At 58.2% G+C, this 916,950-nt stretch carries 860 protein-coding genes, 20 tRNA genes, 2 other RNA genes, 8 pseudogenes, 1 riboswitch and 2 other annotated features (2 of these 893 only partly in view); of the genes and pseudogenes, 520 read left to right on the top strand and 370 right to left on the bottom strand.

Going from position 1 to position 916,950, the window contains the following annotated elements; genetic code table 11:
- Positions 1-1,328 carry the 5' portion of an SgrR family transcriptional regulator gene (locus J1C59_RS14135; protein ID WP_128084894.1) on the bottom strand. It extends 403 nt beyond the left edge of the window, so 1,328 of the gene's 1,731 nt are visible here — the first part of the coding sequence; it begins with the start codon at positions 1,326-1,328; the stop codon falls past the left edge of the window.
- A gap of 92 nt (positions 1,329-1,420) precedes the next feature.
- Between J1C59_RS14135 and cof the strand changes: the two genes are divergently transcribed.
- Positions 1,421-2,242 carry an HMP-PP phosphatase gene (gene cof / locus J1C59_RS14130; RefSeq protein WP_128084893.1) on the top strand — a complete coding sequence of 274 codons (822 nt, stop codon included), beginning with the start codon at positions 1,421-1,423 and terminating at the stop codon, positions 2,240-2,242.
- A 34-nt stretch (positions 2,243-2,276) separates the two neighbouring features.
- Here the strand turns inward: cof and J1C59_RS14125 are convergent, their stop codons facing one another.
- Entirely contained in the window at positions 2,277-3,311 is a 1,035-nt protein-coding gene (locus tag J1C59_RS14125) for a PLP-dependent cysteine synthase family protein (protein ID WP_128084892.1), read from the bottom strand.
- 116 nt (positions 3,312-3,427) lie between these two features.
- Here J1C59_RS14125 and J1C59_RS14120 point away from each other — a divergent pair, with 116 nt between their 5' ends.
- From J1C59_RS14120 to amtB, 5 genes are all read left to right on the top strand, one after another.
- Positions 3,428-3,889, top strand: coding sequence for an Lrp/AsnC family transcriptional regulator (locus J1C59_RS14120; RefSeq protein ID WP_111140970.1), 462 nt, complete (start codon positions 3,428-3,430; stop codon positions 3,887-3,889).
- Positions 3,890-3,913: 24 nt separating this feature from the next.
- Positions 3,914-5,683, top strand: coding sequence for a SmdA family multidrug ABC transporter permease/ATP-binding protein (locus tag J1C59_RS14115; protein ID WP_128084891.1), 1,770 nt, complete (start codon positions 3,914-3,916; stop codon positions 5,681-5,683).
- Positions 5,676-7,451, top strand: a complete 1,776-nt coding sequence (locus tag J1C59_RS14110) for a SmdB family multidrug efflux ABC transporter permease/ATP-binding protein (RefSeq protein ID WP_128084890.1) — start codon at positions 5,676-5,678, stop codon at positions 7,449-7,451. Before J1C59_RS14115 ends, J1C59_RS14110 begins: the two co-directional genes overlap by 8 nt.
- Positions 7,452-7,708: 257 nt before the next feature.
- The gene (gene glnK, locus J1C59_RS14105) at positions 7,709-8,047 is read left to right on the top strand and encodes a P-II family nitrogen regulator (protein ID WP_003850469.1); all 339 of its coding nucleotides are present in this window, start codon (positions 7,709-7,711) and stop codon (positions 8,045-8,047) included.
- A 34-nt stretch (positions 8,048-8,081) separates the two neighbouring features.
- Positions 8,082-9,368, top strand: coding sequence for an ammonium transporter AmtB (gene amtB, locus J1C59_RS14100; RefSeq protein WP_128084889.1), 1,287 nt, complete (start codon positions 8,082-8,084; stop codon positions 9,366-9,368).
- 49 nt (positions 9,369-9,417) lie between these two features.
- Here the strand turns inward: amtB and tesB are convergent, their stop codons facing one another.
- Entirely contained in the window at positions 9,418-10,281 is an 864-nt protein-coding gene (tesB, locus tag J1C59_RS14095; protein ID WP_128084888.1) for an acyl-CoA thioesterase II, read from the bottom strand.
- Positions 10,282-10,471: 190 nt separating this feature from the next.
- Between tesB and J1C59_RS14090 the strand changes: the two genes are divergently transcribed.
- Positions 10,472-11,029, top strand: coding sequence for a YbaY family lipoprotein (locus J1C59_RS14090; RefSeq protein ID WP_128084887.1), 558 nt, complete (start codon positions 10,472-10,474; stop codon positions 11,027-11,029).
- Between the two features lie 37 nt (positions 11,030-11,066).
- Here J1C59_RS14090 and J1C59_RS14085 read toward each other — a convergent pair whose 3' ends face one another.
- Positions 11,067-11,378, bottom strand: coding sequence for an MGMT family protein (locus tag J1C59_RS14085; protein WP_128084886.1), 312 nt, complete (start codon positions 11,376-11,378; stop codon positions 11,067-11,069).
- A gap of 176 nt (positions 11,379-11,554) precedes the next feature.
- On the opposite strand from J1C59_RS14085, the gene ffs reads away from it, so the two are divergent.
- Positions 11,555-11,651: signal recognition particle sRNA small type (gene ffs / locus J1C59_RS14080), an RNA gene on the top strand.
- 131 nt (positions 11,652-11,782) lie between these two features.
- Here ffs and J1C59_RS14075 read toward each other — a convergent pair.
- From J1C59_RS14075 to J1C59_RS14065, 3 genes are all read right to left on the bottom strand, one after another.
- Positions 11,783-11,998 carry an HHA domain-containing protein gene (locus tag J1C59_RS14075; protein ID WP_128084885.1) on the bottom strand — a complete coding sequence of 72 codons (216 nt, stop codon included), beginning with the start codon at positions 11,996-11,998 and terminating at the stop codon, positions 11,783-11,785.
- Between the two features lie 24 nt (positions 11,999-12,022).
- Positions 12,023-12,400 carry an Hha toxicity modulator TomB gene (gene tomB, locus J1C59_RS14070; protein WP_128084884.1) on the bottom strand — a complete coding sequence of 126 codons (378 nt, stop codon included), beginning with the start codon at positions 12,398-12,400 and terminating at the stop codon, positions 12,023-12,025.
- 147 nt (positions 12,401-12,547) lie between these two features.
- On the bottom strand, positions 12,548-12,901 hold the full coding sequence (locus tag J1C59_RS14065; RefSeq protein ID WP_128084883.1) for a hypothetical protein: 354 nt from the start codon (positions 12,899-12,901) through the stop codon (positions 12,548-12,550).
- Positions 12,902-13,238: 337 nt separating this feature from the next.
- Between J1C59_RS14065 and J1C59_RS14060 the strand changes: the two genes are divergently transcribed.
- From J1C59_RS14060 to J1C59_RS14050, 3 genes are read left to right on the top strand one after another with little or no spacing between them, the layout of a single operon-like run.
- Positions 13,239-13,907 (top strand): metal ABC transporter ATP-binding protein, encoded by a 669-nt coding sequence (locus J1C59_RS14060; RefSeq protein ID WP_140917128.1) that lies wholly within the window; start codon positions 13,239-13,241, stop codon positions 13,905-13,907.
- Entirely contained in the window at positions 13,904-14,743 is an 840-nt protein-coding gene (locus J1C59_RS14055) for a metal ABC transporter permease (RefSeq protein WP_140917129.1), read from the top strand. The genes J1C59_RS14060 and J1C59_RS14055 overlap by 4 nt, the downstream gene beginning before the upstream one ends.
- A gap of 15 nt (positions 14,744-14,758) precedes the next feature.
- Positions 14,759-15,637: a metal ABC transporter substrate-binding protein gene (locus tag J1C59_RS14050; protein ID WP_140917130.1), complete on the top strand. Its 879-nt coding sequence runs from the start codon at positions 14,759-14,761 to the stop codon at positions 15,635-15,637.
- 52 nt (positions 15,638-15,689) lie between these two features.
- On the opposite strand, the pseudogene ykgO reads toward J1C59_RS14050, so the two are convergent.
- The 4 genes and pseudogenes from ykgO to J1C59_RS14030 all read right to left on the bottom strand — a co-directional run.
- A pseudogene (ykgO, locus tag J1C59_RS14045) lies at positions 15,690-15,824 on the bottom strand (type B 50S ribosomal protein L36); the annotation flags it as partial.
- Positions 15,825-15,834: 10 nt separating this feature from the next.
- Positions 15,835-16,089, bottom strand: a complete 255-nt coding sequence (locus tag J1C59_RS14040) for a type B 50S ribosomal protein L31 (RefSeq protein WP_111140303.1) — start codon at positions 16,087-16,089, stop codon at positions 15,835-15,837.
- A 200-nt stretch (positions 16,090-16,289) separates the two neighbouring features.
- Positions 16,290-19,445, bottom strand: a complete 3,156-nt coding sequence (locus J1C59_RS14035; RefSeq protein ID WP_128086414.1) for an efflux RND transporter permease subunit — start codon at positions 19,443-19,445, stop codon at positions 16,290-16,292.
- 16 nt (positions 19,446-19,461) lie between these two features.
- Entirely contained in the window at positions 19,462-20,658 is a 1,197-nt protein-coding gene (locus tag J1C59_RS14030) for an efflux RND transporter periplasmic adaptor subunit (protein ID WP_128086415.1), read from the bottom strand.
- 140 nt (positions 20,659-20,798) lie between these two features.
- On the opposite strand from J1C59_RS14030, the gene acrR reads away from it, so the two are divergent.
- Complete coding sequence (gene acrR, locus J1C59_RS14025; RefSeq protein WP_128086416.1) at positions 20,799-21,437, top strand: multidrug efflux transporter transcriptional repressor AcrR; 639 nt, start codon at positions 20,799-20,801, stop codon at positions 21,435-21,437.
- On the opposite strand, the gene rsmS is transcribed toward acrR, so the two are convergent.
- From rsmS to priC, 3 genes are read right to left on the bottom strand one after another with little or no spacing between them, the layout of a single operon-like run.
- Positions 21,434-21,586 carry a pleiotropic regulatory protein RsmS gene (gene rsmS, locus J1C59_RS14020; protein WP_128086417.1) on the bottom strand — a complete coding sequence of 51 codons (153 nt, stop codon included), beginning with the start codon at positions 21,584-21,586 and terminating at the stop codon, positions 21,434-21,436. The genes acrR and rsmS overlap by 4 nt on opposite strands.
- An 8-nt stretch (positions 21,587-21,594) precedes the next feature.
- A complete protein-coding gene (locus tag J1C59_RS14015) occupies positions 21,595-21,840 on the bottom strand; it encodes a GlsB/YeaQ/YmgE family stress response membrane protein (RefSeq protein WP_128086418.1) in 246 nt (81 codons plus the stop codon).
- Positions 21,841-21,897: 57 nt separating this feature from the next.
- A complete protein-coding gene (priC, locus tag J1C59_RS14010) occupies positions 21,898-22,428 on the bottom strand; it encodes a primosomal replication protein PriC (protein WP_128086419.1) in 531 nt (176 codons plus the stop codon).
- A gap of 57 nt (positions 22,429-22,485) precedes the next feature.
- On the opposite strand from priC, the gene J1C59_RS14005 reads away from it, so the two are divergent.
- The 6 genes from J1C59_RS14005 to htpG all read left to right on the top strand — a co-directional run bounded on the left by J1C59_RS14005 (position 22,486) and on the right by htpG (position 28,759).
- On the top strand, positions 22,486-22,875 hold the full coding sequence (locus J1C59_RS14005; protein WP_128086420.1) for a DUF454 family protein: 390 nt from the start codon (positions 22,486-22,488) through the stop codon (positions 22,873-22,875).
- A gap of 144 nt (positions 22,876-23,019) precedes the next feature.
- The gene (apt, locus tag J1C59_RS14000; protein WP_128086421.1) at positions 23,020-23,571 is read left to right on the top strand and encodes an adenine phosphoribosyltransferase; all 552 of its coding nucleotides are present in this window, start codon (positions 23,020-23,022) and stop codon (positions 23,569-23,571) included.
- Positions 23,572-23,727: 156 nt separating this feature from the next.
- A complete protein-coding gene (gene dnaX / locus J1C59_RS13995; protein WP_140917131.1) occupies positions 23,728-25,794 on the top strand; it encodes a DNA polymerase III subunit gamma/tau in 2,067 nt (688 codons plus the stop codon).
- Positions 25,136-25,197 (top strand) — a sequence feature (DnaX frameshifting element). (Overlaps the previous gene by 62 nt.)
- Before the next feature lie 55 nt (positions 25,795-25,849).
- Entirely contained in the window at positions 25,850-26,182 is a 333-nt protein-coding gene (locus J1C59_RS13990) for a YbaB/EbfC family nucleoid-associated protein (RefSeq protein ID WP_111140311.1), read from the top strand.
- Positions 26,182-26,787, top strand: coding sequence for a recombination mediator RecR (gene recR, locus J1C59_RS13985; protein WP_140917132.1), 606 nt, complete (start codon positions 26,182-26,184; stop codon positions 26,785-26,787). Before J1C59_RS13990 ends, recR begins: the two co-directional genes overlap by 1 nt.
- A 97-nt stretch (positions 26,788-26,884) precedes the next feature.
- Positions 26,885-28,759 carry a molecular chaperone HtpG gene (htpG, locus tag J1C59_RS13980; RefSeq protein ID WP_128084164.1) on the top strand — a complete coding sequence of 625 codons (1,875 nt, stop codon included), beginning with the start codon at positions 26,885-26,887 and terminating at the stop codon, positions 28,757-28,759.
- A 33-nt stretch (positions 28,760-28,792) separates the two neighbouring features.
- Here the strand turns inward: htpG and J1C59_RS13975 are convergent, their stop codons facing one another.
- On the bottom strand, positions 28,793-29,662 hold the full coding sequence (locus tag J1C59_RS13975; protein ID WP_128084163.1) for a LysR substrate-binding domain-containing protein: 870 nt from the start codon (positions 29,660-29,662) through the stop codon (positions 28,793-28,795).
- A gap of 187 nt (positions 29,663-29,849) precedes the next feature.
- On the opposite strand from J1C59_RS13975, the gene J1C59_RS13970 reads away from it, so the two are divergent.
- The 4 genes from J1C59_RS13970 (at position 29,850) to J1C59_RS13955 (ending at position 33,916) form a co-directional block, all read left to right on the top strand.
- A complete protein-coding gene (locus J1C59_RS13970; RefSeq protein ID WP_140917133.1) occupies positions 29,850-30,725 on the top strand; it encodes a DUF6024 family protein in 876 nt (291 codons plus the stop codon).
- A 114-nt stretch (positions 30,726-30,839) separates the two neighbouring features.
- Positions 30,840-31,484, top strand: coding sequence for an adenylate kinase (gene adk / locus J1C59_RS13965; RefSeq protein WP_128084162.1), 645 nt, complete (start codon positions 30,840-30,842; stop codon positions 31,482-31,484).
- Between the two features lie 113 nt (positions 31,485-31,597).
- Positions 31,598-32,557 carry a ferrochelatase gene (gene hemH / locus J1C59_RS13960; protein ID WP_128084161.1) on the top strand — a complete coding sequence of 320 codons (960 nt, stop codon included), beginning with the start codon at positions 31,598-31,600 and terminating at the stop codon, positions 32,555-32,557.
- A 57-nt stretch (positions 32,558-32,614) separates the two neighbouring features.
- Positions 32,615-33,916, top strand: coding sequence for an inosine/guanosine kinase (locus tag J1C59_RS13955; protein WP_128084160.1), 1,302 nt, complete (start codon positions 32,615-32,617; stop codon positions 33,914-33,916).
- 92 nt (positions 33,917-34,008) lie between these two features.
- On the opposite strand, the gene ybaL is transcribed toward J1C59_RS13955, so the two are convergent.
- Positions 34,009-35,703: a YbaL family putative K(+) efflux transporter gene (ybaL, locus tag J1C59_RS13950; RefSeq protein WP_128084159.1), complete on the bottom strand. Its 1,695-nt coding sequence runs from the start codon at positions 35,701-35,703 to the stop codon at positions 34,009-34,011.
- A 570-nt stretch (positions 35,704-36,273) separates the two neighbouring features.
- Here ybaL and ushA point away from each other — a divergent pair.
- Complete coding sequence (gene ushA, locus J1C59_RS13945) at positions 36,274-37,998, top strand: bifunctional UDP-sugar hydrolase/5'-nucleotidase UshA (protein ID WP_140917192.1); 1,725 nt, start codon at positions 36,274-36,276, stop codon at positions 37,996-37,998.
- Positions 37,999-38,029: 31 nt separating this feature from the next.
- Here ushA and J1C59_RS13940 read toward each other — a convergent pair whose 3' ends face one another.
- Positions 38,030-38,464 (bottom strand): multidrug/biocide efflux PACE transporter, encoded by a 435-nt coding sequence (locus J1C59_RS13940; RefSeq protein WP_128084158.1) that lies wholly within the window; start codon positions 38,462-38,464, stop codon positions 38,030-38,032.
- Positions 38,465-38,553: 89 nt separating this feature from the next.
- On the opposite strand from J1C59_RS13940, the gene J1C59_RS13935 reads away from it, so the two are divergent.
- A complete protein-coding gene (locus tag J1C59_RS13935; protein WP_128084157.1) occupies positions 38,554-39,423 on the top strand; it encodes a LysR family transcriptional regulator in 870 nt (289 codons plus the stop codon).
- Here the strand turns inward: J1C59_RS13935 and ybaK are convergent.
- From ybaK to copA, 3 genes are all read right to left on the bottom strand, one after another.
- Positions 39,420-39,899, bottom strand: coding sequence for a Cys-tRNA(Pro)/Cys-tRNA(Cys) deacylase YbaK (gene ybaK / locus J1C59_RS13930; RefSeq protein WP_140917134.1), 480 nt, complete (start codon positions 39,897-39,899; stop codon positions 39,420-39,422). The two genes, J1C59_RS13935 and ybaK, sit on opposite strands and share 4 nt — an antisense overlap.
- Positions 39,900-40,073: 174 nt before the next feature.
- A complete protein-coding gene (locus tag J1C59_RS13925; protein ID WP_128084156.1) occupies positions 40,074-40,877 on the bottom strand; it encodes a TraB/GumN family protein in 804 nt (267 codons plus the stop codon).
- 70 nt (positions 40,878-40,947) lie between these two features.
- Complete coding sequence (gene copA, locus J1C59_RS13920) at positions 40,948-43,458, bottom strand: copper-exporting P-type ATPase CopA (RefSeq protein ID WP_140917135.1); 2,511 nt, start codon at positions 43,456-43,458, stop codon at positions 40,948-40,950.
- A 96-nt stretch (positions 43,459-43,554) separates the two neighbouring features.
- On the opposite strand from copA, the gene cueR reads away from it, so the two are divergent.
- Complete coding sequence (gene cueR, locus J1C59_RS13915; RefSeq protein ID WP_128084155.1) at positions 43,555-43,959, top strand: Cu(I)-responsive transcriptional regulator; 405 nt, start codon at positions 43,555-43,557, stop codon at positions 43,957-43,959.
- Here the strand turns inward: cueR and J1C59_RS13910 are convergent.
- From J1C59_RS13910 to tesA, 5 genes are all read right to left on the bottom strand, one after another.
- The gene (locus J1C59_RS13910; RefSeq protein ID WP_128084154.1) at positions 43,947-44,393 is read right to left on the bottom strand and encodes an NfeD family protein; all 447 of its coding nucleotides are present in this window, start codon (positions 44,391-44,393) and stop codon (positions 43,947-43,949) included. The two genes, cueR and J1C59_RS13910, sit on opposite strands and share 13 nt — an antisense overlap.
- Positions 44,393-45,307 (bottom strand): SPFH domain-containing protein, encoded by a 915-nt coding sequence (locus J1C59_RS13905; protein WP_111138979.1) that lies wholly within the window; start codon positions 45,305-45,307, stop codon positions 44,393-44,395. Before J1C59_RS13905 ends, J1C59_RS13910 begins: the two co-directional genes overlap by 1 nt.
- A 58-nt stretch (positions 45,308-45,365) precedes the next feature.
- The gene (locus tag J1C59_RS13900; protein ID WP_128084153.1) at positions 45,366-46,223 is read right to left on the bottom strand and encodes a co-chaperone YbbN; all 858 of its coding nucleotides are present in this window, start codon (positions 46,221-46,223) and stop codon (positions 45,366-45,368) included.
- Positions 46,224-46,302: 79 nt separating this feature from the next.
- The gene (locus tag J1C59_RS13895) at positions 46,303-47,076 is read right to left on the bottom strand and encodes an SDR family oxidoreductase (protein WP_128084152.1); all 774 of its coding nucleotides are present in this window, start codon (positions 47,074-47,076) and stop codon (positions 46,303-46,305) included.
- Positions 47,077-47,106: 30 nt separating this feature from the next.
- Complete coding sequence (gene tesA / locus J1C59_RS13890; RefSeq protein WP_208721866.1) at positions 47,107-47,733, bottom strand: multifunctional acyl-CoA thioesterase I/protease I/lysophospholipase L1; 627 nt, start codon at positions 47,731-47,733, stop codon at positions 47,107-47,109.
- On the opposite strand from tesA, the gene ybbA reads away from it, so the two are divergent.
- Positions 47,701-48,387 carry a putative ABC transporter ATP-binding protein YbbA gene (ybbA, locus tag J1C59_RS13885; RefSeq protein ID WP_128084150.1) on the top strand — a complete coding sequence of 229 codons (687 nt, stop codon included), beginning with the start codon at positions 47,701-47,703 and terminating at the stop codon, positions 48,385-48,387. The two genes, tesA and ybbA, sit on opposite strands and share 33 nt — an antisense overlap.
- Positions 48,384-50,801, top strand: a complete 2,418-nt coding sequence (gene ybbP, locus J1C59_RS13880) for a putative ABC transporter permease subunit YbbP (RefSeq protein WP_128084149.1) — start codon at positions 48,384-48,386, stop codon at positions 50,799-50,801. The genes ybbA and ybbP overlap by 4 nt, the downstream gene beginning before the upstream one ends.
- Before the next feature lie 254 nt (positions 50,802-51,055).
- Here the strand turns inward: ybbP and purK are convergent, their stop codons facing one another.
- From purK to ppiB, 4 genes are all read right to left on the bottom strand, one after another.
- A complete protein-coding gene (gene purK, locus J1C59_RS13875; protein ID WP_128084148.1) occupies positions 51,056-52,120 on the bottom strand; it encodes a 5-(carboxyamino)imidazole ribonucleotide synthase in 1,065 nt (354 codons plus the stop codon).
- Positions 52,117-52,623 (bottom strand): 5-(carboxyamino)imidazole ribonucleotide mutase, encoded by a 507-nt coding sequence (purE, locus tag J1C59_RS13870; protein WP_111138985.1) that lies wholly within the window; start codon positions 52,621-52,623, stop codon positions 52,117-52,119. Before purE ends, purK begins: the two co-directional genes overlap by 4 nt.
- Before the next feature lie 131 nt (positions 52,624-52,754).
- Positions 52,755-53,471, bottom strand: coding sequence for a UDP-2,3-diacylglucosamine diphosphatase (lpxH, locus tag J1C59_RS13865; RefSeq protein WP_128084147.1), 717 nt, complete (start codon positions 53,469-53,471; stop codon positions 52,755-52,757).
- Positions 53,471-53,965 (bottom strand): peptidylprolyl isomerase B, encoded by a 495-nt coding sequence (ppiB, locus tag J1C59_RS13860; protein WP_111138987.1) that lies wholly within the window; start codon positions 53,963-53,965, stop codon positions 53,471-53,473. The genes lpxH and ppiB overlap by 1 nt, the downstream gene beginning before the upstream one ends.
- Before the next feature lie 212 nt (positions 53,966-54,177).
- Between ppiB and cysS the strand changes: the two genes are divergently transcribed.
- Positions 54,178-55,563 (top strand): cysteine--tRNA ligase, encoded by a 1,386-nt coding sequence (gene cysS / locus J1C59_RS13855; RefSeq protein ID WP_128084146.1) that lies wholly within the window; start codon positions 54,178-54,180, stop codon positions 55,561-55,563.
- 137 nt (positions 55,564-55,700) lie between these two features.
- On the opposite strand, the gene ybcJ is transcribed toward cysS, so the two are convergent.
- Together ybcJ and folD are read right to left on the bottom strand one after the other, a co-directional pair.
- Positions 55,701-55,913, bottom strand: coding sequence for a ribosome-associated protein YbcJ (gene ybcJ / locus J1C59_RS13850; RefSeq protein ID WP_128084145.1), 213 nt, complete (start codon positions 55,911-55,913; stop codon positions 55,701-55,703).
- Positions 55,914-56,780, bottom strand: a complete 867-nt coding sequence (gene folD, locus J1C59_RS13845) for a bifunctional methylenetetrahydrofolate dehydrogenase/methenyltetrahydrofolate cyclohydrolase FolD (protein WP_128084144.1) — start codon at positions 56,778-56,780, stop codon at positions 55,914-55,916.
- A 172-nt stretch (positions 56,781-56,952) separates the two neighbouring features.
- Between folD and J1C59_RS13840 the strand changes: the two genes are divergently transcribed.
- The 4 genes from J1C59_RS13840 to J1C59_RS13825 all read left to right on the top strand — a co-directional run bounded on the left by J1C59_RS13840 (position 56,953) and on the right by J1C59_RS13825 (position 58,679).
- Complete coding sequence (locus J1C59_RS13840; protein ID WP_128084143.1) at positions 56,953-57,456, top strand: DUF1198 family protein; 504 nt, start codon at positions 56,953-56,955, stop codon at positions 57,454-57,456.
- A gap of 94 nt (positions 57,457-57,550) precedes the next feature.
- A tRNA-Arg gene (locus J1C59_RS13835) sits at positions 57,551-57,627 on the top strand.
- A gap of 365 nt (positions 57,628-57,992) precedes the next feature.
- On the top strand, positions 57,993-58,316 hold the full coding sequence (locus J1C59_RS13830; RefSeq protein WP_128084142.1) for a hypothetical protein: 324 nt from the start codon (positions 57,993-57,995) through the stop codon (positions 58,314-58,316).
- A gap of 180 nt (positions 58,317-58,496) precedes the next feature.
- A complete protein-coding gene (locus J1C59_RS13825; protein ID WP_128084141.1) occupies positions 58,497-58,679 on the top strand; it encodes a hypothetical protein in 183 nt (60 codons plus the stop codon).
- A 411-nt stretch (positions 58,680-59,090) separates the two neighbouring features.
- Here the strand turns inward: J1C59_RS13825 and J1C59_RS13815 are convergent, their stop codons facing one another.
- Positions 59,091-59,303 (bottom strand): hypothetical protein, encoded by a 213-nt coding sequence (locus tag J1C59_RS13815; protein ID WP_128084140.1) that lies wholly within the window; start codon positions 59,301-59,303, stop codon positions 59,091-59,093.
- Positions 59,300-59,833 carry a DUF2778 domain-containing protein gene (locus J1C59_RS13810; RefSeq protein ID WP_128084139.1) on the bottom strand — a complete coding sequence of 178 codons (534 nt, stop codon included), beginning with the start codon at positions 59,831-59,833 and terminating at the stop codon, positions 59,300-59,302. The genes J1C59_RS13815 and J1C59_RS13810 overlap by 4 nt, the downstream gene beginning before the upstream one ends.
- Before the next feature lie 413 nt (positions 59,834-60,246).
- On the opposite strand from J1C59_RS13810, the gene ddpX reads away from it, so the two are divergent.
- The gene (gene ddpX / locus J1C59_RS13805) at positions 60,247-60,828 is read left to right on the top strand and encodes a D-alanyl-D-alanine dipeptidase (RefSeq protein ID WP_128084138.1); all 582 of its coding nucleotides are present in this window, start codon (positions 60,247-60,249) and stop codon (positions 60,826-60,828) included.
- A gap of 140 nt (positions 60,829-60,968) precedes the next feature.
- Here ddpX and J1C59_RS13800 read toward each other — a convergent pair whose 3' ends face one another.
- Positions 60,969-61,205: a DUF2171 domain-containing protein gene (locus J1C59_RS13800; RefSeq protein WP_003854080.1), complete on the bottom strand. Its 237-nt coding sequence runs from the start codon at positions 61,203-61,205 to the stop codon at positions 60,969-60,971.
- A 334-nt stretch (positions 61,206-61,539) separates the two neighbouring features.
- Between J1C59_RS13800 and J1C59_RS13795 the strand changes: the two genes are divergently transcribed.
- The 9 genes from J1C59_RS13795 (at position 61,540) to J1C59_RS13755 (ending at position 67,499) form a co-directional block, all read left to right on the top strand.
- A complete protein-coding gene (locus tag J1C59_RS13795) occupies positions 61,540-62,136 on the top strand; it encodes a DUF1349 domain-containing protein (protein WP_128084137.1) in 597 nt (198 codons plus the stop codon).
- A gap of 102 nt (positions 62,137-62,238) precedes the next feature.
- Positions 62,239-63,258, top strand: a complete 1,020-nt coding sequence (locus J1C59_RS13790; protein WP_128084136.1) for a DUF481 domain-containing protein — start codon at positions 62,239-62,241, stop codon at positions 63,256-63,258.
- A gap of 103 nt (positions 63,259-63,361) precedes the next feature.
- Positions 63,362-64,327: a magnesium/cobalt transporter CorA gene (corA, locus tag J1C59_RS13785; RefSeq protein WP_128084166.1), complete on the top strand. Its 966-nt coding sequence runs from the start codon at positions 63,362-63,364 to the stop codon at positions 64,325-64,327.
- Positions 64,328-64,622: 295 nt separating this feature from the next.
- Complete coding sequence (locus J1C59_RS13780; RefSeq protein ID WP_242281332.1) at positions 64,623-65,132, top strand: hypothetical protein; 510 nt, start codon at positions 64,623-64,625, stop codon at positions 65,130-65,132.
- Positions 65,133-65,144: 12 nt separating this feature from the next.
- Positions 65,145-65,594 carry a DUF421 domain-containing protein gene (locus J1C59_RS13775; protein WP_128084134.1) on the top strand — a complete coding sequence of 150 codons (450 nt, stop codon included), beginning with the start codon at positions 65,145-65,147 and terminating at the stop codon, positions 65,592-65,594.
- A gap of 169 nt (positions 65,595-65,763) precedes the next feature.
- A complete protein-coding gene (locus J1C59_RS13770; RefSeq protein ID WP_128084133.1) occupies positions 65,764-66,006 on the top strand; it encodes a hypothetical protein in 243 nt (80 codons plus the stop codon).
- Positions 66,007-66,332: 326 nt separating this feature from the next.
- Positions 66,333-66,605, top strand: coding sequence for a cupin domain-containing protein (locus J1C59_RS13765; RefSeq protein WP_128084132.1), 273 nt, complete (start codon positions 66,333-66,335; stop codon positions 66,603-66,605).
- Between the two features lie 12 nt (positions 66,606-66,617).
- On the top strand, positions 66,618-67,043 hold the full coding sequence (locus J1C59_RS13760; RefSeq protein WP_128084131.1) for a DUF4186 domain-containing protein: 426 nt from the start codon (positions 66,618-66,620) through the stop codon (positions 67,041-67,043).
- 138 nt (positions 67,044-67,181) lie between these two features.
- The gene (locus tag J1C59_RS13755) at positions 67,182-67,499 is read left to right on the top strand and encodes a hypothetical protein (RefSeq protein WP_111139003.1); all 318 of its coding nucleotides are present in this window, start codon (positions 67,182-67,184) and stop codon (positions 67,497-67,499) included.
- A 63-nt stretch (positions 67,500-67,562) separates the two neighbouring features.
- On the opposite strand, the gene J1C59_RS13750 is transcribed toward J1C59_RS13755, so the two are convergent.
- Positions 67,563-68,801: an AI-2E family transporter gene (locus J1C59_RS13750; RefSeq protein ID WP_128084130.1), complete on the bottom strand. Its 1,239-nt coding sequence runs from the start codon at positions 68,799-68,801 to the stop codon at positions 67,563-67,565.
- Between the two features lie 352 nt (positions 68,802-69,153).
- Between J1C59_RS13750 and J1C59_RS13745 the strand changes: the two genes are divergently transcribed.
- Complete coding sequence (locus J1C59_RS13745) at positions 69,154-69,480, top strand: hypothetical protein (RefSeq protein WP_128084129.1); 327 nt, start codon at positions 69,154-69,156, stop codon at positions 69,478-69,480.
- A gap of 14 nt (positions 69,481-69,494) precedes the next feature.
- Here J1C59_RS13745 and J1C59_RS13740 read toward each other — a convergent pair whose 3' ends face one another.
- A complete protein-coding gene (locus tag J1C59_RS13740) occupies positions 69,495-73,256 on the bottom strand; it encodes an NAD(P)-binding protein (protein WP_140917136.1) in 3,762 nt (1,253 codons plus the stop codon).
- Positions 73,257-73,823: 567 nt separating this feature from the next.
- Between J1C59_RS13740 and J1C59_RS13735 the strand changes: the two genes are divergently transcribed.
- Positions 73,824-74,516, top strand: a complete 693-nt coding sequence (locus J1C59_RS13735; protein WP_128084128.1) for a DUF421 domain-containing protein — start codon at positions 73,824-73,826, stop codon at positions 74,514-74,516.
- 19 nt (positions 74,517-74,535) lie between these two features.
- On the opposite strand, the gene J1C59_RS13730 is transcribed toward J1C59_RS13735, so the two are convergent.
- A complete protein-coding gene (locus tag J1C59_RS13730) occupies positions 74,536-75,255 on the bottom strand; it encodes a GNAT family N-acetyltransferase (RefSeq protein ID WP_128084127.1) in 720 nt (239 codons plus the stop codon).
- A gap of 187 nt (positions 75,256-75,442) precedes the next feature.
- On the opposite strand from J1C59_RS13730, the gene J1C59_RS13725 reads away from it, so the two are divergent.
- Positions 75,443-75,649 (top strand): hypothetical protein, encoded by a 207-nt coding sequence (locus J1C59_RS13725; protein ID WP_128084126.1) that lies wholly within the window; start codon positions 75,443-75,445, stop codon positions 75,647-75,649.
- Positions 75,650-75,717: 68 nt separating this feature from the next.
- On the opposite strand, the gene J1C59_RS13720 is transcribed toward J1C59_RS13725, so the two are convergent.
- Together J1C59_RS13720 and J1C59_RS13715 are read right to left on the bottom strand one after the other, a co-directional pair.
- On the bottom strand, positions 75,718-76,911 hold the full coding sequence (locus tag J1C59_RS13720) for a zinc-dependent alcohol dehydrogenase (protein WP_128084125.1): 1,194 nt from the start codon (positions 76,909-76,911) through the stop codon (positions 75,718-75,720).
- A 149-nt stretch (positions 76,912-77,060) separates the two neighbouring features.
- Positions 77,061-77,651 carry a hypothetical protein gene (locus J1C59_RS13715; RefSeq protein WP_128084124.1) on the bottom strand — a complete coding sequence of 197 codons (591 nt, stop codon included), beginning with the start codon at positions 77,649-77,651 and terminating at the stop codon, positions 77,061-77,063.
- Between the two features lie 362 nt (positions 77,652-78,013).
- Between J1C59_RS13715 and J1C59_RS13710 the strand changes: the two genes are divergently transcribed.
- The 4 genes from J1C59_RS13710 to J1C59_RS13695 all read left to right on the top strand — a co-directional run bounded on the left by J1C59_RS13710 (position 78,014) and on the right by J1C59_RS13695 (position 82,235).
- A complete protein-coding gene (locus tag J1C59_RS13710) occupies positions 78,014-79,300 on the top strand; it encodes an HAAAP family serine/threonine permease (RefSeq protein WP_128084123.1) in 1,287 nt (428 codons plus the stop codon).
- 201 nt (positions 79,301-79,501) lie between these two features.
- The gene (locus J1C59_RS13705) at positions 79,502-80,599 is read left to right on the top strand and encodes an ABC transporter substrate-binding protein (protein WP_128084122.1); all 1,098 of its coding nucleotides are present in this window, start codon (positions 79,502-79,504) and stop codon (positions 80,597-80,599) included.
- A gap of 223 nt (positions 80,600-80,822) precedes the next feature.
- On the top strand, positions 80,823-81,296 hold the full coding sequence (locus J1C59_RS13700; RefSeq protein ID WP_128084121.1) for an RcnB family protein: 474 nt from the start codon (positions 80,823-80,825) through the stop codon (positions 81,294-81,296).
- 102 nt (positions 81,297-81,398) lie between these two features.
- Positions 81,399-82,235 (top strand): Cof-type HAD-IIB family hydrolase, encoded by an 837-nt coding sequence (locus tag J1C59_RS13695; RefSeq protein ID WP_128084120.1) that lies wholly within the window; start codon positions 81,399-81,401, stop codon positions 82,233-82,235.
- Between the two features lie 60 nt (positions 82,236-82,295).
- On the opposite strand, the gene J1C59_RS13690 is transcribed toward J1C59_RS13695, so the two are convergent.
- Positions 82,296-83,444 (bottom strand): iron-containing alcohol dehydrogenase, encoded by a 1,149-nt coding sequence (locus tag J1C59_RS13690; protein WP_128084119.1) that lies wholly within the window; start codon positions 83,442-83,444, stop codon positions 82,296-82,298.
- A 290-nt stretch (positions 83,445-83,734) separates the two neighbouring features.
- Here J1C59_RS13690 and gntT point away from each other — a divergent pair, with 290 nt between their 5' ends.
- Positions 83,735-85,051 (top strand): gluconate transporter, encoded by a 1,317-nt coding sequence (gene gntT, locus J1C59_RS13685; protein ID WP_128084118.1) that lies wholly within the window; start codon positions 83,735-83,737, stop codon positions 85,049-85,051.
- Positions 85,052-85,191: 140 nt separating this feature from the next.
- Here gntT and J1C59_RS13680 read toward each other — a convergent pair whose 3' ends face one another.
- The gene (locus tag J1C59_RS13680; RefSeq protein WP_128084117.1) at positions 85,192-85,437 is read right to left on the bottom strand and encodes a hypothetical protein; all 246 of its coding nucleotides are present in this window, start codon (positions 85,435-85,437) and stop codon (positions 85,192-85,194) included.
- Positions 85,438-85,693: 256 nt separating this feature from the next.
- On the opposite strand from J1C59_RS13680, the gene J1C59_RS21935 reads away from it, so the two are divergent.
- The 5 genes from J1C59_RS21935 (at position 85,694) to tatE (ending at position 89,114) form a co-directional block, all read left to right on the top strand.
- On the top strand, positions 85,694-85,777 hold the full coding sequence (locus J1C59_RS21935; RefSeq protein WP_019105993.1) for a small membrane protein YohP: 84 nt from the start codon (positions 85,694-85,696) through the stop codon (positions 85,775-85,777).
- Between the two features lie 966 nt (positions 85,778-86,743).
- Positions 86,744-86,953, top strand: a complete 210-nt coding sequence (gene cspE / locus J1C59_RS13675; RefSeq protein ID WP_006118399.1) for a transcription antiterminator/RNA stability regulator CspE — start codon at positions 86,744-86,746, stop codon at positions 86,951-86,953.
- 223 nt (positions 86,954-87,176) lie between these two features.
- A complete protein-coding gene (locus J1C59_RS13670; protein WP_128084114.1) occupies positions 87,177-87,599 on the top strand; it encodes a GNAT family N-acetyltransferase in 423 nt (140 codons plus the stop codon).
- Positions 87,600-87,914: 315 nt separating this feature from the next.
- Positions 87,915-88,709, top strand: a complete 795-nt coding sequence (locus J1C59_RS13665; protein WP_128084113.1) for a deaminated glutathione amidase — start codon at positions 87,915-87,917, stop codon at positions 88,707-88,709.
- A gap of 201 nt (positions 88,710-88,910) precedes the next feature.
- Positions 88,911-89,114 carry a twin-arginine translocase subunit TatE gene (gene tatE / locus J1C59_RS13660; RefSeq protein ID WP_128084112.1) on the top strand — a complete coding sequence of 68 codons (204 nt, stop codon included), beginning with the start codon at positions 88,911-88,913 and terminating at the stop codon, positions 89,112-89,114.
- Positions 89,115-89,214: 100 nt separating this feature from the next.
- Here the strand turns inward: tatE and lipA are convergent, their stop codons facing one another.
- The 13 genes from lipA to leuS form a co-directional block, all read right to left on the bottom strand.
- On the bottom strand, positions 89,215-90,180 hold the full coding sequence (gene lipA, locus J1C59_RS13655; protein WP_111139021.1) for a lipoyl synthase: 966 nt from the start codon (positions 90,178-90,180) through the stop codon (positions 89,215-89,217).
- A 169-nt stretch (positions 90,181-90,349) separates the two neighbouring features.
- The gene (gene lipB / locus J1C59_RS13650; RefSeq protein ID WP_128084111.1) at positions 90,350-91,009 is read right to left on the bottom strand and encodes a lipoyl(octanoyl) transferase LipB; all 660 of its coding nucleotides are present in this window, start codon (positions 91,007-91,009) and stop codon (positions 90,350-90,352) included.
- Positions 91,010-91,088: 79 nt separating this feature from the next.
- Complete coding sequence (gene ybeD, locus J1C59_RS13645; RefSeq protein WP_128084110.1) at positions 91,089-91,352, bottom strand: DUF493 family protein YbeD; 264 nt, start codon at positions 91,350-91,352, stop codon at positions 91,089-91,091.
- A 100-nt stretch (positions 91,353-91,452) separates the two neighbouring features.
- Entirely contained in the window at positions 91,453-92,664 is a 1,212-nt protein-coding gene (gene dacA / locus J1C59_RS13640) for a D-alanyl-D-alanine carboxypeptidase DacA (RefSeq protein WP_128084109.1), read from the bottom strand.
- A 132-nt stretch (positions 92,665-92,796) separates the two neighbouring features.
- Complete coding sequence (gene rlpA / locus J1C59_RS13635) at positions 92,797-93,885, bottom strand: endolytic peptidoglycan transglycosylase RlpA (protein ID WP_140917137.1); 1,089 nt, start codon at positions 93,883-93,885, stop codon at positions 92,797-92,799.
- A gap of 10 nt (positions 93,886-93,895) precedes the next feature.
- Positions 93,896-95,008, bottom strand: coding sequence for a peptidoglycan glycosyltransferase MrdB (gene mrdB / locus J1C59_RS13630; RefSeq protein ID WP_111139041.1), 1,113 nt, complete (start codon positions 95,006-95,008; stop codon positions 93,896-93,898).
- 8 nt (positions 95,009-95,016) lie between these two features.
- On the bottom strand, positions 95,017-96,921 hold the full coding sequence (mrdA, locus tag J1C59_RS13625) for a peptidoglycan DD-transpeptidase MrdA (RefSeq protein WP_111139025.1): 1,905 nt from the start codon (positions 96,919-96,921) through the stop codon (positions 95,017-95,019).
- A 34-nt stretch (positions 96,922-96,955) separates the two neighbouring features.
- Positions 96,956-97,426: a 23S rRNA (pseudouridine(1915)-N(3))-methyltransferase RlmH gene (gene rlmH / locus J1C59_RS13620; protein WP_111139026.1), complete on the bottom strand. Its 471-nt coding sequence runs from the start codon at positions 97,424-97,426 to the stop codon at positions 96,956-96,958.
- 3 nt (positions 97,427-97,429) lie between these two features.
- A complete protein-coding gene (rsfS, locus tag J1C59_RS13615; protein WP_111139027.1) occupies positions 97,430-97,747 on the bottom strand; it encodes a ribosome silencing factor in 318 nt (105 codons plus the stop codon).
- A gap of 92 nt (positions 97,748-97,839) precedes the next feature.
- Positions 97,840-98,484, bottom strand: coding sequence for a nicotinate-nucleotide adenylyltransferase (nadD, locus tag J1C59_RS13610; protein WP_111139028.1), 645 nt, complete (start codon positions 98,482-98,484; stop codon positions 97,840-97,842).
- Entirely contained in the window at positions 98,477-99,508 is a 1,032-nt protein-coding gene (holA, locus tag J1C59_RS13605) for a DNA polymerase III subunit delta (RefSeq protein ID WP_128086252.1), read from the bottom strand. Before holA ends, nadD begins: the two co-directional genes overlap by 8 nt.
- Positions 99,505-100,104 carry an LPS assembly lipoprotein LptE gene (lptE, locus tag J1C59_RS13600; protein ID WP_111139030.1) on the bottom strand — a complete coding sequence of 200 codons (600 nt, stop codon included), beginning with the start codon at positions 100,102-100,104 and terminating at the stop codon, positions 99,505-99,507. The genes holA and lptE overlap by 4 nt, the downstream gene beginning before the upstream one ends.
- A gap of 14 nt (positions 100,105-100,118) precedes the next feature.
- Entirely contained in the window at positions 100,119-102,701 is a 2,583-nt protein-coding gene (leuS, locus tag J1C59_RS13595; RefSeq protein WP_128086251.1) for a leucine--tRNA ligase, read from the bottom strand.
- A 222-nt stretch (positions 102,702-102,923) separates the two neighbouring features.
- Between leuS and J1C59_RS13590 the strand changes: the two genes are divergently transcribed.
- Positions 102,924-103,406, top strand: a complete 483-nt coding sequence (locus tag J1C59_RS13590; protein WP_111139032.1) for a zinc ribbon-containing protein — start codon at positions 102,924-102,926, stop codon at positions 103,404-103,406.
- A gap of 58 nt (positions 103,407-103,464) precedes the next feature.
- Here J1C59_RS13590 and J1C59_RS13585 read toward each other — a convergent pair whose 3' ends face one another.
- From J1C59_RS13585 to miaB, 9 genes are all read right to left on the bottom strand, one after another.
- Positions 103,465-104,190: an amino acid ABC transporter ATP-binding protein gene (locus tag J1C59_RS13585; protein ID WP_111139033.1), complete on the bottom strand. Its 726-nt coding sequence runs from the start codon at positions 104,188-104,190 to the stop codon at positions 103,465-103,467.
- Positions 104,191-104,868, bottom strand: coding sequence for a glutamate/aspartate ABC transporter permease GltK (gene gltK, locus J1C59_RS13580; RefSeq protein WP_111139034.1), 678 nt, complete (start codon positions 104,866-104,868; stop codon positions 104,191-104,193). It abuts the gene before it with no gap.
- The gene (locus J1C59_RS13575; protein WP_111139035.1) at positions 104,868-105,608 is read right to left on the bottom strand and encodes an amino acid ABC transporter permease; all 741 of its coding nucleotides are present in this window, start codon (positions 105,606-105,608) and stop codon (positions 104,868-104,870) included. Before J1C59_RS13575 ends, gltK begins: the two co-directional genes overlap by 1 nt.
- Positions 105,609-105,880: 272 nt before the next feature.
- A complete protein-coding gene (locus tag J1C59_RS13570) occupies positions 105,881-106,777 on the bottom strand; it encodes an amino acid ABC transporter substrate-binding protein (RefSeq protein ID WP_128086250.1) in 897 nt (298 codons plus the stop codon).
- Positions 106,778-107,331: 554 nt separating this feature from the next.
- Positions 107,332-108,855, bottom strand: a complete 1,524-nt coding sequence (gene lnt, locus J1C59_RS13565) for an apolipoprotein N-acyltransferase (protein ID WP_140917138.1) — start codon at positions 108,853-108,855, stop codon at positions 107,332-107,334.
- A gap of 4 nt (positions 108,856-108,859) precedes the next feature.
- Positions 108,860-109,741, bottom strand: a complete 882-nt coding sequence (gene corC, locus J1C59_RS13560) for a CNNM family magnesium/cobalt transport protein CorC (RefSeq protein WP_111142186.1) — start codon at positions 109,739-109,741, stop codon at positions 108,860-108,862.
- Positions 109,742-109,824: 83 nt separating this feature from the next.
- On the bottom strand, positions 109,825-110,298 hold the full coding sequence (gene ybeY, locus J1C59_RS13555) for an rRNA maturation RNase YbeY (protein WP_128085764.1): 474 nt from the start codon (positions 110,296-110,298) through the stop codon (positions 109,825-109,827).
- Positions 110,295-111,356 carry a PhoH family protein gene (locus tag J1C59_RS13550; protein ID WP_128085765.1) on the bottom strand — a complete coding sequence of 354 codons (1,062 nt, stop codon included), beginning with the start codon at positions 111,354-111,356 and terminating at the stop codon, positions 110,295-110,297. Before J1C59_RS13550 ends, ybeY begins: the two co-directional genes overlap by 4 nt.
- 209 nt (positions 111,357-111,565) lie before the next feature.
- Entirely contained in the window at positions 111,566-112,990 is a 1,425-nt protein-coding gene (miaB, locus tag J1C59_RS13545) for a tRNA (N6-isopentenyl adenosine(37)-C2)-methylthiotransferase MiaB (protein WP_128085766.1), read from the bottom strand.
- A 172-nt stretch (positions 112,991-113,162) separates the two neighbouring features.
- Between miaB and ubiF the strand changes: the two genes are divergently transcribed.
- Entirely contained in the window at positions 113,163-114,335 is a 1,173-nt protein-coding gene (gene ubiF, locus J1C59_RS13540; RefSeq protein ID WP_128085767.1) for a 3-demethoxyubiquinol 3-hydroxylase, read from the top strand.
- Between the two features lie 102 nt (positions 114,336-114,437).
- Here the strand turns inward: ubiF and J1C59_RS13535 are convergent.
- From J1C59_RS13535 to nagB, 12 genes are all read right to left on the bottom strand, one after another.
- Positions 114,438-114,512 (bottom strand) — tRNA-Gln (locus J1C59_RS13535).
- A 27-nt stretch (positions 114,513-114,539) separates the two neighbouring features.
- Positions 114,540-114,614 (bottom strand) — tRNA-Gln (locus tag J1C59_RS13530).
- Between the two features lie 6 nt (positions 114,615-114,620).
- Positions 114,621-114,697, bottom strand: a tRNA-Met gene (locus tag J1C59_RS13525).
- A gap of 22 nt (positions 114,698-114,719) precedes the next feature.
- Positions 114,720-114,794 (bottom strand) — tRNA-Gln (locus tag J1C59_RS13520).
- Positions 114,795-114,828: 34 nt separating this feature from the next.
- A tRNA-Gln gene (locus J1C59_RS13515) sits at positions 114,829-114,903 on the bottom strand.
- A 22-nt stretch (positions 114,904-114,925) separates the two neighbouring features.
- Positions 114,926-115,010: transfer RNA gene (locus J1C59_RS13510), tRNA-Leu, on the bottom strand.
- Positions 115,011-115,019: 9 nt separating this feature from the next.
- A tRNA-Met gene (locus tag J1C59_RS13505) sits at positions 115,020-115,096 on the bottom strand.
- A 218-nt stretch (positions 115,097-115,314) separates the two neighbouring features.
- Complete coding sequence (gene asnB, locus J1C59_RS13500; RefSeq protein ID WP_128085768.1) at positions 115,315-116,982, bottom strand: asparagine synthase B; 1,668 nt, start codon at positions 116,980-116,982, stop codon at positions 115,315-115,317.
- A 308-nt stretch (positions 116,983-117,290) separates the two neighbouring features.
- Positions 117,291-118,043: an HAD-IIA family hydrolase gene (locus tag J1C59_RS13495; protein WP_111141045.1), complete on the bottom strand. Its 753-nt coding sequence runs from the start codon at positions 118,041-118,043 to the stop codon at positions 117,291-117,293.
- A 39-nt stretch (positions 118,044-118,082) separates the two neighbouring features.
- Positions 118,083-119,303, bottom strand: coding sequence for a DNA-binding transcriptional regulator NagC (nagC, locus tag J1C59_RS13490; RefSeq protein WP_128085769.1), 1,221 nt, complete (start codon positions 119,301-119,303; stop codon positions 118,083-118,085).
- Between the two features lie 7 nt (positions 119,304-119,310).
- The gene (gene nagA, locus J1C59_RS13485; RefSeq protein WP_128085770.1) at positions 119,311-120,459 is read right to left on the bottom strand and encodes an N-acetylglucosamine-6-phosphate deacetylase; all 1,149 of its coding nucleotides are present in this window, start codon (positions 120,457-120,459) and stop codon (positions 119,311-119,313) included.
- A 62-nt stretch (positions 120,460-120,521) separates the two neighbouring features.
- Complete coding sequence (gene nagB / locus J1C59_RS13480; RefSeq protein ID WP_033751778.1) at positions 120,522-121,322, bottom strand: glucosamine-6-phosphate deaminase; 801 nt, start codon at positions 121,320-121,322, stop codon at positions 120,522-120,524.
- A gap of 327 nt (positions 121,323-121,649) precedes the next feature.
- On the opposite strand from nagB, the gene nagE reads away from it, so the two are divergent.
- The 3 genes from nagE to J1C59_RS13465 all read left to right on the top strand — a co-directional run bounded on the left by nagE (position 121,650) and on the right by J1C59_RS13465 (position 126,128).
- Positions 121,650-123,677, top strand: a complete 2,028-nt coding sequence (gene nagE / locus J1C59_RS13475; protein ID WP_128085771.1) for an N-acetylglucosamine-specific PTS transporter subunit IIBC — start codon at positions 121,650-121,652, stop codon at positions 123,675-123,677.
- Positions 123,678-123,829: 152 nt separating this feature from the next.
- On the top strand, positions 123,830-125,497 hold the full coding sequence (gene glnS / locus J1C59_RS13470; protein WP_128085772.1) for a glutamine--tRNA ligase: 1,668 nt from the start codon (positions 123,830-123,832) through the stop codon (positions 125,495-125,497).
- A 235-nt stretch (positions 125,498-125,732) separates the two neighbouring features.
- Positions 125,733-126,128, top strand: coding sequence for a hypothetical protein (locus J1C59_RS13465; protein WP_128085773.1), 396 nt, complete (start codon positions 125,733-125,735; stop codon positions 126,126-126,128).
- Between the two features lie 69 nt (positions 126,129-126,197).
- Here the strand turns inward: J1C59_RS13465 and fur are convergent, their stop codons facing one another.
- The 4 genes from fur to ybfF form a co-directional block, all read right to left on the bottom strand.
- The gene (fur, locus tag J1C59_RS13460) at positions 126,198-126,641 is read right to left on the bottom strand and encodes a ferric iron uptake transcriptional regulator (protein ID WP_128085774.1); all 444 of its coding nucleotides are present in this window, start codon (positions 126,639-126,641) and stop codon (positions 126,198-126,200) included.
- A 346-nt stretch (positions 126,642-126,987) separates the two neighbouring features.
- Complete coding sequence (fldA, locus tag J1C59_RS13455) at positions 126,988-127,518, bottom strand: flavodoxin FldA (protein WP_111141029.1); 531 nt, start codon at positions 127,516-127,518, stop codon at positions 126,988-126,990.
- A gap of 132 nt (positions 127,519-127,650) precedes the next feature.
- A complete protein-coding gene (gene ybfE, locus J1C59_RS13450; RefSeq protein WP_003852811.1) occupies positions 127,651-127,926 on the bottom strand; it encodes a LexA regulated protein in 276 nt (91 codons plus the stop codon).
- A gap of 168 nt (positions 127,927-128,094) precedes the next feature.
- Complete coding sequence (gene ybfF / locus J1C59_RS13445) at positions 128,095-128,859, bottom strand: esterase (RefSeq protein WP_128085775.1); 765 nt, start codon at positions 128,857-128,859, stop codon at positions 128,095-128,097.
- A gap of 250 nt (positions 128,860-129,109) precedes the next feature.
- Here ybfF and seqA point away from each other — a divergent pair, with 250 nt between their 5' ends.
- Positions 129,110-129,658 carry a replication initiation negative regulator SeqA gene (gene seqA / locus J1C59_RS13440; protein ID WP_128085776.1) on the top strand — a complete coding sequence of 183 codons (549 nt, stop codon included), beginning with the start codon at positions 129,110-129,112 and terminating at the stop codon, positions 129,656-129,658.
- Positions 129,659-129,685: 27 nt separating this feature from the next.
- Entirely contained in the window at positions 129,686-131,326 is a 1,641-nt protein-coding gene (gene pgm, locus J1C59_RS13435) for a phosphoglucomutase (alpha-D-glucose-1,6-bisphosphate-dependent) (RefSeq protein ID WP_128085777.1), read from the top strand.
- A 40-nt stretch (positions 131,327-131,366) separates the two neighbouring features.
- Here the strand turns inward: pgm and kdpE are convergent, their stop codons facing one another.
- Positions 131,367-132,041: a two-component system response regulator KdpE gene (gene kdpE, locus J1C59_RS13430; protein WP_140917139.1), complete on the bottom strand. Its 675-nt coding sequence runs from the start codon at positions 132,039-132,041 to the stop codon at positions 131,367-131,369.
- 257 nt (positions 132,042-132,298) lie between these two features.
- Between kdpE and J1C59_RS13425 the strand changes: the two genes are divergently transcribed.
- The 11 genes from J1C59_RS13425 (at position 132,299) to nei (ending at position 141,526) form a co-directional block, all read left to right on the top strand.
- Positions 132,299-132,499 carry a DUF2517 family protein gene (locus tag J1C59_RS13425; protein WP_090962986.1) on the top strand — a complete coding sequence of 67 codons (201 nt, stop codon included), beginning with the start codon at positions 132,299-132,301 and terminating at the stop codon, positions 132,497-132,499.
- 154 nt (positions 132,500-132,653) lie between these two features.
- Positions 132,654-133,610: a YbgA family protein gene (locus tag J1C59_RS13420; protein WP_128086814.1), complete on the top strand. Its 957-nt coding sequence runs from the start codon at positions 132,654-132,656 to the stop codon at positions 133,608-133,610.
- Positions 133,611-133,622: 12 nt separating this feature from the next.
- Complete coding sequence (gene phrB / locus J1C59_RS13415; protein ID WP_128086815.1) at positions 133,623-135,047, top strand: deoxyribodipyrimidine photo-lyase; 1,425 nt, start codon at positions 133,623-133,625, stop codon at positions 135,045-135,047.
- An 18-nt stretch (positions 135,048-135,065) separates the two neighbouring features.
- Positions 135,066-135,809, top strand: a complete 744-nt coding sequence (locus tag J1C59_RS13410) for a type 2 GTP cyclohydrolase I (RefSeq protein WP_128086816.1) — start codon at positions 135,066-135,068, stop codon at positions 135,807-135,809.
- Positions 135,810-135,968: 159 nt separating this feature from the next.
- The gene (pxpB, locus tag J1C59_RS13405; RefSeq protein ID WP_140917140.1) at positions 135,969-136,625 is read left to right on the top strand and encodes a 5-oxoprolinase subunit PxpB; all 657 of its coding nucleotides are present in this window, start codon (positions 135,969-135,971) and stop codon (positions 136,623-136,625) included.
- Positions 136,619-137,548, top strand: coding sequence for a 5-oxoprolinase subunit PxpC (gene pxpC / locus J1C59_RS13400; protein WP_128085632.1), 930 nt, complete (start codon positions 136,619-136,621; stop codon positions 137,546-137,548). The genes pxpB and pxpC overlap by 7 nt, the downstream gene beginning before the upstream one ends.
- A complete protein-coding gene (pxpA, locus tag J1C59_RS13395; RefSeq protein ID WP_128085633.1) occupies positions 137,538-138,275 on the top strand; it encodes a 5-oxoprolinase subunit PxpA in 738 nt (245 codons plus the stop codon). Before pxpC ends, pxpA begins: the two co-directional genes overlap by 11 nt.
- A gap of 55 nt (positions 138,276-138,330) precedes the next feature.
- Positions 138,331-139,059 carry a DUF969 domain-containing protein gene (locus J1C59_RS13390; RefSeq protein ID WP_128085634.1) on the top strand — a complete coding sequence of 243 codons (729 nt, stop codon included), beginning with the start codon at positions 138,331-138,333 and terminating at the stop codon, positions 139,057-139,059.
- Positions 139,059-140,072, top strand: a complete 1,014-nt coding sequence (locus J1C59_RS13385) for a DUF979 domain-containing protein (RefSeq protein WP_128085635.1) — start codon at positions 139,059-139,061, stop codon at positions 140,070-140,072. Before J1C59_RS13390 ends, J1C59_RS13385 begins: the two co-directional genes overlap by 1 nt.
- 6 nt (positions 140,073-140,078) lie before the next feature.
- Positions 140,079-140,726 (top strand): pyroglutamyl-peptidase I, encoded by a 648-nt coding sequence (gene pcp / locus J1C59_RS13380; protein ID WP_128085636.1) that lies wholly within the window; start codon positions 140,079-140,081, stop codon positions 140,724-140,726.
- Between the two features lie 11 nt (positions 140,727-140,737).
- The gene (gene nei, locus J1C59_RS13375; RefSeq protein ID WP_128085637.1) at positions 140,738-141,526 is read left to right on the top strand and encodes an endonuclease VIII; all 789 of its coding nucleotides are present in this window, start codon (positions 140,738-140,740) and stop codon (positions 141,524-141,526) included.
- Between the two features lie 294 nt (positions 141,527-141,820).
- Here nei and J1C59_RS13370 read toward each other — a convergent pair whose 3' ends face one another.
- Entirely contained in the window at positions 141,821-143,104 is a 1,284-nt protein-coding gene (locus J1C59_RS13370; protein WP_128085638.1) for a citrate synthase, read from the bottom strand.
- Between the two features lie 633 nt (positions 143,105-143,737).
- Between J1C59_RS13370 and sdhC the strand changes: the two genes are divergently transcribed.
- The 22 genes from sdhC (at position 143,738) to J1C59_RS13260 (ending at position 163,403) form a co-directional block, all read left to right on the top strand.
- The gene (gene sdhC / locus J1C59_RS13365) at positions 143,738-144,127 is read left to right on the top strand and encodes a succinate dehydrogenase cytochrome b556 subunit (protein ID WP_128085639.1); all 390 of its coding nucleotides are present in this window, start codon (positions 143,738-143,740) and stop codon (positions 144,125-144,127) included.
- Positions 144,121-144,468 (top strand): succinate dehydrogenase membrane anchor subunit, encoded by a 348-nt coding sequence (sdhD, locus tag J1C59_RS13360; RefSeq protein WP_009091417.1) that lies wholly within the window; start codon positions 144,121-144,123, stop codon positions 144,466-144,468. The genes sdhC and sdhD overlap by 7 nt, the downstream gene beginning before the upstream one ends.
- Positions 144,469-146,235, top strand: a complete 1,767-nt coding sequence (sdhA, locus tag J1C59_RS13355) for a succinate dehydrogenase flavoprotein subunit (RefSeq protein WP_128085640.1) — start codon at positions 144,469-144,471, stop codon at positions 146,233-146,235.
- Between the two features lie 14 nt (positions 146,236-146,249).
- A complete protein-coding gene (locus J1C59_RS13350; protein ID WP_009091413.1) occupies positions 146,250-146,966 on the top strand; it encodes a succinate dehydrogenase iron-sulfur subunit in 717 nt (238 codons plus the stop codon).
- Positions 146,967-147,166: 200 nt separating this feature from the next.
- Positions 147,167-149,974 (top strand): 2-oxoglutarate dehydrogenase E1 component, encoded by a 2,808-nt coding sequence (gene sucA, locus J1C59_RS13345; RefSeq protein WP_128085641.1) that lies wholly within the window; start codon positions 147,167-147,169, stop codon positions 149,972-149,974.
- A 15-nt stretch (positions 149,975-149,989) separates the two neighbouring features.
- Positions 149,990-151,210 (top strand): 2-oxoglutarate dehydrogenase complex dihydrolipoyllysine-residue succinyltransferase, encoded by a 1,221-nt coding sequence (gene odhB / locus J1C59_RS13340; protein WP_128085642.1) that lies wholly within the window; start codon positions 149,990-149,992, stop codon positions 151,208-151,210.
- A 67-nt stretch (positions 151,211-151,277) separates the two neighbouring features.
- Positions 151,278-152,444: an ADP-forming succinate--CoA ligase subunit beta gene (gene sucC / locus J1C59_RS13335; RefSeq protein ID WP_003853151.1), complete on the top strand. Its 1,167-nt coding sequence runs from the start codon at positions 151,278-151,280 to the stop codon at positions 152,442-152,444.
- Positions 152,444-153,319 carry a succinate--CoA ligase subunit alpha gene (sucD, locus tag J1C59_RS13330; protein ID WP_111141778.1) on the top strand — a complete coding sequence of 292 codons (876 nt, stop codon included), beginning with the start codon at positions 152,444-152,446 and terminating at the stop codon, positions 153,317-153,319. Before sucC ends, sucD begins: the two co-directional genes overlap by 1 nt.
- A gap of 572 nt (positions 153,320-153,891) precedes the next feature.
- A complete protein-coding gene (gene cydA, locus J1C59_RS13325; RefSeq protein ID WP_128085643.1) occupies positions 153,892-155,463 on the top strand; it encodes a cytochrome ubiquinol oxidase subunit I in 1,572 nt (523 codons plus the stop codon).
- An 11-nt stretch (positions 155,464-155,474) separates the two neighbouring features.
- Positions 155,475-156,614: a cytochrome d ubiquinol oxidase subunit II gene (cydB, locus tag J1C59_RS13320; protein ID WP_128085644.1), complete on the top strand. Its 1,140-nt coding sequence runs from the start codon at positions 155,475-155,477 to the stop codon at positions 156,612-156,614.
- A gap of 15 nt (positions 156,615-156,629) precedes the next feature.
- Positions 156,630-156,734 (top strand): cytochrome bd-I oxidase subunit CydX, encoded by a 105-nt coding sequence (gene cydX, locus J1C59_RS13315; RefSeq protein WP_111141599.1) that lies wholly within the window; start codon positions 156,630-156,632, stop codon positions 156,732-156,734.
- Positions 156,734-157,027, top strand: coding sequence for a cyd operon protein YbgE (gene ybgE / locus J1C59_RS13310; RefSeq protein WP_128085645.1), 294 nt, complete (start codon positions 156,734-156,736; stop codon positions 157,025-157,027). Before cydX ends, ybgE begins: the two co-directional genes overlap by 1 nt.
- 177 nt (positions 157,028-157,204) lie before the next feature.
- The gene (ybgC, locus tag J1C59_RS13305; protein ID WP_111141603.1) at positions 157,205-157,609 is read left to right on the top strand and encodes a tol-pal system-associated acyl-CoA thioesterase; all 405 of its coding nucleotides are present in this window, start codon (positions 157,205-157,207) and stop codon (positions 157,607-157,609) included.
- Positions 157,606-158,292 carry a Tol-Pal system protein TolQ gene (tolQ, locus tag J1C59_RS13300; RefSeq protein WP_128085646.1) on the top strand — a complete coding sequence of 229 codons (687 nt, stop codon included), beginning with the start codon at positions 157,606-157,608 and terminating at the stop codon, positions 158,290-158,292. The genes ybgC and tolQ overlap by 4 nt, the downstream gene beginning before the upstream one ends.
- A gap of 13 nt (positions 158,293-158,305) precedes the next feature.
- Positions 158,306-158,734, top strand: coding sequence for a colicin uptake protein TolR (gene tolR, locus J1C59_RS13295; protein WP_013357153.1), 429 nt, complete (start codon positions 158,306-158,308; stop codon positions 158,732-158,734).
- Positions 158,735-158,761: 27 nt separating this feature from the next.
- Positions 158,762-160,099, top strand: coding sequence for a cell envelope integrity protein TolA (gene tolA, locus J1C59_RS13290; RefSeq protein WP_128085647.1), 1,338 nt, complete (start codon positions 158,762-158,764; stop codon positions 160,097-160,099).
- A 114-nt stretch (positions 160,100-160,213) separates the two neighbouring features.
- Positions 160,214-161,509 carry a Tol-Pal system beta propeller repeat protein TolB gene (gene tolB / locus J1C59_RS13285; protein ID WP_111141609.1) on the top strand — a complete coding sequence of 432 codons (1,296 nt, stop codon included), beginning with the start codon at positions 160,214-160,216 and terminating at the stop codon, positions 161,507-161,509.
- Between the two features lie 51 nt (positions 161,510-161,560).
- On the top strand, positions 161,561-162,088 hold the full coding sequence (gene pal, locus J1C59_RS13280) for a peptidoglycan-associated lipoprotein Pal (protein WP_111141611.1): 528 nt from the start codon (positions 161,561-161,563) through the stop codon (positions 162,086-162,088).
- 9 nt (positions 162,089-162,097) lie between these two features.
- Entirely contained in the window at positions 162,098-162,892 is a 795-nt protein-coding gene (cpoB, locus tag J1C59_RS13275; protein WP_140917141.1) for a cell division protein CpoB, read from the top strand.
- Between the two features lie 165 nt (positions 162,893-163,057).
- Positions 163,058-163,133 (top strand) — tRNA-Lys (locus J1C59_RS13270).
- 71 nt (positions 163,134-163,204) lie between these two features.
- Positions 163,205-163,280: transfer RNA gene (locus J1C59_RS13265), tRNA-Lys, on the top strand.
- A gap of 47 nt (positions 163,281-163,327) precedes the next feature.
- A tRNA-Lys gene (locus tag J1C59_RS13260) sits at positions 163,328-163,403 on the top strand.
- Positions 163,404-163,542: 139 nt separating this feature from the next.
- Here the strand turns inward: J1C59_RS13260 and J1C59_RS13255 are convergent.
- Complete coding sequence (locus J1C59_RS13255; RefSeq protein WP_140917142.1) at positions 163,543-165,018, bottom strand: AlkA N-terminal domain-containing protein; 1,476 nt, start codon at positions 165,016-165,018, stop codon at positions 163,543-163,545.
- A gap of 158 nt (positions 165,019-165,176) precedes the next feature.
- Between J1C59_RS13255 and J1C59_RS13250 the strand changes: the two genes are divergently transcribed.
- The 3 genes from J1C59_RS13250 (at position 165,177) to pnuC (ending at position 167,653) form a co-directional block, all read left to right on the top strand.
- Complete coding sequence (locus J1C59_RS13250) at positions 165,177-165,704, top strand: methylated-DNA--[protein]-cysteine S-methyltransferase (protein WP_128086803.1); 528 nt, start codon at positions 165,177-165,179, stop codon at positions 165,702-165,704.
- A 140-nt stretch (positions 165,705-165,844) separates the two neighbouring features.
- Positions 165,845-166,906, top strand: coding sequence for a quinolinate synthase NadA (gene nadA, locus J1C59_RS13245; protein ID WP_128086804.1), 1,062 nt, complete (start codon positions 165,845-165,847; stop codon positions 166,904-166,906).
- A 24-nt stretch (positions 166,907-166,930) separates the two neighbouring features.
- On the top strand, positions 166,931-167,653 hold the full coding sequence (pnuC, locus tag J1C59_RS13240; protein WP_140917143.1) for a nicotinamide riboside transporter PnuC: 723 nt from the start codon (positions 166,931-166,933) through the stop codon (positions 167,651-167,653).
- Here pnuC and zitB read toward each other — a convergent pair.
- The 4 genes from zitB to J1C59_RS13220 form a co-directional block, all read right to left on the bottom strand.
- The gene (zitB, locus tag J1C59_RS13235) at positions 167,647-168,660 is read right to left on the bottom strand and encodes a CDF family zinc transporter ZitB (protein ID WP_128086805.1); all 1,014 of its coding nucleotides are present in this window, start codon (positions 168,658-168,660) and stop codon (positions 167,647-167,649) included. The two genes, pnuC and zitB, sit on opposite strands and share 7 nt — an antisense overlap.
- The gene (locus tag J1C59_RS13230) at positions 168,638-171,712 is read right to left on the bottom strand and encodes a hybrid sensor histidine kinase/response regulator (RefSeq protein ID WP_140917144.1); all 3,075 of its coding nucleotides are present in this window, start codon (positions 171,710-171,712) and stop codon (positions 168,638-168,640) included. The genes zitB and J1C59_RS13230 overlap by 23 nt, the downstream gene beginning before the upstream one ends.
- Complete coding sequence (locus J1C59_RS13225; RefSeq protein WP_128086312.1) at positions 171,694-172,278, bottom strand: response regulator transcription factor; 585 nt, start codon at positions 172,276-172,278, stop codon at positions 171,694-171,696. Before J1C59_RS13225 ends, J1C59_RS13230 begins: the two co-directional genes overlap by 19 nt.
- Positions 172,279-172,377: 99 nt before the next feature.
- Complete coding sequence (locus tag J1C59_RS13220) at positions 172,378-172,740, bottom strand: YbgS-like family protein (protein WP_167498266.1); 363 nt, start codon at positions 172,738-172,740, stop codon at positions 172,378-172,380.
- A gap of 287 nt (positions 172,741-173,027) precedes the next feature.
- Between J1C59_RS13220 and aroG the strand changes: the two genes are divergently transcribed.
- A complete protein-coding gene (gene aroG, locus J1C59_RS13215) occupies positions 173,028-174,080 on the top strand; it encodes a 3-deoxy-7-phosphoheptulonate synthase AroG (protein ID WP_128086310.1) in 1,053 nt (350 codons plus the stop codon).
- A gap of 74 nt (positions 174,081-174,154) precedes the next feature.
- On the opposite strand, the gene gpmA is transcribed toward aroG, so the two are convergent.
- The 6 genes from gpmA to modE all read right to left on the bottom strand — a co-directional run bounded on the left by gpmA (position 174,155) and on the right by modE (position 180,833).
- A complete protein-coding gene (gpmA, locus tag J1C59_RS13210) occupies positions 174,155-174,907 on the bottom strand; it encodes a 2,3-diphosphoglycerate-dependent phosphoglycerate mutase (protein ID WP_128086309.1) in 753 nt (250 codons plus the stop codon).
- A 151-nt stretch (positions 174,908-175,058) separates the two neighbouring features.
- Positions 175,059-176,093, bottom strand: a complete 1,035-nt coding sequence (gene galM / locus J1C59_RS13205; RefSeq protein ID WP_128086308.1) for a galactose-1-epimerase — start codon at positions 176,091-176,093, stop codon at positions 175,059-175,061.
- The gene (gene galK, locus J1C59_RS13200) at positions 176,087-177,235 is read right to left on the bottom strand and encodes a galactokinase (RefSeq protein WP_128086307.1); all 1,149 of its coding nucleotides are present in this window, start codon (positions 177,233-177,235) and stop codon (positions 176,087-176,089) included. The genes galM and galK overlap by 7 nt, the downstream gene beginning before the upstream one ends.
- On the bottom strand, positions 177,232-178,278 hold the full coding sequence (galT, locus tag J1C59_RS13195) for a galactose-1-phosphate uridylyltransferase (protein WP_128086306.1): 1,047 nt from the start codon (positions 178,276-178,278) through the stop codon (positions 177,232-177,234). Before galT ends, galK begins: the two co-directional genes overlap by 4 nt.
- 230 nt (positions 178,279-178,508) lie before the next feature.
- Positions 178,509-179,981, bottom strand: coding sequence for a molybdate ABC transporter ATP-binding protein ModF (modF, locus tag J1C59_RS13190; protein WP_128086305.1), 1,473 nt, complete (start codon positions 179,979-179,981; stop codon positions 178,509-178,511).
- Between the two features lie 69 nt (positions 179,982-180,050).
- A complete protein-coding gene (modE, locus tag J1C59_RS13185; RefSeq protein WP_128086304.1) occupies positions 180,051-180,833 on the bottom strand; it encodes a molybdenum-dependent transcriptional regulator in 783 nt (260 codons plus the stop codon).
- Positions 180,834-180,969: 136 nt separating this feature from the next.
- Here modE and J1C59_RS13180 point away from each other — a divergent pair, with 136 nt between their 5' ends.
- The 4 genes from J1C59_RS13180 to modC all read left to right on the top strand — a co-directional run bounded on the left by J1C59_RS13180 (position 180,970) and on the right by modC (position 183,790).
- Positions 180,970-181,125, top strand: a complete 156-nt coding sequence (locus J1C59_RS13180; protein WP_098051177.1) for an AcrZ family multidrug efflux pump-associated protein — start codon at positions 180,970-180,972, stop codon at positions 181,123-181,125.
- A gap of 147 nt (positions 181,126-181,272) precedes the next feature.
- Positions 181,273-182,046: a molybdate ABC transporter substrate-binding protein gene (gene modA, locus J1C59_RS13175; protein ID WP_128086303.1), complete on the top strand. Its 774-nt coding sequence runs from the start codon at positions 181,273-181,275 to the stop codon at positions 182,044-182,046.
- Entirely contained in the window at positions 182,043-182,732 is a 690-nt protein-coding gene (gene modB, locus J1C59_RS13170; protein ID WP_140917145.1) for a molybdate ABC transporter permease subunit, read from the top strand. The genes modA and modB overlap by 4 nt, the downstream gene beginning before the upstream one ends.
- On the top strand, positions 182,732-183,790 hold the full coding sequence (gene modC / locus J1C59_RS13165; protein WP_128086725.1) for a molybdenum ABC transporter ATP-binding protein ModC: 1,059 nt from the start codon (positions 182,732-182,734) through the stop codon (positions 183,788-183,790). The genes modB and modC overlap by 1 nt, the downstream gene beginning before the upstream one ends.
- Here modC and J1C59_RS13160 read toward each other — a convergent pair whose 3' ends face one another.
- Positions 183,791-184,609 (bottom strand): pyridoxal phosphatase, encoded by an 819-nt coding sequence (locus tag J1C59_RS13160; protein ID WP_128086724.1) that lies wholly within the window; start codon positions 184,607-184,609, stop codon positions 183,791-183,793.
- A gap of 155 nt (positions 184,610-184,764) precedes the next feature.
- Here J1C59_RS13160 and pgl point away from each other — a divergent pair, with 155 nt between their 5' ends.
- Positions 184,765-185,766, top strand: coding sequence for a 6-phosphogluconolactonase (pgl, locus tag J1C59_RS13155; RefSeq protein ID WP_128086723.1), 1,002 nt, complete (start codon positions 184,765-184,767; stop codon positions 185,764-185,766).
- Between the two features lie 141 nt (positions 185,767-185,907).
- Here the strand turns inward: pgl and J1C59_RS13150 are convergent, their stop codons facing one another.
- The gene (locus J1C59_RS13150) at positions 185,908-186,384 is read right to left on the bottom strand and encodes a kinase inhibitor (RefSeq protein ID WP_128086722.1); all 477 of its coding nucleotides are present in this window, start codon (positions 186,382-186,384) and stop codon (positions 185,908-185,910) included.
- A gap of 75 nt (positions 186,385-186,459) precedes the next feature.
- Positions 186,460-187,764 (bottom strand): adenosylmethionine--8-amino-7-oxononanoate transaminase, encoded by a 1,305-nt coding sequence (gene bioA, locus J1C59_RS13145; protein ID WP_128086721.1) that lies wholly within the window; start codon positions 187,762-187,764, stop codon positions 186,460-186,462.
- An 86-nt stretch (positions 187,765-187,850) separates the two neighbouring features.
- Here bioA and bioB point away from each other — a divergent pair, with 86 nt between their 5' ends.
- Genes bioB through bioD form a run of 4 tightly spaced genes read left to right on the top strand, consistent with a single transcriptional unit; the run spans position 187,851 to position 191,440 of the window.
- Positions 187,851-188,882, top strand: a complete 1,032-nt coding sequence (gene bioB, locus J1C59_RS13140; RefSeq protein WP_128086720.1) for a biotin synthase BioB — start codon at positions 187,851-187,853, stop codon at positions 188,880-188,882.
- Positions 188,882-190,033, top strand: a complete 1,152-nt coding sequence (bioF, locus tag J1C59_RS13135; RefSeq protein ID WP_140917146.1) for an 8-amino-7-oxononanoate synthase — start codon at positions 188,882-188,884, stop codon at positions 190,031-190,033. The genes bioB and bioF overlap by 1 nt, the downstream gene beginning before the upstream one ends.
- Positions 190,017-190,772 carry a malonyl-ACP O-methyltransferase BioC gene (bioC, locus tag J1C59_RS13130; RefSeq protein WP_140917147.1) on the top strand — a complete coding sequence of 252 codons (756 nt, stop codon included), beginning with the start codon at positions 190,017-190,019 and terminating at the stop codon, positions 190,770-190,772. The genes bioF and bioC overlap by 17 nt, the downstream gene beginning before the upstream one ends.
- Complete coding sequence (bioD, locus tag J1C59_RS13125; protein WP_128086116.1) at positions 190,769-191,440, top strand: dethiobiotin synthase; 672 nt, start codon at positions 190,769-190,771, stop codon at positions 191,438-191,440. Before bioC ends, bioD begins: the two co-directional genes overlap by 4 nt.
- Before the next feature lie 85 nt (positions 191,441-191,525).
- Here bioD and J1C59_RS13120 read toward each other — a convergent pair whose 3' ends face one another.
- Positions 191,526-192,248, bottom strand: coding sequence for an ABC transporter ATP-binding protein (locus tag J1C59_RS13120; protein WP_128086115.1), 723 nt, complete (start codon positions 192,246-192,248; stop codon positions 191,526-191,528).
- A gap of 893 nt (positions 192,249-193,141) precedes the next feature.
- On the opposite strand from J1C59_RS13120, the gene uvrB reads away from it, so the two are divergent.
- Positions 193,142-195,163: an excinuclease ABC subunit UvrB gene (uvrB, locus tag J1C59_RS13115; RefSeq protein WP_128086114.1), complete on the top strand. Its 2,022-nt coding sequence runs from the start codon at positions 193,142-193,144 to the stop codon at positions 195,161-195,163.
- 5 nt (positions 195,164-195,168) lie between these two features.
- Here the strand turns inward: uvrB and J1C59_RS13110 are convergent, their stop codons facing one another.
- A complete protein-coding gene (locus J1C59_RS13110) occupies positions 195,169-196,071 on the bottom strand; it encodes a gluconeogenesis factor YvcK family protein (RefSeq protein ID WP_128086113.1) in 903 nt (300 codons plus the stop codon).
- A 204-nt stretch (positions 196,072-196,275) separates the two neighbouring features.
- Positions 196,276-196,409: riboswitch (molybdenum cofactor riboswitch) on the top strand.
- Here J1C59_RS13110 and moaA point away from each other — a divergent pair.
- The 5 genes from moaA to moaE all read left to right on the top strand — a co-directional run bounded on the left by moaA (position 196,399) and on the right by moaE (position 199,104).
- Positions 196,399-197,385 carry a GTP 3',8-cyclase MoaA gene (gene moaA, locus J1C59_RS13105; RefSeq protein ID WP_111139824.1) on the top strand — a complete coding sequence of 329 codons (987 nt, stop codon included), beginning with the start codon at positions 196,399-196,401 and terminating at the stop codon, positions 197,383-197,385. It overlaps the preceding riboswitch by 11 nt.
- 14 nt (positions 197,386-197,399) lie before the next feature.
- Complete coding sequence (gene moaB, locus J1C59_RS13100; RefSeq protein ID WP_128086112.1) at positions 197,400-197,915, top strand: molybdenum cofactor biosynthesis protein B; 516 nt, start codon at positions 197,400-197,402, stop codon at positions 197,913-197,915.
- An 11-nt stretch (positions 197,916-197,926) separates the two neighbouring features.
- Positions 197,927-198,412, top strand: coding sequence for a cyclic pyranopterin monophosphate synthase MoaC (gene moaC, locus J1C59_RS13095; RefSeq protein WP_128086111.1), 486 nt, complete (start codon positions 197,927-197,929; stop codon positions 198,410-198,412).
- Positions 198,405-198,650 carry a molybdopterin synthase sulfur carrier subunit gene (gene moaD, locus J1C59_RS13090; RefSeq protein ID WP_128086110.1) on the top strand — a complete coding sequence of 82 codons (246 nt, stop codon included), beginning with the start codon at positions 198,405-198,407 and terminating at the stop codon, positions 198,648-198,650. Before moaC ends, moaD begins: the two co-directional genes overlap by 8 nt.
- A gap of 1 nt (position 198,651) precedes the next feature.
- Positions 198,652-199,104, top strand: coding sequence for a molybdopterin synthase catalytic subunit MoaE (moaE, locus tag J1C59_RS13085; protein ID WP_128086109.1), 453 nt, complete (start codon positions 198,652-198,654; stop codon positions 199,102-199,104).
- 66 nt (positions 199,105-199,170) lie between these two features.
- Here the strand turns inward: moaE and J1C59_RS13080 are convergent, their stop codons facing one another.
- The gene (locus J1C59_RS13080; protein ID WP_128086108.1) at positions 199,171-199,956 is read right to left on the bottom strand and encodes an OBAP family protein; all 786 of its coding nucleotides are present in this window, start codon (positions 199,954-199,956) and stop codon (positions 199,171-199,173) included.
- Positions 199,957-200,062: 106 nt separating this feature from the next.
- On the opposite strand from J1C59_RS13080, the gene J1C59_RS13075 reads away from it, so the two are divergent.
- Both J1C59_RS13075 and J1C59_RS13070 read left to right on the top strand, forming a co-directional pair.
- Entirely contained in the window at positions 200,063-201,157 is a 1,095-nt protein-coding gene (locus tag J1C59_RS13075; protein ID WP_140917148.1) for a DUF1615 domain-containing protein, read from the top strand.
- A gap of 195 nt (positions 201,158-201,352) precedes the next feature.
- On the top strand, positions 201,353-202,060 hold the full coding sequence (locus J1C59_RS13070) for a Bax inhibitor-1/YccA family protein (RefSeq protein WP_111139831.1): 708 nt from the start codon (positions 201,353-201,355) through the stop codon (positions 202,058-202,060).
- Positions 202,061-202,108: 48 nt separating this feature from the next.
- On the opposite strand, the gene J1C59_RS13065 is transcribed toward J1C59_RS13070, so the two are convergent.
- From J1C59_RS13065 to J1C59_RS13055, 3 genes are read right to left on the bottom strand one after another with little or no spacing between them, the layout of a single operon-like run.
- Entirely contained in the window at positions 202,109-203,074 is a 966-nt protein-coding gene (locus J1C59_RS13065) for a lysylphosphatidylglycerol synthase domain-containing protein (protein ID WP_128086106.1), read from the bottom strand.
- Entirely contained in the window at positions 203,074-204,318 is a 1,245-nt protein-coding gene (clsB, locus tag J1C59_RS13060; protein ID WP_128086105.1) for a cardiolipin synthase ClsB, read from the bottom strand. Before clsB ends, J1C59_RS13065 begins: the two co-directional genes overlap by 1 nt.
- Positions 204,315-205,076: an endonuclease/exonuclease/phosphatase family protein gene (locus tag J1C59_RS13055; protein WP_111139834.1), complete on the bottom strand. Its 762-nt coding sequence runs from the start codon at positions 205,074-205,076 to the stop codon at positions 204,315-204,317. The genes clsB and J1C59_RS13055 overlap by 4 nt, the downstream gene beginning before the upstream one ends.
- A 179-nt stretch (positions 205,077-205,255) precedes the next feature.
- Here J1C59_RS13055 and J1C59_RS13050 point away from each other — a divergent pair, with 179 nt between their 5' ends.
- The 4 genes from J1C59_RS13050 (at position 205,256) to J1C59_RS13035 (ending at position 209,440) form a co-directional block, all read left to right on the top strand.
- Positions 205,256-205,648 carry a YbhQ family protein gene (locus tag J1C59_RS13050; protein ID WP_140917149.1) on the top strand — a complete coding sequence of 131 codons (393 nt, stop codon included), beginning with the start codon at positions 205,256-205,258 and terminating at the stop codon, positions 205,646-205,648.
- A gap of 215 nt (positions 205,649-205,863) precedes the next feature.
- A complete protein-coding gene (rhlE, locus tag J1C59_RS13045) occupies positions 205,864-207,225 on the top strand; it encodes an ATP-dependent RNA helicase RhlE (RefSeq protein ID WP_140917150.1) in 1,362 nt (453 codons plus the stop codon).
- Positions 207,226-207,227: 2 nt separating this feature from the next.
- Entirely contained in the window at positions 207,228-208,178 is a 951-nt protein-coding gene (gene dusC / locus J1C59_RS13040) for a tRNA dihydrouridine(16) synthase DusC (protein WP_140917151.1), read from the top strand.
- Positions 208,179-208,249: 71 nt separating this feature from the next.
- Positions 208,250-209,440, top strand: a complete 1,191-nt coding sequence (locus J1C59_RS13035) for an MFS transporter (RefSeq protein ID WP_140917152.1) — start codon at positions 208,250-208,252, stop codon at positions 209,438-209,440.
- Between the two features lie 19 nt (positions 209,441-209,459).
- On the opposite strand, the gene J1C59_RS13030 is transcribed toward J1C59_RS13035, so the two are convergent.
- From J1C59_RS13030 to J1C59_RS13015, 4 genes are all read right to left on the bottom strand, one after another.
- Complete coding sequence (locus J1C59_RS13030) at positions 209,460-211,061, bottom strand: inorganic phosphate transporter (protein ID WP_128086931.1); 1,602 nt, start codon at positions 211,059-211,061, stop codon at positions 209,460-209,462.
- 174 nt (positions 211,062-211,235) lie between these two features.
- Positions 211,236-212,354, bottom strand: a complete 1,119-nt coding sequence (locus tag J1C59_RS13025; protein ID WP_140917153.1) for a L,D-transpeptidase family protein — start codon at positions 212,352-212,354, stop codon at positions 211,236-211,238.
- A 214-nt stretch (positions 212,355-212,568) separates the two neighbouring features.
- Positions 212,569-214,383, bottom strand: coding sequence for a glycoside hydrolase family 15 protein (locus J1C59_RS13020; protein ID WP_128086914.1), 1,815 nt, complete (start codon positions 214,381-214,383; stop codon positions 212,569-212,571).
- Between the two features lie 179 nt (positions 214,384-214,562).
- A complete protein-coding gene (locus tag J1C59_RS13015; RefSeq protein ID WP_128085916.1) occupies positions 214,563-215,141 on the bottom strand; it encodes a DedA family protein in 579 nt (192 codons plus the stop codon).
- Between the two features lie 203 nt (positions 215,142-215,344).
- Here J1C59_RS13015 and J1C59_RS13010 point away from each other — a divergent pair, with 203 nt between their 5' ends.
- The 3 genes from J1C59_RS13010 (at position 215,345) to J1C59_RS13000 (ending at position 219,719) form a co-directional block, all read left to right on the top strand.
- The gene (locus J1C59_RS13010) at positions 215,345-215,932 is read left to right on the top strand and encodes a Yip1 family protein (RefSeq protein WP_128085917.1); all 588 of its coding nucleotides are present in this window, start codon (positions 215,345-215,347) and stop codon (positions 215,930-215,932) included.
- 178 nt (positions 215,933-216,110) lie between these two features.
- On the top strand, positions 216,111-217,058 hold the full coding sequence (pbpG, locus tag J1C59_RS13005) for a D-alanyl-D-alanine endopeptidase (protein ID WP_128085918.1): 948 nt from the start codon (positions 216,111-216,113) through the stop codon (positions 217,056-217,058).
- Between the two features lie 222 nt (positions 217,059-217,280).
- Positions 217,281-219,719 carry a DUF3772 domain-containing protein gene (locus J1C59_RS13000; RefSeq protein WP_128085919.1) on the top strand — a complete coding sequence of 813 codons (2,439 nt, stop codon included), beginning with the start codon at positions 217,281-217,283 and terminating at the stop codon, positions 219,717-219,719.
- 235 nt (positions 219,720-219,954) lie between these two features.
- On the opposite strand, the gene dld is transcribed toward J1C59_RS13000, so the two are convergent.
- The gene (gene dld / locus J1C59_RS12995) at positions 219,955-221,658 is read right to left on the bottom strand and encodes a D-lactate dehydrogenase (protein WP_128085920.1); all 1,704 of its coding nucleotides are present in this window, start codon (positions 221,656-221,658) and stop codon (positions 219,955-219,957) included.
- A 155-nt stretch (positions 221,659-221,813) separates the two neighbouring features.
- Here dld and bglX point away from each other — a divergent pair, with 155 nt between their 5' ends.
- Positions 221,814-224,111: a beta-glucosidase BglX gene (gene bglX / locus J1C59_RS12990; RefSeq protein ID WP_128085921.1), complete on the top strand. Its 2,298-nt coding sequence runs from the start codon at positions 221,814-221,816 to the stop codon at positions 224,109-224,111.
- A gap of 96 nt (positions 224,112-224,207) precedes the next feature.
- Positions 224,208-225,083 carry an oxygenase MpaB family protein gene (locus tag J1C59_RS12985; protein ID WP_128085922.1) on the top strand — a complete coding sequence of 292 codons (876 nt, stop codon included), beginning with the start codon at positions 224,208-224,210 and terminating at the stop codon, positions 225,081-225,083.
- Between the two features lie 174 nt (positions 225,084-225,257).
- On the opposite strand, the gene J1C59_RS12980 is transcribed toward J1C59_RS12985, so the two are convergent.
- From J1C59_RS12980 to J1C59_RS12970, 3 genes are all read right to left on the bottom strand, one after another.
- A complete protein-coding gene (locus tag J1C59_RS12980; RefSeq protein WP_167498267.1) occupies positions 225,258-225,614 on the bottom strand; it encodes a helix-turn-helix domain-containing protein in 357 nt (118 codons plus the stop codon).
- A gap of 729 nt (positions 225,615-226,343) precedes the next feature.
- Positions 226,344-226,667, bottom strand: coding sequence for a hypothetical protein (locus J1C59_RS12975; RefSeq protein WP_128085924.1), 324 nt, complete (start codon positions 226,665-226,667; stop codon positions 226,344-226,346).
- A gap of 19 nt (positions 226,668-226,686) precedes the next feature.
- Positions 226,687-227,196 carry a hypothetical protein gene (locus tag J1C59_RS12970; protein ID WP_140917155.1) on the bottom strand — a complete coding sequence of 170 codons (510 nt, stop codon included), beginning with the start codon at positions 227,194-227,196 and terminating at the stop codon, positions 226,687-226,689.
- Between the two features lie 888 nt (positions 227,197-228,084).
- Here J1C59_RS12970 and J1C59_RS12965 point away from each other — a divergent pair.
- The 3 genes from J1C59_RS12965 (at position 228,085) to idi (ending at position 231,970) form a co-directional block, all read left to right on the top strand.
- Positions 228,085-229,194 (top strand): suppressor of fused domain protein, encoded by a 1,110-nt coding sequence (locus J1C59_RS12965; protein WP_140917156.1) that lies wholly within the window; start codon positions 228,085-228,087, stop codon positions 229,192-229,194.
- Between the two features lie 191 nt (positions 229,195-229,385).
- Positions 229,386-231,281 (top strand): methyl-accepting chemotaxis protein, encoded by a 1,896-nt coding sequence (locus J1C59_RS12960; RefSeq protein ID WP_128085926.1) that lies wholly within the window; start codon positions 229,386-229,388, stop codon positions 231,279-231,281.
- Between the two features lie 146 nt (positions 231,282-231,427).
- Positions 231,428-231,970: an isopentenyl-diphosphate Delta-isomerase gene (idi, locus tag J1C59_RS12955; RefSeq protein ID WP_128085927.1), complete on the top strand. Its 543-nt coding sequence runs from the start codon at positions 231,428-231,430 to the stop codon at positions 231,968-231,970.
- A 158-nt stretch (positions 231,971-232,128) separates the two neighbouring features.
- On the opposite strand, the gene J1C59_RS12950 is transcribed toward idi, so the two are convergent.
- On the bottom strand, positions 232,129-233,601 hold the full coding sequence (locus tag J1C59_RS12950; RefSeq protein WP_128085928.1) for an MFS transporter: 1,473 nt from the start codon (positions 233,599-233,601) through the stop codon (positions 232,129-232,131).
- Positions 233,602-233,887: 286 nt separating this feature from the next.
- Between J1C59_RS12950 and osmF the strand changes: the two genes are divergently transcribed.
- The 4 genes from osmF to J1C59_RS12930 are packed head-to-tail and all read left to right on the top strand — an operon-like array spanning position 233,888 to position 237,637.
- The gene (gene osmF, locus J1C59_RS12945) at positions 233,888-234,799 is read left to right on the top strand and encodes a glycine betaine ABC transporter substrate-binding protein OsmF (protein WP_128085929.1); all 912 of its coding nucleotides are present in this window, start codon (positions 233,888-233,890) and stop codon (positions 234,797-234,799) included.
- Between the two features lie 3 nt (positions 234,800-234,802).
- Complete coding sequence (locus J1C59_RS12940; protein ID WP_140917157.1) at positions 234,803-235,978, top strand: ABC transporter permease; 1,176 nt, start codon at positions 234,803-234,805, stop codon at positions 235,976-235,978.
- The gene (locus J1C59_RS12935; protein ID WP_140917158.1) at positions 235,971-236,918 is read left to right on the top strand and encodes an ABC transporter ATP-binding protein; all 948 of its coding nucleotides are present in this window, start codon (positions 235,971-235,973) and stop codon (positions 236,916-236,918) included. Before J1C59_RS12940 ends, J1C59_RS12935 begins: the two co-directional genes overlap by 8 nt.
- Positions 236,906-237,637 (top strand): ABC transporter permease, encoded by a 732-nt coding sequence (locus tag J1C59_RS12930; protein ID WP_128086669.1) that lies wholly within the window; start codon positions 236,906-236,908, stop codon positions 237,635-237,637. The genes J1C59_RS12935 and J1C59_RS12930 overlap by 13 nt, the downstream gene beginning before the upstream one ends.
- A gap of 175 nt (positions 237,638-237,812) precedes the next feature.
- Here the strand turns inward: J1C59_RS12930 and J1C59_RS12920 are convergent, their stop codons facing one another.
- On the bottom strand, positions 237,813-238,547 hold the full coding sequence (locus tag J1C59_RS12920) for a MerR family transcriptional regulator (RefSeq protein WP_128086668.1): 735 nt from the start codon (positions 238,545-238,547) through the stop codon (positions 237,813-237,815).
- A gap of 149 nt (positions 238,548-238,696) precedes the next feature.
- On the opposite strand from J1C59_RS12920, the gene J1C59_RS12915 reads away from it, so the two are divergent.
- The 4 genes from J1C59_RS12915 to ybiB all read left to right on the top strand — a co-directional run bounded on the left by J1C59_RS12915 (position 238,697) and on the right by ybiB (position 243,055).
- On the top strand, positions 238,697-239,260 hold the full coding sequence (locus tag J1C59_RS12915) for an XRE family transcriptional regulator (protein ID WP_128086667.1): 564 nt from the start codon (positions 238,697-238,699) through the stop codon (positions 239,258-239,260).
- Positions 239,257-239,775: a GNAT family N-acetyltransferase gene (locus tag J1C59_RS12910; RefSeq protein WP_128086666.1), complete on the top strand. Its 519-nt coding sequence runs from the start codon at positions 239,257-239,259 to the stop codon at positions 239,773-239,775. Before J1C59_RS12915 ends, J1C59_RS12910 begins: the two co-directional genes overlap by 4 nt.
- A gap of 122 nt (positions 239,776-239,897) precedes the next feature.
- Positions 239,898-242,066: an ATP-dependent DNA helicase DinG gene (gene dinG / locus J1C59_RS12905; RefSeq protein WP_128086665.1), complete on the top strand. Its 2,169-nt coding sequence runs from the start codon at positions 239,898-239,900 to the stop codon at positions 242,064-242,066.
- A gap of 23 nt (positions 242,067-242,089) precedes the next feature.
- Positions 242,090-243,055 (top strand): DNA-binding protein YbiB, encoded by a 966-nt coding sequence (ybiB, locus tag J1C59_RS12900; RefSeq protein ID WP_128086664.1) that lies wholly within the window; start codon positions 242,090-242,092, stop codon positions 243,053-243,055.
- A 1-nt stretch (position 243,056) separates the two neighbouring features.
- Here ybiB and J1C59_RS12895 read toward each other — a convergent pair whose 3' ends face one another.
- The 3 genes from J1C59_RS12895 to hutH (J1C59_RS12885) all read right to left on the bottom strand — a co-directional run bounded on the left by J1C59_RS12895 (position 243,057) and on the right by hutH (J1C59_RS12885) (position 247,661).
- Positions 243,057-244,214 carry a M20 aminoacylase family protein gene (locus J1C59_RS12895; RefSeq protein ID WP_140917159.1) on the bottom strand — a complete coding sequence of 386 codons (1,158 nt, stop codon included), beginning with the start codon at positions 244,212-244,214 and terminating at the stop codon, positions 243,057-243,059.
- Positions 244,215-244,409: 195 nt separating this feature from the next.
- A complete protein-coding gene (gene hutU, locus J1C59_RS12890; RefSeq protein ID WP_128086766.1) occupies positions 244,410-246,095 on the bottom strand; it encodes a urocanate hydratase in 1,686 nt (561 codons plus the stop codon).
- 15 nt (positions 246,096-246,110) lie between these two features.
- The gene (hutH, locus tag J1C59_RS12885) at positions 246,111-247,661 is read right to left on the bottom strand and encodes a histidine ammonia-lyase (RefSeq protein WP_128086765.1); all 1,551 of its coding nucleotides are present in this window, start codon (positions 247,659-247,661) and stop codon (positions 246,111-246,113) included.
- 325 nt (positions 247,662-247,986) lie between these two features.
- On the opposite strand from hutH (J1C59_RS12885), the gene hutC reads away from it, so the two are divergent.
- Positions 247,987-248,742 (top strand): histidine utilization repressor, encoded by a 756-nt coding sequence (gene hutC, locus J1C59_RS12880; RefSeq protein ID WP_128086764.1) that lies wholly within the window; start codon positions 247,987-247,989, stop codon positions 248,740-248,742.
- Here the strand turns inward: hutC and J1C59_RS12875 are convergent.
- Complete coding sequence (locus J1C59_RS12875; RefSeq protein ID WP_128086767.1) at positions 248,726-249,268, bottom strand: HutD/Ves family protein; 543 nt, start codon at positions 249,266-249,268, stop codon at positions 248,726-248,728. The two genes, hutC and J1C59_RS12875, sit on opposite strands and share 17 nt — an antisense overlap.
- On the bottom strand, positions 249,265-250,620 hold the full coding sequence (locus tag J1C59_RS12870; RefSeq protein WP_140917160.1) for a formimidoylglutamate deiminase: 1,356 nt from the start codon (positions 250,618-250,620) through the stop codon (positions 249,265-249,267). The genes J1C59_RS12875 and J1C59_RS12870 overlap by 4 nt, the downstream gene beginning before the upstream one ends.
- Before the next feature lie 81 nt (positions 250,621-250,701).
- Here J1C59_RS12870 and hutI point away from each other — a divergent pair, with 81 nt between their 5' ends.
- The 7 genes from hutI (at position 250,702) to hutH (J1C59_RS12835) (ending at position 257,645) form a co-directional block, all read left to right on the top strand.
- Positions 250,702-251,919: an imidazolonepropionase gene (hutI, locus tag J1C59_RS12865; RefSeq protein ID WP_140917161.1), complete on the top strand. Its 1,218-nt coding sequence runs from the start codon at positions 250,702-250,704 to the stop codon at positions 251,917-251,919.
- Positions 251,916-252,707 carry an N-formylglutamate deformylase gene (gene hutG / locus J1C59_RS12860; protein ID WP_128085851.1) on the top strand — a complete coding sequence of 264 codons (792 nt, stop codon included), beginning with the start codon at positions 251,916-251,918 and terminating at the stop codon, positions 252,705-252,707. Before hutI ends, hutG begins: the two co-directional genes overlap by 4 nt.
- Positions 252,708-253,014: 307 nt before the next feature.
- On the top strand, positions 253,015-253,863 hold the full coding sequence (locus J1C59_RS12855) for a transporter substrate-binding domain-containing protein (protein ID WP_128085852.1): 849 nt from the start codon (positions 253,015-253,017) through the stop codon (positions 253,861-253,863).
- A gap of 12 nt (positions 253,864-253,875) precedes the next feature.
- Positions 253,876-254,595 (top strand): ABC transporter permease, encoded by a 720-nt coding sequence (locus J1C59_RS12850; RefSeq protein ID WP_140917162.1) that lies wholly within the window; start codon positions 253,876-253,878, stop codon positions 254,593-254,595.
- Positions 254,596-254,603: 8 nt separating this feature from the next.
- Positions 254,604-255,344: an ABC transporter permease gene (locus J1C59_RS12845; protein ID WP_128085853.1), complete on the top strand. Its 741-nt coding sequence runs from the start codon at positions 254,604-254,606 to the stop codon at positions 255,342-255,344.
- A complete protein-coding gene (locus J1C59_RS12840) occupies positions 255,337-256,131 on the top strand; it encodes an ABC transporter ATP-binding protein (RefSeq protein ID WP_128085854.1) in 795 nt (264 codons plus the stop codon). Before J1C59_RS12845 ends, J1C59_RS12840 begins: the two co-directional genes overlap by 8 nt.
- Before the next feature lie 8 nt (positions 256,132-256,139).
- Positions 256,140-257,645: a histidine ammonia-lyase gene (gene hutH, locus J1C59_RS12835; RefSeq protein ID WP_128085866.1), complete on the top strand. Its 1,506-nt coding sequence runs from the start codon at positions 256,140-256,142 to the stop codon at positions 257,643-257,645.
- A gap of 3 nt (positions 257,646-257,648) precedes the next feature.
- Here hutH (J1C59_RS12835) and J1C59_RS12830 read toward each other — a convergent pair whose 3' ends face one another.
- Positions 257,649-258,281, bottom strand: a complete 633-nt coding sequence (locus J1C59_RS12830) for a flavin reductase family protein (RefSeq protein ID WP_128085855.1) — start codon at positions 258,279-258,281, stop codon at positions 257,649-257,651.
- Positions 258,282-258,421: 140 nt separating this feature from the next.
- Here J1C59_RS12830 and rlmF point away from each other — a divergent pair, with 140 nt between their 5' ends.
- Positions 258,422-259,381: a 23S rRNA (adenine(1618)-N(6))-methyltransferase RlmF gene (gene rlmF / locus J1C59_RS12825; protein ID WP_128085856.1), complete on the top strand. Its 960-nt coding sequence runs from the start codon at positions 258,422-258,424 to the stop codon at positions 259,379-259,381.
- 61 nt (positions 259,382-259,442) lie between these two features.
- Here rlmF and glnQ read toward each other — a convergent pair whose 3' ends face one another.
- The 5 genes from glnQ to rhtA form a co-directional block, all read right to left on the bottom strand.
- The gene (gene glnQ, locus J1C59_RS12820; RefSeq protein ID WP_128085857.1) at positions 259,443-260,165 is read right to left on the bottom strand and encodes a glutamine ABC transporter ATP-binding protein GlnQ; all 723 of its coding nucleotides are present in this window, start codon (positions 260,163-260,165) and stop codon (positions 259,443-259,445) included.
- The gene (gene glnP, locus J1C59_RS12815; protein WP_111140568.1) at positions 260,162-260,821 is read right to left on the bottom strand and encodes a glutamine ABC transporter permease GlnP; all 660 of its coding nucleotides are present in this window, start codon (positions 260,819-260,821) and stop codon (positions 260,162-260,164) included. Before glnP ends, glnQ begins: the two co-directional genes overlap by 4 nt.
- A gap of 77 nt (positions 260,822-260,898) precedes the next feature.
- Positions 260,899-261,645 (bottom strand): glutamine ABC transporter substrate-binding protein GlnH, encoded by a 747-nt coding sequence (gene glnH / locus J1C59_RS12810; protein WP_098051108.1) that lies wholly within the window; start codon positions 261,643-261,645, stop codon positions 260,899-260,901.
- 317 nt (positions 261,646-261,962) lie between these two features.
- Positions 261,963-262,466: a DNA starvation/stationary phase protection protein Dps gene (dps, locus tag J1C59_RS12805; RefSeq protein WP_111140566.1), complete on the bottom strand. Its 504-nt coding sequence runs from the start codon at positions 262,464-262,466 to the stop codon at positions 261,963-261,965.
- Between the two features lie 323 nt (positions 262,467-262,789).
- Positions 262,790-263,704, bottom strand: coding sequence for a threonine/homoserine exporter RhtA (gene rhtA / locus J1C59_RS12800; protein WP_128085858.1), 915 nt, complete (start codon positions 263,702-263,704; stop codon positions 262,790-262,792).
- Between the two features lie 368 nt (positions 263,705-264,072).
- Here rhtA and ompX point away from each other — a divergent pair, with 368 nt between their 5' ends.
- The gene (ompX, locus tag J1C59_RS12795) at positions 264,073-264,585 is read left to right on the top strand and encodes an outer membrane protein OmpX (protein WP_128085859.1); all 513 of its coding nucleotides are present in this window, start codon (positions 264,073-264,075) and stop codon (positions 264,583-264,585) included.
- A 227-nt stretch (positions 264,586-264,812) separates the two neighbouring features.
- On the opposite strand, the gene J1C59_RS12790 is transcribed toward ompX, so the two are convergent.
- Positions 264,813-265,004, bottom strand: coding sequence for a hypothetical protein (locus J1C59_RS12790; RefSeq protein ID WP_128085860.1), 192 nt, complete (start codon positions 265,002-265,004; stop codon positions 264,813-264,815).
- A gap of 252 nt (positions 265,005-265,256) precedes the next feature.
- Here J1C59_RS12790 and mntR point away from each other — a divergent pair, with 252 nt between their 5' ends.
- The 7 genes from mntR (at position 265,257) to J1C59_RS12755 (ending at position 274,279) form a co-directional block, all read left to right on the top strand.
- On the top strand, positions 265,257-265,715 hold the full coding sequence (gene mntR / locus J1C59_RS12785; protein ID WP_003850512.1) for a manganese-binding transcriptional regulator MntR: 459 nt from the start codon (positions 265,257-265,259) through the stop codon (positions 265,713-265,715).
- Between the two features lie 20 nt (positions 265,716-265,735).
- Positions 265,736-266,845, top strand: coding sequence for an SLC13 family permease (locus J1C59_RS12780; RefSeq protein WP_128085862.1), 1,110 nt, complete (start codon positions 265,736-265,738; stop codon positions 266,843-266,845).
- Positions 266,846-266,994: 149 nt separating this feature from the next.
- Complete coding sequence (locus J1C59_RS12775) at positions 266,995-268,140, top strand: HlyD family secretion protein (protein ID WP_128085863.1); 1,146 nt, start codon at positions 266,995-266,997, stop codon at positions 268,138-268,140.
- A complete protein-coding gene (locus J1C59_RS12770) occupies positions 268,137-269,705 on the top strand; it encodes a DHA2 family efflux MFS transporter permease subunit (RefSeq protein WP_128085864.1) in 1,569 nt (522 codons plus the stop codon). Before J1C59_RS12775 ends, J1C59_RS12770 begins: the two co-directional genes overlap by 4 nt.
- Position 269,706: 1 nt before the next feature.
- Positions 269,707-271,236, top strand: a complete 1,530-nt coding sequence (locus J1C59_RS12765) for an efflux transporter outer membrane subunit (RefSeq protein ID WP_140917163.1) — start codon at positions 269,707-269,709, stop codon at positions 271,234-271,236.
- A gap of 871 nt (positions 271,237-272,107) precedes the next feature.
- Positions 272,108-272,509: an H-NS family histone-like protein gene (locus J1C59_RS12760; RefSeq protein ID WP_111140558.1), complete on the top strand. Its 402-nt coding sequence runs from the start codon at positions 272,108-272,110 to the stop codon at positions 272,507-272,509.
- Between the two features lie 177 nt (positions 272,510-272,686).
- The gene (locus J1C59_RS12755; RefSeq protein ID WP_128085865.1) at positions 272,687-274,279 is read left to right on the top strand and encodes an ABC-F family ATPase; all 1,593 of its coding nucleotides are present in this window, start codon (positions 272,687-272,689) and stop codon (positions 274,277-274,279) included.
- Positions 274,280-275,720: 1,441 nt separating this feature from the next.
- Here the strand turns inward: J1C59_RS12755 and moeB are convergent.
- Together moeB and moeA are read right to left on the bottom strand one after the other, a co-directional pair.
- The gene (moeB, locus tag J1C59_RS12750; RefSeq protein WP_128086930.1) at positions 275,721-276,491 is read right to left on the bottom strand and encodes a molybdopterin-synthase adenylyltransferase MoeB; all 771 of its coding nucleotides are present in this window, start codon (positions 276,489-276,491) and stop codon (positions 275,721-275,723) included.
- Entirely contained in the window at positions 276,492-277,727 is a 1,236-nt protein-coding gene (moeA, locus tag J1C59_RS12745) for a molybdopterin molybdotransferase MoeA (protein WP_128086929.1), read from the bottom strand.
- Between the two features lie 255 nt (positions 277,728-277,982).
- On the opposite strand from moeA, the gene J1C59_RS12740 reads away from it, so the two are divergent.
- From J1C59_RS12740 to J1C59_RS12705, 8 genes are all read left to right on the top strand, one after another.
- The gene (locus J1C59_RS12740) at positions 277,983-278,942 is read left to right on the top strand and encodes an isoaspartyl peptidase/L-asparaginase family protein (RefSeq protein WP_140917164.1); all 960 of its coding nucleotides are present in this window, start codon (positions 277,983-277,985) and stop codon (positions 278,940-278,942) included.
- A 9-nt stretch (positions 278,943-278,951) separates the two neighbouring features.
- Positions 278,952-280,808: a dipeptide ABC transporter ATP-binding protein gene (locus J1C59_RS12735; RefSeq protein ID WP_128085284.1), complete on the top strand. Its 1,857-nt coding sequence runs from the start codon at positions 278,952-278,954 to the stop codon at positions 280,806-280,808.
- 54 nt (positions 280,809-280,862) lie between these two features.
- Positions 280,863-282,395 carry a glutathione ABC transporter substrate-binding protein GsiB gene (gene gsiB / locus J1C59_RS12730; RefSeq protein WP_128085283.1) on the top strand — a complete coding sequence of 511 codons (1,533 nt, stop codon included), beginning with the start codon at positions 280,863-280,865 and terminating at the stop codon, positions 282,393-282,395.
- A 46-nt stretch (positions 282,396-282,441) separates the two neighbouring features.
- Entirely contained in the window at positions 282,442-283,371 is a 930-nt protein-coding gene (gene gsiC / locus J1C59_RS12725) for a glutathione ABC transporter permease GsiC (protein WP_128085282.1), read from the top strand.
- Positions 283,368-284,273, top strand: a complete 906-nt coding sequence (gsiD, locus tag J1C59_RS12720; protein ID WP_128085281.1) for a glutathione ABC transporter permease GsiD — start codon at positions 283,368-283,370, stop codon at positions 284,271-284,273. Before gsiC ends, gsiD begins: the two co-directional genes overlap by 4 nt.
- Before the next feature lie 2 nt (positions 284,274-284,275).
- Positions 284,276-284,725 carry a DUF4385 domain-containing protein gene (locus J1C59_RS12715; RefSeq protein ID WP_128085285.1) on the top strand — a complete coding sequence of 150 codons (450 nt, stop codon included), beginning with the start codon at positions 284,276-284,278 and terminating at the stop codon, positions 284,723-284,725.
- Between the two features lie 452 nt (positions 284,726-285,177).
- On the top strand, positions 285,178-285,813 hold the full coding sequence (locus J1C59_RS12710) for a carbonic anhydrase (RefSeq protein ID WP_128085280.1): 636 nt from the start codon (positions 285,178-285,180) through the stop codon (positions 285,811-285,813).
- 118 nt (positions 285,814-285,931) lie between these two features.
- Complete coding sequence (locus tag J1C59_RS12705) at positions 285,932-287,068, top strand: PQQ-dependent sugar dehydrogenase (RefSeq protein WP_128085279.1); 1,137 nt, start codon at positions 285,932-285,934, stop codon at positions 287,066-287,068.
- Positions 287,069-287,190: 122 nt separating this feature from the next.
- On the opposite strand, the gene J1C59_RS12700 is transcribed toward J1C59_RS12705, so the two are convergent.
- A complete protein-coding gene (locus tag J1C59_RS12700; RefSeq protein WP_128085278.1) occupies positions 287,191-287,847 on the bottom strand; it encodes an HAD family hydrolase in 657 nt (218 codons plus the stop codon).
- A 271-nt stretch (positions 287,848-288,118) separates the two neighbouring features.
- On the opposite strand from J1C59_RS12700, the gene J1C59_RS12695 reads away from it, so the two are divergent.
- On the top strand, positions 288,119-289,321 hold the full coding sequence (locus J1C59_RS12695; RefSeq protein WP_128085277.1) for a serine hydrolase: 1,203 nt from the start codon (positions 288,119-288,121) through the stop codon (positions 289,319-289,321).
- Between the two features lie 222 nt (positions 289,322-289,543).
- Here the strand turns inward: J1C59_RS12695 and ybjG are convergent, their stop codons facing one another.
- Together ybjG and J1C59_RS12685 are read right to left on the bottom strand one after the other, a co-directional pair.
- Positions 289,544-290,149 (bottom strand): undecaprenyl-diphosphate phosphatase, encoded by a 606-nt coding sequence (ybjG, locus tag J1C59_RS12690; protein ID WP_111141210.1) that lies wholly within the window; start codon positions 290,147-290,149, stop codon positions 289,544-289,546.
- 412 nt (positions 290,150-290,561) lie between these two features.
- Positions 290,562-292,250: an aspartate:alanine antiporter gene (locus J1C59_RS12685; protein ID WP_128085276.1), complete on the bottom strand. Its 1,689-nt coding sequence runs from the start codon at positions 292,248-292,250 to the stop codon at positions 290,562-290,564.
- 258 nt (positions 292,251-292,508) lie between these two features.
- Between J1C59_RS12685 and ybjM the strand changes: the two genes are divergently transcribed.
- Complete coding sequence (ybjM, locus tag J1C59_RS12680) at positions 292,509-292,874, top strand: inner membrane protein YbjM (protein WP_128085275.1); 366 nt, start codon at positions 292,509-292,511, stop codon at positions 292,872-292,874.
- A gap of 84 nt (positions 292,875-292,958) precedes the next feature.
- On the opposite strand, the gene J1C59_RS12675 is transcribed toward ybjM, so the two are convergent.
- On the bottom strand, positions 292,959-293,222 hold the full coding sequence (locus tag J1C59_RS12675) for a GrxA family glutaredoxin (protein ID WP_128085274.1): 264 nt from the start codon (positions 293,220-293,222) through the stop codon (positions 292,959-292,961).
- Positions 293,223-293,477: 255 nt separating this feature from the next.
- On the opposite strand from J1C59_RS12675, the gene J1C59_RS12670 reads away from it, so the two are divergent.
- From J1C59_RS12670 to rlmC, 10 genes are all read left to right on the top strand, one after another.
- Positions 293,478-293,729, top strand: a complete 252-nt coding sequence (locus tag J1C59_RS12670) for a DUF1418 family protein (RefSeq protein ID WP_128085273.1) — start codon at positions 293,478-293,480, stop codon at positions 293,727-293,729.
- Positions 293,730-293,745: 16 nt separating this feature from the next.
- The gene (gene nfsA, locus J1C59_RS12665) at positions 293,746-294,468 is read left to right on the top strand and encodes an oxygen-insensitive NADPH nitroreductase (protein WP_128085272.1); all 723 of its coding nucleotides are present in this window, start codon (positions 293,746-293,748) and stop codon (positions 294,466-294,468) included.
- A gap of 20 nt (positions 294,469-294,488) precedes the next feature.
- Positions 294,489-295,391: a 30S ribosomal protein S6--L-glutamate ligase gene (rimK, locus tag J1C59_RS12660; protein WP_128085271.1), complete on the top strand. Its 903-nt coding sequence runs from the start codon at positions 294,489-294,491 to the stop codon at positions 295,389-295,391.
- Between the two features lie 87 nt (positions 295,392-295,478).
- Entirely contained in the window at positions 295,479-295,958 is a 480-nt protein-coding gene (locus J1C59_RS12655) for a YbjN domain-containing protein (RefSeq protein ID WP_111141217.1), read from the top strand.
- A gap of 383 nt (positions 295,959-296,341) precedes the next feature.
- Complete coding sequence (gene potF, locus J1C59_RS12650; protein ID WP_128085270.1) at positions 296,342-297,451, top strand: spermidine/putrescine ABC transporter substrate-binding protein PotF; 1,110 nt, start codon at positions 296,342-296,344, stop codon at positions 297,449-297,451.
- A gap of 123 nt (positions 297,452-297,574) precedes the next feature.
- Positions 297,575-298,708, top strand: a complete 1,134-nt coding sequence (gene potG, locus J1C59_RS12645; protein ID WP_128085269.1) for a putrescine ABC transporter ATP-binding subunit PotG — start codon at positions 297,575-297,577, stop codon at positions 298,706-298,708.
- A gap of 9 nt (positions 298,709-298,717) precedes the next feature.
- Complete coding sequence (gene potH / locus J1C59_RS12640) at positions 298,718-299,680, top strand: putrescine ABC transporter permease PotH (RefSeq protein ID WP_111141219.1); 963 nt, start codon at positions 298,718-298,720, stop codon at positions 299,678-299,680.
- Complete coding sequence (gene potI / locus J1C59_RS12635) at positions 299,677-300,522, top strand: putrescine ABC transporter permease PotI (protein ID WP_128085268.1); 846 nt, start codon at positions 299,677-299,679, stop codon at positions 300,520-300,522. Before potH ends, potI begins: the two co-directional genes overlap by 4 nt.
- Before the next feature lie 75 nt (positions 300,523-300,597).
- Positions 300,598-301,065 (top strand): YbjO family protein, encoded by a 468-nt coding sequence (locus tag J1C59_RS12630; protein WP_128085267.1) that lies wholly within the window; start codon positions 300,598-300,600, stop codon positions 301,063-301,065.
- A gap of 41 nt (positions 301,066-301,106) precedes the next feature.
- Positions 301,107-302,237, top strand: a complete 1,131-nt coding sequence (gene rlmC / locus J1C59_RS12625; protein ID WP_128085266.1) for a 23S rRNA (uracil(747)-C(5))-methyltransferase RlmC — start codon at positions 301,107-301,109, stop codon at positions 302,235-302,237.
- 35 nt (positions 302,238-302,272) lie between these two features.
- Here the strand turns inward: rlmC and artJ (J1C59_RS12620) are convergent, their stop codons facing one another.
- The 6 genes from artJ (J1C59_RS12620) to J1C59_RS12595 form a co-directional block, all read right to left on the bottom strand.
- Complete coding sequence (artJ, locus tag J1C59_RS12620; protein WP_128085265.1) at positions 302,273-303,004, bottom strand: arginine ABC transporter substrate-binding protein; 732 nt, start codon at positions 303,002-303,004, stop codon at positions 302,273-302,275.
- Between the two features lie 115 nt (positions 303,005-303,119).
- Positions 303,120-303,788, bottom strand: a complete 669-nt coding sequence (artM, locus tag J1C59_RS12615; protein ID WP_128085264.1) for an arginine ABC transporter permease ArtM — start codon at positions 303,786-303,788, stop codon at positions 303,120-303,122.
- Positions 303,788-304,504, bottom strand: a complete 717-nt coding sequence (gene artQ / locus J1C59_RS12610) for an arginine ABC transporter permease ArtQ (protein WP_128085263.1) — start codon at positions 304,502-304,504, stop codon at positions 303,788-303,790. The genes artM and artQ overlap by 1 nt, the downstream gene beginning before the upstream one ends.
- Before the next feature lie 6 nt (positions 304,505-304,510).
- Entirely contained in the window at positions 304,511-305,242 is a 732-nt protein-coding gene (artJ, locus tag J1C59_RS12605) for an arginine ABC transporter substrate-binding protein (protein WP_128085262.1), read from the bottom strand.
- Between the two features lie 15 nt (positions 305,243-305,257).
- Positions 305,258-305,986 (bottom strand): arginine ABC transporter ATP-binding protein ArtP, encoded by a 729-nt coding sequence (gene artP / locus J1C59_RS12600; protein ID WP_128085261.1) that lies wholly within the window; start codon positions 305,984-305,986, stop codon positions 305,258-305,260.
- Positions 305,987-306,208: 222 nt separating this feature from the next.
- Positions 306,209-306,748, bottom strand: a complete 540-nt coding sequence (locus J1C59_RS12595; RefSeq protein ID WP_128085260.1) for a lipoprotein — start codon at positions 306,746-306,748, stop codon at positions 306,209-306,211.
- Between the two features lie 106 nt (positions 306,749-306,854).
- Here J1C59_RS12595 and J1C59_RS12590 point away from each other — a divergent pair, with 106 nt between their 5' ends.
- Together J1C59_RS12590 and J1C59_RS12585 are read left to right on the top strand one after the other, a co-directional pair.
- Positions 306,855-307,175: a heavy metal-binding domain-containing protein gene (locus tag J1C59_RS12590; RefSeq protein WP_128085259.1), complete on the top strand. Its 321-nt coding sequence runs from the start codon at positions 306,855-306,857 to the stop codon at positions 307,173-307,175.
- A complete protein-coding gene (locus J1C59_RS12585; RefSeq protein WP_128085258.1) occupies positions 307,172-307,996 on the top strand; it encodes an N-acetylmuramoyl-L-alanine amidase in 825 nt (274 codons plus the stop codon). The genes J1C59_RS12590 and J1C59_RS12585 overlap by 4 nt, the downstream gene beginning before the upstream one ends.
- 5 nt (positions 307,997-308,001) lie before the next feature.
- Here J1C59_RS12585 and ltaE read toward each other — a convergent pair whose 3' ends face one another.
- The 3 genes from ltaE to J1C59_RS12570 form a co-directional block, all read right to left on the bottom strand.
- Positions 308,002-309,006 carry a low-specificity L-threonine aldolase gene (gene ltaE / locus J1C59_RS12580; RefSeq protein ID WP_128085257.1) on the bottom strand — a complete coding sequence of 335 codons (1,005 nt, stop codon included), beginning with the start codon at positions 309,004-309,006 and terminating at the stop codon, positions 308,002-308,004.
- Between the two features lie 66 nt (positions 309,007-309,072).
- A complete protein-coding gene (gene poxB / locus J1C59_RS12575) occupies positions 309,073-310,794 on the bottom strand; it encodes a ubiquinone-dependent pyruvate dehydrogenase (RefSeq protein ID WP_128085256.1) in 1,722 nt (573 codons plus the stop codon).
- 237 nt (positions 310,795-311,031) lie between these two features.
- Positions 311,032-311,931: a LysO family transporter gene (locus J1C59_RS12570; RefSeq protein ID WP_128085255.1), complete on the bottom strand. Its 900-nt coding sequence runs from the start codon at positions 311,929-311,931 to the stop codon at positions 311,032-311,034.
- A gap of 127 nt (positions 311,932-312,058) precedes the next feature.
- On the opposite strand from J1C59_RS12570, the gene J1C59_RS12565 reads away from it, so the two are divergent.
- Positions 312,059-313,696 carry an ATP-dependent nuclease gene (locus J1C59_RS12565; RefSeq protein WP_140917165.1) on the top strand — a complete coding sequence of 546 codons (1,638 nt, stop codon included), beginning with the start codon at positions 312,059-312,061 and terminating at the stop codon, positions 313,694-313,696.
- Between the two features lie 71 nt (positions 313,697-313,767).
- Here the strand turns inward: J1C59_RS12565 and cspD are convergent, their stop codons facing one another.
- Entirely contained in the window at positions 313,768-313,992 is a 225-nt protein-coding gene (gene cspD, locus J1C59_RS12560; RefSeq protein WP_128086735.1) for a cold shock-like protein CspD, read from the bottom strand.
- A 314-nt stretch (positions 313,993-314,306) separates the two neighbouring features.
- Between cspD and clpS the strand changes: the two genes are divergently transcribed.
- Both clpS and clpA read left to right on the top strand, forming a co-directional pair.
- The gene (gene clpS / locus J1C59_RS12555; protein ID WP_003849318.1) at positions 314,307-314,627 is read left to right on the top strand and encodes an ATP-dependent Clp protease adapter ClpS; all 321 of its coding nucleotides are present in this window, start codon (positions 314,307-314,309) and stop codon (positions 314,625-314,627) included.
- A gap of 52 nt (positions 314,628-314,679) precedes the next feature.
- On the top strand, positions 314,680-316,956 hold the full coding sequence (gene clpA, locus J1C59_RS12550; protein ID WP_128086734.1) for an ATP-dependent Clp protease ATP-binding subunit ClpA: 2,277 nt from the start codon (positions 314,680-314,682) through the stop codon (positions 316,954-316,956).
- Positions 316,957-317,040: 84 nt separating this feature from the next.
- Here the strand turns inward: clpA and infA are convergent, their stop codons facing one another.
- From infA to trxB, 5 genes are all read right to left on the bottom strand, one after another.
- On the bottom strand, positions 317,041-317,259 hold the full coding sequence (gene infA, locus J1C59_RS12545; protein ID WP_002211347.1) for a translation initiation factor IF-1: 219 nt from the start codon (positions 317,257-317,259) through the stop codon (positions 317,041-317,043).
- 343 nt (positions 317,260-317,602) lie between these two features.
- Positions 317,603-318,295: a leucyl/phenylalanyl-tRNA--protein transferase gene (gene aat, locus J1C59_RS12540; protein WP_128086733.1), complete on the bottom strand. Its 693-nt coding sequence runs from the start codon at positions 318,293-318,295 to the stop codon at positions 317,603-317,605.
- Between the two features lie 33 nt (positions 318,296-318,328).
- On the bottom strand, positions 318,329-320,059 hold the full coding sequence (gene cydC / locus J1C59_RS12535; RefSeq protein WP_140917166.1) for a heme ABC transporter ATP-binding protein/permease CydC: 1,731 nt from the start codon (positions 320,057-320,059) through the stop codon (positions 318,329-318,331).
- Positions 320,059-321,828: a heme ABC transporter permease/ATP-binding protein CydD gene (cydD, locus tag J1C59_RS12530; protein ID WP_128086774.1), complete on the bottom strand. Its 1,770-nt coding sequence runs from the start codon at positions 321,826-321,828 to the stop codon at positions 320,059-320,061. Before cydD ends, cydC begins: the two co-directional genes overlap by 1 nt.
- Positions 321,829-321,971: 143 nt before the next feature.
- The gene (gene trxB, locus J1C59_RS12525) at positions 321,972-322,940 is read right to left on the bottom strand and encodes a thioredoxin-disulfide reductase (protein WP_128086773.1); all 969 of its coding nucleotides are present in this window, start codon (positions 322,938-322,940) and stop codon (positions 321,972-321,974) included.
- A gap of 520 nt (positions 322,941-323,460) precedes the next feature.
- Between trxB and lrp the strand changes: the two genes are divergently transcribed.
- From lrp to J1C59_RS12495, 6 genes are all read left to right on the top strand, one after another.
- Positions 323,461-323,955 carry a leucine-responsive transcriptional regulator Lrp gene (gene lrp / locus J1C59_RS12520; protein ID WP_006118610.1) on the top strand — a complete coding sequence of 165 codons (495 nt, stop codon included), beginning with the start codon at positions 323,461-323,463 and terminating at the stop codon, positions 323,953-323,955.
- A gap of 118 nt (positions 323,956-324,073) precedes the next feature.
- Positions 324,074-327,739 carry a DNA translocase FtsK 4TM domain-containing protein gene (locus tag J1C59_RS12515; RefSeq protein WP_140917167.1) on the top strand — a complete coding sequence of 1,222 codons (3,666 nt, stop codon included), beginning with the start codon at positions 324,074-324,076 and terminating at the stop codon, positions 327,737-327,739.
- 181 nt (positions 327,740-327,920) lie between these two features.
- Positions 327,921-328,532 (top strand): outer membrane lipoprotein periplasmic chaperone LolA, encoded by a 612-nt coding sequence (gene lolA, locus J1C59_RS12510; protein WP_031376650.1) that lies wholly within the window; start codon positions 327,921-327,923, stop codon positions 328,530-328,532.
- 7 nt (positions 328,533-328,539) lie between these two features.
- The gene (locus J1C59_RS12505; protein ID WP_128085811.1) at positions 328,540-329,883 is read left to right on the top strand and encodes a replication-associated recombination protein A; all 1,344 of its coding nucleotides are present in this window, start codon (positions 328,540-328,542) and stop codon (positions 329,881-329,883) included.
- A 91-nt stretch (positions 329,884-329,974) separates the two neighbouring features.
- Positions 329,975-331,267 carry a serine--tRNA ligase gene (serS, locus tag J1C59_RS12500; RefSeq protein WP_128085812.1) on the top strand — a complete coding sequence of 431 codons (1,293 nt, stop codon included), beginning with the start codon at positions 329,975-329,977 and terminating at the stop codon, positions 331,265-331,267.
- A gap of 318 nt (positions 331,268-331,585) precedes the next feature.
- Positions 331,586-332,737, top strand: coding sequence for an MFS transporter (locus tag J1C59_RS12495; protein WP_128085813.1), 1,152 nt, complete (start codon positions 331,586-331,588; stop codon positions 332,735-332,737).
- 51 nt (positions 332,738-332,788) lie between these two features.
- Here J1C59_RS12495 and pflA read toward each other — a convergent pair whose 3' ends face one another.
- From pflA to ycaO, 4 genes are all read right to left on the bottom strand, one after another.
- Positions 332,789-333,529, bottom strand: coding sequence for a pyruvate formate lyase 1-activating protein (pflA, locus tag J1C59_RS12490; protein ID WP_128085814.1), 741 nt, complete (start codon positions 333,527-333,529; stop codon positions 332,789-332,791).
- A 163-nt stretch (positions 333,530-333,692) separates the two neighbouring features.
- The gene (gene pflB, locus J1C59_RS12485; protein ID WP_140917168.1) at positions 333,693-335,975 is read right to left on the bottom strand and encodes a formate C-acetyltransferase; all 2,283 of its coding nucleotides are present in this window, start codon (positions 335,973-335,975) and stop codon (positions 333,693-333,695) included.
- A 71-nt stretch (positions 335,976-336,046) separates the two neighbouring features.
- On the bottom strand, positions 336,047-336,907 hold the full coding sequence (gene focA, locus J1C59_RS12480; RefSeq protein WP_128085815.1) for a formate transporter FocA: 861 nt from the start codon (positions 336,905-336,907) through the stop codon (positions 336,047-336,049).
- A 376-nt stretch (positions 336,908-337,283) separates the two neighbouring features.
- Entirely contained in the window at positions 337,284-339,047 is a 1,764-nt protein-coding gene (gene ycaO, locus J1C59_RS12475; protein WP_128085816.1) for a 30S ribosomal protein S12 methylthiotransferase accessory factor YcaO, read from the bottom strand.
- Positions 339,048-339,359: 312 nt separating this feature from the next.
- Between ycaO and serC the strand changes: the two genes are divergently transcribed.
- The 12 genes from serC (at position 339,360) to J1C59_RS12415 (ending at position 353,361) form a co-directional block, all read left to right on the top strand.
- Positions 339,360-340,445: a 3-phosphoserine/phosphohydroxythreonine transaminase gene (gene serC, locus J1C59_RS12470; RefSeq protein ID WP_128085817.1), complete on the top strand. Its 1,086-nt coding sequence runs from the start codon at positions 339,360-339,362 to the stop codon at positions 340,443-340,445.
- A gap of 82 nt (positions 340,446-340,527) precedes the next feature.
- On the top strand, positions 340,528-341,814 hold the full coding sequence (aroA, locus tag J1C59_RS12465) for a 3-phosphoshikimate 1-carboxyvinyltransferase (protein WP_128085818.1): 1,287 nt from the start codon (positions 340,528-340,530) through the stop codon (positions 341,812-341,814).
- A gap of 197 nt (positions 341,815-342,011) precedes the next feature.
- Positions 342,012-342,698, top strand: coding sequence for a (d)CMP kinase (gene cmk / locus J1C59_RS12460; RefSeq protein ID WP_128085819.1), 687 nt, complete (start codon positions 342,012-342,014; stop codon positions 342,696-342,698).
- Positions 342,699-342,806: 108 nt separating this feature from the next.
- Entirely contained in the window at positions 342,807-344,480 is a 1,674-nt protein-coding gene (rpsA, locus tag J1C59_RS12455; RefSeq protein WP_003849352.1) for a 30S ribosomal protein S1, read from the top strand.
- 82 nt (positions 344,481-344,562) lie between these two features.
- A complete protein-coding gene (gene ihfB / locus J1C59_RS12450) occupies positions 344,563-344,847 on the top strand; it encodes an integration host factor subunit beta (RefSeq protein ID WP_003849360.1) in 285 nt (94 codons plus the stop codon).
- A 204-nt stretch (positions 344,848-345,051) separates the two neighbouring features.
- Complete coding sequence (locus J1C59_RS12445) at positions 345,052-347,307, top strand: DNA internalization-related competence protein ComEC/Rec2 (RefSeq protein WP_140917169.1); 2,256 nt, start codon at positions 345,052-345,054, stop codon at positions 347,305-347,307.
- Between the two features lie 34 nt (positions 347,308-347,341).
- A complete protein-coding gene (msbA, locus tag J1C59_RS12440; RefSeq protein ID WP_128085820.1) occupies positions 347,342-349,090 on the top strand; it encodes a lipid A ABC transporter ATP-binding protein/permease MsbA in 1,749 nt (582 codons plus the stop codon).
- Positions 349,087-350,073 (top strand): tetraacyldisaccharide 4'-kinase, encoded by a 987-nt coding sequence (gene lpxK / locus J1C59_RS12435; protein WP_140917170.1) that lies wholly within the window; start codon positions 349,087-349,089, stop codon positions 350,071-350,073. The genes msbA and lpxK overlap by 4 nt, the downstream gene beginning before the upstream one ends.
- Before the next feature lie 39 nt (positions 350,074-350,112).
- On the top strand, positions 350,113-351,327 hold the full coding sequence (locus J1C59_RS12430) for a winged helix-turn-helix domain-containing protein (protein WP_128085649.1): 1,215 nt from the start codon (positions 350,113-350,115) through the stop codon (positions 351,325-351,327).
- 104 nt (positions 351,328-351,431) lie between these two features.
- Positions 351,432-351,614: a Trm112 family protein gene (locus J1C59_RS12425; RefSeq protein WP_009091101.1), complete on the top strand. Its 183-nt coding sequence runs from the start codon at positions 351,432-351,434 to the stop codon at positions 351,612-351,614.
- A complete protein-coding gene (kdsB, locus tag J1C59_RS12420; RefSeq protein WP_128085650.1) occupies positions 351,611-352,360 on the top strand; it encodes a 3-deoxy-manno-octulosonate cytidylyltransferase in 750 nt (249 codons plus the stop codon). Before J1C59_RS12425 ends, kdsB begins: the two co-directional genes overlap by 4 nt.
- Positions 352,361-352,467: 107 nt before the next feature.
- Positions 352,468-353,361 carry a phosphotransferase gene (locus tag J1C59_RS12415; RefSeq protein ID WP_128085651.1) on the top strand — a complete coding sequence of 298 codons (894 nt, stop codon included), beginning with the start codon at positions 352,468-352,470 and terminating at the stop codon, positions 353,359-353,361.
- Here J1C59_RS12415 and elyC read toward each other — a convergent pair.
- On the bottom strand, positions 353,341-354,126 hold the full coding sequence (gene elyC / locus J1C59_RS12410; protein ID WP_128085664.1) for an envelope biogenesis factor ElyC: 786 nt from the start codon (positions 354,124-354,126) through the stop codon (positions 353,341-353,343). The genes J1C59_RS12415 and elyC overlap by 21 nt on opposite strands.
- A gap of 125 nt (positions 354,127-354,251) precedes the next feature.
- On the opposite strand from elyC, the gene cmoM reads away from it, so the two are divergent.
- The 7 genes from cmoM to J1C59_RS12375 all read left to right on the top strand — a co-directional run bounded on the left by cmoM (position 354,252) and on the right by J1C59_RS12375 (position 364,901).
- Positions 354,252-355,037, top strand: coding sequence for a tRNA uridine 5-oxyacetic acid(34) methyltransferase CmoM (gene cmoM, locus J1C59_RS12405; protein WP_128085652.1), 786 nt, complete (start codon positions 354,252-354,254; stop codon positions 355,035-355,037).
- Positions 355,034-356,356: a chromosome partition protein MukF gene (mukF, locus tag J1C59_RS12400; protein WP_128085653.1), complete on the top strand. Its 1,323-nt coding sequence runs from the start codon at positions 355,034-355,036 to the stop codon at positions 356,354-356,356. Before cmoM ends, mukF begins: the two co-directional genes overlap by 4 nt.
- Positions 356,337-357,062: a chromosome partition protein MukE gene (gene mukE, locus J1C59_RS12395; RefSeq protein ID WP_128085654.1), complete on the top strand. Its 726-nt coding sequence runs from the start codon at positions 356,337-356,339 to the stop codon at positions 357,060-357,062. Before mukF ends, mukE begins: the two co-directional genes overlap by 20 nt.
- Positions 357,059-361,546, top strand: coding sequence for a chromosome partition protein MukB (gene mukB / locus J1C59_RS12390; RefSeq protein ID WP_128085655.1), 4,488 nt, complete (start codon positions 357,059-357,061; stop codon positions 361,544-361,546). The genes mukE and mukB overlap by 4 nt, the downstream gene beginning before the upstream one ends.
- 149 nt (positions 361,547-361,695) lie before the next feature.
- A complete protein-coding gene (gene ldtD / locus J1C59_RS12385; protein ID WP_128085656.1) occupies positions 361,696-363,507 on the top strand; it encodes a L,D-transpeptidase in 1,812 nt (603 codons plus the stop codon).
- A gap of 176 nt (positions 363,508-363,683) precedes the next feature.
- A complete protein-coding gene (mepK, locus tag J1C59_RS12380; RefSeq protein ID WP_128085657.1) occupies positions 363,684-364,232 on the top strand; it encodes a peptidoglycan L,D-endopeptidase MepK in 549 nt (182 codons plus the stop codon).
- Between the two features lie 39 nt (positions 364,233-364,271).
- Entirely contained in the window at positions 364,272-364,901 is a 630-nt protein-coding gene (locus J1C59_RS12375) for an MBL fold metallo-hydrolase (protein WP_128085658.1), read from the top strand.
- A gap of 66 nt (positions 364,902-364,967) precedes the next feature.
- On the opposite strand, the gene J1C59_RS12370 is transcribed toward J1C59_RS12375, so the two are convergent.
- The 4 genes from J1C59_RS12370 to pncB all read right to left on the bottom strand — a co-directional run bounded on the left by J1C59_RS12370 (position 364,968) and on the right by pncB (position 370,574).
- Positions 364,968-366,158, bottom strand: coding sequence for an amino acid aminotransferase (locus J1C59_RS12370; protein ID WP_128085659.1), 1,191 nt, complete (start codon positions 366,156-366,158; stop codon positions 364,968-364,970).
- A 231-nt stretch (positions 366,159-366,389) separates the two neighbouring features.
- On the bottom strand, positions 366,390-367,511 hold the full coding sequence (locus J1C59_RS12365) for a porin (protein ID WP_277933477.1): 1,122 nt from the start codon (positions 367,509-367,511) through the stop codon (positions 366,390-366,392).
- A gap of 300 nt (positions 367,512-367,811) precedes the next feature.
- Positions 367,812-369,212, bottom strand: coding sequence for an asparagine--tRNA ligase (gene asnS, locus J1C59_RS12360; protein WP_128085660.1), 1,401 nt, complete (start codon positions 369,210-369,212; stop codon positions 367,812-367,814).
- Positions 369,213-369,368: 156 nt separating this feature from the next.
- A complete protein-coding gene (gene pncB / locus J1C59_RS12355; RefSeq protein WP_140917171.1) occupies positions 369,369-370,574 on the bottom strand; it encodes a nicotinate phosphoribosyltransferase in 1,206 nt (401 codons plus the stop codon).
- A 243-nt stretch (positions 370,575-370,817) separates the two neighbouring features.
- Here pncB and pepN point away from each other — a divergent pair, with 243 nt between their 5' ends.
- Positions 370,818-373,433: an aminopeptidase N gene (gene pepN, locus J1C59_RS12350; RefSeq protein WP_128085661.1), complete on the top strand. Its 2,616-nt coding sequence runs from the start codon at positions 370,818-370,820 to the stop codon at positions 373,431-373,433.
- A gap of 41 nt (positions 373,434-373,474) precedes the next feature.
- On the opposite strand, the gene ssuB is transcribed toward pepN, so the two are convergent.
- The 5 genes from ssuB to ssuE are packed head-to-tail and all read right to left on the bottom strand — an operon-like array spanning position 373,475 to position 377,736.
- The gene (gene ssuB, locus J1C59_RS12345; protein WP_128085662.1) at positions 373,475-374,263 is read right to left on the bottom strand and encodes an aliphatic sulfonates ABC transporter ATP-binding protein; all 789 of its coding nucleotides are present in this window, start codon (positions 374,261-374,263) and stop codon (positions 373,475-373,477) included.
- On the bottom strand, positions 374,260-375,051 hold the full coding sequence (gene ssuC / locus J1C59_RS12340; protein WP_128085663.1) for an aliphatic sulfonate ABC transporter permease SsuC: 792 nt from the start codon (positions 375,049-375,051) through the stop codon (positions 374,260-374,262). The genes ssuB and ssuC overlap by 4 nt, the downstream gene beginning before the upstream one ends.
- Before the next feature lie 10 nt (positions 375,052-375,061).
- The gene (gene ssuD, locus J1C59_RS12335; protein WP_140917172.1) at positions 375,062-376,210 is read right to left on the bottom strand and encodes an FMNH2-dependent alkanesulfonate monooxygenase; all 1,149 of its coding nucleotides are present in this window, start codon (positions 376,208-376,210) and stop codon (positions 375,062-375,064) included.
- Between the two features lie 9 nt (positions 376,211-376,219).
- Positions 376,220-377,173: a sulfonate ABC transporter substrate-binding protein gene (locus tag J1C59_RS12330; protein ID WP_128084457.1), complete on the bottom strand. Its 954-nt coding sequence runs from the start codon at positions 377,171-377,173 to the stop codon at positions 376,220-376,222.
- 11 nt (positions 377,174-377,184) lie between these two features.
- The gene (gene ssuE, locus J1C59_RS12325) at positions 377,185-377,736 is read right to left on the bottom strand and encodes an NADPH-dependent FMN reductase (RefSeq protein WP_128084459.1); all 552 of its coding nucleotides are present in this window, start codon (positions 377,734-377,736) and stop codon (positions 377,185-377,187) included.
- Positions 377,737-378,485: 749 nt separating this feature from the next.
- Here ssuE and J1C59_RS12320 point away from each other — a divergent pair.
- The 4 genes from J1C59_RS12320 (at position 378,486) to J1C59_RS12305 (ending at position 382,710) form a co-directional block, all read left to right on the top strand.
- Positions 378,486-379,466: a glycosyltransferase family 2 protein gene (locus tag J1C59_RS12320; RefSeq protein WP_128084456.1), complete on the top strand. Its 981-nt coding sequence runs from the start codon at positions 378,486-378,488 to the stop codon at positions 379,464-379,466.
- A 101-nt stretch (positions 379,467-379,567) separates the two neighbouring features.
- Positions 379,568-380,869, top strand: a complete 1,302-nt coding sequence (locus tag J1C59_RS12315; RefSeq protein WP_128084455.1) for a flippase — start codon at positions 379,568-379,570, stop codon at positions 380,867-380,869.
- Between the two features lie 134 nt (positions 380,870-381,003).
- Positions 381,004-382,014 (top strand): quinone-dependent dihydroorotate dehydrogenase, encoded by a 1,011-nt coding sequence (gene pyrD, locus J1C59_RS12310; RefSeq protein ID WP_128084454.1) that lies wholly within the window; start codon positions 381,004-381,006, stop codon positions 382,012-382,014.
- A gap of 153 nt (positions 382,015-382,167) precedes the next feature.
- Complete coding sequence (locus tag J1C59_RS12305; protein ID WP_128084453.1) at positions 382,168-382,710, top strand: cell division protein ZapC; 543 nt, start codon at positions 382,168-382,170, stop codon at positions 382,708-382,710.
- Here the strand turns inward: J1C59_RS12305 and J1C59_RS12300 are convergent, their stop codons facing one another.
- Positions 382,711-383,820 carry a YcbX family protein gene (locus J1C59_RS12300; protein WP_128084452.1) on the bottom strand — a complete coding sequence of 370 codons (1,110 nt, stop codon included), beginning with the start codon at positions 383,818-383,820 and terminating at the stop codon, positions 382,711-382,713.
- 111 nt (positions 383,821-383,931) lie between these two features.
- On the opposite strand from J1C59_RS12300, the gene rlmKL reads away from it, so the two are divergent.
- The 6 genes from rlmKL (at position 383,932) to rmf (ending at position 391,896) form a co-directional block, all read left to right on the top strand.
- Positions 383,932-386,046, top strand: a complete 2,115-nt coding sequence (gene rlmKL, locus J1C59_RS12295) for a bifunctional 23S rRNA (guanine(2069)-N(7))-methyltransferase RlmK/23S rRNA (guanine(2445)-N(2))-methyltransferase RlmL (protein ID WP_128084451.1) — start codon at positions 383,932-383,934, stop codon at positions 386,044-386,046.
- Between the two features lie 6 nt (positions 386,047-386,052).
- On the top strand, positions 386,053-387,969 hold the full coding sequence (locus J1C59_RS12290) for an ABC transporter ATP-binding protein (RefSeq protein ID WP_128084450.1): 1,917 nt from the start codon (positions 386,053-386,055) through the stop codon (positions 387,967-387,969).
- 14 nt (positions 387,970-387,983) lie between these two features.
- A complete protein-coding gene (gene pqiA / locus J1C59_RS12285) occupies positions 387,984-389,252 on the top strand; it encodes a membrane integrity-associated transporter subunit PqiA (protein WP_140917173.1) in 1,269 nt (422 codons plus the stop codon).
- Positions 389,239-390,882 (top strand): intermembrane transport protein PqiB, encoded by a 1,644-nt coding sequence (gene pqiB / locus J1C59_RS12280; RefSeq protein WP_128084449.1) that lies wholly within the window; start codon positions 389,239-389,241, stop codon positions 390,880-390,882. The genes pqiA and pqiB overlap by 14 nt, the downstream gene beginning before the upstream one ends.
- The gene (pqiC, locus tag J1C59_RS12275; RefSeq protein WP_111142045.1) at positions 390,879-391,448 is read left to right on the top strand and encodes a membrane integrity-associated transporter subunit PqiC; all 570 of its coding nucleotides are present in this window, start codon (positions 390,879-390,881) and stop codon (positions 391,446-391,448) included. The genes pqiB and pqiC overlap by 4 nt, the downstream gene beginning before the upstream one ends.
- 280 nt (positions 391,449-391,728) lie before the next feature.
- A complete protein-coding gene (rmf, locus tag J1C59_RS12270) occupies positions 391,729-391,896 on the top strand; it encodes a ribosome modulation factor (RefSeq protein WP_008925875.1) in 168 nt (55 codons plus the stop codon).
- A 66-nt stretch (positions 391,897-391,962) separates the two neighbouring features.
- Here the strand turns inward: rmf and fabA are convergent, their stop codons facing one another.
- Positions 391,963-392,481, bottom strand: a complete 519-nt coding sequence (fabA, locus tag J1C59_RS12265; protein WP_009091047.1) for a bifunctional 3-hydroxydecanoyl-ACP dehydratase/trans-2-decenoyl-ACP isomerase — start codon at positions 392,479-392,481, stop codon at positions 391,963-391,965.
- Between the two features lie 68 nt (positions 392,482-392,549).
- Positions 392,550-394,418 carry an AAA family ATPase gene (locus J1C59_RS12260; RefSeq protein WP_128084448.1) on the bottom strand — a complete coding sequence of 623 codons (1,869 nt, stop codon included), beginning with the start codon at positions 394,416-394,418 and terminating at the stop codon, positions 392,550-392,552.
- Positions 394,419-394,471: 53 nt separating this feature from the next.
- Here J1C59_RS12260 and matP point away from each other — a divergent pair, with 53 nt between their 5' ends.
- Positions 394,472-394,939 carry a macrodomain Ter protein MatP gene (gene matP, locus J1C59_RS12255; protein WP_139805871.1) on the top strand — a complete coding sequence of 156 codons (468 nt, stop codon included), beginning with the start codon at positions 394,472-394,474 and terminating at the stop codon, positions 394,937-394,939.
- Positions 394,940-395,029: 90 nt separating this feature from the next.
- On the opposite strand, the gene ompA is transcribed toward matP, so the two are convergent.
- Both ompA and sulA read right to left on the bottom strand, forming a co-directional pair.
- Entirely contained in the window at positions 395,030-396,100 is a 1,071-nt protein-coding gene (ompA, locus tag J1C59_RS12250) for a porin OmpA (protein WP_128084446.1), read from the bottom strand.
- A 350-nt stretch (positions 396,101-396,450) separates the two neighbouring features.
- Positions 396,451-396,942, bottom strand: a complete 492-nt coding sequence (gene sulA, locus J1C59_RS12245) for an SOS-induced cell division inhibitor SulA (RefSeq protein ID WP_140917174.1) — start codon at positions 396,940-396,942, stop codon at positions 396,451-396,453.
- Positions 396,943-397,152: 210 nt separating this feature from the next.
- Between sulA and J1C59_RS12240 the strand changes: the two genes are divergently transcribed.
- Positions 397,153-397,782, top strand: a complete 630-nt coding sequence (locus tag J1C59_RS12240) for a TfoX/Sxy family DNA transformation protein (protein ID WP_128084445.1) — start codon at positions 397,153-397,155, stop codon at positions 397,780-397,782.
- Here the strand turns inward: J1C59_RS12240 and yccS are convergent.
- Both yccS and J1C59_RS12230 read right to left on the bottom strand, forming a co-directional pair.
- Entirely contained in the window at positions 397,734-399,938 is a 2,205-nt protein-coding gene (gene yccS, locus J1C59_RS12235; protein WP_128084444.1) for a YccS family putative transporter, read from the bottom strand. The two genes, J1C59_RS12240 and yccS, sit on opposite strands and share 49 nt — an antisense overlap.
- Positions 399,922-400,362, bottom strand: a complete 441-nt coding sequence (locus tag J1C59_RS12230; protein ID WP_128084443.1) for a YccF domain-containing protein — start codon at positions 400,360-400,362, stop codon at positions 399,922-399,924. The genes yccS and J1C59_RS12230 overlap by 17 nt, the downstream gene beginning before the upstream one ends.
- Positions 400,363-400,485: 123 nt before the next feature.
- Here J1C59_RS12230 and helD point away from each other — a divergent pair, with 123 nt between their 5' ends.
- Positions 400,486-402,540 (top strand): DNA helicase IV, encoded by a 2,055-nt coding sequence (helD, locus tag J1C59_RS12225; protein ID WP_128084442.1) that lies wholly within the window; start codon positions 400,486-400,488, stop codon positions 402,538-402,540.
- Position 402,541: 1 nt separating this feature from the next.
- On the opposite strand, the gene mgsA is transcribed toward helD, so the two are convergent.
- Entirely contained in the window at positions 402,542-403,000 is a 459-nt protein-coding gene (gene mgsA, locus J1C59_RS12220) for a methylglyoxal synthase (RefSeq protein WP_128084441.1), read from the bottom strand.
- Positions 403,001-403,068: 68 nt separating this feature from the next.
- On the bottom strand, positions 403,069-403,710 hold the full coding sequence (locus J1C59_RS12215) for a DUF2057 family protein (protein WP_128084440.1): 642 nt from the start codon (positions 403,708-403,710) through the stop codon (positions 403,069-403,071).
- A gap of 175 nt (positions 403,711-403,885) precedes the next feature.
- Between J1C59_RS12215 and J1C59_RS12210 the strand changes: the two genes are divergently transcribed.
- Positions 403,886-404,299, top strand: a complete 414-nt coding sequence (locus J1C59_RS12210) for a CoA-binding protein (protein ID WP_128084439.1) — start codon at positions 403,886-403,888, stop codon at positions 404,297-404,299.
- 36 nt (positions 404,300-404,335) lie between these two features.
- Here the strand turns inward: J1C59_RS12210 and hspQ are convergent, their stop codons facing one another.
- Positions 404,336-404,653, bottom strand: coding sequence for a heat shock protein HspQ (gene hspQ / locus J1C59_RS12205; RefSeq protein ID WP_128084438.1), 318 nt, complete (start codon positions 404,651-404,653; stop codon positions 404,336-404,338).
- Between the two features lie 60 nt (positions 404,654-404,713).
- Positions 404,714-405,904 (bottom strand): 23S rRNA (cytosine(1962)-C(5))-methyltransferase RlmI, encoded by a 1,191-nt coding sequence (gene rlmI, locus J1C59_RS12200; RefSeq protein WP_128084437.1) that lies wholly within the window; start codon positions 405,902-405,904, stop codon positions 404,714-404,716.
- Between the two features lie 85 nt (positions 405,905-405,989).
- Here rlmI and yccX point away from each other — a divergent pair, with 85 nt between their 5' ends.
- A complete protein-coding gene (yccX, locus tag J1C59_RS12195) occupies positions 405,990-406,268 on the top strand; it encodes an acylphosphatase (RefSeq protein WP_128084436.1) in 279 nt (92 codons plus the stop codon).
- On the opposite strand, the gene J1C59_RS12190 is transcribed toward yccX, so the two are convergent.
- Positions 406,269-406,595, bottom strand: a complete 327-nt coding sequence (locus J1C59_RS12190) for a TusE/DsrC/DsvC family sulfur relay protein (RefSeq protein ID WP_128084435.1) — start codon at positions 406,593-406,595, stop codon at positions 406,269-406,271.
- Between the two features lie 103 nt (positions 406,596-406,698).
- Positions 406,699-407,352 carry an FtsH protease modulator YccA gene (yccA, locus tag J1C59_RS12185; protein ID WP_003850014.1) on the bottom strand — a complete coding sequence of 218 codons (654 nt, stop codon included), beginning with the start codon at positions 407,350-407,352 and terminating at the stop codon, positions 406,699-406,701.
- Positions 407,353-407,573: 221 nt separating this feature from the next.
- Between yccA and J1C59_RS12180 the strand changes: the two genes are divergently transcribed.
- The 3 genes from J1C59_RS12180 to agp all read left to right on the top strand — a co-directional run bounded on the left by J1C59_RS12180 (position 407,574) and on the right by agp (position 409,769).
- Positions 407,574-407,661 (top strand) — tRNA-Ser (locus tag J1C59_RS12180).
- Between the two features lie 78 nt (positions 407,662-407,739).
- Positions 407,740-407,827 (top strand) — tRNA-Ser (locus J1C59_RS12175).
- A gap of 268 nt (positions 407,828-408,095) precedes the next feature.
- Positions 408,096-409,769, top strand: a complete 1,674-nt coding sequence (agp, locus tag J1C59_RS12170) for a bifunctional glucose-1-phosphatase/inositol phosphatase (RefSeq protein WP_208721867.1) — start codon at positions 408,096-408,098, stop codon at positions 409,767-409,769.
- Positions 409,770-409,834: 65 nt separating this feature from the next.
- On the opposite strand, the gene J1C59_RS12165 is transcribed toward agp, so the two are convergent.
- Genes J1C59_RS12165 through wrbA form a run of 3 tightly spaced genes read right to left on the bottom strand, consistent with a single transcriptional unit; the run spans position 409,835 to position 412,113 of the window.
- Positions 409,835-411,208 (bottom strand): NAD-dependent succinate-semialdehyde dehydrogenase, encoded by a 1,374-nt coding sequence (locus J1C59_RS12165; protein ID WP_128084433.1) that lies wholly within the window; start codon positions 411,206-411,208, stop codon positions 409,835-409,837.
- Positions 411,209-411,262: 54 nt separating this feature from the next.
- The gene (locus J1C59_RS12160; RefSeq protein WP_128084432.1) at positions 411,263-411,493 is read right to left on the bottom strand and encodes a YccJ family protein; all 231 of its coding nucleotides are present in this window, start codon (positions 411,491-411,493) and stop codon (positions 411,263-411,265) included.
- A gap of 20 nt (positions 411,494-411,513) precedes the next feature.
- Positions 411,514-412,113, bottom strand: coding sequence for an NAD(P)H:quinone oxidoreductase (gene wrbA, locus J1C59_RS12155; RefSeq protein WP_128084431.1), 600 nt, complete (start codon positions 412,111-412,113; stop codon positions 411,514-411,516).
- A 299-nt stretch (positions 412,114-412,412) separates the two neighbouring features.
- On the opposite strand from wrbA, the gene J1C59_RS12150 reads away from it, so the two are divergent.
- Positions 412,413-412,586, top strand: coding sequence for a con-10 family general stress protein (locus tag J1C59_RS12150; protein WP_111138563.1), 174 nt, complete (start codon positions 412,413-412,415; stop codon positions 412,584-412,586).
- 96 nt (positions 412,587-412,682) lie between these two features.
- Positions 412,683-413,597, top strand: coding sequence for a DMT family transporter (locus J1C59_RS12145; RefSeq protein ID WP_128084430.1), 915 nt, complete (start codon positions 412,683-412,685; stop codon positions 413,595-413,597).
- On the opposite strand, the gene rutG is transcribed toward J1C59_RS12145, so the two are convergent.
- From rutG to rutA, 6 genes are read right to left on the bottom strand one after another with little or no spacing between them, the layout of a single operon-like run.
- On the bottom strand, positions 413,598-414,926 hold the full coding sequence (gene rutG / locus J1C59_RS12140) for a pyrimidine utilization transport protein G (RefSeq protein WP_128084429.1): 1,329 nt from the start codon (positions 414,924-414,926) through the stop codon (positions 413,598-413,600).
- 46 nt (positions 414,927-414,972) lie between these two features.
- Entirely contained in the window at positions 414,973-415,488 is a 516-nt protein-coding gene (rutF, locus tag J1C59_RS12135; protein WP_128084428.1) for an NADH-dependent FMN reductase RutF, read from the bottom strand.
- 18 nt (positions 415,489-415,506) lie between these two features.
- Complete coding sequence (gene rutD / locus J1C59_RS12130; protein WP_128084427.1) at positions 415,507-416,316, bottom strand: pyrimidine utilization protein D; 810 nt, start codon at positions 416,314-416,316, stop codon at positions 415,507-415,509.
- Complete coding sequence (gene rutC / locus J1C59_RS12125; protein WP_140917175.1) at positions 416,316-416,711, bottom strand: pyrimidine utilization protein C; 396 nt, start codon at positions 416,709-416,711, stop codon at positions 416,316-416,318. The genes rutD and rutC overlap by 1 nt, the downstream gene beginning before the upstream one ends.
- Before the next feature lie 20 nt (positions 416,712-416,731).
- Complete coding sequence (gene rutB, locus J1C59_RS12120; RefSeq protein ID WP_128084426.1) at positions 416,732-417,445, bottom strand: pyrimidine utilization protein B; 714 nt, start codon at positions 417,443-417,445, stop codon at positions 416,732-416,734.
- Positions 417,445-418,536 carry a pyrimidine utilization protein A gene (rutA, locus tag J1C59_RS12115; protein ID WP_128084425.1) on the bottom strand — a complete coding sequence of 364 codons (1,092 nt, stop codon included), beginning with the start codon at positions 418,534-418,536 and terminating at the stop codon, positions 417,445-417,447. Before rutA ends, rutB begins: the two co-directional genes overlap by 1 nt.
- Before the next feature lie 306 nt (positions 418,537-418,842).
- On the opposite strand from rutA, the gene rutR reads away from it, so the two are divergent.
- The gene (rutR, locus tag J1C59_RS12110) at positions 418,843-419,478 is read left to right on the top strand and encodes an HTH-type transcriptional regulator RutR (protein WP_140917176.1); all 636 of its coding nucleotides are present in this window, start codon (positions 418,843-418,845) and stop codon (positions 419,476-419,478) included.
- Positions 419,479-419,518: 40 nt separating this feature from the next.
- Entirely contained in the window at positions 419,519-420,493 is a 975-nt protein-coding gene (locus tag J1C59_RS12105; RefSeq protein WP_128084424.1) for a metal-dependent hydrolase, read from the top strand.
- 46 nt (positions 420,494-420,539) lie between these two features.
- Here the strand turns inward: J1C59_RS12105 and cycA are convergent, their stop codons facing one another.
- Positions 420,540-421,934, bottom strand: a complete 1,395-nt coding sequence (gene cycA / locus J1C59_RS12100; protein ID WP_128084423.1) for a D-serine/D-alanine/glycine transporter — start codon at positions 421,932-421,934, stop codon at positions 420,540-420,542.
- 285 nt (positions 421,935-422,219) lie between these two features.
- On the opposite strand from cycA, the gene J1C59_RS12095 reads away from it, so the two are divergent.
- The 3 genes from J1C59_RS12095 (at position 422,220) to J1C59_RS12085 (ending at position 425,528) form a co-directional block, all read left to right on the top strand.
- Positions 422,220-422,915, top strand: a complete 696-nt coding sequence (locus J1C59_RS12095) for an extensin-like domain-containing protein (RefSeq protein ID WP_128084422.1) — start codon at positions 422,220-422,222, stop codon at positions 422,913-422,915.
- A gap of 1,158 nt (positions 422,916-424,073) precedes the next feature.
- Positions 424,074-424,796 carry an autoinducer binding domain-containing protein gene (gene sdiA, locus J1C59_RS12090; protein WP_128084421.1) on the top strand — a complete coding sequence of 241 codons (723 nt, stop codon included), beginning with the start codon at positions 424,074-424,076 and terminating at the stop codon, positions 424,794-424,796.
- A gap of 120 nt (positions 424,797-424,916) precedes the next feature.
- On the top strand, positions 424,917-425,528 hold the full coding sequence (locus J1C59_RS12085) for an acyl-homoserine-lactone synthase (RefSeq protein ID WP_111138576.1): 612 nt from the start codon (positions 424,917-424,919) through the stop codon (positions 425,526-425,528).
- A 31-nt stretch (positions 425,529-425,559) separates the two neighbouring features.
- On the opposite strand, the gene J1C59_RS12080 is transcribed toward J1C59_RS12085, so the two are convergent.
- A complete protein-coding gene (locus tag J1C59_RS12080; RefSeq protein WP_111138577.1) occupies positions 425,560-425,784 on the bottom strand; it encodes a DUF2594 family protein in 225 nt (74 codons plus the stop codon).
- A 431-nt stretch (positions 425,785-426,215) separates the two neighbouring features.
- Here J1C59_RS12080 and uvrY point away from each other — a divergent pair, with 431 nt between their 5' ends.
- The 6 genes from uvrY to J1C59_RS12050 all read left to right on the top strand — a co-directional run bounded on the left by uvrY (position 426,216) and on the right by J1C59_RS12050 (position 429,757).
- Positions 426,216-426,875 carry a UvrY/SirA/GacA family response regulator transcription factor gene (uvrY, locus tag J1C59_RS12075; protein ID WP_140917177.1) on the top strand — a complete coding sequence of 220 codons (660 nt, stop codon included), beginning with the start codon at positions 426,216-426,218 and terminating at the stop codon, positions 426,873-426,875.
- A complete protein-coding gene (gene uvrC / locus J1C59_RS12070; RefSeq protein ID WP_128084420.1) occupies positions 426,868-428,700 on the top strand; it encodes an excinuclease ABC subunit UvrC in 1,833 nt (610 codons plus the stop codon). Before uvrY ends, uvrC begins: the two co-directional genes overlap by 8 nt.
- A 69-nt stretch (positions 428,701-428,769) precedes the next feature.
- Positions 428,770-429,318: a CDP-diacylglycerol--glycerol-3-phosphate 3-phosphatidyltransferase gene (pgsA, locus tag J1C59_RS12065; protein WP_128084419.1), complete on the top strand. Its 549-nt coding sequence runs from the start codon at positions 428,770-428,772 to the stop codon at positions 429,316-429,318.
- A 152-nt stretch (positions 429,319-429,470) separates the two neighbouring features.
- A tRNA-Gly gene (locus tag J1C59_RS12060) sits at positions 429,471-429,546 on the top strand.
- 40 nt (positions 429,547-429,586) lie between these two features.
- Positions 429,587-429,660, top strand: a tRNA-Cys gene (locus tag J1C59_RS12055).
- A gap of 10 nt (positions 429,661-429,670) precedes the next feature.
- Positions 429,671-429,757: transfer RNA gene (locus J1C59_RS12050), tRNA-Leu, on the top strand.
- Positions 429,758-429,864: 107 nt separating this feature from the next.
- Here the strand turns inward: J1C59_RS12050 and J1C59_RS12045 are convergent.
- Positions 429,865-430,122 carry a hypothetical protein gene (locus J1C59_RS12045; RefSeq protein ID WP_128084418.1) on the bottom strand — a complete coding sequence of 86 codons (258 nt, stop codon included), beginning with the start codon at positions 430,120-430,122 and terminating at the stop codon, positions 429,865-429,867.
- Positions 430,123-430,333: 211 nt separating this feature from the next.
- Here J1C59_RS12045 and J1C59_RS12040 point away from each other — a divergent pair.
- Positions 430,334-430,409, top strand: a tRNA-Ala gene (locus J1C59_RS12040).
- A gap of 675 nt (positions 430,410-431,084) precedes the next feature.
- A complete protein-coding gene (locus J1C59_RS12035) occupies positions 431,085-431,282 on the top strand; it encodes a DUF6404 family protein (RefSeq protein ID WP_128084417.1) in 198 nt (65 codons plus the stop codon).
- A gap of 38 nt (positions 431,283-431,320) precedes the next feature.
- On the opposite strand, the gene J1C59_RS12030 is transcribed toward J1C59_RS12035, so the two are convergent.
- The 4 genes from J1C59_RS12030 to J1C59_RS12015 form a co-directional block, all read right to left on the bottom strand.
- Positions 431,321-432,826 (bottom strand): SulP family inorganic anion transporter, encoded by a 1,506-nt coding sequence (locus J1C59_RS12030; protein ID WP_162287372.1) that lies wholly within the window; start codon positions 432,824-432,826, stop codon positions 431,321-431,323.
- A 141-nt stretch (positions 432,827-432,967) separates the two neighbouring features.
- Positions 432,968-433,228 (bottom strand): biofilm/acid-resistance regulator YmgB/AriR, encoded by a 261-nt coding sequence (locus tag J1C59_RS12025; protein WP_128084416.1) that lies wholly within the window; start codon positions 433,226-433,228, stop codon positions 432,968-432,970.
- A 391-nt stretch (positions 433,229-433,619) separates the two neighbouring features.
- A complete protein-coding gene (locus tag J1C59_RS12020) occupies positions 433,620-434,027 on the bottom strand; it encodes a DUF2000 domain-containing protein (RefSeq protein ID WP_128084415.1) in 408 nt (135 codons plus the stop codon).
- Between the two features lie 43 nt (positions 434,028-434,070).
- Positions 434,071-434,919: an AraC family transcriptional regulator gene (locus tag J1C59_RS12015; protein WP_140917178.1), complete on the bottom strand. Its 849-nt coding sequence runs from the start codon at positions 434,917-434,919 to the stop codon at positions 434,071-434,073.
- Positions 434,920-435,064: 145 nt separating this feature from the next.
- Here J1C59_RS12015 and J1C59_RS12010 point away from each other — a divergent pair, with 145 nt between their 5' ends.
- The 23 genes from J1C59_RS12010 (at position 435,065) to J1C59_RS11900 (ending at position 454,456) form a co-directional block, all read left to right on the top strand.
- Positions 435,065-435,496: a MarR family winged helix-turn-helix transcriptional regulator gene (locus tag J1C59_RS12010; protein WP_128086894.1), complete on the top strand. Its 432-nt coding sequence runs from the start codon at positions 435,065-435,067 to the stop codon at positions 435,494-435,496.
- A gap of 2 nt (positions 435,497-435,498) precedes the next feature.
- Complete coding sequence (locus tag J1C59_RS12005; protein WP_140917179.1) at positions 435,499-437,184, top strand: MFS transporter; 1,686 nt, start codon at positions 435,499-435,501, stop codon at positions 437,182-437,184.
- The gene (locus J1C59_RS12000; RefSeq protein ID WP_140917180.1) at positions 437,181-438,275 is read left to right on the top strand and encodes an HlyD family secretion protein; all 1,095 of its coding nucleotides are present in this window, start codon (positions 437,181-437,183) and stop codon (positions 438,273-438,275) included. The genes J1C59_RS12005 and J1C59_RS12000 overlap by 4 nt, the downstream gene beginning before the upstream one ends.
- The gene (locus tag J1C59_RS11995; RefSeq protein WP_140917181.1) at positions 438,272-439,654 is read left to right on the top strand and encodes an efflux transporter outer membrane subunit; all 1,383 of its coding nucleotides are present in this window, start codon (positions 438,272-438,274) and stop codon (positions 439,652-439,654) included. Before J1C59_RS12000 ends, J1C59_RS11995 begins: the two co-directional genes overlap by 4 nt.
- A gap of 267 nt (positions 439,655-439,921) precedes the next feature.
- Positions 439,922-440,308 (top strand): hypothetical protein, encoded by a 387-nt coding sequence (locus J1C59_RS11990; protein WP_128086846.1) that lies wholly within the window; start codon positions 439,922-439,924, stop codon positions 440,306-440,308.
- A gap of 221 nt (positions 440,309-440,529) precedes the next feature.
- Entirely contained in the window at positions 440,530-441,261 is a 732-nt protein-coding gene (locus J1C59_RS11985) for a beta-ketoacyl synthase chain length factor (RefSeq protein ID WP_128086841.1), read from the top strand.
- Positions 441,254-442,054: a lysophospholipid acyltransferase family protein gene (locus tag J1C59_RS11980; protein ID WP_128086842.1), complete on the top strand. Its 801-nt coding sequence runs from the start codon at positions 441,254-441,256 to the stop codon at positions 442,052-442,054. Before J1C59_RS11985 ends, J1C59_RS11980 begins: the two co-directional genes overlap by 8 nt.
- A 13-nt stretch (positions 442,055-442,067) precedes the next feature.
- A complete protein-coding gene (locus J1C59_RS11975) occupies positions 442,068-442,325 on the top strand; it encodes a phosphopantetheine-binding protein (RefSeq protein WP_128086843.1) in 258 nt (85 codons plus the stop codon).
- Positions 442,326-442,338: 13 nt separating this feature from the next.
- Positions 442,339-442,593: an acyl carrier protein gene (locus J1C59_RS11970; RefSeq protein ID WP_128086844.1), complete on the top strand. Its 255-nt coding sequence runs from the start codon at positions 442,339-442,341 to the stop codon at positions 442,591-442,593.
- Positions 442,594-442,600: 7 nt separating this feature from the next.
- Positions 442,601-443,164, top strand: a complete 564-nt coding sequence (locus J1C59_RS11965) for a COG4648 family protein (protein ID WP_128086845.1) — start codon at positions 442,601-442,603, stop codon at positions 443,162-443,164.
- The gene (locus tag J1C59_RS11960; RefSeq protein WP_140917182.1) at positions 443,161-444,480 is read left to right on the top strand and encodes an AMP-binding protein; all 1,320 of its coding nucleotides are present in this window, start codon (positions 443,161-443,163) and stop codon (positions 444,478-444,480) included. Before J1C59_RS11965 ends, J1C59_RS11960 begins: the two co-directional genes overlap by 4 nt.
- Entirely contained in the window at positions 444,467-444,814 is a 348-nt protein-coding gene (locus tag J1C59_RS11955) for an ApeI family dehydratase (protein ID WP_128086972.1), read from the top strand. The genes J1C59_RS11960 and J1C59_RS11955 overlap by 14 nt, the downstream gene beginning before the upstream one ends.
- Entirely contained in the window at positions 444,808-446,517 is a 1,710-nt protein-coding gene (locus tag J1C59_RS11950) for a glycosyltransferase family 2 protein (protein ID WP_140917183.1), read from the top strand. Before J1C59_RS11955 ends, J1C59_RS11950 begins: the two co-directional genes overlap by 7 nt.
- Positions 446,510-446,923 carry an acyl-CoA thioesterase gene (locus J1C59_RS11945; protein ID WP_128086938.1) on the top strand — a complete coding sequence of 138 codons (414 nt, stop codon included), beginning with the start codon at positions 446,510-446,512 and terminating at the stop codon, positions 446,921-446,923. Before J1C59_RS11950 ends, J1C59_RS11945 begins: the two co-directional genes overlap by 8 nt.
- On the top strand, positions 446,917-447,525 hold the full coding sequence (locus J1C59_RS11940) for an outer membrane lipoprotein carrier protein LolA (protein WP_128086939.1): 609 nt from the start codon (positions 446,917-446,919) through the stop codon (positions 447,523-447,525). Before J1C59_RS11945 ends, J1C59_RS11940 begins: the two co-directional genes overlap by 7 nt.
- Positions 447,512-449,818, top strand: a complete 2,307-nt coding sequence (locus tag J1C59_RS11935; protein WP_140917184.1) for an MMPL family transporter — start codon at positions 447,512-447,514, stop codon at positions 449,816-449,818. Before J1C59_RS11940 ends, J1C59_RS11935 begins: the two co-directional genes overlap by 14 nt.
- The gene (locus tag J1C59_RS11930) at positions 449,815-450,387 is read left to right on the top strand and encodes a DUF3261 domain-containing protein (protein ID WP_128086987.1); all 573 of its coding nucleotides are present in this window, start codon (positions 449,815-449,817) and stop codon (positions 450,385-450,387) included. The genes J1C59_RS11935 and J1C59_RS11930 overlap by 4 nt, the downstream gene beginning before the upstream one ends.
- The gene (locus J1C59_RS11925) at positions 450,384-451,538 is read left to right on the top strand and encodes a beta-ketoacyl-[acyl-carrier-protein] synthase family protein (protein WP_140917185.1); all 1,155 of its coding nucleotides are present in this window, start codon (positions 450,384-450,386) and stop codon (positions 451,536-451,538) included. Before J1C59_RS11930 ends, J1C59_RS11925 begins: the two co-directional genes overlap by 4 nt.
- On the top strand, positions 451,535-452,011 hold the full coding sequence (locus J1C59_RS11920) for a hotdog family protein (RefSeq protein ID WP_140917186.1): 477 nt from the start codon (positions 451,535-451,537) through the stop codon (positions 452,009-452,011). Before J1C59_RS11925 ends, J1C59_RS11920 begins: the two co-directional genes overlap by 4 nt.
- On the top strand, positions 452,008-452,739 hold the full coding sequence (locus J1C59_RS11915) for a 3-ketoacyl-ACP reductase FabG2 (RefSeq protein WP_128086812.1): 732 nt from the start codon (positions 452,008-452,010) through the stop codon (positions 452,737-452,739). Before J1C59_RS11920 ends, J1C59_RS11915 begins: the two co-directional genes overlap by 4 nt.
- Positions 452,739-453,971 (top strand): beta-ketoacyl-ACP synthase, encoded by a 1,233-nt coding sequence (locus J1C59_RS11910; RefSeq protein WP_140917193.1) that lies wholly within the window; start codon positions 452,739-452,741, stop codon positions 453,969-453,971. The genes J1C59_RS11915 and J1C59_RS11910 overlap by 1 nt, the downstream gene beginning before the upstream one ends.
- A 130-nt stretch (positions 453,972-454,101) precedes the next feature.
- Positions 454,102-454,245: a hypothetical protein gene (locus J1C59_RS11905; RefSeq protein ID WP_167498268.1), complete on the top strand. Its 144-nt coding sequence runs from the start codon at positions 454,102-454,104 to the stop codon at positions 454,243-454,245.
- A 37-nt stretch (positions 454,246-454,282) separates the two neighbouring features.
- Positions 454,283-454,456 (top strand): hypothetical protein, encoded by a 174-nt coding sequence (locus tag J1C59_RS11900; RefSeq protein WP_167498269.1) that lies wholly within the window; start codon positions 454,283-454,285, stop codon positions 454,454-454,456.
- Here the strand turns inward: J1C59_RS11900 and J1C59_RS11895 are convergent.
- The gene (locus tag J1C59_RS11895; RefSeq protein ID WP_128086810.1) at positions 454,444-455,607 is read right to left on the bottom strand and encodes a glycoside hydrolase family 1 protein; all 1,164 of its coding nucleotides are present in this window, start codon (positions 455,605-455,607) and stop codon (positions 454,444-454,446) included. The two genes, J1C59_RS11900 and J1C59_RS11895, sit on opposite strands and share 13 nt — an antisense overlap.
- Positions 455,608-455,759: 152 nt before the next feature.
- On the opposite strand from J1C59_RS11895, the gene J1C59_RS11890 reads away from it, so the two are divergent.
- The gene (locus J1C59_RS11890; protein ID WP_140917187.1) at positions 455,760-457,220 is read left to right on the top strand and encodes a phospholipase D family protein; all 1,461 of its coding nucleotides are present in this window, start codon (positions 455,760-455,762) and stop codon (positions 457,218-457,220) included.
- Between the two features lie 160 nt (positions 457,221-457,380).
- Here J1C59_RS11890 and mdoC read toward each other — a convergent pair whose 3' ends face one another.
- Entirely contained in the window at positions 457,381-458,514 is a 1,134-nt protein-coding gene (gene mdoC / locus J1C59_RS11885; RefSeq protein WP_128085666.1) for a glucans biosynthesis protein MdoC, read from the bottom strand.
- Positions 458,515-458,781: 267 nt separating this feature from the next.
- Here mdoC and J1C59_RS11880 point away from each other — a divergent pair, with 267 nt between their 5' ends.
- From J1C59_RS11880 to J1C59_RS11870, 3 genes are all read left to right on the top strand, one after another.
- Positions 458,782-460,317 (top strand): glucan biosynthesis protein G, encoded by a 1,536-nt coding sequence (locus J1C59_RS11880; RefSeq protein WP_208721868.1) that lies wholly within the window; start codon positions 458,782-458,784, stop codon positions 460,315-460,317.
- Positions 460,310-462,859: a glucans biosynthesis glucosyltransferase MdoH gene (gene mdoH, locus J1C59_RS11875; RefSeq protein WP_128085667.1), complete on the top strand. Its 2,550-nt coding sequence runs from the start codon at positions 460,310-460,312 to the stop codon at positions 462,857-462,859. Before J1C59_RS11880 ends, mdoH begins: the two co-directional genes overlap by 8 nt.
- Before the next feature lie 127 nt (positions 462,860-462,986).
- The gene (locus tag J1C59_RS11870; protein ID WP_128085668.1) at positions 462,987-463,226 is read left to right on the top strand and encodes a YceK/YidQ family lipoprotein; all 240 of its coding nucleotides are present in this window, start codon (positions 462,987-462,989) and stop codon (positions 463,224-463,226) included.
- Here the strand turns inward: J1C59_RS11870 and J1C59_RS11865 are convergent.
- From J1C59_RS11865 to J1C59_RS11855, 3 genes are all read right to left on the bottom strand, one after another.
- On the bottom strand, positions 463,217-463,618 hold the full coding sequence (locus J1C59_RS11865; RefSeq protein ID WP_111138610.1) for a MysB family protein: 402 nt from the start codon (positions 463,616-463,618) through the stop codon (positions 463,217-463,219). The genes J1C59_RS11870 and J1C59_RS11865 overlap by 10 nt on opposite strands.
- A gap of 131 nt (positions 463,619-463,749) precedes the next feature.
- Entirely contained in the window at positions 463,750-464,016 is a 267-nt protein-coding gene (locus J1C59_RS11860; RefSeq protein WP_128085669.1) for a hypothetical protein, read from the bottom strand.
- 543 nt (positions 464,017-464,559) lie between these two features.
- On the bottom strand, positions 464,560-465,483 hold the full coding sequence (locus J1C59_RS11855) for a Kdo(2)-lipid IV(A) acyltransferase (protein ID WP_111138612.1): 924 nt from the start codon (positions 465,481-465,483) through the stop codon (positions 464,560-464,562).
- Between the two features lie 253 nt (positions 465,484-465,736).
- Here J1C59_RS11855 and trhO point away from each other — a divergent pair, with 253 nt between their 5' ends.
- Entirely contained in the window at positions 465,737-466,786 is a 1,050-nt protein-coding gene (gene trhO, locus J1C59_RS11850) for an oxygen-dependent tRNA uridine(34) hydroxylase TrhO (RefSeq protein WP_128085670.1), read from the top strand.
- Between the two features lie 39 nt (positions 466,787-466,825).
- Here trhO and J1C59_RS11845 read toward each other — a convergent pair whose 3' ends face one another.
- The 9 genes from J1C59_RS11845 to grxB all read right to left on the bottom strand — a co-directional run bounded on the left by J1C59_RS11845 (position 466,826) and on the right by grxB (position 473,200).
- The gene (locus J1C59_RS11845; RefSeq protein ID WP_128085671.1) at positions 466,826-467,401 is read right to left on the bottom strand and encodes a YceI family protein; all 576 of its coding nucleotides are present in this window, start codon (positions 467,399-467,401) and stop codon (positions 466,826-466,828) included.
- A 1-nt stretch (position 467,402) separates the two neighbouring features.
- Positions 467,403-467,978: a cytochrome b gene (locus J1C59_RS11840; RefSeq protein WP_128085672.1), complete on the bottom strand. Its 576-nt coding sequence runs from the start codon at positions 467,976-467,978 to the stop codon at positions 467,403-467,405.
- Between the two features lie 296 nt (positions 467,979-468,274).
- Positions 468,275-469,387, bottom strand: a complete 1,113-nt coding sequence (solA, locus tag J1C59_RS11835) for an N-methyl-L-tryptophan oxidase (RefSeq protein ID WP_128085673.1) — start codon at positions 469,385-469,387, stop codon at positions 468,275-468,277.
- A gap of 94 nt (positions 469,388-469,481) precedes the next feature.
- Positions 469,482-469,733, bottom strand: coding sequence for a biofilm formation regulator BssS (gene bssS, locus J1C59_RS11830; RefSeq protein ID WP_128085674.1), 252 nt, complete (start codon positions 469,731-469,733; stop codon positions 469,482-469,484).
- A gap of 237 nt (positions 469,734-469,970) precedes the next feature.
- Complete coding sequence (locus J1C59_RS11825) at positions 469,971-470,243, bottom strand: hypothetical protein (protein ID WP_128085675.1); 273 nt, start codon at positions 470,241-470,243, stop codon at positions 469,971-469,973.
- Between the two features lie 146 nt (positions 470,244-470,389).
- Positions 470,390-470,635: a DNA damage-inducible protein I gene (dinI, locus tag J1C59_RS11820; protein ID WP_111138619.1), complete on the bottom strand. Its 246-nt coding sequence runs from the start codon at positions 470,633-470,635 to the stop codon at positions 470,390-470,392.
- A 62-nt stretch (positions 470,636-470,697) separates the two neighbouring features.
- Positions 470,698-471,741 carry a dihydroorotase gene (gene pyrC, locus J1C59_RS11815; protein ID WP_128085676.1) on the bottom strand — a complete coding sequence of 348 codons (1,044 nt, stop codon included), beginning with the start codon at positions 471,739-471,741 and terminating at the stop codon, positions 470,698-470,700.
- 134 nt (positions 471,742-471,875) lie between these two features.
- The gene (locus tag J1C59_RS11810; protein ID WP_128085677.1) at positions 471,876-472,439 is read right to left on the bottom strand and encodes a lipoprotein; all 564 of its coding nucleotides are present in this window, start codon (positions 472,437-472,439) and stop codon (positions 471,876-471,878) included.
- Between the two features lie 113 nt (positions 472,440-472,552).
- A complete protein-coding gene (grxB, locus tag J1C59_RS11805; protein WP_128085678.1) occupies positions 472,553-473,200 on the bottom strand; it encodes a glutaredoxin 2 in 648 nt (215 codons plus the stop codon).
- Between the two features lie 275 nt (positions 473,201-473,475).
- Between grxB and rimJ the strand changes: the two genes are divergently transcribed.
- The 4 genes from rimJ (at position 473,476) to murJ (ending at position 477,303) form a co-directional block, all read left to right on the top strand.
- Entirely contained in the window at positions 473,476-474,069 is a 594-nt protein-coding gene (rimJ, locus tag J1C59_RS11800) for a ribosomal protein S5-alanine N-acetyltransferase (RefSeq protein ID WP_111138623.1), read from the top strand.
- 13 nt (positions 474,070-474,082) lie between these two features.
- Positions 474,083-474,721, top strand: coding sequence for a DUF480 domain-containing protein (locus J1C59_RS11795; protein ID WP_128085679.1), 639 nt, complete (start codon positions 474,083-474,085; stop codon positions 474,719-474,721).
- Position 474,722: 1 nt separating this feature from the next.
- Entirely contained in the window at positions 474,723-475,643 is a 921-nt protein-coding gene (locus J1C59_RS11790) for a Gfo/Idh/MocA family protein (RefSeq protein WP_128085680.1), read from the top strand.
- A 121-nt stretch (positions 475,644-475,764) separates the two neighbouring features.
- Positions 475,765-477,303, top strand: coding sequence for a murein biosynthesis integral membrane protein MurJ (gene murJ / locus J1C59_RS11785; protein WP_128085681.1), 1,539 nt, complete (start codon positions 475,765-475,767; stop codon positions 477,301-477,303).
- A gap of 61 nt (positions 477,304-477,364) precedes the next feature.
- Here the strand turns inward: murJ and flgN are convergent, their stop codons facing one another.
- The 3 genes from flgN to flgA form a co-directional block, all read right to left on the bottom strand.
- Positions 477,365-477,796, bottom strand: a complete 432-nt coding sequence (gene flgN / locus J1C59_RS11780; protein WP_128085682.1) for a flagellar export chaperone FlgN — start codon at positions 477,794-477,796, stop codon at positions 477,365-477,367.
- Between the two features lie 5 nt (positions 477,797-477,801).
- Positions 477,802-478,104, bottom strand: coding sequence for a flagellar biosynthesis anti-sigma factor FlgM (gene flgM, locus J1C59_RS11775; RefSeq protein WP_128085683.1), 303 nt, complete (start codon positions 478,102-478,104; stop codon positions 477,802-477,804).
- Between the two features lie 104 nt (positions 478,105-478,208).
- Complete coding sequence (gene flgA, locus J1C59_RS11770; protein WP_128085684.1) at positions 478,209-478,868, bottom strand: flagellar basal body P-ring formation chaperone FlgA; 660 nt, start codon at positions 478,866-478,868, stop codon at positions 478,209-478,211.
- A 154-nt stretch (positions 478,869-479,022) separates the two neighbouring features.
- On the opposite strand from flgA, the gene flgB reads away from it, so the two are divergent.
- From flgB to flgL, 11 genes are all read left to right on the top strand, one after another.
- The gene (flgB, locus tag J1C59_RS11765; RefSeq protein WP_128085685.1) at positions 479,023-479,436 is read left to right on the top strand and encodes a flagellar basal body rod protein FlgB; all 414 of its coding nucleotides are present in this window, start codon (positions 479,023-479,025) and stop codon (positions 479,434-479,436) included.
- 2 nt (positions 479,437-479,438) lie between these two features.
- Complete coding sequence (gene flgC, locus J1C59_RS11760) at positions 479,439-479,843, top strand: flagellar basal body rod protein FlgC (protein WP_128085686.1); 405 nt, start codon at positions 479,439-479,441, stop codon at positions 479,841-479,843.
- Between the two features lie 12 nt (positions 479,844-479,855).
- Positions 479,856-480,530, top strand: a complete 675-nt coding sequence (flgD, locus tag J1C59_RS11755; protein WP_128085687.1) for a flagellar hook assembly protein FlgD — start codon at positions 479,856-479,858, stop codon at positions 480,528-480,530.
- Positions 480,531-480,556: 26 nt separating this feature from the next.
- Positions 480,557-481,813, top strand: coding sequence for a flagellar hook protein FlgE (flgE, locus tag J1C59_RS11750; RefSeq protein WP_128085688.1), 1,257 nt, complete (start codon positions 480,557-480,559; stop codon positions 481,811-481,813).
- Between the two features lie 20 nt (positions 481,814-481,833).
- Entirely contained in the window at positions 481,834-482,589 is a 756-nt protein-coding gene (locus J1C59_RS11745) for a flagellar basal body rod protein FlgF (RefSeq protein ID WP_111138634.1), read from the top strand.
- Positions 482,590-482,606: 17 nt separating this feature from the next.
- Complete coding sequence (flgG, locus tag J1C59_RS11740) at positions 482,607-483,389, top strand: flagellar basal-body rod protein FlgG (protein WP_009090877.1); 783 nt, start codon at positions 482,607-482,609, stop codon at positions 483,387-483,389.
- 60 nt (positions 483,390-483,449) lie between these two features.
- Positions 483,450-484,160 carry a flagellar basal body L-ring protein FlgH gene (locus J1C59_RS11735; RefSeq protein ID WP_128084969.1) on the top strand — a complete coding sequence of 237 codons (711 nt, stop codon included), beginning with the start codon at positions 483,450-483,452 and terminating at the stop codon, positions 484,158-484,160.
- Between the two features lie 9 nt (positions 484,161-484,169).
- The gene (locus tag J1C59_RS11730; protein WP_111138636.1) at positions 484,170-485,279 is read left to right on the top strand and encodes a flagellar basal body P-ring protein FlgI; all 1,110 of its coding nucleotides are present in this window, start codon (positions 484,170-484,172) and stop codon (positions 485,277-485,279) included.
- Positions 485,279-486,238, top strand: a complete 960-nt coding sequence (flgJ, locus tag J1C59_RS11725; RefSeq protein WP_128084970.1) for a flagellar assembly peptidoglycan hydrolase FlgJ — start codon at positions 485,279-485,281, stop codon at positions 486,236-486,238. The genes J1C59_RS11730 and flgJ overlap by 1 nt, the downstream gene beginning before the upstream one ends.
- Positions 486,239-486,361: 123 nt before the next feature.
- Positions 486,362-488,011 carry a flagellar hook-associated protein FlgK gene (gene flgK, locus J1C59_RS11720; protein ID WP_128084971.1) on the top strand — a complete coding sequence of 550 codons (1,650 nt, stop codon included), beginning with the start codon at positions 486,362-486,364 and terminating at the stop codon, positions 488,009-488,011.
- Between the two features lie 14 nt (positions 488,012-488,025).
- Positions 488,026-488,991 (top strand): flagellar hook-associated protein FlgL, encoded by a 966-nt coding sequence (gene flgL / locus J1C59_RS11715; RefSeq protein ID WP_128084972.1) that lies wholly within the window; start codon positions 488,026-488,028, stop codon positions 488,989-488,991.
- A 278-nt stretch (positions 488,992-489,269) separates the two neighbouring features.
- Here flgL and rne read toward each other — a convergent pair whose 3' ends face one another.
- Positions 489,270-492,689, bottom strand: a complete 3,420-nt coding sequence (rne, locus tag J1C59_RS11710; RefSeq protein ID WP_128084973.1) for a ribonuclease E — start codon at positions 492,687-492,689, stop codon at positions 489,270-489,272.
- Between the two features lie 573 nt (positions 492,690-493,262).
- On the opposite strand from rne, the gene rluC reads away from it, so the two are divergent.
- Positions 493,263-494,219 (top strand): 23S rRNA pseudouridine(955/2504/2580) synthase RluC, encoded by a 957-nt coding sequence (gene rluC / locus J1C59_RS11705; RefSeq protein WP_128084974.1) that lies wholly within the window; start codon positions 493,263-493,265, stop codon positions 494,217-494,219.
- Between the two features lie 11 nt (positions 494,220-494,230).
- On the opposite strand, the gene J1C59_RS11700 is transcribed toward rluC, so the two are convergent.
- On the bottom strand, positions 494,231-494,818 hold the full coding sequence (locus tag J1C59_RS11700) for a Maf family protein (protein ID WP_128084975.1): 588 nt from the start codon (positions 494,816-494,818) through the stop codon (positions 494,231-494,233).
- A gap of 140 nt (positions 494,819-494,958) precedes the next feature.
- On the opposite strand from J1C59_RS11700, the gene yceD reads away from it, so the two are divergent.
- The 14 genes from yceD to ptsG all read left to right on the top strand — a co-directional run bounded on the left by yceD (position 494,959) and on the right by ptsG (position 507,170).
- The gene (gene yceD / locus J1C59_RS11695; protein ID WP_111138644.1) at positions 494,959-495,480 is read left to right on the top strand and encodes a 23S rRNA accumulation protein YceD; all 522 of its coding nucleotides are present in this window, start codon (positions 494,959-494,961) and stop codon (positions 495,478-495,480) included.
- Positions 495,481-495,494: 14 nt separating this feature from the next.
- Positions 495,495-495,665, top strand: a complete 171-nt coding sequence (gene rpmF / locus J1C59_RS11690) for a 50S ribosomal protein L32 (RefSeq protein WP_003849870.1) — start codon at positions 495,495-495,497, stop codon at positions 495,663-495,665.
- Positions 495,666-495,690: 25 nt separating this feature from the next.
- A complete protein-coding gene (plsX, locus tag J1C59_RS11685) occupies positions 495,691-496,731 on the top strand; it encodes a phosphate acyltransferase PlsX (RefSeq protein WP_140917188.1) in 1,041 nt (346 codons plus the stop codon).
- Positions 496,732-497,685, top strand: coding sequence for a beta-ketoacyl-ACP synthase III (locus J1C59_RS11680; protein WP_098050954.1), 954 nt, complete (start codon positions 496,732-496,734; stop codon positions 497,683-497,685).
- Between the two features lie 16 nt (positions 497,686-497,701).
- The gene (gene fabD, locus J1C59_RS11675) at positions 497,702-498,634 is read left to right on the top strand and encodes an ACP S-malonyltransferase (RefSeq protein WP_128084976.1); all 933 of its coding nucleotides are present in this window, start codon (positions 497,702-497,704) and stop codon (positions 498,632-498,634) included.
- 10 nt (positions 498,635-498,644) lie between these two features.
- On the top strand, positions 498,645-499,379 hold the full coding sequence (gene fabG / locus J1C59_RS11670; RefSeq protein WP_111138647.1) for a 3-oxoacyl-ACP reductase FabG: 735 nt from the start codon (positions 498,645-498,647) through the stop codon (positions 499,377-499,379).
- 154 nt (positions 499,380-499,533) lie between these two features.
- Entirely contained in the window at positions 499,534-499,770 is a 237-nt protein-coding gene (gene acpP, locus J1C59_RS11665; RefSeq protein ID WP_003849865.1) for an acyl carrier protein, read from the top strand.
- 86 nt (positions 499,771-499,856) lie between these two features.
- Positions 499,857-501,098 (top strand): beta-ketoacyl-ACP synthase II, encoded by a 1,242-nt coding sequence (fabF, locus tag J1C59_RS11660; protein WP_111138648.1) that lies wholly within the window; start codon positions 499,857-499,859, stop codon positions 501,096-501,098.
- Between the two features lie 91 nt (positions 501,099-501,189).
- Positions 501,190-502,005: an aminodeoxychorismate lyase gene (gene pabC, locus J1C59_RS11655; protein ID WP_128084977.1), complete on the top strand. Its 816-nt coding sequence runs from the start codon at positions 501,190-501,192 to the stop codon at positions 502,003-502,005.
- Positions 502,002-503,021: a cell division protein YceG gene (gene yceG, locus J1C59_RS11650; RefSeq protein ID WP_128084978.1), complete on the top strand. Its 1,020-nt coding sequence runs from the start codon at positions 502,002-502,004 to the stop codon at positions 503,019-503,021. The genes pabC and yceG overlap by 4 nt, the downstream gene beginning before the upstream one ends.
- Positions 503,011-503,643 carry a dTMP kinase gene (gene tmk / locus J1C59_RS11645; RefSeq protein WP_128084979.1) on the top strand — a complete coding sequence of 211 codons (633 nt, stop codon included), beginning with the start codon at positions 503,011-503,013 and terminating at the stop codon, positions 503,641-503,643. Before yceG ends, tmk begins: the two co-directional genes overlap by 11 nt.
- On the top strand, positions 503,643-504,632 hold the full coding sequence (gene holB / locus J1C59_RS11640) for a DNA polymerase III subunit delta' (protein WP_128084980.1): 990 nt from the start codon (positions 503,643-503,645) through the stop codon (positions 504,630-504,632). The genes tmk and holB overlap by 1 nt, the downstream gene beginning before the upstream one ends.
- Before the next feature lie 18 nt (positions 504,633-504,650).
- Positions 504,651-505,442 carry a metal-dependent hydrolase gene (locus J1C59_RS11635; RefSeq protein WP_128084981.1) on the top strand — a complete coding sequence of 264 codons (792 nt, stop codon included), beginning with the start codon at positions 504,651-504,653 and terminating at the stop codon, positions 505,440-505,442.
- 291 nt (positions 505,443-505,733) lie between these two features.
- Positions 505,734-507,170, top strand: coding sequence for a PTS glucose transporter subunit IIBC (ptsG, locus tag J1C59_RS11630; RefSeq protein ID WP_128084982.1), 1,437 nt, complete (start codon positions 505,734-505,736; stop codon positions 507,168-507,170).
- Positions 507,171-507,223: 53 nt separating this feature from the next.
- On the opposite strand, the gene bglB is transcribed toward ptsG, so the two are convergent.
- The gene (gene bglB, locus J1C59_RS11625; protein WP_128084983.1) at positions 507,224-508,363 is read right to left on the bottom strand and encodes a beta-galactosidase BglB; all 1,140 of its coding nucleotides are present in this window, start codon (positions 508,361-508,363) and stop codon (positions 507,224-507,226) included.
- Positions 508,360-509,961, bottom strand: a complete 1,602-nt coding sequence (locus J1C59_RS11620) for an MFS transporter (protein WP_128084984.1) — start codon at positions 509,959-509,961, stop codon at positions 508,360-508,362. Before J1C59_RS11620 ends, bglB begins: the two co-directional genes overlap by 4 nt.
- A gap of 359 nt (positions 509,962-510,320) precedes the next feature.
- Here J1C59_RS11620 and hinT point away from each other — a divergent pair, with 359 nt between their 5' ends.
- The 10 genes from hinT to J1C59_RS11570 all read left to right on the top strand — a co-directional run bounded on the left by hinT (position 510,321) and on the right by J1C59_RS11570 (position 529,098).
- Positions 510,321-510,671 (top strand): purine nucleoside phosphoramidase, encoded by a 351-nt coding sequence (gene hinT, locus J1C59_RS11615; protein WP_128084985.1) that lies wholly within the window; start codon positions 510,321-510,323, stop codon positions 510,669-510,671.
- Positions 510,672-510,689: 18 nt separating this feature from the next.
- Positions 510,690-511,058 carry a YcfL family putative periplasmic lipoprotein gene (locus J1C59_RS11610; protein ID WP_128084986.1) on the top strand — a complete coding sequence of 123 codons (369 nt, stop codon included), beginning with the start codon at positions 510,690-510,692 and terminating at the stop codon, positions 511,056-511,058.
- A gap of 12 nt (positions 511,059-511,070) precedes the next feature.
- Complete coding sequence (gene lpoB, locus J1C59_RS11605; protein WP_128084987.1) at positions 511,071-511,670, top strand: penicillin-binding protein activator LpoB; 600 nt, start codon at positions 511,071-511,073, stop codon at positions 511,668-511,670.
- A 16-nt stretch (positions 511,671-511,686) separates the two neighbouring features.
- On the top strand, positions 511,687-512,469 hold the full coding sequence (gene thiK / locus J1C59_RS11600; protein WP_140917194.1) for a thiamine kinase: 783 nt from the start codon (positions 511,687-511,689) through the stop codon (positions 512,467-512,469).
- 39 nt (positions 512,470-512,508) lie between these two features.
- Positions 512,509-513,549, top strand: coding sequence for a beta-N-acetylhexosaminidase (gene nagZ, locus J1C59_RS11595; protein ID WP_128084988.1), 1,041 nt, complete (start codon positions 512,509-512,511; stop codon positions 513,547-513,549).
- Between the two features lie 40 nt (positions 513,550-513,589).
- Positions 513,590-514,132: an alpha/beta hydrolase YcfP gene (ycfP, locus tag J1C59_RS11590; RefSeq protein WP_128084989.1), complete on the top strand. Its 543-nt coding sequence runs from the start codon at positions 513,590-513,592 to the stop codon at positions 514,130-514,132.
- Between the two features lie 212 nt (positions 514,133-514,344).
- A complete protein-coding gene (locus J1C59_RS11585; RefSeq protein ID WP_128084990.1) occupies positions 514,345-515,649 on the top strand; it encodes an NAD(P)/FAD-dependent oxidoreductase in 1,305 nt (434 codons plus the stop codon).
- 581 nt (positions 515,650-516,230) lie between these two features.
- Positions 516,231-517,940 carry a ShlB/FhaC/HecB family hemolysin secretion/activation protein gene (locus tag J1C59_RS11580; RefSeq protein ID WP_128084991.1) on the top strand — a complete coding sequence of 570 codons (1,710 nt, stop codon included), beginning with the start codon at positions 516,231-516,233 and terminating at the stop codon, positions 517,938-517,940.
- Positions 517,941-518,024: 84 nt separating this feature from the next.
- The gene (locus tag J1C59_RS11575) at positions 518,025-528,371 is read left to right on the top strand and encodes a hemagglutinin repeat-containing protein (protein ID WP_242281329.1); all 10,347 of its coding nucleotides are present in this window, start codon (positions 518,025-518,027) and stop codon (positions 528,369-528,371) included.
- Positions 528,372-528,834: 463 nt separating this feature from the next.
- Positions 528,835-529,098: a hypothetical protein gene (locus tag J1C59_RS11570; RefSeq protein ID WP_128086896.1), complete on the top strand. Its 264-nt coding sequence runs from the start codon at positions 528,835-528,837 to the stop codon at positions 529,096-529,098.
- A gap of 532 nt (positions 529,099-529,630) precedes the next feature.
- Here the strand turns inward: J1C59_RS11570 and J1C59_RS11565 are convergent.
- A protein-coding gene (locus J1C59_RS11565) for an IS1 family transposase (protein ID WP_140917190.1) occupies positions 529,631-530,325 on the bottom strand; the annotation gives its coding sequence in 2 pieces (ribosomal slippage) (positions 529,631-530,082 and positions 530,082-530,325; 696 coding nt in all).
- A gap of 199 nt (positions 530,326-530,524) precedes the next feature.
- On the opposite strand from J1C59_RS11565, the gene J1C59_RS11560 reads away from it, so the two are divergent.
- Both J1C59_RS11560 and J1C59_RS11555 read left to right on the top strand, forming a co-directional pair.
- On the top strand, positions 530,525-531,079 hold the full coding sequence (locus tag J1C59_RS11560; protein WP_128086982.1) for a hypothetical protein: 555 nt from the start codon (positions 530,525-530,527) through the stop codon (positions 531,077-531,079).
- A 33-nt stretch (positions 531,080-531,112) separates the two neighbouring features.
- Positions 531,113-531,478 carry a hypothetical protein gene (locus J1C59_RS11555; protein ID WP_128086981.1) on the top strand — a complete coding sequence of 122 codons (366 nt, stop codon included), beginning with the start codon at positions 531,113-531,115 and terminating at the stop codon, positions 531,476-531,478.
- Positions 531,479-531,676: 198 nt separating this feature from the next.
- Here the strand turns inward: J1C59_RS11555 and J1C59_RS11550 are convergent.
- Positions 531,677-532,371, bottom strand: a protein-coding gene (locus J1C59_RS11550; protein ID WP_128086993.1) for an IS1 family transposase whose coding sequence is annotated in 2 segments (ribosomal slippage) — positions 531,677-532,128 and positions 532,128-532,371 — 696 coding nt in all. Because the reading frame shifts where the segments join, the coding sequence is not laid out codon by codon here.
- Positions 532,372-532,506: 135 nt separating this feature from the next.
- Here J1C59_RS11550 and J1C59_RS11545 point away from each other — a divergent pair.
- Both J1C59_RS11545 and J1C59_RS11540 read left to right on the top strand, forming a co-directional pair.
- A complete protein-coding gene (locus J1C59_RS11545; RefSeq protein WP_242281328.1) occupies positions 532,507-532,794 on the top strand; it encodes a hypothetical protein in 288 nt (95 codons plus the stop codon).
- Positions 532,795-533,200: 406 nt separating this feature from the next.
- Positions 533,201-533,743, top strand: coding sequence for a glycine zipper 2TM domain-containing protein (locus J1C59_RS11540; protein WP_111138716.1), 543 nt, complete (start codon positions 533,201-533,203; stop codon positions 533,741-533,743).
- A 124-nt stretch (positions 533,744-533,867) separates the two neighbouring features.
- On the opposite strand, the gene mfd is transcribed toward J1C59_RS11540, so the two are convergent.
- A complete protein-coding gene (gene mfd, locus J1C59_RS11535; protein WP_128085102.1) occupies positions 533,868-537,311 on the bottom strand; it encodes a transcription-repair coupling factor in 3,444 nt (1,147 codons plus the stop codon).
- Between the two features lie 225 nt (positions 537,312-537,536).
- A complete protein-coding gene (locus J1C59_RS11530; RefSeq protein ID WP_128085103.1) occupies positions 537,537-537,746 on the bottom strand; it encodes a hypothetical protein in 210 nt (69 codons plus the stop codon).
- 248 nt (positions 537,747-537,994) lie between these two features.
- Here J1C59_RS11530 and lolC point away from each other — a divergent pair, with 248 nt between their 5' ends.
- The 4 genes from lolC (at position 537,995) to cobB (ending at position 542,114) form a co-directional block, all read left to right on the top strand.
- Complete coding sequence (lolC, locus tag J1C59_RS11525; protein WP_128085104.1) at positions 537,995-539,194, top strand: lipoprotein-releasing ABC transporter permease subunit LolC; 1,200 nt, start codon at positions 537,995-537,997, stop codon at positions 539,192-539,194.
- Positions 539,187-539,891 carry a lipoprotein-releasing ABC transporter ATP-binding protein LolD gene (gene lolD / locus J1C59_RS11520; RefSeq protein ID WP_128085105.1) on the top strand — a complete coding sequence of 235 codons (705 nt, stop codon included), beginning with the start codon at positions 539,187-539,189 and terminating at the stop codon, positions 539,889-539,891. Before lolC ends, lolD begins: the two co-directional genes overlap by 8 nt.
- Positions 539,891-541,135 carry a lipoprotein-releasing ABC transporter permease subunit LolE gene (lolE, locus tag J1C59_RS11515; protein ID WP_128085106.1) on the top strand — a complete coding sequence of 415 codons (1,245 nt, stop codon included), beginning with the start codon at positions 539,891-539,893 and terminating at the stop codon, positions 541,133-541,135. Before lolD ends, lolE begins: the two co-directional genes overlap by 1 nt.
- 145 nt (positions 541,136-541,280) lie before the next feature.
- Complete coding sequence (cobB, locus tag J1C59_RS11510; protein ID WP_128085107.1) at positions 541,281-542,114, top strand: Sir2 family NAD+-dependent deacetylase; 834 nt, start codon at positions 541,281-541,283, stop codon at positions 542,112-542,114.
- Positions 542,115-542,247: 133 nt separating this feature from the next.
- Here the strand turns inward: cobB and potD are convergent, their stop codons facing one another.
- From potD to potA, 4 genes are read right to left on the bottom strand one after another with little or no spacing between them, the layout of a single operon-like run.
- Complete coding sequence (gene potD, locus J1C59_RS11505) at positions 542,248-543,291, bottom strand: spermidine/putrescine ABC transporter substrate-binding protein PotD (RefSeq protein WP_128085108.1); 1,044 nt, start codon at positions 543,289-543,291, stop codon at positions 542,248-542,250.
- Positions 543,292-543,302: 11 nt separating this feature from the next.
- Positions 543,303-544,076 (bottom strand): spermidine/putrescine ABC transporter permease PotC, encoded by a 774-nt coding sequence (gene potC / locus J1C59_RS11500; RefSeq protein WP_128085109.1) that lies wholly within the window; start codon positions 544,074-544,076, stop codon positions 543,303-543,305.
- Positions 544,073-544,924, bottom strand: a complete 852-nt coding sequence (gene potB, locus J1C59_RS11495; RefSeq protein WP_128085131.1) for a spermidine/putrescine ABC transporter permease PotB — start codon at positions 544,922-544,924, stop codon at positions 544,073-544,075. Before potB ends, potC begins: the two co-directional genes overlap by 4 nt.
- Positions 544,917-546,032 carry a spermidine/putrescine ABC transporter ATP-binding protein PotA gene (potA, locus tag J1C59_RS11490; RefSeq protein WP_128085110.1) on the bottom strand — a complete coding sequence of 372 codons (1,116 nt, stop codon included), beginning with the start codon at positions 546,030-546,032 and terminating at the stop codon, positions 544,917-544,919. The genes potB and potA overlap by 8 nt, the downstream gene beginning before the upstream one ends.
- 313 nt (positions 546,033-546,345) lie before the next feature.
- Here potA and pepT point away from each other — a divergent pair, with 313 nt between their 5' ends.
- On the top strand, positions 546,346-547,575 hold the full coding sequence (gene pepT, locus J1C59_RS11485) for a peptidase T (protein WP_128085111.1): 1,230 nt from the start codon (positions 546,346-546,348) through the stop codon (positions 547,573-547,575).
- 68 nt (positions 547,576-547,643) lie between these two features.
- On the opposite strand, the gene J1C59_RS11480 is transcribed toward pepT, so the two are convergent.
- From J1C59_RS11480 to rluE, 8 genes are all read right to left on the bottom strand, one after another.
- The gene (locus tag J1C59_RS11480) at positions 547,644-548,768 is read right to left on the bottom strand and encodes a ribosomal protein uL16 3-hydroxylase (protein ID WP_128085112.1); all 1,125 of its coding nucleotides are present in this window, start codon (positions 548,766-548,768) and stop codon (positions 547,644-547,646) included.
- Positions 548,769-548,825: 57 nt separating this feature from the next.
- Positions 548,826-550,286, bottom strand: a complete 1,461-nt coding sequence (phoQ, locus tag J1C59_RS11475; protein WP_128085113.1) for a two-component system sensor histidine kinase PhoQ — start codon at positions 550,284-550,286, stop codon at positions 548,826-548,828.
- 2 nt (positions 550,287-550,288) lie between these two features.
- A complete protein-coding gene (phoP, locus tag J1C59_RS11470) occupies positions 550,289-550,957 on the bottom strand; it encodes a two-component system response regulator PhoP (protein WP_111138681.1) in 669 nt (222 codons plus the stop codon).
- A 104-nt stretch (positions 550,958-551,061) separates the two neighbouring features.
- Positions 551,062-552,432: an adenylosuccinate lyase gene (purB, locus tag J1C59_RS11465; RefSeq protein ID WP_128085114.1), complete on the bottom strand. Its 1,371-nt coding sequence runs from the start codon at positions 552,430-552,432 to the stop codon at positions 551,062-551,064.
- Between the two features lie 44 nt (positions 552,433-552,476).
- The gene (hflD, locus tag J1C59_RS11460; RefSeq protein WP_128085115.1) at positions 552,477-553,118 is read right to left on the bottom strand and encodes a high frequency lysogenization protein HflD; all 642 of its coding nucleotides are present in this window, start codon (positions 553,116-553,118) and stop codon (positions 552,477-552,479) included.
- A gap of 42 nt (positions 553,119-553,160) precedes the next feature.
- Positions 553,161-554,273, bottom strand: a complete 1,113-nt coding sequence (gene mnmA, locus J1C59_RS11455; protein ID WP_128085116.1) for a tRNA 2-thiouridine(34) synthase MnmA — start codon at positions 554,271-554,273, stop codon at positions 553,161-553,163.
- Positions 554,274-554,315: 42 nt separating this feature from the next.
- Complete coding sequence (locus J1C59_RS11450) at positions 554,316-554,789, bottom strand: NUDIX domain-containing protein (protein ID WP_128085117.1); 474 nt, start codon at positions 554,787-554,789, stop codon at positions 554,316-554,318.
- A gap of 44 nt (positions 554,790-554,833) precedes the next feature.
- Positions 554,834-555,496 carry a 23S rRNA pseudouridine(2457) synthase RluE gene (gene rluE / locus J1C59_RS11445; RefSeq protein WP_128085118.1) on the bottom strand — a complete coding sequence of 221 codons (663 nt, stop codon included), beginning with the start codon at positions 555,494-555,496 and terminating at the stop codon, positions 554,834-554,836.
- Between the two features lie 104 nt (positions 555,497-555,600).
- Between rluE and icd the strand changes: the two genes are divergently transcribed.
- From icd to J1C59_RS11425, 4 genes are all read left to right on the top strand, one after another.
- The gene (gene icd / locus J1C59_RS11440; RefSeq protein WP_128085119.1) at positions 555,601-556,851 is read left to right on the top strand and encodes an NADP-dependent isocitrate dehydrogenase; all 1,251 of its coding nucleotides are present in this window, start codon (positions 555,601-555,603) and stop codon (positions 556,849-556,851) included.
- A 327-nt stretch (positions 556,852-557,178) separates the two neighbouring features.
- Entirely contained in the window at positions 557,179-557,376 is a 198-nt protein-coding gene (locus J1C59_RS11435; protein WP_128085120.1) for a hypothetical protein, read from the top strand.
- Between the two features lie 74 nt (positions 557,377-557,450).
- Complete coding sequence (locus tag J1C59_RS11430; RefSeq protein WP_242281327.1) at positions 557,451-557,735, top strand: hypothetical protein; 285 nt, start codon at positions 557,451-557,453, stop codon at positions 557,733-557,735.
- A 292-nt stretch (positions 557,736-558,027) separates the two neighbouring features.
- Positions 558,028-559,098 carry a glycosyltransferase family 9 protein gene (locus tag J1C59_RS11425; RefSeq protein ID WP_140916880.1) on the top strand — a complete coding sequence of 357 codons (1,071 nt, stop codon included), beginning with the start codon at positions 558,028-558,030 and terminating at the stop codon, positions 559,096-559,098.
- Here J1C59_RS11425 and J1C59_RS11420 read toward each other — a convergent pair.
- The 7 genes from J1C59_RS11420 to J1C59_RS11390 all read right to left on the bottom strand — a co-directional run bounded on the left by J1C59_RS11420 (position 559,029) and on the right by J1C59_RS11390 (position 563,694).
- Positions 559,029-559,367, bottom strand: a complete 339-nt coding sequence (locus J1C59_RS11420) for a DUF1493 family protein (protein ID WP_128085121.1) — start codon at positions 559,365-559,367, stop codon at positions 559,029-559,031. The genes J1C59_RS11425 and J1C59_RS11420 overlap by 70 nt on opposite strands.
- Positions 559,367-560,428: a glycosyltransferase family 9 protein gene (locus J1C59_RS11415; RefSeq protein ID WP_128085122.1), complete on the bottom strand. Its 1,062-nt coding sequence runs from the start codon at positions 560,426-560,428 to the stop codon at positions 559,367-559,369. The genes J1C59_RS11420 and J1C59_RS11415 overlap by 1 nt, the downstream gene beginning before the upstream one ends.
- Before the next feature lie 361 nt (positions 560,429-560,789).
- The gene (locus tag J1C59_RS11410) at positions 560,790-560,960 is read right to left on the bottom strand and encodes a hypothetical protein (RefSeq protein ID WP_167498249.1); all 171 of its coding nucleotides are present in this window, start codon (positions 560,958-560,960) and stop codon (positions 560,790-560,792) included.
- A gap of 157 nt (positions 560,961-561,117) precedes the next feature.
- A complete protein-coding gene (locus J1C59_RS11405) occupies positions 561,118-561,366 on the bottom strand; it encodes an ElaB/YgaM/YqjD family protein (protein WP_111138696.1) in 249 nt (82 codons plus the stop codon).
- A gap of 345 nt (positions 561,367-561,711) precedes the next feature.
- Positions 561,712-562,722, bottom strand: a complete 1,011-nt coding sequence (locus J1C59_RS11400) for a Ppx/GppA phosphatase family protein (protein ID WP_140916879.1) — start codon at positions 562,720-562,722, stop codon at positions 561,712-561,714.
- Positions 562,723-562,745: 23 nt separating this feature from the next.
- Complete coding sequence (locus tag J1C59_RS11395) at positions 562,746-563,303, bottom strand: hypothetical protein (protein WP_128085123.1); 558 nt, start codon at positions 563,301-563,303, stop codon at positions 562,746-562,748.
- A 61-nt stretch (positions 563,304-563,364) separates the two neighbouring features.
- The gene (locus J1C59_RS11390) at positions 563,365-563,694 is read right to left on the bottom strand and encodes a hypothetical protein (RefSeq protein WP_140916878.1); all 330 of its coding nucleotides are present in this window, start codon (positions 563,692-563,694) and stop codon (positions 563,365-563,367) included.
- A 213-nt stretch (positions 563,695-563,907) separates the two neighbouring features.
- Here J1C59_RS11390 and J1C59_RS11385 point away from each other — a divergent pair, with 213 nt between their 5' ends.
- From J1C59_RS11385 to J1C59_RS11375, 3 genes are all read left to right on the top strand, one after another.
- Positions 563,908-564,087, top strand: coding sequence for a hypothetical protein (locus tag J1C59_RS11385; protein WP_128085133.1), 180 nt, complete (start codon positions 563,908-563,910; stop codon positions 564,085-564,087).
- Between the two features lie 186 nt (positions 564,088-564,273).
- Positions 564,274-564,657 (top strand): hypothetical protein, encoded by a 384-nt coding sequence (locus tag J1C59_RS11380; RefSeq protein ID WP_128085124.1) that lies wholly within the window; start codon positions 564,274-564,276, stop codon positions 564,655-564,657.
- A 13-nt stretch (positions 564,658-564,670) separates the two neighbouring features.
- Positions 564,671-565,084, top strand: coding sequence for a GNAT family N-acetyltransferase (locus tag J1C59_RS11375; protein ID WP_128085125.1), 414 nt, complete (start codon positions 564,671-564,673; stop codon positions 565,082-565,084).
- Here J1C59_RS11375 and J1C59_RS11370 read toward each other — a convergent pair whose 3' ends face one another.
- Complete coding sequence (locus tag J1C59_RS11370; RefSeq protein WP_128085126.1) at positions 565,085-565,747, bottom strand: MBL fold metallo-hydrolase; 663 nt, start codon at positions 565,745-565,747, stop codon at positions 565,085-565,087. It lies immediately after the preceding gene.
- Positions 565,748-565,769: 22 nt separating this feature from the next.
- Positions 565,770-566,693, bottom strand: a complete 924-nt coding sequence (gene ldcA, locus J1C59_RS11365) for a muramoyltetrapeptide carboxypeptidase (RefSeq protein WP_208721841.1) — start codon at positions 566,691-566,693, stop codon at positions 565,770-565,772.
- A gap of 164 nt (positions 566,694-566,857) precedes the next feature.
- On the opposite strand from ldcA, the gene emtA reads away from it, so the two are divergent.
- Positions 566,858-567,487, top strand: coding sequence for a membrane-bound lytic murein transglycosylase EmtA (emtA, locus tag J1C59_RS11360; RefSeq protein ID WP_111138705.1), 630 nt, complete (start codon positions 566,858-566,860; stop codon positions 567,485-567,487).
- 6 nt (positions 567,488-567,493) lie between these two features.
- On the opposite strand, the gene J1C59_RS11355 is transcribed toward emtA, so the two are convergent.
- Positions 567,494-568,450 carry a sugar-binding transcriptional regulator gene (locus J1C59_RS11355; RefSeq protein ID WP_128085128.1) on the bottom strand — a complete coding sequence of 319 codons (957 nt, stop codon included), beginning with the start codon at positions 568,448-568,450 and terminating at the stop codon, positions 567,494-567,496.
- 525 nt (positions 568,451-568,975) lie between these two features.
- Between J1C59_RS11355 and J1C59_RS11350 the strand changes: the two genes are divergently transcribed.
- Genes J1C59_RS11350 through J1C59_RS11340 form a run of 3 tightly spaced genes read left to right on the top strand, consistent with a single transcriptional unit; the run spans position 568,976 to position 572,233 of the window.
- Complete coding sequence (locus J1C59_RS11350; protein WP_128085129.1) at positions 568,976-569,806, top strand: transketolase; 831 nt, start codon at positions 568,976-568,978, stop codon at positions 569,804-569,806.
- Positions 569,799-570,743: a transketolase family protein gene (locus tag J1C59_RS11345; protein ID WP_128085130.1), complete on the top strand. Its 945-nt coding sequence runs from the start codon at positions 569,799-569,801 to the stop codon at positions 570,741-570,743. The genes J1C59_RS11350 and J1C59_RS11345 overlap by 8 nt, the downstream gene beginning before the upstream one ends.
- A 2-nt stretch (positions 570,744-570,745) precedes the next feature.
- Positions 570,746-572,233 (top strand): FGGY family carbohydrate kinase, encoded by a 1,488-nt coding sequence (locus tag J1C59_RS11340; protein WP_140916877.1) that lies wholly within the window; start codon positions 570,746-570,748, stop codon positions 572,231-572,233.
- A gap of 159 nt (positions 572,234-572,392) precedes the next feature.
- On the opposite strand, the gene J1C59_RS11335 is transcribed toward J1C59_RS11340, so the two are convergent.
- The gene (locus tag J1C59_RS11335) at positions 572,393-573,523 is read right to left on the bottom strand and encodes a mechanosensitive ion channel family protein (protein WP_128085541.1); all 1,131 of its coding nucleotides are present in this window, start codon (positions 573,521-573,523) and stop codon (positions 572,393-572,395) included.
- Between the two features lie 95 nt (positions 573,524-573,618).
- The gene (locus J1C59_RS11330; RefSeq protein ID WP_128085542.1) at positions 573,619-574,353 is read right to left on the bottom strand and encodes a flagellar brake protein; all 735 of its coding nucleotides are present in this window, start codon (positions 574,351-574,353) and stop codon (positions 573,619-573,621) included.
- Between the two features lie 208 nt (positions 574,354-574,561).
- Here J1C59_RS11330 and J1C59_RS11325 point away from each other — a divergent pair, with 208 nt between their 5' ends.
- Entirely contained in the window at positions 574,562-574,810 is a 249-nt protein-coding gene (locus tag J1C59_RS11325; protein WP_009090782.1) for a GlsB/YeaQ/YmgE family stress response membrane protein, read from the top strand.
- 67 nt (positions 574,811-574,877) lie between these two features.
- Here the strand turns inward: J1C59_RS11325 and J1C59_RS11320 are convergent, their stop codons facing one another.
- Together J1C59_RS11320 and treA are read right to left on the bottom strand one after the other, a co-directional pair.
- Positions 574,878-576,977, bottom strand: a complete 2,100-nt coding sequence (locus J1C59_RS11320; RefSeq protein ID WP_128085543.1) for a TonB-dependent siderophore receptor — start codon at positions 576,975-576,977, stop codon at positions 574,878-574,880.
- Positions 576,978-577,168: 191 nt separating this feature from the next.
- Complete coding sequence (gene treA, locus J1C59_RS11315) at positions 577,169-578,854, bottom strand: alpha,alpha-trehalase TreA (RefSeq protein WP_128085544.1); 1,686 nt, start codon at positions 578,852-578,854, stop codon at positions 577,169-577,171.
- A gap of 209 nt (positions 578,855-579,063) precedes the next feature.
- Between treA and ghrA the strand changes: the two genes are divergently transcribed.
- Positions 579,064-580,005, top strand: coding sequence for a glyoxylate/hydroxypyruvate reductase GhrA (ghrA, locus tag J1C59_RS11310; RefSeq protein WP_140916876.1), 942 nt, complete (start codon positions 579,064-579,066; stop codon positions 580,003-580,005).
- A gap of 39 nt (positions 580,006-580,044) precedes the next feature.
- Positions 580,045-580,782 carry a phosphatase gene (locus J1C59_RS11305; protein WP_128085545.1) on the top strand — a complete coding sequence of 246 codons (738 nt, stop codon included), beginning with the start codon at positions 580,045-580,047 and terminating at the stop codon, positions 580,780-580,782.
- A gap of 274 nt (positions 580,783-581,056) precedes the next feature.
- On the opposite strand, the gene J1C59_RS11300 is transcribed toward J1C59_RS11305, so the two are convergent.
- Positions 581,057-581,329, bottom strand: coding sequence for a hypothetical protein (locus J1C59_RS11300; RefSeq protein ID WP_128085546.1), 273 nt, complete (start codon positions 581,327-581,329; stop codon positions 581,057-581,059).
- 62 nt (positions 581,330-581,391) lie between these two features.
- Between J1C59_RS11300 and J1C59_RS11295 the strand changes: the two genes are divergently transcribed.
- The gene (locus tag J1C59_RS11295; RefSeq protein WP_242281326.1) at positions 581,392-581,736 is read left to right on the top strand and encodes a hypothetical protein; all 345 of its coding nucleotides are present in this window, start codon (positions 581,392-581,394) and stop codon (positions 581,734-581,736) included.
- 273 nt (positions 581,737-582,009) lie between these two features.
- Here J1C59_RS11295 and J1C59_RS11290 read toward each other — a convergent pair whose 3' ends face one another.
- The gene (locus tag J1C59_RS11290; protein WP_162287376.1) at positions 582,010-582,357 is read right to left on the bottom strand and encodes a hypothetical protein; all 348 of its coding nucleotides are present in this window, start codon (positions 582,355-582,357) and stop codon (positions 582,010-582,012) included.
- A 209-nt stretch (positions 582,358-582,566) separates the two neighbouring features.
- Here J1C59_RS11290 and J1C59_RS11285 point away from each other — a divergent pair.
- Both J1C59_RS11285 and J1C59_RS11280 read left to right on the top strand, forming a co-directional pair.
- Positions 582,567-582,773: pseudogene (locus tag J1C59_RS11285) on the top strand (hypothetical protein); the annotation flags it as partial.
- On the top strand, positions 582,766-583,332 hold the full coding sequence (locus tag J1C59_RS11280) for a TorD/DmsD family molecular chaperone (protein ID WP_128085548.1): 567 nt from the start codon (positions 582,766-582,768) through the stop codon (positions 583,330-583,332). The pseudogene J1C59_RS11285 and the gene J1C59_RS11280, both read left to right, overlap by 8 nt.
- A gap of 1 nt (position 583,333) precedes the next feature.
- On the opposite strand, the gene J1C59_RS11275 is transcribed toward J1C59_RS11280, so the two are convergent.
- Both J1C59_RS11275 and J1C59_RS11270 read right to left on the bottom strand, forming a co-directional pair.
- Positions 583,334-584,713, bottom strand: coding sequence for a CoA transferase (locus J1C59_RS11275; protein WP_140917279.1), 1,380 nt, complete (start codon positions 584,711-584,713; stop codon positions 583,334-583,336).
- Positions 584,714-584,758: 45 nt separating this feature from the next.
- Positions 584,759-585,643 carry a DMT family transporter gene (locus J1C59_RS11270; RefSeq protein ID WP_111141716.1) on the bottom strand — a complete coding sequence of 295 codons (885 nt, stop codon included), beginning with the start codon at positions 585,641-585,643 and terminating at the stop codon, positions 584,759-584,761.
- 172 nt (positions 585,644-585,815) lie between these two features.
- Between J1C59_RS11270 and J1C59_RS11265 the strand changes: the two genes are divergently transcribed.
- The gene (locus tag J1C59_RS11265) at positions 585,816-586,544 is read left to right on the top strand and encodes a glutamine amidotransferase (protein ID WP_128085549.1); all 729 of its coding nucleotides are present in this window, start codon (positions 585,816-585,818) and stop codon (positions 586,542-586,544) included.
- Here the strand turns inward: J1C59_RS11265 and J1C59_RS11260 are convergent.
- Positions 586,532-587,095 (bottom strand): class I SAM-dependent methyltransferase, encoded by a 564-nt coding sequence (locus J1C59_RS11260; protein ID WP_128085550.1) that lies wholly within the window; start codon positions 587,093-587,095, stop codon positions 586,532-586,534. The two genes, J1C59_RS11265 and J1C59_RS11260, sit on opposite strands and share 13 nt — an antisense overlap.
- 232 nt (positions 587,096-587,327) lie before the next feature.
- On the opposite strand from J1C59_RS11260, the gene exaC reads away from it, so the two are divergent.
- The 10 genes from exaC to tssC all read left to right on the top strand — a co-directional run bounded on the left by exaC (position 587,328) and on the right by tssC (position 601,136).
- Positions 587,328-588,848, top strand: a complete 1,521-nt coding sequence (gene exaC / locus J1C59_RS11255; protein ID WP_128085551.1) for an acetaldehyde dehydrogenase ExaC — start codon at positions 587,328-587,330, stop codon at positions 588,846-588,848.
- A 1,065-nt stretch (positions 588,849-589,913) separates the two neighbouring features.
- A complete protein-coding gene (locus tag J1C59_RS11250; protein ID WP_128085552.1) occupies positions 589,914-590,510 on the top strand; it encodes an SH3 domain-containing protein in 597 nt (198 codons plus the stop codon).
- 23 nt (positions 590,511-590,533) lie between these two features.
- Positions 590,534-591,034 carry a type VI secretion system lipoprotein TssJ gene (gene tssJ, locus J1C59_RS11245; protein ID WP_128085553.1) on the top strand — a complete coding sequence of 167 codons (501 nt, stop codon included), beginning with the start codon at positions 590,534-590,536 and terminating at the stop codon, positions 591,032-591,034.
- A gap of 5 nt (positions 591,035-591,039) precedes the next feature.
- Entirely contained in the window at positions 591,040-592,380 is a 1,341-nt protein-coding gene (tssK, locus tag J1C59_RS11240) for a type VI secretion system baseplate subunit TssK (RefSeq protein WP_128085558.1), read from the top strand.
- A 17-nt stretch (positions 592,381-592,397) separates the two neighbouring features.
- Positions 592,398-593,636 (top strand): DotU family type VI secretion system protein, encoded by a 1,239-nt coding sequence (locus J1C59_RS11235; RefSeq protein WP_128085554.1) that lies wholly within the window; start codon positions 592,398-592,400, stop codon positions 593,634-593,636.
- A 3-nt stretch (positions 593,637-593,639) separates the two neighbouring features.
- Positions 593,640-597,269, top strand: coding sequence for a type VI secretion system membrane subunit TssM (gene tssM, locus J1C59_RS11230; protein ID WP_128085555.1), 3,630 nt, complete (start codon positions 593,640-593,642; stop codon positions 597,267-597,269).
- A gap of 14 nt (positions 597,270-597,283) precedes the next feature.
- Positions 597,284-598,000: a type VI secretion system-associated protein TagF gene (gene tagF, locus J1C59_RS11225; protein ID WP_128085556.1), complete on the top strand. Its 717-nt coding sequence runs from the start codon at positions 597,284-597,286 to the stop codon at positions 597,998-598,000.
- 16 nt (positions 598,001-598,016) lie between these two features.
- Positions 598,017-599,030, top strand: a complete 1,014-nt coding sequence (gene tssA / locus J1C59_RS11220) for a type VI secretion system protein TssA (protein WP_140917278.1) — start codon at positions 598,017-598,019, stop codon at positions 599,028-599,030.
- A gap of 76 nt (positions 599,031-599,106) precedes the next feature.
- Entirely contained in the window at positions 599,107-599,640 is a 534-nt protein-coding gene (gene tssB, locus J1C59_RS11215; protein WP_111140779.1) for a type VI secretion system contractile sheath small subunit, read from the top strand.
- A complete protein-coding gene (gene tssC, locus J1C59_RS11210; protein WP_140917277.1) occupies positions 599,637-601,136 on the top strand; it encodes a type VI secretion system contractile sheath large subunit in 1,500 nt (499 codons plus the stop codon). Before tssB ends, tssC begins: the two co-directional genes overlap by 4 nt.
- Before the next feature lie 252 nt (positions 601,137-601,388).
- On the opposite strand, the gene J1C59_RS11205 is transcribed toward tssC, so the two are convergent.
- A complete protein-coding gene (locus tag J1C59_RS11205; RefSeq protein ID WP_128086478.1) occupies positions 601,389-601,604 on the bottom strand; it encodes a hypothetical protein in 216 nt (71 codons plus the stop codon).
- 316 nt (positions 601,605-601,920) lie between these two features.
- Between J1C59_RS11205 and J1C59_RS11200 the strand changes: the two genes are divergently transcribed.
- From J1C59_RS11200 to J1C59_RS11100, 21 genes and pseudogenes are all read left to right on the top strand, one after another.
- Entirely contained in the window at positions 601,921-602,403 is a 483-nt protein-coding gene (locus J1C59_RS11200) for an Hcp family type VI secretion system effector (RefSeq protein ID WP_010246100.1), read from the top strand.
- Positions 602,404-602,487: 84 nt separating this feature from the next.
- Positions 602,488-603,480: a hypothetical protein gene (locus J1C59_RS11195; RefSeq protein ID WP_128086479.1), complete on the top strand. Its 993-nt coding sequence runs from the start codon at positions 602,488-602,490 to the stop codon at positions 603,478-603,480.
- Positions 603,477-603,890, top strand: coding sequence for a hypothetical protein (locus J1C59_RS11190; RefSeq protein WP_128086480.1), 414 nt, complete (start codon positions 603,477-603,479; stop codon positions 603,888-603,890). Before J1C59_RS11195 ends, J1C59_RS11190 begins: the two co-directional genes overlap by 4 nt.
- A 1,101-nt stretch (positions 603,891-604,991) precedes the next feature.
- Positions 604,992-606,854 (top strand): type VI secretion system-associated FHA domain protein TagH, encoded by a 1,863-nt coding sequence (tagH, locus tag J1C59_RS11185; RefSeq protein WP_140917276.1) that lies wholly within the window; start codon positions 604,992-604,994, stop codon positions 606,852-606,854.
- Positions 606,851-607,642 (top strand): PP2C family protein-serine/threonine phosphatase, encoded by a 792-nt coding sequence (locus tag J1C59_RS11180; protein WP_128086481.1) that lies wholly within the window; start codon positions 606,851-606,853, stop codon positions 607,640-607,642. Before tagH (J1C59_RS11185) ends, J1C59_RS11180 begins: the two co-directional genes overlap by 4 nt.
- A gap of 10 nt (positions 607,643-607,652) precedes the next feature.
- On the top strand, positions 607,653-608,621 hold the full coding sequence (locus J1C59_RS11175) for a hypothetical protein (protein ID WP_128086482.1): 969 nt from the start codon (positions 607,653-607,655) through the stop codon (positions 608,619-608,621).
- Positions 608,622-608,636: 15 nt separating this feature from the next.
- Positions 608,637-609,464, top strand: coding sequence for a type VI secretion system accessory protein TagJ (locus J1C59_RS11170; RefSeq protein WP_140917275.1), 828 nt, complete (start codon positions 608,637-608,639; stop codon positions 609,462-609,464).
- Positions 609,454-610,029 (top strand): type VI secretion system baseplate subunit TssE, encoded by a 576-nt coding sequence (gene tssE / locus J1C59_RS11165; protein ID WP_128086923.1) that lies wholly within the window; start codon positions 609,454-609,456, stop codon positions 610,027-610,029. Before J1C59_RS11170 ends, tssE begins: the two co-directional genes overlap by 11 nt.
- 2 nt (positions 610,030-610,031) lie before the next feature.
- Positions 610,032-611,903 (top strand): type VI secretion system baseplate subunit TssF, encoded by a 1,872-nt coding sequence (tssF, locus tag J1C59_RS11160; protein WP_140917274.1) that lies wholly within the window; start codon positions 610,032-610,034, stop codon positions 611,901-611,903.
- Entirely contained in the window at positions 611,900-612,946 is a 1,047-nt protein-coding gene (gene tssG, locus J1C59_RS11155) for a type VI secretion system baseplate subunit TssG (RefSeq protein ID WP_140917273.1), read from the top strand. Before tssF ends, tssG begins: the two co-directional genes overlap by 4 nt.
- A gap of 53 nt (positions 612,947-612,999) precedes the next feature.
- Positions 613,000-615,609 (top strand): type VI secretion system ATPase TssH, encoded by a 2,610-nt coding sequence (gene tssH / locus J1C59_RS11150; RefSeq protein ID WP_140917272.1) that lies wholly within the window; start codon positions 613,000-613,002, stop codon positions 615,607-615,609.
- Positions 615,610-615,638: 29 nt separating this feature from the next.
- The gene (locus J1C59_RS11145) at positions 615,639-617,141 is read left to right on the top strand and encodes a serine/threonine protein kinase (protein WP_140917271.1); all 1,503 of its coding nucleotides are present in this window, start codon (positions 615,639-615,641) and stop codon (positions 617,139-617,141) included.
- Positions 617,142-617,157: 16 nt separating this feature from the next.
- Positions 617,158-619,701 (top strand): type VI secretion system tip protein TssI/VgrG, encoded by a 2,544-nt coding sequence (gene tssI, locus J1C59_RS11140; protein WP_140917270.1) that lies wholly within the window; start codon positions 617,158-617,160, stop codon positions 619,699-619,701.
- A gap of 4 nt (positions 619,702-619,705) precedes the next feature.
- Positions 619,706-620,425 carry a hypothetical protein gene (locus J1C59_RS11135; protein ID WP_242281325.1) on the top strand — a complete coding sequence of 240 codons (720 nt, stop codon included), beginning with the start codon at positions 619,706-619,708 and terminating at the stop codon, positions 620,423-620,425.
- A 282-nt stretch (positions 620,426-620,707) separates the two neighbouring features.
- Positions 620,708-621,145 (top strand): hypothetical protein, encoded by a 438-nt coding sequence (locus tag J1C59_RS11130; protein ID WP_242281324.1) that lies wholly within the window; start codon positions 620,708-620,710, stop codon positions 621,143-621,145.
- Positions 621,146-621,857: 712 nt separating this feature from the next.
- Complete coding sequence (locus J1C59_RS11125) at positions 621,858-622,703, top strand: hypothetical protein (RefSeq protein WP_140917269.1); 846 nt, start codon at positions 621,858-621,860, stop codon at positions 622,701-622,703.
- A 17-nt stretch (positions 622,704-622,720) separates the two neighbouring features.
- Positions 622,721-623,161: a DcrB-related protein gene (locus J1C59_RS11120; RefSeq protein ID WP_128086533.1), complete on the top strand. Its 441-nt coding sequence runs from the start codon at positions 622,721-622,723 to the stop codon at positions 623,159-623,161.
- 3 nt (positions 623,162-623,164) lie between these two features.
- Complete coding sequence (locus J1C59_RS11115) at positions 623,165-627,556, top strand: RHS repeat-associated core domain-containing protein (RefSeq protein ID WP_140917268.1); 4,392 nt, start codon at positions 623,165-623,167, stop codon at positions 627,554-627,556.
- Positions 627,553-627,846 (top strand): hypothetical protein, encoded by a 294-nt coding sequence (locus tag J1C59_RS11110; RefSeq protein WP_111142206.1) that lies wholly within the window; start codon positions 627,553-627,555, stop codon positions 627,844-627,846. The genes J1C59_RS11115 and J1C59_RS11110 overlap by 4 nt, the downstream gene beginning before the upstream one ends.
- Before the next feature lie 547 nt (positions 627,847-628,393).
- A pseudogene (locus tag J1C59_RS11105) lies at positions 628,394-629,825 on the top strand (RHS repeat domain-containing protein); the annotation flags it as partial.
- Between the two features lie 4 nt (positions 629,826-629,829).
- Positions 629,830-630,057, top strand: coding sequence for a hypothetical protein (locus J1C59_RS11100; protein ID WP_111142287.1), 228 nt, complete (start codon positions 629,830-629,832; stop codon positions 630,055-630,057).
- A 27-nt stretch (positions 630,058-630,084) separates the two neighbouring features.
- Here the strand turns inward: J1C59_RS11100 and J1C59_RS11095 are convergent, their stop codons facing one another.
- On the bottom strand, positions 630,085-630,255 hold the full coding sequence (locus J1C59_RS11095; protein ID WP_242281323.1) for a hypothetical protein: 171 nt from the start codon (positions 630,253-630,255) through the stop codon (positions 630,085-630,087).
- Between the two features lie 91 nt (positions 630,256-630,346).
- Here J1C59_RS11095 and J1C59_RS11090 point away from each other — a divergent pair.
- The 14 genes and pseudogenes from J1C59_RS11090 to J1C59_RS11030 form a co-directional block, all read left to right on the top strand.
- A pseudogene (locus J1C59_RS11090) lies at positions 630,347-631,121 on the top strand (RHS repeat domain-containing protein); the annotation flags it as partial.
- 87 nt (positions 631,122-631,208) lie between these two features.
- A complete protein-coding gene (locus tag J1C59_RS11085) occupies positions 631,209-631,511 on the top strand; it encodes an HNH endonuclease (RefSeq protein WP_128086780.1) in 303 nt (100 codons plus the stop codon).
- Positions 631,512-631,515: 4 nt separating this feature from the next.
- On the top strand, positions 631,516-631,968 hold the full coding sequence (locus J1C59_RS11080) for an SMI1/KNR4 family protein (RefSeq protein ID WP_128086779.1): 453 nt from the start codon (positions 631,516-631,518) through the stop codon (positions 631,966-631,968).
- Positions 631,969-632,166: 198 nt separating this feature from the next.
- Positions 632,167-632,439, top strand: coding sequence for a hypothetical protein (locus J1C59_RS11075; RefSeq protein ID WP_128086778.1), 273 nt, complete (start codon positions 632,167-632,169; stop codon positions 632,437-632,439).
- Positions 632,440-632,701: 262 nt separating this feature from the next.
- A pseudogene (locus tag J1C59_RS11070) lies at positions 632,702-633,265 on the top strand (type IV secretion protein Rhs); the annotation flags it as partial.
- A gap of 77 nt (positions 633,266-633,342) precedes the next feature.
- Positions 633,343-633,510 (top strand): annotated as a pseudogene (locus J1C59_RS21885) (RHS repeat-associated core domain-containing protein); the annotation flags it as partial.
- Positions 633,500-633,898 (top strand): hypothetical protein, encoded by a 399-nt coding sequence (locus tag J1C59_RS11065; RefSeq protein WP_208721884.1) that lies wholly within the window; start codon positions 633,500-633,502, stop codon positions 633,896-633,898. The pseudogene J1C59_RS21885 and the gene J1C59_RS11065, both read left to right, overlap by 11 nt.
- Positions 633,899-633,902: 4 nt before the next feature.
- Positions 633,903-634,142 carry a hypothetical protein gene (locus J1C59_RS11060; RefSeq protein ID WP_128086777.1) on the top strand — a complete coding sequence of 80 codons (240 nt, stop codon included), beginning with the start codon at positions 633,903-633,905 and terminating at the stop codon, positions 634,140-634,142.
- Between the two features lie 48 nt (positions 634,143-634,190).
- Positions 634,191-635,283, top strand: a pseudogene (locus J1C59_RS11055) (RHS domain-containing protein); the annotation flags it as partial.
- 77 nt (positions 635,284-635,360) lie between these two features.
- Positions 635,361-635,903, top strand: a pseudogene (locus tag J1C59_RS11050) (RHS repeat-associated core domain-containing protein); the annotation flags it as partial.
- A 1-nt stretch (position 635,904) separates the two neighbouring features.
- Positions 635,905-636,306, top strand: coding sequence for a hypothetical protein (locus tag J1C59_RS11045; protein ID WP_128086908.1), 402 nt, complete (start codon positions 635,905-635,907; stop codon positions 636,304-636,306).
- 752 nt (positions 636,307-637,058) lie between these two features.
- Positions 637,059-639,095, top strand: a complete 2,037-nt coding sequence (locus J1C59_RS11040; RefSeq protein WP_242281322.1) for a hypothetical protein — start codon at positions 637,059-637,061, stop codon at positions 639,093-639,095.
- Positions 639,096-639,271: 176 nt separating this feature from the next.
- On the top strand, positions 639,272-639,436 hold the full coding sequence (locus J1C59_RS11035) for a hypothetical protein (RefSeq protein ID WP_242281321.1): 165 nt from the start codon (positions 639,272-639,274) through the stop codon (positions 639,434-639,436).
- Between the two features lie 431 nt (positions 639,437-639,867).
- Entirely contained in the window at positions 639,868-640,302 is a 435-nt protein-coding gene (locus tag J1C59_RS11030) for a lytic transglycosylase domain-containing protein (protein ID WP_242281320.1), read from the top strand.
- A gap of 55 nt (positions 640,303-640,357) precedes the next feature.
- Here the strand turns inward: J1C59_RS11030 and J1C59_RS11025 are convergent, their stop codons facing one another.
- Positions 640,358-641,416, bottom strand: coding sequence for a hypothetical protein (locus tag J1C59_RS11025; protein ID WP_128086453.1), 1,059 nt, complete (start codon positions 641,414-641,416; stop codon positions 640,358-640,360).
- Between the two features lie 14 nt (positions 641,417-641,430).
- Positions 641,431-642,162 carry a hypothetical protein gene (locus J1C59_RS11020; protein ID WP_242281319.1) on the bottom strand — a complete coding sequence of 244 codons (732 nt, stop codon included), beginning with the start codon at positions 642,160-642,162 and terminating at the stop codon, positions 641,431-641,433.
- A 395-nt stretch (positions 642,163-642,557) separates the two neighbouring features.
- Here J1C59_RS11020 and J1C59_RS11015 point away from each other — a divergent pair, with 395 nt between their 5' ends.
- From J1C59_RS11015 to J1C59_RS10965, 11 genes are all read left to right on the top strand, one after another.
- The gene (locus J1C59_RS11015) at positions 642,558-643,550 is read left to right on the top strand and encodes a sigma 54-interacting transcriptional regulator (protein WP_128086455.1); all 993 of its coding nucleotides are present in this window, start codon (positions 642,558-642,560) and stop codon (positions 643,548-643,550) included.
- A 141-nt stretch (positions 643,551-643,691) separates the two neighbouring features.
- Entirely contained in the window at positions 643,692-643,931 is a 240-nt protein-coding gene (locus J1C59_RS11010) for a hypothetical protein (protein ID WP_058956631.1), read from the top strand.
- 63 nt (positions 643,932-643,994) lie between these two features.
- A complete protein-coding gene (locus J1C59_RS11005; protein WP_128086456.1) occupies positions 643,995-644,363 on the top strand; it encodes an EscI/YscI/HrpB family type III secretion system inner rod protein in 369 nt (122 codons plus the stop codon).
- 5 nt (positions 644,364-644,368) lie between these two features.
- Entirely contained in the window at positions 644,369-645,133 is a 765-nt protein-coding gene (gene sctJ / locus J1C59_RS11000; protein ID WP_128086457.1) for a type III secretion system inner membrane ring lipoprotein SctJ, read from the top strand.
- Positions 645,134-645,139: 6 nt separating this feature from the next.
- Positions 645,140-645,721 (top strand): serine kinase, encoded by a 582-nt coding sequence (locus J1C59_RS10995; protein WP_128086458.1) that lies wholly within the window; start codon positions 645,140-645,142, stop codon positions 645,719-645,721.
- On the top strand, positions 645,708-646,304 hold the full coding sequence (sctL, locus tag J1C59_RS10990) for a type III secretion system stator protein SctL (RefSeq protein ID WP_140917083.1): 597 nt from the start codon (positions 645,708-645,710) through the stop codon (positions 646,302-646,304). Before J1C59_RS10995 ends, sctL begins: the two co-directional genes overlap by 14 nt.
- 75 nt (positions 646,305-646,379) lie before the next feature.
- The gene (locus J1C59_RS10985; protein WP_128086459.1) at positions 646,380-646,607 is read left to right on the top strand and encodes an HrpF protein; all 228 of its coding nucleotides are present in this window, start codon (positions 646,380-646,382) and stop codon (positions 646,605-646,607) included.
- Positions 646,608-646,631: 24 nt separating this feature from the next.
- Complete coding sequence (gene sctC / locus J1C59_RS10980) at positions 646,632-648,680, top strand: type III secretion system outer membrane ring subunit SctC (RefSeq protein ID WP_140917082.1); 2,049 nt, start codon at positions 646,632-646,634, stop codon at positions 648,678-648,680.
- 17 nt (positions 648,681-648,697) lie between these two features.
- Entirely contained in the window at positions 648,698-648,883 is a 186-nt protein-coding gene (gene hrpT, locus J1C59_RS10975; protein WP_128086460.1) for an HrpT family type III secretion system protein, read from the top strand.
- Between the two features lie 63 nt (positions 648,884-648,946).
- The gene (locus tag J1C59_RS10970) at positions 648,947-654,337 is read left to right on the top strand and encodes an AvrE-family type 3 secretion system effector (RefSeq protein WP_140917081.1); all 5,391 of its coding nucleotides are present in this window, start codon (positions 648,947-648,949) and stop codon (positions 654,335-654,337) included.
- A gap of 33 nt (positions 654,338-654,370) precedes the next feature.
- A complete protein-coding gene (locus tag J1C59_RS10965; protein ID WP_242281318.1) occupies positions 654,371-654,781 on the top strand; it encodes a type III secretion system chaperone in 411 nt (136 codons plus the stop codon).
- A gap of 27 nt (positions 654,782-654,808) precedes the next feature.
- Here J1C59_RS10965 and sctU read toward each other — a convergent pair whose 3' ends face one another.
- The 11 genes from sctU to sctW (J1C59_RS10910) are packed head-to-tail and all read right to left on the bottom strand — an operon-like array spanning position 654,809 to position 665,154.
- Entirely contained in the window at positions 654,809-655,894 is a 1,086-nt protein-coding gene (sctU, locus tag J1C59_RS10960) for a type III secretion system export apparatus subunit SctU (RefSeq protein WP_128086506.1), read from the bottom strand.
- Positions 655,891-656,706 (bottom strand): type III secretion system export apparatus subunit SctT, encoded by an 816-nt coding sequence (gene sctT / locus J1C59_RS10955; RefSeq protein WP_128086507.1) that lies wholly within the window; start codon positions 656,704-656,706, stop codon positions 655,891-655,893. Before sctT (J1C59_RS10955) ends, sctU begins: the two co-directional genes overlap by 4 nt.
- Positions 656,706-656,966, bottom strand: coding sequence for a type III secretion system export apparatus subunit SctS (gene sctS / locus J1C59_RS10950; protein WP_128086508.1), 261 nt, complete (start codon positions 656,964-656,966; stop codon positions 656,706-656,708). The genes sctT (J1C59_RS10955) and sctS (J1C59_RS10950) overlap by 1 nt, the downstream gene beginning before the upstream one ends.
- 7 nt (positions 656,967-656,973) lie before the next feature.
- Positions 656,974-657,627: a type III secretion system export apparatus subunit SctR gene (gene sctR / locus J1C59_RS10945; RefSeq protein ID WP_128086509.1), complete on the bottom strand. Its 654-nt coding sequence runs from the start codon at positions 657,625-657,627 to the stop codon at positions 656,974-656,976.
- A gap of 5 nt (positions 657,628-657,632) precedes the next feature.
- Positions 657,633-658,676 carry a FliM/FliN family flagellar motor switch protein gene (locus J1C59_RS10940; protein ID WP_128086510.1) on the bottom strand — a complete coding sequence of 348 codons (1,044 nt, stop codon included), beginning with the start codon at positions 658,674-658,676 and terminating at the stop codon, positions 657,633-657,635.
- On the bottom strand, positions 658,673-659,212 hold the full coding sequence (locus J1C59_RS10935) for a type III secretion system HrpP C-terminal domain-containing protein (protein ID WP_140917080.1): 540 nt from the start codon (positions 659,210-659,212) through the stop codon (positions 658,673-658,675). The genes J1C59_RS10940 and J1C59_RS10935 overlap by 4 nt, the downstream gene beginning before the upstream one ends.
- Positions 659,209-659,673 (bottom strand): type III secretion protein, encoded by a 465-nt coding sequence (locus J1C59_RS10930; RefSeq protein ID WP_128086991.1) that lies wholly within the window; start codon positions 659,671-659,673, stop codon positions 659,209-659,211. Before J1C59_RS10930 ends, J1C59_RS10935 begins: the two co-directional genes overlap by 4 nt.
- Complete coding sequence (gene sctN / locus J1C59_RS10925) at positions 659,651-661,009, bottom strand: type III secretion system ATPase SctN (RefSeq protein ID WP_140917079.1); 1,359 nt, start codon at positions 661,007-661,009, stop codon at positions 659,651-659,653. Before sctN (J1C59_RS10925) ends, J1C59_RS10930 begins: the two co-directional genes overlap by 23 nt.
- Positions 661,009-661,875: an FHA domain-containing protein gene (locus J1C59_RS10920; RefSeq protein ID WP_140917078.1), complete on the bottom strand. Its 867-nt coding sequence runs from the start codon at positions 661,873-661,875 to the stop codon at positions 661,009-661,011. The genes sctN (J1C59_RS10925) and J1C59_RS10920 overlap by 1 nt, the downstream gene beginning before the upstream one ends.
- A gap of 2 nt (positions 661,876-661,877) precedes the next feature.
- Positions 661,878-664,001: a type III secretion system export apparatus subunit SctV gene (gene sctV, locus J1C59_RS10915; RefSeq protein WP_128084748.1), complete on the bottom strand. Its 2,124-nt coding sequence runs from the start codon at positions 663,999-664,001 to the stop codon at positions 661,878-661,880.
- Positions 664,002-664,011: 10 nt separating this feature from the next.
- Positions 664,012-665,154 carry a type III secretion system gatekeeper subunit SctW gene (gene sctW / locus J1C59_RS10910; protein ID WP_128084747.1) on the bottom strand — a complete coding sequence of 381 codons (1,143 nt, stop codon included), beginning with the start codon at positions 665,152-665,154 and terminating at the stop codon, positions 664,012-664,014.
- Between the two features lie 271 nt (positions 665,155-665,425).
- Here sctW (J1C59_RS10910) and J1C59_RS10905 point away from each other — a divergent pair, with 271 nt between their 5' ends.
- The 3 genes from J1C59_RS10905 to J1C59_RS10895 all read left to right on the top strand — a co-directional run bounded on the left by J1C59_RS10905 (position 665,426) and on the right by J1C59_RS10895 (position 668,209).
- The gene (locus tag J1C59_RS10905; RefSeq protein WP_128084746.1) at positions 665,426-665,971 is read left to right on the top strand and encodes an RNA polymerase sigma factor; all 546 of its coding nucleotides are present in this window, start codon (positions 665,426-665,428) and stop codon (positions 665,969-665,971) included.
- 124 nt (positions 665,972-666,095) lie between these two features.
- On the top strand, positions 666,096-667,568 hold the full coding sequence (locus J1C59_RS10900; RefSeq protein WP_128084745.1) for a PAS domain-containing sensor histidine kinase: 1,473 nt from the start codon (positions 666,096-666,098) through the stop codon (positions 667,566-667,568).
- Positions 667,568-668,209, top strand: coding sequence for a response regulator (locus J1C59_RS10895; protein WP_128084744.1), 642 nt, complete (start codon positions 667,568-667,570; stop codon positions 668,207-668,209). Before J1C59_RS10900 ends, J1C59_RS10895 begins: the two co-directional genes overlap by 1 nt.
- Positions 668,210-668,335: 126 nt before the next feature.
- Here J1C59_RS10895 and J1C59_RS10890 read toward each other — a convergent pair whose 3' ends face one another.
- Positions 668,336-669,544, bottom strand: a complete 1,209-nt coding sequence (locus J1C59_RS10890) for a hypothetical protein (RefSeq protein WP_128084743.1) — start codon at positions 669,542-669,544, stop codon at positions 668,336-668,338.
- Between the two features lie 659 nt (positions 669,545-670,203).
- On the opposite strand from J1C59_RS10890, the gene J1C59_RS10885 reads away from it, so the two are divergent.
- From J1C59_RS10885 to J1C59_RS10875, 3 genes are all read left to right on the top strand, one after another.
- Complete coding sequence (locus J1C59_RS10885) at positions 670,204-670,392, top strand: hypothetical protein (RefSeq protein WP_128084742.1); 189 nt, start codon at positions 670,204-670,206, stop codon at positions 670,390-670,392.
- Positions 670,393-670,590: 198 nt separating this feature from the next.
- Positions 670,591-670,956 carry a hypothetical protein gene (locus J1C59_RS10880; protein WP_140917077.1) on the top strand — a complete coding sequence of 122 codons (366 nt, stop codon included), beginning with the start codon at positions 670,591-670,593 and terminating at the stop codon, positions 670,954-670,956.
- Positions 670,957-671,260: 304 nt separating this feature from the next.
- The gene (locus tag J1C59_RS10875; RefSeq protein ID WP_128084740.1) at positions 671,261-672,028 is read left to right on the top strand and encodes a transcriptional regulator; all 768 of its coding nucleotides are present in this window, start codon (positions 671,261-671,263) and stop codon (positions 672,026-672,028) included.
- A 152-nt stretch (positions 672,029-672,180) separates the two neighbouring features.
- On the opposite strand, the gene J1C59_RS10870 is transcribed toward J1C59_RS10875, so the two are convergent.
- The 8 genes from J1C59_RS10870 to J1C59_RS10835 are packed head-to-tail and all read right to left on the bottom strand — an operon-like array spanning position 672,181 to position 676,949.
- Positions 672,181-672,684, bottom strand: a complete 504-nt coding sequence (locus J1C59_RS10870) for a lytic transglycosylase domain-containing protein (protein ID WP_128084739.1) — start codon at positions 672,682-672,684, stop codon at positions 672,181-672,183.
- 44 nt (positions 672,685-672,728) lie between these two features.
- A complete protein-coding gene (locus J1C59_RS10865) occupies positions 672,729-673,085 on the bottom strand; it encodes a type III secretion system protein (protein WP_128084738.1) in 357 nt (118 codons plus the stop codon).
- On the bottom strand, positions 673,078-673,758 hold the full coding sequence (locus J1C59_RS10860; RefSeq protein ID WP_128084737.1) for a type III secretion protein: 681 nt from the start codon (positions 673,756-673,758) through the stop codon (positions 673,078-673,080). The genes J1C59_RS10865 and J1C59_RS10860 overlap by 8 nt, the downstream gene beginning before the upstream one ends.
- Positions 673,739-674,269 carry a type III secretion protein gene (locus J1C59_RS10855; protein WP_242281317.1) on the bottom strand — a complete coding sequence of 177 codons (531 nt, stop codon included), beginning with the start codon at positions 674,267-674,269 and terminating at the stop codon, positions 673,739-673,741. Before J1C59_RS10855 ends, J1C59_RS10860 begins: the two co-directional genes overlap by 20 nt.
- 20 nt (positions 674,270-674,289) lie before the next feature.
- The gene (gene sctJ, locus J1C59_RS10850) at positions 674,290-675,060 is read right to left on the bottom strand and encodes a type III secretion system inner membrane ring lipoprotein SctJ (protein WP_128084735.1); all 771 of its coding nucleotides are present in this window, start codon (positions 675,058-675,060) and stop codon (positions 674,290-674,292) included.
- Positions 675,060-675,383, bottom strand: a complete 324-nt coding sequence (gene sctI, locus J1C59_RS10845) for a type III secretion system inner rod subunit SctI (RefSeq protein ID WP_128084734.1) — start codon at positions 675,381-675,383, stop codon at positions 675,060-675,062. Before sctI ends, sctJ (J1C59_RS10850) begins: the two co-directional genes overlap by 1 nt.
- A gap of 50 nt (positions 675,384-675,433) precedes the next feature.
- Complete coding sequence (locus tag J1C59_RS10840) at positions 675,434-675,697, bottom strand: type III secretion system needle complex protein (protein ID WP_140917076.1); 264 nt, start codon at positions 675,695-675,697, stop codon at positions 675,434-675,436.
- Positions 675,690-676,949 carry a PrgH/EprH family type III secretion apparatus protein gene (locus J1C59_RS10835; protein ID WP_242281316.1) on the bottom strand — a complete coding sequence of 420 codons (1,260 nt, stop codon included), beginning with the start codon at positions 676,947-676,949 and terminating at the stop codon, positions 675,690-675,692. Before J1C59_RS10835 ends, J1C59_RS10840 begins: the two co-directional genes overlap by 8 nt.
- 506 nt (positions 676,950-677,455) lie before the next feature.
- Between J1C59_RS10835 and J1C59_RS10830 the strand changes: the two genes are divergently transcribed.
- The 21 genes from J1C59_RS10830 (at position 677,456) to J1C59_RS10730 (ending at position 699,239) form a co-directional block, all read left to right on the top strand.
- Positions 677,456-678,286 (top strand): helix-turn-helix domain-containing protein, encoded by an 831-nt coding sequence (locus J1C59_RS10830; RefSeq protein ID WP_242281315.1) that lies wholly within the window; start codon positions 677,456-677,458, stop codon positions 678,284-678,286.
- Positions 678,279-680,060 (top strand): type III secretion system outer membrane ring subunit SctC, encoded by a 1,782-nt coding sequence (sctC, locus tag J1C59_RS10825; protein WP_128084732.1) that lies wholly within the window; start codon positions 678,279-678,281, stop codon positions 680,058-680,060. The genes J1C59_RS10830 and sctC (J1C59_RS10825) overlap by 8 nt, the downstream gene beginning before the upstream one ends.
- 14 nt (positions 680,061-680,074) lie before the next feature.
- Positions 680,075-681,196, top strand: coding sequence for a type III secretion system gatekeeper subunit SctW (gene sctW / locus J1C59_RS10820; protein ID WP_140917074.1), 1,122 nt, complete (start codon positions 680,075-680,077; stop codon positions 681,194-681,196).
- A gap of 47 nt (positions 681,197-681,243) precedes the next feature.
- Positions 681,244-683,295 (top strand): EscV/YscV/HrcV family type III secretion system export apparatus protein, encoded by a 2,052-nt coding sequence (locus J1C59_RS10815; protein WP_128084749.1) that lies wholly within the window; start codon positions 681,244-681,246, stop codon positions 683,293-683,295.
- Positions 683,296-683,307: 12 nt separating this feature from the next.
- On the top strand, positions 683,308-683,715 hold the full coding sequence (locus tag J1C59_RS10810; protein WP_128084731.1) for an InvB/SpaK family type III secretion system chaperone: 408 nt from the start codon (positions 683,308-683,310) through the stop codon (positions 683,713-683,715).
- A gap of 17 nt (positions 683,716-683,732) precedes the next feature.
- Complete coding sequence (sctN, locus tag J1C59_RS10805; RefSeq protein ID WP_128084730.1) at positions 683,733-685,028, top strand: type III secretion system ATPase SctN; 1,296 nt, start codon at positions 683,733-683,735, stop codon at positions 685,026-685,028.
- A complete protein-coding gene (locus J1C59_RS10800; protein ID WP_128084729.1) occupies positions 685,012-685,473 on the top strand; it encodes a type III secretion system protein in 462 nt (153 codons plus the stop codon). Before sctN (J1C59_RS10805) ends, J1C59_RS10800 begins: the two co-directional genes overlap by 17 nt.
- Positions 685,454-686,509 (top strand): SpaN/EivJ family type III secretion system needle length determinant, encoded by a 1,056-nt coding sequence (locus J1C59_RS10795; RefSeq protein WP_158086863.1) that lies wholly within the window; start codon positions 685,454-685,456, stop codon positions 686,507-686,509. The genes J1C59_RS10800 and J1C59_RS10795 overlap by 20 nt, the downstream gene beginning before the upstream one ends.
- Positions 686,506-687,429, top strand: coding sequence for a FliM/FliN family flagellar motor switch protein (locus J1C59_RS10790; RefSeq protein WP_128084727.1), 924 nt, complete (start codon positions 686,506-686,508; stop codon positions 687,427-687,429). Before J1C59_RS10795 ends, J1C59_RS10790 begins: the two co-directional genes overlap by 4 nt.
- Positions 687,419-688,090, top strand: coding sequence for an EscR/YscR/HrcR family type III secretion system export apparatus protein (locus J1C59_RS10785; RefSeq protein ID WP_128084726.1), 672 nt, complete (start codon positions 687,419-687,421; stop codon positions 688,088-688,090). Before J1C59_RS10790 ends, J1C59_RS10785 begins: the two co-directional genes overlap by 11 nt.
- Positions 688,087-688,341 (top strand): type III secretion system export apparatus subunit SctS, encoded by a 255-nt coding sequence (gene sctS / locus J1C59_RS10780; RefSeq protein ID WP_128084725.1) that lies wholly within the window; start codon positions 688,087-688,089, stop codon positions 688,339-688,341. Before J1C59_RS10785 ends, sctS (J1C59_RS10780) begins: the two co-directional genes overlap by 4 nt.
- A 12-nt stretch (positions 688,342-688,353) precedes the next feature.
- Positions 688,354-689,118, top strand: a complete 765-nt coding sequence (gene sctT, locus J1C59_RS10775; protein WP_128084724.1) for a type III secretion system export apparatus subunit SctT — start codon at positions 688,354-688,356, stop codon at positions 689,116-689,118.
- A gap of 11 nt (positions 689,119-689,129) precedes the next feature.
- Entirely contained in the window at positions 689,130-690,242 is a 1,113-nt protein-coding gene (locus J1C59_RS10770; RefSeq protein WP_128084723.1) for an EscU/YscU/HrcU family type III secretion system export apparatus switch protein, read from the top strand.
- A 132-nt stretch (positions 690,243-690,374) separates the two neighbouring features.
- On the top strand, positions 690,375-690,926 hold the full coding sequence (gene sicA, locus J1C59_RS10765) for a type III secretion system translocator chaperone SicA (protein ID WP_128084722.1): 552 nt from the start codon (positions 690,375-690,377) through the stop codon (positions 690,924-690,926).
- A 2-nt stretch (positions 690,927-690,928) separates the two neighbouring features.
- Positions 690,929-692,980 (top strand): type III secretion system translocon subunit SseC family protein, encoded by a 2,052-nt coding sequence (gene sctE / locus J1C59_RS10760; protein WP_128084721.1) that lies wholly within the window; start codon positions 690,929-690,931, stop codon positions 692,978-692,980.
- Positions 692,981-693,030: 50 nt separating this feature from the next.
- On the top strand, positions 693,031-694,275 hold the full coding sequence (locus tag J1C59_RS10755) for a type III secretion system protein (protein WP_128084720.1): 1,245 nt from the start codon (positions 693,031-693,033) through the stop codon (positions 694,273-694,275).
- 63 nt (positions 694,276-694,338) lie between these two features.
- The gene (locus J1C59_RS10750) at positions 694,339-695,439 is read left to right on the top strand and encodes an IpaD/SipD/SspD family type III secretion system needle tip protein (RefSeq protein WP_167498260.1); all 1,101 of its coding nucleotides are present in this window, start codon (positions 694,339-694,341) and stop codon (positions 695,437-695,439) included.
- Positions 695,440-695,459: 20 nt separating this feature from the next.
- Positions 695,460-695,927, top strand: coding sequence for a hypothetical protein (locus J1C59_RS10745; RefSeq protein ID WP_140917073.1), 468 nt, complete (start codon positions 695,460-695,462; stop codon positions 695,925-695,927).
- A gap of 21 nt (positions 695,928-695,948) precedes the next feature.
- Positions 695,949-698,030, top strand: coding sequence for a hypothetical protein (locus J1C59_RS10740; protein ID WP_140917072.1), 2,082 nt, complete (start codon positions 695,949-695,951; stop codon positions 698,028-698,030).
- 10 nt (positions 698,031-698,040) lie between these two features.
- Entirely contained in the window at positions 698,041-698,289 is a 249-nt protein-coding gene (locus tag J1C59_RS10735) for an acyl carrier protein (protein ID WP_128084716.1), read from the top strand.
- A 65-nt stretch (positions 698,290-698,354) separates the two neighbouring features.
- Complete coding sequence (locus J1C59_RS10730) at positions 698,355-699,239, top strand: hypothetical protein (RefSeq protein WP_128084715.1); 885 nt, start codon at positions 698,355-698,357, stop codon at positions 699,237-699,239.
- Between the two features lie 819 nt (positions 699,240-700,058).
- Here the strand turns inward: J1C59_RS10730 and J1C59_RS10725 are convergent.
- The 4 genes from J1C59_RS10725 to pth form a co-directional block, all read right to left on the bottom strand.
- Positions 700,059-701,495 (bottom strand): YdcF family protein, encoded by a 1,437-nt coding sequence (locus tag J1C59_RS10725; RefSeq protein WP_128084714.1) that lies wholly within the window; start codon positions 701,493-701,495, stop codon positions 700,059-700,061.
- Entirely contained in the window at positions 701,492-701,857 is a 366-nt protein-coding gene (locus tag J1C59_RS10720; protein ID WP_128084713.1) for a hypothetical protein, read from the bottom strand. The genes J1C59_RS10725 and J1C59_RS10720 overlap by 4 nt, the downstream gene beginning before the upstream one ends.
- Before the next feature lie 363 nt (positions 701,858-702,220).
- The gene (gene ychF / locus J1C59_RS10715; protein WP_128084712.1) at positions 702,221-703,312 is read right to left on the bottom strand and encodes a redox-regulated ATPase YchF; all 1,092 of its coding nucleotides are present in this window, start codon (positions 703,310-703,312) and stop codon (positions 702,221-702,223) included.
- A 107-nt stretch (positions 703,313-703,419) separates the two neighbouring features.
- Positions 703,420-704,007: an aminoacyl-tRNA hydrolase gene (gene pth / locus J1C59_RS10710; protein ID WP_111140259.1), complete on the bottom strand. Its 588-nt coding sequence runs from the start codon at positions 704,005-704,007 to the stop codon at positions 703,420-703,422.
- A gap of 255 nt (positions 704,008-704,262) precedes the next feature.
- Between pth and ychH the strand changes: the two genes are divergently transcribed.
- A complete protein-coding gene (gene ychH / locus J1C59_RS10705) occupies positions 704,263-704,538 on the top strand; it encodes a stress-induced protein YchH (RefSeq protein ID WP_128084711.1) in 276 nt (91 codons plus the stop codon).
- On the opposite strand, the gene J1C59_RS10700 is transcribed toward ychH, so the two are convergent.
- From J1C59_RS10700 to lolB, 4 genes are all read right to left on the bottom strand, one after another.
- Entirely contained in the window at positions 704,535-705,686 is a 1,152-nt protein-coding gene (locus tag J1C59_RS10700) for a GGDEF domain-containing protein (protein ID WP_128084710.1), read from the bottom strand. The genes ychH and J1C59_RS10700 overlap by 4 nt on opposite strands.
- Before the next feature lie 210 nt (positions 705,687-705,896).
- Entirely contained in the window at positions 705,897-706,844 is a 948-nt protein-coding gene (gene prs, locus J1C59_RS10695; RefSeq protein WP_111140256.1) for a ribose-phosphate diphosphokinase, read from the bottom strand.
- Between the two features lie 136 nt (positions 706,845-706,980).
- Complete coding sequence (gene ispE / locus J1C59_RS10690; RefSeq protein ID WP_128084709.1) at positions 706,981-707,838, bottom strand: 4-(cytidine 5'-diphospho)-2-C-methyl-D-erythritol kinase; 858 nt, start codon at positions 707,836-707,838, stop codon at positions 706,981-706,983.
- Complete coding sequence (gene lolB / locus J1C59_RS10685) at positions 707,835-708,458, bottom strand: lipoprotein insertase outer membrane protein LolB (RefSeq protein ID WP_111140254.1); 624 nt, start codon at positions 708,456-708,458, stop codon at positions 707,835-707,837. The genes ispE and lolB overlap by 4 nt, the downstream gene beginning before the upstream one ends.
- A gap of 216 nt (positions 708,459-708,674) precedes the next feature.
- Between lolB and hemA the strand changes: the two genes are divergently transcribed.
- From hemA to kdsA, 6 genes are read left to right on the top strand one after another with little or no spacing between them, the layout of a single operon-like run.
- The gene (hemA, locus tag J1C59_RS10680) at positions 708,675-709,931 is read left to right on the top strand and encodes a glutamyl-tRNA reductase (RefSeq protein WP_128084708.1); all 1,257 of its coding nucleotides are present in this window, start codon (positions 708,675-708,677) and stop codon (positions 709,929-709,931) included.
- A gap of 42 nt (positions 709,932-709,973) precedes the next feature.
- Entirely contained in the window at positions 709,974-711,056 is a 1,083-nt protein-coding gene (prfA, locus tag J1C59_RS10675) for a peptide chain release factor 1 (RefSeq protein WP_128084707.1), read from the top strand.
- The gene (gene prmC / locus J1C59_RS10670; RefSeq protein WP_140917071.1) at positions 711,056-711,913 is read left to right on the top strand and encodes a peptide chain release factor N(5)-glutamine methyltransferase; all 858 of its coding nucleotides are present in this window, start codon (positions 711,056-711,058) and stop codon (positions 711,911-711,913) included. Before prfA ends, prmC begins: the two co-directional genes overlap by 1 nt.
- Entirely contained in the window at positions 711,913-712,305 is a 393-nt protein-coding gene (locus J1C59_RS10665) for a SirB2 family protein (protein ID WP_128086820.1), read from the top strand. Before prmC ends, J1C59_RS10665 begins: the two co-directional genes overlap by 1 nt.
- Before the next feature lies 1 nt (position 712,306).
- Positions 712,307-713,116, top strand: coding sequence for an invasion regulator SirB1 (gene sirB1 / locus J1C59_RS10660; RefSeq protein ID WP_128086819.1), 810 nt, complete (start codon positions 712,307-712,309; stop codon positions 713,114-713,116).
- 25 nt (positions 713,117-713,141) lie between these two features.
- Positions 713,142-713,996 carry a 3-deoxy-8-phosphooctulonate synthase gene (gene kdsA, locus J1C59_RS10655; protein ID WP_140917070.1) on the top strand — a complete coding sequence of 285 codons (855 nt, stop codon included), beginning with the start codon at positions 713,142-713,144 and terminating at the stop codon, positions 713,994-713,996.
- Positions 713,997-714,057: 61 nt separating this feature from the next.
- Here kdsA and chaA read toward each other — a convergent pair whose 3' ends face one another.
- Positions 714,058-715,149 carry a sodium-potassium/proton antiporter ChaA gene (gene chaA / locus J1C59_RS10650; protein ID WP_128086818.1) on the bottom strand — a complete coding sequence of 364 codons (1,092 nt, stop codon included), beginning with the start codon at positions 715,147-715,149 and terminating at the stop codon, positions 714,058-714,060.
- Between the two features lie 372 nt (positions 715,150-715,521).
- Between chaA and chaB the strand changes: the two genes are divergently transcribed.
- A complete protein-coding gene (chaB, locus tag J1C59_RS10645) occupies positions 715,522-715,752 on the top strand; it encodes a putative cation transport regulator ChaB (RefSeq protein WP_111140246.1) in 231 nt (76 codons plus the stop codon).
- Positions 715,753-715,975: 223 nt separating this feature from the next.
- Complete coding sequence (locus J1C59_RS10640) at positions 715,976-716,650, top strand: gamma-glutamylcyclotransferase (RefSeq protein WP_167498259.1); 675 nt, start codon at positions 715,976-715,978, stop codon at positions 716,648-716,650.
- 54 nt (positions 716,651-716,704) lie between these two features.
- On the opposite strand, the gene J1C59_RS10635 is transcribed toward J1C59_RS10640, so the two are convergent.
- From J1C59_RS10635 to J1C59_RS10595, 9 genes are all read right to left on the bottom strand, one after another.
- A complete protein-coding gene (locus J1C59_RS10635; protein ID WP_140917068.1) occupies positions 716,705-718,132 on the bottom strand; it encodes a serine/threonine protein kinase in 1,428 nt (475 codons plus the stop codon).
- A 44-nt stretch (positions 718,133-718,176) separates the two neighbouring features.
- Positions 718,177-719,130, bottom strand: coding sequence for a hypothetical protein (locus J1C59_RS10630; RefSeq protein WP_128086030.1), 954 nt, complete (start codon positions 719,128-719,130; stop codon positions 718,177-718,179).
- Positions 719,131-719,144: 14 nt separating this feature from the next.
- Complete coding sequence (locus tag J1C59_RS10625) at positions 719,145-719,921, bottom strand: PP2C family protein-serine/threonine phosphatase (RefSeq protein ID WP_128086029.1); 777 nt, start codon at positions 719,919-719,921, stop codon at positions 719,145-719,147.
- Entirely contained in the window at positions 719,918-721,054 is a 1,137-nt protein-coding gene (tagH, locus tag J1C59_RS10620; RefSeq protein WP_128086028.1) for a type VI secretion system-associated FHA domain protein TagH, read from the bottom strand. The genes J1C59_RS10625 and tagH (J1C59_RS10620) overlap by 4 nt, the downstream gene beginning before the upstream one ends.
- Before the next feature lie 36 nt (positions 721,055-721,090).
- On the bottom strand, positions 721,091-721,789 hold the full coding sequence (gene tagF, locus J1C59_RS10615; protein WP_128086027.1) for a type VI secretion system-associated protein TagF: 699 nt from the start codon (positions 721,787-721,789) through the stop codon (positions 721,091-721,093).
- A 7-nt stretch (positions 721,790-721,796) separates the two neighbouring features.
- Positions 721,797-723,917 (bottom strand): type VI secretion system membrane subunit TssM, encoded by a 2,121-nt coding sequence (gene tssM, locus J1C59_RS10610; protein WP_128086026.1) that lies wholly within the window; start codon positions 723,915-723,917, stop codon positions 721,797-721,799.
- Entirely contained in the window at positions 723,918-725,135 is a 1,218-nt protein-coding gene (gene icmH / locus J1C59_RS10605; RefSeq protein WP_128086025.1) for a type IVB secretion system protein IcmH/DotU, read from the bottom strand. It lies immediately after the preceding gene.
- A gap of 85 nt (positions 725,136-725,220) precedes the next feature.
- Complete coding sequence (locus J1C59_RS10600) at positions 725,221-725,712, bottom strand: SH3 domain-containing protein (RefSeq protein WP_199560011.1); 492 nt, start codon at positions 725,710-725,712, stop codon at positions 725,221-725,223.
- A 923-nt stretch (positions 725,713-726,635) separates the two neighbouring features.
- Positions 726,636-727,448 carry a DeoR/GlpR family DNA-binding transcription regulator gene (locus tag J1C59_RS10595; protein ID WP_111140236.1) on the bottom strand — a complete coding sequence of 271 codons (813 nt, stop codon included), beginning with the start codon at positions 727,446-727,448 and terminating at the stop codon, positions 726,636-726,638.
- Positions 727,449-727,800: 352 nt separating this feature from the next.
- Here J1C59_RS10595 and J1C59_RS10590 point away from each other — a divergent pair, with 352 nt between their 5' ends.
- The 7 genes from J1C59_RS10590 to J1C59_RS10560 all read left to right on the top strand — a co-directional run bounded on the left by J1C59_RS10590 (position 727,801) and on the right by J1C59_RS10560 (position 735,437).
- A complete protein-coding gene (locus J1C59_RS10590) occupies positions 727,801-728,598 on the top strand; it encodes a GolD/DthD family dehydrogenase (RefSeq protein ID WP_128086024.1) in 798 nt (265 codons plus the stop codon).
- A 55-nt stretch (positions 728,599-728,653) separates the two neighbouring features.
- Positions 728,654-729,589 (top strand): D-ribose ABC transporter substrate-binding protein, encoded by a 936-nt coding sequence (locus J1C59_RS10585; protein WP_128086023.1) that lies wholly within the window; start codon positions 728,654-728,656, stop codon positions 729,587-729,589.
- A 45-nt stretch (positions 729,590-729,634) separates the two neighbouring features.
- Positions 729,635-730,246 (top strand): DUF2291 family protein, encoded by a 612-nt coding sequence (locus J1C59_RS10580; RefSeq protein WP_128086022.1) that lies wholly within the window; start codon positions 729,635-729,637, stop codon positions 730,244-730,246.
- Between the two features lie 10 nt (positions 730,247-730,256).
- On the top strand, positions 730,257-731,789 hold the full coding sequence (locus J1C59_RS10575; RefSeq protein WP_128086021.1) for a sugar ABC transporter ATP-binding protein: 1,533 nt from the start codon (positions 730,257-730,259) through the stop codon (positions 731,787-731,789).
- 163 nt (positions 731,790-731,952) lie between these two features.
- Complete coding sequence (locus J1C59_RS10570; RefSeq protein WP_128086020.1) at positions 731,953-733,020, top strand: ABC transporter permease; 1,068 nt, start codon at positions 731,953-731,955, stop codon at positions 733,018-733,020.
- An 11-nt stretch (positions 733,021-733,031) separates the two neighbouring features.
- The gene (locus J1C59_RS10565; protein ID WP_128086019.1) at positions 733,032-733,829 is read left to right on the top strand and encodes an SDR family oxidoreductase; all 798 of its coding nucleotides are present in this window, start codon (positions 733,032-733,034) and stop codon (positions 733,827-733,829) included.
- Between the two features lie 174 nt (positions 733,830-734,003).
- Positions 734,004-735,437: a YchO/YchP family invasin gene (locus tag J1C59_RS10560; RefSeq protein ID WP_128086031.1), complete on the top strand. Its 1,434-nt coding sequence runs from the start codon at positions 734,004-734,006 to the stop codon at positions 735,435-735,437.
- Between the two features lie 132 nt (positions 735,438-735,569).
- On the opposite strand, the gene J1C59_RS10555 is transcribed toward J1C59_RS10560, so the two are convergent.
- Positions 735,570-735,770 (bottom strand): hypothetical protein, encoded by a 201-nt coding sequence (locus J1C59_RS10555; protein WP_208721862.1) that lies wholly within the window; start codon positions 735,768-735,770, stop codon positions 735,570-735,572.
- Between the two features lie 100 nt (positions 735,771-735,870).
- A complete protein-coding gene (locus tag J1C59_RS10550; RefSeq protein ID WP_140917067.1) occupies positions 735,871-736,353 on the bottom strand; it encodes a MarR family winged helix-turn-helix transcriptional regulator in 483 nt (160 codons plus the stop codon).
- Between the two features lie 657 nt (positions 736,354-737,010).
- Between J1C59_RS10550 and J1C59_RS10545 the strand changes: the two genes are divergently transcribed.
- Positions 737,011-738,582 carry a putative bifunctional diguanylate cyclase/phosphodiesterase gene (locus J1C59_RS10545; RefSeq protein ID WP_140917066.1) on the top strand — a complete coding sequence of 524 codons (1,572 nt, stop codon included), beginning with the start codon at positions 737,011-737,013 and terminating at the stop codon, positions 738,580-738,582.
- A 49-nt stretch (positions 738,583-738,631) separates the two neighbouring features.
- On the opposite strand, the gene J1C59_RS10540 is transcribed toward J1C59_RS10545, so the two are convergent.
- A complete protein-coding gene (locus tag J1C59_RS10540) occupies positions 738,632-739,705 on the bottom strand; it encodes a porin (RefSeq protein ID WP_111142053.1) in 1,074 nt (357 codons plus the stop codon).
- Positions 739,706-740,634: 929 nt separating this feature from the next.
- Here J1C59_RS10540 and J1C59_RS10535 point away from each other — a divergent pair.
- From J1C59_RS10535 to spy, 6 genes are all read left to right on the top strand, one after another.
- The gene (locus tag J1C59_RS10535; protein ID WP_128086776.1) at positions 740,635-741,855 is read left to right on the top strand and encodes an aspartate aminotransferase family protein; all 1,221 of its coding nucleotides are present in this window, start codon (positions 740,635-740,637) and stop codon (positions 741,853-741,855) included.
- Positions 741,852-742,883, top strand: coding sequence for an arginine N-succinyltransferase (astA, locus tag J1C59_RS10530; RefSeq protein WP_128086775.1), 1,032 nt, complete (start codon positions 741,852-741,854; stop codon positions 742,881-742,883). Before J1C59_RS10535 ends, astA begins: the two co-directional genes overlap by 4 nt.
- A complete protein-coding gene (gene astD, locus J1C59_RS10525; RefSeq protein ID WP_140917065.1) occupies positions 742,880-744,346 on the top strand; it encodes a succinylglutamate-semialdehyde dehydrogenase in 1,467 nt (488 codons plus the stop codon). Before astA ends, astD begins: the two co-directional genes overlap by 4 nt.
- Positions 744,343-745,671: an N-succinylarginine dihydrolase gene (gene astB, locus J1C59_RS10520; RefSeq protein WP_128086577.1), complete on the top strand. Its 1,329-nt coding sequence runs from the start codon at positions 744,343-744,345 to the stop codon at positions 745,669-745,671. The genes astD and astB overlap by 4 nt, the downstream gene beginning before the upstream one ends.
- A 50-nt stretch (positions 745,672-745,721) precedes the next feature.
- Entirely contained in the window at positions 745,722-746,717 is a 996-nt protein-coding gene (astE, locus tag J1C59_RS10515; protein ID WP_140917064.1) for a succinylglutamate desuccinylase, read from the top strand.
- Positions 746,718-747,024: 307 nt separating this feature from the next.
- Positions 747,025-747,519, top strand: coding sequence for an ATP-independent periplasmic protein-refolding chaperone Spy (gene spy, locus J1C59_RS10510; RefSeq protein ID WP_128086578.1), 495 nt, complete (start codon positions 747,025-747,027; stop codon positions 747,517-747,519).
- A 71-nt stretch (positions 747,520-747,590) separates the two neighbouring features.
- Here spy and cho read toward each other — a convergent pair whose 3' ends face one another.
- The 4 genes from cho to J1C59_RS10490 all read right to left on the bottom strand — a co-directional run bounded on the left by cho (position 747,591) and on the right by J1C59_RS10490 (position 751,614).
- The gene (gene cho, locus J1C59_RS10505) at positions 747,591-748,451 is read right to left on the bottom strand and encodes an excinuclease Cho (RefSeq protein WP_128086579.1); all 861 of its coding nucleotides are present in this window, start codon (positions 748,449-748,451) and stop codon (positions 747,591-747,593) included.
- A 67-nt stretch (positions 748,452-748,518) separates the two neighbouring features.
- Positions 748,519-749,409, bottom strand: coding sequence for an aromatic amino acid DMT transporter YddG (gene yddG, locus J1C59_RS10500; RefSeq protein ID WP_128086580.1), 891 nt, complete (start codon positions 749,407-749,409; stop codon positions 748,519-748,521).
- Positions 749,410-749,469: 60 nt separating this feature from the next.
- Positions 749,470-750,294, bottom strand: coding sequence for an ammonia-dependent NAD(+) synthetase (gene nadE, locus J1C59_RS10495; protein ID WP_140917063.1), 825 nt, complete (start codon positions 750,292-750,294; stop codon positions 749,470-749,472).
- 117 nt (positions 750,295-750,411) lie between these two features.
- Positions 750,412-751,614, bottom strand: a complete 1,203-nt coding sequence (locus J1C59_RS10490) for a multidrug effflux MFS transporter (RefSeq protein WP_128086581.1) — start codon at positions 751,612-751,614, stop codon at positions 750,412-750,414.
- A gap of 282 nt (positions 751,615-751,896) precedes the next feature.
- Between J1C59_RS10490 and osmE the strand changes: the two genes are divergently transcribed.
- Positions 751,897-752,232 (top strand): osmotically-inducible lipoprotein OsmE, encoded by a 336-nt coding sequence (gene osmE / locus J1C59_RS10485; protein ID WP_111139102.1) that lies wholly within the window; start codon positions 751,897-751,899, stop codon positions 752,230-752,232.
- A 61-nt stretch (positions 752,233-752,293) separates the two neighbouring features.
- On the opposite strand, the gene J1C59_RS10480 is transcribed toward osmE, so the two are convergent.
- The 6 genes from J1C59_RS10480 to hxpB form a co-directional block, all read right to left on the bottom strand.
- Positions 752,294-752,701 (bottom strand): DUF6515 family protein, encoded by a 408-nt coding sequence (locus J1C59_RS10480; protein WP_140917062.1) that lies wholly within the window; start codon positions 752,699-752,701, stop codon positions 752,294-752,296.
- 182 nt (positions 752,702-752,883) lie between these two features.
- Entirely contained in the window at positions 752,884-754,275 is a 1,392-nt protein-coding gene (locus tag J1C59_RS10475; RefSeq protein WP_128086141.1) for an L-cystine transporter, read from the bottom strand.
- A 151-nt stretch (positions 754,276-754,426) separates the two neighbouring features.
- Positions 754,427-755,017: a metal-dependent hydrolase gene (locus J1C59_RS10470; protein ID WP_128086142.1), complete on the bottom strand. Its 591-nt coding sequence runs from the start codon at positions 755,015-755,017 to the stop codon at positions 754,427-754,429.
- 140 nt (positions 755,018-755,157) lie between these two features.
- Entirely contained in the window at positions 755,158-755,919 is a 762-nt protein-coding gene (gene kduD, locus J1C59_RS10465; protein WP_128086143.1) for a 2-dehydro-3-deoxy-D-gluconate 5-dehydrogenase KduD, read from the bottom strand.
- 17 nt (positions 755,920-755,936) lie between these two features.
- Positions 755,937-756,773, bottom strand: a complete 837-nt coding sequence (gene kduI / locus J1C59_RS10460) for a 5-dehydro-4-deoxy-D-glucuronate isomerase (RefSeq protein ID WP_128086144.1) — start codon at positions 756,771-756,773, stop codon at positions 755,937-755,939.
- A gap of 172 nt (positions 756,774-756,945) precedes the next feature.
- Positions 756,946-757,614 (bottom strand): hexitol phosphatase HxpB, encoded by a 669-nt coding sequence (hxpB, locus tag J1C59_RS10455; protein ID WP_128086145.1) that lies wholly within the window; start codon positions 757,612-757,614, stop codon positions 756,946-756,948.
- Between the two features lie 144 nt (positions 757,615-757,758).
- Here hxpB and J1C59_RS10450 point away from each other — a divergent pair, with 144 nt between their 5' ends.
- Entirely contained in the window at positions 757,759-758,295 is a 537-nt protein-coding gene (locus tag J1C59_RS10450) for a YniB family protein (RefSeq protein ID WP_039391793.1), read from the top strand.
- Between the two features lie 12 nt (positions 758,296-758,307).
- Here the strand turns inward: J1C59_RS10450 and J1C59_RS10445 are convergent, their stop codons facing one another.
- Both J1C59_RS10445 and ghoS read right to left on the bottom strand, forming a co-directional pair.
- Positions 758,308-759,201 (bottom strand): fructosamine kinase family protein, encoded by an 894-nt coding sequence (locus tag J1C59_RS10445; protein ID WP_128086146.1) that lies wholly within the window; start codon positions 759,199-759,201, stop codon positions 758,308-758,310.
- Positions 759,202-759,304: 103 nt separating this feature from the next.
- The gene (ghoS, locus tag J1C59_RS10440; protein WP_128086147.1) at positions 759,305-759,598 is read right to left on the bottom strand and encodes a type V toxin-antitoxin system endoribonuclease antitoxin GhoS; all 294 of its coding nucleotides are present in this window, start codon (positions 759,596-759,598) and stop codon (positions 759,305-759,307) included.
- Positions 759,599-759,950: 352 nt separating this feature from the next.
- Here ghoS and J1C59_RS10435 point away from each other — a divergent pair, with 352 nt between their 5' ends.
- The 15 genes from J1C59_RS10435 to J1C59_RS10365 all read left to right on the top strand — a co-directional run bounded on the left by J1C59_RS10435 (position 759,951) and on the right by J1C59_RS10365 (position 773,737).
- Positions 759,951-760,712: a DUF481 domain-containing protein gene (locus tag J1C59_RS10435; RefSeq protein ID WP_128086148.1), complete on the top strand. Its 762-nt coding sequence runs from the start codon at positions 759,951-759,953 to the stop codon at positions 760,710-760,712.
- 243 nt (positions 760,713-760,955) lie between these two features.
- Positions 760,956-762,884, top strand: a complete 1,929-nt coding sequence (gene thrS, locus J1C59_RS10430; protein WP_128086149.1) for a threonine--tRNA ligase — start codon at positions 760,956-760,958, stop codon at positions 762,882-762,884.
- 3 nt (positions 762,885-762,887) lie between these two features.
- A complete protein-coding gene (gene infC / locus J1C59_RS10425; RefSeq protein WP_111139091.1) occupies positions 762,888-763,439 on the top strand; it encodes a translation initiation factor IF-3 in 552 nt (183 codons plus the stop codon).
- A 99-nt stretch (positions 763,440-763,538) separates the two neighbouring features.
- Positions 763,539-763,736 carry a 50S ribosomal protein L35 gene (gene rpmI / locus J1C59_RS10420; RefSeq protein WP_004157374.1) on the top strand — a complete coding sequence of 66 codons (198 nt, stop codon included), beginning with the start codon at positions 763,539-763,541 and terminating at the stop codon, positions 763,734-763,736.
- Positions 763,737-763,780: 44 nt separating this feature from the next.
- Positions 763,781-764,137, top strand: a complete 357-nt coding sequence (gene rplT, locus J1C59_RS10415; protein ID WP_006118956.1) for a 50S ribosomal protein L20 — start codon at positions 763,781-763,783, stop codon at positions 764,135-764,137.
- A gap of 118 nt (positions 764,138-764,255) precedes the next feature.
- Positions 764,256-764,381 (top strand) — a sequence feature (Phe leader region).
- A complete protein-coding gene (gene pheM, locus J1C59_RS10410; RefSeq protein WP_106120997.1) occupies positions 764,261-764,305 on the top strand; it encodes a pheST operon leader peptide PheM in 45 nt (14 codons plus the stop codon). Its footprint overlaps the feature before it by 45 nt.
- Before the next feature lie 71 nt (positions 764,382-764,452).
- Complete coding sequence (pheS, locus tag J1C59_RS10405; protein WP_128086151.1) at positions 764,453-765,436, top strand: phenylalanine--tRNA ligase subunit alpha; 984 nt, start codon at positions 764,453-764,455, stop codon at positions 765,434-765,436.
- 14 nt (positions 765,437-765,450) lie between these two features.
- The gene (gene pheT, locus J1C59_RS10400; RefSeq protein ID WP_128086152.1) at positions 765,451-767,838 is read left to right on the top strand and encodes a phenylalanine--tRNA ligase subunit beta; all 2,388 of its coding nucleotides are present in this window, start codon (positions 765,451-765,453) and stop codon (positions 767,836-767,838) included.
- Between the two features lie 4 nt (positions 767,839-767,842).
- On the top strand, positions 767,843-768,145 hold the full coding sequence (ihfA, locus tag J1C59_RS10395) for an integration host factor subunit alpha (RefSeq protein ID WP_003853259.1): 303 nt from the start codon (positions 767,843-767,845) through the stop codon (positions 768,143-768,145).
- Positions 768,146-768,313: 168 nt separating this feature from the next.
- On the top strand, positions 768,314-769,297 hold the full coding sequence (gene btuC, locus J1C59_RS10390; protein WP_140917061.1) for a vitamin B12 ABC transporter permease BtuC: 984 nt from the start codon (positions 768,314-768,316) through the stop codon (positions 769,295-769,297).
- 46 nt (positions 769,298-769,343) lie between these two features.
- Positions 769,344-769,889 (top strand): glutathione peroxidase, encoded by a 546-nt coding sequence (locus J1C59_RS10385; protein ID WP_128085808.1) that lies wholly within the window; start codon positions 769,344-769,346, stop codon positions 769,887-769,889.
- Positions 769,890-770,639, top strand: coding sequence for a vitamin B12 ABC transporter ATP-binding protein BtuD (gene btuD / locus J1C59_RS10380; protein ID WP_128085807.1), 750 nt, complete (start codon positions 769,890-769,892; stop codon positions 770,637-770,639).
- Between the two features lie 68 nt (positions 770,640-770,707).
- The gene (locus tag J1C59_RS10375) at positions 770,708-771,166 is read left to right on the top strand and encodes an NlpC/P60 family protein (RefSeq protein ID WP_128085806.1); all 459 of its coding nucleotides are present in this window, start codon (positions 770,708-770,710) and stop codon (positions 771,164-771,166) included.
- 293 nt (positions 771,167-771,459) lie between these two features.
- Positions 771,460-772,206, top strand: coding sequence for an EAL domain-containing protein (locus J1C59_RS10370; protein ID WP_128085805.1), 747 nt, complete (start codon positions 771,460-771,462; stop codon positions 772,204-772,206).
- 79 nt (positions 772,207-772,285) lie between these two features.
- On the top strand, positions 772,286-773,737 hold the full coding sequence (locus tag J1C59_RS10365; protein WP_140917060.1) for a protein adenylyltransferase SelO: 1,452 nt from the start codon (positions 772,286-772,288) through the stop codon (positions 773,735-773,737).
- 7 nt (positions 773,738-773,744) lie between these two features.
- Here J1C59_RS10365 and J1C59_RS10360 read toward each other — a convergent pair whose 3' ends face one another.
- Both J1C59_RS10360 and ppsR read right to left on the bottom strand, forming a co-directional pair.
- The gene (locus J1C59_RS10360) at positions 773,745-774,791 is read right to left on the bottom strand and encodes a 3-deoxy-7-phosphoheptulonate synthase (RefSeq protein WP_128085804.1); all 1,047 of its coding nucleotides are present in this window, start codon (positions 774,789-774,791) and stop codon (positions 773,745-773,747) included.
- A gap of 152 nt (positions 774,792-774,943) precedes the next feature.
- Positions 774,944-775,771 (bottom strand): posphoenolpyruvate synthetase regulatory kinase/phosphorylase PpsR, encoded by an 828-nt coding sequence (gene ppsR / locus J1C59_RS10355; protein ID WP_128085803.1) that lies wholly within the window; start codon positions 775,769-775,771, stop codon positions 774,944-774,946.
- Between the two features lie 425 nt (positions 775,772-776,196).
- On the opposite strand from ppsR, the gene ppsA reads away from it, so the two are divergent.
- Positions 776,197-778,578 (top strand): phosphoenolpyruvate synthase, encoded by a 2,382-nt coding sequence (gene ppsA / locus J1C59_RS10350; protein WP_128085802.1) that lies wholly within the window; start codon positions 776,197-776,199, stop codon positions 778,576-778,578.
- Between the two features lie 68 nt (positions 778,579-778,646).
- On the opposite strand, the gene rprA is transcribed toward ppsA, so the two are convergent.
- Positions 778,647-778,755, bottom strand: an RNA gene (gene rprA, locus J1C59_RS10345) — antisense sRNA RprA.
- A gap of 291 nt (positions 778,756-779,046) precedes the next feature.
- Positions 779,047-780,165, bottom strand: coding sequence for an AI-2E family transporter YdiK (gene ydiK / locus J1C59_RS10340; protein ID WP_375716760.1), 1,119 nt, complete (start codon positions 780,163-780,165; stop codon positions 779,047-779,049).
- Between the two features lie 203 nt (positions 780,166-780,368).
- Here ydiK and ydiJ point away from each other — a divergent pair, with 203 nt between their 5' ends.
- A complete protein-coding gene (gene ydiJ, locus J1C59_RS10335) occupies positions 780,369-783,422 on the top strand; it encodes a D-2-hydroxyglutarate dehydrogenase YdiJ (protein WP_140917059.1) in 3,054 nt (1,017 codons plus the stop codon).
- A gap of 33 nt (positions 783,423-783,455) precedes the next feature.
- Here ydiJ and J1C59_RS10330 read toward each other — a convergent pair whose 3' ends face one another.
- Positions 783,456-783,896, bottom strand: coding sequence for a hypothetical protein (locus tag J1C59_RS10330; protein ID WP_128085801.1), 441 nt, complete (start codon positions 783,894-783,896; stop codon positions 783,456-783,458).
- Positions 783,897-784,247: 351 nt separating this feature from the next.
- Here J1C59_RS10330 and sufA point away from each other — a divergent pair, with 351 nt between their 5' ends.
- The 7 genes from sufA to J1C59_RS10295 are packed head-to-tail and all read left to right on the top strand — an operon-like array spanning position 784,248 to position 790,910.
- Positions 784,248-784,622: a Fe-S cluster assembly scaffold SufA gene (sufA, locus tag J1C59_RS10325; RefSeq protein ID WP_111139079.1), complete on the top strand. Its 375-nt coding sequence runs from the start codon at positions 784,248-784,250 to the stop codon at positions 784,620-784,622.
- A 7-nt stretch (positions 784,623-784,629) separates the two neighbouring features.
- Positions 784,630-786,123 (top strand): Fe-S cluster assembly protein SufB, encoded by a 1,494-nt coding sequence (sufB, locus tag J1C59_RS10320; RefSeq protein WP_111139078.1) that lies wholly within the window; start codon positions 784,630-784,632, stop codon positions 786,121-786,123.
- 42 nt (positions 786,124-786,165) lie between these two features.
- Positions 786,166-786,912, top strand: coding sequence for a Fe-S cluster assembly ATPase SufC (gene sufC, locus J1C59_RS10315; protein ID WP_111139077.1), 747 nt, complete (start codon positions 786,166-786,168; stop codon positions 786,910-786,912).
- Entirely contained in the window at positions 786,887-788,167 is a 1,281-nt protein-coding gene (sufD, locus tag J1C59_RS10310) for a Fe-S cluster assembly protein SufD (RefSeq protein ID WP_128085800.1), read from the top strand. The genes sufC and sufD overlap by 26 nt, the downstream gene beginning before the upstream one ends.
- The gene (gene sufS / locus J1C59_RS10305; RefSeq protein ID WP_128085809.1) at positions 788,167-789,390 is read left to right on the top strand and encodes a cysteine desulfurase SufS; all 1,224 of its coding nucleotides are present in this window, start codon (positions 788,167-788,169) and stop codon (positions 789,388-789,390) included. Before sufD ends, sufS begins: the two co-directional genes overlap by 1 nt.
- A 21-nt stretch (positions 789,391-789,411) precedes the next feature.
- Positions 789,412-789,828 (top strand): cysteine desulfuration protein SufE, encoded by a 417-nt coding sequence (gene sufE / locus J1C59_RS10300; protein WP_111139075.1) that lies wholly within the window; start codon positions 789,412-789,414, stop codon positions 789,826-789,828.
- 56 nt (positions 789,829-789,884) lie between these two features.
- Positions 789,885-790,910, top strand: a complete 1,026-nt coding sequence (locus J1C59_RS10295; protein WP_128085799.1) for a L,D-transpeptidase family protein — start codon at positions 789,885-789,887, stop codon at positions 790,908-790,910.
- Between the two features lie 79 nt (positions 790,911-790,989).
- Here J1C59_RS10295 and J1C59_RS10290 read toward each other — a convergent pair whose 3' ends face one another.
- From J1C59_RS10290 to J1C59_RS10265, 6 genes are all read right to left on the bottom strand, one after another.
- Entirely contained in the window at positions 790,990-791,226 is a 237-nt protein-coding gene (locus J1C59_RS10290; RefSeq protein WP_003853216.1) for a major outer membrane lipoprotein, read from the bottom strand.
- Positions 791,227-791,529: 303 nt separating this feature from the next.
- Positions 791,530-792,942, bottom strand: coding sequence for a pyruvate kinase PykF (gene pykF / locus J1C59_RS10285; protein ID WP_128085798.1), 1,413 nt, complete (start codon positions 792,940-792,942; stop codon positions 791,530-791,532).
- Between the two features lie 344 nt (positions 792,943-793,286).
- A tRNA-Val gene (locus tag J1C59_RS10280) sits at positions 793,287-793,363 on the bottom strand.
- A gap of 11 nt (positions 793,364-793,374) precedes the next feature.
- Positions 793,375-793,451 (bottom strand) — tRNA-Val (locus J1C59_RS10275).
- Positions 793,452-793,454: 3 nt separating this feature from the next.
- A tRNA-Val gene (locus tag J1C59_RS10270) sits at positions 793,455-793,531 on the bottom strand.
- Positions 793,532-793,685: 154 nt separating this feature from the next.
- On the bottom strand, positions 793,686-795,059 hold the full coding sequence (locus tag J1C59_RS10265; protein ID WP_128086205.1) for an MATE family efflux transporter: 1,374 nt from the start codon (positions 795,057-795,059) through the stop codon (positions 793,686-793,688).
- A gap of 206 nt (positions 795,060-795,265) precedes the next feature.
- On the opposite strand from J1C59_RS10265, the gene J1C59_RS10260 reads away from it, so the two are divergent.
- Positions 795,266-795,925, top strand: coding sequence for a riboflavin synthase subunit alpha (locus J1C59_RS10260; protein ID WP_128086204.1), 660 nt, complete (start codon positions 795,266-795,268; stop codon positions 795,923-795,925).
- 166 nt (positions 795,926-796,091) lie between these two features.
- On the opposite strand, the gene cfa is transcribed toward J1C59_RS10260, so the two are convergent.
- Positions 796,092-797,240 carry a cyclopropane fatty acyl phospholipid synthase gene (gene cfa, locus J1C59_RS10255; protein ID WP_128086203.1) on the bottom strand — a complete coding sequence of 383 codons (1,149 nt, stop codon included), beginning with the start codon at positions 797,238-797,240 and terminating at the stop codon, positions 796,092-796,094.
- 300 nt (positions 797,241-797,540) lie between these two features.
- The gene (gene punC, locus J1C59_RS10250) at positions 797,541-798,743 is read right to left on the bottom strand and encodes a purine nucleoside transporter PunC (protein ID WP_128086202.1); all 1,203 of its coding nucleotides are present in this window, start codon (positions 798,741-798,743) and stop codon (positions 797,541-797,543) included.
- Between the two features lie 107 nt (positions 798,744-798,850).
- Between punC and punR the strand changes: the two genes are divergently transcribed.
- Complete coding sequence (gene punR / locus J1C59_RS10245; RefSeq protein ID WP_140917058.1) at positions 798,851-799,756, top strand: DNA-binding transcriptional activator PunR; 906 nt, start codon at positions 798,851-798,853, stop codon at positions 799,754-799,756.
- Here punR and purR read toward each other — a convergent pair.
- Positions 799,753-800,778, bottom strand: coding sequence for an HTH-type transcriptional repressor PurR (purR, locus tag J1C59_RS10240; RefSeq protein WP_128086201.1), 1,026 nt, complete (start codon positions 800,776-800,778; stop codon positions 799,753-799,755). The two genes, punR and purR, sit on opposite strands and share 4 nt — an antisense overlap.
- A 282-nt stretch (positions 800,779-801,060) precedes the next feature.
- Between purR and cydH the strand changes: the two genes are divergently transcribed.
- Complete coding sequence (cydH, locus tag J1C59_RS10235; RefSeq protein WP_128086200.1) at positions 801,061-801,150, top strand: cytochrome bd-I oxidase subunit CydH; 90 nt, start codon at positions 801,061-801,063, stop codon at positions 801,148-801,150.
- Positions 801,151-801,198: 48 nt separating this feature from the next.
- Here cydH and J1C59_RS10230 read toward each other — a convergent pair whose 3' ends face one another.
- Positions 801,199-801,996: a C40 family peptidase gene (locus tag J1C59_RS10230; protein ID WP_128086199.1), complete on the bottom strand. Its 798-nt coding sequence runs from the start codon at positions 801,994-801,996 to the stop codon at positions 801,199-801,201.
- Between the two features lie 365 nt (positions 801,997-802,361).
- On the opposite strand from J1C59_RS10230, the gene J1C59_RS10225 reads away from it, so the two are divergent.
- Positions 802,362-802,697, top strand: coding sequence for a Grx4 family monothiol glutaredoxin (locus J1C59_RS10225; protein WP_179291196.1), 336 nt, complete (start codon positions 802,362-802,364; stop codon positions 802,695-802,697).
- A gap of 41 nt (positions 802,698-802,738) precedes the next feature.
- On the opposite strand, the gene rnt is transcribed toward J1C59_RS10225, so the two are convergent.
- The 4 genes from rnt to J1C59_RS10205 form a co-directional block, all read right to left on the bottom strand.
- On the bottom strand, positions 802,739-803,407 hold the full coding sequence (gene rnt / locus J1C59_RS10220) for a ribonuclease T (protein ID WP_128086198.1): 669 nt from the start codon (positions 803,405-803,407) through the stop codon (positions 802,739-802,741).
- A 120-nt stretch (positions 803,408-803,527) separates the two neighbouring features.
- Entirely contained in the window at positions 803,528-803,935 is a 408-nt protein-coding gene (gene gloA, locus J1C59_RS10215; protein WP_128086197.1) for a lactoylglutathione lyase, read from the bottom strand.
- Positions 803,936-804,051: 116 nt separating this feature from the next.
- Positions 804,052-805,149 (bottom strand): alkene reductase, encoded by a 1,098-nt coding sequence (gene nemA / locus J1C59_RS10210; protein ID WP_128086196.1) that lies wholly within the window; start codon positions 805,147-805,149, stop codon positions 804,052-804,054.
- Between the two features lie 50 nt (positions 805,150-805,199).
- Complete coding sequence (locus J1C59_RS10205) at positions 805,200-805,796, bottom strand: TetR/AcrR family transcriptional regulator (RefSeq protein ID WP_128086195.1); 597 nt, start codon at positions 805,794-805,796, stop codon at positions 805,200-805,202.
- Positions 805,797-805,969: 173 nt separating this feature from the next.
- Here J1C59_RS10205 and J1C59_RS10200 point away from each other — a divergent pair, with 173 nt between their 5' ends.
- The 4 genes from J1C59_RS10200 to J1C59_RS10185 all read left to right on the top strand — a co-directional run bounded on the left by J1C59_RS10200 (position 805,970) and on the right by J1C59_RS10185 (position 808,382).
- Complete coding sequence (locus J1C59_RS10200; protein WP_128086194.1) at positions 805,970-806,209, top strand: DUF1289 domain-containing protein; 240 nt, start codon at positions 805,970-805,972, stop codon at positions 806,207-806,209.
- A 75-nt stretch (positions 806,210-806,284) separates the two neighbouring features.
- Positions 806,285-807,181, top strand: coding sequence for an aldo/keto reductase (locus J1C59_RS10195; protein WP_140917057.1), 897 nt, complete (start codon positions 806,285-806,287; stop codon positions 807,179-807,181).
- A gap of 84 nt (positions 807,182-807,265) precedes the next feature.
- A complete protein-coding gene (sodC, locus tag J1C59_RS10190) occupies positions 807,266-807,784 on the top strand; it encodes a superoxide dismutase family protein (RefSeq protein ID WP_140917056.1) in 519 nt (172 codons plus the stop codon).
- Between the two features lie 130 nt (positions 807,785-807,914).
- Positions 807,915-808,382 (top strand): hypothetical protein, encoded by a 468-nt coding sequence (locus tag J1C59_RS10185; RefSeq protein WP_128086193.1) that lies wholly within the window; start codon positions 807,915-807,917, stop codon positions 808,380-808,382.
- Here J1C59_RS10185 and J1C59_RS10180 read toward each other — a convergent pair whose 3' ends face one another.
- The 3 genes from J1C59_RS10180 to J1C59_RS10170 are packed head-to-tail and all read right to left on the bottom strand — an operon-like array spanning position 808,383 to position 811,479.
- The gene (locus J1C59_RS10180; protein WP_140917055.1) at positions 808,383-810,383 is read right to left on the bottom strand and encodes an FUSC family protein; all 2,001 of its coding nucleotides are present in this window, start codon (positions 810,381-810,383) and stop codon (positions 808,383-808,385) included. It lies immediately after the preceding gene.
- Positions 810,380-811,237: an efflux RND transporter periplasmic adaptor subunit gene (locus tag J1C59_RS10175; RefSeq protein WP_128086631.1), complete on the bottom strand. Its 858-nt coding sequence runs from the start codon at positions 811,235-811,237 to the stop codon at positions 810,380-810,382. Before J1C59_RS10175 ends, J1C59_RS10180 begins: the two co-directional genes overlap by 4 nt.
- 5 nt (positions 811,238-811,242) lie before the next feature.
- Positions 811,243-811,479 carry a DUF1656 domain-containing protein gene (locus J1C59_RS10170; RefSeq protein WP_128086632.1) on the bottom strand — a complete coding sequence of 79 codons (237 nt, stop codon included), beginning with the start codon at positions 811,477-811,479 and terminating at the stop codon, positions 811,243-811,245.
- Positions 811,480-811,629: 150 nt separating this feature from the next.
- On the opposite strand from J1C59_RS10170, the gene slyA reads away from it, so the two are divergent.
- Positions 811,630-812,067 carry a transcriptional regulator SlyA gene (gene slyA / locus J1C59_RS10165; protein WP_128086633.1) on the top strand — a complete coding sequence of 146 codons (438 nt, stop codon included), beginning with the start codon at positions 811,630-811,632 and terminating at the stop codon, positions 812,065-812,067.
- Positions 812,068-812,104: 37 nt separating this feature from the next.
- Here the strand turns inward: slyA and slyB are convergent, their stop codons facing one another.
- On the bottom strand, positions 812,105-812,572 hold the full coding sequence (gene slyB / locus J1C59_RS10160) for an outer membrane lipoprotein SlyB (protein ID WP_128086634.1): 468 nt from the start codon (positions 812,570-812,572) through the stop codon (positions 812,105-812,107).
- A gap of 282 nt (positions 812,573-812,854) precedes the next feature.
- On the opposite strand from slyB, the gene anmK reads away from it, so the two are divergent.
- Positions 812,855-813,976 carry an anhydro-N-acetylmuramic acid kinase gene (gene anmK, locus J1C59_RS10155; protein WP_128086636.1) on the top strand — a complete coding sequence of 374 codons (1,122 nt, stop codon included), beginning with the start codon at positions 812,855-812,857 and terminating at the stop codon, positions 813,974-813,976.
- A gap of 42 nt (positions 813,977-814,018) precedes the next feature.
- On the opposite strand, the gene J1C59_RS10150 is transcribed toward anmK, so the two are convergent.
- The 5 genes from J1C59_RS10150 to J1C59_RS10130 form a co-directional block, all read right to left on the bottom strand.
- Positions 814,019-814,252: a DUF4060 family protein gene (locus J1C59_RS10150; RefSeq protein WP_111139052.1), complete on the bottom strand. Its 234-nt coding sequence runs from the start codon at positions 814,250-814,252 to the stop codon at positions 814,019-814,021.
- A 226-nt stretch (positions 814,253-814,478) separates the two neighbouring features.
- Positions 814,479-815,690: a diguanylate phosphodiesterase gene (locus J1C59_RS10145; protein WP_128086635.1), complete on the bottom strand. Its 1,212-nt coding sequence runs from the start codon at positions 815,688-815,690 to the stop codon at positions 814,479-814,481.
- Between the two features lie 88 nt (positions 815,691-815,778).
- Positions 815,779-816,315, bottom strand: coding sequence for a GNAT family N-acetyltransferase (locus tag J1C59_RS10140; protein WP_128086637.1), 537 nt, complete (start codon positions 816,313-816,315; stop codon positions 815,779-815,781).
- A 667-nt stretch (positions 816,316-816,982) separates the two neighbouring features.
- A complete protein-coding gene (locus J1C59_RS10135) occupies positions 816,983-818,134 on the bottom strand; it encodes an MFS transporter (protein WP_140917054.1) in 1,152 nt (383 codons plus the stop codon).
- Entirely contained in the window at positions 818,131-818,670 is a 540-nt protein-coding gene (locus tag J1C59_RS10130; RefSeq protein ID WP_128086688.1) for a TetR/AcrR family transcriptional regulator, read from the bottom strand. Before J1C59_RS10130 ends, J1C59_RS10135 begins: the two co-directional genes overlap by 4 nt.
- A gap of 541 nt (positions 818,671-819,211) precedes the next feature.
- On the opposite strand from J1C59_RS10130, the gene J1C59_RS10125 reads away from it, so the two are divergent.
- On the top strand, positions 819,212-819,487 hold the full coding sequence (locus J1C59_RS10125; RefSeq protein WP_128086686.1) for a hypothetical protein: 276 nt from the start codon (positions 819,212-819,214) through the stop codon (positions 819,485-819,487).
- Positions 819,488-819,596: 109 nt separating this feature from the next.
- Here the strand turns inward: J1C59_RS10125 and budC are convergent, their stop codons facing one another.
- The 4 genes from budC to treZ all read right to left on the bottom strand — a co-directional run bounded on the left by budC (position 819,597) and on the right by treZ (position 826,930).
- The gene (budC, locus tag J1C59_RS10120) at positions 819,597-820,361 is read right to left on the bottom strand and encodes a meso-2,3-butanediol dehydrogenase (RefSeq protein ID WP_128086685.1); all 765 of its coding nucleotides are present in this window, start codon (positions 820,359-820,361) and stop codon (positions 819,597-819,599) included.
- A gap of 126 nt (positions 820,362-820,487) precedes the next feature.
- On the bottom strand, positions 820,488-822,563 hold the full coding sequence (gene glgX, locus J1C59_RS10115) for a glycogen debranching protein GlgX (RefSeq protein ID WP_128086684.1): 2,076 nt from the start codon (positions 822,561-822,563) through the stop codon (positions 820,488-820,490).
- Positions 822,564-822,620: 57 nt separating this feature from the next.
- Positions 822,621-825,149: a malto-oligosyltrehalose synthase gene (gene treY / locus J1C59_RS10110; RefSeq protein WP_128086683.1), complete on the bottom strand. Its 2,529-nt coding sequence runs from the start codon at positions 825,147-825,149 to the stop codon at positions 822,621-822,623.
- Entirely contained in the window at positions 825,146-826,930 is a 1,785-nt protein-coding gene (gene treZ, locus J1C59_RS10105) for a malto-oligosyltrehalose trehalohydrolase (RefSeq protein ID WP_140917053.1), read from the bottom strand. Before treZ ends, treY begins: the two co-directional genes overlap by 4 nt.
- 420 nt (positions 826,931-827,350) lie before the next feature.
- Here treZ and J1C59_RS10100 point away from each other — a divergent pair, with 420 nt between their 5' ends.
- The gene (locus J1C59_RS10100; RefSeq protein WP_128086793.1) at positions 827,351-827,641 is read left to right on the top strand and encodes a hypothetical protein; all 291 of its coding nucleotides are present in this window, start codon (positions 827,351-827,353) and stop codon (positions 827,639-827,641) included.
- Between the two features lie 52 nt (positions 827,642-827,693).
- Here J1C59_RS10100 and J1C59_RS10095 read toward each other — a convergent pair whose 3' ends face one another.
- The gene (locus tag J1C59_RS10095) at positions 827,694-828,950 is read right to left on the bottom strand and encodes a mechanosensitive ion channel family protein (protein WP_128086792.1); all 1,257 of its coding nucleotides are present in this window, start codon (positions 828,948-828,950) and stop codon (positions 827,694-827,696) included.
- Positions 828,951-829,174: 224 nt separating this feature from the next.
- Here J1C59_RS10095 and J1C59_RS10090 point away from each other — a divergent pair, with 224 nt between their 5' ends.
- Positions 829,175-830,839: a methyl-accepting chemotaxis protein gene (locus tag J1C59_RS10090; protein WP_140917052.1), complete on the top strand. Its 1,665-nt coding sequence runs from the start codon at positions 829,175-829,177 to the stop codon at positions 830,837-830,839.
- 69 nt (positions 830,840-830,908) lie between these two features.
- Here the strand turns inward: J1C59_RS10090 and katE are convergent, their stop codons facing one another.
- Positions 830,909-833,173, bottom strand: coding sequence for a catalase HPII (katE, locus tag J1C59_RS10085; protein ID WP_128085630.1), 2,265 nt, complete (start codon positions 833,171-833,173; stop codon positions 830,909-830,911).
- A 390-nt stretch (positions 833,174-833,563) separates the two neighbouring features.
- On the opposite strand from katE, the gene zinT reads away from it, so the two are divergent.
- Both zinT and J1C59_RS10075 read left to right on the top strand, forming a co-directional pair.
- The gene (zinT, locus tag J1C59_RS10080) at positions 833,564-834,214 is read left to right on the top strand and encodes a metal-binding protein ZinT (protein ID WP_128085629.1); all 651 of its coding nucleotides are present in this window, start codon (positions 833,564-833,566) and stop codon (positions 834,212-834,214) included.
- Between the two features lie 300 nt (positions 834,215-834,514).
- A complete protein-coding gene (locus J1C59_RS10075; protein WP_128085628.1) occupies positions 834,515-835,522 on the top strand; it encodes an apurinic/apyrimidinic endonuclease family protein in 1,008 nt (335 codons plus the stop codon).
- Here J1C59_RS10075 and J1C59_RS10070 read toward each other — a convergent pair.
- From J1C59_RS10070 to J1C59_RS10060, 3 genes are all read right to left on the bottom strand, one after another.
- The gene (locus tag J1C59_RS10070; RefSeq protein ID WP_128085627.1) at positions 835,515-836,378 is read right to left on the bottom strand and encodes a glucose 1-dehydrogenase; all 864 of its coding nucleotides are present in this window, start codon (positions 836,376-836,378) and stop codon (positions 835,515-835,517) included. The two genes, J1C59_RS10075 and J1C59_RS10070, sit on opposite strands and share 8 nt — an antisense overlap.
- Before the next feature lie 63 nt (positions 836,379-836,441).
- Positions 836,442-837,290: a manganese catalase family protein gene (locus tag J1C59_RS10065; RefSeq protein ID WP_140917051.1), complete on the bottom strand. Its 849-nt coding sequence runs from the start codon at positions 837,288-837,290 to the stop codon at positions 836,442-836,444.
- 290 nt (positions 837,291-837,580) lie between these two features.
- The gene (locus tag J1C59_RS10060) at positions 837,581-837,838 is read right to left on the bottom strand and encodes a biofilm development regulator YmgB/AriR family protein (protein ID WP_128085626.1); all 258 of its coding nucleotides are present in this window, start codon (positions 837,836-837,838) and stop codon (positions 837,581-837,583) included.
- A gap of 537 nt (positions 837,839-838,375) precedes the next feature.
- On the opposite strand from J1C59_RS10060, the gene J1C59_RS10055 reads away from it, so the two are divergent.
- Complete coding sequence (locus J1C59_RS10055; protein ID WP_128085625.1) at positions 838,376-838,600, top strand: hypothetical protein; 225 nt, start codon at positions 838,376-838,378, stop codon at positions 838,598-838,600.
- Positions 838,601-838,694: 94 nt separating this feature from the next.
- Here the strand turns inward: J1C59_RS10055 and J1C59_RS10050 are convergent, their stop codons facing one another.
- A complete protein-coding gene (locus J1C59_RS10050) occupies positions 838,695-838,946 on the bottom strand; it encodes a hypothetical protein (protein WP_128085624.1) in 252 nt (83 codons plus the stop codon).
- A 339-nt stretch (positions 838,947-839,285) separates the two neighbouring features.
- On the opposite strand from J1C59_RS10050, the gene umuD reads away from it, so the two are divergent.
- Positions 839,286-839,705 (top strand): translesion error-prone DNA polymerase V autoproteolytic subunit, encoded by a 420-nt coding sequence (umuD, locus tag J1C59_RS10045; protein ID WP_128085623.1) that lies wholly within the window; start codon positions 839,286-839,288, stop codon positions 839,703-839,705.
- Positions 839,706-839,949: 244 nt separating this feature from the next.
- Here the strand turns inward: umuD and umuC are convergent, their stop codons facing one another.
- Positions 839,950-841,212: a translesion error-prone DNA polymerase V subunit UmuC gene (umuC, locus tag J1C59_RS10040; RefSeq protein WP_140917050.1), complete on the bottom strand. Its 1,263-nt coding sequence runs from the start codon at positions 841,210-841,212 to the stop codon at positions 839,950-839,952.
- A gap of 349 nt (positions 841,213-841,561) precedes the next feature.
- Between umuC and J1C59_RS10035 the strand changes: the two genes are divergently transcribed.
- Positions 841,562-841,837 carry a hypothetical protein gene (locus J1C59_RS10035; protein ID WP_128085622.1) on the top strand — a complete coding sequence of 92 codons (276 nt, stop codon included), beginning with the start codon at positions 841,562-841,564 and terminating at the stop codon, positions 841,835-841,837.
- A gap of 197 nt (positions 841,838-842,034) precedes the next feature.
- The gene (locus tag J1C59_RS10030) at positions 842,035-842,649 is read left to right on the top strand and encodes a TetR/AcrR family transcriptional regulator (RefSeq protein WP_128085621.1); all 615 of its coding nucleotides are present in this window, start codon (positions 842,035-842,037) and stop codon (positions 842,647-842,649) included.
- 186 nt (positions 842,650-842,835) lie between these two features.
- Here the strand turns inward: J1C59_RS10030 and ycgZ are convergent, their stop codons facing one another.
- From ycgZ to J1C59_RS10005, 5 genes are all read right to left on the bottom strand, one after another.
- Positions 842,836-843,075, bottom strand: a complete 240-nt coding sequence (gene ycgZ, locus J1C59_RS10025) for a regulatory protein YcgZ (protein WP_128085620.1) — start codon at positions 843,073-843,075, stop codon at positions 842,836-842,838.
- Positions 843,076-843,295: 220 nt separating this feature from the next.
- Positions 843,296-843,568, bottom strand: a complete 273-nt coding sequence (locus J1C59_RS10020; protein ID WP_128085619.1) for a hypothetical protein — start codon at positions 843,566-843,568, stop codon at positions 843,296-843,298.
- A 403-nt stretch (positions 843,569-843,971) separates the two neighbouring features.
- Positions 843,972-844,202 carry a YgdI/YgdR family lipoprotein gene (locus J1C59_RS10015; protein ID WP_003848985.1) on the bottom strand — a complete coding sequence of 77 codons (231 nt, stop codon included), beginning with the start codon at positions 844,200-844,202 and terminating at the stop codon, positions 843,972-843,974.
- A 15-nt stretch (positions 844,203-844,217) separates the two neighbouring features.
- Positions 844,218-844,451, bottom strand: a complete 234-nt coding sequence (locus J1C59_RS10010) for a YgdI/YgdR family lipoprotein (protein WP_010245442.1) — start codon at positions 844,449-844,451, stop codon at positions 844,218-844,220.
- Positions 844,452-844,805: 354 nt separating this feature from the next.
- A complete protein-coding gene (locus tag J1C59_RS10005) occupies positions 844,806-845,009 on the bottom strand; it encodes a hypothetical protein (protein WP_009090370.1) in 204 nt (67 codons plus the stop codon).
- Positions 845,010-845,199: 190 nt separating this feature from the next.
- On the opposite strand from J1C59_RS10005, the gene J1C59_RS10000 reads away from it, so the two are divergent.
- The 4 genes from J1C59_RS10000 (at position 845,200) to pdxY (ending at position 848,527) form a co-directional block, all read left to right on the top strand.
- Positions 845,200-845,514, top strand: coding sequence for an MliC family protein (locus tag J1C59_RS10000; RefSeq protein WP_128085618.1), 315 nt, complete (start codon positions 845,200-845,202; stop codon positions 845,512-845,514).
- A gap of 25 nt (positions 845,515-845,539) precedes the next feature.
- A complete protein-coding gene (gene pdxH / locus J1C59_RS09995) occupies positions 845,540-846,196 on the top strand; it encodes a pyridoxamine 5'-phosphate oxidase (protein ID WP_128085617.1) in 657 nt (218 codons plus the stop codon).
- 139 nt (positions 846,197-846,335) lie between these two features.
- Complete coding sequence (gene tyrS / locus J1C59_RS09990) at positions 846,336-847,610, top strand: tyrosine--tRNA ligase (protein WP_128085616.1); 1,275 nt, start codon at positions 846,336-846,338, stop codon at positions 847,608-847,610.
- A gap of 56 nt (positions 847,611-847,666) precedes the next feature.
- Positions 847,667-848,527 carry a pyridoxal kinase PdxY gene (gene pdxY, locus J1C59_RS09985; protein WP_128085615.1) on the top strand — a complete coding sequence of 287 codons (861 nt, stop codon included), beginning with the start codon at positions 847,667-847,669 and terminating at the stop codon, positions 848,525-848,527.
- A gap of 32 nt (positions 848,528-848,559) precedes the next feature.
- Here the strand turns inward: pdxY and gstA are convergent, their stop codons facing one another.
- Complete coding sequence (gene gstA / locus J1C59_RS09980) at positions 848,560-849,165, bottom strand: glutathione transferase GstA (protein ID WP_111141141.1); 606 nt, start codon at positions 849,163-849,165, stop codon at positions 848,560-848,562.
- A 158-nt stretch (positions 849,166-849,323) separates the two neighbouring features.
- Complete coding sequence (dtpA, locus tag J1C59_RS09975; protein ID WP_128085614.1) at positions 849,324-850,805, bottom strand: dipeptide/tripeptide permease DtpA; 1,482 nt, start codon at positions 850,803-850,805, stop codon at positions 849,324-849,326.
- A gap of 674 nt (positions 850,806-851,479) precedes the next feature.
- On the opposite strand from dtpA, the gene J1C59_RS09970 reads away from it, so the two are divergent.
- A complete protein-coding gene (locus J1C59_RS09970; protein WP_422615475.1) occupies positions 851,480-852,172 on the top strand; it encodes a CTP synthase C-terminal region-related (seleno)protein in 693 nt (230 codons plus the stop codon).
- Between the two features lie 80 nt (positions 852,173-852,252).
- On the opposite strand, the gene J1C59_RS09965 is transcribed toward J1C59_RS09970, so the two are convergent.
- From J1C59_RS09965 to ydgT, 10 genes are all read right to left on the bottom strand, one after another.
- Complete coding sequence (locus tag J1C59_RS09965) at positions 852,253-852,969, bottom strand: HPP family protein (protein WP_140917048.1); 717 nt, start codon at positions 852,967-852,969, stop codon at positions 852,253-852,255.
- A gap of 188 nt (positions 852,970-853,157) precedes the next feature.
- Positions 853,158-853,790, bottom strand: coding sequence for an endonuclease III (gene nth / locus J1C59_RS09960; RefSeq protein WP_128085613.1), 633 nt, complete (start codon positions 853,788-853,790; stop codon positions 853,158-853,160).
- Complete coding sequence (locus J1C59_RS09955; protein WP_128085612.1) at positions 853,787-854,491, bottom strand: electron transport complex subunit E; 705 nt, start codon at positions 854,489-854,491, stop codon at positions 853,787-853,789. The genes nth and J1C59_RS09955 overlap by 4 nt, the downstream gene beginning before the upstream one ends.
- Positions 854,484-855,116 carry an electron transport complex subunit RsxG gene (rsxG, locus tag J1C59_RS09950; protein ID WP_140917047.1) on the bottom strand — a complete coding sequence of 211 codons (633 nt, stop codon included), beginning with the start codon at positions 855,114-855,116 and terminating at the stop codon, positions 854,484-854,486. Before rsxG ends, J1C59_RS09955 begins: the two co-directional genes overlap by 8 nt.
- A 3-nt stretch (positions 855,117-855,119) precedes the next feature.
- A complete protein-coding gene (rsxD, locus tag J1C59_RS09945) occupies positions 855,120-856,178 on the bottom strand; it encodes an electron transport complex subunit RsxD (protein ID WP_128085611.1) in 1,059 nt (352 codons plus the stop codon).
- A complete protein-coding gene (rsxC, locus tag J1C59_RS09940; protein ID WP_140917046.1) occupies positions 856,179-858,893 on the bottom strand; it encodes an electron transport complex subunit RsxC in 2,715 nt (904 codons plus the stop codon). It abuts the gene before it with no gap.
- Positions 858,886-859,464 (bottom strand): electron transport complex subunit RsxB, encoded by a 579-nt coding sequence (gene rsxB, locus J1C59_RS09935; RefSeq protein ID WP_111140494.1) that lies wholly within the window; start codon positions 859,462-859,464, stop codon positions 858,886-858,888. Before rsxB ends, rsxC begins: the two co-directional genes overlap by 8 nt.
- Complete coding sequence (gene rsxA / locus J1C59_RS09930; protein ID WP_111140493.1) at positions 859,464-860,045, bottom strand: electron transport complex subunit RsxA; 582 nt, start codon at positions 860,043-860,045, stop codon at positions 859,464-859,466. The genes rsxB and rsxA overlap by 1 nt, the downstream gene beginning before the upstream one ends.
- A 123-nt stretch (positions 860,046-860,168) precedes the next feature.
- Entirely contained in the window at positions 860,169-860,612 is a 444-nt protein-coding gene (locus J1C59_RS09925; protein ID WP_128086529.1) for a DUF2569 domain-containing protein, read from the bottom strand.
- Positions 860,613-860,722: 110 nt separating this feature from the next.
- Positions 860,723-860,938, bottom strand: coding sequence for a transcription modulator YdgT (ydgT, locus tag J1C59_RS09920; protein ID WP_111140496.1), 216 nt, complete (start codon positions 860,936-860,938; stop codon positions 860,723-860,725).
- A gap of 687 nt (positions 860,939-861,625) precedes the next feature.
- Here ydgT and ytfQ point away from each other — a divergent pair.
- From ytfQ to yjfF, 4 genes are all read left to right on the top strand, one after another.
- Positions 861,626-862,582, top strand: coding sequence for a galactofuranose ABC transporter, galactofuranose-binding protein YtfQ (ytfQ, locus tag J1C59_RS09915; protein ID WP_111140491.1), 957 nt, complete (start codon positions 861,626-861,628; stop codon positions 862,580-862,582).
- A 76-nt stretch (positions 862,583-862,658) separates the two neighbouring features.
- Positions 862,659-864,179 carry a sugar ABC transporter ATP-binding protein gene (locus J1C59_RS09910; RefSeq protein WP_128086528.1) on the top strand — a complete coding sequence of 507 codons (1,521 nt, stop codon included), beginning with the start codon at positions 862,659-862,661 and terminating at the stop codon, positions 864,177-864,179.
- Positions 864,172-865,188 carry a galactofuranose ABC transporter, ATP-binding protein YtfT gene (gene ytfT, locus J1C59_RS09905; RefSeq protein WP_111140489.1) on the top strand — a complete coding sequence of 339 codons (1,017 nt, stop codon included), beginning with the start codon at positions 864,172-864,174 and terminating at the stop codon, positions 865,186-865,188. Before J1C59_RS09910 ends, ytfT begins: the two co-directional genes overlap by 8 nt.
- Positions 865,185-866,171: a galactofuranose ABC transporter, permease protein YjfF gene (gene yjfF / locus J1C59_RS09900; protein ID WP_128086527.1), complete on the top strand. Its 987-nt coding sequence runs from the start codon at positions 865,185-865,187 to the stop codon at positions 866,169-866,171. Before ytfT ends, yjfF begins: the two co-directional genes overlap by 4 nt.
- A gap of 1,021 nt (positions 866,172-867,192) precedes the next feature.
- Here the strand turns inward: yjfF and araA are convergent.
- On the bottom strand, positions 867,193-868,692 hold the full coding sequence (araA, locus tag J1C59_RS09895; protein ID WP_128085838.1) for an L-arabinose isomerase: 1,500 nt from the start codon (positions 868,690-868,692) through the stop codon (positions 867,193-867,195).
- A gap of 164 nt (positions 868,693-868,856) precedes the next feature.
- Positions 868,857-870,560 carry a ribulokinase gene (locus J1C59_RS09890; RefSeq protein ID WP_128085839.1) on the bottom strand — a complete coding sequence of 568 codons (1,704 nt, stop codon included), beginning with the start codon at positions 870,558-870,560 and terminating at the stop codon, positions 868,857-868,859.
- A 365-nt stretch (positions 870,561-870,925) separates the two neighbouring features.
- Here J1C59_RS09890 and J1C59_RS09885 point away from each other — a divergent pair, with 365 nt between their 5' ends.
- From J1C59_RS09885 to J1C59_RS09865, 5 genes are all read left to right on the top strand, one after another.
- Positions 870,926-871,909 carry an arabinose ABC transporter substrate-binding protein gene (locus J1C59_RS09885; RefSeq protein WP_111140485.1) on the top strand — a complete coding sequence of 328 codons (984 nt, stop codon included), beginning with the start codon at positions 870,926-870,928 and terminating at the stop codon, positions 871,907-871,909.
- 99 nt (positions 871,910-872,008) lie between these two features.
- Entirely contained in the window at positions 872,009-873,529 is a 1,521-nt protein-coding gene (gene araG, locus J1C59_RS09880) for an L-arabinose ABC transporter ATP-binding protein AraG (protein WP_128085840.1), read from the top strand.
- A 12-nt stretch (positions 873,530-873,541) separates the two neighbouring features.
- On the top strand, positions 873,542-874,525 hold the full coding sequence (gene araH, locus J1C59_RS09875) for an L-arabinose ABC transporter permease AraH (protein WP_111140483.1): 984 nt from the start codon (positions 873,542-873,544) through the stop codon (positions 874,523-874,525).
- Positions 874,526-874,601: 76 nt separating this feature from the next.
- Complete coding sequence (gene araC / locus J1C59_RS09870; RefSeq protein ID WP_111140482.1) at positions 874,602-875,519, top strand: arabinose operon transcriptional regulator AraC; 918 nt, start codon at positions 874,602-874,604, stop codon at positions 875,517-875,519.
- A gap of 222 nt (positions 875,520-875,741) precedes the next feature.
- The gene (locus J1C59_RS09865) at positions 875,742-876,788 is read left to right on the top strand and encodes an oxidoreductase (RefSeq protein ID WP_128085841.1); all 1,047 of its coding nucleotides are present in this window, start codon (positions 875,742-875,744) and stop codon (positions 876,786-876,788) included.
- A 63-nt stretch (positions 876,789-876,851) separates the two neighbouring features.
- Here J1C59_RS09865 and add read toward each other — a convergent pair whose 3' ends face one another.
- From add to manA, 3 genes are all read right to left on the bottom strand, one after another.
- Positions 876,852-877,847, bottom strand: coding sequence for an adenosine deaminase (add, locus tag J1C59_RS09860; protein WP_128085842.1), 996 nt, complete (start codon positions 877,845-877,847; stop codon positions 876,852-876,854).
- A 190-nt stretch (positions 877,848-878,037) separates the two neighbouring features.
- Positions 878,038-879,537, bottom strand: a complete 1,500-nt coding sequence (locus J1C59_RS09855; protein ID WP_128085843.1) for a YdgA family protein — start codon at positions 879,535-879,537, stop codon at positions 878,038-878,040.
- Between the two features lie 132 nt (positions 879,538-879,669).
- On the bottom strand, positions 879,670-880,845 hold the full coding sequence (gene manA, locus J1C59_RS09850) for a mannose-6-phosphate isomerase (protein ID WP_128085844.1): 1,176 nt from the start codon (positions 880,843-880,845) through the stop codon (positions 879,670-879,672).
- A 190-nt stretch (positions 880,846-881,035) separates the two neighbouring features.
- On the opposite strand from manA, the gene fumC reads away from it, so the two are divergent.
- Positions 881,036-882,433 (top strand): class II fumarate hydratase, encoded by a 1,398-nt coding sequence (gene fumC, locus J1C59_RS09845; protein WP_128085845.1) that lies wholly within the window; start codon positions 881,036-881,038, stop codon positions 882,431-882,433.
- Between the two features lie 35 nt (positions 882,434-882,468).
- On the opposite strand, the gene tus is transcribed toward fumC, so the two are convergent.
- Positions 882,469-883,398 (bottom strand): DNA replication terminus site-binding protein, encoded by a 930-nt coding sequence (gene tus / locus J1C59_RS09840; RefSeq protein ID WP_140917217.1) that lies wholly within the window; start codon positions 883,396-883,398, stop codon positions 882,469-882,471.
- A 198-nt stretch (positions 883,399-883,596) separates the two neighbouring features.
- Here tus and J1C59_RS09835 point away from each other — a divergent pair, with 198 nt between their 5' ends.
- The 4 genes from J1C59_RS09835 (at position 883,597) to J1C59_RS09820 (ending at position 886,277) form a co-directional block, all read left to right on the top strand.
- Positions 883,597-884,781 carry an MFS transporter gene (locus tag J1C59_RS09835; protein WP_140917218.1) on the top strand — a complete coding sequence of 395 codons (1,185 nt, stop codon included), beginning with the start codon at positions 883,597-883,599 and terminating at the stop codon, positions 884,779-884,781.
- Between the two features lie 206 nt (positions 884,782-884,987).
- A complete protein-coding gene (locus tag J1C59_RS09830; RefSeq protein ID WP_128085846.1) occupies positions 884,988-885,482 on the top strand; it encodes an RrF2 family transcriptional regulator in 495 nt (164 codons plus the stop codon).
- Positions 885,483-885,646: 164 nt separating this feature from the next.
- On the top strand, positions 885,647-885,829 hold the full coding sequence (locus J1C59_RS09825; protein WP_128085847.1) for a type II toxin-antitoxin system HicA family toxin: 183 nt from the start codon (positions 885,647-885,649) through the stop codon (positions 885,827-885,829).
- Between the two features lie 22 nt (positions 885,830-885,851).
- Positions 885,852-886,277, top strand: a complete 426-nt coding sequence (locus J1C59_RS09820; protein WP_128085848.1) for a type II toxin-antitoxin system HicB family antitoxin — start codon at positions 885,852-885,854, stop codon at positions 886,275-886,277.
- A gap of 89 nt (positions 886,278-886,366) precedes the next feature.
- On the opposite strand, the gene oqxB is transcribed toward J1C59_RS09820, so the two are convergent.
- A complete protein-coding gene (oqxB, locus tag J1C59_RS09815) occupies positions 886,367-889,519 on the bottom strand; it encodes a multidrug efflux RND transporter permease subunit OqxB (protein ID WP_128085849.1) in 3,153 nt (1,050 codons plus the stop codon).
- A 12-nt stretch (positions 889,520-889,531) separates the two neighbouring features.
- Positions 889,532-890,686, bottom strand: coding sequence for an efflux RND transporter periplasmic adaptor subunit (locus J1C59_RS09810; RefSeq protein WP_140917219.1), 1,155 nt, complete (start codon positions 890,684-890,686; stop codon positions 889,532-889,534).
- Positions 890,687-890,990: 304 nt separating this feature from the next.
- On the opposite strand from J1C59_RS09810, the gene J1C59_RS09805 reads away from it, so the two are divergent.
- The 3 genes from J1C59_RS09805 (at position 890,991) to J1C59_RS09795 (ending at position 892,119) form a co-directional block, all read left to right on the top strand.
- Positions 890,991-891,332, top strand: coding sequence for a helix-turn-helix domain-containing protein (locus J1C59_RS09805; RefSeq protein ID WP_009090299.1), 342 nt, complete (start codon positions 890,991-890,993; stop codon positions 891,330-891,332).
- Between the two features lie 86 nt (positions 891,333-891,418).
- Complete coding sequence (locus tag J1C59_RS09800) at positions 891,419-891,853, top strand: ribonuclease domain-containing protein (RefSeq protein WP_128086572.1); 435 nt, start codon at positions 891,419-891,421, stop codon at positions 891,851-891,853.
- Positions 891,854-891,855: 2 nt separating this feature from the next.
- Positions 891,856-892,119, top strand: coding sequence for a barstar family protein (locus J1C59_RS09795; protein ID WP_128086573.1), 264 nt, complete (start codon positions 891,856-891,858; stop codon positions 892,117-892,119).
- Here J1C59_RS09795 and J1C59_RS09790 read toward each other — a convergent pair.
- The 4 genes from J1C59_RS09790 to J1C59_RS09775 all read right to left on the bottom strand — a co-directional run bounded on the left by J1C59_RS09790 (position 892,116) and on the right by J1C59_RS09775 (position 900,138).
- Positions 892,116-894,482 (bottom strand): virulence factor SrfC family protein, encoded by a 2,367-nt coding sequence (locus J1C59_RS09790; RefSeq protein WP_140917220.1) that lies wholly within the window; start codon positions 894,480-894,482, stop codon positions 892,116-892,118. The two genes, J1C59_RS09795 and J1C59_RS09790, sit on opposite strands and share 4 nt — an antisense overlap.
- Positions 894,479-897,442 (bottom strand): virulence factor SrfB, encoded by a 2,964-nt coding sequence (locus J1C59_RS09785; protein ID WP_128086574.1) that lies wholly within the window; start codon positions 897,440-897,442, stop codon positions 894,479-894,481. The genes J1C59_RS09790 and J1C59_RS09785 overlap by 4 nt, the downstream gene beginning before the upstream one ends.
- 2 nt (positions 897,443-897,444) lie before the next feature.
- Complete coding sequence (locus J1C59_RS09780; RefSeq protein WP_128086575.1) at positions 897,445-898,794, bottom strand: SrfA family protein; 1,350 nt, start codon at positions 898,792-898,794, stop codon at positions 897,445-897,447.
- A 171-nt stretch (positions 898,795-898,965) separates the two neighbouring features.
- Positions 898,966-900,138 carry a benzoate/H(+) symporter BenE family transporter gene (locus tag J1C59_RS09775; RefSeq protein ID WP_140917221.1) on the bottom strand — a complete coding sequence of 391 codons (1,173 nt, stop codon included), beginning with the start codon at positions 900,136-900,138 and terminating at the stop codon, positions 898,966-898,968.
- Positions 900,139-900,260: 122 nt separating this feature from the next.
- Here J1C59_RS09775 and J1C59_RS09770 point away from each other — a divergent pair, with 122 nt between their 5' ends.
- The 3 genes from J1C59_RS09770 to J1C59_RS09760 all read left to right on the top strand — a co-directional run bounded on the left by J1C59_RS09770 (position 900,261) and on the right by J1C59_RS09760 (position 901,886).
- The gene (locus J1C59_RS09770) at positions 900,261-900,818 is read left to right on the top strand and encodes a helix-turn-helix domain-containing protein (RefSeq protein WP_140917222.1); all 558 of its coding nucleotides are present in this window, start codon (positions 900,261-900,263) and stop codon (positions 900,816-900,818) included.
- A gap of 66 nt (positions 900,819-900,884) precedes the next feature.
- A complete protein-coding gene (locus J1C59_RS09765) occupies positions 900,885-901,310 on the top strand; it encodes a MarR family winged helix-turn-helix transcriptional regulator (protein ID WP_140917223.1) in 426 nt (141 codons plus the stop codon).
- A 15-nt stretch (positions 901,311-901,325) separates the two neighbouring features.
- Positions 901,326-901,886, top strand: coding sequence for an isochorismatase family protein (locus tag J1C59_RS09760; RefSeq protein WP_128086661.1), 561 nt, complete (start codon positions 901,326-901,328; stop codon positions 901,884-901,886).
- Positions 901,887-901,930: 44 nt separating this feature from the next.
- Here J1C59_RS09760 and pqqU read toward each other — a convergent pair whose 3' ends face one another.
- Complete coding sequence (gene pqqU / locus J1C59_RS09755) at positions 901,931-904,051, bottom strand: TonB-dependent receptor PqqU (RefSeq protein WP_208721870.1); 2,121 nt, start codon at positions 904,049-904,051, stop codon at positions 901,931-901,933.
- Between the two features lie 195 nt (positions 904,052-904,246).
- On the opposite strand from pqqU, the gene J1C59_RS09750 reads away from it, so the two are divergent.
- Positions 904,247-905,107, top strand: coding sequence for an NAD(P)-dependent oxidoreductase (locus tag J1C59_RS09750; RefSeq protein ID WP_128086660.1), 861 nt, complete (start codon positions 904,247-904,249; stop codon positions 905,105-905,107).
- 650 nt (positions 905,108-905,757) lie between these two features.
- On the opposite strand, the gene J1C59_RS09745 is transcribed toward J1C59_RS09750, so the two are convergent.
- Entirely contained in the window at positions 905,758-906,768 is a 1,011-nt protein-coding gene (locus J1C59_RS09745; RefSeq protein ID WP_128086659.1) for a hypothetical protein, read from the bottom strand.
- 380 nt (positions 906,769-907,148) lie between these two features.
- On the opposite strand from J1C59_RS09745, the gene J1C59_RS09740 reads away from it, so the two are divergent.
- The 11 genes from J1C59_RS09740 to J1C59_RS09690 form a co-directional block, all read left to right on the top strand.
- Complete coding sequence (locus J1C59_RS09740; protein WP_140917225.1) at positions 907,149-908,165, top strand: dipeptidase; 1,017 nt, start codon at positions 907,149-907,151, stop codon at positions 908,163-908,165.
- 143 nt (positions 908,166-908,308) lie between these two features.
- Positions 908,309-908,380, top strand: a complete 72-nt coding sequence (gene pqqA / locus J1C59_RS09735; protein WP_010245082.1) for a pyrroloquinoline quinone precursor peptide PqqA — start codon at positions 908,309-908,311, stop codon at positions 908,378-908,380.
- A 54-nt stretch (positions 908,381-908,434) separates the two neighbouring features.
- The gene (gene pqqB, locus J1C59_RS09730) at positions 908,435-909,352 is read left to right on the top strand and encodes a pyrroloquinoline quinone biosynthesis protein PqqB (protein WP_128086755.1); all 918 of its coding nucleotides are present in this window, start codon (positions 908,435-908,437) and stop codon (positions 909,350-909,352) included.
- Positions 909,353-909,355: 3 nt separating this feature from the next.
- Positions 909,356-910,111, top strand: coding sequence for a pyrroloquinoline-quinone synthase PqqC (gene pqqC, locus J1C59_RS09725; RefSeq protein ID WP_128086756.1), 756 nt, complete (start codon positions 909,356-909,358; stop codon positions 910,109-910,111).
- A 3-nt stretch (positions 910,112-910,114) separates the two neighbouring features.
- Complete coding sequence (gene pqqD / locus J1C59_RS09720) at positions 910,115-910,393, top strand: pyrroloquinoline quinone biosynthesis peptide chaperone PqqD (protein WP_128086757.1); 279 nt, start codon at positions 910,115-910,117, stop codon at positions 910,391-910,393.
- Entirely contained in the window at positions 910,356-911,522 is a 1,167-nt protein-coding gene (pqqE, locus tag J1C59_RS09715; RefSeq protein WP_162287383.1) for a pyrroloquinoline quinone biosynthesis protein PqqE, read from the top strand. The genes pqqD and pqqE overlap by 38 nt, the downstream gene beginning before the upstream one ends.
- Positions 911,522-913,813 (top strand): pyrroloquinoline quinone biosynthesis protein PqqF, encoded by a 2,292-nt coding sequence (pqqF, locus tag J1C59_RS09710; RefSeq protein WP_140917226.1) that lies wholly within the window; start codon positions 911,522-911,524, stop codon positions 913,811-913,813. Before pqqE ends, pqqF begins: the two co-directional genes overlap by 1 nt.
- Positions 913,814-913,927: 114 nt before the next feature.
- Complete coding sequence (locus J1C59_RS09705) at positions 913,928-914,512, top strand: YceI family protein (protein WP_128086732.1); 585 nt, start codon at positions 913,928-913,930, stop codon at positions 914,510-914,512.
- Between the two features lie 420 nt (positions 914,513-914,932).
- Positions 914,933-915,913: a 6-phosphofructokinase gene (locus J1C59_RS09700; protein ID WP_128086731.1), complete on the top strand. Its 981-nt coding sequence runs from the start codon at positions 914,933-914,935 to the stop codon at positions 915,911-915,913.
- Positions 915,914-915,924: 11 nt separating this feature from the next.
- Positions 915,925-916,239, top strand: coding sequence for a PTS sugar transporter subunit IIB (locus J1C59_RS09695; protein WP_128086730.1), 315 nt, complete (start codon positions 915,925-915,927; stop codon positions 916,237-916,239).
- Positions 916,232-916,950, top strand: partial view of a PTS sugar transporter subunit IIC gene (locus J1C59_RS09690; RefSeq protein ID WP_140917227.1) — the 5' portion only. It continues 649 nt past the right edge of the window; only the first 719 of its 1,368 coding nucleotides appear in the window; it begins with the start codon at positions 916,232-916,234; its stop codon lies off the right edge, out of view. The genes J1C59_RS09695 and J1C59_RS09690 overlap by 8 nt, the downstream gene beginning before the upstream one ends.

Raw genomic sequence — 916,950 nt, 5'->3', positions numbered from 1 at the left:
CAGTTTTTAACCGGATGAAACACCACTGTCAGGGCGCAGCCGTGCGCGTCCAGCAGCGTGACCAGCGCCTGCGACATCTCATGCAGCTCCACCGGTAACTGATAATGCAGCGTCAGGGTCGCCGGTAAATCAACCGGAGCGTCATCAAATTGCGGCACGCCCCAGCCGGGTAGCAGCTCCCGGCTGGGGGTGATTAATCCCTCATCCAGCGGCAACCGGCCGACGATGCCACTCTGCTGGATCAGCTGAAAAAGTCTGCGCGCCTGGTCAGCGGTAAAACCGGCCCGCGGGCGGCAGACCAGGTAACAGAAGCCGAGACTGATGCTGCTGCTCACGGGCTGCAGCGTCCTGAGCGCGGCGGGTTCGCCTATCGCAATCTGCACCGGATGACGGCAGCTGCTGCCCAGGCTGGGATCAAACAGCTGCGGCGTGATCCAGTACTCCACCGCCTGCAGCAGCGGCTGCTGCAGATGCCAGCGCGCATGGCTGTCGATCCTGACCAGCTCAGGTCTGAAGTGCCGCAGTTTCCAGGGGCCGCTGCCGATGGCGGGTTCCGTGGGGTGGGGCAGCAGACACAGCAGGTGGGCGAGGCGATGCGGCAGCCAGAAATCTGGCTGCCTCAGGGTAAACCGCACGGCAAGCGGATGGGGCGCATCGACGCTGCCCACCTCAGCCAGCAACTGGCTGACGCGCGGATCCTGCCCCAGCTGGCGGAACTGTGTCACCAGTTGCCCGGCCTGGACAGGCTCATCGTTGTGCCACATCAGCTGCGGCCGCAGCCAGAATAGCCAGTGGCAGGCCGTTTCATCGTGCTGCCAGTGATGTGCCAGATCGCCGACCGGCTCATCCTGCTCAAAGCGGGTCAGGCCGGAATAGATCTGACGAACCAGATGCTGTTCAGCGCGACCGGCAATCTGACGCGGATCGGTACTTTCCATGGGCCGGTAGTAGGGGATGCGCAGGACCGGCGTATCATTCTGCCACTGGCCGCCCATCAGGGGCCGCAGCATGTTGATGAGCCTCTCCGGCGGCAGGTCCAGCAGTTGCAGGGCATCCGCCGCCTCACCGGCCTCAAGCTGCCGCTGCAGGAGCTGCTGACGTAACTGTTCCGGCGTGCGCAGAAACCGCAGCTGCCCCTGCTTGCCGCGGCCGGGCTCGCCCTGCCAGCTGAGCCAGCCGGCATGCTGCCACTGTGACAGTAGAGTACGCAGATGACGCTCGCTGCAGATGCAGTGGCGGGCCATCTCCGCTACGCAGGTCTGCTGTGGCGCGCCCTGACTCTGCTGCCACAGACGCTGAAACTGATTGAGACGGTTAAGCTGGCGCATTCTAAACCCGGAACAGTTTTTTCAAAGTATTCACTATTAGTTCCGCAATTAACAGGCAATAGTGGACTTCCTCTTTCATCAGGAGATCAATCATGGTGCGTTTAGCGGCGTTCGATATGGATGGCACACTGTTACTGCCAAATCATCAACCGGGACAGCAGACGCTCGACACTCTGCAGGCGCTGCATCAGCGCAATATTCATCTGGTGCTGGCGACGGGCCGTCATCTGCTGGAAATGCAGGTGTTAAGTGAAAAAATGGCGCTGCCCGCGTGGCTCATTACCGGCAATGGCACCCGTATCCATGACCCGTCAGGTCAGCTGATTGCTGCGCAGGATCTGCCCGCTGCCGTGGCGGAAGCGGTGATTCATGGCCACTGGAGGACGTCCGCCTCCCTGCATGTTTTCAACGATCGAGGGTGGTTTACCGACCGCCCACGGCCTGAACTGCTGAATGCCCATCAGATGAGCGGATTCCGCTATCAGCTCTGCGATCTCAAGGCGCTGCCCGCGCATCAGGTGACAAAAATCTGCTTTATCGACGAGCATCGGCGCCTGCGCGCGCTGAAAACGGAGCTGGATGCGGCGCTGGGCGAGCAGGCCGATATCTGTTTTTCCGCCGTGGATTGTCTGGAGGTGCTGCCCGCAGGCTGCAACAAAGGCAGCGCCCTGAGTCAGTTATGTGATCATCTGTCGCTGACAATGGCGGAGTGTATGGCGTTTGGCGATGCGATGAACGATCGCGAGATGCTGGCGCAGGCCGGACAGGGTTTCATCATGGGCAATGCGATGGCGCAGCTGAAAGCCGCGCTGCCGCATCTGCCGGTAATTGGTCGTTGCGAGACACAGGCGGTGTCTCATTATTTAAACCACTGGCTGGCAACACCCCACCTCGCGTATTCCCCCGAATGCTGAGGTTTGCCGTGTACCGGACAGGATGTCCGGTTTTTTACGCCAGCTCGCGCTGCCAGGGCGTGATATCGCCGATATGTTTTGCCACCCACTCAGGCTGATAGTAGGTGTCGGGATAGCGCTCACCGCTGTCGCACAGCAGGGTGACCAGCGATCCCCGCTGGTTCGCGGCCCGTAAACGTTTTGCCACCTGCATCATGCCCCAGAAGTTGGTGCCGGTTGAGGCGCCGGGTTTGCGTCCCAGAATACTCTCCAGCTTCAGCATCGCGGCCAGCGTCGCGCCATCCGGTACTTTCACCATTTCATCGATTACGTCCGGCATAAATGATGGCTCTACCCGGGGACGGCCAATGCCCTCAATCAGGCTGCCGCGCGTGCTGGTCAGCGTGGCATCACGCTGCTGCCAGTAGTCGAAAAAGACGGAGTGTTGCGGATCGACCACCAGCAGTTTCGTCTCCAGCCCCTGATAGCGGATGTAGCGGCCCAGCGTGGCCGAGGTGCCGCCGGTGCCCGCACTCATGATCACCGTATGCGGAATCGGGTAGGGCTCATGCTGCATCTGACGGAAAATGCTTTCCGCAATATTGTTATTGCCGCGCCAGTCGGTGGCGCGTTCCGCGTAGGTGAACTGATCCATAAAGTGGCCATTCAGCTCGCGCGCCAGCCGTTCAGATTCTGCATAGAGCTGGCAGGGATCCTCCACAAAGTGGCACTGGCCGCCATAAAAGGTGATCTGCTCGATTTTGCGCTTCGCGGTACTGGCAGGCATCACCGCAATAAAGGGCAGTCCCAGCAGCCTTGCGAAGTAGGCCTCAGAAACGGCAGTGCTGCCTGACGAGGCTTCAATAATCGGCGTATTCTGCTTAATCCAGCCGTTGGAGAGGCCGTAGAGAAACAGCGAACGAGCCAGCCGATGTTTAAGGCTGCCGCTGGGATGGGTGCTCTCATCTTTCAGGTAGAACCAGATGCCGGGAAAGTCCGCCAGGTCGAAACGGATCAGATGGGTTTCCGCCGAACGTTGAAAGTCAGCGTTAATTTCGTTGATAGCGTGGCGAATCCAGCAGGTGTGCATCTCAGGTGTCCGGTAAAATATGATGTGGCTATTTTATGGCACGTGCAGGAAAAAGAGATTGCATAATTACCGCTAAAATCGCACCAGTGGAGAAAATGATTCTCTCGGAGCCGCAAATGTTAGATAAAACTGACCTTAAACTACTGGCGCTGCTGCAGCAGGACTGTACCCTGTCACTGCAATCGCTGGCGGAGGCCGTCAACCTCACCACCACTCCCTGCTGGAAGCGCCTGAAAAAGCTCGAAGATGATGGCATTATTCGCGCACGCGTGGCGTTGCTGGACGGGGATAAAATCGGACTGTCACTGACGGCCTTTATGTTTGTGAAAACCCAGCAGCACAGCCGCGAGTGGTATCAGACTTTTGTCTCGGTGGTGAGCGGCATGCCGGAGGTGATGGCCTTTTACCGGATGGCGGGGGAGTATGACTATCTGCTGCGGATCCAGGTGGCCGATATGAAGAGCTATGATGCTTTCTACAAACGATTAGTGAATGGTGTGCCTGGCCTGATTGATGTCACCTCCAGCTTTGCCATGGAAGAGATTAAATACACCACGGCCTTACCCGTCGCCCCCTGAGGGCCTGAGATTGAGAACAGCGTTGTGCGATTATTCAGTCAATTAAGTTGGTATTTTCTGCGGGAGTGGCGGCGCTATCTGGGCGCGGTCATCCTGCTGATCGTGATTGCGATCCTGCAGCTTCTGCCGCCGCACGTGGTTGGCGTGGTGGTGGATGGCGTGACGCGCGACAACATGAGCACCGGTCGCATCATGATGTGGATTGGGATCATGCTGGCGACGGCGGTGGTGGTCTATCTGCTGCGTTATGTCTGGCGCGTGCTGCTGTTCGGGGCCTCCTACCAGCTGGCGGTTGAGCTGCGCGAAGATTTCTATCGCCAGCTGAGCCGTCAGCAGCCGGCCTTCTATCTGCGTCACCGCACCGGCGATCTGATCGCCCGTGCCACCAACGATGTGGATCGGGTGGTGTTTGCCGCCGGAGAGGGCGTCCTGACGCTGGTCGACTCGCTGGTGATGGGCTGCGTGGTGCTGCTGGTGATGAGCACGCAGATTAGCTGGCAGCTGACGCTGCTCGCGCTGGTGCCGATGCCGATCATGGCTCTCGTGATTCATCGCTACGGCAATCAGCTGCATCACCGCTTTAAGCTGGCACAGGCCGCTTTCTCCACTCTTAACGATCAGACGCAGGAGAGCCTGACCAGTATCCGGATGATAAAAGCCTTCGGGCTTGAGCAGCATCAGTCGCAGCAGTTCTCTGATATCGCCCGCGATACCGGGGAAAAGAACCTGCGCGTGGCGCGGGTTGATGCCCGTTTCGATCCGACCATCTATATCGCGATCGGCTTCTCTAACCTGCTGGCGATCGGCGGCGGCAGCTGGCTGGTGTGGCACGATCAGATGACGCTGGGCCAGCTCACCAGCTTTGTGATGTACCTGGGCCTGATGATCTGGCCGATGCTGGCGCTGGCGTGGATGTTTAATATTGTCGAGCGCGGCAGCGCGGCCTGGAGCCGCATCGGCGCGCTGCTGGCCGAGGCACCGGCGGTGGAGGATGGCGACACCACTCTGCCAGCGGAACCCGGCACGCTGCAGGTTGCGATTCGCGCGTTCAACTATCCGGCCAGCGCCGGTCCGGTGCTGAGCGATGTGAGCTTCCGGCTGAAACCGGGCGAGATGCTGGGGCTGTGCGGCCCCACCGGCAGTGGCAAAAGCACCCTGCTGAGCCTGATTCAGCGCCACTTCGATATCCAGCAGGGTGACATCCGCTATCACCAGATCCCGCTGCCGCAGCTGCGTCTGGACAGCTGGCGCAGCCGTCTGGCGGTCGTCAGCCAGACGCCGTTCCTCTTCTCCGACAGCGTGGCCAGCAACATCGCGCTGGGGAAACCGGATGCCACCCGCGAGGAGATCGAACGGGCCGCCACGCTGGCCTGCGTGCATGACGACATCCTGCGCCTGCCGCAGGGCTATGAAACCGAAGTCGGGGAGCGCGGTGTGATGCTGTCGGGAGGACAGAAGCAGCGCCTGTCGATCGCCCGCGCACTGCTGCTGAATGCCGAAATCCTGATTCTGGATGACGCGCTGTCGGCGGTGGATGGCCGGACCGAACACGAAATCCTGCATAACCTGCGCATCTGGGGGCAGGGACGCACGCTGATTATCAGCGCCCACCGCCTGTCGGCCCTTACGGAAGCCAGTGAGATTCTGGTGCTGCAGCAGGGCCGCGTAGCGCAGCGGGGCGACCATGACGCACTGACCAGCCAGACGGGCTGGTACCGCGACATGTACCGTTATCAGCAGCTGGAAGCCGCGCTGGATGATGATGAAAATGAAAAAGGAGTGCCGCATGGCTAAGTCCGGACGCTTGTGGCCGACCCTGAAACGTTTGCTCAGCTACGGCAAACCCTGGCGTAAATCCCTGTCGCTGGCGGTAGGGATGCTGTGGATCGCTGCCGCAGCCGAGGTGACCGGCCCGGTGCTGGTCAGCTACTTTATCGATAATCTGGTAGCGAAACATCAGATGCCCTGGGGGCTGGTCGCCGGGCTGGTGGTGGGGTTTATCCTGCTCCAGCTGCTGGCCGCCGCGCTGCACTACTGGCAGGCGCTGCTGTTTAACCGCGCCGCCATTGGGGTGGTGCAGCGGTTACGCAGCGATGTGATGAACGCCGCGCTCTGTCAGCCGCTGAGCGCTTTTGATACCCAGCCGGTCGGGCAGATTATTTCGCGCGTCACCAACGACACCGAAGTGATCCGCGATCTCTATGTCACCGTGGTCGCCACCGTGTTGCGCAGTGCCGCACTGGTCGGCGCCATGATGGTGGCGATGTTCAGCCTGGACTGGCGCATGGCGCTGGTGGCGATGATGATCTTCCCGCTGGTTCTGATGGTGATGTTTATCTATCAGCGCTACAGCACGCCGATTGCCCGCCGGGTCCGCAGCTATCTGGCCGACATCAACAACGGGTTTAACGAAGTCATCAGCGGCATGAGCGTCATCCAGCAGTTCCGGCAGCAGGCGCGGTTCGGTGAGCGGATGGGCGAAGCGAGCCGGTCCCACTATCTGGCGCGCATGGAAACGCTACGCCTTGATGGTTTTCTGCTGCGTCCGCTGCTGAGCCTGTTCTCCGCCATGGTGCTGTGCGGGCTGCTGATCCTGTTCAGTTTCTCCGTGCCTGGCGTGTTTGAGGTCGGGGTGCTCTACGCCTTTATTACCTATCTGGGCCGGCTGAATGAGCCGCTGATTGAGCTGACCACGCAGCAGTCGATGCTGCAGCAGGCGGTCGTCTCCGGTGAACGTATCTTTGAGCTGATGGATGCAGCTCAGCAGCAGTATGGTGCCGACCCGCAGCCTCTGGCATCCGGTCGCATTACGCTGAACCAGCTGAGCTTTGCCTACCGCGAAAACCGCAACGTGCTGAGCGACATCAATCTGGAGGTCGCACCGCGCGAGTTTGTGGCGCTGGTGGGACACACCGGCAGCGGCAAAAGCACCCTGGCGAACCTGCTGATGGGTTATTACCCGGTGACGCCGGGCGCAATCCGGCTTGACGACCGGCCCATCGGCGACCTGAGCCACGCCGTGCTGCGTCACGGTATCGCGATGGTGCAGCAGGACCCGGTGGTGCTCGCCGATACGCTGCTGGCGAACGTGCGGCTGGGGCGTGACATCAGCGAAGAGGCGGTCTGGCGGGTGCTGGAGCAGGTGCAGCTGGCTCCGCTGGCGCAGGCGCTGCCTGAGGGGATTCATACCCGTCTGGGTGAGCAGGGCAACAACCTGTCGGTGGGCCAGAAGCAGTTACTGGCGCTGGCCCGGGTGCTGGTGGATCTGCCGCAGATCCTGATCCTGGATGAGGCGACGGCCAATATCGACTCCGGCACGGAGCAGGCCATTCAGCAGACGCTGTCGAGGCTGCGCCAGCACAGCACGCTGGTGGTGATTGCGCACCGTCTCTCGACGATTATCGACGCAGACAAGATTCTGGTACTGCATCGCGGTCATGTCGTGGAGCAGGGCACCCATCAGCAACTGCTGGCGATGCAGGGCCGTTACTGGCAGATGTATCAGCTTCAGCAGGCGGGTGATGAACTGGCGTCGGGCGCAACGACAACAGCAGAAGGCTGAGTTGCACCTTTTTTGCGCACTTTTATCAGACTAATCTGTACAAATGCACTCCTTTGACGCCTGAAGCACCAAAGGAGTGCACTCCGCGACTGTGATCCCCGTCATACTGCGTGCCTGTTCAGGCGGCGCACCAACCCATCCCTTGCCGCGTCTCGTCTGACTCACTGATTTGTGCCGGTTTTACACTCTGGCACAGGCTTTGCTTGTATCCCTGCGTGTCCGTAAACGTTACCTATTTACTCGCTGGAGGGGATCCAATGAAGCTGGTTACCGTCGTAATTAAGCCATTCAAGCTGGAGGATGTGCGTGAAGCTTTATCCTCTATCGGCATTCAGGGGCTGACCGTCTCCGAAGTGAAAGGATTTGGCCGTCAGAAGGGCCATGCAGAGCTTTATCGCGGCGCAGAATACAGCGTGAACTTTCTGCCTAAGGTCAAGATTGATATCGCGATTGCCGACGATCAGTTAGACGAAGTGGTGGATGTCATCAGTAAAGCAGCTTACACCGGCAAAATTGGCGACGGTAAAATTTTCGTGGCTGAACTGCAGCGCGTTATCCGTATTCGTACCGGCGAAACCGACGAAGCCGCTCTGTAATTACGACTCAGTACTGTGATGGGATGGGATAAAAATGAATAAAATGTTAGCGAAGTTGGGCCTCACCAGCCTGGCACTGTTACCCTCACTCGCGATGGCCGCGCCGGCCGTTGCGGACAAGGCTGATAACGCATTTATGATGATTTGCACCGCGCTGGTGCTCTTTATGTCAATTCCAGGAATTGCACTCTTTTACGGCGGCCTGATCCGTGGCAAAAACGTGCTGTCGATGCTGACTCAGGTTGCGGTCACCTTCTCACTGGTCTGCGTGCTGTGGGTGGTTTACGGCTACTCGCTGGCCTTCAGCGAAGGCAACGCCTTTTTCGGCGGCTTTGGCTGGGCGATGCTGAAAAACATTCAGCTCACCGCCGTGATGGGCAGTTTCTATCAGTATATCCACGTAGCGTTCCAGGCCTCCTTTGCCTGTATCACCGTGGGGCTGATTGTGGGTGCCATCGCCGAGCGTATCCGCTTCTCTGCGGTGCTGATTTTTGTCGGCGTCTGGCTGACGCTCTCTTATCTGCCTATCGCACACATGGTCTGGGCGGGCGGTTTCCTGGCGCAGGATGGCGCTCTGGACTTCGCTGGCGGTACTGTCGTACACATTAACGCCGCGGTAGCAGGCCTGGTAGGGGCTTACCTGGTGGGCAAACGTGCCGGTTTTGGTAAAGAAGCCTTTAAACCGCACAACCTGCCGATGGTCTTTACCGGCACGGCCATTCTCTATGTCGGCTGGTTCGGCTTCAACGCCGGTTCCGCATCTGCAGCGAACGAAATCGCGGCGCTGGCCTTCCTGAATACCGTTGTGGCAACCGCGGGTGCTGTACTGTCATGGACCTTTGGCGAGTGGGCGGTGCGCGGTAAACCTTCACTGCTGGGTGCCTGTTCTGGCTTTATTGCCGGACTGGTTGCGATTACCCCAGCCTGTGGTTACGTGGGTGTCGGCGGCGCGTTAATCATCGGCCTGGCCGGTGGTCTGGCGGGACTGTGGGGTGTTACCACCCTGAAAAAATGGCTGCGCGTGGACGATCCCTGCGATGTGTTCGGCGTGCATGGCGTGTGCGGCATCGTGGGCTGTATCCTGACCGGGGTGTTCGCTTCCTCTTCACTGGGCGGCGTGGGTTATGCTCAGGGCGTCACTATGGGCCATCAGGTGTGGGTGCAGATCTTCAGCGTGGGCATCACCATTGTCTGGTCGGGTGTCGTTGCCTTCATCGGCTTCAAGCTGGCGGATCTGATTGTCGGCCTGCGCGTGCCGGAAGAGCATGAACGCGAAGGTCTGGATGTGAACAGCCACGGCGAGAACGCTTACAACCAGTAATCGTCGGGCAGTAAAAAGAATCGGGGGGCGAGCAATCGCCCCCTTTTTTTTATTCGCTGCGCTGACGCATCACCCCTTCCTGAACGGTTGATGCCACCAGCACACCCTGCTGATTATAAAACTCACCGCGGACGAAGCCGCGCGCGCCAGACGCCGAGGTACTGACCACGCTGTAGAGCAGCCATTCGGTGAAGTCGAACGGGCGATGGAACCACATCGAGTGGTCGATCGTCGCAACCTGCATATCCGGCTCCAGAAAGCCTTTGCCGTGCGGCTGCAGGGCAACCGGCAGGAAGTTAAGATCTGAGGCGTAGCCGAGCAGATACTGATGGATACGCAGGTCGGCGGGCAGCGGCCCGGTGGCCCGGATCCAGACCTGACGCTCAGGCTTATCCACATGTCCCCGCAGCGGGTTGTGGATCTGCACCGGACGGATCTCCAGCGGGCGTTCGGCAATAAACTTTTCGCGCAGTTTTTCGGGCAGCAGATGGGCCATCTTTTGCGCCATCGCCTGCTCGGTTAACAGATTTTCAGGGCCGGCCACCTGCGGCATCGGGTTCTGATGTTCAAATCCCTGTTCCGGTGACTGGAAAGAGGCGGTCATATAGAAAATCGGCTGCCCGTTCTGAATGGCACTGACGCGCCGGGCGCTGAAGCTTTTGCCATCGCGCAGGGTTTCCACATCGTAAATAATCGCTTTCTGACTGTCGCCAGGCCGCAAAAAGTAGCTGTGAAAAGAGTGAACGGTGCGATCTTCTGCGACGGTCTGCTTTGCGGCATACAGCGCCTGACCCACTACCTGACCGCCAAAGACCTGGCGCAGCCCCAGATCTTCGCTCTGGCCGCGATATAAACCCTCTTCCAGTTTTTCCAGATTCAATAAATTCAGCAGATTTTGCAGTGCCTGACTCATGGCGCATTCCTCAATGTAGTGACCTGCTCAGTGTGAAAGATCGGACCAGTTAACGTCAATCAGACTTTCCGCTTTGCCTGTGCCAGGCAAAATCTCATTTTTGTGCCAACATTAAGGACATACGGCGAGTGAAGCGCTGTAAGCAGGATTCGCTGCCGATAATCATTTTGATCAAATGGAGACGACATCAATGAAACTCAGGCATGTGTTCAGTGGAGTAGTTATGGCGGTTGCTGTTGCGGGATGCGCCGATAAAAGTAAACCTGTGCCAACGCCGACGCTGGGGTCAGCCGTGGCAGGCCAGACGACGGCGATTGCGCAGCCGAACGTCAGTGGCTCAATCTTCATCCGTCAGCGCATTGCGCTGCCGCCGGATGCCGTGTTAACCGTAACGCTGTCTGATGCGTCGATGGCCGATGCGCCGTCAAAAGTGCTGTCACAGCGCGTCGTGCGCACCGAAGGCAAACAGGCTCCGTTCCAGTTCGTTCTGCCGTTTAACCCGGCCGATATTCAGCCCAACGCCCGCATTCTGTTAAGCGCGGCGATCGCCATCGACGGCAAGCTGGCCTTTGTCACCGAAGGCGTGAAGCCGGTGATCAATCAGGGCGGCACCAAAGCTGAGCTGCTGCTGGTTCCGGTTCCGTCTATGGCGATGCCGACCCAGCCAGGCGCGGCGACCACCGTGCCTTCCACCTCACCGACGATGGTGACGCCATCCGCTGCGGTTCCGGCACCGACCCACATTTAAGTCTGTTTCGGGGCGACGCTGTCGCCCCTCTTTTCCGCTAAAACTGCCAGCGCCAGGCCGCCAGATCGAGCTGGCCGTTATCCGCGATCTCAATACCTTCCGCCGCCAGCGCATCCCGCTGCCGCAACAGACGATCCCCCTGCAGTGAAAGGGTGCCGTGCCGGTTAACGACGCGATGCCAGGGCAGGGTGGTGTCTGCGGGCAGACGGCTCAGCACGCCGCCGACCTGACGTGCTGCGCGCGGAGAACCGGCCAGCAGGGCAACATCGCCATAGGTGGCAACGCGGCCATACGGAATTGCGGCAACAATCTGCCAGATGCGGTGCTGAAAAGTGTCAGGCTGATCCATCTGCTGCGTTCATCAGGAAAAAGGGTCTTAATATTAGCACGGGGGAAGGAGCGCTGAACGCGTTCCGGCAAGGGTTGTTCAAGAAAACAACGGTTGTCCCGTCGAGGCTTGCAATTGCCCCCTCCTTCCCAGATAATGCCCCCGCTCTCGTAAAGAGGGCTTGTCAATGGGGGCCCTGTTGGTTCTCCCGCAATGCTAGCTTGTGAACTCGGTCAGATCCGGAAGGAAGCAGCCGCAGCAGGTGACGCGTGTGCCGGGATGTAGCTGGCAGGGCCCCCACCATTTTCCCCCCTGAAAACCTCCCATGAATCGCAGACAGGCAAAACCCGCCCGGGCCGATCCTTTGCCGGCAGGCAGGAATGTCTGGTACTGAACAGGGTAAAACTTAGCAATAAACGATTAGATTAACGGACAAATTTCCACACTGAACCCGGCACTTTATCGTAGAGCTTGTTCATCGTCAGTTCCGCCAGACGATGGTCAGCCGCCGAATAGAATATGGCTAATTCCGCTTCCGGTAATTCATACTTATTCTTTTCAATCACCCTTTCCAGGGTATCCAGCGAGCGGCAGCGTCGCAGCCGCATCAAATAATCGGTTTTTGTCAGGGTTTTGTTCATAAATAAACCGTTCTCATGTCAGTACTATAATGAATGGCTTGGCTGCTGGAGAAAAGCGCACTCTTCAGTGAACAGATTAAATAAGCGTTTCGCTGAACGTTGCCACCGCTGAAGATCCGGACTTGTGACACCATAGTTGCTGAATAGCATAAAAGTATCGTCAAGATATTCATCGATTTGCGAAATCAGCGCTTCATCTTCAACGTGCTTGATTTTGTAATTCATGGTGAAAGAGGCGATATGCTCAATCAAATCATTAAGCTGCAGATTGCTTTCGGAAGTGGGATCATTTACCCAGCCGTGATGGCTGTCAGTTAATGATGCCATGCTGTCGTCAAACAGACTCTCACACAGGTATTTAAGCTGGGCAATATCATGCCGTTTCGGTGAGTATTCGTCCATCTTTTTCCCCTCCATAGCTAGCACAGTTGCCGCAGGGCGGCGAGATAGGATAACGCGGCCAGGAAGCAATTATCGGGGCTGTTATTAAACGGGACACCTTAAAGATAGTGTAAAACCATTAGTTCTGCTCACCTCCATTACTAAATATTACAATTCGTCGCCGGGGGAGGGTTGCGCATTGTCGATCACATCAAACTCAAGCGCACCGGGCTTAATGTGAAAGTTTACCTGTTCCGACTGTGTGACAGTTTCATTCAGATCCTGGCAGGGGCTAAATAAATTCCAGTCAAAATCGTAAAGTAATTTAAAACTATTCAGATCCCGATATTCAACAGAAATAATTTTTAAACTGCCGGGAACGAACCGGGCATTTTGTGAATACCAGCGTAAATCGCCCACCAGAAGATCGGTTATTTTGAGAATATTCCGCTGAACAATCTCAGCTATTTTTGCGCAGTCTGTTTCGCCTGCGGCAATATCGCATTCAATGCGTGACAGCATATCCGGCTCGCCTTAAACCATTAATAACCTATCATTGGTTTTCTGCAAAGGGTTTGCAAGTCTGCTGAGCACAAAAGCGTCAGTTTCCCCGGCGGGACAGCGCTGCTGAGCCGGCTCTGCCGGTTCGCGTCTGCCCGACCCCGCCAGCCTGTTTATCTTTTGATACACATTCCCCCGTTTAACCGCGCACAACATCCGGTATCTTAATTGTTATGTTATAACATTTTGGTGAAGTGATGCATCAGAGCGGAATACTTATGTCACTGGGCGGGCGGCTGGCCGTCGCGCTGCTCGTTATCGCGCTGCTGGCCGTGGCGATGAAATGGGGGATCAGCGCATGATCCGGTTTGATTCGCTTCGGGCGGGCTATCAGGGCGAGGCCGTGACCCCGGCCCTCAGCGGCCAGCTCGCCGCAGGCTCGATGACCGCCCTGGTGGGCGCCAACGGCAGCGGCAAATCGACGCTGCTGAAAACCATTGCAGGTTTACTGCCCCCGATTGCCGGGCGCTGCGAATTGCAGATCGCGCGGCGGGAGATTGGCTGGTTGCCGCAGCGTACCGAACTGGAAACCCGTTTCCCCCTGACCGTCTTTGAACTGGTCTCGATGGGCTGCTGGCCTCGCTGCGGCTGGTTCGGCGGTATCAACCGGCTGCTGCGACAGGAAATCTGGCAGGTGCTGGAGGCGGTACAGATGCGCGATTTTGCCGGGGCGCAGCCTGCCACCCTGTCAGGTGGCCAGCTTCAGCGCGTGCTGTTTGCCCGGCTGATGCTGCAGCGCAGCGCACTCTGGCTGCTGGATGAGCCGTTTAACGGTATCGACAGCCAGACGGTGACGTTGCTGATGTCGATCCTGGAGCAGCAGCAGCGGGCGGGAACCACGCTGCTGGTGGTGCTGCACGATCGCCCGCTGGTGGCCCGCTATTTCAGCCGCGTACTTTCCATGGATGAAGATGAGAACGGCGAGCGCTGCTCGCCTCTTTCCCTGCAGCGGAGTCTGGCGCCGTGACCCTGATCCAGCCTTTTATCGAGTTTGGTTTTATGCGACGCGCGCTGGTCGCCTGCCTGGCGCTGGCTGTCAGTGCCACCCCGCTCGGCGTGTTTCTCTCGCTGCGCCGCATGAGTCTGATCGGCGACGCCTTATCTCACGCCGTGCTGCCCGGCGCCGCCATCGGCTATCTGATCTCCGGTCTGTCACTCGTCGCCATGGGCGTAGGAGGGCTGATCGCCGGTTTAGCCGTGGCGCTGCTCTCGGGCGCCGTCAGCCGCTATACACCGCTGAAAGAGGATGCCAGCTTTGCCGGGTTCTACCTCGGTTCACTGGCACTGGGCGTGACGCTGGTGTCACTGCGTGGCTCTGGCGTGGATCTGCTGCATGTGCTGTTCGGTTCGCTGCTGGCGGTGGATAACGCGGCGCTGCTGCTGGTTGGCGGCATCGCGGCCTTTACGCTGATTATGCTGGCCGTCATCTACCGGCCGCTGGTGATTGACGCTTTCGACAGTGACTTCCTGCGGGCGCAGGGAAAGTGGAGCGCCCCGCTGGTTCATGGTCTGTTTTTAATGCTGGTGGTGCTGAATCTGGTGGCCGGTTTTCAGGTGCTGGGCACCCTGATGTCGGTGGGGCTGATGATGCTGCCCGCCGCCAGCGCCCGTTTCTGGAGCCGTCATCTGGCCGCCATGCTGCTTATCGCGATGGTGATGGCCATGATGTCGGCGCTGGCGGGGCTGATGCTCTCCTGGCACTTCTCTCTGCCCGCCGGCCCCGCGGTGGTGCTGAGCGCCGCCATGCTCTTTTTTCTCTCCATTCTGACAGGACCGTGCGGCGGAATTTTACGCCGCCATTAAATCTATGAGGACGCTATGAAAAAATTACCCCTGACGCTGGCGCTTGCTGCGCTGTTTGCCGCGCCTGTGACGATGGCAAAAACGGTGGATGTCGTCGCCAGTTTTACCGTGCTGGGCGATATCGTTAAGCAGGTCGGTGGCGACCATGTGAAAGTTAAAAGTCTGGTGGGGCCGAACGGCGATCCCCACACCTTTGAACCCACACCGCAGGACAGCGAGGCGCTGGCGAAGGCCGACCTGGTGTTTGTCAGCGGACTGGGCCTGGAAGGGTGGATGGATCGGCTGGTTACCGCCTCCGGTTATCGCGGTCAGCCCGTGGTCGCTTCAGCGGGCGTCACCACCCGCAGCATGGAGGACGAGGGCAAAACCATTACCGATCCGCACGCCTGGAACAGTATGCAGAACGGCGTGATCTACGCGACCAACGTGATGAATGCGCTGGTTAAAGCCGATCCTGAAGACGCGCCGGACATCCGTCGGCGTGGAGAGGACTACATAGAGCAGCTTCAGGCGCTGGATCGCTGGGCGAAAACCGCTTTTGCGCGAGTGCCGGTCGATAAACGGAAAGTGCTCACCAGCCATGATGCGTTTGGTTACTTCGGCCAGCGCTATGGCGTGACATTCCTGGCACCGGTGGGCTTCTCCACCGAAGCCGAGGCGAGCGCCAGCAACGTGGGGGGGTTAATCACTCAGCTGAAGCAGCAGCACATTACCCGCTACTTTATCGAGAACCAGACCGATCCGCGGCTGGTCAGGCAGATTGCCAGTGCCACCGGCGCGGAGCCGGGAGGCGAGCTTTATCCGGAAGCCCTCTCCACGGCCTCAGGCCCGGCGGCAACCTATCAGGCCGCCTTTAAACATAACGTGAATGCGATGCTGAAGAGCATGCAGTAAGCATAAAAAAGGCCGGGCAAGCCCGGCCAGTCATCACGACACACACTAGCGTCTTTTTTTTTCTTCCCTGCACCGCTTTGAAACGTGGATTAGTTTTACAGATAACGTAAACACGTCCTTTCCTGCGCACCACTTTGCAATCGCGATGGCGATTTTTGGCGGAGCGCAGCGAGCTGACGACCTGCATGACTCACCTCCTATTTGCGGCCAAGAAAGCGCCCGAAACGCTGGTTAAAGCGTGCGGTGCTGCCCTCTTTGGCGAAATCTTTCTGTTTACCGGTGTAGAAAACGTGCGAAGCCGATGACACATCCAGGGTGACGTAGGGCAGGGTTTCGCCTTCAAACTCCACGGTACGGTCGGTTTTGATGGTCGATCCGATTTTGAACCAGACGTCAGCCGACGTGTCGTGGAAGACCACCGGACGATAGTGAGGATGAATATTCGCTTTCATAATGCTCTCAATTGTAATGTTATACTATAACAATATTATGCGGCAGACCGTCCAGGATTGCAACGATCGTCGTGTCCGAAAGGCGTAAAGCGGGAAGCTCGGGGCGAAGGACAAAGCCGCGACCTGCAGAGGGCCGCAGCTGAAAAGAGACTTGCAGGCAAAAAAAAGGCCGCTTGCGCGGCCCTTTAACGGATGACAGCTTAGTGTGTCTGGTCAGAGGTGACCGGATGACCTTTTGCTGCGTTATCTTTTTTCTTGCCGAAGCGGCGGCGGACCACCACGAAGAACACCGGCACGAAGAAGATCGCTAACAGCGTTGCGGTGACCATGCCCCCGATAACGCCGGTACCTACTGCGTTCTGCGAACCGGAACCGGCGCCGGTACTGATTGCCAGCGGCAGTACCCCGAGAATAAACGCCAGTGACGTCATCAGGATAGGACGCAGACGCATACGACACGCCTCCAGCGCCGCTTCAATCAGCCCTTTGCCCTCTTTATCCATCAAATCTTTCGCAAATTCGACGATAAGGATGGCGTTCTTGGTCGAGAGGCCGATGGTTGTCAGTAATCCCACCACGAAGTAGACGTCATTGCTTAAGCCACGCAGCGTGGTAAAGATCAGCGCACCGATTACCCCGAGTGGCACCACCAGCATGACCGAGAACGGAATCGACCAGCTCTCATACAGCGCGGCGAGACAGAGGAAGACCACGATCAGCGAGATAGCGTAGAGGGCAGGGGCCTGGTTGCCTGACAGGCGTTCCTGATAGGACATACCGGTCCAGTCATAGCCAATCCCCGCAGGCAGCTTCGCCGCCAGTTCTTCCATCAGATCCATCGCGGCACCCGAACTCTTGCCCGGCGCAGCCTGTCCCAGGATCTCCATCGCCGGCAGGCCGTTGTAACGCTCAAGGCGCGGTGAACCGTACTGCCATTTCGCGGTTGAGAAGGCCGAGAACGGCACCATGGTTCCGCTGCTGTTCCGCACGTACCACTTACCGATGTCGTCCGGCAACATACGCGAGTCCGCTTTGCCCATAACGTACACTTTCTTCACGCGACCACGGTCGATGAAGTCGTTGACGTAGGAGCCGCCCCAGGAGGCTGCCAGCGTGGTGTTGATATCACTCAGTGATACGCCCAGCGCCTGCGCTTTCTCCTGATCGATCGTCAGCTTGTACTGCGGGGTATCTTCCAGCCCGTTCGGACGCACACCCACCAGGGTATCAGGATGCTGGGCAATCATGCCGAACAGCTGATTACGCGCTTCCGTCAGCTTCTCGTGACCGAGGTTGTTCTGATCGATCAGCTCGAAGTCGAAGCCGGTGGCGTTACCCAGCTCGATAATCGCAGGCAGGTTGAACGGAATCACCATCGCATCTTTGATCGCGCCCAGCGCCTGCATGGCACGGCCCGCAATCGCCGGCACTTTCATGTCGCTGCTGGTACGCTCATCCCAGGGTTTAAGACTGACGAAGGCGATACCGGTGTTCTGTCCGCGACCGGCAAAGCCGAAGCCGTTAACGGTGAACACGGATTTAACCGAATCCTTCTCCTGAGTCAGGAAGTAGTCGGTGACCTGATCCAGCACCTTCTGGGTACGCTCCTGGGTTGCACCGGCCGGCAGCTGCGCCTGCGCCAGCAGCAGACCCTGATCCTCTTCCGGTAAGAAGGAGGAGGGCAGTCGCATAAACAGGAACGCCATACCCACCACGATCAGCAGATAGATCAGCATATAGCGACCGGTACTGCGGATCATGTGGCCCACGCTGTCCACATAGTGGTTGGTGCTCTTGTCGAACATGCGGTTAAACCAGCCGAAGAATCCGGTGGTTTTGCCGTGCTCGCCTTTTTCAACCGGCTTCAGCATGGTGGCACAGAGTGCCGGCGTCAGAATAAAGGCGACCAGTACCGACAGGGCCATGGCGGAAACGATGGTGATGGAGAACTGGCGATAAATAACGCCGGTCGATCCGCCAAAGAACGCCATCGGAATGAAGACGGCGGCCAGCACCAGCGCGATACCCACCAGCGCGCCCTGGATCTGCTCCATGGAACGTTTGGTCGCCTCTTTGGGCGGCAGGCCCTCTTCGGCCATAACGCGCTCGACGTTCTCGACCACAACGATGGCGTCATCCACCAGCAGGCCGATCGCCAGCACCATCCCGAACATCGTCAGGGTGTTTATCGAGTAACCGAAAGCACTGATTACGGCGAACGTACCCAGCAGCACCACCGGCACGGCGATAGTCGGGATCAGCGTCGCGCGGAAGTTCTGCAGGAAGAGGTACATCACCAGGAACACCAGCACGATCGCTTCAATCAGCGTTTTCACGACTTCGAAAATCGAGATTTTTACGAAGGGCGTGGTGTCATACGGATAGACCACTTTCATCCCGGCCGGGAAGGTCGACTGCATTTTGGCCAGTTCAGCTTTCACCGCATTGGCGGTATCCAGCGCATTCGCACCGGTCGCCAGCTTGATACCGATACCGGAAGCAGGCTTGCCGTTGTAGCGGGCGATGATCTCGTAGTTTTCCGCACCCAGTTCGATCCTGGCCACGTCGCGCAGGCGAACCTGAGAACCATCCTCATTGACCTTGAGCAGGATTTTGCCGAACTCATCGGTTGAGGTCAGACGGGTTTGCGCAATGATCGACGCGTTAAGCTGCTGACCCGGAACCGGTGGCGTACCGCCTAACTGACCGGCAGCGACCTGGGTGTTCTGGGTGTTCAGCGCGCTGATCACATCAACCGGCGTCAGGTTGTAGTTGTTCAGCTTGTGCGGATCCATCCAGATACGCATAGCGTATTGCGCACCGAAGACCTGGGTGTCACCCACGCCCTTGGTACGGCTCAGCGGATCCTTGATGGTCGACGAAATATAATCAGAAATGTCATTCTGGGTCATATTGTCGTCGTCGCTGATGAAACCGGCCACCATCAGGAAGCTGCTGGAGGATTTTTTAACCTGAATCCCCTGTTGCTGAACTTCCTGCGGCAGCAGCGGCGTCGCCAGCTGCAGTTTGTTCTGCACCTGAACCTGCGCGATGTCCGCATCGGTGCCTGACTCAAACGAGAGCGTCAGGGTCAGCGTACCGGAGGAGTCGCTGCTCGAGGACATATACATCAGTCCGTCGATACCGTTCATGTTCTGCTCGATGACCTGGGTCACCGAGTCCTGCAGCGTTTTCGCATCCGCACCCGGGTAAGAGGCCTGAATCTCAATCGCCGGCGGCGCAACATTGGGATATTGCTCGATCGGAAGTTTGAGAATCGATAGCGCACCGACCAGCATGATGATGATGGCGAGCACCCACGCAAAGATGGGGCGATCGATAAAGAACTTAGCCATGAATCAACGGCTCCTGTTATGACGATGACTTGTCAGACTGCGGCTTTGCATCGGGTGCCGCTTTCGCATCGTCTGAGACTTCTTGTGGAGTAACCTGTGCGCCAGGTTTGGCACGCTGGAGACCGGTGCTGATCACCCGCTCGCCCGCTTTGACCCCGCCGGTGACTAACCACTTGTCGCCAATCGCCTGCGAGGTGGTGACCGGACGTGATTCCACTTTGTTATCCGCGCCCACGACCATTACCGTTGCCTGGCCGGTTGGGGTACGGGTAACCGCCTGCTGAGGCACCAGCAGCGCATTCGGGTTGGTGCCTTCATCCAGACGTGCACGTACAAACATCCCCGGTAACAGGGTGTGGTTCGGGTTCGGCACAATGGCGCGCAGCGTGATGGAACCGGTGGTTTCATCGACGGTGACGTCAGAAAACTCCAGCGTACCCGTCTGCGCGTAGCTGCTGCCATCCTGCATCAGCAGAGTAACGTTGGCTTTACCGTCGTTCTGCTTCAGCTGACCTGACTCCAGCTCTGAACGCAGGCGCATAAAGTCTTCGCTCGACTGCGTAACGTCAACATACATCGGATCCAGCTGCTGAACCGTCGCCAGCGCGGTGGTCTGTGCGCTCTGCACCAGGGCACCTTCGGTCACGGAGGATTTGCCGATGCGGCCACTGATCGGGGAGGTCACGCGGGTGTACGCCAGATTAATACGAGCGGTTTCCACATTGGCTTTAGCAACCTGAACGGCCGCATCGTTTTGCGCGGCGGTCGCCACGGCGGTGTCGTAATCCTGCTGACTGATATATTTCGTGCCGAGCAGCGGTTTGTAACGCTTAACGGTCAGCTGCGCGATACGGGCATTCGCCTGCGCCTGCGTTAAGTCGCCTTTGGCGCTGTCGTAAGCGGCCTGGTAGGTCGCAGGATCGATCTGATAGAGAGACTGACCAGCTTTGATATCGCTGCCTTCAACGAAATTACGCTTCAGAATGATACCGGACACCTGCGGACGGACTTCAGCCACACGATAGGCCGAGGTACGGCCGGGTAATTCAGTTGAAATCTTAAGGGGTTCAGTTTTCAGTGTCACAACACCGACGGCTGGCGGTTGCTGCTGGGCGGCTTGTTCGGATTTATTGTTGTCACATCCTGTTAACAAAAAGCTGCCTGATAGCATCAGGGCGGCCGCCAGAGGCGATAATCCTCTGATTTTATTCATAATAAACCTCTAGTGTCCGGTATCAATTGGTCAATGGATCACAAACTGAAAACCCATTGCTGTGTCAAGTCGCAGGTCATGCTATGGTACATACATTCACAAATGTATGTAAACTTACCTGTTTGTAAAAAAAGCCCCCTATGGCACGAAAAACCAAAGCGCAAGCACTTGAAACGCGGCATCAAATTCTCGATGCCGCCATCGTTCTGTTTTCACAGCAGGGCGTGTCAGCCACTTCTCTGGCAGACATTGCAACCGCAGCCAGCGTCACGCGAGGCGCAATCTACTGGCACTTTAAAAATAAAGCCGATGTATTACACGAAATATGGCTTCGTTGTGATGCTGGTCTGGACGATGTGGAACTTGAGTATCAGACAAAATACCCGGGGGATCCACTCTCCGTGTTGCGCGCAATGCTGGTCTATATCTTTGATGCGACAGCAAAGGATCCGCAGCGTCGTGCTTTGATGGAGATCATTTTCCATAAATGCGAATTTGTGGGTGAAATGTCAACGCTGAAAAGTATGCAACAAAGTTTACTGCTGGAGTGCTACGACAAAATCGAAGATGTCCTGCGCCAGTGTATTGAAGCAGGACAATTGCCGGGCACTCTCAGTACGCGTCAGGCCGCGCTAATCCTTCGCGGTTACGTTAACGGCATGATGGAGAGCTGGCTGTTTGCGCCAGAGAGCTTTGATCTGTCGGCGGACGCGCCCACGCTGGTCAACGCCTTTATCGATATGCTGCGTCTCAGCCCGACGCTGACCGCCCGCCACTAAGCCGACTGGCTATCGCGCTTGTTCTCGAAATCGCGCTGGACCATCGCCAGCGCGGAGAGCACCGTCTCCACCGGCAGCTGATGCTCTTCCAGAAGCTGAATCAGATCGACCGCCAGTTTGACGTCATCAGGGGCATTTTCCAGGGACATCGCTTCTCCTATATACGTAATCGGGCAACCACCAGCAGCATCAGCAGGGCACCCAGGATCGCCATGCCCAGTGCGCCCGCGTGCAGCGTTGCCAGGCTGCCCAGGTCAAAATAGGTGGCGATATAACCGCCCAGCAGCGCGCCGATCATCGACAGCGTCAGGGTCGCCACCAGTCCGCCGGGGCGTCCCGGCATCAGCAGCCGTTTCAGCCAGCCCAGCAGCAGCCCCGCTATCAGCCAGGTCACTAAACCCATCGTTCTTCTCCACGCAGAATTACACCCAGTATAGAAGCGCTTTTGTCACGCTGCGCTTTATTCGTCCCGATCGCTGCCGCGCAGCGAGGCGGCCCACTCAACGGCCCGAATTGCCTGGCGGCAGCGGGCCAGCCGGCCCTCCAGCGTCTCCAGATCCTGCTTCAGCTGCTGCTGAATCGCCAGCGTTTCTGCCTGCGCCAGTCGCGCCTCCCGCTGGGCGATCATCGCCAGCAGACGACGCTCGAATTCGCGGTACTCCTGATATTTCGAGGTGCGTGGTTCACGCAGCGGCTGTTCGCGTCGGAGGCGCAACTGCTGGGTTGTCGCCTCACGCTGCAGGGCGGCAATCTGATCGACCAGCCGTTCCGCCAGCCAGGCGCTGCGGGCCAGATCGTGGCTGCTGTCGCGCAGCCGGGCGACATTCTCCTCCACCTCCTGCAGGTAGTCCGCCAGCCGCGTGCCCCGGGTGCGGAATAGTTGGGTGTCAAAGCGCGGCTGACGGCAGGCGCCATCGGGATGGCGGGCGATCTCCTGACGCAGGGCGGCCAGAAGCTGCTCCAGGCGCGCCTGGGTGACAATCGCACTCATGGCGTGACGCTCTGTTGTGTTAACGTAAGCAGATGAGAGGTGAGCTGGGCAGCATTCATGCAACGCATTCTGTTATTGACCCTCGGCTGGCTGGCAATTGTGCTGGGAACGCTGGGCATTGTATTACCTTTATTACCGACCACGCCATTCATGCTGCTGGCCGCCTGGTGTTTTGCCCGGTCATCGCCGCGTTTTCACCACTGGCTGCTGTGGACATCCCCCTTTGGCCGCTATCTGCGTCACTGGCAGCAGCATCGCGCGATGCCGCCGGGTGCCAAAGTGCGCGCGGTCTGCCTGATCGTCGCGACCTTCAGCCTCTCCCTGTTTCTGGTTCATCAGTTCTGGGTGCGCATTATGCTGCTGATCATGCTGGCGGCGCTGCTGCTGTTTATGTGGCGTATTCCGGTGGTGGCAGAAGCAGCGGACGCACCGCAACCGCCGCGATAAAGTTGCAATTAGCCGGTCATTTGCTTAGATTTGGGCGTCTTCATGCGTGGCTTCCCTTTGTGAATCAACTTCCGCTGAACCTTTTATCAGGTATTAGCGCTTTTGAAGCTGCGCGAAACAGAATTTTTTACCAGGCGTATCATTATGACCGACACTGCGCAGCAGCTTGAATTGATTGAAAACAGCATCAAAAGTATCCCCGATTATCCTAAGCCAGGCATCCTGTTCCGCGATGTCACCAGCCTGCTGGAAGATCCCCGCGCCTATGCCGCGTCGATTTCGCTGCTGGTTGAGCGCTACCGTAACAAGGGCATCACCAAAGTCGTGGGAACCGAAGCGCGCGGTTTCCTGTTTGGTGCGCCGGTGGCCTTAGGTCTCGGTGTAGGTTTTGTGCCGGTGCGTAAGCCGGGTAAACTGCCCCGTGCGGTCTACAGCGAATCTTATGAGCTGGAATATGGCACCGACACGCTGGAACTGCACAAAGATGCGATCCAGCCTGGCGACCTGGTGCTGGTGGTGGATGATCTGCTGGCGACCGGCGGAACGATCGAAGCGACCGTTAAGCTGATTCGTCGCGCAGGCGGTGAAGTCAAGGATGCGGCTTTCATCATTAACCTGTTCGACCTGACCGGTGAATCCCGCCTTGAGGCCCTGGGCGTCGAGAGCTACAGCCTGGTCAAATTCCCCGGCCACTAAGCCACTCTTTCGGCCTTGCGACCCGGCGAGGCCGTCACGCCCCGGCGTCAAGATAACGAGTGCCAGCCAAAAGCGTAGCTGATAGACTACTGCAATCTTATACAGGGGTTGCAGAGCGTCTGCGCTCATCTTTCCATCCAACTTCGTCGAATCCACATGAGCTATCAGGTACTTGCGCGAAAATGGCGTCCCCAGGCTTTTGCTGATGTTGTCGGTCAGGAACATGTTCTGACGGCGCTGGCGAATGGATTGTCTCTGGGACGCATCCATCATGCTTATCTCTTCTCCGGCACCCGTGGCGTCGGGAAGACCACCATTGCGCGTCTGCTCGCCAAAGGCCTTAACTGCGAAACGGGCATTACCGCCACGCCCTGCGGCGTGTGTGATAACTGCCGGGAAATTGAGCAGGGCCGCTTTGTCGATCTGATCGAAATCGATGCCGCATCGCGCACCAAAGTTGAAGATACCCGCGATCTGCTCGACAACGTGCAGTACGCCCCGGCCCGCGGCCGCTTCAAAGTCTATCTGATCGATGAAGTGCACATGCTCTCGCGTCACAGCTTCAATGCGCTGTTAAAGACGCTGGAAGAGCCGCCTGCCCACGTTAAATTTCTGCTGGCGACCACCGATCCGCAGAAGCTGCCGGTAACTATCCTTTCGCGCTGCCTGCAGTTCCACCTTAAAGCCCTCGATGTTGACCAGATCCGTCAGCAGCTTGAGCATGTCCTGAAGCAGGAAGCGATCGAAAGCGAAACGCGGGCGCTGCAGCAGCTGGCCCGCGCGGCAGATGGCAGTATGCGTGATGCGCTGAGCCTGACAGACCAGGCGATTGCCATGGGGCAGGGCGCAGTGACCAGCAGCACCGTCAGCGTCATGCTCGGCACCCTGGACGATGAACAGCCGCTGGGGCTGCTGGAGGCGCTGGTCGACGGCGACGGTCAGCAGGTGATGACTCTGCTGAGTCAGGCCGCGTCTCGCGGCGTGGAGTGGGAAGCGCTGCTGGTTGAGATGCTGCGCCTGCTGCACCAGATTGCGATGGTGCAACTGTTACCGACCTCGCTCAACGACGACGATGAGAGCAATGCGATCCGCCTGCGTGAGCTGGCGCGGATCGTGCCGCCTGCCGATCTGCAGCTCTACTACCAGACCCTGCTGATGGGCCGCAAGGATCTGCCGATTGCGCCCGATCGCCGCATGGGTGTCGAGATGACACTGCTGCGGGCGCTGGCGTTTCATCCCAAAGCGGCGGTGGCGGAGCCCATCGCGCGTCCTGCGCTGACCCAGCAGATGTCACCCGTTGCGCCTGGCGCGGCGGCTGAAACCGCCTCTTCCCCGGTGACATCGACGCCGGCTGCGCGCGCCGCAACGCCGTCATCGCAGGCCGCTTCACCGACGACCCGGCAGCCCGCGCCGCGCCAGGTGGCCGCTCAGCCGCAGATGGCCGCGCCCGATCCGGCGCCGCACAACGCGCCACCACCGGATGCGCCGCCGCCAGAGGCAGCCTCTGATTCGGCACTTTCCAGTTCCACCAGTCAGCTCCTGCAGGCGCGCACGCAGTTGCTGCGTCAGGGAGCGAACAAACCAAAAAAGAGTGAGCCGGCGGCGCCAGGTGCGCGGCCGGCCAACTCCGCGCTGGAGCGGCTGGCCTCGGTTACCGAGCGCAGCCAGCAGCGTATCCGCGATCGCGAACCAGCCGCCCCGGTAAAAGAGGAGGCCTATCGCTGGAAAGCGGTGAATCAGCCGGTGGACGTGGCAGAGCCGGTGGCGACGCCAAAGGCCTTGCGTTCTGCGCTGGAGCATGAGAAAACCCCTGAGCTGGCGGCGCGACTGGCAGAAGAAGCGCAGGCACGTGACCCGTGGGCCGCAGAGATCCCCACGCTGCCGCTGCCGAAACTGGTGCAGCAGCTGGCGCTGAATGCCTGGAAAGAGGTGACCGAAACCGGCGTCTGCCTGCACCTGCGCAGCAGTCAGCGTCACCTCAACTCCCCTTCGGCGCAGCAGGTCTTAAGCGAGGCGCTGAGTCAGCGTGCCGGGCAGAGAGTTGAACTCTCGGTAGTTGAAGACGATAATTCATCGGTGTTGACGCCACTGGAGTGGCGTCAGGCCATTTACGAAGAGAAGCTGGCGCAGGCGCGTCAGTCGATCACCTGTGATACCCACATTCAGACGTTACAGCGCTTTTTTGATGCTGACCTGGATGAGGAGAGTATCCGACCTGTTTAGACACGCTGCGGCTATCTCAACGGTAGCGCTGCAGCCTCAGCTGAGAGAGAAGACTATGTTTGGTGGTAAAGGCGGATTGGGCAACCTGATGAAACAGGCCCAGCAGATGCAGGAAAAAATGGCCAAGGCTCAGGAAGAGATCGCCGCAATCGAAGTCACCGGCGAATCCGGTGCGGGCCTGGTTAAGGTGACCATTAACGGCGCGCACAACTGCCGTCGCGTGGAAGTCGATCCGAGCCTGCTGGAAGATGACAAAGATATGCTGGAAGATCTGATCGCAGCGGCGTTCAACGATGCGGCACGTCGCATTGATGAAACCCAGAAAGAGAAAATGGCGTCTGTCTCCTCAGGCATGCAGCTGCCACCAGGCTTTAAGATGCCGTTCTGATGCAAACCAGCCCACTGCTTGAAGCATTGATGGAGTCGCTGCGCTGCCTGCCCGGCGTGGGGCCGAAGTCGGCACAGCGCATGGCTTTTCAGCTGCTGCAGCGTGACCGCAGCGGAGGCATGCGGCTGGCCCAGGCGCTGACCCGGGCGATGTCGGAGATTGGTCACTGCGCCGATTGCCGGACCTTTACCGAGCAGGAAATCTGCACCATCTGCGCTAATCCCCGGCGTCAGCAGAATGGTCAGATCTGCGTGGTGGAAAGCCCGGCGGACATTCACGCCATTGAGCAGACCGGCCAGTTCGGCGGACGCTACTTTGTGCTGATGGGCCACCTCTCGCCGCTCGACGGGATTGGTCCGGCCGATATCGGCCTGGATCGTCTGGAGCAGCGTCTGGAGAGCGAACCGCTGCAGGAGGTGATCCTTGCCACCAACCCGACGGTGGAAGGTGAGGCGACCGCCAACTACATTGCGGAGCTTTGCGGCCAGTATGGCGTCGATGCCAGCCGTATCGCGCACGGCGTGCCGGTGGGCGGTGAGCTGGAGATGGTCGATGGCACCACGCTGTCCCACTCACTGGCGGGCCGCCAGAAGTTTAAATTTTAAGCACTTGCCGGTGTTGTGACAGACACCGGCTTGAAAATCTCTCCGTCATCCCCACATCAACCTCAACGTTTGTTCAACCTGTTTTGTTGAGGTAGCAATGACCATGAAAGGACAAGAGACCCGTGGCTTTCAGTCGGAAGTAAAACAACTTCTGCACCTGATGATCCATTCTCTCTATTCAAACAAAGAGATTTTCCTGCGTGAGCTGATCTCCAACGCCTCGGATGCGGCAGACAAGCTGCGCTTCCGCGCACTGTCCGATGCCAGCCTCTATGAAGGTGACGGCGAGCTGCGCGTGCGTCTCTCTGTTGATAAGGACAACCGTACCCTGACGCTCAGCGACAACGGTATCGGTATGCGTCGCGACGAGGTCATCGAGAACCTCGGCACTATCGCCAAATCGGGCACCAAATCCTTCCTGGAATCCCTGGGCTCCGATCAGGCTAAAGACAGCCAGCTGATCGGCCAGTTCGGTGTGGGTTTCTACTCCGCCTTTATCGTGGCGGACAAAGTTACCGTGCGCACCCGTGCCGCAGGCGCAGCCGCCGATGAAGGGGTGTTCTGGGAGTCGGCGGGCGAGGGCGAATATACCCTGGCTGAGATCGAGAAGGCCGATCGCGGCACCGAAATCACCCTGCATCTGCGCGAAGGCGAAGATGAGTTCCTGGATGCCTGGCGCGTCCGCAACATCATCAGCAAATACTCCGATCACATCGCGCTGCCGGTAGAGATCGAAGCCAAAGATGAAGAGGGCGAGGGCACGCACTGGGAGAAAATCAACAAAGCTCAGGCGCTGTGGACCCGCAACAAATCTGACATCAGTGATGAAGAGTACAACGAGTTCTACAAGCATATCGCGCACGACTTCAGCGACCCGGTCGCCTGGAGCCACAACCGCGTGGAAGGCAAGCAGGAGTACACCAGCCTGCTCTACATTCCGGCGCGCGCCCCGTTCGATATGTGGAACCGCGATCATAAACATGGCCTGAAACTCTATGTTCAGCGCGTCTTTATCATGGATGACGCCGAGCAGTTTATGCCGAACTACCTGCGCTTCGTGCGTGGCCTGATTGACTCCAACGATCTGCCGCTGAACGTCTCCCGTGAAATCCTGCAGGACAGCCGGGTGACCCAGAGTCTGCGCGGCGCGCTGACTAAGCGCACCCTGCAGATGCTGGAAAAACTGGCGAAAGATGACAGCGAAAAATACCAGACCTTCTGGAAAGAGTTTGGTCTGGTGCTGAAAGAGGGCCCGGCAGAAGATCACGCCAACCAGGAAGCGATCGCGAAGCTGCTGCGTTTCGCGACCACCCAGAGCGAGGGCGCGGCGCAGACCATTTCGCTGGAAGATTACGTCAGCCGCATGGTGGAAGGTCAGGAGAAGATTTACTACATCACCGCGGACAGCTATGCCGCTGCGAAGAGCAGCCCGCACCTGGAGCTGTTCCGCAAAAAAGGCATTGAAGTTCTGCTGCTCTCCGATCGCATCGACGAATGGATGATGAGCTACCTCACCGAGTTCGACGGCAAAGCGTTCCAGTCGGTCAGCAAGGCGGATGAATCGCTGAGCAAGCTGGCGGACGAAGAGACTGAGGAGCAGAAAGAGGCAGAAAAGGCGCTGGAGCCGTTTGTTGAGCGGGTGAAAAACCTGCTGGGCGAGCGCGTGAAAGAGGTGCGTCTGACGCATCGTCTGACCGACACGCCTGCCATCGTCACCACCGATGCCAACGAGATGACCACCCAGATGGCGAAGCTGTTTGCGGCGGCCGGACAGGAAGTGCCGGAAGTGAAGTATCTGTTTGAAATCAACCCGGATCACCCGCTGGTGAAACGCGTAGCGGATACGCAGGATGAAGCACGCTTCGGCGAGTGGATCGAGCTGCTGCTGGATCAGGCGCTGCTGGCTGAGCGCGGCACCCTGGACGATCCTAACCAGTTTATCCGTCGCATGAACCAGCTGCTGACGGCCTGATGCGAAAAAGCCGGTGAGATTCACCGGCTTTTTTTATGGCTGCGCGGCATCCAGCAGCCAGGCGCGAAACAGGCTGATCTCCCTGTCGTGACGGCGGTTCTGCTTTGTCATCATCCAGGTGGCGCGCTCCACACGCACAAACCCTAACGGGGCCAGCAGCGTTCCCTCCTCCAGCTCCCGGCGTACCAGCAGACGCGGTGCCATCAGGATCCCAAGACCACTTCGCGCAGCCTGAATACCCAGCGTCAGCGTCTCAAAATGCTGTCCGCCGTCAAACTGACCACGGCTTCCCGTTCTTTCTGCCCACTCCGACCAGGCGTGCCGCCGGGTATCTGCATGCAGCAGGGGCATTCGCCCCAGATCGCTGCCCGCGCGCAGCTGCGAGGCAAAGTGCGGGGCGCAGAGCGGGCCAATCTCCTCTTCGCTGACCAGGGTCGCGTCAATGTCGGCATCGGGTGGCTCACGCTGGCTCAGGATCAGCACATCCACATGTTCGCTGTGCAGCTGCGCCACCTCTGCCAGCGGCTGAAAGTGAACGTCGATCTCCGGATAGCGCTGATAAAAGGTGGCGATACGCGGGATCAGCCATTGCGATAAAAAGCTGGGGGGACAGGAGATGCGAATCTGCTCAAGCAGCCCGGTCCGGATCTGTTCGCAGCTGCTGCGCAATTCGCTGAAGGCCTGCTGACAGCTCAGCAGCAGCCGATCGCCGTGGGCGGTGAGTCTGACGCGGCCATTGCTGCGCACAAAGAGCGGTTTGCCCATCCAGCTCTCGAGCTGACGGATCTGATGACTGATGGCGCTGTGTGTGACATGCAGATGGACAGCCGCCACGCTAAAACTGCAGTGTAAGGCCGCCTGGTGAAAATAGTGCAGTGCCCTCAGTGGCGGCAAACCGTTCATCCTGATCCCCTGTGCAAAAAACTAACAGGGATTGTCAGTTTATATCATTTTAAAGTCCAGCCGCATTGACCTACTCTACAGGGCAAATTCTGGCGGGTTGACTCAGCCTTATATCTGTGATTTTTCATGGATATTCCGCCTCGCTTAACCAGCGCTCATGCCGCACCCTTACCAAAGCGAGACAGCCATGGCACACGATCCTCTATCCTCTGAAACGTCAGCAGAGGCGCGCCATCGGTTACGGCTGGCGCTTTCCCGCTTCTACAATCTGGAGCCGTTTGACCTCTTCTTTGCGCCTTCGCTGCATGTGGCGAAAGTTCTGCTTTCTCAGCTGTTTCTGCGGCAGGAGCAGGCGCGCAACCAGCAGCGTTACGCCTCGCGTTTTCCGATAACTGAACTGACTACCCTGCCAGCGGTGCCGCTGATTGCGGGCAGCATCATGCTGGTGCCGCACGTCGAACTGCCGAACGGGCGGGTGCGTCCGCTGCGCGACTGCCAGAACCAGGGTGTGACGGAGGCCAGCGAGAGCTTTGCCAGCGTGCTGCATCAGAGGCTGATCGAGGAAGCGCATCTGTTTGTGACCCGGCTGGATCGCCACGCGGAGATCTGCAGCGATCTGGTGCTGGTGGCGTTACGCACCTATGACTTCAGCACCCTGGTGCGCAGCGAACTGCGGCTGTTTGAGCAGGGGCTGACGCTGACGGCAATCCGGCAGGCGCTGCAGCGCATCCGCGATCCGCAGTGGCGGCCTTACAACGCCGCAACCGTCGATGCGCTCTCGCTCTCCGGCCCGCTGCCGCTCAGCTCCTCGCATCAGCCCGGCCTGCCGTTTGCCAGCTTTAACGTACCGGCCGCCCTGATTTCGACGCTGTCAGATGCTGACGATGTGGTGAAATGGCCGCAGCACTCCCGGCTGCAACTCAATGCGAACGTGCGCGGCAGCGGCAAAAAAAGTGTGAATATGACGCATCAGCTGAGCCGGCGGCTGCAGTTCCTGCTCGGCGCAGGCGGTAAATCTGAAAAAGCGGCGGGCAGACCCGGCGGACCCGGTTCAGGACGCTGAATCCCGCCAGATTGCCCGGCCCAATCCGCGCGCTTCCTTGTGATGCGCGGGTCATAATGGTATGTTCTTCCGCTTCGAAGATAGATCAATGCGATTCGCAAGGGGATTTACGCAATGCGTATTATTCTGCTCGGAGCTCCGGGCGCAGGTAAGGGGACTCAGGCCCAATTCATCATGGAGAAGTATGGCATTCCGCAAATCTCCACCGGCGACATGTTGCGTGCAGCGGTAAAAGCAGGCAGCGAGCTGGGCAACCAGGCGAAAGCCATCATGGATGCTGGCAAACTGGTGACCGATGAGCTGGTGATTGCGCTGGTCAAAGAGCGTATCACTCAGGAAGACTGCAAAAATGGTTTCCTGCTGGACGGTTTCCCACGCACCATTCCTCAGGCGGATGCAATGAAAGAAGCCGGGATCTCCGTTGATCACGTGCTGGAATTCGCTGTTCCGGATGAACTGATCGTTGAGCGTATCGTGGGCCGTCGCGTTCACACGCCATCCGGCCGCGTCTATCACGTCACCTTTAATCCACCGAAAGTGGAAGGCAAAGATGACGTGACCGGCGAAGAGCTGACCACCCGTAAAGACGATCAGGAAGAGACCGTGCGCAAGCGTCTGGTGGAGTACCATCAGATGACCGCGCCGCTGATTGCTTACTACAGCAAAGAAGCGGAAGCGGGCAACACCGCCTATCACAAAATCGACGGCACCCGTAAGGTGACCGAAGTGAGTGCCGAGCTGGCTAAGATCCTCGGCTAAGCGCGATGGGGCCGGGATTACCGGCCCCTTTTGCAGTAATTGCTTTTACCTCCCACTAATTCCGCTACAATTTCCCTGTTTTCACGCATCTCCGTAGTCATCAAGGAACTCAAATGAGGCAAGATAAGCCCGGCGTGTTACTGGTTAATTTAGGTACGCCAGACGCCCCAACCACACCTGCAGTTAAACGCTATCTCAAACAGTTTTTAAGCGATCCGCGCGTGGTCGATGCGCCGCGCTGGCTCTGGTGGCCGGTGCTCAATGCGGTGATTCTGCCGTTTCGCTCGCCGCGCGTCTCGAAGCTCTACGCCTCGGTCTGGATGGAAGGCGGCTCACCGCTGCTGGTTTACAGCCAGCGTCAGCGCGATGCTCTGGCGGCGCGCGTCGATATGCCCGTCGAACTGGGCATGAGCTACGGCAACCCGAGCCTGAAAAGCGCGGTCGATAAGCTGATGGCGCAGGGCGTCACCCGCCTGATTGTGCTGCCGCTCTATCCGCAGTTCTCCTGCTCCACCGTGGCGGCCGTATGGGATGGGCTGACAACCGTCTTCAGAGGTTACCGTTCGCTGCCCGACGTGCAGTTCATTCGTGACTACGCCGAACATCCGGCCTATATCGCCGCGCTGAAAGCGACGGTAGAGCGATCTTTTGAAAAGCATGGTCAGCCCGACCTGCTGGTTCTGTCGTTCCACGGCATTCCACAGCGCTTTGCCAACGAAGGCGACGACTATCCGCAGCGCTGCGCCGACACGACGGCGGCCCTGGTCAAAGCCCTGGGTCTGCGCGACGATCAGTACATGATGACTTTCCAGTCGCGCTTTGGCCGTGAGCCGTGGCTGATGCCCTATACCGACAAAACCATGGAGAGTCTGCCGGGCAAAGGGATAAAGCATGTGCAGGTGATGAGTCCGGGCTTCTCCTCAGACTGTCTGGAGACGCTGGAAGAGATCAGCGGTGAAAACTGTGAAATCTTTATGCACGCTGGCGGCGAAAAATTTGAGTATATCCCCGCGCTGAACGCCGATGAGGCGCATATCGATATGATGGTGCAACTGGTTAACGCGCGCCGTTAAAGCCAGGGCGGAGAGTGTGGTATCATTCTCCGCCTGTTATCCAGACGGCACCTCCCGATGAAATTTCCCGGCAAACGCAAATCCAAACATTACTTTCCCGTCAGCGCCCGCGACCCCCTGTTACAGCCTATTCAGCACGACGTTGACGCAGGCAGCTGGGTGGTGGGTATCGATCAGACGCTGGTCGATATTGAAGCCAGAGTCGATGACGCTTTTCTCGCCCGCTATGGCCTGAGCGCCGGGCACTCGCTGGTTATCGAAAATGATGTCGCGGAAGCGTTGTACAGTGAGCTGATGCGCGACGCGCTGATCACGCACCAGTTTGCCGGTGGCACCATCGGTAACACGCTGCACAACTTCTCAGTGCTGGCCGATGACCGTTCGGTGCTGCTGGGCGTAATGTGCAACAACATTCAGATCGGCGGTTACGCCTATCGCTACCTCTGCAACACCTCCAGCCGGGTCGATCTTAACCATCTGCAGGGCGTTGACGGCGCGATTGGCCGCTGCTTTACGCTGATTGGCGAACATGGCGAGCGAACCTTTGCGATCAGTCCCGGCCAGATGAATCAGCTGCATCCGGATAACGTGCCGGAAGCGGTGATTGCCGGTGCCTCTGCGCTGGTGCTGACCTCTTACCTGGTGCGCTGTGCCGAAGGGGAGCCGATGCCGCAGGCGACGCTGAAGGCAATTGAGTATGCCAAACGTCACAACGTGCCGGTCGTCCTGACGCTGGGCACCAAGCACGTCATCGCTGACAATCCTCAGTTCTGGCGCGACTTCCTGCGTGAACACGTCAGCATCGTGGCGATGAACGAAGAGGAGGCGCTGGCGCTGACCGGCGAGGCCGATCCGCTGCTCGCGTCCAACATGGCGCTGGACTGGGTCGATCTGGTGCTCTGCACCGCAGGCCCAATCGGTCTTTATATGGCGGGCTACACCGAAGACGAGTTCAAACGCAAAACCAATCATCCGCTGCTGCCGGGTGCGATTGCGGAATTTAACCAGTATGAGTTCAGCCGGGTAATGCGCCAGCAGGATTGCCAGCAGCCGCTGCGCGTCTTCTCGCATATCGCGCCTTACATGGGCGGGCCGGAAAAGATCATGAACACCAACGGCGCCGGCGATGGCGCGCTGGCAGCGTTGCTGCATGACATTACCGCCAATAACTATCATAGCCTCAACGTGCCTAACTCCAGCAAACATGCGCGGCCTTACCTGACCTACTCGTCGCTGGCGCAGGTCTGTAAGTATGCTAACCGTGTCAGCTATCAGGTGCTGAACCAGCACTCGCCGCGTTTAACCCGCGGCCTGCCGGAGCGGGAAGACAGCCTCGAAGAGTCTTACTGGGATCGGTAGCGCCTGGCCTTAAGGCGATAAAAAAGGCCCTTCTCAGCAGAAGGGCCTCACAGGAAACCATCAGCAGCCAGCCAGGCTCTGCTGAACAGGGATCAGCGCACCACCTCGCAGGGCTGTAAATCCTCGCCCTGCGTCATCTCATCCTGCAGGATCTGCAGCATACTGCTGGCAATCTCACGCTCGCCCATCACGACGCGGGTCGCGCCGCGTTCCATGATGTACTCCACTTCGTCATCATAATGAGCCCGGGCGATAATCTCGATATCAGGATGTTTTTCCCGCGCGGCGGTGACCACTTCACCCGCTTCGTAGCCATTCGGGATCGTCAGCAGCAGCCAGCGTGCGCAGTCGAGCCGTGCCAGCTCCATGGTCTCCGCGCGGGCGGCATTACCCAGCACCGCCCGGATGCCCCGTTCGCGCAGCGCTTCAACCCGGGTACGGGAGTTTTCCACCACCACCAGCGGGACATTCGCCTCCAGCAGTTTCTGACCAATCAGGCTGCCCACCCGGCCATAGCCTACGATCACCGCATGATTGCAGAAATCGACCGGGATCTGCTTCTCCTCTTCGATCGCCTCTTCCAGCGTCTGCTCTTCCATGCTCTCGGTTTTTGTCAGGAAACGCTCCAGCAGGCTAAACAGGATCGGGTTCAGCATGATCGACAGGATGGCGGCGGCCAGCACCAGGTTGCGCCCCTCATCACTCAGCAGGCCCAGTGAGATACCCAGACCGGCCAGGATAAAGGCGAACTCACCAATCTGCGCCAGGCTGACCGAGATAGTCAGGGCGGTACGGCGTGAGTGGCCGAGCAGCGACACCAGCAGCCAGGCGGCGACCGACTTACCGACCACGATAATCACCAGCGCGCCCAGCACGGCCAGCGGCTGCGTCACCAGGATCGCCGGGTCGAACAGCATGCCGACCGAAACGAAGAAGAGCACGGCAAAGGCGTCGCGCAGGGGCAGGGTATCGCGCGCGGCGCGCTGGCTCAGCTCTGACTCGTTCAGCACCATACCGGCGAAGAACGCGCCCAGCGCGAATGAGACATCGAAGAACTCGACCGCGCCAAAGGCGATACCCAGCGCCAGCGCTAACACCGCCAGCGTAAACAGCTCACGCGAACCGGTGGCGGCGCTGCGGGCCAGGATCCAGGGTACGGCGCGGCGTCCTACCACCATCATCAGCACCATAAAGGCCGCGACTTTCCCGATGGTCCACAGCAGGTCCCAGGCCAGCAGGCCGGCGCTGGCGTTGCCCTGTTCCAGCATGCCGGCAATCGCCGGCAGCAGCACCAGCGTCAGCACCATCACCAGATCTTCAACAATCAGCCAGCCAATCGCAATCTGCCCGCGCTGGCTATCGATCAGCTGCCGCTCCTCTAACGCGCGCAGCAACACCACGGTACTGGCGGTGGAGAGACAGAGACCAAACACCAGCCCGGTCATCCATGACCAGCCCAGCGTCCATGACAGCCCCATTCCCAGCAGCGTCGCGACCGCAATCTGTGCGATGGCACCGGGAATGGCGATCGACTTTACCGACATCAGATCTTTCATCGAGAAGTGCAGACCGACGCCGAACATCAGCAGAATAACGCCCAGCTCGGCCAGTTCAGGGGCCAGATTGGTATCGGCGACAAAGCCGGGGGTAAACGGGCCGGCCAGCACGCCCGCGATCAGGTAGCCGACCAGAGGCGAAATGCGCAGGCGATTTGCCAGCATCCCAAGGAGAAATGCCAGAACCAAAGCTCCGACAATGGTGGTGATCAACGGTGTGGTGTGATGCATGCCTGTCTCCTTGTATGCAAATGTATCCGCTTGTAACAAACGAGTTTAATGCAAAATCTATTCTTTCGCTGTGTAATTTGCGGGAATAGCTGCAAAAAATCGTAAAAAAAGGGAGATGTGCAATCGGAAGGGCGTTTTAGCGCATTATCCACAATATTGGCCGATTTGACGGTTTAAACCGGGCCGGATAAACAAAACTTACCCCCGTTAAAGACCCGGCAGCGGATCGGTTTACGCGGAAAATGCGTCTGCCGCGAGGATAAAGTCTGTCAGCCGCCGTTTTGCTGGTGTAAACAACCGATTAGCATCATTCGTATCACTCCGCCGCTGCCACCTCGACAGAAACCGGCGTTCGGAAACGGGGCCTGACGGGCGCCCTGATAGGCAGAAAAACCGGATCAGCGATGAAAAGCCGCCTCTCTCCAGCAGCGCAAACGCGAGTTGGCCTTGAGTTCGCCGGGGGAATGTGCGACACAGTGGGGCAAAGAGGCAGAAAATCGGGCCAGACGGTTATTAAGGAGAATCACAGTGTTGTTTTCAAAATGGACAGGGGCGGGCGCGGCGTTACTGATGGCCCTGATGCCGCTGTTATCACAGGCCGCCGAGGCCGATCGCACCTATCGCTTCAGCCTGCTGCACACCAATGATGAGCACGGACATTTCTGGTTCAACGAGCAGGGCGAATATGGCCTGGCGGCGCAGAAAACCCTGATGGATACGATGCGCTACGATGTGCAGGCCAGAGGCGGGGGCGCCCTGATCCTCTCTGCCGGTGATGTGAATACGGGCGTACCGGAATCGGACGAACTGGATGCCGAACCCGATTTCCGCGCGATGAACCTGATTGGCTACGATGCCATGACGCTGGGCAATCATGAGTTCGACAAGCCGATTGCGGTTCTGCGCAAGCAGGAGAAGTGGGCGCGCTTCCCGCTGCTGGCCGCCAACGTTTATCAGAAAAGCAGCGGCCAGCGTCTGTTTAAGCCGTGGGCCGTCTTCAACCGTCTCGGGCTGAAGATTGCGGTCGTCGGGCTGATCACGCCGGACACGGCAAAACTCGCCAATCCCGCAGGCCTCAAAGATACGGAGTTTCGCGATCCTGTCGCCGAAGCGGTGAAGGCGGTGAAGGAACTGCGTGCGACGGAGAAGCCGGACGTCATTGTCGCACTGACCCATCTTGGTCACTATGACGATGGCCAGCACGGCAGCAACGGCATCGATGACGTCACCCTGGCGCGCAGCCTGCCGGCCGGCACGATCAATCTGATCGTCGGCGGGCATTCACATGACGCGGTCTGCATGGAAAAAGAGAACGTCAGCGTAAAAAATTACCAGCCCGGCCAGCCGTGTCAGCCCGATAAGCAGAACGGGATCTGGATCATGCAGGCCGACAAGTGGGGCAAATATGTCGGGCGGGGCGACTTCACGTTCCGCAACGGTGAGGTGTCGCTGGAGGCATATCAGCTGGTGCCGGTCAACCTTAAGCATCCGGTGAAGAATGCGGATGGCAGCGAAACCTGGCTCAACTGGCAGGAGGAGATCCCGAAGAATACCGCCATGATGAAGCTGCTGATGCCGTTCCAGAAACGGGCCGAAGCGAAGTTAACCGAAAGTGTAGGCAGCGCCGATGGCAGCTTCAGCGGCGAGAAAGAGCAGGTCCGCTTTCAGCAGACCAGTCTGGGTCAGCTGATCCTGCGGGCGCAGATGGCGCACACCAAAGCCGATTTCGGGGTGATGAGCGGCGGAGGCATCCGCACCTCGCTGAAATCGGGCAAGCTGAACTGGCGCGATCTGCTGCAGGTTCAGCCGTTTGGTAATCAGGTGGTGTCGGTCAGCCTGACCGGTGCGGAAATTAAACGCTATCTGGCGGTGGTCGCGAATATTCAGCCTGATTCCGGTGGGTATGCGCAGTTTGCCGGCATCGGTCTGACTGCCGATGGAAAAGGGGTCACTAACGTCACGATTAACGGTAAGCCGATCGACGACGCGCAGCACTATCGCATGGCGACAAACAGCTTCAATGCGGCGGGCGGCGATGGCTATCCGCGACTGGACAATCATGCCGGTTATCTCAACACCGGCGCCGTCGATGCGCAGGTCCTGCGTGACTGGATCAGGACGCATTCGCCGGTGAAAGCCAGCGACTATCAGCCGAAGGGACAGATCGTGCACCTGACCGGGGAGCAGATCCGGGCCAGGGATGAAGCGGCGGAAAAAGCGCGTAAACGTAACTATCCAAAAATGATTCTGGCGTGGATCTGGCCGTGGGGACATGAAACGGCCGCCTCGCATTGAACGCACCGGGAGGCGCCTGCGCCTCCCGTTTTTATGACGTCCGGCAGGGGTGACGTCTGATCCAGCGCTCGCGCAGTTTGTCCCAGGCCCAGTTGTAGAGCATCGTGTAGGGCAGGAAGAAGAGGAAAAAGACGATTTCCACCAGCAGCGCCTGCCACAGAGAGATATGCAGCATCGCGGCCGCAATCGGCAGGCCAATCAGGATAAACCCGCCTTCAAATCCCAGCGCATGGAGTATGCGCACGCCCGTTCCGCGTTTCTGGCCTGGCGCATAGAGACGATCAAACCCGCTGTTGTAGATCATGTTCCAGAGCATCGCGACAGTCGAGAGTATGATCGCCAGCGATCCCATCTGAAACAGGGGCTTATCCATCATCCAGGCCGCCAGCGGCGACACGGTCAGAATTGCCAGGGTTTCAAAACAGACAGCGTGCAGGATACGTTCTTTCAGTGAGCGGGTACGCATGATTCATTCTCCTTCCATAATGCGGCGCATTCTTACACGCCGGAATGGTAAGATAAAATGACTACCTATCGGAAAAAGCGATGGATTAAATGCGTTACTCCCCGGAATCCCTTGAGGCGTTTATGCAGACCGTGGCGAGCGGATCCTTCTCCGCTGCGGCACGCGCGCTGGGTAAAAGCCAGTCCACCATCAGCGCGGCGGTCGCCAGTCTGGAAGACGATCTCGGCTTTGCGCTGTTTGATCGCGCGGGGCGTCAGCCGATACTCACCGAGCAGGGGCGCCGCGTCGTCCCGCAGATCCAGCAGATCCTGTCGGCGAGTGAACGGCTGGATGCGCTGGCCATACGGCTGTCGCAGGGCGTCGAGCCGCGCCTCAGTTTTGCCATGTCCGATTTCTGGCAGACCGATCACCACGAACAGCTGCTCAGGCAGTTTGATGCCCGCTATCCGGAGATTGAGCTGGAGGTGATGATTGCTGAAGATGGCGACGTACTGGATCTGCTGCAGGCCGGGCGGGTCCATCTGGGCGTGGTGCGGGCGCAGCCTGTTCTGCCGGTGGATATCGCGGTGGCACGCCTGCAGGTTGAGGCGCAGATGGCGGTCTTTTTACATCGCGACCATCCACTGGCGCGGCATACCACCCTCAGCGAAAGCGAACTGGAAGGGGTGCGGCACCTGCGGTTAAACACCTGGGTGGAGGCCGCTGAACCCGCGCCGACCGGGCGTATCTGGTCAGCGCCAACCTATCTGCTGCTGCTGGAGATGGCGGAGCAGGGGTTTGGCTGGACGATTCTGCCGCGCTGGCTGGTGAAACAGTTCGGGCATGGCGTCCTGAAGGAGCTGTCGATGCCAGGCTGGCCGCAGCATATCGCGGTGGAGGTGGTCTGGTCACGACGCACCCCACCCGGCCCGGCGGGGCGCTGGATGATCGACCAGCTCTGCGCTCAGCCCCGGGTTTAGTCGTGGCGGGCGATATCGGCAAAGGGGGCATCCAGCAGGCGGGCCAGATCTTCAGGTGCCAGTTCGATATCCAGCCCGCGTTTGCCGCCGGAGATAAACATGGCGTTGAATGCGCGGGCGGAGTGATCGATCACTGTCGGCAGCCGTTTTTTCTGGCCGAGCGGGCTGATCCCCCCCACCAGATAGCCCGTTACCCGCTGTGCCAGTTGCGGATCGGCCATCTCAGCCTTTTTTGCGCCCAGCGCCTTCGCCACCTTTTTCAGATCCAGCTGGGTGGGTACCGGCGTGACCGCGACGGCCAGCTGTTTCGCCTCACCATTCAGCGCCACCAGCAGCGTTTTAAACACCTGACGCGCGTCCAGATTCAGTTTCCGGACCGCTTCATCACCAAAATGGGTTTCGCTGCTGTCATGTTCATAAGGGTGAAGCGTGAAGCTGACCTTCTGTTTTTCCAGCAATTTTACGGCGGGCGTCATACAGGTTCCTTACTCAGAAAAATCTTATTACGCTTAAACAGGGAAAAAGGTGGCGAAAGTTTGTGCTTTGAGTGAAAATTGGCCGCGCGCCAGCAATCCGATTGCTGAGCGATAACCAGAATCATAAACAAATTCCTCTTTGACGGGCCGATAATGTTATCGGCTCTCTTTTTTTCAGGGCCGCTTCAGCATCGCCGGCAGATTGTCTTCACCATAGAGGTGCAGGGCACCGACCGCCACCACATAGTTTCCCGCCGCCAGCGCCCGCAGCCGGTGACACCACTGCGCATTACGCTGCCCGATCAGCGTCTCGTTCAGCGCCTGGCTGAAGGTAGCAGGCAGGGTGATTTCGGGCTGACGTGGTGGCGTATCCAGCCACCAGCTCACCATCATCTGCAGCAGTCGCGCGTTGGTGTGCCAGTGTTGCAGCGTGTCCTGCAACAGCGCCATGCCATCATCCGGCAGCGCGGTCAGCAGGGCGATCTGCGCATCGGCCCCTTCCAGTTCAATCACCGGCTTGTTAAGTCCCTTAGCCGCCTGTAAAAGCTGATAATCGATGCCGTAGTCCGGACGCAATCCCAGCCGCTGGGCCTGCTGAGCCTGCAGCATCAGCGCGACCTGCCAGGCCGGCAGATGATCCAACAGGCTCAGATCCAGACTCATCTCCTGACACAGCGCGGTCAGGCTCTGCATCGCATGGCTGTCCAGACGGGCAGAGAGCGCCGGACGATCGCCGCGATGATCAAAGGGGGAGCCTCCCTGGGTAATATCGGCTTCCACAATCAGTGCATCCGCCTGCTGTAGCTGACGCAGCAGGCGGGCGGGCAGCGGCTGCATATCGCGCGTGCCCATATGGATGCTGCCAACCAGATGCAGATGACGATCGCCAAGCCGGACATCCATCGCAGGCCAGCGATAACTGGCGGGAAAAAGTTGGCTGAAAAAGCCGCGCAGTGAGCGCCAAACGTTGCCTGACATTCCCGTTCCTTAGCGATTCAAAACCCCATGCTAGCGACTTCAGCGCGTGAAAAACAGCGCTGAAACGGGATTACGGACGCGGCGGCCGGTAACGCAGCAGCCGGTTGGCATTGCTGACCACGGTGATGGAGGAGAGCGCCATCGCGGCACCCGCCACAATCGGGCTGAGCAGGGTACCGGTCAGCGGATAAAGCACCCCGGCCGCCACCGGAATACCGATGCTGTTATAGATAAATGCGCCAAACAGGTTCTGCCGGATATTGCGCAGCGTGGCAGAAGAGAGGGCTAACGCATCCGCCACGCCGTTAAGATCGGCGCGCATCAGCGTAATGCCTGCGGTTTCGACCGCCACATCACTGCCGCCGCCCATCGCTATCCCCACATCGGCCTGCGCCAGCGCTGGCGCATCGTTGATGCCGTCGCCCACCATCGCGACGCGACGACCCTGCTGCTGTAACTGCGCGATGGCCCTGGCTTTGCCTTCCGGCAGCACCCCCGCAATCACCTCATCGATTCCGGCTTCGTCAGCAATAGCACGCGCGGTCTTCTCATGATCGCCGGTCAGCATAATCAGGCGATAGCCCTGCTGATGCAGGCGTTTCAGCGCCGCACCGCTCTCTGGCCGCAGCGCATCGCGCAATGCCATCAGGCCAGTGAGCTGACCCTGTTCGGCCAGTAAGACTGGCGTGGCACCCTGTTGCGTCAGGCGCGCTATCTCTGCTTCTGCCGCCCAGCAGTCCACGCCGTTGTCCTGCAGCAGCGCGACGTTGCCCAGCAGCAGCGTTCTGCCATCCAGCGTACCGCTGACCCCTTTGCCACGTATTGTACGAAATTGCGTTAATCCGGGAGCGTGGGGCTGTTTTGCGGCCTCCACGATGGCTTTCGCCAGCGGATGACCCGAGGTCAGTTCCAGCGCCGCCGCCGTGTTCAGCACGTCTTCGCGGCGGGCTCCGCCCCAGGTCAGCACCTCACTGACCTGCGGTGTGCCTGCCGTCAGCGTGCCGGTTTTATCAAAGACCAGGGTGTCGATCTCGCTGGCACGCTGCAGGGCGTCTGCATCGCGCACCAGCACGCCCAGCTCGGCCGCGCGGCCTACACCGGCAATAATTGACATGGGAGTCGCCAGGCCCAGCGCGCAGGGGCAGGCGATAATCAGTACGGTTGTGGCAATCACCAGCATGTAGGCGATCTGCGGCTGCGGCCCGAACAGATACCAGACCGCGCCGCTCAGCAGGGCGATCAGCACCACAACGGGCACGAATACGGCAGAGATGCGGTCGGCCAGCCGCCCCACATCCGGTTTGCTGCTTTGCGCCTGACGTACCAGCCGGATAATGCGCGAGAGGGTGGTATCGTTGCCGGTCGCCCGGGCGACGAAGGTGACCGATCCATCCTGCACCAGGGTACCGGCAAAGATCGCCGCACCCGAACCTTTGGTCTGCGGCACCGCTTCGCCGGTCAGCATCGCCTCATCAAACCAGGCTTCACCGGTGCTGATTTCACCATCAACCGGTACCCGATCGCCGGTGACCAGGCGCAGCGTCATGCCGGACGTTACGGCGCTGACCGGGATCATCCGGTCACCCCCGGGATCAACCAGGCGCGCCTGGGCGGGCGTCAGGTCCAGCAGCCGCTCCAGCGCCTCAGACGATCGCTGACGTGCGCGCTGCTCAAGGGCGTGCCCCAGATTGATCAGACCCAGAATCATCACGCTGGCTTCGAAGTAGAGATGGCGCGCCTGAGGCGGGAAAAAGTCGGGCCACAGCACCACGCTGAATGAGTAGATCCAGGCGGCGCCTGTACCCAGCGCCACCAGCGTATCCATGGTGGCGCTGCCATTGCGCAGACTGCGCCAGGCGCTGCGATAGAAGTGGCTGCCGGTGAGCACCATGATCAGCAGGGTCAGCATTCCCAGTCCGCGCCAGAGGCCCTGATTGCTGTCGGTGAGCATCATGTTATCGCCCACCATGCCCCAGATCATCAGCGGCACGCCGAACGCCAGCGCGACCCCAGCCTGCCAGCTGAACCGGCGCATCGCGCTGCGGGCGCTGTGCTGCTGCTTTTCGCGGCGATCCTGTTCGTTATCCACCACCTCTGCACCATAGCCCGCGGCATCGACGGCGGCCACCAGCTGCTGCGGGTCGGCGTGACCCAGCACCAGCGCGCTGCGTTCGCCGAGGTTGACCCGCGCCTGGCTGACGCCTGTAACCTGCTGCAGCGCCTTTTCCACCCGACTGACGCAGCTGGCGCAGCTCATGCCCTCAATCAGCAGCATATGGGTGGACTGTGTGTTGTCTGCCGGATGAGAAGCGGACTCCGTTGTCAGCGCCTCCGGCGGCGGCTCCGATGCTGTCAACGGTTCAGGCTTTGGGGAAGCCGCCGGTTTCAGCGTGGCGTGATATCCCGCCTGCTCGATGGTGGCGATCAGCGCAGCGGCGTCCGCCTGACCGGAAACATGCGCCTCCTGCTGGGTGACATCGGCGTGATCAACATCGTCGCGCTGTTCCAGTGCCTCTTTAACGCGTTTGACACAGTGACCACAGGAGAGGCCATCAAGTGCCAGAGAAAGGGTATGTGACATCATCAACTCCCTGGTTAGCAGATTTGACCCGCAGGCCAGTTTCGATTCATGCTTAAGCATAAACCTTCCATCAAGGGGAAGGTCAAGGGGACCAGAATGAACATCAGCGATGTGGCGAAGAAGACCGGACTGACCAGCAAGGCGATCCGTTTTTACGAAGAGAAGGGGGTCGTCACCCCGCCGTTACGCAGTGAAAATGGCTACCGCAGCTACAACGCGCATCATCTTGATGAGCTGAACCTGCTGCGCCAGGCGCGGCAGGTCGGCTTTACGCTGGATGAGTGCCGTGAGCTGGTGGCGCTGTTTAACAATCCGTCACGTCACAGCGCGGATGTGAAAGCCCGCACGCTACAGAAAGCGGATGAGATCGCGGCGCATATTGAAGAGCTGCATGTGATGCGGGCGCGACTGCTGGCGCTGGCGGAGGCCTGTCCGGGCGATGAGGGAGCGGAGTGCCCCATCATCAACAGTCTGGCCGGATGCGCGCATCAGCGGGGCTGAATACGCAGGGTGATCCCCTCTATGCACACCACCACGACCGGCGTACCCGCGGGCAGATCCTGCTCCGCCTCCACCCGCCAGCTGCTGTCTCCGACGCGCACATGGCCGGTGCGGTTATGCAGCGCGCTCTCCAGGGTGAGCTGCAGACCGATCATCTGCCTGCCGCGCGCGTTCAGGGTTGTGGACGGCTGATGCGTTTCACGCTGGCGCATCCAGCGATACCACAGGAAAACGCAGACCAGCGTCAGTACGGCAAACAGCGAGCCCTGGGTGGTCCAGCTGAGCGGGACGATCCACTCAATGATGCCGACGATCAGCGCGGCCAGCCCGCTCCACAGGAGGTAACCGCTGGTGCCCAGCATCTCCGCCGCCAGCAGTAATCCGCCCAGCGTCAGCCAGAACCAGTGTGGATGCGCAATGATCCCGACCAGCATCAGCGTGTCGACTCAGTGCGTGATTCCTTCAGCAGTTCACCAATGCCCGCAATCGAACCGAGCAGACTGCTTGCCTCCAGCGGCATCATCACCACTTTACTGTTGTTGGCCTCGCCGATTTTCTGCAGCGCATCGGTGTATTTCTGCGCCACGAAGTAGTTGATGGCCTGAATATCGCCGGCCGCGATCGCTTCCGAAACCATCTTCGTGGCATTCGCTTCAGCCTCAGCCTGACGTTCACGCGCTTCTGCCTGCAGGAACGCCGAGGTACGTTCACCTTCGGCCTTGAGGATCTGCGACTGCTTATCCCCTTCGGCCCGCAGGATCGCCGCCTGGCGCACACCTTCGGCCGTCAGAATATCGGCGCGCTTGGTTCGCTCCGCTTTCATCTGTGCATTCATCGCTCCCACCAGCTCCTGCGGCGGACGCACGTCGCGGATTTCGATGCGGGTGATCTTAACGCCCCACGGGTTGGTCGCCTCATCCACAATATGCAGCAGCCGGGTATTGATGCTGTCACGCTGAGAGAGCATCTCGTCCAGCTCCATGCTGCCCAGCACGGTACGCATATTGGTCATGGTGAGATTCAGGATCGCCTGTTCAAGATTGCTGACCTCATAGGCGGCGCGCGCCGGGTCAACCACCTGGATGAAGCAGACGGCATCGATGGTCACATTGGCGTTATCTTTGGAGATAATCTCCTGAGAGGGGATATCCAGCACCTGTTCCATCATATTGATCTTACGACCGACACGATCCATGAACGGGATCACCAGGCTCAGTCCTGGCGTCAGGGTGCGGGTGTAACGGCCAAAACGCTCAACCGTCCACTGAAAGCCCTGCGGCACAATTTTAACGGTCGCCCAGACCGCCACCAGCGCCAGAATAATCAGGGCGGGAATGACTGTAATCATATAACCTCCACATTGTCAGATTGACGGGCCGAGTCGCTTCGGCCCGCGGTGATGCCGGTTAGTAGAGCAGGGAGTAGAGCTGACGGCGATAACGGGCGGCAAGTGCATCGCCGGTTCCCAGCGCCGCCAGAATCTCCTGCAGCATTTTACGCGCCTGGCCATCAGCGGCATTGAGATCGGATTTCAGGAAGCTGAACAGCAGTTCCAGGGCTTCTTCGTTCCGGCCAACCTGATGCAGCTGTAACGAGAGTTTAGCAGCCAGCCCGGCGTTAGTCGGATCCGCATCCAGCTCCGATTGCAGTTGCTGAATCTCTGGCGTGTCTGCGGCCTGCTTCAGCAGATCGATCTGCGCCATCAGGCTCTGATAGCGGGTGTCCTGATCCTGAAGCGGTACTGCCTTCAGCACCGCTTCCGCTTCATCGCTGCGGCTCAGCGTAATCAGCACCTCGGCCAGCAGGAAACCGATCTCGCTGGCCTGATTGCTCAGCTGCCACGCCTCTTTCAGCAGCGGCAGCGCCTCCAGCGGTTTACCTTCCTGCATCAGCAGCATCGCCTGCTGCGCCTTCAGCTCCTCTTCACGCGGCAGGACTTTTTCCAGCAGGGCGCGGATCGCCTCTTCCGGCTGCGGCCCCTGGAAGCCGTCAACCGGCTGACCATCCTGGAACAGATAGACGGTCGGGATGGATCGCAGACCAAACTGCGCCGCTACCCGTTGCTCTCTGTCACAATCCAGTTTTGCAAGAATAAACTGTCCCGCGTACTCCTGCGCCAGGCGCTCCAGCACCGGCGTCAGCTCCAGACAGTGCTGGCTGCGCTCAGACCAGAAGTAGAACAGCACCGGCAGCTGCATCGACTGCTCAAGGGTCTGCTGCAGGTTAGATTCGTTGATGTCGACGATCGAAGCTTGTGGTGACATGAATAAGTCTCTTTGCAAAAAGTGTTCTAAGGATATGGGGCCAACTGGCCCGGCTTCAAGCGTAATTGCGCCCGGTGAATCAGTGGCTGCGCAAAATGCGATCCAGCATCCAGCCAGGCAGTAACCGTTTCAGCAGGCTCATGACATGTGCGACCACTGTCACCGGATAGCGTAAACGCGGATGAGGGCTCTCGAGTGCGTGACGCAGTTTAGGCAGAATAGCCTCCGGTGGCAGGGTAAAGCGCGCTGCGATGCCGGGATTGCGCACCGGATTATGCTGTTCGCCCTGGGTCACGTTGTCAGTAAAGCGGGTCTCAATCGGACCGGGTTCAATCAGGCTGACCCGAATCCCGCTGCTGCGCACCTCAAGCCGCAGCGCATCGCTCCAGGCCTCCAGCGCATACTTACTGGCGGCATAGGCGCCACGGCCAGGCGTCGAGATCAGTCCCAGCACCGAACTGGTGTTAACAATGCGGCCATCGCCGCTGGCCTGCAGGGCCGGCAGGAGGCGCAGGGTCAGCTGATGAACGCCAAAGAAGTTGCTGGAAAACTGCTGTTCCAGCTGCTGACGGGAAAGCGTCCGCAGCGGGCCATAGAGACCAAAACCGGCGTTGTTAAACAGCGCCGCCAGACGGTTGTCACAGAGCGCGAGCACGGTATCCGCCGCCTGATCCACACTCTGCGGGTCGTCGAGATCCAGCTGTAAGCCCGTAAACCCCAGCGTGTTCATGCGCAGGACATCGTCCGCTTTGCGGCAGGCGGCGATGACCCGGTAACCCCGTGCCAGCAAATCCTGCGCGGCAACCAGGCCAATACCGCTGGAACAACCTGTAATCAGAATGGTTTTTTGCATTTCTTTACCCTTTTTGCGCATCCAGGCGCGCTACGGCTGCTTAACTAAGGGAGCCAGTTCTCTGGCCATCAACCCGGCGATAAACGGCTGGGCATCGGGATTGGGATGAATGCCATCCTGCTGCATCCATTCGGGTTTCAGGTAGACCTGCTCCATGAAGAAGGGCACCAGAGGAATGTTATGCTGCTGCGCTAAGCCGGGATAGATGCCGCTGAACGCCTCGGTATAGCGGCGGCCATAGTTTGCAGGCAGGCGGATCTGCATCAGCAGCGGCTTCGCGTTGGCGGCCTTGATAGCGTCAATGGCCTTGCTCAGCGTCTGCGCAATGGTATCAGGCGGAAAGCCGCGCAGACCATCATTACCGCCCAGTTCGATTAACACCCACTGGGGCTGATGCTGTTTTAATAGCGCAGGCAGACGGGCCAGCCCCTGTGCGGCCGTGTCACCGCTGATGCTGGCGTTGACCACTTTCGGTTTCTGCTGCCACTGTTTATCAAGCAGGCTGGGCCAGGCTGCAGTGGCAGACATGCGATAGCCCGCGCTCAGGCTGTCGCCCAGCACCATCAGCGTATCGGCAGCCGCCAGACGCGACACCAGCAGAAGAATCAATAACAGGAAGGGATAATGCCAGCGGAAAACATTGTTGAAGTTCATCATCTTACTAAGTCCGTCGGTCAGGGAGAGCATCAGTTAACCATCCTTACCGGAGTTGAGTTGGTTGTCAAACCAGCCGAGACCATTGCGTTGATTGGCGAATCGGGTTCCGGCAAGTCTACCCTGCTGGGGATTCTGGCCGGGCTGGACGACGGCAGCAGCGGGGAAGTCCATCTGCTCGGGCAGCCGCTGCACCGGATGAATGAGGAGCAGCGCGCGGCCCTGCGCGCAAAACAGGTCGGCTTTGTGTTTCAGTCTTTTATGCTGGTGCCGACCCTGAATGCGCAGGAGAACGTGCAGCTGCCTTCGCTGCTGCGCGGTGACAGCGATCGTCAGAGCCGGGAACAGGCGCGTGAGTTGCTGACGCTGCTCGGGCTGGGGGAACGCCTGCACCACCTGCCCGCCCAGCTTTCAGGCGGGGAGCAGCAGCGGGTCGCACTGGCCCGCGCCTTCAGTGGCCGTCCGGGTCTGCTGTTTGCCGACGAACCGACCGGCAACCTCGATCGTAAAACCGGTGACCGCATCGCCGATCTGCTGTTTTCCCTGAACCGTGACTTCGCCACGACCCTGATTCTGGTGACGCACGACGAGCAGCTGGCGGCGCGCTGCGACCGTCGCCTGCGGCTGCGTGATGGCAAACTGTGGGAGGAGCAATGATCTGGCGCTGGTTCTGGCGGGAGTGGCGATCGCCCTCGCTGCTGATTGTCTGGCTGGCCCTGACGCTGGCGGTCGCCTGCGTACTGGCGCTGGGATCGATCAGCGATCGCATGGAAAAGGGGCTGAATCAGCAGAGCCGTGATTTTATGGCGGGCGACCGCACGCTGCGCAGTAGCGCGGCGGCACCGGAAGCCTGGCTGGCGAAAGCGCGTGAAACCGGCCTGACCGTCAGCCGTCAATTGACCTTTATGACCATGACCTTTGCCGGCCAGTCGCCGCAGCTCGCCTCCGTTAAGGCGGTCGATGACGCTTACCCGATGTTCGGCACGCTGCAGACTGAGCCACCGGGTCTGAGGCCACAGGCGGGCACCGCCCTGGCCGCGCCGCGCCTGATGGCGCTGCTGAATCTGAAAGTGGGCGACAGGCTGGAAGTCGGCGACACTCAGCTGCGCATCAGCGGCGTGGTGATCCAGGAGCCGGATGGCGGCTTTAACCCGTTTGAGATGGCGCCGCGTCTGCTGATCAACCAGGCGGATGTCGCGAAAACCGGCGCGATTCAGCCTGGCAGTCGAATCACCTGGCGCTACAAATTCGCCGGCAATCCCGATCAGCTGGCCCGCTATGATCGCTGGATTGAACCGCAGATCACGGCCGATCAACGCTGGATCAGCGTCGGGAACTCAGAGGATGCGCTGGGACGTTCGATGCAGCGTGCGCAGCAGTTCCTGCTGCTGTCGGCCTTGCTGACCCTGATGCTGGCGATTGCGGCCGTGGCGGTCGCCATGAGTCACTACTGTCGCAGCCGCTACGATCTGGTGGCGGTGCTGAAAACTTTGGGCGCGACGCATGGCGCCTTGCAGCGTCTGATTATCGGCCAGTGGCTGGCGGTGCTGCTGCTGGCGGCAATAGCCGGTGGCCTGGTCGGGCAGGGCGTGGAAGCGATTCTGATGACGATGCTGAAACCGGTGCTGCCCGCCCGCTTACCGGCGGCCAGCCTCTGGCCGTGGGTCTGGGCCGTAGGCTCGCTGTTTGTGATTTCGCTGCTGGTGGGGCTGCGTCCCTATCGTCTGCTGCTGGCGACGCAGCCGCTGCGGGTGCTGCGGCGCGATGCGGTAGCCAGCCTCTGGCCGCTGAAGTTCTACATTCCGGTGATGGCCGCCGTTGTCATCACGCTGTTAGCGCTGCTGGTGGGCGGCAGTAAGATGCTCTGGGCGCTGCTGGCAGGTGTGGTGGTGCTGGCGGGCTTACTGGCTATCACTGGCTGGGGCACGCTGCTGCTGCTTCGGCGGCTGGTGGTGCGCAGGCTGGCCCTGCGGCTGGCGATCAACCGGCTGCTGCGCCAGCCCGGCATGACGCTAAGCCAGCTCGCGGCCTTTTCGCTCTCGTTTATGCTGCTGGCCCTGCTGCTGGTGATGCGGGGCGATCTGCTGGATCGCTGGCAGCAGCAGTTACCGGCAGACAGCCCGAACTTCTTCCTGCTGAACATCAGTGCGGATCAGGTGCCGCAGGTGCGGGATTTCCTGCAGGCGCACCAGATTAAGCCCGAAACCTTCTATCCGATTGCACGGGTGCGGCTCAGTGAGCTTAACGGTAAACCGGCCGATCCTGAGCGGGATAGTGCGCTGAACCGCGAACTTAACCTGACGGCGCTGGCCGAGCGTCCGGATCACAATCCGCTGGTGGCCGGTCACTGGCCACCGGGGGCGGGAGAGGTGTCGATGGAGGTGGAACTGGCAGAGCGGCTGGGTGTGAAGCTCGGTGATACCCTGACGTTCGAAGGCGATACGCAGACCTTTACTGCCCGCATCTCCAGCCTGCGTAAAGTGGACTGGGAGAGCCTGAAGCCGAACTTCTTCTTTATTTTCCCGCCGGGGGCGCTGGACAGCCAGCCGCAGACCTGGCTCACCAGCTTCCGGATGGCAGCCGATCCGGCGCTGCTGGCCCAGCTGAACCGCGCCTTTCCGACGCTGAGTCTGCTGGATATCGGCAGCATTATGCGGCAGATCGGTCAGGTGCTGACGCAGGTCAGCCAGGCACTGGAGATCATGGTGGTGCTGGTCACCGCCTGCGGTCTGCTGCTGCTGCTGGCGCAGATTCAGGTCGGGATGCGTCAGCGTCGGCAGGAGCTGGTCGTCTATCGCACGCTGGGGGCCGGTAAACGCCTGCTGCGCACGACGCTGTGGTACGAGTTTGCTCTGCTCGGCGTGGTCTCCGGCGTTGCGGCGGCGATGGGAGCAGAAGCGGCGCTGTGGGGATTACAGACCCGAATCTTTGACTTCCCGTGGCAGCCCGACTGGACGCTCTGGCTGGCGCTGCCGTTGTGCGGCGCGCTGCTGTTATCCCTCTGCGGCGGCTGGCTGGGAATCCGGTTACTGAAAGGAAAAGCTCTGTTCAGGAAGTTTGATGCGGCGTAGCGGCCGGGTTCAGGGCGAGACAGCCCGCTCGTTACCGCTCTGGCGATTAGCAGGGTGAAACCGGATGCAGGCGTCCTGCGGGAAGGATGGAACGCAGCGCATTACTCCGGAAAGGGACGCACCTCAGGAAGGAGGTGCGTTATCACCGGTGGCCGGCAGGGTGCCGTCTTTGCGATGTTCTCCTGACTGACAGAGAACGTTGCCATCACGCTGAGCGGCCCGGTCAGGCCGCCCTGTGAGGCGGATCGGGGCGATCAGAGCGTCTTAACTGCCCACGCAATACCGCTGGCGTACTCAGCGGGCAGCTGCGGCACCAGCGCGTTCAGCGCCGCCTTAAGCCGTTCTGTGTCGCCGTCGGTCAGATTGAGATGACCCACTTTACGGCCCGGACGTACCTCTTTGTCATACCAGTGCAGATGCACCAGCGGCTGCTGGAGCCAGCTGAGATTCACATCGGTACCAATCAGGTTGACCATCACCGACGGCGCAAAGACCACCGGCTGCGGCAGCGGCAGACTGAGAATGGCGCGCAGATGCAGCTCAAACTGGCTGATCGAGGCGCCATTCTGCGTCCAGTGGCCACTGTTATGGACACGCGGTGCCAGCTCATTGATCAGCAGTCCGTCAGGCGTGATAAAGCACTCCATCGCCATAACGCCAACATAGTTCAGCGCATGCATAATCGCACTCAGCATCGCTTCAGCCTGCTGCTGCTGTGCCCGATCGGCCTGAGGCAGGGCGACGCTGGTACGCAGAATGCCCTCCTGATGCAGGTTATGCGTCAGCGGATAGAACACGACGTTGCCATCGTGACCGCGCGCACCCACCAGCGAGACTTCACCGGAAAAGTTGATGCCCTGTTCAACGATGCATTCGCCATAGCAGGCATCCGGCAACTGATCCGTATCACCGGCGCGCAGACGCCACTGACCGCGTCCGTCGTAGCCGCCAGTGCGGCTTTTCACAATCGCCAGCTCGCCCAGGGTGTCAAACACCGCCGGCCATTCGCTTTTGTCCGACAGCAACTGCCAGGGCGCAGTGGCCAGGCCAAGCTCGTCCAGCAGCTGCTTCTGCGTCAGACGATCGGCCAGACGTGGAAAAATATCGCGGTTAACAAAGGCCGGATGGCTGGCCAGCTCGCGCGTCAGCGCGGTCTCCGGCCAGCGTTCGATCTCGGCGGTGATCACGCTGTCGGCGATCGGCAGGGCGGCAGGATCGGCGTCCAGACCTACCGGATAAACGGCGATGCCCAGAGGTTCACCCGCCTGGCGCAACATACGACCTAACTGGCCGTTGCCCAGTACGCAAACCGGCTTCATGCTTCCTCCCGCGGATCGGGGTGGTTAAGCACCTCATCGGTCTGGCTCTGACGCCAGGTGTCGAGACGTGAGGCCAGCGCGCTGTCATGCAGCGCCAGAATCTGCGCCGCCAGCAGGGCGGCATTGGCGGCACCGGCTTTACCGATCGCCAGCGTGCCAACCGGAATACCGCGCGGCATCTGCACGATCGAGTAGAGACTATCGACGCCGCTCAGCGCCGCGCTCTGCACCGGTACACCCAGCACCGGCACCAGGGTTTTGGCTGCCAGCATCCCCGGCAGATGGGCTGCGCCACCTGCACCCGCGATAATCACCTGAAAACCGTTGTCCGCCGCGGTTTCGGCGAAGCTGAACAGTTTATCCGGGGTGCGGTGCGCAGAGACCACTTCAACATGAAAAGGGACGTCCAGGCTGGTAAGAATGTCAGCGGCGAACTGCATGGTGGCCCAGTCACTTCTGGAACCCATAACAATGGCGATGCGAGCCGGGGCGTTGGATGACATGCGGTCAACTCCTGTGGATGAACAAACAGACCTGGCCGGGCGGACAGGTTTTGAAGGGCACCGAGAATAGCATGACAGACGCGGAAGGAAAACGGTTGCGTCACGCTTAATGCCGTCGGTTTGACGGCCGATCAGAAGTCAAATTCAGTGAGCTGAATGCCACTGGCGTCGAGCTGAATCATGGAACCCCGTTCGTGCCAGGCACCCAGTACCGCGCGCTGTGCCGTTTCGCCCTGCACTTCCAGCGTATGAATTGCCGGGCGGTGAGTGTGGCCATGGATCAGCAGCGGCACCTGGTGGCGCTGCAGGGTTGCGACGACCGCATCCGGGTTCACATCCATGATGCTCTGAGATTTGTGCTGGTTAGCCTGTTTGCTGTCGGCCCGCATCCGCGCGGCAATCCGCTTGCGGATCCGCAGAGGCAGCGCCAGAAAGAGCCGCTGGATCCAGGGATTATGTACTTTGGCGCGAAAGCGCAGATACCCCGCGTCGTCCGTGCAGAGCGTATCACCGTGCATGATCAGTACGCGCTGACCGTAGAGCGTCAAGACCTGCTCTTCCGGCAGCAGCGTCATGTTGCTGGCCCGTGCAAAGCGGCGGCCCAGCAGGAAATCGCGGTTGCCATGAATAAAGTAAACCGGCACCGGCAGGGCGCGCAGGGCATCGGCAACCTGCTGATGCAGCGGATTGGGATCGTCATCGCCTATCCAGGCTTCAAACAGATCGCCGAGAATATAGAGCGCGTCGCAGTGAGGAGCTTCGCGCGCTAAAAAATGCAGAAAACCGGCGGTAATCGCCGGTTCTTCCTGACACAGATGGAGATCTGCGATAAACAGCGTGCGCGACATTACTCGCTGACGGTCACTTTCTGGATAACGACGTCATCTTTTGGCACATCCTGGTGCATACCGCTGCGGCCGGTAGAGACGGCTTTGATCTTCTCTACCACATCCATGCCTTCAACCACTTCTGCAAACACGCAGTAGCCCCAGCCCTGAACGCTTTCATCACGGAAGTTCAGGAAGTCGTTGTCAGCGACGTTGATGAAGAACTGTGCGGTCGCAGAGTGCGGCGCAGAGGTACGCGCCATAGCCAGCGTACCTTTGGTGTTTTTCAGGCCGTTGTTCGCTTCGTTTTTGATTTCAGCTTTGGTTTCTTTCTGCTTCATGCCGGGTTCGAAACCGCCGCCCTGGATCATAAAGCCGTTGATGACACGGTGGAAAATAGTGTTGTCGTAAAAACCTTCACGGCAGTAATCCAGGAAGTTCTGTACGGTGGCCGGCGCTTTATCATCGAAAGTTTTGATTACGATATCGCCATGGTTCGTCTGGAAAGTTACCATTTTTGTTGTCCTGTAAAGGTTGTGATCAGTAGCTGAGGTCGCTCTGTTATCTGGCGTACCCCTTTTAGTCGACGGTTCTTATATCATAATTTCCGATGACGCGTCAGCAGCGCGGCGCAGTTGGCTTGCTTTGCGTCGCGCGAGCGATAAAAATACGGCACAATGTCTGGATACTTAAAAGTGTCAACCACACGCGAAAACGGAACCGTTCAATGCTTAAGATTTATAACACCCTGAGTCGACAGAAAGAGGAATTCAAACCCATTCATGCCGGTAAAATCGGGATGTATGTTTGCGGCATCACGGTGTATGACCTCTGTCACATTGGTCATGGGCGGACGTTCGTGGCGTTTGATGTGGTGTCGCGCTATCTGCGCTACCTCGGGTATGAGCTTAGCTATGTGCGTAATATTACGGACATTGATGACAAGATCATCAAACGTGCCAATGAAAATGGCGAAAGCATCGAAACCCTGACCAATCGTATGATTGGCGAAATGCATAACGATTTTGCCGCCCTGGGGATCCTGCCACCCGATCAGGAGCCACGCGCGACCCGCCATATCGCGGAGATCATTGCGCTGGTCGAAACGCTGATCGCACGCGGACACGCCTATGTCGCGGAAAATGGCGACGTAATGTTTGATGTCCTCAGCGACACCGACTACGGCGCGCTGTCGCGTCAGGATCTGGAACAGCTGCAGGCGGGCGCACGGGTCGAAGTGGCCGATGTGAAGCGGAATCCGATGGATTTCGTGCTGTGGAAAATGTCCAAAGCGGATGAGCCGGCCTGGCCCTCACCGTGGGGCAATGGGCGTCCGGGCTGGCACATCGAGTGCTCGGCGATGAACTGCAAACAGCTGGGCAGCCATTTCGATATTCACGGCGGCGGCTCCGATCTGATGTTCCCGCATCATGAAAACGAAATCGCCCAGTCGAGCTGCGCGCATGATGGTCCTTACGTCAATTACTGGATGCACTCCGGAATGGTGATGGTCGATCGCGAGAAGATGTCCAAATCGCTCGGCAACTTCTTCACCGTACGTGACGTGCTGCAGCATTATGATGCGGAGACGGTGCGTTACTTCCTGATGTCCGGTCACTATCGCAGCCAGCTCAACTATGGCGAAGATAACCTGAATCAGGCGCGTGCGGCGCTGGAGCGTCTCTACACGGCGTTGCGTCATACGGACAGCAGCGTCCCGGCCAGCGGGGGTGAAGCGTTTGAAGCGCGATTCCGCGCGGCGATGGATGACGATTTCAATACCCCGGAAGCCTACTCGGTGCTGTTCGACATGGCGCGTGAGGTTAACCGCCTGAAAAGCGAAGAGGGTGCATCGGCCGATGCGCTGGCGTCGAAGCTGCGCGAGATGGCCAACGTGCTGGGCATTCTGCAGCAGGATCCTGAGCTGTTCCTGCAGAGTGGCGCGCAGGTGAATGACGAAGAGGTTGCCGAGATTGAGCATTGGGTGAAGGCCCGTGCCGATGCCCGTGCCGCCAAAAACTGGGCGGATGCAGATATCGCCCGCGACAAGCTCAACGCGCTGGGCGTGATTGTCGAGGATGGGCCACAGGGCTCGAGCTGGCGTCGGAAATAAAGCAGAAAGGGCGAGCCATCGCCCTTTTTTTGCGACCAACGGGCAGGTCGCCTCTGTTCTCGTAACGTGCTGGCGGGCTGATACCGCGCAAACGCGCCGGGCTGACGCAACGGCGTTCCCGCAGGAACGCCCGCGCATCACTCAACGACTGTGGTGCGGAAACCGGAGAACTCGACGGTCTGGCCGGCCACGATTTTGCAGCGCTTGCGGGTTTCGACCGCACCATCGACCTTCACTTCGCCCTCGGCAATCACGATCTTAGCCTGTGCACCGCTCTGAACCCAGCCTTCCAGCTTCAGCAGGTCACACAGATCGACATGCGGGAATTTTCCCAGTGAAAAACTTGCCATTTAAACAACCTCTTTATCGTGAAACTCTTCACACGCCTGCAGCGTGTTCTGGATCAGGGTAGCCACCGTCATCGGGCCAACGCCGCCCGGCACCGGGGTAATATAGGATGCGCGCTCAGATGCACTGTTGAATTCGACATCGCCCACGACCTTGCCGCTCTCCAGCCGGTTAATGCCGACGTCGATAACGATAGCGCCGGGTTTGATCCACTCACCCGGAATAAAGCCCGGTTTACCGACCGCGACCACCAGCAGGTCGGCATGCTCAACGTGATGGCGCAGATCTTTGGTAAAGCGGTGCGTCACGGTGGTGGTGCAGCCTGCCAGCAGCAGCTCCATGCTCATCGGACGACCCACGATATTAGATGCCCCGACCACCACAGCGTTCAGGCCATAGGTGTCGATGTTGTAGCGCTCCAGCAGCGTGACGATCCCGCGCGGCGTGCAGGGACGCAGGGTCGGCGCACGCTGACACAGACGGCCGACGTTGTAGGGATGGAATCCGTCGACATCTTTATCTGGCGTGATGCGTTCCAGCACTTTGACGTTATCGATACCGGCGGGCAGCGGGAGCTGAACCAGGATGCCATCGATCTCATCGTCCTGATTGAGTGTATCAATCAGATCCAGCAGCTCAGCTTCGCGGGTTGCGGCGGGCAGATCGTAAGAGCGGGAATGGAAACCCACCTCTTCACAGGCGCGGCGTTTGCTGGCCACGTAGATTTGCGAGGCCGGGTTTTCACCCACCAGCACCACAGCCAGACCCGGTGCACGTTTTCCGGCCGCCAGACGCTGCTTCACTTTTTCCGCAACCTCAACGCGCACCTGCTGCGCAATCGTTTTACCGTCAATAATTTTTGCTGCCATCAGAGAGGAAATCCACTGTGTTGTGTTGAATCGGGGAAGGGGGCTATTTTGTCAGAAGCGGGGGCTGCTGTCAGTCACAGTTTCAGCCACGTATGTGCTTTCCGACTTTTCATCGCGACGAGTGGCTGCCTGCATGCGTATGATATCGGCAGGACTATCAGGGGACGATGTAATGATCTGGATAATGTTTGCCACGCTGGCGGTAGTGTTTGTCGCCGGATTTCAGCTGCTCACCGCGGGCTCTCGTCACGCCGTGCAGCGGCTCAGCAAACGGCTGCAGCTGCCACCGGTTCAGGTGGAGTCGATGACCGCGATGATGGGCAAAGAGGCGGCGAAAGAGTTTACCGACTATCTCAGCCACGATAATGAAACGCATCTGCATAATGGTGCGGCGGTGCTGCTGATCTGGCAGGTGCTGATTGTGGACGGCAGCGAGGAGAACAGCCAGCGCTGGCATGGAATTCTCAGTCGCGCCGGTTTTTCGCCGCTTATCAGCCGCCAGCAACTGCTGCTCGCGCTGGGCTTTCTGCGCCAGCTGGAGCCGGACAGCCAGGAGCTGCACGCCCTTCGCGAACAGTACAATGCGCGTTTCACCCCGCAAGGGATTGAGCTGGAAGGAGAATCTGCCACTACCCGTCAGGTCGTGTCGCTCAGCGAATGGCGCAGGCGTCATTGATGCGAATTGGTTAATCCCGCAGCACTTCGCTGCGCAGAAACGGCAAAAACGTTGACGTACCCGCTTCCGGACGTATAATCCGTTCCATCTCCATGCGCCCTTAGCTCAGCTGGATAGAGCACCGGCCTTCTAAGCCGTAGGTCACAGGTTCGAATCCTGTAGGGCGTGCCAGATTCTCTTCTCTCTGTTCTCCATCCCTGAATTTTCACTTTCTCTCATATTACGATCTGACTGACCTCTCTGCTGAACGTGTCAACGAATTTTCGCGGCCAGATAATGTGTCAACTCAATCATCCGGCTATTCAGACACTTTTCTGAAGCCCGGTCAGATTAACGTCTGATTAACCGACATCCGGGTGTTCATATCAGGCGAGGGATGACGCCCGCTGTAAAATTCTGGTTTGCTGTTGAGATGAATTATCTGCTGTAAAATGGCCATTTATATCCGTTTTAGCCTGTCCGGCGACGGGTTAGCACGGGACTCTTACACTGTGCTATATTCCGCTCGTGTCGCAACGTCATTCAGGATGAATCAGATGAACGATTATGAGCAAAGGCTTCTCAGGAATGGTTTCTCAGCTAAAGACGTGGGGAAATTAAAAGCGATTCTTACCAGAGATGAAAATCAATCCGATACTCTGCAATCTCTTGTTCAGGAACTCAGTAAACGTTTCTGGGCGGGCATCATTTGCCTGATAATTTTAAGCGCTGTTTTCATTTATGGTCTGGCGAAGGGACATACTGAAAGCCTGATATCCTATGCTATTGTCCTGATAATGGGCGCTGTTATCGTCTATTTCGTGATACCCATGAATCTTGCCTGGAAAGCCTTCAGATTTACACGGGAAAGTGGGTGCTGATAATATTAAAAATTTCATTAATTATTATCTCTCCCTGTTACGAGTTCATCTGGTTTTACATTAGCCAGGTTATCCATCCGCGGAATTATGCGTGATCATCGGTTTTGCGTTTTTCCTGTTAACTGAAGATATTATGTCGTTATCAGGTGAGCGCTTTGATGTTAATGGATGGATGCTCTGATGACAGATTTTGAGGAAAAGCTTCTGGCCAGCGGTTTTTCTCAGAAAGATATACGCAAGCTAAAAAGCATTGTGCAGAAGGATAAATATCAGAAAGAGACACTTCAGCAACTTGTGAATGAGTTAAGTAAGCGATTCCTGGGTGGCCGCAGTCGGGGTTTCTGCCCGGTAATTCTGCCGTAAGCATGGTATTTCAGCCGTTACTTTCTACACCGGGCGCAAGAAGTCTGGCGGCGTGGAACTCTCTGAGATAAAGCGGCAGAAGGAGAACGCCCGTCTCCTGCAGCGCTCACAGTGGAATGGCACATCTGAACTAACCAGAGCGTCCAGATGTGCCGACAGTGATAGAACGTAAATCCGCTATGCCTGGCCGTTTTAGTGCTGCGCACCACGCGGTATTAAGATCGACGACGCTTGCCGTTGTGGCTTGCTTATCACTCATTTGAAAAGCACAAGCCAGACGAGTCTTCTGCTCAATGACCAACACCAATACCTTATAGTTAGCGACAACCGGCACCATAGGGCACCGCGGGTTCAGACCCGGAAGGTACCTCTGAATGCCTGTCGGTGATGAGCTGCTTTAATGTCTCTTAGTTATCTCTGATCAGCTTTGCGATAAAGCCAGACACCAATAAAGGCCAGCAGTAGAGAAAAAACTGCCTTAAGGAGAATCACGGTCAATTCGAAACTATCCATAGCGCTTTCTCCATCACCACTGATATGGCCTTCGACCAGCGATTTGATGAATCCTTCAGGAATAAAAATCCAGGAAGCGGATAGAATTATAATAAATATCAGTATTTTCATCGTGCATCACACTTTGTGAAATCAGGAATGCCACGAACATCAATGCGGCCATATGCTAATAAACCATGACTACCCGGTACGACGACTTTTTTCCGCCGCAATAATGAATTGCGTAAAGTCTGGAATTCAGATGAGCGATAAAAAGTGATGCAACCCCATGATACGCCAGAACCGTCGGTATTAAGTGGGTGAAGCCTGAAGCTGCCGCGCTTTACACCATTAACAAAAACGTAATCACTCATGGTTTTAGCACTGTATAAACCAAACCACTCTGAGTGATGATTTCGGTACATATGAGCCATATCTATCAACTCTGCCCGGGCGCGGTTCAGCAGGCTCCCTTCTGGTCTGTCTACAATCCAGTATGTTCCTGGCGGAATTGCGGCCTTCTCAATGTCCGAACAATCTGGATTATTGATATATCTTTCAATGCCAGACAAAACATCGAACGAGCCCACACCATAGCAGTTTAGCTTTACACGTTTTCCATCACTGGAAAGTCGGCCATAATCCATCATGCATATTTGCATTGTAAATGCTCCCGTTGTCAATTCTCAGCCAATTTATGCTGTTTCTGGCGGGCGGCTTAAATGTCCCTTGCGACCCCTGATTCGAAAAGCGGTCTGGCTGCGTTTATATTGCCATACCCAGTATCCTGCAGTCACCGTTCACCGGTACCCGCAACATCAAATCATCTAATCTGCCGCTCCCCCCTTCAGAAGCGACATCCTTTCTCCTCTGCGCCACTTAACCGCAGACACACACTCCCTGAAGGCATAAATATTGTGATCAATCATTCCGGATAAATAAAATTCCACACCCTCCCGGCTCAGAAAATCGTCACACCTTTTTTTCCGCTCGCCGCAATGCCATGATAGCGGTTCTGTCATCATCGCGCTCCGGCCAACCCGCCCCGGAGCTTATAAACAGGACGTCATGACGCATGGAAAGTAAACATCTGGTTGATATTGCGGAAGCCTTTCCGCAGCTGGTCATCGATCTGAAATATGCCACCGCCGACAACATTGCGGGCCGGCCGATCTACCGCGACGCGCGTTGTCTGTTGCACACTGAAGCGGCTGATGCGCTGGCGAAAAGTATCAGCATTGCCAGGGTAGCTGGCTATACATTACTGGTCCTGGACGCGTATCGTCCGCCATCCGCCCAGGCCGTTCTCTGGGAGGCCTGCCCGAACCCGGACTATGTTGTACCGCTGTCGCGCGGATCAAATCACAGCCGTGGCACGGCGATCGACGTTACGCTGATCGACGAGCATGGCGCGATTGTGGATATGGGCACCGGCTTCGATGAGATGAGTGAGCACTCTCATCCTTATCATCCTGCTGTGGCCCTCAAAGCTCAGCGCAACCGGCTGATGCTGAATGCCATTATGCTGGGGGGCGGCTTTACCAGCATCTCAACCGAATGGTGGCATTTTGAACTGCCCGGCGCAGAACACTATCCAGTGATTGACGGTGTTTTTGACTGCTATTCTTCTGCACAGGCGGAAAATATCGGCGCCTGAAAAGGACCAATTGCAATGAATGGACGCCGGGATACGTTGAGCGGGCGCTATTTAAAATAACGTCAGTGAACTCAGACAGATTAATGCGGGAAAGGGATTTCAGATAAAAATAAGCCGTGGCAGGCGCCACGGCTTTCACATCAGGCAGACTGCCACTCGCTTTCAACATCCGCTTTCGCTTTAGAAAGGATGACTTTATTGTCGTCCACTTCTTTGACCCAGCTGAATGGAATAATGTGGTGTTTACCGCCCGCTTCAGGATCGCTTTTCGCCAGCTTAATTTTGTCGTCGCCTTCAAAATGGTCAACAATTCCGACATGTTCGCCATTCACATCAACAACCTGTGCGTGATCTAAAATCTCTGATTTATCTACCATGGTGGCTTAATCCTTATATTTAATGAGTGCTGTATTTCTCAGACAGAACAAGCCTGGTTGCTAAATGGGGTTTCCGCCAGACGATTAACAAAATGAAATATTTGGGTGTGTCGGATCTGATTGGCATTGGGTTATTTCTGAGGGAAAGATCAACGCAACGTCAGCAATGCCTGAACAGCGGTTAACTTCCCCTGTTATTCCGGCTGCGCTATGCGGCTCACCCGAGTCAGCGCTTATCTCACGCCTTTTGTACAATCAACGCTATGATCGTCAGGTCAGTCGCGTCGCGGCAGATCTGGCTGAACGCGCAGCGCCTGGCTCACTTAAAGGAGTGTTGATGATGGTCAGTTCAATCATGTCTGAAGGCGGTGTCTGGATTAATCAGCCGCCCGTTCACAGTCTGGATGGCGATGTCCTGCGGTTTGAAACGGCACTGAACAGCGATTTCTGGCAGCGTACCTGGTACGGTTTCGAACGGCACAGCGGCCACGCCTTTGGCTTTCATGTCGACGGTGATTTTACCGTGCAGGTGCAGGTGAGGGCGGACTTCAGCCAGCTCTACGATCAGGCGGGTCTGTTTATTCAGGATAACGAAACGCAATGGGTCAAAGCGGGCATTGAGTTTAACGATGCGCAACCGGCCATCGGCTGCGTCGTTACGCGTGCGTTTTCCGACTGGTCCACCGGGGTGTTTCCCGGCGATGCGCGCCAGTTCTGGCTGCGCGCGACGCTGGTCAATTCGGCCTTGAGGATCCAGTACTCCAGCGATGGCGTGACCTGGCCGCTGTTGCGACTCTGTTCATGGCCGGGCCAGGCGCGACGTTTTGTCGGCGTCATGGGCTGTTCGCCAGAACGCGAGGGACTGGCGATCCGCTTCAGCGACTTCCAGCTGGGCCCGCCGCTGGGCAAAGCGCTGCACGACCTCTCATAGCATCGGACAGATTGCATATCCTCCCGTAATCCGCTTAATTGTCAGCTTCGAATCTGCCGTGCCGCGTTGCCCGCACCGGGGGGCGCTTTTACAGGGAAAGCTATGCGTTGTGTTATCTCGTTTACCTCGCTGCTGGTGGTCGGCTGCTTTGCCGGAGGAGCGCAGCAGGCCGCCGCCGATACCGTCTGGCTGAATAATGGCGATCGGCTGTCGGGCACTATCCGTTACCTCAGTGATGGCAGGCTGGCGATAGAGACCGCCTATGCGGGCACGGTCACCCTCGACTGGAAAGCGGTCAGTACACTCGCCAGCGATAATCCGGTGAATGTCGAAAACAAACAGACCGGCGAGCACTATCAGGTCCGCCTCTCTTCATCTGACCCCGGCTATGTCTGGGTGGAGCGTAATGAGCAGGAGCAGCAGGTTTCGATCAAGCGTATTGATGAGTTTATGAAGGCCAAAGTGCGCAGCGATCGGCTCGCCTGGAGCGGCAACGTGGATGCTGGTGTGAAAGTCAAAAAAGCCTCGACCAAAACCGACGACTACAGTTTTGCGCTTAACACCAAACTGAATCAGGGAAAATGGCGGCAGGATATCGGCGCGACCTACAATCGGGAGCAGGAAAATGAGAGCGTCAACACGGACAACTACAGCCTGCGCTACGCCGTTGACTATCTCTTCAGGGAGCAGTTTTTCTGGCAGGCCCGCGCGACCTACAAGCGCGACTGGGTAGAAAATCTCTCACGCCAGGCGTTAATCGGCACCGGGCCGGGTTATCAGCTGTGGGATACCGAACTTAGTGCGTTCTCGCTCTCCGTGCTGGCCGGTGCGTTTGAATATGGCTACAGCGAAGACAGGGATGAGCGGCACTTCGGTGGTTCACTGCGCTGGAACTACCAGCGCTATCTGCTGGGCAAGTCGGTCACGCTCTACAGCAACGGCGACGCAGGACATTCGCTGGATGACGATGGCGTCTTTATGCTGGATGCGGAAGTCGGCCTGCGCTACAGCCTCACCTCCTGGTCTACCCTGCATCTGGGCTATCACCGCAATCTGGTCAGCGGCATACCGGACACCCTGAACGAGGGCATCTTCTCCACCGGCCTGGGGCTGAAGTGGTAACCCGCTGATCGCACAGCGCGGCAGCAAATCCTTACGGTTTTTCTGCGGTTACCGGCCCGCTATTGGCTAAGCTCCATGTAGTCATAAAACGGGAAGGCAGATGATGATCGTAAGCAGCAGGGTGTATCGTCCGGGATGCGCGGGCGAAGAGGTCGGGGTCGACGATATCAGCGAAGTGATCAAAGAGCCGGAGGCGTTTATCTGGCTCGGACTGTGGCAGCCCGACGCGGAGTTTATGGCGAAGATTAAAGAGGAGTTCGGCCTGCACGAACTGGCGGTTGAAGACGCGCTGAATGCCCACCAGCGACCGAAAATCGAACATTATGGCGAGTCGCTGTTTATCGTGGTCAAGACCGTATGTGTTAAGGATAACAACTGTGAAATGGGCGAAACCCATTTCTTTGTCGGAAAAAACTTTCTGATCAGCATCCGTCACGGTGCCTCTGAAAGCTATACGCCGGTGCGAAAGCAGGCATCTGAAAATCCGGCGCTGCTGAAATATGGCCCGGCCTATCCGCTTTACTGTCTGCTCGATTTTATTGTTGATCGCTATGCCGAACTGTCCACCTCGCTGAATGAGCGGGTCGGACAGATGGAGAATGAACTCTTTACCAGCGAATTTGACCGCCAGTCGGTGCAGCAGGTCTACACCATGCGGCGCCATCTGCTGACGCTGCGCAATGCCGCGCTGCCGCTGGAGGAGATCTGTAATCAGCTGATCCACCTGCATGAAGATCTGATCCCGCGTCCGCTGCGCGCCTATATCCGCGACGTGCAGGATCACGCCCGGCATGTGGTCACGGATGCCGAGGATATGCGTGAAATGCTGACCAGCGCCATGCAGGTCAATCTGGCACTGGTCACGGTGCAGCAGAATGAGGTGGTGAAAAAGCTGGCGGGCTGGGGCGCCATCCTGGTGATCCCGACGGTGGTCTTCAGCATGTACGGCATGAACTTCGAGCACATGCCGGAGCTGAAGTCGCTGTATGGCTATCCGCTGGCGGTGGGACTGACGCTGGTGGCCTGTGGCGGACTCTGGGCCAGGCTGCGTCGCTCCGGCTGGCTGTAAGCCCCACAGCCCCGCATCGCGAGCGCGTGAATTTCCCGCCTCGCTGAAGCCCTGTTTAACCGCGGCGGCTATGGTCAGCGACCATAATGATTTCCCGCACACGTCATGCCCGCTTTATCAACGCATCGTCCGGCCTGAATATCATTCCACGTCGCGTCTCGCTGGCCGGGCGCAGCGTTGTTCACTACGCTAAACAGAGCGCCTTATTCATCGCGTGGCCGCGGACAACATCATCGGGATGCCGAAAAGCGGGAGGCATCAGGCGCGAGCCTGTCAGACCGGAGATCATCACAACGTGAAAAAAGATCGCACAGTGAGCCGGGACGTCCCGATAAAAGAAAACCTGCTGTGGGTACGCCGGGAATACGCGATCCAGCGGGCAGGGGAGTACCTGTTAATCGTGCTGGTGCTGCTGGGAGCGTGCGGGCTCTTCTCCAAAGGAGTGCTGAGCGACAGTCGCGCCCGTTCACCGGATGGCCTCGTTCAGGTGGACTATGAGCGGTTTGGCCGGGCCGAAACCAGCATGGATATGCGCATCCGCTATCATGCCCCCGCGAACGACCGTTTTACCGTCACGATTGGCGGCGAGGCGCTGGAGAATCTGGAGATCCAGACGCTGCAGCCTCAGCCGCAGGTGGCAGAGACGATCGGCAGCGATCTGCGGCTGACGTTTTCTGCTACCGGCACCGGGCCGGATCATGCGGTCTGGATCGGGTTGCAGCCACGGCATGCAGGCCGCATTCATGTGGCGATCCACGGCGGCGGCGCAGCCCCGGTTCGGTTTACCCAATGGATCTATCCCTGACAGAGGCGCGATATGGAAACGGTATTACGGGCGGCAGCCATCTATCTGGTACTGATGGTGGTGTTTAAAATTGCCGGCAGACGGACGCTGCTGCAGATGACCTCGTTTGATCTGATCCTGCTGCTCATCATCAGCGAAGCGACCCAGCAGGCGCTGCTGGGCGACGATTTTTCGGTAACCGGCGCGACACTGACGATCATCACGCTGGTGACAATCGATATTGTACTCGGCAAGGTAAAAAACCGTTTCCCGGTGGTAGAGCAGATGCTCGATGGCGGCCCGGTGATTCTGGTCGATCATGGCACTCTCCTGACCGACCGTATGAAGATGACCGGTATCAGTGCGGACGATGTGCTGGAAGCGGCGCGCTCGGGGCCAGGGCTGGAGCGGTTCGACCAGATTAAATATGCGGTGCTGGAGGTCAACGGTCATATCTCGATCATTCCCCGTCCGGACGCGTAGCCGCCCGTCACCGCCCCCGTCAGGTTGTCGTTACCGGCTTTCGCCTGGCGGCCGTCCTCATTATCCTTGTGATTCTGCCGATTTGCGCCAGACTTAAAACACCACCCACGCATCATTATCTGAGCTGGCCTGACACTCAATCAGCGTTATGCTTCATAGTCAGGTTTCTGTGAATGAATTTAATCGTTTTACCTTCTATCCCGTCACCGGCTGGCACATCGGGCCGCTCAGCGACCATCAGGCGCTGGTTCTGCAGTTTGGCTATGTCGATCCGGACGCGCCGGATGAGCAGGCGCTGCAGGAGTCGCGTTTTTTTGGCCTGACCCTTGAGATGGCCAGAGTGCTGGTGAATCACCTCTCCGAACAGATCGCCCGGGCGGAACAGGAAACCGGCAACGTCACGAAGCAGTAACGGTGTGGCGCCCGATGGCTGACTGGCGTCTGACGTTCCTGCTCACCATCCGGCACCGCCTCGCCGATCGGGCCACCGTGACCGGTTCGGGTGATCGCCCCTTACCGCTCTGCCGATGCTGCAGACGGGGGGCTGCCCGACGCCTGCTGATGGGGAGCCGCGCCATTCTCAGCGGACGCCGCAAATTTTTGCGCCATTCTGCTGTCAAATCGGTTAGCCGATGGGGCAGGGTGCCCGATGCGGGAGGTCACCCCTCCTGCGGTATCCTGAACCGCCCACCCGATCGTCTACACTGCTAAAAGAGCAATCCACGTTAAGGAGATGCGATGACAGAATACGAATTCAGAAAATTGTTAGCTGAGCAGGGTTTTAACCAGCCGCTGCTGGTGGAGCGTGCAGCCGCAACCGAGCTGGACAATCACGTTCATCCTTTTGAAGCGCTGGCACTGATTCTGAGTGGCGATATCACCATCAGCACCGAACAGGGTGAGACAACCTATCGCACCGGCGAGACCTTTCACCTGCAGCCAAACGAGCTGCACCGCGAGGCGTTCGGACCGCAGGGTGTGCGCTATCTGGCAGGACGTAAGTATGAGTAACTGGCTTTCAGCATGACAACGTTCGACGACCTTTTTACCCGGCTGGCGCGATCGCCGTTTCGCCAGCGCTTTCGACTGGGACGCACCGAATATGATTATGCGTCCGGCAAAGGCGAAGCGGTTTTACACCAGCACGCCGCGGACTTTGTGGCCCGGCGGCTGGCCCCCGCTGAACCGGAAAACGAGGGCAGGCAGACGCCGATGCGTGGCCATCCGGTGTTTATCGCGCAGCACGCCACGGCGACCTGCTGTCGCGGCTGCCTGAGCAAATGGCACCATATCGATCAGCATCAGCCGCTCAGCGCGGAGCAGCAGGCCTATGTGGTCGCGGTGTTGCTGCAGTGGATTCATCAGCAGTTGCAGCGGCCGGCACCCCCCGCCCGTGCCAGCCGCAGCCGGCCGAAACCGGATGACGATCCGCAGCTCACCCTGTGGTAATGGACAAAAAATCTACAGCCAGCGGCTTTTTCTGGTGAAAACTGGCCCTTTTTCATTCCTGGTTTATTCTTAAATCTTTCCTGGAAACGCTATGCCAGGATTAAAACCTACACGGCAACGATGAATACAGAGGGAATTATGAAGAAATCAATTATTGCACTGTCTGCTATTTTGCTGGCCTCGCCGGTTTTTGCTGCTACCACCACAGACAACACCGTTGCGGAAGCGCATAAAGGCGCAGACACCGCAAAAGAAAAACTGCACAAGGCGCAGCATGAAGGCGAAGAGATGAAGCTGAAATCTGAGCACGCTGCCGAAGGCAAAAGCCACACCACCGGAAGCAAAATCACCGAAGGTGCTCAGAAAGGCTGGAACAAAACCAAAGAAGGCACCGAGAAAGGCTGGGATAAAACCAAGCAGGGTGCTGAAGATCTGAAAAACAAAGCGACCAACTGATTCGCGACCGTTTCAGGTAAAAAAAACCCACCGTATGGTGGGTTTTTTTATGGCCGGGGCGGATCAGGCTTTGTTTTCCGCCGCCTTTCTCTCCGCCGCTTCTCTTTCGGCTGCCGCGAGCGCAGAGACTTTGATTTCTGCCTCAGCGGCGGCTTCTGCCGCAGCGGACGCCGCTTCAGCCGCCGCCTCTGCGGCCGTTTCAGACTGCTTCTTGCCTTCTTCGATCACTTCTTCGTCGATGACTTCAATGTTTTCGCGGTTATCGCGACCGGAAAGCAGATTCCAGCAGGCGATGAACAGGGCCGCAATGACCGGACCAATCACAAAACCATTGATGCCATAGATCTCCATGCCGCCCAGGGTGGCGATCAGGATCATATAGTCAGGCATCTTGGTGTCTTTGCCGACCAGCAGCGGACGCAGAATGTTGTCGACCAGCCCCACAATCACCACGAAGAAACCGACCAGGAACAGCCCTTTCCAGAGCGCGCCGGTGGCGAAGAAGAAGATCGCCGCAGGCACCCAGATGATGGCAGACCCGACCGCCGGAATCAGGGAGAGGAACGCCATCAGCGCACCCCACAGCAGACTGCCGTCGATGCCGGTAAACCAGAAGGCCAGCCCGCCGAGAATACCCTGAACGATACCGACCACGACCGTGCCTTTTACCGTCGCACGCGCCACCGCCGCAAATTTCACCAGCAGGTGATGCTTCACGTAGGTCGAAAGCGGCAGGGCTTCCAGGATCAGATGCACCAGATAGGAGCCATCTTTCAGCAGGAAGAACAGCAGATAGAGCATCACGCCAAAGCCGATGGTGAAGCTGAAAGTGCCTTTACCGATGACAAAGGCGCTGCCCGCCACATACTGACCGCCCTTCAGGGCAAACGAGGAGAGCTTCTGCTGAATCTCACCGGCGCTATCCAGGTTGTTATCGGCCAGATAATGTTTCGCCCAGCGCGGCAGATGCTGCAACAGATCAGCGAAGACCGCCGGGAACTGCGCCGAGTTGGTCTGCAGCTTGTGATAGACCGCGTTGGTTTCCACCACCAGCGAAGAGGCGATAATCGCCAGCGGTGTAAAGACGATCAGGCAGATACAAAGCAGGGTGATCAGCGCGGCCAGGCCGTTGCGATCGCCCATGCGGGTACGCAGATACGTTTTCAGCGGGTGGAAGATGACCGCCAGAATCGCCGCCCACAGGATCGGCGAGAAATAGGGCGAAAGCACATCAAAAAAAGCGACGGTGGCGATCGCCAGAATCAAAAGGAAAAACCCGATGTTCAGTCCTTTAAAACGCATTGAAAAACCTCATCTGGAACATGCTCTGATAAACCTGATGTACGACTGATCATTATCGGGCCGGGCTGACGTCGCCGTCCTTTTATCGATTGTCGCTCAGGCTTAGCGCTAAAAACGCTGCCGGTTGCAGCGCCGTGCTGACTAACAGGTTGAAAGATCAGGCAGAAAAAGTGAACGGGGCGTGCGCGTTCGCTGCGTGACTCTCGGCGGGTAACAGGCTGCGGCAGGCTGCCGCGCGCTGGATCCTACATTAGCGTAGCGGTTTCGACCATTATTGGTAGTTCATCGCCTCATGTTCTCTGCGGGTGCTGCCGATAACCCGGTTAATCGGACAAAAAACAGGCAGTGAAACATGAACACACAACGGGTCATCCTGCTGCTGGCGCTGGTCGTCACCGGCTGCGCCACCAAACACTATCCCCAGGCGGCGGCGGTTACGCCGGAAGAGTCAGCGATGCTGACCTGCAGCGCGCTGGATCAGGAGCTGGTGAAAGCGCACAGCGTGCAGAGTGATATTGCGCAGACCGGCCAGTTTGATGCGCTGACCGTACTCGGTTTTGTCGGTGATTTCGGGCTGGGCAACGGTATCGCGAAATACAGTGCCAGCCAGAAGGCGGAACGGCGGCTGAACCAGCTGCAGTCGCTGAAAGCCGCAAAATGCAGCCAGCGGCTTTCATAGCAGACTGCGCCAGGTCAGCCAGGCATCTGCTGGCTGAGATGCTGCTGCCGGACGTTCTCCGCCGCGCGTTTACCGGCCAGGAATGCGTGATCCGAATTGTAATATTCCCACTCACTGTAGCGGCCCGACAGATGTATATCCTGCGTCAGGAGCCACTGACGAATCAGCGCGACGTTATCGCTGCGCGCATGGTCGTAGACCACGTAAGCGTAGGGCATATCAACCTCTGAGGCGCAGAGCAGTGGATCCTCAGCGGTAATCATGCCCACCCGGATGCAATCCTGACGGCAGCGCTCGATCAGGGCATCGCCAGTCAGTGGCAGCGGATGAGCGGCGTTATAGGTGATTTCGCAGGTTAAGCCGAAACCGCCCGGTGGGTTGCAGTGCGGACTGGCATTGCCCTGTACAAAAATGCGATGAAACAGCGTATCGCCGGGATAGTAAATCCAGTGCTTTTCCGTCAGATTGGCACGGCCTATCCCCAGGTTCACGCAGCGCACAGAGACAAACTGAAGCTGCTGGGCTGCCCGCTGCACATTCTCCGGCACCTCATCACCCATCAGCTTAATCAGCTCCGGCAGCGGCATGGTGCTGATCAACTGCTCATAACGGTAGTGGCGGCCATCCGCCAGCAGCGCGACGTGCGCCTGAGGATAGAGACGGGCCAGGGTGGTATCCGTTTCCAGCGTACATTTCAGATGCGGCAAAAAGCCGGACATCAGCGCCTGGAAGCCACCGCGCAGTGGATAGCCAAAGCGCGCGTTCGGGCCGACGGGTTTCGCCAGCGGTTGCAGCGCCCCGTCGATGATTTGCGCCAGGTCCGGCAGGGGAACCCGACCGCCCAGCCATGACGTCTCCATGTCGGTCAGCGGCACTTTCCACAGTTTCTGGTTGTAGGGTAGGGCAAAGTGACGCGCGATGCCTTTGCCCCAGGTGCGCATAATAAAGTGGTGGAAATCCTCATCGCCAGCCACCTCGCCAGTGCTGCTGCCCTCATCAGGGATCGCCCCATCCGCACAGCAGTCCCGCCGCGTCCTCGCCCGATCCAGCGGCGTAGCGACGGCGGGGGTTTCGCCATAACGCGCCTCGATAGCCCCCAGCACGCACTCTTTAACGACCCCGACCGGCAGGCCGTGCAGAGCAGACTGGAACGGATACCGCGTGTAAACGCCGTCGCTGTAGACCCAGGCTTCACGGGCCTGCCAGTGCAGATTGTCGCCGAGCAGCATCTCATAGAGCGCTAAGACATAGGGGTCCTGCGAGAACATGATGTGACCGGCATAGTCGAAGGTAAAGCCCCGATCGTCGATGGAGCGGCACCAGCCACCGGGCGTGCCATTTTTCTCCAGCAGCACCGCGCCTTCGCCATAGTGATAACCGGCACTCAGCCCGGTGGGGCCTGCGCCGATAATCAGACAGGGCACCGCTTCACTTTCCAGCATCGCGGGCGTTAAGGGCGTGACGTTCGCCTGAGCGCTGAGCCGGTCCGGCGTCTCTGTGGCGGGCTGACGCTGCGTCAGCGTCTGCTGGATCAGCGTATGGATCTGCTCCGCCGTGCGATCCCACGAGGTGGCATCCACTTTATCCTGCATCCGTCCCGCCAGGGCCAGCCGGTCTGCGGAACTCATCGTCATCGCCTCTTCGCAGGCGGTAATAAAGTCAGCGTGAGTCTCCGCCACCGCCACCTCCTTTGCGTAGTGGCGGGCCACATCGACGATGGCGGTACTGACAATCGGCAGTTGCGCCGCCATATACTCCAGCACCTTGGTGGGCGAGATGTAGCGGGTTGAGGCATTGATCGCAAACGGCATCAGGCAGACATCCCAGCCCGCCAGAAACTGGGGCAGCGCCTGATAGGGCTGCTGCCCCATCCAGTGGATGTTGGCACGCTGCGGCAGGCTGGCGGCATCGATTTTCACCACCGGCCCGACCATCACAATCTGCCAGTCCGGATGACGGTCCGCCAGCGCCGCGATCAGCGGCAGGTCGATGCGCTCATCCAGCACGCCGTAATAGCCCAGACGCCGCGGCGGGATCGCATCCTGCAGCGGATGATGATTGCTGCGATCGCGCGCCTGCTCAAAATGGACCGCATCGACGCTGCTGGGGAAGCAGTAGACCTGGGGATGTTTATCGCGCCTGGCTTCATAGAGGCTGGTGCCGCCGGTGAAGACCAGATCGGCGCGGGTCATCAGCGCCGATTCGCGTTGCTGGAGCTGGCGCGGCGCATTCCAGAAGGCGGAAAGTTCATCCATGCAGTCATAAATCACCAGTGCCGGATCGAACGGCGTCAGCAGCGGCAGCGCCATTGGCGTATAGAACCAGATCAGCGGCTGCTCATCCTCTTCCAGCAGCGGGGTCAGGAGCAGCAGCAGCGGGGCGAGCTGGCTGTCGTGAAAACCTGGCGCGTCGCTGTCCGTATGCGGCTGGATCACCGTGATATTAGCGGCAGGCGAACTCTGATGCAGGCCCGGCGGTCCCGCCTGCCAGACCGGCTCTTCGACAAACAACACGCGATAGTGCTGCGCCAGGCGTGTCAGTAGCTGCTGCGGACGCTGGAAAACAAATCCCCAGCGCAGGTGGCTGAATACAAGCAGAACAGGTGGCTTCATGGTGTGCTCCTGGCGTTGATGTCGTTGGGCGTGAATGTGCTGCAAAAAGCGCTGCGACTGGCGGAGCGCCTGGGCATAGGGCTGCTGCAACTGGCGGGCGTAAGGATCGGGCCCTAGCCGATCGAGGTCCCATAATCCGCTGCGGGTCCAGAAGGTGGTCTCCTCCCACAGGGGGCGATCGAGGATCGGATAGAGGCAGATGCCGAGTAGCTCGACGCCTGCCAGCTGGGCCTGCGCCACCTGCGTGGCGATCTCATGGATCCAGGCGCCGCGTCCGCTGCCGACGTGGCTGGTTTCTGCCAGCAGCAGCGGGCGCTGGTAACGCTGCCAGAGCTGCTGCAACATCCGATGCAACGGCTGACGACGATCATCCCCCAGATGCCAGTCGAGCCGCTGGCCTGAGCCGTGCTCCCACTGGTTGTCGTGGTAATAATTGACGCCCACCAGATCCAGATAGTGGGCGGCCCCGCCGAGTTCCGGATTGCGCCGGCCGCTCAGCATGTCCCACGCCTGATACTGGGTATCGCACATCGCGCGCGCCGCCTCTGCGCCAGCGGGATCGGCGGGATCGGACACGATGTGGATTAGCGGATCGCAGTGCAGCAGCCGCGCGCGCGGATCGGCCAGCCAGATCGCATCACAGGCGGCCAGGGTCGCGCGTACCAGCTGCTGTTTGGCCGCATCCGCCGGATCCGGCCCCGGAACGGCGTCACAGGCGAACAGCCCGACCGAAATGCCCCAGCTGACAAACGAGATCTCATTCATCGGCGAATAGACCGGTGGCTGCCGGTATAAGGGGGCCAGAAAGCAGGCCAGTGCACCGCAGAAAGCGGCGAAACGGCTGACAAAATCGTGATCAAACAGGCTGAGGCCCGCCGGCCAGCCGTAGTGGCAGATCGTCCAGCTTAGCTGGATGCCCTGCTGTTCGGCTGCCTGCATCCGGGCGGCGACAGAGGAGAAATCGTAGTGGCCGTCGCGCTCACACAACCGCCAGCCCACGCTTTCGCGCACGGTGCGAAGAGAGAAGGGGGCGAGCGCGGCATAATCCTCTGCTGCACGCGCCTGGTGCTGGTTCAGATCGTTCATCGACAGCGGCACTCCCGCCGGATTGATGTGATCCGCGCCTTCGTAACCGGCCTGCCAGAAACTGGAAAAGGGCGTCATGGCATCTCCCGAAAAAAGCCAACACGATCCCCGCTGACGAGCCGTTGCAGAACGGGTCAGGGAGTTGAGTATGCAAAGCAGACGGGCCGCTCTGAACGGACGGGCGATCCTTGCCATAAACCACAGTCTGTTCTGTGGAATATGCACGCGTGAGACAGCGGGCAGTAATCGGGCGCGCTATCGGCAGGAAAAGGCTGATTTTCCGGGCTGTTAACCGGTTTTCCGGAAGCCTTACCGGAAAGTATAGACTGAGGTGGTTGTATGGCAAGATATTGAAGAGAAAAGAAAAAAAACGAAGCGGTAAAAATAATCCAGCCAGAAACAGGCGCATCCGGCGACTGCTTTCCCAAAAAGCGAAATAAGCGCAGCGTGAACCGGCCGGAACCTTTTTTCAGCTTTATTAACCTTTTCCTCCACATGCGGCCAGGTCAGACTCACCGGCTTTCGCTCTGCTGCTTCGCTTGCCTTTTGTCCGGCTGACGCCAGAATTGATTTATCACTGGCCTGAATCGCCGGATTATCAGCAAGCCTGCGAAGAGGCGCTTACGACAGGATGTTTAGCAGACTATGTTCTCATTCGACTGGCATCGATTTTTACTGAATGACCAACCGGCCACCTTTTTATTGGAGGTGATGGCGCGGGTGCTGATCGCTTACCTGGTGGTCTTTACCTTTCTGAAAGTGTCTGGCCGGCGCGGCGTGCGTCAGCTGTCGCTGTTTGAACTGGTCGTGATTCTGACGCTGGGTTCAGCATCCGGTGACGTTACCTTTTATGACGATGTGCCGGTGCTGCCGGTCATCATGGTGTTTGTGGTGCTGCTGGCGCTGTACCGGCTGACCACCTGGCTGACGGCACACAGCTCGCGCTTTTCCCGGCTCATTCAGGGCGATGTCATTACCCTGATTCAGGAGGGCGTCTATGTGCTGGCGAGTCTGGATCGGCTCAATATCTCCGAAGATGAGTTTTATATGGAACTGCGTCAGAGCGGCGTTGAGCATCTGGGCCAGGTCCGGCTGGCGCTGGTGGAGGTCGATGGTCAGCTCAGCCTCTATTTCTACGATGACGATGAGATGCGCGCCGGGTTAAGTGTGCTGCCCCCCGCGCACCGGCAGGATTACAGCCGCGTGCCGGTCAGCGCACGCTACGCCTGCACCCATTGCGGCCAGACCCGGATGATTGAGGCGCAGCAGCAGGCCGTCTGTTCGCGCTGTCAGCGACAGCGCTGGTCTGCGGCACTGAGCGCGCGCCGTCTGCATTGAGGCAGGCTTCAATTCAGCGTTAAAATCTTGAATCGTCCTCATCAATATCCGCAAAGCAGGCGCTGAGAGGGCGTTTTTGCTGACCTGACCCGGTAAAATTGTCTGTGCTCAGCCAGTTGCTCAGGGCGCGCTGAATATCTGGCCATTCACGATCGATAATGGACAGCCAGTCGCTATCGCGATTTCGATTTTTCCGTATCATCACCTGACGGAAACGACCTTCAAAACGAAAGCCCAGGCGTTCTGCCGCTGCTCGCGATGCGACATTAGTGGCATCACATCGCCAGGCTACCCGGCGATAGCCGAGTGCAAACGCCTGTTGCAATAGGAGAAAAATGGCCTCACTGCCCATAGCACTGCGCTGCATAAGCGGCGACCAGGTAACGTGACCGATTTCAAGAGTGCCATGTTCTGGCTCAATCGTGGCGAAGCAGACCACGCCACAGGGCTGCTTCGACAGAGTGCAGACGGCAAAGGATACCAGGGCCGCATTCATCACTTTTTCTGCTATCCAGCTCTGCATCTGCGCCAGCGTGGTAGGCCGCTCTGCACTCAGCCAGGTCCAGTCGCGTTCGTCGGGTGCCAGCATAAATGCCTGCAATAGCGCTTCTGCATGATCAACGCTTAGCGGCATGAGAAGGCAGTGCTGGCCGATGAGTAATGCGCAGGATGGTCTGGCGACCGGCTTCCAGTCGGGCAGCTCTTCACCTACCCGCTGATCAAATTGATTGATGTTCAATAGCACCTCCTTAAAGAAAGCGGACAGTAAGTCGTGAAGCTTCCGAGAGTGAGGGGACGGACTATCCTGAACCGCCGTTAAACCCGTCGCAGTCTGTTGCTGCTCCCCACATAACTTTGCCTGTTACTGACAGAAAACGAAAACCTTTCGGGCAGCATAACCGCACCGTTTCTGCTGAGGTGTGCTTATGAAAGCCAGGCTGGCCAGTGCATTGCTGTTTTTATTCCTTTCCTGTGGCGCGTTTGCCCAACAGGTGATCGATGAGAGTCACCCACATTCGCGCAGTGCGCGATGGCTGGAGCAGGGGAGTCAGGTGGATACGGCAGATTCGCCGGATGAACATCTGCTGGAAAGACAGGAGTGGCGAAGCAGCCTGCAACGCAGGCCGTCCTGAACCCGCTGCCCGGCAGAAGAGTCTGCCGGGCACGCCGGGGCGGCGTCAGCGCGCCGGCAGCGGTGACATTATATCGTCGCCTGGGTGGCGGCCATGCCAGGAACCAGAATGATCTTGCGGCACTCCTCTTCGCGTCTGGCGAAAATATCGTAGCCGCGGGCGGCATCTTCCAGCGGCAGATGGTGAGTGACAATCTCTTCTGGCGTCAGATGTCCCTGCTCGATCAGCTTCAGCAGATCAGGCAGATAGGCGTGAACGTGCGTCTGCCCCATCTTAAAGGTCAGCCCTTTGTCGAAAGCATCCCCAAACAGGAAACCGTGGATAAATCCGGCGTAAACGCCCGGCACGCTGACAATACCGCCACGACGCACCGCGGCAATACACTGACGCAGCGCCTTGCCACTGCTGCCCTCCAGCTTGAGGTTGGTAAGTACCGTCTCAGTCAGGCTGCCTTTCGCCTCGAAGCCGACGGCGTCGATCACCGCATCTACGCCCCGGTTGCCGGTGCTGTGTTCGATGATCCAGCCAGCCGGATCGTCGATGTCGTCGAAGTTAATCGGGATGACGCCGTAGCGTTCGCGGGCAAAGTTCAGGCGGTAGTTATTGTGGTCAATCATAAAGATCTGTTCGGCCCCCTGCTGACGGGCGCAGGCGGCGCTCAGCAGGCCCACCGGCCCGGCCCCGAAGATCGCCAGGCTCGAGCCCGGTTTCACTTCGGCATTCTTCACTGCCTGCCAGGCCGTAGGCAGAATGTCTGACAGGAACAGTACCTTCTCATCTGACAGCACTGACGGCACCTTAAACGGGCCGGTATTGGCCTTCGGCACCCGTACATACTCCGCCTGGCCGCCGGGCACGCCGCCATAAAGCTTACTGAAGCCAAACAGCGCCGCGGGAGGCGTGATGTTTTTACGGTTCAGGATCGCGCCCCGGCCGCTGTTGGTATTTTCACAGGCAGCGTACTGGCTCAGCAGACAGAAAAAGCAGTCGCCACAGGCGATAACGAACGGGATCACCACCCGATCGCCTTTGGCGACGGCGGTCACGGCGCTGCCGGCCTCGACCACTTCACCCATAAACTCATGACCAAAGATATCGCCATGTCCGGTACCAGGGATCTTGCCCCGGTAGAGGTGCAGATCGGAGCCGCAGATCGCGGTGGCGGTCACGCGCAGAATAATGTCATCTGCGGCTTCCAGCCCCGGGTCCGGCACATTGTCCACGCTGACTTTATGGGGGCCGTGATAGGTTAATGCTTTCATCTGTTCATCTCCTGCTGATAGGGGAACGGCGGTCAGACCGGATGGCTGACGACCGGCGGGAAAGAGTCAGGTAACCTGAAATCGAAACCTGCCTGAAGTGTAGTAACCCTTTGAGGAGTAAGCAGAGCGGTACAGAAGTCCGGTCGGTTTCAGCCGGGCTGGCAGGGCGGATGCAGCCGGGTGGAGGTCGCCGTCACGGCAGGGGCGTCGGGCTGCCAGCGCGTCAGGTCGGCCAGCGCCCGGCGGTAGTCCGTGTCGATCTGAGCCGGAACCTGTTCGATATAGTGGAACGCGTGCGTCCGCGTTTCTCCCGTGAGCTGCTGCAGATAATGACGGGCATCCTCCAGCGTCGGGATCTGGCCTTCAACGCCCGCCATACGCGCGGGCAGGCCGGTCCAGATCAGACCTTCAATCCCCTTCGCCTGCGCCCACGTCGCCAGTGGCCCGGCGGCGTTATCGGTCACGGTCATCATGCCAATGCCGTCGGCGCGGCTGTCCGGAATCGCCTCGCGAATGCGCAGGGCGCGACAGGCGCTCTCCAGCGAAGCGGTATTCAGCCACGCCCAGAGCACTGGCACCGGACGGGCATTGAGGCAGATGGCCGTCGACAGTTCGCCGCCGTCTGCGATACGCACAAATTCAATCGGTACAGCAGGACCATCATGGTGCCACTGGCTGGCGACCGGCAGGGCGCCGGTTTTCCAGATTAACGATCCCCATCCAAGGCAGGCAATTTTCATTCTCTTCTCCTGAGTACCGGTATGCGTAAGCGCGAAACCGTCCTTTAAAGCGTAGCCCGTTGCGCTAATCCGTTACAGGGATCACCTTTTCAGGGCGGTAATTCCCCGGCAAAGATGGCATGATCCCCGCGCGATGGCGTTGCACAACCTGACGGTTTTTTCAGCAATCCATGCGTGTTTATCAGCATGGCTTGAACTTTTATCGTCAGGTAGTGTAAAAAGTGGCGCACGCAATCGATTACCTATGCACGGAGCAGGTCGGCATAACGTCTGATCCCTCCGGCGGCAGCTGAGGCGCAGGGCGGGGGAGAGGACCGGCCCGGCGGCTCAGGTTACTGGCGGCTTTTAACACGGAATATCTGATGAAAACCACGCAAACTGGCACGCTGGGCGCGCTTGAGAGGGACGTCGATACGGGATGGCGTAAAACCGACACCATGTGGATGCTGGGCCTCTATGGCACCGCGATAGGCGCGGGGGTACTGTTCCTGCCCATCAATGCCGGTGTCGGCGGTCTGGTCCCGTTGATTATCATGGCGATACTGGCATTCCCGCTGACCTTTTACGCGCATCGCGCCCTGACACGGTTTGTTCTCTCCGGTAAAAATCCCGCGGGCGATATCACGGAGGTGGTCGAGGAGCACTTTGGCGCTGGCGCGGGCAAAATCATTACGCTGCTCTACTTCTTCGCTATCTATCCGATCCTGCTGATGTACAGCGTGGCGATCACCAACACGGTGGAGAGCCTGATGGTCAATCAGCTCGGCCTGGTGCCGCCGCCCCGCGCGCTGCTGTCGCTGCTGCTGATTGTCGGACTGATGACCATCGTGCGGTTCGGCGAAAAGATGATCGTCAAAGCGATGAGCGTGCTGGTTTATCCCTTTGTGGCGGTGCTGATGCTGATGGCCTGCTACCTGATTCCGCACTGGCACGGCGCGGCATTCTCCACGCTTAACGTTCAGCCCGCGGGCAGCAGCCTGTGGATGACGCTGTGGCTGGCGATCCCGGTGATGGTCTTTTCATTTAACCATTCGCCGATCATCTCCTCCTTTGCGCTGGCAAAGCGCGAAGAGTATGGCGACGCCGCAGAGAAAAAATGTTCGCGCATTCTGGCCTGCTCGCACCTGATGATGGTGGTCACGGTGATGTTCTTTGTATTCAGCTGCGTGCTGAGCCTGTCACCGGCAGATCTGCATGCCGCCAAGGCGCAGAACATCACCATCCTCTCCTATCTGGCAAACCATTTTCAGGTGCCGATGATCGCCTGGCTCGGGCCGCTGATTGCTATCGTGGCGATCACCAAATCATTCCTGGGCCACTATCTGGGCGCGCGGGAAGGGTTTAACGGCCTGGTGAATAAGGCGCTGCGCAGCCGGGGCAAAAGCCTTGCGCCCGCCCGGCTGAATCGCCTGACCTCCCTGTTTATGCTGCTGACCACCTGGCTGGTGGCGACGCTGGACCCGAATATTCTCGGCATGATTGAGACACTTGGCGGCCCGGTCATCGCCATGATCCTGTTCCTGATGCCGATGTACGCCATTCAGAAAGTCCCGGCAATGCGGCAATACAGCGGTAAAATCAGCAACCTGTTTGTGGTACTGATTGGGCTGATCGCAATCTCCGCCATCTTCTATTCACTGGTGAAGTAACCCGCCAGCAGGCACCTCTCATCACGCCGGGATGTGCCTGCCGCCTTTTCCCTGACTTCTCATTTACCCCGGCTGACCGGCCGCAGGTCAGCCAGGGCACGCCTTTCAGACGCATCTGGTTAGCAATCGTTACATCTGTTACCGGTTCACATGGTAAAGTAAACGCGAATAATTATTATTTCTTTGAAGGACAGGAGAAACATGAAACTCGGGATTGCTGCTGCCACCACACTTTTACTCTCTACCGCCTGTGCCGCGACTACCTATCCGGTTACGGTGACCGACATGGACGGTCAGAAAATTACGCTGCAGAAAGAGCCGCAGCATGTGATTTTACAGGATGGCCGTGACGTGATGGCGCTGGCGTTGCTGGATCGGCAGAATCCGTTTCAGCGGGTCGTGGCCTGGAACAACCTGCCGAAAAAGCAGGATACCCAGACCTGGGATCTGCTGAAGCAGCGCTGGCCGCAGGCGACATCAATTGTGGATATGGGCTTTAACGATCAGGGCCAGGTTAACCTGGAGAGCGTGCTGGCGAAGCAGCCCGATCTGATGATCGCGCAGCTGCGCGCGAAACCGGCGCTGGCGCAGTCAGGCGTGCTGGCTACCCTGAAAAATCTGCACATCCCGGTGCTGTTCCTGGATGACGAGCTTCACCCGAAAGAGAACACGCTGAAGAGTGTGAAGGTGCTGGGCACCGTGCTGAACCGCGAAGCGGAGGCGAAAGCGTACGCCGATTTCTACCAGCAGCGCTGGGAGATGCTTCAACAGAGGATTGCTCAGGTGCAGAACAAGCCGACGGTCTTTATCGAACCGATTGCCGGTAACAGCGATAACTGCTGCTTTACCCACGGTCATAATGGCTGGGGCGCGCTGGTGGAAGCGGTCGGCGGAAAAAATATCGGCTCTTCGCTGCTGCCCGGCAGCTCAGGCTTTGTGTCGCTGGAGAAGATTATCGCCATGAAACCGGACGTCTACATCATGACCGGTTCTAAGCGCCCCAACAGCAACGTGCTGCCGTTTGGTTATGGCGCGAGTCAGAGCGAGGTGACCGCCACCTTTAACCGCCTGCAGAGCCGCACCGGGGTGGCGCAGATCGAACCGGTGAAACAGAAACGGGTCTATGGCGTCTACCACCATTTCTACAATCACCCTTACAACATCATCGGCATGGAAATTCTGGCCAAAGATCTCTATCCGGCGCACTTCCGGGATCTCGATCCTACCGCCGATTACCATCACATCGTGACACGCTTTACGGGATTACCGGATGCGCCGGTGATCCTCAGCACTCCCTGAGTGCCGCGCACCGGGGGCTGATGAGTCTCAGCGTCCCCGGCCGGACGGCGGCCACGCTGTCCGGCCGGCCCTGAGCGGCCTGGCTGTGTTAAGAAAGCGCTAAGTAAGCGTAATTCTGTGTAAGTTAATGGTTTTTAAGACTATTGCTGATGTTTCCCGCGTCATGGATTGCCATGATGCCGCTTAACGGTGCCTGAATCGCCGTGATTTCGGAGGCAAGACCATGAAAAAAACAACGCTAACACTGATCGCTTCACTTCTGACATGCAGCACACTCTTCTCACAGGCCGTACGGGCGGATGATCACGATGACGGGCACCGGATGCCGGTTCCGCATCAGAGCAGTGACCGCGGGCCGGACAATCGCGATCACACGCCGAATCGTGGCCGCGATAATCCGGGTCAGGGTGACAGAAACCCGCATGATCAGGGCCGGGATCGCCATGACGATCGCAGCCGTCACGACAGAGACGATGCACGCGACCATTTCGCCTGGCAGGGCCACGACTTCCGTCGCGGCCATCCCATCCCGCCGGAATATCGCGGCGACCATTACCGGGTAGACAACTGGCATGAACGCGGTCTGCGTGAACCGCCGCGCGGTTATCACTGGGCAAACATCGACGGCAACTATGTCTTAATTGCCGCCGCAACCGGTGTCATTACCGCCCTGGTGCTGAACAGCGCCATGCACTGATCCTTCCGGGATGGCCTCGGCCATCCCGCTTTCTTTCCGTTTTGCGGCCCCAGCGTCTATTCTGAGACTCCATGCTGAACATTCCCTGTGTAAGGAGTCATGATGACGACGGTTAAGATGGTGGCGGTAGATATGGACGGCACCTTTCTGGACGATAGCAAGCAGTACAACCGATCCCGCTTTCTCGCCTGCTATCAGCAACTCATCGCCCGTGACATCAGATTTGTGGTGGCCAGCGGCAATCAGTATTACCAGCTTAAATCATTCTTCCCGGAGATCGCCGGCGAGATCGCCTTTGTCGCAGAGAACGGCGCCTGGATCATCGATCGCGATGAGGAGCTGTTTTGCGGTGCCTTTGAACGCCGCGATGTGGAGGCCGTGATCGCCACCCTGCAAAACGGGGACTATCCGGGCCTGCGCTACCTGCTGTGCGGCCGGGAAAGCGCGTACTACTTCGAGGGCATAGACGAGACGTGGCTGCAGAAGATGCGGCATTACTGCCACCGGCTGAAGCCGATTAACCGGCTGGAGGATGTACAGGATGACCGCCTGTTCAAGTTCGCGCTGAACCTCTCGGATGACTATATCGAGCCCTTAATGGCGGATATTGAGCGGCTGCATCAGGGGCGCGTAGCGGCGACCTCCAGCGGTCACGGGTCGGTGGATCTGATCGTGCCCGGAAACCATAAAGCCCATGGTCTGGACCTGCTGGCCCGGCGCTGGGGGATTTCGCACGATCAGGTGCTGGCGTTTGGCGACGGTGGCAACGACCTGGAGATGCTCAGACAGTCCGGCTTCAGTTTTGCCATGGCTAATGCGCCGGCGCGGGTGAAGCAGGCGGCACACTATGCGGCGCCCGCCAACAACGATCAGGGCGTGCTGCAGGTGATTGAGCAGATGCTGGCAGGCAGCGGGCCGTTCAGCACCGCGCCGGCTTAGCGGCACGGCAAACTGCCACGCTCAGCAGGGGATCGAGGCGGCCGGACGAGGCCGCGCGGGCTAAGCTGTCACAGACCAGGCCTGGGCGATCATTTTCTGCATCTGTTCGCGGCTGTAATCGACCAGCGAATTTTTGCTGTTGGCCCGTGCCAGGATCCACTCTGTTTCCGCATGGCTCAGCGACGGCCCATCCTGCCAGAAAGGCACGATCGCCTGCTGCTGCAGCCACTGCTTAAGGAACCGGGCCGGAGAATCTGTGGTTTCGTTAAAGAGCTGCGCATGCAGCTCGTCCATCAGCTGGCGCTGTAGCGGATGGCCGCTATCGGCCAGCAGATCCAGGAACGGGAACAGCAGACGGCCGCACACTTCACCATGATGGAAGGGTTTAATCGCCCCCAGCTCACCGGCAATACCGTGGATCACCCCCAGTCCGGCGCTGCTGAGGCTGACGCCGCCCAGCCAGGAGGCCATCATCATCGCGTCCCGTGCCCGATCGCCTGCATCATCCTCCCGGTTCAGCCCCGGCCAGGCCTGAATAAACTGACGCAGGCCGGTCAGCGCCAGCTGGCGAGTCAGGAGATTCCCCTTGCTGGAGAGATACGCTTCAAACAGGTGGGTAAAGGCATCGATACCGCAGGTCGCCAGTACCCGATCCGGCGCGCCCTTCAGCAGGTCAGCGTCGAGGATGGCGACCGCCGGCACAAAGACCGGATGGCGCAGTGATGCCTTGATCTGAATCTCGTGCTGATCGGTGACTACCGCATTCTGGGTGACTTCACTGCCGGTTCCGGCGGTGGTCGGGATGGCTATCAGCGGCAACGTGATGGGCTGAACCGCCGTATCACCCACTTTTTCCAGATAGCGGGCGACAGGCAACGGATGCTGCACCATCGCGCTGAAGGCTTTCGCCGCATCCAGCACGCTCCCTCCGCCAATCGCCACCACCCGATCCACATGACCGCGCCAGCGCGCCACCCAGCCATCGATCTCGGCGGGGGAGGCTTCATGACTGACGATCTCATACCCGATGATGTGGTCGTTGAGTCCGGCTTTCAGCCGCGCGTAGGCCGGGCCCTGCAGAAAAGAGTGCCCGCAAAACAGCAGCGTAGGCTGCGGACGGGCGGCCAGCAGCGGCACCAGTTTATCCAGGCTCCCGCGGCCAAAGAGGGTTCGTTGATTACTGTACAGCTCACTCAGGTTCTCACTCACCAGCGCATCCTTTGTCTGTTTCGCTAAAATCTGAGTGTAACGAAAAGCGCCGGGCTGGCATCGGCAAACTTTCTGATAACGCACCGGCAAAAAGTTGATCACCTTCGCAAAACAGAAATTCACCCCGGCGGAGTGGTGCTTTCAGACAGATGTTACCCTTAACATGTTATCGGTAACAGCGTTTGTCGGGATGTGTAAACATTTTACAGACACCCTGTTTTGTCGCCTTCCGGGGCTCATGATAATAAACGACACCGAATGCTGTTCGGTGCGCAAGGTGGAGAAAAGCTATGCCATTACTCTATGTGGCGATCGGCGTCGCGTTACTGCTGCTGCTGATGATTCGCTTTAAGCTCAATGGATTTATCGCGCTGATTCTGGTGGCGCTGGCGGTCGGTGTGATGCAGGGCATGCCGGTAAACAAAGTTATTACCTCGATTAAAGCGGGCGTCGGCGGCACGCTGGGTAGCCTGGCGCTGATCATGGGCTTCGGCGCCATGCTCGGTAAGCTGCTGGCCGACTGCGGCGGTGCGCAGCGTATTGCGACCACCCTGATTGAAAAATTCGGCACGAAGCACATCCAGTGGGCGCTGGTGCTGACCGGCTTTATCGTCGGGTTCGCGCTGTTCTATGAAGTGGGCTTTGTGCTGATGCTGCCGCTGGTGTTCAGCGTGGCGGCCTCGGCGCGCGTGCCGCTGCTCTACGTCGGGGTGCCGATGGCAGCGGCTCTCTCCGTGACGCACGGCTTCCTGCCGCCGCATCCGGGTCCGACCGCGATTGCGACGCTGTTTAACGCCGACATGGGTAAAACGCTGCTGTTCGGCACGCTGCTCGGCATCCCGACGGTGATTCTGGCCGGACCGGTCTACGCCCGTTTCCTGAAAAACATCGACAAGCCGATTCCTCAGGGCCTCTATAACCCGAAAACCTTTACCGAAGCGGAAATGCCCAGCTTTGGTGTCAGCGTCTGGACGGCGCTGGTTCCGGTGGTGCTGATGGCGCTGCGTGCGGTGGCGGAGATGCTGTTACCCAAAGGCCATGCGCTGCTGCCGTACGCGGAGTTCTTTGGTGACCCGGTGATGGCTACGCTGATTGCCGTGCTGATTGCGATCTTCACTTTCGGCCTCAACCGCGGCCGCACGATGGAACAGGTTATGGATACCCTGACCGACTCCATCAAAATTATCGCCATGATGCTGTTGATTATCGGCGGTGGCGGAGCCTTTAAACAGGTTCTGGTCGACAGCGGCGTGGATAAGTATATCGCCAGCATGATGCACTCGACCCAGCTTTCACCGATCTTCATGGCCTGGTCTATTGCTGCGGTGCTGCGTATTGCGCTCGGTTCGGCGACGGTTGCGGCGATCACCGCAGGCGGGATTGTGGCACCGCTGATTGTCACCAGTGGTGCCAGCCCGGAACTGATGGTCATCGCGGTGGGTTCCGGCAGCGTGATCTTCTCTCACGTCAATGACCCGGGCTTCTGGCTGTTCAAGGAGTATTTCAACCTGACGATTGGTGAGACCATCCGCTCCTGGTCGGCGCTGGAAACCATTATCTCGGTATGCGGACTGATAGGCTGCCTGCTGCTCTCCTGGATGATCTAATCGCGGCCTGTCCGTACGCGAGGAGGCAAAAGAGGCGCTTCCGGTCGGGGCAGGGATGCGCCGATAACGTTGACAGGGCATTCATATAAAACGGGCCGCAATGTGCGGCCCGGCATCCTCATCAGCCTGCCTCAGATGTCTCAGTGAGACGGCCCGAAACCGGCTTTCACCATCTCTTCCCGCAGCGCACGCGCAATCTCGCGGTTGCCACCGGTGACCGGATAGATAACGTTGTTTACCACATCATCAAGGTAATGCTCGTCAAACTCCTGCATCGTGAGCTGAGTGCCGCCTTCATCGTTGATGGCGAAAGAACCTTTGATGTGATTACCGCTGTTTTTGGCCTTAAGGCTGTAGCGGCCCATGCTGGTATTAATCGTGCTCATAAGATCTCCTCGCAACTCATTTCAATCTCATCACTACTGAGGGCTGCCTTGCCGCCTAAATTTTAGCCAGGAGTAGCCTGATTAACGAAGAAAGTGCGCCACGGATAAGCGAGGTTGCGATCCTAATCTCAGAACTGGAATAAAAGCGAAAGTTGCTGAACTTATGAACAGTCAGGTCAGACGTGCAGCGGCATAACCCATTTTTCTGTCTATACTGCTTACAGGAAAAGTGTTTAACCGATGAGGGGCAAAGGAAATGAAAATTATTCTGTGGATTATCGCAATCATCTTTATCGTGGGCTTACTGACCCTGACTGGGGTATTCAAACTGATTTTCTGATAGCAGATGGCCGGAACAGCATCAGCAGCAGCGGGCACCTATTCAGGTGCCCGCAATGTTTTCTGGCTGGCTAACAGACACTGGCTGATCGGGTCCATCGGCGTATTGGGCAGCAGATCCTGCAGACCCAGCGGCTTCTGACAACATGCGCAACAGGCGCCATGGAAGTTGCGCTGATCCTCGTTAAAATCCGTGAAAACAAACCGGGCGCTTCCACACTGCGTGCAGCGTATCTTCATCACCATCCTGTTTCTCACCCTCCTTTTTACTGAGCATATCGTGATGCCCCTCCCTGACCGGTTAAGCGGACGTTATCTATTACCGGGCAATATTATTTCGTACTGCGATGAGAAACGTAATTTTTTCCGGGCTGCAATGTTTGTTGTCAAATGCGAATTTGATCTCTAAAAGACATTTCTTTGATATTGATCAACGCTTGCTCATTGATGGATAAAATATCCGCGAATAGCGCGCCAGCACTGGTGTAAATGACACAACTGGTTCATTTCTGGCCGGACAGGAGTGGATTTGCGCTGAGATAAATCGGAGGGGGAAGGCTGTTTTTTGATCTTTTGTGCCATGACGCAGGCCGAAGGCGGAAAAAAGGGGCTTCACTGCGGAAAACGAGGCGCTGAGAAACACTCAAATTCATCCTGCTGAAGTTCATCAGTGCCGCTAACCACAAAAATTCCTCTGAACAGGCGTTTTCTTTTTAACACGCATTCCCTGCTACCTTGAAAACAGAAAAGCGTTGCCTTTCCAGCAGGTTAGCCAGCAGGGCGGTTAACATCTCACCTTACTCTTCTGGACGGTTATGCAAGTCAAAAAGCAGGAAAGTGTGATGCGTGCACAGAAAGTCGATATTTATCACTTTTTCATCAAATCGGACTGGACAAATCCCTCCGCAATTGCTGTACTAGAGCCCGACACAGTTTAGTGTCCATTTTTCATGTAAAGGTAATATAGATGTCTAAGATCAAAGGTAACGTTAAGTGGTTTAATGAATCTAAAGGATTCGGTTTCATTACTCCTGAAGATGGCAGCAAAGATGTATTCGTACACTTCTCTGCAATCCAGAGCAACGGCTTCAAAACTCTGGCTGAAGGTCAGCGCGTTGAGTTTGAAATCACCGACGGCGCGAAAGGCCCATCTGCTGCTAACGTTATCAGTCTGTAAGTTAACAGTCAGAATTCTAAAAACCCGCCTGATGGCGGGTTTTTTTATGGCTGTAATCCGCGCTTTTCCTCTTCACCTCCGCCGCGGTATCGCCATAACGCCGCACAAACTGCGCGACGCCTCACAATAAATCCTCGTAACATATTTATAACAACCTGAAATGCAGCTTTTTGGCGGGTAACGCTATATAACTGTGCGACAGAACCCGGTGTGAGGAGGCAGGATGAAGATACGACAGGCAGAGTTGACAGACAGTTTTGCGCTGAGCGCCTTGCTGAGCGAGTTAGGCTACGGCGGAACCGAGAGCTTCATCGAACAGCGTCTGGCGCAGTTATGCAGCGACCCCAGTGAAGCGCTGCTGGTGGCGGAGCATGGCAGCCAGGTGCTCGGCTTCCTCTCTCTGCATTTTATTCCTCAGCTGGCTCTGGCCGGTGATTTCGCCCGCATCAGCTATTTCTGCATTGCCGAGGGGGAACGCAGTAAAGGTGTCGGACAGCAGCTGATACAGCATGCCGAAACGCTGGCGGCGCAGCGCGGCTGCGATCGCATGGAAGTTCACTGTCATCAGTCGCGTATTAAGGCCAATCAGTTTTACGCCCGCGAAGGCTACAGTGAATCTCCCTGTTATCTGATCAAAGCGCTGTAAGCGGGGAGGGGGCAGAAGCGTGGCCCCGGTTTTTTCTCTCTGCCCTGACAGGCCAGTGCTGCCGCCGCTCAGCCATTTATGCTCTCCGGGTGGCGCTCAGCCAGCAGAAACCCTCTGCGGCGCTCTGCGGCCTGTATTTTCCCCGGGCGCTGTATGGGCTGCCACCGGGGCCCTGGCCCCGCTACAGGCCGTAGCGGCAGCCGCGCGGCCACTAGCGCGCTGCTGCCTTAGTCAGAGACAGCGGGGTACAGGCGGGCGGCTGGCAGCGATCAGCCACACCCTTTCACGAATCCGGCGCAACGGGAGAAGCGAATAATGAAAGTCGCACTGGGGCAGTTTGCGGTGAGCCGCGAGTGGCAGGAGAACGCCGCGACCTGTCTGGATTTGATGCAGCGCGCGGCGGAAGCCGATGCTGACCTGCTGGTGCTGCCTGAGGCGGTGCTGGCGCGGGATAACAGCGATCCCGATTTTGTGATTCAGGCGGCGCAGCCGCTGGATGGCCCTTTTCTGAGCCGGTTGCTCGACGCCAGTCTGCACACCGCGCTGACTACCATCATGAGTGTGCATGTTCCCTCCGTTCAGCAGAAAGCGCTTAACGTGCTGGTGGCGATTCGCAGCGGAAAAATCATCGCCGCCTATGAAAAGCTCCATCTCTACGATGCCTTTTCAATGCAGGAGTCTCAGCGCGTCAATCCGGGCCATGCCGTGCCGCCGCTGATCGAGGTAGCGGGAATGAAAGTCGGCCTGATGACCTGCTATGACGTGCGTTTTCCGGAGCTGGCGCGGCGGCTGGCACTGGATGGCGCAACCGTGCTGGTGCTGCCCGCCGCCTGGGTTAAAGGCCCGCTGAAAGAGATGCACTGGGCGCTGCTGACCCGCGCCCGGGCGCTGGAGAACACCTGCTATATGGTGGCGGTAGGTGAATGTGGCCCGCGCAATATCGGCAACAGCCTGGTCGTCGATCCGCTGGGCGTGGCGGTGGCGAATGCGGCAGAATCGCCGACACTTTTGTTTGCCGACATCGATCCGGAACGCGTTGCCTATGCGCGCCGGATGTTACCGGTGCTGGAAAACCGGCGCTTTGTGCGCCCTGAGCTCGGGGAGTCGTGATAAAGCCTGTCAGGCGCAGAAACAGGTGATACACTCTTCGCGCCTGAAGCCAGCGACAGGATCGCCAGGAAATGCGTGAGAGCGTTGCCTGTGTCGACGTGGCGCGGGCGATCTTACTCTGTTACAGATTGCAGTTGTCGCCACCGGCAAACTGCGCGTAAATAACTGTCACCGTGATTCGATAAAGTTGAAAGGTTAAATATGGAAGGTATCAGTATTGCCAAGCTGCTGATTATCGGTGCGCTTATCGTACTGCTTTTCGGTACCAACAAGCTGCGCTCACTGGGCGGCGATCTGGGCTCTGCCATCAAAGGCTTCAAGAAAGCCATGAAGGATGAAGATACCAGCGCATCCCGGACAACAGCTGAAGACGTGCCAGCTGAACGCGTCGTTCATAAAGATTAATCGGTTATTGGCTGCAAATAACTGTTACTTTTTATTTCGGGCACATAAAAAAACCAGACCGCGAAGTCTGGTTTTTTGTTTTCTGGCACTGTAAAGGCGCTTATTTCACTTCTTCGCCTTTCGCCTGCATGTCGGCGTGATAAGAGGAGCGGACAAACGGACCGCAGGCGGCATGGGTAAAGCCCATCGCCATCGCCTCTTCTTTCATCTCATCGAACTCAGCCGGGCTGACGTAGCGCTGAACCGGCAGGTGGTGACGGCTGGGCTGCAGATACTGTCCCAGCGTCAGCATGGTGACGCCATGACGACGCAGATCGCGCATGACTTCGATGATTTCGGCGTTGGTCTCGCCCAGCCCCACCATCAGACCCGATTTAGTCGGGACATCCGGATGCGCTTCTTTGAAACGCTCAAGTAGCTTCAGTGACCACTCGTAGTTCGCGCCCGGACGCACCTGGCGGTAAACGCGTGGCACGTTTTCCAGGTTGTGGTTGAACACATCCGGTGGCGTCGCGGTAAGGATTTCCAGCGCGCGATCCATACGGCCACGGAAGTCCGGCACCAGCGTTTCGATTTTAATGGTGGGATTTTTTTCGCGGATGGCACTGATACAGTCGGCAAAGTGCTGCGCACCGCCGTCTCGCAGATCGTCGCGGTCAACCGAGGTGATCACTACATAACGCAGACCCATATCGGCAATGGTCTGTGCCAGCTTCGCAGGTTCATTGGCATCCGGCGCGTTAGGGCGACCATGGGCCACGTCGCAGAACGGGCAGCGGCGGGTACAGATGGCGCCGAGGATCATAAACGTCGCGGTGCCGTGGTTGAAGCATTCTGCGAGGTTCGGGCAGGAGGCCTCTTCACAGACCGAGTGCAGCCCGTTTTTACGCATTGCGGCTTTGATGCCCTGAATGCGACTGGAGTCGGCCGGCAGCTTGATTTTCATCCATTCCGGCTTACGCAACATCTCCTGCCGTTCAACAGCCACGGTTTTCACCGGGATCAGCGCCATTTTGTCTGCGTCACGATATTTGACGCCGCGTTCCATCTGAATTGGTTTACTCATAAATCAGCAGGTTCCGGTCGGATTGCGATTTGAAAGCTTTCCCACTCAAACCGGGAAGGGGGCTTTCAACTTTATTTGAAAAAAGTGCAAAAATTATATCATCTCATCGCCTGCGAAGCAGCCACCGTCAGCGCAGATAAGTTACATATTTGTAAATCCGCACGCTGCGTTAAGGCTTAACAGGCAAATCGCCGGCTACCCATTCAACATTTTCATAACCTGCCAGCCGCGCGAAGGCGCTGACCAGCGGCGCCTGAACCTGGGCTGGGGTGACGTCAGGCTGAAAATGGTTTAGCTGGGTCATGCTCATTCCGGCATAGCCACAGGGATTAATGCGCAGGAAGGGCGCCAGATCCATCGCCACATTCAGCGCCAGACCGTGAAACGAGCAGCCTTTGCGGATACGCAAGCCCAGGGAGCAGATCTTCTCATCGCCGACATAGACGCCGGGCGCATCGGCCCGCGCCCGGGCGCTGACACCGAAATCGGCCAGGGTGGCGATGACCGTCTCTTCCAGAATGGTCACCAGCTGACGCACGCCGAGCTTCCGGCGTTTCACGTCGATCAGGACGTACATCACCTGCTGGCCAGGGCCGTGATAGGTGACCTGGCCGCCACGGTCACTCTGCACCACCGGAATGTCACCCGGCATCAGCAAGTGCTCTGCTTTCCCCGCCTGGCCCTGGGTGAAGACTGGAGGGTGTTCGACCAGCCAGATTTCATCGCGACTGTGTTCGTCGCGCTGGTCCGTGTAGGCATGCATGGCGTCGGAGGCGCTTTGCCAGTCGCACAGACCTGACTGGCGGACGAGAAGAGTTTCAGATGACAAAACGAGAGTCCGTTAAAGGCGATACGCTGAGGAGAATGTCGGCAATGCGTCAGGCAGAGGCGTCTTGCCGACCCGTCAATTACAGAACCATCCGCACAATGTCGATTTTACCCAGCTCTTCATACAGGCGTTCAACCTGTTCGATATGGGTGGCGGTGATAGTGATATTGACGGAGTGATAGTTGCCTTTGCTGCTCGGCTTGACTTCAGGGCTGTAGTCGCCGGGCGCATGACGTTGCACCACTTCAACCACTTGATCAACCAGCTCCGGTTGCGCCAGACCCATCACTTTATAGGTAAAGGGGGTAGGAAATTCGAGCAGTTCATTCAGTTTGGTTTTCATATTTTCTCCGGTGCATAAAAAACAGGCTCCCGCCTGGGCGGGAGCATCATAATATCTGGTAATGGGGGCGAAGGGGTGATTTTTCAATCACCCGCCAGGCTTAACCGAACCAGTGGTGGAACATCAGCTTGATGTAATCCACGATACGGCCAAAGAAGCCGCCTTCCGACACTTCGTTCAGCACCACCAGCGGACGCTGTTCGATAGTCTTGCCATCCAGCTGGAAGTTGATGCTGCCGACGACCTGATTTTTCTTCAGCGGCGCATGCAGCTCCGTGTTGGTCAGCACATAGCTGGCTTTCAGATCTTTCATCCGGCCACGCGGGATGGTCAGGTAAGCATCTTTCTCCACACCCAGCTGCACACGGTCGTTATCGCCGAACCAGACCGGCTCAGAGGCAAACTCTTTGCCCGCTTTCAGTGGCGCAACGGTTTCGAAGAAACGGAAGCCCCAGGTAAGCAGTTTCTTGCTCTCGGTTTCACGACCTTTGAAAGTATGGCCGCCCATTACGGCAGAAATCAGGCGCATCTGGCCTTCGGTCGCCGACGCCACCAGGTTATACCCTGCGGAGTTGGTGTGACCGGTTTTGATGCCGTCTACGTTCAGGTTGGTATCCCACAGCAGACCATTACGGTTCATCTGACGGATATTGTTGAAGGTAAATTCCTTCTCTTTGTAGATGGCGTACTCATCCGGCACGTCACGGATCAGCGCCTGACCGATCAGCGCCATGTCGCGCGCGGAGCTGTACTGCCCTTCGGCGTCCAGACCGTGTACGGTGCCGAAGTGGGTGTTCTGCAGGCCGATCGCTTTCACGTAGTTGTTCATCAGGTTAACGAACGCATCCTGGCTGCCGGCAACGTAGTCCGCCATGGCAACACAGGCGTCGTTACCGGACTGCAGCACGATCCCACGGGTCAGCTGAGAAACCGGTACGCGGTCGCCTGGCTTCAGGAACATCAGGGAGGAGCCCTTGAACACCGGGTTACCGGTCGCCCAGGCATCCGGGCCGACGGTGACCATATCGTCCTGATGAATTTTGCCCGCTTTTACGGCCTGGCCAATGACATAGCTGGTCATCATCTTGGTCAGACTGGCAGGATCGCGGCGCGCATCGGCATTTTTCTCAGCCAGCACTTTGCCCGAGTTGTAGTCGATAAGGACATACGCTTCGGCATCAATGTCCGGTACGCCCGGAATCATGGTCTTGAGATTGACGTCATCAGCAATAGCAGCATGGCTGAGAGAGAAGGCGATCAGTGATCCCACTGTCAGGCGTTTCAGCAAACGAGATGATTTCAGCGTGTTCATGTGTAGGACTACAACATCCGTGAGTTTAAGGTTAAAAAATGTCACTCATCATACCCAATGCCAGTTCATCTGGCACCGGGCGTGATGATTGGGTTGTTAGCAGACGTAACGTGCAGCGGTCTGATTAACGATTCAGCGACGCGTATTAGTAATAAATGAGGCGGTCTGCCCCTCACTGCTCAGGCGCTGTTGCAGGGCTGCCGCTTCGGCGCGGGAAGCATAGCCGCCGAGCTGGACGCGATAGACATTGTTGCCTGCCTCTTCGACCTTGCCGGGCACGCCATAACGCTGGCTCAGGCTTTTCATCATCTGACGCGCGCGGGCCGGATCGTTCAGCGCACCCACCTGAACCACATAGCCTGCGGCTTCACCGCTGCTGGCGGCGGGCGCACTGCTGGCGGCAGAGGCCGCCGCCGGTGCGGCTACGGCGGCAGGGGCCGCAGCAGGCGGTTCACTGCCTTCCAGCACGCCATTCGCTAAGGGCTGAGGCGCGCCAAGGAAGCCGCTGCTCTGAACCGGGGCACCCATGTTGTCACTGCTCTGCAGCGTGCTGTTGCTGATGGCATCGACATTCTGCGCCGGTGGCTCAGCGTTAGCCGCGCTGCCGCCGTTCATCACGTTACCACCGCTCAGGTCCGGACGTGCCGGCAGCGAGTAGCTCTGTTTGGCGACCACGGTGCCGATGGTGCCGGGGCCAGAGAGCGTGCCGTCCGGCGCGACGCTGATGTAGTCGACCCGCACGCGCGAATTGTTGGAAATGTTCAGACGGTCACCCGCTGCCCGCGACAGGTCGATAATGCGGCCCGGCGTATAGGGGCCGCGATCGTTGACGCGCACCACAATCTGACGACCGTTCGCCATGTTCGTGACCCGCACATAACTCGGCAGCGGCAGAGTAGGGTGAGCGGCGGTCAGCGCATCGGGATCGTAGGCTTCGCCGGTGGCGGTGCGGTTGCCCTGCGCCTCTTCACCGTACCAGGCGGCGATGCCGATTTCGCTGTAGTTCGACGGATCCTTGATGATGCGGTAATTTTTGCCGTTTACGCTGTAATCCTGGCTGGTGCCCGGATTGACCGGCTCATAACGTGGCTCAACGCCTGGGATCTCCACGATCGGTCCATTGTAAGCCGGTTGCGGCGGCGCCGTATTTTGGGGTTCCGGCGTGGTACAGGCCGCCAGAACCAGTGATGCCAGTGCAACGCCAAGCCATTCCTTACGCATCTGCAGCCTCTTAGACACTTTTAGATAACATTTTTCGGTGAGTGTGGATCGACATCACAATGCCAAATCCCGCCATAAGCACGATCAGTGCGGAGCCGCCATAACTGACCAGCGGCAGCGGTACGCCAACCACCGGTAAGATACCACTAACCATGCCAATGTTAACGAAAACATAAACGAATAAAATCAGCATCAAACCCCCGGCCATGACCCGGCCAAAGGTGGTCTGCGCGCGGGCCGCCACCACCAGTCCGCGCATAATCAGCAGCAGATAAAGCAGCAGCAGCAGCAGGACCCCCACCAGACCTAACTCTTCGGCCAGAACCGCGAAGATAAAGTCGGTGTGACGTTCCGGTAAAAACTCCAGCTGGGACTGGGTGCCCTGCAGCCAGCCTTTGCCGCGCAGTCCGCCCGAGCCGATGGCGATTTTCGACTGGATGATGTGATACCCGGCGCCCAGCGGGTCGGTTTCCGGATCGAGCAGCATCATCACGCGGTCGCGCTGATAATCGTGCATCAGGAAGAACCACAGGATCGGGATAAAGGCCGCAACCAGCAGCACCGCTACGCCGATCAGTTTCCAGCTCATGCCGGAGAGGAAGAGCACAAACAGACCGGAGGCGGCCACCAGAATCGAGGTGCCGAGATCGGGCTGAGCGGCGACCAGCAGGGTAGGGACAAAGATCAGCAGCAGCGCAATGCCGGTGTTTTTCAGCGTCGGCGGGCAGACGTCACGGTTAATAAAGCGTGCCACCATCAGCGGCACCGCAATCTTGGCGATTTCCGAGGGCTGGAAACGGACAAAGCCGAGATCCAGCCAGCGCTGCGCACCTTTACTGATCTGCCCGAAGGCATCGACCGCCACCAGCAGGATGACGCAGACGATATAGAGATAGGGCGCCCAGCCTTCGTATACGCGCGGTGGCACCTGCGCCAGCACAATCATGATCACCAGACCCATCGCGATCTGGCCCAGCTTACGCTCCATCATGCCAGGGTCCTGACCACTGGCACTCCAGATCACCACGGCGCTGTAGGTCAGCAGGCCGAGAATGATCAGCATAAAGAGCGGATCGATGTGGATGCGCATCCAGATCGATCGTTTCTGCGGACTATCTTGCATCGACATGTTTATTCACCTTCATAACCGGGCGGCACAGGTGCTGCGTCCGGCAGGACTGTATTGTTATCACCCAGCATGATGTGATCCAGAATCTGGCGCATCACGGTGCCGACAGCCGGACCGGCGCCACCGTTTTCCAGGATAATGGTCACGGCGACCCGAGGCTTATCAAAGGGGGCAAACGCGGTCATCAGTTTATGGTCGCGTAATCGTTCAGCAATCCTGTGCGCGTTATAGGTTTCGTTCTCTTTCAGGCCAAAGACCTGCGCCGTACCGGACTTGGCGGCAATTTTATAGGGCGCATCAGCAAAACTCTTGTGCGCAGTACCGTTGGGCCGGTTCGCCACGCCATACATGCCATCTTTGGCGATTTCCCAGAAGCCAGAGTGGATATCGCCGATCGGCGCTTCAGGCGGCTGGCGATAGGGCACCAGGGTGCGGCCTTCGCGGGTCGCCCGCAGCATGTGCGGCACTTTGACCACGCCGTCGTTGATCAGAATCATCATCGCTTTGTTCATCTGCAGCGGGGTGGCTGTCCAGTAACCCTGGCCGATCCCCACCGGAATGGTATCACCCTGATACCACGGCTTTTTAAAGCGTCTCATCTTCCAGTCGCGTGTCGGCATGTTACCGGCACTCTCCTGCGGCAGGTCGATGCCGGTGCGGCTGCCGTAGCCAAATTTATTCATCCACTCCGACAGGCGGTCGATACCCATGTCATAGGCGACCTGATAGAAGAAGGTATCGGCGGACTCTTCGAGCGCCTTGGTGACGTTCAGACGGCCGTGGCCCCATTTCTTCCAGTCGCGGAACCGTTTTTCGGAGCCGGGTAACTGCCACCAGCCGGGATCGAACAGGCTGGTATTGCGGTTAATGACGCCTGCACTCATGGCGGAGACGGCCACATAAGGTTTCACCGTCGAGGCGGGCGGGTAGGCGGCCTGAATCGCACGGTTATAGAGCGGACGGTTTTCATCTTCCAGCAGGCCGCGGTAATCCTTACTGGAGATGCCATCAACAAATAAGTTGGCATCGTAGCTGGGCGTGGAAACCATCGCGAGGATTTCACCGGTGCGCGGATCGCTGACGACCACCGCCGCGCGACTGCCCGCCAGCAGCGTCTCGATATACTGCTGCAGTTTCAGGTCGATAGTCAGATAGATGTCGCGGCCAGCCTGCGGCGACTCCTCGTGCAGCTGACGGATCACCCGACCCCGGTTGTTGACCTCTACCTCTTCAAAGCCGGTTTTGCCGTGCAGTAAATCCTCATAATAGGCTTCGATCCCGAGCTTGCCGATATCGTGGGTATCGGCATAGTTGGCCATCTTGCCCTCTTTGTCGAGGCGGGCCACGTCGCGGTCGTTAATCTTGGAGACGTAGCCGACAACGTGGGTCAGCGTAGCGCCATAAGGGTAGTAGCGGCGCTGATAGCCTCTGACTTCCACGCCGGGAAAGCGGTACTGATTCACCGCAAAGCGCGCCACCTGAACCTCATTCAGACCCGTCTTGATCGGGATCGAGGTAAAGCGCGGCGCACGTTTGCGCTCTTTCTGGAAATTCTCGAGGTCATCATCCGTCAGCTCGAGAATCGGCCGCAGATTTTCCAGCGTCTCCTGCAGGTTATCGACTTTTTGCGGAACCAGCTCGGCCCGATAGATGGTACGGTTCAGCGCCAGCGGCGTGCCGGTACGATCGTAGATAATGCCGCGACTGGGCGCGACAGGCACCAGTTTGATGCGGTTCTGGTTGGAGCGGGTGCTGTAATCATCAAAGCGAAGGATCTGCAGATGGTAAAGGTTAACCACCAGGATTGAAGAGAGCAGTAAGATGCCGACGAAGGCGATAAACGCCCGACGGACAAAGAGTTTCTGTTCGGCGCTGTAATCGCGAAAGGCGTTGCTTTGTAATTTCATCCGCTACTTGTCATGTCTGAAGTGGGCTGATCGGTCATTCACGATGATAAGGATGATTTGTCGTCACACTCCAGGCGCGATAGAGACTTTCCGCTACCAGCACGCGCACCAGCGGATGGGGCAACGTCAATGCTGACAGCGACCAGCTCTGCTCTGCCGCGGCTTTGCAGGCAGGGGCCAGGCCTTCAGGCCCGCCAATCAGCAGGCTGACATCGCGACCATCCAGCTTCCAGCGCTCGAGCTGCTGCGCCAGCTGCGGGGTTTCCCACGGATGTCCGGGAATATCCAGCGTCACGATGCGATTACCTTTGCCGACCGCCGCCAGCATCGCTTCGCCCTCTTTTTCAAGAATGCGTCTGATGTCGGCATTTTTACCGCGTTTTCCCGCGGTCACTTCGGTCAGCTCAAGCGGCATATCTTTCGGGAAGCGGCGCAGATACTCCATGAAACCGGTCTGCACCCAGTCGGGCATTTTTGTGCCGACGGCAACAAGTTGCAGTTTCACCGATTAGCTCCAGAGTTTTTCCAGCTCATACAGCTGGCGACTCTCTTCCTGCATCACATGCACGATCACATCACCGAGATCGACCACCACCCAGTCTGCCGCGCTTTTGCCTTCGATACCCAGTGGCATCAGGCCCGCTAAACGGGATTCCTGCTCAACGTGTTCTGCGATAGAGGTCACATGACGCGTCGAGGTCCCGGTGCAGATGATCATGAAGTCGGTGATGCTGGATTTGCCCTGAACGTCGATGGTGACAATGTCCTGGCCTTTGAGATCATCAATCTTATCAATAACGAACTCTTGGAGTGCTTTACCTTGCAAAAGGTTCCCCTTGAAATCTGGTAGTAACGAGCCGGCTGTAAGCCCGGAGAGTGCAGCCAAAAAATTAAGCGGCGCAGTATAGCATGCCTGGATCAGTCGCGATATAAGCCTTCGCGGTCGATATAATCGATAACCGACGCCGGCAGCAGATCGCCGCAGGGCTGGTTCTGATGGCGACGGCGGCGAATTTCGGTCGCCGAAATATCATAGAGTGGGGTGTCCGCCAGCCAGATATGGCCTGCGGGTTGTTCATGCAGCTGCCGGATATCGCGGGTGACATGGCGATCGAGCCAGTGCTGCATCGCTGGCGTGTCGAACCGGGTCGCGTAGCCGGGACGCTGGCAGACCAGCAGATGGCAGAGTGACAGCAGATCCTGCCAGCGATGCCATTTTGCCAGGCTCAGCAGCGAATCCTGACCGATGATAAATCCCAGGGGCTGTGTGGCACCGCGCTCCGCGCGCCAGCTCTCCAGCGTCGTTACCGTCCAGGAGGGGGTGTCGCGCTGCAGCTCGCGGGTGTCGACGTCAAACAGGGGCAGGTCGCGGATTGCGCAGCGCAGCATCGCCACCCGCTGCGCCGCCGTCGCTTCCGGCTGTGGCCGGTGCGGCGGCACATTGTTGGGCAGCAGCGTCACGCGCTGCAGACCGGTCTGCTGAGCCAGCGCCTCGACCGGACGCAGATGACCAAAATGGATGGGATCGAAGGTGCCGCCAAACAGCGCGTGTAGCTCAGACATGGGCGAAGCTCGTCGGGAAAGCACGGCTGCTGAGCAGCAGCGTCAGGGTCTGTAACTGCGGCCAGACCGACTGGCCATAATCCTGCTTCAGGGTGATCTCAATCTGACTCAGCAGATGGATAGCCCGTTGCAGGCGCGTCCCCTCCAGTCGCTGCAGGGCATCGGTAAACAGCGTACGGCGGTTCTGCCAGATACGCTGCTGATCCATCAGCGTGCGCAGCGGCTGTTCATGCTGATGGCGCTGCAGATGCAGCAGCGTCAGCAGATCGCGCTGCAGCGTGCGCAGCAGAATCACGACTTCGCTCTCCTCTTTTTCCAGCTGATGCAGGATATGCAGGGCGCGACGGCTCTTGCCCGCCAGAAGGGCATCGACCCAGTGGAACGGCGTGAAGTGCGCCGCATCGCTGACCGCCTCTTCCACCCGGGGCAGGGTCAGTTTGCCGTCGGGCCACTGCAGTGAAAGCCGCTCCAGCGCCTGCGCCAGTGCCAGCAGATTGCCTTCATAGCAGTAACACAGCAGCTGGATAGCCGCATCATCCACCGACAGTTTCTGAGCCTTAGCGCGATTAGCGACCCAGCGCGGCAGTTGCGCCTGGTCCGGCGTCTGGCAGGGCACCAGCACCGCGGAGGCGGACAACGCTTTGAACCAGGCGCTGTTCTCCTGCGCTTTGGTGAGCTTTGGCATCCGGCAGATCAGCAGAATATCGGCGTGCAGCAGCTGAGCGAGCTTTACCAGCTGCTCGGCCATCGCGGCGTTGGGGCCATTATCGGGGAACTGTAGCGTCATGGTCTGACGCTGGGCAAACAGGCTCAGGGACTGGCAGCTGACGAACAGGCTCTCCCAGTCGGTCTGGGCGTCCAGTGTAAAACTGAAATGCTCTTCGAAGCCCTGCGCGGTGGCAGCGCTGCGGATCGCATCTGAACTTTCCTGCAACAGCAGCGGTTCATTGCCCGCTAACAAATAACAGGCGCGCAGCCCCTCACGGAGCTGCGCGCTGAGTTGCTCAGGATAAATCCTGATCATTGCAGGCTGGTAGCCGAGGACGACGGCGCTTCCTGCGAACGCTGACCCGGCACCGGAATCACGGAAGCCGGTAAGGTCTCTTTGCTGTTCATCTGCGCGGCATGCACCGTCAGCAGCTTACGGACCAGCTGTTCGGCAGCACGCTGACGCATCTCCTGCGCGATCAGATCCTGCTCGGCATCTTTCGCCAGCGCCGCGTTCGGGTTATCGAAGAACGAGCGATAAACCGTGGTGCTGATAGGGTAGAGGCCTTTGCCCGGCAGCAGAACCTGCGCCGTCAGGGTCATGACCATCTGGTACTCCGCAGAGGTGCCGCTGATAAAGACCGAGGCGGTGTTTCGTCCCTGCGCCTCAGGGCCCAGACGCAGCGTCGGAATATCGGTGCGATTCTGCTTGCTGTCCTCAACAATGGTGACATTGTTGATACGCAGCTGCTGACGTACCGTGCGCGCCAGCGGACCATAGGGATCGCCGGATGAAACAATCAGCGTCTTCAGTTCGCTGGGCACCTGCGTGGTGCCGCGCGGATGAAAACCACAGCCGGCGGTGATCACCACCGCCAGCATGACAAACAGCCTGATAATCGGATGTCGCACAGTTCCTCCTGAACTTAACCTACGACCAGGTTAAGCAGTTTGCCCGGTACATAAATGACTTTACGGATAGTCACGCCGTCCAGATACTTCGCCACCAGATGCTCCTGGGCAGCGCGTGCCTGAACCTGTTCCTGCGTGGCATCGGCTGGTACGGTAATCTTGCCGCGCACTTTGCCGTTCACCTGCACCACGACCAGCAGTGAATCTTCAACCATAGCGGCTTCATCCGCAACCGGCCAGCTCGCGTCGTCGATGGTGCCTTCACCGCCCAGCGTCTGCCACAGAACATAGCAGGCGTGTGGGGTAAACGGATAGAGCAGACGCACGACCGCCAGCAGCGCTTCCTGCATCAGGGCGCGATCCTGTTCGCTCTCCTGCGGCGCGCGGGTCAGTTTGTTCATCAGCTCCATGATCGCCGCAATCGCGGTGTTGAAGGTCTGACGACGACCAATGTCATCCGCCACCTTGGCGATGGTTTTGTGCAGATCGCGACGCAGCGATTTCTGCTCGTCGTTCAGGCTGTTCACATCCAGCGCCACGGTCGCACCCTGCTGGGTGTGTTCGTAGATCAGTTTCCAGACACGTTTCAGGAAGCGGTTCGCCCCTTCAACGCCTGATTCCTGCCACTCCAGCGTCATATCCGCCGGTGATGCGAACATCATGAACAGACGCACGGTGTCCGCGCCGTAACGCTCAACCATCAGCTGCGGGTCGATGCCGTTGTTTTTCGACTTCGACATTTTGCTCATGCCCGCATACACCACTTCGCGGCCCTGTTTGTCGGTCGCTTTGACAATGCGGCCTTTCTCGTCGCGCTCAACCTCTACGTCAACCGGTGATACCCAGTTGCGTTCGCCGTTGGCGCCAGAGTAGTAGAAGGCATCAGCCAGCACCATGCCCTGACACAGCAGACGTTTAGCCGGCTCATCAGAGTTCACCAGGCCCGCGTCACGCAGCAGCTTGTGGAAGAAGCGGAAGTACATCAGGTGCATGATGGCGTGTTCGATCCCGCCGACATACTGATCGACCGGCAGCCAGTAGTTGGCCGCAGCCGGATCCAGCATGCCCTCTTTGTAACTGGCGCAGGTATAACGCGCGTAGTACCAGGAGGACTCCATAAAGGTGTCGAAGGTGTCAGTTTCGCGCAGCGCAGGCTGACCGTTGACCGTGGTCTTCGCCCACTCCGGATCGGCTTTGATCGGGCTGGTAATGCCGTCCATCACCACATCTTCCGGCAGGATCACCGGCAGCTGATCGTCCGGTGCTGGCATCACGGTGCCATCTTCCAGCGTCACCATCGGGATAGGAGCACCCCAGTAGCGCTGACGGGAGACACCCCAGTCGCGCAGGCGATAGTTAACTTTGCGTACGCCCACGCCTTTGGCGGCCAGCGAGTCCGCAATGGCGTTGAAACCTGCCGCGTGATCCAGTCCGTTGAATTCACCGGAGTTGAACAGCGCACCTTTGTCGGTCATCGCCGCGGCGCTGACGTCAGGGATAGAGCCATCCAGATTGAGGACGACCGGCTTAATCGGCAGATCATATTTGGTGGCGAACTCCCAGTCGCGCTGGTCGTGCGCCGGAACGGCCATCACGGCGCCGGTGCCATATTCCATCAGCACAAAGTTAGCCACCCAGACCGGGAGCTGTTCGCCGGTCAGCGGATGCGTCACCGCCAGACCGGTCGCCATGCCTTTCTTCTCCATGGTGGCCATATCGGCTTCGGCCACTTTGGTATTGCGGCATTCAGCGATAAAGTCAGCCAGCGCAGGGTTGTTCACCGACGCCTGGGTAGCCAGCGGATGACCGGCAGCCACGGCCACATAGGTCGCACCGATAAAGGTGTCCGGACGGGTGGTGTAGACGGTGACCTGCTCTTCGCTGTTGGTGACGTCGAAGGTGATCTCAACGCCTTCGGAGCGGCCGATCCAGTTACGCTGCATGGTTTTGACCTGTTCAGGCCACTCTTCCAGCGTATCCAGATCGTTCAGCAGCTCTTCCGCGTAATCGGTGATTTTGATAAACCACTGCGGGATCTCTTTGCGCTCAACTTTGCTGTCGCAGCGCCAGCAGCAGCCATCGATGACCTGCTCGTTCGCCAGCACCGTCTGATCGTTCGGGCACCAGTTCACGGCGGAGGTCTTTTTATAAACCAGGCCTTTTTCATACAGTCTGGCAAAGAACCACTGTTCCCAGCGATAGTATTCTGGCTGGCAGGTCGCGAGTTCACGATTCCAGTCATAGCCAAAGCCCAGCAGCTTGAGCTGGTTCTTCATATAGGCGATGTTGTCGTAGGTCCACGGAGCCGGAGCAGTGTTATTTTTAACCGCCGCGCCCTCTGCAGGCAGGCCGAAAGCATCCCAGCCGATAGGCTGGAGGACGTTTTTGCCGAGCATGCGCTGATAACGCGCGATTACGTCGCCGATGGTGTAGTTACGAACGTGGCCCATGTGCAGGCGGCCAGAAGGATAGGGCAGCATGGAGAGGCAGTAGTACTTCTCTTTCCCTTCCTGCTCAGTCACTTTAAACGTTTCGTTTTCATCCCAGTGCTGCTGCACACGGGATTCAATCTCTTCCGGGCGGTATTGCTCTTGCATGGCTGCCTGTGGTCCTTTGTGAATAACATTTTTCTGGCTCTAAGATCCGCATAGCATACCCATAAGGCCGCATCTCAACAACACTTCCCACTTTGGCGGCGACGATTTCTGCGGAAAGCGTCAGCGCTCTCACTCTTTTGTAATTCACTGTACAGACGACACGGCAACAGCCACATTGCGACTAAACTTACTTCAGCGAGGGTCTGCATAAAGGAGAATAAAATGAATAAAGTGGCTCAGGAATATCGCGAGTCGTTAGCCGTGTTGACCGAGCGTCTTCGTCAGGGCGATCGTAACCTTGATGAACTGATTGCCGGACGGCGACAGCAGCTGATGGCGCGCGAAACGTTAACGGAAGCGGAGATTGATCAGGCGCTGAGTTCCGTACGCCGCGATCTGGGGGAGTTTGCACGCAGTTATACCGATGTCGAAGAGCCGCTGGCGGATTCGCTGTTTATGCGCATTATCCGCGAGAGTGTCTGGAAAGAGCTGGCGGATATCACCGATAAAAGTCAGCTGGAGTGGCGCGAGGTCTTTCAGGATCTGCATCACCACGGGGTGTATCAGAGCGGAGAAGTGGTAGGGCTGGGCAATCTGGTGTGTGAAAAGTGTCAGTTTACCCGCGCTATTTACACGCCTGAAACCCTGTCGCGCTGCCCGGAGTGCGGCCACGATCAGTTCCAGCGTCAGCCATTTGAGCCCTGACAGGATTGCGTGAATGAAAGGAAGCGGGTCACGCTGTGTGACCCGCCGGTTACGCAGATTAGTGCAGGATTTTAGCGAGGAACTCTTTCGCGCGGTCAGACTGCGGGTTATTAAAGAAGTCATCCTTGTTGGTGTCTTCGATAATTTTCCCCTCATCCATGAAAATGACGCGGTTAGCCACTTTGCGGGCAAAGCCCATCTCATGCGTTACCACCATCATCGTCATGCCCTCCTGGGCCAGCTCAACCATGACATCCAGCACTTCGTTGATCATCTCCGGGTCCAGCGCCGAAGTCGGCTCATCAAACAGCATCGCGATGGGATCCATGCAGAGCGCCCGCGCAATCGCCACGCGCTGCTGCTGACCACCGGAAAGCTGGCCGGGGAACTTCTCCGCATGCGCCGCCAGACCCACGCGCTTCAGCAGTTTCAGCCCTTTTTCGCGGGCCGCCGCCTTGTCGCGCTTCAGCACTTTTACCTGCGCCAGCACCAGGTTATTGATGATGCTCAGATGCGGGAACAGCTCGAAGTGCTGGAAAACCATGCCAACCTGGCTGCGAAGCTGCGCCAGATTGGTTTTTTTGTTGTTCACCTCGGTGCCGTTGACGGCGATCACACCCTGCTGAATCGGCTCAAGGCCGTTCACCGTTTTAATCAGCGTCGATTTACCGGAACCGGACGGTCCGCACACCACCACCACTTCACCGGTTTTGACATCGGTTGAGCAGTCGGTCAGCACCTGAAAGTGACCATACCACTTAGAAACGTTTTTCAGGCTAATCATTTAAACCGTCCTTTTTCTTTTGAGATAGCTGACCAGCAACGAGGCGCTCAGGCTGATAACGAAGTAGACCAGACCTGCAAACAGAACCATTTCAACCTGGGTTCCGTCGCGCTCACCGATGGTGGACGCGGTGCGGAAGAAGTCCGCCAGGCTTAAGACATAGACCAGCGAGGTATCCTGGAACAGCACGATACCCTGAGTCAGTAACAGCGGAACCATGGCGCGGAACGCCTGCGGCAGAATGATCAGCCGCATCGACTGCCAGGGGGTCATGCCCAGCGCCAGCGCCGCGTTGCCCTGACCGCGCGAGATACTGATGATGCCCGCACGGATAATCTCCGAGTAGTAGGCCGCTTCAAACAGCGAGAAGGCGACCATGGCGGAAATCAGGCGGATATCGGTCTTTGGCGACAGCCCCAGCACCTGCTGCAGGAAGCTCGGCACCACCAGATAGAACCACAGCAGCACCATGACCAGCGGCACCGAGCGGAACAGGTTGACATAAATTTTAGCGAACCAGCTGACGGGCTTAATGCTCGACAGACGCATCACCGCCAGCAGGGTGCCCCACAGAATGCCGAACACCACGGCGGTCAGGGTGATCTTAAAGGTGATCACCAGGCCGTTAAGCAGATAGGGCATGCTGGGTACAATGGAACTCCAGTCAAACTCGTACATTACTTGCCTCCCGCATTGCCTGGCAGCCGGACTTTGCGTTCGACCAGACTCATCAAGAACATAATCACCAGGTTGATGGCGATATAGGCCAGCGTAATGGCAGTAAAGGATTCATAGGCGTGCGCAGAGTAGTCGAGCAGTTTGCCCGCCTGCGCCGCCATATCGACCAGACCGATGGTGGAGGCGATCGCGGAGTTTTTCACCAGGTTGAGCATCTCCGATGTCATCGGCGGCACAATCACGCGATAGGCATTCGGCAGCAGCACATAGCGATAGGTCTGTGGCAGGGTTAAGCCCATCGCCAGCCCCGCATTCTTCTGTCCCGTCGGCAGTGACTGAATGGCGGCGCGTACCTGCTCGCAGACGCGGGCGGCGGTAAACAGACCCAGACAGATCATCGAGGAGAGGAAGAACTGAATATTCGGGTCCAGCTCAGACTTAAACCACATGCCCAGCTTTTCGCCCACCAGTTCGGGTGCGACCAGATACCAGAAGAAGAACTGGACGATCAGCGGGATGTTACGAAACAGTTCCACATAGCAGGTGCCAAGGGTGGAAAGCAGGCGATTCGGCACCGTGCGCAGAATGCCGAAAAATGAACCTACGCAGAAGGCGATAATCCAGGCACAGCAGGAGACCGCAATAGTCACCTGAAAACCGGACCACAGCCAGCCAAGGTAGGTCGTATTACCGAACGGGGCCTGTTCGAGGAAAATGCCCCAGTTCCAATCGATACCCATAACGAGCTCCGGAAAAAAAGGGTAGCTAAGCTACCCTGAAGATTGATGAACGGCGTTTTATTGCCTGATTCAGGGGAACGACCCGAATCAGTCTGTCTGTCCATGCCGCGGTTTCAGCAATCGAGAGGGCAGCCAGGCCGCCCTTGTTATACCCGTTGTCTTTCAGGCTGCGTCTGGCCCGGTGCACGTATCCGCCGCCCTGACCTGGGTCACGCGACGGGAGTGATGCGCCTGCCTTAAGGCAATCTGAAATTCATTGGGTATTTTTTTTGTTAATTCAGTGCCTTGTCGTTCGGCGTTTTGAACAGGGCTTTCATGTCGTCAGACAGTTCAAAGTTCATGTTCAGGTTTTTCGGTGGAATCGGCTGCTTGAACCAGGTATCGAACCATTTTTCAGCCTGACCGGAGGTCTGGGCTTTCGCGATGGTTTCATCCACCAGGGCTTTGAACTGCGGATCGTCTTTGCGCAGCATACAGCCGTAAGCTTCTTTCGACTGTGGCGTGCCTAAGATCTCCCAGTTGTCCGGTTTTTTGGCTTTGGCGCGTTCGCCAGCCAGCAGGGCATCATCCATCATAAAGGCCACGGCACGACCGGTTTCCAGCGTACGGAAAGAGTCACCGTGATCTTTTGCGCTGATAATGCGCATATCCATTTTCTGCTCGTCGTTCAGTTTGTGCAGCAGCACTTCAGAGGTGGTGCCGGACGTCACGACCACGGTCTTGCCTTTCAGGTCGGCGAAATCCTTGATCGGGCCACCTTTCTTAACCAGCAGACGGGTGCCGATGACGAAGATGGTGTCTGAGAACGCGGCCTGTTTCTGGCGCTCAAGGTTATTCGTGGTCGATCCACACTCATAATCGTAGGTGCCGTTTTGCAGCAGCGGGATACGGTTTTGTGAGGTGATCGGGATCATTTTGACCTGCAGGTCAGGCTTGTTCAGCTTCGCTTTGATCGCGTCCACGATAGCGTTGGAGTAAGCCTGCGAATAACCCACGACTTTTTGCTGGTTGTCATAATAAGAGAAGGGAACTGATGATTCGCGATGCCCGACCACAATGACGCCATTGTCATTGATCTTCTTCAGAGTGCCGCTGAGATCTTCCGCCTGGGCCGCTCCCGCCGCTGCGCCGATCAGCAGAAGAGATAATGCCACTTTGCGTAGTTGCATGTTCCAACTCCTTAGTATGGAAAAGGCACAGGTTATAACCTGCGCTGATTATGATGTTGTGTCTGTTTTGCTGCGCTTCTGCTCATACTGCGGTTTTCGTCGCCGCAGATGAGTGATTAACATAACGGATTGTTAACGCAATGAAACAAAAAAGTTTCTTTTTTGCGAGGTGATACGCACCAAAAAAAGGCAGTTTTTTCACGCTGCGCGCAAACGGTGCAGCAGAAGTGACTGTTTTGGTGCAACCGCTCAGGCGTCAGCGCCAGCAATCCGCCCGTTAGCAAATAACAGTGAAATATTTAGCAATCATCGTGCCAGAAAGCGGTGCAGCCGGTGAAAGGCAGCAGCGTCTGCGGCCGGAGGAGAAGGAAATATCGGGAAATCAGGAAAAGTGGCGGGTCGGTAAGCGCGGCACGCATCGGGCAGTAACAGGGCTGTCAGACGTGCGGGCAGAAGAGAAGCCATTCCGCGCCACAGCAGGCGCGGAATGCAAAAAGCAGTGTCTGAGTGTAAAGCGCCGGCTGCATCGCACAGCCGGCCCCGCGGATGAGCGGTTAGCGCCGCCGGCGCAGCAGGGCAACCAGCGCCGCCAGCAGCGTCAGTGACCACACCGGCCAGAGGCCCGCGCGCGCATAAGGGGTAATCCCCTCGGTTGGCGTAACTTTACTGGTCAGCACGTCGCGGGTGAACTGGGGCAGCATCGCCTCGGTGTCGCCCTGGGCATTCACCACCGCCGTCACGCCATTGTTGGTGCTGCGCAACAGCGGACGACCCAGTTCCAGCGCCCGCATTCTCGCCATCTGATAGTGCTGCCAGGGGCCGATCGAGTGGCCAAACCAGGCATCGTTTGAGACGGTCAGCAGGAAACTGGTGTCGGGCCGGAAGTTGGCCCGGACCTGCTCACCCAGCACGATCTCATAACAGATGGCGCTGGTCAGGTTATAACCCGCGACGCGAAGCTGCGGCTGGAGGTAGTTACCCCGGCTGAAGGCTGACATCGGCAGATCAAAGAACGGGGCCAGCGGCCGCAGCAGGTCGGCCAGCGGCACAAATTCGCCAAACGGCACCAGATGGTTCTTCTGGTAACGGTTATCGCTGAAGTAGTTGTAAGGCGTCTTGCCGCCCAGCACGATAACGGTGTTGTAATCGTGGTAGCGGTTCTGCTCCAGCCGGGAATCAACGATACCCGTGACCAGCGAACTGCCGCCCGCGCGCAGTTCATCATCCAGCGAACGCAGAAACGGCTGCTGATTGCTCTCCAGATCGGTAATCGCCGATTCCGGCCAGATGATCATCGGCGCTTTACCGATCAGCGGCTGGCTCAGACCGGTGTAGATCCGCAGGGTATTGAGCAGCTGCTGCGGGTCCCACTTCATCGACTGCGGGATATTGCCCTGGACCAGCGCCACCTCGACGGTACGGCCGGGGATCGGCTGAACCCACTGGATGTAGCGTAACGGCCACGGCAGCGCCAGCAGCAGCAGGGCGGCAACCAGACTTCTGACGTTGCGCTGCTGCAGGGCATACGCCAGCAGGCCCGCAACCACCATCAGCAGAAACGTCAGGGTCTCTACACCCGCCAGCGGCGCAAGGCCTTTCAGCGGGCCATCGATCTGGCTGTAACCAAACTGCAGCCACGGAAAGCCGGTCAGCACCCAGCCGCGCAGAAACTCAGTGATCTGCCACAGCGCCGGTGCCGCCAGCGCCAGACGCCACAGCGTCGTGCGCGGCCACAGACGGTTCAGGATGCCGGCAAACAGCGCCGGATAGACCGCCAGATAAGCCGCCAGCAGCGCCACGATAAAGACGTTAACCGGTCCGGGCATGCCGCCGAAGGTGGCGACACTGACGTAGACCCAGTTGATGCCGCTGCCGAACAGTCCCACGCCCCAGAAAAAGCCGATGGCGCTGGCCTGCGGGCTGGAGCGGTTCAGGGTAAGCAATTGTAAACCGCACAGCGAAAGCAGGGCGGCGGGCCAGAAATCGTAGGGGGAGAAGGCAAGGGTGCCTGCGGCACCCGTTAATAAAGCCAGCAGCAGGCGAACCCGCTGACGCGGGTAGAGTGAGGCTAAAGCCATAGACTTATTCGTCTTCCAGTTGAGGTTGTGGCGAATTTTCCGGAATAGTCACGTGAACCTGGATGATACGACGGCTGTCCGCCATCGCCACCTTGAACTGGTAACCCTCGATCTCGATGCTTTCACCGCGGGCGGGCAGATGGCCGAAGCCCTGCATGACCAGACCACCAATGGTGTCGACCTCATCATCACTGAACTGGGTGCCGAACACCTCATTGAAATCTTCAATGGCGGTCAGGGCACGTACCGTGAAGGTGTGGCGGTTGAGCTGACGGATATCGCGATCTTCTTCATCGTCATACTCATCTTCGATCTCGCCGACGATCAGCTCCAGGATATCTTCAATCGTCACCAGACCGGAGACGCCGCCAAACTCATCAATCACGATCGCCATATGGTAGCGCTGCGAACGAAACTCTTTCAGCATCCGATCGACACGCTTACTTTCCGGCACCACGACGGCGGGACGCAGCACTTTTTCGATGCTGAAAGGCTCAGACTCGCTGCTCATAAACGGCAGCAGATCTTTCGCCATCAGAATGCCTTCCACATGATCTTTGTCTTCGCTGATCACCGGGAAGCGGGAGTGGGCGGAGTCGATGATGACGTCCAGGCACTCTTCGAGGTTCTGATTGCGTTTCAGGGTGATCATCTGCGAGCGCGGGATCATGATGTCACGCACACGCTGCTCCGCAATATCCAGTACCCCTTCGAGCATGTCGCGGGTGTCCTGGTCAATCAGCTCTTTGTGATTGGAGTCGCGGATCAGCTCCAGTAGCTCGTCACGGTTCTTCGGTTCACCGTGAAAAAGCTGGTTGATTAACAGGGAAAAAAATCCCTTTTTACTACTGGGTGCATCGCTGTTTTGAGAATGGTCGTCGCTCATGGCGGTTTTTAAAGATCTCTCTGGTGAGGAAAGGGGGGCTGTCAGTCACCGGGACCGACAGCCGGATAGCCTGCGTTCAGCACTCAGGCGTCGTCTTTCTCCGAAATGTACGGATCAGGATAACCGAGAGCAAGCATTATCTCGGTCTCCAGCCCTTCCATCTCGTCGGCTTCGTCGTCGTCAATGTGGTCGTAACCCAGCAGATGCAGGGTGCCGTGCACCACCATATGCGCCCAGTGGGCGTCGACAGGCTTACCCTGTTCAGCGGCTTCCTGCTCCACCACCTGGCGGCAGATGATCAGGTCGCCCAGCAGGGGCAGTTCAATGCCAGGCGGAGCCTCAAACGGGAAAGAGAGCACGTTGGTCGGTTTATCTTTGCCGCGGTAAGTCAGGTTCAGTTCATGACTCTCCGCTTCATCGACCAGACGCACGGTCACTTCACTGTCGGGCTGAAAGGGGGTGACAGCCGCGGTCAGCCAGCGGTGAAACTGGCTTTCATCTGGCAGGCCAGCGCTGTTTTCACAGGCGACCTGCAGGTCGAGAATGACCTCGCTCATTTGCTCTCCTGCGGGGCGCTCTGTGCAGCCAGCGCGTCGCGTTTACGCTCTTCTGCCTGCTGGTCACGGCGGGTCTGATCGGCCGCTTCCCAGGCTTCATAGGCGGTGACAATACGGGCTACTACCGGGTGACGCACCACGTCTTCGCTGTGGAAGAAGTTGAAGCTGATCTCTTCCACGTCCGCCAGCACCTCAATGGCGTGACGCAGCCCCGATTTAACGTGACGCGGCAGGTCAATCTGGGTGACGTCGCCGGTGATAACCGCTTTGGAGTTAAAGCCGATACGCGTCAGGAACATCTTCATCTGCTCGATGGTGGTGTTCTGGCTCTCATCCAGGATGATGAACGCATCGTTCAGCGTACGGCCACGCATATAGGCCAGCGGTGCCACTTCGATGACGTTACGCTCCATCAGCTTTTCGACCCGCTCAAAGCCCAGCATCTCGAACAGCGCATCGTAGAGCGGACGCAGATAGGGATCGACCTTCTGACTCAGATCGCCCGGCAGGAAGCCGAGCTTTTCGCCCGCTTCTACCGCAGGACGGGTCAGCAGAATACGGCGGATCTCCTGGCGTTCCAGCGCATCCACGGCCGCCGCAACGGCCAGATAGGTTTTACCGGTGCCCGCCGGGCCGACGCCGAAGGTGATGTCGTGGTCGAGCACATTCGCGATGTACTGCGCCTGATTCGGCGTACGGGGCTTAATGACCCCGCGCTTGGTCTTGATGTTGACCGCTTTGCCGTACTCCGGCACGCTCTCGGCGGTCTGCTCCAGCACCCGGCTCTCTTTGATTGCCAGATGGATCTGGTCAGGCTCAATATCCGGGATCTCACCCCGCACAGGGGCGGTGTCGACATACAGGGTTTTCAGAATATCGGCTGCGGCATTAACGCTGAGCGCACGTCCTGTCAGCTTAAAGACGTTGTCGCGACGATTGATCTCAATACCCAGACGACGCTCAAGCTGTTTCACATTATCGTCAAACGGCCCGCACAGGCTCATCAGACGACGGTTATCAGCCGGTTCAAGGGCGATTTCACGAGTTTCGATATTCAAACGAATCCTTTGGGTCCCTCAGGGCCAGTTAGGGGATGTGTCTGACGCATCGCAGGCCTTAACCGGATGCACCATAACGAAATTATTTATGCCGTAACGCCGGGGCGCAAGCTTAAGGAGAGATATTTGGGCAACCCGTCCGGAAACCAAGTGGTGCAGCGTGAAATTGGCGGCAACGCGATGCGCGCTGCCGCACAGTAAAGCGGGTATCATGGCTGGAAGAGGGCGACGCCGATGTCGTTTTCTTTGCGGGTACGGGCAATCACCGAGGCCGGGCTCTGTGCCATGCGCAGTCCCATCTCCTCTTCGGTTCTGACCAGTCTGCCGCGCAGCGAGTTGGTGTAGACATCGACGATTTCAACATCCACGAAGCGGCCGATCATCTCTGGTGAGCCTTCGAAGTTGACCACGCGGTTGTTTTCGGTGCGGCCGGAGACTTCCATGACATTCTTGCGGGAGATGCCTTCCACCAGAATGCGCTGCACGGTGCCGAGCATACGGCGACTGATGGCCTGCGCCTGCTGGTTGATCCGCTCCTGCAGGATCCACAGACGCTGCTTCTTCTCTTCTTCGCTGACATCATCCGGCAGATCTGCGGCGGGCGTGCCGGGACGGGCCGAGTAAACAAAGCTGAAGCTGACGTCGAAATTAATCTCGCCAATAAGCTTCATGGTCTGCTCGAAATCCTGCTGAGTCTCACCAGGGAAACCGATGATGAAGTCGGAGCTGATCTCAATATCCGGACGCGCCGCGCGCAGCTTGCGGATAATCGCCTTGTACTCCAGCGCGGTGTGCGCACGCTTCATCAGGGTCAGAATGCGGTCTGAACCACTCTGTACCGGCAGATGCAGGAAGCTCACCAGTTCCGGGGTATCGCGATAAACATCGATAATGTCATCGGTGAACTCAATCGGGTGGCTGGTGGTGAAACGGATACGGTCGATACCGTCGATGGCGGCAACCAGGCGCAGCAGCTCAGCGAAGGTGCAGATCTCACCGTCGAAGGTGGCGCCGCGATAGGCGTTGACGTTCTGACCCAGCAGGTTGACTTCCCGTACACCCTGCGCCGCGAGCTGCGCGATCTCCAGCAGAATGTCGTCGCTGGGACGGCTCACCTCTTCGCCGCGGGTGTAAGGCACCACGCAGAACGTACAATATTTGTTGCAGCCTTCCATGATCGAGACAAAGGCGGTCGGGCCTTCTGCCCGAGGCTCCGGCAGACGGTCAAATTTTTCGATCTCCGGGAAGCTGATATCCACCACCGGGCTTTTGCTGCCGCGCACGGTATTGATCATCTCCGGCAGGCGATGGAGGGTCTGCGGACCAAACACGATATCCACGCAGGGCGCGCGCTGACGAATATGGTCGCCTTCCTGTGATGCGACGCAGCCGCCCACGCCGATAATCACATCCGGGTTACGCTCTTTGAGCTTTCTCCAGCGCCCTAGCAGATGAAACACCTTCTCCTGCGCTTTCTCACGAATAGAGCAGGTGTTGAGCAGCAGAATATCCGCCTCTTCAGGGACCTCGGTCAGCGTATAGCCGTGCGTACTGTTCAGCAGATCAGACATCTTTGATGAATCATATTCATTCATCTGACATCCCCAGGTTTTGATATGCAGTTTTTTTGTCATCGCGCTAGCCATTGATTCAGTGCAGTGAAGTGCGGGGCGCATATTGTAATGCTTTGATGCTGTGGTGACCAGCCTGAGGGCTTTTCTGCCAGCAATCGGGTTTTCCGGTACACTTTGCTCTATTCAGACCCGGTTTGCGCTGGCAGTCGGGCTTAAGAGAGGGACATAAGCAATGCAGGATAATCAGTTTGATGTAGTGATTGTCGGCGGTGGCATGGTCGGTGCCGCGCTGGCCTGTGGACTGACACAGCACCATTTTCGCGTAGCGGTGATTGAACGCGCCGAACCTGCGCCTTTCGATCCCGACAGCGATCCCGATCTGCGGATTTCGGCGATTGGGTCCGCGTCGGTGGGGCTACTGAAGCAGCTCAACGTCTGGTCACGGGTTGAGGCGATGCGCAGTGCGCCCTATCGTAAACTGGAAACCTGGGAGTGGCAGACGGCGCAGGTGAGCTTTGATGCGGCCTCGCTGGGGCTGCCGGAGCTGGGCTTTATGGTCGAGAACAGCGTGCTGCAGCGGGCGCTGTGGGAGGAGATGCAGTCGCTGGGCGTAACCTGCTACTGCCCGACCACGCTGGAGAACCTGCAGCCCGAAAATGGCGGCTGGCGGGTGGATCTCAGCGACAACGTGGTTCTGCATACCCGGCTGGTGGTGGGAGCGGACGGAGCAAACTCGCAGGTGCGCCAGATGGCTGGTATCGGTATTCATGGCTGGAGCTATGCGCAGTCCTGTTTACTGATTAGCGTCACCTGCGAACACCCGGCGGGCGACGCCACCTGGCAGCACTTTACGCCTCAGGGACCGCGCGCCTTTTTGCCGCTGTATGGCAACCGGGCCTCGCTGGTCTGGTATGACGCGCCCGCCCGGGTCCGCCAGTTGCAGGCGATGCCGCTGGCCCAGCTGGAAAAAGAGATTGCCAGTCACTTCCCGGCGCGGCTGGGACGCTTCAAAGCACATGCGGCGGGCGGTTTCCCGCTGGTGCGGCGTCATGCTTCGCAGTATGTCCTGCCGGGGCTGGCGCTGGTCGGGGATGCCGCCCATACCATCAACCCGCTGGCCGGGCAGGGCGTGAATCTGGGCTATCGCGACGTTGATGCCCTGATTGATGTGCTGGTCAGCGCGCGCGGTGCGGCGGAGGACTGGGCAGCCGAGCGGGTACTGCAGCGCTATCATCGCCAGCGGCGTAAAGACAATATGCTGATGCAGGGAGGGATGGATCTGTTCTACTTCGCCTTCAGCAACCAGCTTGCGCCGCTGCGGTTCGCACGGAACCTTGGCCTGATCGCGGCAGAACATTCCGGCGTACTGAAACGGCAGGTATTGCGTTACGCGCTGGGGTTATAGGCGGGGTCTCAGGCTCGCCGCAGGGCGGGCCTGAATCGGGCATGCGAATCCGCATGGGACAAAAACAACAAAGCCCGCAAAAGCGGGCTATGTTGTGCAATTTGGCTGGGGTGCAGGGATTCGAACCCCGGAATGCTGGTATCAGAAACCAGTGCCTTACCGCTTGGCGACACCCCAATAGGTGTTAATCAAATTGTCTTTGTATGGCTGGGGTGCAGGGATTCGAACCCCGGAATGCTGGTATCAGAAACCAGTGCCTTACCGCTTGGCGACACCCCAATTATATGGTGGCTACGACGGGAATCGAACCTGTGACCCCAGCATTATGAGTGCTGTGCTCTAACCAGCTGAGCTACGTAGCCAAATTGTACTGCATTTCGATGATGGCTGGGATACCTGGATTCGAACCAGGGAATGCCGGTATCAAAAACCGGTGCCTTACCGCTTGGCGATATCCCATTCGTCCGTTCTCAGCATCGAGAATCATCAAAATTGGCTGGGATACCTGGATTCGAACCAGGGAATGCCGGTATCAAAAACCGGTGCCTTACCGCTTGGCGATATCCCATCCACGCTGCCGAATAATGAAATGGTGCGGGAGGCGAGACTTGAACTCGCACACCTTGCGGCGCCAGAACCTAAATCTGGTGCGTCTACCAATTTCGCCACTCCCGCAAAAAAAGATGGTGGCTACGACGGGAATCGAACCTGTGACCCCAGCATTATGAGTGCTGTGCTCTAACCAGCTGAGCTACGTAGCCATCTTTTTTTCGCGTTACCTTCATCGGCGTTGCGGGGCGCATTATGCGGAGTTGACCTGACAGCGTCAACAATTTTTTTACCGATTTTTGCCAGATAATCGCTGTTTGACTGGCTTATAACCAGCCTGGGTGTTTATTCGGCAATTTTTCAGTGAATACAACGCCGATCGTCAAAAAAATGGGCCACAGCGGGCCCATTCTGCTGTCGTTCTGTTTGCTTATTTATAGGCGGACTGATGCACACCGACCGCACGGCCAGAGGGGTCATCCATCTTTTTAAATGCTTCATCCCACTCAATCGCTTTGGCAGACGAACAGGCCACCGATGGACCACCCGGCACACACTCTGCCGCGCTGGCTAACGGGAACAGCTCTTCGAAAATCTCACGGTAGAGATACGCTTCTTTCGACCCCGGCGTGTTGAACGGGAAACGGAAATGGGCGGTCGCCAGCTGCTGGTCGCTGATTTGCTTCGCGGCCACTTCTTTCAGTGAGTCGATCCAGCTGTAGCCCACACCGTCTGAGAACTGCTCTTTCTGACGCCACGCCACGCTCTCTGGCAGGTAAGAGGAGAAACATTCACGCAGGATGTGCTTCTCCATTTTACCGTTGCTGCCACACATCTTATCGGCCGGGTTGATACGCATCGCCACATCCAGGAATTTTTTATCCAGGAACGGCACACGCGCTTCCACGCCCCAGGCGGACATCGCCTTGTTGGCACGGGCGCAGTCAAACATATGCAGCGCCTGCAGTTTGCGCACGTTTTCGTCGTGGAACTCTTTGGCGTCAGGGGCTTTATGGAAGTAGAGGTAGCCGCCAAACACTTCGTCTGCGCCTTCGCCCGACAGCACCATCTTGATGCCCATCGCCTTGATCTTACGTGACATCAGGTACATCGGCGTCGAGGCACGGATAGTGGTAACGTCATAGGTCTCGATGTGATAGATCACATCACGAATCGCATCCAGACCTTCCTGAACGGTGAAGTGGATCTCATGGTGAACGGTGCCCAGATGCTCCGCCACCGATTTCGCCGCCTTCAGATCGGGTGAACCTTCCAGACCGACCGCGAAGGAGTGCAGCTGAGGCCACCACGCATCGCTTTTATCCTGATCTTCCACACGCTTAGCGGCAAAACGCTTGGTCACGGCGGAGATGATTGACGAGTCCAGCCCGCCCGACAGCAGCACGCCGTAAGGCACGTCGGACATCAGGTGGCTCTTCACTGACTCTTCCAGCGCGTGTTTCAGACCGGCGGCGTCGGTGGTGTTGTGCTCAACGTTTTTGTATTCCATCCAGTCACGCTGCCAGTAACGACGAATCTCGCCATCGGTGCTGGAGAGGTAGCTTCCCGGCGGGAACTCTTTGATGGAACGGCAGACCGGCACCAGCGCTTTCATCTCTGACGCGACATAGAGGTTGCCGTGCTCATCGTTGCCCATATAGAGCGGGATGATGCCGATATGATCACGACCGATCAGATAGGTCTGTTTCACGCTGTCATAAAGGATAAAGGCGAACATGCCTTCCAGCTCGTCGAGGAAATCGACGCCTTTTTCCTGATAAAGCGCCAGGATCACTTCACAGTCAGAACCGGTCTGGAACGCGTAGCGATCGCTGAGTTCTGCGCGCAGCGCCTGATGGTTGTAGATCTCACCGTTAACCGCCAGGACGTGGGTGTGGTCGGCGTTATAAAGCGGCTGTGCGCCGTTGTTAACGTCAACAATGGAGAGACGTTCATGCGCCAGAATAGCGTGGTCATCGGCATAGACGCCTGACCAGTCCGGGCCGCGATGACGCATTAAGCGTGAACATTCCAGCGCTTTCTTGCGCAGCTCAACAGGATCGCTTTTCAGATCCAGCACACCAAAGATTGAACACATAACTGACTCCTGATCTCACCTTACGGCGATGTTATCTTTTACCGTTGTCCGGCAGCCTGACGCTGCGTGATACATAAGAAAATGCGCTATTTGGTGTGATCAATGCAAGAGGAATCGTGTTTTACTGATAAAAATATTGTTCACATGGCGATAAAATTGAATAAACGATAATTAAAACGTTTTTTTATTGTTGGATCGGCAATGAACTGGCTTTTTTGCGCAAAAAACAGGCGGCTGAATGGGGCGGGAGAGGGCGGAAAAGGGGAGACGCATCACAGTGCAGCCGGATGCGTCATAAGCAAAAGCAATCAGAACAGGTCAATATCGGCCACGGAAGGGTAGATCCAGTCCGGACGGAACGGCATGGCATCAATATCGCTGAGCGTTGAAACACCCGACAGCACCAGCACCGTCTCCAGACCCGCCTGGAATCCGGCCAGAATATCGGTGCGCAGATTATCCCCGACGATCACCGTCTCTTCAGAGTGGGCCTGCATTTTGTTCAGGGCGGCGCGCATGATGTAGGGGCTGGGTTTGCCAACCACAAACGGGCTGCGACCCGAGATCTTTTCGATACCGGCACAGAGTGCGCCACAGGCGGGGATAAATCCGCGGGCGTGGGTGTCCGGGTTGGTAGCGATAAAGCGTGCGCCGCTGGCCACGAAAAAGGCCGCTTTATGCATCATGTCCCAGTTGAACGAGCGTGTTTCACCAACAATCACAAAGTCGGGGTTCACATCGGTAATGGTAAAGCCCGCTTTGTAGAGTTCATGAATCAGCGCGCCTTCACCAATCACATACGCCTTTTTGCCCTCCTGACGACGCAGGAAGTCGGCGGTGGCCATGGCGGAAGTGTAGAAAACGGATTCCGGCACCTCGACGCCCGCCGAGGCAAAGCGGTTGGCTAGATCCTGCTCGGTTTGCGAGGGGTAGTTCGTCAGCACCACCAGCGGCATCTCTTTGGCCAGAATACGCTGTAAAAATTCCTGTGCGCCGGGAACGGCCGTGTTGTCGTGCATCAGCACGCCATCGATATCACAAATTACGCTTTTAATGGTCATAGTCAGATCCGATGTGGCCCGCCACAGCAGCGGGTTAGCTTAGTCTTCCAGAAGATGTTGCAGCAGAATGCCGTTAAGCATGGCACGTTTAGCCAGCGCAAACGCGCCAATCGCCGAGCGATGATCCAGGGCAGAGCGCACGACGGGCAGATTCTTACGGAACGCCGCCAGGGCCTGAGTATTGATGCAGCCCTCAATGGCCGGTAGCAGCACTTTCTCAGCCTCGGTGATTTCGCCTGCCAGCACCACTTTTTGCGGATTAAACAGGTTGATGGCGATTGCAATCGCTTTGCCCAGATAGCGGCCAACGTGCTCCACTACTTCGCAGGCCAGCGCATCGCCCTGATTGGCTGCTTTGCAGATATGAGCCATCTGGCACGCCTCCAGCGTCAGCACGCTGGGGTAGCCCTGATTCAGCAGATGCCGTACCCGATTTTCGATGGCTCCATTGGCCGCAATCGTTTCAAGACAGCCAAAGTTGCCACAGTGACAGCGCTCGCCGAGGGGATCGACCTGGATATGGCCGATCTCGCCCACGTTACCGTTGCTGCCAAGAAAAATATGGCCATTGGCGATAATGCCCGCGCCGGTGCCGCGGTGTAAGCGCACCAGAATCGAGTCCGCACAGTCGCGACTTGCACCGAAGTAGTGCTCAGCCAGCGCCAGGCTGCGGATATCGTGGCCGACAAAACTGGTGACGTTAAACCGCGTCTGCAGGCTGGCGACCAGCGGCCAGTGGCTGACAGCGATATGGGGCATATAGCGGATCACGCCATTCACCGGATCGACCAGCCCCGGCAGGATCACCGAAATCGCGATCAGTTCACGGATCTTCCGCTGGTGCTGCTCAGTAAAGCTGGCGATGGCGTTGAACAGCGCATGTTCCAGCGTCTCCTGCGTACGTTCCGGCAGCGCATAATCTTCCTGGGCCAGCGATTTGCCGCTGAGATCGAACAGGGTCAGGGTGGCGTCGTGGCGTCCGAGCCGGACGCCGATGGTGTGGAAATTGCGGGTTTCAGTGATGATGGAGATAGCGCGGCGTCCGCCGGTAGACGCCTGCTGGTCTACCTCTTTTATCAGGCCGCGCTCGATCAACTGGCGGGTAATTTTGGTGACGCTGGCGGGCGCGAGCTGGCTGAGTTCGGCAATCTGAATGCGCGATATCGGCCCCTGCTGGTCAATCAGCCGATAAACCGCTGCGCTATTAAGTTGCTTAACAAGATCGACATTTCCTATTTGTGACTGGCCGCCAGTGGTCATTCAGTGCTTACTCGCTCAGGACGTCGTCTCCGTTGACAAACGTCTTAATGATTTTAAAGTCGCGCGTAAACACAGTCAGGTTCGCGATTTTTCCTGCTTCGATCGAGCCTAACTGCCTTTCCACGCCCATCGCCCGTGCCGGGTAGAGGGTTGCCATGCGTAACGCTTCATCCAGTGCGATACCCACATGCTCAACGCTGTTCTGCACCGCTTCAATCATCGTCAGGGCAGAACCGCTCAGTGTGCCGTTTTCGTCAACACAGAGCCCGTCACGATAGTAGATTGTTTTACCTGCAAAAATAAACTCGCTGATGTCGGCGCCTGCCGGTGCGGTGGCATCGGTTACCAGCACCAGTTTGTCACCTTTAATACGTTTTGCATTGCGCACGTTAGCGTAATGTACATGTAAACCATCTGCAATGATGCCGCAGTATACATCAGGCGCATCAAACAGCGCACCGATAAGGCCCGGTTCACGTCCGGCAAAGGCGGGCATCGCATTGTAGAGATGGGTGGCGAACCGGATCCCTGCAGAAAAGCCCGCTTTCGCCTCTTCATAAGTCGCATTAGAGTGACCGGCTGAGACGATGATTCCGGCGTCGGTCAGCTGACGAATCACGTCGCTGCCGGCATTTTCGGGAGCCAGGGTCACTTTGGTAATGACATCCGCATTGGCGCAGAGATAGGCCACCATCTCTGCATCGGGCAGGCGGATCAGCGCCGGATCGTGGGTGCCTTTTTTCGCCTTGCTCAGCCAGGGACCTTCCAGATGCAGGCCCAGCGCCTGATGCTGATGCTTCTGCAGATAGGCGCGCATGGTCTCAATCGCCCGTTTCATCAGGGCGTCGCTGCTGGTGATGAGTGTCGGTAAGAAGCTGGTGCAGCCGGACTTCTCATTCGCGCGCTGCATCGTTTCCAGTGTTTCCACGCTGAGCGCCTCAAGGCTGTCATTGAACTGCACGCCGCCGCAGCCGTTGAGCTGAAGGTCGATAAAGCCGGGCGCAATCAGCGCGCCCGCCATATCCCGCTGCGCAACCGTGGCCGGGAGCGCCTCGCGCGGGCAGACGCGCGCAATCCGTCCGTCAGCAATCACGACCGCGTGATTATCCAGAACCTCGTGGCCACTGTAGATTCGGCCGTTTACTAATGCGTACATCTTTTTTCTCCCGTCCAGGCCTGCTGCCACACAGGGTAACAGCAGGGCATGGCAATGTTCTGTTACACGCCTTTCATATTTTCCGCTTCCATTTCGCGGAAATATTTCACGGTTTTCACTTTCAGTTCCATGGTGGCGGGTTCATCACACACCACCACCGATTTTGCGTGCAGCTGCAGACAGCTGATGGTCCACATGTGGTTGACGTTGCCTTCGACGGCCGCCTGCAGGGCCTGCGCTTTCACATGGCCGGTCACCAGAATCATCACTTCTTCGGCATCCAGCAGCGTGCCGACGCCGACCGTCAGCGCATATTTAGGCACCTGATCAACATCGCCGTTGAAGAAGCGAGAGTTCGCCACACGGGTGTCATGGGTCAGCGTTTTAATGCGGGTACGGGAAGCCAGCGACGAAGCCGGTTCGTTAAAGGCGATATGGCCATCATTGCCGACACCGCCCATAAACAGGTGTATTTTACCCAGCGCGCGAATTTTCTCTTCGTACTGGCGACATTCTGCGTCAATATCCGGTGCATTACCATTCAGCAGGTTGATATTTTCCGGTTGAATATCAACATGATCGAAGAAATTACGGTACATGAAGCTGTGATAGCTCTCCGGGTGCTCTTTTGGCAGGCCAACATATTCATCCATATTGAAGGTGACGACGTGTTTAAAACTGACCTGGCCCGCTTTGTGCATCTCGATAAGGTGCTTGTACGCCTCCAGGGGAGTTCCGCCGGTCGGCAGCCCCAGGACGAACGGCCTGTCCGCCGTCGGGTTAAACGCGTTGATGCGGTTAACAATGTGTCGGGCAGCCCATTTGCCTACCTGAGTCGGGGTCGCTAAAGGAATCAGTCTCATGTTTCACCTCATTGAAAACAGAAAGGGGGAGTGCTAAGCCGTTGCGTTACTCATCAGCCTGAACCTGAGGCTTATTCTCGCGACGGCCCGCGCAGAATTCAATATTTCGAATCATAAAATAAGTTTGCGGCCATAGCCAGATGTTGCCGTGTGATACGATGTTTTTTAGTGATAAAAATCACATTTACCAGGGTTTTAATTTGCGAGGCGAATTAATTTATCATTACACTTCGCTGCGTGATATGAAGTGTATTAACGATCTTTGCAGCTGACATAACAACATTAAGCGGCGCAAAGCGACAAGTCAGGTTCATAGGGGGAAGGGGTATGTTAGGTTACTTACAGAAGGTGGGGCGCGCACTGATGGTGCCGGTGGCAACCCTGCCAGCAGCAGCCATCCTGATGGGGGTCGGTTACTGGATTGATCCGAACAGCTGGGGGGCGGGCAATGCGCTGGCCGCACTGCTGATCAAATCGGGTGCCGCCATTATCGAAAACATGTCAGTGCTGTTTGCGATTGGTGTCGCCTACGGCATGTCAAAAGATAAAGATGGTGCAGCCGCGCTGACCGGTTTTGTCGGCTTCCTGGTGGTCACCACGCTCTGCTCACCCGCTGCGGTGGCGATGATACAGAAGATGCCGGTCGATCAGGTGCCCGTGGCCTTTGGCAAGATCAACAACCAGTTTGTCGGTATTCTGGTCGGGATCCTCTCGGCTGAGGTCTATAACCGCTTCAGCCACGTCGAACTGCCCAAAGCGCTCTCCTTCTTCAGCGGACGCCGGCTGGTGCCGATCCTGGTTTCGTTCCTGATGATTCTGGTGGCGTTTATCCTGATGTATATCTGGCCGGTGATCTTCAACGGTCTGGTCGGCTTCGGGGAACATATCCAGAAACTCGGCTCTGTCGGCGCCGGTATCTACGCCTTCTTTAACCGTCTGCTGATCCCGGTTGGTCTGCATCACGCTCTGAACTCCGTGTTCTGGTTTGATGTGGCCGGTATTAACGACATTCCGAAGTTCCTCGGCGGCGCGCAGTCACTGGCGGACGGCACGGCTACCGTGGGGATCACCGGTCGTTATCAGGCGGGCTTCTTCCCGATTATGATGTTTGGTCTGCCGGGTGCCGCGCTGGCGATTTACCACTGCGCACGTCCTGAGAACCGCGTCAAAGTGGGCAGTATCATGCTGGCCGCGGCGTTTGCTGCTTTCTTTACCGGCATCACCGAACCGCTGGAGTTCTCCTTCATGTTCGTCGCGCCGGTGCTCTATCTGATCCATGCGGTGCTGACCGGGCTCTCCGTCTTTATCGCCGCCAGCATGCACTGGATCGCGGGATTTGGCTTCAGCGCCGGGCTGGTGGATATGGTGCTCTCAACCCGCAACCCGCTGGCCACACACTGGTATATGCTGATCCCGCAGGGGCTGGTCTTCTTCGCCATCTACTATGTGGTCTTCCGCTTCACCATCAAAAAATTCAACCTGATGACGCCAGGCCGTGAGCTGGCGGTAGCGGGTGATGAAAGTGATGGCTATGACGTCAACGTAGACAAAACCGGTAGCGATGAGACGGCGACCGAATCTCTGGCGCGCCGCTACATTGGTGCGGTAGGGGGCTCGACCAACCTGACCGGCATCGACGCCTGTATTACCCGTCTGCGCCTCAACGTGAACGACTCCGCCCAGGTAAATGAGGGCGTGGCGAAACGCCTCGGTGCCTCCGGCGTGATTCGCCTTAACAAACAGAGCGTGCAGATTATCGTCGGCACCCAGGCTGAAAGCATCGCGTCCGCCATGAAAAAAGTGCTGACCAAGGGGCCGGTTGCGGCCGCCGCGACCGGCAGCGCGCCAGCCGAGCCGGAAGTCAAACCGCAGGCGGTGCTGAACAGTGAGAAGCGGGTTATCGCGACCCTGCTGGCACCGGTTTCCGGTGAAGTTGTGGCGCTGGAAGCGGTTCCGGATGAAGCCTTTGCCAGCAAAGCGGTAGGCGACGGTCTGGCGATCAAACCCAGCGACAAGCGTGTCGTGGCGCCGATTGCGGGCACCGTGGTGAAAATCTTCAACACCAATCACGCCTTCTGCCTGGAAACGGACAACGGCGTGGAGATTGTGGTGCACATGGGGCTGGATACCGTGGCGCTGGACGGCAAAGGCTTTACCCGTCTGGTGGAGGAGGGGGCCAGCGTGGTCGCCGGTCAGCCTGTGCTGGAGATGGACCTGGATTTCCTCAACGCCAACGCGCGCTCCATGGTGAGTCCGGTCGTGGTCAGCAACAGCGATGATTTCGCCGGTCTGACGCTGCTGGCCCAGGGGCAGGTCGTGGCAGGCGAAACCCCGCTGTACGAAGTGAAAGGCTAATCCCCGCAACAGAACCCCACAGGCAGGAAGCGATTCCTGCCTTTTTTGTTTTAAAGGCTTAACAAACGGTTGTTTCCCTCAGACGCTTTGTGGATCATACTCCGTTACTTCGTGGTACAAATCACCCGTTATTCGTATTGAGGATTTTTGAGATGAGTGAGGCTGAAGCCCGCCCAACTAACTTTATTCGTCAGATCATCGACGAAGATTTGGCGAGCGGCAAGCACAGCAGCGTGCATACCCGTTTTCCGCCAGAGCCCAATGGCTATCTGCATATTGGTCATGCGAAATCGATCTGTCTGAATTTTGGCATCGCCCAGGATTATCAGGGTCAATGCAACCTGCGTTTTGACGACACCAATCCGGTCAAAGAGGATATCGAGTTCGTTGAATCCATCAAGCGTGACGTCCAGTGGCTGGGTTTTGAGTGGAGCGGTGACGTCCGTTACTCATCAGACTATTTTGATCAGCTCTATCACTTCGCCGTTGAGCTGATCTCTAAAGGACTGGCCTACGTCGATGAGCTGAGCCCGGATCAGATCCGTGAATATCGCGGCACCCTGAAAGAGGCGGGTAAAAACAGCCCCTATCGCGACCGCAGCGTGGAAGAGAACCTGGCGCTGTTCGGGAAAATGCGTGACGGTGAGTTCGCCGAAGGCACCGCCTGCCTGCGCGCTAAAATCGACATGGCTTCAAACTTCATCGTGATGCGCGATCCGGTGCTCTACCGTATCAAGTTCGCGGAGCATCACCAGACGGGCAACAAGTGGTGCATCTACCCGATGTATGACTTCACCCACTGTATCTCCGATGCGCTGGAAGGCATTACGCACTCGCTCTGTACGCTGGAGTTCCAGGACAACCGCCGTCTCTACGACTGGGTGCTGGATAACATCACCATTCCGGCGCATCCGCGTCAGTATGAGTTCTCGCGTCTGAACCTGGAGTATGCGGTGATGTCAAAACGCAAACTCACCCAGCTGGTGACCGAGAAGCATGTCGAAGGCTGGGATGATCCGCGTATGCTGACCGTGTCGGGCCTGCGTCGTCGTGGCTATACCGCCGCCTCTATCCGTGAGTTCTGCCGTCGCATTGGCGTCACCAAGCAGGACAACATCGTGGAGATGGCGTCGCTGGAATCGTGCATCCGTGACGATCTCAACGAGAATGCGCCACGCGCCATGGCCGTGCTGGATCCGCTTAAAATCGTGATCGAGAACCTGCCAGCGGGCCACAACGAAGTTATCACCATGCCAAATCATCCGGGCAAACCGGAGATGGGCACGCGTGACGTGCCGTTCAGCCGCGAAATCTGGATCGATCGCGCGGACTTCCGCGAAGAGGCGAACAAGCAGTATAAGCGTCTGGTGCTGGGCAAAGAGGTTCGCCTGCGCAACGCCTATGTGATTCGTGCCGAGCGCGTCGCCAAAGATGAAGCGGGTAACATCACCTGCATCTACTGCACCAGCGATGTCGATACGCTGAGCAAAGATCCGGCCGATGGCCGCAAGGTCAAAGGGGTGATTCACTGGGTTTCGGCGGATCATGCGCAGCCTGCTGAGTTCCGCCTGTATGATCGTCTGTTCAGTGTGCCAAACCCGGGCGCGGCCGAGGACTTCCTGGCGGTGATCAACCCGGCGTCGCTGACCATCAAAAATGGCTTCGTCGAGCCGGGCCTGCGCGATGCGGAACCGGGTGTACCGTTCCAGTTCGAACGCGAAGGCTATTTCTGCGCCGACAGCGTTTACTCGAAGCCGTCGCAGCTGGTGTTTAACCGCACCGTCGGTCTTCGCGATACTTGGGCGAAAACCGGCGAATAATAGCATCCGGGGCTGACCCCATAAAATGGCAAAAGGGCGATTTATCGCCCTTTTTTATTGCCCCGATTTTCATCATCACCGACGTTTATTCTGTACTAACCGCAACCGCATCCGCACCCCCCGTGAGAGTAATCTGAGTTTAAAAAAATTAATCAATTTCAGGGTGTGAATTAGCCGCTTTCAGGTAGGCTATGCGCTCTCAGAGGTCGCAAAGCGGGTTACAGAAGGAAAAAAAATGAATGCTCTCGCTCAGGAAGCCAGACACAGTGTCGTCGTTTTACATCAGCTCATTGAACGTATTTTTAATCAGGCGGCCGGTTCTGATGACAGTTTTGAGTTGCTGATGTCCTATTTTCATCCCGAATTTCGCATGGTGACGCCGAAGGGCAAAGAGTACAACCTTAACGGCGTCGAGGATCTTTTCCGGCAGCTGCAGGGGCAGCGGGAGGGGATGCGTATCGCCACCTGTGAACATGTGGTCCTGTCGCATCATGAAAAAGAGATCACCGTGCAGTATCGCGAAATGCAGATGATGAACGGTAATAATCAGAGCCGTATCTCTCTGGCGATTCTGGATTGCAGCAGCACTATTCCGCGCTGGCGTTATCTGCAGGAGACGCTGGTCGCCTGACCTGGCCATACGATGGACGAAAAAAAACCGGTGCATTCACCGGTTTTTTTGTATCCCGCCGTGCCAGAATTACTGGTCGTGCAGGTTTTCGTTTTCCCGGCAGTCGCCCACGGTGCAGTGGCCGTAGAGATAGAGGCTGTGGTTGGTCAGCTTGATGCCATGACGGGTCGCGATTTCGCGCTGACGCGTTTCGATAGATTCATCGCTGAACTCGATAACCTTGCCGCAATCCAGGCAGATCAGGTGATCGTGGTGGTGCTGCTGAGTCAGTTCGAAGACAGATTTGCCGCCTTCAAAGTTGTGACGCGTGACAATGCCCGCATCGTCGAACTGGTTCAGAACACGGTAAACGGTAGCCAGGCCAATCTCTTCGCCGATATCGATCAGGCGTTTGTACAAATCTTCCGCACTGACGTGATGGCACTCAGGTTCCTGAAGCACTTCCAGAATTTTCAGTCTGGGCAGCGTTACTTTCAGGCCAGCCTTCTTTAATGCGGTGTTGTTGTCAGTCATGCGGATTTTGTCCTGTTACTAATATCACTTTTGTGGCTTGTCGCCCTGAATGTCGATCTGCGCTTATTCTCATTTGCGTCTCATTATAAAGCTGAAGCGATGAAATGAAAACCAGAGGGCGTGCCTGAATCATCCTGGGCGAGAGGGGATTCGTCACCGGGCCGGGGAGGATTCTGGCAGAGTCTGTCTGACCATCACTTCGACTTACCGACTGAGAAAATACGCGGAAGATCGATGCGGGTATTCTACAGATTAAACGGAGAAAGTTAAAAAAATGTGGCTATTATTTCTATAGGAATTTCCATTGCCTCAATGTGAGCTGGCGCTCACATTGAGGCATGCAGGATCAGGCTTCCAGAATCTCTTTCAGCTGCAGCTCATCGAAGATCTGCTTAACCCACTGCTCAACACGCTGGCTGGTCAGTTCAGGCTGACGATCTTCGTCAATGGCCAGACCCAGGAAGTGTTTGTCATCGGCCAGACCTTTTGAAGCCTCAAAATGGTAGCCTTCGGTTGGCCAGTGGCCGACGATGACCGCGCCGTGTGGCTCGATGATGTCGCGAATGGTACCCATCGCGTCACAGAAGTACTCTGCGTAATCTTCCTGGTCGCCGCAGCCAAACAGCGCAACCAGTTTGCCGTTGAAATCGATCTCTTCCAGCGTCGGGAAGAAGTCATCCCAGTCGCACTGCGCTTCACCGTAGTACCAGGTCGGAATGCCCAGCAGCAGGATATCAAACGCTTCCAGATCTTCTTTTGTGCTTTTCGCGATGTCATGCACTTCTGCAACGTCTTTACCCAGCTGCTTCTGGATCATTTTTGCAATGTTTTCGGTGTTGCCGGTATCGCTGCCAAAGAAGATGCCTACGAGTGCCATGAGTAAAATAACCTCTTAAATCCTGATGATGAGATGTGTGCCGCAGCACAATTCAGCGAATAATAGCAGACGAGGCAAACCCGCGGAACGGTTAAAGCCTCGACATTTGCTCCTGCGTGCGGTTTGCCCGCGTTAATCCAGTTTGAGCTGTGCCAGCAGCATCTGTTCAATCAGTTCGCTGCGGCTGAGATTGCGCTGTTCTGCCAGCGTATTGAGTGCATCGACGGCTTCACTGTTCATTTTCAGCTCGACACGACGAAGTCCGCGCCCTTTGTCGCGTTTCAGTTGATTGCGCTTGTTGATGCGCAGCTGTTCATCACGCGAAAGCGGACTGGTTTTGGGTCGACCGGGGCGGCGCTCATCAGCAAAGAGATCGAGCGTCGTGCGGTCAGTCTGTTCTTTTGCCATGGCTTAGTAAAACTGAATGGGTGCGGGTGTCAGACACTCACCGCGCAGATTATAAATTATTGGCCGCTGCCGCAGCAAAACTGACCCGCGGCAAAATTTTAGCGCGACATCATACTTCACGCTTACGCCCGACGCCAATCCTAAACCTTTACCGCCATCTATTTGCTTTTAAAGCGCAAAAAATCGGCGAACCGCGCGCAAAACGGCATCGGGTTTTTCCGCGTGAACCCAGTGTCCTGCGCCGCCAATGACGTGCGCCTGCGCGGCCGGAAACTGCTGGAGCAGGGCATCGCGATAGCCATTGTCCAGATAGCTGGACTCCCCGCCGCGAATAAACAGCGCCGGATGGGGCCAGGCGGGCACCGGCACCCAGCCAGAAATCGTTGTGTAGTTGTCCCACAGCACCGGCACGTTGAAGCGCCATTCGCCCTCCTGAAACGACTTCAGCAGGAACTGGATGACGCCCTCTTCGACGATCAGCGTACGCATAACCCGCGCCGCCTCGCTGCGCAGAGTCACGCCCGACGCCGTCACGGCACGGATAGCGGCAAAGATGTCGTCGTGGCGACGGGTCTGATAGTCCACCGGCGCGATGTCGATCATCACCAGTCGCGCAATGCGGTCCGGGATAAGCGCGCTCATCGTCATGGCGATTTTGCCGCCCAACGAGTGACCGATCACCGCGACGCGGTCGATGCCCTGAGCATCCAGCGTATCAACCATATCCTGCGCCATTACAGCGTAGTTCATCTCGCTGGAACGGGGGGACAGTCCGTGGTTACGGACGTCCACCTGCAGCAGCGGACCGGCATCTTTCAGCCCGCGCGCCAGCACGCCAAGGTTATCCAGACTGCCAAACAGACCGTGAATAAGCAGGATGGGCAGGGAATCAGCAGAAGATTGTTCAGTTTGCAGACGGGCGTTCAAAATCATAGCAAAGTTCTTAAGTTTGAGACCTGAGCTTAGGTTATCATGGTTTCACCTTTTCAGGCGCGCCGGTTCCGGCGGCATTAGGATATATTCTGACTTTTGCCCGTAAACCGTTTGATTACTAACAACCCGCCTGAATTTAACTTTATAATCCTGATGTTAGAACCCACACACCCGTTGAATTGCCTGGCTATACTCAGGGCTTTTCAGGAAACAGGTGGTTCTGCCATGAGAAAGAACCGTACGGAATAAGATGAAAACGATCGAAGTTGACGAAGAGCTCTACCGTTATATTGCCAGCCACACGCAACATATTGGCGAAAGCGCATCCGACATTCTGCGCCGCATGCTGAAGTTCACCGCCGGTCAGACGGCGCCCGCTTCGCCTGCGCAGCCCGCGTCAAAAGAAGCAGCGAAAGCGTCTCAGCCTGTGTCCGTGGAATCACGTCCTCAGGATCGCGTTCGCGCGGTGCGTGAGCTGCTGCTGTCCGATGAATATGCGGAACAGAAGCGGGCGGTAAATCGCTTTATGCTTATCCTGTCAACGCTCTATCGTCTTGATACCACAGCCTTTGCTGAAGCCACTGCTTCTCTGCAGGGCCGCACCCGCGTCTACTTTGCAGGTGACGAGCATACGCTGTTACAGAATGGCACCCATACTAAGCCGAAGCATGTGCCCGGCACACCGTACTGGGTCATCACCAATACCAACACGGGTCGTAAATGCAGCATGGTCGAACACATCATGCTCTCGATGCAGTTCCCTGCGGAACTGACCGAGAAAGTTTGCGGCACCATCTAAAAACTTAAGCGTCAGGGAGCAGCGCCAATGGCCAATCACCCACGTGCCGGGCAACCCGCCCAGCAGAGCGATTTGATTAATGTTGCACAGTTAACGTCACAATATTATGTCCTGAAGCCCGATGTGGCGAACCCGGAACATGCGGTGAAGTTTGGTACCTCTGGCCATCGCGGCAGCGCAGGGCGTCAGAGCTTCAACGAGATGCACATTCTGGCAATCGCCCAGGCCATTGCCGAAGAGCGCAAGAAGAACGGCATCACCGGACCCTGCTACGTCGGTAAAGACACCCATGCGCTGTCCGAACCGGCGATGCTGTCGGTGCTGGAAGTGCTGGCGGCCAACGGCGTTGATGTGATTGTACAGCAGGACAACGGCTACACGCCGACCCCTGCGATCTCGAACGCCATCCTTGAGCACAATAAAGCGGGTGGCGCGCTGGCCGACGGCATCGTGATCACGCCGTCACACAACCCACCGGAAGATGGCGGCATCAAGTACAACCCACCGAATGGCGGCCCGGCTGACACTAACGTCACGAAAGTCGTGGAAGATCGCGCGAATCAGCTGATGAAAGCGGGACTGCAGGAGGTAAAACGTCTGCCTCTGGAGCAGGCGCTGGCCAGCGGTCATGTGGTCGAAAAAGATCTGATCCAGCCTTACGTTGAAGGCCTGGCGGAGATCATCGACTTCCCGGCGATTCAGAAAGCCGGTCTGAAGCTGGGCGTTGATCCGCTTGGCGGTTCCGGTATTGCCTACTGGCAGCGCATCGCCGAGCACTACAAGCTGGATCTGACGCTGGTAAACGACGCGGTCGATCAGACCTTCCGCTTTATGCATCTGGATAAAGATGGCGTCGTGCGCATGGACTGCTCCTCCGAGAGCGCCATGGCCGGTCTGCTGGCGTACCGCGACAAATTCGATCTGGCGTTCGGTAACGATCCCGATTATGACCGTCACGGCATTGTGACCCCGGCGGGTCTGATGAATCCAAACCACTATCTGGCCGTGGCGATCAACTACCTGTTCCAGCACCGTCCACAGTGGGGCCAGGACGTTGCCGTTGGCAAAACGCTGGTGTCCAGCGCCATGATTGACCGCGTGGTCAACGACATCGGCCGTAAGCTGGTGGAAGTCCCGGTTGGCTTCAAGTGGTTCGTTGATGGCCTCTATGACGGCAGCTTTGGTTTCGGCGGCGAAGAGAGCGCAGGTGCCTCCTTCCTGCGTTTCGACGGCACGCCGTGGTCAACCGACAAAGATGGCATCATCATGTGTCTGCTGGCAGCGGAAATCACGGCCGTGACCGGTAAGAATCCGCAGGAGCACTATGACGAGCTGGCCGCGCGCTTTGGCGCACCGAGCTACAACCGTCTGCAGGCGTCTGCGACCTCTGCGCAGAAAGCCGCGCTGTCGAAGCTGTCACCGGAGATGGTGAGCGCGGATACCCTGGCGGGCGATCCTATCACTGCACGTCTGACCGCGGCACCGGGTAACGGGGCTTCGATCGGTGGCCTGAAGGTAATGACGGAGAATGGCTGGTTTGCAGCGCGTCCGTCAGGCACCGAAGACGCCTACAAGATCTACTGCGAAAGCTTCCTGGGCGCCGAGCATCGCGCGCAGATCGAGAAAGAAGCCGTAGAGATCGTCAGCGAAGTGCTGAAAAACGCCTGATAAGTCGGGCCGAAAAAAGAGGCGCCTCTGGCGCCTTTTTTTATGGCATAAAGCGATAGCCGACGCCGGTTTCGGTCAGCAGATGAGCGGGCTGGGTCGGATTCGCTTCCAGCTTCTGCCGCAGATGCCCCATATAGATCCGCAGATAGTGACTGTGCTCCACCGCATTCGGCCCCCAGACCTGGCTCAGCAGCTGCCGCTGCGTCAGCACCTTTCCGGCGTTGTTAAGCAGAATACTCAGCAGACGAAACTCGATCGGGGTGAGGTGGATCTCGCTGTCGCCGCGCTGTACCCGCCGTGCCGCAAGGTCGACGCTGACGTCGGCAAAATGGATGCGGGCATCCGGCTGCGGGCGGCTGTGCCGGCGCAGCGCGACCCGGACGCGCGCCAGCAGTTCACCAATGCCAAAGGGCTTGGTCAGGTAGTCGTCCGCGCCCGCATCCAGCGCGGCGATTTTATCCTGCTCATCGCTGCGCGCCGACAGCACGATGACCGGTATGGCGCTCCACTGGCGCAGGTCACGAATAAAATCGGTGCCATCCCCGTCCGGCAGGCCAAGATCCAGGATCACCAGGTCAGGCTTACGGGTCGCCGCTTCGATCAGCCCGCGCTGCAGCGTGTCGGCATCCACCACTTTAAGATCTTCATTTTCCAGCGCCAGCCGGACAAAGCGGCGGATCTCTTTCTCATCTTCAACGATTAAAACCGTGGTCACGCATTACCTGCCTTAGGTGAGGGCCGAAGCGTTACTTTATCAATAATTCAGGCCGTCGTCCGCGTGCGTAACCGGAGACGGTTTTAAACCCCACTGTAACCGGGTGATAACGTATTTGTAACTTAATGACAGACTGAATCTTAAACAGTAAAAAGCGCAGCAAATAAGTGGTCAGATGAGTAGTAAAATTACACAACCTGGCGTAAAGTCAGACACAGATCACATTCACAGACTTATCATTGCCGGGAGGAGAAACCATGTATCAGGCTTATCCACGTTACAAAATTATCGCACGACGCACGCTGGTGGTTCTTCTCGGCGTGCTGGCCCTGCCTGTTATGCTGTTCCGCCAGGACAGGGCGCGCTTCTACAGCTATCTGCATCGCGTCTGGTGCAAAACCAGCGCCAAACCGGTCTGGCTGGCGCAGTCTGAAGCCGGTGGCGGGGCGTTCTGGTAATCTGCCCGTCCGCCGGAGAGGCCTGGTCTGTTGACCAGGCTTTTTTTTGCGTTTTTTCTGAGAATAAGCGATACGGAATGGTGTAATCGGGCTTTATTCCTGTCACTTTTGCGCTACACTTAAACCTCTACAAGATTTTGGAGGTTGTACAAGTATGGGCAAAAAAATCCCCGTTGGAATCAGTGCATGCCTGCTCGGCGACAGCGTCAGGTTTGATGGTGGCCATAAACGTCTTACTTTTGCGACTCAGGATCTTACCCCATTTGTCCGCTTTGAACCGATCTGCCCGGAAATGGCGATCGGTCTGCCTACACCGCGCCCGGCATTACGGCTGGTAAAACAGGATGATGACGAACTGCATCTCTGTTTCAGCAAAGATGGCGGTGAAGAGGTGACAAAAGAGATGCGTGCCTGGTCCGCCGAACGGGTGAAATCGCTGCATCATCTCTCTGGCTATATCCTGTGCGCGAAATCCCCCAGCTGCGGCATGGAGCGGGTGCGGGTTTACGAGCCTGACAACAATAACAACCGCAAAGTCGGCACCGGCATTTTTGCGGAGTTCCTGCAGCGTGAGATGCCCTGGCTGCCGCTGGAAGAGGATGGTCGCCTGCACGATCCTGCCCTGCGTGAGAATTTTATCGGCCGCATCTGCGCGCTGCATGAGTTCAACGAGATGTGGGAAAACGGCCTGACCCGTCACGGACTGATCGCCTTCCACAGCCGCTATAAGCTGATGATGCTGGCGCACTCGCAGGAAAAATATCGCGAGCTCGGGCCTTTTGTCGCGTCGATGAGCCAGTGGACGTCGCTGGACGCCTTCGCCTTTGAGTACCGTAACCGCATGATGGCGCTGATGTCCCGTCCGGCTTCACGTCGCAACCACACGAACGTGCTGATGCATGTGCAAGGCTATTTCCGCCGTCAGCTCAGCTCACCGCAGCGTCAGGAGCTGGCGACGCTGATTGACCGCTATCGTCAGGGAACGCAGCCGCTGCTGGTGCCGATCACGATTCTCAAGCACTACATGGCGGAGTATCCGCACCCCTGGCTGGCCCAGCAACGCTATTTCGACCCTTATCCCGAAGCCTTGTGCTTACGCTACGGACAGTAATTAAGGAGGCATATGACCACCCATCTGGTCTGGCTGCGTAACGATTTACGCATCAACGATAATCTTGCGCTGCATGCCGCCTGCCGGGACAGCAAGGCAGAGGTGATTGCGCTTTTCCTGGCCACGCCTGAGCAGTGGCAGCAGCATGACATCTCACCAAAACAGACGGCCTTTATTCACGCCAGCCTGACGGCGGTGCAGGGCGCACTGGCCGAACGCGGCATCAAACTCCACTACAAGGCGTGCAAAGCCTTTGACGACAGCGTTGATGCGCTGGTGGCGTTCTGCGACCAGCACAAGGTCGATCAGCTTTTCTACAACTACCAGTATGAAGTGAATGAGCGTGAGCGCGACGCGAACGCCGAAAAGCGGCTCAACGACGCCGGTGTCACCTGCCAGGGCTTCGACGACAGCCTGCTGCTGCCACCGGGCAGCGTACAGAGCGGCGATCGCTCGATGTACAAGGTTTTTACGCCGTTCAGCAAAGCCTTCGTCCGCCGTCTGCAGCAGGGATTGCCGGAGTGCGTGCCTGCGCCAAAAGCGCGCGAAGGGGCGCCGCTGAAAACCACCCGTATCCCGGCCTTTGACTGCCCCAGTGAAGCGTTCGATGAAACGCTGTTTCCGGCCGGCGAAGAGGCCGCGCTGAAACGGCTGCGCCACTTTGCGGGTAAACCGGTGGTCGACTATCCGGCGCAGCGCGATCTGCCGGCGCTGGACGCGACCAGCCGTCTGTCGGTCTATCTGTCGACCGGCGTGTTGTCGCCCCGCCAGTGTCTGCACCGTATTCTGCACGAACATCCTGATGCGCTGGAGAACGGTCGGGCGTTTACCTGGCTGAATGAGCTCATCTGGCGTGAATTCTACCGTCATCTGCTGGTGGCCTATCCGGCGCTGTGCCGCCATCAGCCGTTTGTTGACTGGACGCGCAACGTCGAGTGGCAGAAAAACAAGGCCCACTTTGAGGCCTGGAAGGCGGGTAAGACCGGTTTCCCGATTGTGGACGCTGCCATGCGTCAGATGAACCAGCTGGGCTGGATGCACAATCGTCTGCGGATGATCACGGCCAGTTTCCTGGTGAAAGATCTGCTGATCGACTGGCGCGAAGGCGAACGCTACTTCATGCAGCAGCTGATCGATGGGGATCTGGCTGCAAACAACGGTGGCTGGCAGTGGGCCGCCTCAACCGGCACGGACGCGGCACCCTATTTCCGGATCTTCAACCCGACCACTCAGGGCGAACGTTTCGATCCGCAGGGGGAGTTTATCCGTCACTACCTGCCGGAACTGGCCGACGTTCCCGACAGCGATATTCACCAGCCGCATCAGTGGGCGGAGAAGCACAAGAAGAAACTCGATTATCCGGCACCAATCGTGGATCATAAGGCCGCCCGTAAAAAGACATTAGACGCCTTTGAGCGCGCAAAAAGCGCTGCCTGAGGCTTCGAAGGAGCCTGAATGAACCATTACGAACTGGAGACGCTGATCAATCAGCATCTCGACAGCCACAGCTTCAGCGATTATGCCCCCAACGGGCTGCAGGTCGAGGGACGGCGTGAGATCAAAACCGTTATCACCGGCGTGACCGCCTGTCAGGCGCTGCTGGATGAGGCGGTGGCCCGTCAGGCCGATGCGATCATCGTGCACCACGGCTATTTCTGGAAGAGCGAGCCTGCGGTGATCAAAGGCATGAAGCGCCGTCGCCTGCAGACGCTGCTGGCTAACGACATCAACCTCTACGGCTGGCATCTGCCGCTCGACGCGCATCCTGAACTGGGTAACAACGCTCAGATGGCGAAGCTGCTGGACATTGACGTTCGGGGGGAAGTAATGCCGCTGGTGTTCCACGGCGAGCTGGCTGAACCGATTTCTGGCGAGCAACTGGCCCGCCGCATCGCTGAGCGGCTCGGCCGCGAACCTCTGCACTGTGGTGACAACGCCCCTGCGCTGATCCGCCGTATTGCCTGGTGCAGCGGTGGCGGACAGGGCTTTATCGACCAGGCCGCCGCAGCGGGCGTCGATGCCTATATCACCGGCGAAGTCTCTGAGCAGACCATCCACAGCGCGCGCGAGCAGGGTGTGCATTTCTTTGCTGCGGGTCACCACGCCACCGAACGGGGCGGCGTAAAAGCGCTGGGCGAGTGGCTGGCGCAGCATCACGATCTGGACGTCACCTTCATCGATATCCCCAATCCTGCCTGACCCGCCTCCCGGTCCTGCGCGCCTGCGCAGGACTGAAATTGGTTGACACATCTCTGTCACTTTCGCATAACTATTTGCTTTAAGTGGATAAGCAAGGGGCCGATCCGGGCTGAGTCTCCGATCGGCCTGGCGCGATTTCAACCAGGCGGGAGGTAGCTGTTGCAACGAGCACGATGTTATTTATTGGGTGAACGCGCTGTCGTGCTGGAGCTGGAACCGCCGGTCTCGCTGGAGAGCCAGCAGCGTATCTGGGGACTGAACCAGCGGCTGCAATCTTATGACAGCGTGCTGGAGGTGATCCCCGGCATGAACAACATCACCCTGATCCTGCGCGACCCCCAGCAGAATGCGCTGGACGCCATCGAGCGGCTGCAGCGCTGGTGGGAAGAGAGCGAGGCGCAGCTGCCCGCGTCACGCCAGGTCGCAATCCCGGTGATCTACGGTGGCGAGGCGGGGCCCGATCTCGCGGTCGTGGCGGACCAGGCCGGACTGACGCCCCGTCAGGTCGTTGAGCTGCACAGCAACAGCGAGTATGTCGTCTTCTTTATCGGCTTCCAGCCCGGATTTCCCTATCTTGGCGGGCTGGATCCGCGTCTTCACACGCCGCGCCGGGCGGAACCCAGAGTCAGTGTGCCCGCCGGATCGGTGGGCATCGGCGGCAGCCAGACCGGCGTCTATCCGCTCGCCTCGCCGGGCGGCTGGCAGCTGATTGGCCAGACGCGCACGGCGCTGTTTGATCCGCAACGGCAACCGCCCGTTCTGCTCCGTCCCGGCGACCGGGTCCGCTTTGTGCCACAGCAGGAGGGCGTATGTTAAACATTCTGCGAGCCGGTCTGGCCGCCACTCTTCAGGATGCAGGACGATACGGCTGGCGTCAGTTCGGGATCAGTCCGGGCGGCGTTCTGGATCAGCCCGCGATGCTGACCGCCAACATGCTGGTAGGCAATGCGCCGGACAGCGCCGTGCTGGAGATCGTGCTCGGCCAGTTCAAAGCGGAGTTTACCCGCGACGGCTGGTTTGCGCTGACGGGCGCAGGATGCCAGGCACAGCTGGACGATAAGCCGGTCTGGACGGGCTGGCGTACCCCGGTGAAACGGGGCCAGGTGCTGTCGCTGGCGATGCCGCTGCGCGGGATGCGCAGCTATCTGGCGGTGCACGGTGGTTTTGCTATCCCGGCGATGCTGGGGTCGGCCAGCACCGACCTGAAAGCGCAGTTTGGCGGGTTTCACGGACGGACTCTGCGGGATGGCGATCGCCTCCCGCTGGGGAAACCGACGCGCCAGTTCGACCGTCAGGCTGGCGTGCGGCAACTGCTGTGGGGCAACCGCATCCGCGCACTGCCTGGCCCGGAGTATCACGAATTCAGCCGTGAGGCGCAGCAGGCGTTCTGGCGCACCGGCTGGAAGCTCAGTCCGCAGAGTAATCGCATGGGCTACCGGCTGGAGGGCCGCAAACTGAATCGCGAAAGCCCGCGTGAGCTGCTGTCGCACGGTGTGATGCCGGGCGTGATTCAGGTGCCGCCCAACGGGCAGCCCATCGTACTGATGGCCGATGCGCAGACCACCGGCGGCTATCCGCGCATCGCCTCGGTCATCGAAGCCGATCTCTATCACCTGGCGCAGATCCGGCTGGGTGAGCCGATTCACTTTATTCACTGCACCCTGCCGGAAGCGATGCTGGCCCGTCAGCATCAGCAGCGCGCACTCGATCAGATGATGTGGGGACTCAATGAAGATTGATTTAAATGCCGACCTGGGCGAGGGCTGCGCCAGCGATCAGGCGCTGCTGCAGCGGGTCAGTTCGGCCAATATCGCCTGCGGCTTTCACGCCGGTGATGCGCAGACCATGCTGCAGTCGGTGCGCTGGGCACAGGCTGCCGGTGTCGCGATTGGCGCGCACCCCGCCTTTCCCGATCGGGAGAACTTTGGCCGCCGCGCCATGCAGCTCCCGCAGGACACGGTCTACGCCCAGATGATCTACCAGATCGGGGCGCTGAAAGCGCTGGCGGAAAGCGAAGGCGCGCGGCTGGTTCATGTTAAGCCGCACGGGATGCTGTACAACCAGGCCGCGGCCGATCCGGTGCTGGCTGACGCTATCGCCCGCGCCATCCACGCGGTCGACAGCCAGCTGATCCTGGTGGGGCTGGCCAGCAGCGAGTCAATCCGGGCCGGGGCGCACTACGGCTTACGCACGCGGGAAGAGGTCTTTGCCGACCGGGGCTATCTCTGCTCGGGTGCGCTGGTGCCGCGCAGCGAACCCGGCGCGCTGATTGAAGATGAGCAGCAGGCGATCGATCAGACGCTGACGATGGTGCAGCAGGGCAGGGTAAAAAGTATTACGGGAGAATGGGTAGCGGTGAAGGCGCAGACCGTCTGCCTGCACGGTGACGGTGCACATGCCCTGCAGTTCGCGCAGCGGTTATGCGAGGCGTTTGCCCGTCAGCAGATTCGCGTCACCAGTGACTGAATTACCACTTTTAACCCGGCCTGTGCCGGGTTTTTCACTCTGAGGGAAAAAAATCATGGAGAGTGCTGTAAATCTCTGGCCGTTACTGGGCATCGCCGCCATCGTGATCGGCTTCGTACTGCGTTTCAATCCGGTGCTGGTGGTGATCATCGCCGGGTTCGTGACCGGGCTGGCCGCGATGATGCCGCTGGCCGACATTCTGGAAAAGCTGGGCGCGGGCTTTCTCAACACCCGCAACCTGCCATTGATCCTGCTGCTGCCGCTGGCGGTCATTGGCCTGCTGGAGCGTCACGGGCTGAAAGAGCGGGCTCAGGCGTGGATTGCGCAGATTAAAACGGCCACCGCGGGCCGTCTGCTAATCGTCTATCTGTTTGTGCGCGAAATCACCGCCGCGCTGGGGCTGACCAGCCTCGGCGGCCATCCGCAGATGGTGCGGCCGCTGCTGGCGCCGATGGCGGAAGGGGCGACAGAAAACCGCTACGGCGAGATTACGCCCGAGCTGCGCCACCGGCTGCGCGCGATGTCGGCGGCGACCGACAACGTGGGCCTGTTCTTTGGCGAGGATATCTTTGTCGCCTTTGGCGCGATTATCTTTATGCATAACTTCATGCAGGAGTCCGCCGGGATCCAGACCGAACCGCTGCATATCGCGCTGTGGGGCATCCCGACCGCAGTGGCCGCGTTCCTGATCCACTCGGCCCGCCTGGTGCGGCTGGACCGCCAGCTGGCGCGTGAGCTGCAGCGGCTGAACGGTCAGGCGCTGAAAGCCAAAGGAGGTGCATAATGTTTCAGCAACAGTATCTGATGTGGCTGGCAGGCATCATGCTGCTGGTGGTGGCGATCCTCTCCTGGCGTGACCGCGCGAATCCGCGTCGCCTGACGACCGGCCTGTTCTGGGCGCTCTATGGCCTGATCTTTCTGATCGGTGACTGGACGGCGGATCTGCTGAGCCACGGCCTGGGATTGGCGGCGGGCACCCGCACGCTGCACATTGCGGTCGGGGTTGTGGTGGTGATCATGGCGCTGATTGCGGGCCTGGGCGGCGTCCGGCTGGGACGCTATCATCAGCGCAGCGAAGAGGAGAAGCAGGCCAGCGCGCAGCGTCTGCGCAATAAGCTCTTCCTGCCCGCGCTGGCGATTCCGGTGGTTACCGTGGTCGGCGTGCTGGCGTTTAACCATATTCCCGGCTTGCAGGATTCGGTGTTCGGACCCGGCAATCACGCGACGCTGGTGACGCTCTTTTCAATGATGGTCGGCTGTGTGGCGGGCTGGCTGGTGGCCCTGAAACTGACCCACGAAAAACCGGTGCAGTCGATGCAGGAGACCCGCCGCCTGCTGGACTCGATAGGCTGGGCCTTTATCCTGCCGCAGATCCTCGCCACGCTGGGGCTGCTGTTTACCAGCGCCGGTGTCGGCAGCGCGATTTCCCATCTGACCCAGACCTGGCTGGCGGTGGACAATCGCCTGATTGCGGTCATCGTCTATGCCGTGGGCATGGCGCTGTTAACCATGATCATGGGCAACGCCTTCGCCGCCTTTCCGATTATCACCGCAGGCGTCGGCATCCCGATTCTGGTACTACAGCACGGCGGCAACCCGGCGGTGATGGCGGCGATTGGCATGTTCTCCGGCTACTGTGGCACGCTGATGACGCCGATGGCGGCCAACTTCAATATTGTCCCGGCGGCGCTGCTGGAACTGCCCAACCGAAACGCGGTGATCAGGGCTCAGATTCCGACCGGTGTGCTACTGTTAATTGTTAACATTTTTCTGCTCTATTTCCTGATGTTTCTGTGAGGCAGCATGAAAACGGTCCTGATAACAGCCTTTGAACCTTTTGGCGGTGAAACGATTAATCCTTCGTGGGAAGCGGTGCGGACGCTGGAGGGCAAAGCGATCGGCGGGGCGAAGATCGTCATCCGCCAGTTGCCCGTGGTCTTCCGTGAGGTCCTCGGCGTGCTGAACCAGGCGCTGGCGGAAATCAGACCGGATGTGGTGCTGTCGGTGGGACAGGCGGGCGGTCGCAGCGACATCACCGTCGAGCGTATCGGCATTAATGTCGATGACGCCCGCATTCCGGATAACCGCGGGCATCAGCCCGTCGATGAACCCGTGGTGGCTGGCGGGCCGGCCGCCTATTTTTCGCGGTTGCCTATTAAGGCGATCGTCTCCGCCGTGCGGGAGGCGGGCATTCCGGCGTCGGTGTCGCAGACGGCGGGCACCTTTACCTGTAACCGGGTGATGTATGGCCTGCTGCACTGGCTTCAGCAGCAGGAGAGCCCGGCGCGGGGCGGCTTTATCCATATCCCGTATCTGCCTGAACAGGCGGCGAAGCACCCCGGCGCACCGAGCATGGCGCTGGCGACCATTATTCAGGCGCTGGAGATTGCCGTTCGGGTCACGCTGGAGACCGGCGACGACATTAAAGAGGCTGGCGGTGCCACCCACTAAGAGGATGAACGATGCCTGAAGGACCGGAAATCCGCCGCGTGGCGGATAAGCTCGAAGCCGCTATTGTGGGGCAGCCGTTAACGGAAGCGTGGTTCGCGTTTCCGCAACTTAAGACTTATGAACCGGCGTTGATTGGTGAGCAGGTGCAGGCCATTGAAACGCGGGGCAAGGCGCTGCTGACACATTTCAGCAACGGCCTGACGCTCTACAGCCATAACCAGCTCTACGGTATCTGGCGGATTGTGAAACCCGATACTGAGCTCAATACCACCCGTCAGCTGCGGGTGCGGCTGGCGACGGCGGGCAAAGCAATTCTGCTTTACAGCGCTTCCGATATTGAACTGCTTAACGCCGATACCCTGGCGGCGCATCCGTTCCTGAACCGTATCGGGCCGGATGTGCTGAGCCGTGACCTGACCGTGGAAGAGGTGCGTGAGCGGCTGCTGTCGCCCCGTTTCCGCCGTCGGCAGTTCAGCGGCCTGCTGCTGGATCAGGCGTTTCTGGCCGGGCTGGGTAACTACCTGCGCGCCGAAATTCTCTGGCTGGCGCAGCTGCTGCCGCACCATCGGGCGCAGGATCTCAGTGAGGACCAGCTGACTGCATTCAGCGAGGCGCTGCTGTCGGTGCCGCGTCACGCCTACCGGATGCGCGGCACCATGAAGAAATATCATGAGGAAGCGGCGTTTCAGTTTGAAGTGTTTCATCGCCAGGGCAAAAAATGTCGGCGCTGTGGCACGGTGGTTGAAAAGGGCACGCTGTCGTCACGGCCATTCTACTGGTGTCCGGGCTGTCAGCGATAAGAAGAGGAATAAAGCGAGACGCGCAGGATCAGACGGCGGCAAAACGGGCGAAGTCTGCCGCGCAGGGACGGGGGGCCGCCGAGAAAGCCGTCCCGCGCCCGGAATAACACGCCGGGCGCGTTTTCAGGTCACGCAACGGACGCCCCTCCGGGCGGTGCGTAGCCCTGCGGAACGGGCGTGTCCGGGATAAGGGCTTTCACCCCATTCCGAACTTTCCGTTCTCAACGCAGGCGTACCGCGAAGCGTCCGGGCATGACAAAGCCATCGGGCGGAGATTGCGCTCCGCCCCGGATCTTACTTCTTCAGCTGTGAAGTAAACGCGCGCTCGGTATAGCCGGTGTAGAGCTGGCGCGGACGGGCAATCTTCATGCCTTCGTCGTGCATCTCTTTCCAGTGTGCAATCCAGCCAACGGTACGGGCCATCGCGAAGATCACCGTAAACATGGAGGAAGGAATCCCCATCGCTTTCAGGATAATACCGGAGTAGAAGTCCACGTTTGGATAGAGTTTACGCTCGATGAAGTAGGGGTCGTTCAGCGCAATGTGTTCCAGCTCCATCGCCACTTCCAGCAGGTCATCCTTCATACCCAGCTCATTCAGCACTTCATGGCAGGTATCGCGCATCACGGTTGCGCGGGGATCGTAGTTTTTGTAAACGCGGTGACCAAAGCCCATCAGACGGAAAGAGTCATTCTTGTCTTTGGCGCGTTTCACAAACTCCGGAATGTGCTCAACGGTGCTGATCTCTTCCAGCATACGCAGCGTCGCTTCGTTGGCTCCGCCGTGTGCCGGTCCCCACAGGGAGGCGATACCTGCCGCGATACAGGCAAACGGATTCGCGCCGCTTGAGCCGGCGGTACGGACGGTAGAGGTGGAGGCGTTCTGCTCATGGTCCGCATGCAGGATCAGGATACGGTCCATTGCGCGTTCCAGCACCGGGTTCACCTTGTACTCTTCGCACGGCGTGGCGAACATCATATGCAGGAAATTACCGGCATAGGAGAGGTCGTTGCGCGGATAGACAAAAGGCTGGCCGATAGAATATTTGTAACACATCGCCGCCATGGTCGGCATTTTCGACAGCAGACGGAATGCCGCGATTTCGCGGTGGCGCTCAATGTTTACATCCAGTGAATCGTGGTAAAACGCTGCCAGTGCACCGGTGACACCGCACATTACTGCCATCGGGTGGGAGTCACGGCGGAAGCCGTGGAACAGACGGGTAATCTGCTCATGAATCATGGTGTGGCGGGTAACGGTGGTACGGAACTCGTCGAACTGCTTCTGATTTGGCGCTTCGCCATTCAGCAGGATGTAACAGACTTCCAGATAGTTAGAGTGGGTGGCCAGCTCAGAAATCGGGAAACCCCGGTGCAGCAGGATGCCTTCATCACCATCGATGAAAGTGATTTTAGATTCGCAGGACGCTGTAGAAGTGAAACCGGGATCGAAGGTGAACAGGCCACTTGAACCCAGAGCGCGGACATCAACCACATCCTGGCCCAGCGTGCCCTTCAGCACGTCCAGCTCCACAGATGTTCCATCTTGCAGGGTTAGCGTTACTTTTTTATCTGTCATTTTCGTCTCCATAGCGCCTTATGTAGGTAAGGATCTTTAGACACCTGAAACGCGTTCATGTTGCGGTTGGCAAAACTACACAGTATCACTCTGCGGGGGTGAAGCGGGTGCAGGGTACAGAGTGAGCGGCGCGTTCCACGGGAGGAACCGGTGAGCCATGGACATGCTGCATATCGCGGTTGTTAAAGATCCGGTCAGGATATAACTTCTTGGTAACCAATAACCTGATGCTTTTTAATGCTCATTATCGCAATGTTACATAACTTGCGCTTAGGGGAAAGTGTATCCCCATAACTTTTGTGCATCATAGGAATTTACAGGCTTAGTTTGTAACTGAATTGTTGAACTATTGTCAAATCAGATAATTAAAATTGTATCAATTGTGAAAATCGTGAGTCGGATCACTGTTCCACCCAAAATATACCAAAGAGTTTGTAGGGGAATTGTAATCAGAATGTGATCCTCCTATACTTCCGCCAGGTCTCCGGAACACCCTGACACCAGGAGCCACCCAGCGTTTATTACCGCGTCACTTAACACTGGATGTTGCTTTTTTGGTGACGGTTAAAGTCTGCCACGCGTTGTGATTAGACTCCGCCTCAGGTCCGGAGGAAGCAAAATAAAAAAGGCTGTGTGGGCAAAACCGTGAAAAAACAAAGACCTGTCAACTTGGATCTCTCGACGATCCGGTTTCCCGTTACTGCAATATCGTCCATTCTTCACCGCGTCTCCGGCGTCATCACCCTGGTTGCCATTGGCATCCTGCTGTGGTTGCTCGGTCTCTCTCTCTCCTCTCCTGAAGGTTTCCAGCATGCTGCGTCCATTATGGATGGCTTCTTCGCGAAGTTCATCATGTGGGGCATCCTGACTGCGCTGGCCTATCACGCGGTGAGCGGGATTCGTCATATGTTGATGGATTTTGGTTATCTGGCTGAAACGCTGCAGGTGGGTAAGCGTTCAGCGCATGTAACTTTTGTGATCACTGTCGTGCTGGCAATTCTGGCGGGAGTCCTCGTATGGTAAGCAATGCATCCGCGTTGGGTCGCAACGGCATTCAGGACTGGCTGCTGCTGCGGGCAACTGCAATTCTTATTACGCTCTACATCGTCTACATCCTCGGTTTCGTGGTGATGACAGACACGCTGACCTATGATCTGTGGCGTGGCTTCTTTGCCTCCGCCTTCACCAAAGTGTTCACGCTGCTGACGCTGTTCTCTATTCTGATCCACGGCTGGATTGGGATGTGGCAGGTGTTAACAGACTACGTTAAATCGCTGCCAACCCGTCTGTTGTTGCAGTTTGTGATTGTCGTGGCGCTGTTGTGGTATGCGATTTATGGCTTTGTTGTGGTGTGGGGTGTGTAAATGAGTTTGCCAATCAGAGAGTTTGATGCCGTGGTGATCGGCGCAGGTGGCGCAGGTATGCGTGCCGCTCTGCAAATCTCCCAGGGTGGCCAGAGCTGTGCGCTGCTGTCTAAAGTTTTCCCGACCCGTTCCCACACCGTATCTGCGCAGGGCGGTATTACCGTTGCGCTGGGTAACACCCATGAAGATAACTGGGAATGGCACATGTACGACACCGTCAAAGGTTCCGACTATATCGGTGACCAGGACGCGATCGAATATATGTGTAAAACCGGCCCGGAAGCGATTCTGGAGCTGGAGCACATGGGCCTGCCGTTTTCCCGTCTGGAAGATGGTCGCGTCTATCAGCGTCCGTTTGGCGGCCAGTCGAAGAATTTCGGTGGCGAGCAGGCGGCACGTACGGCGGCCGCCGCTGACCGTACCGGTCACGCCCTGCTGCACACCCTTTATCAGCAGAACCTGAAGAACAAAACCACTATCTTCTCGGAATGGTATGCGCTGGATCTGGTGAAAAACGCCGATGGTGCGGTGGTCGGCTGTACGGCTATCTGCATCGAAACCGGCGAAACGGTCTACTTCAAAGCGAAAGCGACCATTCTGGCGACCGGCGGCGCGGGCCGTATCTATCAGTCCACCACCAATGCTCATATCAACACCGGTGACGGCGTCGGTATGGCACTGCGCGCTGGCGTGCCGGTGCAGGATATGGAGATGTGGCAGTTCCACCCGACCGGTATTGCAGGCGCGGGCGTCCTGGTGACCGAAGGCTGCCGTGGTGAAGGTGGCTATCTGCTGAACAAACATGGCGAACGCTTCATGGAGCGTTATGCGCCGAACGCCAAAGACCTGGCGGGCCGCGATGTGGTTGCGCGCTCAATGATGATCGAAATCCGTGAAGGTCGCGGCTGTGACGGTCCGTGGGGCCCGCACATTAAACTGAAACTCGACCACCTGGGTAAAGAGGTGCTGGAATCCCGTCTGCCGGGCATCCTTGAGCTGTCGCGCACCTTTGCGCACGCCGACCCGATTAAAGAACCGATTCCGGTGATCCCGACCTGTCACTACATGATGGGCGGTATTCCGACCAAAGTGACTGGCCAGGCGCTGCGCGTGAATGAGCAGGGCGAAGATGTGGTGATCCCGGGCCTGTTCGCCGTGGGTGAAATCGCCTGCGTCTCGGTGCACGGCGCTAACCGTCTGGGCGGTAACTCACTGCTCGACCTGGTGGTCTTTGGTCGTGCAGCCGGTCTGCATCTGCTGGAGAGTATCCAGGAGCAGGGCGAACTGCGCGATGCCACCGAAGATGAAATTGACGTGGCGATGGCTCGCTTCAACCGCTGGGAAAACAACACCACCGGTGAAGACCCGGTTGAGATTCGCAAAGCGCTGCAGCGCTGCATGCAGAACAACTTCTCTGTGTTCCGCGAAGGCGAAGCGATGGCGCAGGGACTGGAAGAGCTGAAAGAGATTCGTCAGCGCCTGAAGTCAGCCCGTCTGGATGACCGCTCACCGGATTTCAACACGCAGCGTATTGAGTGTCTGGAGCTGGATAACCTGATGGAGACGGCGTATGCCACGGCGGTGGCGGCGAACTATCGCACCGAGAGCCGCGGTGCCCACAGTCGCTTCGACTTCCCGGATCGTGATGATGAAAACTGGCTGTGCCACAGTCTTTATGTCCCGGAAACCGAAAGCATGACGCGCCGTGAGGTGAACATGCAGCCGAAACTGCGCGCGGCCTTCCCGCCGAAAGTGCGTACCTACTAATTTCGGAGACGATCATGAGACTCGAGTTTTCCATTTATCGCTACAATCCGGACGTTGACGACAAGCCACGGATGCAGGATTACACCCTGGAATCGGAAGATGGCCGCGACATGATGCTGCTGGACGCGCTGATTCGCCTGAAAGAGAAAGATCCGACGCTGGCGTTTCGTCGCTCCTGCCGCGAAGGCGTCTGCGGCTCCGATGGCCTCAACATGAACGGCAAGAACGGCCTGGCCTGCATTACGCCGGTTTCAGCCCTGGGCAACGGCAAACAGAAAATTGTTATCCGTCCGTTACCCGGTCTGCCGGTGGTGCGCGACCTGGTCGTGGACATGAGCCAGTTTTATGCTCAATATGAGAAAATTAAGCCTTTCCTGTTGAATAATGGGGAAAATCCGCCAGCACGCGAGCATCTGCAGTCACCGGATGAGCGCGAGCACCTGGATGGCCTGTATGAATGTATTCTCTGTGCCTGCTGCTCTACCTCATGCCCGTCATTCTGGTGGAACCCGGAGAAGTTCATTGGTCCTGCCGGTCTGCTGGCCGCGTACCGCTTCCTGATTGACAGCCGCGACACCGAAACCGAGTCGCGCCTCGACAATCTGAATGATGCGTTCAGCGTATTCCGCTGCCACAGCATCATGAACTGTGTGAGCGTCTGCCCGAAAGGGCTGAACCCGACGCGCGCCATCGGCCATATCAAGTCGATGCTGCTGCAGCGCGGCGCATAGTGTTTCACTGCCGGGAACCTCAGGTTCCCGGTGTTTTACGGAAGCCTCTGTAAGCGCGGTGATGACCACGTTTACAAAGGTTCCCTTACGGGCCACGCGCGCTGCGCAGAGTGCTCGTATCGCTGAACTCACTACGGCAAACCGCGAAAGCGGCAACAAATGAAACCTCAAAAAAGCATAGCAATGCTTAAGGGATCACAATGCAGAACAGCGCGATGAAGCCCTGGCTGGACTCTTCCTGGCTGGCCGGCGCGAATCAGTCTTACATAGAGCAGCTCTATGAGGATTTCCTGACCGATCCTGACTCTGTCGATGCAGTGTGGCGCTCGATGTTCCAACAGTTACCGGGCACCGGAATGAAACCTGAGCAGTTTCACTCCACCACACGTGAGTACTTCCGTCGCCTGGCGAAAGACGCATCTCGTTACACCTCATCTCTCTCCGATCCGGAAACCAACTCCAAGCAAGTGAAAGTGCTGCAGCTGATCAACGCGTTTCGTTTCCGCGGCCATCAGCATGCCAATCTCGATCCGCTCGGCCTGTGGAAACAGGATCGGGTCGCCGATCTCGATCCCGCTTTTCACGATCTGACTGAGGCCGATTTTCAGGAAAGCTTTAACGTCGGCTCTTTCGCCATCGGCAAAGAGACCATGAAGCTGGCCGATCTCTTCGAGGCGCTGACCCAGACTTACTGCGGCTCAATCGGTGCAGAGTATATGCACATCAACAACACGGACGAGAAACGCTGGATCCAGCAGCGTCTTGAATCCGTCGCGGGCCGTGCAGCGTTCAGCAACGAAGAGAAGAAAGGTTTCCTGAAAGAGCTGACCGCGGCAGAAGGGCTGGAAAAATACCTGGGCGCGAAATTCCCGGGAGCCAAACGCTTCTCGCTGGAAGGCGGCGATGCGCTGGTGCCAATGCTGCGCGAGATGATCCGTCACGCCGGTAAAAGCGGCACCCGTGAAGTCGTACTGGGAATGGCGCACCGTGGCCGTCTCAACGTGCTGATCAACGTGCTGGGCAAAAAGCCTCAGGATCTGTTCGACGAGTTCGCCGGTAAGCACAAAGAGCATCTTGGCACCGGTGACGTGAAGTACCACATGGGCTTCTCCTCAGACGTGGAAACCGAAGGCGGCCTGGTTCACCTGGCGCTGGCGTTTAACCCGTCGCACCTGGAGATCGTCAGCCCGGTTGTGATGGGATCTGTGCGCGCCCGTCTGGACCGTCTGGATGAACCCGCCAGCAATAAAGTGTTACCGATCACCATCCACGGTGATGCGGCCGTTATCGGCCAGGGCGTGGTGCAGGAAACCCTGAACATGTCTCAGGCGCGCGGTTATGAAGTGGGCGGCACCGTTCGCATCGTCATCAACAACCAGGTTGGCTTCACCACCTCCAACCCGAAAGATGCGCGTTCAACCCCTTACTGCACCGACATCGGTAAAATGGTGCTGGCCCCGATCTTCCACGTCAACGCGGACGATCCGGAAGCCGTCGCGTTTGTGACCCGTCTGGCGCTCGACTACCGCAACACCTTTAAGCGTGATGTGTTTATCGATCTGGTCTGCTATCGCCGTCATGGTCACAACGAGGCGGATGAGCCAAGTGCGACGCAGCCGCTGATGTACCAGAAAATCAAAAAACACCCGACGCCGCGTAAAATCTACGCTGACCGTCTGGAAAGCGAAGCCATCGCCACGCAGGAAGATGCGACCGAGATGGTCAATCTTTATCGCGACGCGCTGGATGCGGGCGAATGTGTGGTGCCGGAATGGCGTCCGATGAGCCTGCACTCCTTTACCTGGTCGCCTTACCTGAACCATGAGTGGGACGAGCCTTATCCGGCCCAGGTTGAGATGAAACGTCTGAAGGAGCTGGCGCTGCGTATCAGCCAGGTGCCTGAAGAGGTGGAAGTGCAGTCGCGCGTTGCCAAAATCTACAACGACCGTCGTCTGATGGCCGAAGGCGAGAAAGCCTTTGACTGGGGCGGCGCGGAGAACCTGGCCTACGCCACGCTGGTGGATGAGGGCATTCCGGTGCGCCTGTCGGGCGAAGATAGCGGTCGCGGCACCTTCTTCCATCGCCACGCGGTGGTGCACAACCAGTCTAACGGTTCGACCTACACCCCTCTGCACCATGTGCACAGCGGCCAGGGTCAGTTCAAAGTCTGGGACTCCGTGCTCTCCGAAGAGGCGGTGCTGGCATTCGAATATGGCTACGCCACCGCAGAGCCGCGCATCCTGACCATCTGGGAAGCGCAGTTTGGTGACTTCGCCAACGGTGCTCAGGTTGTTATCGACCAGTTCATCAGCTCCGGCGAGCAGAAGTGGGGCCGGATGTGTGGCCTGGTCATGCTGCTGCCGCACGGCTATGAAGGTCAGGGTCCGGAGCACTCCTCGGCGCGTCTGGAACGCTATCTGCAGCTCTGCGCTGAGCAGAACATGCAGGTCTGCGTGCCGTCCACGCCGGCGCAGGTTTACCACATGCTGCGTCGTCAGGCGCTGCGCGGTATGCGTCGTCCGCTGATCGTGATGTCACCGAAATCGCTGCTGCGTCATCCGCTGGCGATCTCTACGCTGGATGAGCTGGCGAATGGCAGCTTCCAGCCAGCCATTGGTGAGATTGACGATCTGGATCCGCAGCGCGTGAAACGTGTTGTGCTCTGTTCCGGTAAAGTTTATTACGACCTGCTGGAGCAGCGTCGTAAAAACGAGCAGACCGATGTGGCTATCGTCCGCATCGAGCAGCTTTATCCGTTCCCGCACCAGGCGGTGCAGGAAGCATTAAAAGCGTATTCTCACGTACAGGACTTTGTCTGGTGCCAGGAAGAGCCGCTGAATCAGGGCGCCTGGTATTGCAGTCAGCATCACTTCCGTGAAGTCGTGCCGTTTGGTGCCACTTTACGTTATGCCGGCCGCCCGGCCTCGGCTTCACCGGCCGTGGGTTACATGTCCGTACACCAACAACAGCAGCAAGACCTGGTTAATGACGCGCTGAACGTTAATTAATTAAAAGGAAAGATAATGAGTAGCGTAGATATTCTCGTTCCCGACCTGCCTGAATCGGTTGCCGATGCCTCAGTGGCAACCTGGCACAAAAAACCAGGCGATGCCGTCACTCGCGATGAAGTGCTGGTTGAAATCGAAACCGATAAAGTCGTGCTGGAAGTTCCCGCCGCTGCGGACGGTATCCTGGAAGCCGTTCTGGAAGAAGAGGGCGCCACCGTCACTTCCCGCCAGATCCTGGGCCGCCTGAAAGAGGGCAACAGTGCCGGTAAAGAGACCAGCGCGAAATCTGAAAGCAAAGAGTCTACCCCGGCTCAGCGTCAGACCGCGTCTCTGGAAGAAGAGAGCAACGATGCACTCAGCCCGGCGATTCGCCGCCTGATTGCTGAGCACAACCTGGATGCCTCGCAGATCAAAGGCAGCGGTGTGGGCGGACGTCTGACCCGTGAAGATGTTGAGAAACATCTGGCGAACGCGCCGAAGGCCAGCAGCGCCGCACCGGCCGCGGATACCGCCGCCGTTCAGCAGCCTGTTGCCAGTCGCAGCGAAAAACGCGTGCCGATGACCCGCCTGCGCAAGCGCGTGGCTGAGCGTCTGCTGGAAGCGAAAAACAGCACCGCGATGCTGACGACCTTCAACGAAATCAACATGAAGCCGATCATGGACCTGCGTAAGCAGTATGGTGAGGCGTTCGAGAAGCGTCACGGCGTACGTCTGGGCTTTATGTCTTTCTACCTGAAAGCGGTTGTTGAAGCGCTGAAACGCTATCCGGAAGTGAACGCCTCCATTGATGGCGAAGATGTGGTTTACCACAACTACTTCGACGTCAGCATCGCCGTCTCCACGCCGCGTGGCCTGGTGACACCGGTTCTGCGCGATGTGGATGCGCTGAGCATGGCGGACATCGAGAAGAAAATTAAAGAGCTGGCTGTGAAAGGCCGTGATGGCAAGCTGACCGTGGACGATCTGACCGGCGGTAACTTCACCATCACCAACGGCGGCGTCTTTGGTTCCCTGATGTCCACCCCGATCATCAACCCACCGCAGAGCGCCATCCTGGGCATGCACGCTATCAAGGATCGCCCGATGGCGGTCAATGGTCAGGTTGTCGTGCTGCCAATGATGTACCTGGCACTCTCTTACGACCACCGTCTGATCGATGGCCGCGAATCAGTGGGTTATCTGGTTGCAGTGAAAGAGATGCTGGAAGATCCGGCGCGTCTGCTGCTGGATGTCTGATTTTCACCGGGCGCGCCCCGCGCGCCCAACCTCATTACTCTTTTCAGACCTGAATGGATAGAACATCATGAACTTACACGAATACCAGGCGAAACAGCTGTTTGCACGGTATGGCATGCCGGCACCAACGGGTTACGCCTGTACTACACCACGTGAAGCGGAAGAAGCAGCCTCTAAAATTGGCGCAGGCCCGTGGGTAGTTAAATGTCAGGTTCATGCCGGTGGCCGCGGTAAAGCGGGCGGTGTGAAAGTGGTTAACAGCAAAGAAGAGATCCGTGCTTTTGCTGAGAACTGGCTGGGCAAACGCCTGGTGACCTACCAGACAGACGCAAACGGTCAGCCGGTTAACCAGATTCTGGTTGAAGCGGCGACAGATATCGATCAGGAGCTCTACCTGGGTGCCGTGGTCGATCGCGCAACGCGTCGCGTAATTTTCATGGCCTCTACCGAAGGCGGCGTGGAAATCGAGAAAGTAGCGGAAGAGACCCCGCACCTGATCCACAAAATGGCGCTGGATCCGCTGACCGGTCCGCAGCCTTATCAGGGCCGCGAGCTGGCCTTCAAACTGGGCCTGACCGGTAAGCTGGTAGGTCAGTTCACCAAGATCTTCATGGGTCTGGCGACACTGTTCCTGGAGCGCGATCTGGCGATGGTTGAGATCAACCCGCTGGTGATCACCAAACAGGGCGATCTGATCTGCCTGGATGGCAAACTGGGTGCCGATGGCAATGCCCTGTTCCGTCAGCCAGAGCTGCGCGAAATGCGCGATCCAAGCCAGGAAGATCCGCGTGAAGCCCATGCAACACAGTGGGAACTGAACTATGTTGCGCTGGAAGGCAACATCGGTTGTATGGTTAACGGCGCAGGCCTGGCGATGGGTACCATGGACATCGTTAAGCACCACGGCGGTCAGCCAGCCAACTTCCTGGATGTCGGCGGCGGCGCAACTAAAGAGCGCGTAACCGAAGCCTTCAAAATCATCCTGTCTGACGATGCGGTGAAAGCTGTCTTCGTCAACATTTTCGGCGGCATCGTACGCTGCGACCTGATTGCCGACGGCATCATCGGCGCCGTCGCTGAAGTGGGTGTGAACGTGCCGGTTGTGGTACGTCTGGAAGGTAACAACGCCGAGCTGGGCGCCCAGAAACTGGCGGACAGCGGTCTGAACATCATTGCAGCAACCAGCCTGACAGACGCCGCACAGCGTGTTGTTGCTGCCGCGGAGGGTAAATAATGTCCATTCTGATCGACAAAAACACCAAAGTCATCTGCCAGGGTTTCACTGGCGGCCAGGGGACTTTCCACTCTGAGCAGGCGCTGGCCTATGGTACGCAGCTGGTTGGCGGCGTGACCCCAGGCAAAGGCGGCACCACCCATCTCGGCCTGCCGGTGTTCAACACCGTGCGCGAGGCGGTCGAAGCGACCGGTGCCACTGCCACCGTGATCTACGTGCCGGCGCCTTTCTGCAAAGATGGCATCCTGGAAGCGATCGAAGCGGGCATCAAACTGATCATCACCATCACCGAAGGCATCCCGACGCTGGATATGCTGACCGTGAAAATGAAGCTGGATGAAGCGGGCGTGCGGATGATCGGTCCAAACTGTCCGGGCGTCATCACCCCTGGCGAATGTAAGATCGGCATCATGCCGGGCCACATTCACCAGCCGGGCCGCGTGGGTATCGTTTCCCGTTCCGGTACTCTGACTTATGAAGCGGTTAAGCAGACGACGGATATCGGCTACGGCCAGTCTACCTGCGTCGGTATCGGTGGTGACCCGATCCCAGGCTCTAACTTCATCGACATCCTGAAAATGTTCCAGGACGATCCACAGACGGAAGCGATCGTGATGATCGGTGAGATCGGCGGCAGCGCAGAAGAAGAAGCGGCGGCCTTCATCAAAGAGCACGTGACCAAGCCGGTTGTTGGCTACATCGCGGGTGTGACGGCGCCGAAAGGCAAGCGTATGGGTCACGCTGGTGCGATCATCGCCGGGGGTAAAGGCACGGCAGATGAGAAGTTTGCCGCGCTGGAAGCCGCAGGCGTGAAAACCGTTCGCAGCCTGGCGGACATCGGTGACGCGGTGAAAGCCGTTTTACCTGCCCGCTGAGTCTGATCGGCAGCGATAAAGAAGCCACCTTCGGGTGGCTTTTTTTATGGGCGAAACGGGCCGTTTTCCTGCCGCCATCAGCGCGAGCAGGGGTGTCTCAGATGACCATCAAGTTATTTATTTCGTTAATGGATAGTGGCAATAGTAAACTATTTTCTCACTCCTGATTTCATTAATGACATCTTATTAACAAGAAACCTACCTGACTCCATCTGGAAACTTATTGCGTTAATCCAGATCAATTAATTGCGATTTATATCCAACTATTTCTCTGGCAAAGCGCAGCGTTAAGGGCGTAAATTGCGCTGCATCAATCCAGCCTTTTACACAAATTTTCAAACGTCTGCTCATCCCGGGATAACACCCGCTTTCTCCTGTTTAAGCACGCGTTAACGAAAGCGCGGATTGACAATTCTCAGAGCTGCTTCCTTCGCGACTCGCCTGGTCGGGCAGCTCACAGCCCTGTTCTGCGGGTATTAAAAACTGGAATTAATAAACAGTCGTTCCTGACTCTGATCGCGGCCGGATTATTCGTACCGTGACGGAGACAAAGCGAGGAGCAAGGAGTCCTTATGTTAGATATCGTCGAGCTGTCGCGGTTACAGTTTGCCTTAACGGCGATGTACCATTTTCTGTTTGTCCCTTTAACGCTGGGTATGGCGTTTCTGCTGGCGATCATGGAAACGGTTTACGTCCTGAGCGGTAAACAGATTTATAAAGATATGACCAAGTTCTGGGGCAAGTTATTTGGGATTAACTTTGCGCTGGGTGTGGCCACCGGACTGACCATGGAATTTCAGTTCGGAACAAACTGGTCCTATTACTCTCACTACGTCGGCGATATCTTTGGCGCGCCGCTCGCTATCGAAGGGCTGATGGCGTTCTTCCTGGAGTCCACCTTTGTCGGCCTGTTCTTCTTTGGCTGGGATCGGCTGGGCAAAGTGCAGCACATGGCGGTCACCTGGCTGGTGGCGCTGGGCTCAAACATGTCTGCGCTGTGGATTCTGGTCGCCAACGGCTGGATGCAGAACCCTGTCGCTTCGGAGTTCAATTTCGAAACCATGCGTATGGAGATGGTGAGCTTCTCCCAGCTGGTGCTGAATCCGGTGGCGCAGGTGAAATTCGTTCACACCGTGGCTGCGGGTTACACCACCGGGGCGATGTTTATTCTCGGCATCAGCGCCTGGTACATGCTGAAAGGTCGTGACCTGGCCTTCGCGAAACGCTCCTTCGCTATCGCGGCCAGCTTTGGCATGGCGGCGGTGCTCTCCGTGATTCTGCTGGGCGACGAGTCGGGCTATGAGATGGGGGATGTGCAGAAAACCAAGCTGGCCGCGATCGAAGCGGAGTGGGACACCCAGCAGGCACCCGCCTCATTCACCCTGTTTGGCGTGCCCGATCAGGCGAAGCAGGAGAACCGCTATGCCGTGCAGATCCCGTGGCTGCTGGGCCTGATCGCTACCCGCTCCGTCGACAAGCCGGTTACTGGCCTGAAAGATCTGATGGCGCAGCATGAAGTCCGCATCCGTAACGGCATGAAAGCGTACACCCTGCTGAATGAACTGCGCAGTGGCAGCCAGGATCCGGCGGTGCGTGATGCCTTTAATCAGCACAAGCAGGATCTCGGTTACGGTCTGCTGCTGAAACGCTATACCGACAACGTGGCGGATGCGACGGAAGCACAGATCAAACAGGCGACGCAGGACTCTATCCCGCGCGTGGCGCCGCTCTACTTCGCCTTCCGCATCATGGTGCTGTGTGGCGTGCTGCTGCTGGGCATCATCACCCTCTCATTCTGGAGCGTAATACGTAATCGCGTAGGTAAAAACCGCCTGTTACTGAAAGCGGCGCTGTTCGGGATCCCGCTTCCCTGGATTGCCGTCGAGTCGGGCTGGTTCGTGGCGGAGTATGGCCGTCAACCCTGGGCGATCGGTGAGATCCTGCCGACTGCGGTGGCTAACTCCTCGCTGACCACCGGCGATCTGCTGTTCTCGATGATCCTGATTTGCGGTCTCTACACGCTGTTCCTGGTGGCTGAAATGTACCTGATGTTTAAATTCGCCCGTCTGGGGCCGAGCAGCCTGAAAACCGGGCGTTATCACCATGAGCAGATCACGGCAACCCCTCGGCCGGTGCAGGGATAAGGAGAGCGACCATGTTTGATTATGAAGTTCTGCGCTTTGTCTGGTGGCTGTTGATTGGCGTGCTGCTGATCGGTTTCGCCGTCGCCGATGGTTTTGATATGGGCGTCGGTATGCTGACGCGCATCCTGGGACGTACCGATACCGAACGTCGCGTCATGATTAACAGCATCGCCCCTCACTGGGACGGTAACCAGGTGTGGCTGATCACCGCGGGCGGGGCGCTGTTTGCGGCCTGGCCTATGGTCTACGCGGCGGCCTTCTCCGGCTTCTACGTGGCGATGATTCTGGTGCTGGCGTCGCTGTTCTTCCGTCCGGTTGGCTTCGACTACCGTTCCAAGATCGAAGATACCCGCTGGCGCGGTGCCTGGGACTGGGGCATCTTCATTGGCAGCTTCGTGCCGCCGCTGGTGATCGGCGTGGCGTTTGGCAACCTGCTGCAGGGGGTGCCGTTCCATGCCGATGAGTATCTGCGTCTGTTTTACACCGGCAACTTCTTCCAGCTGCTGAATCCGTTCGGCCTGCTGGCGGGTGTGGTGAGCGTGGCGATGATCCTGGCGCAGGGCGCGACCTATCTGCAGATGCGCACCACGGGTGAGCTGCATCTGCGCTCACGCACCGCCGCGCAGCTTGCCGCGCTGGTGATGATGGTCTGCTTTATCCTGGCGGGTGTCTGGGTCAACTACGGTATTCCGGGCTATGTCGTCACCAGCACGATGGATCACTTCGCGGCCTCGAACCCGCTGGGTAAAACCGTCGTGCGCGAAGCGGGGGCCTGGATGGTCAACTTCCGCCAGCATCCTGTGCTGTGGCTCTTCCCGCTGCTGGGTGTGGTGCTGCCGCTGCTCACCATCCTCTGCTCCCGGATAGAGAAGGGCGCCTGGGCGTTCCTGTTCTCCTCGCTGACGCTGGCCTGCGTCATCATGACCGCGGGCATTGCAATGTTTCCGTTCATCATGCCCTCCAGCACCGTGCCGGGCGTCAGTCTGACAATGTGGGATGCCACCTCGAGCCTGCTGACGCTGCAGACCATGACCGTGGCTGCCGTGATCTTCGTGCCGATCATTCTGGCTTATACCACCTGGTGTTACTGGAAGATGTTTGGCCGTATCACCAAAGAGCACATTGAAAGCAACAGTCACTCACTCTATTAATTAAGGAGACGTCGCATGTGGTATTTTGCCTGGATTCTCGGCACCCTGCTGGCCTGCGCTTTCGGTATCGTGACCGCGCTGGCGATTGAGCAGGCTGATGCACAGGATGAGCCGCGCTGATGCGTAAGGCCATCCGGATGCTCTACGATCTGATGGACAGGGGCCCGCTGCGGGCCCTTTCACTGCTGCTGGCGCTGGTCACGGCCGGGGCAGTGTTGTGGGACCCGACGCGTTTTAGCAGTCAGGCCGGCCCGTTACCCGGGCTGCAGGGACTGGTGCTGATCTGGGCGGTCTGCACCGGCGTGATCCACGGCGTGGGTTTTCGGCCACAGAAAAGCCGATGGCAGGCGCTCTTCACGCCGTTACCCGCCATGCTGGTATCAGGTCTGGCGCTTTACCGTTTTTACCTCTGATCCCCGTCTCACCGGCGCTGACAGTGAATTTTTGTCAGCGTCTGGTCAATAAATCTCCCTGAAATCGTTCCGTTTGTTACGGAGCGATAATTATTTTCGTCTGGCTCTGGCGACCCATTCCCAACCCCAATTCTCTTGCGTATAGTAGCAACGTTTAAAACGAGGCCGGGATGTAGAGTGAGTACAACGCTGTTTCGCTGGCCGGTTCGGGTCTATTACGAAGATACTGATGCCGGTGGTGTGGTTTATCACGCCAGCTATATCGCTTTTTATGAACGAGCACGTACCGAAATGTTGCGCCAGCACCATTTCAGTCAGCAGACGCTGTTAGAGCAGCAGGTCGCTTTTGTGGTGCGGCGTATAACGGTGGACTATCTGGCGGCGGCGCGTCTTGATGACCTTCTGGAGATCCAGAGTGAAGTGACATCAATGACACGGGCTACCATGACGTTCACGCAACGTATCGTGAATACTGAAGGCAAAGTGCTCAATGAGGCAGAAGTCCTGATTGCCTGCATTAACCCACATCTGATGAAGCCGATTGCGCTTCCCAAGTCTATTGTCGCGGAGTTCAAGCAGTGACTGACATGAACATTCTTGATTTGTTCCTGAAGGCGAGCCTTCTGGTCAAACTTATCATGTTGATTTTGATCGGCTTTTCTATTGCCTCCTGGGCCATCATTATTCAGCGCACACGTATTCTGAATGCCGCGGGCAGAGAAGCGGAGGCGTTTGAAGACAAGTTCTGGTCCGGCATCGAGCTTTCCCGTCTTTATCATGAGAGCCAGGAACGGCGTGACGAGCTGGCGGGTTCGGAGCAGATCTTCTACTCCGGCTTTAAAGAGTTCGCCCGTCTGCATCGCGCCAACAATCATGCGCCGGAAGCGGTCATCGAAGGGGCCAGCCGTGCGATGCGGATCTCCATGAACCGTGAGCTGGAAGCGCTGGAAAACCACATTCCGTTCCTCGGCACCGTGGGCTCTATCAGTCCTTACATCGGGCTGTTCGGTACGGTCTGGGGGATCATGCACGCCTTTATCGCGCTGGGCGCGGTGAAGCAGGCGACGCTGCAGATGGTGGCACCGGGTATCGCCGAAGCGCTGATTGCGACCGCAATCGGTCTGTTTGCCGCGATTCCGGCGGTCATGGCGTACAACCGTCTGAACCAGCGCGTCAATAAACTGGAGCAGGGCTACGACAACTTCATGGAAGAGTTCACTGCCATCCTGCATCGCCAGGCTTTCTCCAGCGATAGCGCTAAGTAAATAGAGGTTAATGATGGCCAGAGTACGTGGTCGCAAAAGCCGCGACCTGAAGTCGGAAATCAACATCGTTCCGCTCCTGGACGTCCTGTTGGTGCTGCTGCTGATCTTCATGGCAACGGCGCCCATTATTACCCAGAGCGTGGAAGTGGATCTGCCCGATGCCACCGACTCAAAAACCGTTTCCAGCGATGATAATCCGCCGGTGATTGTTGAAGTCGCGGGGGTGGGGCAATACAGCCTGGTCGTGGATCACGACCGCATGGATCAACTTCCGCCAGAGCAGGTGATCAGCGAAGCGCAGCGTCGGCTGGAAGCGAATCCTAAGACGGTCTTTTTAATCGGGGGCGCGAAAGAGGTGCCTTACGATGAAATTATTAAAGCGCTGAACCTGCTGCACCAGGCGGGTGTTAAATCTGTCGGTTTGATGACGCAGCCGATTTAAAATCGAACCGTTTTTTGGGAACCGAGTGTGTCGAAGGCAACCGAGCAAAACGAGAAGTTAAAGCGCGCGATAATCATTTCGGTGATTCTGCATATCGTGCTGATCGCGCTGCTGATATGGAGCTCGTTTAATGAGCACATTGACCCCAGCAGTGCGGGGGGCGGCGGCGGTGATATTGATGCGGTCATGGTCGATCCCGGAGCCGTTGTCAGTCAATACAATCGTCAGCAGAACCAGCAGAGCGACAGTCAGCGTGCTGAGCAGCAGCGCAAAAAGCAGGCGCAGCAGCAGGCTGAAGAGCTGCAGCAGAAACAGGCGGCTGAGCAGCAGCGTCTGAAAGCGCTGGAAAAAGAGCGTTTAGCGGCGCAGGAAACAGCGAAAGAAGAGGCTAAGCAGCAGGCGGCTCAGCAGAAAGCGGCAGAAGAGGCGGCGAAGCAGGCGCAGGAGCAGCAGAAAACGGCTGAAGCCGCGGCGGCGAAAGCCAAAGCCGAGGCAAAAGCGCAGGCGGATGCGCAGGCCAAAGCCGCTGCCGAAGAGGCGAAGCAGGCGGCAGCCGAGGCAAAAAAGCAGGCTGATCAGCAGGCCAAAGCTGCCGCAGCGGCGGCGGCCAAAGAGAAAGCCGTAGCCGAAGCGAAGGCTAAATCGGAAGCGGATGCGAAAGCGGCCGCTGAAGCCAAAGCAAAAGCTGCTGCCGACGCGAAAGCGAAAGCGGCGGAAGAGGCCAAAGAGAAAGCCGCTGAAGCGAAAGCCAAAGCCGCGGAAGAGGCGAAAGAGAAAGCCGCCGAGGCAGCCAAAGCCAAAGCCGAAGCGGCGAAAGAGGCCGCGAAAGAGGCCGCGAAAGAGAAGGCCGAAGCCGCCGCGAAGGCTAAAGCAGAGGCCGCAGCCAAAGCGAAAGCGGATGCTGCCGCGAAAGCCAAAGCCGATGCCGCGGCGAAAGCCAAAGCTGACGCGAAAGCGAAAGCGGCCGCCGATGCGGCCAATGACAGCGACGTCGATGATTTACTGGGTGGCCTGACGTCAGGTAAAAATGCACCGAAAAGCGGTGCCTCCGGTGGCGCAGCAGGGCAGGGAAACCAGAAGAAAGCCGGTGCAACAGGCGCGGAAATCAACTCCTACATGGGACAGGTGGTCAGTGCGATTCAGAGCCGGTTCTATGATGCGGATCTCTATCGCGGAAAAACCTGTGATTTGCGGATTAAACTTGCGCCTGATGGATTGTTGATTGATGTTAAGGCAGAGGGGGGCGATCCTGCGCTCTGCCAGGCCGCGATTGCAGCCGCCAGACAGGCACGAATTCCGAAGCCGCCTACGCAGGCGGTCTACGAAGTGTTTAAAAACGCCCCGATGCGTTTTAAACCGCAATAATGCAGTAACGGGCGGCAAGTTGATCTATGTTTAGCTTGCCGTACTAAGTCTTACTCGTGGTTTCCAGGAACAGTGCCAATTATCGTGGACTGAGGTTCAGATAAGGGAGATAAAATGAAGCAAGCTCTTCGCGTTACGTTAGGCTTTTTTATCCTGCTGTGGGCAGCCGTGCTGCATGCAGAGGTCCGGATTGAGATCACCCAGGGTGTGAACACCGCCCGTCCGATTGGTGTGGTGCCGTTTAAATGGGCCGGCGCTGGCGCCGCGCCGGAAGATGTCGGCGGCATCGTGGCCGCTGACCTGCGCAACAGTGGCAAATTCAATCCGCTGGATCGCTCACGTCTGCCACAGCAGCCAACCAGCGCGCAGGAAGTGCAGCCTGCCGCCTGGAGCGCGCTCGGCATTGATGCGGTCGTGGTAGGTCAGGTCGCCGCTAACCCCGATGGCAGCTATCAGGTCTCTTACCAGCTGGTGGATACCGGCGGCGCGCCAGGTACCGTACTGGCTCAGAACTCTTACAAAGTGACGAAGCAGTGGCTGCGTTATGCTGCGCACACTGCCAGCGATGAAACTTTCCAGAAGCTGACCGGCATCAAGGGCGCTTTCCGCACCCGCATCGCCTATGTCGTACAGACTAACGGCGGCCAGTTCCCGTATGAGCTGCGCGTGGCCGATTACGATGGTTACAACCAGTTTGTCGTGCACCGTTCACCCCAGCCGCTGATGTCACCGGCCTGGTCTCCGGACGGCAGCAAAGTCGCCTACGTAACCTTTGAAAGTGGCAAGTCTGCGCTGGTCGTTCAGACGCTCTCTAACGGTGCAATCCGTCAGGTTGCTTCGTATCCACGCCATAACGGTGCGCCGGCGTTCTCACCGGACGGTTCTAAGCTGGCGTTCGCGCTCTCTAAAACCGGCAGCCTGAACCTCTATGTGATGGATCTGGCCTCGGGTCAGACTCGTCAGGTGACCGATGGTCGCTATAACAGCACTGAACCGACCTGGTTCCCGGACAGCCAGACTCTGGCGTATACCTCCGACCAGGCCGGTGCGCCTCAGATCTATAAAATTGGCGTTAATGGCGGCACGCCACAGCGTATTACCTGGGAAGGCGGTCAGAACCAGGACGCGGATGTCGCTACAGACGGTAAATCAATGGTGATGATCAGCACCAGCGGTGGTGCGCAACACGTCGCCAAACAGGATCTGGAAACGGGAGCCGTTCAAACGTTAACGGACACGTTCCTGGATGAAACGCCGAGCCTGGCACCAAACGGCACAATGGTAATCTACAGCTCTACTCAGGGTATGGGTTCCGTGCTGCATCTGGTTTCAACCGACGGCCGTTTCAAAGCGCGTCTTCCGGCAACTGATGGACAGGTAAAATTTCCTGCCTGGTCGCCGTATCTGTAATGTCTGATCTGTCAGACATCGCAAACAATAAACAATAATGGGATTTTTGAAATGCAACTGAACAAAGTGCTGAAGGGTTTGATGCTGGCTCTGCCGGTTCTGGCAGTAGCGGCTTGTAGCTCACACAAAAACAACAACAATGACCAGACTGGCATGGGCGCTGATGGCGCTTACGGTGCAAACTCTGGCATGAACGGTAACGGCGGCAACATGTCTTCTGACGAGCAGGCTCGTCTGCAGATGCAGCAGCTGCAGCAGAACAACATCGTGTACTTCGGTCTGGACAAATATGACGTTCAGTCTGACTACGCACAGATGCTGGATCAGCACGCAAGCTTCCTGCGCAGCAACCCGTCTTACAAAGTGACCATCGAAGGTCACGCGGATGAGCGCGGTACGCCGGAATACAACATCGCCCTGGGCGAACGTCGTGCTAACGCTGTGAAAATGTACCTGCAGGGTAAAGGCGTGTCGGCTGATCAGATGTCTATCGTTTCTTACGGTAAAGAGAAGCCAGCCGTTCTGGGTCATGACGAAGCAGCGTACTCTAAAAACCGTCGTGCCGTACTGGTCTACTAAGAGAATCACATGGTTAGTAACTTCAGACGTCATCTGTTGAGTCTGTCGTTACTGATTGGCGTAGCGGCCCCCTGGGCCGCTAATGCCCAAGCGTCAATCAGTAGCGTTGGCTCCGGCTCGGTCGAAGACCGTGTCACCACTCTTGAACGAATCTCAAATGCCCAGGCACAGCTGATGCAACAATTGCAGCAGCAGATGAGCGATAACCAGCGTGATATCGACGCGCTGCGTGGGCAAATCCAGCAAAATACGTATCAGCTGAATCAGGTGGTTGAGCGGCAGAAGCAGCTTTACCAGCAGATCGACAGCCTGAGCAGCGCCAGCAGCAGCGGCGGGCAGCAGGCGGCTGGCGGCGATGCCGCAGCAGATACCGGCGCAGCCGCCACCGCAGGCGCGGCCGCATCGGCGCAGAGTGCTCCGGCGCAGACCGGTGACGCGAACAGCGATTACAATGCGGCTGTGGCGCTGATTCTGGAAAAGAAACAGTATGACCAGGCGATCAGCGCGCTTCAGGCGTGGGTAAAACGTTATCCGGATTCGACCTACCAGCCGAATGCGAATTACTGGCTCGGTCAGCTGAACTACAACAAAGGTAAAAAGGACGACGCGGCTTACTATTACGCCACGGTAGTGAAAAACTATCCGAAGTCGCCGAAAGCCGCAGAAGCGCTGTTTAAAGTGGGCGTCATCATGCAGGAGAAAAAAGACACGGCAAAAGCCAAAGCGGTCTTCCAGCAGGTGATCAAACTTTATCCGGATACCGATTCTGCAAAACAGGCTCAGAAACGTCTGGCAAGCCTGTAATTTGACCGGTGATGGCCAGATATCGTGTGATTTCTGGTCTTGCCGTATGAAAGGTAAGCAGTTGGCGCTTCTGGCAGAAATAAGAGTTGCGCTACCTCGCTAAATCAGTAATATATGCCGCCGTTGCCGGGACACATTGCAGATGTGTCTGGTAAGCCTGAAGATGGGTCGTTAGCTCAGTTGGTAGAGCAGTTGACTTTTAATCAATTGGTCGCAGGTTCGAATCCTGCACGACCCACCATCTTCTTCAGACGCGCGTTAATCGCGTCGTATTCCGAAGAAGCCTTCAGCATCGCTTCACAGTCATAAGATGGGTCGTTAGCTCAGTTGGTAGAGCAGTTGACTTTTAATCAATTGGTCGCAGGTTCGAATCCTGCACGACCCACCATCTTATCTCAGCCGCCCGGCGTGCTGAACGATTGTAAGCCCCCCAGCGGGTCGTTAGCTCAGTTGGTAGAGCAGTTGACTTTTAATCAATTGGTCGCAGGTTCGAATCCTGCACGACCCACCAATTAAGAAAAAAGCGCCTCGGGCGCTTTTTTCGTTTTCAGGGCACGGCGTCTGGCGTGCAGGATGAGAACCTGCTGCAGGTTCGACTGAATCGCCTGCGATTCAGACTGATGCGTCAGCCTGCCGCCTCACCGCCACCGTCACGGTTTTTTCTTCACTTTCGCCACCGCCAGACTCTCCCAGATATGCATCACGGCATAGCTGCGCCAGGGACGCCAGGCGAGTGAGCGCGCCTCGGCCTGCGAGGCCGTCATGCCGCCCAGATTATTGCGGATGGCGATATCCTCTTTGGGAAAGGCATCCGGCCAGCGCAGGGCGCGCATCGCGATATAGTGCGCGGTCCACGGACCAATGCCCGGCAGGCTGACCAGCTTCTTTATCACCTCGTCCGGCGACTGAGCGGCACTGAGCCGCAGATCGCCGCTGGCGCAGGCAGTGGCGAAAGCGATGATGGCGCGGGAGCGCGCGGCGCTGACGATGCCGAGCGGCGCCACATCATCCACCGACGACGCAGCGATGCGTTCAGGCAGCGCGGTGTAGCGGGTCAGATCGGGAAAAGGCGTCTCGCAGGGCTCGCCAAACGCGGCGGCAAAACGGCTGCTGACGGTGGTCGCTGCTTTCACTGTCACCTGCTGGCCGATAATGGCACGCACGCCCAGCTCAAAGGCGTCGAACGCGCCAGGCACGCGCAGCCCAGGGTGCGCGAGCAGGCTGGGAGCCAGCAGCGGGTCCTGCGACAGGCAGGCCGCGATACGCTGCGGCTGCGCATCCAGATCGAACAGATCGCGCAGTCGGCGCAACAGCAGCGGCAGCACCGGCGTCAGCGAAGCAGAGAGCGTCACCTGCAGCGCATTTTTCTGCGGCAGATGTGACACGCTGACCCAGCCCCGACAGCGGCCCAGCGCCACGGTGCGTCGCCAGCTGCCATCCTCCACCGCCTCGACCTCTTTCATCAGGTGCGTCTGCAGAAACCAGAGCATCGCCGCCCAGTCATAGGGCGGGCGATAAGCCAGCCGCAGCGTAATGCGGTCGCCCGGCTGCGTGGCCTGAACCGCGGGCTCATCCCGGCGCAGCGCGCTGGGCGTCATCCGGTAGCGCGCCTGAAACACATCGTTGAAACGCCGCAGGCTGCGAAAGCCGCTGGCGTAGGCGACCTCCGTGACCGGCAGCCGGGTCTCCGTCAGCAGCTGTTTGGCCAGCAGCATACGGCGCGTCTGTTTCAGCTCCAGCGGCGACACCCCCAGCTCCTGCTGCACGATGCGCCGCAGCTGGCGCAGACTGAGCCCGAACTCTGCCGCAATCGCCTCCAGCCCCTCGCGCTCCTCCAGCATGCCCTCCTCAATACGCTGAACCAGCCGCTCCGCGACGCGATGAGGCTGATCGACCGGCGCATTTCCCGGCGCCAGTTCAGGGCGACAGCGCAGGCAGGGGCGGAAGCGGGCTTTCTCCGCCGCCTCGGCGCTGCTGAAGAACAGACAGTTTTTAAGCATCGGCGCTTTCACCGGGCAGACCGGACGGCAGTAGATGCCGGTGGAGGTGACGCCCACAAAGAAAACGCCGTCGAAGCGGGTATCACGGGAGGTCAGCGCCTGGTAGGCAATTTCGGGACTGAGCATGGCATTTCTCCGGTAAAGAGCCGCAGTCTATACCGGCAAACGCCGTCAGACTGGCTGTTTTCGGACAGCACAATAGTTTAGCGTCATGACCGGAAACAGCCAGTCAGGGCCGGGAAAAGTGCGATAATGGGCGATGGAACCGTGACGGGAGAATCACCATGTACTACTTCAGACCAATCGCCACCCCGGTGGGTGAGCTTAAACTGGTCGCCAGCGACAGCGGCCTGGCGGGCATTCTGTGGGAAAATGACGATCCGAAACGCACCCGGTTTTTGCCACAGGTGCAGGATGACGACCATCCTGTTCTGCGTGAAACCGAGCGCCAGCTTAACGAGTACTTCGCCGGCGCGCGGCGCGTCTTCGACCTGCCGCTCGATTTTGTCGGCACCGATTTCCAGAAAAAGGTCTGGCAGGCGCTGGTGGCGATCCCGTTTGGCGAAACGCGCAGCTACAGCCAGATTGCGCGGGAGATTGGCCATCCGCTGGCCGTGCGTGCGGTCGGCGCGGCCAACGGGCGTAATCCACTCTCGATTGTTGCGCCGTGCCATCGGGTCATCGGGTCCAACGGCAAGCTCACCGGCTTTGCGGGCGGGCTGGATATCAAAGCCTTTTTGCTGTCGCTGGAAAGACCGCAGCCATCGCTGGCGCTGAGCGAGGAGACGCCGCGGGCGGGGCAGGCGGTTTGACCAGGCCGGAATAAAAAGCTCACGACAGGGCCGGTTTTTTCCGCTATCGTGTTTAGCATATAAAACACGATGGCGTGATCAACGTCATAAGTTGCCTGATAAGGCGATTTTCGTTAATTAGATAAAACGAGAGCTGTGTCATGAGTGTGATGTTCGATCCTGAAAGCGCCGTTTACCCCTTTCCGCCGAAACCTGCCCGCCTGAGCGATGATGAGAAGGCGTTCTATCGTGAGAAAATCAAAGCGCTGCTGAAAGCGCGCAACGCGGTGATGGTGGCGCATTACTACACCGATCCGGAGATTCAGGCGCTGGCAGAGGAGACGGGCGGCTGCGTCTCCGACTCCCTGGAGATGGCGCGCTTTGGCAGTAATCACGCCGCGACCACGCTGCTGGTGGCGGGCGTGCGCTTTATGGGGGAAACCGCCAAAATCCTCAGCCCGGAAAAAACCGTGCTGATGCCTACCCTGCAGGCGGAGTGCTCACTGGATCTCGGCTGCCCGATTGAGGAGTTCAGTGCGTTCTGCGATGCCCATCCCGATCGTACCGTGGTGGTCTATGCCAACACCTCCGCCGCCGTGAAAGCGCGGGCTGACTGGGTCGTGACTTCCAGCATTGCGGTCGAGCTGATTGAACACCTCGACAGCCTGGGCGAAAAAATCATCTGGGCACCGGATCGCCATCTTGGCCATTACGTCACCCAAAAATCGGGCGCGGACGTGCTCTGCTGGCAGGGGGCCTGTATCGTACATGACGAATTCAAAACCCAGGCCCTGCAGCGGATGAAGGCGCTCTATCCCGACGCGGCGGTGCTGGTGCATCCGGAATCGCCGCAGGCGATTGTCGATCTGGCGGACGCGGTCGGTTCCACCAGCCAGCTGATCCAGGCCGCGAAGTCGCTGCCGCATCCGCAGATGATTGTGGCCACCGATCGCGGCATCTTCTACAAAATGCAGCAGGCCGTGCCGGATAAGGAGCTGCTGGAAGCGCCGACGGCGGGTGAGGGGGCGACCTGCCGCAGCTGTGCACACTGTCCGTGGATGGCGATGAACGGCCTGAAAGCCATCGCAGAGGCGCTGGAGTCGGGCGGGGTGGAACATGAGATTCAGGTGGATGAGACGCTGCGTGAGGCGGCGTTACTGCCGCTTAATCGCATGCTATCCTTTGCAGCAGACCTTAAACTCAACGTGAAGGGCAACGCGTAAGCGTTTTCCGGACAGGTGCTCTGCATGGACTTCTTCAGCACACACAACATTCTGGTTCATATTCCTCTTGGGGCGGGCGGCTACGATCTCTCATGGATTGAGGCTATCGTTACCCTGGCGGGCTTACTCTGCATCTGGTTTGCCAGCCTGGAAAAAATCATCAACTATCCTTTCGGCCTGATTAACGTCACGCTGTTTGCGGTGATTTTCTTCCAGATCCAGCTCTACGCCAGCCTGCTGCTTCAGCTCTTCTTCTTTGCCGCCAACCTCTACGGCTGGTACGCCTGGAGTCGTCAGACGGCCGATAACGAGGCGGCGCTGAAAATCCGCTGGCTGCCGCTGCCCAAAGCGCTGGCCTGGGGCGCGGGCTGTGTGATCGCGATTGCGCTGATGACCCGTTATATCGACCCGGTGTTTGCGCTGCTGACCCGCGCAGCCGTTACGCTGATGAACGCGCTCGGCCTGGCGGTAGCGATGCCTGAACTGCAGCCGGACGCCTTCCCGTTCTGGGATGCCTGCATGATGGTGCTGTCGATAGCGGCGATGGTGCTGATGACGCGCAAATATGTCGAGAACTGGCTGCTATGGGTGATCATCAATGTGATCAGCGTGATGATATTCGCCCGTCAGGGCGTGTATGCGATGTCGCTGGAGTATGTGATTCTGACGCTGATCGCGCTGAATGGTTCACGTATCTGGATCCGCAGCGCGCGGCAACAGGGTTCCCGCGCGCTGTCGGCTCAGTGAGTGTGCGCCTTGCCGCTGGCGTGCGCCGGGTCAGGCTTGTGGTCATGATCATTATCGTGGTCGTGACCCGCCGAATGGCTGTGGTGATGCCCGCTGGCTGCTGCACGGCTTAAGCCCAGTTCACATTCGGCACCGGTGCAGGGCTGATACTCCATCTGCACCGTTGCATGTTCAATCTGGTAGTGCTGCCGCAGATAGTCGTGAATACGGTGCAGCAGCGCATCGTGATCGTAAGGCGGGATCACCTGCGCATGCAGCGTCAGCAGCGGCTTTTCACCCACCTGCCACAGATGCACATGGTGAACATTGCGCACCTCCGCGATGTTCCGCGTGAGATCGCGCATCATCCGGTTCACATCCAGCGAGTGCGGTGCCCCTTCCAGTAACTCCTGCAGACTCTCCCGCAGCAGCGACCAGGCGCTGCGCAGCACCAGCAGCGAAACCAGCAGCGACAGAATCGGGTCGATAGGCATCCAGCCGGTCAGCAGAATGACCACCGCCGCAACGATTGCCCCCACCGAACCCAGCAGGTCCCCCATCACATGCAGCGCGGCGGCGCGCACGTTGAGGTTTTTCTCTTCGCTGCCGTGATGCAGCAGCCAGAACGACAGGATATTGGCCAGCAGCCCGCCAATCGCGATCCCCAGCATCAGGCCTCCTGTCACCGGCTGCGGATCGGCAAAGCGGCGCACCGCCTCCCAGACGATGAGCGCGGTGATGCCCAGCAGCGCGATGGCGTTCACGAAGGCGGCCAGGGTGGTCAGCCGCAGCAGACCGAATGTGTGGCGGGCGTTGGGTTTGCGCCGGGCAAATTGCACGGCCAGCAGCGCCATCAGCAGCGCGGCGGCGTCGGTCAGCATATGCCCGGCATCGGCCAGCAGCGCCAGCGAACCGGAGATCCAGCCGCCAATCACTTCGGCAACCATAAAGAGAACGGTCACCCCGAAGGCGGCCGCCAGACGCGTGCGATTACTGTCCTGCCCGCTATGAGTGTGGGTGTGTGCCATAAGATTCCAGTTTTTTGAGTAACCTGTCTGTTAATAATATCAGTGATTGCCACGTCTCAGCAGGATCCTGATGCGCGCCTGCCTGTTCCACCAGTTGCTGGCTGAGCTGCGCGCCCTGATCCAGCCCCGCCAGCAGCCAGCTTCCTTTCATCCGGTGCGCCGCTGCGGCGAACGCGGGCCAGTCTGTCCTGGCGTACGTCTCATGCATGGCCGCCAGATCCTGCGACAGTGTGCTATGGAGCGTCCGGCTCAGGCGAGTGAGAAAGGTCTCATTCTGCTGTGCCAGCTGCCACAGATTGTCATCCAGCGCCGCCAGCGGATCGTGCTGAAACGCCATCAGCAGCGTGCGGAGATCGGCCGACTGGACCGGTTTAATCAGCACCTGCTCCCGCGCCGCCAGACTGCGCGTCAGCAGCTGCGCATCCGCCGAGCAGAGCACCCGCATCGCCTGCCGGCCCCGCTGGCGATCACGCCGCCGCAACAGGCGCAGCAGCAGCGTGCCGTCGGGCCGGGGCATCATCTGGTCGATAAACAGCAGATCATAGGGCTGCTGAGCATCGGCCCGCAAAAGCGCACGCCCCTCTTCGAAAATATCGGCCTGAATCGCGAAGCGCGCCAGCTGCTGCTGCATCACCAGCAGGTTGGTCGGGTGGTCATCCACAATCGCCACCCGCAGCGCAGGAAAGGCGGGCTGGGTGATCTCCTCTTCATGACCGGGCGAGGTGGCAGGCTCCAGCGGTAGCGTGACGGTGACCTGGGTGCCCTGACCGGGAGCCGACACGAGCCGGATATCGCCCCCCATCCGCAGCACCATCTCGCGGCAGATAAACAGCCCCAGTCCGCTGCCCTGCACCGAAACTGATTTGCCGGAGGGCGCCTGATACCAGGGATCGAACAGCTTCTGCTGCTCATCCGGCGGAATCCCGCTGCCGCTGTCGCTGACCGTCAGGGTCAGCGCCTGCCCGGCGGCCAGCGTCAGGCGGATCGTGCCGTGACGGGTAAACTTCAGCGCGTTGGTCATCAGATTGTTGACCACCTGCTGCAGGCGATCGGCATCGATCATGATCAGGTCAGGCAGCGGCGTCAGGGCCTCGACGATCAGACGTGGCCCCTCTGCGCGCATCAACGGATGATAGAAGTGCTGCTGCTGATTGAGCCACTGCGCCAGCGCCAGCGGACGTGGCGCCAGAGTAAAACTGTTGCTCTCGATACGGGCGTGATCCTGCAGATCATTCAGCAGGGTCAGTAACGACTGTGCGCTGCTGTGCAGCAGCGTCAGGTTCTGGCTGCTGCGCTGCTGCTTCTCCAGCTCCAGCAGTCCAAGAATCGCCTGCATCGGCGTGCGCAGCTCATGGCTGACGGTCGCCAGAAACTGGCTCTTCATCGCGTTGGCGTGTTCGGCCTGTTCGCGCTGCTGTCGTTCCCGGCGCTGCTGCCAGTAGCGCCGGGCCAGCAGCAGTAACAGCAGCACAATTGCCGCTCCGGCCACCGCCAGCACCATCATCGGCAGCGAACGCATTACCCTCACGCTGCCGGGCTGCGGCGGGGTGGACCAGCTGTCACGCATCCGGCTCTGGGTGTCGGCCGGGATCTGCTGTAAGGCGCGATCGAGCAGGGTTCGCAGCACCGGCTGGTCAGGTGTCACGCCCAGCGCGACAGGCCAGGCGATGTCGCTGGCGGCAAAGGCGAGATGAATACGTGCGTCGTCGCGGCTGGCGATGCGCCAGCGGGCGGAGAGCACGTTATCGACCAGCGCATCGATCTCGCCCTTCGCCAGCGCATCATAGAGGCTGTTGCGGTCGGCAAACGGCTGTGACGGCAGATCCGCAGGCAGCAGCCGCAGGGCCAGATCCCCCTGCAATACGCCAATCCGCTTGCCGTGCAGATCGCGCCAGTGCGCGGGCGTATCGGGGCGGATGCTGTAGATCCCCCACAGCGCGCGCCACACCGGCAGCGAGGTGCTCTGCATCGCCTCGCCGTTCACGGGCTGCATCAGTTGCAGCATCGCCTGGTGCTGCGCCATCAGCGTACCGGCCTGACGGGGATTGCTGACCCAGACCGGTTCAAACGCCAGGCCGGTGCTCTGGGCAATCGCCTTCAGCAAATCGACGCTGTAGCCCCGGGCGATGCCACTGGCGTCACGGTAACTCCAGGGATAGTTGTCCGGTTCGGCGGCGTAGGTGATGCGCGGATGATCGGCTATCCAGGCGCGTTCCGCCGGGCTGAGCATCAGGGTCTGCGTATCCTGATAGCGCGGCAGGCTGCTGCTCCAGCGCGCCTGCAGCGTGTTCATCAGTTCCGCAGGCAGCTGACGCAGGCTCTGATTGATCCAGGCAATCAGCCCGGGATCGCGCGCAATCGCCCGCAGATTGAGCTGCCCGGCGTCGATGTGGGAGGCAATCTGGTAGATCTGCCCCTGCTGCAGCTGGCTCAGCAGGAAACCGGCGCTGGTCTCATCCGCCACCACATAATCATTCTGCTGATTTATCAGGGTATAGATCGCCTGGAGATCGCTGCTGTAGCGACGCCAGCTGTGGCGGGCCGCCAGCGCGGGCGGGAGCTGCGCCAGGGTGCTGTCGCTGATCGCCAGCGAGGCGTTGTGACTGTTGAACATCACGGCACGCTGGTTCTGCTGATTGCGGTAGACCCGCAGCGGGCTGCTGTACCAGTTGTCGCTGCTCAGGATGGCGTCGGGCAGCGGCGAAACCCACATGCCCAGCGCAAAATCGAGCTGGCCGCTGTTCAGCGCCGTCAGCAGCTGTTGCTGATCGCGGTAGAGGCTGAGCCGGAACTGCGCGCCGGTCAGCTGTCGCAGCGCAGAGAGATAGTCGGCGTCGATGCCGTAGAGATCGTTGCCGACGCGCATCGTCCAGGGCGCGTGGTTCTCTTCCAGCAGGCCGACGCGCAGAACTTTGCCCTGCATGGTGTCGGCCTGGGTGACCGGCAGCATCATCGGCAGATTCACGCTGCTCACCGGCCGTACCTCCGCCAGCGCCGGACCGCACAGCAGCAGCAGGATCAGCAGGAGTGTTCTCACTGCTGCGCCTTCCACAGGTCAGCCAGCTCCACCACCGAACGGGCACCGGTTTTTTCCAGGATGTTCTTTTTATGGGTGCTGACGGTTTTGTTGCTGATGTGCAGCTGGTCGGCGATCTGCAGATTAGAGAGGCCGCTGGCCAGCAGCGCCAGAATCTGTCGCTCCTTCTGCGTCAGCGGCAGTTCAGGCTCATCCTCCTCCATCGGCGGAAAGGCCGTCTGCCCGCCCAGCACCGCCAGGATGGCACTGAGCAGCTGTGCCATGCGCTGACTTTTCACCACATAACCCGCCGCGCCCAGCGCCTGCGCACGGCGCACGTAGTGCCGTGTCTGCTGGGCAGAGTAGATCAGAACCGGGCAGTCGGGGCGATGGATCTTCAGGCGGCGCAGGATCTCCAGCCCGTCGCCATCCGGCAGGCCGATATCCAGCACAATAATATCCAGTGGCTGCTGAAGCAGGGAACGGGCAGCTTTTTCACTGCTGGCGGAAAGGAGCTTAACCGGAATGGGAGACTGGCTCAGTGCGGCGTCAAGTGCCACTTCGACCAGCGGGTGATCGTCAATCAAAAGCAAAACGGCCATGAAGGATTCCCTGTCAATTTAACAGGATTAGCATAGCGGAAGAGTGGGGCGGAAGGGAGAGAAACCAGGAGAGCGTGCGCGCTCCTGGTTAAAACTGTATTACTGAGTGGTGCCGTCGGTTTTGGTATTAACGTCACCGCCGCCCACTTTGGTTTCAACCTTACGGTTGATGTTCGGACATTTACCATCTTTACACTGGCTGTTCTGATCGATCTCATCAGCGGACATCTTGCCGGCGCTGGTGGTGCTGCCGGAGGTGGCCGGGTTCATATCATGGCCGGTGTTATTAATTTTGCTGTTATCCACATTATTGGGTGGCAGATTTTCTTTTGCGCCGCCCGCTGCTGCACCTGCGCTGGCCGCCTGGTTCGCTGTGCCGTTATTGCTGCCCTCAGCCAGGACCGCGCCGCTGCTCAGTGTCATTGCTGCTGTCAAAAAGAGTAAGGCAAACTTTTTCATCATTATGCTCCCGTTAATAAATGAAGAGGCTTTAAGCCCAGAGGTGCAATTTCGGGTAAGAAAATCCCTGACGAAATAATATCCGCCAGTTTGCTTAAACAGGATGATTAAATTGTGTAAGCGGGACGTTCTTCAGTGCTTACCTTTAAAAAGTCTAGTCGGTAACCTGATTATTGCAAATATCACCCGCACAACTGTCCCGCTGCGGGAATTTACACCCCTGGCGCTTCGGGCTACATTGGGCGGGTTGTGTCCGGCGGGCGCCGGGCCAGAAATAATATGGAATCAGTATGAATTACCAGAACGATGACTTACGCATCAAAGAGATTAAAGAGCTGTTACCTCCGGTTGCGCTGCTCGAAAAATTCCCGGCGACCGATCGTGCTGCACAGACCGTTTCACAGGCTCGTCAGGCGATTCATCAGATCCTGCAGGGCCAGGACGACCGCCTGCTGGTGGTGATTGGCCCCTGCTCCATTCATGATCCCGAGGCGGCGAAAGAGTATGCTGGTCGCCTGCTGGCGCTGCGCGATGAGCTGAAGGGCGAACTGGAAGTGGTGATGCGCGTCTATTTCGAGAAGCCGCGCACCACGGTGGGCTGGAAAGGGCTGATCAACGATCCCTACATGGACAACAGCTACCAGCTTAACGACGGCCTGCGTCTGGCGCGTAAACTGCTGCTGGACATCAACGACAGCGGCTTACCGGCGGCGGGTGAGTTCCTGGATATGATCACCCCGCAGTATGTGGCTGACCTGATGAGCTGGGGCGCGATTGGCGCGCGGACCACCGAATCTCAGGTTCACCGCGAGCTGGCTTCGGGGCTCTCCTGCCCGGTCGGCTTCAAAAACGGCACCGACGGCACCATCAAGGTCGCAATCGATGCAATCAACGCGGCGGGTTCACCGCACTGTTTCCTTTCGGTAACCAAGTACGGTCACTCCGCGATTGTCGAAACCAGCGGTAACGGCGACTGCCACATCATCCTGCGCGGCGGCAAAGAGCCGAACTACAGCGCGCAGCATGTGGCCGCGGTGAAAGAGGGACTGGCGAAAGCGGGTCTGCCTCAGCAGGTAATGATCGACTTCAGCCACGCCAACAGCAGCAAGCAGTTCCAGCGTCAGATGGTGGTGGCGGATGACGTCGCGCAGCAGCTGAGCGGCGGAGAACAGGCGATTGTCGGCGTGATGATCGAGAGCCATCTGGTCGAAGGCAACCAGAGCCTGGAGAGCGGGGAGCCGCTGGTCTATGGCAAAAGCGTCACCGACGCCTGCATCGGCTGGGAAGATACGGACAAAGTGCTGCGCCAGCTGGCGGCCGCGGTGAAACAGCGTCGCGGCTGATCGGCAGAGGCGGAGAAGCACCCATTAAAAAAAGGCCAGACGGTAGTCTGGCCTTTTTGCCTTTCAGCGCGGGATTACTTCGCTTTACCCTGATTCGCAACGGCTGCGGCTTTCGCGGCAATCTCATCCTGGTCGCCCAGGTAGTAGCGTTTCAGTGGTTTGAAGTTTTCGTCGAACTCATACACCAGCGGCACGCCGGTCGGGATGTTCAGTTCGAGGATCTCATCTTCGCTCAGGTTATCCAGATATTTTACCAGCGCGCGCAGGGAGTTACCGTGTGCCGCGATGATCACTTTCTCACCGCTTTTGATGCGCGGCAGAATAGTGTCGTTCCAGTAAGGGATAACGCGGTCGATGGTCAGCGCCAGGCTCTCGGTGGTAGGCAGCTGCTCCGGCGTCAGTGACGCGTAACGCGGGTCGTGGCCAGGGAAACGCTCATCGGCACGATCCAGCTCTGGCGGGGTGACCGCAAAGCCGCGACGCCACTGCTTAACCTGCTCGTCGCCATATTTCGCGGCGGTTTCCGCTTTGTCCAGACCCTGCAGCGCACCGTAGTGACGCTCGTTCAGACGCCAGGTTTTCTCAACCGGCAGCCAGGCCTGATCCAGCTCATCCAGCACGTTCCACAGCGTATGAATCGCACGCTTCAGTACCGAGGTGTAAGCGAAATCAAAGACAAAGCCCTCTTTCTTCAGCAGCTGTCCCGCTGATTTGGCTTCGCCACGACCCTTCTCAGAAAGGTCAACATCATACCAACCGGTAAAGCGGTTTTCGTTGTTCCACTGGCTTTCGCCGTGTCGCACCAGAACCAGCTTAGTTACAGCCATAGCTTAACTCCTTAATACTGTGATGTTTCTGTGAGATTGGAAACCTGCTGCTGCCCGCCTGACACACGAGCTGATAGCGCCATACCATAACGGAAAAGCGGGCAGCGCGTAAGCCTGTGTGTGACGCACTGCGCGTTTTTCAGCCGGCCGCTCAGCGTGGCGTGAAGCGATAACGCGTCACGGATTCCCAGCGGTCTCCCGGCTGCAGCCAGCAATCGGGCTGAGGCCACTCAGCGTGATTGGGCGAATCCGGTAAAAATTCGCTCTCCAGCGCAATGCCCTGAAAGGCAGTATAGCTTCCCTGTTCGCGGGCACGGGTGCCGGCCAGATAGTTGCCGGAATAGAATTGCAGCGCCGGGGCCGAGGTGGTCACGCTGAGCTGTAATCTGCCATCCTCTGACCAGAGTTCCGCCGTGGGCTGGCTGTCGTCGCCTGCGCTGTTAAGCAGGAACGCGTGGTCATAGCCCTTCACCGCACGCTGATCCTCATCCGCCAGGAAATCCTGCGCCACGACTTTGGCCTGACGGAAATCGAAGCTGCTGCCCGCCACGGCTTTCAGCGGCGCATTCGGAATGCCCTCGCTGTCGACCGGCAGATAGTGGTCGGCGTGCAGTTGTAAGCGATGCTGGCGGGCATCGCCATGATGCGCATCAAGGTTAAAGTAGGCGTGGTTGGTGAGGTTCACCGGGCAGGGCTGATCGCAGCGCGCCTCAAAATGGATGCTTACGCAGTTCTGGTCATCCAGCTGATAGCGCAGATCGGCAATCAGGTTGCCGGGAAAGCCCTGATCGCCATCCGGCGAATCGATGCGGTAGTGCACCTCGCTGTCGCTCTGGCTGACGATCTGCCAGCGGCGCTTATCAAAGCCTTCCGGTCCGCCATGCAGCTGATGGGCGCCCTGGTTCGGCACCAGCGGGCGATTCAGTTTATTCAGCGTTGCCCCGGCGATACGGTTGGCGTAACGGCCCACCGTCGCGCCCAGATAGGCATCCTGATGCAGATAGTCAGAGGGCGTGGCGCAGCCGAGCAGCGCTTCACGCACCGTGCCATCCTGCATCGGCACACGGGCGGAGAGCCAGGTCGCGCCCCAGTCCATAAAGGTCACCAGCATACCGCTGGCATTGCGCAGTACCGTGATGCGCCACGGCTGACCGTCAGGCGCATGGGAGTTGACATCATTCAGCATGTGCCGGCTCCTTCAGAGGCTTTGCAGACGTAGAAGGTCTCTTTGATGCCGGTCGCGGCTTCATACTGCTCTGCCACGGCCGCTTTCACCTGCTCAACGCGATCCTGCGGCATCAGCGCGACGATACAGCCGCCGAAGCCGCCGCCGGTCATGCGCACACCGCCATGCTCGCCGATCTGCGCCTTGACGATCGCCACCAGGGTATCGATCGGCGGCACGGTGATCTCGAAATCGTCACGCATTGAGGCGTGCGATTCGGCCATCAGCTCGCCCATGCGCGTCAGGTCGCCCCGGGTCAGCGCATCGGCCGCTTCCAGCGTGCGGGCGTTTTCGGTCAGAACGTGACGCACCCGTTTTGCCACCTGCGGGTCGAGCTGCGATTCGGCCGCCTCGAACTCGGCCAGCTCAACGTCACGCAGCGCTTTTTTACTGAAGAAACGCGCGCCCGCTTCGCACTGCTCACGGCGGGTGTTGTATTCGCTGCCGACCAGGGTACGGCGGAAGTTGGAGTTGATGATCACCACGGCGACATCGTCAGGCATCGAGACCGGACGGGTGCCCAGCGTGCGGCAGTCCAGCAGCATCGCATGATCTTTCTGGCCCAGCGCCGAGATCAGCTGATCCATGATGCCGCAGTTACAGCCCACGAACTGGTTCTCCGCTTCCTGGCCATTGACCGCAATGGCCGCGCCATCCAGCGGCAGGTTGTAGAGCTGCTGCACCACGGTGCCGACCGCCACTTCCAGCGAGGCGGAGGAGCTGAGGCCCGCGCCCTGCGGCACGTTGCCGCTGATCACCATATCGATGCCGCCAAAATCGGCGTGACGCTGCTGCAGATGCTTCACCACGCCGCGCACATAGTTGGCCCACATCGGCGCCTGCACGCTGACGATCGCCTCATCCAGCGAGAAGGTGTCCTGCGCATTCTCATAGTCTGCGGCGACGACGCGGATCTGGCGGTCGTCACGGCGGGCGCAGGCGATCACGGTCTGATAATCAATAGCGCACGGCAGTACAAAGCCATCGTTGTAGTCGGTATGTTCGCCGATCAGGTTGACGCGGCCCGGCGCCTGAATGGTGTGCGTAGCGGCGTAACCGAAGGTGTCAGAGAAAAGCTGCTGCGTGATGGTTTTTAAGCTCATTGTTGTGCCTCACGGAAGTGAACATCGCTGACAGAACGCAGACGTTCCGCCGCCTGTTCCGCCGTTAAATCGCGTTGGGTCTCGGCCAGCATCTCATAGCCGACCATAAATTTACGCACCGTTGCTGAGCGCAGCAGGGGCGGATAGAAGTGCGCATGCAGCTGCCAGTGATCGTTGGCTTCGCCGTTGAACGGCGCACCGTGCCAGCCCATGGAGTAGGGGAAGGAGCACTGGAACAGGTTGTCATAGCGGCTGGTCAGCTTCTTAATCGCTAAAGCCAGGTCGGTGCGCTGCGCCTCATTGAGGTCGGTCAGACGTCTGACGTGCGCTTTAGGCAGCAGCAGGGTCTCGAACGGCCAGGCGGCCCACCACGGCACCACGGCCAGCCAGTGAGCGGTTTCCACCACGGTGCGGCTGCCATCCTGCTGCTCGCGCGCGAGGTAATCGACCAGCATCGGTGTGCCTTTGTTAGTGAAGTAGTCGCGCTGGTGGTCATCTTCGCGCTGCGCTTCGTTCGGCAGGAAGCTGTTAGCCCAGACCTGACCGTGCGGATGCGGGTTGGAGCAGCCCATCGCCGCGCCTTTGTTCTCGAACACCTGCACCCAGGGATAGTGCTGACCCAGCTCGGCGGTCTGCGCCTGCCAGGTGCGCACCACCTCTTCCAGCGCGCTCAGTGACATCTCCGGCAGCGTTTTGCTGTGATCGGGCGAGAAGCAGATAACCCGGCTGGTGCCGCGGGCGCTTTCACAACGCATCAGCAGATCGTCGCTCTCTGGCGCGTCGGGTGTGTCGGTCATCAGCGCCGCAAAGTCATTGGTGAAGACGTAGGTGCCGGGATAGTCCGGGTTTTTGTCGCCGGTGATACGGGTGTTGCCGGCACACAGGAAGCAGTCGGGATCGTGGCTCGGTAACGTATTCACCGCCGGGGTTTCCTGCGCGCCCTGCCACGGACGTTTGGCCCGATGCGGTGAGACTAAAATCCATTGATCAATCAGTGGATTGTAACGGCGATGCGGATGATCGACCGGGTTGAATTTGTCCATGTGAGATCCTGGTAAGCGTCAAAAGCCAAAAAGGCATCCGTGAAAAATAACATATCAGCGCGCCCGAAAGCGTGATCAAGTCTGGATAAATGGTATCGTTTACACAAGCTGATTATTCTTATTTTGTGGCATTGTGTGCGATGAAAGCAGGATAAAAGAGAGGCTGGATGGTAACGCTTACATTCTGGCGCAGCAGAACGCCGCCGCGGCGGCGTCTGCAGCGCAGGGCCTTAGCGCAGCGTCTCCTGCCGGTAGTGATAGCCCGCTTCGTGCGGCATGAAACTCAGGCGATGGGTAATGCAGCCGGGCGCATCCTCGGCATGATGGGAAACAAACAGCAGCTGTGTGCGTCCCTCGCCAATCAGCACATCGACAAAGCGCCGCACCAGCTGGCGATTAATCGGATCCAGCCCCTGCAGCGGTTCATCCAGAATCAGCAGCGTCGGATGTTTCACCAGCGCACGGGCGATCAGCACCAGCCGCTGCTGGCCCCACGACAGCGAATGGAAGGGCGCATCGCCCAGCCGGTCATCCATCCCCAGCAGCGTCAGCCACTGCTGCGCCAGCGCTTTCTGCCGGTCAGAGGCGGCCTGATAGAGGCCGATCGAATCAAAAAAGCCGGACAGAATCACGGTCCGCACGTTGGTACTGACGCGGTAATCGAGATGCAGGCTGCTGCTGACATAGCCAATATGCTGCTTGATCTCCCAGATGGTTTCGCCGCTGCCGCGACGGCGGCCAAACAGGGTGAGATCGTTGCTGTAGCCCTGCGGATGATCGCCGGTCACCAGGCTTAACAGGGTCGATTTTCCGGCGCCGTTCGGCCCGACGATCTGCCAGTGTTCGCCTGCGCTGACCTGCCAGTTCAGCCCGCTGATGACGGGCGTGTCGTGATAGGAGACGGTGCCGTCGCGCAGGATCACCCGCGGCGCCTCATCGGCCAGCCGGGGCAGCTGGTCCGGCGCGTCCGCCTCCGGCAACGCCATTCCCATCAGTTGTTCACTGTGTGCCAGCTGCGCCACCAGCGCCTCGGTGAGAATGGCCTGGCGCGGCCCGCTGTGGGTCAGCGTACACTCCGCCAGTACGCCCACCTGCTGAATGAAATCGGGAATGTCATCGAAACGATTGAGCACCAGCACCAGGGTAAAGTCCGGCTGTTGCAGGCTGCGCAGCGTCCCGGTCAGGCTGGCGCGCGACGCCACGTCCAGACCGTCGAACGGCTCATCGAGGATCAGCAGATCGGGCTGCTTCATCAGCGCCTGACAGAGCAGGGTCTTGCGGGTTTCGCCGGTTGAGAGATATTTAAAGCGACGCGACAGCAGCGGTCCGATGCCAAACTGGCGGGCAAGCTGTTCGCACCGGCCGGGGTCGCTGACCTCCGCCTGGATCACCTCTGCCACCGTCAGTCCGGTATCCTCTTCTCCTTCGCTGAGCATGTCGGTGTTGTTGCGCTGCCACTCCTGCGCCACCAGCGTCTGCAACTGCTCCAGCGACAGCCGGACCGGCCGGACGAAGGCACTGCGAACAGTACCGCTCAGCGGCGGAAGCTCACCGGACAGGGCGCGCGCCAGCGACGACTTGCCGCTGCCGTTGGCGCCCACAAACGCCCAGCTCTCGCCGCGCTGCAGATCCAGCGTATCGAGACGCAGCACCCGGGTATCACTCAGACGAAACGTGCCTTGCGAAATGTGCAATGAAGCCATGATCTGTTCCATTTTTTGCATCGTATGAGTGAGTTGTAACCATTGCCCGGGGTGAAGTCAAATCAGGCGCTAGAGCAGGGTAGCGACGATCGCCTCCTCTGCATTGAAACTGGCGAACACGGCGTCACCGGGCTGCAGCGCCAGCTGATGAAGCCGGTCGTTGCTCAGGGTCGCGCACAGGGTTTCGCCGCTGGCGAGCTGCATCAGCAGTTCGCTTCTCTGCTCACCCGGCTCAATGGCGGTCAGGGTGGCCGCCAGATGATTGTCCTGCTCTGTGGTGTCGCGGCTGACGCGGATCCACGGCGCCTTGATCAGCACCAGCACCTCTTTACCTGCGGCCAGCTGCAGGCGATCGGCACTGCGCTGAGTCAGCGCCACGCTGAGCTGCGTCACGCCATCGGCCAGCTGAATGATCAGATGCTGCACCACCTGGCGGGCATCGTTGCTGATCACGGTGCCAAAGAGCTGATTGCGGGCGCTGGTCTGCAGCGAGAAACGGGCGATGGCGGCCAGCAGACTGTCGAGCGGCAGCGTATCCTGCTGCAGCGCATCGAAAGCTTTCTGCTGAATCTGCTCCATCAGCTGAAAAAGCTGGATCAGGCGCTCCCCGTAGCGGGTCAGCGTGGCACCGCCGCCGCCTTTGCCGCCGGTGGCCCGCTCAACCAGCGTCTCATCCGCCATCTGGTTCATCTCATTGATCGCATCCCAGGCGCTTTTGTAGCTGATGCCGGCCAGCTTCGCGCCCTGACTGATCGATCCGGTCTGCTGAATCCGTTTCAGCAGCTCGATACGTCGCGGATCGGCAAACAGTTTCTGGTGTAAACGGATATGAAGGGACAGTTCGGCTTCCATGACGGCTCCGGCAAAGGGTTAAGGCGAAGGCCGATGATAGCGGCGTTTTGTGACCAAAGTAAAAGCACGAAAAGGGCTGCGCAAAATTTTACTGACCCGTTACAATCACTTCTTTGTTCGCAGAGTGAGACTCTCCATGCTGGAATTACTGAAAAGCCTCGCCGTGGCGATCCTGATGGTCCCTGTGGTAATGGCGCTGATGCTGGGTATGATTTATGGCCTGGGTGAAGTGTTCAACATCTTCTCGAAAGTGGGTCATCGCGAAAAATCCTCCGCCCGTTCGCACAATTAAACGCTGCCACGCCCGCCGTCTGTGCGGGCGTGGTCGTTTCTCCCCCTCGCTTCTGCTCAATCTTCTCTCTCTTCTGCCGATAATTTCATGACGCTGCCCGAACCGGCGTTGTATCATCCGCTACACAACGAATAGCCGGAGAGCATCATGTCATTATCTGTTCATCGCTGGGGCCTGGCGGCGCTGGTGAGCGTTTCGCTGGCCGGGCAGGCCGTGGCGGCCGATAACATCACCCTGTTTGCGGCCGCTTCCCTGACCAATGCCGTTCAGGACATTGCGACGCAGTATCAGCAGGAAAAAGGGGTGAAGGTCGTTGCCTCTTTTGCCTCCTCGTCAACGCTGGCGCGGCAGATTGAGCAGGGCGCGCCGGCCGATCTCTTTATCTCTGCCGATCAGCAGTGGATGGATGATGCGGTGGCGAAAAAAAGCGTCATCACCCGCAGCCGCGTTACCCTGCTGGGCAACGATCTGGTGCTGGTTGCGCCCCGGCGTGCCGCAGCCAGCGCGGTCACGCTGGATGCACAGACTGACTGGAAAAGCCTGCTGCACGGCGAACGACTGGCGGTCGGCGATCCGGACCACGTTCCGGCGGGGATCTATGCGAAAGAGGCGCTGCAGACGCTGGGGGCCTGGCCGGTGGTGGCGCCTCTGTTAGCGCCCGCAAACAATGTGCGGGCAGCGCTGGCGCTGGTCGAGCGTAACGAAACGCCTTACGGCATCGTCTACGGTTCCGACGCGGTCGCCAGTGATAAGGTTGCGGTGGTGGGGCGTTTTCCGGCCTCCAGCCACAAGCCCGTGGAATATCCGCTGGCGATTGTGAACGATCGCGACACGGCCAGCGTAAAAGCGTTTTATGATTACCTGAAAGGGCCGCAGGCCGCGGCGATCTTCAACCATTACGGATTTACACCGACGAAATGATACTCAGCGATCCCGAATGGCAGGCGGTAGTGCTTAGCCTTAAAGTCTCTGGCATAGCCGTGCTGGGCAGTCTGCCGTTTGGCATCCTGATGGCGTGGATTCTGGTGCGCTGCCGTTTTCCCGGCAAGGCGCTGCTCGACAGCCTGATCCACCTGCCGCTGGTGCTGCCGCCGGTGGTGGTGGGCTATCTGCTGCTGATTACCCTGGGCCGCCGCGGCATCATCGGAGAAAAGCTCTACGACTGGTTCGGGTTCAGCTTCGCGTTCAGCTGGCGCGGAGCCGCACTGGCGTCGGCCGTGATTGCGCTTCCGTTAATGGTGCGCGCCATCCGTCTGGCGCTGGAGGCGGTGGATAGCCGGCTGGAGCAGGCGGCACGCACGCTGGGCGCCGGCCGCTGGCGGGTCTTTTTGACCATCACGCTGCCGCTGACCCTGCCAGGCGTGATCGCCGGCACGGTGCTGGCTTTTGCCCGATCGCTGGGCGAGTTCGGCGCCACCATCACCTTTGTCTCGAATATTCCCGGCGAGACGCGCACGCTGCCGCTGGCGATGTATACCCTGATCGAAACGCCCGGCGCGGAAGGGGCGGCGGCGCGGCTCTGCGTTATCGCTATCGTGCTGGCGCTCGCCTCGCTGCTGGCGTCGGAATGGCTGGCACGGCAGAGCCGCAAGCGGATGGGGAACTGATGCTATCACTTAACTTTACTCAGCAGCAGGGCGACCACCAGCTGGCGGTAGACCTGCAGATCCCGGCCAGGGGGATCACCGCCATCTTTGGTGTCTCCGGCGCCGGGAAAACCTCGCTGATCAACGCCATCAGCGGCCTGACGCAGCCGCAGCACGGACGCATCCAGCTGAAAGATCGTCTGCTGTTCGACGCGGAGCAGCAGATCTCGCTGCCGCCGGAGAAGCGGCGCATCGGCTATGTGTTCCAGGATGCGCGGCTGTTTCCGCACTATCGGGTGCGGGGCAACCTGCAATATGGCATGGCGCCGGGGATGAAAGCGCAGTTCGATAATCTGGTGTCGCTGCTGGGCCTGGAGGCGCTGCTGCCACGCTTTCCCCGGTCGCTGTCGGGCGGGGAAAAACAGCGGGTGGCGATAGGTCGTGCGCTGCTGACCGCCCCGGATATGCTGCTGCTGGATGAGCCGCTGGCGTCGCTGGATCTGCCGCGTAAGCGGGAGCTGATGCCCTATCTGCAGAAGCTGGCGAAGCAGGTCGATATCCCCATGCTCTACGTCTCGCACAGCCTGGAGGAGATCCTGCAACTGGCCGATAACGTGCTGGTGCTGGATGCGGGCAAAGTCAAAGCCTTTGGTCCGCTGGAGCGGGTCTGGAGCAGCAGCGCGATGCGGCCGTGGCTGCCGGTGAGCGAGCTGACCAGCGTGCTGCGGGTGCAGGTGCTGGAACAGCATCCTGACTATCCGATGACCGCGCTGTCGCTGGGCGATCAGCATATCTGGGTCAGCCGGGTGAATCAGCCGGTCAAAACGCCGCTGCGTATCCGCATCGCGTCAGCCGACGTTTCGCTGGCGCTGCAACCGCCGCAGCACAGCTCTATCCGTAACATCTTACCGGCGCAGGTGGTGGAGCTGCTGGAGGTCGGGGATCAGGTCGAGGTGAAGCTGCGCATCGGCATCAGTGAACTCTGGGCGCGCATCACGCCGTGGGCGCGTGATGAGCTGGGCATCCGGCCCGATCAGTGGCTGTATGCCCAGATAAAGAGCGTCTCGGTGACGCCCTGATTACAGCACGTACCGATAGAGGGTATCGGCAATACCGGGTTCCAGGTTGGTGCCGATCACCACTTTCGCCCGCGCCCGGATTGCCTCATCGGCATTGCCCATCGCCACGCCGAGCCCGGCCGTTTCCAGCATGCTGAGATCGTTATAGTTATCACCGAACGCAATCACATCATCCATGGTAAGGCCCAGTGATTCGACCCACTGCGCCAGCCGTCTGCCTTTGCTGTTGCCCCCTTTTGCGATATCCACCTGATCGTGCCAGGACCACTCACACGCCAGGCCCAGCTCCGCTTCAACCGTGCGGGCGAACTGCTGCAATTCGGGGATGTTTTCGTGCGACAGGGCAAACTTCCAGATCGCACCGGCGTCACGCGCAGCCTGCGCCAGGTCGGGCACCTGACGGAACAGCGGGCGCTGGTGGGGCGGCAGGGATTCGGCCCATTTCAGGGTGCGCGTCACATGACCGGTCGGGGTCTGATAGAGCATCGCGTCATCCACATAGAGCAGCCCGTGAATCTGCTGACGATCCAGCATCTCAATCACCTGTAAAGCCCGCGCCGGTTCCAGCGGATCGGCGGCCAGCACCTTTTTCGCCTGGTAATCATACAGGTAGGTGCCGTTACAGCAGATTGCGGGTGTATCCAGTTGTAATGCCTGGTAAAAAGGGTGAATGGCGCAGTGATGGCGTCCGGTAACGATAGCGACATGCACGCCCGCCTGACGTGCCTGGTTCAGGGCGTCAACAGACTGCGGCAGAATCGTTTTAGCTGGGGTCAGCAGCGTGCCGTCGAGGTCGAGGGCAATGACACGGTAGCGCATTAATCCTTCCATTTTTCCGGGTTTGCAGGGGGTAAAGTCTACACCTGACCACGGCCCGGAGACAAAAAACCGGACACAAATGATTTCAGCGTCGGGCAGTAAAACACGCTACAGTGATTCACAGATCATGATCAGGCAGCAAAAAAGGAGAATGCATGAAACAGGTTGTCTACACCGCCAGTCCCGAGAGCCAGCAGATTCACGTCTGGCAGATGAATGATGAGGGCGGGCTGACGTTGCTTCAGGTGACGGATGTCGCCGGCCAGGTTCAGCCGATGGTGGTGAGTCCGAAACGCGATTTTCTCTATGTCGGTGTGCGTCCCAATTTCCGCGTACTGGCGTTCCGTATCGCCGCCGATGGCACGCTGACCGAAGCGGGCCAGGCGCCGCTGCCCGGCAGCCCGACCCATATCTCCACCGACCATCAGGGCCGGTTCCTGTTCTGCGGCTCTTACAACGATGCCTGCGTCAGCGTCAGCCCGATCGATGAAGAGGGCATTCCGCAGGCTCCGCTGCAGGTCATCAACGGCCTGGACGGCTGTCACTCCGCCAATATTGATAACGACAATACGACGCTCTACGTTCCGGCACTGAAGCAGGATCGCATCTGCCTGTTTGCGCTGAATGACGCGGGTCAGCTGACGCCGCGCCCGCAGGCGCAGGTGACGACGGTGGAAGGCGCCGGTCCGCGCCATATGCAGTTCCATCCGGGCGGCCACTACGCCTACTGCGTCAACGAGCTGGACAGCACGGTTGAGGTCTGGGCATTGAATAACGGCGAAGGCGAAGCCGAAAGCGTGCAGACGCTGGATATGATGCCGCCGGACTTTAGCGGCACGCGCTGGGCCGCCGATATTCATCTGACGCCCGATGGCCGCTTCCTCTATGCCTGCGATCGCACCAGCAGCACGCTGGCGATCTTCAGCGTCAGCGAAGCGGGCGATGAGCTGACCCTGGAAGGGTTTCAGCCGACCGAAACCCAGCCGCGCGGCTTTAATATCGATCACAGCGGACGTTTCCTGGTGGCCGCCGGGCAGAAATCTCATCACATCGAAGTCTATGCGATTAGCGAACCCAAAGGGCTGTTGCAGCCGCTGGGCCGTTATGCGGTAGGGCAGGGGCCGATGTGGGTGGTGATCCACGCGCTGCAGGCGTAACCCGTTACGAAAAACGCCACTCCCGGCCGGGAGTGGCGTGAAGGTCTGCTGCAGACACCGCAAACAACGTCAGATTCAGACGCCCAAATCGCCCTTTCTGGCTCGCGGTGCCTGCCTCCTCCAGCCCTGTTCCCGGCTGAATTACTGATAGTTCACGGTCAGCGAGGCGCTCGCCAGCGCGTGGAAATGCACGTTAAAGCCGACCATTGCGCCGCTGGCACCCTCATCCACCTCAATCGTCTCCACATCCAGCGCATGCACGGTGAAGATGTAGCGATGAGTTTCGCCCTGTGGCGGCGCGGCGCCACCGTAGCCCGCCTGACCGAAATCGGTACGGGTCTGGATCGCGCCAGCAGGCAGTGAGGCCTTGCCGGAACCGGCGCCCTGCGGCAGCGACGTGGTGCTGGCCGGAATGTTCGCTACTACCCAGTGCCACCAGCCGGAACCGGTCGGCGCATCAGGATCGTAGCAGGTCACCACAAAACTTTTGGTGCCTTCGGGGGCCGCTTCCCAGGCCAGATGGGGAGAGATATTCTCGCCCTGATACCCCATGCCGTTGAAAACATGCTTTTCAGGCATCTTCTCGCCGTCATTAAAATCCTGACTCACAATGCGCATCACATCTCCTCGATTGTCGATGAATAGTCTTTCATCATAACCAAAAGCGCCATCTGTGCCAGGGGGCCACCCGCCTCAGCCGCTAAAATGTTGCGGATGCGCCAGCGCGCCGCCGATCGCCTGCACCAGCTGACTCAGCGCCTGTGGCGTAATGATATAGGGCGGCATCAGGTAGATGAGCCGGCCAAACGGCCGGATCCAGACACCCTGTTCCACAAAGAACTGCTGCAGCGCCGCCATATTGACCGGCTGATGTGTCTCTACCACGCCAATCGCGCCCAGCACGCGCACATCCGCCACCTGCGGTGCGTGGCGCAGCGGCAGCAGCTCGGCCCGCAGCTGCTGTTCAATACGCGCCACCTGCTGCTGCCAGTGCCCCTCGGCCAGCATGGTCAGGCTCTCTGCCGCCACCGCGCAGGCCAGCGGATTGCCCATAAAGGTCGGGCCATGCATAAAGCACCCGGCCGCGCTGCGGCTGATGGTGTCGGCCACCTCGCGGGTGGTCAGGGTAGCGGAGAGCGTCATCATGCCGCCGGTCAGCGCTTTACCGACGCAGAGGATATCCGGCGTGATGCCCGCATGTTCACAGGCGAACAGTTTGCCGGTGCGGCCGAAACCGGTGGCGATCTCATCGGCAATCAGCAGCACACCATAGCGGTCGCACGCCTCCCGCACCTGCTGCAGGTAGCGCGGATGATAGAGACGCATGCCGCCTGCGCCCTGCACGATCGGCTCCAGGATCACCGCCGCCAGCTGCCGGTGATGCGTTTCGATAAGCCGGGCGAAGTCGTCGAAATCAGCCGGGTTCCACGCCTCATCAAAGCCGCAGGCCGGGGCGGCGGCAAAGTGATGTTCGGGCAGATATCCGCGCCACAGACTGTGCATTGAGTTTTCGGGATCGCACACCGACATCGCGGCAAAAGTATCGCCGTGATAGCCGCGTTTCAGCGTCAGGAACTGCTGGCGGGTCTCGCCCCGTCCGAGCCAGTACTGCAGCGCCATCTTCATCGAGACTTCCACCGCCACCGAACCGGAATCGGCCAGGAAGACACATTCCAGCGGATCGGGCGTCATCGCCACCAGCTGACGGCAGAGCGCCACCGCCGCCGGATGGGTAATGCCGCCAAACATGACGTGCGACATCTGCGAAGCCTGCTCCGTCAGCGCCCGGTTCAGACGCGGATGGTTGTAGCCGTGGATCGCCGCCCACCACGAGGACATGCCGTCCACCAGTTCGCGCCCGTCGGCCAGCTGCAGCTGGAAACCGTGCGCGGCGACCACCGGATAGCAGGGCAGCGGATCCTGCATCGAAGTGTAGGGATGCCAGATATGCTGGCGATCAAAGCGGGCATCGTCTGCGGAAAAAACGGGGGTAGTCATCGGAGTTGTAAACCAAAATAAAAAAATATAGTTTACAAGTATAACCCTGCTTTTCGTCGGGATGACACCCTTTTCTGGAGTAAGTAATGGCTCAACGCTGGACAATTGCACAGGCGCAAGCCCTGTTTGATGCACCTTTTCTTGAACTGATGTTTAAAGCACAGCAGGTGCATCGTGAGCACTTCGATCCGCGCCAGGTGCAGGTCAGCACCCTGCTGTCGATCAAAACCGGCGCCTGTCCGGAAGACTGCAAATATTGCCCGCAGAGCGCGCGTTACAAGACCGGCCTGGAGTCGGAACGGCTGATGGAAGTCGAGGAGGTCCTGACCTCTGCGCGTCAGGCCAAAGCCGCCGGTTCGACCCGTTTCTGCATGGGCGCGGCGTGGAAAAACCCGCATGAGCGCGACATGCCCTATCTGGAAAAGATGGTGGAAGGCGTGAAAGCGATGGGGATGGAGACCTGCATGACGCTGGGTACCCTCAGCGAGCAGCAGGCGCAGCGCCTGGCGGGCGCGGGCCTGGATTTCTACAACCATAACCTCGACACCTCGCCGGAATTCTATGGCTCCATCATCACCACCCGCAGCTATCAGGAGCGTCTGGATACGCTGGGTAAAGTGCGCGACGCCGGAATTAAGGTCTGTTCAGGCGGCATCGTCGGCCTGGGCGAAACCGTAAACGACCGCGCCGGGCTGCTGGTGCAGTTAGCCAATCTGCCGACGCCGCCGGAGAGCGTGCCGATCAACATGCTGGTCAAGGTCAAAGGCACGCCGCTGGCCGATAACGAGGATGTGGAGCCGTTCGATTTTATCCGCACCATCGCGGTGGCGCGTATCATGATGCCGACCTCCCACGTCCGTCTGTCGGCGGGCCGTGAGCAGATGAGCGAGCAGACCCAGGCGATGTGCTTTATGGCCGGGGCCAACTCGATTTTCTACGGCTGCAAACTGCTGACCACGCCAAATCCGGAAGAGGACAAAGACCGCGTGCTGTTCCGCAAACTGGGGCTGAACCCGGAGCATACCCACACCCATCACGGCGATCAGCAGCAGGCACAGGCGCTCAGCGAGCAGCTCTTCCATGCCGACACTGAACAGTTCTACAACGCGGCGCTGTAATGAGCTGGCAGCAACGACTCCGGCAGGCGCTGGAGCAGCGCCGTGCGGCGGACGGCTGGCGGCAGCGTCGGGTCATCGAGCAGCAGTCGACCCGCACGCTGCGGAGCGGTGGCCGCGACTATCTTCACTTCTCCAGCAATGACTACCTTGGCCTAACCCGGCATCCGGCGGTGATCGCCGCCTGGCAGCAGGGCGCGGCGCTGGCGGGCGCGGGCGCAGGCGCCTCGGGGCATGTCACCGGTTATCACCGCCAGCACGCCGATCTGGAGGCGGAGCTGGCGGCGTGGCTCGGCTACGACCGGGCGCTGCTGTTTATCTCCGGTTTTGCGGCGAATCAGGCGGTGATTCATCTGCTGGCCGAGAAGGACGACCGCATCCTGGCGGACAGGCTCAGCCACGCGTCGCTGCTCGACGCCGCCAGCCACAGCCCGGCTCAGCTGCGACGTTTCACCCATAACGCGCCGGAGAGCCTGGCGGCACGGCTCGCCGCCCCCTGTGCTGGCGAGACGCTGGTGGTGACGGAAGGCATCTTCAGCATGGATGGCGACAGCGCGCCGCTGGCCGCCCTGGCGCAGCAGACACGGCAGGCCGAAGGCTGGCTGCTGGTGGATGATGCGCACGGCATCGGCGTGGTGGGCGAGCAGGGGCGCGGCAGCTGCTGGCAGCAGGGCGTTAAACCGGCGCTGCTGGTGGTCACCTTTGGCAAGGCGTTTGGCGTCAGCGGAGCCGCGCTGCTCTGCGATGCCGACACCGCCGACTACTTTTTACAGTTCAGCCGCCATCTTATCTACTCAACGGCGATGCCCGCAGCCCAGGCGGTCGCGCTGCAGGCGGCGCTGCGCGAAATTCAGCAGGGCGACGCGCTGCGTCAGCAGCTGCAGCAGAACATTGCGCATTTCCGGCGCGGGGCGGCGTCGCTGCCGTGGCAACTGATGCCATCAGCCAGCGCGATTCAGCCGCTGCAGGTGGGCGAAAACAGGGCGGCGCTGGCGCTCTCCCGGCGGCTGGCGGAGGCGGGCTGCTGGGTCAGTGCGATCCGGCCACCTACCGTGCCGCCGGGCACGGCGCGGCTGCGCATCACTCTGACGGCGGCGCATCGCCCGGACGATATCGATCGCTTACTGGAGGCGCTGCATGACGCTGCGGGTTGATAAACAGGCGGTGGCGCGCGCCTTTGGCCGGGCGGCGGGCGGATACGATGCGCACGCCGCGCTGCAGCGCCTCAGCGGGGATGCGCTGCTGGCGCGTGCGCCCGCACAGAGCGGCCTGCAGCTGCTGGATGCCGGCTGCGGCACGGGCTGGTACAGCCGTCTGTGGCGTGAACGCGGCAAACAGGTCACGGCGCTGGATCTCTCTGTACAGATGCTGCAACAGGCGCGGGACAACGATGCCGCGCAGCACTATCTGATCGGGGACATCGATGCGCTGCCGCTGGCGGAGAACTCGACGGACGTGGTGTGGAGCAATCTGGCGGTGCAGTGGAGTGACGATCTGCCCGGCGCGCTGGGCCAGTTCCGGCGGGTACTCCGGCCCGGCGGCGTGCTGCTGTTCTCCACGCTGGGCGACGGGTCGCTGCAGGAGGTGCATGAGGCCTGGTCACATCTGGATGCCATGCCGCACGCCAACCGCTTTCTCAGCGAGCCGCAGATTGCCGCAGCCTGCCACGCTCAGCAACTCTGCTGCACCTCGGAGCGGGTGACGCTGCACTTTCCCGACGCACTCAGCGCGATGCGATCCCTGAAGGGGATCGGGGCAACCCATCTGCATCAGGGGCGCGACGGCCAGATCTTAACCCGACAACGTCTCAGCCAGCTGGAGGCGCACTGGCCGCGCGATCGGCACGGCTATCGTCTGAGTTACCATTTAATCTATGGAGTAACCGCATCATGAAACGCCTGTTTATTACCGGAACTGACACCGAAGTCGGTAAAACGGTCGCCAGCGGCGCGCTGCTGCAGGCCGCCGCCGCCGCAGGCTATCGCTGCGCGGGCTACAAGCCGGTGGCCTCCGGTTGTGAGCTGACGCCGGACGGCATCCGCAACAGCGATGCCCTGGCGCTGCAGCGCTACAGCAACGTGCCGCTGACCTATCAGCAGGTCAATCCGATGGCGTTTATGGAGCCGACCTCACCGCACATCGTCAGCGCCGAAGAGGGCAGGCCGATCACCCATCTGGCCCTGTCGGCCGGGCTGGCGGCGCTGGAGCCGCTGGCAGACTGGATTCTGGTGGAGGGCGCGGGCGGCTGGTACACGCCGCTGTCTGAAACGCATACCTATGCGGACTGGGTGGTCAGCGAACAACTGCCGGTGATTCTGGTGGTGGGGATTAAGCTGGGCTGCATCAACCACGCCCTGCTGACCGCAGAGGCGATACGGGCGCGCGGCCTGCCGCTGCTGGGCTGGATCGCCAACACCGTCGAGCCACCGGGCAGGCGCTATGCGGAGTATCTCACCAGCCTGAAAAACCGCCTGCCGGCCCCCTGTCTGGGCACGCTGCCCTGGTTCACCGAGGCGGCGCAGCAGGCCGACTGCGGTCACTATCTGACACTGCCGGAGTAAGCGCCGGGTCAGCCTTTCATCGTTCTCCGGCGTGCGCAGCACACCCTGTCCGCCAGGCTGTGCTGTGCGCTCCTGCGCCGGCCTGTCAGGCCACGGTCAGCCATTTATCGACGGTGTGGTCGTCCAGCTGCGCCATGCTGCCCTGCGCCACGTTACGGCCACGGTGCAGCAGCAGAAAATAGTCGGCCACCCGGCGGATCAGCGACAGACGCTGCTCCAGCAGCAGGATAGTCAGCCCGTAGTCCAGGTTAAGCCGGCGGATCAGGTTACCCATCTCCTCTTCCAGCCACGGTGACATGCCGTCGGTCGGCTCATCCAGAATCAGCAGCTTGGGCTGCAGCACCAGCGCGCGCGCCAGGGCCAGCTGCTGCTGCTGATCGATGGGCAGATCGCCGCTGCGCTGCTGGCGCAGTGAGTAGAGCGCGGGAAAGAGATCGAAGACCATTTCGGGAATGGCGCGGTGGCGATCCTGCTGGCTGGCACCGGCCAGCAGCGCAATCAGCAGATTATCCTCCACGCTCATCTGGGTAAAAATATGACGCCCCTGCGGAACATAGCCAATGCCCATCTGCGCCCGCTGTTCAGCCGGTTGCAGCAGCAGATCTTCCGGCGGGGAGCCATCCTCTTTCCAGGAGATGGAGCCGCTGTTAATCGGCAGCCTGCCCATAATGCAGTTCACCAGCGTGGTTTTCCCCATGCCGGGCCGACCCAGAATGCCGGTGCAGGTGCCAGGCGACAGGTCCAGGTCCACATCCCACAGAATATGGTTCTGACCGTAAAATTGATTGACCGAACGTAAACTCAGCATCTGACACTCTCCTTCCCGATCATTAGCCTGATTGCTTCCGCTCTCTGTCGTCTGGCAACCCAGTCATCAGCAACGGTCGTCTTGCCATTGCCGCTTCGCGCGCACAGATTCCGGTGGCGCGATGAGATGCTGCAATTACCAGGCCAGATCTGAAAATGGCCCTGTTTTGCGGCGGCGGCGGCCTGCTTCCGGAAAGAAAGGTGAGAAAAACTTATCAATTTCCCACGGCAACCACGCGCCTGCACTTTTGCAGTGCTGCGAAGCACTGTTTCTGGTGCAGGCGGGCGGTGAAGAAGCAGGACATCTGATTAAGAATCTTAGTGGATTGGTGAAATTTTGCGTGACGGGCCAGGCGACAGCGCAAAATTGCAGAATTATCCGTCACTGACCCGCGCGAAATTTAACGCAAAAAAAATTATTTTCGGGGCCGCGGGCGGGCAGGGAAAAATTATACACAGCTGATGGCGGCGGGGCTGCCGTCACTTATCCACCATTCCTGTGGATAACCTTGTGCATTAGGTCATGAAAACCAGTTGGAAGCGAGGAAATACGGGGCCTGGTAACATAATGATGAGAATCTGGCCTTATAGCCTTACGCTAATAAAATCAGTTGGTTATCAAAAAACAAGCCTGCAAATTCTCTGTCAGGTAACCGAACTGTAATTTTATGACGTTCTATTGACAAATGTTAAATCCGATCCTCTCCTGGGGATAACCTTGCGCAACAAACTTTGCACCGGGTCAGCGTCATTGCCGAGGCGGCAATGATCGCGCCTCTCGCCTCCACATTGCACCATTACTGTTTTTATATCCAGTATTTTTTTCTGGCAAAATCACCATAGCAGAGTAAAATAAGTGCCTGCCCGCCGACTTCTCCAGCAGGAACTGCATTCATGAGTAAAGCCTTTAAATTGAACTCCGCCTTTAAACCTTCGGGCGACCAGCCTGAGGCGATCCGTCGCCTGGAAGAGGGGCTGGAGGATGGACTGGCCCATCAGACGCTGTTGGGGGTGACCGGTTCCGGCAAGACCTTTACCGTCGCCAACGTGATTGCCGACCTTAATCGTCCGACCATGGTACTGGCACCGAACAAGACGCTGGCGGCCCAGCTCTACGGCGAGATGAAAGAGTTTTTCCCGGATAACGCCGTGGAGTTTTTCGTTTCTTACTACGACTACTATCAGCCGGAAGCCTACGTGCCCAGCTCCGACACCTTCATCGAAAAAGATGCGTCGGTGAACGAGCACATCGAGCAGATGCGTCTCTCGGCAACCAAGGCGCTGCTGGAGCGGCGCGATGTCATCGTGGTGGCCTCGGTTTCGGCGATTTATGGTCTGGGCGATCCCGATCTCTATCTGAAAATGATGCTGCACCTGACCCGTGGCATGATCATCGATCAGCGCAGCATCCTGCGTCGCCTCTCCGAGCTGCAGTACACCCGCAACGACCAGGCGTTCCAGCGTGGTACTTTCCGGGTGCGCGGCGAGGTGATCGACATCTTCCCGGCGGAATCGGACGATATCGCCCTGCGGGTTGAGCTGTTCGACGAAGAGGTGGAGCGGCTGTCGCTGTTTGACCCGCTGACCGGCCAGGTTGATTCGGTGGTGCCGCGCTTCACGATCTACCCCAAAACGCACTACGTGACGCCGCGCGAACGCATCCTGCAGGCGATGGAGGAGATCAAAGTGGAGCTGGCGGATCGCCGCCGGGTGCTGCTGGAGAACAACAAACTGCTGGAAGAGCAGCGCATCACTCAGCGAACCCAGTTTGACCTGGAGATGATGAGCGAGCTGGGGTACTGCTCGGGCATCGAAAACTATTCGCGCTACCTCTCTGCGCGCGGACCGGGCGAAGCGCCGCCGACGCTGTTTGACTACCTGCCCGCCGATGGCCTGCTGGTGGTGGATGAGTCCCACGTTACCATCCCGCAGATTGGCGGCATGTACAAAGGCGACCGGGCGCGTAAAGAGACGCTGGTGGAGTATGGTTTCCGCCTGCCGTCGGCGCTCGATAACCGTCCGATGAAGTTTGAAGAGTTTGAGGCGCTGGCCCCGCAGACCATCTACGTCTCGGCGACGCCGGGCAAATATGAGCTGGAGAAATCGGGCAACGAGGTGGTGGATCAGGTGGTGCGTCCGACCGGCCTGCTGGATCCGATCATCGAAGTGCGGCCCGTGGGCACCCAGGTCGACGATCTGCTGTCGGAGATCCGCCAGCGCGTGGCGATCAACGAACGTATCCTGGTGACGGTGCTGACCAAGCGTATGGCGGAAGATCTTACCGAGTATCTGACCGAACATGGCGAGAAGGTGCGCTATCTGCACTCGGATATCGACACCGTCGAGCGTATGGAGATTATCCGCGACCTGCGTCTGGGAGAGTTTGATGTGCTGGTCGGCATCAACTTACTGCGTGAGGGGCTGGATATGCCGGAAGTGTCGCTGGTGGCGATTCTGGACGCGGACAAAGAGGGCTTCCTGCGCTCTGAGCGCTCGCTGATCCAGACCATCGGTCGTGCGGCGCGTAACATCAACGGCAAGGCGATCCTCTACGGCGATAAAATCACGCCGTCGATGGCGCGTGCTATCGAAGAGACCGAGCGCCGCCGTGAGAAGCAGCAGCTGCACAACGAGAAGAATGGCATCGTGCCGCAGGGCCTGAATAAGAAGATCACCGATATTCTGGAACTCGGCAACAACGTGGTGAAAACACGCGGCAAAGCGAAGCCGGCCCGCCCGGGCGAAGCTCAGGCGCAGGCCGATCTGATGACGTTAACGCCGCAGGCGTTGCAGAAGAAGATCCACGAACTGGAAGGGCAGATGCAGCAGCATGCACAGAACCTGGAGTTCGAGCAGGCGGCCAGCGTGCGCGATCAGCTGCATGAGCTGCGCACGCTGTTTATTGCGGCCTCGTAGGGCCGTTAAACGCCCTGAATGGCGTGTTCCAGCGCCACCCGCAACAGCTGGCGGTCGTGACGATAGCGGATGTCGGCGGCCTCCAGCGGTTCACGGACAATCAGGCGATTCCCGATGCCGTCGGTCGCCACCGCAGGACCGACGACCACAGCATCGATCACCCGCTTGCCGATATAACGCTCCATCATCTGCAGCTTGTCGGCGACCGTCAGGCTGGCGGCGGCCGGGCTCAGTTCGCGGCCCAGATTGCCGATGAAGACCATGGTGGCGGGCGTGCGGCGCAGCGCCTGCGCCATCTCCTCCATCAGCAGGATCGGCATCAGGCTGGTGTAAAAGCTGCCAGGCCCGATCAGGATCAGATCCGCCTCCGCGATGGCCTGCAGCGCCTCCCGCGTGGGCTGCACGTTGGGATGCAGCATCAGCTCCTGCGGCGGCTGCTTCATCTCGTCAATCGCGGTCTCGCCATACACCATATTGCCTTCGGCATCCATCGCCACCAGGTCCACCGGCTGCTCCGACATCGGGATTAGAAAGGCATCCACCTTCAGCAGGTTGCGGATGATGTTAATCGCCTCCAGTGGACGCACGCTCAGCTGATCCAGCGCCCGCAGCATCAGGTTGCCGAGGTTATGTCCGGCCAGCTCGCCGTTGCCGGAAAAGCGATACTCGAACATCGCCGACGCAACGCTGGGTTCCGCAATCAGCTGATTAAGGCAGTTGCGCATGTCGCCCCAGGCGATGCCGCCCTCGGAACGCCGGATACGGCCGGTTGACCCGCCGTTATCGGTGGTGGTGACGATCCCGGTCAGACGCGAGCCCAGCGGGGAGAGGGCAGACATGACGCGGCCTAAACCGTGTCCGCCACCCAGTGCCACAACGCGATCAAGATCGGCCAGTGTGCGATTCATACTTCTCCTTAAAATCCGTTCGCGTGGCGAGGCTCTAATCGCTAAGCCCGCGCGGATGACTTGCGTCAAAATCTGGCGGGTATTTTAACGTATCCTGTCGTGAAAATGCGGTGAAAATTCGATATGTATAAGATTATATAGCGAAAACAGCACATGGAAGAGTGGCGTAAATCACGCTACCATCATGGTTACCGCGCTGATCAACGGGTCAGCGTACACTCAAGCCTGAATGCCTACGTCTGCGGATAGGGGGTTCAGGCCGTAGCCTCTGAGCTGCCAGGGTGCAGGAAGAAATGACTGCATCTCCCAATCTGGAAAGGTGTTCTGGTGTCACAATTTACTGATGCATACGCGCGTAAGTTCTATTACCTGCGCCTGTCGGTCACGGATGTCTGTAATTTCCGCTGTACCTACTGTCTTCCTGACGGCTATAAACCGCAGGGAATTCGTAACAAAAGCTTTCTCTCACTGGATGAAATCCGTCGCGTCACGCGCGCCTTTGCCGCCGCCGGGACGGAAAAAGTGCGGCTGACCGGTGGCGAGCCGTCGCTGCGCCGCGACTTCACCGACATCATCGCCGCCGTACGTGAAAACGCCGCGATTCGTCAGATTGCGGTGACCACCAACGGCTACCGGCTGGCGCGCGATGTGAAGCAGTGGCGCGAGGCGGGGCTGACCGCGCTCAACGTCAGCGTCGACAGCCTGGATGCGCGCCAGTTTCACGCCATCACTGGCCAGGATAAGTTTCATCAGGTGATGAGCGGCATCGACGCGGCGCTGGACGCTGGCTTCCGCCAGGTGAAAGTCAACAGCGTGCTGATGCGCGACCTCAACAGCCGTAATCTCGCCACCTTCCTGGACTGGATCCGCACCCGGCCGATCCAGCTGCGCTTTATCGAACTGATGGAAACCGGCGACGGCGGTACGCTGTTCCGCGATCAGCACGTTTCCGGCACCGTGATCCGCGATCAGCTGATCGCCCAGGGCTGGCAGCGTCGCGAAAGCGGGCGCAGTGACGGCCCGGCGCAGGTCTTTTATCATCCCGACTATGTCGGTGAAATCGGCCTGATCATGCCTTACGCCAAAGATTTCTGTGCCAGCTGCAATCGCCTGCGCGTGTCGGCGCAGGGCAATCTGCACCTCTGTCTGTTTGGCGATGGCGGCGTGCCGCTGCGCGATCTGCTGGCGTCCGACGATCAGCAGGCCGAACTGCAGGCGCGGATTGCCAGCAGCCTGGGGCAGAAAAAGCAGACGCACTTCCTGCATCAGGGCAACACCGGCATCACACAGAATCTCTCTTACATTGGTGGCTAATTTCAGGAGGAAGTATGGGTAAATCCGCCAGCGAATTTCAGGCCGTACAGATTGCGGTGATGACGGTCTCCGATCGTCGCGATGCCAGCAACGATACGTCCGGCGACTATCTGCGCGCCGCCGCCGCGGAAGCGGGCCATGCGGTGGTCGATCACGCCATCGTGCCGGAAAATCTCTATCGTATTCGCGCCACGGTGTCGCGCTGGATTGCCAGTGACGATGTGCAGGTGGTGATCATCAATGGCGGAACCGGCTTTAACCTGAAAAACAGCACGCCGGAAGCGCTGCTGCCGCTGTTTGATCGCGAAATTGACGGGTTTGGCGAACTGTTCCGGATGATCTCCTATGAAGAGATTGGCGGCTCGACGCTGCAGTCGCGCGCCGTTGCCGGTCTGGCTAACGGGACGCTGATTCTGGCCGTGCCGGGCTCCACCAGCGCCTGCCGCACGGCCTGGGAGCGCATTATCGTGGATCAGCTCGACGCGCGGACTGCACCCTGCAATTTTGTCTCACATCTGAAGAAACGGTAAGAACGGTACGTATGTCTCAACTCACACACATTAACGCGGCGGGCGAAGCACACATGGTGGATGTCTCCGCCAAAGCCGACACCGTGCGCGAAGCGCGGGCCGAAGTGCGGGTGCTGATGCAGCCGGACACGCTGCAGATGATCATCGAAGGCCGTCACCACAAAGGGGATGTTTTCGCCACCGCGCGCATCGCCGGGATCCAGGCCGCGAAGCGCACCTGGGAGCTGATCCCGCTCTGCCATCCGCTGATGCTGAGCAAGGTGGAAGTTAATCTGGAAGCGGAACCGGAGCACAGCCGGGTGCGCATCACCTCGCTCTGCCGTCTGACCGGCAAGACCGGCGTAGAGATGGAAGCGCTGACGGCCGCCTCGGTGGCCGCGCTGACCATCTACGACATGTGCAAAGCGGTGCAGAAGGACATCGTTATCGACCAGCTGCGTTTAATCAGCAAAAGCGGCGGCAAAAGCGGCGATTTTCAGGCGGTGACGCATGATTAACGTGCTGTTTTTTGCCCAGGTGCGTGAGCTGACCGGCACCGCGTCGCTTGAGGTGGCTGCGGACTATCCGGATGTGGCCACGCTGCGCGCGGCACTGGCCGATCGGGACGACCGCTGGGCGCTGGCACTGGAGTCGGGCAAACTGCTGGCTGCCGTGAATCAGACGCTGGTGCCGATGACCCATCCGCTGCATGACGGGGATGAAGTCGCCTTTTTCCCGCCCGTGACCGGAGGCTGAGATGGAGACGCAGATTCGGGTTGGCCCCGCGCCTTTCGATATGGCAGAAGCTTATCGCTGGCTGGCGGCCTGTGATGAGGATGGGGCGGTCGTGACCTTTACCGGCAAAGTCCGCAATCATAATCTGGGCGATGACGTCGCCGCGCTGACCCTGGAGCACTATCCCGGCATGACCGAGAAAGCGCTGCAGGAGATCGTCGACGCGGCGCGTGAACGCTGGCCGCTGCAGCGCGTCACGGTGATCCACCGTGTCGGTGAGCTGTTTCCCGGCGATGAGATCGTGCTGGTGGGCGTCACCAGCGCCCATCGCGGCAGCGCCTTTTCTGCCGCAGAGTTCATCATGGATTACCTGAAGACCCGCGCACCGTTCTGGAAGCGCGAAGCCACAGAGCAGGGCGACCGCTGGGTGGATGCCCGCGACAGCGACCATCAGGCCGCGCAGCGCTGGGAGTAGGCCTGCCGGTTCAGCGGGACGCGCGAGCTGCCCGCTGCGCGATCCCGCCAGCCTGTCAGGCCTTCTTTATGGCTGTTTCAGCTGCTCCGCCGGACCAAATTCCGTTTTACCGTGGCTGTGCTCACCGCCACCCGCCGTTCGCTTCAGCTGAATCACCTGACCCTGCTGCCACGCGTTGGCGCCCGCCGCCGCCGGATGCGCGACGATATCCGCCCGTCCGGCCCGGATCGCGTTGGTATCAACATCAAACCGGCGATCGCGATCGGCCAGCAGTCGCGAATCCATCTGCCCATCCGCGGTAAAGCCCATCATCAGCGCCGGAATGCCGATCGGCAGCGTTTTGTCGCGATCGGTGTGCCAGGTGTGCCAGGTTTTGCCGTAGGTGTTGACGATGCGCGTCATCAGGGCGTGGTCGGCGGCCTGCGGCAGGCCGGGCGCAATCAGCGTGCCTGACTTCACCTCATACTGGTGGCTGTGCCACAGCTTCTTCTCGTCGGGCGGCAGCGTGTTAAACAGCCGCTCGCTGATGATGTATTCGACCCCCATCAGCCGCGCGTCGCGTGTGTTGCCGTCGTAAATCACCGCCTGCATCACGTCATCGTTCAGCACGGTGACATAGTGGTGCGCCTCCATCTGACCGTTTTTATCGCCGTTGTAAAAATGGAAACCGTCGAGGTAGGTGTTAATGGCGGCAATCGGCGGGCGCGACTGCAGCACGCTGGCGCCGCTCTCCAGCACCTTCAGCGAGGAGGAGGTGGGTGCACCCGGTGAGTGCACCTGCGCGGGCGTATTATTGGCGCCACAGCCGGTTAATAACAGGCTGAACGCCGCCGCTGGCCAGAGTTTAAACATCGTCAGTTCCTTTACCGTTAAAAAAGCTAACCTTAGTTCAGTTCTCTCCTGCCTGCGCAGCGCGGGCGATGATAGAGTAGGGCTTTCGTCAATTCTGAGGACAGGTATGTCATTTACTCCGATTCTGCAACGTCTGACGCTGGTCGCCGCACTGGTGCTGGCAGGCTGTAGTAGCAAAAAAACGCCTGAGGCCCCGGTCCGGCAGCCCGACGATGTCAAAGCGCAGATCCAGCGGCTGCTGCCACCGCACGTCAGCAATAAAGCGGCGTGGCGCGACGACATCTACACCACCTTCCGCACGCAGCAGATCGATCCCAGCGTCAGCAATCTCTGTGCGGTGATCGCCGTCGCGGATCAGGAGAGCAACTTCAGCGCCGAAGCCGCCGTGCCGGGCCTGTCAAAGATCGCCTGGGGTGAGATCGACCGCCGGGCGGCAAAAGTACACGTCCCCGCCTTCCTGGTGCGCACCGCGCTGCAGATTAAATCGCCGACCGGCGAGAGCTACGCCGCCCGGCTGGATAAAGTGCGCAGTGAAAAAGAGCTGAGCGCGATTTTTGACGACCTGATCGATATGGTGCCGATGGGCCAGACGCTGTTTGGTCATCTCAACCCGATTCACACCGGCGGACCGATGCAGGTCAGCATTGCCTTTGCCGAAGCGCATGCCAAAGGCTATCCGTGGCCCGTCGATGGCACCATCCGGCGCGAAGTCTTTACCCGTCACGGCGGGATCTACTTCGGTACGATGCATCTGCTCGGTTACCCGGCGGACTATACCCAGCCGCTCTATCGCTTCGCCGATTTCAATGCGGGCTGGTATGCGAGCCGCAACGCGGCGTTCCAGGCGGCGGTGGCGCGCGCGACCGGGATGAAGCTGGCGCTGGATGGCGATCTGATCCTCTATGGATCGGATGCGGCAGGCAGCACGGAGCTGGCGGTGCGGACGCTGTCGAAGCAGATTGATATGAGCAACAGCGCGATTCGTCGCGATCTGGAAAAGGGGGATAAGGAAAGTTTCAGCGACAGTACGCTCTGGAAACAGGTCTTTACCCTGGCGGATAAGATGGCCGGCCGCCGGTTACCGCGCGAAATGCTGCCGGGCATTAAGCTCGAAAGCCCGAAAATCACCCGTAACCTCACCACGGCGTGGTTTGCGCAGCGCGTCGACAGTCGTTATCAGCAGTGTCTGTCGCGGCGCTAAGCGGCAGGTTGTGGCGCAGTTGAGCTGAGCTGTGCCACACTTAGAGACGGTGCCGGCAGGCGCGGCAGATGGCCGCCGTTCTGTTCCGCGCTCAGCCGCTTCCGGTCGTACAGACCGTGGAGGCTGACCCTGGCGGCCCCGCATTAAACCGGCTTCCTGCGGGAAGCGCGTTCCCATTTTAACAAGAGGTGCATCATGGACCGATATCCACGAAATGATTCTATCGTTCAACCCGCCTCGCGCGGGCTGCAGGCCTATATGGCTCAGGTCTATGGCTGGATGACATGCGGCCTGTTACTGACGGCGTTTGTCTCCTGGTTTGCGGCCCGTACGCCAGCAGTGATGGAGCTGGTGTTTGCTAACCGCATCACCTTCTTCGGGCTGATAATCGCGCAGCTGGCGCTGGTCTTTGTTCTTTCCGGTATGGTTCATCGTCTGAGCGGGGCGGTGGCAACCGGGCTGTTTATGCTCTATTCAGCGCTGACCGGCCTGACGATGGCGAGCATCTTCCTGGTTTACACCTACTCCTCTATCGCCAGCACCTTCTTCGTCACGGCGGGGATGTTTGGTGCGATGACCTTCTACGGTTACACCACTAAACGCGACCTGACCCGTCTGGGCAGCCTGCTGTTTATGGCGCTGATTGGTATCCTGCTGGCGTCGCTGGTGAACTTCTGGCTGAAAAGCCCGGCGCTGATGTGGGCGATTACCTATATCGGGGTGGTGGTGTTTGTGGGCCTGACCGCCTATGACACGCAGAAGCTGAAAAACATCGGTGAGCAGATCGATGCCCGCGACACGGAAAACCTGCGCCGCTACTCGATTATGGGCGCGCTGACGCTCTACCTCGACTTCATCAACCTGTTCCTGATGCTGCTGCGGATCTTCGGCAACCGCCGCTAAGCTGAGAATACACGGAGGGAGGCGCAGCGGCTGCGCCTCCCTTTTTTATTACGACTTCTGCAGCTTCTGTTCGTTCTTCTGACGCAGATGCTTTGCCCGACTCTCCAGCCCCAGATAGAGCACCAGCGCCAGCAGCAGCGGCAGAATAAAGTAGAGCACGCGATAGGCCAGCAGCGCCGCAATAATGGTGCCGTGCGAGGCGTGCTGACCGCTGAGCAGGGCAAGGAAGACCGCTTCCAGAACGCCGATACCGGCCGGGATATGAATGATCACGCCCGCGATACTGCTGATCAGCAGCACGCCCAGCACCATCGGATAACCGACGTCACGCCCCAGCAGCAGCCAGATAATCGCACCCATCACCATCCAGTTGGCGCAGGAGACGGCGAACTGCAGCAGCGCCATACGCAGTGAGGGCAGCTGCAGCGTCTGGCCTTTGACCGTCCAGCGGCGCTGTTTCGAGAAGGCGCAGGCCCAGAGATAGACCGCCACCAGCACCAGCAGGACGACGCCAGTCAGCCGCAGCGTGGTCTCGCCGATAAACCAGCCGCCGGGGATCGACACCATACCCGCACTGAACACCACGCCCGCCAGCAGGATATAGCCCAGCCAGTTGGTGGCGATACTCAGGGAGAAGATGCGGGTGATGGTGCCGCTGTCGAGCCCCAGCCGGGAATAGAGCCGGTAGCGCATGGCGACGCCGCCCACCCAGGTGCTCAGCGTCAGGTTAAAGGCGTAACAGATAAACGACACCAGCATCACCTGCCGCTTTGCCAGCTTGTGGCCGCAGTAGGCGCGGCCAATCAGGTCATAGCAGCCATAAACCAGGTAACTCAGCACCACCAGGCCGGCGGCTGTCAGCACCACAAAGCGGTTGTAGTTGACGATGACGTCATAAACATCTTCCCAGTTTACTTTGCGGGCGTAGACCACCAGCAGCACCACGACCGCGATGAAGAACAGCACGGTGAGGATTTTTTTGGCGAGTTGCCAGCGTGGATGTTTTTTTGCCATCAGGATTTCGCTCCAGGGTTGTCAGCTTCAATGCGATCCTGAGTTTCAATTTCAGGCTGAACCGGCGCGGCGACCTGCGCCAGACGCGGGGTATGCGCGGGCAGCCAGCCCGCGATGGCCGGGAAATGACGCAGAAAGTGGAACACCACCACGCTTTTACTCAGTTGCCACCAGTTACGTGGCGGCAGGCGATCTTCCTGCACACGCTGACAGTCGTGGGTTATCAGCGCATCCAGATTGTCACGCAGCGTCTGGTTAAAGGGGCGATCGTGGATGATCAGGTTAGCCTCCAGGTTCAGCGACAGGCTGAGCGGATCGAGGTTGCTGGAGCCAACGGTGGCCCAGTGATCGTCGCAGACCGCCACTTTGCCGTGCAGCGGGCGACGGATATATTCATAGACCTCCACGCCGCCATCCACCAGATAGTTGTAGAGCAGTTCTGCGCCCACCTTCACAATCGGCATATCCGGCTCGCCCTGAACGATCAGCTTCACGCGGACGCCGCGCTGCGCGGCATTGCGCATCTCACGCAGCAGCCGGTAGCCGGGGAAAAAGTAGGCGTTAGCGATAATCACCTCCCGTTTCGCCTTGCGCAGCATCTCCATGTAATGCTTTTCGATGTCATCGCGATGCTCGTCGTTGTCGCGATAGATGTAGAGCACCTGCGCATCGCCCGGTGTGGTGTTCACCGCCGGACGATGAGAGCGCCCACCCCACCAGCGGCGGGTAGGCTGTTCGCTGCCGATCGCCTGCTGCAGATAGCGGGCGATATCGCCCACCACCGGTCCTTTGACCTGCACCGCGTAATCCTGCTTCGCCTCCGGGCCATAATCGGTATTGTGCTCGGCGGAGAAGTTGATGCCGCCGACAAAGGCCACCACGTCATCCACCACCACGGTTTTGCGGTGCAGACGGCGAAACACGTTGGTGCGCATCCCCATCACCAGCGGACGTGGATCGTAATAGATAAAGCGCACGCCCGCGCTGGTCAGGCTGTTCACGAACTGATCGGAGAGCTCGGCGGAGCCGTAACCGTCGACCATTACCTCGACCCGGACACCCCGCTGGGCCGCCGCCAGCAGTTCACGGTGCAGGGCGTTGCCCACCTCATCCTCGAACAGGATAAAGGTTTCGATGAGCACCGTACGCTCCGCCCGCTGGATCGCGCCAAAGACCCGTGGGAAAAACGCTTCGCCATTCTCCAGCAACAGCAGCCGGTTGCCGTCCTGCCAGTTAAAATTCATAGGTGAATCTCCACCGCCAGCGGCGCGTGATCGGAAAGGTGTGACCAGGGTTTACGCGGCAGCGCCCACGGATGACTGACGGTGGCGTTGCGGACATAGATGCGGTCGAGCCGCAGGATAGGGAAGCGTGCCGGGAAGGTGCGCGCCGGGCGTCCGGTCTTCATGCTGAATACCTCTTTCAGGCCTGCGCCCTGTTTTAAAATGGCGTTGGCGCGTCGCTGCCAGTCGTTGAAATCGCCCGCCACAACGACCGGAGCATCGGGCGGCAGAGAGGTCACCATTTCACAGATTTTTTTCATCTGCGCGTGACGATGGGCCTCCTTCAGACCCAGATGCACGCAGATAACGTGCAGCGTGCCGTGCGGCTCGGGCAGGGCGATCTGACAGTGCAGCATGCCGCGATTCTCGCTGCCCGCGACCGAAATATCGCGGTTCTCATACTCAGTAATCGGGAAGCGCGACAGCACCGCATTGCCGTGATGGCCCTCGGGATAGACAGCATTGCGCCCGTAGGCATAGTCGTTCCACATGGTGTCAGCCAGAAACTCGTAATGGGAGGAGGCGGGCCACGCTTCATGGTTAAGCGAATGAATAGCGTGGGTGCCCATCACCTCCTGCAGAAAGACCACATCCGCCGCCGTGGCGCGAACGGCTTCGCGTAATTCCGGCAGGATGAAGCGGCGATTAAAAGGGGCGAAACCCTTGTGTGTATTGATCGTCAGGACTTTTATTGAAAATCCTTGCTGGTTTTGTGGCATACTCGCGACGCGCTCCTTTTCATCATCAACAGAATCAAAGTGTAGTCTTTGTCACAAATGGAGGGGGAAGGCGCGCGATATTTAGGGCGTTATCCGAAAATTGTTTTACATTGAGGAAACCGTTTCCGGCTTGTGCCGGTAGCACTTGGGCGACCTGTTGGGTCTGCCAGGAGAAATGAATGAAATGGTCTAATCGTATTCAAATCATTACGGGTCAGACGCTGATGCATATCGTGATGCATCTGCTGGTCATCGCGGCACTCATCTGGGGCTGGAAGCATAAAGCGCTGGTGGATGTCTGCAGTGTGCTGGTGGCGATGTATGCAGTGGTGTTTGTTGCCATGCTGGTAACACAGCGCATCGCACGTTTACGGACGCTGGGTGATTATTTTGAAGAAGCGACCACCACTTACTACTTTGGCGCCGCCATGATGACACTGTTTCTGGTGTCGCGGATCTACCACAACAACCTGCTGCTGGCGTCTCTCGGCGTAGTGATGTTGCTGGGCCCGGCGCTGGTCTCGCTGCTGGCGAAAGAGCCGGCGCGGCGAATCGAAAACAAACGTAGCTAAGCTGAAGGCCACCGCGAGGTGGCCTTCCTGTTTTCAGCGCCTTAAGTTGTCAGTAAATGTGAGCTATCTCGCACACTTCATTTAAAGCTGCTACACTCGGCCGCTTACGCATCGTAGTTTGTGCCCTTTTCACGCGTCAGCCCCAGCTGCCGTCATTATCCCTCTGAAAACTACACCGTGAATCACGGTCAGAGCGGACCGGAGTAAATCACGTAATGTCTTTTGACTCTCTCGGCCTGAGTGCCGATATTTTGCGCGCGGTTGCCGAACAAGGCTACAGCGAACCTACACCTATCCAGCGCCAGGCGATTCCTGTGGTGCTGGCCGGCCGCGATCTGCTGGCGAGTGCCCAGACCGGCACCGGCAAAACAGCCGGTTTTACCTTACCGTTATTACAGAAACTCTCTGACAGTGCGAAACCCGTGCGTGGCCGTCGCCCGGTGCGCGCCCTGATCCTGACCCCGACTCGTGAACTGGCCGCGCAGGTTGGCGAAAACGTCAGCGACTACAGCAAATACCTGACCCTGCGCTCGATGGTGGTGTTTGGTGGCGTCAGCATCAACCCGCAGATGGTAAAACTGCGCGGCGGCGTTGATGTACTGGTCGCGACCCCTGGCCGTCTGCTGGATCTGGCGCACCAGAATGCGGTTGACCTGTCGCAGGTCGAAGTGCTGGTGCTGGATGAAGCGGACCGGATGCTCGATATGGGCTTCATCCACGACATCCGTCGCGTGCTGGCGCGCCTGCCGGCCAAACGTCAGAACCTGCTGTTCTCCGCCACCTTCTCTGACGAGATCAAAGGCCTGGCGGAAAAACTGCTGACTAACCCGGAGATGGTGGAAGTTGCTCGTCGCAACACCGCCTCTGAGCAGGTGGCCCAGCAGGTGCACTTCGTGGATAAGAAGCGTAAGCGGGAACTGCTGTCTCAGCTGATCGGCGAAGGCAACTGGCAGCAGGTGCTGGTCTTTACCCGTACCAAACATGGCGCGAACCACCTTGCCGAGCAGCTGGGCAAAGATGGCATTACCGCCGCCGCTATCCACGGCAACAAGAGCCAGGGTGCCCGTACCCGTGCGCTGGCCGACTTTAAGTCAGGCGCGATCCGTGTCCTGGTCGCGACCGATATCGCCGCGCGCGGCCTGGATATCGAAGAGCTGCCGCACGTCGTGAACTACGAGCTGCCGAACGTCGCCGAAGATTACGTTCACCGTATTGGTCGTACCGGCCGTGCGGCGGCCACCGGTTCCGCCCTGTCGCTGGTCTGCGTGGATGAGCACAAACTGCTGCGTGATATCGAGCGTCTGCTGAAGCGCGAGATCCCGCGCCTGGCGATTGCCGGTTATGAGCCGGATCCGAGCATCAAAGCGGAACCGATCATCAACGGTCGTCAGCAGCAGTCACGCGGTGGTGCAGGCGGTGGCCGGGGTCGCGGCCAGGGCGGGCAGGGTGCAGGCGCACCACGCTCATCCGGCGAACGCCGCCCTCAGGCGCGTCGTCAGGGCCAGCCTGCTCCGCAGGGCGATAAGCCCGCGTCCCGTCCGCGTCGTCCTGCTCCGAAGCGCACCGGAAACGTCTGATAATGCGGGTTTTACTGGCTCCGATGGAGGGCGTACTGGATTCACTGGTGCGCCAGCTGTTGTCAGAAGTGAACGACTACGACCTCTGTATCACAGAGTTTCTGCGCGTGGTCGACCAGCTGCTGCCGGTAAAATCCTTTTATCGCCTCTGCCCCGAACTGCATCACGCCAGCCGCACGCCCTCCGGCACGCGGGTGCGTATGCAGCTGCTGGGGCAGCATCCCGACTGGCTGGCCGAGAACGCCGCACGCGCGGTGGCGCTGGGCTCCTGGGGTGTCGATCTCAACTGCGGCTGTCCCTCTAAGCTGGTCAACGGCAGCGGAGGCGGCGCAACGCTGCTGAAAGATCCCGATCTGATTTATCGCGGCGCGAAAGCGATGCGCGAAGCGGTGCCTGCGGATTTGCCGGTGACGGTGAAAGTGCGGCTCGGCTGGGACTCCAGCGCTCGCAGCCTGGAGATTGCCGATGCGGTTCAGCAGGCCGGTGCCAGCGAACTGACGGTGCACGGGCGAACCAAAGAAGAGGGCTATCGCGCAGAGGCGATCAACTGGCAGGCGATTGGCGAGATTCGTCAGCGGCTGCGTATTCCGGTGATTGCCAACGGCGAGATATGGGACTGGCAAAGCGCGCAAAACTGTATGGCGGTGACCGGCTGCGATGCGGTGATGATTGGCCGTGGCGCCCTGAACATCCCGAACCTGAGCCGGGTGGTCAAATATAACGAGCCGCCGATGGCCTGGCCTGACGTGGTGCGGCTGCTGCAGAAATACAGCCGCCTGGAGAAGCAGGGCGACACCGGCCTCTACCATGTGGCCCGCATCAAGCAATGGCTCGGCTATCTGCGCAAAGCCTACAGCGACGCCGACGGTTTGTTCAGTGAAATCCGGGCGTTAAAAAACTCGGGCGACATCGCGCAGGCGATCGATCGTCACGCGAGCGTTAACGGTTTGTGATAAAAAATCAGGCGACCCGCGGATCGCCTGACGGTATAGTGGGCCAAACTTCCTGACCCGCCAAACCTGCTATGTCTGACATCGCCGGGCTGAGCAACAGCCAGCTCAACAAACGCATCCTTTCTGTCATTATCTTCACCTTCTTCTGCTATCTCTCTGTCGGACTGCCGCTGGCGGTGCTGCCGGGCTTCGTCAAAAATCACCTGGGCTTCAGCTCCTTTACCGCCGGACTGATTATCAGCATTCAGTATTTTGCCACGCTGCTCAGCCGCCCGCAGTCGGGACGCCTGGCCGATCGCCTGGGGCCAAAGCGGGTGGTGATGCTGGGGCTGCTCTGCTGCGGCATGAGCGGCGTGCTGACCCTCCTGGCCGCGCTGATGAGCGGCTGGCCGTGGCTGAGTCTGGCGCTGCTGGCCACCGGCCGGCTGTTTCTCGGGGTGGGTGAGAGCTTCAGCAGCACCGGCTCCACGCTGTGGGGCATGAATATCGTCGGGCCGCTGCAGACGGCGCGCGTCATCTCCTGGAATGGCGTGGCAACCTATCTGGCGATGGCCGTGGGTGCGCCGCTGGGCGTGCTGCTGAACAGCGTCGCGGGCATGAGCGGATTTGCCGGACTGATTGCGCTGATGGGCATAGGTGGCTATCTGATGGCCAGCCGCAAACCGGCGGTCACGGTCAGCGTCGGCGAGCGCATTCCGTTTCATCGCGTCTTCTCCCGCGTCTGGCTTTATGGCCTGGCGCTGGGGTTTGGCACGATCGGCTTTGGCGTGATCGCGACCTTTATCACGCTCTATTTCGCCAGCCGTGGCTGGCAGGGCGCCGCCTATGCGCTGACGCTCTTCAGTCTGGGCTTTGTGCTGGTGCGGCTGGGGTTTGGTCGCTTTATTACCCGCTTTGGCGGCCTGCGCGTCTCGCTCTGCTCTTTCCTGCTGGAGGCGCTGGGGCTGATGATGATCTGGCAGGCGGACAGCGCCTGGCTGGTGGGCGCAGGCGCGTTTCTCACCGGCAGCGGGTTTTCGCTGGTCTTTCCTGCGCTGGGCGTGGAGGCGGTTAAGCGGGTCGAACGGCAGGATCAGGGCTCGGCGCTGGGCACCTATTCCGCCTTTCTCGATCTGGGTCTGGGATTAACCGGCCCGGTGGCGGGCCTGCTGATCGGGCACTGGGGGATGCAGTCGGTCTATCTGGCCGCCGCCATGATGGTGCTGGGCGCGCTGCTGATCACGCTGCGGCTCTGGCAGCAGCAGCGGCTCGCCACCGGCTAATCGGCGAGCCTGTGGCGGGTCAGAAATGGGTAAAGAGCCAGTAGAGCAGGGCGGAGAGCAGCACAGATACCGGCAGCGTTAAGACCCAGGCGACGGCCAGATTGCGCAGCGTTGAGAACTGCAGGCCGGAGCGGTTCGCCGCCATCGTTCCCGCCACGCCGGATGACAGCACATGGGTGGTGGAGACCGGCAGGCCTAAGCCATCGGCTGCCCCGATGGTGGCCATCGCCACCAGCTCGGCGCTGGCGCCCTGGGCATAGCTCAGATGGGTTTTCCCGATCCGTTCGCCCACCGTGACCACAATCCGGCGCCAGCCCACCATCGTGCCCAGTCCCAGCGCAATCGCCACCACCACTTTTACCCACATCGGGATAAAGCGGGTGGCGCTGTCGAGTTCCGTTTTGACCGCTTTGAGGTTCCGCGCCGTCTCCGGCGGCAGGGCCACCTTCGCCGTCTGCAGATGTTTGATCGACTCCGAGGCGAGATACATCTGGTTGCGGGTGTTGGTCACCGCCTGCGCCGGAATGTTATCCATGGAGCCGTAGCGACGGATCTGATCGCCCACTTCGCTGAGCGTCTCCGCCAGCGCCGGTAGCACGCTGGCATTCATCCGGTTACTGCCGACAAAACCGGTCAGCACGTCGCGGGCCACCGGCGACGGCGTGGCAGCCGGTTGCAGCAGCAGCAGCTGATGGGCCGTTACCTCCGTCAGCGCGGCCACGCGCGGGATCTGATCGGCGGGCAGCGATCGGTTAAGGGCGTAGGCGATCGGCATGGTGCCGACCAGGATCAGCATAATCAGCCCCATCCCTTTCTGCCCGTCGTTGGAGCCGTGCGCGAATGATACTCCGGTACAGGTCAGGATCAGCAGCCCGCGGATCCAGACCGGCGGTGGCTGATCGCTCTCCGGTGCCTGATAGAGCTGGCGATTGCGGATAAAGAGCTTCATGACCCAGAGCAGCAGCCCGGCGCAGACAAAACCGACCACCGGCGACAGTAGCAGGGCGTAGCCGACCTTGAGCGCCTGATCCCAGTCTACGCCGCTCAGTCCGCTGCGCCCGTGCAGCATCGCATTGGCGACGCCGACGCCGATAATCGAGCCAATCAGGGTATGGGAGGAGGAGGAGGGCAGGCCGAAATACCAGGTGCCAAGGTTCCAGATAATGGCGGAAAAGAGCAAGGCATAGACCATCGCGAAGCCGTTGCCGCTGCTGGCCTGCAGGATCAGCTCAACCGGCAGCAGCGAGATAATGCCGAACGCCACCACGCCGCTCGAGAGCAGCACCCCCATAAAGTTACAGAAACCGGACCAGATCACCGCCGCGCCCGGCGTCAGCGAATGGGTATAGATCACCGTGGCGACCGCGTTAGCGGTGTCGTGAAAACCGTTGACGAACTCAAAACCGAGCGCAATCAGCAGCGCCAGCCCCAGCAGAAAAAAGGGCAGGTAGCTGGTCACCGGCATATTGGTCTCTTCCACGTCATTGACCAGGTTCAGTCCGGCAAAGGCCAGTCCGGCGATCAGCAGAAGGAAAAACAGCGGTTTGCTGAAGCGGCTGTTTTTGCCGCTGAAGTCGGGGCGGCCGCGGGTGGATGAGGAGGAGAGACTGTTTTCGCTCATGGTGTACCTCAGGTCACTGATGCCGGATGCCGATTGCACCAGGTCAAAGCAGTGTGATACGCGCTTTATATGACAGAAAAATGATGGGCGGGCGGAGAAAATACGCAGAAATTGCCTTAATTCAGGCAAAAAAAAGCCAGCGACGGGCGCTGGCTTCCGGAGGCAGAGAGGCGATTACGAGTTGCTGTTCGCCGGGGTTGCCGGTGCGGCCTGGGTGACCGGGGCCGCCGGTGCCGCGGTGTCGGCTGGCTGCTGCGGCTGGGCCGCATCGCTGTCCGCGCCCTGCGGCGTCACCGGGGTCATTGGCTCTTCCTGTGGCTGAGCCTGTGAGTTTTCCGGGACCTGAACCGGCGCGGTCTGGATGTTGTTTTCCACACCGTTCACTTTCACAGGCATACCGGTACGGCTCTGAATCGCGCCGTTGACCTGATCCTGATTGACGCTGGCATCAACCAGCACTTTGCTCACGGCCTGGGTCAGTGTAATCGGCACCAGTTCACGGGAGTTAAACTGCTCTTCGGTGGTCGAGAGCGGGTTGTGCACTTCGACATAACGCGAACCGTCTGGCTCTACCGTCGCTTTCACCGGCTGGTCGACGAACTGAACGCGCGTACCGACCGGCACGTTCTGGAACAGCCATTTGATGTCGTCGGCGCGCAGACGCACACAGCCGTGGCTGACGCGCAGGCCGATACCGAAGTTGGCGTTGGTGCCGTGAATCGCATAAAGGCGGCCGATGTAGAGGGCGTAGAGGCCCATCGGGTTATCCGGGCCAGCCGGGAAGACCGCTGGCAGCGTTTCACCGCGTGCCGCGTAGTCCGCATGCATGCCTTTGGTTGGCGTCCAGGTCGGGCCATCTTTCTTGCGTTCTACGGTAGTGGTCCAGTTGATCGGGGTATCTTTACCCAGCTCACCGATACCAATCGGCAGAACCACCACGGTTTTGCTGCCTTTCGGATAGTAATAAAGACGCATCTCCGCGCTGTTAATCACGATGCCTTCACGCGGAGCGTCAGGCAGGATCAGCTGCTGTGGGATGATCATTTTGCTGCCAGCCTTAGGCAGATAAACGTCAACGCCCGGATTGGCTTCCAGCATGTTGCTGAGGCCCATCTGGTATTGCGCCGCAAAAGCTTCCAGCGGCAGCTTGCTGTCTTCAGGGACAGTAATTTCAATATTTTCCCCGATCAGACGGCTGTTGGCCGGCGGTAACGGGTAAACCACAGCAAAGGCGGACTGGCTGAACGCCGCCAGAGCCAGTGCGATTGAAGCGAAAGCGCGAATGATTTTCATATTTTACAATTCTTTATCGCCATATTTCAGGCTGTTCAGTGTGTCGAATCTATGCCGGCCAATGTGACCTGCTGCGCATTATATGTTCATTAATCTGACGTTGTGAATCGGGATTTTAACCTGCCTGCAATACTTTACGTAAATTCACCGCGGATGTTAGCCCATTTCCGAAAAACCGGACGCATAAAATGAGGCTTTCCGGCGTGGCCGGGGGCTAAGGTTGCCACTGCGTCTGTTCACCGCTGAGTTTCCGGTTCAGGAAAAAGGCGGCACTGATCAGCGCCAGATGGGTCAGCGCCTGCGGGGTATTTCCCAGCGCATGACCGTGACTGTCGAACTCCTCTGCGTAAAGGCCCAGCGGATTGGCGTAACTCAGCAGCTTCTCAAATTCGAAATGCGCCTCCTGCACCCGGCCCGCACGCGCCAGGCACTCGACATACCAGAAGGAGCAGGCACCAAAGGAGCCTTCGGTGCCATTCAGGCCATCGGCGGGCGTCTCATGGATATTGTAGCGTCGCACCATGCCGTCGCTGACCAGCTGGGTTTTGATCGCATCCAGGGTAGCAATCCAGTCCGGATCGGTGGCGCCGACGAAGCGCACCAGCGGCATCAGCAGCATCGAGGCGTCGAGGTAGTCCCCGTGCCGGGTCGAAACGAAGTGGCCGCGTTCGGCGTTCCAGAAGTTCGCCCAGATATCTTCCCGGATCGCCCGGCGGGCACGATCCCAGCGCTCATAAGGCATCGGCAGCGATCGCTTCATGCCCAGGCGCAGCGCGCGGTCCATCGCCACCCAGCACATCAGGCGTGAATGAAGGAAATGCTGCGGCTCGCCGCGCATCTCCCAGATCCCGGCATCGGGCTGATCCCAGTTTTCGCTCAGCCAGTCGATCATGCTGACGACATACTCCCAGCCGCGCTGGGAGATCGCCTCGCCATATTTGTTCGCCAGATAGACCGCATCCATCAGCTCGCCATAGATATCCAGCTGGGTCTGCTGCCAGGCATCATTGCCGATGCGCACCGGCCGTGAGTCGGCATAGCCAGAGAGATTGAGCAGCTCCATCTCATGCAGCTCCGTGCCGCTGTCCAGCCGGTACATCACCTGCAGACGCATCTCATCATGATGGCTGTTAGCGACGCAGCGGCCCACCCATTCGGTAAAATGTTTGGCTTCATCGACGTAGCCCAGACGCATCAGGGCATACATGCTGAAGGAGGCGTCACGGATCCAGGAGGCGCGATAGTCCCAGTTGCGCTCACCGCCCAGCTCCTCCGGCAGGCCAAAGGTCGCCGCGGCTGCAATAGAGCCATGCTGATGTGAGGTCAGGAGTTTCAGCACCAGCGCCGAACGCTGCACCATCTCGCGCCAGCGGCCCTGATAAGTACTCTGTCCGCTCCAGTGTCGCCAGTATCTGAGCGTCTCTTCAAAGCAGTGTTCGGTAGCCAGCGCTTCGATATGCGCATCGTCTACGCTGCCAAATTCAAACTGCGCATGTTCGCCCGCCTGCAGCGTGAACGCTGCCGATGCGCCGTCCTGCTCCAGCGTCATGACCACGCTGCCCGCCAGCCGCAGCGACGGCTGACCTTCGGCGTGAAAATCGATACAGCCGTTGTGCGCTTCCGCCTGGGTCTCTGCGCGGGCATAGTCGTGGCGGGGAGAACAGCGCAGGTTGAATGTCGCACTGCCGCGCACCATCTTGACCCGGCGGATCAGGCGCGGCAGCTTGCTTTTATCGTCGCAGATGGGCATGTAGTCGGTGATCTCGGCCACGCCTTTCTCATCAAGCCAGCGGGTCTGCAGAATATTGGTATCGGGCAGGTAGAGTTGCTGACGTCGCGCATCGGGCCAGTCGGGCGCCAGTGAGAAAAGTCCGGCATCATCGCCGTCGAGCAGGGCAGCGAAGACCGAGGGACTGTCCAGTTCAGGCCAGCAGAGGTAGTCAATGGTGCCGTCATTGGCGACCAGCGCACAGGTACGCAAATCGCCGATCACGCCGTGCTCTTCAATCTTACGTTTTACCTTACTCATCCTTATCTCCCTGTCAGTGTCCTTTTAACTATAGCCGAGACGGCTGATGCGGCTGCGTTCGGGCACAGATGGTTAACCGCACAGGCGGCAGAACGCGAGGAGAGAGGGCAGGGCGGACGCCTGAAGCGCCGGGCCCCGCACCGGATGCGGTGAGAGGCGGCGGGTAGGCCGCAGTCGCTTTACTGGTCGGCGCGACGGGTGTGCCAGCGGCGGATCACCCAGCGCAGCACAAAGGCAAACACCACTGCTGCAACCAGCCAGAGCAGATGCTTGAAGTGCTGGTCGAGCTTGTGCAGCCACGGCGCGATAATGCCGCCCGCGAAATAGCCCAGCGTCACGAAGATCAGCGCCCAGATTGCCGCGCCGATGACGTTAAGAATAAAAAACTTCATCGGGTTGAGGCGGCTGGCACCGATGATGACCGGCCCGATCAGCCGGAAGCCATACATAAAGCGCACACCAATCACAAACAGGCTGGGGCGGCGTTTTATCAGGCGGTTAGCCTTTACCACTTTATCCTGATGCTTTTTAAACCGGCGCAGGATCCGGGTGCCCCAGCGACGGCCAATCCAGTAGAGCAGCTGATCGCCGATGATCCCGCCGCCCATCGCCGCCAGCACGACGCCCGTGTAGTGCAGTAATCCCTCGTGTGCGGCAACGCCGCCCAGCAGGGTGAATGTCTCTCCCTCGGCGATACAGCCAATCAAAAGCGCCAGATAACCGTACTGCGTAATTAATGCGTTGATGTCCAGATGCAAAATGACACTCCCTGTTCAGTGGCTGTTTGTTCAATTCTATACGCGATTTCGTTTCACTTCCGCCCGCACCCGCGGCTGCGTTTATTTCTGCTGTTTTTTTGTCCGGTCGCCACGAAAATTTTACTGCCGATTATACTTGAGAAGACGCTGCCCCTAAGACGCAGGCTTCATCGGGCGGCCCACTGCATCAGAGGAGTGACTGTATGAACCATGTCTGGGGACTTATGGCGCATCCGAACCTGGAAATGCGTCATATCAAGCAAGAGAACGAAAGCGTTTCACACCACTACACCCACCATGTCCTGCTGATGGCGGCGATCCCGGTGATCTGCGCCTTTATCGGAACCACGCAGCTGGGCTGGAATCTGGGTGATGGCCAGTATGTGCAACTGAATCTGGCCACCGGGATCGGGCTGGGTATCCTCTTTTATCTGATTATTCTCGGCGGCGTCGCCGTGATGGGGCGGGTGATCCACTGGATGGCGCGCGACTATCCGCAGCGTCCGGGCATTCCGCGCTGCACGGTGTTTGCAGGCTATGTCGCGACACCGCTGTTTCTCAGCGGGCTGGTGGCGCTCTATCCGCTGGTCTGGCTCTGCGTGCTGGTGGGCGCGCTGGCGCTGCTTTACACCGGCTATCTGCTCTATATTGGCATCCCGCTGTTCCTCAATATCGATCGCGAAGAGAGCCTGCGTTTTTCCGGCTCCACGCTGGCTATCGGCGTGCTGGTGTTTGAGGTTCTGCTGGCACTGACCGTGGTGCTGTGGGGCTATGGACCGCATCTGTTCTGACCGGCCGCTGCCGCCTTCGGGCGGCAGTGCGCTTTTTACGCCCGGAAACAATCTCGCCAGGAAATTTCTTAACCTTAAGCGTATGATACCGCAGCCAGCCCGCGCACTGACGTGACGGGAGCGGGCGGCCTGTGTCGGCCTGACACAGTACATAATCATAACCGGGTTTTTTTCTACGATGCCTGCAAAAATTCGTTCCACCCTGCTTTCGCTGGCGCTGCTCGCTTCAGGGCAGATTGTGTCACTTCCGGCGCAGGCGACCACGTCGCTGTCGCAACTTGCGCCTATTGCTCAGCCGCAGATCGCTTCTGGCAGTGCGATGATTGTCGACCTCACCACCAATAAAGTGCTCTTTTCCAGCCACCCGGATCGGGTCAGGCCCATTGCGTCGATCACCAAACTGATGACGGCGATGGTGGTACTGGATGCGCATTTGCCAATGAATGAGATGTTAACCGTTGATATCAGCCAGACGCCGGAAATGCGGGGCATTTTTTCGCGCGTGAAACTCAACAGCCAGATCAGCCGCCGCAACATGCTGCTGCTGGCGCTGATGTCCTCTGAAAACCGCGCCGCCGCCAGCCTGGCGCACGCCTATCCGGGCGGCTACAATGCTTTTATCCGGGCGATGAACGCCAGGGCGCGCGCGCTGGGCATGAATCAGACTCACTATGTTGAACCCACCGGCCTGTCGACGCAGAACGTCTCCAGCGCTCAGGATCTGGTTAAACTGCTCAAGGCAACGCGGGAGTATCCGCTGCTCGGCGCGCTCAGCACCACCAAAGAGGAGACGGCGGTATTCGCCCATCCGAACTATGCGCTGCCGTTCCGCAATACCAACCATCTGGTCTATAAAAATGACTGGCACATTCAGCTGACCAAGACCGGCTACACCGATCAGGCGGGTCACTGCCTGGTCATGCGCACGATGATCAACAATCGTCCCGTGGCGCTGGTGGTGCTGGACGCGTTTGGCAAATATACCCACTTCGCCGACGCCAGCCGTCTGCGCAGCTGGCTGGAAACAGGCAAAGCGGCCCCGGTGCCTGCCGCCGCGCTGGCGTATAAAAAACAGAAGTCGGGCCAGGTGGCCAGCAACGGTGGTGGCACGACCGACGTCGAATAACCCCCGGTCGGCGGCGCCACGCGCGCCGCTGGGCTGGCTGATCAGGCCAGCCGCCGGAGAACCGGACGGGCAGGGCCAGTCACGCGTTTCAGTCCGCTGTCCGCCCGGAATTAGCCTGAAAATTACCCGTTATTCCTATATTGCCAACCCTTGTTAAGCCCTACACTACGCGCGAATGGCGAGGGACGATCGCCTGATTTAAGCTGCCGGAATCTTACTCATATGTTTAAGCTACGATCCTTTTTTGCATTGTTAATGCTGGCGCTGGTGGCGTTCACCCCCGCGCTGACGCTGGCCGCGGATGATACGGCCACTGCCGCTCAGGAACAGGATGCTGCGCCGAAGCTGAATGCCGCCGTAGAACTGCCGAAGATGCAGAAAATCCTCGATAAAATTAAAAGCCAGGTGTCGGGCGATGCCGGTGAAAACAAGCTGACTCAGCTCAATGAAATGGCGCTGGAGCTGTCGGGTAACGCCGATACGCTGGGTCAGGCGCTGGTGCCGGACCGCCAGCAGGTGGACGCACAGTTGCAGGTGCTGGGCCCCGCGCCTAAAGCCGACAGCGGCGTCAAAGAGACGCCGGAAGTCACGCGCAAGCGTAATGCGCTGGAGAGTCAGAAAAGTAAGCTCGACGACCAGATCAAGCAGGCCGAAGGCATCAAAAATGGCGCCCTGACGCTCTCTTCACAGATCGTGAACCTGCGTCGTGACCAGCTGAAAAGCCAGCTGGCGCTGAACTCCGGTACGATCCTGGGCGCGCGCTTCTGGTCACCGCTGCTCAACAGTCAGGATCTCGACGGCGAAAAAATCGGTGAATTCCTGCAGGAGCTGCAGGATACCGCCGCGCTCTCCTGGGAGCCGGGCTGGCGCGTGGGCAGCATAATGTGGCTGCTGGCGGCGCTGCTGGTGATGACGGTGGGTCGCCGCTACGGGGAGGAGTTCCTCGCCTGGGTCAGCATTCACAAACTGCCGGAGGGAAAACTGCGCCGCAGCTTCCTGGCGGCCGCGATAGCCCTGACCACGCTGGCGGCGGTGGTGCTGACCTTTAACTTTATCGCGCTGGCCTTTACGCGCCGCGATGAGGTCTCGGAGAACGTGCAGGACTTTGTTGATCGGCTGGTGCAGCTCAGCGTCTTCTGCGGCCTGATCGCCGGTCTGGGCCGTGCTTTGCTCTCCACCCGTCGCCCCAGCTGGCGGTTGCCGACCATCTCCAACGAGGTGGCGATGGCGTTAAAGCCTTTCCCGCCGATCACGGCTGTGCTGGTCTTTATCTTCCAGACGGTGGAAGCCTTTAACTACAGCGTTGGCACCAGCCTGAACACCACGATCTTTGCCAACGGCCTGACCGCACTGCTGATCGGCACCACCGCGCTGGCGATCAGCGTGCGGATTAATCGCGTGCGGCGTCGTATGACGCTGGCGGGTACGCCGCCGGAGGCGCGCTCCACGCTGGTCGGGCTGATTCAGATGGGCCTGACGCTGACGGCGATGGCCATTGTGGTATCGCTGCTGATCGGCTACGTGACCCTGGCGCGCTTCCTGAGTTATGAGGTGATCTGGTGCGGCCTGCTGTTTGGCTCATTCTACTTCCTCAGCCACCTGCTGAATGATGGCTGTGAGAGCTTCTTCTCGACCAGCAATGCCACCGGGCGTCGCATCCAGAACTCGCTGAACATCAACGAACGTCACCTGCAGCAGGCGGCGACGCTGCTGACGGCCATCGGGAAAACGTTCCTGGTGCTGGTGGTGGCGCTGGCGCTGCTCAACGGCACCTTTGCTTCCTCAACGCCGATCGAACTGCTGCAGAAGGTGATTGAGTTCTGGGGCGGTAAAGGCCTGGAGTCGATGAATATCGTTCCGGCACACATGGTCAATGCGCTGATCTGCCTGATCGTCGGCATCTACGTGCTGCGTTCGGTGCGCCGCTGGCTCGACACCGATTTCCTGCCGAAAACCACGATGGATGTGGGAATGCGGGTGTCGCTGGTAACGCTGTTCAGCAACATCGGCTACGTGCTGATCATCCTGCTGACCCTGTCGATTATGGGGCTGCAGTGGAACAAGCTGGCCTGGATCGTCAGTGCATTATCGGTCGGTATCGGTTTCGGCTTGCAGGAGATCGTGAAGAACTTTATCTCGGGGCTGATCCTGTTAACCGAGCGGCCGGTCAAGGTGGGCGATCTGGTCAGCATCAGCGGTATCGAAGGGGATATTCGTCGGATTAACGTCCGCGCCACGGAGATCCAGCTGGGCGATAAATCCACGGTGATTGTGCCGAACTCGCAGTTTATCTCGCAGAACGTGCGCAACGCGACGATGGGTAACGCGCAGGGCGTGGTGACGATTACGCTGACCTTCCCGCTTAACACCGATCCGGGCAAGGTGCGCGATATTCTGCTGGAGGTCTATAACGAAAACGAACGCATTCTGGAGACGCCTGAACCCTCCGTATCGTTTAAAGATCTGACCCAGCAGGGGATCGTGCTGAGCGTCACCGGGAACGTGGCGGGCCAGCGGCAGATCTCCGGGGCCAAGAGTGACCTGCTGTTCGATATTCTGACGCGGCTGCGCAAAGAGGGCATCCTGCTCTCCACGCCGCAGACGATGATTATTGAGCGCCGTCAGATGCCGAGTGCGGAACCCGAAGAGAAGCTGGTTTAACAAAAACAAGGCCGACGACTGTCGGCCTTGTTATTCAGGGCAAAAGCTTTCTAATCCACAGCCCCGCGCCTTCAGCGCTGCTTTCCACGACGGCTACGCTGCCCATCGCTTCTCACCCAACAGCGTCATACAGCTCCGCTGACCTGCCTCGGACCTCATGCCGCTGCCCGATCGCGCCGCTCTGCAGGCCGGACGCCAGCGTCACGCCGGGCAGGGCACCGCTGTCGGCCGTGCATTATCCCTGTTTCACCGCCCAGCCTTTCTGTTTGCTGGTTTTGCCGATGCCGGGATTGAAGCTGTTGGTCGGATCGAGCTGACGATAGAAGGCTGCCAGCTGCGGTTTTGCCTGATAGAGATGACCGACGTTGTGCTCGGCGGGGTATTCCGCGCCGCGCGCCTGCAGAATCGCCAGCATCTGGGCTTTCAGCGCAGGCACATCGACCCCTTTTTTGACGATGTAATCCTGATGGAAGACGTGACAGAAGAAGTGACCGTAGTAGAGGCGATGGCTGAGGGATGCGCGGATCTCGTCAGGCAGGTTTTCAAACCAGTCAGCGTCGTTCCGGCGCAGGGCGATATCCAGCGCCAGAATATCCTCCACCTCATCGGCATGCACCGCGTGGTAGCGCACGGCCGCGCCCGCCGCCGCGAAGCGATGCAGAAAGGCGTGCGCGCCCTCTTTGCCTTCACACTCAAAGAACTCGCCGCCGCCCTCGCGGAAGTAGTCGCGCAGATAGTTTCGCGCTTCCGCCACCCCCTCACCGGACATCTTCAGCATCAGATGGTGTTCATATCTGTCGCGATACTGCTTCATGCGCTTGGGCAGATGCACCGGGAACGCCCGGCTCAGCCGCTGCAGCAGCCGGTCGGTGAAGTGGGGCCTGATGAAAGAGAATTTACTCAGCCAGGCATCGACCCGCCCCTTCAGCGTGAAAAACAGCGGCATTTTGTCGGTGCCCAGCTTGTCGATCATCAGGAAGGTATCTTTGCCGTAGACCTCCGCGATGTCGTAGATGTCCCGATGCATATACTCACCGGCCACGGGCAGATGGGTAAAATGGGCCAGCATATGACGGCGAAGATCGGTGAGAACGCCGGGGTCATTGGTGCCGATGTAAAAGACCTGCTGCTGCGGCTCGCTGGCAAAGGTATCGAGTCGCACGGCAAAGACCGCCAGCTTTCCGGCGCAGCCGGACGCCTCGAACAGACGCCGCGCATCCGCGTTGTAGCGGGCGGGCGTATCGGCATCCACCTCCCGTACCCGATCGGCGTAGTCGTGATCGGAGGCATGACGGCCATCGTGCTGCACGTCGCCCGGCTGCCAGCGGTCGTCATCCAGCCGCCCCAGAATCTCCTCCGGCGAGCTGCCCAGATCGATACCGAGATGGTTTACCAGCTTCAGTTTTCCACTGGCGTCGATCTGCGCAAACAGCGCCATTTCGCTGTAGGCCGGGCCGCGCTTGATCAGCGAGCCGCCGGAGTTATTACAGATGCCGCCCAGCACCGAGGCGCCGATGCAGGAGGAGCCAATGACCGAGTGCGGTTCGCGTCCCAGCGGCTTCAGCGCTTTTTCCAGCTGATAGAGCGTGCTGCCGGGGAACGCCAGCACCTGCTGGCCGTTGTCGATTAGCTGCAGTTTATCGAGCCGCAGGGTGCTGATAATCACCAGCGGGCGATCGTAGTCGTTGCCGTGCGGCGTGGACCCTTCGGTCAGGCCGGTGTTCGCCGCCTGCATCAGGATGATAACATCGGCTTTCACCAGCGCCTGCAGCACCCGCCAGAGCTCCAGCAGGGTGCCGGGAAACACCACGGCCAGCGCGTCGCCGTCGCCGGAGCGAAAGCCTTTGCGATAGCGGGCGGTCTGTTCAGGTTCAGTCAGCAGATGGGCCGGGCCCACGAGGCGGCGCAGGTCAGAAAGCAGGGCAGAGGTTGGTATCATGAGCAATTCCCTTGTCTTATCAGTGCGCCTTAACTGTAGCACGGCAACTGACCTGAACGCAGTGTGACAGCGGCGGCTACCTGCTATTCTCATCTTGTGGCACACTGCCGCCTGTTTATTCGATATTGCGCAGTTACTTAAGAGAACCCAACCTGATGAAATGGATTTACTCTGTTAGTCTCGCTGTCTCCCTCGCGATGCAACCCGCACTGGCTGAGACGTTGCCAGGCAATCACCCGATGACCGAACAGGCGCGGGATGCCTTCGTCAACCAGCTGCTTAAGAAGATGACGCTGGACGAGAAAATCGGCCAGCTGCGTTTAATCAGCGTCGGACCTGATAATCCGAAAGAAGCGATTCGCGACATGATTCAGAAGAGTCAGGTTGGCGCGATCTTTAATACCGTGACCCGCCAGGATATCCGCGCCATGCAGGATCAGGCGATGCAGCTCAGCCGCCTGAAGATCCCGCTGTTCTTCGCCTTCGATGTTATTCACGGTCAGCGCACCATTTTCCCGATCCCGTTAGCCCTGGCTTCCAGCTGGGATCTGGACGCGGTGAAAGAGGTAGGGCGCGTGTCTGCCTACGAGGCGGCCGACGATGGCCTCAACATGACCTGGGCGCCGATGGTGGATGTCAGCCGTGAACCGCGCTGGGGTCGTGGCTCCGAAGGCTTCGGTGAGGATACCTGGCTCACCAGCGAAATGGGGCGCAGCATGGTGCAGGCGATGCAGGGTAAGAGCGCCGCCGACCGCTACAGCGTGATGACCAGCGTGAAGCACTTTGCCCTCTATGGTGCGGTTGAAGGGGGACGCGACTACAACACCGTGGATATGAGTCCGCAGCGCATGTTCCAGGACTACCTGCCGCCTTACAAAGCCTCGCTGGATGCGGGCAGCGGCGGGGTGATGGTGGCGCTGAACTCCATCAACGGGGTTCCGGCCACCGCGGACAGCTGGCTGCTGAAAGATCTGCTGCGCGATAAGTGGAAGTTCAAGGGCATTACCATCAGCGATCACGGCGCGATCAAAGAGCTGATCAAGCACGGCGTCGCCAGCGATCCGCAGGAAGCAGTGCGTATCGCCCTGAAGTCGGGCGTCGATATGAGCATGAGCGACGAATATTACAGTAAATATCTGCCGGATCTGGTGAAGCGCGGCGACGTCAGCATGGCGGAAATCGATGACGCGGCGCGCCATGTGCTTAACGTCAAATATGACATGGGCCTGTTCAACGATCCTTACAGCCACTTAGGGCCGAAAGAGAGCGACCCGCAGGACACCAACGCGGAAAGCCGCCTGCACCGGGCTGAAGCGCGCGACGTGGCGCGTAAGAGCATCGTGCTGCTGAAAAACCGGCTGGAGACGCTGCCGCTGAAAAAATCGGGCACCATTGCGCTGATCGGCCCACTGGCAGACAGCCAGCGTGACATCATGGGCAGCTGGTCCGCCGCGGGCGTGGCGAAGCAGTCCGTTTCGCTGCTGCAGGGGATGCGCAACGCCACCGAAGGCAAAGCGACGCTGCTCTATGAGAAAGGGGCTAACGTCTCTGACAATAAGGGGATTCAGGACTTCCTGAACCTGTATGAACCGGCGGTGTCGATCGACACCCGTTCACCGCAGCAGATGATCGATGACGCGGTGGCCAAAGCGAAGCAGGCCGACGTTGTCGTGGCTGCCGTGGGCGAAGCGCAGGGTATGGCGCATGAAGCCTCCAGCCGCAGCGATCTGATCATTCCGCCGAATCAGCAGCGGCTGTTAGCCGCGCTGAAAGCCACCGGTAAACCGCTGGTGATTGTGCTGATGAACGGACGTCCGCTGTCGATAGTCAATGAGGATCGGATGGCCGATGCCGTGCTGGAAACCTGGTTCAGCGGCACCGAAGGCGGCAACGCCATCGCGGATGTACTGTTCGGCGACTACAACCCGTCGGGCAAACTGCCGGTCTCCTTCCCGCGTTCGGTGGGTCAGATCCCGATCTACTACAACCATCTGCCAACCGGCCGCCCGTATAACTTTGCGAAACCGAATAAATATACGTCGCACTACTATGATGCGGTCAACGGCCCGCTCTATCCGTTTGGTTACGGCCTGAGCTACACCACTTTCACCGTGTCGCCGGTTAAAATGTCCTCTCCGACAATGGCGCGCGACGGCACTGTCGAGGCCAGCGTGACGGTGACCAACAGCGGTCAGCGCGACGGAGCGACGGTGGTGCAGATGTACCTAAACGATCCGGTCGCCTCGATCAGCCGTCCGGTGCAGGAGCTGCGTGGCTTTAAGCGCATCATGCTGAAAGCGGGTGAATCACAGACCGTGACCTTTAAGATCGATGTCGATGCGCTGAAGTTCTGGAATCAGCAGATGCAGCACGTCGCAGAACCCGGCAAGTTTAACGTAATGATTGGGCTCGATTCCGTTCGCACCGAGAATGCGCAGTTTAACTATCTTTAACCGTCAGCCCTTCTCCTGACGCCGGGAGAAGGTGGTGCGGCGTGTCGTCAGCGTCCTGCTTGCGCGCGCCGCATCATATCCACTATCAGAGCCGCCATCATGAATCTGCGTGACCGCATTCAGCAGCAGGTCTTCCGCCTTAACGGCCTGTCGATGAATGAATTTGACCTTTCTCAGCCGCCTGGCGATCCCGGCCTGTTTGGCCCGGACAGCGTGATCTGGCGCGTCCACGGCGATTTCACCGCCATGATGTGTGGCGGGATCAGCGCGCTGCTGCTGCAGATGCTGCATCCGGCCGCGCTGGCGGGCGTCTGGGATCACTCTAACTTCCGCGAAGATATGATGGGCCGCCTGCGGCGCACCAGTCAGTTTATTGCGGTGACGACCTATGGAAACCAGCAGGATGCGCAGACGCTGATCGAGCGGGTAAAACGCATCCATCTCAAAGTCAGCGGCGTGGACAGCCAGGGCAAACCCTATGCAGCCAGCGATCCCCCTCTGCTGACCTGGGTGCATGTCGCGGAGACCAGCCGTTTTCTGGCGGCCCATCTGCGCTATAAAAATCCGCATCTCACCCACGCTGAGCAGGATCGCTATTATCAGGAAGCGGCGCTGATCGCCGAAGCGCTGGGAGCGGAGCGGGTGCCCAAAAGCGTGGCCGATGTGGCGGACTATCTGCAACAGATGCGGCCTGAGCTGCGTTTTGACGAGCGTACCGCAGAGGTCACGCGGCTACTGATGAATGCCCCAGCGCCGAGCTGGCAGGCGAAACCGGTGATGAAAATCATGCTGAAGTCGGGGTTCGGGCTGATGCCCGCCTGGGCGCAGGCGATGTCCGGACGCGAGATCGGTCGTCTGCAGCAGACGCTCATCGATCAGAAGATTAATGCGATCGCGGTGGGATTGCGCTGGTCGATTCAGCGCGGGGCCTGGTATCGCGCGATGGTGAGGATGGGGCGCAACCCTGCATAGCCGAGCCGGGCATCCGGCGTGTCAGATGACGGCCTCTCTCCGGCGTGCGATACATGGCCGCGTCACCCCGCGCCGTTGCGGATCGGCGCGTGAGCGGCGACATGGCGGGGACGTATCGCCCTGCCAGTGCTGCGCAGGGCGATCAGGCCATAGTGTAATCCCGTCAGGCAGACTTTAGCGGCGTGTTTCCATGGCCGTTTCTTCCCCGTTCTGCCCGGCGCTTAGCCGACAGAGCATTTCGCTGAGCGGCAGGGCGAGCGCATAAAAACCGATCAGGCTCTTACAGCCGGACTTCATCAGAATATTGTAGAGATGCGCATAGACCGTCTTCACATGTATTCGGAGCGTCAGGGCGATTTTCCGGGTGCTCATCCCGGACAGCCGCAGGGTCAGGATTTCACTCTCCCGTGAGGTCAGCGGTTTACAGGCACAGAGTGGCTGAGGCAGCGAATCTGCGGCAAATAATCGGCTGATCTCGCCCGGCGTGCTTTTCCTCTCCAGTTTAAAACAGCCGCCGCAGATTAAATCCATGATGTTTTTCTGTCCCGGACAGGAGATGATAAATCCGGCATCGGGAGGATAGTTACCGGGCCAGGCCAGCGAGGATGATTCAACACGGCCGGACCTGCACCATGAAACAAGGTCGATTAGCACGGTGCCTGTAAAAACCAGGCCCGCGGCATACTGTTCAGTGGTCACCTGCTGACACGCTATCCCTTCCCGTTCTGCGAGTGCAGTAAAACCCGAAGTAAAATAGATGTCATCGCAAATCAGCATGATTTTTTTTTAACGGATTGACGTTCTTCATAGGTTTCTCCTTATCGCGCCGGCATTGACGCTGTTTTCAACGCTAAAACGGAGAATCCCTGAAATCGAGCGGGTTATTATTAAGTTAAATTAAATTTTATCGCAGATAAAATGCGTGAATTCTGTTTATTCGGGTGAGGAAGGATTAATTAACTTAAATTTTATTGAACGGATTTTTTTGCTGAGGAAATTCAACGGCTATCAGCAGGATCAATAAATACACGCTTTTAATCAGTTGATTATTTCTAGGCTGGCATACGTGTCAGCTTATCCGGCCGTACGTCAGAGGCCGCAGATTTCAGGTTTACCCCAGGGAGGATGCGCGACCGGCCGACAAAAAAGATGCCGGAGAATTCAAAAACCTTGAGCTGGAGAGTAGGGCCGACGCGCGCTGAACAGCCGCGGAATCTTTTCAGAAAGTTATCCGGCAGGCCGGGGAATTAGCAGACACACTCAGAGCGCGCCCTGAACTTTTCTTAACGCATAATCTCTGTATATCCTCGAGCGGTATCTCGCGTGACGTATGATCGACAGATAACCGGGATCGCAGGTGATCACAATCAGCTTCCTGAGTTCAGCCTCCATCTTTGTCCAGATATAAAGGCTGAGAGGGGAAGAGATATTTATCGTTTTCCGGAGTTTTTTCAGCAGCAGATCGATCTCTTTCTTTCCGGCACTGACATCAGCACCCTGCTGATGGGCCAGGGCAATCTTTTTAACAGAGAGGATATAATCGCAGGCTAACGCTTTCGCACTGCCGGGATAGAGTTCATTCATTTATTCAGTCTTCCGCCTCTCAGATAAAAAGCGCGTTGATTCTTTTCAATCCCATTTTTTGCAGGGCACTTGAACGGTGGTAATAAAACACCTTTTTTCGCGTTCTTTCCGTCTGTCTGCACAGGCTTTTTTCGCTCAGCGTCAGCGTCAGCGCGCGATATTCGCCCGGTGTAATGGAGGTGACCTCTTTCAGATGAGTGATAGAGGTTGTAAAGCCGGCCGAAGCGCGCTCCTCTGACTGGTTCTCATCCCGGCTTAAAATCGAAACCTTGCCGGGATGGGCATTCAGATAATAGAGCGCCAGCGGCATAAATTTTTCGCAGGTCAGGATAAACACTCTGTAGTAAGGGGTGTTTTCAATCACTCTGTTGATGATGATTTCACTGATGCTGTTTTTATTCAGCAATAAAAAAAGAGACTCCTCTAACCGGTTTTTCCGGACGGGAAGGCTATTCAGGTAAGAGCGGATGCCCTCTTCGAGAAAACTGTTTTCAGGCGGGTAAGCGTGAATTGTCATGTAAGGCTCCATGCCAGCGGGCGAGTGATTAAATTAAACAGGCCTTCCTGTCAGTATCCACCATAGGTTCATCGATTCTGGTTGTAAATAAAAGCGCCATTACTTTTTATTTAATTTTCTTAAATAAAATTTTCCGATAAATTTTTCTTTCTCACCGTCGGGCTGGGCGTCTGTGATGGTTGAAAATAAAACCTGATTGGTTTTTAAATCTCTGATTTTGTTGTTTTTATATTGATGTGGCTCCGCTGGGGGCCGTGGCCTCTGCCATCCCGGTTAACGTTTATCTCTTCGGGGTAGTGCTCTGCTTTTCTTAAAGGCTGCGTGCTTTTTTAACGAAAATAAAATCACGACGATCAATGTCAGAATGAATAATAAAAGCATGGCGGTTCCTTTTTATTTAATGGGTGGGGCCATTATAGAAACCTGCTTTCTGAAGTCTCCTGGTAATTGTCTGTGTTTGGACGCAGGTGATAAAAAACGCACGTCTGAATTTTTGTGAATATTTCCGTTTTTAAAAAGCAGCTCGCGTGATCCCGATAAATAAAGGCGCGAGGTCAGGGATAGCCAGACCCGCCTCTTGATCCTCATTCTTTTTCTGATGATGTCAGCATCCGTTTCCTGCGTCATTCACACCCGCGGCGATCAATAAATGCTGCTCTGCTTTTGATCGTCGTCTGGATAGGGGTTGAGGATGTACTGATGATTTTCAATCACAGAGGGTTGCCGTTTCGTCGCGCAGGGGCAGAACATCGGAGAACGCGACTTTGGCCGGGCCGATCCCCGTGGGTTACCCCTCACCGCCCACACTTTGAGATTTTTACCCTTGTCTCAGATAGCGCCAGTCCGGATCCTGCTCTAATCTCGGGGAAAATGGATTCCTCCAGGCTTTGTCGAGGCACTATGACGTACAAATCCCTGATTGCTGAAGTCCACAATCAGCAGCGCACCCTGACCGCTATCGTTGAGCAGGATGCGCGCACGGCCTATTTTTATATCTGGCCAACCGACCTGTTCCGCAGCCAGTATGCGGTGCGCGGCTGCTGGCTGCGTAATCTGCTGCCGGCTCCGGCGCAGGAGGATCGTGAGGCGATGGAGCAGGGCATTGCGCCGCTGCTCAGCGCCGAGTATTGCCGTAATCTGGAAGCAGAACCCGAGCTGGATCCGGCCGGTCTGCAGGTGCTGTGGGAGCCCAGCGATGATGGCGCGGCGCTGTGGTATTACGGCCAGCTACTGGCGGTAATTCCAGGCTGGAGCCTCTATCAGGAGAAGCAGGTGAGCTTCTCCGCAGGCTGCATTAAAAAGAACCGCCTCACGGCGCCGCTGGGGTCGGCCTCCACTAATGATTACTACGCCCGTGCGGAGCATCAGCGCCAGTTCTGGCGCGAATGGCATGACGGCAGCGAGTGGGACAGGGTTCAGCAGGATCTGATGGCCTGCTATCAGGCCCGCTTTGGCGAGTCGGTGAAGTATTACGCGATCGACCAGGGGAGCTGGCCACCGATGGCGATCTCCCAGCACTGGCATCAGGGCGTCTGGTATTTCCTGACGATCGGTATGAGCATCCGGCCTATGCCGCAGGTGGACTACCTGTTTGATGAGCTGGCCCCGCAGTATCGCCGTATCGAACTGGGCATGGCGGTGGACGGCGAGGTTATGACCGAAAGCAACGCGGTGCAGATGGCGAGTGCGCTGGCGGAGTTTGTGCATCTGCCGTGGGCGCGGCTGACATGGCTTGGCGAGGGCCACACGCTGGCCTCGGAAGTGGCACCTGTGGGTTTCGAAAGCTTCCTGCTGGCGAATGAACTGGCCAGCGAACAGGCGCAGTTTGCCCTGCCCAAGCGCGATGGCGATCGGCCCTCCTTACTCTGGACCACGCCGATTACCGAAGCGGAACGACAGTTTGCCCAGGCCGATGAACATGGCGGCCAGAAGTTACGGGAACGGTTAACCGCAGAGGGCTGTCATCACGTTTTCCGCCCGCGCCATCAGGTGGTTAATCCGGAAGAGTAGGTCCGTTACTGCGCGACATTTCACCGATGTCTGGTGGCCGCCATGTCGGTGATAGTCGCGCAGAGAAACTAAATCTTTACAGAAATCAGACATTTCTTAAATCTGTGATCCCGCGCATCTCAAGTTCCTCATTAACAAGCCGTTAACCCGGATCAGGCAATCGCGCCACATCAGGGTTCAGGGGAACATAGATGTTTAAAACAACACAATCCCGCTTCACCGCAACAATGATCGCATTCTTTGTTGCACTTTTACTCGTTACAGTTTGGGTCATCAACCAGTTCGTCGCGCCGCAGCTGGTCGACAGCGAAAGCCGTCTGGTTCGCTATCAGGTTGATTCCCTCGCGTCCGGCATTGTTGAACAGATGAACCGCGTGCAGGCGCAGCAGCGGGCGATCACCGAAGCCGCATCGGTCATGGACAGTGCCACTATCGATACCCTCTTACCGACGCTGGTAAACCAGTATCAGGACAGCAATGTGTTTGGTGGCGGTATCTGGCCACTGCCGAACCGTCGCGATCCGGCCAAAGAGAAAGACAGCAGCTTCTTTGCCCGTAATGCCAGCAATGAACTGCAGGTCAATACCTACTGGAACTCCGACGCCGCCGACAAATACTGGGAACAGCCCTGGTATAAAGATGGTCTGGCCGCGGCCAAAGGGCAGTGCGCCTGGGCAAAAGCCTATCAGGATGCCGCCAGCCCGCAGCCCCGCACCAACTGCGCCATGGCCATCTACCGCAACGGGACGGCCTGGGGGGTTGCGACCATCGACGTGACGCTGGGCTTCTTCAACCAGCTGGCGAAACAGATGGGCGAAACGATTCATGGCAACGTGCTGATCGTGGAAGCCGATGGCAAGGTGGTAGGGAACGGCGCGCTGGTGAATGCCGCACCGAAGCTGGAGAATCTGGCCGACGTGCAGATGCCGATGGCGGCGCCGCTGAAAACCCTGCTGAATGGCGTTGGCAGCCAGCCGCTGGAAACCACCTTCGACAGCAGCGAAGGCGAGCAGACGCTGTTTGTACAGGCTATTCCTGGCAGCCCGTGGTATCTCGCCAGTAGCCTGCCGACCAGCCTGCTGAAAGCGCAGTCGCACAACATGCTGACCCGCCTGGGTCTGGTGCAGATCCCGCTGGCCGTGATCCTGCTGCTGGTGTCGCTGGGCTTTGTCCGTGCAATGATGAAACGTCTGGGCGTGCTGAACCGCAACATTGAAGCGCTGTCGACCGGCGGGGCCGATCTGACCCAGCGTCTGCCCGCCAGTAACAGTCCGGAATTCAACGCTGTAGCGCAGAGCTTTAACCAGTTCATCAGCTATCTGCAGGGGCTGATTCAGCAGGTGGGTGACAGCGCGCTGGCGATCACCGCCGCCTCGCGTGAGATTGCCAGCGGCAACGCTAATCTCTCCTCCCGGACGGAAGATCAGGCCAGTTCGATTGTGGAAACGGCCGCCTCAATGGAGCAGCTCACCGGCACCGTGCGTCAGAACGCCGACAACGCCACGCATGCGAACCAGCTGGCAGGCGATGCCTCGCAGGTGGCGGCGCGCGGCACCGAGGTGGTGCGTCAGGTCGTCAGTACGATGGGCGAAATCCATCACTCGTCACGCAAAGTGGTCGATATCATCAGCGTTATCGACAGCATCGCGTTCCAGACCAATATCCTGGCGCTGAACGCCGCGGTCGAAGCCGCCCGGGCTGGCGAACAGGGACGCGGTTTTGCCGTCGTGGCATCGGAAGTGCGCAACCTGGCGCAGCGCTCAGCCAATTCGGCGCGGGAGATTAAGAAGTTAATTGAGGAGTCTGTGGCCAACATCGACACCGGCAGCGCGCTGGTTGAGCAGGCGGGGCAGACCATGGATGAGCTGATGCAGGGCGTAAGCAGCGTCACGACCCTGATGAGCGAAATCATGTCCGCCAGCCGCGAGCAGAGCATGGGCATCGAACAGGTTAACGTGGCGATCACGCAGCTTGACGGCACCACTCAGCAGAACGCCGTACTGGTGGAGCAGGTTTCCGCCGCCGCGCAGGCGATGGAAGTACAGAGCACCCAGCTGGAGCGGGTCGTTCAGAGCTTCCGGTTGTAATCTCTTTTCAGGCCAGCCTCGCTGGCCTGATTTCCTCTCTGCTTCATCCGCTTACCTTCGCCCGATCCAGGCAAAAATTCCTTCGCAGCGCGCCCAAACGTTTAATCTTGTGCCAGAATAGATGGGAATAATCTCAAGGAAACGCCATGTCTGCTATTGAAGTTATCCTCGTTGACCACCTCGATCGTCCCACCGGCAAAATGGAAAAGCTGGAAGTGCATGAAAAAGGATTACTGCACCGTGCGGTGACGGTCTACGTCTTCAATTCCCGGCAGGAGCTCTTACTGCAGCGGCGCGCCAGCGATAAATATCACTGTGGTGGCCTGTGGAGTAATACCTGCTGTGGCCATCCCTATCCGCATGAATCAACCCGTGACGCTGCCGAGCGCCGACTGCGGGAAGAGATGGGGATGGCGCTGACGCTGACGCCGGTATTTGAACTGAGCTACAACCTGAAGCTGAGCAATGGCCTGACCGAGCACGAATATGGTCACGTCTTTTTTGCCATCTGCGACAGCCTGCCAGAGCTGAATCCGCAGGAAGCGGATGCCTATGAGTATCGCCCGATGGCGCTGATAGAGCAGCAGATGCAGCAGCAGCCGCAGCAGTTCACGCCGTGGTTTATCCATACGTTTCCGCGCATCCCGGACTATCTGGCGCAGTTTCCTTTTCCGGCCCTGACGGCATAAAAAAAACCGCACTGCGGTGCGGTTTCTCTGTCTGCGTGCATCGGGATCCTGCTTTCTCCGCCACGCTGCCATCCCTGGCCTGTGACGCTTTACAACGGACCAGGGTGCCCGTCACGTTAGATCCGCTTAGTGTCATGACTGCCTATCAGCCCTGACCATCACAACGGCCTGAAATCTTCCGCATCCACATCGTAGCCCGAGGGTTCCCAGCGGATGGCCAGCAGGGCCAGCAGACCGGCCAGCGGTGCCAGGAAGATCATCCAGAAGACACCGGTGCCGAGCGCCGCGACCAGCACGGGGAACAGAAACAGTGAAACGGTCGAACTGCCGCGCATCAGCGTCTGATTAAAGCCCACCCCCACGCCGCGCAGCGAGGTCGGGTAGCTCAGTGAAGCAAAGGTCATGGTGTGCGATCCTGGTCCGAATCCCTGACCAAACAGGAACAGCGCCAGCATCGCGATAGCCAGCGCCGCCTCCTGTCCCCCTTCCGGGCGGCCAATCAGCGCCAGCCCGAGCAGCGCCACACACTGACAGCCGTAACCCGCCACCGACATTTTCCACGCCCCCAGACGCGGCACCAGACGCACGGCCAGAATGCCGCCGACAAAGGCAAACAGCAGGTTCAGCGCCAGCGAGACCAGAATCGTGGTCAGCATCGACTGCGCAAGGAAGCTGGAGATAATCACCGGCAGGCCAAAGGCGACGGCGTTATAGGCAAACGAGGAGGCGACGGCGGTGATGGTCGCCAGCAGCGTCCGGCGGCGATAAACCCCCTTCAGAAGCGCGCCATAGTTGCGCCAGCCCGCCTTACGCACCGGCGTGGCGGGCGTCAGTCCGGCATCAGAGGCCACCTGCGCGTTGATGTTCCAGGCACTGCGCAGAATCGCTGCGGCGCCGTTCAGGTCGCCCTGATTCGCGGCCCAGACCGGGGATTCGCTCATGTAACGGCTGCGGATGGCGATGATGATAATCGCCGGTACGGCACCAAACCCCAGGATCAGCCGCCAGAGCCAGTCAGTGTGGCTTTCCGGCAGCACGGCATAGAGCAGCAGCACCAGCAGGTAGGAGATGCTGATCGCCGCATACCAGGTCGGACACCACATCGCCACGCTGGCCGCTTTATTCCCCTTGCCGCGCAGGCGTGAAAACTCCGCCAGAAAAGCCATCGCCACCGGCAGATCGATGCCGACACCCAGCCCCATGACAAAACGCGCCCCCGCCAGCACATACTCATTGGGCGCGAACGCACAGGCGAGAGCCGCCACCACAAAAAAGAACATATCGGCCATAAACACCCGATAGCGGCCGATCTTATCTGTGAGATAGCCGCCGATCAGCGCGCCGATAATGGCACCGAAGGTAATGGCCGAGGCGACCATGCCGGTGCCGGAGGGGGTGAGATTAAATTCGCGCGTAATGTCTTTCATGCCAAAGGCCAGCGCGCCCAGATCGTAGGCATCGAGAAAGACGCCCCCTAGCGCAATCGCAATCACGATGCGGGCGTTATTACGGGCGCTGTCGCCGCTGTTCACTAAACGGGAGACATCTGCTGCATTGCGGATCCACTGCGTTTCACCCGCAGGCGCACGGCCTGCTGTTGCCACATGGGCGGAAGAGGTCAGGTCGGACATGATGTTCTGCATCTTTGATTATTTATACCAGGTCTGGAAGGATAGCCGTTCAGACGTCCGGCCGTAAATTCATTTCCGCTATATGAAATAAGATTCTCATCTCAGATTGCTATTCTGCGGGGAGAAAGTCAGCGGCAGCCGCGCCGGGACAGGCTACGCTTTTAAGGCAGTGCCTCTCCGCTGCCCGGTCTGTCAGCCTGCTGCTGCGCGGCAGACCAGCAGCCTGTACGCATCACGCCCGGCGAGGCGCAAAAACAACACGCGAACACGCGATAAGGAAAAGGTCATGATCAAAACTCGGGGCTGGATCGGCGTCAGCGCTTTGCTGCTCAGTATGGGAATGGCACAGGCGGCAGATCCTGTGCGGGTCGGCTCAAAAATTGATACCGAAGGGTCGCTGCTGGGCAATGTGATCCTGCAGGTGCTGGAAAAGCATGGGGTCAAAACCGTCAATAAAATCCAGCTGGGGACGACGCAGGTGGTGCGCGGCGCCATCACGGCGGGCGAACTCGATATCTATCCGGAATACACCGGCAACGGCGCCTTTTTCTTCAATGACGAGAAAGACAGCGCCTGGAAGAGTGCCTCCGCGGGCTACGAGAAGGTGAAGACGCTCGATGCAGAGAAGAACCACCTGGTGTGGCTGACCCCGGCACCGGCTAATAACACCTGGACCATCGCCGTGCGCAAAGAGCTGGCGGAAAAAAATCAGCTCACCTCGCTGGCCGATCTCAGCGCCTGGCTGAAAAAAGGGGGCACCTTCAAGCTGGCGGCGTCGGCAGAATTTATTGAACGCAGCGATGCTTTACCCGCCTTTGAAAAAGCGTACGGCTTTAACCTGAAGCAGGATCAGCTGCTGTCGCTGGCGGGCGGTGACACCGCGGTCACCATCAGCGCGGCGGCGCAGCAGACATCCGGCGTCAATGCGGCGATGGCTTACGGGACGGATGGCCCGGTGGCGGCGCTGGGCCTGCAGACGCTCAGCGATCCCAAAGGCGTTCAGCCGATCTATGCACCGACGCCGGTTATCCGTGAATCGGTCCTGAAAGCCTACCCCGGCATTGAGGCGTGGCTGAAGCCGGTGTTCAGTGCGCTGGATGAGAAGACGCTGCAACAGCTCAACGCGAAAATCGCGGTCGACGGCCAGGATGCCAGCAGCGTCGCGACCGAGTGGCTGCAGCAGCAGAAGCTCCTGTAACCGATGCTGATATCGCGGGAAGCGATACGCCGTCCGGTACCGCAGCCGGTGGCCTGGCTACTGCTGAGCCTGCTGAGTCTGGCACTGATGGCGCTGCCGTTTCTGAACGTTGCCCCGAACCGGCTGGTGGCGGGCGAACCGCTGAGGCTCTGGCAGATCAGCCGCTTCGGGCTGCTGCTGTTACCGCTGGCGGCGCTCTGGCTGCTGCTGTGGCGTCGGCCTGGCCGCAGCACGCTGATGCTGTCGCTGCTGGCGGCGGAGCTGATGCTGGCGCTCATCATCTGGCTGGGCGGTCATCAGGCCACGCTGCTCAGCCAGCAGGGCAGCCGTCTGGCGCGCACCAGCTTCGCCAGCGGCCTGTGGTGCAGTGCCGCCCTTATAGTTCTGCTGATCACCGACCTGGTGCGGCAACTGACCCGTCACCGGCTGGTTCAGCTGCTGCTCAATCTGCAGGTCTGGCTGCTGCCGCTGCTGCTGCTGTTCAGCGGTCAGCTGGCCGATCTCTCCCTGCTGAAAGAGTATGCCAACCGTCAGGCCGTGTTTGATGCGGCACTCAGTCGCCATCTCATTCTGCTGGCCGGCACGGTGCTGCCTGCGCTGCTGATCGCGCTGCCGCTGGGCGTGGCGCTGTTCCGGCGTCCGGGCTGGCAGGGCAGCGTGTTCGGCGTCCTGAATGTGATTCAGACGGTGCCCTCCGTCGCGCTGTTTGGCCTGCTGATTGCGCCACTGGCCGGACTGGCTCAGCACTTTCCCTGGCTGGGCGCGTGGGGGATCAGCGGCATCGGCATGGCTCCGGCGCTGATCGCGCTGGTACTCTACGCGCTGTTGCCGCTGGTGCGCAGCGTGGTGGTCGGCCTGCAGCAGGTGCCGCAACAGGTGCGCGAGAGCGCGCGTGGCATGGGGATGAGCGGCTGGCAGCAGTTCCGTGCGGTCGATGTGCCGCTGGCGCTGCCGGTCTGGCTGGCGGGGCTGCGGGTAGTGGTAGTGCAGACGCTGGGGATGGCCGTGGTGGCGGCGCTGATTGGCGCAGGCGGCTTCGGTGCGATTATTTTTCAGGGGCTGCTAAGCAGTGCACTGGATCTGGTGCTGCTGGGTGTGGTCCCGGTGATTGCGCTGGCGGTGACAGTCGATGCGCTGTTCCGCCTGCTGATCTCACTGCTGGAGAGAAAAGATGATTGAATTCAGGGGCGTATCACGCGCGTTTAACGGCAAAGCGGCGGTGAAAGATCTGACATTGCAGGTGGCCGCCGGTGAGTTCTGCGTACTGCTCGGCACCTCCGGCTCCGGCAAATCGACCACCCTGAAGATGATTAACCGGCTGGTGGAGTTTGACAGCGGAGATATCCGCTTTGCCGGTGAGTCGATTCGCCAGCTGGATGCCCGCGCGCTGCGTCGCCGCATGGGCTACGCCATCCAGTCGACCGGCCTGTTTCCGCACTGGACGGTGCGGAAGAATATCGCCACGGTGCCGGTTCTGCTGGGCTGGCCGGCTGCCCGCGTCGATGAGCGCATCGCGGCGCTGCTGGCGCTGCTGAACCTGGACGCACAACTGCTCGACCGCTATCCGCATCAGCTCTCCGGCGGCCAGCAGCAGCGGGTCGGGGTCGCGCGCGCGCTGGCGGCGGACCCGGAAGTCCTGCTGATGGATGAGCCGTTCGGGGCGCTCGACCCGGTCACGCGCGGCATGCTGCAACAGGAGATGCTGCGCATTCACCGGCTTTCGGGCCGCACGATTGTGCTGGTGACTCATGATATCGACGAAGCGCTGACGCTGGCTGATCGCCTGGTGCTGATGGATAACGGCGAGATCGTTCAGCAGGGCAGGCCGGTGGAGCTGCTGACGCAGCCCGTAAATGCGTTTGTGCGTGACTTCTTTGGCCGCAGCGAAATCGGGGTGCGGCTGCTGTCGCTGGAGCAGGTCAGCCAGGCCGTGCGTCACGGGGAGTGGCTGGCGGGCGAACCGATTGCGGCCGGGCTGACGCTGCGGGAGGCCCTTTCACAGTTTATCGCCCGGCGAACCGACCAGCTGCCGGTGGTCGACGCGCAGCAGCAACCGCTGGGCGTCCTCCACTTCAGCGATCTGCTGCAACGGCACGGGGCAGCCCCATGCGCAGGTTAAGGGATCCGCTGCTGTGGCTGGTGCTGCTCTATGTCGCGCTGCTGAGCCTGATGCCCTGGAGCGGGCCGCTGTTTCACCGCTGGTTTCCCGATCTGGCGCGGCCGCTCTATCAGCAGGAGAGCTTCTGGCAGCTCACCCTGGCGCATCTGTTTCTGGTGATCGCCGCCAGCCTGCTGGCGATCGTGACTGGCGTCGGCAGCGGCGTACTGGTGACGCGACGGGCAGGGCGCGCCTTCCGGCCGCTGACAGAGACGATTGTGGCCGCCGGACAGACGATTCCGCCGGTGGCGGTGCTGGCGATTGCGGTACCGGTGATGGGCTTTGGCGCGTGGCCTGCGGTGGTGGCACTGCTGCTCTATGGCCTGCTGCCGATTTTACAGGGCACGCTGGCGGGCATCGACAGTGTGCCGGAGAGCAGCCGGGAGATCGCCACCGGGGTCGGGATGAGTGCCTGGCAGCGGCTGTGGCAGGTGGAGCTGGCGCTGGCTGCGCCGGTGATCATCGCCGGAATACGCACGTCGGTGATCATTAACATCGGAACCGCGGCCATCGCCTCGACGGTGGGGGCCAAAAGTCTCGGCTCACCGGTGATTATCGGGTTAAGCGGGTTTAACACGGCCTACGTGATTCAGGGGGCGCTGCTGGTGGCGCTGCTGGCTATCGTCAGCGATCGTCTGTTTGAACGCCTGCAACGCTGGCTTAGCGTGAATGAACGATAAGGGAGTATCCCACCAGCATCAGACCGCTGGTGCCGCCGACGGCCATGATAAAAAACAGCGTGGCGAAAAAGGCTTTTTTGACATTCATGGAGAAAACCTGAGCTTGTGAACAGTGAGGCGGGGATAATAGCGCGCGCAAGGCAGCAGGCAAAGCGCCCGGCGTGCGTTTTTGTTATCAGGCGGGTTCGTGCAGGCGGACGGCATAGCCCTGTTCCTGCCAGTGTGTCAGCTGTTCCTGCTGGCGGCGGGTCAGTTTTTTACCGGTAAAGACAAACATGTTCATGCCGGGAAAGAGTTCGGGGCGCGGCACATCCAGCGGTTCAGCAAGCACATCGATCCGCCAGCCGTGCTGAGAGAGACGCCATCCTTCCAGCCAGATACGGGTGCGATCATCGATACCCCAGCCGATAATCAGCGCGTCTTTGCCAGACTTTTTGCGGCTGCCGGTCAGGCAGAAGGCCACATAGTCAATCAGCAACCCATCCAGCAGGCTGCACATGGTGCGGGCGGTGTTCTGGTCCAGACTCAGCTTCTGGCGCACCGGCATAAAAACGTGGTCGATCAGCGCATCAATCGGATGTTCGCGGCCAATGGCGGCAATTTTGTTGCGAAGTTTAGCGGGCCTGACGTGACGCAGGACGCTGATCAGCTCATCCTGTAGTGTCGTCCAGCCATCATGCGCATCCACATCGCCGCCTTCCAGCAGTGCCTTGACCTTTCCGACCGGCACGCCGCTTTCTATCCAGCGCATGATCTCTTCAATGCGCTGAACATCTTCTTCATCAAACTGACGATGTCCGCCTTCGGTGCGTTGCGGCTTCAGTAAGCCATAACGACGCTGCCAGGCGCGTAAGGTGACTGGGTTTATGCCACAGCGCTCGGCGACGTCACCGATACTGTATAAGGTCATAAAATCCTCTTTCGATTGGTCTGAGTGCGATTACCATAACGAAGCAATTTAAGTTGTACAATACATTTCGCTATGTACAACTTGACTGATACGGCGTTTCCAGGCTATATCTCGAATATGAGAAAACTTCCCATATGTGAGAATGACCCATGTCGGAGCTGAATACTGAGCAGCGACTGGCGGTGAGGCTGTCAGAATTACGACTGCAACGCGGCTGGTCGTTAGATGAACTTTCTGTGGCCACGGGCATCAGCCGCGCGTCATTATCGCGCATTGAGCGAAGCGAGACCAGCCCCACGGCGGCACTGCTTAATCGTTTGTGTGCGGCCTATGGACTCACGATGTCGCGTCTGCTGAGTGAAGTCGAGGAGGAGTCCACTCTGCTGGTCAGAGCGGAACAGCAGCCGGTGTGGCAGGATGCAGCCAGCGGATTTGTCCGCCGCAATGTTTCACCGCCTGCCCTCTATTTTAGATGCGAACTGGTAGAGGGCAAGTTACGGCCCGGCGCGCGTATCGATTATGACACGCCTCCCATTCAGGGACTGGAGCAGCATATCTGGCTGCGCGAGGGCGGTCTGACCATCACCATGGGGGTCCAGCAGTGGACGCTGCACCCCGGCGACTGCCTGCGATTTCATCTGACCGGAAAATCCGCCTTTGAGGCGCACCTCACCGACGGCGCCCGCTATCTGCTGGTAGTGGCCAGACCATGATCGATTACACCCGCTTCAGCGCCCTGCAGGCGCAGCAGCATCAGGCGTCACTCAGTGCGCTCCTGCAGGCCTGCGTAGCAGATGGCGCCAGCGTCGGTTTCACGGATGCCGCTGACCAGCAGGCGATCCGGCACTTCTGGCAGCAGCGCATTCCCGCCCTGGCCGCCGGAGAGAGTCAGCTATTCGTCGCCCGTCAGCAGGAGACCCTCCTGGGCACGGTGATGATAAATTTCAGTGCCATGCCGAATGGGCGTCACCGGGCGGAGATCGGCAAACTGCTGGTGCACCCGCAGGCGCGCCGTCAGGGCATTGCCCGGACGCTGATGCAGCATGCCGAACAGCAGGCGCGCGCAGAGGGCAAAACGCTGCTGGTGCTCGATACCCGCAGCGGCGACGTCGCCAGCGACCTCTACCGTTCGCTGGGCTGGCAGGTGGCGGGGGAGATTCCCTTTTATGCGGAATCGATCGCGGGCGTGCTGGACGCCACCACCCTGATGTACAAAGTGCTGACCTGACGCGCGCCGGGAATCTCCGCGGAAATTTCCGACGGCGCACGAAAAATTCGGCGCGAAAGCTGACGCCGCCGGGATACTGTGTAAAAATACAGGCCATTTTTTCCGGTGTGGTAACGCTAATCATGGCCCTGACAGCCGCAATAAAAAGCCAGATAGCGGAGTGGTATAAAGCGCTTCAGCAGCAGGTGCCTGACTTCATTCCGCGCGCGCCGCAGCGGCAGATGATCGCCGAAGTGGCAAAATGTCTGTCAGGCGACGACGCGCGCCATCTGGCGGTTGAAGCGCCGACCGGCGTGGGAAAAACCCTCTCTTATCTGATTCCCGGCATTGCGGCCAGCCGCGCTCAGGAGAAGCAGCTGGTCATCAGCACCGCCAACGTGGCGCTGCAGGATCAGATCTTCACCAAAGATCTGCCGCTGCTGAAAAAAATCATTCCCGACCTGACCTTTACCGCTGCCTTTGGTCGCCGGCGCTACGTTTGTCCGCGCAATCTGGCCGCGCTGGCGGCGGATGAGGACCAGCAGGGCGATCTGCTGCTCTGGCTGGACGATGACGCCGTCAGCAGCACCAAAGAGGAGCAGACCCAGTGCGGCCGGCTGCAGAAAGCGCTGGATCGCTATCAGTGGGATGGCCTGCGCGACCACAGCGACGAAAACGTCAGCGACAGCCTGTGGCAGCGGCTCTCGACCGACAAAGCGAGCTGCCTCGGTGCCCACTGCCGCTGGTATCGCGAATGCCCGTTTTTCGTGGCGCGCCGTGAGATCGAGCAGGTGGATGTGGTGGTGGCGAACCATGCGCTGGTGATGGCGGCGATGGAAAATGAGTCGGTGCTGCCGCCCGCTAAAAATCTGATGCTGGTGCTGGATGAAGGGCACCATCTGCCCGAAGTGGCCCGCGATGCGCTGGAGATGAGCGCCGATATCACCCCCGGCTGGAGCAGCCTGCAGCTCGACCTCTTTGTGAAGCTGGTGGAGAGCATCATGACCCAGATGCGGCCTAAATCCCCTCCGCCGCTGGCTAACCCGGAGCGGCTGAAAGCCCACTGCGACGAGCTGCGCGAACTGATGACGATCACCGCTCAGGCGCTGAACCCGCTACTGCCGCCGCATAACCAGCCGGGGGAGTTCCGCTTCGTGCTGGGCGCGCTGCCGCAGGAGCTGCTCGATCTCTGTGCCCGGCTGTTCAAACTCAGCGACGCACTGCGTGGTCTGAGCGAAGGGCTGATCAACGCACTGAGCGAACAGACGGGCAAGGTGGATGTGGTGCGGCTGCATCGCAATCTGCTGCAGCTCAACCGTCAGTTTGGCTGGTTCGAATCCGTCAGCAAGCTCTGGCGGCTGGCGTCGATGGAGAAAGCCTCCGGTGCACCGGTGTCGAAATGGATCACCCGCGAACTGCGCGAAGGTCAGGCGCATCTGCTGTTTCACTGCGCCGGTATCCGCGTCAGCGACCAGCTGGAGAAGATGCTGTGGCGCAAAATCGCACACGTTGTGGTGACGTCCGCCACACTGCGATCACTCAACAGTTTTAATCGGTTGCAGGAGATGTCGGGCCTCAGCGAAAAGGCGGGCGACCGCTTTGTGGCGCTGGACTCCCCGTTTAATCACGTCGGGCAGGGCAAGCTGGTGATCCCGCAGATGCGCTATGAGCCGCTGATGAGCCATGAAGCCGAGCATATCGCCGAGATGGCCGCCTTCTTCCGCCAGCAGATGGCTGAGAAAAAGCACAAAGGGGTGCTGGTGCTGTTTGCCAGCAACCGGGCAATGCAGCAGTTTGTCGCCTGTCTGACCGATCTGCGGCTCTCGATGCTGGTGCAGGGCGATCAGCCGCGCAGCCGCCTGGTGGATCTGCACCGTCAGCGCGTCACCAGGGGGGAAACCAGCATCCTGATTGGCCTGCAGTCCTTTGCGGAAGGGCTCGATCTGAAAGGGGATCTGCTGAGTCAGGTGCACATCCATAAAATCGCTTTTCCGCCGGTAGACAGTCCGGTAATTTTGACCGAAGGTGAGTGGCTGAAGAGCCTGAAGCGCTATCCGTTTGAGGTGCAGAGCTTACCCAGCGCCTCATTTACCCTGATCCAGCAGGTCGGACGCCTGATCCGCAGCCATCAATGCTACGGCGAGATCGTGATTTATGACCGCCGGTTGCTGAGCAAACCCTACGGCAGCCGGTTGTTAGCCGCGCTGCCGGTCTTTCCGATTGAGCAGCCCGCCACCCCGGAGCCGGCAGCCATACCGGCCAGCGTGGTGCCAAAAAATACCGTGCGTAAACGACGTCCCACGCGGCGCTGAGCGCACTTAACCGGAAGCGAAAGATGGAACTGAATAAAATCATTAAAGAGGTAGGTCGCGGCAAAAATCATGCCCGCGATATCGACGCTGATACCGCTGTGGCGCTCTACAGCGCGATGCTGGCGGGCGAGGTGCCGGACCTGGAGCTGGGCGCTATCCTGATTGCGCTGCGCATCAAAGGTGAGGGCGAAGCGGAGATGCGCGGCTTTTACCAGGCGATGCAGGCGAAGATGATGTCGCTGCGGGCGCCGGAAAACCGGCCGATGCCGATTGTCATTCCCAGCTACAACGGCGCGCGCCGGCAGGGCAACCTGACGCCGCTGCTGGCGCTGCTGCTGGCGAAACTCGGGTTCCCGGTGCTGGTGCACGGCGTCAGCGACGACGCGACGCGCATCACCAGCGAAGCGGTATTTGCGGCGCTGGGGATCGCCCCGGTGACGACGGCGGAGGCGGCGCAGGCAAAACTGGAGCAGGGGCTGGCCTTTATCACCATCGATCACCTCTGCCCGCCGATGGCGAAACAGCTCTCGCTGCGCTGGCGGATGGGGGTGCGCAACAGTGCGCATACGCTGGCAAAACTGGCGACCCCGTTTGCGGAGCGTGCGGCGCTGCGTCTGTCGAGCGTCTCGCATCCGGAATATGTGCCGCGCGTGGCGAAATTCTTCAGCGACATTGATGCCCCCGCGCTGTTACTTAACGGCACCGAAGGGGAAGTCTATGCTAATCCGCTGCGCTGCCCGGCCATCAGCATGATCCAGGGCGCAGGCGCGGAAGCGGAAGTGTGGGTGGAGCGTCAGCCGGAGGTGGCCGTGGAGCTGCCGGCCGATAAATCGGCGGCGGTGACCGCGCGCTGGATCGAAGAGGTGCTGAACCAGCAGCGTCCGGTGCCTGCGTCGCTGAGACTGCAGCTTGCCTGCTGTCTGCGCGCCAGCGGTGAGTGTGACTCGCTGGACGCGGCAGAGCAGCGGATTCGCGCCGCCGGTTACTGAATCAGGCGACAGGCAGCGCCTGCTCGACCAGGTTCTGCCAGAAGCGGATGCCGATCGGCAGCAGCGCATCGTTGAAGTCATAGCGGGCGTTGTGCAGCGGTGCGGAGGGCGTGTCACCATCCGCACCCAGCCAGAAGTAGGCACCGGGACAGGCTTCCATCATGCAGGCGAAATCTTCGGACGCCATCGACGGATTCACCTGCCAGTGAACCTGCTCCGCGCCCAGCGTCGCCAGCGCCACGTCGCGCACCTGTTCAGCCGGGGCGACATGGTTGGCGGTAACCGGGTAGCCCGGCAGCCAGTGAATGTCACCACTGACGCCAAACGGGCGCGGCAGGGTCCCCACGAACTCATCAATCAGCCCGCGCACCTTTTCCCGTACGCTGGTCTGCAGACAGCGCACCGTGCCGCGCAGCACAATCTGTTCCGGGATCACGTTAATCGCTTCGCCACCGTGGATCTGCGTCACGCTGACCACCGCCGAGGCGAGCGGCGACAGGCGGCGCGACGGGATGGTCTGCAATGCCAGAATCAGTTCCGCCGCCACCACCATCGGATCGGCTCCGCTCTCCGGCATCGCCGCGTGGCAGCTTTTGCCGTGCAGGGTAATCTCAAAGGAATCCAGCGACGCCATCATCGCACCAGGATTAACCGCCAGCGACCCCAGCGGCAGCCCCGGCCAGTTGTGCATCGCATAGATGGCATCCATCGGGAAGTGCTGAAACAAACCCTCTTCCACCATTTTGCGTGCGCCGCCCAGATTCTCTTCGGCGGGCTGAAAGATGAAATGCACCGTGCCGCTGAAGCGGCGCGTGGCGGCCAGCTGCCGGGCGGCGGCCAGCAGAATCGCGCTGTGGCCGTCGTGTCCGCAGGCGTGCATCACGCCCGGCGTCGCGGAGCGCCATTCGGCGTCCCCTTTTTCCGTAATCGGCAGCGCATCCATATCCGCACGCAGCCCGATCACCGGGCCGGGGCCGTTTTCCAGCGTGCCGATCACCCCGGTGCCCGCCAGCCCACGAAACACCTGCAATCCGGCCCGCGCCAGCTCTTCTGCAATAAACTGGCTGGTGCCATGTTCCTGGTAACCGAGTTCAGGCTGGCGATGAAAATCACGGCGCCAGCGCAGGGCATCTTCAAGCAGGGCAGGGGAAAGGGTCATGCAGAGTCGCGCTCCATACAGAATGAGAAGATTTCACTTTAGAGATCGGGTGGCGCGGCGTCTATCGCCGTCGGGATGAAATCGGGCTATAGGCTAAACCAAAATGGAATAAGTAATAAGAAAGCGATGTCAGAGGCGGGCGAAACGGCGACGGGGATCAGAAGCGGGGTAAGCGGCTGCTTACCCCGTAAACAGCTATTTCAGCATCGGCAGGTTCAGGCCATGCTCTGACGCGCACTGCTGCGCCAGCTCATAGCCGGCATCGGCGTGACGCATCACCCCGGTAGCCGGGTCGTTCCACAGCACGCGGCCCAGACGCGCATCCGCCTCTTTGCTGCCGTCACAGACGATGACCACGCCGGAATGCTGCGAGAAGCCCATGCCAACCCCGCCGCCATGATGCAGGCTGACCCAGGTCGCGCCGCCAGCGGTGTTCAGCAGCGCATTCAGCAGCGGCCAGTCAGAGACCGCATCCGAGCCATCTTTCATCGCCTCGGTTTCGCGGTTCGGTGAGGCGACGGAACCACAGTCGAGATGATCGCGGCCAATCACCACCGGCGCTTTAAGTTCGCCGTTGCGCACCATTTTGTTGAAGGCCAGACCGGCCAGATGCCGCTCGCCCAGCCCCAGCCAGCAGATACGGGCAGGCAGCCCCTGGAATGCGATGCGCTCCTGCGCCATATCGAGCCAGCGATGCAGCGTTTTATGGTGCGGGAACAGCTCTTTGAGTTTCGCATCGGTCTTATAGATATCTTCCGGGTCGCCCGACAGCGCCACCCAGCGGAAAGGACCTTTGCCTTCACAGAACAGCGGACGGATATAGGCCGGAACGAAGCCCGGGAAATCGAAGGCGTTGCTGACACCCTCATCCAGCGCCACCTGACGGATGTTGTTGCCGTAATCCACGGTCGGGATGCCCATATGACAGAAGTCGAGCATCGCCTGAACGTGGACCGCCATTGAGGCGCGCGCCGCCTTCTCAACCGCTTTCGGCTGAGAAACGCGCTCCTGCTGCCAGCGCGCCAGATCCCAGCCAATCGGCAGATAGCCGTTGATCGGGTCGTGCGCCGAGGTCTGGTCGGTCACGATGTCCGGCTTCGGCCCGCCCGCCTGCGCGCGTTTTACCAGCTCCGGCAGGATCTCCGCCGCGTTCCCCAGCAGGCCGACCGAGATGGCTTTCTTCGCCGCGGTCGCCTCGCCGATCATCGCCAGCGCCTCGTCCAGCGTCGTGGCCTTGTAGTCGACATAGCGGGTTCGCAGGCGGAAATCGATGCGCGACTCCTGACATTCGATCGCCAGCACACAGGCCCCGGCCAGCACGCCCGCCAGCGGCTGCGCGCCACCCATGCCGCCCAGTCCGGCGGTGAGGATCCAGCGTCCGCTGAGGTCGTTGTTGTAGTGCTGACGTCCCGCCTCGACGAAGGTTTCATAGGTGCCCTGCACGATGCCCTGCGCGCCAATGTAGATCCAGGAGCCGGCCGTCATCTGGCCATACATCATCAGGCCCGCTTTATCGAGTTCGTGGAAGTGATCCCAGGTTGCCCAGTGGGGCACCAGGTTAGAGTTGGCCAGCAGCACGCGCGGGGCATCCGCATGGGTGCGGAAGATGCCGACCGGCTTGCCGCTCTGGATCAGCAGCGTCTCATCGGGCTGCAGAACCTGCAGCGAGCGCAGGATCTGTTCGAAACAGGCCTGGTTACGCGCGGCCTTACCGATGCCGCCATAAACCACCAGATCTTCCGGCCGCTCGGCGACGTCGGGATCGAGGTTGTTCTGAATCATGCGGTAAGCCGCTTCGATCAGCCAGTTGGCGCAGTGCAGCGTGGTGCCGTGCGGCGCACGAATCTCGCGCGCTACAGCCTGAGAAAGGGTTTCGCTCATGAAAGATTCCTTTAATTAAGAAGTCGTGCGCATGCTCGGCAGCAGCGCGGTCAGTGCCTGAGGCCAGTCAGCGCGGCTTGCCCACTGACGCATGGCCTCAATATCAGGTGCCATCAGGCGGTCCGCCTCCAGAAAGGCGACCTGCTCGCGGAGGGTGGCCAGCGCCTGCTCGATCAGCGAGGAGCTTTGCAGCGGCCGGTTAAATTCAATGCCCTGTGCGGCGGCCATCGCCTCGATGCCGACAACCGCCGCACTGTTGAAGCACATGCTGCCGAGACGGCGCGCGGCGTAGGTGGCCATCGAAACGTGGTCCTCCTGGTTCGCGGAGGTGGGCAGGCTGTCGACGCTGCCGGGATGCGCCAGCGATTTGTTTTCCGAGGCCAGCGCGGCGGCGGTCACCTGCGCGATCATAAAGCCGGAGTTGACGCCGCCATCCCGCACCAGGAAGGGCGGCAGGCCTGACAGGCCGCTGTCCAGCAGCAGCGCCAGTCGCCGCTCAGAGATGGCGCCTACTTCAGCAATTGCCAGCGCCAGGATATCCGCGGCAAAGGCCACCGGCTCGGCATGGAAGTTGCCGCCGGAGATCACATCGCCGCTGTCGCTGAAGACCAGGGGATTGTCAGAGGCGGCGTTGGCCTCAATTTCCAGGATCCGCGCCGCGTGGCATATATTGTCCAGGCAGGCACCCATCACCTGCGGCACGCAGCGGATGGAGTAGGGATCCTGAACCCGGCCGCAATGGGTATGTGAAGAGAGGATCTCGCTGCCTTCGATCAGGGCGCTGACCGCCGCCGCCACGGCAATCTGCCCCTGCTGACCGCGCGCCTGATGGATGCGGGCGTCGAACGGTTTCAGCGAACCTTTAATCGCTTCCAGCGACAGGGCACCGGCCATCAGACCGGCGGCAAACAGATTCTCGCCCTCAAACAGGCCGCGCAGCGCCAGCGCGGTCGAGACCTGGGTGCCGTTGAGCAGGGCCAGTCCCTCTTTCGGACCGAGCACAAACGGCGACAGCCCGACGCTGGCCAGCCCCTGGGTTGCCGGGATCAGTTCGCCATTGTGGCGGACCTGACCTTCCCCCAGCAGCATCAGCGACATGTGCGCCAGCGGTGCCAGATCGCCGGACGCGCCCACCGATCCCTTCTCCGGGATGCAGGGCATCACACCCGCGTTAAACAGCGCCAGCAGCGCCTCGACCAGGTCGATGCGCACGCCAGAGTGGCCGCGCGCCAGGCTGATAATTTTGGTCGCCACCACCAGTCGGGTGACATTGTCGGGCAGCAGGTCGCCCAAGCCGACGCTGTGTGACAGCACCAGATTACGCTGCAGATCCGCCAGCCGGCTGGCCGGGATCTGCGTCTGTGCCAGTTTGCCAAACCCCGTGTTGATGCCATACACCACGTTGCCGGAGGCAACAATCGTATCTACGGTCTGCTGGGCTGCGGCAATCGCCTGACGCGCGCCCTCATCGAGTGTCAGCGTGACCTGACCCTGATAGATAGCGCGTAATGTGGCGAGATCCACCTCGCCTGGCACCAGGCGTAATGCCTGAAACGAACCTGACATAGTCTGCTCCTGTCTGTACGTGTGTGCTGGCGTGGCTGAGCTGCTCTCCTTGCCCTGACCAGCGGGATAATGCGAGTGAATCATAAGCCGTCATTCCTGTCTATGCTTGTCTATACAATTAAACGGATGAAGCAAGAGGCATGCCAGACCGATCACAAAAATGGATCGCCCGGCAGCGGCGGGGAAAGGGAGGATCGCCTTGCTGGCGCTGCACGATAAGGATGCAGAGGCTGCCCTGAAAAGGCACAGCGCCCGCTACTGGATGTATATACATTCATGCTATGAGACAGTAAACTGACCGTATTATCAGCATAAGGAACAGCACATGGTTGAGCACACGGCACTGGCACAACTGGCGGCGGCGATGAGCGACGAACCCGCGCCGATCTATCAGCGGGTCAAGCAGGCGATTATCAGTCAGATCCGCGAAGGATTATGGAAGGCGAATCAGCGCGTGCCGTCAGAGAGCGAACTGGTCAATGAGCTGGGCGTCAGCCGGATGACCATTAACCGGGCGCTGCGGGAACTCACCAGCGAAGGCTTTCTGGTGCGGATGCAGGGCGTGGGAACCTTTGTGGCGGAGATGAAGGGGTATACCGCGATGCTGGAGGTGCACAATATCGCCGATGAGATCGCCCAGCGTGGTCACCAGCACAGCTGTAAAATTCTCGCTATCGGCCAGACCAAAGCCGATCCTGAGCAGGCCGCCGTGCTGGGCATGACCACCGGGCAGATGCTCTATCACTCGCTGATTGTGCACTATGAAAACGAGCTGCCGGTGCAGCTGGAGGATCGGCTGGTCAATCCACTCGTCGCGCCCGACTACCTGACGCAGGATTATCAGCAGATGACCCCTTATACCTATCTGATGCGGGTTGCACCGCTGACCGCGGGTGAGCACATTGTTGAAGCCGTGCTGCCCGATGCGCGTCAGCGTAAACATCTGTCGCTGGATGAGCACGAACCCTGCCTGCTGATCCGGCGTCAGACCTGGAGCGACACCCGCATCGTGACCTACGCGCGGCTGCTTTATCCCGGCTCACGCTATAAGCTGCTGGGGCGCTTCAGAGGACACGGCTGAGGCGGGTAAACAGCAGTCTGGCATCCGCTTCGCACGGGCTGAGGCGGGTCTCTTCATCCACCCACCACACGCCCTGCTGCGCAGACAGTTTTTCCCCGTCCGCCGTCTGCCATCTGCCAGCCAGCACCCAGGCGACCCCGTGGAGACTGTGTACGGAGGTGGTGACCACCTCCACGCTGGCCTGCCACGCATCCCGCCGCGTCATGATATTAAAATCTTCGCTGACGCCGCCCTGCAGCTGAGCCGTTAAAGCCAGTTCACCGGCAAACGCCCAGGGCTGGTGAGGGAGCAGCAGCTGCTGCACATCGGGTGCGGTCAGTAACACCGGGTCGCCGTGCAGCAGGGTAATGACCCGATCGATGCCCGGAAAGGCGGAGAAGGGGCCATCCTGCGCGAGGGTGGCGATGCTGGCGCGCCAGCCGAAGCGTTCCTCACCTGGCGGAAAAGTAACGATTTCGCGGGTCTCGCCGCCGCCGTTACGCCAGCGGCTGACCTTCAGCGCCGGATAGGCGAAGCGGGCGATCATCGCAGCACCGCCATTGCCTGAGCAAAGCGCGCCGCACATGCCGCCTGCTGCGGATGAACCCCCTCTTTGATCACCGCCTTGCCCGCGACATAGACATCCCGAATCTGGTCGCGCTGCCCGGCGAAGAGCCAGCGGTTCAGCAGCACCGGGGAATCCACGCTGCCGAGCCAGGCCTCATCCCGCAGCACCAGCCAGTCGGCGCGCTGTCCCACCGCCAGCGTGCCCTGCCGGATCCCGCACGCCTGCGCACCGCCTGCGGCCGCCTGCTGCCACAGCAGATCACCTACCGATGGCTGGTCGGGCAGGGTAATCCGGTTACGGCGCTGGTCGCGCAGCCGCTGAGCATACTCCAGCCAGCGCAGCTCCTCCTGCGCACTCAGCGAGACGTGGCTGTCGGAGCCGATGCCCCAGCGTCCGCCCTGCGCGATATACTCCACCGCCGGAAAGATGCCGTCACCGAGGTTGGCTTCGGTGGTCGGACAGAGACCCGCCACCGCGCCGCTGCGGGCGAGGCGGGTGCGTTCATCCTCATCCAGATGGGTGGCGTGGATCAGGCACCAGCGCGCATCCACCGCAAAGCGGTTCAGCAGCCAGGCGACCGGACGCTCGCCGCTCCACGCCAGCGAATCGTTGACCTCTTTCTGCTGCTCGGCCACATGTATATGCACCGGCAGCGTCGGGTCGCTGGCCGCCAGCACTTCCCGCATCTGGCTTTCGCTCACCGCCCGCAGCGAATGGAAACAGAGGCCGCGATTCAGCAGCGGCCGCTGCTGCTGCCATCTCTCCAGCCGCGCCTGCTGTTCCAGATAGCGGTCGGTCTGCTGAATAAAGCGTTTCTGGCCGGCCGTGGCGGGCTGGCTGCCAAAACCGCTGTAGCTGTAGAGCACCGGCAGCAGCGTCTGGCCGATTCCGGCGATCGCTGCTGCGTCGATCAGCTGTTGCAGCATCCTGTCGTCGCTGTAAGGCGCACCCTCAGGGTCGTGATGCAGATAGTGAAACTCGGCCACCTGGGTGTAACCGCCTTTCAGCATCTCGATGTAGAGCAGGGCGGCGATGTCCCCCACCTGCGCTGGCGTCAGGCGCTCTACCATGCGGTACATCCGATCCCGCCAGGTCCAGAAACTGTCCTGCGGATCGCCCGCGACTTCCGCGAGGCCCGCCATGGCGCGCTGGAAGGCGTGAGAGTGCAGGTTGGCGATCGCCGGGATCACCTCGCCGTCGAGCCGGACCGCCTGATCCGCGTGGCTGTCCGGCGTAATCGCGTCGATAAAACCGGTCTCGCTGACCGTGATCCGCACCTGCTGCTGCCATCCCGTCGCCAGCAGAGCGCGGGGAGCAAAAAAAGTCGCCATGGTTGATCCTCACTGGATGTGGTTGTATATACATATACATACTTTGAGGCAGCCTGTAAACGGCGGAGGCGGGAGAGCGCGATGGGAAATGAGATGCACGTAGAGACGGTGTGGACCGGGGCCGACCTGGTTACCATGCGTGACGGGAAGTACCATCTGATACCGGCGGGGGCGCTGGCGGTGCGGGCGGGCAGGCTGGTGTGGGTCGGGCCGGAGGCGGAGATGCCCGCCTTCGTCGCCGAGCGGCACCATCGTCTGCCGGGCGGCATCGTGACGCCGGGGCTGGTGGATTGCCACACTCACCTGGTCTTTGGCGGTGACCGCAGCCAGGAGTTTGAGCAGCGCCTGAATGGCGTCAGCTATGCGGAGATCGCCGCGCAGGGCGGCGGCATCCTCTCGACCGTGCGCGCCACCCGCGCCGCCACCGAAGAGGCGCTGGTGGCATCGGCCCGCTGGCGGCTCGATCGCCTGCTGGCGGAAGGGGTCACCACCGTGGAGATCAAGTCCGGTTATGGGCTGGATGAGGAGAGCGAACTGCGGATGCTGCGGGCAATTCGCCAGCTCGGGGAGCGCGTGCCCGCCGATGTCCGGGCCACCTGTCTGGCGGCCCACGCCTTTCCGCCGGAGTTCAGAGAGGATCCGGAGGGCTGGGTCGATATTATCTGTGAGAGGCTGCTGCCGCGCGTCCAGGCGCTGGGGCTGGCGGACGCGGTAGATGCGTTCTGCGAGCACCTCGCTTTTTCGCCGCAGCAGGTGGCGCGGGTGTTTGATCGGGCAGTGGCGCTGGGGATGCCGGTGAAGCTTCATGCTGAACAGCTCTCGGCGCTGGGCGGGGCGGCGCTGGCGGCCCGCTATGGCGCGCTCTCGGCGGACCATCTTGAATATGCCACCGAAGAGGATGCCCGGGCGATGGCGCAGCATGGCACAGTCGCGGTACTGCTGCCCGGTGCCTTTTATCTGCTGCGCGAGACGCAGCGTCCGCCGGTCGATCTCTTCCGGCGCCACGGCGTGCCGATGGCGCTGGCCAGCGATGCCAACCCCGGCACCTCACCTGCGCTGTCGCTGCGCCTGATGCTGAACATGGGCTGCACCCTGTTTGGCATGACGCCGGAGGAGGCGCTGGCGGGCGTGACCCTGTGGGGCGCAAAGGCGCTGGGGCTGGCTGACAGTCACGGCTCGCTGGAGACGGGCAAAGTGGCGAACTTTGTTCACTGGCCGCTGGCCCGTCCGGCGGAGCTGGTTTACTGGCTGGGCGGTGAACTGCCCTGTACCGTTATCTATCGTGGAGAACCGCAATGAACCCCTTTGATTTTACCCAGGGCACGCTGCCGCTGCTGGTCAGTATCCCGCATGCCGGAACCCGTCTGACGCCAGAGGTGGAGGCCGGATTAAGTGAGGCCGCACGCGGCTTACCCGATACCGACTGGCATATTCCGCTGCTCTATGATTTTGTCCGCGATCTGGGAGCCAGCGTGTTAATCGGTCATTACTCCCGTTTTGTGGTCGATCTCAACCGGCCACCCGACAACCAGCCGCTCTACAGCAGCGCCACCACCGGCCTGTTTCCGGAGACGCTGTTCGACGGCACGCCGACCTTTGCGCCAGGCAAAACGCCGGATGCCACCACGCGGCAGGGCTACATCGACGGGATCTGGCAGCCTTACCATCAGCAGATTCAGCAGGAGCTGGCGCGGCTAAAGGCGCAGCACGGCTATGCGCTGCTGTTTGACGCGCACTCCATCGCCAGCGAAATTCCGCGCCTGTTTGAGGGCCGGCTGCCCGACCTCAACATCGGCACCAACGACGGTGCCAGCTGCACGCCCGCCATGAGCGCCGCCATTGAGGCGGTGTGCGCAGGTCAGCAGGCCTACAGCTGGGTAATCAACGGACGCTTTAAAGGCGGGTATATCACCCGCGCTTACGGTCAGCCGCAGCAGCAGGTCGACGCCGTGCAGCTGGAACTGGCACAGCTTAACTACATGGATGAGACGCCGCCTTACGCCTGGCAGCAGGCACGGGCTGGCGAACTGCAGAAAGTGCTGAAGGCGCTGATCCACGCCATGCTGGCACAGGCAAAACCACAGTAAACCGGCGTTGCGCCACCCCGGTGCAGCGCTGCCCTGACCGGGTGCAGACAGGGGCTTATCACCTGTCTGCACCCGGCCTTCCTCCCGCTTTCGGTGCCTTATCAGAGCTGGCACAACCTTTGCTTGGTTGTATGTACAAGTTAATCAGCGCCTTTACCCGAATCATAAATCCCGTCTGGCTCACAAAACGATAATGCCGGCGATGAAGTGCGCGTCATTAGCTTGTATATACATGACATATCATCCTGTGAAATTTATGTTAAATATCGACAGGGCGATCACCAGGCCGCTACTTCAGGAGAACCCCATGATGCACCCGCTGACTCTTCGTCGTTTTTGTCTCACTACGCTGGTTTCCACTCTGCTGCTCTGCGGCGTCGGCGCCCACGCTAAAGAGTGGAAGTCGATCACCATTGCCACTGAAGGCAGTTATGAACCCTGGAACCTCACTCTGCCGGGCGGCAAGCTGGGCGGTTTCGAACCAGAGCTGATGGCGGATCTCTGCCAGCGCATGGCGATACAGTGCAAGCTGGTGGTGCAGAACTGGGATGGCATGATCGCCGGACTGAATGCCGGAAAATATGATGTGATTATGGATGCGATCGTCATCACCCCCGATCGCAAAAAAGTGGTGAATTTCACCGTGCCTTACGCCTCCACGCCCGCCACTTTTATTACGGTCAAAGGGTCACTGCTGCCCGCGGACAGCCAGATCATCAAACTTACCGACGATGAAAAAACCATAGAGCCTGCCATCGCCCCGCTGAAGGCGGCGCTGAAGGGGAAAACCATCGGAATCGCCTCTGGCACGGTCTACACGCCGTTTATCGACAGGTACTTCAAAGAGGTGGCGGATGTGCGTGAATACACCAGCTCAGCGGATGCGATCCTCGATCTGCAGGCGGGACGTATCGATGCGGTCTTCGACGATGTCACCTTCGCGCAGTCGATGCTGGCGCGACCGGATAACCGTAACCTCAGTTTCAGTGGTCCACAGCTGGGCGGACCGGTCTGGGGTGAGGGTGAGGCGATGGGGGTACGCATGGCAGACAACGATCTGAAAGCCCGGCTGGATCAGGCCATCAAAGCGGCACTGGCCGACGGCACCGTGAAAAAGCTGAGTGAGAAGTGGTTCAAAACTGACGTCACACCCTGAGTGAGGTAACTGATGATAAGCCTGCTGAGTTTTGGCCCGGAGGGCTGGGGACGGTTGATTCTGAGTGCCACGCTGACCACGTTGCTGCTGTCGTTTACCGCCCTGCTGGTCGGCGCGGTAGTGGGATCGGGCGTGGCCGCCGCCAGGTTATCGCCGCATCGCGCGGTGCGCTGGCTGGGGGAAAGCTACTCGGTCATCTTTCGTGGCATTCCTGAACTGCTGGTGATCTATCTGTTCTACTTCGGCGGATCGGGAGTGATCACGCAGATCGGACAGCTGTTTGGCGCGGACGGCTTTATCGAAGCGCCGCCGTTTCTGATCGGCGCGCTGGCGATCGGACTGATCTCCGGCTCTTATCAGGCGGAAGTCTATCGCGCCGCCCGGCTGGCGCTGGCGAAAGGGGAGATCGAAGCCGCTGTGGCGATCGGTATGCCGCGCTGGCGCATCCGGCAACGCATCCTGCTGCCGCAGGTGGCGCGCTATGCCCTGCCGGGCCTGTCGAACGTCTGGCAGATGAGCCTGAAAGATTCGGCGCTGGTGTCCGTCACCGGCATTGTCGAACTGATGCGGGCCAGCCAGATTGCAGCCGGTTCAACCCGCGATTACTTCTCTTTTTACCTTGTGGGCGGTGCCTGTTATCTGCTGCTGACGCTGCTGTCGAACCGCGCCTTCCTGCGGGCCGAATCCCGTCTGGGACGGGCCTGGCAAAGCCGCACTGCCGCACAGCATTAAGGAGACTTATGATCGATTTCGCGTTCCTCACTGATACCTTCCTTAAACTCAGCGCGGCGCTGCCGGTCACGCTCGGTCTGTTCATCAGCGCCTTTCTCTGCGGGGGCGTGCTGGCGGTGGGGATCCTGGCGCTGCGCATGAGCCGCTGGCGGCTGTTGAGTGCGTTTGCCCGCGGCTACATTCTGGTGTTTCGTGGCTCGCCGCTGATGATTCAGCTGTTTCTGATCTACTACGGTCTGGGGCAGTTTGGCGTCATCCGTCACAGTCTTTTCTGGCCGTTTCTGCGTGAGCCTTTTATCTGCGCGGTGCTGGCGCTGTCGCTCTGTACTGCCGCCTACACGGCGGAGATCCTGCGTGGCGCACTGCTGGCGGTGCCGCCCGGTCAGGTGGAGGCGGGCATGGCGTGCGGGATGTCGCGCGGCTTGTTGCTGAGACGGATCATCGCGCCGGTAATGCTGCGCTATGCGCTGCCCGCGTACTCCACCGAGGCGATTCTGCTGGTGAAATCGACCGCGCTGGCCAGCCTGGTCACGGTGTGGGATGTCACTGGCGTGGCGCAGCAGATTATTCAGCGGACTTACCGCACCATGGAGGTGTTTCTCTGTGCGGCGGCGATCTACCTGATCCTCAACTTCATCATTGTTCAACTCTACGCCCTGCTGGAGCGGCGTCTGACGCCGGTGCACAAACCGGAAAAAAAGCCGTTACTGACCGCTAAGCCGATTACCGGAGGAGAGAAAAATGTCTGAACTGCAACCCGTCACGCTGTCGGCTCGCGATATCCATAAATCCTTTGGCGCGCTGGAGGTGCTGAAGGGCATCTCGCTCCAGGCGCACCGGGGCGATGTCATCTCAATTCTCGGTGCCAGCGGCTCGGGTAAAAGTACGCTGCTGCGCTGTATTAACCTGCTGGAGACGCCCGATTCCGGCGTCGTCAGCGTGGGTGGTGAAACCATAGAGATGAAGCGTCATGCGCGCGGGCATCAGCTGGCGGCAAACCCGCGTCAGATCGAGCGGCTGCGTTCGCGGCTCGGGATGGTGTTTCAGAGCTTTAATCTCTGGTCGCATCTGACCGTGCTGCAAAACGTGATAGAGGGACCGCATTACGTGCTGAAGCGCGATAAAAAAACCTGCATCGCCCAGGCGGAACAGTTGCTGGATCGGGTTGGCCTGCTCAGCCGCAAAGACTTTTATCCTGCTCAGCTCTCGGGCGGTCAGCAGCAGCGGGTGGCGATCGCCCGCGCGCTGGCGATGGACCCGGAGGTAATGCTGTTTGACGAACCGACATCGGCACTGGACCCGGAGCTGGTGGGTGAGGTGCTGAAGGTGATGCGCAGCCTGGCGGAAGAGGGACGCACCATGCTGGTGGTGACCCATGAGATGGGGTTTGCCCGCAACGTTTCTAACCGGGTGGTCTTTATGCATCAGGGCACCATTGACTGTCAGGGCACGCCAGAGGCCATGTTCGGCGAGGCGGGTTCGGCGCGCTTTAAGCAGTTTATCTCCAGTCATCATCAGGTGGAGCCGGTGGTATGAGCGACGTGATGAGACAGATGACGGTCTGGGGCGATGGCCCGCTGACGTGGCGGGCCCTGGTGCAGGTCGCCCGCCACGATGCGCCCCTGATGCTGAGCGACAGCGCCTGGCAGCGCATCGCGCAGAGCCGCGAAATCGTCGGCAATATCGTGGCGGCAGGGCAGGTGGCCTACGGCATCAATACCGGGTTAGGGGCGTTGTGTAACATCACTCTCTCTGAAGATGAACTGAGCCAGCTGTCGCGCAATACCCTGCTGAGTCATGCCTGCGGGGTCGGGCCGGTGCTGAAGAAAGCGGAGGTGCGTGCGATTCTCTGCGCCGCCATTGCCAACTACAGTCACGGCAGATCGGGTGTATCCGTCGCCCTGGTAGAGCAGTTGCTGGCACTGCTGAATCTGCACATTACCCCTCAGGTACCGTCGCAGGGATCGGTAGGCTATCTGACTCATATGGCCCATATCGGCCTGGCGCTGATCGGCGTCGGCGAGGTGGAGTGGCAGGGTGAAATCATGCCGGCGGAGCAGGCGCTGGCCCAGGCGGGATTAACCCCTTATCGACCGGGGGCTAAAGAGGGGCTGAGCCTGGTCAACGGCACACCCTGCATGACCGGCCTGGCCTGCCTGGCGCTGGACGATGCCGGACGGCTGCTGGACTGGGCGGATGTGACCGGCGCCATGAGTTTCGAAGCGCTGCGGGGGCAGCGGGTGGCGTTTGACCCGGAGGTGCTGGCGCTCAAGGCCAGCCCGGGGATTCAGCGCAGCGGCGAGCGCCTGCGTCAGTTACTCAGTGACAGCCCGCTGCTGGAGGCCAGCGTCGGCATCCGGACGCAGGATGCGATGAGTCTGCGGTCAATGCCGCAGGTTCACGGTGCCTGCCGCGATCAGTTTGATCACGCCGCCCGTCAGGTGGAAACCGAACTGAACGCCTGCACCGATAATCCGCTGATTCTGGGCACCACAGCGGCCTGGCGGGTGGTGTCGCAGTCACATCCGCATGGCGAATCGGTGGCGATGGCCTGCGACCTGCTGGCGATAGCGCTGGCGGAGCTGGGGAGTATTGCCGAGCGGCGGCTGGATCGGCTGGTCAATCCGCTGGTCAGTGGTCTGCCCCCCTTTCTGGTGGCCGAGCCGGGCGTGAACTCCGGCATGATGATTGCGCAGTACGTGGCCGCTGCGCTCTGTGCAGAAAACCGTCAGCTCGCGCAGCCTGCCGTGCTCGATAACTATGTCACGTCAGGATTGCAGGAGGATCATCTGAGCCTGGGCACCGGGGCCGCGCTGAAACTGCTGAAGCTGGTCGGCAATGTCGATCACATCATCGCGATTGAGTACCTGCTGGCGGCGCAGGCGCTGGAGTTCCATGGTGAATCACAGCTGGCGACCGGCACGCGGCGCGCCTGGCAGCTGATTCGGCAGGTGGTCGAACCCTGGCAGCAGGATCGCTGGCTGGCGCCTGATATCGCCCGTGCCGTGGCGCAGATAAAAGCGCACCGGGCCGATGCGCTTGTGGGGTAAGGATTACTTAGGGCGTGCGTCCGGACGGACCAGATCAAAGCGCTGCGCCTCGCTGATGCCGTAATAGGCGCTGGGGCCGCCCGCGCGCAGAACCGGCTCGGCTCTGGCCGTCTGATAGATCCCCGCTTCCAGCAGCGACTCATCGATGTGGATCGCTACCGCTTCACCCAGCACCAGCCAGCTGTCGATCGGGTTGCCGCTGGCATCCTGTAGCTGAATCAGCTGTGTCAGGCGGCACTCGAAGTTAACCGGGCTTTCCGCCACCAGGCTGGCAGCGACCTGAGAAGCCGCCAGCGGCGTCAAACCGGCAAAGGCAAACTCATCCTGATCGGCAGGCAGCGACGCTGAAGTTTCATTCATCGCCGCGGCCAGCGAGCGGGTCGCCAGATTCCAGACGAACTCTTTCGTCTCTGCGATATTACGGACGCTATCTTTCCAGCCGCTGCTGGCGAAGCCGATGATCGGCGGCTGATAATTAAAGCAGTTGAAGAAGCTGTAAGGGGCCAGATTGCGCTGGCCGCTGGCGCTGACCGAACTGATCCAGCCTATGGGCCGTGGGCCGATGATCGCGTTCAGGGGATCGTGCGGCAGACCGTGACCGGCACGGGGTTGATAGGAATAGCGCTTGGTGGTCATAACGTCTCCGGCAGATGATTTTATTTATCTTAGCCCGACAGCATCGCCTACGAAAACAGAAAGCGGTTAGCGGATGGTGCGGGTTTATTTTCCGCCGCCTACAGCGTATTGTACGCGCGCCTGAATAACTGAGAGAACGTATGAAAAAGTCAGCCAGCACGTCGCCTTTCCACGCCCGCAATCGCCATCAGGGCGAATACGATTTTGCCGCGTTAACCGCTGTTCATCCGCCGCTGGCGGCGAAAGTGCGGCCCAACGGTTACGGCGTGCAGTCCGTGGATTTTGCGGATCCGGACGCGGTGATGCTGCTGAACCAGGCACTGATTAAGCTGTTTTACGACATCGACTGGCAGCTCGCGCCCGGTTCGCTCTGTCCACCGGTGCCGGGACGTGCCGACTATCTGCACTATCTCGCCGATCTGCTGGCGCTGGATAACAACGGGACGATCCCGGCGGCAGACGTACTGGATATCGGCTGCGGGGCCAACTGCATCTATCCGCTGATTGGCGCGGCGGAATATGGCTGGCGCTTCACCGGCACTGATATTGATGAGGCCGCCATCAAAGCCGCAAACCGCATTGTGGCGGCCAATCCGCGTCTGACGCGTCAGATCCGCTTGCGCCGGCAGAAAAACAGCGACGCCATTCTGGCCGGCGTGGTCAGCAAGAATGAGTTTTTCAGCGCGGTGATGTCTAACCCGCCGTTCCATGCGTCGGCCGAGGAGGCGGCGATGGGTACACAGCGTAAGGTGCGCAATCTCGGTCTGGATAAGAGCGCGCCGCTGAACTTTGGTGGTCAGCATAATGAGCTGTGGTATCCCGGTGGCGAAAAGGCGTTTATCGGTAAGATGATTGCCGAAAGCGTCGCGCTGGGTCGCCAGATCGGCTGGTTTACCTCGCTGGTGTCGCGCAAAGAGAACTTACCGGCGCTGGAAAAACAGCTGCAGGCGCTTGATGTCGCTGACGTGCGGGTGGTGAACATGGCGCAGGGGCAGAAGCAGAGCCGCTTCCTGGCGTGGAGTTTTATGCCCGCTGCCGCGCGCAGCAAACTGCTGAGTCGCACGGGAAACCCGGTGCAGCCTGGAGCAGGCAGGGTCTAACCGCCGCGTCAGGCAAATGTCGCCACTCAACAAAACGGGCCGCTTAGCGGCCCGTTTTTGATCAGGAGACGTGCTGCAGAAATTCGCGCAGACGCTCGCTGGGCGGGTGACTGATCAGGCTGTCAGGATCGCCATCTTCCGCAATCCGTCCTTTGTCGATGAAGATCAGACGCGAGGCCACTTTCTGTGCAAAGCCCACTTCGTGCGTCACAATCACCATCGTCATGCCTTCTTCCGCCAGATCCTGCATCACCTTCAGCACTTCATGACGCAGTTCCGGGTCCAGCGCAGAGGTTGGCTCATCGAACAGCATCATCTTCGGCTTCACCGCCAGCGCGCGGGCGATCGCCACACGCTGCTGCTGGCCGCCAGAGAGTTCAGACGGGAAGTGATGCGCCCGCTCGGCCAGGCCGACTTTGCCCAGCAGCTCACGGGCCAGCTGGCGTGCCGCCTCTTTGCTGGCGCCGCGCACCCGAATCGGACCAAACGCGACGTTATCCAGGGCGCTCATCTGAGGGAACAGGTGAAACTGCTGGAATACCATGCCCGCTTCCTGACGGATCAGGCGATCGTCCACTTTCGGATCGTTAACGTGCAGGTCATCAACAATCAGGTCGCCGCTGGTGATCTCTTCCAGCTTGTTGATGCAGCGCAGCAGGGTCGATTTACCGGAACCGGATGGGCCGATAATCACCACCACTTCGCCCTGGTTAATCTTCAGATCGATATTGTGCAGCACCTGGGTCTGGCCAAAGTGCTTGGAAACGTTTTTAAATTCAATCACAGGATTTTCACCCTTTTCTCAATGCGGCGCAGCACAAAGCTCAGCACCAGCGTAATCACCAGATAGATAATCGCCACGGCGCTCCAGATTTCCAGCGCGCGGAAGTTGCCGGCAATGATCTCCTGACCCTGACGCGTCAGTTCAGCCACACCGATAACGATAAACAGCGACGTATCTTTGATGCTGACAATCCACTGGTTGCCCAGCGGCGGCAGCATACGGCGCAGCGCCAGCGGCATAATCACGTAGCGCAGCGTTTCGCGGCCCGACAGGCCCAGCGCCAGTCCGGCCTCACGGAAGCCCTTATTGATCGACAGCACCGCACCACGGGTAATTTCGGCAATATAGGCGCCGGAGTTAATCATGATGGTCACCACGGCCGCGGTGAACGGGTCGATACGCAGGTCGGGGAACGCCATCGGCAGCGCAAAGTAGATGAACATCACCTGCACCACGATAGGGGTACCGCGGATAATTTCGATAAAGACCAGGGCGATATTATTGGCAATCCAGCCACCATAAGCGCGGGCAAAACCGGCGATCAGTCCGATGATCAGTCCACCAATCAGGCCAATGATTGAGATAATTAAGGTCAGTTTGGCGCCTTCAAGCAGCGCTGGCATGGCGGGCCAGATGACGCTCCAGTCAAACTCCATGGTGTCACTCCAGATAGGTTGCAATGGAAAAAAGCAGGGAAAAAGTTTCCCTGCCGAAAGCCGGATACAGAAATTTATTATTTAGGTTCGGTGCCGAACCATTTTTTATAAAGCGTGTTGTAGGTGCCGTTCTCTTTCAGGGTCTTCAGCGCGCCGTTGACCTTCTCACGTAAATCGTCGCTGCCTTTCGGGAAGGCGATGCCATACTGCTGTGCTTCGATCGAGTCGCCTACCGCTTTAAAGCGACCTTTACCGGCGGTGTGGATGAAGTAAAGGATGTTTGGCGTGTCGTGCAGCACGGCGTCGGCACGGTTTGTACCCAGCTCCATGTAGGCGCTGTCGATGTTCGGGAACTGACGCAGATCTTTAGATTTGATGTTGGCTTTCGCGTATTCCACCGAGCCGGTGCCGCTTTTCACTGCCACCACTTTGCCGTTGAGATCGCTGATGCCTTTGATGTCGTTTTCGTTGTTACGCACCATCACCTGCAGACCACTTTTGTAGTAGCCGTCAGAGAACGCGATTGCTTTTTTACGCTCTTCGGTGATGGTGATGCCCGCCAGCGCCAGATCGACATTGCGCGTCTGCAGTGCAGGGATGATGCCGCTGAAATCCATCGGCTTCAGGGTGTAATCGAGCTTCAGCTCTTTCGCAATGGCGTCCCACAGATCCACATCGAAACCGACATATTTGTCACCCTGTTTGAATTCAAACGGCACAAAGGCGGTATCTGTTGCCACAACCAGCTTCTTTTCTGCTGCAGTGGAAGAGAGGGAGAAGGCCAGCGCCAGCGCGGCCACAGAAACTTTTAACAGTGACTTCATCATTTATTCCTTATTAGGGTCAGGCGGCAGGGCCTGCGTTTGCGGCTTGTCATATGAAAGAATTATGCCAACTTTGCAAAATCCGCGAAATCAGAGAGTTAAATAACACAGCTGACACGATTTTGCAGTTAATTCTGCCTTTGCACCATTATGGTGATCAATTTTGGTGCAGGTGGCTGTTTTGGTGCAAGCGGTAGTTTGCCTGAGATGTTAAGGCTGTGAAGCGGAGGAGGGGAGAACTGTTAACAGGGTCATAAAATGCGGTAACGCAGACGTAAAAAAGGCGGGTTTCCCCGCCTGATAGCTTCTGCCTACGCTTATTCAATGTTGGCTTCGATGAACCACAGGAATTTATCCAGGTCACGCGATGCCGCGGTGAAGATGTCAGCGGTATCTTCATCTTTGACTTCGTCGATCGCTTTGCGGGTGTCGTTAGCCACGACGCTGTAGCGGTCGGCCAGCGCTTTCAGGTGATCCTGAACGCTGTGAATATTCAGCGGATAGCTTTTCAGCGGGGTCTGGTCGTTAACCACCTGAGTCGTACCCAGTGCCACGCCGCCCAGCTGAACAACACGTTCTGCGATGGTATCCTGGTGATCGGTGATGGTGGTGCGGAAACCATCCAGCATCTCATGCACACCGATAAAGTTGGCACCGCGCATGTTCCAGTGCGCCTGCTTAGTGATCAATGACAGATCGATAAATTCGACAACCAGACGGTTCAGCACCGCAATCGTGGCTTTCTTTTCTTCATCGCTCACGTCGTTGCGGGTGTAAATCAGGTCGGAAGATTTAGTTTTAACCAATTTAGCGGTACTCATCGTTTCAGTCCTCTCTTTGATGGTTGTCCTAATCAAGTACCGGATAAGTATAGCAGCGCTTTTCAGCTTTGCAGGAACGACTTTAACGATGAATGAAATAGCGCATTTCTTTATTAAAATGCGGTGGAATCCGGAGGGTTAATATTTTGTTAAAATATAACCCTGAGGTTTTATCAGTTAAATCAAGGCGTTAGGTTTATTTGTTATTTCAGAGTAAATGTCTGTTTCAAATAGAAAAATTTGTTGAGGGCGTGCGGGCGGGAATAATTCTCATGATGAGCATGATTGTTATTTAGCCCATCGGCTGGATGGGCTGAAAGGGCTTATTCGGACTTATCGTCAGCTAATTCAACGCTGGTTAACTGGCTCTTTTTAGGCCGCATCGTCAGGGTTGAGCCAGCCGACGCGGCGATGATGGCCAGCAGCGCCAGCCACTGCAGCGCGGTGAGGGTCTCCCCCAGAAAGAGCATGCCAGAGAAGGCGGCCATTGCAGGCTCCAGGCTCATCAGCGTGCCAAAGATACGCGCCGGTAAGCGGGTCAGCGCAATCATCTCCAGCGAGTAGGGGATGGCGCTGGAGAGCAGGGCAATCAGCAGGGCGAGTGGCATCACTTCCCACTGCCAGAGGCCACTCTCTGCGAAAGTCACGCCCAGCGGCACAAAAATCACCGAAGCGATCAGTGAACCGATGGCGACCGTCGCCGGGCCGTGCTCAGCGCCCGCCCGTTGACCCGCCAGAATATATACTGCCCAGCAGGCACCTGCCCCGACGGCCAGCGCCGCGCCCAGCGGATCGATGGCGGTCATCTCAGAGCCAAACGGCAGCAGAAACCACAAACCCGCCACGGCGAGCAGCACCCAGATGAAATCCAGAGGACGGCGCGAGCCAAACAGCGCCAGCGCCAGCGGCCCGGTAAATTCCAGCCCGACGGCCACGCCCAGCGGCACGGTGCGGATCGCCAGATAGAACATAAAGTTCATGCCCCCTAATGCCAGCCCGTACATCAGCAGCGGCAGACGCTGCTCCCGCCGGAAGTGCAGACGCCAGGGTTTGAAGATGACGCAGAGAATCAGAGTGCCAAAGGTCAGACGCAACGCGGTAATGCCGGTGGCGCCGACGGAGGGAAACAAACTTTTTGCCAGCGAAGCGCCACCCTGAAGCGACAGCATCGCGATCAGCAGGACGGCAACCGGCATCACTATCGGGGTAAGGTTTTTAGAAGCGGGAGAGGCAGACATCCTGTGTACTTTTCCTGGTCATCGTCGTCGTGAGAGAGCCAGTGTAAAGGAAAGTGCGGGCAAAAAATCACAGTTTCGCGTTTTAAATTTGCGTTAGCTGCGCATTTTTTAGCCAGAATCAGGGCCATTTAGGTAAAGAATTGTCAGGATTTTTTAGGAATTTACTTAAAGCACGAAATGAGCACAAAATGATTGTTGCAGGAAGATGACGGATTTTATAAGAAAAATGAATGACATAGGATGTCGCATTAACTTCCTGTTACACCAAACATTCTGTTAGACAACAAAATCCGGGCAGAGTTTCTCGCTATTTTTTGTTATATTTTTAGCGTTGTCAGGAGAGAAGTATTTTCACATTTGAGGTGGTTATGAAAAAAATTGCATGTCTTTCAGCATTAGCCTGTGTACTGGCAGTATCTGCAGGTTCAGCAATGGCACAGAGCACCGTAACTGGTGGCTATGCTCAGAGCGACTATCAGGGCGTGGCTAACAAAGCTAACGGCTTCAACCTGAAATACCGCTACGAAGACGGTTCTAACCCACTGGGCTGGATCGGTTCATTCACCTACACCGAAAAAGATCGCACTGAAGCTGGCGTGTACAACAAAGGCCAGTACTACGGTGTGACGGGTGGTCCTGCTTACCGTCTGAACGACTGGGCAAGCATCTACGGTGTTGTCGGTATCGGCTACGGTAAATTCCAGCAGAACGATACTGCATCACGCGCTAAAACTGATTCAAGCGACGTAGGCTTCTCTTACGGCGCAGGCCTGCAGTTCAACCCAATCGAAAACGTTGCACTGGATGTGGGCTACGAGCAGAGCCGTATCCGCAGCGTCGATGTGGGTACCTGGATTGCTGGCGTAGGTTACAGCTTCTAAGCTTAGCTGACCTGTCAGAAAACGGCCCCTTGTGGGCCGTTTTTTATTGCCCGCCATTTATCTCCGCCTCTGTCGCGCCTCATCTTTCCCCTGTGCCGCCCGAACGCATGCTGCCGACGTGACTGTACCGCCGGTTAACGTGTGACGTCTTATGCCGGTGAAAGAGAACAGCGAAGGGAAAAGAGGAGGGGCCTCTCAGCCACGGGCTGAAAGGCGCTGAATCGGGATTAGCCGCGCCAGATCAGATTCTGACAGCGACGGTCGGCAGGCTTATGGCCCAGCAGTTTTTCAATCAACATCAGACGCAGTGTGAACGGGGAACGCGTCAGCAGGCACAGCCAGGATTTCATCTCCGTGGTTGTTTTCTTCTCCAGCTGAAAGCATTTGCTGCAGTCTAAGCAACATTTCAGGGTGCTCATAGAATCACCTCCCAATCATTGTCGACGCGGTCGTCAGCAGCCGGGGTGAGAGACGCGCTCAACACCGTTGTTACCGGGGATCCCGCAGGATCGTCGTTTTGCTGCTTACATTATCATCAAATATAGCACTGGCTATATCCCTTAGCCAAGGCTAATGACGAAAAATTTGAGCTTCTTTGCGGCTGGTTTACAATAAGCGCAGCTAAATCCGTACAGCTGTAGTCGTACGGAAAATAATAATGAGGAAACTTAATGAGTCGTCGTGCTAAAAGCGTGGTTTCTGCGCCGAAAGGGCCACTGAAAGATATTGAAGAGCATGTCGAAGGTTTTCGGCAGGTGCGCGAAGCGCATCGTCGCGAGTTAATTGATGACTACGTTGAGTTAATCTCTGATTTAATTGGCGAATTTGGCGAAGCGCGTCAGGTCGATATGGCGGCCCGTCTGGGCGTTTCGCAGCCGACCGTGGCGAAAATGCTGAAACGGCTCGGCAGCGCCGGGCTGGTTGAGCAGGTGCCGTATCGCGGCGTCTTTCTGACCAGTGAAGGTGAGAAGCTGGCGGAAGAGAGCCGCGCCCGTCATCATATTGTGGAAAGTTTTCTGCTGGCGCTGGGCATCAGTCCCGAAACGGCCCGACGCGACTCAGAAGGTATTGAACATCACGTCAGTGATGAAACTCTGGCTGTATTTAAGAAGTTCTCCGAAACCCGCTAACGCTAAGGCGTACCCTCATCATGCCTCAACTGCTTCGATCTTTTTTGCATGACTCAATTTTGCATTTATTAATCGTGATTGGTGTTGTTCTGGCATGTCTGGCGGATTTTCGCTGGGCCGATCTGCCGGGCGCCGTGGACTGGCACACCATTATCACGCTCACCGGCCTGTTGATCCTGACCAAAGGGCTGGAAACCAGCGGCTACTTTGATGTGCTCGGGAGCCGACTGATTGCACGGTTCCGCCACGAACGGGCGCTGGCACTGTTTATGGTGCTGGCGGCGGCGCTGCTCTCCACCTTCCTGACCAACGACGTGGCGCTGTTTATTCTGGTGCCGTTGACGCTGACGCTGAGAAAGTTTTCGCATCTGCCGATTTCGCGACTGATCATCTTCGAAGCGCTGGCGGTGAATGCCGGCTCGCTGCTGACCCCGGTCGGCAACCCGCAGAACATCCTGTTATGGAGTCACGGCAAGCTCAGCGTCATCGCGTTTATCGTGCAGATGCTGCCGCTGGCCGTCTGGCTGCTGCTGAGCCTGATGGTGTTGACCTGGTTCAGTTTTTCTAAGCGTTCGATTGATAAACATGACAACCCGGAACAGCCCCAGTGGCAGAAACCGCTGTTTATCGTCAGCGTGGTGCTCTATCTGCTGTTTATCGCCGGACTGGAACTGGAGATCACAGGCTGGATCCTGCTGCTGATACTGGCGACCTTCCTGGCGATGGCCCGTCCGGTGCTGATGCGCATCGACTGGAGTCTGCTGGCGGTGTTTATCGCCATGTTCATTGACGTCTTCCTGCTGACGCGCCTGCCGGTGATGCAGGCACATTTCGATGCGGTGTCACACTTTGGTCAGGGGCAGCTCTACCTGCTGGCGATTGGCCTGTCGCAGGTGATCAGTAACGTGCCCGCGACCATTCTGCTGCTGCAAAAAGTGCCGCCAACGGATGTGCTCGCCTGGGCGGTCAACATCGGTGGGTTTGGTCTGCTGCCGGGATCGCTCGCGAATCTGATTGCCCTGCGAATGGCGAAAGATCGGGCCGTCTGGTGGCGTTTCCACCTCTTTTCCCTTCCTCTGCTGGCCTGGTCGATGGCCAGCGGCTGGCTGCTGTTGCGGTTGCTCAGTTAGCGTCGATCTCGCCTGCCACCTCGCAGAGGTGGCAGGATGTGCGCCATTTCTCAAGTTTCGTAAAGTTGCGCTGGATTTTGTCAGTTTCCGATATAAGGTTAACAGGACCTTTATGCCCGGAATCAGGGCCTTAGCCAGTGATGGAAACTATGAGCGAGAACAAGCAACGCGATCCACACCAGCAGGACGCAGATAACGAGACGGAGAACAACTCTCAGTCAGGCGATAATCAGGACAACGACCAGCAGCCAGAGCGTAAACGCCCCGGTAAAAAGCCGCTGATTATTCTGGCGGTGGTGGTGGTGATTATGCTGATTGTCGGCCTCTGGTTCTGGTTTGCTAACCGGAATCTGGAAACCACCGACGACGCGTTCACCGAGGGCGATGCGGTGACCATCGCGCCCAAAGCGTCTGGCTACGTCGTGAAGTTACTGGTGAATGATAACCAGCGGGTGAAGAAGGGCGATCTGCTGGTGGAGATCGACCCCAGCGACAACCGCGCCCAGCGTGAACAGGCGCAGGCGCAGCTTGGCCTGGCCGTGGCGCAGCTGCATCAGGCGCAGGCGCAACTGGCCCTGTCGCGGGTTCAATATCCGGCGCAGCGCGATCAGGCGCTGGCTGACCAGGCGAAAGCCGAGGCTAACCTGCTCAATGCGCAGGCGGATTACCGTCGTCAGCGCGGTGTCGACCCGCGCGCCACAAGCCAGCGCAATATCGACAGCGCCTCTGCGCAGTTACGTTCGGCGCAGGCGCAGCTTCAGAGCGCCAAAGCGCAGGTTGAAGTCGCCTCTCAGGTTGCCCTGCAGATCCGTCAGCAGGAGACCAATGTAGAAGCGCGTCAGCAGCAGGTTGAGCAGGCGAAAGCCCAGCTGAGCACCGCCGATCTGAATCTCTCCTATACCCAGGTGCGTGCGCCCTATGACGGGTTTATCACCAAACGTAACGTCCAGCTGGGCACGCTGGTGCAGGCCGGCTCCTCGCTGTTCTCACTGGTTTCCCCCGATATCTGGATCACCGCGAATTTCAAAGAGTCGCAGCTGGAACGCATGAATCCGGGCGACAAAGTGGAAATCAGCGTGGATGCCTGGCCGGACATGAAGCTGGAAGGGCATGTGGACAGCATCCAGATGGGCTCCGGTTCACGTTTCTCCACTTTCCCGTCTGAAAACGCCACCGGCAACTACGTGAAGATCGTGCAGCGCGTACCGGTGAAGATCGTCATCGACAAAGGTCTGGACCCGAACCATCCGTTGCCGCTGGGCCTCTCCGTCGAACCTAAGGTCACTGTGGAATGAGTACGGCGCAGAGCTGGAAACCGGCCAGCAATCCGTGGCTGGTGGCGATCACGGTGACGCTGGCGGTGTTTATGGAGATCCTCGACACCACCATCGTCAACGTGGCGCTGCCGCACATCGCCGGTTCGCTCTCCTCCAGTTACGACGAGTCAACCTGGGTGCTGACCTCCTATCTGGTGGCGAACGGTATCGTCCTGCCTATCTCTGCGTTCTTCAGCCGGCTGTTTGGCCGCAAACAGTTTTTCCTGATCTGCATCGTGATGTTCACCATCTGCTCTTTCCTGTGCGGTATCGCCACCGAACTGTGGCAGATCATTCTGTTCCGCGTGCTGCAGGGCTTCTTCGGCGGCGGTCTGCAGCCGGTTCAGCAGTCCGTGCTGCTGGACTACTTCAAGGCGGAGGATCGTGGCAAGGCCTTTGGTCTCTCCTCTATCGCCATTATCGTTGCGCCGGTTATCGGCCCGACGTTAGGCGGCTGGATCACCGACAACTACAGCTGGCGCTGGGTGTTCTTTATCAATATTCCGGTGGGCGTGCTGACGGTGCTGGCGATCTACCAGCTGCTGGAAGATCCGCCGTGGGAGCGCAAATGGGCCAAAGGCAAACTGAATATTGATTACATCGGTATCGGCCTGATTACCCTGGGGCTGGGCTGTCTGCAGGTGATGCTGGATCGCGGCGAGGATGAGGACTGGTTCGCCTCTCACTTTATCGTCCTGTTCGCGGTGCTGGCGCTGGTCGGTATCGTCGGCGCGGTCTACTGGCTGATGTACGCCCGCAAACCGGTGGTCGATATTCTGGTGATGAAAGACCGTAACTTCTGGGTCGCCGGGCTGCTGATGGCGGGCATGGCGATGATTCTCTATGGCAGCTCCGTGGTGCTGCCGCAGCTGGCGCAGCAGGATCTGGGTTACACCGCCACCTGGTCCGGTCTGGTGCTCTCGCCGGGCGCGGTGCTGATCGTCCTGACCATCCCGCTGGTCCTGAAACTGATGCCAATCGTGCAGACGCGCTACATCATTGCCTTTGGCTTCAGCTGTCTGGCGATGGCGTTCTTCTACTCTTCGACCCTGACGCCGGATGTCGATTTTAAAACGCTGGTGATGATGCGCAGCGCGCAGTCTATCGGACTGGGTTTCCTGTTTGTGCCGCTGACGACCATCGCCTTTATCACCATCCCGCAGCGGCTCAATGCTGACGCCTCGGCGTTGTTCACCATGTTCCGTAACGTGGCAGGTTCGATCGGCATCTCGCTTTCAACGGCGGCGATTACCGAGCGCGAACAGGTGCGGTCGGCCCACATGGTGCACAACATGACGCCGCTGAACGAGCCGTTCAACATTACGCTGCAGCACTGGGCACAGGCGATCCGCGACTTTACCTCGGCGGTGGGCGATCCGCTTACCCTGGCCACCGGTCAGCTCTACAAGGAGATGATCGTTCAGTCGCGCATTCTCGCTTATATCGATGTTTTCTCAGGCCTGAGTATTGTCGCCCTGATTTTGATTCCATTTTGTTGGCTGCTGTCGCCGATTAAGAGCGAAGGCAGTGCAGGAGCACACTAACATGAAGGTTTTTTACTCTCATCGCCTGAAACCTCTGAGCATCCTGCTGGCCCTGGGGCTGGCCGGGTGCGCCGTCGGGCCGGACTATCAGGCACCGAAACCCGTGGTGCCGGGAAGCTATCACGGCCTGGATTCGCAGGAGGGATCGAAGCCGCAGACCAGCGCGATCAACGCCCGCTGGTGGCGCAGCTTCAACGATCCGCAGCTCGACAGCCTGATCGATCGGGCGATCGCGGGCAACCTGAGTCTGCAGCAGACGGTGCTGCGGATTGCCGGCGCGCGTGAACAGCTGACGCAGGCGCAGGGCAGCCTGTTCCCCAGCCTGGGCGGCTCAGCGAAGGTGACGCGTCAGCAGCTTGGTCTGAAAGGGTTACTGGAGGCCAATGGCGCAACCGACCAGCTCGACAGCAGTGTGGCCAGCCAGCTCAGCGGATTAACTCAGCCTGTGAACCTCTATCAGGGCAGTTTTGATGCCAGCTGGGAGCTTGATCTCTGGGGCAAAGTCCGCCGTCAGGTTGAGGCTGCCAACGCGCAGCAGCAGGCGGCGATTGAGCAGCGCAACGATGCGCTGGTGTCACTGGAGGCCGAAGTGGCGCGTGCCTGGCTGCAATTGCGTGGCGCGCAGAGCACCATTCAGACGCTGCAGCAGCAGATTGATGTGGCGCAGCAGACGACCGAGCTGACCCGAAGCCAGCAGCAGAATGGCCTGGCTCCCCTGACGGATGTGGAGAATGCGCGCGCCCAGCTCAGTTCACTGCAGGCGCAGTTGCCGCAGTATCAGTCGCAGGCGCGGCAGGCGATGAATGGACTGGCGGTACTGCTCGGCAAGACGCCGGGCGCGCTGGATGCTGAACTCGCGACCCCGAAAGCCCTGCCGACGCTGCCGCAGTTTGTGCCGGTGGGGATCCCCGCTACGCTGGCACGTCGCCGGCCTGATATTCGTCAGGCTGAAGCGACGTTGCATGCACAGACCGCAGAGATCGGCGTTTCTGTGGCGCAGCTCTTCCCGAGCCTGTCGCTGACCGGGCAGCTTGGGGTACGCAATACCGACGTCAGCTATCTGGATAACTGGAGCAGCCACTTCTACAGTTACGGCCCGTCGCTGTCGATACCAATCTTCCAGGGGGGACAACTGGTGTCGAGCGTGAAGCTGGCACGGGCGCAGCAGGCCAGCGCCGCGCTGGATTATCGCCAGACGGTGCTGACGGCGTTGCAGGATGTGGAGAATGCGCTGGTCAGCTACCGCGCCGATCAGCAGCGTGTCACCGCGCTGGATGAGACCACCGGCGCCCTGCAGCGCACCTTCGATCTCGCCAGCGACAGTTACCGCCAGGGGCTTTCTACCTTCCTGGAGGTGCTGGATGCGCAGAGGCAGCTTGCCCAGGCGCAGGAGCAGGCTACACAGGCGCGAATGCAGAGCGCACTCGACCTGGTGGCGCTTTATAAAGCACTGGGCGGCGGCTGGGAAACTTATCAGAACGTTGATATGCCACAGTTCCCGGTCTTTGGTCCGGCCACGCAGGCGGATTAATCCTCCGGCGGTCGCGGCTGTCAGGTCGTGACCGCCCGCTCTTCGTCTCTTCACATTTCCTCATCTTTCTGGTTAATGCGCAGGAGCAGGCCGGCGCGGCTAGTGATCTAACCTGTTGAATAATTGGCTATCTCAGCGTAACGTTCCGGAAGCGCGGCGGGAAATAACGGCATATAGCCCGTCTGTTTATTATCCGCCGATCTCAGTCCATGTTTATTTTTTACCGTATGAGGTTGTGCAGAATCCGGAGCCTGAACCCTGTCACTAATCTGATTTTATTTACCGGGGGATTCGTGCAGGGTGACTTAAGACTCTGTTAAGGGTTCACCTGCCGCTATTCCTTCATCGCCACCTGGCGGGGCGCTTATTGCCCCGCTAAGCAAACTGCGAATTATCTGACCCTGCCGGCAACCGCAGCGGCAAAAAAAAGTTAACAGGCGGTAAGCGGGTTAATTAAAAAAACCGCGTCGCGTTAATTTTTTTGCGCTATTTACCGGCGCTGGGGCGGTTTTTTAAGCATAATCTGTAAAGTATTGTGACTGAGATCGCTTTCGGGTCATTTTTTTAATCGGTGCCTGCCGGGCCTGTTGCGCGGAATAATGCGGCTGCACAGCCACTTTTTGCCGCGCGGTTTTATAGCCCATAGCCGGGATAAAGTGGCTGAAATCGTTTTCAATCCGCGAGCCGGGACGCGGTTTGTTGTTAATTAGCCGTTAATAAAACGTCAGCCCGGTACGATTTTAATAGCCCTGTTACAGCTCAATTAATACTTAAGAATTATCTGTAGCGTAAAAATAATTTATTTTTTTATTTGAATTAGGTAGTCTTGGCGCTACAGTTTTATTAACCCCCCTTAATCAAGGACATTGTGATGAGTGACGCATTTAAGGTTCTGAACAATATTCGCACATTACGTGCCCAGGCTCGTGAACTTCCACTTACCGATCTTGAAGAGATCCTGGAAAAATTAACCGTCGTTGTTACTGAACGCCGTGAAGAAGCGGAAGCGGAAGAGACGCAGAATCGCGAAAAAGAAGAGAAGCTGTCAAAATATCGCGAAATGCTGCTGGCTGACGGCATCGATCCTAATGAATTATTAGGCGCGCTGGAAAGCGGAAAAAAACGTACCAAGCGTGCGCCGCGTCCGGCTAAATATTCTTACACCGACGAAAACGGTGAGCAGAAATCCTGGACTGGCCAGGGCCGTACCCCGGCAGCGATTAAGAAAGCGCTGGATTCCGGTAAAACCCTGGAAAGTTTCCTGATCGATTGATCGACACAATCCTTGTAAGTGGGAGCCGGGGGGCCATGATGGCCTCCCGGCTTTTTTATTTCTGCCGGGATATCAATCGCCCCGCGAGGAATCCATGCCTGACGCTGGCGTGCGCTGCGTCACATCTGGCATAATAGCCGCCGTTTTTTCATCCATTTCTTCACAAAGGTCAATGCCGTGTTAGTTAGCAGCAATATCACCATGCAGTTTGGCAGTAAGCCACTGTTCGAAAATATCTCCGTTAAATTTGGCGGCGGTAATCGTTACGGTTTAATCGGTGCGAACGGCAGCGGAAAATCCACCTTCATGAAGATTTTGGGTGGCGATCTGGTGCCGACAGGCGGCAACGTCTCTTACGATCCCAATGAGCGCATCGGTAAGCTGCGTCAGGATCAGTTCGCCTTCGAAGAATTCAGCGTCCTCGACACCGTGATCATGGGGCACCATGAATTATGGGAAGTGAAGCAGGAGCGCGACCGCATCTATTCTTTGCCGGAGATGAGCGAAGAAGAGGGATATAAGGTCGGCGATCTTGAGGCGCTTTACGGTGAGATGGATGGCTACAGTGCCGAGTCGCGCGCTGGTGAGTTATTACTCGGCGTGGGCATTCCGGTCGAGCAGCATTATGGCCCGATGAGTGAAATTGCGCCGGGCTTTAAATTACGTGTGCTTCTGGCGCAGGCGCTGTTTTCAAATCCCGATATTCTGTTACTCGACGAACCGACGAACAACCTGGATATCGATACCATCCGCTGGCTGGAGCAGGTGCTGAACGAGCGTGACAGCACCATGATTATCATTTCGCACGACCGTCACTTCCTTAATATGGTCTGCACGCACATGGCCGATTTAGATTATGGCGAGCTGCGCGTCTATTCCGGTAATTATGACGAATATATGACCGCGGCGACCCAGGCGCGCGAACGTCTGTTAGCCGATAACGCCAAGAAAAAAGCGCAGATTGCCGATCTGCAATCGTTTGTCAGTCGCTTTAGCGCCAACGCCTCTAAATCGCGTCAGGCGACATCACGCGCTAAACAGATGGATAAAATTAAGCTGGATGAAGTTAAGGCCTCCAGTCGTCAGAACCCGTTTATCCGTTTTGAGCAGGACAAGAAATTGTTCCGTAATGCGCTGGAAGTGGAAGGATTAACGAAAGGGTTTGATAACGGTCCGCTGTTTAAGAATTTAAAATTGCTGCTGGAAGTGGGCGAAAAGCTGGCGGTCATCGGTGCCAACGGTATCGGTAAATCGACGCTGCTGAAAACGCTGGTGGGTCAGCTTACGCCAGAGAATGGCAGCGTGAAATGGTCAGAGAATGCGCGGATTGGTTATTACGCACAGGATCACGCTGATGATTTTGCCAATGATCTGACGGTATTTGACTGGATGAGTCAGTGGAAGCAGCCCGGCGACGATGAGCAGACTATTCGCGGTATTCTGGGGCGTCTGCTGTTTTCGCAGGACGATATTAAGAAGCCAGCGAAAGTGCTGTCGGGTGGTGAAAAGGGTCGTATGCTGTTCGGTAAGCTGATGATGGAAAAACCGAACATCTTGATTATGGATGAGCCGACCAACCACCTCGATATGGAGTCGATTGAATCGCTCAATATGGCGCTGGAGATGTATGAAGGCACGCTGATCTTTGTTTCACACGACCGTGAGTTTGTCAGCTCGCTGGCAACCCGCGTGATTGAGCTGAAAGAGGACCGCGTGATTGATTTCACCGGTAATTATGAGGATTACCTGCGGAGTCAGGGCATCGTCTGATGAAAACGGGGTGGCGAAAGCCACCCTTTTTTTTGGCCTGATGCGCGGGCTGCAGGCTTTTCGCGGATTCGCTGAGAGAGGATAGGCAGTTGAAGTTTCAGGCTCAGGCTTCAGGAAGCATACGCCTTCTGCAAAGACGCAGGGACGCCATCCCTGGCAGGCTCAGCGCGGGCCATCCCTGGCCCGCGAGGCTTTGCTCCAGGCGTATGCTCCCTTCGCTCTGGACATTGATCTGGCTGGGAGAACTGACGGAAAGAGGGCGGTGCGGCCTGCGGTTCAGGACAGGTAGTCTGGCCTGGCCTGAATATTCTGTGCAGGCTTCAGGAAGCATACGCCTTCCGCAAAGACGCAGGGGCGCCATCCCTGGCCCGCGATGCTTTGCTCCAGGCGTATGCTTCCTCTGCTCTGGACATTGAGCTGGCTGGATGAAATGACGGAAAGAGGGCGTGCGGGCTGCGCTTTAACAGGCTGCTGGGTTGGATCAGGTCTGTGGGTACAGCACTGGCTTCAGGAAGCATACGCCTTCCGCAAAGACGCAGGGGCGCCATCCCTGGCAGGCTCAGCGCGGGCCATCCCTGGCCCGCGATGCTTTGCTCCAGGCGTATGCTCCCTTCGCTCTGGACATTGAGCTGGCTGGATGAACTGACGGAAAGAGGGCGGTGCGGGCTGCGGTTCAGGACAGGTAGTCTGGCCGGGCCTGAATATTCTGTGCAGGCTTCAGGAAGCATACGCCTTCCGCAAAGACGCAGGGACGCCATCCCTGGCGGGCTCAGCGCGGGCCATCCCTGGCCTGCGAGGCTTTGCTCCAGGCGTAAGCTCCCTACGCTCTGGACATTGAGCTGGCTGGATGAACTGACGGAAAGAGGGCGAGCGGGCTGCGGTTCAGGACAGGTAGTCTGGCCGGGCCTGAATATTCTGTGCAGGCTTCAGGAAGCTTACGCCTTCCGCAAAGACGCAGGAACCCCATCCCTGGCCCGCGAGGCTTTGCTCCAGGCGTATGCTTCCTTCGCTCTGGAGATTGAGCTGGCTGGATGAACTGACGGAAAGAGGGCGAGCGGGCTGCGCTTTAACAGGCTGCTGGGTTGGATCAGGTCTGTGGGTGCAGCACAGGCTTCAGGAAGCATACGCCTTCCGCAAAGACGCAGGAACGCCATCCCTGGCAGGCTCAGCGCGGGCCATCCCTGGCCCGCGATGCTTTGCTCCAGGCGTATGCTTCCTCTGCTCTGGACATTGAGCTGGCTGGATGAAATGACGGAAAGAGGGCGTGCGGGCTGCGCTTTAACAGGCTGCTGGGTTGGATCAGGTCTGTGGGTACAGCACTGGCTTCAGGAAGCATACGCCTTCCGCAAAGACGCAGGAACGTCATCCCGGGCAGGCTCAGCGCGGGCCATCCCTGGCCTGCGAGGCTTTTTAGCTTCGCTCATCGCTTTGAACCGCGTGGTCAGCGCTGATGTTCAGCCCCATCGCCACACACTTCACAGTGCGGGTCCTGCGCCACCTTCATGCTGCGGAACTCCGCGCTCATGGCATCGTACATCAGCAACCGGCTGGTGGCAGGCGAGCCAAAGGCGGTCAGCACTTTAATCGCCTCCATCGCCTGCATCGCGCCGATCACGCCAACCAGCGGAGCCATGACGCCCGCTTCCACGCAGCTCAGGGTCTGCTCGCCGAACAGGCGACTGATGCAGCGATAGCAGGGCGTGCCGGGTTGCCAGTTGAATACGCTGATCTGGCCTTCCATCCGTATCGCCGCACCGGAGACCAGCGGGACCCGCTGCTGGCGACAGAGCCGGTTTAGCTGCTCGCGCACCGCAACGTTATCGGTGCAGTCCAGCACCACCTGCTGCCGCGCAATCAACGCCAGCAGGGCCGCATCGTCCAGCTGCCCGTTGACCGGATGGAGCTGGCAGTGGGGGTTAATGGCGGCCAGACTCTGCGCGGCTGACGCCACTTTGTCACGGCCAATATCTGCATCATAATGCAGGATCTGTCGCTGCAGGTTAGAGTGCGAAACGGTGTCAAAGTCGAGCAGCGTCAGGCTGCCGACACCGGCCGCCGCCAGGTAGGGCGCAGCGGCGCAGCCCAGTCCGCCCAGCCCGACGACGAGCGCCTGACTCGCCTTCAGCCGCTCCTGTCCGTCAAAATCGAAGCCGCGCAGGACAATCTGCCGGTTGTAGCGCAGCATCTCCTCATCGCTGAGTTCGGGCAGCATTTACGCCTCCAGCAGGGTGTTAAAGGGTTCTACTTCCACCCACTCGCCCGGTTCCACGTTGCCGCGATCCCGTTCCAGCACAATAAAGCAGTTAGCCTGAGCGAAAGAGCTGAAGACGTGGGAGCCCTGCATTCCGGTAGTTTCCACCTCCAGTTCACCCTGGGCGTTCTGCCGCAGGATACCGCGCTGGAAGTCGAGCCGGCCCGGTGACTTTTTCAGGCGCGAGGCACAGCGCACTTTCTGACGCGGCGGCAGAGCCGGTTTCTGCTGGCCGGTGAGGGTGGCAAGCAGCGGCTGCACCAGCTGATAGAAGGTGACGGCGGCAGAGACCGGATTGCCCGGAAGACCGCAGAACCAGCTACTGCTGAGACGGCCAAAGGCAAAAGGCTTGCCGGGTTTGATCGCCAGCTTCCAGAAGCTGATCGCGCCCAGCTCTTCCAGCATACTTTTGGTGAAATCCGCTTCGCCGACGGAGACGCCGCCGGTGCTGATCACCACATCCGCCTGCCGATCCGCCTCACTGAACGCGGCACGCAGCGCGGCGGGATCGTCTTTGATGATGCCCATGTCGATCACTTCGCAGCCCAGCTTCTGCAGCATCAGCGACACCGCAAAACGATTGGTGTCGTAGATCTCGCCTTCCGCCAGCGGCTCGCCGACTGGCCGGAGTTCATCACCGGTGGAGAAAATGGCGACCCGCAGTTTTCGCAGCACGCTGACCTGCGCGATGCCGAGCGAGGCGAGCAGCGGCAGCTCTGCCGCACCCAGGCGCGTTCCCGCGGCCAGCACCACGTTGCCGGGCTGAATATCGTCGCCCGTCAGGCGGATATTCTGCCCTGGACGCACCGGGGCGGTAATCACAATCGCGTCACCCTGGGTTTCGGTCTGCTCCTGCATCACCACCGCTTCACAGCCTGCGGGAACCGGCGCGCCGGTCATGATGCGGATCACGCTGCCCGCTGGCCATTCACCGCGGAAGGGGGCACCGGCAAAAGCTTTTCCCGCCACGGGCAGCGGCTGCCCGCGGCTGGCGTCGGCCAGCCGGACGGCGTAGCCATCCATCGCGGAGTTATCAAAGGGCGGCACAGCGATCGGGGAGGTCACGGCGCGGGCAGTAATACGGCCAGCCGCCTCGGCCAGCGTCACGCTGAGCGAGTCGGTGATGGGCGTCAGCTGTGACAGCATTTTTTGTTGCGCTTCCTCAAGGGAGATTAAACCTGCGGTAAAACTTTCCATGAACAGTCCAGCCTGGTGGTTTCAGATGCTGCCTATTATGGTGGGAATTGGCCGCTGAGTCACATCGGTGTCGGCCCGATGCCGCTGTTGTTATGGCAAAAGTAATCGGGGTACTAAGAAAAGGTTATAACCACAGGAACAGTTTCCGCTTTACAACACTTAGCAGGCTTCCTATAGTCAAAATCCACCCAAAAAAGATGAAACTCATTTTAAATCAGTGTTTTTCGTCCGGATGCAACCACAGGACAGAGCCTTATGGTCAATGCAGTGATCGCCATTCATGGGGGCGCAGGTGCCATCACGCGCTCAGCGATGAGCGCCGAAAAGGAGCAGGCATTTCGCCAGGCGTTACACGATATCGTCACGCAGGGTCAGCAGATTCTGGCGCAGGGTGGCAGCGCCCTGGATGCGGTGACGGAGGCGGTGCGTCTGCTCGAAGAGTGCCCGCTGTTCAACGCCGGAAAAGGCGCGGTGTTCACGCATCAGGGCACGCATGAACTGGATGCCTGTGTGATGGATGGCCGGACGCAGAACGCGGGCGCGGTCGCGGGCGTCACGCGGGTGCGTAACCCGGTGCTGGCGGCGCGCGCGGTGCTGGAACACAGCGAGCATGTGCTGTTTATCGGCGAAGGCGCTGAGCAGTTTGCCCTGGCGCAGGGGCTGGAGCCGGTGGCGGCTGACTTTTTCTCGACGCCGGTGCGGTGGGAGCAGCTGCAGCGCGCTCTGAACAGCGATGCCGCAGTGCTGGACCATGATGGCGCTGCGCACAGTGATGACCCGCTCGATCCGGACCGCAAGTTTGGCACGGTCGGCGCGGTGGCGCTGGACCAGGCAGGCAATCTTGCCGCAGCCACCTCGACGGGCGGGATGACCAATAAGCAGGCCGGACGGGTCGGCGACTCGCCGCTGCCGGGGGCGGGCTGCTATGCCAGCAACGACAGCGTGGCTGTCTCCTGCACCGGCACGGGCGAAGTCTTTATGCGGACGCTGGCGGCCTACGATGTCGCCGCACAGATGCGCTACGCCGGGCGCTCGCTGCAGCAGGCCAGCGTCAATGTCATTCATGACAGCGTGCTGGAACTGGGCGGCAGCGGCGGACTGATCGCCGTGGACCGCGCAGGCAATGTGGCGCTGCCGTTCAACAGCGAAGGCATGTACCGGGCCGTGGCGCGGGTCGGTGAAGCGGCGGACGTCGCTATCTATCGCGAAAATTAAGGAGCTGAGATGAGCGACAGGCAAACGTTACCGCCGCTGGCCCCGAATCAGGTGCTGGCGGTGCGCGATCTCAGTGTGCGTTTCCGGCACGAAGACACCGTGACGGACGCGGTGCGTCATCTGTCACTCGATCTGTTTCGCGGTGAAACCCTGGCGCTGGTCGGGGAGTCCGGTTCCGGCAAATCGGTTACGTCGCTGGCGCTGATGCGGCTGATTGAGCAGGCGGGTGGAAGCGTCAGCGGTGAGGTACAGTTGCGGCGTCGTAACGGCGAGGTGCTGGATCTGATGCGGGCCTCCAGCGCTCAGATGCGGCGGGTACGCGGCGCAGACATGGCGATGATCTTTCAGGAACCGATGACCTCGCTGAATCCGGTCTTCTCTGTGGGCGAGCAGATCGCCGAATCGATCCGGCTGCATCAGGGGCTGAGTCACGCCGGGGCACTGGCCGAGGCGCGCCGGATGCTGGATCTGGTGCGTATTCCCGACGCGCAGCGTGTCTTGTCCCGTTTTCCGCATCAGCTGTCGGGCGGAATGCGCCAGCGCGTGATGATCGCGATGGCACTCTGCTGCAAACCGGCGCTGCTGATTGCCGATGAGCCGACAACCGCGCTCGACGTCACGATTCAGGCGCAGATTCTGCAGCTTATCCGCGTGCTGCAGAAAGAGATGCAGATGGGCGTGATTTTCATCACGCACGACATGGGCGTGGTGGCCGAAATGGCCGACCGGGTGCAGGTGATGTATCGCGGCGACGTGGTCGAGAGTGCCCCGGTCGCCGAACTGTTCAGCGCCCCGCAGCAGCCCTACACTCAGGCGCTGCTGGCGGCGGTGCCAAAACTTGGCGCGATGCAGGGCCAGCCTCTGCCAGCCAGATTCCCGTTGCTGAACAGCGACGCACCGGATGACATCCCTCAGGACACGGTCCGTCGCCTGCAGCCACCCATTCTGCAGGTGCGCGATCTGGTGACCCGCTTTGATATTCGTGGCGGCCTGCTGAACCGCGTGAAAAGCCGGGTACACGCCGTGGAGAAGGTCAGTTTCGATCTCTATGCCGGTGAGACGCTGGCGCTGGTGGGGGAGTCAGGCTGTGGCAAATCGACCACCGGACGTTCGCTGCTGAAACTGGTGGCCAGCCAGGGCGGCACCCTGACGTTCGATGGACAGCGGATCGATCATCTCTCGGGCGCGGCGCTGGCGCACCTGCGACGCGACATCCAGTTTATCTTTCAGGATCCCTACGCCTCGCTCGATCCCCGGCTCACGGTGGGCTTCTCGATCATGGAGCCGCTGCTGGTACACAAGGTGATGCCGCGCCGCGAGGCCGAACAGCGCGTCGCCGCGCTGCTGGAGAAGGTCGGACTGCTGCCGGAACATGCTCAGCGCTACCCGCATGAATTCTCCGGCGGACAGCGCCAGCGTATCTGTATTGCCCGCGCGCTGGCGCTGAACCCCAAAGTGGTGATCGCCGACGAGTCCGTTTCCGCGCTGGATGTGTCAATTCAGGCGCAGATTATTAATCTGATGCTCGATTTGCAGCGCGAGCTGGGCATCGCCTTCCTGTTTATTTCTCACGATATGGCGGTGGTGGAGCGTATCAGCCATCGCGTGGCGGTAATGTATCTCGGTCAGATTGTCGAGATGGGACCGCGTCAGGCGGTGTTTGAGCGGCCTCAGCACCCCTATACCCGAAAACTCATGGCGGCAGTGCCGGTAGCCGATCCGGCTCACCGGCGTCGTGAACGAGCCTTACTGGTCGATGAGATCCCCAGCCCGATCCATGCCTTAGGGGATGAACCTGAAGTGGCGCCGCTGATGGAGGTGGCTCCGGGCCATTTCGTCGCCCGCCATGTGATCAGCGCGACCTGAACAGTGACGATGTCGCCCCGGCGACCAACCCGACAGGGATTACAGGAGAACAAGATGCAGATGACGATGCGTAAAGGGGTAGTGGCGGCAGGCGTGCTGAGCGCGATGACCCTGCCAGCCTGGGCAGCACAGGATGCGGTGATTGCTGTCGCCTCCAGCTTCACCACTCTCGACCCCTACGATGCCAACGACACGCTGTCGCAGGCGGTGGCGAAATCTTTCTATCAGGGGCTGTTTGGCTTCGATAAAGCGATGAAGCTGACCAATGTGCTGGCAGAAAGTTATGAGGCCAGCCCGGATGGCCTGACCTACACCATCAAACTGCGCCCGGGCGTGAAATTCCAGGATGGAACCGACTTCAATGCGGAGGCGGTGAAGGTCAACCTCGACCGCGCCAGCAACCCGGACAATCACCTCAAGCGCTATAACCTGTTTAAAAATATCGCCAGCACGGAAGTGATGGATCCCACCACCGTGAAGGTGACGCTGAAGACGCCATTCTCGGCCTTTATCAATAACCTGGCGCACCCGGCGGCGGCGATGATTTCGCCCACCGCGCTGAAGAAATATGGCAAAGAGATCGGTTTCCATCCGGTCGGCACCGGCCCGTTTATTTTCGACACCTGGAACCAGACCGATTTCGTTAAGGTGAAGAAGTGGGATGGCTACTGGAAGAAGGGCTATCCGAAGCTGGACAGCATTACCTGGCGTCCGGTGGTGGACAACAACACCCGTGCCGCAATGCTGCAGACCGGCGAGGCGAACTTTGCTTTCCCGGTGCCCTATGAGCAGGCAAAACGTCTGGAGGGCAACAGCAAGCTTGATGTGGTGACCACACCGTCCATTATGCAGCGCTACATCAGCCTGAACGTAACGCAGAAGCCGTTCGACAATCCAAAGGTGCGTGAAGCGCTGGAGTATGCCATCAACCGTCAGGCGCTGGCGAAAGTGGCCTTCTCAGGTTACGCCACGCCCGCCACCGGCATCGTGCCGCCCGCCATCGACTTTGCTCAGACCTATCCGGCCATCAGCTACGATCCGGCCAAAGCCCGGGCGCTGCTGAAAGAGGCAGGTTATCCGAACGGCTTTGAAACCACCCTCTGGTCGTCCCACAACCACAGCACCGCGCAGAAAGTGCTGCAGTTCACGCAGCAGCAGCTGGCGCAGATTGGCGTGAAGGTGAAAGTCACGGCGATGGATGCGGGTCAGCGTGCCGCCGAAGTCGAGGGTAAAGGTCAGAAAGAGAGCGGGGTGCGGATGTTCTACACCGGCTGGTCTGCATCCACCGGTGAGGCGGACTGGGCGCTGACGCCGCTGTTTGCCACCGCGGCCTGGCCACCGGCGATCTTCAACACCGCGTTCTACAGCAATCCAAAGGTTGATAAAGATCTGGCCGATGCGCTGAAGACCACCGACCGTGCAGAGAAAGCGCGCCTCTATAAAGACGCACAGGACACCATCTGGCAGGACCATCCGTGGATCCCGCTGGTGGTTGAACAGCTGGTTTCTGCCAACAGCAAAACCCTTAGCGGTTTTTATGTGATGCCCGATACCTCATTCAATTTCGATGAGGCCACTCTGAAGTAACGGAGCCGGCCAGCCCACGCGGCTGGCCGCAGCTGCAGGATGTTACATGCTTAACTATTTTCTCAAACGGCTCCTGGGGCTGATCCCCACGCTGCTGATTGTGGCGATGCTGGTGTTCCTGTTTGTCCATCTGCTGCCGGGCGATCCGGCACGGCTGATTGCCGGACCGGAAGCGGATGCCTCGGTGGTGGCGCTGGTGCGTCAGGAGCTGGGGCTGGATCTGCCGCTGCCGCAGCAGTTCGGGCACTTTATGCTGAATGCGCTGCAGGGCGATTTCGGTCAGTCGATGGTCTCGAAGCGGCCGGTCGCCGACGAGATCGCCACGCGCTTTATGCCTACCCTCTGGCTGACGCTGGCCAGCATGGTCTGGGCCGTGATCCTGGGCATGGCTATCGGCATCGTCTCCGCCGTCTGGCGTAACCGCTGGCCCGATCGGCTGGGCATGACGCTGGCGGTATCGGGCATCTCCTTTCCCGCCTTTGCGCTGGGGATGCTGCTGATGCAGGTCTTTTCGGTGGAGCTGGGCTGGCTGCCCACGGTCGGAGCGGAGAGCTGGCAGCATTACATCCTGCCCTCCATTACCTTAGGCGCAGCGGTGGCGGCCGTGATGGCGCGCTTCACCCGCGCCGCCTTTGTCGAGGTGATGCAGGAAGATTATATGCGCACCGCCCGGGCCAAAGGGGTCCGGGAGTCGCTGGTGGTGGTGAAACATGGCCTGCGCAACGCCATGATCCCGGTGGTGACGATGATGGGGCTGCAGTTCGGCTTTCTGCTGGGCGGTTCGATCGTCGTCGAAGTGGTGTTTAACTGGCCGGGTCTGGGGCGTCTGCTGGTGGATTCGGTGGCGATGCGCGACTATCCGGTGATTCAGGCCGAAGTGCTGCTCTTTTCGCTGGAGTTTATTCTGATCAATCTGTTTGTCGACATGCTCTATGCGGTGATTAACCCCGCTATTCGCTTTAAGGAGTCGCGATGAAAAACTGGCGACGTGAAGCGGCACTGAAAGCGATGCCGTCTATCGCGGAGAACGGGGTGCGTACGCCGTGGCGTGAGTTCTGGCGCCGCTTCAGGCGTCAGCCGGTGGCGATGCTGGCGGGCGCTTTTGTGCTGCTGCTGATTGTTCTGGCCGTGATCGCGCCCTGGATTGCGCCGTTCGATGCAGAGAACTACTTCGATTATGACCGGCTCAATGAGGGGCCGTCGCTGATGCATCTGTTTGGCGTCGATTCGCTGGGGCGCGATATCTTCAGCCGGGTGCTGGTCGGCACGCGGATATCCCTGATTGCCGGTTTCTTCTCGGTGGTGATCGGCGCGCTGATTGGTACGCTGTTCGGGCTGCTGGCAGGTTATTACGAAGGCTGGTGGGACCGCATCACCATGCGCATCTGCGACGTGCTGTTTGCCTTTCCCGGCATCCTGCTGGCGATTGCGGTCGTGGCAATCATGGGCAGCGGCATGAGCAACGTGATTGTGGCGGTCGCGATTTTCAGTATCCCGGCCTTTGCCCGCCTGGTGCGCGGCAATACGCTGGTGCTGAAGCATCAGACCTATATCGAGTCGGCCCGCAGCATCGGGGCCTCAGACTGGACCATTCTGATGCGCCATATCCTGCCCGGCACCGTCTCGCCGATTGTGGTCTATTTCACCATGCGGGTCGGCACCTCGATCATCACGGCGGCCAGCCTGTCGTTTCTCGGCCTGGGCGCACAGCCGCCTGTGCCGGAGTGGGGCGCGATGCTCAACGAGGCGCGGGCTGACATGGTGATCGCCCCGCACGTCGCTATTTTCCCCAGCCTGGCGATCTTCCTCACTGTTCTGGCATTTAATTTACTCGGCGACGGGCTACGCGACGCGCTTGATCCTAAACTGAAACAATGACGATAAAACCTTTCGATTATGACCAGGACTTCAGCACGATCGACTTCCGCCAGCATCCCGAACGTTATCAGGTCGGGCGTGGCGAGCAGGGCGTGCTGATGGTCGAGCCCTATAAGAGCGAAATCCTGCCGCACTGGCGATTTCGTACGGTCCCCATTGCTGAAGAGTCGGCAGAAAAGATCATGGCGCTGTTTGAGGCGTACCGGCGTCAGGATGATTTTGTCGGCATGGATATGGCGCGCAAATTTATCCAGATGGGGTACACCCGTGCGCGCCGCTACAGCAACCATAAAGGGGGACGAAAATATGATGCCGACGGCAAGGAGCTGCCGCGCGGCATTAATGAAGAGAAGGCCGCGGCGGCGGCGATTTTCAAAGGCTACTGGGACAGACTGCGTGAGGATGAGGATTACCTGCGCCGCAAGAAAGCGCACCAGCAGCAGTATGGCTAGCGGCTGAACCGCCTGGCCTGACGCTTCCGGGCCTGTTCTCCGTGCAGGCTGACTCATGGTCGTGCACCTCAGCATTCTCCTCTTTTCGCAGTCGGGCATGGCCGTCTGCGTCTGCCGCTCTGATACTACCCGCACCGGGCAGAACATTTCCCCCTGCGACCCTCTTCGGCGTAAAGTAGTGAAAAAACGCGTAAAAGCCCGTCACCCGTCCGGCGAAAAAATCAGGCGGGATCGCACTCCGTCATTTCCAGTAACCTGCGGTGCTGTAAAAAGAAATTGGCGCCGAAGCCGCCGATCTGCGGATAAGCGAAACGCTGACCGTGACGGCGTTCTTGCGCTTACTGAAAAACATGGGTTGATATTCACTTGTTTTCATTAATAATAAACCGGCTAACCCCACTGAGGGGGCTATGCCCCTCAGGTACTGAAATGGATAATGTGAGAGCTAAATAATGAAAGAGATCATCAACGGATTTCTGAATTTCCAGCAGAATGTGTTTCCTGAAAGGAAGGATCTTTTCAAAAGCCTGGCGTCAAATCAAAATCCGAAAGCGCTGTTCATCTCCTGTTCAGACAGCCGTCTGGTGCCTGAACTGGTCACGCAGCAGGAGCCAGGAGAGCTGTTCGTTATCCGCAATGCGGGCAACATCGTTCCCTCTTTTGGTCCAGAGCCAGGCGGTGTCTCGGCCACGATCGAATACGCCGTGGTGGCGCTGGGCGTGTCTGACATCATCATCTGCGGTCACTCCAACTGCGGCGCGATGAACGCCATCGCCTCCTGCGCCTGCATGGATACCATGCCTGCCGTTGAGCACTGGCTGCGCTACGCCGATGCGGCGAAAGCCGTGGTTGAGCAGCGTGAGTATGACTCGCCAGAGAAGAAGCTGAACGAGATGGTGAAAGAGAACGTTATCGCTCAGCTCAACAACATGAAAACCCATCCTTCGGTTTCCGTCGCGCTGCGCAACGGCAAGCTGCGCCTGCACGGCTGGGTTTATGATATCGAAAGCGGCACCATCATGGCGCTGACCCAGGGCGGCAAGCAGTTCATCACCCTGTCTGACAATCCTGACACCTGCTTCGAATAATGCCTCTCGCCCGCTGCAACCGGCAGCGGGCTTCCTGTTTAATCTTTTGTAAATCCTCAGGTTCACTGCACGGCGCGTGACTACGCTTAAGGGCACGCTATCCCGTCAGGAGAACCCTATGTCCCGTCTTTCAACTGTCCTGCTGCTGAGCAGCACGCTGTTCTGCGCCTCGCCACTGTTTGCCGCCGACGTCAAAGTGGAGGTCTTACAGGATAAGTTACAACATCCATGGTCGGTTGCCTTCCTGCCCGACAGCCAGACCCTGCTGATCACCGAACGCAGCGGCCAGCTTCGCAGCTGGAGCCCGCAGAAGGGGCTGTCGCAGCCGATCGCGGGCGTGCCAGCGGTCTGGGCAGAACGGCAGAGCGGCCTGCTGGATGTGGTGCTGGCACCCGATTTCGCCACCAGTCGTCGCGTCTGGCTCAGCTACACCGACGCGAACAGCGACGGCAAAGCGGGCGCGGTGGTGGGCGTGGGCACGCTGAGCGAGGATAACCGCAGGCTGAACGATTTCCGTGAGGTGATCCGTCAGACGCCACAGCTCTCCAGCGGCAATAACATCGGTACCCGGCTGGCGTTTGATACCCAGGGCTACCTCTGGATCGCCTTTGGCGACAACTTCGTCAGCAGCGCGGCGCAGGATCTCGATAAGCTGCAGGGCAAACTGCTGCGGCTTAACGCGGATGGCAGCGTGCCGGACGATAATCCGTTTGTGAAACAGCGTGGCGCGCGGCCAGAGATCTGGGCCTATGGCCTGCGTAATCCGCAGGGGCTGGCGCTCAATCCCTGGACCGGCACGATATGGGAGAGTGAGCACGGCCCGCGCGGCGGTGATGAGGTGAATATCATGGGCCGGGGAAAAAACTATGGCTGGCCGCTGGCAACCTACGGCATCGATTACAGCGGTGACAAGGTGCCGGAGTCGCAGGGCACCCACGTTGCGGGTACGGAACAGCCGCTCTGGCACTGGAAGGTGTCGCCCGCGATCAGCGGCATGGCCTTCTACAACAGCGCCCGTTTTCCGCAGTGGAAAAACTCGCTGTTTATCGGCGCGTTAAAAGAGAAAAACCTGATCAGGCTGACGCTCAACGGCGAGAAAGTGGTGGAGGAGCAGCGCCTGCTTGAGGATCAGAAGGCCCGGATCCGCGATGTGCGGCAGGGGCCGGATGGGTATCTCTATGTGCTGACCGATGAGGCCAACGGTAAGCTGCTGAAGGTGGGCTTAGCGCAGGATGCTGGCGCGTCCCGTGGCTGAACGCCGGCTGTCTCTGCCAGTCCGGGCCGGGCAGTGCGCCCCCTCACTATGCAGGCCGGGGCGACCATACTCTCCGGGCCGGACTGCCTGCAGGCCTGACGCCTGCGGGCGCAGGCGCTGAGTCAGCGCGCCCAGTGACAGACCTGCCATCCGCGGTTAACCGCTTCCCGGTGCAGTTGTTCATCCGGGTTGATGACATGGGCATGATCGGCCTGCTCCAGCAGCGGCAGATCGTTCATCGAGTCGCTGTAGGCCCAGGTGCGATCATAGGTTTCATCCTGCTGCAGCGCTTTCCAGTCACCCAGCCGGGTCACTTTGCCCTGTTTGTAGGTCATGGTGCCGTAGGTGTTGCCGCTGTAGCGTTCATCGACGATCTCCACGCCAATCGCCAGCGCGCCGCAGGCACCCAGTTTTTCCGCAATCGGCACCACCAGATGTTCACCGCTGGCGGAGATGATCATTACTCTGTCGCCGCGCGCGCGATGCCACTCGATCCGTTCGCGGGCGGCGGGGAAGACGCGGGGCAGAATGTCACGATGAATAAAGCGGCGCACCCAGCCCTCAACGGTCAGCGTAGCCATACCGGCCAGCGGGGAGAGGGTTTTGTTCATATACTCTTCAATCGACAGCGTGCCGGCATAATACTGACTCATTAATGCCTGTTCCTGATCGATCAGGTCGCTGGGGGCGAATCCCTGTGAGACCAGCCAGCGCAGCCACAGGCTGGTGCTGTCTTCACAAATCAGTGTTTCATCGAGATCAAAAAGGGCTAAGTCCATGGTCGGTCTCCTCGGCTGAGTGGCTTTCAGGTTAGCCGAAAATTGTGACGGGCTTAACTCTTCTGCGAAAAATCGGAATTTCACGCAGTTCTGATGGCGCTACTATGGGGGCTGAATGCCCTGCAGCGGCGACCCTCCCGGGCTGATTCGACCAAACTTTAAAAAACTTTACGATTCGACGGTTTTTTTCGCCGCCATCAACGGTTAGCGTTTGAGTGAGAATTTTCTGCCTCGGGAATTTCGTTTCAACAAGGACAATCCGGCCAAGCCCATGACAAACACTCGCTTCACATCTCGCCTTCGGCACCTCGCTGCCACCTCAATACTGATTCTTGCCCCCGTCAGCGTGTTTGCTGAGCAGGCCCCCGCCGCGCCAGGCATCGACGCGAAGGCGTGGATCCTGATGGACTACGCCAGCGGCAAAGTGTTAACCGAATCGAGCGCCGATCAGCGCCTCGACCCCGCCAGCCTGACGAAAATGATGACCAGCTATGTCGTCGGTCAGGCGATCAAGGCGGGCAAAATCAAACCGGATGATATGGTCACCGTGGGTCAGGACGCCTGGGCCACTGGTAACCCTAAGCTGCGCGGCTCTTCGCTGATGTTCCTCAAGCCGGGCGATCGCATCCCGGTGCACGAGCTGAATAAAGGTATCGTGATCCAGTCCGGCAATGACGCCTGTATCGCGCTGGCGGACTATGTGGCGGGCAGCCAGGACTCCTTTATCGGCCTGATGAACAACTACGTGAAGGCGATGGGGCTGCAGAATACCCACTTTATGACGGTGCACGGTCTGGATGCCGAAGGGCAATACAGCACCGCACGCGACATGGCGCTGATTGCGCAGGCGCTGATCCGCGATGTGCCCGAAGAGTATGCGCTGAACAAAGAGAAAGAGTTTACCTTCAACAAAATCCGCCAGATTAACCGTAACCGTCTGCTGTGGAGCACCAACCTCAAGGTGGATGGTGTTAAAACCGGGCATACCTCCGGTGCGGGCAATAATCTGGTGGCCTCGGCGACTGAAGGCGACATGCGCCTGATCTCCGTGGTGCTGGGCACCGCCAGCGATGCGATCCGTTTCCGCGAGAGCGAAAAGCTGCTGACGTGGGGCTTCCGGTTCTTTGAAACCGTCACCCCGATCAAGGCTGATGCGCCTTTTGCCCAGCAGCGGGTCTGGTTCGGCGATCGCAGCCAGGTCAATCTGGGCGTGGCGAAAGATGCTGCGCTGACGATCCCGAAAGGGCAGATGAAGAACCTTAAAGCGAGCTACAAACTGACTACGCCGCAGCTGGAAGCGCCACTGAAGAAAAATCAGGTGGTCGGCACCATCGATTTCCAGCTGGATGGAAAGACGATCGAACAGCGGCCACTGGTGGTGATGCAGGATGTGCAGGAAGGGGGCTTCTTCAGCCGGATGTTTGACTTCGTGATGATGAAGTTCAACGGCTGGTTCGGGAAGTGGTTCTCATAAGGGAACAGGGGCGCTGAGGCGTCCCTGAGAGCGTTGATTCTGGGTGTTCCCGGCGCGGCAGAACAGAGCCTGCGCCGGGAACACGGTCAGCCTGATAGCGCATCATCCCTGAAAGCAAGCGACCCGCGCCATGAATGGCGCGGGTCGCTTGCTTTCACTATTCCTGCTCCCCTCGCGCTGGCTTATCCATTGCGATGAGATCCTGACCCATACTCACTTTTCTTAATTCTGCGTCCAGCCTTTGCGAATCGGCACGGCAAACAGCGCCCGATAGAGCGGGTTGATCACCGCCAGCAGCCGTTCACCGTAGAACTGCCACGCCAGATGCGAAGCCAGACAGCTCAGCAGACCCACCAGGAAGCCGCCCAGCATATCCATTGGCCAGTGCACGCCCAGATAGACCCGTGACCAGGCGATAGCGCACCCCACTACCATCAGCACCACACCTGACCAGAGGCGATGCCAGAAAATAAAGGCCAGCGCGAAGGTAAAGATGGTGGTGCCGTGATCGCTGGGGTAGGAGTCATCGGCGGCGTGATGCAGGAACTGATAACCGAAACCAATCGCGAAAGGGCGGGGATGCGGTAACAGCTGACCCACACACCAGGAGATCGCCAGCGCATAGATCAGCGCCATTCCGGTTTTCAGAACCAGCACCCGCTGTGAAGAGACCTGATCGCGCGGTCCCCAGAGCCACATCGCCACAATTAACAGCGGGACGATGGCAATCAGATCTTTGGCGATAAAGGTCGCCAGGTGCAGAAGCCAGGCGGGCGATGCCGGTGTGGCGTTGATGGCAGTAAACAGGGCGTGATTCAGCTCTTCCATTTCGGGATAAATTCCTCAGCAGGCAGTGCGGTTAACGGCAGCGGACGACATTGCATCCGCCCGCCAGATAACCGCGGCAAAAACGATCGGCGACGGCGCGCTCCCCCAATTAATCAGCACAAATTGCTAATCAAACAGCGGTCCATCCTGCTTTTTACGGCGCAGTTCGTCCATAGAAAGGCTCTTAATCTGGGGGGGAGTTGTGGAATGGTTTAAGTTTTATGACAATGCAGAGACGGTAAGATGATGATTCAGCGACGTCAGGGCAGGGGAATGGCGAAAAAAAGCCATAAAAAAACCCGCCGGGAAAAAGACCAGCGGGCTCCACAATTTGGGGATTTTCAAAGAAAAGCAGTGGCACTTATTATGACTGCGGCTTAACAATAAAGTTCTGGACGCCGTCAAAATAATTTTATAACGGCAATATCGGCCAGATAATCACAATCAGCGTACCGGCCAGGGTCAGTAACACGTTGGCGATGGCATAGGTTCCGGCGTAGCCCAGCGCCGGAATATTGCTGCGCGCCGTGTCGCTGATGATCTCCATGGCGGGCGCACAGGTGCGTGCGCCCATGATGGCGCCAAACAGCAGGGCGCGGTTCATCCGCAGCACGTAGGCCCCAAACAGATAGCAGATGATCACCGGCACCAGGCTGACCAGCAGCCCGCACAACAGCATCAGTGCCCCGTCGCTACTGATGCCGTGATTGATGCCGCTGCCGGCACTCAGGCCGACGCCCGCCATAAACACCATCAGGCCAAACTCTTTGACCATCGTCAGGGCGCCCTGCGGAATATAGCCAAAGGTCGGATGGTTGGCGCGCAGGAAGCCGAGCATGATCCCGGCGAACAGCAGGCCCGCCGCGTTACCAATCCCGAAACTGAAGTTGCTGAACTGGAACGTTATCAGGCCAATCATCAGCCCGACAATAAAGAAGGCGCAGAAGGCCAGCAGATCGGTCATCTGACTGTGAATGGCGATGAAACCGATACGATCCGCCACGCTTTTCACCCGTCGCGCCTCGCCGCTGACCTGCAGGACATCCCCTTTATTAAGCATGATGCTGTCGTCGATCGGCATCTCAATCTGGCTGCGGATAACCCGGTTCAGGAAGCAGCCGTGATCGGTGAGGTTCAGCTTGCTCAGGCGCTTGTTCACCGCATTGTGGTTCTTCACCACGATCTCTTCGGTGACGATGCGCATATCCAGCAGGTCGCGGTCAAACACCTCTTTGCCGTTGCGGAAGCTGGGGTCAAGTCGGGCGTGGGCATCGGGATACCCTACCAGCGAAATATCGTCGCCGAGCTGCAACACCGCATCCCCATCGGGGCTGGCGAGAATTCCGTTGCGGCGGATGCGCTCAATGTAGCAGCCGGTCTGACGATAGATCCCCAACTCACGCAGATTTTTGCCGCCGCTCCACGCCACCAGCTCCGGCCCGACGCGATAGGCGCGGATCACCGGCAGGAAGACTTTGCGCTGGCTGTCGGCATCCAGACCGCGCTCACGGGCAATCTGCTGGGCGCAGGTCGGGAGATCCTGATGCTGCAGACGGGGCAGGTAGCGCGCGCCGAATATCAGGCTGACCAGACCGATCAGATAGGTCACGGCATAGCCGAGACTCAGCTGATCCTGCATCATGCCGAGCTGTTTCGGATCGCCGATGCTCTGTCGCAGGGTGTCGCCCGCCCCGACCAGCACTGGCGTGGAGGTCATCGATCCGGCCAGCATGCCTGCGGTGAGGCCGATATCCCAGCCAAAGAGTTTGCCCAGGCCCAGCGCCAGTATCAGCGCGCTGACCACCATGACGATGGCGAGCATGAAATAGTTTTTGCCGTCGCGAAAGAAAATAGAAAAAAAGTTGGGACCGGCTTCCACACCCACACAAAAAATAAACAGCATAAAGCCCAGACTCAGGGCATCCGTATTGATGGCGAAGTGCTGCTGGCCTAATAACAGGGAAACCACTAATACCCCAATTGAATTTCCCAGCTGAACCGAACCCAGGCGCAACTTACCCAGACAGAGGCCGAGCGCTAAAACGACAAATAATAACAAAATGTCGTTTCCGCTTAACAATCCTGCGACGTTAATATTCACTGTTTAACTTCTTGTTTACATGTAACCTGTTGAAGAGTGGCCTGTTTTTCGCTATCGTGAGCAGGCCGTTGAGGAACCGTTGTATCAACACTGCAAATGGAACTTTGAGTGCGGCGCTATTCTAATCACAAATATCATCCTCAGCCATTGGCTCTTACTTTTCGTTGCCACGGCGAACTGTTTCTTTTTATTTCCATCTGAACGCATCAGGGTTAACAGCAGGTTATTGTCAGAATTACTTTTACTCAGTGGGGTGATATGCCGCAGCGTTCTTATCTCTGGACTACCCGCCTGTGCGGCGTGGTGCTGTACAGTCTGGTGTTTGTCTTTACCTGTCATTTCTGGCAGGTCGGTCCCGGCCCGCTTCGTGGTCAGCCCGAACTGCTGCTGTTTATGTTACCCGGCATCGTAATGGCACTGTTGCAGGTGGAAAGCCCGCTCAAAAGCACGCTGATGATGGGATTGTGGGGAACGCTACTGGGCGCACTGCTGTTAAATAACAGCCTGTTTGTTCACAGCAGCGCACTCTTCGTGCTCGCCTGGTGCCTGAGCGCACTCTTCTGGGCGGGCTGCGGTGCTCTGCTGGTGCGGTTGATGCAGATCGTGATGGCGTCGCTTCATTAATCGCGGCCACCCATTTCCGGCGGCCAAAGAAAAAGGCGAGACAGGAATTTCCTGCCTCGCCTTTTCTGTATCTGACATCACTGCTTACGCGACAAAGCCCAGATTGTCTTTGGTCCAGGCAGCAAACTCGGTATAACCACCGATATGTTTCTCGTCCACAAAAATCTGCGGTACGGTGCTGACCGGTTTACCGGCGCTCGCTTCCAGGTCGGCTTTGGTGATGCCTTCAGCCTGAATATCGACATACTGGTAGCTGAAGTCATCGCGCTCAGCCGTCAGTTTGTCGGCCAGTTCATGGGCACGAACACAGTAGGGACAGCCGGGACGACCAAAAATTACAGCAATCATTGAGAACTCCTTACAGCGGCTATTATGTGATGGGTATCACACAACAAAACAGAGAATGGCGACCATGATGCCCGCTCGTATCGCTTAAGGAAAGCAGGATTTGCCTGTTAGTCTGATGGCCGCTCGCTATGACCGTGCGGTCAGGAAGCGTCTGAATCCGATGCTTTTTCGTCCCACGGCGCGGCGTATCCCGCGCAATTTTTGGGTTGTTGACCATAATTGACGCTCAGTCACCCGCGAAGGCAGGAGGTTGTTATGCAGAGTGTGGCCCGATTACCGCGTATTATGCTGCTGCTGGAGGCGGCTGGCGGCCTGCTCATCCTGGGCGCGCTGCTGCTGATCAATCACTGGCTGCCGCTGCCCGGTCAGATGGAAGCCAGAACGCTGGCCACCGTGCTGTTTATCGCTGGCGTAATCCTGATGCTGCCCGCGGCCTGGCTGTTAATGTGGCGCACCGCGAAAGCGATCGCCCCACAGCTGTTCAATCAGATTGATAAAAAAAGATAATGTTGCTGGAGACTTTATGACACCGACCATTGATTTACTGTGTAGCCACCGTTCCATCCGTGCGTTTACTGACCAGCCGGTCAGCGACGCGCAGCGTGAGGCGATCATTACTGCGGCGCAATCGGCCTCCACCTCCAGTTTTTTACAGTGTTCATCGATCGTGCGTATCACCGATAAGGCCCTGCGCGACAAGCTGGTGCCCCTGACCGGCGGCCAGACCTGGGTGGCGGATGCGGCGGAGTTCTGGATCTTCTGCGCTGACTTTAATCGTCACCTGCAGATCTGTCCGGATGCGCAGCTGGGCCGGGCTGAGCAGCTGCTGCTGGGCTGCGTGGACACCGCGCTGATGGCGCAGAATGCGATGGTGGCCGCCGAATCCCTGGATCTGGGTGGCGTCTTTATCGGCGGGATCCGCAACAGTATCGCGGAAGTAACCGAACTGCTGGGCCTGCCAAAGTTTGTTCTGCCGCTGTTTGGATTCTGCCTGGGGCATCCGGAGTCAAAACCGGACGTCAAACCGCGTATGCCGCACGCGATGCTGGTGCACGAGAACCGCTATCATCCGCTGGATCCGGCGGTGCTGGCAGAATACGATAGCCGCACCGAACTCTATTATCAGCAGCGCGACAGCAACCAGCGTAGCGAAACCTGGAGCGAGCTGATCCAGCGCCTGATCATCAAAGAGACGCGTCCGTTCATGCTGGATTATCTGCATCAGCAGGGCTGGGCCACGCGTTAAGCCCGAAACGGAGAGCGGTGATGAAGATAGCTATTCTGTCACGCGATGAGACGCTCTACTCCAGTCGGCGACTGCGTGACGAGGCGGCGGCGCGCGGCCATGCTGTGCAGATCATCGATCCGCTCTCCTGTTATATGAACATCAATCCGGCCTCGCCGGCGGTTCACTATCGCGGTGAACCGCTGGCCCACGTCGATGCCGTGGTGCCGCGTATCGGCAACGCCATTACCTTTTATGGTACGGCGGTGCTGCGGCAGTTTGAGATGTGCGGCAGCTATCCGCTCAATGAGTCCGCCGCCATCACCCGCACCCGCGACAAGCTGCGCTCGCTTCAGCTGCTGGCGCGGGAGGGGATCGATATGCCGGTCACCGGCTTTGCCTCTTCGCCCGATGACACACAGGATCTGATCGCGAGGGTAGGCGGGGCGCCGCTGGTGGTGAAGCTGGTTGAGGGCACGCAGGGCATTGGCGTGGTGCTGGCGGAAACCCGGCAGGCGGCGGAGAGCGTCATCGATGCCTTTCGCGGGCTGAATGCGCACATTCTGGTGCAGGAATTTATTAAAGAAGCCGAAGGGCGCGATATCCGCTGTCTGGTGATCGGCAACCAGGTGGTGGCCGCCATTGAACGGGTGGCGAAAGAGGGCGATTTTCGCTCTAATCTGCACCGTGGCGGCACGGCGCACCCGGTGGCGATTACGCAGCAGGAGCGGCAGATCGCCGTGCAGGCGGCGGCGACGCTGGGACTGGACGTGGCGGGCGTCGATATTCTGCGCGCCCACCGTGGCCCGCTGGTGATGGAAGTCAACGCTTCACCCGGACTGGAAGGCATCGAGCACTGCTGCGAACTGAACATCGCCGGTCTGATGATCGCGCATATTGAGCAGCAGGCTATCCCCGGGCGCCGTCCTAAAACCGCTGGCTGACACGCGCTTTTCAGTAGTTTTCGTGGCATCGTCGCGCATTTTTCCGTAAGCTAAGTCGCCTGTTTATCACCCCACTGAGATTTTACGATGGATTCTCTTGTCGTTCCGGATATCGACCTGTTGCGTCGCTGGCTGGATCAGCAAAATATCACCTGGTTCGAATGCGATGCCTGTCAGGCCCTTCATCTGCCGCACATGCAAAACTTCGATGGGGTGTTTGACGCCAAAATCGATCTGGTCGACAACGTCATTCTCTTTTCGGCGCTGGCGGAAGTGAAACCGACGGCGCTGATCCCGCTGGTCGGCGATTTGTCGCAAATCAACGCCAGTTCACTGACGGTGAAAGCGTTTATCGACATTCAGGATGACAATCTGCCGAAGCTCATTGTCTGTCAGTCTATGGTCACGACCGCCGGATTAACCTTTGGTCAGTTCTCGCACTTTATGAAACAGAGCGAAGAGCAGATCTCCATGGTGATCCTGGAAGCCTTTGCCAACAATCTGCTGATTGTCGGCGAAGAAGAAGAGCACGTTCCGGTGACCAGCGTCCACTCCGTGCTGCACTAAGCCCGACATGGTCACCCACTAAGCCGTCCGCGAGACGGCTTTTTTATGCCCGCCGCCTGCCGTCGCCTTTTTTTATTCTGCATTTTGCCCTTTAACGCCAGATATTTGTCGTGGTTTATGCCATCAAAGCCGAACCTCATAGCTCAAACATGCATAAAATATCGGTTTCAGGCGTTTTTTACGCTGGGGTCTGGTACAGCCTGACCGGGGGGGCTATGCTTGCGGGGCTGTAACAGGCGCGTAACTTCGCCCCGGCTATAGGTTTTTGCTATTAAACTCCCGCTGAATAATGATTCATTGTGTCACTGACGTCTTGTACAGAACGCAATGCAGGGATCTCTGATTTGCAGCGTTGTAATGACCCGCTCAGGAGGATGGAAAATATGTTCAACTCACGTCAGAAATGGCTGTCAGCTGTGGTAGCTGCTGCGCTGATGGCCACCTCGGCCAGCAGCATGGCGGAAGATAAAACGCTGCATGTCTACAACTGGTCCGACTATATCTCGCCAGACACGGTGCCGAACTTCGAAAAGCAGTCCGGTATCAAAGTGGTCTACGATGTCTTTGACTCCAACGAAGTGCTGGAAGGCAAACTGATGGCGGGCAGCACCGGCTACGATGTGGTGGTGCCATCCTCCAGCTTCCTGGCGCGTCAGCTGCAGTCCGGCGTTTTCCAGCCGCTGGATAAGAGCAAACTGCCTAACTACAAAAACCTCGATCCGGCGCTGATGGAAAAAGTGGCGCAGCACGATCCGGGTAATAAATATGCCATTCCTTATCTGTGGGGCACCACCGGAATTGGCTACAACATCGACAAGGTGAAAGCCGCGCTGGGTGCGGATGCACCGGTCAACAGCTGGGATCTGGTGCTGAAGCCGGAAAACCTGGAGAAGCTGAAAAGCTGTGGTGTCTCCTTCCTGGATGCGCCAGAGGAGATCTTCGCCACGGTGCTCAACTATCTCGGCAAAGATCCGAACAGCTCCGATGCCAAAGAGTACTCCGGTGCGGCCACGGATCTGCTGCTGAAGCTGCGTCCGAATATCCGCTATTTCCATTCGTCGCAGTACATCAACGATCTGGCGAACGGCAACATCTGCGTGGCGATCGGCTGGTCAGGCGATATTCTGCAGGCGAAGAACCGTGCCGATGCCGCGAAAAACGGCGTGCATCTGGGTTACAGCGTGCCGAAAGAGGGGGCGCTGGCCTTCTTTGACATGATGGCGATCCCGAAAGATGCGAAAAACCTGGACGGTGCCTACGCCTGGCTCAACTACATCATGGATCCAAAAGTGATCGCTGATGTCTCTAACAAAATGAACTATGCCAACGGCAACAAAGCGTCGCTGCCGCTGATCAACGCCGACATCCGCAACAATCCGGGCATCTTCCCGACGCCGGAAGCGATGTCGAAATTGTTTGTGCTGAAAGTCCAGGATCCCAAACTGGATCGTGTGCGTACGCGCGCATGGACTAAAGTAAAAAGTGGTAAGTAGTTCGTCCCGAGCGGATTGACCTGTCACGCATCAGCAACAGAGGCGCAGTGTCGGCCTCTGTTGTGCCATTTTTAGCGGCGGATTTTGCCGCCATGTTCCGCCTGGCTCCGGAGAGAACCCTTTGTGAACGATGCTATTCCCCGTCCTCAACATAAAACCGCAAAGGCATTAACGCCCCTGCTGGAAATTCGCAACCTGACCAAATCCTTTGACGGCCAGCACGCTGTGGATGATGTCAGCCTGACCATCTACAAAGGTGAAATTTTCGCGCTGCTGGGCGCCTCGGGCTGTGGAAAATCGACGCTGCTGCGCATGCTGGCCGGTTTTGAACCGCCCACCAGCGGTCAGATTGTGCTGGATGGTCAGGATCTGTCGCACGTAGCGCCCTATCAGCGCCCGATCAACATGATGTTTCAGTCCTACGCGCTGTTTCCCCACATGACGGTGGAGCAGAATATCGCCTTTGGTCTGAAGCAGGATCGGCTGCCGAAAGGGGAGATCGCCAGCCGTGTCGCCGAAATGCTGGCGCTGGTGCATATGCAGGAGTTTGCGAAACGCAAACCGCATCAGCTCTCGGGCGGACAGCGTCAGCGTGTGGCACTGGCCCGCAGCCTGGCGAAACGTCCTAAGCTGCTGCTGCTGGATGAGCCGATGGGCGCGCTGGATAAAAAACTGCGCGACCGGATGCAGCTGGAAGTGGTCGATATTCTGGAGCGCGTCGGCGCCACCTGCGTGATGGTCACTCACGATCAGGAAGAGGCGATGACCATGGCAGGCCGCATCGCGATCATGAATCGCGGCAAGTTCGTGCAGATTGGCGAGCCGGAGGAGATCTACGAGCATCCGACCAGTCGCTACAGTGCGGAGTTTATCGGCTCCGTGAACGTCTTCGAAGGCTTACTGCGCGAACGTCAGGCGGATGGCCTGGTGATCGACAGCCCCGGCCTGATGCATCCGCTGAAGGTCGACTCCGATGTTTCCGTGGTGGATAACGTGCCGGTGCACGTCGCGCTGCGGCCGGAAAAAGTGATGCTGTGCGATGAGGTGCCGGCCGACGGCTGTAACTTCGCGGTGGGTGAAGTGGTGCATATCGCCTATCTCGGCGATCTCTCCATCTTCCATGTCCGTCTGCACAGCGGACAGATGATCAGCGCACAGTTGCAGAACGCGCATCGCTATCGCAAAGGGTTGCCGACCTGGGGAGATAAAGTACGTCTCTGCTGGGAAAGCGACAGCTGCGTGGTGTTGACGGTTTAAGGAGCGGCTATGAGCCAGATTTTTCAACGCGCCAAAGCGCCTGCCCGCCTGGTCGGCACGCCGCTGCAGCGCTGGGCCACGCGGGTTAAAATGCAGCATGGCCGCAAACTGGTCATCGCTCTGCCTTATGTCTGGCTGGTGCTGCTGTTTCTGCTGCCGTTTCTGACGGTACTGAAAATCAGCTTTGCCGACATTGCGCGAGCGATTCCCCCCTACACCGAGCTGGTGAGCTGGGCCGACGATCAGTTCAGCATCGTGCTGAATTTCGGCAACTACCTGACGCTGACCGACGATCCGCTCTATATCGACGCCTATCTGCAGTCGCTGAAGGTGGCGGCGATCTCCACGGTGATCTGTCTGCTGATTGGCTATCCGCTCGCCTGGGCGGTGGCGCACAGCAAGCCGTCGATGCGCACCATTCTGCTGCTGCTGGTGATCCTGCCGTCGTGGACCTCCTTTCTGGTGCGCGTCTACGCCTGGATGGGGCTGCTGAACAACAACGGGATCCTGAACCGTTTCCTGATGTGGCTTGGCGTGATCGATCATCCACTGGTGATCCTCTACACCAACACCGCGGTCTACATTGGTATCGTCTACTGCTATCTGCCGTTTATGGTGCTGCCGATCTACACCGCGCTGACCCGCATCGACTACTCGCTGGTGGAGGCGTCGCTGGATCTGGGCGCGCGCCCGCTGAAAACCTTCTTCAGCGTGATCGTGCCGCTGACCAAAGGCGGCATTATTGCCGGATCGATGCTGGTGTTTATTCCGGCGGTCGGGGAGTACGTGATCCCGGAACTGCTGGGCGGGCCGGACAGCATTATGATTGGCCGTATCCTGTGGCAGGAGTTCTTTAACAACCGCGACTGGCCGGTAGCTTCGGCGCTGGCGGTGATTATTCTGCTGATCCTGATTCTGCCGATTATCTGGTTCCACAAGCATCAAAACCGTGAAATGGGAGAGAAGGCATGAATAATCTGCCCACCATCCGCTCGCCCTGGCGGACCGCCATTCTGGCCTGCTGTTTTCTGTTTCTGTATGCGCCGATGCTGCTGCTGGTGGTCTACTCCTTTAACAGCTCACCGCTGGTGACCGTGTGGGAGAGCTTCTCGTTCCACTGGTATAAGGTGCTGTTCCAGGACAGTGCGATGATCGATGCGGTGCTTTTGAGCCTGAGCATCGCCGGGCTTTCCGCGACGATGGCGGTGGTGCTCGGCACGCTGGCGGCGGTGATCATCGTGCGCTTCGGCCGCTTCCGCGGGCACAACGGCTTTGCCTTTATGCTGACCGCGCCGCTGGTGATGCCCGACGTGATCACCGGCCTGTCGCTGCTGCTGCTGTTTGTCGCTATGGGCAACGCCTTTGGCTGGCCGTCTGAGCGCGGCATGCTGACCATCTGGCTGGCGCACGTTACCTTCTGTACGGCATATGTGGCGGTGGTGATCAACTCGCGTCTGCGTGAGCTGGACCGCTCGATAGAAGAGGCGGCGATGGACCTGGGTGCCACCCCGCTCAAGGTCTTTTTCGTAATAACCGTGCCCATGATTGCGCCGGCGATTGTCACCGGCTGGCTGCTGGCGTTTACGCTGTCGCTCGACGATCTGGTTATCGCCAGCTTTGTCACCGGGCCGGGGGCGACCACGCTGCCGATGGCGATCTTCGCCACCGTGCGACGCGGCGTTAACCCGGAAATCAACGCCCTGGCCTCCCTGATCCTGTTTGTGGTCGGCCTTGTGGGTTTTATCGCCTGGCGGTTCATGGCACACGAAGAAAAACAGCGTTTAAGCGATATTCAGAAAGCTAAACGTGGCTGAAATCGCTAACCTTTGCCACTATATGAACGGGCCGGTTTAACCGGCCCGTTTTTTGATCCGGTGGAGCCAGGGACTATGTCAGACATCTTCAAAAGCAGCATTACGCTGGACAGCGCGCCGGTACCGGTGACGGTAGCGGGCATTGCGATTATTGCGACCCGCTGCCTGAGCGTTCTGATGCTGGCAAACGCGCTGGGCTACAGCGAACTCGCCAACTTTGTGCACCGCAGCGCCCAGTCCTGGGACGCGACGCTGATCTTTATCGCCAGTCAGCTGATCTTCCTGTTTGAGCTGCGCTGCGCCTTTACCCTGATGCGCGGCAGTAACCGTGGACGCTGGGGCTATGTAGTGACCCAGGTGATTGTGCTGATCTACATGCTGTTCGCCTCGCTGGGCGGCATCTATCCGGAAATTTTCAGCATCGATGGCGACAATAACGTGCAGATCATCCACCACACGCTGGCGCAGAAAATCCCTGATCTGCTGGTGCTGATGCTGCTGTTTCTGCCCGCCAGCAGCCGCGCATTTTTCAGGAAGCGGTGATACAATCACGCTCCGCCCGACCCGATCGTTAAGGCTTTACCATGCACTGCGCGCTTTATGACGCTAACCGTTGCCGCTCCTGTCAGTGGCTCGAAAAACCCTATCCCACGCAGCTGAGCGATAAGCAGGCGATACTGGCGCAGCAACTGGCCGATCAGCCGGTCGCGGCCTGGCTGCCGCCGGTGACCTCTCCGCAGCAGGCGTTTCGCAATAAAGCCAAGATGGTGGTCAGCGGCAGCGTTGAACGGCCGGTGCTGGGTCTGGTCCGGCCCGATGGCGAGGCCGTCGATCTCTGCGAATGTCCGCTCTATCCCGCCTCGTTTCAGCCACTTTTTGCGGCGCTGAAGCCATTTATCGCCCGTGCCGGGCTGACCCCCTATAACGTGGCACGCAGACGCGGCGAACTGAAGTTCCTGCTGATCACCGAAAGCCAGCAGGGGGGCGTCATGCTGCGCTTCGTTCTGCGGTCCGCCGCCAGGCTTGACCAGCTGCGCGCCGCGCTGCCGTGGCTGCAGCAGCAGTTGCCGCAGCTGACGGTGATCTCGGCCAATATTCAGCCGGTACATATGGCGATCCTGGAAGGGGATGAGGAGATTGCGCTGACGCCCGTCCAGGCGCTGCCGGAAAATTTTAACGGCGTGCCGCTCTGGATACGGCCGCAGAGCTTCTTTCAGACCAACCCGCAGGTGGCGAGCGCTCTCTATGCCACCGCGCGCGACTGGGTCAGGGCGCTGCCGGTCAGCAGCATGTGGGATCTGTTCTGCGGCGTGGGCGGTTTCGGTCTGCACTGCGCGACACCGGAGATGACGCTGACCGGTATCGAGATCAGCGCCGAGGCGATCAAATGCGCCCAGCGTTCCGCTGAGATGCTGGGGCTGGAAAAGGTGCAGTTTGCGGCGCTGGACTCCACGGCGTTTGCCACCACGCGTGACGCGGTGCCTGAACTGGTGCTGGTGAATCCGCCCCGTCGCGGGATTGGCGAGGCGCTGTGTGACTATCTGAGCCAGATGGCCCCGGATTATCTGCTCTATTCGAGCTGCAATCCGCAGACGATGGCGCAGGATATTGCCCGGCTGGACGCCTATGAGATAACGAAGGTGCAGCTGTTCGATATGTTTCCGCATACCGCCCATTTTGAAGTGCTGACGCTGTTAACCCGCCGTCAGCACTGAGCCGGACATGCGCCCCGCACAGGCGCAGTCTGAGATTACTCCGGGAACCACTTCTGATTAAGCTGCTGCCAGCGGCCGCTGGTTTTCAGCTCAGCCAGTGCCTGATTGAACGCATTGAGCAGCGTGGTATTGCCTTTACGCACGGCAATGCCCAGGCCGGTGCCGAAATAGTCGGCGTCGGTGACATGATCGCCGACCGTGGCGAGCGCCGGATTGCTCTTCAGCCACTGGTTCACTACCGCGCTGTCGCCAAATACGCCATCCAGCCGGCCACTCTTTATATCCAGAATGGCATTCTGATAGCTGTCATACGCCACCACTTTCACTTCCGGATGCTTATCCTGCAGATACTTCTGGTGGGTGGTGCCGTTCTCAACGCCAATGCGCTTGCCTTTCAGGTCGCCGAAGCTGCTGAACTTGCCTTTGGGGGCAATGACGATGGCGGAGTTGGCGTAATAGGGCTGGGTGAAATCGACCTGCTTACTGCGCTCGCTGGTGATATCCATGCCGGAGATCACCGCGTCATAGCGGCGGAACTTGAGTGATGGGATCAGGCTGTCGAAGGCGTTGTTGGTAAAGGTGCACTCCGCTTTCATCTGCTGGCACAGCGCTTTGGCCAGATCGATATCGAATCCCACCAGGTTGTTGTCCGGGTCCAGCGATTCAAATGGCGGATAGGTCGCTGAAGCGGCAAAGCGGATCTTTTCGGCGGCCTGAGCGCTCATAGCGAGCGAAACCAGCGCGGCGGCGATAATCCATTTTTTCATTTTATGAGTCCTGTGATGTGGTCAGCCAGAGAAGGCGATACCCTGCCATAAAATGAATTTTTATGCAATTGGTGTGATTTTTCAGGCGAAAAGGGCGGGAGAACCCGCCCGTCGGTCAGTGACGGCGTTCAAACGCCAGGGCGCGTTTCTCAATCAGTCGCATCATCAGCGTCAGTAAGCCGTTAACACAGAGATAGATCAGACCCGCTGCGGCATAGACCGTGATGTCATAGGTGCGGCCATAGAGCAGCTGACCATGGCCCATGACTTCCATCAGGGTAATGGTATAGGCCAGCGAGGTGCCCTTAAACACCAGCACCACCTCATTGGAGTAGGAGGAGAGGGCGCGTTTAAATGCATAGGGCAGCAGAATGCGCAGCGTATCTTTGCGGCTCATGCCGAGCGCCGCGCACGACTGCCACTGTCCGGCCGGAATGGCGCGCACGGCCCCGTAAAAGAGCTGCGTGGTGTAGGCGGCGCTGTTGAGTGACAGGGCCAGCATCGCACAGAGCCACGGCTGCGACAGTAAGTGCCAGAGCCACGGCACCTGCTGCAGCGAGGGGAACTGTCCCGGCCCGTAGTAGATCAGAAAGATCTGCACCAGCAGCGGAGTGCCGGTAAACAGCGTGATAAAGCCTTTAACCAGCGGCGAAAACAGCGGGGTTTTCAGGGACAGCACAACGGTGAAAAGCAGCGCAAGCAGCAGGGCGACGACCAGCGAGGCGGCCGTCAGCGTCAGACTGGTGTGCAGACCTTTCAGGAGTTCAGGCAGATAGGCGAGCATTAGCTGTTCCCCCGTTCAAAGCGTGTCGTGCGCAGCTCGATGCGACGCAGCACCGCCTGGCTTAACAGGGTGATCACTAAATAGATCGCGGCGGCCACCAGGAACCAGGTAAACGGCTCCTGGGTGCGGGTCGCGATACTTTTGGTCTGCAGCATCAGGTCATTCACGCTGATCAGCGACACCAGCGCGGTATCCTTGAGCAGCACCAGCCACTGATTTCCCAGACCGGGCAGGGCGTGACGCCACATCTGCGGCATAATCAGTCGCAGAAAGATGGCCGACTTCCTCATGCCCAGCGCCTGACCCGACTCCCACTGACCCACCGGCACCGCTTTCAGGGCGCCGCGCAGGGTCTGCGAAGCATAGGCCGCGTAGAGCATGGCCAGCGCAATTACCCCGCACAGGAAAGGACTGACGTCGAAGTTTTCGATCTGCATCTGAACCGGCAGCTGAAACAGCCCGAAGTTGAGCGTAAAGCCATCGGAGAGCGTAAGCAGGAGCTGCGAGGCGCCGAAATAGATAAACAGCACCACCAGGATTTCCGGCAGGCCGCGGATCAGCGTCACCAGCCCGGTGCCTGCCCACGCCAGGGGTTTCAGGCGCAGCGACTCCCAGCCAGCGAAAATCATCGCCAGCACCAGGCCAGCGATAAGAGCACAAACAGCAAGGCCGACGGTCATACCGGCGGCGCTTGCGAGGGTCATCATTTCATTCATCAGAAATTACTGCTGGAACCATTTGCTGTAGATGGTTTTGTAGGTCCCGTCGGCTTTGATCTTATCCAGCGCGCCATTGAATTTCGTCTGCAGATCGGTATTACCGGTGCGGACCGCAATGCCCAGGCCGGTGCCAAAGTAGGCCTTATCCGTCACTTTGTCGCCAACAGCGGCCAGCGCCAGGTTCTTCTTCAGCCACTCGTTGACCACGGCGGTGTCACCAAATACCGCGTCGATACGGCCATTTTTCAGATCCAGCACGGCGTTCTGATAGCTGTCGTAAGGCACGATGGTGATCTCGCTGTGTTTGTCCGTCAGGTATTTCTGGTGGGTGGTGCCGTTCTGCACACCGACACGCTTGCCTTTCAGCGCGTCAACGCTGGCGACTTTGCCTTTCTGCGCCACAAACAGCGCCGAGTTATCGTAATAAGGTTTGGTGAACAGCACCTGCTTTTCACGATCCGGGGTGATATCCATGCCCGCCATCACCGCATCGAAGCGACGGAATTTCAGGCTCGGGATCAGGCTGTCGAACGCCTGATTTGTAAAGGTGCAGGTGGCGTCGATCTCTTTACAGAGCGCATTGGCCAGATCGACATCAAAGCCCTGAATCTTGTTGTCAGCATCCACGAACTCAAAAGGCGGGTAGGAGGCTTCGGTCGCAAAACGAATTGTCTGCGCCGCCGTGGCGCTCAGGCTAAAACCAGCAAGCAGTGCAGCAAGTACCATTTTTTTCATTTTTAGCATCCTGACTTAGTGCGAAAGATAGTGAGCAAACGCCTCGGTTTGCGGCTGTGTAAAACGGCTGGCATCGCCCTGTTCCACAATATGACCGTTCTCCATATAGACGACGCGGCTGGCCGTTTTACGGGCCACTTCCACCTCATGGGTCACAATCACCTGGGTAATACGGGTCTGGGCCAGCTCGCGAATGATACTGACAATCTGTGCGGTAATTTCAGGGTCCAGCGCGGCGGTTGGCTCATCGAACAGCAGCACCTGCGGCTCCATCATCAGCGCGCGGGCAATTGCCACACGCTGCTGCTGACCACCCGAGAGGTGCAGCGGATAACGATCGCTGTAAGGCGTCAGGCGCAGACGATCGAGCAGCTTGTCGGCGCGGGCGCGCGCTTCACCTTTGCTCAGGCCTAAGACCCGGCAGGGCGCCTCAATCAGGTTCTGCAGCACGGTGAGGTGCGGCCAGAGATTGTATTGCTGAAACACCATGCCGACGTTCTGCCGCAGTTCGCGGATCGCGGCATCAGCGGGTTTCTGGCTGAAATCAAACTGATTGCCGGCAATCTGCAACTGACCTGAACGGGGCTGCTCCAGCAGGTTAAGTACCCGCAACAGGGAGCTTTTCCCGGCACCGCTGGGACCCAGCAGCACAAGGGTTTCGCCTTGCGGACATTCAAGGTTGATGTCGAACAGCGCCTGATGAGCACCGTAGAAGCAGTTTATTGCGTTTAGTTGAATACTCATGCGCCAGATTTGAATAGCTATTAGTGTCGCGGATTTTAACGTCACCAGAATAGTTATGCAAATAAGGTGGGTTAAAATTTGTAAAACAGCCCTAAACACCTAAAGTTTAGCACAATATCGTGCGCCGTCTGGTGCCGTGACGGGGCCACCGGTGAACAGCAGACATAAAAAAAGCGCAGTGCCGGGCGGCGACTGCGCTTCTCTGCCGGATGACGACCGGGGTTATTTTTTCGCCTGCTCAAGCATCTGGCTCAGGCTGCCGCCGGTGGCGTGAACCGGATCAGCCATGTAGCGCACGTCATCCACGACCCAGCAACTGCCCTGATGGATCATCAGCACCTCATCCTGCCACTTTTTATCGCCGCGGCTCAGATCGACCCGCAGCGGAATATTGCGCGCGTCGCGGTTCGGAATCGTGGAGGCGTCGGCCACGCTGGCCGCCGTCGGGCCCTGTGAGAGGCTGGAGAAGAGATCGCCGTTGCGCCACTGTGCGTCTGCGGTGCTGCTGCTGGCTGTCTGCAGCGAATGGTAAAGCGCATCACTCAGATAAGGACGATATTTTGCCAGGGTGTTGCTGTCGGGCAGCCCCTGGACAGGCTGCGCGATACGCAAATCGTAAAACTGCTGGGCGACCTGGTCAGGACCGCCTTCGATGCAGGGTGCGGTACGCGGGCCATTATCCTTTGTCACGGGCTCAACGGTGGTACAGGCGCTGAGCAGCAGCGCCGCTGGGAGCAGGAGCGCAAACGCATTGTTTCTCATCTCGATTTCCTTATGGTTCTCTGGCAAGGTGCCCTTTTTAGCATAGAGTATAGTCGTGCTTTTTAGTCGAAAGAGCCCTGGTCCGGTTTTCAACGAGGAGAATAGGATGAAATTTTCAACAACCCCTACGCTGGAAGGTCACAGCATCAGCGAATATTGCGGTGTGGTCACCGGTGAAGCGATTCTGGGTGCCAACATCTTCCGTGATTTCTTTGCGGGCATCCGCGACGTGGTCGGTGGCCGTTCCGGCGCCTATGAGAAAGAGCTGCGCAAAGCGCGGGAGATCGCCTTTGAGGAGCTGGAGCAACAGGCAAAATCGCTGGGCGCGAACGCGGTGGTCGGTATCGATATCGACTACGAAACGGTCGGCAAAGAGAGCAGCATGCTGATGGTCAGCGTTACCGGAACGGCGGTCATTATCCGTTGAAACGTGGTCTGCTGCTGATGCTGGCGCTGCTGCTGGCGGGCTGCCACGCCGGAATCGAGCCCCGTGAGGGCTACTGGGCCGATCAGCGTCATCCGGCCCAGGGGGCGCGGCCGCGGGTGAAAGTGATTGTGGTTCACTACACCGCCGAGGATTTCTCCTCATCGCTGGCGACCCTCACCGATCGTGAGGTCAGCGCTCACTATCTGATCCCGCGTCAGCCGCCGCAGCGTGCCGGAAAGGGGATCGTCTGGCAGCTGGTGCCGGAGCAGCAGCTCGCGTGGCATGCCGGTCCCAGCTTCTGGCGCGGGGCCACCCGCATTAATGACACCTCGATTGGCATTGAGCTGGTCAACCGGGGCTATCGCCGCACCCTGACCGGCCTCGAATGGCAGCCGTTTACCGCCGCGCAGATCGCCGCGCTGGAGGCGCTGCTGCGCGACATCACGCAGCGCTACGGCATCGCCGCAGAAAACATTGTCGGTCACAGTGATATTGCGCCGCAGCGCAAGCAGGATCCGGGGCCGCAGTTTCCCTGGCAGCAGCTGGCGCAGCACGGCATCGGTGCCTGGCCCGACGCCAGCCGGGTCGCCTTTTATCTGGCCGGGCAGGATCCGCATGCCGCAGTGCCTGCCGAATCCGTACTGGCGCGCCTGCAACGCTATGGCTATCCGGCTTCCACCGGGATGAACGCGCGTGAGGCGCAGAAGGTGATCGCCGCGTTTCAGATGCACTTCCGGCCTGCAGATTATCGCGGTCTGCCGGATGCAGAAACCGCCGCGATCGCCGCCGCGCTGCTGGAAAAGTATGGCGCGGCGGAGTAGCGCGGTTAGCGCTGTTGCAGGAAGGCTTTCCAGTGCGCGACAACCTGTGCCAGCGCCGCCCGGTCTGCATCCAGATGGGTGACCAGCCGGGTACGGGGCCCGACACTGATCAATACGCCGTGCGCCTTCATCCACTCCCCCAGGGCGGTGACCTGATCTTCCGGCACCGCCACAAACAGCATGTTGGTCTGCTGATCGATAATGCTGACGCCCAGCGCCTGTAACTGCGCGCCCAGCCAGGCGGCGTTGTCATGATCCTCCTGCAGGCGCGCCACGTTGTGCTCTAGCGCATAGAGACCGGCCGCCGCCAGGATACCGGCCTGCCGCATGCCGCCGCCGGTCATTTTGCGCCAGCGACGGGCGCGCGCGATCAACGCCGTGTCGCCACACAGCAGGGAGCCTACCGGCGTGCCGAGACCCTTGGAGAGACAGATGGTCAGGCTGTCGCAATAGCGCGCGATCGCCGCCAGCGTGGTCTGCTGGGCGACCACCGCGTTGAAAATGCGGGCGCCATCGATGTGCAACGCCAGCTGATGCTGGCGGGTAAAGGCCCAGGCCTGCTCCAGATAGTCCAGCGGCAGAACCCTGCCGTGATGGGTGTTCTCCAGGCTCAGCAGACGGGTGCGGGCGAAGTGAATATCGTCCGGCTTGATGGCGGCCGCCACCACGTCGAGCGGCAGCGTGCCATCCTCCGCGGCCAGAACAGGCTGTGGCTGAATGCTGCCCAGTACCGCCGCACCGCCCGCCTCATATTTGTAGTTGTGCGCCTGCTGGCCCACGATATATTCATCGCCACGTTCACAGTGACTCAGCAGCGCCACCAGGTTGGCCTGGGTGCCGGTCGGGAAAAACAGCGCCGCGGCTTTGCCGCTGAGCCGCGCCGCTTCCGCCTCCAGCGCATTCACGGTGGGATCATCACGATAGACGTCATCCCCGGTTTCGGCAGACATCATCGCGCTTAACATGGCGGCGCTGGGCCGGGTCACGGTATCACTGCGTAAATCGATCACCTTATGCTCCTGAACGTGGCGGAAAAAAAAGGCGGGCCTTGCGCCCGCCCGTATAGCCTCTCTGTTTTACCGCAGCCAGTTGGTTTTCGCCAGTTCTACCACCTCGTCGCCGCGACCATTCATAATGGCGCGCAGCATATAGAGGCTGAAGCCTTTGGCCTGCTCCAGCTTGATCTGCGGCGGCATCGCCAGCTCCTCTTTGGCGGTGATGACGTCCACCAGCACCGGGCCATCATGGGCAAACGCCTCTTCCAGCGCGCCATTGAGATCCGACGCCTTTTCCACGCGGATCCCCCGGATCCCACACGCCTCGGCGATAGCGGCGAAATCGGGATTATTCAGTTCCGTGCCGTCGGTCAGATAGCCGCCCGCCTTCATCTCCATCGCCACAAAGCCCAGCACGCTGTTGTTGAAGATCACGATTTTCACCGGCATTTTCAGCTGCGCCAGCGAGATAAAATCGCCCATCAGCATGCTGAAGCCGCCGTCGCCGCATAGCGCGACGACCTGACGATCGCGATCGATCGACTGCGCCCCCAGCGCCTGCGGCATCGCATTCGCCATCGAGCCGTGGTTAAACGAACCCAGCAGGCGGCGTCTGCCGTTCATCTTCAGATAGCGCGCCGCCCAGACGGTCGGGGTGCCGACGTCGCAGGTAAAAATGGCGTCGTCGCTGGCGTAGTGGCTGATTTGCTGCGCCAGATATTGCGGATGGATCGCCTGCTTATCGTTGGGCTGCGCCAGCTCGTCCAGACTTTTCCGCGCCTCGCCGTAGTGCTTCACCGCGCTGTCGAGATGGCGGCTATCGCTTTTCGGCGTCAGCTGAGGGAGCAGCGCCTGTAGCGTACTTTTTACATCGCCGACATAGGCCTGATCGACGTGACAGTGCGACCCCAGGCTGCCGGGATTGATGTCGATCTGGATAATCCGCGCCTTTTCCGGATAGAAGGCGCGATAGGGAAACTGGGTGCCCAGCAGCACCAGCGTGCCGGCGTTCATCATGGCGTGGAAGCCGGAGGAGAAACCGATCAGCCCGGTCATGCCGACGTCATAGGGGTTGTCATATTCGATATGCTCTTTCCCGCGCAGCGCATGAACTATCGGGGCCTTCAGCGCCTCAGCCAGGGCGACGACTTCCTGATGTGCTCCGGCACAGCCACTGCCGCACAGGAGAGTAATCTCTGAGGCTTCGTTCAGCGTCTGTGCCAGCTGCGCCAGTTCGGCGGGCTGGGGCAGAACCTGCGGCAACTGCGGCGGATACCACTCTGCGCGGGCGCTTTCCGGCGCCAGCTGCAGGGCAATATCCCCTGGCAGTACCACCACCGAGACCCCGCGATTCAGAATCGCTTTTCGCATCGCGATGCCCAGCACCTGCGGTAGCTGCTCCGGATTCGACACCAGTTCGCAGTAGTGGCTGCATTCGCGGAACAGCTCCTGCGGATGCGTTTCCTGGAAATAGCCGCTGCCGATTTCGCTGGAGGGGATGTGTGCCGCAATCGCCAGAACCGGTACGCGGTTGCGGTGGCAGTCGAACAAACCGTTAATCAGATGCAGGTTACCCGGCCCGCAGGAACCGGCACAGACCGCCAGTTCTCCGCTGATGTGCGCTTCCGCACCGGCCGCAAAGGCGGCGACCTCTTCATGACGGGTTGGCATCCACTCGATGGTGCCCATGCGATTAAGGCTGTCGCTCAGGCCGTTCAGGGAGTCTCCGGTGACGCCCCAGATGCGTTTTACGCCTGCGCTTTCCAGCGTTTTAGCGACCAGTGCCGCTACGGTTTGTTTCATGCGCTTCTCCTTTATCGATCCGTCCGGCAACGTGACGTGACCAGAACTGAAAAAAGAAGCGTAGACGACACGGCAGAAAAGCAGGCGTGAAAAAATGCGCTCGCAGGGCAGGCCGGATAACCGCAGGCGCTACTGGCAATCAGCCGCCGGACGCCAGAAGAAAGCGGAGCGGCTGATCCCGACCGCCCGATGACGCCCCCGGGTTTAAGGAGCGTCTGTAGCGGGGCTGACTTGCGGTCAGGCGGAGAAGAGGGCGATAAGAATCGGCGCCAGCAGGCTCATCACAAAGCCATGCACGATGGCGGCCGGGACAATTTCATTACCGCCCGCCCGCTGCAGCACCGGCAGGGTAAAGTCCATGGAGGTGGCTCCGCACAGGCCCAGCGCGCTGGAGCGATGACGGCCAATCAGCACCGGAATCAGCATGATCGCCACCAGTTCACGAATCAGATCGTTAAAGAAAGCGGCGCTGCCGGTCACCGGGCCAAAGGCTTCGGTCATCAGGATCCCGGAAAGCGAGTACCAGCCAAAGCCGCTGGATAAGGCCAGACCGGTTTTCACCGGCAGGCCCAGCAGCAGCGCCGCAATCGCACCGCCGATAAGCGCACTGACCAGCACCACGCTGGCGACCAGCATACCGCGACGGTTGAGGATAATCTGGCGCAGCGTCATGCCGCTGCCGCGCAGCTGAATCCCCACCAGGAACAGCAGGAAGATCAGCGCATATTCGCTGGCCGTCGCGGCGTGGTGCAGCAGAGGCCACTGGGTCAGGCCAAGCAGAAAACCGATGACCACGACTCCGCAGAGTTTCAGGGAGTCCAGCGCCATATTCAGCCGCGAAGGCAGCTTCTCCTGCCGGTGGTGATGCTGCCACGGAACAAACCTTTCCAGACCGCGCAGCGCCAGCAAATTACAAAGCAGAATGCAGAAGGCCGCCACCAGCGCGGTGTGAAAGATCGCCAGCAGATTGCTGCCGAGGTTATCGAGGAACGCCAGGCTGATACCCATAAAGAACAGGATCACATAGACCATCCAGCCCAGCAGCTGATTGACGCGGCGTAGCATGGCCGTCTGGCGGAAGGGTAACAGCCAGCCCGCGATCAGGGGCAGCAGGATAATCAGGAGTCCGGAATACATAGCAGAGGCCATCCATGGAGGAAAGAGGCCACACGCTAGCGAAAAAGCGTAACGGAGTAAACCCCGTTGCAGCTTGACCGGCTGGCTGACGACAACCATGCTCTTTATAACCGGAGGAAGGACGCCTATGATTCTGGAACATATCGACATTCGCGGTTTCCGCGGCATTAATAAGCTCTCACTGCCTTTAACCCGGACCACTCTGCTGATTGGTGAAAACGCCTGGGGGAAATCCAGCCTGCTGGATGCCCTGAGCCTGCTGCTTTCGCCCCATGAACCGGCCTACGTTTTTACTCAGGGCGATTTCCACTTCACGCCGGGCGACGTCACCGACGCCATGCGACGCCTGTCGGTGGTGTTTCACTATCGGGACGATGGCCGCGATCCGGACGCGATCTTCTCCCCTTTCTGGCAGCAGGATGCGCAGGGCCAGCGCTGGATTTATTACAGCGTCAGTGCGACCTGGCGGGAGAGCGGCATCGAATCCCGACGCTGTTTCGTGGACGCGAAGGGGCAGCGCTTAACGGAGCAGAACAGCGCGGCGGCGATTGCGCTGTTGCTGAAGCGCTATCCGGTGCTCCGCCTGCGCGACGCCCGCTTCAGTAAACGGACGCGGCATCGTGCGCCTGTCACCCCGGCACATCCCGAGCTGCTGGCTGGCATGGAGCGTCTGGCGCGTGACCTGGAGCGCCATCCGCAACAGCTCAGCGACGAGGTTCTGCGCCAGGGGCTGAAAACCATGCAGCAGCTGATGCAGCACTACTTTCTGGTGCAGCCGCCGGAGGCCGTTAACGCGCCACGCGATCGGGAATCGCACACGCGCGACGGGATGCACGGCTGGCGGGCGCTGGATCACCTGAATCAGCTGATTGCCGGCACCGATTCCCGCAGCCGCCAGCTGATACTGCTGCAGATGTTTACCCTGCTGATAGCGGCGCGGGGCGAGGTGCCGCTGGCCGCCGATGCCCGGCCGCTGCTGCTGATTGAAGATCCGGAAACCCGGCTGCATCCGATCATGCTGTCAGTGGCCTGGAACCTGCTGAGGCTGTTACCGCTGCAGAAAATCGCCACCACCAATTCCGCCGAGCTGCTGTCGCAGGTGCCGGTGGAGCACGTCTGCCGGCTGGTGCGCGGGCCGTCGCGTGTCGCCGCCTGGCGCATCGGCCCGGAAGGGCTGAGTGCCGAGGAGAGCCGTCGCATCGGCTTTCATATCCGGGTCAACCGGCCTGCCGCGCTGTTTGCCCGCTGCTGGTTGCTGGTGGAGGGCGAAACCGAGGTCTGGATCATGCATGAGCTGGCACAGCAGTGTGGCTACAACTTCGCGGCCGAAGGGATAAAAGTGATCGAGTTTGCGCAGTCGGGCCTGAAGCCGCTGCTGAAATTTGCCCGGCGGATGGGCATTGCCTGGCATGTCCTGACGGATGGCGATCAGGCGGGTAACAAGTATGCCAGCGCGGCGCGCGCGCAGCTTCAGCCGGGGGAGCCCGAACCCCGCTTCCTCACACAGCTGCCCGCCCTGGATATGGAGAACTTTCTTTATCACCAGGGGTTTCAGGATGTCTATCATCAGATGGCGCACCTGCCGTTAAACGTTCCGATGAGTTCCCGGCGTATTATTACTAAAGCTATCCATCGCAGTTCGAAGCCAGAACTGGCGATCGCCGTCGCCAGCGCCGCCGCAGAACGGGGCTCGCAGGCTATTCCGGCGCTGCTGCGGCAGATGTTTGAACGGGTCGTGGGGCTGGCGCAGGGACAGGCAGATTAACGTCCCGCGCACAGGAAAATGCCAGCGGCACTGGCTGGCATTTGTGGATAGGGTTCAGCGACAGGCAGCGGTCAGGCGACGGCCTGCGGCACCCCGACCGGGACGATGAGGCTGGCGTGATTGCCTTTCGGGCCTTCATGCACATCGAACTGAACCTGCTGGCCTGCCTTCAGCGTCCGGTAGCCCTCCATCTGAATGGTGGAGTAGTGCGCAAAAATATCTTCGCCACCGCCGACCGGACAGATAAAGCCAAAGCCTTTGGAATTGTTGAACCATTTAACTGTGCCCGTTTCCATGCTTTTACTTCCCTCGCAAGACATTTTATAAGTAGGTGAGGTCTTAGCGCTGTGAGTCGCATTTGATTAAAACTCAATCAGCCTGTGCAGGTAGAATGTAGAGAAAGCGCCGCTGGCGTCAAGCAAACCACCGGGCCAGGTGGGGAAAAATTCATCAAAATTTGAGGCAGTTAACGCTATTACGAATTTTGTGATGCAGGTCGCGCAGGGAAATTTCTGAATAAATTTTCAGCAGCGATCAGCCGCTTGACAGGCATGTTAAACTTTCAACATGAAGCCTCAGAAAGGCTAAAGCACAATCTCAACGGAACACTATGGCAAACACAAACGACTGGCTTAACTTTGAACATCTGGCCGAAGACAAAGTACGTGAAGGGTTAAAGCCACCTTCAATGTATAAAGTCATTCTGAATAATGACGATTATACACCTATGGAATTTGTTATTGACGTTGTACAAAAGTTCTTTTCTTATGATGTTGAACGTGCAACGCAACTGATGTTGAAAGTTCACTATCACGGCAAAGCGATCTGTGGTGTATTTACTGCAGAAGTCGCGGAAACAAAAGCGGCCCAGGTGAACAACTATGCGCGGGAAAACCATCATCCGTTGCTGTGTACGCTGGAAAAAGCCTGAACCCGTCTCCATATAGGAAGCTGGTAAGGGCGATAATTGGGGGAGGTGCCTAATGCTCAATCAAGAACTGGAACTCAGTTTAAATATGGCTTTCGCCAGAGCGCGTGAGCACCGTCATGAGTTTATGACCGTCGAGCATCTGTTACTGGCGTTGCTCAGTAACCCGTCGGCCAGAGAGGCACTGGAAGCCTGTACGGTGGACATGGTGGCTCTGCGGCAGGAACTCGAAGCCTTCATCGAACAGACCACACCGGTGCTGCCCGCCAGCGAAGAGGAGCGCGATACACAACCCACGCTCAGCTTCCAGCGCGTCCTGCAGCGTGCGGTTTTCCATGTCCAGTCATCCGGTCGCAGCGAAGTGTCCGGGGCGAATGTGCTGGTCGCCATCTTCAGCGAACAGGAGTCGCAAGCGGCCTATCTGTTACGCAAACATGAAGTGAGCCGCCTTGATGTGGTGAACTTTATCTCTCACGGTACACGCAAAGATGAGCCGGGCCAGGCGCCAGGCGCTGAAAATCCGGTTAACGAAGAGCAAGCAGGCGGGGAGGAGCGTATGGAAAACTTCACCACCAATCTTAATCAGCTTGCTCGCGTCGGTGGGATCGATCCACTGATTGGTCGCGATAAAGAGCTGGAACGTACCATTCAGGTCCTGTGCCGTCGTCGTAAAAATAACCCCCTGCTGGTGGGCGAATCGGGTGTGGGTAAAACCGCTATCGCAGAAGGTCTCGCCTGGCGTATCGAGCAGGGCGACGTTCCGGAAGTGATGAAAGAGTGCACCATCTACTCGCTGGATATCGGTTCGCTGCTGGCGGGCACCAAGTACCGTGGTGACTTTGAAAAACGTTTCAAAGCGCTGCTGAAGCAGCTGGAGCAGGACGAGCACAGCATCCTGTTTATCGATGAGATCCATACTATCATCGGTGCGGGTGCGGCATCAGGCGGCCAGGTCGATGCGGCTAACCTGATCAAACCGCTGCTCTCGTCGGGCAAGATCCGGGTAATGGGCTCCACCACCTATCAGGAGTTCAGCAACATCTTCGAAAAAGATCGTGCGCTGGCCCGTCGTTTCCAGAAGATCGACATCACGGAACCTTCTGTCGAAGAGACCGTGCAGATCCTGAACGGCCTGAAAACCAAGTACGAAGCGCATCACGATGTGCGTTATACCGCGAAAGCGGTGCGCGCCGCCGTGGAGCTGGCGGTGAAGTATATCAACGATCGTCATCTGCCCGACAAGGCGATTGACGTGATTGATGAGGCGGGTGCCCGTGCGCGCCTGATGCCAGCCAGCAAGCGTAAGAAAACCATCAACGTCTCTGACATTGAAACGGTCGTGGCGCGTATTGCCCGTATTCCGGAGCAGAGCGTGTCGGCAACCGACCGCGATACGCTGAAAAATCTGGGCGATCGCCTGAAGATGCTGGTGTTTGGCCAGGACAACGCTATCGAGGCGCTGACCGAAGCGATCAAGATGAGCCGCGCCGGTCTGGGTCAGGATCGCAAGCCGGTTGGTTCCTTCCTGTTCGCCGGTCCGACCGGTGTGGGTAAAACGGAAGTCACCGTGCAGCTGGCGAAAGCACTGGGCATTGAGCTGCTGCGTTTCGACATGTCCGAGTACATGGAGCGTCACACCGTCAGCCGCCTGATCGGTGCGCCTCCGGGCTACGTCGGTTTTGATCAGGGCGGTCTGCTGACCGATGCCGTGATTAAGCATCCGCACGCGGTCGTGCTGCTGGATGAGATCGAGAAAGCGCATCCGGATGTCTTTAACCTGCTGCTGCAGGTGATGGATAACGGTATGCTGACCGACAACAACGGTCGCAAAGCGGACTTCCGTAACGTGGTGCTGGTCATGACCACCAACGCCGGTGTGCGCGAGACCGAACGTAAATCGATCGGCCTGATTCATCAGGACAACAGCAGCGACGCGATGGAAGAGATCAAAAAGATCTTTACGCCAGAGTTCCGCAATCGTCTCGACAACATTATCTGGTTCAGTCACCTGTCACCAGCGGTGATCCATCAGGTGGTCGACAAGTTTATTGTCGAACTGCAGGCGCAGCTGGATGCGAAAGGCGTGTCGCTGGAAGTCAGCGATGAAGCGCGCGACTGGCTGGCTGAGAAGGGCTATGACAAAGCGATGGGCGCCCGTCCGATGGCGCGCACCGTGCAGGACAGCCTGAAAAAACCGTTAGCCAACGAACTACTGTTTGGTTCACTGGTGGATGGTGGCTCAGTGTCAGTGGCGCTGGATCGTGAGAAGGGTGAACTGACCTATCACTTCCTGAGCGCAGAAAAACGTAAAACGGAAGGCACGGTGCACTAAGCCCCGCTGCAGAAATGAAAAAGGCCGGATGATTATCCGGCCTTTTTTTCGCTGCTTAACGCAAAGCGATGAGATTACTGCAAATTAGCGACTACGGAAGACAATGCGGCCTTTGCTCAGGTCGTACGGGGTCAGCTCAACGGTCACTTTGTCACCCGTCAGGATGCGGATGTAGTTTTTGCGCATTTTACCGGAGATGTGAGCAGTAACCACGTGTCCGTTCTCAAGTTCTACGCGGAACATGGTGTTAGGTAACGTATCCAGTACGGTACCTTGCATTTCAATATTGTCTTCTTTGGCCATCGAATCCTCTGGGTGTACTACCTTTCAGTTGAACCGGCAAGATAATGCCCAATCCAACGATTTATGTAAAGAACCGTCGGCGATTTTGCCAACGCTTTGCTGGGGTGCACGCCAGGGCGCGCATCCGGTAAAATTAGGGTGTTTATGTGACGTCTGCAGGGGATTAGCGGGCTAAGAATCTGTATCAACCGGTTACACGCGCACGATTGAAAACAGTTCCGAGAGTGCGTTGAGATTCCCAGCCTGGCAATTCCGGCTCAGGATTGCGAAGCGCGGACGACATACCAAACCCGACCATTATACCACTTAACCGCCTTTATGTGTGCAAAACATCTCGACACGGCTAAAAAAGGGTTTGTGTCTGCCAGCAGCCTTCGCTGACCGGCTGGCTCGCAAGGCGTTGTACATACTGCAGATAGTCAGCCCGCGGGATCTCCTGCGCGCCCAGCGAGGCCGTATGAGGATTGAGCACCTGGCAGTCGATCAGCTGTCCCTGGTGTCGGATAAAATGCTGACAAAAGACCCAGAGTGCGGTTTTAGAGGCATTCTGCTGACGGCTGAACATCGATTCGCCGCAGAAGATTTGTCCCAGCGCAAGGCCATACAGGCCGCCGACCAGCTGCTGCTCGTCCCAGACTTCAATCGAGTGCGCGTGGCCCAGCTCATAGAGCCGCAGCCAGGCGCGTTTCATCTCAAAGGTGATCCAGGTGCCTTCCTCGCGGCCGCTGGCGCAGCCCTCAATCACCGCATCAAACGCCTGATTCATGGTGACGCGATAGGGCGATCGGCTGTGGAAACGTTTCATGCTGCGGCTGAGATGGAACTGTCCGGGCAGCAGCACCGCGCGGGGATCGGGCGACCACCAGAGAATCGGGTCGCCGGAGGAAAACCAGGGAAAGATGCCGTGCTGATAGGCGTTAAGTAACCGGGCAGGGGAGAGATCGCCCCCCATGGCAAGCAGGCCATTCGGCTCGCGCAGGGCCATTTCGGGTGGGGGAAAGTGCAGAGATTCTCGTGACAGTTGAACCAGTCTCATTGCGTTATGTTACCCATCAGCGTTTCGCTATGACTATAACGCAATACGCTGCCGGAAACGCCAGTAGCGACCTGCTTTTGAGATTAATTCGGCATGGCTGCCCTGTTCGATAATTTCGCCGTTATCCATCACGCAGATGCGATCCATCGCTTCCAGGCCGCTGAGCCGATGGGTCACCATTATCACGGTTCTGCCTGCCGTTAACTGCTGCAGCAACGCGAGAATATGCTGCTCGGTTGTGGCATCCAGACCTTCGGTCGGTTCATCCAGCAGCCAGAGATCGCTATCATGCAGCAGCGCGCGTGCCAGCGCGAGACGACGCAGCTCGCCGCCTGACAGCGGCCGGCCGCCTTCGCCCATCCAGGCGTTCAGCCCTTCCGGGTTCTCAAGCAGCCGCTGCAGACCGACATCGTTCAGGGCGCGGATTAGCCGCTCGTCGCTGGCGTCGGGACAGGCCAGCAGGAGGTTATCGCGCAGGCTCTGACTGAAAAGATGAACTCGCTGCGTGACCACGCTGATGCGCTGGCGCAGTTCAGACTCTGACCAGTCAGCAATGCGCCGATCGTTGAGGCTGATCGTGCCGTGCTGGCTCTCCCAGCCACGGGTTAACAGGGCCAGCAGCGTAGATTTTCCGCAGCCGGTCGGCCCCAGAAGCGCTATGCGCTCGCCTGCGTTCACCGTGAGACAACAGCCGTTCAGCACCTTCTCCGGACGGCCAGGGTAGCTGAAATCAAGCTGGTCGATGCGGACGGTCAGGCTGCCAGGTTGCGCCGCCGACGCTGCCGGAAAAGCGATTGCGGGAGGCTGATCGATCACCTCACTGACCCGCTGCGCGGCCGCGATCACCTGCGACATCGGCAGAAATGCCCCGGCAATCGGGGCCAGTGCTTCAAAGGCCGCCAGTGAGCAAAACACGACCAGCGCAATCAGCGAACCGGGCAGCTGCTGGTCGCTGATGGTCGCGGCGCCGAGCCAGAGCAGCAGGGTGACCGTTACGCCGTTGATCAGCAGCAGCAGGCTCTGCGCCGCCGCCTGCAGATGCTGTTGCTGGCGCTGAGCCTGCTGCCAGCGCTGCTCATCCGCATCAAGCTGCCGGCGCCACTGCTGTGACGCGCCATACAGCGTCAGTTCCGCCTGCGCCGACAGCCACTGCGTCAGCTGTAAGCGCCAGCGGGCGCGGCCGCGGGCAATCGCGATACCGGCCGGCGAGCCGAGGCGATAAAACAGCGCGGGCATCAGCACCAGGGTGCCCAGCATGATCCCGCCCAGCGTCAGTGCCAGCGGAACAGCGATCAGGCTCAGCCCGAGTGTCACCACCACTATCACCACAAAGGCGCCCGTCAGCGGCGAGATGACACGCAGATAGAGATGATCCAGCGTATCGACATCGGCCACAAAGCGGTTAAGCAGATCGGCCTGGCGGAACAGCGACAGCTGGCCCGGCGAGAGCGCCATCAGACGACCGAACGTATGAACACGCAGATGCTGCAGGACTCTGAACGTCGCGTCGTGACTGACCAGGCGTTCAGCATAGCGTGCGGCCGTGCGAATGATCGCGGCCCCGCGTACGCCCGCCGCAGGCAGCATATAGTTGAAGGTATAGAGTCCGGCGACGCCCGCTACGGACGAGGCGGCAAGGAACCAGCCGGACAGGGTCAGCAGGCTGATACTGGCCAGCAGGGTCACAATCGCCAGTACGATACCCAGCGCCAGGCGAAAAGGGTGGCGCTGCCAGAGACGAAGAAAAGGACGCAGGGCGGACATCAGTGGATCTCCTGTTGACGATGCTTCAGCATCTCACTGAAGGCACCCGGCTGTTGCGAGAGGTGCGCCCAGCTTCCCTGTTGCACCAGTTTACCCGCTTCCATCACCCACAGGGTCGGCCAGCGGCTCAGTGTGTCGATCTGATGGGTAATCATCAGCGTGGTCTGACGGCTCGCGGCCTGGTTCAGCGCCACCATCACATGACGTTCACTCAGCGCATCGAGGCTGGCGGCAGGTTCATCGAGCAGTAAAAGATGAGCGGGTTTATAGAGTGCGCGAGCGACCGCGATGCGCTGCGCCTGGCCCACGGAGAGCAGCGTGCCGCCTTCGCCTGGCGGTGTGTCGATGCCCTGCGGCAGAAGAGACAGAAACTCGGTAATGCCGCACGAGTCGAGCAGCGCATCAAAACGGTCGGCCTCACAGGCGGCTCCCATCAGAATATTGTCGCGCAGAGTGGCGGCCGGTAACTGAGGATTCTGTCCGACCCAGCTAAGCTGCTGATGCCAGTCCGATCGCCGTATCTCGCGCAGTTCCGTGCCGTTGACCGTCAGGAATCCCTGATAGGGCAGGAAACCCAGCAGGGCGTTCATCAGGGCGGTTTTACCGGCCCCGCTCTGACCGACCAGCGCAACCTGTTCACCCGGCGCGATGGTGAAGGTCAGGGGACCACACAGCAGCTGGCCATCGGGGGCACAGACGCGCAGATCCGTGGCAATCACCTGAACAGCGCCACTGGCGGTGAAAGGTTGCTGACCCTCCTGCGGCGCGGCGTCGGGTGTGGCCTGCATAAAAGCCTCAAGCGCATCGGCACCGCCGACCGCCTGCGCTTTGGCATGATAGAACGCGCCAAGATCGCGCAAGGGCTGGAAAAATTCCGGGGCGAGGATCAGTACCAGAAAACCGGCAAACAGCGTGACACCCTGGCCGTAGTCGCCGAAGTGGAGTTCGCCCAGATAGGAGAAGCCAAAGTAGACGGCCACCACCGCAATCGCTAACGAGGCAAAGAACTCCAGCACCGCAGAGGAGAGAAAGGCGAGGCGCAGCACCTCCATCGTCCGCTGACGAAAATCGGTGGTCGCCGTGGCAACGGCCGCCTGCTCGGCTGCGCCGCGATTAAAGAGCCGCAGCGTTTCGCGGCCGCGCAGGCGATCGAGAAAGTTTCCGCTCAGCCGGGCCAGCACCAGGAAGTTGCGGCGGTTCGCCTCGGCTGCGCCCATCCCGACCAGCGCCATAAACAGCGGAATCAGCGGCGCGGTGGCCAGCAGGATCAGACCGGCTGTCCAGTTCAGTGGAAAAACAGTCAGAAGAATGCAGCAGGGGATCAGCGCTGCCAGGGTCATCTGCGGCAGATAACGCGCGTAATACTCCTGCATCTCTTCGATCTGCTCCAGCAGCAGTGTCGCCCAGCTTCCGGCAGGTTTGCCCTGAATCCACGCCGGACCCAGTTCAGCCAGCCGATCCAGCACCTGCTGGCGCAACGCCTGACGGATGGCCTGTCCGGCCCGGAATCCGGTCAGTTCACGGGCATAGTTGATCAGGGCGCGCAGGACAAAGCAGAGCAACAGCGACATGATGCTGAACGTCAGGCTCTCACGCGGTTGCCCGTCGATAATCAGGGCCTGCAGCAGCGAGGCCAGCAGGGCCGACTGGGCGATAATCAGCAGGGCACTTGCCATGCCCAGCAGCGTATTGAGCCGCAACCAGCGACCGGCGAAACGACGTTGCTGACGAAGCCAGCGGGTAAGATGCTGCTGCCGCGATTTGTCCATGCGAGACCATGCTAAATGTCGATGAGGGGGAAAACTGGAAACGCGGTTTGCGCGCTTCAGAGGCAAGAATCTAGCATGAGGGCAATAAAAAAGGCGACTGAAAAACCGTCGCCTGGAACATTTGAGATCAGAGAGTTAACAACTTACTGATCGTTTTTAACCAGTCCGTCAAGAAAACGCTCAGCGTCTAACGCAGCCATACAACCGGTGCCTGCTGACGTGATCGCCTGGCGGTAAATATGGTCCATCACATCGCCTGCCGCGAAGACGCCAGGAATGCTGGTCTGGGTGGCATTGCCGTGCAGACCTGACTGCACTTTGATGTACCCGTTCTCCAGCGCCAGCTGGCCCTCAAAGATGGCCGTGTTCGGGCTGTGACCGATAGCGACAAAGAGACCTGCCACTTCCAGCGCTTCCGTCTCATCGCTGTTCTGGGTAGAGCGCAGCGTCAGACCGGTCACGCCCATCTGATCGCCGGTTACCTCTTCCAGCGTGCGATGGGTGTGCAGCACGATATTGCCGTTGCGCACTTTTTCCATCAGACGGTCGATCAGGATCTTCTCGGCGCGGAAGCTGTCGCGACGGTGAATCAGATGGACTTCAGCGGCGATGTTCGCCAGGTAAAGTGCCTCTTCAACCGCCGTGTTGCCGCCACCGATGACCGCCACTTTCTGGTTGCGGTAGAAGAATCCGTCACAGGTCGCGCAGGCGGAAACGCCTTTGCCTTTGAACGCCTCTTCAGAAGGCAGGCCCAGATAGCGCGCTGACGCCCCGGTCGCGATGATCAGCGCATCCGAGGTGTATTCGCCGCTGTCGCCCGTCAGGCGGAACGGCCGGTTCTGCAGATCCACGGTGTGAATATGATCAAAAATGATCTCAGTATTAAATTTTTCGGCATGCTCATGCATGCGCTCCATCAGCGATGGGCCTGTCAGATCGTGCGGGTCGCCCGGCCAGTTTTCCACCTCGGTGGTGGTGGTCAGCTGTCCGCCTTTTTCCAGACCGGTGATGAGTACCGGATTCAGGTTGGCGCGAGCAGCATAAACGGCTGCGGTATAACCCGCTGGGCCGGAGCCCAGGATGAGTAACTTACTGTGTTTGGCCGTACTCATGCGTTCCTCAGTTTCATTCGGCTGACATAGCCTGCGATTGTAGGGAATATCCGGCGGCAATGACAAGGCTTAGCCAATTTTGTTAACGATAGCTGCAAACGGCGTAGACGATGAGCGGCAGTTTTGCCTGGTCAATGCGCCAAAAGGGGGCAAAACTCGGGTTAAACCAGTGCAGAAGTGGAAAAATACTCATTTAAAAACAGATACCCAGCGGTCTGTCTGGCATCTTGTCCTGAATTTGGTGATTTTACTTTGACAATCGCCTGCGCATTTGCGAAAACATTATCAGAAGTGAATAACATTTATCGGCACAAAACAGGTTTTCGTCGCCTGTTTTGCACGTAACGCCGGATAAAAGCAGCCTGATATGGATAATGACGCATGATGTGGACAGACAACATGCGTCATATCGATAAGTCTCACCACACAGGCTCTGTTAGCTCACTTCAGAAATGCCCCGAACAATGAGCGTTTTCAGGGCGTGGCAGGTAAAGGGAAGGAATTAAGAGAGACAATAATAATGGTAGACAATAAGAAACGCCCCGGGAAAGACCTCGACAGAATTGACAGGAACATTCTGAACGAACTTCAGAAAGATGGTCGCATTTCAAACGTAGAGCTTTCCAAACGCGTAGGCTTATCGCCTACGCCATGCCTTGAGCGCGTGCGCCGCCTTGAACGTCAGGGATTTATTCTTGGCTATACCGCGCAGCTGAACCCGCACTATCTGGATGCTTCACTGCTGGTATTCGTTGAGATTACTCTGAATCGTGGCGCACCGGATGTGTTTGAACAATTTAACGCCGCTGTACAAAAACTTGAGGAAACTCAAGAGTGTCACCTCGTTTCTGGTGATTTCGACTACCTGCTGAAAACGCGCGTTCCTGATATGTCTGCCTACCGTAAGCTGCTGGGTGAAACCCTGCTGCGCCTGCCGGGCGTAAACGACACGCGAACCTATGTGGTGATGGAAGAGGTCAAACAGAGCAACCGGCTGGTGATCAAAACCCGCTGATGCGGCGCAGGTGCAAAACCTGTGAGATTTCGGTACACTCCTGTGAATTCATACAGGATCAGCGTCGGGCTTGCCCGACGCTGTTGCTTCTTACTTTACAGGCACCTGGAGAGTCCTCTTGAGCCAGGAATACACAGAAGATAAAGACGTTTCGTTACAGTCGCTGAGCAGTGGACGTCGTCTGCTGGAAGCGATGCTCATTCTGGTGGCGCTGTTTGCCATCTACCTGATGGTTTCTCTGGTCAGTTTTAATCCTTCCGACCCGAGCTGGTCGCAGACGGCCTGGCATGAACCCATTCACAATCTCGGCGGCAGCCCCGGTGCCTGGCTGGCCGACACCTTACTCTTCATCTTTGGGGTGATGGCGTATGCCATTCCGCCCGTCATCCTGGGGCTCTGCTGGATTGCTTTCCGGCAGCGCGATAATCAGGACTATTTCGACTACTTTGCGGTCGGGCTGCGCTTAATTGGCGTACTTGCGCTGGTGGTGACGACCTGTGGTATGGCGGCGCTGAACGCCGACGATATCTGGTACTTCGCCTCCGGCGGCGTGATTGGCAGCCTGGTCAGTAACGCGATCGCCCCGTGGTTCAGTCCGGCGGGTGGCACGCTGATGCTGCTCTGCGTCTGGGCGGCGGGGATTACGCTCTATACCGGCTGGTCATGGCTCACTATTGCGGAGCGGATTGGTGGCGTGGTGATGGGCGTACTGACGTTTGCCAGTAACCGCTCTCGTCACGATGAGCCGTGGCAGGAAGAGGAGGACGAGCGCGATACGCGCGAGTATGCCGATCTGCCTGAAATGAGCGGGGCGGATCAGGACGATGATGTCCTGCTCTCTGCGCCGCGCGCGGCGTCACAGCCCGATCCGCTGCTGGCGAAAGCCGCCGCAGCAACCAGCGCCGCCGTCGCAGCGACCACCGAAGCGGCTGGCGTCGCACCTGCCGTCGCCGCTCCGGCTGCTGCAGGCACACCTGCGCCTGCGGCTGTGGATACCGCGCCAGCGCCGGTTACACCGGCCGCCGCCACTCCGGCATCGCAGCCTGTGGCGACGCCAGCGCAGAGCGCCCCTGTGTCTCACGCTGCCCCGGCAGCTGTGCAGAGTGCTCCAGATGCTCACGCTGCCCCGGCAGCTGTGCAGCGTGCTCCTGATGCTCACGCTGCCTCGGCAGCTGTGCAGCGTGCTCCTGATGCTTACGCTGCGCCGGCGGCCGCGCAGGGAACACCTGAACCTTACCATGCTCCGGCAGCGCACTCTGCGTCTGCCCCGGCAGCCTCTCCGCCGCTTTATCGTTTCGAAATGCCAGATGAGGCGCCAGCCGCTCCATCATTCAGCGCTTATGATGACGATGAGCCCAGAATGGGCAACTGGCGTGATGCGACTGCGGTGCCTGCTGCCGCGGCCGCAACGGCGGCGACAGCCGCTGCGGCATCGGCCACGCGTACCGCGCCTGTGTTCGACTTAGCGCCGGAAACCTCACTTAACCCGCAGGTTAAACAGGGCATCGGACCGGCGTTGCCACGACCTAATCCGGTTAAACTGCCGACCCGCCGCGAACTGGCTTCTTACGGTATCAAGTTGCCGTCTCAGCGCATGGCCGAAGAGAAAGCCCGTGCGGAAGAGCGTGAAACGGCACCGGCGCAGAGTCAGGCGTCTGTGGCTGAGGCCGAAGAGGCGCAACAGCAGGCTGAACTGCGTCAGGCCTTCCAGTCTGAGCAGCAGCAGCGCTACGGCACCAGCTGGCAGCAGGATGAAGAAGAACAGGATGCCCAGCAGCAGGATGCGCTGGCGCGTCAGTTCGCCGAGCAGCAACAGCAGCGCTACCAGTCTGACGTGAAGAAAGAGCCGGTACTGAACATCGATACCGCCTCTGCGTTTGATTTTTCACCGATGAAAGATCTGGTGGATGATGGCCCGACCGAACCGCTGTTTACCATTGCGGCGACGCCGGAACCGGAAGCGCCTGCGGTTTCACATGAACCCTGGCAGCAGGTGAGTGAGGTTGCAGAACCTCAGGCTGCGGCTCAGGTGCCTGCTCCGGCCCGCTTTGCGCCAGCGGAACCCGCTCACAGTGCGCCAGCTGAACCGGCTTACAGTGCACCGGCTGCCCCGATCGAACCGGCCTATACCACGCCTGCCGCGTCGCCTTCGTATAGCGCACCTGCGACACCGGCTTACTCGTCACCGGCGTATGGCACGCCAGCCGCCGCGCCTGAACCTGTTGAAGACGCGAAGCCGTCACTGCATGACAGCCTGATTCATCCGTTCCTGATGCGCCATGAACAGCCACTGGAGAAACCCTCTACACCACTGCCTTCGCTGGATCTGCTGACTGCGCCTCCGGCCGAGGAAGAGCCGGTCGATATGTTCTCGCTGGAGCAGACCGCCCGTCTGGTCGAGGCGCGGCTGGGCGATTATCGCGTGAAGGCGGAAGTCGTCGGCATCTCGCCTGGCCCGGTCATCACCCGGTTCGAGCTGGATCTGGCACCCGGCGTGAAAGCGGCGCGCATCTCCAACCTGTCGCGTGACCTGGCGCGTTCACTTTCAACCGTCGCGGTGCGTGTGGTAGAGGTGATCCCCGGTAAACCCTATGTGGGTCTGGAACTGCCGAACAAACATCGTCAGACCGTTTACCTGCGCGAAGTGCTGGACTGCCCTAAATTCCGCGATAACCCGTCACCGCTCTCTGTGGTGCTGGGTAAAGATATCGCCGGGCAGCCAGTCGTCGCCGATCTGGCAAAAATGCCGCACCTGCTGGTCGCCGGTACCACCGGTTCCGGTAAGTCTGTCGGCGTGAACGCCATGATTATCAGCATGCTCTACAAGGCAACGCCAGAAGAAGTGCGCTTCATCATGATCGACCCGAAAATGCTGGAGCTGTCGGTTTATGAAGGCATTCCGCATCTGCTGACCGAAGTCGTCACGGACATGAAGGATGCGGCCAATGCGCTGCGCTGGAGTGTGGGCGAGATGGAGCGTCGCTATAAGTTGATGTCAGCCCTGGGCGTGCGTAACCTGGCCGGTTACAACGAAAAAGTGGAACAGGCAGAGGCGATGGGGCGTCCGATTCCCGATCCGTTCTGGAAGCCGGGCGACAGCATGGATATGACGCCGCCGGTTCTGGAAAAACTGCCTTACATCGTGGTGATGGTCGATGAGTTCGCCGACCTGATCATGGCCGTAGGTAAAAAGGTGGAAGAGCTGATTGCGCGTCTGGCGCAGAAAGCCCGTGCCGCCGGTATCCACCTCGTGCTGGCGACCCAGCGTCCTTCGGTGGATGTGATTACCGGGTTGATTAAAGCGAACATCCCGACGCGTATCGCCTTTACTGTCTCCAGCAAAATTGACTCCCGTACGATTCTCGATCAGGGCGGGGCGGAATCCCTGCTGGGCATGGGTGATATGCTCTATATGCCGCCGAACTCCTCGCTGCCGATCCGTGTTCATGGGGCGTTTGTCCGTGACCAGGAAGTGCATGCGGTGGTGCAGGACTGGAAAGCCCGCGGTCGTCCGCAATATATCGACAGCATTACCGCAGGCGAAGAGAGCGAAAGCGCCGGTGGCATGGACAGTGATGAGGAGCTGGATCCGCTGTTTGATCAGGCCGTCAGCTTTGTCATCGATAAACGCCGGGCGTCGATTTCAGGTGTTCAGCGTCAGTTCCGCATCGGTTACAACCGCGCGGCGCGTATCATTGAGCAGATGGAAGCGCAGGGCATCGTCTCTGCACCCGGACACAACGGCAACCGTGAGGTGCTGTCGCCTCCGCCGCACGATATGTAGCGGTCAGCGATATGTTTTGAAACATGATTCAATGAGCCAGTTTTCACTGGCTCATTGTTTTTAGGGGGCTAACCCCCATATCTTACTCAGCTTTCGGTTTTTTCCTCTGTTCTGATGGCGGAACGGCGACCAGGCTTAATGCAGTAATCGATGGGAACGTTTAAATAAGGAATTGCAGCAGATGAAACTACGCGTAATCGCTCTGGGCCTGTTGGCCACCTTTTCTTCAGCCAGCGTTCTGGCTGATGCTTCCAGTGACCTGCAACAGCGCCTGAACAAGGTCAGCAGCTTCCATGCCAGCTTCACGCAAAAAGTGACCGACAGCAGCGGCGCTAACGTTCAGGATGGCGAAGGCGAACTGTGGGTAAAACGCCCCAGCCTGTTTAACTGGCATATGACCGCGCCGGACGAAAGCATCATCATCTCCGACGGCAAATCGCTGTGGTTCTACAATCCGTTTGTTGAGCAGGCGACCGTCAGCCTGTTGCAGAATGCGACCAGTAACACACCGTTTATGCTGATTGCCCGTAACCAGTCAAATGACTGGAAGCAGTACAACATCAAACAGCAGGGTGACAACTTCGAGCTGACGCCGAAAAACAGCGACGGCAATCTGAAGCAGTTCACCATCCAGGTCACGCCTGGCGGCACCATCAATCGCTTCAGCGCGATTGAACAGGATGGGCAGCGCAGCGACTACCAGCTGAAGAGCCAGCAGAATGGCGCTATCAGCCCGGATAAATTTACGTTCACTCCGCCTAAAGGCGTCACGGTGGACGACCAACGTCAGTGAGGCCACGGTGAGTAACCTGTCCCTGGATTTTTCCACCGAAAATTTCAAACCTCTGGCCGCGCGTATGCGGCCAGAAACATTGAAACAGTACATTGGTCAGCAGCATCTGCTGGGCGCGGGCAAACCTCTGCCGCGTGCGATTGAAGCAGGGCACCTGCACTCAATGATCCTGTGGGGACCGCCCGGGACCGGCAAGACCACGCTGGCCGAGATCATCGCGCATTACGGTAACGCCGATGTGGAGCGCATCTCGGCGGTGACCTCCGGCGTAAAAGAGATCCGTGAGGCGATCGAACGCGCCCGGCAGAACAAACATGCCGGGCGGCGCACCATCCTGTTTGTGGACGAGGTGCATCGTTTTAACAAAAGCCAGCAGGATGCGTTTTTACCGCACATCGAAGATGGCACCATCACCTTTATTGGTGCAACCACCGAAAACCCCTCGTTTGAACTCAACTCGGCGTTGCTGTCGCGCGCCCGCGTCTACCTGCTGAAATCCCTGACGCAGGCGGATATCGAGCAGGTGCTGGATCAGGCGATGCAGGACAAAACCCGCGGGTATGGCGACAGTGACATCGTGCTGCCAGACAATACGCGCCGGATGATCGCTGAACTGGTCAACGGCGATGCCCGTCGGGCGCTGAACACGCTGGAGATGATGGCGGACATGGCCGAAGCCGATGCGTCTGGCCAGCGGCAGCTGACGCCACAGCTGCTTAATGAAGTGTCGGGTGAGCGTTCTGCGCGTTTTGATAACAAGGGTGATCGTTTCTACGATCTTATCTCGGCACTGCACAAGTCGGTGCGCGGCTCTGCGCCCGATGCGGCGCTCTACTGGTATGCGCGTATCATCACCGCAGGCGGCGACCCGCTCTACGTCGCGCGGCGGTTGCTGGCTATCGCTTCGGAAGATGTCGGCAATGCCGATCCACGCGGGATGCAGGTGGCGATTGCCGCCTGGGATTGCTTTACACGCGTGGGACCGGCCGAAGGGGAGCGCGCGATTGCCCAGGCGATCGTCTATCTGGCCTGCGCGCCGAAAAGTAACGCCGTCTACACCGCCTTCAAGGCCGCGATGCGCGATGCCCGCGACCATCCCGACTACGATGTGCCGGAACATCTGCGCAATGCGCCGACGAAGCTCATGAAAGAGATGGGGCTGGGTAAAGAGTACCGTTACGCGCATGACGAAACGCACGCCTATGCCGCGGGCGAAGTCTATTTTCCCCAGGAGTTGGCCGGTGTACGCTATTACACCCCGACCACGCGCGGACTGGAGGGTAAGATTGGCGAAAAGCTAAGCTGGCTGGCTGAGCAGGATCAAAATAGCCCGACAAAACGCTACCGCTGACACAGACGTTACGGTAATGTGAGCAATGTTTTCAACGCATTCCACGGAGTGCGTCCCTTCTTTTAACCAACTATTAATACACAGGATAAGCATGCTCGATCCCAATCTGCTGCGTAATGAGCCAGACGCAGTCGCAGAAAAACTGGCACGCCGGGGATACAAACTGGATGTGGACACGCTGCGCTCGCTCGAAGAGCGTCGTAAAGTGTTGCAGGTGGAAACAGAAAATCTGCAGGCTGAGCGTAATGCCCGATCCAAATCCATCGGTCAGGCCAAAGCACGTGGGGAAGACATCGAGCCGCTGCGTCAGGAAGTGAACGCTCTGGGCGAACGCCTGGATAGCGCAAAAGCAGAACTGGACGAACTGCAGAATCAAATCCGTGACTTCGCGCTGGCGCTGCCAAACATTCCGGCAGACGAAGTGCCACTGGGCAAAGATGACAGTGAAAACCAGGAAGTGAGCCGCTGGGGCACCCCGCGCGAATTCAGCTTCCCGGTTAAAGATCATGTTGAACTGGGCGAAGCAGCCAAAGGTCTGGATTTTGCGGCCGCCGTGAAGCTGACCGGCTCGCGCTTTGTGGTGATGCAGGGGCAGATCGCCCGTCTGCATCGCGCACTGAGCCAGTTCATGATCGACCTGCATACCGAGCAGCATGGCTACCTCGAAACCTACGTGCCTTATCTGGTTAACCATGAAACGCTGTATGGCACCGGCCAGCTGCCGAAGTTTGGCGAAGACCTGTTCCACACCCGTCCGCTGGAAGAAGAGTCAGACAGCAGCCACTATGCGTTGATCCCTACCGCAGAAGTGCCGCTGACTAACCTGGCGCGTGACGAGATCCTCGAAGAGGAGAGCCTGCCGGTTAAACTGACCGCGCATACGCCATGCTTCCGTTCTGAAGCGGGATCTTACGGTCGCGACACGCGCGGCCTGATCCGTATGCATCAGTTCGACAAGGTGGAAATGGTGCAGATTGTCAGCCCGGAGCACTCTATGGAGGCGCTGGAAGAGCTGACCGGTCATGCTGAGAAAGTGCTGCAGCTGCTGAACCTGCCGTATCGTAAGGTGCTGCTCTGCACCGGTGACATGGGCTTCGGATCAACCAAAACCTACGATCTGGAAGTCTGGCTTCCGGCGCAGAATACCTACCGTGAAATCTCATCCTGCTCCAACATGGGCGATTTCCAGGCGCGTCGCATGCAGGCGCGTTGCCGCAGCAAGCAGGATAAGAAGCCACGCCTGGTGCATACCCTGAACGGTTCAGGCCTGGCTGTCGGCCGTACTCTGGTCGCGGTGCTGGAAAACTATCAGCAGGAAGATGGCCGCATCGCGGTGCCAGACGTTTTACGCCCTTATATGAACGGCGTCGACATGATCGGCTAAGCGATACCGACACGCGAAACCCGGCTCCGGCCGGGTTTTTTTATGCGGCCGGGTCACGGTGATCCGGCCGGGCAGGTCAGAATTTATCACAAATAAACGTTATCGATATCAGACCCGCCGAAGCGCCTAAAAATCTCATTTTTCATAGAGATAGCCATTAACCGCCTGCCAGTTATCACGATTGTAACTCACTGAAGATTAGTAAATTAAATTGTCGGGCAGCAAAATGTGCTGCGGTCAAATGTCGCCCATTGACTTTAAATTAACGGATGGCAAACTGCGCGCAATTTCCTTCTTCTGTTCTGGTTTTTATCCCCTATGTCCACCTGGTCACGCCCTGTGATTTTGCTGCTTTGCGGCCTGATGTTAATGACCGTCGCCATTGCCGTGCTCAATACGCTGGTTCCCCTGTGGCTGACCCATGATCTCCTCACCACCTGGCAGGTCGGCATCGTCAGCTCCGCTTATTACACCGGAAATCTTGCCGGCACGCTGCTGGCGGGCTGGCTGATCAGCCAGTATGGTTTTAATCGCAGCTACTACCTGGCGACCGGACTTTTTGCTCTGGCAACCCTGTGCCTGGCGATGATGCAGGGGTTCTGGCTATGGAGCACGCTGCGTTTTATGGCGGGTGCAGGCTGTGCGCTGATGTGGGTGGTGGTCGAGAGCGCACTGCTCTGCAGCGGCACCGTGCGTAACCGGGGACGGCTGCTGGCAGCCTATATGATTGTTTATTACCTGGGCACCGTTGCCGGGCAGCTGCTGGTCAGCAGGCTGTCTACCGAGCTGTTGAGTGTGATCCCCTGGGTGACCTCGCTGGTGCTGTGCGCGGTGTTACCGCTGGTCTTCACCCGCGTTTCCGCCAGTGGTGAAGCGGCGGAAGCGGCCCCGACGCGCATCTGGCCGATGCTCCGTCGCCGGAGTTCACGCCTGGGGATCAATGGCTGCATTATCTCTGGCATTGTTCTCGGCTCGCTCTATGGCCTGATGCCGCTCTACCTCTCACATCAGGGCATGAGCGATGCCAGTGTCGGTTACTGGATGGCGCTGCTGGTGAGCGCAGGAATTGTCGGGCAGTGGCCGGTGGGGCGTCTGGCCGATCGCTTTGGCCGGATGCTGGTGCTGCGTGTGCAGGTCTTTGTCGTGATCCTGGGCGCGATGGCGATGCTAAGCAATGCCGCTATGGCTCCGGCGCTGTTTGTTCTCGGGCTGGCGGGCTTTACGCTCTATCCGGTGGCGATGTCCTGGGCGTGTGAAACCGTCGCACATCATGAACTGGTTGCGATGAACCAGGCGTTACTGATGAGCTATACCGTGGGCAGCCTGCTTGGCCCGGCCATGACCTCCGTGCTGATGCAGAACTATTCTGACCGCCTGCTGTTTGTGATGATCGCTGCCGTGTCGCTGATCTATCTGGTGATGTTGCTGCGCAAAGCCGATCAGCATGCCACACCGGTGGCGCATGCCTGAGGAATAAAACGCGAAAAGGGAGCTCAGGCTCCCTTTTTGTCGTTAAGATGCTTAATACATCACTTCATGGCCGTAACTGGCGAGGATGTTTTTCACCCGCTCCATGGTCTCTTTTGTTGGCGGTTTGACGCCCTCCAGTTTGTACTCTTCACCCATCGCGATCCATTTGTGTTTGCCCAGCTCGTGGTAGGGGAGCAACTCAATCTTCTCCACATTCTCCATGTCACGGGTGAACTCGCCCAGCCGGTGCGCTGTGTCATCATCATCGGAGTAGCCGGGCACCACGACAAAACGGATCCAGGTGCGCTTTCCCTTTTTCTGCAGGTAGCGGGCGAAATCCAGCGTCCGGTGATTAGAGACGCCAACCAGAATCTGATGAACATCATCATTCATCTGTTTCAGGTCGAGCATCACCAAATCCGTCACGTCGAGCAGCTCATCAATGACCGGATCGTAACGGCGGACAAAGCCGTTTGTGTCGAGGCAGGTATGAATACCTTCTGCTTTACAGGCGCGGAACCAGTCGCGGACAAATTCAGCCTGAAGAATCGCTTCTCCTCCTGATGCCGTTACGCCGCCACCCGAGGCGTTCATAAAGTGGCGATAGGAGAGCACGTCGGCCATCAGCGCGTCGACGCTGATCTCTTTGCCGCCGTGGGTATCCCAGGTATCGCGATTGTGGCAGTAGAGGCAGCGCATCAGGCAGCCCTGGAAGAAGGTGATGAAACGGATGCCGGGACCATCGACGGTTCCGCAGGATTCAAATGAGTGGATACGACCGTTAACTGACATTGCGATGTTTTCTCCAGTAGGTCTGCCGGGACAGACGGCGCAATCTCTGTTGCGCTCAGGGCAGGAAATCGATTCTGGTAGGCACCCCGAAAAGATGACGACCAGAACAGACTTTTTTAAATAAAAGGCTCCGCGAGGAGCCTTTTATCACTCAGAACGGTGATTACAGGGACTGTGTGAAGGTACGGGTAATCACATCCTGCTGCTGCTCTTTGGTCAGCGAGTTAAAGCGTACAGCGTAACCGGAGACGCGGATGGTCAGCTGCGGATATTTTTCCGGATGTTCCATCGCGTCCAGCAGCATCTCACGGTTCATCACGTTGACGTTAAGGTGCTGACCGCCTTCGATGCTGGCCTCGTGATGGAAGTAACCATCCATCAGACCGGCAAGGTTGGTTTTACGCACGTTGTCATCTTTACCCAGCGCGTTTGGCACGATAGAGAAGGTGTAGGAGATACCATCTTTCGCATAAGCAAACGGCAGTTTGGCAACGGATGTCAGCGAGGCTACGGCGCCTTTCTGGTCGCGGCCATGCATCGGGTTAGCACCGGGTCCAAATGGCGCACCCGCGCGGCGTCCGTCCGGGGTATTACCGGTTTTCTTACCATAAACCACGTTGGAGGTAATGGTCAGAACAGACTGTGTTGGAACAGCATTGCGATAGGTGGTCAGCTGCTGAATTTTCTTCATGAAGCGTTCAACCAGATCGCAGGCCAGGTCATCCACCCGTGGGTCGTTGTTACCGAACTGCGGATATTCGCCTTCGATATCAAAGTCGATAGCCAGGCCATCTTCGTCACGTACTGGTTTCACTTTGGCATATTTAATGGCAGAGAGTGAGTCTGCAGCCACGGAGAGACCGGCGATACCGCAGGCCATGGTGCGGTAAACATCGCGATCGTGTAAGGCCATCAGTGACGCTTCATAGCTGTATTTATCATGCATGTAGTGAATGATGTTCAGTGAAGTCACATACTGCTTGGCCAGCCAGTCCATGAAGTGGTCCATACGCGCCATGACGGTATCGAAATCCAGCACGTCGTCGCTGATTTTGTCACCTTTCGGTCCAACCTGCATTTTCAGCTTCTCATCCACGCCGCCGTTGATTGCGTAGAGCAGGGTTTTTGCCAGGTTGGCGCGGGCGCCAAAGAACTGCATCTGTTTGCCGACGACCATCGGGCTTACGCAGCAGGCGATGGCGTAGTCATCGTTATCGAAATCAGGGCGCATCAGGTCATCGTTCTCATACTGCAGGGATGAGGTGTCGATAGAGACCTTAGCGGCATATTTTTTGAAATTAACCGGCAGTTTTTCAGACCACAGAATGGTCATGTTCGGCTCAGGTGAAGGCCCCATGGTGTAGAGGGTGTTCAGGAAGCGGAACGTGCTTTTTGAGACCAGGGTACGGCCATCGACGCCCATACCGGCCAGGGATTCTGTCGCCCAGATAGGGTCGCCTGAGAACAGCTCATCATATTCCGGCGTACGCAGGAAACGCACCATACGCAGTTTCATGACCAGATGGTCAATCAGTTCCTGTGCCTGCTCTTCGGTCAGCTTACCAGCTTTGAGGTCACGTTCGATGTAAACATCAAGGAAGGTCGAGACGCGGCCGAAGGACATCGCCGCACCGTTCTGTGATTTCACTGCGGCCAGGTAGCCGTAGTAAGTCCACTGCACGGCTTCCATCGCATTGGTTGCCGGGCCGGAAATATCGTGACCATATTTTGCCGCCATCTCTTTGATCTGCGCCAGCGCACGATGCTGATCGGAGATCTCTTCACGCAGACGGATAGTGGCTTCCAGGTTGACGCCGTTCTCTAAATCCTGCTGCAGTGAGGTGAACTGAGCGAATTTATCGGCCATCAGGAAGTCGATGCCGTATAACGCCACACGACGATAGTCGCCGATGATACGGCCACGGCCATAGGCGTCAGGCAGACCGGTCAGAATACCTGATTTACGGCAGCGCAGAATGTCAGGAGTGTAGACATCGAAGACGCCCTGGTTGTGGGTTTTACGGTACTCGGTGAAGATTTTTTTGAGTGAAGGATCGAGTTCACGGCCATAGACTTTGCAGGAGCCTTCAACCATCTTGATGCCACCAAAAGGAATGATGGCACGTTTTAATGGTGCTTCAGTCTGCAGACCAACGATTTTTTCCAGTGACTTGTTGATGTAACCAGCGTCGTGGGAAGTGATCGTTGAGGCGAGGTCGGTGTCAAAATCGACAGGAGCGTGAGTGCGGTTCTCAATTTTGATGCCTTCCAGCACGCTTTCCCACAGCCGGGTGGTCGCTTCAGTCGCGCCCGCCAGGAATGATTCATCACCTTCATAAGGGGTGTAGTTTTTCTGAATGAAGTCGCGCACGTTGACGCTATTCTGCCATTCGCCTTCAGCAAATCCTTCCCATGCTGAAGCCAGTTTTGCATTAAGTTCGGTCATAATATACCTGCCTTATATGAGGAGACTTTACGGTCGGGCACAGCTGTCGTTCTGTGCCGTCAGATTCAGAATCAGTGTGTCTGGCTGCCTTTGCGGAGATAGATAACCCAGTAGGTCAGCCCAACCAGCACGCCGCCGCCGATGATGTTACCGATCGTCACAGGAATCAGATTGTCGAGAATGAAGTGACTGACGGTAAGCGATGGAAACTGTGCTGCCGATGAGCCAGCAGCCTGCCAGAACTCCGGTGTCGCGAAGTCGCGGATGGTAATGGCGTAAGGGATAAGAAACATATTGGCGATGCTGTGTTCGAACCCGCTGGCGACAAACATGCCAACAGGCAGAATCATCACAACCAGTTTATCGGTCAGGCTCCGGCCTGAATAACTCATCCAGACGGCGAGGCAGACCAGCAGATTAGCCAGCGTGCCTAAACAGACCGCTTCCAGAAACGTGTGATGCATCTTGTGATCGGCGGTTTGCAGGACGTTCAGACCCCATGCGCCGTTTGCCACCATGTGCTGACCGGCGAACCACATCAGCGCCACAAAGAAGAGGGCGCCTGCAAGGTTACCGGCGTAGACGTTAATCCAGTTGCGGGCCAGCTGGCCCCAGCTGATGCGTCCACTGGCTTTGGCGACCACGATTAGCACCGTAGAGGTGAAGAGGTCGGCACCGCAGACCACCACCAGCATCAGGCCGAGGGAGAAACAGACACCCCCAATCAGTTTGGCCAGGCCATAGGGCATCGCGCCACTGCCGGTGGTCGCTGTAATGTAAAATACGAACGCGATTGAGATAAATACGCCGGCGTTTATTGCCAGAAAGAAGGTGGTGAAGGGGGACTTGGTGGCTTTATAGATACCGGCCTCTTCGGCCACTTTCGCCATTGCGGCGGGTAATAAAAGATTAAAAGGGTTGTCAGTTTTCACACTAACTTACTCCTGAAGTTGTCTGAAAAAATACTAACAAAGGCGTAGTGGGTGGTAATTGATATAGATCATGTTTGCCGAAATGATCGACAGCCGAAAGCGGGAATAAAAATGCAATTTTTATCTAAATAGATGAATTTGTTGAATTAAATAAATTTTAAAAATACAAAAATATTTTAATGGCTGAGCGCGGCATAATGAGTCTGACGTGCGCACGTCAGGCGTGAAACGATTGCATGTTAAATAAAATGATGCAATGTAATAAGAATGAATTTTAATACAGCTAATGTTTCATTAACAGATGAGGCGGGAAGAGTGGCACCGGATAAATCCGGTGCCATGTCGTGCTGGTGGTGTCAGATTTTCCCGTCAGGTATCAGACGTTTTTCCAGAACTGACGCTTAGCCTTTTGCAGTTTTTCGTAGGCGGCAAGCAGGGACTGATGCGCCGGGAATGCCTGCAGCGACTCATCAACGGACTGCAGGCCATAGAACGGACGTTCTCCACTGATGGCGGCGGAAGCGGCCTCCATGGCGCTTTCGCCATACATCCGCAGGAAAGCGTGATGATACTGCAGCGGATCGCGCTCATCTTCCATCGCCAGTAACAGCAGGGTCTGCAGGCAACGATAGTAGTTTGCGCGCGCTGGCGTGAAGATTGAGCTGTTGAATTCCATCGTCCATTCCGTCCAGATCAGCGCCTGATCCAGATCGCCGCCCGCCAGCGCCAGCATCGCTTTTAACTCGCCCACACGCAGCGTATACCAGCCATTGTCTTTACCGGTCGCCAGGCCCAGCAGCTCACGAACGCGCGTGAAATCATCAAAGCCTTCATCGTCGAGCTGACCGATCAGATCCAGATACTCTTCCGGATTCCAGTTACTGTCAGGCAGAGAGAGCAGGGTTTCACGGATGCCCGCGCCCATGCTGTTGTTCGCCAGCACCAGATCTTCTGCCGGATAGATGTCTGACATGCCCGGAACGATGATGCGGCAGGCGTATACGCCCAGATGCTCGTAATCGGCGATGTAGACTTCCTGATCTTCAGCGGCAAAGATCGCCATCAGTGTGGCAAATTCCTGCTCGGTGCTGCCCGCAAATGACCAGTCAACAAAGTCGTAATCGGCTGTTTCTTTGAACAGATCCCAGGAGATCAGACCGCTTGAATCAATGAAGTGCGTTTCGAGGTTGGCATGTTCAGCGACTTCCTCGTCGTCAAAGGTCGGTGGCGTAAACACGTCCAGGTCTTTGAGGCTGCGGCCCTGCAGCAGTTCGGTCACGGTACGCTCCAGCGCCACACCGAAATCCGGGTGTGCGCCAAAGGAGGCAAAGCAGGTGCCATTAGCAGGGTTGAACAGCACCACGCAGATGACCGGGTATTTTCCGCCCAGCGAGGCGTCATAGGCGAAAATCGGGAAGCCTTCCGCTTCCAGACGGGCAATCGCTTCTGTCACGTCAGGATAACGCTGCATCACGGTATCCGGGATGGCAGGCAGGCTGATGGCTTCAGCAATAATGCGATTTTTAATGTAGCGTTCGAACACTTCAGACAGGCCCTGAACGCGCGCTTCATTCGCCGTGTTACCTGCCGACATGCCGTTTGATACATAGAGATTGCCGATGATGTTCATCGGGATGTAGACCGTCTGCTGGTCGGACTGACGGGTAAAGGGCAGGGCACAGATCCCCCGCTCGGTATGACCGGACTGCAGATCAATCAGGCCGGACGCCGTCAGCGCCTGGTCAGGATCGTAAAACGCCCGCAGGCGCGGGTCCAGAATCCCTTCAGGCAGTGACTCATCGTCAGGAATGGCGAACCATTTCTCATTGGGATAGTGCACGAAATCGCCGCTGGCGATCTCTTTTCCCAGCCAGAAGTCAGCAAAAAAGTAGTTGGTTGAGAGACGCTCAAAGTATTCGCCCAGCGCAGACGCCAGCGCCGCTTTTTTGCTGGCCCCTTTACCATTGGTAAAACAGAGCGGGCAATCGCGGTCGCGGATATGCACTGACCAGACATGGGGAACAGGATTAAGCCAGGAAGCTTCTTCAATATTAAAGCCAAGATCCTGCAGCTTGTTCTGGAAACGCGCAATGGAGTCTTCCAGTGCGGCATCTTTGCCCGGGATAAATGTTTGCGTCATTGTGGCGCTCTCTCAGTTGTCATAGGGTGCGTAAAGCGCGCCATGATACGGACTTTGCTGACCGACCGCTATCAGGGCAGATAATTTTACCGGCTTAGTTTTCATCAGAGCGGCTTGCCAGCCAAATGCGGATTCGAGAGGCCGGATGAAGCCTCACAAAATTCCGTGCCGGTTTGCATTGGTAACATAACCTCCGGCGAGACGGATTCAGAAAATGTGACCGCTCCCTGATTTATGATTGCAGCTATCAGAATGCAGTGATAAAACCGGATGATTATTCATAACCGTTCGATATGACAGTGGTGAGGGGAAATGACGCAAGTTTATAATTTTAGCTCTGGCCCGGCGATGCTACCGGTTGAAGTCCTTCGTCGTGCAGAACAGGAACTGACGAACTGGCGCGGTCTGGGTACCTCTGTAATGGAGATCAGTCACCGCAGTAAAGAGTTTATTCAGGTGGCTGAAGAGGCAGAGCAGGACTTCCGTGATCTGCTAAAAATACCGTCGAATTACAAAGTTTTATTCTGTCATGGCGGGGCGCGCGCGCAGTTTGCCGCTGTGCCGGGTAACCTGCTGGGAAGTGCGACTCACGCCGACTATGCCGATGGCGGTTACTGGGCGCATAGCGCCATAAAAGAAGCGGAAAAATATTGCTCTCCACGCACGCTGGATGTCAAAACGACCCGCGAGGGCAAACGTGCCATTCTGCCGATGCGCGAGTGGGCGGTCAGCGAAGACTCCGCTTACCTGCATTTCTGCCCGAACGAAACCATTGACGGCATCGCCATTGACGAGCAGCCCGACTTTGGCAGCAAAACGGTAGTCGCTGACTTCTCCTCGACCATTCTGTCACGCCCTATCGACGTCAGCCGCTACGGCGTCATCTATGCAGGTGCGCAGAAAAACGTGGGGCCAGCCGGCTTAACCCTGGTGATTGTGCGCGAAGACCTGCTGGGCCAGGCGCACGCCTCCGTGCCTTCTATTCTCGATTACAAAGTGCTGGCCGATAACGATTCAATGTTTAACACCCCGCCCACTTTTGCATGGTATCTCTCCGGACTGGTGTTTAAGTGGCTGAAGGAGAAGGGCGGTGTGGCCGAAATTGATCGCATCAACCAGGCAAAATCTGACCTGCTGTATGGTGTTATCGACCACAGCGGCTTCTATCGCAATGATGTGGCGGCGGAGAACCGTTCCCGCATGAATATTCCTTTCCAGCTGGCTGATGCTTCTCTGGATGCGCTCTTCCTGGAAGAGTCGTTCAGGGCGGGCCTGCATGCGCTGAAAGGGCACCGTGTCGTAGGCGGTATGCGCGCATCTATTTATAATGCGATGCCGCTGGAAGGCGTAAAAGCGCTGACGGATTTCATGGTTGATTTCGAACGCCGTCACGGCTGATTATTAAGATCTCAGCAATTATGCTGATGCCAGACCTCGTCATACGGCGAGGTCTCTGTATTTTTTGAGGATTTCGTTTCACATGCAGGACTCCCTGACTCTCCAGCCCATTGCCCGCGTCAATGGCACCGTAAATCTGCCAGGCTCAAAGAGCGTTTCCAATCGTGCTTTGCTGCTGGCTGCGCTGGCTAACGGCACCACGCGTCTCACCAACTTACTCGACAGCGATGATGTCCGGCACATGCTGAATGCGCTGACCGCGCTGGGCGTGAGCTATACGCTTTCCAGCGATCGCACGGTGTGTGAAGTCACAGGTAATGCCGGGCCGCTTCATGCTGCACAGCCGCTGTCACTGTTCCTGGGGAATGCCGGCACCGCAATGCGTCCGCTGGCTGCGGCGCTCTGTCTGGGCGAGCACGATCTGGAGCTGACCGGCGAACCGCGCATGAAAGAGCGTCCTATCGGCCATCTGGTGGATGCCCTGCGTCAGGGCGGCGCGACCATTGAGTACCGGGAAAACGAAAACTATCCGCCGTTGCGTTTACGGGGTGGGTTCACCGGCGGTGACGTCAGCGTGGATGGCAGTGTCTCCAGCCAGTTCCTGACCGCACTGCTGATGACCGCACCGCTGGCGCAGCAGGATACCTGTATCACGATTAAAGGCGATCTGGTTTCCAAACCTTACATTGATATCACCCTGAACCTGATGCAGTGCTTCGGCGTCGCTGTGGAGAATCAGAACTATCAGCGCTTCCTGATCAAGGGACAGCAGCAGTACCAGTCGCCAGGTGACTATCTGGTTGAAGGCGACGCCTCCTCCGCCTCCTATTTTCTGGCGGCTGCCGCTATCAAAGGTGGCACGGTGCGGGTCACCGGGATTGGTCGCCAGAGCGTGCAGGGCGATATCCGCTTTGCAGACGTGCTGGAAAAAATGGGCGCAACCATTGAGTGGGGCGATGATTACATTGCCTGTACCGCAGGGAAACTGCAGGCGATCGATATGGACATGAACCATATTCCGGATGCCGCCATGACCATTGCGACAACCGCCCTGTTTGCTGAAGGTACAACCCAGTTGCGTAACATCTATAACTGGCGGGTAAAAGAGACCGATCGACTGAGCGCCATGGCCACTGAGCTGCGCAAAGTGGGGGCAGAGGTTGAAGAGGGACATGACTACATTCGTATCACGCCGCCGGTCACGCTGATCCATGCCGATATCGGTACCTACAACGATCACCGTATGGCGATGTGCTTCTCTCTGGTGGCGCTCTCCGATACGCCGGTGACCATTCTGGATCCCGGCTGCACCGCTAAAACCTTCCCGGACTATTTTGTTCAGCTGGCAAAAATCAGCCAGCCTGCCTGATATCTCCTCTCCGGTGCGGTTTCGCACCGGATCCCGCCGGTTTAATCTGGCTGTCATTCCGCAGAGATCCTCTGAATTAACTAAGATTTCGAACCCTGTCAGTGCGAAAGGGTAACCAAGCCATGCTATGCAGCGTATAATGCTATGCATTATTGGTGACCAGATGGTCATAAGGCACGCAGCAACAGGAGGGAATAATGACAGTAACTGCCCCGGTCATAACTATTGATGGGCCAAGTGGAGCGGGAAAAGGAACCCTGTGCAAAGCCATGGCGGAATCGCTGCAGTGGCATCTGCTGGACTCCGGTGCGATTTACCGCGTGCTGGCGTTAGCCGCACTGCATCATCAGGTGGATATCGAGTCTGAAGAAGCACTGGTGCCGATTGCAGCGCATCTTGATGTGCGTTTCGTGTCACAAAACGGTGAAATGCAGGTTATCCTCGAAGGCGAAGATGTTACCGGTGAAATCCGCACGCAGGAGGTGAGCAACACCGCTTCCCGCGTAGCCGCTTTTCCGCGGGTGCGTGAGGCGCTGTTGCGCCGTCAGCGTGGTTTCCGTGAAATGCCGGGCCTGATTGCAGATGGTCGTGACATGGGCACCGTGGTTTTTCCGGATGCGCCGGTGAAAATTTTCCTCGATGCCAGCCCGGAAGAGCGTGCTCAGCGCCGTATGCTACAGTTGCAGGATAATGGCTTTAATGTTAACTTTGACCGCCTTTTAGCCGAGATAAAAGAGCGCGACGACCGCGATCGCAATCGCGCAATTGCCCCTTTAGTTGCTGCTGACGATGCACTGGTGCTGGACTCTACCGAGATGTCTATCGACCAGGTCATTGAAAAAGCACTACATTATGCCCGTGAAAAACTGGGCATTCCGGCTTAACTGAATTTATCACCCCGTACCACGGATCCGGTGCAGGGCATGTGAAACAACCCCATCCGACATGAAGTCAGATGGACGTTAAATTGAAGAATCCTGAAGATTATCAATATGACTGAATCTTTTGCTCAACTATTTGAAGAATCCTTAAAAACAATCGAAACCCGCCCGGGTTCTATCGTTCGTGGCATCGTCGTTTCTATCGACAAAGATGTCGTTCTGGTTGATGCGGGTCTGAAATCTGAATCTGCAATTCCTGCAGAGCAGTTCAAGAACGCAGCCGGCGAACTGGAAATCCAGGTTGGCGACGAAGTTGATGTTGCTCTGGATGCAGTGGAAGACGGCTTCGGTGAAACCCTGCTGTCCCGTGAGAAAGCGAAGCGCCATGAAGCATGGATCACGCTGGAGAAAGCTTACGAAGACGCTGAAACTGTTACCGGTGTTATCAACGGCAAAGTTAAAGGCGGCTTCACAGTTGAGCTCAACGGTATCCGTGCGTTCCTGCCAGGTTCACTGGTAGATGTGCGCCCGGTGCGCGATACGCTGCACCTGGAAGGCAAAGAGCTTGAGTTCAAAGTGATCAAGCTGGATCAGAAACGCAACAACGTCGTGGTTTCACGTCGTGCGGTTATCGAATCCGAAAACAGCGCAGAGCGCGATCAGCTGCTGGAAAACCTGCAGGAAGGCATGGAAGTTAAAGGTATCGTTAAGAACCTCACTGACTACGGCGCATTCGTTGATCTGGGCGGCGTTGATGGCCTGCTGCACATCACTGACATGGCATGGAAGCGCGTTAAGCATCCTAGCGAAATCGTCAACGTGGGCGACGAAATCACCGTTAAGGTGCTGAAGTTCGACCGCGAGCGTACTCGTGTTTCTCTGGGTCTGAAGCAGCTGGGCGAAGATCCATGGGTTGCTATCGCTAAACGCTATCCGGAAGGCACCCGCCTGACCGGTCGTGTAACCAACCTGACTGATTACGGCTGCTTCGTAGAAATCGAAGAAGGCGTTGAAGGTCTGGTACACGTTTCTGAAATGGACTGGACCAACAAAAACATCCATCCGTCTAAAGTTGTTAACGTAGGCGACGTGGTTGAAGTTATGGTTCTGGACATCGACGAAGAGCGTCGTCGTATCTCCCTGGGTCTGAAGCAGTGCAAATCTAACCCATGGCAGCTGTTCGCTGAGACGCACAACAAAGGCGATCGTGTTGAAGGTAAAATCAAGTCAATCACTGACTTCGGTATCTTCATCGGCCTGGACGGCGGCATCGACGGTCTGGTTCACCTGTCTGACATCTCCTGGAACGCGACTGGCGAAGAAGCCGTTCGTGAGTACAAAAAAGGCGACGAAATCGCTGCTGTTGTACTGCAGGTCGATGCAGAGCGTGAGCGTATCTCTCTGGGCGTTAAACAGCTGGCAGAAGATCCGTTCAACAACTACATCACTCTGAACAAGAAAGGTGCCATCGTCACCGGTAAAGTGACTGCAGTTGACGCTAAAGGTGCTACAGTTGAATTAGCAGACGGCGTTGAGGGTTACCTGCGCGCTTCTGAAGCTTCACTGGACCGCATTGAAGATGCAACTCTGGTTCTGAACGTTGGCGACGACGTTGAAGCTAAGTTCACCGGCGTTGATCGTAAAAACCGTGTCGTAAGCCTGTCTGTCCGTGCGAAAGACCAGGCTGATGAGAAAGAAGCTATCAATACTGTTAACACCAAACAGGAAGAAGGCAATTTCTCCAGCGCTATGGCTGAAGCGTTCAAAGCGGCTAAAGGCGAGTAATCGACCTGAAGCACCGGGTGGGCAACCACCCGGTTTCGGTAAAAGCTGTCATTCATTCCAACAGGGATAAACCGGAGGTTACATGACCAAGTCAGAACTGATTGAAAGACTGGCGGGACAGCATACTCATATACCGGCGAAAGTCGTTGAGGATGCAGTAAAAGAGATGCTTGAGCACATGGCCACCACGCTGGCACAGGGCGAACGTATCGAAATCCGGGGATTCGGCAGTTTTTCTTTGCACTATCGCGCTCCGCGTACTGGACGTAACCCGAAAACGGGTGACAAAGTGGATCTGGAAGGTAAATACGTTCCCCACTTTAAGCCAGGCAAAGAGCTGCGCGATCGCGCAAACATCTACGGCTAAGCTAATACCGAACCAGATAAACGACATCTCCGGATGTCGTTTTTTTTTGCCTGCAATTCACCCTCAGGCCTGATTTCCATCGCGCTGTCATCTGCACGGTAATGCCACACTTTTTTTGCGAGGCATCCCGAACCCGCCCGATCCTCTTCTGTCGCTTTCTCCGCTTTTGCGCAGAATAGCCGGAGTGAATGATGGGACGCGATTATGCTGACATGGACCGTTCTGGCGCGACTGGCAATTATTGCCACACTGCCTTTACTGCTGATACCCCACCTGCCTTCGGGCGAGGTGACAGGAGCGCTGCTGCTTGCCGGTCTGCTACTGCAGCACGGCTCATCCCCCTGCGTCCGTCTGATCGCTATCGCGCTGCTGCTGCTGGCCTGGGCCTGCAATGATGCCCGCCTGATGGTGCGGGATATTGAACAGCTTTCCGCACGCCCGGCAGCCTTCACGGTTCAGATCAGTGAGGTTCGCACAGAGCGAAAACAGATGCGCGTTCGTCTGTTAACAGCGCAGGACAGGATGATCTTTCCGCCTCGCTTTGCCTGGATCTGGTTCGATGCTGAGCCGGAGTTTTACTGTCCGGGTCAGCGCTGGAAGATGCAGCTCCGTCTGCGACCGGTTCACGCCCGGCTCAATGAGGGCGACTTCGATGCGCAGCGTTTTGCTCTGGCTAACAATACGCCGCTACAGGGGCGTATCCTCAGGCAGCGCGTAGAGGAGGCGCGATGTGACGGCCGCTGGCGCTTTATTCTGAAGCAGCGTGAGAGAAATCACGCAACGGCAACACAGGCGACGCTGGACGCGCTGGCGTTTGGCATCCGGGATCGCATGAGCCCGCAGACACGACAGCTACTGCGGGAAACCGGCACCGCGCATCTGATGGCGATATCCGGTATGCATATCGCGCTGGCCGCCAGCACCGGCTGGCTGCTGGCGCGTGGCGTGCAATTTTTCCTGCCCGCCCGCTGTATCGGCTACCTTTTCCCTCTCGCGGTAAGCTGGCTGCTGGCGGCACTCTATACCTGGCTCTCAGGTGCGCAGCCTCCCGCAGAGCGTTCCCTGCTGGCCCTGACGCTGTGGGCGATCACCCGATTTGCCGGTATTCAGCTGAACAGCTGGCAGGTCTGGACATTCTGTATTGCGCTGCTGCTGGTGACGGATCCCTTAACCGTGCTCTCTGACAGCTTCTGGCTCTCGGTGCTGGCTGTCGGCATGCTGCTGATCTGGTACCACTGGTTTCCGCTGCCGGCGGCGTTCCGCTTTCAGCGGCGCTGGCTGCCCCTGCAGCTGCTGCATCTGCAGGCCGGCATGATGATTCTGATGGTGCCGCTGCAGGTGGCGATTTTTAACGGCATCAGCCTTACCGCGCTGGTCGCGAATATGGTGGCGATTCCGATCGTCTCATTTCTGACCATGCCGCTGATCACGCTCGCATTGCTGCTGCCATTTGCTTCTCTGTCGGTGCTCTTCTGGCAGGCCGCCGACTGGTCGCTGCGCGCGCTCTTTTATTCTCTGACGCTGCTGCCCGACGGATGGTGGCCGCTGAATGGCACTACCTGGTTCGCGGTAATGGTATGGGGCGGGCTGATTCTCTGGCGTGCGCAGCTCTTCTTCTCTCTGCCGTTCAGCAGTTGCGCGCTGGCGCTGGCAATGATACTGAGCCGCCAGCCCGCGCCACGATCCGGCTGGCGCGTCGATATGCTGGATATCGGCCACGGCCTCAGCCTGGTGATCAGCCAGGGTCACGAGGCGGTGATGTATGACACCGGACCACGCTGGCAGAACGATAACGCGGGTAGCCGGATTATCATTCCGTGGCTGGAGCGCAGGCAGCTGCGGTTAAAACAGATCATTCTGAGCCATAAACATCAGGATCATACCGGCGGGCTGGCGGCGATCACGCAACGCTGGCCAGCGGTGCCGATCAGAAGTGCGCTGGGAGAAAAGGCGCATCTGCCCTGCGTGCGCGGCACCCGCTGGCGCTGGCAGCAGCTCAGTTTTCGGGTGGTCTGGCCGCTGACGGCGCCCGTGGCGGGGGGGAATAATGACTCCTGTGTCATCATTGTCGATGATGGCCGGATCCGGCTGATGCTGACCGGGGATATTGAAGCAAAGGCGGAGCGGCAGCTGGTGGCGCTGGAGAAGCAGGCACTGAAGGTCGATATCCTGCAGGTGCCGCACCACGGCAGCCGGACTTCATCAACTTCGCTGCTGCTGCGCAGGGCGGCAGGCCACACCGCGATTGCCTCTCTGGCGCGTTACAACGCCTGGCGAATGCCGGCGAAACGGGTGCTGAAAAATTACCGGATGGCCGGTTTTCGCTGGCTGGATACGGGGCAATCCGGGCAAATCACGCTCCGGATTGCGCAGGGCAGGGTGCAGATTTCTGGCCTGCGGGAACAATTAATGCCCCGCTGGTATCATCAGTGGTTTGGCGTCAAAGACGAATCCAGGTAGAATGGCCGGCTATTTCCAACAGCGTGAATAAATAATGCATCAAGATAAAGATCTCTCTACGTGGCAGACGTTTCGCCGACTCTGGCCGATGATCGCGCCGAATAAAGCGGGATTGATTGTGGCCTCGGTCGCCCTGATTATTAATGCTGCGGGCGACGCCTTAATGCTCTCCCTGTTGAAACCATTACTGGACGATGGCTTTGGTAAAGCGGACAGGTCGGTAATGCTGTGGATGCCGTTGGTGGTGATTGGCCTGATGCTGGTCCGCGGCGTAACCAGTTATATTTCCAGCTACTGCATCTCCTGGGTCTCGGGTAATGTCGTGATGAACATCCGCCGTCGGCTGTTCAGCCATATGATGGGCATGCCGGTGTCATTTTTTGACCAGCAGTCGACCGGAACCCTGCTGTCGCGCATAACCTACGACTCAGAGCAGGTTGCCTCCTCTTCTTCCGGCGCACTGGTCACCGTGGTGCGTGAAGGGGCCTCCATCATTGGTCTGTTTATCATGATGTTCTACTACAGCTGGCAGCTGTCGTTGATCCTGATTGTTCTGGCCCCCATCGTCTCCTTTGCGATCCGCACCGTCTCCAAACGCTTCCGCTCAATCAGCAAAAGCATGCAGAACACCATGGGACAGGTCACGACCAGCGCCGAACAGATGCTGAAAGGGCACAAAGAGGTGCTGATCTTTGGCGGGCAGGAGATTGAGTCCGAACGTTTCTCCCGCGTCAGTAACCGTATGCGTCAGCAGGGCATGAAGCTGGTTTCGGCGTCCTCTATCTCCGATCCGGTTATTCAGCTGATCGCCTCGCTGGCCCTGGCGTTTGTTCTCTATGCCGCCAGCTTCCCCAGCGTCATGGATACCCTGACCGCCGGTACGATCACCGTCGTCTTCTCCTCAATGATCGCCCTGATGCGTCCGCTGAAATCCCTGACCAACGTCAATGCCCAGTTCCAGCGCGGCATGGCGGCCTGTCAGACCCTGTTCTCGATTCTGGACAGCGAGCAGGAAGTGGATAACGGCACGCGCGAAATAACCCGCGCGAAAGGGGATATCGAATTCCGCGATGTGACCTTTACCTATCCGGGTCGCGACATCCCGGCGCTCCGCCATATCAACCTGTCGCTGCCGGCAGGCAAGACGGTGGCGCTGGTGGGCCGTTCCGGTTCCGGTAAATCGACGATGGCGAGCCTGCTGACCCGTTTTTATGACATTCAGGAGGGCGAAATCCGTCTGGACGGTCACGATCTGCGTGAGTACAGCCTGCGTTCGCTGCGTAACCAGGTCGCCCTGGTGTCGCAGAATGTGCACCTCTTTAACGATACCATCGCCAACAACATTGCGTATGCGCGCAGTGAGCAATACAGCCGTGAAGAGATCGAGCGGGCGGCCACGATGGCGCATGCCATGGACTTCATCAATAAGATGGATAAAGGCCTGGACACCGTGATCGGTGAGAACGGCGTGCTGTTGTCCGGTGGTCAGCGTCAGCGTATTGCGATTGCCCGTGCGCTGCTGCGCGATTGCCCTATCCTGATCCTCGATGAAGCCACCTCTGCGCTGGATACCGAGTCGGAACGCGCGATTCAGTCGGCACTGGACGAGCTGCAGAAGAACCGGACCTCGCTGGTCATCGCGCACCGACTCTCTACCATTGAAAAGGCGGATGAGATCGTGGTGATCGAAGATGGTCAGATTGTGGAACGCGGAACGCATCAGGCACTGCTGGAAGAGCGCGGTGCCTATGCCCAGCTGCACAAGATGCAATTCGGCCAATGATAGAACGTATCTGGAGCGGTCGATCGCCTCTGTGGCTGCTGCTGTGGCCTCTCAGCCTGCTGTATGGGGCGATCACGGCTCTGATACGCCTGAGTTACCGGCGCGGCTGGCGTAAAAGCTGGCGCGCGCCGCTGCCGGTTGTGGTGGTGGGAAACTTAACGGCGGGCGGCAATGGCAAAACGCCGGTGGTGATCTGGCTGGTTGCGGCGCTGCAGCAGCGCGGCCTGCGCGTCGGCGTGGTTTCCCGCGGCTATGGCGGCAGGGCCGATCGCTACCCTTTGCTGGTAACCGCGCAGACCCGCACGGAACAGGCCGGTGATGAACCGGTGCTGATCGCCCAGCGCACGGCGGCCCCGGTCGCGGTCGCCCCGAAACGGCGACAGGCGATCGAGGCGTTACTGGCGCAGGGTCCGCTGGATGCGATCATCACGGACGACGGCCTGCAGCATTATGCTCTGCAGCGCGATCGGGAAATTGTGGTGGTGGACGGTGTGCGTCGTTTCGGCAACGGCTGGTGGTTGCCTGCCGGTCCGATGCGCGAACGTGCCGATCGGCTGCATCAGGTCGACGCCGTAATCGTCAACGGAGGCGAAGCGCAGCCTGGCGAGATCGCCATGCAGCTTCAGCCGGGGCTGGCGACTAACCTGCTGACCGGTGAAACCTGCCCGCCTGCGCAACTGGGTAAGGTGGTGGCGATGGCCGGGATCGGTCATCCTCCCCGTTTCTTTACCACGCTGAAACAGCAGGGCATAACGCCGGTGGCAGAGATCGCCTTTGCCGACCATCACGCTTACAGTAAAGAAGAGCTGACCCGACTGCTTCAGGGCAGCCAGCAGTTGCTGATGACCGAAAAAGATGCGGTGAAATGCCGCGACTTTGCCCAGCCCGCGTGGTGGTATCTGCCAGTCGATGCCCGGTTAACCGGCACCGCCGTGGCACCGCTGCTGGACGATATCGAACAACTCTGCCGCCGCCAGCCCTGACGGCGGCCCCCCTTCAGGCAGAGCCTGATAAGGAAGAGGATGAATACCCCGCATTCACTTTCGTTACAACAGGCACGCCACCTTCATCTCGCCGCGCAGGGCCTGCTACGCCCGCCAGCAAAACGTGCAGTTTATCAGGATCTGACTGATTGCATCTCCCGCATGTCGCTGCTGCAAATCGACACCATCCATGTAGTGGCCCGTAGCCCCTATATAGTCCTGTTCAGTCGTCTGGGTCACTATCCTGGGGTATGGCTCGAACAGGCGCTGGCAAAGGGCGAGATTTTTGAGTACTGGGCACACGAAGCCTGCTTTATTCCGCGATCTGATTACAGACTGCTGCGTCATCGCATGCTGTCGCCGGAACGTCTGGGCTGGAAATATAACGCACAGTGGGTCGCTGAACATCAGCAGGAGATCGCGGAGTTACTGCAGCAGATCAGGGATCACGGCCCGGTGCGCGCCGCCGACTTTACCCCGACGGTTAAGACGCCAGCGGGATGGTGGGCATGGAAACCGCACAAGCGCCATCTGGAAAACCTCTTCAGCGCCGGTGAGCTGATGGTTGCCGAACGCCGCAATTTCCAGCGCGTCTACGATCTCCGCAGTCGCGTGATGCCGGAGTGGCAGGATGCGCAACAGGGTATCAGCGAGGCGGAGGCAATCCGTCAGATGCTGCTGAACAGCGCCCGTAGCTTAGGGATATTTCGTGCGGCCTGGCTGCCCGACTACTATCGTCTGAAGCGGGCTCCCGTGAACGCCTTTATCGCGGAGGCCGAAGCGGCGGGGGAACTGATCGCCGTTAACGCTGAAGCGCTGGGGGCGATGTGGCTGCATCGCGACCTTCTGCCGCTACTGGAAACGCCTCTGCAGGCGACCCACAGCGCGCTGCTGTCGCCCTTTGATCCGGTGGTGTGGGATCGCAAACGCGCGCTGGCGCTGTTCGGCTTTGACTACCGCATCGAGTGTTACACCCCGGCGGAAAAGCGCAAATTTGGCTATTTCGTGTTACCCATCCTGCATCGCGGCGAGATAAAAGGGCGGCTCGATGCCCGTATGCTGCGTCAGGCCAGACAGCTGGAGATTAAAAACATCTGGCTCGAAGCGGAGACGCGCGTCACGGCGCGTTTTGTCACCGACATCCGGCGCGCTATCGAACGGTTTGCGGCCTGGCAGGGAGCGGAGAGCGTTACTCTCATGCAGGCACCCGATTCACTCAGGGAGCAATGGCCCACGCACTGGACGCTGCCGTGATCGCTGTTACGGCCGCCACCGCGTAAGACGTTTTACCCCATCCCGCCTGCGCCGCGCTATGGTATGCTTTAACCCTCAAGCATTCGGTCCCTGATGGAGGACATATGGATCATCGTTTACTCGAAATCGTTGCCTGCCCGGTTTGTAATGGCAAACTCTACTTCAACAATGCTCAGCAGGAGCTGATCTGCAAACCTGACGGCCTGGCCTTCCCGGTCAGAGAGGGCATTCCGGTGCTGCTGGAAACGGAAGCGCGCACGCTCTCTGTTGAAGAGATTCATCCATGAGTTTTACCGCCATCATTCCGGCGCGTTATGCCTCAACCCGCCTGCCCGGAAAGCCCTTGCTCGACATCCACGGTAAACCGATGGTGGTGCATGTAATGGAGCGCGCCCGTGAATCGGGTGCCAGCCGGGTCATTGTCGCGACCGACCACCCTGACGTGGCGCAGGCGGTGGAAGCGGCTGGCGGCGAAGTCTGCATGACGCGCGTCGATCACCAGTCCGGCACGGAGCGGCTGGCCGAAGTGGTCGAAAAATATCAGTTTGCCGACGATGAAATCATCGTCAACGTTCAGGGCGACGAGCCTATGATCCCGGCTGAGATTGTGCGCCAGGTAGCCACGAACCTGGCAGGATCGTCGGCCGGCATGGCGACGCTGGCCGTACCGATCACCGATGCCGAAGAGGCCTTTAATCCGAACGCGGTGAAAGTCGTGATGGATGAGAAAGGGTACGCGCTCTACTTCTCACGGGCGACCATTCCCTGGGATCGTGAGCGTTACGCCGCCTCGCGCGAGCAGATCGGCGAGACCCTGCTGCGTCACATCGGCATCTACGCCTATCGTGCCGGTTTTATCCGGCGCTACGTTGCCTGGGCGCCCTGTCCGCTGGAGCAGATTGAGCTGCTGGAGCAGCTGCGTGTGCTGTGGTACGGCGAGAAAATTCACGTTGCCGTAGCGAAAGCGATCCCCAGCGTTGGCGTCGATACGCCTGAGGATTTGCAACGCGTCCGCGACGCGATGCACGCCTGACAAATAGCGGGGAGCCCGTCTCCCCGCTTCAGCACAAATTTTGATCCGCCGCTAAACGCCCAGACTTCCTTCAGGATAGTGTGATCTTCATCTGAGGAGGATGCCGTATGGAACAGCTCAAATCGGAACTCACGCTGGCGCTGGGGGAAACCATCAGCCGCCTCGAACTCATCAGCGAACATCCGCCGACCCGGCTTTATGCGCTCTACGATCGGGAAGGGCGTCCGATGCCCGTGGTGGCCAGATATTTTCGTCATCAGGGCCGGGCGGCGATGGAAGCCAGAAAGCTGGCGCTGCTGGGGCAGGCCGGGCTGATCGCCGTGCCCGCCGTCTATGGTCTGGTGATGAGCCAGCAGCCTCCCGCTCACGAAATGCTTCTGCTGGGGCGCCTGAATGGCGTGACGGCGGAAGCGCCTGCGCGCGATGCGGAGCGCTGGGATCAGTTCTGTGAACAGGTGGTCGAAGGGCTGCTGGCCTGGCACCGGCTTGACAGTCACGGCCTGGTAGGAACGGTTGACAGCACCCAGCAGAACCGCTGGCCCGCCTGGTATGCGCAGCGGGTGGAGGTATTGTGGGCTACGCTGGGCTACCTGCGACCGCCCGCCTTTACGCTGGACGATCGGCAGGTGCTGTTTCGCTGCCGGGCGCGGCTGGCGCATCTGTTCCGCGACTTCGACGATCCCTGCGTGATGGTGCACGGCAATGTGCGGCTGCAGAGTATGCTGAAAAACAGCCGCAGCGATCAGTTAATCGCGATGACCCAGCCGGGCACTATCCTTTGGGCTCCGCGTGAATACGATCTGATTCACCTGGACGGCTCGCCCGCTGAAACGGCGCTGCTGCACACTTATCTGCAGCGGGCACCGGTTTCCGAAGGCTTTCTCTGGCGGCGATGGGTTTACCAGCTCTGGGACTGCATCGATCAGATGGTTCAGACCGGCCTCTTCAATCGTGCCCGTTTCGATTACGCGCGTTCGCAGCTACTGCCCTGGCTCGGCTGATTCAACATTCCCGCCCCGGAGCCGCTGCAGCAGCGTGCCCAGTGTTTCATAGACGGCGCGTTCACTGTGACTCAGCCAGATCGACGAAGGGATAGCCCGTTCCCATCCATTCAGCGGCGAGGTAATCGCCAGCTGATTGGCGGGCGCAGCGATCGGCTGCAACCCGACCGCGTGGAAGAAGCGGATGGCCCGCGGCATATGGTTCGCGGAGGTGACCAGCAGGAATGGGCGATCGCCTACCGTCTCTTTCACCGCCCGGGCTTCATCCGCCGTATCGCGCGGCTGATCGAGAATCTGAATATGATTGGGGGCGACACCCAGACTCTCCGCCACCTGCGCGGCCACCCAGGCGCTGCTTTTGGGATTGGTGCCTCCGGCCGCGCCGGTGAAGATCAGGGTGGCCTGCGGATTCCGCTGCCACTGGCGGATGCCTTCCGCCACGCGCGGCAGGCTGTTATTCAGCAGATTTGAGCTGGGCGCCCAGGCCGGATTAAACGTATAGCCCCCGCCGAGTACCACAATGTAGTCCACTTTCTCGGTGCCGTTCCAGGTCGGATAGCGGCTGTCCAGCGGCAGCAGCAGACGATCGGCCAGCGGTTGCAGGCTCAGTAGCAGCAGAAGCAGCCAGCTGACAGAGATTAGCGTTTTGCCGCTTTTCTGCCAGCCCGTAAACCAAAGCAGTAAAATGCCCAGCGCCATCAGCGAAAGCAGCAGCGGCAGGGGCAAAAGTAGCCCGCCAATGACTTTTTTCAGGGTAAATAACATCAAAAATGCGTCCTGTTGTCCGAAAATAGAGCACCCGGAAGGGAAGATGGGGATGAAAGGTTCATTCTTCTGGTGCCTGTGACAAAATAGCACAAGTCTCACCGCAGCATACCGGAGCGCATGCCATGCAGGATCGTAACTTTGACGATCTCGCGGATAAATTTTCGCAAAATATTTACGGCACCACGAAAGGGCGTATACGCCAGGCCATCCTCTGGGATGAGCTGGAAAAGATCGTGCCCAGCCTGTCCTCCTCTCCGCTCTTCGTGCTGGATGCAGGCGGCGGCGTGGGACAGGTCTCCAGCGGCCTTGCTGCGCAGGGCCATCAGGTTCTGCTGTGCGATCTCTCTGGCGAAATGCTGCGCCGGGCCGAAGAGAATGCGGCGGCGCAGGGTGTGAGCCACAACATGCAATTCAGACAAATTAGCGCTCAGCAGGTGGGCGAACATTTGGATAAGCCGGTGGATCTGGTATTGTTCCACGCTGTGCTTGAGTGGGTCGCTGAACCGGAGACGGTGCTGAAGGCGTTGTTCGATCAGCTGCGTCCGGGCGGCGTCATGTCGCTGATGTTTTACAATCTGCACGGCCTGACACTGCGCACCCTGACGCTGGGAAACTTCGGCTATCTGCGAACGAATCTGACCAAACGCAAAAAGCGCACGCTGTCGCCTGACTATCCGCGCGACCCCGAACAGGTCTACCGCTGGCTTGAAGCGTGCGGCTTTGTGATTGAGCAGCGCGCCGGGATCCGGGTGTTCAGCGACTACATGAAGCCGCCCAAAGGCGAGCCGAAAAGCGACGATGAAATTATTGAGATGGAGCGGCGTTACTGCCGTCAGGAACCCTTTTTGAGCTTAGGGCGTTACATTCACGTGACCGCGCGTAAACCCGGGCAGAAGGACGAATTATGAGTGAATTTTCCCAGACGGTACCTGAACTGGTCTCCTGGGCGCGCAAAAATGACTTTTCCCTTGCGCTGCCGGTGGAACGTCTGGCCTTTTTGCTGGCTATCGCCACCCTCAACGGTGAGCGGATGGATGGCGAAATGAGCGAAGGCGATCTGATCGATGCATTTCGCCACGTCAGTAAAGCTTTCGAACAAACCCATGAAACTGTGCTGGTTCGCGCCAACAACGCCATCAACGACATGGTGCGCCAGCGCCTGCTCAACCGTTTTACCAGCGAGCTGACCGAAGGCAACGCCATCTATCGTCTGACGCCGCTGGCGATCGGCATCACCGACTATTACATCCGCCAGCGTGAGTTTTCGACGCTGCGCCTGTCGATGCAGCTTTCGATTGTCGCCAGTGAGCTGAAACGGGCCGCCGATGCCGCTCAGGAAAATGGCGATGAGTTTCACTGGCACCGTAACGTTTTCGCGCCGCTGAAATATTCGGTGGCGGAGATTTTCGACAGCATCGATATGACCCAGCGTCTGATGGATGAACAGCAGCAGGCGGTGAAAAATGACATCGCCGAACTGCTGAACAAAGACTGGCGCGCGGCGATCTCCAGCTGTGAAATGCTGCTCTCTGAAACGTCCGGCACGCTGCGCGAACTGCAGGATACGCTGGAAGCCGCCGGGGACAAACTCCAGGAAAATCTGCTGCGTATTCAGGATGCCACGCTGGACAGCCCCGATCTGGGCTTCGTCGATAAGCTGGTGTTTGATCTGCAAAGCAAGCTCGACCGCATCACCAGCTGGGGCCAGCAGGCGATCGACCTGTGGATCGGCTATGACCGGCACGTCCATAAATTTATCCGTACCGCCATCGACATGGATAAAAACCGCGTCTTTGCGCAGCGTCTGCGGGTATCGGTCCAGAACTACTTCGATGCCCCCTGGGCGCTGACCTACGCCAACGCCGACCGCCTGTATGACATGCGCGATGAGGCGCTGACGCTGCGGAATGACGAAGTGATGGGCGAACTGCCGCCGGAGATGGAGTACGAAGAGATTAATGAAATTCGCGAACAGCTGGCAGCGATGATCGAAGAGGCGCTGCAGGTCTATAAAGCGCAACAGAAACCGCTCAACCTCGCGTCAGTGATGCGCGACTACCTGGCTCAGTACCCACGCGCCCGCCATTTCGATCTGGCGCGGATTGTGGTCGACCAGGCGGTTCGCCTCGGCGTTGCGGAAGCTGATTTAGCCGGTTTGCCTGTGGAATGGCAAGCTATCAATGATTACGGAGCCAAGGTGCAGGCACATGTCATCGACAAATATTGAACAAGTGATGCCGGTTAAACTGGCACAGGCACTGGCCAACCCGATTTTCCCTGCGCTGGACAGCCAGTTACGCGCCGGACGTCATATCGGTATCGAAGAGCTGGATAACCACGCTTTTCTGATGGACTACCAGTCTTTCCTCGAAGAGTTTTATACCCGTTATCACGTTGAGTTAATTCGTGCTCCGGAAGGGTTTTTCTATCTGCGTCCGCGTTCAACCACGCTGATCCCGCGCTCGGTACTCTCTGAGCTGGATATGATGGTTGGCAAGATCCTCTGCTACCTCTATCTCAGCCCGGAAAGGCTCGCCAATGAGGGGATCTTTACCCAGCAGGAGCTGTATGACGAACTGCTCTCCCTGGCCGACGAAAGCCGCCTGCTGAAGCTGGTCAACCAGCGTTCAACCGGGTCCGATCTGGACCGCACCAAACTGCAGGAGAAAGTGCGCGCCTCTCTGAGCCGCCTGCGTCGCCTGGGCATGGTGTGGTTTTTCGGCAACGACAGCAGCAAATTCCGCATCACCGAATCGGTGTTTCGCTTCGGTGCCGACGTGCGCGGCGGCGATGACGCGCGTGAAGCGCAGCTTCGCCTGATTCGGGATGGCGAAGCCATGCTACTGGAAAACGCGACAGCACCGGTCGACACCGACGAAGGTGAAGGACAGGAAGGTGACGCGAGTGAGAACGCAGAGGAAGAACAGGCATGATTGAGCGCGGAAAATTTCGTTCGCTTACGCTGATCAACTGGAACGGCTTTTTTGCCCGCACCTTTGATCTCGATGAGTTAGTCACCACGCTGTCCGGCGGTAACGGTGCCGGGAAGTCCACTACGATGGCGGCCTTTGTGACGGCCCTGATCCCCGATTTAACACTGCTGCACTTCCGAAATACCACTGAAGCGGGCGCCACCTCCGGCTCCCGCGACAAGGGTCTGCACGGTAAACTGCGCGCCGGGGTCTGCTACTCGATGCTGGACGTGGTTAACTCACGTCATCAGCGTGTGGTGGTCGGCGTCCGCCTGCAGCAGGTCGCCGGACGCGATAAAAAGGTCGATATCAAGCCCTTCAGTATTCACGGCCTGCCCACCGACACCAATCCGACCGACATGCTGACGGAAGTGCTTAACAGCCGTCAGGCGCGCGTACTGCCGCTGAATGAGGTTAAAGAGCGCGTCGAGGCGCAGGAGGGCGTGCAGTTCCGCGCCTATAACTCGGTCACCGACTATCACGCCATGATGTTTGATCTTGGCGTGGTGCCGCGTCGTCTGCGCTCAGCCAGCGATCGCAGCAAGTTCTATCGCCTGATTGAGGCCTCGCTGTATGGCGGCATCTCCAGCGCCATCACCCGATCGCTGCGTGACTACCTGCTGCCTGAAAACAGCGGGGTGCGCAAAGCGTTCCAGGATATGGAAGCCGCACTGCGCGAGAACCGCATGACGCTGGAAGCAATCCGCGTGACCCAGTCTGACCGCGATCTTTTCAAGCATCTGATCTCCGAGGCGACCAGCTACGTCTCTGCGGACTACATGCGCCACGCCAACGAGCGCCGGGGACACCTCGACAGCGCGCTGCAGCTGCGCAATGAGCTATTCAGCAGCCGTAAGCAGCTGGCGACCGAACAGTATCGTCACGTCGAAATGGCGCGCGAACTGGCTGAGCACAGCGGCGCCGAAAACGATCTCGAAGTTGATTATCAGGCTGCCAGCGACCACCTGAACCTGGTGCAGACCGCGATGCGTCAGCAGGAGAAGATCGAGCGCTACGACGCGGATATCGAGGATCTGACCCTGCGGCTGGAAGAGCAGACCGAAGTGGTCGCCGAAGCGCGCGAAATTCAGGAAGAGAACGAAGCCCGCGCCGAAGCGGCCGAGCTGGAAGTGGATGAGCTGAAGAGCCAGCTGGCCGATTTCCAGCAGGCGCTCGACGTGCAGCAGACCCGCGCTATCCAGTATCAGCAGGCTCTGCAGGCGCTGGAGCGCGCCCGGACGCTCTGTCAGCTGCCCGATCTGAACATTGATAATGCGGCGGAGTGGCAGGAGAGTTTTCAGGCTAAAGAGGAAGAGGCGACGGAACGTCTGCTGCATCTGGAACAGAAGCTGAGCGTGGCGGAAGCGGCGCACAGTCAGTTTGAGCAGGCGCTGGCGCTGGTCACCAGCATCGCCGGTGACGTGACGCGGCAGGATGCGTGGCAGACCGGCCGCGAACTGCTGCGCGATGCCAGCAATCAGCGTCATCACGCCGAGCAGCTTTCGTCGCTGCGTCTGCGTCTTAACGAGCTTGAGCAGCGTCTGCGTGAGCAGCATGAGGCGGAGCGTCTGCTGGCCGAGTTCTGCAAGCGTCAGGGGCAGCACTACGATCCCGATGCGCTGGCGGGCCTGCAGCAGGAGCTGGAAGCGCAGATTGAGCAGCTGAACAGCAGCGTGTCGGACGCCGGTGAGCAGCGCATGAAGATGCGTCAGGAGCTGGAGCAGCTGCGTGAGCGCATCACCAGCCTGACCGCCCGTGCCCCCCACTGGCTGGCGGCGCAGGAGATCCTGACGCAGCTCAGCGAGCAGACGGGCCAGGCGCTCAGCAGCAGCCAGGATGTCACCGAATATATGCAGCAGCTGCTGGAGCGTGAGCGCGAAACTACCGTCGAGCGCGACGAAGTGGCCGCCAGCAAACGCGATATCGAGCAGCAGATTGAGCGGCTGAGCCAGCCTGGCGGAGCGGAAGATGCGCGTCTGACCCAGCTGGCTGAACGTTTTGGCGGCGTCCTGCTCTCTGAAATTTATGATGATGTGACACTGGATGATGCGCCTTACTTCTCGGCGCTCTACGGTCCATCGCGCCATGCGATAGTGGTACCCGATCTCTCGCAGGTGCGCGAGATGCTGGACGGGCTGGAAGAGTGCCCGGAAGATCTCTATCTGATCGAAGGGGATCCGCAATCCTTCGATGACAGCGTTTTCAGCGTCGATGAGCTGCAGAATGCCGTTGTCGTGAAGGTCGCGGATCGTCAGTGGCGTTACTCGCGCTTCCCGAAAATACCGCTGTTTGGCCGTGCGGCGCGTGAGAATCAGCTTGAGCTGCTGCACCTTGAGCGCGACAAACTGGCGGAAAGCTACGCCACGCTGTCGTTCGATGTGCAGAAAACGCAGCGTCTGCATCAATCCTTCAGCCGTTTTATCGGTTCACACCTGGCTGTTGCCTTCGATGACGATCCGGAAGCGCAGATCCGTCAGCTGGGCGCGCGCCGGGGCGAGCTGGAGCGGGCGCTGAATCAGCATGAAAGCAACAATCAGCAGCAGCGTCAGCAGTATGAGCTGGCGAAAGAGGGCGTGTCGCAGTTAAACCGTTTGCTGCCTCGCGTTAATCTGCTGCTGGACGATACCCTGGCCGATCGCTGCGAAGAGATTCGTGAGCAGGTCGATGCCGCGCAGGACGCAGCGCGCTTCCTGCATCAGCATGGCGCTAAACTGGCGAAGCTCGAACCAATCCTCGCGGTGTTGCAGAGCGATCCGGAGCAGCATGAGCAGCTTCAGGCTGATTATCAGCAGGCGCAGCAGCAGCAGCGCAGCGCGCGTCAGCAGGCCTTTGCCCTGACCGAAGTGGTACAGCGCCGCGCACACTTCAGCTATGAAGACTCTGCGGGCATGCTCAACGGCAACAACGATCTCAGCGATAAGCTGCGCCAGCGTCTGGAGCAGGCGGAAAGCGAACGCAGCCGCTGTCGCGATCGCCTGCGTGAGCATCAGGCCCAGCTGACGCAGTACAACCAGGTGCTCGCCTCGCTGAAGAGCGCCTGGGATGCTAAACGCGACATGCTGAAAGAGTTGCAGCAGGAGATGCAGGATATTGGCGTTCAGGCCGATAGCAGCGCAGAAGCGCGCGCACGCGTGCGTCGCGATGAGCTTTATACGGCCCTGAGCCACAACCGCGCCCGCCGTAATCAGCTGGAGAAACAGCTGACCTTCTGTGAAGCGGAGATGGAAAACCTGCAGAAGCGACTGCGCCAGCTGGAGCGAAATTATCATCAGGTGCGTGAGCAGGTGGTCAGTGCGAAAGCGGGCTGGTGTACCGTGCTGCGTCTGGTGAAAGAGAATGGCGTGGAGCGTCGTCTGCATCGACGCGAGCTAGCCTACCTGAGCGGCGATGAGCTGCGTTCGATGTCTGATAAAGCGTTGGGCGCGCTGCGTCTGGCGGTGGCGGACAACGAACATCTGCGCGACGTGCTGCGGCTGTCGGAAGATCCGAAACGTCCGGAACGGAAAATTCAGTTCTTTATTGCGGTCTACCAGCATCTGCGCGAGCGTATCCGTCAGGATATTATCCGCACGGACGATCCGGTGGAAGCGATCGAGCAGATGGAAATCGAGCTGAACCGGCTGACGGAAGAGCTGACCGCGCGTGAGCAGACGCTGGCGATCAGCTCCCGCAGTGCGGCGAACATCATCCGTAAAACCATTCAGCGTGAGCAGAACCGTATCCGCCAGCTTAACCAGGGCCTGCAGACCGTCAGTTTTGGTCAGGTTCGCAGCGTGCGGCTCAACGTCAACGTGCGTGAAACCCACGCGATGCTGCTGGACACGCTGTCGGAAGAGCATGAACAGCATCAGGATCTGTTTAACAGCAACCGCCTGACCTTCTCGGAGGCGCTGGCGAAACTTTATCAGCGCCTGAATCCGCATATCGACATGGGGCAGCGCACGCCGCAGACCATCGGTGAAGAGCTGCTGGACTACCGCAACTATCTGGAGATGGAAGTGGAAGTTAACCGTGGATCGGATGGCTGGCTGCGCGCAGAGAGTGGCGCGCTGTCAACCGGTGAGGCGATCGGTACCGGTATGTCTATTCTGGTGATGGTGGTGCAGAGCTGGGAAGAGGAGTCACGCCGTCTGCGCGGCAAAGACATTTCGCCCTGCCGTCTGCTGTTCCTCGACGAGGCGGCGCGACTGGATGCCCGTTCCATCGCTACGCTGTTTGAGCTGTGTGAGCGACTGGAGATGCAGCTGGTCATTGCCGCACCGGAAAACATCAGCCCGGAGAAAGGCACGACCTACAAACTGGTGCGTAAAGTGTTCAATAACACTGAGCACGTCCATGTGGTCGGGCTGCGTGGTTTTGCCGCCGATCCCTCACCGGTGAGGCCGGGAAGCAACGCGGATGCGCTGCCCGATTTAACGGCTGAAAATTCCCAGGCAGAAACGTAGTCAAAAACTGAACCATTGGTTAATCTGGTCACGGCATTTGTCACAGGAGGCAAATGCCGTTTTTGTTTGTATACTCAACATTATGAGTAGCAGCCCGAACGCAGTCGTTACAGGGAACGCTGCGTAGTTGAGAAGATAAGGGGGCAGGGATGTTGCTGGTAAAAAAGGTTAATCATCATCGCGTTGTATCATTGTTAGCGCTGGCGCTAACCGCTGTTCCATTTACGCTACCACAGGCCGCGATTATCGCTGCACTGCCCGGCAAAACGCATGCGGCACTCTCCGTCTCTGAAAGTCAGCAACGTATCCGCCAGGCTTTTTCCGGCGCCGATCAGCCGTTTTATCAGGCGCCGCTGGCGGCGCTCTACGCCTCACGCAATATGCAGCCGCTCTGGCAGGATACTCAGGCGGTGGAGAAGTTTCAGCAGCAGCTGGCCGAGGTGGCGCTGTCCGGCGTTCAGCCGCAGTTCACCCGCTGGATTGAACGTCTGACTAACCCGGCGATTTCCGGGTTTGCGCGGGATGTCACGCTCTCTGATGCGATGCTGGGTTATCTGCAGTTCGTCTCCAGCGTCCCGACCCAGGGGGAAACCTGGCTCTACAGCAACGTTCCCTACCGACTGACGCAGCCGTCGGTTGCGGTGGTCAATCAGTGGCAGAATGCGGTCAATGCGGGAGCGGCCAGCCACTTTATCGCCTCACTGCAGCCGCAGCATCCCCAGTATAAGCTGATGCACGCCGCGCTGAAGACGCTGCTCAGCGACCGGCAGCCCTGGCCGCAGCTGAAAAGCAGTGAAACGCTGCGTCCGGGTCAGGTCAGCGCTGATGTACCGGCGCTGCGGGAAATATTGCAGCGCAGCGGCATGTTAACGGCGCAGGTGAATGCACCGGCACCCGATGACGATGCGGTGCCGGTCGCCTCTTCGCCGGTAACGCACAGCGACCAGCCGGTGGCGGTCAGCCCGTCTGCCGCGCCGATCAGCAATCTGATTTCCCCTGCACCGCAGTCGCCCGGCAACGTCCAGAGTCAGACGCTGGAAGGCAACACGGCCAATATTTACGATGAGACGCTGGTGGCGGCGGTGAAGCGCTTCCAGCAGTGGCAGGGACTGGATGGCGATGGCGCTATCGGTGCCAGAACGCGGCAGTGGCTCAACGTCTCCCCGCAGATGCGCGCCTCGCTGCTGGCGCTGAATATTCAGCGACTGCGTCTGCTGCCGGACGATATGCACAACGGCATCATGGTCAACATCGCCAACTACTCGCTGATCTACTACAACAACGGCAACAAGATTCTCTCCTCGCGGGTTATCGTCGGGCGTCCCGATCGTAAAACGCCGTTGATGCGCAGCGCGCTGAATAATGTGGTGCTGAATCCGCCGTGGAACGTGCCGACGACGCTGGTGCGCAAGGATATCATTCCCAAAGTGAAGCAGGACCCGACCTATCTCTACAAGCATGGCTACACTCTGCTGTCGGGCTGGAGCGCGGACGCCGAAGTGATCGATCCCAGCATGATCGACTGGCGTATGGTGACCGCCTCTTCGTTTCCTTACCGGCTGATTCAGGCACCGGGTGAGGCCAACGCGCTGGGGCGTTATAAATTCAATATGCCCAGCTCGGATGCGATCTATCTGCATGACACGCCCAACCATAACCTGTTCCAGCGCGATATTCGTGCGCTCAGCTCAGGCTGTGTGCGGGTGAACAAGGCCTCCGAACTGGCGGGTCTGCTGCTGCAGGATGCAGGCTGGAATGACTCCCGCATCTCCAGCACCCTGAAAGAGGGCGATACGCGCTATGTGCCGATTCGCCACCGCATACCGGTCAATCTTTACTATCTGACGGCATGGGTCGCGGATGATGGCAAACCGCAGTTCCGCACAGATATTTACAATTATGATGATACGGCGCGTTCGGGCAGCCAGGCGCTGAGCCGCGCAGAGCAATTGCTGCTCTAGTGATTGATTTTGCATCGTTAGCGGTGCAGGGAGAAGAGGCAGCCAGAGGCGATCCCGGTGCGGGTCGCCTCGCAAACTGCGGGCAGGTGGGTTGACGCTCCACTGAGAGAAAGTTATGGTTCGGCCTGTGCGCTTTTTGCACATGACTATGGCTTGACTCTCAGGTAATCCGCTACATGTCTACTATTGATTCTTTTCGTCGCAAACTACTGCTCTGCAGTAGCGCCGCCGCCGGACTGGCACTCCTGCCAGCTTCTGCCAGGGCCTCGCTTTCAACGTCTCGTCCGCGTGTGCTGATGCTCAATAACCTTCACACCGGTGAAACCCTTAAAACTGAATTTTTTAATGGTAAGAGTTACGACAAGGATGAGTTGTCACGATTAAATCACTTTTTCCGGGACTATCGCGCCAACAAAGTAAAAAGCATCGACCCCCATCTGTTTGACCAAATCTTCCGTCTGCAGGCCCTGCTGGGCATGCGCAAGCCGATCCAGCTGGTGTCGGGCTATCGCTCTCTGGCCACCAATAACATGCTGCGCGAGAGCGGACCTGGGGTCGCCAAGCACAGCTATCACACCAAAGGTCAGGCGATGGATTTTCATATTGAAGGGGTTTCGTTAGCGAATGTACGCAAAGCGGCGTTATCTCTGCGCGCCGGTGGTGTAGGATATTACCCCCGCAGTAACTTTGTGCACATTGACACCGGGCCGGTCAGGCACTGGTAACGACACCGGCAACGCTGCGTGAGCCGGTCATGGAGCGTTATGAATTATCACATTATTCCTGTTACAGCCTTTGCTCAGAACTGTTCCGTTATCTGGTGCGAGACCACGCGTGAAGCCGCGCTGGTCGACCCCGGCGGCGATGCTGAACTGATTAAGCAAACGCTGGAACAGCTTAGTCTCAAACCCGCTCAGATCCTGCTGACGCATGGCCATCTGGATCATGTCGGGGCCGCCGTGGAGCTGGCCGCCTTCTATGACGTTCAGATTGTGGGGCCGCAAAAGCGCGATGCTTTCTGGCTGGAAGCGTTGCCCACGCAGAGCCGGATGTTCGGACTGGAAGAGTGCGCGCCTTTTACCCCCGATCGCTGGCTGGAAGAGGGCGAGAGCGTGCAGGTCGGTCTGACCACGCTGGAGGTGCTGCACTGTCCGGGACACTCGCCCGGACATGTTGTGTTCTTTGATCGTCCATGGCGCTTGCTGATCTCCGGTGACGTCATTTTCAATGGCGGCATCGGGCGCACTGACTTCCCGCAGGGCGATCATCAGCAGTTAATCGCGGCTATCCGCAGCAAACTGCTGCCGCTGGGCGATGATGTGACGTTTCTGCCCGGTCACGGCCCGATCTCCACGCTGGGTCATGAACGCATCAGCAACCCTTTCCTGCAGTAAAAAAACGCCTTTTTCCTGCCATAAAAAAATGGGCCATCCGGCCCATTTTTTGTTTCGTCGTCTGCGTTACAGCACGGCGACAATCGCTTCACACAGCGCCGACATATTGTCTGGCGTCATGCCCGCCACGTTCACGCGGCCTGAGTTGACGGCATAGACGCCAAACTCTTCCCGCAGGCGGATCACCTGTTCTTTGGTTAAGCCGCTGAACGAGAACATACCGTTCTGTTTAATAATAAAGCTGAAATCGCGCTGTGCGCCTTTTTCCGCCAGGGTGTTTACAAACAGCTGACGCATGCGCTGGATGCGCTGACGCATATCCGACAGCTCCTGTTCCCAGATCGTGCGCAGCGTGTCATTGCCCAGGATCGTGGCGACCACCGCCGCACCATGCGCTGGCGGGTTAGAGTAGTTGGAGCGGATCGTATATTTCACCTGGCTGAACGCGGTATCGGCTACGCCCGCCTCCGCGGCCACCAGCGTGATGGCACCCACACGCTCGTTGTAGAGACCAAAGTTCTTGGAGTAAGAGCTGGCGACAATCAGCTCCTGATGTGAGGCGGCAAAGATGCGCAGACCCTCTGCGTCTTCCTCCAGACCACGGGCAAAGCCCTGGTAGGCGAAATCGAATAACGGCAGCCAGCCATTGGCCTGAGAGAGCTGCGCCAGCTGTTGCCACTGCTCTGCTGTCGGGTCAATCCCGGTCGGGTTATGGCAGCAGCCGTGGAACAGCACCACATCACCTGGCTGAACCTGCTGCAGCGACGCGATCATCCCTTCAAAGTCCAGCGAATGGGTTTCTGCGTCGTAATAGTGATAGTCACAGACTTCAAGACCGGCGGCTTTAAACACATTGTGATGATTTGGCCAGGTTGGATTGCTGATCCAGACCCGCTTCACCGTGGTCTGCGTAGCAAGAAAATCGGCTGCAACACGCAGTGCGCCTGTACCGCCCGGCGTCTGCGCGGTGCGCGCGCGGCTGGCGGTAATCAGGGGGCTCTGGTTGCCGAACAGCAGGGCCTGCGTGCAGCGGGCGAAATCCGCCAGACCATCAATGCTGAGATAGTTTTTTGTGGTTTCGTTTTCCAGCAGGTATTGCTCAGCCTTTTTAACACTGGTCAGCACCGGGGTCTTGCCGGTTTCGTCTTTATAAACGCCGATACCCAGATTGATTTTTTCAGGGCGGTCGTCGGCACGAAACAGATCGGCCAGCCCAAGAATAGGATCGGCGGGTGCAGCAGAGATCGATTCAAACATGTGTCAGGTCCATTAGCGTGAACTTAAGCAAGAGGACTCTCAGGTTAGCGCCCGACCGGGCAAATGCCAACCGTTTGCGAGACAAATTCCTGCATTTTGCGCTGCAGATGACGAGAGGAACAAACCAGAATGAAGAAGCACGGGGAAAGGTGGCGTAAAACGCGGATATCTCAAATCGCAGCCATAAAAAAACGGGGCCTGAGCCCCGTTTTTCAACATGCTGAAGCAGGATTAGAACTGGTAAACGATACCAACACCCACCACGTCGTCTGTGTTCAGATTCAGGCGGTTGTTATCATCCAGCTGGTTGATTTTGTAATCAACGTAGGTAGACATGTTTTTGTTGAAGTAGTAAGTCGCGCCAACGTCGAAGTATTTGTACAGGTCAGCATCGCCGATACCTTCGATATCTTTGCCTTTCTGCTGTACGTAAGCCAGGGATGGACGCAGACCGAAGTCGAACTGGTACTGAGCAACTAACTCAATAGTCTGAGTTTTGTTAATGGTGGCATTTGCTGAAGCAGTAGTGTTAGGTGTGGTACCAGGAATGGTAGCGGTAAAGTATGAAGAGTTACGGCCTTCACCATACATTGCTGCCAGGTAAACGTTGTTCGCATCATATTTCAGCGCGGTTGCCCAGTTCTCAGCACGTTTGCCCTGTCCGATTACGTTACCATTGACATCAGTAACACCTGCTGCCTGTGAATCAGTACGGTCGCTGCTGCTGTAAGCACCTACGATACCAACACCAATTGGTGAGGTGTAGCTGGTTGATACGCCCCAGCCGTCGCCGTTAGCACGAGTAGTATCAGTACGGTCATTTTTACCCTGATACTGAACTGCGAAGTCCCAGCCATCAACCAGGCCGAAGAAGTTGGTGTTGCGGTAGGTCAGCAGACCAGTGCTGCGGCCGTTCAGGAAGTTGTCTGAGCTGCCCCAGTCACCACCGAACACTGGCAGCATATCGGTCCAGCCGATTGCATCGTAAACCAGACCGTAGTTACGGCCGTAGTCGATTGAGCCGGCATCGCCGAATTTCAGACCGGCAAAGCCCAGACGGGTTTTGGTACCGTCACGTGCGTCATCACCTTCAGATTTGTTGGCCTGAACGTTGTATTCCCACTGGCCGTAACCGGTCAGCTGATCGTTGATCTGAGTTTCGCCTTTGAAGCCGAAGCGAACATAAGAGTTATCGCCGTCATCGCCTGCACTGTCAGAGAATGTGTGACGTGCGTCGACTTTACCGTACAGGTCCAGTTTGTTGCCGTCTTTGTTATAGATTTCGGCAGCATTGGCGGCGCCGGCGGCTAACAGAGCAGGGATAACCACTGCAAGAATATTGCGCTTCATCATTATTCATTACCCTCATTGGAGTTATTTGTACACCTGCCACTGCCGTCAGGAAATCTTTACGGAACCCTGAGCGAAGTTTGGTGTCTTCCTGTGTCTGCACGCATCTTTCCATCCCCCCCGCCGTAATTCTAGCGCGAAAATGCTACTAAACTCGTAATCTGGTTTCTAAAGGAAAATATGTATTACAAAATGTAAAAAACACGGAACTTTGTGAGACATCTCAAAATTTACAAAAATAAAAAAAGGCCGGCAGTGCCGACCTCTTTATATATATGAATTTCTTATATTTAATGCTGAAACTTAGAAACTCGCGTTGCGTGGGGTACGCGGGAAGGGGATAACATCCCTGACATTCTGTACGCCGGTAACATAGGCGATTAAACGTTCAAAGCCCAGGCCGAAACCAGAATGTGGCACGGTACCGTAGCGACGCAGGTCACGATACCACCAGTAATCTTCTTTATTCAGCCCCATCTCTTCCAGACGCGCATCCAGCACATCCAGACGCTCTTCACGCTGTGAACCGCCGATGATCTCACCGATGCCTGGCGCCAGAACATCCATCGCTGCCACGGTTTTGCCATCGTCGTTCAGACGCATATAGAACGCCTTGATGTCTTTCGGATAGTTTTTCACCACTACCGGTGCTTTGAAGTGTTTCTCAGCCAGATAGCGTTCATGCTCAGACGAGAGGTCGATGCCCCAGGAAACCGGGTTTTCGAAGCTCTGGCCGCAGTTCATCAGGATCTCGACCGCATCGGTGTAGTCGACCTGCGCGAAATCGGTGGTAATGAAGCGCTGCAGGCGTTCTACCGCTTCTTTGTCGACGCGCTCGGCGAAGAAGGCCATATCATCGGCGCGCTCTTCCAGTACCGCGTTAAAGACATACTTCAGCATGGCTTCCGCCAGGTCGGCCGCATCATCCAGCGAGGCAAACGCAATTTCCGGCTCCAGCATCCAGAATTCCGCCAGATGACGGCTGGTGTTGGAGTTCTCTGCGCGGAACGTCGGGCCGAAGGTGTAAATTTTCGACAGCGCGCTGGCGTAGGTTTCGCCGTTCAGCTGACCCGAGACGGTCAGGAACGCCTCTTTACCAAAGAAATCTTCGCTGAAGTCAACTTTGCCCTGATCGTTACGCGGCAGGTTTTCCAGATCCAGCGTGGAAACACGGAACATTTCCCCGGCACCTTCGGTATCGGAGGCGGTAATCAGCGGGGTAGAGACCCAGAAATAGCCGTTCTCATGGAAGAAGCGGTGCAGCGCCTGCGCCAGCGTGTGACGGACGCGGGCGACCGCACCGATCAGATTAGTGCGCGGACGCAGGTGCGCCACTTCACGCAGATATTCGATGCTGTGGCGTTTCGCCGCCATCGGGTAGCTGTCAGGATCTTCGACCCAGCCCACCACTTCCAGGCCGGTCGCCTGAATCTCAAACGCCTGGCCCTGACCCGGCGAGGCCACCACTTTACCGGTGACGATAACGGAACAGCCTGTGGTCAGACGCAGCACTTCATCCTGATAATTATTCAGAGAATTATTGACGACAGCCTGAACGGGATTAAAGCAGGAGCCATCATAGACGGCGATGAAGGAAAGACCGGCTTTTGAATCTCTTCGGGTACGCACCCAACCACGTACGGTGACTTCACTGTCAACCGCGACGCGACCGTGCAGTACATCCGCTACAGGCACTACGCTCATAAATATCTCTCTATATAGAAGAAGTGAGTAAAAAGTTGCCCCATCCGGGGTTTTGCTATGTTACTTGCGAGTCTTCAGGAAACAAGCAAAATTCAGGGGGAAAGCGGATTTATTACAGCAGAGGCGGGGCGTATCAACGCCCCGATTAAGAGGGATTCAGCTCGCTTTTTTCACCAGAGGCAGATCAAAGGCTTTGCGCAGGGCGCGGACAAAGGCTTTATCCTGGCAGATTGTTTTGCCCGGACTGTCGGAGAGCTTCGCGACCGGCTTGCCGTTGCACTGCACCAGCTTGATCACGATATTCAGCGGCGTCACGCCCGGTATGTCGCAGGTCAGGCGGGTGCCGATGCCGAACACCACGTTGGTTCGCTGACCAAAATGACGATAGAGCGCCAGCGCTTTGTCGAGGTTCAGGTTGTCTGAAAAAACCAGGTTTTTGCTGAGAGGATCGATACCGAGTTTCTGATAGTGGGCGAGCGCTTTCTCTCCCCATTCGACCGGATCGCCCGAGTCGTGGCGCAGCCCCTGATAGCGGCGGGCGAAGACCGGCCCGAAATCGCGCAGGAACGCATCCATTGCAATACAGTCCGTCAGGGCAATGCCCAGCTGATCATCATACTCATCCAGCCAGGCCTGCAGCGCCGCCCGCTGGCTGTTGGCCAGCACCGGGCTGATCTGCTGAAACGCCTGGAACCACTCATGCGCCTGAGTGCCCACCGGCGTCAGCGACAGACGACGCGCCAGATCATAGTTGCTGGTGCCAATCAGCCACGGAAAGTCCTGCTTCAGCGTGGAGACGATCGCTTCCTGCACATCCTGCGAATAGCGGCGACGGGTGCCGAAATCCATCAGGCGGAAGCGTGACATATCAAGATCGGCAACCCCGGTTTTAAAGGCGCTGAGTTTCTGGTGCAGATGGTCGACGGCCTGCTGGGTGGTGACCTGCGGCGTGCGATGACGGTGCACGATCTCGCTGATCAGCGCCAGTAACGGCACTTCCCACATAATCACTTCACGCCACGGCCCCTGGATGCGGATATCCAGCATGCCGTGATGATTGCGTACCTCAACCTGCTCCGGGTTATAACGGAACTGGCGCAGCCAGCTGAGGTAATCCTGCTGGAAGAAGGGAAGGTGGGATAACCAGGTCGCTTCGTCATCAGTCAGCGCCAGATCCTGCATTGCGGAGATCGCGTCACGAATTTCGTCAGCGTAGAGACCCAGCAGTTCGTCGCCGCGGCAGCGAAACTCCGCCTTCACCGTGACGTCATGATAACGGTGGAAAACGGCCTGCTGCATATGGAGCTTATAGGCGTCCGTATCCAGCAGCGAGGTCAGTATCGGGGAAGCATGTCCTGTCATGGCGCGTTTCAGCATCCTGTTCGGTGGCGCAGAGCCCGGTGTTGTACACAGTCATAAAGACGCAGAAGTATAATTCACTATCTGAAGCCGATCACAGCATATTTCAGTCGGTCGGGTCGAGGCCAATCTGTGCCTTTGTTAACAAACTGTAGCCATTTAATCATTCCGGTGCTTTGTGCGTGGCAAGCTTGTAGTAACAAGCTTAGACTTTGCCGGTAAACTTATAACAACGCGAGACGCAATATGACGCAACAGCCCCAAATCAAGTATCGCCACGACTACCGTGCGCCCGATTACACCATCACTGACATCGATTTAACCTTTGAGCTGGATGCGTCGACCACGCGGGTCACGGCCATCAGCCAGGTTAAACGACTGGGCGACAGCCAGGCTGAGCTGCGTCTGGACGGCGAAGATTTAACGCTGATTGCGCTGGAGATCGACGGGCAGCCCTGGACCGCTTACCGGGAAGAAGAGGGCGCGCTGATTGTCAGCCAGCTGCCGGACAGCTTCACCCTGAAAATCGTCAACGACATTCATCCGGACCAGAACACCGCGCTGGAAGGGCTCTATAAATCGGGCGAGGCGCTCTGCACCCAGTGCGAGGCGGAGGGCTTCCGTCATATTACCTGGTATCTCGATCGGCCGGACGTCCTGGCCCGCTTCACCACCACTATTTATGCCGACGGCGAGCGTTATCCATTCCTGCTCTCCAACGGCAACCGTATCGACAGCGGCCGCGATGAGCAGGGCCGCAGCTGGGTGAAGTGGGAAGATCCGTTCCCGAAACCCTGCTACCTGTTTGCGCTGGTGGCGGGCGATTTCGACGTACTGCGCGACAGCTTCACCACCCGTTCCGGCCGTGATGTGGCCCTGGAGATCTTCGTCGATCGCGGCAATCTGGATCGTGCGGACTGGGCGATGACCTCGCTGAAAAACAGCATGAAGTGGGATGAGGAGCGTTTCGGCCTGGAGTATGACCTCGACATCTTTATGATTGTAGCGGTCGACTTCTTCAATATGGGCGCGATGGAGAACAAAGGGCTGAACGTCTTCAACGCCAAATATGTGCTGGCGAAAGCGGAGACGGCGACGGATAAAGATTATCTGGGGATTGAAGCGGTCATCGGCCACGAATATTTCCACAACTGGACCGGCAACCGCGTGACCTGCCGCGACTGGTTCCAGCTCAGTCTGAAAGAGGGGCTGACGGTGTTCCGCGATCAGGAGTTCAGTTCCGATCTGGGGTCGCGCGCGGTAAACCGCATCGACAACGTGCGCATCGTGCGCGGTGCGCAGTTCGCCGAAGATGCCAGCCCGATGGCGCACCCGATCCGTCCGGATCAGGTCATGGAGATGAACAACTTCTACACCCTGACGGTGTATGAGAAAGGATCGGAAGTGATCCGCATGATGCACACCCTGCTGGGCGAAGAGAATTTCCAGAAGGGCATGACGCTCTACTTTGATCGTCACGACGGCAGCGCCGCCACCTGCGACGATTTCGTGCAGGCGATGGAAGATGCCTCAAACGTGGATCTCTCGCAGTTCCGCCGCTGGTACAGCCAGTCGGGCACGCCTGTGCTGACGGTGCGCGACGATTATAATCCGGAGCTGGAGCAGTATACGCTGCACGTCACGCAGCACACCCCGGCGACCGCCGATCAGAAAGAGAAGCTGCCGCTGCACATTCCGCTGGATATCGAACTCTACGACGGCGAAGGTAAGGTGATTCCGCTGCAGAATAACGGGCATCCGGTCTCTTCGGTGCTGAATGTCACCGAAGAGTTCCAGACCTTTATCTTCGACAACGTCTACTTCCAGCCGGTGCCATCGCTGCTGCGTGAATTCTCTGCGCCGGTGAAGCTCGACTATAAATGGAGTGATGCGCAGCTGACCTTCCTGATGCGCCACGCCCGCAACGACTTCTCCCGCTGGGATGCGGCGCAGAGCCTGCTGGCAACCTATATCCGGCTGAATGTCGCCCGCTATCAGCAGGGCCAGCATCTGTCGCTGCCGCTGCATGTGGCCGACGCCTTCCGTGCGGTGCTGCTTGATACCGACAGCGACCCGGCGCTGACCGCGCTGATCCTGACGCTGCCGTCAGAGAACGAGATTGCCGAACTGTTCGATACCATCGATCCGCAGGCGATTGCGCTGGTGCGCGATGCGCTGCAGCGTACACTGGCCCGCGAACTGGCCGATGAGTTCTTTGCCATCTACAACGCCAATCAGCAGCCTGAATACCGCGTGGAACATCACGCGATCGGCCAGCGCAGCCTGAAAAATGTCTGCCTGACCTATCTTGCCTTCAGCGATGCGCAGCTGGCGGATAAGCTGGTGCAGACGCAGTATGAGCAGGCGACTAACATGACCGATGCGCTGGCGGCGCTTTCTGCGGCCGTGGCGGCACAGCTGCCGTGTCGTGATGCGCTGCTGGCAGCTTACGATGAGCGCTGGCATCAGGATGGTCTGGTGATGGATAAGTGGTTTGTGCTGCAGGCAACCAGCCCGGCCGCGAACGTGATGCGCAACGTGCGTAATCTGCTGAACCATCGCTCTTTTACCATGGGCAACCCGAACCGCGTTCGCTCGCTGATTGGTGCGTTTGCCTCCGCGAACCCGGCAGCATTCCATGCCCGGGATGGCAGCGGCTATAAGTTCCTGGTCGAGATGCTCACCGATCTGAACAGCCGCAACCCGCAGGTCGCGGCGCGGATGGTGGAGCCGCTGATCCGTCTGAAACGTTACGACGAAGAGCGTCAGGCGCTGATGCGTCAGGCGCTGGAGCAGCTGCTGGCGCTGGATAAGCTCTCCGGTGACCTCTACGAGAAAATCAGCCGGGCCCTGAACGCCTGATAGCAAAAAGGCGGAGCGTCTGAGACGGCCTCCGCCTTTTTTTAGCGCTGCTGCGCGTAACGCACCGGGGGGGCCGATGCCGTACGCTGCATCACCCGCTCCAGTACCTCCGCCTCCAGCTCTGCCAGCCGCGCCGATCCGCGTCGCCGTGGACGTGGCAAATCCACCTGCAGATCCAGCCCGATCTCCCCCTCTTCGATCAACAGGACCCGATCCGCCATCATGACGGCTTCGCTGACATCGTGGGTGACCAGCAACACGGTAAAGTGATGCTGCTGCCACAGCGACTCTATCAGGCCCTGCATTTCAATGCGGGTCAGGGCATCCAGCGCGCCCAGCGGTTCATCCAGCAGCAACAGACCAGGCCGGTGGATCAGGGCTCTGGCCAGCGCCACGCGCTGTTTCTGGCCGCCGGAGAGCGCGGCGGGCCATTCGTCAGCCCGATCCGCCAGTCCCACCGCCGACAGCGCTTCCATCGCCGCGCTGCGCCATTCGCGTCCGCGCAGGCCAAGCCCGACATTGTCGATGACCTTCTTCCACGGCAGCAGCCGCGCATCCTGAAACATCAGACGGGTATCGTCACGCGCTGACGCCAGCGGCGCATTGCCTGCCAGCAGTTCACCGCTCGTACTCTGCTCCAGCCCGGCCAGCAGGCGCAGCAGGGTACTTTTGCCGCAGCCACTGCGCCCCACCACGGCCACAAACTGACCGGAAGGAATATGCAGGTCGATGCTGTTGAGAATGGTGCGATTGCCGTAGCGTTTACTGACGCCGTTCACGCCAACCGGCGTACCGCTGTTCAGGCGGGCCGGTGAGAAAGTCTGGCTCATGCGTTCTCCTCCTTCAGTTGATAAGCGGGATGCCAGCGCAGCCAGACACGTTCCAGCAGCAGTGCGGCGACGTCCGCCAGTTTGCCGAGCAGGGCATAGAGAATAATGGCGACAACGACCACGTCGGTCTGCAGAAACTCACGGGCGTTCATGGCCAGATAGCCGATCCCCGCATTCGCGGAGATCGTCTCGGCGACAATCAGCGTCAGCCACATCAGCCCCAGCGCAAAACGCACTCCCACCATGATGTTGGGCAGCGCACCGGGCAGGATCACCTGAATAAACAGGCTCCAGCCGGAAAGCCCGTAGCTGCGCGCCATCTCGACCAGCCCGCGATCGATATTACGGATGCCGTGATAGGTATTGAGGTAGATAGGGAACAGGGTACCCAGCGCCACCAGAAAAATTTTGGCCGACTCATCAATGCCGAACCAGAGGATCACCAGCGGGATCAGGGCCAGATGCGGCACATTGCGCAGCATCTGTATCGAAGTATCCAGCAGGCGCTCACCGGTTCTGGAGGTGCCGGTAATCAGCCCAAGCACCAGGCCGATTGAACCGCCGATGCTGAAGCCGATCAGCGCCCGCCAGCTGCTGATCGCCAGATGCTGCCACAGTTCGCCGCTGGCGGTGAGTTGCCAGAAGGTGGTCACGATTTTTTCCGGGGCGGGCAGAATGCGGTTCGACAACCAGCCGGTCTGCGAGGCGATCTGCCACACCACGACCAGCACTATCGGCAGCAGCCACGGCACCAGCGTATCGGCAAGGCGTTTTCGGGTTCGGGCCATTCTCCTCTCCTTAGCCGCGGGCGACTTTTTTCTCAGGGGTGAAATCGTTGGCGACTGCTTCACCGTGCGCCTGAACCACGCGCGGCTGAGGCACCAGCGGAACCTGCAGATCAAGATGCGGGAACAGCAGCTCGCCGACGCGGTAAGCCTCTTCCAGGTGCGGATAGCCGGAGAGGATAAAGGTCTCAATGCCCAGCGCTTCATACTCTTTAATGCGGGCGGCGACGGTCGGGCCATCGCCAACCAGTGCCGTGCCGGCGCCGCTGCGCACCAGTCCCACGCCAGCCCAGAGGTTCGGGCTGATCTCCAGTTTGTCGCGGCGACCGCCATGCAGCGCGGCCATGCGGCGCTGACCCACAGAGTCTGCGCGCTGGAACGCCGCCTGCGCCTTCGCGATAGTGGCGTCATCGACATTGGCAATCAGCCGGTCGGCGGCCTGCCAGGCTTCTTCATTCGTTTCCCGCACAATCACATGCAGCCGGATGCCGAAGCGCACCGTCCGGCCCTGCGCCGCCGCTTTAGCGCGCACCTGATCAATCTTCTCTTTCACCTGGGCAGGGGGCTCGCCCCAGGTGAGATAAACGTCGACCTGTTCCGCCGCCAGCGCCTGCGCCGGTTCAGACGATCCGCCGAACCAGAGCGGCGGGCGAGGCTGCTGCACAGGCCTGAACATCAGTCGCGCCCCGCGAACCTTCACATGTTTGCCTTCGTAATCGACGGTTTCGCCTTCCAGCACCCGGCGCCAGACGCGGGTAAACTCGGCCGACTCCGCATAGCGCTCGCGGTGATCGAGGAATACCCCATCGCCCGCCAGCTCTTCCGGATCGCCGCCGGTGACCAGGTTGAAGAGTGCCCGGCCGTTGGAGAGGCGATCCAGGGTCGCGGCCTGACGCGCCGCCTGGGTCGGTGAAATCACGCCCGGACGCAGTGCCACCAGGAACCGCAGACGCTGCGTCACGGGGATCAGCGAGGCGGCAACCAGCCACGCATCTTCGCAGGAGCGGCCGGTGGGGATCAGGACGCCACCAAAGCCAAGCCGGTCAGCGGCCTGGGCCACCTGCTGCAGATAGGCGTGGTCAACCGGACGGGCGCCTTCAGCGGTGCCGAGATAGTGGCCGTCGCCATGCGTCGGCAGAAACCAGAAAATGGATACGCTCATTGTTGCTCCTTATTGCGTTACGGTATGCGGTTGCCAGAGTCGATCCTGGATCGTCACTTTTACGGGCAACAGATGATTGGCATAGAAGAGGTCAGCGGTGCGCTGCTGCGCCGCGGCCGTTTCGGCACTGACCGGCGAAATCCGGGTCGGTGGCCGGTGGCTGAGATAGCTGGCGATGACCGGTTCAGGCAGGCCCATCGCCTGCGCCAGCAGCGTGATGCTCTGCTGCGGCTGGCTGATTGTCAGCGCGTCGGCCTCGCTGAAGGTGTTGAGCACCTTCTGGATAAATGCACCGTGCGCCTCGGCATAGCGGCGGGTCGCCAGATAGAAGGAGCCGGTCAGGTTAAGTGAACTGCCATCCGTCAGCAGGCGCGAATTGCCCTGCAGCAGGACTGAAGAGTAGTAGGGGTCCCAGATCGCCCAGGCATCCACGTTACCCTGCTGGAAGGCGGCGCGGGCATCGGCTGGCGTCAGATAGACCGGCGTGATGTCTTTAAAGCTCAGACCCGCCTGCTGCAGGGCGCGCAGCAGTAAGTTGTGAGAGCTGGAGCCCTTCTGGAATGCCACTTTCTTCCCTTTCAGATCGGCGACCTGTTTCAGGGGGCTGCTTTTGGGCACCAGAATTACTTCGGCTTTGGGTTTGGGCGGCTCCGAGCCGACATAGAGCAGATCCGCGCCTGCGGCCTGCGCAAACAGCGGCGGCAGATCGCCGGTACTGCCGAGATCGATGCTGTTAACGTTCAGCGCTTCCAGCATCTGTGGCCCCGCCGGGAACTCAATCCATTTAATCTGCGTATGGGGGAAACGTGTCTCCAGCAGATGGTGCGACTTTGCCAGCACCATGCTCACCGACCCCTTCTGATAGCCGATGCGAATCTCCGCCGGATCGGACCCGGCGGCCTGAACCTGAAGGCCAGCCAGTAACAGCCCCGCGACCAGCCACTTCCCTAATCTCTGCTTCATGACGCTTTTCCTTATACCGCCTGCGCGACGGGGTGGTGGTGACGGGTCAGTGCCAGCCAGAAGGCGGCGACGGCTTCATCCAGACGCTGAGACAGGGCATCCTGCAGCTCGGGCTGACGGTCATAGTGATTAATCTGATGATCCTCGGCGTAGACGCCATGCAGGATCTCCTGCGCTTTTAAGGCGTTGAGCACCGGCTTCAGCGCGTAGTCCATCGCCAGCATGTGACCGGCGCTGCCGCCACTGGCCAGCGGTAACACGACTTTATGTTCCAGCGCGCGCTCAGGCAGCAGGTCGAGCAGCGTCTTGAGCGCACCTGAAAATGAAGCTTTGTAGATCGGGGTCGCTACGATCAGGCCATCGGCTGACGCCAGATCTTCACGCAGCGCCAGCAGCGCAGGCGCGTCGAATCGGGCATTGATCAGATCGTCTGGCTGGAAGTTGTGGATATTCCAGGGAATGACTTCAACGCCACGGGCCTCAAGCTTGTGCTGACAGAGGGTCAGCAGAGAGGTTGAGCGGGAGGGGAACCGTGGGCTGCCTGCCAGCGTAATAACTCGCATCATCACTCCTTATAACTAAAAGTTATTGATTATCAAATGTTGAGAACTAATGTGCTCATACTGTCAGAGCAGGGGGGCGCGCTTAAATGATTTATCCGGCAAAGCAAGGGTGAAATCTGCAAATAGGCGTGGCCAGGGCTGAAGGGCACCGCTGTGCTTACGATTATTCTTAAATCAGGCACGGACAGGCCGACGATTCATTAAAAGGGATGATATGAGATGTGCAAAAATCCGCTGCGAGGAGAAAAATCGCGTTTTCGTCTGATTGCCTAATGCTTTTTTTTGGGTGCAGAAACACTTTAAAACGAAGCGGCAGAGAAAACAGGCCGGTCAAGCAGCCAGAAATCAGCGCTGGTGTGAAGAGAGTGGCGGAATATTAAGAGAAATCGCAGGACGCATACTGTAATAAAAGTGAAGGAGTTGTGATTTTTTTCACCCATTCAGATATTCGTTTACGCTTTTCGCCAGCTGGTTACATCTGACTGGTCGGGCTATTTTAAATCGAACCTCAACGCTTTTAACATTATTATGCGTTATAGATGCACTTTGGTTAACAGTGAGATGCACGCGGCGCGTTGAGAGTTTTTTTTGCGACTGGTCTTTTTTCGGATAACCGGTTTAAGATAATCAGGCTCAACTCAGTCAGTCATAATAACAGAGCCGTACTCTTTTCGACGTTTCGCCGCGGGTCAGGTCCTGCATCTGGCAGGTGAATCGTATTGTCATTTTCTAACAGCAGAGAATTGCACATGTCTGACATCCTGTTATCCGTTATTATTCCCACTTACAATGTTGAGAAATATATTGTTGAGTGCGTCGACTCTCTATTACGTCAGGTCAAAGCGCCCAATGAAATCCTCATTGTGAATGACGGTTCCACCGACAGAACGCTGGCGTTGCTTGAACAGAATTATGCACATCTGCCGCAGGTGAAAATAATTACGACGGAAAACGCCGGTGCCGGTCATGCCCGGGATGTGGGAATCGACGCGGCCCGCGGTCAGTTCCTCTTCTTCTGTGACCCGGATGATGTGGTGACGGACGGGCTGGTTACTGAACTGGCGATTGTCGCGGAAAAACATCCGGAAACGGACCTGTTCTGCTTTAACTCCTCTGTCTATCGCGACGGTCAGATCGAGGTGACCTCGCCCAAAGTGCGGCACGATATCTTTGGCCAGCAGAAGCCGCAGGAGGTCCTGTTACATCTGTTGCGGAATGGCCGATATACCTCGGCGGCCTGGAGTTATATTGTCAGTAAGCGGGTTGTTGAGCAGCACAAATTACGCTTTGTGAAACGCGTGCATGAAGATCATAACTTTACCCTGTCCGCCTTTATCAAAAGTCAGCAGGCCTGGGTCAGTCGCCACGTCTATTATAAGCAGCGTATCCGTCACGGTTCACTGACCAACAGTACCAAAAGTAATGAGTTTTTTTACCAGCGCTATGACGCATTTATGCACGCCTGGAATACCTTAACCGGTTCGCAGGTGAAATCTGCGTGGCGCAGTCAGCTGGAAAAAGCCTATTTAGTGCATTCGTTTCGCCTGATGATCTATTTATCACTCTACAACGGTACCCCGGTGCCGGAATATGTGATTAATGCCATCCGCTTTATGGGGCAGAATGTAAAAACAGAGAACTTCAAAGAGTGGCTACTGTTCAACCGGCCTGAACTGTTTATTACGCTGCAGCACTACAAGGTTAAAAAAGAGCTGAAGCGCGCCGCCTGATTCTGAAAATCAGCCTGATTCTGAAAAGTGTGAAGCAATATTGTTTATGCCTTTGCGAAATGAGAAGGTGAGACATGCAATGTGTATAAGGTTGTTGCGTCATGGCAAAAGTACTTGATAAAAGTCTGGTAATTAATATTTTCTCGCTGCTGGCTTATCGCGGCGCGTCGTTCCTGTTTCCGCTGGCCACGCTGCCCTATCTTGCCCGCGTGCTGGGGGTAGAGCAGATGGGGACGCTGGCGCTGGCCATCGCCTGCGTGCTCTATTGCAGTACCATTTCAGACTGGGGATTCAATGTCTTTACCACCAAAGACATTGCGCATCATCGTGATGACAAGGAGCGCGTCAGTCAGCTCTTCTGGTCAACGTTTAATGCCAAGCTGATGCTGCTGGTGCTCACCAGCGGCACGCTGCTGACCGCGACCTGGTTCAATCCCGCCTGGCATCCGCTGTTCTTTATTATTCTGGCGAACTGCACCACGCTGATTGGTTCACTCTTCTCCTTTGGCTGGCTGATGCAGGGGTTTGAGAAGCTGGGTAAGACGGCGATGATCGCCACCTTCGGCAACTTCTGCGCCATTCCACTGACCTTCCTGCTGGTTAAATCCCCGCAGGATACCTGGCTGGCCGCCCTGATTCCGGGAACGGTCTCGATCATCAGCGCGGCGATCACCCTGAAATTCGTGCTGGAGATGAAGGTCATTGGCCGCTATCGCTTTGAGCCGCGCGAAATCCGGCAGCGTATCACCGACAGCCTGGATGTTTTTATCGCGATTGCCGGTGCGAACCTGTTCAACAGCGTTAACGTGGTGATCCTCGCCTCCTTTACCTCAACCTATATGGTCGGGATCTACAACGGTGCAGACCGCCTGCGTAAAGCGGCGAACTCGGTCCCGGAGCAGATCGGCAGCGCTTTCTTCCCGCGCGTCAGCCATCTCTTTGGTCGCGATAAACGTGCCGCGATAGCGGCGACGCGCAAAAGCCTGCTGCTCTCCTTCGGGCTGAGTCTGTCGATTGTGATCTTTACCTGGGTCTTTGCCGATCTCGTGGTCTCTATTCTGCTGGGGAAAGACTTTATTCCGTCGGCGGATGTGCTGCGCGTCTTTGTGCTCTGCTTCCTGTTCGGCAATGTCGCTTACCCGGCGGGCTTACAGATCCTGATCCCTCACGGCCTGGCTCGCCAGCGTATGTGGGTGATGATGGCCGCAGGCGTGATTAACGTGCCGCTGTGCTGTTTCCTGGCGTGGAAGTTCGGGGCGATCGGTGCGGCCTGGTCGATGGTCGGCGCGGAAGCCTTTGTCTGCTTCGGCATCTTTGCCATCATGCATCGTCACGGCATCCTGCGTGAATACCTGTTTCCCGCTGAGGTGAAAAGTCAGCCGGTAAACGATTCCGCCGCGTAAGATCAAAGCAATTTACGTTAAGTTTCACTATCCCAGTCGTTCGATTTACTTTTGCGCCAGAGCACTTTACCATTCTGGCGCACAATTTCCCGTGCACCGACTTTAACGATTGCTTCCGTCTTTCAGGAGAGTGCATGTTTTATCCTATCGTCCGACCGGCGCTGTTTAAACTCGACCCCGAACGCGCACACGAACTCACCTTCAGGCAGCTGCGCTTCATGAAGGGCACCCCGCTGGAGATGTTCTATCGCCAGACTCTTCCGTCGCATCCCGTCACCTGTATGGGACTTACCTTTAAAAATGCGCTTGGCCTGGCCGCAGGTCTGGATAAGAACGCCGAATGCATCGATGCCTTTGCGGCGATGGGCTTTGGTTTTGTTGAAGTCGGCACCGTCACGCCCCGCGCGCAGGCGGGAAATGAGAAGCCGCGAATGTTTCGTCTGGTCGAAGCGGGCGGCATTATTAACCGGATGGGCTTTAATAATCTGGGCGTTGACCATCTGGTTGAGAATGTGAAAAAAGCGCGTTTCAACGGCGTGCTGGGTATCAATATCGGCAAAAATAAAGATACGCCGGTCGAGCAGGGAAAAGAGGATTATCTGATCTGCATGGAGAAGGTGTATGCCCACGCCGGTTATATCGCCATCAATATCTCCTCGCCCAACACCCCAGGCCTGCGTTCGCTGCAATATGGCGAGGCGCTCGACGATCTGCTCGCGTCCATTAAACAGAAACAAAAAGCGCTGGAGCAGCGTCATCTTAAATATGTGCCGGTGGCCGTAAAAATCGCGCCCGATCTCTCGGAAGAGGAGTTAATTCAGGTCGCGGACAGTTTAGTCCGCCATCAGATCGACGGCGTGATTGCCTGCAATACCACGCTGGATCGTTCGCTGGTAAACGGTCTCAGACATGCGCAGGAAGAAGGTGGGCTGAGCGGACGGCCAGTCCAGTCGCGCAGCACCGCGGTCATTCAGCGCCTCTCTCAGGAACTGCAGGGCCGTCTGCCGATCATCGGCGTGGGCGGCATTGACTCGCTGACTGCCGCGCGGGAAAAAATTGCCGCAGGCGCAACGCTGGTGCAGATTTATTCAGGCTTTATTTATCAGGGGCCAGGATTAATTAAAGACATCGTCACCCATCTCTAAGACAATTCTCACAATGACCGGCCGGGGGGTTTATTTATCCCCCTGGCTCGTTTATATTTTGTCCTGTTGCACGCTTTTTCAGCTTTTTCCTTATATTTCTTTTTCGCTGAATTCTGCGCGATGTCTGGCGCAGCCGTAAATACAGGGCACAGGATGAACATTAAACCCGACGATAACTGGCGCTGGTATTTCGACAGCAGTCACGACCGAATGATGCTCGATCTGGCAGACGGGATGCTTTTTCGTTCCCGCTATTCGCGCAAGATGCTGACGCCGGATGCTTTCAGCGACACCGGTTTTTGTGTCGATGATGCCGCCCTCTATTACACCTTTGACGAAACCTGCCGGCAGTGCAGACTCAGCGGCAGCCATCGCGCGGAGCTGGTGCTGAATGCGCTGGTCGCCGCCCGTTTCCTGAAACCCCTGATGCCTAAAAGCTGGCACTTTGCCGCCTACGCGCCAGCGATGCAGCCGCGCGCCGGTGAAATGGTGCAGGTCACGCTGGCCGACGAGGGCGAGCAGGCCCGGTTGCTGGTGGTGGAGAGTGGTCACAACGCCGCGCTCTGTCTGCTGGCGCAGCCGGGATTGACGCTGGCGGGTAAAAGCATGGTGCTCGGCGATGCCATCAAGGTGATGAACGATCGCCTGCAGCCCTGGTATGAGGATGCCGCGCCGCACTACGCCCGGGCGGTCTGATTATCGCAGTTTGACGTCGCCCGCCGGAATGCAGCTGCAGCTCAGCAGCGTGCCGTCCGGACGCACGACGCCCTGTTTCAGGGCTTTAACCTCACCAGCCACCAGATTCAGCCGGCAGCTGCCGCAGAGTCCTGCCCGACAGGAGTAGGGGATGCGAAAGCCCTGCATCTCCAGCTGATCCAGCAACACCTGCTGATTATCCCCGGTAAACGACTGACCCTGAAAGGTGATGGTGACGGCGTCAGGTGCCTGACGTTCAGGTTGTAACCTTTCTGCCACGCTGCCTGCGCCATACGCGCGCGGTGTATGACGCTTCAGGATCTGCATCTCATCACCGGCTCGCACCACACCGCTGTTACGCGCAATCAGGTTCAGACCAAAATCGATATCCCCGCTCTCATCCTGCGCCGTGCGGAACGTCTGGAGCGTGGCCAGCGGATGCCCGTCGTGATGCTTGCGCCCGCTCTCTGGGCTCACCGTGGTCAGTACGCAGCGGCTGCAGGGCTTGGTTACCTCGAAGATCACGTCGCCAATCTGTATCTCTGCCCAGCTGTCTTCATCCCAGGCGGTTGCGCCGCTGACGACCAGATTCGGCCGGAACTGTTCAACGCGAACGCTGGCCGGGCAGCGCTGCTGCAGATCGTGCAGCGAGGCACTGTTAACCAGCAAAAACGGGAAGCCATCGGCGAAGCTGAGCGGAATATGATCCCAGGCTTTGACCCGGCGGGTGGGTTGCGGGCCGATCCAGCGCAGCTCGACCGCGCGCGGAAAGAACTGACTCAGCCACTGATTGATCGCCGCCGGGGCGATGCGGGCGGTGAAACGGTTGCCCCAGACTTCGGTGGGGTGCGCCTGGTCGGCGAAATCGCTGAAGCGGATCAGGGCGTGACTGCCATCGGGGGCGGTCAGCGACAGGCCGTCTGGTAAAAGCGCGGGCGTAAAGCGCACCATCTCCGGATACTGTCGTGCGGTAATAAAGGTGCCGTCGGTTTCTGTCACCATAAACAGCCGATCAAAGGCCAGCCCGCTGTCAGAGACCTGCGCATGCGACAGCGCCAGCCCTCGCATCGACTTTACCGGATGAATAAATAAGCGGGAAAGCGTGATCATGGTGTTCTCCTTGAAACCCGACGCGCAACACAAAAGAAGCTAACTTTATGACATAGGTCTCCGATTCGCTATAATGCGCGACAATTTTCTCAAGAGTTAAAAAGTGACGATATGAATTCTCTGTTTGCCAGCACGGCGCGTGGGCTCGAAGAGCTGTTAAAAAGTGAGCTGGACGCGCTGGGCGCGCAGGATTTGCAAGTGGTGCAGGGAGGCGTTCACTACGAAGCCGACGATCGCGTCATGTATCAGAGCCTGATGTGGAGCCGTTTAGCATCACGCATCCTGTTGCCGCTGGGAGAGTTCGGCGTCTACAGCGATCTCGATCTCTATCTGGGTGTGCAGAGCGTGGACTGGCCGTCGCTGTTCAGCAACGACAAAACCTTTGTCGTGCATTTCAGCGGCACCAACGAATCCATCCGTAACAGCCAGTTCGGTGCGCTGAAAGTAAAAGATGCGATTGTGGACAGCTTTACCCGCCAGAATCTTGAACGCCCGGATGTTGACCGCGAGCAGGCCGATATCCGAATCAACGTCTGGCTGAACGGCGACCGCGCCAGCCTTGCGCTGGACCTCAGCGGCAGTTCGCTGCATCAGCGTGGCTATCGTCAGCAGACCGGCCAGGCACCGCTGAAAGAGAACCTGGCGGCGGCGATCGTCCTGCGTTCCGGCTGGGAACCCTCCACGCCGCTGATCGACCCGATGTGTGGTTCGGGCACGCTGCTGATTGAGGCCGCGCTGATCGCCAGCGATCGCGCACCGGGCCTGCTGCGCAAACACTGGGGCTTCACCGCCTGGAATCGCTTCGATGCGGCGCTGTGGCAGGCGGTGAAAACCGAGGCGCAGAGCCGTGCACGGGCCGGCACCGCCGCTACGCAGGCGCGCTTCTTTGGCTATGATAACAATGGCCGGGTGCTGGAATGGGCGCAGGCGAACGCCCGCCGTGCCGGTGTCTTTGAGCTGTTCACGTTTGCACAGCAGGATCTGCTGAAGCTGACCAACCCGGTCGATGCGACCGTTCACGGCACCGTGCTGAGCAACCCACCTTACGGTGAACGTCTGGAGAGCGAGCCTGCCCTGATTGCCCTGCACAGCCAGCTTGGCCGTCTGATGAAGCAGCACTTCGGCGGCTGGAATCTCTCGCTGTTCAGCGCCTCGCCGGAGCTGCTGAGCTGCCTGCAACTGCGTGCCGATCGCCAGTTTAAAGCCAAGAACGGCCCGCTGGATTGCGTACAGAAAAACTATCAGCTGGCGGTTAACAGCAGCGAAAATGCCGGCCAGATTGCGGAAGATTACGCTAACCGTCTGCGTAAAAACGTTAAGAAGCTGGAGAAGTGGGCGCGTCAGGAAGGCATTGAGTGCTACCGTATTTACGACGCCGATCTGCCAGACTACAACGTTGCGGTGGATCGTTATGCGGACTGGGTGGTGATTCAGGAGTACGCGCCACCGAAGACCATCGATCCCAACAAAGCCCGTCAGCGCCTGTTCGACGTGATCAGCGCGACGCTGAGCGTGCTGCAGCTGCCTGCCGATCGTCTGATCATGAAAACGCGCGAGCGTCAGAAAGGCAAAGCGCAGTATCAGAAGCTCAACGAGAAAGGCGACTACTTCGAAGTTAAAGAGTTTACTGCGCGCTTCTGGGTGAACCTGACCGACTATCTCGACACCGGTCTGTTCCTCGATCACCGCATCGCCCGCAAAATGCTCGGTCAGATGAGCCAGGGCAAAGATTTCCTTAACCTGTTTGCCTACACCGGCTCCGCCAGCGTGCACGCCGGTCTGGGTGGCGCGCGGTCAACCACGACTGTGGATATGTCGCGCACCTATCTGGAGTGGGCGGAGCGCAATCTGCGCCTTAACGGCCTGACCGGGCGTCAGCATCGTCTGATGCAGGCGGACTGTCTGAGCTGGCTGAACGAAAGTGATGAGAACTTTGACCTGATCTTTATCGATCCGCCAACCTTCTCCAACTCAAAACGTATGGAAGAGAGCTTCGACGTCCAGCGCGATCATATGATGCTGATGCGTAACCTGAAGCGTCTGCTGCGTCGCGGCGGCACCATCATGTTCTCCAACAACAAACGCGGTTTTAAAATGGACATGGATGGCCTGAAAGCACTGGGCCTGCAGGCGCAGGATATTACCCAGAAAACACAGTCGCAGGACTTCGCACGTAACCGTCAGATTCACAACTGCTGGCTCATCACCCATGCCGGTAAGGAATAAGATTACATGTCATTAATCAGTATCCACGGTGCCTATCTCTCGTTCAGCGATGCACCGCTGTTAGACAATACCGAACTGCATATCGAAGAGAACGAGCGCGTCTGTCTGGTCGGCCGCAACGGTGCGGGCAAATCCACGCTGATGAAAATCATCAACGGCGAACAGCCGCTGGATGATGGCCGCATCATTTATGAAACCGATCTGGTGGTGGCGCGTCTGCAACAGGACCCGCCGCGCAATATTACCGGTTCGGTCTATGACTTCGTGGCCGAGGGCGTGGAAGAGCAGGCTGAGCATCTCAAAGCCTATCACGCCATTTCCCATGTGGTGATGGAAGATCCCAGCGATAAAAATCTCAATGAGATGGCGCGCCTGCAGAGCATCCTCGACCATCAGAACCTGTGGCAGCTGGAGAGCCGCATCAATGACGTGCTGGAGCAGATTGGCCTGAAGCCCGATACCGAGCTGTCGTCGCTCTCTGGCGGCTGGCTGCGTAAGGCGGCGCTGGGCCGGGCGCTGGTGAGTAATCCGCGCGTCCTGATGCTGGATGAACCGACTAACCACCTGGATATCGAAACCATCGACTGGCTGGAGACGTTCCTGAAGAACTTCAGCGGCAGCATCGTCTTTATTTCGCATGACCGTTCATTCATTCGCAATATGGCGACCCGCATCGTCGATCTCGACCGTGGCAAGCTGGTCTCCTGGCCAGGGAATTACGATCTCTATCTGGAAGGCAAAGAAGAGGCGCTGCGCGTCGAAGAGATGCAGAACGCGGAATTTGACCGCAAGCTGGCACAGGAAGAGGTCTGGATCCGTCAGGGCATCAAAGCGCGTCGTACCCGTAACGAAGGCCGTGTGCGCGCCCTGAAAGCGCTGCGCCGCGAGCACTCTGAACGCCGCGAAGTGATGGGCAAAGCCAACATGCAGGTGGGCGAAGCCTCCCGCTCCGGTAAGATCGTCTTTGAGCTGGAGAATGTTGACTACGCGGTAGACGGCAAAACGCTGGTGAAAGATTTCTCTACCCAGGTGCTGCGTGGCGACAAGATTGCGCTGATCGGTCCCAACGGCTGTGGTAAAACCACGCTGCTGCGGCTGATGCTGCAGCAGCTGAAAGCCGATCATGGACGCGTGCACTCCGGCACCAAGCTGGAAGTGGCCTACTTCGACCAGCATCGCGCCGAGCTGGACCCGGATCGCACCGTGATGGACAACCTGGCTGAGGGTAAGCAGGAGGTGATGGTTAACGGTAAGCCGCGCCATGTGCTGGGCTATCTGCAGGACTTCCTGTTCCACCCCAAGCGGGCCATGACGCCGGTGCGCGCCCTTTCGGGCGGTGAGCGTAACCGCCTGCTGCTGGCGCGTCTGTTCCTGCGCCCCAGCAACCTGATGATTCTGGATGAACCGACCAACGACCTCGACGTCGAAACGCTGGAGCTGCTGGAAGAGCTGATCGCCGGCTATCAGGGCACCGTATTGCTGGTCAGCCACGATCGTCAGTTTGTCGATAACACGGTTACCGAGTGCTGGATTTTCGAAGGCAACGGTGAGATCGGCACCTTCGTTGGCGGCTATCACGATGCGCAGCAGCAGCGCGCGGCCTACCGGCAGCACCGCACGGCGACATCTGCGAAAGCCGCTGCACCGTCGGCTAAGCCCGCCGCAGAAAAAAGCGAAGTTAAGCGTAGCGTGAACAAACTCAGCTACAATCTGACGCGTGAGCTGGAACAGTTGCCGCAGAAACTGGAGCAGCTGGAAGCCCGCATCGGTGAGTTGCAGACGAAGATGAGTCATCCGGACTTCTTCAGTCAGGCACACGATCAGACACAACCGGTGCTGGATGAGCTGGCTCAGACCGAGCAGGAGCTGGAAACCGCTTTTGCGCGCTGGGAAGAGCTGGAATCGCTGAAAAACGGCGCGTAAGGCGGGGTGAACGGATGTGTTCAGCAGTGAAAAGTAACGCGTGGATGCTCTGTCCACAATGCGATTTAATGATCAAGCTGCCGGATATTCCCGTCGGCAGCCGAGCCTCATGCCCGCGCTGCCACACCACGCTGACGGCCAGCTGGCACGAACCGCGTAAACGGCCCACGGGCTATGCGCTGGCGGCGCTGTTTATGCTGCTGCTGGCGAATCTGTTTCCCTTTGTCTCCATGAAAGTGGCGGGGCTGACCAGCCAGATTACGCTGGCGCAGATCCCCAAAGTGATGGTGTCAGAGGATTACAGCAGCCTGGCGACGCTGTTCCTGCTATTTGTGCAGGCGGTTCCCGCCTTCTGCATGATCACCATTATTCTGCTGGTCAACCCGATTCCGCTGCCGGTCTCTCTCAGGGTGGGTCTGGCACGCATTCTGTTCCGGTTGCGAAACTGGGGCATGGCAGAAATTTTTATGGCTGGCGTGCTGGTCAGCTTCGTCAAGCTGATGGCCTACGGCGAGATCGGCCTGGAGACCAGCTTCTGGCCCTGGGTGCTGTTCTGCCTGCTGCAGCTGCGGGCTTTCCAGTGCGTTGACCGCCGCGAGTTGTGGGACAGGCTGTTACCCCAGCCCGCCTTACCCCATCTGCCTGAAGCGGGCATCAGCGGGTTAGAGCAGGGGCTGCGATCCTGTCCCTGCTGTACCGCCATCCTGCCCGCCGAAGAGCCTGTCTGTTCGCGCTGCGGGGTGACCGCTCATGCCCGCCGCAAGCACAGCCTGCAGTGGACGCTGGCGCTGCTGATGACCTCCGTCTTGATCTATATCCCGGCGAACCTGATGCCGATCATGGTGACGGAAACGCTCGGCACCGCCTATCCTTCCAATATCATGGCGGGCGTCATTCTGCTGTGGGGGGAGGGCTCCTATCCGGTGGCGCTGGTCATCTTTATCGCCAGCATCATGGTGCCATCCCTGAAAATGGTGGCGATCGGCTGGCTCTGCTGGGATGCCAGCGGACGCGGCCAGCGCGACAGCCACCGGATGCACAAAATCTATGAGGTGGTGGAGTTCGTTGGCCGCTGGTCGATGATCGACGTATTTGTGATTGCCGTGCTCTCTGCGCTGGTGCGCATGGGGCAGTTAATGAATGTTTATCCCGCGTGGGGAGCGGTGCTGTTTGCGATGGTGGTGATTATCACCATGATCGCGGCCATGACCTTTGACCCGCGATTAACCTGGGATCGTGTACGCGAAAATAACAGGAAGGAGTCGCGCCTTGACGGAAACTAATCACGGCCATGCAAAGGTGGAGCAGATCAAGCGCTGGTCGCCGGTCTGGATTGTCCCCATCGTTACCCTATTGATCGGCGGATGGATCCTCTTCTATCACTTCAGTCATCAGGGCCCGGAAGTCACCTTAGTCACCGAAAACGCCGAGGGCATCGTGGCGGGTAAAACCACGATCAAAAGCCGCAGCGTGGATGTCGGTGTGGTGGAGAGCGCAGTGTTAAGCGATGACCTTCACCATGTGGAAATTAAAGCGCGCCTGAATGCGGGCATGGAAAAACTGCTGCACAGCGACAGCGTGTTCTGGGTGGTTAAACCGCAGGTCGGGCGTGAAGGGATCAGCGGTCTCGGCACCCTGTTGTCTGGCGCCTATATCGAACTTCAGCCCGGCACCAAAGCGCAGGCGCCGGAGCAGTTTAAGCTGCTGGATGCACCACCGTTAGCGCCGCCGGATGCCAAAGGGATCCGCATCGTACTCGACAGCAAGAAGGCCGGTCAGCTCAATCCGGGTGATCCGGTGCTGTTCCGCGGCTATCGCGTCGGCACGGTTGAAACCAGCGTTTTCGACACCGATAAACGCATGATGACCTATCAGCTGTTTGTCGCCGCGCCCTACGATCGTCTGATCACCACCAACGTGCGTTTCTGGAAGGACAGCGGTATCGCCGTGGATATGTCTGCGTCCGGTATGCGGGTGGAGATGGGCTCGCTGACCACGCTGTTCAGTGGCGGCGTCAGCTTTGACGTGCCGGATGGCTGGGATCTGGGTGAGCCTGCGCAGAACAAGTCGGACTACCATCTGTTTGACGATCAGCGCAGCATCCAGGATTCGCTCTATACCAAGCATGTCGACTACGTGATGTTCTTCTCAGACTCCATCCGTGGCCTGCAGGCGGGCGCGCCGGTCGAGTTCCGCGGCATTCGTCTGGGTACGGTCGCCGAGGCGCCGCTGAGAAAAGCGGGGCTGGACCAGGCGCTGAACAACGACTATCGCGTGCCGGTACTGATCCGTATTGAGCCGGATCGCTTTATCAACCGGCTGGGTGAGAATTTCGATCTGGAACAGCATCTGCAGGATGGTAAGAAGCGCGGCCTGCGCGGCACGCTGAAAACCGGCAACCTGCTCTCGGGTGCGCTCTATGTTGACCTCGACTTCTATGACAATGCGCCAGCCTACAAAGGGCCGCAGAAAGTGTCAGGCTATGAGGTGATCCCAACGGTCAGCGGTGGTCTGAGCCAGATTCAGCAGAAACTGATGGCGGCGCTGGATAAGATCAACAGCCTGCCGCTGAACGGCATGGTCAATGAAGCCACGGGCACGCTGAAAGAGAGCCAGAAGACGATGCGTGATCTGCAGCGCACCATCGACAACATCAATAAAGTGACCGGCAGTCCGGCGATGAAAACGCTGCCTGAGGATCTGCAGCAGACGCTGCGTGAACTGAATCGCAGTATGAAAGGTCTGCAACCCGGTTCACCGGCCTACACTAAGCTGGTCGGCGATATGCAGCGACTGGATCAGGTACTGCGTGAGCTGCAGCCGGTGTTGAGAACGCTTAACACCAAGAGCAACGCGCTGGTATTCGAGGCGAAACCGGGACAGGATCCCCAGCCGAAGAGGGCGAAACAGTGAAGAAAGGATTGATACTTTCTGCCGCGCTGGTGTTGAGCGCGTGCAGCAGCAGCGTTAAAGACACCTGGTATCAGCTGCCCTCCGGGGCAGCCTCCATGCAGGTCAGCAGCAGTCAGCTGACCGAAGCACAGCCGATGCTGTGGGTGCAGCAGGTGACGGTGCCGGACTATCTGGCGGGCAACGGTCTGGTTTATCAGACCAGCGATGTCAAATATGTCATCGCCGCCAACAATCTCTGGGCCAGCCCGCTCGACCAGCAGCTGCAGCAGACGCTGATCACCAACCTCAGTAAGGCGCTGCCGGGTCGGCTGGTGGCCGGGTCACCGTTAGGCGCGCAGCACGACACGCTGAACGTGACTGTGACCGGTTTCCAGGGTCGCTACGATGGCAAAGCGATTGTCAGCGGCGAATGGACGCTGGAACATCAGGGCAAACTGACCAAACAGGCCTTCAACGTGGTACTGCCGCAGACCGAAGATGGCTATGACGCGATGGTCAGAACGCTGTCCGTCGGCTGGCAGCAGACGGCACAGAAAATCGCCAACAGTGTGGTTGCGTTAAATTAAGATTAATGTGAATAAATAAGCTAAGCCCCTGAGCAAAGGTCGCCATTTACCGACCAGGCTCAGGGGCTTTTTTATTAGCTGAATCAGAAGGATAGTGTTGTATCACGCATCACAATTCGGCATTAATTTTACCGATTAAGGTCACATTTATGACATGTGTATGAAGATTGGGCATTGATCTTTGCGGGCGCAGGGGGTAGAACATTAAAGGTGGTTGAACATTAATTCACCACTTTTCTTTCCACCAGATTCCACAGACCTTACATGAGGGACACGGAGTATGAAGAGACAGAAACGAGACCGCCTCGAACGCGCCCATTCACGTGGTTATCAGGCAGGCATTACTGGACGCTCAAAAGAGATGTGTCCGTATCAGTTGATTGACGCTAAGTCTCACTGGTTGGGAGGTTGGCGACAGGCCATGGAGGACAGGTCGGTCGCTGCATAACCGGCTGTCACTGAAAAGGGAAATAACCTCCGCCATGCGCGGAGGTTTTTGTTTCCGGGGAAACGCTTAGAACGCCGCCGTGTCCTTGAACAGGCCGACTTTAAGATCGCTGGCGGTGTAGATCAGGTTGCCGTCAACCAGCACTTCACCATCTGCCACGCCCATCACCAGTTTACGGTTGATAACGCGTTTGAAATGAATGCGATAGGTCACTTTCTTCGCGTCAGGCAGAACCTGACCGGTGAATTTCACTTCGCCCACGCCCAGCGCACGGCCTTTGCCTTCGCCGCCCAGCCAGCCGAGATAGAAACCGACCAGCTGCCACATCGCATCCAGGCCCAGGCAGCCTGGCATAACTGGGTCGCCGATAAAGTGGCAGCCGAAGAACCAGAGATCAGGATTGATATCCAGCTCCGCTTCAACAAAGCCTTTGTCATATTTGCCGCCGTCTTCGGTCATTTTGACCACGCGGTCCATCATCAGCATGTTGCCAGATGGAAGCGGCGGACCATTTTCGCCAAACAGTTCACCACGACCTGACAGGATCAGATCTTCTTTGGTATAGGATTCGCGTTTATCTACCATGTTTTCAATAAGCCTTGTTTTAGTGAATCACGAATATTAGCGAACAGTTGTACGCTGAGCAAATCGGATTAACGGTGGTTGAACCAGTTAAGCCAGCGCAGCGCCCAGGGACGTGGCGGAACATCCGGCTGATTGAACTGGCTGATGCGCTCCTGGATGGTATTCAGCAGGCAATCGCCCAGGCCATCTTCGGTGCTCCAGATTTTACCGGTCAGCAGCGGCAGCGCCTCATCGGCGCGATCGATCGCCCAGATATGGAAACGGCCCTGTTCCACTGCACTCACCACCGCCTGGTTCAGGCTGAGATGGCGCACATTGCAGGCGGGAATAATCACACCCTGCTGACCCGTCAGCTCCCGCTGGTGGCAGATATCGAAGAAACCTTCGATCTTCTCGTTCAGTCCGCCGACCGGCTGGACATTACCAAACTGATCGACGGAACCCGTCACGGCAATCTGCTGATTGATCGGCTGGTTAGCCAGCGCGCTGATCAGGGCACAGAGTTCGGCCAGCGAGGCGCTGTCACCATCCACCTCGGAGTAGGACTGCTCGAAAACCATCGAGGCGGAGAAGGGGAGTTGCTGATCGAGTTCCAGCTCGGCGATCAGGTACGCCTGCATAATCATCATGCCTTTGGCGTGGATGTTGCCGCCCAGCTCCGCTTTTCGCTCAATATCCATGAATTCACCATCGCCAGGATGCACCACGCAGGTAATCCGCGAAGGATCGCCCCAGGCACGGGGATGGCCAGGATATTCGACAACCGACAGACCATTAATCTGGCCGACCACTTCGCCTTCGGTTTCAATCAGGATCTGGCGCAGCAGGATCTCGTCACGCATCCGCTCGTTGAGATAGTTCTCGCGCCACAGGCGTGCTTCCAGCGCATCGCGCAGCGCTTCACCATTCAGGGTCTCGCCCATCAGCGCGGACTCACGCATCTGCCGCTGCAGCCAGCGCGGGCAGAGTGGCAGCGTTTCCTGGTCGCCGCTGTAGCGGACGCCTTCTTTGATCAGTTCCGGCCAGAAGTCCTCTTCCGGCTGGGGCAGACCTGCCTGCTGAGCCAGGTCGCTATTCCAGCGACACCAGGCCAGCATGTCATCCTCATCCAGAATCTGAATGTTCTCTTCAAATTCAGTATAGATAGCCATCTCATGCGCTTCAGGATCGAGTTCCTGAAACGCGGCCAGCGTCTCACGCTCGCCGCACAGGACCAGATTCAGTTTGAGTGGCAAGGGCGGAATCGACACGGGCAGCGGCCGGCGTTCATCCTGAGAGGTCCACTCAACATAGCCCTGCCCGATACACTTTTTCAGGCGTAGCCAGAGAATCGGCTGCGCGATCAGGCTCTGCAGAGAGAGCAGCAGCGTGCCGCCATTCGCCTGATGAATCAGCCCCGGCTCCAGCTGGATCCGATCTTTATACTGGCGCACGCAGCCGAACAACTGCTCCATCTCAACCCACTCGGCAAAGTGAATGCCGCCCTGGCTGGTGAAGGGACGCTGAGGATCGGAGGGGGGCTGAAGCGTGACATTGTCTGCCATGATATGGTAATCACCCCCCGACAGCGTGCTGCTGTCGGCGATGACCCGCTGCGCGGCCTGGGCAATCAGTGCCAGGTAATCGCGATTCTCCTGGCTACGGACCAGCAGTAACGGGAATCCCTGTGTCTGGTGATGTAAATGCGCCAGCGCATTCAGCAACCGGGGCTGTACCGTTGCCAGAGCATCAGTTTCTTCATCAGCAATTCGGGAGAAAACGGATTGGTATTGCGCGCTATCCGGCTGTAAGGTCTGCCACGTAAGTTGGGTGCTGGTCAAAATAATCGCATTTGTCTGTTTGAAGAAAAGCGAGATTATACAGGATTCACCTTTGTTAAGCACTGCAGACTTCCCGTCGAAGATGTGATGACGACAGCATGTTTTTCGTTGCTGCATCCGGGAAAAAAGCTGTTATTCTTAGCTCGTTACGTGATCACGATGAGATTCCGATGAAATACCAGCAACTCGAAAATCTTGAAAGTGGATGGAAGTGGAAATACCTGGTGAAAAAACATCGGGAAGGTGAACTGATCACGCGTCACCTTGAATGGAGTGCGGCGCAGGCAGCGGTCGATAAACTGCTGGCGATGGAGAACAATCCGGTGTCGGTGAACGACTGGATTGCGGAACATATTCACGCCGATCTCGATAACCGGCTTAAACAGACCATTCGTGCCCGGCGCAAACGCCATTTCAATGCTGAACATCAGCATACCCGTAAAAAGTCGATCGACCTGGAGTACCTGGTCTGGCAGCGACTGGCGGGGCTGGCACAACGGCGCGGCTGTACCCTGTCGGAAACGATCGTTCAGCTGATTGAAGATGCCGAACGCAAAGAGAAATATGCCACGCAGATGTCGAGTCTGAAGCAGGATTTGCAGGCTATCCTGGGTAAGTCGGGAACAGAAAACGACTGACCGGGGAGGGCAGCCGCCTGAGCGCTGACTAACGCTGATCACAGACATAAAAAAACCCCGCCGTGGCGGGGTTTTTTATTACGTTTTAACTTAAGCCTGTGGCTGAGTTACAACGTCTTTGATGCCTTTAACATCGATTTCTACGCGACGGTCCGGAGACAGGCAGTCGATCAGGGCGTTACGGCCTTTCACGCTGTCACAGGTGTTGCCGGTAACTGGGTTAGATTTACCCATGCCACGTGCAGAGATCTTGTTAGAAGGGATACCTTTAGAAACCAGGTAATCTACGACTGACTGAGCACGTTTCTCAGACAGTTTCTGGTTGTACTGCTCTGAACCGATGCGGTCGGTGAAGCCCAGTACGACAACGGAACCATCTTTAGGATCCATTGAGCTCAGCTGGCTGTACAGCTGATCCAGAGCCTGCTGGCCTTCTGGCTTCAGGGTAGATTTGTTGAAGGTGAACAGAACGTCAGACTTCAGAGTGAAACGCTTGGTTTCAACAACTGGAGCTGGTGCTGGAGCCGGCGCTGGAGCCGGAGCAGCGACGTCATCCTGACCGAAGCGGTATGAAACGCCTACGCTCAGCATGCCGTTGTCTGGACGTGCGCCCACGGTCTGTGCATCACCGATGTTGTTAACCCACTGGTAGTCCAGACGGGTAGCCCAGTTTTTGGTCAGCGCATATTCAACACCAACAGCTGCCAGCGGAGAAACGCCGGTGTCGTGGTCGCTGATACGGCCAGTAGTTGGGTTAGTCTGCGTTGAATCTGCACGCCATACCATGCCGCCCAGACGGGTGTAAACGTCCAGATCGTCATAAATTGGGTAGCTCAGTTTAGCAGCCAGCTGGATGCCCTGTGCTTTGAACGCGCCGTTGGTCACAGTACCTTTGTTAGGCATGCGGCCCAGCCAGTCATAGCCCATTTCGAAGCCCAGGTATGGGTTCGCCTGATAACCAACGAACGCACCTGCGCCCAGCTGGCTTTCATGAGTTGGACCGTTGTTGTTTTCGTAACCATTACCGTAGTAGCCAGTGTCGTGATACTGAGACCAGCCCAGTTTAGCACCGGTGTACCAGGTGTCATCTTTAGGGGCGGCCTGCGCTACGGTAGCGAAGCCAGCCAGTGCCACTGCAATTGCGATAGCTGTCTTTTTCATTTTGCGCCTCGTTATCATCCAAATAGGCAATGAGCAAAAAGGTTGCTCTTGGTTTAAATCCTTCGCCGGGTCAAAACGCTCGCTTATGACTCTACCGCAAAAAACGGAGGTTATTGAGCACCCTGGCGAGATAAAGTCTACAACGAGATTGGAAACTTACAAGTATGATGTGAGGCGCGACTGTAAAAAAACAGCGATTTATACACAAATTCTAACAATTAGCCTGGCAGTATTGTCGCGGCAAAAAGCCCTGAAAACATGCTAAACCATTGTCAATGCTCGAACTAACAGAATCAGTGGTTTAGCGGCGACAGATAAGAAAAATAGCTTGGGAAACTTCTGATTTTTACTTAATGAAACAAATCCGACTGAATTTTTATGGCACTTTGCGGTCTGAGTGGCGCTTCAGGCGATCCACTTGCACGCAAAATCAGACCCATTGCCTCACCCTCAGCCGCTGCATTTTCCAGTTGACGCCGCTCATCTTCATCAAGCTCGTAAGGGATCCAGGCCAGCACGACGCTGTAATTTCCGGTTCGCAGCGCCTTGACCATCGCTTCCACGGCATTCAGACGTTCCGAATCAGCAATATGCATGCTTTTATCGAGAGGCAGCCCCGACGCCTGCAGCCAGCTGCGATTCAGCTTGTGTGCCGGTGTTAACCATAGCTGCCAGCGCGATTGCTGACTCAGTTGCTGCAACAGCGGCAACAGTAACATCTGCATCATTCCGGGTTGCTCACTGTAGCGTAGCTCAGTAATGCCACCGGGCTGAGACGCCGGCAGAGATGAGGACGCGTAATGATGAGCATAGCGTGCATTATCAGGATGTTGTGTTCGCATAAGTTAATCACCAGCAGTGGACTGTATGAATATACAGTACTGTCATCCTGGATAAAGATCAACCCAAATTTCTGAAAACGCCTCGCAAAAACGCCACAAGATTAGTGGAAGCCCTATTTATTCATTGAACCCACTGACGCTTTTTCCTATCTTCTAATTACCTGATACACAAGGCAATTAACGAGATAGTCCTGACATGGAGGTGGTGTAATGAAAAAGGTAAATCCGGTTGTAGAGCGCTCCAGAGCGTGCCTGGCCCCGCTGGGGCCGATAGAGTCCCGCACCCAGTTCGGGGGATATGCGCTGGCCGTCGAAAGTGTAGTGTTTGCCCTGATCAATAAGGATGAACTCTATCTGCGCGCCAGCGAACCGCTGCGGCAATATATTACAGAGCGACCGCTTCAGCCTCTGATTTTTCGCAAACGGGGTAAGCTGGTCAGCCTCAACTATTTTCGGGTTGATGAAACCTTATGGCACGACGCTGAACATCTGCTGGCGCTCTCAGCCGCCTCGCTGGAAACGGCGCAGCTGGAGCTGGAAGATCGGCACGCCTCGCCGCGACTGAAAGATCTGCCTAACCTCAGCGTGCGTATGGAGATGATGCTTTACGAGGCGGGTGTCCTGAGCGTGAATCATCTCTATCAGATGGGGGCCAAACGCTGCTGGCTGAAGCTGAAAGCAATCAACCAGCATGTCGGATTTCAGACCCTGCTGGCGCTGCAGGGCGCGATTACCGGCCACCATGCCGCCGCGCTGCCGCAGGCCACCCGGGCCGAGCTGAATGCCTGGTTTCAGCGTACACTGCTATCCAAAGCCGAACCCAGAGGCGGTGAAGGCTGATCGCTGATCAGCGTGCGGCGCAGGCGGGCGATCTCCGGCATCAGCGCCACCAGCAGACCGAGCTGCTGGAGGACCAGCGGCGCACGCGTATCCGCATCTGCGGCCAGCTGGCTGATTCGCTGAGCCAGCTGATGACGCATCGATTCAGCCTGTTCATCGCTGACCACCTCTGTCTGAAGCACATCCTCGACATAGCAGACGGTATCATCCAGCAGGGCCAGCAGCTCCGGCGCGGTAATTTTATCGCGGTGCGCGCCCAGCGCCGAGATGTAACTCAGGAAGGAGTGGTTAGAGCAGAGCAGCTGGAAGGCCGATTCGCGCAGCTTCTGGCTGGTGCGACTCTCGCTGCTCATGTTTGACACCACCGACGCCAGTTCGGCATCCGCATTGTGGGCGTCACGACGCGCAATGCGATAGGCCAGCCGGTTGTCTTTGCCCTGATGATACTGCTCCATAATCGCATCCAGATAGCGGCAGTTGGCCTTCAGCGTCCGCTCTGCCACCGCCGGTAACTGACGAAAACGCCAGTCCGGCCAGATAAATGCCACGGCCAGCCAGGCCAGGCCGCAGCCGAGTAACGTATCCACGACCCGGGGCAGGGCGACCTCAAAGCCTTCGCCCAGCAGGTTAAAGCAGAGCAGAACCAGCAGGGTAATAAACAGGGTGGCCTGGGCATACTGCACCTGACGGAAGGCGAAAAACAGCACGCCGGCAATCACAATCAGGAACAGCTGACCTTCAATGGACGGCACCAGCCATAAAACCGGCAGGCCAATCGCAATCCCGGCCAGCGTGCCGCCGATACGCAAGGCCAGCCGTCGCTGTGTGGCGTTATAGTTGGGCTGGCAGACAAACAGGCTGGTCAGCAGAATCCAGTAGCCCCGCTCCAGTCCGGTGATCTGAATAAAACCGTAGCCGATGCAGAGCACCACCGACATGCGCACCGCATGCCGGAACAGCGCAGAAGCGGGGGAGAGATGGCGACTGAAGCGCAGCCGGATATCACTCCAGCCACTCAGTCCCTCTCGTGACAGCAGATTATCGCTGTGCTGAGGATCGTCACCGGCCAGCGTCTGCTCTGATTCAATCGACGCCAGCTGGGCATCGATGGCGCGCAGATTGCGTAACAGCCAGAACAGCGCGCCGGTATGGGCCGCTTCGGGTTCGTGCCGTGCCAGACGTTCAATCGCTTTCTGCAGACGCTCAAAGGCACGCTCAAACCGGCTGTCGTGTACCCACCGTTCGCGCATCAGAATGCAGTGCGCCAGCTGGCGGCAGGCCTGAGCCTGCATATTGAGCAGGCGCTGAAAGCGAAACAGGATTTCATTGTAGCGCCAGTCGCCGCGCAGCAGATGGTACTGGAGATGAGAAGAGCTGGCCCGCTCGTGAATATCCTGCGCGACAAAGTAGTAGTGCAGGCTGCGCCGGGTACCGCGCGAACCGCGATCGCCGCGCAGACGGCTCTGCAGGGTGGTTTTGGTCAGATTAAGCTGGGCCACCAGCTGGCTGTTGACCATCGCGGCATCAATAAACGCAGCATCATCCTGGTCGCCCGCATCGGGATCGAACAGGTTAGCCTTGGCATCCAGATAACGGGCCAGCTGTGAAAAACTGCCCGCCAGCTGCTCCTGCACCGGCCGGACCGGAAACATCAGGTGCCCCAGTAACGTCAGCAGGTTGTACCACAGCGCGCCCACCAGCAGCAGCATCGGCTGCATATACCACTGGCTGAACAGGCCGATCCCGAGCATAGTGTAGACCGCAATCAGCAGCGCACCGAAGGCGATGGTCGCGTAGCGCTGACCCAGCGCACCCAGCAGAATAAAGCCCCAGGTGGAGATCGCCAGTCCGGCCATAAACGCCAGCGGGTAGGGGAAAAGTAACTCGACAGACACCGAGGCGATGCAGAAGCAGAGCAGCGTAATCAGCAGATTCTTCAGGCGGCCGGTCAGCCGGTCGTCAAGATCGGCCAGCGCCGCCGCCACGACACCCAGCGTCAGCGGAATCGTCCATTCGATCTGCTGCAGCCACCAGGGAATAGCCGCGCAGCCGCTCAGCGCAAACAGGATCCGCAGCAGATACCGCCAGGTACTGTTAAACAGGTATTTCCGCCAGCCTGGCAGACTCTGTGACATCATATTAATAGCGACGGGCATTGGCTTCGCGCGCCGCACGCGCCTCTTCCACCGACACGACACGACGACCCACCGGCCAGAGGGCGATCGCGGCGATCTTAAAGTTGGCAATCCCGACCGGAATGCCGATGATGCTGAGACACTGCACAATGCCCACGGAGATATGGGAGAGACAGAGCCACCAGCCGAAGAAAATCAGCCAGAAGATATTCAGGAAGGTGCCGCCGGTGTTCATGATGGCGCTCTTACTTTCGGGCCGCAGCACATCGACATGCACCGCCTCATTGCCAAACGGCAGCAGCGAGATTTTAGTGATTTCCCAGCAGGATCGCGTCAGCGGCAGGGTAAAAATCAGCACGATGCTGATAAGCGTGGCAAACAGCCAGCTCAGGGTGGTGAAAAAGCCGCCCAGAACAAAATTCAGGATATTTAAAACGGTGCGCATGATCTTCTTTTCCTTTTGCATTCCGCAAGATGTGACGCCAAGTTTAGCCTGTTTTAAGGCTGGAGCGCCAAGGGTCTGACAGGTAAACTCCCCCTAATCCTATTCTCTGACGTTGGTGTCGGCGTGGAACTGAAAGCAACTTCGATGGGCAAACGGCTTGCCCAGCATCCCTATAATCGCGTTCGTCTGCTGGCGGCGGGCGTCGAAGTCAGTGGCGATAAGCACGAGTATCTGATCCCCTTTAACCAGTTACTGGACATCGCCTGCAAGCGCGGGCTGGTGTGGGGCGAGCTGGAGTTTTTACTGGCAGATGAAAAAGTGGTCCGGCTGCATGGAACCGAATGGCAGGAGACTCAGCGCTTTCACCACTATCTGATGCAGGCCTGGCAGCGCTGGAGCCTGGAGATGAGCGAGGTGTGCTGCGAGGTGCTGCAGGCGCTCAGCGATGAGATCCGGACCTTCAGCGAGCAGGACCGCTGGCTGAATCGCCACGAGCTGCAGGGGCTGAAAAGCCGCATCCTCAACCAGTTCGATGCCTTGCCTCTGCCGCTTGCCCGCCTGAACGCGTTTGCGGCGTGCCGTGACAACCTGGCGTTCTGTCAGCAGTGGCTGGAGCAGGGGGAGGCGGCTCTGCGGCAGCGCAATCGCGACTGGACGGCGGCCATGCTGACCCGCTATCAGGCCTTCTTCGCCAGCGTCGAAAGTACGCCGCTCAATCCTTCGCAGTGTGAGGCGGTGGTGAATGGCGAGGATTCTCTGCTGGTACTGGCCGGCGCAGGCAGCGGGAAAACCTCGGTGCTGGTCGCGCGGGCGGGCTGGTTGATGCAGCGTAATCTGGCCAGCGCCGGACAGATCCTGCTGCTGGCCTTTGGCCGGGAAGCCGCCGAAGAGATGAACGCACGTATTCAGTCGCGACTGTCGGCCAGCGACATCCAGGCACGAACCTTTCACTCGCTGGCGTTGCATATTATCCGCGAAGGCAGCAACAAGCAGCCGGTCGTCAGCCGGCTGGAGAGTGATGCCGAGGCGCGGCGCACGCTGCTGATTCAGACGTGGCGGCAGCAGTGCCAGGAGAAAAAATCTCAGGCCAACGGCTGGCGTCAGTGGCTACGCGACGAGCTGGCGTGGGAAGTCCCGGAGGGGCCTTTCTGGGACGATGACAGGCTGGCAAAACGCCTGGCGTCACGGCTGGAGCGCTGGCTCGGTCTGATGCGCATGCATGGTGGCGCCCAGGCCGGGATGATTGCCGAAGTGCCGGAGGCGATCCGGGATCTCTTCAGCAAACGAATTAAGCTGATGGCGCCCCTGCTGAAAGCCTGGAAGAGCGCGCTGAAAGAGGAAGGGGCGATCGATTTTTCCGGTCTGATCCACCAGGCGATCGCCATTCTGGAAAAAGGCCGATTTATCAGTCCGTGGAAACATATTCTGGTGGATGAGTTTCAGGACATCTCGCCTCAGCGTGCCGCCCTGCTCAGCGCCCTGCGCCAGCAGAATAAGCGCACTGCGCTCTTTGCTGTGGGCGATGACTGGCAGGCGATCTACCGTTTCAGCGGGGCTGAGATGACACTGACCACGGCGTTTCATCACTACTTCGGGGAGGGCGACCGTTGCGTGCTGGACACCACCTACCGGTTTAACGATCGCATCGGCGACATCGCCAACCGCTTTATACAGCAGAATCCGCAGCAGCTGGCCAAACCGCTTAACAGCATCACCAAAGGCAACAGGAAGTCGATCGCCCTGCTGGCAGAGGATCAGCTGGAAGCCCTGCTGAACAAACTCAGCGGCTATGCGAAGCCGGATGAGCGGATCCTGTTGCTGGCACGCTATCACTACCTGCGGCCCGACGTCCTGGATAAAGCCCGCACGCGCTGGCCGAAGCTCAACCTGAGCTTTATGACGATTCATGCCAGCAAAGGTCAGCAGGCGGACTACGTGATCCTGCTGGGCCTGCAGCAGGGAAAAGAGGGCTTTCCGGCGGAGGTCCGCGAGTCGGTGATCGAGCAGGGGCTGTTACCGCAGCCAGAGGCGTTCCCCGATGCGGAAGAGCGCCGTCTGGCCTATGTGGCGCTGACGCGCGCGCGCCAGCAGGTCTTTCTGATGTTCGATAAAGCTGCGCCTTCCCCCTTCGTTGACCATTTCCGCGAACTGGGTGTGCCGGTGCTGCGTAAAGCCTGAGTTACTTCAGGCGGTCGGCCAGATAGCGCGCATAGTCCGGGATCTGAATGTCGACGGATTGAGCGAACAGGGGAGACTGAATAATAAAGTCAGCGGTGGAGCGGTTGGTGGCGACCGGGATATTCCAGACGGTCGCCAGACGCAGCAGCGCTTTCACGTCCGGATCGTGCGGCACCGCATTCAGCGGGTCCCAGAAAAATATCAGCGCATCGATCCTGCCTTCTGAAATCAGCGCGCCCACCTGCTGGTCACCGCCCATCGGGCCGCTCAGCATTGCGGTCACGTTCAGGCCGGTATCGCGATTGATCAGGTTACCGGTGGTGCCGGTAGCGTAGAGGATATGAGGTTCCAGCGCGGGCTGATTCTGTTTTACCCAGTCCAGCAGGGCGGCTTTGCAGTGGTCATGGGCGACCAGCGCGATATGTTTTTTTGTGCCTAGGGTGCGGAGTGTCTGTTCCATCGAAGCTTCCTCATGACGCCTGTCTGCGGGCGGAAAATCATGAGTTTACCTCCGGGCTTTCTGCGCTATCAACTCGTACGTAACATTTTGACCAGCGCCAGGAATTGCTGACGGGTGGCTTCATCGAAACGCTGGAACCAGCGCTGCAGCGAAGGCAGTTCGGCCTGAGTTGTCCAGTCCAGATCGGCGGTGAACTGCACAGAAGAGGGGGTATCGGCGGCGGTGTGCGCAAAGCGGGGCACCGAGGCGATCTGACGGGTGCGATTGTAGTTCAGCATCGCCTTTTCCATATCCTGCAGGGTGGTGGCAGCCAGATGATCCCGCACGCTGCTGATCTCATGCCCTTTTTCATCCACCAGCTGGAAGTTCAGGCTGCGATCGAAATGAACACGCTCGCGTCGGGTCTCCAGAGCCGGCAGCCGGATAGCCAGGGTTTTCGCGGTGGCGGTGAAGGTGACGATCATCGGCAGCGACTGGTAGGCCAGCACCCGATCTTTCTGGCCCTTGCGCTGCTGCTCTACCCGGAACAGAAACTGATGCTGACCGCGATCCAGCTCCAGGCTGTCTGCCCCTTTAAGCAGCGAACCTGAAATCTTTCGACCATCCAGCACCAGCAGATCGATCTGTGGATCGAGCTTCAATGTGATGGCAGAACAGGACGCCGACACGAGGAGAGCGAGTAACCCCGTGACAGCCAGCGACAGCTTCATTTCAACTCCGGTAACCAGTGACAGAAAGGGTATGTGTAGCAAATTCTTACATTATGGCAGTTAATTTACATTTAAACATATTTATTCGTGCGCAGGCTCAATTAATTTCGCCAGAGGCTTACCCGCCAACGGGCGCACGCATCTACACTCAACACTGGCCTGAAAGGAGATAAACATGAACGACCAGACAATCCGTGATGTGCTGACGCGCACCCAACGTATCGCCTTAGTCGGGGCAAGCGATCGCCCCGAGCGTCCCAGCTTTGGTGTGATGAAATATCTGCTCGATCAGGGCTACGAGGTGATTCCGGTCAGCCCGAAACTGGCAGGCAAAACGCTGCTGGGGCAGCAGGCCTATGCCACGCTGGCGGAGGTGCCGGGCGAGATTGATATGGTGGATGTCTTTCGCAATGCCGAAGCCGCATGGGGCGTGGCGCAGGAGGCGATCGCAGCCGGGGCAAAAACGTTGTGGCTGCAGCTGGGTGTGATCAATGAACAGGCGGCGGTGCTGGCGCAGGATGCGGGGATGACGGTGATCATGGATCGCTGCCCGAAGATTGAGATCCCGCGTCTGGGGATCACGCGCTAGAAAAGCAGCTGTGGCGGCAGAGGGTGCCGCCACAGATTAGTGCCGCAGATGCGGCGCCTGAAGCTGCTGACGCACGGAGGCAGCCAGCTCATCCATCGACGGCTGCTCGGGATGCTCCACGCTGGTTTCGCCGGAAAGCTGGATCTCAGCAACGTAGGTGTGCACCTGATCGCCTTCTTCATCCTCCATTACGACGTGATACCAAGGGGCGGAACGCATCTTCTCTTCCGCGCCAACGTCTTCAATTTTAGGCTCATCCAGTGAGTATTCCGGATCGACATCGACGATAACGCCCAGTACGCCGGACAGACGATGACGAACCTGCTGACCAATACCAAATTTACTGGCAATCATAGTGACCTCCGAAAAAAAACGCTCTCCCTTCAATATGGGGGCAGGCGCCGATTTTTCAAGTCACATCACACGGCAGGCAAAACCTTTCAGGTAGAGACCTTCCGGATAGCTGGCGATCACCGGGTGATCGGCGGCCTGACGGAACTGTTCGATGAACTGAACGTCACGGCCGGCATCCAGCGCGGCATCGGCAATAATTTTCTGGAACAGTTCGGTCGCCATCAAACCGGAGCAGGAGAAGGTCATCAATATTCCGCCCGGATTCAGCAACTGAATGGCCAGCATGTTGATATCTTTATAGCCGCGACAGGCGCCCATTAACTGGCTTTTGTTCTCAACGAACTTCGGCGGATCCATCACGATCAGATCAAATTTCTCGCCGCTGTCACGGTAACGGCGCAGCAGTTTGAAGACGTCATCACGCTCAAAGCGCGCGCGGGAGAGATCCAGCTCATTCAGTTCCACGTTCTGACGCGCAACGTCCAGCGCCTCCTGCGAAGTATCGACGCTGATCACTTCCTTACAGCCGCCCATCAGGGCCGAAACAGCGAATCCCCCGGTATAGGAGAAGCAGTTCAGCACGCGGGCATCCTGCGCATAGCGACGGGTAGCCAGGCGGCTGTCACGCTGATCCAGGTAGTAGCCGGTTTTGTGTCCGCCCTGGATATCGACCAGCAGCTTCATGCCATGTTCAGTAATGGGCAGCAGCGGCGGCGGCAGTTCACCGGTCACGGTGCCCTGTGCCAGCGCCAGGCCCTCTTTCTTACGCACGGCGACATCAGAACGATCATAGATGGCGCAGGTCGGGAAGCACTGCTGCAGGGCGGTGACGATCGCCGCACGCTGATATTCCGCACCCGCCGAGAGCAGCTGCAGCACTAAAAAGTTGCCAAAGCGGTCGATCGTGACGCCCGGTAAACCGTCAGACTCTCCGGCGATCAGACGATAGCTGTCCAGACCATCGCGGGCCGCCAGCCATTGACGCCACTGCTGCGCCTGCTCAAAACGGCGGACAAAGAAGGCGATATCGATGGATTCATCGGCCTGCCAGCTCCAGACGCGGGCGCGAATCTGCGACGCAGGGGAATACGCGGCGCGTGCCAGCCACTTACCGTTGCTGTCGCAGACATCGATGGTTTCACCCGGTTGCGCTTTACCTTCCATACGCGCAACGGCGCCGGAAAAGACCCATGGATGGCGACGGAGCAGGGACTTTTCACGTCCCTTTGCGAGAATCAATCTGACTGTCATAGTTTGCTATGCTTACCTGAAAAAATGAGGCGCCATTGTCCGGTGGATAACGGGAAATTGCAACGAACAGCAGCAGGAGAGAATCATGTCAGCAACCGGTTTTAAGGCCTGGGTGCATGGCCGCGTGCAGGGCGTCGGGTTCCGTTACAGCACGCAGGCGGAAGCCAGAACGCTGGGGGTGCTGGGTTATGCCCGGAATCTGGACGATGGCAGCGTGGAGGTCTTCGCCTGGGGCGAGGCGGAGCAGGTTGATGCGCTGCTCGCCTGGCTTAACGCGGGCGGGCCCCGCAGTGCACGGGTCGATCAGGTGCGGGTGGAGCCGCATCAGCCTGCTGAGCCGCCGCGCGATTTCCGCATCGGGTAATTACAGACACTTCGCCGGTTTAGGCAGGCCGGCGATTTTGGTTGCCTGCTTCGCCGGTCCCTCCGGAAACAGGCGGAACAGATAGCGACTGTTGCCTTTCTCCTCGCCATATTTCTGTGCCATCGCCTTGACCAGCATCCGCACGGCCGGGGAGGTGTTGTATTCCAGATAGAACGCGCGCACAAAATGGACCACTTCCCAGTGGGCTTCCGTCATGGCCAGGCCTTCCTGTTCAGCGATCTGTGCCGCCAGCGCTTCACTCCAGTCGCCGGGGTGCTTCAGATAGCCTTCGGCATCGACGGCGATTTCGTTACCGTTAAAATTCACGTGACATCCTCTTGATTAATGACGGCGCAGTTTATCAAACCTGACGGCCAGAAAAAGCAAAAACCCCGCCGGAGCGGGGTTTTGACAGGGGGCAGAGCACACATCAGTTACTGCGGGCAAATCCCAGCAGGCTGAGCAGGCTGACAAAGATGTTATAGAGCGAAACATAGAGGCTGACCGTCGCCCGGATATAGTTGGTTTCGCCGCCATGAATGATGTTGCTGGTCTCCCACAGAATCGCACCGGCTGAGAAGAGAATAAACAGCGCGCTGATCGCCAGATGTAACGCGGGCAGCTGCAGGAAGATATTGGCAACTACCGCGACCAGCAGGACCACAAAACCGGCCATCATCATGCCGCCCAGGAAAGACATATCACGGCGGGTCGTCAGCACATAGGCTGAACAGCAGAAGAAGACCAGAGCGGTTCCGCCCAGCGCCAACGCGATCACATCACCCATGCCCGCGGTTAAGAACGAGCTGAGGATTGGGCCCAGGCAGTAGCCCAGGAAGCCGGTGAAAGCAAAGGCGGCCAGAATGCCCATCGGGCTGTTAGCCAGACGGTACGTTAAGAACATCAATCCATAAAAGCCGACCAGCATCAGGATCAGACCCGGCGCAGGCAGAGCGAGCAGGGTGCTGGCGGTCGCCGTCACGGCCGAAAAGGCCAGCGTCAGGCCAAGCAGAAAATAGGTATTGCGCAGAACCCGATGCGTTGACAGCAGCGAAGACTGCGATGAGGTGACAATTCTTTCCATGTTGCGCTCCTTATATGCAGAACAGCAGTTATGCGCCGAGAATACGCAGGCCATTAAAGAGGGAAAAGGCGTTTTACCCTTCTTTACGCGCTTATCTGCTAATTGTTTGAGCAGAGTGGCGATTTTCGCAGCGAAAAATCACAATCTGACTGTTTTTCAGGCGAATAGACAGAATCATGCTTTACATCGCGAAACGGGGTGTTTATAGTGCGCGTCATTGCGGAGGGGTGGCCGAGTGGCTTAAGGCAGCGGTCTTGAAAACCGCCGATGGGAAACCATCCGAGAGTTCGAATCTCTCCTCCTCCGCCACTTTATCTTCCCTGTGTTATCAGCGGAGTGTAAAGTGGCAGGATCTGACGATTTTGCCGATGCAGTAAGTTTTAAAACGGAGGGGTGGCCGAGTGGCTTAAGGCAGCGGTCTTGAAAACCGCCGATGGGAAACCATCCGAGAGTTCGAATCTCTCCTCCTCCGCCAGATTTTACAGGCCAGCACTCAGTGCTGGCCTGTTTCGTTTCTGCCCTTCCTGAACATATTCTGTGTCAAAAACCCGGCCGGTCTCCCGGTTCCGCCACGGCGCACGCCTTTCTCCGTTCCATCTCTGCTATAGTCCACTCACTGTTTTTGCAAACATCTGGCGCTTTTCTGAGGCGAGCTGAGTTACACTGTTGATTACATCGCTCTGAAGCGAGCTAATCGGTTGATAGCCAGAGTGTTTCTTTACTGAATGAATGGAATAGGCACAATGATCAATAAACTGAGTCTTTGCGCATTGTCAGTACTCGCTGCATTGCCGGTCGGTACGGTAGCCCTGGCGGCTGACAGTGACATGCAGCTCCAGCAGGTGCTGATGTTAAGTCGTCACAATCTGCGCGCGCCGCTGGCTGATAATGGCAGCGTGCTGGAACAGTCAACGAAAAAAAGCTGGCCGCAGTGGGACGTTCCCGGCGGACAACTGACCACCAAAGGTGGCGTGCTGGAAGTCTATATGGGTAACTATACCCGTCAGTGGCTGGCACAGCAGGGTCTGGTGAAAAACGGCAGCTGTCCTGACAGCAACAACGTTTTCGTTTACGCCAACAGCCTGCAACGCACCGTGGCGACCGCCCAGTTCTTTGTTAATGGTGCTTTCCCTGGCTGTGACGTCGCCGTCACCCATCAGGATGAAATGGGCACTATGGATCCTATCTTCAATCCGGTCATCACCGACGGCAGCGAAGCATTCAATAAAAAAGCGCTGGCGGCGATGGCTGCCGCGAATGAGAAACTGTCGCTGAAGCCTGCCTTCCAGCGCCTGGAAAAGATTGTTGATTACAAAGCCTCACCGGCCTGCAACAACAAAAAACAGTGCGATCTGAGCAGCGGTCAGAACACCTTCAGTGCAGAAAACGGCAAAGAGCCGAATGTCAGTGGTCCGCTGAAAGTGGGTAACTCGCTGATGGATGCGTTCACGCTGCAGTACTATGAAGGTTTCCCGCTGGATCAGGTGGCATGGGGCCAGATCAAGACGCCTGAACAGTGGAAAGAGCTGTCGGCCATCAAAAATGGCTATCAGGATGCGCTGTTCACCAGCCCGGATGTCTCCCGTGAAGTTGCCGCGCCGCTGGTGGACTACATCCGCAGCCAGTTAGTGGATCAGGACAAAGCCAACGCGCCGAAAGTGACGCTGATGGTGGGGCATGATTCCAACATCGCCTCGCTGCTGAGTGCGTTACAGGTTAAACCTTATGATCTGCCGGATACCTACGAAAAAACGCCGATTGGCGGTCAGGTCGTCTTTGAGCGCTGGCATGATGCGAAAAACGACAAAGATCTGCTCAAGGTGGAGTATGTCTATCAGAGCGCCGATCAGCTGCGTAATGCCGATGTGCTGAGCCTGAAGAATCCGCCGAAGCGTGTCACGCTGCAGCTGGCAGGTTGTGAAACCGATGCAAACGGCTACTGCAGCTGGGATCAGTTCTCACAGGTGCTAAACAGTGCGCTGCAGGGAACCCCAATGCAGCCTGCGGCTGCGCCACAACCGGCAGCGGCCGCGCAGTCTGACGACAGCGCAGAGGCGGCAGCGACTCAGGATGCGGCGGCGGATAAGGCGCAGACGGATAAGGCCGCAGCGGCGAAAGAGAAGGCTGAGGCTGATAAAGTGGCCGCAGAGAAAGCCAAAGCGGACAAAGCGGCAGCTGATAAAGCCAAAGCAGACAAAGCGGCGGCAGACAAAGCCGCGGCGGAAAAAGCGAAAGCGGACAAGGCGGCGGCTGAAAAGGAAAAAGCAGACAAGGCGGATGCCGCCGGGAAAGCGAACGCCGATAAGGCCCCGGCGGAAGCCGCAGGCAGCGATAAGGCGGACAGCACTAACGCCGCAAACGCGCCTGCAGCTGCGAACAAGGACGAAACCAAATCGGCGGCCGCGGCGACACAGTAATCCCCTGCGCCTGCTGATAATAAAAAACCCCGTCGAGACGGGGTTTTTTTATGGTGCCGGAACGGTTATCCCGCCACGACCACCAGCTTCTGGTTGGCAAACTCTTTGATGCCCAGGTCGGACAGCTCACGACCATAGCCCGAACGTTTTACCCCGCCGAAGGGCAGCTCTGCGGAGGTATCGCTCTGCGAGTTGATGAAGACCATGCCGGTTTCGATGGCGGAGGCCAGCTGGCGGCCGCGTGCAATGTCGCGGGTCCAGACCGATCCACCCAGACCATAGTGGGAATCATTCGCCAGCGCGATAGCAGCCTGATCGTCACCGACCACATAAACCTGCGCAACCGGGCCAAAGAACTCCTGATAGTAGGCCGGATTATCCGGGGTGATGCCGGTGAGGATCGTCGGCTGATAGAAGCAGCCTTCTCCTTCAACGGCTTTGCCGCCGATCAGCAGTTTTGCGCCGCTGGCGACCGCGTCATCGACCTGTTTTACCAGACGGTCACGCGCATCGGCAGAGGAGAGCGGCCCCAGCGTGGTGTTCTCATCCAGCGGATCGCCCAGCGTGGCAGCGCTCAGCGCATCACTGAACTGGCGGATAAACTGGTCGGCAATTTTCTCATGCAGGATAAAGCGTTTAGCGGCAGTACAGACCTGACCGCAGTTGCTGAGGCGTGCCTGCACCCCCTGACGCACCGCTTCATCGAGATCCGCATCATCCAGCACCACAAACACATCGTTGCCGCCCAGTTCCAGCGTCGATTTCTTAAGATGTTTGCCCGCCTGCTCCGCGACGGCGCTGCCGGCGCGTTCGGATCCGGTCAGGGCCACACCCTGCACGCGATCGTCGGCGATCAGATCGGCAACCTGCTCGTTAGAGATGAACAGGTTGGTCCAGGCCCCTTCCGGCGCACCGGCTTCGCGAACCAGTTTCTCAAAGAGATCGGCGCAGTGCGGCACGATGTTGGCATGTTTGGCCAGCACCGGGTTACCCAGCGCCAGGTTTGGTGCCAGCACGCGCATCAGCTGATAGTAAGGGAAGTTCCACGGCTCGACGGCCACCAGCACGCCGATCGGATGATATTCGACCCAGGCTTCGCCCAGTGCGCTGGGATAGGCTTCCGGCTGCAGAATGCGTTCGGCGTTTTCGGCGTAGTAGCGGGCAATCTGCGAGCAGATTTTCACTTCACCGCGGCTCTGACCGATCAGCTTGCCCATCTCTTTACTGGCAATCGTCGCCAGCTCTTCCGCACGGCTATCAATCAGATCAGCCAGTTTTTTCAGGACCTGCAGACGCGGCTGGATCTCCCCTTTGCTCCAGGCGGAGTGGAACAGGCGGTCGGCCACCTCCAGCGCATGACTCACGGCGTCGGCGTCGTGTGAAGGCCACCTTTTCAGCAACTGGTTGTTCGCGGGATTAATGCTTTGATAGGAAGACATCGCGTTCTCCTTGGTGAGCTAAAAAGAGGAGGGCGGGAAAGTCCCGCCCCTGAATCAGACGTTTTTGCGTTCGACGGGCTTGTCATCCCAGGTCAGCAGATCTTTATCGGTCTTTTTAAATGCGCGGATCAGGACGTCGTCGCTGCCCTGCTGACGCCAGATCTCTTCGGCCAGGCGTTCATCGTAATCGGCCACTTCGAAGATGGCCTCAGCAATTTCAGGGGAGGTATGACGCAGACTGGCCCATTCGCCGACGTGATGTGCTTTCGATTGTTCAGTAGACATACTTTTCTCCTTTGATGAAATCAGCCCTTAAGTTTGACGGTCACACCGGCAACGTGTTCACCCTGGAAACGGGCGATGTTGAGTTCCGCTTCGGTCGGCTGACGCGAACCATCGCCGCCTGCCAGCGTCGTTGCGCCGTAAGGCGTCCCGCCGCGAACCTCAGAGATATCGAACAGCTCTTTGGTGCCGTAACCGATTGGCACGATCACCATGCCGTGGTGCGCCAGGGTGGTCCAGACGGACGTAATGGTCTGTTCCTGCCCGCCGCCGGTGCCGGTAGAGGTAAAGACGCTGGCGACCTTGCCGTAGAGCGCACCTGACGCCCAGAGACCGCCTGTGCGATCCCAGAACGTGCGCATCTGCCCGGACATATTGCCAAAGCGGGTCGGGGTGCCGACGATAATCGCGTCGTAGTGCGGCAGGACGTCAGGCGTCGCTTCAGCGGCCTGCTGATCGGTTTTGCCGCCCACCTGTGCGAAGCGATCGGCCTCCATCGTTTCTGGTACCCGCAGGATATCCACTTCCGCGCCGGGAACCCGACGAGCGCCTTCTGCAACCGCGTTCGCCATTGTTTCAACATGTCCGTACATCGAGTAGTAAAGCACCAGAATCTTGGCCATAGATCTCTCCAGGTGGTTTTAACGTGCAGAAAAAGTATAGAAGAGCTTTTGCCATGTGGGGGGAAGGCGGGCCCGGGGACAGAGTAGCCGGATAATATTTCAGCAGCTAATCGGTTGTTTCCCGGCAGAATGTGCGCTGTTTAATCAAATTTATGGTGATTAGTCTGTTGCTAAATGTGACTGTCAGCGGAGCGAAAGGAGAAACTGGCTATTCTTTAAGCATGGGTTGAGCCTGTGATCGGCGCTTCAGCCCTCTGTGTTGTATTCCTATTTATCGCACTACGCGACAGGAGCAGATCATGGCCACACATCGTGGAGGTTCAGGCAACTTTGCCGAAAACCGTGAACGGGCCGCAGAAGCCGGACGCAAAGGCGGAAAAAACAGCGGCGGCAATTTCAAAAACGATCCGGAGCGCGCCGCGCGTGCCGGGGAGAAAGGCGGTCGCAGCAGTCCTAAAAAAGCGGACGCCTGACCTCAATCCACCGCCGGGTGAGACCGGCGGTGAACGTCATTGCTTTTACTCCTGGCTCTCCTCACAATATTGTCCGGATACCCTATCAGGTGAATTATGTCGGACACATCCCGCGCGCTAACCCTGCGCCTGACGCGGCAGGAACTGGTGCTACTTTTTATCACGATGATCTGGGGCGGAACCTTTCTGGTGGTGCATCGCGCGATGCAGCATTCGGGGCCGTTCTTTTTTGTCGGCCTCCGTTTTGCGACCGCCGCACTGCTGCTGGCGTTCTTTTTCCGGCGCTATCTGGCCGGCATCACCTGGCTGGAGGTGAAGGCGGGCGCGCTGATTGGCCTGTCGATCGCCGGGGGCTATGGGCTGCAGACCTGGGGAATGCAGACCATCTCCAGCAGTCAGTCCGCGTTTCTTACGGCGCTCTATGTGCCGGTGGTGCCGCTTTTGCAGTGGCTGTTTCTGCGGCGTCCGCCCGGCCTGATGTCGTGGCTGGGGATCGCGCTGGCTTTTACCGGCCTGCTGCTGGTGGCTGGTCCGCAGGATGGGCGCATCAGCCTCAACCCGGGCGAACTGGCGACGCTGCTCAGTACCCTGGCGATCGCCGCTGAGATCATCCTGATCAGTCGCTACGCCGGTAAGGTGGATGTGCGCCGTGTGACGCTGATCCAGCTGGCGGTGGCTTCGCTGTGCGCCTTTGGGCTGATGATCCCCAACGGGGAAGGGGTGCCTGCACTCTCCACGCCGCTGCTGCTGAGCGCACTGGGGCTGGGGGCCGCCAGCGCGCTGATTCAGGTCACCATGAACTGGGCGCAGCGCAGCGTTTCACCGACCCGCGCAACGGTGATCTATGCCGGGGAACCGGTCTGGGCGGGCGTGGTGGGACGTATAGCGGGTGAGCGGCTGCCCGGGCTGGCGTTGCTGGGCGGGGCGCTGATCGTCTGCGGGGTGATCGTCAGCGAACTGCGGCTGAAGCGGAAAAAAGCGGTGCAGCCTGCGGCCACACCGCTGGAGTAGCTAGCCCTGCTGTCGCGCCAGCGGCTTATCCTGCTGCTGCGCGGTGCGACGGCGCAGCAGCGCGTTGAGGATAATTGCGCCAAAGGTGGCCGTGCCGATGCCGCCCAGGGTGAAAGAGCCGATTTTCAGCGCGAAGTCGCCCGCGCCGAGCACCAGCGTCGTCGCCACCATAATCAGATTACTGTTCTGACCCAGATCGACATGGTTCTGCACCCAGATGCGTGCACCCGCCACCGCAATCAGCCCGAACACCACAATGGAGGCGCCGCCAATGACCGGTGCCGGAATGGTGTGGATCAGCGCACCAAACTTCGGCGAGAAACCGGCCAGAATGGCGATGATGGCGGCGGCGACAAATGCCAGCGTCGAGTAGACTTTGGTCACCGCCATCACGCCGATATTCTCGGCATAGGTGGTGACGCCGCTGCCGCCGACGGAACCGGAGAGCATCGTGGCCAGACCGTCGCCTGCAAAGGCGCGGCCCATATAGGGATCGAGATTCCGGCCGGTCATGCCCGCTACCGCTTTTAAGTGGCCGAGGTTTTCTGCCACCAGAATGATCGCCACCGGCGCGATCAGCACGATCGCCTGCAGATCAAAGGTCGGGGCGGTGGTGTGCGGCAGACCAAACCACGCGGCCTGTGAGAGCAGGGTAAAGTCGACCGGCTTGCCCAGCCCCAGAACGTTGGTCAGCAGCGCATAGAGTGCCCAGGCCAGGATCAGCCCGACCAGAATCAGCAGACGCTGAACCATCCCGCGGGTAAACACCGCTACCAGCCCGATGCAGAGCACGGTCATCACCGCCACCCAGCTGTCAAACGCCGAGGCGGAGACGTTGTGTACCGCAATCGGCGCCAGATTCAGGCCGATCGCCATCACCACCGCGCCGGTCACCACCGGCGGCATCAGGTTTTCGATCCAGCGCGTGCCGGACTTCATCACCACCAGTCCGATCAGCATGTAGAGCAGGCCGCAGGCGATCACCCCGCCCAGCGCGACGCTGAGATGGGGATTGAGCCCCTGGCCGCTGAAGCCGGTGACCGCAATCACCACACCGACAAACGCCGCACTCGATCCCAGATAGCTGGGCACCCGGCCGCCGGTAATAAAGAAGAACAGCAGCGTACCTATACCCGAAACCAGAATCGCCAGATTCGGGTCCAGCCCCATCAGCAGCGGCATCAGCACCGTTGCACCAAACATCGCGACCGCATGCTGTAACCCCAGCACCAGCGTCTGCCCCAGCGGCAGCGTCTCATCCGGGGCGATAATACCGTTTTCAGTTAAAGCCGACTTCTTCTGCCATTGTGGAAACCAGGATTGTGCCATCGTCTACTCCAGAGCATCATGACTGCCGGTGGGTGCGAAAAAAACGTTAACGGGCTTCCTGCCGCTTCAGGGGATGGTATCCCCGATCAAACCACGCCAGTCCGTGGTTCTCCTCACTGTGAACCACGTCGACGACTTCGCAGAACAGCGTGTCATGCGTACCGATGCTGACAATCTGGGTGATGCGGCAGTCGAAAGAGGCGACCGCGCCGCGCAGCACCGGCGAGCCGGTGACGGCCGCTGACCACTCTGCGGCGCTGAACCGCTCAGCCATCGGCGTTTTCCCCCCGAACAGGCTGGAGAGGTCTTCGTGACCCGCCGCCAGCGTGTTGACGCAGAGCTGCATATTTTCGCGGAACACCGGGTAAACCGAGGCGGCGCGATTCAGGCAGACCAGCAGCGTCGGCGGCGAGTCCGTCACGCTGCACACGGCGGAGGCGGTAAACCCTGCGCGTCCGGCCGGACCTTCGGTGGTAATGATGTTGACCGCGGCACCCAGCCGCGACATCGCATTGCGGAACGCCAGCTTCTCAACGGCGGGGGTAAGGGTATCCAGGCTCATAATCTTCTCCGTAACGGGTTATCCGGCGACGCGCCGCAGCGGCTGCACGTCATCCGTCTGATCCAGCCACTGCAGCAGCAGGGCATTGAAGTTTTCGGCGTCGGTGACGCTCATGGCATGTCCGCCCCAGGCCATGCTCTGTTCGGTGGCGGCGGGCAGCGCCCGGGCCAGCGCGGCCGAGCAGCTCCACGGCACCAGCAGATCGTCCTGACTGGCGATCACCAGCACCGGCTGGGTAATGGCCTCTGCCTGTGCGCGGAAGTCGGCGTGCATCAGCGCATGCAGCCGCCGCATCAGGTTCTCCTGGCCCTGAAAATGGGCGATGTGATGGCGATCCTCCTGCGCCATCCGCGCCTGATGCTGCGCCATCCACTCCGCAGGATAGAGAAACAGCGGCTGCGCGCGGACAAAGGCCGCCACGCCGCTGTTGAGCAGCAGCGCCTGCCGCGTCTCAAAGCAGCGCCGGGTATGGGGATGCAGCGTCAGCCAGCCGTTAATGACCACGATCCGGTCGATGCGTGTCGGGAAATCCAGCGCCAGCTGCAGCCCGATCAGCCCGCCCAGCGCATGACCGACCAGGCTGAAGCGCAGGATGCCCTGCTGCGCCAGCGCGTCGGCCAATTCCGCCGCCATCATCGCCATGCTGTAATCTTCGGGCAGACGGTCAGCGCTGCGCCCGGTGCCGCGCTGGTCATAGAGCACCACCCGATAGCGCGCAGTCAGCGCTGCCAGTTGTGGCTGCCAGAACCCCGCCACGCCGCCCAGACCGGAGGCGAGCACCAGCGTCGGTGCATCGGGATCCTGCAGACCCAGAATATCCAGTTGCATCAGACCTCCGTACGGCCGATGTGCGCCACCGAGGCGATCTCAATCAGCGCATCCGGCTTAACCAGTCCGCACTGAATACAGAAGCGGGCGGGCTTGTCGCCGGGAAAATAGTCGGCGTAGACCTGATTGACCGCCGCGTAGTTGGCCCAGTCGGTGATAAAGATTGAGTTGAAGGTTACATCCGCCAGGCTGCCGCCCGCGGTTTCGATGACCTTTTTAATGGTCTCCAGCACATGGCGGGTCTGCGCGGCGGCATCCCCGACGTGGACCACGTTGTTCTCCGCGTCAAACGGCAGGGTGCCGGAGACATAGACCACCCCATCCGCCAGGGTGCCTGGCACAAATGGCGCGATAGGGGTTGTGGTGCCCGGCGGCACAATAATCGTTTTCGGCATAGCGTCATCCTCGGGTTGAATTAGCGGGTATTCAGGCTTTCGCAGAAGGTTTCGACATCCGACACCCAGCCAAAAAAGGTTTCGATGTTGAACAGGGCGGCCTGCTGAGCCGAGGGCGGTCCAGCCTGATACGTGGCGTCTTCCAGCACCACGCCGAAATATTCAAGGAAGAAGCCGTCGCGCAGCGTCGACTCCACGCAGACGTTGGTGGCAATGCCGGTAAAGATCAGATGCCGGATGCCGCGGCTGCGCAGCATACTGTCGAGCGGCGTGTTATAGAAACCGCTGTAGCGCGATTTTGGCAGCACGATGTCACCCGGCTGCGGCACCAGCTCATCGACCAGCGCATAATCCCAGCCCCCCTTCGACAGCAGCGAACCCTGCAGCTCGGGCCGTTTACGCATGGTTTTCAGAGCGTTGGATTTATGGAAGTTGGGCGAACCGGCGTCGCCCGCCTCTACATAATCACTGTCCCAGCCGTTCTGGAACCAGATAATCTGCACGCCTGCCGCGCGGGCCGCCGTCACCGCCTGATGGATCTTCGCGATGACCGGCTTTGTAGCGGAAACATCGAAGCCCGCCAGATCGAGATAGCCACCTTCCGTGGCGTAGGCATTCTGCATATCCACCACAATCAGCGCCGACTGCGCGGGGGGAAAGGCGATCGGTTCGGGACGCGCCGGCAGTTCGACCTGAGGAATATCCCGGATGTGAGCGCAGTAAACGGTTTTCATTACGCCACCTCCTGCTGTGCGTCCAGCAGGGCGCTGCGACAGGCCATCAGCGGCTGAATATGCTGGCCAAAGTTCTCGATCCCCTGCAGGAAATCGTCAAACGTCAGCAGCACGCCGTGGGTGCCTTCAACCTGCGCCACCTCATCCAGCATCTTCGCCACGCTGGCATAGGAGCCGACCAGGGTGCCCATGTTGATGTTGACGGCCGAAACGGGATCCGCCATCTGGCGCACGTTGGTATCGCTGCCCGATTTGGTGTCCTGCTGGCTCTGGGTGGTGAGCCACGAGAGCGCCTCTTCATCCGCACCGGCTTTGTAATGTTCCCACTTCGCCCGCGCCTCTTCGTCGGTTTCTGCCGCGATAATCATAAACAGCACGTAAGAACCCACGTCGCGGCCCGCTTTCTCCGCCGCCTGCTTCATGCGCACCGACGTTGCGCTGAAGGCCGCTGGCGTATTGACGCCTTTGCCGAAGCAGAAGTTGTAGTCTGCGTGCTGCGCCGAGAAGGCCATCCCGGCATCGCTCTGTCCGGCGCAGATCACCTTCATCGGGCGCTGCGGCTGCGGACTGACGCGGCAGTCATTCATGGTGAAGAATTCACCCTTAAAGTCTGAGCGGCCGGTGCCCCACAGGTCGCGCAGCACGGTGACATATTCGGTGAGATAGGCGTAGCGGCTGCTGAAATACTCATCGCCGGGCCACATCCCCATCTGCTCATATTCCGGCTTCTGCCAGCCGGTCACCAGATTGACGCCGAAACGCCCGCCCGAAATAGAGTCGATGGTGGAGGCCATGCGCGCCACGATCGCCGGAGGCAGCGTCAGGGTGGCGGCGGTGGCGTAAATCTCAATGCGGGAGGTGACGGCGGCCAGGCCAGCCATCAGGGTAAAGGACTCCAGATTGTGATCCCAGAATTCGGTTTTTCCGCCGAAGCCGCGCAGTTTGATCATCGAGAGCGCAAAGTCGAAATGGTAATGCTCTGCTTTCAGCACGATCGCCTTGTTCAGTTCAAAGGTCGGCATGTACTGCGGTGCGTTGGATGAAATCAGCCAGCCATTGTTACCAATCGGAATAAAGACGCCTATCTTCATGTGAAACCTCGTTGCGATGGGGGAAAGGTGTTTCACGCGCGGCACTGCATCCTGCGACTTCCCTGTGGGCTGCGCTCAGTCACAATTTTGCAAACTGTGTGCCACATTTTTTATTGTGATAAATAACAATGAGTTAAAATTAACCCGAAAGAGGTAAGTGGACTGTCGGGTCCATTTCAGACCGTTTGGTCAAAAATCGCTGCACGTTTTGCATGCAGGCTGAGCAAAAAAGGTGCAGGCGGGCCGTTAGGCACACCTCCCGGCCTTTGCTATGATGCGCTGACACCAGATGGATGAGGTAAACCTGTGAAAACCGATGAAAAAAAGCCAACGCGTCGTTCGCGTGCCGTCGCGGCGAAGCGGGCCGCCATACTGGAAGCGGCACTGACCTTCTTCTCACAGTTTGGCATTCACGGCACCAGTCTCGACAAGGTGGCCGAGCTGGCCGACGTCTCCAAGACCAATCTGCTCTACTATTTTCCCTCTAAGGAAGCGCTCTATGTGGCGGTGCTGAAGGAGATTCTGGATGTCTGGCTGGCTCCGCTGCGCGCGCTGACCCACGACCAGGATCCGCTGATGGCCATCCGGCATTATATCCGGCTGAAGCTGGAGGTCTCGCGCGACCATCCGCAGGCGTCACGGCTGTTCTGCCTGGAGATGCTGCAGGGCGCGCCACTGCTGAAAGGGGAGCTGGCCGGCGATCTCAAGCAACTGGTGGATGACAAGGCGGCGATTATCGAACGCTGGATAGCGGAAGGGCGTCTGGCCGGCGTTCAGCCGCAGCATCTGATCTTTATGCTGTGGGCTACCACGCAGCACTACGCCGATTTTGCCACACAGGTGGAGGCGGTGACCGGCCAGACGCTCAGCGATCCGGCGTTTTTCGATCAGACGGTTGAGAATGTGCAGCGCATGATCATCGAAGGTATTCGCGTGCGCTGAAACAGGGGGCGTTCGCCGACAGGGTAACGGGGGGAGAGTCATGGATTCTGTGTCGCAGTTTGTACTGGGTTCCGCGGTCAGCGTCGCGGTGATGGGGCGTCGGGTGCCGGTCTGGCAGGCCGCGCTGGTGGGCGGGATCTGCGGCACCCTGCCGGATCTGGATGTTTTTCTCGATCACGGTGACGCGATTCGCAATATGACCCTGCATCGCACCGACAGCCATGCGCTGCTCTGGCTTACGCTCGTCTCACCCGTGCTCGCCTGGCTGGTGGCGGGGCTGTTTCGTCGCGGGGTACGATGGCCGCAGTGGTGGCCCGCCATCTGGCTGGCGCTGATTACGCATCCGCTGCTGGATCTGATGACGGTCTATGGCACCCAGTTGGGTCTTCCCCTGACCGATTACCCCTATGCGGTCGGCAGTATCTATATCGTCGATCCACTCTATACGCTGCCGCTGCTGGCCGGCCTGGGTGTGGCGCTCTGGCGGCGCAGTGACAGGGGGCTGCGCGCCAACCGGGTCGGACTCGCGCTGAGCACTCTCTATCTGGCGTGGAGTGGGGTGATTCAGGGGGTTGCAGGCGGGCAGATCCACGATTCGCTGGTGCAGCAGGGGATCCCGGCGGACAGGGTACTGGTCACGCCCACGCCCTTTAACACCCTGGTCTGGCGCAGCGTCGTGCTGACACCCGACCGCTATGGCGAAGCCTACTGGTCGCTGTTATCGCCGTCCCGCCCGCTGCAGGTGACGTGGTATCCGCGGCACCCCGAACTGTTCGACCGTTTCCGGGGCAACGGGTACGCAGAACGCGTTGCCTGGTTCAGCCACGGCTTTTATGCACTGCGTGAGCAGGGTGGACAGACGACCATTGCCGATCTGCGCATGGGGGAAGGGGAGGCCTATACCTTTACCTTCGGACTTGGCACGCCTGAGCAGCCCGATCCGCGCCCGCAGCGTCTGCCGTATCAGCGTCCGGAATTCTCCGCCCTTTTCTCAGCGCTGGCTGAACGGCTGTAAAAAAAAGCCCGGTCAGATGACCGGGCGGATTTCAGCGTACTGCGTCTCAGCGGCTGCGACGACGGCGCAGCATCCAGCCTGCACCCAGCAGGGCAAACCAGAGCGGCGTCACCATCAGCGCCTGACGCGTGTCATCCTGCAGCGTCAGCAGCACCAGTACAAAGGCGAAGAAGGCCATGCAGACCCAGCACATGAATTTGCCCAGCGGCATCTTAAACGCCGACTTCGCGTGGCGCTGCGGATGCTTCTTCCGGTAGGCCAGGTAGCTGCAGAGGATGATGGTCCAGACGAACATAAACAGAATGGCCGACACGGTCGTCACCAGGGTAAAGACCTTCATCACATCCGGGATCAGGTAGATCAGCGCCACGCCCACCAGCAGGCAGAGGCAGGAGAAGAAGAGGCCGGTCGTGGGCACCGAACGCGCCGAAAGCCGGCCAAAGGCGCGGCTCGCCACACCCTGCTGTGACAGACCATAAAGCATACGGCTGGTGGAGAAGATGCCGCTGTTGGCGGAAGAGGCCGCCGAGGTCAGCACCACAAAGTTAACAATACTCGCCGCCGCAGGCAGGCCAATCAGGACGAACATCTCCACAAACGGACTGCGGTCGGCCATCACCTGGGTCCACGGCGTCACCGCCATAATGACCATCAGCGCCAGCACGTAGAACATAATGACGCGCAGCGGAATCGCATTGATCGCACGCGGTAAGACTTTATGCGGATCGTGCGTCTCTGCCGCAGCCGTACCCACCAGTTCAATACCGACAAACGCAAACACCGCAATCTGGAATCCGGCAAAGAAGCCGCTGATGCCTTTCGGGAACAGACCGCCGTGCTCCCAGATATTGCTCAGTGCCGCCGTACCGCCGCCAGGCGAAGGGTAGTGAAGCCAGACCAGCACGACGCCGGTCACAATCAGCGCCACAATGGCGACGATTTTAATGATCGCGAACCAGAACTCCATTTCACCAAAGAGTCTGACAGTGGCAATGTTCAGCGCCAGGAACACCACGACGCAGAGCAGGGCGCTCATCCAGATCGAAAATCCGGGGAACCAGAGCTGGAAATAGGCGCTGATCGCGACCACGTCGGCAATCCCGGTCACGACCCAGCAGAACCAGTAGGTCCAGCCCGTAAAATAACCGGCCCACGGGCCGAGCAGGTCAGCGGCAAAATCGCTGAAGGATTTGTATTCGAGGTTGGAGAGCAGCAGCTCTCCCATGGCGCGCATCACGAAGAACAGCATAAAACCGATGATCATATAAACGAAGATGATCGAGGGGCCGGCCAGGCTGATCGTCTTCCCCGAGCCCATAAACAGGCCGGTGCCGATCGCACCCCCAATGGCGATGAGCTGGATGTGGCGATTATGCAGATTACGCTGGAGCTTGTCGGGCGCCTCTAGTGCGCGCGTGGTTTCTTTAGATTGATCAACCATAGAATTGTCTTTCCTGTCTTGATGTTGTGTCAGCTCTGCTGGCTGTTAGAAAACGCGCCTGCCCGGAGGCAAGTCGGCATAAGATAGAGGAAGAGAGCCGGAATCGGGTAACGCTTTTTTATCAATTGTGACGCCGCTGCTGCCGTCAGCGGTAATAACGCACAGTTTCGGTCACTCCTCCGTCAGTCTGGGTAATTATTCATCACGTTCTGTCAGGCGCAGGGCGAAAAAGGGGATCTGCCTCTACACTTTTTGTTTGTTAATCATCATGCTGCAAAGGGATCTATGCGCACGCTTATCCTGTTTTTGCTGTTAATCGCACTGGGATGGGGCAGCTTACCCTGGCTTAAGCAGCATCTGCCGCCAGCGTTCAATCCCTTTACGCCGCTCTCTGTGACCGATCCGCCCGGATGGATGACGCAGATTAAGATGAAACGCCTCGCCGGTGATGCGGACGCCTGTCTGGACGTCTTGCGCCGGGCGCAACAGGCGGGCTGGGTCAGCTTCAGCGAGCGCCCCGCAATCACGGGCGCCTGCCCGATTAGCCAGCCGCTGCGGATCCAGAAACTGGGCAGGGTCAGCCTGAGCAGCAGTTTTCTGGCGAGCTGTCCGATGGCGGTAGCCACGACCATGTATGCACTGCGCAGCCGCCAGCAGACGATCCGCGATATGCACAGTCCGCTGGTCCGGATTAACCATGTGGGCAGCTACGCCTGCCGCAATATCTACCATCGCGCACAGGGGCGGCGCAGCGAGCATGCCACCGCCGATGCCCTGGATATCACTGGCTTTCAGCTGGCGGATGGTCAGCGTATCGACGTTGGTCGCCACTGGCAGCAGCCGGCAGAGAAAGCCGCCATGCTGCATACGCTCTGGCGCGGAGGCTGCGAAGTCTTTGGTAATGCGCTTGGGCCGGACTATAACGCCGCACACGCCTCACATTTTCATCTGGGTATGCGTGGCGCTGGCTACTGCCGCTGAATCATCAGAAAGGATAACGTTCGGCGGTGAGCCAGCCCCACCGGACCAGCAGAAATAAAAGCCCTGCAGGGTAGCCGCACATCCCGCCGGCGTTCGTTCGTCCCGGATGAACGAATGCCGGGTCGATTAATAGCACTCTTTTTTAGTGCCACTCTTTTTAATAGGAAAGTGTTAAGCCGCTAAACAAACTGATCAGATTTTCTCCATATTCTGATTGCGCCTGCGACCGCCCGGATGAAATTATTTCAGCACAGGGCAGGCGTGCAGTAAGGGAAATTAATTGTTTATTTAAAAGGGATCGCTAAGAAATAACCGGCCGCGTTTCGTGCGGAAAAATTATTTTCAGATACGTCAGAGGCGTGACTATCGGTAAAGTGATTTTCATGACTAGAATAGAGTCAGTGAAGGGCGAACTGCGGTCGGGAATAGTGATCGCCGACACATATTGCGGGCAGAGAGAAGAATTAAGTCAAATCCGGACGCGCCCGGCACTTTTCGGCAAATCAGATTATCCGCAGTATGAAAAAAGGCGTGAGGGTGCAGCAGGAGAGAAAGGGGGAAACGCGGGCGGCGCTAATCACAACGTTTGATTTACCCTGCTGAAATAGCCCGTGGCGACACCTGCCGTCCAGCGGCGACGCCCGAACGGTAACATCGTCCAGGGCCGCTACGGCCGCGGGCGGGCAGCGATTCTCGTGGGCGGCGACATGCACTATTTGCTCTAAGGCGGAATGCCCCGCGGTTATCTGACTTAAGGCTTATTTCCTGATAAAAAATATGTAGTCATTCCCGTTACGGTTTCGCTTATTGCTCCACAATTAACGCTTTGTTTACTCTTTATTTACGCAATACACGCATCCTTATGCGCTATTTCAGGCAGGGAAATCGGACTCAGACTTTTTTAACCGCCGTATCAGGGATTGAAATCCTATCAGAAAAATCTTATTCTTTTGGGGTGATTGAAATTGCTGTGATCGGCCTCACATTGTATGGGCAGAGCCACGTTTTCATTCCCTCATCCCGGTGAAAGGTTAAATGCGCTGCAGAATCCGACGGCTTCATGCCTGGAATAAATTAATCTTCTTCTGCTGATTTATTTTAACGGATGAATCCGACTGAATAACACCGCAAAGGCGAGTGGAAAAACGCTGAGGCAATATGAGCACTGAAAATTATTTCGCCTGGCGAAGTGAGGTGAAAAAACAATTTCAGGCATTAACGCTTTCTTCCGAACTGAAGGCATTATTGCAACACTTTACTGAATCTTTAGGCTTCGACTATTTTGCCTTTCTGATTCAGCATCCGGTGCCTTTTACCCGACCGCGTATTCATTTGCATAGCACCTACCCCCGACTCTGGGTAAAGCGTTATGAGAAGCAGAATTATTACGCTGTCGATCCGGTGCTCACATTATGTCAGCAGCCGGGCAGGGGGATGGCCTGGTCACGGGAGCAGTTTGCTGACGCCGGCAACCTGTGGGATGAGGCGAGAGAATATGGGCTGCTTAGCGGTTTTTCGTGCTCTGCAATGGCACCAAATCGCGTCATTGGTATATTATCTATATCATCGAAACAGTCCATTCCTGTCCAGCTCTGCCATGCTGAGCTGGAGGTAAAACTACATCTTTTAGCGGAACTAAGCCTGGCTACGCTGGAACGCATCCGCGATGAAGCCATGATGGTACTGAAGAACGAGTTTAGTCAGCGCGAGCTGGAAATTCTGAAATGGACAGCCGAAGGAAAAACGGCGGCCGAAATTTCACTGATTTTATCTATCTCTGAACATACCGTTAACTTTCATCAAAAAAATATGCAAAAGCGTTTCAATGTTTCCAATAAAACGCAAATTGCCTGCTATGCAGCGGCAATCGGACTGATCTGAACATAAACAACTGCCACATTTAGCAGTTCCTTTGTTCGGGTCAGTTGTCTACCCTGCGCCGGGTCTTTGCCAGGCTGGCGCAAAGAAATCACAGCAACATGGGGATGTCAGAGGCGCATAATGAAAATAGTGCAAACGCAGTTAAAGGATATGCCATCCTCATTACTTGCCGAGCTGGGCAGCTACCGGTACAGCGTCTTTGCGCGCGGCGAGGGGTGGTCAATTCCTCCCCGCCTCAGCACGCCTGGACAGGAGTATGATCGCTACGATCGTTCAGATGTGACCTGGCTGATCGCCTGGAATGCCCGCTTCGGGATCAGCGGCTGCGCCCGTCTGATGCCGTGGTTTGAGCCTGAGCAGAGCGAAGGCATCGTCCTGCCGTTCAGTCATGAGAAGGTGTGGGAGATGTCGCGCTTTTCCGCCCGGCTGGAGGTGGACGCCGAACTGCCACTGAATATTCTGTGGCACGCGGTGCAGCTGGCAGAACTGAACGGCATGGAATACATCATCAGCTCGGCCACGCCGATGCTGGAGAAAATGTTTGAGCAGCATCAGGTTGTTTACGAACCGCTGACGCCGGGACTGATTCTGTCGGAAGATAATCTGTTTGCGATCCGGATTCCGGTGGTGCAGCCCGCGCTGGCCGAGAAGTATCGTGGCACACGGCGCTTCAGCCCGGAAGAGGTGCTGCCGACGCTGGGCGTGTCGGTGAACTGGCAGGCACATAATTAACGGATTTGCCCCCGTCGCGGGGGCAGAGTGCTTACTGGCGGTAAGCCGTTTTGATCTGTTTGATGGTATTGCTGAACACTTCCGCCTGCGGCTTATCGCCCAGCGTCTGCACATAGCGCTCCATGTTGATAATCACTTTTCCGGCATCAGCCTGACCCATCCCTTTGAGGATAAGGGTGATCATCATCTTCAGACCCGCGATTTCATCCGATAATTTCTGGGCTTCCTGCGAAGTAGCAAAATCTTCATCGCTCATAAGTTTCTCCTTGGTGAATGACAACGTGTCGGCCCTCTGTCCGCACAGCAATCCGTGAGTATACCACAGGGGCATGAAGTTGCTGGCGCAGCGGCTTCGCTTTACGCTGAAGTGCTGGTTTGTCCAGTGCAACTAATCAATCTCTGCAAGTAATTACTGCCACGTCACGCTGAGTGACTGCGCCGGGTCGACCTGCAGCGGCATGCCGTGGCGGGTGATTAATCTGCTGATATACAGCGGGTTACCGGATTATTAAGCGGTCCGGTTGGTTGTAAGAAAAGTCTGTTTAAGCGCGTAACCGGTATCCGCAGACAATCATGCAAAGCGGCCACAGTTTTACTTTGTTGATGTGCTTTTGAGGTAAAAGCGGGTATGATTACCCCTTGCAATCCTGAATTGCTTCCTCTTTTTTAGCCTCTGGAGTTTCCCCGTTGATCAGTGTGCTTCTTGTTGATGACCATGAACTTGTCCGTGCCGGTATCCGTCGCATCCTGGAGGATGTCAAAGGTCTGGCCGTGGTCGGAGAGGTGAACTGTGGCGAGGATGCGGCGAAGTGGTGCCGCTCCCATCAGGTTGATGTGATCCTGATGGACATGAACATGCCGGGCATCGGCGGACTGGAGGCGACGCGCAAAATCGTGCGCTATAACCCCGATATCAAAATCATCATGCTGACCATTCACACGGAAAATCCGCTGCCTGCTAAAGTGATGCAGGCGGGTGCCGCCGGCTACCTGAGTAAAGGGGCTGCGCCGCAGGAGGTGATCAATGCCATCCGCTCAGTAAACGCCGGTCAGCGCTACATCGCATCGGACATTGCTCAGCAGATGGCGCTGAGTCAGATTGAGCCGCAAAAAGCGGAATCCCCCTTCAGCTGTTTGTCGGAAAGGGAATTGCAGATTATGCTGATGATCACCCGTGGACAAAAGGTGACGGAAATTTCCGAGCAGTTAAATCTCAGTCCTAAAACCGTTAACAGTTACCGCTACCGGATGTTCAGTAAGCTGAATATCAGTGGCGACGTCGAGTTAACGCATCTGGCCATTCGACATGGCCTCTTTAATGCGGAGCCGTTAATCAGTAGTGAATGACGTTTTTGATTCTAAAGCCTTTCTGAGTACGGTAACCAGCAAGCCCGGTGTTTACCGCATGTATGACGCCTCAGGCACTGTCATCTATGTGGGTAAAGCCAAAGACCTGAAGAAGCGTCTGACCAGCTACTTCCGCACCCAGGTCGGCAGCCGCAAAACCGAAGCGCTGGTCAGCAATATCCAGCACATCGATGTCACCGTTACCCATACCGAAACCGAAGCGCTGCTGCTTGAGCATAACTACATCAAGCTCTATCAGCCGCGCTATAACGTGCTGCTGCGCGACGATAAATCCTATCCCTACATCTTTCTGAGCAGCGATACCCACCCGCGGCTGGCGATGCACCGTGGCGCCAAACATGCCAAAGGGGAGTACTTTGGTCCGTTCCCCAACGGCTATGCGGTACGCGAAACCCTGGGGCTGCTGCAGAAAGTCTTTCCTATCCGTCAGTGCGAAAACAGCGTCTACCGCAATCGCTCCCGACCCTGTCTGCAGTATCAGATAGGCCGCTGTCTGGGGCCCTGTGTGGCGGGTCTGGTCAGCGAAGAGGAGTATGCACAGCAAACCGATTACGTGCGGCTTTTCCTGGCCGGTAAGGACGATCAGGTTCTGAACCAGCTGGTGAAACGCATGGAAGAGGCCAGCGTCGGCCTGCGCTTTGAAGAGGCGGCCCGGCTGCGCGATCAGATTCAGGCCGTGCGCCGCATCACCGAGAAGCAGTTTGTCTCGAATCAAGGCGATGACCTGGATGTAATGGGCGTGGCGTATGACGCAGGCATGGCCTGTCTGCATGTGCTCTTTATCCGCCAGGGTAAGGTGCTGGGCAGCCGCAGCTACTTCCCGAAGGTGCCGGTGGATACCGATCTGGCGGAGGTCGTACAGACCTTTGTCGGGCAGTTCTACCTGCAGGGCAGCGAGGCTCGCACCCTGCCGGGCGATATCCTGCTGGACTTCACCCTGCCGGAGCGCGAGCTGCTGGCTGAGTCACTTAGTGAGCTGGCGGGACGCCGGGTCAACATTCAGAGCAAGCCGCGTGGCGATCGCGCCCGTTACCTGAAGCTGGCACGCACCAACGCTGCGACGGCGCTGACCACGCGTCTGTCACAGCACTCGACCATCCATCAGCGGCTGATGGCGCTGGCGGAGTTTCTGACGCTCGACAAAATCAGGCGCATGGAGTGTTTCGACATCAGTCACACCATGGGCGAGCAGACCATCGCCTCCTGCGTGGTGTTTGACCAGAACGGGCCGCTGCGCGCCGATTATCGTCGCTACAACATCACCAGCATCACGCCGGGTGATGACTACGCCGCCATGAATCAGGTGCTGCGACGCCGTTATGGTAAGGCGATTGAAGAAGATAAGATCCCGGATGTGATTCTGATCGACGGCGGTAAAGGCCAGCTGGCCCAGGCGCTGCAGGTTTTCGCCGAACTGGATGTGCCCTGGGACAAGAGCCGGCCTGTTCTGCTGGGCGTCGCCAAAGGCAGCGATCGTAAAGCGGGCCTGGAGACGCTGTTCTTCGAAGCGGAAGGCGAGGGCGTTTCGCTGCCGCCAGATGCCCCGGCGCTGCATGTGATTCAGCATATTCGTGACGACGCTCACAACCATGCGATTTCGGGCCACCGTAAAAAACGGGCTAAAGTGAAGAACACCAGTGCGCTGGAAAGCATCGAAGGGGTAGGGCCAAAACGGCGTCAGCAACTGCTTAAGTACATGGGGGGCCTGCAACCGCTGCTGAATGCGTCGGTGGAGGAGATCGCCAATGTGCCTGGTATCTCGCACGCGCTGGCAGAAAAAATATACTACTCCCTGAAACACTAGCATTGAAACAGGGGGGGCAATGTAGGAACATAGGACAAATTCTACCTATATCCAGACAGTTACCGGCATATGCAATTAAACATCCCGACGTGTCTCACCCTGTTTCGAGTCGTGCTCATTCCGTTCTTTGTGCTGGCTTTCTATCTGCCGTTTCACTGGGCGCCGCTGGCGACCGCCTTAATCTTTGTTTTTGCAGCCATCACGGACTGGTTCGACGGTTTTCTGGCACGTCGCTGGAAGCAGACGACGCGCTTCGGGGCCTTTCTCGACCCGGTTGCGGACAAGGTGATGGTGGCGATTGCGCTGGTGCTGGTAGCCGAATATTTCCACGCCTGGTGGATTACGCTGCCTGCCGCGACCATGATTGCGCGTGAGATCATTATCTCTGCGCTGCGTGAGTGGATGGCGGAAATTGGCAAGCGCAGCAGCGTCTCGGTTTCCTGGATTGGTAAGGTCAAAACGACCGCGCAGATGTTCTCCCTGTTTGCGCTGCTGTGGCGTCCGGATGCCACCGTCGTCGCGGTGGGTGTGGTGGCGTTGTACATCGCTGCCGTGCTGACATTCTGGTCAATGTTCCAGTATTTAAGCGCCGCGCGTGGCGATCTGCTCGAACCGTGATCGATACGATTTAAAAAGCAGCAAACGGACGGGTTGGGAGGATAATTTTATTGACTCAATCCGTCAGGTCAGTAGAATGCAACGCATCGAAAGGCAGCGAGTCTGCCAGAAGATAAGTAAAATCAGCAGGTTCGACGAAATTGCTGAAATTTGCGGGAATAGCTCAGTTGGTAGAGCACGACCTTGCCAAGGTCGGGGTCGCGAGTTCGAGTCTCGTTTCCCGCTCCAGATTCGCAGGCCAGGTTAACCTGGCGGCACATCAGTTTAAGGCGCGTTGGCAGAGTGGCTATGCAGCGGATTGCAAATCCGTGTACCTCGGTTCGACTCCGGGACGCGCCTCCAGTTACACCCTGCCCGGGTGGTGAAATCGGTAGACACAAGGGATTTAAAATCCCTCGATCGTAAGGTCGTGCGGGTTCAAGTCCCGCCCCGGGCACCACATCGATTTACCTATAAAATCAATGATAAGCAGTGTCGTAAGCCGCCCCATTAGAGGCGGTTTTTTTGTGCCTGCTGTCTGACACACTCCTTCAATCCATTCTCTGTTCAGCCACGCGAGCTGAATACCAGTTGTTCCTCGGTGTCACTCACCAGAACCATCTTTTGCGCCTCGCCGCTGGAGGAGACAAACGTCACTTCATTGCCGATGCCGAGCGCATCGAACGCCTCTGTAGACTGTATCCGCTTCTGAATCTCCAGCACCATGCGTGATGCAAAGGGGTGTTCGTTCACCTTATCGATATGGTAGCTGGCGGTGAAATTCAGCTCAGGCTGATCGACGACGTAGAATTGTCCTGAAGGCATAGTACGGACCTCGCGATAAAAGTGGTCCGGCGCGCTGGCCGGAACAGGTTGCCTTAACAGGTAAGGTTAGCTGAATTATCGCGCTGCACGGCCAGCGATCTCAGATTTCTGAATCCGGGTGCAGGTGGGAAAAATAGGTGCCGCTTGCGCTTGCCTGTCCGGAAAGTGCCGCTACCCTTATCTGTAACGGTTCACTTTTCGGGCACACTGTTCGGGCATGGTATAAAGGTATTACTGCAACTCAGCATGAGTTGACGATGCGGGTTCAATTCCTGCTGCCCGGTCCACCTCTTCTCTCCCAACGCCCGTTGCTAAAAGCGCATCTGATGCGGTTAACCCCTTTATGCGGCCCACTCGCCGTGCAGTAAACACCATTTTCCCGGGTTTTCAGCGCCACCGCCCATACTCGCCCGCCTGCTGGCTGATTGATCTGCTGTTATGTGAGAGGAATGTGCTCACCCGATCTCAGGCCACGCATCCGTCGCTTAAACCCGAACGAAGAAAACAGGAAGAGACGGCTGGCGCGTCGTGATTTACAGGCAGGAAAAAGTAAGGCTTCAGCCAGCCTGACAGGCAGGCTGGCTGAGGTCGATCAGGCGTGCGGTTGTCCTGACGGGGTCATGGTGCCAGGGGCGCCAGGCGGGGGCGGGGGGGCATCTTTGCCCGGCGGTGGCGGCGGCGGAGCGTCTCTCACTGGTGGAGGAGGCGCACAGGCGGTAAGGGTCGCGAGTATAGCTAAAGTGGATAACAGATAAGCCGTACGTTTCATCGTATTTCCCTGATCGGTTAAGCGGAGCGTTAAGTATAGATAACCGCCATAAAATCGCCCGAAGCAGATGCGATCGCCGACAATCAGGAAAATCAGTCACGAATATTTTGAAACGCCTCGCAACTCACGCAGATTACCCATGCGTTTCACGCTGGCCCACGCTAAGGTAGCGCTTCATTTTAGAGGAGACGTTATGAATGGCATGATGAAGTTCGTCCGCGGCTGGCTGGTATTCTCTGTTCTGTGGGGCGTATTCATGTGGTTTATGTCATGGCAGGCGCAGGGCAAAGAGCCTGGCCTGGCGGTTCTGACCAGTCTCTACGCCGGTTTAATCTATCAGGCGTTGATCACGATGGTGGGCCGCTACCGGGCGCGGCGCCAACAGGCGTAATCTGTACTGCTGCCGGAGCGGCAGCAGTACAGCCTCATTTAACCAAAGTTACCGGTCAGACGCTGATGGAAGTCGGTGCTGCGCGGGTCCAGACCCTCAATCACCACTTCTGCACCATAACGCTGATAGCGATACTCAATGCCATCCAGCGCCGCGACGCTGGAGGCATCCCAGATCTGCGCATGGGTCAGATCGATCGTCACCTTTTTCGGATCGTGGGCATAATCGAAATGCTCGAACAGATCGTTGCTGCTGGCAAAAAAGAGCGGGCCGCGCACCACGTAGCGCACCGATTCGCCATCTGCGCTCAGCTCACGTTCTGCATGGATAACATGAGCAATACGGCGGGCAAACAGCAGCATGGCCAGAATCACGCCAGCCAGCACGCCCAGCGCCAGGTTCCCGGTCCAGACCGTCACCGCGACCGTCAGCACCATAATCAGCGTTTCGGACCACGGCATACGCTTCAGGGTAGCAGGCTGCAGGCTGTGCCAGTTGACGGTTTTCACGGCCACGACCATCATGATTCCGGCCAGCACCACCATCGGAATCTGCGCCATAATCCGGCTCAGCCCGGTCACCAGCAGCAGCAGAACCAGACCGGCGGCGACCGTTGAAACCCGACTGCGCGCCCGGCCCAGCTCCACGTTGACGATGGTCTGACCGATCATCGCGCAGCCGGCGATCCCGCCATAGAAGCCCGCCAGAATATTGGCGACACCCAGGCCCCAGGATTCGCGACGCTTGCTGGAGGGGGTATCGGTCAGGTCATCCACCAGTTTGGCGGTCAGCAGCGACTCCATCAGGCCGACGAAGGCGATACTCAGCGCGGTAGGCCAGATAATCAGCAGCGTCTGAAGGTTCAGGGGCACCAGCAGGCTGTTAAAGCCGGGCAGACCCGGACTCATCGATCCCTCATCACCGACATTCGGCATGCGATAGCCCATCAGCAGCGCCACGGCCGTGACCACGACAATGGCGACCAGCGGAGAGGGGATGCTCTTTATCAGCCGCGGCAGCAACAGCACAATAGCCAGGGTGGCGGCAAAAAAGATCCAGACCAGTGAGGATTGCCCCCAGACGTGCGGCACCTGAGCAAAGAAAATCAGCACCCCAAGCGCATTCACAAACCCCAGCATCACGGAGCGGGGAATATAGCGCATCATGCGCGACAGACCCGCCACGCCAAACAGGATCTGAATCACGCCGCCCAGTACCACGGCGGGCAGAATATATTCCACGCCGTGCTGATGCACCATCGGGCCGATAACCAGCGCCACCGATCCGGCGGCCGCCGTCACCATTGCCGGACGGCCACCCAGGATCGACAGCGTCAGGCAGAGCACGACAGAGGCGATCAGGCTGACTTTCGGGTCAACGCCCGCGATAACGGAAAAGGAGATCACTTCTGGGATGAGGGCCAGCGCCGTAATCACCCCGGCCAGGCATTCGCGGGTCAGCAGCGCAGGCGAACGCAGAACGCGCCCCACGCTGATATCACCAGCCACAACGCCGGTTGCGGCCTTATCATTGGATTGAGTCATAAAGATTGCAGGCTCTTGAGTTATTTTGCGCCCGCGCGAGGGGCGGGAAAACTGGCATAGCAGGTGAGGGGCAGATATTACCGGGCGTGCGGGAAAGATACCAGTAAAAGGCGGACGACTCCCTCCATGGAGTCGGGATTATTACAGTGAAAAATCGTCCGGCGTTTTGTGGACCACCAGTTCTAGCAGCTGCCGGTAGACATCCAGCGACGCCCGGTCGCTTTCCAGCTCCAGCCGGTGAATCAGCTTAGAGATAATGGCTTTGTTATTTACGGGCATGCCGGACTGCAGGATTTCTGCAATCACAATACCCAGGGTTTCCATCTGGCCGGCTGGCCGGCTGGCCGCCGCATTAAAATAATCGGAAATTTCTTTATCGGTCCGGGGGAGACTATCTTGCATGTGTAAGCCCTTCAGAACAGCCCGATTCCGGTTCGGATGTCAGGACGAAAGCGATCAAAAAAACCATCACATGGACAGATGTGATGGTACCAGCCCGGAAAGTGAGCAGATAAAAAATAACCTCTGAAGGTGGAAATCCACTGACACCTTCAGAGGCGACGCAAGTGCATCATTCGTTACAGAGTCGCATGACAACTCGTGGCAATAAAGTTATACAATGAACCCCAATCTGTACAATCGGATCCTTTGACTAAACGTGCTTTTTTTCACTTTTCAGCCGCTTATAAGGACAATTCCGAAACAAAATCTGTACAAATAACCTATACAAACGGCCTGACCGAAGAGGGAATGGGAAAAAGCGGGAAACTTTGTCCCGTTCCCTGCCGGAAAATCAGCCGAAAAGCGCCAGTTTTGCCGTCAGCTTACGCAGCGCTTTTTTCTCGCCGACAAGGGCGATGCCCAGCAGACGCCACTGCTCCCTCGGCTGAGTGCGCAGTTCGGTGCGCAGCGCCTGATAGTCGGTGGTGGCCTGACCCGCTTCCGGAAACAGCACCAGATCATAACCGGCCTGTTCACAGGCTGCCCGCAGCGCACTCAGCTGCGTGTCGGTGGCGACCAGCACCGGAATGCCGGTGGTGATCAGGCCGGGAGAGGGGTGAATCGCCGCATCCTCAAGCGGCGGGCCAACCAGCGACGGGTATCGCTGCCCCAGGGTTAAGGCCATCACGGCAGCCGCATTGGCGGCTTTACCGGGTGTCAGCATGCTGTTGAGTATCATCACACATCTGAGGTCCTGCATTGCGCATCTCCTGTCCGGAAAAAAACGCATTGTGGCAGGGGGCTTAAGCCGGGTCTGGAAGATTTGTGCAGGCATGCTGATAGCGCGCGGGCGACAGCTGGCAGGCGCGCTTAAACCAGCGGCCCAGATGACTCTGATCGGCGAAGCCCAGCGCGGCAGCCACGTCGGCAGCGGGCTCGCCCTGTGCCAGCCGGCGACGCGCCTGACTCAGCCGCCACTGCACCAGCCAGGCGTGCGGGGGCAGTCCCCAGTGCGCCCGGAAAACGCGGGAGAGCCGGAAGCGATCCACCTGCAGGTGAAGCGCCATCTGCGCCAGGCCAGGGTTCTCTGCATGATACGCCATCAGCCAGTCACGCGCCTGCAGCGCCAGCCGGGTATCCTGATCCACAGCCTGAACGGGCCGTGGCGTCTGGCGGTGCGGGGAGAGCTGAGCCGCGAGCCGATCGAGCGCCGCCTCTTTAATCAGGGCAGGGTGGTTATGCCACAGGGCGTCGAACGCATGCCAGACCGCGTACGCCAGCGACCGGTCGTCGCGCAGCGTGGTGGCAAAGTGCAGCTCACGGGCGGCGGCCCCGTCGGCCGTGAGCGGAGGCAGGTGCTGCGCGATCTGCTGCGGCGAAAGATAGAGCATCCGGTAGGTGAAACCGCTGTCGTTGATGGCATCACCGTCATGCAACTCTTCCGGCTCCAGCATAAAGACCGTGCCTGGGCGGCTCTGATGCTGTTTGCGCCGCGAATGAAACTGCTGTACACCTTGTTCGGTCACGCCGATCAGGTAGCTGTCGTGCCAGTGAGGATCATAGGCATGACCGGTAAAATGGGCGCGCAGCGCCTCGATGCCGCTGGCGGCGTCACGGCGCAGGTCAACCCAGTTTGCTGATGGCTGTGGCATGGTATCCGGCTCCCGGTTGCGGCCTCTGGACATTCTGCCGCGATCCACTAATTTTTAACAGATCGGACGCTTTTCATTCGCGATTCGCTTTGCGTATAATAACGTCCTCACTCAATTAGATATCTTACTATTAGGCTGCTAACATTTGTCTCAGCAAACGCGTACTTTTACCCACTTACTGCATCTTACCGCGCACGCCTGGCGCCTGGCGGTCGATCGTCACCTTAAAGATAGCGGCCTGAGCATGAGCAGCTGGATGGCGATCGGCCTGATTGCCAGCGAACCGCAACGCATGACCCAGACCGAGCTGGCGCAGATGCTGGGACTGGAAGATGCCAGCATGGTGCCGCTGGTAGACCGGCTGGTAAAACAGTCGCTGCTGATGCGGGTACAGCCGCCAGAGGATCGCCGCAAACGGCATCTGGTGCTGACGGAAAAGGGCAACGAAGCGTTCGCCAGAGTCAAGACAGAGGCTGACGCGCTGCGCACCGAAATGCTGGCGGATATCGCTCCGCAGGATCTGGCCGTCACCGAGCGCGTCCTGCAACAACTGCTGAGCCGCATGGGAAGCATGTAACGGTGGCAAAGCGAAATCCCTACGCTGCACGCGAGTGGTTGCCGCATGAAAAACCGATGCTGCCGGGTTCACCTTCAACCCCGCTGCATCCGATGCCGAAACGGCTGGCGTTTGGCCTGATTGGCCTGCTGATTTCGCTGACCGGCGCGCTGAGCAACGCGCTGGTCACCGCCAATCTGGTTAATCTGCAGGGGACGTTTGCGGCCTGGTCTAACGAGATCGCCTGGCTGCCTGCGGTCTACGTGATGGGCAATATCTCCATCAACCTGTTGCTGGTGAAGTTTCGCCAGCAGTTTGGTCTGCGGGTCTTTACCGAAGCGTTTCTGGTGCTCTATGTGCTGGTGGCGTTTTTCCACTTGTTCGCCAACGACCTCAGCTCCGCGATTATCGTGCGCACCGCCCACGGCATGGTGGCGGCAGCCCTCAGCTCGCTGGGGATCTACTATCAGGTGCAGGCGTGGCCCGCGAAACATCGTCTGAAAGCGCTGGTTATTGGCCTGACGGTGTCGCAGCTGGCGATCCCCCTGGCCCGTCTGTTTTCCTCCGAACTGCTGCAGCTCAACGAGTGGCGCGGTCTCTACCTGTTTGAACTCGGTCTGGCGCTGATTGCGCTGGGCGGCGTGCTGCTCGTCAAGCTGCCGCCCGGCGATCGCATCAAAACCTTTGAAAAGATGGATTTCGTCACCTTCATCCTGCTGGCTCCCGGCATGGCGCTGCTGTGCGGCGTCCTGACGCTGGGGCGCATCGAATGGTGGTTTACTACGCCGTGGCTGGGGATCTGTACCGCCATCGCCCTGACGCTGATCGTCGCGGCCATCGTTATTGAGCACAACCGGCGCAACCCGCTGATCAACACCCGCTGGCTCAGCAGCGGCATGATGGTGCGGCTCGGCATCGTGATGATTATGATCCGTATCGTGCTGGCCGAGCAGAACACCGGCGCGGTCGGTTTTCTGCAGCAGATTGGCCTGCAGAACGATCAGATGCGCGGCCTGGCGCTGGCGATCATTGCCGGAGTGATTGTGGGTATCGCCGCCAGTGCGCTGACCATCAAACCCAACCACCTCAGCTGGCCGATTGTCGCCTCACTGGTGGTGATGATTATTGCGTCGCTGATGGATGCGCAGTCCAGCCCGCTGACCCGCGCCACCGAGATGTATTTCAGTCAGTTTCTGCTGGGCTTCAGCAGCGCCTTCTTTATGGCGCCCGCGATGCTGATGGGGATCGGCAGCGTAGTGACGCAGCCAAAAAATCTGGTGAGCTTTGTGGTGCTGTTTGGCATGAGTCAGAACCTGGGCGGCCTGATCGGCTCGGCGATCCTCGGCACGTTTCAGGTCTGGCGGGAGAAGTATCACTCCAGCCTGCTGGGGGATCAGCTCTCTCTGCTCGACCCCAACGTCACCGAACGGCTCAGCCAGTACAATGCCCTGTTTAACTCGCTGGTGGGCGACGACGTGCTGCGCGGCGCGCAGAGCACCAGCCAGTTGCAGACGGTGGCCACGCTGCAGGCCAACGTCCTCGCCTATAACGACACCTACCTGTTAACCGCCGCGCTGGCACTCATTACCCTGATGTGGGTGATCTGGCGCTTAACCCGGCGTCGTTATCTCGACTGGCGTCAGGCGCAATTTAACCTGCGTGAGCAGCAACAGATGGCCGCATTACAGGAATCAACGGAGAAACAATGAGTCAGCAGGATGAGCTTCAGGCGGCCGAACGCGAACGCGCAACTCGTCGCCGTATCCTTTCCATCGCCGCGGGCAGCGGCATCGTCGTCCTTGGCGTACTGGTCATTCTCTATGCCTGGCAGCTCTGGCCCTTTACCAGCGCCATACAGAGCACCGAGAACGCCTATGTGCGCGGTCAGGTGACCTTTATCAGTCCGCAGGTCAATGGCTATCTCACCTCGGTGGAGGTGATCGATCTGCAGCCGGTGAAAAAAGGGCAGCTGCTGATGACGATTGATGACCGTATCTATCGCCAGCGGGTGCATCAGGCGCAGGCGCAGCTGGCAATGAAGCAGGCGGCGCTGAACAATAACCTGCAGCAGCGGCGCAGCGCAGAAGCCACGATTCAGAGCAACAGGGCGGCGCTGGAGAATGCCAGAGCCCAGGCGCTGAAGAGCGGCTTCGACCTGAAGCGCGTCGAAAACCTTACGGCAGATGGATCGCTGTCCGTGCGTGAGCGCGATGCTGCCCGCGCCGCCAGCGCGCAGGCGCAGGCGCAGGTGCGCCAGGCCGCCGCCCAGATCGCCGTCGCTGAGCAGAATCTGCAAACCGTGATCGTCAACCGTGGCGCGCTGGAGGGCGATGTCGCCAGCGCCCGCGCCGCGCTGGAGCTGGCGGAGATCGACCTGGCGAACACCCGGATTACCGCGCCCGACGACGGGCAGCTCGGCCAGCTCTCGGTGCGCACCGGCGCTTACGTCACCGCCGGAACGCGCCTGACCTCTGTGGTACCGAACCACAAATGGATCATCGCTAACCTGAAAGAGACCCAGCTGGCGCACATCCGCCCCGGCCTGCCGGTGAGCATCCGGGTTGATGCGCTGGATGGTAAGCGCTTTAACGGCCAGGTGGAGTTTATCTCACCGGCGGCGGGCTCGGAGTTCAGCGCCATTTCCCCCGACAACGCCACCGGTAACTTCGTCAAAATCGCCCAGCGGATCCCGGTTCGTATCCGCATCAATGAGCAGGATATGGCGCAGCTGCGTCCGGGGATGTCGGTGGAAGTGGATATCGACACCGCCGCGCAGCCTGCCGCAGAGGGAACGCCATGAGGCCGCACTCTCTGATCGCCGCGCTGGCCCTGCTGCTGTCGGGCTGCGCAACCCAGGTTGAGAAGGCACCCGCTTCGCTGCTGATCCCGGACGCCTGGCGCGGCCAGGTCGGGCCATCGGCGGCGCCCGAGGCGGCGTGGTGGCGCGCATTTCATGATGAGAATCTTAACCGCCTGGTCAGCCAGGCGCTGCGTAACAATCCCGATATTCTCACGGCGCGATCCCGGGTGGATCAGTATCGCGCCCAGCTGCGCGCCGCCGAGGGCGATAACCTCCCCAGCGTGAGCGCCGGCGTGGCCGCGACCCGCGAGCGCACGCTCTCGTCGGTCACGGGCCAGCCTTATGAAACCGATATTTTTCAGGGGCTGCTGAAGGCGAACTACGATGTGGACCTCTGGGGCGCACGCAGCAGCAGCATCACGGCGGCGCAGGCGACGTTAGCGGCGCAGCAGGCCGCCGCCTCTGCCGCCGAACTGACGATTGCCAGTTCGGTGGCGTCCGGCTATTTCAACCTCTGCGCGCTGGATGAGCAGTTGCGGGTCACCGAGGCGACGCTGGCGAGCCGCAGTCATTCGCTGAAGCTGGCGCAGCGTCAGTTTGAAACCGGGTATACCTCCCGGCTGGAGTGGATGCAGGCGGCGTCGGAGTACCAGTCGGCCAGCGCCCAGCTGCCGCTGCTGCAGCATCAGATCGCCCAGCAGGAGAACGCGCTCAGCATCCTGGCCGGCATGAATCCGCGCAGCATCGCCCGCCGTCAGCAGTTTGATCAGATTTCACCGCAGCCGATGCCGTCGCTGCTGCCCTCGGCGCTGCTTAATCGTCGTCCGGATATCGTCCAGGCGCAGCGCCAGCTGCTGGCGGCGGATGCCAGCCTCGCCTCATCGCAGGCGAAACTCCTGCCGGGCCTGAATCTCACCGCCACCGGCACCCTGCAGAGTTCGGTGCTGCATCAGCTCGCGGACAACCCGTTCCGGCTCTGGAGTGTGGGGGGCAGTATCCTTGCGCCGCTGCTGAACCGCGAAGCGCTGACGGCGCAGGTCGATGTCTCGATGGCGACGCGAAATCAGGCGCTCTATGGCTATGAAAAAGTGGTGCGCAACGCCTTCGCAGAAGTCAGTGACGCCGTCGACGCCATCAGGCAGCGTGAAGCGCAGCTCAGGGCGCTGCAACAGCAGGAGAGCTACGTGAAGGAAGCGCTGCGTATCGCCCGCAACCGCTACCAGAACGGCTACGCCTCCTATCTGGATGAACTGGACGCGCAGCGTACCCTGTTTTCGACCCAGCTGAACCTGGTGACGGTGAAAAGCAACCTGCTGCTGGCGCAGATCGACCTCTACCGGGCGCTGGGCGGTGGCTGGAGAGCGACGCCAGCGTCATAATCCATCCGGCCGATCCAGCCGCAACCAGAGTCACGGAGGCGGGATCGGCCTGGGTGCTGTCGCAACGATGGCGCACCTTCCCCGATTCCTATCCCCCAAATAACCCCCAAAAACCCACGCAGACTTCTGCTTACCTGTCTTTACATTCGATGGTATCATGCGCGGGTTTTTGACCAGCCAGACGGAAAAGCGCACGAAAAGTTAATGATGCGCGCGGCGAGCTGTCCGTTTAACTTACTGATAGAATTGATAAAGAAGGGAATCATGATGAACAAAAAGATGTTTCTGACGCTGGCCATGGTTGCGGCGTTACTGACAGGGTGTGCGCGCACGGCGCCGATTCATAACGTGAATCAGACCCTGACGCAGCGCTACAGCGATAACCAGATGAAAACGGCCATTATCGAAGCGGGCGTAGGCCGCAAATGGGTGATGACACCGGTTTCCCCCGGCGTTATCAACGGCCGACTGGCCCAGCGTGATTTCGTGGCGACGATTCGTATCTCGTACACCAGCCAGAACTACCGCATCGATTATGTCAGCAGCGAAAACCTGAAGGCCGGGCAGGGGCAGATCCACAACAACTACAACCGCTGGATCGCCAATCTCGACCAGGATATCCAGCTGCGTCTGTCCGCACTGGCGGCCCGGTAACGGCCTGATCGTCACGCTGTGTTGTCGTCAGGCCTCCGGCGCATAACGTTCGCCGCGCAACGGCCGATAAATCAGATGCACTGCTATTGCTCAACCACCGGACAAGCCTCTACCGTGAAGCGCGAGGCGGCCGGTGGCCGGGCAGGGCAGACCTGACTGGCTAAGCGGCGGGGACGACCCGATGCACGCCGACACCACATGCATGACAAAAGAGTGTTGAGATGAGACTCACTTACTCGCTGGTCGACTGGCAGGCGCTGGCTCCCGGATTACACGGAAGCGAGGCCTGGCAGGACTGGGCGCAACAGGGCGACGCGATCGATCCCGCCGGCGCGATGGCGAAGCCGCAGTTTTTACCGATGATGACGGCGCGTCGTCTGAGCGGCGGCAGTCGTGCGGCGGTAGAGTGCGGGCTGGCACTGCTGGCGCGTCAGCAGGTTGACGCGATCGTCTTCACCAGCCGTCACGGTGAACTGGAGCGTAATCTGCGTATCCTCACCACCCTGGCCGATCAGCAGCCGATGTCACCCACGGATTTCGCGATGTCGGTTCATAATTCCGCGGTCGGCAGCCTGACCATTGCCGCGAAAGCGCCGCTGGTCTCGACCTCCATCGCCGCGGGCATCGACTCCTTTCAGCAGGGGCTGATTGAAGTCAGTGCGCTGCATCAGGCGGGCTATCAGCAGGTGCTGCTGGTCGATTTTGACGGCATCGTGCCTGACTACTATCTGCCGTGGCTGGCGGAGCAGCCTGTCAATGTTCCCTATGCGGTGGCGCTGCTGCTGCGTGCGGGAGACGCGTTGCACTGCACGGGCCAGGCGGCATCTGAGCCGGTGACGTCGCCGGGATTGCCGCAGAGCCTGGGGTTTCTGCAGCAGTGGCTGGCGGGGTCGGCCGCCTTTTCGCTGCCGGGCGAGCGCCTGACGTGGCACTGGAGGCGACGCGATGGCTGACCCGTTATCCTCTGCACAGCGCAGGGGCAGCCGCCTGAACTACCTCTGGCGACTGCTGATGACGGCGGTGAGTTTTACGCTGTTCGGCCTCGGTGGCCTGCTGCTGTCGCTGCTGGGCTTCAACCTGCTGCTGCTGGTTCAGCGCAATTCGCTGCGCCGCCGCCTGCTGGCGCGTCGCGCCATCGCCTTCAGCTTTCGCTGCTTTCTGCGTTTCTGCCGGATGACCGGCGTCTTTGACTACCGCATCGAAGGCGCCGACGCGCTGCAGCGGGATCGTGGCTGTCTGATCATCGCCAATCACCCGTCACTGATCGACTATGTGATGATCGCCTCGGTGTTGCCGGAGATGGATTGTCTGGTTAAGGCCGATCTGCAGAAGAATCCGTTTGTCCGCGGCGTGATCCGCGCCGCGGACTACCTCATCAACAGCGAGGCGGAGACGCTGCTGCCGGACAGCCAGCGGCGGCTGGCCCGCGGCGATACCATCCTGATCTTTCCGGAAGGCACCCGCACCCGCTATGGTCAGCCGCTGACGCTGCAGCGCGGGGCCGCCAACATTGCGGTGCGCGCGGGATGCGATCTGCGCGTGGTACACATTACCTGCAGCCAGCGTATGCTCGACAAACAGAGCCGCTGGTTTGAGATCCCGCCGGTGAAACCACGGTTTACCGTGCGGGTCCGGCACAGGATTGACAGTCAGTCATTTTTTGAAAGTAACCCCGATGCGCAGCCGCTGGCCGCGCGTCGCCTGACCCGCCATTTACAGCAGGCGCTGGTCCCCGAGAACAGGTAAGACGAAAACCGGTATGGATGTATTAATTAACGATATCAAACAGATGATTATCGACACGCTGAATCTTGAGGATCTCAGCCCCGACGATATTGAGACCGACGCGGCGCTCTTTGGCGACGGGCTGGGGCTCGACTCAATTGATGCACTGGAACTCGGCCTGGCCGTGAAAAACCGCTACGGCGTGACACTCTCTGCGGAAAGTGAAACCCTGCGTGCTCACTTCTTTTCTGTTGCGACGCTGGCGGCGTTCGTCAACCAACAGCGAGGCTGAAAGCGGAAATAACATGATGAATAAAGATGAAATCTATCAGGAAGTGGCCTCGCTGCTGACCAGCCTGTTTGAAATCGCGCCTGAGGATATCCAGCCTGAGGCACGTCTCTACGAAGATCTGGAACTCGACAGCATTGATGCCGTCGATATGGTCGTTCACCTGCAAAAACGCACCGGCCGCAAAATCAAGCCGGAAACCTTCCGTGCGGTGCGCACCGTGCAGGATGTGGTGGATGCGGTTGAACAACTGATGCGCGACGAAGCCTGATCCTGCCGTGCCTGCTGCTCTCCTGCGCCTGCTGAATCTGCTTACGCTGCTGGTCTGGCCCCTGCTGGTCTGGCTGGCCGTGACGCAGCCGCGCTGGCAGGGACTCTTCTGGCTGCTGGCGCTGCTGTTTGGGCTGCGCGGACTGCAGCTGCGGCGTCAGCATCATGCGATGGGTGCCGTGATGGGCTGGCTGGCGCTGCTCGGCGCACTGCTTTGCGTCAGCAGCCAGCTTCTGCGCGCGCAGCATCTGCTGCTCTGGTATCCGGTCGCCGTTAATCTGGCGCTGCTGCTGGTCTTTGGCGGCTCCCTCTGGCGCGGAATGCCGCTGGTGGAGCGCATTGCCCGGCTGCGCGAGCCCGATCTGCCCGCAGCGGCCGTGCGCTATACCCGGCGCGTGACCCGCATCTGGTGTCTCTTTTTTATGGTCAACGGCAGCGTGGCGCTGGCCACCTGCCTGTGGGGCGATCTGCGGCTCTGGACGCTGTGGAACGGCGGCATCAGCTACCTGTTAATCGGGCTGCTGATGGGTGCGGAGTGGTGTGTCCGGCAGCGCGTGAGGCGTCAAGGGTGAGGGTGGCGGCATGGCTGACCGGCCCCGACCGCGAGGTCGCCTGGCGTGGCGATCGGCCTCTGATGCTGAGCAGCATGTACCGTCAGGTCGTGGCGCTGAGCCAGCGGCTGGCGGCCCGGCCCGGCACGCACTGGGCGCTCTGTTTTGATGACAGCTACCGCTTTTGCGTGGCGCTGCTGGCCTGCTGGTATGCCGGTAAAACGCCGGTGATGCCAGGCCACTGTCGCGCCGCTCTGCTGAATGAGATGCAGGCGCGGCTCGATGGGGTGGTGTGCGACATGCCGCTGGCGGTGACTTTGCCGCAGCTGGCCTGGGACGACGCCGAAGCGCCGGAACCGCTGCCGCCGCTGCCTGCGCAGGCCGAACTGGTGCTGTTTACCTCGGGATCGACCGGCACGCCGCGTGAGGTCGTCAGGACGCTGGCGGCGATGGAGCAGGAGAGCCGCTGGATCAGCACGCTGTGGGGCGCGCGCTTGCCGGGCTGCCGGGTGATCGCCTCGGTCAGCCATCAGCATCTCTACGGGTTATCTTTCCGGCTCTTTCTGCCCATGATGCTCCGGCTGCCGTTTGCCGCCCAGCCGATCTTCTATGGCGAACAGCTGGCCCAGCTGCCGCGTGACGGGCGTTATCTCTTCGTCAGCAGCCCGGCCTTTTTATCGCGGCTGGACGATGCGCTTGCCGCGCCCGTCTGTGAACGGATCGTCTCTGCCGGCGGCGTGCTGCGCGACGCCGATGCGCAGCAGGTCTGGCAGCGTTTTGGCTGCCCGGTCAGTGAGATCTACGGCAGCACCGAAACCGGCGTGCTGGCCTGGCGCGTCTGCGATCGGCCGGCGCCGTCCTGGCGTGCGTTTCCTGAGGTCAGGCTGGCGCAGAGCGCGCCCGATCGCTGGCAGGTCTGGTCGCCGCTGATTGGCAACGCCAGCGGGCTGCCGCTGGACGATCGTATTGATATGCAGCCGGACGGCGGTTTCCGGCTGGCGGGCCGGCACGACCGCATCGTGAAAATCGGCGATAAGCGCCTCTCACTGAGCGAGATAGAGCGCCGCCTGCTCAGTCTGCCAGAGGTCGCGGATGCAGCGGCGCTGGTGATCACCCGTCATGAACGTCAGGCGATAGGCGTGGTGCTGTCGCTGAACACACCGCTGGATGACGCCGCACTCCACCGGCGCAGGCAGCAGTGGAAACGGCAGCTTCAGCGCTGGCTGGAACCGCTGGCGATGCCGCGTTACTGGCGGGTTGTCCCGGCCATTCCGGTTACGGCGCAGAGTAAACGCGCCTGGCCGCAAATAGAGGAACTTTTTCATGTTACCGATTGAACGCAGCCGACAGCAGCAGGATCAGAGCGTAACGCTGACCCTGCAGGTGGAGGCCGGACTGTTCTGGTTCCGGGGTCACTTCACGGACCTGCCGATTCTGCCCGGCGTGGCCCAGCTCAACTGGGTGATGCACTATGGGGTGTCGCTGCTGGCGCCCGGTAAACAGTTTGCCGTAATGGACAACATCAAATTTCAGCAGCCGGTACTGCCCGACTCGCTGCTGCAATTGCGTCTCGACTGGGACGCCGCAAAATCGCGGCTGAGCTTCCGCTACAGCCTGCTGAAAGAGGAGGGCGAGCAGATCGCCAGCAGCGGGAAGATCCAGCTGTGTTAAACAATACCTTCTCGCCCTGTGTGGTGATCCCCTGCTACAACCACGGCGCGATGATGGCGTCGGTGGTGGCGCGGCTGGCCCCGTTTAATCTGCCGGTGATCGTGGTGGATGACGGCAGCGATGCGGCCACCCAGCTTCAGCTGGCGACGCTGCACGCGCCGCAGCTCAGCCTGCTGCGGCTGGCGCGCAACCAGGGCAAGGGCGCGGCGGTGATCCACGGTCTGCGGGCGGCGGCGGCACGCGGCTTCACCCACGCGGTGCAGCTGGATGCCGACGGCCAGCATCAGGTGGAGGATCTGCCGCTGATGCTGGCGGAAGCGGCCCGCTATCCCGACGCGCTGATCTCCGGCCAGCCGCGCTACGACGACTCGATCCCCAAATCCCGCCTGTATGGCCGCTACATCACCCACTTCTGGGTCTGGATCGAAACGCTGTCGCTGTCGATCTGCGACAGCATGTGCGGCTTCCGCGTCTATCCGCTGGCGGCGACGCTGGCGCTGTGCGATCGCCGGGCCATCGGCCAGCGTATGGATTTCGACACCGAGATCATGGTGCGGCTCTACTGGCAGGGCACCCGCAGCCGCTTTATCCCGACCCGCGTCACCTATCCGGCGACCGGGCTGTCGCACTTCGATGCGCTCTACGACAATCTGCGGATCTCCTGGATGCATACCCGGCTCTTTTTCGGCATGCTGCCGCGCATTCCCCGTCTGCTGGCGATGCGTAAGCCGCCCGCGCACTGGTCGGTGGAAAGTGAACGTCGCGGACAGTGGGGATTGCGCTTTATGCTGGCGGTCTATCGCTACGGCGGGCGGCTGCCCTTTACGCTGCTGCTCTGGCCGGTGGTGGCGGTCTACTGGCTCAGCGGGCAGCGTGCGCGGCGCGCCTCCCGGCAGTGGCTGGCGCAGGTCTCTGCGGCCGCGCAGCAGCAGCAGGTTGCGTTACCGCCACGGCTCAACAGCTACCGCCATTTTCTGCGCTTCGCCGGGGCGATGCTGGATAAAGTCGCCAGCTGGCGCGGCGATCTGCGCTGGGGCCGCGATATCGATTTTGCGCCGGGTGCGGAAGCGGTGATCCGTGCGCCCTCGCCGCAGGGTAAGCTGATCCTCGCCTCCCATCTCGGCGACATCGAAGCCTGCCGGGCGATGGCGCAGCAGGTCAGCGGGCTGGTGATTAATGCCCTGGTCTTTACCGATAACGCCCGGCGTTTCCGGGCGGTGCTGGAAACGATCGCGCCGCAGGCGGGCGTAAATCTGATGCCGGTCAGCGATATCGGGCCGGAAACGGCGATCCTGCTGCAGCAGAAGCTGGAGGCGGGCGAATGGGTGGCAATTGTCGGCGATCGCACCGCGGTCAATCCGCAGCGGGGCGGGGCGCGCCGGGTGATCTGGAGCGAGTTTCTGGGCCGGGCCGCGCCCTTTCCGCAGGGGCCCTTTGTGCTGGCGGCCGCGTTGCGCTGCCCGGTGCTGCTGATGTTCGCGCTGCGACAACAGGGTAAACTGCGGGTGCACTGTGAGCCGTTCGCCGATCCGCTGCTGCTGCCCCGCGCCGCACGTCAGCAGGCGCTGCAGCAGGCGGTCGATCGCTATGCGGCGCGGCTGGGTCATTACGCTCTGCTGGCGCCGCTCGACTGGTTTAACTTTTTCGATTTCTGGACGCTGCCTGATCCACAGGCACATCACAAGGGGACTGACCATGACTGAACATCATGCTGAGGTTGTGCTGACTGTCTCATTCCACGACTGCGATCCCATGGGCGTGGTCTGGCACGGCAACTATTTCCGCTATTTTGAGGTGGCGCGCGAGGCCCTGCTGCGCAGCATTAACTACAGCTACGCCGAGATGGCCGCCAGCGGCTACGTCTGGCCGGTGGTGGATACCCGGGTAAAATATCGCCAGCCCCTGCGCTGTGAAGAGACGATTCGCGTCAGCGCCCGGATTACCGAATATGAGAATCGCCTGCGCATTGACTATGAGGTCCGCAACGCTGCCGGGGAGGTCACCACCAAAGCCCATACGCTGCAGGTGGCGGTCGGACAGGCGACCCAGACGTTGTGCTTCGTGTCGCCCGATATTCTACTGGAACGTTTAGGAGTGAAAGGATGCTGAAAATCGTGCTTACCGGCCTGCTGTTGTGGGCCAGTGCCGCCAGCGCGGTCACGCTGGATCAGCTGCAGCAGCGCTTTGCCAGCCAGCCGGTGATCCGGGCCGACTTTACCCAGACGCGCACCATCGCCGGAATGCGCCAGCCGCTGGTGTCGCACGGGCAGATGCTGATCGCCCGCGAGCAGGGATTATGGTGGCATCAGCAGACGCCGTTTGTGATGACGCTGCTGCTGGATGATAAACGCATGGTGCAGAGCCTCAGCGGCCAGAAGCCGCAGGTGATCACCGCCGAGAGCAATCCACAAATGTTTCAGTTTAACCATCTGCTGCGGGCGCTGTTCCAGGCCGATCAAAAAGTCCTCAATGACAACTTCAGCGTGGCCTTCAGCGATCGCGGCAACGGCGCCTGGACGCTGGATCTGACGCCGAAGGCCGCGCCGCTCAACAAAATCTTTAACCGCATCTCGCTGGCGGGCAGCACCTTCCTGGACAGCATCAGCCTGGATGACCGGCAGGGGGATAAAACCCGGATTGAGCTGACCCGCACCCGAACCGAACCGCCGCAGCTGAGCGACGAAGAGAAGACGCGTTTTGCCGGGCCGTAACGATCGCAGGCTGGCTCTCCTGTGGCTGCTGCTCTGCCTGCTGCTGGCGGCGGCGCTCGCCTTTCTGCTGCCGCGCAGCCAGCTTAACAGCAGCGTGCTGGCGCTGCTGCCGCAGCAGAATCTCGGCGCTGCGCCACCGGCGCTGCAGCAGGGCTTTATGCAGCGGCTGGATCGCCAGCTGGTCTGGCTGGTTTCGCCCGGTGAACAGGACGATCCTCAGATGGCGGCCTGGTGGCTGGCGCAACTGCGCGCGCTGCCTGAGCTGAAACAGGTCGAGGGCGATCTCGGTGCACAGCAGCAGCAGCAGTGGGGCCGGTTCGCCTGGCAGCACCGCAATGGATTAATCGATGAGGCGACCCGCAGCCGGTTGCAGAACGGCGGCGAGGCGCAGGCGGAGTGGCTGCTGGGGCAGCTCTTTTCGGCCTTCTCTGGCGTCAGCAGTCAGGAGCTGCAGGGCGACCCGCTGATGCTGGTGCGGGGTTCACAGCTGGCGCTGGCCGGCAATGCCGGGCGCATGGTGCTGCATGACGGCTGGCTGACGGTCAGGGATGCGCAGGGAAAACAGTGGTATTTTCTGCACGGTGAACTGGCCAGCAACGCCTTCAGTATTGAGCAGAGCCATGCGCTGGTGACCCGGCTCAGCGCGCTGGAGCAGCAGCTGAAACAGCGCTGGCCGCAGGCAACATTGCTGACGCGCGGCACGGTGCTGTTCAGCGACAGCGCCAGCCAGCGGGCGCAGCATGATGTGAAAACGCTGGGCAGCGTGACGCTGGGAGGCGTGCTGCTGCTGGTGCTGCTGGTCTTCCGTTCGCTGCGGCCGCTGCTGCTGACGGTGAGCTCCGTGGCGGTCGGCGCGCTGGCGGGCACGGTGGTTACGCTGCTCTGCTTCGGTGAACTGCATCTGATGACGCTGGTGATGAGCCTGAGTATCGTCGGCATCTCGGCGGACTACACGCTCTACTATCTCACCGAACGGATGGTGCACGGCGATCAGCAGACGCCGTGGCAGAGCCTGCGTAAAGTGCGCGGCACGCTGCTGCTGGCGCTCGCGACCACCGCCATCGCCTGGCTGCTGATGCTGCTGGCACCGTTTCCGGGACTGCGCCAGCTGGCGGTGTTTGCCGCCAGCGGATTAACCGCCTCCTGCCTGACGGTGATCCTGATTTATCCCTGGCTGGTTCGCGGCCTGCCGGTACGCCCGGTGCCGTTCATGGTGACGCTGGCCCGCTGGCTGGCCGCCTGGCGTCGCCAGCGCGGGCTGCGCGTGGGACTGCCGCTGGCGATGGCGATCGTCGCCGTGGCCGGGATCGCCCAGCTGAAGGTGGATGATGATATCGCGCATCTGCAAAGTGCCCCGGCCCATCTGCTGGAGCAGGATCGCCAGCTGGCCAGCCTGACCGGACAGCGCGCCGATCAGACCTGGTTTGTCGTCTGGGGTCAGGATGCGCAGCAGACGCTGCAGCGGCTGGAAACCCTGGCCCCGGATCTGCAGCAGGCGCAGCAGCAGGGCTGGCTGCAGCACTATCGCCTGTTGCCGCTGTCGTCGCTGGCCCGTCAGCAGCAGGATATCCGGCTGCTGAACCAGGCCGCGCCGCACATCCGGGCCCGTCTGCAGCAGGCCGGGATGGCGCTGGCCGAGCCGGATCTGAGCCCGATGCCGGTCACGCCGTCAGCCTGGCTGGCGAGCCCGCTGAGCGAAGGGTGGCGGCTGCTCTGGCTGACGCTGCCGGACGGGCGCAGCGGGGTGCTGGTACCGGTCAGTGGTGCAGAGAACAGCGCAGCCCTCGCGGCGCTGGCGGCGCAGCATCCGGGCGTCAGCTGGATCGACCGCAAGGCGAGCTACGACGCGCTGTTCAGCTTCTGGCGCAGCCTGCTCGGCGGCCTTCTGGCACTGGCGCTGGCGCTGATTACGCTGAGCTTTGTGCTGCGGCTGGGCGTCAGCGCGGGTCTGCGCAGCGCGCTGCCGTCGGTACTGTCGCTGGCGGTAGCGCTGTCGACGCTGGGCTGGACGGGCGCCTCGCTGAACCTGTTTGCCCTGCTGGCGCTGATTCTGGTGCTGGGGATCGGCATCAACTACACGCTCTTTTTCAGCAATCCGCAGGGAACGCCGCTTACCTCGCTGCTGGCGGTGTCGCTGGCGATGATCACCACTTTACTGACGCTGGGGATGCTGGTGTTCAGCAGCACCAGCGCGATTGCCAGTTTTGGCACCGTTTTATGCAGCGGCATCTTCAGCGCGTTTCTGCTGTCGCCGCTGGCGATGCGACCCACCCGATCAAGGAGTAAACGATGATCCGTGCCGCCTCCGTTCTGCTGACGGCTCTGCTGCTCAGCGCCTGCGCCGGACCGGCCCCTGACAGCAGCCGTCCCACCGCCTGGCTGAAGCCGGGCGTGAAAGTCACGCTGCCGTCGCCGGGGATTGAACCCGCTTTTCAGCAGCAGCAGTTGCTGACCGGGCAGGTAAAAGGGCAGAGCCAGTCGCTGCTGGTGCTGCTCAGCGCCGATAAGCAGCAGATCGATCTGGCGGGACTCTCCTCGGTGGGTATCCGGCTGTTCAGCCTGCGTTACGACGCCCGCGGTATCCACACCGAGCAGCTGATGCCGCTGCCGCAGATGCCGCCGGCCAGTCAGGTTCTGGCGGATATCATGCTCAGCTACTGGCCTGTGGCGCGCTGGCAGGCCGTGCTGCCGCCGGGCTGGACGCTACAGGATCAGGGGCTGACGCGTAAACTGATCGATGCCGATCACCATCTGGTGACCGAAATTGACTATCTGCAACGCGGTCATCAGCGCCAGCCGATCAGCATCCGGCAGCATGCTTTTGGCTATCAGATCCACATTCAACAGCTGGACGCCTCATGATCTATATCGCGGCCACCGGCATGCTGAATGCCCTGGGGAACGACAGCCAGCAGATTGCGGCGAACCTGAAAGCAGGGGCGGCGCCTGGCATGCAGCGCTGTCAGGGCTGGCTGAGCAACGGGCGTGCCTGCTGGCTTGGGCGGGTCGGGGGGGCGCTACCGCCGATCCCGGCTGCCCTGCGCGCGCACAATACCCGCAATAATCAGCTGCTGCTGGCCGCGCTGGCGCAGATCCGTCCGGCGCTCGACGCGGCGATTGCCCGCTACGGCGCCAGCCGGGTTGCGATCGTGCTGGGCACCAGCACCTCCGGGGTGGATGAGGGCGACGAGCAGATCCGCGGCAGGCAGCCCGATTATCACTACCAGATGCAGGAGCTGGGCGATCCTTCCCGTTTTCTGGCGCACTATCTGCGTCTGGATGGCCCGGCCTACACCATTTCCACCGCCTGCTCCTCCAGCGCCCGTGCCATCATCAGTGGCGAACGGCTGATCGCGGCGGGACTGGCCGATGTGGCGCTGGTTGGCGGCGCCGACTCGCTGAGCCGGATGCCGATCAACGGATTTGACAGCCTGGCCTCGCTTTCCGAACGGCGCTGCGCGCCCTTCAGCCGCGATCGCGACGGCATCTCCATTGGGGAAGGGGCCGCGCTGATGCTGCTGACCCGCGAGCCGCAGCCACTGGCGCTGCTGGGCGCGGGCGAATCTTCTGACGCCTGGCATATGTCCGCGCCGCATCCCGAAGGCGAAGGTGCGGAACGGGCGATGCGGATGGCGCTGCAGCGGGCCAGCCTGCAGCCGGAGCAGATCGGCTATATCAATCTGCACGGCACCGCCACGCCGCTTAACGATCAGATGGAGGCCGGGGTGATCCAGCGCCTGTTCAGTGACCGCGTGCCGTGCAGCTCGACCAAACATCTGACCGGCCATACGCTCGGCGCGGCGGGCGTGTGCGAAGCGGCCCTCAGTGCGCTGATCCTGCAGGAGAACCTGCCACTGCCCGCGCAGGATTTCAGCGAGGCGGCGCAGGATACGCGCCTGCCGGACTTCGGCCTGCTGTTACGGCCGCAGGCGCTGCAGCGGCCCGTCATCGCCTCTAACTCATTCGCCTTTGGCGGCAACAATACCTGTCTGATTCTGGGACGTGTTTCATGATTTTTCCTTCTCCTGCGGCGCACTGGCTGCCGCACGCTGCACCGATGCTGATGCTCGATCAGCTGATCGCCGTCGATGACCTGCAGGTTCACTGTCAGGTTTCGACCGCGGCAGAGGGCGTGCTGGCGCCGTTTCTGACGCCCGGGGGCGAACTGCCCGCGTGGTTCGGCGTCGAGATGATGGCGCAGACCGTGGGCGTCTGGTCGGGCTGGCACGCCCGGCAGGGCGGCGCGACCCTGGTCCCGCCCGGCATGCTGCTGGGTGGACGCGGCTGGCGGGCGGAGCAGCCGCTGTTTCCCGCGGCGGTCACCCTGGATATCCGCATGACCCTGCTGATGCGTGACGACCGCATGGGCAGTTTTGAAGGTGAGATCCGCACCGGCACGCAACTGCTTGCCAGCGGTCGCCTGAATACGTATCAACCCAATGAAGCAGAATTACAGCAATTAATGTTACAAGGAAAACAGCCATGACAGAGTCGGTATTAGTCACGGGCGCCAGTAAAGGCATCGGCCGCGCCATTGCGCTGCGTCTTGCCCAGGATGGCTATCAGATTATCGTCCATTTTAATCGCGATCGCGCCGGGGCTGAGCAGTGCCTGCAGCAGATCGAGGCCGCTGGCGGCAGCGGCCGTCTGCTGGGCTTTGATGTCGCGGATCGGGCGGCCACCCGCGCCGCGCTGGAGGCGGACATTGCAGAGCATGGCGCCTATTACGGCGTGGTCAGCAATGCGGGTATCACCCGCGATGCGGCCTTTCCGGCCCTGACGGATCAGGAGTGGGACAGCGTTATCCACACCAATCTCGACAGCTTCTACAACGTGATCCAGCCCTGCGTGATGCCGATGATCGGCCTGCGACGCGGTGGCCGCATCATTACGCTCTCATCGGTCTCCGGGCTAATGGGGAATCGCGGGCAGGTCAACTACAGCGCGGCCAAGGCGGGCATTATCGGCGCCACCAAAGCGCTGGCGATTGAGCTGGCCAAACGCAAAATCACCGTTAACTGCATCGCGCCCGGCCTGATCGATACCGGCATGGAAGGGCTGGCACCGCAGGTGGTGGATGAGGCGATGAAACTCGTGCCGATGAAGCGCATGGGCGCCGCTGAAGAGGTCGCGGGCCTGGCGAGCTATCTGATGTCCGATATCGCAGGCTACGTCACGCGTCAGGTCATTTCGATTAACGGAGGCATGTTGTGATGCAGCGCGTTGTCGTTACCGGAATGGGAGGCGTGACCGCCTTTGGTGAATCCTGGGCTGAGATCGCAGCCCGCATCCGCGCAGGCCGCAACGCGGTGCGCTTTATGCCAGAGTGGCAGGTCTATGACGGACTGCACACCCTGCTGGGCGCGCCGGTGGACGCCTTCACGCTGCCCGCGCACTACACCCGCAAGCGTATCCGGGCGATGGGCCGCGTGTCGCTGCTGGCGACCCGGGCGACCGAACTGGCGCTGACCCAGGCGGGCCTGATTGATCATCCGGTCCTGACCAGCGGCGAAACCGGCATCGCCTATGGTTCATCGACCGGCAGCACCGGGCCGGTGAGCGAGTTCGCCACCATGCTGACCGAAAAGCACACCAACAACATTACCGGCACTACTTACGTGCAGATGATGCCGCACACCACCGCCGTCAACGCCGGGCTCTTTTTTGGCCTGCGCGGACGGGTGATCCCCACCTCCAGCGCCTGCACCTCCGGCAGCCAGGCGATTGGCTATGCCTGGGAGGCGATTCGCCACGGTTATCAGACGGTGATGGTGGCTGGCGGGGCGGAGGAGCTCTGCCCGTCGGAAGCGGCGGTGTTCGACACCCTGTTTGCCACCAGCCAGCGCAACGACGCGCCGCACACCACCCCGGCGCCGTTCGACCAGCAGCGCGATGGCCTGGTGATTGGCGAGGGAGCGGGCACGCTGATCCTGGAGTCGCTGGCGCATGCGCAGGCTCGTGGCGCGACGATCTACGCCGAACTGATCGGCTTCCACACCAACTGCGATGCCGCGCACATCACCCAGCCGCAGCGGGAAACCATGCAGATCTGTATTGAGCGGGCGTTGCAGAGCGCCGGGATCACGGCGGCCGAAATCGGTTATGTCAATGCGCACGGCACGGCGACTGAACGGGGTGACATGGCGGAAAGCCTGGCGACGGCCGCGGTGTTCGGGAACGCTACGCCTATCTCCTCGCTGAAATCTTACTTCGGGCATACCCTGGGCGCCTGCGGGGCGCTGGAAGCCTGGATGAGCATCGAGATGATGCGGGAAGGGTGGTTTGCGCCGACGCTTAACCTGACTCAGCCAGCCGCCGACGGCGGCGCGCTCGACTACATCATGGGCGCGCCTCGCGAGATCGAGACGGACTATATCCAGAGCAACAATTTTGCCTTTGGCGGGATCAACACGTCGCTGATCTTCAGACGCTGGCGCGGCGTCTGATCGCCGGCCCGTGCCCGCGGGGACGGGCCCGTTTATTTTCCGGGCGAAAGAAACAGACGGCGACGGGGCTTTCCTCTACACTCTCCTTGACCGCGACAGCCCCGGCGGACCCTATTTTCACAGGATAGTTATGTCGTTACCCTTGCCGCCCGACGATCAGGACGAGCCGATTCGCCAGTCACTTGACGATGCGCACTTTGCGATTGTGGTGCTTGCGGTGACCTCGGTAACGCTTATAATCTTTGTGCTGATGATCACGCTCTGGATGAGCTGACACGCACAGCGTCAACGGACTGGATGAGGAGAAGGCGATGGACTCCGGAGATGATAAACTGATCGCAATTATTGGTTTACTGGCCGCCTGCCTGATCGGGGTGACATTCCTGCTGACGATGGTCTGGTTCACCGACATCCGCCAGCCTGTCGATCCCTCCCTGGACGTTCACTCCTGCACTCCCAAAAAAAACTGTGTTCAGCACGCCTGATTCCGGGTGGCAAATTTAATCTGCTGACTGCGCAGCACCAGCGCTAACGCCTCATGCAGGTTACGGTTGCCGTTGGGATCGGCTAATCCCAGCAGCGGGCCGGGCGAACGCCGGTCGTCGGCCCAGGCGGGATACTCCACCACCGGATAGAGCGAGATACCCTCCACCGCGATGCCCTGATCCAGCGCCACCGCCACATTTTCCGCGATCTCCTGCAGCCACGGCGCGCGCGCGTCACCCTCTGCGCCGGTTTCGGCGATCAGCATCGGGCGCTGATAGCGCTGCCAGCACTGTGCCAGCAGAATATGCAGCGGAACCCGCTCCGGCTCCATCAGCGACATCGGCTGATCGGGGAAGAACCAGTGGTTGTCGGGATAGTAGTTCAGGCCGAGAATATCCAGGCAATCTTCACTGCCGCCCAGCTCCTTATCGACCCGGCCCGCCAGCATATCCCAGGCTTCGAACTGCGCCTGGTGCTGCGCATCGGCGCGCGGCTTGCTGTCCGGATTGTCGGGATGATGGGCAATCTGCACCAGCGGATCGGTCAGAACAAAACGCGCGTCGGGATAGACCTCGCGGATGGCATGAATAGCGGCCAGCGAGGCGCGGACCAGCTGGCGCTTCAGCTCCCTGCCACGCCGGGCGGCATGCGGATTAAACCAGGCAACCTCCGCCCCGGCCCATGACCAGAACGAGATCTGATTGACCGGGGTAAAGAAGGGGCGCTCGATGCCGCGATCGCGCATCAGCAGCGCCATCGCGTGGGCGTAGCGGCGAAAGTGATCGACAAACTCCGCCTTCCAGATGTTCAGGTGGTCGGGGTAGCCGAAGTGGGCCAGCTCCCAGATGATCTCCATCTGCTGACGCTGTGCGGCATCCACCATCGGCAGAAAGCTCTGCCAGTCATACTGGCCCGGAATCTTTTCGATAAGATACCAGCGGGCACCGTCACGCGCGGTAAGCAGATGCTGTGTGGCCAGTGCGGCGTAATCTTTTTCCAGCAGCATGTCGTGTCCGCTGCTGATCACCATGTCGAGCCGTTTGCCGGGTGTACGGCAGGCGGCAGAGCAGGGGAAACTGCCCTGAAAAAAGCTGCGGAACAGGCTGGGATGGTAACTCGGGCCGGTATCTGTAAGGGGGTAGTGAGACATATTCCTCTCCTGCCGGCCATTGCCGGTCACAGATCGTCCGGTTAAGTCTAGACTAAAAAACGGCCGCAACTTTCACGCATTCGGAACAGCGGCATAGCGCCAGGGGTCGGGCCGGGGAATAATAAAATAACAGCATCTTACAGGGAATTGTCATGACCGAAGCGTTTGCGCTCTCTCAGTCGTCGGAACGTGCCAGCTGGCTGCAAAGCCGGCTGGAGCCTGTGTGTCAGCGCCATCCTGGGCTGAGCGGTATTCATCAGCTCAGCGACGGACTGGATGCCTTTGCCGCCCGCTATCTGCTGATACAGAAGGCGGAGCGGTCTCTCGATATTCAGTATTACATCTGGCAGAACGACCTGTCGGGCCGGCTGCTGTTCAGCGCCGTGCTGGAGGCCGCGCGGCGCGGCGTAAAGGTGCGCCTGCTGCTGGATGACAACAATACGCCGGGCCTGGACGACACGCTGGCGCAGCTCAACCGCCACCCCGGTATTGAGGTGCGGCTGTTTAATCCGTTCTCTTTCCGTACCCTGCGCGCGCTGGGTTATCTCACCGACTTCGCCCGGCTGAATCGCCGGATGCACAACAAGAGCTTTACCGTCGATGGGGTGACGACCGTGGTCGGTGGACGCAACATTGGCGACGAATATTTTGGCACCGGCAATGAACCGCTGTTTGCCGATCTCGACGTGATGGCGATTGGCCCGGTGGTCAGCGAAGTGGCCGACGATTTCGAACGCTACTGGCACAGCAAGCCGGTGTCGCCGCTGCAGCAGGTGCTGGATGCCGAGGAGCCGGAAGAGGACAGCGTCAGTCTGCCTGCCGAGTGGCGTCACAGCGAACCGGTGCAGCGCTATCTGCAGCGGCTGGAAAACGCCTCGCTGCTGCAGGAGCTGGAGGCAGGCTCGCTGCCCCTGACCTGGGCGCGGGCGCGTCTGCTGAGTGACGACCCGCGCAAGGGGCTGGGCAAGGCGCGCGCCCGGACGCTGCTGCCGCAGCGGATGCTGGAGGTGATCGGCACGCCGCAGCAGGAGTTCGACATCATTTCCGCCTATTTTGTGCCGACCCGCGCGGGCGTGGCCCAGTTGCTGGCGCTGAAGCGCAAAGGGGTGAAAATTGCCATTCTGACCAACTCGCTGGCGGCCAACGATGTCTCGATTGTCCACGCCGGTTACGCCAAGTGGCGAAAGAAACTGCTGCGCCACGGGATTGCGCTGTATGAACTGAAACCGCAGGCGACCCTGCAGGATGCGCCGCACGACCGGGGATTAACCGGTAACTCCGGTTCCAGCCTGCATGCCAAAACCTTTTCGGTGGATCAGCAGACGCTGTTTATTGGCTCGTTTAACTTCGATCCCCGTTCTGCGGTGCTGAATACCGAAATGGGACTGGTGATCGAGAGTGCAGCGCTGGCCGGCGAGACACATCAGCGCTTCAGTCAGTCGATGCGCGACCGGGCCTGGACGCTGCGGCTGGATAAGTGGGGGCGGGTTAACTGGCTGGAGTATCCCGGCGAGGCGCAGGAGATTGTGCACAAGCATGAACCGGGCTGCTCCTGGTGGCAGCGGCTGCAGGTGCGGTTAGTGTGGCGTCTGCCGATTGAGTGGCTGCTGTAACCGCCACGCGGGTTCCGTGAGCCTGCGTGCCGGCAAAAACGCAGAACCCGCCATTGCAGGCGGGCTCAGCGCGGGCGACCACGCCACGCATTCCTGAGGGGTGGCGTGTGCGCCCGGCACGTTACCGCTCTGCCTGGCGGCCGGAAGTCACGGCTCGCGCTTATTGCACCTGTTTACGCTCAAATTTCCCCGAGAACAGGAAGCGCAGTAGCGGGATGCGCAGGTGGATCTCATAGAGCAGAAACGCGATGCCAAACACCATCAGCAGCCCCATGAAAAAGCCCAGCGTGTTGTTTTCAATACGGGGCGTGACATAGATGCCATACAGCAGCGTCAGGGGATGGTGCACCAGATAGATAAACAGCGACGCATTAACCAGATACATGATGCGCGGCGAGTGCGAATTAAGCAGTTTGTGACCCAGGCAGAAGCAGACGTTCAGCATACAGAGTCCCATCAGCGTCGTGATAATGGCATCCGTTTCATACAGCCAGCCATCGCCGCTGCCCAGGCGCTGATTGGCGCAGTAGGCGACGAACAGCAGCAGCGCGCCGATCCACATCACCGGATTAAACCGCACAAACAGCGCTTTCAGCGGCGGATGTTTCCACGCCAGCGCCCCCAGCATAAAGAACGGCAGGTAGAAGAGCGTCTGCATCACCACGATGTTGAACAGGCCATCCATCAGCCAGTTGGGCTGGAAGATAAACACCAGACGACGGAACAGACACCACACCAGCGCCCACGCCAGCACGCCGCCCGCCAGAGCGCCCCAGCCGACCCGCGAGTAGTCGATGGTCCGATGCTGGTCGCGCAGCCAGCGAAACGTCACCATGCCCAGCGTGGTCAGCATCACCAGCACCACCAGGAACCACAGGTGAGAGATCAGCTCCCACATCAGGTTATTAAACTTCTGATAGGGGGTGAAGCGGGGCCAGTCAGCCAGCTTATCGGTCCAGGCCTTCAGCATGAAAAACTGCGGCACAGTAATGAGCGGCACCGCCGTCAGCATCGGGATCCCGACACGCTCCAGGCGCACCTTCAGGAACCGCCGGGGCTGATAGCGCAGATAGAGCATGTAGGAGAAATAGCCTGAGATGACAAAAAAGACCTGCATGCGGAAGGAATGAATAAAATCATTCAGCAGCGTCAGCCACAGTGACGCCTCCTGGCTGTTCACTGCCCATTTCTGCGCGGAGTAGATGAGGGAAACGTGAAACGGTACCCCCAGTAACATCAGGTAGGCGCGAATGGAGTCGAGGAAGTATTCACGTTCAGGTTTTACAGTACTCATAAAGTTCCAGTTCGTTAGTACGGTTGGCCGGTTTCACCCTGAAACCGGATTATCATCGTCGGAAATTCTAGCTGCGATAAAGCGGGTATACTATCAGTGGAATCCGGAGTGTCTAATTGTCCTAAACTGGCGTAAAGCCTGCTGAAAGGCAGGAACAATCTTGCGCATAAGCTGTCGGAAAACCGAATAATCCTTTAAGATAAACGGGTTTGATTTAAGCACACGAAAGGGGGGGATGTGCTGACTAAAGAAAAAAATAAAGCCGGACTGATGAAGGTACGCTGGATGGGTACTGCGGTTCTGCTGGCGTTGTATGCCAACAACAGTTGGGCGTTTAATATTGATGATGTCGCAGTTCAAGCCAAAGCGTTGGCAGGGAAAAGCTTCGAAGCGCCTAAAAGCAATTTACCCTCTCAGTTTCGTGAAATGAAATTTGCTGACTATCAGCAAATCCAGTTTAACCACGATAAAGCGTACTGGGGCAAACTGCGCACGCCATTTAAGCTGGAGTTCTATCATCAGGGGATGTACTTCGATACCCCGGTGCAGATCAATGAGGTGACCGCCAGCGCGGTGCGCGAGATTAAATACAACCCCGATTATTTCAATTTCGGTAACGTAAAACATGACGCCGATGCGGTGAAAAACCTCGGTTTTGCCGGTTTCAAAGTTCTTTACCCGCTGAACAACAAGGGTAAAAGCGATGAGATCGCCAGCTTCCTGGGCGCCAGCTACTTCCGCGTCATCGGTGCCGGTCAGGTCTATGGCCTGTCGGCGCGTGGACTGGCCATCGACACGGCGCTGCCGTCCGGTGAAGAGTTCCCGCGCTTTAAAGAGTTCTGGATTGAGCGGCCAAAACCGCAGGACAAACAGTTAGTGATCTATGCGCTGCTCGACTCGCCGCGTGCGACCGGGGCGTATCGCTTTGTGCTGCGTCCGGGTGAGGCGTCAACGGTTGACGTACAGTCGAAGGTTTACCTGCGTGATAACGTCGGCAAACTGGGGATTGCTCCGCTGACCAGTATGTTCCTGTTTGGTCAGAATCAGCCGTCTGCGGTGAACAATTTCCGTCCGGCGCTGCACGATTCAGACGGTCTCTCTATCCATAACGGCAACGGAGAGTGGATCTGGCGTCCGCTGAACAACCCGCGTCATCTGGCGGTCAGCACCTATACCATTGAAAATCCAAAAGGCTTTGGTCTGCTGCAGCGCGGCCGTGACTTCAGCAACTATCAGGATCTGGACGATCGTTACGATCTGCGTCCAAGCGGCTGGGTTGAGCCGTTAGGCGACTGGGGTAAAGGCCGGGTTGAACTGGTCGAAATCCCGACGGCGGATGAAACCAACGACAACATCGTTGCCTTCTGGACGCCGGAGAATCTGCCAGAGCCCGGCAAAGAGATGAACTTCAAATATCGTCTGCACTTCTCGCGTGACGAAAACCAGCTGCACTCCGACGATACCGCCTGGGTCAAAAATACCCTGCGTTCGGCGGGAGATGTGAAGCAGTCTAATCTGGTGCGTCAGCCGGATGGCACTGTGGCCTTTACCATCGACTTCGTCGGTAAAGACATGAGCAAGATGGCCGAAAACAGCCAGGTTGCGCCACAGGTCAGCGTTGGCAAAAATGCCGATGTGGTTGAGCAGAGCGTACGTTATAACCCGGTCACCAAAGGCTGGCGTCTGGTGTTGCGTCTGCGTGTGAAAGATGCCAAGCAGTCCACCGAAATGCGGGCGGCGCTGGTCAGCGGCGACAAGACATTGACGGAAACCTGGAGCTATCAGTTACCTGCCAATGAATAAATCGACTTTTACACCTCAACGTTATGTGGAATCTCTGCCGCTGGATGCGGCAGGGAAGGCACGTCTCAGCGGTTCTTTACAGAATGCCGGGGCGTTCCACTTCATCCATGATGCGCTGGGCAGGGATGTCGCCGCCAGCGATCGCCCCGACGATGCACCGTTAAAATCGGTCTCATCGCGGGTTGAAATGGCCTGGCCGGATTCACTGGCCGGCGGCCAGCAGCTGGGCAAAGATGATCTCGACCGCACCACGCTGAAGGCGATGCCGAAAGTCAAACGCTCCCTGATGTTCCCGGAAGCCTGGCGCACCAACCCGGTCGCCCGTGCCTGGGACTCACTGCGTGGACACAAAACGGTGCCGCGTTACGCCAATGCGGAAGAGCAGCGTGCGGAAGAGAAGTGGCGTCATGTCGGTTCGATTCGCCGCTACATCCTGCTGATCCTGACCATTTTCCAGACCGTGGTCGCCACCTGGTACATGAAGAGTATTCTGCCGTACCAGGGCTGGACGCTGCTGGATCCGATGGAGATGATCAACCAGAACTGGCAGCAGTCTGTGATGCAGATTCTGCCGTATGTGTTGCAGACCGGTATCCTGTTCCTGTTTGCGATCCTGTTCTGCTGGGTCTCTGCCGGCTTCTGGACGGCCCTGATGGGCTTCCTGCAGCTGCTGATTGGGCGGGATAAGTACAGTATCTCCTACTCGACGGTCGGGGATGAGCCGCTGAATCCGGCGCATCGCACCGCGCTGATCATGCCTATCTGTAACGAAGATGTGGAGCGTGTTTACGCGGGTCTGCGTGCGACCTGGGAATCTGTGGTGCGCACCGGGAACGCCGATCACTTCGACGTCTACATCTTAAGCGACAGCTACGATGCGGATATCGCCATCGCCGAACAGAAAGCCTGGATGGAGCTGGTGCGCGATGTCGGTGGCGCAGGCCGGATCTTCTATCGCCGTCGTCGTCGTCGTGTGAAGCGTAAAAGCGGCAACATCGATGACTTCTGCCGTCGCTGGGGCAGCAACTACAGCTACATGGTGGTGCTGGACGCCGACAGCGTGATGAGCGGTGAGTGTCTCACCGGTCTGGTGCGCATGATGGAAGCTAACCCGAACGCCGGGATCATTCAGTCATCGCCGAAAGCCTCCGGTATGGACACGCTCTATGCGCGCTGTCAGCAGTTTGCGACCCGCGTCTACGGTCCGCTGTTTACCGCCGGTCTGCACTTCTGGCAGCTGGGTGAGTCGCACTACTGGGGCCACAACGCCATTATCCGCGTGAAACCCTTTATCGAGCACTGCGCACTGGCGCCGCTGCCGGGTGAGGGCTCTTTTGCCGGTTCCATCATGTCGCATGACTTCGTGGAAGCGGCGCTGATGCGTCGTGCTGGCTGGGGCGTCTGGATTGCCTATGATCTGCCAGGCTCTTATGAAGAGCTGCCACCGAACCTGCTGGATGAGCTGAAGCGTGACCGCCGCTGGTGTCACGGCAACCTGATGAACTTCCGCCTGTTCCTGGTGAAAGGGATGCACCCGGTTCACCGTGCGGTGTTCCTCACCGGTGTCATGTCCTATCTGTCGGCGCCGCTCTGGTTTATGTTCCTGGCGCTGTCTACCGCCCTGCAGGTGGTGCACACGCTGATGGAACCGACCTACTTCCTGCAACCGCGGCAGCTGTTCCCGGTCTGGCCGCAGTGGCGTCCGGAGCTGGCCATCGCGCTCTTCTCGACCACGATGGTGCTGCTGTTCCTGCCGAAGATGCTGAGCGTAGTGCTGATCTGGTTCAAAGGATCGAAAGCCTATGGCGGCCCGCTGCGCCTGCTGGCGTCGCTGGTGCTGGAAACGCTGTTCTCGGTGCTGCTGGCACCGGTGCGCATGCTGTTCCATACGGTCTTCGTGGTCAGCGCCTTCCTGGGCTGGGAAGTGGTGTGGAACTCGCCACAGCGTGATGATGATGCGACGCCGTGGAGCGAAGCGTTTAAACGTCACGGTTCACAGATGGCACTGGGTCTGGTGTGGGCGATTGGTATGGGCCTGCTGGATCTCAATTTCCTCTGGTGGCTCGCGCCAATTGTCTTCTCCCTGATCCTGTCGCCGTTTGTTTCGGTGATGTCGAGCCGCGCGACGCTGGGGCTGAAGAGCAAGCGGGCGAAGCTCTTCCTGATCCCGGAAGAGTACGCGCCGCCGCAGGAGCTGGTCGACACCGACCGCTATCTGGAGCTGAACCGCGAACGTGCGCTGGAAAATGGCTTTATGCATGCCGTGTTCCATCCTGCGTTTAACGCGCTGGCCACGGCGCTGGCGACCTCGCGTCACAAGCAGAGTCAGTTACTGGACTATGCCCGCGACCGTCGTGTGGACCAGGCGCTCAGTGATACCCCGGATAAACTGAGCCGCGACCAGCGTCTGCAGCTGATCAGCGACCCGGTGGTGCTGGCCCGCGTTCACACCCGACTGTGGGAAGAGGCGGACAAGTATCATCAGTGGGTAGAGAGTTATCAGAAACTCTCACTTAACCCCCACGCGCTGAAAAACGCGTAATCAGAAAAAGCGGCAGAGATGCCGCTTTTTTTTCGGATGAAACAGACGCGACAGTGGTAGATTGTGGGCTGACCGTCACCGCAGCGCGCGTGACAATCTCAACGGCTGTCTGGGGCGGATATCAGTGGTGAACGGGTTGATTAAAGCGGGCGTTATCGGTGTGGCGGTGATCTGCCTGAGCGGGTGCGGCAGTATCATCAGCCGGACTTTTCCGGGGCAGGGGCACGGTAATCAGTACTATCCCGGCGTGCAGTGGGACGTCCGCGACAGCGGATGGCGGATCCTGACGATCCTCGACCTGCCGCTGTCGCTGGTGGTGGACACCCTGTTGCTCCCTGTGGATGCCCGGCACGGGCCTTACGAGTAGCTGCGGTCGGAATCGCTGTTATCGTCTTCCCACTCCTGGGCCGCGGCTTCACCCTCTTCGGTGTCCAGCGGCGGCTCAAGCTGAAACTCGCCGTCATCCCACTCGTGCAGGGTATTTTCCGCTAACCACTCCTGACGCAGCTCCACTTCATCAAAGTCAGCATCGAAAATGGCCTGAGCGGCTTCACCGCTGCGGTAGGGCATGCACTCCCCGGTATCGCCTTCATCTTCCAGGAACTCGGCCTGCCACATGATATCGCCATCCTGCATCACATACTTCTGCAGACCAAACTGGCTGATCGACGCATCCTCTTCCTCAAGCTCCGGGTGATTCGCGAGGAACTCTTCACGTGCAGCATCAATGGCTTCCTCTAACGTACTGTACATGCTCATTGCGCTTCTCCTTTACGGGTTCATTGACTGCGGGTTGATTTGATTTCAGTGAAGGATAGACGAAATTCAGGGGAGGGAAAGGCGCGGGCAGTGCAACTGACGGGAAATAAGCCATTTCCCGTCAGCGGGCATCAGATCATCTTTTGCGGAAAGTGCAGAACCGGCTGAACAGACTCATGGATCACGGGCGCCGAGTAGCGGATACAGCATTTGATACAGGGCTTCACCTTCCTGAAATTAATGCGGGCGATGGAAAGCGCCTGGCTCAGGTTATATAACGTACCGATAAAGATAACCGCCTCTTTATCAGGCATCCGCTTACAGCCTTTACGATGAAGGAAGTGATAATTTTCCTGATCGGTACCGATAGTCACGTAATAGTAGAGACCTTTGTTCATATTATCTGTCCCGTTAGAGGTTTGCTGTGTGTGATCTTTTTTTATAATTCTGTCAGAACCGTTAAACGCCTGACTGTTCAGCCAGAAATTACCGGGAACGATAACTTTCTTCAAATGCCATAACGGTCTATCGGACTGTTAAATAATTGTGAAATGGAATATAAGTCAAATCACGTCAGCAATCCTCTGTAAAATAAGTTAATTTTCAGTCATTCATAAGAGACGGGATACCATTAAGCGCGGCTAAATAGGATTAGGCCTGGCACCGGAAATAATCAGCGCCAGAATAAAATCGATATATTCTGCAGAAACCATAATGAATAAAAAACGAAAAGGCACGTATGCCGCCTGCGCTATTCTGAATTGATAAGTGACCGTAATTTTAATCGGGGAACGGGGAGAAGAATTGACCGGATCTGGATTAATGCGTGGCGCTGCTGCCGCGCGCCGAAAAAAGCGGAAGAGGGCGCGACTGTTTTATTTAGCAGGCAGGGAGATCAGAAACGCGCTAAATGGCGTTCAGCCATTTAGCGCGAACAGAGACTAGTAGCGTGAAGGTTCGCCTTCCGGACGCGTTTTGAAACGGCGGTGGAGCCACATGTACTGTTCAGGTGCCAGCAGCACGCCTTCCTCAACCACTTTATTCATCCTGGCGGCGGTCACTTCGTCGCTTTCCAGGGTAAATTCACCGCTGATGTCAGGCAGAATCATCAGTTCATAGCCGCGACCGTCAGGCAGACGACGGGGCACGAAAGGGATGACGGCGGGTTTACCGGTGCGGATCAGCAGATGCGTACCGACCGTGGTGGCGGCTTTTTCCACGGCAAAGAAGGGCACAAAGACGCTGCTGCGCGGGCCATAATCGTGATCCGGTGCGTACCAGATGATCTCACCCTGCTTCAGGGCGCGGATCATTCCCTTGAGATCTTTACGATCGATCATGCTCTTGTTCGAGCGCATTCTGCCTTTGACCTGCAGCCAGTCGATCAGCTTGTTGTCATTCGGACGGTAGACGCCAATCCCCGGATTGTGGATACCAAACATACGCGCGCCAATTTCCAGTGTCAGAAAGTGCATGCCGATAAGCAGTATGCCGCGCTGGCTGTCGTGGGCCTGCTGAATATGCTCCAGACCTGAAGGCTTATGCCATTTATTGATCCGCCAGTCGGGCCAGAACCACGCCATACCGGTTTCAATCAGGCCCATGCCGACCGATTCGAAATTGTGCTTGATCATCGCTTCGCGCTCATTGACCGGCATATCCGGGAAGGTTAATTCCAGATTCCGGCGGGCGATGCTGACGCGGCGCTTCATAAAACGCATCCCGATACGGCCAATATTACAGCCGAGAACATAGAGCAGGGGATAAGGAAGTAGCACCAAAAGATAAAGAGAAGCGACACCCAGCCAGGCCAGCCAATAGCGTGGGTGAAGCAGTTCTCGTGAAAACTGAGGCAACTGAGTCATATGAAGGTTAATTTTCCTGCGTCGCGCACCGTGCGGTGCTGATATTTCGTTAATTTCCGCCATTGTGCCAGTTTTTAACGTGCGCATAAATATCGGTGACAGCACAGACGACTGCGTGGCGAATACCGGCAGTGAAGGAGTGATGATAAAAACAGCAACTGACAATCATTCCTGACACCGGCCTTTGCATCCGGGTGAAATCAGGTATCATGTTGCCGCTAAATTTCACCTATTGATAACAGGAAAGAACACCATGCCAGTGTTACATAACCTCGTTTCCAATAAAGAGCTGAAAGCGCGCATGCTGGCTGAAACCGAGCCGCGCACTACAGTCTCTTTTTACAAGTATTTTCAGATTGCCGATCCGAAAGCCTTTCGCGACGCGCTCTATGTGGGCCTGACCGCACTCAAGGTCTTTGGCCGCGTCTATGTGGCGCATGAAGGCATCAACGCGCAGATCAGCGTGCCCGCCAGCCAGTATGAGAAGATGAAAGCGTGGCTCTATGCGTTCGATCCGTCGCTGGACAATCTGCGGATGAACATCGCCCTGGACGATGATGGGAAATCGTTCTGGGTACTGCGTCTGAAAGTGCGCGATCGCATCGTTGCCGATGGGATTGAGGATGAGACGTTCGATGCCAGCGACGTAGGCCAGTACCTGAAAGCGGCCGACGTTAACGCCATGCTGGACGATCCTGATGCGCTGTTTGTGGATATGCGCAACCACTACGAATATGAAGTGGGCCGCTTCGACAACGCGCTGGAAGTGCCTGCCGACACCTTCCGCGATCAGCTGCCGATGGCAGTTGATATGCTGAAGGATAAGAAAGACAAAAAGATCGTGATGTACTGCACCGGCGGGATCCGCTGTGAAAAGGCGAGCGCCTGGATGCGTCATAACGGTTTTGAGGATGTCTACCACGTCGAAGGCGGTATCATCGAGTATGCCCGCCGTGCCCGTGAGCAGGGGTTACCGGTTCGCTTCAAAGGCAAAAACTTCGTGTTCGATGAGCGTATGGGCGAGCGGATCTCCGATGATGTGCTGTCGAACTGCCATCAGTGCGGTGAACCCTGCGATACCCACGTCAACTGCGTGAATGACGGCTGTCACCTGCTGTTTATTCAGTGTCAGCGCTGTGCAGAGAAGTTTGAAAACTGCTGCAGCCCGCTCTGTCAGGAAGAGGCTAAACTCTCGCCGGAAGAGCAGCGTGCCCGCCGGGCAGGACGCGAGAACGGTAATAAGATCTTTAACAAGTCCCGTGGCCTGTTAAGCATGACGATTCCCGCGCCACAGAAGAAATAAGCGTGGCCGCCTGAAGTGCGCTTCAGGCGGCTTGCCGTTTTACTGACGGACCCCTTCCACCGAGATCATCAGCTGAACCTTCTGTGAAGCCGGCCCCAGGTCTTTGGTAATATTGAAATCCTTGAGGGTAATTTCACCCTCGGCCTCAAAGCCTGCGCGGTAACCGCCCCACGGATCTTTTCCTTCGCCCAGCATTTTCGCCTCCAGCGTCACCGGTTTCGTCACGCCGTTCAGGGTCAGATCGCCGGTAATCTCCAGTTCATCACCCTCTTTTTTCACCGCTGTGGATTTGAAGGTCGCCTGCGGGTTTTTGCTGCTGTTCAGGAAGTCTGCGCTGCGCAGATGCTTGTCACGCTCGGCGTGATTGGTATCGACGCTGGCGGTGTCAATCGTCACCTCCACCTTGTCTGCCGCGGGATTCTTCTCATCAAAGGTAAAGCGGCCATCGAACGTTTTAAAGGTGCCATACAGCCAGCTGTAACCGAGATGCTGAATACGGAACTGGATAAAGGCGTGCTGGCCCTCCTTGTCGATTTTGTAGTCCGCCGCATGGGCGCTCAGTGAACCGAGCAGCAGGCTGGCGCTGGTCATCGCCAGTAACGTTTTCCTGAACATATTATTTATCCTTTTCAAGGAGAGTGGAGAGGGGGTAACCGGACATCCGTTTCAGGGTGCTATCGCGGTCGATAAAATGGTGTTTCAGCGCCGCGAGACCATGCAGAACCGAAAGCATAACCACCGTCCAGGCGAGCCAGAGATGAATGTCGCCCGCCAGATCGGCCTGTTCGCCCGCACCGCTGAACAGAGCGGGCAGAGTAAAGAGGTTAAAAACGGCAACAGGCTTTCCGTCCGCGGTGGAGATCAGATAGCCGCTAATCAGAATCGCCAGCAGCAGGGTGTAGAGCAGCAGGTGCGCCACCACGGCGCTGATGCGCACCAGCGGCGAATAACTGCTCAGCGGTTTTGGCGGCGGGGAAATAACGCGCCACAGCAGGCGAACCATCAGCGTCAGAAACAGGATCACGCCAATGCTTTTATGGATCTCCGGGGCGTCGTGATACCAGCTGTCGTAATAGCCGAGGCCGACCATCCATAATCCCAGCGCAAACATGGCATATATTGCCAGCGCCATTGACCAGTGCAGCAGAACCGCAATCAGTCCGAACTGATGAGAGGTATTCCGTATTAACATAATGATGCGTTCGCAGGGAAATAATATGAAATAAGCATCTACATTATGAAATATAAAAGCAATCGTCCTTACGCTTCTATAAATTTCCGCGCGGCGGAATAAAAGACTGAATAAAACGCCGGATAACGCGCAATATTATTGAATGAGAATTTTCCAGTCCGGGGGGCGGTCAACGAAAATAGGGGGGAATTAACATTACGGGCCATAACGCCGTGCCCTTATCTGTCAGGTCTATTCAGGTTTCGTCAATCTTTGTCAGCCGGAAGGGATCGCGGCGATCCCCTCCGGCTGCGGCATCAGAAGCGGGAGAGGCGGAACGGCGTTAAATCGAAGGAGAAGGGTTTCGCCTGAGCAAATTCTGCCGCCAGCTCCCCTAGTACGCTGGCAAACTTAAAGCCGTGTCCGCTGAGGCCGGTAATCACCAGGCGATCGGGTTCACCTGGCAGGGTGTCGATAATAAAGTCTTCATCCGGGCTGAAGTCATAGCTGCACGCTTCACCGTGCAGACAGACACCCACGCCGGGTAAAAACTGCCGCAGGAAGCTGAAGGCTTCGCTGCCATCGGAGGCGACGGTGCCAAAGGGTCTGCGATCTTCGGGTTGCTGCATCCGCTGGCCGCCATCATGACGGCCCACTTTCAGGGCGTTGTTATCCGCCGGGAAGCCGTAGAACTGGCTGCCGTCGCGCATCTCCACGGTAAAGCCGGGGAACTGATTATTTTCACTGTAGCGGCCGTCGGCCTGATACCAGGCGAACACTTTGCGGGTCGGGGCGACCGGCAGATCCGGAACCAGTTTTCCCACCCAGGTGCCCGCGCTGACCAGCATTTTGCGGCCCCGGTAGATGCCATCCAGCGTGGTGACCTGCTGCAGATCGCCGTCGCGGCCCAGCGCGGAAACCGGGCAGTTGAACAGCTGCGCACAGCCCGCCTGTTCGGCCAGCTGGATCCAGCTGCGCACCGCCTGTTCGCATTTCAGAAAACCGGACTGCGGTTCGAAGACGCCCAGATAGCCTTCTGGCACGTTAATCTGCGGCCAGCGTTTGCGCACCTCATCGGGCTGCATGACCTGAATATTGAGCTGCCAGCGGGTAGCGCTGTCGATGACGTTACGGATAAACGGCGACTCAAGCGGGGCCAGGTTCAGCACGCCGCTGCGATGCATGATGCGTTCACCAGCCTGCTGCTCCAGCTCATCCCACAGCGTCTGCGCCCGCAGCACCAGCGGCACATAGCGTTCGCCTTCACCATAGGCGTGGCGGATCAGCCGGCTCTCGCCATGATGGGTGCCCTGCTGGTGGGGAGGGTGGGCGCTGTCGATCATCAGCACCGATAAACCCGCCTGGGTGGCATAGTAGCCGGCCGCCGCGCCCACCGAGCCGCTGCCAACGACAATAAGATCATAAATCATGGTAACCACGCTCTAAGAGTCAGATAATCAAAAGCATACCAGAAACAGAAACGAAAAAGGCACCCCTGAGGGTGCCTGTCTGATGTGGCAGAAGTTAATGCTTATTAAGGAGTCGTTCTATCTGCTCGGCTGATTCTATCTTGGCAATCCCCGCTTCGAGGATCGAGATAAACTGCCTTGCCACATCCGTTGTCAGCCAGTAGGTCGGGCCAACATCCGCTTCTTCTTCTTTCTGATCCTGCGACGATAACGAGTGCAGGCGGATCATCATGGCGTCATAACTGTCAACGGTACTGATATCCCAGCCCACCAGCGGGTGAGTCTGAATCACGTCTTTTCTGTCCATTATAACCTCCTTATTACTCGTTAAACGAAGTGCATGGTGAGGTTCAATGCGGCTTTTTTCTTCCAGTCGAGAAACAATTATAACAGTAAACCCGGGCATCACTGTTTAAAAAGTGCCGTGAGTCAGCTTCTCACAGAACATTCGTGTTTAACAGGCCGAAGATGAAAAATAAAATGCCTGACGGGCAGGCATTTTTATCATGATTCAATGGACAGGCAAAAAGCGGATAAAGCCTGATCAGAGCGTGGGGCTTTCCGGTACGATGCCGCCGCTGCGTTTCTGCACGCTCTCTGCCAGTCGGGCAAAGTGCTGCTGAAGCTGCTCATCGTGATTCTGGTTCTGAGCTTCCAGCGACAGGTTGTGCGCCAGCAGCTGGCTGGCCCGATCGTCAAGACAGAACATCAGACTGGAAAAGGCATTTTCCAGCACCGTTAAACGACGCTGCTGGTCGCCAATCAGTGCCAGCAACTCACCAAAGGTCATCGCCTCTTCCGGTTTATCAGTAGTCATGGTGTCGCATCTCCTGTTATGCATGACGAGCGCAAGCATAGGGCATTGATCATTCAGAGTCTAGATGCTGGGCGGGGGAAGTGCGAGAGGGGAGAAAAGATAAAAAAACCGGGTGGCGACACCCGGAAAAAAAAGCACAGTGGCGGTTAATCAGTAATGAACCAGTCGTCAGCGCTCTCCCACGTCTGCTGCAGGATCTCGCTGATCTGGTCGCGCGTCTCTTTTCCACCGCCCAGCACGCTGAGATTGTTGGTACTGGCGTAACGCACCTTGACGTGATTGGTCGAGTCAGGGAACTGTTCATCGATGCGGCGCGACAGTTCGTCGCTTAACGCTTCGATCGCACCAGCAGGAAGAGGTCGGGTATTGGATACGGTAATTTCAACGCGCATAACAGCCTCCGGTTCAGGTACTGTATATATTTACAGTATCCAGCGGCCGGAGGCAAGAAAAATTATGCGACGCGCCAGTTCAGCGTCTCACCGGCCAGGAACGGCACCAGCGAGTGACTGCCCAGGGCGAGGGTGTCCGGCACCTGCCAGGTTTCACGCACCAGCGTGATGGTGCCTTCATTCAGCGGCAGGCCATAAAAACGCGGCCCATTCTCCGAACAGAACGCCTCAAAGTGCTCCAGCGCCCCCAGCTCTTCAAACACGGTGGCGTAAGCGGGCAGCGACGTTGGCGCATTAAATACGCCAGCACAGCCACAGCTGGACTCTTTGAGATGGCGCAGATGCGGGGCGGTATCGGTGCCGAGGAAAAAGCGCGGATGGCCGCTCGCCACCACCTTGCGCAGCGCCTCCTGATGCACGTTGCGCTTGAGGATCGGCAGGCAGTAGAGATGCGGACGGATACCGCCGACCAGCATATGGTTGCGGTTAAACATCAGGTGCTGCGGGGTAATGGTCGCGCCCAGGTTCTCATCGGCGGCGGCAACGTAGTCCGCGGCGTCCTGGGTCGTGATGTGCTCCATCACCACTTTCAGCGCCGGAAACTGGCGGCGCAGTGGCACCATCACCGTTTCGATAAAGCGCGCTTCGCGGTCAAAGATATCGATATGCGCTGCGGTCACCTCTCCGTGTACCAGCAGCGGCATTCCCAGCGTCTGCATACGATCCAGCACCCGCGCAATCGAGGCGATGTCGGTCACGCCGTGGCTGGAGTTGGTGGTTGCGTGCGCCGGATAGAGTTTCGCCGCGGTAAACAGACCGGCGGTGAAACCGCGCTCAAGCTCATCCGGATCGAGAGAGTCGGTCAGATAGCAGGTCATCAGCGGGGTAAACTTATGATCGGCCGGCAGCGCCGCCAGAATACGGTCGCGATAGGCTTCACCCGCCGCGATGCTGGTCACCGGCGGCACCAGGTTTGGCATCACAATGGCCCGGCCATTCACCGCGCTGGTATAGGGCAGGACCGTGTGAAGCATCTCATCGTCGCGCAGATGAATATGCCAGTCGTCAGGGCGACGCAGGGTAAGTTGCTGAGGGTGTGCTGTCATCAGTGAAGCTCCGGCAGAAGAGAAAACAAAAGGCGTGTTTTGGCCGGGGTCTAAGCATAAGGATTCAGGCAACCGTTTGCACCTGCTTTTTATGCAGGCAACGAAAAACCGCGCCAGAGGCGCGGTATTCACTGTTACTCAGTAAAGGGGATCACCAGCTCGCCGGGCTTCACTTCCAGCCCTTTCGCGAACTTCTTCGCCAGCGACTCGCCCTTGCTGCGGTCGGCGCTGAGCACGTAGGCCGGTTTCTGATCAAAATAGCTCTTGAGCGACTGATTCAGGTAGGGGGTCAGCGTCTTCATGATCGCGGCCATTTTTTCCGGTGCCACCTGCGCATCGGTAATCTCCAGATCGCGCAGATAGATGGCGCCCTGCTGCGGATCGTAGATTGGCTGTGCCCGCATCTTCAGCTGCATATCGGCCTGCTGTGGCCCGAACAGCGAGGTGACGTTGATTTTGGCACTGCCGGAGAGGGTCACTTTGCCCGGCTCTTCGCGGCCGATCTGGCTGCTGAGATTGTTCAGCACGATATGCGCGTTAACCAGCCCGGCAACGCCAATATCTTTCTCATAGTTGTTGTGCTTCTGCAGCGCCTGGTTAACGTCCTGTTCGCTGATGGTGTATTGCGTCAGCTGATTACAGCCACTCAGCAGCAGGGCGAACAGCAGGGCAGTGAGCCCGAAAAAAGCCTTTTTCATCGATCGATATCCTGAATATCAGAGCCAGTAAACAGGCCATAGCCTGCCTGAATGTGGCGCGGGTGTCATCAGGAAAGGGATGAGAAACGCCGCAGCGTCTCTCATCTGGCGGCTCAGTGGGCGATGGAGGAGAGCAGATTGACCTGGGTCTGTTTGGCCATGTTATCGCGATAGTCGGCGACCCGGGCGGGCCAGTCGATACCGGCCACCAGCGTCAGCGAGCGCAGCAGGGGGAAGAGGTTAAAATCGTCTTCCGACAGCTCGCCGTTGACCGCGTTGGGCTGGACGATGAGCCTGTCGAGCTTGCGCAGGTCGTCGCTGACATTCTTAATCAGTCCGGCTGAATGGCTCTTCAGTGCGGCAAAGTCGCCAATGCTCGCCTGCTTTTTCGTGCGGAAATAGTCGCGCGCCTCTGGCGTGGCAAATTCGGCAAACGCCGCCTCCGCAATGCGTGGCAGCAGCAGCTTATTGACGTAGCTGTTCATGTGACGCAGCCAGTCGGCGATGGCCGGATTCAGCGCGCCGGTGATCAGCGGCGCGTGATCCTGTTGATCCACGTAATGAACAATCTCCATGCTCTCCGGCATGGCGCTGCCATCCTGCTTCTGCAGAATCGGCACCATTTTTTTGCCGACCAGACGGACTGGCGTCTCTTCATCGTCGTTGAGCATCACTACCAGCTCAACCGGCACATTTTTCAGACCAAAAATCATGCGCGCTTTCACGCAGAAAGGGCAGTGGTCATAGATATAGAGCTTCATCCTGATCTCCCGTGTGACAGGTTTAGGTTTAACAGAGTGAATCAAATCATCCTGTTTTTCGGGCCCGTAAAAAGTATGGAAGAGATTAGCGGACAGGGCAAACCGGGGGGCGTGGGCGGCCAGCGGCCTCACCGCCGCAGGTGGCGATAAGCGTGCGAAATCAATCGCTTTACGGCAAAACCGCGGTAACGTTTTACCGTAGCCCGGGTGGCGGTTATAGTGAAGGCCGGGTAATGACGGCTCATCTCTATCGGCCATTGATTTCAGGAGTCAGGATGTTTGGCTATCGTTCTGCCGCGCCCAGGGTGCGCTTAACCACCGATCGGCTGGTGGTCCGTCTGGTTCACGAACGTGATGCCTGGCGAATGGCAGATTACTATGCGGAAAACCGCCTTTTTCTCAAACCGTGGGAGCCGGTGCGCGATGACAGCCACTGTTATCCCTCTGGCTGGCAGGCGCGACTCGGCCTGATTACCGACCTGCACAAGCAGGGGTCGGCCTTCTATTTCATTCTGATGGACAGCGAAGAAACCGAAGTACGGGGCGTGGCGAACTTCAGCAACGTGCTGCGCGGCTCCTTTCACGCCTGTTACCTCGGCTATTCACTGGGCGAAAAGTGGCAGGGCCAGGGGCTGATGTTTGAAGCGCTGCAGGCGGCTATCCGCTATATGCAGCGCCAGCAGCATATGCATCGCATCATGGCTAACTATATGCCGCACAATCAGCGCAGCGGCGATCTGCTGGCGCGGCTCGGGTTTGAAAAAGAGGGCTACGCGAAAGATTATCTGCTGATCGACGGGCGCTGGCAGGATCATGTACTGACGGCCTTAACCCAGCGGGAATGGACGCCTGACCGGCGTGGACACTAATGAGGATGCGAACATGAAGATGGCTTTATCGGCGCAGGCGCAGCGGGTGCTGGGTTGCCTGCTGGAGAAGCAGGTCACCACGCCGGAGCAGTATCCGCTGTCACTCAATGGGGTGGTGGTGGCCTGCAACCAGAAATCGAACCGCGAGCCGGTGATGGAGCTGAGCGAGAGTGAGGTGCAGGATCAGCTCGATCAGCTGGAGAAGCGGCATCTCATCACCGCCAGCAGCGCCGCCGGACAGCGGGTCGTGAAGTACGGGCAGCGTTTCTGCAACTCCGCCTTTGGCGCGCTGAAGCTCAACAGCGCCGAAGTTGCCATCCTCACGCTGCTTTTACTGCGCGGGCCGCAGACGCCGGGTGAGCTGCGTACCCGCAGCGGACGGCTGCACGACTTCCGCGAGGTCAGCGAAGTCGAACAGACGCTGGAGGCGCTGATGCAGCGCGACGACAGTGCGCAGGTGATGCGACTGGCGCGTGAGCCGGGCAAGCGCGAAAGCCGCTTTATGCATCTGCTGGGTGATGTCAGTGAGACGCCCCCGTCTGCGGAGTCAGCGGAGACTCAGGACGATCTGGCGGCGCGCGTCGCCACGCTGGAAACCCAGGTCGCCCGGCTTCAGGCCCGACTTGATCAACTGCTGTCACCGGAGAGCTGAGATGAGCGTACGTATTGGCGTAGTGGGGCTCGGCGGGATTGCGCAGAAAGCCTGGCTGCCGGTGCTGACGGCGGCCACGGACTGGACGCTGGTGGGTGCCTTTTCGCCGAATCAGGCCAAAGCCCGCCCGATCTGCGACAGCTATCGCATGCAGTGTTTCGGTTCGCTGAATGACCTGGCGGCGGCCTGCGATGCGGTCTTTGTCCACAGCAGTACCGCCACCCACTATGAGGTGGTCAGGGCGCTGCTGCTGGCAGGAAAGGATGTCTGCGTCGATAAACCGCTGGCCGACACGCTGGAGCAGGCCGAGGCGCTGGTGGCGCTGGCGGAGAAACGGCAGCGAAAACTGATGGTGGCGTTTAACCGCCGTTTCGCCCCGCGCTATCAGCAACTGCGGGCCGATATGGCAGGCGCGACGTCGCTTCGGGTTGAAAAGCATCGCAGCGACAGCGTCGGGCCGCAGGATCTGCGCTTTACCCTGCTCGACGACTACCTGCATGTGGTGGACACCGCACTCTGGCTGGGCGGCCGCCCCCTCCGCGAGGTGCAGGGGCGCATCGACACCAACGATCAGGGGCAGATGCTCTACGCCGAACATCACTTCTCGCTGGCAGGCCTGTCGATCACAACCAGCATGCACCGTCGTGCGGGCAGCCAGCGCGAACGGGTCAGCGCGGTGTGTGACGGAAAGTGTATCGACATCAGCGAGATGCGCGACTGGCAGGAAGAGCAGGACGGCAAGCTGCTGATCGTGCCGCCGCCCGCCTGGCAAAGCCATCTGGCTCAGCGGGGTTTCAGCGGAGCCGCGCACCATTTCATCGACTGCGTACAAAATCAGACGAAGCCTGAGACCAGCGGCGAGCAGGCGCTGATGGCGCAGCGCGTGGTGGAAAAACTGTGGCGCGATGCCACCCGTGAATAACGCCTTGTAACACTCCGTGCTGGTCATTTCCGGCTGTGGCAGTAGACTGTCGCCGGGCATCTTCTGGTGTCCGCGCTAATTCTTCTTTTTTGCCGATTCTTTTCAGGATGCGCCGTCAATTATGAATCTGTTGAAATCGCTGGCAGCGGTCAGTTCCATGACCCTGTTTTCCCGCGTTCTGGGCTTTGCCCGTGATGCCATTGTGGCGCGGGTGTTTGGCGCCGGCATGGCGACCGATGCCTTCTTTGTTGCCTTTAAACTGCCTAACCTGCTGCGGCGTATCTTCGCCGAAGGCGCCTTTTCCCAGGCCTTTGTGCCCATTCTGGCCGAATACAAAAGCAAGCAGGGCGACGAGGCGACAAAACTGTTCCTGGCGTATGTCTCCGGTCTGCTGACGCTGGCCCTGGCGCTGGTGACCGTGGCGGGCATGATTGCGGCGCCCTGGGTTATCATGGTGACGGCACCGGGTTTCGCCGACAGCGCAGACAAGTTTGCCCTGACCAGTTCGCTGCTGCGGGTCACCTTTCCTTACATCATGCTGATTTCGCTGGCGTCGCTGGCGGGGGCGGTGCTGAACACCTGGAACCGCTTTTCGGTGCCCGCTTTTGCGCCGACCCTGCTGAACGTCAGCATGATCGGGTTTGCCCTGTTTGCCGCACCGCACTTCCATCCGCCGGTCATGGCGCTGGCCTGGGCGGTTGTCGCGGGTGGGGTGCTGCAGCTCGGCTATCAGCTGCCTCACCTGAAAAAGCTCGGCATGCTGGTCCTGCCGCGCCTGAACCTGCGCGATGCGGGCGTCTGGCGCGTGATGCGTCAGATGGGGCCGGCCATTCTGGGCGTCTCTGTCAGCCAGATCTCGCTGATTATCAACACCATCTTCGCCTCGTTTCTGGTCTCCGGATCGGTCTCCTGGATGTACTACGCGGATCGCCTGATGGAGTTCCCGTCGGGAGTGCTGGGCGTGGCGCTGGGCACCATCCTGCTGCCGTCGCTGGCCAAGAGTTTTGCCAGCGGCAATCACGATGAGTATTCACGGCTGATGGACTGGGGCCTGCGCCTCTGCTTCCTGCTGGCGCTGCCCAGCGCGGTGGCGCTGGGGATGCTCTCCGGTCCGCTGACCGTGGCGCTGTTCCAGTACGGTAAATTCACGGCGTTTGATGCCGCCATGACGCAGCGCGCCCTGATCGCCTATTCAGTCGGCCTGATGGGCCTGATCGTGGTGAAAGTGCTGGCGCCGGGCTTCTACTCCCGTCAGGACATCAAAACCCCGGTTAAGATCGCCATCATTACGCTGATCATGACGCAGATGATGAACCTGGCGTTTATCGGGCCGTTAAAACATGCGGGCCTGTCGCTGTCCATCGGTCTGGCGGCGTGCCTGAATGCGGCGCTGCTCTACTGGCAGCTGCGTAAGCGGAAGATCTTTATGCCGCAGCCAGGCTGGAGCAGCTTCCTGATCCGTCTGCTGATTGCAGTAGTGGCGATGGCAGGGGCGCTGTTTGCGATGCTGCAGTGGATGCCAGCCTGGGAGCAGGGCTCGATGCTGTGGCGCCTGCTGCGTCTGGCGGCGGTCTGTGCGGTCGGCGGTGGCGCGTACTTCCTCGCGCTGGGGCTGCTGGGCTTCCGGCTGCGCGATTACGCCCGCCGCACGGCGGTGTAACCCGCTCCGAAAGCAGATAATAAAAAATCCCGCATCAGGCGGGATTTTTTATGTCCGGATTTCAGGCTTTACGACTCAGGGTCGCCTGACCTTTTCCCCGGCCATCCGGGCCGTAAAAGGCCTGCGTCTGATGCGGCTTCAGCACTTCCAGCGCCTGTTCGGTGTAGCGGATCTGATGTTGCAGCAGCAGGCCATTATGCACGTTGGCATCCTGCAGACGACGGGAGTGCTGCTGAATAGTTTCCCAGCGGCGCGCCATGTCGTTCTGACCACGATAAGGTGCGGATGTCGCCTGACTTTGTTCGGCGGTCCGGCGCATCTCATCCAGATAGTTCAGCGTCGTCAGCAACGCGCTCTTATCTTCGGTGATACGCTGCAACAGATGACTGTTGATGCTGCCGGCTGCCAGCTGCTGCTGCTCTTCTTCCAGCACAGCGGAGAGCGACGCCAGGACATCCTGCATCTTATCTAATGTGGTCTGCAAATTACTCATGGGAATTAATTACCCTCTAAATACGCCTTCGTGTCGGCAATCAGCGCATCAGCGATTTTGCCGGTATCCATCTTCAGTTCGCCATTGCGAATGGCGGTTTTCAGTTGTTCAACGCGCTCGACGTTAATGTCTTTGCTGCTCGGCTGCATCAGCTGTGACTGTGCGCTGCTCAGGCTGACCTGGGCTGCCGCCGGTGCGCTCGCGACCGGGCTGGCACTCTGACGCACCTTGCTGCTGCCAGGCTCGCTGGTGTCACGGCTCTGTACGGTGCTGGCGGGTTTCAGAGGTTGCGTTCTGTCAATGCTCATATTCGGGCTCCTGTAGGGTCAGGGGAAGTCTGCCACCTGAATCATAATAGCGTAATCGCTTTGTTGATTCTTCTATCGGCAGCATGAGGGGCTTCTTTAACACTTTACAGCGTTATAAGAATATTCCCATCCTCGCGCACCTTACCGCTGACAATCTGGCCATTTCCCATCCTCACCCGCACCCACTGCGAACGGGCGGCGTTGTTCAGCGCCTGCCCCTCGCCACTGGCATCAAAACCGTCGCCGCTGGCAATCACAATCACGTTCTGACCGGCCTTGACCCGCCACGGCTGACGCAGCGTGGAGGGGTTAATCGGCTGGCCGGGCTGAATATCGCGCAGCACCACGGCATCGGCGACGGCGTCGCTGTTCAGCAGGGCGCGGGCGGGCAGAGTGTCCAGGCGGCCCGTCTGCAGCGTGAAGTCGCTCTCGCTGACGCTGCTGCCACGGCTCAGCAGACGGGTCGCCACCAGATAGGTGCCCGTTACCTGAACCTGCACCTGAAGGTAACGGCGGTTCTCACCGCAGTTGGCCGCCACGCTCATATTGCCCCAGAGCCGGCTGTTGCCCGGCAGGCTGAACTGCGGCGACTCACAGGCGGGCCACTGCTCCTGTGGGGTGCGAATCACCACCTCCATGCCCGCCGCATGCTGCACGTCACGCGCTTTAAAAAACTGATTTAGTTGTGCCGTGAGATCCCCGGCAGACGCCGGCAGGGCGATTGCAACCAGCAGGCTGGTCAGCAGAGTCAGATATCGACGCATTTTGCATCTCCTCACAGATAATGCCGACGAGTGTACCCCGTCCCGAAAATCCTCAAGAGTCAAAATAGCGGTCATTTGAGGCGTTATTCAGACGATGACCTCTTGCTTTTTCAAATTAAGCTGCCAGCTCGAAATTCTCATTTGCGGAGGAAACATGCTCGACAAACTGGATGCGGCGCTGAAATTTGGAACCGAGGCCCTCAACCTGCGTGCTCAGCGTCAGGAGATCCTGGCGTCAAACATTGCCAACGCCGATACCCCTGGCTATCAGGCCCGGGATATCGACTTTGCCAGCGAGCTGAGTCGGGTGATGTCCAACGGTCGTGCGGAAGGCAGCAGCATGGCGTTAAAAGTCACGTCAGCCCGTCACATTGAAGCACAGACCAACAGTGCGCCCTCGATGGACATGCTTTATCGGATCCCCGATCAGCCTTCTGCCGACGGTAACACCGTAGATATGGACCGTGAACGTACCCAGTTCGCGGATAACAGCCTGAAATATCAAACCGACCTCACCCTCATCAGCAGCCAGATCAAAGGCATGATGAGCGTGTTACAAGGGCAATAATTATGGCCTTGCTGAACATTTTTGACATTGCCGGCTCAGCGATGACCGCGCAATCACAGCGATTAAACGTCAGTGCCAGTAACCTGGCCAACGCCGACAGCGTCACCGGCCCCGATGGCAAACCTTACGTGGCCAAGCAGGTGGTCTTCCAGACCGATGCGGCGCCTGGCGCTGCGACCGGTGGCGTGAAAGTGGCGAAAGTGGTGGATGATCCCACGCCGCCGAAGCTGGTCTACGACCCGGGCAATCCGATGGCGGATGCCAAAGGCTACGTGAAGATGCCAAACGTGGATGTGGTCTCGGAAAGCGTCAACACCATGTCGGCGTCCCGCAGTTACCAGGCCAACGTTGAGGTACTCAACACCGTGAAGTCGATGATGATGAAAACCCTGACGCTCGGACAATAACGGAGAAGAATAATGGCTATTGCGGTAGGCGTTAATGAAAAGCTGGACCCCACGGTCCTCAGCTCATCCAGCACCAGCGGCACCGGTAACAGTGCGCAGGATCTGCAGAATCAGTTCCTGACCATGCTGGTGACACAGTTACAGAACCAGGATCCCACCAATCCGATGGATAACAGCCAGCTCACCACGCAGCTGGCGCAGATCAATACCCTGAGCGGCATTGAAAAACTGAACACCACGCTGGGTTCGATCTCCGGGCAGATCAACACCAGCCAGTCGCTGCAGAGCTCCACGCTGATTGGTCATGGCGTGATGGTTAATGGCGGGCAGATCCTGGTCGGCCAGGGCACCACCACCCCCTTTGGCGTTGAGCTGACCTCCGCCTCGACTGCGGCTACCGCCACAATCAAGGATGCCAGCGGTTCCGTGATCGACACCGTCGATCTGGGTGCGCTGAGCGCAGGCGTTCACACCTTCTCGTGGGATGGCAAGCTCACCGATGGCTCTGCCGCTCCGGATGGTAAATACACTGTTGCGATTGCCGCAAGCAATGGCAGCACACAACTGGTGGCACAACCGCTTAACTACGCCTACGTCAACGGGGTGAGTACGGCCAACGACACCACAAAACTGGATCTCGGCACCATGGGCTCCGCCACCCTTGACGACGTACGTCAGATTCTCTGATTAACCTGTAGACAGGACACACACACATGTCATTTTCCCAAGCGGTCAGCGGCCTTGGTGCTGCTTCAAGTAACCTTGATGTCATCGGTAACAACATCGCCAACTCCGCGACAGCGGGCTTTAAATCCAGCACCATCGCGTTCGCCGATATGTTTGCCGGTTCTAACGTCGGCCTCGGCACCAAAGTCGCGGCGGTCATTCAGAACTTCAACGACGGTGCGACCACCACCACCAGCCGTGGGCTGGATGTGGCGCTGAGCGGTAACGGCTTCTTCCGTATGACCGACAGCAGCGGCGGCGTCTTCTATTCCCGTAACGGCCAGTTCACGCTGGATGCCAACCGTAACCTGGTCAACACCCAGGGCCTGAACGTGACCGGCTATCCGGCCAGCGGTTCACCGGCCACCATTCAGGCGGGTGCGAACCCGGTGGCGCTGCGTATTCCAACCGAGCAGATGTCCGCGCGTGCCACGACCACCGCCGGTCTGGTTGCTAACCTGAACTCCACGGATACCACGCCTTCCGTCACCACCTTCTCGACGGCGAACGCGGACAGCTACAACAAGAAAACCACCGTGACCGTGTTCGACTCGCAGGGTAATGACCACGCGCTCGACATGTATTTCTCGAAAGATGCCACCAGCAACAGCTGGACCGTGCGCACCATCGATGGCGAAACCGGCAGCTCGGCGGGTGACTTCCGCATGGCGTTTGACACCAGCGGTAAGCTGACCAGCGTTTCTAAGCTGGACGCCAGCGGCGCAGTTGTCAGCACTACCACAGATGGCACCGTCGGCCTGACGCTGAACGCGGGCGGCGCCAACGGTGCGGTCGCGAACCAGCCAATCAGCATGAGCATGCTGGGCAGCCTGCAGCAGAACACCGGCGCCACTACCTTTGGCAGCCCGACTCAGGATGGCTATGCGCCAGGCGATCTGACCAGCTACGCGATCAACGATGACGGCACCATCACCGGCACCTACTCAAACCAGAAAACCCAGCTGCTGGGTCAGATCGTACTGGCGAGCTTCTCTAACCCGGAAGGTCTGCAGTCGAAGGGCGACAACGTCTGGCAGGCTTCGAACGCCTCCGGTCAGGCAGCGGTTGGCCTGGCGAACACCGGCACCTTTGGTTCACTGACGGCGGGCGCGCTGGAATCGTCCAACGTCGATATGAGTAAAGAGCTGGTGAACATGATCGTTGCGCAGCGTAACTATCAGGCGAACGCGCAGACCATCAAAACTCAGGACCAGATTCTCAACACGCTGGTTAACTTACGTTAATTCGCTAACAGGATTGCCTTATGGATCACGCGATATATACCGCGATGGGCGCGGCCAGCCAGACGCTGGATCAGCAGGCGGTTACCGCCAGCAACCTCGCCAACGCCTCCACACCCGGCTTTCGTGCACAGCTCAATGCGCTGCGCGCCGTGCCGGTGAGTGGCTGGTCACTGCCTACCCGTACGCTGGTAGCCGCCTCGACGCCGGGCGCGGACATGAGCCAGGGCGCGATGGATTACACCGAGCGTCCGCTGGATGTGGCGGTGCAGCAGGATGGCTGGCTGGCCGTACGGACCGCAGACGGCAGTGAAGCCTATACCCGCAACGGCAATATGCAGATCAGCCCCAACGGTACGCTGACGGTTCAGGGCAATCCTGTGATGGGCGATGGCGGCCCGATTGTGATCCCACAGGGCACGGAGATCACCATCGCGGCAGATGGCTCCATTACCGGGCTGAATGCCGGTGATTCACCCAACGCCACGGTTCAGCTGGGCAAACTCAAACTGGTGCGGGCGACCGGCCAGGAGTTACAGCGCAGCGACGACGGCATGTTCCGGCCGACTGCGGCGACGCAGGCCACCCGCGGCGCGGCTCTGCAGGCGGACGCCACCATGCAGGTTATGCCGGGCGTGCTGGAAGGCAGCAACGTCAAACCGGTAGAAACCATGGTCGATATGATCGCCAACGCCCGACGTTTTGAGATGCAGATGAAAGTCATCACCAACGTCGACGAAAATGAACAGAAAGCCAATCAGCTCCTGAACATGAGCTAAGGCGCGAGGATAACAACATGATTCGTTCTTTATGGATCGCTAAGACCGGTCTTGATGCGCAGCAGATGAACATGGACGTCATTGCCAACAACCTGGCAAACGTCAGCACCAACGGTTTTAAACGTTCGCGTGCCGTGTTCGAAGATCTGATGTACCAGACCATGCGTCAGCCGGGCACGCAGTCGTCTGAACAGACGACGCTGCCATCCGGCCTGCAGATTGGTACCGGTGTACGTCCGGTGACCACGGAGCGCCTGCACACTCAGGGCAACCTGTCGCAGACCAGTAACTCAAAAGATATCGCCATCAACGGCCAGGGCTATTTTCAGATTCAGATGCCGGATGGCACCTCGGCTTATACCCGTGACGGCGCGTTTCAGGTGGATCAGAACGGCCAGCTGGTGACCAACTCCGGTTTCCCGGTGCAGCCCGGCATTACCATTCCGGCTAACGCCACCAGCATCACGGTCTCCCGTGACGGTGTGGTCAGCGTGACCCAGCAGGGTCAGGCGCAGGCCGCGCAGGTGGGTCAGTTAACCCTGAGCACCTTTATGAACGATGCCGGTCTCGATAGCGTGGGTGAAAACCTCTACAAGGAAACCCAGGCCTCAGGTGCGCCGACGGACAGCACGCCAGGCCAGAACGGCGCCGGTCTGCTCTATCAGGGCTACACCGAAACCTCGAACGTTAACGTGGCGGAAGAGCTGGTCACCATGATCCAGACGCAGCGCGCCTACGAAATCAACAGCAAGGCGATCAGTACCTCCGATCAGATGCTGGCGAAATTAACACAGATTTAATCCCGGACAGGGCCAGCGTCTGCTGGCCTGAAACAGAGACATGAATAAGGTCGTGACACCGTGGCGAAGCAACAGATTCTCAAGCCTGGACATTGGTTAGTCGCCTCATTGCTGCTAACCCTTAACGGATGTGCGCTGGTCCCGCGGACCCCGCTGGTCGAGGGCGCAACCACGGCGCAGCCGCTGCCGTCCGCGCCACCGGTGGTCAACGGATCGATTTTTCAGGGCGTCGCACCGCTGAACTACGGCTATCAGCCGCTGTTTGAAGATCGCCGTCCTCGCAACATTGGCGATACCCTGACCATCACCCTGCAGGAAAACGTCAGCGCCAGCAAAAGTTCGTCGGCGAATGCCAGCCGTGATGGCAAAAACAGCTTTGGCCTGAGTGCCGTTCCGACCGGCCTGGCGGGACTGGTGGGGGCAAATGGCGAAAAAGCCAACCTCAGTGCCGAAGGCAAAAACGACTTCGCAGGTAAAGGCGGCGCATCTGCCAATAACACCTTTACCGGCACCATTACCGTCACCGTGGATCAGGTGCTGTCGAACGGCAACCTGCACGTCGTCGGTGAAAAACAGATCGCCATTAATCAGGGCACAGAGTTCATTCGCTTCTCGGGCGTGGTCAACCCACGCACCATCAGCGCCAGCAACGCTGTGTTATCTACCGCGGTCGCCGATGCACGTATTGAGTACGTCGGTAATGGCTATATCAATGAGGCGCAGACCATGGGCTGGTTGCAGCGCTTCTTCCTGAACATCTCTCCGATGTAAGAGGCTTCAATGAAAAAGTTAACGCTGTTACGCGCCGGGCTGGCGCTGCTCCTGAGTGTCAGCCTGCTGGCCAGGGCGGATTTGATTCGCGATCTCACCACGGTACAGGGCGTACGTGATAACCAGCTGCTGGGCTATGGCCTGGTGGTGGGCCTCGATGGCACCGGTGACCAGACGACGCAGACGCCCTTTACCACGCAGACCGTGAGCAACATGCTCTCCCAGCTGGGGATCACCGTGCCGGCCGGCACCAACATGCAGCTGAAAAACGTGGCGGCCGTTATGGTGACGGCAAAACTGCCTGCGTTTGCCCGTCAGGGACAGAATCTGGACGTGGTGGTTTCCTCGTTGGGTAACGCCAAGAGCCTGCGCGGCGGCACGCTGTTAATGACGCCGCTGAAAGGGGTCGATAACCAGGTTTACGCGCTGGCGCAGGGTAACATCCTGGTCGGCGGCGCGGGCGCCTCCGCGGGCGGCAGCAGCGTTCAGGTAAACCAGCTCAACGGGGGCCGCATCACCGGCGGGGCGACTGTTGAACGTGAACTGCAGAGCAACTTTGGCTCGCAGAACACCATCAACCTGCAGCTGAATAACGAAGATTTCTCGATGGCGCAGCGTATCGCCGACGCGATTAACGCGCGCGGCGGCTATGGCTCGGCGCAGCCGCTGGATGCCCGGACCGTGCAGATCCGCGTGTCGCCAAACAATGGCGCGCAGGTGCGTCTGCTGGCCGATATTCAGAACATCAACGTCTCGATTCCGGTCGAAGATGCGAAGGTGATCATTAACTCACGTACCGGCTCGGTGGTGATGAACCGCGAAGTGACGCTGAACCAGTGTGCAGTGGCGCAGGGCAACCTGTCGGTCACGGTCAATCAGCAGCAGAACGTCAGCCAGCCTGACACGCCGCTGGCCGGGGGACAGACGGTGGCGACGACGCAGACCCAGATCGATCTGCGTCAGTCCGGTGGTGCGCTGCAGCGTGTGAATGCCAGCGCCAGCCTGAACAACGTGGTGCGTGCGCTGAACGCGCTGGGGGCATCGCCTATCGAACTGATGTCGATTCTGCAGTCGATGCAGAGTGCCGGCTGTCTGCGTGCCAAACTGGAAATTATCTGATGGCTGATATGCAATCTGTGATGAGTGCGGCTTACGACAGCCGCTCCCTGAATGAACTGAAACACCAGGCCAGCAACGATCCGAAAGGCCATGCGTTGCAGGTGGCGCGTCAGGTCGAAGGGATGTTTGTACAGATGATGCTGAAGAGTATGCGTGAAGCGTTGCCGCAGGACGGCATCATGAGCAACGAGCAGACTAAACTCTTTACCTCTATGTATGACCAGCAGATTGCGCAGGAGATGGGGAAGCGCGGCCTTGGCCTGGCGGAAACCATCGTCAAACAGATGCAGCCCGCCACCGCGCCGGATGAAACCGCCGGTACGGTGCCGATGAAGCTGGACAACAGCTTCATCCTCAGCACCAGTGGAGCGATACCGATGCATGCCCAGCAGCTGGAGCAGATCGTGCGCAAAGCGATGCCGCGTCTGCCCGCCGCATCTCCGACCGGCCTGCCTGGCGACAGCCGCGAGTTTATCGCCCAGCTGATGCAACCGGCGCAGGCCGCCAGCCAGCAGAGCGGCATTCCTCATCACCTGATTCTGGCACAGGCCGCGCTGGAGTCAGGCTGGGGACAGCGCCAGATCCTGACCCGCGACGGCAAACCGAGCTACAACGTGTTCGGAATTAAAGCCAGCGGCGACTGGAAGGGCGAGACGACGGATATCATGACCACCGAATATGAGCAGGGCGAAGCGAAGAAAGTGCGCGCCAGCTTCCGGGTCTATAACTCCTATTTTGAAGCGCTGACCGACTACGTCAAACTGCTGACCAGAAACCCGCGTTATGCGGCGGTAACGAACGCCGCCAGCGCAGAGCAGGGCGCGCAGGCTCTGCAGGCGGCGGGCTATGCCACCGATCCTAAATATGCGCAAAAGCTGGTGGGAATGATTCAGCAATTCAAAAGCATGGGTGAAAAAGTCGTTAAAGCCTACACCCAGGACGTGGGCGATCTGTTCTGATCATTGCGCCTCAAGTTTCACCTTAGCAAGCCGATAACAAGCCTATAGCCAGATGCGTTTTCGCCCGCTGGCGCCCACTTTGATGTTTGCCAGCCCGGTTGACGGGGAACGTAAGGAACCGAGATGTCCAGCATAATTAACTCCGCCATGAGCGGACTGAGTGCCGCGCAGGCCGCTCTGAGCACCACCAGTAGCAACATTAGCAACTACACCGTGGCGGGCTATTCGCGTCAGACCGCCCTGTTAGCCCAGGCCGGCAGCACGCTGCAGGGCAACAGCTACTACGGTAACGGCGTCAACGTGACCGGCGTGCAGCGTGAATATGACGCGTTCATCGCCACGCAGCTGCGCGGTGCCAGCGCGAACTACAGCGCTGTCGACACCCAGCACAGCCAGATTTCAAACATCGACGACCTGCTGTCGACCGCCACCACCAGCCTGTCGACCTCGCTGCAGGGCTTTTTCACCAACCTGCAGAACGTGGTCAGCAACGCCAACGATCCCTCGGCGCGTCAGTCAATGCTCAGTAATGCGCAGGGGCTGGTCAGTCAGTTCCAGAGCACGTCGCAGTATCTGAATAACATGCAGATCAGCGTCAATGCGGATATCGGTTCAGACGTTAAACAGGTCAATACCCTGACCAGCCAGATTGCCGATCTCAACAAGCAGATTGGCAAACTGACCACCGGGAATGGCGCGACCCCCAACGATCTGCTGGATAAACGCGATCAGCTCGTCAATGACCTGAACAAGATGGTCGGCGTAAACGTCTCTGAGCAGGATGGTAACTATACCGTCTCAATGGCAAACGGCCTGACGCTGGTTAACGGCTACAAATCGAACGATCTGGTGGCGATGACCTCCAGCAGCGATCCGACCCGGACCACCATTGGCTATGTCGATAAGCAGGCGGGCAACGTAGAGATCCCGGAAAAACTGATCACCACCGGTTCACTGGGCGGTCTGCTGGCGTTCCGGTCGCAGGATCTGGATCTGGCGCAGAATCAGCTGGGTCAGTTAGCGGCCGCCTTTACCACCAGCTTTAATGATGTTCACAAGCAGGGCTTTGACAGCCAGGGTAATCAGGGCGTCGATTTCTTTAACATTGGCAGCCCGCTGGTCGTCAGCAGCAGCAAAAACAGCACCGGCGCGTCCGTCACCGCAGAGTGGACCGACACCAGCGCGCTGAAAGCGTCCAACTACACCGTCAGCTATGACGGCACAAACTGGAGCGCCACCCGCGCGGCAGACGGTACGGCCGTAACGCTGACAAAGGGAACCGATGCCAGCGGCAACACCACCCTGAGCTTCGATGGCCTGAAGCTGACGGTCGGCGCATCGCCCGCACCCGCCGCGAAAGACAGCTTCCTGGTGAAGCCGGTGCAGAACGTGATCAACGACATGTCAGTGGCGATTACCAGCGAATCACAGGTCGCGGCGGCGTCTGCCGTCGGCGGAGAGAGCGATAACCGCAACGCGCAGAAGCTGCTGAACCTGCAGGACGTGAAACTGGTCAGCGGCAACGCCACGCTGTCGCAGGCTTACGCCAGCATCGTCAGCACCGTGGGTAACAAAACCAGTTCGCTGGAAACCACCAGCACCACCCAGAAAAGCGTGGTCAGCCAGCTGACCGAGCGCCAGCAGTCAGTCTCTGGTGTCAACCTCGACGAGGAGTACGCCAACCTGACCAGATATCAGCAATATTACATGGCAAATGCGCAGGTGCTGCAGACTGCCAGCACCGTGTTTAACGCATTGATCAATATTCGCTAAGGGCGGGAGATAACATGCGAATCAGTACAAATATGATTTTTGACCAGCAGGTGCGCGGGATTACCGACTCGCAGGCCTCCTGGCTTAAAGTCGGCGAGCAGCTCTCCAGCGGTCGCCGCGTCACCAATCCCTCGGACGACCCGATTGCCGCTTCGCGCGCGGTCGCGTTGACGCAGACGCAGCAGCAGGGAAAACAGTATGCGCTGGCGCGCACCTTTGCTGAGCAGGGTCTGTCACTGGAAGAGAACACTCTGAAAGGTGTCACCGAGAGCATCCAGAATGCACAGACGCTGATCGTTAACGGTTCCACCGGCACGCTGAGTGACGATGACCGGGGATCGATCGCGACCCAGCTGGAGGGGATCCGTGCGCAGTTGCTGAACCAGGCCAACAGTAAAGATGCCAACGGCCGTTACATCTTTGCCGGCTATAAGACGGACAGCGCGCCATTCGCGGACACGGCGGGTACGGGTGTCGCTTACACCGGCGGCACCGAGGCGATCACCCAGAAGGTCGACACCAGCCGGACCATGACCGTGGCACACACCGGCGATGCTATCTTTATGTCGATCACAAGCAATGCCAAAAAAGAGCCGGATGGCACAGCCAGTGAAACTAACGTGTTCGCGATGCTGGATAGCGCTATCGCTGCGCTGAAAGTCCCGCAGGATGATGCGGATGCCACGACCAAACAGACGTTCCAGGCGGCGATGGATAAAACCAACCGGGGTCTGGGCAATTCGCTGAACAATGTCTTAGCCGTACGTTCTGAAATCGGTATCCAGCTGTCAGAGATTGATACGCTGAATGCGCAGGGCGATGACCGCAGCGTGATCTACAACTCGCAGATGAGCGATCTGGTTAACGTCGATTACACCAAGGCGGCGTCTGACTACACCATGCAGCAGACGGCCCTGCAGGCCTCTTATAAGACCTTCACTGATATGTCCAAGATGTCACTGTTCAAGGTGAATTCGTAATCTGACCTGAAAATTTGAGCGTACTTTAACCGGATACGCTTACTTTTCCCCACCCGCCTGGTAAAGGCGCGTGGGGTTTTTTTTGTCTGAAAATCAGCCCGCGCCCGGTCCGGGGTCAATGGCGCTGGCAGGGCACTGACCCGCTGCCGCTTTTCGCCTGGCCGTTTCTGTAACTGCGGCCCGGACACTGGTGATCACGAGGCAGCCTGCAGGTAATACACAGGCATAAAAAAACCCCGGCTAATCAGGCCGGGGTTGTGTTCACAACGGCGTCTGCGTTACGGCTTGGTAGCCGGCGCGGTGGCCTGATGTGTGGCGCTGTGACCGCCCGCAGAACCACGACCGTCGAACTGGTACGGTGCACGTACCCAGTCACTGTGCCGCGCAGGTTCGGACTGCCAGGCTGGCGCAGGCGCTTTGGTCATCGGTGCTGAAGCGAAGTGCTTCCAGCGGGTGCCCTCATGCGCTGCGGTTTCTGCAGCAGGTGCTGGCTGCCCGGTCACGACAGCCGGCGCAGCCGGGGCGACATCGCGGGCAGCGACCGGTGCATGTGGCTCGCTGACAGGAGCAGAGTCTGCTTCTGCGGCGACCGGGGCATTCAGCACTTCCTCGACTTCTGCGGTAATAACGTCGCTGACATCGCTGGCGGTCTGCTCTGCCACTTTCACTGGCTCGTCAGCATCTGCTGTTTCAGCCGGTGCTGCGTCTGCGGGCTTAGTCACCTCTGCGGTCTCCGCGGCAGGGCTGGCAACCGGTGACGCTTCAGCGACAGGTTCAGCAGGCACGGCTTCGGCCGCAACGGCTTCCGCTTTTGCCTCTTCGGCTGCCGGAACAACCGAAGGCTGCTCATCAACCGGCGCGTCGATAGCGCGGGTGTCGTCGGTGTTCACGACCGGCACCGGCGTGTCTGCCTGTGGCTCAGCCTGCTGAACAGGTGCGTCCTGTGCTACGGCTTCGACGGCGGCGGCGACCGGTGCTGCCGCGACGTCTGCTGGCTCTTCACGGTTGTACGCCGGGGTCTCTGGCGCCACGTTCTGAACCTGCTCATCGCTGGTCTGGCTTACCGGATAGCGAACCCAGACTTTACCGGATGCCATCTCAGGTGAGGCAGCCGCAGCGGCCAGCGGCATCGCTGACTGCGTCGGGTAACGCTCATCACGGTAACGACGACGACGCTGTCCGCTGACGCGCAGATGACGCGGCGAACGACGTGAACGGCGCGGCATGTTGGCGCTGTCACGGTTGTCGTTATCATCCTGCTCATCGTTCTGCTGCGCCTGCAGCTCAGGCTGAGCGACGTCGCTCTGCTGCGGCTGACGCGCCTCAGCAGGCTGTGCTGCTGCCTCGGCAGTCACGGGCTGACGATTATCATCCACGCGCACTTTCTGGTTCAGCTGACGCGGCTTACGACGCGGCATAACCTGCACGCGCTCATCATCCTGCGCCTCGGTGACTTCCTGAGACTCCGCCACAACGGCGGCCTGCTCAGCGGCTTTAGCGGCCTCTTCACCGGCACGTTTCTCTTCCTGACGACGACGCTGACGCTCAGCACGCTGCTCACGACGCTGCTGTTGCTGCTCATCGCGCTGCTGACGCGCTTCTTCGCTCAGCGCCGGACGCTCTTCGCGGGTCTCTGCAGACTGAGACTGACGTTTGTTACGGCGGTTGTCGTTGCCCTCGCGCGGCTCACGGCTTTCACGCGGTTCACGGCTCTCACGCGGTTCGCGTGGCTCGCGGCTTTCGCGCGGTTCACGGCCTTCACGCGACTGCGTGTTGTCGCCGTTGCGCGGTGTGCGCTCGCGACGGTTGTTGTTACGGCGGTTGTTATTGTTGCTGCGGCGTTCGCCACGGCTGTTGCTGCTCTGCTGCTCGCTTTCAGCCGGTTTCTGCGGTTCCGCAACCTCTGTCGCCACCGGGGCGGCAGCCGGCGCGTCTTCGCCTGCAAACATCTTCTTCAGACCGCCGATCAGACGACCAAAGAAACCGGTGCTGACGGTAGCCGGCACGGCCACTTCCGGCGTGGTTTTGGTCGCGGGCTGGGCTTTAGCCTGCTTCGCTTCAGGCGCGACTTCAACCGGAGCCGGCGGAGCGTCAGGCATTACGAACGCGGCCAGTGCGGGCTGCTCAGGACGACGGCGCTCAGCGTGCTCCTCGTCGGACGGCATCGCCATTTCCGCTTCGTGCAGCTTCGGCAGGTGATAGCTCAGGGTCTGCGTCTCTTCGCCTTTGCGCACGCGCAGGACGGAGTAGTGCGGGGTCTGCATCTTGTCATCCGGTACGATGACCGCACGCACGCCGCCCTGGCGTTTCTCGATAGCGTTGACCGCTTCACGCTTCTCGTTCAGCAGGTAAGAGGCCACCTGAACCGGAACGATCGCGTGCACTTCTTTGGTATTGTCTTTCAGCGCTTCTTCTTCAATCAAACGCAGAATTGAGAGCGCCAGCGACTCGTTATCACGGATGGTGCCGGTGCCGCTACAGCGTGGGCAGACGTGATGACTGGATTCGCCTAAGGACGGGCTCAGACGCTGACGGGACATCTCCAGCAGGCCGAAGCGGGAAATGTGGCTGATCTGGATACGGGCGCGATCCTGACGGACGGCCTCACGCAGACGGTTTTCAACGGCGCGCTGATGGCGAACCGGGGTCATATCGATGAAGTCGATAACGATCAGGCCGCCCAGGTCACGCAGCCGCAGCTGGCGCGCAATCTCGTCGGCCGCTTCCAGGTTGGTGTTGAACGCGGTCTCTTCGATGTCGCCGCCGCGTGTAGCGCGTGCGGAGTTGATATCGATGGCGGTCAGCGCTTCGGTACTGTCGATGACGATCGAGCCACCGGAAGGCAGGCGAACTTCACGCTGGAAAGCAGATTCGATTTGCGATTCGATCTGATAGTGGCTGAACAGCGGGATCTCACCGGTGTAGAGTTTGATTTTGCTGCTGAAGTCCGGACGGCCCAGCGCAGCGATATGCTGACGCGCCAGCTCCAGTACTTTCGGGTTATCGATAAGGATTTCACCGATATCCTGACGCAGGTAGTCGCGGAAGGCGCGCACAATGACGTTGCTTTCCTGATGGATCAGGAAAGGAGCAGGGCGGTTTTCAGCGGCTTTCTTGATCGCGTCCCAGTGCTTAAGACGGAAACTTAAGTCCCACTGCAGCGATTCGGCCGATTTACCGACGCCCGCGGTACGGACAATCAGACCCATGCCTTCCGGCAGTTCCAGCGCCGACAGCGCCTCTTTCAGTTCGGTACGGTCGTCGCCTTCAATGCGGCGGGAAATGCCACCCGCGCGCGGGTTATTCGGCATCAGAACCAGGTAGCTGCCGGCCAGCGAGATAAAAGTGGTCAGCGCAGCGCCTTTGTTACCGCGCTCTTCTTTGTCGATCTGAACAATGACTTCCTGACCTTCACGCAGCACATCTTTGATATTGGGACGGCCATGCGCGTTGTAGCTGGCAGGGAAGTATTCGCGGGAAATTTCTTTTAACGGGAGGAAACCGTGACGCTCTGCGCCGTAATCGACAAACGCAGCTTCAAGACTGGGTTCAATGCGAGTGATTTTACCTTTGTAAATGTTGGCTTTTTTCTGTTCGTGTCCGGGACTTTCGATATCCAGATCGTACAGGCGCTGACCGTCAACCAGGGCAACGCGCAACTCCTCCTGCTGAGTTGCGTTTATTAACATTCTTTTCATCGTGACTTACTCGTTATTCTTTCATGAGTGATTACAGCTGCGGGCATAGTTACCCTGGACGAGTATCAACCGATGGCCCCGTGACTTAGTGCAGTGTCGTCTGCCTCACGGCTGTCGACCGCGCGAGGGGCGCAAATAACGTCGGTGGCCTGTTTTTCATAAGGGAAAACAGCACCAGATAGTGGAAATGCCTGAGAGAATAAAGAAAACCCGTGCATCCCAACCTGTTGTCCAGGCCGCAACCCGCAGCCCGCTAAGTGCCTGATTTCGCATTACGTCTTACGCCATTGCTGCGTGTCTGCTCAATCCGGCAAAATGACAATTTCGCTCTTTTTCTGCCCTGAAATGCTTCAGGTAAGAAACTCAAGCATTATTCCATTGCTAACCTTCATATAGCAAGGCGACTTTAGCCAGCTTGTGAAGTTTCTTTACATTTAACGCGCTAATGTGTCGGACAAAGCAGCGCATTGCTGAAAAAGCCAGCAGAGAAGCCGTCTGCCATCACATCAACCCCAGAGTTAAGCACAGAAAAAGGGGTGGCGCTATCAGGGGACACTATTTAGAATCGCCGCCATGAAAACAGAGAATCCCGGCGTACAGTTTGTCGCCATCACGGCTGAAAATGCCGGACAACGTATTGATAACTTTCTGCGCACCCAGCTAAAGGGTGTGCCTAAAAGCATGATTTATCGCATCGTTCGCAAAGGCGAGGTGCGGGTGAATAAAAAGCGCATCAAGCCTGAGTACAAACTGGAAGAGGGCGACGAGGTGCGCATTCCGCCGGTTCGGGTGGCGGAACGCGATGAAGACGCTGTTTCCCCTAAACTGGCGAAGGTCGCGTCGCTGGCAGAGGCGATCCTCTATGAGGATGAGTCACTGCTGGTGATGAACAAGCCTTCCGGCACCGCCGTCCATGGCGGCAGCGGGCTGACCTTCGGCGTAATCGAAGGGCTGCGCGCATTACGGCCTGAAGCGCGTTTCCTGGAGCTGGTGCACCGCCTGGACCGGGATACCTCTGGTATTCTGCTGGTCGCCAAAAAGCGTTCGGCGCTGCGTTCCCTGCATGAGCAGCTGCGTGAAAAAGGGATGCAGAAAGATTATCTGGCGCTGGTGCGCGGCAACTGGCCGTCACACCTCAAGGTGGTGCAGGCGCCGCTGCTGAAAAACATCCTGCAGAGCGGCGAGCGCGTCGTGCGCGTCAGCAGCGAAGGCAAACCTTCAGAAACCCGCTTTAAGGTGGAAGAGCGGTTCGACGTCGCTACGCTGGTGAAGGCGAGCCCGGTGACCGGACGCACGCATCAGATCCGTGTGCATACGCTGCACGCCGGGCACCCGATTGCGTTCGACGATCGCTATGGAGAACGCGATTTCGACAGCCAGCTCGCCTCTACCGGCCTGACGCGCCTGTTCCTGCACGCGGCGGCACTGACCTTTACCCATCCCGGCACGGGTGAAGTGATGCGGGTGGAAGCGCCACTGGATGATGGCCTGAAGCAGTGCCTGCAGAAGCTGCGCCAGCGGAAAGCGTAATGACGCCGGCATCACGCCGTTAAGGGGTTGATGCCGGCCTGCTGTAACATCGCGCTGAGCGCAATCAGCGGCAGGCCGACCAGCGTATTGGGATCGCGTCCCTCCAGCCGGTCAAACAGACAAATCCCCAGCCCCTCGCTCTTAAAACTGCCCGCGCACTGCAGCGGCTGCTCCTTTTCCACATAGCCTGCGATTTCCGCGTCGGTCAGCGTGCGGAAATGCACCACAAAAGGCTCACAGCACTGCAGCAGCCTGCCGCTGGCCGGATGAAAAAGGGCCAGCCCGGTATAGAAGGTGATGGCCTTGCCGCTGGCGGCGCGCAGCTGTGCCCGGGCATTCTCTGCGGTATGCGGCTTACCGGTGATCGCCCCCTCCAGTACACAGACCTGATCGGAGCCGATGATCCAGTGGTCGGGATGGCTTCCGGCCAGCGCCTGCGCTTTCGCTACGGCAAGTCGCGTTACCAGCGCCTCTGCACTTTCACCGGGACGAGGCGACTCATCCACCTCAGGCGCGGCCGTGATAAAAGGCAGCCCCAGCTTGCTTAACAGCGTCTGCCGGAAGGGGGAGGTGGAAGCTAAAAGAATTGATGGTGTCATTTTTTTTCAATAGTGATAGCGAATTGGTGACAGTCATTTTAAACTGTGCGCCGCACTGGATGCGAATAGTGGTTGAAAGATGCTGTTTAACGGCCTTTTTCTTTGACTCTATGACATTACAAAGTTAATATGCGCGCCCTATGCAAAAGGTAAAATTACCCCTAACGCTGGACCCTGTCCGCACCGCTCAGAAGCGCCTTGATTATCAGGGTGTCTACACATCTGTACAGGTGGAGCGTGTGGCCGAGTCGGTCGTTAGTGTGGACAGTGATGTGGATTGTGCCATGTCGTTTGCGGTTGATAGCCAGCGTCTGGCGGTACTGACGGGTACTGCTGAAGTAAATGTGACGTTGCGCTGCCAGCGCTGCAACCAGACCTTTCCCCATCACGTAAAAGTAAGTTATTGCTTCAGCCCTGTCTCTTCTGAAGAGCAGGCCGAGGCATTGCCGGAAGCGTACGAGCCGGTCGATGTTAATGAGTTTGGTGAGATCGATCTGCTGGCGGTTGTTGAGGATGAACTGATTCTCGCGCTGCCGGTCGTTCCGGTGCACGATTCTGAACACTGTGAAGTGTCCGAGGCGGACATGGTCTTTGGCAAACTGCCTGCAGAGGCGGAGAAACCAAATCCATTTGCCGTATTAGCCAGTTTAAAGCGTAAGTAATAGGAGTAAGGTCCATGGCCGTACAACAGAATAAACCCACCCGTTCTAAGCGTGGTATGCGTCGTTCGCACGATGCGCTGACCACTGCTGCTCTGTCAGTAGATAAAGTTTCTGGCGAAACTCATCTGCGTCACCACATCACTGCGGACGGTTACTACCGCGGTCGCAAGGTTATCGTTAAGTAAGTTTCTTGCTTAGCAAGGCGATACCTTGACACGTTTGACCCTGGCGATTGATGCCATGGGCGGGGACTTCGGTCCCTGCGTGACAGTGCCTGCAGCATTGCAGGCACTGGCCTCTCATTCGGAGCTATTCCTTCTTCTGGTCGGTCATCCCGACACTCTCACGCCATTGCTTGCCAAAGCGGATTCCTCCCTGATGGGGCGTTTGCAGGTGATCCCTGCCGAATCGGTTATTGCAAGTGATGCGCGGCCCGCTCAGGCCATCCGGAACAGTCGCGGCAGTTCAATGCGCGTCGCGCTGGAGATGGTCAAAGAGGGACGTGCAGCGGCCTGCATCAGCGCCGGTAATACCGGTGCGCTGATGGGGCTGTCGACGCTGTTATTAAAGCCGCTGGATGGCATTAAACGTCCGGCGCTGATGTCCGTGTTACCGCATCAGCAGCAGGGGAAAACCGTGGTGCTGGACCTGGGCGCAAATGTGGGCTCGGACAGTGCGATGCTGGTGCAGTTTGCGGTGATGGGGTCGGTGATGGCTGAGCATGTGCTGGGCATCCCACGGCCCCGCGTAGCGTTGCTCAATATTGGTCATGAAGAGACCAAAGGGCTGGAAACTATCCGCGATGCCGCGGTGATGCTGCGGGACACTCCGCAGATCAACTATATTGGTTACCTCGAAGGTAACGAGTTGCTCACCGGCAAAACGGATGTCATGGTCTGTGACGGTTTTGTCGGAAACGTCACGCTGAAGACGATGGAAGGCGTGGTAAGAATGTTTCTTTCTCTGCTGAAATCATCAGGGGAAGGCAAAAAACGGTCATGGTGGCTGACGTTGCTGGGACGCTGGATTCAGAAACGTCTGGCGAAGCGATTCGGGCAACTCAACCCTGACCAGTACAATGGCGCTTGTCTGTTAGGATTGCGCGGAACAGTGATCAAAAGTCACGGCGCAGCAAATCAACACGCCTTCGCCGTGGCGATAGAACAGGCAGAGCAGGCGGTGAGGCAGCACATTCCTGAGCGAATTGCTGCGCGCCTTGATGCTGTATTAGCCAGGAGTGACAAAGCCTAGATGTATACCAAAATTATCGGTACGGGCAGTTATCTGCCCAGCCAGGTTCGCACCAATGCCGATCTGGAAAAAATGGTGGAGACGTCGGACGAGTGGATTGTTACCCGTACCGGCATCCGTGAGCGTCGCATTGCCGCGCCAGATGAAACCGTCGCCACCATGGGATTCAGTGCGGCGCAACGCGCCCTTGAAATGGCAGGAATCGACGCGAACGACGTTGGGTTGATCATTGTCGCCACAACCTCTTCCAGTCACGCCTTCCCCAGCTCCGCCTGCATGATCCAGCAAATGCTGGAGATCAAAGATTGCGCGGCGTTTGACCTCGCGGCCGCCTGTGCAGGTTTCACCTATGCCCTGAGCGTCGCCGACCAATACATCAAAAATGGCGCGGTTAAGCATGCGCTGGTGATCGGCGCTGACGTGCTGGCGCGCGCGCTGGATCCGGAAGATCGCGGCACGATTATCCTGTTTGGTGATGGTGCCGGTGCCGTTGTGCTGGGCCAGAGCGAAGAGCAGGGGATTATCTCCACCCATCTTCATGCGGATGGCCGCTATGCGCAGCTGCTGACGCTGCCTTATCAGGATCGTGCCCATCAGGATCAGCCTGCCTATGTCACTATGGCTGGCAACGAAGTCTTCAAGGTCGCCGTGACCGAACTGGCGCACATCGTCGATGAAACGCTGCAGGCCAACAACCTCGATCGCGAAATGCTGGACTGGCTGGTGCCTCACCAGGCGAACCTGCGCATCATCAGCGCCACGGCGAAAAAACTTGGCATGACCATGGATAAAGTGGTTGTCACGCTGGATCGTCACGGCAACACCTCTGCCGCCTCAGTGCCAAGCGCGCTGGACGAAGCGGTGCGCGATGGCCGCATCAAACCCGGACACCTTATTCTGCTGGAAGCCTTTGGTGGTGGATTCACCTGGGGTTCTGCGCTGGTTCGCTTTTGATTGACAGGAACGAAAGATGACGCAATTTGCATTTGTTTTTCCCGGTCAGGGCTCACAGACCGTAGGCATGCTGACTGAATTAGCGGCACGCTATCCACTGGTGGAAGAGACCTTCCGTGAAGCCTCTGACGCACTGGGATATGACCTGTGGCAGTTAGTCAGTCAGGGTCCGGCCGAAGAGCTGAACAAAACCTGGCAGACGCAGCCTGCGCTGTTAGCTGCCTCCGTGGCTATCTACCGGATCTGGCAGCAGCAGGGCGGCGAACAGCCTCGCCTGATGGCGGGTCACAGCCTGGGTGAATACTCGGCGCTGGTCTGCGCAGGTGTCATCAACTTTGCCGATGCGGTGAAGCTGGTTGAACTGCGCGGCAAACTGATGCAGGAAGCGGTGCCGGAAGGCACGGGCGCCATGCAGGCGATTATCGGCCTGGATGATGCGGCGATCCGTAAGGCGTGCGAAGAGAGCGCGCAGGGTCAGGTCGTTTCACCAGTGAACTTTAACTCGCCGGGTCAGGTGGTCATCGCGGGTAACAAAGAAGCCGTTGAGCGTGCCGGTGCAGCCTGTAAAGCGGCGGGCGCGAAGCGTGCTCTGCCACTGCCGGTCAGCGTGCCGTCTCACTGTGCACTGATGAAGCCAGCGGCCGATAAACTGGCCGTGGCGCTGGAGAGCATAACCTTCAATGCGCCTGCGGTGCCGGTAATCAACAACGTTGATGTGAAAGTTGAAACCGACGCGGCGGCTATCCGTCATGCGCTGGTTCGCCAGCTCTACAGCCCGGTCCGCTGGACCGAGAGCGTGGAAGCGATGGCGGCCCAGGGCGTCACGCAGCTGCTGGAGATGGGCCCAGGCAAAGTCCTGACCGGTCTGACGAAACGCATTGTCGATACTCTGACCGCGGCTGCCGTAAACGATACGGCCTCCCTGTCAGCGGCACTCGGTAAGGAATAAGAGGAAAATCATGAGCTTTGAAGGTAAAGTTGCGCTGGTAACCGGCGCGAGTCGCGGCATTGGTCGTGCGATTGCAGAAACCCTGGCGGCACGTGGTGCAAAAGTGGTCGGGACTGCAACCAGCCAGAGTGGCGCCGACGCCATCAGTGCTTACCTTGGCGACAAGGGAAAGGGTCTGTTACTGAATGTGACTGACGCTGGCTCAATTGACAGTGTTTTAGAGAATATTCGCGCGGAATTTGGCGAAGTGGATATCTTAGTCAATAATGCAGGCATTACGCGTGATAATCTTCTCATGCGCATGAAGGACGATGAGTGGCAGGATATCCTGGATACCAACCTCACATCGGTATTCCGCCTTTCTAAGGCGGTTCTGCGTGCCATGATGAAGAAGCGCGTGGGCCGTATCATCACCATTGGTTCCGTTGTCGGTACCATGGGTAATGCGGGCCAGGCAAACTACGCGGCAGCAAAAGCGGGTTTGATTGGCTTTAGCAAATCACTGGCGCGCGAAATCGCGTCACGTGGCATTACCGTCAACGTCGTGGCTCCAGGCTTCATTGAGACTGACATGACGCGGGCACTGAACGAAGATCAACGTTCCGGTATTTTGGCGGAAGTCCCTGCGGGTCGCTTAGGCGATGCACAGGAAATCGCCAATGCTGTGGCATTTTTAGCCTCTGACGAAGCAGCCTACATCACAGGTGAAACGCTGCACGTCAATGGCGGAATGTACATGGTCTGATAAATCACGAAAACATTTGCTTTATTTGCGGTTAAAACCGCAAAATAACGCAAAATCGTGGTTCGACCAGCCGGGATTTTGTTGCATCTTTTTCACCATTTTATACACTACGAAAACCATCGCGTAAGCGAGTTTTGATAGGAAATTAAATAGTATGAGCGATATCGAACAACGCGTTAAGAAAATCATCAGTGAGCAGCTGGGTGTGAAAGAGGAAGAAGTCACCAACTCTGCATCTTTCGTAGAAGACCTGGGTGCCGATTCTCTTGATACCGTTGAGCTGGTGATGGCTCTGGAAGAAGAGTTTGATACTGAGATTCCAGACGAAGAAGCTGAGAAAATCACTACCGTTCAGGCAGCGATCGACTACATCAATAGCCATAAAGGCTAATGAATACCTTCAGGCGGTCGCTCGACCGCCTGATTTTTTTTATTTGTCCCACATAGTTCCCTATTTTCCCTCCCTGGAGGACGAACGTGTCTAAGCGTCGTGTAGTTGTGACTGGTCTTGGCATGTTGTCTCCTGTCGGCAATACCGTAGAGTCTACCTGGAGTGCTCTCCTTGCCGGTCAGAGCGGCATTAACCTGATCGACCATTTTGATACCAGTGCTTATGCAACGCGTTTTGCAGGTCTGGTAAGAGATTTCAATTGTGATGATTTCATCTCGCGCAAAGATCAGCGCAAGATGGATGAATTCATCCAGTACGGCATTGTGGCCGGTATTCAGGCTATGCAGGACAGCGGTCTGGTTGTGACCGAGGAAAATGCAAGCCGTATGGGTGCAGCAATTGGTTCCGGCATCGGTGGCCTGGGCCTGATTGAAGAGAACCACTCTTCACTGGTCAACGGCGGCCCACGCAAAATCAGTCCGTTCTTTGTGCCTTCAACCATCGTCAACATGGTGGCGGGTCATCTCACCATTATGTATGGCCTGAAAGGCCCAAGCATCTCTATCGCGACAGCCTGTACCTCTGGTGTGCACAACATCGGTCATGCCGCACGTATCATCGCCTATAACGATGCTGACGTGATGCTGGCAGGTGGCACAGAGAAAGCCAGTACGCCACTGGGCGTCGGTGGTTTCGGTGCGGCACGTGCTCTCTCAACCCGTAACGACAACCCGCAAGCGGCCAGCCGCCCGTGGGATAAAGATCGTGATGGTTTCGTGCTGGGTGACGGCGCGGGCATCGTGGTACTCGAAGAGTACGAACATGCGAAGAAACGTGGTGCGAAAATCTATGCGGAAATCGTCGGTTTTGGCATGAGCAGCGATGCTTACCACATGACATCACCTCCCGAAGATGGCTCAGGCGCTGCGGCGGCGATGGTCAACGCACTGCGCGATGCGCAGCTCACGCCAGAGCAGATCGGCTATGTCAACGCACACGGCACTTCCACGCCAGCGGGTGATAAGGCCGAAGCCCAGGCGGTGAAATCAGTGTTTGGCGCAGCGGCCAGTAAAGTCATGGTGAGCTCAACCAAATCCATGACCGGGCATCTGCTGGGCGCAGCGGGCGCGGTTGAATCGATCTACTCGATTCTGGCACTGCGCGACCAGGCGGTTCCACCGACCATTAACCTCGACAATCCGGATGAAGGCTGCGATCTCGATTTCGTGCCGCACACCGCGCGTCAGGTTTCCGGCCTGGAGTACACGCTGTGTAACTCCTTTGGCTTCGGCGGTACCAACGGTTCCCTGATCTTCCGTAAGGTGTAATCGTTGCAGATAGCTGACAAGGCCCGCGATGCGGGCCTTTTTTTATCCTGCGGCGGGCGCCGACAGGGTGAATCGGGCTCAGGAGAGAAGCATGTGGATTAACGGGATCAGACAGCCGACGCTGGCTGCCACCGATCGGGGTCTGCAGTTCGGCGATGGCTGCTTTACCACCGCCGCCGTGCGCCAGGGTAAAATTGTGCTGCTGGAAAGCCACCTTCAGCGGCTCAGACAGGGCTGCGAGCGGTTATGGATCGGCGGGGTTGACTGGCACCAGCTCGAAGCAGAGATGGTCGCCGCTGCGCACCAGCAGGCCCTGGCAGTGCTGAAGGTTATTATCAGCGCGGGCAGCGGCGGACGCGGCTACAGTCGTCAGGGCTGCGGCGAACCGACCCGGATCGTGTCGCTGGCCCCCTGGCCGCAGCACTACGCCGGATTACAGCAGCGGGGTGCCTCGCTGCGGATCAGCCCGATCCGCCTGGCGCGAAACGCGCAGTTTGCCGGCCTTAAACATCTTAACCGCCTTGAGCAGGTGATGATCCGCGCTCATCTTGACCAGACGGACGCCGACGAGGCGCTGGTGCTTGACACTGAAGGTTGGGTGGTGGAATGCTGTGCGGCCAATTTATTCTGGCGCCAGGGCAGCCAGATTTTCACGCCCGATCTCTCAGCGTCGGGGGTGGATGGCATTATGCGGCGGAGTCTGATGGCGCAACTCGCGGCCACGGGCCAGGCTTGCCAGGTCGTACAAAGCGAACCGGCGCAGCTGCTGGCTGCGGATGAAGTCGTCATCTGCAATACGCTGATGCCGGTACTGCCGGTCCGACAGATTGAGGCGGTACAGTTTACTGAACGCCTGCTGTTTAATCAGCTGCAGGCAGGCTGTGAAAAGATAATGGAAGCATCATGACTCGAAGCAAAAAAATTCTCGTGACCCTGCTGGTCATCGTGGGGCTCGCGGCGGCAGTGAGCTACTGGCAGATTAAGCAGTTTGCGGCGACCCCGCTAACGCTGCAGCAGGAGACGATCTACACACTGCCTGCCGGTACGGGCCGGGTGGCACTGGAGGCGCAGCTGGAGGATCAGAAGATCATTCCGCGCAGCATCTGGTTTGGTGCGCTGTTGCGTCTGGAGCCGGAACTGGCCACCTTCAAGGCGGGAACCTATCGCCTGGAGCCGACGATGACGGTACGTGCGCTGTTACAGCTGCTGGCCAGCGGTAAAGAGGCGCAGTTCCCGGTACGGTTTGTGGAAGGGCAGCGGCTTAAAGAGTGGCTGAGCGAGCTGCGTAAAGCACCCTACATCCGCCATACGCTGAAAGACGATCAGTTTGCCACTCTGGCCAGCGCGCTCAAGGTTGAGCCGGCTCAGCTGGAGGGGAACTTCTTTCCGGACACCTATCTCTATACGGCGAATACCACGGATATGGCCCTGCTGGAACGCGCCCATGAGCGGATGAAAAAAACTATCGACGAGGTCTGGCAGGGACGGGCGGATAATCTGCCCTACAAAACGCCTCAGGATCTGGTGACGATGGCCTCCATCATCGAAAAAGAGACGGGCGTCAGCCAGGAGCGCGCGCGTGTCGCCTCGGTCTTTATCAACCGGCTGCGGACCGGGATGCGGCTGCAGACCGACCCGACCGTGATCTACGGCATGGGCGATCGCTACAATGGATCGCTCACCCGTAAAGATCTTGAGACCGCCAGCGATTACAATACCTATATGATTAACGGCCTGCCGCCTGGCCCGATCGCGATGCCGGGTAAGGCTTCTCTGCTGGCGGCTGCGCATCCGGAGAAAACCAACTATCTCTACTTCGTGGCGGACGGCAAGGGCGGTCATACCTTTACTACCAATCTGGCCAGCCATAATCAGGCGGTGCAGGTGTACCGGCAGACGCTAAAGGAAAAAAATGAACAGTAAGTTTATCGTCATCGAAGGCCTGGAAGGCGCCGGAAAGACCACCGCGCGCGACGCCATCGTTGCCACGCTGCACGCCCGCGGCATCACCGATCTGGTCTTTACCCGTGAGCCTGGCGGTACGCCGCTGGCCGAACAGCTGCGGGTGCTGGTAAAGCAGGGCATTGAGGGTGAGCAGGTCACGGACAAAGCGGAACTGCTGATGCTCTATGCGGCGCGGGTTCAGCTGGTGGAGACCGTGATCAAACCGGCACTGGCTCGCGGCGCCTGGGTGATCGGCGATCGCCACGATCTCTCCTCTCAGGCTTATCAGGGCGGCGGACGCGGACTGGACAGCGATCTGATGCAGACGCTGCGCGATGCCGTGCTGGGCGACTTCCGTCCTGATCTGACCCTCTATCTGGATGTTACGCCGGAAATCGGCCTGCAGCGGGCGCGGGCGCGCGGTGAGCTGGACCGTATCGAGCAGGAGTCGCTGCGCTTCTTTGAGCGCACCCGCGCGCGTTACCTGGCGCTGGCGGACAACGATCCCACCATCCTGACCATCGACGCCACGCAGGCGCTGACCGACGTGACGGCGTCACTTCAGGCGACCCTGACGCAGTGGCTGTCGGAGCAGGCGTAATGAACTGGTATCCGTGGCTGAATCAGCCCTATCGTCATGTCATTGGCCAGCATCAGGAGAATCGCGCGCATCATGCGCTGCTGATTCAGGCGATGGCCGGGATGGGCGATGAGGCGCTGGTCTGGGGGACAAGTCGCTGGCTGATGTGCCAGCAGCCGGACGGCCTGAAAAGTTGCGGCGTGTGTCACGGCTGCCAGCTGATGCAGGCGAATACCCATCCGGACTGGTACCGGCTCGAGGCGGAGAAGGGCAAAAGTACCCTGGGCATCGATGCGGTGCGTCAGGTGACGGAAAAGCTCTACCACTTTGGTCAGCAGGGCGGCGCGAAAGTGGTCTGGCTGCCGGATGCCGCGCAGCTGACGGAAGCGGCCGCCAACGCTCTGCTGAAAACGCTGGAAGAGCCGCCTGCCAACAGCTGGTTTTTCCTCAGCAGCCGCGATCCTTCGCGTCTGCTGGCGACGCTGCGCAGTCGCTGTATGACGCTGCCGCTGACGCCACCGGATGAAGGCCAGAGTCTGCTCTGGCTGAAAAAGCACGCTTCACATGAGGAACAGATGCTGCTGGCGGCGCTGCGGCTGAGTGCCGGTGCGCCCGGTGCGGCATTGAGCCTGCTGGAAACCGGGCCGTGGCAGGCGCGGCAGAAACTGTGCGATGCGCTGCCCGGCGCGCTGCAGCACGATATCCTGCAACTGCTGCCGGTGCTGAATGCAGAGGATGCGGCCACCCGAATTGGCTGGCTGCTCTCCCTGCTGCTGGACGCAATGAAATGGCAGCAGAATGCGACGCAGTGGCTGAGCAATGGCGACCGCCAGGATGTGGTGGTGCTGCTGGCCGCCCACTTCCCGGCCAGCGCACTCGATAACAGCACCCGCGCGTGGATGCGCTGTCGTGAGCAGCTGCTGCATGTCGCCTCGGTAAATCGTGAACTCTTACTGACGGATCAGCTGCTGAGCTGGGCAGAGACCGAAAAGCCCACCCTGATCCGCTAACCCTCGCTGAGACTAGTTATGTTTATTGTTGATTCCCATTGCCATCTTGATGGCCTGGATTATGAAAAGCACCACCGTGACCTCGATGATGTGATCGCCAAAGCGGCGGCCCGGGATGTGAAATTCATGCTGGCCATCGCCACCACGCTGCCGGGTTTTCACACCCTGAAAGCGCTGGTCGGCGATCGGCAGAACATTGCGCTCTCCTGCGGTGTGCATCCGCTGAATCAGGAAGAGGCTTACGACGTTGAGGAGTTTCGCCGGCTCTCCGCCGATCCCCGTGTGGTGGCGCTGGGTGAAACCGGGCTGGATTACCACTATCAGCCCGAGACCAGAGAGCAGCAGCAGCGCTCATTCCGCGAACATATCCGTACCGGCATTGCGCTGAATAAGCCGATTATCGTCCACACCCGCGATGCGCGTGATGACACGCTGGCGATTCTGCGTGAAGAGCAGGTTGAGCGCTGCGGCGGCGTGCTGCACTGCTTCACCGAGGATCAGCCCACGGCCGCGAAGCTGCTGGATATGGGCTTCTATATCTCCTTCTCCGGGATCGTTACCTTCCGTAATGCTGAGCAGCTGCGTGAAGCGGCGCGTTATGTGCCGCTGGATCGGATGCTGGTAGAGACGGATTCCCCTTATCTGGCACCGGTGCCGTACCGCGGTAAAGAGAATCAGCCCGCCTATACCCGCGACGTGGCCGAATATCTGGCCGTCCTGAAAGGGGTGGATATGGAAACTCTGGCCGCCGCCACCACACAGAACTTCTCTACGCTGTTTCATATCCCTATGAGCCAGCTGGGCGCCTGATCCCGCTTTTTATTTCAGTCTCTGTAATTAATCTGTCATCTGCTCATATGACCCTGTTTTTAAAGACAGGGTCAGCTTTTTATCGCCGATTAATCGTGCAGGTCAGTGAGAAATTTCGTAAAGTGCGCGTCCGGGATTGTTGAAACGTGATAGCCGTCAAAGTAACAGGCCGGTATTTATTTTACCCTTCGTAATAAATCAAAAGGCGGTCACCGCCACCCCGGCAAGGAATCCTCCCTCTTTGCCACGCGCACTGCGCAAATATGCACTCATACTCAGGAGCTTCACGCTATGTTCAAAAATGCTTTTGCCAACCTTCAAAAGGTCGGTAAATCGCTGATGCTGCCGGTTTCGGTTCTGCCGATTGCCGGTATTTTATTAGGAGTCGGTTCAGCCAATTTCAGCTGGTTGCCTGCAGTGGTTTCGCATGTAATGGCAGAAGCGGGTGGATCGGTGTTCGCCAACATGCCACTGATCTTTGCGATCGGCGTGGCGCTGGGCTTTACCAATAACGACGGTGTCTCGGCGCTGGCCGCCGTTGTCGCCTATGGCATCATGGTGAAAACCATGGCGGTCGTGGCACCGCTGGTGCTGCATCTCTCCGCAGCGGAAATCGAGGCGAAACACCTCGCCGACACCGGGGTTCTCGGCGGCATTATCGCCGGTTCCATCGCGGCCTATATGTTTAACCGCTTCTACCGCATCAAGCTGCCTGAATATCTGGGCTTCTTCGCCGGTAAGCGCTTTGTGCCGATCATCTCGGGTCTGGCGGCGATTGTGCTGGGCGTGCTGCTCTCCTTCATCTGGCCACCTGTCGGTGCAGCGATTCAGGAGTTCTCACAGTGGGCGGCCTATCAGAACCCGGTTGTGGCCTTCGGTATCTATGGCGTGGTTGAGCGTTCGCTGGTGCCATTCGGTCTGCACCATATCTGGAACGTTCCTTTCCAGATGCAGATTGGTGAATACACCAATGCGGCAGGTCAGGTCTTCCACGGCGACATCCCACGCTACATGGCGGGTGACCCGACCGCAGGTAAACTCTCTGGCGGCTTCCTGTTCAAAATGTACGGTCTGCCGGCTGCGGCGATTGCTATCTGGCACTCAGCGAAACCGGAAAACCGTGCCAAAGTGGGTGGTATCATGATCTCCGCTGCGCTGACCTCATTCCTGACCGGCATCACCGAACCGATTGAATTCTCCTTCATGTTCGTGGCACCGATCCTGTATGTGATCCATGCGCTGCTGGCCGGTCTGGCATTCCCGATCTGTATCCTGCTGGGCATGCGTGATGGCACCAGCTTCTCACACGGCCTGATCGACTTTATCGTGCTGAGTGGTAACAGCAGCAAAATCTGGCTGTTCCCGATTATCGGTATCATCTACGGCCTGGTGTACTACACCATCTTCCGTGTGCTGATTGCCAAACTGGACCTGAAAACCCCTGGCCGTGAAGAGAGCAGCAGCAGCGACCAGTCTGCGGCGACCGGCTCTGAGATGGCGGGCAAACTGGTGGCTGCGTTTGGTGGTAAAGAGAACATCACTAACCTGGACGCCTGTATCACACGTCTGCGCGTCAGCGTTGCCGATGTGGGCAAAGTTGACCAGACCGAACTGAAAAACCTCGGCGCCCGTGGCGTGGTGGTGGCCGGTTCCGGCGTGCAGGCTATCTTCGGGACCAAATCCGATAACCTGAAGACAGACATGGATGATTACATCCGCAGCATGTGATGCGTCACTGCCGTGAAAAAGCCCCGCTATGCGGGGCTTTTTTTGGGCGCGATTCAGAGATATACGCGCAGGTACTCGGTCAGACAGAGCAGGGCCATCGCCTGGCCGTAAGGCATAGAGGTGAGGGGCACCGCGCGGTAGTAATCCAGGTCGCTGCCCATTGCGGTGCCAAACGAGACCTGCTTCAGCTCGCCATCCTCATCGATATGGGCAATCACACCGCGCAGCGCCTTTTCGGCTACCTCGCGATACGCCGCGGGCAGATAGCGCTTGCGCACGGCTTTCAGCATGCCATAGGCAAACCCGGCGGTGGCCGAAGCCTCCAGATAGCTGTCGGGATCGTCGAGCAGGGTGTGCCACAGACCGCTGGGGTGCTGGCAGGCGCGGAGGGCGTCAGCCTGCGTCTCCAGCACCTGCTGCAGAAAACGGCGGGAGGCGTGATGCTCAGGCCAGTTCATCATCTCCAGAAAATCGGGGATCACAATCGTCACCCAGCTGTTGCCGCGCGCCCAGCGCGCCCTGGCGAAGTTATGGCAACCGTCGAAGCTCCAGCCGTGAAACCACAGGCCGGTTTCGCGATCCATCAGATACTGCGTGTGCAGCAGGAACTGATAGCTCGCCTCCTCGATCCACTCGTCGCGCTTCAGCAGCTGGCCGATTTTTGCCAGCGCCATCACGCTCATCATCAGCGTGTCATCCCAGAGCTGCTGGCTGTTTTCACTGTTATAGACGATGTGCTGCAGGCCGCCCCGCGCGGTTCGCGGCATCTCATACATGACCCACTCTGCCCAGCGCTCCAGCACCGGCAGCCAGGCCGGGTTTCGGGTCTCTTCATAGCGGTAAGCCAGCGTCAGAAAAGGACAGACGGTGTTCACGTTCTTGGTCGGCGTTCCCTCCGCCAGGCGCTGCGCGAACCAGGAATCGATGATCGCCAGCGTCTCCGTGTCGCCGGTCTGCTGATAGTAGTGCAGCATGCCATAGAGACCGATACCGTGCGTCCATTCCCAGCCCGCCCAGCCTTTGGTATCGATCACCCTGCCATCGTCCAGCCGCAGCAGAAATTCGCCGGTTTCGTCGGTGATGTTAATCAGATTTTGCGTCAGCTTCTGAATCAGCTGAACCAGTTCGCGGCGCGGCAGCAGCCAGGTCGGCTGCCGCAGGAGGCTGCTCTGTTTTACGGGGTAGAGGATCATAATTTATTCCTGTTTAAGGTCGGGTTCAGAGAGGGCGTGACCGGGGCGCGGGCAGGGTATTTAGCCGCCGCAGGCTTATGGCGATTCAGAAAGCCGATGTTGTTATTGCCCCACAGGTTTTCATAGGGCATGCCCGCCAGCGTCTCTACGATGTCGCGCGCCGCTGGCGTGAGCGTTTCCGGTACGGTGCGGTTCGCCTCACGCATCTTCAGCGTCTCCTGACGCAGCACGGTATGGGTCTGCAGGTTGAGCTTAAAGCGCAGTGAGACTACAAAGCCGCAGGCCAGTACGGCTAAGGTGCCGAGGCTCAGAATCGTCAGGATCGTGTGGCTGACGGCGGGCGTTTGTGTCGCCTGACCCGAGACAAAGCCGGAGAGCTGCAGCACGATCCCGACCAGCATGACGGCTCCGGCCTGGGAGGCTTTACGCGTCAGGGTCATGATGCCGGCGAAGATCCCCTCGCGGCGCTGACCGGTAATCACCTCATCCACGTCGGCGATATAGGTGTAGGTGTTCCAGGGGACATAGTTAATGCCGCCGCGTCCCAGCCCGGCCAGCGCGGAGATCGCAAGCAGCAGCGAAAGATTGTCGTTCATGCCGGCATACCACAATCCGGCGTAGGAGAGCGCCGCCAGGCCAAACAGGATTGCCACCAGACGATAGGCGGGCGCAGGCCCGATACGGATGCAGAGCGGGATCATCGCCATCACGGCGATAAACTGCAGCACCGCCATCGTGCCCATCAGGCTGGAGGCGACCTGCGCGCTCTGCATCAGCACAAACACCACATACCAGGTAAAGACGGCGTTGAATACATCCTGGGCGATGTAGCCGCCGAGATACATCCCGAGATGCTGGCGAAAGATGCGGATGCGCAGCGTCGAAGCCAGTTCGACATAGAGTCGTCTGAGGTTCTGCGCCAGCGTCAGCTGCTGCTTTTCCTGCTCTGCACGGCGCGATTCTTCGGAGAAGTCATCGGGATGGCGCTCCCAGGTAAAGCACCAGACCAGCGTCAGCACCAGGGCGCAGATCACCGAGAACACCAGGCTGGCGTAGAAAAAGGAGAGGGGATTATCTTTGCCCAGTATACCCAGCAGAATGCCGGGCAGAAAGGCGGCCAGTATCGCCGACAGCTGCGCCAGGCCGATACGGGCACCAGAGAAGCGGGTCTTCTGCTTAAAGTCGTCGGTCATTTCCGGCACCAGCGTTTCGTAGGGCACCAGAATCATGGTGTAGATGATGTCAAACAGCAGGTAAGTGGTGAGGTACCACCAGAAACTCATGTCGCTGACCCACATCAGGCTGTAGCTGAATACGCAGGGGATGCCCAGCAGGATAAAGAATCTGCGCCGGCCGAAGCGTCTGCCCAGCCAGGTCGAGCCGAAATTGTCGGTCAGAAAGCCCATCAGCGGGCTGACCACGGCATCCAGCACGCGCGCCGCGGCAAAGATCAGCGTGGCCTGAATCGGGGTTAAGCCGCAGAAGGTGGTATAGAAATAGAGCAGCCAGGCGGCGGTGAGCGCCGTGGTGCCTGCCCCCAGAAAATCTCCGGAACCATAGGCCAGATAGTGGCCAATACCAATTTTACGTGAGCGCATAGCGGATGCTCCTTGAGGTTATATGGCAATGTATCCCTGGTGATGCCGGCCATCTCACCCGGACTGGTTAGCAAAGTAGAGCCGACGGACGCGCTAAACCTTCGCAATCTGGCCGGGGCTGGCGAATAAATGGCAATGAGAGAAAGAAAAGGAGGGTGAAATTCTAATTTATAAAACAGCGTTTCATTTTTAAAGGATTTCAGCTGGCAATGCCTGCGTGGCAGCGCAGAGGGGGCGGGGAATCGCAGGGCTGCTGCAAAGGCAGGCGAACAATGCAAGAAAAGTGGTCCTGAGGTTGAAAGAAAACAAATTTCTCCCGCATACTCATTGATTACGACTCAGGCTACAGGAATTGCACCATGGCTGAAGAAACCATTTTTAGTAAAATTATCCGCCGCGAAATCCCCGCTGATGTGGTTTATCAGGATGAGCTGGTCACTGCGTTCCGCGACATCTCGCCCAAAGCGCCAACCCATATTTTAATCGTGCCGAATGTGCTGATCCCGACGGTGAACGAGGCAGAAGCGGCGCATGAACATGCGCTGGGACGGATGTTCACCACCGCGGCGAAAATCGCGCGGCAGGAAGGGATCGACCAGGATGGCTATCGTCTGATTGTGAACTGCAATCAACATGGGGGCCAGGAGGTTTATCACATCCATATGCATCTGGTGGGTGGCGAACCGCTGGGCCCGATGCTCTCAAACTGACCATAACGGAAACGTGCTATGCGATCCTGGCTGACTGGCCTGCCGATCCTGCTCTGCCTGACGGCGTGCAGCAGTGATAAACCGATGATCAATACCTCACAGTCACTGGTGATGGAATCCTCTGTGCTGTCGGCAGGGATCATTACCGATGAGCCTGCGCTGGATGAGCACGACGGACTGAAACGTGCCACCAGCGTGCTCTATAATCAGCGCGAAGCCCCGGTCGTTGTCCACTATCGTTACTACTGGTATGACGACAAAGGACTGGAAATTACCCCGCAGGAACCGGCGCAGACCGTGACCGTTCCGGCGCAGGGAAGCATTGTCGCCGCCTCGCAACTGGGTAACCTGACAGCCAGCAAGGTTCGTCTTTATCTCTATCTTTAAGGATCCTTCTACGTGATACGCAGTGTGAATCGTACCGGAGCGCTTCTGATGGCGCTCATTCTGACCGGCTGTGTGGTAAAACAGCAGCAGCCTGCACCGGTTGAACCGACCCAGCCTGTGGAGCCGGTGCAGCCCGTGCCGCAGCCTGAACCGCAGCCCGTCCCGCAGCCGCAGCCGGTGCCTCAGCCGCCGAAACTGGTCACCATTAACTGGGATGCCAGCGTTCAGCCGCTGGTGGCGAAAATGCTGCAGGCCGCCAGTGCCGAGCCAGGCAGCGTGCTGCTGGTCGATCGGGTTAAAAACAGCACCAACGGTGCGCTCCAGAGCGAGAAAGCCACTTCGGCTATCCAGAATGCGCTGAATAACAACGGCAAATTCACGCTGGTTTCTGCCGATCAGCTGGCGCAGGCGAAGCAGGCGCTGGGCTTATCGCCGGATGACAGCCTCAACTCACGCAGCAAAGCGATTGGCCTGGCGCGCAACGTTAACGCGCAGTATGTGCTCTACAGCAACGCCAGCGGCGATGTCAAAGCGCCGACCCTGCAGATGCAGCTGATGCTGGTTCAGACCGGTGAGATCGTCTGGTCCGGCAACGGCATTGCCCAGAACTGATGCCGCGCTGCAGCGGATGATCGGGCAGGTCACCGGCGGGTTGGATAAGGCGTCTGTTACGCCGCTCGCGGGTCTGACCGGCCACAGCCAGAAGATTGTCACCCCGCGCGCCACCTTTATCGCGCGGGCGGCGCCGCAGCCGGTTATCCCGTTTGTTGACCGGCAGCGTGAATTCCGGCTGTTACGAAAACTGCGTGCCAGCGGCCTCGCGCCGCAGCCCGTGGCGGGCAACCCGCAGGGGATCATCCTGAGCTGGTGTCCGGGCGAGGCGCTGGATGCGTTGCGCTTCAGCCAGCAGCGACCGCAGATTCTGGCGCTGCTGCAGCGGCTCCATCAGCAGCCGCTGACCGGCTATCGCCTGCCGCTGCTGCCGCTGTTATGGCGCTACTGGCAGCTTACGCCGCAGCGCAATCACCGCTGGCTGCGATCGCTCAGGCGTCTGACCCGGCAGGGGGAACCGCAGCCGCTGCGGCTGGCACCGCTGCACATGGATCTCCATGCCGGCAATGTCATCGAGAGCCCGGCGGGGCTGCGGCTGATCGACTGGGAATATGCCGCCGATGGCGACGTCGCGCTGGAACTGGCGGCGATTTGTGCCTGCGATCCGCAGCATCAGCACGACTGGCTGACCGGCTATGCCGACGCGATGCAGCTGCCGCTGACCGCGCTGACGCAGCAGGTCAGACGCTGGCAGCCCTGGCTGCGTCTGCTGATGGCCAGCTGGTATCAGCTCCGCGCCGCTCAGTGCGACGACGCCACCTTACAACAACTGGCTCAACAGAGCTGGGAACAGATTTAATCGCGCGATGCCCTTGTGTCGCGCTACAGGATTCAGGTTATGAAATCACATTTGCCCGGCCCGCTGATGCTTGATGTCGGCGGCTATGAACTGGATGGCGAAGATCGCGAAATCCTGCAACACCCGCTGGTCGGCGGATTAATTTTGTTTGCCCACAACTATCACGATCCCGCCCAGCTTGCCGAGCTGGTGCGTCAGATCCGCGCCGCATCGCACACCCGGCTGGTGGTGGCGGTGGATCAGGAGGGCGGACGCGTACAGCGTTTCCGCGACGGTTTTACCCAGCTACCCGCCATGCAATCTTTTGCGGCGCTGCACGATGCAGAGACCGCTGGCGAGCGGGCACAGCAGGCGGGCTGGCAGATGGCTGCTGAGATGATCGCGATGGATATCGATATCAGCTTCGCACCAGTGCTCGACGTGGGCCATATCAGCGCCGCGATCGGCGATCGATCCTTCCATGCCGATCCGACGATCGCCCTGGCCGTGGCACGCCGCTTTATTGCGGGGATGCACGAGGCGGGCATGAAAACCACCGGCAAACATTTTCCGGGGCACGGCGCGGTCAGCGCCGATTCGCATAAAGAGACGCCGCGCGATCCACGCGATGAGAAGACGCTGCGTGAACATGACATGGCGATCTTCAGCCGCCTGATCACGGAGCAGGCCCTGGATGCCATCATGCCTGCCCACGTCATCTACACCGATATCGATCCGCTGCCTGCCAGCGGTTCGCCTTACTGGCTGAAAACCGTGTTGCGTGAGCAGCTGGGCTTTGACGGCGTGATCTTCTCCGACGATCTTTCGATGGAGGGCGCGGCCGTGATGGGCAGCTATGCGGAGCGGGCGCAGCAGTCGCTGAATGCGGGATGTGACATGGTGCTGGTCTGCAATCAGCGTCAGGGAGCGATCAGTGTGCTGGATAACCTGATCCCGGTCGGGTCAGAGCGGGTTACGCGGCTGTATCATCAGGGCAGGTTTACCCGCGATGAACTGCAGGCAACGCATCGCTGGAAAAACAACGCCCAGCAACTGAGTGCGCTTCAGGAACGCTGGCTGGCTCATAAGGCGTCGTGGTAAACAGTGACTGCCCGGCGCTATCACTACCTTGAGGATTATCATGATCATCTATCTGCACGGTTTTGATTCCAACAGTCCGGGTAATCACGAAAAAGTGCTGCAACTGCAGTTTATCGACCCTGACGTCAGGTTACTCAGTTACAGCACCCGCCATCCGCGCCACGATATGCAGTTTCTGCTGAAAGAGACCGACAGGATGCTGACGCAGTCTGACGATGAGCGCCCGCTGATCTGCGGCGTCGGGCTCGGCGGTTTCTGGTCAGAACGCATCGGCTTTCTGTGCGGCATTCGCCAGGCGATCTTTAATCCCAACCTTTTTCCGCATGAGAACATGGAAGGGAAGATCGACCGGCCTGAGGAGTATCTGGATATCGCCACCAAATGCGTCAGCGATTTCCGCGAACGTAACCGTGGCCGCTGTCTCACTTTTCTCTCACGGCAGGATGAGGCGCTGGACAGCCAGCGCAGCGCCGATCACCTCCGGCCCTTTTATGAGATTGTCTGGGATGAGGCGGAAGGGCACAAATTTAAAAGCCTCTCTTCCCATCTTCAGCGGATAAAAGCCTTCAAAACAGCAGGTTAAACAGAGCAGGCACCGCAGGGTGCCTGTTTTTGTTACGTAATTATCTGAGTTTTATTTTCCTGCTTTGATGTATATCAATATTCTTATGTTCTCCTCTTCTCGCCATGCTATTCTGCCAGCAGATTGCGATTTTATCTTCGCCAACCCTATGTTTCTTAAGGTTTAATTTAACCTTTGGTTAACTTTTGGTTCACAATTTGAGGGGGTCTTTGTTGACTACGTCAGTTAAGAGAATTGTTATTGTCGGAGGGGGAGCCGGCGGTCTTGAAATGGCCACGCAGCTGGGTCATAAGCTGGGGCGCAAAAAGAAGGCCGAGATTATTCTGGTCGATCGTAACCACAGCCATCTGTGGAAGCCGCTGCTGCATGAAGTGGCGACCGGCTCCATGGATGAAGGCATCGATGCGCTGAGCTATCTGGCGCATGCCCGTAATCACGGGTTTGAGTTCCAGCTGGGTTCACTTACCGACATCGACCGCAGCCGGAAGGTAATCCGTCTGGCCGAAGTAGTCAACGCGCAGGGCGAAGTGCTGGTGCCGCAGCGAGAGGTCGCGTATGACCAGCTGGTGATGGCGCTGGGCAGCACCTCAAACGATTTCGGTACGCCGGGCGTTAAAGATCACTGCATCTTCCTGGACAACCCGCATCAGGCGCGCCGTTTCCACAATGAGATGCTCAACCTGTTCCTGAAATTCTCCGCCAGCGAAGGCCGACTGGAGAAAGTGAACATCGCCATCGTCGGCGGCGGCGCCACCGGCGTTGAGCTCTCCGCCGAGCTGCATAATGCGGTCAGACAGCTGCACAGCTACGGATTTAAAGGGCTGGGACGTGAAGCGCTGAATGTCACGCTGGTCGAGGCGGGCGAACGTATCCTGCCTGCTCTGCCACCGCGTATCTCCGCCGCGGCGCATCAGGAGCTGACGAAGCTGGGCGTGCGTGTTCTGACGCAGACCATGGTCACCAGCGCTGAGCACAACGGCCTGAACACCAAAGGCGGCGAGTTTATTGAGGCCGATCTGATGGTCTGGGCCGCCGGGATCAAGGCGCCTGACTTTATGAAAGAGATTGGCGGACTGGAAACTAACCGCATCAATCAGCTGGTGGTTAAAGAGACGCTGCAGACCACGCTGGATGATGACATCTACGCGATTGGTGACTGCGCCTCCTGCGCGCTGCCGGGCGGCGGTTTCGTGCCGCCTCGCGCGCAGTCTGCGCATCAGATGGCCTCACGCGCGATGGATAATATCCTGGCGCAGCGTGCCGGTAAGCCGCTGAAAGCCTATGTCTATAAAGATCACGGTTCGCTGGTGTCGCTCTCGCGCTTCAGCACGGTCGGCAGCCTGATGGGTAACCTGATGCGCGGCTCGATGATGGTGGAAGGGCGGATTGCGCGCTTTGTCTATATCTCGCTCTATCGTATGCACCAGATCGCGCTGCACGGTTACTTTAAAACCGGCCTGATGATGCTGGTCGGCAGCCTCAACCGGGTGATCCGCCCGCGGCTTAAGCTGCACTAAGCTTTCGCGCTGAACCGGGTTAAAAACGAGCCTCCTCTATGCTGAGGGGGCTTTTTTATGGCCGTAACAGGCGCTTAACAACAATAGCCGCTCAGGAACCGCCTCCGCTTTTACAGACTGCATTGCTTAACTTTATTTGATGATTTCTGAATGTGGTGAGAAGGGCCCTTTCAGAAAAACTGCAAAATACAGCTCCATAGAAAAATAGAGATTAACAGCGCGGTACTGCGTAGTAAGTGACGTCTTATTCAGTCAACATCTGCATTCTGAAATAAGATTAACCCTCCGAAAACCCATTTTCTTTTAAAGTAATGAATATATTGCTATTTAAATGGGGCTGTCCCTTTCCCTTGCATTTCAGCAGCCTGTTGGAACCGCCTGATGAAATGAGACCGGGCACCATGAAACAGCTTTATTTAGGATGAAATGGCCCGATTTAAAGTGTCTGTATCGTACTGGTGTGTAAGGTTATTGTAAGTTTTTCTACATTTTTTCTTGAGGTTTTCAATTCCAACGCCATAATGTGCGCATAAAAAATACCAGATATACATTTTGTAACACATTTGCTACATGGACAGGTTATGCAGCTCGAAACAAAAGGACTTATTAAAGCGCTGGCATTTCTGCCTTGCGCCCTCCTGATTAATGCGCAGGTAGTGCAGGCTGCACCGGGTGATGAGCAGTTGCAGCATCAGCAGGAGCAACAGAAAGCGCGTCAGCAGCGGCTGATGCCGCAGGTACCTGATATTCGTCTTTCGGAGAAGGTTCCTTCACCTTCCCATCTGAATTTTCCGCAGGAAACACCCTGTTTTGTTATCCAGCAGGTCAGCCTGTCCGGGCTGGAGGCGATGCCGCACTGGGTGCCACTACGGCGCCTGGCCAGTCAGGCAAATGGCCACTGTCTCGGTGTAAAAGGGATTAGCCAGTTGATGAGCACGCTGCAAAACCGGCTGATTAATCACGGCTGGGTAACGACGCGCGTGCTGGCACCGCAGCAGGATTTGCGTCAGGGTGTACTGCACCTGCTGATCGTGCCTGGCAAAATCCACAAGGTAGAGCTTTCATCATCTTCCTCCCGTTACGTCAGCCTGTGGCCAGCATTGCCAGCCCATGCCGGTAATCTCCTGGATTTGCGCGATATCGAGCAGGGGCTGGAAAATCTGCAGCGCCTGCCGACTGTGGAAGCGCGTATGGCGCTGCGTCCGGGACTCAATCCGGGTGAGAGCGACATTGTGATTGAACGCACTCAGCATCGCTTCTGGCGCCTCGGCGTGTGGCTCGATGACTCGGGTACTGAAAGTACCGGCCGCTATCAGAGCGGAATTATGCTGGCGCTTGATAATCCGACTTCACTGAGCGATCTCTTCTATCTGACCGCCAGCCGCGACCTGGGATTTGCGGGCAGAAAAAGCAGCAAAAGCCTGTCGGGGCATTATTCGGTGCCTTTTGGCTACTGGTTATTTGGTCTTACCGCCAGCGATTACGACTATCACCAGACTGTCGCAGGTTACAGCCGCGATTTTCTCTATGCCGGGAAGAGCCGAACGCTGGATGCGCAGGTCAGCCGGGTGATCTATCGTAACGCCGCCGCTAAAACCAGCGTCAGTGCCGACGTACTGGTTAAAGCGTCGCGTAACTTCATCAATGATACGGAAATTACCAGCCAGGAGCGTCGAACCAGCGCATGGCGGCTTGGTCTGTCTCACCGGCATTATATCGGCCCGGCCACGCTGGACGCCGGTGTCAGTTATCAGCGTGGTACCCGCTGGTTCGGGGCACTGCCTGCGTGGGAGGAGTCATATCACGACTCCACCTACGCTACCGCGCTATCTAAAATTCTCACCTGGCAGGCGGGCCTCACTACGCCGTTTTCGCTGGGAAATCAGCGTTTAAGTTACAACATCCAATACCGACGCCAGATGAGTAACACCCCGCTGACACCGCAGGATGAGTTCGCGATTGGCAATCGCTGGACAGTGCGTGGTTTCGATGGGGAACGCACCCTCAGTGCCAGCCGGGGCTGGACTGTACAGAACACGCTGGCCTGGCAGACGCCGCTGCCTGCTCAGGAACTTTATCTGGGTGCTGACTATGGCGAGGTGGGAGGCAACAGTGCCTCTCAGGGCGGGCCGCTGGGACGTCATCTGGCGGGTGGTGTTGTCGGATTACGCGGCGGCATCATACCTGCCGGGGTCAGTTACGACTTTTTTGCGGGAATTCCGCTGTCGAAACCGGACGGCTTCAAAACCGATCCTGTGACTTTTGGTTTCAGCGTGAACTGGAATTACTGAATCCTTCATCAATATTGCTGACAATGGACTGTGCGCATTATGAATAAACTTTGCTATCGCCTTATTTTCAATCGGGTTCGCGGCATGTTAGTGGTGGTATCTGACATCACCCGCAGCGGCTATTCGCGCGTTGCCCGATGCCGTCAGCGCACCTCTCATTCAGAGACGCAGGTACGGATTTCACCGCTCAGCTTTGTACTCTGGCTGGCGGCAGGGGTGGTCAGCCTGCCGGCGCAGGCCAATATTGTGGCCGACAGCAGTGCGCCAGGCAGCCAGCAGCCCACCGTCATGGCCACTGCTAACGGTCTGCCGCAAATCAACATTCAGACGCCAAACAGTCAGGGCGTCTCACGCAATCAGTACAGTCAGCTCGACGTCGATGCGCGTGGCGCAATCCTGAACAACAGTCATCAGAACAGCGCCACTCAACTTGGCGGCATGGTGGCGGCTAACCCATGGCTTTCAAAGCAGGAAGCGACGGTCATACTCAACGAAGTGAATAGCCGTAATCCCAGCCAGCTGAACGGGTTTATTGAAGTGGCGGGTAAACGGGCTGCCGTAGTTATCGCTAACCCCTCAGGCATTACCTGTAACGGCTGTGGATTTATTAACGCCAGCCGCAATACGCTTACCACCGGCCAGGCACTGATCGAAAACGGTCAGCTCAAGGGGTTTGATGTGAATGGCGGCCGCATCAATATCGAAGGTAAGGGCCTGAATGACAGCGATGCGGACTATACCCAGATCATCGCGCAGTCGGTGGCGGTTAACGCGAAAGTTCATGCCCGTGAACTTAATGTGGTTACGGGCAGGAATCAGGTTACGGCTGAAGGCAACGTCACCACAGTAAAAACGGATGATGGGGCAACACGCCCTGAGTTTGCACTGGACGTCGCGGCAATCGGTGGTATGTATGCCCATAAAATCACCCTGACCGGTACCGAGAAAGGTGTGGGTGTGCGCAATGCTGGCGAGCTGGGGGCCAGCGCAGGTGAACTGCATCTGACGGCAGATGGCAGGCTGGAAAACAGTGGTACCTTGCAAAGTCAGGCTGCACTGCAGATAGCCAGCACTGGCGATCTACAGAATAAGGGAAATATCGTCTCACAGCAGGATGTGACGCTGACCTCCGGCGGCACGCTGCGCAACAGCGGACTGGTAAGCGCTGGCAGTAACACAACGCTTACTGCCAGCACGCTTGAGAATACCGCTGACAGCACCCTGGCGGCAGGCGTTGACAGCAATGGCACATTGAGTCAGCCCGGCAATTTACTGCTGACCAGTCAGGGTAACCTTACAGCACAGGGCAAAAATCTGGCGCATAACCAGATTCAGGCGCGGGGAGCCCAGGTCGATATGACCGGCAGCCAGACTTCGGCTGATGCTATTGTGCTGACGTCTACCCAGACAAACATCAGCACCCAGGGGGCAACCATAGCGGGCAGCACGCTCGAAGTTCAGTCTGCAACGAACCTTAATAATGATGATGGCAAGCTGGCTGCTGGCAGACTGACTGTTTCAGCGCAAAACATCAGTAACAATCGTGGTCTGCTACGCCAGCAAAACCGTGAAACCCTGGCTATTTCCACTGGTTCATTGTTTAACAATCAGGGCACGCTGAGCAATGAGGGCGATACCCGGCTGCGGGCTCAGCACATTGAAAACCGGGGCGGACTCATTTCAGGTAACGGCGATTCACTGTGGCTTGAAACGCCATCGCTTGATAATCAGGGCGGCACGGTGCAACTGGCAGGCAGCGGCGCGCTGAATCTAAATGCGACTCGCCTCGATGGAAATAAGGGCAATCTGTTATCAGCGGGTGCGCTAACACTCGGCGGTGAAAGGATTGATCTTTCAGAGGGACATACCCAGGCAGAGGCGCTGACACTGACAGCGGGCACGCTGGATAACCATCAGGGTCTGCTGTCGCAGCGTGGCACAGGCGAGATGGCGATCATGGCTTCAGGCGGTGCAGACAACCGCGATGGACGGATTGAGAGCGGCGGTAACCTGCATCTCACTTCAGGCAGCCTGGATAACAGTAGCGGCACGTTGCTGGCTGCTGGCAGTGGCAATCTGCAACTGCAGGTTCAGGAGACCCTGACAAACGCTCAGGGGGCGATACAGGCCAGCCGCAATCTGCAACTTACGGGTGGGCATCTGAATAATCAGCAGGGCCTTATTGCCTCAACTGGCGGTGATGCTACGCTGAAAACCCGCGAGGCTATTGATAACACGCAGGGCCGTATCGAAGCGAGCCGGCAGGTGACTCTGCGCAGTCAGGCGCTGAATAATCAGCGTGGAACCGTGCTGGGTAATGATGTAGATATCGATACGCAGCGGGGCGAACTGAACAATGTCAGCGGCAATCTGGTCGCGCGTACCGCTCTCAGCATTTCCAGTGGAAAAACGGACAATCAAACCGGACTGATCCAGTCAGGCGACGCTCTTACGCTCGATACACATGGGCAGGTGCTGAATAACCGCAACAGTGGCAAAGCAGGACTCATCAGCGGTGGCGCTTTACTTCTGTACAGTGGCGACCTTGATAACCAGAACGGCGTCATCGCCGCTGCGCAGCCTGCCCATATCAGCAGTGACCTGCTGACTAACATTGACGGCATCCTGATGTCGGACGGCGCAATGACGCTCAAGACAGGCAGGCTCGACAATCAGCGAGGCTTATTACAATCAGGTCAGGCGCTTTCTCTGGATACGCAGGGCGCGCAGCTGAACAATAGCGACAGCGGCGATCGTGGCGGCATTGTTGCGCGTGGCGATCTGCAACTCGTCACCGGAACGATACTGAGCGACCGGGGTGTTATTCAGGGGCAGAACCTGCTGATCGATACTCAGGGGCAGGCTGCTGATTTCAGGTCTGGCCTGATGAGTGCCAGAGGTGCGCTGGAGCTGAACAGCGGTGCGCTGGATAATCGTGGCGGTCGATTGCAGTCTGGCGGGGATATGCAGCTGAATACGCACGGAAAAGCCCTGAACAACGCGATGTCGGGGGGCATTGTTGCGGGAGCTAATCTTCAGGTCAGCAGTGGCGATCTCGACAACAGCAGCGGCACGCTGGTCTCGGCAGGTTCTGTACAACTGAATAGCGGCGTGCTGAAGAACGCGGATGGAATAATCAATGCCGATCGTGGACTGACGATTGAAAGCAGCCGCATTGATAATCAGCATGGTCTGCTTCAGGCGGGCCAGGCGTTATCAGTTAACACTCAGGGCGGAGAACTGCTTAACCGCGACAGCGGCGAGCGCGGTGGGCTGATTGCAGGAGGCGATCTGCTTCTGTTGAGCGGCCAGATCGATGGCCGTAATGGTGTAATGCTGGGCCAGAATGTCCGCATCGACACCCATCAGCAGACCTTCGATCATCAGCAGGGGCAACTGGGCGCTAAAGGCACGCTGCAACTGGATAGCGGATTGCTCAACAACCGTGCAGGCAGGATGGAGTCGGGTGGCGATCTCAATCTGGATACCCATGGCAACGAGCTCATTAACCGTGACAGTGGCGCGGCAGGCGGCCTGTTCAGTGCGGGTATCCTGAAGCTCTACAGCGGCACGCTGGATAACCTGCGTGGTTTTATCACCGGCAGCAAAGGGGCACAGATTGCGGCAGGCGACATTCACAACCAGTCCGGCACGCTGACGGGCGGTAAAGGACGGCTTAATCTCACCAGTGGCGAGCTGCAGAACCAGGGCGGCCTGTTACAGGCCGGCAGCGACATGACGCTGGACACCCAGGGCCACGCCCTGATCAATCGCGACAGTGGCAGCCAGCGCGGCATCGTTGCCCTGAACAGTCTGGATCTGCGCAGTGGTGCGATTGATAACCAGACGGGCTTTATTGCCGCCGGAAACCAGGCCACGATCGGTGCCTCTGAGCTGAACAACAGTCAGGGACAAATCGCAGGTAATGGCGGCCTGTTGTTCAGCGGTCAGGCACTGAACAACAGTGACGGTAAACTGCAGTCGGCGGGGGATATCACCCTTAACACGTCCGGCCAGACGCTGGCTAACCAGCGCGGACTGATTGCCAGTGGCGGTAACCTTCACATCGACAGTGGCGCGCTGGATAACCAGCAGGGGCAGATACAGGGCGGCACCGATCTGACGCTCAATGCGGGACAAAATGCGCTGCTTAATCAGACAGGCAAACTCCTCTCGGCAGGCACGCTATCACTGACGGCAGGTCAGCTCACCAACAGCGACGGGCTGGTGCAAAGCGTCGGTGATGGCTTACTGTCGCTGAGCCAGCAACTCGATAACCGCAGCGGGCTGATTCAGGGCGGCCAGCAGATGACGATTACCACGCCATCGCTGATCAACCGCGATACCCGACAGAGCGGCAAAGGGATCGAAGCGGGCAGCTTAACCCTCGAAGCCGATACCCTGGATAACAGCCAGGGTGCGTTACGTGCAAACCAGCGGCTGGCATTAATCGTGAAGCAGGCGCTGGACAACGTCAGCGGGCTGATCTCCTCCGCCGATACCCTGACCATCCAGCAGAGTGCGCCAGCCCGGTCTGTGGCCTCTAAAACCCAGCAGCGTCGGACACTGGCCATCAATAATGCGCCGGGTCAGACGCTGACTATCAACAACCAGCAGGGCACCCTGATCGCCGATCACGACGTACAGATCAATGCGGCTGCGCTGAGCGGCGACGGGCAGGTGCTATCGCAGGGTGATCTTGGCATCGCCCTGGCGGGTGATTTCCATAATACCTCAGCGGTCAAAGCCAACGGCACACTGCGCCTGACGACAGGGGGCGACGTCACCAACGACGGCACCCTCGCGGCCCAGCAGGCGCTCTACCTGACTGCACAGAACGTCAATAATCAGGCAGGTGGTGAGATCAGCGGCGGACAGACCGACATCACGGCAGCGGACACCCTGAATAATTGCGGTCTGATTGATGGTGGCCTGACGCATCTGGTGGCGGGCGTGCTGAATAACAGCGGCACCGGTCGCATCTTTGGCGATCACATTGCCATTGCGGCCGCGCTGCTCAACAACCTCAGCGAAGGCGGCAAAGCGGCGGTGATTGCTGCACGTCAGCGAATGGATATTGCGGCGGGCACCCTGAACAATCGCGACCATGCGCTGATTTACAGTGATGGCGATCTGCATATTGGCGGCCAGCTGGATGCGAATTATCAGGCTACCGGACAGGGGCAGCAGCTCAACAATGACGGGGCAACCATTGAGGCCGGGCAGGATGCCACGATCAGCATGGTGGAAATCAACAATACCAACCGCCATCTGACCACGCAGGTCGTTACGACTGAAGATAGCCAGCACCATGACGCGGTGCTCAAAGGCCATACTGACCGCTTCGACTGGGCCAAAGTGGACACCAGCAAAAAAAATAAATATGGCGTGCACACGGCAAAAATGCCGGACGGCACCAGCGGCAGCGAGTTTTATGAGTATGACTACCGAAGAGTAGTGAAAGAAACCCAGATCCAGGAGAGCGATCCAGGCAAAATCCTGTCGGGCGGTAACATGACCTTTAGCGCTGACCGTCTCAACAACCACGACAGCCAGATCGTCGCAGGGGCCGTGCTGGGCGGGCAGATAGGCGAGCTGAATAATCAGGCGACGAAAGGAACGCGCGTCACCACGGACGACGGGAAATCGGTACGCTGGTACGCGAAGAAGAAGAAAAAGAAATTTGGCGGAACCAAAACGTCACAAGGTAGAGATAAAAAAACGTATCGCCCGGCACCAGTGACAGAGACCATCGATCTGCAGACGCTGAGCTGGCAGGCTAACGCCGCGCCGCAGGGAAATGGCTACCAGACCGGCAACCGGCAGCAGCAGGGCGTTACTGCGCAGGCCGACAGTATTGGCTCGCCTTCTCTTCAGCAGGCAGTTACCGCCGTGGCGCTGAGTGCCACGGATAGCGGCAGTACCTTACTGCCCGCCGGATTACGCTATGACAGCGCACTGACGCTGGACAAACTCGGCAGCCTCAAAGACCGGCCGCTGCTGTTACCAGCCGGTCAGCAGTTCTCGCTTACGCTGCCCGCAACAGTGGTCGACGGACAGACCATTACGCCGGTGATCCGCGCTGTCTCACCGGACATCCGTCTGCCGGATAACAGCCTCTACCAGTTGCAACCCGGGAGTGACAGCCACTACCTGGTCGAGACCGATCCGCGCTTTGTGAATCAGAAGCAGTGGCTCAGCAGCGACTACATGCAGAATGCCCTGACCACCGACAGCAGCCTGATTCTGAAGCGGCTGGGTGATGGTTATTACGAGCAGCGGCTGGTGCGCGATCAGATTATTCAGCTGACCGGCAGCCGCTACATCAGCGGATATGGCAGCGATGAAGATCAGTATCGCGGGCTGATGAATAATGGGGTAGCCTTTGGCAAAGCCTACAACCTGGAACTCGGCGTGGCGCTGACCCCGGCGCAGATGGCACTGCTCACCAGCGACATCGTCTGGCTGGTGAACCAGACCGTGACGCTGCCGGATGGCACACAGCAGACCGTGCTGGTGCCGCAGGTTTATGCGAAGGTAAAACAGGGTGACTTAACCGGCGACGGCGCGTTGATCGGGGGCGGTAGCGTGGCGCTGAACGCCCGCAACGACATCACCAACAGCGGGACCATTCAGGGCCGCGACGTGACGCAGCTGACGGCGCAGTCGCTGACTAACAGCGGTTACATCAGCGGCAACACGGTTAATCTTACCGCCCGTCAGGATATCACTAACCTCGGCGGCACCCTGCGTGGCGACAGTCAGCTTACGCTGCTGGCGGGGCGCGACATCACCAGCCAGTCCACGCTGCGCGGCGACGGCACCGACCGCTGGATCGATCGTCCGGCCGGTATCTACGTGCAGGGCAGTGACGGTGCGCTGACGCTGAGTGCGCTGAACAATATCACTCTGGCCGCCAGCGATATCGGCAACGCCGGAGAGAAGAGCACCACGACGATTCAGGCGGGCAATGACCTGACGCTCGGCACCCTCAGCACGCAGCACAGTGAAGACGACAGCTGGAACAGCAGCAACTACCGTCGCCTGTCACAGCAGAGCGACGCCGGGACACGCATCACCGCCGGTGGTGCGCTGGAACTGAGTGCCGGACAGGATATCCGCGCCACCGCTGCGGACGTCACGGCGGGCGGTGCACTGACCGCCCGTGCCGGACGCGATATCGTACTCAGCGCGGGCAACAGCCGCACCGATCTCACCGAACACAGTAAACAGACCAGCAAAGGACTGCTGTCGGGCAGCAGCCTGGAGACCCACGACGAGCTGCACAGCAGTCAGGCGCTCAGCACCACCCTGAGCGGCGACAGCGTCCGGCTTCAGGCGGGCCGCGACATTGGCGTGACCGGCAGCAACGTCGCCGGTACGCAGGATGTGGCGCTGACGGCGGGCCGCGATCTCAGCATCACGACCGCCACAGAAACGAATAATGAAGTGCATCAGCGCGAGGAGAAAAAATCGGGCCTGATGGGCACCGGCGGCATCGGTTTCACCGTGGGTCAGGCCATGCAGAAGAGCAGCACCGACGCCAGCGGTGCACTTAACCGCGGCAGCACGGTGGGCAGCAGCGACGGCAGCGTGACCCTCAGCGCCGGTAATCAGCTTACCGTGCACGGCAGCGACGTGATCGCCGGTCAGGATCTCTCCCTGAGCGGCAGCGACGTGACCGTCAGCGCAGCCGAAAACAGCCACACCGCGCTGACGAAGACCGAGCAGAAACAGAGTGGCCTGACGCTGGCGCTGTCCGGGACGGTGGGCGCGGCGCTGAACACGGCGGTGCAGACCGCCCGCACCGCCGATGAGAGCGATGATGGCCGGCTGAAGGCGCTGCAGGGAACCAAAGCGGCGCTGACGGCGGCGCAGGCCGCGCAGGCTTATCAGATGGACGGCGCGCAGACCGGTGCGGCGAACGCCAGAAACACCGCTTCGGACCTCAAACCGGGTGATAAAGGTTATGACGAAGGCTCCACCAGCTCGGTCGGGATCAGCCTCTCGTACGGCAGCCAGTCGTCGAAAAGCGAGACCCGCTCCGAAAGCCGCGAGGCGCAGGGCAGTACGCTGGGTGCGGGCGGTAATCTGAACATCGCCGCCACCGGCGCGCAGCCGGGCAGCGCGGGCGATATCCTCGTGCAGGGCAGCCAGCTGCAGGCGGGCGGCGACCTCGGGCTGACGGCGAAAAACGACATCAGCCTGCTTTCTGCGCAGAACAGCGAGCGCACCGACAGCACCAACAGCAGCAGGGGCGGCAGCGCCGGCATCGGGCTGACTGCCGGATCGGGCGGCTACGGCATCAGCGTGTCGGCCAGCGTCAACGCGGGTAAAGGCCGCGCAAACGGCAACGGGCTGACCCACACAGAGACCACGCTCACGGCGGGCAACGGGCTGAGCCTGAACGCCGGCCGTGACACCACGCTGACCGGGGCACAGGTGCGCGGCGAGAGCGTGAAGGTCGGCACCGGCCGCAACCTGACGCTGACCTCGGAGCAGGACAGCGACCGCTACGACAGCAAGCAGCAGAACGCCAGTGCGGGAGGCAGCTTCACCTTCGGCTCGATGACCGGGTCGGCGAGCGTGAACCTCAGCCAGGACAAAATGCACAGCAACTGGCAGAGCGTGGCCGAACAGACCGGCATCTTTGCCGGTCAGGGCGGCTTTGACGTGACGGCCGGTGAGCACACCCAGCTTAACGGTGCGGTCATCAGCTCCACCGCCAGCGCGGATAAAAACCGGCTCGACACCGGCACGCTGGGCTTCAGCAACATTGAGAACCACGCGGACTACAAAACCGAGCACCAGAGCGCGGGGATGAGCACCGGCGGCAGCATCGGCAGCCAGTTCGGGGGCAACATGGCGAACGGCCTGCTGGCGGGGCTGAACGGCAGCGGGAGCGCCTCGTCGGTGACGAAGGCGGCGGTGAGCGACGGCACGATTGTTATCCGTGATAAGGCGAAGCAGACGCAGGACGTGTCGGCGCTGAGCCGCGACGCAGAGGGGGCGAATCCGGGGCTGGATAAAATCTTCGATAAGGATAAAGAGCAGCGGCGGATGGAGACGGCGCAGCTGCTGGCGGAAACCGGCAGCCAGGCGGGGGACATCGCGCGGACGCAGGGTGAGATAGCGGCGACAAAGGCCGCTACTGAGAAGATGAAAAACATCTCGCCGGACCAGAGGAAGGACGCCGAAGCGCAGTGGCGGAAGGCGAATCCGGGTCATGAACCCACCACGGCCGACATCACCGGTCAGGTGTACCAGACGCTGTACAACCGGGCGATGCCGGACAGCGGAATGGGAACCGGCGGGGCAGTACAGCAGGGTATCAGCGCGGCGACGGCGGCGATACAGGGGCTGGCGGGCGGAAACGTAGCGCAGGCCTTGAGCGGCGCGGCGGCGCCGTACCTGGCGGAACAGATACATAAGCTGACGGAAGGCAACCCGCAAGCCAACCTGATGGCGCATGCTGTAGTTGGCGCAGTAGTGGCGCAGGCATCTGGTAACTCAGCGCTGGGCGGAGCGGCAGGTGCCGCGACCGCCTCCGCCGCAACTTCCGTGATAGCGAAAACGCTGTACGGTACGGATGACTATAGCAAACTGGATGAGGCGCAAAAGCAGACCATATCAACTCTGAGTACGCTGGCAAGTGGGCTGGCGGGCGGGCTTGCCGGAGACAGTGGAGCTTCAGCTGTTGCAGGGGCTCAGGCAGGAAAAAATACTTCTGAGAACAACGACATGTTCAATCTGCCGTCAGGGTTGAACAGTTATGGTAGTGCAGCCTCAACGCTTGGGACGTCAATGGAAGGTGCAGGAGCGACACCGAAAGAGATCAACGCGGCAATGAGTAAAAATGTTAAAGGTGATATGCCTGAAGGGGCAAATATAACCAAAGTTATCGTAAACGGTTATAAAGATGGTGTGTTGATTGCGGGTGCGTGGTATTTAGGCCCGGCGGCGTCGATAGGTAAGGTCGTGGGTGGTGCAGTAATCGCAGAAATAGCGAACGGGACATATCAGTGGTTTGATATAAACAGTTTCAAGAACCAGAGCTTGCCTGAAAACCAGCAAAAAAACTGGGATTACTGGGGCAGTGCTTCTGCGGCAGTAACGGGGGGATTGGCTCCGGGGCGCGGGGTATGGCAGAACGTGGGTATAGCCGCAGGTGGTACAATATTCACAGATGGAGCAGATGCGGTTGCCGTTAGTGGCTCAGTAGTCGGAGCTGCAGCCGGTGGCTTTTTTGGAAAATATGCTCCTATTGGAGTAGACAAAGTAATTGGTGGGAATAATATCCCTGACTTTATATATGATGTGATCGGATCTGGCGGCTCTGAAGTTATCAATGGTTTTACTAAAGAAGCATTAAAAACGCCGGTAGATAGCCAAGGTAAACAAGGGGCTGAAAAAAATGAAAAGTTACATTAAACTATTAATTTACTCATGTATTTTTTGCTGTGTTGTCTACTTTATTTTAACCGGAGGGGTGGCATTATTTATATACCTGACAAAGAATTATTTTTTCTACCCACTGGAACAAATAAAAAGAACATTTTTTTTTGGTACAATATCAGGAGTAACCATAACAGTCGCTGCTTTTGTATTTAATAAAATTGGTGAGCATAAAACCCGTAAATCTCCCCCATCCAATCCTGATTGATCCTGATAAAATCCTGACCGGTATCACACTGAGTCGGGATTTTTACTTTATAACTAGTTTGTTACCTTAAGGCGGCTGCCACTCAATTATCCCTTCCGGGATCTCCAGTGGTCGCTTCTGCAACGTGGCAAGACTATAGTCCTGTATTAGGCCCACATTCAGTTCCAGTTGGTGATATTATCGGGGCTGCAGGAGGAGAATTTATTAGCAATGCTGTTAAGGATAGAGTTAATGAGAAGAAAAAATAAGCCGACAGTAGGCTTACTAATTTTAAGCATTTCATACATGGTTTTTTGCTGTTTGATCTTTTTCTCTCTGGCTCAGGTAATGGTAGAACTCATAATGACCGATAAGGTAAGTTTTGAGCGATCAGATATTGAGCATGTTGTGGTCGTAAGTGTTATTGCAGGAACAGCAGCGGCTCTTAGATCATGGATCTTCGCTAAAATAGATGAGCGAAAAGCCAGAAAATCCCACCTATCAGATTCAGAATAAACAAAAAAACTGGTCGAATTTAGCCGGAATTTTTTTACAGCAGTCAAGGAAGGACTTGATTCGTTCTGCCGGCCAAATCCCAGCAGCGTGCTGATGGCAATCGTTTCGGCGCAGAGCCAGCAGCATACAAATGGAGCAGGCAGTAAAAGGAAACCGTGCCGGTTAATGATGACCTGACGGGTGGTAAGCTGGTCAATCCGGCTTAGGATGAAAAGAAAGGAGCGTCGCTGGTTACGCTGGATCGGTCTGGTGAGAAGGGAGCAGGCCATACCGGATATACCGGAGGTGCGCCGGGTACGGCGGGCAATACCACGGTTACGCCGCTTCCTGAGCAGAATAAGGACGATCTGGCTTATCTGGCTGAAGGGGACAAGCCTGCAAATCTTTCTCCTGAAGGGGCTGGTCGCTCAGGTGCTTTTAATGAGGCGAAGAGGCAGTCAGGTATACCTGTATCAAAACATCCGGATAGAGTAACTCCTAATTATGATCGCCGTGGTAAGTTACAGCCAGGTAAAAATGGTAATGCTTCCAATTAGTAGAACATATACTTTTCGATGAATGAGCCGATGACTTTTTCGTGGATTTCGATGGAGCGTGAGAAGCAAATCGTTTTGCGGGCCAGACGCTTAATCCGGGTGCGGAGTGCCAGGTTGTTACGCTCAATGCGTTGCGTAAAAATCTTGCCCGTCAGGTGCTTCTCCTTCGGGACTTCTCTGGCATAGCTTCCCCAGTTGTCACTGGTTATCATACCAATGCTGAACGGTGTTAACAGAGCCAATAGCTCCCTGCAGGTCTCATTTGTACGCGGACCGAAGGTGTAGGCCAGTACGCCGCCTGTTTTGGTGTTGTAAGCGTACCATAGCCAGTGTTGTAGGGCTTTACTGCCAACAAAGGCCCACTGCTCATCGAGTTCACAGATAAGCGCTACGTCGGCATGAGCGACCGGAGAAGAGGTAATCCGGCGGGGTGTCAGTTTTTTAAAGCCCGAATGACTGTGTTGATACCGATTTTTAGTGTTCTGGCGGTATCTCGGATACCTGACCCGTTATGAGTCATATCAATGATTTGCTCTTTGACTCCCGGTTTTCTGGCTTCATAGCGATAAGAAAGCTGGAATACACGGTGACAACACTGGCAGCGGAATCTCTCACGTTTAGTCGGGCTGAGTCCATGTCGGTAAACTTCATCTGAATTACAGCGGGGGCAGTGGACTGTTACGGTAGCCATGAAAACACCTCAAATAACGGCAGGATATCATAAGATCCAACCATTCAGAGGCATTACCGAAAAAACCACACCCGTTGTTATAAAAAGTATTTTTAAAAAATAAGATTTACAATATAATGTTACCTACTTGCGTCATGGACTCCCAAGGCAATCAAGCGAAATATTAAATATCATCTTTATTAACTCAGGAGGAGTTACAGTGTCTTTTAAAAAATTTAAATTAACCCTTGTTATATGCATCCTTGCGTCATTAATTTCTGGTTGTAGTTTACTAAAAGGCTTTAAGGTTCGACAACCAACAACCTATAAAGAGCCAACTGTTTTATCAGATGTTTCCAGAGTTCGATTTATTGGTAATGTTACCGGAACAGGCGTCAGACCTTTCGGATCTGAATATTATGACGGACTCGTTTACCATGGCGTCTGGGGGCATTATAACTCAACAAAAGACATTGGCATGCCGAAAATATCATATAGAAAATCGGATTATGAAGGGTATTATTACGAAGTTTATGTGAAATCGGGCAGAGCCAGATTCCTCATCACAACAGATGCAACCTTAATGGGTACTTGCATGGCGATGTTCGAAGTTAAATTAGAAGCAGGAAAAGACTATGAATTTAATTACGATCCACACGCAAGTCGCGACTCCTGCATTCTTCATGCAAATGAAATAGTTAAAGATGAGAAGATGGGAGCTTACACGCTGAAAAAGATAGAGACGAAAGATGTTTATGGAAAGGGTGATTGGTAAGCCATAACTAACCTGAAAGGAAGCGCGATAAAAATGAAGACCAGACAGCTCATTAAAAAACTATTTATCTTTATTTTCGTTATCTTTTTAACGGGGTGCATAAGTGATGGTAGTTCATCTTATGAGAAATCTCTTTCGGAAATAACACTGAAAAATCACCGCCAATATTTTGTGATTGGGAAAACCACAAAGAGGGATGCATTTCAAGTTTTAGGCCCTCCACAGCAAGAAACAAATAAGGAAAATGGAGAGACAGAGTGGCACTATTTTTATAATAAAGAATCCGTTTATGTTCCAGTCATTGCACCGCTCCCTATTAATTTGAGCGAGTCAAAAAGAATATCATTACTATTTAATAGTAAAGAGGTTTTAAAAGATGTGAGTTTTGTAGAAAAGTAATTCTCAGAGTGTATCCTTGTTCAGGCGAGTCCTATCTTCGCCTGAACATTCTTACGAATGTCCAGGCGAGAAATTTTTATGTCATTCCGAAACTGGTCATATTATCATCAGCACGGAAAAAGTATTTTATAATGAGAAGAAACAGTAGTCTGGAGCCAAAGTCCCACTTTAAACTATAACTCTCGGTAATGCTTCCAATTAGTAGAACATATACTTTTCGATGAATGAGCCGATGACTTTTTCGTGGATTTCGATGGAGCGTGAGAAGCAAATCGTTTTGCGGGCCAGACGCTTAATCCGGGTGCGGAGTGCCAGGTTGTTACGCTCAATGCGTTGCGTAAAAATCTTGCCCGTCAGGTGCTTCTCCTTCGGGACTTCTCTGGCATAGCTTCCCCAGTTGTCACTGGTTATCATACCAATGCTGAACGGTGTTAACAGAGCCAATAGCTCCCTGCAGGTCTCATTTGTACGCGGACCGAAGGTGTAGGCCAGTACGCCGCCTGTTTTGGTGTTGTAAGCGTACCATAGCCAGTGTTGTAGGGCTTTACTGCCAACAAAGGCCCACTGCTCATCGAGTTCACAGATAAGCGCTACGTCGGCATGAGCGACCGGAGAAGAGGTAATCCGGCGGGGTGTCAGTTTTTTAAAGCCCGAATGACTGTGTTGATACCGATTTTTAGTGTTCTGGCGGTATCTCGGATACCTGACCCGTTATGAGTCATATCAATGATTTGCTCTTTGACTCCCGGTTTTCTGGCTTCATAGCGATAAGAAAGCTGGAATACACGGTGCCAACACTGGCAGCGGAATCTCTCACGTTTGGTCGGGCTGAGTCCATGTCGGTAAACTTCATCTGAATTACAGCGGGGGCAGTGGACTGTTACGGTAGCCATGAAAACACCTCAAATAACGGCAGGATATCATAAGATCCAACCATTCAGAGGCATTACCAAAAAGTACTGGAACGCCGTATTACTTCTGGCTTTGCGATTCTGGGTATCCCTGTCACAGGGAATAAAAGAATAGGTATGCCAGCCTCATCTGATAATAATGGTGCTTTCATCAATGAGTTCACCCTGAAACCGGGACAAATGATTCGGGTCATCCACTACTGGACTGAGACTGGGTACTATCAGAACACTCAAAAATCTGCCACTGCTGAATTTATTCCTCAGGCCAACCATGACTACGATATTGTGGTCAGAGGCTCTGAATATGCAGGCGATAGCGTGTCCATCAAAAATCTCACCCCGGATGGCGCCGTAGTGGGCTGGGGCGATGTGAAGGAATGCCCGTCAAAGAGTATTTTTGATTAGTTTCCTCTTCCTTCATTCCTGAAGCCTGGTTGCTTCAGGAATGAATCTTCACTTTTACGGCATAGTCAGTAACCTGGTTACAGGTAGCGATGGAAATGCGGTTGCCAGAACAGGCAGTCAGCTTCTTTATAGCACTTAACAAAGATTTATAATATTGATTTTATTGGTTAAATTTCTGGCTTAAATCGATAACAGTAAAAACTTTCTGCACCTCAGAACTCTCCTAAAAACTGGTCCTGAAAGCAAAGTGACCAATTTCTTCCATTTATCTGATGTTGCAATTTCGGTCCATCTGTAAAACTTCATCCCAACAAACACGGCGCGTCGCGCACGCCGGTTAGACCTCCGTCAACGAGGATGCTTTACGGCAGGAATGCGCGGTAACACTTTTCAGGAGGAACTTCCTGTGAATAAATCAATGTTAGCGGGTATCGGTATTGGTGTGGCAGCAGCGCTGGGTGTTGCCGCCGTGGCAGGCATGAACGTGTTTGATCGCGGCCCGCAATACGCTCAGGTACTTTCTGCAACGCCTATCAAAGAGAGCATCAGGCAGCCACGCCAGGAGTGCCGTAATGTCACCCTGACGCATCGCCGGGCCGTACAGGACGAAAACCGTCTTGCCGGATCGGTGTTAGGTGCAGTGGCAGGGGGTGTGCTGGGTCACCAGTTTGGTGGCGGTCGCGGCAGGGATGTGGCGACGGTAGCGGGTGCGGTAGCGGGCGGTTATGCCGGTAATCAGGTCCAGGCCGGACTGCAGGATCGGGATACTTACACCACCACCGAACAGCGCTGCAAAACAGTTTATGATAAACAAGAGAAAAAACTGGGATATGACGTGACCTATAAAATAGGCGACCAGCAGGGCAAAATCCGTATGGAAAATGACCCCGGCACGCGTATTCCTCTGGACCGCAATGGTCAGCTGATTCTGAACGGCGACCAGGCGTAATTGGGCAAAGCTTTGCCGCACTCGCGGCCACACAGCACGACGTAATGAAAAAGGCGCATCTTCCGGATGCGCCTTTTTCATGGTGTTTCGCCCGCCCGGCGCTCAGCACCGGGCGGGCAGGGTGTCAGACCTGATGCTCAGCCAGTTGTGAGACAAAGCCCTGCACCCACTCCATCCGCAGCTTTCTTTCTGACAGTTCACGGGTGAAACGCAGTCGCGTCGGGCCATCCAGCTTCCACTGCTGCGGTTCCTTCTGCAGCAGGCCGATCAGCCAGGCCGGATCCACCTTGTTCTGCGGCGCAAAATCGAAATAACCGCCTTTGTCGCTGGCTTCGATCTTACGCAGTCCCACGGTTTGCGCCTGCAGGCGGATAATCGCCACATCCAGCAGGTTGCGCGCCGCATCCGGCAGCAGGCCGAAGCGGTCGATCATCTCGACCTTCAGCTCCTGCAGCTCCTCTTCACTTTCCGCGCTGGCAATGCGTTTGTAGAGTGAAAGGCGGGTGCTGACATCGGGGATAAAGCTCTCCGGCAGCAGCGCAGGCATGCGCAGCTCCACCTCGGTCTGATTGCTGGTAAGATCTTCCAGCGACGGCTCGCGTCCCGCTTTCAGCGCCTCGACCGCATTCTCCAGCAGCTCCATGTAGAGCGTGAAGCCCAGCGTCTCCATCTGGCCGCTCTGCTCATCACCCAGCAGCTCGCCCGCGCCGCGAATCTCCAGATCATGGGTCGCCAGCGCAAAACCGGCGCCCAGATCTTCCAGCGAGGCGATCGCCTCAAGGCGTTTATGCGCATCGGCGGTCATCGCCTTTGGATGCGGCGTTAACAGCCAGGCATAGGCCTGATGATGCGAACGCCCGACGCGCCCGCGCAGCTGGTGCAGCTGGGCCAGACCAAAGTGGTCGGCCCGTTCGATGATGATGGTGTTCGCGGTCGGAATGTCGATCCCGGTTTCGATAATGGTGGTGCAGACCAGCACGTTGAAACGCTGATGATGGAAATCGTTCATCACCCGCTCCAGCTCGCGCTCACGCATCTGGCCGTGGCCGATCGCCACCCGCGCTTCCGGCACCAGCTCGCTCAGGCGCTGCGCCGCTTTCTCAATATTTTCAACGTCGTTATAGAGGTAGTAAACCTGGCCGCCACGCAGCACCTCACGCAGGATCGCTTCGCGGATCACCAGGTCATCATATTCGCGGACGAAGGTCTTCACCGCTAAACGACGGGCCGGCGGCGTGGCGATAATGGAGAGATCGCGCATGCCGCTCATCGCCATATTCAGGGTACGCGGAATCGGCGTGGCGGTGAGCGTCAGGATATCCACATCGGCCCGCATCGCCTTGATCCGCTCTTTATGGCGGACCCCGAAGCGGTGCTCCTCATCGACAATCAGCAGACCGAGATCGTGCCATTTCAGGTCGCTCATCAGCAGCTTGTGGGTGCCGATCAGGATGTCGATCTTGCCCTCGCTGGCCTGTTCCAGCACCTGCGCCTGCTCTTTGGCGGTGCGGAAACGGGAAAGCATCTCAATGCGAACCGGCCAGTTGGCGAAGCGATCGCGGAAGTTGTCGTAATGCTGCTGGGCCAGCAGGGTGGTCGGCACCAGCACGGCGACCTGCTTATGGTTCTCGATCGCCAGAAACGCCGCGCGCATCGCCACTTCGGTTTTACCGAAACCGACGTCGCCACATACCAGACGGTCCATCGCCAGCGGCTGGCACATATCGCTCAGTACCGCATTGATTGCCTGCGCCTGGTCTGGAGTCGTCTCAAACGGGAAACTCTCACAGAACAGCTGATACTGCTCACGGTCGTGCTTAAAGGCAAAGCCCGCTTTGGCGGCGCGCTGGGCATAAATATCCAGCAGCTCAGCCGCGACATCGCGCACTTTCTCTGCCGCTTTCTGCCGTGCGCGTGACCAGGCGTCGCTGCCCAGCTTGTGCAGGGGCGCGTTATCGTCCGCACCGCCCGCATAGCGGCTGATCAGGTGCAGCGAGGAAACCGGCACATAGAGTTTGGCGTCATTGGCGTAAGAGAGCATCAGGTATTCCGCCTCAATGCCGCCCGCCTCCAGCGTGGTCAGGCCGATGTATCGTCCTACGCCGTGCTCCAGGTGCACCACCGGCTGGCCGGGGTGCAGTTCCGCCAGGTTGCGGATCAGAATGTCCGGATTGATGGTGTGGCGGGTATCCTGACGGCGACGGCTGACGCGCTCGCCCAGCAGATCGCTCTCACAAATCAGCGCCCGGTTGCCCTGAGTGTCAATAAAACCGCGTTCGCTGGCCCCGATCATCAGCGTGAACCGGTCGTCGCCGTTTTCATCGAAGCGATGCACCGGCTGAGGACGCAGCTTAATCCGCGCCAGCAGCTCCTGCAGGCTCTCACGGCGGCCTTCGCTCTCTACCGAGAAGACGACGGCACCGCTGAAGGTCTCGATAAACTGACGCAGATGGTCGAGCGGCGCTTTGGCCTGCGCCTGAATGGCAAGATCCGGCAGCGGGGTGTAGCCGAGGTTGGTATTGGCCGCTTTCGCGGGCAGCATCTCGCTGGTCATCTGAATGCGCGGCCAGGCTTTCAGCTCGCCCATTAACGCATCCGGGCGCAGCCACAGGGTCACCGGCTCCAGCAGCGGACGCATCGGGTCGACGCGCCGATTCTCATAGCGCGCTTCGGCATCCTGCCAGAAGCGGCTGGCGCTGCCTTCGAGATCGCCACAGTTCACGATCAGGGTGTTATCGGGCAGGTAGCTGAACAGGCTGGGCAATGGCTGCTCGAAAAAGAGCGGCTGCCAGTATTCGATGCCTGCCGGCAGCGTGCCTTTACTGACCTGCTGATAGACATGCTCCGATTCACGGCGCACATCGAACATTTCACGCCAGCGGCTGCGGAACAGCTCAATGGCGGCTTTGTCGCTGGGAAACTCATGCGCGGGCAGCAGGTTGATTTCGGCGACCGCCTCCAGCGTGCGCTGGGTGTCGACGTCAAAAAGGCGCAGGCTGTCGATCTCATCATCAAAGAAGTCGATACGGTAGGGCTGATCGCTGCCCATCGGGAAGAGGTCGAGCAGGGCGCCGCGGGTGGCATATTCCCCGTGCTCCATCACCTGATCCACATGGCGGTAGCCCGCCTGCTCCAGCTGGTCGCGCAGCCGATCGCGTGACAGTTTCTGCCCCTGCTTCATGACCAGCGCATGGCCATGCAGGAAACTGTGCGGGCAGACGCGCTGCATCAGCGTATTGACCGGCATGATCAGCATACCGTTCTGCATCACGGGCAGCTGATAGAGGGTCGACAGACGGGCCGAGATAATATCCTGATGCGGAGAAAAACTGTCATACGGCAGCGTTTCCCAGTCGGCGAGGTAGGCTACCGGCAGATCGGTAAACTGGCGGATCTCATCCAGCAGTCGCAGCGCAGTCTGGGTATCGGGGGTAATCATCAGGACCGGACCGGCGTGGCGTTCGGTAATGCTGGCACACTCTACCGCATGTGCAGCGCCTGTGAGCTGGCCGAGCTGGCGGAGATCGCCGGATTTAACGGGCAGGGTATAACGAGTCTGTTCGGACATGGGATCTCGGGGTTGCTCCATTTTTCCAGGACGTAATCATTCCATATTATGTCAGGGGGATCACCTTTGCGGCACAATTTTCCTGCCGCACCGCGCTGAAGCCGGGCGTTCAGCCCTTACCGGGTGTCGGCGGTAACGAAGCGGATAAGAAGAGGATAGACGCAGACTGGAAAGGAAACAGAGAAAACCACCGTCGCCATGCAGCGACGGGGTTAAACGGGCAGATTATTTTATGGATTGCTGTGTGTAATGCATGCGTGGCCGGTCGATATTGGCCCAGGATAACTCCTGCTCAGGGTGGTAGCTGAGATTGCCGTCGTCCCACTTTACGTAGTACCCGACGGGGGCATCCCGCAGTTCAAAGACGTTGATAATCTCGCCTCTGGTCTCGCCGGATCGATGTTTGACGATGCTGCCTTTGGAAAATTTCGACATGATCGCACCCCTCTCTCTCCCGGTGATGACTCACCCTTTACTCTGTTACTGAGTGTAGTCTAGCCGCAGGTGCGGGGAATAATCCGCCAATAAGCGACGGCTTTATCGGCTATTCCGCTGCTTTGACGCTGAAGGTGACGCATTCTGATGCAACTTTGCTGCCGACTCAGAGGGTTAGAGGTTTCATAAAGCCAGCCGCTCCTTTATCATCCCACTACCTATTTTCAGGCAACGGCTTACTGAATTCCATGTATCAACCTGTCGCGCTATTTATCGGTCTGCGTTACATGCGCGGACGAGCATCGGATCGCTTCGGTCGCTTTGTCTCCTGGCTCTCAACGATTGGCATTACGCTCGGCGTGCTGGCGATGGTGACCGTACTCTCGGTGATGAACGGTTTTGAGCGTGAACTCGAAGGCAACATTCTTGGCCTGATGCCTCAGGCGCTGATCACCAGCGACAAAGGCAGCCTCAATCCGCAGCAGCAACCCGCTGCCTCGCTGAACCTGCAGGGCGTCAGCCGTACCGCACCGCTGACGACCGCCAGCGTGGTGCTGCAAAGTCCGCACAGCGTCGCCGTGGGCGTGATGCTGGGTATCAATCCTGATGAAAAAGATCCGCTGACGCCATTCCTGGTGAACACCCTGCAGAGCGTGCTGCAGCCCGGACAGTACAACGTGATCCTCGGCGAACAGCTCGCGTCGCAGCTGGGCGTAAAACGGGGCGATCAGCTGCGTCTGATGGTGCCGTCGGTCAGCCAGTTTACGCCGATGGGGCGCGTGCCGAGCCAGCGTCTGTTTACCGTGGCGGGCACCTACGCGGCGAACAGCGAAGTCGATGGTTATCAGATCCTGGTCAATCTTCAGGATGCGTCACGCGTGATGCGCTATCCGGCCGGAAACATCACCGGCTGGCGTCTCTGGCTCGACAAGCCGCTGTCGGTGGACAGCCTGAGTCAGCAGAGCCTGCCTGCGGGGCTGGTCTGGAAAGACTGGCGTGAGCGCAAAGGCGATCTCTTCCAGGCGGTGCGCATGGAGAAGAATATGATGGGCCTGCTGCTGAGCCTGATCATCGCGGTGGCGGCGTTTAACATCATCACCTCGCTGGGCCTGCTGATCATGGAGAAGCAGGGCGAAGTGGCGATCCTGCAGACGCAGGGCCTGACGCGCCGGCAGATTGTCGCTGTCTTTATGGTGCAGGGCGCCAGCGCCGGGATTATCGGCACGCTGCTCGGTACGCTGCTGGGCGTGCTGCTGGCCAGCCAGCTCAACAATTTAATGCCGGTGATTGGCCTGTTCCTCGATGGCGCCGCGCTGCCGGTAGATATTAATCCGTGGCAGGTGATTACCATCGCCCTCAGCGCGATGATCGTTGCGCTGTTGTCTACGCTCTATCCTTCGTGGCGCGCTGCCGCCGTTCAACCTGCTGAGGCTTTACGTTATGAGTAACTCTCCTTTGTTGCAGTGCCGCGACCTGTGCAAACGCTATCAGGAAGGCAGCGTGCAGACCGATGTGCTGCGCAATGTGGCTTTCAGCCTCCAGCCCGGCGAACTGACGGCGATCGTCGGCAGCTCCGGTTCCGGTAAAAGTACGCTGCTGCATCTGCTCGGTGGCCTGGACGCGCCGACCTCGGGCGACGTGGTGTTTGACGGTCAGTCACTGAATGCCATGTCCTCCTCGGCCAAAGCGGAGCTGCGCAACCGCGAGCTGGGCTTTATCTATCAGTTCCACCATCTGCTGCCGGACTTCAGCGCGCTGGAGAACGTGGCGATGCCGCTGCTGATTGGCAAAATTGCGAAAGCGGAAGCGCAGGCGCGTGCGCGGGAGATGCTGGCTGCGGTCGGGCTGGATCATCGCGCCGCCCACCGGCCGTCTGAACTGTCGGGCGGAGAGCGTCAGCGTGTCGCGATTGCCCGCGCGCTGGTGAACCGTCCGCGGCTGGTGATGGCGGATGAGCCGACCGGTAATCTGGATGCACGCAACGCCGATGCCATCTTTGAACTGCTGGGCGAACTGAACGTCCGTCAGGGCACCGCGTTTCTGGTGGTGACCCACGATCTGATGCTGGCAAAACGGATGACGCGTCAGATGGAGATGCGCGACGGCCAGTTAAGCGACCAGCTCACTCTGGCAGGAGCGGTGTAATGGGTTCATCGTTATCCCTGTTGCTGGGCCTGCGCTTCAGCCGCGGACGCCGTCGTGGCGGCATGGTGTCGCTGATTTCGGTCATCTCCACCGTGGGAATCGCGCTGGGCGTGGCGGTGCTGATTATCGGCCTGAGCGCCATGAACGGATTTGAGCGCGAGCTGAACAACCGTATTCTGGCGGTCGTGCCGCACGGCGAGATCGAGGCGGTCAATCAGCCGTTCCGCCAGTGGCAGTCCCTGATCGCACCGATAGAGAAGGTACCCGGTATCGCGGCGGCCGCGCCCTATGTGAACTTCACCGGCCTGATTGAGAGCGGCGCCCGGCTGGAGGCGCTGCAGGTGAAGGGCGTCGATCCGGCTCAGGAACCGCGTCTCAGCGCGCTGCCGCAGTTTGTGGCCGATAACGCCTGGTCCTCTTTTGCCGCGGGTAAGCAGCAGATCATCCTCGGCGGCGGCATTGCGAAATCGCTGAATGTGAAGCAGGGCGACTGGATCACCATCATGATCCCCAACAACGATGGTGACAACAAACTGCTGCAGCCCAAACGTATCCGGCTGCAGGTCAGCGGCATCCTGCAACTCAGCGGTATGCTCGATCACAGCCTGGCGCTGGTGCCGCTGGCGGACGCGCAGAAGTATCTGGAGATGGGTGACAGCGTTTCCGGCATCGCCCTGAAAATGAGCGATCCCTTCCAGGCGGTTAAGCTGGTGCGGGATGCCGGGGAAGCGACCCGTTCTTACGTCTATATTAAGAGCTGGATTGGCACCTACGGCTACATGTACCGGGATATTCAGATGATCCGCGCCATCATGTATCTGGCGATGGTGCTGGTGATCGGCGTGGCCTGCTTTAACATCGTCTCTACGCTGGTCATGGCGGTGAAGGATAAGAGCAGTGACATCGCGGTGCTGCGCACGCTCGGCGCGAAAGACCGGCTGATCCGCGCCATCTTCATCTGGTACGGTCTGCTGGCGGGGCTGCTGGGCAGCGTCAGCGGTGTGATCGCGGGCGTGCTGGTGGCGCTGAATCTGACCTCGCTGGTGCGCGGGCTGGAGTCGTTGACCGGCCATCATCTGCTGGCAGGCGATATCTACTTTATCGATTTCCTGCCGTCGGAACTGCACTGGATTGATGTGTTCTCAGTACTGATCACCGCGATTCTGCTGAGTCTGTTAGCGAGCTGGTATCCGGCGAGGCGCGCCAGCCGCATCGACCCGGCTCGGGTATTAAGCGGTCAGTAATAAAAGGCGGCGCGAGTGATTTCGCGCCGTCTCTGTTTTAAGACCTTTGCTGTAGGGCCAGGCCCGCAGCAACCGTTACTATCGGGTGAAGTTACCCGGAAACTGTTTATAGCGGCTCGCCGCAGCCGCTACGCCAGGAGATTTTATGCGTACACCACGTCGCCGCCTGCGACTTGCCCGCCTGAAGAAAACCCGGAGAAAGGTGCATCAGCGCTTCCGTCAGCGCATTTTTGAGCGCGACCGTCAGGCCGAACTGGCCGCCCATCCTCTGCCGCATGTGGTCGTACTGACCGGCGCGGGTATCTCTGCGGAGTCCGGCATCCGGACCTTCCGCGCCGCTGACGGCCTGTGGGAAGAGCATCACGTTGAAGATGTGGCGACACCCGAGGGCTTTCAGCGCGATCCGGCGCTGGTGCAGCGCTTCTACAACGCGCGCCGCCAGCAGCTTCAGCAGGCAGAGATCCAGCCCAACGCGGCCCATCTGGCTCTGGCGGAGCTGGAGCAGGTGCTGGGCGATAATTTCCTGCTGGTGACGCAGAACATCGACAACCTGCATGAACGGGCCGGTAACAGCCGGGTGCTGCACATGCACGGCGAGCTGTTAAAAGTGCGCTGCGTCTCCAGCGGTCAGGTGATCGAATGGACCGGGGATATTACCCCGGACGATCGCTGCACCTGCTGCCAGTTCCCCTCAGCGCTGCGGCCGCATGTGGTGTGGTTTGGTGAGATGCCGCTGGGTATGGAGGAGATTTATCAGGCGCTGGAGCAGGCCGATTACTTTATCGCGATTGGCACCTCGGGCCACGTCTACCCGGCAGCGGGTTTCGTGCATGAGGCTAAACTGCAGGGCGCGCACACGGTTGAACTCAATCTTGAACCAAGCCAGGTCGGCAATGAGTTTGCCGAGCGGCACTATGGCCTCGCAAGCGAGGTGGTGCCGGAGTTTGTTCACACCCTGCTGCGCGGTTGCTTCCGGTAAGCGGGGCAGGTGAGGCTGGCCTGGCGCAGTTCCGGCGTCTGAGATCAATCCCTGCTCCGACGCCGTCAGGCGGGCCCTGGCTGGCCCGCCTGATCCGCGCCCTTCAGCCACGTCCTCTTCAGAAACGGCGGCGCTAGCGGCCGGCTTTCAGCTGCTGGAACAGCGTTTCGTACTGAACGCTGGCCTCACCCACGTCATCCTGCCATTCGCCATGTTTAATCACGTCGGCGGGCGGATAGAGCGAGGGATCGTTCGCCACGGCCGGTGGCAGCAGGGCTTTGGCGGCAGGGTTTGGCGTGGGATAACCGATGGTCTCCGCGACTCTGGCGGCGACGTCCGGGCGCAGCAGGAAGTTAATCAGCTTCAGGGCGCCGGCTCTGTTTTTCGCATTGGCCGGGATCGCCAGGTTATCCATCCAGAAGATGCCGCCCTCTTCAGGCCAGACCACCGCTAACGGCGTACCCGCCTGACGCGCGACATAGGCCGATCCATTCCAGAGCATCCCCAGATTCACCTCGCCTTCCATATAAGGGTTCCCCGGATTATCGGAGTTGAAGGCCAGCACGTTAGGCATCAGTTTTTTCAGCTCCAGATACGCCGCTTTAATCTGCGCCGGATCGCGGGTATTGCCAGAGTAACCCAGCTTGCGCAGCGCCATCTGGAACACTTCGCGCGCATCGTCGGTCAGCAGCAGGCTCTGCTTATATTCCGGCTTCCAGAGGTCGGCCCAGCGGGTCACCTTGCTGGCGTCGATCTCGTCGGTATTCACGCCGATCGCCGTGGCGCCCCAGATATAGGGGATCGAGTAGTCATTGTTGGGATCGAACGGCTTATTCAGCAGATCGGGATCGAGATTACTGAAGTTGCTGAGCTGGCTTTTATCGATCTTCTGCAGCATCCCCTCGTTACGCATCTTCGCCACGAAGTAGGTCGAGGGCACCACCAGATCGTAAGCGCCCTCTTTCCAGGTTTTCAGCTTGGCGTACATGCTCTCGTTGGACTCATAGGTGGAGTAGATCACCTTAATCCCGGTCTCTTTGGTGAACTGCTCCAGCAGCCCTGGCGGCACATACTCCGTCCAGTTATAGAAGTAGAGCGTGTTGCTGTCGTCGGCCTGAGCCACGTTCATGCCCAGCAGCAGCGCACCTGCCGCCAGCCAGTGAGATCGCTTTTTCATCATCTTTCCTCTTATCGATTTCTGTCGCGCAGTAACCACTGGCTGGCCGCAACCAGCAGCAACGACAGCAGCAGTAAAATGGTGGCCAGCGCATTCACCTCCGGTGAGACGCCAACCTTGACCATGGAGTAGATCTTCAGCGGTAAGATCTCAAATGTCGGGCCGGTGACGAACGACGAGACCACCACATCATCCATGGAGAGGGTAAAGCTCAACAGCCAGCCCGCCGCGACCGCAGGCATCGCCAGCGGCAGGATAATCCGGCGCAGGATGGTCGTTTCGCTGGCACCGAGATCTCTGGCCGCCTCCAGCATCCGCACATCAAACCCTTTCAGCCGTGAGTAGACCGTAATCACCACAAACGGCAGGCAGAAGGTGATATGGGAGATCAGCAGCGACCAGAAGCCCAGCGAAATGCCCAGCAGCATAAACAGCACCAGCAGGGAGATCGCCATCACGATGTCCGGCGACATCATCACCACAAACAGCATGCCGCTGACAAACGGCTTGCCGCGAAAGCGATAGCGATAGAGTGCCACGGCGGTGAGGGCACCGATCAGCGTGGCGCAGCTGGCAGAGAGCACGCCCATGATTAACGAATGCTGTGCCGCCTGAAGCAGACTGTCGTTGTTCACCAGCAGGCTATACCACGTCGTCGTGAAGCCCTGCCAGTTAATACCGAACCGGGAGGCGTTAAACGAATTGACGATCAGAATCACAATCGGTATGTAAAACCAGGCGTAAATCAGCGCCATAAACGCGCCGCGTAACAGGCGAGCCATCATCCTAAATCCACCCTGTTATTCAGCAGTCGCGCGACGCGCCAGTAGATCAGCAGCAGCAGCCCCATTATCAGGGTCATGACGACGCTGGTGGCGGCCCCCAGTGGCCAGTCACGGATATTCAGGAACTGGCTCTTGATAATATTGCCGATCAGCAGGTTCCTGGCGCCGCCCATCAGATCGGCAACATAGAACAGCCCCATCGCCGGGATAAACACCAGCAGGCAGCCCGCGATGATGCCGGGCATGGTCAGCGGCAGAATCACCCGGAAAAAGGTCTGCAGTTTACCGGCACCCAGGTCGCGCGCCGCTTCCAGCAGCGGTCTGTCCAGCTTCTCCAGGCTGGAGTAGAGCGGCAGCACCATAAACGGCAGCAGGATATAAATCAGACCCAGGATCACCGCTTCCGGCGTATAGATGATGCGAAACGGCTTGTCGATCAGCCCCAGCGACAGCAGGCCGTCGTTCAGCCAGCCACGGGTGCTGAGGAAGATTTTCAGGCCATAGATGCGGATCAGCGAGTTGGTCCAGAACGGCACAATCAACAGGAACAGCATCAGCGGACGCCGGCGCGGCGGCAGTTTCGTCAGGCACCAGGCGAAGGGATAGCCCAGCAGCAGGCAGCCGAGTGTAGCGATCAGCGCCATATTCAGGGAGTGCAGCAGCACCCCGGCGTAGAGCGGATCGAGCAGGCGTCCATAGTTGCTGAGCGTCGGCGTCGTGCTGACGAAACGGGCTTCATCACGCGTCAGAAAGCTGGTGACGAAGATCATCAGATCAGGAATAAAGACGAACAGCGTCAGCCAGCCGACAATCAGCGCGATGACGCACTTCTGAAAACCATTACGCATCAGCTTCATAGGGCAGTACCACCTCCCAGCCTGGCACCCAGTTCACCACCATTTTCTGATTCAGCGAGTGGTCGAAGTCCGGATCGTCTTCATTAAAGAATTCGCTGACCGTAATCAGCTTGCCATTCTCCAGCGCGACGACGGACTCCAGCGTCATGCCTTTATAGTTCCGTTCGCGCACATAGCCAATCAGGCCATCTGCCGGGCGCTCATCATGGACCTCGTCGACCCGCAGATCTTCCGGCCGCAGCATCACATGCAGCCGGTCACCGGCGCTGACCGGGAAGGGGCAGTGAATCTGACACTCGCGCCCCTCAACGCGCGCCCGCACCGCAGGCGCCTCATCGGCGGCGATGACCTCGGCGTCAAACAGGTTGATTTCGCCGATGAAGCGGGCGACAAACAGGTTTTCAGGCTCTTCGTAGACTTCGCGCGGCGTGCCGTCCTGCACCACCTTGCCATCGCGCATCACCACGATACGGTCGGACATGGTCAGCGCCTCTTCCTGATCGTGCGTGACAAAGACGAAGGTGATGCCGAGCTTACGCTGCAGCGCCTTCAGCTCATTCTGCATCTGACGGCGTAGCTTGTAGTCCAGCGCCGAGAGTGATTCGTCCAGCAGCAGCACTCTGGGCCGGTTGACCACGGCGCGGGCGATCGCCACCCGCTGCTGCTGACCGCCAGAGAGCTGATGCGGACGCCGATCGGCGAAGCTCTCCAGCTGCACCATTGCCAGCGCTTCGTTAACCCGTTCGCTTATCTGCGCCGCCGGCGTTTTCTGCATCCGCAGGCCAAACGCCACGTTCTCAAACACCGTCATGTGCGGGAACAGCGCATAGCTCTGGAACACGGTATTGACGTGACGATGCTCGGCGGGCGTGTCGGTAATATCCTGATTATCGAGCGTGATCTGGCCGCGGTCGGCATCTTCGAGACCGGCGATCAGGCGCAGGATCGTCGTTTTGCCGCAGCCCGACGGGCCGAGCAGGGTGATAAACTCACCGTGATGAATGGTCAGGTTAAAATCATCAATGATGGTTTTACCGTCGAAAGCTTTACTGATGCCAGAAAGCGTAACCAGCGCCTGCTGTGCGCGTGTTTGCGTCATTTTAGTCTCAGTCTGTTAGAGGTCGGACAGGTTTCAGCGTAGCCGCATCGCGCAGCCAGCCAGCAAAGAGGGCGGATGATACCTGAAAAATACGGTAATGCCATGATTTGCCTGCCCGATCGGGGCTAATGGGCGCAATGACGGAAAAGATTGCGGGATTTACCGCAACATTCGCCGGGTGCGTCGCTTTTTTCAGGCTTACCGCTTTCCCAAAGGTCCCCGACAGCGCTAACCTGTCTGCGAATGATTTTACGCAACATTGCGTTCGGCGGGTCTGTGAATAATAGCGGACGGCACTTTTAAAGGATGGGATATGGAACAGTTACTTGAGCGCTTTTTGAGTTATGTGGCAGTTGAGACCCAGGCTAAGCCGCAGGCGCGCCAGGTGCCCAGCAGTGAAGGGCAGTGGACGCTGGCGCGTCAGCTGCAGGAGGAGCTGCTGGCCCTGGGCTTTGTGGATGTCACCCTGAGCGATCACTGCTGCGTGATGGGTACGCTGCCCGCCAACGTTGACTGGCCGACGCCGGTCATCGGTTTCATCTCCCACATGGATACCTCGCCCGATTTCACGGCGAAGCATGTGAATCCGCAGATCATCGAGAACTATCGCGGCGGCGATATCGCGCTGGGTAACGGCAACGAGATTCTGTCGCCGGTGATGTTCCCGGTGCTGCACAAGCTGATCGGCCACACGCTAATCACCACCGATGGTAAAACCCTGCTGGGCGCGGACGACAAGGCGGGCATCGCCGAGATTATGACGGCGATGGCGGAGCTGGTCGCCAGCGACAGGCCGCACGGCGCTATCCGCGTGGCCTTTACGCCCGATGAGGAGATTGGCCGCGGCACCTCGCACTTTGACGTAGAAGCCTTTGCCGCAGACTGGGCCTACACCATCGACGGCAGCGATCTGGGCGAGTTCGAGTATGAGAACTTCAACGCGGCCTCGGCCACCGTGAAAATCGTCGGCAACAACGTGCATCCCGGTTCGGCTAAAGGGGTCATGGTGAATGCGCTGGACCTGGCTAACCAGTTCCACGCGGCGGTCCCGGCCAGCGAAAAACCGCAGTTCACCGACGGCTATCAGGGTTTCTATCATCTGCATCAGATCAAGGGCACTGTTGAACACGCCGAGATGCTCTACATCATCCGTGATTTTGAAACCGGGAGTTTCGAGCAGCGTAAAGAGACGCTGCTGCAGATTGCTGCGGAGATCAACAAGACCCTGCATGAAGACTGCTCGATCACGGTCGAGATCACCAACAGCTACCGCAACATGCGTGAAAAAGTTGAGCCGTTCCCGCACATCATCGAGCTGGCGTTGCAGGCGATGCGCGACTGCGACATTGAGCCGGTGGTGAAGCCGATTCGCGGCGGAACCGATGGGTCGGCCCTGTCATGGAAAGGTCTGCCGTGCCCGAACATCTTTACCGGCGGCTACAACTACCACGGCAAGCATGAGTTCGCCTCACTGAATATCATGGCGAAGTCGGTCGAGGTGATTGTCCGCCTGTCAGAGCTGGCGGCGCAGAAGAAGGATTAAAAAAAAGGCTCTCTGCCAGCATCGCAGAGAGCCTGATTCAGCCGCCGCGCACGGATGCGCCGCGCGGCTTATTCGTCGCCGAAGTACCAGTAACCGGCATTCACCAGACCGGCAATCTGCGCCAGCACCGCCGGATCGTCCAGCGCATCACCCAGATCGTCGAGCGTGATGCGACTGTGATGGGCCAGAACTGCCATCACCTCCGGACGCGAACACTCAACCTGCTCACCGTTCACATAGACCGCATTGCCAATCGTCAGCACACGCAGGCCACCTAACCGGCTCAGGGCGTCGCCCTGCTGCAGCGCATCGTAGATCTCGTCAGGCTGATAAGGCGGTTCCGGCGGCGCGACATCCAGTTCATGGCGTGACTGCGAAATGAATTCGCCGAACCAGCGTTCAAAGTGTTCAGGCTGATTGACCACATCCAGCATCAGCTGACGCACCCCTTCAATCTCCTGCGGCAGGATCTGCGACGGACAGTCACGCGCCGGTACGTCCGGATCGCTGAAGCGCAGGCTGCCCAGCTCATTGGCCAGCGCGTAGTCAGCAAAGCCGCTGATCAGCTCACGGCCGCTGGGGGCGCGGAAGCCGACGGAGTAGTTCAGCGCGTTCTCCAGCGAGTAGCCCTCGTGCGGGAATCCCGGCGGAATATAGAGAATATCGCCCGGCTCCATCTCTTCATCAATGATGGCGTCGAAAGGTTCGACCTGCAGCAGGTCCGGGTGCGGGCAGTGCTGCTTCAGCGGCACCTTTTCCCCGACGCGCCAGCGACGGCGGCCCATTCCCTGAATAATAAAGACATCATACTGATCGAAATGGGGGCCGACACCGCCGCCAGGCACGGCAAACGACACCATCAGGTCGTCAACGCGCCAGTCGGGCAGGAAACGGAAAGGGCGCATCAGCGCCGCGGAAGGCTCATGCCAGTGGTTCACTGCCTGAACCAGCAGCGACCAGTTGTTCTCGCCCAGATGATCGTAGCTCTCAAACGGGCCGTGGCTGACCTGCCATTTGCCATCCTGATGGCTGACCAGGCGGCTATCCACCTCGTTTTCCATCGCCAGTCCGGCCAGTTCATCCGGTGAAAGGGGATCCACAAAGTATTTAAAACCACGCTTCAGCACCACCGGGCGTTTCTGCCAGTAGCGCTGAATAAAATCGGGCCAGTTAAGATCGAGCTGATAGTCCATACAAGGGTTCCGCTTAGGGCTGCAAATGCCAGCAAGTATAACAGCCCCGGAAGGTTTCTACTCGCGGCGATGTTCGACTTCCTGGCGCTTAAAGATCACTTCCATTCGTGCGCCGCCCAGTGCGCTGCTGGAGGCGATGACGTTACCCTCATACTGTTCGAGAATATCGCGCACCACCGCCAGGCCTAATCCCTGACCGGGTCGCAGGGTATCCACGCGCTGGCCGCGGACGAACACCAGATCGCGCTTGCTTTCGGGGATGCCGGGGCCATCATCGTCGATGTAGAGGTGCAGCACGTTTTCACTCTGAAACGCGCTGACTTCGATAAATTCCAGGCAATATTTGCAGGCGTTATCGAGCACGTTGCCCAGCACTTCCATAAAGTCGTTCTGATCGCCGACGAAGGTCAGCTCCGGCGAGATATCAAGCGTAATCGCCACGCCTTTGCGCTGATAGACTTTGTTCAGGGCCGAACAGAGGCTGTCGAGCAGGCCGGAAACGGAGTGCAGGTCGCGCTGCAGCGGGTTGTGATCGGCCTGCATACTGGCGCGATGGAGATAGTAACCCACCTGCTGCGAGATGCGGCTGATCTGCTCCAGCATCACCGGCTCTGCCTGTTCCACCGTCAGCTCTTTTCCGTTGCGCAGCGACCGCAGCGTGCTCTGCAGCACGGCCAGCGGCGTTTTCAGGCTGTGGGTCAGGTCGGAGAGGGTGGTGCGATAACGGGTGTAGCGCTGCCGCTCATTCGTCAGCAGCAGGTTGAGGTTACGCACCAGGCTGCGCAGCTCCTGCGGCGGATTGTCCGCCAGGTTTTCGCGCTGGCTGGTCTCCAGTTCACGCACCTGCTGGGTCAGGGTGCCGATCGGCCGCAGGCTCCAGTGCGCGGCCAGCCACAGCAGCGGCACAATCAGGATCAGGTTCGCCGCCAGCACATAGCTGAACCACGACCAGACGACGTCCGAGTGCTGCAGCTCCTGCGGGATCGAGTCCACCACCACGATGGTGAGCGCAGGCAGATTGGTGGTGGCATCGTAACGGTTAACGGCGACTGAGTGCGTGAAAGTGTCGTTGCTGTCCGTATCCCAGTCGTTGAGCCGCCGCTGCGCATTGATGTTGTTACCCATCGCCATCATGCTGGTGTGGTTGCTGGTATCAATCTCGTAGAAGTCCGGCTTCAGCAGCCATTCCCGGCGGATCTTTTTCCGGATATCGGGCACGTTGCGCTGCTGCCACAGCAGCTTGCCCTGCTCATCGTAGATAAACACCAGCGTCGGAAAGTTAAGCGTCATCCGCTCCGGCTGGGCGATGGTGAGCTTGTTGTCATGCCACTGCGCCAGCGTAAAGAACAGGTTGCTCTCACCGCGCATCACGCGGTAGGTATTCTTGTCGAAACTCACCACATAGCCGATGACCGCGACCATACCGTAAGAGAGAGAGAGGAAGAGAACGATGGCTGCAGAGGCCAGCAGAAAGCGGGCCCGCAGCGAGATAGGGCGATAGCGGTTAAACCAGGACATGGTCAGAGATCAAAGCGGTAACCCTGGCCACGCACGGTGGCGATCACGTCAGTCGGGTGCAGCGCCAGAATCTTTTTGCGCAGACGGCCCATCAGAACGTCGATGGTGTGACTCTCGCGCAGTTCTGCATCCGGATAGAGCTGCAGCATTAGCGAATCTTTGCTGACCACTTTGCCGGCGTTGCGGATCAGCGTCTCGACAATGGTGTACTCAAAGGCGGTGAGTTTCACCGGCTCCTCATTCACCGTGAGTTCGCGACGGGAGAGATCCACCTGGAACGGCGGCATATCGATGATCTGCGAGGCGTGCCCGCTGTTGCGACGCATCAGCGCCTGCAGACGTGCGGCCACTTCTTCAATATGGAACGGCTTGGTCACGTAGTCATCCGCACCGGCTTCCAGCGCTTCGACTTTCGCCTGCCAGCCTTCGCGGGCGGTCAGCACCAGGATTGGCTGACGGACGGCATCGCTGCGCCAGCGGCGAATCAGCGACATGCCATCTTCATCCGGCAGGCCAAGATCCACCAGCGCGATATCCGGAAGGTGTTCCCGCAGAAAATAGTCGGCTTCTTTGGCGTCTTCGGCGGCATCGACCTGATGGCCCATGTCACGTAACTGGACGGCGAGATGATGGCGCAGCAGGGCATTGTCTTCAACAACCAGAACACGCATAGAAATTCCTTACACTCTGTTTGAGTCAACCTGCAGAAAGTATACGCGAAATGTATTAAACAAGATGTTAACGCAGACCGGAGAGAACCGGTCTGCGGCGGGCATTATTTCAGATCGTCAACCATCTGGATAGCACGGCCAAGATAGTTTGCCGGCGTCATCTGCTTCAGACGCACTTTTTCCTCTTCCGGCAGCGCCAGGCTGTCGATAAAGGCCTGCATACCGGCGGCATCCACGCGCTTGCCGCGCGTCAGCTCTTTCAGTTTCTCATACGGCTTTTCGATGCCGTAACGGCGCATCACGGTCTGGATCGGCTCGGCCAGTACTTCCCAGTTGTGATCCAGTTCGTCCAGCAGGCGATCGCGGTTCACTTCCAGCTTGGAGATGCCTTTCAGCGTGGCCTGATAGGCGATCAGCGCATAACCCACGCCCACGCCGAGGTTACGCAGCACGGTGGAGTCGGTCAGGTCACGCTGCCAGCGGGAAACCGGCAGTTTGCTGGCCAGGTGCTGCAGCACGGCGTTCGCCAGGCCCAGGTTGCCTTCGGAGTTTTCGAAGTCGATCGGGTTGACCTTGTGTGGCATGGTCGAGGAGCCAATCTCACCGGCGATGGTTTTCTGTTTGAAGTGGTTCAGCGCCACATAGCCCCAGATATCGCGATCGAAATCGATCAGGATGGTGTTGAAACGGGCGATGCAGTCAAACAGCTCGGCGATGTAGTCGTGCGGCTCGATCTGGGTGGTGTAAGGGTTCCAGGTCACGCCCAGCGAGGTGACAAATTCTTCGCTCAGCGTGTGCCAGTCCACTTCAGGATAGGCGGCAATGTGGGCGTTGTAGTTGCCAACCGCGCCGTTGATTTTACCCAGCACTTCGACCTGGTTCAGCTGACGCAGCTGACGCTCCATGCGGTAAGCGACGTTCGCCATCTCTTTACCCATGGTGGAAGGGGTCGCGGGCTGGCCGTGGGTACGGGAGAGCAGCGGAATATCGCGGTATTCGCTGGCCAGCCCTTTCACGGCACCAATCAGCTGCTGCCAGTAAGGCAGGATCACGTCACGGCGCGCCGTTTCCAGCATCAGCGCGTGCGACAGGTTGTTGATATCTTCGGAGGTGCAGGCGAAGTGGATGAATTCCGAGACGGCGTGCAGGGCAGGGAGATCGGCGACTTTCTCTTTCAGGAAATACTCTACCGCCTTCACATCGTGGTTGGTGGTGCGCTCAATGGTTTTGATACGCGCGGCATCGTCTTCGGAGAAACCGGCGACAATCGCATCAAGGAAAGCGTTTGCGTCAGCGTCAAATGCAGGAACTTCCTTGATCTCTGCGGTCGCGGCCAGTTTTTGTAACCAGCGAACTTCAACCTCAACGCGGAATTTCAGCAAACCAAATTCGCTGAAAATCGCACGCAGCGGGCTGACTTTATCGCCGTAACGACCATCGACAGGTGAGACGGCGGTCAGAGAGGATAATTCCATCAGTGCAACTCCTGAATCATTTAGCAGTGTTTTGCCGCACCGACTTAGTAAGTCAGTGGCAGCCGGGATAAGAGGGTTTTCGCTTCACGCAGCAAACGCTGACGCGAGAACATCAGTTGCAGTCGGCCACCACCGACCTGCTGCCACAGTACGGCAGCACGGATACCGGCTAACAGGGTGGCGCGAACCTTGCTCTGAACCTGGGTATTCTGCAGAACCGCCGGAGAGCCGGTGACCTGGATGCGCGGGCCCAGCGGGCTGATCACATCTACGTAGATGCCCGCCATCGCGCTGAGAATGGTATCCGACTCCAGTTCATAGTGAGCAAGCTGACGATCCAGCTGGCTGATACGCTGCGCCAGCGTGTTCATGGCGGACTGGCTGCCGCTGAGCTTGCGCTCCAGCACCATCATGCTCAGCGTATAACGGGTCAGTTCAGCCCCGGCGCCCTGGCGACTGGTGCTGTTCAGCATCGCCATCAGGGTTTTGAGTCCGAGGCGCAGGTTAGCTTCACTGTTGCCGAACACCGCCAGCGTGGAGCCAGGATTGAGATCCAGCACGCTGCGCAGCGAGACGGTCAGCGCCTCCGGCTGGCAGTGGCCCTGCTGAGCCAGCTGCTGCACCAGATGCGCGGACTGACAGATGCCCGCCAGCGCCAGCGTGATGTCCTGATAATTTTTCGCCACGGTTACTCCTGTTTACGCGTCATCAATGCGGGCCAGGCCCGCTTACTCTGTCACCAGCGGCAGACGCTGTTCAATAATACCGCCACCGAGGCAGATGTCGCCAAGATAAAACACCGCGGACTGGCCCGGCGTAACGGCGGCAACCGGCTCGTCGAAACGCACCTCAATCCGGTCATCGCCCTGCGGAAGGATCTCACAGGGAATGTCGGTCTGACGATAGCGGGTTTTCACGGTGCAGCGAAGCGGGGCGGTGATCGGATTGCGATCGACCCAGTGCAGCTGCTGCGCAATCAGGCCAACGGACATCAGTCGCGGATGATCGCCACCCTGGGCGACAATCAGGCGGTTACGCGCCACATCCTTATCGACCACATACCACGGGTCATCTTTGCTCTCTTTCAGGCCGCCAATGCCCAGACCTTTACGCTGCCCCAGCGTATGGTACATCAGCCCCTGATGCTCACCGACAATCTGGCCTTCGGTGGTTTCGATTTCGCCAGGCTGTGCCGGGAGATAGCGCGCCAGGAAGTCGCGGAACTTGCGCTCGCCGATAAAACAGATGCCGGTCGAGTCTTTCTTCTTCGCGGTGATCAGATCCAGCTGCTCAGCAATGCGGCGCACTTCCGGTTTTTCCAGCTCACCGACCGGGAACAGGCTCTGGGCGATCTGCTGGTGGCTCAGCGTGTAGAGGAAGTAGCTCTGATCTTTGTTGCCATCCAGCCCGCGTAACAGCTGGCTCTGGCCCGCCACATCCTTGCGACGCACGTAGTGACCGGTCGCGATGAAATCGGCGCCAAGATCTTCTGCGGCGAACTCCAGGAACGCTTTGAATTTGATCTCTTTGTTGCAGAGGATATCGGGATTAGGCGTACGACCGGCCTTGTACTCTTCGAGGAAATGCTCAAAGACGTTATCCCAGTATTCCGCAGCAAAGTTAACTTTGTGCAGCTTAATCCCGAGCTTGTCGCACACCGCTTGCGCATCGGCCAGATCGTCCGCGGCGGTACAATACTCCTCGCCATCGTCCTCCTCCCAGTTCTTCATGAACAGGCCTTCAACCTGATAACCCTGCTGCTGCAGTAACCAGGCGGAAACGGAAGAATCGACGCCGCCGGACATACCGACGATCACTTTTTTCTGGCTGTTGTCAGACATGACACGCTCGCATTACGATAAAAAAACAGGCGGCGCATTCTATCATGCTGAAGGCAGGCGCGCACCCTCATGAAACGGCCAGCGGAACGGGCTGACCAGATGCAACGGATAACGGATACCCTGTTGCCACAGGCGTACGCTCTCCGCCACCAGCGGCGAACGCAGGTTAGAGGCCGTGAGAATCTGCGCTGGCGGCAGCCACCAGCAGCAATCGATGTCACTGTCGTGCGGCTGCGCAGGCGCTTTTTCCGCCAGATCGACACCAAACAGAAAACGCACGAAAGGTGTACTGTCCGGGGCGATCCACTGATGGATCCCGAGGAAATAGTGCATCTGCGCCGCGATCCCGGTCTCTTCATACAGCTCGCGCGCGGCGGCTTCCTGCAGCGTTTCGTCGGCTTCAAGGTGCCCGGCAGGCTGGTTCCAGGTGGCGCGACCGTTAATCGTCTCCTCCACCACCAGCAGTTCACCTTCTGCCTGAACCAGACAGGCGACAGTAACATGAGGTTTAAACATCCTTTCTCCGCAATTGTTAACCTGAGGTTATAAAAAAACGGTTTTCAGCACGGGCTGTCGCTGATGTCGCGCCATGCGCCCGGGGCCAGATCGTCGAGCGTATAACTCCCCATGGCAAAGCGGATCAACCGCAGGGTGGGAAAGCCGATATAGGCGGTCATCCGGCGAACCTGCCGGTTGCGGCCTTCATAAAGCGTGACCTTCAGCCACTGGGTCGGAATGCTTTTGCGCTCGCGGATCGGCGGCTGACGCGGCCAGAGCCACGCCGGTTCGGCCACTTTTTCGATGCCGGCGGGCAGCGTCAGGCCATCTTTCAGATTAACCCCATCCCGCAGCGGCTGCAGATCCGCCTCCTGTGGCTCGCCCTCCACCTGCACATAATAGACCTTGCCCGTGCGCTTACCGGGCTGTGTCAGCGCGGCCTGCAGGGCGCCGTCGTTAGTGAGCACCATCAGTCCTTCGCTGTCTCGGTCGAGGCGACCGGCGGCATAGACCTCTGTCACGCTGACAAAATCTTTCAGCGTGCGGCGGCCCGCTTCATCGGTGAACTGCGGCAGAACGTCGAAGGGTTTGTTAAACAGAATGACGCGGCGCGGGGCCGCCGGGCGGGCAGGCGCACGCCGCGTATCACGCGTCGGGCGGCTGAATCGTTTATCCTGGTGAATTCGTTGAGAAGTTTTTCGCATGGGCTTTGCAGTCAGAAACATTCGGCGCATTATAACGTGAAATTGCGATGATTGGCGTGGCGTAAATATTCAAGTAGTATTGACCCGCATCTTACAAATCATTAACAAACGCCCAGGAGAGGTTAATGGAAAGCAAAGTAGTTGTTCCGGCGGAAGGTCAAAAAATCACCCTGAATCAGGGCAAGCTGACAGTGCCAAACAATCCGGTCATTCCTTACATTGAAGGTGACGGTATCGGTGTTGACGTTTCCCCGGTAATGCTGAAAGTGGTCGACGCGGCGGTGAAGAAAGCCTACAACGGCGAGCGTAAGATCTCCTGGATGGAGATTTACACCGGTGAAAAATCAGTCGAACTCTACGGCCAGGACGTCTGGCTGCCACAGGAAACGCTGGATTTAATCAAAGAATATCGCGTGGCAATCAAAGGCCCACTGACTACCCCGGTCGGCGGCGGTATTCGTTCACTGAACGTGGCTCTGCGTCAGGAGCTTGACCTCTACGTCTGCCTGCGTCCGGTACGTTACTACAAAGGCACCCCAAGCCCGGTAAAACGCCCTGAAGAGACCGACATGGTGATCTTCCGTGAGAACTCCGAAGATATCTATGCGGGTATCGAGTGGAAAGCGGGCTCTGCCGAAGCGGACAAAGTGATCAAGTTCCTGCGTGAAGAGATGGGCGTGAAGAAGATTCGCTTCCCTGAGCAGTGTGGTATCGGTGTTAAGCCGTGTTCTGAAGAGGGCACCAAGCGTCTGGTGCGTGCTGCAGTGGAATACACCATCACCAACGATCGTGATTCACTGACGCTGGTTCACAAAGGCAACATCATGAAGTTCACCGAAGGCTCTTTCAAAGACTGGGGATACCAGTTAGTGAAAGAAGAGTTCGGCGGCGAACTGATCGACGGCGGCCCGTGGATGAAGTTCAAAAACCCGAACACCGGCAAAGAGATCATCGTGAAAGATGTGATCGCGGATGCGTTCCTGCAGCAGATCCTGCTGCGTCCGGCTGAATATGACGTGATCGCCTGTATGAACCTGAACGGTGACTACATCTCTGACGCCCTGGCTGCGCAGGTGGGCGGTATCGGTATCGCTCCAGGCGCTAACATCGGTGACGAATGTGCGCTGTTCGAAGCCACCCACGGCACCGCACCGAAGTATGCCGGTCAGGATAAAGTGAACCCAGGTTCTGTCATCCTGTCTGCAGAGATGATGCTGCGTCATCTGGAGTGGTTCGAAGCGGCTGACCTGATTGTTAAAGGTGTTGAAGGCGCTATCGCTAACAAGACTGTGACTTACGATTTCGAACGCCTGATGGATGGCGCTAAACTGCTGAAATGTTCAGAGTTTGGCGACGCGATCATCGAAAATATGTAATCACTGCCTGAGCCAGCACAGCGTTTAATTCTGTGCTGGCTTTATACTGCCCACGCGTCCGGTTCTGTCCTCTCTTATCGTCACTTCTTCGGCTTCAACAGACACCGCTTAGCGTTGTCGCTACAAGAAACATCCCTTTAACATGCGCCCCATCCGGAAAACGATGCCCCGCGCAGGTGTAACAATACATTTCCTTTAGACGTAAATTGTAATACTTCTGCAAATTATATTATCCGATGCCACTGTAAAAACGGCGTGAAAAGCCACTTCGCGTCTCTGTCTGCGCCGCTATAGCGTTACTGTAAATGCTCACGCTATGGAGGATGTATGGATACGAAATATACAAAAGACGCGATTCATCTCTGCCGCCTGATGTTTGGTCAGGCGGTACTGGAATTATTAGCCGAAGATCAGCCGGTGACCAATTACGCGCTGGAAGCAAAGATAAAGGGCATGTTGCCCGATGCGCAGCCTGCGCTGGTTTACAGTGTGGCACTTGAGCTGTTAAACGATACGCTCTGCTAATGCCTGCCCGCTGAAGGACGCGCCCGGCATGAACTCTGCCGGGCCAGGCTGGCATAAAACGGGTCAGGGGGTTTATGGAATCCGACACGCAAAAAGCGCCGTTGAACATGATCGTGATGCCGCCGCGGTGTAGTCTGCAGCAGAAATACAGGGAGGATAGGATGGACGATGAGTCAGTCGATGATGCTATTGCGGCATGCCGCCTGCTGTTTGGCCAGGCTGTGCTGGAGATCCTGGCCGAGGATAAGCCACTTACGCGCGACGCGATTTCAGAAAACATTGAGAGGATGTTTAACGGTATCCCTTCAGAACCCGTTATGAAGCTGGCTATCAGCCTGCTGACAAAAAGCAGCGACTGACAATCTGCACTCTGCCAGGCACCGGTTGCCGACACCGGTGGCTATGCCGCGCCTGACATCCCTTGCTGGCACTATCACAGCCGGAATCCCATCCTGGCTCTCACCGGAGAGAATCCTTACTGTAAGGTGCCGCGCCGGTACTTAACAAAAAACTAACTATGGAACCAATCTGACACTGCGCTGACTAATTTGCTGACTATTACCGTTACGTTATCGTTTCCAGAGCGTTAACCGGGCGAGTCTCACCTTATTCAGCCGGAATGGCTTAGCCTGTGCGCAGAGGATGTCAGATATGCGGGTTTTAATTATTTGTCGGGATAACATTGGCGACACCTTACTGACCACACCGTTAATCAGTGCGCTCGCGCAGTCGGGTCAGCATCAGGTGGATGTGCTGACCAACCACTACGCCGCACCTGTGTTAGAGCATAACCCCGACATCCGGCAGCTCTTCCGTTACACCAAACTGCATCACCGGGAGGCCGGGCAGGGGCGGCTCGCCTGCCTGCTCCAGCGGCTGACGCTGATGCGGAGCCTGAAAAAGCAGCGCTACGATGTGGTTATTCTGGCAAAAAGCCGCTGGGATCGGCATGGCCTGAAATGGGTGAAAACGGTGCGGCCCGGTCGGGTGATCGCGCTGGGTCAGCAGCCGCACCCGCTGATTACCGATCTGTTACCGTCCGATCCGTCACCCGCTCACATCAGTGAAATTCTGTTCCGCCTGGGACGGCCATTGCAGCCCGACGCTGCCACGCCTGGCCGACTGACGCTGCGGCCGGATGCGACCCTGGCGGCCCGCCTGCGGGAGAAATACGCTATCGATCCCGCCATCCCGGTTTATGCCTTGCAGATCAGCGCCCGTAAGCCGAGTCAGCAGTGGGAAGTCACCCGCTTTGCCGGGCTGGCGGAGAAAATCGCCGCACGTCATCGCTGCCAGATTATGCTGCTCTGGTCACCCGGCAGCCGCGATAATCCGCGTCATCCCGGCGATGATGAGAAGGCGCGCGACATCATGGCGCTCTGTCCCCATCTTCCGGTCAAAGCGGTGCCGACCAGCAGTCTGTCGGAGCTGATTGCGGCAATGTCGTTGTGTCAGGGGCTGGTCAGCAGTGATGGCGGGGCAATGCATGTGGGCGCCGCGCTGGGATTACCGGTCGTTGCGCTGTTTGGTGACAGCGACCCGGCCTGCTGGCATCCGTGGCAGGTGGCGTATCAGGTGCTGCAACCCGTTTCGCGAGAGGTTAATGCGCTGACCAGTTGTGAGGTCTATGACGCATTCATCCACACCATTATTCAGGCGTCCGCGGCGGGCCAGACGCCCGAGCGGGCTGCTTCACACAGCAGGGCGACGGTCAGCGGATAGCCGGCTTTTGCGGCACCGGCTCTGAACCCGCGAGCCGGTGCGAAACGCCGCGCTTTATGCGCCGGAAAATAACGCGCTTCATCGTAGTGTTCTGAACTGACGCCAAAGGTGACAAAGAAGTCACTCATCAGAATCGCAAACTCCACCTCGTTCAGCGGAAGTTGCTGCAGATAGAATCCGGCCCGGTCAGCTCTGCGGAAGTGCCCCAGGGCGGTGGGCCGATTGTGATATTCGATCAGCGTGATGATGGCCTGAGAGAGTTCGCTCATTATCCCACCAGTTTCGCCACGGCCTGCCCGACCTCTTCGGGTTTGATTGCCGCCATCGGATGCTGCGATGCGGTGTTATCCGGACGATGAATAATGATGTGACGATCGCTGTCCTGGCAGGGGCCGGTGTAGCGTGGATTGGCGGTGGCGAAGAGGCTGACGGTCGGCGTCTGTGCTGCCACGGCGATGTGCAGCGGCCCGGTGTCGCCGGTGACCAGCAGATCCAGCGTGCGAATCAGGCCAATCAGCCCGCTCAGGTTGGTTTTTCCCGCCATCGGCGTGATGTTGCTGCGGCAGTGGGGAGGCAGGCCTTCGATAAATGCCCGCTCAAGAGGCTGCTCAGCGGCGGTTCCGGTCACGACAATCTCTGCATCGGGCCAGCGTGCAAGCAGTGCGGTCGCGAGCTGGCAGAAAGATTCCAGCGGCCAGCGGCGAATATCTTTAGAGGCCCCAAGCTGGAACCCGATGCGGCGATGACCCGGCGCGGCGGTGGCAGGAAGATCCAGCTCGGGCAGATGCATACGGGTCTGCCCGCTCTCTGCGCCCAGCGCTTCAATCAGTTTCAGCTTACGTTTAATGGTGTGGTCGTCGAAATAGCCGGAATAGTGATCGAGATATTTATTCAGCAGCGGCGACTCGCTGCCGTAATGGTCGCGCACGATCGCCTTACTGCCGCTGAGTACCGAACTCATAATATCGTAAGGAAAATGGGCGTGTAATATCACCGACAGATCGGGTTTATGACGACGCAATTTGAAAAACAGCGGCAGGTAGTTGGCAATTTTATTATCCCAGATATAAATCTTATCGAACCAGTTATAGCGGCTGACCAGATCCTTATTTTTCTCACTGGAAACCAGAACAAATTTGCTGGTGGGGAAACGATTTTTCAGGCTCCAGATAGCCGGCGTATTCATCAGGAAATCGCCCAGTGCAGTCGTGGAGTAGACCACCACCGTCTGCGGCGTCAGGGCCTGCAGACCCGGTGAGGGCTTTCTGCCGGACAAACGGGTATAGGCTGTTAACAGCCGATCGATCAGATAAATCTTTTTTTTCTTCACGCCTGAATTCTCTTCGCGGTGCCGTAACAGTAAACAAAAAGAGGTTGTGCGTGATTAGAGATTATTACGGCGATTTAAGTTCATTGCGGAAGACTATTTTTTTAGCTTTTAAAGGGGTTGTTTAAATTGTTTCCATAATTTTTGTGTTGTTTATTTCTGGTATATATACAGGATCGTGTAAAGGGAGTAAGGCATTTTAGAAAGAAACTTAGATAATTCTGACTTTTCAGGGAGAATTCCCCCTTTTTTTTAATTCCCGTCATAACTAATAGCAGGTTAATTATTAGTGAGAATATTTTAATCAGCAGACAGAAATATTATGGCGGTGATAGACCCCGGCAGGTCTGCCGGGGCAGGGGAATTACGACTGTGGCTGGCCGACAGGGCCGGAACCCAGTGTGCCGCCAGGCGAAGACTGACCACTTGGCGCATGCGGACGGCCGTCGGCTTTAATCGCGTCACTTCGCTGCGAGCAGCCTGCAAGCGAGGCGAAGGTCGCTGCAACCAGCAGCAGGGCAGGAATCGTTTTCATAAGGTCACCTTGATGTTGTCAGAAAGAGCACAGAATGAACTTCACAACCGCTTTCCCCCGTCGCGGAACGCACCTCTTACAGAGATCGCTTCCCGGCAGGCGTGAAAGCCAAAAAAAACGGAAGCCGCAGCTCCCGTTCCGTTAACGTCAGGTCGTATTACTTGCGGCCCAGCAGGAAGCCGATGAACACGCCAACGCCGGCCGCAATGGCCAGACCGGCAGCAGGATTAGACTGAACCTGATCCTTGATGCACTCAGCCGCATCGCGCGCTGCATAGCTTGCCTGGTTGGTGTAACGGCGAGCGGCGCCTTTTACCTGATGTTCGGATGAACCGGTTGCTGCACCCCATTGTTCCTGAACTGCGCCAGCCGCTTCTTTTACTTTATCTTCGATTTTTCCTGACATTTATTGCTCCTTGGTTTTGAGTGAGACCTTAAAAGCGTAGCAAAGATAGTGAATTCTGCTCTGGCTGAGGGGATGATGAGCCTGAAAAATCATTTCTGACTGTGTAGCCCGCCTCGTTTGCGGGCCAAAGATTTCCGGTCCGGGCAGGGATTCTCGCGGGGCTGGGGCACTGTTCGGGAAGAATGGCAGGGCAGTAAAGAGAGCGGGATCGGCCCGGTAACGGGCGGGGCGGAAGAGGGCACGCGGCCCCCTGACGACGCAGCAATCCCTGAACGGCACCGCCAGCGGCGCGCAGGGCGAAAAGAAGACGTCGCCCGCCCCCGCCGCCTGGCGGGCGACAGGGCGTTACTGCAGCAGGACACCCTGAATCAGACTGGCCTCAACAATGGTGACCTCGTTAATCTTCAGCGCCTGCATATAACCTTCGACCAGCAGCAGATTACTGACGTCAGTGGCCCGGTAGTCGCCCGAAAGTTCACTGTCGCCTTTCCAGACCTGCTGCCTGGAGACCTGCTGAAGGGCCGCCAGCGTATAGCGAGCGGGTTTTCCGGGTAGCTGATTGCGGATGGAGAAACCGTGAACGCCGCCGATGCCGATCACCCGCCGGCCCGCCACATCCTGTCTGATCTGCGGGCTGACATCATTCGCCGCATAAAACTGCACAAAGCGCAGCACTGAGGGCCGCCAGGAGCCGATCGGGTTCGGCGATGCGGCATCCGGTTGATTCTTCAGCACGGTCAGAATAAAGTTTTTCAGCGTTACGGAGGCCAGTCTGCCCTGATAGATGTCGGCCACCGGTTTGCCTGCCGCCTGCCGCCAGGCGGTCATCTGCATCGAACCGCCGCCGATATCCCAGACCAGCAGCTGCTCATCGCGGATGCCGGGATCGCCCAGCGCCGCTTTCGCGGAGAGGAAACCCAGCTTCGCTTCCTGTTGCTGCGAAATGATGCTGATCGCCGCTCCTGTCTGCTGCTGCAGCTGCGCGATCACGGCCTCTCCGTTGCTGGCGTTCCGGAAGACCGCGGTGGCGACGCCGCTGATCCGCTCAGGATGAAAACGCTGTGCGCCGCTCAGCAGCTGGCGGAGCGCCGTCGCCCCTGCCTGCGCGATCGCCGGGCTGAGCTGGTTATCGGGCGAATGGGCCAGGGCCTCGTTCCAGGCCACGGCTCGCTGATCCTGATAGAGTATTTTCTCGATGCGTAGCTGACAGACGTTAACGCGCGCAACCGCAATTTTGGTGGTGCCGGAGCCGATATCCAGACCGGCGCGGACCTGCTGGCAGCGATCGGCTTCGGCCGTCGTGGCAAACAGCAGTGAGCAGAAGAGTATGACGGCAGACAGCGCAGCAGATCGCATGGCGACTCCAGGGATAAAAGGGTTCAGAGTGATCGGGCGGCAATGCAGGCCGGGTAGACGCTGACCAGAAAGTGACGCAGATGGTCGAAGCACCATTCGGCATCCTCAGCCTGTGGACAGTAGAACTGGATGGTGATCTTTTCATAGTCGCGCTGACGCTGGCGCAGCGGCGACCAGCTCCAGTCGAGAACCGAACGGGCATAGTTCACCAGGGCGTCGGCGGGCATCTGATGCTGTTTCTCCTGCCCGGCCAGATAGCGGTTAAACTGCGCTTCCAGCTGTAACGCCTCCTCGTGACCGTGATGCGGCAATTCCGGCCGGAAAGCGACATCGATAAAGCCACAGACCGCATCGGCCTGCTGCTGCCAGTCGCAGGCCAGCGTCATAAACAGCCCCTCCTGCAGGTTGATCTCCTCAACCAGTCGCCGGAGATTCACCGACCGGTTCAGCACCCGAATCTCCTCAAGACGGTCCGTTTCCAGGGTCAGATCGAAACCACAGGGATTCACAGAGCCATCCGCGTTGCGGGTAGCGGGGAAGGGGAAGTCGATATAACCGTTGTTATCGAGACGCTTTTCCATCGGGGAGACCTGCTGCTTGACGTTTCCTGACAATAAACGATCTGGCAGCAGGATTCATCCCTTATGGGCAGGTCCAGGTGATCTGAGTGTCCTGCCAGGGGTTGATCAGGCGGAACTGATGGTCGGACAGGCGCTGAGCATAATAGCCTTCACGCGTCACGGCGGAGGGAACATATTTAAACCGATCCAGCGACTGCAGCGGGCCACTCTCCACGCTGACGTTGTCGCGGGTGACGGTAAAGGCGTTAACCAGGTCGAAAATCACCGCGCGGGTCTGCCCCATCGGCTGTCCATAAATTGTGGAAACCTCACCCGGACATTCCACCCCTTTCGGGCCAGATGAACATCCAGTAAGCATCGCGATGAGGATTAACATGCTGAGTCGCATCATGATTTTCTACCTGCTTCAATCCCTGGGCGTCGGCTGGTGCACCATCACGCGCCTGCGCCCCTTATTACCCAATTATAGCATTTTCCGTTACGCTTCCTGTTTGTGATTTGTTTAATCGTTAAGCAACAGGAATGTAAAGGGGTGACTTTGCCTGGCAATAAACGGTATTCTTGGCTTCTTTGCGCACCGCTTAGGCAAATCCAGGGATAAATGATGAAAGAAGAAGAAGCAAGTCTAATGATTATTCGTCACGCGATTGATCAGTTAGAAGCCGATAAGAAGCAACAGGTGATTGCTTGTTCCGCCGATATCCGCGCCGCGATGCAGGCTTATGATGGCGAAAATGCCGGGCTGGCCCTGATGTTAGTGGCCGCAGAGGTGGCAGCTGAATAACCGCTATCCGGCCTGCGCGGCAGCCTGTTGCGCTGGCCGGATATACTTTACATTTCCTCAACTTTCAGCTTTTTCGCAGGCTGAACCCAGCTTTCCGTGGTCTTAATGATGACGATCCCGCCGCTCGCCCTTGTCCCCTGATGTGTTAAGCTAAAAAATTCTCAGTAAAATCAGCGGAGACACAGTATGAAGGCAGCATTGATTGCCCTGGGCCTGCTGGCCTGTCACAGCGCCCCCGCCTGGAGCGAAACCGAATTTCAGCTTCACTGTCCCGGCCGGGCGACCATGACCGTTTCGCGCGCCGAATATGGCTTAACCACCGTAATGTGGCCGGACAACCATTTCCAGATTGCCGCCGGTCAGCAGCGCACAAAGCTGGAGGCGGGCGACCCGGTCGCGATTACCCGTTTTCGCAATGGTGACCAGTTGATCGTGAATCAGCGCAGCGAGGAGATCTTCTTCGTCTATCGCGACAGCGATAAACTTCTGCCCTGCAACCGCAGCGAAAAACGTGATGTGGATGCGCTGAGCCTGGAGCGTTACGACGACCGTCAGCGTTCCGATTCTTAACCGGGAGCCTGTTATGCAACCTGAGATTACCGATAATGTCACCACGCAGGATCTGGATGAGGTCAGGCTGGGCCTCAAGGCGCATAACAGCCACTTCTTCGACGTCGATGAAATCCGCGCGATCGGCGTCTTTATCCGGGACGAGCAGGGCCGGAAGCTGGCCGGGCTGACCGGTTCCACCACCGGTAGCTGGCTGCGGATTGATATGCTCTGGGTCAGTGAAAGGTTACGCGGTCAGGGGGTAGGCAGTCAGCTGATGCAGGCGGCGGAGCAGGAGGCGCAGCGGCGGGGATGCCGCTATGCGCAGGTGGATACCGCCAGTTTTCAGGCGCGCCCTTTTTATGAAAAGCTCGGCTACACCCTGCGGCTCACGCTGGGAAACTATATCCTGCATCATCAGCGTCACTATCTGACCAAAGAGCTGTGATCAGAACAGCGGCTGCTGGCGCAGATCCAGCGGGTGCTGCTCGGCTTCATCGATCGCCGCCAGCCAGCTCTGCAGCGTGACCGTTTTCCAGGAGAGATGCCCGCGCGTGGTGCTCATCAGCACGACGTCAGGCCGCAGCGAGCGGTAGAATTCCAGCGTCTGGCTCAGTTCCGCCGGATTGCTGTCCGGCACCAGTACGGTGATCCACTGGTCATGCGCGCACGTCACCGTATCGCCCACAAACAGATAGGTCATGCCCAGCGGCGACGTATAGAGATAGCTGGCGCTGCCCGGCGTGTGGCCGGGTGTCGGCAACAGATGAAAATCCCCGAAGTGCGTCTCCGGCAGGGTGAAGGTGTCGTCCGGCTCAGCAAAACGGCTGATCGGGCCCAGCGACCGGCTGTGGCAGTAAAGCGCGCTGCTGAAGCGCTGCTGGATCACCGCTGTTCCCGGCGCCGACTCGTGCCAGTGGGTCAGATAGTGACGGATTACGCCGCCGCTGTCGGCCAGCACCTCGTGATCGAGCAGGTTTTCAACCCGGCCAATCAGCAGGTTGCCGCGTGGATGACGCAGCATAAATCCATGCATCATCAGGTCGTTAACGGCATCTTCCACCGGAAACTCCGGGGTTGAGATCCACAAATCGTCATACAACGGCTTCAATGTCGATCTCCTGAAACGTGCGCTATTCCCGCAGGACGGGGTGCCCGGTTACCTGAATCTGCGCCTGCCCGTGACGGACGGCTAACTCTGCGCGTGCGCCCAGCGGCAGCGTTACGGTATCCGTGTCATGACCGAAAGCCAGATCGGAGATGACCGGCAGACCGGTGGTGTCGCGCAGCCGCTGCCAGACGGTGCTGAAGTCAAAGCCATTGTCATAGTCTGACAGCGCCGTGCTGGTAAAACTGCCGGTGACGATCGCCCGCTGACGCGCCAGAATGCCGCTCTGCTCCAGCTGAATCAGCATACGTTCAATGCGGAACGGATGCTCATTCACATCTTCGATCACCAGAATGCCATTATCGAACTGTGGCATCCAGGGGGTGCCGATCAGAGAGCAGATCATCGCCAGATTGCCGCCCCACAACGTGCCCTGCCATTCACCTTCATCCGGCGTTTCGCTTTGCCATTTCACCTCAAATGTCGGGGATGTCAATGCCTGCCAGAAGTGGTGAAGGGTAAATTCGGATAAGGTCGCGGCACCGAAATTACCGGCCAGCATCGGGGCGCTGAAGGTGATCAGGCCCACCTGCGCCAGCAGCGCCAGTTGAACCGCGGTGAAGTCGCTGTGACCGCACAGCGCCAGCGGCTGATTCAGCAGACGGCGTTGCAGGCCCGTGTAGTCAATCGAGGCCAGCAGCCGGCTGGCGCCATAGCCGCCGCGCACGGCCAGCACCACGTCGGGCAGCGTCGCGAGGCTGGCAAGCTGGTTAATATCCGCCAGTCTCTCCGCATCCGTTCCGGCAAAGCGCTGAAAGCGGCGGGTGATCACCTGCTCGTTTTCAACCTGATGGCCTGCCGCGCGCAGCCGCGCGATGCCCTGCAGCGCCGCAGGCTGATTGTGGCAGTAACCGGAGGGGGAGATAAGACGGACTGAACGTGAAATCATCATACTTTCCTGCTGTTAGCACCTGATTTACCGCGATGATGGCGAAAAGCGCCGCTGATGTCACGGTACGCGCCAGATTTTAGTGCATTTAGGATAAACGGTAATTTTGCTCCCGGGCTGTCTGGGTATGATAGCATTCGCCACCACAGCGAAGAGACGAAAAATTGCTGAAAATCCGACACCTTATACTCTCAGCGTTACTCCTGACCGGCTGTTCCAGCGAGCCACCGCATCAGATCGTTAAGCAGCGCAACACGCCGTTAACTCAGGCACCGCCGTCCAGCGTCAATGGCACATGGGCCATGTTTACCGAAGATGCCGCCAGTCATTATGGCGTTGATGAGAAGTTAATCAGCGCCATTATCAGTGTCGAATCAGGTGGAAATCCGGGCGTCGTCAGCCGCTCCAACGCGGTAGGGCTGATGCAGATTAAAGCCTCAACCGCCGGGCGCGAGGTCTATCGCACCCTGGGCCGTCGCGGACAGCCCTCCAATGCCGAGCTGCGCGATCCCGCTAAAAATATCGATATCGGCACCGCCTATATCCGCATCCTGCAGGACTCTGCGCTCTCGGGCATCCGCGATCCCCTGACGCTGCGCTACGCCACCATCGTCTCCTATGCGAATGGCGCCGGTGCGCTGCTGCGGACCTTTTCCCGCGACCGCGATCGGGCGATTGCGATGATCAATGCGATGTCCCCCGATGAGTTCTATCAGCATGTGCAGAACAAGCATCCGGCGGCGCAGGCCCCGCGCTATCTGTGGAAAGTCACGACCGCCTACCGCACCATCTGATCGCCATTATGCCTGCGGCGTGAGCAGCAGCCGCGCCGTAGGATAATCGACGATCAGCACGTTGATGTAACCGCCCAGCAGCGCCCCGCGGATGGCCTGGGCTTTTTCCCGTCCGCCCGCCAGCCCGACCACCTGCGGACAGCGTTTCACCTGCGCCAGCTCCATCCCGATCACCGGATCTTCTTCATCTTTCAGCACCGGCTGACCGCAGGCGTCGAAATAGTGCAGGCAGATATCGCCCACCGCGCCGCGCGCCGCCAGCGTCTGTAACATCCCGCCGTCGTAGTAGTTGCCTGAATTCCGCAGCAGGGCCGACGGTTCAAGATCGCCAATGCCAACAATCGCCAGATCGACCTGATCAAACTTGCTCAGCACCTCGGCCACCTCGGCGTTGGCCGAGAGCCGCTGGCGATCGCTGACGGAATGCTCGATCGACTGCGAGGGCAGCAGCCAGGCGGGGCAGTTGAGCAGTGCCGCCAGATTCTGCGTCAGGATCGTCGCCTGGACGTTGCCGTTCGCGCCCACGCCGCCCAGCAGCTGAATCACCCCTTTACAGGCGCTGTTCAGCGGATGCAGCGCATCCACCATCGCCCGGATCGTGCCGCTCCAGGAGGAGATGCCAATCAGCTCATCGTTGCGCAGCCGGGTTTCCAGATAGTGGGCGGCGGCTGACCCAATCGCCTGCTTGATCTGCAGCGGCGAGGCCTGATCCGGCACCTCCACCACAATTGCCTGCGGCAGGGTGTAGGTCTGCTCGATCGCTTTTTCCAGCTCCGGATAGACATTCGCCGGTGGCACCACGCTGATTTTGACCACCCCCTCTTTCACGCTGCGGTTAAGTATGCGTGAGACAAACGACTGCGATAGGGTGAGCGACTGCGCAATCTCCGACTGCTTCAGCCCTTCGACATAGTAAAGGGTGGCAATCTTTACCATCAGTCGCTGTTCGTCCTGTTTTGCCATCGGTTTTTCCCTCTCTGACTCTGCCCGGTATTGTTAACCAGGATGATCAAAATCACAATGCAGGCTAATTTGTGATCGTTTTCGCTTTTTGACGATCGTCCATTGGACGCCGCCGCTGCGCAGGCGCATAGTCATTATGCATATAAAATCGTACTTGAATATATATTCAGGCAGAGAAAGTGAATTGCGCTGACAGAACAGTACCGGCAGATTGCCCCGGGCACTTAACCGTCAGGCAGGAATCGCTTATTGGCACCCCCGTTTTCGCCGCGGGTGGTTGCCACAATGGGCATAGGATCGTTACGCCGATCGGATCCGCGGCAATGAAGGCGGTAAACAGAAAGGCGTTAACCGGGGAAGAAGCAGCGTCAAGATGCTGAGTCAGGCAGACGGCAGAAGGCTCAGCAGCAGCGCCGCCTCAACATGAAGAGAAGGAGTAAGGTCACCAGGCCTGTTTTCGCGACGGATTTTTTTTACCCACGTTGAATATATATTCACAACCGACTTAAAATTCAGAGGTAGTGTATGAATCCTTTCAATCTCCCGGTCGCGGACCTGGAGCGCCGGGCACGCGCCATCCGCCGCCGTATTATCCAGCTTAATGCGGGCAGCCCGGCGGGCGGCCACACCGGCGCCGATCTCTCGCAGGTTGAGATCCTCACCGCACTCTATTTCCGTATTCTGAACTGTGCAGCGGATCGTAGCGATGACGCCCGGCGCGACATCTACATCCAGTCAAAAGGGCACGCGGTCGGTGGCTACTACTGCGTACTGGCCGAAGCGGGTTACTTTCCCACCGACTGGCTGGCAACCTATCAGCACGCCGACTCATCTCTGCCGGGGCATCCGGTGCGACAGAAAACGCCAGGCGTTGAGCTGAACACCGGTGCGCTGGGACACGGCCTGCCGGTGGCGGTGGGCCTCGCTATCGCGGCGAAAAAAGATAACAGTTCGCGTCGCATCTTTGTTGTCACCGGCGACGGCGAGCTGGCTGAGGGCAGCAACTGGGAAGCGGCGCTGGTGGCTGCCCATTACGGCCTCGACAACCTGATTATCATCAACGACAAAAACAAGCTGCAGCTGGCCGGGCCGACCCGCGACATCATGAATACCGATCCTTTGCCGGAAAAATGGCGCGCCTTCGGTCTGGAGGTGACGGAGTGCAACGGCAACGACATGGCCGCTGTGGTCAGCACCCTGGAAAACCTGCCGCAGAACGGCAAACCCCAGGTGATCGTCGCCCATACCGAAAAAGGCTTTGGCGTCTCCTTTATCCAGAGTAAAGCCGAATGGCATCACCGGGTGCCGAAAGGCGAAGAGATTGCACTGGCACTGGAGGAACTGAAAGATGAGTAATGCACAACATTTAGCCAGCGTCATGGTCACGGCATTTATCGATGCCGTGAATCGCGGGGTGGATCTGGTGCCGGTGGTCGCGGACTCCACCTCAACCGCTAAAATCGCGCCCTTTATCAAGGCCTTTCCCGATCGGCTGATTAACGTCGGCATCGCCGAGCAGACGCTGGTCGGCACGGCAGCAGGCCTGGCGCTGGGCGGTAAGGTCGCGGTGACCTGTAACGCCGCGCCTTTTCTGGTTTCCCGCGCCAATGAGCAGGTAAAAGTGGACGTCTGCTACAACAACACCAACGTCAAACTGTTCGGTCTCAACGCCGGTGCCAGCTATGGCCCGCTGGCCAGCACCCACCACAGCCTTGATGACATTGCTGTGATGCGCGGCTTTGGCAACATCGAGATCTATGCGCCGTCCTGCCCGCTGGAGTGTCGTCAGATTATCGATTACGCCCTGGATCATGTCGGCCCGGTCTACATCCGTCTGGATGGCAAAGAGCTGCCGCAGCTGCATGATGAACACTACCGCTTCAGGCCGGGTGCTATCGACGAACTGCGCGAAGGCCGTGACATCGCGCTGGTGGCGATGGGCTCCACGGTTCACGAGGTGGTTCACGCCGCAGAGCAACTGGCTGAACAGGGAATTTCAGCCGGTGTGATCGCGGTTCCATCAATCCGACCCTGCGATACCCAACAGTTACGCAACCTGCTAAACCACTATCCAGCGGTGATCACCGTGGAAGAGCATAACGTCAATGGCGGTGTCGGCAGCCTGGTGGCCGAAGTGCTGGCTGAGGGCGGCTGCGGCATCCGGCTGTTACGGCTGGGCATCGCGGATGGTGAATACGCGATTGCAGGCGATCGCGCCGCTACCCGCGCCCGTCATGGCATTGATGCCAGCAGCGTGGTGAATCACGCAGTGCGCCTCTGCGCAGGAGAATAATTATGGCGGGACCTCTGATTCTGGCGATAGACGAAGGCACCACCAACGCCAAGGCGATTGCGGTTGATCGCGAGGGGCGTGTGGTGGCGCGGGGCAGCCAGAGTTTAACCCTGCAACATCCGCAGCCGGGGCTGGCTGAGCAGGACCCGCTGGCGATCTGGCAGGCGGTCAGAGCGGCGATCGCCCACTGCCTGGCAGCCTGTGACGGCGCGCCGGTGGCGGCGGTGGCGATCAGCAATCAGCGCGAATCGGTGCTGATCTGGCAGCGACGCGACGGTCAGCCGCTGACGCCGCTGGTGAGCTGGCAGGATCGGCGTTCTGAGGCACGCTGCCGTGAGCTGCGCCAGGCAGGCAAAGCGCCGCGTATCACCGGTCTGACCGGGCTGGCGGTGGATCCGATGTTTCCGGCCGCCAAGCTGGGCGACATGCTGGCTGGTATCCCCGATGGCCCGGCGCGGGCGGCGGCCGGTGAACTCTGCATCGGCACGGTGGATTGCTGGCTGAGCTGGCAGCTCAGTGCCGGTGAAGTTTTTGTGACCGATCACGCCAATGCTTCGCGCACCCAGCTTTACAGCCTGCATCTGAATGACTGGGATGACGAACTGCTGGCGCTGTTTCATCTGCCGCGCGCCGCGCTGCCACGTATTGTCGCGTCCGCCAGCCAGCAGGGCGTAGTGGCGGTGAACGATATTCCGGGCCTGGCGCCGGGAACGCCGATACTGGCACGCATCGGCGACTCCCATGCCGCACTCCAGGCGCAGCGACGGGGCGAGGCTGAAGTGGTCAAGGCCACCTACGGCACCGGTTCGTCACTGATGATGTCAATGGCGACGCCGTTGCTGACGGAAAACGGCCTCAGCACCACCGTCGCCTGGCACGACGGCACGCTGCGCTACGCCTTCGAAGGTAATATCACCCATACCGGGTCCGGCGCGGCCTGGCTGGGGAGAATGCTGGGCGTGCAGGACCCGCGCGAACTCACCGCGATGGCGCAGCGCTGCGAGGAGAACCAGGGCATCTATTTTGTTCCGGCGCTGTCGGGGCTGGGCGCTCCCTGGTGGGATTTACAGGCGCGCGGCATGGTGTGCGGTCTGACGGATGCCGCCACACCGGCGGTACTGGCGCGGGTGGCGCTGGAGTCTATCGTCTGGCAGATCGCCGACGTCTTTTTCGCTATGGAGCAGGCCAGCGGCCAGCATCTGCCGGCGCTCTGCGTGGATGGCAGCGCCACCGAAAATCAGTGGCTGATGCAGCTGCAGGCCGACGTGTTGCAGCGGCCGCTGCAGCGGGTGCCGACCGCCGAGGTTTCTGCGCTGGGGGCGGCGCTGCTGGCCGGTAAAGTGCTGGGGTGGTGGCAGCAGGGCAGTGATATGCAGGCGCTGCAGGGCGGCAATGTGATTATGCCGCGTGAGGCGTATGCGCAGCCGATGCAGGAGGCCTATAAGGGCTGGATCGACGCCGTTGCGCGTTGCCGTTATCAGCCGCATTGATCTCCATCCCGCCGGGCGGTGGCAACATGCCCTCAGCCCCGGCAGCAGTACGGGCAACCGTGACGCTTAACGGGGGCCAGCGAGACGGCAGAGGTTCCGCCGGTGCGGGCACGCGGGGTGCCGCACCGGCTTCATGGCCTGCGTTGCCGCAGAGGGGGCTCAGCGCGCCATTCTGCGCGCGTCGCCCTCATCATTCTCCACCGCCACCAGATCCACCGGCGGCAGATTACCGCCGCTGAACTCCACCTGGCGAATCGGGAAGGCGAAGCGAATATCACGTTCTTCCAGGGCCGCCATCAGCTGCAGGTTAATCTCCTGCTGAATATCCATATATTTGTTGTAATCCGCATCCAGCACGTAATAGACCACTTCAAAGGTCAGCTTCGAGTCTTCGAAAGCCAGGAAGTGGGCGCGGTCAAAGCGGGTGGTTTCCACGCCCTGGATAATCGATTTCACCAGCGGGCTGATCTCACGCACCCGCTCTGACGGCGTCGCGTAGCTGATGCCAAACTTAAAGACGATGCGGCGCTGCTGCATACGCTTGTAGTTATGGATCGTCTGCTGCAGCAGGATGGTATTTGAACAGACGATCTGCTCACCACTCAGGCTGCGCAGCCGGGTGGTTTTCAGCCCGATATGCTCAATCGACCCGGCAATATCACCGAATACAATAAAGTCGCCATGCTCAAACGGCTTATCAAAGCCTATCGCCAGTGAGGCAAAGACATCGCTCAGCACGGTCTGAATCGCCAGCGCAATCGCGATACCGCCCACGCCCAGACTGGCGACCAGCGCGGTAATGTCGATACCCATATTCGACAGAATGGCGAGCAGCATCATGACCCAGACCACCACCCGCAGCAGGATCCCCAGGATCACCGTAGTGACCGGGTTACGCACATGCAGCGGATCGCGCAGCAGGCTCTTCAGCCAGAGCCGGATGCCGCCGTCAATCCATAACGCAAGCTGCACGATCAGCGCCAGGAACCAGCCATGCGAGATGGTTACGCTCCAGGAGGCGGGCAGATCGACGAACTTCAGGGCGATGAGCAGTGAAAAAATCAGCAGCAGGGTCTGGCTGGTGCTGCGCAGTATCTCCACCAGAATCGCAGTGGCGCGAACGTGACGATGTTCGCTGTAGAGAGCAATCCGGTTGGAGATAAAGCGAATCAGGGTACGCAGTACCCAGTAGATCACCAGGGTCGACACCACCACAATGGCGCTGTTAATCCAGAGGTCCTGATTGAAAAAGAGGGAGTGAAAACGACGTGATGCGAGCCAGTTTTCCATTGGGGAGAATCTCCTTGCTGGGTTCCGGTTTAAAAGAAACGAGCAAGAAGCATAGCCTGGATGCGCGCCGTTCGCGGGGCGCATCCCTGAAACGGTTACTGAAAACGGGTCGATTTATCGCGAGCCAGTCGCTCAAGCGCAAAGATAATCTGCTGTAGCTGCCGCTCCTGCGCGGGATTCAGCGTGTCAAAGCGGAAGCTCAGCCGGGGCGTGGTGCGGGTTTCATTTTTGCGGGTCACAACGCTGCGTTCGCCAATGTGCAGCAGCCTGACCGGCACCTCAAAATAGCCATACTCGCCCAGTTCAACCCGGAACTGGCTGAAGCTGTCGCCGTTCTGCAACGTTTCCGGCAGCGCCTCATCCACCAGCACGCCGATGCCGCCCAGCGACAGATCCTGCAATCGCAGCCGCGTTTTTGTGCCATCCGGCCAGACGGTATGGCACCAGAACTGCGGTTCAAGCGGGGCGGTCACGCGGAAAAATTCCCGGCGCTGAATCTGCCAGAGCAGCTCAGGCAGCGGCGCGCTGAAAGCGGGCAGGCCCTCGAACTCCACCTTTTGCAGCGCGGCAAGGCTGAACTCCACCTTCGCACCACAGGTTTCGGCGACGATGCTGAGATCTTCGCTGTGAAGAGCGTAATCGTTATCCAGATTGTTACTGCCGAGATCAAATACCAGGCGCGTTTCATCGGCCGCCAGCATCCGGCTGATGAACTGTCCGCGCGGAAAACTGACCAGAAGTGGCGTCTGCGCCCGAAGCAGATCTTTCATCACGCCCAGAACCGCCAGCGTGCCACGTTTGAGATATTGTTCCTGGTCGGTTTCTTTCACATCCTGCTCCACAAGAGGGTCATTATTCTGCGCTGTTTTTCTGCCTCGTCACGGTTATCGGCGCAGGTAAAAAAAGCTTTAGCCAGGCCAGCCCGAAAAAAGGTGTGCAGAGACAGGCATATCCTGAAAAGCTGTCTATACTTATCGCAGTAAACCGCTTGATTAATCAGGCGTTCACGATTTAATCATAAAAAGGAAGGAGCAACAGATGGGTATTATTTCCTGGATCGTCTTTGGCTTAATCGCGGGTATTCTGGCGAAGTGGATTATGCCGGGTAAAGACGGTGGCGGTTTCATTCTGACGGTCGTACTGGGTATCATTGGTGCCGTAGTGGGTGGCTGGATCAGTACACTGTTTGGCTTCGGCCGCGTTGACGGGTTTAACTTCGGCAGCTTTGTCGTGGCTGTAATCGGTGCCATCGTGGTGCTGTTTATCTACCGCAAAGTACGCAGTTAACCGGTACGGTTTCAATAAAAAAGGGGACGAAGCGATTCGTCCCCTTTTTTTATCTGTTACATGCTCATCAGAAGTCGTAACCCACGGTCGCCATCACGCTGCGTTCCGCACCCCGGTAGCAGTAGCCCGTGCCGTAGCAGCCCGCCACGTAGTTGCGGTCGGTCAGGTTATTAGCGTTAACCTGCAGCCAGGCACCTTTCAGGCTGCTGTTCCAGACGCCCAGATCGGCCTTCACGGAGGCATCGAACAGCGTGACAGAAGGAACACGGGTGGTATTTTCGTTGTCCGCCCACTGTTTGCCGATGTAGCGCACGCCCGCGCCCGCACTCAGGCCGTAATCAAACTGATAGTGACCCCAGAGGGCCGCCATGCTGTTGGGTGTTACGTAAGGCGTGTGACCGTCGTTGCCATCCACCGAATCTTTGTAGCGCAGATGATTCAGCGTGTAGCTCGCTACGGTGCTGAGGCGCGGCGTCAGCTGATTGTGCGCTTCCAGTTCAATCCCCTGTGAATGCACTTTGCCCGATGGCGAATAGGTCGCCGTCTGCACATTACGGTTTGCCACATCTTTCTGCGTCAGATCATAAACCGCCACGCTGTAGAGATCGCGGCTGCCCACCGGCTGATATTTCACCCCGGCTTCATACTGCTCAGCGGTGGTCGGCTTCAGCAGGTTATTGTTGGGATCGGTGAGGGCGGTCGGCGTGATCGACTGGCTCCAGCTGACATAAGGCGAAATGCCGTTGTCGAAGGCGTAGAGCAGTGCGGCGCGACCGCTGACGTGATCATCCTGACGACGGGCGCTGCCGCTGTTGTTCGCCACGATACGGTCATAGCGGCCGGAGAGATCCAGATGCCAGCGATCCAGCTTCATCTCATCCTGCAGGTAGAGCCCGGTCTGATAGTAGCGACGGGTTTTACTGGTCCAGAGGTAGTCAGGCATCTCGCCCACCTGCTCGCCGGTCAGGGCATTCAGCTGCGAGGCTGAGCCGCTGGCGGCCATAATATCATTCTTATAACGGTGGTACTCGCCACCGAGGGAGACGCGATGCTCCAGCTCACCGGTGCTGAACTCTGCCGTCAGGCGGTTATCGGTAGACCAGGCAGCCAGCGAGGATCGTTCGCCGGAGTAGTAGCGGTTCAGCAGGTCGGGATTAGTGCGATCCCAGCCAATCTGATAGACCTGATCGAGATCGACATTCGAGTGGCTGTAGCTGCCGGTAGAGGCGAATGACCAGACGTCGTTGAAGCGGTGACCAAAATCGAAGCTGTAAATCTGTTCGCGTCGTTTGAACTGGTCGAGGTCGCTGTTGCCTTCATAGAAGTCGTTGTTCAGCTTGTAGCCGTTGTGTTCGTTGAGGCTGCCGTCGCCGGGAACGGAACCGTGATAGCCACCTGAGGGATCCTTCTGCAGGTAGGCTTTCAGGATCAGATGGGTATCCTCATCCGGCTGCCACATCAGTTGCGGCATCAGCGCATATTTCTCTTCGCGGGTGTGCGCATACTGGGTATCGCCATTGCGCGTGATGCCGGTCAGGCGGAAGGCCCACTGATCGTTAATGGCGTTGGTGTAGTCAAACATCGTGCCGGTGGTGGCATTGCTGCCGGCCTGCAGCTGGATGTGACCTTCTTCGCTGAACTGAGGACGTTTGGTCACCATATTGACCAGCCCGCCCGGCACGGTCTGCCCATAGAGTGCAGAAGAGGGACCTTTGATCACGTCGACACGCTCCAGGAAGGCGTTATCAACCTGCAGAACGTTGAAACTGCCGCCGTCGCTCATCAGCCGCATACCGTCGAGGAAGGTGTTATCGACATCACCGCCGTGGAAACCGCGCAGTGCAATGGTGTCATACCGGGTGGCGGCACCGCCGAAATTGGTAAAGACGCCTGAGCTGTAACCCAGCGCCTGATTCAGGGTCAGCGCCCCCTGATCCTGTATCTGCTGGCGGGTCACTACGGAGATGGACTGCGGCGTAGTGATCAGCGAACGGTCGTTTTTGGTCGCGCCCTCGCTGGTGGTCGCCAGATATCCCTGGGTAGGGGAGGCGGAATCTTCCAGCGGCTGAGCCGTCACTACCATATCGGCAGCGAAACTCAGAGCAGGCGTGGTCAGCGCCAGAGTGCAGAGGGGAACATAACCTTTCAGCGGCAATGACAGTTTCATCGAAATTCCTTTCTTAGCAAAGCGATCAGGCAGGTGGACAATAGTCTTGATAGTTAATCTCATTATCATAATGAGAATTATTACCTTTTAAAATTCGCTGCAATTTTGCCTGCGACTGAAAAAAGTTCAAGTAAAATTCGCTGAAAGGGGGAGAGGATACCTCCGGCAGGGCCAGAGGTATCCGGAGAGCACTAAGGCTGTGAGGCCGACGCCTGAGGAATATCGTGGGCGCTGTTGCAGGTTTTCTCTTTCGGACAGTATTTATCAAGCAGTTTCAGCGTGACGCCGTTGGTCCAGCCAAAACCATCCTGCAGCGGGTATTCGCCGCCACCGCCACCACCAAGGTTTTTGCCTTCGACGACATATTTTTCGACCAGCTTATGCTCCCGGTCATAGGTGTTCTGGACGTTCTGCAGGAAGCGGATGCCCACCTCTTTTGCCAGTTTCGGCTGGTTGTAGTGTTCCAGACCCTCGACGGCGACCCACTGCAGCGGTGCCCAGCCGTTCGGGGCATCCCATTGCTGGCCGTTGTTGACGGTCGTGGTCACCAGACCGCCCGGCTTCAGCAGCTGTTTCTCCACCGCACGGGCGGTGCTTTCAGCCTGCTTATCGCTGGCGACCTGCAGATAGAGCGGAAAGAGCGTCGCGGCGGTCAGCTGCGGATGGACCTGCTTTTTCTGCCAGTCATAATCGGCATACCAGTTCTGTTTGCTGTCCCAGAGATAGCGGTTGATGGCCGCCTGGCGCTTCTCTGCCCGGTCGGCAAACTGCTTCGCGCGATCGGTCTGCTTGTTCATCTGATAGGCTTTCGACAGCGTCTGCTCCAGATGGAACAGCAGGCTGTTGAGATCGACCGGCGCCAGCTGCGTGGTCCGGATGGTCGAGAGATTATGCGCGTCGGTAAACCAGCGCGAACTGAAATCCCAGCCCGAGGCGGCACCGGAACGCAGCTCGCGGTAGAGTTCCGCCTTATTGCGCTGAGGCGCTTTCTGCGCGGTGGCGATGTCATCCATCCAGGACTCGGTGCGCGGCACGTCACGCGCATCCCAGTAGCGGTTGAGCAGCGTGCCGTCTGCCAGCTTAATCACCCGTTTGCTGGCTGCACCCGCCGCGACGTTGTCGCTGTCCGCCATCCAGTAGTCATACTCTTTCTGCAGCTGCGGCAGGTAGCGGGTGTAGGCCTGGCCGTTATCGTGCGTCGCCAGCAGATCGACCATCAGGCTGAAGAACGGCGGCTGTGAGCGGCTCAGGTAATAGCTGCGGTTGCCGTTGGGGATGTGGCCATAGCGGTCGAGCAGGGAGGCGAAGTTATCCGTCATATCCTGCACTTTATCCCAGTGGCCGCTTTCGGCGAGGCCCAGCATGGTGAAGTAGCTGTCCCAGTAATAAATTTCGCGGAAGCGTCCGCCCGGCACCACATAGGGTTTGGGCAGCGGCAGCAGCGAGTCATACTGACCGGCACTGCTGGCCGTGCGCGTCAGCACCGGCCACAGACCATCGATGTGCTCACGCAGATTCTGTCCGGCGGGCGGCACATACTTGTCGCCCGCGGCGGGCAGGGTAAAGTTGGCATCGACGAAGCGTTTGAGGTCGAAATTGCGCTGTTTTTTCTGCATCTGCCAGTCGGCCAGAATCGACGAGGGGTCGAACTTCGGCACCGCATCAGCAAAGGTTTTTTGATCCGGATAGAATTTCGCCTGCTGCACGGCATTGAACAGCGGGCCTAAGCGGACATCCGGCGGCTGCGGCTGATTGTTCAGCATGCGGCTGCTGTCATCGGCCTGAGCCGCGAAGGCGGGTACGCTCAGCAGCAACGTGAGCAGATAAGGTGCATAACGCTGACGCCGTTCGGCGGCGTTTACCTCAATTTTTATCATCGGTTTTTCTCCTTGTCCGAAATGCGGCCGCGCGTAACGCATTGACCACAGGACCAACTTTAGACCTTATCTGACCACTTCACCCTGAAGCGAGCCGGAAATGTGAAGCCACAGGAATTATTGACCGGCAAAAAAGCGCTTTTCCCCACCGGTTTTTTCTTGCTCTCATGCTGCTTTTCCTGGACGCTGAAAGAAAAAAGGAGAGCAGGATGGAGATCATCTGGTATCACCCGTCGCAGTCTGCCGCGGCCTGGATTAACGGTTTACAACAGCGCCTGCCTCAGGCAACGGTTCGTGCCTGGCAGCCCGGCGACAATCGGCCAGCCGATTACGCGCTGGTCCGTTCCCCGCCCGCTGAGATGCTGCAGGGCCGCGCCACGCTGCGCGGGGTCTTTGCGCTGGGCGCGGGCGTGGACGAGATCCTGAAACAGCTGCAGCAGCATCCGGACATGCTGCCCGACAGCGTACCGCTTTACCGGCTGGAGGATACCGGGATGGCGCGACAGATGCAGGAGTACGCGGTTCATAGCGTGCTGAACTGGTTCCGCCGGTTTGATGACTACCGCCTCCAGCAGCAGCAGGCGTGCTGGCAGCCGCTGCCGCCTTACACGCGCGAAACGTTCACCGTCGGCATCCTCGGTGCGGGCGTGCTGGGGCAGAGCGTGGCAGAGAGCCTGAAACCCTGGGGATTCCCGCTGCGCGTCTGGAGTCGATCACCTAAAACGATCGACGGAGTGACCAGCTTTGCCGGCCGCGAGGCGCTGCCCGCGTTCCTGCGCGAGACGCGGGTGCTCATCAACCTGCTGCCGAGCACGCCGGAAACCGTGAACCTGGTCGATCACGCCTTTTTGCAGCAGCTCCCGCATGGCGCCTTCTTCCTCAATATCGCGCGTGGTGCGCAGGTGGTGGAAGCCGACCTGCTGGCCGCGCTCGATAGCGGACAGCTGAAAGCGGCGGCGCTGGATGTCTTTCAGGTTGAACCTCTGCCCGAGGCGCATCCGCTCTGGTCCCATCCGCGCGTCACGATCACGCCCCATAATGCGGCGGTAACCTTGATCGACGAAGCTAACGACTTTATCGCCCGCGCAATTCTGCAGGATCAGGCAGGTGAGCAGCCAAAAGGCAGAGTGGACCGTCAGCGTGGCTATTAATCAATCGGCCCTGTCAGGGGCAATCAGCAGGAGAAGAGGATGTATCCGGTAGATCTGCATATGCACACCATCGCGAGTACGCATGCTTACAGCACGCTGCATGACTATGTGGCTCAGGCGAAGCAAACCGGCCTGAAACTGTTTGCCATTACCGATCACGGTCCGGACATGGCCGACGCACCGCACTACTGGCACTTTATTAATATGCGCATCTGGCCGCGGGTGATTGACGGCGTGGCAATCCTGCGGGGTATTGAGGCCAATATTAAAAATCAGCAGGGCGAGATCGACTGTTCCGGCCCGATGCTCGATGCGCTGGATTTGATCGTCGCCGGTTTTCACGAGCCGGTCTATGCACCGCGCGACAGAAAGCATCACACTGACGCCATGATCGCGGCGATGGCGGGCGGGCTGGTTCATATCATCAGCCATCCGGGCAACCCGAAGTTCCCGGTCGATATTCCGGCCATCGCCGAAGCCGCCGCCTATTACGATGTGGCGCTGGAGCTGAATAACTCCTCCTTTACCCATTCGCGGCCGGGCAGCGAACCCAACTGCCGGGCTATCGCCGCCGCAGTACGCGATGCCGGTGGACGGCTGGCGTTTGGCTCCGATTCTCACACCGCCTTTACGCTCGGCCATTTCGACCACTGCCTGCGTATCGCCCGTGAGGTGGATTTTCCGGAGGATCGGGTGCTGAATGTCACGCCTCGTCGGCTGCTCGATTTTCTGGAAATGCGTAGCGGCAGACGGATTGCTGAACTGGCTGACTTTTAGCGCCAGGTTACGTCATCAATACGCTCGTCATGATGAAAATCCCCGCTTTAATCTGCGGGGAGAAAAGGGTTAGGGCTACTGTTTTAAGCTAACCTATTTTCTTAGGATACTGAAAAGAGGCTATGGCATAAGTTTAGGATTAAAGCTGCAGGATACTCGACAACCGAAAAATGGTCTTTTTCTGTCAGATTATTAATATCGACGAGGCGGTTCGTTTGGGCTGCTAATAGCAGAAAATTTAAGTCCTACCTTGCTCTTTATTGAATGCGATGGATTAATGCGTAGCATTACCGCGTTTAGTTACGCGCTTTATCAATTTAAAGGTCAACCATGCTAATAGCAAAGAAGAAACTACTATCGCTATGAATAACGCATTCACCGTTGAAGGGAAAATCTGGAATGGATTAACGATTTCACCGAGCTTCATGTAGGCATACTCCGAGAGGGTCCGGAAGATGATTTCCGGAATCACTACAAGATAAAACAGGGTGAACATGGCGTATAAAAACAGCCACTTGATCCTTTCCATAAACCACTTTCCTTGCATACCTTTCTCATCAGTATACAATCGTTGTATAAGGAATTCTACACAAAGGGATGATGATGAGTATGTCTTATCTGAAGCTGAAACTTCAGGCTGAACGAACCATCGCGATTAAATTTGAGAAGACGCTTGCTGAGTTACATCAAACAATGCTTGATACATCCAGGAGTGTTGTGTCTGGCGCTCAGCGTGCAAGTGGCTATGGCTCATGCTTTTTTGATGACTACAAGGATGTCTGTAATCAACTTAAACAGGAAGATTTGCGGTACCTGAAGCAACTCAGAATACTATTTACCCGGCAGGATGTAATTTTAGAGATGATAGAAATATACTTCAGAAAAAAACTGAGCCGGATTAGTAATACAGGCCTTCAAAACATACAGAGGCTGTTAACTGAAAAAAGCGTCTGACTATGCTTCTGGTAAATTCTCTAAACTTGCAATAGCACAATTAATTGCTCTCGTTATTACTCAATCCCGGGATTTTAAAGCGTCAGGCATTAATATAATTAATGCTGCAAGTTCGTATGCCGTAACCGCTTTCAAATTTTATGGTAAGTTTGACATTGCTACAAAAGCAGCAAGAAAACTACGGTTCGATGATGCCGAGTATTATTTTGACCTCTACAATGCTAATTTAGAAATGTTCTATTATCTGATTGAGCCGGAAATGTCTGAAATAATCTATTTAAAAAATTCCGGCTCCACCAATGACGAGCCGATCCTGAATCTGCTGAATAAGCTATTAGTTAAATGAAGACGATCTTTCGCTGGCTCTATGCCTGGCTGAGCCAATCCTTTTTTGGACTTATACCACCCGCTGTCGGCCTGGTCGGGGCCATCATCTTTATAAATTTCTTTCCTGCTTATGGTCTGCTGTTCGCTTTTATATGGATCATTTTCATCATTTATTTGTCTGCAAAGTATTTTCGGTTTTACTAGTTCAGGTAAGCGACAGTATAAAAAGTGGTGTCTGCTTTTCTGTTTGATGGTGCCGATAAATCTACGGGGCTGACGGGTCGGTGGTTCCATACCTCCACTCTGGCCAGTCACTCCTCAGAATCAGTCGCTGCTGAAGTCTCTGTTCTGAATTTTCTCATGCAAAACTGTCGGCTTGCGTTGAGGCCTTTTCAGACGCTCAGCTCATTTTCTGACAGAGATAGCCCGAAACAGGAACGCGTGCTCTGACTCCCGGCCTTCGCCGTTGTTAAGGGCGCCGATGCAGGCAGAGGGCGGTTTTTGGCTCTGATTCTCACACTGCCTTTACGCCCGGCCATTTCGACCACTGCCTGCGTATCGCCCGCGAGGTGGATTTTCCGGAGGATCGGGTGTTAAATGTCACGCCTCGTCGCCTGCTCGATTTTCTGGAAATGCGTAGCGGCAGACGTATTGCTGAACTGGCTGACTTTTCATTTACTTTGCCTCAAGGAAATCTGACTCATGAATGAGTTTTCCGTTCTCTGCCGCGTGATCGGCTCACTGTTTAATCGTCAGCCGCAGGATCCGCTGCTGGTGCCGCTGTTCACACTGCTGCGTGAAGGCAAACTGCAGTCGCAGTGGCCGCTGGAGCAGGATGAGCTGCTGACGCGTCTGCAGCAGAACAGCGATCCTCAGGCCCTCGCCGCCGATTACAATGCACTGTTTATTGGCAGCGACTGCAACGTGCCGCCTTACGCCTCACAGTGGCCGGAAGGGAAAACCGAGCCGGAAGTGCGTGCCTTCTTAACCTCCCGCGGTATGCCACTGAGCGATGCGCCTGCAGACCATTTTGGTGTGCTGATGCTGGCGGCTTCCTGGCTGGAAGACCAGTCCGCAGATGATGAAAGTGCCGCGCAACTGGCGCTGTTCGAAGAGTATCTGCTGCCGTGGTGCGGCGCGTTCCTGGGCAAAGTCGAGGCCCACGCCAGTACCGCCTTTTACCGCACGCTGGCGATGCTGAGCCGCGAAGCAATTCAGGTGATGTACAATGAACTGCTGGAAAGCCGCGAATCGGGTGACGACGCCTGATTCACCATTCTGCCGGGTGCGTGCCCGGCGGCGATCCGGCGGTAGCGCAGAGCTGTGGGGTACCGGGTAGTCGGGCGGCGGCTTTAAGCCTCACCCCGAATCCCCACGGTGTTAATTCATAACAGGGCAGGTTATCTTCTACCTGCGGCGCAATGCCGGTGCCCGTGAGATGATCCGTGGGATACTGCTGTAACAGCCAGGCGGTGCGCGCCAGCGACAGCCGCACCTGGCTGCCGTGTCCGCCTGTCAGACGTCGCCGTAATCCCTCCAGCACCGCCGCCGCCAGCAGATAGCCGGTGGCATGATCCAGTGCCTGAACCGGCAGCGGGACCGGCTTATCGCTCTGCTGCCACTGCATTCCCCGTTCGGCAATCCCGCAGCCCATCTGGACCAGACTGTCAAAGCCGCGACGATTGCGCCACGGCCCCTGCCAGCCCCAGGCATTGAGACCCGCATCGACCAGACCCGGTGAGAGGGAGTGCAGCGTTTCTGCATCAAACCCGAGCCGCTCCAGTGCATCGGCCCGATAGCCATGAACCAGCACGTCGGCTTCGCGCAGCAGGCGAACAAACTGCGCACGATCGGCAGGCTGGGTCAGGTCGAGCACCGCGCGGCGTTTGCCACCGCTCATCTCCTCATCCAGCGTCGGCTCCTGCCAGCCCGGCGGATCGATGCGCAGCACGCGGGCGCCCAGACTGGCAAGAAAGCGGGTCGCAACCGGCCCGGCTATTATCCGCGTCAGATCCAGAACTCTGATGCCCAGCAGTGGTCGGGCGCGGGGCAGCAGCCACGCAGGTGCCGGAGCCGGAAGCGTGCTCTGCCAGCTGAACAGCGGTTCACGCTGCACCGCCAGGCCCTGCGGATGTTGCTGCCAGGCGGCGGCGCTGCGCATCTCTGCGGCGCAGCCGCCTGCGTCGATAATCGCCTGCTCCAGTTCGCTGGCCTGCCACTGCCGGACCTGACGCGCCAGTGCCGGGCGATCGGCATGACGGCCCAGCACCCGCTCCATCGCCTGGCGATGATGCGCCGCGTTCGTGTGCAGACGGATCCAGCCATCCCGGCTCTGATAGTCGCCCGCCAGGGCATCCCACAGGGCGGGGGCTGCACGGTTCAGGGGACAGAAGCTCTGCTGAAACCAGCGTGACGCGAGCCGGACGTTAACGCTAACGGGCGGTGAGAACACCTCAGGGCCGGAGGCAGCCAGCAGGTCGGCGACAGCCTGCGTCGCGAGTCCGGTGCTGGTGGCCGCCAGCTCACTGACGGCAAAGGCTGATGAGAAGGTGGCGCGATCGGTAAAGGCGGGAAGCGGCCCGGGGGTGCTGTGGCCCCGCAATCCCTGCTGCATCTGCTGCCACAGCGCACCAGCGAGCGATAAGTCCATGCTGATTTCCTTACAGGCGATTTGTTTTAAGCATAGCAGCAGGTATCAGCGCCGCCGCAGGCGCGGGAAGCGGGCGTGCATTCGCAGATTACGCAGGTTCAGAACCGCGATAGCGGTGCCCAGCACCACCAGGGAAGCACCGATAATTTTGAAACTGTTGAGGCTGTCGCCCAGCACCACAATCCCCATCAGCACGGACAGAACCGGCGTCAGCAGCGAGTAGGGCATGATCAGATTGACGTTGTACTTCTTCAGCAGCATATACCACAGCGTGTAGGCCACAATCGACGAGGCGATGGCGCTGTAGAGAATGGCGAACCAGCCGCGCCAGCCCGCATGTTGCAGGGCATAGAGCTGATGGGACTCCATCACCAGACTGGATCCGCCGACGATCGGTATCGCCAGAAACGCAATCCATCCGGTCATGGTCAGCGGTTTAATCGGCGGCGACTTCTTGACGATCAGATTACTCACCGCCCAGCCGGTGGCGCTGCACAGCAGCAGGCAGAGTACCCACCATGAGGGAATTGTCGGGCTGCCGGATAGCACCACCACGCCGCTCAGCGAAATCATGATGCCCATCAGCTGCACCAGTTTCAGATTCTCTTTGAGCACCGCCATCGCCAGCAGCATCGCAATCGGCGTGCCCAGTTGCACGACAATCGCGCCGGTGCCGGCATCGGTGTAGCGCAGGCCAACGAACAGCAGCGAGAAGTGCATAAAGCCGAACGTGAAGGCCAGCAGCAGCAGCCAGGGTAATTGCTGGCGGGTAATGCGGCAGAAGGGCACCAGAACGATCGCCACCACGACAAAACGCATAAACGTCAGAAACAGCGGCGGCAACTCCAGCAGGCCCCATTTCACCGCGACGTTATTGAAGGCCCAGATTGAGACCACCATCAGAATCAGAAAAAAATGCCGCACAGCCACGATAATATCCTTTCAATGTTTTTTGCATAGCCTGCTAATGATGGCACGAACTCCGGTCATCCAGCCAATCGACGGCAGAAATTTTCTGCAGCTGCGCCGCCAGCCGGTGAGACTTTTCATGGCATTGATGGCAGACTGATTTGAAACGACTTCTGAGAGGATCTGATTCGGTATGACCCCTACGTCCGCCTTACCCCTTGCGTTAATTCAGCTTGAAGTCCCGCCCGCAAACGTCGTCGCGCAGATTGGAGAACAGCCGCGCTGGTTCATCGATGCACTGGATCTGCAGCCTGATGATTACCTGATTGTCCGGCCGCATCTGGGCGAGGCGTTGCCCGATTTTGACCAGATCTCCGGCGCGATCCTCAGCGGCTCCTGGGCAATGGTGACCGACCACGCCGACTGGAGTGAACGCAGCGCCGCCTGGGTGCGGGCAGCGATTGACCATCGTCTGCCGCTGCTGGGCGTCTGTTACGGCCATCAGCTGATGGCCTATGCGCTGGGCGGTGTGGTGGCGGACAATCCTCAGGGCTGGGAGCGCGGCCTGTTACCGATTCGCTGCACGGAACAGGCGCAGCGCGATCCTCTCCTGCAGAGGCTGCCCGCCGGATTCAGCGTCTGGCTGTCGCATCGTCAGTCGGTGATCGCCGCGCCGCCTCACGCACAGGTGCTGGCGTCGTCTGCGCGTGATGGCTGTCAGATTGTGCGCTATTCGCCGCAGGCGTTATCGGTGCAGTTTCATCCCGAATTTTCCCGGCCGATTATGAACGCCTGTCTGCCGCCGGAGGCGACGGAAGAGAGTGCCGGGCTGGACGTTGAGGGCAAAGACTGGGCGCGGGAGCTGCTGGTCTCCTTCTGGCAACAGACGCGCCCGGCCGTCAGGCAGGCTCAGGGCGCATAATGACGGGTACAGCGGTAAACCCAGGCGGGTGGCACATTCTTCAGCACCCGCTGGCGCTCCCAGGTGAAGTAGCGTGAGAGATCCGGCTGGGTCAGCGAGGTGTACTGGAACTGCACGAAGACGCCGTCCGGGCCCAGCGCGTTGAATACTGCCCGCAGAATGGCTTCGCGCAGGTCGGGCGGTAAGGATAACAGCGGCAGGCCGGAGAAGATCGCATCATATTCGCCGTTCAGATACTCAGCCGAACAGGTGCGGACGGTCATGCGGGGGTCGTTGAGGGCGATCAGCTTATCCGCCAGAGCGGTGCTGATCTCAAAGGCATCCAGCGTGGCGTCGGGAGTCATCTGCGCCAGTATCTGCCGCGTCAGTACCCCATCGCCCGCGCCGAGTTCGGCGATGCGGACTGTTTCAGGCCACTGCACCGACGCGGTCATCGTCCGGCACAGCGTTTCTGATGATGGGGTAATGCTGCCCATCTTGCGCGGGTTACGAATAAACTGATGCACGAAACTGGCCTTGGTGCGCATCAGGGTCATAGCTGAAGCCAGCATACTCATCTCCGTAATCTGTTCATCCTCATGTTGACCCCGCCGCGCCGCACAAGTTTCTTGCGAGGCCGCCCCACAGGGAAAAGTCAGAATATTCCTGAGGCACCACGGAAACGCCTAATCCTTCGGGGCGGTCACAGTTTCGGCCTGAAAGACCTGACACTCTCTTGATGTTGCATCATGTTAATAACAAGTTTCACTATTGTTGCATCAGTCACCTTTCAGGAGAATGACCATGCGTTACGCCGCTCCCGGAGAACAGGGTTCTCTGATTACCCTACAAAAGAATTATGGCAACTTCATTAATGGTGAATTCGTCGCGCCGGTGAAGGGAAACTACTTCACCAATACCTCGCCGGTAAATGGATCGGTGGCCGGTGAGTTCCCGCGTTCGGATGCGGCCGATGTGGATAACGCGGTGGCCGCCGCCGCGGCCGCCGCCGACGCCTGGGGTAAAACCTCACCGCAGCAGCGCTCGCTGCTGCTGCTGAAAATCGCCGATCGGCTGGAACAGCATCTGGAAACGATGGCGGTGTATGAAACCTGGGACAACGGTAAACCAGTGCGCGAAACGCTGGCCGCCGATATGCCGCTGGCGGTGGACCATTTCCGCTACTTTGCGGGCTGTCTGCGGGCACAGGAGGGCAGTGCGGCCGAGATCGATGAGTTCACGGCAGCCTACCATTTTCATGAACCGCTGGGCGTGGTGGCGCAGATTATCCCGTGGAACTTCCCGCTATTAATGGCCGCCTGGAAGCTGGCACCGGCGCTGGGCGCGGGTAACTGCGTGGTGCTGAAACCGGCAGAACAGACGCCGCTGTCCATTACCGTCTTTGTGGATTTGATTAAAGATCTGCTGCCGCCGGGTGTGCTGAACGTGGTGCACGGGTTTGGTAAAGAGGCCGGAGAAGCGCTGGCTTCACATCCCGGCATCGCCAAGGTTGCCTTCACCGGCTCTACCGCTACCGGCGGCCATATTCTGGAGCTGGCGGCCAAAAGCCTGATCCCGTCAACCGTCGAGCTGGGCGGTAAATCCCCTAACATCTTCTTTGAAGATATTATGCAGGCGGAAGAGAGCTTTATCGAGAAAGCCGCAGAGGGCGTGGTGCTGGGCTTTTTGAATCAGGGCGAAGTCTGTACCTGTCCGTCACGCGCGCTGGTGCAGGAGTCGATCTACGAACCCTTTATGGCGGCCGTGATGAAACGGGTAAAAACCATCAAACGGGGCGATCCGCTGGATACCGACACCATGGTCGGCGCGCAGGCGTCGCAGCAGCAGTTTGACAAAATCCTCTCCTATCTGGAGGTGGCGCGTCAGGAGGGAGCGGAAGTGCTGGCTGGCGGCGGCATCGAGAAGCTGGATGACTCGCTCAACAGCGGCTATTACATTCAGCCGACGCTGCTGAAAGGCAACAACAGTATGCGGGTGTTCCAGGAAGAGATCTTCGGACCGGTCATCGGCATCACCACCTTTAAAGATGAAGCGGAAGCGATCGCGATTGCCAACGACTCCATTTATGGTCTGGGTGCCGGCGTCTGGACCCGCGATATTAACCGCGCCTACCGGGTGGGCAGGGCGATCAAAGCGGGGCGCGTCTGGACCAACTGCTATCACCTCTATCCGGCCCATGCCGCCTTTGGTGGCTATAAGAAATCGGGCATCGGGCGTGAAACCCACAAAATGATGCTGGATCACTATCAGCAGACCAAGAATCTGCTGATCAGCTACAGCATCGAACCGCTGGGCTTCTTCTGACCGGCGTGCTTACCGTGGCGACATCGCGCCGCCTCCCTGACAGAACCACGCTCCGGCGTGGTTTTTTTACGTTAAGGGCCTCTGAAGAGTCAGCCAATTTCTGACGGGGACGCATTAAAAACGAGCCGGTAAAGAACAATTAATCAGTTAGTTGAGAAATTAAACCGATGGATTTACCGTTTCGCTTATCCCGAAAGCCCGCATTTTTCCTGAACCTCTCTTTGATTGACCTCGGCACTCACGTAACCCTCTGATCTGTCTGGCCCTGTCTGAAAACCGGGCGTGACGTTGATTATCTCTGCCCCTTCTCGCCTTTCTCCCCGCTATGCCGTAGCTGTGTCAAAAAGGACCATATTTTACATGAGTGTTCTTAATGGCCTTTTCGGCTTCTTCCCATTTTTGTGTGCAAATACTTCATAATTTCGGAAGTTTTTAGGAATCGTCTTAGTCGGCAGTTCAAAATCTGATAATATTTGGATTAACGGTTTATATTAAATTTTTCTTATGTAAATCCCGGGAAAAGCGCGCCGTTGAAATTCTGTCAATCTTCTGTAAACTTATCGCTTATATTTACAATATGATTGCGATTGCAGACTCACGGGCAGGATCTCTCTGGCTCGTGCGGTAGCTATGGATCTGCGGTGCTATTTTAAATATATGAATTTAAAAGGATTTTATAAATTATTCGAGATTTCCCGTGCAGGTTTTTGCAGATTGATAACACGCTTGCGATTAACATTTTAATTAAAAGTGATCGTTAAATAACCAGGGATGGTATTAGGAAAACTTGGGTTTACCCCGCCTTCCGAAATTCGACCCGAAAAATTTGATCATGTTTTTGATCGTTTTGCCGCGAGCCTGATTTCGTCCTCCTGCCGTTTCCGTCCTCTGTGTTGCTTTTTTATACTTAATTTTTGTTGATCGGTTGGCGTTTTTGCTGACCGCAGCCTCCAGGCAAATTGATTCAGGGCTGGCTTTTAGTCTGGTACTAAGGGCTTTTGTTACCCGTGATATTCCCGATTTTCATCACTGACACCCGGCCTCTGGCCACTCTTCAAGGTATGAATGGAACACAACATGAAAAATATGGTGAAGCTTCGTATTGCGTTAGGCCTGATGTTTGTTTTCTCTGTCGCTGGCTGTAAAGCGCCGCCACAAATGACGGATGACACGCTCGTCACCAGCACGGTGGATGGCGTGGTACTCAGCCACCGCTATGCGGTTAAACCGCCCGCGCAGTTCAGTCCGGTCAATGAAACCTATCGCGCGCTCTATCCCGCCTCGGTCATGAATCATCCTGGTTATGGCGGCAAAGTCGTGGAGACGCTGAAAACCGGCGAAAGCTATACGGTGATTGGTCAGGTGGAGAACAACTGGCTGGCGCTGGGTGAAGCGGCCGACACCGCAGCCGATGCGCAACCCGAAACCGCCACGCCGCCAGCGAAAGAGGCCGATAAACCTGCGGCACCGCAGGCGACCGTCAGGCTGACCGGCTATGTGCCGTTCCGCGCCGTAGTGAAAAGCGAACTTTACGATCAGACGGTCAAAGCGGATCAGCCTAAACGCCGCGTTCGCACCAGCAAGAAGAAAACCTGTGTAGCGGTTAACGGAGACAGCACTGCCTGTCAGAACAGCACCAACGGAACCTGGATCATTAACTAATTGCATCGGGCAGGGAGGGCGTCATGACGAGAAAAATGTCACTACGGAGTGGGCTGGTCGTGCTGCTGGTGTGGCTGCTGTCAGCCTGCAGCAGTAGCAGCAGTCAGCCACCGGCGAGCTACTACAACCTCACGGTACGGGCAGAGAATCAGCTAAACGGCGGTGCGCCACTGAAAGTCCGGGTCATGCTGCTGAGTTCGGATGCCGAGTTTATGTCAGCCGATTTCTACTCCCTGCAGAATCCGTCTGCCGCCGCACAGGGCGGCGCGCAGCTCAATACCCAACAGTTCTTCCTGACCTCAGACCAGCGCAGCAAAACCCTGCGCATCAGGAGCCTGCCCGAGGCGCGCTTTATCGGCATCATGGCGGAGTATCAGATGCTGGATGGCAAGATCTGGCGACTTTCGCTGCCGGTTCCCGAAGGCGAATCCCCCTCATTCTGGGCGTTCTGGAAACGTAACGATGGCGAGCTGAATGCGCACATTGTGGCGGGAACGAATGGCCTTCGCGTGGAAAAACAGTGATGCCGATGAACAGAGCCGAAAAAGTCGTCTGGACGGAGGGGATGTTTCTGCGTCCTCACCATTTCCAGCAATCAGAAAATTACCTTCTCAGCACCCTGCGCGAGTGGGGGCAGTCACAGCGCGCCTACACCTGGGGTTTTTACGATCTTGAGTTTGATGAGGCGCTGCTGCGTCAGGGCAAACTGGCACTGAGTGCCGCCAGCGGCTGTCTGCCGGACGGCACCTTCTTTGCCTTCAGCCAGCCACAGCATGGCCCGGCGCCACTCGATCTGCCCGCTTCGGTTGATCGCAGCAAAGTGGTGCTGGCGATTCCGACCCGTCGCAATGGCCGCGAGGCCGTGGCGTTTCAGGAGTCGCACGACTCGCTGGCGCGCTACCTGGCCTGGGAAGCGGAAGTGGAGGATGACAACGTGCAGGCGGTGGGCAGTGCCACGGTGCAGTTTGGCAAGCTTCGCCTGCGCCTGATGCTGGAGCAGGATCTGACCGCCGAATGGACCGCAATGGGCGTAGCGCAGGTGATTGAAAAACGCAGCGACAACCATATCCGGCTCGACAGCGACTACATCCCCCCGATGCTGACCCTGAACAGCAGCCGTCCGCTGCAGAACATGTTCAACGATCTCCACGGGCTGATCCAGCAGCGCAGCCAGCAACTGAGCCAGCGCGCGCCGGGCACCGGCCGTTTCAACAGCGCCGACATGGTCGATTTTATGCTGCTGGCGCTGCTCAACCGTCAGCTGGGCCTGCACAGCCATCTTCAGCATTTGCCACTGCTGCATCCTGAAACCCTGTTCAGCCACTGGCTGCAGCTGGCCGCAGAACTGAGCACCTGGACGCCAGCCCGCGCGCCTGAAGGGCTGCCGCTTTACGATCATGACGATCTGAACAGCTGTTTCAGCCGTCTGTCACTGCTGCTGCGTCAGGGACTCTCACAGGTGATGGAAGAGAGTGCTATCCAGCTGCCGCTGACCCAGCGTTCACATGGGCTCAACGTGGCGACCGTGCCGGAAAGCAGCATGGTGCATGAGTTTGGCTTCGTGCTGGCGGTGAAAGCCAGCGTGCCGGCCGATACCCTCATCACCCATTTCCCGGCGCAGATGAAGGTCGCACCGGTCAGCAAAATCCGCGATCTGGTTCAGCTTCAGCTGCCGGGTCTGGCGCTGCGGGCGATGCCGGGCGCACCGCCGCAGATCCCCTGGCATTCAGGGTACAGCTATTTCGAACTGGATAAGAACAGCGAACTCTGGAAAGAGATGGAGCGCTCGGGCGCTTTCGCGCTGCACCTTGCCGGTGAGTTTCCGGGCCTGAACATGGAGTTCTGGGCCATCCGTAGTCAGTCAGAATAATAAACCGAGCACGCAGCATGATGCAGGAACAACCTCAGTCACACAGCGATCTTGCGCCGGATACCCGCCACCAGAATGGGCTTGTTGCGGCGGCCAACCCTCTGATTAATGCCATTCCCCAGATCCGTCACTCGCTCTCTCATGACGATCCGGCGGCGCTGCGTCAGCAACTGATCGATCAGATCCGTCGCTTCGAGCTGAGCTGCCAGCAGTCCGGCGTGGGCTATGAAGTGATCATCGGCGCGCGTTACTGTCTCTGTACCGCACTCGATGAGGCAGCGGCGCTGACCCCGTGGGGCAGCCGTGGTGTCTGGACCAGCAACGGTCTGCTGGTGACGTTTCACAACGAAACCTGGGGCGGCGAGAAGTTTTTCCAGCTGCTGGCCAAGCTGTCGCAGAACCCCAGACGCCACATCCTGATGCTGGAGCTGATCTACTTCTGCCTGTTGCTGGGGTTCGAAGGACGCTACCGCGTACTGGATAACGGCCGTTCGCAGCTGGAGACCATCAAACAGCGTCTGTTGCAGATGATCAAAGGCGTGCGCGGCAATTATGCGGCGGCGCTGTCACCGCATCCCACCGATCAGCCCGTGCTGCGCAAACTCTGGCGGCCGATGATCCCGCTCTGGGCCTGTGCGGCCGTGGCGGGTCTGGCAGCCTGTCTCTTCTACATCGTTCTGAACTGGCGTCTGGGCGATTACACCTCGCCGGTGCTCGCCCGCATCTATCAGACGGCGCTGCCGGAGGTGAAGATTGGTAATCCTGCGCCGCCACCGCCAGCCACGCTGAACCTGCGGGCCTTCCTGAAACCGGAAATTGATGCCGGGCTGGTGGCCGTACGCGATGAGGCGGACCGCAGTGTGGTGACGCTGAAAGGGGATGGGCTGTTTGCCTCCGCCGCCACCGAGGTTCGCGGTCGCTATACCGAGGTGATCCAGCGTATTGCGGCGGCGATGAACAACGTCAGCGGCCAGATTCAGGTGATTGGCTACAGCGACAACGTGCCGATCCGCAGCGCCCGCTTTGCCTCTAACTTTGAGCTTTCGCTGGCACGCGCCCGGTCGGTGCAGAGCCTGCTGCAGCAGCAGCTGGCGCAGCCGTCGCGGGTCAGGGCGGAAGGGCGCGGCGAAAGCAATCCGCTGGTACCGAACACCAGCGCAGAAAATCGCGCGCGCAACCGTCGTGTGGAAATCACGCTGCTGGTGGCACCGGATGCAACGCAGGCTGAACTCAACAGCCCGGCGAGAGGGAACTGATCCATGCTGAATATTCTGTTTGCCGTGCTGACCAGCCGCCTGGCGTGGGGCTTCGTCGGTATTACTGCGCTCTCCTTTATTATCTGGGTGATTGGCCCGGTGTTCTCGATCGTCGATTCGCGCCCGCTGGAGCCGGAGCAGAACCGCATGATCAGTATCGCGCTGCTCTATCTGGTGTGGGGCCTGGGACAGGCGATCCCGCGGCTCTATAACTTCTGGCTCAACCGTAAGCTGATGTCGAGCCTCGAAACCGGCAAGAGTGATGCGCCGGACGCCGACCGTCAGCGGCTGACCAGCGAAGAGCAGGTACTGGCAGGGCGCTTCTCGGAGGCCACAGAGATGCTGAAAAAGGCGCACTTACAGCGCCACAGCAGCAAAGGCCGCCCGTTCTGGGCGCAGCGCTTTGGTCGCCAGTATCTCTATCAGCTGCCGTGGTACATGATTATTGGTGCACCCGGTGCCGGTAAAACCACTGCGCTGGTTAACTCGGGCCTGCAGTTTCCGCTGGCGGATAAGTTCGGCAAATCGGCGCTGCGCGGCATCGGCGGCACCCGCAACTGCGACTGGTGGTTCACCAATGATGCCGTGCTGCTGGATACCGCCGGGCGCTACAGCACCCAGGAGAGTCAGCAGGATCGGGATGCCAGCGAATGGCACCATTTCCTCGACCTGCTGCGTAAATATCGCGGCCGTCAGCCAATCAACGGCGTGATCGTCACGCTGAGCGTCTCTGACCTGCTGAGCCAGTCGCCTGAGGCGCTGCGCAACCAGGCGCTGGCGCTGCGTCAGCGGCTGATGGAGCTTCACGATCGTCTCGGCATTCGTTTCCCGGTCTATGTGCTGGTCACCAAGGCTGACCTGCTCAAGGGCTTCCGCAGTTACTTCGCCTCGCTGGATAAAGCCCAGCGCGAGCAGATCTGGGGGTTCACTTTCCCGTGGGCGCAGGCGTCAGCCGCCGACTTTGAGCTTAATAGCCAGTTCCAGCAGGAGTATTCGCTGCTGCAACAGCGGCTCGATGCCGGACTGGCCGATCGGCTGCTGGTAGAGAGCGATCCCCAGGCCCGCGCCGAAAGCTACCTCTTCCCGCAGGAGTTCGCGGCGCTGCGACCGCTGCTGGCCGAGGCGCTCGACACGCTGTTTGCCCGTTCCGATTTCGAAACGCAGTTTGCGCCGCGCGGGATCTACTTTGCCAGCGGCACGCAGGAAGGCCTGCCGTTTGACCGGGTCATGGGTGAGCTGAACCGCGCGCTGAATCTGCCGGGTCAGCAGGCGGGCGAATCGGGCAGCTGGGATCAGGTCGATAAAACGTCCCCGATTCCGCAGAACAAAGGACAGAGCTTCTTCCTGAAAGGGGTGCTGGAGAATGTGATTTTCCAGGAGTCCGGGCTGGCAGGCAGCAACCGCTGGTGGGAGCTGCGCAATCGTGCGGGCCTGTGGTCAGGCTATCTTGCCCTGCTGGTGCTGTTACTGGTGGCGGGCGCGCTCTGGCTGACCAGCTACAGCAAGAACAAATCCTATCTGCAGGAGATGGCGGCCAAAACGCCGCAGGTGGAGCAACTGGGCGACCAGCTCCAGCAGCAGGTCAATGGCGATCTCTTTGCGCTGGTGCCTTATCTCAACACGCTACTGCACCTGCCGGAGAGTGCCGATTTCTCGCTGGACTCACCGCCGCTGACGCGCCGGATGGGGCTGTATCGCGGCACGGAAGTCAGCGATGCGACCCGCGCCCTCTATGAGAAAGCCCTGAAGCAGCTCCTGCTGCCGCAGGTGGCACAGAACATCACCCGCTGGCTGCGGGCCGACAACGGCAGCGACGCGGACTACAGCTATGAAGCGCTGAAGGCGTATCAGATGCTCTATCAGCCTAAGCACTACGATGGCAAATTCCTGCAGGCCTGGCTGATGCTCAATCTGTCGCGTGAGCTGCCGCAGAACGTGACCCAGCAGCAGGTGAAGCAGCTGGCGTGGCATCTGCAACAGCTGCTGGAGACGCAGATCCACGCCTCACCTTATGCGAAGGATGAGACCCTGATTAAGCGCGAACAGGCGCTGATTAATCAGATGCCGCTGTCACAGCGCGTCTATGGCCGGCTGAAGCGCCTGTTGCAGCGCAGCGATACGCTGCAGACCGTCACGCTGGCGTCGCTGGGCGGGCCGCAGAGCGAGCTGGTCTTTTCGCGCAAAAGCGGTAAATCGGTGAATGACGGGGTTGCGGGCCTCTATACGCCGGAGGGGTACTGGCAGCATGTGGACAGGCAGATAGCGCCGGTCACGCAGGCCCTTTACAAGGACGATCTCTGGGTACTGGATGGTGCGGCACCTGCGCAGAAAAGCGAGCAGACCGATCTGGCCGTGCGCCAGCTCTACGTACAGGACTACATCCGTCAGTGGGAGCAGTTCCTGAGCGACATTCAGCTTAACAGCAGCGCCGACCTCTCGCAGCGCATCAACACCGCACGTCTGCTGTCCGGCAATCACTCGCCGCTGCGCCAGCTGGTGATCAACCTCAGCCACTTGCTGACGCTGAACCGGGCGCAGCCGGATGAGAAAACCGCTCAGGCGGCAAAGCCTTCGGATAACAGCGCCACCCGTACGCTTGAAGCGCTGTTCACCTCACCCGACGCCGCTGTCGCGCGTGGACAGGCCGCCAGTCAGGCCGCGCCGGAGCAGGCCGTGGCCGTGCACTTTGCACCGGTCATCGAGCTGGCCCAGCCGCTGCAGCAGGGCAGCAAGGTGCTGGCGGTGGATGATTTCCTGCACCAGATCGATGATCTCTATCGCTATCTGACGGCGGTCCAGGATGCCGCGAACAGCGGGATGCCGCCACCGGCCAGCGATGCCATCAGTCGTCTGCAGGCCAGCGCCGGTCGCCTGCCGGGTTCTCTGCAGAATATGGTTTCCAGCATGGCGGTGGGGGCCAGCAGCGATGCCCAGCGCCGCGACATGGATAACGTCCGCAAGCGCATCACCATGGAAGTGGGCAGTTTCTGCCGCCAGGCGATCGCGGGTCGCTATCCACTGGTTCGCTCCGCCCGCAGCGAAGTGACACCGGACGATCTGGCCCGGATGTTTGCACCGGGCAGCGGCATGATGGACAGTTTCTTCCGTGACAACCTCGCCAGCAAAGTGGATACCACCAATGCTGCGTGGCGCTTTACGCCGGGTATCGACGGCAAGAGTCTGCCGGGCGGCGAAGCGCTGCTGCGTCCCTTCCAGCAGGCGCAGTCGATCCGGGATGCCTTCTTTGCCAACGGCGCCACCACGCCGGGCTTCCGCGTCACGCTGCGCACCGTCAGGATGGACAATGAGATCCTTAACCTGACGCTGGATGTTGACGGTCAGATCCTGCGTTACAGCCACGGGCCGCAGGCCGTGCAGATGGTCAGCTGGCCCGGTCCGGGCGGCACCAGCCAGGTGCGGATGCAGCTTGGCCTGACCAACGGCACCACCTCCACGCTGGTCACCAGCGGCCCCTGGGCGCTCAATCGCTTCTTTGACCGCGCCCGCGTCACCACCGCCGGAGGACTGACGCGCGACGCCACGTTCAGCGTGGAAGGCCATCAGGTCACGCTGTCGTTCACCCCTGGCAGCATCCGTAATCCGTTCCAGCTTCCCGGCTTTAGCTGCCCCTGAAACAGGACCCGACAATGACTCATTACGCTGCACCCTGCTGGTACGGCAAACTGCCCAGTGCGGGTGACTTTGTGAAGCGCCGTTTTCCTGACGTGATCTATCGCCAGTGGTCCAGCTGGTTTCAGGTGGGTCTGCACCACTGGCAGAGCAATCAGGAGAGCGATAACGCGCCGTCGCGCCCGTTTCTCAACGCGCCGGTCTGGAATTTTGTGGTGCCCCCGATGCTGGGCAGCCAGCTGATCCAGATGGGCTGCCTGATCGCCGCGCGGGACAGCGTCGGACGTAACTATCCGCTCTGCGCGCTGCGGTATTTTACCCCCGCAGAATGGTCGCCCGCGCTGCTGGCCCGTTCGGGTGACTGGTATCAGCAGGTGGGGAATACACTGCTGCGGGTGGTGCAGGGGGGCGGATCGCCGGAACAGCTCGACCAGGCACTGCTCAGCATTCCGCAGCCGCAACCGCCGGAGGAAACCGGTGAGTCCTCAGACATTCTCAACGTTATCGGGCATGGCGATACCCCGTCGACCCTGAACTGGACGCTGCCGGGCGAGAATTTCGATCCGCAGTTCTACACCAGTTTCTGGTGGACCAATCAGAGCGACGGTTTTCCGCTCTATACCCAGGTCCACAGCGGCAACTTCACTGCCCAGCTCTTTTCCCTGCTGTTCGATCCGGCCGGTGGAGCAAAACCTGGCCGTAACGGACTTTATCCCCCGATGTTTGAATCCTGAGGCGACGAGCGTGACGATGAATATGGAAACTTTGCTGGCGCCGATCAGCGATGACAATCCCGGTGGCGACAACCTGGAATACGATGCCGATTTTCAGGCGATGGAGCAGGCGAGCGCCGGTAAAGCGGAACAGCAGTTTGGTGACACGATCATTCCGGCAGAACCGGCCGACTGGAATAAAGTCGAGAAGCTGGCGGTCGCGCTGCTGGGCCGCAGCAAGGATTTGCGGGTAATGCTGACGCTGACCCATGCCTGGACCGAACTAAAGGGATTACCGGGTTATGCCCAGGGCCTGAAACTGATTGAACAGGCGCTGCTGCTCTACTGGGAACCGCTGTGGCCCCGGCTGGAAGAGGCGGGCGAAGCGGATCCCTTCTTCCGCATCAATGCCCTGGCCTTGCTGGGCGACAAATCTGCCCTGAGCGGCGCGGTGCGCCAGAGCTGGCTGCTGCGCTATCCTTCTGACGGCATCACGCTGCGCGATGCTGCCGCCCTGTGCGACGGCAGTAAAACGGAGGTGACCGATTATCCCGGTGGCCTGCCACGTCTGACCGACGAACTGGCGCGCGCCAATCAGCCGGGCATCGGGGCGGTGCTGCAGATCCATGAGCGGCTGCAGACCATCTGCGAAACCGTGGCTGAACGGCTGGGTGACGCGGCGGTGCCGGAACTGGCGCTGCTGCGCCGACAGATTGCCCTGATCGCCGAACGCTGTCAGGCCACCGACCTCAGCACACTACTGCCCGCAGCGACGGCGGAACCGCCCGCAGAGACCGCACCCGCAACAGCACCGGCAGCGCCCCGCGCGGCCGCTGACTGGCGCAGCGTGCAGATTGGCTCCCGCGCCGATGCGCAGCTGATGCTGGAAAAAGTGAAGCTCTATTTTACCCAGCATGAGCCGAGCCATCCTGCACCGCTGATGATCGACCGCGTTCAGCGCCTGATCGAGCGCGACTTTATGGAGATCATCCGCGATCTCGCGCCTGATGGCGTACACCAGCTCGAAACGCTTTTCGGACGTCGCGACTAAGGCGTCACCCACTCACACAGCAGGACCTGCGCGCCTGCTGTGACACGTTATCCGCGCATCATTGATGGAGAAAACCATGGCAACAAGTAAATCCAGTGGGCAGAAGTTCATTGCCCGCAATCGCGCACCCCGCGTTCAGATTGAATATGACGTGGAAATTTATGGCGCGGAACGCAAAATCCAGCTGCCGTTTGTGATGGGCGTGCTGGCGGACCTGGTCGGGAAACCGCTGGAGCCGCAGCCCGGCATCGACGAGCGTAAGTTTCTGGAGATCGATATCGACAACTTCGATGAGCGCATGAAAGCGCTGAAGCCGCGCGCGGCGTTTCAGGTCGACAACACCCTGAACGGCGAAGGCAAGCTGAACATCGATCTCACGTTTGACAGCATGGATGACTTTTCGCCGGATGCGGTGGCCCGCAACGTCGAGCCGCTGAACACGTTGCTGGAAGCACGCACCCAGCTGGCAAACCTGCTGACCTATATGGACGGCAAAAACGGGGCAGAGGAGCTGATTGGCAAGGTTCTGCAGGACCCGACGCTGCTGCAGGCGCTGACGCATCTGCCTAAGCAGAATAACGCCACTGACGATAAGGAGCCGCAGGCATGACGCAGAGTTCACAACAGTCGCAGTCGCAGGACGCGGTCAGCTTCAGCCAGGATGAGTTCAGCGCGCTGCTGAACAAAGAGTTCCGGCCAAAAAGCGATCAGGCGCGCGCGGCGGTCGAAAGCGCGGTGAAAACCCTGGCGCAGCAGGCGCTGGAGAACACCGTCACGGTGTCCAGCGATGCGTATCGCACCATCCAGGCGCTGATTGCCGAGATCGACGAAAAGCTCTCTCAGCAGGTCAATCAGATCATTCATCATCCGGAGTTTCAGTCGCTGGAGAGCGCCTGGCGTGGCCTGAGCTACCTGGTCAACAACACCGAAACCGACGAGATGCTGAAAATCCGCTTTATGAGCATCTCCAAGCAGGAACTGGGCCGCAGCCTGAAGCGCTACAAAGGTGCGAGCTGGGATCAAAGCCCGCTGTTCAAGAAGATTTATGAGCAGGAGTATGGTCAGTTCGGTGGCGAGCCGTTTGGCTGCCTGGTCGGCGATTACTACTTCGATCACAGCCCGCAGGATGTCGAGCTGCTGGGTGAGATGGCCCGCATCGGGTCGGCCGCGCACTGTCCGTTTATCACCGGCACGGCACCTGAAGTCATGCAGATGGAGTCCTGGCAGGAGCTGGCGAACCCGCGCGATCTGACCAAGATCTTCCAGAACACCGAGTACGCCGCCTGGCGCAGCCTGCGTGAGTCGGAAGATGCACGCTATCTGGGCCTGGTGATGCCGCGCTTCCTGGCGCGTCTGCCCTACGGGATCCGCACCAACCCGGTCGACAGCTTCGACTTTGAAGAGCAGACAGACGGCGCCGATCACAGTAACTATGCCTGGAGCAATGCGGCGTACGCGATGGCCGCCAACATCAACCGCTCATTCAAAGAGTATGGCTGGTGTACCGCTATCCGCGGCGTGGAGTCGGGCGGGGCTGTCGAAAATCTGCCGTGTCATACCTTCCCGAGCGATGACGGTGGCGTGGACATGAAGTGTCCGACGGAGATCGCCATCAGCGATCGCCGTGAAGCCGAGCTGGCGAAAAACGGCTTTATGCCGCTGGTGCATCGTAAGAACTCCGACTTCGCCGCCTTTATCGGTGCGCAGTCACTGCAGAAGCCGATGGAGTATCACGACGCCGATGCCACCGCCAATGCCCGTCTGGCCGCGCGCCTGCCTTACCTGTTCGCCTGCTGCCGCTTCGCGCACTACCTGAAGTGCATCGTGCGTGACAAGATCGGCTCCTTCCGCGAGCGGGATGAGATGGAACGCTGGCTGAACGACTGGGTAATGAATTACGTCGATGGCGACCCGGCTAACTCCTCGCAGGAGACCAAGTCACGCAAGCCGCTGGCGGCTGCCGAGGTCAATGTGGAAGAGCAGGAGGATAACCCGGGCTATTACGCCGCGAAGTTCTTCCTGCGTCCGCACTACCAGCTGGAAGGCCTGACCGTTTCGCTGCGTCTGGTCTCCAAGCTGCCGTCACTGAAAAATGATAATGCTTAAGGGCTGAACAGGATGCGTGGTGTCCGGGGCGACCGGGCATCACGCAGTCTCTGCGGATGGCAAGGTGTGACGCTCTGCACACTGCCATTTGCTGAGCTGTCACCCTGATCTGATTTTAATATGCTAAGCGGGTTTTTCTGTATTCAGCCTGGGTTGTTTCTGCGATGAGAAAGCTTGTAAACGCCGTTCTGTCTATTCATTCAGGAACGGCGTGGCCACAGATTCAGGCGATGGCAGATAAACGTAAACAGATTAATGAATCTTTTTACGTATTAGCCTGTTCAGCATAATAACAAAGGCTATGCAGGCAGCAATAAAGAGCGCTTTACCCGCAAGTAAGCCTGAAGAGCAGGCGTTAACGCTTCCATAACGGGCAACCAGATAGATTGAGCTTACAAGATCAACAATGGCATAAAGAGAGATCAGCGATAACAGGGTTATCAGGAAAACTGAGAAGACCTTTTTCATCTCTATTCCTTCCATGAATATTTAATGTGCCGGGCGACTATATAATATTGATCATGGCGCTGTCCATAAAATGGGCACCTTACAAAGCGTAAAACAGTGCGTTATCCGGTTATTGATGTTTTCGCACTATAAATGCATATCTATTTTGTCCGGTTAATGACCGGCAATACGAATTCTGAAATATGGTTTATGACGATATTTCAGAAGCAAGGCAAAGGTAAAATATGGACTGTTTTATTCAGCCCCATGCTTTTCTTTTTGCCATATCCTTGCTTTTTTGAAAGCAATAATCGCAACCAATAAAGAGTGAAAGATAATGGCTATTGATATGTTTATGAAGGTTGACGGAGTCACCGGCGAATCGAAAGATTCAAACCACACCGGCTGGACTGATATCACCTCTTTCTCATGGGGTGCTTCTCAGCCAGGCAACATGTCTGTGGGCGGCGGCGGCGGTGCCGGTAAAGTTAACTTCAACGACCTGCACGTTAACGCGCTGATCGACAAATCCACCACGGCGCTGCTGAAGAACTGCGCCAGCGGTAAGCATCTGGCAAAAGTCGAACTCTCTATCTGTAAAGCAGGTGGTTCTCAGGTTGAGTACGCACGTATTACTCTGGAAGATGTGCTGGTGACCGCTGTGAACTATAACGGTTCCGACAACGGCGATACCCTGGGTATGACTTACTCCTTCCAGGCTTCTAAAGTGAAACAGCAGTACTGGGAGCAGAGTTCCTCCGGTGGCAAAGGCGCAGAGAGCAGCGCGGGCTGGGATATCAAAGGCAATAAAGAAGCGTAATCTGATACGCCCCTGTCAGGGGCGTATCTTGAGTTATCTGAGTAATTATTTTTCGCATACATTTAATTGCAAAAGGAGATTGTGATGACAGTAAAAAATTCTGTTGAGCCAGGTTTTTGTGTGGTCCAGCGGCCGGGAAGATTGACTGAACAAGCTATGTGGCTCTACGGCACTCGCAATATGCCTGCCGCGAATTTTTTTTTGCAATTAAATGCCGATGTTACCTGGGCTAAGCCGGGGCAGATTCTGGTTGTTGCCGATCCTAATGGAAACAATCATCCAGCAGCGATGCAAACGCTGGATGAAGCAAAAAAAAGAACTAACAATAGTGTTACTCATCTGACAGTTGATGAGGCAGATTTCTTCAATCGCCATTATGCTGCAATTGCTGCTATTACCAATTTTATGGATAAAGCTTCAGGTATCATCGGCGATGCGGGTGAACGCTATTTCAATGAAATTGGCAAGAAACTTGTCGCTATTGAGAATGCCTACCGTAACCAATATCTGACGTCAGGAACATTGTTCGGGCAGCAGTTTTTTATCGAGCGGAAACGCCTGTTTGGTGAACTTGAAGTACTACTGAATCGTTTATCCCGATTTATGCTGAATTTGCGCCCCTATGAAAAGATTAAGCATGCTTTAAACCTTTCCAGCTCCTCTATTATCCATGACTGGCAAACTGCTGGCACAGGAGTTATAAGCGGTTATTCGACCTATGTAGATAGTGCAGCCAGAGCAGCGAAATTTATGAAAATGGGTGGATGGGTTTCAATAGGATTTAGTGCTGTGAATACAACGAATGAGGTTTATCACAGCTGTACCACTGAAAGAGAAGATGAATGTTCTAAAGTAGCGGTGAAAGGGTATTCTCAGTTTGCAGCAGGCACGACTGCAGGTATCCTGGGCGGCGCGGCGGCGGGGGCAATCGCAACTTCCGCCTGCGTAGCACTGGGTGTTGCAACCGGAGGCATAGGTGCGTTAGCTTGTGGAATAGTCGGATCCGCTGCAGGGGGTTTTGGTGCTGCTAAGCTGGGTGAAAAAGGGGCAGGTATTTTGATGGATAAGATTTTATGAGTTCGTATGATTTTTTTATGTATGGCAGTTCGATTTTATCTGTTTTGGTCATTCTTCTGCATGTCTATGCTGCGTGGCTTTTTAGAGTTAATCGAAAAGCGTATCAGGATTTTATCGATCTTTATCAAAATGCTGGCTTGCAATTAGACTTAACCACGAAAGTTGCAAATCATTTGGGGTTCTATGCTAATTATCAGAAGTTAGCCTTTTTCATGAATCTCAGGAAAGGGCGGAAAATGCGCTTTTCTAAATCTGAAAATGTCAGCATAAAGGCTTATGAATTTGTACAAAAACAACCTAAAGAAAAAATGGTTTGGATGGAAAAGACGCTCTCTCTTTACCAGTTTACTTACTTTCTGACAGTTGTCTGGGCTGTTTTTATGGCTATTTTTGTTTATTTATTTAACTGAAGTTATGGATAAGGTTTTATGACATGGCCTTGCATTTTGATTGCTATTTCAATTATGTCTTTTCTGAGTTCGATTGCTTTACAAGTTGTAGGCTACATAATATTCAGAAAAAATGTTCAAAACTATGAATCATTAATTAGCGAGTTTCGCAAAAGAAGATTGGATCTTGATTTCAGCACTCAGGTTAGCTCCTTTTTCAGTCCATCGTTCCATCCCTTAAAAATTTCCTGGTTTGCACGGTTGTATAAAGGCGTCAGACTAGACCACAAACGCCATCAGAGGGTCAGCAGGGAAACATATGAATTCATACAGTCTTTGCCTGAAAACAAGATTATCTGGTTAGTCCGTCTGCATCATCTGAATATGGTTGCTGGTGTCATGATGACAGGGGGCGGCATAGATTTTATTATCTGGCGCCATTTTTTAAACTGATGATTTTTTTAATTCCGGGTAAGAACTAACCGCGACTTCATAGATGAACGTGCAGTTTTATTGCCAGCTTTAAAATAATGCGATTAATGATATGAGCAGGAAGGATGACCTTTTACAACTTCGTGATGTATTTAATTATTTTCCTTTTTATTCTGGCAGGGCTATTACACCTCTGTGCTGCCTGGTATTTTAAAAAATGAGGGCGTTTATCGTCTTTTCCTGCAGAAGTATCTGCGACGAGGACTGCAGCTGAATTTAATGACTAAGGTAGCCAGTTATTCTGGTTTTTATACTAATTGTCAGAAGGTTTTTTTTCACGAGTATCAAAAAAGGAAAGGCGATGCGTTTTACCCGCACTGAAAATGTCAGGGTGAGGCGTATGACTTCGTTCAGCAACAGCCTGCTGAAGTTACAGCGTGGATGTGCAGGATTCGGGTGCTTTACCAGATAACTTTCACCATCACCTTGATATGGCTGACGCTGACGTCTCTGTTTGTTTATGTGATGAATTAATGACGACTTATTTTCTGCCCGATAGAACCGTGCTGCCCTGAATATGTCCCGGTTAAAACTGTTTACCCATCAATATCTCTGCGCTCCCTATACCCCGCGCCTTTCCCCGAGAGGTGCGCGGTATAGATGCCGAACCGCTAACCGCAGGAATCCGTTATGCGCTTTACGATAATAACGACCAAACCCGGCCAACAGCCGCCGCAGACTCACTGTGACTTCTTTCCGCCCGGCGGTACGATTGGACGCGGCGTGGATAACAATCTGGTGCTGCCGGATGATGACCGGACACTCTCCCGCCTTCAGGCGATTGTGCACATCACCGCAAATGGTGAGTGCCGCCTGACCAACCGTGGCAATGTAACCCGCGTGCTGCTCAACGACATTCCGCTGGAGCGCGGCCGCCAGGTTGAGCTGCAGGATGGGGACATTCTGGGCATTGATGATTATCAGCTGCTGGTCAGCGACCTGAACAGCGCGTCGCAGCCGCAGGTGGAAAGGGCAGTTCCGCGTCCCGAGGCGATCCGGCCCGCAACAGTGGCTGATGAGCCACCCGTGGAAAAAGCCGCCACGGCCGCGATTCCGAGTGAAATCTGGGACAGCCTGGCAAAAGAGTTTTCGATCTCGGACGATCTCTCTAAACGCAAACCGGTGCCCGAAAAGCCGGAGGGGAATCCCCTGACCGCGCCAGCCTCGCCGGATCGTAATCCCGAAGATCCGCTGGCCCAGTTGGTGAACGACGCGCCGCTGGACTATGGGCAGCAGCCGAAAAATCGCAGCCTGTTTGATGAAGGCGATGCGCTGTTTGCGCAGCAGGGCATTTTCGACGATCGGACGCCCAGCGCACTGTCGGCTCAGCAGAAAACCGCAGCGCAGCAGCCCGACAAACCCGCCGCTGAACTGGACCCGTTAAGCCTGTTCGACGGTGAAAGCAGCACCGATGCGCGTAACCAGGACGATCCCCTGGGTCTGATGATGGGCAACGCGGTGCCGCTGGCTCAGCCCGAGCCACCCGCAGCGAAACCGGCGACGCCTCAGCCAGCGGCGACGCCCGAACAGTCTGCCGCACGTTCAGCAGAGCAGCCGCCTGCCAGTCTGAACGAAGCAGAATCGCCATTATTCAGCTTCAGTGAACCTCACAATCCGCCATCTGACGCGGATAACCCTTCTCAGCCCCAGGCGCCGGAGCCGCTGCCGCCGATCGATGAAGAGCGCGCCGTCCCGGCGGAGGCTATCAATCCGCAAAACGACTATGGCGGAATAACGCTACCCACGCCGCAGGCGGTGCAGCGCACGCCAGCGCCGACGCCGAAAGGGCGTCTGCGTATCGATCCGGTCGCGTCCGGTCACCAGCCTGCCGCTGCCGTGGCGCCATCGGCACCGAGCCAGAGCAGTGGCGATGCCCTCAAGGGTGAACTGCTGGATGCGCTGCTGGAGGGGATGGGCCTGCGCGATCTGCAGCCGACCCCCCAGTTCGACCGCGAACAGATGCTGCAGTTTGGTCAGATGCTCAGCATGTTCTCCCAGGGCACGGTCGCGCTGCTCTCGTCGCGTTCGATCCTCAAGCGCGGCGTCAAAGCCGACATGACGGTGATCCTCGACGACGCCAACAACCCGTTCAAACTGCTGCCATCGGGCAAGACCGTGTTAATGCAGATGTTCGGCAGCCGGATGCCGGGCTTCATGCCGCCGCGTCAGGCGGTGCGTGATGCGCTGATCGATCTGCAGGCGCACCAGCTGGGGATGATCGCTGGTATCCGCGCCATCATCGCCTCGATGCTGCAATCCTTTAACCCGGAGCAGCTGGAGGAGGAGGCGCGTCAGGCAGGTTCGGTATCCCGTATCGGGCTGCCGGGCAGCCGTAAAGCGGCGCTGTGGGAGCATTTTGTTCAGCGCTACGGCGAGACGGCGGGTGAGATCGAAGACGATTTCCACACCCTGTTTGGCGAAGCGTTTCTGCACGCCTATGACCTGGAAGTCAATCAGTACAAAGACTCACAAACCCACACGGATGACGCATGAATATCACTATTGCCTCGACGTCGAATCAGGGCGATCGCACCAGTAATCAGGACCAGATCGGTGATGTCATCGGTCAACGTTCCGCCTGCTTCGTGGTGTGCGATGGGGTGGCCGGCTTTCCCGGTGGCGAGATCGCCGCATCGATAGCCCGCAGCAGCCTCCTGCAGGCGTTTGACGGGGATGCGCATCTGGATGCGCAGTCAATTCGCCGTTACGTCAATCACGCGAATCACGCTATCCGGCAGCAGCAAAAGGTCAGCAGCGAACACAGCCGCATGGGCACCACGCTGGTCAGCCTGTTTATCGACCGCGACTACCATCTGGCCTGCTGGGCCCATGCCGGTGACAGCCGCCTCTATCTGTTCCGCCGCGGCTACCTCTATCTCGTCACCACCGACCACAGCCTCGTACAGCAGATGAAGGATGCCGGACATCGCACCGACGGCATCAACAGTAATCTGCTCTATTTTGCTCTGGGAATGGGCGATGAGCAGCGCGACGCCAGCTACAGCGACGTGGTCAGTATCGAAGATGGCGACGCCTTTTTACTCTGCACGGATGGGTTCTGGCACGGCGTGACGCTGGAGCAGATGCAGCAGTCGCTGCACATGGTGAATACGCCCGCAGAGTGGCTGACGCTGATGCAGCAGATCATTAAAAACGACCAGCCGGATCAGGGGCAGCAGGATAATTTCAGTGCGCTGGCCGTCTGGATTGGATCGCCTCAGGACACCACTTTACTGCACTCGCTTTCTGAAGCGGCGCAGTTTTTCCCTCTGCGAGATTGAGAACGCCAACATGAAATATGGATTAGTGGCTCTGGCTGCGTTGCTGCTCAGCACGCAGGTTTATGCTGAAAACTATCGCATCGTCCAGTCCCCGGCACAGAAGCTCGATGTCTGGATCGATGATGTTAAAAACAATCAGCTCTCCAGCTGGTGTAACGGCACCGTCAATCTGCGGATCGTTACCCTGGGTGAAAAAGATGCCGGGGTGCTGAAGGCGTTTCTGCCACGGGTTGCCGGCCTGATGGCCTCCCAGTGTAAACCGCTGCAGACGCTGCACTGGCAACTGACTGACGAGCAGGGCACTGAGATTGCCACAGGCAGCGCCGCCCGCGCCCAGCAGTGGAAAACGGTGGTAACTCCGGCCGCACCGCAGACCCCGCAACAGCCCGCTGCCGCTGCTGACCCCTTACTCAACGCCGCGCAGGCCGATACCTCCCCCTGGCTGCAGTTCAGCCTGCTGGATGGCTGCCATTTCCGGACCTGGTGGCAGCATCCGGCCCAGGGCAGCGCGCTGTTTATCCCGGCGAAGCAGGGCGTGACCTGCGGTGCCGATGGCTGGCTCAGCGGCCACAGCAGCCTGACCCAGCAGGGCAACGGCGCGTCAGCCGCAACCGGCGTCACCTTCCTGCAGGGCTTCCCGGTTTCGGGACTGAGCACGCAGTTACCCACCGCTGAACTGCATATCACGACGGTCAACAGTGAGCGCATGGTGCTGGGCAACGAGAAGTCTCCGGATAGCTGGCTGGTCCTGCCGTTCAGTTCCCGTTTCAATGGCTGGCAGGCGACACGGCAGGTGGTGGTACAGATGCCAGCCAGCGAGGCGGCCGATCAGAGCGAGCTGCAGGCGCGTCTGCAGGAAGTCCGCAAGGTCTGGTCACCGTGGATCAGCGGTGATACCGCGCTGAGCGTGCAGCTGGTGGAAAAACTGCATCCCGAACTGAAAGATCCCGCCGCGGCGGTCTATCGCACCGTTAACTGACGCAAAGGAGTCTGCATGCAATCTCTGCAACATCAACTGGCCACTGCCACGATCGGCGAAACGCTCGCTGAGGTCACGCGTCAGATTCAGGCCAGTCCGGCCGATGCCGATCTGCGGGCCGCCTTTGTGCAACTGCTCTGCCTGGCAGGAAACTGGTCGCGGGCGCAGACGCAACTGCAATCCTGGCTGGCGTTAAGCCCGCAGGCTCAGCCGACGGTTAATCTGCTGCAGCAGGCGATTGCCGGTGAGCAGCAGCGCGAGGCCGTGCTGCGCGGCGATGCAGCGCCGGTGCTGCCGGGCAGCGCCTGGACCTGGTGCGACACGCTGCTGGCCGCCCTGAAGGCGGACGCGGCGGGTGAGGTCGCGCGCGGTCAGGCAGTGCGGGTCGAGGCGCTTGACCTGGCCGCCGCCAATCCCGGCACGATCACGCAGCAGGATCAGCCGACGGCGTTCAGCTGGCTGATGGATGGCGACAGCCGCTTCGGGCCGGTCTGTGAAGTCATAAATCAGGGGCGCTACTACTGGCTGCCGTTTGCCGCGATCCGTGAGATGCAGTTTCAGGCCCCCGCCAGCGTGACCGACCTGGTCTGGCGGCATACGCGGATACAGCTGATCGATGGCAGCGAACAGGTCTGCCAGATCCCGGCGCGCTATCCGCTACGGGCAGAAACGGACGAACGTTTCCTGCGCGCCAGCGCCACCGAATGGCTGCCGCTGGGCGACAGCAGCGATCAGTTCATCGGCCAGGGACAAAAAATGTGGATCAGCGATAGCGCTGAGTTTTCACTGCTGAACCTGCAGCAGGCAGTATTCGATGAAGCCGGAACGGCCGATGAGTCATGATTCAGGCGCGCATAACGACGGCTATGCTCAGCTGCACGGCGGGTTCCGCGCGCGCAAAAAGCGTGATGCGTTAACCGCCCGCGACAAGCTGCAATCCTCTCTGCTGGACCGCCTGACCGACAACGCGCCGGATAAGGCGCAGGAGGCGGACAACAGCATGTTGATCACCCACAGCACGCTGCGCCGTCACGTCCTGCGCGATCTGCAGTGGCTGTTCAACACCATCAACAATGAAGCGCAGCAGGATCTCAGCGGCTTTGACCAGGTGCAGCGCTCCGTCTGGAACTTCGGTGTGGCGCCCCTGGCCGGGCAGAACGTCTCCGACCTCGAATGGCAGGATATGCAGCGCAAAATGACCAACGCCATTCTGCACTTCGAACCGCGGATCCTGCCGCAGGGGCTGCAGGTGCGCTGCATCAGCGATCTCGGCTCCCTGAGCCTGCACAACGTGCTGTCGATTGAAATCAAAGGACAGCTCTGGTGCGTGCCTTATCCACTGGCGTTTCTGTTTCGCACCCAGGTTGACCTGGAGAGCGGCCACTTCGAACTACAGGATGCAGGATAATCATGGACAGCAATCTGCTTGACTACTACAACCGCGAACTGGCCTACCTGCGCGAGATGGGGGCAGAATTCGCGACGCGCTACCCCAAAGTGGCGGGTCGTCTTGGTATGCACGGAATCGAGGTGGCCGACCCCTATGTCGAACGCCTGATGGAGGGCTTTGCCTTCCTGACGTCGCGCGTACAGCTGAAGATGGACGCGGAGTTTCCGCGCTTCTCACAGCGCCTGCTGGAGATGATCGCGCCTTCATATCTGTCGCCCACGCCCTCAATGGCGATTGCGCAGCTCACGCCGGACAGCCGCAAAGGGGATATCACCCAGGGCTTTCGCGTGCCGCGCGGCACCATGATGGAGAGCCAGAACCTGAAAAAGACCGGCGTGACCTGCAGCTACACCACCGCGCACGATGTGGTGCTGCATCCGCTGCGGATCAGCGAAGCCACGCTCGGCGGCGTGCCGGCGGATCTCCCCTCCGGTGAACTGAAACTTTCCGGCCTGGGCGCGGCCAGCGCACTGCGTATCCGGATCAGCTGCGACGGGATATCGGCGCTGAGCCAGCTCAACGTCAGCGACCTGATGCTGTTCCTGAGCGGCCCGGATATTCAGGCGCTGAAGCTGCTGGAACTGCTGATGCAGCACCGGGTCGGCATCGTGCTGCAGTCGGTCGAAAAGCGCCCACAGCGTCAGATTCTGACGGATGAGGCGCTGCAGCAGGAGGGCTTTGCGCCCGAACAGGCGCTGCTGCCTGACGATCTGCGCAACTTCGACGGCTACCGTCTGTTGCAGGAGTACTTTGCATTTCCGGCCCGCTTCCAGTTCATCAGCCTGGGCGAGCTGGCGCCGTTCCTGCGCCGCTGCGACAGCGCCACAGCGTTCGACATCATCATCCTGCTCGACAAGGCCGACAGCGCCCTTGAAAGCGTGGTGGACAGCTCGCATCTGGCGCTGCACTGCACGCCGGTCATCAACCTATTTCCCAAAACCGCCGAGCGCCTGAAAGTCAGCGACAGCCAGCATGAATACCATCTGGTGGTCGATAACATCCGGCCACTGGATTATGAGGTGCATTCGGTTCAGCGGCTGTTCGCCACCGTCGAGGGCCAGCGTGAAGAGCAGGTCTTCCGTCCGTTCTGGAGCACCTTCAGCGGCGATGAGGGCGACTACGGCGCTTACTTCTCGCTGCGCCGTGAACAGCGCACCCTGTCAGATCAGGCGCAACGCTACGGCACCCGCACCGGCTACATCGGTTCAGAAGTCTTTCTGTCGCTGGTGGATGAACACCATGCGCCGTGGCGCGACGGAGTACGTTACCTCTCGGCCGAGGTGATGTGCACCAGCCGCGATCTGCCGCTGATGCTGCAGCAGGATCAGGGCAATTTCGTCATGCCGGACTCGATTCCGGTGGCGGAGCTGAAGCTGTGCAAAGGGCCGACGCCACCGCGCCCGGCGCTGGCCGAAGGGCTCTCCGCGTGGCGGCTGATCAGCCATCTGCAGATGAACTATCTCAGCCTGATGGACAGCCGCGAGGGTGAGGGCGCGGCGGCGCTGCGCCAGCTGCTGAGCCTCTATGCGAACCTCGCCGACGCGCCGGTTGCCCGCCAGATCGACGGCATCCGCCACTGTACGCTCAGCGCGGTTAACCGCCGCGTGCCGGAACCTGGCCCGGTGGTGTTTGCGCGCGGCGTCAGCATCCGCCTGGAAGTCGATGAGCAGGCGTTTTCCGGGGCCAGCCCGTGGCTGCTCGGCAGCGTGCTGGAGCGGGTCTGCAGCCGTCTGGTAGCGCTGAACAGCTTCACCGAGTTCACGCTGAACAGCCAGCAGCGCGGCGAGGTGGGCTACTGGCCACCGCGCATGGGCCGGAAAGCGCTGATATGAGTCACGAAAAGGTCACGCCACTACCACGGCTTACCCGCCTGCCGGAGGATTTCTGGCAGCAGCTGATGGCCGCGCCCTGGCGCTACGATCTGTTCCAGCTGCTGCGGCGGCTGGATGCGCAGGGCGGACAGCGCTATCCGCTGGGACGGGCACCGCTACCGAAGTTTGAGGCCGTGCGTATCGGCCAGACGCCCTCGCTGGCGTTTGCGCCCGCCGCCATCGCCAGCGCCGCCCCGCGTGACGAGGCGGGGCGTCACGATCTGTCGATCTACAGTTTTGGTCTGTTTGGCCCCAATGGCCCGCTGCCGACCCATCTGACCGAATATGTCCACGAACGCATCGTGCATCATCAGGATCACAGCCTCTCGGCGTTCGCTGACCTGTTTCATCATCGCGCCACGCTGCTCTTCTACCGCGCCTGGGCGGATGCGCAGCCGACCGTGTCGCTGGATCGCCCCGACGACCGGCGCTTCCTCAACTACCTCGCCTGCCTGGCGGGGATAGGATTACCGGCCCAGCAGCAGGCCAGCTCGCTGAGCCTGCATGCCCGCCTGATGCTGGTGGGGCACCTCAGCCGTCACGGTCATGATGCGGAAGGGCTGGTGCGCATCCTGCGCCACTACTTTGGGGTACCGGTCAGGCTGACCCAGAACCTGCCGCACTGGCTGACGCTGGATAGCCGCGATCAGGCCCGGCTGGGCGCAGGCCGCCACATGCCGCGTCTGGGTGCCTCGGCATTTCTCGGTGTGGCGGTGCGCGACGTGCAGCATCGTTTTCGCCTGCACCTTGGGCCACTCAGCGCCGCACAGTATGCCCACTTTCTGCCGGATGCCCCTGGTGCGCAGGAGCTGCGCGACTGGGTGCGTCACTACCTCGGCATCGAAATGCAGTGGGATCTCAGCCTGATCCTCGCCGCTGACGACGTGCAGGGCGTGGCGCTGGGCGGCACCGCGCGACTCGGTTACACCAGCTGGCTGGGGCAGACGCCGCAGCCACAGGATCGTGAAGATTTTATGTTTGAGGTTGAGGCCGCCCCGCGCTGACTCAACCGCTTTGCCCTTACACAGCCTGCGTCTTTCATTGAAGAGAGCCCCCTATGTCAGAAATCAGCCGTGCCGTACTGTTCGGCAAACTGGATACGCTGTTATTTACCTCGCTGGAAAGCGCCACCGCCTTTTGCAAACTGCGCGGCAATCCCTATGTTGAACTGGTGCACTGGCTGCATCAGCTGATGCAGCAGCAGGATGGCGATTTACAGCAGGTCATCACACATTTTTCACTGGACGAAAAGGCGCTGACCCAGGATATCGTGGCCGCTCTTGACCGTCTGCCGCGCGGCGCCAGTGCGGTCTCCGACCTCTCCGAGCATATCGACAGCGCCGTCGAGCGGGCGTGGGTTTACGCCTCGCTGAAATATGGCGCGACCCGCATTCGCGGCGGCCATCTTCTCGTCGGCATCCTCAAAACCTTTAACCTGGCCAGCGTGCTGAAAGGCATCTCCGGCCAGTTCAGTCGCGTCAACGCCGATGCCCTGCTGGCGGACTTTGATGCGCTGCTCAGCAGCAGCAAAGAGGCGCAGCAGGCGCTGAGCGCCCCGGCAGAGAGCGCAGGCGCGCCGCCTGCGGCAGGGGGCAGCACCCTGCCGCAGTATGGGCAGGATCTGACCGCCCGCGCCCGCGACGGCAGGATCGATCCGGTAGCCGGACGTGATGATGAGATCCGCCAGATGGTGGATATCCTGATGCGCCGCCGCCAGAACAACCCGCTGCTGACGGGCGAGGCGGGCGTCGGCAAAACTGCCGTGGTCGAGGGCCTCGCGCTGCGTATCGCGGCGGGTGACGTGCCTGCGCCGCTGCGCGATGTGCAGCTCTGGCTGCTGGATATCGGCCTGCTGCAGGCCGGTGCCGGGATGAAAGGGGAGTTTGAGGCGCGACTGCAGGCGCTGATTAATGAGGTTCAGTCCAGCCCGACGCCGATTGTGCTGTTTGTCGATGAGATCCACACCCTGGTCGGTGCGGGCGGTCAGCAGGGCACCGGCGATGCCGCCAACCTGCTGAAACCGGCCCTGGCGCGCGGCCAGCTGCGCACCATCGGCGCCACCACCTGGGCGGAATATAAGAAGTATATCGAGAAAGATCCGGCGCTGACCCGTCGCTTCCAGACCGTGCAGGTGCAGGAGCCGGATGAGGCCAGGGCGATCCTGATGCTGCGCAGCACCGTCAGCGCACTGGAGAAGCATCACCAGGTGCTGCTGCTGGATGACGCGGTCACGGCGGCGGTAAAACTGTCGCATCGCTACATTCCGGCGCGCCAGCTGCCCGACAAAGCGGTGGCGCTGCTGGATACCGCCTGCGCCCGGGTCGCGGTCAGTCAGGGTGCACAGCCGGCGGCGCTGGAGGATTGCCTGCATCGTCTGGCCGCACTGGAGATTGAAGCGGAGATCGTCGCGCGTGAAATCCGGGTCGGCCTGGGCGATATTTCCCGCCAGCAGGCGATGGCAGATGAGCGCCAGACGCTGGAGGCCGAACGGGATGCGCTGGAACAGCGCTGGCTGCAGGAGCGTGAGCTGGTTGAGACGCTGATCGCGCTGCGCGCGCGCTGCGTCACCGAAGATGACCCGGCGCTGCGCGAACAGCGCGACGCCACGCAGCAGCAGCTTACGGCGCTGCAGGGTGACGCGCCGCTGCTGTTTGCCGCCGTCGATGCAGGCGTGGTGGCTGCCGTGGTATCAGACTGGACCGGCATTCCGCTGGGCCGGATGGTGAAGAATGAGATCGACGCCGTGCTGAATCTGGCGGACACGCTGAACCAGCGCGTCATCGGACAGCGTCACGGTCTGGAGCTGATTGCGAAGCGGGTACGCACCACGCGCGCGCGCCTCGATAATCCCGACAAGCCTGCAGGCGTCTTTATGCTGTGCGGCCCGTCCGGCGTCGGTAAAACCGAAACGGCGCTGGCGCTGGCGGAGTCGCTCTACGGCGGCGAGCAGAACATCATCACCATCAACATGAGTGAATTCCAGGAAGCGCACACCGTGTCCACGCTGAAAGGCGCACCGCCGGGCTACGTCGGCTACGGGGAAGGCGGCGTCCTGACCGAAGCGGTGCGCCGTCGCCCCTACAGCGTAGTGCTGCTGGATGAGATTGAGAAAGCGCATCCCGATGTGCACGAGCTGTTCTTCCAGGTGTTCGATAAAGGCTGGATGGAGGATGGCGAGGGTCGCCACATCGATTTCCGCAACACCATTATCATTCTGACCTCGAACGTCGGCACGCAGTTGATCAGCGCCATGTGCGCCGATCCGGAACTGATGCCCGATCCCGATGCCCTCAGCACCGCGCTGCGTAAGCCGCTGCTGGAGGTCTTCCCGCCTGCGCTGCTGGGCCGTCTGCTGGTGGTGCCCTATTACCCGCTCAGCGATGCGATGCTGGCGGAGATTGTCCGGCTGCAGCTGGCGCGCATCGTGCGGCGTCTGGCCGACAACCACGGCATTGAGGCGCAGATCGATGAGTCTGTGGTCAGCCAGATCGTCCAGCGCTGCACCGAGGTGGAGTCGGGCGGTCGCATGGTTGACGCCATCCTCACCAACACGCTGTTACCGCAGATGAGCCAGATACTGCTGAGCGCCCACGCCCGCGATGAACGCTATCGCCGCGTAGATGTGCGCTGTGAGCAGGGCGAATTTGTCTGCCAGTTTGCTGTTTAAAGCCGTTAGCTATCAGAGAGTTTTCGAATATGTCGGAACATGATCAACCCCTGAACGTCCCCAACGCCCTGCCGCTGGGTTACCGCTTCAATGAATTTGAAATCAAAGAGGTCATCGGCGGTGGCGGCTTCGGCATCGTCTATCGCGCCTGGGATCACCAGCTGGAACGCGATATCGCGATTAAAGAGTTTATGCCCGCCTCGCTGGCGGTGCGCAGCGATGACCTTAACCTCGTGCTGCGCAGCGAACGTTTCAGCAAAACCTTTCACGCCGGACTTAACAGTTTCATTCAGGAGGCGCGACTGCTGGCGCGCTTCAACCACCCGAACCTGCTGCATGTGCTGCGTTTCTGGGTGCAGAACGACACCGCCTATATGGGCACCGTGTTCTACAGCGGCACCACGCTCTCCAGCTTCCGCGAGCGCAATCCGCAGTCGGTCAATGAAACCTGGATCCGTCGCCTGCTGCCGCCGCTGCTGGGGGCGATCAAAACCATCCATGAAGCGGGTTATCTGCATCGCGATATCTCGCTGGATAACATCCAGATCCAGAGCAGCGGCGAGCCGATCCTGCTGGATTTCGGGTCGGCCCGGAAAACCATCGGAAACCTGTCCGATGAGAGCGAGACCATGCTGCGTCCCGGTTATGCGCCGATTGAACAGTACAGCGACAACGACGAGAGCGAGCAGGGCGCATGGACCGATATCTACGCGCTGGGCGCGGTGCTGCATACCCTGATTACCGGGGCGCCGCCGCCGGTGAGCGTGGTTCGCAGCATCGAAGATAACTATCAGCCGCTGGTGCAGCGCCGTCTGGCGGGTTACTCCGCATCGCTGCTGAGCGCCGTCGATCGCGCGCTGGCGCTGAAGCCGGAAGATCGTCCACAGAGCATCGATGATTTTGCGGCGCTGATGGCGCTGCCGGAACGCGAACCGGAACCACTGCTAAGCGCCAGAATCAGCGGGCCGGGCACCATGCTGGTGCCTGTCGAAGAGGAGGTGGTCAGCAAACCCGACTCGCCGTTGAAAACATTGCTGGGACACCGGTTTGCGCTGCCGGGCCTGGTTGCCGCGGGCGTGCTGGTGGGCCTCTGCGCGGGGCTGCTGATGTCAGGCGGCCATCAGGCGACGCCACCGGCGGAAACGGCGCAGAACGATGCGCCTGCCGCCACGACGACACCGGCCAGCTCTGCGGTTACCGCACCGCCAACCCAGACGGACGAACCCGCAGAGACGGTCGCCAGCACCCCGGTTCAGCGTGCCGAGACTACCCCTACAGCCACACCGGAACCGGAGCCGCAACCGGCACCGCCAGCCGCGCCGGTCGCGCAGGTCTATATCCGCCTGCAGCAGGGTGAGCGTGTTCAGGTGAACGGTCAGCCGCAGGCGCTGGTGCCAGCGGTAAACGGCTTTGCCACGCTGCAACTGCCACCGGGTAGCTACACCTTCGCCATCAGCGGTCAGAACGGCACCCGCCAGCAGACGCTGACCATCAGCGAAGAAGGCGTCTGGTTGCTCGATCCACACAGTTAAAAGTCAGGGATTACTTATGTTCTCACGCATTACTGCACAGCTGCCGGCGGACGGCCTGCTGTTCCACACGCTCAGGGGCACCGAAACGCTGTCGCGTCCGTTTGTGCTCACCGCCGAACTGCTCTCCACCGACGCGCGCATCGACCGTCACGCCCTGCTGGGCCAGCCGGTGACCTTCACGCTGCCGGCCGGCGGCCTGATGAGTGCGCTGAACCCGCGCTACCTCAACGGTAAAATCACCCGTGTCGCGGTGCGCAGCCAGGAGCTGAGCGGCACCCGCTACGCGCTTTATGAGCTGACGGTGGAGCCGGACCTGTGGCCGATGCAGCGCGACCGCAACCTGCGCATCTTTCAGAGCCAGACGGTGCCGCAGATAGTGCAGACGCTGCTGAAGGAGTACGGCGTGAACGTCGAGACGCGCCTGGCGGGCAGCTACCGGGTGTGGGAGTACTGCGTGCAGTATCAGGAGAGCAGCCTGGACTTCATCAGCCGCCTGATGGAGCTGGAGGGGATGTACTACTTCTTCCGCCACGAGGCGGACAAACATACGCTGGTGCTGTGCGACGCGCCGGACCAGCATCAGGCGTTTCCGGGCTACGAGACCATCGCCTATCACGTCACCCCGTCGGGCGGCGTGGTGACGGAGGAGGGCATCAGCCAGTGGTCGCTGGCGGAGAGCGTGACGCCGGGCATCTACAGCACCGACGACTACGACTTCCGCAAGCCGAACGCGTGGATGCTGCAGGCGCGGCAGAACCCGGCGTCGCCGGTGCCGGGCTCGGTGGACGTCTACGACTGGCCGGGTCACTTTGTCGACCACAGCCACGGCGAGTCTTACGCGCGCATCCGTCAGGAGGTGTGGCAGGCGGAGCACCACCGCGTCAGCGGGTCGGGCACGGCCACCGGCATTGCGCCGGGCTTTACCTTCTCGATACTCAACGCGCCGCACTTCAGCGACAACGGCGAGTACCTGGTGACCTCTGCCACCTATGACTTCGCCGAGAACCCCTACGCCAGCGGCGACGGCGGGGCAAGCCGCCACAACATTGACTTCACGGTGCTGCCGTCGTCGGTGACGTACCGCACGCCGCCGGAAACGCCGTGGCCGAAGACGCACGGCCCGCAGACGGCGAAGGTGGTGGGGCCGAAAGGCGAGTCCATCTGGACCGACCGCTACGGGCGGGTGAAGGTGAAGTTTCACTGGGACCGGCTGGCGAAGGGGGACGACACCAGCTCCTGCTGGGTGCGCGTCTCCAGCGCCTGGGCCGGCCAGGGGTTCGGCGGGGTGCAGATCCCGCGCGTGAACGACGAGGTGGTGGTGGACTTCATCAACGGCGACCCGGATCGTCCGCTGATTATCGGCCGCGTGTATAACGAGGCGAGCATGCCGCCGTGGGCGCTGCCGGCGGCGGCGACGCAGATGGGGTTTCTGAGCCGGTCGAAGGATGGCACGGCGGACACTGCAAACGCGCTGAGGTTTGAGGATAAGGCGGGTGAGGAGCACCTGTGGATCCAGGCGCAGAAGAACATGGATACGCATGTTAAAAATGACGCCAGCCATTCAGTTGCTAACAATCACAGCCATTATGCGGGCGGCAATGAACTCTACCGCGTTGAAACGAACCGTGTCCACGGCGTTAAGGGAGGCGAGGAACGGCTGACCGGTAAGGGTAAGCTTGACGCGGTCGTTGATACCTACGTCGTGGGTTCAGGGACAAAACTTCGCCTTGAATGCGGAGAAAGCGCCATCGAACTCAATGCCAGCGGCCAGATTAATATTGTCGGCAAGGGGTTCAATATTTTCGTGCAGGGTGATGGCCATATCACCACCTCGGGCGGAAAACTGAATCTGAACACGGATGACGCAAAACCTGGCACAAGCGCACCGGGATCCAGTCATAAACAGAACATCAGTCAGGCGGTAGAGAACCTGTTCCCGCCGAAGCAGAAAGGGCAGGCGGCACCTGCTGCGCCAAAGGCTGCGGCGGCCCCGGCGACAGGGGCGGCTGCGCCCAAAAATGGTGATAACTTTTCCACTATTTCACCAATAATTTTAAGGCATGAAGGTGGTTATGCAAACCGTGCTTCTGATAAGGGTGGTCCTACAAATCATGGTATTGCCTGGAAAACGTGGAAAAAATATTCAAAAGAGGATCTTGGCGTTGAGCCAACCTTAGAAAATCTGAAAAAAATCACTCCAGAGCAGGCTGAGATTATTTATAAGAAAAGGTACTGGGATCCAAGCGGTTTTAATGATATCAAAGACCCTAAATTAACGTTGATGTCCTATGACTGGAGTATTACCTCTGGCGGTGCAGGTAAGCAGATTCAAAAACTTCTGAATAGTCAATATGGACAGAATTTGAAGGTTGATGGAGTGATAGGACCTGATACAATTTCTGCTATGAATAGTGTAGAGGATTCAGGTAAGCTAACTAATAGTATTGCTGAAATCAGAAAGCAATATTACACTAATCTGACCATATCTGACCCTAAAAACTTACCTAACCTTAACGGCTGGATAAACAGGGTTAATGATTGTCTGGATTTTAAAGGTTAACAGAATGAATAAAATTAGATGCATTATGGCGGTTTTATTATCAGTCTCTTCATTGTCTTCGTTTGCTTCTGATAATTTTACTGGTAACTGGAGCGGTCAGGAAAAAAATAATAACGGGTCGTTATACTCGACTTTGACGTTAAAATTAAAGCAACATGACAATAAGGTAACCGGAACTTATTGTTATGTTACCCGAAGTGGCAATAGAATTGATTGCCCTGAGGATAATAAAAATGAAAACGTCAAAGGTACGGTGAATGGAAGAAATGCTTTAATTTATTTCGATTCAGCTTTTGGCGGAGTAAAAGGCAAGGCAAATTTAGAAATTAAAAGTAATAATGTATTGTGGAAGTTGATCGAAGATCCTCGTAATGGGGAGTTTTATGCCCCTAAAACCTACACACTCAATAAAGAGGTGAGTCAGGAAAATTTAAAGTCAGATATGAAAGTCTTTTCAACATCTGATTTCACTGTCACTTTGTTGAATGGCTGTGGGAGTTTTTATACTGCATGCGATAAAGTTAAGTACCTGGGTCTCAGGAATAAAGATGGAAAACAAATTACTCTTGAAGGTAAGACCACACAGTCTATTGGATCAAAAAAAGCCGATGGAATGATTTTTAATAATAGCGGTGTCGATTACATTGTAAGTTTTAATCCGCTTATGTTGAAAGTAGTGCAGGGAGAAAAAACTCTTGTGGCGCAAGCTGGTAAATGGGAATGATGATTTTCATTTTTTAAACTAAATAAATAAAGCTTATAATGCTATTTATTGATGTTATGGTTTTATCGGGTGGTCATAATTTTACCCACCCCGCATCTACTATTGAAATTTGATATTTTGAGTTTTGTGGAGGTAATTACTTTGCTTAAGAAAATGAATAAATGCGCTGGATTGTATCATGTGTGCATAATTAATATCAGGTATCGGGGGCGCTGAACGACCTTTGGATAGCTATGAAAAATTGCTGGTTTCTCATTGATTTTCGAAAGGAAAGAAAACAGCATGAAAATGTTAACATTTTTATTTTTCCTGTTTGTGACGGTGTATTTTATCTGGACCAGCAAAATTTCCTACGGAAAAAAGACGCTGGCTGGCACGGGGAAATCTTTTGTCGGGGTTTTTATCGTAATTATTCTTATTGGTTTCCTGCTTAAAGGAATAACCGAACTAATCCCTGGTTTTACCAGGGACGCAGCCAGGGATTTAATGGGGAAGTTGGGTGTATCTCTGATTTTTATATGGGGAATAAGATTTATGATTGTCGCAATGTGCAATATTTTTAGCGCTATCATGAGCTTCCATAAAAAATATAATGCCGATAATTACAGGAGATTTTCACCGATAACCAATAAGCTGACGCCGGGCCTGTTTGCTTTTTCAAAAATTATTCTTTCTCTTGGGTCTGTAGTGATTTATTACGGTATCTGGCTGACGAATTAAAAACGGGATGTCTTGCTGCTCAAGATTTGACAGATGAAAAGGAAAATATCATGGTAAATGGGCTTTTGTGGAACGTCAGAGCCGAGGGATTCCCGTCCAGAAAAGTAAATTGGTCATGAAGAAAAATTGGTGTAATCACTGACAGGTGAGAGTGGACTTACCTTGCATAAGCCTGATGCCAATGCCATCACGCGATACGTTTGTCTGGAACCGAAGATGTATAAAGTAGGTGTGGGATTTTATTGCGAAAATGAGTGCCACCCTAAGGAATTCTTCATTTTAAAGGCTTCATTATTTATCGCTAACTATGACATTTCAAAGTCAAAAGGATTACATAAATTTCAGTCAGGCTAACCCGATAAAGCTGCTGGATAGCTTAACGATTAGGGATAATAATTTACCTTTAAGTTAAATGTCTGGTGGCATGATCCTTTTCCATAGCTTTGCTTTTTAGGGAAGAACATTTTGCCTGTTAATTTCAAAAAGACCAGTCAGAACGAAAAGTTAATTATATATCCTGTTAAAAGTCTGAAAGCGAAGTAATCACCTTAACATCTATCACCGGGATTGACAGGCAGGTCATCAAGATATCATTTTATGCCAGAAATTCTGAGTGCCTGAGTGAAATCATCATTGTCGATAAGTGACAGAGCATGATGTGGAATCCATTATCTCAGGTACGACTCTCATATAATTCCCCTGATAAAATACAATGACTGTTAATCGTTTTTTTGCCACTATTATAGTTGTACCTGTTTTCATATTATTAACCTGTGTTGCCAGGGCTGAATCCGGCATGGAATCGTCTGTTCCTGCTCTTAACGAGGACGATTTTTCCGTTCTGCTGAACGACTATCTTTTCACTCCGGGTGACAACTGGAGTAACACAAGTTTTCTGCGCGCAGGCAATGCCCTGAGTTCAGAACGCGCCGGTGAAGTAGTCATTAATAATCAGCGCTACAACTACTTTCAGCATAGCTATGAAGGCTTTACATTATTTAGCGCAGCAGCGGTTGGCAATGCCAGCCACACGGTTCTGGCTGAGATCCTTCTGGAAAATGCCAGCGTGCCGACGACCCGAAATATTAAGGTTGGCGATAATCTGGAACAGATTAAGCAAGCCTATGGGCCCGGCAAAGAAGATTACAGTGATAATCAGCGCTGGCTTGTCTATCAGTCGGGCAAGGAACAGTTAATGTTCCAGATTGAACAGGGGAAGGTCATCAGCATCATGCTGAAAACAGACCTGGATGGAGAGCAAAGCGACCTTAGCCCTGACCAGGCGTTAATAAAAGCAACCGCAGCGATTCATACCTGGCACCTTACCACGCTTGATGATAAATGCCTGCGTTATGATCTCGACGACACCAGTGATAAAGGTTTTTTTATCTTCACGGTTCGCGAAGATAGTCACGACAGTCATTGCGGTGGTGACCCTGATATAACGCATCGCCTTTTTGATATTAAGGTTTCGCGAGATAACACTCAGATACTCACTAATGCCGATAACGTTGATGGTGAATATCGCAGCCTGAATTCAGCTGCCACAAATAATTAATCTGACGGACATCTAATATGCATTACCAATTCAATGAGGGCGCCTTTGCGCTTTTTCCTGCGGCCTGGCAGGACACCACTATGAATATTGTGCGCGACGAAGCCAGTGGGCTGGCATGGGTGATAAGCCGCGGTGTTATTCCTGAGGAGAGTAATGCGGAAAAAGAGTTTCAGCGTCAGTGGGACACCTTGCGCAGTCAGATGGGTCACATCCGGCAGTCTGAATTTGTACAGGTGAAGGCCGGTGTGGACAACACATTACCGGCAATTGAGGTTGAAACGGTATTTGACCGCAACGGGCAGGCAGTGTGGCAGAAACAGCTGGCGACACAGGTGCCGGAATCAGACGTCCTCATGATTTTTACGCTCTCAGCAATGCGTCCGTTTAATGAAGAAGACGGACAACGCTGGAATGCGTTCAAACAAAGCCTGAGTCTGAACAAGCAACGGAATGCATAAGCTATGGATAACCATGCGGCCCGTGTGGGCGACGAGATCATTCACTCCAGCATTTTCGCTGATATTACAAGCGTTGTAGCTGAAGGTGCGGCCTATGCCGTCATCGGTGCCGCAGTGGGCGCGGCTGCGACTCTGGCTGCGCCTTTACTGGGGGCCGGTATGGCTGCGGCCGGGGTTGCCGCTATCGGTTCCAGCTGTCTCCTCAGCGGGATTATTGGCGGTGTGTTAGCGAACGCTGCAGGCATTTCAGACGACATCACTAAAGCGGCCGAGGGGCTGGGGGACATGATTTTCCCGCCATCGCCAGCCGGCGTAATCGCAAGTGGGTCAGAGAACGTCCACGTTAACGGTCTTCTGGCCGCGCGCGCGGCCGGAATGCTTACGCCCGGTGCGACACCGCCTGCGGAACCGCAATCACCGCAGAGTTTTGCGGATTACGGCGGGATGTTACTCTCTGCGGTCGGCCAGTTTGGCAGTGCCATGTGGCAGCCCACGGTCGCCTCCGCCGATGCGGGAACTTCTCCGCTGGAGCAGGACAAAGTGGCCTGTGAAAAACACAATGCGCCGCAGTATCTGGCTCAGGGATCGAAAAGCGTCTTTATCAATGGCCAGCCTGCGGTGCGGGCAAAGGATAAAACTACCTGTGATGCTACCGTGAGTGACGATGTTTCCCCCAATGTCATCATTGGGGGTGAAACTGTCACCGTCAGAGAGATCAAAAGTGGTAAGGTGCCGGGTCTCGCGGTAATGATGATTGGCCTTTCCCTCCTTCGTGGTCGTCCATGTCAGATCCTGAAAAACATGCCCTGCGCATTGGCCGGTGCCGTGGGCGGTATGGCAGCGGACATGGCTATCAACGCGGCCTTCTCGTCGCTCTTCCCGGTTCATGCTGCGACCGGCGTTAAAGTCCTCAATGATGATGCCGAACGCGATTTTTCCCTTCCTGGACGCTTCCCGCTCAGTTTTCAGCGCAGCTATAACAGCCTGACGCAGCGCACTGGCCTGTTTGGTCAGGGCTGGGCCACGATGTTTGACAGCTATCTGACGCTGGAAGGGAACCGGGCGACCTGGTTTGATGACAACGGCCGGGAGCTGATCTTTGACGTTCCCGGCGAAAAAGAGGTGCTCTACAGCATCAGCGAAGGGCTGATGGTCCGGCGCAACGAAGCAGGCGATATCGCTATTGCCGATGACGACGGGGCTGTATGGCGTCTCTACCGGCGCACGGCTGCGGATCCGCAGGTGCTGCGCCTGGCTTCATTGAGCGACGAATACAGCAATGCGCTGGAGATGGGCTGGGATGAACAGGCTCGCCTTGTACGTATCCATGACGCGCCGCTGGCGATTGACGTCACGCTGCACTACGACGACAAACAGCATGCGAGACGCCCGACATCAGCCAGCCATTTTGATGGCAATCAGCACTGGCCTCTGACGCGCTGGGCATACAATGAGCAGGGCCAGCTTGCCAGCGTCACCGATGCCGCAGGCGTTGTCACCCGACGTTTCCGGTACAACGACGATGGGTTAATGGTCTGGCACCAGCTGCCGGGCGGGCTGGAAAGCGAATATCGCTGGCAGAAGCTGGATCACTGGCGCGTGGTAGAGAACCGCACCAATACCGGTGACGGCTGCCATATGCATTACGATCTTGAAGAAGGCATCACGCGCGTTTCAACCTATGACGGTCAGCAGCGCGAACACTACTGGAATGCCGCGGGCCTCATCACCTGTTTTATTGATGAGCGGGGCGAGAAATGGCGCTATGAGTGGGATGAAAACGAACTCCTGACGCGTCGCATCGATCCGCTGGGCAATGCGGTGAGCTTCGCCTATGACGAGCTGGGTAACCGTGTCGAAGAGAAAGATGCTGATGGCGGTGTGCACGCGGTGCAATGGCTGTCGCACCGTTCGCTGCCCACGGTGGTTGCCGGAGCGGATGGTTCCACAACGAAATACTATTACGATCCTCATCATGGCCTTGAGCGCGTCGTTGATGCGCTCGGGCAAAGCACAATCTATAAGCGGAATGAGTCCGGGCTGGTTGTCGAGGAGATCGACGCAGCAGGTAATAGCTACCGCCGGGAGTTTAACGATGCCGGGCAGGTTATCCGTGAAACCGACTGTTCAGGGCTGACCACACGCTACCGTTACCATCCCCTGGGCTGGCTCAGCTCTGTCACCGCACCGGATGGTGAAGAAACCCGTTATCACTACGATGCCGCAGGTCGTCCTCTTCAGCTGGAACGCGCAGAGGGCTGGGAAGAGCGGTTGCACTGGAGTGAAAACGGGCTGCCGCTGGCCTATGAGTCGGCTGATGGCAAGCGCAGTGAATTCCGTTATGACCATGTCGGGAGACTGACTGCCAACCGCAATGCGCAGGGTGAGACGGTTCAGCGACGCTGGGACAGCCGTGGCCGGTTGACGGCGCTGCAAAACGAGAACGGCGAGCAGTATCAGTTCGAGTGGGGCGCAGATTCTCTCTTGCTGGCTCAGATCGGACTGGATGGCGTAGCCACGCGATACGACTATGATGCGGCGGGTCGCACGGTATCACGCACCTTTGCCGCCGGACATCCTGAGGCCATCACGCATCGTTATTACTGGAGCGGTGCGGGACAACTGCTGGCGCGCACCACGCCGGAAGGTCAGACGCGATACCATTACAGCGGTGGGGGCCAGCTGGGTAAAGTGTCGCAGCATCTGCCGCTGTCTGACACCGAATGGAGCCAGCAGGCCGAGCAGGAGATCACCTTTAAATATGATGCGCTGGGCCGCATTGTTGCTGAGCAGGGGGAGCAGGGCGAACTGGCGTGGGCGTATGACGCGCTGGGCAACTGTACTGCCCTGACGCTGCCCGATGGTCGCAACCTGAAGCAGCTTTACTACGGCAGCGGTCATCTGCTTAGCATCGCGCTGGACAACCTGCCGGTCACGGAGTTTACCCGTGACACGCTGCACCGGGAACTGAGCCGCACGCAGGGCGGCCTGACCATGCGCAGTGAATATGACCGGTTAGGCAGACTGCGCCGCCGTGACGTGTTCAGGGGTGACGCGCAGCGTCCTGCACCGCGCGTCTGGTCCCGCCGGCGCGACTTCGATTATGGCAACAACCTGATCCGTGAAGAGCGCGACGATAATCCGTTCAGCCAGACATTATGGAATTATGATAACGCCGGCCGGCTGTTGTCACAGGACGGTGCGCAGCCGGGCAATGAACAGTGGCGCTGGGATGGCGCAGGCAACCCGCTTGAGCGTAATAGTGCCGCCCATGTTATGCATAATCGCGTCACCGGACTGAACGGTATCCGCTGGCAGTACGATATTCATGGTCGTACGACTGAGAAAGATGATGGCCGGACCCGCTGGCGCTACCGTTACGATGGCGAGCATCGCCTGACGGAGGTCATCAGTGAGCCGCGTGACCGTAACAAGCCGCGGACTAAGGTGAGTTTCCGCTACGATCCGCTGGGACGTCGCATCAGTAAAACCAGCCAGCAGCTGCTACAGGGCAGGCCGTCGGGGAACGCCGTCACGACGCGCTTTGTGTGGGAAGGTTACCGGCTGCTGCAGGAAATCCATGACGACATTCCGCTGACCTACGTCTACAGCGACGGCCAGAGCTATGAGCCGCTGGCCCGTATTGATGGTGTGGAAAGCCCGGAGCTTTACTGGTTCCATAATGCCGCCAACGGAATGCCGGAGCGGCTGACAGACAGTGAAGGACAAAAAGTCTGGGAAGGGATTAACAGCCCGTGGGGCAAACTGCTGCGTGAGTCCAGCCAGCGGATGCCTGTCGTTCAGCAGAACCTGCGTATGCAGGGCCAGTACCTGGATCGGGAAACCGGACTGCACTACAATCTGTTTCGTTATTATGACCCGGACAGCGGACGGTTTACCCAGCAGGACCCGATAGGGCTGGCGGGCGGGATCAACCTTTACCAGTATGCGCCGAATGCGCTGGGGTGGGTGGATCCGTGGGGGTTGAGTAAATGTACGGGCCGCAGCAAGTCAGATCCATATAAAGGTGTAAAGGATGCGTCGGCTTATTTAAAAAAAGTCGGCACTCCGAGAAAATTTAGAAAGCAAACGTTGGAGTCATTCGAAATAGATTCAATCAGAGTTCGTAAAGCGACTGACTCAGAATACGGGTTAAGATATTATGATGGTGTCGATGCTAAGGCGAGAGGTAGATATATTTTTGAGACATTCCCTGCTACCCGAGAAAGCCTTGCAGTGAAAACAGAATGGAACCAGATGACTAATGTGTCTCAGTTTAAAGTTAAGCCGGGTTCTGTCATTCTTGAAGGAAGGGCATCATCTCAGGGAGTTGGTTTGCCCGGTGGGCAGATACAAAAATACATAACTGATCTCAATAACTTATTAGATTTATGAAAATGACAAAAGTAAACAAGGCAGTTGCAAAGATACAAAAAGCTATTGATGAGCTGGAGAAAGCTATTATCACTAAAGATATAAAAGTGTTATCTGTAAGTTCCGTATCTCAACTTTCCAAATTTAAGGAAACTTTTTCTATTATATTAACTATAATTAAATCGGATAATCTTCCTCCAAAAAACCAAAGAGTTATAGGTATATCAAGGATTGTAGTTGATCAATGGCCTTTTGATCTTGAGTTGGGAAGTATAATTATCGATGCAGAACAAGCTTATAAGGAAATATAGTTAAAAAAGCCGGAAGTGGTATGAATGATACTTCCGGCTTTTTACTTCAGCTGCCCATCATGGCGCCTTGTTTTGGTGAGACTGGCTTAGGTAAACAATATTTTTTACCAGAGTAAGTGTGGTCTCTAATTCATTGCGTACATTTTAAAGAAGTTAAAACAGGTAAGGATTTTGGATAAAAATTTATTAATCAATATGTTGTCATCTATGGATGTTCCAGAGGATAGCTATTCAATTGATGATATATCTCATGAATCTTTATGCTTAATCTTTGAAGGGTTGCTTTGGAAGATATTCTATAGTGAAAGAGGTCAGCGTACTGACGAAAGATGCTACGCCGATGAAGAATCTGCATGTAAAGCATTTTTGGCGAGATTGAAACACATGCTGGGATGTTAGATAAGAATGTTAAAGCCTGAAGATTCTCACGAGGAATCTGTTGGCTTTAATTTTTTACCAGAGTGAAGTTGGTAGGCCGGTATTATTCTCCCCTTTCGTTGTTTAAGATCTAAGTTCGTATGCTAAGAGTCCGTCTATTATCCTATATGCACCGCGCGTCTGGTCCCGCCGGCGCGACTTCGATTACGGCAACAACCAGATCCGTGAAGAGCGTGACGATAATCCGTTCAGCCAGACATTATGGAACTACGATAACGCTGGCCGGCTGTTGTCTCAGGACGATGCGCAGCCGGGTAATGAACAGTGGCGCTGGGATGGCGCAGGCAACCCGCTGGATCGCCATACTGTCGCCCACGTTATGCATAACCGCGTCACCGGACTGAACGGTATCCGCTGGCAGTACGATATTCATGGCCGCACCACTGAGAAAGATGACGGGCACACCCGCTGGCGATATCGCTACGATGGTGAGCATCGGCTGACGGATATGATCAGCTAACCGCGGGGCCGTAACAAGCCGCGCACTAAGGTGGGTTTCCGCTACGATCCGCTTAGACGCCGCATTAGTAAAACCAGCCAGCAGCTGTTATAGGGAAGAACCCCGGGCAATTCCGTCACGACGCGCTTCGTCTGGGAAGGTTACCGGCTGCTGCAGGAAATCCACGACGGCACTCCGCTGACCTACGTTTACAGCGACAGCCAGAGCTATGAACCTCTGGCCCGTATTGATGGTGTGGAAAGCCCGGAGCTTTACTGGTTCCATAATGCCGCCAACGGAATGCCGGAGCGGCTGACAGATAGTGAAGGACAAAAAGCCTGGGAAGGGATTAACAGCCCGTGGGGCAAACTGCTGCGTGAGTCCAGCCAGCGGATGCCTGTCGTTCAGCAGAACCTGCGTATGCAGGGCCAGTACCTGGACCGGGACTAATTTGCTTCAGCAAATTTGAACATCGCTTCAGCGATGGCCCCAGGGGTGAGGCACCGCAGGTGCCGAATTAACCGGACTGCACTACAATCTGTTTCGTTATTTTGACCCGGACAGCGGACGGTTTACCCAGCAGGACCCGCCAGGGCTGGCGGGCGGGATCAACCTTTACCAGTATGCGCCGAATGCGCTGGGCTGGGTGGATCCGTGGGGGTTGAGTAAGTGTAAACCTGATTTTTATGTCGGGCCAGATGGACCAAGTGCGACGATGCCCTCAACTGCTTATCGTCATATGAAATATATGGAACTTGATGGTTCGATCAACAAGTTTGTACCCTCGACCTTAGAAAATAAGGCTGCGCCTGTTACATATTTCGGATTTGATAAATATTCTTCTGGCAGTGCTGCCAGGGATGGATTTCAGATTGCCCCAGCCTGGAGTGATGCACGGATGCGCGGAACTTTCGATACTTTGCAATTGTATAAAAATGGTAAACCTACAGCTTTCGTTCCTAAATGGGATGGTAATACTCACCCTACAAAACTAGAACCGTTTGCCTCGGCTTATCCTGAGTACGGAAGCGGCGGTGCCGTACAGTTGCATGCAAATGGACAGATTATTAATTTCGACTCAATTAAAATATTACCGGATTAAGCAAATGTATATCCTCGAAAAAAAAGATGCTGAGAAAATGTTGTTTGAACTATTAAAAAGAACATTGAAAAAACAGTCAGACATTGATTATTTGATTGATTTGGCTAGGAAAGATGAGCACTCTATTCCTATGAAAGGGATAAGGCATAAATACGATAGCATGGAGAAATATATGCTAACCGAAAAAGATTGGGATGATCTTGACACATTAATGTATTTTTATGGTCCATGATTTTGATATATTAAATTATCTTCAAAATCATAATGAACTGGAAGCTATATCCAGGATCCTTCCGTCTTTATTTTTAGCCGCTGACCAGGCCAGCATCGCTAGTACTTGCTGGCTGGTCTGCTTCATCTCCTGCTGCTGTGCAAGCGTTGTCTGCTCATGACGAAGCCGATCCTCTTCACGTCTATCGCGGATCAACATCAAACAGCCGTCCAGCACCTTCAGTCAGACGCCCGTTCCCATTTCTAACTCCGACTTAGCCAGCTACTTCCCGGCGAGGTTAACCTGCGGCATACACAACCGCGTCACCGGACTGAATGGTATCCGCTGGCAGTACGATATTCATGGCTGAACCACTGAGAAAGATGACGGCCAGACCCGCTGGCGATATCGTTACGATGGTGAGCATCGCCTGATAGAGGTGATCAGTGAGCCACGCGACCGGAACAAGCCGCACACTAAGGTGAGTTTCCGCTACGATCCACTGGGACGTCGCATCAGTAAAACCCGCCAGCAGCTGTTTCAGGGAAGACCATCTGGCAACGCCGTCACGACGCGCTTTGTCTGGGAAGGCTACCGTCTGTTACAGAAAATCCACGATGGCACTCCGCTGACTTACGTTAGAGCAACAGCCAGAGTTATGAAACGCTGGCGCGTATGGATGGTGTGGAAAGCCCGGAGATTTACTGGTTCCATAATGCCGCCAACGGGATGCCGGAGCTGCTGACAGACAGTGAAGGGCAAAAGCCTGGAAAGGGATCAACAGCCAGTGGGGCAAACTGCTGCGTGAGTCCAGCCAGCGGATGCCTGTCGTTCAGCAGAACCTGCGTATGCAGGGCCAGTACCTGGACCGGGACTGATTTGCTTCAGCAAATTTGAACATCGCTTCAGCGATGGCCCCAGGGGGGTGAGGCACCGCAGGTGCCGAATTAACCGGACTGCACTACAATCTGTTTCGATATTATGACCCGGACAGCGGACGGTTTACCCAGCAGGACCCGCCAGGGCTGGCGGGCGGGATCAACCTTTACCAGTATGCGCCGAATGCGCTGGGGTGGGTGGATCCGTGAGGGGTGAGTAAGTGTAGTTTAGCTTCCAAAATGGTTATGTCAGTTAATGGTCGGATGCCAATAAATAGTAAATTTTAGGGAAAGATGTACCCTATTGAAAGTCTGCCTGTTGAAATAAGAAATAAATACCCACATAGTGTCCCCTTTAATCATGCAGGATTTCCTGACTTTAGCAGATATTCTATAAGAAATGTTCGCATTGAACTTGGTAGAACTCGTGGTATTGACTTTGCTCGGGCGGATAAAGCTGCAGGTTATAGCAGAGGCAATCCAAGGCCAGATGATTATACTTGGCACCATCATCAAGAGTCTGGTTATATGCAATTAATACCGACTGATATACACGCAGCTGTAAAACATACTGGCGGCACAGCTACGGGAAAGTGATTTTATGACAAAAATACTTGACTCAAAAGATATGGTAAGTGAACAAGAGTTAGTTAATGTGGAAAAGCAGCTAAACATTAAACTGCCTGATAGCTATAGGGATTTTTTAAAAAAACACAATGGTGGATACCCTCAACCGGATGGATTTGACTTTGCTAGTGGTGATGATGGGTCAAGTGTTGATAAATTTTTGGAAATTAGCGATTCAAAAAATGCAAGCCTCATGAATTTTTTTAATAAGTATAAAAATCGCATTCCTAAAAACTACGTCCCAATTGCTATAGATCCAGGAGGCAATCTTATTCTAATCGGTGTTAATGGTGAAAAAGCTGAAGTTTATTTTTGGGACCACGAAAATGAAGTTGATGACGGAGATGTTCCGGGAATGGAAAATATGCATTTAATAGCATTAAGTTTTTATGATTTTATTAACAACCTTTATGAGATTGAAGTCTGATCAATCAAAGTCGGGAAAGTTTTATGCACTCTTCCCGGCAATTTTTTATCTGCTAATCTGCTTTGAGGGTAAAAGTAATTTTTAGATTTGTATGTGATTAATTATTATAAGCTATATTGTCAGTGCCATGGGGCACTGATGCGGTTTAGTAGGGTAGTGCCTTTAGTCACAAATTCTGTTTTATGAAGGATGTTGCTCTTGGATAAAAAATCACTTTTATCTGAAACAGATAAAACAATTGATAATATTGAAGTGGTTATGAAAATTGAGCGCAAAGAACATTTGCGACCTTTTATTAATGATCTTGAGCATTTGAAAGCGAAATTTATTAATAATGAAATAAAGAATAATCCGTTAAGAGGCTTTGCCCGTCGTTATGCAGAAATTTATAACGACTACCTTAATCCAATTACAGATGTTTTGGATAGAATGGAAAAAGCAGTTGATAGCTATTTAGAAAGAGAAGTATAGTTAAAAAGCCGGAAGCGATCCCAATGATCCTTCTGGCTTTTTATTTTAGCCGCTGACCTGGGCTAGCAACGCCAGCGCCTACTGGCGGGTCTGCTCCATCTAATTATGCTGTGTAAGCGTTGTCTACCCATGACGAAGCCTGTTCTCTTCACGGCTATCTAGGATCAACATCAAACAGCCGTCCAGCACCTTCAGTCAGACGCCCGTGCCCATTTCTAACTCCGCCTTAGCCAGCTACTTCCCGGCGAGGTTAACCTGCGGCATACATAACCGCGTCACCGGACTGAACGGTATCCGCTGGCAGTACGATATTCATGGCTGAACCACTGAGAAAGATGACGGCCAGACCCGCTGGCGATATCGCTACGATGGTGGGCATCGCCTGTTGGAGGTGATCAGCGAGCCACGCGACCGTAACAAGCCGCGCTCTGAGGTGAGTTTCCGCTACGATCCGCTTAGACGCCGCATCAGTAAAACCAGCCAGCAGCAGCTGCAGGGAAGAGCGGCTGACAGCGCCGTCACGACGCGCTTCGTCTGGGAAGGTTACCGTCTGCTGCAGGAAATCCACGACGGCACTCCGCTGACCTACGTTTACAGCGACAGCCAGAGCTATGAGCCGCTGGCCCGTATTGATGGTGTGGAAAGCCCGGAGCTATACTGGTTCCATAATGCCGCCAACGGGATGCCGGAGCTGCTGACAGACAGTGAAGGGCAAAAGCCTGGAAAGGGATTAACAGCCCGTGTGGCAAACTGCTGCGCGAGTCCAGCCAGCGGATGCCTGTCGTTCAGCAAAACCTGCGTATGCAGGGCCAGTACCTGGAGCGGGACTGATTTGCTTCAGCAAATTTGAACATTGCTTCAGCGATGGCCCCAGGGGGGTGAGGCACCGCAGGTGCCGAATCAACCGGACTGCACTACAATCTGTTTCGATATTATGACCCGGACAGCGGACGGTTTACCCAGCAGGACCCGCCAGGGCTGGCGGGCGGGATCAACCTTTACCAGTATGCGCCGAATGCGCTGGGGTGGGTGGATCCGTGGGGGGTGAGTAGATGTTCGCTTGAGAAAAAAAGGTCAAAGAATCCCCGACCATCATAAAGCAAATTTCACAGATGGTATAATCACTAATAGACAGGTTAGTGGCGATGAAATCTTTTATAAATATCATGATAAAACCAATAGATTAGGAAGGGATTTCAATTACGTTACTAAAAAGAAATATACTTCGGAGGCAGAATTAAGGAAAGATCTGGCCATCCTAAAAGAATGGGGCGTTAGGATAGATCGGGTTACAACCTTCAAACCTCAAAAAGGAACATGGATCACTGAGGATACTGCTGCTCCGCAAATAAGTACTAATAGATTGGAAGTTCTGGAAGGCGGAGGCTATCAAGGACTGATAAGCATCAAGAAATTAGCAAAATCCACAATAATTAGAACAGATAGAGTGAGTTTCTAATAATATGAATATACAAAAAGCCATTGAAACGTTAATTGAACTGATCGCCTTAGTAGAAGCGAAGAACAAGTCACAAGGAAAGGAATTGTACAAGTCAGCATTGGATGTTTTAAAAGATGAAAATTGCTCAAATATTGATTCAAATACTTTGTACGGGAATTTTTGTGGGTATCTGGCTCATGGTGAGTTTGATGAAGAAGAATATCAAAAGGTATTGCAATTGATCAGTTTTTTAAAGAAATGAAATCTTATTTACTCATCACTGCCACTACACTGATGAGGGCGACAGGGCCTGAGTAAAGGGCTGCAGCATTGGCCGCTGTCTGACACTGAGTGGAGCCAGCAGGGCGAACTGGCGTGGGCGTATGACGCGCTGGGTAACTGTACTGCCCTGACGCTGCCCGATGGTCGCAACCTGAAGCAGCTTTACTACGGCAGCGGTCATCTGCTGAGCATCGCGCTGGACAACCTGCCGGTCACGGAGTTTACCCGTGACACGCAGCATCGGGAACTGAGCCGCACGCAGGGCGGCCTGACCATGCGCAGTGAATATGACCGATTAGGCAGACTGCGCCGCCGTGACGTGTTCAGGGGTGACGCGCAGCGTCCTGCACCGCGCGTCTGGTCCCGCCGGCGCGACTTCGATTATGGCAACAACCTGATCCGTGAAGAGCGCGACGATAATCCGTTCAGCCAGACATTGTGGAATTATGATAACGCCGGCCGGCTGTTGTCACAGGACGGAGCGCAGCCGGGCAATGAACAGTGGCGCTGGGATGGCGCAGGCAACCCGCTTGAGCGTAATACTGCCGCCCATGTTATGCATAATCGCGTCACCGGACTGAACGGTATCCGCTGGCAGTACGATATTCATGGTCGTACGACTGAGAAAGATGATGGCCGGACCTGCTTGCGCTACCGTTACGATGGCGAGCATCGCCTGACGGAGGTCATCAGTGAGCCGCGTGACCGTAACAAGCCGCGGACTAAGGTGAGTTTCCGCTACGATCCGCTGGGACGTCGCATCAGTAAAACCAGCCAGCAGCTGCTACAGGGCAGGCCGTCGGGGAACGCCGTCACGACGCGCTTTGTGTGGGAAGGTTACCGGCTGCTGCAGGAAATCCATGACGACATTCCGCTGACCTACGTCTACAGCGACAGCCAGAGCTATGAGCCGCTGGCCCGTATTGATGGTGTGGAAAGCCCGGAGCTTTACTGGTTCCATAATGCGGCCAACGGAATGCCGGAGCGGCTGACAGACAGTGAAGGACAAAAAGCCTGGGAAGGGATTAACAGCCCGTGGGGCAAACTGCTGCGTGAGTCCAGCCAGCGGATGCCTGCCGTGCAGCAGAACCTTCGTATGCAGGGCCAGTACCTGGAGCGGGACTAATTTGCTTCAGCAAATTTGAACATCGCTTCAGCGATGGCCCCAGGGGGGTGAGGCACCGCAGGTGTCGAATTAACCGGACTGCACTACAATCTGTTTCGTTATTATGACCCGGACAGCGGACGGTTTACCCAGCAGGACCCGATAGGGCTGGCGGGCGGGATCAATCTTTACCAGTATGCGCCGAATGCGCTGGGGTGGGTGGATCCGTGGGGGTTGAGTAAGTGCGAAACAGGCTTTCTATATCGGGGTGATAAAATGCCGCCCAATGTTATTTTTCGTGAAGGATTTAAGCCTCTTGGCGATAGCTCTGATCTTCTTTTGCATGCAAGAGATAACAGATCACCACCAAGCAATTTTATAAGTACATCATCTGATGTTGAGGTGGCACAAAATTTTGCTGCAAGAGATGAGCAAAAAGGTTTCGTTTATGCAATCCGACCACAAAAAAATGCTATTGATGTTAATAAAACACTCGGTAAAAACACCCCATTTCCTGATGAGCTTGAAATGGCTGTTCCTGGCACTATTTCTAATAAAGACATTCTCGGAGTCACTCCGGTTAACGAAGATGGCAGTTTTGTAGGGTTTAGTTTTATAAATTTTTTCGGAGGTTAAATTGAATTTAAAAAAGATAAATTTACTTTGTATGATTGATGGTGTTGTCCGTGAAGTAGAAGTTCATCTAATTAATGATGCCAAGTGCATCATGAAAGTTTTTATTCACGATGATCAGCAATTGAATGCTGAAGGTGATGATTTTTTTGAGTGTTTTAAAAAAATAAGAGAGTTAGACAAAAGCATAGTTTATTATTGCAAGGGTGCTAAGTTAAACATTGTTCCCTCCAGAATGACAAGGCAAATGTCTAAAGGGTTGAGCGCTTATGAAACGGCTTTAGGCGTTCCAGCTCGCAAAGATAATTTAGTTAATATCTTCGACTATGAAGATGAAGGTTTATCTTTAGACCCAGCAGAACAAGATGAATATGAAACGACATGGTTTTCATCCTTGAGTAATTGAAAATTACTACTCCATTGTAAATGAGAAACGCTTACTGGAGCAGTGAGCGCGACATCAATGGTAGTGGAGATTGCCTCGGCCGTGCTTTCCTTTGGCGTAGTAATAATTATAGCAGGCGTAGCGGTTATCGGGGCTTCAGCAATGCTTAAAACTCCTGATAGCAGTAACGTGCTTTTTGGCATCTGAACTCCTGCTACAGGGTCGTGAAATCCATCAGTCAATGGTCAGGCTTTCATTCTGTTTGCTATTTATTGCCGGACACAGCGCCTCGCCAGCATTGTCCGGCAGCGTCGTATGAAATAACGCTTATCTGTCCGTGTTGTGTTATCGCGGAACGGTCTTTCCGCGATGTTTAATAGATGCCATTTGCTAAGGTGAGTTTCCGCTTCAATCTGCTTCTTCCGGAAGAGCTAACGCCCGTTACAGGAGAAGCACCAGGGTAGTCCGCTACCAAGTTCATAGCGACAGCCACAATTTCTCTGTAACTCAGGCAGTGAATCGGTATCAGACGGTAAAAAATGACCTGACAGCGTGAAACGCGTTTATCTGTCGCTTAATCCGCGCCGTGCGCTATCGTTCCCCACCCAGCTAATCGTGATGCGCATCACAAAACCCCTAAAATTCCTTCCCGATTTGAAACCGGATCCCCTCATCCATTACTCAATCCTCACGTTGCGGGATGAGTCACTCATTTCGCAAGTCATCAACTGACCGGTTGCTGTTAACCGGCACAACCTGGCGGAGTGAGAATTATGGATGGAATTAGACGCCCACCTTCACCTTTACACAACGATATGATTGAAATGACCCCGCGCGGTGGGCCATCAGCTACCGAACTCACGGTTACAACGCCTGCATCAAGAGCACGTTCAGAGGAGATTGGACGCATTACGAATACGTTGCATAAAGCGTGTAAAGGCGGAGCAGACGTCCGTGAATATCTGGCTGAGATCGCTGTCACCCTGCATGATGAATTGAAACAGACCGATGACCAGGTAAAAGATGTTATCAATCTGGCTACCCAATACGACACGATGATTATGGCCAAGGCAAAGGGGGCAATTGGCATGACCTATGCCCTGTCCGGCGTACCTGGCGATCTGGTCGGAAAGGCGATAGCCAGCGCGATGAAACTGGAACCGGGCACGCCCATGCACAACTTTGTTGCAGGCGTAGCGGGTGGGATGACCGCCGTGGCTTTTAAAGCGGTGCTCACACGGGTTATCGGTAGCAGTATTCAGGATTCGAGATGGATGCAGGCAGATGTGGATAAGCTGCACCCTGTTATGAAGGAAGAGGCAGAAAGACGCGATACCCTTGGGCATAAATTAAAAATGACGGCGCTTGGCGGTACGGGCTTTAACGTCCGCAACCCAGTGACAGGGGGAATCTCCAGTTCAACCCAGCTGTTAGCCGAAAATGAGCCACGGGCAAAGCCGTTGGGGATTATACAGGGCGCGCTCAAGCCGGGTTATGTCATCAATCAGATTGCGGGCTTTAGCCTGACTTCTGCAGCGGGTGCATTAAGCGGCGTGGTTGAAAACTACTTTGACGACCTGCACGGTGCAGAGTTTCTATTTGGCCGTGATGACTGGAAAGATCGTTACACTGCGCTGTCCGATGGGCGCACGAACAGTGGTAAGGGGAGCCATCTCAATGCGGTATGGGATCACGCCAAATCACCCCAAAAATGGGTTGAAGGTGTGACAACGCTGAGTGCTCTCAGTGCGGTCGCTTCGGAGACAATGGAAGCTCTCGGTTTAGGTGTCGGCGCTGGCGCGGCGCGTGTGGCTAAAGGGGGCGCAGAGGCGCTTTTCACCGCCAATAAGACAAGTGCGGCACAGACCGCACTGGAGCTGGTCAAAAATCCAGCTTTCCGTGCTTCCCGCGAAGGTGTGGGCAATGCGGCGGCCCTGTTGCCCAACGCCTACTCTTACCTGCAACAAGGCGTTTTTGGTCTTGCTTATCAGGAGATTGAGCGCGCAGTCGCTAACAAACTGCACCCTGCGGCTGCTGATATTACAGAAGAGGGTGGTTCTGGGGCGAGAACACCAGACGGCACGCCAGCGCCGGGTGTGGGTACCGAGGCGAGAACCCCGGACGGCACGCCAGCGCCGAGTGTGGGTACCGAGGCGAGAACCCCGGACGGCACGCCAGCGCCGAGTGTGGGTACTGAGGCGAGAACCCCGGACGGCACGCCAGCGCCGAGTGTGGGTACCGAGGCGAGAACCCCGGAAGGCACGCCAGCGCCGAGTGTGGGTACCGAGGCGAGAACCCCGGACGGCACGCCAGCGCCGAGTGTGGGTACGGAAGCGAGAACCCCAGACGGCACGCCAGCGCCGAGTGTGGGTACGGAAGCGAGAACCCCGGACGGCACGCCAGCACCCAGCACCGGTACCCGGACGAAAGTGCCGTCAGAAGCCGCTGCATCAGACAGCGACAGCGTGTTTTCGCAGCATTCTGGTTCGTTACGGAACACACCGCCCGGGCGTTCACAAGCGATGCGCACCGCAGGGGATACCAATGCATGGTGGCAAGCCTTCCCCGGCCTGGCGAATATCAAAAATCCAAAGCCTGAAAAGTTAACCCAGGCTCACTTTGAAGAGATCATCAATTCCCTTGAAACTGAGGCAGAGAGGATGAGCGAACGCATTGCCGAGATGATACCGTTGCCGGACTCCTTACCGACATCATCAGCTTCATCTGTGGCATCCGGATCATCTGCGTCATCAGAAGCCGCAGGGCCTGCAGGATCGCCAGAGCCTGAGGAATCCAAAAAAGCTTCCTGATACCCCATTTAACAGCCGCAGCGATGCGGCTTTTTTACGCCTGAATCAGCTCTGTCTCACGCTCCGCCCGGAACCCACGTCACGCGTTTTCCACTCAATCCTGTCCCGGTTATGGCGGGATAGAGGCGTCAGTCTGGCTGGCGCTAACAATGACGTTTAGTTGAGAGGAGAGCAGGATGAAAATCTCGTCAGGTTCAGTTCTCGGGCCGAGTCAGCCGCCAGTGCCCGATTCTGGCGCGCTCGATAAAAACAACCTTGCTGTGTCTGGCCCGACAGAGTCTGGTGGCGGCAGTCAGGCGATTAACTTTGACAATGATGCCATGATTGGTACAGATTTTTAGCCGTCTCACCGCCACGCCTGACGGTGAGAGCCGCGAGGATCTGATGCAGGGGCTGATGCAGCAACCGGGGCCGCAGAGAGAGGCACTGCTGCAACTGTTATCCATGCTGCAACAACTGTTCTCTGGTCAACAACAAACTCCCAGCGCAGGAGCAGGAACAGGTAGCGGTAGTGGGGCTGCTATACCGGGCACCTCAGCAGAAGAGGGCGCGCCGCTCAGCGCTCCGCTGAACGCCGCCGGGCAACCCGTCCGATGCCGCTTCTGCGCAGCAACCGATCCCGGCCAGTCCGCTGCCACAGCCAGGTAATGCGTCTGATGCCGGACTGGACACGCCTGCCCGACAAACGCCGACATCTGGCGGGGTCCCGCTGATAAAAGGCGAGTCAGGATTGCATTTACCTGCACCGCTACTGGACCATGAGAAGGCAATAATGCGTGCCGCGAAAGAATCTGATCAGGCCCCAGAAGTGCTGGCAGGACAAATCTGGCAGGAGTCACGCGGAAAAACGGAGGCGACCACCGTTAACGGCGGTAATGGCCTGTCGGACAGCGGCCTGATGCAGGTTGATTCGAACACCTTCGCCGATCTGCAAAGCCGATACCCGCATCTGCTGGGATCCGATGCCAGCCCGTCCCGCCCTGAAGACAGCATTATGGCGGGTGCGCTCTATCTTAAAGAGCAGCGTGAGGCGTTTGGTGGCGATACCGGCGCCGGACTGCGAGGCTATAACTCAGGAGCGGGAAATGTGAACATCAGCGATCTGACGGATATCTCTAAAACCGGCACCGGCGATCCGACCTGTGTCGGCAAAGTGCTCAGTTTTGCCGCGATTATCGCCAGCGGCAGCGGCACGTTACCGGCATAACGGCAAAAAAAGTCCCTGTAACAGTTACAGGGACAAATAACCGCAGCGTCAAAAATCAGGCAAACGGCTTCGGTTCGTTTTTGCCTTTGCCTCCGCTGTTCTCTACTGCAATCTGCACGGTATCGGTTGCTGCCGTGACGGCCCAGCCTACCGGTCCGCGTGCCACGCTCAATCCTCCTTCGGCCACGCCTTTCAGGCCACCGGTAAAGACTTCCCCCAGATCGCGCGCCTCGCCGATGTTGTTAAAGAAAGGCGCGGCAACCGATTTGAGAATCGGGATATTCGACAATATCTTGCCGAACTCACCCATTCCCCACTGGAAGTTATCTTTATTGGTGCCGTCGTTACGAACATGCGTATCGCTCGTCTCCGGCAACTGCTTATTCTCCGGCAGCATTTTCAGTCCCTGCTCGGCGATATCCTTTAGTACGCCCGCTTCGCTTCCGTGGCGCGCGTCACCATCTTTGGTAATGCCCTCTATTTTGCCGTTCGCCGAGATCTCCTGCCGCTCGCTGCCATCGCGCGCGTTCAGTCCTTTAATGCTGTTCAACACGCAGGCCATGTTATACGCCGCATCCGCACGACTCTTCGGATCCTTGTTGTCCTCCGTCCAGTCACCGAAGCGCGCCTTCAGTTCCGGCTGCTTGATGTCTTTCTGGTTGCCGAGGTTTTTCAGCACCGGGTTTTCATCAATAATCTGCCCGGCGCTGCGGTTATCGCCCGGTGGACGCCCCTGCAGGTTCTCCTCAGTCGGCCTGACGCTGATGTCCTTCTCGCTGGTTCGCACACCATCGCCCGCTGCCTGTGCGGTTTCCTCACCGGTTGTTTCGCTGACAAACAATGCCGCAGGCAACGCACCCTCCTCAGCAGAGGCCGGATCGACGAGCGACTCCAGCCCGACCTGCGTTAAGAGCTGATCGAGCGGCGAGAGCGGATTGGTCAGGCCCGCCAGCGGCGTTCCGCTTCCTCCACCATAGCTGATGGGAAGATCGAGCCCCAGGCCCGACAGAGCCGGACCGGGCAGGGGAGAAGGCGTGGGCAGGTTACCCGACAGCGATCCGCCGGGTGAAAAAGCGGGGGCGATCCCCCCCGCGCCAGCTATCTGCATAACCATAAAAGCCCCCTGAATCAGTTTTGGGTGTTTTTCGGAGATTGCCCCTCACCGCCGCCCAGAAGGCCCTGCAGCAAGGAGGTTAGCCCTAACATCGACAGCAGGTTTTGCATCATCCCGCCCTGTTGCCCGTTATTATCCGTCGCGCCCTGTGTCGGTGCCTGTGGTGCATTACCGCCAGACTCACCGCCTCCGTCTGCTCCCTTGCCTTTATCGAGTCCCATCATCTGCTGGAGCAGTTGCTGAAGCATCTGCATCAGTTGCTCAAGTGGATTACCGCTGTTGTTCACGCGCTGTGATGATGCCGGCGTCGTCGGCTGCTCCGGCTCCTGCGCCTTGTTGCCACCGCCCAGCAGCTGTTGCAGACCCGTCAGCATCATAATCTGCTGCAGTAAGCCTCCGCTCTGCAGACCGTCTGGCGACCCCGCCTCTCTGGACGGGCCATTTTTCTGACTCCCCCCTGAACCGGTCAGTGAAGCCAGCGTGCTCAGGCCGTCAAAAGCGTTACTGGCGAAATTGAGCGGGCCTGCTTTGGCGTTATTGAGAAAAGGTAAAGACGAATTACCGGGCTGATTGGGTAAGTCTGGTGTGCCTGCCGTTTTGCCTGGCGTTGTTGCCGGGGGCAGATCGACATTCTTTGCATTTACAGCGCCAGCGCCACCACCGAATCCTGGAATCTTCATGAATATCATCCTCAGAGTTAATAAGTCTGCGATTAGTCGGGCAGCAGCAGCGGTAACATTTTGCAATCCTGATTACTGGCGATTGCACAATGTTACCGTTCAGGCTGATGCTACCTCGCACTGTGAGTGACCGTTATTCCGCGGCGGTTCCACGGGAAATCTCGCCTTTGTGATGCGGGTTCAGATTTATAAAAACCCAGCGGCAGCCGCATTAGTTTTTTATGTTGCTGTTTTTACGGTTATTTTATTGCGTCAGGTAAGGAAATCCTTACCCGCTAAGCCGCTATCCTTACAAAACAATAATCCTGGACTGATAGCGGGGATGAGCAGATTGGGTGAGAGTGAGGCCGCGGTAAATTTGTAATTCTTTGCATCAGACGCCGCTTCCAGAATATCCACAAGTGCTGAACGAACAGCGTCTCTCCTATGAGATCTGCTTATGTGAAGCTAATGGAGAATGTATGGTTCGTCTTTACAGGACACAGTCAGGCCAAGGGAGTGTCAATGAAGAGAGTGCGGATAGCGTCTTACCTCAGGTTGATTCCCGCCCGGCTATGGCGGCGGTTCATCCGGAGCCCGCAACCGATATCCATACTCATCTGTATAAGATTCTGAATACGATTGCGCCGTTGAACATCGATGTCTTAATCGAGGGGGAGACGGGGACCGGGAAAGATGCCCTCGCGCAGCGGCTCTATCAGCTCTCCGGCTGCCGCGGTCCGATGGTGCCGGTCAACTGTGCGGCCATTCCGGAGACCCTGGCCGAAAGCGAGCTGTTTGGGGTCATGGCCGGGGCGTTCACCGGCGCGAGCAGCTCCCGCGCAGGGTATATCGAAAGCGCTAACCGCGGCATGCTGTTTCTGGATGAAATAGACAGTATGCCGCTCACGATGCAGGCCAAGCTGCTGCGTGTGCTGGAGAACCGTGCGGTAGAGCGGCTGGGCAGCACCAAAAGTATCGGACTGGATCTGCGTATTGTCGTGGCCTCGCAGATCCCGCTGGCGCAGCTGGTGGCGCAGGGCCGTTTTCGTCGCGATCTCTTCTTTCGCCTCGACACGATTAAAATCGCCACGCCTACCGTGCGATCCCGGCCGGAGATGATTCTGCCGATGTTTCGCCGCTTTACACAGGAGGCGGCGCTGCGCCTGAATCAGCCTCTGCCGCCGGGCTCGCCCGCGCTCGATGAAACCCTGCTGCTGCATAGCTGGCCGGGAAATATCCGCGAGCTGAAAGCGGCGGCAGAGCGGTTTGTACTGGGCTTACCGCCGCTGTGCTGTGAGATCAAGCAGGAGGGGCGCGTTCTGTTGAAAGAGAGAATGCGGCGTATTGAGCGCAGTTTAATCCATGACTGCCTGAACCGGCACGACCATCGCATCGATGATGTCATTCTTGAACTGGGGATCCCCAGACGCACCCTTTATCACCGCCTGAAGCTGTTAAAACTGACCGCCTGACAGATCGCCCACCGTGCCTGCCGTGGGCCAGAGGGCATAATCTGCATAAATATTTCCTCTGCGATGGAACCGGATAGCTGCATTGATCACTTAATGAATGCAACACCCAAATACACCTAATCATCAACGCGAGGAATGACTATGTCAGGTGCTAGCTTACTTTCCAATGGGATCACCAACGCAGCTTCTGCTTACACTCAGGTTGCCGGTGCCTACAGCGGGGCGAAATATATGGTCCGTTCGCAGCAGGCGATGGACAAAATGCAGGAAAACCAGGCCGATAAAATGGATCGCGACGTAGAATTCCAGCGCATTAACGGCATTGCCGAAAGTAATGCGCAGGCCGCTTCTGCTGCTGCCCAGGTCAAAATTCAGTATTAACCGACTCCGGCAGGGAGCCGTTTACCTGTCTCCCTGCTCTCTCATCCCACAGGAGTTTTACTGATGAAAGTCTCTCAGTCTGCCTTGCTCACCTCAGAACCGGTTCCGTCAGTTGACATGTACCCGGATCCCCCCTCTTCAGACGATATTCAATGGTTCAATGCAAAGCTTTCCGGCCCTGCGCCTGAGAGCAGCCCGATGACGCCGTCAGAGCCGGGCGTGGTCGGCAATATCCTGCAATCGCTGAGCGGCAACCAGCGTGCGCAGAAGGCGGCCTTCAACGATCTCAGAGTGGCTTCACGCTCATCCAGCGCGGAGGATTTTTCCCGCGCTAATGCGCAGCTCTCTGATTACTACATTCAGAGCCTGATGAACGCCAAAGTGATCGCCAAAACCGTTCAGTCAGTCGACAAACTCAGCAACCTGCAGTGAACCCTATGAGCGGCGCTGTCATGAAATGCTTCTGTGCCCTGTGCCTGGCGCTGCTGCTTGCCGGCTGCGGCGATCAGACCCCGCTGCACAGCGGGCTGTCGGAAAACGATGCCAATGATGTGGTGGCAGAACTGAGCCGCTTTAAGATTGAGGCGGAAAAACAGATTTCTAAAGAGGGAGTCAGTGTCAGCGTGGCACGCCGTGATATTGAGCGGGCGGTGAACATCCTCAATGCCGCCGGACTGCCTCATCAGGCGCGCACCAACCTCGGCGCGGTTTTTCAGAAAAGCGGGGTGATCTCCAGTCCGCTGGAGGAGCGCGCCCGCTATATCTATGCGCTCTCTCAGGAGGTCGAAGCGACACTGTCGCAAATTGATGGGGTCGTGGTGGCGCGTGTACATGTGGTCCTGCCGGAGCGGATCGCCCCCGGCGAGCCGGTACAGCCCGCATCCGCCTCCGTGTTTATCAAATATCACGAAAACCTCGATCCGGACAGCATCGAACCGCGTATCCGCCGGCTGGTGGCCACCAGTATTCCGGGGCTGGGCGGGCGCGACGATCGCGACCTGGCGATCGTCTTTGTTCCGGCGAAAGCCTGGCAGGATAAAATTGAAAGGGTGCAGCTGGGGCCGTTTCAGCTGAGTCCGGAACACTACGCGATGGTCAAGATAGTTACAACATGCTTTGGGGTGCTGCTGCTGTTACTGGTGGCTAATGGCTTCATTCGTCAGGCACTGAGTCGCAAGCGCCAGGCTGCGCAGGCGAAGTAGCGGGATATGCTCAACGAACGGCCCGATGAGGCTCTGGCTTTGCGCTGGCTGCGCTGGTGGCACGCTGACTTCTGGCTGCGGTCTGATGAGAGCTGGTGCAGCCAGCCGCTGGCCCGGTTACCGGAGCCGGTGCAGAGACAGTATCTGCGCCAGCATGCCTCGTGCTGGCAACAGACGCTGGGCGTCGCCGGCGAGCTGGTCGCGCCGGAGCCAATGGTGCTGGCCATCAGCGATTTAAACCGTGATCAGCGGGCGCACCTGCTGGTTTTAGTGGCAGAAATCTGCGCCGGTAACATGCCGCTGCCCGCAGAGTTAAAGATCTGGCTGCGGCGTCTGGCGAAAGGGATGCGCACGGAGGCCTGGCTGCCCGCCGGGCTTTTCACCACGGGCGGCAGCGCGGACAGCCTCTGTCTGCTTCAGGCACTATTTCCTGCTATCTGGCCGCGCCTGCGGCTGCTCTTTCCCGCAGGCGATGCGCCGGTCAGCCCGGCGCGCTCACTGCCAGCCCATCGTCTGCGTCCCTTATGGGAGACGGCGCTCTGGCAGGTGCAACAACAATCGGGAGAGAGGGGCGATGTGGAAACTTAAAAGCCTGCCTCTGCAGGGCGGCAGCGTGCCCGCAGATCATCTGCTGCGCCGCGAGGAGATTGCGTGCCAGCTTGAGGCGGCATCAATTATCGAACAGGCCCATGACGCGGCGCAGAGGATACGCGAGCAGGCCCGCGCAGAGGCGCTCGCCGAAAGGGCGGCCCGCCAGCAGGAGTGGGAAAGCCGGTTCTGGCAGGAGGCGCAGACGCTCCTGGCAGACTGGCAGCAGCAGCGTGCAGCCGAAGAGGCCCGGCTGGTGCTGCTCGCCGGTAAGGTTCTTCACGCAGCGCTGCAACAGTTGCTCGACGAGGTCGACGATGAGCGCCGTTTTCACGCGTTACTCCGTCAGCTCCTGCGTCACTGTCCGCGTCAGCAGCAGGCGACGCTGCACTGCGCCAGCGAACAGGAGCCCGCGATCAGCGGCTGGCTGTCCGGTCAGCCGGCGCTGCGCTGGACGCTGTGCGCCGACCCGGCGCTGGCACCGGATCAACTGCGGCTTATCACCGACACTGGCGAGCTGATGATTGACTGGCGGACCCTGTGTCAGCAGCTCGCGCCAGCGCTGGCAGAAGAGAACGCATAAAAAAAGCCCGTTCCGTGGAACTGCTTCGCCTGCTGCGCCACTTAACAGAGGTGCCCAACAAGAGGAGTCAACATTATGAGTTCCGGTGATCTGTTCCAGCGTCAGTTAACGTCCAACTCGAACCGCAAACATCATGAAGCCTATGAGTTTGCCCGCGATGTGTCGGGTGAGTCGTTCAGCCTCTCCGATATGTATGCGTTTCAGAATCACCTGCAGGATATGTCCAACGCCAGCTGGGCCAGTTCGCAATACACCCAGTTTAAGTTCGGCATTCGTAAAGCGATTATCGACGCTGTTAACTAAGCCCCTGTCATCAAGGAGTCAGGCGTGTTTACGTTTTCTTTTCCGGGCCGCCTGCTGGCGGCCATTATCCTGCTGGCACTGAGCCTGGGCATCGCAGACGCCCGTGTGCCGGATGAGTGGAAGAAGGGTGCCTATGCCTATTCGGCAGACAACACCCCGCTCAACATTATTCTTGACGATTTTGCCAGCAGCTTTGGGGTCGAGGTCAATCTTGGCACCCTGGGCGACAGCAATGTCACCGGTAAACTGCGCGCAGAAAGCCCGGAAGCGTTTCTGAATCGTCTGGCGCTTGAGTATCGCTTTCAGTGGTTTGTCTATAACAACACCCTCTACATCAGCCCGCAGTCTGCGCAGACGTCCCAGCGTATTGAGATTTCACCGGAAGCCGCGCCGGATCTGAAAGAGGCGCTGCGCGGCGTCGGCCTGCTGGAACCCCGCTTCGGCTGGGGCGAGCTGCCGGATGAAGGCGTGGTCCTGGTGACCGGTCCGCCGGAGTATGTGCGGCAGATAACGGAATTTGCCCGTAAGTCGGAGAGCAAACCAGACGCCGCGGCCACAAAAGATATGATGGCATTCCCGCTGCGCTACGCGGCCGTGGCGGATCGCACCATTCGCTATCGCGATCAGGAACTGCTGGTGCCGGGCGTCGCCACGATACTGAACGAGCTGCTGGGCCACGCCAGCAACGCCTCCGCCGGCAGCGCCTCATCAGGCCAGGGGGAGGATGAACAGGTATCGCGTGAGCAGTCGCAAAATGTGTTAAACGATCTGATCAACCGCAATATGCCCGCGTCTGCGCGTAAAAAAGCGCCTGTCAGCGCGCTGGCGGGGAAAGTGTCTGCGGATGTGCGTAACAACCTGCTGCTGGTGCGCGACGATCCCAAAACCCGTGCGTCGTATCAGGCCTTAATCAGCGCCATTGATGTTCCGCAAAAGCTGATCGAGATCGATGCGGTTATTGTCGATATTGATCGCAGTGCGCTGAAGCGCTTCTCCAGCAATCTGGCCGGCCAGTTCGGCAGTGTCGTCAGCGGGGCCAACATGCTCTCCGGTGCCAGCACGCTGTTTGTGACCGACTTCCAGCGATTTTTTGCCAGTATCGAGGCGATGGAGGGGGAAGGCACGGCCTCCATTATCGCCAATCCCACTATCCTGACGCTGGAGAATCAGCCCGCGGTGATTGATTTCAGCGATACCGCCTTCATTCGCGCCATTGGCGAGCGGGTGGCGGATATTCAGTCTGTCACCGCAGGAACCAGCCTGAGGGTGACGCCACGCGCGATCAGCACCTCACAAAAATCGGCCATCCAGCTCATTGTGGATGTGGAAGATGGCAAGCTCGATAAAGACGACGAGGGCGGGGCGCAGGGAACCCACAACGCCGCGGTCAGCACGCAGGCGCTGGTGGAAGCACGCCGCTCGCTGGTGCTGGGCGGGTTCCATTCTAAAGAGACCGGTGACCGCGAACGACGCATCCCGATCCTTGGCAGTATTCCGCTGATCGGCAAGCTCTTTACCTCCACCCGCTATGAAACCTCTCAGCGCGAGCGGCTGTTCATTATTACCCCGCATTTGATTGGTGATCAGGTCGATCCCTCCCGCTATATCGCTGCCGAATCGCGTGAACAGCTGAACAGTGCGATGGATGAAGTCGCTAACCGTCACAAATACACCGATGTGAAAGGGATGGTAGAGGGCGCGATGCGCGACCTGGCGCTGAACCGTGTGCCTGCGGGGATGACCAGCGGTGGTACGGGCCAGACGCTACCTGCACTGTGCCGCCTGCCGGCCGCGTTCGGCAGCGATATCCGCCGCCATCAGTGGTATGGCAACAGCAGCGTGGAGATCACCGTCGGGGTCATCACCAACAACAGCCGTCAGACGCAGCGCTTCGACGAGAGCCTGTGCCGCAGCGACCGTACGCTGGCGGTCGCGGTGTGGCCGCGCGGAGAACTGCGTCCGGGTGAATCGGCAGAACTGTTCGTCGCGTTTGACAGCAAGGCTCCGGCACGTCCGTCACGCGCGTCGCTGCTCTCTGCATCAGGCGGCGCACCGGCTAAACCCCCTTTCTGAGCTGATAAGGAAAAAGCATGTTACTGCGAATGCTCCTGCCTGCTGCCGTGGCACTGCTGCTGAGTGCCTGTGCGCGGTCACCGGCGGAATGCAACGATGTGAGCTGTCGCCCGTCGTCAGATCTGCACAACCTGACCATCTGGTGGCAACCCCAGTTACGTAATGGCCCCAACGACTACACGCGGATAGCGGTAGATCGCTAACCGCGTTTCGGCAGTCTCAGACCCCGGTTGATCGCCGGGGCCGCATTTGAGCGAGGATCACCCATGGCTATTCACCTCCCGTTTTCGGGAAGCCTGCGTGCGGCGCAATCTGCGTCGCCTGCCAGTGCCGGTAACGCAATTCCCTTACGTCAGTTTTTCCGCCGCCCGCAGCAGACCGCAGGCGGCTCCCTGCATCAGGAGGTCGCGAGTCAGGCTGCCCCGACGCTGCGCCAGCGGGCCACGGATGCCCGCCAGCGTCCGGGCAGCCTGCGACAGTGTCTCAGCCGTCTGCGGGCGCGGTGTCGCCGTCATCCCCCCGCCGCCGCTGCGGACAGCGCCCGCGCGCCGGAGACGCAGAGGCGTTCCCCGATCGCGGCAGCGCATCCCCCCGCTGACACGCACCCTGACGAACCGCCGTTGCGTCCGGGGCGTGAGCCGGAACCCTGGCCCTCCCGTCGTCGTCATCTGCTCTCGCCCATTGCTGAGGAGCGTCATGCCGCGCTGGAGGCGAGCCAGCGCAATCCCCTGCAGCAGCAGGCGTTTCTCGCGGCCGAAGAGGCGGCCGCCACGCGGCCAGGCGGCCTGCAGCCTCAGTTTGCCAGACTGGCTCTCACGGAAAACGGCACGCTAAGCGTGATTCAGAGCGCCTCAGACCCGCTCACCGCTATCCTCAGCGAAACGCTGGCCAGCCCGCATCATCGCTGGCTGAGGCATCAGGCCAGCGAGGACCATTGCCAGCATGGGCTGATGGCCCCTGACGGGCGGCTCTTCACGCTACAGGGGTCGCCCGCGCTGTTTATCGGCCTGACCAGCAGCTGTCCGATGCCCGCCTGGTCGCAGCAGGATGCAGCGCAACGGCTGGCGGCGCTGCCGGATGAGGCGATGCAGTCGCTGGTGAGCGGCATCTTTCGCCATGAGCGCCAGGTCACAGGTGCGGAGAACGCCGCGGCCGGACAGCCTGTTCCGGAGCTGATGCGCGAGCACAACGGACGGCTCTACCGGCTTGATGATGCCGCCACGCGCTGGGCGCAGGTCGATAGCGATGAGGCGAAAAGCTACAGCAGGCTGAGCAGCCAGCCCGATGGCATGCTGTATGCCATTTACGACAAGAAGACCCTGCATAACCTTTCCAGCGGCGAAACGTCGGCAAAAATCAACAAAATCACCGGTTATTGCGTCAGCGCGCAGGGTGCCGCACTCCTCCTGCTCAGCGACGACAAAACCGCTGAGCAGTCGGTGATGCTGCTCAGGACGCTCAGTGCTGACAGCAAGGCACAGCAGAAAATCACCCTCAGCACCCGGAATCGTGAGGGCGGCAGCCAGGCTTTTCACGCCACCGGGGTTGCGCTGCATAACGAACGTCTCTATGCGCTGAACAGCGAGGGAACGCTCTGGAGCGCCGCGTTACCGCAGGCGCAGGAGAGCAGTGAGATGGTGATGCAGCCGGAACCAGACCCGGCCACGCTGGCTGAGCAACTGGGTGCCGGGGCGATCATCAGCAGCCTGAACGTCCGTCAGGATGGAGAGCTGATGGCCGTGGTGAAAAGTCGTGCCGACCAGAAACATCTCTGCGTGCTTAACGGGCAAGGTCAGCTTGAGGCGCGCTGGAATCTCAGCGAGAGCCTGGTGCTGGATCATCACGACGGCTTACTGCAGCCGCGCCCGCTGGCCCACGAGCGGGTGGACACCGGCCGCACCGGCCAGCTGATGATATATGAAGGCAAACTGTACGCCTGGGACAGCAACGCCGGGCGCTGGGCGGCGAGTCAGGAGAAGGCTGACAGCCTGAAGCGGGCGCAGGACAGCAGCGGCTGGGTGATCCGCGACGGGCTGCCGTCACGCGTTAAGATCAGCCAGAAGAGTGACAGGATTGACGGAGCGCACCACCGTTTTGCCCTGCGACAGTTAAACGTCACTCTGAGCGTGGAGCTGCCGCTGCCGGGGTTTGATGAGAATAATAAAGCGCGCGCCATTGCACCGCTGGATGGGGAGCACTGTGCGGCGATCGCTGAAAACAATACCCTGCAGTATCACTGCAGCCAGGCCGGGACCCGTCAGGCGCAGAAAATGATGCAAACCCTGACAAAGGCCGGGATCGCAAACTGGCTGCCCCATACCCGGGCGACGCTGCCTGCCCGCGGTGAGGGCAACACGCTGACGGACATCTCTACCGACCAGAACCGGAACCTCTATGTTCTCGACCAGCGGGGCAGGCTGTGGCGGCTGCCGGAAGCGGACTGGCGTGCCTCCCCTGGCCGTCGTCCGGATGCGCGCTGGCAACCGGTGGCGCTCCCGCCGGAACTGGCGCCCGCAGAGCGACTGCATAACAGTTCCAGCGGGGCGCTGATGGTGGCGGATAAAGGCGGGCGCAGCGCGATTCTGCAGCTGGCCGGTGTGCCGGTGGAGAGGGTCGACGGCCAGGATGATGACACCCGCCCGCAACCGGACATCGCTGACGCAGAGCGCTGGCGAGTGCTGGACGACGCTGACCTGATGGCACCGCCTGTCAGCAGGTCCCGCCCGGCCCCGCTGAAAGCGACAGAGCGACTGGATGAAGCCTCGAAAAGTGTCAACGTTCACGGCATGACGCTGAAGTATGAAACCAGCATCGCCGGGATGACCGGACGTGATGGCAACCATGTCAACAGCCGCCTGCGCGACCGGCTTGGCGCGCACCTGCTCAATACCCGGCCGACGCCACCCAGGCCGCTGAAAAGTGCCTGGTATGCCACGCGCCATCACTGGCAGGGGCGCGAGGGGCTGCGTCCGCTCTATGCGCAACAGGCGGCACTCTATCAGCGGCTTAAAGCCTTACCGGCAGCACCGGGCGCGGCGGCGCACCAGAGCCTGCAGGCCCGGCTTGCCGCGCTCGACACCCGCGAGGTTGACCGGGCGCTGCTGGGTCATCTGCAGACGTTTATCGATACGGTGGCCGACAGCGTGCAGCACCACGGCACGCTGCTTGGTCAGCACAGCGGCGCGCTGCACGGCGACGGGCGTGAAAAAGAGGCGTTCAGTCCCTCACGGTTCAGGGCGGCCACCCAGGCGATCAACCCCTGGAGCGATGATGAGAATCTGCTGTCCCGTCTGGATGCGGTCTTCCGGCGTTTTCCGCTCCGGGAGGGGAGCAGCACGGCCATCAGCCATTTACAGGCAAACGGCGTCGTGACCCGGCACCAGAAAGCAGCGCCGCCACTGGGGCGCATGCGCGATCCCCATGATGAGATGGGGCTGGTGAAATCTCGCCTGGTGCTCGACGGGTTAATGATGTCCGCCCTGCATGACCTGGTGGATCGGATGGCCGCCTGGGTCGATGACCCGCAGGCCAGTCCGGCCCGGCTCGCAACGCTCGGTGAACGGCTGCGTGTTTTGCGTGACGAGGAGTATGGCGAGAATCTGGTGCAGAAAGCGACCAGTCAGGGCTTCCTGAATAACAGCCAGCTGGAAGCCAGCTATGACGCGATCAAATCCTTTATCAATGCGATGAGTAAGCCGCATCACGGCCTGAACATGACGACCCGCACGGTTCTGAAAGCCCCCGACCAGCAGGCGCTGGCAGCGCAACTGTTAAAAACGCTGAGCGCGCTGGAGCCGGGGGAAAACTTCGCGCTTGGCCGTAACTATGGCGGCATGGTCACGCTGTCGGTGATTCCCGGCGGTGAGGTGATCGGCATTCCGGGCGTGCGCGGCAACCTTGATCGCGCCTACAGCGCCAGTTTCTCCCGTGGCGAAGGGGGCATCAGCGTCACCTTCAGCCGAAACGGCGGCACCACCGGCACGCTGTTTGGAGCCGCAGGCTGGAGTCCGTTCAGCCAGTCTGCCACCAGTACCGGCCAGGCGTCGGGCGGCAGCCGCAGCCTCGTTCCCTCTGTGCGGCTGGGCGGCATGGTGGCTATCGCCCTGCAGCGTCAGTTGCAGAACAGCGTCAGCTTTACCCTGAACGAGGCGGAACTGGCGCCCTTTATCACGCAGCTTACGCAGGGGGAACTCGATCCCGGCGAGGTGCTGGAGAAGGGCGTCAGCCACAAGGTGAAGCAGGGCACGACGCTGACCTTCAACGTGGATGCCTCGGCGATCGCGATGGCGGGCGGCGGTTTGCGCCTCTCCTCTGGCGGCAGCGATGGGCGGAAAAACAGAACCCGGGTTCGCGTCGGCGGCATGGCGCAGGTGGGGACAAATATCCTGAATGCGCAGCGTGAGCGCGCCACTGCTCACAGCGCGACGGGCAGTACCCAGAGCCGCAGCGACAACCGTCTGCGGCTGTTTAACAGCGTCAGCGCCGGGGTCGGCCTTAACGGCGGGGTGGGCATAACCACCCGCGCGTCGTCAACGCTGCGTGTTCCCCTGTTTGGCATCAACAGCACCACGATTCAGGCCAGCATCGATAATCGCACCCGGCACAGCTTGAGCCTTGATATCGCCCGGGCGGAACCCGTTCACCCGCGTCAGCTGGAGAAGCTGATCGAGCAGGCGGCCAGCCACTTCGACGATCCGCAGACCAATACGCTGTTGCAGGCGCTGAAAGAGGCGGACAAACCACCGGAGAAGGTGAAAACCGAGCGCTCAGCGGGGCTGAACGGGCTGCTACAGCAGAGCCTGAGCGAGCGCCAGGCGCATCCCGGCACGCTGCGTCCGCTCTCTGCGGCCGATAAAAGCAGGCTGGAGACGCTGAATAAGGCGGACGATACAGTGGCGAAAGCTGGCGGGAGCGGTGAGACGTTCAGCACCGCTATGCAGACCGAACCACAGGCCACGGCCAGCAAGCTCAATAAACTGCTGACCCACCTGCTGGCGCTGGCGCCCGTGGGAAATGGCCAGTATGGCGTTATCAACAGCGCCCGGGCGCTGGATTTGCAGCGCCGGGCGCACACGCTGCACTGCCATCAGCTCAACAGTGCGGAGTACCAGAGCACCTATAACAATCTGCGCAAAGTGGACAGCAATAACCTGATGCACGTAGTGCACAGCCTGTTTGCCAGCGAGCTGCCGGAGAGCGCGGCTGAGGCGATCAGCCGCTTTATGGAAGAGAAGCCGGGGCTGAAAGCGGTCATCCGCGAGCTACAAAAAAACCGTAACACCCAGGCGGTGGTGACCCTGGAGCTGCATGATGAACGGCGCTACGCACTTCAGCAGGCGTGGCTGCGTCATGAAACCCAGCCGGAGGAGGTCGCCGCGCTGCTGCGCGATCGGGCGCATCTGCGGGTCAAATCGATTGGTTTCAGCGCGACCGATACCAAACAGGAGGGGATTAATCTGCCGCTATTTGTCGCCGGCAGTCAGAGCGCCGCCAGCGTCAGCCTCAGCCGTAATCTGGGAAAAATCAGTTTTAACTACGGTACAGACCCGCAGACACCGGTCGCCTTTACCCTTGAGGGGGAGATTACCCATGCCAGCCAGACGCTGGTCGATGCGTTAACCCATGCCGAAACCCAGGAAAAGCGCGGACGACTGTAAGCCCGCCTGACCCTGCACCCACAGGAGAAGATGATGATGCAGCAACAAAACCTGCAGCGGCTGCTGGACGATTTTGGCCGCCGCCAGGGGATTTCACTGACTATCGACAACGGCGTGTGCGCGATGCAGGATGAGCAGGGCCAGGAGGCGGTGATACTGGAACTGCCAGCGGGAAGCGACACGCTGTTGCTGCACTGCCAGCTCTTCGCCTCCGCGCTGCTGACCGATCAGCTCACCACCTGGCGGCTGTTGATGAAACTCAACTTTGAAATGCAGGCTATGCGCGGCTGCTGGCTGGCGCTGGATGAAGAGGAGCAGATGCGGATCTGTTATCAGCAGCCGCTGGCCGGCCTGACCCCGGCGACGTTCAGCGCCCTGATGCTGGCCTTTATTCAGCAGGCGCGTGAGATGCGACTATTACTGCCGGAGATCGTGGCGGCCTGAGAAACCCGTGCGGAGTCACCCTCCGCACTACTCTTCCCGAATCTCAATCACCTCATCCAGATAGTGATCTTCCAGCTCCCGCAGCAGACGATAGACCTGCGCCACGGCATTTAAGGTTTCGCGTGGCACATAGGCCCCTTCGCGCGTGGTGCGCCACAGCGTGCGGGTCAGCCAGATAAAGCGGATCACCGGTTTCTTTTTACGCTGCGCCTCTTCAATTAAGGCCCGCGCGTCTTCATCGCACGCCTTAAACAGCAGGCGCGGCAGCGGGGTTTCATCCGGGCGGTAATAGAGGCCGACGGCAAAATGGGTCGGGTTGACCAGCAACACATCCGCCTCCTCTACGTTTACATCGTGGGCGGCCACCGGCTCTTCGTTCAGGATCTCCTGCGCCACCTGGCGGCGGTGGCCTTTCATATGGGGATCGCCTTCGCTCTGTTTGAACTCGTTTTTGATATCTTCGTGACTCATACGCTGCTGTTTCAGGAAGAAATAGCGCTGAATTCCAAAATCGAACAGGCTGATGACCAGCATCACCATCAGCACCCGACGTGACACTTTGATAAACAGCGCCATCACGCCCTGCCAGAAGCCGTTGAGATCGCCGAGCGCCAGCTGCGCCAGGCCGCCGAGGTCCGGCATAATCGCCTGCCACACCACCAAACCTATCACCACCGCTTTGACGATGCTGGTCAGAATCTGGGTAAACTGGCGGGCGGAAAACATATTCTTCAGCTGATTGAACGGGTTAAGCGCATCCGGTTTTGGTGCCAGCGCTTCGGTGGAGAAGAGCGGGCCAAACTGCACCCAGCCGCCTGCCACCCGCAGCAGCATGGCAATGGCGCACGCGAGGCCGACCAGCACCAGCATCACGGCGGCCCCCTCGCTGATCACTTCCTCCAGCGCGTGATCGAAAGGCTCACGCAGTCGCATTAACGGCAGCAGCATCATCGCCTGCAGCCGCTGCATCCCGGTCTCCACCAGCGCAAACAGGGTCTCAAGGATGCCGATTGAGATCAGCAGCTTAGGGATATCCTGGCTCTGGCTGACCTGGCCTTTTTTGCGCGACTCTCTGAGTTTTTGCGGTGTGGCATCTTCGGTTTTATCGCTCATGGCGCGCTCCCGGCGGAAGGGGAAAGGATCTGCGACAGCACTGGAATAAGATCGCGCAGTTCATAGAGCCGCGCGTTCCCCAGATGATCCAGCAGGGGCAGATAGAGAATGAAAAAGAGCAGGCCAAGCAGGCATTTCAGCGGGATGGTCAGCGCGGTCGCCTGGAGCTGAGGGCTGTAGAGACTCATCACGCCGATGGCAAAGTCGAGCAGCAGCATCAGCGCCACCGGCGGCCCGGCGTACAGCACCATATCGCTGAAGAGGTTGCCCAGCAGCGAGAGCCAGACGTGAAACCCCGCCTCTGCCGGGAAGGGTATCCACCGGGTGGCGGACCACAGATGGTAGCTGTCCCAGATCACCTGGGTGATGGTCGATAATCCCAGCCCGGTGACCAGCAGCAATATCAGCACCTGCTGCATCAGCTTGCCCAGCGGCGTCACATCCGGCCCCAGCTGGGGGTTAATTTGCCCGCCCATTAACGCGCCACGCTGGTTATCGAACAGGGCACCCACAGACTCATACAGCCAGAACGGCAGCGCCAGTAACAGGCCGATCAGGGTGCCGATCATCAACTCTTTAAGGAGCAGCCCGACCAGCAGCAGCATCGTCGGCTCAAGCACATCGATCTGCTCTTTGATGCCGGGGGCGATAAACAGCGCCAGCGCCACGGCAATCGCGGTTCGCAGCAGCCCCTTGATCACGCTGAAAGAGAAGATCGGCGTCAGCAGCAGGCAGGGAAAGATGCGCGCCATGCCCAGGCCCAGCGCGAGAATGGCATGAAAGGTATCGGTGAGGGGATAACCGATCAGCATCAGTATCTGACCGTTGACATCATGGCGAACGCCGCCTGCGCCAGTTCCATCAGTTCAACCCCGACCCAGCGCCCGGTAAGCGCCAGCGTCAGGCCGACCGCGACAAGCTTGATGCAGAACGGCAGGGTCTGATCCTGCAGCTGCATCGCGGCCTGAACCAGCGAAATAATCACGCCGGCGATCACCGCCACCAGCAGCGGCGGCGCGGAGAGGATGACCACCAGCAGTAACCCCTGGCGGAACAGCGTCAGAATATCCATGGCGACCTCATAAATAGCTGTAGAACAGGCCGTCGAGCAGCCGCGTCCAGCCGCTGATAAGCACAAACAGCAGGATCTTCAGCGGCAGCGAAACGGTCATCGGCGACACCATCTGCATCCCGAGTGCCAGCAGGATATTCGAGACGATCAGATCAACGACGATAAAGGGGATAAAGATCAGGAAGCCGATTTTGAAACCGTTCTGCAGCTCCGACAGCACGAAGGCCGGGATGATGAGCAGCATATTGTCCGGCGTGACCGAACTTGCCATTCTTTCTGGCCACATCCGCTGGGCATTTTCCTGCAGATGGATAACGATGTCCGGATCGGTATTTTTATGCATAAAGGCTTTCAGCGGTTCGATACCGTTAGCGGTGGTATATTCGAGCCGCTCCATCGTGCTGAAATCGACCGGGATCGCCTTCAGCCGGTCGGTGATATCGCTGAAGACCGGTGCCATAATAAACAGCGTGGCCGCCAGGGCTATGCCGTTGAGCGCCATCGTCGGCGGCACCTGCTGTACGCCCATCGCGTTGCGCGTTAACTGCAGCACCATCGTAATCTTCAGAAAGCTGGTACAGATAATGAGCATCATCGGCAGCAGCGCCAGCGCGCCGAGAAACAGCGCCAGCATGATCGGATTGAGCGGCCCCATCTCCATCGGCATCACCTGTTCACATCTCCGACGCTCGCCACGCCCGGCAGCATATGAGTGATCTGCAGCCCCAGACGTCCCTCGACATCGACCAGCTCGCCTTTCGCCAGCGGAAATTCACCGTGGCACAGCAGCGCTTCACCGGGCACGACATTCTCGACCGTTACCGTCGAGCCGACATCCAGACGATTCAGCTCCCCCAGTGTCAGCCTGAGGTGACCGCAGCGCACGGTTAAGGCCAGCGGCAGCGCATCGAAAGGCGATGATCCCGGCGCCACTGTTTCAGTCAGGCCCTCATCCGGTCGGGGGGTATCGGCAGGCATATTCTCTTCGGGGGTCACATTCATGTAACTATTCTCCAGACGGGTAATAAGAAAACGGGCAGGATGCCCCTCCCCGAACAGCAATTCGCCCTCAAGGTGCCACTGCGCAAGGCGAAGCTCGCCGCGACCGGTCGGGAAAAAATACGAGGTAGCAGGGAAAATCAGGTCCCCGGGGCGGAGCGTGCGTAACTGCGAGGGGGCAAACGACACCGCACCCAGATCGATGGGCAGCGAAAGCGGCAGGGCGCTGTGCAGCGGTGCAGAGAGCGGCGTCCAGCCAGGCTGGTTTAACAGCGCCGCCAGGGTGGCGGGCGCAAGTCGTAACTGACTCTGCGCCTGCGCCTCGCCAAGCGTGACGCACATCGCCAGGCACATCCCGTCAGCCGGCTCGCAGGCCGCGTCCTGCGGGGTCAGGTCGCCAAACAGTGCGCGCAGCGCCGGGCTGAGATGCTGGTTGAAGAGCGGCCAGTACCACTCTGCGCACGCGCCGGGTTCGGGCAGCAGCGGGCAGGCGGAAAAGAGGCTCAGCAGCGCTTCGCTTCCGGTCACGGCTAGCCGTCCCGCCCGGCAGGCAAAGTTCTGCACCGGTGGCCGCTCGCCAGCCTCGAACAGCCGCAGCTGAAGCTCACCATCTTCGCCCGCCAGGGTAAAAGGGTAACCCAGACCGTGGCCGATACGCTGGCGCAGCCTGGCCTCCTCACGCGGCAGTGTCCGCAGCAGCAGGGGTTTCATGCCGGGCCTCCCCGCTGTTCAAAGCGCAGGCGCACCGGGCAGGCCAGGCGGCGGCGCAGTGACGCCCGGCAGCGCGCCTCATGGGCGGCCATCATGTTCATCGCGGGCGGCGTAAAGCGCAGGCTGATATCCCAGCCTGCGGCAAACGGCGACAGGCGGGCATCCACTTCGCCCAGCAGCGGCAGCAGAAGCGTCATCGAAACCGGCCCGGCCGGCTGCGCATCCACCATGCCGCACAGCGGCGGCTCCAGCTGCTGCCAGGCTCTGACCGGCGAGGCAGAAGATGCAGGATCAGCGGGTAACTGCGACCCAAAAGAGGAGGATCCTTCCCACGGCAGGATAAGGGGCGGTGGCGGTTCGCCGGGGGTGAGCAGCAGGGCGTCAAACAGCGAACGCTCTTCGCGCACGGGGTCGGTGCGGGAGGGCGGCCCGGATCGCGTGGCGTCTGACGAGCCGCTCTGCGGCGAACGGCGCGGCGCCTCCGGGCGGGCGGGCGGCGCTGAATGATGTTGCGGGTTATGCGGTAACGCTGTCATCGTAATGCCTCGCTGTGCGCCATCAGATATTCCAGTTTTTCTACGTCGCGCAGACGCACCTGTGTTTGCTGCTGTGCGTGCTGCACCTGCTGCTGCTGCGTGACCTGCGCTGTGCGGCACGCCTGCAGCTGATTACGCTGCCCGCTCACCGCGTCGCTGGCCTGGCGCTCCCGGGTCAATCCTCCGACGAGATGCTCCTGTTTTTGCCGCCCCGACTGATGGCGGCGGGCAAAGTCATCGCGCAGCTGCTGATAGTGCTGTTGTGCGGCGTCAAGCTGCTGTTCCGCGTCGGCCGACTGACGCTGCGTCTCCAGCAGCGCCTGCTCCGCTTGCCGCTGCACCCGTTCGCAGCGGCGTAAGCGCTGGCGGCGGATGGGCAGCAGCAGTGAGAGAGCCTGTTGCAGCTCTGCGCTGCCCTCATCCGTCAGGCGATCGTGATCAGGCTGCGGATGATGGCGCATGCTGGCTGACCTCCGCTAAGTGGTGCAGTGTGTCGTCATAGCCGTGCGGCGCGTGCATCGCCTGTTGCAGATAGCCGTTGATCGCCGCCTGAGCCGACACCGCCGCATCGGTCATCGCGTCGTGGCCCGGCTGGTACTCCCCCAGGCGGATCAACATCTCCGTCTGCTGCCAGGCGGACATCATCCGGCGCAGCTGCGTGGCGTCGCGGATATGCTCGTGCGTCGCCACGTTGCTCATGGTCCGGCTCAGGCTGGCCAGCACGTCGATCGCCGGATAGTGTCCGCGCTCCGCCAGGCGGCGGGTCAGCACAATGTGGCCATCAATCAGGGATCGCACTTCATCGGCCACGGGATCGTTCATGGAGTCAGCTTCGATCAGTACGGAGTAGAGCGCGGTGATCGCCCCGCGGGAGGTCTGCCCGGCGCGCTCCAGCAGGGTCGGCAGCAGGGTATAGACCGAGGGCGGCAGGCCGCCGCGGCCCGGCGGCTCGCCCAGCGCCAGGCCGATTTCCCGCTGGGCGCGGGCGAAGCGGGTCAGGGAGTCGAGGATCAGCAGCACGTTCCGGCCCTGGTCGCGCCAGGCTTCGGCGATGGCGGTAGCGGTAAACGCGGCTCTGGCGCGTTCCATACTGCTGCGATCGGAGGTGGCGCAGATGAGCACCGTCCGGCTGCGCAGCGCCGCATCCAGTTCGTGGTCGAGAAACTCACGCAGTTCGCGCCCGCGCTCGCCAATCAGGCCAAAGACAATGACATCGCAGGGCGTATTGCGGGCGATCTCCGCCAGCAGGGTGGTTTTGCCGCAGCCCGCGCCGGCGAAGATCCCCACCCGCTGTCCCACACCCAGGGTCAGCGGGCCGTCAATGGCGCGGATCCCGGTCGGCAGCGGCGTATCGATGCGCGGACGATCGGTGGGTGCCGGGGCGTCGCCCAGCACGCTCACCGCATTCTCCACCGCACCGGGCAGGGCGAACGCGCCGATCTGGCCTGCCTCCAGCGGGCGGCCGAAGCCATCCAGTACGCTGCCGAGCAGGGCATCCGACACCACAATGCGGTGCGGCAGGCGCAGCGGGATCACGCGCGCGCCCCGGGCGATGCCATCGAGCTGGCCAAGCGCGGAGAGCAGCGTGTGCTGTGGGTTAAAGCCGACCACTTCCGCCAGCACGCTCTGCCCGTCCTCCCGGGTGATCTCGCAGAGATCGCCTATCCGCGCCTGCGGCAGGCTGCTCTCCAGCAATATCCCGCTGATGCCGGTAATCCGGCCAAAGCTTTCGACCGGTGAAAAGCGGGTCAGCCGCTGCTGCTGTTGCTGATACCACTGCTCAAGCGCCAATGTCATTACCAGTTCACCTTAATGTTGTCGCGACCGTTGAACTCGATCTGGTCAGAGGTAATCGCCACCAGCCGCAGGTTGTCCACCTCGTCGCCCACGAACAGGCGCTGCCCTTCGTCAGTAACGATATTGGCGCGGCTGCCGGTGGTGATTTGCACAATCCGGAACGGCAGTCTGACCTTCAGCAGCCTGACCTGATTGTTCAGCGGGATGTCGCTGCTGTAGGTGGCGTTAAAGCGCTCAAGCATACGGTTAAAGATTTGCATCTGAGCCTTGCTCAGGCGGCCCGTCAGCCGCAGCCGCTGGTTATGCATATCCAGTTTTACAAGGCTCGCCAGATCCCGTTCGCGCAACATTTTCTGTAGCGGCGCCTGCAGTTCCGCGGGCGTGCGGGGATGCCGGGAGTCGGCGACCTGCGTCTGGGCAACGGTGGGCTGCAGAACCCAGCTCATCACCGTCAGGGAGAGCAGCAGCATCAGGCTCCAGGTCAGCGTGCGGATGCTGCGGCTGACCACCCCTTTTCGGGCGGCGACAGGCACGGCGGTCTCTGGCGGCGGCCCGGCCGGTGCTTCCGGTGCAGACGCGGGGGCAGGCGGCAGACAGGCGGCCCACGGCGTATCGACCTGCGCAACGCAGAGCCAGACGTCAGCCACCTGAAAGGGGGCGTCCGGCGTGATGCTGTACGCTTCCCCGCCGTCCGGCTGTGCCAGCCAGCCGGCCTCTTCCCGGCGCAGCTCACACTGGCGGGCCGCAACGCACGGGTCGCTCAGCATCAGATCGGCCTCTTCGGCGTGGCCAATCAGCCATCTGTCGCCAAAGAGGGGTAACGCGGCGCCTAAATGCAGGCCAGACAGCACGCGCAATTCGAACATGATTAACTCTCCCACGAGGTCAGTGAATAAGCGGCCGGATCCAGTTCGATACGCCCCAGCACATTTACGGCGAGATTAGGTTGCAGCTCTGCAAACGAGAGCACCGGCACATAATGAAACGCTTCCTGAATCAGCCCGCGCAGCGGACTGCGCAGATCCTGCGCGACCAGCAGCACGGCGCTTTCCGGGGTTTCTGGCGAGAAAGCGGTGGCGATGACCACAAGAATGGCGCTGATCTGCTCATGGGTAAGCGCAAAGAACAGATCGTTCTGCGTCTGACGCAGCGAGTCCCGCAGCTGCTCTTCCAGTTCCGGCGTCAGCAGCCAGACATGCAGGCCATCCGGGCGGGCATATTGATAGCAGAGGTGACTTTTCAGCGAGATGCGCACCTGATCGGTCAGCAGCGAGATGTCGCGTTCATACTGCCCGTGCTCGATCAGCGCTTCGGCGATGGCCCGGACCGAACGCAGCGGGATGCGCTCCGACACCAGTTTTTGCAGGACGCTGGAGAAGCGGGTGAGGGGCATCACGCGCTGCAGCTCCTGTGACAGCTCCGGCTGTTCCGACTCCAGCCAGCTCACCAGGGCGCGTGTCTCCTGCAGGCCGATGAAATGCGGACTGCTGGCGTGGATCGCGTTCTCCATGCGCCTGACCAGAATGTCGCGCGCCGTCCAGCGCTCCACCTCGTCGTTCTGCAGCAGCGGATGATCCGCTGACAGCCAGATGAGATCGCCCTCCTGACGCCGCTCGTCGCCCTCAATCACGCCCTCCCTGTCGGCGGGGGCGATGTCATCCAGCCAGCGCCGTTTTACCGCCCGATGCGACACATTAAACGTGCCCGTGACCTTGGGAATTTCATACACCGAGAAGCGAAACTCATCCTCCGTCTGCGGGTCGAGAAACTCGATGTCGAACGCGGGCAGCGTGAAGCCGAAGTGGTAAACGATGCGGTTACGCAGGCGGCGAATATCCTGCACCAGCTCCAGCATCTCCGGATGGCCGCGCCAGGAGGCGCAGAAGTTGATCAGATAAGGTCGTGTCGGGTTGAACTGGCGCAGATCCTCTCTGCCGTTCAGCTCCGGAGGAATGACCTCATTTTCCATTTGCGGCTGCGCAAGGCTCAGGCTCTTTCTGGCGCGCCAGATCTGAAAACCGCCGCTGATCATCGTCAGCGCGGCCAGCAGCAGAAAAATGGCCGTGGGCATCCCCGGCAGCAGGGCAAAGCCCACCATTCCCATTGAGGAGAGCAGCCAGGCTTTAGGCTGGCTGGTTAACTGCTCGGCTATTTCGCGGCCGATATTATTGTCGACCCTCTGTTCGTTGTCGGACGAAACGCGGGTGATCAGCATCCCGGCGGTCAGCGAGATCAGCAGCGCCGGGATCTGGGCAATCAGCCCGTCGCCGATAGTCAGAATCGAGTAGATATGCATCGCGTCACCGGCGGGCATGCCCAGCTGCAGCACGCCGATACTGATGCCGCCAATCAGGTTAATCACGACAATCACCAGCCCGGCGATGGCGTCACCTTTCACAAACTTCATCGCGCCATCCATTGCCCCGAATAACTGGCTCTCTTTGGCCAGTTCATTACGCCGGTTTCTGGCCTGCGCCCCGTCAATCAGGCCGGCACGCAGATCGCTGTCGATGGACATCTGCTTACCGGGCATCGCATCCAGGGTAAAGCGTGCGGCCACTTCGGCCACCCTTTCGGAACCTTTGGTGATGACCAGGAAGTTCACCACGGTCAGGATCAGGAACATCACCATCCCCACCGCAAGGTTGCCGCCCACCACAAAGTTTCCGAAGGCTGCCACCACATGGCCGGCATCCTGCTGAATCAGAATCTGGCGGGTGGTGGAGATCGAGAGCGCCAGGCGGAACATGGTGGTGAGCAGCAGCACGGCGGGAAAGGTCGAGAACGCCAGCGGCCGGGGCAGATACATGGCCAGCACGACCAGCAGAGAGGAGAGACAGATATTCACCGCGATCAGCGCATCAATTAAGGGCAGCGGTAACGGAATAATAAGCATGAACACCAGCGCCATGGCAAAGGCGGCACCGACCACTTCGGATCGTTGCATGGCGCTGATAGCGATTCGGTTCATTATCTGAAACAGGGTATTCATCGTTGTTGCCTCACGACGCTGCGTTGCGGTTACGGCGCTGCTGGCGCTGCTCCGCTTTCGTGACGTCCGTTATCATGCCGCGCAGCAGCTTCAGAGCGCTGTCGCGGTTCTCCTGGGCGGGCCAGAGCGAGGCCGGGACGCCGTGCAGCAGCGGGAAAAGCGCACTCAGAAACAGCGGCAGATGCTGCCTGTTCTGGCCGAGGATCTCGTCCGCCAGCCCGCTAAAATCACTCTGATAGGCGCCGTTGTGGCTGATGTTCAGCATCCGGCGCGCCAGCGTCAGGCCGTTCATGGCAACGCCGGGCACTCTGCTGCGCATGCGCTGCAGAAAGGCAGTGCTGTCGCTCAGCGTCTGGTTGATCCCGGCGGCGTCGCGCAGTCCACGGTGGATACGGCCGAGCGTAATGACGCTGATCGAGGGGGCTAGGGCGGCGAGATCGTCTGCCAGTGCACGCTGCAGGGTACGCAGCGTCGGGATCAGATTGCGTGAGCCGATCAGCTCCAGCAGCATATCCAGCATCCGGGTGGCGGACTGCTGGTGGACGATGCCGTCGTAATAGAGGTTACGTAACGACTGTTTACGCTCCGGATCGCGGGTATAACCGGCGATGGCAGAGGCGGTGTTGTTGCCTGCACGAATCGTCTGGCCGTGTGTCTGCTGCAGCTTATCCAGCTGCGTGCCGGCCCGGCTGGCCAGCACCCGGTCACCGCGCTCCTGTGCCTCTTCGCCGACCATCCGCAGCAGCAGGGCGGTGCGCGTCGGATCGCCGCCGGTCTTTTCCAGCAGGGTGTCGCTTTCCGGGGGGGGATCCTGACGCAGGGCGTCACGCAGCCATGCCATCTGCTCCAGCGCCGGATGTTCATCGCCACCGTCGAGCAGCGTAAACAGCGCATTCAGCTCGCCGACTTTGCTGATCCCGGATTTGCCACGCGGCTGACCGCGTAACGCATTCCGGCGCTGCTGCGCTTTCTGCTTCCGCTCCATTTTTTCGCTGAATGCGGCACCTATCTCTTCCATCGCGTCATTCAGTGACGTTTCCCTGGCGCGGATATTATCCGGCACGGCGTTTTTCGCGGCGGCCGGTGGCGTATTTTTATGCAGAGCTTTCAGCGAGTGCGCCAGCGCCGGTATCGCATGTTGTATTTTCAGCATCGCCAGCCCTCCTCAATGATTATTCTCTCTTTCTGTGTCAATACAGGCAGACCGGTTCCGAAAAAGCCGTAAAAAAAAGGGCGAATAATTTCCTCAGAAAATCAGTGCAATTTTTTGCATTTCCCGACGGGTATCAGGCGTAAAAAATTTCTCAGATAAATCTGTATTAAGAATTAAATCTATTCATAAACAGCGGCTTATTTTTTAAACTTCGGATGGCATATCTCTTGCTGTGTAACGCAATCCATTGCTGTTACTAAGAGATAAGAAAATGCTTAATTCAACGCTTGTATCTGCGGTTACAGAGTCCCCGTTAGCCATTACCGTAAACTGGGATGAGATCTTCGCAACGCATAATAAGAAGCTGTTAAATTTTATTCGGAAGCGGATTACCAGCCATGAAGATGCGGATGACATCCTGCAAATGACCTGTCTGGAAGTACTGTGTAATCGCCATAAGTTTCGCGGCGCATCCCGCCCGGAAACCTGGGTATTTGGCATCGCCGTTAATTTAATTCGTAACTATTACAGGTCGAAACAGGTCCACTATCTGTTTGATAACCTTGATGATGAGACTACCGCCGATCTGCTGCAGGATAACGATCCCAGCGATCTGGCGGAAAACCGACAATTGCTGAGTCATACGCTGGCCTCCCTCGAAACCTTATCCGTCGACGTCAGGGTTATGCTCTCGATGCTTGTGGAGGAAGAGGGCAGCTATCAGGATATTGCGCAGCAGTTAAACATCCCGGTCGGCACCGTGCGTTCACGACTCTCACGGGCACGGGAAACATTGAAAGGCAGGATTTACGCCTGAACAGGGCCTGCCGAAAAGGACAAATTAACTGCTAAAATTATCAGCTCGTTGATATTTAGCGGGTAATGACTATCATGCCGCTGGAACGTTATTTCTGCGGCCTGATAAATCCCCGGAGGGAATAATGCTTTTACAGGGTGTATCTGGCCAGACTGAGCGTCACGAAACCACGATTTCCGGTTTATCAAATATTGCCTTAAACAAAATTCATGATGCGATCTATTTGATAGACAGCCAGCTGCAGATCAAATATGTCAACGAAAAGGCCTGCCAGCTGACGGGCTACTCCCGCGAGGCATTTTCACAGCTGAGCTTCGACATCATTGATAAAGAACTGCACGACAGTGATGTCTTTGCCCTCTGGTGGAAGCTGAGTACCCGCCCGGAAGGGATACAGTTCACCTCCCATCATACCGGTCGCGATAACGTTTTTCCCGTCGAGGTGAGCTGCAGCGGTTATCAGCAGGCGGGTGAGCTGCACATCCTCTGCATTGTGCGCGATATGCATGAAATCCGCCGGGAAAAAGAGCAGCAGCAGCAGCGGGAAAAGCAGCTGCATCAGGTCGTGGAAAACTCTCCCGACCTTATTCTGCGGTTTGATTTGCAGACCCGCTGCCTCTACGCCAACCTGGCGGTCCGCAGCGGGTTTAATCTCAGTGAAAACGATCTCCGTCGCAGGCCGCTGACCGAAAGCGTGCAGCGCGGCGGGATTGGTCTGAGCCTGTTTAAGCTGGTCTCACGCACCCTGGTGGATGAGAAGGTGGCCGAAGATGAACTGGAGATCGATTATCAGGGGGAGAAGCGCATTCTGCATGTGCGCTGCGTGCCGGAATATGCCGCAGACGGTGAGCTGGAGAGCGTGCTGGCGGTCGGGCGCGATATCAGCGCAATCCGCAAGGCCGAAGAGGAGCTGCGGCAGCTAACGCACAACCTGGAGCGGGCGCGGGAAGCGGAGAAAAAACAGCTGGCGCGGGATATTCATGATGAGCTGGGCCAGCATCTGACCGCGCTGCGCACCGGGCTGTCGCTGCTGGCGATGCGAAAAGATCAGACGGCGGATGCGCAGCAGGCGAAAATCGGGCAGCTGATGGGGCATCTGGACAGTACCATCCAGGTGGTGCGGGATGTCTCGACCCGCCTGCGGCCCAACGTGCTCAATCTGGGATTAATTCCGGCGCTGGAGTGGCTGCGCGACCAGTTTGTAAAGAACAACGGCATCCGCTGCGTCCTGCTTGCACCGGACGAACACACCGTAGTGCTGGATGAGGCGACGCTGACGGCGGCGTTTCGCGTGGTACAGGAGTCGCTCACGAATGTCGTCCGTCATGCCAGCGCGACCAACGTCTATATCTTCGTCAAACTCAAGCCGGAGGCGCTGCTTATCGACGTGGTCGACAACGGGAAAGGGTTCAATCTCAGTCGGGTGAAGAAAGGAACCTGCGGGCTGCATGGCATGAAAGAGCGGGGACGGATGCTGAACGGAGAAGCGACCATCGACAGCACACCCGGTAAAGGGACGCGGGTCAAACTGACGTTTCCTCTCTCTGTAAGCGCGAAGTCTGTCCTATCCAGTATGAAAACCGGGAGTAATAAGTGATGAGTCAACGCATTCGTCTGATGATTGCCGACGATCATGCCATCATGCGCGAAGGCCTGAAGCAAATTTTTGCGCTTGATGAGAATATCGACGTGGTCTGTGAGGCATCCGATAGCGGCCAGGTGCTGGAGCGCCTGCGTCAGCACAATATCGATCTGCTGCTGCTGGATATCTCTATGCCGGGCATGAGCGGAGAAGATCTCATTACCCGCCTGCTGCCTCTCTATCCCCAGCTGCGTATTCTGGTACTCAGCATGTACAACGAGCCGCAGATTACCCGGCGCGTTTTAAATAATGGCGCGCTGGGCTATATCACCAAAGACAAGTCGCCAGAGGTGTTACTCAACGCGATCCGTACCGTGGCGCAGGGATCGCGCTATATCGATCACGATCTGGCACAGGAGATTATCTTCTCTGACTACCAGAGCGCGAATCGCGCCCCGCATGAGAGCCTGACGATGCGCGAACGGCAAATCATGATCATGCTGGCCCACGGGGAGTCGATTAATGCGATAGCCGACGCGCTCTCTATCAGCAATAAAACCGTCAGCACCTATAAATCACGCATGATGAAGCGGATGAAATTTACCAATAACGCCCACATCGTGAAATATTCCCTGCAGCATAACCTGGTGCAGTAACCTGCTGTTGCCACCGCCTGATGCGTCGCGGGCAGTGTGCGGTGGTCAGAGAGGGCGGATCTGGCGGAAGGGGGCATAAAAAATCCACGCGGTGGCGTGGATTTAGCCTCTGAGAAGCAGAATGAATCAGCTGTCCTGTTTCAGATGAGATTTAAGCGCGTCCATTTTCGCGATGAGCGGAATCTTTCTGGCTTCAAGCGCGGATAGAGTGTCATGATGTAATTTCATTTCACCTGAAGCACTCGCCTTGTTTTTTTCTAATAAGCGAATGGATGCTTGTTTGACGTTGATTCTCTGCTCAATCTCCTGTCTGGCAGAGACAAGGTTTTCAGGCCTGAACTGACCGATATCACGGTTATATTCATTCCTGAGATGTGATATTTCTCTTTTGAGTGCCTTGATGTTTTTAGGCGCATCATTGAAGTTCTGTACCAGTTTCTGCCACTGTTTGCCCGCCTGATCCGGCACTTTAGTGGGAGCAGAATAGTCGCGGCGGCCTTCTTTTAACGCATAACCGAACTGCCTGATGGCATAGTTATCGCTGCTCAGATGTTCACGCCAGCTGGTGGTGCCAAACCCCATATCCTGCTTATCATAGATACAGCCCGCCTCCGCTTTTTCAAGATCCTGCTCTGCGCTGGTTATCCCGTGCTTCCTTGCAAAATCGAGCAGAACGGCACGACTGTTTTCATGTGCAGCAATGATCTTCTTTAATTTACTGATCTCAGCATTTTTGCTGGTCTCGATCTGACTGATTTTTTCTTCCGTTTTCTTCAGGCGCTCGGCATCTTTGGCCGCGAACGCGCTGGGTGAGGTACGCTTCAGCGCATCCGCGAGAGGCGTGATCTCATGATGCAGTTTTTTGATTTGCATGTCAGCATTGTCGATATCTGTCTGAAGTTTAGCGATCTGGCTTTTTTTCTGTGAGATCGCTTTGGAGAGTAACTGGAGGCTATCAGAAACGCCTTCCATTTCGCCGTTAATTTTTGCATTGTGCGCATTGATTTCGTTTTTATGCATGTCCTGCACGACCGGAGCCAGTTTTTGTTGAATGTTTTTAAGTTGCTCTTCTTTTTTATCATGCATTCTGGAGCTCTGCGCTTCGAGCTTGTCGAATAACCTGCAGAACGTATCCTTCAGCGCGGCAGGGTTTTTAGGGCATGACGCCATTTTTGTCATCAGCAGCTGGCCGACCTCAACTTTATCGCATTTATTAAGGATTCTGTTCAGCGTGTTAATATCACCTTTATGAATCCGTTTATCACTGTCGTTAAGTAAGTTTTTATAGGCTGAAATAAAGCTGTTCTGGTCGCGTACGCTCAATGAGTCAGACATGATTTTGTTCCGGGGTTTGATTAAGGAGAAATTCAGCAATGTCCGGAATCGTATAGCGCCCGCCAGAGCGTTTCTTCTAAAAAACGCTTTTTATACATTTTTCCTGTCGCCGCAGTTCGCGCTATTGTTTATATCGGCAATCTACGCACTAACCTGAATCAGATCATTCCCGCTGTGCCGTCCTGATAATCATTTTCGTGTGAGGAATGCCCAGTGAATGCGCCTGAAACATGGCGCAGGCCGTTGCGGCTTGCCGGAATCGCCACTAAACCCCGGCTCAACGGCGCAAAGTCCAGCTCAGGATCAGACCGGACATTTCTCGGGGCGATAATGGATAAAGCCGTCATCCCGTTGCTGGAACGGTGGAGAGAGTGCCGTTAGCGTAATCGTGAGGCCTGATAAACCTAATAAATAAGGATGGCGATCTTTGCTGGCAGATCAGCTGCAGGAACGCCCCGGCAGACGACGGCAGAGTTAGTCCGATGGAGTTTTTTAGTCACGAAACAGGCCGCAGTGTCGTCATCTTCAGGCTTCTTAACGGCGGCGTTATCATGTCTTATTGTGTCTGCCCGGAACCTGAATCGGGTTGTTGTCATCTTAATGCCAGGAATACGACATCTTTAAGCGCTTTATTCCAGGTTAACCCGCACAGGTAAGTTGTGGCAGAAATGACGGGGAAGCTGTTCTGTGCCAATTACCTTGCCGACAGTGAGCACGGTGCTGAAAATTATTACATTGAATACTTAATTGCGGCTAATTGTTATAAAAACGCCAGCCAGGATCGCTTGCCACAGAGAGAGAGTGATTTGAACCGGGAGGGTCTGGAAAAAATGATATTCAAAGCGTAGGGGCTTTCGCACAGACGGTGCAAAAAACATTAACATTCCCTGTAGTATCTCGCGTAAAGTTGATGTTGAGGTAAAGATGAATTCAACGCCTGTCTTCTGAAAAATAATGGCATTACCAGCAGTAACTGTCATTCCCGCGTCATCATGCGCTGAAATGGGAATATCGTTACCGATGTTAACACGCAGCAGAGGCGTGTGGTGAAAGGCACTATTTCGCCAGCACTGAACGTTGTGCCGGTAAAATCTGGTCTGGTCATCTACGAAGATATTAAAACAGGAGGTTTTAAGGGGGCGGCAACGTTGATCATCACTCCGCTGCCGGATCGCCAGAGGCGTTTTTTGATAGAGCGTCTAATCAGCGCATGTTATGTTTCTGCTTGCAAAATAAGAAGATGTATCAGGTGTAGCTGTCTGAAATATGTATTCATCCTTTGTTCTTATTCAGGAGAAAGTAAATATTCATGTAGCGTGAGGACATTACTTTCAGTGGTGACAGGGACGTCATTTTTTAATGCTTATAATAAGGACGAAGTGACTAAAAATATTATCGTAAATAATAAATGAATGATATGTTTTAGCTATTAACTAATATGCATCGATCGTTGAAATCAATTTCACATGCTATGGGTGGGGTGGTACTGTTTTATTACATTCACAGTAAATTCGCATTGAGTTTAATTCTTTTGTGCACATCGAAATGGAAAGGACATTATTCCTCGTCATTGTTAAATTAAAGTTACAAAGAGGTTGGTTTTTTGTCTTCTGACGATCTGGCAGAAGCAATTTAATATCATGGATTGAGATATTCACTCATGCGTTTTCCTGAAGGTACCTTCACTCAAAGAACTAAACGCCAAAGGGATTTAAAATGAAAAAATGCGTAGTAAATGCAGGAAAAATTTACTTTCTTAATTTCACCTTTAATCCGAATTCGAGAACGCTGCAGCAAGACGATACCATTGTACAATTAAGGAAAAAACAGTCCGATGTGCTGGCATTACTGTGCAGAAAATACCCTGAGCCTGTTTCTCAGGCTGAATTTCTTGCTGAAGTATGGGGGGGCGGTTATGTGACTTCACAAAGTATCGCACAGATGATCCGGTCTTTAAGAGTAAGTCTGGGAGATGAGACAAAAAGTATTATTGTCACGATCCCCAAGCTGGGGTATCAGCTTACGGCCAGGCCCAGTTGTGAAGAGCCTGAAGCGGAGCCCCATGAACCTGGTTTTGCGTCATCCTTTCCTGAATACCGTGAAGCAGACAATGTTTCTTTTCCCGCCCGGCCGACAATGAATGTGACTTCCGTGAGTACCGGGTCGATGTCGGTTATCCCTCATCCTGCCCCCGTAAAGTTGCTACACAGTAAGAAGTTTTCGCCGCAGACATTATTTTTAAGTGCAGCCGTTGCGCTTTTTTTTAGTCTCATTTTTGTTGCCATGACGGCAAGAAGTAATCCGTTTGATCTGATTAAAGATGAGGATAAGATTAGCCAGGTGCCGTTAGCTAACCGCGTTTCGCCGACGGGCGAACATTTTTTGTATTGCTGCAACACCACCCAGGGAATAATCTGTCAGTCTAAAGCGAATTTATCGAGTGCTAAATGCGTCACGCGGCAGGATACCGCTTCAAATAATTAATGACGTGAGAAATTACTTTTTATTAGCAGGCATCAATTAAAAAAGCACAATGCATTTTTTTGTCATTTTTATTGCTTACCGGGGAAGTCGCTGACTGGTCATTCTAATGCTAAAACGCAAGCAAAATGCTTGCGTTATTTTTTTACCCCTCGTTATCGACAGACGAAACGTTCGCGGATGCCATCCTGGCCGGGCACCTCTATTTTATTGATAACTGCTGTCTGATATGCAATCAGGGAAATGATATTTTTGACATACCTGTCATGATGCACCGGCGTCTTTGAATGATAGTGACCTATTCCATCCCATGTATAGCCATAGCGCTCAATACTTCGGCTGAGCAACCAGGCCCCTGAGAAAACGTTAGCACAGCTATTCTCCCGTAGTAACGTTTCATCAATGCCCAGCGCCTGTAACGCCTTAAAATTTATCGTGTTAATTTGCATTATGCCAACATCGACGCTGCGGTTGGTATTGCGATTCACTGCCTGCTGACGGTTTCTGGACTCCTGCCAGATAATAGCTTTGATTAGCAAGGGGTTTATCTGGAAGCACTGCGCGGCTTCGATGATGCAATCAACCTTTTGTGCCATCACCCAGGGGGAGAACAAAAGAGACAGGGCCAGCGCAACGGGCGTAAAGGGTTTTATTTTCATGATTTGTCTGTCCGGCATTATACCGGCATCAATCGCTGAGAAGATTATAACGACGGATCGCTGTCGGTCTCGTTGAAGCTTTTATACATCATGTTATTAAAAAGCATATTCACTCCCAGCAGCTGAGAAGCGCGTTTATCCAGCACGTTGTAAGCATAATCTTTGAACGCATCGCTATTGCGCAAACAGGTGTCGGCGTAGAGCAGCGCTTCATTGAGTTGGTGCATCGAGACGTTCCTGTCGGGGGAAAGCGCCCGCATTTCATTCATCATCTCGCCCAGCGTCTGTTCGGGCTTCGTCTGCTGAAAATAGTGGCGCACTTTATCGTTAAAACGCTCGTCCGCCGCGTCACCGTCCTGAACGTATGACGACGAAGAGGCAATAGTGTTGATGCTATTCATGGTTTTCATCCTTATCCGGGTTAACGGTTTCTGAAGAGATACGGTGGCTCATATCGATAAGTTTCCCTGCCAGATTGCGCAGCAGATCGGGTGTCAGGTGATCGAGGGTATCAGTCAAACCGGCGGTGTGTTCATCCGCCTGCTCCAGCCAGCTGCGGCACAGCGTTTCGCTCGGAAAGCGCACCGCATCCATGTCATTTTGCACGGTGATATGATTGTCATCGGTATAGAGGTAGTTCGAGGTGTCCGCGCCGTCCGGCAGCTTTACCGCTCGCGGAATAACGATGCGCAGCGCTTTCTGGTGCCCACACTTTTCCTGAAGGTGATGGATAATGCGCTCGACGATCATCGGATCGTGTAAGGACTGCCTGAGTGCGGTGGCGATCTGCTGGCGAAAAGCGTCCTGTCGCTTATGCTGCTGGCGTTGATACTCATCAAGCAGCGTAACCAGCTGCGAGAAAAACAGCGCAAAGCCGGTCTGGAACGCCTGCCTCTCACAGTTTTCACGCAGCCTCACCGTTTGTTGCTCATATTCGGCATGAATCTCACTGCAGCGATTCAGGGTACGCTCCAGCGCCACGGCCATCCGCTGATGGCGGTTTCGCTCAGAGGATTTGATCACCGTGAGGTGATGCAGATCGTCGGGTAACTGATCAAGAGTAATGGTGCGCATAGGTGAAGGCCATTCGTAGCAGATTAATGTGGTTCAGCGTTTTCGGGGCGGCGAATTGCGCAAGCGCCATGCCGGACGGGAAATGCAGCATCAGACGCTGTCGCAGCGCGGCCGGTAAACCGGGAAACTGTCCCAGAATGAAGGTAACGCCGCAGGACGCGGTATTCAGCGCGATATCGCCGTCATCAAGCGCCACCTCGTGAAGCAGCGGCAAAGAGATAAAGGCCAGCAGACGCGGGTCAGACATCAGCACGGCACCCATTTCAGGCAGCCTCTCCCGCTGCAGATAGCCCCCAATCAGATGTGCAGCGAGGGGAATCAGATGCCAGTGGGTAAGCAATAGCGAACACCTGGCTTCGTCGGGCTGCCAGCGCGGGGGCAGATCAGAGAGTTTGCCATGCCTCAGCAGCCAGAAATTAAGTAGCTTCTCCTCCCGGGTTTCAGGCGCCCGGAAAATTTCCGCCAGGTGGCTGTGGTGCGTGTAGCCTGCCGGGGCGTATAAAATGGACATTATGCGCGGATCGCCGGCGTTCATGATTTCGCCGCCTCGTCTTCAATCTGTTCTGCTGCCTCATGCGGAGGTAAAGAGGGGCGTTGTCTGAGCTTATAGATCATCAGGCCCGCGATGCCGGCTGCGCATAACCCCATCGCGGAAAAGAGAATGATCCACAAAAGAGGGATGCGTGCGGGAACGCGGGTCGGCGCAACGTACTGGATAACCGGGGCGGGGAACAGCACCACCGAAATATTCTCGTAGCGTACGTCATCGAAGCTATTTTTGATTAAGGTTTTTATCTGCGAGATAAACAGATTATCGTCAATCTCCCCTTTATAAGAAATCAGCACGCCGACATGACCGGTGGCCTTTTTTCCGCCTGTATCGTTATTAAACGGGGGATAGCTGACGTGAACACGCGCATTGACCACCTGAGCGATCATGCGAAGGGATTGCTCAAGCCGCTGCTCCTGTAATGAGAGGACGCGGGCCTGCTCGGCGTTGGGTGACGCCACCAACGCGCTTTCCGGAAACGCCTGGCCAATCTGAACGTCAGCGGCCCACGGCAGCTGGTACTGGTTAATAATGGATAGCGCGGCGGTACTTTCAGATTCTCCGACCGAGACGGTATAACCCGCTTTGAGATTGCCGGCCTTTTTCGCAGAAATATTATGCTGCTGCAGAATGGCCAGAACCTGGTTGGCCTGCTCCTGCGTCAGGTTGAAGAGAAGATTCTCGTCATTACAGGCGCTAAGCATAAACGTTAATAGCACCGCAGCGAGGACGCGTGAACATTTCTTCATCATTATTGCGATTTTTCCAGAGTTTCTATAGTGCTTACCGCCTTGCGTGCAAGCGTGCTCACCAGAGAGACGTAGTTACTGTATTCACCGATATAGTTCTGTAACATCTGTAGCTTCTCCGGATTGCTGGTGTAATGCGGAGACTGGCTGAGGGTATTAATCACATGTTTAAACTGCGCGTCGGTTTCGCTGACTTTAGTAAATGTGCTGGACACTAAATTATTAAAGTTTGTGTCGTGAACGCTGACGGACAGGCTATCATCCGGGTTAAGGGTGTCTGGCGAGATCCGGGTTAGTGCCGACAAGGCGTCATTAAATTGACTCATACTTACTCCATAGCAGAAAAGGGTACGAGAGCGACACGTACCCATGTTGGTTAACGGAAGTTCTGAATAATGGCTGCGCCAATATCCTTATAGGCTTTCACCGTACTGGTCTGGGCATTACGAAACAGCGTGTATTGCTGTAGTTTCGACTGATAATTGGCCAGCACGGCCGGATCAGACGGGTCGGCTTTCAGCTGAGCCTCGGCTGTCTTTAATTGTTCTATCATGTCTTTAGCACCCGCTTCGAAGCCAGCGGATACTTCATCCAGATAATAGCCATTGAAATCTACAGCAGACGCATTTGAATCAGCCATTTAAGTCTCCTTGTTTTAGGGGAAAGTACCAATGACGAGGGTTCAAAAACAGATAGCCATTAGAAGAGTCAACATACGACTTATCCTGTAACCAGTTTTCGTCGAGATTAATTGAAAAATTAATCACGCGGCTTCCCCATTGGTGATTGTATTGCTTAATGAAATGCTGCAAAGAACGCAGGGTGCTGTCGCTGAGGTCATCGCGAATCACTAGCGCGTAACCGCCTGGAGAATTAATCTGGCGGTAATATATGTGCAGGCGGTCCAGGCCCTGGCGAGCGTCCTGTAATAACTGATCTTTGGTTTTAACCAGAACCCGGATATCAAGGGCAAAGGGGATTTTTTTCAGAACAGCCGCTTTGAAATTTTTTTCTTCCTGCTGGTTTAAGTTTCTGTAAAGTGCAATTGTCGGGTGCTGAGGTCTGGCGTCGTCAATTTGTAAAACGGGGTAGCCCGCGTTCGCAAGCTGCGCAACGACCTCATTTCGTTGCTGCGTTAACCAGACAGGTACCACACTCTCTTTGCCCTTTAGTTTGAAGATCGCTTCCCGTGTCCATTCCATTGCCTGATAGTTTCGTGTCAGCACGTAGATAAGATTATCGCGGCCACGAACAATATCGACAGGCATCGGTGCACCCGCTAATGCTTCATTTAACGTTACCACCTGCCGTTCACTTTCCAGTTTTTTATACCCGCTAACGCCCGCGGTAATCACCAGAAGTAAGAGAATAAAAAAACCGAAAGTGAGGGCGTAATTTTTTTTTACCCGAAAATCGGGCCGCCTGGTTTGTTCGCTAAATTCCGCACTGAGGGCCGGAGGAAGATTAAAATTTTCAATCTCCGCCGGCCAGTTCTCTTCGTCACGTTTGATGGCAAAGCGGATGTGCTCATGCACGAAAATCTCATTTTCCTTTAGCCGTGCCGTGTAGCTTTTGTCTGTTCCCTGTACTTCAAGCCGATAGCCTTCGTCTGATTCGTCACCCTGGTAACGCGCTGATAAGCGGAGAATAATGTTGGGTGACGGCATGTCACAGGGGAGATAAAGCGTATTATGCGTATAGGCGGCTGCATGATCGCCGGGCGACATCATGGCGGTCGTGTCATCCTGGAGTGCCAGCCCCGGGTTGATGATGAGAAAGTAATCGTCTGCCGGAAGGTGGAGTTCACAGCCAAACATGGGGCCAAACAGCACCTTCAGGGTGAATTTTTTCTGTGCCTCTGGTACAGGCCTGTCATCATGTAATTCGTTCATGTCGCTCTTCATAGAAAGGGCCATTAATAATGTCAAACACGTTCGTACGAGCAAAGCCCATGCGGTTTTATTTTAATCTGCGCGACAACATCCTGATGTTAAGCCCTTCCTTTTAATTAAAAGAGTTTCAAAAGTCATGAAGCGCCTCGCGCATGAAAAGCACTGTTATATTCACAATGAATTTTCCTGGCGTTTCAGGAATATTATCTCGTTAAGATGGGCCACTGTAGCGCTCTCAATACGCAAACTCAATGTTGTATGTTGATCTTTTGTTGAAGCTTTTTTTATGATTTTTACTCTTTTATTATTAAGCTTTTTCTTTTCTTTATTCTGTTTATTCTTTTTTTATCTCGTACAACCTGTATTGACGCGCAACGATTTCCTGATAGATTCTCAGGCACATTAGATAGTTCTTAATCGAGTGATTAAATATCATTTCTGAACACGAGCTGAGGTAAGAGAAAACTATGCGGGTCAGCAATACTCAATGCCATCAGAAAAACATAATGCGGCAGAGAAAAGAGGATAGCGCACATACGGAAATGCCGCTTTTCGTGAGTGATAAATGTATCGATTTAAATAACGGCATGTTGTTTGCCCGTCCGCTAAACCGTGAATCCACCCTGGCCGTCTCGGCCACAGGAGAACTGCGGGAGAACTATGACGATCGTCTCAATACTATTACGCACCCTATTGTGTTATCGACCCTGGATAACATGAAAATTACCTTTGCAGGGGCGTGGATGATTGAAATAGTCTCGATGTCGCAGGCGGCCACGTTATTTTCATTTCTCGATTATCAGGCGAAATCCCGCAGCGTGATCGCCGAGCCATGCGCGGGAGAGCCCCATGCGGCTTTACTGATGCATACCGAGCGGAATCTGGCCATTTTAGTTGACGGTGAATGTAAAACGCTGATGGGCGTGCTGATTTTTACATTATTAAAGCCCCAGGATCGCCGCCTTGAGAATCTGTTTTCGTTTGTCAGGAATGTCGAAAGCTACTGGATTGCCCACTTTCTGTTATCGCAGGTAATGAATGAAGATAAAGAGAGCGACAGCCATAAGATTGGTAATGCCAGTAAAATTTATGGTGTATCTGAATCCTATTTCAGAAAGCTTTGCCACCATGCGTTTACCCGGGGGCCAAAAAAACAGTTGCGCCTCTGGCGAGCGGCGCATAGTGCCCTGCAGCTCATTGAAAAAGATAATTCAATTGCGGCCATCGCAGGCAATAACGGCTATGCGTCATCGTCTCATTTCTCCAGTGAAATAAAATCGCTGTTTGGCATTACACCGAGGGAGTTTAAAAAATTGGAAGGCTTGCTTGATGAATAAGATGGTTGCGAAACGGCGGCGCCGCTGCCTGCCGTACGTATTGCTGGGCGTACTGAGCGGTAATCCGGCCGTCGGCGCATTACTGGATACGCAGGATTATTCGGGTGGCCCCGTCGATGTCGGTAACGGTTCGCGGGCCGACGAAAATACCTATATCGCCAGTAATAACAGCGTCCAGCAGCTGTTTTTTGTCATCGGTGGCGCGCTGAATAAACCTTTTGTTGTCAGTACGGAAGCGGCCAGAAAGCGGGTGTCAGGTAAGTTCGACCTGAGTAAGCCGAAGACGCTGTTAGACACCTTAGCTGCACGGACCGGGCTTATCTGGTATGACGACGGCAGCTCCGTATACGTTTACGACGCCAGCGAAATCAAAAGCAACATTGTGCGCCTGGCCTACGCGCCGTTTGACCGGTTAGTGGCCTTCATCAAGTCATCAGGGCTCTACGACGCGCGTTTCCCGCTGCGTTCAGACGGGCGCTCTGGCTCGTTTTATGTCTCCGGGCCGCCGGTTTATGTCGAGCTTATCGCGGCGGCGGCAAAATATATTGACGCAACCTATGCCCGACCCGGAACAGGTGAAAGCACGATCCGCGTGATCAAGCTTAAAAACACGTTTGTAAACGACCGCACCTTCACCCAGCGCGACAGCCCTGTCACCGTGCCGGGCGTCGCGACGGTGCTGAACCAGCTGCTGAATAACACGGTCGACAGCCGTGGCGGACGTTCCGCACTGGCCGGGGCGAACATCACCGTCGACAATGATACGCGAGGCGCGCTTGAGGCCGCTTCGGCCACGCAAAAGGGAAATTTTCCACCGTTGCCTCTGTTTAATTCGGGGTCATCGGCGAAGCGGGAGGGTGAGTCAGAGGCCTTCGCCCAATCGTCCATCAATATCGTCGGCTACCCGGACACCAACAGCTTGCTTATTCAGGGTTCCGAAAGGCAGGTGAGTTTTGTTGAGGATTTAGTCAGCGCCATTGATGTCCCTAAACAGCAGATTCAGCTGTCACTGTGGATCATTGATATTTCGAAGGATGATATCAACGAGCTGGGAATTCGCTGGCAGGGTGCGGCAAAAATAGGCAACACCGGCGTGACGTTTAATACCAGTGCACTGACGCCGGAAAACAGCCTTCATTTTCTGGCGGATGTCTCCGCACTTGCGCAAAAAGGCAATGCGCAGGTGGTTTCACGTCCGGAGATTCTGACGCAGGAAAATGTGCCGGCGCTCTTTGATAACAACAGCAGCTTTTACGCCAAGCTGATAGGTGAGCGTAACGCCTCACTCGAAAAGATTACCTACGGCACCATGATTAGCGTTCTGCCACGTCTCGCGCAGCGTCAGCAGGAGATTGAGATGATCCTGAATATTCAGGATGGCGGCCTGCCCCTTAATGCGGAGGGGAAAACCGAAAATGTCGACAGCTTACCCATGGTGAACAACACCCAGATCAGTACGGAGGCGCGCGTACCCGTGGGCTATAGCCTGCTGGTCGGTGGCTACAGCCGCAACCAGGATGAATATCATAATGTGGGCGTCCCGCTCCTGCGTGACATTCCGCTATTAGGCCGGTTGTTCGACTACAGCTATACCAGCCACAAAAAAATGGTTCGCCTGTTCCTTATTCAACCCGGTTTACTTACGAGCGGAGAAACCTGGCAGGGCCGGGGAACGGAGGATAATAACCCCGTCCTGGGCCGGACGTGGGCGGGGAATGACGTCACGTTGAAATCGACGGTCTCCATGTTGCGTGAAACGATGAAAAAAAATTAAGGACCCGGTGAATTATGGACATTCGTTCTGTTGCCAGCGTTGACTTTAATCGCCCTGAATCACCCATCCTGGACAACCGTGATGCTGCAGGCCGGGCCGAAGTGGAGGCGGGCGAAGAGGCACTGCCGATCAATTTGCAGGAAGAGATGAATAATGCCGCAGAGGAAATGGCGGATCTCCTCAGCGCATTTGGTCGCTTCAGCAAAGCCGGCCGCAAAAACGACAGCGCAGATAACGATTTTGTCTCCTCTATGCTTGAGGATCTGGCTGACGAGAAGCTGAACACATTAATTAAACATGTAGCCAGACTGAGCGACTTCAATAACCTGTTGAACTTCGCCCGCCAGCTTTTCCCGGATGACAGCGACTTAATGCTCGCACTGCGTGAAATGCTGTTGAGCCGCCAGCTCTCTGAACTTCAGAAGAAGAAAATTAAAGAGGCGATCGCCGATTTAGAAAAGTTTGCCGACACTAAAAAAATGCAGTCAGGAATGAACGTCGGTCGCCTGGCAAAACGGTTCAGCGACGGTAGTGGTGACAGACCGTTGTCGGCGAAGGATCTGCGCAATAGCTATCTTAATTTTCTTGAACTCGAGATGCCCGCAGGCTTTATCTATAAAGACTGGATTGATGTTTACGGTTATCAGAACAGAACGCGTTTGCTGGTCTTCACGCTGTCGGCGCTGGTTGCTGATATGAAAGCCAATGAACCCGGTATTCACACTTCTGAATTCGGCCCGCTCAGCGCAAAACTGTCAGATGCACGCCTGCTCAACACGCTTGACCAGTTGCTGAACGAAAGTTTTGCAAAATTCCCGTTCCGGGAACAGATGAGAAATCATCAGCAGATGCTGGGCGAGGGGGATATTGTCGGGCTTTATATGGCGGGTTTAGTGGACGCTGACCAGTTTAAAGTCACCCTGAACGCGTTCAGTAAAAACTTTATGTCATTACTCCTGCTTAAACAGCGGTCGATGGTCATTCAGGAATTGCGCAACGTTTATAACGTGACGCCTGACTTTATTTTCGTCGATACGCTTTATCGGGACGTCATTGTCAATCATCTGGCTGCTTTACTACGGGACATGCTCGAAAAAGAGAAAAATACCGGCATCTGGAATGAATATTATAAATAATCGCAGGCAATCGCATTTGTCTGCCCTGGATTGATGTGCAACTACTTATGCTTAGACGATTTATACTTGAACTGCGTAACCGGCCAGAGCTGATTATCTTAACGATAATGGTTATGGTCGTGGTCATGCTGATTATCCCACTGCCGACCTACCTGGTTGATTTCCTGATTGGACTCAACCTGACAATGGCGCTGCTGATTTTTTTGGGATCGTTTTATATTACCAGAATTCTGGATTTTTCGACGTTTCCCTCCATTCTGCTCATTAGTACGATATTCCGGCTGGCGATCTCAATCAGTACCAGCCGTCTGGTGCTGGCCGATGCCGATGCCGGGGAGATTATTGCCAGCTTCGGAGAGTTCGTCATCGCGGATAATCTGGTGGTGGGCTTTGTCATCTTCTTTATCGTGACGATCGTGCAGTTTATCGTCATCACCAAAGGGTCGGAGCGCATTGCGGAAGTGGCCGCCAGATTCTCATTAGATGCTATGCCGGGCAAACAGATGAGTATCGATGCTGACCTCAAGGCAGGGGTTATCGACGAAAAAGAAGTCAAGCGACGCCGCAGCGATCTGGAAGCGGAAAGCCAGTTATATGGCGCGCTTGATGGTGCGATGAAGTTTATCAAGGGCGATGCCATCGCGGGGATCATTATTATCTTCGTGAACTTACTGGGTGGGATCGCGGTGGGCACATTACAGCACGGCATGGATTTATCCCATGCGATGTCTGTATTTACGTTACTGACCATCGGCGATGCGCTGGTTGCACAAATTCCGGCACTGTTAATCTCTATCAGCGGCGGCCTGATCGTCACCCGCGTCAATAACAGTGAGAATACCAACCTCGGTGCGAAAATCCTGCAGGATATGTTTCACAATAAATTCATCCTGCTTGTCACGGCCGTGCTGGCTATTGCTCTGGGGCTGTTGCCGGGCTTTCCGTTACCGGTATTTGTCCTGCTGGCCGCTTTACTGTTCGGCATATTCATCAGGGATAAACTGGCGGCGAAAAAAGGGAACAAGCCGACAGTTCACGCGGCAGAAGAGGATGAAGAACCGGTGCTGAAAAGCAAACCGGTGATGATCGACGGGGAGTATATCCCGGAAACGATCCCGCTCATCATTACTGCCTGGAAAGGCTACGAGGCCTACTTCCAGGAGAATAATTTATGCTCTTTGCTCAAGCGTAACTTTTTTATTGAGTACGGCGTGCGTCTGCCGGAAGTCGTGATGAACTACGACCCGCAAATGTCACGCGGCAAGCTCACGGTTGCGATTAATGAAATTCACGTTGCCACCTATGACATTTTACCAGGCATGTGCAAAGTGCTGATGCGTGGCGACGAGCTGCAGGTTATTGACCCGGCCGTGCAGGCGGTGGAAACAGCGCAGGGTATCGCTTACTGGATCCCGGAGGAACGAAGTGAAACCGCCTTACAACTTGGCTTTTATTCAAGAGCGGCGATCGATGAATTCTACGCCTGCGTCTCGACGTTGCTGGTGCACAATATTTCTGAGTTCTTCGGCATTCAGGAGGCCAAAACGTTACTTGACGATCTGGAGAAAAAATATCCCGAGCTACTTAAAGAGTGTTACCGGAATAATACTGTGCAGCGGATTACTGAGGTTTTCCAGCGGCTGTTACAGGAGCGTATTTCTATCCGCAATATGCGTCTGATTCTTGAGGCCTTAGTCCAGTGGGCACCCAAAGAAAAGGACCCTATTATGCTGGTGGAGCACGTTCGCAGCGTGTTATCACGTTACATCTCAAATCGCTTTGCGGCCAACGGGCAGATTCGCACCCTGGTGATGTCGCACGATATGGAAAACCTGGTTCGTGGTGGCATTCGCCAGACCTCTGGCGGAACCTTTATCAATCTGCCGCCGCCGGAAACAGAAAGCATTATCAGAAGCCTCGAACAGTGCATTATCAGCAACGGCGCTAACGCTCGCGATATTATTTTGATGGTGTCGCTGGATATTCGGCGCTTTGTGAAAAAGATCATAGAAGGAAGCTATCCGGAGATGGAAGTGCTGTCTTATGGCGATGTTGCATCCGGCGTGGATGTTGATGTCATTGGTTCGTTAGAAAATTAATCGAGGTAATAAATGAAATATGACGTTGTTGCACTGTTATCCGGCGTGCTGAATGAGGCCGGAATGGCTGAGATTCTGGATAGCGATCTGAGCAACCACTCCACCATCTCTCTGAATATGAAAGATGATATTCCAACCATTCACGTCAGAAGTGAAGATGATGAAGTCTGGGTGTGGGCAAAAATTGTTGAGCAGACTCCGGCCTCGCTGAGCTATTGCAGCGCGAGTTTATTACCGCTGATGATGAATCATAACGAAGAGTATTTTTACACCGGGCAGCCCTGTTTATATCCCGTCGACGGAAATATTGAACTGCGCGCTCAGGTAAAAGATAAACATCTGCACGCGTCGGATGATTTTTTATCGATGCTGGATTACTACCTGAGTATTTTGCAGGAATATCGCGCCGTACTGGTTTAATTACTGAGGTTTATACCATGGTCGCCCAATGCCTGGTTCATCTGGCACACCCGCTACGTATTCAGGGAAATGTGATTGAAGCGCATTTGCCGGGAACGCGTATCGGTGAGATATGCGAGATCCAGAAATCCTTACTTGAACCTGAAGTGCTGGGGACGGCCCAGGTGATTGGGTTCAATAAGGAACATACGTTACTGAGCCTGCTTAACGATAATCAGGGCTTTTCACGCAGCAATGTCCTGCTGCCTACCGGCAAGCCTTTTCGTATCGATGTGCATAAAAATATCGCCGGGGCAATCATTGACGCAACGGGTACGGTTCGCGGGCGCCTGGACAACGGCGTGCAGCAGACTTTACCCGGTGCGCAAAGTCTGGACGCCTGCGGGGCGCCGAAAGATTTTACTCAGCGTAAGCCTATCACTGAATCTCTGGCCACCGGTGTCAGGGCCATTGATGGCCTGCTGACCTGCGGGCAGGGTCAGCGTATGGGCATTTTTGCGGCGGCGGGCTGTGGTAAAACGTCTTTAATGAGCATGATCGTTGAACACTCCGCAGCGGACATCTACGTCATCGGGCTTATTGGGGAGCGTGGACGTGAAGTCACCGAGTTTGTGGAAGAGCTGAAGCGTTCGTCGCGCTGTTCTCAGATCGTGCTGGTTTACGCAACCTCAGACCGTTCCTGCGTTGAGCGCTGTAACGCGGCGCAGATTGCCACGACGATAGCCGAGTTCTTCAGCGGGCAAGGTCAGAACGTACTTCTGTTTATCGACTCGATAACCCGCTATGCGCGCGCGCTGCGTGATGTGGCGCTCAGCATGGGAGAACTGCCCGCCCGAAGAGGCTACCCGGCATCCGTATTTGAAGCTTTGCCAAAATTACTGGAGCGGCCCGGACGCTTTTTAACCGGCTCCATCACGGCCTTCTACACGGTGCTGATTGAAAATGAGGAGGAGTCGGATGTCATTGGCGATGAGGTTCGCTCGATTCTTGATGGCCATATTTATCTCAGCAAAAAGCTGGCCGCGAAGGGACACTATCCGGCGATCGATATTATGCAGAGCATCAGCCGCGTATTTTTGCAGGTAACCGATCCGGAACACCGTCAGCTGGCAAAACGTTTTCGCGAATATCTTGTCCGTCAGAAAGAGATGCAGCTCTATCTGGATCTCGGCGAATATCGGCGCGGCGAGAATCCGGAGAACGATGCGGCGTTTGATCGCAAAAATCAGATGGAAGCGTTTCTCCAGCAAGGCATGGAAGAAAAAACCGACATGCAGGCCTGCCTGGAGAGCTTATATGGAAGCGTGGCGTAAAGGGCGCGAGTTTGTTTCCCTGCTCGAGCGCAAACAGCAGATCCTGCAGGGCGATATCGTAAAAACGGAAAACCGCTTAGCGAAAATAAGGCTGAAAATGGCTGAATATCAGCAGGAGTGCGCTGATATTAACCAGCAGATAAAAATGTTAACCCCCTCCGGGTTACACAGCCGTGCAGATATTTATAAGGGAATAAGGCAGCAGGGCGCGTTATTGACTCACCTGCAACTGGTTCTTCATAAAATAAATCAACTGGAAAACGAAAAATATAGTCTGGAGAACACCCTTGAGCAGCATCGCGCCGCAATGAGCATGCTGGATAAAAAGCACTACAAACTTTCTTATTATTTGCGGCCACTGCGCCGCGAATATTTACGCCGCTGTGACAATGATGCAGAAAGCGAAATTCAGGAGATTGCGGGTTATGGTAGAAAAAATTTCTGAAGTCAGTATGAGCGTTGCGATGAAAGGGGCGTCAACGCCGGATGACCACACGCTGCTGAAACAGATAGCGAAAAAGAAAAAACAGGATAAGAGCAGTGAGATGCCTGCGCTGGTCGCCATGCTCCCGCCGGAAATGCTGGTTCAGTTAACGACGCCCTCTGCACGGGGGGGCGGTCTGCAGAAAACCGAAAAGCTGGCGGTGAAACAAGCCGCGAGCGACTCTCCGGGCCTTGCCGCAGAACTCCGGCAGACAAAGCAGGGCGATGGCCTGCGCCGGCAGGTGGCGCAGGCGGTTGCTGGTCAGATGGCCAGCACGGACAGAGGCAGCAGCGCGGTCAGCGTCCGGAAAGGCGAGGTCAATGGCCCGTCAGTCACCAGGGCTTCGGCAGGCGCATCAACGTCCGGGGCGCAATCCACCACACCTGTAGCCACACAGGTGACAACCGACGTATCCACAGACGTGTCCGCAGAGGTGCCTGCAAAGGTGGCGACAAAACTTCATCCCTTCGCTACGCCTCAGCACCCTCATGTTGCCGCCCGGGCAAACCCGCTCATCGTCACGTCATCGGCCCCTGTGGCGGAAGCGGACGGTCAGAAAAAGCCGTTACGGAACAGAGAAGAAAGTGGTGAAGCAAGACCGCTCTGGCAGGAGGCGAAGCAGCCGGAGAGTCTGGTAGCAAAGCCGGGCGAAACCGTGGCCCACAGCAGAAATAGCCCCGTAACGCTTGCGCAGCTAAAGACGCAGGCCGGGCTGGGAAGCGGGGTAAAAAGCGGAAACGATGGCCAGACACTCGAGGTGAACTACCAGTTTCAACGCTGGACAGGCGACCATTCGGTCAGAGTGTCTGTACCAGCCGACGCGCGCCGTGACGGCAATGTCACGTTGCTGCCTTCCGATGTTCGTGCAGCGGATGTGCTGCTCCGCAATATGGGCCAGCTGACGGGTCTCAGCCCGGATCTTCTGCGCCCCCAGCAGGAGCGGGATGAACAGCAGCAGCAGCGGCAGCAGCAACAGCAGGATGAGGATCAGGAATGAGCCTGAGAGGTCATTTACGCAAGCCTGACGGCCGCCAGCTGACGCTTGAACTGCTGCGTAACCATCATCCTGGCAGCGACATCGTGGGGTTTAGCGGGCAGGAGCGCTATCTGCAGGTGCAGCTTGAGGATAAGCAGGGCAGCCGGGCGCAGGCCTGGCTTAGCGTGGACGCCTGGCTCGGCTACATGGAGATCCATCTGCCCGGCATCCCCTGGTCGGAGGTGCCTCTCAGCTATCTGGCGCGCTGGTTAAACCATCTCGGACTGAGTTTTTTGATCGGGGAGCAGGTGTGGGATGCCGCACAGATTACGCTACCCGCAGACACCCTGCCGGCAAAGGCGCTTGCGATCCCCGCAGAGCCTTGCCCGCTGCTTTGTCTTGACTGGCCACAGAGTGAAGAGCGCGCATTACCCGTGCCGGCCATCACCGCTATTGATGTGCCATTCCAGCTCAACTACGTGCTGGGATACACCGCGCTCTCACTTGCTCAGCTGGCAGACGTGGCAGCGGGGGATTTGCTGCTGATAAAAGAGAATCTGCCCCATCTGGCAATAGGCGATCGCCGATTTTTTAAACTGCGTTATTACCCGAATAAGGAGGTTATTGTGGAAGAACAGCTGGAAGGGCATGACCAGGAATATTATGAAGATGAGGTTTTGCACGACTGGAGCAGCCTGCCCGTCACGATTGAATTCGTGCTGGCGGGCCAGACGGTGACCCTGGCGGAATTAGAGGTTATAGCACCAGGCACCTCACTGGCGCTCTCCCCGGAAGCGGAAAAGAGTATTAAAATTTACCTAAATAAAAAGCTCTTTGCCCGCGGTGAGCTGGTGGCGCTGGAAAACGGCTCTCTGGCGGTTGAGGTTCATCACGTGAACCCGACTCTGCCAGGTAACAGGGTGCAGCCTGATGCTGAGTAATGATATTTCGTTAATTGCACTGCTGTCGTTTTTCACCTTACTGCCTTTTATTATTGCCGGGGGAACCTGCTTTATTAAGTTCTCTATCGTACTGGTGATGGTGCGCAATGCTCTGGGGATACAACAGGTCCCTTCAACCTTAACCTTAAACGGCGTCGCGCTTATTCTCAGCGCTTTTGTCATGATGCCGGTGTGTCAGAAAATTTCTGGCTATATCGAAGCCAACCATATCGACTTCAATGACAGCCGCTCTGTCACACAACTTATGGATCAGGGATTAGGCAGTTACCGGGCTTATCTGGTGAATTATTCCGACCATGAATTAATCCGCTTTTTTTATAAAGTCCAGCAGCAAAAAAGCGGTGAGCCGGCGCCTGAAGTGGAGGACCATGAGTTAACGGCCCTGCCGCTGATGACTCTGATGCCGGCCTATGCGCTTAGCGAAATACAGAGCGCATTTAAAATTGCGTTCTATCTTTACGTCCCGTTCGTGGTCATCGATATGGTCGTTTCCAGCATCCTGCTGGCCTTGGGAATGATGATGATGAGCCCGGTGACTATCTCAATCCCTGTTAAGCTCATTCTGTTCGTCTCAATGAACGGCTGGAGTTTATTAACTAAAGGACTGATCGCCCAGTACGCCGATCTGATGACATCATGAGTCAGGTATTATTTATTGGCAATTCCGCGCTGCTTGTTGTGCTGAAGCTCACGGCGGTGCCTATCGCCTTTGCGACCACCGTAGGCATTATTGTTGGCCTGTTTCAGACTATCATGCAGATTCAGGAACAAACGCTGCCCTTTGGGCTGAAAATGCTGGCGGTATTTGCCAGCATTTTTATGCTGATGGAGTGGTTTTCAGCCGAAATGATGAATTTCGCCACTCAGGCTTTTTATATGGCGTTTCGTTAAAACGGAAAATATATGCTGTTTGTGGCCCTCTATCTTAATTTTCAGCACAGCGTGCTGACTTTTGTCATGGTCTACGCGCGGCTGGCGATCGTCTTTTATATGTTGCCGGTACTGGGCGAGCGGGTTCTGTCAAATCTGATTATTAAAAACACGCTTATTTCTCTGACAATCGTCGGTCTCTGGCCCTGTTTTGACGCGCTAACCGATCCGGAGCAGGGCTGGCTGATTATCCTTATTAAGGAGTGCATTATCGGATTAATTCTGGCCTTTACGCTCTGCATGCCTTTCTGGATCGTCATTGGCTTGGGTGAAATTCTTGATAACCAACGCGGTGCGACCATCAGTGACAGTATCGATCCGGTTAACGGCGTACAAAGCTCGATACTGTCAGGCTTTCTGAACTTTGCCTTCGGCGCGATTTTTTTTGCCAGCGGAGGCATGCGGCTGCTGCTGGACGTGATGGTGCAGAGCTATCGCATGCTTCCACGAGGAAGTTCTTTAGAGGGCATTCACTGGGAACAGGCCGGCGATCTGCTGGTGGTCTTGATGCAAAACAGCATTCTCCTTGCGGCGCCGGTGATGCTGGTGATGATGATCGCCGAAATGTTGCTCGGCGTGTTCGCGCGTTACTGCCCGCAGCTCAATCCTTTTTCACTCTCTCTGACCATCAAAAGCTTTATTGCCTTTGCCGTTTTGCTTTTCTACGGCTTTCACTCGCTGTCTGAGAAGCCGCTGCATATGTTCTCGCTTTCCGCTTTTCAGCAGTTTCTTCCCTGAGGAGATCGTTTATGGCAGAAAAAACAGAGCAGCCTACCAGTAAAAAGCGCAGGGACTCCTCCAAAAAAGGTCAGACGTTTAAAAGCAAAGATCTTATCACCACGGTGATCCTGCTGACCGGATGCTTTTATCTGGCCTATGGCATGAGTTTCAGTGACTTTACCCATTTTTACGCCATGACCCTGCTGTACAGCACTCAGGTTGGAATAAATGATTATCTCATGGGCTTAATGCGCATTTTCTTTCTGCTGAGCCTGCCATTTATTACGCTTTGTGCATTAATGGGGATGGGCGCAACTTTACTGCAGACGGGTTTTTCTATTGCAACGGAAGCCATAAAGCTGAATTTCAAGGCGCTGAACCCTGTGGAAGGGGTAAAAAAGATCTTCAGCATGCGCACGGTAAAAGAGCTGGTGAAATCAGTTTGCTATCTCATTGTGTTTGCGGCGACCTGCTATAGCCTGATTCACAACGACCTTCGCCAGATATTAACGCTTTATCGGACCGATATCGCCGGGCTTATTGCCTGTTGGGTGTCGCTGACGCTAAAGGCCGTGCTGGTATTTGTCGGCTGGTCCGTTTTTGTACTGATTGCAGATTTCATCGTGGAATATTTTCTCCATTTCAAAGATCTGAAAATGGATAAACATGAGGTCAAACAGGAACGTAAAGAGAGCGACGGCAATCCGCAGATTAAAAGTGCCAGGCGGCGCGTGCACCAGGAGATACTTTCCGGCGAGGAAATGGCGGCGGTCAGAAATTCCGAGGTGGTGATGGCAAACCCAACGCACATCGCGATGGCGATCTATTTTAACCCGGAAGTGGCATCCCTGCCGTTTATTGCGCTGCGCTGTACCAATATGAAAGCCAAAGCGGCGATTGCTTATGCGGAAAAAATCGGCGTGCCGGTCGTACGCAATATTCCGCTGACCCGCAGGCTATATGGCACCTATAGCCAGTACAGTTTCATTTCGCTGAATGATGAGGTGCTGATGGACGTGATGGACATTCTTATCTGGTTACGCCAGGTCGAAGCCGCGGGCATGACGCAGATGGCGATCGCCGACGAGGAGGCCGGGTCGGTATTGCCGGAAACACAGCAACCGCCAGCAGACCACTTGTAGCGGACAGCTGTGCGGTTTTTTTGTATTAAATAGCGGGGCGTAAAAGTAAGATGATTTTATCTTCTTCACTGCTCGCCTTTTGCTTAATTGGCTGATTCAGGATGTTAACAATTAACAAGGAAAGAGGCTGCAATGGCTGATAAGAATATGCTGGATTTACTCAACGACGAAGAAGATTTTGAAAGTGATGAGCAACTTGATGCTTATGCTGACAGCCTGCTGGATGCTATTCAGAACGGGGCGACGCTTAAAGACGTTTATGCCGTACCTGAGGACACGATGCAGGACGTTTATAAGCTGGCGTATGATTTTTATCATCATGGCAAGCTGGACGATGCTGAGTCGCTGTTCCGCTTTCTCTGTATTTATGATTTCTATAATCCTGAATATGCAATGGGTCTTGCGGCGGTCTATCAGCTTAAAAAGAACTATGCCAAAGCTATCGAGTTTTATGCCCTGGCTTATTCATTATCGAAAGAAGACTACCGGCCAATGTTTTATGCGGGTCAATGTAACCTGATGCTGCGACAGGGTGTGCAGGCCCGAAAATGCTTCGATATTGTTATTGGCAGGTGTAAAGACGCGGTATTAAGTGAAAAGGCGAAAGCTTACATTTCTGCGCTGAATAAAATAAATCATGACAAGTCCGATCCTCCTGAAGAGGAGAAACCTAATGAGGAATAAATATGGAGATAATCAGGCAGGTGACGCAACCCGTCATTCCGGAACAAGCCACCCAGGAGACGGCAGACAAACATCAGGCGGGAATGAATGCGGGAGACGTTGAGTTAAAAAAACAGACCGCACAGGCAAAACGGCTCGGCAAAGCAGAATTAAAAGATCATCCACAGCTGAATTCGGTCAAGGGCGCGCTGCGCACCCTGCAGCCCGACCAGCTGCTCAGGCTGCTGAAGTCGACGATTAATACGGTCAACGGGAATACCCCGGAGACGAACTTAAACAACCAGGAGATACCGCAGCTTACGTCTCCGGTGAGCCGTGATCCTGCTGCGGCAGACAGCGGCAGCGAAGCGAAGATCTCGGCTTCGGCCTGGGCAACGGCATTGCTCGGGAAAGTGATGCAGCTTACGAACGAAACGTCGATGAATACTCTGCTTGGTCAGTTGCAGGGTATCAACGTCATGATGGATGGCGCTGCAAATGCCTATTCTGAAATGGCCGCCCGGTTAGAGCAGCAGGGAACGCAGTGGGCAAGCGATGCGGACGCCCTGAAGGCGTTGCAAAAGCAGGCTGACGCACTTTCACAGGATGCCGGAAAGGCGCAGTCTGCGCTTGATGACGCACAACAAAAACTGGCGGCACTTGAGGCTGAGGCCGCGAAACAGACCCCGGTGTCGGCAGCATTACAGGGCAGGATCGATGCTGCCAGAACGGCGGTGAACGCTGCGCAGGCTAACCTCACCCAGGCCACGACCGCTTATAACAACTTTGCGACTAAGACGCTGAATCCTGCAATAGCGGCAGAGCAAAGCTCACGACTGGCATTACAGGCGACGCAGACCCGGTCGCAGATCATGATTGATTCATTCAACCCGCAGCAGCAAAACATCATTGAACATCAGCGTAAGGAGGCGGATGCAGAGTCTAAAACCCTGACGTTCCTTATGGCCCTGATGGCGCAGCTGATTGATAAAAGCTCCAGCGATGATCTTCAGGCGTCGGCAGAGCTGAAGCAAAAATTGGCGGAAGCAGCGGCCAAAGACGCAGAGAAAAAGGCCAAAGAGTACGAAGAACAGGTCCGTAAAGCGGAAGAAATGCAGAAGACGATGGGCTGCGTCGGCAAGGTGCTGGGCTGGGTTATTACGGCGGTCAGCTTTGCCGCTGCGGCCTTCACCGGTGGCGCATCTCTGGCACTGGCGGCCGTCGGGCTGGCCCTGGCAGTTGGTGATGAGATATGCCAGGCCGTAACCGGCCGTTCGTTTATGGCCGACGCGATGCAGCCGCTGATGGATGCGATCGTGAAACCGCTGATGGAGATCATGGGTAAATATTACTCAGCCATTCTTCAGACCCTCGGCTTCGATAAAGAAACGGCAGATATGGTGGGTCAAATCCTCGGCGCGATTGCGGCGGCGGCAATACTGGTCGCCGGTGTCATGGTGGCGGGTAGCGTGATGAGCAAAGTGTTTGGCACGGTAATGAAAAAGATTGGGGTCAACGTGGCAGAAGAAGCCAGTAAGACCATGGGCAAAAATGTCGCTGTTGAATTAGAAAAAGAGGTTGTAAAGGACATCACCAAAAACGTGGTGCGCACTGTGGTGAAGGAAGTGGCGAAAGATACAGGGAAAGAAGTGGCTAAAAAAGCCACGAAAACGACCCTGCAAAAATTGATGGACAGTGCTGTCGGCCAGGTCATGAAGCGGTTGAGTCAAGGGTTTGGCCGTTCATTGGGTGCAAACGAACTGCAAATGGCCAAAGTTTCAAATTACAGCCAGAAGGCTGTTCTCGGTCTGAGTGTCATCAATACCTCAGCCCAGGCGGCGACCGGAATTGTTGCGGCCAGTATGCAGCTGGAAGCGTCGAAAATCAGAGCTGACATGATGAATGACGCGGCCCTTCAGGATTTGCTTAATGAAATGATGAGTCGCGCCATCGACAGCTTTACCCATCGAATGGAATCGGTCAGTGAGATTGTGCGCAATATTTCCACGGTGGCAGAAAATCAGGCGCAGGCTGGTAAATATATCACTAAACAGATGAGTGCCGTTGCCGGATAAAACGGCGGGACGACTTTTACCCGCAATACTATAAAGGAGCTTTATCAATTATGTCTGATATTACTATTGGTGCTGGTGCGTCAGAACGTTATGCACGCGTGCAGGACGTTCAGACCGAAACAAAAAGTGTTGTCGTTCAGGAAGAGAAAAGAAATGTCCAGGACGTGTCCGATCTCGCCAAAAAAGAGGGCATGCTGTCGTTGATGATGGAAAAGCAGAGTCTGCGTACCGATACAACGCATGCGTCATCGGCGGCTCAGAAACGGAAAGGGGGAGAGACTGAAACGGATACCCCGGCTAAAACGGTGAAATTATCCGTCGCAGGGGAAGGGGATGCCAATAAAGCTGAACGCCTGGCAGCTTCCGTGCCTGGCGTATTAACGTCACAGATTAATATTACGCAGCCAAATAATAAATCGGCAGAGACGGGTAAGAGTGACAGCCACTCCACCGTGAGCAACGCATCCTCTTCTTCTTCTCAGGCGCGTTCGCAGCCCGCGGTTGAAGGCGGCACGGATATCACCGCCGCAGATGCAGCCGGCCCGCGGTTCATCAATGTCGTCGGCTCCATGAAGCAGCTCGAGCTGAGCAATACCATCACTACCGTCATGCTGAATGCTGAACGGGATGCCAACAAAGCGGCGGCGGCGGCAACAAATCGCAGCATGGATGCGGCGGCTCGCGCCGGCAATAAAACCATTGAGGCGGCCCGACAGAATCTCAACGGGGCAATCACCTCTGGCGCGCTGGGCATTGCCGGTCAGGGCGCAACAACTGCGACCCAGATGAAAGCGCTCAACAAAGAAGGGGCGTCCATCACCAAAAACCTGAAACCCGCCCGCAACCTGGAGCTGGGTGTTCGTGAGCATCAGACCGCCATTAAGAGCGGCAAAGACAGCATGATTCATCAGAACAAAAAGCTGTCCGGTGATGTTGAAGCCACCATGACCCATCCGCAGGCCGCTGATATGCATGCCAGCGCGCTTAAGCGGGATACCCACAATTCAGTGCAGCTTGCAACGCAGAAGAGCCGTATTACCGCCGAGTACGCCAACCAGGGCGTGCGTTCCGGACAGGGCGCTATTGAAGGGGCATTTGGCGTATCAGCCGCTGAAAAACAGAAAGAGGCAGAGCTGGCCCGTGCCGATCGTGATGTGAATAACGAACTGGCTAATACCCAGAGTCAAACGGCCAGAAAGGCCGCAGAGACCAATGCGGCCATCAGAACGATGACCGACACCATACTCAATGCGAACAACAGCGCGGTATCTTCCATCGCGGAACGTACACGCTAACGCTGAAGAAACAAGCAACGTATGCTGGAGGTCTGGCATACGTTGCCTGAAAGGGATGACGTAATGCTTAACGTAAATCATGTTGCAGCCAACCCCGTTAGTTATTATCCCGTTGATAGCAACGCTGCTCAGGCTGCGCCGATGGCGGAAACCCACGCAGGTTCAACGTCGGAACTCAATACGAAACTCATCAAAGAACTTATTGCCAGATTGAATGCCCCTGATAAGGCGAATAAGTTAGATGAGATCAGGGCACTGCTGGGTCAGTATGGTCTGGATACCAGCGGCGAAGATTTTAATAACAGCAAACTGCTTGCCTCACTGGACCGTCTCAAAACGGCCAGTGACGGCGCGCAACCGTCGGATGACGTTACTGAGATGATCGCTGCTCAGGAACAGCGCGTGAAGAGCAGCGCTCAGGCCTTATCGGACATCCAGCGCGAGATCGTCACAAACCGGACTAAGGCAAGTTATTCCCTGAGCCAGTTCTCGGCCGGGAAACAGCGAGCGGCGCTGGAATCGGCATCGGAGGGCGATGAGGCCGAAATTTCCACCCACACCAGCTACGCCGATCTGTGGGCGGGCATGGCCCTCGCTATTAAAGAAATCAAAGACGATTACGTAGATTTCTATGCCGATTTAATGCAGAAATATACGGAAATGTACGAAGCCTATAATACGCACGTACAGGGGGCCGCCTCCAAAGCCGTTTCTACCGGTGATGACGGTAATAATGTTAAATTCGATGCGTCCCTCATGAGTAGCGGGTATACAAACTTCAGGAAGGAAATTAAAAGTATCGATCTGGGCAGCGTAAAGAACTGGAGTAAAATGACGTCAGATGAGCGTAAAAGTATGGAGACCACGCTTGCACCCGCATTTAAAGTAGATGACAGCGGTAAAATCGAATTCAACCTGGATCAGTACAGCGCCGCGCCTGATCATCCATCAGGTATCAGCAATGGTAAAGTTTCTACTGCCAGCTATCAGGCCTGGCTTGCCTCCTTTAATGCAGGCGGCAGCGCCCTGCAAAGTAATATGCAGGCTTTTGCCCAACGTTATAGCCAGGCAAACAGCACATTCGATAATTTAAATAAAGTATTGAGTGGTGCAATTACTTCCCTGGCGGAATGTGCAAAAGACGTTCTTAAAGCCTTAGGTTAAAAACGGGCTGAGTGGGTTATATGAACAGCATCTACAGGTTCGCATCGCAGGAAAGTTTAAGACAGGATATTTATCTGACTCAGGGCGTCAATGAAAACTATGGTGCATTCGCCTGCCGCGTTTCGGGATTGCAGGTTAATTTTCCGGAGCCAGACACATTTTTAAGACGGTCGGACAGCTGGTCGTCTGACTGCTCACAGGGCAGTTTTAAAGCCCATTTTGACTATGCGTCAACATCAGAAGCGCATTATTCATTACCTGGTGAGGGTGTTTGTGCTGCACAACGCTATTTTTTTTATCTGCGGACAGAGGTCCCGAAAGAAGCCTCTTTGTACAGGAAGGATCATGCGGATAAAAATGTAATTGTGCAGCCTGACAGACATCGTCACTACCCGAAGATGAGTGATAAGCCAGATAAAACCGTCTTTCAGCGGCTGTTAAATTTCTTTACCCGGTGCTTTATGCCCTGCATCAACGTAAACACATAGGACAGTGGAGGAGTTAATATTATGCCTGGATCTATTAATGGTGCAGTCAGACAGGATATTCAATCTATCTATGCCAGAGGCATGGAAAGCTCAGCATGCGCGACGGGAAGGCCCGCTTTTATCAATCTGGTAAAAGAAGGTAAAAATGATCCCATAGCCCTCTTTAAACAACAGCCGCATCAGACCGTGAATGCAAAAAAACTTGTTTTGCATGAGGCGCAAAAAAATCTTCCCGCTGACTTCCTGCAGAAAACGTTAAGTCCGGAAGGAAATAAGATCAGGACGCTTATCGGTGTTATCTATCAGGATGTGCAGGACAGCGGTAATGCAGAGGATCTCGCCAGGCTCAACAAAGTCTGTAAGAAATTAGCCGACGCTAACGGTAATGAAAGCAAAGAGCAGAAAGTCGCAAAAGAACTCTCAGGCCTGGTTTCAAAATACAGCGAGGGGGCTTTTGAGAAGGTGGTCAACACCTATATTCAACACTGTATGGAGACCTGGGAAGATCATCACCAGGCGAAGGCAGTGGATACGCAGGACAAGGCCATTTTTAAGCAATGTCTGGATGTCTGCAAATCGACGCTAAAGCACGACGTTGAAGGGCTGACGCAGCCCGATCAGCCCTGGGAAAAGATGGCTCAGAAGCTGAACTTTTTCGTCAACGACTGTGCCGCGATTTCAAAGACGCTGACATTTTATGAGGCGGATCCGGTGTCTCCGGCACCCCAGGGCCCAGAGATCCAGGATCCCAACCCGGACGGTGGAGCAGATAACCAACGGTTCTTTATTCCAGCCGGGCCAGGTCAGGGCGGCATTACCCTCAATATCACCAGCCAGGGGGGAAGTGTTGGCGATATCAGCCACGCAACAGGTGCGACGAACACCGCGCCCGTCGACTCCAACGCGACAATTGTTAAGCACATTCTTGATTCCGGGCTGACCAATGTTGAAAAAGTGGGGCTGATTAAAGACCTGTTCAATGCCAGCATTGGCGACGGTAGCAACTTCCTGGGACATCTGGCCGGTGTACAGGGTTACAGGCAAGAACAGGCTGTCGATGTGCCGCAGCAAAACGTCGCCAGGCGGGAAACTGAAACCCAGACAACCCGGCCTGAATCAGAGCACATCGCGACGCAGACTGAGGGGGCGCCTGATACGGAAACGGTTAACGATGCAACGCCTGGCCCTCAACCCGATGTTCAGCAACCGCCAGTCAGGGTGGCTGAAGAAAACAGGCTGCAGACGGCAGTCGACGGCGAGGTGTCCGGCAGGCAGGATGCACATCATCCGGACGCGGACACCGTTGATGGCGGTATGCTGCGCGACAAACAGGCGCCGGACGGCCGCACGCCTTTATCTGGCAGTGCGTCTGTTTACACCACTTCACGCACCATCGACCCGCTGAATCGCAGATCGCCAACGCCGACGCATTTTGTACCCTCCGGGACGGAGACGCCACCTGCGCGGGCAGGTGGAAACGTCGTTACGCTGGCGGATAAGTTTGAAGCCTTGAAGCAGAGGTCTCCTTCAGCCTTCGCTCACCTGGATAAAAGCGGTGCCGTGGCTTCAGAAGCGGAAAAAACCGAATCCACTTCGGACCATCATGCTGAGAAGCGCCTGACGGAGAGCCTGAAAAAGCCTGAGCCGGACTTATCCCTCCATTATCAGGTGCCGGATGACACTTCGGCAGCGCGCAGCGTACCCGCAGGTATCGACACGGCTCACCCAGATAGGGATTCAACGGAGGGCGCGATGGTTCGCAAGGAGGGTGGGGAGGTCAGCCATCAATCTGCACCTAAAGCTTTCCAGCCGACACGGATGAATACGGCGGCCACAAACCTGTCCGGGAAGCGGTCCGGCAACGACCGTGTTTATACCACGGTGCGCACTGTGAATTTATGGAACAGAGAGACCAGGCCGGTGAATTTCGTTCCTGAAGGTGCCCAGTCTGACCCAGCCGAACTGGATGCGGTGACGTCGCGGATAAGGCCACGAGATCACTCTAAATTCGATGCGCTGGAAAATAAGAGAACTGAACAGGACAAAGAACGCCTTCCTTTTCAGGAAAAGTTAGCTGAGTTCATACGCCGGCGCGAGCAATAGGTGACTCACCATGAATGACGTAGTGGTTGATAAAAAGGTGGTTTCGCTGGTTTTGTACCTCATTTATCAGGTTAACGGCGTTCCGCCAGAAAAGATTAAACCGGAGGACAGTTTAATTACTGACCTGACGATGGACTCCGTTGAGCTTATCGATCTTCTTATGCGGCTCGAAGAGATAGGCGTAACGATCCCTGAGTCAGAGATCAGTAGTCGCCTGACCGTGGCGGATCTTATTCAGCGCGTACAGGAAAGTGCCTGACGCCGTTCATTCAATGTCGCCTGAACAGAGGGAGGGCGACAGTCAATTAATAAGGAAATGATGTCATGATGACAATGCCGATTCCGACTGCTGAATTGTACCATGCGATGGTAAGCGCGAGTGCCAAAGCCGCGATGGCCGCAGGGAGTGCCATCAACGGCGTCCGGCAGGGCTTTCTTTCCTGCGTGACAAAAGTTTGCAACTCGCTGGTCACGATGAAAGACGCGGTCGTTGCAGGTTTCCATCGTCTTAGTGACAGGATGCGTCACCCGGCCGCCGAAACGCCGGTGTCAACACGGCCTGTGACTATGCTTGCCCCTGTTTCGGTCGTCGATACCAGAACATTCTGTCAGGAACTCATTCGCAAAATGGAGGCTGAACCTGGCTCTATAAATGGTATGTTCCGACAGAGTCCAAAGCATAAAATCAGTGAATTTAATCAACGTCTGACCGATCCGGCTGCACTGCTGGAGGCGGTCAGAAGTGACGAAATTAATAATGTCGAAGCCGGTTTTTTAGTTAAGCAATGGATGGGGCAAACGCTGGCAGACAATAAATTCTCTCCGGAAGAGCGCAGGGCGCTGGTGGCCAATAAGGACAACCGGTCTGAAGTGAATAAAATTTTTGAGCAGAAGTTTAATTCCTCCGATCCCCGCGTGATGGAGAATAAGGATAAATTTATTTCGCTACTTTCCGTCATGCGGAAATATAAAGAAGTCTCGCTGGCAAACCTCAACATGGAGAACCGTCAGCACGACCCTTCCGTGGTTGGCGTGGTGGGTATCGCACAAACATTGGATTTAGATTCAAAGCTAATGCTCGCCACTACCCCGGCAGAAATAGCGCTGCGTCATAAAGAAAAAGATGAGGCGTTGACAGCATTCACGGCTCTGCTGGACCATTGCCCGCCTGGTGTGCCGCCGAAACCGGCCTTCCTGCGATCCCACTGACTCCCGTATTTCCGGAACACACAGAAGGCCTGCTTAGCAGGCCTTTTAACGTTAATCTCTGCCGGTGACCAACATGCGGCAGACTTTTTCCTTAGCTTCAGCCCAGGGGCTGGCGTCGCCCAGGCTGGTGAGGCCGGGTGACGAAAGTCATGGCTGATTAATGCCGGCATACCGTCCACGGCTGGCCACTGAGCACCGGTTTACTGATGCTTTTGCGCGCATGCGGTTTGCGGCGCGTTTTAAGCTCGTCCCTGCAATGACCCGGCGCTTTAGCCCGTTAAAGAGTTTACACCCGCAACGCTGCCACAAATATACAGCGTCACAACTGTGCGGTTTCACGGAAGTGTTTCTTTCCGGATGTCAGCCAGAAGTTGCCTGCCTATACTGCGATTTTTATCCCGGAGCTGTTTCCTGTGAAAGACAGTGCAGGCTCCGGTTATGGCCAGGCTGGCGTGGTAAGCATTCAGCGGAGAGATTCAATGCAGGCACGATGCCACAGGTGTCAGGGTGCACAGGCTCCGGGAGCCCGCCTTTCCCGTTCGTGGGTGCTCTGACGTCAGCCAGCATCGCTAATCCTGCCTGAGGAGCGCCATCCAAAGGGGATCAACGCGTTCAACCAGCTTGCTCATAGCATTGCGGATATCCTCATCAGGCTCCGTCATCCGGATACCTGCCAGCCGCTGTTATCATCGAAGCAGGGGACGCCATAAAGTGCGTCCCCGGTATCCGAATGAATATCGGGAGGCGTGTTTTTATGGGTCACCCCTGGTTTCTAATCCTTATGCTGACAGAACATCCCTTTACACCCTCAAACCAGATTCAGAGATTACGACGCGTAAAGGTTAACTCCAGCGGATTAAACAGATTGCGGAAGAAGGTGTCGACCTTTTTGATGTTACTGATATCGCTTTCCGTCAGGGTATCATTCCTGAGGCGACCGACCATCTCCATGGTAACGTCTTTCATCGCCGCAATACTGTCGCCGTAGCGAGCCACGTTTCCGGCTTCTTTTTCCAGCTGTTGAGCGGTCGTCTGAATGCTGTTTACGGCATGATGAAAGAAACTATCCGGGTAAAGGTTTTTATCCGCGGGCAGAAACGTCGTCGTTGCCATGTAATTCAGGGTTGTGCTGAATTCCCGAAGCACGGCCAGGTTATCGGCAGTGGTGGTGTACTGCCCTGAATCGGCAAACGGGAAGGACTCAATCACATAGTGGTTATCGCGCTCGCCAGTGGGCCCAGGGGACGCGATCTTCTCTTCGCCATCGTTTTCGCCAAAGGCAGGAATATTCAGCTGCTGCGCATAGGTGTAGGTCTGACGGAATACGGCCGCAGGCGTTCCGGCTATAATAATTTTATTGCACGGTTTATTTTCCCGGATCATGTCATTAAGAATATCCGCCACGTTAATGGAGTTCTGACCACTGTTTGTGGAAAAATGGTCGGTGTGGATTTTTTCCGCCGCAACACCATTCCCGACCAGAATCTCTTTAAACCGACCCGCTTCAGTTTTGTTTACGGCGATGTGATGGCGATCGGTGGTGCCATGCCCGCCAAATCCGCTGGTAATAAATTGCAGGTGTTTAGCCGAACCGGCTAATTTAGCGACATGAGCGACATACGTTTCATCATTGTTGCCGTTCAGCACTAAGAAAGTCCCTGGTTTATCGTTTTCACTCAGCCATTCCTGCCCGGTTAGTTTTCCCGCTGTCTTCAGAGAAATCACCTTGCCGTTATCACCGGTATTAATATGCAACGCCACCGGCTGTGTCAGAACATCCAGTTTCCCGCGGGCAGCAATATTAAAGGCTGCTTCCATCGGCTGTAATTCGTTCATAAGGGGGGCGACGGCTTTAGGCTGCGCCTGAAGAGCGTAGCCTGCATTGACCAGTTTTTGCATGACCTTTGCGGTCTGGTTATCGGCGAGATGCTTACCGCCATTAACGGAGTGGTGCAGCGTTTTTCCGTTGGCGAGAAATCGGGTTCCGGGATGCCGGGCCATCGCCAGCTCTTTTGGATTCTTTTCTGCCGTTTTTAAGGTGCATCGGGCAATTCTCTCTTTAATCCGCATTATTTTGCGTTCTACCGGAGAATCATGTTTCCTCATTTTTGACGTTGAGGCGGAGTTACTGACATAGTCCATTTTTTTAATAAAGGTTGTTTCAGCCGCAGCCTTATTTTGAGACGTTACGGGCTGCTCTTTTCGTGACAAATTCGCAGAGTCAATGAGGGGGGAGTGTGTGGCAGATGTTATCATGATGAACCTGTCTGTTCAGTTAAATGAAGTAATAATATAAATGACGGGTGTGCAGGATTATTTAATAAAACGCCTTTTTCTGGCACAGGTTGAAGGGCCCCGTTTTTCTGGAAAATTAAAGTCTCTTTTTCGTTAGGAATAGCCCGGTGCCATGGCCTGAAATAAGGCGAATGCTGTGTTGCCTCTTTAACAACAGGCCTGGGCTGAACGTTCAGTTCCGCAAATGCAGGTGCTACGACTATTTTCGAAACAGCTTCATATCTTTCCGATTTGCTGAGGATTCGGTGCCTGTTTATGCTCTGTCCTGCGACGCAGAGGGCCTTGTGCACAGGCCAGACAAAATGGTCAGCAGCGTTGAGCATCGCGTTGCCAGCTTAAAAATCAGGTGAGTTTGACGGCAACGGATGCAGCGCCTTGCTAAGCCGTATCCTGAAGATTGTGAAAGTGGGGCGGGGTTATTACGCTGCAGGCAGCTGACTGATTGCGGAAAAATTACACGTCCAGGGCTACACAATGGGTATGTTTTGGTAATTTTTTGGCCAGCCTTTACGCTGCAACCATTCTGTGAGGAGCAGCTTAAAGCGGTCAGAGGCGTGATGAATTCATCAAAACGGTGTGATGACGAAATGAATGATGATGCAAAAAAAAATCCACGCAGTGGCGTGGATTTTTACAGGTCTGTCAGACCTCATGGGGTGCTGAAACCCCATGAGCCAGTTGTTAACTCAGACGTTAAACAGGAAGTTCATCACATCGCCATCTTTGACGATGTACTCTTTGCCTTCTGAACGCATCTTGCCGGCTTCTTTCGCACCCTGTTCACCCTTGAAGGCGATAAAGTCTTCAAACGCGATGGTCTGGGCGCGGATAAAGCCTTTCTCGAAGTCGGTATGGATTTTACCGGCAGCCTGTGGTGCCGTCGCGCCGACCGGGATAGTCCATGCGCGAACTTCTTTCACGCCTGCGGTGAAGTAGGTCTGCAGGTTCAGCAGGGCGTAACCGGCGCGGATCACGCGGTTCAGGCCTGGCTCTTCCAGTCCCAGCTCAGCCATAAACTCGTCGCGATCTTCATCTTCCAGCTCGGCGATGTCAGACTCAACCGCAGCGCACACCGGCACTACGACAGACCCTTCCGCTTCAGCGATAGCGCGAACCTGATCCAGGTACGGGTTGTTCTCGAAACCATCTTCATTGACGTTGGCGATGTACATGGTCGGTTTCAGCGTCAGGAAGCTCAGGTAGCGGATGGCCGCTTTCTCATCGGCATCCAGATCCAGTGAACGCAGCATGCCCGCTTCAGAGAGGTGCGGCAGGCACTTCTCCAGCGCGGCCAGTTCGGCCTTCGCATCTTTATCGCCGCCTTTGGCTTTCTTCTGCACGCGCTGAATCGCACGTTCACAGGTGTCGAGATCGGAAAGCGCCAGCTCGGTATTGATCACGTCAATATCTTCAGCCGGGTTCACTTTACCCGCAACGTGGATGATGTTGTCGTTCTCAAAGCAGCGAACCACATGGCCGATCGCTTCGGTTTCGCGGATGTTGGTCAGGAACTGGTTGCCCAGGCCTTCACCTTTCGACGCGCCTTTCACCAGACCGGCGATATCGACAAATTCCATGGTAGTCGGCACCACGCGCTGCGGCTTGACGATCTCAGAGAGCTGATCGAGACGCAGGTCAGGCATTGGCACAACGCCCGTGTTTGGCTCAATGGTGCAGAAGGGGAAGTTAGCCGCTTCAATACCCGCTTTGGTCAGCGCGTTAAACAGAGTGGATTTACCGACGTTCGGCAGGCCCACGATACCGCATTTGAATCCCATGGTTTAATACCCTTTATGACTGGATGGACAGTGCGCCAGACGGCGAACTGTCGGAGACGAACTGGAAATTTCGCGCATTATACACGGAAACGCGACGATTCGGGCGTTTAAGCCGGTTTGAAGGCGTGCAGACGGTTCATCGCCTTGATGCGATCCTCTTTCAGCCACAGCTCGGTGCAGCGCGCCGCTTCATCTATCGCATCATCGATCAGCTTCTGCTCGCTGGCGGGCGGCTTGCCCAGCACAAATCCGGTCACCTTGTTGCGGTCGCCGGGATGGCCGATGCCGATGCGCAGACGGTGAAAATTGTTGTTGTTGCCCAGCTTGCTGATGATGTCTTTCAGCCCGTTGTGACCGCCGTGGCCGCCGCCCTGTTTGAACTTAGCCACGCCAGGGGGCAGGTCGAGTTCGTCATGCGCCACCAGGATCTCCTCCGGGGCGATACGATAAAAGGTCGCCATCGCCGCGACCGCCTTGCCGCTCAGGTTCATAAAGGTCGTCGGCACCAGCAGGCGCACATCTTCTCCGGCTATCGCCAGGCGGGCGGTATAGCCATAGAATTTGCTTTCCTCTTTCAGTGACTGATTGTGACGTTCAGCCAGTAAATCCAGATACCAGGCGCCCGCGTTGTGGCGCGTGGCGGCATATTCAGCGCCCGGATTGGCGAGGCCTACAATCAGTTTAATGCTGCTCACAATGATTATCCTGCTGTTATTGCGAAAGGGCGTTAGTTTACTTCGCCGCAGGCGAGATGACAAAGCCGATGCCGCGAAATGGTTCATGAGGGTGATTAATCATTTTCTATCTAAATCAACAGGCTGCCATCAGGACCACGCAATCCTTTATGGCTGATGTGTGATCCAGTACGCAACGTTGACTTCAGCCATTGCCTAAACTTATGACACTTAACATTGTGTGCGGTTCTTAACCTGTATGGATGGAGGTTCAGCATGAAACATCAACACTGCCGTATGGCGGGTAACAGTTTGATGGTACTGGGATTAGTCACGATGGTTCTGGGCGTGGGTGTCTCCATTGCGAACCAGTTGCCCACTCTGAACATGCCGCAGATCCTGGCGCAGGGTGCGATCTTAAGCATCTTTATCGGCGCACTGCTGTGGCTGGTGGGCGCACGTGTCAGTGGCCGTGAAAAAGTGGAAGATCGCTACTACTGGCTGCGTCACTACGATAAACGCTGCCGCCGGTCGCCCAACTCCCACCATTAACTGATGGCGACAGGGAGCGGATGCTGCGCGGTGCGGTTCCGGCCGCTGGCCTTAGCGTAATAGAGCGCCGCGTCCGCCAGTGCCAGTAAATCATCAAATCCCTGCTGCGGATGCGTAACCGTTGCAAACCCGATGCTGACCGAATAGGCAACAGCGTCGGGCCGCGACGCACAGACCGCCAGGCGAATCGCTTCACACCAGACCTCCGTTTCCTTTGACGCCGCTGGCAGTATCGCCGCAAACTCCTCGCCGCCCATGCGGGCAAAACGCCCTTCGGCTGGCAGCAGTGTCCTGACGATCTCGCAAAAGTGGATTAAAACTTTGTCACCCTGCTGGTGGCCATACTGATCGTTGATGCTTTTGAAATGATCCAGATCGAACAGGATGGCGCTGTAAGGCCGGTTCTGACGCCGGCAGCGCGCCACTATCTTCTCCGCTTCACTCAACAGGGCGCGCCGGTTCCATACGCTGGTAAGAGGATCGTGCAGCGAAGTCTGCCTCAGCGTGACCTGCATCCGCTCGTTGACCATGGCGAGAATGGTAAACGCCAGGCCGATAACAAACAGAATAGACTCCAGGATGACGTAAACCGAGAAGTCTGAGCCGCCAATCGCGCCCGGCTTTGCAGTGGGGATTGCGCTGTCCAGAAACAGGCGCGCCAGATGAAACAGCAGATGGATCCACAGCAGCAACTGCGCGGGCCAGAAGGTAACTCTCAGCGTCTCGCGGGCCTGCCACATCAGCTGGATCAGGGCTGCGGTATAGAGAATGCAGGCGATGCAGAGCACCACCACCCGTCTGGGCAGGCTGTCGTAAAAGGCCGGGAAACAGCAGAGCAGCGCCCAGATCAGGGCACCCAGCAGCCAGTGATGGCCGATGGGTTTACCGCAGAAACGGCGGAACGCATTCAGCAATGTGCCATAGGCGAGCAGGACCACAATGTTGCCGACCGCCACCGGCAGGAAATGCAGACCGCTGCTGCGCAGGCTGCTCAGAAAGACGGAGATCAGGGTGAAAATCAGCGACAGGCTGGTAAACCCCAGAATGCGATCGCGCTGTGAACCCAGCCAGGCGAAAACCATGATGATGCTCAGAAACCCCAGAACATAGAGCTCGCAGACAAACAGAGTATAAATATCGAGACGCATGATGATGGGTTTCTGGTGAGAAAAGGCGCTGCAAATTACCATTTAATGCTACAGGGCAGAAGCGGGGAACACAGGGTTTTGTGAAAAGAGTGAGAGGCGTCAAAAACCGGAGGTTTTAAGGAAATTTATCGCGCTAATATCAGAAAAGAGAGCGCGTTAATCCGGAAGCGGGCGAAAAAAAACCGGGCACAGGGCCCGGTTTAGCGAAGATTAATGCTCGAACATCGCCGAGATTGACTCTTCGTTACTGATGCGGCGAATCGCTTCGGCCAGCATGCCAGACAGGGTCAGCGTGCGAACGTTCGGCAGAGACCGGATCTCTTCAGAAAGCGGGATGGTATCGCAGACGATCACCTGGTCGAGTACAGACTTACGCAGGTTTTCAACGGCGTTGCCGGAGAAGATCGGGTGCGTGGCGTAAGCAAATACGCGTTTAGCACCACGCTCTTTCAGCGCTTCAGCCGCTTTGCACAGCGTGCCGCCGGTGTCGATCATGTCGTCGACCAGCACGCAGTCGCGGCCAGCAACGTCACCAATGATATGCATCACCTGAGAAACGTTCGCGCGAGGGCGACGTTTATCGATGATGGCCATATCGGTGTCGTTCAGCAGTTTAGCGATAGCACGGGCACGTACTACGCCACCAATATCGGGAGAAACAACAATCGGGTTTTCCAGACCGATCTGCATCATATCTTCCAGCAGGATCGGGCTGCCAAATACGTTATCAACCGGGACGTCGAAGAAGCCCTGGATCTGCTCGGCGTGCAGGTCAACCGTAAGAACACGGTCAACTCCGACGCTGGAAAGGAAGTCTGCCACTACCTTAGCGGTGATAGGCACACGCGCGGAGCGCACGCGGCGATCCTGACGGGCATAGCCAAAGTAGGGGATGACTGCGGTAATACGACCAGCAGAAGCACGACGCAGTGCGTCGACCATCACAACCAGTTCCATCAGATTATCGTTGGTGGGAGCACAGGTGGACTGGATGATGAAAATATCACCACCGCGTACATTTTCGTTGATCTGTACGCTCACTTCACCATCACTGAAACGACCGACAGCGGCGTCTCCCAGACTGGTGTAAAGGCGGTTGGCAATACGTTGTGCTAGTTCCGGGGTGGCGTTACCAGCAAATAGCTTCATATCAGGCACGAGAAGAACCTCAGGCTTTGCGTCCAGAGAATGAACGGCATGATTGTAACCGGCGCGTACAATCATGAGCGTTCACACGGGTGTGTTGATGCGAAAGGTGCAGTGTCCGGAACGTGGTGACACTGTCACGCTTTCGCTAATCGCCCTGCAGGGTACGCTGTAGCGGCGAAACGTTAACGCCCCGGGCTACAAATCCGCGCACCCCCTGCGGGGCAAGCTCCAGCACCTGGCGGGCAGCAGACTCGGTGTCAAATTCAGCAAACACACAAGCGCCTGTGCCAGTCAGGCGTGACGGCGCGTATTCTAGCAGCCAGGAAACAAGCTCATCAACCTCACGAAAACGTTTTCTTACCACTGCTTCACAATCATTGGTGAAGGGTAAGGCTAAAAGCGTCGATAAACTGCGCGATGGCGTATCCCGTGTCAGTTCAGGATCGTTAAAGACCTGCGGGGTGCTGATGTGCACGCCCGGATGGGCGACGAGATACCATTTCTCTTCCGGCCTGGCGGGCTGCAGCTCTTCGCCGACGCCCTGCGCAAAGGCCGCGAAGCCCTGCACAAACACCGGCACATCCGCGCCCAGCGTGACGCCGATGGCCGCCAGCTCATCCGGCGTAAAGCCGGTCTGCCACAGATGATTCAGCGCGACCAGGACGGTAGCCGCATCCGACGAGCCGCCGCCCAGCCCGCCGCCCATCGGCAGCTGCTTTTCGATGGCAATCTGCGCACCCGCGCGCGCGGGCAGGCTGTTTCTGGCCTGCGCCGCCTGTTTCAGTCGCTGCGCGGCACGCACAATCAGGTTGTCGGCATCCGCGACGCCCGGCAGCGGCGTTAACAGCGTAATGGCATCGCTGTCATCAACGGTGATCTGCAACCGGTCGCCATAATCGAGGAACTGAAACAGCGTCTGCAGGTTGTGATAGCCGTCGGGACGACGGCCGGTGATGTAGAGAAAAAGATTCAGTTTCGCCGGAGCGGGCCAGTGGGTGATCATTGAACGGTCCAGCCGTCCATACGCAGTTTGATGCGCTGGTCACCCTCTTTCAGCTCCAGGCTGGAGGGCAGCGGCGGGGTAACTTTGCTGTCGTAACCGGCGATGGAAACCTGCCAGCTCTGACCGTCGCGGCTGTAGTTCAGGCTGCGCAGCTGATAGTTTTCGTTAAGCTGATAGTCGGTGGCGTCACCCGGCAGACCCATCATCCACTGACGCAGGTTCGCCAGCGGGATATTCATGCCGGTGAGCTGGGAGATCATCTTCTGCGCATCGTTGCTGACGTAGCGCTTGCCCTTGTTATCGACGATCTGCACCACGGAGCCCTGCGCATCCAGCTGCAGTTCGGTGCTGCCGAGCGGGTTGGTCAGCAAGAGGCGATAGCGATCGGGCGCGGTCTGCTGCCAGTTGAAGCGGGCGTAGACCTTCTGCCTGTCGGAGAGGTAGGCAAAGGCGCCGCGCGTCTGATAATGCGTGACCTTTGAGACCGCCTGCTGATGCTGTTGCCACTGTGGCGCGGTGACGCTGGGGCCGGGACCTTGCGGTTTGTTGACGCTACAGGCCGCCAGCAGAACGCTGGCAAGGGGCAAAAGGCGCAACAGATTGCGTGGTGAAGTAAGCATCAAGTGGTCATCTCCTCGGACACATTGATTAATCGTAACGGATAACGCTAACCGCCCTGGTTTTAACCGTCAATGCTGTTATGCAGCAAATTGCGGTTGATCGGGTTAATCTTATTACAGTCATAGCCTTTGTATGGCTTTTCTTGATCTGCCGCATCTTGTAGAATGCGCATCACAAAACCCTGACATTATTGGGACATCCCAACCAAAACTACCATGACGCTGCTCGCTCTCGGAATCAACCACAAGACCGCCCCCATTGCTCTGCGCGAACGTGTTTCGTTCGGGCCGGAGACGCTTGAGCAGGCATTAAACAGCCTGTTATCACAGCCAATGGTGCAGAGCGGCGTGGTGCTGTCCACCTGTAACCGGACCGAGCTCTACCTGAGTGTAGAGCAGCAGGCCGATTTGCAGGCGCGTCTGGTGAGCTGGTTGTGCAATTATCATCAGCTGAATGAAGAGGATGTGCGTAACAGCCTCTACTGGCATCAGGATAACGAGGCTGTCAGCCACCTGATGCGCGTCGCCAGCGGGCTCGACTCACTGGTGCTCGGCGAACCGCAGATCCTGGGTCAGGTCAAGAAAGCCTTTGCGGACTCCTCACGCGGTCAGGCGCTGAGCAGCGAGCTGGAACGCATGTTCCAGAAAACTTTCTCGGTCGCCAAGCGCGTCCGCACGGAAACCGATATCGGGGCCAATGCGGTGTCGGTGGCGTTTGCCGCCTGTACCCTGGCGCGCCAGATCTTTGAATCTCTCTCGTCGGTCAACGTCCTGCTGGTGGGCGCGGGCGAGACCATTGAGCTGGTGGCGCGTCACCTGCGTGAACATCAGGTCAAAAACCTCATCATCGCCAACCGGACCCGCGAACGCGCCGAAACGCTGGCGTCGGAAGTGGGCGCTGAGGTGATCACGCTGGCGGAGATCGACGCCCGCCTGGCCGAAGCCGACATTATTATCTCCTCCACCTCCAGTCCGTTACCGATTATCGGTAAAGGGATGATGGAGCGCGCCCTGAAAGCGCGACGCAACAAACCGATGCTGCTGGTGGATATTGCCGTACCGCGCGATGTGGAGCCGGAAGTGGGCGACCTGCCTAACGCCTATCTCTACAGCGTGGACGATCTGCAGGCGATCATCGAGCAGAACCTGGCGCAGCGTAAAGCGGCGGCGGTGCAGGCCGAAAACATCGTCGTGCAGGAAAGCAGTGAATTTATGGCGTGGCTGCGCTCGCAGGGTGCGGTCAATACCATCCGGGAATACCGTTCTCAGGCGGATGAGATCCGTGCTGAGCTGGAAGGCCGTGCGCTGCAGGCCCTGCAACAGGGCGGCGATCCGCAGAAAATCATGCAGGAACTGGCGCACAAGCTGACCAACCGTTTAATCCATGCTCCAACCAAATCACTTCAGCAGGCCGCCCGCGACGGCGATAATGAACGCCTGCAGATTTTACGCGACAGCCTGGGTCTCGATTAGGCACACCGCTGTCGCCACCTGTTACGGGAATCCCACATTTAAATGAAAACCTCTATAGTTGCCAAACTGGAAGCGCTGCAGGAGCGCCACGAAGAAGTGGAAGCGATGCTGGGCGATGCTGGCGTGATCGCCGATCAGGAGCGTTTCCGTGCGCTGTCACGCGAATATGCGCAGCTGACCGACGTGAGCCGTTGTTTCCGCGACTGGCAGCAGGTGCAGGACGATATCGACACCGCGCAGCAGATGCTGGATGACCCGGAAATGCGCGACATGGCGCAGGAAGAGTTACAGGAAGCGCGCGAGAAGAGCGACGCGCTCGAGCAACAATTGCAGGTTCTGCTGCTGCCGAAAGATCCCGATGATGAGCGCGCCTGTTTTGTCGAAGTGCGCGCCGGCACCGGCGGCGATGAAGCCGCCATTTTTGCCGGCGATCTGTTCCGCATGTACAGCCGCTACGCGGAAGCGCGTCGCTGGCGCGTAGAGATCGTCAGCGCCAACGAAGGCGAGCACGGTGGCTACAAAGAGGTGATTGCCCGTATTACCGGTGACGGTGCCTATGGCCGCATGAAGTTTGAGTCGGGCGGACACCGCGTGCAGCGCGTGCCGGAAACTGAATCTCAGGGCCGTATCCACACCTCCGCCTGTACCGTCGCCGTGATGCCAGAAATTCCGGAAGCGGAACTGCCGGAGATTAACGCCGGGGATCTGAAAATCGATACCTTCCGCTCATCCGGCGCAGGCGGTCAGCACGTTAACACCACCGATTCTGCGATCCGTATTACCCACCTGCCAACCGGCATCGTGGTGGAGTGTCAGGACGAACGTTCCCAGCATAAAAACAAAGCCAAAGCGCTGGCGGTACTGGGGTCGCGTATCCACGCCGCAGAGATGGCCCGTCGTCAGGCCGCCGAAGCCAGCACCCGCCGCAACCTGTTAGGCAGCGGTGACCGTTCCGACCGTATCCGCACCTATAACTTCCCGCAGGGTCGCGTCACCGATCACCGCATCAACCTGACCATCTACCGTCTGGACGAGGTGATGGAAGGCAGGATCGACAGCCTGATTGAGCCGATCGTGCAGGAGTACCAGGCGGATCAGCTGGCGGCGCTGGCTGGTCAGGATTGATGGATATTCGTCACTGGCTGAAACAGGCTGTCGCCACGCTCTGCGGCGGTGACAGCCCTAAGCGTGACGCTGAGATCCTGTTAGGCTTCGTGACCGGCAAATCCCGCAGCTGGTTAATCGCCTTTGATGAAACGGTGCTCAGTCCCGCGCAGCTCGCGCAGCTGGAGAGCCTGCTGGCGCGTCGCGCCCGCGGTGAGCCGGTGGCGCATCTGGTGGGCGAGCGCGAGTTCTGGTCGCTGCCTCTGCGGGTCAATGACGCCACGCTGATCCCGCGTCCCGATACCGAGCTGCTGGTGGAAGAGGCGCTGCGCCATCTGCCCGCAACCCCGGCGACCATTCTGGATATGGGCACCGGCACCGGTGCGATTGCGCTGGCGCTGGCCAGCGAGCGGCCCGACTGTGAGGTGACCGGCGTTGACCGGATCCCCGCCGCGGTAGCGCTGGCCGCGAGCAACGCGCAGCATCTCAGCCTGCGCAACACCCGCTTCCTGCTCAGCCACTGGTTCCAGGCGCTGCCGCCGCAGCGGTTTACCCTCATTGTCAGTAACCCCCCCTATATTGACGCCAGCGATGTTCATCTGGAGCAGGGCGATGTGCGGTTTGAACCGCGCAGCGCACTGGTGGCGGAGGAGGCGGGACTGGCGGATCTGCGCACACTTATCGAACAGGCGCCCGAATGGCTGCTGCCGGATGGCTGGCTGCTGCTGGAACATGGCTGGCAGCAGGGCGAGGCAGTGGCTGCGCTGATGCGCCAGGCCGGTTATACCGCCGTGGAAACCGTTCAGGATTACGGCGGCAATCCGCGCGTGACCCTGGGTCAGTTTCGCCTGTTAACGCGCGCTGAAAAGGATTCATAATGGCCGCCTTTTATCCCCTGATCAAAAATCTGCACCTGGCGACGGTGTGGATCACCGTGACGCTGTTCCTGCTGCGTTTTTACTGGCTGCGACAGGGGTCGGCGATGCTGACCCGCCGCTGGGTGCGCATTCTGCCGCACGCCAACGACACGCTGCTGCTGGTGACCGGCGTTCTGCTGGTGCTGATAACGCACTTCTATCCCTTCACACCGCAAGGAAGCTGGCTGACGGAGAAGCTTTTAGCGGTTATCATCTACATCGCCTTAGGATTTGTGGCATTGCGTCGCCGTCCACGTACTGATCGCACCCGATGGATCGCTTTTCTGATCGCGTTAATCGCTCTGGTGACCATTATTACGCTGGCGCTGACCAAAATGCCGTTATGGGGATAGCATGACCTCGACCGAAGAATTAGATTTCAGCCAGATACCGCTGTGTGAAGCGGTAATTGGCGCCACGCTTGCCATCCGGGCCGATTTCCCGGCGCTGTCGGTGGAAGCACAACTTGCGGCATTAGTGGCCGAAGCCCGTGACTACGTCAGCCATACCGAAGATGCCGACCTGCAGCTCGAAAAGCTGCTGGAGCTGTTTTATCGTCAGTGGGGCTTTGGCGGCGCCAGCGGCGTCTACAACCTCTCGGATGCGCTCTGGATCGACAATGTGCTGAAGACCCGGCAGGGCACCGCGGTGTCACTCGGCGTTATCCTGCTGCACATCGCTGCCGAGCTGGATCTGCCGCTGATGCCGGTGATCTTCCCGACGCAGCTGATTCTGCGCGCCGACTGGATCGATGGCGATAAGTGGATGATTAACCCGTTCAATGGCGAAACGCTCGACCGGCACACGCTGGAAGTGTGGCTCAAGGGCAACATCAGCCCGACGGCGCGCCTGTATGACGACGATCTCGACGAAGCCAAAACCGTCACCGTGATGCGTAAAATGCTCGACACGCTGAAAGCGGCGCTGATGGAAGAGAAGAAGATGGAGCTGGCGCTGAACGTCAGTCAGGTGCTGCTGCGCATCGATCCTGACGATCCCTACGAAATCCGCGATCGCGGTTTGATCTACGCGCAGCTGGAGTGCGAGCATATCGCCCTGAATGATTTAAACTACTTCGTTGAGCAGTGTCCTGAAGACCCGGTCAGCGAAATGATCAAAGTTCAGATTCACGCAATCGAACAAAAACAGGTCACGCTGCACTAAGCGGACCCCCAGAAAAGGAAAGGGCATGACACAGAAAGTCGTGAGTATTGGCGAGATCAACGTAGCAAACGATCTGCCATTTGTGCTGTTTGGCGGAATGAACGTGCTGGAGTCGCGCGACCTGGCGATGCGCATCTGCGAACACTACGTCACCGTCACCACTAAACTCGGTATTCCTTACGTTTTCAAAGCCTCTTTTGACAAGGCGAACCGCTCCTCGATTCACTCTTACCGTGGCCCGGGCCTGGAAGAGGGGATGAAGATTTTCCAGGAGCTGAAGCAGACCTTCGGCGTAAAAATTATCACCGACGTACACGAAGCTGCGCAGGCGCAGCCGGTTTCTGAGGTGGTGGATGTGATCCAACTGCCCGCCTTCCTGGCGCGTCAGACCGATCTGGTGGAAGCGATGGCGAAAACCGGCGCGGTCATCAACGTCAAGAAGCCGCAGTTCGTCAGCCCTGGCCAGATGGGTAACATCGTGGACAAGTTCGCTGAAGGCGGCAACGAGAAAGTGATCCTGTGCGACCGCGGCAGCAACTTCGGTTACGACAATCTGGTTGTCGATATGCTCGGCTTCAACGTGATGAAGAAAGTCACCAAAAACAGCCCGGTGATCTTCGATGTGACCCACGCGCTGCAGACCCGCGATCCCTTTGGCGCGGCCTCAGGCGGTCGTCGTGCGCAGGTGGCTGAGCTGGCGCGTGCCGGTATGGCCGTTGGCATCGCTGGCCTGTTTATCGAAGCGCATCCGGACCCGGACCACGCCCTGTGCGACGGCCCGTCCGCGCTGCCGCTGGATAAGCTGGAGCCGTTCCTGGTGCAGATGAAAGCGATTGACGATCTGGTCAAGCGCTTCCCGGAACTCGATACCAGCAAGTAAACGCTGCGGTAAAAAAAAGAGCGAGAAATCGCTCTTTTTTTTCGTCTGTGGCCGGCGGGCTCTAGAGCATGATGGTCATCAGATAACCAATGAACAGCGCCAGATGCGCGGCACCGTTCAGCACATTGGTGCGTCCGGTGGAGAAGGAGATCTGACAGAGGATGAGCGACGCCATCATAATCACCATCTGCGGCGGCTCCAGCCCGAAGATAAGCTCCTGTCCGGTCAGGGTCGCGATGATGGTCACCGCCGGAACGGTGAGCGAGATGGTCGCCAGCACCGAACCGAAGAAGAGGTTCATCGCACGCTGCACCTGATTCATCAGCACGGCCTTGATCGCCCCCAGACCCTCTGGTGAGAGGATCAGCAGCGCGACCAGGAAGCCGGTAAACTGCGCCGGGGCATTCATCTCGGTCAGCAGGCTTTCCAGCGTATTGGCATTCATTTTGGTCACGGTTATGACCGCAATCAGGTGAACGATCAGCCAGACGGTGTGCCAGACGCTGCTGTGCGCGGAAGGCTTGCCATGATGCGGGTCGCCGTCATCACTCTCATCTTCATGCTCGTAAACAAACAGGCTCTGATGGGTTTTGGTCTGGATCAGCAGGAAGACGCCATACATCGCCGCAGAAATGGCGGCAATCAGCAGCGCCTGCGTGATGGAGAAGTTGCCGCCCGGCAGCGCATTCGGAAACACCAGCACCAGAATCGCCAGCGGGAAGATCGCAATCAGATACTGTTTTACGCCCGCCAGATTCACGTACTGCGTCGCAAATTTATTACCGCCCAGCAGCAGCGCAAAGCCTACCAGCCCGCCGGTTACAATCATCACGATCGAATAGAGGGTGTCGCGCATCAGGCCGGGCGCGGCGTCACCGGTCGCCATCAGCGCCGAGATCAGACTCACTTCCAGAATCACGACGGAGAGGCTCAGGATCAGGGAGCCGTAGGGTTCGCCAAGCCGGTGCGCCAGGACATCTGCGTGGCGCACGACGCTGAATGCGCTGCTCAGAATGGCAATCAGCGCCACGATGTTGATGCCGACCACGACAGGGAATGAGGTGTCAGCACCAAAGAAATAGAGTATCCCCAGCGTGATAATGGGGAGTATCAGCGAGAACTCCTTGTGACGTGTTTTTTCATGTGAAGGCATTCACCATCCTCTCTGGTTAATGATTATCCGGACACAGCGGATGCTGCTGTTAAAAATATAATCAGTTTCAGGGTAGTCCGCAGTTTAACTTTTCACCGCCCCGGACGGGAGAAATTTACTACTTTTTACTTAAGCAGCATAACAGGATAAAGCGGGATTAACCTGATGTTATCTCAATTATTGCAAGGATAATCAGCAGAGAACCACTTTGCCTTTCTCAACAATCCGCCATTAAACCCCGCAGAAAACCCGTTCTGATAGTGAGTTGTCCGGGCTAAAGCGCATTTTTCTGCTTAAGTGACGATAAATCGGGGTTTGCAATCTGCCGGGCCTGCGCCAGGCTTAGCAGGAATCCATGACACAGGAGCCGATATGCCTTACTCAAACCGCAGTGAGTTACCCGACAGCGTTCAGCACGTTCTGCCCGCCCACGCTCAGGATATCTATCAGCAGGCCTTTAACAGTGCCTGGGACCAGTACAAAGAGGCGGAGGATCGTCGCGGCGACGACTCCCGGGAGGAGGTGGCCCACAAGGTAGCCTGGTCCGCCGTGAAAAAAGAGTATGAAAAAGGGGACGATGATAAGTGGCACCGCAAAACCTAATCGGCCGCTAGCCGCAAAACCCTAAAGGGCCAGGCATATCTGGCCCTTTTTTACGTCTGCGCTATCAGGATTATCTGGTTTTTTTTAACCTGCGACCGGAATCACGCTTGAAACCCCGCGCGTAAATAGATTACTGTCGATTAATGAACAAAACGCTGTGCCGTTTTGGCGATCATGTTACAGGAGCTTTTCGCAGGACGCTGTTGGAGTTGAGGAGGTCGCATTGCTTACCCGGGAATTTCTATTAAAAGCGGATTGTAAAACGTCGTTCGGGGATATCGAAGAGACGCTGCTCTGGAGTTGCGAGCAGCGTGCGGCCTCACTGGCAGCCACCCTGGCCTGTCGTCCCGATCACAGCCCGGTATGGATCTTTGGTTACGGCTCGCTGATGTGGAATCCGATTTTCGAGGCGGATGAGGTGGCCTCTGGCGCGCTGGAGGGCTGGCACCGCGCGTTCTGCCTGCGGCTGATTGCCGGCCGCGGCACCGCCGCGCACCCTGGCCGGATGCTGGCGCTGAAGCAGGGCGGACGCACCACGGGTCTGGCGTTCCGTCTGCCGGAGGCGCGGCTGCAGGAAGAACTGATGCTGCTGTGGAAACGCGAAATGATCACCGGCTGCTATCTGCCGACGTGGTGTGCGCTGCAGCTGGAAGATGGCCGCAGCGTGACGGCGCTGACCTTTATTATGGACCCGCGCCATCCGCTCTATGAATCGGACGCCTGCCCGGAGGCGATAGCGCCACTGATCGCGGCGGCCAGCGGCCCGCTCGGCACAAACGCGCAGTATCTGTTTGCGCTGGAGGAGGAGCTGACCCGGCGCGGTATGCAGGAGGAGAGTCTGAGCCGTCTGGCGCAGCAGGTGCGGACGCTGCAGCAGGCCTGGCCAAAGCAGGCCTGAGCAGGTTCAGAGCAGCAGGGCGCGACCGGGTCGCGCCCTTTTTCGTTCCGGCAATCAGTTACCCGGATTAATCAGCCAGGTGCCGGGCTTGTCGATCGTCAGGGACTGGGTGTGCGTCTGGCTGCCGTTGCTGACATCGATCTTATACTGTCCCGCCGCCAGGTTCAGTGCCGCAAAGCCGCTGCTGCCGGGTTTGAGCTCGACCGGCTGTCCGTTCAGCACCACGCTCTCGCCGCTGGCAAGTTTAAGGTAGACGGTGGCCAGCGCCGCTGGCACGGCCGCCGCCTGGGGCGCGGCTGCCGGCGTCTGCGCCGCCGCCGGGCGGGCATTCACCTGCTCCGGTGCGGCAGCCGGGCGGTTAGTCAGCCAGACGGTGACGCCCACCGCCAGTACCGCCACGGCCGCCAGGGCCAGTAAGCCCGGCGACAGCCGCCGCACCGCGCGCGGCGTCACCGGTTCGGCCGACGCAGAAGCCGGATTCATCGCCATCACCACCGGCGCGGTCACCTCTGCAGGCTCCTCAACCGGCAGCACGGTCGGCTCGCCAGGCACCGGGAAACTGTTCACTACCGCCTCGACGTCGCTGACGGGCAGATCGGTGAGCGCGGCAAAGGCGTCAATTGTCTGCGGGCGATCGCCGGGTTTCATCGCCAGCGCGCAGTCGATGGCATGCAGCAGCGGCAGGGAATAGCCCTCTGGCTGGCGTTCTGTCAGCGGCTGATAGTTATCCTCAATGCAGCGCACCACGCTGACCGGCGGAGGATTGCCGGTGATCAGGCTATGCAGCACCGCGCCCAGGGCGTAGATGTCGGTCCACGGCCCCTGTTCCACCTCACCCTCTTCGCTGTACTGCTCAATCGGCGCAAAACCGGGTTTGAGCATGATTTCCGTTTCGTCGGAGAGGTTGCCAATTTCCTTGCGCGCCGAGCCGAAATCGAGCAGCACCGGCAGCTGGTTCTCCTGAATCTGGATATTATCGAGAGAGATATCGCGATGCAGATAGCCCGCCTGGTGGATGGTGCTGATTGCGCCCAGCAGGGGCGGCAGCAGGCGACGGATCCAGGCTTCCGGGATCGACGCCGGGCTGGTGAGCTGCCACTCTTTCAGCGTCATCCCGCTGTAATAGAGCGTACCCATATAGGCGGTGCCATTCTGCTCCCAGAAGCGCAGCACATGCAGCAGGCCGGGATGATTAAAGCGGGCCAGCAGACGGGCTTCCTGAATAAAACTGTTCAGTCCGGCATTAAACAGCTTCTGGAAACGCTCACCGCGCAGCTCCAGCGTCAGGTCAGCGGCACGGACCGCCAGCGAAACCGGCATATACTCCTTGATGGCAATCGTGCGTTCGAGCTGGTGATCCCAGGCACGATAGACGATGCCAAAGCCGCCGCCGCCAATCACTTCTTTGATCTCAAACTCGTTAAAACGGTATCCGTCAGGCAGGGCATTCGGAACGGTTTTCGGATTATCATTTGCCGACATAGTGAACTCTCTGTACACGGCCTGCTCGCCAGGCTGCGCGGTAATTAATTGATGTTACGCCAGGCACCGATAGCGGGATCGGCCAGATCCGCGTGCAGGGTGTCGATAAGTAACACATTCACTTTTTGCTGTGGCATGAAGTAGGGCGCCCACTGACTGCGCAACGTATCGACTCGTGATTTCACAGCGTCAGCATCCTGCTGCGCAGCATTCTTATCCATTTTGATCAACAGGGCACCGTTGAAGCGCCAGACGTGTTGCCGGGTATCAAAGGGCAGGACCAGCCAGCTGTCAGCCGCGTCTGCGCGTCTGACGATCATACGCTGGTTATTCGCGGCGATGACCTCCAGTTGACTGTCCGGAATGTTCAGGTTGGCGATGGGATAGCCCTGATAGAAGGTCACAGCCACCGGCGTGCTCTGTTCCGGGGTCGCCAGCATCAGCTCACTTTTACCCTCAGCCCAGCCATCCGGCGAACACTGCTGCTTGCTGACGTCCGGAATAAACAGGGTGTGGGCATGTTCATCCCAGGCGGTGCGGAAATGGCAGCCGCTGGGGAGATCAAAATGTTGCAGCGGCGTGCTGTCCGCAGGCCGCGACAGATCGAGCGGCGCGGCATTCGCTGCGCTGGCGCTGGCGGTAGCATCGGCCATCACGATAGGCCGCCAGTTCTGCAGTTTGCTGGCGCTGCCGCTGGCCAGTACGCCGCCCTCTTTATTGGTCATCTGCCAGGGCAGCTCATCGAGCAGGCCGCACTGATTCGCCAGCAGCGTGCCGACACGGGGCAAAAAGGTGGTCAGCACCGATGAATCCTTGCTTTTGCCGGAGACGATGCGCAGCGGCAGCGTCTCTTTACACCAGTCATCAGGCGCTTTGCTCACCACGTTGTCGATGTAGACCTCCAGCGCCAGGCTGGGGGAGTAGACGACACGATAATTTTCAGCCTGGGCGTGAAAGGCAATCAGCAGAGTCATGATGCCGGGCAACCACAGTTTCATAAGGATCCTTGGAATCAAAATCGAGGCGGCAGGAAGCGCGCCGAATCAGCCAGTGAATAGAGCAGGGTGGCCTCTTCCGGCTCACCAATCCAGACCGCCAGGGCGCTGAGATTGTCTTTTTTTACCGTGCGGCTGACCGCCTGTTCCATCAGGGCCAGCCACTCTTCGCAGGCATTGACCATGCGCAGCGCCTGCTCCATTTCACCGCTGGACAGGTTCAGCCAGAAACCATCGGTGCAGACCAGAAAGGCATCGCCATCTTCCAGCGCAATCTCCTGCGAGAAGCTCACTAAGCGAGGCGGCTCAGCGCCGAGCGCATTATAAAGTAAATTACTGTTAATGCCGGTATTTTCATAGCCCGCTTCTTTCAGCTGCTGCGCCAGGCTGTGGTCGCGGGTGACCTCATGCAGCACGCCACGCCGGAAGTGATAAACCCGGCTATCACCGGCATGCGCCCACCATGCGCGCTGTTTTTCGCGGTCGATAAACAGGGCCGCCAGCGTGGTGCTCATACGCGAATATTTCGGATTTTTACCCTGCTCCTCGTGCAGCACGACGCGGCAATGTTCAATCGCCTGATGGGTGCGTTCCGGCGTGAAGTCGTCGTACGCCTGGAGCTGACTCATCAGCGTGTCACGCACCAGCTGCGCAGCCCTCTCGCCGCCGGGCAGCCCCGCGACGCCGTCGCAGACCACGAAGCAGGCTTTACGCTCATCCAGTCCGGCGCCTGTACGATCCTGATTCTCATCACGCAGCCCCTGCTGGCAGCGGCTGGCAAAAACGATCTTCATGTTTCATCTACCCGCGTCTGAGAGTCTTTATACTGATTGACCTCCATGTCATAGGCATGAAGAAAGGCTTCGCCAAACAGCGTGTGGAAATCGTCTTCGATCTCGCCGGCCGTTCGCTGATAGTTACGGATGAAGTAGTCCCACATCGCCGCTTTTTTCACGGTGGAGAAGGGCAGTTTCGACACCACGCCATCGGCGCGCGCCTGCTCCTCCAGCCGCTGCGGATTAAAGGATTGCAGCATCGCCGCAATAATGGCGCGGATTCCGGCAATCATTCCCAGCTGGTGGGCCTGCAGGTCCACCAGCGCATCGCGTACCGCCTGTTCCGGCGGCATAAAGCCAGGCATCTGGCTCTGATACATCTGCATCAGCACGGTTTTGCCGGAGGGCAGGATCTTGAACGGGTTATTCGCCTCGTTCAGGATCATCGTCATGTCCGCTTTCACGCCGCGTTTGAGGATGGATCGCGACGAGAGCAGCGCCACGGTGCCCTGTGAAAAGAGGCTTAACATCCGGCCGGTGATGCGCATCTGCTCTTCATCCACCGGCGTGGCGTGACCGTTGCTCAGCCCCATGCCATCCAGCAGGGCCGCAATGAGCCGATCCTGGTCCACCGGCTGCGCCGTCAGCGCCCGGCGCGGCTCACTGGCCTGCGGATCAATCGCCAGCCTGGCGTCGGTATGGCGCTCATGGCGCGAGGGGGGCGTCTCGCTGACCAGCAGCGACGGCTCGACCTCGTGATGTTCGTGAATGCCCAGCGGATTAGCCGGTTCGGCGCTGTTACCGGCAAACAGCGCCAGCGGATCGCTCTGCGCGTTCTGGCAGGCGGGATCGCGTACTTCCAGGGCGTAGTCGCCGATCCGCAGCGCATCGCCATGCTTCAGCAGCACCTGCATCCCGCGCCCCAGCGTCAGGCCGTTGTGTTCCACCGGCGTGACGCTGCCCTGATTAGTCAGGCGACACTCGCCGTCATGCGACAGGTGAACCAGCGCCTGCAGCCGCGAGATCGCGCGTGTCTCATCCGGCAGCACCAGATCGTTGTCCTGACTGCGGCCAATGGTGCCGCCAGGGGGCTGAAACGCGACGCTTCTGACCGGAACATCCGTAGTGCATTGCACAATGGTAAATTGCATGAGTTATCCCAGATTAGACGGCAAACGCATCCGGCCTCACTCGAACATCGGAGGATAGAGGCCATTACGCCCCGGCTGTGAACCCGCAGCCGGGTTAAACAGTAACGAAAACAGTTGCGCCGTGAGGTTGCCGCTATGCTTGTGGGTCGCATGGACAAAGCCATCACTGCGGTTACTCCACCAGTAGCTCATATGCTGCTGTGGATCGAAACGTTCAGCCACTTCACGCCAGCTCAGCGTACAGGGCAGATCCTGAAAACCAATCACATCCATGATCTCGGACGGCTTGCGTGCGGGCACCATCAGCGGCGGCAGGGCCTGGATCTGCTGTTCCAGCTGCTCACCGTTCAGCGGCGTCTGCACCGCCTGCAACAGCGTCGCACCCAGATCCTGAAACCAGTCGCCGGAGATGGTCAGCTGAGCAGGATGCCACTGCGCCAGCGAAAAACTGTGCAGGGCCAGCAGCGGCCAGGCGCGGCCCACGCGGTCGCACGAGGGCAGCAGGCAGCCCATCTGTATCTGCGGCCGGGTCGCGGTCACCGGCAGAACAAAGTTCCACACCGGCGCGTGAAGAAAGTTCGCGCTGAAGGACCAGGCCTGCTGATGCCAGTGCATCAATCCCTGCTGGAACCAGTGGTTCCACGGGCCGATCTGCTGTTCGCTCAGCCGGCGATGCAGAAAGTCACCGGTCGACGGCAGCTTGCCATACCAGCCGGGGGCCGTGTAAGCCGCCATATTCACCTCACCATGACTCGCTATGCGGGGTCGGCTGCGCCGCCGTATGGGCTGGCGTCACGGCCAGCACCGCGCCGGACTGACCCGCGATGTTCAGATTCTCAGCCAGCTTGCGCATCATCAGGGCATTATCCCGCGCATAAGGCGACGACTGTATCTGCTGATCCAGCAGCTGGCTGAGATGCCAGTCGAGCTGTTGCAGATCGCGGGCGCTGACCGAGTCGGGCAGGCTTCGCTGCAGATTCTGCAGCAGCCAGGCCCGCAAAAATTCGCCATCATAATTTCGCGGCTGATAGAGCATCTGATAAGCGCGCAGCGCATTGCGGCTGTAGGCATTATCATCGCCCGGATCGTTGCGCAGGATGTTTGTAATCTGCTGAGCAACCCGCGGCAGCAGCAGAGACTTAAGCGCATTTTGATAAAGCACCCAGGCAGCATCGCTGACCTGGCTGCCGCGATATAAGCCAGCCCGCATAGTAAGCGGCGGATTATCGAGAGAAAAACGTTCCGACAGCGGCAGCTTCACCAGGTTATTCAGAAAGGGTAGCAGATCAAAAATATTATCAGCAGGCTGATGAATCACCTGCTGACTCTGCGTGCGGATAGCCGGTATGCGCGCGGCGACCTGCTGCAGATAGTGCTGGTTCTGATAGTAGCTGAGGCTCCAGAGGCCGGAGGCGATCAGCAGCGCCCCGGCCAGCACGCCATAGCCTATCCAGTGGAAGAGCTGGTTACGGTACTCCCAGCGACGGTTGCTGCCCGCCAGGCCGCTCTCCCTGAATATCAGGTTGCTCAGCAGATCGCGGATAAAGAAGCTCTGACCCTTGTTGCCGGGGATGGGGCTGTTGCGGTTTACGCTGTCCCAGGCGGCGATTGAGTGTTCGCCCGCCTGGCGGAGTTGCAGCTTGCGGCTCAGTTCACCCATGACCCGATCAAACGGCAGACCTTCCTGGGTGCCGCTGGTGAAGAAGAGGCCACGCGGGCTCCAGGCGACGGCATCCTGATGATCGGAGAAGACGATATCCAGGTATTCGTTCAGCAGCGGACGCAGCGAGGCGAACTCCTGCGGGAAGAGGAAGCACTCGGCGCGCTCGTTGAGGTCGCGCTCCTGCGTCATCTGCTCCGCCAGTTGCTCCTGCAGCTGCTGTTCCAGCCGCTGGAACTGCTGACCAAAGTGGCGATGCCAGTCATCTTTGTGCGGCTTCGCCGGTTCCCGGTTGAAGGTGAAGCCCCAGATTGCGTCACGCCGCGCCTTATCAATCGCGCCGAAGTAGCTCATAAAGCCTTTGAGCAGGTCGGTTTTGGTCACCATCACATACACCGGGAAGTGGATGCCGGTCTGCTGATGGAGTTCCGCCATGCGTTCACGCAGCGCGCTGGCCTGGGCGAAGCGCGCCTCGGCCGAGTCACTCAGCAGGTCGGCCACGCTGATGGTCATGATGACGCCGTTGATCGGCTGGCGGGTGCGGTAGCGTTTAAGCAGGTTGATGAAGGTGTGCCACTCCGCCGCATCGCGCACGCGCTGGCTCTCCTGCAGCGCATAGCGACCGGCGGTATCGATCAGCACCGCGCTGTCCGTAAACCACCAGTCGCAGTTGCGGGTGCCGCCGACGCCACGAACGGCGGTTTTCCCCAGCGTGTCGGTCAGCGGGAAGTCGAGACCGGCGTTAAACAGGGCGGTCGTTTTACCGGCACCCGGCGCGCCCATGACCAGATACCAGGGCAGCTGATAGAGGTAGCTGGCGTTAACGCGTGAGAGGAGGCTGCCGCTGTGCCGACGGCCAAACTGGGTCCGTTTGAGCTGCAACACCGCTTCGCTGAAGCGCTGATTGAGCCGCTCTGCCGTGATCTGACGTTCTGCCGGGTCGTCATTGCCGCTGACCTCAAGCTGCGTCAGCAGGCGGCTGTTGAACCAGGCGCGATAAAGTGACGGAATCAGCTGGAACAGGATCCAGAGAAAGTAGAGTGCGCCGACGGTGAGCTGGCGCGGCAGTACCGACTCCAGCGGGCGCGATTCGCCCCATGACCAGAATGGCCCGAGCATCCAGACCAGGCAGCTCAGCGCCGTGACGCCAATAAAGCTCCACAGCAGGCGATGTGTCAGCAGCAGGCGAAGGGAAGCGCGCATTTATTGTGCTCCTTGATGATTACTGAGCGTTTCAGGCGCGGCAAACAGGGTGATCTCAACGCGGCGGTTGCGGGTACGGTTTTCGCTGCTGTCGTTGGGCAGGAGCGGATCGCTGTCGCCACGGCCTTCGGATCGCACCGTATGGCCGTCAGCCAGTTGCAGCTGGAGCAACTGGGTGATGGCGCGGGCGCGGGCAAAGGAGAATTCGTAGCTGGAGGCAAAGCGGCTGTTATCCACCGGGTGATCGTCCGTGAAGACCGAGACCAGAATGGTGCCTTTGACATCTTTCATCGCGGCGGAGACGCGGGCGATAAGCGCGCGGCCCACCGGATTGATGACCGTGCCCTGTTCGGCAAAGAGTTTGTCGGCCGGGATGATCACTTTGCTGCCGAAGGCGCCATCGCTGACTTCGAGCTGTCCGGCGGCAATGACGTCGTTCAGGCGCTGGCGCAGGTCGAGCAGCGCCTGCGGAGAAGAGGGACGGCGGCCAGCGGTGATCTGCGGCAGCGGCATCTGATAGAGCGTGCGCAGCAGCGGTTCGGCTGCGTTGCCGAGCCGCCAGTTGAGGCCGCTGTAAATCAGGCAGCCGATCAGCGCAACCAGCATGGCACAGGCCCACAGCGGCACCATCGGGCGGGCGAGGGTGCTGACCAGCGGATGTACCTCCACCAGCGGCGGCTGTGGCGTCTGGCGCTGGGCGCGTGTCTCATCGATCAGGGTTTTAAGGCGTTTGCGGATGCCTTCGCACTGGATGCGGCCATTTTCACTGCCACGATAACGGCCTTCATAGCCCAGCAGCAGGCAGTACTGCACCACCTCCAGCAGCCAGAGGTGCTGTTGCGGGCTTTGTGAAATGCGTGAGAGCAGCTGGAAGAATTTTTCGCCGCCCCAGCTTTCGTTGTGAAAGGTGACCAGCATGCCGTTGCCTGACCAGACGCCACGCGTGCCCCAGGGGGTTTGTGCCGCCGCTTCATCCAGCGCGCTACAGATGCAGTAACGTGCGCCGATAATCATTTCAAACGGCAGCCCGGCCTGTTTGCAGCGTTGTTCAAACTGGCGGATTTCATCAATCAGCGACTGGCGCAGCCCTGCAGGGTCGTCATGCGTGGCTGCCTGACGAATCTGCACCACCGCGTTCAGCAGTGGCGCGGCAGCCTGCAGTAAGAGATTCTCATTGCCTGAGGGAGGCGCTTCACGCGCCGGAGATTCCACAGTCATTAATTCGTGATCTTCCAGCCAATGGCAAATCCCTGTACCCGCAGACCGGGACAGTGCTGCGGGCAATATGCGCCGGATTTCATAATCAGTCTAAGATCCAGGTCGCGGTATCGTTCGTCCGACAGGCTTTGCTGGCGCCGCCCACGGCGACACAGACTTGTTTCGCTTTGCGCGGTCGGGGGCGATCGCTCTGCAGGGTGGCATCGTAGCGGCTGCTTTCCACGCCCGCTTTTAACGGAACATAACCAATCAACGGGCCATCGGCCTGGTCAGCAATCGCCAGCCAGTTGTGTTCGACGTTACCTAATACTTCAAAAGGTTTACCCGTTTCGAGATAGCGGACGACTTTGCCGCCGTAGTCAGGCGAGGTCATGACGGAGGCGCCATAGAGTGCGCGCCAGGTCTGGTTGACCGGTTCGAATTCCGTCGGTGCCGCGACAGCGTGTCGATGGACCAGTTTGACGCCGTTAATTTCGCTGGTGACCAGCGTATCATCTGTAACGGGCGGCGGCGGGGCCTTACAGCCTGCCAGGGTAAGCACCGCCAGCAGCGTTAACGCAAGACTCTTTTTCACCATGTTCCTCGTGATCTCATCAAAGTATCTGCATATTGCCAGGCCCGATGCAGGAGACGCTGTTTATCGCGCCGCATCGTGCCGAAATTCTGTAAAAGAAAAAGGTCAGATTACATCAGGATAGTAACGCGATTAGTCTACCTAAGACTTTTGAGAATTCAAACCATTGCACCTGTTGTGAATGCGTGATAGCGGGCACTTTGGCGGCGGGTTTCGGGGTAAGAAAAGCGCCAGCGAATGCGATAGTTAAAGCGAACTGAATGATCGCAGGGACAAACTTGTTCTCAACAGTGTTATGCATTCTGACATGCAATGGATTCAATTGGAAACTATTAAGATTTTCTAATAACTTTCTGGTGAAAAATTTTATCGATTTGAGTTATGAATCTCATAAAAATCAGAATTTACGCGCCTGTTCTGGCCCCCTGTTTTCCAGATAACGGCACGTCTTTTGCTTTAACGGCGTTTTAATGGCGGGGTGAGGTGGATGGCTGAGGCGCGGGCGGGAAGCGCGGTTAAGTGCGTGGAAAGCGCGGTGCGTCGTGCCGGAAAGACCCGCCCGATCGCAAAGGAGTCCCGCCTCCCTGCGGATCGGGCTCGCCATCCCTGGCTCGCACGCTTTGCTCTTCAGGCGGGCCTTTCCTGCCCGCTCGGCGGCGGTGCGGAGTTTAGCCGGTTGTGGGTTTAGGGGCGTGCGGGTAAGTGAGCGGTGAGCGCGGAAAGCGCGGAAAGCGCGGTGCGTCGTGCCGGAAAGACCCGCCTGATCGCAAGGAGTCCCGCCTCTCTGCGGATCGGGCTCGTCATCCCTGGCTTGCACGCTGTGCTCTTCAGGCGGGTCTTTCCTGCCCGCGTGGCGGCGATGCGGAGTTTTGCCGGTTGCGGCTCTGGGAGCGTGCGGTTTTCGCTTCCGCCCCGATCGCCGGTTACTACATTGCCCGCTTCAGCGGCAGAGGTGCCACCAGCACCTTCACGCCCAGTGCTTCAAACGCTTTTACCTGTGCGGCACTGATGCCGCTGTCGGTGATCAGGTAGTGGATGTTGCTCCAGTCACACGGCATCGCAAACATGGAAACCTTGTCGATTTTGCTGGAGTCCGCGACCACATAAACCGTGCTGGCGGAGTTGATCATCGCCAGTTTAACCTTGATGTCGGTTTCACTCGGAAAGCTCAGCCCCAGGCGCGGTGAGATGCAGGCCGTGGCCAGAAAGAGTTTTTCGGCCAGCACATTTTCGAAGAAGCTGGCGGCTTTTTCACCGGAGGTGGAAAGCGTCGGGAATTTAAAGGTGCCGCCGGTCAGCAGGATATTGATCCCCGGCTCGCCGCCCAGTTTCAGGGCGATATTGACCGCCGTCGTGACCACAGAGAGGCGGCGGATATGGCTGATGGCATCCGTGATCGCCGTGGTGGTGGTGCCGGAATCAAAAATCACCGTATCACCATTTTCGATATGCTGCGCCGCCAGTCGGCCAATCGCCTCTTTCTCTTCCAGATGCGTCTGCCGCTCCAGCAGCATCGCGCCGGTGTTCTGCTTACCCGTCATCAGCGTTGCACCACCGTGGTAGCGCTGCACAAAGCCCTGTTTTTGCAGCATACGCAGGTCAGTGCGTAACGTCGCTTCGGTCAGCCCGAAGGTTTCCGTCAGCGCTTTGACCGTCACCGTGCCATCTTCACGGATCATCTCCAGGATTTTCTCGCGGCGTTGCTGCATATCAGCGAACTGCTCACTTTTGCTTTTCAATCGAAATGCTCCCTTTTCCAATCATCTGTCGGGTCGGGCAAATAACCTCTACGGAGCTGAGTTTAACGCGCCGTTTTTGCGAATGCGAGATGGCCGGAGAGGGCTTTCATTTTCGAACGAAAATAAAAAACAGTCAGGCTATTGAATCTCTCACGCTTTTCTGATTGCAGGCGGCAGACTTTATTTGCTTACTGGAAGCCAGATCACGTCTTTTCAACCAGATAAGCCGGGCAGGAAAGCAGATGGTCGAAATTTGATCTGCCCCACACAACGTTTCTTTTCGATAGCATATATTTTTGTTCGAAAATGATTGAATCACTGGCGGCAGCAAAAATCTGAGGGAGAGAGTGGGATGAGTGGTGAATATGACGTAAACCTGCGCTACGGCGTGGATACCGCAATGAATCTGGCCGACAAAGTGGCGGTCGTGACCGGCGGGCTGGGCGGCATCGCCATGGCGACGAATGGGATGTTGCTGGAGAAGGGCGCGCGTCTGGCACTGCTCTATCCGCCGTTTGAGGCGGAGAAGGTCGCCAGCCTGCAGACGGAATTCGACGCCGGACAGGTGCAGTTTATCTGCTGCGACGTCACCGATCCCGCGTCAGTGGAGGCGGCATTCGAGGCGGTGATTTCCCACTATGGCCGGATCGACATACTGGTGAACTGTGCCGGCTACGTGATGCTGCAGCCGGTCGTAGAGACTGACTTCGCCGAATGGCAGAAGCAGATTGCGGTGAATCTCACCGGCCCGTTCCTCTGTTCGCAGGCGGCGGCGCGGCTGATGATCCGGGCAGGCGCGGGCGGCAAAATCATCAATATCGCCTCGCAGGCGGCCTCTATCGCAATTGATAACCACGTCGCTTACACCTCTGCCAAGGCGGGCCTGCTGGGCATGACCAAAGTGATGGCCAAAGAGTTTGCGCCGCACCGGATCAACGTGAATACCCTGTCGCCTACCGTCGTACTGACACCGATGGGCGAGAAGGCCTGGCGCGGCGAGAAGGGGGAGCAGATGAAAAAACTGATCCCGCTGGGTCGCTTTGCCTACACCGATGAGATCGCTGCCGCCGTACTGTTTTTCGCCAGCAACGGCAGCGACATGATCACCGGCGCGGATTTAATGATCGACGGTGGCTTTACCATCTGGTAAGGCCGACTCAACACCCGGGACCCGATACCCTGCCATAACGATAAGAGAGAACATCATGAAAAACCGTACCCTGCTGTGTAGTGCCGTGGCTGCCTGTCTGCTGTCTCAGGCGGCGTTTGCCGCTAAAAAGGGCACCATTATGATTCTGGTTAACTCCCTTGATAATCCCTACTACGCCTCTGAAGCCAAAGGCGCCAATCTCAAAGCGCAGGAGCTGGGCTACAAAACCACGGTGCTGTCGCACGGTGAAGATGTAAAGAAACAGAGTGAACTGATCGACGCGGCTATCGGTAAGAAAGTGCAGGGTATCGTGCTGGACAACGCCGACTCCACCGCCAGCGTCGCGGCGATTAAGAAGGCGAAAGATGCCGGGATTCCGGTGGTGCTGATAAACCGCGAAATCCCGGTGGATGATGTGGCGCTGGCGCAGATCACCCACAACAACTTCCAGGCAGGCTCCGATGTGGCCAACGTCTTTGTGGAGAAGATGGGCGAAAAGGGCAAATACGCCGAACTCGCCTGTAACCTTGCGGACAACAACTGTGTGACCCGTTCGAAATCGTTCCACCAGGTACTGGATCAGTACCCTGACATGCAGAGCGTAGCGCGTCAGGATGCTAAAGGCACCCTGATTGACGGCAAGCGCATCATGGACAGCATCCTGCAGGCGCATCCGGACGTGAAAGGGGTAATCTGCGGCAATGGCCCGGTAGCGCTGGGCGCGATTGCGGCGCTGAAAGCCGCCGGCCGCAATGACGTTATCGTGGTAGGCATTGATGGCAGCAACGATGAGCGCGATGCGGTTAAAGCGGGCACGCTGAAAGCCACGGTCATGTTGCAGGCGCAGGCGATTGCCGCCGAAGGGGTGACCGATCTCGATAACTTCATTCAGAAGGGCGTGAAGCCGGAAAAACAGCGTGTGATGTTCCGCGGCATTCTGATTACCCCGGAAAACGCCAAAGGCGTACAGGACTTTAACTATAAGTCGTAATTAACCGCTGTCGCGCCTGCGTAAGCGGGCGCCAGGGAGAAGAAGATGTCCCGAAGAGTCTGGCTGTCGCTGGTGGTCATGCTGTTGAGCGGCTGCAAAATTGTATCGCAGCAGGAGCTGGCCGACCTGAAAAATCCCCCCAATCCGAAAATGGCTAACATCGACCAGCTCTGGCAACAGAAGCTGGTGCCGCAGATTCAGGCGGAAGCCCGGCCGCTGGCGACGCTGATGACGTCGCTGAAGTCTGCCAAAGATTTTGACGCCGCCTGTCAGCAGTATGGCTACCGCAGCCAGGCGGAAAATCCCTGCGTGTTCAGCGTCTCAGTGCAGGGCGACGTGACGGCTCTCAACACCACGTCGCGCAGCGGAAAGATGACCGTGAAGGATGAATCAGGTGACAGTGTCACTATTCAGACCGGGCCGATCATTCGTGGCACCGCGCTGCGGGATGCCTACCGGGGCGCGAGCTATCAGGACTTCAACGATCAGGTCATGTTTGGTGATTATGGCAAAGCCATCAACCAGCACGCCTCCAGCCTGATGAAGCAGTTCGCGCCAAAAGTGGGCGATAAGGTAAAGGTCACGGGCGTGTTCAGCAGCTGGGACATTCCGCAGCAGCTGCCGGATATCACCCCGGCCGCGATTACCCGGCAATAAGGAGCGGCAGATGCAGAATTCTCAACCGCAGCAATCCGGTGATGTGATCATCGAAACGCGCAACGTGTCGCGTCTCTATCCCGGCGTCACGGCGCTGGATCAGGTCAATTACCGGGTCTACCGCAACAAAGTGAATGTCCTGATCGGGGAGAACGGCGCGGGGAAATCCACCATGATGAAAATGCTGGCGGGGGTGGAAACACCCTCGTCCGGCGAGATCCTGCTGGATGGCAGGGTGGTGTCGCTGAACACCACCCATCAGGCCGAGAAGCATGGGATCAGCATTATTTTTCAGGAGCTGAACCTGTTTCCCAACATGAACGTCATGGACAACATTTTTATCGCCAACGAATTCTTTCAGCGCGGCGTGATCAATGAAAAGTATCAGTACGCGCTGGCGAAGTCGCTGCTGGAGCGGCTGCAGCTGGACGTCGATCCCTATGCGCCGCTGGGCGAGCTGGGTATCGGTCATCAGCAACTGGTGGAGATCGCCCGGGCGCTGTCGAAGGATACGCGGGTGCTGATTATGGATGAGCCCACCAGCGCGCTGAGTCAGTCAGAAGTCAAAGTGCTGTTCAGCGTCATCGACCAGCTGAAACGGCGCGGGGTCACCATTATCTACATCTCGCACCGGCTGGAAGAGCTGATGGAGATTGGCGATCACATCACCATTTTTCGCGACGGCCGCTTTATCAGCGAGCGCGAAGTGCGCGACGCCAGCGTGCCGTGGATCATCGCCCAGATGGTGGGCGACAAGAAAAAGCAGTTCGACTATCAGCCTGCGCCGCAGGGCGAAACGGTGCTGGAGGTCGAGGGCCTCACCGCGCTGCACCAGAACGGGGGCTACAAACTCAACGATGTCACCTTCACGCTGCGGAAAGGTGAGGTGATCGGCATCTATGGCCTGCTGGGGGCCGGACGCACCGAGCTGTTCAAGGGGCTGATTGGGCTAATGCCCTGTCAGTCGGGGCAGGTCCGGCTGGCGGGCAGCAACCTGGCAAAACGTAATTTCCAGCAGCGCCTGAAAAGCGGGCTTGCGCTGGTGCCTGAAGATCGCAAGGGCGAAGGGGTGATTGAGCTGATGTCGATCACCGCCAACATGACGCTTTCCGACTTCAGCCTGCGCGGGTTTCGCCGGGCGCTGGGGCGACTGCATCCGGGGCGGGAGCAGCAGCGGGTCAGCGAAATGATTGGTCACCTGGCGATCAAGGTCAGCGATCCCGAACTGCCCGTGACGTCGCTGAGCGGCGGTAATCAGCAGAAGGTGGTGCTGGGTAAGGCGCTGATGACCGGGCCGCAGGTGGTTCTGCTGGATGAGCCGACGCGCGGCATCGATGTCGGCGCGAAAACGGATGTCTATCACCTGATCGGGAATCTGGCGCAGCAGGGGCTGGCAGTGATGTTCTCCTCCTCCGAGCTGGATGAGGTGATGGCGCTGGCGGACCGCATTCTGGTCATGGCGGATGGCCGGATTACGGCCGATCTGCCCCGCGCGGCGGTGACGCGGGAACACCTGATCGCCGCATCAACCCCGCAGGATTGAGAGCCTGTCTCATGAGGCTGTTTCATTTGTCAGTCTGCAGCAGGGCCGTGCTCACCCGCCTCACGTACTGCCGGTACGTCGGGGTGCGGTGCGCGGTTCCTGCCCGGACTGTCTGCAACCATTATGCCTGGTGGGCCAGGCGCTACGCTGGCCGGAGAATGTCATGAATCAACAATATCTGCTCTATATGTATCTGCTCAAGGCGCGCACCTTCATTGCGTTGCTGATTGTGGTCGGCTTTTTCAGCGTGATGGTGCCGAACTTTCTGACGCCGTCGAACCTGCTGATTATGACGCAGCATGTGGCGATCACCGGCCTGCTGGCGATTGGGATGACGCTGGTGATCCTGACCGGCGGCATCGATCTTTCGGTCGGCGCAGTCGCCGGTATCTGCGGCATGGTCGCGGGTGCGCTGCTGACTAACGGCATTCCGCTCTGGGGCGGCAACACACTGTTCCTCAACGTGCCCGAAGTGATTCTGGTGGTGGCGATCTTTGGCGTGCTGGTGGGACTGATTAACGGCACCGTGATCACCCGGCTGGGCGTGGCCCCCTTTATCTGTACGCTGGGCATGATGTATGTGGCGCGCGGCGCGGCGCTGCTGTTCAACGACGGCGGCACCTACGCCAACCTGGTCGGGCTGCCGGCGCTGGGCAACACCGGTTTTTCGGTGCTGGGTAGTGGCACCGTGCTGGGCGTCTACCTGCCGATCTGGCTGATGCTCGGCTTCCTGCTGCTTGGTCTCTATCTGACGCGCAAAACCCCGCTGGGACGCTATATCTACGCCATCGGCGGCAACGAGTCCGCCGCGCGGCTGGCGGGCGTGCCGATTATCAAGGTGAAGATCTTTGTTTACGCCTTCTCCGGCCTCTGCGCTGGCCTGGTCGGGCTGGTGGTGGCCTCTCAGCTTCAGACCGCGCACCCGATGACCGGCAACATGTTTGAGATGGACGCCATCGGTGCCACCGTTCTGGGGGGCACGGCGCTGGCGGGCGGCCGCGGCCGGGTCTCCGGCTCGATCATCGGCGCGTTCGTTATCGTCTTCCTGGCGGATGGCATGGTGATGATGGGCGTCAGCGATTTCTGGCAGATGGTAATCAAAGGTCTGGTGATCGTGACGGCGGTGGTGATCGACCAGTTCCAGCAGCGGCTGCAAAGCAAAGTGGTGCTGTTGCGTCGCCATGAAAAAAAGCAGCAGGCGGTTCCCCTCACTGATGTCCGTCACAGTTAACAGGAGCGATGATGAGCCACGAACAACCTGAAAAAACCGTCGTGATCACCGGCGCCTGCCGGGGCATCGGTGCCGGCATTGCGGCGCGCTTTGCCCGCGACGGAGCAAAGCTGGTGATGGTTTCAAATGATGATCGGGTCTTCAGCACCGCCGATCACCTCCGGCAGGCGTATGGCAGTGAGATACTGGCCCTGCAGGTCGATGTCACCGACGAAAGCGCCGTGCAGCAGCTCTATCAGCAGGCCTTTGCACGCTTTGGCCGGATCGACGTGTCGATACAGAATGCTGGCGTGATCACCATCGACCGCTTTGACACGATGCCGAAAAGCGATTTTGAGCGCATCCTGGCGGTCAATACCACCGGCGTCTGGCTCTGCTGCCGTGAAGCGGCGAAGTATATGGTGCAGCAGCGCAGCGGCAGCCTGATTAACACCTCCTCCGGTCAGGGGCGGCAGGGCTTTATCTACACGCCGCACTACGCCGCCAGCAAAATGGGGGTGATCGGCATTACCCAGAGTCTGGCGCTGGAGCTGGCACCGTGGAACATCACGGTCAATGCCTTCTGTCCGGGCATCATTGAAAGTGAGATGTGGGACTACAACGATCGCGTCTGGGGCGAAATCCTCAGCAGCGAGGAGAAAACCTATGGCAAAGGGGAACTGATGGCGGAGTGGGTCAAGAACATCCCGCTGAAACGGGCCGGTCAGCCGGAGGATGTCGCCGGGCTGGTCGCGTTTCTGGCCTCTGACGACGCGCGCTACATTACCGGCCAGACGATCAACGTGGATGGCGGGTTAATCTTCTCCTGATCCGCCGTATCCACAGCAGGCCTGCCCGCGGGCAGGCTTTTTTTTTGCCAGACTTTTCTGGTATATGCACAAAATGGCGCGCCTGTCCTGCATCACCGTCACAATATGTTAAGGTAATGGTCAGTGTTTTTGACTTTTTATCGCAGCTACGAACAGATCAATGTGCCGGGTGACATGATACGGAAAACAGGGGTTTACGCTTTTATTGCGCTGTCGCTGACTGCCACGCAGAGCGTCAGAGCGATACAGACTGAAACGCGGGTGTCAGAGACGCCCTTCGATGATCCTGCACGCTACAGTGCGTCGCTACCGACGCTGGGCAGCGTAAGCGATCAGGATGAAGAGTGGAGCAAAAAGCTGGCCGCCGTGGCCAAAAGCATCGGAGAGGCGAGTAACAACAGCGACAGCAATGTGACGTTTGGCCAGCAGGCGGGGGTCTGGGCGTTTAATCATCTGCGCGATGAGGTGGCCGGGCGCATCGAGAGCGAAGGGCAGTCGCTGCTTTCCCCGTACGGCACGGCGCAGCTGGATCTGAATGTGGACATGGACGGAAATTTCACCGGCACCGGCGGGGATCTCTTCAGCGCCCTGGCCGATGAGAACAGCCTGCTCACCTTCTCCCAGCTGGGGCTGCACGATACGGAGAACGGGCTGGTCGGCAGTGCGGGGCTGGGGCAGCGCTGGGAAGCCGGCAACTGGCTGCTGGGCTACAACGGGTTTGTCGATCGGATTTTCAGCAGTGGTCTGCAGCGGGCTTCGGTGGGCACGGAGGCCTGGAGCGATGCGATGCGGTTTTCGGCTAACTACTATCAGCCGCTTTCCGGCTGGAAAAACCTCAGCAGCTCACAGCAGCAGCGCATGGCGCGCGGCTATGACATCACCAGCCAGAGCTATCTGCCTTTCTATCGTCAGCTGGGCGTGTCGGTCAGCTATCAGCAGTACCTCGGTGAGAACGTCGATCTGTTTAACAGCGGCAACCGCTATCACAACCCTTCCGCCATGTCGTTCGGCCTCTCATACACGCCGGTGCCGCTGGTGACGCTCTCGGCGACCCACAAAACCAGCAGCGCCGGTGAAAGCCAGGATCAGCTGGGGCTGAAACTTAACTACCGGTTTGGCGTGGCGCTGAGCCGTCAGCTCGACGCCGCAAACGTCGCCGAAGCGCACTCCCTGCGCGGCAGCCGCTACGATACCGTTACCCGCAACACGACGCCGGTGCTCGCCTTCCGCCAGCGCAAAACCCTGTCGGTCTTCCTGGCGACGCCGCCCTGGCAGTTAAGCAGCGGCGAGAGCCTGCCGCTGAAGCTGCAGGTGCGCGCCAGCAACGCCATCAAAGCCGTCAGCTGGCAGGGCGACACCCAGGCGCTGAGCCTGACGCCACCGGCCAATAACACCGATCCGCAGGGCTGGAGCGTGATCCTGCCGCAGTGGGATCCGTCGCCGGACGCCAGCAACGAATATCGCCTGTCGGTGACGCTGGAGGACAGCAGGCAGCAGCGGGTGACCTCAAACTGGATTACGCTGAAGGTGGAGCCACCGATGGCGATGGATGCGTCGCCGCAGAACGATCGTTTTGATCTGATGGCCCCCACCGGCGCCGCCCTGTAGCCGCGGGCACAGCGTGGAGAGGCACAGAATCAGGGCGGGGTGCAGAAGGGGCGGTGCGGAAGTGCGTAACCGCGCCGGAGGGGGCCCGTCAGGCGACTCAGCAGGCGCGCGACGGCCGCCCGCCTGCCGGGGTCAGTTGACCAGGCTTTTCACAATGTGAATGGCTCGGGCGTAAAGCTCCCTCTGGCCATTGACGGACTGCGCTTCCTTATTTCTCAGAAAGGTGATGATATCCTGTATGCCTGCCGTCTGGCCTGACCGCAGCAGGCTGGAGACGGCGTGGCCAACCACGGCGTGAACATCATCCATATCTTCCGGTTTATGGGTACTCAAAAGAAACTCCTGGGCAACGGTTCCGCTGAACAGCCTCTGATCAGATCCGCCTCAGGCGCTTTCGCCCGGCTGATCCGTCCGGTCAGGTCATCCGCCAGGCTCATGGCAACGCCCTGAGCAGTTTTTCGCGCAGCACAGCGACCCGGGCCGTCAGCTCACCCAGTTCAGTGCAGGCGGTGTCCATGACAGAGACCATATCTGCCGGGACACCCGCCGCCGCGACTTTGAGCTGGTGGCCCTGATCCGTCAGCGAGATGATCACCCGGCGCTCATCCTTGCCGGTGTCGCGCTGGCGGCAGAGGATACCGGCGCTCTCCAGCCGTCTCAGCAGCTGACTGAGCGTGCCGGAGTCGAGCCGGACGCGGGCGCCGATCTCTGATACCGTCAGGCGATCTTTCTCCCACAGCACCAGCAGCACCAGATACTGCGGATAGGTCAGTCCCAGGGGCTTCAGCCGTGACTGATAGAGTTTTGTCATCGCGTGTGAGGCGGAATAGAGGGCAAAGCAGAGAAACTGGTCAATGGTTTCCGGTGCCGCAACGGCGGAAGGCGTCTCAGAGATCCCCACGGTTTCATTATTCATATCATTACTCAACTGAGTCAGGGGCAGAACAGCCAGACGACGGACATTTTCGGCCGTAAAGTCGTATGCATTTCCCGGGCCGGGATGAGGGTAACAGTGTCTCTTTACAGAGATAAGACACAAGGCTTTCAGGCGCTAGCGCGGCGGAAGGGAAAGCCCTTAGCTGTGAACCCGGCAGAAAGAGCAGACAGTATTGAGTCAAATTAAATTGAAGTCAACCTGACCCGCGGCAACCCCGCACGCACCGCCTGTACAGGCCGCATTGCCGCTTCGGTTTTCCGTCAGTTTTCAGCCTTTTACCCAGCCGGTGATGCGGGGCTGCTTTTAGCGGATCGCCGCTGCCCGACAACAGCGATTGCCGTCCTCCGCGCTGAAAAGCCGCCGCACTGCACAAATTTCATCAGACGGACCTGTTAATCCGGCCGCCGCTGCCGATAGAACATTCATCGTGATGAATGCGGTAACCCGTCAGCGGCTGACAGCGGCATGACGCGCGCCGCATCGGGACGGGTAAGAACGCATGATTTATGACCGCAGCGTGCGTGGAGGGGTGATCATCGTCGGCCACTGAGCAGACACGCGATAAAAAAAAGACACCCCGGTTTTACTGATCATCAAAACAGAATTCTGACACTTTTCTACACCGGGAACGAACGCATGCGCCTGAAACTTTTCTGGCTCGCAGTGCTGAATATTGCGACCATTATTTTACTCTCCACGCTGTGGGAGTTCGGACTTGAAGGGTGGCTTTGCAGGCTGCTGGGCCTGGGCTACGACTCAAATTTTGAAACCAGCGAGCGACTGCGGTTTATCCTGACCTCTTCCATGTTTGCCCTCCTGGCGATGATTATTCCGGCGCTGCTGATCGCCAGTCTGATCCGCAAAACGCTGAACGCGAAAAAAAACGCGCTCAGGCTGGCTGGCACCGATGCCCTGACGGGGGTGATGAACCGCCGATCGTTCAGTGCGCATCTCGCCGCGCTCGACGCAGGCGGTACGCCCTATACCCTGACGCTGCTCGACATCAATGACTTTAAGAATATCAACGATCTGAACGGCCATCTGCAGGGCGATTCCACGCTGATCGCGCTGGCCAGTCTGCTGACCGTTTTCGCTGGCACGGCGAGCGAGGTTTTTCGCATCGGTGGCGATGAGTTTGCCCTCGTTACCGCCCATTCCACGCCGGAACAGGCCTCAGCGGCCGCCGAAACGCTCTGCCAGCGCGCGAGCGCCATCCGCACCGGTCCGCACAGCTGCCTCAGCCTCTCGGCGGGGATTGCCAGCTCAGCCTGCACCGCTCAGGCCGATGTGGTCCGGGCGGCCGATCTGGCACTGCACGAAGCCAAGCGTAACAAGCCCCGGCATCTGGCGCAGTTCTCGCCGGATATGGAGCAGCGCTTTCGCCAGCGGGAGAGGATGGAGCAGGAGGTGGTGGCCGCCGTCAGCGGTCACGCCATCGTTCCCTTTCTGCAGCCGCTGGTGTCGCTGCGTACCGGCAACATCACCGGTTTCGAGATCCTGGCGCGCTGGATCACCGCATCGGGCCAGTCGGTCTCTCCCGCGGAGTTTCTGCCGGTGGTTGAGCGGCTGGGGCTGATGGACAGCCTGACCGTGGCGCTGCTACAGGATGCGGTCAGTGCGACCCGAGCCTGGCCCGCCGGGCTCTGCCTGTCGCTGAACATCACGCCGGAGCAGCTGCTGAGACCGGCACTGACGACCTGCCTTGCCCGCATCATGCAGCACGCCGGGCCGGTCATGCTCGAACTGGAGATCACCGAGCAGAACGTTATGGCCATCTCCGACGATGCGCGTCAGGCGATTCATCTGCTGAGGAGTGACGGTATCGGGGTGGTGCTGGATGATTTCGGCACGGGCTATTCGAATCTCTCCGCACTGCTGGGGCTGGGCATCACCAAGATCAAGATTGACCAGTCGTTCGTCGCGGGCATCGTGAACGGGGTGGAGCAGCGAAAAGTGGTTGAGATGCTGCTGATGCTCTGTCAGGGGCTGAATGTGGTGATCACGGCTGAGGGAATTGAGGATGTGGCCACGCTGCGGTGGCTGAGAAAGCGCGGCTGCGATTACGGTCAGGGCTATCTCTTCAGTCGTCCGGTTCCTGCCGGGCAGGCCACCACGCTGCTGGCCTCCGCGAATATGGAGGAACTGATGCAGGAGTCGGTGGCCGTGAGCTTAGTCAGGTCACCGGGCGAAAGGCCGCCTGCGGCCTGAACCCTGCATCAGGCCGGCCCGGTAATCCGAACCGGCTCCCCGTTTCACATCAGAACTGGTAAATCAGGCCCAGCGCGGTGATGTCGTCGGTTGCCAGACCGAGCGGGTTTTTCTCTTTCAGCAGGTTGATACGGTATTCACCATACACCGACATGTTCTTGTTGAAGTAGTAGGTTGCGCCGACCGCAGTGTATTTAACGATGTCAGCATCGCCGATATTCTCGATCTCTTTGCCTTTCGACGAGACGTAGCCCACCGAAGGACGGAAACCGTTCAGGAACTGATACTGCGCTACCGCTTCAACGTTCTGCGCTTTATTCGCGAAGCCGCCGGTGATCGGCGTGGCGTTCAGGGTTTCCCCGTACATCGCCGCCAGATAAACCTGGTTTGCATCATATTTCACCGAGGTCGCCCAGTGCTGCGCTTTTTCGCCTTCACCGCGTGCGGCCGTGTTCTGCGTGGTGGTGCGATCCAGGCTGGCGAACGCGCCGGCAAAACTCAGGCCGAAATCGAAGTCGTAAGAGGCGGAGAGGGCGAAGCCGTCGCCGTTGGAGCGACGGACACCATCCGTGTTGCTGCTGCGATCGTTTTTGCCCTGATACTGCGCGGCCAGATTTAAGCCCTGCACCAGACCAAAGAAGTCGCTGTTACGCCAGGTCAGTACACCGGTCGAGCGGCCAGAGAGGAAGGCATCGGTATAGCCGGAGTCGCCGCCGAAGAATGGCAGCATATCGGTGTAGCTCAGCACGTCATAGACCAGGCCGTAGTTGCGACCGTAGTCCAGTGAACCCGCTTCGCCAAACTTCAGGCCCGCATAGCCCAGACGGGTACGGTTGCCGGTCTGCGCGTCACTGCCTTCGGAGTTGCGGAGGCTGTACTGATACTGCCAGAAGCCATAGCCGGTCAGCTGATCGTTGATTTTAGTTTCACCTTTGAAACCCAGGCGGGAATAGGAAGAGGTATCACCGTCATTTTTCACATCGTCAGAAAAGAGATGGGAGACGTTGATCTTGCCAACCAGATCCAGCTTATTGCCATCCTTGTTATAAATCTCTGCCGCCTGGGCGGAGGCGAGACCGAGCAGTAACGGCATCACAGCCGCCAGTAAAGTGCGCTTCATCATTTTATTATTACCCTGTCCTGATTCATTATTATTATCCCCTGAAAGGGGCGCAACGAAAGTGCCATAAAACCGGAAAATTACAAAGCGCAATATACGTAACAAAATGTGATGTCTATATTCACTGTACAGATAATGACGAGATAAAGCCGATGGCCTGCAAAGGTAATAAGATTTTCTTCTGACTGGTTTTTTTAGTTTACTAATAAATAGTTATTTAAATTCAATTGGTTAAATTATTTTACGGAATGGAGGTTAATCTGGATTGTCTGTTTTTAAACCACTGAATTCACCAGCCTGATTAAATTTAATTTATGGCAGGGGAATAAAAATTTATGGCTTAAGCTCTAACCATTAGCCTGCATATTAATTTCTGTTCATCAATTTTTAAATAACGCTTCCTGTCAGAATAATCACGCTGGAAATAGTCCGCATTCATCCGGGTGGAATAATCTGCCGTTGTTTAAAAAAACGCCATAAAGTGTCTCTTAATTAAACAACGCGTGCCGCAATAAATGAAAATGCTTTGTTAAATCTCACCGGATCATGGAGATCGGTCTGCTCAGCGGGTGCAATCGCTTCTGCACCGTTACGAGGCAGAGCGCGCCAGAACAGGGCGCAAAATGGGTTTTTTTGGAGAGATAGTTTATCAGCGATCACAAAAGCGATATTTCATCCGGTATTTGCATAATTCCGCTATTTAAAAACCGGCCGTGGCGCTGCGATAAGACAATTATTCACTATATATGCAAATTAAGTGAATAACGGCGCTGCGTAACTCATTGATATTACGTTATCCCTCTTGATTTATGCACAAATTCTCTGGCTGGCACGGTAAGTGCAAATTACAGTAGGACAGCATTACAACATCCCTTAACAATTTTAAAACAAAAGCTTTACCAGACCGGTAAAGCCAGGCAGGAGAATGGGTTATGGCACTGCACGTTTCACGTCACGATTTCGACCAATGGATGATGCCGGTTTATGCGCCTGCGACTTTTATACCGGTTCGCGCAGAGGGCTCAACCGTCTGGGATCAGAGCGGCAAAGATTACATCGATTTTGCCGGTGGCATTGCGGTCAATGCGTTGGGACATGCGCATCCGGCGTTACAGCAGGCGTTGCAGGAGCAGGCGACGCGTCTGTGGCATACCGGTAATGGTTACACCAACGAACCCATTCTCCGGCTGGCGAAACAGCTAATCGACGCCACTTTTGCGGACCGGGTCTTTTTCTGCAACTCCGGTGCAGAAGCGAACGAAGCGGCGCTGAAGCTGGCGCGTAAAGTGGCGCACGACCGGGTTGGTCCTCATAAGAGTGGCATCGTGGCGTTTAAGAACGCGTTTCATGGCCGCACCCTGTTTACCGTGTCAGCCGGCGGCCAGCCTGCCTATTCAAAAGATTTTGCACCGCTGCCACCCGACATCCAGCATGCGCCGTTCAACGATCTGGCCGCGGCGGCCGAACTGATCAATGACCAGACCTGCGCCGTGATTGTGGAGCCGATTCAGGGTGAAGGCGGCGTACTGCCTGCCGATCCGGCATTCCTGCGCGGCCTGCGCGAACTCTGCGACAGACATCAGGCCGTGCTGATTTTTGATGAAGTGCAGAGCGGTGTCGGCCGCACCGGTTCGCTCTATGCCTACATGCACTATGGCGTCACGCCGGATGTGCTCACCAGCGCCAAAGCGCTGGGCGGCGGCTTCCCGATTGGTGCGATGCTGACACGCGACGATCTGGCGAACGTCATGGGCGTCGGTACACACGGCACGACCTACGGCGGCAACCCGCTGGCCGGTGCGGTGGCCGGGAAAGTGATGGAGCTGATCAACCAGCCAGAAGTGATGGCGGGCGTGACCCAGCGCCACCAGTGGATTGTCTCGGCACTGAACGAGATCAATCAGCGCCTGAATCTGTTCAAAGAGGTGCGCGGCCTTGGCCTGCTGATCGGCGCCGTTCTGAGCGACAAGTTTGCCGGTAAAGCAAAAGCGATCAACCTTGCCGCCGCGGAAATGGGCGTGATGGTTCTGATCGCGGGTGCTAACGTGGTGCGCTTTGCTCCGGCGCTGAATATCAGCGAGCAGGAAGTGAAGCTGGGCATGGCCCGCTTTGCGGAAACCTGTGAGCGTCTGGTGCGGGGATCCTCATCATGATGGTCATCCGTCCGGTTGAACGCGATGACCTGAGCCAGCTGATGGCGCTGGCCGGTAAAACGGGGGGCGGGCTGACCTCGCTGCCCGCCGACAGCGCAACGTTACAGGCGCGTATCGAGCGATCGCTGCAGACCTGGGAGGGCACACTGCCGCGTGCTGAGCAGGGCTACGTTTTTGTTCTGGCCGACAGCGAAGATAACCGCGCCATCGGCATCTGCGCCATCGAAGTGGCGGTCGGACTGCAGGATCCCTGGTATAACTTCCGGGTCGGTACCCAGGTTCACGCCTCGAAAGAGCTGAATGTCTATGCGGCGCTGCCTACGCTGTCGCTGAGTAACGATCACACCGGCAGCAGTGAGCTTTGCACGCTGTTTCTCGACCCTGACTACCGTGACGGTAAAAACGGCTATCTGCTGTCGAAGTCCCGCTTCCTGTTTATGGCCAGTTTCCGTGAGCACTTTACCGACCGGGTCGTGGCCGAGATGCGCGGCGTCAGCGATGAGCATGGCCATTCGCCGTTCTGGGAGAGCGTCGGCAGCCGCTTCTTTTCAATGGAGTTCAGCAAGGCCGATTTCCTGAGCGGCACCGGCCAGAAAGCCTTTATCGCGGAGCTGATGCCGAAGCATCCGCTCTACATTGATTACCTGACGCCGGGCGCGCAGGCGGTCATCGGACAGGTTCATCCACAGACCGCGCCTGCCCGCGCGGTGCTGGAGGCGGAAGGCTTCCGCTACCTCAATTACGTCGATATCTTCGATGGCGGCCCGACGCTGGAGTGCGATATCGATCATATCCGCGCCGTGCGCAAGAGCCGTCTGCGCCGCGCCGGGCGCGGTGAAAATCCGGTCGATGCGCCGCTCTGTCTGGTGGCTAATCAGCATTACCATCAGTTCCGCGTAGCGCTGATCGCCGCAACGGCCGACAGCGACAGCGTATTACTGACGGATGAACAGATGCGGGCGCTGCACTGCCAGCCGGGCGACAGCCTGCGCGTGGTCACGCTCTGCAAAGAGGAGAAAACAGCATGACGCACCTGATTAAGGGAGAGTGGCTGAGCGGCGACGCTGAGCTGATGACGAAAGCGGATCCGGTCAGCGGCGAGATGCTGTGGCAGGGCCATGCGGCGTCGGCCGCCCAGGTCAGCGCCGCCTGTGAGGCCGCCCGCGCCGCCTTTCCGGCCTGGGCCAGACGGCCTCTGGCGGAGCGGCAGGCGATCATCGAAAAGTTCGCGGCCGGGCTGGACGCCCATAAAACAGAACTGGCAGAAACCATCGCCCGCGAAACCGGTAAGCCGCGCTGGGAAGCGCTGACCGAAGTGGGTGCGATGATCAACAAAATCGGCTTCTCGGTCAGGGCGTATCACAGCCGCACCGGTGAGCAGCACGAAGGCGAAAGCTCGCTGCGGCATCGTCCGCACGGCGTGCTGGCGGTGTTTGGTCCCTATAACTTCCCCGGCCATCTGCCTAATGGTCATATCGTCCCGGCGCTGCTGGCGGGTAACTGCGTGGTGTTCAAACCCAGCGAACTCACGCCGCTGACGGCCGAAAAAACCGCTGAACTCTGGCTGGCCGCGGGCCTGCCTGCGGGCGTGCTGGCGCTGTTACAGGGGGGACGGGAAACCGGTCAGGCGCTCGCGACCTGCGACCCGATTGACGGCCTGCTGTTTACCGGCAGCGCGCATACCGGCTATCAGCTGCATCGCCAGTTTGCCGGTCAGCCTGAGAAGATGCTGGCGCTGGAGATGGGCGGCAACAACGCCCTGATTGTGGAGGACCCGGCCGATCGCGATGCGGCAGTTAACATCACGCTACAGTCCGCCTTTATTACCGCCGGGCAGCGCTGCACCTGCGCGCGCCGTCTGCTGGTGAAACGGGGTGCGGCGGGTGACGCCTTCCTGCAGCGTCTGGCCGAGGTCGCGGGGCGGCTGCAACCGGCCGCCTGGAACGCCGAGCCGCAGCCGTTTATGGGCAGCGTCATCTCCACCGGCGCGGCAGAGAAGATTATGGCGGAGTGGCAGCGTCGGGTAGCGGCGGGCGGTAACGTGCTGCTGGCGATGCGCTGGCCGGATCGCCACAGCGCCATTCTCACGCCAGGCATCATCGACTTAACCGGCGTTCAGGGCATTCCGGATGAAGAGGTCTTTGGGCCACTGCTGGGCGTGGTGCGCTATGACACCTTTGATGAGGCGATCGCGCTGGCAAACCAGACCCGCTACGGGCTGTCCTGCGGATTAATCTCGCCTGATCGTGCGCAGTTTGATCGGCTGCTGCTGGAGGCGCGTGCCGGGATCGTGAACTGGAATAAACCGCTGACCGGGGCCGCCAGTACCGCGCCGTTTGGCGGCGTGGGCGCGTCGGGTAACCACCGCGCCAGCGCCTGGTATGCGGCGGACTACTGCGCCTGGCCAATGGCCTCGCTGGAGAGCCCGGATCTGACGCTGCCCGCCACGCTGTCGCCGGGCCTGGATTTCTCGGCAGGAGGCGACGCATGAAGGCCACCGAAGCCAACTTTGATGGGCTGGTGGGTCTGACTCACCACTATGCCGGGCTGTCGTTTGGTAATGAAGCCTCGACCCGCAATCAGCTCCAGCCATCCAACCCCCGTCTGGCGGCGAAGCAGGGGCTGCTGAAGATGAAAGCGCTGGCCGATATGGGCTTTGTGCAGGGGGTGATCCCGCCGCATGAGCGGCCGAACATCGCGGTACTGCGCCAGCTTGGCTTTGGCGGCAGCGATGAGCAGGTGCTGGCTGCGGCCGGAAAAACCGCGCCGGGCCTGCTCTCTGCGGCCAGCTCGGCCTCGGCGATGTGGGTTGCCAATGCGGCTACGGTATCCCCCTCAGCCGACAGTCTCGATAGCCGGGTTCATCTGACCGTGGCGAACCTGAACAACAAGTTTCACCGTGCGATAGAAGCGCCGGAAACGGCTGCTCTGCTGCGGTCCATTTTCCGCGACGACCGCCATTTCAGCGTGCATGATGCGTTGCCGCAGGTGGCGCTGTTTGGCGATGAGGGGGCGGCGAATCACAACCGGCTGGGCGGCGACTACGGTGAGCGCGGCGTTCAGCTGTTCATCTACGGACGCGACGGCAGCCATGAGGGCAAGGCGCCGCAGCGTTATCCGGCCCGGCAGACCCGTGAGGCCAGCGAAGCGGTCGCCCGGCTGCATCAGCTCTCACCGGACAGCGTGCTGTTTGCGCAGCAGAACCCGGCGGTGATCGATCAGGGCGTCTTCCATAATGACGTGATTGCGGTCAGTAACCAGCGAATGCTCTTCTGTCACCAGCACGCCTTTGTGGATCAGCCCGCACTGCTCGCCCGGCTTCGGGCGTGCGTGCCAGGGTTTGTGGCCCTGGAGGTACCGGAAAACCGGGTGTCGGTGAAAGAGGCGGTGGATACCTATCTGTTTAACAGTCAGCTCCTGACCCATCCCGACGGCAGCATGATGCTGGTGCTGCCGGAGGAGTCACGCCAGCATGCGGGCGTCTGGCGCTACCTGTGTGAACAGGTCGAAGGGGATACGCCACTCAAAGCCCTGAAGGTGTTTGACCTGCGGGAAAGCATGTACAACGGCGGCGGCCCGGCCTGCCTGCGGTTGCGCGTCGTGCTGACGCCTGAGGAGCGGCAGGCGGTCAATCCGGCGGTACTGATGAACGACCGGCTCTTCACCACGCTGAATGAGTGGGTGGATCGCCACTATCGCGACCGCCTGACGCAGGCCGACCTGGTTGACCCGCAGCTGCTGCGCGAGGGACGCGAGGCGCTGGATGAGCTGACGAAGCTGCTAGACTTAGGAAATGTGTATGCATTTCAGCAGTGAAGGCGGTGGCGGCAGCGGTCGCCACCTGCTCATCGCGAACAGGAGGAACGATGCAGGACTTTTTACAGCAGACGCTCTCCGGCGAGGCGCCGCATCAGCGCAGGGGTGAAACGGCCCATCTTCGCTGGCAATGGTTATATCACGGCATCCTGATTCTGGAGCCGACCGAGCCGGTAAATCAGGCGCTGGTGCTCTCCGCCGGTATTCACGGTAACGAAACCGCCCCGGTTGAAATCGTCAGCCAGCTGGTCAATGCGCTGCTGCGGGGCGAAAAGCCGCTGCGGCAGCGCCTGCTGGTGATTCTGGGAAATCCTTCCGCGCTGCGCACCGGTAAACGCTACGTACGTTATGACATTAACCGGCTCTTCGGCGGACGCTGGCAGCAGATCGATGACTGCGACGAGGCGCGGCGCGTGCTGCGGCTGGAGCAGACGCTGGAGACGTTCTGGCAGCAGGGTGCGTGTGATGAGTCGCGCTGGCATCTCGATATGCACACCGCGATCCGTGGCTCCTGGCACACGCAGTTTGGCGTGATGCCGCACAGCGAACGGCCCTGGCCGCCTGAATTTCTGGACTGGCTGGCCGCCGCCGGGCTGGAGGCGCTGGTGTTTCACCGTGCGCCGGGCGGCACCTTTACCCATTTCAGCTGCGAGCACTTCGGCGCGGCCAGCTGTACGCTGGAGCTGGGGAAAGCGCTGCCGTTCGGCGAAAACGACCTCAGTCAGTTCCGCGCGGCACAGCAGGCGCTGGCGGCACTGCTCTATGGTGAACCGATGCCTGCCGCAACGGCCAGCCCACGTCACTACCGGGTGGTGCAGCAGATTACCCGCTTAAGCGAACACTTTACGCTGCACATGTCGCCGGACACGCTGAACTTTACCGCCTTCCCGCAGGGGACCCTGCTGGCAGAGGAGGGTGATAAACGGTATTACGTGCAGCAGGCGCGGGAGTATGTGCTGTTCCCGAATCCCCACGTGGCCACCGGACTGCGGGCCGGGCTGATGCTGATTGAGGAGGGCGAACAGACTCAGGCGCTGCCGCGCTGACGCCAGATTGCCGTGGCTGAGCGGCACAGCCTGAAAAAACCGGCAGGAAAGCGGCAGAACGTCTTCCGCTTTCCTGTCAGAACCCTTACACTCCTCCACGATTTCTGCGAAATTCACTGTAAATTCATACTCTTTTGCAATTCCTCACGCCTTTCTTCTTATTCTCTTCATGATTGCCCGATTTTTATCTTTTATGCTTTCACGGCTTTACTCAGGTTCTGAGTAGTTGACGTTCAGCGTCGTATGCTTGTTTCCGAAGACGCGACAGAGTGCTGTCGTCATTATCATGAAATATAAGGACACTATTATGCGCAAACTGACTTCCCTTTTACTGGCTTCTTCGCTGGCGTTTGGTGCAGCCAGCGCCGTCCATGCTGCTGCTGACAACCTGACGCCTCCACCGGCTGGCAGCGAAAAAGCGATGCACAAACCGCCTATGCACCACGGCATGGATCGGATGTTCAGAGGGCTGAACCTGACCGAAGCGCAGCAGACTCAGATGCGCGACATCCTGAAAGAGAGCCGTAAAGAGATGAAGCGCCCGTCACTGGATGAACGCCGTGCTGCCCACAGCATTATCGCGGCTGACAGCTTCGATAAGAGCAAAGCAGAAGCACAGGCAGAGAAGATGTCTGCTGATGCGAAAGAGCATGCGCTGACGATGCTGGAAACCCAGAACAAGCTCTATAACGTGCTGACGCCAGAGCAGAAGAAACAGTACAACGCTGACTTTGAAAAGCGTCTGACAGAGAAAGGCCCGCGTGAAGGCCAGATGGCACCGCCAGCCGAACCGGCTGAATAAGCCCTTAGCTAACGGTCTGAGACCGCCGGCGTTGTCCACTGACGGTGAGTGGGCAGCGTCGGCGGTTTTTTTTATAGCGGCAGAATAGGGTAGGCACCCGAGAGAATCGGGCGGCAGAGGATTTTATAGCCGTCGTGGTCGAAACCGCCTTTAGGCCGCTGCAGTTTTCGCGCTTCCTCCAGGGTGTCGACCGAACCGAGATAGAACCAGTGATCGATAACATGGATCTGGGTCATCTCTTTTCCCTCTTCGACCAGGCCTACCGCGCCCTGCCACGGCCAGCAGAAGACCCGCACGTTTTCCAGCGCTTCCAGCAGCCGATCCTGATGATCGCTGACCGGCTCTTTGCCGCAACAGGCACCGGCACAGCGACGCAGCGCCGAACGAAAACAGCCCCGGCCTGCGCTCAGTGTTTCCAGCCCCAGCAGACCATGACAGAGCTGATACTCATCCGCGAGCTGCTTGAGCCGCTCAATGGCAGCAAAGCGGCTGCGGTAGAGTCCGAACAGATTGGGCGACTGGCTGAAATCGAGATCTTTGGCGTAGACCACCTGCGGTTTGGTGTCGGTGATCTGCAGCGAGCAGAGCTGCCGGTTCTTGCGTAATCGCTTATTGAACAGCGGCTGCTGGGTTTTGATCATCTGCGCTTCCAGCAGCAGCGCGCCCAGATCGCCGGCGGTCGGGATCCAGCTGACACGCCGTGACTGGCGCAGCATCTTCGCCTCATCAGGGGTGCGGAAATGGGACATAACCCGCGAACGCAGATTCACGCTTTTGCCGATATAGAGCGGCAGCGACTCACTCTCTCCGTGGAAGGTGTAAACGCCGGGACGATTCGGCAGGCCTTCCAGCCATTCACGCAGGTGTTCGGGATATTGATAAATTGCATTCGCATCGGGTTCGGGGCGAAGCATAGCAGCACGTCTGACCAAAATGGACTCCATTTACTGGTTGTCCATACAGCATAACAGCCTGGTGAAATGATCGCCAGTGGTCTGCTTATTGTCCGCGGGTCGCCAGCCAGCAGATCAGCGACCCCAGGGTAATCATCGCGACACCCTGCCAGAAGGCCAGTGGCGGAGTCAGGCCAAGCCACAGCGATCCCAGCAGTGCCGAGAGCACGGGCGTAAAGTAGGAGGCGGTGGCCAGCAGCGTCAGGTTGCCCTGCTGGATACCGTGATTCCAGGCGGAATAGGCGACGGCGGTTGAGAGTCCGACAAACCCCACCTCCAGCAGCGGAACGGGGGCAAAGTTCATCGGCTGCAGCGGCGGGCTGAGGGCAAACTTCAGCCACAGCGCCAGCGCGGTCAGAATAAAAAAGAGGGTGACGCCGTTCGACCCGCGGGCAAAGCGGCGGGTAAGGTTGTTGTAGGTCGCCCACGTCAGGGCGGCGACAAAGGCAAGGCTGTAGGCCGCAGGATTGCGCTGCATATTCTGCCACAGCAGAGAGGGCGAGCCGCTGCCACTGCCTTTCATCACCCAGACAATCCCCAGCAGCGACAGCAGCAGCCCCGGCCAGAGCCAGGGGCGGAAACGCTGCTGATTAAAGGGGATCGCCAGCACAATCGTCAGGCAGGGCCAGAGATAGTTAATCATCCCCAGCTCCAGCGACTGGCTGCGATCGCTGGCCAGGCCGATCGCCAGCGCCAGACAGATTTCGTAGCCGACAAACAGCGCGCCGCCCAGCCACAGGTAGATCGCGGGCAGCGCACCGGGTCGCGGCAGACCGCGGGTCAGACAGAGCAGTAGCGCCGTGGTGCTGTAGATCAGTGCCGCGCCGCCGGTGGCGCCAAAGGCTTCGCTGACGCTGCGCAGCAGGCCAACGGTGGTGCTCCAGAGCAGAATGGCGATAAGGCCGATAAGGGTGGCACGCGAAACGGTGGCAGACATGCAGCAATCAACAGAGTGAGTGGGAAAAACCTCCTCTGCCGGTGCAGAGGAGGCGGGGCATTACTTCCAGAAGTCGTCAAACACCGTGATCGGCGGGCGACGTTTGTGCTCGGTTTTCAGATACCAGCCCTCGATGATGCGGGCATTCTCCGGGTCGATACTTTTGCCTTCCAGATAGTCATCGATCATCTCGTAGGTGACGCCCAGCGCCACCTCATCCTGCAGACCGGGACGATCATCTTCCAGATCGGCAGTGGGTTTCTTCAGGTAGAGATGTTCCGGGCAGCCCAGATGTTTCAGCAGCTGCTTGCCCTGGCGTTTATTCAGACGGAACAGGGGATTGATGTCAGTGCCGCCATCGCCATACTTGGTGAAGAAGCCGGTGACGGCCTCGGCGGCGTGGTCAGTGCCGACCACCACACCCCGGGTCATGCCCGCGATGCTGTATTGTGCTTTCATCCGCTCACGCGCTTTTTCGTTGCCGCGAACGAAATCGGACAGCGTGATGCCCGCCTCTTTCAGGGCGCGCTCGCTGGCCAGCACGGACTCTTTGATGTTGACCACCAGCGAACGGTCGGGCTGGATAAAGGCCAGGGCATCCTGGCAATCCTGCTCATCGGCCTGCACGCCGTAGGGCAGACGCACCGCAATAAAGGTGTAGTCGTTGTCGCCGCTCTCCTGACGCAGTTCCGCGATCGCCGTCTGCGCCAGCTTGCCCGCCAGCGTCGAATCCTGACCGCCGCTGATCCCCAGCACCAGCGTTTTCAGTCCGCTGTGACGTTTCAGATAGGCTTTAAGGAAATCGACGCTGACCCGCACTTCCTGGCTGGCGTCGATAGCGGGCTTCACACCCAGTGCTTGAATAATTTCCTGCTGCAGTGACATGAACTTCTCCTCAGGTCAGTGGCTGTCGGCTCGATGCGAACGTGTTACTAAAGCTAACGTGCCTTGGCGAAAACAACAAGCCAAAGCGGCAACGGATTTCGGCTAAACGTTGCGAAATCAGTGAGTTTTCAGCGGCTGCTGCGGTTTTTTTGCCAGCACACAGAACATCAGGATCGCCATCATAAAGCAGCCAAAGAGGGTGGCACACATGCTCACGACGGAGGTGCCGCCGATGCCGGTGATCGGCACGGTAATCGCGCCCAGGGTGAACATCGTCACGCCGATCACGGCGGACGCGCTGCCCGCCCGATGCCCCTGACTCTGCATCGCCAGGGAGGAGGCGGTGGTGGCGATCACCCCGTTGCTGGCGATGGAAAAGAACAGCGCCACCAGCAGCAGGGGCAGCGGCGCCTGATACAGCGCGGCCAGCAGCAGCAGGCCGGAGGCGACAAAGGCCAGCGTCAGTCCGCCTTTCAGCACCCGGTATTCGCCCCAGAGCGGGCAGAGGCGGGCACTGGTCTGCGAGGCAATGACCAGGCCGAAGCCGTTGGCGGCAAAGCAGAAACTGAACGCCTGTGGCGAGAGGCCATAGAGCTGCTGCAGTACAAAGGGCGAGGCGCCGATATAGGCGAACATGCCGGACATCATAAAGCCCTGGGTCAGGCAGAAGCCCATAAAGGGGCGGTGGGTCACCACCTGACCAAGTGCCGCGTAGGCGGACAGGATCGATCCCTGACTGCGTCGTGTCTCAGGCAGCGTTTCATGCAGTTTCCAGCGCGCCAGCAGGATCAACAGGATGGCAATGCCGCCCAGCACCATAAAGATGCCTCGCCAGTCCAGGATCGTCATCAGCGCGCCGCCGAGCACCGGCGCACCGATCGGGGCCAGGCCATTGACCAGCATCAGCAGCGCAAAGAAGCGCGTCAGCTCGTGGCCGCTGTACATATCCCGGGCAATGGCCCTGGAGAGCACCGCGCCGCCTGCGCCCGCTAACCCCTGGAACAGGCGCGCCAGCAGCAGCTGGTCGATATCCTGCGCCAGCGCGCAGCCCAGCGAGGCGATAAACAGCAGGATCAGAGAGAGCGTCAGCGGGCGCAGACGGCCCGCCTTATCGCTCATCGGGCCAAACAGCAGCTGGCCGAATCCCAGCCCCAGCAGACCGGCGGTCAGGCTGAGCTGCGCGGTCGCGGTTTCGGTCCGGAGATCCTGCGCCAGCTGCGGCAGCGCCGGCAGATAGAGGTCGATACAGAGCGGGCCCAGTGCGGCCAGCAGGCCGAGTGTGATGGCATAGGCCAGACGGTTTGCGTGTAAAGGGGTCATTGATCCTCAGGGTCGTCAGCGATGGCGTAAACGGAAATCGGGCAGGCCAGCAGAGCGGATGTTCGTTGCACCCTGCTGATAGAGAGGCGTGCAGCCGCGCGTAAAGGGGGGCTGGCCGCTGCCCCGATAGCCGGGAAGTATACGTGCGTGCTGAGGGTAACACAGCCTTCTTTACGGAATCCTGACGGTCACAGTGCCACGAATTGTTCTTCATAAACTTGATATATCAGCATTTCTGTTCCAGGCTTGATTCCACATGGACAATCAATGAGGAACAACAAGATGAATAAAGTGATGGGATGTATCGCTGCGGCGCTGACACTGGCTGCACTGTCTGGTTGTACGACTTACGATCGTGCGGAAAGCTACGTGACTAAGCCAGTGGTAAAGGATGTTAAAAAGGGCATGACCCGCGATCAGGTTCGTCAGATCGCCGGTGCGCCATCGACTGAAATCACCATGGTTCACGCGCGTGGCACCTGCCAGACCTACGTTCTGGGCCAGCGCGACGGTAAAGCACAGACTTACTTCGTAAGCTACAACGATACCGGCCGTGTGATGAACTACGGTTTCCAGAGCTGTGCGGAGTATGACACTGACCCGCAGGCTCAGCAGTAAGCCTTCCCCTGAATAGCAAACGGCCCGTCATCATGACGGGCCGTTTTTCGTTGGGGCCGCGTTACAATCCTGCCGGGCGCGGCACCTCGACATAGTCACCATCGATCTGCCGCTGATAATAGTGACCTGCCTGCACATAAAAGCGTTTGCCATTAAAATCGAGCACCCGCATCTCATTGCTGACCCGCGACGCCTCCGGTGGCTCGACCACCACATATTCGTCGCCGTGACGCTGATAATAGCTGCCGTTCAGCAGGTAGTAGGTCAGCCCGCCAATCAGCACTGCCGTAGCAGCGTCGGGTAAGAAGTGCACCGGCCCGCCCCAGTGGGGTCCGGGGCCGCCCCAGTGCGGGCCGGGTCCGCCATGTCGTCCCCAGTCGCCCGGCGGGCCCCAGTCACCGGGGTGAGCCAGCGCCAGCGCAGGCGTAAGCAGCGTCAGCGTCAGAAGCGAGGCGATAATTTTTTTCATCGGGCATTCTCCTCATAAGACTGGAGGCAGAATTCGCCTTTTCACGGGCAAAGACAAGCACTAAAGCGGCAAATTTTCGCCTGTTTACCACGCTTAACGCTTTCTTAACGGCGTTGCCATTAACGGGGAAGATTATGGAGAAGAGAGGAGAACCTGGCGCGGCTGCGCCAGGTGTAAAGCCATCAGCGGTGCGCCAGTTCTGCGTTGTCGTCGCTTTCCAGCACACGCCTGTCGGTGAGGCCTAACCAGCGGCTGGTCAGGGAACCGGCGGTCATGGAACCGTTGACGTTCAGCGCCGTCCGGCCCATGTCGATCAGCGGCTCGATGGAGATCAGCAATGCCACCAGCGTCACCGGCAGTCCCATCGCAGGCAGCACAATCAGGGCCGCAAAGGTGGCGCCGCCGCCGACGCCGGCTACGCCCGCCGAGCTCAGCGTGACCATGCCGACCAGCGTGGCGATCCAGAGCGGGTCAAACGGGTTGATGCCGACCGTCGGCGCGACCATCACTGCCAGCATGGTCGGATAGAGACCGGCACAGCCGTTCTGACCGATAGTGGCACCAAAGGAGGCGGAGAAGCTGGCAATCGATTCAGGCACGCCAAGACGACGGGTCTGGGTTTCAACACTCAGCGGAATACTGGCGGCGCTGGAGCGGCTGGTAAAGGCGAAGGTGATCACCGGCCACACTTTACGGAAGAAGCGCAGCGGGTTGATACCGTTGATCGACAGCAGCAGCGCATGGACACCAAACATGATGGCCAGGCCGAGGTAAGAGGCGACCACAAAGCTGCCCAGCTTGATGATGTCCTGCAGGTTAGACCCGGCGACCACTTTGGTCATCAGCGCCAGCACACCGTAAGGGGTCAGCTTCATCACTAAACGCACCAGCTTCATGACCCATGACTGCAGGGTATCGATAGCCACCAGCACACGCTGACCTTTAGCTTCATCATCTTTCAGCAACTGCAGGGCAGCCACACCCAGGAAGGCAGCAAAAATCACCACGCTGATAATCGAGGTCGGATTCGCGCCGGTCAGATCCGCAAACGGATTTTTCGGGATAAAGGAGAGCACCAGCTGCGGCACCGTCAGATCGGCGACCTTGCCTGCGTAGTTACTCTGAATCGCACTGAGACGCGCCGTTTCCTGTGCGCCCTGAACCAGACCTTCCGCACTCAGCCCGAACAGGCCGGTGACAAAAACGCCCACCAGCGCCGAAATGGCGGTGGTAAACAGCAGAACGCCAATCGTCAGTACGCTGATTTTCCCCAGCGACGAGGCGTTATGCAGACGCGCGACCGCACTGAGAATAGAGACGAACACCAGCGGCATCACGACCATCTGCAGCAGCTGAACATAGCCATTGCCGACGATGTTGAACCAGCTGATTGACGCTTTGACCACTGCGCTGTTTTCGCCGTAGATCAGCTGTAACACCAGGCCGAACAGCACGCCGATCACCAGACCGGTCAGTACCTTTTTCGACAGGCTCCAGTTCTGACGGCTGAAGCGGGAGAGCAATACCAGCAGCACCACAAAGGCCACGATATTAAGCGTAAGAGGAAGGTCCATACTGAAACTCCAGAGTAATGCGGCCTTCCGGGTCGGGAAGGCCGCATAATGTTAATCACGAATTAAGACAGTATGAATGGTAACAGCAGGCGCAGAGGGGGCCTTATATCCAAATGGCATGGTTTATAACTGAATAGCGTTTTACGCTGCTTTATTGCGCACGATGCGTGGAAATTAACCGACCAACACCGTTCTGCAGCGTATCAAACAGCTGAGTCGGCCAGCCGTTTGCACCAAAAGATGGCATCCCCACCGGAAACCAGAGCGCATAGCCCACCAGTCCCAGACACAGCGCCCGCTCCAGCTGATTCCCTTTCTGACTGCGCAGAATCGGCAGGCGGAAGCGCCAGCGGCAGGGCCACAGCAGCGGCACCCCGGCGGGCGTCAGCATGTCGGCCACGATATGGCTGAGATAACCCAGCGTCAGCCCCTGCAGCACGTCGGGCGGTATCGGCGACGACTGGGGCAGGTTTATCTGAAAAAGCCACAATCCGGCAGCCACCGCCAGCAGGCTGTGGGTAAAGCCCCGGTGTCCGAACGCCCGCGCAATCGGATGTGAGAGCCAGCGCAGCCGCTGTCCCAGCAGAGATTTAGGGTGGTCGATGTCAGGCAGCAGGCAGGTCAGCAGCGCCGAGGGAACAAGATGCCACCAGTCGGCCTGCGCCAGCACGGGTGTCAGCTCAGCACGCTTTGCGAAAATAGCGCTGGCAATGGCAAAAATGATGTGGCCTTCGCCCGTCATGAGAGAACCTGGATACAAAGAAAACTGTCGATGCATCCAGTATAGGGATTTATCCAGTAAATGAGAACATGTGACGCTGTAACGAAGCATGAATTTTTTTAACATCGCGGACAGCCGTGAAACCGTGTCCGCGCAAAAGATTAACGCGCCAGCCAGCCGCCATCGACCGCCAGTGTGTAGCCATTGACGTAATCCGACGCGGAGGAGGCCAGAAACACCACCGGGCCCATCATGTCTTCGGGCGCGCCCCAGCGGCCCGCCGGAATCCGCCCCAGAATCTCTTCACTGCGTGCCGCGTCGTTACGCAACTGTTCAGTGTTATCGGTCGCCATGTAACCTGGTGCGATGGCGTTCACATTGATGCCATGCTTCGCCCACTCGTTCGCCATCAGGCGGGTCAGCCCCATCACCGCGCTTTTCGAGGCGGTATAGGAGGGCACGCGGATGCCGCCCTGAAACGACAGCATTGAGGCAATGTTGATAATCTTGCCGCCGCCACCCTGTGCGATAAAGCGGCGTGCTGCCTGCTGCGCCAGGAAAAACACGGACTTGCTGTTGATGTTCATCACATCATCCCAGTCCTTCACGCTGAAATTAAGCGCATCTTCGCGGCGGATGATCCCGGCATTGTTAACCAGAATATCGATCCTGCCCGCTGCGGCGACAGCCTGTTCCACAACCTGCGTGGCCACCTCGCTGCGCACCAGGTCGGCCGTCACCGGCCAGAACCGGCGGCCCAGCGCTTCAACCTGCCGCTGCGTTTCATCCGCCGCAGAGCGGTTGACGCCCACGATGTCGCAGCCAGCCTGCGCCAGTCCACGCGCCATCCCCTGGCCCAGACCGGTGTTACAGCCAGTCACGATGGCCACTTTGCCGGCTAAATTAAAGCTGTTCACTACCATAGGTCATTCTCCTCTGCTCAGCGCAGTGCGCTGATGTTGACGGGGTCCATGTCATCAAAGATCTGATTCTCGCCCACCATGCCCCAGATAAAGGCGTAACACTGCGTGCCGACTCCGGCATGGATAGACCAGCTGGGTGAGATCACCGCCTGCTCGTTATGCACCAGCAGATGACGGGTCTGCTGCGGCTCTCCCATCATGTGGAAGACCGCGCTCTCATCCGGCAGGTCGAAGTAGAAATAGACTTCCATGCGGCGGTCATGGGTGTGACAGGGCATGGTGTTCCACAGACTGCCGCTCTCCAGTCTGGTCAGGCCCATGGTGAGCTGGCAGGTGGGCAGAACGTCCGGCACGATAAACCTGTGGATGGTGCGGCGATTGGCGGTAGCGGCAGCGCCCAGCGTGGTACTGGCCGCTTCGGCAAGGGTGATCTTTCTGTCCGGGAAGGTGCAGTGCGCGGGCGCGCTGTTGAAATAGAAGCGGGCGGGGCATGCCGGATCCAGGCTGCGGAACTGCAGCGTGCGCGCGCCTTTGCCGACATAGAGCGCCTCTTCCTGGCCCATCTCCCAGGTTTTACCGTCAATGACTGCCTGACCCGGCCCGCCGATGTTGATTACGCCCAGCTCACGGCGTTCGAGAAAATAGCTGACGCCCAGGGCCTTTCCCATCTCATCCCCCAGGGTAACCGGCCGGTTCACCGGCATCACGCCGCCAATGATAATGCGGTCGATATGGCTATAGGTCAGGGTGTAATCATCGGCAGTGAAGATGTTCTCAATCAGGAACGCGCGCCGCAGCGCTTCGGTGTCGAGCTGTTTTGCGTGATCGCTGTGAATGCTTTGACGAATTTCCATCTCAGGCCTCTCTGCCAGTCAGGATGTGCACGCCCCGGACGGGGAATGAATGCATCTTAGGAAGAGTGAATCGGGAATTCAATAAAAATGAAACGATGTTTTATTTATTTGCGGCGTGGATCATGAAGAGGCGAAAACAGGCAAAAAAAAGCCCGCACAGGCGGGCTGATGATTATCCCTGCAGATGGTGCAGGCTCAGTTCGCTGAGACTCGTCAGCCGCACATCGGCCAGCGCCCAGCGGGGATCGTCACGGTGTTCAGCGGCGGGTACCACGATCGACCGCATACGCGCGGCTTTGGTGGCGATCATGCCGTTAAACGAATCTTCCAGCGTCACGCAGTTAAGCGGATCGATCGCCAGGCTATCGGCGGCGTTGAGATAGACCTGCGGATGCGGCTTGCTGTAAGGCAGGGCTTCGGCTGAAGAGAGCACATCGAAATAGTGGCGCAGGTTAAACATCTCCAGCACCTGCTCCAGCATCCTGAGGGGTGAGGCGGAGGCCAGGCCGATCTTCAGCCCCTGATCGCGACAGAGCTGCAGGGCCGTTTCCACGCCCGGCAGCAGCGGCCGGGTCTGCTCCACCAGCGTCATGGCGCGCGCAATAATGCGTTCCGTCACCTCCTGCTGCGAGGGACCCTGCCACGGCAGCGTTTCGTACCACATCCGCACCGTCTGATCGATGCGCAGACCCAGCGTATCGGGCAGTTCGCTGCGACGTGTCAGGTCGATATCCAGCGTTGAAAAGATATCCAGCTCGGCCTGATCCCACAGCGGTTCAGAGTCGATCAGTAAGCCATCCATATCAAACAGGGCGGCGCAGACAGGGCGGTGATAGGGCATTGGCATCTCCTTATAAAGTCGGCGTTACCTTACCATTTTTCCTCTGCGGCGCACGCGCTACCCGGTCGGCCACGCTTTTTTTGGGAAATTTCGCCATTGGCAGGTAGACTTACGGCAAACCGGAATCCGGGTAAAGGAGAGAATATGACCTATCAACAGGCTGGCCGCATCGCCATCCTCAAGCGTGTGGCGGGCTGGGTGCTGTTTTTAGTGGCGCTGCTGTCGACCATTATTTCTGTTTTGAGCTTTATGTTTAAGCACAGTGAGAAGCAACCGGGCATCGATGCGGTGATGCTCGATTTTGTGCATGTCATCGTCGATATGCTTCGTTTCAATACGCCGTTCCTCAACGTCTTCTGGCATAACTCGCCGGTGCCGGAATTTAACGGCCAGATGAACCTGGGCTTCTGGCTGATCTACATCCTGATTTTCGTCGGGCTGGCGCTGGAGTCCTCCGGGGCGCGGATGGGACGTCAGGCGCGGCATGTAAAAGAGGGCATTGAAGACCAGATGATTCTGGAGCAGGCCAAAGGCAGCGAAGGACGCAGCCGTCAGCAACTGGAAGAGAAGGTGCGCGTTCCCCGCCACACCATCTTCCTGCAGATTTTCCCGCTTTACGTCCTGCCTGTGGTGATTGCGATTGCCGGATATTTTGTGCTGTCGCTGCTGGGCTTTATCTGATCGTGTTTGCCGTCAGGCCGGCCTGGCCTGACGGAGACTGTACGCCTCTTCTTCCAGCAACTGATCAATGGCGAACTGCGCGTCTTCAGGCCAGTGCCCGCCAAACACGTTAGCCCGGTTCAGCAGGTAATAGAGCTGGTAGACCGGCAGACGCTGTGAAAAACCGTCCGGCAGCGGCCACACCGCCTGATAGCCCTCGTAGATCTGACGGGGGAGGTCGGGAAACCAGCTCAGCATCGCCAGATCGCACTCACGGTCGCCCCAGTAGCAGGCGGGATCAAACAGCCAGGGCCCGCTGGCGCTGTCAGCGCAGTTGGCCGGCCAGAGATCGCCATGCAGCAGCGACGGCTGCGGATGATGGGACGCCAGCACCCGCTGGACCGCGGCGACGATCCGTTCCGTGTCACCGTAGTGAAGCCCTTTTTCCGCCGCCAGCTGCAGCTGCCAGCCGATACGCTGCTCGGCAAAGAACACTGACCAGCGCCGCAGCCAGCTGTTGGGCTGCGGCGTCGTGGTAATGTTGTTGTCGAAATCGAGGCCAAACTGGGTCTGCTCGCTCCACTGATGCAGGTGCGCCAGCTGCTGACCCAGCTGCCAGGCACTCTGCTCATTCAGCGGCTGCGGCCGGATATACTCCATCAGCAGAAAGCTCTCTTCGCGGTGATGTCCCACGCCATAGACCTGCGGCACCCGGACCGTGCCGGTGCGCGCCAGCAGCGCGAGCTGATCGGCTTCCCACATAAAGAGTGAGAGCATCTCGCGGCTGTTACTTTTGACAAAGACATCGTGCTCACCGTAGCGGATATGCCAGGTGGGATGGATATCACCGCCCGCCAGGGCGTGACGTTGCGTGATTTCGGCGTTGCCTAACTGCTCGCTTAACAGACGACTAATGGCTGACCACATAGGGTTGTCCTCTTTATTCGCTGCGTAAGTCCGATGGGTTGCTTAAATATTCACCAAAACCGGCACGATTGCACCCCTTAATTCTGCGTCTGGTCGCAAAACACTACTGCGGGGTGTCGTGCAGATAGGCCTCAAGGGTCATCAGGGTCACCTCCGGTTTCTGACCCAGCACGCTTTCACCGGCCGCCGTCACCTGCTGGCGCAGATCCGCCTCCGCCAGCGTCGTGACAATGCCATAACTGTTGGTGCCCAGTTCATGGGGATGACCGTCGTCATCCATCAGCGTGGTGCTGAAGCCTGCGGCGGTCATTGCGCTGGTCAGCTCCAGGATGTCACTTAATCCCGACTCCTGATAATGAAAGGTCACGATATAGCGGGTCAGGTCACTGTTGCTCATAAAGCACCTCCGGGGAAGGGAAACTGAACTGAGCGTAGACCATGGTGAAAAAACAGGCGAACAACAGAGAAGCGGGACGCGCTTATGAGCGCGCGCTCAGCGTAAAGGTCTGTCAGTAGCCCGCAGCGCAGGCTGAAAAATCTTCTGCCGCAACGGCTATCTTTTCGGTCAGACGACACTATAATGCGCGACGTTAATCAGATGAGTCCCAATTAACACGGGTTGCCAGGGCGATTATCTACGTTTTTTGTAAGTTAATAATTTTTTACAAAACTTACCGTAAATTGCATTGAATGGCTGGCAAAACGCTTCAGACTCTCCGTTTTTTAAACCGTCGCTCGGATCATATTTAATGAAAGCCTATAACAAGCTGTCTGCTGTTCTTTTGCTCTCCGCTGGAGCTTTTTGTCACCAGGCACTGGCCGATAACGCCGTCTTCACCGCCATGGATGACCCTTCCACGGCGAAAAAGCCTTTTGAAGGTTCTGCTTCGGCGGGCTATCTGGCGCAAACCGGTAACACAACCAGTTCGTCCCTGACTGCCCAGACCAACATGACCTGGTATCAGTCATCGATGGCGTACAGCTTGTGGGGTAACGCAGCCAACACCTCGTCCAACGATGAGCGCTCTTCTGAGACGTACAACATCGGTGGTCGTTCACGTTATAACGTCAGCGCTTATGACTACCTGTTTGGCCAGGCGAGCTGGCTGAGCGACCGTTTCAACGGTTATGATTCACGCGACGTCCTGACCGCCGGTTACGGTCGTCAGATCCTGAACGGCCCGGTGCACTCGCTGCGTGCGGAATTCGGTCCGGGTGTGCGTTATGACGATTACCATGCGGGTGGCCATCAGACGAAAGCGCTGGGCTACGGCGCAGTCAGCTACCAGTGGCAGCTGACCGACACCACCAAATTTATTCAGGGTGTCTCCGTACTGAGCAGCTTCGGCGAAGATACGACGGTTAACTCCGAAACCGGTCTGCAGGTTGCCATCAACAGCCACTTCGCGCTGAAGCTGGCCTACAACGTCACCTGGAACAACAATCCGGCGGAATCTGCGCCAGATCGTACCGACACCAAAACCTCAATCATGCTCTCTTACGCGATGTAAGCGCATTTTTGCGGCACTATTCCCGGCGGTCTGACAGTGCGTCAGGCCGCTTTTTTTTGTTTACTCCACGGCTTAGCAATCAAGGGGATGGTTTTTCTCGCCGGGGAAAACTGCTATCATCTGCCTGCACTGTGAGCCTGGCGACATTCCGACAATGTGGGTCTGATATTACGCCAGGTCAATACTCTCATAACATTGCATGTAGGCTTTCGTGTGGCTTACCACTGCAAATAAGGATATGAAATGCCTGTAATTACGCTTCCTGATGGCAGCCAGCGCGTGTTTGACCGCCCTGTCAGTGTGATGGACATTGCACTGGATATCGGACCGGGTCTGGCAAAGGCCTGTATCGCGGGTCGGGTCAACGGCGAACTGGTTGATGCTGTCGATCCCATCACCGAAGACGCCGCCGTCGCGATCATTACCGCTAAAGATGAAGCGGGTCTGGAAATCATCCGTCACTCCTGTGCGCACCTGTTAGGGCATGCGATCAAACAGCTGTGGCCCGATACCAAAATGGCGATTGGCCCGGTCATTGATAACGGCTTCTATTATGACGTCGACATCGATCGTACGCTGACTCAGGAAGATATCGACCTGCTGGAAAAACGCATGCATCAGTTGGCTGAGACCAACTACGATGTGGTGAAGAAAAAAGTCAGCTGGCAGGAAGCGCGTGACGTCTTTGCGGCGCGCGGCGAAATCTATAAAACCACCATTCTTGATGAAAACATCAGCCACGACGATCGGCCTGGCCTCTATCATCACGAAGAATATATCGACATGTGCCGCGGTCCGCACGTGCCGAACATGCGGTTCTGTCACCATTTCAAACTGCAGAAAATCTCCGGTGCCTACTGGCGTGGCGACAGCAGCAATAAAATGCTGCAGCGTATTTACGGCACCGCATGGGCAGATAAAAAGCAGCTGGCGGCCTATCTGCAGCGTCTGGAAGAGGCGGCGAAGCGTGACCATCGCAAGATTGGTAAGCAGCTCGACCTCTACCACATGCAGGAAGAAGCGCCGGGCATGGTCTTCTGGCATAACGACGGCTGGACCATCTTCCGCGAACTGGAAGTGTTTGTCCGCAGTAAGCTGAAAGAGTACCAGTATCAGGAAGTGAAAGGTCCGTTCATGATGGACCGCGTCCTGTGGGAAAAAACCGGCCACTGGGAAAACTACAAAGAGGCGATGTTCACCACCTCTTCAGAGAACCGTGAATATTGCATCAAACCGATGAACTGTCCGGGTCACGTTCAGATCTTTAATCAGGGTCTGAAATCGTACCGCGACCTGCCGCTGCGTATGGCGGAGTTCGGTAGCTGTCACCGTAACGAGCCATCGGGTGCGCTGCACGGTCTGATGCGCGTTCGTGGCTTCACGCAGGATGATGCGCACGTCTTCTGTACAGAAGAGCAGGTACGTGACGAAGTAAACAGCTGTATCCGCATGGTCTATGACATGTACAGCACCTTCGGCTTCGAAAAGATCGTGGTGAAACTTTCTACCCGTCCTGAGAAGCGTATCGGCACTGACGAGATGTGGGATCGTGCCGAGGAAGACCTGGCGGCGGCCCTGAACGAAAACAACATTGAGTTTGAGTATCAGCCGGGTGAGGGCGCGTTCTACGGCCCTAAAATTGAGTTCACTTTGTACGATTGTCTCGATCGCGCCTGGCAGTGCGGCACAGTTCAGCTAGACTTCTCCCTGCCAAAACGCCTTGAAGCAACCTATGTGGGTGAAAACAACGATCGTCAGACGCCAGTGATGATTCACCGTGCGATTCTGGGGTCGATGGAGCGCTTCATCGGGATTCTGACCGAAGAGTTCGCCGGTTTCTTCCCAACCTGGCTGGCACCGCTGCAGGTCGTGGTAATGAATATTACCGACGGACAGGCAGAATATGTTGAGTCTTTGACACGTAAGTTGCAGAATGCTGGCATTCGTGTGAAGGCAGACTTGAGAAATGAGAAGATAGGCTTTAAAATCCGCGAGCACACATTACGTCGCGTCCCTTATATGCTGGTCTGCGGTGATAAAGAGGTGGAAGCTGGCAAAGTTGCCGTTCGCACCCGCCGTGGTAAAGACCTGGGGTCGCTGGATGTCGATCTATTTGTTGAGAAGCTGCAACAAGAGATTCGCAGCCGCAATCTTCACCAATTGGAGGAATAAAGTATTAAAGGCGGAAAACGAGTACTACCGACGCGTCCGAACAAAATTAACAGTGAAATCCGCGCAACAGAAGTGCGCTTAACGGGCATGGATGGCGAGCCGATTGGCATTGTCACATTACGCGAAGCATTGGAAAAAGCCGAGGAATCGGGTGCCGATCTCGTAGAGATCAGTCCGAATGCCGAACCGCCGGTTTGCCGCATCATGGATTACGGCAAGTTCCTCTATGAAAAAAGCAAATCTTCTAAGGAACAGAAGAAGAAGCAAAAAGTTATTCAGGTTAAGGAAATTAAATTCCGTCCTGGAACCGATGATGGCGACTATCAGGTCAAACTACGCAACCTGATTCGCTTTCTGGAAGATGGCGATAAAGCCAAAATCACGCTCCGCTTCCGCGGTCGTGAGATGGCGCACCAGCAGATCGGTATGGAAGTGCTTAACCGCGTCCGTAAAGACCTGTGTGAAGATCTGGATTTGGCCATTGTCGAATCCTTCCCTTCGAAGATCGAAGGCCGCCAGATGATCATGGTGCTCGCTCCTAAGAAGAAACAGTAGGCTTTCAAGTAGCCATTGCCGTGCAGCGTCCGCGCTGTGCGGTGATGCGTTCGCCTGTCTGGGTCATGTTATCAACAATGCGAAGTGGATATTTTTAAAATGCCAAAGATTAAAACTGTACGTGGCGCGGCTAAGCGCTTCAAGAAGACCGCTTCTGGCGGCTTCAAGCGTAAACACGCAAACCTGCGTCATATTCTGACGAAGAAATCTACTAAGCGTAAACGTCACCTGCGTCCGAAAGGCATGGTGTCTAAAGGCGATCTGGGTCTGGTTATTGCCTGCCTGCCGTACGCATAAGTAAATTTTTTTCATTAATTCAGAATATTAAACAGGAGAGCTAAATGGCTCGTGTAAAACGTGGTGTAGTTGCTCGCGCACGTCACAAAAAAATCTTAAAACAAGCTAAAGGCTATTACGGTGCACGTTCACGTGTTTACCGTGTTGCTTTCCAGGCTGTTATCAAAGCTGGTCAGTATGCTTACCGTGACCGTCGTCAGCGTAAGCGTCAGTTCCGTCAGCTGTGGATCGCGCGTATCAACGCAGCGGCACGTCAGAACGGCATGTCTTACAGCCGTTTCATCAATGGTCTGAAAAAAGCAGCCATTGAGATCGACCGTAAGATCCTGGCCGACATCGCTGTATTCGACAAAGTGGCATTCACTGCACTGGTCGAAAAAGCGAAATCAGCTCTGGCGTAAGTCAGGTAGAAAAGGGAGCTTGCTCCCTTTTTTATTGCCTGTAACCTACGCAAAAGATTGACATTTTCGCCGCTGCGCATTTCAATAGTGTCCCGGTACAAGCATGACAAGGTAACTGCAAGCATGAATGCTGCTATTTTCCGTTTCTTTTTTTACTTTAGCGCCTGACATCCGGGGGCTTTTGCGCATAAGAGAAGAAACGAAAAATCGCGCTGAAAGCCTCCCTCGTGGAGGCTTTTTTGTTTCTGGCGCTAGCATATCGGACCGGCAGGTCCCAACGAGAACTGACCAGCCTGACTGGAAAAAGAGGAAATTATGTCTCAACTCGCAGAACTGGTGGCCAGCGCCACGGCGGCCATCGACGGGGCGACAGATATCGCCGCCCTTGACGCGGTGCGCGTCGAATATCTGGGTAAGAAAGGACATCTGACACTGCAGATGACCACATTACGCGAGCTGCCAGCAGAAGAGCGCCCTGCAGCGGGTGCGGTCATCAACGAAGCCAAACAGCAGGTGACCGATCGCCTGAATGCACGCAAAGATGCGCTCGAAGCCGCCGTGCTGAATGCCCGTCTGGCGCAGGAGACCATCGATGTCTCCCTGCCAGGGCGCCGCATTGAGAACGGTGGCCTGCATCCGGTGACCCGCACCATGGACCGCATTGAGACTTTCTTTGGCGAGTTAGGCTTTGCCGTGGTGACCGGCCCCGAAATCGAAGATGACTACCATAACTTTGATGCGCTGAATATTCCTGCTCACCATCCGGCGCGTGCCGATCATGACACCTTCTGGTTCGATGCCACCCGTCTGCTGCGTACGCAGACCTCTGGCGTGCAGATCCGTACCATGCAGGCTCAGCAGCCACCGATCCGCATTATTGCGCCGGGCCGCGTCTACCGTAACGATTACGATCAGACCCATACGCCGATGTTCCACCAGATGGAAGGGCTGATTGTGGATAAAAATATCAGCTTCACCAACCTCAAAGGCACGCTGCACGACTTCCTGAATAACTTCTTTGAAGAAGATTTGCAGATTCGTTTCCGTCCGTCCTACTTCCCGTTTACCGAACCCTCTGCTGAGGTGGACGTAATGGGTAAAAACGGCAAGTGGCTGGAAGTGCTGGGTTGCGGCATGGTCCACCCTAACGTACTGCGCAATGTCGGTATCGATCCGGAAGTTTACTCCGGCTTCGCCTTCGGGATGGGCATGGAGCGTCTGACCATGCTGCGCTATGGCGTGACGGATCTGCGCGCCTTCTTCGAAAATGATTTACGTTTCCTCAAACAATTTAAGTAAGGGCAGGTTATCCAATGAAATTCAGTGAACTCTGGTTACGCGAATGGGTAAATCCAGCCCTGGACAGCGCTGCGCTGTCTGAACAAATCACCATGGCCGGTCTGGAAGTGGACGGTGTCGAGGGTGTTGCCGGTGCGTTTCACGGCGTCGTGGTGGGGGAAGTGGTGGAGTGCGGTCAGCACCCTAACGCAGACAAACTGCGGGTGACCAAAATCAACACCGGCGGCGATCGCCTGCTGGACATCGTCTGTGGCGCGCCGAACTGCCGCCAGGGCCTGAAAGTCGCCGTTGCCACCGTAGGTGCGGTGCTGCCGGGCGATTTCAAAATCAAAGCGGCCAAACTGCGTGGCGAACCTTCAGAAGGGATGCTCTGCTCGTTCTCCGAGCTGGGGATTTCCGACGACCATAACGGCATCATCGAACTGCCAGCCGATGCGCCGATTGGCACCGACATCCGTGAGTATCTGCAGCTGGATGACAACACCATCGAAATCAGCGTCACGCCGAACCGCGCGGACTGCCTGGGTCTGATTGGGATTGCCCGCGACGTCGCGGTGCTCAACGGTTTACCGCTGAACGTGCCGGAAATGCAGCCGGTTGCGGCCACCCTCAACGACACCTTCCCGATCCAGGTCGAGGCGACAGACGCCTGTCCGCGCTACCTGGGCCGTGTTGTCAAAGGGATCAACGTCGCGGCGGCCACGCCACTCTGGATGAAAGAGAAGCTGCGTCGCTGCGGCATTCGCTCGATCGATCCGGTGGTCGATATCACCAACTATGTTCTGCTGGAGCTGGGTCAGCCGATGCACGCTTTCGACCTCGACCGTATCAACGGCGGCATCGTGGTGCGTATGGCGAAAGAGGGTGAGAAGCTGACGCTGCTGGACGGCACCGAAGCCAGCCTGCAGGCAGATACCCTGGTGATCGCCGACCATCAGCAGGCGCTGGCGATGGCCGGTATCTTCGGCGGTGAACACTCCGGTGTGAATGGCGAAACCCGTAACATCCTGTTTGAGTGCGCTTACTTCGATCCGCTCTCTATTACCGGTCGCGCCCGCCGTCACGGTCTGCATACCGACGCGTCACACCGCTATGAGCGTGGCGTTGATCCGGCGCTGCAGCATACCGCGATTGAGCGCGCTACCGCGCTGCTGCTGTCGATCTGCGGCGGAGAAGCGGGTCCGGTCATCGACCAGACTCACCCGGCCGCGCTGCCGGTTCCGGCGACCATCACGCTGCGCCGTGAAAAACTGGATCGTCTGATTGGCCATGTCATCGCCGATGAGCAGGTCACTGACATCCTGACGCGCCTCGGCTGTGACGTCACCGTGGGCGAAGGCGAGTGGCAGGCCGTAGCGCCGAGCTGGCGTTTCGACATGGCGATCGAGGAAGATCTGGTTGAAGAAGTGGCCCGTGTTTACGGCTACAACAACATTCCGGATGTGCCGGTGCAGGCAGGCCTGGTGATGACCCGTCATCGTGAAGCCGACCTGTCGCTGAAGCGCGCGAAAAACCTGCTGGTGGATAAAGGCTATCAGGAAGCGATCACCTACAGCTTCGTGGATCCGAAAATTCAGCAGCTGCTGCATCCGGGCGAAGAGGCGCTGCTGCTGCCAAGCCCGATCTCCAGTGATATGTCGACCATGCGTCTCTCGCTCTGGACCGGCCTGCTCAGCGCGGTGGTCTATAACCAGAACCGTCAGCAGAGCCGCGTGCGTCTGTTTGAGAGCGGTCTGCGCTTTGTGCCGGATACTCAGGCTGATTTGGGCATCCGTCAGGATCTTATGCTGGCTGGCGTCATCAGCGGTAACCGTGTGGAAGAGCACTGGGATCTGGCGCGTCAGACAGTTGACTTCTATGATTTAAAAGGCGATTTAGAGTCGCTGCTCGATTTAACCGGCAAACTGGATGAAATCAGCTTCCGCGCGGAAGTGAATCCGGCCCTGCATCCAGGACAGAGCGCGGCGATTTATCTGCATGATGAAAAAATCGGATTTATCGGCGTGGTTCATCCGGAGCTGGAACGTAAGCTTGATCTCAACGGCCGCACCTTAGTCTTTGAACTGCTTTGGAATAAGGTCGCAGACCGCGTCCTGCCTGACGCGCGCGAGATTTCCCGCTTCCCGGCTAACCGTCGTGATATTGCGGTTGTTGTGGCCGAAAACGTGCCTGCAGCAGATATCATTGCGGAGTGTAAGAAAGTTGGCGTAAATCAGGTAGTTGGCGTAAACTTGTTTGACGTGTACCGCGGTAAGGGCGTTTCTGAGGGCTACAAGAGCCTCGCAATCAGCCTGATTTTGCAGGATACCAGCCGGACACTCGAAGAAGAGGAGATTGCCGCGACCGTTGGCAAATGCGTTGCGGCATTAAAAGAGCGATTCCAGGCAACCTTGAGGGATTGAACCTATGGCGCTTACAAAAGCTGAGATGTCAGAGTACCTGTTTGAGAAACTCGGGCTGAGCAAACGCGATGCCAAAGAGTTAGTAGAGCTGTTTTTCGAAGAGGTACGTCGCGCTTTGGAAAACGGAGAACAGGTTAAACTGTCTGGGTTTGGTAATTTTGACCTGCGTGACAAGAACCAGCGTCCTGGCAGAAACCCGAAAACGGGTGAAGATATTCCGATTACTGCGCGTCGCGTAGTAACGTTCCGCCCAGGACAGAAGCTGAAAAGCCGCGTAGAGAACGCTACACCCAAAGAGACTGACTGAATTTCAGCGTTTCAAAAAGGCCGCGCAAGCGGCCTTTTTTCATGGTTTTCCGCCGTTGTGCCGCATCTGTCAGCGCGATCTTCTTCCGACGCGAACCGCCGCACCCACCTTTCTTTTTTCTGCAATCCCTCTACAATCAAATCTCTGTTTTCTCAGCGTATCCCGCTTATGTCTCTGCTCGACCAGCTCGCAAATCAGGCCGATCGACGCGGCCAGAAATGGCTGATGGCGTTAGCCGTGACGCTCTCTGCACTGCTCTGTCTCAGCCTCTGCGCCGGAGACAGCTGGATTGCGCCCTCACAGTGGCTTTCGGAAAGTGGCCGACTCTTTGTCTGGCAGCTACGGCTGCCCCGCAGCCTGGCGGTGGTGCTGGTCGGCGCTTCGCTGGCGGTGTGCGGCGTGGTGATGCAGGCCCTGTTTACCAATCCGCTGGCAGAGCCCGGCCTGCTGGGCGTTTCGAACGGCGCCGGCATCGGCCTGGTGCTTGGCGTGCTGCTGGGTAGCGGCTCACTCTGGAACCTCGCGCTCGCCGCTATTGCCGGCGCGCTAATCATCACGCTGATCCTGCTGCATTTTGCGCATCGCCAGCTTTCGACAACCCGGCTGTTACTCACCGGCGTGGCGCTGGGGATCATCTGCAGTGCCATCATGACCTGGGCGGTCTACTTCAGCACCAGTCTCGATCTGCGTCAGCTGATGTACTGGATGATGGGGGGATTCAGCGGGGTGGACTGGCGCTACGGCTGGATGATGCTGGCGCTGCTGCCGGTGATGCTGGCCCTGGGCGCAACCGGGCCGATCCTCAATCTGCTGGCGCTGGGGGACACCTCCGCCCGCCAGCTCGGACTCTCGCTTTTCGGCTGGCGTAACCTGCTGGTGCTGGCGATGGGCTGGCTGACGGGGATCAGCGTGGCGATGGCGGGGGCCATTGGCTTTGTCGGGCTGGTGATCCCGCATCTGCTGCGTCTGAGTGGCCTCAGCGATCACCGCTATCTGCTGCCCGCCTCTGCGCTGGCGGGGGCGGGGGTGCTGCTGGCCGCCGATATCGTGGCGCGGCTGGCGCTGACCTCGGCGGAGCTGCCGATAGGGGTGGTCACTGCCACCCTCGGCGCGCCGCTGTTTATTCTGTTACTGGTGAAATCGTCACGCTAGCTTCGGCTGGCAACTCTGCATCCACAACTGCATCCAAGGAATTCATATGAACATTTATCAGACTGAACTGGTTACGCTCGACGGGGAAAAGACCACGCTGGCACAGTGGCAGGGCAAGGTGCTGCTGGTCGTCAACGTGGCGTCGAAATGTGGCCTGACGCCGCAGTATGACGAGCTGGAGAACCTGCAGAAGGCCTGGCAGGATCAGGGCCTCAGCGTGCTCGGCTTTCCCTGCAATCAGTTTCTCGGGCAGGAGCCTGGCAGCAGTGAGGAGATCAAAACGTTCTGCAGCACCACTTATGGGGTGACCTTCCCGCTGTTTGCCAAAACCGAGGTCAACGGTCCGGCGCGTCATCCGCTCTTTGCTCAGCTGATTGCCGCACGACCAGAGGCGGTGCGTCCGGAAGGCAGCGGCTTTTACGAGCGGATGGAGAGCAAAGGGCGCGCGCCAAAAGCGCCGGGCGACATCCTGTGGAACTTCGAGAAGTTCCTGATTGGCCGGGACGGCAGCGTCATTCAGCGCTTTGCACCGGACATGACGCCGGAAGATCCGATCATTCTGGAAACCATTAAGCAGGCTCTGGCGAAGTAAATGCTGCTGCGCCTGCACCAGGCCGCCGTGCCCGGACGGCTGGAGTCACTGAGCGGTGAAATCGCCGCGGGCCAGCTGCTGCACGTCGCAGGCCCGAACGGTGCAGGCAAGAGCACACTGCTGAGCCTAATCGCGGGCCTGCAACCCGCCGCCGGGTCGGTCATGCTGGAGGATCGGCCGCTGGCGGAGTGGCAGGGCGCGGCGCTGGCCAGGGTTCGTGGCTGGCTGCCCCAGCAGCAGGTTCCACTGAGTCCGATGCCGGTCTGGCACTATCTGCGTCTGCATCTCAAGCAGACCGGCCCGCAGGCCGACGCCCGGCTCGGCACGCTCCTGCAACGGCTTCAGCTGGAGGATAAACTTTCCCGTTCCCTGACGCGGCTCTCCGGCGGTGAATGGCAGCGCGTCAGGCTGGCGGCAGTCTGCCTGCAGATAGATCCCCGCATCAATCCGCAGGGCCGGTTGTTGATACTTGATGAGCCGATGACCGCGCTGGATATCGGCCAGCAGAAAACGGTCGACGATCTGATCGCGGAACTGTGCGCGGCGGGCATCAGCGTGGTTGCCAGCAGCCATGATCTCAACCACAGCCTGCAACGGGCCGACCGGGTCTGGCTGATGGATCGGGGGCAGCTGATCGCCCAGGGCGACCCGGCAGCGGTTCTGACGCCACAGCGTTTGACACCGCTCTACCAGATTACTTTCCGGCAACTTGAACTGGAAGGGCGAACGCTGCTGACGGTGTTGCCCTGACACTTGCTACACCGCGGCGTTTACCGCTACATTAAGCCGGTTGCAATTTCTGATAAGGACATTTGGCGATGCGCCTGGGTTTGCTGATTTTAGTGCTGCTGCTGACGGGATGCAGTCATCACGCCCCGCCAGTGAATGGCCGTCTTTCCGATTCCATCACCGTGATTGCAGAACTGAACGATCAGCTCGGTAACTGGCACGGCACCCCCTACCGTTATGGTGGCATGAGCCGCAGGGGGGTTGACTGCTCCGGGTTTGTCTATCTGACCTTCCGCGACAGGTTTGCGCTGCAGTTGCCGCGCACCACCTCCGCGCAAAGTGATATCGGTACCCGCATCAGTAAAGATGAACTGCTGCCGGGCGATCTGGTCTTCTTTAAAACCGGACGCGGCGAGAATGGCCTGCACGTAGGGATCTATGACAGTGATAATGCGTTCATTCACGCCTCAACCAGTCAGGGCGTGACCCGTTCCTCGCTGGACAATGTTTACTGGCGAAAAGTGTTCTGGCAGGCGCGCCGGATATAACCCCCATTTTCTGGATCAGACTTAAGTCCAATTTTAAATAGAGCGACAACGGCAATTAAAAGTTTTATTTAAAATGACAGTTATTGAGCCTGAATTTATTAAGCATAATAGCCGCGACGTTAATTCCACTAATAAGGGCAGGTTTCACGTCACTATTTGGCTTAAGCGTTACAGCGAACCGGCAAACGGCAATGGAAGGCTAAAGAAGCTCGTCTCTTCAATCATTTGGCACTATTGCCTGCAACCGGCCATTGCTATACGATATCGTTATCGCCGCATATTCTGGCACTAAAATGAAAATTCATCTCTCGGCCGACTATCAGTCGGAAATCTGGTTCTATCCGGTCTGTGATGTTGACGGACAGTTAACCGCTGTCGAACTGGTTACGCAGTTTGTGCATGAGAGTGCACCTATCACCCTGCCACAGGAGCTGCTGTTACCGCAGCTTGATGAGTCACAGCAGCTGCGTCTGCTGCAAAGCCAGATCGGATTGCTGGAACAGTATCGTGGATTATTTGAAGCGCATTCGGTCTCCGCATTAATTCGTATTGATGAAAATCTGGCCCGGACGCTGCTGGCCAGCGAGCTGGTGATGCGCAAATTAAAACAGCTGCCATTCATTCTGCTGAATATCACTGAAGCGTTTCCGCAACTCAGACTCGGCAAAAATAATGCGTTGCTGGCGAGCCTGCAGGCGGAGTTTAATTTAGCGCTGTCTCATTTCGGTGCTGGCAAAAGTCCTTCGAATGCGGTCTACGATAATTTATTCAGCTGCATCTGTCTGGATAAGGACTTTATTCACTCACTGGCCAAGCGTGCCTCATTTGTGCCTTTTATTCAGAGCATTATCGATAATTTCCGCGCGCACTGCGATCAGCTGATTATTTGTGGCGTCGACGACGAGGTCCTTCTGGATAAAGTCAGCCAGTTGAGCGGTGCCGTTTTCCAGGGCGCGCTCTTCCCGGTCGTCAAATCGGATGCGCTGCGTTCGCTGCTCGGCGCCAGCAATCGGCAGCCTTCCTCCCGACACCCCGGCTGACAGAACCTGTTAATCCCGGCTATCGGCGTTACACTAAGGGACTAACCTGAGTAACGCTGAGCATCGCATGGGAGAAACAATGTCCTCACGCAAGGTCACCTTCGACAACACCTGGTTCCGTGAGCTTGCCGGGAATTACACCGCACTCAATCCCACGCCGCTGGCAGGTGGACGCCTGCTCTATCACAATGCGCCGCTCGCTGCGGAGATGGGCCTGGACAGCACACTGTTCGACGGCCAGGGCCACGACGTCTGGCATGGCGCGGCTCTGCTGCCGGGCATGCAGCCGCTGGCGCAGGTCTACAGCGGCCATCAGTTTGGCGTCTGGGCGGGACAGCTGGGCGACGGGCGCGGGATTCTGCTGGGCGAGCAGCGTCTCGAAGATGGCGGCAAACTGGACTGGCATCTCAAGGGCGCGGGCCTGACGCCTTACTCCCGCATGGGCGACGGCCGGGCGGTCATTCGCTCCAGCGTGCGCGAGTTTCTGGCATCGGAAGCGCTGCATCACCTGGGCATTCCGACCACCCGGGCGCTCACGCTGTCGATCGGTGACGAGCCGGTCTACCGTGAAACCCCCGAGCGTGGGGCGATGCTGATGCGCATCTCGCCGAGCCATCTGCGATTCGGCCATTTCGAACACTTCTTTTACGGTCAGCAGCAGGAGAAAGTGCAGCAGCTGGCCGACTACGCCATTCGCCACCACTGGCCGCATCTGACAGAGGAGGCCGATCGCTATCAGCAGTGGTTTACCGACATTGTGCTGCGTACGGCGCGGCTGATTGCGCTGTGGCAGAGCGTCGGTTTCGCGCATGGGGTGATGAACACCGATAACATGTCCATCCTCGGGCTGACCATCGACTATGGCCCCTTTGGTTTTCTGGATGACTATCAGCCCGGCTTTATCTGCAACCACAGCGACTACCAGGGCCGCTACAGTTTTGAAAATCAGCCGATGATTGGCCTGTGGAATCTCAACCGTCTGGCGCATGCGTTGTCGGGTCTGCTGACTACTGAGCAGCTGCGCGCGGCACTGAGCGCCTATGAGCCTGAACTGATGCGGGTCTGGGGCGAAAGGATGCGGGCGAAGCTCGGCTTACTGACGCCGCAGAGCGGCGATAACCAGATTCTGACCGATCTGCTGGCGCTGATGACCCAGGAACACAGTGACTACACGCTGACGTTCCGGCTGCTGAGCGAGACGCAGCAGGCAGAAAGCCGCTCACCGCTGCGTGATGAGTTTATCGATCGTGAGGCGTTTGACCGCTGGTATGAGGGGTATCGCCGCCGCCTGCTGGATGAGCAGGTCAGCGATGCGGAACGGCAGGCGGTCATGAAAGCCGCGAACCCGGCGGTGATCCTGCGTAACTATCTCGCCCAGCAGGCGATCGAAGAGGCCGAGCGGGGTGAGCAGGGGGCGCTGGCACGGCTGCACCAGGCGCTGCAGCACCCCTTCAGCGATCGGACGGCCACTGAGTATCGTCAGCGGCCGCCGGAGTGGGGCAAGACCTTAGCGGTGAGCTGTTCCAGCTGAGGCAGCGTCAGAGACGATGAGAAACCGCCCCGGCGAGCAGTTCGAGCACGCTTTCGCTCTCCTGCCAGCCGAGGCAGGGGTCGGTAATCGACTGACCATAAACCAGCGGCTGGCCGCTGACCACTTTCTGATTGCCCTCCTGCAGGAAGCTTTCAATCATCACGCCCGCGACGGCGCGCGAACCTGATTTGATCTGCTCTGCGACATCGGCCGCGACATCCATCTGACGACGATGCTGCTTCAGGCAGTTGCCGTGGCTGAAGTCGATCACCAGCTGTGGTGGCAGGTTAAAGGCCGCCAGGCTCTCCGCCGCCGCCGCCACATCGCTGGCGTGATAGTTGGGCTGTTTGCCGCCGCGCAGGATCACATGACCGTGGGGATTACCGCTGGTCTGATAGATGGTCATCTGGCCCCGCTTATCGGGCGAGAGGAACATATGACTGGCGCGCGCGGCGCGGATGGCATCCACGGCGATCTGGACGTTGCCATCGGTGCCATTTTTAAAGCCGACCGGGCAGGAGAGGGCCGACGCCATTTCGCGGTGGATCTGGCTTTCCGTGGTACGTGCGCCAATGGCTCCCCAGCTAATCAGATCCGCAATAAACTGGCCGATCACCATATCCAGGAATTCGGTGGCGGTGGGCAGGCCCAGCGCGTTGATATCAATCAACAGCTGGCGGGCGATGCCGATGCCCCGGTTCACATCATAGCTGCCATCCAGGTCCGGATCGGAAATCAGCCCTTTCCAGCCCACCACGGTGCGTGGCTTCTCGAAGTAAGCCCGCATCACAATTTCCAGCCGATCCGCATAGCGGTCGCGCAGAACGTTCAGGCGCTCCGCATACTCCAGGGCCGCTCTGGGATCGTGCAGCGAGCAGGGGCCAATCACCACCAGCAGGCGGGGATCTTCACCGGTCAGGATACGCGCAATACGGGTGCGGGCCGCCGTGACGTTGTCAGCAATGGCGGCGGAGACGGGGTGTGCATCTGCCAGGCTGGCCGGCGTAATCAGGTTATCAATGCGTGCAGTACGCAGTTCATCGGTTTTATTCATGAGTGTCTCAAAAACAGTTCTTCGCAGCGGTGAAATACCGGGAAGTGATGATGGTCACAATAAACCATTAGCCTGCGAATTCAACCCGGGAATCAATAATCAAATCAAAACGCACGGCCAAGCCACGTTACAGCGTCTGCGTCAGGAGACCTCTAATACATGCGGCGGGTCAGGCCCATAATGTCGAGAATTTTGGTGGCAATCTCTTCCACCGAGTAGTTGGTGCTGTTGAGGTAGCGGATCTGATGGGTGCGGAACAGCGCTTCGACTTCCCCCACCTCCAGCCGGCACTGGCGCATGGAGGCGTAACGGGTATTTTCCGCCCGCTCCTGGCGTATCGCCGACAGCCGTTCCGGATCGATGGTCAGCCCGAAGAGTTTGTTCTGATGGGCGCGCAGGGCGGGCGGCAGCTTCAGGTTATCCATATCGTCGGCAATAAAAGGGTAGTTGGCGGCGCGGATACCAAACTGCATCGCCAGATAGAGGCTGGTGGGGGTTTTGCCGCAGCGTGAAACGCCCACCAGGATCACCTGGGCATCCTCCAGGCCGCGCAGCGAGATGCCGTCGTCGTGGGCCAGGGCATAGTCGATCGCCGCAATACGGGCATCATATTTCCCCAGGTTACTGGCATCCAGCCCGTGGGTGCGGTGCGCCACCGGCGCAGGAGACAACCCCAGCTCCTGCTGCAGCGGGGCGACCAGCGCCTGCACAATGTCCTGACAGAAGCCTTCGCTCTGAACGATGATGTCGCGCACTTCCGGCGTCACGATCGAAAAAAACACCAGCGGCCGGACGCCGCTCTGCTGATAGAGCGCGTTAATCTGGGCTTTCACCGCCAGCGCCCGCTGAACGTTCTCAACGAACGGCAGCGTCAGGCTGGTGATATTGACCGGAAACTGCGACAGCACCGCATGCCCCAGGACTTCCGCCGTAATGGCGGTGCCATCAGAAATATAAAAAACGCTTCTGTCCGTTGTCATAACGCTCTGCCCTGAATATGAGTGAGCCGTCAGCATGAGCCATGCCAGAAAATAAATCATCCCGGATGTTAATTTCTGGAAGGCTTATCGGAATTTCCGGACGGAGGTTGCCGCTGCCGCCAGGGCAGAGTCATTCGTCCGCTGCGTGTTTTGCCCCTTAATCAGCCAGAAAACCCCGCGCCCCTGTTGCGCAACAAAACAGGGGGGTAAGGACGCCCGCAAAACACGATTTCCTTATTTGTCAGTGAGTTGAGAAAAAATGGCGGCTTTGCGCAACAGCAAAATAAAGCGCTTACAATTCCGAAACTGCGGCTGAAATTCTGCTTTAACGATTCAACAGATCGTGATCGGTGAGGCGATATGCCAGGCTGAAAACCGATTACTCCCTGTCTCACTTCATCGATAACTGATAAAGGATAAGATCAATGTCCACTACAGGCGAACAGCCACTTGTGCTCTGGTATAACCAGCTTGGCATGCATGATGTTGACCGGGTGGGAGGCAAAAACGCCTCTCTGGGTGAAATGATTACTAACCTGTCGTCGCTGGGTGTCTCCGTCCCCAATGGTTTTGCGACGACATCGTACGCGTTTAACCTGTTCCTCGATCAGAGTGGGCTGAACCAGCGCATCTATGCGCTGCTGGATGAGACCGATATTGATGATGTGGATGCGCTGGCAAAAGCGGGCCGGCAGATCCGCCAGTGGGTCGTTGAGACGCCTTTCCTGCCGGAGCTGGAGTCCGCCATTCTGGACGCCTATCAGCAGCTTTCGGCAGACGACGCGGACGCCTCGTTTGCCGTCCGCTCCTCGGCCACCGCAGAAGATATGCCCGACGCCTCCTTTGCCGGACAGCAGGAGACCTTTCTGAATGTGCAGGGCATCGACGCCGTGATGGTCGCGGTCAAGCATGTCTTTGCTTCGCTGTTTAACGACCGTGCTATCTCTTACCGCGTGCATCAGGGCTATGACCATCGCGGCGTGGCGCTCTCGGCCGGTATTCAGCGCATGGTGCGATCGGATCTCGCTGCGTCGGGCGTGATGTTCACCATCGATACGGAGTCCGGCTTCGACCAGGTGGTCTTCATCACCGCAGCGCTGGGACTGGGCGAAATGGTGGTGCAGGGCGCGGTGAACCCGGATGAATTCTACGTGCATAAGCCGACGCTGGCCGCCAGCCGTCCGTCGATTGTGCGCCGCAATATGGGCTCGAAAAAGGTCCGCATGGTCTATGCCGACTCGCAGGCGCACGGCGAACAGGTGCGTATTGAAGATGTGCCTGAGGCCGAACGCGACCGCTTCTGCCTGAGTGATGAGGAGGTCCAGGCGCTGGCGAAGCAGGCGGTACTGATCGAGCAGCACTACCAGCGGCCGATGGACATCGAATGGGCCAAAGATGGCCACACGGGCAAGCTGTTTATTGTGCAGGCGCGGCCTGAAACCGTTCGCTCAAATGGGCAGGTGATGGAGCGTTACACGCTGCAGGGTCAGGGCAGCGTCGTAGCGGAAGGCCGGGCTATCGGTCACCGTATCGGGGCCGGCACGGTGAAGGTGATCCACGACATCAGCGAAATGAACCGGATTGAGAAAGGGGATGTGCTGGTGACCGACATGACCGACCCGGACTGGGAGCCGATCATGAAAAAGGCCTCGGCGATCGTCACCAACCGTGGCGGCCGAACCTGCCATGCGGCGATCATCGCGCGTGAGCTGGGCATTCCGGCGGTGGTGGGCTGCGGCGACGCCACCGATCGGCTGAAAGAGGGGCATCAGGTTACCGTCTCCTGCGCCGAAGGGGATACCGGCTATGTCTACGATCAGCTGCTCGACTTCGACGTCACCAGTTCGCAGGTCGATTCGCTGCCTGAGCTGCCGCTGAAGATCATGATGAACGTCGGCAACCCGGACCGCGCCTTTGATTTTGCCTGTCTGCCCAATGAAGGCGTGGGGCTGGCGCGGCTTGAATTTATCATCAACCGTATGATCGGCGTTCACCCGAAGGCCCTGCTGGCGTTCGATCAGCAGACGCCGGAACTGCAGCAGCAGATCCGCAAAATGATGAAAGGATTTGATGATCCGGTGGAGTTCTATATTGCGCGGCTGACTGAGGGAATTGCCACACTTGGGGCGGCATTTGCACCGAAACGCGTAATTGTCCGACTTTCCGACTTTAAAACTAACGAATATGCCAACCTGGTGGGCGGCGAACGTTACGAGCCGGAAGAGGAGAACCCGATGCTGGGATTCCGCGGCGCGGGACGTTACGTGGCGGACAGCTTCCGCGACTGCTTCGCGCTGGAGTGCGAAGCCGTCAAACGCGTTCGCAACGAGATGGGCCTGACCAACGTCGAGATCATGGTGCCCTTTGTGCGTACCGTTGAGCAGGCGCAGGCCGTGGTGGAAGAGCTGGCGCGTCAGGGCCTGAAGCGCGGCGAGAACGGGCTGAAGATCATCATGATGTGCGAAATCCCGTCCAATGCGCTGCTGGCAGATCAGTTCCTGCAGCACTTTGATGGCTTCTCGATCGGCTCGAACGACATGACCCAGCTGACATTGGGGCTGGACCGCGACTCCGGCGTCGTCTCCGCGCTGTTTGACGAGCGCAACGAGGCGGTGAAAGCGCTGCTGTCCATGGCGATCCGGGCGGCGAAACAGCAGGGGAAATATGTCGGCATCTGCGGACAGGGCCCGTCGGACCATCAGGACTTCGCCGCGTGGCTGATGGAAGAGGGGATCGACAGCCTGTCGCTGAACCCGGATACCGTGGTGGAAACCTGGGTGAGCCTGGCGCAGCTGCGCGCATCCTGATTCCGGCAACCGTCACGTCAGAGGCCCGCAATGCGGGCCTTTTTTATGTCTGGCGGGTCAGATTCAGGCAAAAAAAAAGCCCATCACAGGGGATGGGCAAAGACTACACACAGCAATTCTTTACTCTACTCAGGGGGAATAAGGTGGTCTGGAAATCAATAGTTTGATTCAGAACATAGGAAGCATGTTATTCATACCGCTGGCTGGAGTCTTTAAGAATCCTCTTATTAGTTTAAAGCCAATAATCTTTTGTAACCTTTAGTCAGCCATTTGGCTTAAGAAACAGTGCAGAAAGTAATCTTTTTTAGGCTGAAATGGTCAGAATCAGCTCAGTAATGGCTTTTTTCTTAAAAATCGCTAATGAAAATCATCTTTTATCAGTCCGTCGGGACGGGGTGCGGTTAATCATCATTAACCGCACTAATCAATGCAACGGGTGGGGCGATCGCGGCGGGTAAACGCCGCGGATCACAGGGTGGGCGGGGTGCCTTCATGATCGGCCAGCGCTTCCGCCACCGTCTGCGGGTCGTCTTCAGGCGCGGGCGCCTCATGCACCCAGACGGAAACCAGACGGTAGGAGACCGCCAGGACGACCGGTCCGATAAACAGGCCAATCATGCCAAATGCAAAGAGTCCACCAATTACCCCAGAGAGGATCAGGATCATCGGCAGGTCGGCTCCCATCCGGATCAGCATCGGGCGCAGGACGTTATCCAGCGTACCCACCACACAACTCCAGACCAGCAGCACGGTTCCCCAGGTGGTGTCGCCGCTCCAGTAGAGGTAGATGATGGCCGGAACCAGCACCAGCAGCGGCCCGATCTGCACCAGGCAGCACAGGATCATCAGCACCGTCAGCAGCGTGGCGTAGGGAATGCCGGAAAGCGCCAGACCGATACCGCCCAGCACGCCCTGCACCAGAGCCGTCACCACCACGCCCAGCGCCACGGCGCGAATGGACTGTGCCGCCAGCAGCACGGCGGCATCACCGCGCCGGCCCGCCATGCGGAAAGCGAAGTGACGGATACCCTGGGCTGCCTGCTCGCCACGCCAGTAGAGCAGCACACTGAACAGCAGCATCACGCCCAGATGGATCATAAAACGTCCGAAGTGACCGGCCTGCGCAACAAAGAAGCCGGTCGTGCGACCGATATAGGGCTGAATCTTGGCCATCACGCCAGCGCCCCCGCTCGCCACCAGCTTGTCATAACTGGCGTAGATCTTCTCACCGACCATCGGCACGTCATTAAGCCACAGCAGCTGCGGCATCGTATGTCCCTGCGTCACCCAGGCGATCACCGGTGCGCTGTTGTCAATCAGGCTGCTGACCAGCAGGGCAATCGGGATAATAAACAGCAGCAGCAACAGTAGTGTCATTACAATCACCGCCAGCGAGCGGCGGCCCCACAGCAGTCGCTGAAATTTCAGCATCAGCGGCCAGGTGGCAATCACCACCATGCTGGCCCAGGCAAAGCCCAGAATAAAGGGCTGCACCACCCACAGGCAGGCGACGATCAACAGCAGAATGAACATCAGGGTGAAGAGAATTTGCGGCAAATCCATATCCCGGTACTGGCTTTTCATCATTGACTCATAACCTCGTTTTAATCCTTCATTTCAGGCATTCACGTAACTGTTTTTATCATGATCTATTTACCGGGGATTAAACAGCCGCGCGAAAAAGGTTTTTGGCTTTTCTGAAAAAACGGCAGAGGCAGAAAAAATATGATAAAACGGGAAATCGCTAACGCATAAACGCAAACGTTTACAACACCTTCGGTCAGACAATCATGATCCCACAGATTTCGCAGGCGCCGGGCCTCGTTCAACTGGTGCTGACGTTCCTTGAGTCGCTGAAAGAGCAGGGGTTCACCGGCGACATGGCGACCAGCTATGCCGATCGTCTCTCACTCTCCACCGATAACAGTATCTATCAGTTGCTGCCCGATGCGGCCCTGTTTCCGCGCTCAACGGCGGATGTGGCGCTGCTGGCCCGCGTGGCCGGTGAAGCCCGTTTTGCCAGCCTGGTGTTTACCCCGCGCGGCGGCGGCACCGGCACCAACGGCCAGTCGCTGAACCAGGGCATTGTGGTGGACATGTCGCGTTACATGAACCGCATCCTGGAGATCAACACCGATGAGGGCTGGGTGCGGGTCGAGGCGGGGGTGATCAAGGATCAGCTGAATGCCTGGCTGAAGCCTTTCGGCTTCTTCTTCTCGCCGGAGCTGTCCACCAGTAACCGTGCGACGCTGGGTGGCATGATTAACACCGACGCGTCGGGTCAGGGGTCGCTGGTCTACGGCAAAACCTCAGATCATGTGCTGGGCCTGCGCGCCGTGCTGCTGGGGGGCGACATTCTCGATACCCGGCCGATGGCGACCGCGCTGGCCGAAACCCTGGCGCAGACGGGGACGCCCGAAGGACGGATCTATCAGCAGGTTCTGACGCGCTGCCGCGAACAGCGCGCACTGATTCTGGAGAAGTTTCCGAAGCTGAATCGGTTCCTGACCGGCTATGACCTGCGCCACGTCTTCAGCGACGACATGCAGACCTTCGACCTGACCCGCCTGCTGTGCGGGGCAGAGGGCACGCTGGCGTTTGTGACAGAAGCACGTCTCGATATCACTCCACTGCCGAAGGTGCGGCGGCTGGTCAACATCAAATATGACTCCTTTGATTCCGCGCTGCGCAATGCGCCTTTCATGGTGGAGGCGCAGGCGCTGTCGGTTGAGACCGTAGACTCGAAAGTGCTGAACCTGGCGCGTGAAGATATCGTCTGGCACTCGGTCCGTGAACTGATCACGGACGTGCCCGATAAAGCGATGCTGGGGCTGAACATCGTGGAGTTCGCCGGGGATAACGCTGCGCTCATCGAACAGCAGATCGACACGCTGTGTGCCCGTCTGGATTCGCTGATGGCGCAGCAGCAGGGCGGCGTAATTGGCTATCAGCTCTGCAACGACCTGGCGGGCATTGAACGCATCTATAACATGCGGAAAAAGGCGGTGGGCCTGCTGGGGAACGCGAAAGGCCGGGCGAAGCCGATTCCGTTTGTTGAGGATACCGCCGTGCCGCCAGAGAAGCTGGCCGACTATATCGTGGAGTTTCGCGCGCTGCTCGACAGCCACGGCCTGAGCTATGGCATGTTCGGCCATGTCGATGCCGGGGTGCTGCATGTGCGCCCGGCGCTGGATATGTGCGATCCGCAGCAGGAGATGATGATGAAACAGATCTCCGACGAAGTGGTGGCGCTGACTGCCCGCTACGGCGGTCTGCTCTGGGGCGAACACGGCAAAGGGTTCCGCGCCCAGTACAGTCCGGCTTTCTTTGGCGAAACCCTGTTTAACGAACTGCGTCGCATCAAGGCCGCCTTCGATCCGCTCAACCGCCTGAATCCGGGCAAAATCTGCACGCCGATTGAGCGTCACGACGAGATGATGCAGGTTGATGCGGTGAAGCGCGGAACCTATGACCGGCAGATCCCGTTAACGGTGCGGGATGAGTGGCGCGGCGCGATGGAGTGTAACGGTAACGGCTTGTGCTTTAACTTCGATGCCCGCAGTCCGATGTGCCCCTCAATGAAGATCACCCGCAACCGCATTCACTCGCCAAAAGGGCGGGCGACGCTGACGCGCGAGTGGCTGCGGCTGCTGGCCGGGCAGGGCGTCGATCCGCTGCTGCTGGAGAAGCAGTTACCGGAAAGTCGTCTGTCCCTGCGCGCCCTCATCGCCCGGACCCGCAACAGCTGGCACGCCAGCAAAGGGGAGTATGATTTCTCCCACGAGGTGAAAGAGGCGATGTCGGGCTGTCTGGCCTGTAAAGCCTGCTCCACCCAGTGCCCAATTAAGATTGACGTGCCCGCGTTCCGATCGCGCTTCCTGCAGCTCTATCACACCCGCTATCTGCGACCGGCCAGCGATCACCTGGTCGCCGCCGTGGAGGGCTATGCGCCGCTGATGGCGAAGGCACCGAAGGTGTTTAACTTCTTCCTGCGTCAGCCGTGGCTCAGAGAGTTGAGTAAGACGCATATCGGTATGGTCGATCTGCCACTGCTCTCTGCGCCGAACCTGAAGCAGCAGCTGAGCGGTCATCCTGCCATGAACATGACGCTGGAGCAGCTGGAGGCGATGCCAGCCAGTGCGCGTGAGGATTATGTGCTGGTGGTGCAGGACCCGTTCACCAGCTTCTACGAGGCGCAGCTGGTGAACGATTTTGTCCGGCTGATCGAAAAACTCGGCTACCGTCCGGTGCTGCTGCCGTTCTCACCGAACGGCAAGGCGCAGCATGTTAAAGGTTTCCTGCAGCGGTTTGCCCGCACCGCGACCCGCACCGCCGATTTCCTTAACCGGGTGGCTAAACTGGAGCTGCCGATGGTCGGGGTCGATCCGGCCACCGTGCTCTGCTATCGCGACGAATACCGCCAGACCCTGGGCGACGCGCGCGGCGACTTTTCGGTGCTGCTGGTGCATGAGTGGCTGCAGCGGGCGCTGGCCGACCGCGAGGTGCAGGCCACCAGCGGCGAACCCTGGTATCTGTTCGCCCACTGTACCGAGGTCACCGCGCTGCCGTCGACGCCCGATCAGTGGCAGGGGATCTTCGCCCGCTTTGGCGCAAAGCTGGAGAACATCAACGTGGGCTGCTGCGGCATGGCGGGCACCTACGGTCATGAAACGAAGAACCTCGAAAACTCGCTGGGCATCTATGCGCTCTCCTGGCATCCGCAGCTTCAGCGACTGCCCCGCCAGCGCTGTCTGGCCACTGGCTACTCCTGCCGCAGCCAGGTCAGCCGCGTGGAAGGCAACGGTATGCGCCATCCGCTTCAGGCCCTGTTAGCGCTGATGTAAAAAAATTGTGCGCGACGTCACGCAGTGGCTGGATTAGAATATCCCGCCTGCGTGACGGACAAATTCGCTCTGCAGTTCGCTTGCTTTATGCCAGTCGCCGGTGAGCGCCAGCTGGTGGCAGAGGCGGGTCAGCGAGAGCCGCGCCAGTTGCCAGGCCTGAAGGCGAAACAGGCGATCGCGATCCGGGTTTCCTATCTCCTGAACCAGACGATGATGCAGTTTCCCCAGGGTATGCAGGTAGCTCTGATCGTCACCGTTCAACTGGCAGATCTCTGCCATATCCTGACAGGCATCGTTAAACTGACGCAGCTGGTGGATCGTGCAGTCGGCCCGGTCGAGCTTTGCCTGCGCCATATAAAAGTCGACGGAAATATCCCGCAGCGAGAAGTGATATTCATCGATCTGATGTTGCAGCCAGGCAGAGACAGAAAGCATGAGGGTGTCGCCCTGAATGTTAATGATAATAATTATCATATTCATCCGGTGTCAGATTGCAATTGCGGGCAGAAAAATTTATCGATTTATCCTGCCTGTCGGTATAATCGGGAATAACATTCTATTTACATCGCAGAAAGGCGTAACCTATCAATAAGGATTTTTCGCAAAAGTGCTTATTTTGAAAAGAGTGATTTATTAATAGGTTAGCACTGACTTATTGAGGCTGATTCTCCCGCCACGGGGTGGGCTGAAGCAGCTATGCTTAATATTCAGGCGAATAAAACAGCACAAGATGATTATCCCTGCAAAACAAGAGGTTGAAGTGATCGGTCAGATCACTACCATAGGGGGATAGCCTGAAAAGGTCCTGACTCAAGAGGTATCAACATGGCATCCGTTAACACAGACTCTTTCTCACCCGACGATTTTGTCTGGAAAGGGCTGACGCTGACTGAAACCGCAGCGCAACAAATTCTCAATCTGGCGGCTCAGGACCCTGATGTCAAGGGTCTGCGGCTGAGCGTAAAACAATCCGGCTGTGCCGGTTTTGGCTACGTGATGGATTTAGTGAAAGAACCCGTCGAAGACGATCTGCAGTTCTCATTCCACGGCGCAACGCTGTTTGTGCCGCTTCAGGCGATGCCGTTCGTTGATGGCACCGAGCTGGACTACGTTCGCGAAGGCCTGAATCAGATTTTTAAATTCAATAACCCTAAAGCTCAGCACGCCTGCGGGTGCGGTGAAAGCTTTGGCGTCGAGTAAGTGAAATATGTCACGACACAGCGAAGCATCTGACGATGTACAAATCTGGGAAGGCAAGCTCAACTACAAAGAGGGCTTCTTTACCCAACTGCAAACCGAAGAATTTGCCAACGGCATCAATGAAGATGTGGTGCGGGCGATCTCGGCCAAGCGTAACGAGCCAGAGTGGATGCTGGAGTTTCGTCTTAAGGCGTTTCATGCCTGGCTGGAAATGGAAGAGCCACACTGGCTGAAAGCGCACTACGAAAAACTCGACTACCAGGATTACAGTTACTACTCCGCGCCTTCCTGCGGCAACTGTGATGATACCTGCGCCTCTGAGCCGGGTGTCACGCAGGCTTCCGGCAGTGCGCCAGCCAGCGACTACCTGACGCAGGAAGTGGAAAACGCCTTTAACCAGCTGGGGGTCCCGGTGCGTGAAGGGCGTGAAGTGGCGGTTGACGCCATTTTCGACTCCGTTTCGGTCGCTACCACCTATCGCGGCAAGCTGGCGGAGCAGGGGATCATCTTCTGCTCATTCGGCGAAGCGATTCAGGAGCATCCGGAGCTGGTGAAGCAGTATCTCGGTACGGTCGTCCCGGCCAACGATAACTTCTTCGCGGCGCTGAACTCGGCGGTGGCCTCTGATGGCACCTTCGTCTACATCCCGAAAGGGGTGCGTTGCCCGATGGAGCTGTCCACCTATTTCCGCATCAACGCGGCGAAAACCGGTCAGTTCGAGCGCACCATCCTGATCGCCGACGAAGACAGCTACGTCAGCTACATCGAAGGCTGTTCAGCCCCGGTGCGTGACTCCTATCAGCTGCATGCCGCCGTGGTGGAAGTGATCATCCACAAAAATGCGGAAGTAAAATATTCCACCGTTCAGAACTGGTTCCCGGGCGGCGAAGGCGAGGGCGGTATCCTTAACTTCGTGACCAAGCGCGCGCTGTGTGAAGGTGACCACAGCAAGATGTCCTGGACGCAGTCTGAAACAGGCTCCGCCATCACCTGGAAATACCCGAGCTGTATTCTGCGCGGGGACCACTCGGTCGGCGAATTCTACTCCGTGGCGCTGACCAGCGGTCGTCAGCAGGCCGATACCGGCACCAAGATGATCCACATCGGGAAAAACACCCGTTCGACCATCATCTCTAAAGGGATCTCAGCCGGTAAAAGCCAGAACACCTACCGTGGTCTGGTGAAAATCATGCCGAGCGCCACCAACGCCCGTAACTTTACGCAGTGTGACTCGATGCTGATCGGTCCCGATTGCGGCGCGCATACCTTCCCGTATGTGGAGACCCGCAACAATACCGCCCAGCTTGAGCACGAAGCCACGACATCCCGTATCGGCGAAGATCAGATGTTCTACTGTCTGCAACGCGGTATCAGTGAAGAAGATGCGATCTCGATGATCGTGAACGGCTTCTGTAAAGACGTCTTCTCGGAACTGCCACTGGAATTTGCCGTGGAAGCCCAGAAATTGTTAGCTATCAGCCTTGAGCACAGTGTGGGCTGATGCCGTCACACGCCTTGCCGGAAGCAATGTGAAGGAATAAGTATGTTAAGCATTAAAGATTTACAGGTCAGTGTTGAAGATAAAGCCATTCTGCGTGGCCTGAATCTCGAAATTAAACCGGGCGAAGTCCATGCCATCATGGGGCCGAACGGTTCAGGTAAGAGTACGCTGTCCGCGACGCTGGCCGGCCGTGAGGATTATGAAATCACCGGCGGCTCCGTGACGTTCAAGGGCAAGGATCTGCTGGAGCTGGCACCTGAAGAGCGTGCCGGTGAAGGGGTCTTTATGGCCTTCCAGTATCCGGTCGAAATTCCGGGCGTCAGCAATCAGTTCTTCCTGCAGACCTCCGTCAACGCGGTACGTAAATATCGTCAGCAGGATGAGCTGGACCGCTTCGACTTCCAGGACTTCATCGAAGAGAAAATTCAGCTGCTGAAGATGCCGGAAGATCTGCTGACCCGCTCCGTCAACGTCGGCTTCTCCGGCGGTGAGAAGAAGCGTAACGACATCCTGCAGATGGCGGCGCTGGAGCCGGATCTCTGCATCCTGGATGAAACCGACTCCGGTCTGGATATCGATGCGCTGAAAATCGTTGCCAACGGCGTCAACAGCCTGCGTGACGAGAAGCGTGCCTTTATCATCGTGACCCACTACCAGCGTATTCTGGACTACATCAAGCCAGACTTCGTTCATGTTCTGTATCAGGGCAAAATCGTGAAATCTGGCGACTTCTCGCTGGTGAAACAGCTGGAGGAGCAAGGTTATGGCTGGCTTACCGACGAAGAGTGATTCTGCGCTGCAACAGTGGCATCACCTGTTCGAGTCACGCGGCGACAGACGCTCTCTGCAGGCTCAGCAGCACTGGCAGCAACTGATGCGTGTGGGTCTGCCGACCCGCAAGCATGAAAACTGGAAATACACGCCGCTGGACACGCTGCTGGCGCAGCAGTTTGTGCTGCCCGATGCGCCTCAGACTCTGAGCGCAGAGCAGGTTGACGCGCTGGCGCTGCCGCTGGACGCGATCCGTCTGGTGTTTGTGGATGGCCAGTTCCAGCCTGATTTCAGCAGTCGCGACAGCGAACTGTTTGAGATCCAGCACAGTGCGGCAGCGGCGCGTCATCCGCTGCCTGCTGCGGTTCAGCCTGAGGTCTTCCTGCATCTGACCGAAAGCCTGGCGGAAGAGGTTACGACCCTGCGCCTGGCGCGCGGTAAATCCGCCGCGCGTCCGCTCTATCTGCTGCACATCACCAGCGGCAGGCCGGACAGCATGAACACGGTGCACTATCGCCATCATCTGCAGCTCGAAGAGAGTGCGGAAGCGGAAGTGATCGAGCACTATGTGTCGCTGGGTGAGCACGCGCACTTCACCGGCGCTCGCTTCACCTTTGCCGTGGGCGACAATGCGAAGCTGACGCACACCAAACTGGCGTTCGAAGGCAGCGCGAGCTATCACTTCGCGCACAACGATCTGGTGATGGGCAACGACGGCCAGGTCAGCAGCACCAGCTTCCTGCTGGGTGCCGGACTGTCGCGTCACAACAGCAGCACGCAGCTGAACGGCGAAAACAGCACGCTGGCTATCAACAGCCTGGTGCTGCCGGTGAAACAGGAAGTGGCGGATACCCGCACCTACCTGGAGCACAACAAAGGCCACTGTGTCAGCCGTCAGATGCATAAAACCATCGTGCGCGACAAAGGGCGTGCGGTGTTCAACGGCCATATCAAAGTGGCACAGCATGCGCTGAAGACCGACGGACAGATGACCAACAACAACCTGTTGCTGGGCAAGCTCTCTGAAGTGGACACCAAACCGCAGCTGGAAATCTATGCGGATGACGTGAAGTGCAGCCACGGTGCCACCATTGGTCGGATCGACGACGAGCAGATGTTCTACCTGCGTTCACGCGGGATTGAGCAGGATGCGGCGCAGACCATGATTATCCACGCGTTTGCCGCGGAACTGACCGAAACCCTGGAAGATGAGGTGATCCGTCAGGCCGTGCTGCAGCGTATCGCGCAACGTTTTCCCGGAGGCGACGTATGATGAACTTCGATCTCGAACGCATCAGGGCTGATTTTCCTATCCTGAAGCGTGAGGTCAACGGTCATCCGCTGGCCTATCTTGACAGTGCGGCCAGCGCACAGCGTCCCCTCGCCGTGATAAACGCCGAGAGTCATTTCTATCAGCACGGCTACGCGGCCGTGCATCGCGGTATCCACACGCTGAGCCAGCAGGCGACCAGCGACATGGAGAACGTGCGCGATCAGGCTGCCCGTTTCATTAATGCCGCGTCGCAGGAAGAGATCGTTTTCGTCAAGGGAACCACCGAAGGCATCAATCTGGTGGCGAATACCTGGGGCAGCAGCAACCTCCAGGCGGGCGATAACCTGATCATTACTGAGATGGAGCATCACGCCAACATCGTGCCGTGGCAGATGCTGGCGGCGCGCAACGGCGCCGAGGTGCGCGTCCTGCCGCTGAACAACAACGGTGAGCTGGCGCTGGAGCAACTGGCGGGGCTGATCGACAGCCGTACCCGGTTACTGGCGGTGACGCATGTCTCTAACGTGCTCGGCACCGTAAACCCGGTGAAAGCGATCGTCGCGCAGGCAAAAGCCGCTGGCGTGGTCACGCTGGTGGATGGCGCGCAGGCGGTGATGCATGACCGGGTGGATGTGCAGGATATCGGCTGCGACTTCTACGTCTTCTCCAGCCACAAGCTCTATGGCCCGAACGGGGTCGGTATTCTCTACGGCCGCAAAGCGCTGCTGGATGCGATGCCACCGTGGGAAGGGGGCGGCTCGATGATCGATCGCGTCATGCTGCCAACCGGCACCAGCTGGAACAGCGCGCCATGGCGTTTTGAAGCGGGCACGCCCAACACCGGCGGTATTATCGGCTTCGGCGCCGCAATGGCTTATGTGCAGGCGCTGGGACTGGATACGATCCATCAGCGTGAAACTGCGCTGATGAACTACGCGCTGGATAAGCTGGGCACGGTGCCGGATATACAGATCTACGGTCCACAGTCACGTGCTGGCGTGATCGCCTTTAACCTCGGCAAACATCACGCCTATGACGTCGGCAGTTTCCTGGATCAGTACGGCATTGCCATCCGCACCGGACACCACTGCGCCATGCCGCTGATGCAGCATTACAACGTGCCAGCCATGTGCCGTGCCTCCTTCACCTTCTATAACAGTGAAGAAGAAGTGGATCGTCTGGCTGCCGGTCTGACGCGCATTCATCGTCTGCTGGGCGGCTGAACAGTTTTAACGGAGTAACTGATGGCGAATTTGCCTGACAAAGAGAAACTGGTTCGCAACTTCAATCGTTGCGCTAACTGGGAAGAGAAGTATCTCTACATCATTGAGCTGGGCTCTAAACTCCCGGAATCGTCTGAAACCTTACACCAGCCGGAGAACGTGATCTCGGGCTGTCAGAGTCAGGTATGGATCCGCATGACGCCGCAGGCGGATGGCTCTATTGCTTTCGAAGGCGACAGCGATGCCGCTATCGTTAAGGGACTGATTGCTATCGTTTTCAGCCTCTATCAGAACCTGCCGCCCGCCGAGATTCTGGCGCTGGATGTCCGCCACTGGTTTGGCGAACTGGCGCTGATGCAGCACCTGACGCCCACCCGGTCGCAGGGGCTGGAGGCGATGATTCGGTCTATTCGCCATACCGCCCAGAACCTCAGCTAAGTTACACTCCACAGACGCCATCCGGCGTCTGTTTTTTTATCTGACGAGAACATTGCATGAAACCTGCTTTACGTTTAGCCGGTGCATTGCTGCTGACCTGTTTTGGGCTCTCTGCACCCGCCTTTGCCACGGAATATCCGCTGCCGCCACCTGACAGTCGCCTGATTGGCGAAAACGTCCTGACTCAGGTTCCCGATGACAAACAACCCCTGGAAGCGATTGCCGCACGCTATCAGGTCGGCCTGCTGGGGATGCTGGAGGCCAATCCGGGCACCGATCCCTGGCTGCCCAGAGCGGGAACCCAGCTGACGGTCCCGCTCCAGATGATCCTGCCGGATACCCCGCGTGAAGGCATCGTGGTCAACCTGGCCGAGCTGCGCCTCTACTACTATCCCAAAGGCGAAGACAAGGTCATCGTCTATCCTATCGGGATTGGTCAGCTGGGCGCGGCCACGCCCGTGATGGTGACGCAGATCAGCCAGAAAATCCCAAACCCGACCTGGACGCCGACGGCCAATATCCGAAAGCGCTACGCGAAAGAGGGCATTACGCTGCCTGGCGTCGTTCCGGCCGGTCCGGATAACCCGATGGGCCAGTTTGCAATGCGGCTGGCCCGCGGCACCGGGCAGTACCTGATCCACGGCACTAACGCGAAGTTTGGTATCGGGATGCGCGTCAGCTCAGGCTGTATCCGCCTGCGTTCAGAGGATATCGAGGCGCTGTTCAATTCGGTGCCGAAAGGAACGCGGGTGCAGATCATCAATCAGCCGGTGAAGTATGCGGTAGAGCCGGATGGCAAACGCTATGTGGAAGTGCACCAGCCACTCTCACGCAATGACAAAGACGATCCGCAGACCATGCCTCTGGCGCTCAGCGCGGACATGAAGCGGTTTATGAAAAGCGGGAAAAGTGACAGCGCGCTGATTAAAGCCAGTCTCGCACGACGCTCAGGAATGCCGGTGCTGGTCAGCAGCGGTGAGCCGGTAGAGAGTGATACGGTGCCGCCTGCGGGCCTGCAGAAGGCCGCTGACGACGCGGAGAGGCCGGTTGCCGGGGCCGGGGCGAATACGGTTCAGCCGTAAGCGGCGGTGTGCCCGCAAGGGCACAAATTCAGGGCAAAAAAAATGGCGCCATAAAGGCGCCATTTTTAAACCAGAACTCTTACTTACGGTAAGAGTGAGCCTGGTTGTCCAGACGCTGGTTAGCGCGAGCTGCGTCGTCTTTAGCAGCCTGAACGTCTGAACGCACTGCGTTCACGTCGTTGCTCAGCTGGTCAACTTTCGCGTTCAGAGTCTGAACGTCTGAAGACAGCTGATCGATTTTAGCGTTGCTTGAGCAACCAGCCAGCATAGTTGAAGCCAGAACTACCGCGCCCAGTACCAGTTTAGTACGATTCATTATTTATACCCTCTAGATTGAGTTAATCTCCATGTAGCGTTACAAGTATTACACAAAGCTTTTTAAGTTGAGAATAAATTTTTGATGAGAACATGCTTAAATTTGATCGTTCGCTCAAAGAAGCAGCGAATCACAGAACATGATAAAAAAATTTAGCGAAAACAGAGAGATTTAATCGGATTAACCTTAATATTAAGAGTATTTGAATAGTTATTTTCTATTGGAATTTTCTGGCATTTGGTTTAAGCAGAAATAAAAAAAGCGCCCGTTTAAGGCGCTTTAAAATAAACGTTCAGACCGGATTTACAGGACGTGTACGGAAGCGGTGTTGGTAGTTCCGCTTGGTACTAATGCACCTGAAACCAGTACCACGACATCGCCTTTCTGGCCGTAGCCGCTTTCCAGCGCCGCTTCTTTACCCAGACGATAGAAATCGTCGGTAGAGGCGATTTCAGTCACCAGGCGGGTCTCAATCCCTTTGCTCAGGATCAGCTGACGCGCCGTGGTCTGGTTAGTGGTCAGCGCCAGAATAGTGGCGTTCGGGAAATATTTGCGTACGGCCTTCGCAGACTTACCGCCTTCGGTTGCCACCACAATCAGGGGCGCTTCCAGTTTCTCCGCAGTTTCCACGGCGCCACGGCAGACGGCTTCGGTGATACGCAGCTTGCGGGTATCGTTCTCGCTGTCGATGCGGGACTTCATTACGCGGTCGGTACGCTCACAGATGGTCGCCATGATAGTGACCGACTCCAGCGGATAACGGCCTTTGGCGCTCTCACCCGACAGCATAACCGCATCCGTTCCGTCGAGGATGGCGTTGGCCACGTCACCGGCTTCTGCACGGGTAGGGCGCGGGTTTTTGATCATCGAGTCCAGCATCTGGGTCGCGGTGATGACCACTTTGCGGGCTTTATTACATTTTTTAATCATCATCTTCTGCGCGAAGATCACTTCTTCAACCGGGATCTCAACACCCAGGTCGCCACGCGCAACCATGATGCCGTCTGAGGCTTCGAGGATTTCGTCGAAGTTGTTCAGGCCTTCCTGGTTTTCGATTTTCGAGATGATCTGGATGTGCTCGCCACCGTGCTGTTTCAGGTGTTCGCGGATTTCCAGCACGTCTGAACGCTTACGGATAAAGGAGGCGGCGACGAAGTCCACGCCCTGCTCGCAACCAAAAATCAGGTCGCGCTTATCTTTTTCCGCCAGCGCAGGCAGCTGGATAGAGACGCCTGGCAGGTTAACGCCTTTGTTCTCGCCCAGATCGCCATTGTTCAGGACTTTACAGACCACGGTGTTTTCGGTGACTTCGGTCACTTCCATGCCGATCAGGCCATCGTCGACCAGAACGGTGTTACCGATTTTCAGGTCAGCGGTGAAGCCAGGGTAGGTGACGGCCACGCGCTCGCTGTTGCCGATAACGCTCTGGTCGGTGGTAAAGGTAAAGGTCTGACCCGCTTTCAGGGACGCATCGTTGCCGCCTTCCAGTTTCATGGTGCGGATTTCAGGGCCTTTGGTATCCAGCAGGATCGCGGCCTGACGGCCGGTTTTCTGCATCACGGCACGCATGTTGGAAATGCGCTGGCCATGCTCAGCATAGTCACCGTGAGAGAAGTTAAGACGCATAACGTTCATGCCAGCTTCAAGCAGCTGAGTCAGCATCTCTTCGGATTCGGTTTTCGGGCCGATTGTACAAACGATTTTAGTCTTTTTCATGACGGATTATCTGTAAGTTGTGATGGATGAATAAGGGCGGAATCCGATGGCAGCGCATCGAAGTGAAAATTCTGATTGAGACTGAAATGGGCAGTACTGAGTAAGAATAGGTGACGAAGGCCAGGCGTGCAGGGAAGTTGTGCGGTTACGGTTGGTAACCACCACGCTGTTGTTGCGCAAATCATTTGAGTTATCGCAGTAAGCACGTGATCGCTGAAACCTTTCAAGTAAGCAACGCGGGACAGTATAGACGCTAAGTATGCGAAAACCAATCAAAAAGCAGAGGGGGTAAACGATGCAGATCAATAAAAGGGAAGTTGCGCAAGCTGAGGAATTTCTGAAAGTGGTGCGCTCTAATGGACTCGAACCATCGACCCCCACCATGTCAAGGTGGTGCTCTAACCAACTGAGCTAAGAGCGCATTCTGAATATTGGTGCGTCCGAGTGGACTCGAACCACCGACCCCCACCATGTCAAGGTGGTGCTCTAACCAACTGAGCTACGGACGCACTTGGTGCGCTCTAATGGACTCGAACCATCGACCCCCACCATGTCAAGGTGGTGCTCTAACCAACTGAGCTAAGAGCGCAACATGCTGTCAGGGCGACAGCGGGGACGAATATTAACGGCAGCGTGTAAGGCTGGCAAGGGGAAAATCGCATTTTCGCTACGACTGCGCAGCAACTGTGCTAACCGTCGGTTTTTTGGGCATTGCGGGCCAGATATGACCCGCATTTTTCTCATCAGCGCGCGGCGCGCGTCAGGATAACCTCGGCAGGCGACTGCTGTAACCGTCTGATGCGCCAGAGCATCATCACCGCAGCCGAGGTCAGGCCGATAATAAAGCCGCACCAGAAGCCCGCCGGTCCCATGCGCGGCACCACCCAGTCGGTCAGCGCCAGCAGATAGCCCGCGGGCAGCCCCAGCAGCCAGTAGGCGATAAAGGTAATAAAGAAGATCGACCGCGTATCTTTATACCCGCGCAGGATGCCGCTGCCGATCACCTGTATCGAATCAGAGAACTGATAAATGGCCGCCAGCAGCATCAGCTGGGCGGCCAGCGTCACCACTTCCGGATTATCGTTGTAGAGCAGGGCAATCTGATGGCGGAACGTCACGGTAAACAGGGCCGTCAGCGCCGCCATGCTGATCCCCACGCCCTGCGCGGTCCAGGCCGCGACCCGCGCCTGCTCGGTGGAGCCCTGGCCCAGACGGTAGCCGACGCGGATGGTGGTCGCGACACCCAGCGACAGCGGCAGAACGAACATCAGCGAACTGAAGTTCAGCGCGATCTGGTGGCCCGCCACGTTTACGATACCCAGCGGCGAAACCAGCAGGGCGACGACCGCAAACAGCGTCACTTCGAAGAACAGCGCCAGCGCCACCGGCAATCCCAGCGCGATCAGGCGGCTCAGGATCACCCGGGAAGGCGGTGACCAGCGGCTCGCCATGCGGATGTCGCGCATACTGCCCATCCGGCGCATCCAGAAGCGCATACAGATAAACATCACCCAGTAGACCGAGGCGGTCGCGACACCGCAGCCGACGCCGCCCAGCGCGGGCATCCCGAAATGGCCATAGATAAAGATATAGTTCAGCGGGATGTTGAACATCAGCCCCAGGAAACCCAGCACCATGCCGGGCTTGGTCTTCGACAGCCCTTCGCACTGATTACGCAGCACCTGAAAGAAGAGGTAGCCCGGCGCACCGAACAGCAGGGCATGCAGATAGCCTTCGGCCTTCAGCGCCAGCTGCGGATCGATATCATGCATCGCCCGGATCAGATACCCGGCGTGCCACAGCAGCAGCATCGTCAGCAGGGAGACGAAAAAGGCGAGCCAGTAGCCCTGGCGGATCTGTTCAGCGATGCGTTCGCGGCGGCCTGAACCGTTGAGTTGCGCAACGGTGGGCGTCAATGCAAGCAGAAGACCATGGCCAAACAGGATGGCCGGGAGCCAGACAGAGGTGCCGACAGCGACGGCGGCCATATCCGTGGCGCTGACTGCGCCGGCCATAATGGTATCCACAAATCCCATTGCGGTCTGAGCCACCTGAGCCAGGATGACAGGAATCGCAAGGGCCAGCAATTGACGCGCTTCTGTTAAATACTTCTGCACGTTAACACCTGACGAGTTGAATGAATTAAAAAAGGGCAGAGACGCCCGGAGAATTGCGCGAGTAAGTGTAACTGGCGCAACCGCATTCGCCAATCTTTGTCACACGATGCGTTTTCACCCCCGCGAGGGCGGGTGCGCACGGGCTGAAATCTAACAGCGGCGCTGAGCTGTGATAAACTGGCCCAAACTTCGCAGAGGCAAAGACTATGTTTACCGGTATTGTGCAGGGCACGGCTGAGATTGTGTCCATTGAAGAGAAAGAGCTGTTTCGTACCCATACTGTCCGCCTGCCGGAAGAACTCCTGCCGGGGCTGGCGCTGGGCGCATCTGTTGCGCATAACGGCTGTTGCCTGACCGTAACGGCTATCGACGGCGACCTTGTCAGTTTCGATCTGATTAAAGAGACGCTGCGGGTCACTAACCTTGGCGATCTGCGTCAGGGCGACGTGGTTAACATTGAGCGTGCCGCGAAATTCGGCGATGAAATCGGCGGCCACCTGATGTCGGGTCATATCATGACCACGGCGGAGATCTGCAAGATCATCCAGTCAGAACATAATCGCGAAGTCTGGTTCAAAATCCAGGATCCGCTGCAGATGAAATATATCCTGCACAAAGGGTTTGTCGGTATTGATGGCATCAGCCTGACGGTCGGCGACGTTACCCGAACCAAATTCTGTGTTTATCTGATCCCGGAAACGCTGGAACGCACCACGCTGGGCGCGAAAACCTTTGGTCAGCGGGTTAACATTGAGATCGATCCGCACACTCAGGCGATTGTTGAGACCGTCGAGCGCGTCTTAGCCCAGCGCGACGCCGAAGCGGCGATGAAAGTGCTGACCGGCCAGTCTGCCGACGAGAGCTGATCGAGGGCGCGTCAGCGCCTCGATAGCGCGTGAGGCGATCAGGCCCACTGCATCAGATACTGGCCCGCGCGATGTCGCGCCTCGTCCCTGAGGTGCAGCCGTCGCCGGGTCCGTTTCCTCTTCTGACCCTACGGCGTTAAGCGCCCGCCGCGCAGACAGCCGGAGGCTAGCGCGCGACCCGTAATCCCCCCTCCACGCCACGACTGAAAACAATCTGCCACAGCTGAATATCACGCGCCCGGAAGGCACCCGCGCAGGCGTTGAGGTAGTAGGTGAACATCCGTTTAAAGCGTTCGCCGTAGCTGTCAGCCAGCTCCGGCCAGGCCTGCAAAAAGCGCTCATGCCAGGCCATCAGGGTTCTGTCGTAATCGGCTCCGAAGTTGTGCCAGTCTTCCAGCACAAAATGGGGTTCGCTGGCCTCCGCGACGTGACGCACCGAAGGCAGGCAGCCGTTGGGGAAGATATATTTGTCGATCCAGGGATCGACGCGCATATCCGTTTTGATCGCGCCGATGGTGTGCAGCAGAAAAAGCCCGTCCGGTTTCAGGTTGCGATCGACCACATCGAAGTAGGTGGCGTAGTTTTTCGGGCCGACATGCTCGAACATCCCCACCGATACGATGCGGTCAAACTGCGCGTTGAGGTCGCGATAATCCTGCAACAGAATCGTGACGTCCAGGCCGCTACAGCGCTGCTGCGCCAGCTTCTGCTGTTCAGCGGAGATGGTCACGCCCTGCACGCTGACGCCATAATGCCGTGCGGCAAACTCCGCCAGCCCACCCCAGCCACAGCCGATATCCAGCAGCGACATCCCCGGCTTCAGCGCCAGCTTACGGCAGATCATATCCAGCTTGGCCTCCTGAGCGGCCGCCAGCGTCGTGGCCTCTTTCCAGTAGCCGCAGGAGTACTGCATATAGGGGTCGAGCATCAGGGAGAAGAGATCGTTACCCAGGTCGTAATGCTCTTTGCCGACAATCCAGGCCCGTTTTCTGGACTGCAGATTGGTTAAGCGCGCGGCGGCAATGCGCAGCGTATCTTTGAAGTGATGCGGAAGCTGCTGATCCAGTCTGTGCTTAAGTACGCGATGGAAGAACATATCCAGCCGATCGCACGTCCACCAGCCATCCATATAGCTCTCACCGAGCCCGAGTGACCCCTCCTGCAGGACACGCTTATAGAAACCGGGATGGGTGACCTGAATATCCCAGGAGCGTGTACCGTTAATGTCAACATCCGCCTTTTCCAGCAGCTCATGAACGATGTGATACCAGGGATTCTCTTCGGGGCTTACTGCTTCTGCATAAGATGAACTCATAGCTTTTCCACCACCTGTCCAGTCTGAGCCTGACCAATGAATTTCAGGCATTGAGAAACGTAACGGATGACTCCGCACACCGGTTATCTGTGTGGTACAGAGGACTGGAATAGCCTGTGGCAGGGCGGAAAAGGTAAGAATAACGCGTGCAGATACCGTCCCGGCAACAGGCTGCCAATCAAGTTACTACGTTATTATGTTTTTGATTTGTCAGATATTAATTGACCCGGATGAGTATATTCTCACGCGGGTCAATGTTCAATGACTTATTGTTAGGAGGCTAACTAAAAAGTCAGTGCGTTACTGATTATCCTGGCAGGCAGGCTGAGAGGAGGCAACAACCGTTTGTGCGCTTGCGACACGCTGCATGACGTAACCGAACAGCGCGAGCAGGATCGTCACCGTCATGATCAGGGTAGTGGTAAACAGAGGCTGGGTTAATCCGGCCGACACCGCCAGGCTGGCGGCGAAGCAGAGTCCCAGCTGCAGCGTGTTCTGCAGCGCGGCCGCTTTCCCGGTCGCGTGCGGGAACGGCATCAGGGCACTGGCGACCACAATCGGATAAATCGCACCGTTTGCCAGCGCCATGCCGCAGAACGGCACCATCAGACCGGCCAGAGTGCTACTGCCTGAAAGCGCCACGGCAAACAGCGCCAGGATGCTCAGGCTGTAAATCCCCAGCAGCGCGGGCAGGAGCTGTGCGCCGTTGAAGCGGTTAAGCAGGGCACGGCAGCCAAATCCGCCAATCAGAAAGGCGAGCGTCTGTGGCACATAGCTCAGGCCGATATCAGCGGGCGAAAGGCCCAGATCCGCCAGGATAAAGGGGGAACCGGTCAGCCACGCGAAAAAGCTGGCAGAGCAGGCGGAGTAGATCAGCACATTGCCACTGTAGATGCGTGATTTCAGTAGCGTAAAGAAGCCGGGCTGAGACCCTTTCGCTTCCGCCGCTTTGCGCACGCCGGGCAGGCGCAGGGTTACGAGGATCAGCGCGACCGCAATCAGCGTCAGCACCAGGAAAATCGAACGCCAGTGGAAGTGGCCGATCAGCCAGGCACCCAGCAGCGGCGCCAGCGCCGGAGAGAGGGCGACCAGCGGCATGATAGTGGCAAAGACTTTGCTGGCCCGCGCGGCAGGGTAGCGGTCCACCACCAGCGCCTGCCAGCTCACGGCAGCGGCACAGACGCCAATCGCCTGAACAAAGCGCAGCGCCAGCATCAGGGCGATATCGCTGACCCACAGCATCCCGGCGCAGCCGACGGCAAACAGCGTCAGACCGGCCAGCAGCACCGGCTTGCGGCCAATGCGGTCCGACAGCGGCCCCCAGAAGAGCTGGCCACAGGCAAAGCCGGCCAGAAAGAGACTCATACTGGCGCTGATCAGGCCGGGCGAGGTATTAAAGCTCTGCTGCATCGCTCCGAAGGCGGGCAGGTACATATCCGTGGCCAGAAAGCCCAGCATACTCAGCAGGGCAAGATAGGGCATAAATCCTTTATTCGATAACATCTGATTCTCATTTTTGCAGGATGAACGCGGCAGAGTGTAAAAGGTGCGTTTGCCGCTGTGAAACGCTAATATTTGCCGATTGCTGTTAAAAATTTTGAAGGCAGATTATGTGGTCCGAATATGCATTAGAGGTGGTTGACGCCGTGGCGCGCGGCGGCAGCTTCAGCGCGGCCGCGCAGGAGTTGCATCGGGTGCCCTCTGCCATCAGCTATACTGTGCGTCAGCTGGAGACCTGGCTGGCGGTGCCGCTGTTCGAGCGTCAGCATCGGGAAGTGGTATTGACCCCGGCAGGGGAACATTTCGTCCGCGAAGGGCGCAGCGTCATCAAAAAAATGCTCGCCACCCGCCGACAGTGTCAGCAGCTGGCAAATGGCTGGCGCGGCCAGCTGAGCATCGCCGTTGACCGCATCGCCAAGCCTCAGCGCACCCGCCAGCTGGTCAAAGATTTCTATCGTCACTTTCCGGATATGGAGCTGAGCATCAGTTATGAGGTGTTCAATGGCGTCTGGGATGCGCTGGCCGACGGGCGGGTGGAGATCGCGATTGGCGCGACCCAGGCGATACCGGTAGGGGGGCGTTTTGCCTTCCGCGATATGGGCACGCTCAACTGGCGCTGCGTGGTCGCGCCCGATCATCCGCTGACGCAGGCGAGCCAGATCGATGACGATACGCTGCGCAGCTGGCCGTCGCTGGTGCTGGAAGATACCTCGCGGGCGCTGCCGCGCCGCATGACGTGGACGCTGGATAATCAGCGCAGGCTGGTGGTGCCGGAGTGGCAGACCGGGCTGGAGTGTGTGCAGGCGGGCTTGTGTGTGGCGATGGTGCCGGGCCATCTGGCCAGGCCGCTGCTCGACAGCGGCGAACTGGCCGAACTGACGCTGCCGGTTCCCTTTCCGGACAGTCCCTGCTGCGTCAGCTGGGCAGAAGATCGCGCATCACCGGCGACAGGCTGGTTGCTCAGCTATCTGGGCGATGCGCAGACGCTTAATCAGGAGTGGTTAAGCGAAGATTAACGACGGTAGTCGCGGAACGGACCATCGGCCACGGAGCGGCGTTCGATCAGCGTCGGGTGAACCTCGATGGTCTGCGACACTTCACGTTTGCTGGTGATGCGGTCCAGCAGCATATCCAGCGCCTTCTCACCCAGCTGGGCCTTGGGCTGATGAACCGTGGTCAGGGCTGGCGCGAAATAGCGGGCGTTGCGCACGTTATCATACCCGATCACCGAAATATCCTGAGGCACGCGCAACCCCATCTCGTCGGCGGCGCAAATCGCCCCCATCGCCATGATGTCACCGCCACAGAACACCGCCGTGGGGCGCTGCTTCTGCGACAGGATCTGCTGCATCGCCTGATAGCCTGACTCCGGCTCGAAGTCACCCTGCACGATCCATTCCGCGCGCGGCTGAATGTTCGCCTCTTCCAGCGCCTTCAGGAAACCGGCATGGCGGCCGCCGCCGGTATTGCGCTCCATCTGGCCGGGGATCGCGCCAATATCACGGTGTCCGCGTTCGATCAGATAGCGGCCGGCCAGATAGCCACCCTGGAAGGCGTTATCCAGCACCGTGTCGGTGAAGTCGGCGCGGGATTCGCCCCAGTCCATCACTACCATCGGGATGTTGCGGTTCTCTTCCAGCATCTGCAGCAGATCGTCCGGGTATTCGGAGCACATCACCAGCAGGCCATCCACGCGCTTCTGCGCCATCATGCTGAGATAGGCACGCTGCTTTTGCAGATCGTTGTGCGCATTGCCCAGAATCAGCGTGTAGCCCTTATCGAAGCAGTGATTCTCGACGGCTTCGATGATTTCAGCAAAGTAGGGGGCTTCGCTTGAGGTGGCCAGCAGCCCCAGCGTGCGCGTGTGGTTCACTTTCAGGCTGCGTGCCACGGCGCTGGGTGAGTAGTGCAGTTCCTTGATCGCCTGCCAGACCGCTTCGCGCGTCTCTTCAGCCACAAAGCGGGTTTTATTGATGACGTGCGAAACGGTGGTCGTGGAGACGCCAGCGCGTTTTGCCACATCTTTAATTGTTGCCATGAAAATCGGACTCCGGTGCTTATCTAACTCTCTGATAAGCGTAGTGTTAAACGTTTGCGTCTGCTCAGGGTTTTTTCCGCAAAAATGCAGCGTTCCTGGCCGGTAATCTGACCGCAGGCGGAGGAAAAACCGCCTGAAAAGATGCGCAAACGGAATCAGAGTTGCGCGCGTTGCGCAACAAAGGCGGGATTCTAACAAGGCTGGGCGGATAAAACGAGATTTTTACCGGGTCGTGTGGGAAAATGGAATAACCCTGTAAACTGTGTGACTAAGGAACAAGCTGTGAGTACTGACCTCAAACTGGCCTTAATGACCGCCGTCGGCTGTCTGCTGATGATTGTGGCCTTTAGTTTTACTGCCATTCTGCACTGATAAAAAAAAGCCGGGATTGTCCCGGCTTTTTTCTTTCTGTCGTGTGGCTCAGCGGATGGTTTTTGGCGTCATCACCCGGCGGGCGCCGATGTAGTGGCGCTGCCAGTAATCTTCCCCTAACGCGCTGATCTGGATATCTTTACCGGTGCGTGGCGACTGAATAAACTTGCCATCGCCCAGGTAGACGCCGACATGGTCGGCGGTGCCGCGGCCATTGATGCGGAAGAAGACCAGATCGCCTTTCTCCAGCGACTCACGCTTGATTGGCGCGGCGTCACGCAGGTGATACATCTCGTTGGCGGTACGCGGGATTTTGAATTTCACCAGATCCTTATAGGCGTACCAGACCAGGCCGCTGCAGTCGAAACCGGTGTGTGGCGAGGTTCCCCCCCACTGGTAGGGTTTACCCAGCTGGCCCATCAGTTTGGTCATCGCCGTTTCACGCGCCTTCTGGTAACGCTGGCGGTGAGATTTGCTCATTTTAATGGTGCCGGTTTCGCGGGTGTCGGCGTCGGCGGTTTTCAGCGTACGCTGATGACCATAACGTTTCTTGTCGTGATTCTTGCTGATGCGGGCGGTTTTAAGCGAGGTCTTCTTAGCAGGTGTCTGGGTCGCGGTGAGTTCAGCTTTTTTCTGTTTTTTCGTTTTAAGTTTCTGAACAGGCGTGACACGCGGTTTTTTGGAGACCGTTTTGACGGGGCGACGCTTGCGACGCTCATCGTCGCGCGCACTCTTTTTCTCTGCTTTATGCGCACTCACGTTCACCGGCGCGTGAGGCGACGCAGCGGCGGTGTTGAAAAACAGTTGCGCAAAAGCCAGCATGAAAAGCGTAATGATTAAACGCATAGTCCGTTAATGAGTTAAGTTGTCATGGCCACTACGCACCGTGACAAAGTTGAGATTAATCTGATCGAGGATCAGCGCCCAGGCCATTCTAGTCCAGTTCTTTTGAAAACTGTAAGGTCTTTTATTATTAATCTTTGTAACCGCTGAAATTGTGTTGAAAATGAACATTTTCAGCATCTTATATCAGCAAATTTATTACGAATTATTAATCTGTTACCCACTGTTAATCATCAGGAAACGTGACGCATTGCGGCTTAACTTAACCAGGATGGCTATTCAGGCGGGCAGCAGGCAAAATCTCGTTTTCAGTCCAGCTGCGAAGTCGCTACAATAAACAAACACGAAGTCGCGAATTAAGGAAGGCAATTATGAGTACTGTAGAAAAAATTCAGCGCCAGATCGCAGAAAATCCGATCCTGCTGTACATGAAAGGTTCCCCGAAACTGCCTAGCTGCGGTTTCTCTGCGCAGGCGGTGCAGGCGCTGTCAGCCTGTGGTGAGCGGTTTGCTTACGTGGATATTCTGCAGAACCCGGATATTCGTGCCGAGCTGCCGAAATACGCTAACTGGCCTACCTTCCCGCAGCTGTGGGTGGATGGCGAACTGGTCGGCGGTTGCGACATCATCGTTGAGATGCTGCAGCGCGGCGAACTGCAGTCGCTGATTAAAGAGACCGCAGAAAAATTTAAAGAAGCAGAATAAAAAAAGGCCGACATCACGTCGGCCTTTTTCGTTGTGCAGGCTTACGCCGTTTCCCCGGCTTCAGCAGCCTCACCGGCAAAGGGCAGTGGCCAGCCGCCCAGGCGTTTCCAGCGGTTAACCAGCTCGCAGAACAGGGTCGCCGTCTGCTGCGTGTCGTAGAGCGCAGAGTGCGCCTGCGTACTGTCAAACGCCATTCCCGCCGCAATACAGGCTTTCGCCAGCACGGTCTGACCCAGCACCAGTCCGCTCAGGGCGGCGGTGTCAAAGGTGGCGAACGGATGAAACGGATTGCGTTTCAGGCTGGCCCGTTCCGCCGCGGCAGACATAAAGTTCAGGTCGAATGTGGCGTTGTGCGCCACCATAATGGCGCGGTTGCAGCCGCTCTCCTTGATCCCTTTACGTACCATCTTGAAGATAGCGTGCAGCGCCTCATACTCGCTGACCGCGCCCCGCAGGGGATTGCTGGGATCGATGCCGGTAAAGGCCAGGGCTTCCGGATGCAGTAGCGATCCGGCAAAGGGTTCGACGTTAAAGTGCAGCGTCTGATCAATCCCAATCCAGCCCTCTTCATCCATTTTCAGCGTGATAGCGGCAATTTCCAGTAACGCATCGGTCTGCGCATTGAAACCTGCGGTTTCGACGTCGATCACCACCGGGTAGAAGCCACGGAAGCGTTGATTGAGTGCATTAGGGGAATTCGATTCAGACATCAGGATCTCGCTGCAGAAAAAGGGCAGCGCGCATTATGGCAAAAAACGGGGCCGGGTGCAGCAGATGAAGCGCAGAGAAGGGGATTCAGCCCGCCCGGTCGGGCAGGCTGACAGGCAGGTTTAGTTGCCCAGGCCTTTACCGGCATCTTTGTTTTCGATCAGCTCGATTTTGTAACCATCGGGATCTTCGACAAAGGCGATAATGGTGGAGCCACCTTTAACCGGGCCGGCTTCACGCGTGACCTTGCCGCCATCGTTGCGGATGCGTTCGCAGGCCGCAGCCGCGTCATCCACGCCCAGGGCAATGTGACCGTAGGCATTGCCCAGATCATATTTGTCGACGCCCCAGTTGTAGGTCAGTTCGATCACGGCACCTTCGCTTTCGTCGGTGTAGCCCACGAAGGCCAGGGTGTATTTATATTCGGTGTTTTCGCTCTGACGCAGCACGCGCATGCCCAGCACACGAGTGTAGAAATCGATAGAGCGTTGCAGATCGCCAACGCGCAGCATGGTATGAAGTAAACGCATAACATCCTCTTTGAAATAAAAACGCCATCGCCGGATGACCCAGCGCTAAGTATAGCGACGAAAATCGCCGGTGAATAATGGCTGTCGTCATCGTCCCGGACGACAGCCTGACCCGCTTACAGCGTCGGGTAATCGATATACCCTTCAGCGCCGCCGCCGTAGAAGCTCTCCGGGCGCTGCGGGTTGAGTGGGGCATCCTGCTGCAGACGCTCGACCAGATCCGGGTTCGCGATGTAATCACGGCCAAAGGCGACCGCATCGATCAGACCGCGTGAAATCAGGTCATCCGCTTTCTCCACGGTGTAGGCACCGGCCCCGATGATGGCACCCGGGAAGAGATCGCGCACTTTCTGACGGAAAGCGTCGGTGTAAGGCTTGCCGCCCGCCCAGTCTGGCTCAGAGAGGTGCAGATAGGCAATGTTGCGTTTCGCCAGCTCACCGATGTACCACAGCGCCGCCTCTTCTTCGTCCGGGCCGTTGTCCAGGTTCTGGAAACTGCCGATAGGGGAGACGCGGATGCCGATGCGATCGGCAGACCAGTTGGCGATCACCGCATCAACGACTTCCAGCGCAAAGCGACCGCGTTTTTCGATGCTGCCGCCATACTCATCGGTACGCTGGTTTGAATCGGGGGCCAGGAACTGGTGGATCAGGTAACCGTGCGCCGAGTGCAGCTCAAGCAGGTCAAAGTCTGCTTCACGCGCGTTAGCCGCCGCCTGACCAAAATCGGCCACAATCTGCTGAATTTCCGGCACCGTCAGTTCACGCGGTAGAGAGGTCTCTTCACGATAGACGCTGCCATCTTCGGCACGCAGAGAGGTACGGGTGCCTGCGGGCAGGGCCGAAGGCGCGACAGGGGCGTTGCCATCCGGCTGCACGCTGTTATGGGAGATACGACCGGTGTGCCATAACTGTACGGCCGTGTGACCGCCCGCCTGGTGCACGCCGTTGTTGATCTCTTTCCACGCCGCGATCTGCGGCTGGGTGTGCAGGCCTGGCGCACCGGCATAGCCTTTCGCCTGGAAGGAGACCTGCGTCGCCTCGGTGATGATCAGACCGGCGCTGGCGCGCTGACGGTAATATTCCGCCATCATCGGTGTCGGGATGTCGCCTGGCTCGATGCTGCGCAGACGGGTCAGCGGTGCCATAAAGACGCGGTTCGGGACGGTGATTGCGCCGACTTTCAGCGGACGAAACAGCTGGGTACTCGCCATAATAGCTCCTGATTAGTAGACCAGTCGTCTACAAACTCGTTTTTTAAAAATCAGCGGCGTTCAAGCCACTGTTCGATGGTACTCAATGCCAGACGCAGTGGCTGCGCCTCGCGGGAAATTTTGCTCTGCAGGCTGGCGCCGAGCCACAGCAGTGACAGCAGCTCCGCCATCTGCGCCGGAGGCTGCGGAAGCTGAAGGGACTCCTGCTCCGCTGCGTCGACCAGCGTCCGGGCGTAAAGGGCCGTGATCTTTGCCGCCCCCTGCTGCAGGGCCGCGCGCATCGGCTCAGAGAGATCGCACACTTCGGCTGAGACTTTAACGCCCAGGCAGCCGACGATATGCCCCTGCCGGACAAACAGCTCAACGGCGGCACGGAAGTGATTAAGCAGACGCTCCGCTGGCGTGCCGGTGGTCTGGTTAAGCTGAAGCTCCACATCCTGCAGGTAACGCGCAAAGTAGCGTTCCAGCAGCGCCACGCCGAAGGCCTCTTTCGAACGGAAATAGTAGTAGAAGGAGCCTTTCGGCACCGCCGCCTGGGTCAGCAATTCGCTCAGGCCCATGCCGGTAAAGCCGCGCTGCAGGCAGAGCTGCTCACCTGTCTGCAGCAGGTGTTCACGGGTTTCATTACGCTGTAGCATCTTATTCATGGCAGTGAGGTTAGTAGACCAGTCGGTCTAATGCAACGTGAGAGGGGCCATTCCGCACAGAGTGTTCACCTGACCGGCCAGGATCAGGAGAATTCTGGCCGCGCGGGGCGGACTTCCTGCCCAACCAGGCTACGCTTTTTAATGACTGTTTATTCTGAGAAACCGGAGGCGTGGTGGCCGAGCAGCTTGAGTTTTTCCCGGTTCCCAGCCCCTGTCGCGGGATCTGCCAGACGGATGCGCGCGGCTACTGTCTGGGATGTTTACGCAGCCGCGATGAGCGGTTCAACTGGCTGCGCTTCAGCGATGCGCAAAAGCGTGAGGTCATTCGCCTGTGTCAGCAGCGCCGTCTGCGCATGCAGCGGCCACAGAAAGGTGAGGAGCCGCACGAACCTCAGCAGCCGGAGTTGTTCTGACGACGCCCGGCGTTCTGCTTTCCGTTATACTCTCTGTCACGCTAATTTCAGCCAATGCGCAACAGGGAGAATGTCATGTTACAACCGCAGGCCATCGCCTTACAGGGCCCCGAATTTTCACCGCTGGTTATGGGGTACTGGCGCCTGATGGAGTGGGGGATGTCGCCTCAGGAGCGGGTCGCGTTTATTGAGCACCATCTGAACCTGGGGATCACCACCGTCGACCATGCGGATATTTACGGGGATTACCAGTGCGAAGCCGCCTTTGGTGAAGCGCTGAAGCTGGCGCCCGGCCTGCGCGATCGGCTGCAGATTGTGACCAAATGCGGTATCGCCACCCGCGCACGGCCCGAAAACCGGATTGGCCACTACATCACCGATAAAGCGCACATCCTGCAGAGCGCGGAAAACTCGCTGCGCCATTTCCATACCGATCGTCTCGACCTGTTGCTGATCCATCGGCCCGATCCGCTGATGGCGGCGGACGACGTCGCCGATGCCTTTATGGCCCTGCATCAGGCCGGCAAGGTGCTGCACTTTGGGGTCTCTAATTTCACGCCAGCCCAGTTCTCCCTGCTGCAATCCCGCCTGCCGTTCTCGCTGGTCACTAATCAGCTGGAGATCTCGCCGGTGCAGCAAAGCGCGCTGCTGGATGGCTCGCTGGATCAGTGTCAGCAGCTGCGCATCCGGCCGATGGCCTGGTCCTGTCTGGGCGGCGGCCGCCTGTTTAACGATCCCCATTTCCAGCCTCTGCGCGATGAGCTGGAAGCGGTGCGGCAGGAAACCGGTGCCACCAGTCTGGATCAGGTGGTCTACGCCTGGATACTGATGCTGCCTTCGCGCCCGCTGCCGATTATTGGTTCAGGCAAAGCGGCGCGGGTGAGTGAGGTCGCCGGATCGCTTGAGCTGACGCTGACGCGCCAGCAGTGGTTCCGTATCCGCAAGGCCGCCCTGGGCTTCGATGTACCCTGAAGCGTAAAACTGCGTCAATTTCCGGCAAAATAGCGCAACAGCGGCCAGACTTATCGCACACCCTGGTCTGCAAACGGAGTCACCATGAAACTGAAAGCAGTTGCGCTATGTGCATTGATCGCCTGCGGCTCAGCACAGGCTGCCAGTGAGGACGTTACGATCCATCAGGTTACCGCTGAAGGCATTGGTCAGTCGCTGGGCACCGTCAGGATCGACGAGACGCAGTATGGTCTGCAGTTCACGCCCGACCTGCAGGGGCTGAAACCGGGCATTCGCGGCTTCCATGTGCATGCAAAAGGAAGCTGTGAACCGGGCGAATCGGACGGCAAGGTCGTCGCTGCCGGTGCCGCTGGTGGTCACCTCGATCCGGCTAACACGGGCAAACATCTGGGCCCCTATGGTGAAGGGCATCTGGGCGATTTACCCGCGATCTATGTGGACGACGCTGGTAAGGCAACCTATCCGGTGCTGGCACCGCGGCTGAAGTCGCTGCAGGAAATCAAGGGCAAGGCGCTGATGGTGCACGCGGGCGGGGATAATCACGCCGATCATCCCCAACCGCTGGGCGGCGGCGGGGCGCGCTACGCCTGCGGCGTCATCTGACATTAGCGGGCGGCCCGCGTCAGCCGCCCGCTTTTCACCCGCTGTTTAGTAATTGTTGTACCATCCCTGACATTTCCCCCCTATGATATTGATTCAGGTACGAAAGCGTGACGGGGAAGGAGCTGGAAAAATGAGAGTCAAGGGCGCATTACTGCTGTGTCTGCTGCTGGTGGGATGCGATAAACCCAATGATACGCAACTGGTGACCGAAACCGGTCGTGAGCTTCAGCGCACCATCGACACCAGTCCGATGCGTGTCACCTGTGAAAAGATCGCCAAAGGGCGTGAATGGCTGAGCCGCAACATGGTGCGTAAGCTGGAGAAACAGGGGTGCGACCAGGTCTTCCGCAGCGCCACCGAAACCAATTTTACCGACACCACCATCTATCGTCGCACCATGACAATGGTCTGTGGCGGGATCCGCGGTCAGAGTTTTACCGGCAGTGAACTGACGCGCCGGTTTATCTTTTCACCGGATGAGAAGGCGCTGGTGATCGAGCCGATGACTGAGATGGATAAAACCCGCTTCGAAGGCCACAAAACGCTGCAGCAGCTGCAGGAGGACTTTACCCGCCAGCAGCAGCAGTATTGTCAGTGATTAGCCCGGTACTGCCTGCTTCAGCTGAGCCAGCGAACAGCGCAGACGCCAGATAATCCCCGCCAGTTCGCTGGCGTCATTGCTTTTCAGCGCCAGCAACGCGGCGATGGTCGCCTCCAGCTCCGCCAGCGTCCGATCCAGCGAGCTGTGCTGCACGCCCCGGCTGCTCATAATCTGCTGCAGGTGACGCAGACTCTCCTCGCGAAACGCCTGCAACGTCTCTGATCCGGCGCGCCACTCGCGCAGCTGCCAGACAATGTGCGAACAGTTAAGCAGCACCACGCCCCAGCGCAGTAGCCAGACGCGCGCCTGCTCATCCCGGCTGTGGCTGAGCTGACTGATACGGTGATAGATCTGCGACTCAAAACGGCTCTCGCTGAGCCGCGGACGCTGTCGCAGCTGGTCGAGAAACGCCAGCCGCAGCGCGCGGATATGGCGACGGCTGCGCCGGGCGTCGGAGCTGGGCCGCAGGATCTGAAACGCCAGCCAGGCCAGCAGCACGCCACAGACCTTGGCGATGTTGTCGTTGAAGAACGCCTGATAATCCCAGTCTGGTGGATTGGTCACCGCGATAAACGACCCCATAAAGACGATAAACTGTCCCCACATCCCGGCCCGCTGTTTCTGCTGCAGTTTAAAGAGCTGAAGGGTCACCAGCAGCGGAAAGAGCAGCAGCAGAAAGGGCCACAGCTGACTGATCTGCACCATCAGGCCAAACTTCATCACAAAACTAAACGCAAACAGCCAGAGCAGGGTCTTCAGCAGCAGGGTGACGCTGCCGCCGGGTGAGGGCGAGGAGGCGTAGAGCACGCAGGCGATGGCCGTTAAGGTCAGCGCGGCGGCCCCGGAAGACCACTGCGTGTTGATCCAGAACGCGCAGCCCAGCACGATGACGGAGAAGGTGCGCAGGGCGCTCCAGCCCGCCTCGGCGCTGTCACTGTCGCGGGCCAGCGCGGGCACCGGCGGCGGCTGAAAGCGGGTATCCGCATCGGCCCGCTCCAGCAGGCGGATCCAGCGCAGCACGTTAAGGTACATCCAGCAGAAATAGCGCAACCGCTGGCAGAAGGCGCGCTGCCGGTAGTCGCCCTCCGCCGCGGGCGTCACGCTGCGCAGGATCTGCGCCAGCCGGTACTTGTCACACGCCGGTTTCGCCAGCTCCGCCAGCAGCTGCTGCAGCGCCGTGAACAGCGACTCTGGCGCATCCGGCCAGTTCAGCAACATGCGGCGCAGGCTCGACAGCACGCTGGTCAGCCGCAGCTGCTGATGCAGCACATAGTTCAGCACGTTGTTCTGGCGGCGAAAGCGATAGTGACTCCAGAATGCCTGGATTCGCAGCAGGTTCATGGTCAGGATCTGGCTGATCACAGTTTCGTGCGCAACACGAATATTGTCGCTGGCCGAGGGCTGCAGCAGCAGCACGGCGTGTTCCAGCAGGCGGTCGTGCATCTGCTTCAGCGACGTAATCAGCGCCTCGCCATCGGAGGTGCTCGGCAGCACCATCATCATCAGTCCGGCGCACAGAATGCCGGAGATCACCTCGCAAACGCGGGCCTGTGCGATGGTCCAGAGCGTGGTGATATCCGTAATATTGACGCTGCTGAACGCAATAATCGCTGCGGTATAGCCCGCCAGCGAAAAAGCGTAGGCGACGTTGTTCTGGTAATGGTTGGCGACCCCGGTGCAGAGCGCCAGCCAGCCGGCAATCGCAAAGGTAAACAGCCACGGCTCATTCAGGGTGTGCCCGGCGATCAGCAGGGCGGCGCTGGCGCCCAGCAGGCTGCCGACGATGCGGCCGAGACTCTTACTGATCGCGCCGCCGACGGTGGGAAAACTGATGACGGCGGCCGAGGTCATCGCCCAGTAAGGTTCGTCGAGATCCAGCCCGTAGGCGATGCTGAGCGCCAGACACATGGCGATAGCGTTGCGCAACGCATAGCGCCACTGTCCGCCGCTGGCCTTAATCCACGGCAGCTGATCCCAGGCCAGCCACTGAATATTCATGGCTGAATCGTGATCGTACAGCTGGTGCCCGCCACCAGATTGGCGCTGGCAGGTAATGGATTAAGGCGAATGCGCACCGGCACGCGCTGCGCCAGCCGGACCCAGGGCACGTTGGGCTTGATATCGGGCACCAGTCCGCTGTCGGTTTCGATACTCTGGTCATAGATGGCCCGGCCAATGCTGTCGACCTTGCCCTGCAGCTGCATCCCGTTGCTGTAGAGCACCACCTGCGCGGCGGCACCGGCCTGAATATGGCGCAATTTGGTCTCTTCAAAATAGCCCATCACATACCAGGAGTGTCCGTCGACCAGGGCGAACAGCGGCGAGCCTGCCGTGGCATAGTTACCCGGCCGCAGCGTCAGGTTGGTGACCCAGCCATCCACCGGCGCGGTCAGCGTCGTCTGCTGCAGATTCCAGCGCGCCCGCTCCCACTCCGCCTGGGCCGCTTTGGCACTGGCCGCTGCGGCCCCGGCGCTCAGACGGGCCGCATCAAGATCTTCAGCGGAGATGACATTGCGTGGCAGGCCGCTGCGGCGGTTGAATTCATGCTGCGCTTTGGCCAGATCGGCCTGCGCCTTGCTGAGCTGAGCGGCGGCATTGTCGAGCGCGATCTGCCACGGCACCGGATCCAGCGTCAGCAGGGGATCGCCGCGATGCACAAACTGATTGTCCCGTACCTGAAGCTGTGTGATCCGGCCCGAGACCTCAGGCGTGATATCCACCAGTTCCGCCCGGACTTTACCGTCGCGTGTCCAGGGCGACTGCATGTAGTAGTTCCAGAGCCAGCCGCCAGCCAGCAGGGCCAGCGCAAACACAATCAGCGTGGAGAAATATTTAACCGCATTAAATTTCATCTCGATTATCCATGACCGATGAGCCAGAGTGCGGCGGAAACGCACAGCACAAACAGGGAGAGATCAAACAGGGTGGGATGCCAGACATCGCCGGAATAAATCCAGCCGCGCACCAGCGGGTGGATCAGCAGCCAGAAAAAGAAGCCGAGGATCACCGCTTTAAACATCGGCGGGAAAAAGAGTGAGGCACCCACGACCAGATCGGTCAGCGGTTTCGCCCCGGAAAGCGCAGGAGTGAGCACGTGATAACATCCTTCGTTAACCCAGACGGCAGATGCCGGGCGCGGTCGCGTTTTCGGGCTCTGGTCAGGGATTTGTAATTTGTCCTGTAAACTCGCAGAATAGTGTAAAATCTGGCTTGATAGCTAGCAAGCTAATTATAAGGAGATGAAATGGATACGCCACTCGGAACGGATTTATCTCGCCTGGTGCGCATCTGGCGCGCGTTGATTGATCAGCGGCTGAAGCCGCTTGAGCTGACTCAGACTCACTGGGTAACGCTGCACAATATTCATCAACTGCCGCCTGAACAGTCACAGATCCAGTTAGCCAAGGCGATCGGGATTGAACAGCCGTCACTGGTGCGTACGCTGGATCAGCTGGAGGAGAAAGGGTTAATCACCCGTTCGACCTGCGCCAACGATCGCCGCGCCAAGCGCATTAAGCTGACGCAGCAGGCAGAACCGATTATCGAACAGGTTGAGAGCGTCATTGATGAGACGCGCGACGATATTCTCTCCGGCATCAGTCAGGAGGAGATCGGTCAGATGGTGACGCTGATCGCCCGGCTGGAGAAAAACATTCTCGAACTTCAGCATAAAGAGAAATAAAAAAACCGACGCCGGGGCGTCGGTTTTTTTTACGGCGTTAGCGAGGGGAAACGGTGACCTGGCTGCCGTTGGACGCCATCACAACACGCTGACCGACGGAGTAACGGGACGCATCCTGTTTCTGCACGACCATGATGGTGTTGCCATCGTCCTTACGGATTTCCAGCTCGACGCCATCACTTTTATTGAGTGCGCCCTGCACGCCCTGACCGGCTACGCCACCCAGTACGGCACCACCGGCGGTCGCCAGGCTGCGACCGGCACCGCCACCGATGGTGTTACCCAGGAAGCCACCCAGCACGGCACCGCCGATAGCCCCGATCACGTTGCTGTCACTGCCGCCCTGAATCTTCACCGGACGAACAGAAACTAACGTACCGTATGAAACGCTCTGCACCTGCTTGGCTTCGCTGGCACTGTAGGTGTCACCCGACAGCGTACTGGTATTGCTACAACCTGCCAGCATCATACCGGTCAGAGCGACCACAATTACACGCTTAATCATTTGAAACTCCTTTAGTCGAGAAGGCGCCACGTTTATCGCTGTATCCTGCTCTCAGTATAAGACAGAAACCTGGCAAATTAATCCCAGTCCGGACAAAACACGGTTGGACGAAGCATAGACTATTCAGGCACAACAATAATTCAATCAGGAATGAAAAAAGGTTGCGTGAGGTTATCGGTTAGCACGATTGGATTAAAATCAATTAATCATAGAATTAGCGATCATTATTTGTCAGGCTAGCCGCAGACGAATTGCACATCCCGCCGGGAGTAAGGAATGGCTATGAAATCAGGACGCTATATCGGGGTAATGTCAGGCACCAGCCTGGATGGAGTGGATGTGGTGCTGGCCGCCATCGATGAAAATATGGTGGCGCAGCAGGCGAGCTACTGCCATCCGATGCCCCCCGCGCTGCGCCAGGCAATTCTGGGGATCTGCCAGGGGCAGTCGCTGACGCTGTCGCAGCTCGGTCAGCTCGATACCCGTCTTGGTCAGCTGTTTGCTGAGGCGGTGGTGACACTGATGAAGCGTGAGTCGCTGGAGGCCAGCGATATCATGGCGATTGGCTGCCACGGTCAGACCGTCTGGCATGAACCGCAGAGCGAGGCGCCCAACACGCTGCAGATTGGGGATGCGAATCAGATCGTCGCGGCGACCGGCGTCACGGTGGTGGGCGACTTCCGCCGTCGTGACATGGCGCTGGGCGGGCAGGGTGCGCCGCTGGTGCCCGCTTTCCATCAGGCGCTGCTGATGGATGCCACCGAACGCTGCATGGTGCTGAACATTGGGGGTATCGCTAATCTCTCGCTGCTGATCCCGGGGCAGCCGGTACGCGGTTTTGACACCGGTCCCGGCAACATGCTGCTGGATGCCTGGATCTGGCGAAATCAGGCACAGCCTTATGACCGGGATGCGCAGTGGGCCCGCAGCGGAACGGTGATCCCGGCGCTGCTGGAAGCGCTGTTGCGTGAGCCCTGGTTTGCGCTGCCGCCGCCGAAGAGCACCGGCCGTGAACATTTCAATCTGGGCTGGCTGGAGCAGCATCTGCGTTACTTCCCCGGACTGGCTCCGCAGGATGTGCAGGCCACGCTGGTCGAGCTCACGGCGATCACCATTACCCGCCAGGTCTTACTCAATGATGGCTGCGATCGGCTGCTGGTGTGCGGCGGCGGCGGCCGCAATCCGCTGCTGATGGCGCGACTGGCGGCGCATCTTCCGGGAACCGAGGTGACCACGACCGACAGCGCGGGCGTGAGCGGTGATGATATGGAGGCGCTGGCGTTTGCCTGGCTGGCGTTCCGCACGCTTTCCGGGCTGCCGGGCAATCTGCCCGCCGTGACCGGCGCACGGGAGAAAAGCGTGATTGGGGCCATCTATCCGGCTAATTCACTCTACCGGCGATAGGCGGAGAAAGGGGGCTATCCGCCCCCGGCAGATAGAGATCCGTCAGGCGGCACCGGAGAGATGCGACAGTTTGCGCACGCCGGTGATGACCGTGGCCACCATGGTTTCCCGGCGGGTGATCACCTCAACCTGATAGAAGCGGCTGCGGTAGGCAATGGAGTAGATAATGGGATGGTACTTATTTCCTTCCCCGTAGCGGGAGTAGTGCGCTTCGAGCGCACGGGTCGCTGCCAGGATATGGGCGGGTTCTTTATCACCACGGATAATCTGCTTCATTCAGTTCCTCAAATGCTGTCCCTGGAGTCACGTCGCACGCATGGCGCGTTGCGCTGGCCTAAACACTGAACATCTGACTGCTAAACATTTAATCACTGATGGGGTAATAACTGACTCTGCCGCGGGAAGATGACAGAAAGATGATCTTCCGGCGCTGTTAATTATTTAGCAGCGGCCGGATGATCCAGCAAGGCGGGTGATGATAAATTCATCCAAATCGCAGGGGTCAGTTCAGCTCCGGCCAGGCCACCGCCCCGATGCCATTGAGTTCCGGTTTAGAGAACAGAAACCCCTGGAACTGCGTCACACCGGCCGCTTCCAGCCACATCCACTCTTCCGGTTGTTCGATGCCTTCGGCGATCACGCCAATCTCCAGTGAGGCGCAGCACTTCAGAATGGCATGAATGATCGCCTGTTTGGGGCCGCTTTTATGCACATCCGAGATAATGGCGCGGTCGATCTTGATCTTGTCTGGCTGGATGCGGGTCAGCAGCGACAGCCCGGCAAACCCGGCACCAAAATCATCCAGCGCCAGGCTGATACCGGCGGCCTTCAGCTGCCTGATAGCGGCTTCAAAGGCTTCAGGCTGGGAAATAATCTCGTTCTCGGTGAATTCCACCATGACCTGCTCCGGCACCAGACCGTGCGCCGCAATCTCCTTCAGCAAAAAGGTCACGGCGTCAGGTACGGTGACCAGGGTCATCGGCAGCAGATTGATCGACAGCGTCATTCCCTCAATGCCCAGCTTTTGCGCCTGAGCAAAGGCGTTCTTTTTCGATCTCAGATCGACCAGATAAAGCTCATCGCGTGTCAGCCGGGCAAAATAGTCGAGCGGGGATTCCCCGCGCGGGCCGCGCAGCAGGGCCTCCAGCGAGACAATTTCACAGGCAAAGGGATCCACGATGGGCTGGAAAGCGAAGGTGATCGCATCTGCATCCACCAGCGCCGCGTCGCCTGCACGCTGTTCTGACGCATCGCGAATGAACTGCCAGTTGCTGGCGGCGGGGATCTCAAAATAGTTCTCTTTTTCCCGTGCCTCGACAAAGGTACGCAGGAACTGCAGCGCCCGGTCGGTATAGGTCATCTGAAACTTACTGGTACATTTTTCCAGAACCGCTTCCAGCACCCGCTCTTTGTCATGCTGCCGCAGATCGAACAGCTCCATGCCGACGTGACCAAAGCGGCGCGACGGCGCGTAATCGCGCAGCAGCTCAACCAGATTATGGTGGCGCGGATCCCGGCAAATCCGGCTGTAAACCGCTTTGACTGCTGCCTCCGGGCCTTCCAGCAGCTGGAAGAAATGCGTGCCATTGAACAGTAAAATGCCGGTGACGCTTGATGAGCGGTTGATACTGTTCGCTTTACGCGCCAGATCAGCCAGAGTCTCAAGCTTCACATGTTCAGTAATGTGGCTGCGATAGATGATTGTCGACAACATAACGGTTTCCGGGATTTTTTATTTTTTGTTAACACACCTTACCAGAAGGTTCTCCTGCGGAGAACGAGGTCGGGTGTGTTCATTCCAGTTACAGTGGCGTTTCGCTGCCTGCCGGCAGCGCGGAGTCGCCTAATCCCAGCGCCCGCTGCATAAAAACGGTATCCAGCCAGCGTCCCTGTTTGAACCCCACCGCGCGCAGAATACCGGTGGTCTCAAAACCCGCAGCACGGTGCACCGCGATGGAACCGCGATTCTCGCTGTCGCCGACATTGGCAATCAGCTGGCGATATCCGGCCTGCTCAGCCCACCGGATAGCGTGCTTCAGCAGGCCTGAACCGACGCCGCGCTGCTGAAAGCCGGGATCGATATAGATCGAATCTTCCAGCGTATGCCGGTAGGCGTGGCGGGGACGGTAGGGCGCCAGATAGCAGAAGCCGCATACCACGCCGTCGCTGACGGCGATAAACCAGGGCAGGCCCGCCTGCTGAATCTTTTGCATCCGCTCACCGATTTCGGTGACGTCGGGCGGTACTGTCTCAAAAGAGCCGGTACCGTTCAGAACATGCCAGGCATAGATCTGTTGAATCGCTGCGATGTGACGAGGCTCTGCATCAAAAATTTCCACGTTTGTATGGGGTTCCGACATGCTGCACAGGGTTGAAAAGCAACGTTATAGCGGGCGGGCGGAGGACGCAATACAAATATGAAAGTCTGCGATCTTTTTATGACAGCCGCGCCAGCCGGGAGGCGGGCTGGCGATCGCCAGGAAACGGTCAGGCCGGATAAACAGCATGAATGAATCCGTGATAAGCCTATTCTGAAAAAAACGGCCGCCGGATGATCCCGGTCCGGGTTGCGGCTATTATCTCTGCGGTTCCGGTCAGGCGAATATATTATAAGGAGGCGCAGCGTGTTGCGATTCGTTGATTTTCTGAATAATCAGCAGGGGCTGCGTGCGGCCAGAAATCATTGCTTTGAATTAAATGGCGTCGTGCTGGGTCATTTCACGGCGTTATTGCTGCATGATAACCAGATTATATTTACTAAAGATGGCCGGCAGTGTGCGGTGCCTTATTATCTGGGACCCGAAGAAGATCTTCTCCAGCAGAAAGTGAATCCGCGGGTTAAAAATATCCGGGCGATCTGATTTACGTTATCTCTTTTTATTCAGCGGGACAGAGACCGCGCCAGCATGTTTCGCGTCCATCGTCGGGCCGATATATCAGATACGGCCAGGCGGAGTGACGCTATAACGAGTTGTCATGCTGCCTTGACGCGTTTATTGACGCCGCTCAGTTATCTGATGCGCCGCTCGTCCGGGCGGGGACGATAAACAGCAACAGCAGGGCACTGACCGCAAACAGCGTGAGTGCCGTGACGGCACCCAGCCCGGCGTAGAGCTGACCAAACAGCAGCGATCCCACCACCTGACCCACAGCCAGCATAAAAAACAGCACGCCGACGCCCGTGGCCGGATCGTCAGCGACGACGCGTGCGCCCCACACCAGCAGCACGCCCGACAGGGTCACATATCCCGCGCCGCAGCAGGCCACCGCAATCAGTAACCCGCCGGATTCACCCCGGCTGAAGGCCAGCACCAGCAACGGCAGTGCCATTCCGCACAGTGACAGCCGATACACGCCGTTCAGCCCGATACGGGCCGCGAGCGGGCCGGTTGCGGCACCCAGAATGCCCGCGCCGCCAGCGACCAGCCAGAGGAACCGGGCGGTTTCTGCATCCACGCCGACATGCTGGCGCAGCAGTGCAGAGCCGAAGCTCCACCAGGCCGCGCTGGCCAGACCCGACATCAGCGCAATGCCCGTCAGCCGAAGCATGGCGCGACGGAACAGATGCCGGTAGCCGCGACGCGTGCTGGCGGCGCGACCCGACGCACAGGCGGGCAGCACGCGCATCACCGGCAGCAGGCTGGCCAGCGACAGCAGGGCGAACAGCAGGCAGGCACTCCGCCAGCCACCGGGCAGCACGCTGAGAATCACCACGGTCAGGATAATACCCGCGCTGGTTCCGGCATTGATCAGGGTGTTGATGCGTGGCTGGGCATCCGCCGGGATCCGCTCACTGACCGCTGCGGCCAGCGCGGGCGAAGCCAGACCGGAACTTAATCCGGCAACAAAGAGCCCGGTCGCCAGCACCAGCGGCGACGCGGCACAGGCGAGCAGCAGCAGACCTGACGCGGCACTGAGGGCGGCCAGCAACGCTGTGAGCCGGGCACCATAGCGCGCGGCCAGCGCGGCGGCGGTAAGGATCGTCAGGCAGTAGGCGACAAAACTGCAGGCGGAGAGCACCCCTGCCTGCTGCGGGCTGAACGGAATATCCGCTGCGACAGCGGGCAGTATCAGTCCCCACGAAAAGCGGGCCATGCCGTAGGTCACGGCAATCAGGCTGAAGCCGGTCACGGCCAGGGCACGGGTGGCCGATCTCATCTGGCCGCACCGCTCTGCAGCAACTGACGGGCGACCTGCGCCGCCTGCCGGGCAGCGTCAGGGCCGATAATCAGCGCCGTGGTAATAGCCCCCTCAAACAGCATCCAGATGGCATCACTCAGCGGCTGACTGGCCTGGCCACGCTGATGCGTCACGCAGTGCGTAATGTACGTGCGCATCGTCGTGCGGAAGGCCAGCGTCTGCGACGCCAGATCCCGGTCCCGCTCGGCATATTCGCCCCAGGCCTTGAGAAAGAAGCAGCCCCGCGCGCCGTTGGTCGCCGTCCACGTTTCCAGCACCCTAAACAGATGGGCGATGGCCTCCGGCTGTTGCGCGGGCAGCAGGTCGGCCATAAAGCGCTGCTCACGGGCGTCAAGCACCGCGGCGGTGAGGGCTTCGCGGGAGGCGAAGTGATGATAAAGCGTGCGCGTTGAGACGCCCGCTTCGCGACAGAGCTGATCGGTACTGGTGGCATGGAAGCCATGGGTATAGAAGAGCCGCTCGGCGGCCTGCAGGATATCATCTCTCTTTTTCATCATTTAAAAGTAAACCGATCGTTTTACTTTTTCAAGCCAGCCGGGATGAATTACGCCCGGCTGTTTTAATAAGCTGCTGACGTGGCGATCTCCGGCCCCGCGCGGAGCAGGGCCAGCCAGGCCCGTTTTACGATTTTCAGCCTCAGTTTATCAATCCTCATAAATACCCCTGCGGAGCCGCTTTTGTTCGCCATCCTGGCTAATCAAACGTGAGCGCGATCTCAGAAATGGCCTGCCGGTTTTTTATTTATAACGTTGTTTTTACAGGGTTAATGATTTTTTCGCCGGTTTATTGATCGATTAGCCCGGCAAATGAAAGCGGGGTTGTGAAGGGAATCGGCGAAGTCCAGTATGTTGCTGGTCTGAAGCGATAGCGGAGGCAGAAAAGGGCATATTCTCAAAGTCGGTTCTGCGCATCTAATAAAGTGGTTTTAGGGATAATTCTCAGTTAGTTTAATTATGCTTCAGATTACAAAAAAAACTCTTACCAATTTTGGTTCGTTTTTTACGACACATACAGCAACTATCAGGATGAACTGCCATGCTCAAAGCCAGCTATTATTATCTGTGCCCGCGTCCCATGGGTGGATGGATTTTACACAAAGAAGGTTGCGTTAATCTGTCTAAAAACGACAGGCGTGTTTTTATTGGTTCACTTTATACCCGGCAGCAGGCGCTGGCGGTGGCGAAAATACATCACGCTAATGCCATATTATGTAATGCCTGCCTGAGCACCTTTATTTGCCCGACCAGCAGCAGCACGGCAATTAAACCGGCGCGCGCGGCCACGCCTACCCGTCATACTCCCCGTCATTAACTGGACAGAATAAGGCTTCGGCGACAGAGCAGAATTCGCGGGAATAAAAGAAATAAGCGGGCGGGCTGTTCAGAATAAAAAAGGCAGCGTCAGAACGCTGCCCGGAAAATCAGGCCTGTTTAGGCTGGCCATTTGAGGCCGTCAGGCCGCCATCGACCGGAAGATTGACGCCGGTGATATAACTGGCTTCTTCGCTGGCAACAAACAGAATGGCACGGGCGATATCGTCCGCTTCACCCGCACGGCGCAGCGGGATGCGATCGTAGAAACGCTCCAGCAGGGCCGGGTCGTTTTTAGCCTCTTCGGTCAGATCGGTAAAGGTAAAGCCGGGGCAGATCGCGTTGACGCGCACGCCATCTGCGCCGTAGTCCATCGCCAGTGCGCGGGTAAAGTTAGTAATCGCGCCTTTCGCCGCATTGTAGATGCTCATGCCCCAGTCACCCCCCAGGCCTGACACCGAGGAGATGTTAACCACATTGCCTTTGCTCTTCAGCAGGGCAGGCATGAAGTAGTGCACGCCGTAGAACACGCCATCCAGGTCGGTCTTCATCAGGGTTTTCCATGCGTCGAGTCCGACTTCATGCACGCGACCCTGTACGATAACCCCGGCGTTGTTGACCAGCACGTCAACACGGCCATACTTCTCCAGCACCTTTTCTGACAGCTGTTTAACCTGCTCAGCGTCTGAGACATCGCAGGCCGCCACCAGATGATCGCCCGCCGTCATGCCGGCCAGCGTCTCTTCCAGTTTCTGCGCGGTGCGGCCCACCAGCACCACGGATGCCCCTTCCTCAGCGAAGCGCTTCGCGCTGGCCTCACCAATGCCGGATCCGGCACCTGTCACAACCACAACTTTCTGCGTAAATCTGGACATTATGCCTCCTTATCAGCATCAATTTTCACAATTAACAACCGGTTAAGCCTGGCAACGATCGCCAGAAATTCAAGCGCAGCGCAGAATACGCTGCGCCTGATGCGCGGTTTTTAACCCGATTCAGCTCTACGGGCGTCTGAACAGGGCAAAACTGCGGCCTTCCAGCTCGAAGTCCTTCTCTTTGGTGATCACCAGACCCCGTTTCGCCACGTCGCTGGTGGTCAGCTCCAGCACCCAGCCGCCTTCGCCAAACTGCGGAATGCGGAAGGGCACATTGCCTTCGAACGGATTAAGCAGCATCAGGACGTCATGCCAGATACCCTCTTCGGTCTGCAGATCCGGCCGCCCGATGTAGACGCCCAGCGTCGAGCCCTCATCCCACTGCTCGCTCTGCTGGAACCCGCCCCCGGCGTTGAACCATTTAATGTCCATACCGTCGCGCCAGTTCTCACGGCGCAGCAGCGGCTGCTCCGCGCGTAACCGCAGGATCTGGCGGGTGAACTCGCGCAGCGCCTCGGCGGACTCCGGCAGGTTCTCCCAGTGCACCCAGGAGATTTCGCTGTCCTGACAGTAGCCGTTGTTGTTACCCATCTGGCTGCGGCCAAACTCATCGCCCGCCAGCAGCATCGGCGTGCCGTGAGAGAAGATCAGCGTGGCCAGGAAGTTACGCTTCTGACGCTCGCGTACCGCGTTGATGGCCTCATCGTCGGTCGGGCCTTCGGCGCCGTAGTTGTACGAGCGGTTGTCGTTGTGCCCGTCGTTGTTATCTTCACCATTCTCCGCGTTGTGTTTGTCGTTGTAGGACACCAGATCGTTGAGGGTGAAGCCGTCATGCGCGGTAATGAAGTTGACGCTGGCCCAGGGGCGGCGGCCGTGCTGGTCATAGAGATCGCCGGAGCCGAGCAGGCGGGCCGCAAAGTCCGTTGAGACGTTATTGCCTTTCCAGTAGTCGCGCACGGTGTCGCGATACTGGTCATTCCACTCGGCCCAGCCGGGCGGGAAGCTGCCCACCTGATAGCCGCCCGGTCCGATATCCCAGGGTTCGCCAATCAGCTTCTTCTGCGACAGGATCGGGTCCTGCATAATGGCATCGAAAAAGCCGCCGCGCGGGTCGAAACCGTCCGGTTCGCGGCCAAGAATGGTGCCGAGGTCGAAACGGAAGCCGTCGATATGCATCGACTCAGACCAGTAGCGCAACGAATCGAGCACCATCTGTAGCACGCGCGGATGCGAGGTGTTGACGGTGTTACCGGTGCCGGTGTCGTTGATGTAGTAACGGTGCTGATCGGGCATCGTACGGTAATAGGAGAAGTTATCGATGCCTTTAAACGACAGCGTCGGGCCCAGCTCATTCCCCTCGGCGGTGTGGTTGTAGACCACGTCGAGGATCACCTCGATCCCGGCGTCGTGGAAGGCGCGCACCATGTCGCGGAAGCCCTGAATGCCGCGCGGCCCGAAGTAGCGGGTGGCCGGGGCAAAGAAGCCCAGGGTGTTGTAACCCCAGAAGTTTTTCAGCCCCTTATCCAGCAGGTGCTGATCGTCCGGGAACCAGTGCACCGGCAGCAGTTCGACCGAGGTGATCCCTAAGCTTTTGATGTAGTCGACGCTGGCTTTGTGGCCCATGCCGTCGAAGGTGCCGCGCAGCTCCGGCGGCAGCGCGGGGTTGAGCTGGGTGAAGCCCTTGACGTGGGTTTCATAAATCACCGTTTTCGGCCACGGCACGCTCGGACGGTTGTTGTCCTGCCAGTCGAACTCATTCGGGTCGATAACCCGGCACTTAGGCGTAAACGGTGCGCTGTCGCGACTGTCGAACGTCAGATCTTTATCGTCATGATAGAGATCGTAGGCGAAGTGCGCCTCGTTCCACGCGATGTCGCCCGCCAGTTCGCGGGCGTAGGGATCGAGCAGGAGCTTGTTGGGGTTAAAGCGATGACCATTTTCCGGATCGTAAGGGCCATAAACCCGGTAGCCATAGAGTGCACCGGGCTTCAGGCCCGGAACATAGCCGTGCCAGATTTCATGGGTATACTCCGGCAGCTCCAGACGGGCTATTTCCGTCCTGCCGCTGGGATCGTACAGACAGAGTTCAACCCGCTCGGCGTGGGCGCTGAACAGGGCGAAGTTGACGCCCTGGCCGTCAAAGTTGGCCCCCAGCAAATGGCTGTAACCCGCCGTAATTTCAAAACGCTGACTGTTTGACATTCATGCCTCGTTATTCAGTGAACAGAGTGACGCGTAATAAAGGAATGCAGGCCGGCGTTACTCCGCCACCAGGACGGCGCACCACTGCGACGCCAGCGCCGAAAGCGGTAACTCATCCGCCACGGCCAGCGTTTTGCCGGTCAGCCGGTCGCGATAGGTGCGCTGGCTCAGGGCGGCCGGCAGGGCGAGATGCGTCTCAGCCCAGCGTTCTGCCGGTGGCTGATCGAGATTGTCCGGCAGCAGGTCAAAGACCCGGCGCGAGACGACGACGATCACCGCCTGTTGCTGGAGAGTGCGGGCAAAGGCCAGCACCTTATCCTGCTGCGCGCCCTCTGCGGAGAGCGGCAGATAGTCGCCACGGCGGAACAGATCAGGCTGCTCCTGACGCAGCGTCAGCACTCTGACGATCGCCTGCTGATTGACCTGGCCGCGCAGCCAGTGCGCTTCGCCGTCGTCGTACCGTGGCGTCTCAAGCATCGCCGCCAGCGCATCGAAATCGGGCTCGCGACGGTTGTCGGGATCGACGAGGCTGAAGTCCAGCGCCTCGCTGCCCTGATAGATATCGGGTACGCCCGGCGCGGTGAGTTTCACCACCGTCTGCGTCAGGCTGTTGACCAGTCCGGCACGCATAAAGGGCTGCAGCGATGCACAGAACTCCTCCAGGAAGGCGCGGTTGGCCGGCGCGAGCAGGTGACGCGCATAGCCCAGCACCGCCTCTTCATAGGCGTCGTTGTTATCGGCCCAGTCGGTACGCAGTTTGGCTTCACGCAGGGCTTTCTCTACATAGACGACAAAGCGCGCTTCCAGCGCCGCCAGACCTTCCGCATCCTGCGGCTGCAAATCGGTCGGCCAGACACCCGCCAGCGCCTCATACAGCATCCACTCCACGGCGGGTTCGGGTGCCGGGCCATCTTTCAGGCGCACCACCTTGTCCGCGTTCATCGCGCGCCAGCGGCTCACGCCGTCGGCCCAGCGCTGCGGCGCTTCGGTCAGGGTATAGAGGCGGGCACGGGCATCCTCGCCGCGCTTGGTGTCATGTGTGGAGGTACCGGAGAGCGCATCGGGCTGGTGCTCGCGTCGTGCCTGCATCTCGGCGTGAAACTGATCCAGCGAGAAGTGACGCGCCAGCGGCTCAGCGCCGACCTCATTCAGCGCCAGCGCCATGTGCTGACGGAAGAAAAGGGTATCTTCCACCGATTTTGCCATCAGCGGCCCGGTCAGCTGCTGGAAGCGGGTACGGAACTGGCTGGCATCGTCGCGGGTTGAGTCGGCCGTTTCCGCTCGCAGAATCGCGGTGAGGAAGTCGAGCGCCTGGCTGTCGGGCGCATGCGCGCTGGCCTTGACCTGCGTCACGACCTGCTCCAGCAGCGCGGTATCGGCAGGCGTCAGCCCCTCCGGCGTGCCGTAGGTGCGATAGACCGGGAACGCCACCAGCAGTTCGCGCAGCGCATTTTTCAGGGGCGTTTCCGGCTGCGGCGTGCCGCCGGTGTCAGCAATCTTCAGAGCCAGCTGCAGCAGACGGTTAAACTCACCGGCGAAATTGCGGTTCGCCATCAGCAGCTTGGCCGCGCGCAGCTCCGCTTTCATATCTACGGTTTTGCCGATCACCGCCTGATACGCCCTGCGCAGGCCGCTCAGCCGCTCGCTGTCGACCAGCAGGTTGGCGAGGGCGGCCATAAACTCATAGCCGGTGGTGCCGGATACCGGCCATGCGTCAGGCAGCTGCTCATCGTCGCCCAGAATCTTCTCCACGGTGAGATAGCAGTCGGGGCCTGCCGCCTGGCGTAACTGCGCCAGGTAACCGTGCGGATCGGCCAGGCCATCCACATGGTCCACACGCAATCCCTGCACCGCGCCGCTGTGGACCAGTTCGAGGATCAGCTGGTGGGCGGCATCGAAGACGGCGGGATCTTCCACGCGCACGCCCACCAGTCCGGTCACTTCAAAGAAGCGGCGGTAGGAGAGGTCGCTGGGGGCATCGCGCCATGACATCAGCCGCCACGGCTGCTGGTCATGCAGGGCCGCGATGTCGGCGGCGTCGCGCAGGGCCAGTACCGCCTCCTCGCGATCCTGCCAGGTGTGCGGGGCCAGCGGATAGAGGTTGTCGAAGTAGGCCAGCGCCGGTTTGCCCGTCTCTGGGTCGCGCTGCACGCGGATGTCGCCCTTTTCCAGCTCCGCCTCAAAGGTGTCGCCGAGGAACGGCAGCGTCAGGCGGCGTGACCAGTCGATATCAAAATAGTGCGCGTAGCGGCTCTGTTCGCCATGCTCGATCACATCGCGCCACCAGGGGTTCTCCAGCGAGGCGGCCATATGGTTAGGCACAATATCCAGGATCAGCCCCAGCCCGGCGGCCTTCAGGGCGGCGGCCATGCGGTCAAAACCTTCGCGGCCGCCGATCGACGGCTCGATCTGGTTAACGTCGGTCACGTCATAGCCGTGAGTTGACTCTGCAGTCGCGCTGAAGATCGGCGAGGCATAGAGATGGCTGATCCCCAGTGTTTTCAGATAGGGCACCAGCGCCGCCGCGCGGTCAAACGTCATGCCGTTACGGAACTGGATGCGGTAAGTCGCGGTTGGAATGTTCATTCTGCTTCTCTCTTAGCCAGACGCACCAGGATAGCGTTGGGGGGCAGTTCGGTGCCGGCCTGCGGCCAGGCAAACAGGGTGTCGCCCGGCAGATCCGGGATCGGCTGCGCGTGGCTGCCGACGTTCAGCGCCAGGGACAGCGTGCCCTGCGGGAAGTCCCAGCGCACCGCGAGGAAACCTTCCGCCGTGCTCACGACCTGACCGGCATCGCCGCCCGCGTCACGCAGCAGCGGCACGATATGTGTCTGACGCAGGGCCAGCAGCTGGCGCGTCAGCGTCAGCCACTGCTGACCTTCCGGCGTCCCGGTGTGCGACCAGTTCAGTTTTGACTGCTCAAAGGTGGTGATGTCGTTGGGATCCGGCACGGTTTCGCCGTGACCCGCATGGCCCTCAAACTCCCTGGCGCGTCCTTCGCGGACGGCTTTCGCCAGATCGCCGTGGAAATCGGTAAAGAAGAGGAATGGCCGCGTTTCGCCATACTCTTCGCCCATAAACAGCAGCGGGATATGGGGGGAGACCAGCAGCGTTGCCAGCAGGACCTGAGTGCGCGCTGCGCCTGCCAGCGTGATCAGGCGGTCGCCCTGTGCGCGGTTCCCGGTCTGATCATGGTTCTGAATGAAGTCAACGAAGGCGACGGGCGGCTGGCTGCTGCTCTTCACGCCGCGCGGTTCGCCCGACTGTTTCGACACTTCGCCCTGATAGACGAAGCCCTCGGCCAGCGCGCGTGCCACCCGCTGTTCCGGCCTGTCGGCGAAATCCTGGTAGTAGGCGTGATCTTCCCCGGTGGCCAGTACGTGCACGGCGTTATGGAAGTCATCGTTCCATTCGCCGGTGAAGAGCGGCGCATGGCCGTTTTCATCGCGCGGATGCAGGAAGGTGACGTTGCGGCAATCTTCGGTGGTGAGGTGGACAGGACGATCGGTAATGTCGGCGCGAATGCGCTCGGCAATCTCGACCAGCACATGCTTTTCGCTGGGATCGTCAATCTGATCGATCGCATCGAAACGCAGGCCATCCAGATGATACTCCTGAAGCCAGTAGAGCGGGGCTTCCACGATGTAGCGGCGCACCGCATCGACGTCGTAGGCGATCCCGGCACCCCAGGGTGTCTGACGCTCCTTGTGGAAGAAGTCGGGCGAGAGCAGCGGCAGATAGTTGCCCTCCGGCCCGAAGTGGTTCAGGACGATATCCAGCACCACCGACAGCCCATGACCATGCGCGGCATCAATAAAGGCTTTGAAATCGTCGGGCGTGCCGTAGGCGGCATGCGGCGCATAGAGCAGAACGCCGTCGTAGCCCCAGCCGCGGTTGCCGCCAAACTGCGACACCGGCAGCACCTCGATCATGGTGATGCCGGTCTCAGCCAGCATCGGCAGCTTCTCAATGGCCGCCCGGAACGTCCCCTCAGCGGTAAAGGTGCCGATGTGCAGCTCATACACCACCGACTCTTCCCACGGCCGTCCCTGCCACTCGCTGTTCTGCCAGCGATAGGCTGCCGGATCGATCACCAGCGACGGGCCGCTGACCTCATCTTTCTGCGCGCGGGCAGCGGGATCGGGCACGGCGGTGCCATCCGCCAGTACAAAATCATATTCGGCATTGGCGGCGACACCGGTGACCCGGGTTTCGAACCAGCCATCCGCCTGGGGTGTCATCTCAATATCCTGACCCGAGAGCCGCAGCGTGACGCGCTGCTGGCCGGTTGCCCAGAGGCGAAAACGCACCTCGTCGTCGGCAACCCGTTCTGCGCCCCAACTTTTAAAAAAAGATTTGGATTCCATTCAGTTGCCTCATTTAGCCTGGAAATGCACGATGGCAGCCATCGCACGAAAAGGATGTTGATGATACAAGCGTCAAAAAACCGTAAAGCGATCAGCGAGACCAGGATGCCAGGTGGGCTGGCGCGTCTCTTCCGGCCAGAAAGCCGGACAGGTATTCAGCGTGATACCGCGGGAAGCCAGCGTTGAGACCGTTTCCATTGGGTATACAGACAGTAATCATAGACTAAGATGTTGCAGTCGCAGGACGGCGGGGCATGGCGGGGCATTAATTTATGTTAATTGCGCTGAAACCGGCGTCACGCGGTGCAAACGCGTCCGGGCAGGCGCAGAAAATCCTGCCGGACGGTGCGGATGCACTCTACGCTTAACCATGATGGCACCGGTCACACCGGCGCCGCTGAACTTTGAAAAGGATATGACGTGAGGAAATGCGTTCTGTTAGCTGTGCTGCTGCTTTCCGCCTGTTCTAACCGGGTCGGACACCGGCTGGACAGCGGTAATCTGCAGCATATTCATGCCGGTCAGACCACCCGTTCGCAGCTGATCGCGCTGTTCGGGCCGCCCGACAGTGAAACGCCCTATACCGACGGGCAGCGGCTGCTGAAGTGGACTTACAGCGAGGCGCGTACCCTGAACACCACCGAGGGGCAGACGCTGACCGTACAGATGAAAAATGACAGAGTGCTGAATTATGCGCTGAGCAAGAGTTAACCGGCCCGGCCGTTGCGCTGCCCGGTGACGGCTTGCCACCGGGCACAATCGGTCAGAATCCGCTGTTCTGCGGCGCCTCCCGGCTCTCTGCGCGCGGCTGCGCCAGCCGGGCAAAGTCGGAGCCAGCCGGATGCTGGTAGATCTGCAGCGAAAAGAAACGGGTCATCGCCGTGATGTACTCAAAAATCGCGGCCTGGGTATTCTCATAGTCGGCCCAGTAGATGGAGGAGGTGAAGCAGTAGACCTCCACCGGCAACCCCTCCGGCGACGGCTTCAGCGGCCGCACCACGATATACATCTCTTTCTGAATGTCATCACGCTGCGCCAGCCAGGCGGTCAGGAACTTACGGAACACCATCAGGTTGGTAATGTTGTTTTCGATAAACCAGCGGTCGCCGACGGCGCTGATATCACGTCCATCCAGCAGCTCCGTGATCGCCTCACCGGCCAGGCGGATCTGACTCATCGCCTGCAGCATCTCCTGATTCACAAAGGTAATCGACTTCTGGTCGAGCCAGAAGCTGCGCATGATGCGCCGGGCGCCGGAGGAGAACATCGCCTGCCAGTTGGTGTAGGTCTCGGTCAGGAAATTTTTGGTCGGGATGCGCGACAGGGTGTTGTCCCAGTTGCGGATGGTGATGGTGTGCAGCGCAATATCGATCACCTCGCCACTGATGTTTCTGTCCGGCATCTCAATCCAGTCGCCCAGCTGCAGCACGTCGTTGGAGGAGAGCTGAATATTGGCCACCAGCGACAGCAGCGTATGCTGGAAGATTAACATCAGCACCGCGGCCACCGCACCCAGCGAGGAGATGATAATCGCCGGTGACTTGTTGGACATGATCGCCAGAATCATGATCGCGGCAATGATATGCACCAGAATTTTACCAATCTGGATATAGCCTTTGATCGAGTGATTTTTGCGTTTGGACTTGCGCGAGTAGGAGTTGTTAACGATCTCCAGCACTTCATTAAAGAAGATCGACAGATAGATAAAGAACAGGATGCCGCAGATGGTCTGAATGGCCACCTTCAGATTTTCAGGCAGGCCCGGCATAAACTGCAGGAAATTGTAGACCACAATCACCGGCACAAAATTCGACAGTTTCTGAGAGAGGCGGATGTCTTTATCCAGCGGCACGCCCTTTTTATGGCTGCTGAAAAAGACCTTCCTGATCACTTTGACGATGAAGAATTTGCAGATCAGGTGCGTGATCATGCCCGCCATCACCAGCAGCAGCAGGCTGAAGCTGATCGACAGCACCCGGTTTCCCTCGATAAAACTCATCAGACTCTGAATGTAATGCATGATAACCACGTGCGAAAAAGAGGAGGGGCGAATTCAACCACAGCAGGAGGGCGGTTGTTAAGCGCCGAATGCGCTCAGGTTCCGCCGCCGCGCTTTTTTCTGTCGCAGGCCACGCGCGGCCACCGTTTTTGTCCTCTGTGCGCGGCACTGACTGCGCGCGACGCTCAGATAAATGGCGCACCGGCCGATAACGATCTTATCTCCTCTGACATGAGCCTCTGGACATGCTAAAAAATCTTAAAATTACGCACGGCATTCTGACCATCCTTGCCCTTTTTATTACGTTACTGACCCTGACCAGCTTTCTGTTTTATAACGGCGTCTCAAAGGCCGATAAAAACTTCGTGGCGGCCGAACAGCTGACGCTGCAGCAGCAGCATCTCAGCGATGCGGTTAAAACCCTGATTAAAACCCGCGTCACCATCAACCGCGTGGCAATCCGTTTCCTGAAAAATCAGCAGGACCCTAAATCGCTGGCGGCGATGGCGGCGCTGCTGGAGCAGGCGGGGCAGTCTGCGGCGCGGGCCAACGCGGATTTCAACGCGTGGCAGGTGATGCCGCGCAGAGCCGGGCAGAGTGAGGCGCAGTCGGCGCAGGTTGAGAAAGCCTACCAACAGATGCGTGACACCATGCTGGCCTCTATTACCTTCCTGAAGCAGGGCAACTATCCGGCCTACGGTAACCTGGAGGCGCAGGCGGCGCAGGATCAGCTCGACAGCGCCTATGAGGCCTGGCGGGCGGTGAACATCCAGCTGATGAAAGATACCTCCCTGCATAACCAGCGCAGCCTGACGGATGCACTCTGGGCGCTGCTGACCATCGGCCTGATCACCGGGGTGATCGGGGTGGCGGTCTGGACTGGACTGCAGACGCTGCTGATTGGCCCGCTGGCCAGGCTGACCGGCCATATGCGCGCCATCTCTGCGGGCGATCTCACCGCGACGATCCAGCCGGAAGGCCGCAACGAAATGGGCCTGCTGACGCAGGAGCTGCAGCAGATGCGCGACGCGCTGGTGGTGACCATTACCTCGGTTGATGAGGCGACCCGCTCTATCTTTACCGGTGCGGCGGAAATTTCGGCCGGCAGCACCGATCTCTCCTCCCGCACCGAGCAGCAGGCGGCCGCGCTGGAACAGACCGCCGCCAGCATGGAGCAGCTGACGTCTACGGTGAAGCTCAACGCGGATAATGCCCGGCAGGCGACCACGGTGTCGAAAGAGGCCTCGGCCACGGCGCAGCAGGGCGGGGAAACTGTCGCCCGGGTTATCGCGAACATGGATCAGATCAGCGAAAGTTCCAGCCAGATCGCCGGGATTACCGCCATTATCGACAGCATTGCCTTCCAGACCAACATTCTGGCGCTGAACGCCGCCGTGGAAGCCGCGCGCGCCGGTGAGCAGGGCCGGGGGTTTGCGGTGGTGGCGGGCGAAGTCCGCTCGCTGGCCGGACGCAGCGCCAGTGCGGCACAGGAGATCCGTGGGCTGATTGAGCGCTCCGCCGAGCGTATCAAAACCGGCGCCGGTCATGCTTCACTGGCGGGCGTGGCGATGGAGAGCATCGTAAACTCGGTCAGCCGGGTAACGCAGCTGATCGAAGAGATCGCGGCCTCCTCCACCGAGCAGACCCGCGGCATTGAGCAGGTCTGCATTGCGGTGTCGGAAATGGATGGGGTGACGCAGCAGAATGCCGCGCTGGTGGAGGAGTCCGCCACCGCCGCCGCCTCGCTGGAGGATCAGGCGAGCACCCTGCGTAAAACGGTCTCGGTGTTTAAAACCGGCAGCCTGCAGGCGGCGTTCTCCGCCGCGCCGGTGGCGAAGGCGAAGGCGCTGATGGTGCCGGCTCGTCAGCCTGTCGCCGCCACGGACAATGATAACTGGCAGAGCTTCTGAGAACGGCCGTGATTCCGCTGTGCCATAAAAAAACCGCCCCTGGGGGCGGTTTTTTATTCGCGGCAGGTATCAGGCCGGCACGGACTGCGCCTTCTGGCTGCGTGACCAGACGCGGTGCGCCTTCATCGCCTGCGTAAACGCAGACATCAGCGCGCTCTCCGCCGAATCACCCTGCACGATACCCTCTTCCTGATCGCCATCGTTCAGGCCGAACTGCGCGTTAAAGCGACGCGCGTCGCCCACCAGGCCGATCACCTTGAGGTGCTTGTAGGCCTCCAGCAGGAAGTAACGGGCATCGCCGCTTAACAGCAGGGCGTCGATGTTGCCATCCGGCACGATGACGGCATCGAAAGTCAGTGACGGCAGACCGGCGAAGGTCGCATCCACCGGCAGCACCGAACCATCATCGGCCCGGACCTGGCCCATGTGCGGCGCCAGCAGTTTGGCGTGAACGCCTTCCGCCTTCAGCGCCTGCAGGATTGCCAGCACATCGGCAGCTTTCACGCCGTCGCTGAGCAGCAGCGCCACCTGGCGGCCTTTGATCTCTCCACCCGGCACGGCGTAGAGGCTGAGGCTCTCATCCTGAGTCAGGCCGTTCACCGCCGCAGGCGGCTGAATGTTGCGCTGCTCGTCGGTCAGCGCGATACCCAGGTTATCCGCCACGCCCTGCGCCAGTTTCAGGTCGATGCGCGCCAGATGATCCACCACACGCTCACGAATATAGGTGCGGCCCACTTTGCTCAGCTCGAACGAGTAGGCACCGATGATGTGCTGCTGCTCGAACGCCGTCTGGCTGTTCCAGAACAGACGCGGCTGGGCATAGTATTCGCCGAATGACGGGCTGCGCTCACGTACCTTATGGCCTTCCACGCGCTCCTGATAGCTCTCGAAGCCGCCGCCTTTCGCCGCCGGTGGGGTTTCACGCGGCCAGTTATCGTTGATGGAGTTCGGCTCGTAGTTCGCCGGATTGGTATCAATATCCTGACGATGCATCCCCTGACGCTGGAAGTTGTGGTAAGGGCAGGTTGGACGGTTGATCGGGATCTCATGGAAGTTCGGCCCGCCCAGGCGGCTGATCTGCGTGTCGGTATAGGAGAAGAGACGGCCCTGCAGCAGCGGATCGTTGGAGAAGTCCAGACCCGGAACGATATGGCCCGGATGGAAGGCCACCTGCTCGGTTTCCGCAAAGAAGTTGTCCGGGTTGCGGTTAAGCACCATCTTGCCGACGATCTCGACCGGCACCAGCGCTTCCGGGATCAGCTTGGTGGCATCCAGAATATCGAAGTCATATTTGAACTCATCCTCCTCCGGGATCAGCTGCAGGCCCAGCTCATATTCCGGGAAATCTCCGGCTTCGATCGCTTCCCAGAGGTCGCGACGGTGGAAATCGGGATCGCGACCGGTCAGTTTCTGCGACTCGTCCCACAGCAGCGAGGCTTTACCGGCCACCGGCTTCCAGTGGAAGCGGACAAAGGTCGCTTTGCCTTCGGCGTTGATCAGACGGAAAGTATGGATACCAAAGCCTTCCATGGTGCGGTAGCTGCGCGGGATGCCACGGTCAGACATCGCCCAGATCACGTTGTGCATGGTTTCCGGCTGCAGGGAGACATAGTCCCAGAAGGTGTCATGGGCGCTCTGGCCCTGCGGGATCTCGTTGTGTGGCTCCGGCTTAACGGCATGCACAAAGTCAGGGAATTTGTGCGCATCCTGAATAAAGAACACCGGCGTGTTGTTGCCCACCAGGTCGAAGACACCCTCTTCGGTGTAGAACTTGGCGGCGAAACCGCGAATGTCGCGCACGGTATCCGCTGAACCGGCACCGCCCTGAACCGTGGAGAAACGGACAAAGACAGGCGTGGTCTGCTCCGGATCACTGAGGAACTGCGCTTTGGTCAGATCTGTCAGTGAGCGGTAAGGCTGGAAGTAGCCATGGGCGGCCGAACCACGGGCGTGGACGATACGCTCCGGGATACGTTCGTGGTCAAAGTGCGTGATCTTCTCACGCAGGATAAAGTCTTCCAGCAGCGTCGGCCCGCGCGACCCGGCGGTCAGGGAGTTCTGGTCGTTGGCGATGCGCGTGCCCTGATTGGTGGTCAGCGCCTGATGGGTGCCGTTTTTCCGGCTGGCTTCAAGCTGGTCAAGTTTGGCGTTGTGTGTCTGCGGAGCTTTCAGGCTGCCCGGTGCGGTAGGCTGTTTGCCGGGCGGTGTCGGTTCAGCGGGGGGCTGATGCGAACCATCTTTGGGGGCCAGCGATCCCAGACCCGGTTCTGAGGATTCGGGACCGGTGGTGGGGGCACGTTCACTCAGGGGTTTCTTCTCTGTATCTTTCGACATTAATCCATGCTCCAGCGGTTGTTTAACTTTCGACGACACTAAATATAGAACAACCTGAACAATACTGAGGATTAAGCGGCCATTTAACTGCGTCGCGCGTTCCTTTTTTGTCCGGATAAAAACCGCCGCTTATCTCTGCGCCTCTCCTGTCGCTACGCTTATCGGGGCCGCATGCCGTCTGGCTTAGCGGCGAGCCAGGCCGCGCCCGCCGTACGGGCAACCTGGTTCGGGTGCGTCCGGGCGTCGTCCGCCAGCGGGCCAGCGCAGGAGCCGGAAGCGGTCATCGATCGGTAAGTAAAATTAACGTCACAACCGGAAACTTTTCGTTGAATTAAGAAATGTTATATCATAACATTTTGCGCCATTGTAACAGCGAGTGAGGATAAGGTTTTGGCAAATCAGACAGGTCAGTGGATTGGAGTGATCGGGGCGCTGTTAATCAGCCAGCAGGCGCTGGCGCACGGCACGCACGCACAGGGTAAACCGTTGTCTGCGATGGAGCAGAAGGCGGCAGAAGGGGTTTTTGCTGACAGCGATGTGAAAGATCGTCCGCTCTCCGACTGGGACGGACTGTGGCAGTCGGTCTATCCGCTGCTGCAGAGCGGTGAGCTGGACCCGGTCTGGCAGAAGAAGGCGCAGCAGACGCCCGGTAAAACAGCCGAGGCGATTAAAGACTATTACCGCAAAGGCTACGCCACCGACGTTGCGACCATCGGCATCGAAAACGGCGTAATGGAGTTTCACGTCGGGGAGCAGGTCAACGCCTGTCACTACCGCTACGCGGGCCATAAAATCCTGACCTATACGTCAGGTAAAAAAGGGGTGCGTTACCTGTTTGAGTGCCAGGATGCCGGCAGCAAAGCGCCTAAATTTGTGCAGTTCAGCGATCACACCATCGGCCCACGCAAGTCTGCGCATTTCCATATTTTTATGGGCAACGTGTCGCAGCAGGCGCTGCTGACGGAGATGGAGAACTGGCCGACCTATTACCCTTATCAGATGACCAATCCGCAGGTCGTGGATGAGATGCTGCATCACTGAGTGGGGCAGCGGCCCGGCTGATCCGCGCAACACGGCGGGTAGTTAAGCGTGGCCGGGCACGGCTTTCTCACGACCCCGACCGGGCTCGTTTCGCGGCCCGGTCGGCCATCAGAACACGTTTCCACACACTTTACAGAGCGAAGGGGCCGGCCCAGGCGATCGCCGCACGCTGCGGCGGGCAGCCGCGTCTCCCCCTCTGTCAGCCGCCTGCTGCGGTTATTCTGCTCAGTGCCGTGGCGCACGACTGGCCGGTCGCCAGCGGCCTGTTACACTTCTGATAAGCATAAATCAGGAGCAGACATGAAATTAGGCTTTGCATGTAAGTATCTCAACCCCGAGGGTAAACAGTTTTTCCCGTTTCGCGCGACCACCCGTAAACGCTTCTTGAGTTTATCGCACGACGAGCGCTATCAGCTGCTGTATGAGATCACCGTCACCAACCTCAATCATCTCTTCCTGACGCTGGAGCAGCTGGCGACCTTACCGCCGTCCCTCAGAATGATGCGTATCGGCAGCGATCTGCTGCCTCTCTACACGGTGCCCGAAGCCGCACCGCTGTTTGCTGAATTTCTGCCGGCCCTCCATTCACAGTTTGCCCGCTGCGGCGAGCTGGCGCGGACGCATCAGATCCGGCTCTCCTTCCATCCGGGGCAGTACACCGTGCTGGCCTCCGACAACCCTGATGTGGTGACGCGCGCGCTGGAGGATGTGGAGTATCACACCCTTTGTGCCTGCCTGATGGGCTACGGCAAAACCTTCCAGGATTTTAAAATCAACATCCATATGAACGGCAAAGCGGGCTTCGACGGCTTTAAGCAGTCGTTTAACCGGCTCAGCCCGGAAGCGCGGCGGATGCTGACGGTGGAGAACGATGAGATCTCCTGCTCGCTGGAGGATGTGCTGCAGGCGGCGCCGCTCTGTCCGGTGGTGCTGGATATCCATCATCACTGGGTAAAAGAGAGCGCGTTTATCCAGCCCGATGATGCGCGTGTGGCAAGAGTGATTGACTCCTGGCGCGGCGTGCGTCCGGTGCTGCACTATTCGATTTCGCAGGAGGGGATCATTCCGGCACAGGGCTGGCCCGATCAGCAGCAGCTGGGGGTGAGCAAAAGCAAACTGCGGGCGCACTCCGATTATTTCTTTAATCCGACGCTGAATGCGTGGGCGCTGTCGTTCCGGGAGTTCGACATCATGTGCGAAGTGAAGATGAAGAATCTGGCGCGCGAACCGCTCTTCGAGTGGGGGATAGCGCAGCAGCTGGTGGCCGACCCGCAGGCGGAATCGGCCGGGGAACAGCCGGTTAAATAATGGCGACGCCGCCGGTCACGGCGAGGGTGGCCCCTGAAATGTAGCTGGACTCATCGCTGGCCAGCATCACATAGGTGGGTGCCAGCTCCGCAGGCTGACCGGCACGCTGCAGCGGCACTTCGCTGCCGAAATTCTTCACCTGCTCAACCGGCATGGTCGAGGGGATCAGCGGCGTCCAGATCGGACCGGGTGCGACAGCATTGGCCCGGATCCCTTTTTCAGCCAGCAGGGCCGCCAGGCCGCCGGAAAAGTTCACGATGGCGGCCTTGGTGGCGGAGTAGGCGAGCAGCTTCGGCTTCGGCTGGTCGGCATTGATGGAGGCGGTATTAATGATCGACCCGCCCGCCGGCATATGCCGCGTGGCCGCTTTGCTGAGGTAGAACATCGCATAGAGGTTGGTCTTCATCGTCCGATCAAACTCATCATCGCTGATCGCATCCAGCGATTCGCGCGTCATCTGATAGGCCGCGTTGTTCACCAGAATATGGATTTCGCCAAACGCCTCGACTGCCTGGTCGACCAGCGCGTTGCAGTGTGACGCCTCGGTAATGTCGCCGGGCACCAGCAGCGCCTTCTGGCCCGCTGCCTCAACTCGCCGGGCGGTATCCTGCGCATCCTCATGCTCATCAAGATAGGAAATCAGCACATCGGCACCTTCGCGGGCAAACGCAATGGCAACGGCCCGGCCGATGCCGGAGTCGCCGCCGGTAATAATCGCTTTTTTACCCGCCAGACGGCCTGAACCCTGATAGCTCTCTTCGCCGTGATCGGGCTGAGGCTGCATCGCGGCGGTGCTGCCAGGCCAGCTCTGCTGCTGTTCTGCGAAAGGGGGCTGTGGACGCTGAGTGGATGACATGACGTTTTCTCCATAAAAGACAGGGTAAGCTGGTCCGGGCATCAGGCCCGGACCGGTGCGCGATCAGGGTTTTGGTGGGGTGATGCCGTCAATCTGCTCTGACTGGGCGCCGGAACCGGGACGGGCGTTACCGAGCAGCGGCTCATCGCCCAGAATATCGGGCTGCTGTTTCGCGCTGAACTGCCCCCGGCCATCGTAAGCCGGACCGCTGCTCCAGCGGCCTTCCGGCAGCGGCTTATCCAGCGAGGTATTCAGGCAGTAATAGGCGTGCTCCTGCGCTTCATGCTCCTGCGGGAAGCTGTTCGGGATCGGCAGCGAGGCGTTCAGACCGCCCATCTCTTCGATGACGGCCAGCCACTGCTGCTGGTGCAGGGTGTCACGGGCGATCAGGAAGGAGAGGAAATCCTTCATGCCCTTATCTTCGGTCATGTTGTAGAGCCGGGTCGCCAGGACGCGGCCGGTCGCTTCTGCGGTGACGTTCGCCAGCATGTCGGCGGCCACGTTGCCGGAGGCGTAGATGTGGCTCATATCAAACGGCATGCCGTTGGCGTTGACCGGCATCGCCGCCAGCCCCGACGAGAGGATATGGCGCGGATTCATGCCGCCCAGAATGGCGTTGACCACCGGATCTTTCGCCGACGCTTCCTGATACGAGAGCGGGGCGCCTTCAAGGTTCAGTGCCACGGCGTAGCCCAGCATTTCGATATGGCTCAGCTCTTCCGTCGCGGTCGAGATCAGCAGATCGCGGATCCGGACATCTCCCCGCGCGCCCATCGCCTGGAAAAAATATTGCATCGCTACACGAATCTCACCCTCGACGCCGCCGATGGCCTGCTGGAGCAGCATGGCAAATTCAGGATCGGGTTTTTCCACACGAACCGGGAATTGAAGTTTTGATGAATGATGAAACATGATTATTTTCCTCGTCTGTGTTTGCAGTGGATGCAGAAAAAGCCTGGACACAGATAACGGATAAATAAAGCGGAACGAGAGCAATTAACCGGGATTAATGGTGAAATAATCGGCAAAATAGCCTTTAAGCGGAGCGATATAGGGTTATGTGTGCGGCGTCAGCACGGTGCCGGGAAGGGGATGCAGGTGCGGGGAGGGGCAGAAATAAAAAAGCCCCAAAAAATGGGGCCGATTCCGGTCGGGAAATGCATCCGTGCTAATTCGCGTTCCCTCATAACAGACACAGGTTATCAGCTGGCGCTGGTCACCGACGCGCGCTGAAGAACGTGTTCAAGCGCCTGACGGTAGATATCCTGCTTCATCACGTCACGTTCGCTCTCCAGGTGGTGAATCAGGCCCAGTACGATATCTTTATCGGAAACGTGGGCTTTTGCGCGAGCGAGTTCGGCATGGACGGCAGTAATGACCTGCTGTTCCGTGCTCAGCGCGGTACCAGAGTTCATGAAGTAATCAGAAATCTGAGACTCTGTGTTCATCGTTGTTTGCATGGTCAGGCCTCATAAAAAATTGGGGAGACAGGTTTATTGCGGTCCGCTAAGCGACTGACGCAAAAAAAATTGCATCTGAAGGTGGAAATCCACAACACCTTCAGATGCGGTGCAAGGCACCTTTCGTTACGAGTGATTTAATATCACGAGGTAAAGTTATACAAGATTGGCAAACTTGTACAACGAAATTTGACAAAAATTTTCTGGTCGGTGGTGTATCTGAAATGCATCTTTAAGGGCGATTATGGCGATAGTTCTATTAAACTATCAAATACAATGGGTTATGATTATTCTCTGTGAGCGGGGGATTTCAGGGGCTGGCGATGCAGGATATTTTACCGCTACAGCAGGGTGCTGAACCGCGTTTCTGACGGCGGATCGCCGCAAAACCTGTACAGGTTTCAGGGCGGAAAATGTGCAGGATCGTATCCGGCTGTCGCATTCCTGTCCGTCCGGCACGCGGCTCAGCATAATTCACTTCACACCTCCGGTTCAGACAGCTAAGGTTGACCCCTTATCCATTACAAGGAAACGATCATGGTCCACGACTATTTCGCGATCCCCGCTGCGGGCATCACCCAGGAACAACACAAACGCGCGGTTGCTGTCGCGGCTGCGCTCTCTGTCGCAAAAGAGTCCGTCAGCGCCTCAACTTCCGCAACCGGCTCGAAGACCTCCTGGGATCTGCAGGCTGTGGCGAATGAAATAGCGAATCTGGCCGATGCGATTCAGGATGCGCTGGAGAGTGACAGCGGAATGTAATGCCGGGACGTGCGCCTGACGCGGTGGCCGCAGGCCGGGGCAGCGTTCAGCCGTGCCGGTTCAATCCGGCAGGCAGACGCTGCCGGAAGGGCGTTTATTCCATGCCGGGAGGCTCATACTTAATATACTGCCGCAGGGCATCATGAATGGCCTGATTATTTCCCTCGTCCAGTCCGCGGTCGGCATATTCCTTCGCCAGCGCCGCCAGTACATCGTCAAATTTGCCTTTGTAATTGAGATTATTCAGCGCTATTTGCTGCCCCAGTATCGCCTTTAATACCGTGGTCTCCACCGTTAGCTGTGCCACCGTCTCTTCCAGTTTTCTGATGCGCTCGTCGTCTGCCATAACTCCTCCATGCCTGAAAAAAAAGCAGAATAACCCGCTCACCGGTCATATTCAAACCGCTCTCCGGACCGGAAAGCGGATGTCAGATTTTCCTTAAGTCAGAATCATTCACGGCGTCATTAATAAGTGGCATTACTGTAAGCCGATGACGGAAATATTTCACCGCTGCGCTGAAAGTAACCCGTTTTTGTTTACTATCCCGGCAATGAAAAAAGGGCGATTAAAAAAAAGTGTCGGGTCATCAGAGGCTTTACTTAAAAAAGGGCCAGGTCACTTGATTAAAAGGGGGAATAGCTATTACTGTATTTATATACAGTAATCTGAAAAAGGAGTGAAATTGTGGAATTCATTAAACCTGCGGACATTCGCGCTATCCTGCCTCTGCCGCTCTATATCGAACGTGTGCCCTGCGGCTTTCCCTCTCCGGCGCAGGATTATGTTGAGCAGCGCATCGATCTGAATGCGCTGATGGTCCAGCATCCCAGCGCCACCTATTTTGTCCGCGTCAGCGGCGAGTCGATGATTGAGGCGGGCATTAACGATGGCGATATGCTGGTGGTCGACAGCTCCCTTACCGCCGCCCACGGCGATATTGTGGTCGCCGCCGTCGACGGCGAGTTCACCGTTAAGCGTCTTCAGCTTCACCCCTGCCTGCAACTGATGCCGATGAATACTCAATTCAAACCGATCGCTATCCGGACCGAAGATGTGCTGGAGGTGTTTGGTGTTGTCACCTTTGTGATTAAAGCGACGCACTGATGCGGTGCGCGGTTTAACGCAACGCCGCCGCCCGGATGCGGGCGCGAGGCGCATTGCCGGTGAGCCTGAGGTTCGCGCAGGCTCACCGGCAGGCGATCTCTCCGGCGGCATGCAGAGCGCCTCTCTCCGCCAGAGCGCGCGCGAACAGGTCGTGAACTGACCCATCCAGGGGCTGCCTGTGACCCGTGCGGCCGCGGCTCTGTGAACGTCTCAGCGGCCGGGTGCTGGCTCGCCAACGCTGCCGCTATTTTGCGACAGGCAGATCCTGATAGCGGGTGGTATAGGCCGGAGAGAGCATGTCGCGCTTCATCGCCCAGGCCTTCTGGACACCCTGACCGGCAAACCACAGCTTCGCTTTGCCACTCTGGTTCAGGCCATCGACCACGCGCATCAGCGCCTCACTGTCAGGGCGGGGCTGAAACTCATCAAAAAGAGTAAGCTGCGTCACGCCCTGGCTGTAGAAGTCACCCAGCGTGACGCCCGCCTTCATGTAGCGGCAGCCCTCCAGCCAGATACGATTCAGCGCGTCGATCGCCACGCGGATGATGTCACGGGTATCGCAGGTCGGAAACGGTAACTGCGCCATCGCCTGATTGCCATAAAAGGCTTCGCCCTCCGCATGCGGACTGGTGCGAACAAAAACGGTCACCTGGCGACAGTACTGCCCCTCCAGACGAAGTTTCTCGGCCGCTCTTACCGCATAGTTGCAAACCGCTTCCCGCATGTCCGCATAAGTCGTGATGCGCGCTGAAAAGGAGCGGGAGCACATGATCTGCTGTTTAGTGGGCGGGCAGGACTCCAGATCCAGGCATGACTCGCCGCGCAGCTCCCTGACGGTGCGCTCCAGCACGACATTGAAGTGCTTCCGGATCACCCAGGTGCTCTGGTCCGCTAAATCTTTTGCGGTCATGATGCCCATACCATTCAGTTTCTGGCTGATGCGGCGACCCACGCCCCAGACATCCTCCACCGGTATCAGCGCCATCAGCTTCTTCTGGCGTTCCACACTGGAGAGATCGACGACACCGCGCGTTTTTGACCACTTTTTGGCGGCATGATTAGCCAGTTTTGCCAGGGTTTTGGTTTGCGCAATACCGACACCGACGGTCAGATGAGTATCCTGCTTAATGCGGTTACGGATCTCGTGTCCGAACTCTTCCAGCACACGGCAATGGTGAACCCCGGTCAGATCGACGAAGGCCTCATCGATTGAATAGATCTCAACGGCAGGAGAGATCGCCTCCAGCGTGGTCATTATCCGGTTACTCATATCCGCGTAGAGCGTGTAGTTAGAGCTGAATACGTGCACATTCAGGCGCTGCAGCTCATCTTTTATTTTGAAATAGGGCGCACCCATTTTTATTCCGAGTTTTTTTGCCTCGGCGGAGCGGGAGATAATACAGCCATCGTTGTTACTCAGAATACAGACGGGCTTTCCTCTCAGATCGGGCCTGAAGACGGTTTCGCACGAGGCATAGAAGGCGTTGACATCAACCAGGGCGAACATCAGCGACCTGCAGCCTGCGGTGGATAATCAGCAACCTGCTGGTCTGTCATGCGGTGACGGGCGCGGCATGATGGGAGCAGAACTGGGTGAGATGTTGCGGGTCTGAAAACGAGCATAGCCTGGCCTTAATAATAGCTGTATATAAATACAGTATTACCGATTGGCCGTTTCGGTCAAGCCAGCAGAGGCGTTCACCCTTTCATTTCCTGAAAAGGGGGAAGGGGGCGCTGAAGGACGTCCGCTAAAAGCTTTTTTTAACACGCGTAAAATGATTCGGGAGGTTATGCTTTTCCTGGTTCGATGAGCAGTTAATCATCGGGTTGTTAAGGTCTGTAACCAGGTAGATATCATGAATTTTACCCAGTTTGAAGCCAGAGTGAGGCAGTGGCCCGCCATCTCTTTCACTACCATCATCCTGTCCCGTCATCATACCGACTATGAGATCTATGCGATCGACGATAGCAGCGCGGTAAAAACCCGGCTCTATTTATGCCAGGCGGATAACGAAAATCATGCCAGCCTGTTAATAAAGCAATTCACCTTCTGGCTGATGAAAATCAATGCTGCGCAGCGCGCCGGGCAGGAAGAAAAAGGCAGCACAGAGATACCGTTATTGTCTGAATAAGCGCAAATTGGGCTACGGCGGAGCCCCTGCCGGAGAGGGGGCAGAACCAGCGGATACGGGGTCTGCGGGCAGCATGGCCGGTGGCGGGACGGGTGCAGATGACGCGCTGTCGCGCCAGCCATCTATACTTGATGCCCGTGCCTGGGATAGAATCCCTGTCGATTTTGACAGGAATGCACGATCTCAGACCGGTAACGATGATCACGACAGCCATAGCGCATAAAAACAGAGAGCGGGGACGCCCCAGAGAGTTCGATATCGAACAGGCTCTGGATAACGCCATGACCGTTTTCCGGCAAAAAGGGTATCACGCGGCCTCGATAACCGATCTGGGTGAGGCGATGAACCTCTCCGCAGGCAGCATCTACAAAGCCTTTAAAGATAAACGTTCGCTGTTCCTGCTGGTGTTCGAGCGCTATCTGGCGCTGCGTAACGCCGATCTGCGTCGTCGTCTGGCGCCCTGCGTCAGCGGACGGGAAAAAGTCACCGAACTCCTGCAGTTCTATCTGGACTCGGCCCGGGCAGCAGAGGGACGGCGCGGCTGTCTGGTCGTCGCCAGCGCGATTGCGCTACAAACCCTGGATGCGGCGATGGCACAGCGCATCAACGACGTGGTTCAGCGTAATCAGCGCTTTCTGGTGACGCTGCTGGAGCTGGGGAAGAAGGATGGCTCAATCGATAATACGCTGGACAGTGAAGCGGCAGCTGGTCTGATCCTCTGCATCGCCTTTGGTATGCGGGTGGTGGGCAAGGTCGGTGACGTGACCAATGAGCAGGAGACGCTGGCACTGGCACTGAAAGTGCTGGGATAATTGCGGTCAGAACGCCCGCCATCCTCTGCGGCCTGCCGCTTTCGCAACGGGCTTCTCCTCATCCTCACATCCAAGCCCTTTCACCGGGCAAAAATCGCCTCATCATCCCGATCCGCCCGCAGGCCACAGGAATCTGTCGGCGCAACATGACGCCGGTATCAAGGAGAAAGAGCAGGTGGCGGTCGCTTAACGCCCGAACAGCAGGCCGATCAGCGTACGGTAGTGACGCTCTTCCTCTTCTGTCGAGGCGGTTTCAAGCCGAAGCAGAAGCTTGGTGCAAATCGACTTGCGATTCACATTCATTCCGGCATGCAGAATTTCAACCACCACCTGTCCCAGCGTCTCTTGCTGTGAAGGCAGGCTTGCCGCGTTAAAATAACGGGCAATATCGTCTGCCGTCCGCGGCAGTCTCTGGTTCGGGTACATGGTTTATTTCCTGAAAGGTGGTGTAAAAACGTTCGGTCAGGCGCGAAGTTATACAAAAACGAGTGATCTGTACAGCTATTTCGGCAATGTCCGGATGATTTTTATTCATGCCCGGAAATCGGGACAGCGAAACGGCAAAACCGGTAAGCGAAACGTGACGGATGGGTGCCAGAAAACGGGCTGGCACCCGGCGCAGAACGACCGTCAGAACGGCAAAAGATCACCGGTAATCTTTGAGGAAAGCCGGTGCCTGCCCGGTTTCGACCAGCCAGTTAAGTTCGGCCCGATCGCGCGAAGAGGCGTCCACAAAACTTTTCAGCCAGTTACGTGCATCGGCAATCTGCGCAACGCGCTCGTCGCTCTGCTCGTTCTCCGCCATCACGCCCAGCTGTCGAATCAGGGACGCCAGGGTAATTTCCTGCTCTTCAAAGGCCAGATTAATGGTGGCTTCCCCGAGAATAATATGGCCGACATCTTTTTCATGATAAATCATCTGCTACCTCCTGATTAAATAGCGACACTGACAGTTTAGTGAACCGCGCGCCGGACTAAAAGCCCACGGCGACAGGGGCAGGAGGCGCAGAATTGCTGAAAATAAACGGAACCTTTAAGCGCAACGATAAACAGCTAAAAGCTAAGCATAAAATCAGGCACAGATTGAGAGACTGGCGAAGGCTGAACAGTCAGGGTGGTTAAAAGAGGCAAGCTGGCCTGAAATTCAGATAAGCAAAAAGCCCGGCTTCTTTCCTTTTGTCAAATTCATCGCGATGCGCGACAGAAAAACCGGATGAAGAGAGCGATGCCGTCACATCCGTGCGGCGACGCTTTCGCCGTCGCTGCAGGCAAAAATAAAGCCGCCCACGGGCGGCTTTATTTATCAGGCGACAGCAGCAGGTTTATTTGTGCGGAACTTCAGAAACCGCTTTAACGTCTGCTTTATTGATCTGTTGCTTCACACCGTTGGCATCGGTGTAGGCCAGCAGGCCGGCATCAGACTCAGAAGGCTTGCCATCACTGATGATGGTCCGGCCGTCATTGGTCTGAATTGCATAGCTGGTACGGGTGCAGCCGGTTAATACGGTCATACCGATCAACGCGGCGAGAGGCAGAATCAGCGCTTTTTTCATCTTATTCACCTTATATTAGTTGTCGAGTTCACTCATATTACTAATCTCATTGCGATTAATTTGCTCGGTTTTTCCGGTCTGAGCATCGCGATAAGAAACCAGCCCCGTATCTGAATCAATCTGGGGTTTTCCATCAGTAACAATTGTGCGGCCATCAGTGGTCTTAATCGATTGATTCGAGGCGCAACCCGCCAGCGTACCTAAAGAAAGCGCCAGCAGAGCGATGGCCGACAGGGATTTCATTTTCATTTTTTCAACTCCGTGAATTTTATCCAGACCTCTACAGCATAGACCGCTTTATCGTATTTGCTGGTCGCCTCACGCTTCGGTGGCGGCTTTTTAAACAAAAACGGCAGGTGCGCGGGAAATTAGCGGGGGGCGCGCCAAAAAATCGCATTTATTGCAAATTCCAGCCGCCGTTAATAGCCGCGCAGAGATCAGGGCTGATGGCCGGAATAAAAGAAAAGAGGACGGAATATAAACGGGCCCGGTCAGCGGCCATTACGGGAGTGGACACGGTTTGTCACCGGATAATAGCCCGACGCTGCCGGAGATGAGGGGCGCCAGCCGGGGACGACAGGCCGTCGGCCCCGGCTGATGGCATCAGAGCACGGAATCCTCGCCCGCTTTGGCGGCCGCTTTTTCCGCTTTCATCGCGCTGACCGGATCAGAGGCGCTCAGCCAGCGATCAAATTTCTGATAGGTGTCGATAAAGGTTTTAAAGTAGCTGCTGGCGATGGTGGCGTTCTCTTTATGGTTCATAAACGCCACGGCCAGCTTGAAAGCATCTTCGTTATCAAATTTCATCTCTCATTCCCCTTGCTTAAGATGTATAGAGCGTAGCCTGAGAACAGGGGCTGTGCATTCAGACAACCACCTGAAAATGCGCAATAATTCATGCCGGCTGACGCCATCGGCCCGATTGGCGTCGATTCTCACTTCCTTCACGCCGAATCCTTCTTATAATGCCAGCTTCACTCGCAAAGGAGACCCGCTTATGTTGAAAGGATTAACCGTGGCTGCGGTGCTGCTGCTGTCGGGCTGTAGCCTGATGCATAAACAGCCACCGGCAGCGCAGACCCTGCACTATCGCTGCGGAACCCTGCCTCTGACCGTCATGCTGGATGAGACGAAGGAACAGGTCAGCTTTATCATGGATGGTCAGCCGCTGACGCTGAAGCAGACGGTATCCGCCTCCGGCGCCCGCTACAGCGACGGCACCTATGTTTTCTGGTCCAAAGGCAACGGCGCGTTTATCGAACGTAACGATAAAATTGTCGTCAATGATTGTGAGCTGCAACCTGCCAGCTGACTTTTTATCTGAATAGGCGAGCATCATGAGTGACAGCGAAACGCTACACACCATTGCCCATCTGCGGCGTGAATATACCCGCGGCGGCCTGCGTCGTAAGGATCTGCCGGACACTCCGCTGGCGCTGTTTGAACAGTGGCTGGGTCAGGCCTGTGAGGCAAAACTGCCCGATCCGACGGCCATGACCGTGGCTACCGTGGATGAAACGGGGCAGCCCTGGCAGCGTATCGTGCTGCTGAAACATTTCGATGCCCAGGGCATGGTGTTTTACACCAACCTTGGCAGCCGCAAAGCCCTGCAGCTGGCGCAGAACCCGCGCATCTGTCTGCACTTCCCCTGGCACTTTCTGGAGCGTCAGGTGATGGTGCTGGGCGAAGTGGAAAAGCTGTCGCCGCTGGAGGTGCTGAAATATTTCCACAGCCGTCCGCGCGACAGCCAGATCGGTGCCTGGGTGTCGAAGCAGTCGAGCCGGATTTCGGCGCGCGGGATTCTGGAAGGCAAGTTCCTTGAGCTTAAACAGAAGTTCCAGCAGGGCGATGTGCCACTGCCGAGCTTCTGGGGCGGCTACCGGGTGAAATTTCATACGATGGAGTTCTGGCAGGGCGGCGAACATCGCCTTCACGATCGCTTCATCTATCAGCGCGACCACGACGGCTGGAAAATCGACCGTCTGGCACCCTGAATCTGCACGATTCCCCCCTATCAGCGCTGGCACAGAAAGCGTCAGCGCTTTATGCTATAGCCCTCATTTTTTTGGTTCCGCAACTCAGCGGAAAGCTGTGTACCAGCATAGGTGCAGTCTGATCAATTTGGAGTCAGTAATGACCAGCAGTAACCTGATACAACAATTGCAGGAGAGGGGCCTTATCGCCCAGGTGACGGACGAAGACGCGTTAACAGAGAAACTGGCGCAGGGGCCAATTTCGCTCTATTGCGGCTTTGACCCCACTGCTGACAGCTTGCATTTGGGCCATCTGGTACCGCTGCTCTGCCTGAAGCGTTTTCAGGATGCCGGACATAAGCCGGTGGCACTGGTCGGGGGCGCAACCGGCCTGATCGGCGATCCGAGCTTCAAAGCCGCAGAGCGTAAACTTAATACCAGCGAAACCGTCGGTGAATGGGTTGAAAAGATCCGCCAGCAGGTGGCCCCGTTCCTCGACTTCGATTGTGGCAGCAACAGCGCCATCGCCGCGAACAACTATGACTGGTTTGGCAGCATGAACGTGCTGACCTTCCTGCGTGATATCGGCAAGCACTTCTCCGTTAACCAGATGATCAACAAAGAAGCGGTGAAGCAGCGTCTGAACCGTGACGATCAGGGCATCTCCTTTACCGAGTTCTCCTACAATCTGCTGCAGGGTTATGACTTTGCCTGCCTGAACGAGCGATACGGCGTCAGCCTGCAGATCGGCGGTTCTGACCAGTGGGGCAACATCACCTCCGGTATCGATCTGACCCGTCGTCTGCATCAGAATCAGGTCTTTGGCCTGACCGTTCCGCTGATCACCAAGTCTGACGGCACCAAATTTGGTAAAACCGAAGGCGGCGCAGTCTGGCTGGACGCGAAGAAAACCAGTCCGTACAAGTTTTATCAGTTCTGGATCAACACCGCCGACGCGGATGTCTACCGCTTCCTGAAATTCTTCACCTTTATGAGCATCGACGAGATCAATGCGCTGGAAGAAGAGGACAAAAACAGCGGCGCCGCGCCACGGGCACAATATGTGCTGGCAGAGCAGGTGACGCGTCTGGTGCATGGCGAGGCGGGCCTGTCGGCGGCAAAACGTATCACGGCCAGCCTCTTCTCCGGCTCTGTCAGCGACATGACCGAAGCGGACTTCGAGCAGCTGGCGCAGGATGGTATGCCAACCATCGCGCTGAGCGCAGACGATGACCTGCAGCAGGCGCTGGTGAAGGCCGAGCTGGTGCCATCCCGTGGTCAGGCGCGCACCATGATCGGTTCAAATGCCGTCTCTCTGAACGGCGAAAAACAGTCCGATGCGGAATATCGCTTCAGCGACAGCGACAAGTTGTTCAACCGCTATACGCTGCTGCGTCGCGGCAAGAAACACTACTGCCTGATTAACTGGCAGTAAGCTTTCAGGGCCGGTTTCCGGCCCTTTTTTTATGGCAAGGCAGACAGGGCAAACACGTGAAAAATATTTTAGCGATTCAGTCGCATGTTGTTTTTGGTCATGCCGGTAACGCGGCGGCTGAGTTTCCGATGCGCCGCCTGGGCGCCAACGTCTGGCCGCTGAATACCGTGCAGTTTTCCAACCATACGCAATATGGCCACTGGACCGGCACGGTGATGCCGGCAACGCATTTAACCGACATCGTTAAAGGCATTGCGGATATCGACCGCCTGAAAACCTGTGACGCGGTGCTGAGCGGCTATCTGGGATCGGCGGAGCAGGGTGAACAGATTCTGCAGATTGTTCGTCAGGTGAAAGCGGCGAACCCCAACGCCTGGTACTTCTGCGATCCGGTCATGGGCCATCCTGAGAAAGGCTGCATTGTGGCACCGGGCGTCGCGGAGTTTCACTGCAAAATGGCGATGCCCGCCAGTGACATCATCGCGCCGAACCTGCTTGAGCTGGAGATGCTGAGCGAACGCACCGTGACGGATGTTGATGCGGCGGTGGAGGCTGCACGGGCACTGATTGCCCAGGGGCCGCGCGTCGTGCTGGTGAAACACCTTGCGCGCGCCGGTCGCCGCAGCGATCGCTTTGAGATGCTGCTGGTCACGGCGGAGGACGCCTGGCACATCAGCCGTCCGCTGGTCGATTTCGGCGTGCGTCAGCCGGTCGGCGTTGGCGATCTTACCAGCGGCCTGCTGCTGGTGAATCTGCTGCACGGCAAATCGCTGCAGGATGCGCTGGAGCACGTTACGGCGGCGGTTTATGAGGTGATGCTGAAAACCCATCAGATGGGCGAGTATGAGCTGCAGCTGGTCGCGGCGCAGGATGCTATCGCCTCGCCGGTGCACCACTTCGCGGCAGAAAAACTGTAATGCATCAGGGCCGGTTAACCGGCCCTGTTCTCTCAGGCTAAACCTTCCGCTTTCAGCGCCGCCTGTACCGCAGGCCGTTCCGCCACGCGTTCAAACCAGGCCTCCAGCGCCGTCAGGCCGGACAAATCCAGACCCAGCGCCTTTGCCCAGCGCGTCACTACAAACAGATAGGCATCCGCCACGCTGAAATGCAGCCCCATCAGCCACTGTCTGTCACGCAATGACTCATCCACATAGCGAAACTTCGCTTCCAGCTGGCTGCGGGTCTGCGCCTTCACCTCATCGGTGTAGCCGGGACGGAACAGCGGGCCGAAGCTTTTGTGCAGCTCGCTGCCGATGTAGCTGAGCCACGCCACGGTGTGATAGCGGGTCAGGCTGCCGACCGGCGCCAGCAGATGGCGATCGGGCTTGAGATCCGCCAGATACTGCACAATCGCCACGCCTTCGGTCAGTACGCTGCCGTCGCTGAACTGCAGCGCAGGCACCTGGCCTTTGGGATTGATCTGGCGAAAGTCATCGCCCTGTTCGGTGAGTTTGGTGGCCAGGTCGACGCTCACCTGGGTGAAGTCGAGCCCGCATTCGCGCATAACAATGTGGGGAGAGAGAGAGCAGGCTCCTGCTTTGCAAAACAGTTTCATGACCATGTACTCCTTGTTGCAATGGGATCACAGCATAGTAAAGACTCAGGATGGAATTACCAGTGATAAGGATCAGGGATCTGCGCGGCGAGGCGATCGGCCACAAAAAAGCCGGGCAGAGCCCGGCTGAGTTATCTGGTGGTTATCGGGACTGCGCGTTATTTTTTCGCGTCCGTATCCAGGGTCATCCGGTTCAGCAGCGGCGCCGTGATCAGCATCAGCAGGGCGATGACCGCCGTGACGATACCGATCTGCTGGAACACGCGGCTGTAGGTCGCCAGGGAGATCAGCGGATCGGTGACGTTTTCCGGCACCGCCATCAGGTTAGCCACTTTACCGGCAATCACCGCCGCGCCAGCGGTGGTCAGGAACCAGGAGCCCATGATGAAGCCCATCAGACGCTGAGGCACCAGCTGTGCCACCATCGCCAGGCCGAGACCTGAGATCATCAGCTCACCGATACTCTGCAGCGCATAGCTCAGGATCAGCCAGTTAACGGAAACGATACCGGCGTCGCTGGCAAATTTTGCCCCTACCGGCAGCACCAGGAAGGCACCGGAGCAGAGCACCATACCGAGGGCAAACTTATGCGGCATCGGCAGCTTATCGCCCAGCTTGTTGTAGAGCGCCGCCAGCAGCGGACTGGCCAGCATGATCCAGAACGGGTTCAGCGCCTGGAACTGCTCGGGCGCAAACGTAATGCCGAGAATGGTGTGCTCAACGTTGCGGATAGCAAAGAAGTTGAGTGAGGTTGGCATCTGCATGTAGAGCACGAAGAACAGGATCGCTTCGACCATCAGCAGGAAGGCCACGATCATCTTACGGCGCGCCGCGCCCTGCAGCGCAAAGGCTTCTTTAGCGAAGACCAGCACGATGCCCAGCGCAATCACCGCCAGCACCAGACGGGCGATAGCCTGATGATGCAGCATCCAGTTGGCCAGAGCGATCAGCACGACCACGCCAACCAGCGTCATCAGCAGTTTGCCGACCTGCAGCGGCGCGAAGTCCGGCTTAGAGCCGTAATTTTTCACCATGCGCTTGCAGAACAGGAAGTTGAACAGGGTGATGACCAGGCCGATGACGCAGAGCGAGAAGGCCACGCTGTAACCATACTTTGCCGCCAGCCAGGGTGTCAGCATCATCGAGAAGAGCGAACCGATATTGATCGACATATAGAACATGGTGAAAGCACCGTCGATACGCGGGTCATCTTTTTCATAGCAGGTGGAGAGCAGCGAAGAGGGGTTAGCCTTGAACAGGCCGCTGCCCACGGCGATTGTCGCCATACCGGTGTAGACGATGCTGACGTTATGGCCGGAGAAGGCCACCTGCGCATATCCCAGCGCCAGAACCAGCACGCCCAGCACGATCACACGCTTGGTGCCCAGCACCTTATCGCCCAGCCAGCCGCCGATGGCGACCAGTCCATAGACCAGCGCACTGAATGAAGAGAACAGGGTGATAGAGTCTGATTCAGACAATCCCAGCTGCTTCACCAGGTAAACCGCCATGATGGCCTGCAGGCCATAGAAGCCAAAACGTTCCCATAACTCAATCGAGAAGATTAAGTAAAACGCCTTTGGCTGTTTAAACGCATTGAGACTGACAGCCTCATCAGTGTGTTTGTTTGCAGTTGACACATGTACCTCAGTTTTTTCATACCCTGTTTCGGGACAGCAATTAAGTCCGCGTCGTGTGAGTTTTCCACGCGCGAGATTGTTATTAGAAGGGAAAAGGGGCGACTAATTTGGCTGATTACGGGCGACAGGGCAAGAATTTTCTGACAACCAGCCTGAGCTGATAATGTAGCGTTAAAAACCGTGTAATAAGCTGTTGATTAGTTTTTAATTTTGATGAGTAGCGCTGAATAAGCACGATCCGACTGAATCTCCGTTCGTCGCTGGATGAAATTGATATTAACTGCTAATGAAAGAATCTGTGGATGAATCGTTTACCGGAGCGCAGATCGCCAGCACAGATGGGCAGTCACAGCGCTTTTTTCCAGCGATCTGAATAAAGCGTAACCATTTTTCGGGCCGGGACGCTGAAAAAATGCACGATGCGCGATCAACTCCACAATCTGCGGATTTAATTCAGTAAACAAAAGAAGAAACCGATTGCGTCGCACCGGAGAGGCAGAGAACCGCCGGACTGACGTGCAGAACAGGGTGCAGTCACCCGTCATGAACCGCACCGCGGCAGACGCCACCTCTCCGGTCGCGGCTTTAGCGGCGTAGGGGCGAGGAACCCGGCAGTAAATGACAAAAAATTAACGATCGTGTAACCTTCTGCTTTCCCTGAAAAGGATCTGCCCATGCCATTCCTGCGTCTCTTTCTGGTGGGAGACTACCGCGCCAGCGCGGTCGCGCACCAGGCCATCCCCCCTGCAATCGCGCGTGCTGCCCGCAGCCTGAACATTACCGCTGAAACCACCTGGGTCGCCACCGGGCGACTCGATGAGACCGACCTGACGGCGTGCGACGCGCTCTGGGTGGTGCCGGGCAGTCCCTATCACAACGACAGCGGCGTCTATGACGCTATTCGCTGGGCGCGGGAGAGCGGCAAGCCGTTCCTCGGCTCCTGTGGCGGATTTCAGTACGCGGTGATTGAGTATGCCCGTAACGTCCTGGGCTGGCAGGATGCCGGGCATGCCGAAACCGACACCGGCGGGCGCAGCGTTATCGCGCCATTAAGCTGTTCGCTGCTGGAGCAGCGCGGTGCGGTGAGGTTCGAACCCGGTTCGCGTATCGCCACCGCCTACGGCGCGCTGGAGAGCGATGAGGGCTATCACTGCAACTTTGGCGTTAACCCGGCGTTCAGTGCAGCACTGGGTGAGAAGACGCTGCGGATCACGGCCTGGGATGAAGCGGGTGACGTCCGCGGCGTGGAGTTGCCGGATCATCCCTTTTTTGTGGCAACGCTGTTCCAGTCGGAACGGGCGGCGCTGCAGCAAAAACTCTCACCGCTGGTGGTGGCCTGGATGCAGGCCGCGCTGGCGCAGCAGTAGGGGCGGCGCATCGTATTAAGTGACACTGTCACATAAAAGCGATGCGTCTCAGAACGGCTGACAGCCTGTCAGCCGGTTCGTCAGCCGAACTGACGGCGCTGGGCAATTTCTTCCGCGCGCAGCAGCAGCGCCTGTAAATCATCCTCATCAATATCCAGCAGCTCCCCCCCCTGTAGCGCCTGATGCAGGTCGTCACGCGTCAGCGGCACCGGCATTGCGACCGGCTCCGGCTTCACCTCTTCGGGAGCCAGCGGATGCGGATAGCGCCGCCCCGCCAGATTGTTAATCAGCAGTGCCAGCAGCGCCAGAATCAGGGAGTTGAGCAGAACGGGCGTCAGCACAAAGTGATAGCCCAGTTGCTGCACCGCCGGGCCGCCCAGAACAGCGGTCAGCGCCACCGCGCCGCCGGGCGGGTGCAGACAGCGCAGCTGAAACATCAGGAGTATGGCGACGCAGGCCGCGACGCCGCAGGCGATAGCCGGATCGGGAATGAGCTGACAGACCACAACGCCCGTCAGCGCCGAGAGACTGTTACCGCCTATGATCGCCCACGGCTGCGCCAGCGGACTGGCCGGTACGCCAAACAGCAGCACGGCCGATGCGCCGACCGGCGCAACAAACCAGAGGTTCAGTTCGCCCAGCATCCAGTGGCTAAGCAGGCTGGTCAGCATCAGTCCGGTACCGGCACCCAGTCCGGCGATAATGATATGCTTTTTACTCACCGCCAGCGGATGCGGCCAGAGTCGGGCCAGAAACAGGCGCAGCGCGTGCTTCCCGGCAGAGGGGCGTTTGTTCATGACATTACTCACTGTGGCATAACTTTTTCTTATAATCAGGGGCGGCGATTTTCCATTATCGCCATCCATGTAACAACCCGATAAACTGTGTTGTTTTTCAGGATGATGCGACGGCGGGGTAAACCGGCTGGGGCAAAGGCGGGGCAGCAAAGCAAAAACCCGCCGAAGCGGGTTTAAGATCGGGGCAGTTACTCGGTTTTGTCAGGAAACTCGCAGAGATCTTCGATCAGGCATGAGCCGCAGCGGGGCTTGCGCGCCACGCAGGTGTAGCGACCGTGCAGGATCAGCCAGTGGTGACAGTCAACCTTATAGGCCGCAGGCACCACCTTCAGCAGCTTCTGCTCCACCTCTTCAACGTTCCTGCCCGGCGCAAACTTCGTGCGGTTACTGACGCGGAAGATATGGGTATCGACGGCAATCGTCGGCCAGCCAAAGGCGGTATTTAGCACCACGTTAGCGGTCTTGCGACCCACCCCCGGCAGCGCCTCCAGCGCGGCACGATCTTCGGGCACCTCACCGTTGTGCTGCTCAAGCAGAATGCGGCAGGTCCGGATGACATTCTCCGCTTTGCTGTTAAACAGGCCGATGGTTTTGATGTAGGACTTAACGCCTTCCACGCCCAGCGCCAGCATCGCGGCAGGGGTATTCGCCACCGGATAGAGCTTCGCGGTGGCCTTGTTGACGCTGACATCGGTTGCCTGCGCCGAGAGCAGCACCGCGATGAGCAACTCAAAGGGTGAGCTGAAAGAGAGCTCGGTGGTCGGGTGCGGATTGTTCTGCTGCAGCCGGCGAAGGATTTCAGTGCGTTTGGTCTGGTTCACACGGCTTTCCCGACGGCATTCTGGGGGGCCGCGCGCTCCGCCGCCTGCGCCCGCAGGGCAGCCCGCTGTTTCATCTTCTGATCGATCAGGTATTTACCCGCCAGCATCATGCCGAGACCGATAAAAGCGCCCGGCGGCAGCATGGCGAGCAGCATCGGCGAGTCGAAATGCACCACTTCGATACGCAGCGATTTCGCCCACGGGCCAAGCAGCTGATCGGCCCCGTTAAACAGCGTGCCGCTGCCGATAATCTCACGCAGGGAGCCCAGAACCACCATGGCGCAGGTTGCCCCCATGCCGATGGCAAAGCCATCCAGCGCTGCCAGCGGAATCGAGCTTTTCGAGGCGACGGCTTCCGCACGGCCAACCACGATACAGTTGGTGACAATCAGCGGGATAAAGATCCCCAGCGACTGATAGAGGCCATAAGCGTAGGCGTTGATCAGCATCTGTACGCAGCTCACCACCGAGGCGATGATCATCACGTAGATCGGGATACGGATTTCCGAAGGCACCCAGCGCCGGGAAGCGGAGATAAAACTGTTGGTCAGGGTCAGCACCAGCGTGGTCGCCAGGCCCAAACCCAGTGCGTTGGTGGCGGTGGCGGTGACCGCCAGCAGCGGGCAGAGGCCCAGTAACTGCACCAGCGCCGAGTTATTTTTCCACAATCCGCCGACCAGCAGACTTTTTGCTTCACTCATTTGCGTCTCCACAGACCGGTAACGAAGAGAGTCTCTCCGGAAGGGTTTTCATCAACAGCGCGGTGCGTTTCGTCGCATTCACCACCGCGCGTGGGGTAATAGTAGCACCGGTAAACTGGTCAAATTCGCCACCATCTTTTTTAACGGCAAATGCCTTGTCTGACGGACCCTGAACCACTTTTCCGTTGAAACTGTTGATCCAGTCGGAGATGCGCAGCTCAATCTTGTCACCCAGCCCCGGCGTTTCATGGTGTTCGATGACCCGTACGCCCAGCACTTTACCCTGGAAATCGGCACCGACCAGCATCTGTATGGCACCCGAATAGCCGTCGGGCGCGGTCGTCTCCAGCGCCGCCGCAACCGGCTGGCCGCCTTTGCGCGCCACAAAGAGGTGGTGCGGCGCGCCGTTGCCCAGTGCACTATCCGTGACAACGTAACAATCCTGCTGGATGTTGTTGTCATACATTCCGGTCGGCACCACCTGGTCCAGCAGGTTTTTCTGCTGCAGCAGGGTCTGATGTTCCACGGTCGGTTTCGTCACCGTGTTCACCACGGCAGTGGCGGCGGTGGTAATCGCCGCGAAAACCGCCAGCGTTACCCCGTTTTTGCGAATCGTCTCCAGCATCGCTTAATCCTTCTGATGGCCGTAAACGCGCGGCTGGGTGTAGTAGTCAATCAGCGGCACGCAGATGTTTGCCAGCAGCACGGCAAAGGCGACGCCATCGGGGTAACCGCCGAAGCTGCGGATCAGCCAGACCAGCAGGCCAATCAGCGCGCCGTAGAGCAGACGTCCGCGATTGGTGGTCGAGGCAGTGACCGGATCGGTGGCGATGAAGAACGCCCCCAGCATGGTCGCGCCCGAGAAAAGGTGAATCAGCGGGCTGTTGAGCGAGCCGGGAGAGAAGATCCAGCCCAGCACGGCACAGCAGGCCAGCGACAGCAGCATGGCCACAGGGATATGCCAGCGAATCGCCTTTTTCCACAGCAGGAACAGGCCACCGGCCAGATAACCCACGTTAACCCACTGCCAGCCCAGGCCCGCCAGCACGCCGCTGTAGATCGGCTGCGCCAGCAGATGTTCGGCACTGTGTCCGGCGCGCAGGCCGGTTTTAAAGGTATCGAGCGGTGTGGCCTGACTGACGCCATCGACGCCCAGCTGCAGCTGCTGCATGGTTTCGCCCGCCAGCGTGTGGCCGTGGAACACCATGCTCAGCGTATCCATCAGCGTAGGCCGGATGGCCTGCAGCGTGTCAGGCGGAAGCCAGCTGGTCATCTGCACCGGGAAGGAGATGAGCAGCACCACATAGCCGACCATCGCCGGATTAAACGGGTTCTGGCCCAGGCCGCCATAGAGCTGTTTCGCTATCACCACCGCAAACAGGGTGCCGACGACGACCAGCCACCAGGGGGCCAGGGGAGGCAGGCTGATGCCGATCAGAACAGCCGTCAGCAGAGCCGAGTTGTCCGCCAGCACAGGAACAATGGGGGCTTTGCGCAGTCGCAGAATGGCCGCCTCGGTCAGCCAGGCGGTCAGCGTCGCCAGAATGACCTGGATAAAGGTGCCGTAGCCAAAGAAATAGCACTGTGCAGCGAAACCCGGCACCGCAGCCAGCACCACCAGCAGCATGATATTGCCGGTGCTGCGGCGGTTATGGGTATAGGGAGAACTTGCGATACGAAAAGCCATTTAATCCTCAAGCGTCGTAGACGACTGCGCTTTACGCGCTTTGGCACGGGCGATGGCGGCAGCAATTGCAGCTTTACGCGCATCGTCGGGTTGATTCAGTTCAGGTGCCTGTTCCGGTTCAGCATTCGCGTTGTTGGCCTGCTCCTGAGCCTGCCCGGCGTTTTCCACCGCAAAATGCGCGGCGGTCGCCAGGGCAGCGGCATCGCGTGAGGCGGCATCCGCGTCACTTTCCGCCTGCGCGGCTTTCTTCGCTCTGGCGCGGGCGATGGCGGCCTGGATAGCGGCCTTACGCGGATCGGTTTCGGCGTCCGGCGCAGCGGCGCTGTCGGCATCCGAAGCGACTTCGGCTGCGCTATCGGTGGACGGTGCCGCCTCAGCGCCCTCGGCCTGCGCAGCTTTCTTCGCTCTGGCGCGGGCGATGGCGGCCTGGATAGCTGCCTTACGCGGATCGGTTTCGGTGTCCGGCGCGGCGGCGCTGTCGGCATCCGAAGCGACTTCGGCTGCGCTATCGGTGGACGGTGCCGCCTCAGCGCCCTGGGCCTGTGCAGCCTTCTTCGCTCTGGCGCGGGCGATAGCGGCCTCAACGGCGGCCTTACGCGGATCGACAGTGGCATCCGGCGCAGCAGCGTTGTCAGCGGCTGGTGCGGCCTCAGCGCCCTGGGCCTGCGCGGCCTTCTTCGCTTTCGCGCGGGCGATAGCGGCCTCGACGGCGGCCTTACGCGGATCGACAGTGGCGTCCGGTGCAGCAGCGCGGTCAGCGACCGGTGCGGCCTCAGCGTCCTCGGCCTGCGCAGCCTTCTTCGCTTTCGCGCGGGCGATAGCAGCCTCGACGGCGGCCTTACGCGGATCGATGGCGGCATCCGGCGCAGCAGCGTTGTCAGCGGCCGGTGCGGCCTCAGCGCCCTGGGCCTGTGCAGCCTTCTTCGCTTTGGCGCGGGCGATAGCGGCCTCGACGGCGGCTTTACGCGGATCGGCAGCGGCAGCCGGCGCAGCAGCAGGAGCTGGTGCGGCTTCTGCCGGCTTCTCGGTGGTTTTCTTCGCTTTTGCGCGGGCAATGGCGGCCTCAACCGCGGCTTTACGCGGATCGACCGACTGTCGGGTCACCGGCTGGGTTTCAGCCTGCGCCTCGGCCTGACGCAGACGCGCCTGGGCATGACGAGCCTCGCGCTGCGCTTCCAGCGTGGCTTCATCCGGTTCGGTCGCCTGACGGGCTTTCACCCGTGCTTTGGCGGCGGCCAGTTCACCATTGTCGGAGCGGGCGACCCGCTGCTTCGCCTCTTCATGACGGGCTTCGCGCGCCAGTTTTTCGCGCTCCAGTCGAGCCTGACGGGCTTCAAAGCGCGCTTTCGCTTCCAGCGTACGTTTTGCTTCCAGATCGATGGCGCGCAGTTCGGCCTTTTCCTGACGGTAATATTGCACCAGCGGAATGTTACTCGGGCAGACATAGGCGCAGGCACCGCATTCGATGCAGTCATCGATATGGTGCGCGCGGGCTTTATCGTGATCGCCGCCCTGGCTGTACCAGTAGAGCTGCTGCGGCAGCAGTTTGGCCGGGCAGGCGTCCGCACAGGCTGAACAGCGAATGCAGGACTGCTCGTCGTCGTTGTTCCCCATCTCAGTGGCGGATGGCGCAAGGATACAGTTGGTGATCTTCACCACCGGCACATCCAGCGATGGCAGGGTGAAGCCCATCAGCGGGCCGCCCATGATCACCATCTGACGGGACGACGGGGTAAAGCCGACATGGTGCAGCAGATGACTGATCGGCGTCCCCAGACGGCTCCAGACGTTTCGCGGCTGGGCGATCGCTTCGCCGGTCAGCGTCACCACGCGTTCGGTAATCGGTTCGCCGTTGACGATCGCGCGCTTCACGGCCCAGGCCGTGCCGACGTTCTGCATCAGCACGCCGATATCGGTCGAGCGTCCGCCGTGCGGCACTTCCTTGCCGGTCAGGATACGGGTCAGCTGCTTGGCACCGCCGGAGGGGTATTTTGTCGGGATGACCCGAATCTGCAGATCGCGATCGCTGCCCAGCGCCTGCTTCAGCGCGGCAATCGCTTCCGGTTTATTATCCTCGATACCGATCAGCACCCGCTCAGCCTGCAGCACCCAGGCGAGAATGCGGCTGCCCTCCAGCACCTCGGCGGCGTAATCCTGCATCAGGCGATCGTCGGCGGTGATGTAAGGTTCGCACTCCGCCGCGTTGATAATCAGGGTGCTGACCCCGCGCAGGCCGCCTTTGAGTTTGGTGGCGGTCGGGAAGCCCGCACCGCCCAGACCGGCCACGCCCGCATCGTGAATACGCTGCACGATGTCGGCGCGGGGATGCTGGCGGTAGTCCGGCAGAGGATCGCGCGGTATCCAGCGATCTTCACCATCGGGTGTCAGGAAAACACAGAGTTCTGACAGGCCCGACGGATGGGCGGTCATATGCTGACCGATCGCCTCAATGACGCCGGACGTGGGTGCATGGACGGGCAGCATACGGCCCGTACCAAAGGTCAGCGGCTGGCCGCGCAGCACCCTGTCACCGGGTGCCACGCAGATCTCGCCTTCGTGTCCGATATGCTGTTTGAGCGGAATAATAAAACGGTGCGGCAAAGGCAGTTCGCTGAGCGGCGTGCCGTTAGACTGGGTTTTCATTTCGGGCGGATGGATGCCGCCCTCGAAATCCCAGACCTTCTCTTTTTTCAGGAAGTTAAACAGATTAAGCATGAGTTTCTACCGGGATCACCCGTACAGGAATGGTATTCAAATCCCACTTCCAGTTGGCTGGTGTGGTGGCAACCGGACGCATTTCAATACAGTCAGTCGGGCAGGGGGCGACACAGAGATCGCAGCCGGTGCAGACGTCGCTCAGCACGGTGTGCATGGCGCGGGTTGCGCCGACAATCGCATCCACCGGGCAGGCCTGAATACATTTGGTGCAGCCGATACAGTTGGCTTCGTCGATAAAGGCCACGGTGCGCACCGGCTCTTTCGCCGCCTCATCGCCATCAATCGGCTGCGGCTCAACGTTCAGCAGCGCGGCCAGCTTGAGCATGGTCTGCTCCCCGCCCGGCGCGCATTTATTGATCGCCTCACCGTTGTTGCCGACCGCATCCGCATAGGGACGGCAGCCCGGATAGCCGCACTGGCCACACTGGCTCTGTGGCAGAATGGCATCAATCTGCTCGACGATGGGATCTTCTTCCACTTCGAAGCGGCGCGAGGCGTAACCCAGCAGGGCACCGAACACCAGGCTCAGCGCACTCAATACGGCAACAGCAATCCAGATCGCGGTCATCAGAATTTCACCAGCCCGCTGAAGCCCATAAACGCCAGCGCCATCAGGCCCGCGGTGATCAGGGCGATGGAGTTGCCTTTAAATGGCGCAGGCACATTGGCCAGCACCAGGCGTTCGCGCATACCGGCGAACAGCACCATGACCAGCGAGAAGCCAATCGAGGCACTAAAACCGTAGAGGGCCGCCTGGAGGAACGTGTGGTTCAGGTTGACGCTCAGCAGGGGCACGCCCAGTACCGCGCAGTTAGTGGTGATCAGCGGCAGGAAGATACCCAGCAGGCGATAGAGCGACGGGCTGGTTTTACGCACCACCATCTCGGTGAACTGCACAACGACGGCGATGACCAGGATATAGGCCATGGTACGCAGGTAGACCAGGTCCAGCGGCAGCAGGATCAGGTGATTGACCAGCCAGGCACAGATAGAGGCCAGGGTAATCACAAATGTCGTGGCGAGGCCCATGCCAATCGCCGTTTCCAGTTTTTTGGAAACGCCCATAAAAGGACACAGGCCGAGAAACTTCACTAATACGAAGTTATTCACCAGCACGGTGCCAATAAAGAGAAGCAGATAATCGGTCATTTTTTCGCCTGGGAGCCAGAAAGCGGCTTATTATCGTGGATAGCGCGGCGTATCTCAACACCCGCGCCATCCGCAGAGCAGCAGACCGCACTCAGAATTAAATTCCTGACATAACTCACGACGTTAGGGCGCAATAAAGGTCGCTTTTACCCGTGCCGACCGCTTGAAATAGGGCGCAAATACCGCCGCGGCAAGCAGCGACAGCAGCAATGTCTGGAGGGCGCGGCCATCGGCCACCGGCGTAAAGGCAAACGTTTTCAGTGCCAGCAGGACGGTTATCAGCAGCCAGAGCAGATAGTGGCGCGGCAGACGACGCGAACGTCTGAAGAACAGCCAGCTGATCCAGAGGCTGTACGCCCAGACGGCGACGGCGGTGAGCAGAGAAATGGCCCAGTAAGAGAGCAGCGTGCTGCCGTGGGAAAAGAGCGCCACACGCCAGTCCGGATTAAACAGGGGGGTCAGATACATCGCCAGCACCAGAACGGTGGTTAACAGGGTCATTATCAGCCAGGCCAGCGGCAGCAGAAGCCAGCCACCAATACGCGGCGCAGCAACCTGTTCATTCATCGTAGTTATTCCTGTCTCGGGGAGTCGAAGCGCAGCAGAATAACATGTCCAGAGAGGCGCGCCCATCCGGACAGGAACCGAGGGTAAAACAGCGAAAAATCAACCAGACATCACACCACGTAGCGCCACACTGTTTTCGGCACACAGCCCAGATCGTACAGCCGTCCGCCTGAGGCCAGCTCAGCGCGTCGGTGATCGGCCGCCCGGTACATATTGATGATGTCCATATCATTAGTCAGGGAGTAGTTGAGGTGATCAAAAAGTTTTTCCAGACTGTCTGAATTATTTACTTTGCGGAATTTAAGCAGGTAATCGTGCGCAGTCATCATTGCCATAACAGATAGAAGTAACAAAGGAGTGCTCAGTATAGGGGGCAGGCTTAAGCTGTCCAGATCGCAGGCGTTAAAAAAGGTTAAAATCAGACAAAAGCACCGTATCGGTCAGCAAAAGGGCCTATCCTGTATTTTACCGGAGCGGATGCCGCTGAGTCTGCGTCTGAACCTGGGTCTGCAGAATAAAACTCGAAAATCATACCAGATAAACAAAGCGTTAAAATGTGATGTAAAATACTCTTTTCGATTATTTCACACTTTTCAGTAAATCAGCCTCCTCTTTTCCGCGTTTTCCTGCAGATGCGGTTAGTCAGATAACCCTGGTTGTCAGAGAAACGTTTCGCGCCGGAGGCGGGCCTGGCGGGGGAGTGTGCGGGCAGTCACAAAACCTGTTTTTTGTTAATCGCAAAGCCTATAACCCATTTTGTACGCCTGTCTGTAATCGTTTCCAGTGGCTGGAAACATAAGCGCCTCTGTTTATTACAATTATTTAACGGCCACGGTAGCGAAATTCAGCCGTTTTATCCATAGCTATGCCCTCAACGAAGCGCTCCTGCTGCACGTAACTCCTTTAAATTGCTCTGTTTTGTGAAGTGTGTCGCCATTATGCACCCTTTTTTAGTCCAGTCTAAGCAGGCTCTCTACCCTAAACAGCAATCGCCTTTCAGAGGATAAAAAACTATGTGGAAACGTTTACTTCTGACCACGCTGGTCAGCGCTGCGTTAACCGGCCCAGTGCTCGCTGCGGACATGACGGTGGGCTTCTCGCAGGTCGGTTCTGAATCTGGCTGGCGCTCGGCGGAAACCAACGTCGCGAAAAGCGAAGCCAAAAAACGCGGTATTACCCTGAAGATCGCCGATGGTCAGCAGAAACAGGAGAACCAGATAAAGGCTGTCCGCTCATTCATCGCCCAGGGCGTGGATGCTATTTTTATCGCCCCGGTCGTGCAGACCGGCTGGGAACCGGTTCTGGAAGAAGCAAAAGATGCCAAAATTCCGGTTTACCTGCTGGACCGCGCAATTGTGGTGAAAGACAAATCGCTCTACCAGGCGGTGGTCACGGCGGACAACGTGCTGGAAGGCAAGCTGATCGGCGACTGGCTGGTGAAAACCGTGGGCGACAAGCAGTGTAACGTGGTGGAACTGCAGGGCACCGTGGGCGCCAGCGTGGCGATCGATCGTAAGAAAGGCTTTGCAGAAGCCATCAGCAACCATCCAAACATCAAAGTGATCCGTTCGCAGTCGGGTGACTTTACCCGCAGTAAGGGTAAAGAGGTGATGGAGAGCTTTATCAAGGCGGAGAACAACGGCAAAAACATCTGCATGGTTTACGCGCACAACGATGATATGGCAATCGGTGCCATCCAGGCGATTAAAGAAGCGGGCCTGAAACCGGGCAAGGATATTCTGACCGGTTCGATTGATGGAGTGCCGGATATCTATAAAGCGATGCTGGCCGGTGAGGCCAACGCCAACGTAGAGCTGACCCCGAATATGGCGGGTCCGGCGTTTGATGCGCTGGAGAAGTTTAAGAAAGATGGCACGCTGCCGCCCAAAGTGATCAAGACCGAGTCGAAGCTGTTCCTGCCTGCTGATGCGCAGAAGGAGCTGGAAACCAAAAAAGGCATGGGTTACTGATCCCCCCGTCAGCCTCAGACCAGCCGCAGACCGCCCCACAGGGCGGTTTTTCCTGACGTAAGGCGGAGTGAGCAGAATGACCACGCAAAGTGAAACACCGCTGTTATCCATCCACGGCATCAGCAAAGGTTTTCCCGGCGTTAAGGCCCTTAATAATGTCTCTTTTGATATTCGCAAAGGGGAGATTATGGCGCTGCTGGGTGAAAACGGTGCCGGTAAATCCACCCTGATCAAAGTGCTGACCGGCGTTTACAGCCGGGATGCCGGCACCATTACCCTGAACGGTAAGCCCATCACGCCGCACAATACGGCGCAGGCGCAGGAGATGGGCATCGGCACCGTCTATCAGGAAGTGAATATGCTGCCGAACATGTCGGTGGCGGATAACCTCTACATTGGCCGTGAGCCGCGCCGTTTTGGCCTGATTGACCGTCGCCGGATGGTGCGGGATGCCGACGCTCTGATGCGGAACTACGGCTTTTCCCTCGATGTCACCCGTCCGCTGGGCCACTACTCGGTGGCGATGCAGCAGATTATTGCTATCTGCCGTGCGGTTGACCTGTCGGCGCAGGTGTTAATCCTCGATGAGCCGACCGCCAGCCTTGATGCCAGCGAAGTTGAAATGCTGTTTACCCTGATGGCGCAGTTAAAAGCCCGCGGGATGAGCCTGATTTTTGTGACCCATTTTCTGGACCAGGTGTACCGGATTACCGATCGGATTACCGTGCTGCGCAACGGGCAGTATATCGCCACCCATGACACCGCCACGCTGCCGCAGATCGAGCTAATTAAGCTGATGCTGGGGCGTGAACTGCTGGAGACGGCGCTGCAGCGCCAGGGCAGTACGCTGCGCAGTAATCAGCCGGTGGTGTCGTTTGAAGATTATGGCCGGAAAGGCACCATCGAGCCGTTTAACCTCGCGGTGCGTCCGGGTGAAGTCGTGGGCCTGGCGGGACTGCTGGGATCGGGCCGAACCGAAACCGCGGAGGTGCTGTTTGGTATTCGTCGGGCCGATCGCGGAACCGCGACGATCAAGGGCAAAGTTCAGCGCATCCCCAACCCGGCGAAAGCCTCGCAGCTGGGGATGGGGTTTTGTCCGGAAGATCGCAAGACGGACGGGATTATCGGCGCGGCGTCGGTGCGGGAAAATATCATCCTCGCGCTGCAGGCGCAGCGCGGCTGGTTACGGCCGATTAAGCGGCGCGAGCAGCAGGCGATTGCCGACCGTTTTATCAAGAGTCTGGGCATCCGCACGCCGCACGCCGAACAGCCGGTGGAGCTGCTATCGGGCGGCAACCAGCAGAAGGTGCTGCTGTCGCGCTGGCTGGTTACGAAACCGCAGTTTCTGATCCTCGACGAACCCACACGCGGCATCGATGTGGGTGCCCACGCCGAGATTATTCGTCTGATTGAATCCCTGTGCGCCGATGGTCTGGCGCTGCTGGTGATCTCCTCTGAACTCGAAGAGCTGGTAGGTTATGCCGATCGGGTGTTGATCATGCGCGATCTGAAGCAGGTGGCAGAGATTCCGCTGGAGCAGCTTTCGGTGGCGTCGATCGTCAATGCTATCGCGGACGGAGGGGTACAACATGCTTGAGTCGCCTATGTCATCTGAAAAAACGCCACGTCGTAAGCTGAAGTTTCCCTCCGGGATGCCACAGATTGCCGCGCTGCTGCTGGTGCTGTTGATCGACAGCCTGGTCGCCAGTAACTTTTTTGCCGTGCATCTGCAGGATGGGCGTCTGTTTGGCAGTCCGATCGATATTCTTAACCGTGCGGCACCGGTGGCGCTGCTGGCGATCGGGATGACGCTGGTCATCGCCACGGGCGGTATCGATCTTTCCGTAGGGGCTGTGATGGCCATTGCGGGGGCGACTGCCGCCACGCTGACCGTGGCCGGCCACGGCGTGCCCTTTATTATCCTCGCCACGCTGGGCACCGGTTTACTCTGTGGCTTGTGGAACGGGGTGCTGGTGGCGCTGCTGCGGATCCAGCCGTTCGTGGCCACGCTGATTCTGATGGTGGCCGGGCGCGGTATCGCGCAGCTGATCACCCAGGGGCAGATTGTGACCTTCGACAGCGACAGTCTCGGCTGGTTTGGTAATGGCTCGCTGTGGATGTTGCCGGTGCCGGTCTGGATCACGCTGGTGGTGGCGCTGGCGGTCTGGCTGCTGACGCGCAAGACCGCGCTGGGGCTGTTTATCGAAGCGGTGGGGATCAATCTGCGTGCGGCCCGCAACGCGGGTGTGACCGGCTGGCTGGTGGTGATGTCCACCTATGCGATCAGCGGCGTCTGTGCCGCCGTTGCCGGTCTGATCGTGGCGGCGGATATTCGCGGCGCGGATGCCAATAACGCCGGTTTATGGCTGGAGCTGGATGCGATTCTGGCCGTGGTGATTGGCGGGGCGTCGCTGATGGGCGGTCGCTTCAATCTGGTGCTGTCGCTGATTGGTGCGCTGATTATCCAGTCGATGAATACCGGGATTCTGCTCTCCGGTTTTCCGCCGGAGCTGAATCAGGTGGTGAAAGCGGTGGTGGTGATGTGCGTGCTGTTACTGCAGTCACCGCGGTTTATTGCGATGCTGAAACGGAGGCGTCCGACATGATTAAACGTCATCTTCCGCTGATGATTACGCTGCTGGTGTTTGTGGCGGGTTATCTGTTCTGTCTGAGCCAGTTTCCGGGCTTCGCCTCCACGCGGGTGATCTGCAATATTCTGACCGACAACGCGTTCCTGGGCATTATCGCTGTCGGCATGACCTTTGTGATTTTATCCGGTGGGATCGATCTGTCGGTTGGCGCGGTAATCGCGTTTACCGGCGTGTTTCTGGCGCGCGCGATTGGCGATTTCCATATCAATCCGCTGCTGGCGTTTGTGCTGATTCTGTCGATGGGGGCGCTGTTCGGGGCCATGATGGGCTGGCTGATTGATGCCCTGAAGATCCCGGCCTTTATTATTACGCTGGCGGGGATGTTTTTCCTGCGCGGATGCAGCTATCTGGTGTCGGAGAATTCGATTCCTATCGATCACCCGTTCTATACACTGCTTTCCGGTCTGGCGTGGAAAGTGCCGGGCGGCGGGCGCCTCAGCCTGTTGGCGGTGATTATGCTGGTGGTGGTCGTGGGCGGGATTATTCTGGCACACCGCACCCGTTTTGGTAACCGGGTTTACGCCATCGGCGGCAACCTGACGTCGGCGCAGCTGATGGGGGTATCGACCCGTGCCACCACCATTAAGATCTATATGCTTTCGACCACGCTGGCGACGCTGGCCGGGATTGTCTTTTCGATCTATACCTCGGCGGGTTATGCGCTGGCCGGGCTGGGTGTGGAGCTGGATGCGATTGCCTCGGTGGTGATCGGCGGTACGCTGCTGTCGGGCGGGGTCGGAACGGTATTGGGAACGCTGTTTGGAGTGCTGATTCAGGGGCTGATTCAGACCTGGATCAATTTCGACGGTACGCTGAGTTCGTGGTGGACCAAGATCGCTATCGGGATTCTGCTGTTTGCGTTTATCGCCCTGCAGCGGTTACTGACCGTGATCTGGGATCGTCAGCAGAATGCCCCGGTTAAGCGACTCACTTCCTGATTGTTCAGTTTCGGGATAAGAGGCGGCTCTCAGGAGCCGCCTTTTTGCTGCGCCAGATGCAGCACCCTCATCGTAACCTTTTCCCCCATGATTTGCCGCTGTTCCACTTTCATTGCTCAGCAATTTTGACGCTCCCGGCAGGCCGTTGACAGGCCATGCCATTCCTGGTGGGGATCCAATTTTTTTATGTGAGTGCTTTATCGTTGCAAAGAAAACCTTCGCGGGTGGCCGGGGTGCAGGGTCAGGAAAGGCCTGCCTGACCGCAAAGAATTCCCGCATCCCTGCGGATCGGCCGCGCCATCCCTGCCGCGGACGCTTTTATCTTCAGGCATGCCGTTCCTGCCCGGTCGGGCCTGGGTGCTGCTTTAAGGGCTGAGGTGGCGTTCTGGAGGGCGTGAGAAGATCTGAGCGGGGCGTTTGGGTTGAGCTCTCTTTGCCGGAGGGATAATTAAAAACCCTCGCGGGTGGCCGGGGTGCAGGGTCAGGAAAGGCCTGCCTGACCGCAAAGGATTCCCGCATCCCTGCGGATCGGCCACGCCATCCCTGGCGCGGACGCTTTGCTCTTCAGGCATGCCGTTCCTGCCCGGCCGGGCTTGGGTGCTGCTTTGTGGTCTGAGGTGGCGTTTCCTTACGCAGGGGAGTCGGCTGTTCGGAGTGTTCGGGCAGAAGTCTGTATGTAAGGTGTTAAAAAGCGAACCCTCGCGGGTGGCTGGGGTGCAGGGTCAGGAAAGGCCTGCCTGACCGCAAAGGAATCCCGCATCCCTGCGGATCGGCCACGCCATCCCTGGCGCGGACGCTTTGCTCTTCAGGCATACCTTTCCTGCCCGGTCGGGCTTTGGTGCGGCTTTATGAGCAGGGCTGACGTTCCTGAACGTGAGGGTGGCGGGTCTGAGGAAGGGATTAACCGCGACTTTACGGCACGCCGCCGTTCCGGATCGCATAGCATTAGGATTGAAACAGGGCGCCTTTCAACCCCTGCACTTCGCGTGTCGCAGAGGCGAAAGGCACCGCTAAACCCTGATTAACGTTTCAGGCGGTAGTACGCTTCATTCCAGCGCAGTGCATCTTTAAAGGCAGGCAACCGGGTGTGCTCATCAATCACCAGCACTTCGATGTCGTTCATCTCACCATACAGATACATATCCTCCAGCGTCAGCGCCTGGCTGAACACCGTATGGTGCGCGCCGCCGCCCAGAATCCACGCTTCGGAAGCGGTCGCCAGTGACGGCTGAGCTTTCCACAGTGCGCGTGCCACCGGCAGCTTCGGCAGCGGTTTTGGTTGTTCGATCGCATCGACCACGTTCACCAGCAGACGGAAACGATCGCCCATGTCGATCACGCTGGCGTTAATTGCCCGGCCCGCCGGGGTGGAGAAGATCATGCGGGCCGGATCGGCTTTGTCACCGATGCCCAGGAACTGCACATCGATTAACGGCTTCTCTTCGATGGCGATCGACGGGCAGACTTCCAGCATGTGTGAGCCGAGTACCAGATCGTTGCCTGGCGAGAAGTGATAGGTGTAATCCTCCATGAAGGAGGTGCCACCTTTACGATCCCCGGCCATGACTTTGAAAATGCGCAGCAGGGCAGCGGTTTTCCAGTCACCTTCGCCGGCAAATCCGTAACCCCTGGCCATCAGGCGCTGAACCGCCAGGCCTGGCAGCTGCGTCATGCCGTGCAGCGTCTGGAAGTTGGTGGTAAAGGCGTGGCAGCCTTCCGCTTCAAGAAAACGGGTCAGACCGAGTTCGATACGCGCCGCATCCAGCACGTTCTGACGCTTTTCACCGCCGGACGCAGCGACATCGGTAAAGCGGTAGAGGCTCTCATATTCGTCGATCAGCGCATTCACATCACCGTCGCTGACGCCATTAATGACCTCCACCAGATCGCCGACGCCCCAGCCGTTTACCGCATAGCCAAACTGAATCTGTGCGGCCACTTTATCGCCTTCGGTCACGGCCACTTCACGCATGTTGTCGCCAAACCGGGCAACTTTCAGCTGCTGGCTTTCCTGTTTCGCCAGGGCGGCACGCATCCAGTTCCCCAGACGCTGCTGGCTGGCGCTGTCCTGCCAGTGACCCGTCACCACGCTGTGTTGCAGGCCCATCCGCGCGCCGATGAAGCCGAACTCGCGGCCGCCGTGCGCCGTCTGGTTCAGGTTCATAAAGTCCATGTCCATGCTGTCCCACGGGATCTCTGCATTGAACTGGGTATGGAACTGCAGCAGCGGCTTGTTGAGGATGCTCAGGCCCCCGATCCACATTTTGGCCGGAGAGAAGGTGTGCAGCCAGGTAATGATACCGACGCACTGCGGGTCGAAATTGGCGTCGCGGCACAGAGCCAGCGCTTCATCCGGCGATTTCACCAGCGGTTTCAGCGTCAGGCGTAGCGGTAAGCCGGTCTGATTAAGGCCTTCGACGACCTGACGGGCATGTTGTTCAACCTGGCGTAATGTTTCCGCCCCGTAGAGGTGTTGTGTGCCGATGACGAACCACACGCTGTAGCTGTTTGACTGTTCCATACATCACTCCTTAACTTTTCGCCTATCCCAATAGGCTGTTTAATTTGTCTGTCTGAATCCGGGCGGCGCACACAGGCTGTTTTAGCCACCTGAAGGGGCGAGCGCAGCGAGTAATCCTCACGTACGCCGTGTGCGCCTGCCCGTGTCCAGACTGTCTGTAACCATTACGCCTGCCGGGACGGGCTGGTCGCGGAAGCGGGACGCGCGGCATATTGCGGTTCAGCCGCTACGCACCACTGTTGATAGCGTTGATAAAGGTGTTGATAGCGGGCGACGCGGGTCGGATCGGGCTGCAGGGTGACGGCAATCGGGCTGGCCATGACCTGCTGTGCATCCGGGACGCTGGCGTGAACGCCGGCGGCGACGGCGGCAAAGATCGCCGCACCCAGCGCGCAGCATTCATCAGAGGCGACGATATCCAGTGGCCGGTTCATGACGTCGCAGCAGGCCTGCATAATGGCCGGGGATTTGCGGGCAATGCCGCCCAGCGTCAGGATGCTCTCCACCGGGATCTGCTGCTGTTCAAAGCACTCCATGATGGCGCGCGCGCCGAAGGCGGTCGCCGCGACCAGACCACCAAACAACGCCGGTGCGTCGGTTCCCAGATTGAGATCTGTGATAACCCCTTTCAGTCGCTGGTTGGCATTCGGCGTGCGGCGACCATTGAACCAGTCGAGCACCACCGGCAGATGATCGAGCTGCGGATTCGCCGCCCAGGCTTCGGTCAGATCTTTAATCAGGCTCTTCTGCATCTCCGCCAGTTGCGGCTTCAGCGCCGGATGCTGCTGCGCCGCCAGCTGCAGCGGCCAGCCCAGTAAGCGGCTGAACCAGGCGTAGATATCACCAAAGGCGGACTGACCCGCCTCCAGCCCGATCGCACCGGGCATGACGCTGCCATCGACCTGGCCGCAGATGCCTTTGATGTCGCGATCGCCGACCTGCTCAGCATCAGCAATCAGGATGTCGCAGGTTGAGGTGCCAATGACTTTCACCAGCGTATAAGGTTTCGCGCCACCACCGACGGCACCCATATGGCAGTCGAACGCGCCACCGGAGATCGTGACGCTCTGCGTCAGGCCCAGACGCTGTGCCCATTCCGGACTAAGCGTGCCGACCGGCAGATCCGCCGTCCAGGTATCGGTAAAGAGCGGGGCATCGAGCTGCTGCGTTAACAGCGGGTCGAGCGCATTGAGAAAATCGGCATCGGGCAGACCGTTCCAGTCGCCGTGCCACAGCGCCTTGTGCCCGGCAGCACAGCGGCCGCGGCGCAGTTTATCCGGTGCGGTCGTGCCGCTGAGCAGGGCGGGCACCCAGTCGCACAGCTCGACCCAGGAGACTGCCGCCTCGCGCACGGCGGCGTCTTCGCGCGAGACGTGCAGGATCTTTGCCCAGAACCACTCTGAGGAGTAGATGCCGCCGATGTAGCGGCTGTAATCCTGGAAGCGGCCGCTGTGACAGAGCTGATTGATCTCTTCCGCTTCTTCTATGGCGGTGTGATCTTTCCACAGGACAAACATCGCATTGGGGTTGTCGGCGAACTCCGGCCGCAGCGCCAGCACATGGCCCTCACGGTCAATCGGCGCGGGGGTGGAGCCGGTGCTGTCCACGCCGATACCGACCACGGCGCGGCGCTGATCGTCGCTCAGTGCATTCAGCACGCCAAGCAGCGCCTGCTCCATGGCATCAATGTAATCCTGCGGATGATGACGAAAACGGTTGGTGTGTGGATCGCTGTATAAGCCCTGTTGCCAGCGCGGGTAGTTCGATACCGCACTCTGCAGCTCTTTGCCGCTGTGACAATCCACGGCCAGCGCACGCACCGAATCACTACCAAAATCCAGCCCAAGGGTGATGGCTCCAGCACGCATTGGAATCTCCTGTGATGAGTTAACTCCTGTATCCTGGGTTCGGCGCGCCGGAACGGTTAGTCATGGCTGGCTGACAATATGCACTTTTCTGTCATCGGCAGTGATTTTGTGATCCATTGCAAAAGTTAAGGTCCGGTTAAATTTGCTGAATATATGGATCATTTTGTCGTGATTTTAAGATGTGATACCGCTCTACATTTTTCTTCGCTAATCCCGCTAAAACTAGCCCAGCGTCTGCACAGGCTGACCGTTTACAGCAGCCTAACGCACTGATTTATGGCTGTACCCACAAAACAAAACTAACTGGTAGCGTTTACACCGATTCGTTATTAGCAGCGAAAAATAACCTGGTACCGGAGAGCATCATGCATAAATTCACTAAAGCATTCGCGGCCATCGGCCTGGCAGCGGTTATGTCACAATCCGCTATCGCCGAGACCATGAAGCTGGGTTTTTTAGTCAAGCAACCAGAAGAACCCTGGTTCCAGACGGAATGGAAATTCGCCGATAAGGCGGGCAAAGATCTTGGCTTTGACGTCATCAAAATTGCCGTGCCGGATGGGGAAAAAACCCTGAATGCCATCGACAGCCTCGCGGCCAACGGTGCGAAAGGTTTTGTGATCTGTACGCCCGATCCGAAACTCGGCTCGGCCATCATGGCGAAAGCGCGCGGCTACGGCCTGAAAGTCATCGCGGTCGACGATCAGTTCGTGACGGCCAAAGGCAAACCGATGGACACCGTGCCGCTGGTGATGATGGCGGCGACTAAAATTGGTGAGCGTCAGGGTCAGGAACTCTATAAAGAGATGCAGAAGCGCGGCTGGGATGTGAAAACCACCGGCGTGATGGCGATTACGGCTAACGAACTGGATACCGCCCGTCGTCGCACCGGCGGCTCCATGGACGCGCTGAAGGCGGCCGGTTTCCCGGCCGGACAGATCTATCAGGTCCCGACCAAATCCAACGATATCCCTGGCGCGTTTGACGCCGGTAACTCCCTGCTGGTTCAGCATCCTGAAATCAAACACTGGCTGATTGTCGGCATGAATGACAACACCGTGCTGGGTGGCGTGCGCGCCACAGAAGGTCAGGGCTTCAAGGCGGCTGACGTTATCGGCATCGGTATCAACGGCGTGGATGCGGTCAGCGAACTGTCGAAAGACAAAGCGACCGGCTTCTACGGCTCGCTGCTGCCAAGCCCGGATATCCACGGCTATAAGAGCAGCCAGATGCTCTACAACTGGGTCAGCAAAGGTGAAGAACCGGCGAAATTCACCGAAGTGACCGATGTGGTGCTGATCACCCGTGACAACTTCAAAACTGAACTGGCGAAAAAAGGACTGATGTAACCCTGAGCCTGTCAGGCGCGTTGCCGCCTGGCATCCTGCGTAGCCGATTTCGCGTCGCCCGTTTTAACCGGCTGGCGGCGCGGAAGAGTGAGGATCCACATGAACACTGATTCAGCATTTCTGTCGTTTCATGGCATCAGTAAAACCTTTCCTGGCGTGAAAGCGCTGCAGGATATCTCTTTCGACTGCCGCGGCGGTGAAGTCCATGCGCTGATGGGCGAAAACGGCGCGGGCAAATCGACGCTGTTAAAAATACTCAGCGGCAGTTATCAGCCAAGCGGCGGTGAGATTCGTATCAAAGGCCAGCCGATGAACTTTCAGCGCACCACGGATGCGCTGGACGCGGGCGTGGCCATAATCTACCAGGAACTGCATCTGGTGCCGGAAATGAGCGTGGCGGAGAATATCTACCTCGGTCAGATCCCCCATAAACACGGGCTGGTGAACCGTAAGCTGATGCGTTACGAAGCGGGCCTGCAACTGAAAAATCTCGGCATGGATATCGATCCGGATATGCCGCTGAAATACCTGTCGCTGGGGCAGTGGCAGATGGTGGAGATTGCCAAGGCGCTGGCGCGTAACGCGCGCATCATCGCCTTCGATGAGCCGACCAGCTCCCTGTCGGCGCGTGAGATCGACAACCTGTTCCGCGTCATCCGCCAGCTCCGTGAGGAGGGCCGGGTGGTGCTCTACGTTTCACACCGTATGGAAGAGATCTTTGCCCTCAGCGATGCCATCACCGTCTTCAAGGATGGCCGCTACGTGCGCACCTTCACCGATATGGCGAACACCCATCACGACGATCTGGTGCAGGCGATGGTGGGCCGTAATCTCGGTGACATCTATGGCTACACGCCGCGCGCGAAAGGCGCGGTACGGCTGGAGCTGGATAAGGTCGAAGCGAAGGGCGTCCGTACGCCAGTTTCGCTGAAGGTACACGCCGGTGAAATCGTCGGGCTGTTTGGCCTGGTAGGTGCCGGACGCAGTGAACTGCTGAAAGGGCTGTTTGGCGGCACCCGTCTGCGTGGCGGACAGGTGATCCTGGATGGCAAGCCGCTGCCACTGCGCGAGCCGATCGACGCCATTCGTGCGGGCATTATGCTCTGCCCGGAAGATCGCAAAGCCGAGGGGATCATTCCGGTGCATTCGGTGCGCGATAACATCAATATCAGCGCCCGCCGTCACAACCTGACCGCGGGCTGCCTGATCAAAAACGGCTGGGAAAACAAAAACGCCGACAGCCACATCCGCTCGCTGAACATCAAAACGCCCAGCGCCGATCAGCTGATCATGAACCTCTCCGGCGGCAACCAGCAGAAGGCGATTCTGGGACGCTGGCTGTCGGAAGAGATGAAGGTGATCCTGCTGGATGAGCCGACGCGCGGCATTGACGTCGGGGCCAAACACGAGATCTATAACCTGATTTATCAGCTGGCGAACCGGGGCATCGCGGTGCTGTTCGCCTCCAGCGATTTACCGGAAGTGATGGGCCTGGCCGATCGCATCGTGGTGATGCGCGAAGGCGCCATCGCCGGTGAACTGCTGCACGACGACGCCACGGAGCAGCAGACGCTGAGCCTGGCGATGCCTAAAACCACTCAAGCGGCCGCCGTGGCCTGACAGGAGAGCATCATGGCTTCATCCACGACCTCAAATACGCCGCAGCCTGCATCACGCGGCGGACTGCAGTTAGGTCGCATCTGGGACAACTTCGGCATGCTGGTCGTTTTTGCGCTGCTGTTTATTGTCTGTGCGATCTTCGTGCCGAACTTTGGCTCCTTTATCAATATGAAAGGCCTGGGGCTGGCGATGTCGATGTCCGGCATGGTCGCCTGCGGCATGCTGTTCTGCCTGGCGTCCGGGGATTTTGACCTGTCGGTTGCCTCGGTCATCGCCTGCGCGGGCGTGGTCACCGCCGTGGTGATCAACATGACCGAAAGCCTGTGGATTGGCGTCGCGGCCGGTCTGGTGCTGGGGATGATCACGGGCTTTATCAACGGCTTCGTGATTGCCCGGCTGAAGATCAACGCCCTGATCACCACGCTGGCGACGATGCAGATCGTACGCGGTCTGGCCTATATCTTCTCCGACGGTAAAGCGGTCGGCATCGAAGATGAGCGCTTTTTTGCGCTGGGCTTCGCTAACTGGCTGGGCGTACCGGCGCCGATCTGGCTGACCCTGGCGACGATGCTGATCTTCGGTTTCCTGCTCAACAAAACCACCTTTGGCCGTAACACGCTGGCCATCGGCGGCAATGAAGAGGCGGCGCGGCTGGCGGGCGTGCCGGTGGTGCGCACCCGCATCATCATCTTTATCCTCTCCGGTCTGGTGTCGGCGGCGGCGGGCATCATCCTGGCGTCACGCATGACCAGCGGCCAGCCGATGACCTCAATCGGCTATGAGCTGGTGGTGATCTCAGCCTGCGTGCTGGGCGGCGTTTCGCTGAAGGGGGGGATCGGCAAAATCTCCTATGTTGTGGCCGGGGTACTGATCCTGGGCACGGTTGAGAATGCGATGAATTTATTGAATATCTCGCCATTCTCACAGTATGTGGTGCGCGGTCTGATACTGTTAGCTGCGGTGATATTTGACCGTTACAAACAGAAAAAAGCCTGATTGCGCGAGTCGTTGGCCCGCAGATGCAGCCTTCTTTGCGGGCTATCCGGACAATAACAGACTGAGTGAGGGTGCTATGTATCACCGTGAATTACCGGCCGAACAGCAAAACCCCTTGTTGCCGGGCTATTCATTTAATGCCTGGCTGGTAGCGGGCCTGACCCCGATTACCGCCGATGGCCCGCTCGATTTCTTTATCGATCGTCCGCACGGCATGAAAGGTTACATTCTGAATCTCACCATCAAAGGGAAGGGACGGGTATTCGACGGCGAGCGGGCATTCGACTGCGAACCGGGCGAACTGCTGCTGTTCCAGCCCAAAACCGCCCACTATTATGGCCGCGCGCCGGACAGCCCGCAGTGGTTCCATCGCTGGGTCTATTTCCGTCCGCGCGCCTACTGGCAGGACTGGCTGCGCTGGCAGGATGAGCAGGAGGGCGTGGGACGCCTGCTGCTGCCGGAATCGCTGCGCGGCGAGTTCGACCGCCTGTTTGCCAGCATCGAACAGACCCACAACTCCGGCCGCCGCTTTGCGGAAGAGCTGGCGATGAACCTGCTGGAACGGCTCCTGCTGCGCGCCGTCGAAGAAGATCCGCGCAGCCATCAGCTGATCCGCGATCCCCGCGTCATCGAAGCCTGTCAGTATGTCACCAACCATCTCGCCAGCGAGGTCAGAATCGAGGAGGTGGCGCGTCATGTCTGTCTGTCGCCGTCACGGCTGGCGCATCTGTTCCGCGAGCAGATGGGCGTTAACCTGCTGCGCTGGCGGGAAGATCAGCGGGTGATCCGTGCCAAACTGCTGCTGCAGACCACCCAGGAACCGATCGCCTCGGTCGGGCGTGAAGTGGGCTACGACGACCAGCTCTACTTTTCGCGGGTGTTCCGCAAGCGGGTCGGCGTCAGCCCCAGCGACTTCCGCCGCCGTAATCAGGATGCCCACGACAGCCTCGCGGCACAGACCGCCTGGCCTTTAGCGCGGAGTGCTATCTCTTAGTTTTTTCGGGAAATTCCTCCTTGTTCGCATCCGGTTGATCGTCTTAAATCAATCAGGTTAGCGACAACATACCTGACCCATCTGGCGGCTCCCGACGTCAGTCCCATGCCGCGCAGTGCGCTCTCCTCACAGTTATCCGTCGGTGTGGGGGGGCTGCACGGTGCGTGCACGGACTGTCGGTCGCTGTTTCACCGGATGGGCCTGGCTCTGAGAGGAAGCAAAATGAGCGATAAATTACGTGTGGGTCTGATCGGCTACGGTTTTGCCAGTAAAACGTTTCACGCCCCGCTGATTGCGGGAACGCCGGACGTGGAGCTGGCTGCGATTTCCAGTAGCGACGCCAGCAAAGTCCACGCCGACTGGCCTGGCGTTCAGGTGGTGGCCGATCCTCAGGCGCTGCTGGATGACCCGACGCTGCAGCTGATTGTGATCCCCACCCCGAACGATACGCACTTCCCGCTGGCCAAAGCCGCGCTGAATGCTGGCAAGCATGTTGTGGTCGATAAGCCGTTTACCGTGACGTTGTCACAGGCGCGTGAACTGGATGCGCTGGCGAAAGCGAAAGGGCTGCTGCTCTCCGTGTTCCACAACCGCCGCTGGGACAGCGACTTCCTGACGCTGAAATCGCTGCTTGAAGCCGGTACGCTGGGCGAGGTGCGCTATTTTGAGTCGCACTTTGACCGCTTCCGTCTGGAAGTCCGCAATCGCTGGCGCGAAATGAAGGGCGCAGGCAGCGGCATCTGGTACGACCTGGGGCCGCATCTGCTGGACCAGGCGCTGCAGCTGTTTGGCCCGCCGGTCGCCATCACTGTCGATCTGGCGGAGATGCGGCCGGGCGCGCAGACCACGGACTACTTCCATGCCACGCTGACCTATCCACAGCGCCGTGTGGTGCTGCACGCCAGCATGCTGGTGGCGGCGGAGTCCGCCCGCTATACGGTGCACGGCACCCGCGGCAGCTACATCAAATATGGGCTGGACCCGCAGGAAGATCGTCTGAAATCCGGTGACTTCCCGCCGCAGGCGGACTGGGGCTACGACATGCGCGATGGCACCCTGACGCTGGTAGAGGGCGATGCGCTGAATGAAACCACGCAGCTGACGCAGCCGGGCAACTATCCGGCTTATTATGCGGCAGTGCGCGAGGCGATCGCCGGACGGGGCAATAACCCGGTTACGGCGGAAGAGGCGATTCAGGTGATGGAGCTGATCGAGCTGGGTCTGCAATCCGCCGAGAAGCGCCAGACGATGTCGCTGAAGCGCGTCTGATCGCCGGATAAGAGAGCAAGCAGAACGGGCCGGATAAACGGCCCGTTTTTTTGCGCGACGGGATTACTGGACGCGGGCGCGAATGGCCGCTTTCTCGGCCTCGCTGAGGAAGGCGATCGTCAGGCCATTTTCCTGCGCCTGACGGATCTGCGCGGCGCTCAGGCCTGCGGCTGGGGCCGCATGATGATACTCATGGGCCAGCTCAATGCCCTGAACCGCCGGGTCGTCGGTGTTAATGGTCGCCAGAATGCCGTGCTCAAGGAAGGTCTTCAGCGGATGCTGCGCCAGAGACGGCACGGTGCTGGTCTGGATGTTGGAGGTCAGGCAGGATTCGATGCCAATGCGATGCTCCGCCAGGAAGTCCATCAGCGCCCGATCCTCGATCGCTTTCACGCCGTGACCGATACGCTCCGCGCCCAGCTCACGAATCGCCTGCCAGATGCTCTCCGGACCGGCAGCTTCGCCCGCATGCACGGTCACGCGGAAACCCGCATCGCGCGCCCGCGTGAAGTGGCTCAGGAATTCGCTGCCGGGGAAGCCCAGCTCATCACCCGCCAGATCGACCGCGGTGATGTGATCCCGATGCGCCAGTAATCCCTCCAGCTCGTTGAGGCAGGCCTCTTCACCGAAGGTCCGGCTCATGATCCCGATCAGACGCACGTCGATATCGTGCTGCTGACGACCGGCGCGCACGCCGTCAATGACCGCTTCCACCACCCCGGCGATGGGCAGGTTGTGGGTCATCGCCATGTAACCGGGGGAAAAACGGAGCTCAGCGTAGTGAATACCGGCGCGGGCGGCATCTTCAATATTCTCGCGGGCGATGCGGCGGCAGGCATCCAGATCGCCCAGCACTTTTACGCCCCAGTCGAGCTTCTGCAGAAAACTCACGAGGTCAGGCTCGTTCTGGCCCACCTGGACGTGCGGACGCAGCGTTTCCAGCGTGGAAGCGGGCAGGTCAAGATTAAACTGGCGGCCTAAATCAAGGATGGTCTGTGCACGGATGTTGCCATCGAGGTGGCGATGAATATCAGTCAGGGGAATTTTGGAATCGATCATGGTGCACTCGCTCAGTTGTCAGTGACGTGCAGAGCATTATAAAAATATCATGCGCAACAGCGCCAGTTATTTGCGCAAACGGCGCCGCCGGATGCTGCATAATTACCCATTACCCCGCCCGAAGGCCTGATCTGGCCGTTCAGCGATAAAAAAAAGCGGCCCGAAGGCCGCTCTGATGCGATGAGGCGAGTTACTGTGGCATGCCTTCGCTGGTCGGCATCCCCAGCATGTAGCGGGACAGGAACTGCTCCAGCGTCATCTTGTCGCCGTTCATATTGACCTGGCCATTGGTGTACTGCAGGCTGGTCACGATGTTGTTGTCCTGCTGCTGCGTCAGTCGGAACATCTGACCCATCGCCGCCAGACCTTTCACCTGCTGGTCAGCCAGTTTCTGTGCGTCGTCCGCCTGATAGCCCTCGGCCAGACCCACTTTGTGCATGGTCTCGGTCGCCATCGGCATGTTGATCGTCAGCTTGCTGTCCAGTGACTTCAGAACCCGATCCACCATAGCGCTCAGGCTCTGGGCTTCGCCGTTCACCAGAGAGGGATCGTTGAAGTTAGCGGTCAGGTTAAAGGTGCTTTCCCCTTTATCGTTTTTCCAGCTCAGCGGTGCGATGCTGAGGGATGGCGAGCCTTTCAGCAGCATCGGCAGGTTGTTCATCAGGATTTCATGCACGCCCGCCTGATAGCGAATCGGATCGTCCGCCAGGCCCGGCTGGTTCTGCAGTGCCTGCATCTGCGCGTTATAGCGATCGGAGAAGGCTTTGACCGCCTGAGCGTCAAACTGCGACAGTTTCATTTTCAGCGCGGCCTGACCAAAGTCCTGCTTCTGCAGCTGAACGCTTTCCACCTGATAGTCGATATTGCCGCCAATCTTGCCGGCGCTGTTATCGAACGAGGAGGTGCCTTTCATGTTGTGCAGCGTCAGGGCGTCCTGACCGTTGATGCTGGCATTGACCTTCTCAATATTTACCGACTGGTCGCCAATCCGCACGCCTTCCGGGCTGAGGTGGGTGTTGCCGCTCAGCTTCAGGCCGTTCAGGGTGAACAGCACCGGCTGACCCATCTCATTTTTGCTGGTCAGCGCCAGGCTATCCACGTCGCTGTCGAGCGACACTTTGTCGCCTTTGTTGTCCGCGCTGACGTTAAAGGTTCCGCCATTGGTCGCCAGACGTTCGCCGCTCTGCGCGTTCTGATAATCAATCGGCAGGATGCGCAGCGCCGTATCGGTTGCGCCGCTGTAGCCAATGCGGGTATCCGCGTTGATCAGGGATTGATTCCCGGTCAGCTCAAAAAGCTTCTTCACCGCGTCGGTGTTCGCCAGTTCGGTATGAATCGACGCCATGCTCGGGATCAGGTTGAAATGCTTCAGCTGCGCAAACGGGAAGGGGCCGTGGTCGATGGTTTCATTCAGCACCAGGCTCTGGCCGGGCTTGAGCAGCGGATTATCTTCCGTCTGTGAGCTGGCCTGAATCACCAGATTCACTTTGCTGCTGAACACGCCGCGCTGGTAATCCTGATAGCTGATCTTCAGTCGGCTGTTGGGGGCATAAGCATTCAGCTGCGCGTTGGCATTCTGGACCAGCTGATCCCGGTGGCTTTCAATCTGCTTGCCAGTGAACCATGCCGCGCCAGTCCAGATTACACCCAGTGCGATGATGACACCTACGGCAACATTGGTCTTTTTCATTGCTGATTCGTCCTTATCCTTGAGTCCGCTTACGCCGCAGGTCTGCCCTGACGACCGAAGAAAAACGCCCGGAGGCGTTTAAATGCTAATAGGTTGAAATAATAGCAGTTAAGCGGCCCTTCGTCAGCCGGTTCACCCTAAGTCGTTAAATACCCGCGCCAGACGGCCTGTTCCGGCCACCGACACGGGTGATTCACAGGCGGGTACAAAGCAGGACTCACCGGGTTTCAGCGTCAGTTGCTCATCGCCTCTGACCACCATCGCCTGGCCCTCGATGCAGAACAGCACGGCGGCACTCTGCTGCGCCAGCGATTGCGGCGCGGCGCTGAGCGTGTGAATGGCGAAGGCAAAATCCTCCACCGGAACCGGGAAGCGCAGGGCGTGGTCCTGTTGCGTCGGCGCAATCAGTAACGCGCTGGCGGGTTTCTCTTCAAACTTCAGGTTGGCCATCAGCTCAGCGACATCAATATATTTCGGGGTTAACCCGGCGCGCAGAACATTGTCGGAGTTGGCCATCACCTCCAGCGCCACGCCTTTCAGATAGGCGTGCGGCGTTTCCGCATAGAGAAACATCGCTTCGCCTGGCTGCAGCGTCCTGACATTCAGCAGCAAGGGTGAGAACAGGCCGCAGTCGTCGGGATAGTCCGCCGCGATGGCGCGGACGGTCTGCCAGGGTTCGCCCTGCTGCACATCAAGCACTGATTTCAGGACGTCCAGCGCCCGCGACTTCGCTTCCCTTTCCAGCGAGAGCAGGGCAGAGAAGAGTGTCGCCAGGGTTTTCAGGTCGGGATGCTGCAGAAAATGGGCAATCTGCGGATGGGCACCCGCGACCGGCTCCAGAAGTGACACCATTTCCGTGATCGTGCGGAAACCGTTCATCGCCTGGAAAGGCGTCAGCGCGTAAAGCAGCTCCGGCTTGTGGTTAGGATCTTTATAGTTGCGCTCCGCCGCACCGGAAGGGATCCCGGCCGCATTCTCACGGGCAAAGCCTGCCTCGGCGGCGGGCTTGCTGGGGTGAACCTGAATGGAGAGGGGCCGGTCGGCAGAGAGGACTTTGAAGAGGAAGGGCAGTTCACCAAAACGCCGGGCAACGGTTTCACCCAGCATGGCAACCGGGTCGGCCGCGATCACCTCTCGCAGCGACCGCGGATGACCCCGGTCAGAGACGGTGGAGGGGCTTTTCGGATGCGCGCCCATCCAGAGTTCCGCCATCGGCTGGCCCTGCGGGTTGGCAATCCCATAGAGCCGGGTCAATGCCGTCTGGCTACCCCAGGCATAATTTTGCAGTGAGTTGTTCATTTTTTGCATCACGAACTCCCGGGCACGAAAATTATGGTCGTTATTAAAGCAGAAACTGTCGTTAAAAATAGCGACCCGATCCCAAACGGCGCTAAGCTCTGATAATGTTAAATTATTGTGTATTGCGATCCGGTGTACCCCTGGACCCTCGTCAGAACAGGCACACATTCATTTAAATACAGGTAAAGGAGATGTATTCATGGCAGCCAACCGCATTGAGAAAGATTCAATGGGCCCCATCGACGTACCGGCAGACAAACTGTGGGGCGCGCAGACCCAGCGCTCACTGGAGCACTTCCGCATCTCAACCGAAAAAATGCCCACCGCGCTGGTGCACGCCCTGGCGCTGACCAAGCGGGCGGCGGCCAGCGTCAACCGCGATCTGGGCCTGCTGCCCGCTGAACGGGCCGATGCGATTGTCCGCGCGGCGGATGAGGTGCTGGCCGACCAGCATGCGGAAGAGTTTCCGCTGGCGATCTGGCAGACCGGTTCCGGTACGCAGACCAACATGAATATGAATGAGGTGCTGGCCAACCGCGCCAGTGAACTGCTGGGCGGCGAGCGCGGCATGTCGCGGCTGGTTCATCCCAACGACGATGTGAACAAGAGCCAGAGCTCCAACGACGTCTTTCCGACCGCCATGCATGTGGCCGCCGTCATCGCCCTGCGCGAACAGCTGATCCCGCAGATTCAGGTGCTGAAACAGACCCTGAGCCAGAAGTCCGACGCCTTTAAAGATATCGTCAAGATTGGGCGTACTCATCTGCAGGATGCCACGCCGCTGACTCTGGGGCAGGAGATCTCCGGCTGGGTGGCGATGCTGGAGCATAACCTGAAGCATATCGAGCAGAGCATTCCGCACGTAGCGGAGCTGGCGCTGGGCGGCACCGCCGTCGGAACCGGTCTCAACACCCATCCGGAGTATGCGGTGCGGGTAGCGGCGGCGCTGGCCGATCTGACGAAGCAGCCGTTTGTCACGGCGCCGAACAAGTTCGAGGCGCTGGCGACCTGCGATGCGCTGGTCCACGCGCATGGCGCGCTGAAAGGGCTGGCCGCCTCGCTGATGAAAATCGCTAACGACGTGCGCTGGCTCTCATCCGGCCCGCGCTGCGGCATCGGCGAAATTGCGATCCCGGAAAATGAACCGGGCAGCTCGATCATGCCAGGCAAGGTCAATCCGACCCAGTGCGAGGCGATGACCATGCTCTGCTGCCAGGTAATGGGCAACGACGTGGCGATCAACATGGGCGGTGCGTCCGGTAACTTCGAGCTTAACGTCTTCCGCCCGATGATTATCCATAACTTCCTGCAGTCGGTGCGCCTGCTGGCGGACGGCATGGACAGCTTCAACCATCACTGCGCAGTCGGCATCGAGCCGGTGCGCGAACGCATCGATCAGCTGCTGAATGAGTCGCTGATGCTGGTGACGGCGCTGAATACCCACATTGGTTATGATAAAGCCGCCGAAATTGCCAAAAAGGCGCACAAAGAGGGGCTGACGCTGAAAGGCTCTGCGCTGAAGCTGGGCTACCTGACGGAAGAGGAGTTTGATGCCTGGGTCCGGCCGGAAGAGATGGTCGGCAGCATGAAGTCGTAAGGAACATCCGGGGCAAGCGGAGGCTGGCCCCGGCATTATATCGGGCAGTCCACCCACAGATGCAGTCTGGGGATCAGCAGATTCAGTGGTTCCGCAGCAGGCTTGTGGCGATGCGTAATGTTATCCGCATCATAGTCGGGCAACTCGCCCAGCACCGGCACCTGAGTGCGGTCGCGACAGATCACCAGGATCGGTGACGGGCACGCCAGCTGCGTCTGTTTTTGCTCATCGGCACGCCAGACGCGCGCCACCGGCTGGACTTTCACCGGACGTTTGATTTTGAGCCGTGCCGAGTCGGGCAGGGCGCGCACGCTGGCCAGTTCCTCCTGCACTTTTTCTGCCCACTGTTCGCGTGACCAGGGCGCCTGAGCGCGTCCCGCTTTCAGGCTTTTTTCCAGCTGGGCGATCACCTCTTCGCGTTTGAGATTCTTGATGATGTGCTTATTCGCCCAGCCGAAGCGCAGGCTGTCTGGTGCGCTGAGCAGGGTGATGGTGCGGTAGGCGTTCAGCGTGATCAACCCGCGCAGATGCTGGTGGACGAACTCAAAGCGCGCTTCACTTGGCAGGCCCGACTCCACCGTAATCAGCTGCTCCAGCCGCGCTTTCAGCTGATTGATGACCGTCACCAGCGCGTCGAGCTCCGCTTCCCGTGCCGCGTCGCACTCAATACAGAGGGCACCCGGCAAGCGCACGGCGGCCTTAGTGCTCAGCTGTTCAGACTGATGCTGCATAAACAGGCGGCAGTAGTGATCCAGCGCCATCGTCCGCGCGCGCTCGCCGAGATGCTGGTCGACGGCAATCCGGGTAATTGCCTCATGTTCGCGGCCTTTTACCACCGGCGGCAGGCTGAACACGCGGGCGATGAGCAGAGGCTGCGCGTCAATCTGCTGGCGCAGTTCGCCCAGCGCCAGTTCCAGGTCGTTGACACACTGATGCATATCAGCCACTAAGTCGTAGCGGGTCATGTGAACCTCCATAGTTACAACGTCCACAATGTGGCAGAAGCCCGGCGGGTATGCAAGTGCTTTATAGTTACAACATACTGTTAAACCAATCGGTAAAACGTGCGGCCTGCCTGGCAGAACAGTAAAAAGCGATCGCGCATTCTGGCTGATAGCAGAACATGTTATAAAACGGTTCGCCTGCTAACCCTGAGATTGCCTGTGAATCTGATGAACAAACCCGGCATTGCCGCCATCATTACCCTGGGATGGATACAGATCCTCTCCTGGGGTGGCTCCTTCTATCTGATGGCGGTCATGGCGTCGCCGATTGCGGAGGAGACCGGCTGGTCACAGCAGTGGATTTATGGCGCGCTCTCTGCCGGGATTCTGGTGTCGGGGCTGTTATCGCCGCTGGCAGGCAGGATTATCGCCCGCACTGGCGGTCGCCTGCTGCTGGCGCTGAGCGGGGGGGTGATGGCGGCGGGGCTGGTCATCATGGCCAGCACTCATACGCTGCCGCTGTTTCTGTTTGCCTGGGTCGTGATCGGGGTCGGAATGGCGATGGGCCTGTATGACGCGCTGTTTGCCACGCTCGGCACCTGCTATGGCGCGCAGGCGCGGTCCGCCATCACCGGCATTACGCTGATATCGGGTTTCTGCACCACGCTGGTCTGGCCGGGAACGGCCTTACTGATTCACGGATTTGGCTGGCGCGACGCATCGCTGATCATTGCGGCCATGATGGTCGTCTGCGTCCTGCCTGCCTATCTTTTTGCCCTGCCGGCGAGCCACGCTCAGCGGCCGGTAAAACGGCGCGATTCCGCACCCACAGCGGCTGAGATTGCACCGGTGCTCTTCTGGCTGCTGTGCGCCATCTTCACGCTGGCATCGGTGATCATGACTGCGATCTCTGTGCAGCTCATCACCTTACTGCAGGCGAGTGGTCATACGCTGGCGTCGGCGCTGGCGATCAGCGCGGTGCTTGGTCCGTGTCAGGTCGCGTCCCGTCTCGTCGATATTGCCTTTAAGCGCAGCCATCCCATCCGCACCACCTTCTTTTCTGTCGGACTGGTGGCGCTGGGGCTGCTGTTGCTGGCGGTGATGCCCCAGATGGCGCTGCTGAGCATGTTACTTTACGGGGCAGGGAATGGCCTGCGAGCCATCGTGCGGGGAACGTTACCGCTGGTGATGGTCAAACCAGAATCTTATGCCATCGTGATGGGCAAAATGGCCCGCCCGGCGCTCATGGGGCAGGCGCTGACACCGCTGATCGGTGGATATGTCTTTGAAAAGATGGGCGCATCAGCCACGCTATGGTTGCTTTGCGCGCTGGCAATCATTAACGTGATGCTGGTGATGGCGCTGAAGAGGCGATTACCGGTGGCCCCGGCCGCGTCCGTTTAAGCCATTTGCACGCCCGCCAGGCATTAACAGGGGCGTGAGCAGGCTAAGCACCTTGTGCGGTCGGGCTTCTGCCTTTGGTGAATACGTGCCTTGTCAGCGTGGGTTTGCTTCAAAAAAGCAACTGTGTTTGTTATATTTATTGCTCATTGATTGTTCACTTATGCGGCAATAAAACAATAAGATGCACCGCAACTCAGGATAAAGAAATGCTTGATTACCGCTTCCCGACAGCTTTGCAAATGGTTCTGAGCGTAGCGATGGCGGAGCAAATGGGTAAACGCTCTACCAGCGCGATTCTGGCCTACGGGCTGGAAGCGAATCCCAGTTTCATACGAAAATTGATGGTCCCGCTGACCCGTGACGGCATCATCGTCTCGACGCTGGGCCGCACCGGTTCCATCCATCTGGGACGCCCTGCAGCAGAAATTACCCTGCGGGATATCTACGTCTCGGTGATTGAAGATAAAAAGATCTGGGCTGCGCGCCCCGATGTGGCACCACGCTGTCTGGTCAGTGCCAACCTCTGCTGGTACTTCAAGTCGATCGCCGACGAAGCCGAGCAGGCGTCGCTGGACGTGCTGGCAAAACGCACCGTGGCCGACGCGCTGAACGAACTGAAAAAGCGCGATACCAGTAACTGCACCGCCGTGCCGGAACCAGAACCCGAAGAGAGTGACGAACTCTGCAAAAAAAGCCGCTGATGAGCGGCTTTTTTTATGGGCGTGGATTCATGCTGCACGCTGCCTTTGGCCCCTTTCTGCTTGCTCTCCTGCTTTATCGCTCCTGCTCTTAATAAAATGAAACATCTATGTTGTCTTAAGCATCACTAGTTTTAATCTTGCTTTAGACTGAGCGAGGGAACGCCATGAAGTACAGTGAATTCAGACGCTGGCTCATTCAGCAAGGCGCTATTCTGGTTAAGCACCGCAGAGGAAGCAGCCATTTCAAAGTCTTCTCAGGCGACAGGCAGTCTGTCTTTCCGGATCATGGCGCGAAAGAAATGCCGGAAGGGACGCGCAAGAAAATTCTAAAAGATCCGGGCCTGTAAACCTGATCAGTGAGGTCACCCTATGTTTAACTATGCCGTCAGATTAACGCATGACCTGAAAACCGATAGCTGGGAGGTGTCATGTCGCGATTTACCCTTACTGCATTCAGTTGGCGACACCGTTGAGGAAGCGCTGGCCGAGGCAGCAGATGGACTGGTAGCCGCTATCTTTCTGGAAATGGATGCCCGTCGTCCCATCCCGTTAGCAAGTGATGCGCAGCAGGGGGAGTACATCGTTTCTGTGCCTGTCCTGGTAGCGATGAAAGCGGCACTGTATAACGCCATGATTGAAACCGGTACCCGCAAGGCAGATCTGGCACGCCAGCTGGGTGTAAATGGACCACAGGTTGATCGACTGCTTGACGTAGAGCACTCGTCAAAAGTTGAAAAAGTTGAACTGGCGCTGGCGCAGCTGGGCCGTAAAGCCCGGGTTGAGATTCTCATCTGATGAGCCGCTTTCACGCGGGGGGGCGGTCAGGCGTGTTTCAGACAAAAAAAAGGGCGATCCTGCGATCGCCCCTTTTAATCGTTGACGGTTTACGCCGCGGCTGACTCCGCCTGTCGTGACTGGCGCGTCACCAGCTTGCGCAGTGCGACATAGAATACCGGCGTCAGGAACAGGCCAAAGAGTGTCACGCCGAGCATCCCGGAGAAGACCGTAATGCCGGTCACGCCACGCACTTCGGCGCCCGCACCTTCACCCAGAATCAGCGGCACCGTGCCGGCGATAAAGGCGATGGAGGTCATCACGATAGGGCGCAGACGCAGACGACACGCTTCCAGCGCCGCGTCTACAATCCCTTTGCCCTGCATCTCCAGCTCCCGCGCGAACTCGACGATCAGAATCGCGTTCTTACACGCCAGCCCCATCAGCACCACCAGTCCGACCTGCACGAAGACGTTGTTGTCGCCGCCGGTCAGCCAGACGCCAAACAGCGCAGAGAGCAGCGTCATCGGTACAATCAGGATCACCGCCAGCGGCAGCGTCCAGCTCTCGTAGAGCGCGGCCAGCACCAGGAAGGCCAGCAGCACCGCCATCGGGAAGACGATCAGCGCCGTGTTGCCCTGGGTTGACTGCTGATAACTCAGGTCAGTCCACTCGATGTTCATGCCGTTGGGCAGAAGCTGACCGGACATCGCTTCCAGCTGGCTCATCGCCTGGGCGGAGGAGAGGATGCGCGGGTCGGCATCACCGATCAGGTCCGCCGCCGGGTAGCCGTTGTAGCGGATCACCGGATCGGGGCCGTAAGTGGTGGTGATGTTGACCATGCTGCCAATCGGCACCATTTCGCCGCGATCGTTGCGGGTGCGCAGGTTCGCAATATCCTCAACGCTGTCGCGGAACTCCCCATCCGCCTGCGCCATCACCCGCCAGGTACGGCCAAAGCGGTTAAAGTCATTCACGTAAGAGGAGCCGAGATAGGTCTGCAGCGTGCTGAACAGCGCGGTCAGCGACACACCCTGTGCTTTCGCTTTATCCCGATCGACCTGAACATCCAGCTGCGGAACGTTGGCCTGATAAGAGGAGATAGGGAAGTGCATCCCCGGCGTCTGCATGATGCTGCCCGACAGCGTATTGATCGCCGTCTGCAATGCGCCATAGCCCAGACCGGCCCGATCCTGCACATAAAGCGAATAGCCCGATCCCTGGCCCAGCCCGAGGATCGGCGGTGGCATAATGGAGAAGCCAAACCCCTGCTGGATGCGGGCGATTTTGGCGTTGATCTCCGCGTTAATCTCGGCCGCCGTATGCTTGCGCTCGTTGAAGGGCTTCAGACCAAAGAAGACCGTGCCGCTGTTTGGCGTATTGGTGAACTGCAGGGCATTCAGGCCGGGGAAAGCAACCGCATAGGCGACGCCGTCCGTCTGCATACCGATTTCGCTCATCTTGCGAATCACCTCATCGGTCCGCGCCAGCGAAGAGCCTTCCGGCATCTTCACGCCACCAATCAGATAGAGCTTATCCTGCGTCGGAATAAAGCCGCCCGGCACGGTATGGAACATAAACCCGGCCCCGGCCAGCAGCAGCAGATAGACGGCAAACACCGCGCCACGGCGACGCAGCGTGCGGCCAACCAGCGATTCATACCCATGCGCACTGCGCTGGAAGAAGCGGTTAAACGGCCGGAACAGCCAGCCAAACAGCGCATCGATAATTCGCGTCAGGCGATCTTTCGGCGCGTCATGGCCTTTCAGCAGCATCGCCGCCAGCGCAGGCGAGAGCGTCAGCGAGTTAATCGCCGAAATCACGGTGGAGATCGCGATGGTAGTGGCGAACTGCTTATAGAACTGTCCGGTCACGCCCGACAGAAACGCCATCGGCACGAACACCGCGCAGAGCACCAGCGCGATGGCGATGATTGGCCCGGAGACTTCGCGCATCGCCTGATGCGCAGCGGCACGCGGCGACAGCCCCATCTCAATGTTACGCTCGACGTTCTCCACCACTACAATCGCGTCATCCACCACGATCCCGATCGCCAGCACCAGCCCGAACAGGCTCAGGGTATTGAGCGAGAAACCGAGCAGATAGAGTACGCTGAAGGTTCCGACCACCGACACCGGCACGGCCAGCAGCGGAATGATGGAGGCACGCCAGGTCTGCAGGAACAGAATCACCACCAGCACTACCAGGATCACCGCTTCCAGCAGGGTCTGCACCACGGCCTTAATCGAGTCGCGTACAAAGACGGTGGGATCGTAAGGTGCGGCCCATTTCACATCGTTGGGGAAGCGGGTCGCCAGCTCATCCATTTTGGCGCGAACCGCATTGGAGAGATCGATGGCGTTGGCGCCGGGTGCCTGGAAGATGCCGATACCGACCGCATCCTTGTTGTTGAGCTGAGAGCGCAGGGCGTAACTGCCCGATCCCATCTCAATGCGTGCCACATCGCGCAGCCGTACCAGCGAACCGTCGTCAGAGGTCTTCAGGATGATATCGCCGAACTGCTGTTCGTTCTCCAGCCGTCCCTGAGTGTTGATCGACAGCAGAAAATCACTCTGCTTCTTCAGCGGTTCCGCCCCCAGCTGACCGGCAGAAACCTGCACGTTCTGCTCCTGCATCGCGGTGATCACGTCCTGGGCGGTCAGGTCGCGCGCCGCCACTTTGTTGGGATCGAGCCAGACGCGCATCGCATATTCACCCGCGCCGAAAATCTGGATCTGACCGACGCCGGGCAGGCGCGCCAGCTCATCTTTCACCTTGAGCGTGGCGTAGTTCCGCAGATAGAGCGAATCGTAGGTATTGTCCGGCGAGAAGAGGTGAACGACCAGTGTCAGGGTCGGCGACATCTTCTGCGTGGTGATCCCCAGCCGGCGCACATCCTCCGGCAGGCGGGCTTCCGCCTGCGCAACGCGGTTCTGCACCTGCACCTGTGCCTGATCGGGATCGGTGCCCGGACGGAAGGTCACCGTGGTGACCAGCACGCCATCCGAACCGGCGACGGATTTCATGTACATCATGTTCTCGACGCCGTTGATCGCCTCTTCCAGTGGCGTCGCCACGGAATCTGCGATCACTTTCGGGTTCGCGCCGGGGTATTCGGCACGCACCTGCACGCTGGGCGGGACAACGTCGGGATACTCACTGATCGGCAGCAGCGGAATGGCGATCATCCCGGTGACGAAGATCAGAATCGACAGCACCGCAGCAAAAATGGGCCGATCGATAAAAAAGCGGGAAAAGTCCATAGCGGCCTCGGATTAGTGAGCGGCTGTCGCGCGCATGGCGACCTGCTGAGCGGTAACGGGCATGCCCGGCATAAAGACTTTCTGCAGACCGGCGACGATCACGCGGTCGCCGGCTTGCAGACCCGATTTCACGATACGCAGGCCCTCCACCATCGCGCCGGGCTGGATATCACGCCGCTGCGCCTTGCCCTCGCCATCCACCACATAGACATACCTGCGATCCTGATCGGTCAGGACCGCCTTGTCATCGATCAGTATCGCCTCGAACTGCGCGCTGCCGGGCAGCCGCACGCGGGCAAACAGGCCCGGCGTGAACTGACGCTGCGGGTTGTCGAGCAGGGCGCGCATACGAATGGTGCCGGTGCTGGCGGTCAGCTGGTTATCCAGGAAATCGACCCTGCCCTGATGCGGAAAGCCCTGATCGCCGGCCAGCGCGATCTCAACCGGCAGTGCCTGGCGCTGCTGGCCCTGACGCGCCATCGCCTGATAGTGCAGGAAGGTATTCTCATCGACATCGAAATAGACATACATCTGCTGCTGCGACACCAGCGTGGTCAGGACACTGGCGCTGTCGCCCGCGGTCACCAGGTTACCGGCGGTGATCATCGCGCGGCTGGCGCGGCCATCGATCGGGGCGGTGACGCGGGTAAAGTCCAGGTTCAGCTGGGCCATATCGACCGCCGCCTCGGCGGCCAGTACCTCCGCCTGCGCCTGACTGGCCGCGGCGCGGCGCTGTTCCCAGGCTTCGCGGGAGATCGCCTGGGTGCCGATCAGCTTCTCGCTGCGGCCCGATTCGCTGCGGGCCAGGCTCGCCTGGCTGCGCGCCCGGGCAAGTTCCGCTTTGGCCTGCTCCAGCGCCGCGCGGTAACTCCGGTCGTCGATGGTAAACAGCACCTGACCTTTGCGAACCTCATCGCCTTCGCGATAATTCACCGAGTCGATATAGCCGGAAACGCGCGGCCGCAGCTGCACGCTCTGCACCGCCTCCACCCGGCCATTGAAGTTGTCCCACTGGCTGACCGGCTTAACCAGCACCGGCGCGGCGCTGACCTCCGGCGGAGGGAGCGGGGCGTTTTGCGCAACCCCTCTGTCGCAGCCGCTGAGCTGCGCGATAAGCAGTATCATCCCAAAGAGGGTCAAGCCCTGACGAACCCGGTTCGTAATCATTATTGTCTTTCCGCGATAAGTGGTAACAGGTGACCATCTGGTCAATATTTGCAACTTTTAAGATTGCAATTAATCGCGGTGAGTGTAGGCTGGCGTTACTGGCAACTGCAAGAATAACGGATACACTTTATGTGCGGTTCGGGGCAGGGCGATGAAAGCCTGAGCAGCGCGCGCTAAATCCCCATAAAAAGTGCGGCATTTAATGTACTAATAAAACTTGCATTAAATGGCATAGTCAGCCACCCTTAAGTGTAACTGCAACTGATACTAATACTTTTCGCCACGGCGAACAGGAGAGACTGGAATGATGAGTGACGCCTTTATTCACGATTTAATCGACTGGATTGATAACAACATCGAAGCACGTCTGGATCTGGATACCGTTTCAGAGCGCGCAGGTTACTCCAAGTGGCACCTGCAGCGCATGTTCAAAGAGCACACGGGCTATCCGCTGGGTGAGTACATCCGCGTGAAGAAGCTGAAGAAATCAGCCGACCGCCTGACCAGCACCGACGAACCGATTCTGAACGTGGCGATCTCTCTGGGCTTCGACTCCCAGCAATCCTTTAACCGCAGCTTCAAACGTCAGTATGGTGTCGCACCGGGTGCATGGCGTCGACACAGCGGGGATTCGCACGCCGCATAACCTCGCCAGGGCCAGCTTGTCTGGCCCGCGCTTTTCTCTGCGTGTAAAACTGGTATCATCTGCATCCTGTCGTCACGGATGCCATTATGTCAAAAAAACTCTGGATTGGACTTTTCCTTGTCCTCGCCGTCTGCTTTTACGGCCTCAAACCCTGGCTGAATCGTGTTTCAGCACCCGCTCAGCCCGATATCGCTACCCTGACCGATGCCCGCACTGTGGCGCGCTGGGTATTGCAGCATCAGCATTTACCGGACTACTACCTGACGAAAAACGACGCGCGTAAGCGTGGCTGGAACCCGGAGAAAGGCAACCTGTGTGACGTGTTGCCCGGCAAAGCCATCGGCGGCGATCGTTTTGCTAACCGTGAAAAACGGCTGCCCACGCGGGCCGGACGTCAGTGGTATGAGGCGGATGTGAACTATCGCTGTGGTCATCGCGATGCGGATCGGCTGGTCTACTCCTCAGACGGCCTGGTGTTTCTCTCAACGGACCACTACCGCAGCTTCAGACAGGTACCCTGATTATGCTCAGCCTGACCTTCGACCTGCGTCAGCTCACCACACGCGCCGCCTTTTATCAGCAGTTTGCGGAGCAGAGCGGCTGCCCGGAGACCTTTGGTCATAATCTGGATGCGCTGTGGGACTGGCTGACCGGCGGAATGGCGCTGCCTGCCACGCTGCGGCTTCAGCACGCTGACGCGCAGCAGCCCGATTTAGCGCCGGTGCTGGCGCTGCTGGAGGAGGCGGCGCAGTCGCTGGCGGGCGAGCTGCGCCTGATTATCGACTAGGCGCGCAGCGGCTTAAGCAGAGCAATCAGCGCGTCACGCGCCGTGCGCGGCAGGTCGCCGCCGCCGGTGAAGCCGTTGTTCTCGATGATCACCTGATTCAGCCCGACCAGCCAGTCGTAGATGTAGTAGGCGGTGTGATTGGCCGGGGCGGCAGAGAGGCGTGTCAGACGCTGACCGGCGCCGAAGCTGACGCTGGGCGCAGGCGGACGTGAGAAGATCACCTGACCACGATTCACCCGGCTGGCAGGCCGTTCGCTTTCCGGCCGCTGTAAAAAGCCGAGCCAGGCCACGAAATCACCCAGCACCGTCATCGCCCGCGTGACCTGACGGTCGGCACGGGATTCATGACTCACGCTCTGCGTGTCGGGCTCATGCAGCGCCTGCTGCAGTTTTTGTGCGATATCGGTGCGGAATCCGGCCGTGATCAGCTCCTCGACCAGCCACTCCATCGTCGCCTTATCCACGTTCAGCAACGCCAGCAGGCTGCGGTTCTCCGGCAGCTGACGCAGATGATCCAGCCACAGCAGCATCACCTGACGCGGGAACTGCTGCGCGCCCGGCAGACTCTGACGCGGCTGAACCGGCGCTTCGGCCGGGCTTTCGCTGAACAGGTCAAATTCAAATCCAATCCCGAACTGATTCTCCGGCGCCTGCAGATTGGCCGGTTTGCTGCCAGGCAGGGCGGACTGATTCAGCCACAGCTGGCGCAGTGCCTCGCGGGGCGGCTGCAGGCGTTCCAGCAGCTCACCGTGCAGGCCGGTGCGGTGCTGTAAACATTTCAGCAGCGTGTCGGCGATGTTCTGTTTGCGGGCCGCCTGTTCCGGTGTGGCCTCCGCTTCGGTCCACGGCAGTAAGCGGCGCTCGACCACGGTATGCTGAATCTGGGCCAGCTGCGCCAGCAGCATGTCGCGGCGGGCCTCCGGCTGCATCTCATCCTGTAACCAGCTCGCCATGCGATCAACGCCCGCGCGATCCAGAGCCAGCATCGATCCCCAGTGCTGACCGGGCTGTCCCATCTGGCGCTGCACGGCTTCATCCACGTTAACCTGCTGATGACGGGCGTCAAACGGGGTGATGGCCCAGATCAGGCGCGGTTTCTCAGCGGACTCCTGCGCGGGCTGCTGACGCTGCCATTCACGCAGCGATTCGCTCACCAGGCTGGCATCCTGACGCTGGCTGGCGGCGGTGCAGACCAGCAGCAGATCGATCGCCTGACGGGTGGCGTAAAAGCCGGGCAGCAGCGCGCGCTTCTGCTCCAGCAGCTGCGCCCGCAGCGGATCCTGCTGACGCAGGCGCTGACGATCGTCCTGCACGGTCGCGTCCGCAGGCTCGCCGGGCGCGGGCAGATCGAGCATGTCGGCATCGTCGTACAGCGCAGTGCGCGGTGTGGAGCAGAGCGGCGCCAGCACTTCCAGCGTCAGCAGGGCGAGCAGGCCCAGCGGCACACTCTGCGCCTTGCCAATGCGGTTGCCGTTCAGCGGGCAGACGTCCACCATCTGCTGCTGATCCTGCTCACTGGCCGGCACGATCAGCTGCTCAGCTGGCAGCAGTGACGCATCGGTGAGCAGGCTGAGAGGCGCGAGCAGGCGGCTGCTGTTACGCAGCTGATGACGCAGATGCAGCAGGCTGCGCAGCATCTCATTCAGGGCCGGTTGCGACGGCCAGAGCAGCGAAAAGAGCTGCACGCGATCGTCCACGCTCAGCCAGGGGGCCAGTTCAACCGCCTGCGGCCAGAAGTGACGGTCAAGGCGGGCATCATAGTGCGGACGGCGACGGCACCAGGACCAGAGCGTGACCAGCGCATCGCCCTCCAGGCCCGCCAGCGGCGTTGCCAGACGATGACGCTGCAGGCGCTGCAGCGCGCTGTCGATCTGCGCGGTGTCGGGTGCGCTCTCACCGGCACAGGCGACCATCAGCCGCACGATCTCTGCCTCGCTCAGCAGCGCCAGCTCAACCGGCCACTCGCCGGAGAGCGGTTCGCGCTGATGGCTGAAACGGGTCGCGGTCGCGAAATCCAGGTTGCCGGGATTAATATGCTGGAACCAGCTCAGCAGCTTGTCGCCCATGCGGGTCATCAGCTGACCCTGAGCGTCAGCCACCATCTCATTCAGCAGCCAGGCCTTTCCGGCCTGCGACTGACCAAACAGCGCCAGCGTCACCGGACGCGCCACCTGCTGCGCCAGAGCCTGGGTCTGCACGCGCGCCTGACGCAGTTGCAGCGTCAGGGTTTCCGCTTCCAGCGCCAGACGCGGCGACTGCTCACGGCTCTCTTCAATCCAGGTCAGGCTCTGATTCAGGGCATCCTGCAGCAGGTTAAGGCGTTTTGCCAGCGTCTGCGGCTGGCGGGGTTTCAGGGCTTTCATCGTTTACATACGCTCCCGCTGTCAATCCAGTATTGCGCATTTGCATTGCCGGTGGCCGACAGGGTATTCAGCTTCAGACTTAACTGCTCCAGCGGCACGCGGGTGCCATCATCCAGACGCGCATCGCTCAGCACCAGGTTTTCCGGGCCGGTCGCGCCAGGGCCGGCTTTCACCGCCAGGCGGATGCGCAGCACGCTCTCCCCGGCCACTTTACGCGCCAGGGTGGCGTCGTTCAGCGTCAGGCTGTAGAGCGGCGAGGCGGGCCAGCGGTCGTTATCGAGCTGGCGGAAGCCCAGGCAGACGTTGCCGCGGATACGGAAACTGCTTTTTTTATCCAGCGCATAGCCAGGATCGTCGAGGTCAATTTCGCTGTAGCAGAGATTCTCGTCGGTCAGCGCCTGATTTTCGTCGAGCATGCCCAGGTAGCGGATCGTCGAATAGGGCTCAAAGTCGCCCGCGCGGAACCAGAAGCTGCTGAGACGCAGATCCAGCGCCAGCAGGCAGAGCATCGCACCTACCGCCGCGGTCGATTTCGGGTTATCGATGCGGCCATGTTTGTTAAACGGATACCAGTCGCTGGTGTGATAACCCTCCAGCGACAGAATACGGCTGCCCGGCAGCGGCTGCAGATGACGCACCAGCGCCTGAATGCCGGGGAAGCGCGACGGCCGGCCGGTCAGCAGCAGCACGTCACACTGATAGAGTGACACCACTTCACACATTGAGCGCAGCGCCGGAATGATCGCCATGCGGTGCTGCATAAATTCGCCATGCAGCTGCGACAGGCTGACCACCAGTGGTACCTGCAGCAGGTCGAAGCGGCTGTGACCGCCCAGCTCGCGCTGGATCTCGCCGTTTACAAACGCCAGCACCGCGTCGCCCGGCACCTGTTCAACCAGCTCGCCAAACAGCGCGTTGATCTCGGCGTGGCTTTCCAGCGGATCCCAGTTCTCGTAACGCTCCAGCACGGCCTGCGCCAGCGGAATAAAGAGCTGTAACGTGACCTGCTGACGCAGCGTGGCCTGACCGTCCATGCGGCTGTCGTGACCAAAGAGCTTGTTCATCAGCGGATCGGTCAGGGTCAGACCCGCTTTCTGCAGATGCTGCTGCAGCGCCGGGAGGATCCACAGCTGAATGACATCCAGCAGGATATCGTCGCCCGCCACCTTAAAGCCTTCACGGAACAGCAGGCGTGGCGTGATTTTAACGTTGTTGCCCTGACCATCATCCAGACGATACTGGGTAATCGCCAGATCGGTGGTACCGCCGCCGATATCGATCGAGGCGATGCGCAGGCTCTTGCCGGGCAGCTCATCGGCCTCACGCGGACGATCCGGGCGAGCCATGCTGCTGAAAAAGTCTTCGGCGCGACCGGCAAAATTGACCTGGGTTTCGTTAAACAGCCAGACCATCTGGCCGCAGGTCGCCTCATCCCACTCCATCTGTACATCCGGCAGCGGTTTCGGGCTCTGACGCGGCCATGCAGGGGCCAGCTCATCCTCGTCGTTCAGCCAGCCTTCGGCTTTCCAGACCAGCGCCAGCGCTTCCTGCATCCTGCGACGGAAAATTTCACGCTCCGGTTTCGGCATCGCCGAAGGCAGCGTGAGGATGACATGGCGCAGCTGACGGGGCGCGTGGCTCTGCGGCATCCGCTGACGCTGAGCGGCACTGTTCATCTGCATCAGCGCCTGTGCCAGCAGTTCGCACAGCATAAAGGTCATCAGCGAACTGCGGCTGTAGTGGGGTGAAAAGACCGGCAGGCGGTCGTCCGGCGGCAGCGTCGAAAGCGGCTGGCCTTCGTCGTTCAGCAGGGTGGTAAAGGGCGCGGCATAGGCCAGCGGCTCGCTCTGCTCACCTGGCGTATTGAAGCGCCAGCCTGGCTGATAGCGTGCCTCATCCCAGAGATAGCGGCGCGGGCTGGAGAGGCCGGTGCTGCCTTCCAGTCCTACGCGCTGCAGCGCCAGACGGCTCGCTTCGCGCCCGACGCGGGTCAGCGATGGCCACATAAAGGCCTGTTCGCGGCCACTCTCCAGCGAGAAGTTCGCCTTGCCAAAGCGGGCTTCGGCAAACTCCAGGCGGCTGTCGAACAGCTCGTTGTAAACCTGATGCGGCTGGGAGAGATCGCGCAGCTGCAGTTCATAGGTCTGCTTCAGCCCGTTGCTCTCTTCCGGGTGATCTTCCACCAGGATGCCGCAGGTATGGGAGTTGCCGACATCGAGAATGATATCGACGTTAACGGCCGGGGTCTGCAGCGTGGCGGCCTGGATGTGGATCTCGCTGAGGTCGAGCTGTTCGCCCAGCAGCTCCAGCAGATTGAGATAGTGCGCCTGATATTCAAATTCACGAAGCGCCTGATTGATCGCCTGTTCACGGCGATCGGCGACGCGATCGGTAAAGGTCTCCCGCAGCCAGCCGTCGACCCAGGTGAGATCGAGAAACTCACCCAGTTCATAGTTGTGCCAGGCGAGCGCAAAGGTCACGCCGTTCTGCGCGTCGGCAGGGGTCAGACCGAGCTGTTCGCCGCCATCCTGCTCCGCGACACAGCGGGTGTCGAACGCCAGGCTGACGCGATGGGTATTGCCCGCCGCATCCGGGGCCGGCAGAGCGACCAGACGCATCCGCGCCCAGTTTTCAGGGCCGCCGATGAAACGGCGGCCGCTGGCGCAGCGCAGCATAGGCAGCGGCAGCCAGCAGGCGGAGAGGAGCGTGAGGGAGTCGGCCAGGGCGATATCGGACTCCGGGCGCACCACTTCTGCGGCACCGCCATCTTCCGGATAGAGCAGGAACTTACCGCTGTTGCCGTCCACGTTAAGGCGCAGCAGCGGACCGTTGGCGGTCTGACGCACGAACTGGCGGCGCGCCGGGGTGGCAGAGAGCTGCAGGCCGAAATCCAGAAACTGCACGCCGCTGTTTTCAATCAGCGTAATTTTTTGTTTGTCATCGATCAGGGGAGCCAGCATCGTTATTTACTCTCACGCTTAATCGTCATCGGGAAGATCCGGTCTTCCGCATACTGCGCTTCACACACCGCGGCACCAATACTCGCGTGGCAGACCAGCAGCGGCATGCGGTAGCGCGAACTGTTCTGGCACTTCGCCGTGTAGCGGCTCTCGATCACCAGGTTGCCGGCGCTGGTCATGGCCGCGCTGACATCCGCTTTGCAGCTGGTATTGCCCTGGGTCACCTGTACGCTGCCTTTGCCATTTTTAAACTGGAAACGCATCACCGGCGGTTTACCGGTCGGCGTCGGCATCTGGTCGATGGTGACGCGCCAGCGGCCATCGATGACCTGCACCTGACCTTCGCGCACCGCATCCGGCGTCACGATCAGGTCATCCGGCCGGGCCGGAACCGCAGGGGTCACCACACTGGCAAGGGTAGCAGATGCGGCAGCCGGTGCGGCTTCTGTGGCGGCAACGCTGGCCGGTTTCTGTGGCAGCGTTTCAGGAAGTTTCTCTGCGGCGGCCATCACGGCCGGCGGGGCGATAGCGGGGGTAGCTGCGACCTGCGCTGGCGCGGCGGCCGGCGTCGTCGCAGGTTTTGCACTGACTTTCGCGCTTTCAACCGGCGCCTCGGATGCGGGACGATGCAGCAGCACCGCCACCACGACGGCGGCCGCAATCGCCACCGGCGGCAGCAGATACCATATGCGGAAACGGCGGCGCGCCGGGGCAGGTTTCTGTTGCACCGGCTCAGGCGTTATCACCACCGGCTGCGGTTCTTCCACCGCTTCAGGTACGGGTTCCGCCATCAGGACGGGTTCGGCGACCACGGGCGCAGCAGGCAGCTCGGGCAGCGGCTCAACCAGCGCGACCGGAAGATTCTCCTCCAGGGTGTCGCGCAGGCAGGCCAGCGCATCGTCGCGGCTGCGCGCCTGGGCATCGACAAAGCCCCAGAACGTGATGACCGGTTTGCCATCCACCAGATAGACATATTGCTGATCGGGAAACTGCAGGGTTTTGCTCAGTAGCGCACCGAACAGCCGCATGGCGGGGTTCTCCGCCGCGCGCGCGCGCGTGCTGAGATCCTGCATATCCTGCTGGCAGGCGGTAAGCTGCTGCAGGGCCGCGCGACGTTCATGATCGCTCGCGCCCAGCCAGGATTTCACCCGGCCGCTGAAAGGGGCATACCAGTCGAGGCGATCGCCCCGTTCATTGGCCTGCGGGATCGCCAGGCAATCTGCCAGTGCGCCCTGACGGCGCAGACGCAGCGTTTCACGAATTTGCAGCGCTGAGGCGTAGACCGGCTGGCCATTTTCACCTAGTGCCAGAACAGCATCTAATTTACCGCTGCGCAGAAAAGTTTTTGCCACCTGTTGGGCCCTTATCGGTCGTTGTCTGAGGCAGAAAATCGCGTGTTATCGACGATTAAATTGATTTTACGCCGGGCAATGACCAATCAAACGGCAGAAAAGGGGCTAAATCCACTGTTTTTTTCGCTGGCTGGCGTAAAAATAACCGATAATTCAGTCACAATGCGTTCCTCAGCCCGTTTTGCGCACCAGCAGCAGGTGAGCGAGAACGCCACCCGTCAGCCCCCAGAAAGCCGGTCCGATACCCAGCAGCGAAACGCCCGAGGCGGTGATGAGAAAGGTGATCAGCGCGCTGTCGCGTTCGGCTGGCTGCTCCAGCGCCCGCTGCAGGCTGCCGCCCAGGGTGGCCAGCAGGGCCAGACCGGCGAGCGCCTCGATCAGTACCGCAGGCAGGGCGCTGAACAGCACGGCGATCAGCGCACCGGACGCGCCCGCCAGCAGATAAAAGACCCCGGCCAGCGCCGCCGCCCGCCAGCGTTTCTGCGGGTCGGGATCAACCTCCTCGCTCATGCAGATGGCGGCGGTGATTGCGGCGACGCAGACCGAAAACCCTCCAAACGGTGACAGCAGCAGTGCCGTCAGCCCGGTGCGGGTCATCAGGGCAGAGACGGGCGGACGATAGCCATGCGCCTGCAGGGTCGCAATGCCGGGGGCGTTCTGCGACGCCATTGTTACCAGAAAATAGGGCAGACCGGTACCCAGCAGCAGGGGCAGGCTAAAGTGCGGCATAATCGGTTCCGGCAGCGCCAGCCTGACCGCGTGCGGCGGAAAATGGATGGCGTGCTGCATCAGGGCGACCAGGATGCCTGCCAGCAGCGTCACCAGAATGGCGTAGCGGGCCAGCCAGCGGCGCGCCAGCAGCCAGGCCAGGCACATGCTGCCGCACAGGGCAAAGTTGCTCTGCAAATCGGCAAAGGTCTGCAGCCCGAAGCGCAGCAAGATACCCGCCAGCATTGCCGCCGCCAGCGAGGCGGGGATGTGGTTCATCAGACGGGCAAAGAGACCGGTCACGCCGCAGAGCACGATCAGCAGGTTGGCGAAGACAAAAACCCCCACCGCCTCATTCAGCGTAACGCCGTGAAAACTGGTCGCCAGCAGCGCCGCGCCGGGCGTGGACCAGGCGGCGAGCACCGGCATCCGGTAGCGCAGCGACAGGCCCAGCGAGACGATCCCCTGCGCGAGACCGAGCACCGACAGCCAGCCGCCGATCTGCGCGGGCGTGGCGCCCGCCGCCTGAAACATCTGATAGATAATCGCGCCGCTGCTGCTGTAGCCCACCAGCACGGCAACAAAGCCGGAAACCAGCATCGGCAGGGTAAAGGGGGCCTGTTCCGCTCGTGTCATCTCTCACTTCTCAATCCGGTTGTGCGTTATAGCGCACATGATGGCATGGTGCGCTATAACGCACAAGTGTTACACTGTCAGCCTGTGCTTTTAACGACGCATGCAAACAATCAGGAGAAACCATGGCGGATTTTCAGCAACATCTGAGCGAGGCGCTCAGGCAGTTGCGTCAGGCCAACGGCTGGAGTCTGACGCTGACGGCGGAGCGGACCGGCGTCAGTAAAGCGATGCTGGGGCAGATTGAGCGTGGCGAATCCAGCCCGACCATCGCCACGCTGTGGAAGATTGCCACCGGGTTTAACGTTCCTTTTTCGTTTTTCATCGACTCCCGGGTGATCGCCTCCGGGGCCGCGCCGGGATTCAGTCAGCCTGACGCCGGGATGGCTGTCCGGCCTCTGCTGCCCTACGATCCGCAGCTGCGGTTTGAACTGCTGGCGGTGGAGCTGGCCGCGGGGGCGCAGAGTCACTCGTCGCCCCACGAAGCGGGGTGCGTGGAGCAGGTGGTGGTTATCGAGGGGGAACTCCTGCTGGCGGTCGGGGAGGTGTGGCGGCGTCTGCTCGCGGGTGAGGCGTTCCGCTTTGAGGCGGATGTGCCACACAGCTATCGCAACCCGCTCAGCACGCCGCTGCGCTTTCACAGCCTGATTCACTATCCGCAACGGCCTGACGTTACAAATTGATACGGGCGCAAACTACACAGTTTACCTTCGTATCTCTATACTTTTGCCGGTTAACAGAGAGGGACAATGAGCGATCTGACTGATTCCGCCGCCACGCTGCGGATGCTGGTGGGTAAGCTGGCGCGACGCCTGCGCGAGTCGGCACCGCCCGGCGAGCTGACCTGGTCACAGGTAGCGGTGCTCGGCCATCTGGTGCGCGACGGGGCGATGACGGTCACGCAACTGGCTGCGGCTGAGGGCGTCCGGACCCAGTCGATGGGCGCGACCGTCGCCGGATTACTGGCGTCGGGCCTGGTGACCGGCGAACCCGATCCCCATGATGGCCGCAAAACGCGCTATTTTCCGACACCGGCGAGCCTGGCGGTGATTACGTCGAGCCGGGCGATGCGTGAAGACTGGCTGGTGCGGACGCTGGCGGCCCGGCTGAGCCCGGCAGAACAGCAGCAACTGACCGACGTTCTCCCTCTGCTGCAACGACTCGCTGACGATTAACCCTGAGGATCCAACATGGCTGTAACCACACTTGATGCAAAAACTGCGCTGATTGTTATCGACCTGCAACATGGCATCGTGGCGCTGCCGCTGGTGCATGCGCCAGAGCCGGTGATCGAACGTTGTGCCGCACTGGCAGCGGCCTTCCGCGCGCACCAGATGCCGGTGGTGCTGGTGAACGTGGCCGGTGCTGCACCCGGCCGCAATGAGCAGGGACGTCACAGCGGCGAACTGCCTGCCGACTGGGCCACGCTGGTGCCGGCGATGACGCCGCAGCAGGATGACCTGACCGTAACCAAGAAAACCTGGGGTGCGTTTCACGGCACCGCGCTGCATGATGCGCTGCAGGCCCGGGGCGTTACGCAGGTGGTAATCTGCGGGATTGCGACCAGCATCGGCGTCGAATCTACGGCCCGTCAGGCGTATGAATTAGGTTACAACGTCACGTTAGCCACGGATGCGATGACCGATCTTAACGCCGATACGCATCACAACAGCATCAGCCTGATCTTCCCACGCCTGGGTGAAACCGGCAGCAGTGAAGCGATCGTGGCACAGCTGACCTCGCGCGGCTGATAATGATGCGTGCCGGGCCGCCTCTGGGGTGGCCCGGCAACGTTTTACCGGAAGGCGTAACCCAGCGTCAGGCCCACGCTGTAGTTGCGGCCCGGCGCCGATTCGAAATAGCGACCGTTGCTCTCATTCACGATCACCGACCCCACATAGTGGCGGTCAAACAGGTTATCGACGCGGCCAAACAGATCCAGCGTCCAGTTCTCCACCTCCCATTTGTACCCACTGTTCAGCGCGGCCACGGTGTAGGAGGGCGTGTTGACCCGGTTCTGATCTTCTGCGGCGATCTGGCTCAGATAGCGCACCTCGCTGCCCGCATAGAAACCCGTCTCTGGCAGATAACCCAGCCCGGCGTAGACCATATTGCGGGCGATGCCCGGGATGCGGTTGCCGTCGCAGCTCTCATTGCTGCAGGCGTTGCTGCGATAACGTGCATCCAACAGGGTGTAGGCCATCTTCAGCCGCCAGTCCCAGGCAAACTGCTGGTCCAGACTCAGCTCCAGGCCGCGACGGCGGGTCTGACCGGCATTCTTATAGGTGGTCCGTCCGCCGCTGCTGGCATCCGCCACAATCTCATCGCGGGTATCAGTCTGGAACAGTGCGGCACTGACCAGCCCGTTACCGATGCGTTTCTTACTGCCAATCTCCAGCGTGTCGCTGGTGGCGGGTTTCAGACCCAGATTGAGGCCCGTGGCATTGTCTGAACGGTAAGACAGCTCGTTGATGGTCGGGGTCTCAAAGCCGCGTCCGGCGGAGATCCACGCATTCCAGCTCGGATCAAAGGCGTACTTCAGCGCCGCCGCGGGCAGCCACTTGTGATAGCGCGCCTCGCCGCTGTCGTCGCCGTTCCCGGGCCGGATATAGAAGTCATTGGAGTCAAAGTTCACGGTGCTGAAGCGCACACCGGCATCCAGCGAGAGGTTGTCCGTCAGCTGCCAGCCGGTCTGGAGATAGGGATCCAGCGTCCACATCAGGTTGCGTTCGTTGCGGCGCAGGTTGCCCTGTTCGCCCAACTGCGTCACCCCGTTGCTGACGGTGAAGTTTTCATAGCCCTTACGCCGTTCGCTCATGGTTTCGTAATCAAGTCCGGCGGTCACCGCCACCGGAACCGACAGCAGCGTATCGCGATGGGTCCAGCGGCTGTTCACACCCTGATAGTGACGGGTCAGGGCGATCACGCCACCAGGATGTGCAGGGTTGCGCTGAACGGCGGCGGGAATCGACTGGAACTGCGTGGTTTCGCGCATGCCCGCGTAGAGCATGACGCTGAGGTCGTCGTTCTCACTCATCTGACGCTGATAGCGCAGGCCGCCCTGAGTCTGATCCACCGTTTTGCGGGTGTTATAGAGCGAAACGTTACTCACCACCTGGCGCGGGTTGTCACGCCACTGCGCCTCGGTTAATCCGCCCGGATCCTGCGCCTCAATGTGCACGCTGTTAAACAGCAGGGTCAGGGTGCTGACATCATCAATTCGCACGCCGAGCCGGGCATTACCAAGGTTCTTCTGCGCGGCGCTGTGATCCCGGTAGCCGTGCGTGGTAAAGCGCGAGGCCGACACCGTGTAGTTCACATCGCCGGCGTGAGTGCCATCGCCGGTCGCGCCGCTGGCTTTGACGCTGTTGCGCCAGCTGCCGTAGCTGCCGTACCAGCTGCTGTATTCGAGTGTGGGGGGCTGCTGACCCTGCTGGGTCGTCACGTTGATGACGCCGCCTGAGGCGTTGCCATAGAGCGCCGAAAAGGGGCCGCGCAGGACTTCGACGTGATCGATCGAGCCGATGTCGATGTTGGAGGTCTGCGCCTGGCCATCCGGCATGGTGGCCGGGATGCCATCCACGTAGATGCGTAAACCGCGCACGCCGTAGGTTGAACGCGAGCCAAAGCCGCGCATCGACAGTTGCAGATCCTGGGCGTAGTTCTGGCGGTTCTGGATCTGCAGACCCGGCACGCCGCTGAGGTTTTCCGACAGGTTAACGCGCGGTGCGGCCTGACGCATATCGTCCCCGCTGACCACGCTCAGGGCCGCCGGGGTGTCGAGTTCGTTAAGCCCGTTTTCCGGCGGGGCAGCCGTGACGACCAGGGTATTGTTATCATCCGCCGCCTGCAGCGACAGCGGTAAGAGTGCGGGCAGCATCAGCAGCGTGGCCCGTCGCAGAGAGATTATTTTCATTATAAGTGGCCTGAAAAAAAGAGCGGTAATGAACCAACCGGAACAATCGCCGGGTATGGTAAGGGTTTGATGCGCCGGGGTATACCGTTTCGGGCTGGATTTTTTCACCGTTTACCGCCAGGCTGGAATCCATCTTTTGCAGTAACCACGCGTCCGATCTGATTGGATGCCAGCAAACAACTTACGGGAGTCAGCATGAAACAACCTGAAGTCGCGGTTCTGGGATTAGGTGCAATGGGGCACGCATTTGCCGCCAACCTGCTGAAAAAGGGCTTTCGCGTGCACGGCTGGAACCGCACCCGCGCACGCGGCGAGGATCTGCTGGATGCCGGTTTAACGCTGGCTGATTCACCTGAAGAGGCGGTGCGTGATGCGGATGTGGTGATCGCCATGCTCGCCGACGGTGACACCACGGAGCAGGTGCTGCATCAGGCGAAAGCGGCCTTTAAACAGGGGGCAACCCTGTGCCAGATGGGTACCATCGGGGTTGAAAAAACCGACGCGCTGATCGCCTTTTTCGCCGATCAGCGGCCCGATCTGCTGCTGATCGACGCCCCGGTTTCCGGCACCAAAGCACCTGCGGAGAACGCGCAGATTCTGGTGCTGGCCAGCGGTGACCAGAGCCGGGCACAGGCGGCAGAAGCGGTGTTCGCCGCCATCAGTAAAGGCACGAAGTGGCTGGGCGAAGCGGGAAAAAGCACCCGGATGAAGCTGGTGATCAACAGCTGGCTGATTGGCCTGATGCAGAGCCTGGCTGAGAGTACCCGGCTGGCGGATCAGTTTGGCTTCTCCACTGACGATCTCTGGCAGGTACTGGAGGGCGGTCCGCTGGCCGCGCCGTATGCGAAAATGAAGCTCGGGATGATTGCCAGCGACGACTACACGCCGCAGATGCATCTGGTCTGGGCGCTGAAGGATGCGCGGCTGGCGCTGGATGCGGCAGAGACCCCGCTGCCGGCGCTGGACAACATCGCCCGGCTCTGGGAGCAGGCGGTGGAGGCCGGACACGGTGAAGAGGATCTGGCGGTAATCTACCGCTACCTTGGGGCGCAATGAGCCAGCAACCCATTGCGTTTCAGTTGCGTCCGCTGGTGCCGCTGGCGCACGATTATCCGCACGGTGCCAGCGAACCCTGGCATCATCGTAAAGTTTTCGCTCCTGTCACGCGTTTAACAGGTATTTTTACAAAAGCTCATACGGCCGGGGAGGTGCTCAGGCCAGCACCTGGATGTCAGATCGGGGGCTGGAGATTGTGAGTATCGTTCAAGTAATACGCCCACTTTGTGGGCTTATTATGGGATCGCGAGCCTTTCAGATTTCACCGTATAATGCTCAAAATTAAAACAGTTAATGCCGTTATAAGGTAGCAAAGGCCAGCGGACATCCACAAACGTGAGAAAATTATCATCCAGTTGCTTACTGTCAGGTTGTTATCACTGAAAAAAGAATAAGCAGGATTAGGATAGCTAAAAAAGCGCATTTTCTTTTTTTTGTTTAAATTAATAAAAAATCTGCATACCTGGTAGACACCAAAAAAACCAACCATGTGATAAAAAGAATAGGGCGGGGGGAATTGATATCGCTCCAGAAACAGTGAAGTTATTTTTTCATATTCTTTTTTGTGATAAGCATAAAAAAAGAAAGAAATAAAAATTATTGCACTACCTGAAAGGGCAAAGATTAAACCCATTCTTGAAATGTAAAATTCAGTCACCTGTAAACCCCATTAAATAATCCACCGTTTTTTCGCCGGCTGTACTACCGATATAACCGCCGACCATGGAGCCTACAGCTGCACACGCTACGCCTCCTGCACCTGCGGTGGCTATGCCTATTGCTGCACACCCCAATAGCCCGGCAGAACCTCCCCATGCTCCGATAAACATCGCACTACCCGTACCAACAGCAAACTTTGTGTAGTCTCTTACCGCAATTTTACCACACTCATTTTCACGTCCTTTTAAACAGGCATTAACGACATCGTTACTTGTTCCGGCAAAAGCAAATCCAATACCGATATATCCTCCAGCCTTCAGGAATCGAGCCGCCCTGGCCGCATTACCGACATAATATGAATAGCCCGGAATACCGCTTATCCCCGCAGTGGACCACTCATGAACAATCGAACGGCTCGAGAGGTTTAACGCCCGTTTCATGTTCTCATAATTCTGGAATTTGACGATATTCCGACTGAGGGATTTTAATAGCGGTTTGTTAACTAATTCTTTTAACTGATGTAACAGCTCTTTGCGCTCCACAAAGAACTGCTGGCCGATCAACGTACCCTGGGTACGAAATTGATTCTGATAGCTGACTTCAATTTTTTTTAGTGTCTGCTCAATAGCATTAAAATACTTTTCACCGGCATCACCTGCAGTGCTGAAAATCTTGTCCCCTGCACCCGTCAACGCAGCAATCGTTCCGTAATGTTTTTGCAAGAAACTGGCGTCATCGCTGTTGATGCCTGTAAAAGCCGCATTGGTCTTGTTTTTTGCCTGTCGGAGTATCGTCAGTATCTTTATTGTCAGAGGGGCTGGGGTCTCAGTGTCAGCAACAATCAGAATTTGCCCGGGTTTCAGATAAGGAGTGTCCGCATTGAGTTTCATAAAGAGACTGGCGGCTGGGGAACGGACATCCCTGAAGAGTTCTCTTGCCTGATATTCCAGACTACCCGCTGTTTGCACTATACAATATCCTGGGGCTAAGTTACGCGACATGCTTCCGTGCTCCATCAGTTTTAGTGCCAAAAGGATGGATTCTGATAAGCCAGAACCTGAAACAAAGATAAATAATTTTACATCGTTACGCAAAGGCAAATATAAAGTTCTATGGTACGGACTGAGATCAGTTTCAGGTCCGGAAATAAATTACCTTCGGACTTTAATTCCTTCATCTCAATACCTGCTTTATGAATAGAGCCGTGCAGGACAACTCTCTCTCGTGCGGGTTTAAACATCACCAGAATTATTCGCAGATCCAGTATCGGGCGACCTCAATGCGCACAGAAGCATACAGAACAACACGCGGCGTGCGGCGACGTTTGATGAATCCGCCGGGCAGGGTTAGCATGGTCGGCTGTTTATCCGGGTGGACTTTTATGCTGATTTTTGACGGTCACAACGATCTGCTGCTCAACCTCTGGCTGCATCATCGCGATGCGCCCGCGCAGGCGTTTTATCAGGGGATTGAGCGGGGGCATCTCGATTTTCCGCGCATCCGGCAGGGTGGCCTGGGCGGCGGGCTGTTTGCGATTTTTGTGCCGCCGCAGGCGTACATTGCGCAGACCGCGCCCGCCCGCGCCGGTGAGCCTTATGAACCGCTGACCATTATGTGGCAGCAGTTGCAGATCCTGCAGCAGTTGGCTGATGAGTCGGGCGGCCGGGCACGCCTCTGCCGCAGCGTGGATGAGATCGCCGCCTGCCGCGCCGCTGGCGTGCTGGCAATGGTGGCCCACATCGAGGGGGCGGATGCGCTGGATGAGGAGGGCGAACAGCTGCACGCCTTCTGGCAGGCGGGCGTGCGCAGCATCGGGCCGTTCTGGAATCTGCCTAACCGCTTTGGCCAGGGCGTCAGCGGAACCTTTCCCGGCTCACCCGATACCGGGCCGGGCCTGACCGCCGCCGGTGAACGGCTGATTCAGCAGGCAGGCCAGCTGAAGATGATGATCGATGTGTCGCACATGAACCTGCAGGCGTTCCACGATACTGCCCGGCTCTTTCGCGGGCCGCTGGTTGCCAGCCACTCTAACGCGCACGCCCTCTGTCCGCAGCCGCGCAACCTGACCGACGATCAGCTGCGGGCGATCCGCGACAGCGGCGGTCTGGTCGGCATCAATTTTGGCAATGCGTTTCTCCGCGCCGATGGCAAACGCGACGCTGACACGCCATTGACAGAAATTGTTAAGCATTATGATCACCTGTTGACGATAATGGGCAGTGACCATGTCGCCTTTGGCTCTGATTTTGACGGCATTACCCCCCCGGCTGCGCTGGGCGATATCAGCGGAATGCCGCGATTGCTCGCCGCTTTTCAGGAAGCGGGCTATGATCAGACACTGACAGAGAAACTGGCATGGGGAAACTGGCAGCGGGTTTTACGACTGACCGGGCTGTGATAACAATTTCCTTACGTTCCGGGCTTGATCCTGACGCGCCATTGGCGCACCATCTGCCTGGAATTTGTGATGGCGGTCTCATTTAACGCCGGTAACGCTGATTTCAGGCAGCTAATATACTGTTAATAAAGAGGAAATAACTCATGTGGAAAAAACCAACTTTCGTTGATATGCGTCTCGGTCTGGAAGTGACTCTCTACATCTCCAACCGTTAATCGTTCTGCCCGCCCTCTGAGCGGGCATTTTTTTTCAACTTCTGGTTTTCCTCTATGTTTATCAAAATCCTCGGTTCAGCCGCGGGTGGCGGGTTTCCGCAGTGGAACTGCAACTGCGCCAACTGCCACGGTGTGCGAAACGGCACCATTCAGGCCCGCCCGCGCACGCAGTCGTCGATTATCCTCAGCGATAACGGTACGGACTGGGTGCTCTGCAACGCCTCGCCCGATATCAGCCAGCAGATCCTGCACACGCCAGAGCTGACCCGCCAGGGCGTACTGCGCGGCACGGCGATCGGCGGGATTATCCTGACCGACAGTCAGATCGACCATACCACCGGGCTGCTGAGCCTGCGCGAAGGGTGCCCGCATCAGGTGTGGTGTACACCGGAAGTGCATGCCGATCTCAGCAGCGGCTTCCCGATCTTCCCGATGCTCTCGCACTGGAACGGCGGTCTGCAGCACCGGCCTGTCGCGCCACTGACGCCGTTCAGCGTGGATGTGTGTGGCGATCTGCGCTTCACCGCGATCCCCATTATCAGCAATGCACCGCCATACTCGCCCTATCGCGACCGGCCGCTGCCGGGCCACAACGTGGCGCTGTTTATCGAAAATCAGGCCAATGGCCAGACGCTGCTCTATGCGCCGGGCCTGGGCGAGCCCGATGCGGTGATCCTGCCGTGGCTGCAGAAAGCGGACTGCCTGCTGATCGACGGTACCGTCTGGCAGGATGATGAGCTGCTGACCACCGGCGTGGGCCACAATACCGGAAAGGCGATGGGCCATCTGGCGCTGGCGGAAGAGCAGGGGCTGATGGCGCTGCTGGCGTCGCTGCCGGCAAAACGTAAAATTCTGATCCACATTAACAACACCAATCCGATCCTCAACGAGCAGTCACCGCAGCGTCAGTTCCTGACGGCGCAGGGAATAGAGGTAAGCTGGGACGGAATGGCGATCCACCTTCAGGGCTAAATCATGCAGATTACGGAAACGCTCTCCCCGCAGGCTTTTGAACAGGCGCTGCGTGACAAAGGCGCGTACTACCATATTCATCATCCCTATCACATCGCGATGCATACCGGTCAGGCCACGCGCGAACAGATTCAGGGCTGGGTGGCGAACCGCTTTTACTACCAGACCACCATTCCGCTGAAAGATGCCGCGATCATGGCCAACTGTCCCGATCCGGCCACCCGCCGCAAATGGGTGCAGCGCATCCTTGACCACGACGGCAGCAACGGCGAGGAGGGGGGCATCGAGGCCTGGCTGCGGCTGGGCGAGGCGGTGGGTCTGACCCGCGACGCGCTCCTGTCAGAGCAGCATGTGCTGCCGGGCGTGCGTTTTGCGGTGGATGCTTACATTAACTTTGCCCGTCGCGCCAACTGGCACGAGGCGGCCTGCAGCTCGCTGACTGAACTCTTTGCGCCGCAGATCCACCAGTCGCGGCTCGACAGCTGGCCGCAGCACTATCCGTGGATCAAAGAAGAGGGCTATTTCTACTTCCGCAGCCGCTTAGGTCAGGCTAACCGCGACGTGGAGCATGGTCTGGCGCTGGCGCTGGAAACCTTCACCACGGCAGCGTCGCAGAACCGTATGCTGGAAATTCTGCAGTTTAAGCTCGATATTTTATGGAGCATGCTGGACGCGATGACGATGGCCTATGAGCTGAAACGTCCGCCTTATCACACCGTCACCGACAAGGCGGCGTGGCACACCACCCGACTGGTATAACAGATGAACGAAAACTCTATTGTCGCGTTCCGTCGCGGCTACCGCCTGCAGTGGGAAGCCGCGCAGGATACCCACGTGGTGCTCTATCCCGAAGGGATGGCAAAACTGAATGAAACCGCCGCCGCCATTCTTGAACTGGTGGACGGTAAGCAGGATGTCGCCGCGATTATCGCCACGCTGGACAGCCGTTTCCCGGAAGCGGGCGGCGTCGGGCCGGACGTCATCGAGTTCCTGCAGTCTGCCTATGAACAGAAGTGGATACAGTTCCGTGACCCCGCATAAACCTGGCGTGAATCCGCCGCTCTGGCTGCTGGCCGAGCTGACCTATCGCTGTCCGCTGCAGTGCCCTTACTGCTCCAATCCGCTCGACTTCGCGCAGCAGGAGAAGGAGCTGACCACGGAGCAGTGGATTGAGGTCTTCCGCCAGGCGCGCGCGATGGGCAGCGTGCAGCTCGGTTTCTCCGGCGGCGAGCCGCTGACCCGCAAAGATCTGCCCGAACTGATCAAGGCGGCACGCGATCTCGGCTTCTACACCAACCTGATCACCTCGGGTATCGGCCTGACCGCGAACAAGCTGGAGGCGTTCAGCGAGGCGGGGCTGGACCATATCCAGATCAGTTTTCAGGCGAGCGATGAAACCCTGAATGCCGCGCTGGCCGGATCGAAAAAAGCCTTTCAGCAGAAGCTGGAGATGGCGAAAGCGGTCAAGGCGCACGGCTATCCGATGGTGCTCAACTTTGTGCTGCATCGCCATAACATCGACCAGATCGACAAAATCATCGACCTCTGCATCGAACTGGAGGCGGATGATGTCGAGCTGGCGACCTGTCAGTTCTACGGCTGGGCGCAGCTCAACCGCGAAGGGCTGCTGCCGACGCGTGACCAGATCGCCCGCGCTGAAGCGGTGGTCAGCCGCTATCGTGAGCAGATGAGCGGCAGCGGAAACCTGACCAATCTGCTGTTTGTGACGCCCGACTACTATGAAGAGCGGCCCAAACCCTGCATGGGCGGCTGGGGATCGATCTTCCTCAGCGTCACGCCGGAGGGCACCGCGCTGCCGTGCCACAGTGCGCGTCAGCTGCCCGTCGAGTTTCCTTCGGTGCTGACCCGGAGCCTGGAGGATATCTGGTACAACTCCTTTGGTTTTAATCGCTACCGTGGTTTTGACTGGATGCCGGAGCCGTGCCGCTCCTGTGATGAGAAAGAGAAAGATTTCGGCGGCTGTCGCTGTCAGGCGTTCCTGCTGACGGGCGATGCCGACAACACCGATCCGGTCTGCAGCAAATCGCCGCATCACGGTAAAATCCTGGAAGCGCGCCGCGAAGCGGATTGCAGCGACATTAAAATTGGTCAGCTGCAGTTCCGTAACCGCACCAACTCGCAGCTGATCTATAAAACCCGGAATCTCTGATGAAGACGCGCGGTCTGGTGATCGAGGGGCTGAACGTCGAACTGATTCAGCAGGCCGACGCCCGCCAGGCCGCTGCGCTGATTCAGGTGGATGCGGGCAGTCACGATGAACCCTCCCGCTGGCCCGGCCTGGCGCATCTGCTGGAGCATCTGCTCTTTACCGGCAGCACCGGCTGGCCTGATGAGGGGCGGCTGATGCCGTGGATCCAGGCGCAGGGTGGACGGGTTAACGCCACCACCCTGGCGCACCACAGCGCCTTCTTCTTTGAGGTCGCGCCGTCGCAGCTGGCCGATGGGCTGTCTCGCCTGCAGGATATGATCGCCCATCCGCTGCTCGATAACCGGGCAATCGGGCAGGAGGTGGCGGTGATCGATGCGGAGTATCAGCTATTGCAGCAGCATCAGCCATCCCGCATCGACGCCGCGCTGCTGCATGCTGTCGCCTCTCCCCCGGCGTTCCGGCAGTTCCATGTTGGCAGCCGCGCCCACTTCGGCGATGAGCTGCCCGCGCTCCAGCGGGCGCTGCGTCAGTTTCATCAGCGTTACTATGTCGCTGGCAATATGCGCCTCTGGCTGCAGGGCCCCCAGCCCCTGGAGACGCTCGAAGCGCTGGCGCGTGAGTTTGTTACGGCGCTGCCACCTGGCGCATCCCGGCGCGATATTCCCGTACCGCAGACAGAACAGACCTACTGGCAGCTTGGTGGCACACCGGCCGCGCTGTGGCGCAGCTGGCTGCTCTCAGGTAGTGACGGTGTCACGTTGTGGCGCGAGTTTCTGCTGGATGAAGCGCCCGGTTCACTGCTGGCTACCCTGCGTGAACAGGGGCTGGCGGAGACGCTGGAGCTGAAGATTCTCTATCAGGCCGACGGGGCGACCTGGCTGGCGCTGGGCATCGACACCGCTCAGCCGGAGGCGGTTAATGGCCTGATCGACCGCTATCTGGCGGCGCTGCGGCAGACCCGCGAAGCACAGCATCAGCACTATCATCAGCTGGCGCAGAGTCAGTTCGTGACACTGTCACCTATGGAGCAGCTGCGGCAGCGCGCGCTCGGCTTTGCGCCGGACGAAAGCCTGCCTGCACTGCTGCCGCTGGTGGAGAAGCTTATCACCGCGCCGGGCACGGTACTGCGCTGCACGCCGGAGGCCGTGGAGGGCAATCAGATCACTCAGGGCTTCAGCCTGGCGCTCAGCGCCTGGCAGCCTTCAACGCCTGAAACGCTGCCTTCAGCGCCTGAAACGCTGCGTTCGGCAGAATTCATTTTCTATCCGCTCGACAGCGCCGTTGCCGCCGGGCCGCTGCCTGAGCCGGCGGTAGCGCTGCCGCATCATCAGCCGGATGAGGGAAAGGCAACGCTGATCCTGCGGCCCGAGTTCTGGTCGACCTTCTCGACGGAGGCTGGTGAGGATCTGGCGCGACGGCTGCGCCCGCGGTTTGCCGCGCTGCGGCATCAGGGCGGTCACGGCAGCTGGCAGGAGGTGGAGGGTGTCTGGCAACTGACGCTTCAGCTGCCGCCAGAGGAAGCGATTGCTGACTGGGCGCTGAGCCAGATCATCGCGGTGATGACTCAGCCCGCCGCGCGCGGCCAGCCGCCCGCAACCGAAACGATTGCCATCCGTGCGCTGCTGCGGCAGTTGCCCGGAGAGTTAGCGGCAAACGTGCATCCGCCCTGCTGGCGGGCGGCGCTGAAAGGCGGCGACGCGGCATTGCATTCGCGGATTGCCCGGCGGCTGAGCGCGCTGCCGCTGCCGTGCAATCCCGCCACGCCGCCGACGCAGATGACCTCGCGCACCGGCATGACTTACCTGCCGCACAGCAGCACAGACAATGCGCTGCTGCTGTTTATTCCGCTGCACCGGGCGGAGCAGCTGACGGCGCTGCGTGCGCTGGCGCTGATTTATGAGCCGCGTTTTTTCCAGCGCTACCGGGTTGAGCAGCCGGTGGGTTACGTGGTCAGCAGCCGCTATCTGCGCTGTGCCGATCAGGAAGGCGTGATGTTTGCGCTGCAGTCCCCCGACTACAGCCCGCTGTCGCTGCTGCGCTACTGCCGCACGTTTCTGCGTTCCCTGACGGAAACCCTGGCGGATGCGGATCTGGAGGCGATCAAAACGCGGCTGCTGAGCCAGCAGGCGGATCAGCCGCTGGCGCGACTGCGGCATGAAAACGGTCTGCCAGAGCCGGATGCGGCACAGATCGAGGTGCTGACCCAGGCAGATCTGCAGCAGCTGCATCGCACTCTGATTCAGGATCGCCGTCGCTGGCGTGTCCTCTTTACGGGTGGTCCGGTCGCCTGACGCCGGGTCAGCGTTGCTGAATTTATTTGAAAATTACCGACAAATCTCTTCACTGTCTATTCGTGCCAAACTGAACCACACTCAGTTCACTTTTGTCCGCATAAGGAATTGACTGTGAAGAATGTTAAACGTATTGCACTGCCCCTGTTAGCCGTTGCCGCGCTCTATGCTCCTCTGTCCCAGGCTGAGGCGATGCACTATCAGCTGAACCCTGAGCATACGTCGGTAGTGGTGGCCTGGAACCATTTCGGCTTCTCTAATCCTACTGCGGATATCCCGGATGCAACCGGTACGCTGGTATTTGATAAAGATCATCCGGAAGCCTCACGCGTTGACGTGACCCTGCCGGTCAGCAAAATCGACAGCCACGTTGCGGCGCTGACCAAAGAGTTCAAAGGCGCTGAGTATTTCGACACCGCGAAATACCCGACCGCGACCTTCCACAGCACCAAAGTGGTGGCGAAGGGTGACAACAAGTTTGACGTTGAAGGTAACCTGACCCTGAAAGGGATCACGAAGCCGGTTACCCTGCACGCTACGCTGAACAAGCAGGGCGAGCATCCGATGGTGAAGAAGCAGGCGATTGGTTTTGACGCCACCGGCACCATCAAGCGTTCAGACTTCAAGCTGGACAAATATGTGCCTGCGGTCAGCGACGACGTGACGCTGACGCTCTCTACTGAAGCCTACGCGAAGTAATCTGTCGGGGCGCTGCGGTTAACCGTGGCGCCCCGGTTTTAAATCCCCATCCTCACACCGTCCCGCAACCCCCAGTCACCTCACGTTACGCTTTTTTTACACCCTGTCCGGCCGCCGAACCGGGAAAAATGAGGTGAAAATCACAATTTTGCAACATCACATCCTATGCCGTTTATCGGCTCGCCAGGGCCCGCATCACTGCGCAGGCGCTTTGTGTTAACTCCCTGATTTACATCATTTTGAAAACCTCTCTGTCCGATCGGGTTATGTGATTCCGCTCACAAATAACGGCCTGGTATGGCCGCTGTCAACCCGCCTGCCCGGAAAATACCGCACGTAAGTGTGATCTCACCTGCAAATAGCCGACCCGCTTCCCGGAAGAATGACCTTCAGCAGATGAGGCCAGTGAGGAGCGGGAAAATGCGAATTGGAATGGTGATCAGCGGCGGCGATGTAACCGGTATAAATAATTTTGTTTTCCGGTTAGGGCATCTGGCGCAGGCAGAGATGGTGATATTTGACGGCGGCATTCCCGGGCTGCTGGCAAATAACCACCGTGATATCAGCGAACGCGATCTGCTCGATTTTTCCATCGCCTCAATTCCTGTGATGCAGTCAGGCCGCACCCAGAAAAAACTGGTACGCAGCGAATATGACGCTATTGCGCGCCAGTTAAAAAGCGCCCGGATCGATGTATTAGTGATGGCGGGTGGCGACGGCTCGCTGCAATTTCTGCATACGCTGTCGGAGTGGGGCGTAAATTGTTTTGGCGTCGGCATGACCATCGACAACGATGTTTTTGGCAGTGATTACACCCTGGGTTTCTCCACCGCCTGCGAACAGGTTTTAAAAGAGGTCGCGAAACTCCGTAATACCGGACGCGCCTTACCGGGCCGGGTTTTTATGCTGGAGTTACTCGGCGGCTATTGCGGCGAATTAACGCTGCAGTCCGCCATTAAATCGAACGCCGATATTGCGCTGATCCCGGAGTGTCAGATCCCGCTGCCTCAGCTGGCGCAGCGTATTACCCAGCGGCTGGCGCAGCAGAACAGCGTCATCATTCTCTGCTCGGAGGGCTACACCCGGGAATATTCTCCGGGCTTTCAGGGTGCGATCGACACCTTAATCCGGCAGCTGGAGCCGCTGATTGGCGTGCGTATCCGCAAAACGATCCTGGGCTACGGGCTGCGCAATGGCGACCCCACCTGCGAAGAGATCTATCAGGGCACCATTATGGCCAGTGAAGTGGTGCGATGTATTCAGTCAGGTATGCGGAATAAAGCGGTCATTATTAATGGCAGCAATAAACCGATTCCGATTGATTTAAAAAGCATGCAGAAACGCCTGGTCGATATTGACGGGCACCAATACAAACTCGCTAAACAACTCAATATATTGTGAGGAAAAAGACCATGCTGAAAATATTATGTGTCTGTGGTTGTGGATTAGGTTCCAGTTTCGCGATTGAAATGAGCGCGAAGGCCGTATTAAAAAAGCTGGAAATTGACGCGGATATCGATCACACCACCATTTCTGAAGCAAATGCCTTTAAGTCAGACATGATCCTGACGCAGAAAGCCTTTGCCGATGTCTTAAATGCCGACGCCAGTCCGGAACAGATTAAACGGGTCATTATTCTTAACCGGCTCACCGATAAAGCGGAAATAGAGCAGAAGATTCTGGCGTTTTTAAAAGAACATAATCTGAAGGTCGCGGCTCATGAATAGTGTAATCGACTTCCTGGTAAAAGATCTGCTGGGGCAGGCCTCCATTCTGATCGCCTTTATTGCGCTGATCGGGCTGCTGCTGCAAAAAAAATCGGCCGGCAAGGTGATGGAAGGCACCTTTAAAACGCTGCTCGGCTTCTTAATTATGATGGCGGGTATCAATATTATTGTCGGCACGCTGACCTTCCTGAATACGATATTTACCCACGGCTTCGGTATGCGCGGCTACATCACCGATGTTGCCGCCATTGCCGGGCTGGCTAACCGCGAGCTGGGCTCGGAGGTGGCGCTGACGCTGCTGGTGATCTTTATCGTGAATATCGTCATCGCACGGCTGACCCCCTTCAAGTACATCTTCCTCACCGGGCAGGCGCTGCTGTGGATGGCGACGATTGGTGCCGTCATCGGCTACAAAGCCGGACTCACGGGCCTGCCGCTGATCCTGACCGGCGGCCTCTTCGGCGGCATCATGGCCGTCGTGATGCCCGCGCTGGCGCAGCCGGTGGTGCGCCGTATTACCGATTCGGATGATGTGGCGCTGGGACACTTCTGCACCATCGGCTATCTGGTCACGGCGGCGGTTGCGAAAGTCGTCGGCAAAGGATCGCGCTCCACCGAAGATCTCAAACTGCCCGACAATTTTAAGTTTCTGCAGGATACCTATCTGTCGATGGCGCTGGTGATGGTGCCGATGTACCTGATCCCCGCCGT

Source organism: Pantoea deleyi (assembly GCF_022647325.1).
Classification (GTDB): Bacteria; Pseudomonadota; Gammaproteobacteria; order Enterobacterales; family Enterobacteriaceae; genus Pantoea; species Pantoea deleyi.
Note: the sequence above shows the minus strand (reverse complement) of the source record. Positions and strands in the feature narration are given on the sequence as shown.

Excerpts from the sequence above, each read along its gene's own strand:
- J1C59_RS09970 (WP_422615475.1), top strand. The coding sequence starts at position 851,480 with ATGCCATTCCTGCGTCTCTTTCTGGTGGGAGACTACCGCGCCAGCGCG.
- J1C59_RS12840 (WP_128085854.1), top strand. The coding sequence starts at position 255,337 with ATGTCTGAACTGCAACCCGTCACGCTGTCGGCTCGCGATATCCATAAA.
- J1C59_RS12895 (WP_140917159.1), bottom strand. The coding sequence starts at position 244,214 with ATGACCCTTTCCCCTGCCCTGCTTGAAGATGCCCTGCGCTGGCGCCGT.
- phoQ (WP_128085113.1), bottom strand. The coding sequence starts at position 550,286 with ATGTCCTGGTTTAACCGCTATCGCCCTATCTCGCTGCGGGCCCGCTTT.
- bioF (WP_140917146.1), top strand. The coding sequence starts at position 188,882 with ATGAGCTGGCAGCAACGACTCCGGCAGGCGCTGGAGCAGCGCCGTGCG.
- J1C59_RS11380 (WP_128085124.1), top strand. The coding sequence starts at position 564,274 with ATGAAGGCAGCATTGATTGCCCTGGGCCTGCTGGCCTGTCACAGCGCC.
- chaB (WP_111140246.1), top strand. The coding sequence starts at position 715,522 with ATGCCTTACTCAAACCGCAGTGAGTTACCCGACAGCGTTCAGCACGTT.
- J1C59_RS13410 (WP_128086816.1), top strand. The coding sequence starts at position 135,066 with ATGAACCATTACGAACTGGAGACGCTGATCAATCAGCATCTCGACAGC.
- J1C59_RS13020 (WP_128086914.1), bottom strand. The coding sequence starts at position 214,383 with ATGAGTAAGGTAAAACGTAAGATTGAAGAGCACGGCGTGATCGGCGAT.
- J1C59_RS11995 (WP_140917181.1), top strand. The coding sequence starts at position 438,272 with ATGAGGCCGCACTCTCTGATCGCCGCGCTGGCCCTGCTGCTGTCGGGC.
- fumC (WP_128085845.1), top strand. The coding sequence starts at position 881,036 with ATGGCAGCCAACCGCATTGAGAAAGATTCAATGGGCCCCATCGACGTA.
- J1C59_RS13180 (WP_098051177.1), top strand. The coding sequence starts at position 180,970 with ATGCTGGAATTACTGAAAAGCCTCGCCGTGGCGATCCTGATGGTCCCT.
- J1C59_RS13970 (WP_140917133.1), top strand. The coding sequence starts at position 29,850 with ATGGCACACGATCCTCTATCCTCTGAAACGTCAGCAGAGGCGCGCCAT.
- J1C59_RS10180 (WP_140917055.1), bottom strand. The coding sequence starts at position 810,383 with ATGAATATTCAGTGGCTGGCCTGGGATCAGCTGCCGTGGATTAAGGCC.
- sicA (WP_128084722.1), top strand. The coding sequence starts at position 690,375 with ATGGCTGATAAGAATATGCTGGATTTACTCAACGACGAAGAAGATTTT.
- J1C59_RS12015 (WP_140917178.1), bottom strand. The coding sequence starts at position 434,919 with ATGCCACAGCCATCAGCAAACTGGGTTGACCTGCGCCGTGACGCCGCC.
- nagZ (WP_128084988.1), top strand. The coding sequence starts at position 512,509 with ATGAAATCACATTTGCCCGGCCCGCTGATGCTTGATGTCGGCGGCTAT.
- purK (WP_128084148.1), bottom strand. The coding sequence starts at position 52,120 with ATGAAGCCGGTTTGCGTACTGGGCAACGGCCAGTTAGGTCGTATGTTG.
- J1C59_RS12080 (WP_111138577.1), bottom strand. The coding sequence starts at position 425,784 with ATGAGCGATGAAGATTTTGCTACTTCGCAGGAAGCCCAGAAATTATCG.
- ydgT (WP_111140496.1), bottom strand. The coding sequence starts at position 860,938 with ATGACTGCGCACGATTACCTGCTTAAATTCCGCAAAGTAAATAATTCA.
- pflA (WP_128085814.1), bottom strand. The coding sequence starts at position 333,529 with ATGTCAGTTAACGGTCGTATCCACTCATTTGAATCCTGCGGAACCGTC.
- holA (WP_128086252.1), bottom strand. The coding sequence starts at position 99,508 with ATGATCAGGATTTATCCTGAGCAACTCAGCGCGCAGCTCCGTGAGGGG.
- J1C59_RS13575 (WP_111139035.1), bottom strand. The coding sequence starts at position 105,608 with ATGGGTATCGATTGGAACTGGGGCATTTTCCTCGAACAGGCCCCGTTC.
- trhO (WP_128085670.1), top strand. The coding sequence starts at position 465,737 with ATGCCAGTGTTACATAACCTCGTTTCCAATAAAGAGCTGAAAGCGCGC.
- clsB (WP_128086105.1), bottom strand. The coding sequence starts at position 204,318 with ATGAATTTTAACTGGCAGGACGGCAACCGGCTGCTGTTGCTGGAGAAT.
- clpS (WP_003849318.1), top strand. The coding sequence starts at position 314,307 with ATGGCAAACACAAACGACTGGCTTAACTTTGAACATCTGGCCGAAGAC.
- ubiF (WP_128085767.1), top strand. The coding sequence starts at position 113,163 with ATGCAGGATAATCAGTTTGATGTAGTGATTGTCGGCGGTGGCATGGTC.
- J1C59_RS11325 (WP_009090782.1), top strand. The coding sequence starts at position 574,562 with ATGGGTATTATTTCCTGGATCGTCTTTGGCTTAATCGCGGGTATTCTG.
- J1C59_RS10490 (WP_128086581.1), bottom strand. The coding sequence starts at position 751,614 with ATGACCCCTTTACACGCAAACCGTCTGGCCTATGCCATCACACTCGGC.
- moeA (WP_128086929.1), bottom strand. The coding sequence starts at position 277,727 with ATGGAAAGTTTTACCGCAGGTTTAATCTCCCTTGAGGAAGCGCAACAA.
- J1C59_RS13390 (WP_128085634.1), top strand. The coding sequence starts at position 138,331 with ATGGAGAGTGCTGTAAATCTCTGGCCGTTACTGGGCATCGCCGCCATC.
- J1C59_RS10060 (WP_128085626.1), bottom strand. The coding sequence starts at position 837,838 with ATGCAAACAACGATGAACACAGAGTCTCAGATTTCTGATTACTTCATG.
- ssuC (WP_128085663.1), bottom strand. The coding sequence starts at position 375,051 with ATGGCCCGAACCCGAAAACGCCTTGCCGATACGCTGGTGCCGTGGCTG.
- tssM (WP_128085555.1), top strand. The coding sequence starts at position 593,640 with ATGCTGAATATTCTGTTTGCCGTGCTGACCAGCCGCCTGGCGTGGGGC.
- dld (WP_128085920.1), bottom strand. The coding sequence starts at position 221,658 with ATGATACCAACCTCTGCCCTGCTTTCTGACCTGCGCCGCCTCGTGGGC.
- rsxC (WP_140917046.1), bottom strand. The coding sequence starts at position 858,893 with ATGCTTAATCTGTTTAACTTCCTGAAAAAAGAGAAGGTCTGGGATTTC.
- htpG (WP_128084164.1), top strand. The coding sequence starts at position 26,885 with ATGACCATGAAAGGACAAGAGACCCGTGGCTTTCAGTCGGAAGTAAAA.
- J1C59_RS10900 (WP_128084745.1), top strand. The coding sequence starts at position 666,096 with ATGCTTTTACAGGGTGTATCTGGCCAGACTGAGCGTCACGAAACCACG.
- tssI (WP_140917270.1), top strand. The coding sequence starts at position 617,158 with ATGTTCTCACGCATTACTGCACAGCTGCCGGCGGACGGCCTGCTGTTC.
- hspQ (WP_128084438.1), bottom strand. The coding sequence starts at position 404,653 with ATGATTGCCAGTAAATTTGGTATTGGTCAGCAGGTTCGTCATCGTCTG.
- J1C59_RS10560 (WP_128086031.1), top strand. The coding sequence starts at position 734,004 with ATGATACGGAAAACAGGGGTTTACGCTTTTATTGCGCTGTCGCTGACT.
- J1C59_RS10875 (WP_128084740.1), top strand. The coding sequence starts at position 671,261 with ATGAAAAAATGCGTAGTAAATGCAGGAAAAATTTACTTTCTTAATTTC.
- J1C59_RS11100 (WP_111142287.1), top strand. The coding sequence starts at position 629,830 with ATGTATATCCTCGAAAAAAAAGATGCTGAGAAAATGTTGTTTGAACTA.
- J1C59_RS12095 (WP_128084422.1), top strand. The coding sequence starts at position 422,220 with ATGCGCACGCTTATCCTGTTTTTGCTGTTAATCGCACTGGGATGGGGC.
- J1C59_RS11620 (WP_128084984.1), bottom strand. The coding sequence starts at position 509,961 with ATGCGCTCACGTAAAATTGGTATTGGCCACTATCTGGCCTATGGTTCC.
- tyrS (WP_128085616.1), top strand. The coding sequence starts at position 846,336 with ATGACCAGCAGTAACCTGATACAACAATTGCAGGAGAGGGGCCTTATC.
- agp (WP_208721867.1), top strand. The coding sequence starts at position 408,096 with ATGATCAATAAACTGAGTCTTTGCGCATTGTCAGTACTCGCTGCATTG.
- ybaK (WP_140917134.1), bottom strand. The coding sequence starts at position 39,899 with ATGACGCCCGCCGTAAAATTGCTGGAAAAACAGAAGGTCAGCTTCACG.
- rutG (WP_128084429.1), bottom strand. The coding sequence starts at position 414,926 with ATGGCACAATCCTGGTTTCCACAATGGCAGAAGAAGTCGGCTTTAACT.
- rluE (WP_128085118.1), bottom strand. The coding sequence starts at position 555,496 with ATGTTTCTGACTGCAAAGCCCATGCGAAAAACTTCTCAACGAATTCAC.
- btuC (WP_140917061.1), top strand. The coding sequence starts at position 768,314 with ATGTCTCTGCTCGACCAGCTCGCAAATCAGGCCGATCGACGCGGCCAG.
- J1C59_RS11260 (WP_128085550.1), bottom strand. The coding sequence starts at position 587,095 with ATGCTGGCTTCAGCTATGACCCTGATGCGCACCAAGGCCAGTTTCGTG.
- J1C59_RS11265 (WP_128085549.1), top strand. The coding sequence starts at position 585,816 with ATGACCCCTACGTCCGCCTTACCCCTTGCGTTAATTCAGCTTGAAGTC.
- hutI (WP_140917161.1), top strand. The coding sequence starts at position 250,702 with ATGGGAAATGAGATGCACGTAGAGACGGTGTGGACCGGGGCCGACCTG.
- mdoH (WP_128085667.1), top strand. The coding sequence starts at position 460,310 with ATGAATAAATCGACTTTTACACCTCAACGTTATGTGGAATCTCTGCCG.
- rlmC (WP_128085266.1), top strand. The coding sequence starts at position 301,107 with ATGCACTGCGCGCTTTATGACGCTAACCGTTGCCGCTCCTGTCAGTGG.
- glnK (WP_003850469.1), top strand. The coding sequence starts at position 7,709 with ATGAAGCTGGTTACCGTCGTAATTAAGCCATTCAAGCTGGAGGATGTG.
- J1C59_RS11890 (WP_140917187.1), top strand. The coding sequence starts at position 455,760 with ATGACCGAAGCGTTTGCGCTCTCTCAGTCGTCGGAACGTGCCAGCTGG.
- J1C59_RS12695 (WP_128085277.1), top strand. The coding sequence starts at position 288,119 with ATGACAAACACTCGCTTCACATCTCGCCTTCGGCACCTCGCTGCCACC.
- pncB (WP_140917171.1), bottom strand. The coding sequence starts at position 370,574 with ATGACAGGACATGCTTCCCCGATACTGACCTCGCTGCTGGATACGGAC.
- J1C59_RS12950 (WP_128085928.1), bottom strand. The coding sequence starts at position 233,601 with ATGTCCGACCTGACCTCTTCCGCCCATGTGGCAACAGCAGGCCGTGCG.
- J1C59_RS12735 (WP_128085284.1), top strand. The coding sequence starts at position 278,952 with ATGAGCGACAGGCAAACGTTACCGCCGCTGGCCCCGAATCAGGTGCTG.
- J1C59_RS11985 (WP_128086841.1), top strand. The coding sequence starts at position 440,530 with ATGAGACTCACTTACTCGCTGGTCGACTGGCAGGCGCTGGCTCCCGGA.
- lolB (WP_111140254.1), bottom strand. The coding sequence starts at position 708,458 with ATGCTTACTTCACCACGCAATCTGTTGCGCCTTTTGCCCCTTGCCAGC.
- J1C59_RS13255 (WP_140917142.1), bottom strand. The coding sequence starts at position 165,018 with ATGCTCAGTCCCGAAATTGCCTACCAGGCGCTGACCTCCCGTGATACC.
- J1C59_RS11030 (WP_242281320.1), top strand. The coding sequence starts at position 639,868 with ATGCGTGCCGCGAAAGAATCTGATCAGGCCCCAGAAGTGCTGGCAGGA.
- J1C59_RS13720 (WP_128084125.1), bottom strand. The coding sequence starts at position 76,911 with ATGAAAGCATTAACCTATCACGGCCCCCATAAAGTCAGCGTGGACAAT.
- rmf (WP_008925875.1), top strand. The coding sequence starts at position 391,729 with ATGAAGAGACAGAAACGAGACCGCCTCGAACGCGCCCATTCACGTGGT.
- J1C59_RS10195 (WP_140917057.1), top strand. The coding sequence starts at position 806,285 with ATGTTACAACCGCAGGCCATCGCCTTACAGGGCCCCGAATTTTCACCG.
- ydiK (WP_375716760.1), bottom strand. The coding sequence starts at position 780,165 with ATGATGAAAAGCCAGTACCGGGATATGGATTTGCCGCAAATTCTCTTC.
- copA (WP_140917135.1), bottom strand. The coding sequence starts at position 43,458 with ATGTCACATACCCTTTCTCTGGCACTTGATGGCCTCTCCTGTGGTCAC.
- pykF (WP_128085798.1), bottom strand. The coding sequence starts at position 792,942 with ATGAAAAAGACTAAAATCGTTTGTACAATCGGCCCGAAAACCGAATCC.
- J1C59_RS10625 (WP_128086029.1), bottom strand. The coding sequence starts at position 719,921 with ATGAAGATCGTTTTTGCCAGCCGCTGCCAGCAGGGGCTGCGTGATGAG.
- J1C59_RS10830 (WP_242281315.1), top strand. The coding sequence starts at position 677,456 with ATGCGGCAGAGAAAAGAGGATAGCGCACATACGGAAATGCCGCTTTTC.
- ptsG (WP_128084982.1), top strand. The coding sequence starts at position 505,734 with ATGTTCAAAAATGCTTTTGCCAACCTTCAAAAGGTCGGTAAATCGCTG.
- J1C59_RS10720 (WP_128084713.1), bottom strand. The coding sequence starts at position 701,857 with ATGCTCAACGCTGCTGACCATTTTGTCTGGCCTGTGCACAAGGCCCTC.
- tagF (WP_128086027.1), bottom strand. The coding sequence starts at position 721,789 with ATGGCGGCTTACACGGCCCCCGGCTGGTATGGCAAGCTGCCGTCGACC.
- folD (WP_128084144.1), bottom strand. The coding sequence starts at position 56,780 with ATGGCAGCAAAAATTATTGACGGTAAAACGATTGCGCAGCAGGTGCGC.
- nadA (WP_128086804.1), top strand. The coding sequence starts at position 165,845 with ATGAGTGTGATGTTCGATCCTGAAAGCGCCGTTTACCCCTTTCCGCCG.
- J1C59_RS09795 (WP_128086573.1), top strand. The coding sequence starts at position 891,856 with ATGCTCAGCCTGACCTTCGACCTGCGTCAGCTCACCACACGCGCCGCC.
- J1C59_RS13585 (WP_111139033.1), bottom strand. The coding sequence starts at position 104,190 with ATGATTAGCCTGAAAAACGTTTCTAAGTGGTATGGTCACTTTCAGGTG.
- J1C59_RS12240 (WP_128084445.1), top strand. The coding sequence starts at position 397,153 with ATGAAAAAGGTAAATCCGGTTGTAGAGCGCTCCAGAGCGTGCCTGGCC.
- tolB (WP_111141609.1), top strand. The coding sequence starts at position 160,214 with ATGAAGCAAGCTCTTCGCGTTACGTTAGGCTTTTTTATCCTGCTGTGG.
- sufD (WP_128085800.1), top strand. The coding sequence starts at position 786,887 with ATGGCTGGCTTACCGACGAAGAGTGATTCTGCGCTGCAACAGTGGCAT.
- artQ (WP_128085263.1), bottom strand. The coding sequence starts at position 304,504 with ATGAATGAAATGATGACCCTCGCAAGCGCCGCCGGTATGACCGTCGGC.
- pheT (WP_128086152.1), top strand. The coding sequence starts at position 765,451 with ATGAAATTCAGTGAACTCTGGTTACGCGAATGGGTAAATCCAGCCCTG.
- J1C59_RS11300 (WP_128085546.1), bottom strand. The coding sequence starts at position 581,329 with ATGCAAGGAAAGTGGTTTATGGAAAGGATCAAGTGGCTGTTTTTATAC.
- J1C59_RS10985 (WP_128086459.1), top strand. The coding sequence starts at position 646,380 with ATGAGTTCCGGTGATCTGTTCCAGCGTCAGTTAACGTCCAACTCGAAC.
- J1C59_RS13065 (WP_128086106.1), bottom strand. The coding sequence starts at position 203,074 with ATGGCAAAAAAACATCCACGCTGGCAACTCGCCAAAAAAATCCTCACC.
- pyrD (WP_128084454.1), top strand. The coding sequence starts at position 381,004 with ATGTTTTATCCTATCGTCCGACCGGCGCTGTTTAAACTCGACCCCGAA.
- J1C59_RS11130 (WP_242281324.1), top strand. The coding sequence starts at position 620,708 with ATGAAAATGTTAACATTTTTATTTTTCCTGTTTGTGACGGTGTATTTT.
- J1C59_RS11425 (WP_140916880.1), top strand. The coding sequence starts at position 558,028 with ATGCGGGTTTTAATTATTTGTCGGGATAACATTGGCGACACCTTACTG.
- J1C59_RS11205 (WP_128086478.1), bottom strand. The coding sequence starts at position 601,604 with ATGAAAAAGGTCTTCTCAGTTTTCCTGATAACCCTGTTATCGCTGATC.
- J1C59_RS10545 (WP_140917066.1), top strand. The coding sequence starts at position 737,011 with ATGCGCCTGAAACTTTTCTGGCTCGCAGTGCTGAATATTGCGACCATT.
- J1C59_RS12940 (WP_140917157.1), top strand. The coding sequence starts at position 234,803 with ATGCTGATATCGCGGGAAGCGATACGCCGTCCGGTACCGCAGCCGGTG.
- yceG (WP_128084978.1), top strand. The coding sequence starts at position 502,002 with ATGACTCGAAGCAAAAAAATTCTCGTGACCCTGCTGGTCATCGTGGGG.
- ycfP (WP_128084989.1), top strand. The coding sequence starts at position 513,590 with ATGATCATCTATCTGCACGGTTTTGATTCCAACAGTCCGGGTAATCAC.
- J1C59_RS13705 (WP_128084122.1), top strand. The coding sequence starts at position 79,502 with ATGAAACTCGGGATTGCTGCTGCCACCACACTTTTACTCTCTACCGCC.
- J1C59_RS12980 (WP_167498267.1), bottom strand. The coding sequence starts at position 225,614 with ATGGATTTAATCTGCGGCGGCTGTTTTAAACTGGAGAGGAAAAGCACG.
- cfa (WP_128086203.1), bottom strand. The coding sequence starts at position 797,240 with ATGAGTTCATCTTATGCAGAAGCAGTAAGCCCCGAAGAGAATCCCTGG.
- J1C59_RS09965 (WP_140917048.1), bottom strand. The coding sequence starts at position 852,969 with ATGAACAAACGCCCCTCTGCCGGGAAGCACGCGCTGCGCCTGTTTCTG.
- moaE (WP_128086109.1), top strand. The coding sequence starts at position 198,652 with ATGGAGACGCAGATTCGGGTTGGCCCCGCGCCTTTCGATATGGCAGAA.
- J1C59_RS13810 (WP_128084139.1), bottom strand. The coding sequence starts at position 59,833 with ATGCAAATATGCATGATGGATTATGGCCGACTTTCCAGTGATGGAAAA.
- J1C59_RS10965 (WP_242281318.1), top strand. The coding sequence starts at position 654,371 with ATGATGCAGCAACAAAACCTGCAGCGGCTGCTGGACGATTTTGGCCGC.
- J1C59_RS10860 (WP_128084737.1), bottom strand. The coding sequence starts at position 673,758 with ATGCGCACCATTACTCTTGATCAGTTACCCGACGATCTGCATCACCTC.
- acpP (WP_003849865.1), top strand. The coding sequence starts at position 499,534 with ATGAGCGATATCGAACAACGCGTTAAGAAAATCATCAGTGAGCAGCTG.
- J1C59_RS11120 (WP_128086533.1), top strand. The coding sequence starts at position 622,721 with ATGCATTACCAATTCAATGAGGGCGCCTTTGCGCTTTTTCCTGCGGCC.
- hutC (WP_128086764.1), top strand. The coding sequence starts at position 247,987 with ATGGTTGAGCACACGGCACTGGCACAACTGGCGGCGGCGATGAGCGAC.
- osmE (WP_111139102.1), top strand. The coding sequence starts at position 751,897 with ATGAATAAAGTGATGGGATGTATCGCTGCGGCGCTGACACTGGCTGCA.
- J1C59_RS11095 (WP_242281323.1), bottom strand. The coding sequence starts at position 630,255 with ATGTTGATCCGCGATAGACGTGAAGAGGATCGGCTTCGTCATGAGCAG.
- exaC (WP_128085551.1), top strand. The coding sequence starts at position 587,328 with ATGCGTTACGCCGCTCCCGGAGAACAGGGTTCTCTGATTACCCTACAA.
- rplT (WP_006118956.1), top strand. The coding sequence starts at position 763,781 with ATGGCTCGTGTAAAACGTGGTGTAGTTGCTCGCGCACGTCACAAAAAA.
- J1C59_RS14005 (WP_128086420.1), top strand. The coding sequence starts at position 22,486 with ATGCAACGCATTCTGTTATTGACCCTCGGCTGGCTGGCAATTGTGCTG.
- J1C59_RS10260 (WP_128086204.1), top strand. The coding sequence starts at position 795,266 with ATGTTTACCGGTATTGTGCAGGGCACGGCTGAGATTGTGTCCATTGAA.
- ssuE (WP_128084459.1), bottom strand. The coding sequence starts at position 377,736 with ATGCGAGTTATTACGCTGGCAGGCAGCCCACGGTTCCCCTCCCGCTCA.
- J1C59_RS10330 (WP_128085801.1), bottom strand. The coding sequence starts at position 783,896 with ATGATAATTATTATCATTAACATTCAGGGCGACACCCTCATGCTTTCT.
- ycaO (WP_128085816.1), bottom strand. The coding sequence starts at position 339,047 with ATGACGCAAACATTTATCCCGGGCAAAGATGCCGCACTGGAAGACTCC.
- sufC (WP_111139077.1), top strand. The coding sequence starts at position 786,166 with ATGTTAAGCATTAAAGATTTACAGGTCAGTGTTGAAGATAAAGCCATT.
- aroG (WP_128086310.1), top strand. The coding sequence starts at position 173,028 with ATGAATTACCAGAACGATGACTTACGCATCAAAGAGATTAAAGAGCTG.
- sctU (WP_128086506.1), bottom strand. The coding sequence starts at position 655,894 with ATGAGCGATAAAACCGAAGATGCCACACCGCAAAAACTCAGAGAGTCG.
- araG (WP_128085840.1), top strand. The coding sequence starts at position 872,009 with ATGAACACTGATTCAGCATTTCTGTCGTTTCATGGCATCAGTAAAACC.
- ybjM (WP_128085275.1), top strand. The coding sequence starts at position 292,509 with ATGCCGCAGCGTTCTTATCTCTGGACTACCCGCCTGTGCGGCGTGGTG.
- flgE (WP_128085688.1), top strand. The coding sequence starts at position 480,557 with ATGTCATTTTCCCAAGCGGTCAGCGGCCTTGGTGCTGCTTCAAGTAAC.
- J1C59_RS13680 (WP_128084117.1), bottom strand. The coding sequence starts at position 85,437 with ATGAGCACGATTAATACCAGCATGGGCCGCTACAGCCTTAAGGCCAAA.
- cspE (WP_006118399.1), top strand. The coding sequence starts at position 86,744 with ATGTCTAAGATCAAAGGTAACGTTAAGTGGTTTAATGAATCTAAAGGA.
- J1C59_RS10135 (WP_140917054.1), bottom strand. The coding sequence starts at position 818,134 with ATGAGATCGGCCACCCGTGCCCTGGCCGTGACCGGCTTCAGCCTGATT.
- modF (WP_128086305.1), bottom strand. The coding sequence starts at position 179,981 with ATGGCTTCATTGCACATTTCGCAAGGCACGTTTCGTCTGAGTGATACC.
- J1C59_RS12445 (WP_140917169.1), top strand. The coding sequence starts at position 345,052 with ATGCTGACATGGACCGTTCTGGCGCGACTGGCAATTATTGCCACACTG.
- cydB (WP_128085644.1), top strand. The coding sequence starts at position 155,475 with ATGTTTGATTATGAAGTTCTGCGCTTTGTCTGGTGGCTGTTGATTGGC.
- J1C59_RS13120 (WP_128086115.1), bottom strand. The coding sequence starts at position 192,248 with ATGCTGAGTTTACGTTCGGTCAATCAATTTTACGGTCAGAACCATATT.
- ybcJ (WP_128084145.1), bottom strand. The coding sequence starts at position 55,913 with ATGGCAAGTTTTTCACTGGGAAAATTCCCGCATGTCGATCTGTGTGAC.
- kdsA (WP_140917070.1), top strand. The coding sequence starts at position 713,142 with ATGACACAGAAAGTCGTGAGTATTGGCGAGATCAACGTAGCAAACGAT.
- moaD (WP_128086110.1), top strand. The coding sequence starts at position 198,405 with ATGATTAACGTGCTGTTTTTTGCCCAGGTGCGTGAGCTGACCGGCACC.
- J1C59_RS10855 (WP_242281317.1), bottom strand. The coding sequence starts at position 674,269 with ATGTCCATTTTATACGCCCCGGCAGGCTACACGCACCACAGCCACCTG.
- tmk (WP_128084979.1), top strand. The coding sequence starts at position 503,011 with ATGAACAGTAAGTTTATCGTCATCGAAGGCCTGGAAGGCGCCGGAAAG.
- J1C59_RS09745 (WP_128086659.1), bottom strand. The coding sequence starts at position 906,768 with ATGTCGCGTAACTTAGCCCCAGGATATTGTATAGTGCAAACAGCGGGT.
- J1C59_RS12845 (WP_128085853.1), top strand. The coding sequence starts at position 254,604 with ATGATCGATTTCGCGTTCCTCACTGATACCTTCCTTAAACTCAGCGCG.
- J1C59_RS11350 (WP_128085129.1), top strand. The coding sequence starts at position 568,976 with ATGAATCCTTTCAATCTCCCGGTCGCGGACCTGGAGCGCCGGGCACGC.
- J1C59_RS10635 (WP_140917068.1), bottom strand. The coding sequence starts at position 718,132 with ATGTCGGCAAATGATAATCCGAAAACCGTTCCGAATGCCCTGCCTGAC.
- ybfF (WP_128085775.1), bottom strand. The coding sequence starts at position 128,859 with ATGATTTTGAACGCCCGTCTGCAAACTGAACAATCTTCTGCTGATTCC.
- J1C59_RS10125 (WP_128086686.1), top strand. The coding sequence starts at position 819,212 with ATGCTCAAAGCCAGCTATTATTATCTGTGCCCGCGTCCCATGGGTGGA.
- ybeD (WP_128084110.1), bottom strand. The coding sequence starts at position 91,352 with ATGAAAACCAAACTGAATGAACTGCTCGAATTTCCTACCCCCTTTACC.
- lnt (WP_140917138.1), bottom strand. The coding sequence starts at position 108,855 with ATGGCTTTAGCCTCACTCTACCCGCGTCAGCGGGTTCGCCTGCTGCTG.
- J1C59_RS11480 (WP_128085112.1), bottom strand. The coding sequence starts at position 548,768 with ATGGACTATCAGCTCGATCTTAACTGGCCCGATTTTATTCAGCGCTAC.
- cpoB (WP_140917141.1), top strand. The coding sequence starts at position 162,098 with ATGGTTAGTAACTTCAGACGTCATCTGTTGAGTCTGTCGTTACTGATT.
- kduI (WP_128086144.1), bottom strand. The coding sequence starts at position 756,773 with ATGGAAATTCGTCAAAGCATTCACAGCGATCACGCAAAACAGCTCGAC.
- lrp (WP_006118610.1), top strand. The coding sequence starts at position 323,461 with ATGGTAGACAATAAGAAACGCCCCGGGAAAGACCTCGACAGAATTGAC.
- hxpB (WP_128086145.1), bottom strand. The coding sequence starts at position 757,614 with ATGCCCTATCACCGCCCTGTCTGCGCCGCCCTGTTTGATATGGATGGC.
- tesA (WP_208721866.1), bottom strand. The coding sequence starts at position 47,733 with ATGATGAACTTCAACAATGTTTTCCGCTGGCATTATCCCTTCCTGTTA.
- J1C59_RS09910 (WP_128086528.1), top strand. The coding sequence starts at position 862,659 with ATGACCACGCAAAGTGAAACACCGCTGTTATCCATCCACGGCATCAGC.
- J1C59_RS12330 (WP_128084457.1), bottom strand. The coding sequence starts at position 377,173 with ATGAAGCAGAGATTAGGGAAGTGGCTGGTCGCGGGGCTGTTACTGGCT.
- tssK (WP_128085558.1), top strand. The coding sequence starts at position 591,040 with ATGAACAGAGCCGAAAAAGTCGTCTGGACGGAGGGGATGTTTCTGCGT.
- icmH (WP_128086025.1), bottom strand. The coding sequence starts at position 725,135 with ATGACTGTGGAATCTCCGGCGCGTGAAGCGCCTCCCTCAGGCAATGAG.
- pgl (WP_128086723.1), top strand. The coding sequence starts at position 184,765 with ATGAAACAGGTTGTCTACACCGCCAGTCCCGAGAGCCAGCAGATTCAC.
- J1C59_RS10010 (WP_010245442.1), bottom strand. The coding sequence starts at position 844,451 with ATGAAAATGAAATCCCTGTCGGCCATCGCTCTGCTGGCGCTTTCTTTA.
- pcp (WP_128085636.1), top strand. The coding sequence starts at position 140,079 with ATGAAAACGGTCCTGATAACAGCCTTTGAACCTTTTGGCGGTGAAACG.
- odhB (WP_128085642.1), top strand. The coding sequence starts at position 149,990 with ATGAGTAGCGTAGATATTCTCGTTCCCGACCTGCCTGAATCGGTTGCC.
- J1C59_RS10230 (WP_128086199.1), bottom strand. The coding sequence starts at position 801,996 with ATGCGTTTAATCATTACGCTTTTCATGCTGGCTTTTGCGCAACTGTTT.
- J1C59_RS13925 (WP_128084156.1), bottom strand. The coding sequence starts at position 40,877 with ATGTCAGGCAACGTTTGGCGCTCACTGCGCGGCTTTTTCAGCCAACTT.
- J1C59_RS10290 (WP_003853216.1), bottom strand. The coding sequence starts at position 791,226 with ATGAATCGTACTAAACTGGTACTGGGCGCGGTAGTTCTGGCTTCAACT.
- ychF (WP_128084712.1), bottom strand. The coding sequence starts at position 703,312 with ATGGGATTCAAATGCGGTATCGTGGGCCTGCCGAACGTCGGTAAATCC.
- J1C59_RS10905 (WP_128084746.1), top strand. The coding sequence starts at position 665,426 with ATGCTTAATTCAACGCTTGTATCTGCGGTTACAGAGTCCCCGTTAGCC.
- msbA (WP_128085820.1), top strand. The coding sequence starts at position 347,342 with ATGCATCAAGATAAAGATCTCTCTACGTGGCAGACGTTTCGCCGACTC.
- J1C59_RS09695 (WP_128086730.1), top strand. The coding sequence starts at position 915,925 with ATGCTGAAAATATTATGTGTCTGTGGTTGTGGATTAGGTTCCAGTTTC.
- flgG (WP_009090877.1), top strand. The coding sequence starts at position 482,607 with ATGATTCGTTCTTTATGGATCGCTAAGACCGGTCTTGATGCGCAGCAG.
- sctC (WP_128084732.1), top strand. The coding sequence starts at position 678,279 with ATGAATAAGATGGTTGCGAAACGGCGGCGCCGCTGCCTGCCGTACGTA.
- mrdB (WP_111139041.1), bottom strand. The coding sequence starts at position 95,008 with ATGCAAGATAGTCCGCAGAAACGATCGATCTGGATGCGCATCCACATC.
- amtB (WP_128084889.1), top strand. The coding sequence starts at position 8,082 with ATGAATAAAATGTTAGCGAAGTTGGGCCTCACCAGCCTGGCACTGTTA.
- yccS (WP_128084444.1), bottom strand. The coding sequence starts at position 399,938 with ATGCCCGTCGCTATTAATATGATGTCACAGAGTCTGCCAGGCTGGCGG.
- lipA (WP_111139021.1), bottom strand. The coding sequence starts at position 90,180 with ATGAGTAAACCAATTCAGATGGAACGCGGCGTCAAATATCGTGACGCA.
- J1C59_RS11680 (WP_098050954.1), top strand. The coding sequence starts at position 496,732 with ATGTATACCAAAATTATCGGTACGGGCAGTTATCTGCCCAGCCAGGTT.
- J1C59_RS11060 (WP_128086777.1), top strand. The coding sequence starts at position 633,903 with ATGAATATACAAAAAGCCATTGAAACGTTAATTGAACTGATCGCCTTA.
- sufA (WP_111139079.1), top strand. The coding sequence starts at position 784,248 with ATGGCATCCGTTAACACAGACTCTTTCTCACCCGACGATTTTGTCTGG.
- budC (WP_128086685.1), bottom strand. The coding sequence starts at position 820,361 with ATGTCCAGATTTACGCAGAAAGTTGTGGTTGTGACAGGTGCCGGATCC.
- mrdA (WP_111139025.1), bottom strand. The coding sequence starts at position 96,921 with ATGAAATTACAAAGCAACGCCTTTCGCGATTACAGCGCCGAACAGAAA.
- clpA (WP_128086734.1), top strand. The coding sequence starts at position 314,680 with ATGCTCAATCAAGAACTGGAACTCAGTTTAAATATGGCTTTCGCCAGA.
- J1C59_RS10435 (WP_128086148.1), top strand. The coding sequence starts at position 759,951 with ATGAAAGCCTATAACAAGCTGTCTGCTGTTCTTTTGCTCTCCGCTGGA.
- J1C59_RS09955 (WP_128085612.1), bottom strand. The coding sequence starts at position 854,491 with ATGAGTGAAGCAAAAAGTCTGCTGGTCGGCGGATTGTGGAAAAATAAC.
- J1C59_RS12920 (WP_128086668.1), bottom strand. The coding sequence starts at position 238,547 with ATGACCTTATACAGTATCGGTGACGTCGCCGAGCGCTGTGGCATAAAC.
- yjfF (WP_128086527.1), top strand. The coding sequence starts at position 865,185 with ATGATTAAACGTCATCTTCCGCTGATGATTACGCTGCTGGTGTTTGTG.
- J1C59_RS09890 (WP_128085839.1), bottom strand. The coding sequence starts at position 870,560 with ATGCGTGCTGGAGCCATCACCCTTGGGCTGGATTTTGGTAGTGATTCG.
- J1C59_RS11015 (WP_128086455.1), top strand. The coding sequence starts at position 642,558 with ATGGTTCGTCTTTACAGGACACAGTCAGGCCAAGGGAGTGTCAATGAA.
- J1C59_RS11280 (WP_128085548.1), top strand. The coding sequence starts at position 582,766 with ATGAATGAGTTTTCCGTTCTCTGCCGCGTGATCGGCTCACTGTTTAAT.
- potB (WP_128085131.1), bottom strand. The coding sequence starts at position 544,924 with ATGCGTAATGGTTTTCAGAAGTGCGTCATCGCGCTGATTGTCGGCTGG.
- J1C59_RS13800 (WP_003854080.1), bottom strand. The coding sequence starts at position 61,205 with ATGGTAGATAAATCAGAGATTTTAGATCACGCACAGGTTGTTGATGTG.
- ytfT (WP_111140489.1), top strand. The coding sequence starts at position 864,172 with ATGCTTGAGTCGCCTATGTCATCTGAAAAAACGCCACGTCGTAAGCTG.
- J1C59_RS10550 (WP_140917067.1), bottom strand. The coding sequence starts at position 736,353 with ATGAATAATGAAACCGTGGGGATCTCTGAGACGCCTTCCGCCGTTGCG.
- J1C59_RS10050 (WP_128085624.1), bottom strand. The coding sequence starts at position 838,946 with ATGGCAGACGACGAGCGCATCAGAAAACTGGAAGAGACGGTGGCACAG.
- J1C59_RS12855 (WP_128085852.1), top strand. The coding sequence starts at position 253,015 with ATGATGCACCCGCTGACTCTTCGTCGTTTTTGTCTCACTACGCTGGTT.
- J1C59_RS12150 (WP_111138563.1), top strand. The coding sequence starts at position 412,413 with ATGGCCACACATCGTGGAGGTTCAGGCAACTTTGCCGAAAACCGTGAA.
- asnB (WP_128085768.1), bottom strand. The coding sequence starts at position 116,982 with ATGTGTTCAATCTTTGGTGTGCTGGATCTGAAAAGCGATCCTGTTGAG.
- ushA (WP_140917192.1), top strand. The coding sequence starts at position 36,274 with ATGGCCCTGATGCCGCTGTTATCACAGGCCGCCGAGGCCGATCGCACC.
- J1C59_RS11920 (WP_140917186.1), top strand. The coding sequence starts at position 451,535 with ATGATTTTTCCTTCTCCTGCGGCGCACTGGCTGCCGCACGCTGCACCG.
- astE (WP_140917064.1), top strand. The coding sequence starts at position 745,722 with ATGCAGGACTTTTTACAGCAGACGCTCTCCGGCGAGGCGCCGCATCAG.
- umuC (WP_140917050.1), bottom strand. The coding sequence starts at position 841,212 with ATGTTCGCCCTGGTTGATGTCAACGCCTTCTATGCCTCGTGCGAAACC.
- purB (WP_128085114.1), bottom strand. The coding sequence starts at position 552,432 with ATGGAATTATCCTCTCTGACCGCCGTCTCACCTGTCGATGGTCGTTAC.
- bglX (WP_128085921.1), top strand. The coding sequence starts at position 221,814 with ATGAAATGGATTTACTCTGTTAGTCTCGCTGTCTCCCTCGCGATGCAA.
- J1C59_RS10150 (WP_111139052.1), bottom strand. The coding sequence starts at position 814,252 with ATGAAGCAGATTATCCGTGGTGATAAAGAACCCGCCCATATCCTGGCA.
- J1C59_RS09820 (WP_128085848.1), top strand. The coding sequence starts at position 885,852 with ATGTTTAACTATGCCGTCAGATTAACGCATGACCTGAAAACCGATAGC.
- J1C59_RS11930 (WP_128086987.1), top strand. The coding sequence starts at position 449,815 with ATGATCCGTGCCGCCTCCGTTCTGCTGACGGCTCTGCTGCTCAGCGCC.
- gltK (WP_111139034.1), bottom strand. The coding sequence starts at position 104,868 with ATGTACGAGTTTGACTGGAGTTCCATTGTACCCAGCATGCCCTATCTG.
- slyA (WP_128086633.1), top strand. The coding sequence starts at position 811,630 with ATGGATACGCCACTCGGAACGGATTTATCTCGCCTGGTGCGCATCTGG.
- J1C59_RS13735 (WP_128084128.1), top strand. The coding sequence starts at position 73,824 with ATGTTCTCATTCGACTGGCATCGATTTTTACTGAATGACCAACCGGCC.
- J1C59_RS12495 (WP_128085813.1), top strand. The coding sequence starts at position 331,586 with ATGTCCACCTGGTCACGCCCTGTGATTTTGCTGCTTTGCGGCCTGATG.
- treY (WP_128086683.1), bottom strand. The coding sequence starts at position 825,149 with ATGAACATTCCAACCGCGACTTACCGCATCCAGTTCCGTAACGGCATG.
- bioB (WP_128086720.1), top strand. The coding sequence starts at position 187,851 with ATGGCTCAACGCTGGACAATTGCACAGGCGCAAGCCCTGTTTGATGCA.
- oqxB (WP_128085849.1), bottom strand. The coding sequence starts at position 889,519 with ATGGACTTTTCCCGCTTTTTTATCGATCGGCCCATTTTTGCTGCGGTG.
- J1C59_RS11905 (WP_167498268.1), top strand. The coding sequence starts at position 454,102 with ATGTCGTTACCCTTGCCGCCCGACGATCAGGACGAGCCGATTCGCCAG.
- icd (WP_128085119.1), top strand. The coding sequence starts at position 555,601 with ATGGAAAGCAAAGTAGTTGTTCCGGCGGAAGGTCAAAAAATCACCCTG.
- sucD (WP_111141778.1), top strand. The coding sequence starts at position 152,444 with ATGTCCATTCTGATCGACAAAAACACCAAAGTCATCTGCCAGGGTTTC.
- rne (WP_128084973.1), bottom strand. The coding sequence starts at position 492,689 with ATGAAAAGAATGTTAATAAACGCAACTCAGCAGGAGGAGTTGCGCGTT.
- J1C59_RS10475 (WP_128086141.1), bottom strand. The coding sequence starts at position 754,275 with ATGGACCTTCCTCTTACGCTTAATATCGTGGCCTTTGTGGTGCTGCTG.
- katE (WP_128085630.1), bottom strand. The coding sequence starts at position 833,173 with ATGTCGAAAGATACAGAGAAGAAACCCCTGAGTGAACGTGCCCCCACC.
- J1C59_RS12770 (WP_128085864.1), top strand. The coding sequence starts at position 268,137 with ATGAGTACGGCGCAGAGCTGGAAACCGGCCAGCAATCCGTGGCTGGTG.
- J1C59_RS10360 (WP_128085804.1), bottom strand. The coding sequence starts at position 774,791 with ATGAATAAAACCGATGAACTGCGTACTGCACGCATTGATAACCTGATT.
- J1C59_RS13110 (WP_128086113.1), bottom strand. The coding sequence starts at position 196,071 with ATGAATCGCACACTGGCCGATCTTGATCGCGTTGTGGCACTGGGTGGC.
- sulA (WP_140917174.1), bottom strand. The coding sequence starts at position 396,942 with ATGCGAACACAACATCCTGATAATGCACGCTATGCTCATCATTACGCG.
- J1C59_RS11955 (WP_128086972.1), top strand. The coding sequence starts at position 444,467 with ATGTTACCGATTGAACGCAGCCGACAGCAGCAGGATCAGAGCGTAACG.
- J1C59_RS13745 (WP_128084129.1), top strand. The coding sequence starts at position 69,154 with ATGAACACACAACGGGTCATCCTGCTGCTGGCGCTGGTCGTCACCGGC.
- artJ (WP_128085265.1), bottom strand. The coding sequence starts at position 303,004 with ATGAAAAAATGGATTATCGCCGCCGCGCTGGTTTCGCTCGCTATGAGC.
- grxB (WP_128085678.1), bottom strand. The coding sequence starts at position 473,200 with ATGAAGCTCTATATCTATGACCACTGCCCTTTCTGCGTGAAAGCGCGC.
- pgsA (WP_128084419.1), top strand. The coding sequence starts at position 428,770 with ATGCAATTAAACATCCCGACGTGTCTCACCCTGTTTCGAGTCGTGCTC.
- J1C59_RS12565 (WP_140917165.1), top strand. The coding sequence starts at position 312,059 with ATGATTCTGGAACATATCGACATTCGCGGTTTCCGCGGCATTAATAAG.
- J1C59_RS11940 (WP_128086939.1), top strand. The coding sequence starts at position 446,917 with ATGCTGAAAATCGTGCTTACCGGCCTGCTGTTGTGGGCCAGTGCCGCC.
- ghoS (WP_128086147.1), bottom strand. The coding sequence starts at position 759,598 with ATGAGCAACAGTGACCTGACCCGCTATATCGTGACCTTTCATTATCAG.
- sctE (WP_128084721.1), top strand. The coding sequence starts at position 690,929 with ATGGAGATAATCAGGCAGGTGACGCAACCCGTCATTCCGGAACAAGCC.
- J1C59_RS13975 (WP_128084163.1), bottom strand. The coding sequence starts at position 29,662 with ATGAACGGTTTGCCGCCACTGAGGGCACTGCACTATTTTCACCAGGCG.
- modC (WP_128086725.1), top strand. The coding sequence starts at position 182,732 with ATGCTATCACTTAACTTTACTCAGCAGCAGGGCGACCACCAGCTGGCG.
- J1C59_RS12320 (WP_128084456.1), top strand. The coding sequence starts at position 378,486 with ATGTCTGACATCCTGTTATCCGTTATTATTCCCACTTACAATGTTGAG.
- J1C59_RS12740 (WP_140917164.1), top strand. The coding sequence starts at position 277,983 with ATGGTCAATGCAGTGATCGCCATTCATGGGGGCGCAGGTGCCATCACG.
- J1C59_RS11375 (WP_128085125.1), top strand. The coding sequence starts at position 564,671 with ATGCAACCTGAGATTACCGATAATGTCACCACGCAGGATCTGGATGAG.
- tomB (WP_128084884.1), bottom strand. The coding sequence starts at position 12,400 with ATGGACGAATACTCACCGAAACGGCATGATATTGCCCAGCTTAAATAC.
- J1C59_RS11080 (WP_128086779.1), top strand. The coding sequence starts at position 631,516 with ATGACAAAAATACTTGACTCAAAAGATATGGTAAGTGAACAAGAGTTA.
- treA (WP_128085544.1), bottom strand. The coding sequence starts at position 578,854 with ATGATAAAAATTGAGGTAAACGCCGCCGAACGGCGTCAGCGTTATGCA.
- trxB (WP_128086773.1), bottom strand. The coding sequence starts at position 322,940 with ATGAGTACGGCCAAACACAGTAAGTTACTCATCCTGGGCTCCGGCCCA.
- sufS (WP_128085809.1), top strand. The coding sequence starts at position 788,167 with ATGAACTTCGATCTCGAACGCATCAGGGCTGATTTTCCTATCCTGAAG.
- J1C59_RS11235 (WP_128085554.1), top strand. The coding sequence starts at position 592,398 with ATGATGCAGGAACAACCTCAGTCACACAGCGATCTTGCGCCGGATACC.
- galK (WP_128086307.1), bottom strand. The coding sequence starts at position 177,235 with ATGAGCTTAAAAACCATCACGCAGCAGCTTTTCTCTGACACCTTCGGT.
- J1C59_RS13910 (WP_128084154.1), bottom strand. The coding sequence starts at position 44,393 with ATGCTGGTCGGGATCATTGCGCATCCACACTGGTTCTGGCTGACGCTG.
- J1C59_RS10005 (WP_009090370.1), bottom strand. The coding sequence starts at position 845,009 with ATGAAATTTGATAACGAAGATGCTTTCAAGCTGGCCGTGGCGTTTATG.
- J1C59_RS12910 (WP_128086666.1), top strand. The coding sequence starts at position 239,257 with ATGATCGATTACACCCGCTTCAGCGCCCTGCAGGCGCAGCAGCATCAG.
- J1C59_RS10810 (WP_128084731.1), top strand. The coding sequence starts at position 683,308 with ATGAAATATGACGTTGTTGCACTGTTATCCGGCGTGCTGAATGAGGCC.
- J1C59_RS12790 (WP_128085860.1), bottom strand. The coding sequence starts at position 265,004 with ATGAGCACCCTGAAATGTTGCTTAGACTGCAGCAAATGCTTTCAGCTG.
- J1C59_RS12970 (WP_140917155.1), bottom strand. The coding sequence starts at position 227,196 with ATGGAGCCTTACATGACAATTCACGCTTACCCGCCTGAAAACAGTTTT.
- J1C59_RS13025 (WP_140917153.1), bottom strand. The coding sequence starts at position 212,354 with ATGAAAATCATTCGCGCTTTCGCTTCAATCGCACTGGCTCTGGCGGCG.
- infA (WP_002211347.1), bottom strand. The coding sequence starts at position 317,259 with ATGGCCAAAGAAGACAATATTGAAATGCAAGGTACCGTACTGGATACG.
- rsmS (WP_128086417.1), bottom strand. The coding sequence starts at position 21,586 with ATGTCCCTGGAAAATGCCCCTGATGACGTCAAACTGGCGGTCGATCTG.
- J1C59_RS12290 (WP_128084450.1), top strand. The coding sequence starts at position 386,053 with ATGTCATTAATCAGTATCCACGGTGCCTATCTCTCGTTCAGCGATGCA.
- J1C59_RS12025 (WP_128084416.1), bottom strand. The coding sequence starts at position 433,228 with ATGCAAGATAGTCTCCCCCGGACCGATAAAGAAATTTCCGATTATTTT.
- treZ (WP_140917053.1), bottom strand. The coding sequence starts at position 826,930 with ATGGAATCCAAATCTTTTTTTAAAAGTTGGGGCGCAGAACGGGTTGCC.
- dps (WP_111140566.1), bottom strand. The coding sequence starts at position 262,466 with ATGAGTACCGCTAAATTGGTTAAAACTAAATCTTCCGACCTGATTTAC.
- tagH (WP_128086028.1), bottom strand. The coding sequence starts at position 721,054 with ATGCAATTTACCATTGTGCAATGCACTACGGATGTTCCGGTCAGAAGC.
- J1C59_RS12765 (WP_140917163.1), top strand. The coding sequence starts at position 269,707 with ATGAAGGTTTTTTACTCTCATCGCCTGAAACCTCTGAGCATCCTGCTG.
- ompX (WP_128085859.1), top strand. The coding sequence starts at position 264,073 with ATGAAAAAAATTGCATGTCTTTCAGCATTAGCCTGTGTACTGGCAGTA.
- J1C59_RS13715 (WP_128084124.1), bottom strand. The coding sequence starts at position 77,651 with ATGAAAATTGCCTGCCTTGGATGGGGATCGTTAATCTGGAAAACCGGC.
- ghrA (WP_140916876.1), top strand. The coding sequence starts at position 579,064 with ATGGAGATCATCTGGTATCACCCGTCGCAGTCTGCCGCGGCCTGGATT.
- astB (WP_128086577.1), top strand. The coding sequence starts at position 744,343 with ATGAAGGCCACCGAAGCCAACTTTGATGGGCTGGTGGGTCTGACTCAC.
- J1C59_RS12375 (WP_128085658.1), top strand. The coding sequence starts at position 364,272 with ATGAATTATCACATTATTCCTGTTACAGCCTTTGCTCAGAACTGTTCC.
- rsxD (WP_128085611.1), bottom strand. The coding sequence starts at position 856,178 with ATGGCTTTTCGTATCGCAAGTTCTCCCTATACCCATAACCGCCGCAGC.
- poxB (WP_128085256.1), bottom strand. The coding sequence starts at position 310,794 with ATGAAACAAACCGTAGCGGCACTGGTCGCTAAAACGCTGGAAAGCGCA.
- J1C59_RS12870 (WP_140917160.1), bottom strand. The coding sequence starts at position 250,620 with ATGGCGACTTTTTTTGCTCCCCGCGCTCTGCTGGCGACGGGATGGCAG.
- flgJ (WP_128084970.1), top strand. The coding sequence starts at position 485,279 with ATGGCTGATATGCAATCTGTGATGAGTGCGGCTTACGACAGCCGCTCC.
- mfd (WP_128085102.1), bottom strand. The coding sequence starts at position 537,311 with ATGTCCGAACAGACTCGTTATACCCTGCCCGTTAAATCCGGCGATCTC.
- J1C59_RS12760 (WP_111140558.1), top strand. The coding sequence starts at position 272,108 with ATGAGTGACGCATTTAAGGTTCTGAACAATATTCGCACATTACGTGCC.
- J1C59_RS09925 (WP_128086529.1), bottom strand. The coding sequence starts at position 860,612 with ATGAATGAACAGGTTGCTGCGCCGCGTATTGGTGGCTGGCTTCTGCTG.
- pal (WP_111141611.1), top strand. The coding sequence starts at position 161,561 with ATGCAACTGAACAAAGTGCTGAAGGGTTTGATGCTGGCTCTGCCGGTT.
- flgD (WP_128085687.1), top strand. The coding sequence starts at position 479,856 with ATGGCTATTGCGGTAGGCGTTAATGAAAAGCTGGACCCCACGGTCCTC.
- J1C59_RS10365 (WP_140917060.1), top strand. The coding sequence starts at position 772,286 with ATGTCCTCACGCAAGGTCACCTTCGACAACACCTGGTTCCGTGAGCTT.
- gstA (WP_111141141.1), bottom strand. The coding sequence starts at position 849,165 with ATGAAACTGTTTTGCAAAGCAGGAGCCTGCTCTCTCTCTCCCCACATT.
- hinT (WP_128084985.1), top strand. The coding sequence starts at position 510,321 with ATGGCTGAAGAAACCATTTTTAGTAAAATTATCCGCCGCGAAATCCCC.
- J1C59_RS09830 (WP_128085846.1), top strand. The coding sequence starts at position 884,988 with ATGCTTGATTACCGCTTCCCGACAGCTTTGCAAATGGTTCTGAGCGTA.
- J1C59_RS10055 (WP_128085625.1), top strand. The coding sequence starts at position 838,376 with ATGGTCCACGACTATTTCGCGATCCCCGCTGCGGGCATCACCCAGGAA.
- pxpA (WP_128085633.1), top strand. The coding sequence starts at position 137,538 with ATGAAGATTGATTTAAATGCCGACCTGGGCGAGGGCTGCGCCAGCGAT.
- J1C59_RS12105 (WP_128084424.1), top strand. The coding sequence starts at position 419,519 with ATGGATTCTGTGTCGCAGTTTGTACTGGGTTCCGCGGTCAGCGTCGCG.
- J1C59_RS12160 (WP_128084432.1), bottom strand. The coding sequence starts at position 411,493 with ATGTCTACTGAACAATCGAAAGCACATCACGTCGGCGAATGGGCCAGT.
- apt (WP_128086421.1), top strand. The coding sequence starts at position 23,020 with ATGACCGACACTGCGCAGCAGCTTGAATTGATTGAAAACAGCATCAAA.
- flgK (WP_128084971.1), top strand. The coding sequence starts at position 486,362 with ATGTCCAGCATAATTAACTCCGCCATGAGCGGACTGAGTGCCGCGCAG.
- ybiB (WP_128086664.1), top strand. The coding sequence starts at position 242,090 with ATGGAACTGAATAAAATCATTAAAGAGGTAGGTCGCGGCAAAAATCAT.
- J1C59_RS13000 (WP_128085919.1), top strand. The coding sequence starts at position 217,281 with ATGTTTAAGCTACGATCCTTTTTTGCATTGTTAATGCTGGCGCTGGTG.
- sctW (WP_140917074.1), top strand. The coding sequence starts at position 680,075 with ATGGACATTCGTTCTGTTGCCAGCGTTGACTTTAATCGCCCTGAATCA.
- J1C59_RS13075 (WP_140917148.1), top strand. The coding sequence starts at position 200,063 with ATGTCATTTACTCCGATTCTGCAACGTCTGACGCTGGTCGCCGCACTG.
- sctT (WP_128086507.1), bottom strand. The coding sequence starts at position 656,706 with ATGCTGATCGGTTATCCCCTCACCGATACCTTTCATGCCATTCTCGCG.
- pdxH (WP_128085617.1), top strand. The coding sequence starts at position 845,540 with ATGAGTGACAGCGAAACGCTACACACCATTGCCCATCTGCGGCGTGAA.
- J1C59_RS12780 (WP_128085862.1), top strand. The coding sequence starts at position 265,736 with ATGCCTCAACTGCTTCGATCTTTTTTGCATGACTCAATTTTGCATTTA.
- sucC (WP_003853151.1), top strand. The coding sequence starts at position 151,278 with ATGAACTTACACGAATACCAGGCGAAACAGCTGTTTGCACGGTATGGC.
- J1C59_RS10585 (WP_128086023.1), top strand. The coding sequence starts at position 728,654 with ATGAAAAACCGTACCCTGCTGTGTAGTGCCGTGGCTGCCTGTCTGCTG.
- ybjG (WP_111141210.1), bottom strand. The coding sequence starts at position 290,149 with ATGGAAGAGCTGAATCACGCCCTGTTTACTGCCATCAACGCCACACCG.
- pqiA (WP_140917173.1), top strand. The coding sequence starts at position 387,984 with ATGTGTTCAGCAGTGAAAAGTAACGCGTGGATGCTCTGTCCACAATGC.
- J1C59_RS12365 (WP_277933477.1), bottom strand. The coding sequence starts at position 367,511 with ATGATGAAGCGCAATATTCTTGCAGTGGTTATCCCTGCTCTGTTAGCC.
- J1C59_RS11305 (WP_128085545.1), top strand. The coding sequence starts at position 580,045 with ATGTATCCGGTAGATCTGCATATGCACACCATCGCGAGTACGCATGCT.
- J1C59_RS13080 (WP_128086108.1), bottom strand. The coding sequence starts at position 199,956 with ATGTTTAAACTCTGGCCAGCGGCGGCGTTCAGCCTGTTATTAACCGGC.
- J1C59_RS10920 (WP_140917078.1), bottom strand. The coding sequence starts at position 661,875 with ATGTTCGAATTGCGCGTGCTGTCTGGCCTGCATTTAGGCGCCGCGTTA.
- artJ (WP_128085262.1), bottom strand. The coding sequence starts at position 305,242 with ATGAAAAAAATGGTACTTGCTGCACTGCTTGCTGGTTTTAGCCTGAGC.
- J1C59_RS12030 (WP_162287372.1), bottom strand. The coding sequence starts at position 432,826 with ATGACTCAATCCAATGATAAGGCCGCAACCGGCGTTGTGGCTGGTGAT.
- pqqC (WP_128086756.1), top strand. The coding sequence starts at position 909,356 with ATGCAGATTACGGAAACGCTCTCCCCGCAGGCTTTTGAACAGGCGCTG.
- rhlE (WP_140917150.1), top strand. The coding sequence starts at position 205,864 with ATGTCTTTTGACTCTCTCGGCCTGAGTGCCGATATTTTGCGCGCGGTT.
- J1C59_RS10075 (WP_128085628.1), top strand. The coding sequence starts at position 834,515 with ATGAAATTAGGCTTTGCATGTAAGTATCTCAACCCCGAGGGTAAACAG.
- sctS (WP_128084725.1), top strand. The coding sequence starts at position 688,087 with ATGAGTCAGGTATTATTTATTGGCAATTCCGCGCTGCTTGTTGTGCTG.
- J1C59_RS13665 (WP_128084113.1), top strand. The coding sequence starts at position 87,915 with ATGAAAGTCGCACTGGGGCAGTTTGCGGTGAGCCGCGAGTGGCAGGAG.
- J1C59_RS14090 (WP_128084887.1), top strand. The coding sequence starts at position 10,472 with ATGAAACTCAGGCATGTGTTCAGTGGAGTAGTTATGGCGGTTGCTGTT.
- J1C59_RS09790 (WP_140917220.1), bottom strand. The coding sequence starts at position 894,482 with ATGAAAGCCCTGAAACCCCGCCAGCCGCAGACGCTGGCAAAACGCCTT.
- seqA (WP_128085776.1), top strand. The coding sequence starts at position 129,110 with ATGAAAACGATCGAAGTTGACGAAGAGCTCTACCGTTATATTGCCAGC.
- J1C59_RS10185 (WP_128086193.1), top strand. The coding sequence starts at position 807,915 with ATGAGAGTCAAGGGCGCATTACTGCTGTGTCTGCTGCTGGTGGGATGC.
- rsxA (WP_111140493.1), bottom strand. The coding sequence starts at position 860,045 with ATGACCGATTATCTGCTTCTCTTTATTGGCACCGTGCTGGTGAATAAC.
- J1C59_RS13350 (WP_009091413.1), top strand. The coding sequence starts at position 146,250 with ATGAGACTCGAGTTTTCCATTTATCGCTACAATCCGGACGTTGACGAC.
- artP (WP_128085261.1), bottom strand. The coding sequence starts at position 305,986 with ATGAGTATTCAACTAAACGCAATAAACTGCTTCTACGGTGCTCATCAG.
- miaB (WP_128085766.1), bottom strand. The coding sequence starts at position 112,990 with ATGACAAAAAAACTGCATATCAAAACCTGGGGATGTCAGATGAATGAA.
- ldcA (WP_208721841.1), bottom strand. The coding sequence starts at position 566,693 with ATGATTTCACGTTCAGTCCGTCTTATCTCCCCCTCCGGTTACTGCCAC.
- J1C59_RS11275 (WP_140917279.1), bottom strand. The coding sequence starts at position 584,713 with ATGGACTTATCGCTCGCTGGTGCGCTGTGGCAGCAGATGCAGCAGGGA.
- J1C59_RS11170 (WP_140917275.1), top strand. The coding sequence starts at position 608,637 with ATGCAATCTCTGCAACATCAACTGGCCACTGCCACGATCGGCGAAACG.
- tesB (WP_128084888.1), bottom strand. The coding sequence starts at position 10,281 with ATGAGTCAGGCACTGCAAAATCTGCTGAATTTATTGAATCTGGAAAAA.
- J1C59_RS11195 (WP_128086479.1), top strand. The coding sequence starts at position 602,488 with ATGACAGTAAAAAATTCTGTTGAGCCAGGTTTTTGTGTGGTCCAGCGG.
- nagA (WP_128085770.1), bottom strand. The coding sequence starts at position 120,459 with ATGTACGCATTAGTAAACGGCCGAATCTACAGTGGCCACGAGGTTCTG.
- corC (WP_111142186.1), bottom strand. The coding sequence starts at position 109,741 with ATGAGCGACGACCATTCTCAAAACAGCGATGCACCCAGTAGTAAAAAG.
- J1C59_RS13590 (WP_111139032.1), top strand. The coding sequence starts at position 102,924 with ATGAATAAAGTGGCTCAGGAATATCGCGAGTCGTTAGCCGTGTTGACC.
- J1C59_RS10755 (WP_128084720.1), top strand. The coding sequence starts at position 693,031 with ATGTCTGATATTACTATTGGTGCTGGTGCGTCAGAACGTTATGCACGC.
- J1C59_RS12975 (WP_128085924.1), bottom strand. The coding sequence starts at position 226,667 with ATGAATGAACTCTATCCCGGCAGTGCGAAAGCGTTAGCCTGCGATTAT.
- thiK (WP_140917194.1), top strand. The coding sequence starts at position 511,687 with ATGATCGGGCAGGTCACCGGCGGGTTGGATAAGGCGTCTGTTACGCCG.
- flgN (WP_128085682.1), bottom strand. The coding sequence starts at position 477,796 with ATGAGTAATTTGCAGACCACATTAGATAAGATGCAGGATGTCCTGGCG.
- J1C59_RS10930 (WP_128086991.1), bottom strand. The coding sequence starts at position 659,673 with ATGCGCCATCATCCGCAGCCTGATCACGATCGCCTGACGGATGAGGGC.
- J1C59_RS13150 (WP_128086722.1), bottom strand. The coding sequence starts at position 186,384 with ATGCGCATTGTGAGTCAGGATTTTAATGACGGCGAGAAGATGCCTGAA.
- hutH (WP_128086765.1), bottom strand. The coding sequence starts at position 247,661 with ATGTCAGGTTCGTTTCAGGCATTACGCCTGGTGCCAGGCGAGGTGGAT.
- J1C59_RS11825 (WP_128085675.1), bottom strand. The coding sequence starts at position 470,243 with ATGACTACTGATAAACCGGAAGAGGCGATGACCTTTGGTGAGTTGCTG.
- J1C59_RS12915 (WP_128086667.1), top strand. The coding sequence starts at position 238,697 with ATGTCGGAGCTGAATACTGAGCAGCGACTGGCGGTGAGGCTGTCAGAA.
- J1C59_RS14015 (WP_128086418.1), bottom strand. The coding sequence starts at position 21,840 with ATGGGTTTAGTGACCTGGCTGATAGCGGGGCTGCTGCTGGGCTGGCTG.
- J1C59_RS10450 (WP_039391793.1), top strand. The coding sequence starts at position 757,759 with ATGACCTATCAACAGGCTGGCCGCATCGCCATCCTCAAGCGTGTGGCG.
- tssH (WP_140917272.1), top strand. The coding sequence starts at position 613,000 with ATGTCAGAAATCAGCCGTGCCGTACTGTTCGGCAAACTGGATACGCTG.
- thrS (WP_128086149.1), top strand. The coding sequence starts at position 760,956 with ATGCCTGTAATTACGCTTCCTGATGGCAGCCAGCGCGTGTTTGACCGC.
- ldtD (WP_128085656.1), top strand. The coding sequence starts at position 361,696 with ATGTTGCTGGTAAAAAAGGTTAATCATCATCGCGTTGTATCATTGTTA.
- J1C59_RS10370 (WP_128085805.1), top strand. The coding sequence starts at position 771,460 with ATGAAAATTCATCTCTCGGCCGACTATCAGTCGGAAATCTGGTTCTAT.
- J1C59_RS10470 (WP_128086142.1), bottom strand. The coding sequence starts at position 755,017 with ATGACGGGCGAAGGCCACATCATTTTTGCCATTGCCAGCGCTATTTTC.
- flgA (WP_128085684.1), bottom strand. The coding sequence starts at position 478,868 with ATGCGTCGATATCTGACTCTGCTGACCAGCCTGCTGGTTGCAATCGCC.
- J1C59_RS10065 (WP_140917051.1), bottom strand. The coding sequence starts at position 837,290 with ATGTTTCATCATTCATCAAAACTTCAATTCCCGGTTCGTGTGGAAAAA.
- flgL (WP_128084972.1), top strand. The coding sequence starts at position 488,026 with ATGCGAATCAGTACAAATATGATTTTTGACCAGCAGGTGCGCGGGATT.
- J1C59_RS12670 (WP_128085273.1), top strand. The coding sequence starts at position 293,478 with ATGCAGAGTGTGGCCCGATTACCGCGTATTATGCTGCTGCTGGAGGCG.
- J1C59_RS14125 (WP_128084892.1), bottom strand. The coding sequence starts at position 3,311 with ATGCACACCTGCTGGATTCGCCACGCTATCAACGAAATTAACGCTGAC.
- flgC (WP_128085686.1), top strand. The coding sequence starts at position 479,439 with ATGGCCTTGCTGAACATTTTTGACATTGCCGGCTCAGCGATGACCGCG.
- slyB (WP_128086634.1), bottom strand. The coding sequence starts at position 812,572 with ATGATTAAGCGTGTAATTGTGGTCGCTCTGACCGGTATGATGCTGGCA.
- sctV (WP_128084748.1), bottom strand. The coding sequence starts at position 664,001 with ATGAATACCCTGTTTCAGATAATGAACCGAATCGCTATCAGCGCCATG.
- rutA (WP_128084425.1), bottom strand. The coding sequence starts at position 418,536 with ATGAAGATAGGCGTCTTTATTCCGATTGGTAACAATGGCTGGCTGATT.
- J1C59_RS11545 (WP_242281328.1), top strand. The coding sequence starts at position 532,507 with ATGCCAGCCTCATCTGATAATAATGGTGCTTTCATCAATGAGTTCACC.
- J1C59_RS11400 (WP_140916879.1), bottom strand. The coding sequence starts at position 562,722 with ATGCGATCTGCTGCGCTGTCTGCCGTCATACTCTTCTGCTCACTGCTG.
- potF (WP_128085270.1), top strand. The coding sequence starts at position 296,342 with ATGTTCAACTCACGTCAGAAATGGCTGTCAGCTGTGGTAGCTGCTGCG.
- rimJ (WP_111138623.1), top strand. The coding sequence starts at position 473,476 with ATGTTTGGCTATCGTTCTGCCGCGCCCAGGGTGCGCTTAACCACCGAT.
- cydD (WP_128086774.1), bottom strand. The coding sequence starts at position 321,828 with ATGGACAAATCGCGGCAGCAGCATCTTACCCGCTGGCTTCGTCAGCAA.
- rlmKL (WP_128084451.1), top strand. The coding sequence starts at position 383,932 with ATGAATTCTCTGTTTGCCAGCACGGCGCGTGGGCTCGAAGAGCTGTTA.
- tssC (WP_140917277.1), top strand. The coding sequence starts at position 599,637 with ATGACGCAGAGTTCACAACAGTCGCAGTCGCAGGACGCGGTCAGCTTC.
- pqqF (WP_140917226.1), top strand. The coding sequence starts at position 911,522 with ATGAAGACGCGCGGTCTGGTGATCGAGGGGCTGAACGTCGAACTGATT.
- J1C59_RS13895 (WP_128084152.1), bottom strand. The coding sequence starts at position 47,076 with ATGCAAAAAACCATTCTGATTACAGGTTGTTCCAGCGGTATTGGCCTG.
- J1C59_RS12045 (WP_128084418.1), bottom strand. The coding sequence starts at position 430,122 with ATGCCTTCAGGACAATTCTACGTCGTCGATCAGCCTGAGCTGAATTTC.
- astD (WP_140917065.1), top strand. The coding sequence starts at position 742,880 with ATGACGCACCTGATTAAGGGAGAGTGGCTGAGCGGCGACGCTGAGCTG.
- J1C59_RS11450 (WP_128085117.1), bottom strand. The coding sequence starts at position 554,789 with ATGTTTAAACCTCATGTTACTGTCGCCTGTCTGGTTCAGGCAGAAGGT.
- fabD (WP_128084976.1), top strand. The coding sequence starts at position 497,702 with ATGACGCAATTTGCATTTGTTTTTCCCGGTCAGGGCTCACAGACCGTA.
- hutH (WP_128085866.1), top strand. The coding sequence starts at position 256,140 with ATGAGACAGATGACGGTCTGGGGCGATGGCCCGCTGACGTGGCGGGCC.
- J1C59_RS10175 (WP_128086631.1), bottom strand. The coding sequence starts at position 811,237 with ATGAAATTTAATGCGGTTAAATATTTCTCCACGCTGATTGTGTTTGCG.
- J1C59_RS11790 (WP_128085680.1), top strand. The coding sequence starts at position 474,723 with ATGAGCGTACGTATTGGCGTAGTGGGGCTCGGCGGGATTGCGCAGAAA.
- J1C59_RS13775 (WP_128084134.1), top strand. The coding sequence starts at position 65,145 with ATGGAAACGGTATTACGGGCGGCAGCCATCTATCTGGTACTGATGGTG.
- tssB (WP_111140779.1), top strand. The coding sequence starts at position 599,107 with ATGGCAACAAGTAAATCCAGTGGGCAGAAGTTCATTGCCCGCAATCGC.
- nagC (WP_128085769.1), bottom strand. The coding sequence starts at position 119,303 with ATGACCACTGGCGGCCAGTCACAAATAGGAAATGTCGATCTTGTTAAG.
- J1C59_RS11855 (WP_111138612.1), bottom strand. The coding sequence starts at position 465,483 with ATGACTCAGTTGCCTCAGTTTTCACGAGAACTGCTTCACCCACGCTAT.
- glnP (WP_111140568.1), bottom strand. The coding sequence starts at position 260,821 with ATGGAGTTTGACTGGAGCGTCATCTGGCCCGCCATGCCAGCGCTGCTT.
- J1C59_RS10130 (WP_128086688.1), bottom strand. The coding sequence starts at position 818,670 with ATGAAAAAGAGAGATGATATCCTGCAGGCCGCCGAGCGGCTCTTCTAT.
- J1C59_RS13700 (WP_128084121.1), top strand. The coding sequence starts at position 80,823 with ATGAAAAAAACAACGCTAACACTGATCGCTTCACTTCTGACATGCAGC.
- J1C59_RS11635 (WP_128084981.1), top strand. The coding sequence starts at position 504,651 with ATGTTTATTGTTGATTCCCATTGCCATCTTGATGGCCTGGATTATGAA.
- sdhA (WP_128085640.1), top strand. The coding sequence starts at position 144,469 with ATGAGTTTGCCAATCAGAGAGTTTGATGCCGTGGTGATCGGCGCAGGT.
- J1C59_RS09800 (WP_128086572.1), top strand. The coding sequence starts at position 891,419 with ATGTCAAAAAAACTCTGGATTGGACTTTTCCTTGTCCTCGCCGTCTGC.
- J1C59_RS13740 (WP_140917136.1), bottom strand. The coding sequence starts at position 73,256 with ATGACGCCCTTTTCCAGTTTCTGGCAGGCCGGTTACGAAGGCGCGGAT.
- J1C59_RS10575 (WP_128086021.1), top strand. The coding sequence starts at position 730,257 with ATGCAGAATTCTCAACCGCAGCAATCCGGTGATGTGATCATCGAAACG.
- J1C59_RS10090 (WP_140917052.1), top strand. The coding sequence starts at position 829,175 with ATGCTAAAAAATCTTAAAATTACGCACGGCATTCTGACCATCCTTGCC.
- J1C59_RS10540 (WP_111142053.1), bottom strand. The coding sequence starts at position 739,705 with ATGATGAAGCGCACTTTACTGGCGGCTGTGATGCCGTTACTGCTCGGT.
- lolC (WP_128085104.1), top strand. The coding sequence starts at position 537,995 with ATGTATCAACCTGTCGCGCTATTTATCGGTCTGCGTTACATGCGCGGA.
- araH (WP_111140483.1), top strand. The coding sequence starts at position 873,542 with ATGGCTTCATCCACGACCTCAAATACGCCGCAGCCTGCATCACGCGGC.
- aat (WP_128086733.1), bottom strand. The coding sequence starts at position 318,295 with ATGAGACTGGTTCAACTGTCACGAGAATCTCTGCACTTTCCCCCACCC.
- sctI (WP_128084734.1), bottom strand. The coding sequence starts at position 675,383 with ATGAGTCAATTTAATGACGCCTTGTCGGCACTAACCCGGATCTCGCCA.
- J1C59_RS11390 (WP_140916878.1), bottom strand. The coding sequence starts at position 563,694 with ATGATGCGACTCAGCATGTTAATCCTCATCGCGATGCTTACTGGATGT.
- J1C59_RS11025 (WP_128086453.1), bottom strand. The coding sequence starts at position 641,416 with ATGGTTATGCAGATAGCTGGCGCGGGGGGGATCGCCCCCGCTTTTTCA.
- tssA (WP_140917278.1), top strand. The coding sequence starts at position 598,017 with ATGAATATGGAAACTTTGCTGGCGCCGATCAGCGATGACAATCCCGGT.
- cmoM (WP_128085652.1), top strand. The coding sequence starts at position 354,252 with ATGCAGGATCGTAACTTTGACGATCTCGCGGATAAATTTTCGCAAAAT.
- J1C59_RS11435 (WP_128085120.1), top strand. The coding sequence starts at position 557,179 with ATGGATACGAAATATACAAAAGACGCGATTCATCTCTGCCGCCTGATG.
- flgB (WP_128085685.1), top strand. The coding sequence starts at position 479,023 with ATGCTCGACAAACTGGATGCGGCGCTGAAATTTGGAACCGAGGCCCTC.
- zitB (WP_128086805.1), bottom strand. The coding sequence starts at position 168,660 with ATGGCACACACCCACACTCATAGCGGGCAGGACAGTAATCGCACGCGT.
- potC (WP_128085109.1), bottom strand. The coding sequence starts at position 544,076 with ATGATGGCTCGCCTGTTACGCGGCGCGTTTATGGCGCTGATTTACGCC.
- nadE (WP_140917063.1), bottom strand. The coding sequence starts at position 750,294 with ATGTCACTGCAGCAGGAAATTATTCAAGCACTGGGTGTGAAGCCCGCT.
- rutB (WP_128084426.1), bottom strand. The coding sequence starts at position 417,445 with ATGAAAACCGTTTACTGCGCTCACATCCGGGATATTCCTCAGGTCGAA.
- leuS (WP_128086251.1), bottom strand. The coding sequence starts at position 102,701 with ATGCAAGAGCAATACCGCCCGGAAGAGATTGAATCCCGTGTGCAGCAG.
- sufB (WP_111139078.1), top strand. The coding sequence starts at position 784,630 with ATGTCACGACACAGCGAAGCATCTGACGATGTACAAATCTGGGAAGGC.
- rnt (WP_128086198.1), bottom strand. The coding sequence starts at position 803,407 with ATGTCTGAATCGAATTCCCCTAATGCACTCAATCAACGCTTCCGTGGC.
- J1C59_RS09885 (WP_111140485.1), top strand. The coding sequence starts at position 870,926 with ATGCATAAATTCACTAAAGCATTCGCGGCCATCGGCCTGGCAGCGGTT.
- J1C59_RS12165 (WP_128084433.1), bottom strand. The coding sequence starts at position 411,208 with ATGTCTTCCTATCAAAGCATTAATCCCGCGAACAACCAGTTGCTGAAA.
- fldA (WP_111141029.1), bottom strand. The coding sequence starts at position 127,518 with ATGGCACTCGTAGGCATCTTCTTTGGCAGCGATACCGGCAACACCGAA.
- moaC (WP_128086111.1), top strand. The coding sequence starts at position 197,927 with ATGTCTCAACTCACACACATTAACGCGGCGGGCGAAGCACACATGGTG.
- J1C59_RS13750 (WP_128084130.1), bottom strand. The coding sequence starts at position 68,801 with ATGCGTTTTAAAGGACTGAACATCGGGTTTTTCCTTTTGATTCTGGCG.
- cof (WP_128084893.1), top strand. The coding sequence starts at position 1,421 with ATGGTGCGTTTAGCGGCGTTCGATATGGATGGCACACTGTTACTGCCA.
- sdhD (WP_009091417.1), top strand. The coding sequence starts at position 144,121 with ATGGTAAGCAATGCATCCGCGTTGGGTCGCAACGGCATTCAGGACTGG.
- J1C59_RS10750 (WP_167498260.1), top strand. The coding sequence starts at position 694,339 with ATGCTTAACGTAAATCATGTTGCAGCCAACCCCGTTAGTTATTATCCC.
- chaA (WP_128086818.1), bottom strand. The coding sequence starts at position 715,149 with ATGCCTTCACATGAAAAAACACGTCACAAGGAGTTCTCGCTGATACTC.
- J1C59_RS13765 (WP_128084132.1), top strand. The coding sequence starts at position 66,333 with ATGACAGAATACGAATTCAGAAAATTGTTAGCTGAGCAGGGTTTTAAC.
- J1C59_RS12085 (WP_111138576.1), top strand. The coding sequence starts at position 424,917 with ATGAAAATAGTGCAAACGCAGTTAAAGGATATGCCATCCTCATTACTT.
- J1C59_RS11200 (WP_010246100.1), top strand. The coding sequence starts at position 601,921 with ATGGCTATTGATATGTTTATGAAGGTTGACGGAGTCACCGGCGAATCG.
- pepN (WP_128085661.1), top strand. The coding sequence starts at position 370,818 with ATGACGCAACAGCCCCAAATCAAGTATCGCCACGACTACCGTGCGCCC.
- J1C59_RS10095 (WP_128086792.1), bottom strand. The coding sequence starts at position 828,950 with ATGCATTACATTCAGAGTCTGATGAGTTTTATCGAGGGAAACCGGGTG.
- J1C59_RS09855 (WP_128085843.1), bottom strand. The coding sequence starts at position 879,537 with ATGAAAAAGACCAATGTTGCCGTAGGTGTCATCATCGCACTGGGTGTA.
- galT (WP_128086306.1), bottom strand. The coding sequence starts at position 178,278 with ATGGACAAATTCAACCCGGTCGATCATCCGCATCGCCGTTACAATCCA.
- spy (WP_128086578.1), top strand. The coding sequence starts at position 747,025 with ATGCGCAAACTGACTTCCCTTTTACTGGCTTCTTCGCTGGCGTTTGGT.
- J1C59_RS10895 (WP_128084744.1), top strand. The coding sequence starts at position 667,568 with ATGAGTCAACGCATTCGTCTGATGATTGCCGACGATCATGCCATCATG.
- fabG (WP_111138647.1), top strand. The coding sequence starts at position 498,645 with ATGAGCTTTGAAGGTAAAGTTGCGCTGGTAACCGGCGCGAGTCGCGGC.
- J1C59_RS12000 (WP_140917180.1), top strand. The coding sequence starts at position 437,181 with ATGAGTCAGCAGGATGAGCTTCAGGCGGCCGAACGCGAACGCGCAACT.
- dinI (WP_111138619.1), bottom strand. The coding sequence starts at position 470,635 with ATGCGCGTTGAAATTACCGTATCCAATACCCGACCTCTTCCTGCTGGT.
- J1C59_RS14030 (WP_128086415.1), bottom strand. The coding sequence starts at position 20,658 with ATGAATAAAATCAGAGGATTATCGCCTCTGGCGGCCGCCCTGATGCTA.
- J1C59_RS11430 (WP_242281327.1), top strand. The coding sequence starts at position 557,451 with ATGGAATCCGACACGCAAAAAGCGCCGTTGAACATGATCGTGATGCCG.
- rimK (WP_128085271.1), top strand. The coding sequence starts at position 294,489 with ATGAAGATAGCTATTCTGTCACGCGATGAGACGCTCTACTCCAGTCGG.
- nadD (WP_111139028.1), bottom strand. The coding sequence starts at position 98,484 with ATGTCTGAGCTACACGCGCTGTTTGGCGGCACCTTCGATCCCATCCAT.
- J1C59_RS09825 (WP_128085847.1), top strand. The coding sequence starts at position 885,647 with ATGAAGTACAGTGAATTCAGACGCTGGCTCATTCAGCAAGGCGCTATT.
- tssM (WP_128086026.1), bottom strand. The coding sequence starts at position 723,917 with ATGCGCGCTTCCCTTCGCCTGCTGCTGACACATCGCCTGCTGTGGAGC.
- J1C59_RS10785 (WP_128084726.1), top strand. The coding sequence starts at position 687,419 with ATGCTGAGTAATGATATTTCGTTAATTGCACTGCTGTCGTTTTTCACC.
- rluC (WP_128084974.1), top strand. The coding sequence starts at position 493,263 with ATGAAAACAGAGAATCCCGGCGTACAGTTTGTCGCCATCACGGCTGAA.
- J1C59_RS12710 (WP_128085280.1), top strand. The coding sequence starts at position 285,178 with ATGAAAGAGATCATCAACGGATTTCTGAATTTCCAGCAGAATGTGTTT.
- J1C59_RS11555 (WP_128086981.1), top strand. The coding sequence starts at position 531,113 with ATGAAGACCAGACAGCTCATTAAAAAACTATTTATCTTTATTTTCGTT.
- sctS (WP_128086508.1), bottom strand. The coding sequence starts at position 656,966 with ATGGATATTCTGACGCTGTTCCGCCAGGGGTTACTGCTGGTGGTCATC.
- J1C59_RS10295 (WP_128085799.1), top strand. The coding sequence starts at position 789,885 with ATGAAACCTGCTTTACGTTTAGCCGGTGCATTGCTGCTGACCTGTTTT.
- gloA (WP_128086197.1), bottom strand. The coding sequence starts at position 803,935 with ATGCGTTTACTTCATACCATGCTGCGCGTTGGCGATCTGCAACGCTCT.
- J1C59_RS13055 (WP_111139834.1), bottom strand. The coding sequence starts at position 205,076 with ATGCCACAAAACCAGCAAGGATTTTCAATAAAAGTCCTGACGATCAAT.
- sdiA (WP_128084421.1), top strand. The coding sequence starts at position 424,074 with ATGAGCACTGAAAATTATTTCGCCTGGCGAAGTGAGGTGAAAAAACAA.
- J1C59_RS12590 (WP_128085259.1), top strand. The coding sequence starts at position 306,855 with ATGAAATTTTCAACAACCCCTACGCTGGAAGGTCACAGCATCAGCGAA.
- osmF (WP_128085929.1), top strand. The coding sequence starts at position 233,888 with ATGATCAAAACTCGGGGCTGGATCGGCGTCAGCGCTTTGCTGCTCAGT.
- rlmI (WP_128084437.1), bottom strand. The coding sequence starts at position 405,904 with ATGACAGTCAGATTGATTCTCGCAAAGGGACGTGAAAAGTCCCTGCTC.
- modE (WP_128086304.1), bottom strand. The coding sequence starts at position 180,833 with ATGGAAGCCGAACTGTCCCTTCATATCCGTTTACACCAGAAACTGTTT.
- mukE (WP_128085654.1), top strand. The coding sequence starts at position 356,337 with ATGTCATCGACAAATATTGAACAAGTGATGCCGGTTAAACTGGCACAG.
- gsiD (WP_128085281.1), top strand. The coding sequence starts at position 283,368 with ATGAAAAACTGGCGACGTGAAGCGGCACTGAAAGCGATGCCGTCTATC.
- modA (WP_128086303.1), top strand. The coding sequence starts at position 181,273 with ATGTCATTATCTGTTCATCGCTGGGGCCTGGCGGCGCTGGTGAGCGTT.
- J1C59_RS10030 (WP_128085621.1), top strand. The coding sequence starts at position 842,035 with ATGATCACGACAGCCATAGCGCATAAAAACAGAGAGCGGGGACGCCCC.
- lolD (WP_128085105.1), top strand. The coding sequence starts at position 539,187 with ATGAGTAACTCTCCTTTGTTGCAGTGCCGCGACCTGTGCAAACGCTAT.
- asnS (WP_128085660.1), bottom strand. The coding sequence starts at position 369,212 with ATGAGCGTAGTGCCTGTAGCGGATGTACTGCACGGTCGCGTCGCGGTT.
- J1C59_RS13760 (WP_128084131.1), top strand. The coding sequence starts at position 66,618 with ATGACAACGTTCGACGACCTTTTTACCCGGCTGGCGCGATCGCCGTTT.
- J1C59_RS10035 (WP_128085622.1), top strand. The coding sequence starts at position 841,562 with ATGAATTTTACCCAGTTTGAAGCCAGAGTGAGGCAGTGGCCCGCCATC.
- acrR (WP_128086416.1), top strand. The coding sequence starts at position 20,799 with ATGGCACGAAAAACCAAAGCGCAAGCACTTGAAACGCGGCATCAAATT.
- J1C59_RS10070 (WP_128085627.1), bottom strand. The coding sequence starts at position 836,378 with ATGTCATCCACTCAGCGTCCACAGCCCCCTTTCGCAGAACAGCAGCAG.
- J1C59_RS14120 (WP_111140970.1), top strand. The coding sequence starts at position 3,428 with ATGTTAGATAAAACTGACCTTAAACTACTGGCGCTGCTGCAGCAGGAC.
- ihfA (WP_003853259.1), top strand. The coding sequence starts at position 767,843 with ATGGCGCTTACAAAAGCTGAGATGTCAGAGTACCTGTTTGAGAAACTC.
- yddG (WP_128086580.1), bottom strand. The coding sequence starts at position 749,409 with ATGTCTGCCACCGTTTCGCGTGCCACCCTTATCGGCCTTATCGCCATT.
- J1C59_RS14110 (WP_128084890.1), top strand. The coding sequence starts at position 5,676 with ATGGCTAAGTCCGGACGCTTGTGGCCGACCCTGAAACGTTTGCTCAGC.
- J1C59_RS13425 (WP_090962986.1), top strand. The coding sequence starts at position 132,299 with ATGTATCAGGCTTATCCACGTTACAAAATTATCGCACGACGCACGCTG.
- J1C59_RS11975 (WP_128086843.1), top strand. The coding sequence starts at position 442,068 with ATGGATGTATTAATTAACGATATCAAACAGATGATTATCGACACGCTG.
- J1C59_RS13990 (WP_111140311.1), top strand. The coding sequence starts at position 25,850 with ATGTTTGGTGGTAAAGGCGGATTGGGCAACCTGATGAAACAGGCCCAG.
- J1C59_RS10480 (WP_140917062.1), bottom strand. The coding sequence starts at position 752,701 with ATGAAAAAAATTATCGCCTCGCTTCTGACGCTGACGCTGCTTACGCCT.
- J1C59_RS10015 (WP_003848985.1), bottom strand. The coding sequence starts at position 844,202 with ATGAAAAAAGCGCTGATTCTGCCTCTCGCCGCGTTGATCGGTATGACC.
- J1C59_RS14050 (WP_140917130.1), top strand. The coding sequence starts at position 14,759 with ATGAAAAAATTACCCCTGACGCTGGCGCTTGCTGCGCTGTTTGCCGCG.
- J1C59_RS11945 (WP_128086938.1), top strand. The coding sequence starts at position 446,510 with ATGACTGAACATCATGCTGAGGTTGTGCTGACTGTCTCATTCCACGAC.
- prmC (WP_140917071.1), top strand. The coding sequence starts at position 711,056 with ATGGATATTCGTCACTGGCTGAAACAGGCTGTCGCCACGCTCTGCGGC.
- J1C59_RS13370 (WP_128085638.1), bottom strand. The coding sequence starts at position 143,104 with ATGACAGATAAAAAAGTAACGCTAACCCTGCAAGATGGAACATCTGTG.
- araC (WP_111140482.1), top strand. The coding sequence starts at position 874,602 with ATGTATCACCGTGAATTACCGGCCGAACAGCAAAACCCCTTGTTGCCG.
- glgX (WP_128086684.1), bottom strand. The coding sequence starts at position 822,563 with ATGTCAAACAGTCAGCGTTTTGAAATTACGGCGGGTTACAGCCATTTG.
- J1C59_RS10740 (WP_140917072.1), top strand. The coding sequence starts at position 695,949 with ATGCCTGGATCTATTAATGGTGCAGTCAGACAGGATATTCAATCTATC.
- cobB (WP_128085107.1), top strand. The coding sequence starts at position 541,281 with ATGCGTACACCACGTCGCCGCCTGCGACTTGCCCGCCTGAAGAAAACC.
- potD (WP_128085108.1), bottom strand. The coding sequence starts at position 543,291 with ATGAAAAAGCGATCTCACTGGCTGGCGGCAGGTGCGCTGCTGCTGGGC.
- J1C59_RS14035 (WP_128086414.1), bottom strand. The coding sequence starts at position 19,445 with ATGGCTAAGTTCTTTATCGATCGCCCCATCTTTGCGTGGGTGCTCGCC.
- J1C59_RS13955 (WP_128084160.1), top strand. The coding sequence starts at position 32,615 with ATGAAATTTCCCGGCAAACGCAAATCCAAACATTACTTTCCCGTCAGC.
- J1C59_RS11795 (WP_128085679.1), top strand. The coding sequence starts at position 474,083 with ATGAAGATGGCTTTATCGGCGCAGGCGCAGCGGGTGCTGGGTTGCCTG.
- sufE (WP_111139075.1), top strand. The coding sequence starts at position 789,412 with ATGGCGAATTTGCCTGACAAAGAGAAACTGGTTCGCAACTTCAATCGT.
- J1C59_RS14060 (WP_140917128.1), top strand. The coding sequence starts at position 13,239 with ATGATCCGGTTTGATTCGCTTCGGGCGGGCTATCAGGGCGAGGCCGTG.
- ydiJ (WP_140917059.1), top strand. The coding sequence starts at position 780,369 with ATGATCCCACAGATTTCGCAGGCGCCGGGCCTCGTTCAACTGGTGCTG.
- J1C59_RS12705 (WP_128085279.1), top strand. The coding sequence starts at position 285,932 with ATGTCCCGTCTTTCAACTGTCCTGCTGCTGAGCAGCACGCTGTTCTGC.
- J1C59_RS12960 (WP_128085926.1), top strand. The coding sequence starts at position 229,386 with ATGTTTAAAACAACACAATCCCGCTTCACCGCAACAATGATCGCATTC.
- dacA (WP_128084109.1), bottom strand. The coding sequence starts at position 92,664 with ATGAACACGCTGAAATCATCTCGTTTGCTGAAACGCCTGACAGTGGGA.
- moeB (WP_128086930.1), bottom strand. The coding sequence starts at position 276,491 with ATGCTGCCCGAACTCAGCGATGAGGAGATGCTGCGCTACAACCGGCAG.
- J1C59_RS10145 (WP_128086635.1), bottom strand. The coding sequence starts at position 815,690 with ATGTTGTCGACAATCATCTATCGCAGCCACATTACTGAACATGTGAAG.
- bglB (WP_128084983.1), bottom strand. The coding sequence starts at position 508,363 with ATGATCCTCTACCCCGTAAAACAGAGCAGCCTCCTGCGGCAGCCGACC.
- J1C59_RS11250 (WP_128085552.1), top strand. The coding sequence starts at position 589,914 with ATGGAACACAACATGAAAAATATGGTGAAGCTTCGTATTGCGTTAGGC.
- cydA (WP_128085643.1), top strand. The coding sequence starts at position 153,892 with ATGTTAGATATCGTCGAGCTGTCGCGGTTACAGTTTGCCTTAACGGCG.
- J1C59_RS12655 (WP_111141217.1), top strand. The coding sequence starts at position 295,479 with ATGGATTCTCTTGTCGTTCCGGATATCGACCTGTTGCGTCGCTGGCTG.
- ddpX (WP_128084138.1), top strand. The coding sequence starts at position 60,247 with ATGGAAAGTAAACATCTGGTTGATATTGCGGAAGCCTTTCCGCAGCTG.
- aroA (WP_128085818.1), top strand. The coding sequence starts at position 340,528 with ATGCAGGACTCCCTGACTCTCCAGCCCATTGCCCGCGTCAATGGCACC.
- J1C59_RS12930 (WP_128086669.1), top strand. The coding sequence starts at position 236,906 with ATGCGCAGGTTAAGGGATCCGCTGCTGTGGCTGGTGCTGCTCTATGTC.
- J1C59_RS11915 (WP_128086812.1), top strand. The coding sequence starts at position 452,008 with ATGACAGAGTCGGTATTAGTCACGGGCGCCAGTAAAGGCATCGGCCGC.
- J1C59_RS13010 (WP_128085917.1), top strand. The coding sequence starts at position 215,345 with ATGAACCATGTCTGGGGACTTATGGCGCATCCGAACCTGGAAATGCGT.
- sctJ (WP_128084735.1), bottom strand. The coding sequence starts at position 675,060 with ATGATGAAGAAATGTTCACGCGTCCTCGCTGCGGTGCTATTAACGTTT.
- tssJ (WP_128085553.1), top strand. The coding sequence starts at position 590,534 with ATGACGAGAAAAATGTCACTACGGAGTGGGCTGGTCGTGCTGCTGGTG.
- kduD (WP_128086143.1), bottom strand. The coding sequence starts at position 755,919 with ATGGTAGTGAACAGCTTTAATTTAGCCGGCAAAGTGGCCATCGTGACT.
- J1C59_RS12300 (WP_128084452.1), bottom strand. The coding sequence starts at position 383,820 with ATGATCACGCTTTCCCGCTTATTTATTCATCCGGTAAAGTCGATGCGA.
- J1C59_RS14075 (WP_128084885.1), bottom strand. The coding sequence starts at position 11,998 with ATGAACAAAACCCTGACAAAAACCGATTATTTGATGCGGCTGCGACGC.
- rpsA (WP_003849352.1), top strand. The coding sequence starts at position 342,807 with ATGACTGAATCTTTTGCTCAACTATTTGAAGAATCCTTAAAAACAATC.
- J1C59_RS10835 (WP_242281316.1), bottom strand. The coding sequence starts at position 676,949 with ATGAACGAATTACATGATGACAGGCCTGTACCAGAGGCACAGAAAAAA.
- btuD (WP_128085807.1), top strand. The coding sequence starts at position 769,890 with ATGCTGCTGCGCCTGCACCAGGCCGCCGTGCCCGGACGGCTGGAGTCA.
- gpmA (WP_128086309.1), bottom strand. The coding sequence starts at position 174,907 with ATGGCTGTAACTAAGCTGGTTCTGGTGCGACACGGCGAAAGCCAGTGG.
- J1C59_RS11290 (WP_162287376.1), bottom strand. The coding sequence starts at position 582,357 with ATGGAACCACCGACCCGTCAGCCCCGTAGATTTATCGGCACCATCAAA.
- bioA (WP_128086721.1), bottom strand. The coding sequence starts at position 187,764 with ATGACTACCCCCGTTTTTTCCGCAGACGATGCCCGCTTTGATCGCCAG.
- J1C59_RS09785 (WP_128086574.1), bottom strand. The coding sequence starts at position 897,442 with ATGCTGGCTCCCCTGATCGATGACAAACAAAAAATTACGCTGATTGAA.
- ybbA (WP_128084150.1), top strand. The coding sequence starts at position 47,701 with ATGCCAGCGGAAAACATTGTTGAAGTTCATCATCTTACTAAGTCCGTC.
- rutC (WP_140917175.1), bottom strand. The coding sequence starts at position 416,711 with ATGCCGAAAACGATTATTGTGCCGCCGGGCACCACAACCCCTATCGCG.
- rlpA (WP_140917137.1), bottom strand. The coding sequence starts at position 93,885 with ATGCGTAAGGAATGGCTTGGCGTTGCACTGGCATCACTGGTTCTGGCG.
- glnS (WP_128085772.1), top strand. The coding sequence starts at position 123,830 with ATGAGTGAGGCTGAAGCCCGCCCAACTAACTTTATTCGTCAGATCATC.
- ycgZ (WP_128085620.1), bottom strand. The coding sequence starts at position 843,075 with ATGTACCCGAACCAGAGACTGCCGCGGACGGCAGACGATATTGCCCGT.
- J1C59_RS10935 (WP_140917080.1), bottom strand. The coding sequence starts at position 659,212 with ATGACAGCGTTACCGCATAACCCGCAACATCATTCAGCGCCGCCCGCC.
- prfA (WP_128084707.1), top strand. The coding sequence starts at position 709,974 with ATGAAAACCTCTATAGTTGCCAAACTGGAAGCGCTGCAGGAGCGCCAC.
- J1C59_RS13495 (WP_111141045.1), bottom strand. The coding sequence starts at position 118,043 with ATGACCATTAAAAGCGTAATTTGTGATATCGATGGCGTGCTGATGCAC.
- J1C59_RS10630 (WP_128086030.1), bottom strand. The coding sequence starts at position 719,130 with ATGAAACTGTGGTTGCCCGGCATCATGACTCTGCTGATTGCCTTTCAC.
- J1C59_RS11385 (WP_128085133.1), top strand. The coding sequence starts at position 563,908 with ATGAAAGAAGAAGAAGCAAGTCTAATGATTATTCGTCACGCGATTGAT.
- J1C59_RS13935 (WP_128084157.1), top strand. The coding sequence starts at position 38,554 with ATGCGTTACTCCCCGGAATCCCTTGAGGCGTTTATGCAGACCGTGGCG.
- J1C59_RS12875 (WP_128086767.1), bottom strand. The coding sequence starts at position 249,268 with ATGATCGCCCGCTTCGCCTATCCGGCGCTGAAGGTCAGCCGCTGGCGT.
- J1C59_RS10995 (WP_128086458.1), top strand. The coding sequence starts at position 645,140 with ATGCTCAACGAACGGCCCGATGAGGCTCTGGCTTTGCGCTGGCTGCGC.
- J1C59_RS12315 (WP_128084455.1), top strand. The coding sequence starts at position 379,568 with ATGGCAAAAGTACTTGATAAAAGTCTGGTAATTAATATTTTCTCGCTG.
- ybgE (WP_128085645.1), top strand. The coding sequence starts at position 156,734 with ATGCGTAAGGCCATCCGGATGCTCTACGATCTGATGGACAGGGGCCCG.
- J1C59_RS11700 (WP_128084975.1), bottom strand. The coding sequence starts at position 494,818 with ATGACACCATCAATTCTTTTAGCTTCCACCTCCCCCTTCCGGCAGACG.
- J1C59_RS10790 (WP_128084727.1), top strand. The coding sequence starts at position 686,506 with ATGAGCCTGAGAGGTCATTTACGCAAGCCTGACGGCCGCCAGCTGACG.
- J1C59_RS10570 (WP_128086020.1), top strand. The coding sequence starts at position 731,953 with ATGAATCAACAATATCTGCTCTATATGTATCTGCTCAAGGCGCGCACC.
- wrbA (WP_128084431.1), bottom strand. The coding sequence starts at position 412,113 with ATGGCCAAGATTCTGGTGCTTTACTACTCGATGTACGGACATGTTGAA.
- ppsA (WP_128085802.1), top strand. The coding sequence starts at position 776,197 with ATGTCCACTACAGGCGAACAGCCACTTGTGCTCTGGTATAACCAGCTT.
- J1C59_RS10205 (WP_128086195.1), bottom strand. The coding sequence starts at position 805,796 with ATGAATAAGATGCTACAGCGTAATGAAACCCGTGAACACCTGCTGCAG.
- J1C59_RS09770 (WP_140917222.1), top strand. The coding sequence starts at position 900,261 with ATGGCGGATTTTCAGCAACATCTGAGCGAGGCGCTCAGGCAGTTGCGT.
- bssS (WP_128085674.1), bottom strand. The coding sequence starts at position 469,733 with ATGGACAGAAAAGACGTGATTCAGACTCACCCGCTGGTGGGCTGGGAT.
- J1C59_RS12260 (WP_128084448.1), bottom strand. The coding sequence starts at position 394,418 with ATGCAGCAACGAAAAACATGCTGTCGTCATCACATCTTCGACGGGAAG.
- bioD (WP_128086116.1), top strand. The coding sequence starts at position 190,769 with ATGAAACGCCTGTTTATTACCGGAACTGACACCGAAGTCGGTAAAACG.
- J1C59_RS13570 (WP_128086250.1), bottom strand. The coding sequence starts at position 106,777 with ATGCAACTACGCAAAGTGGCATTATCTCTTCTGCTGATCGGCGCAGCG.
- hemA (WP_128084708.1), top strand. The coding sequence starts at position 708,675 with ATGACGCTGCTCGCTCTCGGAATCAACCACAAGACCGCCCCCATTGCT.
- sctN (WP_140917079.1), bottom strand. The coding sequence starts at position 661,009 with ATGACATTGGCGCTTGAGCAGTGGTATCAGCAACAGCAGCAGCGGCTG.
- pheS (WP_128086151.1), top strand. The coding sequence starts at position 764,453 with ATGTCTCAACTCGCAGAACTGGTGGCCAGCGCCACGGCGGCCATCGAC.
- cueR (WP_128084155.1), top strand. The coding sequence starts at position 43,555 with ATGAACATCAGCGATGTGGCGAAGAAGACCGGACTGACCAGCAAGGCG.
- J1C59_RS11175 (WP_128086482.1), top strand. The coding sequence starts at position 607,653 with ATGAAATATGGATTAGTGGCTCTGGCTGCGTTGCTGCTCAGCACGCAG.
- J1C59_RS12630 (WP_128085267.1), top strand. The coding sequence starts at position 300,598 with ATGTCAGACATCTTCAAAAGCAGCATTACGCTGGACAGCGCGCCGGTA.
- J1C59_RS11035 (WP_242281321.1), top strand. The coding sequence starts at position 639,272 with ATGAAAATCTCGTCAGGTTCAGTTCTCGGGCCGAGTCAGCCGCCAGTG.
- matP (WP_139805871.1), top strand. The coding sequence starts at position 394,472 with ATGAAATACCAGCAACTCGAAAATCTTGAAAGTGGATGGAAGTGGAAA.
- J1C59_RS11570 (WP_128086896.1), top strand. The coding sequence starts at position 528,835 with ATGAGAAGAAAAAATAAGCCGACAGTAGGCTTACTAATTTTAAGCATT.
- rhtA (WP_128085858.1), bottom strand. The coding sequence starts at position 263,704 with ATGTCTGCCTCTCCCGCTTCTAAAAACCTTACCCCGATAGTGATGCCG.
- J1C59_RS12935 (WP_140917158.1), top strand. The coding sequence starts at position 235,971 with ATGATTGAATTCAGGGGCGTATCACGCGCGTTTAACGGCAAAGCGGCG.
- J1C59_RS12370 (WP_128085659.1), bottom strand. The coding sequence starts at position 366,158 with ATGTTTGAATCGATCTCTGCTGCACCCGCCGATCCTATTCTTGGGCTG.
- purE (WP_111138985.1), bottom strand. The coding sequence starts at position 52,623 with ATGTCATCCAACGCCCCGGCTCGCATCGCCATTGTTATGGGTTCCAGA.
- J1C59_RS10890 (WP_128084743.1), bottom strand. The coding sequence starts at position 669,544 with ATGTCTGACTCATTGAGCGTACGCGACCAGAACAGCTTTATTTCAGCC.
- sctR (WP_128086509.1), bottom strand. The coding sequence starts at position 657,627 with ATGGAGATGGGGCCGCTCAATCCGATCATGCTGGCGCTGTTTCTCGGC.
- J1C59_RS12965 (WP_140917156.1), top strand. The coding sequence starts at position 228,085 with ATGACGTACAAATCCCTGATTGCTGAAGTCCACAATCAGCAGCGCACC.
- tolR (WP_013357153.1), top strand. The coding sequence starts at position 158,306 with ATGGCCAGAGTACGTGGTCGCAAAAGCCGCGACCTGAAGTCGGAAATC.
- hrpT (WP_128086460.1), top strand. The coding sequence starts at position 648,698 with ATGTTACTGCGAATGCTCCTGCCTGCTGCCGTGGCACTGCTGCTGAGT.
- J1C59_RS12145 (WP_128084430.1), top strand. The coding sequence starts at position 412,683 with ATGTCGGACACATCCCGCGCGCTAACCCTGCGCCTGACGCGGCAGGAA.
- pqqB (WP_128086755.1), top strand. The coding sequence starts at position 908,435 with ATGTTTATCAAAATCCTCGGTTCAGCCGCGGGTGGCGGGTTTCCGCAG.
- J1C59_RS11990 (WP_128086846.1), top strand. The coding sequence starts at position 439,922 with ATGAACAAAAAGATGTTTCTGACGCTGGCCATGGTTGCGGCGTTACTG.
- pqqE (WP_162287383.1), top strand. The coding sequence starts at position 910,356 with ATGAACAGAAGTGGATACAGTTCCGTGACCCCGCATAAACCTGGCGTG.
- J1C59_RS11085 (WP_128086780.1), top strand. The coding sequence starts at position 631,209 with ATGTACCCTATTGAAAGTCTGCCTGTTGAAATAAGAAATAAATACCCA.
- murJ (WP_128085681.1), top strand. The coding sequence starts at position 475,765 with ATGAATCTGTTGAAATCGCTGGCAGCGGTCAGTTCCATGACCCTGTTT.
- J1C59_RS11810 (WP_128085677.1), bottom strand. The coding sequence starts at position 472,439 with ATGAAAAAGGCTTTTTTCGGGCTCACTGCCCTGCTGTTCGCCCTGCTG.
- J1C59_RS11895 (WP_128086810.1), bottom strand. The coding sequence starts at position 455,607 with ATGTCTCACTACCCCCTTACAGATACCGGCCCGAGTTACCATCCCAGC.
- J1C59_RS11730 (WP_111138636.1), top strand. The coding sequence starts at position 484,170 with ATGAAAAAGTTAACGCTGTTACGCGCCGGGCTGGCGCTGCTCCTGAGT.
- J1C59_RS11040 (WP_242281322.1), top strand. The coding sequence starts at position 637,059 with ATGGATGGAATTAGACGCCCACCTTCACCTTTACACAACGATATGATT.
- dnaX (WP_140917131.1), top strand. The coding sequence starts at position 23,728 with ATGAGCTATCAGGTACTTGCGCGAAAATGGCGTCCCCAGGCTTTTGCT.
- sctL (WP_140917083.1), top strand. The coding sequence starts at position 645,708 with ATGTGGAAACTTAAAAGCCTGCCTCTGCAGGGCGGCAGCGTGCCCGCA.
- J1C59_RS10840 (WP_140917076.1), bottom strand. The coding sequence starts at position 675,697 with ATGGCTGATTCAAATGCGTCTGCTGTAGATTTCAATGGCTATTATCTG.
- J1C59_RS13670 (WP_128084114.1), top strand. The coding sequence starts at position 87,177 with ATGAAGATACGACAGGCAGAGTTGACAGACAGTTTTGCGCTGAGCGCC.
- J1C59_RS10815 (WP_128084749.1), top strand. The coding sequence starts at position 681,244 with ATGCTTAGACGATTTATACTTGAACTGCGTAACCGGCCAGAGCTGATT.
- cmk (WP_128085819.1), top strand. The coding sequence starts at position 342,012 with ATGACAGTAACTGCCCCGGTCATAACTATTGATGGGCCAAGTGGAGCG.
- sodC (WP_140917056.1), top strand. The coding sequence starts at position 807,266 with ATGAAACTGAAAGCAGTTGCGCTATGTGCATTGATCGCCTGCGGCTCA.
- J1C59_RS13725 (WP_128084126.1), top strand. The coding sequence starts at position 75,443 with ATGAAAGCCAGGCTGGCCAGTGCATTGCTGTTTTTATTCCTTTCCTGT.
- anmK (WP_128086636.1), top strand. The coding sequence starts at position 812,855 with ATGAAATCAGGACGCTATATCGGGGTAATGTCAGGCACCAGCCTGGAT.
- J1C59_RS10445 (WP_128086146.1), bottom strand. The coding sequence starts at position 759,201 with ATGTGGTCAGCCATTAGTCGTCTGTTAAGCGAGCAGTTAGGCAACGCC.
- pflB (WP_140917168.1), bottom strand. The coding sequence starts at position 335,975 with ATGACCGAACTTAATGCAAAACTGGCTTCAGCATGGGAAGGATTTGCT.
- J1C59_RS09740 (WP_140917225.1), top strand. The coding sequence starts at position 907,149 with ATGCTGATTTTTGACGGTCACAACGATCTGCTGCTCAACCTCTGGCTG.
- J1C59_RS11180 (WP_128086481.1), top strand. The coding sequence starts at position 606,851 with ATGAATATCACTATTGCCTCGACGTCGAATCAGGGCGATCGCACCAGT.
- cysS (WP_128084146.1), top strand. The coding sequence starts at position 54,178 with ATGCTTAAGATTTATAACACCCTGAGTCGACAGAAAGAGGAATTCAAA.
- J1C59_RS11335 (WP_128085541.1), bottom strand. The coding sequence starts at position 573,523 with ATGGAAAACTGGCTCGCATCACGTCGTTTTCACTCCCTCTTTTTCAAT.
- hutU (WP_128086766.1), bottom strand. The coding sequence starts at position 246,095 with ATGAGCGAAACCCTTTCTCAGGCTGTAGCGCGCGAGATTCGTGCGCCG.
- J1C59_RS12775 (WP_128085863.1), top strand. The coding sequence starts at position 266,995 with ATGAGCGAGAACAAGCAACGCGATCCACACCAGCAGGACGCAGATAAC.
- potA (WP_128085110.1), bottom strand. The coding sequence starts at position 546,032 with ATGACGCAAACACGCGCACAGCAGGCGCTGGTTACGCTTTCTGGCATC.
- lolE (WP_128085106.1), top strand. The coding sequence starts at position 539,891 with ATGGGTTCATCGTTATCCCTGTTGCTGGGCCTGCGCTTCAGCCGCGGA.
- potH (WP_111141219.1), top strand. The coding sequence starts at position 298,718 with ATGAGCCAGATTTTTCAACGCGCCAAAGCGCCTGCCCGCCTGGTCGGC.
- ybaL (WP_128084159.1), bottom strand. The coding sequence starts at position 35,703 with ATGCATCACACCACACCGTTGATCACCACCATTGTCGGAGCTTTGGTT.
- sctT (WP_128084724.1), top strand. The coding sequence starts at position 688,354 with ATGCTGTTTGTGGCCCTCTATCTTAATTTTCAGCACAGCGTGCTGACT.
- ybeY (WP_128085764.1), bottom strand. The coding sequence starts at position 110,298 with ATGAGCGAGGTCATTCTCGACCTGCAGGTCGCCTGTGAAAACAGCGCT.
- J1C59_RS13220 (WP_167498266.1), bottom strand. The coding sequence starts at position 172,740 with ATGATGAAAAAGTTTGCCTTACTCTTTTTGACAGCAGCAATGACACTG.
- J1C59_RS12035 (WP_128084417.1), top strand. The coding sequence starts at position 431,085 with ATGAATGGCATGATGAAGTTCGTCCGCGGCTGGCTGGTATTCTCTGTT.
- J1C59_RS11900 (WP_167498269.1), top strand. The coding sequence starts at position 454,283 with ATGGACTCCGGAGATGATAAACTGATCGCAATTATTGGTTTACTGGCC.
- J1C59_RS11145 (WP_140917271.1), top strand. The coding sequence starts at position 615,639 with ATGTCGGAACATGATCAACCCCTGAACGTCCCCAACGCCCTGCCGCTG.
- adk (WP_128084162.1), top strand. The coding sequence starts at position 30,840 with ATGCGTATTATTCTGCTCGGAGCTCCGGGCGCAGGTAAGGGGACTCAG.
- J1C59_RS11860 (WP_128085669.1), bottom strand. The coding sequence starts at position 464,016 with ATGAACAAAGGTCTCTACTATTACGTGACTATCGGTACCGATCAGGAA.
- potI (WP_128085268.1), top strand. The coding sequence starts at position 299,677 with ATGAATAATCTGCCCACCATCCGCTCGCCCTGGCGGACCGCCATTCTG.
- J1C59_RS11190 (WP_128086480.1), top strand. The coding sequence starts at position 603,477 with ATGAGTTCGTATGATTTTTTTATGTATGGCAGTTCGATTTTATCTGTT.
- J1C59_RS12850 (WP_140917162.1), top strand. The coding sequence starts at position 253,876 with ATGATAAGCCTGCTGAGTTTTGGCCCGGAGGGCTGGGGACGGTTGATT.
- pgm (WP_128085777.1), top strand. The coding sequence starts at position 129,686 with ATGGCCAATCACCCACGTGCCGGGCAACCCGCCCAGCAGAGCGATTTG.
- rsxB (WP_111140494.1), bottom strand. The coding sequence starts at position 859,464 with ATGACCGCGATCTGGATTGCTGTTGCCGTATTGAGTGCGCTGAGCCTG.
- J1C59_RS10940 (WP_128086510.1), bottom strand. The coding sequence starts at position 658,676 with ATGAAACCCCTGCTGCTGCGGACACTGCCGCGTGAGGAGGCCAGGCTG.
- flgM (WP_128085683.1), bottom strand. The coding sequence starts at position 478,104 with ATGAGCATTGACAGAACGCAACCTCTGAAACCCGCCAGCACCGTACAG.
- tagH (WP_140917276.1), top strand. The coding sequence starts at position 604,992 with ATGCGCTTTACGATAATAACGACCAAACCCGGCCAACAGCCGCCGCAG.
- yccA (WP_003850014.1), bottom strand. The coding sequence starts at position 407,352 with ATGGAAAGAATTGTCACCTCATCGCAGTCTTCGCTGCTGTCAACGCAT.
- J1C59_RS11320 (WP_128085543.1), bottom strand. The coding sequence starts at position 576,977 with ATGAAACTGTCATTGCCGCTGAAAGGTTATGTTCCCCTCTGCACTCTG.
- mntR (WP_003850512.1), top strand. The coding sequence starts at position 265,257 with ATGAGTCGTCGTGCTAAAAGCGTGGTTTCTGCGCCGAAAGGGCCACTG.
- J1C59_RS10970 (WP_140917081.1), top strand. The coding sequence starts at position 648,947 with ATGGCTATTCACCTCCCGTTTTCGGGAAGCCTGCGTGCGGCGCAATCT.
- J1C59_RS11355 (WP_128085128.1), bottom strand. The coding sequence starts at position 568,450 with ATGGCAAAACAGGACGAACAGCGACTGATGGTAAAGATTGCCACCCTT.
- pyrC (WP_128085676.1), bottom strand. The coding sequence starts at position 471,741 with ATGACAGCACACCCTCAGCAACTTACCCTGCGTCGCCCTGACGACTGG.
- J1C59_RS10745 (WP_140917073.1), top strand. The coding sequence starts at position 695,460 with ATGAACAGCATCTACAGGTTCGCATCGCAGGAAAGTTTAAGACAGGAT.
- J1C59_RS10870 (WP_128084739.1), bottom strand. The coding sequence starts at position 672,684 with ATGAAAATAAAACCCTTTACGCCCGTTGCGCTGGCCCTGTCTCTTTTG.
- tssE (WP_128086923.1), top strand. The coding sequence starts at position 609,454 with ATGAGTCATGATTCAGGCGCGCATAACGACGGCTATGCTCAGCTGCAC.
- J1C59_RS13420 (WP_128086814.1), top strand. The coding sequence starts at position 132,654 with ATGGGCAAAAAAATCCCCGTTGGAATCAGTGCATGCCTGCTCGGCGAC.
- ihfB (WP_003849360.1), top strand. The coding sequence starts at position 344,563 with ATGACCAAGTCAGAACTGATTGAAAGACTGGCGGGACAGCATACTCAT.
- cydC (WP_140917166.1), bottom strand. The coding sequence starts at position 320,059 with ATGTCCGCCCTGCGTCCTTTTCTTCGTCTCTGGCAGCGCCACCCTTTT.
- J1C59_RS12595 (WP_128085260.1), bottom strand. The coding sequence starts at position 306,748 with ATGAGAAACAATGCGTTTGCGCTCCTGCTCCCAGCGGCGCTGCTGCTC.
- J1C59_RS13050 (WP_140917149.1), top strand. The coding sequence starts at position 205,256 with ATGAAATGGTCTAATCGTATTCAAATCATTACGGGTCAGACGCTGATG.
- J1C59_RS12675 (WP_128085274.1), bottom strand. The coding sequence starts at position 293,222 with ATGATTGCTGTAATTTTTGGTCGTCCCGGCTGTCCCTACTGTGTTCGT.
- J1C59_RS12570 (WP_128085255.1), bottom strand. The coding sequence starts at position 311,931 with ATGTATTCCGGACTCCTGATTATCCTGCTGCCCCTGATCGCGGGCTGG.
- pxpC (WP_128085632.1), top strand. The coding sequence starts at position 136,619 with ATGTTAAACATTCTGCGAGCCGGTCTGGCCGCCACTCTTCAGGATGCA.
- J1C59_RS13905 (WP_111138979.1), bottom strand. The coding sequence starts at position 45,307 with ATGATTACAGTCATTCCCGCCCTGATTATTCTGGCGCTGGTGGCGGTC.
- J1C59_RS11340 (WP_140916877.1), top strand. The coding sequence starts at position 570,746 with ATGGCGGGACCTCTGATTCTGGCGATAGACGAAGGCACCACCAACGCC.
- lpxK (WP_140917170.1), top strand. The coding sequence starts at position 349,087 with ATGATAGAACGTATCTGGAGCGGTCGATCGCCTCTGTGGCTGCTGCTG.
- astA (WP_128086775.1), top strand. The coding sequence starts at position 741,852 with ATGATGGTCATCCGTCCGGTTGAACGCGATGACCTGAGCCAGCTGATG.
- pepT (WP_128085111.1), top strand. The coding sequence starts at position 546,346 with ATGGAACAGTTACTTGAGCGCTTTTTGAGTTATGTGGCAGTTGAGACC.
- rutF (WP_128084428.1), bottom strand. The coding sequence starts at position 415,488 with ATGAGCCTGGATACCCTTACCCCCGCCGTTGAGAAGCTGGCGTTCCGC.
- nagE (WP_128085771.1), top strand. The coding sequence starts at position 121,650 with ATGTTAGGTTACTTACAGAAGGTGGGGCGCGCACTGATGGTGCCGGTG.
- pabC (WP_128084977.1), top strand. The coding sequence starts at position 501,190 with ATGTGGATTAACGGGATCAGACAGCCGACGCTGGCTGCCACCGATCGG.
- rpmI (WP_004157374.1), top strand. The coding sequence starts at position 763,539 with ATGCCAAAGATTAAAACTGTACGTGGCGCGGCTAAGCGCTTCAAGAAG.
- ybfE (WP_003852811.1), bottom strand. The coding sequence starts at position 127,926 with ATGGCAAAAGAACAGACTGACCGCACGACGCTCGATCTCTTTGCTGAT.
- J1C59_RS11745 (WP_111138634.1), top strand. The coding sequence starts at position 481,834 with ATGGATCACGCGATATATACCGCGATGGGCGCGGCCAGCCAGACGCTG.
- J1C59_RS10375 (WP_128085806.1), top strand. The coding sequence starts at position 770,708 with ATGCGCCTGGGTTTGCTGATTTTAGTGCTGCTGCTGACGGGATGCAGT.
- J1C59_RS11135 (WP_242281325.1), top strand. The coding sequence starts at position 619,706 with ATGAATAAAATTAGATGCATTATGGCGGTTTTATTATCAGTCTCTTCA.
- J1C59_RS12020 (WP_128084415.1), bottom strand. The coding sequence starts at position 434,027 with ATGCAGGACCTCAGATGTGTGATGATACTCAACAGCATGCTGACACCC.
- J1C59_RS13710 (WP_128084123.1), top strand. The coding sequence starts at position 78,014 with ATGAAAACCACGCAAACTGGCACGCTGGGCGCGCTTGAGAGGGACGTC.
- J1C59_RS11575 (WP_242281329.1), top strand. The coding sequence starts at position 518,025 with ATGTTAGTGGTGGTATCTGACATCACCCGCAGCGGCTATTCGCGCGTT.
- add (WP_128085842.1), bottom strand. The coding sequence starts at position 877,847 with ATGATCGATTCCAAAATTCCCCTGACTGATATTCATCGCCACCTCGAT.
- manA (WP_128085844.1), bottom strand. The coding sequence starts at position 880,845 with ATGCAAAAAATGAACAACTCACTGCAAAATTATGCCTGGGGTAGCCAG.
- J1C59_RS11345 (WP_128085130.1), top strand. The coding sequence starts at position 569,799 with ATGAGTAATGCACAACATTTAGCCAGCGTCATGGTCACGGCATTTATC.
- bioC (WP_140917147.1), top strand. The coding sequence starts at position 190,017 with ATGACGCTGCGGGTTGATAAACAGGCGGTGGCGCGCGCCTTTGGCCGG.
- J1C59_RS13840 (WP_128084143.1), top strand. The coding sequence starts at position 56,953 with ATGATCTGGATAATGTTTGCCACGCTGGCGGTAGTGTTTGTCGCCGGA.
- J1C59_RS11405 (WP_111138696.1), bottom strand. The coding sequence starts at position 561,366 with ATGTCAGGAAAAATCGAAGATAAAGTAAAAGAAGCGGCTGGCGCAGTT.
- J1C59_RS10700 (WP_128084710.1), bottom strand. The coding sequence starts at position 705,686 with ATGCGTCTCGATATTTATACTCTGTTTGTCTGCGAGCTCTATGTTCTG.
- mukF (WP_128085653.1), top strand. The coding sequence starts at position 355,034 with ATGAGTGAATTTTCCCAGACGGTACCTGAACTGGTCTCCTGGGCGCGC.
- J1C59_RS09805 (WP_009090299.1), top strand. The coding sequence starts at position 890,991 with ATGATGAGTGACGCCTTTATTCACGATTTAATCGACTGGATTGATAAC.
- J1C59_RS13465 (WP_128085773.1), top strand. The coding sequence starts at position 125,733 with ATGAATGCTCTCGCTCAGGAAGCCAGACACAGTGTCGTCGTTTTACAT.
- serS (WP_128085812.1), top strand. The coding sequence starts at position 329,975 with ATGCTCGATCCCAATCTGCTGCGTAATGAGCCAGACGCAGTCGCAGAA.
- J1C59_RS13695 (WP_128084120.1), top strand. The coding sequence starts at position 81,399 with ATGACGACGGTTAAGATGGTGGCGGTAGATATGGACGGCACCTTTCTG.
- J1C59_RS11110 (WP_111142206.1), top strand. The coding sequence starts at position 627,553 with ATGAAAATGACAAAAGTAAACAAGGCAGTTGCAAAGATACAAAAAGCT.
- mukB (WP_128085655.1), top strand. The coding sequence starts at position 357,059 with ATGATTGAGCGCGGAAAATTTCGTTCGCTTACGCTGATCAACTGGAAC.
- pnuC (WP_140917143.1), top strand. The coding sequence starts at position 166,931 with ATGGACTTCTTCAGCACACACAACATTCTGGTTCATATTCCTCTTGGG.
- tus (WP_140917217.1), bottom strand. The coding sequence starts at position 883,398 with ATGACCCGCTACGACTTAGTGGCTGATATGCATCAGTGTGTCAACGAC.
- tssG (WP_140917273.1), top strand. The coding sequence starts at position 611,900 with ATGAGTCACGAAAAGGTCACGCCACTACCACGGCTTACCCGCCTGCCG.
- J1C59_RS10735 (WP_128084716.1), top strand. The coding sequence starts at position 698,041 with ATGAATGACGTAGTGGTTGATAAAAAGGTGGTTTCGCTGGTTTTGTAC.
- gntT (WP_128084118.1), top strand. The coding sequence starts at position 83,735 with ATGCCATTACTCTATGTGGCGATCGGCGTCGCGTTACTGCTGCTGCTG.
- ychH (WP_128084711.1), top strand. The coding sequence starts at position 704,263 with ATGAAACATCAACACTGCCGTATGGCGGGTAACAGTTTGATGGTACTG.
- hemH (WP_128084161.1), top strand. The coding sequence starts at position 31,598 with ATGAGGCAAGATAAGCCCGGCGTGTTACTGGTTAATTTAGGTACGCCA.
- J1C59_RS11395 (WP_128085123.1), bottom strand. The coding sequence starts at position 563,303 with ATGGAAAAGCGTCTCGATAACAACGGTTATATCGACTTCCCCTTCCCC.
- J1C59_RS13030 (WP_128086931.1), bottom strand. The coding sequence starts at position 211,061 with ATGAGCGAAAACAGTCTCTCCTCCTCATCCACCCGCGGCCGCCCCGAC.
- J1C59_RS10590 (WP_128086024.1), top strand. The coding sequence starts at position 727,801 with ATGAGTGGTGAATATGACGTAAACCTGCGCTACGGCGTGGATACCGCA.
- ompA (WP_128084446.1), bottom strand. The coding sequence starts at position 396,100 with ATGAAAAAGACAGCTATCGCAATTGCAGTGGCACTGGCTGGCTTCGCT.
- J1C59_RS10770 (WP_128084723.1), top strand. The coding sequence starts at position 689,130 with ATGGCAGAAAAAACAGAGCAGCCTACCAGTAAAAAGCGCAGGGACTCC.
- yccX (WP_128084436.1), top strand. The coding sequence starts at position 405,990 with ATGTCAGCAACCGGTTTTAAGGCCTGGGTGCATGGCCGCGTGCAGGGC.
- J1C59_RS12425 (WP_009091101.1), top strand. The coding sequence starts at position 351,432 with ATGGATCATCGTTTACTCGAAATCGTTGCCTGCCCGGTTTGTAATGGC.
- sctN (WP_128084730.1), top strand. The coding sequence starts at position 683,733 with ATGGTCGCCCAATGCCTGGTTCATCTGGCACACCCGCTACGTATTCAG.
- J1C59_RS13830 (WP_128084142.1), top strand. The coding sequence starts at position 57,993 with ATGAACGATTATGAGCAAAGGCTTCTCAGGAATGGTTTCTCAGCTAAA.
- pqqU (WP_208721870.1), bottom strand. The coding sequence starts at position 904,051 with ATGAAAATAATCTCTCTGCGACGGGCCACGCTGCTGATGCTGCCCGCA.
- J1C59_RS13940 (WP_128084158.1), bottom strand. The coding sequence starts at position 38,464 with ATGCGTACCCGCTCACTGAAAGAACGTATCCTGCACGCTGTCTGTTTT.
- idi (WP_128085927.1), top strand. The coding sequence starts at position 231,428 with ATGTCTGCTATTGAAGTTATCCTCGTTGACCACCTCGATCGTCCCACC.
- dusC (WP_140917151.1), top strand. The coding sequence starts at position 207,228 with ATGCGGGTTTTACTGGCTCCGATGGAGGGCGTACTGGATTCACTGGTG.
- J1C59_RS13070 (WP_111139831.1), top strand. The coding sequence starts at position 201,353 with ATGGACCGATATCCACGAAATGATTCTATCGTTCAACCCGCCTCGCGC.
- J1C59_RS09700 (WP_128086731.1), top strand. The coding sequence starts at position 914,933 with ATGCGAATTGGAATGGTGATCAGCGGCGGCGATGTAACCGGTATAAAT.
- J1C59_RS11925 (WP_140917185.1), top strand. The coding sequence starts at position 450,384 with ATGATCTATATCGCGGCCACCGGCATGCTGAATGCCCTGGGGAACGAC.
- ppiB (WP_111138987.1), bottom strand. The coding sequence starts at position 53,965 with ATGGTAACTTTCCAGACGAACCATGGCGATATCGTAATCAAAACTTTC.
- hutG (WP_128085851.1), top strand. The coding sequence starts at position 251,916 with ATGAACCCCTTTGATTTTACCCAGGGCACGCTGCCGCTGCTGGTCAGT.
- purR (WP_128086201.1), bottom strand. The coding sequence starts at position 800,778 with ATGGCAACAATTAAAGATGTGGCAAAACGCGCTGGCGTCTCCACGACC.
- ssuD (WP_140917172.1), bottom strand. The coding sequence starts at position 376,210 with ATGAGCGTATCCATTTTCTGGTTTCTGCCGACGCATGGCGACGGCCAC.
- mgsA (WP_128084441.1), bottom strand. The coding sequence starts at position 403,000 with ATGGAACAGACACTCCGCACCCTAGGCACAAAAAAACATATCGCGCTG.
- J1C59_RS21935 (WP_019105993.1), top strand. The coding sequence starts at position 85,694 with ATGAAAATTATTCTGTGGATTATCGCAATCATCTTTATCGTGGGCTTA.
- artM (WP_128085264.1), bottom strand. The coding sequence starts at position 303,788 with ATGCTCGCCTATCTGCCTGAACTCCTGAAAGGTCTGCACACCAGTCTG.
- J1C59_RS10800 (WP_128084729.1), top strand. The coding sequence starts at position 685,012 with ATGGAAGCGTGGCGTAAAGGGCGCGAGTTTGTTTCCCTGCTCGAGCGC.
- tagF (WP_128085556.1), top strand. The coding sequence starts at position 597,284 with ATGACTCATTACGCTGCACCCTGCTGGTACGGCAAACTGCCCAGTGCG.
- modB (WP_140917145.1), top strand. The coding sequence starts at position 182,043 with ATGATACTCAGCGATCCCGAATGGCAGGCGGTAGTGCTTAGCCTTAAA.
- J1C59_RS10865 (WP_128084738.1), bottom strand. The coding sequence starts at position 673,085 with ATGAATAGCATCAACACTATTGCCTCTTCGTCGTCATACGTTCAGGAC.
- elyC (WP_128085664.1), bottom strand. The coding sequence starts at position 354,126 with ATGTTATTTACCCTGAAAAAAGTCATTGGCGGGCTACTTTTGCCCCTG.
- J1C59_RS13035 (WP_140917152.1), top strand. The coding sequence starts at position 208,250 with ATGTCTGACATCGCCGGGCTGAGCAACAGCCAGCTCAACAAACGCATC.
- ssuB (WP_128085662.1), bottom strand. The coding sequence starts at position 374,263 with ATGAGCCAGACTTTCTCACCGGCCCGCCTGAACAGCGGTACGCCGGTT.
- pbpG (WP_128085918.1), top strand. The coding sequence starts at position 216,111 with ATGCCTGCAAAAATTCGTTCCACCCTGCTTTCGCTGGCGCTGCTCGCT.
- mepK (WP_128085657.1), top strand. The coding sequence starts at position 363,684 with ATGTCTACTATTGATTCTTTTCGTCGCAAACTACTGCTCTGCAGTAGC.
- ppsR (WP_128085803.1), bottom strand. The coding sequence starts at position 775,771 with ATGACAACGGACAGAAGCGTTTTTTATATTTCTGATGGCACCGCCATT.
- J1C59_RS10600 (WP_199560011.1), bottom strand. The coding sequence starts at position 725,712 with ATGGTGAAAAAGAGTCTTGCGTTAACGCTGCTGGCGGTGCTTACCCTG.
- J1C59_RS11125 (WP_140917269.1), top strand. The coding sequence starts at position 621,858 with ATGACTGTTAATCGTTTTTTTGCCACTATTATAGTTGTACCTGTTTTC.
- nei (WP_128085637.1), top strand. The coding sequence starts at position 140,738 with ATGCCTGAAGGACCGGAAATCCGCCGCGTGGCGGATAAGCTCGAAGCC.
- galM (WP_128086308.1), bottom strand. The coding sequence starts at position 176,093 with ATGCTGAATGATGTCAACTCCCATGCGCCTGACGGTCAGCCGTGGCGC.
- J1C59_RS10725 (WP_128084714.1), bottom strand. The coding sequence starts at position 701,495 with ATGATAACATCTGCCACACACTCCCCCCTCATTGACTCTGCGAATTTG.
- J1C59_RS14085 (WP_128084886.1), bottom strand. The coding sequence starts at position 11,378 with ATGGATCAGCCTGACACTTTTCAGCACCGCATCTGGCAGATTGTTGCC.
- J1C59_RS10565 (WP_128086019.1), top strand. The coding sequence starts at position 733,032 with ATGAGCCACGAACAACCTGAAAAAACCGTCGTGATCACCGGCGCCTGC.
- J1C59_RS14065 (WP_128084883.1), bottom strand. The coding sequence starts at position 12,901 with ATGCTGTCACGCATTGAATGCGATATTGCCGCAGGCGAAACAGACTGC.
- J1C59_RS10535 (WP_128086776.1), top strand. The coding sequence starts at position 740,635 with ATGGCACTGCACGTTTCACGTCACGATTTCGACCAATGGATGATGCCG.
- J1C59_RS11295 (WP_242281326.1), top strand. The coding sequence starts at position 581,392 with ATGTCTTATCTGAAGCTGAAACTTCAGGCTGAACGAACCATCGCGATT.
- tatE (WP_128084112.1), top strand. The coding sequence starts at position 88,911 with ATGGAAGGTATCAGTATTGCCAAGCTGCTGATTATCGGTGCGCTTATC.
- ispE (WP_128084709.1), bottom strand. The coding sequence starts at position 707,838 with ATGATCACCCACTGGCCCGCTCCGGCGAAACTGAATCTTTTTCTCTAC.
- J1C59_RS09760 (WP_128086661.1), top strand. The coding sequence starts at position 901,326 with ATGGCTGTAACCACACTTGATGCAAAAACTGCGCTGATTGTTATCGAC.
- cycA (WP_128084423.1), bottom strand. The coding sequence starts at position 421,934 with ATGGTTGATCAATCTAAAGAAACCACGCGCGCACTAGAGGCGCCCGAC.
- rpmF (WP_003849870.1), top strand. The coding sequence starts at position 495,495 with ATGGCCGTACAACAGAATAAACCCACCCGTTCTAAGCGTGGTATGCGT.
- J1C59_RS13225 (WP_128086312.1), bottom strand. The coding sequence starts at position 172,278 with ATGGCCGTTTTGCTTTTGATTGACGATCACCCGCTGGTCGAAGTGGCA.
- J1C59_RS11115 (WP_140917268.1), top strand. The coding sequence starts at position 623,165 with ATGGATAACCATGCGGCCCGTGTGGGCGACGAGATCATTCACTCCAGC.
- sctW (WP_128084747.1), bottom strand. The coding sequence starts at position 665,154 with ATGCTGAAAATACAACATGCGATACCGGCGCTGGCGCACTCGCTGAAA.
- J1C59_RS11865 (WP_111138610.1), bottom strand. The coding sequence starts at position 463,618 with ATGAGCATGTACAGTACGTTAGAGGAAGCCATTGATGCTGCACGTGAA.
- pqqD (WP_128086757.1), top strand. The coding sequence starts at position 910,115 with ATGAACGAAAACTCTATTGTCGCGTTCCGTCGCGGCTACCGCCTGCAG.
- J1C59_RS11410 (WP_167498249.1), bottom strand. The coding sequence starts at position 560,960 with ATGAAAACGATTCCTGCCCTGCTGCTGGTTGCAGCGACCTTCGCCTCG.
- sctJ (WP_128086457.1), top strand. The coding sequence starts at position 644,369 with ATGAGCGGCGCTGTCATGAAATGCTTCTGTGCCCTGTGCCTGGCGCTG.
- J1C59_RS10000 (WP_128085618.1), top strand. The coding sequence starts at position 845,200 with ATGTTGAAAGGATTAACCGTGGCTGCGGTGCTGCTGCTGTCGGGCTGT.
- moaB (WP_128086112.1), top strand. The coding sequence starts at position 197,400 with ATGGGTAAATCCGCCAGCGAATTTCAGGCCGTACAGATTGCGGTGATG.
- ybbP (WP_128084149.1), top strand. The coding sequence starts at position 48,384 with ATGATCTGGCGCTGGTTCTGGCGGGAGTGGCGATCGCCCTCGCTGCTG.
- J1C59_RS13160 (WP_128086724.1), bottom strand. The coding sequence starts at position 184,609 with ATGCGCTACCGTGTCATTGCCCTCGACCTCGACGGCACGCTGCTGACC.
- J1C59_RS11845 (WP_128085671.1), bottom strand. The coding sequence starts at position 467,401 with ATGTTCAGGAAAACGTTACTGGCGATGACCAGCGCCAGCCTGCTGCTC.
- J1C59_RS13815 (WP_128084140.1), bottom strand. The coding sequence starts at position 59,303 with ATGAAAATACTGATATTTATTATAATTCTATCCGCTTCCTGGATTTTT.
- J1C59_RS09775 (WP_140917221.1), bottom strand. The coding sequence starts at position 900,138 with ATGACACGAGCGGAACAGGCCCCCTTTACCCTGCCGATGCTGGTTTCC.
- J1C59_RS14040 (WP_111140303.1), bottom strand. The coding sequence starts at position 16,089 with ATGAAAGCGAATATTCATCCTCACTATCGTCCGGTGGTCTTCCACGAC.
- J1C59_RS11580 (WP_128084991.1), top strand. The coding sequence starts at position 516,231 with ATGCAGCTCGAAACAAAAGGACTTATTAAAGCGCTGGCATTTCTGCCT.
- kdsB (WP_128085650.1), top strand. The coding sequence starts at position 351,611 with ATGAGTTTTACCGCCATCATTCCGGCGCGTTATGCCTCAACCCGCCTG.
- J1C59_RS09750 (WP_128086660.1), top strand. The coding sequence starts at position 904,247 with ATGAAACAACCTGAAGTCGCGGTTCTGGGATTAGGTGCAATGGGGCAC.
- J1C59_RS10385 (WP_128085808.1), top strand. The coding sequence starts at position 769,344 with ATGAACATTTATCAGACTGAACTGGTTACGCTCGACGGGGAAAAGACC.
- J1C59_RS13385 (WP_128085635.1), top strand. The coding sequence starts at position 139,059 with ATGTTTCAGCAACAGTATCTGATGTGGCTGGCAGGCATCATGCTGCTG.
- J1C59_RS12210 (WP_128084439.1), top strand. The coding sequence starts at position 403,886 with ATGAACGACCAGACAATCCGTGATGTGCTGACGCGCACCCAACGTATC.
- J1C59_RS12700 (WP_128085278.1), bottom strand. The coding sequence starts at position 287,847 with ATGGACTTAGCCCTTTTTGATCTCGATGAAACACTGATTTGTGAAGAC.
- J1C59_RS12305 (WP_128084453.1), top strand. The coding sequence starts at position 382,168 with ATGAACATTAAACCCGACGATAACTGGCGCTGGTATTTCGACAGCAGT.
- J1C59_RS13250 (WP_128086803.1), top strand. The coding sequence starts at position 165,177 with ATGTACTACTTCAGACCAATCGCCACCCCGGTGGGTGAGCTTAAACTG.
- J1C59_RS13790 (WP_128084136.1), top strand. The coding sequence starts at position 62,239 with ATGCGTTGTGTTATCTCGTTTACCTCGCTGCTGGTGGTCGGCTGCTTT.
- J1C59_RS11980 (WP_128086842.1), top strand. The coding sequence starts at position 441,254 with ATGGCTGACCCGTTATCCTCTGCACAGCGCAGGGGCAGCCGCCTGAAC.
- sirB1 (WP_128086819.1), top strand. The coding sequence starts at position 712,307 with ATGACCTCGACCGAAGAATTAGATTTCAGCCAGATACCGCTGTGTGAA.
- nagB (WP_033751778.1), bottom strand. The coding sequence starts at position 121,322 with ATGAGACTGATTCCTTTAGCGACCCCGACTCAGGTAGGCAAATGGGCT.
- rsxG (WP_140917047.1), bottom strand. The coding sequence starts at position 855,116 with ATGCTGGAGACGATTCGCAAAAACGGGGTAACGCTGGCGGTTTTCGCG.
- solA (WP_128085673.1), bottom strand. The coding sequence starts at position 469,387 with ATGATTTATGATCTTATTGTCGTTGGCAGCGGCTCGGTGGGCGCGGCG.
- J1C59_RS12215 (WP_128084440.1), bottom strand. The coding sequence starts at position 403,710 with ATGAAGCTGTCGCTGGCTGTCACGGGGTTACTCGCTCTCCTCGTGTCG.
- yceD (WP_111138644.1), top strand. The coding sequence starts at position 494,959 with ATGCAAAAGGTAAAATTACCCCTAACGCTGGACCCTGTCCGCACCGCT.
- J1C59_RS12830 (WP_128085855.1), bottom strand. The coding sequence starts at position 258,281 with ATGACCACCAAGCGCTATTCCTATCAACCCCGTGCCGGTCACGGTCTG.
- holB (WP_128084980.1), top strand. The coding sequence starts at position 503,643 with ATGAACTGGTATCCGTGGCTGAATCAGCCCTATCGTCATGTCATTGGC.
- J1C59_RS09810 (WP_140917219.1), bottom strand. The coding sequence starts at position 890,686 with ATGATTACGAACCGGGTTCGTCAGGGCTTGACCCTCTTTGGGATGATA.
- phoP (WP_111138681.1), bottom strand. The coding sequence starts at position 550,957 with ATGCGTGTTCTGGTTGTTGAAGACAATGCCCTGCTGCGCCATCATCTC.
- J1C59_RS13825 (WP_128084141.1), top strand. The coding sequence starts at position 58,497 with ATGACAGATTTTGAGGAAAAGCTTCTGGCCAGCGGTTTTTCTCAGAAA.
- serC (WP_128085817.1), top strand. The coding sequence starts at position 339,360 with ATGACGCAAGTTTATAATTTTAGCTCTGGCCCGGCGATGCTACCGGTT.
- gsiC (WP_128085282.1), top strand. The coding sequence starts at position 282,442 with ATGCTTAACTATTTTCTCAAACGGCTCCTGGGGCTGATCCCCACGCTG.
- J1C59_RS11010 (WP_058956631.1), top strand. The coding sequence starts at position 643,692 with ATGTCAGGTGCTAGCTTACTTTCCAATGGGATCACCAACGCAGCTTCT.
- ytfQ (WP_111140491.1), top strand. The coding sequence starts at position 861,626 with ATGTGGAAACGTTTACTTCTGACCACGCTGGTCAGCGCTGCGTTAACC.
- cspD (WP_128086735.1), bottom strand. The coding sequence starts at position 313,992 with ATGGAAACGGGCACAGTTAAATGGTTCAACAATTCCAAAGGCTTTGGC.
- tssF (WP_140917274.1), top strand. The coding sequence starts at position 610,032 with ATGGACAGCAATCTGCTTGACTACTACAACCGCGAACTGGCCTACCTG.
- J1C59_RS12415 (WP_128085651.1), top strand. The coding sequence starts at position 352,468 with ATGGAACAGCTCAAATCGGAACTCACGCTGGCGCTGGGGGAAACCATC.
- J1C59_RS12230 (WP_128084443.1), bottom strand. The coding sequence starts at position 400,362 with ATGCGCACCGTTTTAAATATCCTGAATTTTGTTCTGGGCGGCTTTTTC.
- J1C59_RS11970 (WP_128086844.1), top strand. The coding sequence starts at position 442,339 with ATGATGAATAAAGATGAAATCTATCAGGAAGTGGCCTCGCTGCTGACC.
- J1C59_RS10665 (WP_128086820.1), top strand. The coding sequence starts at position 711,913 with ATGGCCGCCTTTTATCCCCTGATCAAAAATCTGCACCTGGCGACGGTG.
- punC (WP_128086202.1), bottom strand. The coding sequence starts at position 798,743 with ATGTTATCGAATAAAGGATTTATGCCCTATCTTGCCCTGCTGAGTATG.
- sucA (WP_128085641.1), top strand. The coding sequence starts at position 147,167 with ATGCAGAACAGCGCGATGAAGCCCTGGCTGGACTCTTCCTGGCTGGCC.
- fabA (WP_009091047.1), bottom strand. The coding sequence starts at position 392,481 with ATGGTAGATAAACGCGAATCCTATACCAAAGAAGATCTGATCCTGTCA.
- J1C59_RS11910 (WP_140917193.1), top strand. The coding sequence starts at position 452,739 with ATGCAGCGCGTTGTCGTTACCGGAATGGGAGGCGTGACCGCCTTTGGT.
- J1C59_RS12430 (WP_128085649.1), top strand. The coding sequence starts at position 350,113 with ATGAATACCCCGCATTCACTTTCGTTACAACAGGCACGCCACCTTCAT.
- corA (WP_128084166.1), top strand. The coding sequence starts at position 63,362 with ATGATCGTAAGCAGCAGGGTGTATCGTCCGGGATGCGCGGGCGAAGAG.
- J1C59_RS11530 (WP_128085103.1), bottom strand. The coding sequence starts at position 537,746 with ATGTCGAAATTTTCCAAAGGCAGCATCGTCAAACATCGATCCGGCGAG.
- glnH (WP_098051108.1), bottom strand. The coding sequence starts at position 261,645 with ATGAAGTCACTGTTAAAAGTTTCTGTGGCCGCGCTGGCGCTGGCCTTC.
- priC (WP_128086419.1), bottom strand. The coding sequence starts at position 22,428 with ATGAGTGCGATTGTCACCCAGGCGCGCCTGGAGCAGCTTCTGGCCGCC.
- J1C59_RS11840 (WP_128085672.1), bottom strand. The coding sequence starts at position 467,978 with ATGTTAATACGGAATACCTCTCATCAGTTCGGACTGATTGCGGTTCTG.
- J1C59_RS10580 (WP_128086022.1), top strand. The coding sequence starts at position 729,635 with ATGTCCCGAAGAGTCTGGCTGTCGCTGGTGGTCATGCTGTTGAGCGGC.
- mnmA (WP_128085116.1), bottom strand. The coding sequence starts at position 554,273 with ATGTCTGACAACAGCCAGAAAAAAGTGATCGTCGGTATGTCCGGCGGC.
- rutD (WP_128084427.1), bottom strand. The coding sequence starts at position 416,316 with ATGCAACTGGATATTCTGGGTCTGCAGGATCCCGATGCACCGACGCTG.
- fur (WP_128085774.1), bottom strand. The coding sequence starts at position 126,641 with ATGACTGACAACAACACCGCATTAAAGAAGGCTGGCCTGAAAGTAACG.
- J1C59_RS09765 (WP_140917223.1), top strand. The coding sequence starts at position 900,885 with ATGAGCGATCTGACTGATTCCGCCGCCACGCTGCGGATGCTGGTGGGT.
- punR (WP_140917058.1), top strand. The coding sequence starts at position 798,851 with ATGTGGTCCGAATATGCATTAGAGGTGGTTGACGCCGTGGCGCGCGGC.
- uvrB (WP_128086114.1), top strand. The coding sequence starts at position 193,142 with ATGAGTAAAGCCTTTAAATTGAACTCCGCCTTTAAACCTTCGGGCGAC.
- rlmF (WP_128085856.1), top strand. The coding sequence starts at position 258,422 with ATGAAAAAGTCAGCCAGCACGTCGCCTTTCCACGCCCGCAATCGCCAT.
- J1C59_RS10730 (WP_128084715.1), top strand. The coding sequence starts at position 698,355 with ATGATGACAATGCCGATTCCGACTGCTGAATTGTACCATGCGATGGTA.
- lolA (WP_031376650.1), top strand. The coding sequence starts at position 327,921 with ATGAAACTACGCGTAATCGCTCTGGGCCTGTTGGCCACCTTTTCTTCA.
- araA (WP_128085838.1), bottom strand. The coding sequence starts at position 868,692 with ATGGAACAGTCAAACAGCTACAGCGTGTGGTTCGTCATCGGCACACAA.
- gsiB (WP_128085283.1), top strand. The coding sequence starts at position 280,863 with ATGCAGATGACGATGCGTAAAGGGGTAGTGGCGGCAGGCGTGCTGAGC.
- lpxH (WP_128084147.1), bottom strand. The coding sequence starts at position 53,471 with ATGTCGCGCACGCTGTTTATCGCAGATCTCCATCTGTGTCAGGAAGAA.
- J1C59_RS09865 (WP_128085841.1), top strand. The coding sequence starts at position 875,742 with ATGAGCGATAAATTACGTGTGGGTCTGATCGGCTACGGTTTTGCCAGT.
- nemA (WP_128086196.1), bottom strand. The coding sequence starts at position 805,149 with ATGGCGAGTACCCAGCTGTTTCGTCCGCTGAAAGTCGGCGCAATCACC.
- J1C59_RS13900 (WP_128084153.1), bottom strand. The coding sequence starts at position 46,223 with ATGTCACCACAAGCTTCGATCGTCGACATCAACGAATCTAACCTGCAG.
- J1C59_RS10795 (WP_158086863.1), top strand. The coding sequence starts at position 685,454 with ATGGTAGAAAAAATTTCTGAAGTCAGTATGAGCGTTGCGATGAAAGGG.
- J1C59_RS11420 (WP_128085121.1), bottom strand. The coding sequence starts at position 559,367 with ATGAGCGAACTCTCTCAGGCCATCATCACGCTGATCGAATATCACAAT.
- nfsA (WP_128085272.1), top strand. The coding sequence starts at position 293,746 with ATGACACCGACCATTGATTTACTGTGTAGCCACCGTTCCATCCGTGCG.
- phrB (WP_128086815.1), top strand. The coding sequence starts at position 133,623 with ATGACCACCCATCTGGTCTGGCTGCGTAACGATTTACGCATCAACGAT.
- J1C59_RS10020 (WP_128085619.1), bottom strand. The coding sequence starts at position 843,568 with ATGATTTATCATGAAAAAGATGTCGGCCATATTATTCTCGGGGAAGCC.
- J1C59_RS11005 (WP_128086456.1), top strand. The coding sequence starts at position 643,995 with ATGAAAGTCTCTCAGTCTGCCTTGCTCACCTCAGAACCGGTTCCGTCA.
- J1C59_RS13755 (WP_111139003.1), top strand. The coding sequence starts at position 67,182 with ATGAAGAAATCAATTATTGCACTGTCTGCTATTTTGCTGGCCTCGCCG.
- cydX (WP_111141599.1), top strand. The coding sequence starts at position 156,630 with ATGTGGTATTTTGCCTGGATTCTCGGCACCCTGCTGGCCTGCGCTTTC.
- dinG (WP_128086665.1), top strand. The coding sequence starts at position 239,898 with ATGGCCCTGACAGCCGCAATAAAAAGCCAGATAGCGGAGTGGTATAAA.
- J1C59_RS11610 (WP_128084986.1), top strand. The coding sequence starts at position 510,690 with ATGCGATCCTGGCTGACTGGCCTGCCGATCCTGCTCTGCCTGACGGCG.
- recR (WP_140917132.1), top strand. The coding sequence starts at position 26,182 with ATGCAAACCAGCCCACTGCTTGAAGCATTGATGGAGTCGCTGCGCTGC.
- mdoC (WP_128085666.1), bottom strand. The coding sequence starts at position 458,514 with ATGAGTACTGTAAAACCTGAACGTGAATACTTCCTCGACTCCATTCGC.